This window comes from Duganella paludis, from assembly GCF_054461335.1.
In genome coordinates this window covers 170801-1079716 of the sequence record NZ_CM136922.1, presented here as the reverse complement: position 1 = coordinate 1079716, position 908916 = coordinate 170801, and the positions used below count along the sequence as shown (strand labels likewise).

General features: G+C 63.9%; 796 protein-coding genes, 23 tRNA genes, 3 pseudogenes and 2 riboswitches (1 of these 824 running past the window's edge). Of the genes and pseudogenes, 473 read left to right on the top strand and 349 right to left on the bottom strand.

Translation table 11 applies throughout. The features are described 5' to 3' along the window. Positions 1 to 20: 20 nt before the first annotated feature. Positions 21 to 650 (top strand): 2OG-Fe(II) oxygenase, encoded by a 630-nt coding sequence (locus ACXZ1M_RS04875; RefSeq protein WP_459052066.1) that lies wholly within the window; start codon positions 21 to 23, stop codon positions 648 to 650. Between the two features lies 1 nt (position 651). Here the strand turns inward: ACXZ1M_RS04875 and ACXZ1M_RS04870 are convergent, their stop codons facing one another. Next, on the bottom strand, positions 652 to 1122 hold the full coding sequence (locus ACXZ1M_RS04870) for a cyanophycin metabolism-associated DUF1854 family protein (protein ID WP_459052065.1): 471 nt from the start codon (positions 1120 to 1122) through the stop codon (positions 652 to 654). 4 nt (positions 1123 to 1126) lie between these two features. Continuing rightward, positions 1127 to 3394 carry a cyanophycin metabolism-associated ABC transporter gene (locus tag ACXZ1M_RS04865; RefSeq protein WP_459052064.1) on the bottom strand — a complete coding sequence of 756 codons (2268 nt, stop codon included), beginning with the start codon at positions 3392 to 3394 and terminating at the stop codon, positions 1127 to 1129. A gap of 215 nt (positions 3395 to 3609) precedes the next feature. Here ACXZ1M_RS04865 and ACXZ1M_RS04860 point away from each other — a divergent pair, with 215 nt between their 5' ends. The 4 genes from ACXZ1M_RS04860 to ACXZ1M_RS04845 all read left to right on the top strand — a co-directional run bounded on the left by ACXZ1M_RS04860 (position 3610) and on the right by ACXZ1M_RS04845 (position 11127). Continuing rightward, positions 3610 to 5784: a cyanophycin synthetase gene (locus tag ACXZ1M_RS04860; protein ID WP_459052063.1), complete on the top strand. Its 2175-nt coding sequence runs from the start codon at positions 3610 to 3612 to the stop codon at positions 5782 to 5784. Positions 5785 to 5826: 42 nt separating this feature from the next. After that, positions 5827 to 8397 carry a cyanophycin synthetase gene (gene cphA, locus ACXZ1M_RS04855; protein ID WP_459052062.1) on the top strand — a complete coding sequence of 857 codons (2571 nt, stop codon included), beginning with the start codon at positions 5827 to 5829 and terminating at the stop codon, positions 8395 to 8397. A 105-nt stretch (positions 8398 to 8502) separates the two neighbouring features. Then, the gene (locus ACXZ1M_RS04850) at positions 8503 to 9957 is read left to right on the top strand and encodes a catalase (protein ID WP_459052061.1); all 1455 of its coding nucleotides are present in this window, start codon (positions 8503 to 8505) and stop codon (positions 9955 to 9957) included. A 45-nt stretch (positions 9958 to 10002) separates the two neighbouring features. Further along, complete coding sequence (locus ACXZ1M_RS04845; protein WP_459052060.1) at positions 10003 to 11127, top strand: patatin-like phospholipase family protein; 1125 nt, start codon at positions 10003 to 10005, stop codon at positions 11125 to 11127. Here ACXZ1M_RS04845 and ACXZ1M_RS04840 read toward each other — a convergent pair. Next, a complete protein-coding gene (locus ACXZ1M_RS04840; protein ID WP_459052059.1) occupies positions 11102 to 11998 on the bottom strand; it encodes a LysR substrate-binding domain-containing protein in 897 nt (298 codons plus the stop codon). The two genes, ACXZ1M_RS04845 and ACXZ1M_RS04840, sit on opposite strands and share 26 nt — an antisense overlap. A gap of 87 nt (positions 11999 to 12085) precedes the next feature. Between ACXZ1M_RS04840 and ACXZ1M_RS04835 the strand changes: the two are divergent. The 4 genes and pseudogenes from ACXZ1M_RS04835 (at position 12086) to ACXZ1M_RS04820 (ending at position 15534) form a co-directional block, all read left to right on the top strand. Further along, positions 12086 to 13578, top strand: a pseudogene (locus ACXZ1M_RS04835) (acetyl-CoA hydrolase/transferase family protein). Between the two features lie 33 nt (positions 13579 to 13611). After that, positions 13612 to 14739, top strand: a complete 1128-nt coding sequence (locus ACXZ1M_RS04830) for a M14 family metallopeptidase (protein ID WP_459052058.1) — start codon at positions 13612 to 13614, stop codon at positions 14737 to 14739. A gap of 2 nt (positions 14740 to 14741) precedes the next feature. Next, entirely contained in the window at positions 14742 to 15206 is a 465-nt protein-coding gene (locus ACXZ1M_RS04825) for a CYTH domain-containing protein (protein WP_459052057.1), read from the top strand. 28 nt (positions 15207 to 15234) lie between these two features. Beyond that, positions 15235 to 15534, top strand: a complete 300-nt coding sequence (locus ACXZ1M_RS04820; protein ID WP_459052056.1) for a hypothetical protein — start codon at positions 15235 to 15237, stop codon at positions 15532 to 15534. A 24-nt stretch (positions 15535 to 15558) separates the two neighbouring features. Here the strand turns inward: ACXZ1M_RS04820 and ACXZ1M_RS04815 are convergent, their stop codons facing one another. The 5 genes from ACXZ1M_RS04815 to ACXZ1M_RS04795 all read right to left on the bottom strand — a co-directional run bounded on the left by ACXZ1M_RS04815 (position 15559) and on the right by ACXZ1M_RS04795 (position 22382). Next, a complete protein-coding gene (locus ACXZ1M_RS04815; protein WP_459052055.1) occupies positions 15559 to 16821 on the bottom strand; it encodes a DUF2863 family protein in 1263 nt (420 codons plus the stop codon). 144 nt (positions 16822 to 16965) lie between these two features. Then, positions 16966 to 19674 carry an aconitate hydratase AcnA gene (gene acnA, locus ACXZ1M_RS04810; protein ID WP_459052054.1) on the bottom strand — a complete coding sequence of 903 codons (2709 nt, stop codon included), beginning with the start codon at positions 19672 to 19674 and terminating at the stop codon, positions 16966 to 16968. Positions 19675 to 19746: 72 nt separating this feature from the next. Next, positions 19747 to 20277: a hypothetical protein gene (locus ACXZ1M_RS04805; protein ID WP_459053975.1), complete on the bottom strand. Its 531-nt coding sequence runs from the start codon at positions 20275 to 20277 to the stop codon at positions 19747 to 19749. Beyond that, positions 20277 to 21281, bottom strand: coding sequence for an HpcH/HpaI aldolase/citrate lyase family protein (locus ACXZ1M_RS04800; protein WP_459052053.1), 1005 nt, complete (start codon positions 21279 to 21281; stop codon positions 20277 to 20279). Before ACXZ1M_RS04800 ends, ACXZ1M_RS04805 begins: the two co-directional genes overlap by 1 nt. Before the next feature lie 111 nt (positions 21282 to 21392). Beyond that, positions 21393 to 22382: a malate dehydrogenase gene (locus ACXZ1M_RS04795; protein ID WP_459052052.1), complete on the bottom strand. Its 990-nt coding sequence runs from the start codon at positions 22380 to 22382 to the stop codon at positions 21393 to 21395. A gap of 236 nt (positions 22383 to 22618) precedes the next feature. Here ACXZ1M_RS04795 and ACXZ1M_RS04790 point away from each other — a divergent pair, with 236 nt between their 5' ends. The 8 genes from ACXZ1M_RS04790 (at position 22619) to ACXZ1M_RS04755 (ending at position 30302) form a co-directional block, all read left to right on the top strand. Further along, positions 22619 to 23404 (top strand): GntR family transcriptional regulator, encoded by a 786-nt coding sequence (locus tag ACXZ1M_RS04790; protein ID WP_459052051.1) that lies wholly within the window; start codon positions 22619 to 22621, stop codon positions 23402 to 23404. Between the two features lie 161 nt (positions 23405 to 23565). After that, positions 23566 to 23988 (top strand): succinate dehydrogenase, cytochrome b556 subunit, encoded by a 423-nt coding sequence (gene sdhC, locus ACXZ1M_RS04785; protein ID WP_459052050.1) that lies wholly within the window; start codon positions 23566 to 23568, stop codon positions 23986 to 23988. A gap of 1 nt (position 23989) precedes the next feature. Next, positions 23990 to 24361 (top strand): succinate dehydrogenase, hydrophobic membrane anchor protein, encoded by a 372-nt coding sequence (gene sdhD, locus ACXZ1M_RS04780; protein WP_459052049.1) that lies wholly within the window; start codon positions 23990 to 23992, stop codon positions 24359 to 24361. A 2-nt stretch (positions 24362 to 24363) separates the two neighbouring features. Further along, complete coding sequence (gene sdhA / locus ACXZ1M_RS04775; RefSeq protein WP_459052048.1) at positions 24364 to 26142, top strand: succinate dehydrogenase flavoprotein subunit; 1779 nt, start codon at positions 24364 to 24366, stop codon at positions 26140 to 26142. Between the two features lie 9 nt (positions 26143 to 26151). After that, on the top strand, positions 26152 to 26862 hold the full coding sequence (locus ACXZ1M_RS04770; RefSeq protein WP_373988180.1) for a succinate dehydrogenase iron-sulfur subunit: 711 nt from the start codon (positions 26152 to 26154) through the stop codon (positions 26860 to 26862). A 58-nt stretch (positions 26863 to 26920) separates the two neighbouring features. Then, on the top strand, positions 26921 to 27202 hold the full coding sequence (locus ACXZ1M_RS04765; RefSeq protein ID WP_459052047.1) for an FAD assembly factor SdhE: 282 nt from the start codon (positions 26921 to 26923) through the stop codon (positions 27200 to 27202). 52 nt (positions 27203 to 27254) lie between these two features. Next, a complete protein-coding gene (gltA, locus tag ACXZ1M_RS04760; protein WP_459052046.1) occupies positions 27255 to 28556 on the top strand; it encodes a citrate synthase in 1302 nt (433 codons plus the stop codon). Between the two features lie 138 nt (positions 28557 to 28694). Then, positions 28695 to 30302: a PQQ-binding-like beta-propeller repeat protein gene (locus ACXZ1M_RS04755; protein ID WP_459052045.1), complete on the top strand. Its 1608-nt coding sequence runs from the start codon at positions 28695 to 28697 to the stop codon at positions 30300 to 30302. A 93-nt stretch (positions 30303 to 30395) separates the two neighbouring features. On the opposite strand, the gene ACXZ1M_RS04750 is transcribed toward ACXZ1M_RS04755, so the two are convergent. The 3 genes from ACXZ1M_RS04750 to ACXZ1M_RS04740 all read right to left on the bottom strand — a co-directional run bounded on the left by ACXZ1M_RS04750 (position 30396) and on the right by ACXZ1M_RS04740 (position 32663). Further along, the gene (locus tag ACXZ1M_RS04750) at positions 30396 to 30821 is read right to left on the bottom strand and encodes a hypothetical protein (protein WP_459052044.1); all 426 of its coding nucleotides are present in this window, start codon (positions 30819 to 30821) and stop codon (positions 30396 to 30398) included. 138 nt (positions 30822 to 30959) lie between these two features. Then, on the bottom strand, positions 30960 to 31340 hold the full coding sequence (locus ACXZ1M_RS04745) for a BlaI/MecI/CopY family transcriptional regulator (protein ID WP_459052043.1): 381 nt from the start codon (positions 31338 to 31340) through the stop codon (positions 30960 to 30962). An 18-nt stretch (positions 31341 to 31358) separates the two neighbouring features. After that, positions 31359 to 32663, bottom strand: a complete 1305-nt coding sequence (locus ACXZ1M_RS04740; RefSeq protein WP_459052042.1) for a leucine-rich repeat-containing protein kinase family protein — start codon at positions 32661 to 32663, stop codon at positions 31359 to 31361. 339 nt (positions 32664 to 33002) lie between these two features. On the opposite strand from ACXZ1M_RS04740, the gene ACXZ1M_RS04735 reads away from it, so the two are divergent. The 6 genes from ACXZ1M_RS04735 to ACXZ1M_RS04710 all read left to right on the top strand — a co-directional run bounded on the left by ACXZ1M_RS04735 (position 33003) and on the right by ACXZ1M_RS04710 (position 40850). After that, on the top strand, positions 33003 to 35858 hold the full coding sequence (locus ACXZ1M_RS04735) for a 2-oxoglutarate dehydrogenase E1 component (protein WP_459052041.1): 2856 nt from the start codon (positions 33003 to 33005) through the stop codon (positions 35856 to 35858). A 74-nt stretch (positions 35859 to 35932) separates the two neighbouring features. After that, on the top strand, positions 35933 to 37186 hold the full coding sequence (gene odhB, locus ACXZ1M_RS04730) for a 2-oxoglutarate dehydrogenase complex dihydrolipoyllysine-residue succinyltransferase (protein WP_459052040.1): 1254 nt from the start codon (positions 35933 to 35935) through the stop codon (positions 37184 to 37186). 62 nt (positions 37187 to 37248) lie between these two features. After that, the gene (locus ACXZ1M_RS04725) at positions 37249 to 37575 is read left to right on the top strand and encodes a PspC domain-containing protein (protein ID WP_459052039.1); all 327 of its coding nucleotides are present in this window, start codon (positions 37249 to 37251) and stop codon (positions 37573 to 37575) included. After that, complete coding sequence (lpdA, locus tag ACXZ1M_RS04720; protein ID WP_459052038.1) at positions 37572 to 39002, top strand: dihydrolipoyl dehydrogenase; 1431 nt, start codon at positions 37572 to 37574, stop codon at positions 39000 to 39002. The genes ACXZ1M_RS04725 and lpdA overlap by 4 nt, the downstream gene beginning before the upstream one ends. Positions 39003 to 39070: 68 nt before the next feature. Continuing rightward, positions 39071 to 40168, top strand: coding sequence for a cell division protein ZapE (gene zapE / locus ACXZ1M_RS04715; protein WP_459052037.1), 1098 nt, complete (start codon positions 39071 to 39073; stop codon positions 40166 to 40168). Positions 40169 to 40184: 16 nt separating this feature from the next. After that, a complete protein-coding gene (locus ACXZ1M_RS04710; protein ID WP_459052036.1) occupies positions 40185 to 40850 on the top strand; it encodes a hypothetical protein in 666 nt (221 codons plus the stop codon). Positions 40851 to 40869: 19 nt separating this feature from the next. On the opposite strand, the gene ACXZ1M_RS04705 is transcribed toward ACXZ1M_RS04710, so the two are convergent. Next, positions 40870 to 41673: a PP2C family protein-serine/threonine phosphatase gene (locus ACXZ1M_RS04705; protein ID WP_459052035.1), complete on the bottom strand. Its 804-nt coding sequence runs from the start codon at positions 41671 to 41673 to the stop codon at positions 40870 to 40872. Between the two features lie 137 nt (positions 41674 to 41810). Between ACXZ1M_RS04705 and ACXZ1M_RS04700 the strand changes: the two genes are divergently transcribed. Both ACXZ1M_RS04700 and ACXZ1M_RS04695 read left to right on the top strand, forming a co-directional pair. Continuing rightward, positions 41811 to 42011, top strand: a complete 201-nt coding sequence (locus ACXZ1M_RS04700; protein WP_092273701.1) for a YdcH family protein — start codon at positions 41811 to 41813, stop codon at positions 42009 to 42011. A gap of 15 nt (positions 42012 to 42026) precedes the next feature. After that, a complete protein-coding gene (locus tag ACXZ1M_RS04695) occupies positions 42027 to 44072 on the top strand; it encodes an ATP-dependent DNA helicase (RefSeq protein WP_459052034.1) in 2046 nt (681 codons plus the stop codon). 83 nt (positions 44073 to 44155) lie between these two features. Here the strand turns inward: ACXZ1M_RS04695 and ACXZ1M_RS04690 are convergent, their stop codons facing one another. Then, complete coding sequence (locus tag ACXZ1M_RS04690) at positions 44156 to 45136, bottom strand: NADPH:quinone oxidoreductase family protein (protein WP_459052033.1); 981 nt, start codon at positions 45134 to 45136, stop codon at positions 44156 to 44158. A 169-nt stretch (positions 45137 to 45305) separates the two neighbouring features. Here ACXZ1M_RS04690 and ACXZ1M_RS04685 point away from each other — a divergent pair, with 169 nt between their 5' ends. The 9 genes from ACXZ1M_RS04685 (at position 45306) to pbpC (ending at position 60914) form a co-directional block, all read left to right on the top strand. Then, positions 45306 to 45911, top strand: a complete 606-nt coding sequence (locus ACXZ1M_RS04685) for a toll/interleukin-1 receptor domain-containing protein (protein ID WP_459052032.1) — start codon at positions 45306 to 45308, stop codon at positions 45909 to 45911. Positions 45912 to 45920: 9 nt separating this feature from the next. Next, complete coding sequence (locus tag ACXZ1M_RS04680) at positions 45921 to 47885, top strand: KGGVGR-motif variant AAA ATPase (protein WP_459052031.1); 1965 nt, start codon at positions 45921 to 45923, stop codon at positions 47883 to 47885. A 70-nt stretch (positions 47886 to 47955) separates the two neighbouring features. Next, on the top strand, positions 47956 to 48693 hold the full coding sequence (surE, locus tag ACXZ1M_RS04675) for a 5'/3'-nucleotidase SurE (RefSeq protein WP_459052030.1): 738 nt from the start codon (positions 47956 to 47958) through the stop codon (positions 48691 to 48693). Next, positions 48690 to 49559 (top strand): protein-L-isoaspartate(D-aspartate) O-methyltransferase, encoded by an 870-nt coding sequence (locus ACXZ1M_RS04670; RefSeq protein WP_459052029.1) that lies wholly within the window; start codon positions 48690 to 48692, stop codon positions 49557 to 49559. The genes surE and ACXZ1M_RS04670 overlap by 4 nt, the downstream gene beginning before the upstream one ends. Positions 49560 to 49588: 29 nt before the next feature. Next, positions 49589 to 50545 (top strand): peptidoglycan DD-metalloendopeptidase family protein, encoded by a 957-nt coding sequence (locus ACXZ1M_RS04665; protein WP_459052028.1) that lies wholly within the window; start codon positions 49589 to 49591, stop codon positions 50543 to 50545. A 13-nt stretch (positions 50546 to 50558) separates the two neighbouring features. After that, on the top strand, positions 50559 to 51563 hold the full coding sequence (gene rpoS / locus ACXZ1M_RS04660) for an RNA polymerase sigma factor RpoS (RefSeq protein ID WP_459052027.1): 1005 nt from the start codon (positions 50559 to 50561) through the stop codon (positions 51561 to 51563). A 78-nt stretch (positions 51564 to 51641) separates the two neighbouring features. Next, complete coding sequence (gene rlmD / locus ACXZ1M_RS04655) at positions 51642 to 52982, top strand: 23S rRNA (uracil(1939)-C(5))-methyltransferase RlmD (protein ID WP_459052026.1); 1341 nt, start codon at positions 51642 to 51644, stop codon at positions 52980 to 52982. A 172-nt stretch (positions 52983 to 53154) separates the two neighbouring features. Beyond that, entirely contained in the window at positions 53155 to 58833 is a 5679-nt protein-coding gene (locus tag ACXZ1M_RS04650; protein ID WP_459052025.1) for an alpha-2-macroglobulin family protein, read from the top strand. Beyond that, entirely contained in the window at positions 58830 to 60914 is a 2085-nt protein-coding gene (pbpC, locus tag ACXZ1M_RS04645; protein ID WP_459052024.1) for a penicillin-binding protein 1C, read from the top strand. The genes ACXZ1M_RS04650 and pbpC overlap by 4 nt, the downstream gene beginning before the upstream one ends. 136 nt (positions 60915 to 61050) lie before the next feature. Here the strand turns inward: pbpC and ACXZ1M_RS04640 are convergent, their stop codons facing one another. Further along, a complete protein-coding gene (locus ACXZ1M_RS04640) occupies positions 61051 to 61731 on the bottom strand; it encodes a Bax inhibitor-1/YccA family protein (protein WP_459052023.1) in 681 nt (226 codons plus the stop codon). 240 nt (positions 61732 to 61971) lie between these two features. On the opposite strand from ACXZ1M_RS04640, the gene ndk reads away from it, so the two are divergent. From ndk to ACXZ1M_RS04530, 22 genes are all read left to right on the top strand, one after another. Continuing rightward, positions 61972 to 62379 (top strand): nucleoside-diphosphate kinase, encoded by a 408-nt coding sequence (gene ndk, locus ACXZ1M_RS04635; RefSeq protein ID WP_154359051.1) that lies wholly within the window; start codon positions 61972 to 61974, stop codon positions 62377 to 62379. Positions 62380 to 62450: 71 nt separating this feature from the next. Then, complete coding sequence (gene rlmN / locus ACXZ1M_RS04630) at positions 62451 to 63623, top strand: 23S rRNA (adenine(2503)-C(2))-methyltransferase RlmN (protein WP_459052022.1); 1173 nt, start codon at positions 62451 to 62453, stop codon at positions 63621 to 63623. Continuing rightward, on the top strand, positions 63623 to 64444 hold the full coding sequence (gene pilW, locus ACXZ1M_RS04625) for a type IV pilus biogenesis/stability protein PilW (protein WP_459052021.1): 822 nt from the start codon (positions 63623 to 63625) through the stop codon (positions 64442 to 64444). The genes rlmN and pilW overlap by 1 nt, the downstream gene beginning before the upstream one ends. Positions 64445 to 64457: 13 nt before the next feature. After that, positions 64458 to 65465: a helix-turn-helix domain-containing protein gene (locus ACXZ1M_RS04620; RefSeq protein WP_459052020.1), complete on the top strand. Its 1008-nt coding sequence runs from the start codon at positions 64458 to 64460 to the stop codon at positions 65463 to 65465. A 19-nt stretch (positions 65466 to 65484) separates the two neighbouring features. Next, a complete protein-coding gene (gene ispG, locus ACXZ1M_RS04615) occupies positions 65485 to 66741 on the top strand; it encodes a flavodoxin-dependent (E)-4-hydroxy-3-methylbut-2-enyl-diphosphate synthase (protein ID WP_459052019.1) in 1257 nt (418 codons plus the stop codon). Beyond that, a complete protein-coding gene (gene hisS / locus ACXZ1M_RS04610; protein WP_459052018.1) occupies positions 66734 to 68077 on the top strand; it encodes a histidine--tRNA ligase in 1344 nt (447 codons plus the stop codon). The genes ispG and hisS overlap by 8 nt, the downstream gene beginning before the upstream one ends. 30 nt (positions 68078 to 68107) lie before the next feature. Continuing rightward, positions 68108 to 68740, top strand: coding sequence for a YfgM family protein (locus ACXZ1M_RS04605; protein WP_459052017.1), 633 nt, complete (start codon positions 68108 to 68110; stop codon positions 68738 to 68740). Positions 68741 to 68766: 26 nt separating this feature from the next. Beyond that, positions 68767 to 69906, top strand: a complete 1140-nt coding sequence (gene bamB, locus ACXZ1M_RS04600; RefSeq protein ID WP_459052016.1) for an outer membrane protein assembly factor BamB — start codon at positions 68767 to 68769, stop codon at positions 69904 to 69906. Positions 69907 to 69909: 3 nt separating this feature from the next. Continuing rightward, positions 69910 to 71250 carry a ribosome biogenesis GTPase Der gene (gene der, locus ACXZ1M_RS04595; protein ID WP_459052015.1) on the top strand — a complete coding sequence of 447 codons (1341 nt, stop codon included), beginning with the start codon at positions 69910 to 69912 and terminating at the stop codon, positions 71248 to 71250. Between the two features lie 199 nt (positions 71251 to 71449). Beyond that, positions 71450 to 71686 (top strand): RNA chaperone Hfq, encoded by a 237-nt coding sequence (gene hfq / locus ACXZ1M_RS04590; RefSeq protein ID WP_072780809.1) that lies wholly within the window; start codon positions 71450 to 71452, stop codon positions 71684 to 71686. Positions 71687 to 71728: 42 nt separating this feature from the next. After that, entirely contained in the window at positions 71729 to 72889 is a 1161-nt protein-coding gene (hflX, locus tag ACXZ1M_RS04585; protein ID WP_459052014.1) for a GTPase HflX, read from the top strand. Positions 72890 to 72906: 17 nt separating this feature from the next. Next, positions 72907 to 74199: an FtsH protease activity modulator HflK gene (gene hflK / locus ACXZ1M_RS04580; protein WP_459052013.1), complete on the top strand. Its 1293-nt coding sequence runs from the start codon at positions 72907 to 72909 to the stop codon at positions 74197 to 74199. Next, positions 74199 to 75110 carry a protease modulator HflC gene (gene hflC / locus ACXZ1M_RS04575; RefSeq protein WP_459052012.1) on the top strand — a complete coding sequence of 304 codons (912 nt, stop codon included), beginning with the start codon at positions 74199 to 74201 and terminating at the stop codon, positions 75108 to 75110. Before hflK ends, hflC begins: the two co-directional genes overlap by 1 nt. Before the next feature lie 155 nt (positions 75111 to 75265). Continuing rightward, positions 75266 to 76426, top strand: a complete 1161-nt coding sequence (locus ACXZ1M_RS04570; RefSeq protein ID WP_459052011.1) for an ATP phosphoribosyltransferase regulatory subunit — start codon at positions 75266 to 75268, stop codon at positions 76424 to 76426. Between the two features lie 4 nt (positions 76427 to 76430). Beyond that, positions 76431 to 77741 carry an adenylosuccinate synthase gene (locus tag ACXZ1M_RS04565; RefSeq protein ID WP_459052010.1) on the top strand — a complete coding sequence of 437 codons (1311 nt, stop codon included), beginning with the start codon at positions 76431 to 76433 and terminating at the stop codon, positions 77739 to 77741. Positions 77742 to 77752: 11 nt separating this feature from the next. After that, positions 77753 to 78298 carry a phosphoribosyltransferase gene (locus ACXZ1M_RS04560; RefSeq protein WP_459052009.1) on the top strand — a complete coding sequence of 182 codons (546 nt, stop codon included), beginning with the start codon at positions 77753 to 77755 and terminating at the stop codon, positions 78296 to 78298. Positions 78299 to 78537: 239 nt separating this feature from the next. Beyond that, positions 78538 to 79206 carry a choice-of-anchor E domain-containing protein gene (locus tag ACXZ1M_RS04555; protein ID WP_459052008.1) on the top strand — a complete coding sequence of 223 codons (669 nt, stop codon included), beginning with the start codon at positions 78538 to 78540 and terminating at the stop codon, positions 79204 to 79206. A 33-nt stretch (positions 79207 to 79239) separates the two neighbouring features. Beyond that, positions 79240 to 79944: a choice-of-anchor E domain-containing protein gene (locus tag ACXZ1M_RS04550; RefSeq protein WP_459052007.1), complete on the top strand. Its 705-nt coding sequence runs from the start codon at positions 79240 to 79242 to the stop codon at positions 79942 to 79944. 67 nt (positions 79945 to 80011) lie between these two features. Further along, a complete protein-coding gene (locus tag ACXZ1M_RS04545) occupies positions 80012 to 80608 on the top strand; it encodes a MarC family protein (protein ID WP_373988131.1) in 597 nt (198 codons plus the stop codon). Positions 80609 to 80684: 76 nt separating this feature from the next. Beyond that, positions 80685 to 80972, top strand: a complete 288-nt coding sequence (locus tag ACXZ1M_RS04540) for an autorepressor SdpR family transcription factor (protein WP_459052006.1) — start codon at positions 80685 to 80687, stop codon at positions 80970 to 80972. Further along, positions 80969 to 81604, top strand: coding sequence for an SdpI family protein (locus ACXZ1M_RS04535; protein WP_459052005.1), 636 nt, complete (start codon positions 80969 to 80971; stop codon positions 81602 to 81604). Before ACXZ1M_RS04540 ends, ACXZ1M_RS04535 begins: the two co-directional genes overlap by 4 nt. Positions 81605 to 81615: 11 nt before the next feature. Continuing rightward, entirely contained in the window at positions 81616 to 82551 is a 936-nt protein-coding gene (locus ACXZ1M_RS04530; RefSeq protein ID WP_459052004.1) for an alpha/beta hydrolase, read from the top strand. A gap of 100 nt (positions 82552 to 82651) precedes the next feature. On the opposite strand, the gene uvrB is transcribed toward ACXZ1M_RS04530, so the two are convergent. Then, positions 82652 to 84724, bottom strand: a complete 2073-nt coding sequence (gene uvrB / locus ACXZ1M_RS04525) for an excinuclease ABC subunit UvrB (RefSeq protein WP_459052003.1) — start codon at positions 84722 to 84724, stop codon at positions 82652 to 82654. Between the two features lie 114 nt (positions 84725 to 84838). Between uvrB and ACXZ1M_RS04520 the strand changes: the two genes are divergently transcribed. The 4 genes from ACXZ1M_RS04520 (at position 84839) to ACXZ1M_RS04505 (ending at position 87902) form a co-directional block, all read left to right on the top strand. Then, positions 84839 to 86035, top strand: coding sequence for an amino acid aminotransferase (locus ACXZ1M_RS04520; RefSeq protein ID WP_459052002.1), 1197 nt, complete (start codon positions 84839 to 84841; stop codon positions 86033 to 86035). Between the two features lie 113 nt (positions 86036 to 86148). Next, positions 86149 to 86224, top strand: a tRNA-Asn gene (locus ACXZ1M_RS04515). Between the two features lie 133 nt (positions 86225 to 86357). Beyond that, positions 86358 to 86433 (top strand) — tRNA-Asn (locus tag ACXZ1M_RS04510). A gap of 128 nt (positions 86434 to 86561) precedes the next feature. Beyond that, complete coding sequence (locus ACXZ1M_RS04505) at positions 86562 to 87902, top strand: ATP-binding protein (protein ID WP_459052001.1); 1341 nt, start codon at positions 86562 to 86564, stop codon at positions 87900 to 87902. Positions 87903 to 87907: 5 nt separating this feature from the next. On the opposite strand, the gene ACXZ1M_RS04500 is transcribed toward ACXZ1M_RS04505, so the two are convergent. Both ACXZ1M_RS04500 and ACXZ1M_RS04495 read right to left on the bottom strand, forming a co-directional pair. Beyond that, positions 87908 to 88918, bottom strand: coding sequence for a glycoside hydrolase family 43 protein (locus tag ACXZ1M_RS04500; RefSeq protein WP_459052000.1), 1011 nt, complete (start codon positions 88916 to 88918; stop codon positions 87908 to 87910). A 9-nt stretch (positions 88919 to 88927) separates the two neighbouring features. After that, positions 88928 to 90418 (bottom strand): MFS transporter, encoded by a 1491-nt coding sequence (locus ACXZ1M_RS04495; RefSeq protein WP_459051999.1) that lies wholly within the window; start codon positions 90416 to 90418, stop codon positions 88928 to 88930. Between the two features lie 294 nt (positions 90419 to 90712). Between ACXZ1M_RS04495 and ACXZ1M_RS04490 the strand changes: the two genes are divergently transcribed. The 6 genes from ACXZ1M_RS04490 to ACXZ1M_RS04465 all read left to right on the top strand — a co-directional run bounded on the left by ACXZ1M_RS04490 (position 90713) and on the right by ACXZ1M_RS04465 (position 96287). Beyond that, positions 90713 to 91411 carry a DUF3334 family protein gene (locus ACXZ1M_RS04490; protein WP_459051998.1) on the top strand — a complete coding sequence of 233 codons (699 nt, stop codon included), beginning with the start codon at positions 90713 to 90715 and terminating at the stop codon, positions 91409 to 91411. A gap of 423 nt (positions 91412 to 91834) precedes the next feature. After that, positions 91835 to 94021: a TonB-dependent receptor gene (locus ACXZ1M_RS04485; RefSeq protein WP_459051997.1), complete on the top strand. Its 2187-nt coding sequence runs from the start codon at positions 91835 to 91837 to the stop codon at positions 94019 to 94021. A gap of 58 nt (positions 94022 to 94079) precedes the next feature. Then, positions 94080 to 94155 (top strand) — tRNA-Asn (locus ACXZ1M_RS04480). Between the two features lie 204 nt (positions 94156 to 94359). Then, positions 94360 to 94887: a hypothetical protein gene (locus tag ACXZ1M_RS04475; protein WP_459051996.1), complete on the top strand. Its 528-nt coding sequence runs from the start codon at positions 94360 to 94362 to the stop codon at positions 94885 to 94887. Positions 94888 to 94906: 19 nt separating this feature from the next. After that, entirely contained in the window at positions 94907 to 95719 is an 813-nt protein-coding gene (locus ACXZ1M_RS04470) for a hypothetical protein (protein ID WP_459051995.1), read from the top strand. A gap of 166 nt (positions 95720 to 95885) precedes the next feature. Further along, on the top strand, positions 95886 to 96287 hold the full coding sequence (locus ACXZ1M_RS04465) for a VOC family protein (protein ID WP_459051994.1): 402 nt from the start codon (positions 95886 to 95888) through the stop codon (positions 96285 to 96287). Between the two features lie 3 nt (positions 96288 to 96290). On the opposite strand, the gene ACXZ1M_RS04460 is transcribed toward ACXZ1M_RS04465, so the two are convergent. Continuing rightward, positions 96291 to 97448: a sterol desaturase family protein gene (locus tag ACXZ1M_RS04460; RefSeq protein ID WP_459051993.1), complete on the bottom strand. Its 1158-nt coding sequence runs from the start codon at positions 97446 to 97448 to the stop codon at positions 96291 to 96293. A 187-nt stretch (positions 97449 to 97635) separates the two neighbouring features. On the opposite strand from ACXZ1M_RS04460, the gene ACXZ1M_RS04455 reads away from it, so the two are divergent. Next, complete coding sequence (locus ACXZ1M_RS04455) at positions 97636 to 98400, top strand: substrate-binding periplasmic protein (protein WP_459051992.1); 765 nt, start codon at positions 97636 to 97638, stop codon at positions 98398 to 98400. Between the two features lie 27 nt (positions 98401 to 98427). Further along, positions 98428 to 98988, top strand: coding sequence for a DUF1353 domain-containing protein (locus tag ACXZ1M_RS04450; RefSeq protein ID WP_459051991.1), 561 nt, complete (start codon positions 98428 to 98430; stop codon positions 98986 to 98988). A gap of 39 nt (positions 98989 to 99027) precedes the next feature. Here the strand turns inward: ACXZ1M_RS04450 and ACXZ1M_RS04445 are convergent, their stop codons facing one another. Next, the gene (locus tag ACXZ1M_RS04445; protein ID WP_459051990.1) at positions 99028 to 99723 is read right to left on the bottom strand and encodes a PEP-CTERM sorting domain-containing protein; all 696 of its coding nucleotides are present in this window, start codon (positions 99721 to 99723) and stop codon (positions 99028 to 99030) included. A gap of 183 nt (positions 99724 to 99906) precedes the next feature. Between ACXZ1M_RS04445 and ACXZ1M_RS04440 the strand changes: the two genes are divergently transcribed. Then, positions 99907 to 99982: transfer RNA gene (locus ACXZ1M_RS04440), tRNA-Asn, on the top strand. Between the two features lie 59 nt (positions 99983 to 100041). On the opposite strand, the gene ACXZ1M_RS04435 is transcribed toward ACXZ1M_RS04440, so the two are convergent. Continuing rightward, positions 100042 to 100371 carry a DUF2322 family protein gene (locus ACXZ1M_RS04435; RefSeq protein WP_459051989.1) on the bottom strand — a complete coding sequence of 110 codons (330 nt, stop codon included), beginning with the start codon at positions 100369 to 100371 and terminating at the stop codon, positions 100042 to 100044. A 30-nt stretch (positions 100372 to 100401) separates the two neighbouring features. Beyond that, positions 100402 to 102048, bottom strand: coding sequence for an FKBP-type peptidyl-prolyl cis-trans isomerase (locus ACXZ1M_RS04430; RefSeq protein ID WP_459051988.1), 1647 nt, complete (start codon positions 102046 to 102048; stop codon positions 100402 to 100404). A gap of 138 nt (positions 102049 to 102186) precedes the next feature. On the opposite strand from ACXZ1M_RS04430, the gene ACXZ1M_RS04425 reads away from it, so the two are divergent. Continuing rightward, positions 102187 to 102918: an NF038120 family PEP-CTERM protein gene (locus ACXZ1M_RS04425; protein ID WP_459051987.1), complete on the top strand. Its 732-nt coding sequence runs from the start codon at positions 102187 to 102189 to the stop codon at positions 102916 to 102918. A 71-nt stretch (positions 102919 to 102989) separates the two neighbouring features. On the opposite strand, the gene ACXZ1M_RS04420 is transcribed toward ACXZ1M_RS04425, so the two are convergent. Together ACXZ1M_RS04420 and ACXZ1M_RS04415 are read right to left on the bottom strand one after the other, a co-directional pair. Next, positions 102990 to 103451: a hypothetical protein gene (locus tag ACXZ1M_RS04420; protein ID WP_459051986.1), complete on the bottom strand. Its 462-nt coding sequence runs from the start codon at positions 103449 to 103451 to the stop codon at positions 102990 to 102992. Between the two features lie 351 nt (positions 103452 to 103802). Then, positions 103803 to 104954: a GGDEF domain-containing protein gene (locus tag ACXZ1M_RS04415; protein ID WP_459051985.1), complete on the bottom strand. Its 1152-nt coding sequence runs from the start codon at positions 104952 to 104954 to the stop codon at positions 103803 to 103805. Positions 104955 to 105125: 171 nt separating this feature from the next. Here ACXZ1M_RS04415 and ACXZ1M_RS04410 point away from each other — a divergent pair, with 171 nt between their 5' ends. Continuing rightward, a complete protein-coding gene (locus ACXZ1M_RS04410; RefSeq protein WP_459051984.1) occupies positions 105126 to 105830 on the top strand; it encodes a glutathione S-transferase N-terminal domain-containing protein in 705 nt (234 codons plus the stop codon). On the opposite strand, the gene ACXZ1M_RS04405 is transcribed toward ACXZ1M_RS04410, so the two are convergent. Next, positions 105831 to 106637, bottom strand: coding sequence for a hypothetical protein (locus ACXZ1M_RS04405; RefSeq protein ID WP_459051983.1), 807 nt, complete (start codon positions 106635 to 106637; stop codon positions 105831 to 105833). 102 nt (positions 106638 to 106739) lie between these two features. Between ACXZ1M_RS04405 and ACXZ1M_RS04400 the strand changes: the two genes are divergently transcribed. The 4 genes from ACXZ1M_RS04400 (at position 106740) to ACXZ1M_RS04385 (ending at position 113182) form a co-directional block, all read left to right on the top strand. Further along, positions 106740 to 107579, top strand: a complete 840-nt coding sequence (locus ACXZ1M_RS04400; protein WP_459051982.1) for a M15 family metallopeptidase — start codon at positions 106740 to 106742, stop codon at positions 107577 to 107579. A 102-nt stretch (positions 107580 to 107681) separates the two neighbouring features. After that, a complete protein-coding gene (gene tssM / locus ACXZ1M_RS04395; protein WP_459053974.1) occupies positions 107682 to 111449 on the top strand; it encodes a type VI secretion system membrane subunit TssM in 3768 nt (1255 codons plus the stop codon). After that, a complete protein-coding gene (tagF, locus tag ACXZ1M_RS04390) occupies positions 111446 to 112414 on the top strand; it encodes a type VI secretion system-associated protein TagF (RefSeq protein WP_459051981.1) in 969 nt (322 codons plus the stop codon). The genes tssM (ACXZ1M_RS04395) and tagF (ACXZ1M_RS04390) overlap by 4 nt, the downstream gene beginning before the upstream one ends. Before the next feature lie 12 nt (positions 112415 to 112426). Next, positions 112427 to 113182 (top strand): OmpA family protein, encoded by a 756-nt coding sequence (locus ACXZ1M_RS04385; protein WP_459051980.1) that lies wholly within the window; start codon positions 112427 to 112429, stop codon positions 113180 to 113182. A 10-nt stretch (positions 113183 to 113192) separates the two neighbouring features. Here the strand turns inward: ACXZ1M_RS04385 and icmH (ACXZ1M_RS04380) are convergent, their stop codons facing one another. Then, a complete protein-coding gene (gene icmH, locus ACXZ1M_RS04380; protein WP_459051979.1) occupies positions 113193 to 113975 on the bottom strand; it encodes a type IVB secretion system protein IcmH/DotU in 783 nt (260 codons plus the stop codon). Further along, the gene (tssK, locus tag ACXZ1M_RS04375) at positions 113972 to 115315 is read right to left on the bottom strand and encodes a type VI secretion system baseplate subunit TssK (protein ID WP_459051978.1); all 1344 of its coding nucleotides are present in this window, start codon (positions 115313 to 115315) and stop codon (positions 113972 to 113974) included. Before tssK (ACXZ1M_RS04375) ends, icmH (ACXZ1M_RS04380) begins: the two co-directional genes overlap by 4 nt. 185 nt (positions 115316 to 115500) lie before the next feature. Here tssK (ACXZ1M_RS04375) and ACXZ1M_RS04370 point away from each other — a divergent pair, with 185 nt between their 5' ends. The 9 genes from ACXZ1M_RS04370 (at position 115501) to ACXZ1M_RS04330 (ending at position 125059) form a co-directional block, all read left to right on the top strand. Further along, entirely contained in the window at positions 115501 to 116112 is a 612-nt protein-coding gene (locus tag ACXZ1M_RS04370) for a tetratricopeptide repeat protein (RefSeq protein ID WP_459051977.1), read from the top strand. A gap of 9 nt (positions 116113 to 116121) precedes the next feature. Next, positions 116122 to 116622, top strand: coding sequence for a type VI secretion system contractile sheath small subunit (gene tssB, locus ACXZ1M_RS04365; protein WP_459051976.1), 501 nt, complete (start codon positions 116122 to 116124; stop codon positions 116620 to 116622). A gap of 1 nt (position 116623) precedes the next feature. Further along, positions 116624 to 118111 (top strand): type VI secretion system contractile sheath large subunit, encoded by a 1488-nt coding sequence (tssC, locus tag ACXZ1M_RS04360; RefSeq protein ID WP_459051975.1) that lies wholly within the window; start codon positions 116624 to 116626, stop codon positions 118109 to 118111. Between the two features lie 27 nt (positions 118112 to 118138). Next, the gene (locus tag ACXZ1M_RS04355) at positions 118139 to 118630 is read left to right on the top strand and encodes an Hcp family type VI secretion system effector (RefSeq protein ID WP_459051974.1); all 492 of its coding nucleotides are present in this window, start codon (positions 118139 to 118141) and stop codon (positions 118628 to 118630) included. A gap of 56 nt (positions 118631 to 118686) precedes the next feature. Beyond that, positions 118687 to 119148 (top strand): type VI secretion system baseplate subunit TssE, encoded by a 462-nt coding sequence (gene tssE, locus ACXZ1M_RS04350; protein ID WP_459051973.1) that lies wholly within the window; start codon positions 118687 to 118689, stop codon positions 119146 to 119148. After that, a complete protein-coding gene (gene tssH, locus ACXZ1M_RS04345; protein WP_459051972.1) occupies positions 119145 to 121706 on the top strand; it encodes a type VI secretion system ATPase TssH in 2562 nt (853 codons plus the stop codon). Before tssE (ACXZ1M_RS04350) ends, tssH (ACXZ1M_RS04345) begins: the two co-directional genes overlap by 4 nt. Before the next feature lie 9 nt (positions 121707 to 121715). After that, the gene (gene tssA, locus ACXZ1M_RS04340; protein WP_459051971.1) at positions 121716 to 122576 is read left to right on the top strand and encodes a type VI secretion system protein TssA; all 861 of its coding nucleotides are present in this window, start codon (positions 121716 to 121718) and stop codon (positions 122574 to 122576) included. Between the two features lie 102 nt (positions 122577 to 122678). Beyond that, positions 122679 to 124391 carry a methyl-accepting chemotaxis protein gene (locus ACXZ1M_RS04335; RefSeq protein WP_459051970.1) on the top strand — a complete coding sequence of 571 codons (1713 nt, stop codon included), beginning with the start codon at positions 122679 to 122681 and terminating at the stop codon, positions 124389 to 124391. A 41-nt stretch (positions 124392 to 124432) separates the two neighbouring features. Next, positions 124433 to 125059, top strand: a complete 627-nt coding sequence (locus tag ACXZ1M_RS04330) for a tRNA-uridine aminocarboxypropyltransferase (RefSeq protein WP_459051969.1) — start codon at positions 124433 to 124435, stop codon at positions 125057 to 125059. Here the strand turns inward: ACXZ1M_RS04330 and ACXZ1M_RS04325 are convergent. From ACXZ1M_RS04325 to ACXZ1M_RS04315, 3 genes are read right to left on the bottom strand one after another with little or no spacing between them, the layout of a single operon-like run. After that, positions 125043 to 127925: an Hsp70 family protein gene (locus tag ACXZ1M_RS04325; protein WP_459051968.1), complete on the bottom strand. Its 2883-nt coding sequence runs from the start codon at positions 127923 to 127925 to the stop codon at positions 125043 to 125045. The two genes, ACXZ1M_RS04330 and ACXZ1M_RS04325, sit on opposite strands and share 17 nt — an antisense overlap. A gap of 2 nt (positions 127926 to 127927) precedes the next feature. Then, positions 127928 to 129775, bottom strand: a complete 1848-nt coding sequence (locus tag ACXZ1M_RS04320; protein WP_459051967.1) for an Hsp70 family protein — start codon at positions 129773 to 129775, stop codon at positions 127928 to 127930. Further along, positions 129772 to 130374, bottom strand: coding sequence for a DUF2760 domain-containing protein (locus tag ACXZ1M_RS04315; protein ID WP_459051966.1), 603 nt, complete (start codon positions 130372 to 130374; stop codon positions 129772 to 129774). The genes ACXZ1M_RS04320 and ACXZ1M_RS04315 overlap by 4 nt, the downstream gene beginning before the upstream one ends. 174 nt (positions 130375 to 130548) lie before the next feature. Here ACXZ1M_RS04315 and ACXZ1M_RS04310 point away from each other — a divergent pair, with 174 nt between their 5' ends. Continuing rightward, complete coding sequence (locus tag ACXZ1M_RS04310) at positions 130549 to 131670, top strand: PA0069 family radical SAM protein (protein WP_459051965.1); 1122 nt, start codon at positions 130549 to 130551, stop codon at positions 131668 to 131670. On the opposite strand, the gene ACXZ1M_RS04305 is transcribed toward ACXZ1M_RS04310, so the two are convergent. The 3 genes from ACXZ1M_RS04305 to ACXZ1M_RS04295 all read right to left on the bottom strand — a co-directional run bounded on the left by ACXZ1M_RS04305 (position 131662) and on the right by ACXZ1M_RS04295 (position 133853). Continuing rightward, positions 131662 to 132225 (bottom strand): gamma-glutamylcyclotransferase, encoded by a 564-nt coding sequence (locus tag ACXZ1M_RS04305; RefSeq protein WP_459051964.1) that lies wholly within the window; start codon positions 132223 to 132225, stop codon positions 131662 to 131664. The two genes, ACXZ1M_RS04310 and ACXZ1M_RS04305, sit on opposite strands and share 9 nt — an antisense overlap. Positions 132226 to 132272: 47 nt before the next feature. Further along, the gene (locus ACXZ1M_RS04300; RefSeq protein ID WP_459051963.1) at positions 132273 to 132839 is read right to left on the bottom strand and encodes an FMN-dependent NADH-azoreductase; all 567 of its coding nucleotides are present in this window, start codon (positions 132837 to 132839) and stop codon (positions 132273 to 132275) included. Positions 132840 to 132938: 99 nt separating this feature from the next. Next, positions 132939 to 133853, bottom strand: coding sequence for a LysR family transcriptional regulator (locus ACXZ1M_RS04295; protein WP_459051962.1), 915 nt, complete (start codon positions 133851 to 133853; stop codon positions 132939 to 132941). A gap of 87 nt (positions 133854 to 133940) precedes the next feature. Here ACXZ1M_RS04295 and ACXZ1M_RS04290 point away from each other — a divergent pair, with 87 nt between their 5' ends. The 3 genes from ACXZ1M_RS04290 to maiA are packed head-to-tail and all read left to right on the top strand — an operon-like array spanning position 133941 to position 136137. Next, positions 133941 to 134474 (top strand): VOC family protein, encoded by a 534-nt coding sequence (locus ACXZ1M_RS04290; protein ID WP_459051961.1) that lies wholly within the window; start codon positions 133941 to 133943, stop codon positions 134472 to 134474. After that, positions 134471 to 135493, top strand: a complete 1023-nt coding sequence (locus ACXZ1M_RS04285; RefSeq protein ID WP_459051960.1) for a fumarylacetoacetate hydrolase family protein — start codon at positions 134471 to 134473, stop codon at positions 135491 to 135493. The genes ACXZ1M_RS04290 and ACXZ1M_RS04285 overlap by 4 nt, the downstream gene beginning before the upstream one ends. Beyond that, positions 135493 to 136137 carry a maleylacetoacetate isomerase gene (gene maiA / locus ACXZ1M_RS04280; protein WP_459051959.1) on the top strand — a complete coding sequence of 215 codons (645 nt, stop codon included), beginning with the start codon at positions 135493 to 135495 and terminating at the stop codon, positions 136135 to 136137. Before ACXZ1M_RS04285 ends, maiA begins: the two co-directional genes overlap by 1 nt. Here maiA and ACXZ1M_RS04275 read toward each other — a convergent pair whose 3' ends face one another. Continuing rightward, positions 136138 to 137121 (bottom strand): S41 family peptidase, encoded by a 984-nt coding sequence (locus ACXZ1M_RS04275; protein ID WP_459051958.1) that lies wholly within the window; start codon positions 137119 to 137121, stop codon positions 136138 to 136140. It abuts the gene before it with no gap. Positions 137122 to 137220: 99 nt separating this feature from the next. On the opposite strand from ACXZ1M_RS04275, the gene ACXZ1M_RS04270 reads away from it, so the two are divergent. The 11 genes from ACXZ1M_RS04270 (at position 137221) to ACXZ1M_RS04220 (ending at position 146184) form a co-directional block, all read left to right on the top strand. Beyond that, on the top strand, positions 137221 to 137997 hold the full coding sequence (locus ACXZ1M_RS04270; RefSeq protein WP_459051957.1) for a uracil-DNA glycosylase family protein: 777 nt from the start codon (positions 137221 to 137223) through the stop codon (positions 137995 to 137997). A 115-nt stretch (positions 137998 to 138112) separates the two neighbouring features. After that, on the top strand, positions 138113 to 138592 hold the full coding sequence (iscR, locus tag ACXZ1M_RS04265) for a Fe-S cluster assembly transcriptional regulator IscR (protein ID WP_373988081.1): 480 nt from the start codon (positions 138113 to 138115) through the stop codon (positions 138590 to 138592). Positions 138593 to 138611: 19 nt separating this feature from the next. Further along, a complete protein-coding gene (locus tag ACXZ1M_RS04260) occupies positions 138612 to 139868 on the top strand; it encodes an IscS subfamily cysteine desulfurase (RefSeq protein ID WP_459051956.1) in 1257 nt (418 codons plus the stop codon). A gap of 26 nt (positions 139869 to 139894) precedes the next feature. After that, positions 139895 to 140287, top strand: a complete 393-nt coding sequence (gene iscU, locus ACXZ1M_RS04255) for a Fe-S cluster assembly scaffold IscU (protein ID WP_154358991.1) — start codon at positions 139895 to 139897, stop codon at positions 140285 to 140287. A gap of 48 nt (positions 140288 to 140335) precedes the next feature. Continuing rightward, positions 140336 to 140659 (top strand): iron-sulfur cluster assembly protein IscA, encoded by a 324-nt coding sequence (gene iscA, locus ACXZ1M_RS04250; RefSeq protein WP_373988079.1) that lies wholly within the window; start codon positions 140336 to 140338, stop codon positions 140657 to 140659. Between the two features lie 6 nt (positions 140660 to 140665). After that, positions 140666 to 141181, top strand: coding sequence for a Fe-S protein assembly co-chaperone HscB (gene hscB / locus ACXZ1M_RS04245; protein ID WP_459051955.1), 516 nt, complete (start codon positions 140666 to 140668; stop codon positions 141179 to 141181). Between the two features lie 99 nt (positions 141182 to 141280). Further along, a complete protein-coding gene (hscA, locus tag ACXZ1M_RS04240; RefSeq protein WP_459051954.1) occupies positions 141281 to 143161 on the top strand; it encodes a Fe-S protein assembly chaperone HscA in 1881 nt (626 codons plus the stop codon). 104 nt (positions 143162 to 143265) lie between these two features. Continuing rightward, positions 143266 to 143607: an ISC system 2Fe-2S type ferredoxin gene (gene fdx / locus ACXZ1M_RS04235; RefSeq protein ID WP_459051953.1), complete on the top strand. Its 342-nt coding sequence runs from the start codon at positions 143266 to 143268 to the stop codon at positions 143605 to 143607. Between the two features lie 5 nt (positions 143608 to 143612). Continuing rightward, entirely contained in the window at positions 143613 to 144500 is an 888-nt protein-coding gene (locus ACXZ1M_RS04230) for a class I SAM-dependent methyltransferase (protein WP_459051952.1), read from the top strand. Continuing rightward, positions 144501 to 145511: a low-specificity L-threonine aldolase gene (gene ltaE, locus ACXZ1M_RS04225; protein WP_459051951.1), complete on the top strand. Its 1011-nt coding sequence runs from the start codon at positions 144501 to 144503 to the stop codon at positions 145509 to 145511. Next, the gene (locus ACXZ1M_RS04220) at positions 145453 to 146184 is read left to right on the top strand and encodes an RNA pseudouridine synthase (protein WP_459051950.1); all 732 of its coding nucleotides are present in this window, start codon (positions 145453 to 145455) and stop codon (positions 146182 to 146184) included. The genes ltaE and ACXZ1M_RS04220 overlap by 59 nt, the downstream gene beginning before the upstream one ends. Here ACXZ1M_RS04220 and ACXZ1M_RS04215 read toward each other — a convergent pair whose 3' ends face one another. The 5 genes from ACXZ1M_RS04215 to ACXZ1M_RS04195 are packed head-to-tail and all read right to left on the bottom strand — an operon-like array spanning position 146185 to position 150577. Then, positions 146185 to 148314 (bottom strand): prolyl oligopeptidase family serine peptidase, encoded by a 2130-nt coding sequence (locus ACXZ1M_RS04215; protein ID WP_459051949.1) that lies wholly within the window; start codon positions 148312 to 148314, stop codon positions 146185 to 146187. It abuts the gene before it with no gap. Positions 148315 to 148365: 51 nt separating this feature from the next. Next, complete coding sequence (locus tag ACXZ1M_RS04210; RefSeq protein ID WP_459051948.1) at positions 148366 to 148872, bottom strand: RDD family protein; 507 nt, start codon at positions 148870 to 148872, stop codon at positions 148366 to 148368. Then, positions 148862 to 149596 carry a DUF3106 domain-containing protein gene (locus ACXZ1M_RS04205; protein WP_459051947.1) on the bottom strand — a complete coding sequence of 245 codons (735 nt, stop codon included), beginning with the start codon at positions 149594 to 149596 and terminating at the stop codon, positions 148862 to 148864. Before ACXZ1M_RS04205 ends, ACXZ1M_RS04210 begins: the two co-directional genes overlap by 11 nt. Before the next feature lie 4 nt (positions 149597 to 149600). Then, the gene (locus ACXZ1M_RS04200; protein ID WP_459051946.1) at positions 149601 to 150014 is read right to left on the bottom strand and encodes a DUF3619 family protein; all 414 of its coding nucleotides are present in this window, start codon (positions 150012 to 150014) and stop codon (positions 149601 to 149603) included. After that, positions 150011 to 150577: an RNA polymerase sigma factor gene (locus ACXZ1M_RS04195; protein WP_459053973.1), complete on the bottom strand. Its 567-nt coding sequence runs from the start codon at positions 150575 to 150577 to the stop codon at positions 150011 to 150013. Before ACXZ1M_RS04195 ends, ACXZ1M_RS04200 begins: the two co-directional genes overlap by 4 nt. Positions 150578 to 151035: 458 nt before the next feature. On the opposite strand from ACXZ1M_RS04195, the gene ACXZ1M_RS04190 reads away from it, so the two are divergent. From ACXZ1M_RS04190 to ilvC, 3 genes are read left to right on the top strand one after another with little or no spacing between them, the layout of a single operon-like run. Continuing rightward, positions 151036 to 152775, top strand: coding sequence for an acetolactate synthase 3 catalytic subunit (locus ACXZ1M_RS04190; RefSeq protein WP_459051945.1), 1740 nt, complete (start codon positions 151036 to 151038; stop codon positions 152773 to 152775). A gap of 1 nt (position 152776) precedes the next feature. Next, positions 152777 to 153268 (top strand): acetolactate synthase small subunit, encoded by a 492-nt coding sequence (gene ilvN / locus ACXZ1M_RS04185; protein WP_110849007.1) that lies wholly within the window; start codon positions 152777 to 152779, stop codon positions 153266 to 153268. Positions 153269 to 153300: 32 nt separating this feature from the next. After that, a complete protein-coding gene (gene ilvC / locus ACXZ1M_RS04180; RefSeq protein ID WP_373988066.1) occupies positions 153301 to 154317 on the top strand; it encodes a ketol-acid reductoisomerase in 1017 nt (338 codons plus the stop codon). Between the two features lie 74 nt (positions 154318 to 154391). Here the strand turns inward: ilvC and ACXZ1M_RS04175 are convergent, their stop codons facing one another. From ACXZ1M_RS04175 to ACXZ1M_RS04165, 3 genes are all read right to left on the bottom strand, one after another. Beyond that, on the bottom strand, positions 154392 to 155273 hold the full coding sequence (locus tag ACXZ1M_RS04175; protein ID WP_459051944.1) for a restriction endonuclease: 882 nt from the start codon (positions 155271 to 155273) through the stop codon (positions 154392 to 154394). A gap of 69 nt (positions 155274 to 155342) precedes the next feature. Then, the gene (locus tag ACXZ1M_RS04170) at positions 155343 to 155615 is read right to left on the bottom strand and encodes a hypothetical protein (protein WP_459051943.1); all 273 of its coding nucleotides are present in this window, start codon (positions 155613 to 155615) and stop codon (positions 155343 to 155345) included. Beyond that, positions 155572 to 155847, bottom strand: a complete 276-nt coding sequence (locus ACXZ1M_RS04165) for a BrnT family toxin (protein ID WP_459053972.1) — start codon at positions 155845 to 155847, stop codon at positions 155572 to 155574. Before ACXZ1M_RS04165 ends, ACXZ1M_RS04170 begins: the two co-directional genes overlap by 44 nt. Positions 155848 to 155996: 149 nt before the next feature. On the opposite strand from ACXZ1M_RS04165, the gene ACXZ1M_RS04160 reads away from it, so the two are divergent. Continuing rightward, positions 155997 to 156413: a hypothetical protein gene (locus tag ACXZ1M_RS04160; RefSeq protein ID WP_459051942.1), complete on the top strand. Its 417-nt coding sequence runs from the start codon at positions 155997 to 155999 to the stop codon at positions 156411 to 156413. Here the strand turns inward: ACXZ1M_RS04160 and ACXZ1M_RS04155 are convergent. Next, positions 156399 to 156653, bottom strand: a complete 255-nt coding sequence (locus ACXZ1M_RS04155) for a hypothetical protein (protein WP_459051941.1) — start codon at positions 156651 to 156653, stop codon at positions 156399 to 156401. The two genes, ACXZ1M_RS04160 and ACXZ1M_RS04155, sit on opposite strands and share 15 nt — an antisense overlap. Positions 156654 to 156792: 139 nt before the next feature. On the opposite strand from ACXZ1M_RS04155, the gene ACXZ1M_RS04150 reads away from it, so the two are divergent. Beyond that, a complete protein-coding gene (locus ACXZ1M_RS04150) occupies positions 156793 to 159012 on the top strand; it encodes an ATP-binding protein (RefSeq protein ID WP_459051940.1) in 2220 nt (739 codons plus the stop codon). Between the two features lie 9 nt (positions 159013 to 159021). Then, positions 159022 to 159477: a response regulator gene (locus tag ACXZ1M_RS04145; protein ID WP_459051939.1), complete on the top strand. Its 456-nt coding sequence runs from the start codon at positions 159022 to 159024 to the stop codon at positions 159475 to 159477. On the opposite strand, the gene ACXZ1M_RS04140 is transcribed toward ACXZ1M_RS04145, so the two are convergent. Continuing rightward, the gene (locus ACXZ1M_RS04140) at positions 159464 to 161083 is read right to left on the bottom strand and encodes a response regulator (RefSeq protein WP_459051938.1); all 1620 of its coding nucleotides are present in this window, start codon (positions 161081 to 161083) and stop codon (positions 159464 to 159466) included. The two genes, ACXZ1M_RS04145 and ACXZ1M_RS04140, sit on opposite strands and share 14 nt — an antisense overlap. Before the next feature lie 129 nt (positions 161084 to 161212). On the opposite strand from ACXZ1M_RS04140, the gene ACXZ1M_RS04135 reads away from it, so the two are divergent. From ACXZ1M_RS04135 to ACXZ1M_RS04110, 6 genes are all read left to right on the top strand, one after another. Further along, positions 161213 to 161755, top strand: coding sequence for a biliverdin-producing heme oxygenase (locus ACXZ1M_RS04135; RefSeq protein ID WP_459051937.1), 543 nt, complete (start codon positions 161213 to 161215; stop codon positions 161753 to 161755). Positions 161756 to 161844: 89 nt separating this feature from the next. Further along, positions 161845 to 162612 carry an SIMPL domain-containing protein gene (locus tag ACXZ1M_RS04130; RefSeq protein ID WP_459051936.1) on the top strand — a complete coding sequence of 256 codons (768 nt, stop codon included), beginning with the start codon at positions 161845 to 161847 and terminating at the stop codon, positions 162610 to 162612. Positions 162613 to 162694: 82 nt separating this feature from the next. Beyond that, positions 162695 to 163450 carry an SIMPL domain-containing protein gene (locus ACXZ1M_RS04125; protein WP_459051935.1) on the top strand — a complete coding sequence of 252 codons (756 nt, stop codon included), beginning with the start codon at positions 162695 to 162697 and terminating at the stop codon, positions 163448 to 163450. A 120-nt stretch (positions 163451 to 163570) separates the two neighbouring features. Beyond that, entirely contained in the window at positions 163571 to 164449 is an 879-nt protein-coding gene (gene pssA, locus ACXZ1M_RS04120; RefSeq protein WP_459051934.1) for a CDP-diacylglycerol--serine O-phosphatidyltransferase, read from the top strand. Between the two features lie 62 nt (positions 164450 to 164511). Beyond that, the gene (locus ACXZ1M_RS04115) at positions 164512 to 166059 is read left to right on the top strand and encodes a 2-isopropylmalate synthase (protein WP_459051933.1); all 1548 of its coding nucleotides are present in this window, start codon (positions 164512 to 164514) and stop codon (positions 166057 to 166059) included. Further along, positions 166056 to 166979 (top strand): sugar kinase, encoded by a 924-nt coding sequence (locus ACXZ1M_RS04110; protein WP_459051932.1) that lies wholly within the window; start codon positions 166056 to 166058, stop codon positions 166977 to 166979. Before ACXZ1M_RS04115 ends, ACXZ1M_RS04110 begins: the two co-directional genes overlap by 4 nt. Before the next feature lie 70 nt (positions 166980 to 167049). Here the strand turns inward: ACXZ1M_RS04110 and ACXZ1M_RS04105 are convergent, their stop codons facing one another. The 4 genes from ACXZ1M_RS04105 to ACXZ1M_RS04090 all read right to left on the bottom strand — a co-directional run bounded on the left by ACXZ1M_RS04105 (position 167050) and on the right by ACXZ1M_RS04090 (position 170338). Next, positions 167050 to 167433 carry an energy transducer TonB gene (locus tag ACXZ1M_RS04105; RefSeq protein ID WP_459051931.1) on the bottom strand — a complete coding sequence of 128 codons (384 nt, stop codon included), beginning with the start codon at positions 167431 to 167433 and terminating at the stop codon, positions 167050 to 167052. Between the two features lie 47 nt (positions 167434 to 167480). After that, a complete protein-coding gene (locus ACXZ1M_RS04100; protein ID WP_459051930.1) occupies positions 167481 to 168308 on the bottom strand; it encodes a hypothetical protein in 828 nt (275 codons plus the stop codon). A gap of 108 nt (positions 168309 to 168416) precedes the next feature. After that, entirely contained in the window at positions 168417 to 169760 is a 1344-nt protein-coding gene (locus tag ACXZ1M_RS04095) for an MFS transporter (protein WP_459051929.1), read from the bottom strand. Positions 169761 to 169852: 92 nt separating this feature from the next. Beyond that, complete coding sequence (locus ACXZ1M_RS04090) at positions 169853 to 170338, bottom strand: hypothetical protein (RefSeq protein WP_459051928.1); 486 nt, start codon at positions 170336 to 170338, stop codon at positions 169853 to 169855. A gap of 138 nt (positions 170339 to 170476) precedes the next feature. Here ACXZ1M_RS04090 and rpsO point away from each other — a divergent pair, with 138 nt between their 5' ends. From rpsO to ACXZ1M_RS04065, 5 genes are all read left to right on the top strand, one after another. Beyond that, entirely contained in the window at positions 170477 to 170746 is a 270-nt protein-coding gene (gene rpsO / locus ACXZ1M_RS04085; RefSeq protein ID WP_373988054.1) for a 30S ribosomal protein S15, read from the top strand. A 186-nt stretch (positions 170747 to 170932) separates the two neighbouring features. Beyond that, positions 170933 to 173062: a polyribonucleotide nucleotidyltransferase gene (gene pnp / locus ACXZ1M_RS04080; protein WP_459051927.1), complete on the top strand. Its 2130-nt coding sequence runs from the start codon at positions 170933 to 170935 to the stop codon at positions 173060 to 173062. Between the two features lie 109 nt (positions 173063 to 173171). After that, complete coding sequence (locus ACXZ1M_RS04075) at positions 173172 to 173603, top strand: DUF29 domain-containing protein (RefSeq protein WP_459051926.1); 432 nt, start codon at positions 173172 to 173174, stop codon at positions 173601 to 173603. Positions 173604 to 173606: 3 nt separating this feature from the next. Further along, complete coding sequence (locus ACXZ1M_RS04070; protein WP_459051925.1) at positions 173607 to 173987, top strand: DUF29 family protein; 381 nt, start codon at positions 173607 to 173609, stop codon at positions 173985 to 173987. Between the two features lie 17 nt (positions 173988 to 174004). Then, a complete protein-coding gene (locus ACXZ1M_RS04065) occupies positions 174005 to 174436 on the top strand; it encodes a DUF29 domain-containing protein (RefSeq protein ID WP_459051924.1) in 432 nt (143 codons plus the stop codon). Here the strand turns inward: ACXZ1M_RS04065 and ACXZ1M_RS04060 are convergent. Further along, positions 174421 to 175821, bottom strand: coding sequence for a c-type cytochrome (locus tag ACXZ1M_RS04060; RefSeq protein WP_459051923.1), 1401 nt, complete (start codon positions 175819 to 175821; stop codon positions 174421 to 174423). The genes ACXZ1M_RS04065 and ACXZ1M_RS04060 overlap by 16 nt on opposite strands. Before the next feature lie 76 nt (positions 175822 to 175897). Further along, positions 175898 to 177556 carry a methyl-accepting chemotaxis protein gene (locus ACXZ1M_RS04055; RefSeq protein WP_459051922.1) on the bottom strand — a complete coding sequence of 553 codons (1659 nt, stop codon included), beginning with the start codon at positions 177554 to 177556 and terminating at the stop codon, positions 175898 to 175900. A gap of 156 nt (positions 177557 to 177712) precedes the next feature. Between ACXZ1M_RS04055 and ACXZ1M_RS04050 the strand changes: the two genes are divergently transcribed. Continuing rightward, positions 177713 to 178426, top strand: a complete 714-nt coding sequence (locus tag ACXZ1M_RS04050) for an alpha/beta hydrolase (RefSeq protein ID WP_459051921.1) — start codon at positions 177713 to 177715, stop codon at positions 178424 to 178426. Here the strand turns inward: ACXZ1M_RS04050 and ACXZ1M_RS04045 are convergent. The 10 genes from ACXZ1M_RS04045 to ACXZ1M_RS04000 all read right to left on the bottom strand — a co-directional run bounded on the left by ACXZ1M_RS04045 (position 178411) and on the right by ACXZ1M_RS04000 (position 190873). Further along, positions 178411 to 178506, bottom strand: a tRNA-Sec gene (locus tag ACXZ1M_RS04045). The two genes, ACXZ1M_RS04050 and ACXZ1M_RS04045, sit on opposite strands and share 16 nt — an antisense overlap. Positions 178507 to 178511: 5 nt before the next feature. Beyond that, the gene (gene selB / locus ACXZ1M_RS04040; protein ID WP_459051920.1) at positions 178512 to 180425 is read right to left on the bottom strand and encodes a selenocysteine-specific translation elongation factor; all 1914 of its coding nucleotides are present in this window, start codon (positions 180423 to 180425) and stop codon (positions 178512 to 178514) included. Next, the gene (gene selA, locus ACXZ1M_RS04035; protein WP_459051919.1) at positions 180422 to 181867 is read right to left on the bottom strand and encodes an L-seryl-tRNA(Sec) selenium transferase; all 1446 of its coding nucleotides are present in this window, start codon (positions 181865 to 181867) and stop codon (positions 180422 to 180424) included. The genes selB and selA overlap by 4 nt, the downstream gene beginning before the upstream one ends. Then, positions 181864 to 182856: a formate dehydrogenase accessory protein FdhE gene (gene fdhE / locus ACXZ1M_RS04030; protein WP_459051918.1), complete on the bottom strand. Its 993-nt coding sequence runs from the start codon at positions 182854 to 182856 to the stop codon at positions 181864 to 181866. The genes selA and fdhE overlap by 4 nt, the downstream gene beginning before the upstream one ends. 82 nt (positions 182857 to 182938) lie before the next feature. Further along, a complete protein-coding gene (locus tag ACXZ1M_RS04025) occupies positions 182939 to 183592 on the bottom strand; it encodes a formate dehydrogenase subunit gamma (RefSeq protein WP_459051917.1) in 654 nt (217 codons plus the stop codon). Continuing rightward, a complete protein-coding gene (gene fdxH / locus ACXZ1M_RS04020; protein ID WP_459051916.1) occupies positions 183589 to 184503 on the bottom strand; it encodes a formate dehydrogenase subunit beta in 915 nt (304 codons plus the stop codon). Before fdxH ends, ACXZ1M_RS04025 begins: the two co-directional genes overlap by 4 nt. Before the next feature lie 19 nt (positions 184504 to 184522). Continuing rightward, complete coding sequence (fdnG, locus tag ACXZ1M_RS04015) at positions 184523 to 187594, bottom strand: formate dehydrogenase-N subunit alpha (protein ID WP_459051915.1); 3072 nt, start codon at positions 187592 to 187594, stop codon at positions 184523 to 184525. Between the two features lie 117 nt (positions 187595 to 187711). Beyond that, on the bottom strand, positions 187712 to 188629 hold the full coding sequence (locus ACXZ1M_RS04010) for a carbohydrate kinase family protein (protein WP_459051914.1): 918 nt from the start codon (positions 188627 to 188629) through the stop codon (positions 187712 to 187714). 1 nt (position 188630) lies between these two features. Beyond that, positions 188631 to 189842, bottom strand: a complete 1212-nt coding sequence (locus ACXZ1M_RS04005) for an AGE family epimerase/isomerase (protein ID WP_459051913.1) — start codon at positions 189840 to 189842, stop codon at positions 188631 to 188633. 2 nt (positions 189843 to 189844) lie between these two features. After that, positions 189845 to 190873 (bottom strand): LacI family DNA-binding transcriptional regulator, encoded by a 1029-nt coding sequence (locus ACXZ1M_RS04000; RefSeq protein WP_459051912.1) that lies wholly within the window; start codon positions 190871 to 190873, stop codon positions 189845 to 189847. 219 nt (positions 190874 to 191092) lie between these two features. On the opposite strand from ACXZ1M_RS04000, the gene ACXZ1M_RS03995 reads away from it, so the two are divergent. From ACXZ1M_RS03995 to axe2C, 5 genes are read left to right on the top strand one after another with little or no spacing between them, the layout of a single operon-like run. Next, positions 191093 to 192361 (top strand): sugar MFS transporter, encoded by a 1269-nt coding sequence (locus ACXZ1M_RS03995; RefSeq protein WP_459051911.1) that lies wholly within the window; start codon positions 191093 to 191095, stop codon positions 192359 to 192361. Continuing rightward, the gene (locus tag ACXZ1M_RS03990) at positions 192358 to 194550 is read left to right on the top strand and encodes a beta-glucosidase family protein (RefSeq protein ID WP_459051910.1); all 2193 of its coding nucleotides are present in this window, start codon (positions 192358 to 192360) and stop codon (positions 194548 to 194550) included. The genes ACXZ1M_RS03995 and ACXZ1M_RS03990 overlap by 4 nt, the downstream gene beginning before the upstream one ends. Before the next feature lie 18 nt (positions 194551 to 194568). After that, the gene (locus ACXZ1M_RS03985) at positions 194569 to 195891 is read left to right on the top strand and encodes a glycoside hydrolase 5 family protein (protein ID WP_459051909.1); all 1323 of its coding nucleotides are present in this window, start codon (positions 194569 to 194571) and stop codon (positions 195889 to 195891) included. Continuing rightward, positions 195888 to 197768 (top strand): GDSL-type esterase/lipase family protein, encoded by a 1881-nt coding sequence (locus ACXZ1M_RS03980; protein ID WP_459051908.1) that lies wholly within the window; start codon positions 195888 to 195890, stop codon positions 197766 to 197768. Before ACXZ1M_RS03985 ends, ACXZ1M_RS03980 begins: the two co-directional genes overlap by 4 nt. Positions 197769 to 197772: 4 nt before the next feature. Then, positions 197773 to 198786: a bifunctional acetylxylan esterase/glucomannan deacetylase AxeC2 gene (axe2C, locus tag ACXZ1M_RS03975; RefSeq protein WP_459051907.1), complete on the top strand. Its 1014-nt coding sequence runs from the start codon at positions 197773 to 197775 to the stop codon at positions 198784 to 198786. 7 nt (positions 198787 to 198793) lie between these two features. Here axe2C and ACXZ1M_RS03970 read toward each other — a convergent pair whose 3' ends face one another. Beyond that, positions 198794 to 201424: a TonB-dependent receptor gene (locus ACXZ1M_RS03970; protein WP_459051906.1), complete on the bottom strand. Its 2631-nt coding sequence runs from the start codon at positions 201422 to 201424 to the stop codon at positions 198794 to 198796. Positions 201425 to 201628: 204 nt separating this feature from the next. Here ACXZ1M_RS03970 and ACXZ1M_RS03965 point away from each other — a divergent pair, with 204 nt between their 5' ends. The 27 genes from ACXZ1M_RS03965 to ACXZ1M_RS03835 all read left to right on the top strand — a co-directional run bounded on the left by ACXZ1M_RS03965 (position 201629) and on the right by ACXZ1M_RS03835 (position 226339). Continuing rightward, a complete protein-coding gene (locus tag ACXZ1M_RS03965; RefSeq protein WP_459051905.1) occupies positions 201629 to 204154 on the top strand; it encodes a family 20 glycosylhydrolase in 2526 nt (841 codons plus the stop codon). 133 nt (positions 204155 to 204287) lie between these two features. Continuing rightward, positions 204288 to 205052, top strand: a complete 765-nt coding sequence (locus ACXZ1M_RS03960; RefSeq protein ID WP_459051904.1) for a GIN domain-containing protein — start codon at positions 204288 to 204290, stop codon at positions 205050 to 205052. Positions 205053 to 205078: 26 nt separating this feature from the next. Then, positions 205079 to 205687, top strand: a complete 609-nt coding sequence (locus ACXZ1M_RS03955; protein WP_459051903.1) for a tetratricopeptide repeat protein — start codon at positions 205079 to 205081, stop codon at positions 205685 to 205687. A 46-nt stretch (positions 205688 to 205733) separates the two neighbouring features. Beyond that, positions 205734 to 206714 carry an NAD(P)H-quinone oxidoreductase gene (locus ACXZ1M_RS03950; protein ID WP_459051902.1) on the top strand — a complete coding sequence of 327 codons (981 nt, stop codon included), beginning with the start codon at positions 205734 to 205736 and terminating at the stop codon, positions 206712 to 206714. Between the two features lie 126 nt (positions 206715 to 206840). Then, entirely contained in the window at positions 206841 to 207587 is a 747-nt protein-coding gene (tpiA, locus tag ACXZ1M_RS03945) for a triose-phosphate isomerase (protein ID WP_459051901.1), read from the top strand. 60 nt (positions 207588 to 207647) lie between these two features. Beyond that, positions 207648 to 208040: a preprotein translocase subunit SecG gene (secG, locus tag ACXZ1M_RS03940; protein WP_459051900.1), complete on the top strand. Its 393-nt coding sequence runs from the start codon at positions 207648 to 207650 to the stop codon at positions 208038 to 208040. A 173-nt stretch (positions 208041 to 208213) separates the two neighbouring features. After that, positions 208214 to 208298, top strand: a tRNA-Leu gene (locus ACXZ1M_RS03935). 160 nt (positions 208299 to 208458) lie between these two features. Then, a complete protein-coding gene (locus tag ACXZ1M_RS03930; protein WP_072780614.1) occupies positions 208459 to 208818 on the top strand; it encodes an NADH-quinone oxidoreductase subunit A in 360 nt (119 codons plus the stop codon). 3 nt (positions 208819 to 208821) lie between these two features. Beyond that, on the top strand, positions 208822 to 209298 hold the full coding sequence (locus tag ACXZ1M_RS03925; protein ID WP_008450353.1) for a NuoB/complex I 20 kDa subunit family protein: 477 nt from the start codon (positions 208822 to 208824) through the stop codon (positions 209296 to 209298). 17 nt (positions 209299 to 209315) lie between these two features. Then, a complete protein-coding gene (locus tag ACXZ1M_RS03920) occupies positions 209316 to 209906 on the top strand; it encodes an NADH-quinone oxidoreductase subunit C (RefSeq protein ID WP_459051899.1) in 591 nt (196 codons plus the stop codon). A gap of 3 nt (positions 209907 to 209909) precedes the next feature. Continuing rightward, positions 209910 to 211163 carry an NADH-quinone oxidoreductase subunit D gene (locus ACXZ1M_RS03915; protein WP_459051898.1) on the top strand — a complete coding sequence of 418 codons (1254 nt, stop codon included), beginning with the start codon at positions 209910 to 209912 and terminating at the stop codon, positions 211161 to 211163. A gap of 18 nt (positions 211164 to 211181) precedes the next feature. Further along, positions 211182 to 211673, top strand: a complete 492-nt coding sequence (gene nuoE, locus ACXZ1M_RS03910) for an NADH-quinone oxidoreductase subunit NuoE (protein ID WP_373988024.1) — start codon at positions 211182 to 211184, stop codon at positions 211671 to 211673. Beyond that, positions 211670 to 212965, top strand: coding sequence for an NADH-quinone oxidoreductase subunit NuoF (gene nuoF, locus ACXZ1M_RS03905; RefSeq protein WP_373988023.1), 1296 nt, complete (start codon positions 211670 to 211672; stop codon positions 212963 to 212965). Before nuoE ends, nuoF begins: the two co-directional genes overlap by 4 nt. A gap of 22 nt (positions 212966 to 212987) precedes the next feature. Beyond that, positions 212988 to 215306, top strand: a complete 2319-nt coding sequence (nuoG, locus tag ACXZ1M_RS03900) for an NADH-quinone oxidoreductase subunit NuoG (RefSeq protein WP_459051897.1) — start codon at positions 212988 to 212990, stop codon at positions 215304 to 215306. Beyond that, positions 215306 to 216391, top strand: coding sequence for an NADH-quinone oxidoreductase subunit NuoH (nuoH, locus tag ACXZ1M_RS03895; protein WP_373988021.1), 1086 nt, complete (start codon positions 215306 to 215308; stop codon positions 216389 to 216391). The genes nuoG and nuoH overlap by 1 nt, the downstream gene beginning before the upstream one ends. A gap of 12 nt (positions 216392 to 216403) precedes the next feature. Further along, positions 216404 to 216892 carry an NADH-quinone oxidoreductase subunit NuoI gene (nuoI, locus tag ACXZ1M_RS03890; RefSeq protein ID WP_028819529.1) on the top strand — a complete coding sequence of 163 codons (489 nt, stop codon included), beginning with the start codon at positions 216404 to 216406 and terminating at the stop codon, positions 216890 to 216892. 74 nt (positions 216893 to 216966) lie between these two features. Next, positions 216967 to 217605 carry an NADH-quinone oxidoreductase subunit J gene (locus ACXZ1M_RS03885; protein WP_459051896.1) on the top strand — a complete coding sequence of 213 codons (639 nt, stop codon included), beginning with the start codon at positions 216967 to 216969 and terminating at the stop codon, positions 217603 to 217605. Continuing rightward, positions 217602 to 217910, top strand: a complete 309-nt coding sequence (nuoK, locus tag ACXZ1M_RS03880) for an NADH-quinone oxidoreductase subunit NuoK (RefSeq protein WP_161007942.1) — start codon at positions 217602 to 217604, stop codon at positions 217908 to 217910. The genes ACXZ1M_RS03885 and nuoK overlap by 4 nt, the downstream gene beginning before the upstream one ends. Positions 217911 to 217946: 36 nt before the next feature. Next, a complete protein-coding gene (gene nuoL, locus ACXZ1M_RS03875) occupies positions 217947 to 220040 on the top strand; it encodes an NADH-quinone oxidoreductase subunit L (RefSeq protein WP_459051895.1) in 2094 nt (697 codons plus the stop codon). A 31-nt stretch (positions 220041 to 220071) separates the two neighbouring features. Further along, complete coding sequence (locus tag ACXZ1M_RS03870) at positions 220072 to 221574, top strand: NADH-quinone oxidoreductase subunit M (RefSeq protein ID WP_459051894.1); 1503 nt, start codon at positions 220072 to 220074, stop codon at positions 221572 to 221574. A gap of 30 nt (positions 221575 to 221604) precedes the next feature. Then, positions 221605 to 223110 (top strand): NADH-quinone oxidoreductase subunit NuoN, encoded by a 1506-nt coding sequence (nuoN, locus tag ACXZ1M_RS03865; protein WP_459051893.1) that lies wholly within the window; start codon positions 221605 to 221607, stop codon positions 223108 to 223110. Then, a complete protein-coding gene (locus ACXZ1M_RS03860; RefSeq protein ID WP_459051892.1) occupies positions 223110 to 223415 on the top strand; it encodes a DUF2818 family protein in 306 nt (101 codons plus the stop codon). Before nuoN ends, ACXZ1M_RS03860 begins: the two co-directional genes overlap by 1 nt. Positions 223416 to 223448: 33 nt before the next feature. After that, a complete protein-coding gene (locus tag ACXZ1M_RS03855) occupies positions 223449 to 224000 on the top strand; it encodes an NUDIX domain-containing protein (protein WP_459051891.1) in 552 nt (183 codons plus the stop codon). Continuing rightward, on the top strand, positions 223997 to 224692 hold the full coding sequence (locus ACXZ1M_RS03850; protein WP_459051890.1) for a hypothetical protein: 696 nt from the start codon (positions 223997 to 223999) through the stop codon (positions 224690 to 224692). Before ACXZ1M_RS03855 ends, ACXZ1M_RS03850 begins: the two co-directional genes overlap by 4 nt. Before the next feature lie 7 nt (positions 224693 to 224699). Continuing rightward, entirely contained in the window at positions 224700 to 225407 is a 708-nt protein-coding gene (gene ispD, locus ACXZ1M_RS03845; RefSeq protein WP_459051889.1) for a 2-C-methyl-D-erythritol 4-phosphate cytidylyltransferase, read from the top strand. A 12-nt stretch (positions 225408 to 225419) separates the two neighbouring features. Then, positions 225420 to 225908, top strand: a complete 489-nt coding sequence (ispF, locus tag ACXZ1M_RS03840; protein WP_459051888.1) for a 2-C-methyl-D-erythritol 2,4-cyclodiphosphate synthase — start codon at positions 225420 to 225422, stop codon at positions 225906 to 225908. A 125-nt stretch (positions 225909 to 226033) separates the two neighbouring features. Continuing rightward, positions 226034 to 226339, top strand: coding sequence for a hypothetical protein (locus ACXZ1M_RS03835; RefSeq protein WP_459051887.1), 306 nt, complete (start codon positions 226034 to 226036; stop codon positions 226337 to 226339). Here ACXZ1M_RS03835 and ACXZ1M_RS03830 read toward each other — a convergent pair. Next, positions 226336 to 227595, bottom strand: a complete 1260-nt coding sequence (locus ACXZ1M_RS03830; RefSeq protein ID WP_459051886.1) for an MFS transporter — start codon at positions 227593 to 227595, stop codon at positions 226336 to 226338. The two genes, ACXZ1M_RS03835 and ACXZ1M_RS03830, sit on opposite strands and share 4 nt — an antisense overlap. 100 nt (positions 227596 to 227695) lie before the next feature. Between ACXZ1M_RS03830 and ACXZ1M_RS03825 the strand changes: the two genes are divergently transcribed. Further along, entirely contained in the window at positions 227696 to 228292 is a 597-nt protein-coding gene (locus ACXZ1M_RS03825) for a TetR/AcrR family transcriptional regulator (protein ID WP_459051885.1), read from the top strand. A 12-nt stretch (positions 228293 to 228304) separates the two neighbouring features. On the opposite strand, the gene ACXZ1M_RS03820 is transcribed toward ACXZ1M_RS03825, so the two are convergent. From ACXZ1M_RS03820 to ACXZ1M_RS03805, 4 genes are all read right to left on the bottom strand, one after another. Next, positions 228305 to 229300, bottom strand: coding sequence for an FHA domain-containing protein (locus tag ACXZ1M_RS03820; protein WP_459051884.1), 996 nt, complete (start codon positions 229298 to 229300; stop codon positions 228305 to 228307). Then, positions 229297 to 230748, bottom strand: coding sequence for a S1 family peptidase (locus ACXZ1M_RS03815; RefSeq protein ID WP_459051883.1), 1452 nt, complete (start codon positions 230746 to 230748; stop codon positions 229297 to 229299). Before ACXZ1M_RS03815 ends, ACXZ1M_RS03820 begins: the two co-directional genes overlap by 4 nt. Positions 230749 to 230771: 23 nt before the next feature. Beyond that, on the bottom strand, positions 230772 to 231425 hold the full coding sequence (ribA, locus tag ACXZ1M_RS03810) for a GTP cyclohydrolase II (protein ID WP_459051882.1): 654 nt from the start codon (positions 231423 to 231425) through the stop codon (positions 230772 to 230774). A 99-nt stretch (positions 231426 to 231524) separates the two neighbouring features. Beyond that, on the bottom strand, positions 231525 to 232226 hold the full coding sequence (locus tag ACXZ1M_RS03805; protein ID WP_459051881.1) for a pirin family protein: 702 nt from the start codon (positions 232224 to 232226) through the stop codon (positions 231525 to 231527). 143 nt (positions 232227 to 232369) lie between these two features. On the opposite strand from ACXZ1M_RS03805, the gene ACXZ1M_RS03800 reads away from it, so the two are divergent. The 8 genes from ACXZ1M_RS03800 (at position 232370) to ACXZ1M_RS03765 (ending at position 239935) form a co-directional block, all read left to right on the top strand. Continuing rightward, positions 232370 to 233299, top strand: coding sequence for a LysR substrate-binding domain-containing protein (locus ACXZ1M_RS03800; RefSeq protein ID WP_459051880.1), 930 nt, complete (start codon positions 232370 to 232372; stop codon positions 233297 to 233299). Positions 233300 to 233359: 60 nt separating this feature from the next. Next, positions 233360 to 234355 carry an EAL and HDOD domain-containing protein gene (locus tag ACXZ1M_RS03795; RefSeq protein WP_459051879.1) on the top strand — a complete coding sequence of 332 codons (996 nt, stop codon included), beginning with the start codon at positions 233360 to 233362 and terminating at the stop codon, positions 234353 to 234355. Continuing rightward, complete coding sequence (locus tag ACXZ1M_RS03790; protein ID WP_459051878.1) at positions 234348 to 236504, top strand: putative bifunctional diguanylate cyclase/phosphodiesterase; 2157 nt, start codon at positions 234348 to 234350, stop codon at positions 236502 to 236504. The genes ACXZ1M_RS03795 and ACXZ1M_RS03790 overlap by 8 nt, the downstream gene beginning before the upstream one ends. 92 nt (positions 236505 to 236596) lie before the next feature. Continuing rightward, positions 236597 to 237826 carry a hypothetical protein gene (locus tag ACXZ1M_RS03785; protein ID WP_459051877.1) on the top strand — a complete coding sequence of 410 codons (1230 nt, stop codon included), beginning with the start codon at positions 236597 to 236599 and terminating at the stop codon, positions 237824 to 237826. After that, the gene (locus tag ACXZ1M_RS03780; protein ID WP_459051876.1) at positions 237771 to 238565 is read left to right on the top strand and encodes a hypothetical protein; all 795 of its coding nucleotides are present in this window, start codon (positions 237771 to 237773) and stop codon (positions 238563 to 238565) included. Before ACXZ1M_RS03785 ends, ACXZ1M_RS03780 begins: the two co-directional genes overlap by 56 nt. Positions 238566 to 238588: 23 nt before the next feature. Next, positions 238589 to 239170 (top strand): BPSL1445 family SYLF domain-containing lipoprotein, encoded by a 582-nt coding sequence (locus ACXZ1M_RS03775; protein WP_459051875.1) that lies wholly within the window; start codon positions 238589 to 238591, stop codon positions 239168 to 239170. A 7-nt stretch (positions 239171 to 239177) separates the two neighbouring features. Beyond that, positions 239178 to 239543: a glutaredoxin gene (locus ACXZ1M_RS03770; RefSeq protein ID WP_459051874.1), complete on the top strand. Its 366-nt coding sequence runs from the start codon at positions 239178 to 239180 to the stop codon at positions 239541 to 239543. 2 nt (positions 239544 to 239545) lie between these two features. Beyond that, positions 239546 to 239935 carry a PPC domain-containing DNA-binding protein gene (locus ACXZ1M_RS03765; RefSeq protein ID WP_459051873.1) on the top strand — a complete coding sequence of 130 codons (390 nt, stop codon included), beginning with the start codon at positions 239546 to 239548 and terminating at the stop codon, positions 239933 to 239935. Here the strand turns inward: ACXZ1M_RS03765 and ACXZ1M_RS03760 are convergent. From ACXZ1M_RS03760 to ACXZ1M_RS03740, 5 genes are all read right to left on the bottom strand, one after another. Further along, on the bottom strand, positions 239932 to 240237 hold the full coding sequence (locus ACXZ1M_RS03760) for a protealysin inhibitor emfourin (RefSeq protein ID WP_459051872.1): 306 nt from the start codon (positions 240235 to 240237) through the stop codon (positions 239932 to 239934). The genes ACXZ1M_RS03765 and ACXZ1M_RS03760 overlap by 4 nt on opposite strands. A gap of 34 nt (positions 240238 to 240271) precedes the next feature. Beyond that, positions 240272 to 241297, bottom strand: coding sequence for a M4 family metallopeptidase (locus ACXZ1M_RS03755; RefSeq protein WP_459051871.1), 1026 nt, complete (start codon positions 241295 to 241297; stop codon positions 240272 to 240274). Between the two features lie 62 nt (positions 241298 to 241359). After that, the gene (locus tag ACXZ1M_RS03750) at positions 241360 to 241584 is read right to left on the bottom strand and encodes a DUF3820 family protein (protein WP_459051870.1); all 225 of its coding nucleotides are present in this window, start codon (positions 241582 to 241584) and stop codon (positions 241360 to 241362) included. Between the two features lie 113 nt (positions 241585 to 241697). Continuing rightward, a complete protein-coding gene (locus ACXZ1M_RS03745) occupies positions 241698 to 242060 on the bottom strand; it encodes a hypothetical protein (protein WP_459051869.1) in 363 nt (120 codons plus the stop codon). Further along, positions 242057 to 242491, bottom strand: coding sequence for a hypothetical protein (locus ACXZ1M_RS03740; protein WP_459051868.1), 435 nt, complete (start codon positions 242489 to 242491; stop codon positions 242057 to 242059). The genes ACXZ1M_RS03745 and ACXZ1M_RS03740 overlap by 4 nt, the downstream gene beginning before the upstream one ends. A gap of 399 nt (positions 242492 to 242890) precedes the next feature. On the opposite strand from ACXZ1M_RS03740, the gene ACXZ1M_RS03735 reads away from it, so the two are divergent. After that, positions 242891 to 243148, top strand: coding sequence for a hypothetical protein (locus tag ACXZ1M_RS03735; protein WP_459051867.1), 258 nt, complete (start codon positions 242891 to 242893; stop codon positions 243146 to 243148). 38 nt (positions 243149 to 243186) lie between these two features. Here ACXZ1M_RS03735 and ACXZ1M_RS03730 read toward each other — a convergent pair whose 3' ends face one another. From ACXZ1M_RS03730 to ACXZ1M_RS03705, 6 genes are read right to left on the bottom strand one after another with little or no spacing between them, the layout of a single operon-like run. Continuing rightward, the gene (locus ACXZ1M_RS03730; protein WP_459051866.1) at positions 243187 to 243894 is read right to left on the bottom strand and encodes a glycine zipper 2TM domain-containing protein; all 708 of its coding nucleotides are present in this window, start codon (positions 243892 to 243894) and stop codon (positions 243187 to 243189) included. A gap of 37 nt (positions 243895 to 243931) precedes the next feature. Then, the gene (locus ACXZ1M_RS03725; protein WP_459051865.1) at positions 243932 to 245155 is read right to left on the bottom strand and encodes a hypothetical protein; all 1224 of its coding nucleotides are present in this window, start codon (positions 245153 to 245155) and stop codon (positions 243932 to 243934) included. Positions 245156 to 245164: 9 nt separating this feature from the next. Continuing rightward, entirely contained in the window at positions 245165 to 248881 is a 3717-nt protein-coding gene (locus tag ACXZ1M_RS03720; RefSeq protein ID WP_459051864.1) for a tubulin-like doman-containing protein, read from the bottom strand. A gap of 37 nt (positions 248882 to 248918) precedes the next feature. Beyond that, positions 248919 to 249335, bottom strand: a complete 417-nt coding sequence (locus tag ACXZ1M_RS03715; protein WP_459051863.1) for a hypothetical protein — start codon at positions 249333 to 249335, stop codon at positions 248919 to 248921. A 43-nt stretch (positions 249336 to 249378) separates the two neighbouring features. Next, complete coding sequence (locus ACXZ1M_RS03710) at positions 249379 to 250860, bottom strand: hypothetical protein (RefSeq protein ID WP_459051862.1); 1482 nt, start codon at positions 250858 to 250860, stop codon at positions 249379 to 249381. After that, on the bottom strand, positions 250857 to 252338 hold the full coding sequence (locus ACXZ1M_RS03705; RefSeq protein ID WP_459051861.1) for a hypothetical protein: 1482 nt from the start codon (positions 252336 to 252338) through the stop codon (positions 250857 to 250859). The genes ACXZ1M_RS03710 and ACXZ1M_RS03705 overlap by 4 nt, the downstream gene beginning before the upstream one ends. 407 nt (positions 252339 to 252745) lie before the next feature. On the opposite strand from ACXZ1M_RS03705, the gene ACXZ1M_RS03700 reads away from it, so the two are divergent. Genes ACXZ1M_RS03700 through sppA form a run of 3 tightly spaced genes read left to right on the top strand, consistent with a single transcriptional unit; the run spans position 252746 to position 257366 of the window. Next, positions 252746 to 253957, top strand: a complete 1212-nt coding sequence (locus ACXZ1M_RS03700; RefSeq protein ID WP_459051860.1) for an MFS transporter — start codon at positions 252746 to 252748, stop codon at positions 253955 to 253957. A 45-nt stretch (positions 253958 to 254002) separates the two neighbouring features. Further along, on the top strand, positions 254003 to 255460 hold the full coding sequence (locus ACXZ1M_RS03695) for a sodium:solute symporter (RefSeq protein WP_459051859.1): 1458 nt from the start codon (positions 254003 to 254005) through the stop codon (positions 255458 to 255460). A 19-nt stretch (positions 255461 to 255479) separates the two neighbouring features. Beyond that, entirely contained in the window at positions 255480 to 257366 is a 1887-nt protein-coding gene (gene sppA, locus ACXZ1M_RS03690; protein ID WP_459051858.1) for a signal peptide peptidase SppA, read from the top strand. A 122-nt stretch (positions 257367 to 257488) separates the two neighbouring features. On the opposite strand, the gene ACXZ1M_RS03685 is transcribed toward sppA, so the two are convergent. Genes ACXZ1M_RS03685 through ACXZ1M_RS03675 form a run of 3 tightly spaced genes read right to left on the bottom strand, consistent with a single transcriptional unit; the run spans position 257489 to position 259920 of the window. Then, positions 257489 to 258742: an ATP-binding protein gene (locus ACXZ1M_RS03685; RefSeq protein WP_459051857.1), complete on the bottom strand. Its 1254-nt coding sequence runs from the start codon at positions 258740 to 258742 to the stop codon at positions 257489 to 257491. After that, entirely contained in the window at positions 258742 to 259473 is a 732-nt protein-coding gene (locus ACXZ1M_RS03680) for a response regulator (protein ID WP_373987988.1), read from the bottom strand. Before ACXZ1M_RS03680 ends, ACXZ1M_RS03685 begins: the two co-directional genes overlap by 1 nt. A gap of 15 nt (positions 259474 to 259488) precedes the next feature. After that, complete coding sequence (locus tag ACXZ1M_RS03675) at positions 259489 to 259920, bottom strand: Spy/CpxP family protein refolding chaperone (RefSeq protein ID WP_459051856.1); 432 nt, start codon at positions 259918 to 259920, stop codon at positions 259489 to 259491. 245 nt (positions 259921 to 260165) lie between these two features. Here ACXZ1M_RS03675 and ACXZ1M_RS03670 point away from each other — a divergent pair, with 245 nt between their 5' ends. The 9 genes from ACXZ1M_RS03670 to ACXZ1M_RS03630 all read left to right on the top strand — a co-directional run bounded on the left by ACXZ1M_RS03670 (position 260166) and on the right by ACXZ1M_RS03630 (position 277081). Then, positions 260166 to 261533 carry an efflux RND transporter periplasmic adaptor subunit gene (locus ACXZ1M_RS03670; protein WP_459051855.1) on the top strand — a complete coding sequence of 456 codons (1368 nt, stop codon included), beginning with the start codon at positions 260166 to 260168 and terminating at the stop codon, positions 261531 to 261533. Next, positions 261530 to 264637 (top strand): efflux RND transporter permease subunit, encoded by a 3108-nt coding sequence (locus ACXZ1M_RS03665; RefSeq protein WP_459051854.1) that lies wholly within the window; start codon positions 261530 to 261532, stop codon positions 264635 to 264637. Before ACXZ1M_RS03670 ends, ACXZ1M_RS03665 begins: the two co-directional genes overlap by 4 nt. Then, a complete protein-coding gene (locus tag ACXZ1M_RS03660) occupies positions 264634 to 267942 on the top strand; it encodes an efflux RND transporter permease subunit (protein ID WP_459051853.1) in 3309 nt (1102 codons plus the stop codon). The genes ACXZ1M_RS03665 and ACXZ1M_RS03660 overlap by 4 nt, the downstream gene beginning before the upstream one ends. After that, the gene (locus ACXZ1M_RS03655) at positions 267939 to 269372 is read left to right on the top strand and encodes an efflux transporter outer membrane subunit (RefSeq protein WP_459051852.1); all 1434 of its coding nucleotides are present in this window, start codon (positions 267939 to 267941) and stop codon (positions 269370 to 269372) included. Before ACXZ1M_RS03660 ends, ACXZ1M_RS03655 begins: the two co-directional genes overlap by 4 nt. A gap of 100 nt (positions 269373 to 269472) precedes the next feature. Beyond that, positions 269473 to 272022: a chemotaxis protein CheB gene (locus ACXZ1M_RS03650; RefSeq protein ID WP_459051851.1), complete on the top strand. Its 2550-nt coding sequence runs from the start codon at positions 269473 to 269475 to the stop codon at positions 272020 to 272022. A 1-nt stretch (position 272023) separates the two neighbouring features. Beyond that, positions 272024 to 273760: a PAS domain-containing sensor histidine kinase gene (locus ACXZ1M_RS03645; protein ID WP_459051850.1), complete on the top strand. Its 1737-nt coding sequence runs from the start codon at positions 272024 to 272026 to the stop codon at positions 273758 to 273760. A 32-nt stretch (positions 273761 to 273792) separates the two neighbouring features. Beyond that, positions 273793 to 275928 (top strand): S46 family peptidase, encoded by a 2136-nt coding sequence (locus ACXZ1M_RS03640; protein WP_459051849.1) that lies wholly within the window; start codon positions 273793 to 273795, stop codon positions 275926 to 275928. Positions 275929 to 275960: 32 nt separating this feature from the next. After that, on the top strand, positions 275961 to 276569 hold the full coding sequence (gene pnuC, locus ACXZ1M_RS03635) for a nicotinamide riboside transporter PnuC (RefSeq protein ID WP_459051848.1): 609 nt from the start codon (positions 275961 to 275963) through the stop codon (positions 276567 to 276569). Next, positions 276566 to 277081 carry an AAA family ATPase gene (locus tag ACXZ1M_RS03630; protein ID WP_459051847.1) on the top strand — a complete coding sequence of 172 codons (516 nt, stop codon included), beginning with the start codon at positions 276566 to 276568 and terminating at the stop codon, positions 277079 to 277081. Before pnuC ends, ACXZ1M_RS03630 begins: the two co-directional genes overlap by 4 nt. Here ACXZ1M_RS03630 and ACXZ1M_RS03625 read toward each other — a convergent pair. Further along, positions 277078 to 279207, bottom strand: coding sequence for a TonB-dependent siderophore receptor (locus ACXZ1M_RS03625; RefSeq protein ID WP_459051846.1), 2130 nt, complete (start codon positions 279205 to 279207; stop codon positions 277078 to 277080). The two genes, ACXZ1M_RS03630 and ACXZ1M_RS03625, sit on opposite strands and share 4 nt — an antisense overlap. 55 nt (positions 279208 to 279262) lie before the next feature. Beyond that, positions 279263 to 279361: riboswitch (TPP riboswitch) on the bottom strand. Positions 279362 to 279451: 90 nt separating this feature from the next. On the opposite strand from ACXZ1M_RS03625, the gene ACXZ1M_RS03620 reads away from it, so the two are divergent. After that, positions 279452 to 279937 carry an Imm26 family immunity protein gene (locus ACXZ1M_RS03620; protein WP_459051845.1) on the top strand — a complete coding sequence of 162 codons (486 nt, stop codon included), beginning with the start codon at positions 279452 to 279454 and terminating at the stop codon, positions 279935 to 279937. Here ACXZ1M_RS03620 and ACXZ1M_RS03615 read toward each other — a convergent pair. Genes ACXZ1M_RS03615 through ompR form a run of 3 tightly spaced genes read right to left on the bottom strand, consistent with a single transcriptional unit; the run spans position 279924 to position 282811 of the window. Continuing rightward, positions 279924 to 280673: a hypothetical protein gene (locus tag ACXZ1M_RS03615; protein ID WP_459051844.1), complete on the bottom strand. Its 750-nt coding sequence runs from the start codon at positions 280671 to 280673 to the stop codon at positions 279924 to 279926. The two genes, ACXZ1M_RS03620 and ACXZ1M_RS03615, sit on opposite strands and share 14 nt — an antisense overlap. Continuing rightward, on the bottom strand, positions 280673 to 282028 hold the full coding sequence (locus tag ACXZ1M_RS03610; RefSeq protein ID WP_459051843.1) for a sensor histidine kinase: 1356 nt from the start codon (positions 282026 to 282028) through the stop codon (positions 280673 to 280675). Before ACXZ1M_RS03610 ends, ACXZ1M_RS03615 begins: the two co-directional genes overlap by 1 nt. Before the next feature lie 15 nt (positions 282029 to 282043). After that, positions 282044 to 282811, bottom strand: coding sequence for an osmolarity response regulator transcription factor OmpR (gene ompR, locus ACXZ1M_RS03605; RefSeq protein WP_373987974.1), 768 nt, complete (start codon positions 282809 to 282811; stop codon positions 282044 to 282046). 235 nt (positions 282812 to 283046) lie between these two features. Between ompR and ACXZ1M_RS03600 the strand changes: the two genes are divergently transcribed. From ACXZ1M_RS03600 to ACXZ1M_RS03590, 3 genes are all read left to right on the top strand, one after another. After that, positions 283047 to 283373, top strand: a complete 327-nt coding sequence (locus ACXZ1M_RS03600; protein ID WP_459051842.1) for a hypothetical protein — start codon at positions 283047 to 283049, stop codon at positions 283371 to 283373. A 241-nt stretch (positions 283374 to 283614) separates the two neighbouring features. Continuing rightward, positions 283615 to 285450, top strand: a complete 1836-nt coding sequence (locus tag ACXZ1M_RS03595) for a flagellar assembly protein A (RefSeq protein ID WP_459051841.1) — start codon at positions 283615 to 283617, stop codon at positions 285448 to 285450. Positions 285451 to 285560: 110 nt separating this feature from the next. Beyond that, positions 285561 to 287429, top strand: coding sequence for a flagellar assembly protein A (locus ACXZ1M_RS03590; protein WP_459051840.1), 1869 nt, complete (start codon positions 285561 to 285563; stop codon positions 287427 to 287429). A 70-nt stretch (positions 287430 to 287499) separates the two neighbouring features. Here ACXZ1M_RS03590 and ACXZ1M_RS03585 read toward each other — a convergent pair whose 3' ends face one another. Next, the gene (locus tag ACXZ1M_RS03585; RefSeq protein WP_459051839.1) at positions 287500 to 288390 is read right to left on the bottom strand and encodes a LysR family transcriptional regulator; all 891 of its coding nucleotides are present in this window, start codon (positions 288388 to 288390) and stop codon (positions 287500 to 287502) included. Between the two features lie 68 nt (positions 288391 to 288458). Between ACXZ1M_RS03585 and ACXZ1M_RS03580 the strand changes: the two genes are divergently transcribed. Further along, positions 288459 to 289184 carry a sulfite exporter TauE/SafE family protein gene (locus ACXZ1M_RS03580; protein ID WP_459051838.1) on the top strand — a complete coding sequence of 242 codons (726 nt, stop codon included), beginning with the start codon at positions 288459 to 288461 and terminating at the stop codon, positions 289182 to 289184. Here ACXZ1M_RS03580 and arfB read toward each other — a convergent pair. Further along, positions 289174 to 289569, bottom strand: coding sequence for an alternative ribosome rescue aminoacyl-tRNA hydrolase ArfB (arfB, locus tag ACXZ1M_RS03575; RefSeq protein ID WP_459053971.1), 396 nt, complete (start codon positions 289567 to 289569; stop codon positions 289174 to 289176). The two genes, ACXZ1M_RS03580 and arfB, sit on opposite strands and share 11 nt — an antisense overlap. 124 nt (positions 289570 to 289693) lie before the next feature. On the opposite strand from arfB, the gene ACXZ1M_RS03570 reads away from it, so the two are divergent. Next, entirely contained in the window at positions 289694 to 290170 is a 477-nt protein-coding gene (locus tag ACXZ1M_RS03570) for a chemotaxis protein CheW (protein WP_459051837.1), read from the top strand. A 1-nt stretch (position 290171) separates the two neighbouring features. Here the strand turns inward: ACXZ1M_RS03570 and ACXZ1M_RS03565 are convergent, their stop codons facing one another. The 4 genes from ACXZ1M_RS03565 to ACXZ1M_RS03550 all read right to left on the bottom strand — a co-directional run bounded on the left by ACXZ1M_RS03565 (position 290172) and on the right by ACXZ1M_RS03550 (position 294684). After that, positions 290172 to 292169, bottom strand: coding sequence for an ATP-binding cassette domain-containing protein (locus ACXZ1M_RS03565; RefSeq protein ID WP_459051836.1), 1998 nt, complete (start codon positions 292167 to 292169; stop codon positions 290172 to 290174). Positions 292170 to 292181: 12 nt separating this feature from the next. Beyond that, complete coding sequence (gene prmB / locus ACXZ1M_RS03560) at positions 292182 to 293072, bottom strand: 50S ribosomal protein L3 N(5)-glutamine methyltransferase (RefSeq protein ID WP_459051835.1); 891 nt, start codon at positions 293070 to 293072, stop codon at positions 292182 to 292184. 123 nt (positions 293073 to 293195) lie between these two features. Further along, the gene (gene dapE / locus ACXZ1M_RS03555; protein WP_459051834.1) at positions 293196 to 294329 is read right to left on the bottom strand and encodes a succinyl-diaminopimelate desuccinylase; all 1134 of its coding nucleotides are present in this window, start codon (positions 294327 to 294329) and stop codon (positions 293196 to 293198) included. A gap of 1 nt (position 294330) precedes the next feature. Continuing rightward, positions 294331 to 294684, bottom strand: a complete 354-nt coding sequence (locus ACXZ1M_RS03550) for an ArsC family reductase (protein WP_459051833.1) — start codon at positions 294682 to 294684, stop codon at positions 294331 to 294333. Between the two features lie 166 nt (positions 294685 to 294850). Here ACXZ1M_RS03550 and ACXZ1M_RS03545 point away from each other — a divergent pair, with 166 nt between their 5' ends. Further along, positions 294851 to 295522: a PEP-CTERM sorting domain-containing protein gene (locus tag ACXZ1M_RS03545; protein ID WP_459051832.1), complete on the top strand. Its 672-nt coding sequence runs from the start codon at positions 294851 to 294853 to the stop codon at positions 295520 to 295522. On the opposite strand, the gene ACXZ1M_RS03540 is transcribed toward ACXZ1M_RS03545, so the two are convergent. After that, complete coding sequence (locus ACXZ1M_RS03540; protein WP_459053970.1) at positions 295519 to 296436, bottom strand: LysR family transcriptional regulator; 918 nt, start codon at positions 296434 to 296436, stop codon at positions 295519 to 295521. The genes ACXZ1M_RS03545 and ACXZ1M_RS03540 overlap by 4 nt on opposite strands. A 114-nt stretch (positions 296437 to 296550) precedes the next feature. Between ACXZ1M_RS03540 and ACXZ1M_RS03535 the strand changes: the two genes are divergently transcribed. Both ACXZ1M_RS03535 and ACXZ1M_RS03530 read left to right on the top strand, forming a co-directional pair. Continuing rightward, on the top strand, positions 296551 to 297567 hold the full coding sequence (locus ACXZ1M_RS03535) for a polysaccharide deacetylase family protein (RefSeq protein ID WP_459053969.1): 1017 nt from the start codon (positions 296551 to 296553) through the stop codon (positions 297565 to 297567). Positions 297568 to 297582: 15 nt separating this feature from the next. After that, positions 297583 to 298296 (top strand): SDR family oxidoreductase, encoded by a 714-nt coding sequence (locus tag ACXZ1M_RS03530; RefSeq protein ID WP_459051831.1) that lies wholly within the window; start codon positions 297583 to 297585, stop codon positions 298294 to 298296. Between the two features lie 14 nt (positions 298297 to 298310). On the opposite strand, the gene ACXZ1M_RS03525 is transcribed toward ACXZ1M_RS03530, so the two are convergent. Genes ACXZ1M_RS03525 through dapC form a run of 3 tightly spaced genes read right to left on the bottom strand, consistent with a single transcriptional unit; the run spans position 298311 to position 301540 of the window. After that, positions 298311 to 299456, bottom strand: a complete 1146-nt coding sequence (locus tag ACXZ1M_RS03525; RefSeq protein ID WP_459051830.1) for a PilT/PilU family type 4a pilus ATPase — start codon at positions 299454 to 299456, stop codon at positions 298311 to 298313. Between the two features lie 30 nt (positions 299457 to 299486). Continuing rightward, on the bottom strand, positions 299487 to 300314 hold the full coding sequence (dapD, locus tag ACXZ1M_RS03520) for a 2,3,4,5-tetrahydropyridine-2,6-dicarboxylate N-succinyltransferase (protein ID WP_459051829.1): 828 nt from the start codon (positions 300312 to 300314) through the stop codon (positions 299487 to 299489). Positions 300315 to 300325: 11 nt separating this feature from the next. Then, a complete protein-coding gene (gene dapC / locus ACXZ1M_RS03515; protein WP_459051828.1) occupies positions 300326 to 301540 on the bottom strand; it encodes a succinyldiaminopimelate transaminase in 1215 nt (404 codons plus the stop codon). An 86-nt stretch (positions 301541 to 301626) separates the two neighbouring features. Between dapC and ACXZ1M_RS03510 the strand changes: the two genes are divergently transcribed. Further along, positions 301627 to 303447, top strand: coding sequence for a DUF4153 domain-containing protein (locus tag ACXZ1M_RS03510; RefSeq protein ID WP_459051827.1), 1821 nt, complete (start codon positions 301627 to 301629; stop codon positions 303445 to 303447). On the opposite strand, the gene ACXZ1M_RS03505 is transcribed toward ACXZ1M_RS03510, so the two are convergent. Next, a complete protein-coding gene (locus ACXZ1M_RS03505; RefSeq protein WP_459051826.1) occupies positions 303440 to 303808 on the bottom strand; it encodes a MerR family transcriptional regulator in 369 nt (122 codons plus the stop codon). The two genes, ACXZ1M_RS03510 and ACXZ1M_RS03505, sit on opposite strands and share 8 nt — an antisense overlap. 79 nt (positions 303809 to 303887) lie before the next feature. Between ACXZ1M_RS03505 and ACXZ1M_RS03500 the strand changes: the two genes are divergently transcribed. Further along, entirely contained in the window at positions 303888 to 304301 is a 414-nt protein-coding gene (locus ACXZ1M_RS03500) for a hypothetical protein (protein ID WP_459051825.1), read from the top strand. Positions 304302 to 304304: 3 nt separating this feature from the next. Here ACXZ1M_RS03500 and ACXZ1M_RS03495 read toward each other — a convergent pair whose 3' ends face one another. Then, positions 304305 to 305294 carry a dipeptidase gene (locus ACXZ1M_RS03495; protein ID WP_459051824.1) on the bottom strand — a complete coding sequence of 330 codons (990 nt, stop codon included), beginning with the start codon at positions 305292 to 305294 and terminating at the stop codon, positions 304305 to 304307. 107 nt (positions 305295 to 305401) lie between these two features. Here ACXZ1M_RS03495 and ACXZ1M_RS03490 point away from each other — a divergent pair, with 107 nt between their 5' ends. Beyond that, positions 305402 to 306646 (top strand): DEAD/DEAH box helicase, encoded by a 1245-nt coding sequence (locus ACXZ1M_RS03490; RefSeq protein WP_459051823.1) that lies wholly within the window; start codon positions 305402 to 305404, stop codon positions 306644 to 306646. Positions 306647 to 306655: 9 nt separating this feature from the next. On the opposite strand, the gene ACXZ1M_RS03485 is transcribed toward ACXZ1M_RS03490, so the two are convergent. Further along, complete coding sequence (locus ACXZ1M_RS03485) at positions 306656 to 307609, bottom strand: GlxA family transcriptional regulator (RefSeq protein ID WP_459051822.1); 954 nt, start codon at positions 307607 to 307609, stop codon at positions 306656 to 306658. 98 nt (positions 307610 to 307707) lie between these two features. Here ACXZ1M_RS03485 and ACXZ1M_RS03480 point away from each other — a divergent pair, with 98 nt between their 5' ends. Next, positions 307708 to 308325, top strand: a complete 618-nt coding sequence (locus ACXZ1M_RS03480; protein WP_459051821.1) for a cysteine hydrolase family protein — start codon at positions 307708 to 307710, stop codon at positions 308323 to 308325. A gap of 2 nt (positions 308326 to 308327) precedes the next feature. Here the strand turns inward: ACXZ1M_RS03480 and ACXZ1M_RS03475 are convergent, their stop codons facing one another. The 6 genes from ACXZ1M_RS03475 to ACXZ1M_RS03450 are packed head-to-tail and all read right to left on the bottom strand — an operon-like array spanning position 308328 to position 313041. Beyond that, positions 308328 to 308672, bottom strand: a complete 345-nt coding sequence (locus ACXZ1M_RS03475; protein WP_459051820.1) for a translation initiation factor Sui1 — start codon at positions 308670 to 308672, stop codon at positions 308328 to 308330. A gap of 3 nt (positions 308673 to 308675) precedes the next feature. After that, entirely contained in the window at positions 308676 to 309647 is a 972-nt protein-coding gene (locus ACXZ1M_RS03470) for a nucleoside hydrolase (RefSeq protein ID WP_459051819.1), read from the bottom strand. Between the two features lie 50 nt (positions 309648 to 309697). Further along, positions 309698 to 310390, bottom strand: coding sequence for a hypothetical protein (locus ACXZ1M_RS03465; RefSeq protein ID WP_459051818.1), 693 nt, complete (start codon positions 310388 to 310390; stop codon positions 309698 to 309700). Continuing rightward, positions 310387 to 311355, bottom strand: coding sequence for an MlaD family protein (locus tag ACXZ1M_RS03460; protein ID WP_459051817.1), 969 nt, complete (start codon positions 311353 to 311355; stop codon positions 310387 to 310389). Before ACXZ1M_RS03460 ends, ACXZ1M_RS03465 begins: the two co-directional genes overlap by 4 nt. A gap of 1 nt (position 311356) precedes the next feature. Next, positions 311357 to 312133 carry an MlaE family ABC transporter permease gene (locus ACXZ1M_RS03455; RefSeq protein WP_459051816.1) on the bottom strand — a complete coding sequence of 259 codons (777 nt, stop codon included), beginning with the start codon at positions 312131 to 312133 and terminating at the stop codon, positions 311357 to 311359. A 41-nt stretch (positions 312134 to 312174) separates the two neighbouring features. After that, positions 312175 to 313041, bottom strand: a complete 867-nt coding sequence (locus ACXZ1M_RS03450) for a LysR family transcriptional regulator (RefSeq protein ID WP_459053968.1) — start codon at positions 313039 to 313041, stop codon at positions 312175 to 312177. Positions 313042 to 313128: 87 nt separating this feature from the next. Here ACXZ1M_RS03450 and ACXZ1M_RS03445 point away from each other — a divergent pair, with 87 nt between their 5' ends. Next, entirely contained in the window at positions 313129 to 314511 is a 1383-nt protein-coding gene (locus tag ACXZ1M_RS03445) for an MFS transporter (RefSeq protein WP_459051815.1), read from the top strand. Here the strand turns inward: ACXZ1M_RS03445 and ribB are convergent. Next, positions 314508 to 315176 (bottom strand): 3,4-dihydroxy-2-butanone-4-phosphate synthase, encoded by a 669-nt coding sequence (gene ribB / locus ACXZ1M_RS03440; protein WP_459051814.1) that lies wholly within the window; start codon positions 315174 to 315176, stop codon positions 314508 to 314510. The genes ACXZ1M_RS03445 and ribB overlap by 4 nt on opposite strands. A gap of 99 nt (positions 315177 to 315275) precedes the next feature. After that, positions 315276 to 315406: riboswitch (FMN riboswitch) on the bottom strand. 95 nt (positions 315407 to 315501) lie between these two features. Here ribB and ACXZ1M_RS03435 point away from each other — a divergent pair. Next, the gene (locus ACXZ1M_RS03435; RefSeq protein ID WP_459051813.1) at positions 315502 to 318327 is read left to right on the top strand and encodes a M16 family metallopeptidase; all 2826 of its coding nucleotides are present in this window, start codon (positions 315502 to 315504) and stop codon (positions 318325 to 318327) included. A 9-nt stretch (positions 318328 to 318336) separates the two neighbouring features. Then, positions 318337 to 318537, top strand: a complete 201-nt coding sequence (locus tag ACXZ1M_RS03430) for a hypothetical protein (protein ID WP_110848843.1) — start codon at positions 318337 to 318339, stop codon at positions 318535 to 318537. Positions 318538 to 318543: 6 nt separating this feature from the next. On the opposite strand, the gene ACXZ1M_RS03425 is transcribed toward ACXZ1M_RS03430, so the two are convergent. Then, on the bottom strand, positions 318544 to 318945 hold the full coding sequence (locus tag ACXZ1M_RS03425; RefSeq protein ID WP_459051812.1) for a VOC family protein: 402 nt from the start codon (positions 318943 to 318945) through the stop codon (positions 318544 to 318546). 68 nt (positions 318946 to 319013) lie between these two features. Between ACXZ1M_RS03425 and ACXZ1M_RS03420 the strand changes: the two genes are divergently transcribed. The 3 genes from ACXZ1M_RS03420 to ACXZ1M_RS03410 are packed head-to-tail and all read left to right on the top strand — an operon-like array spanning position 319014 to position 321455. After that, positions 319014 to 320465, top strand: coding sequence for a cytochrome P450 (locus ACXZ1M_RS03420; protein ID WP_459051811.1), 1452 nt, complete (start codon positions 319014 to 319016; stop codon positions 320463 to 320465). 11 nt (positions 320466 to 320476) lie between these two features. Beyond that, the gene (locus tag ACXZ1M_RS03415) at positions 320477 to 321001 is read left to right on the top strand and encodes an SRPBCC family protein (RefSeq protein WP_459051810.1); all 525 of its coding nucleotides are present in this window, start codon (positions 320477 to 320479) and stop codon (positions 320999 to 321001) included. A gap of 13 nt (positions 321002 to 321014) precedes the next feature. Further along, complete coding sequence (locus ACXZ1M_RS03410; RefSeq protein WP_459051809.1) at positions 321015 to 321455, top strand: hypothetical protein; 441 nt, start codon at positions 321015 to 321017, stop codon at positions 321453 to 321455. Positions 321456 to 321463: 8 nt separating this feature from the next. Here ACXZ1M_RS03410 and ACXZ1M_RS03405 read toward each other — a convergent pair whose 3' ends face one another. Further along, complete coding sequence (locus ACXZ1M_RS03405) at positions 321464 to 322495, bottom strand: AraC family transcriptional regulator (protein WP_459051808.1); 1032 nt, start codon at positions 322493 to 322495, stop codon at positions 321464 to 321466. A gap of 100 nt (positions 322496 to 322595) precedes the next feature. Here ACXZ1M_RS03405 and ACXZ1M_RS03400 point away from each other — a divergent pair, with 100 nt between their 5' ends. From ACXZ1M_RS03400 to ACXZ1M_RS03390, 3 genes are read left to right on the top strand one after another with little or no spacing between them, the layout of a single operon-like run. Beyond that, positions 322596 to 324185, top strand: coding sequence for an FAD-binding oxidoreductase (locus tag ACXZ1M_RS03400; RefSeq protein ID WP_459051807.1), 1590 nt, complete (start codon positions 322596 to 322598; stop codon positions 324183 to 324185). Further along, positions 324182 to 325849 carry a glycerol-3-phosphate dehydrogenase/oxidase gene (locus ACXZ1M_RS03395; RefSeq protein WP_459051806.1) on the top strand — a complete coding sequence of 556 codons (1668 nt, stop codon included), beginning with the start codon at positions 324182 to 324184 and terminating at the stop codon, positions 325847 to 325849. Before ACXZ1M_RS03400 ends, ACXZ1M_RS03395 begins: the two co-directional genes overlap by 4 nt. 17 nt (positions 325850 to 325866) lie before the next feature. Then, a complete protein-coding gene (locus tag ACXZ1M_RS03390) occupies positions 325867 to 327429 on the top strand; it encodes an FGGY-family carbohydrate kinase (protein ID WP_459051805.1) in 1563 nt (520 codons plus the stop codon). Here ACXZ1M_RS03390 and ACXZ1M_RS03385 read toward each other — a convergent pair. The 4 genes from ACXZ1M_RS03385 to ACXZ1M_RS03370 all read right to left on the bottom strand — a co-directional run bounded on the left by ACXZ1M_RS03385 (position 327426) and on the right by ACXZ1M_RS03370 (position 331889). Further along, positions 327426 to 328787, bottom strand: coding sequence for a diguanylate cyclase domain-containing protein (locus ACXZ1M_RS03385; RefSeq protein ID WP_459051804.1), 1362 nt, complete (start codon positions 328785 to 328787; stop codon positions 327426 to 327428). The two genes, ACXZ1M_RS03390 and ACXZ1M_RS03385, sit on opposite strands and share 4 nt — an antisense overlap. A gap of 364 nt (positions 328788 to 329151) precedes the next feature. Further along, positions 329152 to 330345 carry an aminotransferase-like domain-containing protein gene (locus ACXZ1M_RS03380; protein ID WP_459051803.1) on the bottom strand — a complete coding sequence of 398 codons (1194 nt, stop codon included), beginning with the start codon at positions 330343 to 330345 and terminating at the stop codon, positions 329152 to 329154. A gap of 19 nt (positions 330346 to 330364) precedes the next feature. Further along, positions 330365 to 330826 (bottom strand): RidA family protein, encoded by a 462-nt coding sequence (locus tag ACXZ1M_RS03375; RefSeq protein ID WP_459051802.1) that lies wholly within the window; start codon positions 330824 to 330826, stop codon positions 330365 to 330367. 106 nt (positions 330827 to 330932) lie between these two features. Further along, complete coding sequence (locus ACXZ1M_RS03370) at positions 330933 to 331889, bottom strand: DMT family transporter (RefSeq protein WP_459051801.1); 957 nt, start codon at positions 331887 to 331889, stop codon at positions 330933 to 330935. Positions 331890 to 331965: 76 nt separating this feature from the next. On the opposite strand from ACXZ1M_RS03370, the gene ACXZ1M_RS03365 reads away from it, so the two are divergent. From ACXZ1M_RS03365 to ACXZ1M_RS03355, 3 genes are all read left to right on the top strand, one after another. Further along, positions 331966 to 333678 (top strand): aminotransferase-like domain-containing protein, encoded by a 1713-nt coding sequence (locus ACXZ1M_RS03365; protein ID WP_459051800.1) that lies wholly within the window; start codon positions 331966 to 331968, stop codon positions 333676 to 333678. 55 nt (positions 333679 to 333733) lie between these two features. Further along, positions 333734 to 335644, top strand: coding sequence for a molecular chaperone HtpG (htpG, locus tag ACXZ1M_RS03360; RefSeq protein WP_459051799.1), 1911 nt, complete (start codon positions 333734 to 333736; stop codon positions 335642 to 335644). Positions 335645 to 335747: 103 nt separating this feature from the next. Beyond that, positions 335748 to 337697 carry a CocE/NonD family hydrolase gene (locus tag ACXZ1M_RS03355; protein WP_459051798.1) on the top strand — a complete coding sequence of 650 codons (1950 nt, stop codon included), beginning with the start codon at positions 335748 to 335750 and terminating at the stop codon, positions 337695 to 337697. On the opposite strand, the gene ACXZ1M_RS03350 is transcribed toward ACXZ1M_RS03355, so the two are convergent. From ACXZ1M_RS03350 to kynU, 3 genes are read right to left on the bottom strand one after another with little or no spacing between them, the layout of a single operon-like run. Beyond that, on the bottom strand, positions 337698 to 338312 hold the full coding sequence (locus ACXZ1M_RS03350) for a CHRD domain-containing protein (protein ID WP_459051797.1): 615 nt from the start codon (positions 338310 to 338312) through the stop codon (positions 337698 to 337700). Between the two features lie 57 nt (positions 338313 to 338369). Then, positions 338370 to 339245 (bottom strand): tryptophan 2,3-dioxygenase, encoded by an 876-nt coding sequence (gene kynA / locus ACXZ1M_RS03345; RefSeq protein WP_459051796.1) that lies wholly within the window; start codon positions 339243 to 339245, stop codon positions 338370 to 338372. Between the two features lie 14 nt (positions 339246 to 339259). Then, positions 339260 to 340510 carry a kynureninase gene (gene kynU, locus ACXZ1M_RS03340; protein ID WP_459051795.1) on the bottom strand — a complete coding sequence of 417 codons (1251 nt, stop codon included), beginning with the start codon at positions 340508 to 340510 and terminating at the stop codon, positions 339260 to 339262. Positions 340511 to 341079: 569 nt separating this feature from the next. Here kynU and flhD point away from each other — a divergent pair. From flhD to ACXZ1M_RS03260, 16 genes are all read left to right on the top strand, one after another. Further along, complete coding sequence (flhD, locus tag ACXZ1M_RS03335) at positions 341080 to 341397, top strand: flagellar transcriptional regulator FlhD (RefSeq protein WP_090177486.1); 318 nt, start codon at positions 341080 to 341082, stop codon at positions 341395 to 341397. Positions 341398 to 341421: 24 nt separating this feature from the next. After that, positions 341422 to 341970 (top strand): flagellar transcriptional regulator FlhC, encoded by a 549-nt coding sequence (gene flhC, locus ACXZ1M_RS03330; protein WP_459051794.1) that lies wholly within the window; start codon positions 341422 to 341424, stop codon positions 341968 to 341970. 70 nt (positions 341971 to 342040) lie between these two features. Further along, on the top strand, positions 342041 to 342769 hold the full coding sequence (locus tag ACXZ1M_RS03325) for a class I SAM-dependent methyltransferase (RefSeq protein WP_459053967.1): 729 nt from the start codon (positions 342041 to 342043) through the stop codon (positions 342767 to 342769). Positions 342770 to 342900: 131 nt separating this feature from the next. Beyond that, positions 342901 to 343761, top strand: coding sequence for a flagellar motor stator protein MotA (motA, locus tag ACXZ1M_RS03320; RefSeq protein ID WP_459051793.1), 861 nt, complete (start codon positions 342901 to 342903; stop codon positions 343759 to 343761). 37 nt (positions 343762 to 343798) lie between these two features. Further along, positions 343799 to 344764 carry a flagellar motor protein MotB gene (motB, locus tag ACXZ1M_RS03315; RefSeq protein WP_459051792.1) on the top strand — a complete coding sequence of 322 codons (966 nt, stop codon included), beginning with the start codon at positions 343799 to 343801 and terminating at the stop codon, positions 344762 to 344764. A 33-nt stretch (positions 344765 to 344797) separates the two neighbouring features. Beyond that, positions 344798 to 345346: a chemotaxis protein gene (locus ACXZ1M_RS03310; protein ID WP_373987926.1), complete on the top strand. Its 549-nt coding sequence runs from the start codon at positions 344798 to 344800 to the stop codon at positions 345344 to 345346. Positions 345347 to 345382: 36 nt separating this feature from the next. Further along, a complete protein-coding gene (locus ACXZ1M_RS03305) occupies positions 345383 to 345748 on the top strand; it encodes a response regulator (RefSeq protein ID WP_459051791.1) in 366 nt (121 codons plus the stop codon). 57 nt (positions 345749 to 345805) lie between these two features. Then, positions 345806 to 347992, top strand: a complete 2187-nt coding sequence (cheA, locus tag ACXZ1M_RS03300) for a chemotaxis protein CheA (protein ID WP_459051790.1) — start codon at positions 345806 to 345808, stop codon at positions 347990 to 347992. 9 nt (positions 347993 to 348001) lie between these two features. After that, positions 348002 to 348490, top strand: a complete 489-nt coding sequence (locus ACXZ1M_RS03295) for a chemotaxis protein CheW (protein ID WP_459051789.1) — start codon at positions 348002 to 348004, stop codon at positions 348488 to 348490. A gap of 115 nt (positions 348491 to 348605) precedes the next feature. Further along, positions 348606 to 350330: a methyl-accepting chemotaxis protein gene (locus ACXZ1M_RS03290; RefSeq protein ID WP_459051788.1), complete on the top strand. Its 1725-nt coding sequence runs from the start codon at positions 348606 to 348608 to the stop codon at positions 350328 to 350330. A 54-nt stretch (positions 350331 to 350384) separates the two neighbouring features. Continuing rightward, positions 350385 to 351248, top strand: a complete 864-nt coding sequence (locus tag ACXZ1M_RS03285) for a CheR family methyltransferase (protein ID WP_459051787.1) — start codon at positions 350385 to 350387, stop codon at positions 351246 to 351248. Between the two features lie 9 nt (positions 351249 to 351257). Next, positions 351258 to 351854: a chemoreceptor glutamine deamidase CheD gene (gene cheD, locus ACXZ1M_RS03280; protein WP_459051786.1), complete on the top strand. Its 597-nt coding sequence runs from the start codon at positions 351258 to 351260 to the stop codon at positions 351852 to 351854. A gap of 21 nt (positions 351855 to 351875) precedes the next feature. Next, complete coding sequence (locus ACXZ1M_RS03275; RefSeq protein WP_459051785.1) at positions 351876 to 352955, top strand: protein-glutamate methylesterase/protein-glutamine glutaminase; 1080 nt, start codon at positions 351876 to 351878, stop codon at positions 352953 to 352955. 122 nt (positions 352956 to 353077) lie between these two features. Further along, positions 353078 to 353467: a chemotaxis response regulator CheY gene (cheY, locus tag ACXZ1M_RS03270; protein ID WP_028104141.1), complete on the top strand. Its 390-nt coding sequence runs from the start codon at positions 353078 to 353080 to the stop codon at positions 353465 to 353467. 50 nt (positions 353468 to 353517) lie between these two features. After that, positions 353518 to 354726: an EAL and HDOD domain-containing protein gene (locus ACXZ1M_RS03265; protein ID WP_459051784.1), complete on the top strand. Its 1209-nt coding sequence runs from the start codon at positions 353518 to 353520 to the stop codon at positions 354724 to 354726. Positions 354727 to 354790: 64 nt separating this feature from the next. Then, positions 354791 to 355189 (top strand): hypothetical protein, encoded by a 399-nt coding sequence (locus ACXZ1M_RS03260; protein WP_459051783.1) that lies wholly within the window; start codon positions 354791 to 354793, stop codon positions 355187 to 355189. On the opposite strand, the gene panC is transcribed toward ACXZ1M_RS03260, so the two are convergent. Genes panC through ACXZ1M_RS03245 form a run of 3 tightly spaced genes read right to left on the bottom strand, consistent with a single transcriptional unit; the run spans position 355186 to position 357250 of the window. Continuing rightward, positions 355186 to 356025, bottom strand: a complete 840-nt coding sequence (gene panC, locus ACXZ1M_RS03255) for a pantoate--beta-alanine ligase (protein ID WP_459051782.1) — start codon at positions 356023 to 356025, stop codon at positions 355186 to 355188. The two genes, ACXZ1M_RS03260 and panC, sit on opposite strands and share 4 nt — an antisense overlap. A gap of 25 nt (positions 356026 to 356050) precedes the next feature. Further along, positions 356051 to 357022, bottom strand: coding sequence for a segregation and condensation protein A (locus ACXZ1M_RS03250; protein WP_459051781.1), 972 nt, complete (start codon positions 357020 to 357022; stop codon positions 356051 to 356053). A gap of 18 nt (positions 357023 to 357040) precedes the next feature. Beyond that, the gene (locus ACXZ1M_RS03245) at positions 357041 to 357250 is read right to left on the bottom strand and encodes a DUF3460 family protein (protein ID WP_373987914.1); all 210 of its coding nucleotides are present in this window, start codon (positions 357248 to 357250) and stop codon (positions 357041 to 357043) included. A gap of 136 nt (positions 357251 to 357386) precedes the next feature. Here ACXZ1M_RS03245 and ACXZ1M_RS03240 point away from each other — a divergent pair, with 136 nt between their 5' ends. Further along, entirely contained in the window at positions 357387 to 358289 is a 903-nt protein-coding gene (locus tag ACXZ1M_RS03240) for a DMT family transporter (protein ID WP_459051780.1), read from the top strand. Between the two features lie 78 nt (positions 358290 to 358367). Then, entirely contained in the window at positions 358368 to 360068 is a 1701-nt protein-coding gene (locus tag ACXZ1M_RS03235; RefSeq protein ID WP_459051779.1) for a hypothetical protein, read from the top strand. Positions 360069 to 360078: 10 nt separating this feature from the next. On the opposite strand, the gene ACXZ1M_RS03230 is transcribed toward ACXZ1M_RS03235, so the two are convergent. Then, the gene (locus ACXZ1M_RS03230; RefSeq protein WP_459051778.1) at positions 360079 to 360984 is read right to left on the bottom strand and encodes a LysR family transcriptional regulator; all 906 of its coding nucleotides are present in this window, start codon (positions 360982 to 360984) and stop codon (positions 360079 to 360081) included. A gap of 109 nt (positions 360985 to 361093) precedes the next feature. Between ACXZ1M_RS03230 and ACXZ1M_RS03225 the strand changes: the two genes are divergently transcribed. Continuing rightward, positions 361094 to 361717 (top strand): glutathione S-transferase family protein, encoded by a 624-nt coding sequence (locus ACXZ1M_RS03225; protein WP_459051777.1) that lies wholly within the window; start codon positions 361094 to 361096, stop codon positions 361715 to 361717. 2 nt (positions 361718 to 361719) lie between these two features. Next, positions 361720 to 363411 carry an FAD-binding oxidoreductase gene (locus tag ACXZ1M_RS03220; protein WP_459051776.1) on the top strand — a complete coding sequence of 564 codons (1692 nt, stop codon included), beginning with the start codon at positions 361720 to 361722 and terminating at the stop codon, positions 363409 to 363411. 3 nt (positions 363412 to 363414) lie between these two features. Here the strand turns inward: ACXZ1M_RS03220 and ACXZ1M_RS03215 are convergent, their stop codons facing one another. The 4 genes from ACXZ1M_RS03215 to metG form a co-directional block, all read right to left on the bottom strand. Next, a complete protein-coding gene (locus tag ACXZ1M_RS03215; protein WP_459051775.1) occupies positions 363415 to 363732 on the bottom strand; it encodes a hypothetical protein in 318 nt (105 codons plus the stop codon). Between the two features lies 1 nt (position 363733). Then, the gene (locus ACXZ1M_RS03210; protein WP_459051774.1) at positions 363734 to 364051 is read right to left on the bottom strand and encodes a hypothetical protein; all 318 of its coding nucleotides are present in this window, start codon (positions 364049 to 364051) and stop codon (positions 363734 to 363736) included. Between the two features lie 95 nt (positions 364052 to 364146). Further along, entirely contained in the window at positions 364147 to 364626 is a 480-nt protein-coding gene (locus tag ACXZ1M_RS03205; protein ID WP_459051773.1) for a GNAT family N-acetyltransferase, read from the bottom strand. A 10-nt stretch (positions 364627 to 364636) separates the two neighbouring features. Next, entirely contained in the window at positions 364637 to 366802 is a 2166-nt protein-coding gene (gene metG, locus ACXZ1M_RS03200) for a methionine--tRNA ligase (protein WP_459051772.1), read from the bottom strand. A 99-nt stretch (positions 366803 to 366901) separates the two neighbouring features. Here metG and apbC point away from each other — a divergent pair, with 99 nt between their 5' ends. The 11 genes from apbC to ACXZ1M_RS03145 all read left to right on the top strand — a co-directional run bounded on the left by apbC (position 366902) and on the right by ACXZ1M_RS03145 (position 373510). After that, positions 366902 to 367990, top strand: a complete 1089-nt coding sequence (apbC, locus tag ACXZ1M_RS03195) for an iron-sulfur cluster carrier protein ApbC (RefSeq protein ID WP_459051771.1) — start codon at positions 366902 to 366904, stop codon at positions 367988 to 367990. Positions 367991 to 368007: 17 nt separating this feature from the next. After that, a complete protein-coding gene (locus tag ACXZ1M_RS03190; protein WP_459053966.1) occupies positions 368008 to 368394 on the top strand; it encodes a DUF4399 domain-containing protein in 387 nt (128 codons plus the stop codon). A gap of 64 nt (positions 368395 to 368458) precedes the next feature. Continuing rightward, on the top strand, positions 368459 to 370195 hold the full coding sequence (locus ACXZ1M_RS03185; RefSeq protein WP_459051770.1) for a hybrid sensor histidine kinase/response regulator: 1737 nt from the start codon (positions 368459 to 368461) through the stop codon (positions 370193 to 370195). Then, positions 370189 to 371304 carry an alanine racemase gene (locus tag ACXZ1M_RS03180; RefSeq protein ID WP_459051769.1) on the top strand — a complete coding sequence of 372 codons (1116 nt, stop codon included), beginning with the start codon at positions 370189 to 370191 and terminating at the stop codon, positions 371302 to 371304. Before ACXZ1M_RS03185 ends, ACXZ1M_RS03180 begins: the two co-directional genes overlap by 7 nt. 62 nt (positions 371305 to 371366) lie before the next feature. Then, a complete protein-coding gene (gene gltX, locus ACXZ1M_RS03175) occupies positions 371367 to 372788 on the top strand; it encodes a glutamate--tRNA ligase (protein WP_459051768.1) in 1422 nt (473 codons plus the stop codon). 85 nt (positions 372789 to 372873) lie between these two features. Beyond that, positions 372874 to 372949 (top strand) — tRNA-Ala (locus ACXZ1M_RS03170). A gap of 33 nt (positions 372950 to 372982) precedes the next feature. Next, positions 372983 to 373058, top strand: a tRNA-Glu gene (locus tag ACXZ1M_RS03165). A gap of 49 nt (positions 373059 to 373107) precedes the next feature. Continuing rightward, positions 373108 to 373183 (top strand) — tRNA-Ala (locus ACXZ1M_RS03160). 35 nt (positions 373184 to 373218) lie between these two features. Then, positions 373219 to 373294: transfer RNA gene (locus tag ACXZ1M_RS03155), tRNA-Glu, on the top strand. A 34-nt stretch (positions 373295 to 373328) separates the two neighbouring features. Further along, a tRNA-Ala gene (locus tag ACXZ1M_RS03150) sits at positions 373329 to 373404 on the top strand. 30 nt (positions 373405 to 373434) lie between these two features. Then, positions 373435 to 373510, top strand: a tRNA-Glu gene (locus tag ACXZ1M_RS03145). Positions 373511 to 374343: 833 nt separating this feature from the next. Here the strand turns inward: ACXZ1M_RS03145 and ACXZ1M_RS03140 are convergent. Beyond that, positions 374344 to 374607 carry a hypothetical protein gene (locus ACXZ1M_RS03140; RefSeq protein WP_459051767.1) on the bottom strand — a complete coding sequence of 88 codons (264 nt, stop codon included), beginning with the start codon at positions 374605 to 374607 and terminating at the stop codon, positions 374344 to 374346. A gap of 192 nt (positions 374608 to 374799) precedes the next feature. Here ACXZ1M_RS03140 and ACXZ1M_RS03135 point away from each other — a divergent pair. Then, positions 374800 to 374875, top strand: a tRNA-Glu gene (locus ACXZ1M_RS03135). A 37-nt stretch (positions 374876 to 374912) separates the two neighbouring features. Further along, a tRNA-Glu gene (locus ACXZ1M_RS03130) sits at positions 374913 to 374988 on the top strand. 44 nt (positions 374989 to 375032) lie between these two features. Here ACXZ1M_RS03130 and ACXZ1M_RS03125 read toward each other — a convergent pair. The 3 genes from ACXZ1M_RS03125 to ACXZ1M_RS03115 all read right to left on the bottom strand — a co-directional run bounded on the left by ACXZ1M_RS03125 (position 375033) and on the right by ACXZ1M_RS03115 (position 378550). Then, complete coding sequence (locus tag ACXZ1M_RS03125; protein WP_459051766.1) at positions 375033 to 377024, bottom strand: S8 family serine peptidase; 1992 nt, start codon at positions 377022 to 377024, stop codon at positions 375033 to 375035. Positions 377025 to 377034: 10 nt separating this feature from the next. Beyond that, positions 377035 to 377337 carry a hypothetical protein gene (locus ACXZ1M_RS03120; protein WP_459051765.1) on the bottom strand — a complete coding sequence of 101 codons (303 nt, stop codon included), beginning with the start codon at positions 377335 to 377337 and terminating at the stop codon, positions 377035 to 377037. 79 nt (positions 377338 to 377416) lie between these two features. Continuing rightward, positions 377417 to 378550 (bottom strand): hypothetical protein, encoded by a 1134-nt coding sequence (locus tag ACXZ1M_RS03115; RefSeq protein WP_459051764.1) that lies wholly within the window; start codon positions 378548 to 378550, stop codon positions 377417 to 377419. Between the two features lie 149 nt (positions 378551 to 378699). Here ACXZ1M_RS03115 and earP point away from each other — a divergent pair, with 149 nt between their 5' ends. The 3 genes from earP (at position 378700) to ACXZ1M_RS03100 (ending at position 382260) form a co-directional block, all read left to right on the top strand. After that, positions 378700 to 379836, top strand: coding sequence for an elongation factor P maturation arginine rhamnosyltransferase EarP (gene earP / locus ACXZ1M_RS03110; RefSeq protein WP_459051763.1), 1137 nt, complete (start codon positions 378700 to 378702; stop codon positions 379834 to 379836). 125 nt (positions 379837 to 379961) lie between these two features. Then, positions 379962 to 380537 (top strand): elongation factor P, encoded by a 576-nt coding sequence (locus ACXZ1M_RS03105; RefSeq protein ID WP_459051762.1) that lies wholly within the window; start codon positions 379962 to 379964, stop codon positions 380535 to 380537. Positions 380538 to 380676: 139 nt separating this feature from the next. Beyond that, entirely contained in the window at positions 380677 to 382260 is a 1584-nt protein-coding gene (locus ACXZ1M_RS03100; RefSeq protein WP_459051761.1) for an amidase, read from the top strand. Here the strand turns inward: ACXZ1M_RS03100 and ACXZ1M_RS03095 are convergent. Next, on the bottom strand, positions 382257 to 382994 hold the full coding sequence (locus tag ACXZ1M_RS03095) for a hypothetical protein (RefSeq protein WP_459051760.1): 738 nt from the start codon (positions 382992 to 382994) through the stop codon (positions 382257 to 382259). The genes ACXZ1M_RS03100 and ACXZ1M_RS03095 overlap by 4 nt on opposite strands. Positions 382995 to 383101: 107 nt before the next feature. Here ACXZ1M_RS03095 and ACXZ1M_RS03090 point away from each other — a divergent pair, with 107 nt between their 5' ends. Then, positions 383102 to 384025 (top strand): alpha/beta fold hydrolase, encoded by a 924-nt coding sequence (locus ACXZ1M_RS03090; protein WP_459051759.1) that lies wholly within the window; start codon positions 383102 to 383104, stop codon positions 384023 to 384025. On the opposite strand, the gene ACXZ1M_RS03085 is transcribed toward ACXZ1M_RS03090, so the two are convergent. From ACXZ1M_RS03085 to msrB, 8 genes are read right to left on the bottom strand one after another with little or no spacing between them, the layout of a single operon-like run. After that, complete coding sequence (locus ACXZ1M_RS03085) at positions 384015 to 384749, bottom strand: ABC transporter ATP-binding protein (RefSeq protein WP_459051758.1); 735 nt, start codon at positions 384747 to 384749, stop codon at positions 384015 to 384017. The genes ACXZ1M_RS03090 and ACXZ1M_RS03085 overlap by 11 nt on opposite strands. Further along, positions 384739 to 385497 (bottom strand): ABC transporter permease, encoded by a 759-nt coding sequence (locus tag ACXZ1M_RS03080; protein ID WP_459051757.1) that lies wholly within the window; start codon positions 385495 to 385497, stop codon positions 384739 to 384741. Before ACXZ1M_RS03080 ends, ACXZ1M_RS03085 begins: the two co-directional genes overlap by 11 nt. A gap of 11 nt (positions 385498 to 385508) precedes the next feature. Next, positions 385509 to 385916, bottom strand: a complete 408-nt coding sequence (locus tag ACXZ1M_RS03075; protein ID WP_459051756.1) for a cupredoxin domain-containing protein — start codon at positions 385914 to 385916, stop codon at positions 385509 to 385511. Positions 385917 to 385936: 20 nt separating this feature from the next. Then, a complete protein-coding gene (locus ACXZ1M_RS03070; protein WP_459051755.1) occupies positions 385937 to 386515 on the bottom strand; it encodes an SCO family protein in 579 nt (192 codons plus the stop codon). Next, positions 386512 to 387561: an ABC transporter substrate-binding protein gene (locus ACXZ1M_RS03065; RefSeq protein ID WP_459051754.1), complete on the bottom strand. Its 1050-nt coding sequence runs from the start codon at positions 387559 to 387561 to the stop codon at positions 386512 to 386514. Before ACXZ1M_RS03065 ends, ACXZ1M_RS03070 begins: the two co-directional genes overlap by 4 nt. A 48-nt stretch (positions 387562 to 387609) precedes the next feature. Continuing rightward, positions 387610 to 388311: a peptide-methionine (S)-S-oxide reductase MsrA gene (gene msrA / locus ACXZ1M_RS03060; RefSeq protein ID WP_459051753.1), complete on the bottom strand. Its 702-nt coding sequence runs from the start codon at positions 388309 to 388311 to the stop codon at positions 387610 to 387612. A gap of 15 nt (positions 388312 to 388326) precedes the next feature. After that, positions 388327 to 390168, bottom strand: a complete 1842-nt coding sequence (locus tag ACXZ1M_RS03055; RefSeq protein ID WP_459051752.1) for a cytochrome c biogenesis protein DipZ — start codon at positions 390166 to 390168, stop codon at positions 388327 to 388329. A gap of 15 nt (positions 390169 to 390183) precedes the next feature. Then, on the bottom strand, positions 390184 to 390669 hold the full coding sequence (msrB, locus tag ACXZ1M_RS03050; RefSeq protein WP_459051751.1) for a peptide-methionine (R)-S-oxide reductase MsrB: 486 nt from the start codon (positions 390667 to 390669) through the stop codon (positions 390184 to 390186). Positions 390670 to 390792: 123 nt separating this feature from the next. Here msrB and ACXZ1M_RS03045 point away from each other — a divergent pair, with 123 nt between their 5' ends. Then, positions 390793 to 391503 (top strand): response regulator transcription factor, encoded by a 711-nt coding sequence (locus tag ACXZ1M_RS03045; RefSeq protein WP_459051750.1) that lies wholly within the window; start codon positions 390793 to 390795, stop codon positions 391501 to 391503. Continuing rightward, positions 391500 to 392990, top strand: coding sequence for a sensor histidine kinase (locus ACXZ1M_RS03040; protein ID WP_459051749.1), 1491 nt, complete (start codon positions 391500 to 391502; stop codon positions 392988 to 392990). The genes ACXZ1M_RS03045 and ACXZ1M_RS03040 overlap by 4 nt, the downstream gene beginning before the upstream one ends. Here ACXZ1M_RS03040 and ACXZ1M_RS03035 read toward each other — a convergent pair. Then, complete coding sequence (locus ACXZ1M_RS03035; RefSeq protein WP_459053965.1) at positions 392971 to 393789, bottom strand: AraC family transcriptional regulator; 819 nt, start codon at positions 393787 to 393789, stop codon at positions 392971 to 392973. The two genes, ACXZ1M_RS03040 and ACXZ1M_RS03035, sit on opposite strands and share 20 nt — an antisense overlap. A gap of 108 nt (positions 393790 to 393897) precedes the next feature. Between ACXZ1M_RS03035 and ACXZ1M_RS03030 the strand changes: the two genes are divergently transcribed. Next, complete coding sequence (locus ACXZ1M_RS03030; RefSeq protein WP_459053964.1) at positions 393898 to 395049, top strand: MFS transporter; 1152 nt, start codon at positions 393898 to 393900, stop codon at positions 395047 to 395049. 7 nt (positions 395050 to 395056) lie between these two features. Here the strand turns inward: ACXZ1M_RS03030 and dbpA are convergent, their stop codons facing one another. The 12 genes from dbpA to ACXZ1M_RS02970 all read right to left on the bottom strand — a co-directional run bounded on the left by dbpA (position 395057) and on the right by ACXZ1M_RS02970 (position 411064). Next, positions 395057 to 396466, bottom strand: a complete 1410-nt coding sequence (dbpA, locus tag ACXZ1M_RS03025) for an ATP-dependent RNA helicase DbpA (RefSeq protein ID WP_459051748.1) — start codon at positions 396464 to 396466, stop codon at positions 395057 to 395059. A 123-nt stretch (positions 396467 to 396589) separates the two neighbouring features. Beyond that, positions 396590 to 396814, bottom strand: a complete 225-nt coding sequence (locus ACXZ1M_RS03020) for a hypothetical protein (RefSeq protein WP_459051747.1) — start codon at positions 396812 to 396814, stop codon at positions 396590 to 396592. An 83-nt stretch (positions 396815 to 396897) separates the two neighbouring features. After that, a complete protein-coding gene (locus ACXZ1M_RS03015) occupies positions 396898 to 398559 on the bottom strand; it encodes an acid phosphatase (protein WP_459051746.1) in 1662 nt (553 codons plus the stop codon). 77 nt (positions 398560 to 398636) lie between these two features. Continuing rightward, positions 398637 to 399761 (bottom strand): sensor histidine kinase, encoded by a 1125-nt coding sequence (locus ACXZ1M_RS03010; RefSeq protein WP_459051745.1) that lies wholly within the window; start codon positions 399759 to 399761, stop codon positions 398637 to 398639. 150 nt (positions 399762 to 399911) lie between these two features. Continuing rightward, a tRNA-Met gene (locus tag ACXZ1M_RS03005) sits at positions 399912 to 399988 on the bottom strand. Positions 399989 to 400047: 59 nt separating this feature from the next. Then, positions 400048 to 401217, bottom strand: a complete 1170-nt coding sequence (locus tag ACXZ1M_RS03000) for a methyltransferase (RefSeq protein WP_459051744.1) — start codon at positions 401215 to 401217, stop codon at positions 400048 to 400050. Between the two features lie 99 nt (positions 401218 to 401316). Further along, entirely contained in the window at positions 401317 to 402216 is a 900-nt protein-coding gene (locus ACXZ1M_RS02995; protein ID WP_459051743.1) for a hypothetical protein, read from the bottom strand. A gap of 77 nt (positions 402217 to 402293) precedes the next feature. After that, on the bottom strand, positions 402294 to 402503 hold the full coding sequence (locus tag ACXZ1M_RS02990) for a hypothetical protein (protein ID WP_092272855.1): 210 nt from the start codon (positions 402501 to 402503) through the stop codon (positions 402294 to 402296). 50 nt (positions 402504 to 402553) lie between these two features. Next, entirely contained in the window at positions 402554 to 403066 is a 513-nt protein-coding gene (locus ACXZ1M_RS02985) for a putative metalloprotease CJM1_0395 family protein (RefSeq protein WP_459051742.1), read from the bottom strand. A gap of 41 nt (positions 403067 to 403107) precedes the next feature. Further along, the gene (locus ACXZ1M_RS02980; protein ID WP_459051741.1) at positions 403108 to 407076 is read right to left on the bottom strand and encodes an AAA family ATPase; all 3969 of its coding nucleotides are present in this window, start codon (positions 407074 to 407076) and stop codon (positions 403108 to 403110) included. Continuing rightward, a complete protein-coding gene (locus ACXZ1M_RS02975; RefSeq protein WP_459051740.1) occupies positions 407073 to 408341 on the bottom strand; it encodes an exonuclease SbcCD subunit D C-terminal domain-containing protein in 1269 nt (422 codons plus the stop codon). Before ACXZ1M_RS02975 ends, ACXZ1M_RS02980 begins: the two co-directional genes overlap by 4 nt. 89 nt (positions 408342 to 408430) lie before the next feature. Then, a complete protein-coding gene (locus ACXZ1M_RS02970; RefSeq protein ID WP_459051739.1) occupies positions 408431 to 411064 on the bottom strand; it encodes a sensor domain-containing diguanylate cyclase in 2634 nt (877 codons plus the stop codon). A 136-nt stretch (positions 411065 to 411200) separates the two neighbouring features. Here ACXZ1M_RS02970 and ACXZ1M_RS02965 point away from each other — a divergent pair, with 136 nt between their 5' ends. The 7 genes from ACXZ1M_RS02965 (at position 411201) to clpB (ending at position 422432) form a co-directional block, all read left to right on the top strand. Next, positions 411201 to 412427: a winged helix-turn-helix domain-containing protein gene (locus tag ACXZ1M_RS02965; protein WP_459051738.1), complete on the top strand. Its 1227-nt coding sequence runs from the start codon at positions 411201 to 411203 to the stop codon at positions 412425 to 412427. After that, positions 412424 to 413413 (top strand): DUF2804 domain-containing protein, encoded by a 990-nt coding sequence (locus tag ACXZ1M_RS02960; protein ID WP_459051737.1) that lies wholly within the window; start codon positions 412424 to 412426, stop codon positions 413411 to 413413. Before ACXZ1M_RS02965 ends, ACXZ1M_RS02960 begins: the two co-directional genes overlap by 4 nt. A gap of 21 nt (positions 413414 to 413434) precedes the next feature. Next, positions 413435 to 415849 carry a bifunctional acetate--CoA ligase family protein/GNAT family N-acetyltransferase gene (locus ACXZ1M_RS02955; protein ID WP_459051736.1) on the top strand — a complete coding sequence of 805 codons (2415 nt, stop codon included), beginning with the start codon at positions 413435 to 413437 and terminating at the stop codon, positions 415847 to 415849. Positions 415850 to 416060: 211 nt separating this feature from the next. Beyond that, entirely contained in the window at positions 416061 to 416684 is a 624-nt protein-coding gene (locus tag ACXZ1M_RS02950) for a hypothetical protein (RefSeq protein WP_459051735.1), read from the top strand. Positions 416685 to 416763: 79 nt separating this feature from the next. Further along, positions 416764 to 419313, top strand: a complete 2550-nt coding sequence (locus tag ACXZ1M_RS02945; RefSeq protein WP_459051734.1) for a DUF349 domain-containing protein — start codon at positions 416764 to 416766, stop codon at positions 419311 to 419313. After that, entirely contained in the window at positions 419310 to 419771 is a 462-nt protein-coding gene (gene moaE, locus ACXZ1M_RS02940; protein ID WP_459051733.1) for a molybdopterin synthase catalytic subunit MoaE, read from the top strand. The genes ACXZ1M_RS02945 and moaE overlap by 4 nt, the downstream gene beginning before the upstream one ends. A 63-nt stretch (positions 419772 to 419834) precedes the next feature. Next, on the top strand, positions 419835 to 422432 hold the full coding sequence (gene clpB / locus ACXZ1M_RS02935; protein WP_459051732.1) for an ATP-dependent chaperone ClpB: 2598 nt from the start codon (positions 419835 to 419837) through the stop codon (positions 422430 to 422432). Between the two features lie 88 nt (positions 422433 to 422520). On the opposite strand, the gene ACXZ1M_RS02930 is transcribed toward clpB, so the two are convergent. After that, positions 422521 to 423438: a GGDEF domain-containing protein gene (locus ACXZ1M_RS02930; protein ID WP_459051731.1), complete on the bottom strand. Its 918-nt coding sequence runs from the start codon at positions 423436 to 423438 to the stop codon at positions 422521 to 422523. A gap of 100 nt (positions 423439 to 423538) precedes the next feature. Then, positions 423539 to 424333, bottom strand: a complete 795-nt coding sequence (locus tag ACXZ1M_RS02925; protein WP_459051730.1) for an AraC family transcriptional regulator — start codon at positions 424331 to 424333, stop codon at positions 423539 to 423541. Between the two features lie 87 nt (positions 424334 to 424420). On the opposite strand from ACXZ1M_RS02925, the gene ACXZ1M_RS02920 reads away from it, so the two are divergent. Both ACXZ1M_RS02920 and rraA read left to right on the top strand, forming a co-directional pair. Then, positions 424421 to 425659: an MFS transporter gene (locus tag ACXZ1M_RS02920; protein ID WP_459051729.1), complete on the top strand. Its 1239-nt coding sequence runs from the start codon at positions 424421 to 424423 to the stop codon at positions 425657 to 425659. 36 nt (positions 425660 to 425695) lie between these two features. After that, positions 425696 to 426190 carry a ribonuclease E activity regulator RraA gene (rraA, locus tag ACXZ1M_RS02915; RefSeq protein WP_373987853.1) on the top strand — a complete coding sequence of 165 codons (495 nt, stop codon included), beginning with the start codon at positions 425696 to 425698 and terminating at the stop codon, positions 426188 to 426190. Between the two features lie 265 nt (positions 426191 to 426455). Here the strand turns inward: rraA and ACXZ1M_RS02910 are convergent, their stop codons facing one another. Both ACXZ1M_RS02910 and ACXZ1M_RS02905 read right to left on the bottom strand, forming a co-directional pair. Beyond that, positions 426456 to 426680, bottom strand: coding sequence for a hypothetical protein (locus tag ACXZ1M_RS02910; RefSeq protein ID WP_459051728.1), 225 nt, complete (start codon positions 426678 to 426680; stop codon positions 426456 to 426458). Then, on the bottom strand, positions 426677 to 426934 hold the full coding sequence (locus tag ACXZ1M_RS02905) for a hypothetical protein (RefSeq protein ID WP_161009980.1): 258 nt from the start codon (positions 426932 to 426934) through the stop codon (positions 426677 to 426679). The genes ACXZ1M_RS02910 and ACXZ1M_RS02905 overlap by 4 nt, the downstream gene beginning before the upstream one ends. 165 nt (positions 426935 to 427099) lie before the next feature. On the opposite strand from ACXZ1M_RS02905, the gene ACXZ1M_RS02900 reads away from it, so the two are divergent. Both ACXZ1M_RS02900 and ACXZ1M_RS02895 read left to right on the top strand, forming a co-directional pair. Further along, entirely contained in the window at positions 427100 to 428059 is a 960-nt protein-coding gene (locus tag ACXZ1M_RS02900; RefSeq protein WP_459051727.1) for a 23S rRNA (adenine(2030)-N(6))-methyltransferase RlmJ, read from the top strand. A 42-nt stretch (positions 428060 to 428101) separates the two neighbouring features. Beyond that, positions 428102 to 429370, top strand: a complete 1269-nt coding sequence (locus ACXZ1M_RS02895; protein ID WP_459051726.1) for an EAL and HDOD domain-containing protein — start codon at positions 428102 to 428104, stop codon at positions 429368 to 429370. Positions 429371 to 429467: 97 nt separating this feature from the next. On the opposite strand, the gene ACXZ1M_RS02890 is transcribed toward ACXZ1M_RS02895, so the two are convergent. Both ACXZ1M_RS02890 and ACXZ1M_RS02885 read right to left on the bottom strand, forming a co-directional pair. After that, entirely contained in the window at positions 429468 to 430193 is a 726-nt protein-coding gene (locus ACXZ1M_RS02890; RefSeq protein WP_459051725.1) for an SAM-dependent methyltransferase, read from the bottom strand. A 1-nt stretch (position 430194) separates the two neighbouring features. Next, positions 430195 to 430785, bottom strand: a complete 591-nt coding sequence (locus ACXZ1M_RS02885; protein WP_459051724.1) for a Maf-like protein — start codon at positions 430783 to 430785, stop codon at positions 430195 to 430197. Between the two features lie 126 nt (positions 430786 to 430911). Here ACXZ1M_RS02885 and ACXZ1M_RS02880 point away from each other — a divergent pair, with 126 nt between their 5' ends. The 34 genes from ACXZ1M_RS02880 (at position 430912) to ACXZ1M_RS02715 (ending at position 459870) form a co-directional block, all read left to right on the top strand. After that, positions 430912 to 431409: a YceD family protein gene (locus ACXZ1M_RS02880; protein WP_459051723.1), complete on the top strand. Its 498-nt coding sequence runs from the start codon at positions 430912 to 430914 to the stop codon at positions 431407 to 431409. Positions 431410 to 431553: 144 nt separating this feature from the next. Beyond that, the gene (gene rpmF / locus ACXZ1M_RS02875) at positions 431554 to 431736 is read left to right on the top strand and encodes a 50S ribosomal protein L32 (protein WP_008449924.1); all 183 of its coding nucleotides are present in this window, start codon (positions 431554 to 431556) and stop codon (positions 431734 to 431736) included. Between the two features lie 145 nt (positions 431737 to 431881). Beyond that, positions 431882 to 432943 (top strand): phosphate acyltransferase PlsX, encoded by a 1062-nt coding sequence (gene plsX / locus ACXZ1M_RS02870; protein WP_459051722.1) that lies wholly within the window; start codon positions 431882 to 431884, stop codon positions 432941 to 432943. A gap of 16 nt (positions 432944 to 432959) precedes the next feature. Beyond that, entirely contained in the window at positions 432960 to 433943 is a 984-nt protein-coding gene (locus tag ACXZ1M_RS02865) for a beta-ketoacyl-ACP synthase III (RefSeq protein WP_459051721.1), read from the top strand. A gap of 100 nt (positions 433944 to 434043) precedes the next feature. Further along, on the top strand, positions 434044 to 434979 hold the full coding sequence (fabD, locus tag ACXZ1M_RS02860) for an ACP S-malonyltransferase (protein WP_459051720.1): 936 nt from the start codon (positions 434044 to 434046) through the stop codon (positions 434977 to 434979). A 48-nt stretch (positions 434980 to 435027) separates the two neighbouring features. Beyond that, entirely contained in the window at positions 435028 to 435774 is a 747-nt protein-coding gene (gene fabG / locus ACXZ1M_RS02855; RefSeq protein ID WP_459051719.1) for a 3-oxoacyl-ACP reductase FabG, read from the top strand. Positions 435775 to 435918: 144 nt separating this feature from the next. Continuing rightward, positions 435919 to 436158 carry an acyl carrier protein gene (acpP, locus tag ACXZ1M_RS02850; protein ID WP_055936274.1) on the top strand — a complete coding sequence of 80 codons (240 nt, stop codon included), beginning with the start codon at positions 435919 to 435921 and terminating at the stop codon, positions 436156 to 436158. 30 nt (positions 436159 to 436188) lie between these two features. After that, positions 436189 to 437436 carry a beta-ketoacyl-ACP synthase II gene (gene fabF, locus ACXZ1M_RS02845; RefSeq protein ID WP_459051718.1) on the top strand — a complete coding sequence of 416 codons (1248 nt, stop codon included), beginning with the start codon at positions 436189 to 436191 and terminating at the stop codon, positions 437434 to 437436. 155 nt (positions 437437 to 437591) lie between these two features. Continuing rightward, the gene (locus tag ACXZ1M_RS02840) at positions 437592 to 438017 is read left to right on the top strand and encodes a protein YgfX (RefSeq protein ID WP_459051717.1); all 426 of its coding nucleotides are present in this window, start codon (positions 437592 to 437594) and stop codon (positions 438015 to 438017) included. 52 nt (positions 438018 to 438069) lie between these two features. After that, positions 438070 to 438711 carry an RNA polymerase sigma factor RpoE gene (gene rpoE, locus ACXZ1M_RS02835; protein ID WP_459051716.1) on the top strand — a complete coding sequence of 214 codons (642 nt, stop codon included), beginning with the start codon at positions 438070 to 438072 and terminating at the stop codon, positions 438709 to 438711. A 69-nt stretch (positions 438712 to 438780) separates the two neighbouring features. Beyond that, complete coding sequence (locus ACXZ1M_RS02830) at positions 438781 to 439062, top strand: sigma-E factor negative regulatory protein (protein ID WP_459051715.1); 282 nt, start codon at positions 438781 to 438783, stop codon at positions 439060 to 439062. 214 nt (positions 439063 to 439276) lie between these two features. Next, a complete protein-coding gene (locus tag ACXZ1M_RS02825; protein WP_459053963.1) occupies positions 439277 to 440680 on the top strand; it encodes a DegQ family serine endoprotease in 1404 nt (467 codons plus the stop codon). An 82-nt stretch (positions 440681 to 440762) separates the two neighbouring features. Next, entirely contained in the window at positions 440763 to 441011 is a 249-nt protein-coding gene (locus ACXZ1M_RS02820; protein ID WP_459051714.1) for a glutaredoxin family protein, read from the top strand. Between the two features lie 142 nt (positions 441012 to 441153). Continuing rightward, positions 441154 to 442947, top strand: coding sequence for a translation elongation factor 4 (gene lepA / locus ACXZ1M_RS02815; protein ID WP_459051713.1), 1794 nt, complete (start codon positions 441154 to 441156; stop codon positions 442945 to 442947). Beyond that, positions 442944 to 443861, top strand: coding sequence for a signal peptidase I (gene lepB, locus ACXZ1M_RS02810; protein WP_373987835.1), 918 nt, complete (start codon positions 442944 to 442946; stop codon positions 443859 to 443861). The genes lepA and lepB overlap by 4 nt, the downstream gene beginning before the upstream one ends. 29 nt (positions 443862 to 443890) lie before the next feature. Beyond that, the gene (locus ACXZ1M_RS02805; RefSeq protein WP_459051712.1) at positions 443891 to 444262 is read left to right on the top strand and encodes a DUF4845 domain-containing protein; all 372 of its coding nucleotides are present in this window, start codon (positions 443891 to 443893) and stop codon (positions 444260 to 444262) included. A 15-nt stretch (positions 444263 to 444277) separates the two neighbouring features. Then, positions 444278 to 445066 (top strand): ribonuclease III, encoded by a 789-nt coding sequence (gene rnc, locus ACXZ1M_RS02800; protein ID WP_459051711.1) that lies wholly within the window; start codon positions 444278 to 444280, stop codon positions 445064 to 445066. Positions 445067 to 445078: 12 nt separating this feature from the next. Then, positions 445079 to 445984, top strand: a complete 906-nt coding sequence (gene era / locus ACXZ1M_RS02795; RefSeq protein ID WP_459051710.1) for a GTPase Era — start codon at positions 445079 to 445081, stop codon at positions 445982 to 445984. Positions 445985 to 445996: 12 nt separating this feature from the next. Next, positions 445997 to 446890 (top strand): DNA repair protein RecO, encoded by an 894-nt coding sequence (recO, locus tag ACXZ1M_RS02790; protein WP_459051709.1) that lies wholly within the window; start codon positions 445997 to 445999, stop codon positions 446888 to 446890. 16 nt (positions 446891 to 446906) lie between these two features. Then, the gene (pdxJ, locus tag ACXZ1M_RS02785) at positions 446907 to 447668 is read left to right on the top strand and encodes a pyridoxine 5'-phosphate synthase (RefSeq protein WP_459051708.1); all 762 of its coding nucleotides are present in this window, start codon (positions 446907 to 446909) and stop codon (positions 447666 to 447668) included. Beyond that, on the top strand, positions 447665 to 448060 hold the full coding sequence (acpS, locus tag ACXZ1M_RS02780; RefSeq protein WP_459051707.1) for a holo-ACP synthase: 396 nt from the start codon (positions 447665 to 447667) through the stop codon (positions 448058 to 448060). The genes pdxJ and acpS overlap by 4 nt, the downstream gene beginning before the upstream one ends. After that, on the top strand, positions 448057 to 449910 hold the full coding sequence (uvrC, locus tag ACXZ1M_RS02775; protein WP_459051706.1) for an excinuclease ABC subunit UvrC: 1854 nt from the start codon (positions 448057 to 448059) through the stop codon (positions 449908 to 449910). Before acpS ends, uvrC begins: the two co-directional genes overlap by 4 nt. Before the next feature lie 95 nt (positions 449911 to 450005). Next, positions 450006 to 450587 carry a CDP-diacylglycerol--glycerol-3-phosphate 3-phosphatidyltransferase gene (gene pgsA, locus ACXZ1M_RS02770; RefSeq protein ID WP_459051705.1) on the top strand — a complete coding sequence of 194 codons (582 nt, stop codon included), beginning with the start codon at positions 450006 to 450008 and terminating at the stop codon, positions 450585 to 450587. Positions 450588 to 450673: 86 nt separating this feature from the next. Further along, positions 450674 to 450749 (top strand) — tRNA-Gly (locus ACXZ1M_RS02765). 70 nt (positions 450750 to 450819) lie between these two features. Further along, positions 450820 to 450895: transfer RNA gene (locus ACXZ1M_RS02760), tRNA-Gly, on the top strand. Between the two features lie 45 nt (positions 450896 to 450940). Then, positions 450941 to 451016 (top strand) — tRNA-Gly (locus ACXZ1M_RS02755). 57 nt (positions 451017 to 451073) lie between these two features. Further along, positions 451074 to 451147 (top strand) — tRNA-Cys (locus ACXZ1M_RS02750). 10 nt (positions 451148 to 451157) lie between these two features. Beyond that, a tRNA-Gly gene (locus ACXZ1M_RS02745) sits at positions 451158 to 451233 on the top strand. A 127-nt stretch (positions 451234 to 451360) separates the two neighbouring features. Then, positions 451361 to 453517 carry an outer membrane protein assembly factor BamB family protein gene (locus ACXZ1M_RS02740; protein ID WP_459051704.1) on the top strand — a complete coding sequence of 719 codons (2157 nt, stop codon included), beginning with the start codon at positions 451361 to 451363 and terminating at the stop codon, positions 453515 to 453517. 15 nt (positions 453518 to 453532) lie between these two features. After that, positions 453533 to 454801, top strand: coding sequence for a glycoside hydrolase family 5 protein (locus ACXZ1M_RS02735; protein WP_459051703.1), 1269 nt, complete (start codon positions 453533 to 453535; stop codon positions 454799 to 454801). Between the two features lie 121 nt (positions 454802 to 454922). Further along, complete coding sequence (locus tag ACXZ1M_RS02730; RefSeq protein WP_459051702.1) at positions 454923 to 457895, top strand: sensor histidine kinase; 2973 nt, start codon at positions 454923 to 454925, stop codon at positions 457893 to 457895. A gap of 125 nt (positions 457896 to 458020) precedes the next feature. Continuing rightward, entirely contained in the window at positions 458021 to 458365 is a 345-nt protein-coding gene (locus tag ACXZ1M_RS02725) for a hypothetical protein (RefSeq protein WP_459051701.1), read from the top strand. A gap of 82 nt (positions 458366 to 458447) precedes the next feature. After that, the gene (locus ACXZ1M_RS02720) at positions 458448 to 459392 is read left to right on the top strand and encodes a diguanylate cyclase domain-containing protein (RefSeq protein ID WP_459051700.1); all 945 of its coding nucleotides are present in this window, start codon (positions 458448 to 458450) and stop codon (positions 459390 to 459392) included. A 22-nt stretch (positions 459393 to 459414) separates the two neighbouring features. Further along, positions 459415 to 459870, top strand: coding sequence for an FKBP-type peptidyl-prolyl cis-trans isomerase (locus ACXZ1M_RS02715; RefSeq protein ID WP_459051699.1), 456 nt, complete (start codon positions 459415 to 459417; stop codon positions 459868 to 459870). A gap of 9 nt (positions 459871 to 459879) precedes the next feature. On the opposite strand, the gene ACXZ1M_RS02710 is transcribed toward ACXZ1M_RS02715, so the two are convergent. Then, positions 459880 to 460827, bottom strand: a complete 948-nt coding sequence (locus ACXZ1M_RS02710) for a PDR/VanB family oxidoreductase (protein ID WP_459051698.1) — start codon at positions 460825 to 460827, stop codon at positions 459880 to 459882. 7 nt (positions 460828 to 460834) lie between these two features. After that, the gene (locus ACXZ1M_RS02705; protein ID WP_459051697.1) at positions 460835 to 461761 is read right to left on the bottom strand and encodes a pyridoxamine 5'-phosphate oxidase family protein; all 927 of its coding nucleotides are present in this window, start codon (positions 461759 to 461761) and stop codon (positions 460835 to 460837) included. A 104-nt stretch (positions 461762 to 461865) separates the two neighbouring features. Here ACXZ1M_RS02705 and ACXZ1M_RS02700 point away from each other — a divergent pair, with 104 nt between their 5' ends. The 4 genes from ACXZ1M_RS02700 (at position 461866) to ACXZ1M_RS02685 (ending at position 465117) form a co-directional block, all read left to right on the top strand. Beyond that, positions 461866 to 462771: a LysR family transcriptional regulator gene (locus ACXZ1M_RS02700; protein WP_459051696.1), complete on the top strand. Its 906-nt coding sequence runs from the start codon at positions 461866 to 461868 to the stop codon at positions 462769 to 462771. Positions 462772 to 462871: 100 nt separating this feature from the next. Then, on the top strand, positions 462872 to 463243 hold the full coding sequence (locus ACXZ1M_RS02695; protein WP_373987749.1) for a DsrE family protein: 372 nt from the start codon (positions 462872 to 462874) through the stop codon (positions 463241 to 463243). Positions 463244 to 463255: 12 nt separating this feature from the next. After that, complete coding sequence (locus ACXZ1M_RS02690) at positions 463256 to 464236, top strand: alpha/beta fold hydrolase (protein ID WP_459051695.1); 981 nt, start codon at positions 463256 to 463258, stop codon at positions 464234 to 464236. 497 nt (positions 464237 to 464733) lie between these two features. Further along, a complete protein-coding gene (locus ACXZ1M_RS02685) occupies positions 464734 to 465117 on the top strand; it encodes a cupin domain-containing protein (protein ID WP_459051694.1) in 384 nt (127 codons plus the stop codon). Here ACXZ1M_RS02685 and ACXZ1M_RS02680 read toward each other — a convergent pair. Both ACXZ1M_RS02680 and ACXZ1M_RS02675 read right to left on the bottom strand, forming a co-directional pair. Next, positions 465114 to 466298: an ABC transporter substrate-binding protein gene (locus ACXZ1M_RS02680; RefSeq protein ID WP_459051693.1), complete on the bottom strand. Its 1185-nt coding sequence runs from the start codon at positions 466296 to 466298 to the stop codon at positions 465114 to 465116. The two genes, ACXZ1M_RS02685 and ACXZ1M_RS02680, sit on opposite strands and share 4 nt — an antisense overlap. A 106-nt stretch (positions 466299 to 466404) precedes the next feature. Further along, a complete protein-coding gene (locus ACXZ1M_RS02675) occupies positions 466405 to 467025 on the bottom strand; it encodes a helix-turn-helix domain-containing protein (RefSeq protein ID WP_373987746.1) in 621 nt (206 codons plus the stop codon). A 138-nt stretch (positions 467026 to 467163) separates the two neighbouring features. Between ACXZ1M_RS02675 and ACXZ1M_RS02670 the strand changes: the two genes are divergently transcribed. From ACXZ1M_RS02670 to ACXZ1M_RS02635, 8 genes are all read left to right on the top strand, one after another. Continuing rightward, positions 467164 to 469197, top strand: coding sequence for a serine hydrolase domain-containing protein (locus tag ACXZ1M_RS02670; protein ID WP_459051692.1), 2034 nt, complete (start codon positions 467164 to 467166; stop codon positions 469195 to 469197). Next, positions 469197 to 470204, top strand: coding sequence for a dipeptide epimerase (locus ACXZ1M_RS02665; protein ID WP_459051691.1), 1008 nt, complete (start codon positions 469197 to 469199; stop codon positions 470202 to 470204). The genes ACXZ1M_RS02670 and ACXZ1M_RS02665 overlap by 1 nt, the downstream gene beginning before the upstream one ends. Further along, positions 470201 to 471466 (top strand): peptide MFS transporter, encoded by a 1266-nt coding sequence (locus tag ACXZ1M_RS02660; protein ID WP_459051690.1) that lies wholly within the window; start codon positions 470201 to 470203, stop codon positions 471464 to 471466. Before ACXZ1M_RS02665 ends, ACXZ1M_RS02660 begins: the two co-directional genes overlap by 4 nt. 21 nt (positions 471467 to 471487) lie before the next feature. Continuing rightward, the gene (locus ACXZ1M_RS02655; protein ID WP_459051689.1) at positions 471488 to 473689 is read left to right on the top strand and encodes a TonB-dependent receptor; all 2202 of its coding nucleotides are present in this window, start codon (positions 471488 to 471490) and stop codon (positions 473687 to 473689) included. Continuing rightward, complete coding sequence (locus tag ACXZ1M_RS02650; protein WP_459051688.1) at positions 473689 to 474711, top strand: DUF1611 domain-containing protein; 1023 nt, start codon at positions 473689 to 473691, stop codon at positions 474709 to 474711. The genes ACXZ1M_RS02655 and ACXZ1M_RS02650 overlap by 1 nt, the downstream gene beginning before the upstream one ends. Next, positions 474708 to 476288 (top strand): serine hydrolase, encoded by a 1581-nt coding sequence (locus tag ACXZ1M_RS02645; protein ID WP_459051687.1) that lies wholly within the window; start codon positions 474708 to 474710, stop codon positions 476286 to 476288. The genes ACXZ1M_RS02650 and ACXZ1M_RS02645 overlap by 4 nt, the downstream gene beginning before the upstream one ends. After that, the gene (locus ACXZ1M_RS02640; protein WP_459051686.1) at positions 476285 to 477475 is read left to right on the top strand and encodes a dipeptidase; all 1191 of its coding nucleotides are present in this window, start codon (positions 476285 to 476287) and stop codon (positions 477473 to 477475) included. The genes ACXZ1M_RS02645 and ACXZ1M_RS02640 overlap by 4 nt, the downstream gene beginning before the upstream one ends. 89 nt (positions 477476 to 477564) lie before the next feature. Beyond that, complete coding sequence (locus ACXZ1M_RS02635; RefSeq protein ID WP_459051685.1) at positions 477565 to 478521, top strand: AEC family transporter; 957 nt, start codon at positions 477565 to 477567, stop codon at positions 478519 to 478521. Here the strand turns inward: ACXZ1M_RS02635 and ACXZ1M_RS02630 are convergent. From ACXZ1M_RS02630 to ACXZ1M_RS02600, 7 genes are all read right to left on the bottom strand, one after another. Continuing rightward, complete coding sequence (locus ACXZ1M_RS02630) at positions 478422 to 480032, bottom strand: methyl-accepting chemotaxis protein (protein WP_459051684.1); 1611 nt, start codon at positions 480030 to 480032, stop codon at positions 478422 to 478424. The two genes, ACXZ1M_RS02635 and ACXZ1M_RS02630, sit on opposite strands and share 100 nt — an antisense overlap. An 85-nt stretch (positions 480033 to 480117) precedes the next feature. After that, positions 480118 to 480765: a Crp/Fnr family transcriptional regulator gene (locus ACXZ1M_RS02625; protein WP_459051683.1), complete on the bottom strand. Its 648-nt coding sequence runs from the start codon at positions 480763 to 480765 to the stop codon at positions 480118 to 480120. Between the two features lie 12 nt (positions 480766 to 480777). Beyond that, positions 480778 to 481713: a GGDEF domain-containing protein gene (locus tag ACXZ1M_RS02620; RefSeq protein WP_459051682.1), complete on the bottom strand. Its 936-nt coding sequence runs from the start codon at positions 481711 to 481713 to the stop codon at positions 480778 to 480780. Further along, positions 481710 to 482354 carry a chemotaxis protein CheC gene (locus tag ACXZ1M_RS02615; protein ID WP_459051681.1) on the bottom strand — a complete coding sequence of 215 codons (645 nt, stop codon included), beginning with the start codon at positions 482352 to 482354 and terminating at the stop codon, positions 481710 to 481712. The genes ACXZ1M_RS02620 and ACXZ1M_RS02615 overlap by 4 nt, the downstream gene beginning before the upstream one ends. After that, entirely contained in the window at positions 482351 to 482719 is a 369-nt protein-coding gene (locus tag ACXZ1M_RS02610) for a response regulator (RefSeq protein ID WP_459051680.1), read from the bottom strand. The genes ACXZ1M_RS02615 and ACXZ1M_RS02610 overlap by 4 nt, the downstream gene beginning before the upstream one ends. Before the next feature lie 254 nt (positions 482720 to 482973). Next, a complete protein-coding gene (locus tag ACXZ1M_RS02605; protein WP_459051679.1) occupies positions 482974 to 485562 on the bottom strand; it encodes a LuxR C-terminal-related transcriptional regulator in 2589 nt (862 codons plus the stop codon). A 102-nt stretch (positions 485563 to 485664) separates the two neighbouring features. After that, complete coding sequence (locus ACXZ1M_RS02600) at positions 485665 to 488481, bottom strand: TonB-dependent receptor domain-containing protein (protein ID WP_459051678.1); 2817 nt, start codon at positions 488479 to 488481, stop codon at positions 485665 to 485667. Between the two features lie 175 nt (positions 488482 to 488656). Between ACXZ1M_RS02600 and ACXZ1M_RS02595 the strand changes: the two genes are divergently transcribed. Together ACXZ1M_RS02595 and ACXZ1M_RS02590 are read left to right on the top strand one after the other, a co-directional pair. Next, complete coding sequence (locus tag ACXZ1M_RS02595; RefSeq protein ID WP_459051677.1) at positions 488657 to 488815, top strand: hypothetical protein; 159 nt, start codon at positions 488657 to 488659, stop codon at positions 488813 to 488815. Between the two features lies 1 nt (position 488816). Next, entirely contained in the window at positions 488817 to 489125 is a 309-nt protein-coding gene (locus ACXZ1M_RS02590; RefSeq protein ID WP_459051676.1) for a type II toxin-antitoxin system RelE/ParE family toxin, read from the top strand. A gap of 36 nt (positions 489126 to 489161) precedes the next feature. On the opposite strand, the gene ACXZ1M_RS02585 is transcribed toward ACXZ1M_RS02590, so the two are convergent. From ACXZ1M_RS02585 to ACXZ1M_RS02570, 4 genes are read right to left on the bottom strand one after another with little or no spacing between them, the layout of a single operon-like run. Further along, a complete protein-coding gene (locus tag ACXZ1M_RS02585; protein ID WP_459051675.1) occupies positions 489162 to 490685 on the bottom strand; it encodes a 2-dehydro-3-deoxy-6-phosphogalactonate aldolase in 1524 nt (507 codons plus the stop codon). Next, the gene (locus ACXZ1M_RS02580; RefSeq protein WP_459051674.1) at positions 490682 to 491620 is read right to left on the bottom strand and encodes a 2-dehydro-3-deoxygalactonokinase; all 939 of its coding nucleotides are present in this window, start codon (positions 491618 to 491620) and stop codon (positions 490682 to 490684) included. The genes ACXZ1M_RS02585 and ACXZ1M_RS02580 overlap by 4 nt, the downstream gene beginning before the upstream one ends. Continuing rightward, complete coding sequence (locus ACXZ1M_RS02575; protein WP_459051673.1) at positions 491604 to 492344, bottom strand: SDR family NAD(P)-dependent oxidoreductase; 741 nt, start codon at positions 492342 to 492344, stop codon at positions 491604 to 491606. Before ACXZ1M_RS02575 ends, ACXZ1M_RS02580 begins: the two co-directional genes overlap by 17 nt. A gap of 11 nt (positions 492345 to 492355) precedes the next feature. Further along, positions 492356 to 495040: a TonB-dependent receptor gene (locus tag ACXZ1M_RS02570; RefSeq protein WP_459051672.1), complete on the bottom strand. Its 2685-nt coding sequence runs from the start codon at positions 495038 to 495040 to the stop codon at positions 492356 to 492358. Positions 495041 to 495271: 231 nt separating this feature from the next. Here ACXZ1M_RS02570 and ACXZ1M_RS02565 point away from each other — a divergent pair, with 231 nt between their 5' ends. The 3 genes from ACXZ1M_RS02565 to ACXZ1M_RS02555 are packed head-to-tail and all read left to right on the top strand — an operon-like array spanning position 495272 to position 498140. Next, positions 495272 to 496186, top strand: a complete 915-nt coding sequence (locus ACXZ1M_RS02565; RefSeq protein WP_459051671.1) for a dihydrodipicolinate synthase family protein — start codon at positions 495272 to 495274, stop codon at positions 496184 to 496186. Next, positions 496183 to 497373: a mandelate racemase/muconate lactonizing enzyme family protein gene (locus ACXZ1M_RS02560; protein WP_459051670.1), complete on the top strand. Its 1191-nt coding sequence runs from the start codon at positions 496183 to 496185 to the stop codon at positions 497371 to 497373. Before ACXZ1M_RS02565 ends, ACXZ1M_RS02560 begins: the two co-directional genes overlap by 4 nt. A gap of 38 nt (positions 497374 to 497411) precedes the next feature. Beyond that, complete coding sequence (locus tag ACXZ1M_RS02555; RefSeq protein ID WP_459051669.1) at positions 497412 to 498140, top strand: IclR family transcriptional regulator; 729 nt, start codon at positions 497412 to 497414, stop codon at positions 498138 to 498140. Positions 498141 to 498144: 4 nt separating this feature from the next. On the opposite strand, the gene ACXZ1M_RS02550 is transcribed toward ACXZ1M_RS02555, so the two are convergent. Beyond that, positions 498145 to 498915 carry an IclR family transcriptional regulator gene (locus ACXZ1M_RS02550; protein WP_459051668.1) on the bottom strand — a complete coding sequence of 257 codons (771 nt, stop codon included), beginning with the start codon at positions 498913 to 498915 and terminating at the stop codon, positions 498145 to 498147. A 142-nt stretch (positions 498916 to 499057) separates the two neighbouring features. On the opposite strand from ACXZ1M_RS02550, the gene ACXZ1M_RS02545 reads away from it, so the two are divergent. Then, complete coding sequence (locus ACXZ1M_RS02545) at positions 499058 to 500212, top strand: mandelate racemase/muconate lactonizing enzyme family protein (RefSeq protein WP_459051667.1); 1155 nt, start codon at positions 499058 to 499060, stop codon at positions 500210 to 500212. Then, complete coding sequence (locus tag ACXZ1M_RS02540; protein WP_459051666.1) at positions 500194 to 501543, top strand: MFS transporter; 1350 nt, start codon at positions 500194 to 500196, stop codon at positions 501541 to 501543. Before ACXZ1M_RS02545 ends, ACXZ1M_RS02540 begins: the two co-directional genes overlap by 19 nt. On the opposite strand, the gene ACXZ1M_RS02535 is transcribed toward ACXZ1M_RS02540, so the two are convergent. After that, positions 501533 to 502531: an OmpA family protein gene (locus ACXZ1M_RS02535; RefSeq protein WP_459051665.1), complete on the bottom strand. Its 999-nt coding sequence runs from the start codon at positions 502529 to 502531 to the stop codon at positions 501533 to 501535. The two genes, ACXZ1M_RS02540 and ACXZ1M_RS02535, sit on opposite strands and share 11 nt — an antisense overlap. Before the next feature lie 118 nt (positions 502532 to 502649). Here ACXZ1M_RS02535 and ACXZ1M_RS02530 point away from each other — a divergent pair, with 118 nt between their 5' ends. Continuing rightward, a complete protein-coding gene (locus ACXZ1M_RS02530; RefSeq protein WP_459051664.1) occupies positions 502650 to 503156 on the top strand; it encodes a hypothetical protein in 507 nt (168 codons plus the stop codon). Positions 503157 to 503227: 71 nt separating this feature from the next. Here ACXZ1M_RS02530 and ACXZ1M_RS02525 read toward each other — a convergent pair whose 3' ends face one another. Next, a complete protein-coding gene (locus tag ACXZ1M_RS02525; RefSeq protein WP_459051663.1) occupies positions 503228 to 504346 on the bottom strand; it encodes a mechanosensitive ion channel family protein in 1119 nt (372 codons plus the stop codon). Between the two features lie 136 nt (positions 504347 to 504482). Between ACXZ1M_RS02525 and ACXZ1M_RS02520 the strand changes: the two genes are divergently transcribed. The 5 genes from ACXZ1M_RS02520 (at position 504483) to ACXZ1M_RS02500 (ending at position 512344) form a co-directional block, all read left to right on the top strand. Beyond that, positions 504483 to 505100: a cation transporter gene (locus ACXZ1M_RS02520; protein WP_459051662.1), complete on the top strand. Its 618-nt coding sequence runs from the start codon at positions 504483 to 504485 to the stop codon at positions 505098 to 505100. 83 nt (positions 505101 to 505183) lie between these two features. Further along, positions 505184 to 507541: a glycoside hydrolase family 31 protein gene (locus tag ACXZ1M_RS02515; protein ID WP_459051661.1), complete on the top strand. Its 2358-nt coding sequence runs from the start codon at positions 505184 to 505186 to the stop codon at positions 507539 to 507541. Positions 507542 to 507652: 111 nt separating this feature from the next. Beyond that, positions 507653 to 509182, top strand: a complete 1530-nt coding sequence (locus tag ACXZ1M_RS02510) for a PAS domain S-box protein (protein WP_459051660.1) — start codon at positions 507653 to 507655, stop codon at positions 509180 to 509182. Between the two features lie 61 nt (positions 509183 to 509243). Next, positions 509244 to 510257: a methyltransferase gene (locus tag ACXZ1M_RS02505; protein ID WP_459051659.1), complete on the top strand. Its 1014-nt coding sequence runs from the start codon at positions 509244 to 509246 to the stop codon at positions 510255 to 510257. 2 nt (positions 510258 to 510259) lie between these two features. Next, positions 510260 to 512344 carry a Mur ligase family protein gene (locus tag ACXZ1M_RS02500; protein ID WP_459051658.1) on the top strand — a complete coding sequence of 695 codons (2085 nt, stop codon included), beginning with the start codon at positions 510260 to 510262 and terminating at the stop codon, positions 512342 to 512344. On the opposite strand, the gene cphA (ACXZ1M_RS02495) is transcribed toward ACXZ1M_RS02500, so the two are convergent. The 4 genes from cphA (ACXZ1M_RS02495) to ACXZ1M_RS02480 all read right to left on the bottom strand — a co-directional run bounded on the left by cphA (ACXZ1M_RS02495) (position 512341) and on the right by ACXZ1M_RS02480 (position 517850). Continuing rightward, on the bottom strand, positions 512341 to 515001 hold the full coding sequence (cphA, locus tag ACXZ1M_RS02495; protein WP_459051657.1) for a cyanophycin synthetase: 2661 nt from the start codon (positions 514999 to 515001) through the stop codon (positions 512341 to 512343). The two genes, ACXZ1M_RS02500 and cphA (ACXZ1M_RS02495), sit on opposite strands and share 4 nt — an antisense overlap. Before the next feature lie 5 nt (positions 515002 to 515006). Further along, positions 515007 to 515822, bottom strand: a complete 816-nt coding sequence (locus ACXZ1M_RS02490; RefSeq protein WP_459051656.1) for a cyanophycinase — start codon at positions 515820 to 515822, stop codon at positions 515007 to 515009. A 4-nt stretch (positions 515823 to 515826) separates the two neighbouring features. Next, the gene (locus tag ACXZ1M_RS02485; RefSeq protein WP_459051655.1) at positions 515827 to 517251 is read right to left on the bottom strand and encodes an iron-containing redox enzyme family protein; all 1425 of its coding nucleotides are present in this window, start codon (positions 517249 to 517251) and stop codon (positions 515827 to 515829) included. 146 nt (positions 517252 to 517397) lie between these two features. Further along, a complete protein-coding gene (locus ACXZ1M_RS02480; protein WP_459051654.1) occupies positions 517398 to 517850 on the bottom strand; it encodes a MarR family winged helix-turn-helix transcriptional regulator in 453 nt (150 codons plus the stop codon). Between the two features lie 32 nt (positions 517851 to 517882). Between ACXZ1M_RS02480 and ACXZ1M_RS02475 the strand changes: the two genes are divergently transcribed. After that, positions 517883 to 518587 carry a siderophore-interacting protein gene (locus ACXZ1M_RS02475; protein ID WP_459051653.1) on the top strand — a complete coding sequence of 235 codons (705 nt, stop codon included), beginning with the start codon at positions 517883 to 517885 and terminating at the stop codon, positions 518585 to 518587. A gap of 3 nt (positions 518588 to 518590) precedes the next feature. On the opposite strand, the gene ACXZ1M_RS02470 is transcribed toward ACXZ1M_RS02475, so the two are convergent. From ACXZ1M_RS02470 to ACXZ1M_RS02455, 4 genes are all read right to left on the bottom strand, one after another. Then, entirely contained in the window at positions 518591 to 519670 is a 1080-nt protein-coding gene (locus tag ACXZ1M_RS02470; RefSeq protein WP_459051652.1) for a porin, read from the bottom strand. 28 nt (positions 519671 to 519698) lie between these two features. Beyond that, positions 519699 to 520991 (bottom strand): gallate dioxygenase, encoded by a 1293-nt coding sequence (locus ACXZ1M_RS02465; RefSeq protein WP_459051651.1) that lies wholly within the window; start codon positions 520989 to 520991, stop codon positions 519699 to 519701. 9 nt (positions 520992 to 521000) lie between these two features. After that, the gene (locus ACXZ1M_RS02460) at positions 521001 to 522335 is read right to left on the bottom strand and encodes an MFS transporter (RefSeq protein WP_459051650.1); all 1335 of its coding nucleotides are present in this window, start codon (positions 522333 to 522335) and stop codon (positions 521001 to 521003) included. A gap of 146 nt (positions 522336 to 522481) precedes the next feature. Next, positions 522482 to 523699, bottom strand: a complete 1218-nt coding sequence (locus tag ACXZ1M_RS02455; protein ID WP_459051649.1) for a LysR family transcriptional regulator — start codon at positions 523697 to 523699, stop codon at positions 522482 to 522484. 119 nt (positions 523700 to 523818) lie between these two features. Between ACXZ1M_RS02455 and ACXZ1M_RS02450 the strand changes: the two genes are divergently transcribed. The 4 genes from ACXZ1M_RS02450 to ACXZ1M_RS02435 are packed head-to-tail and all read left to right on the top strand — an operon-like array spanning position 523819 to position 527202. After that, positions 523819 to 525000 (top strand): 4-oxalomesaconate tautomerase, encoded by a 1182-nt coding sequence (locus tag ACXZ1M_RS02450; RefSeq protein WP_459051648.1) that lies wholly within the window; start codon positions 523819 to 523821, stop codon positions 524998 to 525000. A 12-nt stretch (positions 525001 to 525012) separates the two neighbouring features. Continuing rightward, on the top strand, positions 525013 to 526038 hold the full coding sequence (locus ACXZ1M_RS02445; RefSeq protein ID WP_459051647.1) for an amidohydrolase family protein: 1026 nt from the start codon (positions 525013 to 525015) through the stop codon (positions 526036 to 526038). Between the two features lie 11 nt (positions 526039 to 526049). Continuing rightward, positions 526050 to 526733, top strand: coding sequence for a 4-carboxy-4-hydroxy-2-oxoadipate aldolase/oxaloacetate decarboxylase (gene ligK / locus ACXZ1M_RS02440; protein WP_459053962.1), 684 nt, complete (start codon positions 526050 to 526052; stop codon positions 526731 to 526733). Positions 526734 to 526758: 25 nt separating this feature from the next. After that, positions 526759 to 527202 (top strand): cache domain-containing protein, encoded by a 444-nt coding sequence (locus ACXZ1M_RS02435; RefSeq protein ID WP_459051646.1) that lies wholly within the window; start codon positions 526759 to 526761, stop codon positions 527200 to 527202. Between the two features lies 1 nt (position 527203). Here ACXZ1M_RS02435 and ACXZ1M_RS02430 read toward each other — a convergent pair whose 3' ends face one another. The 4 genes from ACXZ1M_RS02430 to ACXZ1M_RS02415 form a co-directional block, all read right to left on the bottom strand. Beyond that, on the bottom strand, positions 527204 to 527998 hold the full coding sequence (locus tag ACXZ1M_RS02430) for an alpha/beta fold hydrolase (RefSeq protein ID WP_459051645.1): 795 nt from the start codon (positions 527996 to 527998) through the stop codon (positions 527204 to 527206). A gap of 109 nt (positions 527999 to 528107) precedes the next feature. Continuing rightward, complete coding sequence (locus ACXZ1M_RS02425; RefSeq protein ID WP_459051644.1) at positions 528108 to 528863, bottom strand: LytR/AlgR family response regulator transcription factor; 756 nt, start codon at positions 528861 to 528863, stop codon at positions 528108 to 528110. After that, the gene (locus ACXZ1M_RS02420) at positions 528860 to 529270 is read right to left on the bottom strand and encodes a sensor histidine kinase (protein ID WP_459051643.1); all 411 of its coding nucleotides are present in this window, start codon (positions 529268 to 529270) and stop codon (positions 528860 to 528862) included. The genes ACXZ1M_RS02425 and ACXZ1M_RS02420 overlap by 4 nt, the downstream gene beginning before the upstream one ends. A gap of 258 nt (positions 529271 to 529528) precedes the next feature. Beyond that, positions 529529 to 530203 (bottom strand): PEPxxWA-CTERM sorting domain-containing protein, encoded by a 675-nt coding sequence (locus tag ACXZ1M_RS02415; RefSeq protein ID WP_459051642.1) that lies wholly within the window; start codon positions 530201 to 530203, stop codon positions 529529 to 529531. Between the two features lie 212 nt (positions 530204 to 530415). Between ACXZ1M_RS02415 and ACXZ1M_RS02410 the strand changes: the two genes are divergently transcribed. Then, entirely contained in the window at positions 530416 to 530847 is a 432-nt protein-coding gene (locus tag ACXZ1M_RS02410) for a hypothetical protein (protein WP_459051641.1), read from the top strand. On the opposite strand, the gene ACXZ1M_RS02405 is transcribed toward ACXZ1M_RS02410, so the two are convergent. Further along, positions 530844 to 532115, bottom strand: a complete 1272-nt coding sequence (locus ACXZ1M_RS02405; RefSeq protein WP_459051640.1) for an MFS transporter — start codon at positions 532113 to 532115, stop codon at positions 530844 to 530846. The two genes, ACXZ1M_RS02410 and ACXZ1M_RS02405, sit on opposite strands and share 4 nt — an antisense overlap. A 321-nt stretch (positions 532116 to 532436) precedes the next feature. Here ACXZ1M_RS02405 and ACXZ1M_RS02400 point away from each other — a divergent pair, with 321 nt between their 5' ends. From ACXZ1M_RS02400 to ACXZ1M_RS02370, 7 genes are all read left to right on the top strand, one after another. Next, the gene (locus tag ACXZ1M_RS02400; protein WP_459051639.1) at positions 532437 to 532931 is read left to right on the top strand and encodes a gluconokinase; all 495 of its coding nucleotides are present in this window, start codon (positions 532437 to 532439) and stop codon (positions 532929 to 532931) included. A gap of 40 nt (positions 532932 to 532971) precedes the next feature. After that, the gene (locus ACXZ1M_RS02395) at positions 532972 to 535974 is read left to right on the top strand and encodes a TonB-dependent receptor plug domain-containing protein (RefSeq protein WP_459051638.1); all 3003 of its coding nucleotides are present in this window, start codon (positions 532972 to 532974) and stop codon (positions 535972 to 535974) included. Between the two features lie 14 nt (positions 535975 to 535988). Continuing rightward, complete coding sequence (locus tag ACXZ1M_RS02390) at positions 535989 to 537356, top strand: GntT/GntP/DsdX family permease (RefSeq protein WP_459051637.1); 1368 nt, start codon at positions 535989 to 535991, stop codon at positions 537354 to 537356. A 6-nt stretch (positions 537357 to 537362) separates the two neighbouring features. Then, positions 537363 to 540488, top strand: a complete 3126-nt coding sequence (locus ACXZ1M_RS02385) for a glycosyl hydrolase family 28-related protein (protein ID WP_459051636.1) — start codon at positions 537363 to 537365, stop codon at positions 540486 to 540488. Beyond that, the gene (locus tag ACXZ1M_RS02380; protein ID WP_459051635.1) at positions 540478 to 541395 is read left to right on the top strand and encodes an alpha/beta hydrolase; all 918 of its coding nucleotides are present in this window, start codon (positions 540478 to 540480) and stop codon (positions 541393 to 541395) included. The genes ACXZ1M_RS02385 and ACXZ1M_RS02380 overlap by 11 nt, the downstream gene beginning before the upstream one ends. Before the next feature lie 109 nt (positions 541396 to 541504). Next, a complete protein-coding gene (locus ACXZ1M_RS02375) occupies positions 541505 to 541750 on the top strand; it encodes a hypothetical protein (protein WP_459051634.1) in 246 nt (81 codons plus the stop codon). A gap of 140 nt (positions 541751 to 541890) precedes the next feature. Continuing rightward, on the top strand, positions 541891 to 542634 hold the full coding sequence (locus ACXZ1M_RS02370) for a Crp/Fnr family transcriptional regulator (RefSeq protein ID WP_459051633.1): 744 nt from the start codon (positions 541891 to 541893) through the stop codon (positions 542632 to 542634). A 273-nt stretch (positions 542635 to 542907) separates the two neighbouring features. On the opposite strand, the gene ACXZ1M_RS02365 is transcribed toward ACXZ1M_RS02370, so the two are convergent. Continuing rightward, positions 542908 to 544095, bottom strand: a complete 1188-nt coding sequence (locus ACXZ1M_RS02365) for an ABC transporter substrate-binding protein (protein WP_459051632.1) — start codon at positions 544093 to 544095, stop codon at positions 542908 to 542910. A 131-nt stretch (positions 544096 to 544226) separates the two neighbouring features. On the opposite strand from ACXZ1M_RS02365, the gene ACXZ1M_RS02360 reads away from it, so the two are divergent. After that, the gene (locus tag ACXZ1M_RS02360; protein WP_459051631.1) at positions 544227 to 545318 is read left to right on the top strand and encodes a porin; all 1092 of its coding nucleotides are present in this window, start codon (positions 544227 to 544229) and stop codon (positions 545316 to 545318) included. A 9-nt stretch (positions 545319 to 545327) separates the two neighbouring features. Here the strand turns inward: ACXZ1M_RS02360 and ACXZ1M_RS02355 are convergent, their stop codons facing one another. Next, positions 545328 to 546155, bottom strand: coding sequence for an IclR family transcriptional regulator domain-containing protein (locus tag ACXZ1M_RS02355; protein WP_459051630.1), 828 nt, complete (start codon positions 546153 to 546155; stop codon positions 545328 to 545330). A gap of 133 nt (positions 546156 to 546288) precedes the next feature. On the opposite strand from ACXZ1M_RS02355, the gene ACXZ1M_RS02350 reads away from it, so the two are divergent. The 7 genes from ACXZ1M_RS02350 to ACXZ1M_RS02320 are packed head-to-tail and all read left to right on the top strand — an operon-like array spanning position 546289 to position 552219. Next, positions 546289 to 546954 (top strand): 3-oxoacid CoA-transferase subunit A, encoded by a 666-nt coding sequence (locus tag ACXZ1M_RS02350; protein WP_459051629.1) that lies wholly within the window; start codon positions 546289 to 546291, stop codon positions 546952 to 546954. Then, on the top strand, positions 546951 to 547592 hold the full coding sequence (locus ACXZ1M_RS02345; protein WP_459051628.1) for a CoA transferase subunit B: 642 nt from the start codon (positions 546951 to 546953) through the stop codon (positions 547590 to 547592). Before ACXZ1M_RS02350 ends, ACXZ1M_RS02345 begins: the two co-directional genes overlap by 4 nt. A 5-nt stretch (positions 547593 to 547597) precedes the next feature. Next, complete coding sequence (gene pcaF, locus ACXZ1M_RS02340) at positions 547598 to 548815, top strand: 3-oxoadipyl-CoA thiolase (protein WP_459051627.1); 1218 nt, start codon at positions 547598 to 547600, stop codon at positions 548813 to 548815. Between the two features lie 60 nt (positions 548816 to 548875). Continuing rightward, positions 548876 to 549742, top strand: a complete 867-nt coding sequence (locus tag ACXZ1M_RS02335; protein ID WP_459051626.1) for a branched-chain amino acid ABC transporter permease — start codon at positions 548876 to 548878, stop codon at positions 549740 to 549742. After that, positions 549739 to 550770: a branched-chain amino acid ABC transporter permease gene (locus ACXZ1M_RS02330; RefSeq protein ID WP_459051625.1), complete on the top strand. Its 1032-nt coding sequence runs from the start codon at positions 549739 to 549741 to the stop codon at positions 550768 to 550770. The genes ACXZ1M_RS02335 and ACXZ1M_RS02330 overlap by 4 nt, the downstream gene beginning before the upstream one ends. After that, positions 550767 to 551525 (top strand): ABC transporter ATP-binding protein, encoded by a 759-nt coding sequence (locus tag ACXZ1M_RS02325; protein WP_459051624.1) that lies wholly within the window; start codon positions 550767 to 550769, stop codon positions 551523 to 551525. The genes ACXZ1M_RS02330 and ACXZ1M_RS02325 overlap by 4 nt, the downstream gene beginning before the upstream one ends. Then, a complete protein-coding gene (locus ACXZ1M_RS02320; RefSeq protein WP_459051623.1) occupies positions 551518 to 552219 on the top strand; it encodes an ABC transporter ATP-binding protein in 702 nt (233 codons plus the stop codon). The genes ACXZ1M_RS02325 and ACXZ1M_RS02320 overlap by 8 nt, the downstream gene beginning before the upstream one ends. 108 nt (positions 552220 to 552327) lie before the next feature. On the opposite strand, the gene ACXZ1M_RS02315 is transcribed toward ACXZ1M_RS02320, so the two are convergent. Beyond that, entirely contained in the window at positions 552328 to 552780 is a 453-nt protein-coding gene (locus ACXZ1M_RS02315) for a cache domain-containing protein (protein ID WP_459051622.1), read from the bottom strand. Between the two features lie 82 nt (positions 552781 to 552862). Beyond that, positions 552863 to 553345: a MarR family winged helix-turn-helix transcriptional regulator gene (locus ACXZ1M_RS02310; protein WP_459051621.1), complete on the bottom strand. Its 483-nt coding sequence runs from the start codon at positions 553343 to 553345 to the stop codon at positions 552863 to 552865. Between the two features lie 100 nt (positions 553346 to 553445). Between ACXZ1M_RS02310 and ACXZ1M_RS02305 the strand changes: the two genes are divergently transcribed. The 9 genes from ACXZ1M_RS02305 (at position 553446) to ACXZ1M_RS02265 (ending at position 564362) form a co-directional block, all read left to right on the top strand. Continuing rightward, the gene (locus tag ACXZ1M_RS02305) at positions 553446 to 554495 is read left to right on the top strand and encodes an aromatic ring-hydroxylating dioxygenase subunit alpha (RefSeq protein WP_459051620.1); all 1050 of its coding nucleotides are present in this window, start codon (positions 553446 to 553448) and stop codon (positions 554493 to 554495) included. A 26-nt stretch (positions 554496 to 554521) separates the two neighbouring features. Next, a complete protein-coding gene (locus ACXZ1M_RS02300) occupies positions 554522 to 555490 on the top strand; it encodes a PDR/VanB family oxidoreductase (RefSeq protein ID WP_459053961.1) in 969 nt (322 codons plus the stop codon). A 19-nt stretch (positions 555491 to 555509) separates the two neighbouring features. Beyond that, a complete protein-coding gene (locus ACXZ1M_RS02295) occupies positions 555510 to 556712 on the top strand; it encodes an ABC transporter substrate-binding protein (protein WP_459051619.1) in 1203 nt (400 codons plus the stop codon). Positions 556713 to 556876: 164 nt separating this feature from the next. After that, positions 556877 to 559825, top strand: a complete 2949-nt coding sequence (locus ACXZ1M_RS02290; RefSeq protein WP_459051618.1) for a TonB-dependent receptor domain-containing protein — start codon at positions 556877 to 556879, stop codon at positions 559823 to 559825. Between the two features lie 14 nt (positions 559826 to 559839). Next, on the top strand, positions 559840 to 560910 hold the full coding sequence (locus tag ACXZ1M_RS02285) for an alpha/beta hydrolase (protein ID WP_459051617.1): 1071 nt from the start codon (positions 559840 to 559842) through the stop codon (positions 560908 to 560910). Between the two features lie 38 nt (positions 560911 to 560948). Next, positions 560949 to 561644 (top strand): TetR/AcrR family transcriptional regulator, encoded by a 696-nt coding sequence (locus tag ACXZ1M_RS02280; protein WP_459051616.1) that lies wholly within the window; start codon positions 560949 to 560951, stop codon positions 561642 to 561644. 104 nt (positions 561645 to 561748) lie between these two features. Continuing rightward, positions 561749 to 562612 (top strand): shikimate dehydrogenase, encoded by an 864-nt coding sequence (locus tag ACXZ1M_RS02275; protein WP_459051615.1) that lies wholly within the window; start codon positions 561749 to 561751, stop codon positions 562610 to 562612. Then, a complete protein-coding gene (locus ACXZ1M_RS02270) occupies positions 562609 to 563478 on the top strand; it encodes a VOC family protein (RefSeq protein WP_459051614.1) in 870 nt (289 codons plus the stop codon). The genes ACXZ1M_RS02275 and ACXZ1M_RS02270 overlap by 4 nt, the downstream gene beginning before the upstream one ends. Continuing rightward, positions 563475 to 564362 (top strand): sugar phosphate isomerase/epimerase family protein, encoded by an 888-nt coding sequence (locus ACXZ1M_RS02265; protein ID WP_459051613.1) that lies wholly within the window; start codon positions 563475 to 563477, stop codon positions 564360 to 564362. Before ACXZ1M_RS02270 ends, ACXZ1M_RS02265 begins: the two co-directional genes overlap by 4 nt. Here ACXZ1M_RS02265 and ACXZ1M_RS02260 read toward each other — a convergent pair. Continuing rightward, complete coding sequence (locus ACXZ1M_RS02260; protein ID WP_459051612.1) at positions 564359 to 565405, bottom strand: alpha/beta hydrolase; 1047 nt, start codon at positions 565403 to 565405, stop codon at positions 564359 to 564361. The genes ACXZ1M_RS02265 and ACXZ1M_RS02260 overlap by 4 nt on opposite strands. Positions 565406 to 565835: 430 nt before the next feature. Here ACXZ1M_RS02260 and ACXZ1M_RS02255 point away from each other — a divergent pair, with 430 nt between their 5' ends. After that, positions 565836 to 566369 carry a hypothetical protein gene (locus ACXZ1M_RS02255; protein ID WP_459051611.1) on the top strand — a complete coding sequence of 178 codons (534 nt, stop codon included), beginning with the start codon at positions 565836 to 565838 and terminating at the stop codon, positions 566367 to 566369. Position 566370: 1 nt separating this feature from the next. On the opposite strand, the gene ACXZ1M_RS02250 is transcribed toward ACXZ1M_RS02255, so the two are convergent. Genes ACXZ1M_RS02250 through ACXZ1M_RS02235 form a run of 4 tightly spaced genes read right to left on the bottom strand, consistent with a single transcriptional unit; the run spans position 566371 to position 570314 of the window. Further along, positions 566371 to 566847, bottom strand: a complete 477-nt coding sequence (locus ACXZ1M_RS02250; RefSeq protein WP_373987677.1) for a hypothetical protein — start codon at positions 566845 to 566847, stop codon at positions 566371 to 566373. 38 nt (positions 566848 to 566885) lie between these two features. Then, on the bottom strand, positions 566886 to 567353 hold the full coding sequence (gene aroQ / locus ACXZ1M_RS02245) for a type II 3-dehydroquinate dehydratase (protein WP_459051610.1): 468 nt from the start codon (positions 567351 to 567353) through the stop codon (positions 566886 to 566888). Beyond that, entirely contained in the window at positions 567353 to 568669 is a 1317-nt protein-coding gene (locus ACXZ1M_RS02240) for an MFS transporter (protein WP_459051609.1), read from the bottom strand. The genes aroQ and ACXZ1M_RS02240 overlap by 1 nt, the downstream gene beginning before the upstream one ends. Before the next feature lie 25 nt (positions 568670 to 568694). After that, positions 568695 to 570314, bottom strand: a complete 1620-nt coding sequence (locus tag ACXZ1M_RS02235) for a carboxylesterase/lipase family protein (protein ID WP_459051608.1) — start codon at positions 570312 to 570314, stop codon at positions 568695 to 568697. A 139-nt stretch (positions 570315 to 570453) separates the two neighbouring features. On the opposite strand from ACXZ1M_RS02235, the gene ACXZ1M_RS02230 reads away from it, so the two are divergent. Both ACXZ1M_RS02230 and ACXZ1M_RS02225 read left to right on the top strand, forming a co-directional pair. Beyond that, complete coding sequence (locus ACXZ1M_RS02230) at positions 570454 to 571398, top strand: fatty acid desaturase (protein WP_459051607.1); 945 nt, start codon at positions 570454 to 570456, stop codon at positions 571396 to 571398. Next, entirely contained in the window at positions 571395 to 572189 is a 795-nt protein-coding gene (locus ACXZ1M_RS02225) for a phosphate/phosphite/phosphonate ABC transporter substrate-binding protein (protein ID WP_459051606.1), read from the top strand. The genes ACXZ1M_RS02230 and ACXZ1M_RS02225 overlap by 4 nt, the downstream gene beginning before the upstream one ends. A 73-nt stretch (positions 572190 to 572262) precedes the next feature. Here the strand turns inward: ACXZ1M_RS02225 and ACXZ1M_RS02220 are convergent, their stop codons facing one another. Continuing rightward, positions 572263 to 573201 (bottom strand): aliphatic sulfonate ABC transporter substrate-binding protein, encoded by a 939-nt coding sequence (locus ACXZ1M_RS02220; protein ID WP_459051605.1) that lies wholly within the window; start codon positions 573199 to 573201, stop codon positions 572263 to 572265. 665 nt (positions 573202 to 573866) lie between these two features. On the opposite strand from ACXZ1M_RS02220, the gene ACXZ1M_RS02215 reads away from it, so the two are divergent. Next, complete coding sequence (locus ACXZ1M_RS02215; RefSeq protein WP_459053960.1) at positions 573867 to 575507, top strand: rhodanese-like domain-containing protein; 1641 nt, start codon at positions 573867 to 573869, stop codon at positions 575505 to 575507. Between the two features lie 142 nt (positions 575508 to 575649). Next, the gene (locus tag ACXZ1M_RS02210) at positions 575650 to 577350 is read left to right on the top strand and encodes a methyl-accepting chemotaxis protein (protein ID WP_459051604.1); all 1701 of its coding nucleotides are present in this window, start codon (positions 575650 to 575652) and stop codon (positions 577348 to 577350) included. Between the two features lie 143 nt (positions 577351 to 577493). Here the strand turns inward: ACXZ1M_RS02210 and ACXZ1M_RS02205 are convergent, their stop codons facing one another. The 7 genes from ACXZ1M_RS02205 to ACXZ1M_RS02175 all read right to left on the bottom strand — a co-directional run bounded on the left by ACXZ1M_RS02205 (position 577494) and on the right by ACXZ1M_RS02175 (position 587847). Next, on the bottom strand, positions 577494 to 577808 hold the full coding sequence (locus ACXZ1M_RS02205) for a hypothetical protein (protein WP_459051603.1): 315 nt from the start codon (positions 577806 to 577808) through the stop codon (positions 577494 to 577496). 74 nt (positions 577809 to 577882) lie between these two features. After that, on the bottom strand, positions 577883 to 579967 hold the full coding sequence (locus tag ACXZ1M_RS02200; RefSeq protein ID WP_459051602.1) for a TonB-dependent receptor: 2085 nt from the start codon (positions 579965 to 579967) through the stop codon (positions 577883 to 577885). After that, positions 579909 to 580403, bottom strand: a complete 495-nt coding sequence (locus tag ACXZ1M_RS02195; protein WP_459051601.1) for a DUF6702 family protein — start codon at positions 580401 to 580403, stop codon at positions 579909 to 579911. Before ACXZ1M_RS02195 ends, ACXZ1M_RS02200 begins: the two co-directional genes overlap by 59 nt. Further along, a complete protein-coding gene (locus ACXZ1M_RS02190; RefSeq protein ID WP_459051600.1) occupies positions 580400 to 582745 on the bottom strand; it encodes a M1 family metallopeptidase in 2346 nt (781 codons plus the stop codon). Before ACXZ1M_RS02190 ends, ACXZ1M_RS02195 begins: the two co-directional genes overlap by 4 nt. 111 nt (positions 582746 to 582856) lie before the next feature. Next, the gene (locus ACXZ1M_RS02185) at positions 582857 to 584401 is read right to left on the bottom strand and encodes a carboxylesterase/lipase family protein (RefSeq protein ID WP_459051599.1); all 1545 of its coding nucleotides are present in this window, start codon (positions 584399 to 584401) and stop codon (positions 582857 to 582859) included. A gap of 99 nt (positions 584402 to 584500) precedes the next feature. Continuing rightward, positions 584501 to 585607, bottom strand: a complete 1107-nt coding sequence (locus ACXZ1M_RS02180) for a LacI family DNA-binding transcriptional regulator (RefSeq protein WP_459051598.1) — start codon at positions 585605 to 585607, stop codon at positions 584501 to 584503. 101 nt (positions 585608 to 585708) lie between these two features. Next, a complete protein-coding gene (locus ACXZ1M_RS02175) occupies positions 585709 to 587847 on the bottom strand; it encodes an alpha-glucuronidase family glycosyl hydrolase (RefSeq protein ID WP_459051597.1) in 2139 nt (712 codons plus the stop codon). Between the two features lie 81 nt (positions 587848 to 587928). Here ACXZ1M_RS02175 and ACXZ1M_RS02170 point away from each other — a divergent pair, with 81 nt between their 5' ends. Next, positions 587929 to 589050: an endo-1,4-beta-xylanase gene (locus ACXZ1M_RS02170; RefSeq protein ID WP_459051596.1), complete on the top strand. Its 1122-nt coding sequence runs from the start codon at positions 587929 to 587931 to the stop codon at positions 589048 to 589050. A gap of 26 nt (positions 589051 to 589076) precedes the next feature. Here the strand turns inward: ACXZ1M_RS02170 and ACXZ1M_RS02165 are convergent, their stop codons facing one another. From ACXZ1M_RS02165 to ACXZ1M_RS02155, 3 genes are read right to left on the bottom strand one after another with little or no spacing between them, the layout of a single operon-like run. After that, on the bottom strand, positions 589077 to 591941 hold the full coding sequence (locus ACXZ1M_RS02165; protein ID WP_459051595.1) for a glycosyl hydrolase 115 family protein: 2865 nt from the start codon (positions 591939 to 591941) through the stop codon (positions 589077 to 589079). 6 nt (positions 591942 to 591947) lie between these two features. Further along, a complete protein-coding gene (locus tag ACXZ1M_RS02160; protein ID WP_459051594.1) occupies positions 591948 to 593579 on the bottom strand; it encodes a glycoside hydrolase family 43 protein in 1632 nt (543 codons plus the stop codon). Further along, the gene (locus tag ACXZ1M_RS02155; RefSeq protein ID WP_459051593.1) at positions 593576 to 594778 is read right to left on the bottom strand and encodes an SGNH/GDSL hydrolase family protein; all 1203 of its coding nucleotides are present in this window, start codon (positions 594776 to 594778) and stop codon (positions 593576 to 593578) included. The genes ACXZ1M_RS02160 and ACXZ1M_RS02155 overlap by 4 nt, the downstream gene beginning before the upstream one ends. A gap of 120 nt (positions 594779 to 594898) precedes the next feature. Between ACXZ1M_RS02155 and ACXZ1M_RS02150 the strand changes: the two genes are divergently transcribed. From ACXZ1M_RS02150 to ACXZ1M_RS02090, 13 genes are all read left to right on the top strand, one after another. Next, positions 594899 to 596272, top strand: a complete 1374-nt coding sequence (locus tag ACXZ1M_RS02150; protein ID WP_459051592.1) for an enolase C-terminal domain-like protein — start codon at positions 594899 to 594901, stop codon at positions 596270 to 596272. Between the two features lie 38 nt (positions 596273 to 596310). After that, positions 596311 to 597507, top strand: a complete 1197-nt coding sequence (locus ACXZ1M_RS02145; protein ID WP_459051591.1) for a fumarylacetoacetate hydrolase family protein — start codon at positions 596311 to 596313, stop codon at positions 597505 to 597507. 52 nt (positions 597508 to 597559) lie between these two features. After that, positions 597560 to 598327, top strand: a complete 768-nt coding sequence (locus ACXZ1M_RS02140; RefSeq protein ID WP_459053959.1) for an SDR family NAD(P)-dependent oxidoreductase — start codon at positions 597560 to 597562, stop codon at positions 598325 to 598327. Beyond that, positions 598324 to 599211 carry an SMP-30/gluconolactonase/LRE family protein gene (locus ACXZ1M_RS02135; RefSeq protein ID WP_459051590.1) on the top strand — a complete coding sequence of 296 codons (888 nt, stop codon included), beginning with the start codon at positions 598324 to 598326 and terminating at the stop codon, positions 599209 to 599211. The genes ACXZ1M_RS02140 and ACXZ1M_RS02135 overlap by 4 nt, the downstream gene beginning before the upstream one ends. An 8-nt stretch (positions 599212 to 599219) precedes the next feature. After that, entirely contained in the window at positions 599220 to 600995 is a 1776-nt protein-coding gene (locus ACXZ1M_RS02130) for an IlvD/Edd family dehydratase (RefSeq protein ID WP_459051589.1), read from the top strand. Between the two features lie 26 nt (positions 600996 to 601021). After that, positions 601022 to 602026 carry a D-xylose ABC transporter substrate-binding protein gene (gene xylF / locus ACXZ1M_RS02125; RefSeq protein WP_459051588.1) on the top strand — a complete coding sequence of 335 codons (1005 nt, stop codon included), beginning with the start codon at positions 601022 to 601024 and terminating at the stop codon, positions 602024 to 602026. Positions 602027 to 602036: 10 nt separating this feature from the next. Beyond that, positions 602037 to 603560, top strand: coding sequence for a D-xylose ABC transporter ATP-binding protein (gene xylG / locus ACXZ1M_RS02120; RefSeq protein ID WP_459051587.1), 1524 nt, complete (start codon positions 602037 to 602039; stop codon positions 603558 to 603560). 13 nt (positions 603561 to 603573) lie between these two features. Continuing rightward, entirely contained in the window at positions 603574 to 604716 is a 1143-nt protein-coding gene (locus ACXZ1M_RS02115) for a sugar ABC transporter permease (protein ID WP_459051586.1), read from the top strand. Positions 604717 to 604744: 28 nt separating this feature from the next. Next, the gene (locus ACXZ1M_RS02110) at positions 604745 to 607120 is read left to right on the top strand and encodes a glycoside hydrolase family 3 N-terminal domain-containing protein (RefSeq protein WP_459051585.1); all 2376 of its coding nucleotides are present in this window, start codon (positions 604745 to 604747) and stop codon (positions 607118 to 607120) included. Between the two features lie 147 nt (positions 607121 to 607267). After that, a complete protein-coding gene (locus tag ACXZ1M_RS02105) occupies positions 607268 to 607717 on the top strand; it encodes a hypothetical protein (protein ID WP_459051584.1) in 450 nt (149 codons plus the stop codon). Between the two features lie 70 nt (positions 607718 to 607787). Continuing rightward, positions 607788 to 608678, top strand: coding sequence for an alpha/beta hydrolase (locus ACXZ1M_RS02100; protein WP_459051583.1), 891 nt, complete (start codon positions 607788 to 607790; stop codon positions 608676 to 608678). A gap of 108 nt (positions 608679 to 608786) precedes the next feature. After that, on the top strand, positions 608787 to 609266 hold the full coding sequence (locus tag ACXZ1M_RS02095) for a VOC family protein (protein ID WP_459051582.1): 480 nt from the start codon (positions 608787 to 608789) through the stop codon (positions 609264 to 609266). Between the two features lie 76 nt (positions 609267 to 609342). Next, positions 609343 to 609711: a response regulator gene (locus ACXZ1M_RS02090; RefSeq protein ID WP_459051581.1), complete on the top strand. Its 369-nt coding sequence runs from the start codon at positions 609343 to 609345 to the stop codon at positions 609709 to 609711. A 1-nt stretch (position 609712) separates the two neighbouring features. Here the strand turns inward: ACXZ1M_RS02090 and ACXZ1M_RS02085 are convergent, their stop codons facing one another. From ACXZ1M_RS02085 to ACXZ1M_RS02075, 3 genes are all read right to left on the bottom strand, one after another. Continuing rightward, complete coding sequence (locus tag ACXZ1M_RS02085) at positions 609713 to 611395, bottom strand: alkaline phosphatase family protein (RefSeq protein ID WP_459051580.1); 1683 nt, start codon at positions 611393 to 611395, stop codon at positions 609713 to 609715. Between the two features lie 72 nt (positions 611396 to 611467). Next, positions 611468 to 615004, bottom strand: a complete 3537-nt coding sequence (locus tag ACXZ1M_RS02080) for a pectinesterase family protein (RefSeq protein WP_459051579.1) — start codon at positions 615002 to 615004, stop codon at positions 611468 to 611470. Positions 615005 to 615033: 29 nt separating this feature from the next. Next, a complete protein-coding gene (locus ACXZ1M_RS02075) occupies positions 615034 to 615606 on the bottom strand; it encodes a PEP-CTERM sorting domain-containing protein (protein ID WP_459051578.1) in 573 nt (190 codons plus the stop codon). Between the two features lie 390 nt (positions 615607 to 615996). Here ACXZ1M_RS02075 and ACXZ1M_RS02070 point away from each other — a divergent pair, with 390 nt between their 5' ends. The 6 genes from ACXZ1M_RS02070 (at position 615997) to ACXZ1M_RS02045 (ending at position 623942) form a co-directional block, all read left to right on the top strand. After that, positions 615997 to 616647 carry an EF-hand domain-containing protein gene (locus ACXZ1M_RS02070; protein WP_459051577.1) on the top strand — a complete coding sequence of 217 codons (651 nt, stop codon included), beginning with the start codon at positions 615997 to 615999 and terminating at the stop codon, positions 616645 to 616647. A gap of 161 nt (positions 616648 to 616808) precedes the next feature. Next, positions 616809 to 618266, top strand: coding sequence for an efflux transporter outer membrane subunit (locus tag ACXZ1M_RS02065; RefSeq protein ID WP_459051576.1), 1458 nt, complete (start codon positions 616809 to 616811; stop codon positions 618264 to 618266). A 24-nt stretch (positions 618267 to 618290) separates the two neighbouring features. Beyond that, positions 618291 to 619436: an efflux RND transporter periplasmic adaptor subunit gene (locus ACXZ1M_RS02060; RefSeq protein WP_459051575.1), complete on the top strand. Its 1146-nt coding sequence runs from the start codon at positions 618291 to 618293 to the stop codon at positions 619434 to 619436. Positions 619437 to 619448: 12 nt separating this feature from the next. After that, positions 619449 to 622529, top strand: coding sequence for an efflux RND transporter permease subunit (locus ACXZ1M_RS02055; RefSeq protein WP_459051574.1), 3081 nt, complete (start codon positions 619449 to 619451; stop codon positions 622527 to 622529). An 8-nt stretch (positions 622530 to 622537) separates the two neighbouring features. Further along, positions 622538 to 623554, top strand: coding sequence for a GGDEF domain-containing protein (locus tag ACXZ1M_RS02050; RefSeq protein ID WP_459051573.1), 1017 nt, complete (start codon positions 622538 to 622540; stop codon positions 623552 to 623554). 28 nt (positions 623555 to 623582) lie between these two features. Further along, the gene (locus ACXZ1M_RS02045; RefSeq protein WP_459051572.1) at positions 623583 to 623942 is read left to right on the top strand and encodes a hypothetical protein; all 360 of its coding nucleotides are present in this window, start codon (positions 623583 to 623585) and stop codon (positions 623940 to 623942) included. Here ACXZ1M_RS02045 and ACXZ1M_RS02040 read toward each other — a convergent pair. From ACXZ1M_RS02040 to ACXZ1M_RS01970, 15 genes are all read right to left on the bottom strand, one after another. Then, positions 623939 to 625474 (bottom strand): class I SAM-dependent methyltransferase, encoded by a 1536-nt coding sequence (locus ACXZ1M_RS02040; RefSeq protein WP_459051571.1) that lies wholly within the window; start codon positions 625472 to 625474, stop codon positions 623939 to 623941. The genes ACXZ1M_RS02045 and ACXZ1M_RS02040 overlap by 4 nt on opposite strands. Before the next feature lie 81 nt (positions 625475 to 625555). Further along, positions 625556 to 626131 carry an NnrU family protein gene (locus ACXZ1M_RS02035; protein WP_459051570.1) on the bottom strand — a complete coding sequence of 192 codons (576 nt, stop codon included), beginning with the start codon at positions 626129 to 626131 and terminating at the stop codon, positions 625556 to 625558. 49 nt (positions 626132 to 626180) lie between these two features. Next, positions 626181 to 627083 carry a MaoC/PaaZ C-terminal domain-containing protein gene (locus tag ACXZ1M_RS02030; RefSeq protein WP_459051569.1) on the bottom strand — a complete coding sequence of 301 codons (903 nt, stop codon included), beginning with the start codon at positions 627081 to 627083 and terminating at the stop codon, positions 626181 to 626183. Continuing rightward, positions 627080 to 628510 carry a serine hydrolase domain-containing protein gene (locus tag ACXZ1M_RS02025; RefSeq protein WP_459051568.1) on the bottom strand — a complete coding sequence of 477 codons (1431 nt, stop codon included), beginning with the start codon at positions 628508 to 628510 and terminating at the stop codon, positions 627080 to 627082. The genes ACXZ1M_RS02030 and ACXZ1M_RS02025 overlap by 4 nt, the downstream gene beginning before the upstream one ends. After that, the gene (locus ACXZ1M_RS02020) at positions 628511 to 630904 is read right to left on the bottom strand and encodes a TonB-dependent receptor (protein WP_459051567.1); all 2394 of its coding nucleotides are present in this window, start codon (positions 630902 to 630904) and stop codon (positions 628511 to 628513) included. It abuts the gene before it with no gap. Continuing rightward, the gene (locus ACXZ1M_RS02015) at positions 630901 to 632088 is read right to left on the bottom strand and encodes a sterol desaturase family protein (protein WP_459051566.1); all 1188 of its coding nucleotides are present in this window, start codon (positions 632086 to 632088) and stop codon (positions 630901 to 630903) included. The genes ACXZ1M_RS02020 and ACXZ1M_RS02015 overlap by 4 nt, the downstream gene beginning before the upstream one ends. A gap of 188 nt (positions 632089 to 632276) precedes the next feature. Then, complete coding sequence (locus ACXZ1M_RS02010; RefSeq protein WP_459051565.1) at positions 632277 to 635369, bottom strand: S8 family serine peptidase; 3093 nt, start codon at positions 635367 to 635369, stop codon at positions 632277 to 632279. 54 nt (positions 635370 to 635423) lie between these two features. Continuing rightward, entirely contained in the window at positions 635424 to 635933 is a 510-nt protein-coding gene (gene rrtA / locus ACXZ1M_RS02005; RefSeq protein WP_459051564.1) for a rhombosortase, read from the bottom strand. Continuing rightward, positions 635911 to 636741, bottom strand: coding sequence for a rhombotarget lipoprotein (rhlP, locus tag ACXZ1M_RS02000; protein ID WP_459051563.1), 831 nt, complete (start codon positions 636739 to 636741; stop codon positions 635911 to 635913). Before rhlP ends, rrtA begins: the two co-directional genes overlap by 23 nt. After that, positions 636728 to 637432: a CPBP family intramembrane glutamic endopeptidase gene (locus tag ACXZ1M_RS01995; RefSeq protein WP_459051562.1), complete on the bottom strand. Its 705-nt coding sequence runs from the start codon at positions 637430 to 637432 to the stop codon at positions 636728 to 636730. Before ACXZ1M_RS01995 ends, rhlP begins: the two co-directional genes overlap by 14 nt. Positions 637433 to 637511: 79 nt before the next feature. Continuing rightward, on the bottom strand, positions 637512 to 638027 hold the full coding sequence (locus tag ACXZ1M_RS01990; RefSeq protein WP_459051561.1) for a redoxin domain-containing protein: 516 nt from the start codon (positions 638025 to 638027) through the stop codon (positions 637512 to 637514). Positions 638028 to 638036: 9 nt separating this feature from the next. Continuing rightward, on the bottom strand, positions 638037 to 638588 hold the full coding sequence (locus tag ACXZ1M_RS01985; RefSeq protein WP_459051560.1) for a carboxymuconolactone decarboxylase family protein: 552 nt from the start codon (positions 638586 to 638588) through the stop codon (positions 638037 to 638039). 43 nt (positions 638589 to 638631) lie between these two features. Next, entirely contained in the window at positions 638632 to 639285 is a 654-nt protein-coding gene (locus ACXZ1M_RS01980) for a MarR family transcriptional regulator (protein ID WP_459051559.1), read from the bottom strand. Positions 639286 to 639338: 53 nt separating this feature from the next. Next, positions 639339 to 640040 (bottom strand): LuxR C-terminal-related transcriptional regulator, encoded by a 702-nt coding sequence (locus tag ACXZ1M_RS01975; RefSeq protein WP_459051558.1) that lies wholly within the window; start codon positions 640038 to 640040, stop codon positions 639339 to 639341. 27 nt (positions 640041 to 640067) lie between these two features. Further along, positions 640068 to 640391: a hypothetical protein gene (locus ACXZ1M_RS01970; RefSeq protein ID WP_459051557.1), complete on the bottom strand. Its 324-nt coding sequence runs from the start codon at positions 640389 to 640391 to the stop codon at positions 640068 to 640070. Positions 640392 to 640587: 196 nt separating this feature from the next. On the opposite strand from ACXZ1M_RS01970, the gene ACXZ1M_RS01965 reads away from it, so the two are divergent. Continuing rightward, a complete protein-coding gene (locus ACXZ1M_RS01965) occupies positions 640588 to 641235 on the top strand; it encodes a response regulator (protein WP_459051556.1) in 648 nt (215 codons plus the stop codon). A 12-nt stretch (positions 641236 to 641247) separates the two neighbouring features. Here ACXZ1M_RS01965 and ACXZ1M_RS01960 read toward each other — a convergent pair whose 3' ends face one another. Further along, on the bottom strand, positions 641248 to 644298 hold the full coding sequence (locus ACXZ1M_RS01960) for a ligand-binding sensor domain-containing protein (RefSeq protein WP_459051555.1): 3051 nt from the start codon (positions 644296 to 644298) through the stop codon (positions 641248 to 641250). Positions 644299 to 644450: 152 nt separating this feature from the next. Between ACXZ1M_RS01960 and ACXZ1M_RS01955 the strand changes: the two genes are divergently transcribed. The 4 genes from ACXZ1M_RS01955 (at position 644451) to ACXZ1M_RS01940 (ending at position 647790) form a co-directional block, all read left to right on the top strand. Beyond that, entirely contained in the window at positions 644451 to 644714 is a 264-nt protein-coding gene (locus ACXZ1M_RS01955; RefSeq protein ID WP_373987620.1) for a DUF1427 family protein, read from the top strand. Continuing rightward, positions 644714 to 646633, top strand: a complete 1920-nt coding sequence (locus tag ACXZ1M_RS01950; protein ID WP_459051554.1) for an amidohydrolase — start codon at positions 644714 to 644716, stop codon at positions 646631 to 646633. Before ACXZ1M_RS01955 ends, ACXZ1M_RS01950 begins: the two co-directional genes overlap by 1 nt. 106 nt (positions 646634 to 646739) lie before the next feature. Then, positions 646740 to 647147 carry a DoxX family protein gene (locus tag ACXZ1M_RS01945; protein ID WP_459051553.1) on the top strand — a complete coding sequence of 136 codons (408 nt, stop codon included), beginning with the start codon at positions 646740 to 646742 and terminating at the stop codon, positions 647145 to 647147. Further along, positions 647134 to 647790 (top strand): YoaK family protein, encoded by a 657-nt coding sequence (locus ACXZ1M_RS01940; protein WP_459051552.1) that lies wholly within the window; start codon positions 647134 to 647136, stop codon positions 647788 to 647790. Before ACXZ1M_RS01945 ends, ACXZ1M_RS01940 begins: the two co-directional genes overlap by 14 nt. Here ACXZ1M_RS01940 and ACXZ1M_RS01935 read toward each other — a convergent pair. Together ACXZ1M_RS01935 and ACXZ1M_RS01930 are read right to left on the bottom strand one after the other, a co-directional pair. Further along, complete coding sequence (locus ACXZ1M_RS01935) at positions 647787 to 648419, bottom strand: response regulator transcription factor (RefSeq protein ID WP_459051551.1); 633 nt, start codon at positions 648417 to 648419, stop codon at positions 647787 to 647789. The two genes, ACXZ1M_RS01940 and ACXZ1M_RS01935, sit on opposite strands and share 4 nt — an antisense overlap. 38 nt (positions 648420 to 648457) lie before the next feature. Next, positions 648458 to 649399 (bottom strand): MBL fold metallo-hydrolase, encoded by a 942-nt coding sequence (locus ACXZ1M_RS01930; protein WP_459051550.1) that lies wholly within the window; start codon positions 649397 to 649399, stop codon positions 648458 to 648460. Between the two features lie 112 nt (positions 649400 to 649511). On the opposite strand from ACXZ1M_RS01930, the gene ACXZ1M_RS01925 reads away from it, so the two are divergent. Continuing rightward, entirely contained in the window at positions 649512 to 650483 is a 972-nt protein-coding gene (locus tag ACXZ1M_RS01925) for a LysR family transcriptional regulator (protein ID WP_459051549.1), read from the top strand. A gap of 19 nt (positions 650484 to 650502) precedes the next feature. On the opposite strand, the gene ACXZ1M_RS01920 is transcribed toward ACXZ1M_RS01925, so the two are convergent. The 4 genes from ACXZ1M_RS01920 to ACXZ1M_RS01905 form a co-directional block, all read right to left on the bottom strand. Continuing rightward, complete coding sequence (locus tag ACXZ1M_RS01920) at positions 650503 to 651483, bottom strand: tetratricopeptide repeat protein (RefSeq protein ID WP_459051548.1); 981 nt, start codon at positions 651481 to 651483, stop codon at positions 650503 to 650505. 42 nt (positions 651484 to 651525) lie between these two features. After that, on the bottom strand, positions 651526 to 652794 hold the full coding sequence (locus tag ACXZ1M_RS01915; protein ID WP_459053958.1) for a D-amino acid dehydrogenase: 1269 nt from the start codon (positions 652792 to 652794) through the stop codon (positions 651526 to 651528). A 49-nt stretch (positions 652795 to 652843) separates the two neighbouring features. Next, positions 652844 to 654703: a DUF885 domain-containing protein gene (locus ACXZ1M_RS01910; protein WP_459051547.1), complete on the bottom strand. Its 1860-nt coding sequence runs from the start codon at positions 654701 to 654703 to the stop codon at positions 652844 to 652846. A gap of 79 nt (positions 654704 to 654782) precedes the next feature. Beyond that, on the bottom strand, positions 654783 to 656288 hold the full coding sequence (locus ACXZ1M_RS01905; protein ID WP_459051546.1) for an FAD-dependent monooxygenase: 1506 nt from the start codon (positions 656286 to 656288) through the stop codon (positions 654783 to 654785). 108 nt (positions 656289 to 656396) lie between these two features. On the opposite strand from ACXZ1M_RS01905, the gene bla reads away from it, so the two are divergent. The 6 genes from bla to ACXZ1M_RS01875 are packed head-to-tail and all read left to right on the top strand — an operon-like array spanning position 656397 to position 659444. Continuing rightward, positions 656397 to 657278 carry a class A beta-lactamase gene (gene bla / locus ACXZ1M_RS01900; protein ID WP_459051545.1) on the top strand — a complete coding sequence of 294 codons (882 nt, stop codon included), beginning with the start codon at positions 656397 to 656399 and terminating at the stop codon, positions 657276 to 657278. Further along, on the top strand, positions 657275 to 657493 hold the full coding sequence (locus ACXZ1M_RS01895; RefSeq protein ID WP_459051544.1) for a DUF7661 family protein: 219 nt from the start codon (positions 657275 to 657277) through the stop codon (positions 657491 to 657493). Before bla ends, ACXZ1M_RS01895 begins: the two co-directional genes overlap by 4 nt. Then, positions 657487 to 657888 carry a GFA family protein gene (locus ACXZ1M_RS01890; protein ID WP_459051543.1) on the top strand — a complete coding sequence of 134 codons (402 nt, stop codon included), beginning with the start codon at positions 657487 to 657489 and terminating at the stop codon, positions 657886 to 657888. The genes ACXZ1M_RS01895 and ACXZ1M_RS01890 overlap by 7 nt, the downstream gene beginning before the upstream one ends. Position 657889: 1 nt before the next feature. After that, the gene (locus tag ACXZ1M_RS01885; protein ID WP_459051542.1) at positions 657890 to 658816 is read left to right on the top strand and encodes a GNAT family N-acetyltransferase; all 927 of its coding nucleotides are present in this window, start codon (positions 657890 to 657892) and stop codon (positions 658814 to 658816) included. Positions 658817 to 658851: 35 nt separating this feature from the next. Then, positions 658852 to 659103, top strand: a complete 252-nt coding sequence (locus tag ACXZ1M_RS01880) for an AbrB/MazE/SpoVT family DNA-binding domain-containing protein (protein WP_459051541.1) — start codon at positions 658852 to 658854, stop codon at positions 659101 to 659103. Next, positions 659097 to 659444, top strand: coding sequence for a type II toxin-antitoxin system ChpB family toxin (locus ACXZ1M_RS01875; protein WP_459051540.1), 348 nt, complete (start codon positions 659097 to 659099; stop codon positions 659442 to 659444). The genes ACXZ1M_RS01880 and ACXZ1M_RS01875 overlap by 7 nt, the downstream gene beginning before the upstream one ends. 3 nt (positions 659445 to 659447) lie before the next feature. Here the strand turns inward: ACXZ1M_RS01875 and ACXZ1M_RS01870 are convergent, their stop codons facing one another. From ACXZ1M_RS01870 to ACXZ1M_RS01855, 4 genes are read right to left on the bottom strand one after another with little or no spacing between them, the layout of a single operon-like run. After that, positions 659448 to 660029, bottom strand: a complete 582-nt coding sequence (locus tag ACXZ1M_RS01870) for a YdeI/OmpD-associated family protein (RefSeq protein WP_459051539.1) — start codon at positions 660027 to 660029, stop codon at positions 659448 to 659450. Positions 660030 to 660039: 10 nt separating this feature from the next. Further along, positions 660040 to 660762 carry a polysaccharide deacetylase family protein gene (locus ACXZ1M_RS01865; RefSeq protein WP_459051538.1) on the bottom strand — a complete coding sequence of 241 codons (723 nt, stop codon included), beginning with the start codon at positions 660760 to 660762 and terminating at the stop codon, positions 660040 to 660042. After that, positions 660759 to 661352, bottom strand: a complete 594-nt coding sequence (locus ACXZ1M_RS01860) for a 4'-phosphopantetheinyl transferase family protein (protein WP_459051537.1) — start codon at positions 661350 to 661352, stop codon at positions 660759 to 660761. The genes ACXZ1M_RS01865 and ACXZ1M_RS01860 overlap by 4 nt, the downstream gene beginning before the upstream one ends. Then, positions 661349 to 665368 carry a Pls/PosA family non-ribosomal peptide synthetase gene (locus ACXZ1M_RS01855; protein WP_459051536.1) on the bottom strand — a complete coding sequence of 1340 codons (4020 nt, stop codon included), beginning with the start codon at positions 665366 to 665368 and terminating at the stop codon, positions 661349 to 661351. The genes ACXZ1M_RS01860 and ACXZ1M_RS01855 overlap by 4 nt, the downstream gene beginning before the upstream one ends. A gap of 127 nt (positions 665369 to 665495) precedes the next feature. On the opposite strand from ACXZ1M_RS01855, the gene ACXZ1M_RS01850 reads away from it, so the two are divergent. The 3 genes from ACXZ1M_RS01850 (at position 665496) to ACXZ1M_RS01840 (ending at position 669209) form a co-directional block, all read left to right on the top strand. Next, the gene (locus tag ACXZ1M_RS01850; RefSeq protein WP_459051535.1) at positions 665496 to 667001 is read left to right on the top strand and encodes an AMP nucleosidase; all 1506 of its coding nucleotides are present in this window, start codon (positions 665496 to 665498) and stop codon (positions 666999 to 667001) included. A gap of 19 nt (positions 667002 to 667020) precedes the next feature. Next, positions 667021 to 667491, top strand: a complete 471-nt coding sequence (locus tag ACXZ1M_RS01845) for a DUF4844 domain-containing protein (RefSeq protein ID WP_459051534.1) — start codon at positions 667021 to 667023, stop codon at positions 667489 to 667491. Positions 667492 to 667703: 212 nt separating this feature from the next. Next, positions 667704 to 669209, top strand: a complete 1506-nt coding sequence (locus ACXZ1M_RS01840) for a serine hydrolase domain-containing protein (protein ID WP_459051533.1) — start codon at positions 667704 to 667706, stop codon at positions 669207 to 669209. An 18-nt stretch (positions 669210 to 669227) separates the two neighbouring features. Here the strand turns inward: ACXZ1M_RS01840 and ACXZ1M_RS01835 are convergent, their stop codons facing one another. Next, positions 669228 to 669461, bottom strand: a complete 234-nt coding sequence (locus tag ACXZ1M_RS01835) for a hypothetical protein (protein WP_459051532.1) — start codon at positions 669459 to 669461, stop codon at positions 669228 to 669230. Between the two features lie 77 nt (positions 669462 to 669538). Here ACXZ1M_RS01835 and ACXZ1M_RS01830 point away from each other — a divergent pair, with 77 nt between their 5' ends. The 20 genes from ACXZ1M_RS01830 to ACXZ1M_RS01735 all read left to right on the top strand — a co-directional run bounded on the left by ACXZ1M_RS01830 (position 669539) and on the right by ACXZ1M_RS01735 (position 697965). Continuing rightward, the gene (locus ACXZ1M_RS01830) at positions 669539 to 670939 is read left to right on the top strand and encodes an aminotransferase-like domain-containing protein (protein WP_459051531.1); all 1401 of its coding nucleotides are present in this window, start codon (positions 669539 to 669541) and stop codon (positions 670937 to 670939) included. A gap of 197 nt (positions 670940 to 671136) precedes the next feature. Further along, positions 671137 to 673770 carry a TonB-dependent receptor gene (locus ACXZ1M_RS01825; RefSeq protein ID WP_459051530.1) on the top strand — a complete coding sequence of 878 codons (2634 nt, stop codon included), beginning with the start codon at positions 671137 to 671139 and terminating at the stop codon, positions 673768 to 673770. A gap of 112 nt (positions 673771 to 673882) precedes the next feature. Beyond that, positions 673883 to 675238: an MFS transporter gene (locus tag ACXZ1M_RS01820; RefSeq protein ID WP_459051529.1), complete on the top strand. Its 1356-nt coding sequence runs from the start codon at positions 673883 to 673885 to the stop codon at positions 675236 to 675238. Positions 675239 to 675254: 16 nt separating this feature from the next. Beyond that, complete coding sequence (locus tag ACXZ1M_RS01815) at positions 675255 to 676202, top strand: glycoside hydrolase family 43 protein (RefSeq protein ID WP_459051528.1); 948 nt, start codon at positions 675255 to 675257, stop codon at positions 676200 to 676202. A gap of 75 nt (positions 676203 to 676277) precedes the next feature. Then, the gene (locus ACXZ1M_RS01810) at positions 676278 to 677336 is read left to right on the top strand and encodes an aldose epimerase family protein (protein WP_459051527.1); all 1059 of its coding nucleotides are present in this window, start codon (positions 676278 to 676280) and stop codon (positions 677334 to 677336) included. A 131-nt stretch (positions 677337 to 677467) separates the two neighbouring features. After that, complete coding sequence (locus ACXZ1M_RS01805; RefSeq protein WP_459051526.1) at positions 677468 to 679210, top strand: IlvD/Edd family dehydratase; 1743 nt, start codon at positions 677468 to 677470, stop codon at positions 679208 to 679210. Positions 679211 to 679224: 14 nt separating this feature from the next. After that, a complete protein-coding gene (gene araD1 / locus ACXZ1M_RS01800; RefSeq protein WP_459051525.1) occupies positions 679225 to 680217 on the top strand; it encodes an AraD1 family protein in 993 nt (330 codons plus the stop codon). Further along, entirely contained in the window at positions 680214 to 681782 is a 1569-nt protein-coding gene (locus ACXZ1M_RS01795; RefSeq protein ID WP_459051524.1) for an aldehyde dehydrogenase (NADP(+)), read from the top strand. Before araD1 ends, ACXZ1M_RS01795 begins: the two co-directional genes overlap by 4 nt. A gap of 97 nt (positions 681783 to 681879) precedes the next feature. Continuing rightward, positions 681880 to 682647, top strand: a complete 768-nt coding sequence (locus tag ACXZ1M_RS01790; protein ID WP_373987590.1) for an SDR family NAD(P)-dependent oxidoreductase — start codon at positions 681880 to 681882, stop codon at positions 682645 to 682647. Between the two features lie 83 nt (positions 682648 to 682730). Further along, a complete protein-coding gene (locus ACXZ1M_RS01785; protein WP_459051523.1) occupies positions 682731 to 684680 on the top strand; it encodes a glycoside hydrolase family 97 protein in 1950 nt (649 codons plus the stop codon). 13 nt (positions 684681 to 684693) lie between these two features. Further along, the gene (locus tag ACXZ1M_RS01780) at positions 684694 to 686235 is read left to right on the top strand and encodes an alpha-N-arabinofuranosidase (RefSeq protein ID WP_459051522.1); all 1542 of its coding nucleotides are present in this window, start codon (positions 684694 to 684696) and stop codon (positions 686233 to 686235) included. 4 nt (positions 686236 to 686239) lie between these two features. Then, on the top strand, positions 686240 to 687808 hold the full coding sequence (locus ACXZ1M_RS01775; protein WP_459051521.1) for a glycoside hydrolase family 43 protein: 1569 nt from the start codon (positions 686240 to 686242) through the stop codon (positions 687806 to 687808). A 13-nt stretch (positions 687809 to 687821) separates the two neighbouring features. Further along, the gene (locus ACXZ1M_RS01770; RefSeq protein ID WP_459051520.1) at positions 687822 to 688835 is read left to right on the top strand and encodes a family 43 glycosylhydrolase; all 1014 of its coding nucleotides are present in this window, start codon (positions 687822 to 687824) and stop codon (positions 688833 to 688835) included. Continuing rightward, complete coding sequence (locus tag ACXZ1M_RS01765; protein ID WP_459051519.1) at positions 688835 to 691351, top strand: beta-L-arabinofuranosidase domain-containing protein; 2517 nt, start codon at positions 688835 to 688837, stop codon at positions 691349 to 691351. Before ACXZ1M_RS01770 ends, ACXZ1M_RS01765 begins: the two co-directional genes overlap by 1 nt. Positions 691352 to 691461: 110 nt before the next feature. After that, complete coding sequence (locus tag ACXZ1M_RS01760) at positions 691462 to 692421, top strand: ABC transporter substrate-binding protein (RefSeq protein WP_373987584.1); 960 nt, start codon at positions 691462 to 691464, stop codon at positions 692419 to 692421. 5 nt (positions 692422 to 692426) lie between these two features. Further along, the gene (locus ACXZ1M_RS01755; protein ID WP_459051518.1) at positions 692427 to 693986 is read left to right on the top strand and encodes a sugar ABC transporter ATP-binding protein; all 1560 of its coding nucleotides are present in this window, start codon (positions 692427 to 692429) and stop codon (positions 693984 to 693986) included. After that, a complete protein-coding gene (locus ACXZ1M_RS01750; protein ID WP_459051517.1) occupies positions 693979 to 695016 on the top strand; it encodes an ABC transporter permease in 1038 nt (345 codons plus the stop codon). Before ACXZ1M_RS01755 ends, ACXZ1M_RS01750 begins: the two co-directional genes overlap by 8 nt. After that, a complete protein-coding gene (gene yjfF / locus ACXZ1M_RS01745) occupies positions 695016 to 695981 on the top strand; it encodes a galactofuranose ABC transporter, permease protein YjfF (RefSeq protein ID WP_459051516.1) in 966 nt (321 codons plus the stop codon). Before ACXZ1M_RS01750 ends, yjfF begins: the two co-directional genes overlap by 1 nt. A 47-nt stretch (positions 695982 to 696028) precedes the next feature. After that, positions 696029 to 696970 (top strand): glycoside hydrolase family 43 protein, encoded by a 942-nt coding sequence (locus ACXZ1M_RS01740; protein ID WP_459053957.1) that lies wholly within the window; start codon positions 696029 to 696031, stop codon positions 696968 to 696970. A 56-nt stretch (positions 696971 to 697026) separates the two neighbouring features. After that, positions 697027 to 697965 carry a LysR family transcriptional regulator gene (locus ACXZ1M_RS01735; RefSeq protein WP_459051515.1) on the top strand — a complete coding sequence of 313 codons (939 nt, stop codon included), beginning with the start codon at positions 697027 to 697029 and terminating at the stop codon, positions 697963 to 697965. Here ACXZ1M_RS01735 and ACXZ1M_RS01730 read toward each other — a convergent pair. Both ACXZ1M_RS01730 and ACXZ1M_RS01725 read right to left on the bottom strand, forming a co-directional pair. After that, a complete protein-coding gene (locus ACXZ1M_RS01730; protein ID WP_459051514.1) occupies positions 697962 to 698390 on the bottom strand; it encodes a response regulator in 429 nt (142 codons plus the stop codon). The two genes, ACXZ1M_RS01735 and ACXZ1M_RS01730, sit on opposite strands and share 4 nt — an antisense overlap. Then, positions 698383 to 698886, bottom strand: coding sequence for a GAF domain-containing protein (locus ACXZ1M_RS01725; RefSeq protein WP_459051513.1), 504 nt, complete (start codon positions 698884 to 698886; stop codon positions 698383 to 698385). Before ACXZ1M_RS01725 ends, ACXZ1M_RS01730 begins: the two co-directional genes overlap by 8 nt. A 124-nt stretch (positions 698887 to 699010) precedes the next feature. On the opposite strand from ACXZ1M_RS01725, the gene ACXZ1M_RS01720 reads away from it, so the two are divergent. Both ACXZ1M_RS01720 and ACXZ1M_RS01715 read left to right on the top strand, forming a co-directional pair. Then, a complete protein-coding gene (locus ACXZ1M_RS01720; protein ID WP_459051512.1) occupies positions 699011 to 699949 on the top strand; it encodes a bifunctional helix-turn-helix transcriptional regulator/GNAT family N-acetyltransferase in 939 nt (312 codons plus the stop codon). A gap of 93 nt (positions 699950 to 700042) precedes the next feature. Next, complete coding sequence (locus tag ACXZ1M_RS01715; protein ID WP_459051511.1) at positions 700043 to 702451, top strand: penicillin acylase family protein; 2409 nt, start codon at positions 700043 to 700045, stop codon at positions 702449 to 702451. Here ACXZ1M_RS01715 and ACXZ1M_RS01710 read toward each other — a convergent pair. Continuing rightward, positions 702387 to 703595: an acyltransferase family protein gene (locus ACXZ1M_RS01710; RefSeq protein ID WP_459051509.1), complete on the bottom strand. Its 1209-nt coding sequence runs from the start codon at positions 703593 to 703595 to the stop codon at positions 702387 to 702389. The genes ACXZ1M_RS01715 and ACXZ1M_RS01710 overlap by 65 nt on opposite strands. Before the next feature lie 591 nt (positions 703596 to 704186). On the opposite strand from ACXZ1M_RS01710, the pseudogene ACXZ1M_RS01705 reads away from it, so the two are divergent. After that, a pseudogene (locus tag ACXZ1M_RS01705) lies at positions 704187 to 704282 on the top strand (PEP-CTERM sorting domain-containing protein); the annotation flags it as partial. Positions 704283 to 704294: 12 nt separating this feature from the next. Here the strand turns inward: ACXZ1M_RS01705 and ACXZ1M_RS01700 are convergent. Genes ACXZ1M_RS01700 through ACXZ1M_RS01690 form a run of 3 tightly spaced genes read right to left on the bottom strand, consistent with a single transcriptional unit; the run spans position 704295 to position 707708 of the window. Continuing rightward, a complete protein-coding gene (locus tag ACXZ1M_RS01700) occupies positions 704295 to 705011 on the bottom strand; it encodes a LytR/AlgR family response regulator transcription factor (RefSeq protein ID WP_459051508.1) in 717 nt (238 codons plus the stop codon). Then, a complete protein-coding gene (locus tag ACXZ1M_RS01695) occupies positions 704999 to 706069 on the bottom strand; it encodes a sensor histidine kinase (protein WP_459051507.1) in 1071 nt (356 codons plus the stop codon). Before ACXZ1M_RS01695 ends, ACXZ1M_RS01700 begins: the two co-directional genes overlap by 13 nt. A gap of 4 nt (positions 706070 to 706073) precedes the next feature. Further along, a complete protein-coding gene (locus ACXZ1M_RS01690) occupies positions 706074 to 707708 on the bottom strand; it encodes a Na+/H+ antiporter (protein ID WP_459051506.1) in 1635 nt (544 codons plus the stop codon). A 114-nt stretch (positions 707709 to 707822) separates the two neighbouring features. On the opposite strand from ACXZ1M_RS01690, the gene ACXZ1M_RS01685 reads away from it, so the two are divergent. The 3 genes from ACXZ1M_RS01685 to ACXZ1M_RS01675 all read left to right on the top strand — a co-directional run bounded on the left by ACXZ1M_RS01685 (position 707823) and on the right by ACXZ1M_RS01675 (position 709761). Continuing rightward, positions 707823 to 707898: transfer RNA gene (locus tag ACXZ1M_RS01685), tRNA-Gly, on the top strand. Positions 707899 to 708035: 137 nt separating this feature from the next. Beyond that, the gene (locus ACXZ1M_RS01680; RefSeq protein WP_459051505.1) at positions 708036 to 709004 is read left to right on the top strand and encodes a chemotaxis protein; all 969 of its coding nucleotides are present in this window, start codon (positions 708036 to 708038) and stop codon (positions 709002 to 709004) included. Between the two features lie 175 nt (positions 709005 to 709179). Next, positions 709180 to 709761 carry a DJ-1/PfpI family protein gene (locus ACXZ1M_RS01675; protein ID WP_459051504.1) on the top strand — a complete coding sequence of 194 codons (582 nt, stop codon included), beginning with the start codon at positions 709180 to 709182 and terminating at the stop codon, positions 709759 to 709761. Here the strand turns inward: ACXZ1M_RS01675 and fghA are convergent. Continuing rightward, a complete protein-coding gene (gene fghA, locus ACXZ1M_RS01670) occupies positions 709751 to 710596 on the bottom strand; it encodes an S-formylglutathione hydrolase (RefSeq protein WP_459051503.1) in 846 nt (281 codons plus the stop codon). The genes ACXZ1M_RS01675 and fghA overlap by 11 nt on opposite strands. A gap of 86 nt (positions 710597 to 710682) precedes the next feature. On the opposite strand from fghA, the gene ACXZ1M_RS01665 reads away from it, so the two are divergent. Together ACXZ1M_RS01665 and ACXZ1M_RS01660 are read left to right on the top strand one after the other, a co-directional pair. Then, positions 710683 to 711870 (top strand): cation:proton antiporter, encoded by a 1188-nt coding sequence (locus ACXZ1M_RS01665; RefSeq protein WP_459051502.1) that lies wholly within the window; start codon positions 710683 to 710685, stop codon positions 711868 to 711870. After that, positions 711870 to 712988, top strand: a complete 1119-nt coding sequence (locus ACXZ1M_RS01660; protein WP_459051501.1) for a YbdK family carboxylate-amine ligase — start codon at positions 711870 to 711872, stop codon at positions 712986 to 712988. Before ACXZ1M_RS01665 ends, ACXZ1M_RS01660 begins: the two co-directional genes overlap by 1 nt. Here the strand turns inward: ACXZ1M_RS01660 and ACXZ1M_RS01655 are convergent, their stop codons facing one another. The 3 genes from ACXZ1M_RS01655 to ACXZ1M_RS01645 form a co-directional block, all read right to left on the bottom strand. Further along, a complete protein-coding gene (locus ACXZ1M_RS01655) occupies positions 712989 to 713720 on the bottom strand; it encodes a hypothetical protein (protein ID WP_459051500.1) in 732 nt (243 codons plus the stop codon). Between the two features lie 91 nt (positions 713721 to 713811). Beyond that, a complete protein-coding gene (locus ACXZ1M_RS01650) occupies positions 713812 to 714801 on the bottom strand; it encodes a gamma-glutamyl-gamma-aminobutyrate hydrolase family protein (protein WP_459051499.1) in 990 nt (329 codons plus the stop codon). 115 nt (positions 714802 to 714916) lie between these two features. Next, positions 714917 to 715105 (bottom strand): hypothetical protein, encoded by a 189-nt coding sequence (locus tag ACXZ1M_RS01645; RefSeq protein WP_459051498.1) that lies wholly within the window; start codon positions 715103 to 715105, stop codon positions 714917 to 714919. Between the two features lie 276 nt (positions 715106 to 715381). On the opposite strand from ACXZ1M_RS01645, the gene ACXZ1M_RS01640 reads away from it, so the two are divergent. Both ACXZ1M_RS01640 and ACXZ1M_RS01635 read left to right on the top strand, forming a co-directional pair. Beyond that, positions 715382 to 715789 (top strand): KGG domain-containing protein, encoded by a 408-nt coding sequence (locus ACXZ1M_RS01640; RefSeq protein WP_459051497.1) that lies wholly within the window; start codon positions 715382 to 715384, stop codon positions 715787 to 715789. Between the two features lie 96 nt (positions 715790 to 715885). Then, positions 715886 to 716350 carry a DUF421 domain-containing protein gene (locus ACXZ1M_RS01635; RefSeq protein WP_459051496.1) on the top strand — a complete coding sequence of 155 codons (465 nt, stop codon included), beginning with the start codon at positions 715886 to 715888 and terminating at the stop codon, positions 716348 to 716350. Here the strand turns inward: ACXZ1M_RS01635 and ACXZ1M_RS01630 are convergent. Then, a complete protein-coding gene (locus ACXZ1M_RS01630) occupies positions 716325 to 717236 on the bottom strand; it encodes a LysR family transcriptional regulator (RefSeq protein WP_459051495.1) in 912 nt (303 codons plus the stop codon). The two genes, ACXZ1M_RS01635 and ACXZ1M_RS01630, sit on opposite strands and share 26 nt — an antisense overlap. Positions 717237 to 717459: 223 nt before the next feature. Between ACXZ1M_RS01630 and ACXZ1M_RS01625 the strand changes: the two genes are divergently transcribed. Then, a complete protein-coding gene (locus ACXZ1M_RS01625; RefSeq protein WP_459051494.1) occupies positions 717460 to 718443 on the top strand; it encodes an Lnb N-terminal periplasmic domain-containing protein in 984 nt (327 codons plus the stop codon). A gap of 13 nt (positions 718444 to 718456) precedes the next feature. Here ACXZ1M_RS01625 and ACXZ1M_RS01620 read toward each other — a convergent pair whose 3' ends face one another. The 3 genes from ACXZ1M_RS01620 to ACXZ1M_RS01610 all read right to left on the bottom strand — a co-directional run bounded on the left by ACXZ1M_RS01620 (position 718457) and on the right by ACXZ1M_RS01610 (position 719503). Continuing rightward, on the bottom strand, positions 718457 to 718819 hold the full coding sequence (locus ACXZ1M_RS01620; protein ID WP_459051493.1) for a type II toxin-antitoxin system HicB family antitoxin: 363 nt from the start codon (positions 718817 to 718819) through the stop codon (positions 718457 to 718459). Next, the gene (locus tag ACXZ1M_RS01615) at positions 718816 to 719070 is read right to left on the bottom strand and encodes a type II toxin-antitoxin system HicA family toxin (protein WP_459051492.1); all 255 of its coding nucleotides are present in this window, start codon (positions 719068 to 719070) and stop codon (positions 718816 to 718818) included. The genes ACXZ1M_RS01620 and ACXZ1M_RS01615 overlap by 4 nt, the downstream gene beginning before the upstream one ends. An 88-nt stretch (positions 719071 to 719158) precedes the next feature. After that, on the bottom strand, positions 719159 to 719503 hold the full coding sequence (locus ACXZ1M_RS01610) for a flagellar basal body rod C-terminal domain-containing protein (protein ID WP_459051491.1): 345 nt from the start codon (positions 719501 to 719503) through the stop codon (positions 719159 to 719161). Between the two features lie 152 nt (positions 719504 to 719655). Between ACXZ1M_RS01610 and ACXZ1M_RS01605 the strand changes: the two genes are divergently transcribed. The 3 genes from ACXZ1M_RS01605 (at position 719656) to trxC (ending at position 722631) form a co-directional block, all read left to right on the top strand. Next, the gene (locus ACXZ1M_RS01605) at positions 719656 to 721287 is read left to right on the top strand and encodes an OFA family MFS transporter (protein ID WP_459051490.1); all 1632 of its coding nucleotides are present in this window, start codon (positions 719656 to 719658) and stop codon (positions 721285 to 721287) included. Between the two features lie 170 nt (positions 721288 to 721457). Further along, positions 721458 to 722060, top strand: a complete 603-nt coding sequence (locus ACXZ1M_RS01600) for a phasin family protein (protein ID WP_459051489.1) — start codon at positions 721458 to 721460, stop codon at positions 722058 to 722060. A gap of 112 nt (positions 722061 to 722172) precedes the next feature. Next, a complete protein-coding gene (trxC, locus tag ACXZ1M_RS01595) occupies positions 722173 to 722631 on the top strand; it encodes a thioredoxin TrxC (RefSeq protein WP_459053956.1) in 459 nt (152 codons plus the stop codon). Here trxC and ACXZ1M_RS01590 read toward each other — a convergent pair whose 3' ends face one another. From ACXZ1M_RS01590 to dctP, 10 genes are read right to left on the bottom strand one after another with little or no spacing between them, the layout of a single operon-like run. Further along, positions 722632 to 723546 (bottom strand): acyltransferase domain-containing protein, encoded by a 915-nt coding sequence (locus ACXZ1M_RS01590; RefSeq protein WP_459051488.1) that lies wholly within the window; start codon positions 723544 to 723546, stop codon positions 722632 to 722634. Further along, positions 723543 to 724589, bottom strand: a complete 1047-nt coding sequence (locus ACXZ1M_RS01585) for a triphosphoribosyl-dephospho-CoA synthase (RefSeq protein ID WP_459053955.1) — start codon at positions 724587 to 724589, stop codon at positions 723543 to 723545. The genes ACXZ1M_RS01590 and ACXZ1M_RS01585 overlap by 4 nt, the downstream gene beginning before the upstream one ends. Continuing rightward, entirely contained in the window at positions 724589 to 725272 is a 684-nt protein-coding gene (mdcG, locus tag ACXZ1M_RS01580) for a malonate decarboxylase holo-[acyl-carrier-protein] synthase (protein ID WP_459051487.1), read from the bottom strand. Before mdcG ends, ACXZ1M_RS01585 begins: the two co-directional genes overlap by 1 nt. Continuing rightward, complete coding sequence (mdcE, locus tag ACXZ1M_RS01575; RefSeq protein ID WP_459051486.1) at positions 725256 to 725972, bottom strand: biotin-independent malonate decarboxylase subunit gamma; 717 nt, start codon at positions 725970 to 725972, stop codon at positions 725256 to 725258. Before mdcE ends, mdcG begins: the two co-directional genes overlap by 17 nt. Position 725973: 1 nt before the next feature. Continuing rightward, positions 725974 to 726876, bottom strand: coding sequence for a biotin-independent malonate decarboxylase subunit beta (locus tag ACXZ1M_RS01570; RefSeq protein WP_459051485.1), 903 nt, complete (start codon positions 726874 to 726876; stop codon positions 725974 to 725976). Further along, on the bottom strand, positions 726876 to 727187 hold the full coding sequence (gene mdcC, locus ACXZ1M_RS01565; protein ID WP_459051484.1) for a malonate decarboxylase acyl carrier protein: 312 nt from the start codon (positions 727185 to 727187) through the stop codon (positions 726876 to 726878). Before mdcC ends, ACXZ1M_RS01570 begins: the two co-directional genes overlap by 1 nt. A 12-nt stretch (positions 727188 to 727199) precedes the next feature. After that, positions 727200 to 728852 carry a malonate decarboxylase subunit alpha gene (gene mdcA / locus ACXZ1M_RS01560; protein WP_459051483.1) on the bottom strand — a complete coding sequence of 551 codons (1653 nt, stop codon included), beginning with the start codon at positions 728850 to 728852 and terminating at the stop codon, positions 727200 to 727202. A gap of 1 nt (position 728853) precedes the next feature. Beyond that, on the bottom strand, positions 728854 to 730203 hold the full coding sequence (locus ACXZ1M_RS01555; protein ID WP_459051482.1) for a TRAP transporter large permease: 1350 nt from the start codon (positions 730201 to 730203) through the stop codon (positions 728854 to 728856). Next, positions 730200 to 730757: a TRAP transporter small permease gene (locus ACXZ1M_RS01550; RefSeq protein WP_459051481.1), complete on the bottom strand. Its 558-nt coding sequence runs from the start codon at positions 730755 to 730757 to the stop codon at positions 730200 to 730202. The genes ACXZ1M_RS01555 and ACXZ1M_RS01550 overlap by 4 nt, the downstream gene beginning before the upstream one ends. After that, positions 730754 to 731776, bottom strand: coding sequence for a TRAP transporter substrate-binding protein DctP (gene dctP / locus ACXZ1M_RS01545; RefSeq protein WP_459051480.1), 1023 nt, complete (start codon positions 731774 to 731776; stop codon positions 730754 to 730756). The genes ACXZ1M_RS01550 and dctP overlap by 4 nt, the downstream gene beginning before the upstream one ends. Positions 731777 to 731896: 120 nt before the next feature. Between dctP and ACXZ1M_RS01540 the strand changes: the two genes are divergently transcribed. Next, on the top strand, positions 731897 to 732559 hold the full coding sequence (locus ACXZ1M_RS01540) for a GntR family transcriptional regulator (RefSeq protein WP_459051479.1): 663 nt from the start codon (positions 731897 to 731899) through the stop codon (positions 732557 to 732559). Positions 732560 to 732564: 5 nt separating this feature from the next. Here the strand turns inward: ACXZ1M_RS01540 and ACXZ1M_RS01535 are convergent, their stop codons facing one another. Continuing rightward, positions 732565 to 733023: an RrF2 family transcriptional regulator gene (locus ACXZ1M_RS01535; protein ID WP_459051478.1), complete on the bottom strand. Its 459-nt coding sequence runs from the start codon at positions 733021 to 733023 to the stop codon at positions 732565 to 732567. A 112-nt stretch (positions 733024 to 733135) separates the two neighbouring features. Here ACXZ1M_RS01535 and ACXZ1M_RS01530 point away from each other — a divergent pair, with 112 nt between their 5' ends. Next, entirely contained in the window at positions 733136 to 733387 is a 252-nt protein-coding gene (locus ACXZ1M_RS01530) for a hypothetical protein (protein ID WP_459051477.1), read from the top strand. On the opposite strand, the gene ACXZ1M_RS01525 is transcribed toward ACXZ1M_RS01530, so the two are convergent. Beyond that, positions 733388 to 734572, bottom strand: coding sequence for a multidrug effflux MFS transporter (locus tag ACXZ1M_RS01525; protein WP_459051476.1), 1185 nt, complete (start codon positions 734570 to 734572; stop codon positions 733388 to 733390). 150 nt (positions 734573 to 734722) lie between these two features. Here ACXZ1M_RS01525 and epsC point away from each other — a divergent pair, with 150 nt between their 5' ends. Beyond that, the gene (gene epsC, locus ACXZ1M_RS01520) at positions 734723 to 735646 is read left to right on the top strand and encodes a serine O-acetyltransferase EpsC (protein WP_459051475.1); all 924 of its coding nucleotides are present in this window, start codon (positions 734723 to 734725) and stop codon (positions 735644 to 735646) included. Here epsC and ACXZ1M_RS01515 read toward each other — a convergent pair. Further along, a complete protein-coding gene (locus ACXZ1M_RS01515; RefSeq protein ID WP_459051474.1) occupies positions 735643 to 736311 on the bottom strand; it encodes a hypothetical protein in 669 nt (222 codons plus the stop codon). The genes epsC and ACXZ1M_RS01515 overlap by 4 nt on opposite strands. Positions 736312 to 736404: 93 nt before the next feature. Between ACXZ1M_RS01515 and ACXZ1M_RS01510 the strand changes: the two genes are divergently transcribed. Then, positions 736405 to 736635, top strand: a complete 231-nt coding sequence (locus tag ACXZ1M_RS01510; RefSeq protein ID WP_459051473.1) for a hypothetical protein — start codon at positions 736405 to 736407, stop codon at positions 736633 to 736635. 14 nt (positions 736636 to 736649) lie between these two features. On the opposite strand, the gene ACXZ1M_RS01505 is transcribed toward ACXZ1M_RS01510, so the two are convergent. Genes ACXZ1M_RS01505 through ACXZ1M_RS01490 form a run of 4 tightly spaced genes read right to left on the bottom strand, consistent with a single transcriptional unit; the run spans position 736650 to position 740178 of the window. Further along, positions 736650 to 737462: a MetQ/NlpA family ABC transporter substrate-binding protein gene (locus ACXZ1M_RS01505; protein ID WP_459051472.1), complete on the bottom strand. Its 813-nt coding sequence runs from the start codon at positions 737460 to 737462 to the stop codon at positions 736650 to 736652. Positions 737463 to 737472: 10 nt separating this feature from the next. Continuing rightward, positions 737473 to 738165 (bottom strand): methionine ABC transporter permease, encoded by a 693-nt coding sequence (locus ACXZ1M_RS01500; RefSeq protein WP_459051471.1) that lies wholly within the window; start codon positions 738163 to 738165, stop codon positions 737473 to 737475. Continuing rightward, the gene (locus ACXZ1M_RS01495) at positions 738158 to 738991 is read right to left on the bottom strand and encodes a methionine ABC transporter ATP-binding protein (protein WP_459051470.1); all 834 of its coding nucleotides are present in this window, start codon (positions 738989 to 738991) and stop codon (positions 738158 to 738160) included. The genes ACXZ1M_RS01500 and ACXZ1M_RS01495 overlap by 8 nt, the downstream gene beginning before the upstream one ends. Further along, positions 738991 to 740178 (bottom strand): acyl-CoA dehydrogenase family protein, encoded by a 1188-nt coding sequence (locus ACXZ1M_RS01490; RefSeq protein WP_459051469.1) that lies wholly within the window; start codon positions 740176 to 740178, stop codon positions 738991 to 738993. Before ACXZ1M_RS01490 ends, ACXZ1M_RS01495 begins: the two co-directional genes overlap by 1 nt. 206 nt (positions 740179 to 740384) lie before the next feature. Here ACXZ1M_RS01490 and ssuE point away from each other — a divergent pair, with 206 nt between their 5' ends. The 7 genes from ssuE (at position 740385) to ACXZ1M_RS01455 (ending at position 747456) form a co-directional block, all read left to right on the top strand. Next, complete coding sequence (ssuE, locus tag ACXZ1M_RS01485; protein WP_459051468.1) at positions 740385 to 740972, top strand: NADPH-dependent FMN reductase; 588 nt, start codon at positions 740385 to 740387, stop codon at positions 740970 to 740972. A 10-nt stretch (positions 740973 to 740982) separates the two neighbouring features. Beyond that, a complete protein-coding gene (locus ACXZ1M_RS01480; protein WP_459051467.1) occupies positions 740983 to 741969 on the top strand; it encodes a sulfonate ABC transporter substrate-binding protein in 987 nt (328 codons plus the stop codon). A gap of 9 nt (positions 741970 to 741978) precedes the next feature. Continuing rightward, entirely contained in the window at positions 741979 to 743130 is a 1152-nt protein-coding gene (gene ssuD, locus ACXZ1M_RS01475; protein WP_459051466.1) for an FMNH2-dependent alkanesulfonate monooxygenase, read from the top strand. A 1-nt stretch (position 743131) separates the two neighbouring features. Beyond that, positions 743132 to 743902 (top strand): aliphatic sulfonate ABC transporter permease SsuC, encoded by a 771-nt coding sequence (ssuC, locus tag ACXZ1M_RS01470; RefSeq protein ID WP_459051465.1) that lies wholly within the window; start codon positions 743132 to 743134, stop codon positions 743900 to 743902. Between the two features lie 9 nt (positions 743903 to 743911). Beyond that, positions 743912 to 744727, top strand: a complete 816-nt coding sequence (locus tag ACXZ1M_RS01465) for an ATP-binding cassette domain-containing protein (protein ID WP_459051464.1) — start codon at positions 743912 to 743914, stop codon at positions 744725 to 744727. Between the two features lie 299 nt (positions 744728 to 745026). Further along, the gene (locus tag ACXZ1M_RS01460) at positions 745027 to 745593 is read left to right on the top strand and encodes a YceI family protein (protein WP_373987533.1); all 567 of its coding nucleotides are present in this window, start codon (positions 745027 to 745029) and stop codon (positions 745591 to 745593) included. 96 nt (positions 745594 to 745689) lie between these two features. Beyond that, on the top strand, positions 745690 to 747456 hold the full coding sequence (locus tag ACXZ1M_RS01455) for an amidohydrolase (RefSeq protein ID WP_459051463.1): 1767 nt from the start codon (positions 745690 to 745692) through the stop codon (positions 747454 to 747456). 7 nt (positions 747457 to 747463) lie between these two features. Here the strand turns inward: ACXZ1M_RS01455 and ACXZ1M_RS01450 are convergent, their stop codons facing one another. After that, complete coding sequence (locus tag ACXZ1M_RS01450) at positions 747464 to 748045, bottom strand: chromate transporter (protein ID WP_459051462.1); 582 nt, start codon at positions 748043 to 748045, stop codon at positions 747464 to 747466. Beyond that, positions 748042 to 748581: a chromate transporter gene (locus tag ACXZ1M_RS01445; protein ID WP_459051461.1), complete on the bottom strand. Its 540-nt coding sequence runs from the start codon at positions 748579 to 748581 to the stop codon at positions 748042 to 748044. Before ACXZ1M_RS01445 ends, ACXZ1M_RS01450 begins: the two co-directional genes overlap by 4 nt. 170 nt (positions 748582 to 748751) lie before the next feature. Between ACXZ1M_RS01445 and ACXZ1M_RS01440 the strand changes: the two genes are divergently transcribed. Continuing rightward, positions 748752 to 748979, top strand: a complete 228-nt coding sequence (locus ACXZ1M_RS01440) for a hypothetical protein (protein WP_459051460.1) — start codon at positions 748752 to 748754, stop codon at positions 748977 to 748979. A 266-nt stretch (positions 748980 to 749245) separates the two neighbouring features. Here the strand turns inward: ACXZ1M_RS01440 and ACXZ1M_RS01435 are convergent, their stop codons facing one another. From ACXZ1M_RS01435 to ACXZ1M_RS01425, 3 genes are all read right to left on the bottom strand, one after another. Next, the gene (locus tag ACXZ1M_RS01435; protein WP_459051459.1) at positions 749246 to 750136 is read right to left on the bottom strand and encodes a PAS domain-containing protein; all 891 of its coding nucleotides are present in this window, start codon (positions 750134 to 750136) and stop codon (positions 749246 to 749248) included. Positions 750137 to 750264: 128 nt separating this feature from the next. Then, positions 750265 to 750420: a hypothetical protein gene (locus ACXZ1M_RS01430; RefSeq protein ID WP_459051458.1), complete on the bottom strand. Its 156-nt coding sequence runs from the start codon at positions 750418 to 750420 to the stop codon at positions 750265 to 750267. Positions 750421 to 750507: 87 nt separating this feature from the next. Then, positions 750508 to 750879 carry a hypothetical protein gene (locus tag ACXZ1M_RS01425; RefSeq protein ID WP_459051457.1) on the bottom strand — a complete coding sequence of 124 codons (372 nt, stop codon included), beginning with the start codon at positions 750877 to 750879 and terminating at the stop codon, positions 750508 to 750510. Between the two features lie 114 nt (positions 750880 to 750993). Between ACXZ1M_RS01425 and ACXZ1M_RS01420 the strand changes: the two genes are divergently transcribed. Further along, the gene (locus ACXZ1M_RS01420) at positions 750994 to 751680 is read left to right on the top strand and encodes a hydrolase (protein ID WP_459051456.1); all 687 of its coding nucleotides are present in this window, start codon (positions 750994 to 750996) and stop codon (positions 751678 to 751680) included. Here the strand turns inward: ACXZ1M_RS01420 and ACXZ1M_RS01415 are convergent, their stop codons facing one another. The 10 genes from ACXZ1M_RS01415 to ACXZ1M_RS01370 form a co-directional block, all read right to left on the bottom strand. Next, positions 751681 to 752304 carry a response regulator gene (locus ACXZ1M_RS01415; protein WP_459051455.1) on the bottom strand — a complete coding sequence of 208 codons (624 nt, stop codon included), beginning with the start codon at positions 752302 to 752304 and terminating at the stop codon, positions 751681 to 751683. Continuing rightward, the gene (locus ACXZ1M_RS01410) at positions 752283 to 753020 is read right to left on the bottom strand and encodes a sensor histidine kinase (protein ID WP_459051454.1); all 738 of its coding nucleotides are present in this window, start codon (positions 753018 to 753020) and stop codon (positions 752283 to 752285) included. The genes ACXZ1M_RS01415 and ACXZ1M_RS01410 overlap by 22 nt, the downstream gene beginning before the upstream one ends. Before the next feature lie 99 nt (positions 753021 to 753119). Then, the gene (locus ACXZ1M_RS01405) at positions 753120 to 753965 is read right to left on the bottom strand and encodes an alpha/beta fold hydrolase (RefSeq protein WP_459051453.1); all 846 of its coding nucleotides are present in this window, start codon (positions 753963 to 753965) and stop codon (positions 753120 to 753122) included. An 89-nt stretch (positions 753966 to 754054) separates the two neighbouring features. Continuing rightward, positions 754055 to 754999, bottom strand: coding sequence for an MBL fold metallo-hydrolase (locus ACXZ1M_RS01400; protein WP_459051452.1), 945 nt, complete (start codon positions 754997 to 754999; stop codon positions 754055 to 754057). Positions 755000 to 755083: 84 nt separating this feature from the next. Beyond that, complete coding sequence (locus ACXZ1M_RS01395) at positions 755084 to 755707, bottom strand: response regulator (protein WP_459051451.1); 624 nt, start codon at positions 755705 to 755707, stop codon at positions 755084 to 755086. An 83-nt stretch (positions 755708 to 755790) separates the two neighbouring features. Continuing rightward, positions 755791 to 755946 carry a hypothetical protein gene (locus ACXZ1M_RS01390; protein ID WP_459051450.1) on the bottom strand — a complete coding sequence of 52 codons (156 nt, stop codon included), beginning with the start codon at positions 755944 to 755946 and terminating at the stop codon, positions 755791 to 755793. Positions 755947 to 756045: 99 nt separating this feature from the next. Further along, positions 756046 to 756687 carry a phosphohydrolase gene (locus ACXZ1M_RS01385; RefSeq protein WP_459051449.1) on the bottom strand — a complete coding sequence of 214 codons (642 nt, stop codon included), beginning with the start codon at positions 756685 to 756687 and terminating at the stop codon, positions 756046 to 756048. Between the two features lie 8 nt (positions 756688 to 756695). Further along, on the bottom strand, positions 756696 to 757283 hold the full coding sequence (locus ACXZ1M_RS01380) for a GNAT family N-acetyltransferase (protein ID WP_459053954.1): 588 nt from the start codon (positions 757281 to 757283) through the stop codon (positions 756696 to 756698). Positions 757284 to 757303: 20 nt separating this feature from the next. Beyond that, positions 757304 to 757897 (bottom strand): helix-turn-helix domain-containing protein, encoded by a 594-nt coding sequence (locus tag ACXZ1M_RS01375; protein WP_459051448.1) that lies wholly within the window; start codon positions 757895 to 757897, stop codon positions 757304 to 757306. Between the two features lie 42 nt (positions 757898 to 757939). Further along, on the bottom strand, positions 757940 to 758275 hold the full coding sequence (locus tag ACXZ1M_RS01370; protein WP_459051447.1) for a hypothetical protein: 336 nt from the start codon (positions 758273 to 758275) through the stop codon (positions 757940 to 757942). 151 nt (positions 758276 to 758426) lie between these two features. Here ACXZ1M_RS01370 and ACXZ1M_RS01365 point away from each other — a divergent pair, with 151 nt between their 5' ends. Continuing rightward, positions 758427 to 759497 (top strand): flavodoxin family protein, encoded by a 1071-nt coding sequence (locus ACXZ1M_RS01365; RefSeq protein WP_459051446.1) that lies wholly within the window; start codon positions 758427 to 758429, stop codon positions 759495 to 759497. Between the two features lie 90 nt (positions 759498 to 759587). Here the strand turns inward: ACXZ1M_RS01365 and ACXZ1M_RS01360 are convergent, their stop codons facing one another. Continuing rightward, positions 759588 to 762386 carry a hybrid sensor histidine kinase/response regulator gene (locus tag ACXZ1M_RS01360; protein WP_459051445.1) on the bottom strand — a complete coding sequence of 933 codons (2799 nt, stop codon included), beginning with the start codon at positions 762384 to 762386 and terminating at the stop codon, positions 759588 to 759590. A gap of 92 nt (positions 762387 to 762478) precedes the next feature. On the opposite strand from ACXZ1M_RS01360, the gene ACXZ1M_RS01355 reads away from it, so the two are divergent. Further along, positions 762479 to 763108 carry a LysE family translocator gene (locus tag ACXZ1M_RS01355; RefSeq protein WP_459051444.1) on the top strand — a complete coding sequence of 210 codons (630 nt, stop codon included), beginning with the start codon at positions 762479 to 762481 and terminating at the stop codon, positions 763106 to 763108. A 130-nt stretch (positions 763109 to 763238) separates the two neighbouring features. On the opposite strand, the gene ACXZ1M_RS01350 is transcribed toward ACXZ1M_RS01355, so the two are convergent. Continuing rightward, positions 763239 to 763922 carry a YceI family protein gene (locus ACXZ1M_RS01350; protein ID WP_459051443.1) on the bottom strand — a complete coding sequence of 228 codons (684 nt, stop codon included), beginning with the start codon at positions 763920 to 763922 and terminating at the stop codon, positions 763239 to 763241. A gap of 381 nt (positions 763923 to 764303) precedes the next feature. Further along, the gene (locus ACXZ1M_RS01345; protein ID WP_459051442.1) at positions 764304 to 766955 is read right to left on the bottom strand and encodes a M1 family metallopeptidase; all 2652 of its coding nucleotides are present in this window, start codon (positions 766953 to 766955) and stop codon (positions 764304 to 764306) included. 122 nt (positions 766956 to 767077) lie between these two features. On the opposite strand from ACXZ1M_RS01345, the gene ACXZ1M_RS01340 reads away from it, so the two are divergent. Together ACXZ1M_RS01340 and ACXZ1M_RS01335 are read left to right on the top strand one after the other, a co-directional pair. Continuing rightward, positions 767078 to 767746 carry a glutathione S-transferase family protein gene (locus tag ACXZ1M_RS01340; RefSeq protein ID WP_459051441.1) on the top strand — a complete coding sequence of 223 codons (669 nt, stop codon included), beginning with the start codon at positions 767078 to 767080 and terminating at the stop codon, positions 767744 to 767746. After that, positions 767743 to 768360: a glutathione S-transferase family protein gene (locus ACXZ1M_RS01335; protein WP_459051440.1), complete on the top strand. Its 618-nt coding sequence runs from the start codon at positions 767743 to 767745 to the stop codon at positions 768358 to 768360. Before ACXZ1M_RS01340 ends, ACXZ1M_RS01335 begins: the two co-directional genes overlap by 4 nt. 13 nt (positions 768361 to 768373) lie before the next feature. On the opposite strand, the gene ACXZ1M_RS01330 is transcribed toward ACXZ1M_RS01335, so the two are convergent. From ACXZ1M_RS01330 to ACXZ1M_RS01320, 3 genes are read right to left on the bottom strand one after another with little or no spacing between them, the layout of a single operon-like run. Beyond that, positions 768374 to 769357 carry a CheR family methyltransferase gene (locus tag ACXZ1M_RS01330; protein ID WP_459051439.1) on the bottom strand — a complete coding sequence of 328 codons (984 nt, stop codon included), beginning with the start codon at positions 769355 to 769357 and terminating at the stop codon, positions 768374 to 768376. Further along, positions 769357 to 774246, bottom strand: a complete 4890-nt coding sequence (locus tag ACXZ1M_RS01325; protein WP_459051438.1) for a HAMP domain-containing protein — start codon at positions 774244 to 774246, stop codon at positions 769357 to 769359. Before ACXZ1M_RS01325 ends, ACXZ1M_RS01330 begins: the two co-directional genes overlap by 1 nt. 17 nt (positions 774247 to 774263) lie before the next feature. After that, positions 774264 to 776132, bottom strand: coding sequence for a putative bifunctional diguanylate cyclase/phosphodiesterase (locus tag ACXZ1M_RS01320; RefSeq protein ID WP_459051437.1), 1869 nt, complete (start codon positions 776130 to 776132; stop codon positions 774264 to 774266). 276 nt (positions 776133 to 776408) lie between these two features. On the opposite strand from ACXZ1M_RS01320, the gene ACXZ1M_RS01315 reads away from it, so the two are divergent. Genes ACXZ1M_RS01315 through recD form a run of 4 tightly spaced genes read left to right on the top strand, consistent with a single transcriptional unit; the run spans position 776409 to position 788702 of the window. Beyond that, positions 776409 to 779546: a CHASE domain-containing protein gene (locus ACXZ1M_RS01315; protein ID WP_459051436.1), complete on the top strand. Its 3138-nt coding sequence runs from the start codon at positions 776409 to 776411 to the stop codon at positions 779544 to 779546. A gap of 36 nt (positions 779547 to 779582) precedes the next feature. Then, positions 779583 to 783080 (top strand): exodeoxyribonuclease V subunit gamma, encoded by a 3498-nt coding sequence (gene recC / locus ACXZ1M_RS01310; RefSeq protein ID WP_459051435.1) that lies wholly within the window; start codon positions 779583 to 779585, stop codon positions 783078 to 783080. Beyond that, entirely contained in the window at positions 783077 to 786775 is a 3699-nt protein-coding gene (gene recB / locus ACXZ1M_RS01305; protein WP_459051434.1) for an exodeoxyribonuclease V subunit beta, read from the top strand. Before recC ends, recB begins: the two co-directional genes overlap by 4 nt. After that, positions 786768 to 788702, top strand: a complete 1935-nt coding sequence (recD, locus tag ACXZ1M_RS01300) for an exodeoxyribonuclease V subunit alpha (RefSeq protein ID WP_459051433.1) — start codon at positions 786768 to 786770, stop codon at positions 788700 to 788702. The genes recB and recD overlap by 8 nt, the downstream gene beginning before the upstream one ends. Before the next feature lie 132 nt (positions 788703 to 788834). Here the strand turns inward: recD and ACXZ1M_RS01295 are convergent, their stop codons facing one another. Together ACXZ1M_RS01295 and ACXZ1M_RS01290 are read right to left on the bottom strand one after the other, a co-directional pair. Then, positions 788835 to 789710, bottom strand: a complete 876-nt coding sequence (locus tag ACXZ1M_RS01295; protein ID WP_459051432.1) for a serine hydrolase — start codon at positions 789708 to 789710, stop codon at positions 788835 to 788837. Positions 789711 to 789935: 225 nt separating this feature from the next. Then, entirely contained in the window at positions 789936 to 790955 is a 1020-nt protein-coding gene (locus tag ACXZ1M_RS01290) for a sulfate ABC transporter substrate-binding protein (protein WP_459051431.1), read from the bottom strand. 272 nt (positions 790956 to 791227) lie between these two features. Here ACXZ1M_RS01290 and ACXZ1M_RS01285 point away from each other — a divergent pair, with 272 nt between their 5' ends. Then, positions 791228 to 791701 (top strand): GNAT family N-acetyltransferase, encoded by a 474-nt coding sequence (locus ACXZ1M_RS01285; protein WP_459051430.1) that lies wholly within the window; start codon positions 791228 to 791230, stop codon positions 791699 to 791701. On the opposite strand, the gene ACXZ1M_RS01280 is transcribed toward ACXZ1M_RS01285, so the two are convergent. Further along, a complete protein-coding gene (locus ACXZ1M_RS01280; RefSeq protein ID WP_459051429.1) occupies positions 791698 to 792510 on the bottom strand; it encodes a class II glutamine amidotransferase in 813 nt (270 codons plus the stop codon). The genes ACXZ1M_RS01285 and ACXZ1M_RS01280 overlap by 4 nt on opposite strands. A 153-nt stretch (positions 792511 to 792663) precedes the next feature. On the opposite strand from ACXZ1M_RS01280, the gene ACXZ1M_RS01275 reads away from it, so the two are divergent. Next, positions 792664 to 793494, top strand: a complete 831-nt coding sequence (locus ACXZ1M_RS01275) for an EAL domain-containing protein (RefSeq protein WP_459051428.1) — start codon at positions 792664 to 792666, stop codon at positions 793492 to 793494. Between the two features lie 10 nt (positions 793495 to 793504). Here the strand turns inward: ACXZ1M_RS01275 and ACXZ1M_RS01270 are convergent, their stop codons facing one another. After that, positions 793505 to 793843 (bottom strand): energy transducer TonB, encoded by a 339-nt coding sequence (locus ACXZ1M_RS01270; RefSeq protein ID WP_459051427.1) that lies wholly within the window; start codon positions 793841 to 793843, stop codon positions 793505 to 793507. Positions 793844 to 794258: 415 nt separating this feature from the next. Between ACXZ1M_RS01270 and ACXZ1M_RS01265 the strand changes: the two genes are divergently transcribed. From ACXZ1M_RS01265 to ACXZ1M_RS01245, 5 genes are all read left to right on the top strand, one after another. Further along, on the top strand, positions 794259 to 794840 hold the full coding sequence (locus tag ACXZ1M_RS01265; RefSeq protein WP_459053953.1) for a YcbK family protein: 582 nt from the start codon (positions 794259 to 794261) through the stop codon (positions 794838 to 794840). Between the two features lie 60 nt (positions 794841 to 794900). Beyond that, on the top strand, positions 794901 to 795311 hold the full coding sequence (locus tag ACXZ1M_RS01260; RefSeq protein ID WP_459051426.1) for a hypothetical protein: 411 nt from the start codon (positions 794901 to 794903) through the stop codon (positions 795309 to 795311). A 22-nt stretch (positions 795312 to 795333) separates the two neighbouring features. Beyond that, positions 795334 to 796113, top strand: a complete 780-nt coding sequence (locus ACXZ1M_RS01255; RefSeq protein WP_459051425.1) for a transporter substrate-binding domain-containing protein — start codon at positions 795334 to 795336, stop codon at positions 796111 to 796113. Positions 796114 to 796116: 3 nt separating this feature from the next. Beyond that, on the top strand, positions 796117 to 796779 hold the full coding sequence (locus ACXZ1M_RS01250; protein ID WP_459051424.1) for an amino acid ABC transporter permease: 663 nt from the start codon (positions 796117 to 796119) through the stop codon (positions 796777 to 796779). A gap of 74 nt (positions 796780 to 796853) precedes the next feature. After that, a complete protein-coding gene (locus tag ACXZ1M_RS01245; protein WP_459051423.1) occupies positions 796854 to 798968 on the top strand; it encodes a putative bifunctional diguanylate cyclase/phosphodiesterase in 2115 nt (704 codons plus the stop codon). Here ACXZ1M_RS01245 and ACXZ1M_RS01240 read toward each other — a convergent pair. The 13 genes from ACXZ1M_RS01240 to ACXZ1M_RS01180 all read right to left on the bottom strand — a co-directional run bounded on the left by ACXZ1M_RS01240 (position 798965) and on the right by ACXZ1M_RS01180 (position 809246). Next, positions 798965 to 800008: a hypothetical protein gene (locus ACXZ1M_RS01240; protein WP_459051422.1), complete on the bottom strand. Its 1044-nt coding sequence runs from the start codon at positions 800006 to 800008 to the stop codon at positions 798965 to 798967. The two genes, ACXZ1M_RS01245 and ACXZ1M_RS01240, sit on opposite strands and share 4 nt — an antisense overlap. Before the next feature lie 19 nt (positions 800009 to 800027). Beyond that, the gene (gene flgL, locus ACXZ1M_RS01235) at positions 800028 to 800939 is read right to left on the bottom strand and encodes a flagellar hook-associated protein FlgL (RefSeq protein ID WP_459051421.1); all 912 of its coding nucleotides are present in this window, start codon (positions 800937 to 800939) and stop codon (positions 800028 to 800030) included. 11 nt (positions 800940 to 800950) lie between these two features. After that, positions 800951 to 802321: a flagellar hook-associated protein FlgK gene (gene flgK / locus ACXZ1M_RS01230; protein WP_459051420.1), complete on the bottom strand. Its 1371-nt coding sequence runs from the start codon at positions 802319 to 802321 to the stop codon at positions 800951 to 800953. Between the two features lie 81 nt (positions 802322 to 802402). Next, a complete protein-coding gene (locus tag ACXZ1M_RS01225; RefSeq protein ID WP_459051419.1) occupies positions 802403 to 802852 on the bottom strand; it encodes a rod-binding protein in 450 nt (149 codons plus the stop codon). 8 nt (positions 802853 to 802860) lie between these two features. After that, on the bottom strand, positions 802861 to 803973 hold the full coding sequence (locus tag ACXZ1M_RS01220) for a flagellar basal body P-ring protein FlgI (RefSeq protein WP_459051418.1): 1113 nt from the start codon (positions 803971 to 803973) through the stop codon (positions 802861 to 802863). Between the two features lie 23 nt (positions 803974 to 803996). Next, a complete protein-coding gene (gene flgH / locus ACXZ1M_RS01215; RefSeq protein WP_459051417.1) occupies positions 803997 to 804668 on the bottom strand; it encodes a flagellar basal body L-ring protein FlgH in 672 nt (223 codons plus the stop codon). Continuing rightward, positions 804668 to 805459 carry a flagellar basal-body rod protein FlgG gene (flgG, locus tag ACXZ1M_RS01210; protein WP_459051416.1) on the bottom strand — a complete coding sequence of 264 codons (792 nt, stop codon included), beginning with the start codon at positions 805457 to 805459 and terminating at the stop codon, positions 804668 to 804670. Before flgG ends, flgH begins: the two co-directional genes overlap by 1 nt. A 26-nt stretch (positions 805460 to 805485) precedes the next feature. Next, entirely contained in the window at positions 805486 to 806214 is a 729-nt protein-coding gene (locus ACXZ1M_RS01205) for a flagellar basal body rod protein FlgF (protein ID WP_459051415.1), read from the bottom strand. Positions 806215 to 806227: 13 nt separating this feature from the next. Beyond that, positions 806228 to 807487 (bottom strand): flagellar hook protein FlgE, encoded by a 1260-nt coding sequence (locus ACXZ1M_RS01200; RefSeq protein WP_459051414.1) that lies wholly within the window; start codon positions 807485 to 807487, stop codon positions 806228 to 806230. Between the two features lie 14 nt (positions 807488 to 807501). Further along, positions 807502 to 808182: a flagellar hook capping FlgD N-terminal domain-containing protein gene (locus ACXZ1M_RS01195; RefSeq protein WP_459051413.1), complete on the bottom strand. Its 681-nt coding sequence runs from the start codon at positions 808180 to 808182 to the stop codon at positions 807502 to 807504. Positions 808183 to 808185: 3 nt separating this feature from the next. After that, entirely contained in the window at positions 808186 to 808608 is a 423-nt protein-coding gene (gene flgC / locus ACXZ1M_RS01190; RefSeq protein ID WP_373987481.1) for a flagellar basal body rod protein FlgC, read from the bottom strand. 46 nt (positions 808609 to 808654) lie between these two features. Next, positions 808655 to 809017, bottom strand: a complete 363-nt coding sequence (gene flgB, locus ACXZ1M_RS01185; RefSeq protein WP_459051412.1) for a flagellar basal body rod protein FlgB — start codon at positions 809015 to 809017, stop codon at positions 808655 to 808657. Beyond that, the gene (locus ACXZ1M_RS01180; RefSeq protein WP_459051411.1) at positions 809007 to 809246 is read right to left on the bottom strand and encodes a hypothetical protein; all 240 of its coding nucleotides are present in this window, start codon (positions 809244 to 809246) and stop codon (positions 809007 to 809009) included. The genes flgB and ACXZ1M_RS01180 overlap by 11 nt, the downstream gene beginning before the upstream one ends. Here ACXZ1M_RS01180 and flgA point away from each other — a divergent pair. Further along, positions 809245 to 809883 carry a flagellar basal body P-ring formation chaperone FlgA gene (flgA, locus tag ACXZ1M_RS01175; protein WP_459051410.1) on the top strand — a complete coding sequence of 213 codons (639 nt, stop codon included), beginning with the start codon at positions 809245 to 809247 and terminating at the stop codon, positions 809881 to 809883. The genes ACXZ1M_RS01180 and flgA overlap by 2 nt on opposite strands. Here the strand turns inward: flgA and ACXZ1M_RS01170 are convergent. From ACXZ1M_RS01170 to ACXZ1M_RS01090, 17 genes are all read right to left on the bottom strand, one after another. Beyond that, positions 809864 to 810658, bottom strand: a complete 795-nt coding sequence (locus tag ACXZ1M_RS01170) for a glycoside hydrolase family 73 protein (protein WP_459051409.1) — start codon at positions 810656 to 810658, stop codon at positions 809864 to 809866. The two genes, flgA and ACXZ1M_RS01170, sit on opposite strands and share 20 nt — an antisense overlap. After that, positions 810645 to 811046 (bottom strand): flagellar export chaperone FlgN, encoded by a 402-nt coding sequence (gene flgN, locus ACXZ1M_RS01165; RefSeq protein ID WP_459051408.1) that lies wholly within the window; start codon positions 811044 to 811046, stop codon positions 810645 to 810647. The genes ACXZ1M_RS01170 and flgN overlap by 14 nt, the downstream gene beginning before the upstream one ends. 29 nt (positions 811047 to 811075) lie before the next feature. Then, entirely contained in the window at positions 811076 to 811354 is a 279-nt protein-coding gene (flgM, locus tag ACXZ1M_RS01160) for a flagellar biosynthesis anti-sigma factor FlgM (protein ID WP_459051407.1), read from the bottom strand. A gap of 38 nt (positions 811355 to 811392) precedes the next feature. Continuing rightward, entirely contained in the window at positions 811393 to 812424 is a 1032-nt protein-coding gene (locus tag ACXZ1M_RS01155) for a flagellar motor protein MotB (protein WP_459051406.1), read from the bottom strand. Continuing rightward, positions 812381 to 813301, bottom strand: a complete 921-nt coding sequence (gene motA / locus ACXZ1M_RS01150; RefSeq protein ID WP_459051405.1) for a flagellar motor stator protein MotA — start codon at positions 813299 to 813301, stop codon at positions 812381 to 812383. The genes ACXZ1M_RS01155 and motA (ACXZ1M_RS01150) overlap by 44 nt, the downstream gene beginning before the upstream one ends. 49 nt (positions 813302 to 813350) lie before the next feature. Then, positions 813351 to 814088 carry a FliA/WhiG family RNA polymerase sigma factor gene (locus ACXZ1M_RS01145; protein WP_459051404.1) on the bottom strand — a complete coding sequence of 246 codons (738 nt, stop codon included), beginning with the start codon at positions 814086 to 814088 and terminating at the stop codon, positions 813351 to 813353. 32 nt (positions 814089 to 814120) lie between these two features. After that, positions 814121 to 814609, bottom strand: a complete 489-nt coding sequence (locus ACXZ1M_RS01140) for a flagellar basal body-associated FliL family protein (RefSeq protein WP_459051403.1) — start codon at positions 814607 to 814609, stop codon at positions 814121 to 814123. An 8-nt stretch (positions 814610 to 814617) separates the two neighbouring features. Continuing rightward, entirely contained in the window at positions 814618 to 816171 is a 1554-nt protein-coding gene (locus tag ACXZ1M_RS01135) for a flagellar hook-length control protein FliK (protein ID WP_459051402.1), read from the bottom strand. Next, positions 816168 to 816485, bottom strand: a complete 318-nt coding sequence (locus tag ACXZ1M_RS01130; protein ID WP_459051401.1) for a hypothetical protein — start codon at positions 816483 to 816485, stop codon at positions 816168 to 816170. Before ACXZ1M_RS01130 ends, ACXZ1M_RS01135 begins: the two co-directional genes overlap by 4 nt. Next, positions 816478 to 816870: a flagellar export chaperone FliS gene (fliS, locus tag ACXZ1M_RS01125; RefSeq protein WP_459051400.1), complete on the bottom strand. Its 393-nt coding sequence runs from the start codon at positions 816868 to 816870 to the stop codon at positions 816478 to 816480. The genes ACXZ1M_RS01130 and fliS overlap by 8 nt, the downstream gene beginning before the upstream one ends. A 40-nt stretch (positions 816871 to 816910) precedes the next feature. Further along, positions 816911 to 818332, bottom strand: coding sequence for a flagellar filament capping protein FliD (gene fliD / locus ACXZ1M_RS01120; RefSeq protein WP_459051399.1), 1422 nt, complete (start codon positions 818330 to 818332; stop codon positions 816911 to 816913). A 99-nt stretch (positions 818333 to 818431) separates the two neighbouring features. Beyond that, positions 818432 to 818863, bottom strand: coding sequence for a flagellar export protein FliJ (gene fliJ / locus ACXZ1M_RS01115; protein ID WP_373987466.1), 432 nt, complete (start codon positions 818861 to 818863; stop codon positions 818432 to 818434). Then, positions 818860 to 820170, bottom strand: a complete 1311-nt coding sequence (fliI, locus tag ACXZ1M_RS01110; RefSeq protein ID WP_459051398.1) for a flagellar protein export ATPase FliI — start codon at positions 820168 to 820170, stop codon at positions 818860 to 818862. Before fliI ends, fliJ begins: the two co-directional genes overlap by 4 nt. Next, positions 820167 to 820877 (bottom strand): flagellar assembly protein FliH, encoded by a 711-nt coding sequence (gene fliH / locus ACXZ1M_RS01105; RefSeq protein ID WP_459051397.1) that lies wholly within the window; start codon positions 820875 to 820877, stop codon positions 820167 to 820169. The genes fliI and fliH overlap by 4 nt, the downstream gene beginning before the upstream one ends. Next, complete coding sequence (locus tag ACXZ1M_RS01100) at positions 820874 to 821911, bottom strand: flagellar motor switch protein FliG (RefSeq protein ID WP_459051396.1); 1038 nt, start codon at positions 821909 to 821911, stop codon at positions 820874 to 820876. Before ACXZ1M_RS01100 ends, fliH begins: the two co-directional genes overlap by 4 nt. After that, the gene (fliF, locus tag ACXZ1M_RS01095) at positions 821895 to 823670 is read right to left on the bottom strand and encodes a flagellar basal-body MS-ring/collar protein FliF (RefSeq protein WP_459051395.1); all 1776 of its coding nucleotides are present in this window, start codon (positions 823668 to 823670) and stop codon (positions 821895 to 821897) included. Before fliF ends, ACXZ1M_RS01100 begins: the two co-directional genes overlap by 17 nt. Positions 823671 to 823691: 21 nt before the next feature. After that, the gene (locus ACXZ1M_RS01090; RefSeq protein ID WP_459051394.1) at positions 823692 to 824042 is read right to left on the bottom strand and encodes a flagellar hook-basal body complex protein FliE; all 351 of its coding nucleotides are present in this window, start codon (positions 824040 to 824042) and stop codon (positions 823692 to 823694) included. Positions 824043 to 824652: 610 nt separating this feature from the next. On the opposite strand from ACXZ1M_RS01090, the gene ACXZ1M_RS01085 reads away from it, so the two are divergent. From ACXZ1M_RS01085 to ACXZ1M_RS01055, 7 genes are all read left to right on the top strand, one after another. Next, positions 824653 to 825546, top strand: coding sequence for a FliM/FliN family flagellar motor switch protein (locus tag ACXZ1M_RS01085; RefSeq protein ID WP_459051393.1), 894 nt, complete (start codon positions 824653 to 824655; stop codon positions 825544 to 825546). Between the two features lie 2 nt (positions 825547 to 825548). Beyond that, a complete protein-coding gene (locus ACXZ1M_RS01080) occupies positions 825549 to 825920 on the top strand; it encodes a FliM/FliN family flagellar motor switch protein (RefSeq protein ID WP_459053952.1) in 372 nt (123 codons plus the stop codon). After that, positions 825917 to 826693, top strand: a complete 777-nt coding sequence (gene fliP, locus ACXZ1M_RS01075) for a flagellar type III secretion system pore protein FliP (RefSeq protein WP_459051392.1) — start codon at positions 825917 to 825919, stop codon at positions 826691 to 826693. Before ACXZ1M_RS01080 ends, fliP begins: the two co-directional genes overlap by 4 nt. A 13-nt stretch (positions 826694 to 826706) precedes the next feature. Next, entirely contained in the window at positions 826707 to 826979 is a 273-nt protein-coding gene (gene fliQ, locus ACXZ1M_RS01070) for a flagellar biosynthesis protein FliQ (protein WP_176649685.1), read from the top strand. 15 nt (positions 826980 to 826994) lie between these two features. Next, complete coding sequence (locus tag ACXZ1M_RS01065) at positions 826995 to 827789, top strand: flagellar biosynthetic protein FliR (protein ID WP_459051391.1); 795 nt, start codon at positions 826995 to 826997, stop codon at positions 827787 to 827789. Continuing rightward, positions 827782 to 828918 (top strand): EscU/YscU/HrcU family type III secretion system export apparatus switch protein, encoded by a 1137-nt coding sequence (locus ACXZ1M_RS01060; RefSeq protein ID WP_459051390.1) that lies wholly within the window; start codon positions 827782 to 827784, stop codon positions 828916 to 828918. The genes ACXZ1M_RS01065 and ACXZ1M_RS01060 overlap by 8 nt, the downstream gene beginning before the upstream one ends. A gap of 65 nt (positions 828919 to 828983) precedes the next feature. Then, positions 828984 to 831002: a flagellar biosynthesis protein FlhA gene (locus ACXZ1M_RS01055; protein WP_459053951.1), complete on the top strand. Its 2019-nt coding sequence runs from the start codon at positions 828984 to 828986 to the stop codon at positions 831000 to 831002. Positions 831003 to 831102: 100 nt separating this feature from the next. On the opposite strand, the gene ACXZ1M_RS01050 is transcribed toward ACXZ1M_RS01055, so the two are convergent. From ACXZ1M_RS01050 to ACXZ1M_RS01040, 3 genes are all read right to left on the bottom strand, one after another. Then, positions 831103 to 832071, bottom strand: a complete 969-nt coding sequence (locus ACXZ1M_RS01050; RefSeq protein WP_373987455.1) for a hypothetical protein — start codon at positions 832069 to 832071, stop codon at positions 831103 to 831105. A gap of 105 nt (positions 832072 to 832176) precedes the next feature. Beyond that, on the bottom strand, positions 832177 to 833052 hold the full coding sequence (locus ACXZ1M_RS01045) for a flagellin N-terminal helical domain-containing protein (protein WP_459051389.1): 876 nt from the start codon (positions 833050 to 833052) through the stop codon (positions 832177 to 832179). A 266-nt stretch (positions 833053 to 833318) separates the two neighbouring features. After that, positions 833319 to 834947, bottom strand: a complete 1629-nt coding sequence (locus ACXZ1M_RS01040; protein ID WP_459053950.1) for an electron transfer flavoprotein-ubiquinone oxidoreductase — start codon at positions 834945 to 834947, stop codon at positions 833319 to 833321. 222 nt (positions 834948 to 835169) lie between these two features. Between ACXZ1M_RS01040 and ACXZ1M_RS01035 the strand changes: the two genes are divergently transcribed. Continuing rightward, a complete protein-coding gene (locus ACXZ1M_RS01035; RefSeq protein ID WP_373987453.1) occupies positions 835170 to 835946 on the top strand; it encodes an SDR family oxidoreductase in 777 nt (258 codons plus the stop codon). 101 nt (positions 835947 to 836047) lie between these two features. Here the strand turns inward: ACXZ1M_RS01035 and ACXZ1M_RS01030 are convergent, their stop codons facing one another. After that, complete coding sequence (locus ACXZ1M_RS01030) at positions 836048 to 836608, bottom strand: LuxR C-terminal-related transcriptional regulator (RefSeq protein WP_459051388.1); 561 nt, start codon at positions 836606 to 836608, stop codon at positions 836048 to 836050. 129 nt (positions 836609 to 836737) lie between these two features. Between ACXZ1M_RS01030 and ACXZ1M_RS01025 the strand changes: the two genes are divergently transcribed. Both ACXZ1M_RS01025 and ACXZ1M_RS01020 read left to right on the top strand, forming a co-directional pair. After that, on the top strand, positions 836738 to 837439 hold the full coding sequence (locus tag ACXZ1M_RS01025) for a CoA transferase subunit A (RefSeq protein ID WP_459051387.1): 702 nt from the start codon (positions 836738 to 836740) through the stop codon (positions 837437 to 837439). An 18-nt stretch (positions 837440 to 837457) separates the two neighbouring features. Further along, positions 837458 to 838108 (top strand): CoA transferase subunit B, encoded by a 651-nt coding sequence (locus ACXZ1M_RS01020; protein WP_459051386.1) that lies wholly within the window; start codon positions 837458 to 837460, stop codon positions 838106 to 838108. A gap of 27 nt (positions 838109 to 838135) precedes the next feature. Here the strand turns inward: ACXZ1M_RS01020 and ACXZ1M_RS01015 are convergent, their stop codons facing one another. The 10 genes from ACXZ1M_RS01015 to tssK (ACXZ1M_RS00970) form a co-directional block, all read right to left on the bottom strand. Continuing rightward, complete coding sequence (locus ACXZ1M_RS01015) at positions 838136 to 838879, bottom strand: substrate-binding periplasmic protein (protein ID WP_459051385.1); 744 nt, start codon at positions 838877 to 838879, stop codon at positions 838136 to 838138. Between the two features lie 140 nt (positions 838880 to 839019). Beyond that, the gene (locus ACXZ1M_RS01010; protein WP_459051384.1) at positions 839020 to 840054 is read right to left on the bottom strand and encodes an HAF repeat-containing protein; all 1035 of its coding nucleotides are present in this window, start codon (positions 840052 to 840054) and stop codon (positions 839020 to 839022) included. Positions 840055 to 840169: 115 nt separating this feature from the next. Then, the gene (locus ACXZ1M_RS01005; RefSeq protein WP_459051383.1) at positions 840170 to 840949 is read right to left on the bottom strand and encodes a hypothetical protein; all 780 of its coding nucleotides are present in this window, start codon (positions 840947 to 840949) and stop codon (positions 840170 to 840172) included. 501 nt (positions 840950 to 841450) lie between these two features. Next, positions 841451 to 842176: a hypothetical protein gene (locus ACXZ1M_RS01000; protein WP_459051382.1), complete on the bottom strand. Its 726-nt coding sequence runs from the start codon at positions 842174 to 842176 to the stop codon at positions 841451 to 841453. 37 nt (positions 842177 to 842213) lie between these two features. Next, complete coding sequence (locus ACXZ1M_RS00995) at positions 842214 to 842441, bottom strand: Imm71 family immunity protein (RefSeq protein ID WP_459051381.1); 228 nt, start codon at positions 842439 to 842441, stop codon at positions 842214 to 842216. A gap of 9 nt (positions 842442 to 842450) precedes the next feature. Further along, the gene (locus tag ACXZ1M_RS00990; RefSeq protein WP_459051380.1) at positions 842451 to 843575 is read right to left on the bottom strand and encodes a hypothetical protein; all 1125 of its coding nucleotides are present in this window, start codon (positions 843573 to 843575) and stop codon (positions 842451 to 842453) included. Next, entirely contained in the window at positions 843572 to 845134 is a 1563-nt protein-coding gene (locus ACXZ1M_RS00985) for a hypothetical protein (RefSeq protein ID WP_459051379.1), read from the bottom strand. Before ACXZ1M_RS00985 ends, ACXZ1M_RS00990 begins: the two co-directional genes overlap by 4 nt. Next, entirely contained in the window at positions 845127 to 847943 is a 2817-nt protein-coding gene (locus ACXZ1M_RS00980; protein ID WP_459051378.1) for a type VI secretion system Vgr family protein, read from the bottom strand. The genes ACXZ1M_RS00985 and ACXZ1M_RS00980 overlap by 8 nt, the downstream gene beginning before the upstream one ends. After that, a complete protein-coding gene (icmH, locus tag ACXZ1M_RS00975) occupies positions 847943 to 848707 on the bottom strand; it encodes a type IVB secretion system protein IcmH/DotU (protein ID WP_459051377.1) in 765 nt (254 codons plus the stop codon). Before icmH (ACXZ1M_RS00975) ends, ACXZ1M_RS00980 begins: the two co-directional genes overlap by 1 nt. Positions 848708 to 848718: 11 nt before the next feature. Further along, positions 848719 to 850062, bottom strand: a complete 1344-nt coding sequence (tssK, locus tag ACXZ1M_RS00970; protein ID WP_459051376.1) for a type VI secretion system baseplate subunit TssK — start codon at positions 850060 to 850062, stop codon at positions 848719 to 848721. Positions 850063 to 850229: 167 nt separating this feature from the next. Here tssK (ACXZ1M_RS00970) and ACXZ1M_RS00965 point away from each other — a divergent pair, with 167 nt between their 5' ends. From ACXZ1M_RS00965 to tssH (ACXZ1M_RS00930), 8 genes are read left to right on the top strand one after another with little or no spacing between them, the layout of a single operon-like run. Continuing rightward, a complete protein-coding gene (locus ACXZ1M_RS00965) occupies positions 850230 to 850838 on the top strand; it encodes a tetratricopeptide repeat protein (RefSeq protein WP_459051375.1) in 609 nt (202 codons plus the stop codon). Between the two features lie 17 nt (positions 850839 to 850855). After that, the gene (gene tssB, locus ACXZ1M_RS00960) at positions 850856 to 851368 is read left to right on the top strand and encodes a type VI secretion system contractile sheath small subunit (RefSeq protein WP_459051374.1); all 513 of its coding nucleotides are present in this window, start codon (positions 850856 to 850858) and stop codon (positions 851366 to 851368) included. Between the two features lies 1 nt (position 851369). Next, positions 851370 to 852851, top strand: a complete 1482-nt coding sequence (gene tssC / locus ACXZ1M_RS00955) for a type VI secretion system contractile sheath large subunit (protein ID WP_459051373.1) — start codon at positions 851370 to 851372, stop codon at positions 852849 to 852851. A gap of 36 nt (positions 852852 to 852887) precedes the next feature. Next, entirely contained in the window at positions 852888 to 853379 is a 492-nt protein-coding gene (locus ACXZ1M_RS00950; protein WP_166102799.1) for an Hcp family type VI secretion system effector, read from the top strand. A 6-nt stretch (positions 853380 to 853385) separates the two neighbouring features. Then, a complete protein-coding gene (gene tssE, locus ACXZ1M_RS00945) occupies positions 853386 to 853883 on the top strand; it encodes a type VI secretion system baseplate subunit TssE (protein WP_459051372.1) in 498 nt (165 codons plus the stop codon). A gap of 2 nt (positions 853884 to 853885) precedes the next feature. Continuing rightward, positions 853886 to 855730, top strand: a complete 1845-nt coding sequence (tssF, locus tag ACXZ1M_RS00940) for a type VI secretion system baseplate subunit TssF (protein ID WP_459051371.1) — start codon at positions 853886 to 853888, stop codon at positions 855728 to 855730. Continuing rightward, positions 855694 to 856770, top strand: a complete 1077-nt coding sequence (gene tssG, locus ACXZ1M_RS00935) for a type VI secretion system baseplate subunit TssG (protein WP_459051370.1) — start codon at positions 855694 to 855696, stop codon at positions 856768 to 856770. Before tssF ends, tssG begins: the two co-directional genes overlap by 37 nt. 13 nt (positions 856771 to 856783) lie before the next feature. Continuing rightward, a complete protein-coding gene (tssH, locus tag ACXZ1M_RS00930) occupies positions 856784 to 859486 on the top strand; it encodes a type VI secretion system ATPase TssH (RefSeq protein WP_459051369.1) in 2703 nt (900 codons plus the stop codon). Positions 859487 to 859564: 78 nt separating this feature from the next. Here the strand turns inward: tssH (ACXZ1M_RS00930) and tssA (ACXZ1M_RS00925) are convergent, their stop codons facing one another. From tssA (ACXZ1M_RS00925) to ACXZ1M_RS00895, 7 genes are read right to left on the bottom strand one after another with little or no spacing between them, the layout of a single operon-like run. Continuing rightward, the gene (gene tssA / locus ACXZ1M_RS00925; protein ID WP_459051368.1) at positions 859565 to 860632 is read right to left on the bottom strand and encodes a type VI secretion system protein TssA; all 1068 of its coding nucleotides are present in this window, start codon (positions 860630 to 860632) and stop codon (positions 859565 to 859567) included. Positions 860633 to 860641: 9 nt separating this feature from the next. Beyond that, the gene (locus ACXZ1M_RS00920; protein WP_459051367.1) at positions 860642 to 861406 is read right to left on the bottom strand and encodes an OmpA family protein; all 765 of its coding nucleotides are present in this window, start codon (positions 861404 to 861406) and stop codon (positions 860642 to 860644) included. Between the two features lie 3 nt (positions 861407 to 861409). Continuing rightward, complete coding sequence (tagF, locus tag ACXZ1M_RS00915) at positions 861410 to 862396, bottom strand: type VI secretion system-associated protein TagF (RefSeq protein ID WP_459051366.1); 987 nt, start codon at positions 862394 to 862396, stop codon at positions 861410 to 861412. Further along, a complete protein-coding gene (gene tssM / locus ACXZ1M_RS00910; protein WP_459053949.1) occupies positions 862393 to 866451 on the bottom strand; it encodes a type VI secretion system membrane subunit TssM in 4059 nt (1352 codons plus the stop codon). The genes tagF (ACXZ1M_RS00915) and tssM (ACXZ1M_RS00910) overlap by 4 nt, the downstream gene beginning before the upstream one ends. Positions 866452 to 866479: 28 nt before the next feature. Next, on the bottom strand, positions 866480 to 868003 hold the full coding sequence (locus ACXZ1M_RS00905) for a hypothetical protein (RefSeq protein WP_459051365.1): 1524 nt from the start codon (positions 868001 to 868003) through the stop codon (positions 866480 to 866482). Between the two features lie 3 nt (positions 868004 to 868006). Continuing rightward, the gene (locus ACXZ1M_RS00900) at positions 868007 to 868270 is read right to left on the bottom strand and encodes a PAAR domain-containing protein (protein WP_459051364.1); all 264 of its coding nucleotides are present in this window, start codon (positions 868268 to 868270) and stop codon (positions 868007 to 868009) included. 9 nt (positions 868271 to 868279) lie between these two features. Continuing rightward, positions 868280 to 869119 carry a M15 family metallopeptidase gene (locus tag ACXZ1M_RS00895; protein ID WP_459051363.1) on the bottom strand — a complete coding sequence of 280 codons (840 nt, stop codon included), beginning with the start codon at positions 869117 to 869119 and terminating at the stop codon, positions 868280 to 868282. Between the two features lie 151 nt (positions 869120 to 869270). Here ACXZ1M_RS00895 and ACXZ1M_RS00890 point away from each other — a divergent pair, with 151 nt between their 5' ends. From ACXZ1M_RS00890 to ACXZ1M_RS00875, 4 genes and pseudogenes are all read left to right on the top strand, one after another. Continuing rightward, the gene (locus tag ACXZ1M_RS00890) at positions 869271 to 870098 is read left to right on the top strand and encodes a hypothetical protein (RefSeq protein WP_459051362.1); all 828 of its coding nucleotides are present in this window, start codon (positions 869271 to 869273) and stop codon (positions 870096 to 870098) included. Then, positions 870095 to 872896: pseudogene (locus ACXZ1M_RS00885) on the top strand (type VI secretion system Vgr family protein); the annotation flags it as partial. The gene ACXZ1M_RS00890 and the pseudogene ACXZ1M_RS00885, both read left to right, overlap by 4 nt. A gap of 198 nt (positions 872897 to 873094) precedes the next feature. Then, on the top strand, positions 873095 to 874954 hold the full coding sequence (locus ACXZ1M_RS00880) for an HET-C-related protein (RefSeq protein WP_459053948.1): 1860 nt from the start codon (positions 873095 to 873097) through the stop codon (positions 874952 to 874954). Beyond that, a complete protein-coding gene (locus ACXZ1M_RS00875) occupies positions 874954 to 875649 on the top strand; it encodes a DUF7738 domain-containing protein (RefSeq protein WP_459051361.1) in 696 nt (231 codons plus the stop codon). Before ACXZ1M_RS00880 ends, ACXZ1M_RS00875 begins: the two co-directional genes overlap by 1 nt. Here ACXZ1M_RS00875 and ACXZ1M_RS00870 read toward each other — a convergent pair. The 7 genes from ACXZ1M_RS00870 to ACXZ1M_RS00840 form a co-directional block, all read right to left on the bottom strand. Continuing rightward, positions 875635 to 876558, bottom strand: a complete 924-nt coding sequence (locus ACXZ1M_RS00870; protein ID WP_459051360.1) for a hypothetical protein — start codon at positions 876556 to 876558, stop codon at positions 875635 to 875637. The genes ACXZ1M_RS00875 and ACXZ1M_RS00870 overlap by 15 nt on opposite strands. After that, positions 876555 to 877058: a hypothetical protein gene (locus tag ACXZ1M_RS00865; protein WP_459051359.1), complete on the bottom strand. Its 504-nt coding sequence runs from the start codon at positions 877056 to 877058 to the stop codon at positions 876555 to 876557. Before ACXZ1M_RS00865 ends, ACXZ1M_RS00870 begins: the two co-directional genes overlap by 4 nt. After that, positions 877055 to 879433: a TIGR02594 family protein gene (locus ACXZ1M_RS00860; RefSeq protein ID WP_459051358.1), complete on the bottom strand. Its 2379-nt coding sequence runs from the start codon at positions 879431 to 879433 to the stop codon at positions 877055 to 877057. Before ACXZ1M_RS00860 ends, ACXZ1M_RS00865 begins: the two co-directional genes overlap by 4 nt. Further along, positions 879430 to 879945, bottom strand: coding sequence for a hypothetical protein (locus ACXZ1M_RS00855; RefSeq protein WP_459051357.1), 516 nt, complete (start codon positions 879943 to 879945; stop codon positions 879430 to 879432). Before ACXZ1M_RS00855 ends, ACXZ1M_RS00860 begins: the two co-directional genes overlap by 4 nt. Next, complete coding sequence (locus tag ACXZ1M_RS00850) at positions 879942 to 882848, bottom strand: type VI secretion system Vgr family protein (protein WP_459051356.1); 2907 nt, start codon at positions 882846 to 882848, stop codon at positions 879942 to 879944. The genes ACXZ1M_RS00855 and ACXZ1M_RS00850 overlap by 4 nt, the downstream gene beginning before the upstream one ends. Before the next feature lie 183 nt (positions 882849 to 883031). Further along, complete coding sequence (locus ACXZ1M_RS00845) at positions 883032 to 884327, bottom strand: dicarboxylate/amino acid:cation symporter (protein ID WP_459051355.1); 1296 nt, start codon at positions 884325 to 884327, stop codon at positions 883032 to 883034. A gap of 126 nt (positions 884328 to 884453) precedes the next feature. After that, on the bottom strand, positions 884454 to 885248 hold the full coding sequence (locus tag ACXZ1M_RS00840) for a 3-hydroxybutyrate dehydrogenase (protein ID WP_459051354.1): 795 nt from the start codon (positions 885246 to 885248) through the stop codon (positions 884454 to 884456). Between the two features lie 128 nt (positions 885249 to 885376). Between ACXZ1M_RS00840 and ACXZ1M_RS00835 the strand changes: the two genes are divergently transcribed. The 3 genes from ACXZ1M_RS00835 to ACXZ1M_RS00825 are packed head-to-tail and all read left to right on the top strand — an operon-like array spanning position 885377 to position 888876. Next, positions 885377 to 886255 carry an alpha/beta fold hydrolase gene (locus tag ACXZ1M_RS00835; protein WP_459051353.1) on the top strand — a complete coding sequence of 293 codons (879 nt, stop codon included), beginning with the start codon at positions 885377 to 885379 and terminating at the stop codon, positions 886253 to 886255. A gap of 7 nt (positions 886256 to 886262) precedes the next feature. Then, a complete protein-coding gene (locus tag ACXZ1M_RS00830) occupies positions 886263 to 886613 on the top strand; it encodes a RidA family protein (protein WP_459051352.1) in 351 nt (116 codons plus the stop codon). Between the two features lie 7 nt (positions 886614 to 886620). Next, a complete protein-coding gene (locus ACXZ1M_RS00825; RefSeq protein ID WP_459051351.1) occupies positions 886621 to 888876 on the top strand; it encodes a RelA/SpoT family protein in 2256 nt (751 codons plus the stop codon). A 5-nt stretch (positions 888877 to 888881) separates the two neighbouring features. Here the strand turns inward: ACXZ1M_RS00825 and ACXZ1M_RS00820 are convergent, their stop codons facing one another. Further along, positions 888882 to 889523: a CatA-like O-acetyltransferase gene (locus ACXZ1M_RS00820; protein ID WP_459051350.1), complete on the bottom strand. Its 642-nt coding sequence runs from the start codon at positions 889521 to 889523 to the stop codon at positions 888882 to 888884. 231 nt (positions 889524 to 889754) lie between these two features. Between ACXZ1M_RS00820 and ACXZ1M_RS00815 the strand changes: the two genes are divergently transcribed. Then, positions 889755 to 902945, top strand: coding sequence for a calcium-binding protein (locus ACXZ1M_RS00815; RefSeq protein ID WP_459051349.1), 13191 nt, complete (start codon positions 889755 to 889757; stop codon positions 902943 to 902945). Here the strand turns inward: ACXZ1M_RS00815 and ACXZ1M_RS00810 are convergent. Beyond that, positions 902942 to 903880 carry a cation diffusion facilitator family transporter gene (locus ACXZ1M_RS00810; protein ID WP_459051348.1) on the bottom strand — a complete coding sequence of 313 codons (939 nt, stop codon included), beginning with the start codon at positions 903878 to 903880 and terminating at the stop codon, positions 902942 to 902944. The genes ACXZ1M_RS00815 and ACXZ1M_RS00810 overlap by 4 nt on opposite strands. Before the next feature lie 132 nt (positions 903881 to 904012). On the opposite strand from ACXZ1M_RS00810, the gene ACXZ1M_RS00805 reads away from it, so the two are divergent. From ACXZ1M_RS00805 to pheT, 8 genes are all read left to right on the top strand, one after another. Continuing rightward, a tRNA-Val gene (locus ACXZ1M_RS00805) sits at positions 904013 to 904089 on the top strand. A 56-nt stretch (positions 904090 to 904145) separates the two neighbouring features. Continuing rightward, positions 904146 to 904222, top strand: a tRNA-Val gene (locus tag ACXZ1M_RS00800). Between the two features lie 176 nt (positions 904223 to 904398). After that, on the top strand, positions 904399 to 906306 hold the full coding sequence (thrS, locus tag ACXZ1M_RS00795; RefSeq protein ID WP_459051347.1) for a threonine--tRNA ligase: 1908 nt from the start codon (positions 904399 to 904401) through the stop codon (positions 906304 to 906306). Positions 906307 to 906326: 20 nt separating this feature from the next. Then, positions 906327 to 906866 (top strand): translation initiation factor IF-3, encoded by a 540-nt coding sequence (gene infC / locus ACXZ1M_RS00790; protein WP_459053947.1) that lies wholly within the window; start codon positions 906327 to 906329, stop codon positions 906864 to 906866. A gap of 198 nt (positions 906867 to 907064) precedes the next feature. Then, positions 907065 to 907262 carry a 50S ribosomal protein L35 gene (gene rpmI, locus ACXZ1M_RS00785; protein ID WP_110849662.1) on the top strand — a complete coding sequence of 66 codons (198 nt, stop codon included), beginning with the start codon at positions 907065 to 907067 and terminating at the stop codon, positions 907260 to 907262. Positions 907263 to 907288: 26 nt separating this feature from the next. Further along, positions 907289 to 907648, top strand: coding sequence for a 50S ribosomal protein L20 (gene rplT / locus ACXZ1M_RS00780; protein ID WP_056156032.1), 360 nt, complete (start codon positions 907289 to 907291; stop codon positions 907646 to 907648). A gap of 83 nt (positions 907649 to 907731) precedes the next feature. Beyond that, a complete protein-coding gene (gene pheS / locus ACXZ1M_RS00775) occupies positions 907732 to 908751 on the top strand; it encodes a phenylalanine--tRNA ligase subunit alpha (RefSeq protein WP_154355590.1) in 1020 nt (339 codons plus the stop codon). A gap of 121 nt (positions 908752 to 908872) precedes the next feature. Beyond that, positions 908873 to 908916, top strand: partial view of a phenylalanine--tRNA ligase subunit beta gene (pheT, locus tag ACXZ1M_RS00770; RefSeq protein WP_459051346.1) — the beginning only. Its footprint extends 2383 nt past the window's final position; the window shows 44 of its 2427 coding nt (coding positions 1-44); it begins with the start codon at positions 908873 to 908875; its stop codon lies off the right edge, out of view.

Here is a 908916-nt window from a genome sequence, read left to right as displayed (position 1 = left end):
GCCCGCTCACCTGGAGTCCTATGCCCAATGAACTCCCCGTCGCCGGCCCTTGCTTGAGCCCGCTGACTTTGAATGGACTGGCGCTGCATGGCTGGTCCCAGCAAAACCTTTTTTTATCCGATGAATTGACGCTGGCGCTGGCCGCCGAATGCCGTATCGAAGCGGCCGGCGGCGCGCTGCTGCCCGCCGCAGTGGGGCGCGGCACGGCGCGCGCGGTGCGCACGGCGATCCGTGGCGACAGCATTCTGTGGCTGCGCCCCGGCCGCTCGGCGGCTTGCGACAGCTATCTGCTGATCATGGAGAATGTGCGGCTGGCGCTGAACCGGGAGTTCTTTCTTGGGCTGGACAGCTACGAAAGCCACTTCGCCCACTACGCGCCGGGCGCCTCGTACCAGAAGCACCTGGACCGCTTTCGCGACGACGACCTGCGCACAGTGTCGGTGGTGATTTACCTGAATCCGGATTGGCCGGTGGGGCAGGGCGGCGCGCTGCGCCTGCATCCGCTGCACGCGCCCACCAGCGACGTCAGTCCGCTCGGCGGGCGACTGGTGGTGTTCCTGTCGGCCGACATGCCGCACGAAGTGCTGCCCGCCACGCATGACAGGCTGTCGCTGGCCGGCTGGTTCCGCCGCCGTCCGCACCAGCTGTAATTTACAGGAAGCGGTCGATGATTTTCTTGCTGTGCTTGTCCAGCTCGCGCAGGTCGCGGATCAGGTAGTGGATGCCGTGGATGTCTGAGATCAGCAGCGTGTCCACCGTCAGGCGGCGGATGTCTTCTTCACCGCGCAGCACGAACTCGGTGTCGCCGCGATCGGTCGCCACCGACCAGGTGCACGGCGTGGCGTAGCTGGTGACGCTGTTGATGCGCGCGATCTCGGGCATGAATTCGCGCCCACTCAATTCCTCTTCCACCAGCGCGGCGATCGCCGGCGGCAGGTCGCCCAGGCGCTCGATCCACGCCACTTCCTTGCCGTCGCCGTTGAGCAGCGACAGGCCGTCGTCGGGCGCCTGCACCGGGAAGGCGCGCACCGGCGATACGCCTTCGTGCACCACGCCTTCGTTGGTGGTCAGCACCAGGCGGCCGAAGGAATTGCGGATCAGTTCAAAGGTAGTCGTCGTCATAGTCTTATTCCTTGCTGTCGTCCAGATCAACGTCGACATTGCGCGCCTGCGCTTGATACAGGCGGTAGTAAGCGCCTTCTAGCGCCATCAGTTCATCGTGCGGGCCGTCCTCCACCACCACGCCGCGATCGAGTACCACCAGACGGTCGGCCTTCTGCAGCGTCGACAGGCGGTGGGCGATGGCGATGGTGGTGCGGCCTTGCACCAGGTTGTCCAGCGCGCGCTGGATTTCTTTTTCCGTCTCCGAGTCCACCGAGGCGGTGGCTTCGTCCAGGATCAGGATCTTCGGATCGATCAGCAGCGCGCGTGCGATCGAGATGCGCTGGCGCTCGCCGCCCGACAGGCCCTGACCGCGCTCACCCACCATCGAGTCGTAACCCTGCGGCAGGCGCAGGATGAATTCGTGCGCATGCGCGGCGCGCGCGGCGGCGATGATTTCCTCGCGCGTGGCGTCCGGCTTGCCGTAGGCCAGGTTCTCGGCGATGGTGCCGAAGAACAGGAACGGCTCCTGCAGCACCAGGCCGATGTTGCGGCGGTAGTCCGATACCGCGAACGTGCGGATGTCGACGCCGTCCAGCAGGATCGCGCCTTCGGCCACGTCGTAGAAGCGGCAGATCAGGTTGACCAGCGTCGATTTGCCGGAGCCCGAGTGGCCCACCAAGCCCACCATCTGGCCGGCCTTGATGTCCAGGTTGATGCCGCGATTGACCGCGCGGTTACCGTAGCGGAAGCCGACTTCGCGCAGGCTGATATTGCCTTCGATCTTGTCCAGCTTCACCGGGTTCACCGGTTCCGGCACCGACGACACGTGGTCGAGGATGTCGAAGATGCGCTTGGCCGCCGACGCCGATTTCTGCGTCACCGACACGATGCGGCTCATCGAATCCAAACGGCCGTAGAAGCGGCTGGCGTAGGCGATGAAGGAGGTCAGCACACCGACCGTGATATTGCCCTTGGAGACCTGGTAGATACCGAACACCCAGATCACCAGCAGGCCCAGCTCCGTCAGGAACGATACGGTCGGCGAGAACAGCGACCACACTTTATTGAGCTTGTCGTTGACTGCCAAATTGTGCTTGTTGGCGGTGCGGAAGCGGTTCGCTTCGCGCGCTTCCTGCGCGAAGGCTTTCACCACGCGGATGCCGGGTATGGTATCGGCCAGCACGTTGGTCACTTCGCCCCACACGCGGTCGATTTTTTCAAAGCCGGTGCGCAGGCGGTCGCGCACCAGGTGGATCATCCAGGCGATGAAGGGCAGCGGCGCCAGCGTGCACACGGCTAGCCACGGATCGAGGTTGAACAGGATGATGCCGGTCATGACGATCATCAGGCAGTCGGACAAAAAGTCCAGCAGGTGCAGCGACAGGAACACGCAAATGCGGTCGCTCTCGGAGCCGATGCGCGACATCAGGTCGCCAGTGCGTTTGCCGCTGAAGTATTCGAGCGACAGCTGCAGCAGGTGTTCATAGGTCGAGGTGCGCAGGTCGGCGCCGATGCGCTCCGACGCCAGCGCCAGCACATAGGTTTTGGCCCAGCCGAAAATCCACGCCAGCACCGCCGCGCCCACCAGGCCGGACATGTACAGGGCCACCAGCGACGGATCGACCTCCTTGCCGCTCTGGTAGGGGATCAGCACATTGTCCATCAGCGGGATGGTGAGGTAGGGCGGAATCATGTGGGCGCCGGTCGACAGCAGCATCAGCGTGAAACCCAGCGCCAACTGCCATTTGTACGGCTTGGCGAAGCGCCACAGGCGGAACAGGGTCCAGGTGGACGGCGGCGTGTAGACCACCTTGGTACAGACCGGGCATTCCTCCTGGTCCGGCTCCATCGGCGCCTTGCAGCTCGGGCAAATGCTTTTATCGTCCATCACCACGGGCTCGCCGCTGGCGTGGCTGTCGAGGTGGGCGTCGAATTGTTCGACCAGGCGGATCGCCGCCAGGTTCTGGCCCAGCGTGAAGCGCCAGGCGCCCAAGCGGCCGGCCGCGTTGACCAGTTCCAGGTGGCCGACGCCGGCGTGGTCGTGATGCTTCAGCGTCAGATCGGGCGTGAACGGCCACGCTTCCCACTTGGCCGCACCCGGCGCGCGTGCCAGAATCCGGCCCTCGGTGACGGCGATTACACCTTTTGCGAAACGAAGTTGCTGATCCAGGTCAACCTCCAGGGCACTTACAACGTTTTCCCCTTGGGAAAGTTGTGCCTGTATCTCGGAACGCCAGCGTTCGGGAAGCTCGCTCAGGCTGGATACGGTGGAAAGTTGTTGGGTTGTCATCGTGTGGCGTACTCCGGGGGAAAAGGGCTGTTATAACGGCTTATTTACGGTATTCTGTCAGGGATTAAACATTTGACAGAACACAATAAAACCGGATGGTTGCGGCGGCGTCAAGCTTGGCGGCAAGTATACCGCACAGCAGCGGGGCAGGGATACAGGGTTTACAATACACGCGGGCTCGCAATGGCCGATAACAAAGTTACAAGAATCAACACATGACCAAGAAGAAAGACATCGAAGTTCTCCGCGTGACCCACTTGCGCGGCCCCAACATCTGGACCTATCGCCCGGTCATCGAGGCGTGGCTGGATATCGGCGAGCTGGAGAATTTCCCATCGAATTTGTTGCCCGGTTTGTATGAGCGCCTGACGGCGATCCTGCCGGGGCTCATCGTGCACCGCTGCGGCGTGGGCGAGCATGGCGGCTTCCTGGAGCGCCTGCGCGACGGCACCTATGCCGGCCACATCCTGGAACATGTGGTGCTGGAGCTGCAAAACCTGGCCGGCATGAAGACCGGTTTCGGCAAAACCCGCCAGATCGGCGAAGACACCGGCCTGTATAAAATGGCCTTCCGCACGCGCCAGGAAGAAGTCGGCCGCGCCGCGCTGGCCGCCGGCCGCGACCTGTTGATGGCCATGATCGAAGATCAGCCTTACGATCTGGACGCCACCGTCGCCAAGCTGACCGACATGGTCGAGAGCCTGTGCCTGGGCCCGAGCACCGGCAACATCGTCGATGCCGCCGGCGTGCGCAAGATTCCTTTCATCCGCCTGACCGACGGCAACCTGGTGCAGCTCGGCCATGGCGCAGCGCAGCGCCGCATCTGGACCGCCGAAACCGAACATACCAGCGCCATCGCCGAAGGCATCGCCAGCGACAAGGACCTGACCAAGACCCTGGTGTCGTCCTGCGGCGTGCCGGTGCCCGAAGGTGAACTGGTCAAGAGCGCCGCCGAGGCGTGGGACGCGGCGCAGGACATCGGCCTGCCGGTGGTGCTGAAGCCTTACGACGGCAACCATGGCCGTGGCGTCTCCCTCAACCTGAGCACCGAAGCCGACATCGCCGCCGCCTACGCGCTGGCCGCGCAAGAGGGCGACAGCAGCAGCGTGATCGTCGAACGCTTCATCGTCGGCGACGAGCACCGCCTGCTGGTGGTGGGCCGCCGCGTGGTGGCCGCCGCCGCCGGCGAATCGCTGTGGGTGACCGGCGACGGCAAATCCTCCGTGCTGGAATTGTGCGACACCCAGATCAACACCGATCCGCGCCGCGGCGAGACCGAGGAATTCCCGCTCGGCCGCGTCAAGCCGAATGAGTCGGGCGAGATCATCCTGGAACTGCAGCGCCAGAACCTGACCCATGGTTCGGTGCCGGCCGAAGGCCAGAAAGTGCTGATCCAGCCGAACGGCAACGTCGCCATCGACGTCACCGACAAGGTGCACCCGCAAGTGGCGGCCATGGCCGCGCTGGCGGCGCGCGTGGTCGGCCTGGACATCGCCGGCATCGACCTGGTGACCTCCGACATTTCGCGTCCGCTGGAAGAAACCGGCGGCGCCATCATCGAAGTCAACGCCAGTCCGGGCCTGCTGGCCCACCTCAAGCCGGCCGAGGGCGAAGCGCGCAACGTCGGCGAAGCGATCGTCGACCACCTGTTCGGCGAGGCCACCGGCCGCATGCCGATCGTCGGCATCACCGGCAAGCATGGCACCACCATGGCCGCGCGCCTGATCGCCTGGCTGCTGCAAATCAGCGGCAAGAAAACCGGCCTCACTTGCGCCGACGGCTTGTTCGTCAACGGCCGCCTGCTGCCGCGCGACGGCTTCAGCGACTGGGAAACCGGCGAGCGCCTGCTGCTCAACAAGAACGTGGAAGCGGGCGTGTTCGAATCGAGCGCGCGCATGATCCTGAGCGAAGGCCTGGCCTACGACAAATGCGCGGTGGGCGTGGTGACCGACGTCAGCGACTTCGAGGAGCTGAGCGAGTTCCACATCGAGAGCCTGGATAAACTGTACAACGTGCTGCGCACGCAGGTGGACGTGGTGCTGCCGAGCGGCGTGGCGGTGCTCAACGCCGCCGATCCGCAAGTGGTGGACATGGCCGATCTGTGCGACGGCGAAGTGATTTTCTACGGCGTGAGCGAGCAACTGGCCGCCATCGCCGCGCACCGCCAGCAAGGCAAGCGCGTGGTGTTCGAGCGCAAGGACGGGCAGCAGGACAGCATCGTCATGGCCGTCGGCCAGGAAGAGATTTGCAGCCTGCCGCTGTCGCCGCTGGTGCCGCCGGAAGCCGTGCTGGCCGCGATTGCCGCCGGCTGGGCGCTGGACCTGACGCCGGAGCTGATCGGCGCCGGCCTGCGCACCTTCGACGCCAATCCCAAGCGCATCCATCACTGATAGCTCACTGATATTCATCATTGAAAGAATAAGAAGATTTATATGGAAGTCATACGCACCCGCGCCCTTCGCGGCCCGAACCTGTGGAGCCACCATACTGCGGTGGAAGTCATCGTCTCGTGCCCGCCGGACCAACAATCGATCGCCGCGCTGACCGGCTTTGAGCAGCGCCTGCGCGCGCGCTTCCCCGCCGTCGGCGAACTGCACCCGACCGGCACCTCCGACGCCGTGCCGCTGTCGCGCGTGCTGGAAGTGGCGGCGCTCAGCCTGCAGGCGCAGGCCGGCTGCCCGGTCACCTTCAGCCGCACCACCGCCACGCTGGAAGAGGGCATCTACCAGACCGTGGTCGAATACACCGAGGAAGCCGTCGGCCGCCGCGCCATGGAGCAGGCGGAAAACCTGATCAACGCCGCGCTGAACGACACGCCGTTCGACCTGGCCGCCGTGCTGGAAGAATTGCGCGACCTCGATGAAGACGTGCGTCTTGGCCCGAGTACCGGCGCCATCGTCAGCGCCGCCGTGGCGCGCGACATTCCTTTCCGCCGCCTGACCGAAGGCTCGATGGTGATGTTCGGTTGGGGCTCGAAACAGCGCCGCATCCAGGCCGCCGAAATGGACAGCACCGGCGCCATCGGCGAAGCCATCGCCCAGGACAAGGAACTGACCAAGAAGCTGCTGCACGCTGCCGGCGTGCCGGTGCCTATCGGCCGTTCGGTGGAAGATGAAGCCGACGCCTGGAAAGCCGCGCAGGAAATCGGCCTGCCGGTGGTGGTCAAGCCGAAGGACGGTAACCAGGGCAAGGGCGTGACGGTCAACATCATGACCAGGGAGCACCTGGAGGCGGCCTTCCGTACCGCCAAGGAATTCCGCGACGACATCATGGTCGAGCGCTATCTGCCGGGCCACGATTACCGCCTGCTCGTCATCGGCAACAAGCTGATTGCAGCGGCGCGCCGCGACCCGCCGCATGTGGTGGGCGACGGCAAGCACACCGTGCGTGAACTGGTGGACATCGTCAATGCCGATCCTCGTCGCGGCTCCGGCCATTCGACCTCGCTGACCAAGATCCGTTTCGACGACATCGCCATAGCTCGCCTGGCGCTGCAAGACCTGAAGGCGGACTCGGTGCCGGGCCAGGGCCAGCGCGTCATCCTGCGCAACAACGCCAACCTGTCGACCGGCGGCACAGCCACCGACGTCACCGACGACGTGCACCCTGAAGTGGCGGCGCGCGCGGTGGAAGCGGCGCAAATGATCGGCCTCGATCTGTGCGGCGTGGATGTGGTGTGCGACAACGTGTTGTCGCCGATCGAAAACCAGCGCGGCGGCGTGGTGGAAGTGAACGCCGCACCGGGCCTGCGCATGCACATTGCGCCATCGTTCGGCAAAGGCCGCGCGGTGGGCGAAGCCATCGTCAACACCATGTTCGAGCCGGGTAACAACGGCCGCATTCCGGTGGTGGCGGTGACCGGCACCAACGGCAAGACCACCACCGTGCGCCTGATCGCGCACCTGCTCACGGCCAGCGGCCTGCGCACCGGCATGACCAATACCGACGGCGTCTACATCGAAGGCCGCCAGACCGACAGCGGCGACTGCAGCGGTCCGCGCAGCGCGCGCAACGTGCTGCTGCATCCCGACGTGGACGCGGCGGTGTTCGAAACGGCGCGCGGCGGCATCCTGCGCGAAGGCCTGGCCTTCGACCGCTGCCAGGTCGCGGTGGTGACCAACATCGGCATGGGCGACCACCTGGGCCTGAACTACATCACCACGGTGGAAGACCTGGCGGTGCTGAAGCGCGTGATCGTGCAGAACGTCTCGGAAAGCGGCTTCGCGGTGCTGAACGCGGTCGATCCTATCGTCGCCGGCATGGCGGCCAATTGCCGCGGCAAGGTGATCTTCTTCGGCGCCGATCGCACGCACCCCGTCATCGCCACGCATCTGGCGCAGGGTTGCCGCACCGTGTATGTGGAGAATGGCCACATCGTGGCGGCGGAAGGGCGCGAGCAGCACAGCATTCCGCTGTCGCAGGTGCCGATCACCCGCAACGGCGCCATCGGCTTCCAGGTGGAGAATGTGATGGCCTCCGTGGCCGCCGCATGGGGCGTGGGCATCAGCTGGGATTCGATCCGCCTGGGCCTGAAAACCTTCGCCAACGATTCCGACAATGCGCCGGGCCGTTTCAACGTATTCGATTACAAGGGCGCGACCGTGATCGCCGACTACGGCCACAATCCGGACGCCATCCTGGCGCTGGTGCAGGCGGTGGAAACCATGCCGGCCAAGCGCCGCGTGGTGGTGATCTCGGGTGCCGGCGACCGCCGCGACCAGGACATCACGCAGCAGACCGAGATTCTCGGCCGCGCCTTCGACGATGTGCTGCTGTACGAAGACGCTTGCCAGCGTGGTCGTGTGGATGGCGAAGTGGTGGGCTTGCTGCGTTCGGGCCTGAACGGCGCGCCGCGCACCACCCACATCGAGGAGATCTATGGCGAGTTCAAGGCCATCGATACGGCCCTGGCACGCCTGCAGGACGACGACCTGTGCCTGATCCTGATCGACCAGGTGGAGGACGCGCTGGCCCACATCGCCAAGCGTATCAAGGAAGTTTAGTGAGGTTTAGACTATGGCTATCGTTGTCATAGATTTAAATAGTTTTTCTTAATGACTCTCGTTGATTAAAATAGCCTTACGCTATTAATCAACGAGGAGTCATAGATGAAACTCACCACCGCCTCCGGCATTCCCGTCGCCGACAACCAGAATTCCCTGACCGCCGGCCCGCGCGGTCCTGTCCTGTTGCAGGACTTCCACCTGATCGAAAAGCTCCAGCACTTCAACCGTGAACGTATCCCGGAGCGCGTGGTGCACGCCAAGGGCTCGGGCGCTTACGGCACCTTCACCGTCACCCACGATATCACCCGATTCAGCAAGGCCAAGCTGTTCGCCCAGGTGGGTAAGCAGACCGAGACCTTCCTGCGCTTCTCCACCGTTGGCGGCGAGAAGGGCAGCGCCGATACCGAACGCGATCCACGCGGCTTCGCCTTGCGCTTCTATACCGAGGAAGGCAACTGGGATTTGGTCGGCAATAACACGCCGGTGTTCTTCCTCAAGGACGGCATCAAATTCCCCGACTTCATCCACACGCAAAAGCGCGACCCGCAGACCAACCTGAAATCGCCGACCATGATGTTCGATTTCTGGAGCCGCACGCCGGAAAGCCTGCACCAGGTCACCACGCTGTTCTCCAGCCGTGGCACGCCGGACGGCTATCGCCACATGCACGGCTTCGGCAGCCACACCTACAGCCTGATTAACGACGCCGGCGAACGTGTCTACGTGAAGTGGCACTTCCTGACGCAGCAAGGCATCAAGAACCTCAGTGCCGAGGAAGCCGTGCGCATCGCCGGCAGCGATCCGGATTACTCGCAGCGCGACCTGTTCAACGCCATCGCCGGCGGCGACTTCCCGCGCTGGGACGTCAAGGTGCAAATCGCCACCGAGGCCGAACTGGCCGCCTGGGAAGCGCGCACCGGCTGGAACCCGTTCGACCTGACCAAGGTGTGGCCGCACGGCGACTTCCCGCTGCAGCAGGTCGGCGTGCTGGAACTGAACCGCAATCCGGTCAACTACCACGCGGAAGTGGAGCAGGCCGCGTTGTCGCCATCGAACGTGGTGCCGGGCCTGGGCTATTCGCCGGACAAGATGCTGCAGGCACGCCTGTTCGCTTACCACGACGCGCAGCTGTACCGCGTGGGCACCAACCACCAGCACCTGCCGGTGAATGCGCCGCGCTGTCCGTTCCACAACCAGCAGCGCGACGGCGCCATGGCGACGGCCAACGGCGGCGCCTCGCAGAACTACGATCCGGTGCAGGCGGCGGGCAGCAACCCGCACGGCATGGGCCACGGTGAACCGCCGCTGGCGTTGGACGGCGCGGCCGGCCGCTACGACGGTCGCGGCAAGGAGGACGATTACACCCAGGCCGGTGACCTGTTCCGCCTGATGCCGGCCGATGAACAGCAAAACCTGTTCAACAACATTGCCGGGCCTTTGAGCCAGGTGAACGCCGAGATCATCGCCCGCCAGCTGGGCCACTTCGACCAGGCCGATCCTGCCTACGGCGCCGGCGTGCGCGCGGCCTTGAAAGCACGCGGCGTCATCGTGGGCTAAGATGGCTTACAATCTCCATGTTGCAGTGCACCGTGGAGATCTGACTTGAGCCGCAAACCCGCCGATTTCGCTACGCCGTCGTCCTCCTCTTCCGCTGCCTTGCCGGGCCAGGTCGTTCTGGTCCTGCAGGGAGGTGGCGCTCTTGGAGCCTATCAGTTGGGCGTGTACCAGGCCTTGCACGAATCGGGCATCGAGCCGGATTGGGTGATCGGCACGTCGATAGGCGCCATCAATGGCGCCATCATCGCCGGCAACGAGCCCGCGTGCCGGCTGGACCGGTTGCGCGAGTTCTGGCATCGGATGGAGCGCAACGCCTTCGGCTTCGCCACCATGCCGCGCGCCATCGCCAATGCGATCACGGTGGGGCAGGGCATACCGGCCTTCTTTGAACCTAACCTGTCTTCCTGGTGGAACCCGGAAGCGCGCGTCGGCATCGAGCATGCGTCCTATTACCAGACCACGCCTTTGCACAACACGCTGGAAGCGCTGGTCGATTTCAACTACCTCAATGACAAGCATATGCGCCTGACGGTGGGCGCGGTCAATGCGCGCACCGGTTCCATGCGCTATTTCGATAGCCGCATGGAGCCGCTGTGCGTGGAGCATGTGATGGCGTCCGGCGCGCTGCCGCCGGCGTTCCCGGCGATCCGCATCGACGGCCAGCCTTACTGGGACGGCGGCATCTATTCCAACACGCCGATCGAGGCGGTGCTGGACGACGAGCCGCGCCGCAGTTCGGTGATCTTCTCGGTGCAGGTGTGGAATCCGGACGGCAGCGAGCCGGAAAGCATTCTCGATGTGCTGGATAAGTACAAGGAGATCCAGTACGCCAGCCGCGCCAGCAATATCGCCCAGCAGCGCAAGCTGCACCGCCTGCGCCATGTGATCCGCGAGCTGGCGAAGCATCTGCCGGCCGATCAGCTGGCGCTACAGGAGGTGCGCGACCTGGCCTCGTGGGGCTGCGGCACCGACATGCACGTGGTGTCGCTGCGCGCGCCGCGCATCGGCAACGAGGACCACACCAAGGACATCGACTTCAGCGCCTCCGGCATCCGCGCGCGCTGGCAGGCCGGCTATGACGATACGCTGCGCTTCATCAAGCTGCGGCCGTGGGACCAGCCCATCGATCCTATCGAAGGCATCGCTATCCACGAGCTGCCGGAGCACTGAGCACGTCGTCGCACACCTCCAGCCACGCGCGCGCCGCGTGCGAGAGGTAGCTGCCGCGCCAGACGTGCGCCGGTTGCCATGGCAGTTCCGGGTCCACCAGCCGCACCGCGTCCAGGTGGCCGATCGCCAGCCGGTGGATGAAGGGCTCGGGCAGCAGCGCCACGCCCATGCCGGCGGAGGCCATGGCCACCAGCCAGTCCCACTGGCCGCTCTGCGCGGCGATCTGCGGTTCGAAACCGGCGTCCGCGAAGGCGGAGCGCAGCGCGCGCGTCAGGGCGAAATCATCCTTCAGCAGCACCAGCGGCGTGTTGGCCAGCGATTTCAGTTTCAGCGTGCTGCGGTTTTTCTGGAAGGTGCCGCGCGCCGCCATCGCCCAAATGGGATAGCTGGCGATCGGCGATGATTGCAGCCCTAGCTGCGGATCGGCCGGCAGCACCGTCATGCCGATTTCCAGGTCGCCTTGCACCACCTGGCGTTCGATCGCCTGGCCGGCGTCTTCCTGCAGGGTGAGGGCGATGTTGGGATGACGCTGGCGGAAGGCTTTCAGCACGGGCGTGAACAGCAGGTTGATCATCGGCGGAATGCCGACCGTCAGGTGGCCGCGTTCCAGCGCCTGCGTGTCGCGCACTTCGGTTTCCAGCTGGCGCATGGTGGCCAGCATCTCCACGCCGCGCGCGTAGACCACCCGGCCGGTGTCGGTCAGCGTCAGCGTGCGGCCGTCGCGCAGCAGCAGTTGCGCGCCGGTTTCCTGCTCCAGCTGCCGCACCATCTTGCTGATGGTCGATTGTGTGACGTGCAGGCTTTCCGCCGCCTGGGTAAAACTGTTCAGGCGGACGGTTTCGACGAAGTAGCGGAGCGAGCGCAGGTCCATGAATAAAACGACTGAAAGTTGAGAATTAAAGTCATGAAGCGACTTTTTCCTGATTCTATACTGAATCAAAGAATGAGGAGAGCAACCATGTACGAAGACCGTATCCGCCGCCCGGCGCTGATGGACAAACTGATGACCGCGCAACAGGCCGCGCTGCTGTTCAAGAGCGGCATGACCGTCGGCATGAGCGGCTTTACCCGCGCCGGCGACGCCAAGGCGCTGCCGCTGGCGCTAGTGGAGCGCGCACGCCAGTCGCCGCTGAACCTGACCCTGCTGACCGGCGCTTCGCTCGGCAACGACAGCGACGGCCTGATGGCCAACGCCGGCGTGGTCGCGCGCCGCATGCCGTTCCAGGCCGACGCCGCGCTGCGCCGCAAGATCAATTCCGGCGAGGTGATGTTCGTCGACCAGCATTTGTCGGAGACGGCCGAGCAGCTGCGTTCCGGCGACCTGAAGGCGGTCGATATCGCGGTGATCGAAGCGGTGGCGATTACGCCCGATGGCGGCATCATTCCCACCATGTCGGTCGGGAATACGGCCAACTTCGTGCAGCAGGCCGGCAAGGTGATCGTCGAGATCAACCTGAGCGCGCCGCTGGCGCTGGAAGGCTTCCACGATATTTACATACCCGGCACACGCCCGCATCGCGGCGCGATTCCGCTGCTGGCGCCCTGGCAGCGCATGGGCTGGACCTCGATCCCGGTCCATCCCGACCGCATCGCCGCCATCGTCATCACCGACAGTCCGGACAGCCCGTCGAACGCGCTGCCGCCGGACGATGAAACCGACGCCATCGCGCGCCACATCATCACCTTCCTGAAAGGCGAGGTGAAGGCAGGGCGCATGGATGCTTCGCTGCGGCCGCTGCAGGCCGGCATCGGCACCATCGCCAATGCGGTGCTGCATGGCCTGATCGATTCGCCGTTCCGCAACATGACCATGTATTCGGAGGTGCTGCAGGACAGCGCCATCGAGTTGCTCGATTCCGGCCAGCTGTCGATGGCGTCGGCGTCGTCGATCACGCTGTCGGCGGCCATGCATGAGAAGTTCATCCGCAATCTGGAGCGCTACCGCGAGCGCATCGTGCTGCGGCCGCAGGAGATCAGCAATCATCCGGAGGTGGTGCGCCGGCTCGGCATCATCGCGTTGAATACGGCGCTGGAGTACGACATCTATGGCAACGTCAACTCCACCCACGTCGGCGGCACCCATATGATGAACGGCATCGGCGGCTCGGGCGACTTTGCGCGCAACGGCCAGCTGTCGATCTTCGTCAGCAAATCGGTGGCCAAGGCTGGCGCCATTTCCAGCGTGGTGCCGTTCGTGGCCCACGTCGACCATACCGAGCACGATGTCGACGTGCTGGTGTCGGAATGGGGCCTGGCCGACCTGCGCGGCCTGGCGCCGCGTGAGCGCGCGCCGCTGATCATCGAGAACTGCGCCATCCGGATTACCGCCCGCAGCTGCGCGCCTATTTCGAGGAAGCGCTGAAGCGCGGCGGCCAGACGCCGCATGTGCTGGAGCAGGCCTTGTCGTGGCACGCCCGCTATCAACGGGAAGGAAGCATGCTGGTAAAATAAGGGCTATCGGGATACCCTTATTATTGGATCAACATGACCATCAAAATCAGCCAAAACTTCGACTCCGGCGCCATCGAAGTGCTGCGCGCCGACAGTGCAGCCACCATTGAACTGAACCTGCGCAAGGACTCGCACGCGGACATCCACCAGTGGTTCCACTTCCGCGTGCAGGGCGCGCGCGGCCAGAAGCTGAACATGCGCTTCCTGAACGCCGGCCAGGCCACCTACGCCAAGGGCTACGAGGACTACCAGGCCGTGGCCAGCTACGACACCGAGAACTGGTTCCGCGTGCCGACCACCTTCGACGGCGAGGTCATGACCATCAAGCACGCGCCCGATACCGACAGCATTTACTACGCTTACTTCGAGCCGTATTCGTTCGAGCGCCATCTGCGCCTGCTGGGCGAAGTGGGCGAGCATCCGCTGGCGCGCGTGGAAGACCTGGGCAGCACGGTCGATGGCCGCGACATGAACCTGGTCGTTATCGGCAAGCCGGAAGCGGAAAAGAAAATCTGGTTCATCGCGCGCCAGCATCCGGGCGAGTCGATGGCCGAGTGGTTCATCGAAGGCCTGATCGATTCGCTGCTGGACGACGCCAATCCGATCGCCCGCAAGCTGCTGCAGCGCTGCGTGTTCTACATCGTGCCGAACATGAATCCGGACGGCTCGGTGCGCGGCAACCTGCGCACCAACGCCGCCGGCGCCAACCTCAATCGCGAGTGGATGACGCCGACCGTCGAGCGCAGCCCGGAAGTGCTGGTCGTGAAGCAGAAGATGCACGACACCGGCATCGACATGTTCTTCGATATCCATGGCGATGAAGCGCTGCCGTACAACTTCGTGGCCGGTAACGAGATGCTGGAGAACTTCAGCGACGAGCGCCGCGCCAAGCAGCAGGCTTTCATCGATCGCTACAAGAATGCGTCGCCGGACTTCCAGGACAAGGTGGGCTATGCCGCCAGCAAGTACAAGGAAGACATGCTGACCCTGGCCTCCAAGTACGTCGGCCACCACTTCGGTTGCCTGGCGCTGACCCTGGAGATGCCTTTCAAGGACAACGCCGATCTGCCGGATGCGCATGTGGGCTGGAACGGTGCGCGCAGCGCGGCCTTGGGCGCGGCGATCCTGCAGCCTATCCTGCTGTCGTTGAACGACTACTGATCATGGGCGTTGAAATCGAGCGCAAGTTCCTGCTGCGCGGCGACGGCTGGAAGAGCCTGGGCGAGCCGGTGTTTTTTCGCCAGGGCTATCTGTCCTCGCACAAGGAGCGCGTGGTGCGCGTGCGCATCGAGGGCGAGCGGGCGGTGATGACCATCAAGGGCGCTAACAAGGGCGCCACGCGCGGCGAGTGGGAGTACGAAATCCCCGTCGCCGACGCGGCCGAGCTGCTCGACGGTTTGTGCGAGCAGCCCTTGATCGAGAAGTACCGCCGCCGCATTCCGTTCGCCGGCAATGTGTGGGAAGTGGACGAGTTCCTGGGCGCGAACGCCGGGCTGGTGGTGGCCGAGATTGAATTACAGTCGGAAGACCAGCAGTTCGACAAGCCGGACTGGGTGGCGGAGGAAGTCACGGCCGATCTGCGCTACCTCAACTCCAACCTGATTAAGCAGCCGTTCAGCACTTGGTAATGGCCCAGGATTGTCCTAAGCTGTAGGAATGGACAAAGAACGCCAAACCGCGCTTGAGGCGCGCTTCGATACGATACTGCCGACCTTGGCAACCAAGGCCGACGTCGAGTCCTTGCGCGCAGATATACACAAGTGGATGGTCGGCAGCATGATCGGTCTGTTTGTCGGCTTTGGCGGCCTTGCGGCGGCGCTCGGGCAATTGCTGAAGCCGTTGCCGCAGGCGGCGTCGGTGGTTGTGCAGGCGCCCGCAGCTCAGCCTGCGCCGACACAAGCGCAGCAACCGCTTCAGCCTATCGTGATTTACCTGACGCCGCCGGCGCCCAAATAAAAAGCCCCTTGAGGGGCTTCTGTTTTAGTGGAAGTGCTCGGTGCCGGTCGGCGTATCCTCGGGCATTTCGGCGTGCGCCAGTTCGCCTTGCGGATCGGCGAACAACGGTGCGCCGCAGTCGTCGCAGAACTCCATCACATAACGCTCGTTGTGCTTCTTGACCGTCGTCACGCCCGCCGCGTTCAGGTGCGAGACGATGTCTTCCACCGGCGTCATCGGCGTCTGCAAGGCCGTCAGCGCGCCCGGACCTTCAGGCGGCGTGCCTTCCTCGTCTTCCTGCCCGTAGAGCGGCCACACCACGCCGTAGATCACGTCCGACGACGAACGCTGGGTGAAGGCCACGCGGTATTCGTCGATCTGGCCTTCGGCGTTTTCCTCGCCGAAGCCGGCGATCACCGCGCGCAGTTCGGATGGCTCGATGGCCAGCGTATGCGTCAGGTAATGCACGGCCGCGCGGATCGAGATCGGGCGGATTTGCTTGTCGGCTTCGCGGCAGGCCATGTAATAGGCTTCCGGCAGCAGCAGCTCGACGCCGCAACCCGGCAGCAGGCGGTTGACGGTCGGCGTGGCTTGCACGCGCCATTGCTCCAGCGCCGAGGCGCGCTCGGTGGCGAAGCTGGCCTGGTGCTCCGGCATCTGCCAGCGGAACAGCGGCGCGCCGGCCGGCGCCACCACGGCGATCAGCAGGTAGCGCGTATCGGCCAGGAAGGGCGCCGTTTCAGGCACCTTGGTGTCGGCCTTCAGCGTGCTGCCCTTGATGGCGGCCTGCGCCAGCTTGTGCACCTTGCCGTAGGTTTCCACGTGGCTGCGCGGCAGCTGGTCGATCGAGAACAGGGTCGGCGACATCGCCATCTGCGTGCCATCGGCCAGCAGGTGGGCCGAGAAGTGCGCCGACAGGGTGTGCAGGATGTCCGACGGAATGGCGCCGGAGGCGATGGCGAAGCGGGTCCACGCCAGGATAGGCGCGGCCACCAGCAGCACGTCGTACGGCTTGGCGACGCCGTCGGCGGTGTCGAGGGTGATGGTGCCCGATTCGCTGACCGCTTCCACGCTGTCCATCAACACGTCATAGGCGTTCAGGTCTTCCTTGAACAGCGCATTGAGGGTGGCGTCGACGGTGTCCTGGTGGCCGGTTTTCAGGAGTTTCTGGAGCTGCGCATCGAGAGAGTGTTCCCAGGCCCGCTCTTCGATACGGCTGGCCGCTTGCCCGACAGCCTGGGCGTAGGTGGCGAGGCGCTGGCTCTCGGCAGACAATTTATGGGATGAAGCTTTAGATGGACGACGCATAGCGCAATAAGAGTCTCATAAAAGTGAAAAAAACGGATCAGTCATGCAGATCATAACCCTTATGAGCCCTATTGTAGTTGATTCGGCAAACGGACGAAAAAAACGCCGGGACTAGCCCGGCGTTTCTATCGGATTGCTTAAGGATTAAGCAGCCAGCAGCTGACGCAGTACGAACGGCAGGATGCCGCCGTGCTTGTAGTAGTCGACTTCGATCGGGGTGTCGATACGCAGCAGAACGGTGACGTCCTGGCTGGTGCCGTCTTCACGATTGATGACCAGGGTGGCCAGCTGTTGTGGCTTGATCTCGCCTTCCAGGCCCTTCAGGTCGTAGGTTTCCTTGCCGGTGATGCCCAGCGATTCCACCGAGTCGTTGCCGATGAATTGCAGCGGCAGCACGCCCATGCCCACCAGGTTCGAGCGGTGGATGCGTTCGAACGAACGCACGATCACAGCCTTCACGCCCAGCAGCTGGGTGCCCTTGGCCGCCCAGTCGCGCGACGAGCCGGTGCCGTACTCTTCGCCACCGAACACCATGGTCGGGGTGCCAGCTGCAACGTACTTCATTGCCGCGTCGTAGATCGACAGCTGTTCGCCCGTTGGCTGGTGAATCGTGATGCCGCCTTCCACCGCCGAACCGTCGGCCTTGGCCGGGATCATCTTGTTCTTGATACGGACGTTGGCGAAGGTGCCGCGCATCATGATCTCGTGGTTGCCGCGACGCGAGCCGTAGGAGTTGAAGTCGGCTTTCTGCACGCCGTTTTCCTTCAGCCACTTGCCGGCCGGGCCGTCTTCCTTGATCGAACCCGCTGGCGAGATGTGGTCGGTGGTGATCGAGTCGCCGAACACGCCCAGCGCGCGCGCGCCGGTGATGTTCGGGTTGGTCACTTTCGGGGTCATCTCGAAGTTGTCGAAGAATGGCGGTTCGGCGATGTAGGTCGATGCCGGCCAGTTGTAGACGTTGCCTTCGGTGGTCGACACGTGTTCCCACAGCTTGCCTGGGTTGCCCTTGACGTCGGCGTAGTTCGATTTGAACACTTTCGAGTTCATGGCGAACTTCATCAGCTTGGCGATCTCTTTCGAGGTCGGCCAGATGTCGCCCAGGTACACGTCCTTGCCGTCCTTGCCCTTGCCAACCGGCTGGGTCATCAGGTCGACGGTCATGTTGCCGGCGATGGCGTAGGCCACCACCAGCGGTGGCGACGCCAGGAAGTTCGAGCGGATGTTCGGGTGAATCCGCGCTTCGAAGTTACGGTTACCGGACAGCACGGCCGAAGCGACGATGTCGTTCGAGGTGATGGCGGCGTTCAGTTCCGGGGTCAGGTCGCCGGCGTTACCGATGCAGGTGGTGCAGCCGTAAGCGGTGACGCCGAAGCCCAGTTGCTCCAGGTATGGCAGCAGGCCGGCGGCGGTCAGGTACTCGGTGACCACGCGGGAGCCAGGCGCCAGCGAGGACTTGATGTGCGGAGCGACGGTCAGGCCGGCTTCGACCGCTTTCTTGGCCAGCAGGCCGGCGGCCAGCAGCACGCTCGGGTTCGAGGTGTTGGTGCACGAGGTGATCGCGGCGATCAGCACGTCGCCGTTCTTCACGTTCACGCCGTTGGTGGTGGTGTAGGTGGTATTCAGGTCTTCCGGCTTTTTGTTGAAGCCGTTGTCCGTGGTCGGTTTCGAGAACAATTCGGTGAAGTTGGCCTTCACGTTGCCGATTTCGATACGGTCCTGCGGACGCTTAGGACCGGCCAGCGATGGCGTCACGGTCGACAGGTTCAGTTCCAGCACGCGGGTGAAGTCGATGTCGCCGACTTTTGGAATGCCGTACATGCCCTGGGCCTTGAAGTAGGCCTGGAACGCGGCGATTTCGTCCTTGGTGCGGCCGGTGCCTTCGAAGTATTCGATGGTGGCATCGTCGACCGGGAAGAAGCCCATGGTCGCGCCGTATTCAGGCGCCATGTTGGCGATGGTGGCGCGGTCGGTGACCGACAGGGTCTCGGTGCCTTCGCCGAAGAACTCGACGAACTTGCCCACGACCTTGGCTTTACGCAGCATTTCGGTGATGGTCAGTACCAGATCGGTTGCGGTGCAGCCTTCGCGCAGCACGCCGGTCAGGTTGACGCCGATGACGTCCGGGGTCAGGAAGTAGACCGGCTGGCCCAGCATGCCGGCTTCCGCCTCGATGCCGCCCACGCCCCAGCCGACCACGCCGATGCCGTTGATCATGGTGGTGTGCGAGTCGGTGCCGACCAGCGAATCAGGGTAGTAGACGCCGCTGCCGTCCTTGTGGACGCCGCGCGCCAGATATTCCAGGTTGACCTGGTGGACGATGCCGAAGCCTGGTGGCACCACGCCGAAGGTGTCGAAGGCTTGCATGCCCCACTTCATGAACTGGTAGCGCTCGTTGTTGCGCGAGAATTCCAGCTTCATGTTCAGGTCCAGCGCCTTCGGCTCGCGGAAGTGGTCGATGGTGACCGAGTGGTCGACCACCAGGTCGACCGGCACCAGCGGTTCGATTTTCTTGGCGTTGACGCCCATCTTGTAGGCGACGTTGCGCATCGCGGCCAGGTCGGCCAGCAGCGGCACGCCGGTGAAGTCTTGCAGCACCACGCGGGCCACGACGAAAGGAATCTCGTCGGTGCGCTCGCCGGTCGGCGCCCAGTTGGCGACCTGCTTGACGTGCTCTTCGGTGACTTTCTTGCCGTCGACGTTACGCAGAACCGATTCCAGCACTACACGGATCGATACCGGCAGGCGGGAGATTTTGGTGCCCAGGCTCTTTTCCAGGGCTGGCAGCGAGTAGAACTTCGCCTTCTTACCCGAAATGTTGAATTCCTTAAGCGTGTTCAGAGTGTTGCGGGACATGACCTCTCCTTCAGGTGGGTATCGTCTATTATTAAAGTGAAACGTGGTGCTGGTTTTGGAGCTGGAAGATCGTTATTGCAGCATGTTGGCCGGCGCTTCGTTGGTCGCGACCGGCTTCATTTGTTCGGCGTTGCGGCATTCGTTGGCCAGCTGGCGGTTTTGCTTGGAGTCCAGCAGCATGCTCTTGGCTGGAATGCCGATCCAGATCAGGCCGTACAATTTGTTTTCAAAGCGTTGCGCGCCGGTGGAGGTGCCCACGCGGGTCAGGCGGTGCAGACGCTTCTTCCAGCGCAGCGCGATATGGCTGTCGTCGCCGACGTTTTGATAGATGGTGACCTTGTTGCCGAGTTCGCAGTCGAAGTCGGTGGCGGCGGTGTCGGTGATGGCCGGCTCGTCGGCTTCCTCGTCCGGCGCCTTCGGTTCGACCGGCTTGGCGGCCTTGGCGCTTTGTTTGCTGCTCTTGGCGGCCGGCTTTTTCACGGCTTCCTTCTTGACGGCCTTATTGGCCGGTGTCGTGGATTCGGTGGTGGCGTGGGCGCCGGCGGCCACGGTCAGCGAGGCCAGCGCCAGGCTGCAGGCCATGAATAATTTGGAGATGGACATCATTGTGCTTCCTGTTGAAGATTTAAGACGGCGCCGTTGAACAGCGGGGCGACCGACTCGGGCAGGGTGAGCCCGGCCAGCTTGGCGCGCTGTAGAACGGTCCAGTAGTAACGATAGCTCGCGCGGTCGTGCAGGCGGCCGTTCTGCGAAATCGGGCCCCATTGCACGGCTGCTGCCTCGTGCAGGATGGCGGCCGCTTCGCTGACTTCGGACAGGCGCGGCGTAAAGGTCTTGATGATCGGCTTGATCTGGTTCGGGTGGATGCTCCACATGCGCGTGTAGCCGAATTCGGCGGCGGCGCGCTGGGCATCGTTGGCGGCGACCGCCGTGTCCTTGATTTCGGTGGTCACGTTGTGCGACGGCACCTTGCCGTGCGCGTGGCAGGCGGCGGCGATTTCCAGCTTGGCGCGCACCACCAGCGGGTGCGTGAACTGGCCCGGCGTGCGCATGGCCGCGCCGGGAATCGCGCCGTAGTGCGAGGACACGAAGTCCATGATGCCGAACGACAGGCACTGCACTTCGGGCAGGGCGGCGATCTTGTACACGTCGTGCAGGGCGCCGTGGGTTTCGATCAGCACGTGCACCGGCAAGTCCTTGCGGCCGGCCTTGGCGGCGTGGGTCTTGATCAGCTTGATGGCGCGGGCCAGTTCGTCGACGCCGTTCACCTTCGGCACCACCAGGTAGGCCAGGCGCTGGGCGGCGGCGCAGATGATCTCGACGTCGCGCGCGAAGAACGGGCTTTCCACATCGTGCACGCGGGCGCCGATGCGGTTGAATTTGTTGTCGTCGGAATTGAGCAGCTCGACCACCAGGCGCGCGTGCGCTTCCTCGTTGCCGGCGCTGGCGCCGTCTTCGCAATCGAGGGTGATGTCGAACAGGGGACCAAGTTCTTGCTGCAGGGCGATCGATTTGCGCATCAGCTTTTCGGAGCCGGCGTAGTGGTCGCACGCCGGCAACAGCAGCGGCTGGCGATTACCCTGGAATAAAACCTCGGATGGATGCATGCAGACAGTATCAGGAGAAACGGAGACCGCGCTGCTCTCGGCAGCGCGGCGGGTGCGGCGGATCGGTGGTTTAACCGGTTCCACGTGCAGCGGTAGATTGAACCGGGAAGATTACGGCAGCAGGTGCTTGACGCCTTCGCGCTCTTCGGTCAGTTCTTTCAGGGTCAGGTTGATGCGCTCTTGCGAGAAGGCGTCGATTTCCAGGCCCTGGACGATTTTGTATTCGCCGTTTTCGGTGGTGACCGGGAAGCCGAACATGGTGCCTTCAGGGATGCCGTAGGAACCGTCCGAAGGAACGCCCATGGTGGTCCACTTGCCGTTGGTGCCCAGCATCCAGTCATGCACGTGGTCGATGGCGGCGTTGGCTGCCGATGCTGCCGACGACAGGCCGCGCGCTTCGATGATGGCCGCGCCGCGCTTGCCGACGGTTGGCAGGAACACGTTGGCGTTCCATTCCTGGTCGTTGATCAGGTCTTTCACAGCCTTGCCGTTGACGGTAGCGAAACGGTAGTCGGCGTACATGGTTGGCGAGTGGTTGCCCCACACGGTCAACTGCTCGATGTCTTTCACGGCGGTGCCGGTCTTGGCGGCCACTTGCGACAGGGCGCGGTTGTGGTCCAGGCGCAGCATGGCGGTGAAGTTCTTGGCCGGCAGCGACGGCGCCGATTTCATGGCGATGTAGGCGTTGGTGTTGGCCGGGTTGCCGACCACCAGTACTTTGACGTTGCGCGAAGCGACGGCGTCCAGCGCCTTGCCTTGCACGGTGAAGATCTGGGCGTTGGCTTCCAGCAGGTCTTTACGCTCCATGCCTGGGCCGCGTGGGCGAGCGCCCACCAGCACGGCGACGTCGACATCCTTGAAGGCGGTCATCGGGTCGGAGTGAGCGGTCATCTCGGTCAGCAGCGGGAAGGCGCAGTCGTCGATTTCCATCATGACGCCCTTCAGGGCCTTCTGGGCTTTTTCGTCGGCGATTTCCAACAGTTGCAGGATAACTGGTTGGTCTTTGCCCAGCATGTCGCCGTTGGCGATGCGGAACAGCAGAGCGTAACCGATTTGACCGGCGGCGCCGGTAACAGCAACACGCATTGGGGTTTTAGCCATGATGAATCTCCAAAGTGGGAAGTGAATCGTTCGTGAAGCAGGACCGGCGGCCGGTCCGGGAAACCGTAATCATACTGCAAAATTCAACGCTTATAATCAGTATTGATAAGCGCTGGCTCGGGAGTGTAGGCCTGCCGCCACTATCTGTCAATCCTATCTTATGTCTTATATAAGACAGATAAGTTATTGCCGGTTTTTCTGGACGGCACTGGTGTTTTGTGGTGAAATCTTGGCCTATGAGTTCCGCCCCTCCCAATTCGAACAACAATCCCACCGCCGTCAGCGCCGGCGGTGCGGCGGGGCCGTCGCCGACTTTCTCCCCTTTGTACCAGCAAATCAAGGCCCTCATCACGCAGAGCCTGCAGTCCGGCGAATGGAAGCCGGGCGAGTTGATTCCCAGCGAAGTCGAACTGGCCAACCGCTTCAAGGTCAGCCAGGGCACCGTGCGCAAGGCGATCGACGAGCTGGCCGCCGAGAACCTGGTGGTGCGCAAGCAGGGCAAGGGCACCTTCGTCTCCACCCATCACGAGGCGCGCGCGCATTTCCGCTTCCTGCGCCTGATGCCGGACGAAGGCGTGCCGCACTACCCTGAAAGCAAGTTCATCGAAGTCAAGCGCATGCGCGCGCCGGCCGACGTGGCGCGCCTGCTGGACCTGAAGTCCGGCGACGCCGTGATCTTCATCAAGCGCGTGCAGTCGTTCGACGGCGTGCCGACCATCGTCGAGGAATTGTGGCTGCCGGGTCTGACCTTCAAGGGATTGACCGCCGAGCGCCTGGAAGAGTACAAGGGACCGATGTACGGCCTGTTCGAGTCCGAGTTCGGCACGCGCATGATCCGCGCCACGGAAAAAATCCGCGCCGTCTGCGCCGCCGCCGGCGACGCCGCGCTGTTGCAAGTGGCCCTGAATACGCCGCTGCTGGCGTCCGAACGGGTCTCGTTCACGTATGGCGACAAGCCGGTCGAGCTGCGCCGCGGCCTGTACCTGACCGAGCGCCATCACTATCACAACGAACTGAATTGAGGAACCGTCATACGCCGGTAGCATTGTTGCGCTGATAATACGGCCGGTGTTGCCAACCACTATTTTTATTATATGTAACAATAGATATTGGTTATGAGAGTGGAAATCGGCGAAAATCGCAGTCTCACCAAATTTTTGTATAAGCCTGAGGAGGTCTTGTTATGTCAGAAGCCGTAAGGGAAGCCCCTAAAAAAGAACGGCCGGAGTTCCGTAACATTCATGTTACCGAGCTGTCCAACTACCGCATGCCATTGGCTGCCATCGTGTCCATCCTGCACCGTATTTCCGGTGTCGGCATGTTCGTGCTGCTGCCGTTCGTGCTGTATCTCTTGCAGAATTCGCTGCGTTCCGAGATCTCTTTCGCGTATTACGAAGGTTTCGTGACCTATCCATTGGTCAAGCTGATCATCCTGGGCCTGTCGTGGAGCTTCCTGCACCACATGCTGGCCGGTATCCGCCACCTGGTCATGGACCTGCACATCGGCCTGGACAAGGATTCGGCGCGCAAATCGTCCGCCACCGTGCTGGTCATCAGCCTGGTGCTGACCGTCCTGATCGCCCTGAAACTGTTTGGAGTATTCTGAAATGTCCATCAACGATAACGGTATCGGCCCTAAGCGCCGCGTGGTTGGCGCGTCCTACGGCATGCGCGACTGGCTGGCGCAACGCGTCACCGCAGTCATCATGGTGCTGTACACCGCGGCCCTGGTGCTGGCCTTCCTGACCGGCCAGAACTTCACCTATGAAGGCTGGGCCGGCCTGTTCGCCCAGCAGTGGTTCAAACTGATTTCCGCCGTCACCCTGATCGGCCTGTTCTACCACGCCTGGGTCGGCATGCGCGACGTGTGGATGGACTATGTGCGCGCCGTTGGTCCGCGCCTGTTCCTGCAAATCGCCACCATGGCCTGGCTGATCGGCTGTGCCGTCTGGTCGATTCAAATTATCTGGAGTGTGTAATCGTGGCAGCTATTAAATCTGCAATCCCTACCCGCCGCTTTGACGCGGTCATCGTCGGCGCCGGCGGCTCCGGCATGCGCGCATCGCTGCAACTGGCCGAAGCCGGCCTGAACGTCGCGGTTCTCTCCAAAGTCTTCCCGACCCGCTCGCACACTGTCGCGGCGCAAGGCGGCATCGGCGCCTCGCTGGGCAATATGGCCGAAGACAACTGGTTCTGGCACATGTTCGACACCGTCAAAGGCGGCGACTACCTGGGCGACCAGGATGCGATCGAATTCATGTGCCGCGAAGCACCGAAGGTGGTCTACGAGCTGGAACACTTCGGCATGCCGTTCGACCGCAATCCGGACGGCACCATCTACCAGCGTCCGTTCGGCGGCCACACCGCCAACTTCGGTGAAAAAGCTGTGCAGCGCGCTTGCGCCGCAGCCGACCGCACCGGCCACGCGCTGCTGCACACCCTGTACCAACGCAACGTCCGCGCCCGCACCCACTTCTTCGTGGAATGGATGGCGCTGGACCTGATCCGCGACGCCGAAGGCGACGTGGTCGGCGTGGTGGCACTGGAAATGGAAACCGGCGAAGTCATGATGCTGGAAGCGAAGACCACCATGTTCGCCACCGGCGGCGCGGGTCGTATCTTTGCCGCGTCCACCAACGCCTTCATCAACACCGGCGACGGCATGGGCATGGCGGCACGCGCCGGCCTGCCGCTGCAGGACATGGAATTCTGGCAGTTCCACCCGACCGGCGTGGCCGGCGCGGGCGTGCTGATCACCGAAGGTGTGCGCGGTGAGGGCGGTATCCTGATCAACTCGGAAGGCGAGCGCTTCATGGAGCGTTATGCGCCGACGCTGAAGGATCTGGCGCCGCGCGACTTCGTGTCCCGTTCGATGGACCAGGAAATCAAGGAAGGCCGCGGCTGCGGTCCGAACAAAGACCACGTCATGCTGGACCTGCGCCACATCGGCAAGGACACCATCGAGAAGCGTCTGCCGTCGATTCTGGAAATCGGCCACAAGTTCGCCAACGTCGACGCCACCAAGGAACCGATCCCGGTCGTGCCGACCATCCACTATCAGATGGGCGGTATCCCGACCAACATCCACGGCCAGGTCGTCACGCCTAACGGCGACGGCACCCAGCGCGTGGTGAACGGCCTGTACGCCATCGGCGAATGCGCCTGCGTCTCGGTGCACGGCGCCAACCGCCTGGGCACCAACTCGCTGCTGGACCTGGTGGTGTTCGGCCGCGCGGCCGGCAACCACGTGGTGGCTTCGAACCTGAAGCAGAAGGAAAACAAGCCGCTGCCGAAAGACGCGTCCGACTTCGCGCTGAACCGCTTGAACGCGCTGGAAACCTCGACCGGCGGCGAAAAAGTGCAGGGCGTCGCCAACGACATCCGCGCCACGATGCAGAAATACTGCGGCGTGTTCCGTACCGACGAGATGCTGAACAAAGGCGTCGAAGAGATCATGAAGCTGGACGAGCGCCGCAAGCACGTCTCCTTCAAGGACAAATCGAAAGTGTTCAACACCGCCCGCGTGGAAGCGCTGGAACTGGACAACCTGATCGAAACCGCGAAAGCCACCATCGTCTCGGCGGCCGCCCGTAAAGAATCGCGCGGCGCCCACGCCCACGACGATTACCCGCAACGCGACGACGACAACTGGATGAAGCACACGCTGTGGTACTCGGAAAGCAATCGCCTGGACTACAAGGCCGTCGTGACCAAGCCGCTGACGGTTGATACCTTCAAACCGAAACCACGTACTTTCTAAGGCTATACCATGGCACGCACTCTTAAACTGAAAATTTACCGTTACGATCCGGACCAGGACGCCAAGCCGTACATGCAGGACGTGACTGTCGAGCTGAAAGACACCGACAAAATGCTGCTGGACGCGCTGCAGCGCATCAAGTCGGACGTGGATGACTCGCTGGCCCTGCGCCGCTCGTGCCGCGAAGGCGTGTGCGGTTCGGACGCGATGAACATCAACGGCAAGAACGGTCTGGCCTGCACCACCAACCTGAACGAGCTGAGCGAGCCTATCGTGTTGCGCCCGCTGCCGGGCCTGCCGGTGATCCGCGACCTGATCGTCGACATGACCCAGTTCTTCAAGCAGTACGACTCGGTCAAGCCGTACCTGATCAACGACTCGATCCGTCCTGAAAAAGAACGCCTGCAGACGCCGGCCGAACGCGAAGAGCTCGACGGCCTGTACGAGTGCATCCTGTGCGCGTGCTGCTCGACGTCGTGCCCGTCGTTCTGGTGGAATCCGGACAAGTTCGTCGGTCCTGCAGGCCTGCTGCAAGCCTACCGCTTCATCGCCGACTCGCGCGACGAAGCCACCGGCGCGCGTCTGGACAACCTGGAAGATCCATACCGCCTGTTCCGCTGCCACTCGATCATGAACTGCGTCGATGTCTGCCCGAAAGGCCTGAATCCGAACAAGGCCATCGGCAAGATCAAAGAGCTGATGGTCCGTCGCGCGATCTAATTGTAGGCGCACACGGGCGGCGTCAGCGCCGCCCGTTTTTGTGTAAAGTAGCAAAACTATGACTGAAACGAACCCTCCTGCGCATCAGTCGGACCCGGCCAACCGCGCCCGCCTGCGCTGGCGTTCCCGCCGGGGTCTGCTGGAAAACGACATCATCCTCACCCGTTTTCTCGATGCGCATGAAACCGAATTGACCGACGAGGAAGTGGACGCTTTTACGCGGCTCCTCGACTTGTCGGACAATGCCCTGATGGATCTGGTACTGGCCCGTAAAGAGCCGGAGGGCGAAGTCGACCTGCCGCACGTGCATGCGTTGTTGCAGCGATTGCGCCTGGCCTAGTAATACACCCAGTTTCTTTTACTTGCATCATCTCTCCAAGAAGGAAGAGTCCATGAACATCTCTGATAACAAAGCCACTCTCTCGTTCTCCGATGGCAGCCCAGCGGTTGAATTCCCGATCTACAAAGGCACCGTTGGTCCCGACGTGATCGACATCCGCAAGCTGTACGCCGGCACCGGCAAGTTCACCTACGATCCAGGCTTCATGTCGACCGCAGCGTGCAACTCGTCGATCACCTACATCGACGGCGACAAGGGCGAACTGCAATACCGCGGCTACCCGATCGAACAGCTGGCCGTGAACGCCGACTTCATGGAATCGTGCTACCTGCTGCTGAACGGCGAACTGCCGAACGCCGTGGAAAAGAAAGAATTCGTCGACACCGTGACCAAGCACACCATGGTCCACGAGCAGATGCAATTCTTCTTCCGTGGCTTCCGCCGCGACGCGCACCCGATGTCGGTGCTGGTCGGCACCGTCGGCGCGCTGGCGTCGTTCTACCACGATTCGCTGGACATCAACGATGCCAAGCACCGTGAAGTGTCGGCCATCCGCCTGATAGCCAAGATGCCGACCCTGGTCGCCATGGCCTACAAATACTCGATCGGCCAGCCGTTCGTGTACCCACGCAACGACCTGTCGTACTCGGCCAACTTCATGCGCATGATGTTCGGCAATCCGTGCGAAGAGTACCAGGTCAATGACGTGCTGGTGCGCGCGCTGGACCGCATCCTGATCCTGCACGCCGACCACGAGCAAAATGCCTCGACCTCGACCGTGCGTCTGGCCGGTTCATCGGGCGCCAACCCGTTCGCCTGTATCGCTGCCGGTATCGCCTGCCTGTGGGGCCCTGCCCACGGCGGCGCCAACGAAGCGGCCCTGACCATGCTGAAGGAAATCGGCTCGGTCGAGAACATTCCTGCCTTCATCGCTCAGGTGAAAGACAAGAACTCGGGCGTGAAGCTGATGGGCTTCGGTCACCGCGTGTACAAGAACTTCGACCCGCGCGCCAAGCTGATGCGCGAAACCTGCTACGAAGTGCTGAACGAACTGGGCCTGCAAGACGACCCGCTGTTCAAGCTGGCGATGGAACTGGAAAAGATTGCACTGAGCGACGACTACTTCGTTTCGCGCAAACTGTACCCGAACGTCGACTTCTACTCGGGCATCGTGCAATCGGCGCTGGGCATTCCAGTGTCGCTGTTCACCGGTATCTTCGCCATGGCCCGCACCATCGGCTGGATCGCCCAGTGGAACGAAATGATCGCCGATCCGGAGCAGAAGATCGGCCGTCCACGCCAGCTGTTCGTCGGCGCGACCACCCGCGACGTACCACCGCTGGACAAGCGTTAATCCTCGGTTTACGCAGCAAACAAGAACGGGCTTCGGCCCGTTTTTTTCGCCCATGCCGCCGGCGCGCCGCTTTTGCGGTTGCGGATTACTTAATTTGCAATTACAGTATTGCTTTTCGTTAATATAAAAGGGTGTTGCGTGCGCTATTTTTCCGTGTTGTGTGTTTCTGTACTGCTGGCCGCGTGCGGCGGCGGTAGTGGTGGCACGGCGGTGGCGCCGGTAGCGCCTGTGGTGCCTGTGCCGCCGGTAGTGCCGCCGGCGGTGGTGGTCACGCCGGGCACGGTCGCGCTCAGCCTGTATGCCGGCGACAGCGCCGAGGCACGGGTGGAGGGCGTGCTGGCATCCTCGATCACCGATGGGGTTTACACCAAGCTGGTCGACGCGGGAGCGGTGTTCCGCGAGCTCCGTTTCGAACGCGAACTGGATGGCAGCTATGGCGGTTACCTGGTGACGGAATCGACGCTGAGCGTCGGCCACCATACCGGCAAGATCGAGATCCACCTGTGCCGCGACGCCAATTGCGCCACCGAGTTCGCCGGCTCGCCGGTGGCCGTGCCGTACGACGTGGAAGTCCTCAAGAGTGAAAACCTGACGCCGCTGAGCGCATGGAGCGGCGTGGCCGGCTGGTCCACCTATCGCGGCAATAACGCCCAGACCGGCTATGTGCCGGTGACGCTGGACGCCGGCAAGTTCAGCCAGCGTTGGCGTTGGTCGCCCGAGATCCCGTCGGGCAAGCTGGGATTGACGATGGTGGCGACGGCCAATGGCAAGCTGTATGCGAGCGCCGCCAACAAACTGTACGCGCTCAACGAGCATGATGCATCGGTGGTCTGGTCGCATGACTTCAGCGCCTTGCAGTATCCGTCGGTCGGCGCGCCGGCCGTGTACGGCGGCAAGGTGTACATCATGGCCGGCCAGCAGACCTCGACCGCCATGTACGGGTTCGACGCGGCCAGCGGCAGCCAGCTGTTCACAGGCCGCAGCAGCGCGCAGTGGGAAACCTTCTACGCGCCGATCGTGGTCGGCGACCTGGTGGTCAGCAACGCCGGCTCCGGTTCGCTGCAGGCGTTCAAGACCAGCGACGGCAGTTCGCCGTGGTGGCTGGTGACCGGCTCGACCGGCTTGTGGTCGCCGGCCTCGGATGGCCAGTACATCTACAGCTACAACGCCGGCAACAACTCGGGCGCGCTCACGGTGTCGGAGATCGCCACCGGCAACACCGTCAAGAGTATCGCCGATGAGCGTTTCCAGCAGTACGCGTATGAATTGCGCAGTGCGCCGGTGCTGGGAGCGACTGGTTCGGTGTTTGGCGTCAACGTGGCGACCTCGCGCGCCAATGCGGATGCGAGTTACGCCCGCAACCGCCTGGTCAACTTCGATGTCGCCGGCGGCAAGATCAAGTGGGCGCTGGAAGGCGTCTATAGCTCAACGCCGGCCTATGCGAATGGCGTCGTGTATCTGGTCAACCATGCGCCATTCCGCCTCGAAGCGCGGGCGGAGGCTGATGGTGCGTTGTTGTGGAGCTGGGTGCCGCCGGAGACTTATCTGCCCAAGGTCGACACCAATGAGGTGCTGTTGACCAAGAACCTGCTGTTCGTGCGCATGCTGGGCCGCACGTATGCGGTGGACCTGGCCAGTCACAAGGATGTCTGGAAGATCGACAAGGCCGGCACGCTGGCCCTGTCGGCCAACGGCGTGCTCTACATCAGCACCGACACCACGGTCATTGCGATGAACGTGAAGTAGGCACAGGCTTCAGGACGCGGCATTTACCGGGATCATCGGCGGCACAGAGAAAACCGCCGAGTTCCGACTTGAATATCCGAAACTCGCGCTTGCTCAGGCTTCGTGATGCGAGCGGTCGCGCTGGCGTCGGTCCGGGCGCAGCACCAGCAGCCACCAGCCGAGCACGCCCAACGTCAGTTGCGGCAGGTTGAAGACAAATTTATCGAGCGTGACATCGCGCCGTTGCGGCCACGCGCTGTTGGCGGTTTCGGCGATGATGTTGGTGTGATAGAAGCAAACTGCCAGCAGGATCAGCGCGGCGGCGGCCCACACCAGCGGCAGGCTGGTGATGCGATGACGCAGCACCGACGCCACCGGATACGCGAGCACGCAGCAAAACACATAGGCAAACAGATTGGCCGGCAAGTTGGCCGGGCTGGCGTGCGGCAGCAGCACCGGCACGGCGCAAATCGCCACCCCCAGCATGACGGCGATGACGGGGTGGGCCTGCTCAGGCCAGGAATGGAAACGGTTGTTCATCGGTTGGCGCACAGTGAAAAGGCCACCATTGTAGTGTCAAAATTCTTCCGGTATCGGAACTTAAGGGATCGACGTCACGCTCTTATCTCCGCCAGCCACGAACCTCCACCCAATATGTGCAATCGGCGCTATAGCCCGCTACTTTTCCTGATCCAATAGCGCCTGGATTTCTTCGCGCTCTTTCTTGCTGACGTGGCCGCCGCGCAGGGCGGCCAGGACCAGGGCTTTGCCGGAGCCGGCGAAGGCTTTCTGGATCAGGTCTTTCAGCAGGTTGGTTTGTACCGAGTCCTGCTCCTGCACCGGCGAGTACACATGCGCGCGCTGGCTTTCGTCGCGCTTCAGCAGGCCCTTCGTATGCATGACTTGCAGCACCCGCAATACGTTGGCGTAGCTGGTGTCCGGACGGCTTTCCAGCGCCGCTTCGTGCACTTGCCGCGCGGTGGCGGGGCCGAGCGCGAACAACAGGCGCAGCATCTCCAGTTCGGCGGCGGTCGGTTTGGGCAGGTTCGTGGTACTCATGGATGTAGAATAAAATATCTAGAACGAATTGTCTAGCTGTTCTTTGATGTCGGTGAAGCGCGGCACGCCTTGCAGGCAGGCGTGTTGCAGCGCGCGCAGGGCCGGCGGGGCGGCGTCGCAGCGGTCCAGCAGTTCTTCCAGCAGGCAGCCAAAGGCGCGGACTTCCAGCGTTTGCAGCGCGGCGGCGTACGGACCGGCCGGGTCGTAGAACGAGGCGGCGCCGAAGTCGCCCAGCAAAGTGCGGCCCTGGTCGCAATGCAGCACGTTGTGGCCGTACAGGTCGCCGTGCAGGATGCCGTGGGCGTGCAGTTGCGCCGCCGCCGAGGCGATGCCGCGCGCGATCGATAGCATGGCCTCCAGCGTAAAGCGCTTGCCGTCGTCGTAGATGTCGCGCGTGCAGCTGTCCAGGCTGGGCGGACCGGCCAGGTTGCCGAAGTCCGGCGTGATCAGCGACATCACCAGGCCGTGTGCGCCGTCGGGATGGTCTTCGATGTGGCCGAGCACGGGAATCAGGTTGGGATGCGCGCCGGCGCCCAGGCAAGCCGCCATTTCGCTAAGCGGCGAACCGTCGCTGGTCATGGCGCCCTTGAACAGCTTGACCGCGACCGGCTCGGCGGCGGCAGCGGCAGGGGCAGCACCTTCGCGACGCCAATCGGCCTTGTAGATGACCCCGGAGGCGCCTTCGCCCAGCTTTTCGCGTAGCGCCAGCGTCGGCCAGGCTATCGGGGCGGACGGCGTGTGCGCCAGTTCGTCCTCGCACTGCTCGCAGAACGGGTTGCCGGCGTAGGCCAGCCAGCGCAGGCGCGGCAGCGCCGGCAGCCAGTCCGGCAGCGCCATCAGCTGGTTCGAGGCGATGCGCAACAGTTCCAGCCGGTGCAGTTGCGTCATCGAGCCGGGCAGGGCGCGCAGGCGGTTCCCGGCCAGCATCAGCTTCTGCAACTGCGGACGCTCGCCGAGCACGGCAGGCAATTCTTCGATGACGTTATCGGTCAGCACCAGCCAGCGCAGCGCGGGCGGCAGCGCGGCGCCGGGCACGTGACGGATCTGGTTGGCCTTGAAGCCGACCATGGTCAGGGCAGGGCAGGCGCCCAGCACCGCCGGCAGTTCGGTGAACCGGTTGTCCGAGCAAAAGATGATGCGTAGCTTGTGCAGCCGGGGCAGGTCGTCCGGCAGCGCGGCCAGCGCGTTGCCGGACAGGTCGAGGATTTCCAGGCTATCGGCCAGCGCGAAGATCGCGCGCGGGAATTCGGTGAGGCCGCAGCGCAAGGTCAGGCGGGTAATGCCTGCCAGTGCGCCGCTGCGGAGCTGCTCCAATGTGTGCATGCGGATGTGGCGGTGAAGTCGGAGGCCGCAGTGTAACATTGCGCCGTCCGCGCCGAGGGTGGTACAAAGCTGTTAAAAATATGGAAACATTACGCGCCAGACCAGCATTCATGCGGCTTAAGTTAAAATTAACGCTGAAAGATTTACCTGGATTTTGTCGCGTAATTGATTGTTGAGATACAATACCGGTGCTATGCTGAAGGACCCGTTTTAGGTAACACTGAACAAATAGCCCTTCCCCACAACTTGATGTGCAATCCGCTAACCGGTCAGGCCGTGTCGCGGAAGGTTAGACTAACCCGCTAATTCCTCGCGAAGCGCGAAGAAAGGTGAGCAAGAATGATGCAACAATCTACGTCCAACTCCTACCTGTTTGGTGGGAACGCCCCGTACGTTGAAGAACTGTACGAAGCGTATCTGAACAATCCAGGCTCGGTCCCAGACAACTGGCGTGCCTACTTCGACGCCATGCAGCACGTGCCGGCCGTCGATGGTTCCAACAAACCGGACGTCGCACACGCCTCCGTCATCGCCTCCTTCGCCGAACGCGCGAAAGCCGGCCCGATCCGCACCGTCACCGCCTCCGCCGACGCCGAAATGGGTCGCAAGCGTGTTGCTGTTACGCAACTGGTGGCTGCCTACCGTTACCTTGGTTCGCGCTGGGCCAATCTGGACCCATTGCAGCGCCAGGAACGTCCAAGCATTCCTGAACTCGATCCAGCGTTCTACGGCTTCACCGATGCCGACATGGACACCGTGTTCAACGTCAGCAATACCTACTTCGGCCCAGAGACCGCGACCCTGCGCGACCTGCTGAACTTCCTGCGCGACACCTACACCCGTTCGATCGGCGCAGAGTACATGTACATTTCCGACCCGGCCGAAAAGCGCTGGCTGCAGGAACGTCTGGAGTCGATCCGCTCGACCCCGAACTTCACCCCGGAAAAGAAAAAACACATCCTGGAGCGTCTGACCGCTGCAGAAGGCCTCGAACGTTACCTCCACACCAAGTATGTGGGTCAAAAACGATTTTCGCTGGAAGGCGGCGAAACCTTCATCGCCTCGATCGACGAAATCATCCAGCGCGCCGGTGAAAAAGGCGTGCAGGAGATCGTTATCGGCATGGCTCACCGTGGCCGCCTGAACGTGCTGGTCAACACCCTGGGCAAAGCACCGAAAGAACTGTTCGAAGAATTCGAAGGCAAGCACGGCGACGACCTGCCGGCCGGCGACGTGAAATACCACCAGGGCTTCTCGTCGGACATCTCGACCGCTGGCGGTCCGGTCCACCTGTCGCTCGCGTTCAACCCGTCGCACCTGGAAATCGTCAACCCTGTGGTTGAAGGTTCGGTCAAGGCCCGCATGGACCGTCGCGGCGACCACGGTGGCAAGCAAGTGCTGCCGATCCTGGTGCACGGCGACGCCGCCTTCGCAGGCCAGGGCGTGGTGATGGAAACCCTGAATCTGGCGCAAACCCGTGGCTACGGCACCGGCGGTACGGTGCACATCGTGATCAACAACCAGATCGGTTTCACCACCTCCGACCCGCGCGACGCCCGTTCCACCATCTACTGCTCGGACGTGGTCAAGATGATCGAAGCACCGGTGCTGCACGTGAACGCCGATGATCCGGAAGCGACCGTGCTGGCATCGCAGATCGCCATGGACTACCGCACCGAGTTCGGCAAGGACATCGTGGTCGACATCATCTGCTTCCGCAAACTGGGCCACAACGAGCAGGACACCCCGGCGCTGACCCAGCCGCTGATGTACAAGAAGATCGCCAAGCACCCAGGCACCCGCAAGCTGTACGCGGACAAGCTGGCAACCCAGGCCGTGATCCCTGCCGATGGCGGCGACACCCTGGTGGCCGCCTTCCGCGACGCCATGGACGCCGGCAAGCACACCGTCGACCCGGTCATCTCCAACTTCAAGAACAAGTACGCGGTAGACTGGCTGCCGTTCCTGAACAAGAAATGGACCGACGCCGCCGACACCGCCGTGCCGATGACCGAACTGAAACGCCTGGCCGGCCGCATCACCACCGTGCCTGAAGGCTTCAAAGTGCACTCGCTGGTCGAGAAGGTCCTGGGCGACCGCGCCACCATGGGCCGCGGCGAAATGAACCTGGACTGGGGCATGGGCGAACACCTGGGCTTCGCATCGCTGGTCGCTTCGGGCTACGCAGTGCGCCTGACCGGCCAGGACGCCGGCCGCGGCACCTTCGTGCACCGTCACGCCGTGCTGCACGACCAGAACCGCGAACGTTGGGACGCCGGCACCTATGTGCCGCTGCAGAACATCGCCGAAGGCCAGGCGCCGTTCACCGTGATCGACTCGGTGCTGTCGGAAGAAGCAGTGCTGGCGTTCGAATACGGTTACTCGACCGCCGAACCTAACACCCTGAACATCTGGGAAGCCCAGTTCGGCGACTTCGTCAACGGCGCCCAAGTGGTGATCGACCAGTTCATCAGCTCCGGCGAAGTGAAGTGGGGCCGCGCTTCGGGCCTGGTGATGATGCTGCCACACGGCTACGAAGGCCAGGGTCCAGAGCACTCGTCGGCTCGCCCGGAGCGTTTCCTGCAGCTGTGCGCGGACAACAATATGCAAGTGGTGCAGCCAACCACCGCAGCGCAGATCTTCCACGTGCTGCGTCGCCAGATGGTGCGCCAGTTCCGCAAGCCGCTGGTCATCCTGACGCCGAAATCGCTGCTGCGTAACAAAGACGCAGGCTCGCCGCTGACCGACCTGGCCAAGGGCGCGTTCCAGACCGTGATCGGTGAAGTGGACGACAAGATCGACGCCAAGAAAGTCAAGCGCGTGGTCGCCTGCTCGGGCAAGGTCTACTACGACCTGGTCAACGCACGCAAGACCCGTGGCCAGACCGATACCGCCATCGTGCGTATCGAGCAGCTGTATCCATTCCCGCACAAGGCCTTCGCTGCCGAACTGAAAAAGTTCCCAAGCCTGACCGAAGTGGTGTGGGCGCAGGACGAGCCGCAGAATCAGGGCCCATGGTTCCAGATTCAGCACAACATCTTCGAGAGCCTGGACGCAGGCCAGCGCCTGGCGTACGCCGGCCGTCCAGCATCGGCATCGCCGGCTGTCGGCTACTACGACAAGCACTACGCCCAGCAGAAAGAACTGCTGGAGACGGCGTTCTCGAAACTCAAAGGTTTCATCCTGACCAAATAAGCATCACTTCTTGACGGAGCGCCGCCTTGCTACGCGGGGCGGCGCCGCAATAACAAAATAAACGGAGTTTTTTCATGGCACAAATCGAAGTCAAAGTTCCTCAGTTGTCGGAATCGGTAGCAGAAGCAACCATGCTGACCTGGCATAAAAAAGTCGGTGACACCATCACCCGCGACGAAAACCTGATCGATATCGAAACCGATAAAGTAGTTCTGGAACTGCCAGCGCCGGCCGCCGGCGTGTTGGTGCAAATCATCAAGGGCGACGGCAGCACCGTGGTTGCCGACGAAGTGATCGCAATTATTGATACCGAAGGTGGCGCCGCTGTTGTTGCCGCCCCAGCTGCTGCCGCTGCTCCTGCCGCCGCTGCTGCACCTGCCGCTGCTCCAGCAGCCGCCGCCGGTGGTTCGAAAGGCGACGTGGCCATGCCTGCCGCCGCCAAGATTCTGTCGGAAAAAGGCCTGAGCGCTGGCGATGTCGCCGGTTCGGGCAAAGACGGCCGCGTGACCAAGGGCGACGCCCTGGCCGCTTCCGCACCATCGACCCCGGCCGTTGCGCCGCTGGCCGCACCAGCCGCCAAGCCAGCCCTGGCACAAGTTGCCGCGCCTGCGCCGGCCAACCTGGGTGGCCGTCCGGAAGAGCGCGTGCCGATGAGCCGCCTGCGCGCCCGTATCGCCGAGCGCCTGATCCAGTCGCAATCGACCAACGCCATCCTGACCACCTTCAACGAAGTGAACATGGCGCCGGTCATGGACCTGCGTAACAAGTACAAGGACAAGTTCGAGAAAGAGCACGGCGTCAAGCTGGGCTTCATGTCCTTCTTCGTCAAGGCCGCTGTTGCCGCGCTGAAGAAATACCCGATCCTGAACGCCTCGGTCGACGGCAACGACATCGTCTACCACGGCTACTTCGACATCGGTATCGCGGTCGGTTCGCCACGCGGCCTGGTGGTGCCTATCCTGCGCAACGCAGACCAGATGAGCATCGCTGAAATCGAGAAGAAAATCGGCGAATTCGGCGCCAAGGCCAAAGAAGGCAAGCTGACCCTGGACGACCTGACCGGCGGCACCTTCTCGATCTCGAACGGCGGCACCTTCGGCTCCATGCTGTCGACCCCGATCATCAACCCGCCACAATCGGCGATCCTGGGCGTGCACGCCACCAAGGACCGCGCCGTGGTTGAAAACGGCCAGATCGTTATCCGCCCGATGAACTACCTGGCGATGTCCTACGACCACCGCATCATCGACGGCCGCGAAGCCGTGCTGGGCCTGGTGGCCATGAAGGAAGCGCTGGAAGATCCTGCACGCCTGCTGCTGGACCTGTAATTCTCGCGTGGCCCCGAGTCCATACCTTATGTGGGCTCGGGGAATTCTCAAGAGGATCATGAATGAGCGTTGCTGAAGAAATCAAGCGTTTGCATGAACTGCATCAGGCCGGTGCGCTGACGGACGACGAGTTCGCCGCCGCCAAGGCCCGTTTGCTGAACAATGAAGCACCGGCCGCCGCCGACGACATCACCCGTCTGCGCCGCTCGCGCGACGACCGCTGGCTGGGCGGCGTGTGCGGCGGGCTGGGGCGCATCACCGGGGTCGACTCGTGGATCTGGCGCCTGCTGTTTGTCCTGTTCGTGCTGACCTTCGGTTTCGGTCTCGCTATCTACATTCTGCTTTGGATCTTCGTTCCAGAAGACGAACTGATTGGAAATTTAAAATGAGTAAACAATTTGACGTAGTAGTCATCGGCGCCGGTCCTGGCGGTTACATCGCCGCCATCCGTGCCGCACAGCTGGGTTTCTCGGTTGCTTGCGTGGACGCGTGGGAAAATGAAAAGGGCGGCCCTGCACCGGGCGGCACTTGCACCAACGTCGGCTGCATCCCGTCGAAAGCGCTGCTGCAATCGTCGGAACACTACGAGCACGCCGGTCACGCGTTCAAGGACCACGGCATCGACGTCGCCGGCCTGTCGCTGAACCTGGGCCAGATGATCAAGCGCAAGGACACCGTTGTGAAGCAAAATAACGACGGCATCCTGTTCCTGTTCAAGAAAAACAAAGTGACCTTCTTCCACGGCCGCGCCGCGTTCGCCGGCGCCGCCACCGCTGAAGGCTACCCGCTGACCATCACCGGCCCAGCCAACGAAACCATCAACGCCAAGCAAGTGATCGTGGCCACCGGTTCGAACGCCCGTGCCCTGCCAGGCGCGGAATTCGACGAGCAACTGATCCTGTCGAACACCGGCGCGCTGACCATCGGCGAAGTGCCGAAGCAGCTGGGCGTGATCGGCGCCGGCGTGATCGGCCTGGAAATGGGTTCGGTATGGCGTCGCCTGGGTTCGGAAGTGACCGTGCTGGAAGGTCTGCCGACCTTCCTGGGCGCCGTTGACGAGCAGATCGCCAAGGAAGCCAACAAGCTGTTCACCAAGCAGGGCCTGAAGATCAACCTGGGCTGCAAGATCGGCAAGATCACCAAGGGCGACAACAACGTCACCGTGGAATACGAAAACGCCAAGGGCGAAGCCACCACCACCGTGTTCGACAAGCTGATCGTCTCGATCGGCCGCACTCCGAACACCGACGGCCTGGCCGCCGACAAAGTGGGCCTGGCGCTGGACGAGCGCGGTTTCGTGGCCGTCGACCACGACTGCAAGACCAACCTGCCGGGCGTGTGGGCGATCGGCGACGTGGTACGCGGCCCGATGCTGGCGCACAAGGCGGAAGAAGAGGGTGTCGCGGTGGCCGAGCGCATGGCCGGCCAGCACGGCCACACCAACTTCAACACCATCCCTTGGGTCATCTACACCTCGCCGGAAATCGCGTGGGTAGGCCGCACCGAGCAGCAACTGAAGGCCGACGGCGTCGCTTACAAAGCCGGCACCTTCCCATTCCTGGCGAACGGCCGCGCACGCGCGCTGGGCGACACCTCGGGCATGGTCAAGTTCCTGGCCGATGCGAACACCGACGAAATCCTGGGCGTCCACATCATCGGACCGATGGCTTCGGAGCTGATTTCGGAAGCGGTCGTGGCGATGGAGTTCAAGGCTTCGGCCGAAGACATCGCCCGTATCTGCCACGCCCACCCATCGCTGTCGGAAGCGACCAAGGAAGCGGCACTGGCGATCGACAAACGCACGCTCAACTTCTAAGTTGATGCAGTAGCCGTTGTAAGGCGGGCCGTTCTGGCCCGCCGTTTTTATTTGCGCAGATTGAAACCATGAACGTCGAAGAGTACTACCATCACGCGCTGGCACAGCGCGACTACAAGGCCGACGCGGCGCAGCAGCGCGCGATCACCCGTCTGCAGCAATGCTACGACGAATGGGTGGAATACAAAGGCCAGCGTTCGAGCACCTTCAAGCGGCTGATCAATCGCCCGTCGGTGCCGAAGGGCGTTTATATGTGGGGCGGCGTGGGGCGCGGCAAGTCCTTCCTGATGGACAGCTTCTTTTCGGTGGTGCCGTTGGTGCGCAAGACGCGCGTGCACTTCCATGAATTCATGCGCGACGTGCACCGCCAGCTCGACGACCTGCGCGGCGTGGCCGATCCGCTGGACGAAGTAGCCAAGCGCGTGGCCAAGAAATACCGCCTGATCTGCTTCGACGAATTCCACATCTCCGATGTGGCCGACGCCATGATCATGTACAACCTGCTGAAGGCGCTGTTCGACAACGGCGTGTCCTTCATCATGACCTCGAACTACGATCCGAATCTGCTGTACCCGGACGGCCTGCACCGCGACCGCATCCTGCCGACCATCGCGCTGCTGTACGAAAAGCTGGACGTGATGAACATCGACGCCGGCATCGACTATCGCGGCCGCGCGCTGGAGCAGGTGGAAGCCTATTACACGCCGCTCAACGCCAAGACCGACGCCGCGCTGCGCGAGGCCTACGCCAGCGTGGCCGAAACCGCCGACGAAGATCCGGTGATCCGCATCGAGGCGCGCGAGATCCGCGCGTTGCGCCGCGCCGGCACCATCATCTGGTTCGACTTCAACACCCTGTGCGGCGGCCCGCGCTCGCAGAACGATTACCTGGAAATCGCCAGCCGTTTCCATACCGTGATATTGTCCGGAGTGCCGATGATGTCGGCGTCGATGTCGTCGGAGGCGCGGCGCTTCACCTGGTTGATCGACGTGTTCTACGACCAGGGCGTGAAGCTGCTGATGTCGGCCGAAGTGGAGCCGGAAGAGCTGTACACGACCGGCGCCATGGCCAACGAGTTCCACCGCACCGTGTCGCGCATCGTCGAGATGCAGTCGCAGGAATATATGAACCGCCAGCAGCGCGGCGCCGCAGCGTCGCTGGCGTAAGTCACCCGGATCGAATATGAAAGCACTTCTCACATTGCTGGCTGCGTTTGCCGTTACGGCGCAGGCCCAGAACGTTCAATCGGTGGCGCAGGCCGACGCCGCGCTGAAAAAAGTGGCCGTCGAGCGCGCCGCCGTGCATGACGAGTTCGCCGCCAGCGAACGCGAATGCTCGACCAAGTTCTTCGTCAATAACTGCCTGGACAAGGCCAAGGAAAAACGTCGCGCTGCGCTGGCCGCATTGCGCGCCGTCGAGGTGGATGCCGATCACTACAAGCGTGTCGACTCGGTCGCGCATCGTGATGCCGACCTGGCGGAGCGCTTGCGCAAGGATGCGGAGGAGACCGCGCTGCGCACCGCCCAGCCGCCCAAGCCGCCGAAGGAAGAAAAAGCGCCGCCACGTCCTCCGACCGGCCCGCGCGTGGCCGACCGTGAAGCCGAGCACGCAGCCAAGATGAAGCGTCAGGAAGAGAAGGACGCGGCCGAAGCGGCCACCCGCGCCGCCAACGTGGCCGCGTTCGAGAAGAAGCAGGTTGAGTCGGCGCGGCGCCAGGCGGAAGTCGAGCGCAAGAAAGCCATCAACGCAGAAAAGGCGCGCAAGGCGGCCGAGCGTGCGGCGGCGGAAGAGAAGAAGGCGGCTGCGCAGCTGCAAAAGCAGTCACAGCAACCTGCTCAGACGAAGTAATCTTTTGCCGCGCCAAGCCTTACACGGCGCGGCGCATTTTCTCCACGGTATAGCCGGGCGCCTCCTGCGGCGGCGCCACCAGCTTGATGATCGCCATCGAGCAGTTGTCGCCCTTGCCCTGGGCCCGTTCGGCGGCTTTGCCGATCAGGCGTTCGGCGGCCTGGCGCGGCGTGTTGCGCGCCACGGCGGCCGCCAGCTCCTCGGGACGGAATAACTGCCACAAACCATCCGAGCACAGCATCAAGGCATCGCCGGCCTGCAGGCCTTCGTGCCAGCCGACGGTGACGAACGGCGCTTTCATGCTATTGCCCAGCGCATTATTCAAGAGCCGCGAGCCGCGATGTTTTTTGGCCGCCTCCAAGGGTAGCTTGTCATGGTTGACCAGATGCTCGACATAGGCGGCGTCGTTGGTGCGCATGGCGCAGCTTTCGCCGCTGAACCGGTAGAGGCGGGCGTCGCCGACATGCGCCCACACCGCCTGCGCCTGCGGCGTGAGCACCAGCAGCGCCAGCGCGCTTTGCGGCTCGGCCACGGCGGAGATCGGATTCATGGTCACCACCTGATGCACCTCGTGCGCGATATTGCGCAGCAGTTCCTGCAGGCGCGGCAGGTTGGCCGTCTCGCCGACGCGGAATTCGTCGAACAGATGCTTGCTGGTGTGCAGCACCTGGTCGGCGGCGATGGCGCTGTTGTTGCCGTCGGCCAGCACGGCCATCACATAGCCCGGCGCCTGCGCGGCCGTGTACAGGGCCACTCGGTCGTTTTGCTGTGGCCGGTTGCCGATGTGCTGGGCGGTCCCGGCTTCGATTTGATAGGCGCTCATAGTCGACACTGTATCCTGAACTGCGGTTGAGCGATCATTCTGTTGGCGGCAGGGCCGCCGTAGATTAAACTATGCGCCGTGTCGCAGTTTGTGCGCAATACCGGTGTTGTTCCAGTGAAACTCTTTGGTTGAGAAATATGGCTGATGTGCAAGATATCCAACGTCGTTTGATCGAACTCGACGTCGAACACCGCGATCTGGACGCGGTCATCGATATGCTGACGCTGGACGGGCATCACGATCAACTGCAATTGCGCCGGCTCAAAAAGCGCAAACTGCAATTGAAAGACCATATCACTCTGCTGAAAATGCAATTAGTGCCTGACGTACCCGCCTAGGCGCCACGACTTATTTTGACCGAACAGCTTCCACCCCACACCGCGACTTCCGACGCCATCCCCGCCGTCATCGGCGCCACTCCCGAACAGCCTCCCGGCAAGTACGATTCCGAGGTCGAGCGCCTGTTCGGCGCCGGCGGTCCGCTGGGCCCGGCCGTGGGCGACTTCCGCCCGCGCCGCTCGCAGACCGAAATGGCCAAGGCCATCGCGTCGGCCATCGCCGGCCAGACCACGCTGATTGCCGAGGCGGGCACCGGCACGGGCAAAACCTTTGCCTACCTGGTGCCGGCGCTGATGTGGGGAGGCAAGACCATCGTCTCGACCGGCACCAAGAACTTGCAGGATCAGCTATTCCTGCGCGATATCCCGACCGTGCGCGCGGCCTTGCAGGCGCCGGTGTCGGTGGCGCTGCTCAAGGGACGCTCCAATTACTTGTGTCATTACCATCTGGAGCGCACGCTGCAGAATGGCCGCATGACATCGCGCGACGACGTCGGCTACCTGCGCGAGATCTCGCGCTTCCTGAAAATGACCAAGTCCGGCGACAAGGCCGAGCTGGCCCGCGTGCCGGAAAACGCCCTGATCTGGAACCTGGTGACGTCCACCCGCGACAATTGCATGGGCACGGAATGCCAGTATTACCAGGATTGCTTCGTAATGAAAGCGCGCAAGGAGGCGCAGCAGGCGGACGTGGTGGTGGTCAATCACCACCTGTTCTTCGCCGACGTGGCGCTGAAGGACTCCGGCATCACGGAATTGCTGCCGTCGGCCAACACCATCATCTTCGATGAGGCGCACCAGCTGCCCGATACCGCCACTTTGTTCTTCGGCGACACCTTTTCGACCTCGCAAGTGCTGGAGCTGTGCCGCGATGTGCTGGCGGAAGGCTTGTCCAACGCCCGCGACGGCGCCGACTGGGGCAAGGTCGTCACGGTGGTGGAAAAAGCCGCGCGCGACCTGCGCCTGACTTTCCCGCAGGACATCGTGCGCCTGTCGCTGCCGCAGATCGCCGCGTCGAGCGACTTCTTCCCGGCGCTGGAAACCCTGAAAAGCGAGCTGGACGGCATGATGAACGTGCTGGAAAAGCAGGCCGAGCGCGCCGAAACGCTGGAACAATGCCGCCAGCGCGGCGTCGATCTGGTCGGCCGGCTGGCGGCGTGGAAGTTCGATCCCAAGGCGAAAGTGGCCAAGGGCGAGGAAGCGGTGTTCTGGGTGGAGGCCTATGCGTCGTCTCTGCAGCTGCATAAAACGCCGCTGTCGATCGCGCCGATCTTCAACGGTCAGCGTGAAGGCGTGCCGCGCAGCTGGATTTTTACCTCGGCGACGTTGGCGGTGAAGAACGATTTCAGCCACTTTTCCGAGCAAATGGGCTTGAGCAACGAGCCGTCGATGTCCTGGCCGAGCCCGTTCAACTACGAAGAGCAGGGCTTGCTGTACGTGCCGACCGGCTTGCCGGACCCGAATTCCTTCGGTTATACGGACGCGGTGCTGGATCTGGCGCTGCCGATCATCGAAGCGGCAGGCGGAAAAACTTTCCTTTTGTGCACGACTTTGCGGGCCGTGAAGCGCGCCGCCGAGCGTTTCCGTGATGAGTTCGAGAAGCGTGGTTTGCCGTATCCGCTGTTTGTGCAGGGCGATAAGGGCCGGACTGAATTGCTGGACCAGTTCCGCAAGGCCGGCAATGGCGTGCTGATCGGTTCGCAGAGTTTCTGGGAAGGCGTGGACGTGCGCGGCGATGCGTTGTCCTTGGTCATTATTGATAAATTGCCATTCGCCCCGCCGGACGATCCGGTGCTGGCGGCGCGCATCGAGGTGATGGAAAAGCAGGGCAAGAATGGCTTTATGAGCCACACTTTGCCGGAGGCGATCATCAATTTGAAGCAGGGCGCGGGGCGCTTGATTCGGGATGAAAACGACCGTGGCGTGCTGATGCTGTGCGATCCGCGCGTGATTTCCAAGCCTTACGGCAAGCGGATCTGGCAGAGCTTGCCGGGGTTCAAACGCACGCGCGAACAGGAAGTTGCGATCGAATTCTTCAAAAACAAGAATTCCGAGTCGTAACTAGCAGTATAAAAACCGGGGTCAGTTCTGCCATTGGTACATGAGCTCGTGTGCGATTGGCAGAACTGACCCCGGTTTCATATTTACTCTTGTGGCAATACTACGACCTTGCCGGTCACCCGTCGAGCGGCCATGTCGTTCAGTGCTTGCGCCGCTTCTCCCAACTTATAGCGCGCTGAAATCCTGGGTTTGATTTTGCCTTCCTGCAGCCATTGCAGAAGCTGGCGCATATTCTTCATGTTGCCTTTCGGATCACGTTTCGTGAACTCGCCCCAGAACACGCCCATCAGCGATGCGCCTTTCAGCAAGGTCAGATTGAGCGGCAGTTTGGGGATCTCGCCGTTGGCGAATCCGACCACCAGGTACCTGCCTCCCCACCCGATCGAACGGAACGCCGGCTCCGCGTATTCCCCACCGACTGGGTCGTAAATCACGTCTGGACCCTTGCCGCCGGTCGCCGCCTTGACCGCTTCCCGCAAATCTTCCTTGCTGTAGTTGATCAGCACGTCCGCGCCGTGCTGGCGGCACACTTCCAGCTTCTCATCCGTCGAAGCGCAAGCAATGATGCGGGCTCCAAGGGCTTTCCCTATCTCGATCGCCGCCAGGCCCACCCCTCCTGCCGCGCCAAGAATTAGCATGTTCTCGCCAGATTCAAGCTTGGCCCGATCCACAATCGCGTGATATGAGGTGCCGTAGGCGAGGGTGATGGCCGCCGCCGTGTCGAAATCCATGTCCGGCGGCATGGGGATCAGGGCTTGTACGGGAGCTAATAATTGCTGCCCAAAACCACCGGTCGGAACGAAGGCGATGACCTTGTCGCCGGCCTTGAAAGTTATCACATCGTCAGCGGTTTGCCGGATGATGCCGGACACCTCGCTGCCTGGAATGAACGGCAACTCCGGCTTGAATTGATACTTTCCTTGCACGATCAGGACGTCCGGAAAGTTCACGCCGGCGGCCTGGACGTCGATCACGACCTGGCCCGGGCCAGGCTGCGGATCTTGCAATTCTTTTACGACGAGGGTGTCAGGCGCGCCCCATGCTTCACATACAACAGCTTTCATTCTGGTCTCCTATGTTGTTTTAAAAAATGAAAAAAGAACGGTCGTTATATTTTTATCTTACCTGAAACGGCCAGTTGTTTGAGCAAAGTTTAGCCTCGCGCACGTTTGTTCTGCCTCAAAGTCTCTGCATTAATGCTTGTTACAGTTGGTTAAACGCAGGGGGGATGTCATGACTATCCGACACGGCTGCTTTTTCAGTTATGCCCACGGCCAGCATACGTATATGAGCAAGTTCAAGGACGACCTGATCGATGCCTTGAAGTGCTATCTCGAACCGCACCTCGACAACGAAGCCGAACTCTTTGTTGATAGCGAGCAACTCGGTGGCGGGGACGATCTGGACCAGAAGATCGCGCGCGCCCTGTGTGAGAGTGTTTGTATGATTGTTATTTATACACCGAAATACGAGGCCCATGGCTATACCCGCCGCGAGTTTGCAGCTATGCAACTTATCGAAAACGAACGCAAACAGTGGTACTCCTTGCCCAGCCATTTGATTATCCCCGTCATCATGACCCGTCACCCCGGCGGTCTGCCGCCGCAAATTGCCGGCCCCGGCATGTATGTGGACTTTTCCCGCTACACCTTGGCCAGCGGCGATTTGAAAACCAATCCCGAGTTCATCCCGGACATCGAAAAGATCGTCCATCGCATTGCCGAGCATTACCACTGTCTAAAAAGAAGCACGCCCCCGGGGCACGACTGCAGCCGTTTTGTCCTGCCCGACATCCCACCTGAATGGCGTGCCATTCCTCCTCCACATTTCCCACGCTAAAGGTTTGCCATGGAACCGAATCCATTGACCCTGCCGCCGCTCAGCACCAGCGGTGAAGTGATTACTTTCTATTCTTACAAGGGAGGGTCGGGCTGCACGATGGCGCTGTTCAATGTCGCTTTGTTGCTGGCGCGACAGCGCAACGCCACCACGCCATTGCTGATGATCGACTGGGATCTCGAGGCGCCGGGGCTGCACCATTATTTTCCCGAGGCGCAGCGCGATGCCGGGCCGGGCGTGCTGGAATTGTTCGAGGCTTGCCGCGAACAACTCCAGCGCCACCGTAACGGTTCCGCCGCGCAGGGCGACGCAGCACTGGCGCACGAGGTGCTGGACGCTGTTGGCTGGGAGAAATATGTCACCCGTGTCGACCAGAGCAGCCAGCTCTACCTGATGCGCGCCGGCCGCTTTGACGACAGTTATAGCGACCGGCTGGCTGCCATGCGTTGGGACGACTTGTTTCATATGTGCCCGGCCTTGTTCCGCTGCTTTGCCGAGCGCCTGTCCCTGCATTTCCGCTACGTGCTGGTCGATTCCCGCAGCGGCCGTACGGATGCCGCCGGCATCTGCACAACCTTGCTTCCGCGCAAGCTAGTGGTGGTGTTCACGCCCAGCCGGCAAAGCCTGGACGGCGCACAGGCGCTGGTGACCCGCGCCACCACCTATCGACGCAGCCACGAGGACGAGCAGCGGCCCCTGCTGATCTATCCCTTGCCGTCGCGCGTGGAAATGGCGGATGGCATCCAGCGCGCGCAATGGCGGCGCGGCGACGAGCGCCGGCGTGCGCCCGGCTATCAAGCCGCCTTCGAGGAGTTGATCCGCGACTGCTACGGCATGCCGCAGGTGTCCCTGGAAAGCTATTTCGACGAGGTCCAGTTGCAGCAGACCCATCCGATCTCCGCCGGCGGGCTGCCCTCGGCGCGACAGAATCAGGGCGGCGACCGTTTTTCCTTGCGGCGGACCTTCGAAACCTTCCTGAGCTGGCTGGCGCCGGGTTATTTTCCATGGCAGTCGCTCGGTGAAATCCACTTGCTGACCGATATCGGCGAGGCGCGCCGCACGCTGGAGGAGGGTGGCGGTGCGGCAAGGGCCGTGTCGCAGCCGCTGGCGCGCGACCTCAATCAGCTTGGCGACTTGTATCGGCGCGAGGGGCAGTTGCGGCAAGCCTTGGCCTGTTTCGAGGAAAGCCTGACTTTGCGCCAGCGCGGACTGGGCGAGGATCACCCGGACACGCTGGCCAGCAAAGCCAATCTGGCGGCCGTGCTGCGCCAGCAGGGCAAGCTGGAGGAAGCGCATTTCCTGCAGGAATGCGTGAGCGAGGCACGCGAACGGTTGCTGGGCGCCGCTCACTTCGACACGCTGGCCGCGCGCCGGGATCTGGCCGCGACGTTGGGCTTGCAGGGGCGGCTGGCCGAGGCGCTCGCTATGCAGGACGCAGTGGTCGATACTTATATGCGCCTGCTCGGCGCCGAGCACCTGTTGACCCTCACCGCCAAGGCCGAGCGCGCCGAACTGCTGCTGCAGGGCGGCGACACCGAACATGCGCGCAGCCTGCAGGAACAGGTGCTGGCTGCGCGCAAGCGGTTGCTGGGGGCGGAGCACGCCGATACCCTGCAGGCCAAGTCGGCGCTGGCGCGCACTTTGCTGCACATGCAGGAGCTGGAGGCGGCCCGCAGCCTGCTGGAAGCGGTGCTGAACGCCCACGCCCGGCGCGGCGGCGCCGACCATCCCGACACCCGCAAGGCGCGCGAACAGCTGATGGACGTGCAATTGCAGCTCGGCCTGACGCCCGGCGAACTGCCGGTGGTGCACGAGTTGCACCAGAACGCGTCCATGGACGATTATGGCGATGCGCTGGTGCGGCCCGGCCGCCAGCGCGCCGCCTTGGCGGCCGGCAGCCTGTGGTCGCGCGCCTCGGATGAGCTGATGGCGCTGGACGCTCATCTGTCGGTGTCCCGAACGCCGTCCCGCTGACGTAAATTTAGTTGTTTTCGCGCCCGTCGCCATGCGCAGCGCGGGCCTTGCTTCAGGTAAAATCTTCCGTATGAGAATCCTGATAAGCAATGACGACGGCTACCTGGCGCCCGGTATCAATGCGTTGGCCGAGGCGCTCGCACCGATCGCGGACATCGTGGTGGTGGCGCCGGACAGCAACCGCTCGGGCGCATCGAACTCCCTGTCGCTGGACCGGCCGCTGTCGGTGCAGCGCGCGGCCAATGGTTTTTACTTTGTCAACGGCACGCCCAGCGATTGCGTGCATGTGGCCTTGACGGCGATCCTGGATTACACGCCCGACCTGGTGGTGTCCGGCATCAACAACGGCCCGAACATGGGGGACGACACCCTGTATTCCGGCACGGTGGCGGCCGCGACCGAAGGCTTTCTGTTCGGGATTCCTGCCCTGGCCTTCTCGCAGGGCGCCTACGGCTGGGAGCATATCGACGACGCCGCCCGCCATGCGCGCGACCTGATCGAGCGCTTTTACGAGGAACTGCCGCGTCCCTGCCTGTGGAATGTGAACATCCCCAACCGCCCATACGATCAGCTGGGCGCCGTGACGGCAACCCGGCTCGGCCGGCGTCACCAGTCCGAACCGGTGATCAAGGCCAAGGACCCGCGCGGCAGGGATATCTACTGGATCGGCCCGCCGGGCGCCTGCAAGGACGCCGGCGAGGGCACTGATTTCCACGCCATCGCCAACGGCATGACCTCGATCACCCCGCTGCAGATCGACCTGACACATACCTCCCAACTCAGTGCATTGGCAAAGGCCTTGGCATGACCGAAAAAAACCGTACCTTCCCTTTGCCGCTGTCCTCGGTAGTTGACAAGGGGGGCAAGAAGGCGACGGTATTCGCGCCGGTGGCGACACCGCAAACCGCCACCCAGAACGCCGCGCGTCATGCGCCTTCGCTATATCCCGCGCCGCGTCCGGTGGCCACGCCTTCCAAATCGCACAGCTACGCCATGGAGCGGGCGCAGCCGGCGCCGGCCCAGGCGCCGCGCTCGAACCCGCTGGTATCGGACGCCGTGCGCCGCGCCATGGTGCAGCGCATCGCCAAGCAGGGGGTGCAGGACCAGGTGGTGCTGAGCGCCATGGATACGGTGCCGCGCCACATGTTCATGGATGAAGGGCTGGCGCCGCAAGCCTATGTCGACGCCTCCCTGCCGATCGGTCATCACCAGACCATTTCCCAGCCCTACATCGTGGCGCGCATGATCGAGGTGATGCGCAACGGCGGCCAGTTGAAGCGCGTGCTGGAGATCGGTACCGGCTGCGGCTACCAGGCGGCGGTGCTGTCGTGCGTGGCCCAGGAGGTGTATTCGATCGAGCGCATCAAGCCGCTGCACGAGCTGGCCAAGACCAATCTCAGGCCGCTGCGCGTGCCGAACCTGCGTCTGCATTACGGAGATGGTATGCTTGGGCTGCCGCAAGCGGCGCCGTTTGACGGTATCATCCTGGCCGCGGCCGGGATGGAAGTGCCGCAAGCCCTGCTGGAGCAGCTCACCATCGGCGGTCGCCTGGTCGCGCCGGTCGGTGAGCGCACGCAGCACCTGGAATTGATCACGCGCATCGGCAAAACGGAATGGACCAGCCACACCTTGGAGGACTGCCATTTCGTGCCCTTGCGTCCGGGCGTGGTATAACGCCCGTACCACTAGACATTAAGATGAGAATGACGAATAAAAGCAATGTGCTCGTAATGAGCCTGGCGCTCGCATTATTGAGCGCCTGCGGCACCACTCCCCACCAGGCCCCGGTCGTAGACCGCACGATACCGCCGGCCGTGAAACCCGCCACCCCTAGCGAAACGGCGCAAGTCGCCCGCGACGAGCGCGGCCTGTACACCGTGAAAAAGGGCGACACCCTGATCCGCATCGCGCTGGAGTTCGGCCAGAACTACCGCGACCTGGTGGCATGGAACAATCTGGCCAACCCGAACGACATCAAGGTCGACCAGGTGCTGCGCGTGCTGCCGCCGGAAAGCAATAGCAACGGCGTGGAAACGGCCGCCGTGATCATGCCGCCGTCGGACCGCACGCCGCCGGCGCCGCCGGTGGTCAAGAAAACCGGCCCCAAGGGCGACAAGAAACCGTACACCGACGCCAATCTGGCCGAACTGCAGCGCGGCGACAATGGCAACGGTGGCAATGGCGCCGGCGCACCCGCCGCCGCCGCCGCACCGGCGCCGGCCCTGGCCTCGGTCTCGCCACGCCTGACGGCGCCGGCGACCGCACCGGCCCCGGCGCTGGGCGTCGACGACGCCAGCCTGAGCTGGGTATGGCCGGCCGACGGCAAAGTGGTTGCCACTTTCGACGAAGGCAAGAACAAGGGTGTCGACATTTCCGGCAAGGCCGGGCAGCAGGTCGTGGCTGCCGGCGCAGGAAAAGTGATGTATGCAGGCAGCGGCATCCGCGGATATGGTAATCTGGTCATTGTGAAGCACAGTAATAATTTGTTGTCGGCCTACGCCCACAACCGTGCCATCCTGGTCAAGGAGGGGCAGAGCGTGACCAAGGGACAAATGATTGCGGAAATGGGTGATTCCGATACCGACTCCGTCAAGCTGCACTTTGAAATCAGGCAGCAGGGCAAGCCGGTCGATCCGTCCAGATTCCTGCCTAACCGTTAGCCGAGCCGATGAGATGACCTCTACGCCGCACGATCCGATGGATGACGATACGCTCCCCGAGGACTACCGCGAGGAGACGGGTGACGATGTCGCCATCGATGGTGCGGACGAGGGTGATGCGCCCGAAGCCGGCGCGGTGCTGGAAAGCGTCGACGAACTGAAGAAGGTGCTGGCGGCCGAGCTGTCCACCGACACCACCCAGCACTACCTGAACCAGATCGGCACCCGGCCGCTGCTGACGGCGCCGCAGGAAGTCCACTACGCCACCTTGGCCAAGGCCGGCGACTTCAGCGCGCGCCAGACCATGATCGAGCACAACCTGCGGCTGGTGGTGTCGATCGCCAAGCATTACATCAATCGCGGCGTGGTGCTGCTCGACATGATCGAAGAGGGCAACATCGGCCTGATGCGCGCCATCGACAAGTTCGAGCCCGAGCGCGGCTTCCGTTTTTCGACCTACGCCACCTGGTGGATACGCCAGTCGATCGAGCGCGCCATCATGAACCAGGCGCGCACGGTGCGCCTGCCGGTACACATGGTGCGCGAGCTGAACCAGATCCTGCGCGGCAAATACCACCTCGAAGCCCAGCACCACAACGGCAAGGACGCCACCGCCGAGGACATCGCCGAGCTGGTCGGCCGGCCGGTGGAAGAGGTGCAGGACATCCTGGCGCTGTCCGAGCACGCCACCTCGCTCGACGCGCCGCTCGACAACGATCCGCAATCGTCGCTGATGGACATGCTGCCGGGCGACGCCGACGACAGCCCCGACGCCCGCGCCGAACACCATGAAATGACGGTGCTGGTGCGCGACTGGCTGACCAAGCTGCCGGACAAGCAGCGCATCGTCATCATGCGCCGCTTCGGCCTCGACAACGACGATCCGGCCACGCTGGAAACGCTGGCCGAGGAGATGGGCGTTACGCGCGAGCGGGTGCGCCAGATCCAGCAGGAAGCGCTGGTCAAGCTCAAGCGCGCCATGGCCGCACGCGGCGTGGTCCGCGATTCCCTGCTGTAGTTCCTTCCCATTCTGCTATCATATCGGCCCCGGCATCGGCGCCGACGCCCGCCCTTTTGTCATTCAATATTGAACGTTATGCAAGAAAATATCCTCGACATCAAATCGCTCGACATGGACGCCCGTGGCGTCGGCCACATTGAAAACGAAGACGGCACGCCGGGCAAAGTGGTGTTCGTGGAAGGTGCATTGCCGGGCGAGCGTGTCGGCTTTGAAACCTTCAAGAAAAAGAAAAACTGGGAAGCGGCGCGCATGACCGCGCTGCACCGTGAATCGTCGATGCGCGTGCAACCGAAGTGCGAACACTTCGACTACTGCGGCGGCTGCTCGATGCAGCACCTGGAGCCGACCGCGCAGGTGGCGATCAAGCAGCGCGTGCTGGAAGATAACCTTTGGCACATCGGCAAGGTCCACGCCGACAACATCATGCGTCCGATGTACGGCCCGACCTGGGGCTACCGCTACCGCGCGCGCCTGTCGGTGCGCTGGGTCGAGAAAAAGGGCACGGTGCTGGTCGGCTTCAAGGAAAAGCGTTCGGTGTTCGTGGCCGACATCAAGAGCTGCCAGATCTTGCCGAAGCACGTCTCGGACATGCTGCTGCCGCTGCGCGCGCTGATCGGTTCGCTGTCGCTGTACAAGGAAGTGCCGCAGATCGAACTGGCGATCGGCGAAGACGTCACCGCCCTGGTGCTGCGCATCATGGCGCCGATGACGGCGGACGATGAAACCAAGGTCAAGGCCTTCGCCGACCAATACGGCGTGCAGTTCTGGCTGCAGACCAAGGGCCCGGAAACGGCCGCGCCGTTCTATCCGCTGGACCAGGAGCTGCACTACCTGCTGCCGGAATTCGGCGTGCGCATGCCGTTCAAGCCGGTCGACTTCACGCAGGTGAACCACCACATCAACCGCGTGCTGGTGCACAAGGCCTTGCATTTGCTGGACGTGCAGCCGGAAGACCGCGTGGCCGACCTGTTCTGCGGCCTGGGCAACTTCACGCTGCCGCTGGCGACGCAGGCGCGCGAAGTGGTGGGCATCGAAGGCAGCACCACGCTGACCGAGCGCGCGCTGAGCAACGCCAAGGCCAACGGCCTGGATGGCAAGACCACCTTCTACTGCCGCAACCTGTTCGAGATCACGCCGGACGACTTGCTGGCGCTGGGCAAATTCGACCGCATGCTGATCGACCCGCCGCGCGACGGCGCTGCAACCTTGTGCGAATCGCTGGGCGAGCTGCGCAAGACCAATCCGGAGTTCCTGCCGAAGCGCATCGTATATGTGTCGTGCAGCCCGTCGACCCTGGCGCGCGACGCCAGCGTGCTGGCCAACCAGGCCGGCTACGCCATCAGCAAGGCCGGCGTGGTCAACATGTTCCCGCACACCTCGCACGTCGAATCGATGGCCGTGTTTGACCTGGCCTAAACTTCGGGGTCAGTTCCGACATTCGGACACGAGCACAACCGTAGCGGCTGCTACGGTTGTGCTCGTGTCCGAATGTCGGAACTGACCCCGACGTGTTTTTCTTCTAATGTTATTGACATTGCAGGAGGCGTGCGCAACACTGGACTGATCATCATCAGCGCCCGGAGTTGGCATGCGCCTCCTGTCCCGCATTATCGCGCTGGCTGCTTTCTGCAGCCTGCCGCTGGCCGTTCTGGCCGATACTTCCGTTACGTCGTTTTCCCCGACCGGCACCGTTAAAGGCGTGCGCCAGGTGGCTGCGCGCTTCAGCGGGCAGATGGTGCCGCTGGGCGATATGCGGCTCGGCGATCCGTTCAAGGTCGATTGTCCGGAAGAGGGCAAGGGACGCTGGATCGATGGCCAGAACTGGAGCTACGATTTCGTGCGCGACCTGCCGGGCGGCGTGGCGTGCCGCTTCACGCTGAAGGATGACGTCAGGGACATCGACGGCAAGCCGCTGGACGGCGAACGCCAGTTCAGTTTCGATACCGGCGGTCCTGCGGTGGTGGAGGCCGCGCCGCGCGAAGGCGCCAGCTACATCGACGAGCAGCAGATCTTCGTGCTGGGACTCGATGCGCCGGCCAGCGACGAAACGGTGGCCGCCCACGCCTGGTGCCGCGCCGATGGCATCAACGAGAAGATCGCCGTGCGCGTGCTGCAGGGCGCGGAACGCCAGCAAGTGCTGGACATGCGCAAGGCCTTCACCGAGCGCTATCTGTCGCTGTACTTCAAGGCGCGCGGCGTGCTGTGGCGCGCGACCACCGCCGTCAACAACAAGAAGCTGGAGCGCCTGCCGCTGGCGGTGGTCCAGTGCAAGCGCAGCCTGCCGCCGGCCACCGAGGTGTCGCTGGTGTGGGGCGCCGGCGTGAAGGCCGACAGCGGCATCGCGACTTCGCAGGACCAGACCCTGTCGTACAAGACGCGGCCCGACTTCACGGCGCGCTTCAGCTGCGAGAGATTGTCCAGGGATGCCGGCTGCGTGCCATTCCTGCCGCTGCGCGTGCAGTTCAGTGCTCCGATCAAGCGCGCCGACGCGCTGGCCGTGAAAGTGACGGCGCCGGGCGGCAAGGTGTTCCAGCCCACGCCGGACAAGGACGACGAAAAAAACGAGTACCTTGAGTGGCTGACCTTCAAGGGACCGTTCCCCGAAAGCGCCAAACTAAGCCTGTCGCTGCCTGCCGGCTTGAAGGACGACGCCGGCCGCAGCCTGGTGAACCAGGCGCGCTTCCCGATGGCGATACGCACCGACGCCCAGCCGCCGCTGGTGAAGTTCCCCGCGCGCTTCGGCATCATCGAGGCCAAGGGCGACAAGCTGCTGCCGGTCACGGTGCGCAATGTGGAAGCCGGCGTAGCGGCGGCCAAGGTGGACGGCGCCGCCTTGCGGGTGAACGACGGCACGGCGTCGCCGGAGCAGCAGGACCAGCAGGTGATAGCATGGCTCAAGCGCATGGGCAGCAGCTACAGCTGGCAGCCGCAGGAACTGTACGCGCTGAATATGGTGAAGCCGCTGCTGGACGCGCATGTCGGCAAGGTGGAGCGCTTCACCATGCCCAAGCCGGGCGGCGCCAAGGCGTTCGAGGTGATCGGCATCCCGCTGCGCAAGCCGGGCTTTTACGTGGTGGAGCTGGCCAGTCCCAAGCTGGGCGCGGTGCTGGCGCCGGCCAAGAGCCGCAGCACGGCGTATGTGAGTTCTGCCGCGCTGGTGACCAATATGGTGGCGCACTTCAAGTATGGCGCGGAGTCGTCGCTGGTGTGGGTGACGTCGCTCGACAAGGGCAAGCCGGTGCCGCAGGCGCAGGTCGCGGTGCGCGACTACAAGGGGAATCTGGTCTGGCAGGGCATGACCGACAGCGGCGGCCTGGCGCACATCCGCCAGGAACTGCGCCAGAAGAACGAGCATCGCTACTTCATCAGCGCGCGCCTGGGCGGCGACATGACCTTTACCTTGTCGGACTGGGATCGCGGCATCGAAACCTGGCGCTTCAATCTGCCGACCGGCGACCATGGCGCCGACAATGTGATCGCCTCGACAGTGTTCGACCGCACGCTGCTGCGCGCCGGCGAAACGGTGCACATGAAGCATTTCATGCGCCGCCATGTGGAGCAGGGCATCGTGCGCGCCGCCAAAGAGCAGGCGGCCAGCGTGTTCATCCTGCACGAAGGCAGCGGCCAGAAATACGAGCTGCCGCTCAAGTGGAGCGCCAACGGTTCGGCGGAAAACACCTGGCCGATTCCGGCCGACGCCAAGCAAGGCTGGTATCAGCTGATGATAGGCGGACGGGCCTCGGGCCGCTTCCGCGTCGAGCAGTTCCGCGTGCCGACCATGAAGGCGCTGCTGCAAGGTCCGAAGACGCCGGCGGTGCAGGCCACGGCGGTGGACCTTGATGTGCAACTGAGTTATCTGTCCGGCGGCGGCGCTGGCGACGCGCCGGTGCAGCTGCGCACCGTGGTGCAGGACCGTAGCGTGAGCTTCGACGATTACGCGGACTTCAGCTTCAGTGCCGGCGACGTCAAGGTCGGCGTCGAACGGCGCGGCGGTAGTTTCGACGATGACGAAGGCATGTTCGAAGGCGAGGGCGAAGACGGTGCGGTTGCCGCGCCCGGCGGCGTCAAGACCCGCAACCTGACGCTGGACAAGGCCGGCGGCGCGCGCATCACGCTCGACCAGCTGCCTGCCGTGCAAACGCCGCAGGAAGTCATGGCCGAACTGACCTATCAGGACGCCAACGGCGAAACGCTGTCGGCCGCGACGCGCATTCCGCTGTGGCCTTCAAGTTATGTGATCGGCATCCAACCCGACGGCTGGGTGCTCAGCAAGGAATCGCTCAAGTTCACGGTGGCGGTGCTGGACCTGCAGGGCAAGCCGGTGCTGGACGCACCGGTGGCGGTGGACTTCTTCCAGCGCCAGACCTATTCACATCGCCGGCGCCTGATCGGCGGTTTCTACGCCTACGAGAACAGCAGCGAAGTGAAGGCGCTGGGCGCCGCCTGCGAGGGCAAGACCGACAGCAAGGGCCTGCTGATCTGCCAGGTCAAGGCCCCGGCCTCGGGCAATCTGATTTTGCGCGCGAAAACGCAGGATGCGCAGCAGCGCGTGGCCGTGACCAACCGCGAGACTTGGGTGGCCGATGGCGCCGACTGGTGGTTCTTCGCCACCGACAACGACCGCATCGATCTGCTGCCGGAGAAAAAACGCTACGAGCCTGGCGAGACGGCCAGCTTCCAGGTACGCATGCCGTTCCGCGAAGCGACCGCGCTGATCACGGTGGAGCGCGAGGGCGTGATCGACGCCTATGTGCGTCCGCTGAACGGCGCCGAGCCGGTGTTCACGATTCCGGTGAAGAAGCAGTACGCGCCGAATGCCTATGTCTCCGCGCTTGTGGTGCGCGGCCGCGTGAACGGCGCACAGCCGACCGCGCTGGTCGATCTGGGCAAGCCGGCCTACAAGCTGGGCATCGCCCCGCTGCGTGTGGGCTGGTCGGGCAATGAATTGAAAGTGCAGGTGACGGCGGACAAGCCGGTCTACAAGGTGCGCGAAAAAGCCACGGTGGCGGTCAAGGTGACGCGCGCCGACGGTTCAGCGCCGCCGGCCGGTGCGGAAGTGGCGCTGGCGGCGGTGGATGTCGGCCTGCTGGAGCTGATGCCGAACACCAGCTGGGATCTGCTGGAATCCATGATGGAGCAGCGCAACCTGCAAGTGCACACCGCCACCGCGCAGATGCAGGTGGTTGGCAAGCGCCACTTCGGCCGCAAGGCGGTGCCGGCCGGCGGTGGCGGCGGCAAGGGCGCGGGGCGGGAGCTGTTCGATACGCTGCTGTTCTGGAAGGCGCGCGTGACGCTGGACGCCAACGGCGAAGCCACGGTGCAGGTGCCGATCAACGATTCACTGACCGCGTTCCGCATCGTCGCCATCGCCAGCGCGGACGCCGACTTGTTCGGCAGCGGCCGCACCGAGGTGCGCAGTTCGCAGGATCTGATTCTGCTTTCCGGCCTGCCGTCGCTGGTGCGCGAGGGCGATCGCTTCCGCGCCACCTTCACTTTGCGGAATACCACGGAAGCGCCGGTCAAGGCCACGCTGAACGCCAATGCGGGCGGCAAGTCCTTGTCGGCTCAAACGGTGGCGCTGGAGCCTGGGCAGGCGCGCGAAGTGGGCTGGGACGTGCAGGCGCCGTTGTCGGTCGATGCGCTGGCGTGGGACGTGAGCGCGGCGGTGGAGGGCCGCGGCCAGGCCGCGACGGATCGCATCAAGATCCGCCAGAAGGTTGTGCCGGCGATACCGGTGACCACCATGCAGGCGACCTTGCTGCAGCTGGATCGCAAGCAAAGCATGGCGGTCAAGATTCCGGACGACGCGGTGCCGGGACGCGGCGGCGTGCAGGTGCAGTTCAGCCCACGGCTGGGCGGCGAGTTGCCCGGCGTGCGCGAATACATGCTGCAATATCCGTATCGCTGCTTCGAGCAGGTGACCTCGCGTTCGATCGCGCTGCATGATGAAGCCATGTGGAGCGCGGCGGTGGAAAAGCTGCCGACCTATCTGGACGCGGATGGCCTGATCAAATACTTCCCGATGATGTTGGAGGGCAGCGATACCTTGACGGCCTACGTGCTGTCGGCCGCCAGCGAAGCCGGCTACGCCATTCCGGACGGCCTCAAAGGCACGATGGAGTCTGGTCTGCTGGCCTTCGTGCAGGGCAAGGTGGTGCGCTACTCGTCCTTGCCGACGGCCGATCTGGCGGTGCGCAAGATCGCCGCGCTGGAGGCGCTGTCGCGTTCCAGGCCAATTACCGCCGAGGAGCTGGAGTCGTTCACGCTGCAGCCGAACCTGTGGCCGACATCGGCCGTCCTCGATTGGTACCAAATCCTGGAACGCTCATCCGGTCTGCCGCAGCACGCGCAACGCTTGAAGGCGGCGGACCAGATTTTGCGTTCGCGCCTCAACCTGCAAGGCACCACCATGACCTTCTCGACGGAGCGCGCCGATGACTGGTGGTGGCTGATGTCCTCCGCCGACAGCAACGCCAACCGCCTGCTGCTGGCGATGGCCGACAATCCGGCATGGAAGGACGACATCGGCCGCCTCGCGCGTGGCGCCCTGGGACGGCAGAAGAAGGGCCGTTGGGGCACCACCGTGGCCAATGCCTGGGGCGTGCTGGCGATGGACAAGTTCTCGTCGCTGTTTGAAAAGGACAAGGTCACCGGCACCGCCGGCGCGACCTTGGGCAACGCCAGCAAGAGCATCGCCTTCGGCGGCGACCCTGCCGGCGGCACGGCCATGCTGCCGTGGCCACGCAGCGGCGGCGCACAGCTGGAGCTGGAGCACGCCGGCGCGGGCAAGCCGTGGGCCACGGTGCAGACCTTGTCCGCCGTGCCGCTTAAGAAGCCGCTGTCGAGCGGCTACAGGATCGCCAAGACCATCACGCCGGTCGAGCAGAAGACCAAGGGCGTGTGGTCGCGCGGCGACCTGTATCGCGTGCACCTGGATCTGGAAGCGCAGTCGGACATGACCTGGGTGGTGGTGGACGATCCGATTCCGGCCAGCGCCACGGTGCTGGGCTCCGGCCTGGGTGGCGATTCGAAGATCGGCGCCAGTGGCGAACGCGCCACCGGCTGGGTGGAACCGGCATTCCAGGAGCGCACCTTCGAAGGTTATCGCGCGTTCTACGCCTTCGTCCCGAAAGGTAAATGGAGCGTGGAGTACACGGTGCGCCTGAATAATCCGGGCCAGTTCAACCTGCCGCCGACCCGGGTGGAGGCGATGTACAGCCCCGAGATGTTCGGCGCCTCTCCCAACCAGGCGATGAGCGTGAAATGAAACTGCAAGTCTTCGCCATGCTGGCGCTGGTCAGCGCCGCTGCCCACGCCGTGCCGTCGTTCGACCAAGTGCGCGCGGCGTACCGCTCGTCGGATGCCGAGCTGCTGGACCGGCACGGCGAAGCTATCCAGTCGCTGCGCATCGATATGGCGGCGCGGCGCTTGCCGTGGGTGGCGCTGAACGACATCTCGCCGGCCTTGCCGGCGGCAGTGCTGCAGGCGGAGGATCAGCGTTTCTACGAGCACCACGGCGTGGACTGGAGCGCGGCGGCAACGGCGGCTTGGGACAATCTGTTCCGCACCCGTCCGCGCGGGGCGTCGACCATCACCATGCAGTTGGCGGCGCTGCTGGACCCGGCCCTGGGATCGGCGGGCAAGGGCCGTAGCTGGGAGCAGAAGTGGGATCAGGTGAAGGCCGCGCGCGAGCTCGATGCCGGCTGGACCAAGCGCCAGGTGATGGAGGCGTATCTGAACCTGGTGTCGTATCGCGGCGAGTTGCAGGGCGTGGGCGCGGCGGCGCGCAATATGTTCGGCAAGGCGCCGTCCGGGCTCGATCTGAGCGAGTCGGTGATACTTGCGAGCCTGCTGCGCGGGCCGGGTGCGGCGCAGAAAGTGGTGTCGCAGCGGGCCTGCGGGCTGGCGGTGGAGTTGCGCCTGCCTTCCACGTGCAGCGAGATTCAGTTGCGCGTCATCGTCGCCATGAGCCGGCCGCAGTGGGCGGCGAATCTGCCGCCGGCGCCGCAGGTGGCGCAGCAACTGCTTACCCGCAGCGGGCAGGCGGTGCGCAGCACGCTCGACGCGGGCTTGCAGCGCCATGCGCAGTCGGTGTTGCGGCAGCAGTTGACGGCGCTGAACGGGCGCAATGTGAACGACGGCGCGGTGGTGGTGCTCGATAATGCCAGCGGCGAGATCCTGGCTTACGTCGGCAATGCCGGCGGCGGCGAGGTCGATGGCGTGGCGGCGCTGCGCCAGGCCGGGTCCACGCTCAAGCCGTTTTTGTATGAGCTGGCGCTGGAGCGCAGGCAGATCACGGCGGCATCGCTGATGGACGATAGCGCGATCGAGGTGTCCACGCCGTCCGGGCTGTATGCGCCGCAGAATTACGACAAGGGTTACAAGGGTTACGCCAGCGTTCGCACCAGCCTTGCCAGTTCGCTTAATGTGCCGGCGGTGCGCACGCTGATGATGACGGGGCTGGAGCGTTTTCACGAGCGTTTGCGCGATCTGGGGCTGAGCAGCTTGACGCAGCCGGCGGAGTATTACGGCTATTCGCTGGCGCTGGGATCGGCCGAGGTATCGCTGCTGGAGTTGAGCAATGCCTACCGCGCGTTGGCGAATGGCGGCATGGCCGGGCCGGCGACGCTGGTGCCGAGGGCGGCCGCACCGCGCCGGGTGCTGGATGCGCGCGCCAGTTTTATTGTGGGCGATATCCTGGCCGACCGCGCGGCGCGCAGTTTGACCTTCGGTTTGAAGAATGAGTTGGCGACCACGTTCTGGGCGGCGGTCAAAACCGGCACCAGCAAGGATATGCGCGACAACTGGTGCGTCGGTTATTCGGACCGGTACACGGTCGGCGTGTGGGTGGGAAATTTTGATGGGCAGCCGATGTGGGATGTGTCAGGTGTCAGCGGCGCCGCGCCGGTGTGGCGGGATGTGATGGATTATCTGCACCGCAGCCAGTCCAGTCGCGCGCCCAAGCCGCCGGCGGGTGTGGTGCGGCGGCAGATTGCGTATCAGCCCGAGCTGGAATCGGCGCGGGGGGAGTGGTTCCTTGCAGGTACGGAGAGCCCCGTCATTGCGCTGGTTCGCGACGAGCATCGCGCGCCGAAGATTTTGTATCCGGGGGATGCCAGTATTCTGGCGTTCGATCCGGATATGCCGGATGCTATTCAGCGCGTGTTCTTCCTGGCTCAGGGCGGGAAAGGGCTGCGCTGGCAACTTGATGGCGAGCCGCTGGCGCAGGCGACTACCGATTTTTCCTGGCGGCCGGTTCCCGGCAAACACCAGCTAACCCTGATCGACGCCAACGAGAAGCCTGTCGCCACCGCCCGTTTCCAGGTGCGCGGGGCTGGCGCGGAATAATTCCCCCGCACGGCGCTCCGCAAGGGTCTGACCCGCAGGGTCAGACCCTGACTGGCTTTGCGGGTTCCTGCGGCGCGCTTGCGACGTAAAAAAGCCGGCGCAGTGGCCGGCTTTTTGGGGTAGGGCAGGGTGGGGGTTAGTCGCGATCACCACCAAAAATACCCAGCAGTTGCAGCAAGCTGGTGAAGATGTTGTACACGTCCAGGTACAGGGCCAGCGTGGCGCGGATGTAGTTGGTCTCGCCGCCGTTGATGATCTGCTGCACGTCATACAAAATGTACGCCGAGAAGATGGCAATCGCCACCACCGAGATCACGATCGACAGCGCCGGGATGTGCAGGAAGATGTTGGCCACCGATGCCAGCAACAGAATGATGACGCCGGCGAACAGCCAGGTGCCCATGCCCGAGAAGTCACGCTTCGATACCGTGGCCACCGACGCCAGCACCGCGAACACCGCCGCCGTGCCGCCGAACGCGGTCATGATCAGGAAGCCGCCGTTGGCGAAGCCCAGGGTGCGCGTCAGCAATGGCGTCAGCATCAGACCCATGAAGAAGGTGAAGCCCAGCAGCAGGGCCACGCCCACGCCCGAGTCCTTGTTCTTTTCAATGCCCCAGATGAAGCCGAAGGCCACCGCCAGGAACAGCAGCGCCATCAGTCCGCCGCCCAGTGGCAATTGCAGGGCCACACCCAGCGCCGCGCCCATGACGGTCGGCACCATCGACAGCGCCAGCAGCCAGTAGGTGTTGCGCAGCACTTTATGCTGCACCGCCTGACGGGTGCCCGCCAGGTCGTACGTTTTTTGCATATTGATCATAGTTGCCTCCAATTACGGGTAAAAGTTTTACCGCTTGCCAAAAGCATAGCATGGTGCATCCGGAATACGCAAAAACATGCCAGAAAAGCACTTAATTCCGGCTTAAACTGCCTTTATAGCTGGATTGCAGGCTCATCAGCCTCCCGGTTATTCGGTATATGGGGTGTTCTATGGTAAAATCAAAGGTTGATTGGATTATCAATTTCGTTTTAAACCTTTCTTTTTATTGGAGTTTTTCAAATGGCAATCGAACGCACCCTGTCGATCATCAAACCAGACGCAGTTGCAAAAAACGTGATCGGCCAAATCTACAGCCGCTTCGAGAACGCTGGCCTGAAGATCGTTGCTGCGCAAATGAAGCAGCTGTCGCGTGAAGAAGCTGAAGGCTTCTACGCTGCGCACAAAGAGCGCGGTTTCTTCAAAGACCTGGTGGACTTCATGGTTTCGGGTCCAGTCATGATTCAAGCTCTGGAAGGCGAAAACGCCGTCCTGAAAAATCGCGAACTGATGGGCGCGACCGATCCTAAGAAGGCCGACAAAGGCACCATCCGTGCTGATTTCGCCGACTCGATCGATGCCAACGCTGTTCACGGCTCCGACGCTGTTGAAGCCGCTGCAGTAGAAATCGCTTACTTCTTCGGTAAGTAATTTAAGTAGGATCCGTTTCCGCGCCGCGGTGCGGAAACGGAATAATGACTAGTACTGTTTTGAACCAAACTATGAACGCACCTCTGACCAACTTGCTGGACTTCGATCCCGCGCAACTTATCGCTTATTGCGCCGAGTTGGGGGAGAAGCCGTTCCGCGCCAAGCAACTGCAGCGCTGGATCCATCAATTCGGCGCGTCGGATTTCGACAGCATGACGGATCTGGCCAAGTCGCTGCGCGACAAACTGAAAACCCGCGCCCACATCGCGGCGCCGGCCATCATCAGCGACCATACCTCCACCGACGGCACCCGCAAGTGGCTGGTCGACGTCGGCAATGGCAACGCGGTTGAAACCGTGTACATCCCGGAAGAAAACCGTGGCACGCTGTGCATTTCCACGCAGGCCGGCTGCGCCGTCAACTGCCGCTTCTGCTCGACCGGCAAGCAAGGCTTCAGCCGCAACCTGAGCGTGGGCGAAATCATCGGCCAGCTGTGGATGGCGGAGTTCGAACTGCGCCGCACCAAGGGCATCGAACCGGGTCCGAAAGGCGAACGCCAGATCACCAACGTGGTCATGATGGGCATGGGCGAGCCGCTGCTCAACTACGAACCGACCGCCACCGCGCTCAAGCTGATGCTGGACGATAACGCCTACGGCCTGTCGCGCCGCCGCGTGACCCTGTCCACCTCGGGCGTGGTGCCGATGATCGACAAGCTGTCGCAGGATGTGCCGGTGGCCCTGGCCGTCTCGCTGCACGCCTCCAACGACGAGCTGCGCAACGGCCTGATCCCGCTGAACAAGAAATACCCGCTCAAGGAGCTGATGGCCGCCTGCAAACGCTACATCGAGTTTGCGCCGCGCGACTTCATCACCTTCGAGTACTGCATGCTCGACGGCGTCAACGACAGCGACGAGCACGCGCGCGAGCTGGTGGCGCTGGTGCAGCACCCCGAGTTCGGCGTGAACTGCAAATTCAACCTGATTCCGTTCAATCCCTTCCCGGAATCGGGTCTGCTGCGTTCGAAGAACCCGCGCATCAGCGCCTTCGCGCAAGTGCTGCTGGATGCCGGCATCGTCACCACCATCCGTAAAACGCGCGGCGACGATATCGACGCCGCCTGCGGCCAGTTGGCCGGCGAAGTGCAGGACCGTACCAAGGTCCAGCAGCGCATGGAGAAAATGGCCGAATACCAGACCAAGTTCGGCGCCAACTTCGGCAAGATCGTGGAGATCCGTTCCTGATGACCTTCCTGGCGCAGCGTAGCCGGCTCAGCCTCACCGCCCTGTGCGCGGCGGGGATGCTGGCTGGTTGCGCCTCGTCGGGCCCGGCCAAGGGGCCAAGCGGCAAGGCCGAGCTGACCACGGTGTCGGACCAGACCGCCGTGCAGCGCAAGGTGGACATCCGCATGCAGCTGGCCATCGGCTACTTCGAGCAGGGCCAGTACACGGTGGCGCTGGACGAGGTGAAGCTGGCCCTGGCCGCCGACCCCAACTATGCGGACGGCTACGGCATGCGCGGCCTGATTTACCAGCAACTGGGCGAGAGCGCGCTGGCCGAAGACAACTTCGTGCGCGCCCGCAAGCTGGCGCCGGCCAGCCCGGACCTGGCCAACAATTACGGTTCCTTCCTGTGCCAGGTGGGCCGGGTCAAGGAAGCGCTGCCGCTGTTCGATGCGGCCCTGGGCAACCGCGCCTACCGTTCGCCGGCCAGCGCCGCGAACAACGCCGGTTCCTGTGCGTTGAAGATCAAGGACTACGCCAGCGCGGAGCGTTATCTGCTGCAAGCCTTGCAGTTGACGCCCGACCTGCCGGCCACCAACGCCAATCTGGCGCGGGTATATGTGGAAAAAGGCGATTATGTGCGCGCCAATTTCTTCATCACCCGGTTGAACAAAGTGGCAAAGATGGAGAGCCTGACGGCCGACGTGCTGTGGCTCGCGATTAAGGTGCAGCATAAATTGGGCGATACTGCCGCGGAAGCTGGTTGGGCGACGCAACTGCGTCGTCACCACCCCGGTTCGACCGAATATGCTGCTTATCAACGTGGGGCGTTTGATGAGTGAAACAGGGATACCAATGAATTCTGAGTGGGCAGAATCGCCGCAGGAGCAGGGCAGCACTGGCAAGACGACGCCGGGAGCGTTGTTGGCGGCCCAGCGTGAAGCGATGGGTTGGACGGTCGAACAGATTGCGGAACAGTTGAAGCTGGCCGTGCGCCAGGTCAAGGCGTTGGAAGCCGGCGATTACGCCGCGTTGCCGAACATGGCGGTCACGCGCGGCTTCGTGCGCGCTTACGCCAAGGTATTGAAGATGGACGCCGCGCCGCTGGTGGCGATGATTGAAATGGCCCAGCCGGGCAGCCCTGAAGTGGTGGTTGCGCCGCGCAAGGATCTGGCGGCGTCGTTCTCCGGGTCGCGCTTCCCGTCGATGACGGGCCGTTCGTCGGGGCCTGCCGGTTGGCTGGTCGGTTTGGCCGCCGTGGTGGTGGTGGGCGCCGCCGGCGCCTATGCCTATCAGACCGGCCTGATTCCGGCCTCGCTGTTCGAGCGTAAGGCAGAGGAAGCCAAACCTGCCGAGGCGCCGGCCATCGAGACCACGCTGGTCAAGCCGGGCGAGGAAGCGTCGACGCTGCAGTCGCCGAATGTGCCGCTGATTTCGGTGCCGCCGCAGGGCGAGCAGGGCGCCCCGGCGGCGGATGCCGCAGCGCCTGCAGCGACGGCTCCGGCCACGACGCCCGCCCCGGCGGCAGCCGCGCCGGTAGCGCCAGTTGTGCCAGCGCAGACCGCGCCGGCACCGGCAGCGCCGGCCGCGACGCCCGCCGCTGCGCCAGCGCCTGCCGCCAGCACCGGCCAGCAGCTGGTGCTGAAGGTGAGCGAGGATTCGTGGGTAGAGATTCGCCGTCCGGGCACGACCGCGCTGATTTCGCGCGTGGTCAAGGCCGGCAGCACCGAGACCTTCGATATCAAGGATCCTGCGCTGCTGATCGTCGGCAAGCCGGGTGGTGTGCAAGCTACGCTGGGCGGTGCGCCGCTGGCGCTGCCAACCATCCCAGGCGGCACGATTTCGCGCGTGAACATCAAATAAGCAAGAACAGAGTAGAACCATGACGCAAACTGCTATTCCATCGGGACCGACCGACCGCCGCGCCAGCCGCCGGGTGTTGATCTCGCACGGCGAGCGCAAGATCTGGGTGGGCGGCGACGCTCCGGTGGTGGTGCAGTCGATGACCAACACCGATACCGCCAACGCCATCGAGACCGCGATCCAGATCCGTGACCTGGCGCGCGCCGGTTCGGAACTGGTGCGCCTGACCGTGGACCGTCCGGAAGCCGCCGAAGCGGTGCCCTACATCCGCGAGCAGCTCGACAAAATGGACGTGGACGTGCCGCTGGTGGGCGACTTCCACTACAACGGCCACACGCTGCTGAACGATTATCCGGAGTGCGCCAAGGCGCTGTCGAAGTACCGCATCAATCCGGGCAATGTCGGCAAGGGCGCCAAGCGCGATACGCAGTTTGCGCAGATGATTGAAGTGGCCGCGCGCTACGACAAGCCGGTGCGCATCGGCGTCAACTGGGGCAGCCTGGATCAGGCGCTGCTGGCGCGCATCATGGACGAAAACGCCGTGCGCGCCAATCCGTGGACCGCGCAGCAGGTGATGTACGAAGCGCTGATTACCTCGGCCATCGAGAACGCCGTGCGCGCCGAAGAACTGGGCCTGGGCCGCGACAAGATTATCCTGTCGTGCAAGGTCTCGGGCGTGCAGGATCTGATCGCCGTGTACCGCGCGCTGGCGCAGCGCTGCGACTATCCGCTGCACCTCGGCCTGACCGAAGCTGGCATGGGCAGCAAGGGCATCGTCGCGTCGACGGCCGCGCTGTCGGTGCTGCTGCAAGAGGGCATCGGCGACACCATCCGCATTTCGCTGACGCCGGAACCGGGCGGCGACCGCACCAAGGAAGTGGTGGTGGGACAGGAGATCCTGCAAACCATGGGCCTGCGCAAATTCACCCCGATGGTGATCGCGTGTCCGGGCTGCGGCCGCACCACCTCGACCACCTTCCAGGAGCTGGCCGACAACATCCAGACCTATCTGCGCGACCAGATGCCGGAATGGAAACAGACCTACCCGGGCGTGGAGGCGATGAACGTGGCCGTGATGGGCTGCATCGTCAACGGTCCGGGCGAATCGAAGCACGCCAACATCGGCATCAGCCTGCCGGGCACCGGCGAATCGCCGGCCGCGCCGGTGTTCGTGGACGGCGCCAAGGTGGCGACGCTGCGCGGTGAGCGCATCGTGGAAGAGTTCCAGGAAATCGTACTGAATTACGTGAAGAAGAATTACAGCAAACATGTCTAAAACTGAAAAAATCGCCGCCGTCAAAGGCATGAACGATATCCTGCCGACCGATTCGCATCTGTGGCAGCTGTTCGAGAACACCGCGCAATCGGTGGTGCAGAGCTATGGCTTCCAGCAGATCCGCACGCCGATCGTGGAAGATACCGCCCTGTTCAAGCGCGCCATCGGCGCCGTCACCGACATCGTCGAAAAAGAGATGTACTCGTTCGAAGACTCGATGAACGGCGACCTGCTGACGCTGCGCCCTGAAGGCACGGCCGGCGCGGTGCGCGCGGTGATCGAGCATAATCTGGTCTACGAAGGTCCGAAGCGCCTGTGGTACACCGGCCCGATGTTCCGCCACGAGCGTCCGCAGCGCGGCCGCTATCGCCAGTTCTACCAGTTCGGTTGCGAAGCCGTGGGCTTCAGCGGCCCGGACGTGGACGCCGAGATGATCATGATGTGCCGCCGCCTGTGGGATGACCTGGGCCTGGAAAACATCCGCCTGGAACTGAACTCCATCGGCGACGCCGAAGAGCGCGCGCGTCACCGCGTCGACCTGATCGCGTATCTGGAAAAGCACGAAGAGCTGCTGGACGCGGAAGCCAAGCGCCGCCTGCACAGCAACCCGCTGCGCATCCTCGACACCAAGAATCCGGCGCTGCAGGAAATCGTCAACGCGGCGCCCAAGCTGCTCGACTACCTGGGCGAAGAATCGCTGGCGCACTTCAATGGCGTGCGCAAGATCCTCGACCACAACAACATTCCGTACGTGATCAACACCCGCCTGGTGCGCGGTCTCGATTACTACAACCGCACCGTGTTCGAATGGGTGACGGACGCACTGGGCTCGCAAGGCACCGTGTGCGCCGGCGGCCGTTACGATCCGCTGATCGCTTCCTTCGGCGGCAAGCCGACGCCCGCCGTCGGTTTCGCGATGGGCATCGAGCGCCTGCTGGAACTGATGAAGGAAGCCGGCGAGCCGCACGCGCCCGACCAGTGCGACGTCTACCTGGTGCACCAAGGCGAAGCGGCGCAGCTGCAAGCCTTCGTGCTGGGCGAGCGCCTGCGCGATGCGGGCCTGGACGTCATCATGCACGGTTCGACCGCAGCGGGCCCGGGCAGTTTCAAGTCGCAGATGAAGAAGGCCGACGGCAGCGGCGCGGCCTTCGCCGTCATTATCGGCGAAGACGAAGTCACCAACCACACCGCCAGCGTGAAGGCGATGCGTGCGGCGGAAGGCGAGCAGCAGCAATCGACTGTGCCGTTCGACGAAGTAGTAGATTTTGTGGTGGACCAGATCACCGACGGCGGCGATCACCACCATCACGTGCACGACGAGCATTGCAATCACTAATCATCAACATAACAACGGCAGACGAATACCATGGCATACGATCTTGAAGAACAAGAACAAATCGCGTCCCTCAAAGCTTGGTGGGACAAGTACGGCAACGCCACGACCTGGGTGCTGATCGCAGGCCTGGCCGCGTATTCCGGCTGGACCGGCTGGAACGTCTACCAGGGCAAGCAGGCCACCCAGGCCTCGGCGCTGTACGACCAGCTGCAGGCTGCGGCGGAAGCCAAGGACAACGTCAAAGTGCTGCGCGTGGCCAGCGACATGGAAGGCCAGTTCGCCAGCACCGCCTATGCGCCGATGGGCGCACTGGTGGCCGCCAAGAGCGCGTTCGAAGCCAATGACCTGAAGGCGGCCAAGGCCCAGCTGCAATGGGCGGCGGAACATGGCAAGGATGAATTCAAGGCCGTCGCCAAGGTCCGCCTGGCCGGCGTGCTGCTGGACGAAAAAGCCTACGACGAAGCGCTGAAAGTGCTGGCCGGCGACGTGCCTGCGCAATTTGCCGGCCCGGTCGCCGACCGCAAGGGTGACGTGCTGGCCGCGCAGAACAAGCTGGCTGAAGCCCGCACCGCCTACAAGGCAGCGCTGGACGCGACCGACAAGAAGAACCCTGGCCATCAACTGATTCAAATGAAGCTGGAAGCCATCGGCGGCACCGCCTAACCACCAAGCACCAAGGTTTAAAGACTATGCGTATTACCGAAAAAGTAGTTGCAGCAAGCGTGTTTGCGATGTTGGCCGGTTGTTCCCTGTTCGGATCCAAGGACACCAAGAACCAGCCGGCGCCGTTGGTGGAGTTGAAAAACCCGTCGCTGTCGCCGAAGGTGGTGTGGAAGTACTCGTTAGGTAAAGCCGGCAACGCGGTGTTCACGCCGGCGCTGGCCGGCGACAGCGTCTACGTGGCCGACGCCGACGGCGTGCTGGTACGCCTGGACGCCGCCACCGGCAAGGAAGTGTGGCGCGTGAAAACCGGCGTCGACCTGACCGCAGGTGTGGGCAGCGATGGCGAAGTGGTGGTGGTCGGCGGCGTCAAGGGCCAGATCCTGGCCTACGACATCAACGGCAAGCAGCTGTGGAAGGCGCAGGCGTCGAGCGAAGTGCTGTCGTCGCCGGAAGCGGGCGGCGGCATGGTGGTGGTGCGCAGCGTCGACAACCAGATCACCGGTTACGACGCCAAGACCGGCGCCAAAAAATGGAACGTGGCGCGCACCACGCCGGCCCTGACCCTGCGCAATGCGCCGGGCATGGTGATCAACGGCCAGAACGCCTACATCGCCCAGCCGGGCGGCAAGCTGGTGGTGCTGAATCTGGCCGGCGGCCTGCAGCGCTTTGAAGTGGTGGTCGGCGAACCGCGCGGCGCCACCGAACTGGAACGCGTCACCGACATCGCCGGCACGCCGGTGGTGTTTGAAAAAGATGTGTGCGCCGTGTCGTATCAGGGCCGTGTGGCCTGCTTCGACGCCGCCACCGGCGCACCGCACTGGAGCAAGCCGACTTCGTCCGACAAGGGCGTGGCGGTGGACCAGCGTTTTGTATTCGTCTCCGACGACAAAGGCGAAGTTGGCGCCTATAGCCGTGAAAACGGCGCCAACGCCTGGAAGAACGATAAACTGTCCTACCGCGTGCTGTCGACCCCCGTGTCGTACGGTCGCACGGTGGCGGTTGGCGACTACCAGGGTTACATCCACTTCCTGTCGCGGGAAGATGGCGCACTTATAGGTCGTGTGGCGACCGACGGCAGCCCTATCCAGGCTGACCCGATCATCGCCGGCACGAATTTGATTTTCCAAACCCAATCAGGGACAGTGACCGCTCTCGCGGTCGAGTAAAAAATGAAGCCGGTAATCGCACTAGTGGGTCGACCCAATGTAGGGAAATCGACCTTGTTCAATCGTCTGACCCGCTCGCGCGATGCGCTGGTGGCGGACTTGCCTGGGTTGACGCGAGATCGTCACTATGGCGAGGGCCGTGTCGGCGAACGTCCCTTCCTCGTTATCGACACCGGCGGCTTTGAGCCGGTGGCCAAGGAAGGCATCCTCCACCAGATGGCCAAGCAGACCAAGCAGGCCGTGGCCGAAGCTGACGTTGTCATCTTCCTGGTCGACGGCCGTCAGGGTCTGACGCCGCACGACAAGACCATCACCGACTTCCTGCGCAAGAGCGGTCGTCCGGTCATGCTGGTCGTGAACAAGGCGGAAGGCATGCGCTACACCTCGGTGGTGGCGGACTTCTATGAACTGGGACTGGGCGAACCGGCCGTCATTTCGTCGGCGCACGGCGACGGCGTGCACGACCTGGTCGACCTGGCGCTGGACACCGCCTTCGAGCAGCGTCCGGAAGATCCGGAAGAGCTGGAAGCGGGCGATCGCGGCATCAAGATCGCGCTGGTCGGCCGTCCGAACGTCGGCAAGTCGACCCTGATCAACACCCTGGTCGGCGAAGAGCGCGTGATCGCCTTCGACATGCCGGGCACCACCCGCGATTCGATCGAGATTCCGTTCGAACGCGATGGCAAGCAGTACACCCTGATCGACACCGCCGGCATCCGCCGTCGCGGCAAGGTGTTCGAAGCGATCGAGAAATTCTCGGTGGTGAAGACGCTGCAATCGATCTCCGAAGCGAACGTCGTGGTGCTGATGCTCGACGCCCAGCAGGACATCTCCGAGCAGGACGCCCACATCGCCGGCTTCGTGCTGGAGACCGGCCGCGCGCTGGTCATCGCCGTCAACAAGTGGGACGGCCTCGATACCAGCACCCGCGACGAAATCAAGATCGACATCGACCGCAAGCTGGACTTCCTGTCCTTCGCCAAGATGCACTACATCTCGGCGCTGAAGGCGCAGGGCATCGGCCCGCTGATGAAGTCCCTGGACCAGGCTTACGCCGCCGCTTTCGCCGACCTGTCGACGCCGAAGCTGACGCGCGCCCTGATCGAAGCGGTGGAGAAGCAGGAGCCGCGCCGCAAGGGTTCGATCCGTCCGAAGCTGCGCTACGCGCACCAGGGCGGCATGAATCCACCGGTGATCGTCATCCACGGCAATGCCCTCGATGCGGTCGGCGAGCCATACAAGCGCTATCTGGAGAAGCATTTCCGCGAGACGTTCAATCTGGTCGGCACGCCCCTGCGGATCGAACTGCGCACCGGTAAAAATCCGTTCGCAAAATCTTCATAAAAATCGGTGTTTTTTTGTTGGAACTCCCAGCAAAAAAAACCAAAACAGGTTACAGTGGCTTAGAAGCACCACTTTTGGCGTGGCGAGCGGTGTTTCAGCGAAAAATGTTTGACTTTAGTTAGACTTTTTGCTGAGCCACGTACTTGAAATCAAGCGTTTCGCCTCCACTTCCAACACAACAACATAAAATGGAGCTGTTATGAGCAACAAAGGGCAACTGTTACAAGACCCATTCCTCAATGCCTTGCGCAAAGAGCACGTTCCTGTATCGATCTATCTGGTCAACGGCATCAAGCTGCAAGGCCATATCGAATCGTTCGACCAATACGTCGTACTGCTGCGTAACACCGTGACCCAGATGGTTTATAAGCACGCCATCTCCACCGTGGTACCGGCACGCGCCGTCAACCTCAATATTGAAAACGAAGCGGAATAACCATTTGCCGCACCGTTTCTTTTTACCTAGCGTGACCGTCGTATGCGTGCAGCTCTAGTCGGTATCGATTTCGGCCAGGGCGACTTTGCCGCCAGCATGGAGGAACTGCAACTGCTGGCTCGTTCAGCCGGTGCGGAACCAGTGACGACGATCACGGCAAAGCGCTCCTCTCCGGACGCGGCGTATTTCGTCGGCAGCGGCAAGGCCGACGAAATCGGCGTGGCCGCGTTGGCGGAACGCGTCGAAATCGTCATCTTCAACCACGCCCTGTCGCCGGCGCAGCAACGCAATCTGGAAAAGCGCCTGAACATTCGGGTGCTGGACCGGACCAGCCTCATTCTCGATATCTTCGCCCAGCGTGCCAAGAGCCACGAGGGCAAGCTGCAGGTCGAGCTGGCGCAGTTGCAGCACCTGGCCACGCGCCTGATTCGCGGCTGGACTCACCTTGAGCGCCAGAAGGGCGGTATCGGTTTGCGCGGTCCCGGTGAAACGCAGCTGGAGACCGACCGCCGACTGATCGGCGAGCGGGTGAAGGCGCTGCGCGCACGCCTGGCCAAGCTGCGCAAGCAGCACGAGACCCAGCGCCGTTCGCGCAACCGCACCCAGACCTTCTCGATTTCGCTGGTCGGCTATACCAATGCCGGCAAGTCGACGTTATTCAACGCCGTCACCAAGGCCGGCGTGTATGCGGCCGACCAGTTGTTCGCCACGCTGGACACGACTTCGCGTCGCGTCTACATGGGCGAGGAGGTCGGCAACATCGTGCTGTCCGACACGGTCGGTTTCGTGCGCGAGCTGCCGCACCAGCTGGTGGCGGCGTTCCGCGCCACGCTGGAAGAGACCATCCACGCCGATCTGCTGCTGCACGTGGTCGACGCCGCGTCGCCGGTGCGCATGGAGCAGATCGAGCAGGTCAACCTGGTGCTGCGGGAAATCGGCGCCGACCATATTCCGCAGATCCTGGTGTGGAACAAGATCGACGCCGCCGACCTTGAGCCGTCGGTTGAGCGAGATGAATATGATAAGATTTCCAGGGTATTCCTCAGTGCGCGCACCGGTCAGGGAGTGGACCTGCTGCGCGAGGCCATCACGGAATGGGCCAAGGCGGCGCCCGGCGCACGCCTGAATGAGACGTACGAAGCACAACAAGAATTAGAAGAAGTAGAGAGCAGTCCCACCCTCACTGACGTTGGATCACACTAATGCGTGTCTCCTCAATTATGAAACGACTTGGCTTGAAGCTGTCGCTGAACGACCCCCGCTGGGGGAAGGACAACAAGCCGCAAGCCAACGAGAACAAGAAGCCGGGCGAGGGCCCGCCCGACATGGAACAGCTGTGGCGCGATTTCAATCAGCGCCTGAACGGCTTGTTCGGTCAGAAGCGTCCCAACAATAACAACGGCGGCGACAACGGCGGCGACGGCGGCAATCGCCCCGACATCACCGGCGGCATGCGCGCCACGGCCGGCGCCATCGGCGTGGTGGTGGCGCTGATCTGGCTCGCCAGCGGCTCGTTCATCGTGCAGGAAGGCCAGACCGGCGTGGTCTACACCTTCGGTAAAGTCAGCCACACCACCGGCTCCGGTTTCAACTGGCGCTGGCCGTATCCGTTCCAGAGCGACGAAACGGTCAAAGTATCGCAGATGCGCATGGTGGAAATCGGCTATCGCGGCAACATCAAGAACAAGCAGGCGCGCGAATCGCTGATGCTGACCGATGATGAGAACATCATCGACATCCAGTTCGCCGTGCAGTTCAAGCTGAAAGACCCGGTGGCCTGGCTGATGAACAACCGCGACGAGGAAGACACCGTGCGTCAGGTGGCTGAAACTTCGATCCGCGAAATCGTCGGCAAGAACAAGATGGACTTCGTGCTGTACGAAGGCCGCGACAAGGTCGCTTTTGAAACCCAGCAGCTGATGCAGCAGATCCTGGACCGCTACGCTTCCGGCGTGCTGGTTTCCAGCGTGACCCTGCAGGCGGTGCAGCCGCCGGAGCAGGTGCAGATCGCCTTCGACGATGCGGTCAAGGCAGGTCAGGATCTGGAACGTCAAAAGAACGAAGGCCAGGCCTACGCCAACGACGTGATTCCAAAAGCGCGCGGCACCGCGTCGCGCCTGATGCAGGAAGCCGAGGGCTATCGCTCGATGGTGGTGGAAAACGCCACCGGTAACGCTTCGCGCTTCAAGCAAGTGCTGGTGGAGTACCAGAAGGCGCCGGGCGTGACCCGCGACCGCCTGTACCTGGAAACCATGCAGCAGATCTTCTCCAGCGCCTCCAAGGTCATGGTCGACGCCAAGAGCGGCAGCAATCTGCTGTATCTGCCGCTTGATAAGCTGATCGCCCAGGCGGCGGCAACCGATGCCCAGGCCACCGCTGCACGCGCCGCGCAATCGGGTCTGCCGGCCGCCACCACCACGATGCCATCGGAATTGATGCCATCGGTGGAAGTGAATCGCACGCGCGATGCGCGCTCGCGCGATTCCAACTCACGTGACCGGGAGAGCCGTTAATGAATCGCATAGCTAGTACCGTCGTTCTCGCGTTCATCGCGCTGATGCTGCTGTCGTCGACCGTGTTCGTGGTCGACCAGCGCAAGTACGCGATCGTGTTCGCACTGGGCCAGATCAAGGAAGTGATCCGCGAGCCGGGCCTGCATTTCAAACTACCGCCGCCGTTCCAGAACGTGCTGCTGCTCGATAACCGCATCATGACCATCGAGTCGCCTGATGCCGAGCGCTTCATCACCGCCGAGAAGATGAATATCCTGGTCGACAGCTTCGTCAAGTGGCGCATCGGCCGCGGCGAAGCCCAGCCCAAGCTGTACTACGTCACCTTCGGCGGCGACGAAGGCCGCGCGCGCGACCGCATGTCGCAGATCATCAAGGCGGCGCTGAACGAAGAAATCACCCGCCGCACCGTGGCCGAAGTGATCTCCGGCCAGCGCGGCAAGGTGATGGAAGGTATCCGTACCAAGGTGGTCCAGGAAGCCGCGCAGATCGGCGTCGAGATCATCGACGTGCGCCTGAAACGTGTGGAATACGTCGAGCAAATCAACAACTCGGTGTACGACCGCATGAAGGCCGAGCGTATGCGTGTGGCCAACGAACTGCGTTCGACCGGCTCGGCGGAATCTGAAAAGATCCGCGCCGACGCCGACCGCCAGCGCGCCGTGATCCTGGCCGAAGCCTATCGCGACGCCGAGCAGATTCGCGGCGAGGGCGATGCGAAAGCCTCGGCCATCTACGCCGACGCCTTTGGCAAGAACCCTGAGTTCTACAAGTTCTATCGCAGCCTGGAAGCCTATCGCGCCACCTTCAAGAACCACGGCGACGTGATGGTGATGGACTCCAGCTCGGACTTCTTCAAGTACTTCAAAGGCTCGGGCAGCGGCGGCGCCGCACCGGCTCCAGCCAAGAAGTAATAGCGGGACCCCGCATCGAGGCGCTCACGAGGCGCCTCGATCGCATCTTTTTCCCCTCTGTAGACGCATTTTCGCGTAAAATATCAGGTTCGGCCTTCCAGTTAGGCGGCCGCGGCGCGTGCGCCGCATTGTTCATTTCTTAATTAAATAGTCCCATGCCGAATTGGCTGCTGCCTGAAAATATCGCCGACGTTCTGCCGTCGGAAGCGCGCAAGATCGAAGAGCTGCGCCGTCTGATGCTGGATAATTTCCGCCTCTACGGTTACGAGCTGGTCATGCCGCCGTTGCTGGAGTACCTGGAATCGCTGCTGACCGGCGCCGGCGAAGACACCGACCTGCGCACCTTCAAGCTGGTGGACCAGCTGTCGGGCCGCATGCTGGGCCTGCGTCCGGACATGACCACGCAAGTGGCGCGCATCGACGCCCACCTGCTGAATCGCACCTCGGTCACGCGCCTGTGCTACGCCGGCAGCGTGCTGCATACCCGTCCATCGGGCCTGCACGCCACCCGCGAGCCGCTGCAGATCGGTTGCGAAATGTACGGCCACGCCGGCCTGGAAGCCGACGCGGAAATCCAGGAACTGGCATTGGCCTCGCTGGCTTTGGCCGGTTTCACCGAAGTGCGGCTGGACCTGACCCATGTCGGCGTGCTGCGCGCGCTGCTGGAACAATGCCCGGCCGCCTTACGCGATCAGGCTAAAATCCATGCTGCGCTGCGCGCCAAGGATGTGCCGGATTTGCAGGCGTTGACCAAGGATTACGCGCCGCTGGTGCGCGACGCCTTGCTGGCCTTGCCGAGCCTGTACGGCGACATCGACGTGCTGGGCAAGGCGCGCGAAGTGCTGCCGGACCTGCCGGGCATCGCCAAGGCGCTGGCCGAACTGGCGGCGCTGGCGGCCTCGGCCATCGGTCGCGCGCAAGTGCTGATCGACCTGGCCGACCTGCGCGGTTATCAATATGAAAGCGGCGCGATGTTCGCGCTGTATGTACCAGGCTTGCCGAACGCGGTTGCGCGCGGCGGCCGCTACGATCACGTAGGCGAGGCCTTCGGCCGGGCGCGTCCCGCCACCGGATTCTCGCTCGACCTGCGCGAACTGGCGCGCTTGTTGCCAACCGCGGAACGCAAGCATTCGATCCGCGCACCGTGGGGCAACGCGCCGGAATTGAAGGAAAAAATCGCCGAGCTGCGCAAGTCCGGCGAAGTGGTGATCCAGAGTATGCCGGGTCACAGCCACGAACTGGACGAGTTCGAGTGCGATCGCGCGCTGGTGCTTGAAGAGAATGGTAGTAACTGGATTCTTAAAAACTTAGGTTAATGTGATGTCAAACAAAAACGCAAAAAACGTCGTCGTCATCGGTACCCAATGGGGCGATGAAGGTAAAGGCAAAATCGTCGACTGGCTGACCGACCACGCTCAAGGCGTGGTGCGCTTCCAGGGCGGCCACAACGCCGGCCACACGTTGGTTATCGGCGGCGTGAAAACTGCGCTGCAACTGATCCCGTCGGGCATCATGCGCCCGGGCGTGGCCTGCTACATCGGTAACGGTGTGGTGGTGTCGGTGCCGGACGTGCTGCGCGAAATCGACAAGCTGGAAGCCGTGGGCGTCGAAGTCGCCTCGCGCCTGAAAGTGTCGGACGCAGCGCCTGTGATCCTGCCATACCACTCGGCACTCGACCTGGCCCGCGAAGCGGCCCGTGGCGAAGCCAAGATCGGCACCACCGGCAAGGGCATCGGCCCGGCCTACGAAGACAAAGTGGCGCGTCGCGCCATCCGTATCGCCGACCTGCTGAACGAAAACCGCCTGGCTGAAAAGCTGAAGGAAAACCTGGACTACCATAACTTCGTGCTGGAGAACTATCTCAAAGCGCCGAAGGTGGATTACCAGAAGACCCTGGACGACGCGCTGGCCTATGTGCCGCGCCTGCGTCCTATGGTGACCGACGTCTCGAGCGCGCTGTACAAAGCCCACAAGGCCGGCGCCAACCTGCTGTTCGAAGGCGCCCAGGGTTCGCTGCTGGACGTCGACCACGGCACCTATCCGTTCGTGACCTCGTCGAACTGCGTGGCCGGCAATGCCGCCGCCGGCGCCGGCGTCGGCCCGAACATGCTGCACTACATCATGGGCATCACCAAGGCCTACACCACCCGCGTGGGTTCCGGTCCGTTCCCTTCGGAACTGCCGACCGATGCCGGCGTAGGCCACCACCTGGCGCAAGTCGGCCACGAGTTCGGCACCGTGACGGGCCGCGCCCGCCGCTGCGGCTGGTTCGACGCCGCGCTGCTGCGCCGCTCGGTCCAGATCAACGGCGTGACCGGCATGTGCCTGACCAAGCTGGACGTGCTGGACGGCCTGGAATCGCTGAAGCTGTGCACCGGCTACACCATCGACGGCGAAGCGGTCGATATCTTCCCGTCGGGCGCCGAAGAAGCCGCCCGTTGCGTGCCGGTGTACGAAGAAATGCCGGGCTGGAAAGACAGCACCGTGGGCGCCAAGACCATGGAAGCCCTGCCGGTTGCCGCCCGCAACTACATCAAGCGTATCGAAGAACTGGTCGGCGTGCCGATCGACATGGTATCGACCGGTCCGGATCGTGAAGAAACGATCGTGCTGCGTCACCCGTTCGCGTAATAAGGAATTTTATGAGCAACCCACAATCCAACGAAAAACACCTCTGGGTATCCTGGGACGAGTACCATCGCTTGATCGAGCGCCTGGCGCTCAAGGTGCATGAATCGGGCTGGAAGTTCGACATGGTGCTGTGCCTGGCGCGCGGCGGCGTGCGTCCGGGCGACGTGTTCTCGCGCATCTTCGACGTGCCGCTGGCGATCCTGTCGACCAGCTCGTACCGCGAAGACAAGGGCACCACCCAGGGCGACCTGGACATCGCCAAGTACATGACGATGACCAAGGGCCCGCTGAGCGGCAAGATCCTGCTGGTCGACGACCTGGCCGATTCCGGCGTCACCCTGATCAAGGTCATGCAGCACCTGAAGGACAACTTCGACGGCGTGACCGAGGTGAAATCGGCGGTGATCTGGACCAAGGGCAGCTCGGCCTTCCGTCCGGACTACCAGATGGAAGAACTGCCGCACAACCCATGGATCCATCAGCCGTTCGAAGACTACGACGGCCTGCGCCCGCATCAATTGGCGGCCTGGATCAAAAAAGGTGAGGCGAACGCGTAAGGGTTGCTTAGCGTTTTTCCCCTATGAAAGCGGCCTGCGGGCCGCTTTTTTTATTTCCGTTTGTCCTGCACAACACATAGTTTCCTAATAGTAATATTCGTTGCAATATTTTCTTTTGTGATGCAATAAAACAAATTCTATTCGAACATCTGTGTTAAGATAGACTTAAGTTATCCAGGCGTACGGTCAAGCAGCACGACGCACCTTACAGTACACATTAAATATTCTTGGGAGTTCAAATGAAACTTAAAACCATCGCATCGTCGCTGCTGTTTGTTGTTGCCAGCGTTGCTGCCGGCGTCTCGTCGGCGGCGGTCCAGACCTTCAGCGCCAGCACCCCGATTTCCACCTCGGACGTCACCTACGACCTGATCCTGAACAAATTCGACACCTCGCTGGGTCAGCTGGACGCGATCACCTTCTGGATCGAGGGTTCCGCCACCACCACGCTGACGTTGACCAATAACAAGGCCAAGAAAACCCCGGACGTCAGCATCACCGCCGGCCTGGCGGCAACCCTGCCAGGCGTGGCCGGTTCGCTTTCGACCCCGTCGGCCACGACCGTGCACTTCAACCAGCAAATGGCGAAGAACGAAACCCAAACCGTTAGCGGCACCGCAGCGCTGTCGTCGAGCGTGCTGACCATTGATGCGGCTTACTTCTCGCTGTTCAAGGGCAATGCAACCGACACGCTGCTGTCGCCACTGAGCCTGAACGCTTTTTCGGTGGAAAACAACGTCACCAACATCGATATCCTGAAGCAGACCAGCGGCAGCGCCACCGCATACATTTCGTACAGCTACACCGCCGCACCAGTGCCTGAGCCGGAAACCTACGGCATGCTGCTGCTGGGCATGGGTGTGGTCGCCTTTGCCGCCAAACGCAAATCGCGTTCGGCACAAGCTTGAATCACCGACTCGACTCTTACTGCGGAATATAAAATGAAAAAATCTACTCAAATGCTGTTGGCCGGCGCCTCGGTGGCTTTCGCGTTGAATGCAAATGCGACCCCTATCGTCACCACCCACACCACTCCGACGCTCCAGAGCGTCACGGTGACTGACCTGGAAAGCTTCGATGACGGCGCCACCACGCTGGATCTGACCAAGTTCAACACCGCCCTGGGCGTGCTCAAATCGGTCAAGGTCGAACTGTTCACCGACTTTACCGGCACCATCAATGTGGAAAACCTCAGCACCACGTCGGCGCTGAAGTACACCCAGTGGGTTGGTTCGAGCGTAACGCTGACCGTGCTGCCAGGCAGCAGCCTGACCGCGGACAAGGCGGTCAGCCAGCTGATCGACCTGGGCAAATATGACGGCGTGCCCAACTATGCCGGCCTGTCGGGCGCCTCGGTGGGCTTCTCCGCCAACGGTTATCAGTCGGTTGTCTACACCGACAACGATATCCTGAGTGCGTTCTCGGGCGCCGGTGCGCTGGTGGCCGACGTGTCGGGTGCCACCTCCTCGTGGGGCACGCTGCCAAACGGCAATCAAAAGAACTCGATCCCGACTGAGATCGATACCTACGCCAAAGTCACCTACACCTACGAGGTAACGGCCGTGCCTGAGCCGGAAACCTACGCCATGCTGCTGGCCGGTCTGGGTCTGATGGGCGTGGTCGCCCGCCGCCGCAAATCGGCATAAGCCGAGTCTGGTGGTACACTCGAACGGGAGCTGAGGCTCCCGTTTTTCATTTGACCTTCGAGACTACATGACCCAGGACTTCTTCCAGACCTTCATCCTGCTGCTGCTGGTGACCGATCCGTTCGGCAACGTGCCGCTGTTCGCCAGCGTGCTCAACCCCGTGCCGCCGGCGCGTCGTCCGCGCATCGTCATCCGCGAGTGCGCGATCGCCTTCGTGCTGCTGCTGATCTTTATGTTCTTCGGCCGGCACTTCCTGAGCGCGCTGCACCTGTCGGAAGTGGCGCTGCGCATCGGCGGCGCCGTGATCCTGCTGCTGATCTCGATCCGCATGATCTTCCCGCATCCCGACGGTGTGCTGGGCCGTACCGACGGCGGCGAGCCCTTCATCGTGCCGCTGGCGATCCCGGCCCTGGCCGGCCCGTCGGCGCTGGCCACGGTGCTGCTGTTCTCGCGCGAAAGCACCGGCGAGGTGCTGGTGCACGTGGCGGCGCTGGCGGCGGTGGGCGTGGTGTGGCTGGCGGTGTTCCTCAGCGCCGAAAAGCTGCAGAAAGTGCTCGGCCCGCAGGTGATGACGGCCTTTGAGCGGCTGATGGGCCTGATCCTGACGGCGATGTCGGTGGAGATGCTGCTGGGCGGCATACGCGAGTTCGTAAAGTCGCTGTAAAAGAGCAGGGCAGGCGCTTGACGCCTGCCTTTTTTGCTTTTATAGTTAGATGAAGGTCTAATTAGATGGGTGTCTAATGAGTGCGGAAAACAGCGCCTTCAAAGCCATCGCCGATCCGGCGCGGCGCGAAATCCTGCGGCTGCTGCGCGGCGGCGAGATGACGGCCGGCGACCTGGCGCAGCGCTTCGACATGAGCAAGCCGACCATGTCGCACCACTTCGCGGTGCTGGCCGAAGCGGACTTGATCACGCGCCGGCGCGAAGGGCAAACCATCTGGTACGGCCTGAACACCACCGTGCTGCAAGACGTGCTGGCCTGGATGATGGATCTGGCCGGCGACGCCAACCAAGGGAGGAAGAAATGAAGCCACGCGCCTTATTGCTGTGCATCCTGATGATCCTGGCCATGACGGCCATCACCGCGTATTACTATCCGGCGTTGCCGGAATCGCTGCCGATCCACTGGAACGCCGCCGGCCAGGTCGACGGCTACGGCGCGCGCTGGCACCTGTGGCTGCTCGGCCCGGTCTGCATGAGCGCCTTGCTGCTGCTGGCGATCGTGCTGCCCTGGCTCTCGCCGAAACAGTTTGAGGTGCAGGCCTCCGGTGCGACCTACGGCTATCTGATGGCGCTGCCGATCGCGCTGATGGCGATCATCGAACTGGTGGTGCTGGGAACCGCGCTGGGCGTGCGGATCGAGATGGCGCTTGTGGTGCCGGCCCTGATCTTCATGATGCTGATCCTGATGGGCAACCCGATGGGCAAGGTGCGCCGCAACTTCTTCCTCGGCATCCGCACGCCGTGGACCCTGGCCAGCGAAAGCGTATGGCGCGCCACGCACCGGCTTGCGGGCAAGCTGATGGTCGGCACCGGCGTGCTGGGCCTGTGTGCGGTATGGCTGGGCGCGCCGCACTGGCTGCTGTTGGCGCTGATGCTGGCGTGGGCGCCGGTGGCGAGCGGCTACTCGCTGCTGCTGTACAAACGTCTTCCTCAATAATGGAGAAAAGTATGCGTATCAAGTTCCTGCTGTCTTTGATGATGTTGTCCGCCTCGGCGTTGGCCGCGCAGCGGCCGGTCTCGCTGGACGTCGGCGGCGGCACGGTGTACGGCACCGAGCTGACGCCGGACGGCGTCAGCGGCAAGGTGCCGGTGGTGCTGCTGCACTCCGGCTCCGGCCCGACCGACCGCGACGGCAACAGCACGCTGCTGCCGGGTCCCAACGACTCGCTGCGCATGGTGGCGGAGGGACTGGCGCGGCAGGGCATCGCCTCGGTGCGTTACGACAAGCGCGCCATCGGCTCCAGCGCGCTGCCGGTGTGGAAAGAGCAGGACCTGCGCCTGGACGACTACATCGGCGACGCCGCCGCCTGGCTGCGCAAGCTGCGCGCCGACGGACGTTTCTCGCGCGTGGTCATGGCTGGGCACAGCGAAGGCGCACAGATCGCCGCCGAAGCCTGTGCGCAGGGCGGGGCGGATGCCTGCGTGCTGATCGCCGGCGCGGGCCATCCGCTGGACGAAATCCTGCGCGAGCAATTGAAGGACAAGCTGCCGCCGGCGTTTATGGCGGAAAGCGAGCAGATACTGGTGGAGCTCAAGCAAGGCAAGACGGTCGACAAGGTATCGCCGCCGCTGATGGTGTTATATCGTCCGGACGTGCAGCCCTACCTGATCTCCACTTTCCGCCACGACCCGCGCGCGGCGATCGCGGCGCTCAAAATGCCGGTGCTGATCCTGCAGGGCACCTCGGACCTCCAGGTATCGCAAGACGAAGCGCAAGCGCTGTCGGCGGCCGCGCCGAAGGCGAAGCTGGTGATCGTGGAAGGCATGAACCACCTGCTGAAAATCGTCGGCGACGACCAGGCGCTCCAGCAGAAATCCTACGGCAGCCCGGACCTTCCGGTCGCCCCGCAACTGCTCGATGCCTTGAGCAGCTTCGTTCGTTAAAACCGGGGTCAGTTCTGCCAATCGGACACGAGCCCTGCCGTAGCGCACGCTACGGCAGGGCTCGTGTCCGATTGGCAGAACTGACCCCGGTTTTACGGTTTTAGGCGATGTTGTCGCCGCCTGGTGCGCCGAACAGCTGCTGCTTCAAATGATGCAGCTGGTCGCGTACCTGCGCCGCTTTTTCGAATTCCAGATTTTTCGCGTGATCGAGCATGGCTTTCTCCAGGCGCTTGATTTCCTTGCTGATCTGCTTCTCGCTCATCGATTCGTACTTGGCCGTTTCCTGCGCCACCTCCAGCACTTCCCTGGCCGACTTCTCGCTGTAGACGCCGTCGATCATGTCCTTGATGATCTTCTTCACGCCGCGCGGCACGATGCCGTTCGCTTCGTTGAAGGCGATCTGCTTGGCGCGTCGGCGTTCCGTCTCGCCGATGGCGCGCTCCATCGAGTCGGTCATGCGGTCCGCGTACAGCAGCGCCACACCGTTCAGGTTACGCGCCGCGCGGCCGATGGTCTGGATCAGCGAGCGCTCGGAGCGCAGGAAGCCTTCCTTGTCCGCGTCCAGGATCGCCACCAGCGATACCTCCGGCAAGTCCAAGCCCTCGCGCAGCAGGTTGATCCCGACTAGCACATCAAAGGTGCCGATACGCAGGTCGCGCAGCAGCTCCACGCGCTCCACGGTTTCGATATCGCTGTGCAGGTAGCGCACCTTGATGCCATGGTCGCTCAGGTATTCGGTCAACTGCTCGGACATGCGCTTGGTCAGCGTGGTCACCAGCACGCGCTCGTTCTTGGCTACGCGGTCGGTGATCTCGGACATCAGGTCGTCCACCTGCGACAGGGCCGGGCGCACGATCACCAGCGGGTCCACCAGGCCGGTCGGGCGCACCACCTGTTCCACCACCTGGTCGGCGTGGGTTTTTTCGTAGTCCGCCGGCGTGGCGGAGACGAAGATCGTCTGCCGCATCTTGTTCTCGAATTCCTCGAACTTCAACGGGCGGTTGTCCAGCGCCGACGGCAGGCGGAAGCCGTAGTCCACCAGGTTGGTCTTGCGCGAACGGTCGCCGTTGTACATGGCGCTGAGCTGGCCCACCAGCACGTGCGACTCGTCGAGGAACATCAGCGCGTCCTTCGGCAGGTAGTCCACCAGCGTCGGCGGCGGTTCGCCGGCCTTGGCGCCGCTCAGGTGGCGCGAGTAGTTTTCGATGCCCTTGGTGAAGCCGATTTCCGCCATCATCTCCAGGTCGAATCGGGTGCGTTGTTCGAGGCGCTGTTCTTCAATCAGCTTGTTCTCCTTGCGGAAGAACTCCAGCCGCTCGCGCAGTTCCAGCTTGATGGTCTCGATCGCGCGCAGCACGGTCGAACGCGGCGTGACGTAGTGCGAGCCTGGATAGACGGTGAAGCGCGGGATCTTTTGCTTCACGCGCCCGGTCAGCGGATCGAACAGCTGGATCGATTCCAGCTCGTCGCCGAACAGGTCGAGGCGCACCGCGAGGTCCGCATTCTCGGCCGGGAAGATGTCGAGCGTATCGCCGCGCACGCGGAAGGTGCCGCGCCCGAAGTCCACTTCGTTGCGCGTGTATTGCATCTGGATCAGGCGCGCGATGATGTCGCGCTGCGAGACGCGGTCCTTGGCACGCAAGGTCAGAATCATCTGGTGGTATTCGTTGGGGTTACCGATACCGTAGATGGCCGACACGGTCGCCACGATCACCACGTCGCGTCGCTCCATCAGCGACTTGGTGCACGACAGGCGCATCTGCTCGATGTGCTCATTGATGGACGAATCCTTTTCAATGAACAGGTCGCGCTGCGGCACGTAGGCTTCCGGTTGGTAGTAGTCGTAGTAGGAGACGAAGTATTCGACCGCGTTCTCCGGGAAGAATTCACGGAACTCCGAATACAGCTGCGCGGCCAGCGTTTTGTTCGGCGCGAACACGATGGCCGGACGGCCCTTGCGGGCGATCACGTTGGCCATGGTGTAGGTCTTGCCGGAACCGGTGACGCCCAGCAGCGTCTGGAAGAACAGGCCGTCGTCGATGCCTTCGCACAGCTGGTCGATCGCGGCCGGCTGGTCGCCGGCGGGCGGGAAGGGCTGGTGTAATTTGAACGGCGAATCCGGGAACGTCACCACGGTTGCGTTGGGAGTATCTGCTACAGGTAATTCAGCCATCTTGCTCAGACCTTTGTTAGAATAATGGCCTGCCAGCGGCCTGAAGTGGTTATTTTAAGGGCGCTGTCTATACATCTCTGCTGCGAACCGCTTCCAATCGAATCCAATCTTATCATGACGAATCCTAGCTTGTTCAGCGCCATCGACATGGCACCACGCGACCCTATCCTGGGTATTACCGAAGCCTTTAACGCCGACCAGAATCCTCAGAAGATTAATCTGGGTGTAGGCGTTTATTATGACGACAACGGTAAAGTGCCGCTGCTATCGTGCGTACAGAAAGCGGAAGAAATCCTGATCGCCACGCCGGCCCCGCGCACCTACCTGCCGATCGAAGGCCTGGCTGCCTACGACAAGGCGGTGCAAGAGCTGGTATTTGGCGCCGACAGCGCTGTTTTGCAAGAGAGGCGCGCAGTCACCGTGCAAGCCATCGGCGGCACCGGCGCACTGAAAATCGGCGCCGACTTCCTGAAGCGCTTTGCGCCGGATTCGGACGTCTACATCAGCGACCCAAGCTGGGAAAACCACCGCGCCCTGTTCGAGAGCGCCGGTTTCAAAGTCAACAACTACGCCTACTTCGATTCGGCCACTCACGGCGTGAATTTCGCCGGCATGATCGCCGACATCAAGGCCATGCCGCGCGGCGCCATCGTGCTGCTGCACGCTTGCTGCCACAACCCGACCGGCGCCGACCTGACCTCGGCCCAGTGGGATGAAGTGATCGCCGCCGTTACCGCCGGCGGCCTGGTGCCGTTCCTGGATATGGCCTACCAAGGCTTCGGCGCGGGCATCGACGAAGACGGCGCCGTGGTGCGTCGCTTCGCCGCAGCCGGCGGTCCGCTACTGGTGTCGAACTCGTTCTCGAAATCGTTCTCGCTGTACGGCGAGCGCGTGGGCGCGCTGAGCGTGGTGGCCGCCACCTCGGAAGAGGCGGCCCGCCTGATGTCGCAACTGAAGCGCGTGGTGCGCACCAACTACTCCAACCCGCCGGTACACGGCGGCAAGGTCGTGGCGACCGTGCTGACCACGCCTGAACTGCGCCAGATGTGGGAAGACGAACTGGCGGCGATGCGCGTGCGCATCAAGGCCATGCGCGAAGACTTCGTGGTCAAGCTGCAAGCCAAGGGCCATGATTTCGCCTTCGTGCGCGACCAGGTCGGCATGTTCTCGTACTCGGGCCTGAGCAAGGCGCAAGTGGAGCAACTGCGCGCGAAATCGATCTACGCCGTCGACACCGGCCGCATCTGCGTGGCCGCGTTGAACTCGCGCAATATCGATATCGTTATTGACGCCATCGCTGAAGTGCTCTAAACTCTTGTTTCTTCGCGTTGAGCTGTAAAGCTTGATACGAAAGGCAGCATGAAATACCGCAGTAAATCGCACCTTGCCGGTACGAAAGAAACAGTATAAAATGTTGCCTCTAATCCCTGATAGCTCAGTTGGTAGAGCGACGGACTGTTAATCCGCAGGTCCCTGGTTCGAGTCCAGGTCGGGGAGCCAGAATTGAAAAAAAGCCAGTGATCACTCACTGGCTTTTTTTATTTTCGTGGTCGATTGCAAAAAGCCGGCATGAAAAAAATTGCTCGCAACACTAGTAAAAAGCGAATTGGGCCGTTATAATTCTGGCCTCAATTCCCTGATAGCTCAGTTGGTAGAGCGACGGACTGTTAATCCGCAGGTCCCTGGTTCGAGTCCAGGTCGGGGAGCCAGAATACAGTAGCATGCCAAGAACCCAGCCCTAAACAGGTTGGGTTTTTTGTTTTTCGGCCGTAATATTCCACAAATGTTGCCTAAATAGGCCTAACATTGGTGCTTCCGCATCATGGAGAGTGCCGAGATGGGCCAGCAGCATATCGTTCCCGATGAGTTCTTGCGCAAGTGGCAGCAAACCACCAATGTAATGGCGGGCATCTTCGATGTGCCGGCCGGGTTGATCATGCGCGTTTGGCCGCAGCAGATCGAGGTGCTGGTCGCCAGTCACACGCCGGGCAATCCCTATGAGGAAGGCGAGAAAGCCAACCTGAACACCGGCTTGTACTGCGAAACGGTGATGGCCACGCGCTCCTTGCTTGAAGTGCCGCATGCACTTGAGGATGCGCACTGGGAAAGCAATCCCGACGTTGCGCTGGACATGATTTCCTATCTCGGGGTGCCGCTGGTGTGGCCGGATGACGAGGTGTTCGGCACCATCTGCGTGCTCGATAGCAAAAAGCGCGAGTACCAGCAGCGCTATGTCGAGTTGCTATGGGAAATCAAGCGTTCCATCGAGGCGGACTTCAGGATCATCGAACAGCAGCAGAAGCTGATCGTCAGCAATGCCAGCCTGTCCAGCGCCAACCAGGCGCTGTCGCAAAGCAATGCGGAGCTGAGGGCCGCGCTCGACCAAGTCAACGCGATGCAGGGCGAATTGCTGCGTGCCGAGAAGATGTCGGCGCTGGGCAATCTGGTGGCGGGCGTGGCGCATGAGCTCAACACCCCGATCGGCAACGGCCTGATGGCGGCCAGCACGCTCAAAGGCAACGCCGAGAGCATCGCCAAGGAGCTGGAAGCCGGCGTGACACGCAAGCGCATGCTCGATTTTATCGACGGCATAGCGCAGGGCGCCGATATCCTGCTGCATTGCCTGGGACGGGCGGCCGAGTTGGTGGACAGCTTCAAGCAGGTGGCGGTGGACCAGTCCAGCACCCGCCGGCGGCAATTCGATTTGAAGCAGACCTTCGGCGACGCGCTGGCGACGCTGGGCAATGTGATACGCAAGAGCGGACATCAGGTGCATTGCGATGTGCCGGATGGGATCGTTCTGGATAGCTATCCGGGGCCACTGGAGCAAGCGCTGCTGAATCTGGTCAACAATGGGCTGGTGCATGCCTTCCCGGACGGATGGCAGGGGCAGATCCGCATCACGGCGCGGCTGCAGGGGGATGACTGGGTGGAGGTGCGTGTCAGCGATGATGGTGTCGGCATTCCGCCGGCCAACCTGGCGCGTGTCTTCGATCCATTCTTCACTACGCGGCTGGGGCAGGGCGGCAGCGGCTTGGGATTGCACGTTGTGTACAACCAGGTCACCACCGCCTTGCACGGCAGCGTGCGGGTCGACAGCGAGCCGGGGCAGGGCGCATGTTTCACCCTGCGCCTGCCGCGCGTGGCGCCGCCCGCTCCGGACCTGCCGCCGGCCTGATCTTCTTACTTGCCGTATGGATCGATGGTCTTGATGCCGCCGTTTTCGTCGTAGAACAATTCCGTCACCTTCACCGAGCGCAGGTGGGTGATGCCTTGCGACAGGCTGCTGTCGTGGTAGTACAGGAACCAGCGGCCTTCGAATTCCACGATCGAGTGGTGGGTGGTCCAGCCGATCACCGGCGTCAGGATCTGGCCCTGATAGGTGAACGGGCCGTAGGGATTGTCGCCCACCGCGTAGCACAGGAAGTGGGTGTCGCCGGTCGAGTAGGAGAAGTAGTACTTGCCCTGGTACTTGTGCATCCACGGGCCTTCGAAGTAGCGGCGGTCGTGGTCGCCGGCCAGCAGCGGCTGGCCGTTTTCGTCCAGGATCACCACTTCGCGCGGCGTCTCGGCAAAACCTTTCATGTCTGCCGTCAGGCGCGCGACGCGCGCGCCCAGCGCCGGCTGGTCGTCGGCCGGCTCTTCATTGCCGGCGGCGTAGGTGTTGTCGCGGTACTTCTGCAACTGGCCGCCCCAGATGCCGCCGAAGTACATATAGTGCTCACCCTGGTCTTCAAACACCGCAGGATCGATCGAATAGCTGCCCTCGATGGCGGTCGGCTCCGGCGTGAACGGGCCTTGCGGCTGCTCGCCCACGGCCACGCCGATCTGGAAGATGCCGTCCGCGCGCTTGGCCGGGAAATACAGGTAGTACTTGCCGTCCTTGACGGCGGCGTCCGGCGCCCACATCTGGCGCTCGGCCCAAGGCACGTCCTTGATGTGCAGGGCGACGCCGTGGTCGGTGGTGGCGCCGTCCGGGTTGTCCATCGACAGCACGTGGTAATCCTCCATGCCGAAGTGGTCGCCGTTGTCGTTGAAGGGGATGCCCGCTTCAATGTCGTGCGATGGATAGATGTAGAGCTTGCCGTTGAACACGTGGGCCGACGGATCGGCCGTGTAGATATGCGAAACCAGCGGCTGCGAGATGGCGCGCAGCAGGGCTTGTTGTTCGGCTGGCGTCAGTTGTTCGGACATGATGTGGCCTTATGCGGTGGGTTGAGCGCGGCGTGCGTGCAGATCCAGTTCGATCGTGCGTTCGGCCGTTTTGTTGATTTCGTAGAAGTACAGCAGGCCCACGCCGACCAGGAACGGCAGCGAGGCGTACAGACTGATCGAGACGCGGATGCCGTCCGCCACCGTTTGCGGCTGCACGGTCTGGGCGCCATCGTAGCCATAGCCCGCCAGCAGCGCGGCAACCATGGCGCCGCCGATGCTGAGGCCGGCCTTGAGGCCGAAGATCATGGCCGAGAACAGCAGCGCGGTGGCGCGGCGGTTGTTTTTCCATTCCGAGTAGTCGGCGACGTCGGCGATCATGGCCCACAGCAGCGGGATGGTGATGCCGTAGAAGAAGCCGTGCAGGATTTGCGCGCCGAACACCAGGCCGATCGACGACGGCGAGAACATGTAGAACACCAGCATGAACAGGGTGGACACCAGCAGCGCCGCGCCATACACGTCGCGCTTGCCGAAGCGGTCGGCCAGCGACTTGGAGAAACCGATGCCGATGATCATGCAGATGATGCCGGCGCCGTTGAACAGGCTGAAGGCCGAGGTGGCGGGATCTTCCGGCCACTGGAACTTGGTCAGGCCGACGCTGTTGAGCGCGGCGTTCAGGTGCTCGATAAAGCCGATGAAGCCGATGTCCTTGAGGAACACGGCCAGCGCCGCTTCGCTCAGGTAGTTCTTGAAATAGTAGATGTACAGGCCGCCCTTGAGGGCCAGCGTGATGAACACCATGATGGTCAGCAGCAGCATCACCACCCACGGCTTGTTGCGCATCAGGTCGAGCAAGTCCTGGCCGATGCTGGAGCGCTGCTCGGCGGTCGGCACGATGCGTTCGCGCGTGGTGGCGAAGGCGATCAGGAAGCAGATGGTGCCGGCGAAGGCGAACAGCATCATGGTGTTGCGGAAGCCGACCACCTTGTCGCCGCCGCCGAGAATCAGCACCAGCGGCAGCAGCAGCACCTGGATGATCAGCTGGGCCACCATCACGGCGACGAAGCGGTAGGCCGACAGGCTGTTACGTTCCTGCATGCTGCCGGTGAGCACGCCGCTCAGTGCCGAGTAGGGCAGGTTGTTGGCCGAGTAGATCAGCAGCAGCGCCAGGTAGGTCAGGGTGGCGTAGATGATCTTGCCGTTGTCGCCCAGGTCCGGCGTGCTGAAGGCCAGGATGGCGATCAGGCCGAACGGGACGGCGGTCCACAGCAGCCACGGGCGGAACTTGCCCCAGCGGGTGGCGGTGCGGTCGGCGATCAGGCCCATGATGGGGTTGAAGCAGGCGCCCGTCAGGCCGCCGATGAAGATGATGGTGGCGGCGGCGTTGGCCGGAATCTTGTAGACGTCGGTGTAGAAAAAGGCGATGAAGGTGAGCAGGGTCTGGAAGATCAGATTGGCGGCGAGGTCGCCCAGGCTGTAGCCGATCTTTTCCAGACGGGGAAGCTTGCCCGTGGCGTTGGGTAGGGTTTGGTTCATCATGTCTCCGGCCTCTTTCGATGGTATTACCATCAAATTTTTTATTAAATGGATAGCGCAATCATTTGATTGTCACGTTTCCAGCCGGGGGCGTCAAGCGACATATCTTCAGCGGCGGCGTTTGGAATTCCCTGGCCTGACGCACGGATGCGCATTTTGCACCGAAATCTCACACAAATCCTCAAATCCTATGGACGGGAATCTTGCCACTCGGTATTCTGAACCATATTTCTTGGACAAGAATTTTGACCGGGGAAACAGGCTTTCATCTTTAGAAATCGAGTAGAGGTAGGAATTATGAGCGGCGAAAACGAAGCAGTTGTCTACGGCACCGAAGATTTGTTGGTGAGTCTGTGCAACTCGGTCACCCGGGTGTTGAACGTGGCAACGCAAAGCAAGGTGCATTATTCGGGCATGGTCCAGCGTATCACCAAGATCGGCCTGAAGCCCGACATCGGCTGCTTCGTGCTGTTCGATGGCGGCTTTACCGGCCTGGTGGTGCTGAACTTCGCCGCCGAGACGGCAATGGAGATCTACGAGCGCTACATGCTGCACATGGGCATGCCGAAGTCGGAACTGGCCAGCTCGCACACCTCGGACGAAGTGTCCAACATCCTCGGTGAACTGATGAACCAGATCGTCGGCGACTTCACCGGCAAGATCCGCCGCGAGTTGCAAACCAACATCACCCAGAACCAGCCGAAGATGCTGGTGCTGAACAAGCAGATCGTGCTGAGCGTCGATACGCCGCTGGACCGCCCGGAAATGCGCCGCGTCAGCTTCTACACCGAAACCAGCAATGTGTTCTACCTGGAACTGGCCATCGACCGCACCGAGTTCATCCGCCTGCATGACTTCGACGCCAGCGAAATCGACGATCCGGACGCCTTGCTCGACCAGCAACGCGACGCCCACCGCTCCGGTGGCGGCGGCTCGTCCAGCGTCTCGTCCGACGACAGCGACGCCGACGAACTGCTGAAATCGCTGGGCATGTAAGGCCCGCGCGCTTCCTCCCCACACGGCCAGCCTCGCGCTGGCCGTGCTGCATTTGTGGCAATTTTCCTACAATTGCCAACTCCCCCTTGGGCCCGATGCCGTCCCGACAAGCTTGCCTTCACCATGGCCGGGCGGGGAGGGGCGACGCGCCTAAGCCACTGATTATTCAGTTCTTACATAGGCTTAACCGAATTTCCAACCGTTAATGTAGTTTGGCTTATATTCAGCTTGCAATACATGGTATCAATCAATGAGAATATCGCCTTTCAAAAAAGTCAGTGCAATATTGCTAGCTACCGCGTGCGCCAACCGGCCGCCACGCGCTACCACGGTCACGACAGATGAGCGGGTGGTGACAATAAAAGAGAAAGCAGGAGACAACTGTTTTTAACTCTTTGCACTACATTTAAATCGGGAAATTGAATGATCAAACTGTCGAAGATGCACAAGCGCCTGCTGGCGCTGAGCGCCGTTATGCCTATCGGTACCGCCCTGGCACAAACCGCCACTGAACCGCAGCTGGAAACCGTGACCGTGACCGCCCAGCGCCGCGCGGAAAACATCAAGGATGTGCCGGTCTCCGTGACCATGCTCAACAATGAGAAACTGGACGTGCTGCTGTCCGGCGGCCAGGACATCCGCTTCCTGGCGGGCAAAGTGCCTTCGCTGAACGTGGAATCGTCGAACGGCCGTACCTTCCCGCGCTTCTACATCCGCGGCTACGGCAACACCGACTTCTCGACCTTCGCTTCGCAGCCCGTGTCGCTGATCTATGACGACGTAGTGCAAGAAAACGGCATCCTGAAAGGCTTCCCGGTCTTCGACGTGGCCGGCGTGGAAGTACTGCGCGGCCCGCAAGGCACCCTGTTCGGCCGCAACACCCCGGCCGGCGTGGTCAAGTTTGAATCGGTCAAGCCGAGCCTGGAAAAAATCGAAGGCTACTACAGCCTGTCGTGGGCCAGCCACAACACCACCAACCTCGAAGCCGCCGTCAACGTGCCGCTGTCGAGCGAGTGGGCGATGCGCGTGGCGACCCTGCGCCAGCACCGCGACGACTTCGTCGACAACACCTTCACCAAGCAGACCAATGCGCTGGAAGGCTACAACGAACACGCCGAGCGCGTGCAGTTCCTGTACAAGCCAAGCACCACCTTCAACGCGCTGTTCAACGTGCACGCGCGCTCGACCGACGGCAGCGCGCGCCTGTTCCGCGCCAACGCCATCAAGAAGGGCACCAACGACCTGGCTGACGGCTACGACTTCACCAAGATCAACACCAACGGCCTGAACTTCCAGAACATGCGCACCAACGGCGCCGGCGCGCGCCTGACCTGGGACCTGGGCTCGGTCAAGCTGTTCTCGATCACCGGCTACGAAGCCATCGATAACTACTACACCCGTGGCGACATCGACGGCGGCACGCCGACCGGTCCGGGCTTCATTCCCTTCCAGGTGCAAACCGCAGGCAGCGTTCCCGAGCTGAAGCAGTACAGCCAGGAATTCCGCGTTGAATCGAAGAACGCAGGTCCGCTGAACTGGCAGGCCGGCGTGTACTACTTCAAGGAAAGCGGCGACGGCGCCAGCGACAACTTCGACAGCACCACCCAGCTGCAGACCTCGCACCTGATGAGCCACCAGAACAACACCGCCTACGCGGCCTTCGGTTCGGTGACCTATGACGTGTCGAGCGACTTCACCGTGCGCGGCGGCGTGCGTTACACCCACGACGAAAAAGACTTCCGCACCGTCGAATCGTGGAACGTGACCCAGATCGGTCCGAAGTCGGTGGACGTGAGCAAGAACAAGGCGAACTGGGACCTGAGCGGCACCTACAAGATCAACAAGGACGTCAGCGCCTACGGCCGCGTAGCGACCGGCTTCCGCGCACCGTCGATCGCCGCAGCGTCGGCATCGGTACCGATCACCGTGGCCGATGCGGAAACCATCACCTCGTTCGAAGCCGGCGTCAAGGCCGACCTGTTCAACCGCCGCGCCCGCGCGTCGCTGAGCGTGTTCAACTACGACGTCAAGAACCAGCAGCTGACCGTGGTCGGCGGTAACTCCAACGTCACCAAGCTGATCAACGCTGCCAAGACCGCCGGTCGCGGCCTGGAAGGCGAGATCGAAGGTTTCGTGACCCCGGACTTCAAGGTCAGCCTGAGCGGTTCGTACAACTTCACCGAGATCAAGGATCCGAGCCTGTACGTGGCGAAATGCGCGCAGTGCACGATCACCGATCCGATCGGCGCCAACGGTCTGGTCTCGATCAACGGCAACCCGCTGCCGCAGGCTGCCAAGTACATCGTCAACGCCACCGCGCGCTACAACTGGCCGCTGGCCGATGGCAACCTGTTCGTGCTGACCGACTGGTCGTACCGCAGCAAGATCAACTTCTTCCTGTACGAGTCGAAGGAATTCACCGGCAAGAACCTGGTGGAAGGTGGTCTGCGCGTGGGTTACAACTGGGATGGCGGCAAGTACGAAGTGGCCGGCTTTGCACGTAACATCACCAACACCGAGCGTCTCATCGGTGGCATTGACTTCAACAACCTGACCGGCTTCGTCAACGAGCCGCGCCAGTTTGGCGTGCAATTCCGCGGCGGTTTCTAAAAAAATCGTCATTCAGCCTAGACAGCTGAAAACGGGCCGTATATAGTACGGCCTCTTTTCCCTGATAGCTCAGTTGGTAGAGCGACGGACTGTTAATCCGCAGGTCCCTGGTTCGAGTCCAGGTCGGGGAGCCAGAATACAGTAGCATGCCAAGAACCCAGCCCTAACCCGGCTGGGTTTTTGCGTTTTAGGACCCCGTTTATTTGTGCATGGTGGTCCGAGGTGACATTTTGTAGCATAGTGTAATGAATTGTTTTAGAAACAATCTGACACATTTTGCAAGTGTTCAAATGCTAATATCAATTAATGAATTATTTTTATTACCCGTGTGAGCTCATATGCTAGTCAAAAAAATATCAGTTGTAGCTTTTTGTGTGGCGGGAGGATTGTCATTTGAAAATGCTGTGGCTGATGAGCAGCGCAATGATATCTCTATGTTGATTCCTGATGCCTCTGAAGTGGCAAGTACCACTATTGTTATTACTCCACCTGGATTGATGACAAGAGCCCCTCTGACAGAAAATAAGTTATTGGAATTTGGATGTAATTATACTGAGAATGAAAAAAGAATTAGTGCAGTAATTAGTATTGTAAAAAACAATATAAAATATGATGAAAAAAAAGTAGGAAAATTCTATTTGCGTAATATCATCTATTTTAATTTAAAGAGCGGATTTAAAATAAGATATGTTTTCAGCGATGTGGTAAATAAAAATGAGGAAATCTATGGCGTAGCCAATGATGGGAGCAGAGGTAGCAACATGCCATTTTTAGCTCAAGGTGGTTTGTTAGTAGGTCTTAGGGAATGGATCTTAGATGATTCGGTTGAGAAAAAATCCGCCAAATGGTGTGTGGAACATAAATAACTAATTTCTAGAGAGAAAAATGACTGTTACGTTCAATGGTGGTGCCGGAGCAAGTGTATTCCAACAGCAGCTTTACTCAGAGGCAATGCTTTATCTATCGAAGTATGATGGCATGGGGCAAGTTCTCAATGCACTTGTTACTACAGATTTGAATATTAATTTCGTCTACAATGGGAATGATAGCTATAATCCGGGTACAAATACTATCTCTTGGGATCCTACGTCGGCATTAAATGTGGTCCAGGCGAACGGACAAGTAGGCGCACAGTCTGCCGCATTAGGTCTGTTTCATGAAATAAGTCATTGGCTTTATGCACATACTGGCAATCCATTATATGCGGAATTTTCTGCAACAAACTTTGAAACACAAGCAGCCATTTCTTTAGGTGAAGTCATTAGGCCTTCCTATAGCGCTGTATATGCATTTAATCCCTACGTTGTAATTAACAATCCCACAGCGCATTCTGGCGGAGGATACTGGCAAGCAATTGACGTTAACGGCAACCCTATTGTAGGAAGCCCGTACACTTCGAATAGCACTATTGTTTCAATTGCAGGCGGACCCACCGGAGCGCCTGGATCCACTACTGGTGGAGGTACTGGCAGCGGTGCGGGTGGTGGTGGCGAACATGGTGGCACTCCCGGAGGAGGGACAGGAACCACAGTCGGTACTGGACTGGGTGATACTTCTGGTGGTGGGGGCTCTGGCGGGGGACATTGGCAGTATCCTGTGCAGCTCGAATCCGTACATATCGGACCATATGACACAGCGGTCGTACAGTATGAACAGCCTGTTGTCATAGTCGGAGCGGCAGAACTTAGTCACATTTAAAAAATTAGTACATTTCTTGCGAGGGCCATTTAGCCCTTTTTGTTCGGTAATGGCAATTCTAACCAACGAGGCTCTGACGCCTAATCACGGCGGTGATGAATGATCGGGTCTTGCCTAAATAAGACGTTTCGAAGTTGACGCAATTCGCTAAAGGGAGTTACTTCAGATGAGCTTGTCATTCCATATCGATTTCAACGGACAATGCGAGGAGGCGTTCCGCTTCTACGCGGAACATCTCGGTGGACGAATCGGGACCATGTTGAAGGTGAAGGACTCGCCGATTCCTGCGAAGTCTGAATCGCACAGTGAGAAAATTGTTCATGCAAACATCTGCATCGACGGTGTCGAGCTGGCTGGTGCTGATGTCGATGCCGACAGGTATGCGAAGCCGGCAGGGTTCTATGTCCTGATGGGCGTTGATTCGGCGGACAAGGTCAGCTTGTTCTTCAACGCGCTGCAAACCGCCGGGCAGGTAGTGCTCGCGCCGCAGAAAACCTTTTGGTCGCCGTGCTACGCGATTGTGACGGATCGCTTCGGCGTTCCCTGGAAGATCAATTGCGGCACTTGACAGCTATTTTTGCGAATAGAACGGAAACCTCAGCTGCTTCAAGAAACCATCCGGCACGTAGTCGCCTTGCACGCCATACTTTTCTGGAAAACCTTTTTGGTCCTTGATGGCAGTACCGAACAGGTGGTCCAGGAAAGCATAGTGCGCCGCGTAGTTGCGGTCGATTGCGATGTCGTCCGAGGAGTGATGCCAATGATGGAAGTCCGGCGTGACGATCAAATACCGCAACGGCCCCCACGGCAGATGGACATTGGCGTGGTTGAACACCGCCGGGAATCCGACAATGATGATGTAGACGTCCATCACGCTTTTATCAAAGCCCAGCACGTACAGTCCTCCCAGCACGCCCACGCGAGTAAAGATCAGCTCGAGCATGTGCTGGCGCGAACCGGCCAGCCAGTCCATGGTCTTGGCTGAATGATGTACTACATGAAACCGCCACAGGAACGGTACCTCGTGATAACTGCGATGGAACCAATATTGCACCAGATCCGCGACCAGTATGCACAGCAGAAGCTGCGGCAGGAATGGAATGGCCTGCACCGCATCGTGCACACTCTCGTTGAGCATCCAGCGGAACAGGCGGTGGATAACGAAGTTCACCGTCAGCAGCGCCAAGCCTACTATGAAGTGGTTGACTGCGAAATGCACCATGTCCGTCTGCCATTCTTTTCGGAACATGAGCTGGCCTTTGTAGAGTGGGAAGATCTTTTCCAGGGCGGCGAAAATGATGGTGGAGCCAAGCAGGTCGAGGATGAACCAGTCCAAGCCTATGTAGGGTGTATGGTCGGGAAAGTCGGCGACGGGCACGTGGGAGCCACCGGCTGCCACGCTGACCAACACCAGCGCGCCGGCGACCGCGTTGAGGCGAATCTTGCGCTTGAATAGCACATTAAGCAGGCTAATTGAACCGGACAACACCAGCGCAGCAAATAGGACGTGACGTATCACGTCCGGCGAGTAGGCGCGTCGCAGTTCTGGTGTGGGCAGATATTGCGGGTAGTGGAAGGCGGCCACGCCCAGCAACGACAATATCGCCAGTGTTAGCGCCAGTACGCCGCTGGCCAGTCCCGATCCTTTTGGTAGCGGCCCACTTTGTTTGAATAGTTCCCCGGTTTCGTGAATCGCACCGCTGACTTCATCAATGACTTTGTTTTTCATCAAACTCCTCCAGGCGTTGCTAATTTGCAATTCTGGAAATGATAACCTAAGTCACGGCTGAGTATAAGGAGACTATGGTGACGCTTGATTTTTCTCAAGTGGTCTTACGACGCTGGCTAGCGGAAAGCTGGCGTCATTGCATGCTATCCTTCCAGAATCGCATTGTCCCCGGCTTGGGAGGCTCACGTTGCCATTTTCCGCGTCGCGCTTGCTGTTGTTGTGCACGGCCTGTTCCGCGCTGAGCATGCCTGCCTTCGGCATGACGTTGTGCGTGAGCGACCGGCCGGCCGCGCCGCTGATGTTTCCCGATCACGACGGCCAAGCCCAATACCTCGCCCGCGCCGGCGCACGCGCGGCCGGTGTCGAGCCGTCGTTCGTGGTGCTGCCGTGGCGGCGCTGTATCGAGGCGGTGCGCGCGGGACAAGTGGATGGGGTGCTGGGCGCGCAGGCGTTCAACGCCTATAAGGAGTTCATGCGCTTCCCGCTGAAGAATGGCTTGCCGGACAGGAGCTTTTCCGTGGGCATAGACACCTGGGTCTTCGTCACGCGCGCCGATCAGCCATTGCGCTGGGACGGCAGGACGCTGGCGGGCCTGAATACGCCGGTATCCTATCCGAGCGGCGTCAATGTGGTGCGGCTGATGCTGGATGAACTCGGCATTCGCAATTCCGACACCGCCAAGACGGCGCTGCAGTTGATGCACATGCTCAAAGCCAGCCGCTTTCAGGCAGTGGTGATCCGCGAGTCGGACGCCCAGGGTTTCCTGGCGCAGAACGAGTTCATATCGCTGCGCATCGTGGCGCCGGCGTTTTTACTCAGCGATGCCTATCTGGTGTTCAGCAATCAATACGCGGACAGCCATCCCGCAGTGGTCAGGGCGACCTGGGAGGCGATCCGCCGCATTCGCTCCAGCCGCGAGTGGACCGAGCTGGCGCCGACGCTGGCGCGATAGTTCAATCTGATACAAGGGGAGACCGCCATGTCGCATGGTTTTTTCTCGGGCAACCCGAAGACCGAGTGGCTGATCAACGCGGCCGGCAAGGACCGGGACATGCTGTTGCTGGAAGACTTCTGGTTCAAGGACCCCGGCGGCAAGCTGTGGTCTGCGCCAGCCGGTTCCATCGTCAACGGCGCCAGCATTCCGGAGTTTTTGTGGTCGACCGTCGGCAGTCCCTACACCGACGATTATCGACGCGCATCCATCGTGCATGACGTCGCGTGCGATGATCCGAGCGTGATCCGGCATGACGCCGACCGCATGTTCTACTATGCCTGCCTTGCCGGAGGCTGCAGCCTGAAACAGGCGCGTCTGCTGTACGCCGGCGTGCGGCTCGGCGCCTGGTCCGTCCAGGTGTTTCCGACGACGCTGCAACTGCGGGAGGGCATGATGCGGCGCGCGGAAGTTGCCAGTCCGGTGGCCGAGGAGATATTCTTGCGCAGCAAGTTGTCGGCCATTGCGCAAGACTTCCAGCAACTCGACGATGATGAAGACGATGTGCGCGCACTCGATGCGGTGATCGCGCAGCATATCAATATCTGAACGCCCCGGATGCGCGCCGGCACCCGAGGCTGTTGCGGACTAGGCCGAGCGTTTGCGGCGGGCGGCAACGCCCAACAGGACCAGGCCGGCGCCCAGCATGGCGTAGGTGCTGGGCTCAGGCACCGGCCCCATCAACAGAGTGACTTCGTTTTGATAGAGGCGAACCTCGTCGGACGTGAGCGCCATGGTTTCGCCGAGGAAGCCGTTGACGATGATCTGGTCGTTGTAGGTTTGCAGGATGCCGGAGTAGGAGCCCAGCGTGGCCAGGCTCGTCGCGCCGTCGAGCTCGCGCGAGAAGATGCCGTAGGTCGGATTGGTCAGCACTTGCGTGGCGCTGCTCAGGCCGGCGGACAGGGCTGCCGAGGTGATCTGCAAACCATACTCGTTGGCGCCGCCTTGGGTGACGCCCACGGTGGCGTCGTCGATGCTCTGCCAGTTACCGTAAATGAGTTTACCGCCGCCGCTCAGGTAGCCGCTCAGGTTCAGTGTGTGATACTCGTTGTCCAACTGAACCACCACGAGGTCATAGCCGCCGCCGATGGCCGCGTTGAAGGCGTTGTCGTCGGTCACGCTGGTGACGTTGACGCCCAAGCCTGCCAGCGCCGTCCCCCATACGTCATTGGCGTAGATGAAATCGTCGAACAGCAGCACATTGGCGGCGCTGGCGCCCGATGCCATGGCCACGCTTGCGAAGCTTGCGAGCAGGATTTTCCGTGTGAATTCGCCCAGTTTCATAGCCGCATCCCCTTTTTTTTGGTATGATTATGGAAACAAAAATAATGATAAAGTAACTTTCTTCCCAGGTACATCAGAATTGTGTTCCTTGTGACGTAAAAGGGACTTTTCAGGGCGGCTGGAGAAATATAGATTTTGGGGCTGGGCAAACGGAAGAGTGGCGGCTATAATGTTGGCCTCAATTCCCTGATAGCTCAGTTGGTAGAGCGACGGACTGTTAATCCGCAGGTCCCTGGTTCGAGTCCAGGTCGGGGAGCCAGAATTTGTAGTATTTCAAAAACCCAGCCCTCATCCGGCTGGGTTTTTGCGTTTTAGGCCTTACAGGCGTTTTACCTGCAGGGTTTGATCTGGCGTTTGAATGTTGAACAGGCGGTCGATGTTGGGATGTTTCCCCGGGTTGGCGCGGGCATCCTGTGTGTGTTCGGCATAAATCGTCAGGCCTGCCTGCGCTGCTTCGGGCGTAATCGCGCCGAGCTTTTCGGCCAGCCAGCAATAAACCCGGAGCGATCCTGCTTGGCCTGGTTTATTTTCAATCTTTGCCACGGAAGCGCCTGACTGGTCGATCAGTTCGATTGCCGCAACCGTATCCATCAAGGGAATCAGGGCGAGGTTGTCGGAAAATTTATCGCTGAAGTTTGTTAGTTGCATAGCTACTCTTACAAATGAAAGAAAAAAAGATTACTGAACGCTGATGAGTTCCACGTCGAACACCAGCGCCGCGTTGCCTGGAATGCTGGCGCCGCTACCGCTGGTGCCGTAGCCGAGCACGCTAGGAATGAGCAGGGTGCGCTTCCCGCCGATCTTCATGCCGGCCATGCCCTGGTCCCAGCCCTGGATCACATACCCGGCGCCCAGTTGGAAACTGAAACTGCCGCGCCCGGCCGAGGTGTCGAACTGCTTGCCCTTGAAGTCGGGCTTGGATGGATCGTACAGCCAGCCGGTGTAGTTGACCGTCAGCTTCTGTCCTGCCACGGTCGGGTTGCCGCTGCCGGCCAGGGTGTCGATCATCGTCAGCTTGGCCGGCTGGGCCGAGTCCGGCGTGGCGGTGTAGACCAGGTGGATGCCGTTGGAGTACAGCTCGTCCGCGCTCAGCAGGACGAGCGTGCCGTCGGCGCCGATGCGGTAGCTGAGCGAGCGGTTGAACGTGGCCTGGCCGCTGGTGCTGGTATGCGCCGCGCTCAGCTTGAGGATGGCGCTGCCACTGGCATTGCCGTCCGCCGTGACCGTATAGCTCAGCACGCGCTGACCGGTGCTGACGGCCTTGGTGGCGTCGGCGTAAAGCTGCTGGGTTGCATACACGCCGCCATCGCCGATCTTGGCTACTGGCGGCAGGCTGCGCTGGGCGCCGCTGCTGACGCCGTAATAATTGCCGGCTTGGCTGCTGCCGAGCAGGGCGTCGCTGCTGTCGAAATAGTCGTTGAGGGTCAACGCCAGTCGCGCCGGCGAGCAGGTGGTCAGGCCGAGGCTGACATTGGTCGTGGCCGGCAGCGCGCTGCCGCCTTCGAACGTGCCGCTGGTCGCGGCCAATGTGGTAAACGAGGCGTAACCGGTGCAGTTGCCCGAAAATGTCAGGTAATCGGTGGCCGGGGTGATGATGCGCTGATGATAGGCCGAGCGCAGCGGGAAGGTCTGCCCGAGGCCGGGGTAGCTGACGCCATATTCCAGGTAGCTGATGCCGTTCTGCACGGCGCCGGCGGTGCCGCCCTTGTTCTCGGCGCTCTCGCTGAAGCCGGTCAGCACGCCGGCGAAGGTGGCGCTCCTGGTGTCGAGGATGTTGACCCAGTAATCGATGCCAGGCTGGTCGCCAGCCCGGTTCAGCACGTTCTGATAGTACTGGTTGATCACGGCGGTATTGGTGGTGGCGTTGACGTACAGCGTGCGGAATTCGTCCGAGTCGACAAAGCCCTGGGCCGCCGAGCCGAGGTCGGCGCCCTGGTCGAGCACGCCGATCCAATAGCCGAGGCCGGCCACGTCCGGCGTGCGCGCGAAGGCGGCGCGGTACAGGCGGTAGGTCTGGCCCGGAATGCCGTCGATGTCAAACGACAGCGACGTGTCGCTGAAGCGCAAGCGTGCCGTTGCCGCCACCGTGCGTGGCGCCTCGCTGCCGGTCAAGTCCGTTACCAGGTAGCCTTCGGCGCTCGGCGCGATGCTGTAGTTGCCGCGCAAGCCATTGAAGACGATAGGCGCCGCCGCGCTGGTTTGTACCACGCTGCCCCCCATGCGCATGCGCTGGGGGGCAGCGGTGGACTGGCTCGCCGTGTCCCCGCCGCAGCCGGCGATGGTGAAGGCGATGATCAAACTGGCGCAAAGTAGGCGGGCACGCATCGTTGGTTCTTTCCGGAGGCGGTAAATCCGGTAGTGTAACTTATGAAGCTTTCTCTTTACGCAATCTTTGTTTTGTGATCTAGTGGGGTGTTGCAAAAATGGAATTCATTTTTAATAAAAACCACTTGGGGCTCATTCATGAAACAGTTGTTGCGATCCACGCTGGCCGCTGCTGCGGCGTTGTTATTTGCCGGGGCGGCCAACGCCTATATTATTGACTTTGAAAACGTGGACGCGAGCAACGTTCCGTTCGCTCCGCTGTTGCTGGGCGGCGACTACGTGACCCAAGGCGGCTATTTCGTTGACATGCAGGATATCAATGGCCCGGGTGGACTGATAGGCTCGCTCTCCAACGGCAATGACCCCGATACCTGCTATAACAGCGTATGCCCCAAAGATAATAAGACGAATTTCCTGAGTGTTCTCAATGATGGCATCGCCCACTTGGGGCACGTGAGCGGCGCGCAGGTTTTGTTCGGTGGCATGTCGGCAGCCTACATTCCGGTACTCGATGCGCCAGCGGGCAGCACCGTATACCTTGCGGTCGAGGCGGATCGGGCGGATGGCAGCTATGCGGCGTTCTACTATCCCCTTAAAAGCAGTGGCGCTTTCATGAATATCCCAACGACCGGCGGCGTCCGTCTGGGCGGCTCCGGCACCTTGACCGATGGCATCGTTACCGATCTGTTTGTCTACGGCTACTTCTGCGACGGCGGCACCGGGAGCTGTTCACGCTTCAGCACCAACCAAGGTCAGTTCGCATTGGACAATATCCTCCTGACGGCCGTGCCGGAACCGCAGACCTACGCCATGCTGTTGGCCGGCCTGTGCCTGATGGGTGTTGCCGCCCGTCGCAAAAATGCGGCGTGATCGACATGCCAGATAAAAAGCCCAGCCTTCGCAGGCTGGGCTTTTTGCATTTCGGCGCACTGGCGCAGTTCTTATTGGTGTTGCCTGGACCAGGTGCCAGCGCCGCCGGTGGACAGCAACCAGCTGCCAGCCATGGCGCTCGGCGAGCCGAGTGTGCCTTTGAAGGTGGGCGTCGAGACGCCGTTCGCAGTGAAGATAAAACTGAGGTTGCCGTTGGCGTCGATAGCGCCGCTCAGCCCGAAGGTGCCGCCCATGCCCGTGCTTTGGCAATTGCCCGCCAATTGTCCCGCCGGGGCCACCGTGAAGGTGCAGTAACCGTGATCGTCCCCGACGAAGGTCCCGGCCCAGCTGCCGGCGTAGCGTTCGGTGCCCAGTTTTTGGCGCTGGGTGCTGGCGTGGGAGTAGGCGACCAGCTCTTCGGTTGTGGTGGTCACGTAATTGTTTTGCGGCTTAGCGTCGGTATAGGTTTGGACGATGTCGCATTTGATGTTGACGCCGGAATCGGGATCGGCCCAGCAGGTTGATTCAGTCACCAGAGAGAGTTCCTGGGTGATGCGGGAGAGTGTGGTGATGTACTTGATAGTCGAGAAGGTGCCTGCTGCAGCCGTGATGGTTTCCTGACCCAGCACTTGGCCTTTTAGTGTCAGCGTGTCCGTCGACGTGTCGCTGGAGTGTGATGCTGGTGCTTGAACTGGTGGCGGAGCTGTTGCTCGTCTTGCTTTTACTAAAGGTGGTGCTTTGCTCGGTCAGAACTCGGTCCGGTAGAAAGTAGCCGTTGTCGGTTCTCTACCGCTGATCTTGGTCACGCGCACCGCTTTTTGCGTGGCGAAATCGCCCAAGGTAGCGGCCTTGCGACTAAAGACCGTTGGGGCCGGTGCTGGCTTTCAGGCAAGCGCCAGGACCGTTCGGTTGCGCCCCTCGGATTTGGCCTGGTAGAGGGCGGTGTCGGCGCGCCGCATGGCGTCCTGCGGCCGGTCGTACTCGGTGGCGAAGGTGGTTACGCCCAGGCTCAGGGTCACCTCCAGGCCGCCCATCATCTTGGTTTCGGCCACGCCGTTGCGGATGCGCTCGGCCAGCGTGTGGGCCGAGGTGATGCCGGTTTCGGGCAGGAGGATGGCGAATTCCTCGCCGCCGATCCGCCCCAGCGCGTCGCTGTTCCGCAGCAGCGCCTGTACAGTGTCGCACACGCCGATCAGCACGGCGTCGCCCGCCGCATGGCCGTAGGTGTCGTTGACCTTCTTGAAGTGGTCGATGTCGATCAAGATCATCGACAGCGGGCGCTGGTGGCGTAAGTGACGTGCCTGTTCGGTGTTGCATTGCTCAAGGAAGGCGCGGCGGTTCAGGATGCCGGTCAGCGAGTCGTGGCGCGACAGTTCGTTCAGCTGCGACTGGATTTTCCTGGAGGCGACCATGAAGAAGCCGGTGGAGAGCAGCAGCGGCACGGAGTTGGCGAACAACAGGTAGCAGATCTGCACCCAGTCCTCGGACAGGAAGTGCGCGTTGGGCTCCAGCGCGAACGCGCCGCTGACAAAGCGCACGAACATGAACAGCGCCGACACCATCAGCGATCCGGTAAAAAACCACGATACCGGATGGCGCTCGCCGTAACGCGCGGACACCACCGCCTGAATCGCGTACAGCGCGCAGCCGGTGGCCGTGAATGCCATCAGCCGCACCTGGTAGTTCGGCGACACCTGCAGAAACCACCAGATCAACAGGGTGATGGCCGCACAGGTCAACACCAGCAGTCGTGGACGGGGATTGACGCCGTAGAAGCGCAAGGTGCCGGCGGTCCAGTAGCAGGCCGCCGCCATGAACAGGCCGTTGCCGAGCACGACGGTGATGAGCTCGTGCCATTGGCCGCGCAACGCATACAGCGCGCTTGCGATCGAGAACAGGGCGGTGCCGGCAGCCCAGGCCAGCATGCCGCGCAGATGCTGGCCGAAGCTGCTCCTGAGGGTGAGCAAGATCAGCGTCATCAATGCCGCGAGGACGGAAGAGAAGAAGACGATGGTGCGCGGATCAAGCTGGATCATGGCGAGGCATTTCGCTGCTTGGAGACGGATGGTTGGATAGCTCATCCGGCGAATCGATATTACCATAATAGCCACAAAAGTTGGGAGAGGGATATCAGCGGCCGGTCGCCAGCAGGTTTTCCGCGCTTCATAGATAATCGACGGACATTTTCTTTTCGAAAGCGTTAAACCATGTCAGACCTGTCCGCATTTCCTATCTCCGGCAAATGGCCGGCCCAGCATCCCGAACGCCTGCAGCTGTACTCGCTGCCGACGCCGAATGGCGTGAAGGTCTCGATCGCGCTCGAAGAAACCGGCCTGGCCTACGAGCCGCACCTGGTCAGCTTCGAGACCAACGATCAGCTGTCGCCAGCATTCCTGTCGCTGAATCCGAACAACAAGATTCCGGCCATCATCGATCCGAACGGCCCGGACGGCCAGCCGCTGCCGCTGTTCGAGTCCGGCGCGATCCTGCTGTACATCGCCGAAAAGACCGGCCAGCTGTTGCCGAAGGATGCCGCCGGCCGCTACGAAACCATCCAGTGGGTGATGTTCCAGATGGGCGGCGTAGGACCGATGTTCGGCCAGGTGGGCTTCTTCCACAAGTTCGCCGGCAAGGACTACGAGGACAAGCGCCCGCGCGACCGCTACATCAACGAGTCGAAGCGCCTGCTGGCCGTGCTGGAGCAGCGCCTGGAAGGCCGCCAGTGGCTCATGGGCGATGACTACACCATCGCCGACATCGCCATCTTCCCGTGGGTGCGCAACCTGGTTGGTTTCTACGGAGCCGGCGAACTGGTCGAGTTCGACAAGTTCACCAACGTGCAGCGCGTACTGAACGCGTTCGTGGCGCGTCCCGCCGTGGTGAAAGGGCTGAACATTCCCGCGCGCGGTTGATCAGTGGCTGGGCGCGCGGCAGGCGGCGTCGCTTTCCCAGCGACCGGAGCAGATGCGCGAACGGCATAGCATGCCTTCGATCAGCCCCAACTGCTTGCAACGTGTGAGCAGTTGCGCGGTGCTGTCGCCTTCCTGACGTTCGACCACGTCGCGCGGCCGTTCCGGCGTGACCGCTGCCGGCTTGTTGGCGTGCGCCACCAGGGCGGTCAGCAGGGTGACGTCGGTGTCGCCGGTTTGTGCTGTGGCGCCTGCGACCGGGCCGCTGGTCACCGCCGGCGGCGTTGCGCGCGTTGGCGGCGAAGGCGACTTGTGCTGCGCCGCCACGGTGCGTGACGCCTGCGGCGCGGAGGTCAATGACGCAGGCAAGGCCGCTGCGACGCTCGCGCTTGAGCGCCGTTGGGCGTTGTGTGCGGGCGTTCCTGCGCTGGCTTCCGCCTCCGCGACGGCGTCGCCGTCCGCCATCGCCGCCGGCGGCATATTAATGATGGCGGCGGCCTGCTCGCCCTGCGAAGCGTGCTCCGCAGGCGGTGGCGACGATCTGCGCGCCAGCGTCGATGCGGCGCCGCTGCTGTAGCCCTGGCGGAAGCTCTGCGGCGTAATCGTCTTGGCGTGCATCATCCACGCCACGCTGCACATCAACAGCAGCAGCGCAAACAATCCGATAGTCCATCCATCGATCGTCCAGCCGCCCGCGCGCGCCGGATGGGCCGGTGCGCGCGGGCCGTGTTCCAGTTGCGCCAGGATGCGCCGGCTCTGGCCACGCGAGGACGCTGCCAGCAGGTCGGGTTTGGATTTTGACGTGTTCAAGATTTTCCCCTTGCGTTTGATCTGGCCGAGGTCGCAGCGCTGCGAACGGCCTACGATGCAGTGTCCGGCCTGTGGCACCGGCCCGTTTTGATGGAGCGCACCATGTTTCTCTTTTCTGTGCTGCTGTTCTTTGTGATGACGTGTTTTTGCGCCTGGCTGTTGCTGTTTCCCGCCGGGCGCGATGTGGTGGTGCAGTCAATGCATGCGGTGGGCCGCCGCATCGGCCAGCAGTTGCGCGGCGGCGTGCGGCAGGGGGCGCTGCAGGTGGGCGGCTTGGGGCGGGAAGCCGGCGGTTCGCTGCGCAGCGCGCTGCGCTTCCTGAAGCGGCGCTATCTGCTGCTGTTGGCGGCATCGGTGCTGCTGGCCGTGCCGCCCTTGCTGGCGCTGATGCTCAGCGGCCGCAGCATGTTGTCCGGCTTCGACAGCGACACGCACGCCATCAACGACCAGATCGCCGGCCTGCTGCAAGGCGAGCAGCTGACCGTGCCGTCGCCCCTGCCGCCGCCGGTGTTCACCACCGCCGAGGTGACGCTGGTGCGGCCCATGCTCGACAGCGCCAACCGCAACTGGCAGCTGCTCGATCCCGCCTTTGCACAGCGGCTGCTGCTGGTGTTCAGGATCATGAAGGAGCGGCATGGCTACGACATGGCGATCCTGGAGGGCTACCGCAGCCCGGAGCGGCAGAACACGCTGGCCGCCGGCGGCCCCAATGTGACCAACGCCAGGGCGTTCCAGAGCTACCACCAGTTCGGGCTGGCGGCGGACTGCGCCTTCCTGCGCGACGGCAAGCTGGTGATTTCGGAGCGCGATCCCTGGGCCATGCGCGGCTATCAGTTCTACGGCGCGGCGGCCGAAGCGGCGGGGCTGACCTGGGGCGGCCACTGGACCATGATGGATTTCGGCCACGCCGAACTGCGCGTGCCGGGCACGGTGAAGAAGTGAGGCCTATTGCGTTCGCGCAATAAATGCCGGCTTTGTTGGTGGCAACATTGATCGGTCCGCCTGCGGTTTGGGCGTCGTCACCTTCGCCGGACACGATCTATGATGCGTCGAATCTGGGATTTTCTGACCGACAGCCGCCACCTCACCATCATCGGCCTGACGGCGATGGCGGCGCTCTTTTATCTGGGCGCGCAAGTGCTGGAGCTGGCGCTGATCTGGGCGCTGGGCGCCATCGCGCTGATGCTGGCGCTGGCCGGCGCCGTGTGGTGCTGGCGACGCTGGCGCGCCAGGCGCGAGTCGGCCAGGCTTGAAGAGGTCATCAACCCGGCCGACACCGATCCCTGCGCGGCGGAGGTCAAGGCCATCCGCGACAGCATGCTCAAGGCGATCGACACCATCAAAGGTTCCAAGCTCGGCATCGTTGCCGGCTCGCGCGCCTTGTACGAGCTGCCGTGGTACATGATCATCGGGAATCCCGCCGCAGGCAAAAGCACGGCCATCACCAACTCAGGTTTGCAGTTCCCCTTCGCCGACGGCAAAGTGCTACAGGGCGTGGGCGGCACGCGCAACTGCGACTGGTTCTTCACCACCGAAGGCATCCTGCTCGACACTGCAGGACGCTACTCGGTGCTGGAGGAGCACCGCGCCGAGTGGTTCGGCTTTCTGGATTTGCTGAAGAAGTATCGCCGCCGCGCGCCAATCAATGGCATCGTGATCGCGGTCAGCATCGCGGAGCTGCGTGGCGACGATCCGGAGGCCGGCATGCAGCTGGCGCGCAGCCTGCGCAAGCGCGTGCAGGACCTGACCGAGCGGCTGGAAGTGTTCGCGCCGGTGTACGTGGTGTTCACCAAGGCCGACCTGATTGCCGGTTTCGGCGAATTCTTCGCGCAGGCCGAACGCGCGGAGCGCGAGCGCGTATGGGGCGCGACCATGCCCTATCAGCGCAAGACCAGCAGCCAGCAGGTGATGGCCTTCTTCGATCACGCCTTCGATGAGCTGTGCGACGGCCTGAAGGCCATGAGCCTGGCCACCATGGGGCAGCAGCGGCGCGAGCGCATGGAGCCGGGCGTGTTCACCTTTCCGCTGGAGTTCGCGACCATCCGCGCGCCGTTGAGCGCCTTCCTCGTGACGCTGTTCGAAGAGAATCCGTTCCAGTTCAAGCCCGTGTTCCGAGGCTTTTACTTCACCAGCGCCTTGCAGGAGGGCGTGCCGCTCAGCGAGCAGTCGCACCGCGTGGCCAAGCGCTTCGACTTGACCGTGAAGGATGAACCGGCGGCCGCAGGCGCCGGGCATTCGGGCTTCTTTTTATTGAACCTGCTGCGCAAGGTGATCTTTGCGGACAAGGATCTGGTGTCGCAGTACGCCAGCAGGGCCAAGGTGCGCTTGCGCTATGGGGCTTTCTTCGCGGCGGTGCTGCTGCTGGGCGCATCGCTGGGCGGCTGGAGCTGGGCTTACTTGGGCAATCGCCAGCTGGTGAGCAATGTGCAGGCGGACCTCGACAAGGTCATCAAGCTGCAGGCCAAGCGCCTGGACCTGCAATCGCGGCTGGAGGCACTGGAGATCATCCAGGACCGCATGGTGCAGCTGGAGACCTACCGCGAGTCGCGTCCATGGTCGCTGCGCATGGGGCTTTATCAGGGCGAACTGTTAGAGCGCAAGCTGCGCGAGGAATATTTTGCGGGCGTGAAGAACGTGATGCTGATGCCGGTGGTCGCCAACCTCGAGACGCTGCTGTCCGAGATGAATGCGCATCCGGATCTGCTGCAGCCGGCTGGCGCGGCGCCTGCGCCCGCAGCTGCGCCTTCCTCGACGGCTGGCCGGCAATTCCAGGAAGCCTCCGCCGCCAGCGTGGACGACGCCTACAACGCGCTGAAGAGCTACCTGATGCTGGCCGATAAATCCCACGCCGAGGCCAGTCACCTGAACGACCAGCTGCCGCGCCACTGGCGCGCGTGGCTGGAGAACAATCGCGGCGCCATGCAGCGCGAACAAATGATCCACAGCGCCGAACGGCTGATGACCTTCTACCTGGCGCAGATCCCCGATCCGGCCTGGCCGCGCATCGACCTGAAGCTGGCGCTGGTGGACCAGGCGCGCGAGAACCTGCGCCGCGTGGTGCGCGGCATGCCGGCGCGCGAACGCGTGTACGCCGACATCCGCGCCCGCGCCAACACGCGCTTCCCGACCCAGACGGTGGCGCGCATGGTGGGCGAGCAGGACCAGGCGCTGATCACCGGCAGCTACGCCGTGCCGGGCGCCTACACGCGCGAAGCGTGGGAGAAATTTGTGCAGGAAGCCTTCCGCGATGCCGCCAACCGCGAACTGCAAAGCACGGACTGGGTGCTGAAGACTGCCGCCCGCGACGACCTGACCTTGGAGGGCAGTCCCGAACAAATCCAGAAAGGGCTGAGTGATTTGTACAAGGCCGACTACGCGCGCGAGTGGCAAAAGTTCGTACAAGGCGTGAGCATCGCCAATCTGAACGGCTTCGATGCCGCCGTCACGGCCATGAACCGGCTTGGCGATCCGCAGGCCTCGCCGCTGTCCAAGCTGCTGAGCGCCATCCATCAGCAAACCTCGTGGGACAATCCTTCCGTGATGAGCGCGGAGGTGAAGGAGGCGCGCACGGGCTTCATCAACTGGATCAAATACAGCCTGTTGCGGCGCTCGCCGGCGCAGGTCAACATCAACCTGCCGGCGGAACGGCCGGCCGCCGCGCTGGGGCCTGTGGGCCGCGAGTTCGACGGCATCGCCCGGCTCGTGGCGGCCAGGGACAAGGATGCCTCGCTGATGCGCGCGTACATGGAAGCGCTGTCCAAACTGCGCAGCCGCTTGAACCAGCTGAAGAACCAAGGCGATCCCGGTCCCGGCGCGCGCCAGTTCATGCAGCAGACCTTCGAGGGCAGCGGCTCCGAACTGGCCGACGCGCTGCGCTACGTGGACGAGCAGATGCTGATCGGGATGAGCGATGCGCAGAAACAGGCGATACGTCCCATCCTGGTACGGCCGCTGATGCAGACCTTCGCGGTACTGGTCGGACCGGCCGAAGCGGAGATCAACAAGACCTGGCTGGCGCAGGTGTACGAGCCGTTCCAGAAATCGCTGGCCGACAAATATCCGTTCTCACCGAACGCCAGGGTCGAAGCGGCCGATGCGGAAATCGCGCAGTTCTTCGGCCCGGAAGGATTGATCGCGAAGTTCGCCACTACCGCCATGGGGCCCTTGGTGCTGAGGCGCGGCGACGTGCTGGCGCCGCGCACCTGGGCCGACATGGGCATTGTGCTGGCGCCGCAAACGGTGGCGCGCTTTCCCGGCTGGATCGCACCGATCAGCGCGGGCGGCGTGGCGCCAGCGGCTGCGCCGCAAACGGTGTTCCAGATCCAGCCCTTGCCGGCGCCGGGTGCGTTGGAATACACCGTGGAGATCGACGGCCAGCAGCTGCGCTACCGGAATACGCCGGCGCAGTGGGCCAATATGGTTCATCCGAGCCCGCAGGGCGCGCCGGGAGCACGCATCACGGCGGTGGCGGTGGATGGCCGCAGCGTCGATGTGTTCAACGAAGCGGGCGACCAGGGCCTCAAGCGCATGATCGACGCGGCGGCCAAGCAGAAGCGCGATGGCGGTGTGTTCGAACTGCGCTGGTCCAACGGCGGCATCACGGTGGCGATGGGCCTGAAGATCGTCAGCAACGCCGAGAACAACGGCCGTGCGGCAGCCCCCGCGCAGGATCAAGGCTTCCGCGGCCTGCGGTTGCCGGAGACAGTGGTCGGAGCGCCGCTGTCGGCCTCCACTCCGCCTTCGCCATCCGCGCCCTTGCTGCCCGCAATCGGCGGCCCGCCGGCGACCGCCTTGGCCGGAGCCGTGCAATGAAGCGCGGCCCGCAATCGGCGCGCATCGGCTACTTCGGCAAGTTGCCAGCGCGCGGTGACTTCATCAAGGCTGCCGACAACCTCGCGCTGGCCAGCCTGCTGGACGGCTGGCTGGCCGAAGTCATGAACGTGCTCAGTGCCGATCCGCGCTGGAAGCTGTCCTACGACGCTATGCGCCCGCTGCATTTCGCCTTTGTCGGCACGCGCAGCCGGCGCGCCATCGCCGGCCACCTTGCGGCAAGCAGCGACAGCTCACGGCGCCGGTATCCATTCCTCAGCATGACCGCCATCGAAGTTGACGCGCCGGCCACCTTCGCGCCGCGCAGTCCGCTGATCCTGTCGCCGTTGTGGCACGAACTGGATCTGCTGGCGTCCGAGGTGCTGGAATCGACCGATCCCGAACTGCCGCTGCAAGCGCTATCGAACACCCGCGTTGAAATCGATCCCTCCGATGCGCAGCATGAACGGGCGTTTCTCGACTTCCTCGACCGGCACACGGTCGCTGCACTGGAGGCCATGCTGGGTTGTTCCTCCGTTCGCCGCATCCTGCTGGCGATCGGCCTGCTGCTGCAGCCGGTGCGCCGCAGCGGCGCCCAGCGCCTGGATAAAAGCCTGGTGCTGCCGTTGCCGCTGTCGTCGCGGCAGCGCAATCTGGTGGCGACGTTCTGGCTCGATCTGATCGCGCCCTTCCTGCAGCAGGCCGACTTTGAACTGGGCCTGTTCTTTGCCGACCTGCGCGAACAGCCTTCGCTGGTGATCGGCTTCGGCGGCGCCGCGCCGGAAACGCTGGCCGCCATCATCGATCCGCACCGCGCCGCCGAGCAGCAAATCAATTTCGACTACGCCGGCTGGGTCGATGAACTGATCGCCGGCGACGCCAGGGTGCAGAAGCTGTCGGCCTACCTGGAGCAGGGACAGTTGTCGCTGCGTTCCGCGCAAGCCTTGTTTCACGAAACCTTTGTTTGAAGGAGTTCCGCCATGCTCAAGAAACTGATGGTGAGCGCGTTGCTGTCGGCCGCCGCATGTGCGGTGGCGCAAACGCCCGGCCAGATCGTGGTCACCGGCGCGGTGCCGGATGAAGCCAGCAAGGCGGCGATGCTGGCGCAGCTGCGTGCGCTGTACGGCGCCGAGCGCGTGGTCGACCAGCTGAGCATCGCGCAGGTGTCGCTGCCGCCCAACTGGAATGGCTATGTGCAGAAGCTGATCGGTCCCAATCTGAAGCTGATCAGCAAAGGCGAGTTGAAGATCGACGGCACCAACGTCACCTTGCGCGGCGAGGTGGCCAATGAGGCGCAGCGGCAGCAGATCGCCAGCGACGTCGCCACCAGCCTCAATCCCAGTTACACCGTCAACAACGGCCTGCGCGTCAGCGCCGCCGAGCAGAACCTGCTGGACGCCACGCTGGATAAGCGCATCATCGAGTTCGAAAGCGGCAAGGCGACGCTGACCGCCTCCGGGCAAGCCATTCTCGACGAAATGGCGGCCGCCCTGCACAAGGTCAAGGGCAAGAAGGTGGAGGTCATCGGCCACACCGACAACACCGGCCTGCGCGACAGCAATCTGGCCCTGAGCCAGGCCCGCGCAGAAGCGGTGCGCACTTACCTGGGCGGGAAGGGGGTGAATCCCGAGATGGTGATGGTGTCCGGCCAGGGACCGGATCGTCCCGTGGCCGAGAACACCAGCGCGGAAGGCCGTGCGCGCAACCGCCGCATCGAGTTCCGCGTGGCGCAGTAGCGGGCGGTTGCTATGGCAGCGTAATCGTCACGTAGGCCGGGCGCGGCGCCAGCTTCACCAGCCCGGAATACGCCGCCAGCGTGTCCTGCGTCGAGTGGGACAGCGACGACTCTAGCCCGAGGTAAGCGCCGGTCGCAATCACCCCGAACACGGCGGACACCGCCCACAACGGCGTGTTGGTGCGCAGCTTGTGCACGATCTGGTCCGGGCGTTCGGCTTGCGGCGCGAAGCCCTTGCTCTTGCCCTGCATGTGCGCGATCTCGTCGCCCAGGCGCGCCGTCAGGTAGGCCAGCTTGTCGCTGGCGTCCAGCGCGTACTTGCCGCGAAAGCCGATCAGCAAACACATATGAAAAACCTGCAGCGCCGGCAGCCGCGCGCCGCCGGTGCTGCGCAGCGCCTCCAGCCGGTCGAAGAAGTGCTCGCCCGCCAGCTGGTCGCCGAAGATTACCAGTTGCAGCGGCCGGCGCTCCCACGCGAAACGCATCGGAAACGGCGACGCCAGGATGATTTCGTCGAGCACGGCGCAGAAGGCGTATTTGGCGGCGTCGATATCTTCGCCTTGTGCGCGCAGCTTGCGCGCTTCGCGGTCGAATTCGGCGAGGTAGGCGGTGATGGAATCGAGGAAGGCCGCTTCGCCCGGCGGCGCGCTGCCGTTCTTCAGCATGAACAACAGGTAGAAGCCTTCCTGCATCAGGTCGAGCAGCGTTTGCACGTGCCCATAGCCAGACTGGATCTGTTTGCGCTGACCGCCCATCAGCGTTGGAATGGCGCGGCGTTCGACTTGGGGCGTCATGCTGTCACCGCGATCAGGTTGAGGCGCAGGTCGCGTATCCCGGCCGGCACGTAGATGGAAATCGACTGCGCTTTCAGCATTTGTTCGTACAACATGCCTTTGCCCTCCAATGCGAAGTAGTAGGTGTCCGGCTGGACCGGGATCGCCGCCGGCACCTGCGGCGCGTGCGTCAGCTTCACGCCCGGCATGGCCGACAGCACGCATTTCTCGACGTCGTCCGGCGCGCCGACCTTGACGCGCAGCGGCACCACGTCCACCAGCTCCAGCGCCGGCAGCGCGGCGCTGACGGCCAGGTACAGCGTGGTGCGCTGGTCGATCTTGCCGGAATCGAGCTTGCCCAGGTGGTAGCTCGGCTTCTCCTCGGTCAGCGCAATGGCGAAGTATTTGGTGGAGATGACCGTATCCAGCAGGTCGCGGACGATGTTGTCGAGCGCGGCGAAGCAGGGTGCGGGATCATCGTGCTGGTAGCCCGGTAGATCGATCAACGCGTACTGCTTGGAGTAGGTCATCAGCGCGCCGGCCAAGGCCAGCAACGTTTCGAACAGGCGCTCCGGATGCAGCTGCGGATTGCGCACGTAGTGCATCAGCGCGGCGGCCGAGGTGCTGACCGTGTGCAGCAGCCAGAAGGACGAGACGTCGCCGGAGCGGAATTCGATCACGTTGCGGCTAGGCTCACGCATATGGCCTTGCAGCGATTGGACTTTGGCTTGCAGCGCATCCAGCAAGCGGTCCAATAGAGCCTTGAGCGCGGGCGTGCCGGCGATCGACAGGCCGGGTGGAATGAAGGCGGGATCAGGTTCGAAGCCGCCCGTGACCACGCGCCGCAGCCGCATCACCGGCACGCATTCGAAAGCACCCAGCGGCTCCATGTCCGACATGAGCCGCACCGCGCTCCTGAGGAAGCCTACCTCCGCGCCGACGGCCTGCGTGTACAGGTCCGCCATTTCGCGGTTGGCGTGGCTGTAGCGCGGGCCGGCGTGCTGCTGCTCCGCGACGGCATTGCCGCCGTTTGGCGCCAGCGAGGGCAGGGCAGCGTACCACGTCACTTCCGTCACGCTGACGGGAATGCGCGCCAGGTCCACCGCCGGTGGCAACGGTGCACTGGCCGGTGCGTCGACGATCTCGCCATCGCGGAAGATGAGGGACAGCGATTCCAATCGCAGCTTGCCGGCCTTGAGCGCGTCGAGATCCCACGTGATTTCGCGCACGCCCCACAGGTAGGGATGTAGCGCCCGCGCGGTGTGATGCAGGCGCGCTTCGTGATACCGGTCCTGCTGCTGGAAATGCTGCGGGCGCAGGAACAAGCCTTCGCCCCACAACACCTTCGACGGAATGCTCATACGGTCTCCTTCTGTTGAATATTTTTTCAAGCGATTCATTCATTAGAGCGAAAGCCGCGTTGGCGCTTTTTGCGACGGCGCAAGCAAAGAGAAAAGAGGTGAGCTCTTGCGCGAACGCAACTTGCGGGAAAAGCGTTCATGAATAATGGCCTTCTTCCTATTCGGTTACGCAAAAGGAGAAACCAATGAGCACTTCCAGAACATGGCTGCCATGTATCGCCGTCGCCGGCTTGCTGTTGTTGTCGGCCTGCGCGACGGATGGCGTCACCGTCCGTAGCGAAAAGCCGCAGGCTGCGACACTCGACCGCGCCATCGCCGACGCCAACGCCGCACTGGCCGCAGGCCAGACCGACAAGGCGCAGACCATCCTGAAATCCGCCGCCACCAGCTATCCCGCCGATAAAACGCCATGGCTGCAAATGGCACAAATGAAGTTCGACCGCGCCAGCTACGGCGAGGCGATCATGAATGCGCTGGAGGCGCTGCAGCGCGATCCCAACGACAAACTGGCTAACAGCATCGTCGCCGTCAGCGGCCTGCGTTTGTCCACCAAGGCGCTGGCGGATCTGAGCCAGCAAAATAATCTGAATGGCTCGCTGCGTTCCGAAGCGCAGGACCTGGCCAAGCTGCTGCGCACCAGCCTTGGCGAGGACGTGCTGGTGCCGGCCGCGAACACCCGCAAAGCCGCGCCGATTCCAGCGCCGACTCAAGGCAAGAAGGGCACCACCGCCGCCGTTCCGGCATCCAAGGCAAACCCCCAGACCAACAACAGCGATCCGTTCGGCGGATTGAAATAAGGAGATCACATGGCAAACGGCGACAGTATTCAAAAGCGCTTGACCAAGGTGCGTCCGCCACGCGTGCAGATGACATACGACGTGGAGATCGGCGACGCGATGGAGAACAAGGAGCTGCCCTTCGTGGTCGGCGTGGTCGGCGATTTCGGCGGTAACTCGGACGTGGAGAAGAAGCGTTTTAAGGACCGCAAGTTCGTCAACATCGACGGCGACAACTTCGACGAAGTGCTGAGCGGCGTGGAGCCGGTGGCGCGCTTCCAGGTGCCGAACCAGCTGACGGGCGAAGACAGCAGCTTCAATGTGGAGCTGCGCTTCAAGGCCATGGATGATTTTCGTCCGGAGTCGGTGGTGCGCCAGGTGGAGCCGCTATCGCGCCTGCTGGAAGCGCGCAGCAAGCTGGCCGACCTGCGCAACAAACTGGCCGGCAACGACAAGCTGGAAGACATCTTGAACGAAGTCCTGAGCAGCACCGACAAGCTGGCCAGCCTGAAAACCGCCAAGGGGAGCTGACATGTCCGCACAACTGAACCAGGCGCAGGCCGCCGCCCCAGAACTCGACGGCGCAAGCCTGCTCGATCAAATCGTCGAGGAAAGCAAGGTCGCCAAGTCCAGCGTGGAGCACGCGCGCGCCAAGGACATCATCACGGAGCTGGTGAACCAGGTATTGGAAGGCACGGTGGTAATGTCCAACAACCTGTCCGCCACGCTCGATGCGCGCGTGGCGGAGCTGGACCGGTTGATCTCCACCCAGCTGAGCGCCATCATGCACGCACCAGCTTTCCAGAAGCTGGAACAAAGCTGGACCGGCCTGCACTACCTGGTGAAAAACTCCGCCACCGGCCAGGGACTGAAGATCCGCATGCTCAACGCCACCAAGCGCGAACTGGTGAAGGACTTCCAGTCCGCGCTGGAATTCGACCAGAGCGCGATGTTCAAGAAAATCTACGAAGAGGAATTCGGCACCTTCGGCGGGGCACCGTATGCAGCGCTGCTGGGCGACTTTGAAATTTCGCGCCAGCCGGAGGACATGTACTTCATCGAGCAGATGTCGCACGTGGCGGCGGCTTCGCACGCGCCGTTCATCGCCTCCGCCTCGCCAGAGTTGTTCGGCCTGGAGACCTACGGCGACCTGGCCAAGCCACGCGACCTGTCCAAGGTGTTCGATACCGTGGAATACGCCAAGTGGAAGGCCTTCCGCGAATCCGAAGACTCGCGCTACGTCGGCCTGACGCTGCCGCGCTTTCTGGGCCGCCTGCCGTTCAATCCCGTGGACGGCACCACGGTTGAAGGCTTCAACTTCGTCGAGGAAGTCGATGGCACCGACCACCAGAAATACCTGTGGTGTAACGCCGCCTACTCCTTCGGCGCCAAGCTGACCAAGGCCTTCGGTGATTACGGCTGGTGCGCGGCGATACGCGGCGTGGAAGGCGGCGGCCTGGTGGACGACCTGCCCACCCACACTTTCAAGACCGACGAAGGCGAGGTGGCGCTCAAGTGCCCGACCGAAGTGGCCATCACCGACCGCCGCGAGAAGGAGCTGAGCGACCTCGGTTTCATCTCCCTGGTCCATTGCAAGAACACCGCCTACGCCGCCTTCTTCGGCGCGCAGTCGGCGCAAAAGGCGCGCAAGTACAGTTCGGAAGCGGCCAACGCCAACGCCGTGCTGTCCTCGCAGCTGCAATACATCTTCGCCGTCTCGCGCATCGCCCACTACATGAAGGCCATGATGCGTGACAAGGTCGGCAGCTTTGCCTCCGCCTCCAACGTCGAAGATTTTCTCAATCGCTGGCTGATGAAATACGTCCTGTTGGACGACAACGCCAGCCAGGAGCAAAAGGCGCAGTTCCCGCTGCGCGAAGCTTCGGTGCAGGTGCATGAAGTGGCGGGGCGGCCGGGCGTGTACCGCGCCGTCTCCTTCCTGCGTCCGCACTTCCAGCTCGACGAGTTATCCGTTTCACTCCGTCTGGTCGCGGAGCTGCCGCAGTCGACCAACTACTGACCCCACAACAACCTAGAGGAGCACGCAATGGCAATCGACGTATATCTGTATATTGATGGCATCAAGGGCGAATCGAATGACGACCGTCACAAGGACTGGATCGAATGCAAATCCGTCAGCTTCGGCGTGGAGCAACCCAAGTCCGCCACCGCTTCCACCGGCGGCGGCCACACGGCGGAACGCTGCGAGCATCGCGACATCGTGATCTCCAAGCTGGCCGACCTGTCCTCGCCGGTGCTGCTGCAAACCTGCTCGGCCGGCCGCACCATCCCCAAGGCCAAGTTCGAGTTCATGCGCGCGGACGCCCAGGGCGAGCGTGTGAAGTACTTCGAGATCGAAATCGACAATGTGCTGATCGGCGCCGTCTCGCCGGCGGTGGAAGAAGGCGACATCCTGAGCGAGGACGTCGCGTTCAAATTCTCGAAGATCAAGTGGAAGTACACGCAGCAGAAAATCAGCGGCGGCGCCGGTGGTAACACTTCCGGCGGCTGGGACCTGGCCGCCAATCGCATCGTTTAACACCTCTGCGCTCCAAGCCAGGCCGTTCAGGCCTGGCTCTTTTTCGAAGGCATGGCATGAACGGCTTTACTCCCGGCCTGCTGGACCGATTGCTCGGCCAGGCGGCGCCCCGCATGTCGCTGGAACAGTTCAAGGACGGCGTCGCGAGCGATCTGGAAGACCTGCTGAACACCCGCTGCGCGCTGCCAGAGGAAATGATGCGCGCCTATCCCGAATGCGCGCGCTCCATCGCCAACTACGGCCTGTTGGATTTCGCCGGCATGTGCTTGAGCAGCGGCGAAGACCGTGCCCGCATCTGCGCCGCGCTGAAAGCGGCGATCGAACGACATGAACCGCGCCTGCGCAATGTGCAGGCACGCCTGGAACACGAACCCGGCTCCATCAACCGCGTGCGCTTCGCCATCTACGGCACGCTGGCCGGATTGACTTACACCGAAGCCGTCAGCTTTGACGCGGTGCTGCAACCGTCATCGCTGCATTACTCGATTAACCGCAGCGCACGCGGAGGCCGCAAATGAACCTGAAATCGCTGATCGGAAAACTGAATGACACCACGCGCATCGCCACCACCCGCGCCGCCAGCATCTGCGTGGCGCTTGGGCAGCACGAAGTGGAGGTGGAACACCTGTTCCTGGCCCTGCTGGAGCAGGAGCGCTGCGACCTGGCGCTGATAGCCCGGCAGTGCAGTGTCAACGTGGAGGCGCTGGAGGCGGACCTGCACCATGAGATCAGCCAGTTCAAGGGCGGTAGCACGCGCACGCCGGTGTTCTCGCGCCATCTGCCGCTGCTATTGGAACATGCATGGCTGATCGCTTCGCTGGCGACGCCACCGGACCAGATCCGAAGCGGGCACCTGCTGGCGGCTCTGCTGACCGATCCCGAACTGGAACAACTGGCGCTGCGCGCCTCGCAGCAGTTCGCCAAATTCCCCATCGACGACATCAAACACAAACTGGAGAAGTACACCCATGGCTCGCAGGAAGAAACGGCCGCAGCCCCAGCAACCGCCGCCGCTCCGCTTGCCGGCGCCGCACGCACGCCGGCGCTGGACCAATACACCACCAGCCTGACGCGCTTGGCCGCCGAAGGCAAGCTCGATCCCGTGATCGGCCGCGAAAGCGAGATCCGCCAGTTGGTGGACATCCTGCTGCGCCGTCGCCAGAACAATCCCATCTTGACCGGCGAGGCCGGCGTCGGCAAGACGGCGGTGGTGGAAGGCCTGGCGCTACGCGTGGCCGCCGGCGACGTGCCGGCCGCGCTGAAGGATGTGGCGATCCACACACTGGATATGGGCCTGTTGCAGGCCGGCGCCAGCGTCAAGGGCGAGTTCGAGAATCGCCTGAAAAACCTCATCGACGAAGTGAAGCAAAGCCCGCGCGCCGTCATCTTGTTCATCGATGAGGCGCACACAATGATCGGCGCGGGCGGCGCGGCGGGACAGAACGACGCCGCCAACCTGCTCAAGCCTGCGCTGGCGCGCGGCGAGCTGCGCACCATCGCCGCCACCACCTGGAGCGAGTACAAGAAATACTTCGAGAAGGATGCCGCACTGGCGCGGCGCTTCCATGTGGTGAAAGTGGAGGAGCCGAGCGAAGACATCGCCAGCGCCATGCTGCGCGCCATGGCGCCGCTGATGGAGATGCACTTCGGCGTGCGCGTCCGCGATGAAGCGGTGACGGAAGCTGTGCGGCTATCGCATCGCTACATCAGCGGGCGGCAGTTGCCGGACAAGGCGGTCAGTGTGCTCGATACGGCCTGCGCGCGCGTGGCGCTGGCGCAGAGCGGCACGCCGGCATTGCTGGAAGACGCGACAAAGCGCATGGAACGCATCGACGCCGAAATCGCCGCGCTGCGGCGCGAGGATGGCCCGGCGGCCCGCGTGCAGCAACTGGAGGCGAGCCACGCGGCCCTCAAGGCGGAACATGCGCGTCACACCCAACGCTGGCAGCGCGAACAATCCATCGTGGCTGACATCGCGCGCCGCCGCAGCGACGGCCCCGATCAGGTGCGCGCACTGAAGCAGGAACTGGCGGCGCTGCAGGGCGAAACGCCGATGGTGCCGGTGGAAGTGGATGGTGCCACCGTGGCCGCCATTGTCTCCGGCTGGACCGGCATCCCGTTGGGGAAAATGGTCAAGGACGAAATCCGCACCGTGCTGTCGCTGCAGGATGCACTGCAGGCCCGCATCCTCGGCCAGCCGCAGGCGATAGCGGCCGTGGCGCAGCGCGTGCGCACGGCGCGCGCCAATCTCGATGATCCCAACAAGCCAAAAGGCGTGTTCCTGTTCGTCGGTCCGTCCGGCGTCGGCAAGACCGAGACGGCGCTGGCGCTGGCCGACCTGCTGTACGGCGGCGAGCGCAAACTCATCACCATCAACATGAGCGAATATCAGGAAGCGCACAGCGTCTCCGGCCTGAAAGGCTCGCCGCCCGGTTACGTCGGCTACGGACAGGGCGGCGTGCTGACCGAAGCCGTGCGCCGCAATCCCTACAGCGTGGTGCTGCTGGACGAAATCGAAAAAGCCCACCCGGATGTGCTCGAACTTTTTTTCCAGGTGTTCGACAAAGGCGTGATGGACGACGCCGAAGGCCGCGAAATCGACTTCCGCAACACCATCATCATCGCCACCGCCAACGCCGGTTCCGCCACCATCATGCAGGCCTGCCTGAACAAGGAAGCGCCGCCGGATGCTGAGGCGCTGGAACAGCTGCTGCGTCCCCAACTGGTGAAGCATTTCAAGCCGGCCTTCCTCGGCCGCGTGAAAGTGGCGCCGTACTACCCGATTCCCGATGCGGTGCTGGCGCAGATCATCGCGCTGAAACTGGCGCGCATCGCGCAGCGTATCGCCGACCACCACCATGCCGAGTTCACTTACGAGCCTTCGCTGGTGGAGGCCGTGCTGGCGCGCTGCACCGAAGTCGATTCCGGCGCGCGCAATGTGGACCACATCCTCAACGGCACGCTGCTGCCGGAAATCGCGCAGGCGGTGCTGGAGAAGATGGCGCAGGAAGAGCGCATCGCACGCATCAAGGTCAGCGCCAACAGCAAGGGCCAGTTCAAATACATCGTCAAATAGGAGACCTCCATGCTCAGCATCGATCAACTGCTGCAACCGGTCAGCGCGGAGCGCCGGTGCGGCGACGACATTTCCTTCAGCCACGAAGTGGACGAAGTGGCGCAAGCGCGCGAGCATGACGATCCCACGCTGGACCAGGGCGAATGGGAAACCGCGCTGAAGGAAGCTGATTGGTCCTTCGTCGCCAGCCGCTGCGCGCAACTGATCGCCACGCGCAGCAAGCACCTGCAACTGGCTGCATGGCTGGCCGAAGCGCTGGCCAAGACGCGGGGCCTGCGCGGCCTCGGCGAGGGCTACGCGGTGTTGGCCGGCTTGTGCGAGCAGTATTGGACCGACCTATATCCGCTGGTCGATGACGGCGACTACGATCAGCGCATCGGCAACCTGTTTTGGCTGCTCAGCCGCACACCGGCGCTGGTGCAGGAATGCGCCGCGCCGGTCCTGGCCGACGCCGAATTTTGCCTCGAAGCGCTGACCGCGTTCGAGCGCGTGGTGGATACGCAACTGGGCGCCGATGGTCCCGGCTTCACGCCGGCGAAGGAGGCGGTGCAGGCCGTGATCCGCAATCTGGCGCCGCGTACCCAGTTCGCTGTGGTCGATGCGGGCGGCAATTCCGATGGCGCCGCCGTTGCCAGTCCGGCCATGTTGCCCGGCGCCGGCCTGCAAAATCGCACCCAGGCTCTCCAGCAATTACGCCTGATCGCCGACTATTTCCGCCGTACCGAACCGCACAGTCCGGTTGCCTATCTGGCCGACCGCGCGGCCAGCTGGGGCGAGATGCCGCTGCACGTCTGGCTGCGCGCCGTGATCAAGGATCCGGCCGCCATGGCCGGCGTGGAGGACTTGCTGGGGGCTTCATCCACGGAATAATGCTGCGCCGCAGCGCTAAATATTTCTTTTGATGCTATAGATTGTGGACAAATAGTGCTAGCATAAACTGGGCAATCCAGACTATTCGCTAGGGAGTTCGCTATGAACAATCTCAAAATCGGCACCCGGCTGGGCTTCGGTTTTTCGCTTATTTTATTACTGCTGGTTGCAATGACCGCCATCGGCATCCTGCGCCTGAGCAGCGCCAGCAACAAGACCGATGAAATGATCAACGTGAAGATCCGTGATCAGCGCATGATTGCCGAGTGGGGCAAGATCATCGAAGTGAACGCCGCGCGCACCACCGGCGCCTTCATGGTGAAAGACGCTGCGGACCAGAAGAAACTTGAAGCGTTGATGGCCGAATCGTCCGGCCGCGCCACGCAGATCCAGGACCAGATCGGCGCCAACATCGATGACGAAGACCTCAAGCCTGTCTTCAAGCAGGTACTCGACACGCGCAAAACCTACACCGATTTCCGCAAAGCCGTCTTCACCGCCAAGAACGCCGGCGACCTCGAAGGCTCGGCCAAAATCTATGAAGGCGACATGACCCAGAGCCGCATCCGCTACCTCGCGGCGCTGAAGGCTTTCTCCGACAAGCAGGCCGCCTCGCTGGATGCGACGGCGGTCGAGATTCAGAAGCAGTACCAGAGCGGCCGTACTTTGCTGGTGCTGCTCGGCGTGGCGGCGATCGCGATGGGCGCATTTGCCGCATGGTGGATCACGCGCACCATCACGCAGCCGATCAATGAAGCGGTGAAGGTGGCGGAGACCGTGTCGTCGGGCGACCTGACCAGCGACATCCAGGTTCACAGCAACGACGAAACCGGCCAGTTGATGAACGCCTTGAAGACCATGAACACCAACCTGGTGAACATCGTCGGCCAGGTGCGCAACGGCACCGATCTGATTGCGACGGCGTCCACCGAAATCGCCGCCGGCAACCAGGACCTGTCCTCGCGCACCGAGGAGCAAGCCAGCTCGCTGGAGGAAACCGCGTCCTCGATGGAGCAGCTGACGTCCACTGTGCGCTTCAATGCGGAGAATGCGCGGCAAGCGAACGAGCTGGCGATCAGCGCGTCGGAGATCGCCACGCGTGGCGGTTCGGTGGTGGGCGAGGTGGTCAACACCATGGGCTCCATCAATGATTCGTCGCGCAAGATCGTGGACATTATTTCGGTCATCGACGGCATCGCCTTCCAAACCAATATCCTGGCCTTGAACGCGGCGGTGGAGGCTGCGCGCGCCGGCGAGCAGGGGCGCGGCTTTGCCGTGGTGGCCTCGGAAGTACGCAACCTGGCGCAGCGTTCGGCCGCTGCCGCCAAGGATATCAAAGGCCTGATCAACGATTCGGTGCAAAAGGTGCAGATCGGCTCCGAACTGGTGGACAAGGCCGGCCAGACGATGGACGAAATCGTCCAGAGCATCAGCCGCGTTACGCAGATCATGACGCAGATCAGCAATGCCAGCGAAGAGCAAAGCCTCGGCATCGCGCAGGTGAACGATGCGATTACGCAGATGGACCAGGTAACGCAGCAGAATGCCGCGCTGGTCGAGGAAGCGGCCGCGGCGGCCGAATCGATGCAGGAGCAATCGGCCAAGCTGGCCGACGTGGTCAGCGTGTTCAAGCTTGATGGCATGAGCGCGGCGCCGGCTTTGTCGAGGCCAGCGCGGGCAAAGGTGTCGGCGCCGGCCAAAGCCCTGCCGCGCCGCACGACTGCGGTGGCCGTGGCCAAGCCTGCGGCTGAGCAGCGCAAGACCGCAGCCACCACCAGCGATGCCAACGGCGCCGATGGCTGGGAGGAGTTTTAAGCTGAAGGTTTAGCCATACAGCCGCAGTACAATAGCGGTCTATGAATACCGCCAGCACCGAAGTCCCCGCGCGGCGCGCTATGTGCGCCGCATGCCTGCGCCCCCGGCAGACCTGCATCTGCCGCTGGGTGACAGCGCTGCCCAATCAGGTGGAAGTCCTGATTCTTCAACATCCCATGGAAGTCGGCAACGCCAAGGGCAGCGCGCGCCTGCTGCATTTGAGCTTGTCCAACAGCCGGCTGGAAGTCGGGGAGCAATTCGATCAAGCGCAGTTGCAGGCGTGGCTGTCGCCGCAGCGGCGCAGCGTGCTGCTGTATCCTGACACCGAAGACGCCGCGCTGGGCCTGGCCGCGCCGCAGTCCTTCGATCCGGCGTGGCTGGATCAGCCGCTGCGCCTGGTGGTGCTCGATGGGACCTGGCGCAAAAGCCGCAAGATGCTCTACCTGAATCCTCTGCTGCAAGCCTTGTCGCGACTACCCTTGCGCGACACGCCGCCATCGCACTACCTGATACGCAAGGCGCACCTGCCGGATCAGCTATCGACGCTGGAAGCGACCGTCTACGCGCTGGCGCAGCTGGAAAACGATATCAACAAATTCAATCCGCTGATCGAAGCGTTTGACGGCTTCGTGGCGCAGCAGGCGGGCTACGTCAAGAAATCAGTTTAAGGCCAGGCGGCAGGGCGTCGCCCAGCATGCGTTTTTCGTCGGACTGGTCGAGCTGCATCACCTCGCGCACCATAGCGCTCCAGTTGGCCGGAGCGCCTACGCCGGTCAATCGGCGCAGCACTTCGGCGCGCAGCGTTTCATTGATGTCGCGCGAGCGGTCGCCGGTCATGCGCGCCAGGTGGGCGGCGGCAAAGCCGGCCGGTTCCACCTTCTTCCAATCCAATGCCAGCACGGCGGCCAGCCATTGTTCGACGATGGATGTGTCGACCACGTCGTGCGCGCTGCCGTGGAAGGGCTGGCGCGCGCCGACGCGGCTCAGGCCCCACAGGAAGCGGCCCTGCGTCGCCTCGGCCTTGGCCAGGTCGGCGGTGCCGCTGCGGGTCTTGTTGGCGGCGGCTTTGATTGCGGACTTGCCGGCCCGGTGCAACTGCTCCAGCATCCACACGCCGATTTCGGCCTTGTAGTTGCCGGGAATGCGCTCCAGTGAAGCGCCCAGGCGCAACATGTCTTCCTCGCTGCCGTTGACCAGCGTGACGGGACGGCGGCCGCGTTCTGCGGCATCGGCCTGCACATTGAAAGCGAAATCGTCCAGCACGCGCAGCTGCGCTTCCACGCTCAAGCCACCGGAGACGCGACGCCACAACGTCCACCATTCGGCGCACACCTGGCTGTCCTTGTGGTTTTGCACGCCGCCTTCAAACACGGCCCACAGCTGCTCGATGCGCCATTCGTCCAGCATGTGGCCGAACCCGGGACGTAGACAGTAGCCGCTCAGGTTGAGCCATGCGCGTTCATGCTCGGATGAGCGGCGTCGGCCCTTGGCGCGCTCCATCAGCGCATCGAACAGGCGGCGCAACAGGGGAGTGGCCCAGCTTTCGCGGCTGCCCAGCAGATGCTCCAGTTGCGTGCGCAGTTGTTTCACTTCCTTGGGATCGACCTGCTGCGAGCGGCTGCCGAAGATGCGGTCGATCTTTTCGATGGCTGCGGCCAGGCCGGCTGGCATTGCCGCCTGTTCGCTGTCCGCTTCCGCCGATTCTGCTGCGGCATCACCGCGCAGCTGGAACTCCAGCAGCCAGCGTTGCGCGTCGTCCTTGGCGACGCAGTGCACGTCGAGTGTGCCCACTTCGCTCAGTGTGGCGGCCAGCTGCACAGGGATTTCCTTGCGGGCGTCGGCGGCGCTGCTGTCGCGCAGGACTGTGGCGATGGGTGGTAGTTCGATGTAATCGTCCGGCTGCAGCTCCACCACGTCGCCGGCTTGCGGCGCTTCCGCCGTCGACGAGGCGAGGTGGAAGCGCACCGGACGTCCGAGGCGCAACGCGAAGCTGCGGTCGGCCAGCAGCACTTCGCGGTTTTCAGCGGCGCCGCGTGGCAGGATGCAGACGGCGCGGCGCGCCTGGCCCGGCTTGGCCGCGTCGTCCAGCAGCAGGAAATAGCTGCGCGCCGAACCGCCGCCGATCACCGGCGCCTGGCCGGCCTGGCCCAAGGCATAGGCGACGCCGCCGCGTGCGACGGCGACGTCGGGATTGTCGTTGTGCAGAACGCGCAGCGGTTGCTGGCGCCAGCCTGCGAGCGCGGCTTCCAGCCTGCGCGCCAGCGCGTCGGCGCGGAACACGCCGCCGTTGAGCAGCAGCGTGTCCGGGATAGGCACGGCGTCGCTGTCCGCCGGCAGGCCGAGGGCCTCGCGCGCCGTGGCGGCGTGCTGGCGCAGGAACTCCGCCAGGTGGCGCGTGATGGCTGCGTCGCTGGCATAGGGCAGGCCGAATTCGACGATGGCGCCGCGTCCGCGCTTGGCCGGCTCCTGCGTTTCGTTCAATGGGAAGAAGCCGTCCACCACCAGCGCGGCGACTTCATCGCGTGTGAGGTCGGCGGAGCGTGCGCCGCCGATCAGCTTCGAGCCAGAGCCCAGCAGCGTGACGGTGGTGCGCTCCGGCGCATCGGCCGCCAGCAGCAGTTCCTTGGCGGCGCGGCAGCGCTCCGCCAGCTGCGACAGGCGGCTGGCCGATAGCCGCGCGCCTGCTTCGCCGCCGGTGCCGCCACCCATGCGCGATTCGGCGAGGTGGGCGAGGGCGAGGTCCATATTGTCGCCGCCGAGGATCAGGTGATTGCCGACGCCGATGCGGCTGATCGCCGGCTGGCCATCAGCGGAGCTTTCCACCTTCATCAAACTGAAGTCAGTGGTGCCGCCGCCGACGTCGCACACCAGCACCAGGCGTGTGTCCGCCAACTGCTCGCTCAACGTGGCGCGCTGGTTGAACAGCCAGTCGTAAAAGGCCGCCTGCGGTTCTTCGAGCAAGCGCAGGGACGTCAGCCCGGCCATGCGCGCCGCCTCCAGTGTCAACGCGCGCGCGCCCTCATCGAAGGATGCCGGAATGGTGAGGACGAGTTGCTGCTTTTCCAAAGGCTGTGCAGGGAAACGCGTATTCCACGCGCTGCGCAAATGCGCCAGATAGGAAGCACTGGCCGCCACCGGCGACACCTTGGCCACGCCGGCCTCCGCGCCCCATGGAAGGATAGGCGCCATGCGATCGACCTGCGGATGCGAGAGCCAGCTTTTGGCGCTGGAGACCAGCCGCCCCGGCACCTGCGCACCGAGCTTGCGGGCGAGGACGCCGACAATGGCCGGTGCATGGTTCTGCCCTTCATCCGGCGTCCGCTGCTGCGGCCATGGCAACTGCAGATCGCCGTCCGCCAGCTCGCCCGGCGCCGGGTGATAGCGCAAGGACGGCAGCAACGCCGCTGCACCGATCTCGCCGGGCGCCGTCAGCTGCTCGATATCGAACAGCCTTATCTCGGCGCTGCCGGCTTCCGCATAGGCCATCACCGTGTTGGTGGTGCCCAGATCGATGCTGACGACGTATTTGCTCATGCTCAGGCGGCGCTGCGGACGTCGAACTCCACCTTCCAGCGCTGACCATCGGTGCCCACGGCCAGCAGCTCCAGCGTGCCCGACTCGGTCGCCATCGCATGCAGGCGCACCTGCACCACATCGCCGGCCTGACGGCCTTCCGGCGACAGGTTGGCCTGGATCTCGTTCATCTCGATCAATTCATCCGGACCCCAGAAATCGAGCAGGTCGCCGATCTGGTCCTGGCGGCGCACGGAAGAACCGAAGAAGCGGAATTGCACCGGCTCGCCCACCACCAGGCCGAACTCCTGGTTCGGCAATTCGATCTCGCTGCCTTCCTCCATGCCGAACGGCGCCACGCACAGCGCCTGGATCGGCGGTTCCATGCCTGGAATCGCCGGCATCGCCGACTCGATCGCCACGTAGTACGAACGCGCCGTGCCGCCGCGAATGCGCACGCCGCTGCCGCGTCGCACGTAGCTGTAGTAAGCCGCGCCGCGCGCCACCGCCAGGTCCAGATCGGCGCCGGCCAGCATGCGCGCAGGCTCCGCACCTTCCATGTACAGCCAGTCGTTCAGCGTGCCCATGATGCGTTGTGCCAGCAGGTCCGACTTGAACACGCCGCCGTTGAACAGCACTGCGGTCGGATGCAGGAACGTCGCTTCGGCGCTTTGCTTGCCGGCGTAGCCTTCCAGTTCAGACGTGGCGCCAACCTGACGCGCCAGGAACGCAGCCAGATGGCGCGTGACGCCAGCGTCCTGCGCATACGGCAGGCCAAGCTGCGTCAGGCCCGCGCGGGTACGCACGGCCGGACGCGCCGCCGCATCCACTTGCGGGAAGAAACCGTCCAGGATGAAGGTGGTCACTTCGTCGCGCGTCAGTTCGGTGCGGATCGAACCGCCGATCAGTTTCGAGCCACGGCTCGGCACCACGATAGGCCAGGTGGCCACGGTTTCATCGGCCAGCAGTTTTTCCTTGGCGCTGCGGCAGCCGTAGGTCAGCGCGCGCATCTGCCATGCATCCAGTTGCGTGCCGTTGGCGGCCAGCTTGCGCGCCACCAGATGGGCCAGCGCCAGATCCATATTGTCACCGCCGAGCAGAATGTGGTCGCCCACCGCGATGCGGTGCGGTTCCAGCACGCCGTCGCGTTCCAGCACGGCGATCAGCGAAAAGTCGCTGGTGCCGCCGCCCACGTCCACCACCAGGATCACGTCGCCCGGCTTGACTTCCTTGCGCCAGCGGCCTTCGCTGCCCTGGATCCAGCTGTACAAGGCCGCTTGCGGTTCTTCCAGCAGCGTGAGGTTGGTATAGCCGGCGGCGCGTGCCGCTTCGGCGGTTAGTTCGCGCGCCCCAGGATCGAAGGATGCGGGGATCGTCACCGTTACCGACTGCTCGCCGAAAGGTGCGTCAGGGTGCGCCTGCTCCCACGCCTTGCGCAGGTGGGACAGGTAGCGCGTGGACGCTTGCAGCGGCGAGACGCGCGTCACTTCTTCCGGCGCGTCGTTCGGCAGCAGGGCGGAGCGGCGATCGACGCCGGGATGACTCAACCAGCTCTTGGCGCTGGAGACCAGGCGGATCGGCGTGGTGGCGCCACGGCTGCGCGCCATCTCGCCGGCCACGCCGGTTTGCTCTTCCGCGCTTTGCTGCCACGGCAGATTGTTCTCGCCCGGCGCCAGTTCGTCGGCGTGCGGCAGGTAGAGGAAGGACGGCAGCAGCGGCAGTTCTTCGATGGTGCCCGGTGCGGTCAGCTGCGGAATGGCCAGCACGCCGTGCTGGGTTTTCTCGCCGTCGCTGGCTTGCAGGTTCACATACGACAGCGCGCTGTGGGTGGTGCCAAGGTCGATGCCGATGGCGTAACGTGGATCGCTCACAGTTCCACCTCCGCCGGCGCCAGGATCGAGGCGTCATGCGCTTCCGCCAGTTTCGGCAGGCGCACTTCGGCCGAGCGCCAGCCGCGATGGCTCAAGGCGCCACGGAACGGCGCCTTGCCGACCACGTTGCCGGTCAGGCGCACGGCGGCGGCGTCGAAGCCTTCCGGCAGTTCGATGCGGCTGCCTTCGGCTTCGCTGCGCACCGGCTGGATGGTGAAGTGTTCGCGCAGGACTTTGGCGCAGCCTTCGTGCACCACGCGCGCGGCGGCGCCGATGTCGGCGTCGGAATAGGCGCTCAGGTTTTCCTGGGTGAAGTCGATCAGGCGTGCTTCGCGCTGGAACAGCGACAGCAGCTGCAGGGCGGCGTCAGGCGTGGCGACGCGCAGAGTGATCGGCGCTGGAGCTGGAGCTGGAGCTGGAGCCGGAGCGGGTGCCGGCGCTGGGGCAGGTGCGACCGGTGCGGCGCTCGGCTGCGGCGTGTCGTCGATGCGGTTCAGGCGCGCGGCGTACTCAGCGTCGGACAGGGCGCGGAAGAAGGCGCCAATGGCAATCGAAATCCGGCTGAAGAAAGACGGCAAAGGTTGATTGGAATTGTTCATGTTTTTACTCGCTGTTAGGTTGCCGAACGCTGCGCTGGGCGCGCGTTGTGGCGAAGCCCGGCATGATACTTGATATTTCCCTTGATATGGCGGTTTGGAGCGCCTAGAATACTGTACATACATACAGTATCCGAGTGCCCCATGTCCCACGATGAAAACAATCAAGAGCACGTTATGCCGCCGCCGCCCTCGCTCAAGGCGCAAAAAGGACGGGGCGCGGTGTCCAACATGCAAGGCCGTTACGAACTGAACGCCCGCGAAGCCTATGACGACGGCTGGGAGCGGGAGGAAGAGGAGGTCAAGCCATGGAAAACCCAGGTAACCGAGGAAATCTGCCGTTCCATTCTCAGCCGCAACGCCTCGCCGGATCTGCCCTTCAGTGTATCGCTGAATCCCTATCGCGGCTGCGAGCACGGTTGCATTTATTGTTTTGCGCGGCCTACGCACAGCTATCTGGGCTTGTCGCCGGGCATGGAATTCGAGAGCAAGATCTTCGCCAAGATCAACGCGCCGGAGATGTTGCGGCGCGAGCTGGCTAAGCCCGGCTACGAACCGCAATCGATCGCGCTGGGCGTCAACACGGACGCCTACCAGCCCTGCGAGCGCCAGCTCAAGCTCACACGCCGCGTGTTGGAAGTGCTGCAGGAATGCCAGCACCCGGTGGGTCTGATCACCAAGTCCTCGTTGATCGAACGCGACATCGACATCCTGGCGCCGATGGCGGCCAAGCAGCAGGCTGGCGTGGCCATCACGCTCACCACGTTGGACCCAGTCATCGCCCGCACGCTGGAGCCGCGCGCAGCGGCCCCCGCGCGCCGCCTGCGCACGATACGCACGCTGACGGACGCCGGCATTCCGGTCGCGGTCAGCATCGCGCCCATCATTCCGTTCATCACCGAGCCTGATATTGAACGGATACTGGAGGCGGTCAAGGAAGCCGGCGCGGTGAGCGCGCACTACACGGTGCTGCGCCTGCCGTGGGAAGTGGCGCCGTTGTTCAAGGAGTGGCTGCAGGCGCACTTTCCTGAACGGGCGCAGCGCGTCATGAACCGCGTGCGTGAAATGCGCGGCGGCAAAGACTACGATAGCAATTTCGACACGCGCATGAAAGGCGAGGGCGTGTGGGCCGAGCTGATCCGCCAACGCGTGAAGATCGCCAGCGAGCGGCTCGGTCTGAGCGGGCATGGCAGCCGTTTCCACCGCATGGACGCTTCGCAGTTTACGCGTCCGCCGGTGGTGCCGCCGCTGGGCGCGCGCGCCAAGGCGGCCGATGCGGGACAGCTCGATTTATTTTAAGGCGGCGAGGTGGCGTTCGATGTCGAACACGTGCTGGTCGTGGCGGCCCAGCTCGCGCAGGGCGGCGGCCAGGTGGTTGAGGTAGTCGCTATTGGGACCGCTCGGGCCGGCGGAGCGGGCGATGTGGGCGGCGATCTCCGCCTCGGAGGCGGCGCCGAGGAAGGCGGTGTTGTCCGGCGTGGCAATGTAGACCAGGCCTTCGACTTGGTCGCCGTCTTCAAAGGTAATGGGGATGGCGAGGCGCAGGTAGCCGTTCTTTTCGCGGTGGTCCAGGTGCACGAACACTTCCGGCGTGACCAGATAGGCCATGCCGTGGCAGATGGCGCCGGCCTCCTCGATCAGGGTGACCACGCGGCCCGGCGCTTCGGGCGTGCCGCGATGATCGTGCGAGCCCTGCCAGAAGCGCCGGGTCCAGCCGCTGATGCTGGCCGGGCGGCGTTGCAGGTAGGGAAAGTCCGCCTTGTAGATCAAGGAGCCATAGCCGAACAGCCACACGCTATGGTGGCCGTCAAACTTGTCCATCATTTGATTGATGGCGATGGTGTTCGCAGTCATGCGCTCAATTATAAAACACCGTTAGAAAAACATCGTTAGCGCTAACATCAGGCCGCGTGCTTGAGCTCCAGAACTTGTTGCAGCGCCGCCTTGCTGCGCACCACGTCCACGCGGATCACGCCCATGTCCTGGAGCGCGGCTTTGAGCTGGTTTTCGTGATTGTCGATCAGTTGGCCTGGATCACCCTGCTCGGTCACGCCACAGCCGGCGGTCACCAGCAGCACGTGCAGGTCGTCGCGGCGCTGGCGCGGGGCGTTGGCGTGCAGCTCCAGCAGGCGGTCCATCCACGCTTTCAGCGTCGATGGCACGGAGTAGTTGTGCATGGGGGCGCCGAGCACCAGTACGTTTGCGTCCTGGAATTCCTGGAGCAGTGAAGCGCTTTGCAGGGCTTCGGCGCGCAGTTCGGCACTCATCGGGATATGGGCATCCCAGCGTTTGCTGATGGCTTGCAACAGCGGGCCGCTGGCGTGCGATAAAGGCGCGGCCGCGAGGTCGCGGTACATGACGGTGGCATGGGGTGCAGCCACCGTCAAGGCAGTGATCGCGGCAGAGGTTATCTGACGCGACGCGGAATGGTCGCCATGGGCGCAGGAGTCGATGTGCAGGATGTTCATAAGTAAAGCATACACAATGCGGGAGCGCTACCACAATGGATTTGCTACCAACTCGCGTTACATACTTGAAACAAATTGTAAGGAAGTCCTTAACTCGCTCTAAACGACGGGCATATGCCATTTATGCGCGGCGACGAACTGGTGCAGAAAAGCCACAAAACTGTCTGCGGCGGGCGACAGCGCGCGCACGCTGCGGGTGTAGACGAAGAAACGCCGGGTCAGCGCCGGCGCTTCCAGCGTGCGCATTTTCAAGCCATACAGCTGTACCATCTTTTCCGCATAGGGCAGGCACACGGTGATGCCCAGCCGCGCGTGCACCATGGACAGCGCCGTGGTCATGAAGGTGACCTCGTTGTAGGGGCTGAGCGACAACTCCCGGAACGACACGTGCACGTCGCGCAACAGCCGTTCGGTGAACTGGCCCTGCAATGAAATGAAGGGATAGCGGTTGACGTCGGCCCAAGTGATGCGCTTGCGCTGGTCCAGCTCGTGGCCTTGCGGATAGACCACCACAAATGGCATCTCGAACAAGGGCTGCGCTTCGATCTCGGCGGTGGCGTCGCGCTCGGGGCCGATGCCGAAGTCCACCTCGCCGCTGAACACGCGCGCCGACACCTGCTCCAGCGGACAATCCGCCAGCCGCACCTGCACCTCCGGATGCAGCTCGCGGTAGGCGGCGATCACCTCCGGCAGCATGGTGCAGGAAAGCATCTGCGGCGCCGCCACCCGCACCGAACCCTGCTTGAGCGCCTTGCGGCTGGCGATGTCGGCCATGGCGCGGTCCAGGTCGTGCAGCATCTTGTCGAACAGCGGATACAGTTCGCGTCCCAGCTCGGAAAGCTGGGTCTTGCGCGTGGTACGCTCGACGACACGCACGCCCAGCATCTGTTCCAGCTCCTTGATCTGGCCGCTCAGGGCCGATTGGGTCACGTTCAGGTGGTCGGCGGCGAGGGTGAAACTGCCGGTCTTGGCCAACGCCACCAGGGCGCGCATTTGCCGCAGGCTGGGATTCATGAGAAATTCTGATAAATGGAAAGATAAATACGATTTGTATGATATCTGAAACTGTCATCTAATGGCGGAATCGAGTTGGAGACACCTATGAAAATCAAGCAAATACACCACGTCGCCTACCGCTGCAAAGACGCGAAAGAAACCGTCGAGTGGTATGTGAAACACCTGAACATGAACTTCGTGCTGGCCATCGCCGAGAACGAAGTGCCATCGACCAAGGCGCCGGACCCGTACATGCACGTGTTCCTGGACGCCGGCAACGGCAACGTGCTGGCCTTCTTCGAACTGCCGACGCAAGCGCCTATGGACCGCGACCACAACACGCCGGCCTGGGTGCAGCACCTGGCGATGGAAGTCGGCAGCATGGAAGAACTGCTGGCCGCGAAAGAGCGCCTGGTGGCCGGCGGCATCGACGTCATCGGCCCGGTCAACCACACCATCTTCAAATCGATCTACTTCTTCGATCCGAACGGCCACCGCCTGGAACTGGCCTGCAACACCGGCACGCCGGAAATGATGCAGAAGCTGGACGAAGTGAAATGGGACATGCTGGAAGAATGGTCGCAAACCAAAAAAGCGCCCAAGCACGCCGCCTGGATGCATGAGGAGGTGAAGGCATGAAGCTCGCTACCCTGAAAGACGGCAGCCGCGATGGCCGTCTGGTGGTCGTCAGCCGCGACCTGTCGCACTACCAGCACGTGCCGAAGATTTCGGCCACCCTGCAGCATGCGCTCGACAACTGGGAGCTGGTGGCGCCGCGCCTGGAGCAAATCTACGCCGCGCTGAACGCCGGCGATGCGGTCGACGCCAAGCCCTTCGACCAGCAGTACTGCCACTCGCCGCTGCCGCGCGCCTATCAGTGGGCGGACGGTTCGGCCTACATCAACCACGTGGAGCTGGTGCGCAAGGCGCGCAACGCCGAAGTGCCGGCGTCGTTCTACACCGATCCGCTGATGTACCAGGGCGGCTCCGACAGTTTCGTCGGCCCGCGCGATGCGATCTACGCGCTGACCGAAGACTGGGGCATCGACCTGGAAGCGGAAGTGGCTGTCGTCACCGGCGACGTGCGCATGGGCGCCACGCCGGACGAAGCGGCCAAGGCGATCCGCCTGGTCATGCTGGTCAACGACGTCTCGCTGCGCAACCTGATTCCGAACGAGCTGGCGAAGGGCTTCGGCTTCTTCCAGTCCAAGCCTGCCAGCGCCTTCTCGCCGGTGGCGGTGACGCCCGATGAACTGGGCGCGCACTGGGCGGACAACAAGCTGCACCTGCCGCTGCTGGTGGAGTTGAACAAGCAGCCGTTCGGCAAGCCGAATGCCGGCGAAGACATGACCTTCAGCTTCGCCCATCTGGTGGCGCATGCCGCCGGCACGCGCGAGCTGGCGGCCGGCACCATCATCGGTTCGGGCACGGTATCGAACAAGCAGGGCAACCTGCATGGTTCGAGCATCGCCAATGGCGGCGTGGGTTACTGCTGCCTGGCCGAAGTGCGCATGTACGAAACCATCGAGACGGGCAAGCCGCAAACGCCGTTCCTCAAGTTCGGCGACAGCGTGCGCATCGAGATGCATGACCAGGACGGCGCCAGCATCTTCGGCGCCATCGAGCAGGTGGTCACGCACTACAAGGAGCGTCACTGATGAAGCTTTACACCTACTTTCGCAGCTCCGCCGCGTATCGCGTGCGGATCGCGCTCAACCTGAAAGGGTTGGCCTACGATGCGCAAGCGGTGCATCTGCTGCGCAACGGCGGCGAGCAACTGGGCGAGGCTTATCGCGCGGTGAATCCGTCCATGCTGCTGCCGGCGTTGGAGGATGACGGTAATGTGATCGGCCAGTCGCTGGCCATCATCGAGTATCTGGAAGAGACGCGTCCCGAGACGCCGTTGCTGCCTGCCGATCCGGCGGGCCGTGCCCGCGTGCGTGCGCTGGCGCTGAGCATCGCGGCGGACTCGCATCCGCTGGCCAACCTGCGCGTGTTGAAGTATCTGACGGGGCAGGTGGGCGTGGCGGAGGATGTGAAGCTGGGATGGCAGCAGCATTGGCTGCGCAGCGGACTGGCGACGCTGGAAGCGCTGCTGGCGAACGATACTCGCACCGGGCGATACAGTCATGGCGATACGCCGTCGCTGGCGGATTGCTGCCTGGTGCCGCAGGTGTTCAACGCGCAGCGCTTCAATGTCGATACGTCGCCGTATCCGACGGTGATGCGCATCCATGCGGCTTGTAGCGAGCTGCCGGCCTTCCAGCAGGCCCACCCTTCGCAACAGCCGGACGCCGAGTAGTTATTTTTTCGGCTTGAGGGCTGCCTGGGCCAGCGCTAACGCAATGTTCAGCGCCTGGTCCGGCGCGGCGGCAACATCCGGCTGCACGCCGCCACCTTCCCAATTGGCGCGGGTGATGACGTTGCTGTGACGCGTGACCGCCATCGACGTTTGCAGATGCCGCGAAACGCGCTGCTTGCCCCCAACGCGCGCATCGCCCGCCGTCGACGAGCCCACCACCACCGCGCGTTTGACGTACTGCTGCAAGTCGTAGGCGAAGCCCTCTGCGGCGGCGCTGGTGCGCTCGCCCACTAGCAGATACAACGGCTTCACGCCACCGAAGCGCCGGCCCGCCACTTCGGCGCTGGTCCAATATTCCGCCACCACCTTGCCATCGCGGTCGATCTGATCGTGCAAGTGGATTTGCTTGTCCGCGAAGATGTAGCTGCGCTTGTCCACCAGCAGATAGCTGGACAGCAGCGCCGCCATGTCCTGGCCATCGCCGCCGGCGTCGCGCAGGTCGATGATCAGCGCGGCGCAATCGGCCGCTTGCGCCATGAAGCGCGCTGCCGCATCCATGGACGCGCGGTCCAGCGGCGCGAAGCGCGTGATGTGCAGATAACCGATGTTCTCGCCCAGCGTTTCAAACTTGCGCAGGCCGAAGTTGTCGGCCGACTGCACCATAGGCTGCGGGCGCTGCTGCGGGTCGCTCATATCGTAGGGCACGTATTCCAGATACGTGTGCTTGTCCGGGGCGATGGCAGTCACATCGCGCGTCACCCGCACGGCCAGCGCGCGCGCCGTGGTCTGCTGATCGTACTCGCCGCGCGCCAGCCGCTGGCGGATGTCGTCGGCCGCCGCCTTGGCGCGCACTGCGTCGACGTGCTGCCCGCTCAGGCGCCGGGCGTATTCGTTGACCACATGTGCGCGCGCCGGCGCGTCGAGCGCCTCGTCCAGCGCCTGGGCATGCAGGCCCGCAGTCACCATCAAGGTGGCGACAATCATCCAACGGCTCAAAGCTTTCCCCATTCATTTATATGAAAACAATACTATCACTTCGAGGGCGCGTTACAATCTCGCCTTTCCCCGAAAGCTAATTCCGCAATGACGATCCCGACTCCCATTCTGGAGGCGCTAGACCGCGCCGATGTTTCCTGGCGCCCGCTGCTGGTCAAAGGCCTGGAAGCGATGATGGCCACCACGCCCGCCTACCTGCCGCAACTGGCGCAGGATCAATACCTGCCGACCGAGCAGCGCCTGTTCGCCGCGTTCGCGTTGCCATTACAGCAGGTGAAGTATGTACTGGTCGGCGAAGGACCATATCCGCGAGCAGAGAGCGCCACCGGTGTCTGTTTCATGGATGGGGCGGTTGGCAGCTTGTGGTCGCTGGAGCAGGGCGGCGGCTTGTCCAAGCCGGTCAACAAGGCCACCTCGCTGCGCAACTTCATGAAGATGCTGCTGGTGGCCGACGGCCAGCTCCAGCTCGACAACACGGCCGGCGAGGCCATGGCGGCCGTCTCGGCGCAAGCGCGCTGCGGCGCCGGCAGCCACATCCTGACCCTGGCCGACATGCAGCGCAAGCTGACCGAGCAGGGCTTTTTGCTGCTAAACGCGTCGCTGGTGTTCCGCAGCCACGTGGCGCCGGTCAAGGATGCCAAGGCCTGGCTGCCATTTTTCGAAACGGTCATGGCCGGGCTGGCCGCGCAGGCGACCACGGTGCCGACGATGGTGCTGTGGGGCAAAATCGCCGAGTTGCTGAGTAAGTTATCTGTAATGAAAGATTTCCCGCAGATCACTGCGGAGCATCCTTACAACCTTAGTTTTATTGGTAATAAGGATATGCATAAGCTGTTCCAGCCTATGAAGCTATTGAATGGCTAGCAGGGGCGGCGCCAGCAAGCTTTGTCAAAGTTTGGTATACTTGACTAATTCGATCAACTAATCCGGCTTTGTGGATTATTGAGAAGGTCGATATTTTAACCCAACCGAGGTAGTGATGCGTCTGACCACCAAAGGCCGTTTTGCTGTGACTGCGATGATCGATCTGGCTTTGCGCCAAGGCAAAGGTCCGGTCACGCTGTCGGGCATCAGCCAGCGTCAGGCAATTTCCCTGTCCTACCTGGAGCAGCTGTTCGGAAAGCTGCGCCGCCACGAGATCGTTGAATCGATCCGCGGTCCGGGCGGTGGCTACAGTCTGGCCCGTCGCGCCGACAAAGTCACCGTGGCCGACATCATCATCGCCGTGGATGAGCCGCTTGATGCGACCCAGTGCGGCGGCAAGGAAAATTGCCACGGCGCGGATGCCGCCAGCGGCGCGCGCTGCATGACCCACGAGCTGTGGGCCACGCTGAATGAAAAGATGGTTGATTATCTGGATTCCGTATCGCTGCAGGATCTGGTCGATCAACAAAAGCAGAAGAACGCTGAACAGAGCGTCGTGGTCATGCCCCGCAATGGCAACCACGCCGTGCTCTAAGCCCTAACGGAGTAACCAGATGAACGCCCCAGAAAAAAACATCGCTGACGTGAAATTCCAGACCGCGCCGCACTTCCCGATCTACATGGACTATTCGGCCACCACGCCGATCGATCCGCGCGTCGCCGATGCGATGATTCCTTACCTGCGCGAGCAGTTCGGCAACCCAGCGTCGCGCAGCCACATGTATGGCTGGACCGCCGAGAAGGCCGTCGAAGAGGCACGCGCCAACGTCGCGGCGCTGGTCAATGCCGACCCGCGCGAAATCATCTGGACCTCGGGCGCCACGGAATCGAACAACCTCGCCATCAAGGGCGCGGCGCACTTCTACAAAACCAAGGGCAAGCACATCATCACCGTGAAAACCGAGCACAAAGCCGTGCTGGACACCGTGCGTGAACTGGAGCGCCAGGGTTTTGAAGCGACCTACCTGGAACCGCAGGACAACGGCCTGATCACCATCGAGCAGCTGACCGCCGCCATCCGTCCGGACACCATCCTGATCTCGGTCATGCTGGTCAATAACGAGATCGGCGTGATCCAGCCGATCGACGAAATCGGCGCGCTGTGCCGCTCGAAGGGCATCATCTTCCACTGCGACGCCGCACAAGCGACCGGCAAGATCGTCATCGACCTGCAAAAGACCAAGGTCGACCTGATGACCTTCACCGCGCACAAAACCTACGGCCCGAAGGGCGTGGGCGCGTTGTACGTCTGCCGCAAGCCGCGCGTGCGCATCGAAGCGCAAATGCACGGCGGTGGCCACGAGCGCGGCCTGCGTTCGGGCACGCTGCCGACCCACCAGATCGTCGGCATGGGCGAAGCCTTCCGCCTGGCGAAAGTGGAAATGGACACCGAGATCTCCCGCATCAAGGCGCTGCGCGACCGCCTGGCCAAGGGCCTGCAGGAAATCGAAGAGACCTACATCAACGGCGACATGGAACACCGTGTGCCGCACAACCTGAACGTGAGCTTCAACTATGTTGAAGGCGAATCGCTGATCATGGCCGTGAAAGACCTGGCCGTGTCGTCGGGTTCCGCTTGTACTTCGGCCTCGCTGGAACCATCTTATGTACTGCGCGCGCTGGGTCGCAGCGACGAACTGGCGCACAGCTCGATCCGTTTCACCATCGGCCGTTTCACCACCGAAGCCGATATCGATTTCGCCATCGACCTGATGAAATCGAAGGTACACAAACTGCGTGAACTGTCGCCGCTGTGGGATATGTTCAAAGAAGGCATCGACATCAGCTCGATCCAATGGGCAGCCCACTAAATTCTTAAAGATACAGGAGCATCAAAATGGCTTACTCGGAAAAAGTACTGGACCACTACGAAAACCCACGCAATGTCGGCGCCTTCGAAAAAGGTGACGACAGCGTAGGTACCGGCATGGTTGGCGCGCCTGCTTGCGGCGACGTGATGAAGCTGCAGATCAAGGTCGGCGCCGATGGCCTGATCGAAGACGCAAAGTTCAAGACCTACGGCTGCGGTTCGGCCATCGCATCGAGCTCGCTGGTGACCGAATGGGTCAAGGGCAAGACGCTGGACCAGGCGCTGGCCATCAAGAACACCCAGATCGCTGAAGAACTGGCGCTGCCGCCAGTGAAAATCCACTGCTCGATCCTGGCGGAAGACGCCATCAAGGCAGCGGTTCTGGATTACCAGAACAAGCACGCAACCGTAGCAGCGTAACCACCATACGTCGTTCCCGCGCAGGCGGGATCGGCGTCGGAGAATCAAATGGCAATCACCCTGACCGAAAAAGCAGCTAAACACATCAACCGCTACATCGAGCGCCGCGGCAAGGGCATCGGTCTGCGTTTTGGCGTGCGCACCACCGGCTGCTCGGGTCTGGCCTACAAGCTGGAATATGTGGACGACGTGACCGACGAGGACAGCGTGTTCGAGTCGCATGGCGTGAAAGTGTTCGTCGATCCGAAAAGCCTGCCGTACATCGACGGCACGGAGCTGGACTTCGCGCGCGAAGGCTTGAACGAAGGCTTCAAGTTCAACAACCCGAACGAGAAAGACGCTTGCGGTTGCGGCGAGAGCTTCCGCATCTGATAAGCCATGCAAAATCACTTTGAGCTCTTCCATCTGCCCCAGCAGTTTGCCGTAGACGCGGGCGCGCTCGATAGCGCGTACCGCGATGTGCAAAGCCGCGTCCATCCCGACAAGTTCGTCAACGCCACCGACGCCGAAAAGCGCGTCGCCATGCAGTGGGCCACCCGCGCCAACGAAGCCTATCAGACCCTGAAAAATCCGCAGAAGCGCGCGCAGTACCTGTGCGAGCTGGCTGGCGTCGATTTGCAGACCGAGTCGAATACCTCGATGCCGATGGCCTTCCTGATGCAGCAGATGGAATGGCGCGAAGAGCTGGGCGACGCCCGCGCCGCCAAAGACAGCGACGCGCTGGACGCGCTCGACAAGCAGCTGCGCAGCGCGCGCAAAGAGCAGCTGGCGCAGATCGAACAGCACATCGACGCAAGCGATTTCCACGCCGCCGCCCAAGGCGTGCGCGCGCTGATGTTCCTTGAAAAATTCGGCGAAGAAGTCCGCTTCGCCTTTGAAGCAATCGAAGCATAAAGATCGGGGTCAGTTCCGACATTCGGACACGGGCTCAACCATTACGTGGTTGAGCCCGTGTCCGAATGTCGGAACTGACCCCGAATTAAAGGTAATTAAATGGCACTTCTGCAAATTTCCGAACCAGGCATGTCCACCGCACCGCACCAGCATCGCCTGGCTGTGGGCATCGATCTGGGCACCACCAATTCGCTGGTGGCGACTGTGCGCAACAGCATTCCAGAAGTGCTGAACGACGAAGACGGCCGCGCGCTGCTGCCGTCCGTGGTGCGCTATCTGCCTAACGGCCACGCCAACATTGGCTACAAGGCGCAAGCCGCCCAAACCACCGATCCGAAAAACACCATCGTTTCGGTGAAGCGCTTCATGGGCCGCGGCCTGGCCGATATCGCCTACGCGGAAAACCTGCCTTACCATTTCCTCGATACGCCCGGCATGGTGCAGCTGAAAACCGTGGCCGGCGTGAAAAGCCCGGTGGAAGTGTCGGCTCAGATTCTGGCCACGCTGCGCCAGCGCGCCGAAGATTCGTTGGGCGATGACCTGGTTGGCGCGGTGATCACCGTGCCGGCGTATTTCGACGATGCGCAACGCCAGGCCACCAAGGACGCCGCGCAGTTGGCCGGCCTGAACGTGCTGCGCCTGCTGAGCGAGCCGACTGCGGCCGCTATCGCCTACGGCCTGGATAACGCGTCGGAAGGCATTTACGCGGTCTACGATCTGGGCGGTGGTACCTTCGACATCTCGATCCTGAAGTTGAGCAAAGGCGTGTTTGAAGTGCTGGCCACCGGCGGCGACTCCGCGCTGGGCGGCGACGATTTCGATCACCGCCTGTTCTGCCACATTCACCAGGAAGAAAAACTGGCGCCGCTGTCGGACGAAGACACCGCCGTGCTGATGGTGAAGTCGCGCGAAGCCAAGGAACTGCTGTCCACCAAGGACGAAGTGACGGTCGACGCCGCGCTGAAGTCGGGCGAGCAGGTCCACCTGACCGTTACCGCCGATACCTTCCAGGAGATCACCAAGCACCTGATCGACAAAACCATGAAGGCCATCAAGAAAGCGCTGCGCGACGCCAATGTCGATGCGGACGATGTCGATGGCGTGGTCATGGTCGGCGGCGCCACGCGCATGCCGCACGTGCATCGCGCGGTGAGTGAATACTTCCACACCATTCCGCATGCGAATATCGATCCGGATAAGGTTGTGGCGCTGGGCGCCGCTATACAGGCCAATCTGCTGGCCGGCAACCGCGCCGCCGGCGACGACTGGCTGCTGCTGGACGTGATTCCACTGTCGTTGGGTATCGAGACCATGGGCGGCCTGGTGGAGAAAATCATCCCGCGCAATTCCACCATTCCATGCGCCCGCGCGCAGGAGTTCACCACCTTCAAGGACGGCCAGACCGCGCTGGCGGTGCACGTGCTGCAAGGCGAGCGTGAGCTGGTGGCCGATTGCCGTTCGCTGGCGCGCTTCGAGCTGCGCGGCATTCCGCCGATGGCGGCAGGCGCGGCGCGCATCCGCATCACCTATCAAGTCGATGCGGACGGCTTGCTGTCGGTATCGGCACGCGAGCTGCGTTCCGGCGTGGAGGCCTCCATCAGCGTCAAGCCGGCCTATGGCCTGGGCGACGACGACGTGGCGCGCATGCTGCAGGAATCGTACAAGTCGGCCGATGTCGACATGAAGGCGCGCGCATTGCGCGAAGAGCAGGTGGAAGCGGAACGTATCCTGCTGGCCACGCAAGCAGCGCTGGATGAAGATGCAGCCCTGCTGTCGGACGAAGAGCGGGTAGCGGTCGATGCACTGATGGCGCAAACGCGCGACGTGCTGGCGCAATCGCAAACCGGCGCGGTGGACCATCAGGCGGTGAAGCTGGCCGTTGAAGCGCTGGCCCACGGCACCGAAGAATTCGCATCGCGCCGCATGGACCGCAGCGTGCGCAGCGCACTGGCCGGCAAAGCCTTGGACCAAGTCGTATAACGTCATTCCCGCGAAAGCGGGAATCCATGCTGAGTTAGATAAATCGCCGCCGTATGGACTCCCGCTTTCGCGGGAGTGACGGGGGCAAACAAAAGAGTTTAAACATGCCACAAATCGTATTCCTCCCACACGCCAAACTGTGCCCGGATGGCGCCGTCGTTGAAGCCCAGCCAGGCAAGACCCTGTGCGACATCATGCTCGAAAACGACATCAACATCGAGCACGCCTGCGAGAAATCCTGCGCTTGCACCACCTGCCACGTGCTGGTGCGCGAGGGCCTCAATTCGCTGAACGAAGCCAGCGAAACCGAGGAAGACCTGCTGGATAAGGCCTGGGGCCTGGAAGCCGTGTCGCGCCTGTCGTGCCAGGCGGTGGTGGCGGATGAAGACCTGGTCGTTGAAATTCCCAAGTACACCATCAACCACGCCAGCGAAGGCGGGCACTGATCTCGATGAAGAAGCCGAGCAAACAAGCCACCATTATCGGCGCCACCGTCACCAGCGCCGACAACATGCCGGAGATCCGCGAAGGGCAGACCGTCGCCCTGCTGCAGGAGCTGCACATCCTCACGCGCGACGGCAAGATGAATCAGGACAGCCGCCGCAAGCTGAAACAGGTCTACCACCTGTACCAGTTCATCGAGCCGCTGCTGAAGCAGGTGCTGGCATCGAAGGACAATGTGTCGCTGGTCGATCACGGCGCCGGCAAGTCCTACCTCGGCTTCATCATCTACGACCTGTTCTTCAAGGCGCTGCAAAACGATTCGCATATCTACGGCATCGAAACGCGCGAAGAGCTGGTGGCCCGTTCGCAGGAACTGGCCAAGCAATTCAACTTCCCCGGCATGTCCTTCCTGCCGCTGTCTGTGGCCGAGTCCACCGAATCGAAGCTGCTGCCTGAGCAGATCGACGTCGTCACCGCGCTCCACGCCTGCAACACGGCGACCGATGACGCCATCCAGTTCGCGCTGAAGAAGAAGGCCCAGCACATCGTGCTGGTGCCGTGCTGCCAGGCCGAAGTGGCCTCGGTGCTGAAGAAGAACAAAGGCCAGTCGCTGGGCAAATCCGCGCTGACCGAAATCTGGCGCCACCCGATCCACACGCGCGAATTCGGCAGCCAGATCACCAACGTGCTGCGTTGCCTGCAGCTGGAAGCGCATGGCTACGATGTCACCGTGACCGAGCTGGTAGGCTGGGAGCATTCGATGAAAAATGAACTCATCATCGCCACCTACAAGAACCTGCCGCGCAAGCGTCCGTCCGAGCGCCTGAAAGAGGTGCTGGAGACGGTCGGCCTGCAAGAGATGAATACCCGCTTCTTTAGCGAAGAGGTAGCGTAAATGGAAAACTGGCTCGACCTGCGCAGCGACACCGTCACGCGCCCAAGCGCCGCCATGCGCGCCGCGATGAACGTGGCGGACGTCGGCGACGATGTCTACGGCGACGACCCAACCGTCAACCGCCTGCAGGAATATGCGGCGGATTTGTTCGGCTTCGAGGACGCGCTGTTCGCGCCGTCGGGCACGCAGAGCAATCTGCTGGCGTTGCTGGCCCACTGCGGCCGTGGTGACGAATACCTGGTCGGCCAGGAAGCCCATACCTACCGCTACGAAGGCGGCGGCGCTGCGGTGCTGGGTAGCATCCAGCCGCAGCCGATCATCAACCAGGCCGACGGCAGCATTGCGCTGGCCGATATCGAGTCCTACATTAAGCCGGACGATTTCCACTTCGCGCGCACCAAGCTGCTCGCGCTGGAGAACACCATCAACGGCCGCGTGCTGCCGCTGGAATACGTGGCGCAGGCGACCGCGCTGGCGCATGGACGCGGCCTGGCGACGCACCTCGACGGCGCGCGCGTCTGCAACGCTGCGGTCAAGCTGGGCGTGAGCCCGCGCGACATCACGCGTGGCTTCGATTCGGTTTCCGTGTGCCTGTCCAAAGGCCTGGGCGCACCGGTCGGTTCGGTCCTGCTGGGCACCAAGCCGCTGATCAAGGAAGCCAAGCGCTGGCGCAAGATGCTGGGCGGCGGCATGCGCCAGGCCGGCATCATCGCCGCCGGCGGCTTGTACGCACTGGAGCACAATATTCCGCGTCTGGCGGAAGACCACGACAACGCCGCTTACTTCGCCGGCGAACTGGCGAAGATGCGCAGCATCAAAGTTAGTACGCCGCAGACCAACATCTTTTACGTCGACATTCCGCAGTTCGTTCAGCAAGGCTTGAGCGACGTGCTGGAACTGACGCGCATCCGCGTGTCCATGGCGCCGCGCCTGCGCATCGTTACGCACATGGATGCCAAGCGTGACGATATCGACCGTGCCATTACCGTGTTTGGAGACTTCTTTGGATAACAATGACGATACCGTCCGTCTCGCCAAGCGCGTAGCTGACATGCGTCCGTGCTCGCGCCGCGAGGCGGAGTTGTACATCGAAGGCGGTTACGTCAGCGTGGACGGCAAGCTGGTGGAAGAGGCGGGCGCCCGCGTCACGCCGGAGCAGGTCATCACCATCGCGGAAGACGCCACGCTGCTGGAGATCACGCCGGTCACCATCCTGCTGCACAAGCCGGCCGGTGCGGCGCAGCCGCTGCATCTGCTGAACGCCGACTCGCTTACGCGCAGCGTGCCGGGCAAGCGCTTCCTCAAGCGTCACATCACGGCGCAGGAGCAGTATCTGCCTCTGGAACCGAAGGCCAGCGGCCTGGTGGTGTTCACGCAGGACTTCCGCGTCAGCCGCAAGCTGGGCGACGAGGCGATCGAGCAGGAGATCATCGTTGAGGTGAGCGGTACGATCAGTGAAGACGGCCTGCGTCAGCTGAATACCATCAACGGCAAGGTAAGCTGGCAGAACGAAACGCGCCTGCGTTTCGCCATCAAGAATCCGAAACCAGGCCTGATTGAGCGGCTGTGCCGCGACGTCGGCCTGACCGTGGTGGCCATGAAGCGCATCCGCGTCGGACGCATCTCCATGGCCAGCCTGCCTGCAGGCGAATGGCGCTACCTGCAGGACTACGAACGCTTCTAACTACTTGCCGGTCTGCGACAGGATGAAGGCGTAGGTATCCGCCGATTCCGCATCCTGTTGCGCGCGCGTGGAACCCATGCCGTGACCGGCGTCGAAGTCGACGCGCAGCAGCACCGGCTTGCCGCTGCCGGTGGCCGCCTGCAGACGCGCCGCCATCTTCGCCGGATGGAACGGCGCCACGCGCGGATCGGTAACGCCGGTGGTCAGCAGCACCGCCGGATACTTAGCTCCATCCACCACCTGCTGATAGCTGTCGATGCTCTTCAACGCCTTGAAGCCCGCCGCATCGGCGATCGCACCCCACTCAGGTTCCTCCGCATAGCCGTTCTGCTCCGCCACGTAGCGCAGCGGATTGTGCCAGCCCACGCCCGACACCACGGCGGCAAACAGCTCCGGACGTTCTTCCAGCGCGCGGCCCATGGTGATGCCGCCGGCCGAACGACCGCCGATGGCTTGGTAGGCCGGCGAGGTGTAGCCTTGGGCTTGCAGGTCTTCGCACACGGCGATCAGGTCGCGCCAGGTGTTAGGTTTGTTTTCCAGTTGGCCGGCGCGATGCCACTCGCGGCCAAACTCGCCGCCGCCGCGTACATTGGCGTAGCCGACCACGCCGCCCTGGTCGACGAAGGCCGGCGAGCGTCCCGCGAACGCCGGCGTGTACGCCGCCGCGCCGTAACTGCCGTAGGCCGAGATATAGGCCGGGTTTTTGCCGTCGAGCTTCAGCCCCTTTTTGTAGATCACGCTGTACGGAATTTTGGTGCCGTCCTTGGCGACCGCGAAGCGGCGCTCGGTGGTGTAGGCGCTGACGTCGATGGCCGGCTTGGGCGTGATGCCGGTGTCGGCCAGCTTGCCGTCAGTGTCCACCGACCAGATACCGGTCGGCTGCAGCCAGCCGGACAGGATGGCCAGCGCGCCCGGTGCGTCGGCATCGGCGGCGACCGCCACCAGCGTGCCGTCGAAGGGCAGGGCGATGTCGGCGATCTTGCCGTCCGCGCCGAGGCGCTGCAGCTTGCTCAGGCCACCGTCCATGGAGCGGATGTACAAGCCTTCCTTGGCGCGCGTGACGCCTTGCAGCACCAGCGCCGATTCCTGCGCCACTTCCTGCGCGGAAGCCAGCGACGGCGCCTTGGCCGAGGTTCTCAGCAGGCGCCCGCGCGCGTGGCCTTTGGTCGACAGCAGGTAGAGGTCATCGCCGTTCAGGTCCAGGTCCGTGACTTCGTCGGCGAAGTCCGCCACCTGCTGCCACTTGGCCTTGCCGCTCAGGACTTGCTTCAGCGGCGCGGTGTACAGGCGGAACTCCTTGCGCACGTCGGCCAGCATCAGGATAGCGCTTTCGGAGCGGCCCGACACGCCGATGAAGGGCGACTGGATCTTCTCGTACTTGACCGCCGCGTCGAGGCCGCGCTTCATCAGCACCGGATCTTTCGCGACGCTGGCGCCGACTTTGTGGAAGCGCACCTGCGAATCGAGGAAGCGCTCCGGCGTATTCACCTTGCCGGTCAGCTGGTTGTAGAAGAAGCCGGAGCTGTCGGCCAGCCAGCTTGGATTGGCGCCTTGCGTGTTGGCGATGCGGTCTTTCAGCACCGCGCCGCTGCGCACGTCCATGATGTACAGGACCGAATCTTCACTGCCGTCCTTCGACAGGCCGTACACCAGTTTGCTGCCGTCCGGAGAGGCCTGCCACCAGTCCAGCGAGGTGTGGCTGGTCTTGGTATCGAGCTTGGTCGGATCGACCAGCACGCGGTCTTTGCCGCCTTCGCGCACGAACAGTTTGAAGTTGTTGGAGCCGGCCGGGCGCTGCTGGTAGAACAGGCGCGCGCCGGCTTTCTGCACATGCGCGGGCGCGGCGATATCGCCGGACAGTTGCTGGATACGTTTCAGCAGTTCGTTGCGCTTGGGCAGCGTGTCGAGGATGGCGCGGGTGTGGAGGTTCTGCTGCTTGAGGAAGGGCAGCCAGTCCTTGTCCTTGTCGTTCTCCATCCAGCGATAGCGGTCGGTGATGGTTTCGCCGAAATAGGTATCGGTGACGGCTTCGACGCGGGCGACGGGTGCTGGCGGAATATCGGCGGCCGGCGCGGTGCCGGCGGCAGAGGCGGCGAGAGCGAACATCGCGCCGTAGATTGCTGGTTTCATTTTCAGTCCTCGAGGCGGAAACTTCTATTCTGCCACGAAAGGTTGTGAAAATTACACTTTCTTTTTCTTCTCCAGCGCCGGCAGCTGGATCAGGCGGGTGCCGGCCAGTTTGTCGTGCAGGAACTGGCGGTCCTTGTCGAAGAAGGCGGTCAGCGACCACAACAGGATACCGGCGAAGATTGCACCCAGCGCCTGCCAGCGATGCAGGTCCAGCGTCAGCGCCACCAGCACGGCCGGCAGGATCCACATCCAGCTCAGCAGGTAGCGCACGGCGGCGGTGCGCGCCGATACGGGGCCGCCGCTCTTCGCCTGCAACTTCATGCGCCAGGTGCGCATGGCCAACGTCTGGCCGTCGCGGCTCCATTGGTGGATGAAGTAGCAGCCCAGCACCACGAAAGCCAGCGCCTGCCGCATGTGTTCCATCATGGCGGTGTGGCTGGCATGGGTGGCGAATTCGAAAATCAGGAACGGCAGGAACAGCACGGCAAAGCCGAGCAGGGATTCGTACACCATCGAAATCAGACGGCGCTTGACGGTGGGATGCGGATTATTTGACATCGGCAGGGGCTGGTGGCGCTGGCGTTGGTGCAGGCGTTTGTGCAGGTGCTGGCGCCGGCGTCGTGCCCGGCGGCACCGGCATCACGTTGGAGGCGTTCGGCAGGGTGCTCGGATCGATCGGCGCAGGCGTCACCACCGGCGTTGCCACGCCCGGCGAGGTGCTCGGCGTGGAAGGCTTGATCGGCGCCACCGTCAGCGCTTTCGATTGCGCCGGCGTCGGCAGGTTGGCGACCTGTTTCTTGGTGGCCGGCTTGGCCGCCAGTTCCTTCTTCTGCTCGTCCGGCAGCAGCTGGTAGGTTTCCCACGACGTCGATTTTTGCGCCGGGTTCAGCTTCTGCGCGCGCGCATAGTTCTGGCGCACCTGGCGGCGTTCTTCCGGCGTCATGCGCACCCATTCGCGCATGCGCTCCTGCATGCGCACCTGCTCGTCCGGCTTCATCTTGGCGTAGCGCTTGGCGATGCCCAGCCATTTCTGTCTGCGGATCGGCTCGATCTCATCCCACTCGGCGGCGAGCGGCTCCAGCGCCTGCTGCTGGGCAGGCGATAAATCTTTCCAGAGGATTTTTTCCGGCGCGGCAGCGCCCTTGCCGGTCACGGCGGCCACCGGCGCCTTCACCAGTTCCGGCGCGTCCGGCCGTTGTGCGACCCACACCGCGCCTGCCGCTGCTACCGCTATCACCGCTGCTGCTCCTGCGCCCAGTTTGGCGCGCCCGCTCCATGCCATGCCGTTACTCGCTTTGCGACAGATAGGCGTTAAAGCCGTGGTCCAGATAGGCGTCCAGCGGCAGCTCGTCCGACAGCACGGCGGCGTCGATCTCGGCCAGGTCGGCGATGCGTTCCTGCTGTTCGAACTGGTAGATGCCGACCATGCCGACCACCAGCACCAGCGCCGGCACGGCCATGCTCATGCGGCCCAGCCAGGCGAACGGCGAGAACAGGCCGCTGATGCCGCCGCCGGCGCTGGCCAGCTCGGTTCGGGTCACGCGCACGGAGAGCGGCTGCTCGACGTGGGCTTTCTTGCGCGCGAGCGCCATCTTGCGCGCCTGGGCCAGGCGGTCTGTGGTCGAAGCCGGCAGCTCGTCCAGCTTCTCATTGAGCGCGTGGCGCACTTTGTAAGCGAAGTTCAGATCGTCGGTGTTCATAATTTAATTCCCTTGGCTGCCAGCGCCTCGGCCAGCGCATGTGTTGCACGTGAGCAATGCGTTTTGACGCTGCCTTCCGAGCAGCCCATTGCCTCGGCCGTCTCGGCCACATCCATATCCTGCCAGTAACGCATGAGAAAGGCTTCGCGTTGACGCGCCGGCAGTTTTTGTACTTCGGCATCGATGATTTCCAGCGTCTGCTGGCGCTCGACCTGGTCGGCGCTCGATTCGCTGGAGCGGCCGTCTTCGCTTTCGAGCGATTCGAGTATATCAAAGTCCTCATGCTCGCCGCCCGAGGGGGCCATGCTGGAAAACAGGCTGACCCAGGTGTTGCGCACCTTTTCGCGGCGGAAGTAATCGAGGATGGTGGTCTGCAGGATGCGCTGGAACAGCATCGGCAACTCGGCGGCCGGCTTGTCGCCGTATTTTTCGGCGAGCTTGATCATCGCGTCCTGCACGATGTCTAAAGCGGATTCGTCCTTGCGTACTGCGTAGACGGCTTGCTTGAAGGCCCGGCGTTCGACGTTTTCGAGGAAGTCGGATAATTCTTTGTCTGTGGCCATGCGTCGGGGGAAGGGAACTGCCGGGTGTTTTGAACTGAGGCGCATGCTAGCAAAAAAGCTCACCTTTTGCATGGTTTTACATGAAAAAGCATCAATTTTCGAATTAGCGCTTGCTGAAACTCATGCGTGGGTGTACCGTATGGGACGCTTTGAACAACCCCGAAGCTCTATGGTCTGGTCGCAGCAGGCACACAACGCCGCAACGACACGACGCGCTTTCATATGTAGGCAGTTTGCTCTCGCCCGTGCCACAAGCACGAGAGGTACGCACAACCACTACGGAAAACCCGGCCAAACGAGAGTTTGCGCTAGCACCGCTTTGCACGTCACTACGGTTGACGGAAGAGGTAGTGCGACCGCATAAATAAAGGGAATCTGGGCAGAGCTGTAGCGGTACGTGTACTTCGTTAGGACAGAGCATCCGATCAATCTCCAATGGACCTTGAAAGGAATGTTTCATGAATACCGAAGCATCTTCACAAAGTAATAATCAATTGACTGGCGCAGAAATTCTGGTGCGCTGCCTGGCGGAAGAGGGCGTGGAACACGTCTTTGGCTATCCGGGCGGAGCCGTACTGTACATCTACGACGCCATCTTCAAGCAAGACAAATTCCAACACGTTCTGGTACGCCACGAGCAGGCTGCGGTGCACGCCGCCGATGCATACTCGCGCTCCTCGAACAAGGTCGGCGTTGCGCTGGTGACCTCCGGTCCCGGCGTCACCAATGCCGTCACGGGATTGTCCACCGCCTACATGGATTCCATCCCCATGGTCGTGATCTCGGGCCAGGTGCCTAGCCACGCCATCGGTCAGGATGCGTTCCAGGAATGCGACACGGTCGGTATCACCCGTCCGGTGGTCAAGCACAATTTCCTGGTCAAGGACGTCAAGGACTTGGCCGAGACCGTCAAGAAAGCCTTCTTCATCGCCCGCACCGGCCGTCCAGGCCCTGTGCTGGTCGACATTCCGAAGGATATCTCGATGCACAAAACGACGTTCTCGTACCCGAAAGAGGTCGAGATGCGTTCGTACAAGCCGGTGGACAAGGGCCACTCGGGCCAGATCCGCAAGGCAGTCCAACTGCTGCTGCAAGCCGAACGTCCGATGATCTACACCGGTGGCGGCGTGATCCTGGCCAATGCCGCGCCGGAACTGAACAAGCTGGTCGACAAGCTTGGCTTCCCGGTGACCAACACGCTGATGGGCCTGGGCGCGTACCGCGCCAGCGACGAGAAATTCGTCGGCATGCCCGGCATGCACGGCACCTACGAAGCCAATATGGCGATGCAGAACTGCGACGTGCTGATCGCCATCGGCGCCCGTTTCGACGACCGCGTGATCGGCAACCCGAAACACTTCGCCTCCAACCCGCGCAAGATCATCCACGTGGACATCGATCCATCGTCGATTTCCAAGCGCGTGAAGGTCGACATTCCGATCGTCGGCAACGTCAAGGACGTGCTGATCGAATTCCTGGCCCAGCTCGACGCTGCGGACGCCAAGCCGAACGCGCCTGCGCTCAAGGACTGGTGGAAACAGATCCAGGAATGGCGCGGCCGCGACTGCCTGAAATTCTCGGACTCCGACCTGGTGATCAAGCCGCAGGCCGTGGTGCAAAAGCTGTGGGAAGTGACCAAGGGCGACGCCTTCATCACCTCCGACGTCGGCCAGCACCAGATGTGGGCGGCGCAGTACTACCCGTTCGACAAGCCTAAGCGCTGGGTCAACTCGGGCGGTCTGGGCACCATGGGTGTGGGCCTGCCGTACGCCATGGGCGTGCAGATGGCCAATCCGGACGCCACCGTTGCCTGCATCACCGGCGAAGGTTCGATCCAGATGTGCATCCAGGAACTGGCTACCTGCAAGCAGTACCACCTGACGCCGAAGATCATCATGCTCAACAACCGCTTCCTGGGCATGGTTCGCCAGTGGCAGCAGATCGACTACGGTTCGCGCTATTCCGAGTCCTACATGGACTCGCTGCCGAACTTCGAGAAGCTGGCCGAGGCCTATGGCCACGTCGGCATGCGCATTGAAAAACCCGGTGACGTGGACGGCGCGCTGCGCGACGCCTTCGGCATGAAAGACAAGCTGGTCTTCATGAACTTCATCACCGATCAATCGGAAAACGTCTGGCCGATGGTTAAGGCAGGCAAGGGTCTGTCCGAAATGCTGCTGGGTTCGGAGGATCTCTAATATGCGACACATTATCTCTGTATTGCTGGAAAACGAAGCCGGCGCCCTGTCCCGCGTGGTCGGCCTGTTCTCGGCCCGTGGCTACAACATCGAAACGCTGACCGTGGCGCCGACCGAAGATCCGACCCTGTCGCGCATGACCATCGTCACCAGCGGCTCGGACGACATCATCGAGCAGATCACCAAGCACCTGAACCGCCTGATCGAGGTGGTCAAGGTGGTGGACCTGACCGAGGGTCATCACATCGAACGCGAGCTCATGCTCATCAAGGTGCGCGCGGTGGGCAAGGAACGGGAAGAGATGAAGCGCACGGCGGACATCTTCCGCGGCCGCATCATCGACGTCACGGAAAAGAGCTACACGATTGAACTGACCGGCGCCAAGAGCAAGCTCGACGCGTTTATCGATTCGATCGACCGCGCCTCCATCCTGGAGACGGTACGTACCGGCGGTTCCGGCATCGGACGCGGCGAACGCATCCTCAAAGTTTAAACAATTTATAACGAATTTATTTAGGAATTATCATGAAAGTTTTCTACGACAAAGACGCCGACCTCTCCCTGATCAAGGGTAAAAACGTGGCCATCATCGGTTACGGCTCGCAGGGCCACGCCCACGCGCAAAACCTGAGTGACTCCGGCGTGAACGTCACCGTCGGCCTGCGCAAAGGTGGTTCGTCCTGGAACAAGGTAGAGAAAGCCGGCCTGAAGGTCGCCGAAGTGAACGACGCGGTCAAAGCCGCCGACGTCATCATGATCCTGCTGCCGGACGAGAACATCGCCCAGGTCTACAACGAAAACGTCGCCCCGCACGCCAAGCAAGGCGCGGTACTGGCCTTCGCCCACGGCTTCAACGTGCACTACGGCCAAGTCGTGCCACGCGCCGACCTGGACGTGATCATGGTGGCACCGAAGGCCCCAGGCCACACCGTGCGCGCCACCTACACCCAGGGTGGCGGCGTGCCACACCTGATCGCCGTGTACCAGGACAAGTCCGGCATCGCCCGTGACATCGCCCTGTCGTACGCCTCGGCCAACGGCGGCGGCCGTGCCGGCATCATCGAAACCAACTTCCGCGAAGAAACCGAGACCGACCTGTTCGGCGAACAAGCAGTGCTGTGCGGTGGCGCGGTCGAGCTGATCAAAGCCGGCTTCGAAACCCTGACCGAAGCTGGCTACGCTCCGGAAATGGCGTACTTCGAATGCCTGCACGAACTGAAACTGATCGTCGACCTGATCTACGAAGGCGGCATCGCCAACATGAACTACTCGATCTCGAACAACGCCGAATACGGCGAGTACGTGACCGGTCCTAAGGTCGTGACCTCGGCCACCAAGGATGCGATGCGTCAGTGCCTGAAAGACATCCAGACCGGTGAATATGCAAAATCGTTCATCCTGGAAAACAAAGCAGGCGCCCCGACCCTGATCTCGCGCCGCCGCCTGACCGCCGAGCACCCGATCGAAGAAGTCGGCGCCAAACTGCGCGCCATGATGCCTTGGATCGCCAAAAACAAAATGGTCGACCAGTCGAAGAACTAAGCAGTTTCTTCTTCCAAGAAAAGCCGGCGCAAGCCGGCTTTTTTTATGAGCAACGGAAATGATTCTCTGCACGTTCAAAGCGCGTTCATATGGGACTCCCCGCTAACTTCAAGCGAAAGAGTGCGCAGAATTTTATCGTCGATTAATGTCGGATATCGTATAAAGTCGCTGACCTGCGCAATCTCAAGATGTTCGAAGAACTTTGGTGCATCAATCAAATTCAAAGTCAATCCTCGCCCATGAGCATTTTGAATGATTTCTTGTCCGCCACGGCTAAACCGTGACGTAGTTACAAATGCCCCTCGTGTAAAACCATTTAGGGTCATGGCACCAATAAATTCTCTTATCGGGGCCACTTCTATCGTATTTCGGTGTCGCTTAACCTGAACTGCTATTGGTTGTTCTCGTGTGTCGCGAAGAATCACGTCTATTCCGCCATCGGAGGAATACGAAGTTAGCTCAGTTCTGAAACCGCAGCTTGAGAAGACACTTGAGACGACCTCTTCAAACCTACGCGGGTTGACGTTATACCTGCTTGCATACTTTCCCATGAGATATTGACGTACATCGTTCGCAGGAAGACTAATGTCAACCTTATCGAATTTTTTCAGTGACGCTGCTGCCCCACATTCGATAAACCAGATCTGATTTCTGGTAAAGAGATAGATTTCTTTTGCTACATGCCACCATCCACATAGTGGGCAGGTGTAAAGTTGTGCGTCCAGTTCCTCGGGTTCACGAACAAAGTCCTTGTCCCGCAAGATGAAATCCCCATGGAATTCAGCCATGGCATCAATATGATCTAGATGAAATGCGTGGATGCCGGCAGAGATACCTCTCCAGCGGTCGTCGATTTCTATCGGTATGAGTTTTCCACGGCAGAACCGGCAGTCGCATCCTAAAATTTCTCCGATAGTCGGAGGTTCGCCGATTTGATCATGAAGCCATAAAGTCATGATTCGCCTCTCGGAAACAGATTTTCCTAGGCGCGCGTGGGCAAATGATGTGGCCAAGCTCAATCGCGTTTAGATTTTGCTCAGGAGCGCAGTCATGCGCGCTTGCCAGCCGGGGCCGGTAGCAATCCAGCGCTCGAAGATTTCGGGCGGTAGGGGGAGCGTGAGGAGTTGTTGAGGATAGGAATAGATTGTTTGGTCGCCGATCTTCAGCGTTCCCAGAGAAATCATTTCATCGCCCATCTCTGGAATTTCCTCGTACTCTTCTGGCTCAATTTCATGCGCGTCCACGCGCGCAAAGTCACTTCCGTAGGAGTGGGGCAAAGCGTTTTCTTTCGCGTCCATTGGCTTTCCTCATGCTAAAAACGTGGCATCCTGTACTGCGTGGTGTATAGCAGACGACGACCATTCGATCATGCAGCAAGCCGTAGCAGATAAAGCGGGGCTCGCCGTAGCTCTTTCTTGTATCTGGAATAGCGACATGTTTATCCTGCAGAACAGTCGCGGCGTCGGCGAAATCCAGGCCGCGTTTTGCGAGAGTCTGATTCCGCTTTGCCGGATCGTATGTGATCCACATGATCATTGTATGAAGGTTGGAGTCGAACTTCAATATTCGCGCTTATCTTTGCATTCGACTTTGATGCCGATCTAGTGAGAATGTGTGACTATTCACAGTGTTCTGCAATGTATCCTTGCGTGTCGTAATTCACAATGAAAAATGGAACAATGATCGAGAGCTTGTTGGGTGTGTTCGCCTTGGCGATTGTGGAAATGTGGGCGGCGATACCGCTGGGCTTTCATCAGAAATTGCCGCCTTTGCTGATCGGCGTTGCGGTGATCGGCGGCTCGCTCGTCGGCGCGGTGGCGGCCATGTTCGCGGGGAACGGCATTCGCCGTTTGATTTTCTGGCGCAAGAAGGAGCCGGCGGAGGGCGGCCGCATGTCCAAGTGGCTCGTCAGCAAGGGGCCGTGGGCCGTCGGTCTTCTCGGGCCGCTGCTGATCGGGCCGTTGTTCGCGGCGTTGCTGGCCGGGGCGGTCGGCATGCCGAGGATCTTGTCGCTGGTGCTCCTGGCCATCGGCATCGTGCTCTGGACCGTGGTGATTGTCGTGGGCGGGGCGTTTGGCCTGTCAATAATTCGTTAAGCTGTGGATGAGGACGCCGACGCCGATGGTGGCCAGGAAGCCGATGACCGAGGTGAAAAACTCGGAGATGACGATTTTGTCGCCGCGACGGTCGTAGATGAACATCCGGCCCTTCATCAATTCCCTGGCGGTTTCGGCGCGGAAGTAGCCCAATGACAGGATCGGTATCACGATCCGCCCGATTCCGTAGAACACGACATTGAACAGCAGTGGCATGAAAAATTCCGCGATGGCGCCCATGTTCGCTTCTCCTGTGTGAAATTGGATGATAGCAAGCTTTGTGGAACCGCCAGTTAACAGATGCTTAAGTAGCCGTGCGCGGTTCTGTTGAGGAAATTGCTATCATGCGGTTTTATATTGCCGGTTAGTCCGCCCCATCATGTCAGAGGCCAGCGCCAACGAAATAGCCACATGCGATAGCGAACCTATCCGCACGCCGGGCAGCATCCAGCCACACGGGTTTTTGCTGGCGCTCGGCGAGCAATTGCAGGTGCTGCAGGCCAGCGAGAATCTCGCGCAATTCACCGGCGTGGCGGCGCCGCAGGCGCTCGGGCTGCGGCTGGCCGATATCATCGGCGCGGCCCCGGCCGAACGGCTGGAAACCGCCTTGCGCAGCGGTCAGCTGCGCGAGCGGCCGGCCGCCATCGGCACCGTCACGCTCAAGGGCCAGCTGTTGGATGCGCTGGCCCATGCCTATGACGGCTTGCTGATCCTGGAATTCGAGCCGGCCCTGGACGTCATCGACGCCCACCGGCTGTACCCACTGGTCAGCGATTTCCTCAGCAAGATTTCCGATGCCGACAGCATCTTCGGCCTCGGCCAGATGGCGGCCGCCGAGATCCGCGCCTTGACCGGCTTCGGCCGGGTGCTGGTCTACAACTTCGACGAGGATGGCCACGGCAACGTGCTGGCCGAAAGCCGAGACCCGGACTATCCCAGCTACCTCGGTCAGCGCTTCCCGGCCAGCGACATCCCGCGCCAGGCGCGCGAGCTGTACCTGTCGAACCGCGTGCGCCTGATCCAGGACGCCAACTACACGCCGGCACGCTTGGTGCCGCCGGAAAATCCGGTCAGCGGCAAGCCCAACGACCTGTCGTTCGCCTCGCTGCGCAGCGTCTCGCCGGTCCACCTCGAATACATGCGCAATATGGGCACGCTGGCCTCGATGTCGGTGTCGCTGATCGTCAACGGCAAGTTGTGGGGCCTGATTTCCGGCCACAACGCCGAACCGCGCCGCATCACCTTCCATCAGCGCGCCATGTGCGAGCAGATGGGGCAGATCCTGGCGCTGCACATCCGCAGCCGCACCGACGCCGACGAGTTGCAGTTCCGGCTTGACGTGCGGCGCGCCATGGTGCAGGTGCTCGGCGGCCTGACCCAGGGCGCCGACTTCATTGAAAACCTGCGCAGCGTGATGCCCGAGCTGCTGCGCTTCGCGCACGCCGGCGGCGTAGCCATCGTGGTCGACGACCGCCTGATCACGTATGGCGATACGCCGGCCGAGGCCGAGGTGAAAGAGCTGGTGTCCTGGCTCGGCGCCCAGGTGCACGACGACGTGTTCCACAGCGCCCACCTGGCCCAAGACTATCCGCCGGCCGCCGCCTTCACGGCCAGCGCCAGCGGCCTGATGGCGATGCAGATCTCGCGCATCCACCCGCATTACCTGCTGTGGTTCCGCCCGGAGACGGTGTACACCATCGACTGGGCCGGCCGCCCGGACGGCAAGCAGGTGGCAGGACAGCGCCTGTCGCCGCGCACCAGCTTCGACAGCTGGCGCGAAGCCGTGCACGGCCACAGCGCGCCATGGCGGGCCGGCGAGCTGGAACTGGCGCTGGAGTTCCGCAACGCGCTGCTCGGCATCGCGCTGGAGCGCGCCGAGCAGATGGCCGACCTGGCCGAGGAGCTGGGCCGCGCCAACAAGGAACTCGAAGCGTTTTCCTACTCCGTGTCGCACGACCTGCGCGCACCGCTGCGCCACATCGTCGGCTTTTCCGACCTGCTGATGGAAGCGCCTGTCATCGACAATCCAGAGCGGCGCCAGCGTTTCCTGGTCAATATCAAAAGCGCGGCGCAGTTGGCCGGCAAGCTGGTGGATGATCTGCTGAGCTTCTCGCAGATGGGAAGGGCGGCGATCCGTCCGGTGCGCATCGACATGAACGACATGGTGCGCGGCTGCATCGATCGGCTGGAGCCGGAGCTGCGCGCGCACCACACCGACTGGCAGATCGACGCGCTGCCCGACGTCATCGCCGATCCGAATTTCCTGCAACTGGCGTTATATAATCTGGTGTCGAACGCCGTGAAGTTTTCGGCCCGCAGCGAGCCGCCGACCATCCGCATCAGCGGCGAGAAACTGCCGCACGAAACGGTGTTCCACATTGCCGATAATGGCGTCGGATTCAATATGGATTACGTGCATAAATTGTTCGGCGTGTTCCAGCGCCTGCACCGCATGGAGGATTTCCAGGGCACCGGCATCGGCTTGGCCAATGTGCGGCGTATCATCGAGCGTCACGGCGGCCGCGTCTGGGCGCAATCGACGCCCGGCGCCGGCGCCACGTTTTCTTTTGCATTACCCAACTCTCACCCTAAGGATTGAAGTACGCCTATGTTAAAGCCCATTCTTCTCGTTGAAGACAATCCGAACGATCTCGAACTGACCCTGATTGCGCTTGAGCGCAGCCAGCTGGCCAACGAGGTTGTGGTGGTGCGGGATGGCGCCGATGCGCTGGACTACCTGTTTCTGCGTGGCGCCTACGCCAAGCGCGAGCAGGGTAATCCGGCCGTGGTGCTGCTGGATTTGAAACTGCCGAAAGTCGATGGCCTGGAAGTGTTGGCGGAAATCCGCAACGATCCCGGCCTCAAGAGCATCCCCGTGGTCATGCTGACCTCCTCGCGCGAGGAACAGGACTTGATCCGCAGCTATGCGCTGGGCGTCAATGCCTATGTCGTCAAGCCGGTCGACTTCCAGGAGTTCGTGCGCGCGATCGCCGACCTCGGCATCTTCTGGGCGGTGCTCAACGAACCGCCGCCGGGATCGTCGCGCTACATCAAGCCGCAGTAGCCACGCGCCGGCGCAGCAGGTGCCGGATGCGCGCGCTGAGGGTGGTGACGGTGTACGGCTTCTGCAGCAGGTTGACGTTGGGCGGCAGCTTGCCGTCGTGCGACAGCACGCCTTCCGCATAGCCGGAGGTGAACAGGATCTGCGCCTGCGGCTGGTGACGACGCACCAGCTCGCTCAGTTCCAGGCTGCTGATGCGCCCCGGCATGATGACGTCGGTGAACAACAGGTCGATGCCGATGCCCGACTCGATCAGCCGCGCCGCCTGTTCGGCGTCGGCGCAGCTATAGATGCGGTAGCCCAGTTCTTCCAGCATGTCCGCAGTGGCGGTGCGCACCGCTTCCTCATCTTCCACCAGCAGGATCGATTCCACGCCGCCGGCCAGCTTGGCGGGTGCGACCACCTCGGGCTCGTGCGCGGCCGCGCCATCGCTGCGCAGCAGATAGATCTGCACCGACGTCCCTTGGCCCGGCGTACTACGCAGGGCGATCTCGCCGCCGGACTGCTTGACGAAGCCGTGCGCCATGCTCAGCCCCAGGCCGGTGCCCTGGCCGGTCGGCTTGGTGGTGAAGAAGGGCTCGAACGCGCGCTGCATCACTTCTTCCGACATGCCGCTGCCGGTGTCGGCCACCTCGATCAGGATGTAGTCCTGGCGGCCGTCGCCGACGGCGTGCTCCGGCTCGGTGCGTGCCGGCAGGTTGCGCGCACGGATGGTCAGCGTGCCTTCGCCATGCATGGCGTCGCGGGCGTTGATGGCCAGGTTCAGGATCACGTTGTTGAGCTGGCTGACATCGACGTCGGTATTCCACAGCTGCGGCGCGATGTCGGTGTGGACCACGGCACGTGGACCGAGCACGCGGCGCAGCATGTCGTCCATTTCCTTGAGCACCGGCGCCAGGTCGACCACCGCGCTTTGCAGCGGCTGACGGCGGGCGAACGCTAGCAGGTGCGCGGCCAGGCGGGCGCCGCGCTCGACGCCGTTGAGCGCGTTATCGATGCGCAGCAAGCCTTGTTCGTTGACGCCGCCGGTCATGCGCAGCAGGTGCAGGTTGCCGCTGATGATTTGCAGCACATTGTTGAAATCGTGCGCCACGCCGCCGGTCAGTTGGCCGATGGCTTCGAGCTTTTGCGCCTGATGCAGGGCGGCCTGGCTGATGCGCAGTTCTTCCTCGCGCTGGCGCAGTTCCAGGAAGGCGGCGTCGCGCTGCTGGCGTGCCAGGTAGGCCGAGCTGTGGTAGCGGATGCGCGCTTCCAGCTCGCGCGCTTCTGGCCACTTCACCAGGTAATCGTTGGCGCCCAGCGCGAAGGCCAGCGCCTTGATGTCGGCCTGGTCCTCGGACGACAGCAGGATGATGGGCAGGTGCTCTGTGTCCGGCTCGGCGCGCAGCATGCGGATCACGTCGAAGCCGTCCGCTCCAGGCATGCGCAGGTCCACCAGCACCACGGTGGCGGCGGTTTCACGGCTCAGTTCAACGGCGCACTCGGCCCGCTTGTCGTAACGGAAGCGGATGTCTTTCCTGTGCGTCATGTGATAGCCGATCAAGTCCTCTGCCATCGCTTCATCATCGATGAGCAGCACGGAGCAGTCTGGAGCGGTGATTTCGTTCATAAGCAAGTAAATGTGACGGAAGATAAATTCTACCCCGGCCCTTTGCCATGCAGAGTTCAATTGACTCTCCGGTGCGCGCGACTGTGTAAAATCCGGTTTTCGATGCGATGGCAAGGAGTGATCTTGGATGTGTTGACGGCATTGCGGGCGGCTACCGCAGAGCAACATTCTGTACTCGACCGGAGCACGCCGCTGGCGGCGCCGGCGCCGGATCTGCACGCCTATCGCGATCATTTGCTGCTGCTGTTGGTCTGGCTCACGCCGATCCAGGCGTGGCTGGCGCGCTGCGGCGCCGCGCCGCGACTGCGCACGGATTACCCGGCCTTGCTGCGCGAGGACCTGGCTCATCCGTCGCTCGCCGGCGTGGCGCCCGCGTTGCAGGCGGATGCGGCGCCATGGCCGCAGGACGCGTCGGCCGCCTACCGTTGGGGCGTCTGCTACGTGGTGGAAGGCTCGCAGCTGGGCGGAGCGGTGCTGTACAAACGTCTGGCCCAGAGCCTGCAGCCGCATCCTTTGGGTTATCTGCGCGGGGAGGGCACGCCGGGGCCGCGCTGGCAGCAATTCCTGGCCGCACTGCGCGCAGCGGTGGTGAGTGAGCATGACATCGCCGACGCCTGCCTGGGCGCGCGCCAGGCCTTCGCCAGCCTGATCGCACTGAACAACCAGCTTTAAGATGTTACAAACGGTCACTATGTCTTACAAGTGCGCGCGGGAAACTCATGTAGAGTTCGGCTTGTCGTAATCTTAACCTGGAGCCTGTAATGAATATGATGACCAAACTTGCCGCCGCTGCCGCTGTGTCTTTCGCGCTGGCCGCGCACGCCGCTCCGACCGAATCGCTGCCGACCGCCGGCACGCTGGTGGTGGTGCCCGCCTACGGCGAAGTCAAGCACGTCAACGACCAGGCCGTCGTGACGCTGGCGATCGAAGAGCAGGACAAGGACAAGGCCGCCGCCGCCTCGCGCGTCAACACCAAGATGAAGCAGGGCCTGGAGATCGTCAAGAAGGAAGATCCGCAGGCCAGCCTGAAGACGCAAGGCTATTACACCTATCCGGTCTATCCGGAAGAGCGCGTGCTGCCGAACGGCCAGCCGGTCAAGGCGCGCGTGCCGACCGCGTGGCGCGTGGGCCAGTACCTGGAAGTGACCACCACCAGTCTCGACAAGCTGCCGAAGACCGTGGCCGCCGCCCAGAAGATCCTGACGCTGAACGCCATCAACTTCGGCCTGGCGCCGGAAACCACCAAGAAGCTGGACGACCAGCGCATCGCCGCCACCTACAAGAACCTGAACGAGCGCATCAACTCGATCGCCAACGCCATGGGCCGCAAGGTCGGCGACGCGGTGCTCGACACGGTCGATTTCGAAGGCTCGGGCAACTACGCCGGCCAGGAATCGCGCGCGGCCGCCGCGCCGATGATGATGCGCATGTCCAAGTCGGCCGACAGCATGGACGTGGCCGAGCCGAGCTTCGAGCCAGGCGAGACGACCTTGCAGATGCAAGTGGTCGGCAAGGTGCGCTTCAAGTAAGCCGCCGCTTCAGCTGTACAAGTCGCGCACGGGCGACGGTGTTGAGGTAAAGTTTGTTTTTATCTCAACACTGGAGCCCGCCATGAAATATCTTGCCATCGCCGCCATCGCGGCTTGCGCCTTCGCCGCGCCGCTGCACGCGCAGTCGCTGTCGACCGCCGGCACGCTGGTGGTGGTGCCGGCCTTCGGCGAAGTCAAGCGCGTCAACGACCAGGCCACGATCACGCTTTCGGTGGAAGAGGTCGACAAGGACAAGGCCGCCGCCGCCTCGCGCGTCAACACGAAAATGAAGCAGGGGCTGGAGATCGTCAAAAAAGCCGATCCGCAAGCCAGACTGAAGACGCAGGGCTATTACACCTATCCCGTCTATCCCGAAGAAGCGCCGCTGCCGAACGGCCAGCAGCGCAAAGCGCGCGTGCCGACCGCCTGGCGCGTCGGCCAGTCGCTGCAGGTCGTCACCAGCAACCTCGATGCGCTGCCGAAAACCGTCTCCGCCGCCCAAGCGATCCTCAGCCTCAACCACCTGCACTTCAGCCTGACGCCGGAAACCACGCGCCAGATGGAAGACCAGCGCATCGCCGCCACCTACCAGAACCTGAACGAGCGCATCGCCTCCATCGCCAAGGCCATGGGCCGCAAGCTCGGCGACGCCGTGCTCGATACGGTCGACTTCGAAGGCTCCGGCAATTACAGCGACCGTGTGGCCGTCACCGGCTCGCGCGCGATGCCAATGGCGCTCAACGCGGCGGCGGCGGCGCCGGCCGTGGCCGAGCCCAGCTTCGAGCCGGGCGAGACCACGCTGTCGATGCGCCTGGTGGGCAAGGTGCGCTTCAAGTAAATCCTGGTCGCCGGCCGGGTTGTCGCACGCTTTTTGATGAACCTCGGTAACAGATCCTTTTTTGTTGCCCGCTCCTCTATAATGATGGAGCAACAACCAGCTAACGAGAAACGGATCACTATGCCCAATTTCCCCCGCCGCCGCGCCAAAGGTAGCGCAGCCCAAGTCAAGGTGCCCAAGACGTCGCGCTTCAGCCGTTTTGCGCGTCGCGCCCGCGGAGAGGATCTGGACCGGCCGCGCCATCGCGGCATCTACCTGCTGCCCAACGCCTTCACCACCGCGGCGCTGTTCTGCGGCTTCTACGCCATCGTCATGGCGATGAACCAGAAATTCGAGCACGCCGCCTGGGCTATCTTCGTCGCCATGGTGCTGGACGGCCTGGACGGCCGCGTCGCGCGCCTGACCAATACCCAGAGCGAATTCGGCGCGCAATACGATTCGCTGTCGGACATGGTGTCCTTCGGCGCCGCGCCGGCGCTGGTGATGTACGAATGGTCGCTGCGCGGCCTGGGCAAGCTGGGCTGGATCGCCGCCTTTGTCTACTGCGCCGGCGCCGCCTTGCGCCTGGCCCGCTTCAACACCAATATCGAAGTGGTCGACAAGCGCTACTTCCAGGGCATGCCGTCGCCGTCGGCGGCCGCGCTGGTGGCCGGCTTCATCCTGATGATCCTGGACCTGGAAATGGGCGTCACCGGCGAGGACATGCGCTGGGTATCGTGGGGCATCGCCGTGTTCGCCGGCCTGACCATGGTGAGCAACGTACCGTTCTACAGTTTCAAGGACGTGAACTTCCGCAAGCCGGTGCCGTTCATCGGCGTGTTCCTGATCGCCCTGGGCCTGGCGCTGATCGCCATCAAGCCGGCCGCCACCTTGTGGCCGCTGTTTGCGATCTACGGCCTGTCCGGCTACGTGGTCGCGGCATGGCGCGCGGCCACCGGCAAGAAGGTCAGCCTGATCCAGACCGAAATGGACAGCGACGACCCGAGCGAACGGCATTAACCATGGGGCGGTAGGCCCTGAGAGATTCAGCAACGAAGCGTAGTCCTAGCCACGGAGCCATCATGAGCAACTCATCCAACCGCCTTATCATCTTCGACACCACACTGCGCGACGGCGAGCAATCGCCGGGCGCCTCCATGACCAAGGACGAGAAAGTCCGCATCGCCAAGCAGCTGGAGCGCCTGCGCGTGGATGTCATCGAGGCCGGCTTCGCGGCCGCGTCTCCCGGTGACTTCGAATCGATCAAGGCCATCGCCACCGTGGTGCGCGAGTCGATCATCTGCTCGCTGTCGCGCGCCAACGACCGCGACATAGCCCGCGCAGCCGAGGCGCTGGCGCCGGCCGAGCGCAAACGCATCCATACTTTCATCGCCACTTCCAAGCTGCACATGGAGGCCAAGCTGCGCATGCTGCCGGAGCAGGTGCTGGAGCAGGCGCGCAACGCCGTGCGCTTTGCGCGCCAGCATACCGACGACATCGAATTCAGCCCGGAAGACGGCAGCCGCTCGGACGAGGACTTCCTGTGCCGCGTGCTGGAAGGCGTGATCGACGAAGGCGCCACCACCATCAACTTCCCGGACACGGTGGGTTACGCAGTGCCGGAGCTGTTCGGCGAAACCATCCGCCGCCTGCGCGAGCGCATTCCTAATTCCGACAAGGCCGTGTGGTCGGTCCATTGTCACAACGACCTGGGGCTGGCCGTGGCCAACTCGCTGGCAGGTGTGGTGGTCGGCGGCGCGCGCCAGATCGAGTGCACCATCAACGGCTTGGGCGAGCGCGCCGGCAATACCGCGTTGGAAGAGGTGGTGATGGCGTTGCGCACGCGCGGCGGCTACTACAATCTTGAATGCGGCATCGACACCACGCAGATTCTGGCGGCGTCGAAGATGGTGTCGCAGATCACCGGCTTCGCGGTGCAGCCCAACAAGGCGGTGGTCGGTGCGAATGCGTTTGCGCACGCGTCGGGCATCCACCAGGATGGCATGCTGAAGTCGCGCGAAACCTACGAGATCATGCGCGCCGAGGACGTCGGCTGGACCGCAACCAAGATTGTGCTGGGCAAGCTGTCCGGCCGCAACGCGTTCAAGCAGCGCTTGCAGGAGCTGGGCATCGACCTGGAATCGGAAGCGGAAGTGAACGCCGCCTTCGCCCGCTTCAAGGAACTGGCCGACCGCAAGTCGGAAATCTTCGACGAGGACATCCTGGCACTGGTGTCGGACGAGCAGCAGTCGCAGGAGAGCGAGTTTTACCGTTTCGTCTCGCTGGAGCAGCGCTCGGCCAGCGGCGAAACGCCCAGCGCGAAAATCGTGTTCCTGGTCGACGGCGAAGAACATGTCAGCGAAGGGCGCGGCGACGGTCCGGTCGATGCCACCGTCAACGCCATCGAGGGCGAAGTGGGCAGCGGCGCCGAGCTGGTGCTGTTCTCGGTGAACGCCATCAGCAGCGGCACGCAGTCGCAGGGCGAGGTCACCATGCGGCTGTCGAAAGAGGGCCGCATCGTCAACGGTGTAGGCGCCGATCCGGACATCATCGTGGCGTCGGCCAAGGCCTACCTGTCGGCGCTGAACAAACTGCATTCCAAGATAGAACGGGTCAATCCACAACCATGAGTAAAGATTTTGATGTTGTAGCACTGGGCGAGGCGATGGTGGAGTTCAACCAGGCCAAGGCCAGCGAACCGATGTACCGCCAGGGCTTCGGCGGCGACACCTCCAACGCCGTGATCGCGGCCAGCCGCCAGGGTGCGCGCACCGCCTACCTGAGCCGCGTTGGCGAAGACCATTTCGGCCGCATGCTGCTGGACCTGTGGCAGGCCGAGGGCGTGGATGTCAGCGCGGTGGCGCGCGACGGGCAGGCGCCGACAGGACTGTATTTCGTCAACCACCGGCCGCAGGGCCACGCCTTCAGTTACCTGCGCGCCGGTTCGGCGGCCAGCCGCATGCAGCCGCAGACCATGGACCTGGGCGCGGCGCAGCGCACGCAGTGGCTGCACGTCTCCGGCATATCGCAGGCGATATCGGCCGGCGCTTGCGACACCGTGTTCGCGGCCATCGAGGCGGCTCGCGCGGCCGGCGGCAAAGTCAGTTTTGATCCCAATCTGCGCTTGTCGTTATGGCCGTTGGCTCGCGCCCGCGCCACCATCTGCGCGACCATCGCGCTGACCGACCTGTTCCTCCCCAGCCTGGACGAAGCGGTGGCGCTGGCCGGCACGGAAGACGTGGCGGCGATCTTCGCCTGGGCCCGCGCGCACGGCGCACGCACCGTGGTGCTGAAAGCCGGTTCGTCCGGCGCGTGGTATGCGGAGCAGGGCGCCGAACCGCAACTGGCGGCCGCGCGCGCGGTGCAGGCTGTGGACGCCACCGGCGCCGGCGACTGCTTCGACGGCAGCCTGCTGGCACGCCTGGCGGCCGGCGACACGCTGGCCGACGCGGTGCGCTACGCTAATGCGGCCGCTGGCCTGTCGACGCTGGGCCATGGCGCAGTCGCGCCGATCCCCAGCGCCGAGCAGGTGCGCGCGGCGCTGGGCTGATCTTGTCTTTGTCGGCACCTTTTCCCACACTCTAGCCGTTCAAATGGATCAGGCCAAGCTTGAATTGTGATTAAGGTTCGCCGCGTTCTGCGGCGGCGTTCTTGTTGGATGCGGCATCAAGCGTCCATGCATACTGCATCTTGATCCAGGTTTCGACCGGCTGCCCGTCTTGCGTGGCGGGCTTGAAGAGGCAACGTGCCATGCCTTCCTTGGTCGCCAGATCCAGCAATTCGTGACCGCTCGATTTTTCAATGCGCGATTGCCGCACGGTGCCGTCTGCGCCGATCAGCAAGGCTACCGTCGCCGTACCCTGGTATGCGTGGCGCAGCGCTTCCGTCGGCCATGCCGGCTTGGTGCAGCTTATGAATTTTGGCGCCGTTTTGGCCGGCGGCTCGGCCGCCGTTGCGGAGAAATAGAGAGCTAAGAGCGGCAGGGCGGCGAGATAGGATTTCATGTTGGCACAATCAAGGGAGATTGTGCCAATTTAGCATGATTGCTGATTTAGAAGCGCATCTTCACGTACGCCGCCGGGCCGTGCAGGCGCACGTTCAGGTCGGAGCCGTCGCGGTCGCGATTCAGGTTGATCTTGTTGGCGGTGTACTCGGCCACCACGCCGACCATCTTGGTCGGATACCATTCCACGCCGACGGCGCCGCCGTAGATGTGGCCCTTGATATTGCCGCCGTTTTTCTTGATGCCCGAAGCATCGGCGTAGAGGCGCACGTTTTCCGACACCGCGTGACGCCAGCCCAGTTCCAGCAGCGGCGCGTAGGCGTGTTCTTTTTCGTTGTAGCTGGCGTTGCCGGCCACGCCGTTCAACACGCCGCTGGCCGTGCCTTTCAGGCTGGCCTGGTAGTAGGCCGCGCCCACGCCGACGCCGAACACGCTGTTGCCGCTGCCGATCCACCATTTATAAGCGAGGTTGGCCAGGTCCAGTTTCAGCTTGGCGTTGAGCTTGCCGTTGCCGGTCAGCGGCAGGCCGTTGACGTTGGTCGAGCCGCTCAGGCCTGGATTGTAGGTCTTGTCGTAGCGGTAGTAGTCGAAGTCCAGGCCTTGCGATTCGCCCAGCAGCAGCGAAGCTTTTACGCGCGGCAGCGTGACGCTCTTGGTCTCGTAGGTGCCGGTGTCGATGCGGCCGTAGTTGGTGTCGCCCTGGTAATCGATGCGCGGTTCGGTGTGGAAGGCGCCGACCGAAATGCTGGCGCGGTCCAGCGCAGGCGACATCTGCGCAAAAGCGCTGGTGCTGCCGGCGCCAAGCGCGAGCAGCGCGGCTACGTAGATGGCGTGAGGACGAATGGTGTTACGGGCAGCGGACGTGCGGAAGGACATGGATTCTCCAGTGGTTGCGATTGCGATGGAGAAATCATAGCAACCACTGTTGAGTTATTCCGTCGGCGCACGCCCGCAATAAAGGTGGGACTTCTCCTACTTTTTCGTCTACTTGTCTTCCTTGATGCGCAACGACAGCAGCGCTGCCAGCAGCATCGAAATCCCGCCCAGCATCATCATCATGACGGCGCTGCCGTGGAAGAAGCGTGTCAGCAGCAAGCCCATCGTGGCACCCGACACCACTTGCGGAATCACGATCGACGTATTGAACATGCCCATATACATGCCCATTTTCATCGGCGGAATCTTGCCGGCCAGGATAGCGTAAGGCATGGACAGCGTGCTGGCCCAAGCCAGGCCGATGCCGACAAACGGCAGCAACACCAAGCCCGGCGTGTCGACGAAGTAGATCGACAGGAAGCTCAGGCCGCCGACCAGCAGCGCGATGGCGTGCGCGGTCTTGCGGCTGGTGCGGCGCGCGATCAACGGCAGCAAGAAGGCGAAGGCGATCGAGGCGGCGTTGTACACCGCGCCGCACACGCCCCACCAACTGGCGCCGTCGTTGTACAGCGCGGAGCTGGTATCGGTGGCGTGGTAGATGTGCTGGGTGACGGTGGCGGTGCCGTAGGTCCACATCGAGAACCAGGTGAACCAGGTGAAGAACTGCACCAGCGACAGCTGCACCATGATCTTCGGCATGTTCAGATAGTCGTGCACGAAGCCGCGCAGGCCGCTGCTCGGCTTGGCTTCTTGCGTCTGCTCCGGCTCCGGATGGAATTCATGCAGTTGCTGCGGCGAATATTCCTTGGTGCGAATCACCGTCCACAGCACCGCGCCTAGGTAGACCGCGCCGCCGATGTAGAAGGCATACACCACCGAATCCGGCGTCTGGCCAGCGGCTGCCGTGTTCGAAACGTTGAACCAGTGCTGCAGCACATAGGGCAGGGCGGACGCGGCCACCGCGCCGACGCCGATGAAGAAGGTCTGCACCGCATAGCCGGTGGTCAGCTGTTCCTTCGGCAGTAGATCGCCGACGAAGGCGCGGAACGGCTCCATGGAAATATTGATCGCCACGTCCAGCAACAGCAGCATGGCGGCGGCGGCCCACAGCACGTGGGCGTTCGGCATGCCGAACATGCCCAGCGTGGCGAGGATGGCACCCATCAGGAAATAGGGACGACGGCGGCCGAAGCGGCCCCAGGTGCGGTCGCTCATGTAGCCGATGATCGGCTGCACCAGCAAGCCGGCCAGCGGCGCGGCCATCATCAGATAACCGATCTTGTCGAGCTCGGCGCCCATGGTTTCAAAGATGCGCGGCACATTGCTCTGTTGGAGTGCGAAGCCGGCCTGGATGCCGAGGAAGCCGAAGCTCATGTTCCAGATGGCCCAGAACGACAGGCGAGGTTTGACTGGGGCTGGGCCGGGCGCGGCCGCTTGTACTTTGGCGTGCATAAGTGGTCTCCATCTATTTTGTTGATATATTATCAGCCTTAAAGTAGTCAGGCTACAAAATAGATAGGGTTTCTTTTGTATTTTAGCTACATTTAGCGTCGGCGGTTTTCGCGTTCCTCGTCCGGACCGTTGACCATGGCTTGCACCACGCCCTGGCGGTTGAACTCGACCGCCATCATGGAATTCCACACATCCTGCTCCTTGTAGCGGTACAGCCACACGTCGCCATCCACGCTGGCATAATGCGTGACCTGCGCCGGCCGGCCGAAGGTGCGCAGGATGCGGTCCTTGTCGTCCTTGCCGAGCCGCACGGTAGCGAACTTGGCGCTGGTGAGCACCTGTTCATAGGAGCGCAGCCGGCCGTCCGGCCCCAGCCGCGCCATCCAAGTGTACTGGCCCATGGGCCCCCAAGCGTATTCGAGCAGGGTGTCGTCGCCGCTGCGGTAGATATTGGTGGGTTGCCCCAGGCGCGCACGCACGGCGTCGGCGCTGTCGCCGGGCTGGGGCGGCGGGGCGCCGAAGTTGGCGCAAGCGGCCAAGGCCAGCGCCGCCAAGGCTGAAAGGATGGACTGTTTCATGCTGCCCTCCTGAAAAATTGCATACACAGCGAGCTTTTTCCGCTATACTTGCGGGTCTGGTCTTTCTGACCGGGTTTTATTGTAAATCACGGTGGGCAGGGTTACGACTCCGCGCACCGCATGTTAAAGGTAAATATCATGACCGTAGAAAACATCAACAAAGCAGCGATCATCGCTGACAACGCCCGTGGCGACAAAGACACCGGTTCGCCAGAAGTGCAAGTTGCACTGCTGACCGCCCGTATCAACGAACTGAACGGCCACTTCAAAGCACACAGCAAAGACCACCACTCGCGTCGCGGTCTGATCATGATGGTTAACCGTCGTAAATCCCTGCTGTCCTACCTGAAGGGCAAAGATGCAACCCGTTATCGCGATCTGATCGCTAAACTGGGCCTGCGTAAGTAATTTTTGCGCCGTCCGGCTTAAACAAATGCCTGCGCCAGCTTGCTGTCGCGGGCATTTTGTCTTTCTAGACGTTAAAAAATTGCTAACTGGAACATAGTGATTGCAGTAAAGGTGGCTTTTGGGCCATCTGTGGTGAGGTGAACGACAGCCCCTGAAAATCTGTCGGCAAATAGAAAGGGATTACCCATGTTTAATAAAGTTACGAAAACCTTCCAGTACGGTCAACATACCGTCACGCTGGAAACTGGCGAAATCGCTCGCCAGGCCTCCGGCGCGGTGATGGTGTCGATTGAAGACACCGTCATCCTGGCCACCGTGGTAGCGCGTAAAGACGCGAAGCCAGGCCAGGACTTCTTCCCGCTGACCGTCGACTACCTGGAGAAAACCTACGCAGCCGGTAAAATCCCGGGCGGTTTCTTCAAACGTGAAGGTCGTCCTTCGGAAAAAGAAACGCTGACATCCCGCCTGATCGACCGTCCAATTCGCCCGCTGTTCCCAGAGGGCTACATGAACGAAGTGCAAGTGGTCATCCACGTGCTGTCGGTCAACCCAGAAATCGATCCTGACATCGCCGCGATGATCGGTGCTTCGGCCGCGCTGTGCGTGTCGGGCGTGCCATTCAACGGTCCGATCGGCGCCGCCCGCGTGGGTTACGCCAATGGTCAGTACATTCTGAACCCAACCGTCGAACAACTGAAAACCTCGCAGATGGATCTGGTCGTTGCCGGTACCGAAACCGCCGTGCTGATGGTGGAATCGGAAGCGCAGCAGCTGTCGGAAGAAATCATGCTGGGCGCCGTGGTCTTCGGCCACACCGAAATGAAAGCCGTGATCGACGCGATCCACGAGCTGGTGCGCGACGGCGGCAAGCCTGAGCAAGTCTGGACCGCTCCTGCCAAGGACGAAGCGCTGATCGCCCGCGTGGCCAACTTCGCCGAAGCGAAGATCCGCGACGCCTACCAGACCCGCGACAAGCAAGCCCGTACCGACAAACTGCGCGCGATGTCGTCGCAAGTGGTGGCCGACCTGGCCGCTGAAGCCGCCGCCGCCGGCGCCGCCGCACCGGACAGCGTTGACGTCGGTAACATCCTGTTCGAGATGGAATCGAAGGTTGTGCGTTCGCAGATCCTCGAAGGCGAGCCACGCATCGACGGCCGCGACACCCGCACCGTGCGTCCGATCTCGATCCGCACCTCGGTCCTGCCGCGCACCCACGGTTCGGCCCTGTTCACCCGTGGCGAAACCCAGGCACTGGTCGTAGCGACCCTGGGCACCGCACGCGATGCGCAGAAGATCGACGCGCTGATGGGCGAGTTCACCGACCCGTTCATGCTGCACTACAATATGCCTCCGTTCGCCACCGGCGAAACCGGCCGCGTCGGTACGCCTAAGCGCCGCGAAATCGGTCACGGCCGCCTGGCCAAGCGCGCGCTGATCGCCGCCCTGCCATCGCAGGAAGAGTTCAGCTACGCTGTGCGTCTGGTGTCGGAAATCACCGAATCGAACGGTTCGTCGTCGATGGCTTCGGTCTGCGGCGGCTGCCTGGCGCTGATGGATGCCGGCGTGCCGATGAAAGAGCACGTGGCCGGTATCGCCATGGGCCTGATCAAGGAAGGCGGCCGTTTCGCTGTGCTGTCGGACATTTTGGGTGACGAAGATCACCTGGGCGACATGGACTTCAAGGTCGCTGGTACCCGCAACGGTATCACCGCGCTGCAGATGGACATCAAGATCCAGGGCATCACCAAGGAAATCATGCAAGTGGCGCTGGCGCAAGCCAAAGAAGGCCGCGAGCACATCCTGGGCGAAATGCAAAAGGCCGTGCCGACCGTGAAGACCGAACTGTCGGACTTCGCACCACGCCTGATCACCATCAAGATCAATCCGGAAAAAATCCGTGACGTGATCGGCAAAGGCGGCGCTGTGATTCGCGCGCTGACCGAAGAGACCGGCACCCAGATCGACATCAGCGACGAAGGCGTGGTCACCATCGCTTCGGTTGACGCTGCTGCCGGCCAGGAAGCCAAGCGCCGCATCGAAGAGCTGACCGCATCGGTTGAAGTAGGCAAGACCTACGACGGCGTGGTGTTGAAGCTGCTGGACTTCGGCGCGATCGTTCAGGTCATGCCAGGCAAAGATGGCCTGCTGCACATCTCGCAAATCGCCAACGAGCGTGTGAACGCCGTTGCCGACTACCTGAAAGAAGGCCAGGCAGTGCGCGTTAAGGTTCTGGAAACCGACGACCGCGGCCGCCTGAAACTGTCGATGAAAGCCGCAGCGGAAGAAGCAGCCGCAGCAGCCGCCAACGCACAGTAATCGCTCAGTAGTCTCTGAAAGCCGCCAGCGCGCAAGCGTTGGCGGCTTTTTTCATTCCTGTCCTCGAACTTTCCCGCTGCGCTTCGATCCAACCACTGAGGAGGACGTCATGGGCAATCTTTACGATGACGACGTTGTTGCGTGGGCCCGGCAGCAGGCAGGGTTGATCCGCGCGCACCAGTGGTCGCAGCTCGATATGGACAACATCGTTGAGGAGATCGAGGATGTGGGCAAGAGCGAAAAACGGGAGTTGCAAAGCCGCCTGTGCGTTCTGATTTCCCATTTACTGAAATGGTCTCATCAACCTGCGCGCCGGGGCCGTAGCTGGCGCAAAACGATCAAGGAGCAGCGCTCCGCGATAGAACTCGACCTGCAAAAGCATCCCAGCCTGCAAGCACTGCTGGGCGATGCCGATTGGATAGCCGCAGCATACCGTCACGCGAGGACGGCAACCTTTGCTGAAACCGGGCAGCCCGATTTGCCGGATCAATTGCCTTGGCCGATCGGGCAAGTGCTGTCACAGGATTTCTGGCCGGAGTGAGCGATGACACAGTCTTACGATCCCGCCCGCTGGAGGCAGGAGCTGGCCTTCTGGCCGGAAGAGCTTGCTGGCGCAGTCATCCCCAACCGACAGTTGCTGGTGCAGCGCTTTGCCGAATTGCTGGCGCATCTGGCGCGTTGGCAGCGGCAGGAGGGCAATCAATGCCTGCTGTGGCGCCGGCTTATCGACTTGCAGCGCCGGCGCATCGACCGCATGCTGGCCGACACGCCCGGGATGCAAGCCATGCTTGCCGAACCCGAATGCCTGCAGGACGCCTGGATTGATGCGCTGCTCAAAGTCATCGGCGAAGAAAATTGTTTCGACTTGCCGGACACCAGTCCTTGGACGCCGAGTCAGGCGCTGGATCAGGATTTTTATCCATGAGATTAGGGAGACTGGCCATGAGCACTGCTTACGATACAGACATTGCCGCTTGGGCAGCGGAGCAAGTCGCCTTATTGCGCGCAGGGCAGTGGGCTTTGCTCGATATCGAACATATCGCCGAAGAGATCGAGGACATGAACATCAGCCATCGCCATCAGCTGGCGCATCGGATGGCGATCCTCATGGCGCATTTGTTGAAGTGGAAGTATCAGCCCGAGCGGCGCGGCTCAAGCTGGCAACACACTATCCGCGAACAGCGCGAGCGGATAGCAAAACTGCTGCGGAAGATGCCCAGCCTGCAGCACCTGCTCGATGATCCTGAATGGAATGAAGAGGTATGGGCCGACGCGCTCAGCGCCGTCATTTTGCAGGCGGGAATGACCGACCTGCCCAAGACTCGCATCTGGAGTCTTGAGCAAGTGCTGGCGCTGGATTACTTGCCGTCGTAAGTCACACGGAAGATGCGGCCGGCGTAGTCGTCGGAGACCAGCAGCGAGCCGTCGGCCAAAGTGATGACGTCGACCGGACGGCCCACCACTTCTTCGCCGCGCAGGAAGCCGTCGATGAAGGCGGTGTCGCTCACCAGCTTGTTGTTCAACACCGAAACGAAACGCACCGTGTAACCAATCTTGGTGCTGCGGTTCCACGAACCATGCTCGGCCACGAAGAGGTTGTTGCGGTAGGCTTCAGGGAACTGCTTGCCGGTGTAGAAGCTCAGGCCCAGCGGCGCCACGTGCGGGCCCAGCTTGGCGACCGGCTCCACAAACTCCTCGCAGCTGCGGCCCTTGCCGAATTCCGGGTCCGGCACCACGCCGCCGTGACAGTAAGGGAAGCCGAAGTGCTGGCCGACCTTGGTCAGCACGTTCAACTCACACGATGGCGTGTTGTCGCCCAGTTCGTCGCGGCCGTTATCGGTGAACCACAGCTGCTTGCTGGTTGGATGGAAGGCGAAACCCACCGTGTTGCGCACGCCGCGCGCCACTTCTTCCAGCTGGCTGCCGTCCGCGTTCATGCGGTAGATCTTGGCGCTCTTGGTGTCGTCGGTGTCGCAGATATTGCATGGTGCGCCGACCGGGATGTAGAGCTTGCCGTCCGGGCTGGCCTTGATGACCTTTTCGCCGTGCCACTTGTCGGTCGGCAGGCTGACCTTCACCACTTCATACGACGGCTTTTGCGCATAGCGTTTGTCGATATTGTCGAAGCGGATCACGCGGCTGATTTCGCCGACATACAGCGAGCCGTTCAGCAGCGTTACGCCGATCGGGCTGTCCAGGCCTTCGGCGACGGTGACCACGTCGGCGCTCTGCTTGTCGGCGCGTGGCACCAGCGCGTAAATTTTGCCGGCCTTGCGCGAGCCGACGTAAACGATGCCGCTATCGGACACCACCATGGCGCGCGCGGTGGTCGCACCCTCGGCGTAGACGCTGATGCGGAAGCCCTTCGGCAGCTTGAAGCCGCCCAGCAGATCGGTCGCAGCAGGTTTGGCGGCAGGGGCAGCAGCCGGCGCGGCGGCCAGCTTCTTGTCGGCGTTGGCCGCGATGTAAGTGGCGAGCATCGAAATCTGCTGTGCGCTCAATGCGGGCGACCATGCCGGCATATTCTTCTCCGGCACACCCTTGCTGATGACCTTGATGAGATTGGCCTTGGTCGGCGCACCGTGGATCCAGGCGTGCTGGCCCAGCGTCGGGCCGACCGCGCCTTCCATCTTGACGCCATGGCAGGCGGCGCAATTGGCTTGATACAGTTGTTCGGCAGTCTGTGCCGGAGCCGCGTGGGCGGCGAAGGAGGCGAACGCAATGCCGATGGCGGCGGCTTGCAGAGCGATCTTGTGCATTTATATGTCCCCAGATGAGTGATGCCGCCATTGTACCTTCAGCGGCCTCGACAATCATCCGGGAATCATCGGTGTTTCAACGCGAAGTGCCGGTGCGTTGCTGCGAGATGGCCAGCGCGCGGCCCGCCGGTGCGGCGTGCGCGCGTGGCTTGCCGATCGACGTCACGTTGGCGGCACGGCTGCCATCCACCTTGAATACGCTGACCAGTTCCGCCAGATGCGAAGCCTGGCCCTGCATCGCCTCGGCCGCCGCCGAAGCCTGCTCGACCAACGCCGCATTCTGCTGCGTCACGCCGTCCATCTCGATGATGGCGCGGTTGATCTGCTCGATGCCGGCTTCCTGCTCGCCGCTGGCGGCCGTGATCTGCTCGACGATCTCGCTGACGTTGCGGATGCTGCGCACCACTTCATCCATGGTCTTGCCGGCTTCGTCCACCAGCACGCCGCCGGTGGTGATCTTCTCCACCGACTCGTTGATCAGGTGCTTGATGTCCTTGGCGGCGCTGGCCGAGCGCTGCGCCAGCGTGCGCACTTCCTGCGCCACCACTGCAAAGCCGCGACCCTGCTCGCCGGCGCGCGCCGCTTCCACCGCCGCGTTGAGCGCCAGGATGTTGGTCTGGAACGCGATGCCGTCGATCACGCCGATGATGTCGACGATCTGGCGCGACGAAGCGCTGATCGCCTCCATGGTGGTGACCACGCCGCCGACCACTTCGCCGCCGCGCACGGCCACGCCGGACGCGCTGGCCGCCAGCCGGTTGGCCTGGCGCGAGAACTCGGTGTTCTGCTTGACGGTGGCCGTCAATTCTTCCATCGACGACGCGGTCTCTTCCAGCGAGCCGGCCTGCTGCTCGGTGCGAGAGGACAGGTCCTGGTTGCCGCTGGCGATTTCGTCGGAGGCGGTAGCCACCGCTTCGGTGCTGCTGCGTACTTCGCTGACGATAGCGGCCAGGCGGTCGCGCATGGCTGCGATGCTGTACAGCAGGCTCGAACGGTCGCCGTTGGCCAGTTGCACGTGCACGGTCAGGTCGCCGCCGGCGATGCGGTCGGTGATGCCGGCAGCGTAGCCCGGCTCACCGCCGAGCTGCTTGAGCAGCGAACGGCTGATCAACCAGCCCAGCAACAGCGCCAGCGCGATCGAGGCGCTGCTCAGAATGACGATGGTCAGGGCGGAAGCGCCGCTGCGGGCGTGGATGCCCGCGCCGATTTCATCGATCACCGCCTGCTGGCGCGCGACCAGCGAGGCCATGTGGTTCACGTAGAGCACACCGGCCGGGATGAATTCGCGCTCGATGATCTGGTGGGTCTGTTCCATGTCGCCGGCGGCCTTGGCGGCGAACACGCGCTTGCGGGCATCCTGGTAGACCTTGCGTTGGGCCAGCGCGGTGTCGAAGATGGTCTTGGCCTGGGTGTCGTCCAACAGTTCGACGATCTGGCGCTGGTTGGCCTCGGCGATCCGGGAATTGGTGGCGATGCCGTCTTCAAACATTTTCTGCGACGCCGCATCGCCGGTGGTGGCGGCGGCCAGCGCGCGCTGCACATTATTCTCGACGATGGCTTTCCAGCCGCTGACCAGGCGTTCGGTCTTGAGCTGGTGGGCGAGCAGGGTTTCGGTATCGGCGGCGGTCTGTCGGATGCTCAGCCAACTGGCGATGGCGACCGCCAGCAGCAGCAGCAGGGTTGCGCCGAAGCCGATGGCCAGGCGGTTGCCGACCTTCATATCAGATAGTTTCATAGTGCCTCCGTGGATCAGCGGGTGTTGACGATGTTAGTTGTGTCTCGGAGGTTTATTATAAAAATGTAATATTAGTTTCCAAAATGAATTTTATCACTGAAATGATATTCATGTTGAGCTGGCCCAAGAGGTCCTTACCTGGATTTACAATGTGGCATGACTACCATTATTGACTTTGATGCGCCGTATGACGGCGAGGTGCTGAAGGCGGACCACTATGTGGGTCGCGACAGCAATCGCATCCTGTATTTGCACGGCGCCGGCGGCAGCACGCGGCGCGGCCACCACATGTTGCGGTCGGCGTTGCAGCAGCGTGGACTGGGCAGCGTGTGCTTCGATGCCATCGGCCATGGCGAGACGGGCGGCACGTTCGCGCAATCGTCGGTGGCCAGCCGCACGCGCCAGGCGCAGGCGGTGCTGGCGGCGCGGCCGCTGCCGGAGCCGCTGGTTATCGTAGGTTCCAGCATGGGCGCGTACAACGCCATCCGCTTGACGCAGCAGCATCGGGTCGATGCGCTGGTGTTGATTGTGCCCGGCGTGTACACGCCGTCGGCGTACGAGGTGCCGTTCGGGCCGGAGTTCTCGGCCATCATTCGCCGCGAGCGCAGCTGGGCTGACAGCGATGCATGGGAAATCTTGTCGCGCTTCGAAGGCCGGCTGCTGGTCATCCACGCCGAGCACGACGCCACCATCCCGCTGGAGATATCCGAACGCCTGGTCGCCGCCGCGACTAGCGCCCAATCGCGCCAGCTGCACATCGTCCAGGGCGCCGAACACAATCGGCTATGGTCCCTGCTGGCGGAAACCCCATCCGCTTTCGATGCGGCAGTCGATCTGGTTGCGGTGACGGTGAATGGCGGAAGGCAGTAGGAGTCGAACTTACGAGGGAGCGTCTGACGCCCCCCACCGGGTTTGAAGCCCGGCCCCATCACCGGATGAGTATGCCTTCCTTTGATTATTTGCCGCTGTATGACCAGGCGGCGTTCGGGCGGATCAGGTGGACGCCGCCGACCCGCCGAGTATAGCCGACGCGGTCGAAGAACTCCAATATCTGTATGGCTCGCTTGCGCCCGATCCCGGTGGCGTCGCGGAACGAGGCGGCTTGCACTTCGGGCAGCGATTCCACCAGCCGCGCCAGTTCGTCCAGCGGGGCGGGGTGGTAGAACAAATCCTTCACGATCTGATTCAGCTCTCCGGTCTTTGAGAGTTTGAGCAGCAGGCGCCGCACTTCGGCTTCCGGCACGTCGTGCTCGCGCGCCAGGTCGCGCACCCAGGGGGGATCGAAGCGGCCTGCCAGCAGGGATGTCAGCAACGGTGCGGCTTGCGCTTGCTCGGCTGCGCTTAGTTCCACGCTGTGGCCGGGCAGGTGCAGGCTGCGTCCGCGTTGCTGGATCTCGCCGCTGGCCAGCAGCGTTTCGATCAGGCGGCTCCACAGGCGGTCTTCCATGTCCGGTGCGACGATGCGTTTCAGGCGCCACAGCTCGGGGCCTGCGTCGTCCGGTGCGCGCGCGTGGAATTCGGCCAGCGCGGCCAGGATGCGTGTCTGTAGCAGTTGCGCTTCGGTTGAGGCGATCAGCAGTGTGTCGTCGCCTTGCAGGCTGACTGTTAGCGTGCCGTCTGGTGTTTTGATTTGCTGCGCCGGCAGTTGCGACAGGCGCACCAGCGTGGAGCTGCGCAGGCCGAGGGGACTGCGCGCCAGCAGGGCGCTGATGTCGTTGTTGGCGATGTAGTCGTGTAGTGCCTGCAGCCAGGCGTTGCGCGTTGCACTGCGGCGCTTGCGTGCGGGGCCGAAAGGATCGAGCACCACGCCGCCGCCGATGGTCGCCGTGGCCTGCGCGTTGCGGATCACGAAGCGGTCGCCCGGCACGGCGTGCACCGGCGCGTCCAGCACCAGCTGCACGCGGCCCGTGTGGCCGGGTGCGAGCACGTCGGCGTCGAGCAGTACGACGTGTGCGGTGTGGTGTGCGGCGCCGAGGTGCACGTGTACTGGTGACCAGGGCTTGAGCGTGAGGCCGCAGTCCGGCGTCAGGCTCAGTTCCACGTCCACGCGCTCGGAGCATTCGGCCAGCGCGGGTGCCACGACCCAGGTGCCGCGCGCGATGTCGTCCTTGGCTGCGCCGGCCAGGTTGAGCGCGAGGCGCTGGCCTGCGCGGCCCATCTCCGCAGCACGGTTCTGCGCGTGGATGCTGCGCACGCGCACCTGCTGGCCACCGGGCGCGAGTTGCAATGTGTCGCCCACGCGCACGCTGCCCGCCAGTGCGGTGCCGGTGACGATAGTGCCTTGTCCCGCCAGCGTGAACACGCGATCCACGCCAAGCCGGAACAGGCGCCGTTCATCGTTGGCCGGCAGCGTGGCGGCAATCTCCGTCAAGTGGTTGCGCAGTGCCTGCACGCCGACGTCGTTTTCCTGCGTGGCGTTGGTCCGGAAAATATGCGCGCCGGCGAAATCGGTGGGCGCGAGCAGGGTGTGAATCTCCGCTTCCAGCTGCTCAAGCCGCACGGAGTCCGCACGATCTATCTTGGTCAGCGCCACCGCGCCGCGCTTCACGCCCAGCATGCGCAGAATGGCGAGGTGCTCCAGTGTCTGCGGCATGATACCGTCGTCCGCCGCGATCACCAGCAGCGCCGCATCGATGCCGGTGACGCCAGCCGCCATGGTGCGGATGAATTTCTCGTGACCCGGCACGTCGATCACGCCGAGGATCTCACCGTCCGGCGCGTCGGCGCGCAACGGCGTGTAGGCGTAACCGAGTTCGATGGAAATGCCGCGCGCCTTTTCTTCCTTCAGGCGATCGGTATCGACGCCCGTCAGCGCGCGCGTGAGCGTGGTCTTGCCGTGGTCGATATGGCCTGCGGTGCCGACGATCATGCGGAGAGCTGGGACAGTTGATCGATGAAGCGCTGCTGCTGATGCTCCTGGAGACAACGCAAGTCCAGCCACAGCGCATCCTGCGCCACACGGCCGATCACCGGCAGTGGCAGCGCGCGCAGGCGCTGTTCCAGCACACCGAGCGCATTGCTGATGCGGCCCTCGGCGGCTGGACGTATCACCAGACCGAGACTGTGCAGCTGATCGACCGGCAGTGCGCCGCTGCCGATCTGGCTCATCATCGCTTCCTCGCTCACCGTGTAGCCTGTTCCCAGCGCGGCCTGCAACAGCGGCAGCAGCGTCTGCGCTTGCGCGCGCATGGCGGCGGCAGGGCGGGTCAGCAGCTTGAGCGTGGTCAGGCGTTCTGGCAGCAGGTCCGGTGCGCGGTAGAGCGCGAGCACCGGCTCCAGTGCGGCCAGTGTCAGCTTGCCGACGCGCAGGGCGCGCTTCAGCGGATTCTTTTTGATCTGCGCGATCAGGTCCTTGCGGCCGACGATGATGCCGCATTGTGGGCCGCCCAACAGCTTGTCACCGCTGAAGGTCACCAGGTCGGCGCCGGCCCCGATGGTTTCGCGCACCGTGGTTTCGTGCGGGAGGCCGTATTGTTCGAGGTCCTCCAGCGTGCCGCTGCCCAGGTCCACCGCCAGCGGAATGTTGCGCTTCTTCGCCAGTGGCGCCAGCTCGTCGAGTTCCACGCTTTTGGTGAAGCCGGTGATGGCGTAATTGCTGGTGTGGACCTTCATCATCAGCGCGGTTTGCGGGCCGGCTGCTTCGTCGTAGTCCTTCAGGTGCGTGCGGTTGGTGGCGCCGACTTCGCGCAGCACGGCGCCGGCGCGCGTCATCACGTCCGGGATGCGGAAGGCGCCGCCGATTTCCACCAGTTCGCCGCGCGAGACGATGACTTCTTTGCCCAGGGCGACGGTGTTCAGCATCAGCAGCACGGCGGCGGCGTTGTTGTTGACGATGGTGGCGGCTTCGGCGCCGGTCAGTTCCAGCAGCAGGTCTTCGATCAGGCTGTCGCGGTCACCGCGCTTGCCGGTGTCGATGTCCCATTCAAGGTTCATGGGCCAGCGCAGCGCTTCCACCACGGCTTGCACGGCGCTGTCGGGCAGCAGAGCGCGGCCAAGGTTGGTGTGCAGGACGGTGCCGGTGAGATTGAAGACGGGCCGCAGCGGCGAGGTGTTTTGTTCGCGCAGACGGGTATCGAGCATGGCGAGCATGGACGGGATGCTGGTGTCCTGCGCGCCGGCCATCGTTGCGGCGGCGCCGCCTTCGCGGGCGGCCAGCAGCATGGCGCGCAGCTCGGCCAGCAGGGCGCGCGCGGCTTCCAGCGTCTGTATGCGGCCATACTCCGCGATCAGCGCCTCGCAGCCGGCGTCCGACAGGATCAGGTGCACGGCAGGCAGGCGGATCGCGCCTTCGGTGGCAGTCGGCGCGCTCATTCCGCGTTGAACCACAACAGGGGGTTGCCGCTGGCGCGGGCGTAGCCGGCTTCGCCGACCAGCAGGTCCAGCGCCAGGCTTGCCAGGTCGTCGGCCAGCGGGTCGACGTAGAGATCGTGCTCCTGGTTGAAGATCTTGCGGTAGGTATGGCAGTCGTCGCAGGTTTCAGCGCGCGCCACCTTGCTTGGATCGTTGGCCTTGTTGGCCGGCGCGGCCGCGCCTTCCTCCGGCTCGATGCTCTGGTAGGCGACCGTCGCCGTGCCTTCGCAGCACGAGCACTTCACCCGCACCATATGCCACTCGCTGGAGCAGCAGCTGCAATGCAAATAGCGGTAGCCCTGCGACTGTCCGCCGATGCGGATCACGCTGGCCACCGGATGCGCGCCGCACACCGGGCACAGGGTGTTGGTCACCAGCGGCTGCACCTTGCGGCCATCCAGCTGCGCCGCGCGCATGGTCCACATCACTTGCAGCGCGGCCGCCACGAACGGCGCGTGCAGTGGATGCACGCCTTCGGTCAGCTCCGCCAGCACGGCGTCGGCGCAGCCTTCCAGCTGCACGCTGTCCAGCGTGCGCAGTTCGGCCAGCACCAGCGCGACTTGTGGCTGGCTTTGCGCCAGCGGTCGCAGTTCATCGAGGATGGCGTCGAACACGCGTCGCCAGGTGGCCGGGCGCTGGCCGCTGACCGGCAGCGGCGGCATGTGGTGGTCGATGGCCATCTGGATGGTTGCCGCATCGGGCAGGGCGAAGGTGTCGGCCGGCAGGCTGCGGATCACCGCCGTCTGGGCATCCACCAGTGCCGCCATCATCTTCAGAAAACCGGCCAGCGTCTCTCCGACCGGTATGCCCTTGACCTGGTTATCCGCCAGCTGGCGCAGGCGCGTGGCGCGTGCGGTGAACAAACTGCGTGCTTCGGGGAGCAGCAGGCGTGGCAGGGCGGTGTGATCGAGCGATTCGATCTCGCCCGGTTCTAGCAAGCGTTGTACCAAAAAAGAATCTCCCGTATTGCCGGAGGCGGATGGCTGCCGGCCTGGGGCCTATTCTAAACCCAAACCGCCAGCCGCCGCCGTCCTAGTCGCGGCTCTTGCGAACCACCTCCTCAAACCAGCGCGCATGGTGCTTGCGCGCCCATCCATAAGTAACCGTACCGCGCACCATCGCCCCGATCGAACCCTTGACCCAGAACGCCGCATAAATATGCACGATGATTGAACAAATCATCACAAACGCACAGAACGCATGCAGCAGCGCCGCCAGCCGCACGATTTCGATCGGGAAGTAGAACGCGAAGTACGCGCGCCAGATCACGATCCCCGACAGCAGCAGGCCGCACATGCTGGCGATCAGCACGAAGAACAGCAGCTTCTGGCCGGCGTTGTACTTGCCGACCTTGGGCAGCTTTTCTTCGCGGTTGTTGAGCACATCGTCCATTTGCCGCAGCCACTGCTTGTCGCCCGCGTCGATGCGGTTGTGGCGCCAGAAGCGCACCACCAGCAGCGCGAACGAGACGAACATCACCAGCCCGATGAACGGGTGGAGGATGCGCGTCCACTGGCCGCCGCCCAGGAACACGGCCATCCAGGACGTCGCCGGGTGGAACATGGCCAGCCCGGATACCGCCAGCAGCACAAAGCAGATGGCGGTGACCCAGTGGTTGCTACGCTCATTGGGCGTGTAACGCTGGATCAGCGGATTGCCGTCCTTATCGCGGTTGGGTGAGCTCATGGTGCTTCCTCCCTGATGCGTTTAACCTCCTGCAGCGCCTCCGCTTCCTCGTCCCGCGACACCTCGTTCGGACCCACGCGCGAATAGTGGAACCAGCCCGCCAGCGCCGTCATGGCGATGCCCGCCAAAGCCAGCGGCTTGGTCAGCCCCTTCCACAGTCCCACCGTGATGCCGATGCTCGGGTCTTTTTTCAGGCCGTGGTACAGCGTTGGCTGGTCCGCATGGTGCAGCACATACATCACGTGCGTGCCGCCCACGCCGGCCGGATCGTACAAGCCGGCGTTGGCGAAGCCGCGCGACTTCAGGTCGGTGATGCGTTCCTCCGCGTGGTGCTTCATGTCCTCCTTGGTGCCGAACACGATGGCGCCGGTGGGGCAGGTCTTCACGCACGCCGGTTCCTGGCCGACAGCCACGCGGTCCGAGCACAAGGTGCACTTGTAGGCGCGGCTGTCCTGCTTGGAAATGCGCGGCACGTCGAACGGGCAACCGGCCACACAGTAGCCGCAGCCAATGCAGTTCTCCTGATGGAAATCCACGATGCCGTTGGTGTACTGGACGATGGCGCCCGGCGCCGGGCAGGCTTTCAGGCAGCCCGGATCCTCGCAGTGCATGCAGCCGTCCTTGCGGATCAGCCATTCGAGATCGCCCTTGGTGTTCTCGTATTCCGAGAACCGCATCACGGTCCAGGATTGCGCCGTCAGGTCGATCGGGTTGTCGTACACGCCGGTGGTTTCACCCACCTCGTCGCGCAGGTCGTTCCACTCCATGCAGGCGGTCTGGCAAGCCTTGCAGCCGATGCACTTCGAAACGTCGATCAGCTTGGCGACGGTGCCGGTCACCGGCGTGCGCGCCACCGGTGTCTGCACCGTCGTCGCCGACATGCGCTTGATATCAAGTGATTGTAGTGACATATCTGTTCTCCCCGGCCGCTCAGGCTTTTTCCACTTTCACCAGGAACGACTTGAATTCCGGTGTCTGTGAATTGCCGTCGCCTACGGTAGGCGTCAGCGTGTTGATCAAGTAGCCCGGTTTGGTGAGCCCCTTGAACCCGAAGTTGATCGGCAGTCCGACCTGGTGGGTCTTCTTGCCATCGATGATCAAGGCCTTGATCCGCTTGGTCACCACGGCTTTCGCCACGATGTGCCCGCGCTTGGAGGAGACCTTCACGCGGTCGCCATGCGCCACGCCGATTTCCTTCCCCAGCTCCTCGCCGATTTCAATGAACTGCTCCGGCTGGATGATGGCGTTCAGGCGCGCATGCTTGGTCCAGTAGTGGAAGTGCTCCGTGAGGCGATAGCTGGTCGCCACGTGCGGATACTCTTCCTTTTTGCCCAGCTTGGCGCGGTCGCCGGGGAACATGCGCGCCGCAGGATTGTTGTACGCACGCGGATTGTTCGGGTGCATGGGGTTGTGCCCCACCGGCGACTCGAACGGCTCGTAGTGCTCGGGGAATGGTCCCTCGGCCATCGCATCGCGCGAGAAGAAGCGGGCCACGCCTTCGGCCAGCATGATGAACGGTCCCATGCCGTTTTCCGGCGGCTCGTCCGCCTTGAAGTCCGGCACGTCGGCGCCGCCCCATGCGGTGCCGTTCCACGCGATCAGCTTGCGGGTCGGATCCCACGGCTTGCCTTTCGGGTCGCACGAGGCGCGGTTGTACAGCACGCGGCGGTTGGCCGGCCAGGCCCAGGCCCAGTTCAGCGTCTGGCCGATGCCGGTCGGATCGCTGTTGTCGCGCCGTCCCATCTGGTTGCCGGCGGCCGTCCACGCACCTGCGAAGATCCAGCAACCGCAAGCCGTGCTGCCGTCGTCGCGCAGTTGCGCAAAGCCGGCCAGCTGTTCGTTCTTCTTCAGGATTACCTTGGTAGGATCCTTCGGATCGGTCAGCTCCTTGAGCGCCTTGCCGTTGTACTCCATCGCCAGTTCTTCTGGCGTTGGGCTCATCGGGTTGGCGTAGCTCCAGGTCAGGTTCACGATCGGATCGGGGAACTTGCCGCCATCCTTCTGATAGGCCTTCTTCATGCGCTGGAAGATGCCGGACATGATTTCCAGGTCGCTCTTCACCTGGCCCGGACCTTCGGCGCCTTGCCAGTGCCACTGCAGCACGCGCGAGGAGCTCACCAGCGAGCCGCGCTCTTCGGCGAAGCAGGTGGTCGGCAGGCGGAACACTTCGGTCTGGATCTTGGAGGAATCGACCTGGTGGAACTCGCCGAACGGCCGCCAGAATTCGGCGGTTTCCACCGCCAGCGGGTCCATCACCACCAGCCATTTGAGCTTGGACAGCGAGTCGGTGATCTTCTGCTTGTCCGGCGCCGAGGCCAGGATGTTGAAGCCCTGGCAGATGTAGCCGTTCATCTTCCCCTGGTTCATCAGCTCGAAGGCCTGCATCATGTCGTAGGGCTTATCGAGCTTGGGCAGGTAGTCGAAGGCGTAGTTGTTCTCCTCGGTGGCGGCGTCGCCCCACCAGGACTTCATGAAGGAGACCAGGAATTTCTTCGAGTTGCTGAAGTAGCTGAGCTGATTCGGGCGCAGCGGTTTGAGCGCGCGCTTGGCCACATATGCTTCCCAATCCTGTTCCGCCTCGCCGGGCAGCGACAGGTAGCCAGGCAGCATATTGGTCAGCAGCCCCAGGTCGGTCAGGCCCTGGATGTTGGAGTGCCCGCGCAGCGCGTTCATGCCGCCGCCGGCGATGCCGATATTCCCGAGCAGGAGCTGCACCATGGCGCCGGTGCGCAGGGTTTCCGCGCCGGTCGAGTGCTGGGTCCAGCCCAGTGCATACAGGATGGTCGCGGCGCGGCCCGGCACGGCGGTCGATGCCAGCATTTCGGCCACGTGGTTGAATTTCTCCGGCGGCACGCCGCAGACTTTTTCCACCATGGCCGGCGTGTAGCGCGCGTAGTGCTGCTTCATCAGCTGGTACACGCAGCGCGGATGTTCGAGCGTCGGGTCGATCTTGGCGTAGCCGTCGTCGCCCATCTCGTAGTTCCAGCTGCTCTTGTCGGTGTACTTGCCGACCTTCTCGTCCCAGCCCGAGAACAGGCCGTCGTTGAAGGCGAAGTCTTCGCGCACGATGAACGGCATGTCCGTGTAATTGCGGACGTACTCGTGCTGGATCTTGTCGTTGGTGAGCAGGTAGTTGATGATCCCGCCCAGGAACACGATGTCCGCACCGGTACGGGTAGGGACGTAGTAGTCCGCCACCGAAGCGGTTCGGGTAAAGCGCGGATCGACCACAATCAGCTTGGCGCCGCGATGCGCTTTCGCTTCAGTGACCCATTTAAACCCGCAAGGGTGTGCTTCCGCCGCGTTGCCGCCCATGACCAGGATGACATCCGCATTTTTGATGTCGACCCAGTGATTCGTCATCGCACCACGTCCAAATGTCGAGGCAAGACCTGCCACCGTTGGACCGTGTCATACGCGTGCTTGATTGTCGAATGGGAGCATGCCAGTGGCACGCATGGTTTTATGTGTCAGGTAGCCGACTTCATTGCTGGACGCCGACGCGCACAGCATGCCGGTGGTGGTCCAGCGATTGACGGTTTTACCGTCGGCGGTTTTTTCGATGAAGTTGGCGTCACGATCCTCCTTCATCAACTTGGCGATGCGGGTCAGCGCGTCATCCCACGAGATCGGGCTCCAGTCGGCGGCGCCGGGTGCGCGGTATTCCGGCACCAGCAGGCGGTTGGGCGAGTGGATGAAGTCGATCAGGCTGGCGCCTTTCGGGCACAGGGTGCCGCGGTTGACCGGGTGGTCGGCGTCGCCTTCGATGTGGATGATGCTGGCTGCGGCGTTCTTGGCGCCGTCACCCAGGCCGTACATCAGGATGCCGCAACCGACGGAGCAGTATGGGCAGGTGTTGCGGGTTTCCGTGCTGCGCGCCAGCTTGTATTGCCGGACCTCGGCCAGGGCCGTGGCCGGGGCAAAGCCCAGCAGCGCGATGCTCGAACCCGCGATGGTCGCGCCGGTAACCCGAAGGAACTGGCGCCGTGACATCTGGTTCATGGTGTCCTCTCTTTCGTCGAATGACTGACCGAGTGTAGCACCGCGCACCATAGAATTTGAGTGCAGAATTGTATTAATTGTTGCAATTCACCTCATACCTATCTTTCGGCATGGACCTTAAGACAAGTTTGCCGCCAGCTCCTCGATCTGCGCCAGCGATGGCGGCGACGCCCCTTGCGCCATACAGGCCGCCGCGCCGGCGGCCACGGCGAACTGCAGGTGCTGCAAAGGTGTCGCGTCGCTGCGGTGCAGCATGCTCCACGCCAGCGCCGCGATGCTGGCGTCGCCCGCGCCGACGGTGTCGACCACCGTGATCTTCGGCGCCGGCAGCGACCACATGGCGTCGCCGATGTGCAGCGAGGCGCCTTCGCCGCCCTTGGTATACAAATAGGTGGCGGCCGGATTCCAGCTGCGCAGGGTGGCGAAGGCGCTGTCGATATCCTTCGTGCGGAACAGGCCTTCCAGGTCCTCCTCGGACACCTTCACCACGTCGGCCAGCGCCGTCATGCGGCGCAGCGTGGCGTCGTAGCGCTGGTCCATCAGCAGCCGATAGTTTGGATCGTAGCTGATGCGGACGCCGTCGCCCTTGAGCTGTTCGGCCAGCGCCACCAGCTTGCCCGCCAGCGGTTCGCGCGCCAGGCTGATGCCGCCGAAGTGCGCCCACTTGCAGTGCGCGCGCCAGCCTTCCGGCAGCAGGGCCGCATCGAAATGCAGGTCGGCGCTGTCGTCGCCGATGAAGAAATAGGCGGGTGGATCGGTGCGGTGCACAATCGCCAGCAGCGGCGCGTGGCTGGTGCGCTGCAAGAAGCGCAGATCCAGCCGCGCCGTGTCGCTGGCTTGCCACAGTGCGTCGCCGAAGACGTCGTTGCTGATGGCGCCCGCGAACGCGGTCGGCACTTCCAGCCTGGCCATGGTGCGCGCCACATTCCAGGTCGAGCCGCCCACTTTGCTCAGCCACTGTTCTTGCGCGCCGTCCTGCACCACCATGTCGGTGAGCGCTTCGCCCGCCGCTACAAAGATCGGGAAGGCCGTCATGTCAGTCCTTCTTCAACACGTTGAGCACTTCATAGCAGGCGCCCATGGTGTGGTAGTCCACCTTGCCGGCCGGGCTTTTCTCGTCGGTCAGCTTGCTGTTGTCGGCGCCGAGGATGCGGTACCACGCGCCATGCTGATGGTCGACGAAATGCTCCCAGCTATAGGCCCAGATCTTGTCGTACCAGGTCCAGTAGCGCGCCTCGCCGGTGCGGCCCGCGAGCAGGGCGGCGGTGGCCAGGCTCTCGGCCTGCACCCAGAAATATTTGAGATCGTCGCAGATGCTGCCGTCCGGCGCGAAGCCGTAGTAGATGCCGCCGTGTTCATGGTCCCAGGCCTTGGACAGCGCCGCATCGAACAGCTCCACCGCACGCGGCAGCAGCCAGTTCGGATTGTTGGCCAGTTGCGCGCCGTGGCGCTCCAGCAGCAGCAGCAGCTTGGCCCACTCGGTCAGGTGGCCCGGCTGGTAGCCCCACGGGCGGAAGATATTGCTCTTGTCGTGGCGGTTGTATTCCGTATCGACGGTCCAATCGGCGTGGTAGTGCTCCCACACCAGGTTGTCGGCCAGCGCGGCCTGGCGCACGGCGATGTTGTGCGCCAGCGTTTCCGCGCGCAGCAGGTAGGCGCGGTTGCCGGTTGCTTCGAACGCGGCGATCAACGCCTCGCAGGTGTGCATATTGGCGTTCTGGCCGCGATAGCCGTCCAGGTGCGACCAGTCGGCGCTGGCCTCGTCGGCGTACAGGCCGTGCTGCGCATCCCAGAAGCGCTGCTCCATCAGTTCAAAGGTTTCATCGATCCACGGCGCGGCTTGCGTTTCGCCGGCCATCAGCGCGTGGCTGTAGGCCAGCAGCACGAACGCCAGGCCGTAGCAGTGGTTGGTGCCGTCGGTGATGCGGCGCTCGCCGTGGTTCCAATCCAGCTGCCAGGCGTAGCCGCCGGTGGCTGGATCGCGGTGGGCGTCGCGCAGGAAGGCCAGCGCGTGGCGCAGGCGCTGGCGATCCGCGACATCGCCGAACTGCCGCCAGGCCATCGCATAGTTAAAAACGAAGCGCGTGCTGCTGACCAGATGGCGCGTGTGGGCGTCGTAGACCGTGCCATCATCTTTATAGAAGTGATACAGGCCGCCGCTAGGATCGGTGCAGCGCGCATCGTAGAAATGCTTGGTGTGGCGAATGTGGTTCAGCAGGGTGGTGCGTGATCGAAAATCAGGGGCCATCTTCAGGTCCGTTTGAAAGTTACCAGGTTCTTGGGCCGCCAGCCTTCCGTTACGGTGCTGGCGCGGATGATTAATTCCACCGGCGAGATCTGCTCCACCGGTACGTCGTGCGGGCCGTTGAGCAGTAAATCCACGCCCAACGCACCCAGGGATTTTTTATCGATGCGCAGCGTGGTCAGGGGACGGTGCCCCAGCACGGCGGTCGAGATATCGTCGAAACCGACGATGGCGATATCGTGCGGGACCTTCAGGCCCCGCGCCAGGCAGCAGCGCATCGCCACCAGCGCCGCGCTGTCGTTGTAGCAGAACACCGCGTCCGGCGGATGCGGCAGGTCGAGCAACTGCTCCATCGCTTCCCAGGCGCCGGTCTCCAGTTCCACGCCGTCGGGCAGGAAGGCTTCCAGGCGCGGATCGGCCAGGATACCTTCTTCGAACAGCGCCTGGCGGTAGCCGCGCGCGCGTTCGCGGATGCTGTAGTGCGCCAGCGGGCCGGAAATGAAACCGACACGCGTGCGGCCGGTGTCGATCAGGTGGCGGGTGGCCAGGTAGCCGCCCATCATATTGTCCGGATTGACGGAGCTGTAGCCGCGCAGCTTCATATCGATCAGCACCAACTGCTTGCCGGTCGAGCGCAGGGCGCTCAGGGTTTCGGGCTCGAAGAAACCGGCGCACACGATGCCGTCCGGCGCGTGCATGCGGATCTGGTCGATCAGGCCATCGGCCGGCCCCACCGCCATGAACGACAGCACGATGCCCTGCTTGCGGCAGGCTTCCTCGGCGCCGTGCAGCACCGGCGAATAGAACGGACTGCTGGAGGCGGTGTTGTGCTGGCGGTGTAGCAGGAAAGTCAGGCGGCGCAGGCGTTTCGGGCGCAGCTTGCAAAAGTCGTAGCCCAGCGAGCGTGCGGTATCGATGACCATCTGGCGCGTCGCTTCGGTCAGTCCTGGTTCATTCTTCAGGGCGCGCGAAATCGTCCCCGCCGACACGCCGGCGACGCGGGCGATGTCCCTGATCGTTACGTTGGTGCCCATTTTTATTGTGTCTCCTCGTGTGAATGCAGTCTTGCATAGGCGTCTATTGACGGTCAAACGCCATATCGACTTGGCCTTTGAGTTTAGCGTAATTTACTAAACGCATAGCGTTTAGTGAAGATGGCTAAACTGCGACCAAATTCCATATGTTGTTTGACCGAGGCCGTGCAAGTGGTGAGAATCTTTTCACTAATACAAAAACCATACGAGGAGACATCTATGGAACACGTTGCATCCGCAACTTTGCGCCCGCACGACCATACGGAGAGCGGCAACACCGCGCCGCTGGTCATCATCACGCTGCTATTCTTCATGTGGGGCCTGCTAACGTCGCTAAACGACGTGCTGATTCCGCACCTGAAATCGATCTACACCCTGACCTATGTGCAGGCCATGCTGGTGCAGTTCTGCTTCTTCGGCGCCTACTTCATCGTCTCGCTGCCGGCCGGTATGCTGATCAAGAAGATCGGTTACCAGCGCGGCGCCGTCAGCGGCCTGGTGCTGGCCGCCGCCGGTTGCGCATTGTTCTTCCCGGCCTCCACCAGCGGCTACGCCTTGTTCCTGCTGGCGTTCTTCGTGCTGGCCAGCGGCATCACCATCCTGCAGGTGGCCGCCAATCCTTACGTGACGGTGCTCGGCGCTCCGGCCACCGCCTCCAGCCGCCTGACGCTGACGCAGGCCTTCAACTCGCTGGGCACCACCATCGCCCCTGCGCTGGGCGGCATGCTGATTCTGTCGGAAGGCGTGACCGCCGTGGTACGCACCAAGGCGGAGGAGGCGGCCGCCGTGCAAGGCCCTTACCTGGCGCTGGCCGGCGCCCTGCTGGCGCTGGCCGTGCTGTTTGCGCTGGTGCGCCTGCCGAAGATCAGCCACGCCGGCGACGACGACGGCGGCGCCGTGTCCTCGGTCCAGACCAAGGTGCTGGCGCATCGCCATTTGCTGCTGGGCGCCATCGGCATCTTCCTGTACGTGGGCGGTGAGGTCAGCATCGGCAGCTTCCTGATCAACTTCATGGGTGAAGCCAACATCGCCAGCCTGCCGGCCGGCGAGGCCGCGCACTACGTCAGCTACTACTGGGGCGGCGCCATGGTCGGCCGCTTCATCCGCTTCGCCGTCATGCGCTACGTCAGTCCCGGCAAGGCGCTGGCCTTCAACTCGGCCGCGTCCATCATCCTGATCCTGGTGGCGATCTTCGGCAGCGGCCAGTTGGCCATGTGGTCTATCATCGCCGTCGGCCTGTTCAACTCCATCATGTTCCCGACCATCTTCAGCATGGCGCTGCACAAGCTGGGCAAGCAGACCGGCCAGGGCTCCGGCATCCTGTGCATGGCCATTGTCGGCGGCGCGCTGGTGCCGTTCGCACAGGGCCTGTTGGCCGACACCATCGGCCTGCAATGGTCGTTCTTCGTGCCGGCCGCCTGCTACACCTTTATTCTCTACTTCGGCGTAAAGTACGCCGGCATGTATAACAACAAGGAGACCGTATGAAAATGAAGCTCGCAGTGGCGCTGGCGCTGGCCGCCTTCTCGGCGCAGGCGGCGGAGCCGTGGATGGACAAGTCGCTGGGCGCCGACAAGCGCGCGGAGCTGGCGTTGAAAGCCATGACCCAGCAGGAGAAACTCAAGTGGGTGCTGGGCCACTTCGGTTCGGACTTCGCCAACAAGACCAAGAAGCATCCGGCCGCGCTGCCGTTCTCCGCAGGTTATATCGAAGGCGTGCCGCGCCTCGGCTTGCCGGCGCTGTTTGAAACCGACGCCGGCCTGGGTGTGGCGACGCAGGCGACCAAGACGCCGCGCGAACGCACCTCGCTGCCGTCCGGCCTCGCCACCACCGCCACCTGGGATCGCGCACTGGCCTACAAGGGCGGCGCCATGATCGGCGCGGAAGCTCGCGCCTCCGGCTTCAACGTCATGCTGGCGGGCGGCGTCAACCTGCTGCGCGAGCCGCGCAACGGCCGCAACTTCGAATACGCGGGTGAAGATCCGCTGCTGGCCGGCGTGATGGTGGCGCAGCAGGTCAAGGGCATCCAGTCCAACAACATCATCGCCACCATGAAGCACTACGCCGTCAACGATCAGGAGACCGGCCGCTTCGTGCTCGATGCGCGATTGGATGACGCCAGCAACCGCATGTCCGACCTGCTGGCCTTCCAGTTTCTGATGGAGCAGGCCGATCCCGGTTCCGTGATGTGCTCCTACAACCGCCTGAACGGCGTGTATGCCTGCGAGAGCGACTATCTGCTGAACCAGGTGCTGAAGAAAGACTGGGGCTACAAGGGCTACGTCATGACCGACTGGGGCGCGACCCACAGCACGGTGGAAGCGGCCAACGCCGGCCTGGACCAGCAGTCCGGCTGGGAGTTCGACAAGTCGCAATACTTCGGCGGCGCGCTGGAGGAGGCGGTGACCAACGGCCACGTGCCGCAGGCGCGTCTGGATAACATGGTGTTCCGCGTGCTGCGCGCCATGTTCGACAAGGGCGTGGTTGACAACCCGGTGGCCGAAGGCGGCGCCATCGACTACGCCGCACACGCGCTGGTCAGCCGCACCGACGCCGAAGAAAGCATGGTCCTGCTGAAGAACCAGGGCGATGTGCTGCCGCTGAAAGCCGGCGCTAAAAAGATCGTCATCATCGGCGCGCATGCGGATGTCGGCGTGCTGGCCGGCGGCGGTTCATCGCTGGTGTATCCGGTCGGTGGCAACGCCGCTCCGGGCATCGCGCCGACCGCCTGGCCTGGACCGGTGATGTTCCACCCGTCCTCGCCGATGAAGGCGATTCAGGCGCGTGCGCCGGGCGCGAAGGTGATCTATAACGACGGCCGCGATCCGGTCGCCGCCGCGCAGGCCGCAGCCGATGCGGATGTGGTGCTGGTGTTTGCGCAGCATTGGGTGGGCGAGGCGCTGGACGCCGTCTCGCTGGCGCTGCCGGACAACCAGGATGCATTGATCGGCGCGGTCACCAAGGCCAATCCGAAAACCGTGGTGGTGCTGGAGACTTCCGGTCCGGTGCTGATGCCGTGGGTGGACAAGGCGGCGGGCATTCTGCAGGCATGGTATCCGGGCACCAGCGGCGGCGAAGCGATCGCGCGCGTGCTGTTCGGCGAAGTCAATCCATCGGGCCACTTGCCGGCGACGTTCCCGGCATCGGAAAGCCAGCTGCCACGGCCGAAACTGGACGGCGATCCGAAGAACGAAGCGGAGCGCTTCACGGTGAATTATCACGAAGGCGCGGCGGTCGGGTACAAGTGGTTCGACCTGAAAGGACTGAAGCCGCTGTTCCCGTTCGGCCACGGCCTGTCGTACACGCGCTTCAGCTATTCGGGACTGGCGGCAAGCCAGAAGGACGGCAAGCTGTCGGTGAGCTTCAAGGTCACCAACACCGGCGCGGTAAAAGGCAAAGACGTGCCGCAGCTGTACGTGGCGCCGTTGAACGCCAAATGGGAAGCGCCGAAGCGCCTGGCCGGCTGGGACAAGGTTGAACTGGAGCCGGGTGAGAGCAAGGAAGTCAGCGTCACGGTCGATGCGCGCCTGCTGGGCATGTACGACAGCCGCAGCAAAACCTGGCGCATCGCCAAAGGCGGCTACAAAATCCTGCTGGCGCAAGATTCGGCAGACACGAAGGCCGCGAGTACCACCGTCCAGCTGCAACAACGCACGCTGAACGTAACAGGCAAATAAAAAACCAAGGAGCGAAACTTGAAACAACTGTACAAATTCTGCGCCACCGCGCTGATGATCGGCGCATGCGGCATCGTCGCGGCGGCGCCTGCCGCCAAGGGCGACTTCGTCACCGTCAAGAAAACCCACTTCGACCGCAAAGGCAAGGCTTACTACATCGCCGGCGCCAACTTCTGGTACGGCGGCTACCTGGGCGCCGCCAACGGTGTCGGCGAGCGCGCGCGACTGCTCAAAGAGCTGGATAACATGAAGGCCATCGGCATCAACAACCTGCGCGTGCTGGCGGTCTCCGAAAAAACCGAGATGAAAAGCGCCGTCAGCCCGGCCACCACCTCCGCCCCCGGCAAGTACGATGAAGACCTGCTGGTCGGCCTCGACTTCCTGATGGCCGAAGTGGCCAAGCGCGATATGACCGTCGTCCTCTATCTGAACAACTTCTGGCAATGGTCGGGCGGCATGACGCAGTACCTGAACTGGTTCGAAGGCACGCCGGCGCTGGACCCGAACGTGACCAAGGACTACGACACCTATATGCAGAAGACCGCAGGCTTCTACCGCAACGCCGCCGCGCAGGCCGAGTACCGCAAGGTGATCGCCAGCATCGTCAAGCGCGTCAACACCATCACCGGCAAGCCGTATTCCGAAGATGCGCACATCATGTCCTGGCAGCTGGCGAACGAGCCGCGCCCAGGCAACGGCAAGGCCACGCCTGAAGAAAAAGCAGTCTACGTCAAGTGGGTGGACGAAGTGGCCGCCTACATCCATAGCCTGGACAAGAATCACCTGGTCAGCAGCGGCAGCGAAGGCCTGGCCGGTTCCGCGCAGGATCAGCAGCTGTTCCTCGACGCCCACCGCACCAAGAACATCGACTACCTGACCTACCACCTGTGGCCGAAGAACTGGGGCTGGTTCGATTCCAACAACCCGACCGGCAGCTGGGACAACGCCATCGCCAAGAGCCGCGACTACCTGAACTCGCACATCGATTTGGCCAAGCAGTTGGGCAAGCCTATCGTGCTGGAAGAATTTGGCCTGGACCGCGACGGCCCATCGTTCAGCATCAAAGCCACCACCAAGATCCGCGACCGCTTCTACCGCGAAGTGTTCGACATCGTCGCTACCCGCGCCGCCAAGGGCGAGCCTATCGCCGGCTTCAACTTCTGGGCATGGGGCGGCGCCGGCCGCGCGGCCAACGCCGACTACTGGTGGAAACCGGGCAACGACTTCGTCGGCGATCCGCCGCAGGAAGAGCAGGGCCTGTACTCGGTGTTCGATTCCGACGTCAGCTCGCTGCTGCTGATTAAGGAGTATGCCGACCGCCTGAACGCGATCAAGCGATGAAACGCCTGTTGACCCGACTGCTGCTGGTGGCGCTGGCCGCCGGCGGTGCCAGCAGCGCTTACGCCCAGAAGTTCGCCGGCCTGGCCGCCACGCCGCAGATGGGCTGGAACAGCTGGAACACCTTCGCCTGCAACATCAACGAACAGCTGATCCGCGATACCGCCGATTCGATGATCAAGCTGGGATTGAAGGACGCCGGCTACGAGTACGTCAACATCGACGACTGCTGGCACGGCAAGCGTGACAAGGATGGCGTGATCCATCCCGATTCCGAGCGCTTCCCGTCCGGCATGAAGGCGCTGGCCGACTACGTGCACGGCAAGGGCCTCAAGCTGGGCATCTACTCGGACGCCGGCGCCACCACCTGCGGCGGCCGTCCCGGCAGCCGTGGCCACGAGTACCAGGATGCCAAGACCTACGCATCCTGGGGCGTGGACTACGTCAAGTACGACTGGTGCGACACCAAGGGCCTGAACGCCGTCGGCGCCTACACCACCATGCGCGATGCAATCCAGAGCGCCGGCCGGCCGATGTTGTTCAGCATGTGCGAGTGGGGCGACAACAAGCCATGGGAATGGGCCACCGATGTCGGCCACTCGTGGCGCACCACCGGCGACATCTACCCATGCTGGGATTGCGAATTCAGTCACGGCTCGTGGTCGTCGCTGGGCGTGCTGCGCATCCTCGACAAGCAGGCCGGCCTGCGCAAGTTCGCCGGCCCCGGTCACTGGAACGACATGGATATGCTGGAAGTCGGCATGGGCATGACGGAGGACGAGGACCGCGCCCACTTCGCCATCTGGGCGATGATGGCGTCACCGCTCATCCTGGGCAACGACCTGCGCAAGATGCCGGAAGCTACGCGCCGCATCCTCACCAACAAGGACGTCATCGCCATCAACCAGGACAAGGCGGGCATCCAGGCGTGGAAGTTCATGGACGCCGGCAAGCTGGAATACTGGGCCAAGCCCTTGGCGAACAACGAGTGGGCGCTGATGGTGCTCAATCGCGGCGACGAGGCGGCGGTGATCAGCCATGACTGGAAAAAGCACCAGATCAGCGATGACCTGAGCAAGCGCGAGGCCGACTTCAATCAGACGGTTTACGACTGGCGCGATATCTGGGGCGCGAAGAGCGGCGACACCGGCAAGAAGCTGGAAGCCAAGGTGGCGCCGCACAGCGCGCTGCTATTGCGTCTCAAGCCGCAAGCGCCGGATGGCGCTGTGTGCAGCACCACGCCGGAGCCGCGCAAGCTCAATTACCATTGGATGTCGCGCCAACGCTGGCAGCAGATGTTCCAGGAAGATGTGGACGTGGCCGACAAGGGCGGGGTGGACCTGCTGTTCGTCGGCGATTCGATCACGGAAGGCTGGAACGCCGATGTCTGGAACCGCTCCTTCGGCAGCTGGCGCACGGCCAACTTCGGCATCGGCGGCGACCACACGGGCAACCTGCTGTGGCGCCTGCAGAACGGCCACGCGGAGAAGCTGCATCCGAAACTGGTGGTGCTGACGATAGGCGTCAACAACCTCGGTTTCTGCGGCGCGACGCCGAAGCAGGCCTTCGACGGCGTGAAGGCGGTGGTGGCGCAGCTGCGCAAGCTGTATCCGGACAGCCGCATCCTGCTCAACGGTTTGCTGCCTTACGGCGAACTCCCAACCACCCCGACGCGTTTGCAGGTGATTGAGATCAACCGCATGGTGGCGACGCTGGGCGACGGCAAGCAGGTGTTCTATCACGACTACGGCCGCAGCTTCCTGCAACCGAACGGCGACATGTCGGCCGAAGTGATGGGCGACTTCCTGCATCCGACGGCAAAGGGCTACCAGCTGTGGGCCGACGCCATGCTGCCCGACATCCGCAAGTTAATGGAGTAAACATATGACGTGGTTTGCAGCAGCAGTCCTTGCCGCATCCATCGTCGCCGCCGATCCGCACGTCGCCCGTATGGGACGTGCGGATGTTGGTGCTGACGGCGGCGTGCGATTCAGCTATCCCGGCGTGAGCTTCTACCTGAACTTCGAAGGCACGCGCCTGACCGCCACCGCGCAGGCCAGCGGCGATCAAACCTATCTGGACGTGATCGTCGACGGCACACCGCGCAAGCTGCGGCTGGACGCCGGTCGCCAGACGCTGGTGCTGGCGGATGAACTGCCCGCCGGCCGCCACACGGTGGAAATCGTCAACCGCTCCGAAACCTGGCAGGGCAATGCAGCGCTGCTCGGCTTCGATACCGACGGCGCCTGGGCGCCGCCGCCCGCGCTCCCCGAACGCAAGCTGCTCCTGCTGGGCGACTCCGTCACCTGCGGCGCATCGATAGACCGCGTCGCCGGCGAAAAGAGCGGCGCCTCGTGGGCCAACCCGCGCGCCAGTTTCGGCATGCTGATGGCGCAACAGCTCAAGGCTCAGGTGCAACTAGTGTGCTACGGCGGCCGTGGCCTGATCCGCACCTGGGAGGGCAAGACCAATGAACTCAACCTGGCCGACTACTACGGCATGGCGCTGCCCACCCAGCCCGTCGCCACGCCATGGGACCATCGCAGCTACCGCCCGGACGCGATCGTGGTCGCCATCGGCACCAACGACATGACTATCGGGATTCCAGAGCGCGAGCAATATGTGCAAGCCTACGTTTCGCTGGTGCGCACGCTGCTCAAGGACCATCCGCAGGCGCACATCATGCTGACCGAAGGCGGCATCCTGCGCGATGAAAAACAGGGCGCCCTGCGCGGCTATATCGCTGAAACGGTGCGCCGCGTCGATGATCGCCGCGTGCACGCCATCGCGTCCACCGGCTACCCTGGCGATGACCTCGACGGCCATCCGACCAGGGAGCAGAACATCAGTATCGCCGCAGACCTGCTGCCGCAGGTCCGCGCCGTGATGGGATGGTAAGCCGACGTTAGAAGTTGGCGCCGACGCGGAAGCCATACATGCGCGGCTCCACATAGTAGGCGCGCATGAAGCCGCCGAATGCCGAGTCGGTGCTGGTCTTGGCATGTTCGTCGGTGAGGTTGCGGACGTACAGTTCCGCGTGCCACTTGTCATCCGGCGCCTCCAACCGCAGCGACGCATCGCCCATCGCATACGCCTTCTGGTAGCGGCCGATGTGCGCGAAGTCGGAATTGAGCAAATCGAAGTAGGCCTTGTCGCGCCAGTTCACCTTCACGTAGGGAATCAGCTTGTAGCCGTTTTCGAGTCCGAATTCCTGCGAGAAGTTGACGTTGAACTGGTACTTCGGCGTGTTCGGCAGATGGTTGCCTTCAATGTTGGCGAGACGGCGGCCCAGCAGCGTTTTATCCGCGCCGTTGTAGACCGATGGGCAGGCCGGAAGTCCAAGCTCCGTGCGCACTTCGCACTGGTAGTCGTCGCTGTACGAATTGAAGTCATGCACGCTGGTATTGATGTAGGCGAAGCCGCCGCCCAGGCGGCCGCCGCGCCACGGCTTGTAATCCCACTCCAGTTCCAGGCCGGGGATGTTGACCTTGCCAACGTTAATCGTGCGCCAGGTTTCATACACATCGCACTTGGGCTGGTCGGCCGGGCAGGGCAGGCCGTTGTCCGGAATGATCTGGTTGACGAAATAGGTGCCGGTCAGCTGCATACCTTTGTATTTCATGAAGAAGGCGGTGGCCGAAAGGCTCAGGCGATTTTCCAGGAATTTGCCCTTGAAGCCCAGCTCATAGTTGGTCACGGTCTCCGGCTCGTAAGGCAGGAAGGTGACCACGCCCGGCTTGCCGTCCGCGCACTTGTGGTAATTGCAGCTGTCGGTCTTGTCGGCGAAGCCGCCGGCTTTGTAGCCGGTGGAGACCGAACCGTACACCATCTTGTTGTTGTCGATCTGTTTTTGCAGGCCGAGACGCCAGGTGATCTTGTTCCACGTCTGTTTGTGGTCGTTGGAGGTTGGCGAACCATACAAGTGATACGCCGCCACGCTGCCGCCCATGGCCGGCGTCAGGTCGGTGCCGTCGTGGACGTGGAAGCCCGGCGTGCCGGGCGTGCCTTGCGAATACAGGCCGTTGTAGTAGGCGGCGTTGCCGATCCAGTTGGCGCCATATACCTCGCCGCCCTTGTCCTCCTTGCTGTCGACGCTGTAGCGCGCGCCGGCGGTGGCGGTCCACGTCGGCATGAACTGCCAGTCGGCCTGCGCGAAGGCCGCCTTGGCGTCCACCTGGCGGTTCGGCTGGTGATACAGCACGCTGCCGACGTCACCGTAAGGCTTCTGGATGGTGTTGGTGATTTCGTAGTCGATGTTGTTCCGCTCATGCATCCAGAACAGGCCGGCCACGTACTTCACGCTGCCCAGCTGCTGCTTGAGCTGTGCTTCGTGCACGGTCGACAGGTAGCGCGAATCGAGCGTGCGGTGGAAGGAATCCGTCAGCGGCCAGGTGGCCCAGTTGCCGTCCTTCGAATTCGGATAGGCGCCGGTGATCTGGAACGGTGCGGCGTTTTGCAAGCCCTTGTCGTCGTCGGTGATTTCGTTGCGGCGCTGGTCGGCGACCTGGAAGGTGTAGTCGAAGTTGGTGTGGTCGTTGATGTTCCAGTTGACGCCAGTGCGCAAGGTGCGGATCTTCATGTCGATCTGGCCCGGCACGTTGACGTTGATGTCCCATTTGCCCTGGTCGGTGCAGGCGTAGCGCGTTCCCGCGCCGGCTTCGCAATCGCGGAAGGCGGCGCCGCCGGCGCTGGAGTCCTGGAACTCTTCATACGACGCCTTGGCGGTGACGTCGCGGTTGATCTTCAGCAGCGCGCCAAAGCGGCCGGCCCATTGGTCCTGGTTGGTGTAGAAGTCGCTGGCGTCGAGATGGCGGTTGAAGCGCTGGTCCACGTCCGGCTTGCCGTTCGGGACCCAGCCCAGCGCCGGTGCGTTGGCTTCGCTGACGTCGCGCGTCTGGTTGGCGTAACCGTCGCGCCGCACTTTCATGAAGGTGCCGCGCAGGGCCAGCGCGTCGTTGACGGTGATGTTCTGCACCACGCTGACCTGCTTCTTGTTGTAGTTGCCGATATCGAGATCGGCCTTGCCGTAGTTGCCGCTCCAGTCAGGCTTGGCGGGGATGACGTTGACGCTGCCGCCGGTGGAATTGCGGCCGAACAGCGTGCCTTGCGGGCCGCGCAGCACCTCGACCTGTTCGAGGTCGAACATCAGCGCCTGCGCGCCCTGTGGACGCGGCGAGTACATGCCGTCGACGTGGAAGCCGACTGCCGGATCGCCGGTTTCGGTGAAATTGGTGGAGGTGATGCCGCGAATGGTAATCTGTACCGCCGAATCGAGGCCGGTGTTTTCGATCACGACATTCGGCATTTCGCCGCTGAGGTCACGCAGGCTGGTGGCGCCTTTGCGCGTCAATTGGTCCTGGCTCAGCGCCGTGACGGCCAATGGGGTTTTCAGCAGCGAGGTGGAGTAGCGGGTTGCGGTGACCTTCACTTCCGGGATCTGGTCCTGCAGCGTCGTAGCGTTGGTAGTGGTGTCGTCGGTTTGCGCATGGGCGGCCGCGCTTATGCAAGCGCAAGCGCCGGCAACGGCGAGACTCATCAGAGTCTTACTCGTATGGTGAAGCATGTCGTCTCCTGTGTCGTTAGAATTATCGGCAGATGCCAAAACCTGATGCGGCCGCACTCAGGTTGTGGCAATCTGGCTGCCGAGTATTCGCGCCTCACCCAAGCCGGTCAAACGAATCGCGATTTGGCGGCGCAGTTTAATCACGTTTACTAAACGAAGCTGAGAACAGGTTGACTGATGACGAGACAGATAAATTTCAGGGTGAAAGCCATCGCAGCCTGCCTGCTGGCGCTGGGCGTATTGGGTGGCGTCGCCAACGCCGCTACGCCGGCACCGCCGAAAGTGCGCTGGGAAGTGCTGCGCAACGAGTTCGCCACGGCGGACGGCCGCACCAAGGCGCGCCTGAGCGTGACTATGCCGCGCGGCCAGTCGCTGCCGGCGCAGGGCTGGTCGTTGTACTTCAACAGCATGGACGGCGTGGTCACCGGCCCTCTGGACGGCAAGCTGCTGCTGGAGCAGGTGGTCGGCGGCAGCTTGTTCCGCGTGCGTCCCATGCCAGGCTTCAAGGGCCTGCCGTCTGGCCGCACCCTGAACGTCGACTACTACTACCCGAACCTGTTGATCAAGATGTCGCGCGCGCCGGCGGGACCGTATCTGGTCTACGACGCCGCGCCCGACGTGACCTATGCCGTCACCGATTTCCAGTTGCAGTTGCCAACCCGCCCGGAGCAGCTGTGTCGCCCGGCGGGCCAGCATCCGCTGGTGACTACGCAGGACGTCTACCACCGCAACGCGCGCGCCGACGTGCTGCCGGCCGGCGCGCTGCCGCCGGTGTTCCCAACGCCGCTGGAACTGAAGGCAGGCGCCGGCCGCGTGCATCTGGCGCGTCCGCCGCAGGTGATTTCCGGCCCCGGCCTGAAATACGAAACCGCCCTTGCGCGCGCGCTGTTTGCCCGCTACCTGCCGCAGCGCGATGGGCAGGCGGATGCCGGCGGTCCGCCGTTGCCGCTGCGCCTGCGCATCGGCGCGGTGGATGGCCAGTCCTCGCCGGAAGCGTATGAACTGAGCGTGAACACCGATGATGGCATCAACATCACCGGCAACAGCGCGGCCGGCGTGGCGCGCGGCCTGCAATCGCTGCACGACCTTCTGCCGCTGCCGATGCAGGCGACGGGCGCCGCGCACATCGAGCTGCCGGAACTGGAAGTGACCGATGCACCGCGTTTCGCCTATCGCGGCTTCCAGATCGACGTGGCGCGCAATTTCCAGCCCAAGGAAGTGGTGCTCAAGACGCTGGACCTGATGGCGACCTATAAGCTGAACAAGCTGCACTTCCACATCACCGACGATGAAGGCTGGCGGCTGGAGATCGCCGGCCTGCCGGAGCTGACCAGCATCGGCGCGGTGCGCGGCCACAGCACCAGGGAAGGTGTGCGCCTGCCGCCGACCTACGGCTCCGGCCCGCGCAGCGACGATCCGCATGGCAGCGGCTTCTATACCCGCGCCGACTACATCGAGATCCTGCGCTACGCCGCCGCGCGCCACATCGAAGTGATACCGGAGATCGAAATGCCGGGCCACGCGCGCGCCGCCGTCAAGGCCATGGAAGCGCGCCACCAGCGCATGCGCGCGGCCGGCGAGCAGGGCGCGGACAAGTACCTGCTCAACGACTTCGACGACCGCTCGGTGTATCGCTCGCCGCAGGAATACACCGACCACGTGATCAATCCGGGCCTGGAGTCGAGCTACACCTTCATCGAGCATGTGGTGGCGCAGGTGGCCGATATGCACCGCGAAGCCGGTGTGCCGATGAAGACCATGCACATGGGCGGCGACGAACTCCCCCATGGCGCGTGGGAGAAGTCGCCGGTCAGCCGCGCCCTGATGGAGCGTGAGAAGCTGGCCAGCGTCGCCGACCTGTGGGACTACTTCTACAACCGCGTCGACGGTATCCTGCGCAAGCAAGGCATGTTCGCCTCCGGCTGGGAGGAGATGGGCGCGCGCCGTTCCACGAAGGAGGGTGCGCAGCAGTTGCCGAATCCGCGCTTCACGCAGCGCGGCTTCAGTCTCTACTTCTGGAACAACACGCCCGGCAACGAGGACTTCGCCTACCGCCTGGCCAATGCCGGCTACGACATCGTGCTGGCGCCGGTCACCAATATGTACCTGGACATGGCGGCCAATCCCAATCCCGAGGAGCCGGGCGTGAACTGGGGCGCCTACGTGGAGCTGGATACTGTGTACGACTTCAAGCCGCTCGGTGGAACCGACGCCGGTCTCACCGACGCCGGCCGCCGCCGCATACGCGGGCTGGAGGCCACGCTGTTCGCCGAAACCATCCGCGACACCAGCCGTCTCGATTACCTGATGATGCCGCGCCTGCTGGCGGTGGCGGAACGCGCCTGGGCCGCCGACCCGGCCTGGGCGCAGGAAACCGACACCGCGCGCGCCGTCGTGCTGCACCGCGCCGCCTGGTCCGGTTTCGTCAACGCGCTAGGACAGCGGGTGCTGCCACGCCTGGACCTTGAACGCGGTGATGTGCGCTACCGCATCGCGCCGCCCGGCATGGTGCTGGAGGGCGGCAAGGTGCTGGTCAACCACATGCTGCCCGGCCTGACTCTGCGCTACACCACCGACGGCAGCCTGCCCACCGTCCGCAGCAAGGCCGTCACCGGGCCGATCGCCGCCAAGGGAGTGATCCAGGCCGCCGCCTTCGACCGCACCGGCCGTTCCGGGTTGGTGGCGCGCATCGTCAATCGCTGACCATCCACCGCCAGCCGTCCTTTCCCGCTTTTCGCGCGTCCAGCCCCCGATTTGTGCATTTCGTCGCAATCCGGGGCGGGCGCGCGCCTGCGCGGGGGTATGATTGCCGCAACATCATCTGAGGATTCACCCTATGAAGAAGCTGCTCCAACTCGGCCTGCTGTTTGCTGCTTTCTGCGCTTTGTTCGGCCGCGCGGCCGCCGCCGAGGACAATGAAACGCGCTCGATCGCCATCGACGCCCGCGTGGTGCGCGTCAAGCTGGATGGCGTTATCGACGTCAAGCTGCGCCAGGGCGATGTCGCCTCGCTGCGCCTGATCGGTGAAAAACGCTACCTGGACAAGCTGACCGCCTCGCAAAGCGGCGACACCCTGCACCTGGAAACCGAGGGGCGCGGCGTGAAAGTAGGGCGCTCAGGCACCCGCGCCGAGCTGGTGCTGCCTAACCTGCGCCAAGTGGTGTCCGAAGGCGTGGGCTCGACCGAAATCAACGGTTTCAGCGGCGACGAACTTGAGCTGACCATGGACGGCGCCGGCACCATGAAAGTGGTCTGCGACTACCGGATCGTGCGCGCCAACCTGGGCGGCGTCGGCAGCATGAACCTGTGGGTCAGCGAGAACGAGCAGGTCGACCTGGACCTGCGCGGCGCCGGCTACATCACGCTGGGCGGGCGCAGCAAGATGCTGAAGGCCAGCCTGGGCGGCGTCGGCGGCCTGAACGCGCAGCAGTTCAACGCCGAGTCCGTGAACGTGGACTTGAGTGGCCTGGGCAACGCCACCGTCAAGGCCAACGCCAACGCCACCCTGAACCTCAGCGGCCTGGGCTCGGTCATAGTGTATGGCAAGCCCTTGAACCGCAACGTCAGCGTGGACGGCCTGGGCAAAGTCAGCTGGAAGTAACAACACACCTAATATTAGAACGCGATATGAAAAAATTCATACTAGCGATCGCCCTCGCACTAGGCTGGCAACAAGCCGCGATGGCAGGATTCGCCGAAGGGGCGACCGCGTACAACAGCAAGAACTACGCGGTGGCGTTAAAAGAAATACGGCCGCTGGCGCAAGCCGGCAATGCTGATGCCCAGCATCTGCTGGGCTTGATGTATTACATGGGCCGGGGCGTGCCGCAGGATTACAAGACGGCGCTGGAATGGCATCGCAAGGCCGCGCTCAAGGGCAAGGCCGACGCGCAGTACGTGGTGGGCGCCATGTATTACACCGGCAATGCGGTGATCCAGGATCACAAGCAGGCGGTATCGTGGTTCCGCAAGGCGGCCGAGCAGGGCCATCCGGACGCGCAGCAGGTGCTGGGGCTGATGTACCGCTATCACATTGGCGGCATGCCGCAGGATAATGTGATCGCCTACATGCTGTGGAACCTGGCGGCGGCCAATGGCTCGGTGAATGCGGCCGAGCAGCGTTCGCAAGTGGTTAAAACCATGACTTCGGAGCAGATCGAGGAAGGACAGGCTTTGTCGGCCGCCTGGAAGCCGAATACGCCGCTGCCGCAAAAGTCGCGCACGGGCGGCGGCTAAATCCCGCTTGGCGTAAAATCGCCCTTTCTCTATAGAGGGCGAGACCATGCGCGCAATCGAAATCACCCACCCCGGCCCGGCCGATGTCCTGAAACTGTGCGAACGCCCGATGCCGGTGGTCAAAGCCGGCGAAGTGCTGATTAAAGTGCACGCCGCCGGCGTCAACCGCCCCGACGTGTTCCAGCGCATGGGCAATTACGCGCCGCCGCCGGGCGCTTCCGACATCCCCGGCCTGGAAGTCGCCGGCGAGATCGTCGACGGCGATCTCGACTACACCACCCTCGATATCGGCGACCAGGTCTGCGCTTTGGTGCAGGGCGGGGGCTATGCCGAGTACGTTGTTGCACCCATACAGCAGGTTTTACCGGTGCCAAAAGGCTGGTCTTTGCTCGAAGCGGCGACAATTCCGGAAAATTACTTCACAGTCTGGAGCAACGTTTTCGACCGCGCCAAACTGGTCGGCGGCGAGACCTTGCTGGTCCAGGGCGGCAGCTCCGGCATCGGCGTCACGGCCATCCAATTGGCCTCGGCGATGGGCCACCGCGTGTTTGCCACCGCCGGTTCCGACGACAAGGTGGCGGCCTGCGTGGCGCTCGGCGCCGAGCGCGGCATCAACTATAAAACCGAGGATTTCGCCGTCATCGTCAAGTCGCTCACCAACGACCGCGGCGTCGATGTGATTCTCGACATGGTGGCCGGAGACTACCTGCCACGCGAGGTTTCCTGCCTGGCGGACGATGGTCGCATCGCCATCATCGCCACCCTGGGCGGCGCCAAAGCCACGCTGGACATGGGCCAGGTGCTGCGCCGCCGCCTGACCGTGACCGGCTCGACGTTGCGTCCGCGCTCGGCCGATTTCAAGGGCGCCATCGCGCGCCAGCTGAAGGAACGCGTGTGGCCGATGATGGCCGAGCGCAAACTCAAGCCGGTGATCCACACCGTCTTCCCGCTGGAACAGGCCGCCGCCGCGCATGCGCTCATGGAGAGCAGTTCCCACGTCGGAAAAATCATGTTGCAGGTGATCTAAGCGCGGTTTCGTTGTAAAATGCGTAGTAAATTTACGGTTTTGTTGAGCCGGGGATTCCCTTTGCCTGTTTGACCGTGCTTCTTGGCGCGCGGTAAAATGGCGAGTTAATCAATCCTTGGGCTCACTATGCGTCGCAAACTCGTCATCGGCAACTGGAAAATGAACGGCAGCCGCGCCGCCAACACGGCACTGCTGTCCGGGATCGTCGCCGGCCTGAACGACTTTGGCGCCGACTGCGCCGTCTGCGTGCCGGCGCCGTATCTGGCGCAAGCTCAGGCGGAACTGGCGGGAACGTCGGTGGCCTGGGGCGGACAAGATGTGTCCGTCCACGCCAGCGGCGCCTATACTGGTGAGGTGTCGGCAGCGATGCTGCAGGACTTCGGTTCGACCTATGTGTTGTGCGGCCACTCCGAGCGCCGTGCTTATCACCAGGAGAGCAGCGAGCTGGTGGCACAGAAGGCCGTGGCCGCGCTGGCCGCCGGCCTGGCGCCGGTGGTGTGCTTCGGCGAAACGCTGGTGCAACGCGAAGCAGGGCAGACCGAAGATGTGATCTGTGCCCAGCTGCAAGCCGTGCTGGATGTGATCGCGGATGAAGACGTGAGTAAGCTGGTACTGGCCTATGAACCGGTATGGGCGATCGGCACGGGCAAAACTGCAACACCGCAAATTGCCCAGGATGCGCACCATTTCCTGCGTACTTGTGTAGCAAAGAAACATGCCGCTGCGGCGGCGGGTGTGCAGATCCTCTACGGCGGCAGCATGAAGCCGGAGAATGCGAAAGAATTGATGGCCCAGCCGGATATCGACGGTGGTCTGATCGGCGGGGCAGCATTAAAGGCGGTAGATTTTCTCGGGATTATCCAGGCCGTATAGAAGTAAAAACACGCAGTAGAAACAAAACGATACAAAACTTTTATTTTGAAATGGAATAACATGAGCAGCTTGTTCAATCTGGTTATCGTAGTGCAGGTGGTTTCGGCAATCGCCATTATCGGCCTGGTGTTGCTGCAACATGGCAAAGGCGCCGACATGGGCGCGGCCTTCGGCTCGGGCGCCTCGGGCAGCCTGTTCGGCGCCACGGGCTCCTCGAACTTCATGTCCAAGTCCACCGGCGTGGCGGCGGCGATCTTCTTCAGCGCCACCCTGGCCCTGGCCTACATCACCACCCACCAGGCCAACAACGTCAGCGGCGGCGTGATGGACAAAGCCGTGCCGGCAGCGCCTGTAGCCCCTGCGGCACCGGCCGCAGCCCCTGCGACCGCCCCTGCGACACCGGCTGCTTCGGCGCCAGCAAGCGTTCCGCCTGCAAACTCCATCCCAAAGTAATATAATAATGAAGTAAATTTGTCGTTGTTGATAATTTTTTAAGTTGTTTGCTCATTGTTTTGGCAGTATCGTAGCGATTGCAAAAATAGTTAAAGAATTATCGAGTTTCTTCTTGTTTTGACGCAATACGGGATTAACAACCGCGTGAAAACGAAGTAAAATAACGGCCTTATGCCGACGTGGTGAAATTGGTAGACACGCTATCTTGAGGGGGTAGTGGCGCAAGCTGTACGAGTTCGAGTCTCGTCGTCGGCACCAGAATATAGGCCAGCAAGGGTGGTACCAAGCTGGCTTTTTTACGAGGATGTGTCGTTCGATCCTGGTCTAAGCAGTAATACGATTGGGGCGAACGTTAAGCGCACCGCAAAGCACCGCGGCGTGTCCTTTCAACTGACCGTTCAACATAAGCTCATCAATCGTGAACCTCGAAAATTATCTCCCCGTTCTCTTGTTCATCCTCGTCGGTCTCGGCGTAGGTATCGCTCCGCAGGTGCTGGGCCACATCCTGGGCCCCAAGAAGCCTGACGCAGCCAAGCTCTCCCCATATGAATGCGGCTTCGAAGCCTTCGAAGACGCGCGCATGAAATTCGACGTACGTTACTACCTCGTCGCAATTCTCTTTATTTTGTTCGATCTGGAAACGGCATTCTTCTTCCCGTGGGGCGTATCCATGCGCGAACTGGGCTGGCAGGGTTTCGTGACGATGATGGTGTTCATCGCCGAATTCGTGGTCGGTTTTTGGTATATCTGGAAGAAAGGTGCCCTTGATTGGGAATAAGCCATGGCTATTGAAGGCGTATTAAACGAAGGTTTCATCACCACCTCGGCCGACAAGCTGATCAACTGGGCGCGCACGGGTTCGATGTTCCCGATGACGTTCGGTCTGGCCTGCTGCGCGGTCGAAATGATGCACGTGGGCGCTGCCCGTTACGACATGGACCGCTTCGGCGTGGTGTTCCGTCCATCGCCGCGTCAATCCGACGTGATGATCGTGGCCGGCACGCTGTGCAACAAGATGGCCCCGGCACTGCGCAAGGTCTACGATCAGATGCCGGAGCCGCGCTGGGTCATCTCGATGGGTTCGTGCGCCAACGGCGGCGGCTACTATCACTATTCCTACTCCGTGGTTCGCGGCTGCGACCGCATCGTGCCGGTCGACGTGTACGTGCCAGGCTGTCCTCCAACTGCTGAAGCCCTGTTGTACGGCATCATGCAGCTGCAGAACAAGATCAAGCGCACCAACACGATTGCACGCTAACGGAGGCGCTACACACAATGACTACTCATCTGGAAAAACTCCAAACCGCCCTCGGCACTGCCCTGGGCGATCGCGTTACTACGGTGCTGGCCCTCGGTGAATTGACTCTGACCGTCAAGCCCGCCGACTACTACAGCGTGATGCAGACCCTGCGCGACGATGCCACCCTCGGCTTCGACCAGGCCATCGACCTGTGCGGCGTGGACTATCTGAACTACGGCGACGGCGCCTGGGACGGCCAGCGTTTCGCCGTCGTGGTGCACCTGCTGTCGGTCAAGCACAACTGGCGCGTCCGCGTGCGCGCGTTCTGCGCCGACGACGACATGCCGCTGCTGCCGTCGCTGACGCCGCTGTGGCGCGCCGTCAACTGGTACGAGCGCGAAGCCTTCGACATGTACGGCATCCTGTTCGAGAACCACAACGACTTGCGCCGCATCCTGACCGACTACGGTTTCATCGGCCACCCGTTCCGCAAAGACTTCCCGGTGTCGGGTTACGTCGAAATGCGCTACGACCCCGAGCAGAAGCGCGTGATCTACCAGCCGGTCACCATCGAGCCGCGTGAAAACGTGCCGCGCGTGATCCGCGAAGAAAATTACGGGAAGTAAAAAATGGCTGAAATTAAGAACTACACCCTGAACTTCGGTCCGCAACACCCGGCCGCGCACGGCGTGCTGCGCCTGGTGCTGGAGCTGGACGGCGAGGTGATCCAGCGTGCCGACCCGCACATCGGCCTGCTGCACCGCGGCACCGAGAAGCTGGCGGAACAGAAGACCTACCTGCAGTCGGTGCCGTACATGGACCGCCTGGACTACGTGTCGATGATGTGCAACGAGCACGCCTATGTCATGGCCATCGAAAAGATGCTGGGCATCGACGTGCCGCTGCGCGCGCAATACATCCGCGTGATGTTCGACGAGATGACCCGTATCCTGAACCACCTGATGTGGCTGGGCGCGCACGCGCTCGACGTCGGTGCCATGGGTCCGTTCCTGTACTGCTTCCGCGACCGCGAAGACCTGTTCGACTGCTACGAAGCGGTGTCGGGCGCGCGCATGCACGCGGCCTACTACCGTCCGGGCGGCGTCTACCGCGACCTGCCGGACGCGATGCCGCAGCACAAGCCGTCGATCATCCGTTCGGCCAAGGCCGTCGACAACCTGAACAAGGATCGCCAGGGTTCGATGCTGGACTTCGTCGAAGCGTTCACCAACCGTTTCCCGACCTATGTCGACGAATACGAAACGCTGCTGACCGACAACCGCATCTGGAAACAGCGTACCGTCGGCATCGGCGTGGTATCGCCGGAAGATGCGCTGGCCATGGGCTTCACCGGCGCCATGCTGCGCGGTTCGGGCATCCAGTGGGACTTGCGCAAGCACCAGCCGTACGAAGTGTACGACCTGATGGACTTCGACATCCCGATCGGCACCAACGGCGACTGCTACGACCGTTACCTGGTGCGCGTGGAAGAACTGCGCCAGTCGAACAAGATCATCAAGCAGTGCGTGGAATGGCTGCGCAACAACCCGGGTCCGGTCATGACCAGCAACCGCAAGGTGGCGCCGCCATCGCGCGTGGACATGAAGACCAATATGGAATCGCTGATCCACCACTTCAAGCTGTTCACCGAAGGCTTCCACGTGCCGCCAGGCGAAGCCTACGCAGCGGTGGAACACCCGAAAGGCGAGTTCGGCGTCTACATCGTGTCGGACGGCGCCAACAAGCCGTACCGCGTGAAACTGCGCGCGCCGGACTATGCGCACCTGCAGTCGCTGGACGAAATGGCGCGTGGCCACATGATTGCCGACGCCGTCACCATCATTGGTACGCAGGACATCGTGTTCGGCAGTATTGACCGCTAAGTGCGAGAGGCAAAAAGAATGTTGTTATCTGAGCAGTGCTACAAAAAAATCGATCGCGAGCTGGCCAAGTACCCAGACGATCAGCGCCAATCGGCCGTGATGGCCGCGCTGGCGCACGCCCAGGTCGAACTGGGCTGGATCTCGCCTGACACCATGCAGGAATTGGCCGACTACATCCGCATGCCGGCCATCGCCGTGCAGGAAGTCGCGACTTTCTACAATATGTACAACCTGAAGCCGATCGGCAAGCACAAGATCACCGTGTGCACCAATCTGCCTTGCGCCCTGTCGGGCGGCGAGCGCGCGGCGCACCACCTGAAACAGAAGCTGGGCATCGACTACCGTGGCACCACGGAAGACGGCGAGTTCACGCTGATGGAAGGCGAGTGCATGGGCGCCTGCGGCGACGCACCGGTGCTGCTGGTGAATAACCACCGCATGTGCAGCTTCATGTCCAACGACAAAATCGACACCCTGGTCGAGGAACTTAGTGGGAACAACGCGAAATGACGTCACTCCACAACCGACACATTGATCCAGTCATCCTGGCCGGCCTCGACGGCGAAAACTGGCACCTCGAAGATTACGTAAAACGCGGCGGCTACAGCGCCCTGCGCCGTATCATCGAAGAGAAGATCACCCCGGAACAGATCATCGCCGACCTGAAAGCGTCGTCGCTGCGCGGCCGTGGCGGCGCGGGTTTCCCGACCGGCCTGAAGTGGAGCTTCATGCCGCGCCAGTTCCCAGGCCAGAAGTACCTCGTCTGCAATACAGATGAGGGCGAGCCGGGCACTTTCAAGGACCGCGACATCATTCGCTACAATCCGCATTCGCTGATCGAAGGCATGGCCATCGGCGCGTACGCGATGGGCATCACCGTGGGTTACAACTACATCCACGGCGAGATCTTCGAGGAATACCTGCGTTTCGAAGAAGCGCTGGAAGAGGCGCGCGCCGCCGGTTTCCTGGGCAATAACATTATGGGCAGCGAGTTCAGCTTCCAGCTGCACGCGCACCACGGTTATGGCGCCTACATCTGCGGCGAAGAGACCGCGCTGCTGGAATCGCTGGAAGGCAAAAAAGGCCAGCCGCGCTTCAAGCCGCCGTTCCCGGCGTCGTTCGGCCTGTACGGCAAGCCGACCACCATCAACAACACCGAGACCTTCGCCGCCGTCCCGTTCATCCTGAACATGGGCCCGGAGAAGTACCTGGCGATCGGCCGTCCGAACAACGGCGGCTCGAAGATCTTCTCGATCTCGGGCGACGTCGAGCGTCCAGGCAACTACGAAGTCCCGCTGGGCACGCCGTTCGCCAAACTGCTGGAACTGGCAGGCGGCATGCGCGGCGGCAAAAAGATCAAGGCTGTGATTCCCGGCGGTTCCTCGTCGCCGGTGATTCGCGGCGAGATCATGATGCAAACCGACCTCGACTACGATTCGATCGCCAAGGCCGGTTCGATGCTGGGTTCGGGCGCGGTCATCGTCATGGACGAGACGCGCTGCATGGTCAAGGCCATGGAACGCCTGGCCTACTTCTACTTTGAAGAATCGTGCGGCCAGTGCACCCCATGCCGTGAAGGCACCGGCTGGATGTACCGCATGATCCATCGCATCGAAAACGGTCAGGGCCGTCCGTCGGATCTGGACGTGCTGAACTCGGTTTGCGACAACATCCAGGGCCGCACGATTTGCGCGCTGGGCGACGCGGCGGCGATGCCGATGCGTGCGTTCATCAAGCAATTCCGCGAAGAATTTGAACATCATATCGAGCACAAGCAATGCTGCGTGCCCGCTTATATCTAAGCTGCGTCAGGTAACGATCACCATGGTTGAAATCGAAATAGACGGCAAAAAAGTCGAAGTCCCTGCTGGTAGCATGGTGATGGACGCCGCCAACAAATTGGGAACCTACATTCCGCACTTCTGCTATCACAAGAAATTGTCGATCGCAGCAAACTGCCGTATGTGCCTCGTCGAAGTGGAAAAGGCGCCTAAGCCTTTGCCAGCATGCGCCACGCCGGTCTCGGCCGGCATGATTGTGCGCTCCGCTTCCGACAAGGCCGTACAGGCACAGAAGTCGGTCATGGAGTTCCTGCTGATTAACCACCCGCTGGACTGCCCGATCTGCGATCAGGGCGGCGAGTGCCAGCTGCAGGATTTGGCCGTGGGCTACGGCAAGGGCGAATCGCGCTACGAAGAAGACAAGCGCGTGGTTGCTCCGAAAGACGCCGGCCCGCTGGTGTCCATGCAGGAAATGGCGCGCTGCATCCAGTGCACCCGTTGCGTGCGTTTCGGCCAGGAAGTGGCCGGCGTCATGGAACTGGGCATGATCGGCCGCGGCGAACACTCGGAAATCACCGCCTTCGTCGGCCAGACCGTGAACTCGGAAATGTCCGGCAACATGATCGACCTGTGCCCGGTCGGCGCGCTGACGTCGAAGCCGTTCCGCTACAGCGCCCGTTCGTGGGAACTGTCGCGCCGCAAATCGGTCTCGCCGCACGACGGCCTGGGCGCCAACCTGATCGTTCAGGTCAAGGGCGGCAAGGTCAAGCGCGTGCTGCCGCTGGAAAACGACGCCGTCAACGAGTGCTGGATTTCCGACAAGGACCGCTTCTCGTACGAAGGCCTGGACACCGCCGACCGCCTGACTCAGCCGATGCTGAAGCAGGGCGGCGAGTGGAAAGAAGTCGATTGGCAAACCGCGCTGGAATACGTGGCGCACGGCCTGAAGAACATCAAGCACGAACACGGCGCCAACGCGCTGGCGTCGGTCGCCACCCCGCACTCGACGCTGGAAGAACTGCACCTGCTGCAAAAGCTGACCCGCGCCATGGGCTCGGACAGCGTGGAAACCCGCTTGCGTCAAAGCGATTTCTCGCTGGACGTGACGCCTTGGCTGGGCATGTCGATCACCGAATTCGGCGCGCTGAACCGCGCCTTCGTGATCGGCTCGTTCCTGCGTAAAGACCATCCGCTGCTGGCCACCCGCCTGCGCACGGCAGTGAAGGGCGGCGCCAAGCTGTCGATCCTGCACGCGACCGACGACGACCAGCTGATGAACATCGCCAACAAACTGATCGTTGCTCCTTCGGAGTGGCTGTCGGCGCTGTCGCAAGTGGTTGTGGCCGTAGCGAAAGCCAAAGAAGTGGCAGCTCCTGCCGGCTTCGACGGCGTGACCGCCAGCGACGCCGCCACCGCGATCGCCGCTTCGTTGCTGTCGGGCGAAAACAAGGCCGTGTTCCTCGGTAACGCCGCTGTGCAGCACCCGCAAGCCGCCGCGCTGCACGCCGCCGCGCAGTGGATCGCCGAACAGACCGGCGCCAAGCTGGGCTACCTGACCGAAGCCGCCAACACCGTGGGCGCCTACATCGCCAACGCCAACGGCGGCAAGGCTCCAGCCTTCACCGAGCCGAAGCAAGCCTACCTGGTGCTGAACGCCGAACCGGAACTGGACGCGTACAACCCGCAAGCCGCCGTCGCCGCGCTGAAAAAAGCCGAGATGGTGGTGGTGATGTCCGCCTACAAGCACGGCCTGGACTACGCCGACGTGCTGCTGCCGGTATCGCCATTCAGCGAAACCTCGGGCACCTTCGTCAATGCCGAAGGCCGCGCGCAGAGCTTCAACGGCACCGTCAAGCCGCTGCTGGAAACCCGTCCTGCGTGGAAAGTGCTGCGCGTGCTGGGTAACATCCTCGGCCTGAGCGGTTTCGACTACGACACCTCGGAAGCGATCCGCGACGAAGTGCTGGGCGCCGGCGTGACCGACGTTTCGGCCAAGCTGAACAACGTATCGAAAGTGTCGTTGACCGCTGCTACTTCGACCTCGACCGGCACCGAACGTATCGCCGACGTACCGATCTACTTTGCCGACGCCGTGGTGCGCCGCGCCGAGTCGCTGCAGAAGATGGCCGATGCGGCTGCGCCGAAAGCGCACCTGTCGACCGCCCTGGCGCAGCAACTGGGCGTTGCCGCCGGCGACACCGTCAAGGTATCGCAAGGTTCCGGCAGCGCGATCCTGGTCGCCGCTGTCGACGCCAAACTGCCAGCCAACGCCGTGCGCGTGGCCGCCGCTCACGCGTCGACCGCAGCCCTGGGCGGCATGTTTGGTTCCATCACCGTTGAAAAAGCAGGAGAGGTGAAATAATGGCTCTGCCTGAATTCGTCACTACACTACACACGCTGGGCGCGAACAGCGTGCTGGCGCCAGTCTGGCCAGTGGTCTGGTCCCTGATCAAAGTCCTGTGCGTGCTGTTGCCGCTGATGGGCCTGGTCGCCTACGCCACGCTGTGGGAACGCAAGTTCATCGGCTGGATCCAGATCCGCGTCGGTCCCAACCGCGTCGGCCCGATGGGCCTGCTGCAGCCGATCGCCGACGCGCTGAAACTGCTGTTCAAAGAGATCATCACCCCGGCCAAGGCCAACCCTGGCCTGTTCGTGATCGGTCCGATCATGACCATCATGCCGGCGCTGGCTTGCTGGGCGGTGGTGCCGTTCGGTCCGGAAGCCGTGATCGCCAACGTCAACGCCGGCCTGCTGCTGCTGATGGCGATTACCTCGATGGAAGTCTACGGCATCATCATCGCCGGCTGGGCCTCGAACTCGAAGTACTCGTTCATGGGCGCGATGCGCGCTTCGGCACAGATGATTTCCTACGAAATCCCGATGGGCTTCGTGCTGGTCGTGGTGCTGATGGTGTCCGGTTCGCTGAATTTCGGCGACATCGTGCTGGGCCAGCAGAAGGGCATGTTCGTTGAACACGGCCTGAACTTCCTGTCCTGGAACTGGCTGCCGCTGCTGCCGCTGTTCGTTGTCTACCTGACCTCCGGCCTGGCCGAGTGCAACCGTCACCCGTTCGACGTGGTCGAGGGCGAGTCCGAGATCGTTGCCGGTCACATGGTGGAATACTCGGGCATGGCCTACGCCATGTTCATGCTGGCCGAATACGCCAACATGATCCTGATCGCCACCCTGGGTTCGATCATGTTCCTGGGCGGCTGGTCCGCACCGTTTGCCTTCCTCGAATTCTGGGGCGGTTTCGGCGGCTTCTTCTGGTTGTTCGCGAAAGCGTTCTTCCTGGTGTCGGTGTTCATCTGGGTGCGCGGTACTTTCCCACGTTACCGTTACGACCAGATCATGCGTCTGGGTTGGAAAGTCTTTATCCCGCTGACGCTGGTTTGGCTGGTGCTGGTCGCCGGCTGGATGCAGACCTCCTGGAATATCTGGAAGTAAGGAATATAAATCATGGAACGATTAAAAGACTTCATCGGCAGCTTCATGCTGACCGAACTGATCAAAGGGATGGCGCTGACGGGCAAGTACATGTTCTCGCGCAAGATCACCGTGCAATACCCGGAAGAGAAGACGCCGATGTCGCCGCGCTTCCGCGGCCTGCACGCGCTGCGCCGCTATCCCAACGGCGAAGAGCGTTGCATCGCCTGCAAACTGTGCGAAGCGGTGTGCCCGGCGATGGCCATCACCATCGAGTCGGAACAGCGCGACGACGGTTCGCGCCGTACCACCCGTTACGACATCGACCTGACCAAGTGCATTTTCTGCGGCTTCTGCGAAGAATCGTGCCCGGTTGATTCGATCGTTGAAACGCATGTGCTGGAATACCACGGCGAGAAACGCGGCGATCTGTACTACACGAAAGAGATGCTGCTGGCCGTCGGCGACCGTTACGAAAACGATATCGCCGCAGCCCGCGCAGCGGACGCTCCTTATCGCTGACCCAAGCGGGCCGAACTTCGGTGAGGCCCGCTACAGCGATCTGATCAATAAACTGTACGTCTCTTGGGTTAGTTATGGAATTTAAAACTGCTTTGTTCTACGTCTTCTCAGCCATCATGGTATTGGCTGCGCTGCGCGTTATCACGGCCCGCAATCCGGTGCATGCGGCACTGTTCCTGGTGTTGGCCTTCTTCTCGGCGGCCGGCATCTGGATGCTGCTCGAAGCCGAGTTCCTGGCCATCGTGCTGGTGCTGGTCTACGTCGGCGCCGTGATGGTGCTGTTCCTGTTCGTGGTGATGATGTTGGACATCAACACCGACAAGCTACGGGAAAACTTCTGGGGCTATCTGCCGCTGGCCTCGTTCGTCGGCGTCATCATCGTGCTGGAAATGGCCGCCGTCCTGTGGCGCTCGTTCCTGTCGTTCGATCAGCAGCCGGTCAACGCCGGCAACATCGGCGGCACCAAAGAACTGGGCCTGCTGATCTACACCCAATACATCTACGGCTTTGAAATCGCCGCCGCCATCCTGCTGGTCGCGATTATTGCTGCTGTAGCGTTGACCCTGCGCAAGCGCAAGGACACCAAACACTTCGATCCGGCTGATGCTGTCCGCGTGAAACGTAATGACCGCCTGAAGATCGTCAAGATCGATGCGGTCACCACGCGCGGCCAGGATGCTGCTGGTTCGGCTGAAGTTAAGGAGGCACCATGACTTTATCCCTGGCTCACTACCTTGTCCTGGGCGCGATCCTGTTCGCGATCTCGATCGTTGGTATTTTCCTGAACCGCAAGAACATCATCGTCCTGCTGATGGCCATCGAACTGATGCTGCTGGCAGTGAATATGAACTTCATCGCGTTCTCGCATTACCTCGGTGATGCGGCAGGGCAGATCTTTGTCTTCTTTATCCTGACCGTCGCTGCTGCCGAATCGGCAATCGGCCTCGCGATCCTGGTGGTGCTGTTCCGTAATCTGGACACCATCAATGTAGAAGACCTGGATAGCCTGAAGGGCTAAGTTTTAACCTCCGAAAAATAACGATTAAGGTTCATCATGGCGGGTACACTTAACGCTAATCTCTTGCTAGCAGTACCGCTGGCGCCCCTCGCGGGCGCGGCGGTGGCTGGTCTGCTGGGAACACAATTCTTCGGCAACGTGGTGGGTCGCAAGACCGTCACCGTGGCGACCATCCTGGGCGTGCTGGTGGCATTCATCATTTCGGCGATGACGCTGAATGACGTGCTCAACGGCGCCACTTTCAACGAAACCATCTATACCTGGATGACGGTCGCCGGCATGAAGCTGGAAGTCGGCTTCCAGATCGATTCGCTGTCGGCGATGATGATGTGCGTGGTGACCTTCGTGTCGCTGATGGTGCACATCTACACCATCGGCTACATGGCGGAAGACGAAGGCTACAACCGCTTCTTCTCCTACATCTCGCTGTTTACCTTCTCCATGCTGATGCTGGTGATGGCGAACAACTTCCTTCAACTGTTCTTCGGCTGGGAAGCCGTGGGCCTGGTGTCCTACCTGCTGATCGGCTTCTGGTACACCCGTCCTACCGCCATCTTCGCCAACATGAAGGCCTTCCTGGTCAACCGCGTGGGCGACTTCGGCTTCATCCTGGGCATCGGCCTGCTGCTGGCTTACGCCGGTTCGATGAACTACCAGGAAGTGTTCGCCAAGCGCGAAGCGTTGTCCCTGCTGACCCTGCCGGGCACCGACTGGGCGCTGCTGACCGTGGCCTGCATCTGCCTGTTCATCGGCGCGATGGGCAAGTCGGCGCAGTTCCCGCTGCACGTCTGGCTGCCTGACTCGATGGAAGGTCCGACTCCGATTTCGGCACTGATCCACGCGGCGACCATGGTTACCGCAGGTATCTTCATGGTGTCGCGCATGTCGCCGCTGTTCGAACTGTCGGACACCGCGCTGTCCTTCGTGCTGGTGATCGGTTCGATTACCGCGCTGTTCATGGGCTTCCTGGGCATCATCCAGAACGACATCAAGCGCGTGGTCGCTTACTCGACCCTGTCGCAGCTGGGCTACATGACCGTGGCGCTGGGTTCGTCCGCTTACTCGGTGGCTGTGTTCCACCTGATGACCCACGCGTTCTTCAAGGCACTGCTGTTCCTGGGCGCCGGTTCGGTCATCATCGGCATGCACCACGACCAGGACATCCGCAACATGGGCGGCCTGCGTAAATACATGCCGATCACGTGGATCACTTCGCTGCTGGGTTCGCTGGCTCTGATCGGTACGCCGTTCTTCTCGGGCTTCTACTCGAAGGATTCGATCATTGAAGCCGTGCACGAGACCCATATCTTTGGCGCCGGTTTCGCCAACTTCGCCGTGCTGGCTGGCGTGTTCGTGACCGCGTTCTACTCGTTCCGCATGTACTTCCTGGTGTTCCACGGTAAAGAGCGTTTCGGCCAGGCGCACGCCCACGGTCACGACGACCACCATGCACCGAAAGCTGCCGCGCATGACGACCATGGTCACGACGACCACGGCCACGACGAAGACCACGACGACCACGCGCACCACGGTCTGGCCCCAGGCCAGAAACCGCACGAATCGCCATTCGTGGTCTGGTTCCCACTGGTGGCCCTGGCCATCCCTTCGGTACTGATCGGCTTCCTGACCATCAAGCCTATGCTGCATGGCGACTTCTTCAAAGGCGTCATCTTCGTCGGCGAGAACCACAAAGCGATGGAAATCCTGAGCGAAGAGTTCCACGGCGCGACCGCCATGGCACTGCACTCGCTGACGACCCTGCCGCTGTGGCTGGCGATCGCCGGTGTGGCCGCGTCCTACTACTGCTACATGATCAATCCGCGTGTACCGGCCTGGTTCTTCTCGAAGTTCAAAGCCCTGCACACGCTGCTGGACAACAAGTACTACATGGACAAGTTCAACGAAGCTGTGTTCGCAGGCGGCGCTCGCCTGCTGGGCAACGGCCTGTGGAACTTCGGCGACAAGAAACTGATCGACGGCTTGCTGGTAAACGGCAGCGCCAAACTGGTCGGCTGGTTCTCGACGCTGACCCGCCTGGCGCAGACCGGTTACATCTACCACTATGCGTTTGTCATGATCCTCGGCATTCTGGGGTTCCTGGTCTACTTCCTGCCGTTTTGGCACGCTTAATTAGCTGATACGCAAAGAGATAACGATAACCATGATGCAGTCAACCATATCTACACTACCTCCGTACCTCAGCCTGTCGATCTGGGTCCCGATTATTCTGGGCCTGATCGTCCTGGCAGTGGGCCGTGACACCAACAAGGGCTTTGTCCGCGTGCTGTCGCTGATCAGCGCCATCGTCAGCTTCATCGTGACCATTCCCCTGATCACCAACTTCAACAATGCCGCCCACGGCATGCAGTTCGTCGAAAAAGCGCCGTGGATCGAGCGCTTCAACATCTGGTACTCGCTGGGTATCGACGGCCTGTCGCTGTGGTTCATTCCGCTGACCGCCTTCATCACCGTGATCGTCGTGATCTCGGCCTGGGAAGTGATCCAGAACCGCGTGGCCCAGTACATGGGCGCGTTCTTGATCCTGTCCGGCCTGATGATCGGCGTGTTCTGCGCCATGGACGGCCTGCTGTTCTACTTCTTCTTTGAAGCGACCCTGATCCCGATGTACATCATCATCGGCGTGTGGGGCGGCGAGAACCGCGTGTACGCGTCGTTCAAGTTCTTCCTGTACACCTTCTTCGGCTCGCTGCTGACGCTGGTCGCCATCATCTACCTGTACAAAGTGTCGGGCGGCAGCTTCGACATCCTGATGTGGCACCGCGTGCCGTTGACGATGACGGAACAGATCTTCATCTTCCTGGCCTTCTTCATGGCGTTTGCCGTGAAAGTGCCGATGTTCCCGGTCCACACCTGGCTGCCGGACGTCCACGTGGAAGCGCCGACAGGCGGTTCCGCCGTGCTGGCCGCGATCATGCTGAAACTCGGTGCATATGGTTTCCTGCGTTTCTCGCTGCCGATCACCCCGGACGCGTCGCACTACCTGTCGGGCTTCGTGATTACCCTGTCGCTGATCGCCGTGATCTACATCGGCCTGGTCGCGCTGGTACAGAAAGACATGAAAAAGCTGGTCGCCTACTCGTCGATCGCGCACATGGGCTTCGTTACCCTGGGCTTCTTCGTCTTCAATGACATGGCGGTGCAGGGCGGCCTGATGCAGATGATCTCGCACGGCTTCGTGTCGGGCGCGATGTTCCTGTGCATCGGCGTGCTGTACGACCAGGCCCACTCGCGCCAGATCGCCGACTACGGTGGTGTGGTCAACAAGATGCCTAAGTTCGCTGCTTTCTTCATCCTGTTCTCGATGGCCAACTGCGGCCTGCCTGCGACCTCCGGTTTCGTTGGCGAGTTCATGGTGATCCTGGGCGCCACCCAATACAACTTCTGGATCGGCCTGCTGGCCGCCACGGCGCTGATCTTCGGCGCGGCTTACTCGCTGTGGATGGCCAAGCGCGTCATCTTCGGCAAAGTGGCCAACCACCACGTGGCGGAACTGGTCGACCTGAACAAGCGCGAGTTCTTCATGCTGGGCGTCCTGGCGGTCGCTACGCTGTACATGGGCCTGTACCCAGCACCATTCACCGATACGATGCAGACTTCGGTCGCTGACCTGCTGGCGCACGTTGCGCACAGCAAGCTGCCTTAAGTAGAAACCGAAGAAAACGGAAACGCATAAATGACTACACCTAATCCACAAGACGTCGTGAACCTGGTCCCGGTATATGCCGAGATCGCGGTTCTGGTCGGCGCATCGGCCATCCTGCTGATCGACATGTTCCTGTCCAAGGCGCAGCGTTCGATCACCTACGTGCTGTCCCTGCTGACGCTGGTGCTGTGCGCCGGCCTGAGCTACGCCGACTTCGCGGCCGGCACCACGACCTATACCTTCCATGGCATGTTCGTGTCCGACCCGATGGCCAACCTGCTCAAGCTGTTCACCTACCTGACCGTAGGCATGACGCTGGTGTATTCGCGCCAGTACGCCGACGATCGCGGCATGTTGAGCGGCAACCTGGGCGGCGAGTTCTACGTGCTGGCGTTGTTCGCCATGCTGGGCCAGCTGATCATGATCTCGGGCTCGAACTTCCTGTCGATCTACCTGGGCGTGGAACTGATGTCGCTGTCGCTGTACGCGCTGGTGGCGATCCGCCGCGACAACCACAAGGCCACCGAAGCCGCGATGAAGTACTTCATTCTGGGCGCGCTGGCTTCCGGCTTCCTGCTGTATGGCATCTCGATGCTGTACGGCGCGACCGGCACCCTGGACATCCGTGGCGTCTCGGCAGCGATTGCCGCCGGCACCATCAAACCGACCATCCTGGTGTTCGGCATCGTGTTCCTGGTGGCTGGCTTGGCCTTCAAACTGGGCGCCGTGCCATTCCACATGTGGGTGCCGGACGTCTATGAAGGTTCGCCTACCGCCGTGACCCTGCTGCTGGGCGGCGCACCGAAGATCGCCACCTTCGCGATCTGCATCCGCCTGCTGGTGGAAGGCCTGCTGCCGATGGCGTTCGACTGGCAGCAGATGCTGCTGGTGCTGGCCGTGCTGTCGCTGGCGATCGGTAACATTACCGCCATCGCCCAGACCAACCTGAAGCGCATGCTGGCTTACTCGACCATCGCCCAGATCGGCTTCGTGCTGCTGGGTCTGCTGGCTGGCGTGGCCGGCACCACCGACCGCACCGGCATCGCCGGCGCCTACAGCTCGTCCATGTACTACGTCATCACCTACGTGCTGACCACGGTCGGCACCTTCGGCACGCTGATGCTGCTGTCGCGCGCCGGTTTCGATGCTGAAAACCTGGCCGACTTCAAGGGCCTGAGCAAGCGCAGCGGCTGGTTCGCCACCGTGATGACCATCCTGTTGTTCTCGCTGGCCGGCGTGCCGCCGATGATGGGCTTTGCCGCCAAGTTCTCGGTGCTGAACGCCGTGCTGGGCACCGGCCAGATCTGGTTGACCGTGTTCGCGGTGATGTTCTCGCTGATCGGCGCGTTCTACTACCTGCGCGTCATCAAGACCATGTGGTTCGACGAGCCTGAAGACACCGCACCGATCGCCGCCTTCGGCGACATGAAACTGGTGCTGAGCCTGAACGGTTTGGCGATCGTGGCCTTGGGCATTTTGCCAGGCCCGCTGCTGATGGCCTGCCAGGCCGCCATCAAAGCGACCCTCGCTACCTGATGGATATCTCCAGCGCCGGCTGGTTGGTGATCGCGATAGCCATCGCGGCCGCCAACCTGCCGTTCTTCAACGAGAAGGTCTTCGCCGTCCTGCCCGCCAAATGGCAGGCCAAGCCGCTGTTCATCCGGCTGCTGGAAATGACGGCGCTGTACCTTGTCGTTGGGGCTGTTGGTTTCGCCCTTGAAACCAATATCGGCAGTCGCTTCCCGCAAACGTGGGAGTTCTACGCGATCTCCGCCTGCATGTTCCTCGTCCTCGGCTTTCCTGGTTTCATCGTCCGCTACCTGCACAAGTCGCACGGCTGATACACTATCGTTCTTCAACGATGTGGAGCCGCAATGGACAATCTCAAAGAAACACGTGTAGACGGTGAACTGGCCTACGATGGCCATTTCCTCAAAGTTCAACGCGACACCATCCAACTTCCCGACGGCAAGCGCACTAAGCGCGAATTCATCCTGCATCCCGGTGCGGTGGTGATTTTGCCGTTGCTGGACGACGGCACGGTGTTGATGGAACGCCAGTTCCGCTATCCGCTGCACGACGTGTTCATTGAGTTCCCGGCAGGTAAAATCGACAAGGGCGAAGATCCGCTGCTGGCCGCCCAGCGCGAGCTGGAGGAGGAAACCGGCTACACCGGCGGCGAATGGCAGTTCGTCACCAAGATCCACAACGCCATCGCCTATTCGGACGAGCGCCTGGACCTGTACCTGGCGCGCGGCCTGAAGCAGGGCCCGGCCAAGCTTGATGACGGCGAGTTCCTGGAAACCTTCACCGCCACCATCGACGAACTGCTGGAGTGGGTACGTTTGGGCAAAATCACCGATGTGAAAACCGTGATCGGCATCTTCTGGCTGGAAAAACTGCGCTCGGGTGACTGGAAGCTATGAAATCCGTTTTGGCGATCGCTGGCCTGCTGCTCGCCTTTGGCTTTGGTGGCGCGCAGGCGGCGGAGCGCACGCCGTTCCAGATCCGCTGCGAGGATACGATCAGCAAGACGGTGTCGGTGCTGTCGTCGCAGCAGAACGGCTACACCATCAACAACCAGCTGCCATACCGCGCGCTGACCGCCAAGGCCGGCAACATCGACAGCCGCATGCAGACGCTCGGGCTGACGGTGACCAAGGGCCTGTACAAGGTCAAGCTCGGGGGGCCGGTACTGCAGGATGCGGTCAGCGGCTATGAGTGCATCGCGCCCAAGGTGGATGTGGCGCTGAATTATTCGCCGGTGCTGATCTACGTCGGCAACGAGTTTGTGCCCGGCAGCTGCGCCTACAAGGAAATCCTGGAGCACGAGCAGCGCCACCTGCAAGCCTATATGGACAATCTGGTGCGGGTGGAAAAAGTGGTGACGGATGCGCTGAACAAGCGCTTCGCCGGGCAGCCGATGTACGCGCCGTCCGGCACGGCGATGTCGGCGCTGGAGCACGAAATCAACGGCACCTGGTTCCCCTTCATCCGCGACGAATTCGAGAAGGGCAAGATCGAGCAGGCGAAGATCGATTCGCCGGAAGAATACGCCCGGCTGGGCAAGGCATGCAATGGCGAGATCGCGGACATCATGGCGCGCCGCCGGAAATAAGAGAGTTATGACGAAATACTTTGCACTACTGCCAGCGGCCGGCGTCGGCGCGCGCATGGCGGCCAACGGGCCGAAACAGTATCTGACGGTGGGCGGCAGGCCCATGCTGCGTCACGCGGTGGACGCCTTCCGCGCCAGCGATCTGGTGGCGCATACCTACGTGGTGGTCAGCCCGGAAGACGGCGTGATCGACTCGGTGCTGCCGCCCGGCCTGGACGGCGTGACGGTGTTGCGCTGTGGCGGCGCCACGCGCATGGACTCGGTGCTGAACGGCCTGCGTGCATTGGATGGCGTGTTCGATGAGCGTGACATGGTGATGGTGCACGACGCCGCGCGTCCCGGCCTGACGCCGGCATTGATCGCCAAGCTAATCGACGGCGTCGGCGACGACCCGGCCGGCGGCCTGTTGGCCTTGCCGGTAGTGGACACCATGAAGCGCAGCGCGCCGGGTGCGGACGGCGTTGTGGTCAGCGCGGCGACGGTGCCGCGCAACGGCCTGTGGTCGGCGCAGACCCCGCAGATGTTCAGCTACGCGCTGCTGCTGCGCGCCTTGGGCAGCGCGCCGGACGCCAACGCCATCACCGATGACGCCAGCGCGGTCGAGATGCTGGGCTACGCGCCGCGCCTGGTCGAAGGCCATCCAAGAAATCTGAAAGTAACGCTGCCGGCCGACATCCGCATCGCCGAGATGTACCTGGCTCACAAAGAAGAATAAGGAAGACTGAACATGAACAAACTCCCATTCCGCATCGGCCAGGGCTATGACTGCCACGCGCTGGTGGAAGGCCGCAAGCTGATCATCGGCGGCGTCGACATCCCGCACCACGTGGGCCTGCTGGGTCACTCGGACGCCGACGTGCTGCTGCACGCCATCACCGACTCGATCCTCGGCGCAGCCGCGCTGGGCGACATCGGCAAGCACTTCCCGGACACCGATCCCGAATTCAAGGGCGCGGATTCACGCAAGCTGCTGAAGGAAGCGGCCAAGCGGGTAGTGGCGACGGGCTACAGCATCGGCAACATCGACTGCACCATCATCGCCCAGCGCCCGAAAATGGCGCCGCACATCCCCTCGATGCGCGCGAATATCGCCGAGGATCTGGGCGTGGACATTAGCCAGGTCAACGTCAAAGCCAAGACCAACGAAAAACTGGGCTACCTCGGCCGCGAAGAAGGCATCGCCGCAGAATCGGTAGCCTTGCTGATCGCTTCATAACTGCCCACAGATTCTGTGGACAACACTGTTAACAAGTCGCATTTATGCGCGCAAGTCATTGACGCTAAAAAGAAAAGTAGGCGTGCAAGTAAAACTGGCAGCGCACAAAAGCCTTAGAGGGAGAGATGATGGCGCGTGATACTTATGCTTACCGGCAGGTGGCGGTGGAGTCGGTGGAGCAGGGCGGCAGGGTGGAGGTTTATCCCTTGTCGGGACAGGCATATCCGCCGGACCTGCTGGTGCATTGCTCCAGCCGCATGCGCGACCCCGCCGTCTACCCGCCCGGCACCTGCTTTCTGGTGAACGCCAAACTGACCGACCGCATGGGCGGCCAGTCCTATCTCTACGTCTGGCACGGCGACGACATCAAGGTGATGTCGGACCGCGAAGTGGAAGTGTTCCTGGAAGCCTACCGGCGCGTGCGCCTTTAATGCACGGCGTGTAGCTTGACCGCCGGCTGCTCGCTGTCGCGCGCCCAGCGCATTGTGATCGCCGCCATCGCCAGCGCCAGCACGCCACCCACCACCATGGCGCTCGATACGCCCAGGTGATCGACCGCAATCCCGCCGACCAGCGCGCCGCTCGCCAGCGCCACCTGCGCCGTGGCGACAAACACCGCGCCGCCGCTTTCCATCGCATGCGGCGCCGCCTGGAAGATCCAGGTCTGCACCGAGATCGGCATCATGCCGAACGCAATGCCCCAGATGACCACCAGCGCCGTCGCACCCCACACGCCGTGACCGAGCAGCGGCAGCGCCAAGGTCGACAAGCCCAGCACCAGGCCGGTGGTGATCAGCGAAGTGCGCACGCTGCGCGCCACAACCGCGCCGCCGATCAGGTTGCCGGCGAAACCGGCCGCGCCGTACGCCAGCAGCAAACTGCTGATGGTCTTGGCATCCAGCAGCGCCACCTGGCTGAGGAAGGGCGTGATGTAGGTGTAGGCCGCGAACTGGCCGATGAACACCAGCAGCGTAATCAGCATGCCCAGACGCGCCTTCGGCACGCGCAACAGTTCCGGCAACTGGCGGAAGGTGATGGCTTGCTTGGGCGGCAGTTTGGGCAGCAGCCACATCTGCGTCAACAGTACCAGCAGCGCCACCGCACCGCCGGCATAGAAGGCGGTGCGCCAGCCAAACAGTTCACCGATCAGCGCGCCGGCCGGCACGCCGGCCACGGTGCCGACCGACACGCCGGCGAAGATCAGCGAAGTGGCGCGCGTTTCCGAACCTGCCGGCACCATCCTGGTACCCAGCGCCGGTCCGATGGCCCAGAAGCCACCCACGCCAACACCCAGCAAGGCGCGGCCCAGCAGGATCAGCGTGAAGGAATCGGATAAGGCGACGATCACGTTCGACACCAGCAGCGTAGTGGTGAGCGCCCAGATCACGTAGCGGCGGTCCGCCTTGCCAACGCCGACAGTGACCAGCACGGCCGCCAATGCGGCAACGATGCCGGGCACGGTCACCATCATGCCGGCCATGCCTTCCGTGATGCCGAGTTCGGCGGCAATCGCCGGCAGCAGGCCGACGGGCAGAAACTCCGTGGTCACCAGCGCAAACGCACCGATGGCGACCGACAGCACGGCCAGCCAGGGCGAGCCGTGCGGCGGTGTGGAAGGAGAGGGTGAAGAAGAGGGAAGGGCAGCGTCCTCGCGGAGCACGGCCTGGGTATTGTTTTGATTTGACATGAAGAATTCCTTGGATCGGTAAAAATGCTTGAGTTTTTTACTGGTCGGTTCATAATGTCCTCTACGGAATCCTTTGTCAATGAATTTTTAACTGATCGGTATGAAAGAGCGAAAAATCGGCCGCCCACGCACCTTCGACGCAGACAACGCGCTGGACAAGGCCATGAAAGTGTTTTGGGAGAAGGGCTATGAAGGCAGCTCGCTGCCCGAGCTGACCGAGGCCATGGGCATGAACCGGCCCAGTCTGTACGCCGTGTTCGGCAACAAGGAAAACCTGTTCCGGCTAGCCCTGGAACGCTACGGCGCCAGCCACGATCCACTGTTCGACGCCGCGCTGGAGCTGAAAACCGCGCGCCAGGTGGTCGAGCATTTCTTGCGCGGCAACGCCAACGCCCAGACGGAAGAGGAAGCGCCGCACGGCTGCCTGGTCATCAACGGCGCCCTGGCCTGCAGCGACGATGCGCTGCCGATTCGTAATTCCCTGATCGAACGCCGCGCTGCGGCCGAGGTGCGCCTGCGCGAACGCTTCGAAAGCGCCAAGGAAGAGGGGGACTTGCCGGCCGATTTCTGCGCCGGCCAGATGGCGCGCTACGTGATGACGGTGTCCAACGGCATGGCCGTGCAGGCCGCCGCCGGCGCCACCCGCAAGCAATTGCAGGAAGTGGTGGACCAGGTGCTACGCGGCTGGCCCACCTGACAACTCCCCAAATTACTCGGCCGGGCTGTCGTCGTCGTCTTCGGCTTCAGCGGCGCCGGCCTTGACGGTCTGGGTGCGGGCATCGTCGATCGCACCCTTCAGTTTTCCGGCGTTGACCATGAATTGATCGACGTTGCGGTCTTCGCTGCGCCTCACTTCCGGCGGCAGCAGTACCGACATGTAGAGCTCGTCCGCCGCGCGGCCCGTGCTTTGCAGGTTGGCCATCACCATCAGTCCCGAACCCGCCAGCAGCATCACCGTCGCCGTGATCAGGAAGCGGCGCGGGTGGTGCGGCTTGATGGTGAGCAGGTGGAAGAACACCATGCCGCAGGCGATCGCCAGCGTCACCAGGTTGCCGTAGCGCGTCAGCGACTCGGCCGACCACGCATACGCCAGCAGCGAACTGCCGGCCCGCCACAAGCCCACCGTCGCCAGCGCGCTGCCAAGGATGAACAGATGCCGCCCCATGCGCGCATGGCTGCCGAACAGGCGATTGGCCAGTCCCCACACGCCCGCCCACAACATGCCCGCCGCCAGGCTCGACGCCAGCACCAGCAGGTAGCGGATCAGCGCGAACGGTTCCACATCCGATAGCCAGGTTTCCAGGCAGCTGAACACGGCGATCAGCACCAGGCCGATGGCGGCCGGCGTGCCGCCTTCCCAGCCGTGCATGGTGGTGTCGGCGATTTCCGCCGCCACCGGGAAGTCGTACGGCCGCACCCGCAGCCGCGTGTGGCCGAGGCGCACCACGGTGTTGCCGTCCAGCGTGACGCTGGAATGGCGCCGGCCCTTGAAGACGGTGCCGTTCTTGCTGCCGAGGTCGCGCAGCACGATCTGGTTGTGCTCGTCGATGTCGACCACCGCGTGGCTGGCCGCGCTGTGGGCGTCGTCGAGGATGATTTCGTTGTCGTAGCTGCGGCCGATGCGGATCGGCAGCTGCGCTACCTTGTGCCGGTGCAGCACGTCGCCGTTGCGCGCCAGGATTTCGACGAAGTAGGGGGCTTTCATTTCGCGCCTCCTTTCTTCGGCGCCAGCGAGAGCGAATCGAGGAACACCCGCGTCAGGCGCAGGCCGTTTTCATACGAGACGCCGCGCGCATCGAGCCGGCTTTGCAAGCTCATCAGGCCCTGGTCGGTGCTGGCGGTCAACAGCGCGAAGTCGTACAGGCCGGAGAACTTGCGGTAGGCGCGCACGCACAGCACGGCGCGCAGCGGCAGGTCTTTGTTCTTGACGAAGTCTTCGGTGCAGTTGGGACCGGTCAGGCGGGTGTCCTTGTTGCTGCCGAAGTGCTCGTTCTTGAACGAGGCGCTGGCCAGTTGCGCGAAGCGCAGCCTGTCCAGGCCGGCACTGCGCAGGAACTGGTGGCGGATGCTGATCTGCCCGGTCTGCAGCGAGCCGCTGACGAAGATCGCCGATTCCATCGCGCAACTGGCGTCGTCCACCGTGAACGGCTTGTCGGCCTTGACGTTGGAGCGGCCCCAGCACCGCATCTGTTCGGACTCGCGCACCGGCACCTGGTACGGACCCATCGGTTTCAGGCTGAGCGGACTGGCCAGCAGCTGATTGACCATCGCGCTCTGGTGCGCCAGCAACTGGCCGGCCACCACGGCCGTGAAGTCGGCCGGCGCCTTGGTCTGGTCTTCGACTTTCTTCAGCAGGTCTTGCGCGTAGCGGGCCGGCACCAGGAAGCTGACCAGCTCGCCGTCGAGGCGCTTGGACACGTTGACGCCGGCCACCGAGCCATCGGCCGTGACGCTGGGGCCGCCGCTCATGCCGGAGTTGATCGGGCCGGTGAACATCAGCTGGTCGTAGAAGCTGCGCGCGATGACGCCGTTGTAGGCGCCTTCGGAAATGGCGAAGCCGAGGTCGAGCGGATTGCCCATCGAGTACAGGTACTGGCCTTGCGTCAGGCGCGCCAGCTGTTCGGGCATCTTGAAGAAGCCGGTGCCGTTGCGGTTCACGCGCAGCACCGCCAGGTCGTGCAGCACGTCCACCGCCAGCAGTTCGACATTGCCGCGCTGGCCGCTGGTGTCCACCCATTCGCCGACGTAGGTGTCGGGATCGAGCGCGAACTGCGACACCACGTGGTAGTTGGTCACCACCAGGTTGCTGGTGCCGATCAGGAAGCCGGAACCGACCGACGACTGCGTGCGGCCGCTTTTCAGCAGCGAGCGTACTTGCAGTATGTCGTGCTTGGCGGAAGCGTACAGGTGCTGGGCGGCGCTGGAAGGCGGCGGCAGCGGTGCGGTGTCGGCGTTGTCGGCGGCGGCGCCCGGTGCTGCCGGTGCGGTAGCGGGACCGGCTGCAGGGGCAGCGGCGGGAGCCGGCGCAACCGGCGGCGCAGCCGTCGCCGGCGCGGCCGGCCGTTGCGCGGCGGGAGGATTCGGGGCCGCCAGCGCGACGCCGGCGCAGGCCCAGGTGATTGCAAGAATACGTGCGAGCTGTTTGACTTTCATGCAGTCCTTAAATCGTTGCTACCTTACAGCGCGCCATCCTCCACCGGCGCCGGGGTCAGCGGCGTCATCATGTGGCCCAGTTTGGCGGCCTTGGTATCCAGGTAATACTGGTTGAAGGCATTGCGGTTGACCAGCAGCGGAACCCGCTCGGCCACCTCGACACCCAGTTTAGTCATGGCATCGATCTTACGCGGATTATTGGTCATCAGGCGTAAGCTTTTCACGCCGAACTGGGCCAGCATCGGTTTCACCAGCGCATAGTTGCGCTGATCGGGCTTGAAGCCCAGCTGTTCATTGGCCTGCACCGTGTCGGCGCCGGCTTCCTGCAGGCGGTAGGCGCGGATTTTGTTGATCAGGCCGATGCCACGGCCTTCCTGGCGCAGGTACAGCAGCACGCCCCGGCCTTCGTCGGCGATCTTCTTGAGCGCGCCTTCGAGCTGGGCGCCGCAGTCGCAACGTTGCGAGAACAGCACGTCGCCGGTCAGGCACTCCGAATGCACGCGCGCCAGCACCGGCGCGCCGTTGCCGATGTCGCCCAGCACCATGGCCAGGTGTTCCTTGCCCGTGGCTTGCTCGACGAAGGCGTGCAGGGTGAACTGGGCCCACGGGGTCGGCAGGGCGCAGGAGGTGACGTAGTTCACTTCGTCTTGGGATGGGATTTCTGCGCTCTGCGACATGGTTTTGCTCTTTATTCTGATCGTATTAGGTAAAAAAGGCGCGCCGGGCTGTCCAACAGACCCCGGCGCGCCCTTCATGATACCAAAACTGGCGGAACTTTATTTCGGCAGGTCAAATACCAGTAATTCCGCATCTTCCGCTTGCTCCAGCGTCACCAGTGCTTCGTCGGTGATTTTCAGCGCATCGCCGGCTTTCAGGTGCACGCCGTTGACGGTCACCGCGCCGCGAATCAGGTGCACATACGACATGCGGCCCGCTTTCAGCTCGTGGCTCAGGCGGTCGCCTTCAGCCATGATGGACGCATAGATCTCGGCGTTTTGATGGATCAGCACCGAACCGTTGCGGCCGTCACCGGAGGCGATCAGGGCCAGCTTGCCCTGTTTGCTTTCCGGCGTGAAGTTTTTCTCTTCGTAGCTCGGTGGAATGCCCAGCTGGTTGGGCTGGATCCAGATTTGCAGGAAGTGTACTTGCTGCGAGGGGTCGCCGTTGTACTCGCTGTGACGCACGCCGGTGCCGGCGCTCATGCGCTGGACGTCGCCGTAGTGCAGGACCGAACCGGTGCCCATGCTGTCTTTGTGTTCCAGCGCGCCGCTCAGCACGTAGGAGATAATCTCCATGTCGCGGTGACCGTGCGTGCCGAAGCCCTGGCCGCCCTGTACCTTGTCTTCATTGATGACCAGCAGCGGACCGAAGCCGACATGTTCCGGGTCATGGTAGTGACCGAACGAGAAGCTGTGTTTCGAATCCAGCCAGCCGTGGTTGGCTTTGCCGCGCGAATCAGAATGACGTACTTGCAACATGATGAGCTCCGTTTCTTTGTTGGTTAATGTGCGATAATTTTGAAAGGAATCTTTCGTATCGCTGCATCCATGAATCACATTGTAGACCTCGGATTCAGATTAAAAAAACGGAAAATTTACCCCTCTACTATCGAAAAATTCGAATGCTCAGACTTAGCCTGGAAGCCCTGCAAATCGTCGACGCCATCGACCGGCGCGGTTCATTCTCCGCCGCCGGCAAGGAATTGCACCGCGTGCCATCGACCATTTCGTACACGGTTAGCAAGCTGGAGGACGATCTCGGCGTCCAGGTGTTCGAGCGCAACGGCCCGCGCGTCGAGCTGACCGCCGCCGGCGCCGAGCTGCTCAAGGAGGGCCGCTACCTGCTGAAAGCGGCCCAGGACCTGGAGCACCGGGTGCGCCGCGTGGCCTCCGGCTGGGAGACCGAGCTGGCGGTGGCCATGGATTCGATGTTCTCGCCCTGCCTGTTCCACGCCGACGTGCCGGCCTTCTACGAGGTGGCCAAGCAGACCCGCCTGCGCATCGTCCAAGAAGCCCTGTCCGGCACCTGGGAAGCCCTGCTGGACCGCCGCGCCGACCTGCTGGTGGGCGCGGCCGGCGACGGCCCGGCGGGTGGCGGTTATGTGTCCGAGCCTATCGGCAAGATCAACTTCGTGTTCGCGGTGGCGCCGTCGCACCCGCTGGCGGCGGTGGAAGGGGTACTGGAGAGGACGCATTTGCAACACCACCGCGCCATCAGCGTGGCCGATTCCGCGCGCCAGATGGCGCCGCGCACGGTCGGTTTGTTGCTGGGCCAAGACACGCTGACCGTGCCCGACATGAAGACCAAGTACCAGTACCAGCTGGCCGGCATGGGCTTCGGCTTCCTGCCCGAACCGTGCGCGCGCGCCGCCATTGCTGCCGGTCTGCTGGTGGAGAAGCAGGTGGAGGAGCCCAAGCCGGCCGAGACCTTCTACCTGGCTTGGCGCAGCGGCGAAAACGGTGCCGCGCTGAATTGGTGGCTGGACCGCATGCGCCAGCCCGGCCTGTTCGCGCGTCTCATCACCCATCTGCCGCATCATAATATTGACTAAGGCCAATAGTTTCGGAGTACCATAGCAGGATAATTGTCAGTCTCCCGCTGGAGCATCTCCATGACCGCATTGAGTGCCACGCCTGTGTTGATACATCCTCTGGCCGACCGCAACGGCATCCCGGCGGCATTGCTGCTGGACGCCGCGCGCCTGCCCGCCGGCGTGCCCGAACTCCCGCTGAATCTACTTGAAGAATTGGCCGCCGGCGGCATGCCTTGCTATTACCGTCCGCACACCGGTCACGAACTCAGCCAGGAGCTCAACCAGGCCCTGGCGCAGGCCGGCTGGAAGGTGCTGGAGGAAGACAAGGTGCACCGCGCCGACCAGGTGCTGGACAAGGACCTGGCGCCCGCCGTGCAGTGGGTCGAAGGCGACTGGTTCCTGGTGCCGCCGGCCAAGGCGGTCGGCACCCAGGCCGCCTCGCGCGCGCTGGCGCTGCAACTGGTGCAACTGGTCTCGGCCGATGCCGACACCCATGAAATCGAAGCGTTGCTGCGGCAGGACCCGACGCTGTCGTACCACCTGCTGCGGCTGGTCAATTCACTGGGCATGGGCACCGGCCGCCGCGTCACCAGTTTCTCGCAGGCGATCCTGCTGCTGGGCCGCTCGCAGCTGCGGCGCTGGCTCAACCTGATGCTGTTTTCCTCGCGCGAGGGCGACCAGCGCTCGGCCATGCTGCTGTCGCGCGTGGCGGTGCGGGCGCGTTCGATGGAGCTGCTGTCCAAGGCCAGCGGCGAGGATAAGCCGCACCAGGAGCAGGCCTTCATGGTCGGCATGTTCTCGCTGCTGGGCGTGCTGTTCGGCATGCCGCTGGACGAGGTGCTGAAACCGCTGACCGTCAGCGAATCGGTGCAGCAGGCCTTGCTGTCGCACGAGGGCGAGATGGGACAGCTGTTGTGCGTGGTCGAATCGGCCGAGCGCGACGACGATGCCGCGCTTTCCGGCTGCCTGGAGGCGTTGCAGATCGATCCACTTGCCTACAACCGGATCGCCGTCGACGCGCTATTATGGATGCAGGGTGTGGCGGCCGGCAAGACAGGTAGCCCCCATGCGTGACGCGATCGAGCGTTGTCTCTCCCTGAGCCGCCAAGCCCGGAGTGAACAAGGCGAGGCGCTGGAACAGACATTGGCCGTACTCGATGCGGCGCTCACCGAATTGCAAGCCTCGCTGCGGCCGGCCGACATGCTAGGGACGGACGCTTCGCTGGAGCTGGACCTGACCGGCTACGTGACCGCCTGGAGCGACGGCGCGGAACACATGTTCGGCTACACGGCGGCCGAGGTCCAGGGCCAGCATGTGCTGTTCCTGTACGCCGAGGACGACGACGACGGCAATATCGCCGAGCTGTTCTTCGAGCATGATCCGGGCGCAACGGCGGCCCGCACCGAGGTGCGGCGGCGCAAGAAGAACGGCGAGATCATCTGGGTCCACCTCGACATCGCGCTGCGCTACGAGGAAGGCGAGCCGTGCGGCATGCGGGTGCGGCTGTCGCAGGCCAACCAGACGCTGTCGGACCTGGACAAGATCAACCTGCACGCGCGCATCATCGAAGACAGCGAGCAGGGCGTGCTGATCACCGACGCCCATGAACGCATCGTCTCCATCAATTCCTCCTTCACGCGGATCACCGGCTACACGCCGGCCGAGTCGATCGGCAAGACGCCCGACCTGCTGCGCTCGGGCGTGCACGATGCCGACTTCCGCGCCAAGGTGCGCTCGGCCATGCAGGGCGGCGGGCCGTGGCGCGGCGAGATCGTCGGCAAGCGCAAGAACGGCGAGATGTTCCCGCAATCGGTGACCATCAGCGCGGTGCGCGACCAGAACGGCAAGATCAGCCACACCTTCTCGCTGTTCTCCGACATCAGCGTGCACAAGGACGCCGAGGCGCGCATGCAGCGCATGGCCAACTACGATCCGCTGACCGGCCTGCCCAACCTGTGCCTGCTGTCACAGCTGGTGGGACAGGCGCTGACCGAAACCAAGCGTTCCGGCGAGCAGGGCGCGGTGATGGTGATCGAGATCACCCGCATCGGCGCCATCAGCGACACGCTGGGGCACGAGATCGGCAACGAGCTGCTGTGCGAAATCGGCCGCATCTTCCGTGGTTCGCTGCGCGAGGGCGACGTGCTGGCGCGGCTCGACGGCCACCGTTTCGCCATCGCGTTGCTGCACGTGGAAAAGCGCGAACACGCGGGCATCGTCGCCAAGAAGCTGCTGGCGGCGCTGTCGTCGCCGATCGCGGTCGCCTCGCACAGTCTGCAGGTGGGCGCGCACATCGGCATCACCTCGTACAACGAGGATGGCATCGACGTGCCGACCCTGATCCGCTGCGCCGACGTGGCCGTGGCCAAGGCGGCGCAAAGCATCGAATCGAACTTCCTGTTCTACAGCGAGGAGATGAACCAGCGCGCCAAGGAGCACCTGCGCATCGAGAGCGAGCTGCGCCAGGCGCTGGTGAACCAGGAGCTGCAGCTGTACTACCAGCCCAAGGTGAGCCTGCGCAGCGGCCGCATCGTCGGCGCCGAGGCGCTGCTGCGCTGGCGCCATCCGATGCGCGGGCTGGTGTCGCCGGGCGTATTCATTCCGGTGGCCGAGGAGACGGGGCTGATACTCGACCTCGGCACCTGGGTGCTGGAGGAAGCCTGCCGCCAGGTGCGCGAATGGCGCGACAGCAATCTGATCATGCCGCCGATCGCGGTCAACCTGTCGGCGCGGCAGTTCGACAGCGAACTGCCCAAGCGCATCGCGGCGGTTCTGGAGAAGCACCGCGTGCAGCCGGACCAGATCAACCTGGAGATCACGGAAAGCCTGCTGGTGCGCGGCACCGACAAGGTGATCTCGATCATGAACGAGCTGGTGGCCATGGGCATGGCGCTGGCGCTGGACGACTTCGGCACCGGCTACTCCAGTCTGGCCTACCTGAAGAAATTCCCGATCAGCACCCTGAAGATCGACCGTTCCTTCGTGATCGGCCTGCCGTATGAAGAAAACGATTGCGCCATCGCGCGCGCCATCGTCACCATGGCGCAGCAACTGCGCCAGGAAATCGTCGCCGAGGGCGTGGAGACGGCCGAGCAGATGGCCTTCCTGCGCGAGCTCGGTTGCGACCAGCTGCAAGGCTATTTGTTCAGCCAGCCCGTGCCGGCGGCGGAATTCGCCACCATGCTGCGCGAGGGCAAGCGCCTGGCCTTCGTTAACCGCTGACCGGACCGACTCCCCATACGAGTGAAGACTCGGGGAAAGTGCAGTGCTACTGTTGGCGAGCCGTATTACGCGGCACTGACCAGGAGACCAACATGCACTTTCGTATTCTTGCCGCCTGCGTGGCGGCCGTTTGCGCCGCAGCGGCGCCGGCCCATGCCGCACCGGCGATGCAGTCCGCCGCCAAGCTCACCTTTGGCGACGCTCACACCCTGTTCGTGGCCGACTGGAAAGGCGCACGCATTTATGCGCTGCCGGTGGCGGCGCCGGCCAAGGCGGCCGGCAAGCCCTTCAACCTGATGGATGTTCAGGCGCCGATCGCCAAGGCGCTGGGCGTGGCGCCGTCGGCCCTGCGCTTCGAAGACCTGGCGGTGCAGCCGGACAGCGAGCTGGCCTTCGTGGCCTTGACGGTGCGCGGCGCCAAAGGCAAGTCGACGCCGGCCATCGTCAGCATCGACGCGGCGGGCAAGGTGACGCGGCTGGACCTGGCCAAGGCGACCTCGGCCGCCGCTTCGGCCGCCATCGCCGACGCGCCGTCCGCCGATGTGAATTTCTGGCGCGACCTGCCGGCGCAAACCCTGACCGTGACCGACATGCGCTTCCACCAGAACAAGCTGTACGTGGCCGGCCTGTCCAACCGCAGCTTCGCCTCGACCTTGCGGGTGTACGACTACCCGTTCAGCGGCAAGGCGCAAGCCACCACTGTGGAGATGTACCACCCGGTGCACAACCAGGTGGAAACGCGCGCGCCGATCCGCAGCATGGCGGTGATGACCATCGCCGGCGAGCCGTCGCTGCTGGCGGCCTATACCTGCACGCCGCTGGTGGTGATCCCGCTCAAGGACTTGAAGGACGGCGCGCACATCGTCGCCAAGACCGTGGGCGAGATGGGCTGGGGCAGTGCGCCGAACGGCCTGGTCACCTACAAGCAGGGCGAGGCCGAGGTGGCCTTGCTGGTCAACTCCAGCCGCTCGGCGGACCTGCTGTCCGAGGCCGACCTCAACGCCGCCGCCGCCGCGCCCGGCCTGAACACGCCGATCGAATGGCCGGCCAAGCCTTACCTGGGCGTGAAGGGATTGATGACGCCGATGTCGGCCGCGCTGCGCGTCGACAACCTGAACCCGCAACTGCTGCTGGCCCTGCGGCGCGAAGACGCTACCGGGCAGATGCAGCTGGTGTCGATACTCAAGGGCGCCCACCTGCGCCTGAGCGATTTCGTGAACGAGTACGACTTCCCCGACTACCGCTATCCGGAAGGAGACAAATTCCGTGACTTCCATAAATATGCCCGTGGGCTGGAAGGCTATCCTGAGCAGGCGAAGTAGTCTGGCGCTGGCGATGGCCCTGCTGCCGGCCACGCCGGCTGCGTTCGCCGCCACGCTGGTCACGCCGTCCGGCCCGGCGGTGCCGGAAAACCTGCTGCGCATCGTGCTGCATCTGGACGCGCCGCTCGCCGCGCCGCTGGACATGCATCACGTGCGGCTGCTGGACGGCGACGGCACGCCGATTCCCGACGCCTTCCTCGACCTGCCGCTGGCCGGCCGCGACGAAAAAACCGTGACGCTGCTGCTGCATCCCGGCCGCATCAAGACCGGCGTCGGCCCCAACGTGGTGCTCGGCCCGGCTTTGCGCGCCGGACGCACCGTGCTGCTGCGCATCGACGATCCGCAACTGGGCCAGGCGGTGGAAAAGCGCTGGCAAGTGCAGCCGGCCTTGCGGCAACGCATAGCGCCGGCACAGTGGACTTTGCATACTGTCCAACGCGGCAGCCGCACGCCGCTCCGCATCGCCTTCCCCCAAATCCTGGACAGTGACGCCGCCGCAATGCTGGCGCTGCAAGGCCCGGACGGCCGCCGGCTGGCCGGCACGGCACGGCTGGCGGCGGACGACAGCGCTTGGATTTTCACCCCGGCTCAGCGCTGGCGGCCGGGAAGGTATATGCTGCGTGTGCATCCCCGGCTGGAAGACCCGCAAGGCAATCGTCTGTGTTCAGCGTTCGAGCAAACGGATCAGAGCGCTCAACAGTGCGACGAGGAGGGTCGGCGTGAGTTTATGATCGATTAACCCTACTTTTTCTGGAGACTGTCATGCTGAAACGTACTTTCCTGATGCGCGCAACCGCCGCAGTAGCCTTTGCGGGCCTGGCCCTGAGCGCCTGCACCACCACCACCGGCGAAGCCAAGCCGAGCGCGGCGGCGGTGAAGACCGAAATCGAGCAGGGCGCCTACACCACGCTGGAGCGTCTGTACAAGGAAGTCAAAGGCTCGCGCGAACTGGTGCAGAAGGCCAACGGTGTGCTGGTGTTCCCGAATGTGGTTGCGGCCGGACTGGTTGTCGGTGGAGAATACGGCAAGGGCGTGCTGCGCACCGGCGGCCAGGTGGCGGATTATTACAGCGTGGCGTCGCTGTCGGTCGGTTTCCAGGCCGGCGCGCAGTCCAAGGCCGTGGTGCTGCTGTTCATGAGCCGCGAGGCGCTGGATAAATTCCGCAACGGCAAAGGCTGGACGGCCGGTGTGGACGGCTCGGTGGCGCTGATCAAAGTCGGCGCCAACGGCGAGATCGACACCAACACCGCCAACAATCCGGTGCAGGCTTTCGTGCTCACCAACGCCGGCTTGATGGCGAACCTGAATCTCGAAGGCACCAAAATTAGCAAACTCAACTTATAAGGCAACAATGACACGTACCATCCTGGACCAAGCCCGTATCCATCCTGCCGCCCTGGCGCAGATCAGCGGCTATCACCGCGAACTGATCGCCGAGCTGGAGGCCGCCATTGCCGCCAACAAGGTGGTGGTGGTCGGCATGGGCTTGAATCCATTCCCGGCCAAGGCGCGCAAGATCCTGGACGGGCAGGGCGTGGCTCACAAATATCTCAGCTACGGCAACTACTTCTCCAGCTGGCGTCCGCGTCTGGCGCTCAAGCTGTGGAGCGGCTGGGCCACTTTCCCGATGATCTTCATCAACGGCACTTTGATCGGCGGCGCCACCGATCTGCAAAAGCTGATCGCCAGCGGCGAGTTCAAGCGCCTGTTGGGCTGAGCATGCTGCCGCTGCCCTTGCGTTTGCATCCCGGCGACGACCTGAAGGCGTCGGTGCTGGCGGCCTTGCGGAACAGCGGCCACAGCGCCGGATTCGTGTTGCAGGGCATCGGCAGTCTGGAGGTGGCGGTGTTGCGCTATGCGGGCGCCGAACAGCTGACCGAGCTGCGTGGCGACCTGGAGATCCTGACCCTGGCCGGATCGATCTCGTCCGACGGCGCGCACCTGCACATGTCGGTGTCCGACGCCAACGGCAAGGTGTTGGGCGGGCACGTGGGCGCCGGCTGCATCGTGCGCACCACGGCGGAGTTGCTGCTGGCGCTGCTGCCCGACCAGCGCTTTACGCGCGAGCACGACCTGCGCACCGGCTATGCGGAACTGAAGATAAGCTAGTCCGGCGCCACTTCGTCGTTGAGCTTTTCGGTCAGTTGCTTGAGCGGCGCTGGCGCCTCGTCCAGATGGTAGCGGACGCAGTGCGCCTGGCCGCCGTCATCCACTTCCAGATCGTATTGAAAGTCCCAGGACTTGGGCGCTTCCTTCACCAGCTTGGGATGGAGCGCAAAGAAGTCGCTGGCGCGCAGCAGTTGCTCCAGCTCGCTGGCCTGGGCCGACGGCAGTTGCGCCAGGTCGACCGTGCGCGTCTGCGCCCCGGCCGGTCCGGCGAAGCCGCCGGTACATTTTAAAATCAAACGCATGATGCTTCCTTCGCTATGCTCTTACCATGTCACGTCACGTCACGCCGACGACTTTCCAGGCCGCCTGCACGGCGTGCTGTTCGGCTGAATCGGCGCCGTACAGCAAGGCCGCCGCGTCCGTGGTGGCCTTGGCCATGTCGGCAAAGGTGGCGTTCGGGGTCAGTTGCGGCAGCGCCTTGTACCAGATCGGCGCGGCCTTGTCCCACGAGTTGCCCTTGAGCGCGATGGCGGCGGCATAGAACGCGTGGTTGGGGATGCCGGAATTGGTGTGGACGTCGCCGTCCTCCACGTATCCTGCCATGGTTTTCGGTTGGTCGTCGCCCGACCAGGTGAGCGCCTTATTGCCGGGATCGGCCATCGAGCGCAAGGCCTTGCCGACTTCGGCCGTCATCAGGCCGGCGCCGATCAGCCAGTCGGCCTGCTCGACGTTCTGCTTGAGCTTCCACTGCTTGACCACGCTGCCGAACACGTCCGAGATCGACTCGTTCAGCGCGCCGCTCTGGTCCTCGTACACCAGGCCGCCCGGCACCGCATACTGCGTGACGCCGTGGGTCAGCTCGTGGGCGATGACGTCGATGGCGCTGGTAAAGCCGAGGAACAGCTTGCCGTCGCCGTCGCCGTAGACCATCTGCTGGCCGTTCCAGAAGGCGTTGTTGAAGCGGGTCTGGTAGTGGACGGTGGAATCGAGCCGCAAGCCCTTGCCGTCGATGGAATTGCGCTTCAACACTTCGCGGAAGAAATCGTAGGTGGCGCCGGAGCCCTCGAAGGCTTCGTTGACCGCCTTGTCGGTGGACGGCTTGCCCTCCTCGCTGCGCACCAGCTTGCCGGGCAACTGGGTTTTGTTCTGGGCGTCGTAGATGGTGCGGCGCTTTTCGCCGGTGGCAGCGACCAGGCCCATCATCACGGGCGCGACCGAACGCTGCCCGCGCAAGTGGGCCGACATCTCGGCCTGGTCGAGCAGGCAATCCCGTTCGCAGTCATCGGCGGTGGCCTGCGCCAGCTTGCGCAGCATCTTGGACGGAATGATGAAGCAGGTGCAGCCATGCGGGTGCTCGGCCATGACGTTCTCCTAGACAAACAATGCAATAACGTATTTATACACGTATTTGCATTGCCGGGATGTCACTGTTGCCGATGTGCCCGGCGGATCGGATCGAGCAGGGCGCGCAGGTCGTTGTGATCGAGTTCGTACATGAGCGCGATCAGGCCGCCCAATTCGCCGGAAGGAAAGCCTTCGCGCGCGAACCAGCCCAGATAATGCCCGGGCAAATCGGCGATCTTGCGGCCCTTGTACTTGCCATATGGCATCTCGCGGGTGACGAGGAGGGCGAGTTTTTCAGAGTTCATAAAGTTGTAGAAAGATAGCTCCGATTGCACTTTGGTAATATCGATCCTAACGATGTTTATATTTGATAGTGGGAGTCGTATATCGCACTGACCGCTATCTCCTGCTAGTGTAACTAGAATGGAACATCATCCTTAATTATTTCATCAAGCATAGCATCCACACCATATAATTTTTCTTTTACAAGGTTATATAAATCTTGAAATGAACTAAAAGCCTCTTTGGTGCCTATGTCCGTAACTTTGTACACAACCATTCCTTTAAAACCATACCAATCTGAATCATCAAAGCCAGCTAACTCCCGAATCGAAATATTAACGGAGTAAAAATATATAATTATTCCGGAATCCGAATCACGAATAGACCATTTGAATTTATTGTTGTAGAGGAAGAAGTATTCATCATCATTTTCTACGACGTCAGTGATCTTTTCTGGATTGGAAATCATTGCATTAACAGCCTGTACAATTTTACTCATTGCCCATCTCCAAAAAAATTCTCAAAATTATCAACATTTAGATTTTTCAAGATCTCACGTAGTTCACTAACCATTGCGCGCTTCCTAGGTTCAGTTATGCCTCTACTTGATTTTAGCATTTTTTCTAATTTTTCAGCCACATCAGGCATGGCCGTCAGTAGTCTGGGGTTTCCACAAATTTGACCATGCAGCTCGTGAAAAATATTGACGATTTCCTTATTTCCATCTGGATCTCCCGCATGATATTCGTTCAATCTTTCCAGTTTTTCTCTCAATTCTCCTAGCGTGGTTTGGAATGAGAAATTTAATAAGAGCCGTAGGGCGGCTGCTATTGCCGGACCTTTTTTTATAAATAGATAAAGAAAAATTGACGAAGTAATGAGTGTAAAAATATTTGCAAGTAGAGATATTACTTCACTAAATTCTTTCATATAATTTATCAGTCTTTATTATTGAATGAAACGTGCAGATTAGTGATGCTCCAGATTTAATTTTTTTTGCACTGGAAGAAAGTTAATTTTCGAGAAAATATACTAAATATTGGTGCGCGAGGCGTTAATTTTGACTCTCTGCAAGGTGGATGTAACTCTGTGCACCACCGTACTTCCTCAAAGACGGTATCTCAGTATCAAGAAATGTGCACTAGAGATTGTGGGCTGATCTGATGGATTTGGCAACAGCCCGCATGATATGTGTAATCTTCGATCTGATTTGGTCAAAATTCGGTGAGAGTTCCATAGTATTTTGCTCAGAAATCGCGATAGAATGCCTGATGATAACTTTGTTTCTGGAAAATAGTCCGCAGGCGCAACGCTAACGATGGAGCTAACATGGAACAGCAACAGAGCTTGAGGAATGTCCAGAAGAGCGTCTACGGCGATTTTATCGACTTCGACGTGCAGGTGGTGGACTCCTGGCGCCAATGTCGCATTTCCGGCAGCGCGCTGGCGATGCTGGGCGGCGCCAGCCGGGTATCGGGCCTGAAAGCGTTCGCGCTGCACCAGGCGCGCATCAAGGAAATCGCCGCCGACCTGTCGGCGGCCAAGCTGGACGGCGGCCGCCTGGCCATCATTTCATCGGATATCTGATGTCGTGACGGCCAGCAGGCTGCGGTTCACCGGCGTGGTTACAGGCCGGCCACGATGACCGCGTTGCGGCCGTCCCATACGAGTTGGGTATTCATGTCGCGCCGTGCCATCAGCTTGTTGTTGATGTACAGGTTGGTCTTCATGGTGTAGATGCCCTGCGAAGCTTGTTCCGGCAGGCTGACCTCAAAGGTGTTTTCGAAGCGGCCACCGCTGCGGTTGACCAGCGGTTTGGCGCCGCTCTTGATTTGTTCGCCGTGGCTGTCGAACACCACCAGTTCTTCCCGTACTTCCGTGATCGGCGTCGCCGTGCCGTTGACCAGTTCTGCGGTCGTGGTGATTTTTACTGGACGCCCGCGCTGTACGATGTTGCTCGAGAGCTGGGGCTGGTAAGAAACCACCTGCGGCTCGCGCGGCAACGCGCCGCGACTGCGCACGTAGTCCTGATCGACCTGGGCTGCGGTGCGGGTCTGGCGCGATTGCGCATTGATGGCGACGCAGCCCAGCGCGCCGGCCGCGCCGCCGATCGCGGCGCCTTTCATCGCGCCTTTTTTGCCGTCAAGCAGCGCACCGAGCAGGGCGCCTGCCGCCGCGCCGGCCAGCGCGGACTTGCCGACGCTGCAAGGATCGGCGTCCTGCTCGGGCGCGCTGGCCTGGCGGCCCTGCTGTTGCGGTACGGTGGCGCAGCCCGCCACCAACGCGGCGAGGAGTACGGAGGCGATGGCTTTGGTTGATTGTTTTGAGTACATATAAACCTCCTGAAGGAAACAAGTAATAAGGTCGGGCTTAACGGATCGTCGTTTCTTGCTGCAGCAACTGACGTTCACGTTCGCGGATTTGTTGCGCCAAACCGTCTATCTTTGGATTGCCGGGGTCCATGCGGCGCGCGCTGTCGAGATAGGTGCGCGCCGCATCGAATTTGCGTTGCGCCAAAGCCGTTTCGGCGTCGCGCACGAATGACTGGGCCATTTCGGTCTTGGCGCTCAGCGCCGGATCCGGCTTGACTGCCGGCGGTTCCGCAGGTTTGGGCGCTGCCACAGGTTGCGGCGTCGTCGGCGACGTCGTGGACAGCGCCGGTGCCGATGGTTCGGCGACATCGACCTCGTCGGGCAGCCTGTCGACCAGGACCGTCAGGGCCGGCAAGTCGGCCGCTTCGCTGTTGACCGAGGCCAGGCGCTCGAGCGCCTGGTGGGCTGCGGCCTTGTTGCGTTCGGCGATCGCTTGACGGACCGTTTGCAGCGCGGCGGCAGCGTTCGCTTGGGCGCCAGTCAACTTCTGGCGCAGCTTGGCGGCGGCCGGCAGCGCGCTACAACTACCGTCGAGCTGATTCAGATGGTCGCGGGCGGTATTCAACCGCTGGTCGTCGAACTCGCTGTCGATGGCGTTGAGCGCCCGCCCGCAGGCGTTGCCGGCCTTGTCGGCGTCGGCCAGCGCCGTCGCCAGAGTCTCGGCCTTGACTCGCGCCGCATCGCGGCACAGGGCGTTGGCTTGCAGGCTTTGGGTGCGGGCGCCGGCCAGGTCGCCGGCGGAGAGCATTTTGGTGCCGGCGTCGAAGGCGGCGCTGCAGGCTTTGTCGTCCGGCGCCGGGGTGCGGCCCAGATAGCCGATCACCGCCAATACGACCACCCCCAGGAACACGAATTTGCCCCAGCTGCGCTGGCGTGGCGATGCGGTCGCAACGGCCGCGCTTGCGGTCGCCGGTGCCACGGCAGCGGGCGCCGGCGCGGCTGGCGCCGGTGCTGCAGACTTCGGCGCTGCAGACTTCGGCGCCGCTTTCGGCCGGTTCGCCGTCGGCCGGGGCGCCGGCGCCACGACTGCTTCAGGGGCCGGCTCCGGCACCGGCACCGGCTCAGGCGCAAGCGCCGGCATCGACGCGGCCGGCGCGCTGGCGACGGACGGCGCCGCGGCCGCCGTCTCGGCGGGCGCGGCCACCCCACTGGGGTGGCCGCAGAACGGGCAATACGCTACGGCGGTAAACAGCGTGGCGTCACAACTGGTGCAATTCTTCACGGCGGATCCTCAGGCCAATGGGGGGGGCAAGTGCGGCGGCGCCATCGTCGGCGCCGCGCCCGCCATCAGTGCTGCCAGTTCCGCCAGCTGCGACAGATCGGTCCAGGCGGCCAAGCCTTGGCGCCAGACCTTGGTCTGCGCGACGATGATCTGGTTGGCCTGCGCCATCTGGACCACCTGTTGGGCGCTGTACGGGCCATATTGCTGGCCGTTGACGCCCAGGTGATATTGGTGCTCAGGCACGGGCGCCATCGGCGCTGCCGGCATGCCGCCCAGCGGCGGCGCGGCGACCGGCAGCGCCGGCGGCAGGGCCGCCGCGCCCATGGCCGGTGCGACCGCAGCCGCTGCGCCGCCGGCGACCAGGGCGTCGAGATGGCCGGCTTCGAACACGTCGGCCTTCAGCACATATTTCAGGCGCGGCAGGCCGTCTTCGCCCGGTTCGCGTACCTCCCAGTCGTAGGCGTCCTCGTCGGAATCGGCCACCACCGTGCACCAGCGTTTGAGTTGATCGAGCAGCCGGTTGCCGAATTTGTCGATTTCGCTGTCACTCACGCCCTTGCGGCGGGCCTTGTCGCGCAGGTCGCGTTCGGCCTCGGCGGCGATGGCGCTGGCGAACCCTTTGCGTTCGGACTCGGAGCCGGTGCCGTCTGCCACCAGCTTGGGCGTGTAGACGGCGTTTTCGTAGTAGTCGGCCAGCATCGCCAGCGCCACGGTCTGCATCGCATCGAGGTCGGCGATGCGCTCTTGCACGCGGCTGACGATGGCGTCGCGGTAGGTGGCCGGCAGGCCGTTCTGGCGCACCGCGCGTTCGTTGCCGATGCGGCGCACGTCGCCGCGCGCCACCGCGAATTGGTACTGGCCGGGCGGCACCAGGCGCAACGTCGAGCGCGTGAGCACGCCCAGCATGATGGCCAGCAGGAATTGCTTGAAGTCTTCCGCCAGGCGGTTGATTTCATCGGTGGTGGGCGCCATCGGATGACTGAACTGGGTCGAGTCGATGTGCGTGTGGGTCGGGCTTTTTTCCGCTTCCTTGCGGTAGCTGGTGCGCCAGCCGTCCATGCCGCGCAGTACCGTCATCGGGAAGCCGGACAGTTCGCAATAGCATACCGCGCGTCCGGGCACGCCGGTTTCGACGATCGACAATTGCGCCGTGGTCATGCCGGACGGAATCACGGCATCCAGCTCGTGGCCGAACTTGCGCTTGAACAGTTCGGAATTGGCCACGCCCAGGAAGCATTTGTACTGGTCGGCCTTGGCCTGGAAGTCGCCCGAGAGGTTGGCTTCCACCCACGGCATGGCGCACGCCAACAGTTTGCGGAAGCGGTCCAGGCGTTCGGCCGCCGTCATCTGGTCGAGCGCGTCGATCAGCGGATCGGCGGCGGCGCCGCCGTCGTCGGCGCTGGCCAGCGACAACTGGCGCTCGGCCATGCGCTTGACCTTGTTCAGGATGTCGCCGCGCTGCGCGGCCTCGCCCAGCATCGGGAACAAGGCCTTGGAGCCGCCCAGGTCGCGGAACGCTTCATCGGCCCACTCGCGCAGTTGCGCCGCGCCCGGCATCGGTCGCGGCACCTCGCTGGTGGCGACGGCGATCAGCGTCGCGTGGTCCTTGTTGAGGTCCTGCTGCAGGATGACGTTGGCCCGTTCGAGCTGGGCCAGCATTTCGAGCACCGCTTCGCGGCCGGCCTGCAGTTCGCCCACCAGGCCGCTCCAGACGGCGCGCCCCTGGGCGTCGACGCCGGTCTTGCGGCCCAGCCAGGCCGACAGCTCCTGCATCAGCAGCGCCGCTTCTTCCGCCGCCTTGGCGCGCAGGTGGAACTTGAGCGCGTTGGCGATTTCCGTGCGCAGGTGGTCCATCACGGCCACCGCCTGCTTTTCGCCGCTGCCGAACAAGCCGCCCTTGGTCTGCTCGAGGTTGGTCAGCAGGCGCTCGTATTCGCGGGTGCGCACCGCCTCCTTGATTTCGCGGTAGCGCTCGGCGTTCACGCCCAGCGCCTGCATCAGGCCGGCGCCCGGCGCTTCCAGCCGGTCCTTGATCTGCTCGACCAGCGACAGCACGTATTCGAGGCCGCCGAACTCCTTGTTGTCCAGATAGGCGTACAACTGGTCGCGCACCGCCTGCTTGATCCGCTCGAGCACTTCGCGGCGGCGTTTGGCGACGCGGTCCTCGGTGGTGTCGGCGGTGGAGTCCTGGTCGCGCACGGCGTCGCGCTCGAGTTGGCGGACCGCTTCGCGCACCTGGGCCGGCCACTCGGCGCGGTCGAAGCCGCTGCGGATGTCGTCGATGCGGCTGTTGACGCGCTGCTCGACGCCGGCCAGCAGCAGACCGTGCTTGTCCTGCAGCAGGTCTTCGACGATCTGGTAATCGGTGAATTCTCCGCTGGAGCGCTTCAGTTCGATGCGTTTGTCGGAGAACTCGGGGAAGTCGCTGAACGGGAAGGCGCGCAGCGCCATTTGCGCGGCCATGAATTCGTCGCGCTGCTTGTCGGTGGCGCGGTTGATGCTGGCGTCGCTGCCGCCGACGCCGAAGAAGGTTTTCAGCATGGCGCCGGCCCAGCGGTGCGCCTGTTCGTCGCGCCGCGCCTCCTGACGGGTGTCGAGCACCGCGTGGCCGAACGCCGAGAAGCGTTTGGAATAGGACAGGCGCATGTCGGCAAAGCGCGACTTCGGCACCAGGGCGTCGTGCAGGAAGTTTTTGTGCTGGGCCTGGTTGACGGCGACCGAGCGCTTGCGGCGCGCGAAATCGCCCGAGGCGAAGTCTTCGAACAGGGCGTCGGCCACCATGTGGTAGACGTCCTTGATGTCGTCGGTGCGTTGCTGCGCCAGGTTGCCCGAATCGATCAGGTAGACTTCATTATAGGGTTCGCGCGGCAGTTCGGGCTGGTCGTAGGCGTCCCAGCGGCCGACATAGCCCTTGTTGCCCAGCATGGCCGATTCGAGCTCCATCAGGGCGGCGTAGCCGTTGGCCTCGGTGCGGTCCTTGTTGGCGCCGGCGTAGCCGGTGGGCAGGAACAGCAGCAGTTCGACGTCGGCATGGTCGACCTCGCTCTTGGCCAGCCAGCGCGCCAGCAAGCCCATGTCGAGGAAGGCGCCCGAGCCGGTGCCGCCGGCCACCGAGCCGACCACCACGATGCGGAACTTGCTGCTTTCCATGCGCAGCCCCAGTTCGCTGAGCTGGCGCTCGTGCGACAGGCCGGCCTTGAGCGTGCGCAGCTTGAGACGGATCTTGTCGCGCACCTTGGCGTACTTGTCGAACAGGTACAGGCGCGAGACGGCGCGGATCTGGCCGGCCCCCTTGGCCGGGTCGATGCCGAGCTCGCGGATCTTCTTGGGCGTGAGCGACAGCCATTCCTTGATGTGCGGGTATTTCTCGAGGGCGTCGTCGTCGCGGCTGTATTTGTCCATGTCGAACGATTCGACGATCTTGTCCTCGTCGCTGAACTTGACCAGGTCGTATTGCAGGTCTTCGGCCTGGGCGCGGCCGCTGTCGATGACGGCGCCGGTGTCGAGGTCGAACTGGATGAATTGCGCCACCGGGAACGCCGCCAGGCTCTCGACGCGGGTGCGGGCGCCGCTGCCGCCCCACAAGGTGTTGAGGATGCGGCGCCGCACGCGCATCAGCACTTCCATGCCGGTGCCGCCGATGCCGATAAACAGGGTGGGGCGCATGTCCATGGTTTGCTCGGTCTTGCGTTCGCCCGCACCGATGGTTTGATTCAGTTTGTCCATAATGGCCGTTTCCTCTATTCGACGGTCTGTGTAGGCGTTACTTGCGGGCCGAGACAAAGCTCAGCACCAGCGCCACCAGGCTGACCAGGGCGATCGGGCCGATGATCAACGGCGCCATGAACTTGGCGGCGTTCACCGCCGCCAGCACCACGCCGGCGGCCAGCGTGGCCAGGAAGATGAACAGCCACCAGCCGGCCGCGTTGGCCTTGTTGGGCGGCACGCGCTTGACCACCAGCGTGTTGGCGTAGGCGTTCTTGGCAAAGAAAAAGGCGATGAACAGTACCAGCAGGATGCCGCCGCCGATCAGCAGGTCGCGCGACGAGGTGTCGGCGCCGGTCGGGCTCAGCACCGTGGCCTCGGTCGGCACGCTGGCCTGGGCGGCCGGTGCGGCGGCGGCGCCGTCGGCCGGCGGCGGCAGCGTGAAACCGGTGTTGTCTTTGGAATCTTGGGCCATGGGATGTCTCCTGGGGAACGGTGAATGAAGAAAGAAATGGGGGTCAAACCAGCCGCAGCGTGTGGCCGTCTTCGACGCCGACCACGACGGGCCGGCCCAAGCCGCGGCGGATTTCGCCGACGCGGCGTCCCTCGGGGTCGAACAAGGTCAGCGACTTGAAGGGCTTAAGCAGGACCTGGCGCGGCAGGCCGTCGACCTGTAGCTGGTAGCGTTTGCTGCGGGTCGATACCAGGCCCAGCGCGGCCAGCGCCAGCACGGCGGCGAGCGCGCCGCCCACCAGCACCAGCACCGGGGTCAGCGGATACTGGACGCGCACCAGCAGCGGCACGTTGGCGCGCGAACTTTGGACGCTGGACGGCGGCATCAGCGCTTCGGCGATCGGGTCGCCCGGAAACAGTTCCTGCATCTGCGCGCTGAATTCCGGCGCCAGGGCGAGCCGTTGGCCGCTCAAGCCCAGGCTCAGCTGCATCGGCAGCAGCACTTGCTTGCCCATGGCGGCCAGCGCCTGGCTGGACCAGGCCGACGGGACTTGCTCCAGCGGCAGCGTGAATTGCACCCGCACCGCTTGCTGCTGGCCGGGCTGCAGATCGGTGATGCCGGCCGGCGCCACCTGCACCGGCAACTGCTGGCGGCCGGCCTTGAGGGTGGCGTCGACCTGGGCGCCGGCAATGGCGTAGGGGTAGAACAGGTTTTGCAGCGTGGCGTTCAGGCGTACCGTCGGCGCCAGCGCATCGGCGTCGACGTCCAGCACCAGGGTGCGTTGGTCGCTGCCCAGGCTGGCGCGCATGTTCGGCGCGTCCAGCAGCGCCTGCGGCACGATCCGCACGGCATCCTGGTCGACCGGCTTCAGCCGCGCCGGCGGCTTGGTCAGCACGGCCGCGAGGCGGCCGTTGGCCAGGATCCGGGTCAGGGCGTCGGCCGCCGGCTGGCCATAGGCCAGCGCGTACACCATCAGCCCCTTGGCCGCATACAGCTTGCCCTGGACCGGCATCTTCAGCGGGAACACCACGCTCTTGGTGATCGACGGCTCCAGGTGCAGCAGGCGGTAGAACTCGCGGTTGCGGGCGGCGGTGGCCTGGTCGTTGCCCGGACTGTTTTTGTTGTTGGTGAAGATCCAGATGATGCCGGGGGCGGCGTGGAACGGTCCGGTGATGGTCTTGGTGACGGCTTCCTGGAAGTCGGTGTCGGCCAGCCCCGGCGAGACGCCCTTGCGCGCCACCTCGAGCGGCGCCAGCAGGCCGGCGACGCCGGCCGCCCCCTGGCCCTGGCCGAGCAGCCTGGGCGAGACATTGGCGGCGGTGGCCTGACTGAACGCCACGGTGTAGACGGTATCGTCGGCGGCGCTGGCGGCCTGGGCCACCGCCGCCACCAGCGGCTTGAGTTGGGACTGCGGATCGGCGTAGAAGGGTTCCATCCAGCCGGAATTCTGAACCAGGAAGGCTTGCTGGATGCCGGCCTGGGCCGGCGCGCACAGGCAAGCGAGCAGGGCCGCGAGCGCGGCACGGGGACGGTGCAGAAGGATCATGCTAATTTCCAGCCATAGATGGCGCGCGGGAATTCCGGATGGTAGGCCCAGAGGTGGTCGTCATGGGTGAACAGCCGCATGCGCCAAGGCCGGTCCACGACGTTGGTATGAAACACCGTTTCGCTGTTGTCGTCGTCCCAGACCAGTTGCAGGCGGGTGCGGTCCGGACTGGCCAGCAAGCCCGCCAGGCTCTGGCTGTTGGCGAGCCGCAGGCCGATGATGCCGCCTTGGCCCACTTCCAGCAGCGGGATCACGACTTCATTGGCGGCGCCGTCGTCGCCGCTGTCGGGTTCCTGCCATGGCTGGTTTTTCAACTTGACGTCGAAGCGATAATTGATCGACCCGGAACAAAAGCGCGGGGAGTCGGCGCGCACCCGCTCGGGCGACGCCTTGCCCAGTTCCAGGTAGAGATAATGGTCGTGCTGGTTGTCGAAGCACAACTGCCACAAAGCGCCGGAGGACGACTGGTAGGGACTGCCGAATTGAAATTGCGGCGCAATGCCGTCTGGCCAGGGCAGGAATTGCGCGGCGACGCTGCCGTCGGCCTGCAACTGCAGATGCAACTGGCCATGCTCGCCAGGCCAGACCGCCTGGCGGTCATAGGCAACGGGCAGGCTCACGCCGTCGAGCTTGCCCTGTCCCAAGGCGGCGGGCACGGCCAGCGTGGCGCCGGCGTTGCCGTCGGCGTCCACGCTGACCAGTTGAATGCCGCCATCGGCCTGGCGCAGGGGCGCCCAGATCTGCTGGTTGAATACGATAGGCGCGCCGACGACGGCGCCCTTGCCGATGTGGCTGATGTGATAGCGCAGCGCGGGCAGGTCGGGCGTGACGCACGCCAGTCCTGCGGCAGTGGGCAGATACAGGCGGCTATGGAAACCACAGGCCATTTCGCCGCGCCATGCTTCGCGCGGTAAGTGGCATTCCGATAAAAGCTGACCGTTCGAGCTTTGCAGCGCCTGCCATTTTTTCGATGCCGGAAGCCACCCGAACAGGGAGCCCTTTCCGGCGTCGATCGCTAGCAACGCATTCTCAACGGTGCCGAAGGTGCTGGAAAAGAAATGATAATCGCCCGGCGGCGGAACGGGCAGGGTGGCGTCCTCCTGGCTTTCCTCGTTGCGGCCAGCCTTATTGAATAAGGTGAGCGGCACGCTGGCGTTGCGCAGTCCGGCCGCTGCGGAATTTTGGGCGCGGGCGAGCGGGCGCGATCCAAACGGTGGAATCCATGGGGCGGCGTGTCCGGGTCTCGGTGAAGCCAGGGCCGATCCATCATTCGGGTTATATCGAAATTCCGGCGGGAACTGCGCCGCGCCCGGAGAAGTACCCCGGGTTTGCATAAGGATGCGCAAATCGTCCGCCTGCAGGTGTGGTGAAACAGTGTTGCCAGCTTTGGTCTGGGTTAATCGCAGGCCTGAGGCGATATTCGCAGTCAACCAGATGCCGGAATCAAGTATCCATTCCCCGGTGTTTTTTTGATTCATTCTTTTCTCAGCATCAAGCGGATATTAAATTGGATAGTGGCGCCGGCAAACTTTAGTTTATGCCTAAGTTCATTCATATATTACCGGTTTTTTAGCCGTATGGAAATACTGCTAGTTTCAGCCTCTTTTTTCGTAGAATGAAATTCAATAGATCAATTTTTATCATTTAGAAACTATCGAATTGTAACAACATAGCGTTGGAGTTTAAAATATTTTATAGTGCTGGATTGATTTTGAATGTAAAAATATTAATTTTATTGGCTTCGGTCTGATCTGCATCAAGACGACGCCATCTCCACTTACTGCGATTGTTGCTATTGACGCAAAGATGTTTTCGGCCAGCCTGTCTTTTTCTTATTGGTAAACCTCCCGATACTGCATGACATCAACTTATACGGAGTTATGTCATGCCAATTGCACTGCTAGCGCTGACCATCAGCGCGTTTGCCATCGGGACCACCGAGTTTGTCATTGTCGGCCTGCTGCCGACTATCGCCGCCGATCTGGGCGTGAACCTGCCATCGGCCGGCTTGCTGGTCAGCCTGTACGCCATGGGCGTGGCCGTCGGCGCGCCGGTGCTGACCGCGCTCAGCGGCAAAGTGCCACGCAAGCTGTTGCTGGTGTCGCTGATGGTGCTGTTCACCCTCGGCAACCTGCTGGCCTGGAAGGCGCCCGGCTACGAATCGCTGGTGATCGCCCGCATCCTCACCGGCCTGGCGCACGGCGTGTTCTTCTCGATCGGCTCGACCATCGCCACTTCGCTGGTGCCGAAGGAGAAGGCGGCCAGCGCGATCGCCATCATGTTCACCGGCCTGACCGTGGCGCTGGTGACCGGCGTGCCGCTGGGGACGTTCATAGGCCAGCATTTCGGCTGGCGTGAGACTTTCCTGGCCGTGTCCGCCCTGGGCGTGGTGGCGATTATCGGCAGCGCGATCTTCGTGCCGTCGACCATCGCGCACAACAAACCGGCTTCGCTGCTGCAACAGGTGAAAGTGCTGGCCGAACCGCGTCTGCTGCTGGTGTATGCCATCACGGCGCTCGGTTATGGCGGTTCGTTCACGGCCTTTACTTTCCTGGCGCCGATCCTGACCGATATCACCGGTTTCAGCGTGAATTCGGTAGGCCTGGTGATGCTGGTGTACGGCGTGTCGGTTGCGGTGGGCAATATCTGGGGCGGCAAGCTGGCCGACCAGCGCGGCCCGGTGGGCGCGTTGAAGATCATCTTCCTGGGCCTGGCTGCGGTGCTGCTGGTGCTGAGCTTTACGGCGCCGTACAAATGGCTGGTGCTGGCGACGGTGCTGGCGTGGGGCGCGGTGGCGTTCGGCAACGTGGCCGGCTTGCAGGTGTATGTGGTGCAGCAGGCCGAGCACTATACGCCACGTGCGGTGGATGTGGCCTCGGGCCTGAACATTGCTGCGTTCAACCTCGGCATCGCCGGCGGTGCTTGGGGTGGCGGCTTGATCGTCGAGCACCTGGGACTGATCCATACCGGCTGGATCGGCGCGCTGGTGGTACTCGGTGCGTTCGGCCTGACCGCGCTGAGCGGACGCCTGGACCGCCTGAACCCGCGCCCGGCCAGCGCCGGCGGCGGCCGCTCGATCCACGCGGCGGCCCACTGATGAGGTATATTGGCGGCGACTTGAATCACTCGCCGCCAATACCTTATGTCCGCAGTCTCCCTGTTTTGTCTCGTTTCCGCCTATTTCGCCTTGCTGCTGCTGGTGGCCTGGCGCACTTCCCGCAACGCCACCAACGACAGCTTCTTCATCGGTAACAAGAGCAGCAACTGGATGCTGGTGGCCTTCGGCATGGTCGGCACCACGCTCAGCGGCGTCACCTTCATCAGCGTGCCTGGCGCCGTCGGCCGCGACGGCTTCGGCTACCTGCAGGTGATCCTCGGCTATGTGCTCGGCTACATCGCCGTCGCCTTCATCCTGTTGCCGCTGTACTACCGCCTCAAGCTGACGTCCATCTATACCTATCTCGAACAACGCCTCGGCCCGCGCTCCTACCAGAGCGGGGCGGCGTTCTTCATCCTCTCGCGTACCCTGAGCGCCTCGGCGCGGCTGTACCTGGTGGTGAACATCCTGCAGCTCACCATCCTCGACAGCATGGGCGTGCCGTTCTGGCTGACCACCGTCGTCATCCTCGCCATGATCCTGCTGTACACCTACGAAGGCGGCGTCAAGACCATCGTCTGGACCGACACCCTGCAAACCACCGGCATGGTGCTGGGCCTGGTGATCTGTGCCGGCTGGCTGCTGCACGAAATGAACCTCGGCCCGCTCGACAGCATCGCCCAAATGCAGGCCCACAACCTGACCCGCGTGGTCACCACCTCGGTCGACAGCCCGGCCTATTTCTGGAAGCAGGTGCTGGCCGGCTTCTTCATCGTGCTGGCGATGACCGGCATGGACCAGGAGACCATGCAGAAGAACATCTCCGTGCGCACCCTGCGCGATTCGCAAAAGAACATGCTGCTGCTGACCGCTGTACTGACGGCTGTACTGGTACTGTTCATGTTCCTTGGCGGACTGCTGTACCTGTACGCGCCCACCGTCGGTGTAGCGGCCACCGGCGACAAACTGTTCCCGGCCGTGGTGATGGGGCATATGCCGGCCGCGCTGCAGCTGATCTTCTTCATCGGCCTGATCTCGGCGCTGTTCCCCAGCGCCGACGGCGCCATGACCGCGCTGACATCCTCGTTCAGCATCGACATCCTGGGCGTGCAGCGACGCACCGATATGACGGAAGCGGCCAAGGTAAGCTTGCGCCACCGCGTGCATCTGGTGTTCTGCGCCATCTTCCTGGCGCTGGTGCTGCTGTTCAAATGGGTGGACAACGCCAGCATGGTCGGCCTGGTGCTGAAACTGACCGGCTACACCTACGGCCCGCTGCTCGGCTTGTTCGCCTTCGGCATCCTGACCCGCCGCGCGCTGCGCGACCGCTGGGTGCCGGCTGTGGCGTTGGCGGGACCATTGCTATGCTATGTTATTGATTGCAATCAGGAAATGCTGTTTGGGACCTACCGCATGGGGCTGGAGCTGCTAATCTTGAATGGATTACTGGTTTTTGCCGGACTACTGCTGATCTCCAAAACGCAGTATCATCATTGCAAATAACGCAACCACTGGAGTGTTGATGAGCCAATCACCGTTTTCTTATATCCGCAGGGGCTTCGCCTTTTTCTGGCGCGCGCTGGACGCCGGCCGCCGCACGGTTCTGAACCTGATCTTCCTGATTATTGTATTGGTGCTGCTGTACGCGATTTTCGGCGGCGGCGTGAAGCCCCTGCAGCCCAAGACCACGCTGGTGCTGGACCTGAAAGGTCAACTGGTCGAGCAGTCGAGCATCAGCGCGCGCGACGCGCTGGTGACCAATCTGCGCGGCGGCGAAGTGCACAAGATGATCCAGCTGCGCGACGTGCTGTCGGTGCTGGAAACGGCCGCCAAGGACCCGGACGTCGGCGCCGCCGTGCTGCTGACCGACGAGCTGCAAGGCGCCGGCCAGGCTTCGCTGCGCGAAGTGGCCAGCGCCATCGACCGCTTCAAGGCGTCCGGCAAGCCGGTGGTGGCCTGGGGTTCGAGCTACGACCAGCGCCAGTACCTGCTGGCCGCGCACGCCAGCGAAGTCTATCTGCATCCGATGGGCATGGTGTTGATCGAGGGCTTCGGCCGCTACCGCAACTACTACCGCGACGCGCTGGACAAGCTGGGCGTGACGGTCAACCTGCTGCGCGTCGGCACTTACAAGAGCTTTGCCGAGCCGTTCATCGCCAACGGCCCGTCGCAGGCCGCCAGCGAGGCGGATTCGTACCTGAACAATGCGCTGTGGGCTTCCTACACCGACAACGTGGAAAAGGCCCGCAAGCTGCCGCAGGGCCAGATCATGAAGACCATCGACGATCTGCCAACGCAGGTGGCGGCGGTCAACGGCGACCTGGCCAAGCTGTCGCTGTCGGCCAAGTTCGTCGACGGCCTGAAAACCAAGGACGAGCTGCGCCAGATGATGACCAAGCGCGGCGCCGCCGACCCGGAAGGCAAGAGCTTCCGCCAGGTCAGCTTCGATGACTACCTGGCCCGCGTGCCGCGCAAGCACACCGGCGACGCCGTCGGCGTGATCGTGGCGCAGGGCGAGATCAGCGACGGCAGCGCCGGCCCGGGCTCGATCGGCGGCGACTCCATCTCCAAGCTGATTCGCCTGGCGCGCGAGGATGACAATATCAAGGCCGTGGTGCTGCGCGTCGATTCGCCCGGCGGCAGCGCGTTCGCCTCGGAGCTGATCCGCCGCGAGCTGGAACTGACGCGCGCCGCCGGCAAGCCGGTGGTGGTCTCGATGGGCAACGTGGCCGCTTCCGGCGGCTACTGGATTTCAATGTCGTCCGATGAGGTGATCGCGGAGCCGAACACCATCACCGGTTCGATCGGCGTGTTCGCCATCCTGCCGACCGCCGACAAGGTGATCGACAAGCTGGGCATCCACACCGCCGGCCAGCCGACCACCTGGCTCGGTGATGCCGGCAATCCGCTGCGTCCACTGGACCCGCGCCTGGGGCAACTGATCCAGGGCAGCATCAATCATATTTATGCGGAGTTCACCACCAAGGCCGCCGCTGCGCGCAAGACCACGCCCGCCAAGATCGATGAAGTGGCGCAGGGCCGCGTGTGGACCGGTACGCAGGCCAAGGAGCGCGGGCTGGTGGATCGCTTGGGCAGCTATGGCGATGCGCTGAAGTCGGCCGCCACTCGCGCCAAGCTGGCGCCGGATTATCGCGTGGTGTATGTGGAGCGCGAGATCAGCAAGTTCGATCGTTTCGTCGATATGCTGGGCGGCGGCACTGCCAAGGCGGCCATGCAGTCGATGGTGCAGGAAGTGGCGACGCAGCTGAAGCTGGGCGCCGCCATCACCACCGGCCTGCCGCCAAGCGCGGCCACCGGGATTGCGAATGACATGGGCTGGCTGTCGGAAGTGACGGCGCAGCGCAAGCCGTTCACCGCCATCACCCACTGCCTGTGCGAATCGCCATAACGTGACCCTGTCGTTCCCGCGAAAGCGGGAACCCATGCATTGCATGAATTCCCCCCATACTCAGCAAGCGTTCCATGGGCTCCCGCCTGCGCGGGAGCGACGGGTAATTGGCGGTTGCGACGTTAAATCAGCGGCAGCGTCACTTCGAAGCAGCTGCGCCCATCTTTCATCAGGGCGCAGCGCGCTTCGCCGCCGTGGCGGCGGGCGATCTGGCGCACCAGCGCCAGGCCAAGTCCGGCGCCGGTGTTGTCCAACGTGCCGCGCCGGCGGAAGAAGGGCTCGAACACCCGCTCGAATTCCGGATCCGGCACGCCCGGTCCCTTATCCCACACCCGCAAAGTCGCCACGCCGCCGGCGCACGTGATCTGCACGTTCGCCGGCGGCACGCCGTGGCGGTGCGCATTCTCCAGCAGGTTGCGCAGCAGGCGGCGCAGCAGGCGCGGATCGCCTCGTATCACGGCCGATTCGCCATCCAGATCGGTGTCGTCGTAGCGCGCGCATTCCTCCGCCGCCAGCGCCAGCAGGTCCAGTTCCTCCGTATCCGTGTTTTCCTGCAGCGCGCCCAAACGGCTGGCCAGCAGGATCTCGTCCAGCAGATCGTTCAGTTCCGCGATGTCCTGCTCCAGGCCCGCGCGGCGCTTCGGATCAATGCCCTCGGGGATCAACTCCAGCGCCAGGCGGATGCGCGCCAGCGGCGTGCGCAGTTCGTGCGAGGCGTTGGCCAGCAGCGTCTTGTGCGCACCCACCAGCTGTTCGATCTGGTCGGCCGCGCGGTTGAAGCTTTGCGCCAGGCGCGCCACTTCGTCCTTGCCCTCGACCGGCACGCGCGCGGTCAGGTCGCCGGCGCCCAGCTTTTCCACGCCGTGCTGCAGGCGTTCCAGCCGCTTGGTCAAATGCCGCACCAGCGGGAAGGCCGCCACGCCAAGGCCGATGGCCAGCATCAGCAAGGCGTTGTGCAGCATGGCCTTGGGTCGGGTGAAGCCCAGCGGTTCACTGGACAGCAGGCGGCGGCCGTCCGGCAGGCGGACATAGGATTCCGGCGGCGGACCGGTCACGCCCTGGCGCCGCCAGTGGCGAGCCGGGATCTGCTCCCCGACCACGGCCAGCGGCCGCCAGTCGCGCGTGTACAGCGTCATGTGGGCATTCAGGCCGTCGGCCACGCGGGCCAGCGCGGCCTGTTGCACCTCCGGCGGCGCGTCGATCGGCGCCAGCACGTTCTGCATCACCTGCGCCAGCGTGTTGTTGGAGCGTTCCAGCGGACTGCCGCTGCGGTTCCAGATCATGATCACCGCAAAGACGAACAGCACCAGGATGAACAGCAGCGCCACGTAGAAGCGGAAGTAGAGGCGCGGCAGGCCTATGTTGAAGCGGCCCATCAGTCCTGCACCTTGGCGAACAGGTAGCCGGCGCCGCGCACGGTGATGATGCGGCGCGGCTTTTTCGGATCGTCTTCCACGGCTGCGCGGATGCGCGACATGTGGACGTCGATCGAGCGGTCGAAGGCTTCCAGCGGTTCGCCCTTGAGCAGGTCCATCAGCGCATCGCGCGACAGCACGCGGCCGGCGTGTTTGGCCAGCACCAGCAGCAGGTCGAACTGGTAGGCGGTCAGTTCGCATGGCACGCCGTCGAGGCGGGCGGCGTGGGCGGCCGGATCGATCTCCAGGCGGCCGAAGCGCAGGAATTCATCGGCGGCGCGGGCGCTGCCGGCGCTGCGCGGCGTATCGAGGTGGCGTACGTCGACCCGGCGGCGCAGGATCGCGCGCAGGCGCGCCAGCAGCTCGCGCGGTTCGAAAGGCTTGGGCAGGTAGTCGTCGGCGCCGATCTCCAGGCCGACGATGCGGTCGATGGCGTCGCCGCGCGCGGTCAGCATCAGCACCGGCACGTCGGAACTGGTGCGCAGCTTGCGGCAGACATCCAGGCCGTCCATGTCGGGCAGCATCAGGTCGAGGATTACGGCGTCGATCTCGGCGGCGGCGATGTGGGTCATGGCGGCGGCGCCGGTCGGCGCATGGGTAACGCGAAAGCCCGCCTGGCTCAGATACTCGATGAGCATCTCGGCCAGGCGGGGATCGTCTTCTACCAGCAAAATACGGTCTACAGGATTCATGCGTTCCATTCTATATTACATGCCTCGGAATCGACGTCCATGGCTCAGGTGTTCGGCCAGCTTGCTACGCTGTTCCGGCGTCAGCGTGTCGCCGATGTCGGCCACCAGTTGCAGCAGGCGTTTCGAGGCCTGGTCGGCCAGCACCAGGCCTTGCTGGCGCGACGCTTCCAGCGCGGCGCGGTCGATGACCGGCGCGCCGGCCTGCTGCAGTAGCTGTTTATGCAACTGCTGCAGCTGTTCGTGCAGCGGCTTGAGGTCGGCCATGGCGGCTTTCACCAGCGGGTCGATCTTGGCTTTCTGCGCATCGGTGGCCTGCACTTCGGCATACAGGCGGGCGATATGCGAGTGGCCGCCGTGGTGGCGCTCGACGGCGAAGGCGCCCACGCCCACGGCCAGCGTGGAGCCCAGCAGGAAGGCGGCGATGGTTTGGCGGTTGAAGAACTTCATGATGTGGTCCTCGGTAAGTGGCAGTGAATCCAGTATGCGGAGCTTGCGTTGAGGAGCGATGTCGCGCCGGTAAAGATATGTAAAGCCAGATTAACGCCAGGTGAGCAAAGTCCTTGATTTGTAGCGAGTTTGTATCCGCCGCGCCCAGACCCACAGACATCGCCAAATCTCTATGCTAGAGTCCACGCATTGAGGCCGTGGCGCACTTGCCATGGACACGCACGTCTACAAAAAAAAGGACCACGATGGATGCACCAGCCAAGCCGACTTTGAACGCCAACCCGCCAAAACGCAGCCGCAAATTGCTCGGCAGCGTGATCGCCGTCGCCGCCATGGCGGGACTGGGCGGCCTGGCCTGGTATCTGACCCATCAACCGCCGGCCACCGGTGGCGCCAACGCGCAAGGCGCTGGCGGCCCCGGTCCCGGCGGTCCTGGCGGGCCGGGAGGCCCGGGCGGTGGCGGACGACGCAACGCGGCCACCACGGTCGGCGTGGCCACGGCCGAGAAACTCGATATTCCGGTGACGCTGGAAGCGCTGGGCACCGTCACCGCCGCAGCCACCACCACGGTGCGCCCGCAGGTGTCGGGCATCCTGCAGAAGGTGCTGTTCAAGGAAGGACAGATGGTCAAGGCCGGCCAGGTGCTGGCGCAGATCGATCCGCGCCAGTTCGAAATGTCGCTGATGCAGGCCAGCGGCACCCGCCAGCGCGATGAGGCGCAGCTGGAAAACGCCAAGCTGACGCTGAACCGCTACCGCACCCTGTTGGGCCAGGACTCGATCGCGCGCCAGGACGTTGACACGCAGGCGGCGCTGGTCAAGCAGCTGGAAGGCACGGTCATGACCGACAAGGCGTCCGAGGGCACGGCCAGGCTCAATCTCGGCTACACAAAAGTGGTGGCGCCGATTTCCGGCCGCGTGGGTCTGCGCGCGGTCGATATCGGCAACCTGGTGGGCTCGGGCGATACCGCCGGCATCGCGACCATCACCCAGCTGTCGCCGATCGACGTCGAGTTCTCGATTCCACAGGATAGCGTGCCGGAAGTGGCGCAGCGCGTGAACGACGGCGCGAGCCTGCCGGCGCTGGCGCTAGACCGCACCCGCGTCAATACGCTCGACAGCGGCAAGTTCTATGCGCTGGACAATCAGATCGATACGCAGACCGGCACCGTCAAGGCCAAGGCGCGCTTCGGCAACGCCAAGGCCACGCTGTTCCCGAGCCAGTTCGTCAACGTGCGGCTGGAGCTGCGCACCATCAAGGATGCGGTGATGGTGCCGGTGACGGCGGTCCGCCACGGTAACAGCGGCGATTTCGTGTATGTGCTCAAGGAAGACAAGACGGTCACCGTGCGCCCGGTCAAGCGCGGCGCCTCGACGGCGGACAAGGTGCAGATCACCGACGGCCTGAAACTGGGCGAGCAGGTGATTACCGAGGGTGCCGACCGCCTGAAGGAAGGCGCGAAAGTGACGCTGCCGGGGCAGGGTGGCCAAGGCCAGGGTCATGGCAAGCGCGATGGCGCGGCCGCAGCCGCAGCCGGATCTGCAGCGGCGTCGGGCGAAGCGCCGGCCGGTGAACACCGCCGCCGCAGCAAGGAAGGCGCGGCCAAGCAATGAGTCCATCCGCACCATTCATCCAGCGCCCGGTAGCGACTTCGCTGCTGATGCTGGCGATCGTCCTGGCGGGCATAGTCGGCTTCAAGTTCCTGCCGTTGTCGGCGCTGCCGCAGGTGGACTTCCCGACCATCCAGGTGCAGACGCTGTACCCGGGCGGCAGCCCGGAAGTGATGGCGCAGACCGTGACCGCGCCGCTGGAGCGCCAGTTCGGCGCGATGGCCGGCCTTTCGCGCATGAGTTCCACCAGCGCCGCCGGCGTCTCCATCGTCACCCTGCAGTTCGGCCTGGGCCAGTCGCTGGACGTGGCCGAGCAGGAAGTGCAGGCCGCCATCAACGCCGGCAACTCGCTGCTGCCGACCGACCTGCCGGCGCCGCCGGTGTACGCCAAGGTCAATCCGGCCGACGCGCCGGTGCTGACGCTGGCGATCACCTCGGACTCGATGCCGCTGACCGAAGTGCAGAACATCGTCAACACGCGCCTGGCGCTGAAGATCAGCCAGGTGTCCGGCGTCGGACTGGTGACGCTGAGCGGCGGCCAGCGGCCGGCCGTGCGCATCCAGGCCGATACCAACGCGCTGGCCTCGTATGGCCTCGGCCTCGACACGCTGCGCACCGCCATCACGGCGGCCAACGCCAACGGCGCCAAGGGCAGCTTCGACGGTCCGACCCGCGCCTACAGCATCAACGCCAACGACCAGCTGGTGACCGCCAAGGATTACAAGGAACTGATCCTGGCCTACAAGAACGGCGCCCCGGTGCGCCTGACCGACGTGGCGCAGGTGGTCGACAGCGCCGAGAACGTGGAGCTGGGCGCCTGGGCCAACACCAGGCAGGCCATCATCCTCAACGTGCAGCGCCAGCCCGGCGCCAACGTCATCGCCACCGTGGACGGCATCAAGGCACGCCTGCCGGAACTGCAGGCCGGCCTGCCGGGCGCCATGCACGTGGACGTGCTGAGCGATCGCACCACCGGCATCCGCGCCTCGGTGGAACACGTGGAGATCGAACTGCTGCTGGCCGTGGTGCTGGTGGTGCTGGTGATCTTCGCCTTCCTGCATAGCCTGCGCGCCACCGTGATCGCCAGCCTTTCGGTGCCGATTTCGCTGATCGGCACCTGCGGCGTGATGTATTTGCTCGGCTATAGCCTGAACAACCTGTCGCTGATGGCGCTGACCATCGCCACCGGCTTCGTGGTCGACGACGCCATCGTCATGATCGAAAACATCGCCCGCTACATCGAGGAGGGCGAAACGCCGATGGCCGCCGCGCTGAAAGGCGCCAAGCAAATCGGCTTCACCATCATCTCGCTGACGGTATCGCTGATCGCGGTGCTGATTCCGCTGCTGTTCATGGGCGACGTTGTGGGCCGCCTGTTCCGCGAATTTGCGATCTCGCTGGCGATCACCATCCTGATTTCCGCCGTGGTGTCGCTGACGCTGGTGCCGATGATGTCGGCGCGCTGGCTGAAGAGCCACGCCGACGAAAAGCAGAGCCGCTTCGCGCAGCGCTTCCAGAAGTTCTTCGACTGGGTGATCGGCCACTACGACACCTCGCTGACCTGGGTCATCAAGCATAGCGGCCTGACGCTGCTGGTGGCGCTAGGCACCTTGCTGCTGACGGTGCTGCTGTACGTGGTGATCCCGAAAGGCCTGTTCCCGACCCAGGACACGGGCCAGTTGCAAGCGCGCCTGGAAACCGGCAAGGCCATTTCCTACGCCAAGATGGCGGAGCTGCAGCAGCAGGCGGCCAAGGTCATCCTGCAAGACCCGGACGTCAACAACCTCAGTTCCGTGGTGGGCGTGGATGCGGCCCACAACACCATGCTGCATACCGGCAGCATGCTGATCAACCTGAAGCACGAGCGCATCGGCAGCCAGCAGGAGACCATCGACCGCCTGCGCAACCGCGTGGCCGAGATTCCGGGCCTGACTCTGTATCTGCAACCGACGCAGGACTTGACCATCGACGCCGAAAGCGGCCCGACCCAGTTCCGCGTGTCGATCGAAGGCGCCGACAACGCCACCGTCAACGAATGGGCGGCCAAGCTGGCCAACCAGATGCGCACCAAGCACGAAGTGCGCAACGTGGTGTCGGACGTGGGCGCCAGCGCCAACGCGGCCTACGTCACCGTCGACCGCGACACGGCCTCGCGCCTGTCGGTCACCGCCGCCTCCATCGACGACGCGCTGTACAGCGCCTTCGGCCAGCGCATCGTCTCGACCATCTTCACCGAGACCAATCAGTACCGCGTGATCCTGGAAGCGCGCCGCGACGACATCACCACCCCGGCCGACCTGGGCAACCTGCAATTGAAGACCGGCTCCGGCAAGCCTACGCCGCTGTCGGCCGTGGCCACTGTGACCGAACGCCAGGCGCCGCTGCAGATCACCCACGTGGCGCAGTATCCGGCCACCACGCTGGGCTTCGACACCGCCGCCGGCGTTTCGCTCGGCACGGCGGTGGACAGCATCCGCGACGCGGCCGCCGAGATCAAGCTGCCGGCTTCCGTGACGCTGACCTTCCTCGGCGCCGCCGGCGCGTATCAGAACTCGCTGTCGAACCAATTGTGGCTGATCCTGGCCGCCGTCATCTGCGTCTACATCGTGCTGGGCGTGCTGTATGAAAGTTATATCCACCCGCTGACCATCCTGTCGACGCTGCCGTCGGCCGGCGTGGGCGCCTTGCTGGCGCTGCTGGTCACGGGGCAGGGACTGGGTGTGATCGGCATCATCGGCATCATCCTGCTGATCGGTATCGTCAAGAAGAACGCCATCATGATGATCGACTTCGCCATCGAGGCCGAGCGCGATGGCGGCAAGTCGCCGCGCGAAGCCATCCACCAGGCCGCGCTGCTGCGCTTCCGGCCGATCCTGATGACCACTTTGGCCGCGCTGTTCGCCGCCGTGCCGCTGATGTTCGGCTGGGGCGAAGGCTCGGAGCTGCGCCGTCCACTGGGCCTGGCCATCTTCGGCGGCTTGATCGTCAGCCAGATGCTGACGCTGTACACCACGCCGGTAATCTACCTGGGCTTCGACAGCCTGGCGCGCCGCTTGCGCGGCAAGCCTGCGCCGGCGGACAAACCCGTTGAAGGCGGTGCGCTGTGAACCTGTCGTCGCCCTTCGTCAAGCGTCCTATCGCCACTGTCCTGCTGACGATAGGCCTGGCGCTGGCCGGCATCGGCGGGTTCTTCGTGCTGCCGGTAGCGCCGCTGCCGCAGGTGGACTTCCCGGTCATCAGCGTCAACGCCACGCTGCCGGGCGCCAGTCCGTCCACCATGGCGACCAGCGTGTCGACGCCGCTGGAGCGCCACCTTGGCACCATCGCCGGCGTCAACGAGATGACTTCGCAGTCGAGCACCAGCAGCTCCAACGTGACGCTGCAGTTCGACTTGAACCGCAACGTCGACGCCGTGGCGCGCGAGGTGCAGGCGGCCATCAACGCCAGCCGCGCCGACCTGCCGTCCACGCTGCGCAGCAACCCGACCTACCGCAAGGCCAATACCTCCGGCGCGCCGATCATCATCCTGGCGCTGACCTCCAAAACCCGCACGCCGGGCCAGATCTACGATTCGGTATCGAACATCGTGCTGCAACGCCTGTCGCAGGTGACCGGCGTCGGCGACGTGGAGCTGGGCGGCAGTTCGCTGCCGGCCGTGCGCGTGGAACTCAATCCCTATGCGCTGAACCAGCAGGGCCTGGCGATGGAGGACGTGCGCGCCGCCATCCAGGCCGCCAACGCCAACCGGCCGCGCGGCGCGATCCAGGGTGACGGCCGCCGCCTGCAGATTTATACCGAATCGGCCAATGCCAGCGGCGGCCGCAGCGCCGCCGATTATCGCCGCCTGATCGTCGGCTTCCGCAACGGCACGCCGATTCGCCTGCAGGACGTGGCGGAAGTGGTGGACGGCGTGGAAGACCAGAACAACCTCGGCCTGTTCAACGGCCAGCCGGCCATCATCGTGCTGCTGCGCTCCCAGGCCGGCGCCAACGTGATCGAAACCGTGGACAGCGTGCGTGCGCAGCTGCCCACTTTGCAGGCGCAGCTGCCGCCGGACGTGACCATCCAGGTGGCCAGCGACAGCACCAATTCGATCCGCTCCTCGCTGCACGAAATCGAAGTCACGCTGATCATCTCCATCCTGCTGGTGGTGCTGGTGGTGAGCGTCTTCCTGCGCAATGTGCGGGCCACCATCGTGCCGGCGGTGGCCACCGTGGTGTCGCTGCTGGGCACCTTCGGCGTGATGTATCTGCTGGGCTTCAGCCTGAACAACCTGTCGCTGATGGCGCTGACCGTGGCCACCGGCTTCGTGGTCGACGACGCCATCGTGGTGCTGGAAAATACCACTCGTCACATCGAGGCCGGCATGGACCGCTTCGAGGCGGCGCTGCTGGGCGCGCGCGAGGTGGGCTTCACCGTGCTGTCGATCAGCCTTTCGCTGATCGCCGTGTTCATTCCGTTGCTGTTCATGGGCGGCCAGTTCGGCGCGCTGTTCAAGGAATTTGCCATCACGCTGTCGGCGGCTGTGATGATTTCGCTGGTGATCTCGTTGACCACCACGCCGATGATGTGCGCGTGGCTGCTGTCGCCGAATTCGCACAGCGCCAAGCCGCCGGGCCGCATCGCGCGCTTCTTCGAACGCGGCTTCGACATCGTCCTGAAAGGCTATGAGCATAGCCTGGACTGGGCGCTGGGCAGCGTGTGGCTGGTGATGCTGAGCCTATTGTTCGTGATCGGCCTGAATGTCTACCTGTTCGCGGCCATTCCCAAGGGCGGCTTCCCGCAGCAGGACACGGGCCAGATCAACGGCGGCATCCGAGCCGACCAGAGCATCTCGTTCCAGGCGATGCAGGGCAAGTTGCGCCAACTGGTCAACATCATCAAGGAAGATCCGGATGTGGCGACGGTGGTGGGCTTCACCGGCGGCCGGCGCGCCGGCGGCGGTTTCATGTTCATCAACCTGAAGCCGGCCAGCCAGCGTTCGGTGGCGGGGCAGGCGGTGATTGCGCGCCTGCGGCCCAAGCTGGCCAAGGTCACTGGCGTGAGCCTGTTCCTCAGCCCCGTGCAGGATTTGCGTTCGGGCGGCCGTTCGGCCAATGCCAATTACCAGTACACGCTAAAAAGCGATAACCAGGCCGACCTGAAAAAATGGGCGACCCGGCTGGCCGAGGCGATGAAGGGCCAGAAGTCGCTGATCGACGTCGATTCCGACCAGGCCGAGAATGGCGTCGAGACCTTCGTCACCATCGACAAGCAGAGCGCGGCGCGCCTGGGCGTCTCCGCCAGGGATGTCGACAATGCGCTGTACAACAGCTTTGGCCAGCGCCAGGTGGCGACCATCTACGATGAGCTGAACCAGTACAAGGTCATCATGGAAGTGCCGCGCGGGTTCGCCAAGAGCCCGAATGCACTGAACGATGTGTATGTGCCGTCGAAGGGCTTGCCGTCGCCGTCCGCCACCAATCCGAGCGGAGCGCCGACGGCGACGACCACTACGACCACTACGACCACGACGACGACCACCGGCAGCACGGCCAGCACCGGCACGACAGGCAGCACCGCCGCCAACGTCGCCGCGCCGGCGGTCAAGGATGCCTCGTCCGGATCGGCGCTAAGCACCGCCGCCACCACCATGGTGCCGCTGTCGACGCTGGCGACGTTCGCCGAAAGCTCGGCCGCCACCTCGATCAACCACCAGGACGGCGAACTGGCCACCACCATTGCCTTCAACCTGGCCGAAGGCGCCAGCCTGTCCGACGCGGCGGAGCAGATCAAGGCGGCCGAAGCGGAAATCGCCATGCCGAACAATGTGCGCGGCAGTTTCGCCGGCGCCGCCAAGGCCGCGCAGGACAGCAACAAGTCGCTGCCGCTGCTGATCCTGGCGGCCATCGTGGTGATCTACATCGTGCTGGGCATCCTGTACGAAAGCCTGGTCCACCCGGTGACGGTGCTGACCACGCTGCCGTCGGCCGGCGTCGGCGCGGTGCTGGCGCTGCTGGTGTTCAAGATGGAATTCTCGACGATAGCTTTGATCGGCATCTTCCTGCTGATCGGTATCGTCAAGAAGAACGCCATCCTGATCATCGACTTCGCGCTGGAGGCCGAGCGTTCGCGCGGACTGTCGCCGCGCGAGGCCGTGCGCGAGGCTTGCATGCTGCGCTTCCGCCCGATCCTGATGACCACCCTGGCCGCCGCGCTGGGCGCGCTGCCGCTGGCGATCGGTTTCGGCGAAGGCTCGGAACTGCGCCAGCCGCTGGGCGTCGCCATCATCGGCGGCTTGATCGCCAGCCAGTGCCTGACACTTTTGACCACGCCCGTGGTCTACATCCTGATGGACAAGCTGCGCCGCCGCAGCCCCTCCGAACAACAATTCAGCCGTATCCAAGGCGGCGAGTCGCCGATTACACCATGAACCCACACGTAACAACGCCCCGTTATCCACTGATCGCACTGGCCGTGGCGTCCGCGCTGCTGACCGCGTGCTCGGTCACCCCGACCTACAACACGCCCGCCACGCCGCAGCCGGTCGCTTACAAGGAAACGCCGAGCGACGCCGACAAGGCGGCCGCCGGCTGGACCGCCGCCGCGCCGGCGGACACGCTGGAACGCGGCCCGTGGTGGCAGCTGTTCTCCGACCCGATCTTGAACGATCTGGCCGACACGGTGGAGGTGAACAACCAGAACGTGGCATCCGCCGTGGCCGCGTATGCGCAGGCGAGGGCGCTGGTGGCCGAGCAGCGCGCCGCGCTGTTCCCCAGCGTGGACCTGAACGGCAGCGCCACCCGCTCCGGCGGTGGCGGCAACACGCCGACGGCCAGCCAGTACCGCGCCAACATCGGCGCCAGCTGGGAGCCGGACCTGTGGGGCCGGCTGCGCGCCGGCGCCGGCAGCGCCAACGCCAACCTGCAAGCCAGTGCCGCCGAACTGGCCGCCGCGCGCTTGTCGGCGCAGGGCGAGCTGGCCACCAACTACTTCTCGCTGCGCCAGACCGACGCCGAAAAAGCGCTGCTCGACGCCACTGTGGAAGGCTACCAGCGCGTGCTGCAGATTACCCAGAACCGCTTCGACGCCGGCATCGCCGCCAAGTCCGACCTGCTGCAGGCGCAAACCCAGCTGGCCAACGCCCGCATCGACCAGATCTCGCTGGTGCGCCAGCGCGCCACGCTGGAACACGCCATCGCGGTCCTGCTGGGCAAGGCGGCCGGCGAGTTCACGCTGGCGCCGGCCGCCTGGAGCATCGTGGTGCCGGACGTGCCGACCGGCGTGCCGTCCACGCTGCTGCAGCGCCGGCCCGACATCGCCGCCGCCGAGCGCCGCGTGGCCGCCGCCAATGAGCAGATCGGCATCGCCCGCAGCGCCTATTTTCCGAGCCTGAACCTGAGCGGCTCCTTCGGCTACGGCGCCGCCTCCACCGGCGGCTTGTTCAACGCCTCCAACAATCTGTGGTCGCTCGGCCTGTCGGCGGCGCAGACGCTGTTCGACGCCGGCGCCACCAAGGCCCGCGTCAGCGGCGCCGAGGCCGGGCGCGACCAGGCCATCGCCGCCTACCGCCAGACCGTGCTGACCGCATTTGCCGACGTCGAGAACCAGCTGGCCGCCACCCGCACGCTGGCGCAACAGCAGGATCTGCGCCGCGCCGCCTCCGAGGCGGCCGACCAGGTCGAGGTGCAGATGCTTAACCGCTACCGCGCCGGCCAGGTCAGCTACAGCGAGGTGGTGACGGCGCAGCAGACCGCGCTGAGCGCGCGCCGTTCGCTGGTGCAGGCGCAGGTCGATCGCCAGACCACGGCGATTGCGCTGATCCAGTCGCTGGGCGGCGGCTGGCATGCGGACGCGCGCTAGGCCCATGCTTGGTTTTTGTTGCGGTCCTTTGTATAATCGGCTGGCAAGATGTAGATAAAGCCCACTTCTTCCAGCCTAGAGCGCTGGTGGCCACGCCCAGATGAGTAAACGTAGCGCCGTTGCCGTACCAGTAGCCGAGGCAACGATTCCTGTTGTCGGCATCGGTGCGTCCGCCGGCGGCCTCGATCCGATCTGCGAATTCCTCTCGGCCGTGCCGCCGGCCAGTGGCTTCGCCTATGTGGTGGTGCAGCACCTTGGGCCGCTGAACTCCGGCGTGCTGCCCGAGTTGCTGAGCCGTGTCACGCCGATGCCGGTGTGCGAGGTGGAGGACGGCATGCCGGTCGAGGCCGGGCATGTGTACGTGATCCCGCCCAACCGCGATCTGGGCCTGCGCGACCGCCGTTTTGCCGTGCTGCCGCGTGGGGACGTGCACGGCGGCCACTTGCCGATCGATACCTTCTTCCGCGCCCTGGCCGGCGATTGCCGCGAGCAGGCGGTCGGCGTCGTGCTGTCGGGGATGGGCGAGGACGGCAGCGAAGGCCTGCGCGCGATCCGCGAGAACGACGGCCTGACCCTGGTCCAGCTGCCGGAGTCGGCCAAGTTCGATCCCATGCCCAGCGCCGCCATCGCCGCCGGCGTGGTCGACGTGGTGGCGCTGCCGGGCGAGATGGCGGCCCGCCTGGCCGACTGGCGCGATGGCCGCGACGGGCCGCTGCAGGCGGCGCTCCAGCACAACGAACTGCAGCAGTTGTACGCGCTGCTGTTGCAGCAGACCGGCGCCAACTTCACCGACTACAAGCTGAGTACCGTGTTGCGCCGCATCGACCGCCGCATGAAGCTGCGCCAGCGGGCCACGCTGTCCGCGTATGTCGCCTACCTGCGCGAGAATCCGGCCGAGATCGACCTGCTGTTCAAGGAACTGTTGATCGGCGTGACCAACTTTTTCCGCGACCCCAAGGTGTGGGACTACCTGATGGCGAGCGCGCTGCCACCGCTGCTGGCCGCGCATCCGCAGGGCGCCAACTTCAAGGCCTGGGTGCCGGCCTGCTCCACCGGCGAGGAAGCCTATTCGCTGGTGATTGCCTTTAATGAGGCGCTGGCACAGTTGCGCCCCGACGCGCAGTATACGCTGCAGGTGTTCGCCACCGACCTGGACGAAGACGCCATCACCCGCGCGCGCCAGGGCCTGTTCAGCGATGCCATCGCGGAGCATGTCTCGCCCGAGCGGCTGAAGCGCTACTTCCTGCCGGCCGAGAATGGCGGCTACCGCATCCGCAAAGACGTGCGCAACACCATCATCTTCGCGCGCCAGAACGTGATTTCCGATCCGCCGTTCACCAAGCTCGATATCCTGTGCTGCCGCAATCTGCTGATCTACTTCACGGCCAAGCTGCAGGAACAACTGATCCCGCTGTTCCATTACGCGCTCAAGACCGGCGGCCTGCTGATGCTGGGCAGCGCCGACACGCCGGGTAATTTCCACGAACTGTTCGCGCCGATGCAGGGGGCGGGGCGCATCTACCGGCGCCTGGACGCCAGCATCCACCGGGTAGCCAATTATTTTCCGACGCGCGTCAGCAGCGTGTCGCTTCCACCAGCCAGCGAGCCGAATCTGCCAACCATGAACGGAAATCTCCAACACCAGGTCGAGCAGCAGCTGCTGCGCAAGCACACGCCGGCGGCCGTGCTGCTCAATGTCCACGGCGACATCCTGTACATCCACGGCCGCACCGGCGCCTACCTGGAGCCGGCCGCCGGCAAGGCCAACTGGAACATCCACGCCATGGCGCGCGAAGGCCTGCGCCACGAGCTGGCCGAGTTGCTCAAGCGCGCGGCGCTGGAGGAGGGCATGCTGGCCGTGCGCGGCCTGATCCAGCGCGACGCCGACGGCAAGCCGTCGCAGGCGCTGGACCTGACCGCCGAGGCGATGCCGGCCGACGGCCCGCTGTCGGGTAGCGTGCTGGTGACTTTCGCCATGGCGCCGCTGCCGCGCGAGAAGTCGCGCGCGCGCTCGAGCAATCCCCATGTGCTGGAGCTGGAGCAGCAACTGGCCCAGGCGCGCCTGGAGATCCAGACCGTGCGCGACGAAATGCAGGCCTCGCGCGAGGAACTCAAGTCGGCCAACGAGGAACTGCAGTCGACCAATGAAGAGCTGCAGTCTACCAACGAGGAGCTGACCACCTCCAAGGAAGAGATGCAATCGCTGAACGAGGAACTGTACACCGTCAACGCCGAGCTGCAGTCCAAGGTGGACGACCTGTCGCTGGTCAACGGCGACATGAAGAATCTGCTCAACAGCACCGACGTCGCCACCATCTTCCTCGACGGCGAGCTGCGCGTGCGCCGCTTCACCGACAAGGCAAAGCAGATCTACAAGCTGATCCCGTCGGACGTCAACCGCCAGTTGAGCGATATCACCAGCGACCTTGATTATCCGGACCTGGAGCAAGACGCACACGAGGTGCTGCGGACGCTGGTGTTCTGCGAACGTGAGATCCCGACCCGCAACGGCGGCTGGTTCACGGTGCGCATCATGCCCTACCGGACGGTGGAAAACGTGATCGACGGCGTTGTGGTCACCTTCATCAATATCACGAACGCCAAGGCGCTCGAAGCGCAGCTGCGCTCCATGCAGAAAGGGGCGCAGTAACATGGTGCGCGGGCCGCGCCCGGAGCTGGACGCGGACGCCCTGCGCGCCGCCGCCGAGCACACCGTCTCCGTGCTGGGCGTGAACGGCGTGCCGCCGCCGGACGCCGATAGCGACGTGCTGCGCCAGTGGCACGAGCTGCAGGTGAGCCAGATCGAACTGGATCTGCAAAACCAGGCGCTGACCGAGCTGCAGGAGGAGCGCGACCACGCCGAAGCGGTGCGCGACCGCTACGCCGAGCTATATGACCTGGCGCCGTCCGGCTACCTGTCGCTGGACGCCGCCGGCCGGATCCTGCGCGCCAACCATGCCGCCGCCGAGTTGCTGGGCGTTTCGCGCAACGATTTGCCGGGGCGCCGTTTCGAACACTTCGTGGCGCCGCAGGCGCAGGCCGGGCTGCGCAGCTTCCTGGCGCGGTTGTTCGGCAACGGCGTGCGCGCCGTGGTGGAGCTGCCGTTGTTCGACCCGGCCGCCGGCGAGGACGACGCGGCGCTACGCCAGGTCCACCTCGAAGCCAATCTGGATCAGGTGCACCGCAAGTGCCGGGTGATCCTGACCGACATGGGCACGCCGGACGTGCGCGAGGCGGCGCGGCGGCGCGCCTTCGAGGTGCTGGACAATATCAACGAGGGCGTGCTGGTGTGCGACGCCGACCAGCGCATCGTCACCGTCAACCCAGCCTTTACCCGGCTGACCGGCTACGCGGTGGAGGAAGCGCTGGGCCGCAATCCGCGCTTCCTCGGCCGCCACGAGGCGCACCCGGTCGGCTACCATGCCGAGGCCATGCGCTGCCTGCGCAGCTATGGCCGATGGGAGGGCATGGTGCACAACCGCCGGCGCGACGGCACACCCTACGTGGCGTCGATGTCGTTATCGGTGATGCGCAACACCGACGGCGCGATTACCCATTACATCGGCGTGTTCTCGGACATTACCGCACGCTTGCGGGCCGAGTCGGACCTGTTGGCGTTGTCGCGCGAGCTGGACGCGCGCGTGGTGGCGCGCACCGCCGAGCTGACCGAGGCCAACCGCCTGCTGCTGCAGGAGGTGGCCGAGCGGCGGCGCGCCGAGGCGCAACTGCACGCCTCGCGCGAACAGCTGCGCAAGCTGGCCGAGCACCTGGAGACGGTCAAGGAGGATGAGCGCCAGCGCATCGCGCGCGACATCCACGACGAGCTGGGGCAGAACCTGCTGGCGCTGCGCATCGACGTCGGCATGTTGCACGAGCGTACCGGCACGCGCCACGCGCGCCTGCACCAGCGCACGGAACTGGCACTGGAGAACCTCGACGCCACCATCCGCAGCGTGCGCGGCATCATGAACGAACTGCGGCCGGCGGTGCTGGACCTGGGCCTGCCGGCGGCACTGGAGTGGCAGGCGGCCGAGTTCCGCAAGCGCAGCGGCCTGGCCTGCACGCTGGCGCTGGCCGACGAGGCGGCGCTGGCCGGGGTCTCGCCGCAGCTGGACACGGTGCTGTTCCGCGCCGTGCAGGAGGCGCTCAGCAATGTGCGCCGCCACGCCAACGCGCGCCACGTCGACATCGTGCTGGCGGTGCGCGAGAGCCGGCTGTCGCTGAGCGTGACCGACGACGGCGTCGGCATGGCGCCGGCGCAGCGCGAAAAACCGGATTCCTTTGGTCTGATCGGCATGGCGCAGCGGGTGGCGGCACTGGGCGGGCAACTCGATATCACCAGCCCCGAGGCCGGCGGCTGTAGGCTGACGCTGAGCTTCGATCTATAATATCGGCGCCGAATTCAACCTGGGGCCATATCTTGTTAAAAAAATTAGTCATTCCAGCCGCGCTGCTGTGCGTCACGAGCGCATACGCCGACGAAGGCCAATGGCAGCCGTACCAGCTGCCGCAATTGAAATCCGAACTGAAACGCGTCGGCATCGCCATCCCGGCGGAGAAGCTGGCCGACCTGTCGAAACACCCGATGAGCGCCATCGTTTCGCTGGGCGGCTGCTCGGCGTCGTTCGTGTCGGACGCCGGCCTGGTGGTCACCAATCACCACTGCGCGTATGGCGCCATCCAGCGCAACTCGACCCCGGAACACAATTACATCGCCAACGGCTTCCTGGCCAAGACCCGCGCGCAGGAACTGCCGGGCGGCCCGAACACGCTGGTGTACGTGACCGACAAGGTGGAAAACGTCACCGCCCGCGTGCTGAAGGATATCGCGCCGTCGATGAGCGGCAAGCAGCGCAGCGAAGCGGTGGAAAAATCGATCAAGGCGCTGATTGCCGAATGCGAGAGCGACAAGTTCTATCGCTGCTCGGTGCCGGCCTTCCATCGCGGCCTTGAGTACTACCGCATCCGCCAGATGATGATCCGCGACGTGCGCCTGGTGTACGCGCCGGCCAATTCGCTGGGCGACTTCGGCGGCGACATCGACAACTACGAATGGCCGCGCCACGTGGGCGACTACTCCTTCCTGCGCGCCTACGTCGGCAAGGATGGCCGCCCGGCCGAGCCGTCGCCGGACAACGTGCCGTACAAGTCCAAGGACTTCTTGGTGGTGTCGGCCGAAGGCCTGAAGAACGGCGATCCGGTGCTGCTGGCCGGCTATCCGGGCCGCACCAGCCGCTACAAGCTGCCGTCGGAAATCCGCTACGCGCGCGACGCCGCCTATCCGGCCAAGGCGTCGGAGATCCAGTCCGACCTGGACGTGATCGCAGCAAGCACCAAGGACAGCGAAGCGGCCGCCGTGCGTTACGCCAGCGTGGTCAAGAGCCTCAACAACGTGATGAAGAAAACCCGTGGCCTGATGGACGGCTTCGCGCGCAAGGACATCGCCGCCATCAAGGACGTGCAGGACGCCGAGTTCCGCGCCTGGTACGGCAAGCAGGCCGGCGTGTCGAAGACGCTGCTGGCCGAGCTGGACGCCGTGATCGCCGCCGACATCGCGCTGAGCGACGAGGAATTCGGCTACAGCGTCGCCACCACCGGCGACCTGCTGAAGTCCGGCGCCACCTTGTACCGCTTGGCGCAGGAAAGCGCCAAGCCGGACGCCGAACGTGAAAGCGGCTACCAGCAGCGCGACCTGGCCTTCATCAAGGCACGCCTGAACCGCCTGGAACAGTCGTATGTGGCCGGCGTGGACCAGGCCCGCTTCGTGGCGGCCCTGCAGCGCTACGCCAAGCTGCCGAAGTCCATGCACGTGGCGGAGCTGGACGCGCTGCTGCCGGCGGCGGACGCCGTGCCTGCGCTGTACGCGCAGTCGCAACTGGGCGACACCGCGCAACGCCTGGCGTGGGTCGGCAAGGACGCCGACGCTGTGCGCGCCTCGAACGACGCCTTCCTCAAGCTGGCGGTGAAGATCGACGGCGTGGCGCAGTCGCTCAAGGAACGCCGCAAGGAATTGGACGGCAACCTGGAACGTGTGATCCCGCAATACATGGCGGCCGTGATCGCGTACAAGAAGTCGCAGGGCAAGCCGGTCTATCCGGATGCGAATTCGACGCTGCGCGTGACCTATGGCACCGTGTCGCCGTACTCGCCGAAGGACGGCATCACCAAGGGCCCGTTCACCACCATCGAAGGCATCGTTGAGAAGAACACCGGCAAGGAGCCGTTCAACGCGCCGGCCAATCTGCTGGAAGCCATCAAGGCCAAGCGCTACGGTCAGTTCAAGGATACTATCCTGGGCACGGTGCCGGTCGACTTCCTGACCAGCGCCGACACCACCGGCGGCAATTCCGGTTCGGCGGTGATGAACAAGCGCGGTGAGCTGATCGGCCTGAATTTCGATTCGACCTACGAGTCCATCACCAAGGACTGGTACTTCGACCGCGACATCACCCGCGCCATCCATCTGGATATCCGGTATATGCTGTGGGTGATGGCGGAAGTCGACCATGCCGACAACCTGCTCAAAGAAATGACCATCAAGTACCCTAAAAAATGAACACGCTGCCGCTCCTGTTAAGTTATGCGAATATGCCTTTGCACCTGGCAGTATTTGCCACGACTCCGCTGGAGCTGCTGTCGTTCATGCTGTCGGTGGCGACGGTGTGGTTCAACATCCGCCAGAGCCATTGGGGCTGGCTGTTTGCGATCATCTCGTCGGCCACCTATGGTCTGGTATTTTTCGGTTCGCGCCTGTACGGCGACATGGGCCTGCAACTGGTGTTCATCGCCGTCTCGATCTTCGGCTGGTATCAATGGCTGAAGGGCGACGACAGCCATGAGCGACTGCCGGTCACTTCGCTGACGGCGCGCGGCCGCTGGACCGCCGCCGCCGCGTGGCTGGGCGGCTTCGTGGTGCTGGCCTGGTTCCTCAAGACCTATACCGATACCGACGTGCCGCACTCGGACGGCTTCTTGACGGCCGGTTCGCTGGTCGGCCAGCTGCTGCTGTCGCGTAAAAAGATCGAGAACTGGCACGTCTGGATCATCGTCGACGTGCTGTATGTGGGCCTGTACCTGCACAAGAACCTGATCCTGACCGCGATCCTGTACGGCGTCTTCGTCGGCATGGCGGCGGTCGGCCTGCGCGCATGGAGCGGCGACACCGGCACCGGCGGCCGCCGCCTGGCGCTGGAATGAAACGGGTCGCGATACTCGGCACGGCGTCTTCCGGCAAGACCACGCTGGCCGCCGCGCTGGCGCAGCGCTACGGCACCTTGTGGGTGCCGGAATACCTGAGGGAGTTCGTGGACGCCGCCGGCCGCGTGCCGGTGGCGGCGGACCAGATCCACATCGCCCGCACGCAGCGCGCGCACGAGGAGGTGGCCGCGCCGCGCGCGCACGGCTTCCTGTTCTGCGACACCACGCCGTTGATGACGGCGGTCTACAGCCGCCATTATTTCGGCGGCATAGACGATCAACTGGCCGTCCTGGCCGATGCGCATGCAAGCGATTACGACGTCACGCTGGTGACGGCATCCGACATCCCGTGGGTGGCGGACGGCCTGCAACGTGAAGATGAAGAAGTGAGCATCACCATCAACCGCATGCTGCTGGAAGAACTGGCGGCACGCGGCATTCCCTACCTGCCGGTGAGCGGCAGCGTCGAACAGCGCGTCGCCACGGTGGCGAGCGCGCTGGCCCAACTTTAAAGGTCGAACTGCGCCGACACGCGGAAGGTACGCGAGGCGCCCGGCATCAGATAGCCGCCCAGGTCCGGCGTGACATCGCGCCAGTAGAACTTGTCGAAGGCGTTGTCGATGCCGGCGCGGAAGGTCGTGCCGACGTTGCCGATGCGGGTGGCGTAGGACGCGCTCAGGTTGGTCACGTGGTACTTCGGCACGAACACGGTGTTGGCCGCGTCGAAGGCTTTCTTGCCGGAGTAGAGCCAGTTGGCGCCGACCTTCAGGCCCGTCACTTGCGGCACCGCGTAGTCCGCATACACCGAAGACTTGAACGCGGCGACGTCGGTCACGCGCTTGCCGTCCAGCTCCGCCGAACCGGTGCCGCTTTGCTGCGTGTTGAGCGCGGTGGCCGAGAAGCCCACCGTCAGCTCGCGCGTGGCGCGGCCGTTCAACGACAGTTCGAGGCCACGGTTCTGCGCCTCGCCGTTGCGCACGTAGTATTTGTCGGCGTCCGTGTATTCCAGGCCTTTGCGGATCTGGAACAGGGCCACGGTGGCGCTCAGGTCCTGGCGCAGGTCGGCTTTGATGCCCACTTCCACCTGCTTCGATTTACTTGGCGCCAGCGCGCGGTGCCTGTTCTTGGTGCCCAGCGGCGCCACGCCGCCATGTTCCAGGCCCTGCGCGTAGGAGGCGTACATGGCGACGTTGGGACGCACGTTGTACACCAGTGCCACGTTCGGCAGCCAGAAGCCGATATCGGTGTGGGCGTACGGCGGCGGCACAAGCTCGTCTTCGTCCGGCTCCACATATTCGTCGCGCTTGACCTGGACGTAGCGCGCGCCCGCGTGCAGCTTGAGCTGCGCGTTCAGGCTGACGATGTCCTGCGCGAACACGGCGCGCTCGTTGTCGCGGCGGCGCTCGGCCACCGGACCGCTGTCGCCCTCGGCCGGTGGCACCACCACCGGATGGTAGATATTGCTGGTGCCGGAATAGTCGTACAGGTAGTCGCCCCATTTTTCGCTGTTCTTGAAGAACGACGCGCCGACGGTGAGTTCGTGCTCGATGGCGCCCGAGGCGAAGCGGCCTTGCAGCAGCGCCTGCGCCGTCAGCGGCGATTTCTTCTCGCCCTTGCTGATGTAGTTGTAGACGTCGTAGTCGCCATTGCCGCAGTAGCCCGGATACAGGTCCTGCGCGCTGCAGCCGTAAGGGAAGGCGGTGTAATCGTCGCGCTTGAAGTGGTGCTGGTTGGCGCTGAGGGTGGCGTTCCATTCGGGCGAGAACTGGTATTCGAAGCGCACGCCGATATTGCTGCTAGTGGTTTCAACGGGACGGGTCCACGGCTGGTCGTTGAGCAGCACGTCGGCATCGACCACCGGCAGGGTGAGGTTGTTGAGCAGCTGGTAGCCCGGCGCGGTGATCTGCGATTTGCGTTGGTAGTCGGCGTCGATCTGCAGCAGCGCCTGTGGCGAGATGCGCCAGTCGAAGGCGCCGGAGACGAACTTGCGGTTGCCGTCCGCGCCCTTGATGTAGGAGCGCAGGCGCTCGCCGGCGGCGTTGATGCGGTAGCCGAAATCGCTGTTCTCGAAGCGGCCGCCCAGGTCGAGCGCGCCGTACAGCGTGCCGCGTTCACGCGTTTCCAGCACCACGGTGCGCAGCGGCGTGTCGGTCGGGCGCTTGGTGACGAAGTTGATCATGCCGCCCGGCGCGCTGACGCCGGCCTGCAGGCCGGACAGGCCTTTGAGCACTTCCAGGCGTTCCTTGTTCTCCAGCGGGATCTGGGTGTCGCCGGCGATGGCGGTGCCGTCCTTGCGGTAGCTGGACGCGTTGTCCAGTTTGAAGCCGCGGATCGAAAACTGCTCGGCGTAGCCGACCGCGTTGTAGGCGTCGCTCAGGCTGGCGTCGAATTTGGCGGCGTCGGTGGTGGAGCGGATCTGCAGGTCGAGCATCTGCTGAGCCGTGATCACGCTGACCGAGGCCGGGGTCTCCAGCAGCGGCGCATTGGAAAAGCCGGCCACGGCGGCCGAGGCGGCGCGGGTCTTGGTGGCGGTGACGACGACTTCCTGCATCGTCTGGTCGACCTCTTCGGCGGCGGCGGAAGTCATCTGTAACACCGCCAACGCGATGGCGGTCACTGCAAGGTTTGGTGTGGACATATCTGCTCTCTACTTGTTCGGCTGGGAGCCGCGAAGAGAGCCATCAAAGGAGGGGAGAACCACATTTGCGCTTTCCTTCGCTGGCATTATCCAGATCAGGTACGAAGGGTATCTCTCACCCGGAAACGACGTTCCAGGACCCCTAGCGAGGCGCCAGTGTAGCACAGTCGGAGGCGTGCGCCGCGTTTTGCGCGCTCTGGCTACACTGCGGACTTGCGCCGCCGGCGCCGATGAAAGGGTGTGAATGAAGCAGTCGTATCAAGAGGGGAGCTGGTTTGCCGTGCCTTTGCTGGACGGTGGCTACGGATGGGGTCTGGTGGCGCGGCTGTCGCCCGGCAGCAAAATCATGCTCGCGTACCTGTTCGGTCCCAAGCTGGCGCGCTTGCCGTCGGTGGAGGAGTTGAACACCCTGCGTCCGCAGGACGCCGTCAAGGTGCTGCGCTGCGGCGACATGGCGCTGGCCAGCGGCCACTGGCGCGTGTTGGGCGATATCGAGCACTGGGATCCGGCCATGTGGCCGGTGCCGCAATTCCTGCGCCGCGCCGACGCCCTCAAGCGCGCCTGGCGCGTGACCTACGCCGATGCCGATCCGAGCCGCTCGGAGCGCGAGGAATCCGTGCCCTACGAAACCCAGGGCCTGGAGACCGATTCGCTGTACGGCTACGGCTCGACGGAGCTATTGCTGACCAAGCTGCTGGAAGCGCCGGAACATCCCATCAATCGCAACTGACGTTCCACGCCGCGTATTCCCCGCGATGCTTGCGCACGGCGACGCGCACATGCGTGTCGCGGTCGCTCTCGAAGACCATGCCCACCATCGCCGGCGCGCCATTGGCCGGCGGCGCCGGTTCGATGGCGTTCAGGCGGAAGGTGAGGGCGCGTTGGCGCGCGCAGCCGGAATTGCCGGCGAAGAGCAGGCGTGCGCGCAGCAGCAGGTCGCGGTGCTGGCGCAGCAGCGCGGTGGCGTCCGCGTTGCTCACGGCCGGGTCCATGCGCACCGTGTACTGGGCGGCGGTGCAGATGACTTTGGGCGTGGCCAGCCAGACGTACCACTCCGGTGCTGCGGTAGATGGCACCCAGCGCTGGCCCTTGGGCGCCTTGGCGTCGTAGATGTAGCTGGTGCGGACCTGGCGGCATAGTTCCGGCGAGTGGTGGCGCGGCGAGGAGTCCACGCGCGCAATCACATGCCAGGCTTCGCCGCGACGGCGCGAGATGTCGAACATGGGCGCGAACAGCGACGGCCCGCCGCTGACGCGCGCCGGCACGTGCTCGCGGTAGTAGTCGTCGAAGGAGCTGCGTTCCTCGGCGCTCGGCTCGCGCATCTGCACGACGGCCGGCGCGGCTGGGCGGGCGGCGATGGCCGCGCCTGCAGCGGTGGCGCCCGCGATCGCCGCAGCGGCGATGCCAGCGCCGGACATGCCGCGCAGGGCGGCGCCAAACGTGGCGCAACCTAACGCACGCCGCATCACAACGCCTTCATCATGATCACGATCTGCAAGCCGCCGCCTTCGCGGTTGCGCACCTGCAGTTCGGCGCCGTGGCGGCTCAGCACACGGTCGACGATGGCCAGTCCGAGGCCGGCGCCGTTGGCCTGGCCGCGCGCGGTGTCGAGCCGCGTGAAGGGCTTGAGCAGCTGCTCGATCTGGTCCGCCGGCACGCCGTTGCCGTGGTCCTGCACCTCGATCACCACCCGCTTGACCGCGTGCACCACCTTGACGCTGCACTTGATGTCGATCTCGGTGACGTCGCTGTCCGGCGTCTTGCCGTAGCGGCGCGCATTCTCGATCAGGTTGTTGATGACGCGCTTGATGTCGGTGGCGTTGCCCATCGCATGCGCGCCGGGCTCGATGTCGGTGTCGATGCGCACATCGGGCAGGCGCGAGGCCTCGTGCGCGGTGTCGCCCAGCAGCTCGCTGATGTCGACGTTGATGAAGCTCGACGCCTCGGTTGGTTTGGCGTAGTCGAGGAACTGGCCGATGATGTCGTCCATCTGGCCGATGTCGGACTGCATGCCCTCGCGCGCCTCGGTCGACAGGTTGGCCATCTCCAGCTCCAGCTGCATGCGCGCCAGCGGCGTGCGCAGGTCGTGCGAAATGCCGGCCAGGATCACAGCGCGGTCCGACTCCACCTGCTGTAGTTCATCGACCATCTGGTTGAAGCTGCGATTCGCCTCCATGATTTCAAGCGGCCCTTTTTCCGGCAGCGGCGCCGGGCGCTTGCCCTGTGCGAAGTCGCGCGTGGCCTGCGTCAGCCGGCGCAGCGGCAGGTTGATCAGGCTGGAGATGAAGGCCGCGCCCACCAGCGACACCACCGACACCACGCTGGCCCAGCCCAGCCACTGGATGCCGGTCAGGCCGCGTATGCGTTCGCGCTCCAGCATCAGCCAGTAGGCGTCGTCGTCGATGTTGAAGCTGACCCAGAAGCCGGATACGCCGTTGACGTTGGAGGAAAAGCGCGTGTCGGCGCCCAGCTTGGCTTTGACCAGCTTTTCGATGTCCGGCATCAGGGCATTGCTGGCCGGCGGCTCGACCTTGTCGTCCTCCTCCAGCGGGAACACGCGGATGCCCTCGTTGGACACCAGCTCGAACAGCAGTTCGCGCCGCAGTTCCGGCGCGGAGTGGGTGAGGGCGGCGTGCGTGATGGTGACCACCGAGATCACCTGCGAGGAGATCTGCTGCACCTGCGGCTCGTGCTGCACCACGCTGATCATGCCGACCCAGGCCGTCATGCTGGTGGTGGTCAGGGCGCCCAGCAGGAAGAAGGTGCGCCAGAATAAGCCGCTTTTCAGGCTGGCCAGGCGGAGGGAGAACAACGACTTCATGTACGCACCCGCGCCTTAGCGCGGTTGGCCCTCCGGGATGAACACATAGCCCAGGCCCCACACGGTCTGGATGTACAGCGGGCTCGATGGATCGGGTTCGATCAGCTTGCGCAGGCGCGAGATTTGCACGTCCAGGCTGCGGTCGAAGACTTCGTACTCGCGGCCGCGCGCCAGCTCCATCAGCTTTTCGCGCGACAGCGGTTGGCGCGCATGGCGTGCGAATACCTTCAGCACCGAGAATTCGCCGGTGGTCAGCGGCACCGTCTCGCCGTTTTTCTTCAGCGTGCGCGTGCCCAGGTCCAGCACGAACTGGCCGAACTCGAAGGTCTGCGGGGTTTCCGACGGCGCGCCGGGGATTTCGTCCGGGCCGCGGCGGCGCAGCACGGCGCCGATGCGGGCCACCAGCTCGCGCGGATTGAATGGCTTGGGCAGGTAGTCGTCGGCGCCCATTTCCAGGCCGACGATGCGGTCGACGTCTTCGCCTTTGGCGGTCAGCATGATGATCGGCGTCTGGTCGCCGGCGCCGCGCAGGCGGCGGCAGATCGACAGGCCGTCTTCGCCGGGCAGCATCAGGTCCAGCACCAGCAGGTCGTAACGTTCGCGCAGCCACAGCTTGTTCATGGCGGTCGCGCTTTCGGCGGTGAAGACGTTGAAGCCTTGTTCGGTGAGGTAGCGGCGCAGCAGGTCGCGCAGGCGCACATCGTCGTCGACCACCATGATCTTGGCCGCGTGCCCGTTCGAATTGGCGGCGGTGTTGTTGGATTCAGTCGTTGTGCTAGTCATTTGATGGCCGGATTTGTCTTATTCATGTTGCTATGGTAACGTCATATTCGCTCTGCGAAAACGCGCGCAGGACGACCCATTACAAATTATTACAAACTTTACCCAATTCGCCTTACCCCCTCGGTCAAAGCATCATACACTGCGGGCATAGATTCAGCTCTTTAGGAACGCCATGTTCATCGATCACAAAAAAATATTCGCGGCAGCAAGCGCATCTTTTTGCGTTCGGTCTTCTTTGGCCTCCGCGTTGGTGTGTTGCGGCCTGTTGGCCGGCGCCGTGGCGCATGCCGACGGCGGCGACGGCCCGCAACGGCGCGAACCGCAGCACCAGCAGGGCCAGCGCGATCAGCGTGACCAGCAACGTCCGGCCGACGGCCGCCAGCTCGATCCGCGCAGCTACGAGGCGCGCGCCGAGGAGCAGCGCCGTGCCATGCAGGAAGCAACCCGCAACGCCGAAATGAATCGCCGCGTCGGCCGCATGACCCCCGACGAGCGCCGCGACCTGCGCCGCCAGATCAATGAAGTCAGCCAGGATTTGTATGCGAATCCGCCACGCCGCTGACTTTTTCTTGGTTGACAGACAATTAAAACTGTCAAAACCGCACAATTGTTATTTTTATTGTATTGATGTGTATCAATAACTTCACAGTTGTGCCGTTTTCGCCCTCAAAATTCCTTTCCTTCCGATAGTGTGCGTGTAATATAAATTAATTACACGCAACGCCTTTCGGCCTACGCGTGCCGTTTGGAGGAAGACCGTGGTTCAAGATGTTGTCGCTCCGGTTCCGAGCTTGCCGATAGGCGTGGATAGTCGCGCCGACGGGATTTACATCGATCTGGGCATGAGCAAGCCATCGCTGTTGGCGGCGGTCTCGCACGTGTTCCAGTCGGGCTGGTATTTCGTCGGCCTCGATTATCCGGCGCTGCTGAAGGCCTTGTACGATGTGGGGCCGGACGTTGGCGACCTGCAGGCGCTGCGCCTGGCCGATGCGGTGCGCGTGTTCGACGGCAATCGCCTGGCGCTGTACAAGGCGCCCAAGATGAGCGTGTCCTATGCCGAATACTACTTCCAGCAGCTGTACCAGGAGGAGATGACGCTGCCCGACGGCACCGTGATTCCGGAACGCCCGGTGCAGCTCGACATCGATGAATTCATCGCCGACATGTGGAACAAAGGCATCCGCTTCGGCATCGACGTGGCGGCCGTGAAAGCGGCCATGGTGTCGACCAAGCCTGACCGCATCACCTTCGCCACCGACCTCGATCCTGAGCCGGGGCAGGACGCCACCGTGGTCGAAGTGTCGTCCGACCTGCATCGCAGCGATGCGCCCAAGGCGCGCGCCGACGGCCGCATCGACCTGCAAAGCTTCCAGAACCGCTTCCCGCAAATCAAGGCCGACATGCGGCTGCTGAAAAAGCTGCCGCCGGTGCCCGGCCTGCCGGGCTTCGACCTGGCCGGACGCAAGACCGATCCCGAGCCGCCCAAGGATTTGACGCTGCGCTTCCTGGCCGGCGACGGCACCGATGCCAAAACCTTCGAGGACGGCGAGTACCTGGTCTCCACGCGCGAGGGTTTCCTGAGCGTGGACGCCAAGTCCAATCGCATTTCCATCAACGACAAAATTGTCAGCCTGGACGGCGTGAGCGGCCGCACCACGGGCAACCTGCAACTGGCCGGCGCCTATGAGGAATACGGCGACGTGCAGGAACAGCGCGACGTCACCGGCAGCGACATCACGGTGCACGGCAACGTGTACGGCAACATCAACTCGCGCGGCGGCGCCGTGGTGCTGGACAAGAACCTGGTGAGTGGCAGCGTGCACAACGCGGCGGGCAATATCAACATCGCCGGTGTGGCTTCCAACGCGGTGATCTATGCGGCCAATGGCGCCGTCACCATCGGGCGCGCGGAAAACTGCGTCATCTCGGGCAGCCGGGTCAAGGTGGGCGAGGCGTCGAACTGCGAGATCATCGCCGACGAAGTGCTGATCGAAGTGGCCGAAGGCTGCGCCGTGGCCGGCCGCAACGTGGAGATGGAAAGCGCCGGCCCGCGCCGCCGCACCGAGATGATTATCTACGTGCTGGTGAAGGACGTGACCCAGTTCGACCAGGAGATCGCCGAGCTGGATTTGCGCGTGGCCGCCTTTGCGCAGGCCAACCAGGCCAGCCTGGAGGAGATCGATCGCCTGTCTGCCTTGCCGGATGTGCGGCGCTATCTGGCGCTGGCCGCCAAGCTGCGCACGCAGGAACTGGTGCTGACGCCGGAGCAGGGCCAGTTCCTGCGCAAGATCGCCAGCGCGGTGGCGGAGGAAGTGAAGACCTTGCAGAAGCTGCAGCAGGATCTGCAGGTGGGCCAGACGCAGCACAAGCTGCTGGAGGACCGGCTGGCGCGCGTGATCGAGCAGAAGGTGGAGGCATCCGGCATTGCGCGCTGCGGCCTGCACATGGTCAGCGGCGAAACCATGGTGCGCACCATGCCGTTCGCGGCGGCCGATACCGCCGCGCTGCGCCAGCTGCAGCCCAAGGATTTGAAAGCGCGCCTGCGCGGCACGCCGACCGGTGGCGAGCTGTTGTTCACCGACAGCGCCGGTTCGCTGGACTGGCACCTGAATCCGCGCCTGCGGACCGCGCCGCCTTGAAGCGGGTGGCGCATGCCTGGCGTAACATGCTAATCTTGGGCTAACATCAAAAAGTGAAGGGCGTCCGCCGTGGCGGGCCGGCCCGACGTACATCTTCCTGGGGATTCACTGTGTCAGACGACGCGACGGCGCTGGAACAAACTGCGGAAAGCGATCTGCCTGCAGCGATCGTCAAGCGGGCGGATGGCGTCTATTTTTCCGCCGATGCCAGCGCGGTGGCCTGCCTGGCGGCGGTCAGCCAGGTGTTCCTCAGCAGCGCCTATTTCGCCGGCCTCGATTATGCGGTTTTCGGCAGGTTGCTCTACAACGTCGGCCCCGAGCTGCCGGAGCGCCTGCGCGACAAGCCGCTGCTGCGCTTCGCCGACAGCATCGAACCGTTTCACGCCGCGCGCCGCGCCCTGTACAAGACCGTCAAGATCATCAACGGCGAGGCCGAGTACTACTTCGAGCCGGTGTTCTTTGAAGTGCCCGACATGCCGCCGCAGCCCGCGCGCCTGAACTTCGACGAATTCGTTTCCGACATGTGGGTAAAGGGCATCCGCTTCGGCGTCGATGCGCCGGCGGCGCGCGACGCCATCGCCAGCGGGCGGCTGGCGCGCATCATCGTGGCGCGGCGCCTGAATGCGATGCCGGGCAAGGACGCCGCCATCGTCGAAGTCTCGCAGGACATCCATCGCAGCAACGCGCCGAAGGAAAAGGCCGACGGCAAAATCGATTGGCAAACCTTCCAGAACCGCTTCCCGCAGGTGAAGCCGCACGTCAAGCTGCTGCGCAAGGTGCCGCGCACGGCCGGTGTGCGTGGCTATGAACTTTCCGGCCTGGTGCTGGAGCCGCCGGTGCCGCGCGATATCGAACTGGTGAGCGTGGCCGGCGAAGGCACGGTGATCGAGAACCTGCGCGGCGGCGAGTTCCTGGTGTCGGCGGTGGAAGGCTTCATCAGCGTGGACCCGGGCAGCAAGCGGCTGTCGGTCGGCCCCAAGATCATCAGCCGCGAAGGCGTCAGCGCGCGCACCACCGGCAACCTGCAGCTGACCGGCGAGTACGAGGAATTCGGCGACGTGCAGGAGCAGCGCGTGGTGGAGGGCGGCAGCATCACCATCCATGGCGACGTGTTCGGCAACATCGTCTCGCGCGGCGGCGACGTTGTGCTGAGCAAGAACCTGATGGGCGGCAGCGTCACCAGCGCCGACGGCGCGATCCGCGTGCAGGGCGTCGCTTCCGGCGCTGTGCTGCAGACCAAGCGCGGCGAGATCGTGCTGGCGCGCGCGGAAAGCTGCATCATCTCCGGCACCCGGGTGGTGATCGGGGAGGCCAGCAACTGCGAGATCATGGCCGAAGAGGTGGTGATCAAGGTGGCCGAGGGCTGCGCCATCGCCGCCCGCAAGATCGAGATCGTCCATGCGGGGCCGCGCAAACAGAACGAGATGCTGCTGTACGTGCTGGTGCCGGACACCGCCAAATTCGACAAGAAGATCGCCGAGCTGCATCCGCGCGTGCAGCACGCCGCGCGCGACGCCGATGTGCGCAAGGCGGAGATGGACGCGATCACCAGCCAGCCAGAGGTGCGCAACTACCTGACGCTGGCCACCCGCGTGCGCAAGCGCGAGGTGACGCTGACGCCGGACCAGGAGCCGCTGTTCCACAAGATGGCCGAGGCGGTGGGGCCGTTGCTGCGGCAGGTGGCCAAGGTGTCGCTGGCCTTGAAGGCGGCGCAGGTGCAGCAGGAACAGGCGCAGGCGGAAGTGGACCAGGTGCAGCGCCAGAAGAGCGCCGTGCAGCGCGGCTCACGCTGCGCGGTGGAGCTGCTGACCGGCGATGTGCTGGTACGGACCATGACCTTCGTCCCCGGCGAGCCGGCGCCTTACGACCGGCCGGCCAAGGAAATCAAAGCCAAGGTGCGCACCGCCGCGCCGGGCATGACGGTGCTGCATAGCGGCCATATCGCGCCGATCAACTGGGCGCCGCGCGTCGACGATTAGCGGCGCGCGCTGGACCGCACGCGTCGACGCCTGACCACGCGCTGCCACGTCGCGCGCGCCCTGCGCCAGCCTAGGCTCCGCGCAAGGCGTCGGCCAGTGCGCGGGCATAGCCGGGTAGCGCGGCGGCGTCGCGCATGCAGACCAGCAGCTTGCGGTCGGCCCAGGCATCGCTCAATTTCACGATACGCAAATCGTCCGGGCTGCGGCGTGCTGCGGTTGCCGGCACGATGGCGAGGCCGGCGCCGCCGGCCGCCATGCGGCAGATGGCTTCGAAGCTGCGTAGCCGGATCTTGCAATGCATGCGGCGTCCCAGCCTGGCCGCCTGCCCGGCCACGTGCTGCTGCAGGGCGCTGTCGCCCGCCAGCCCGATGAAGTCGTGCGCCAGCGCCTCGGCAAAGGCGATGCTGCGCTTGTGGCCGAGTCCCTGCGCCAGCGGATGGCCGCGCGCCATCACCAGCACCAGCGGATCGTCGCGGAAGGGGAAGGTTTGCAGCGCTGCGTGGTTGACGGCATCGGTGATGATGCCGATGTCGGCGGCGCCGTCGGCCACGGCCTGCACGATGTCACGGCTCGGGCGTTCTTCCAGGTCGATGCTGAGCTGCGGATGCGTGTTCAAAAAGGCGGCCAGCGCGTCCGGCAGGAACTCGGTCATTGCCGACGTATTGCACAGCAGCCGCACCTGGCCCTGCAGGCCGGTGGCGAATTGCGCCAGGTCGGCGTGCATGTCCTCCACCTGGCGCAGGATGCCGCGCGCATGCTGCAACAGGGCGCGGCCGGCTTCCGTCGGTTCCGCGCCGCGCCGGCCGCGTTGCAGCAGCGGCGCATCGAGCGCCTCCTCCATGCCGCGCACGCGCGCGCTGGCGGACGGCAGGGCCAGATGCGCCAGTTGCGCGCCGGCGGTAATGCTGCCGCTTTCCGCGATATGGACGAACAGTTTGAGGTCGGTGAGGTCGTAGCGCATAGCCTATGGTTTATCCGAAGTCTGACTCAGTATATTCCAGATTTTCAGAGACGGCGCGGCAGGGCAGAATGCGGTGCATGGATACGATCTTTATTGCCCTGGTTTTCGTGCTGGCCGGCCTGGTGAAAGGTGTCACGGGCATGGGGCTGCCGACGGTGGCGGTGGCCTTGCTGACGCTGCGCATGCCGCCCCTTGAAGCGGCCGCGCTGCTGATCCTGCCTTCGGCTATCACGAATGTATGGCAGCTGTCGGCCGGGCCGGCGCTGTATCCGCTGTGGCTGCGCTTCCGCTGGCTGCTGCTGGCGGTCTGCGCGGGCACGGCCTGCGCGCCACTGCTAGGCGCCGCCGCCTGGAGCGGCACGGTGCTCGGGCTGGCGCTGGCGGGGTACGGCGTGCTGGGACTGACCGGCTGGCGCCTGCGGGTGGCGCCACGCGCACAGCGCTGGGCCGGGCCGTTGGCGGGTGCCGCCACCGGCATCATGGCGGGCGTCACCGGTGTGTTCGTGATGCCGGTCGCGCCCTATCTGCAGGCGCTCGATCTGGACCAGGATGACTTGATCCAGGCCATGGGCCTGGCCTTCACCGTCTCCACGCTGGCGCTGGCGGCGATGCTGGCCGCCGGCGGCGAGTGGCATGCGGCGGCGGCCGGCGCTTCGCTGCTGGCGCTGATCCCGGCCATGGCCGGCATGCAGCTGGGCCAGTGGCTGCGCGGCTGGATGCCGCCGGCCGTGTTCCGCCGCTGCTTCTTCATCGCGCTGCTGGCGCTGGGCGCGCACCAGCTGTTTATAAAATGACCTTGCCGCGCATTTGCTTGCGTTCGCCGTCCTTGGCCTTGCCTTCGAGACGGCGGCGCTGCGAGCTGTAGGTCGGCTTGGTGGCGCGGCGCACGGTGGGCAGCACGGCCACGCCGTCGACCATTTCCTGAAGCCGGCGCAGCGCGTCTTCCTTGTTCGCCTCCAGGCTGCGTGATTGCTGCGCCTTCAGCACCACCACGCCTTCGCGCGTGATGCGGCTGTCGCGCAGGGCCAGCAGGCGCTCCTTGATGTGCTCCGGCAGCGACGAGGCGCCGATGTTGAAACGCGCGTGGATGGCGTTCGAGACCTTGTTCACATTCTGCCCGCCCGGCCCCTGGGCGCGGATGGCGATGAATTCCACTTCGTGCGGATTGATGATGTTCATGCCGCGATTGTAGCAAACACGCGCCATTGCGCGATTGCGCCGGTGAAGGTTGACGTTGCTCAACGTCGCCGCAGGTGTGCGCGGGTAGGATGGCATTTGCTGTTCTCCGAACGAAAGGAACATCATGTCTTCTTCGATAACGCAGGCCAACGCCGGCGAGGCTCGCCAGTACCTGGTATTCCGGCTGGGCGGACTCGATTACGCGTTGGATTTCACCAAGGTGCAGGAGCTGCGGCCCTTGCAGGCGCTGGAGCGCTTTTCGTCGGATGGGGAGATCGTCAGCGGCGTGGTGGTGTCGCGCGGGGTGATCATGCCGATCGTCGACATGCGCATCGCCTTCGGGCCACGGCCGGCGCAGCACGATCCGCTGACGGATGTGATCATCCTCAAGCTGTCGAGTTGTGTGATGGGGATGGTGGTGGATGGGGTGACCGATATCGTCACCCTGAAGCCGGAACAGATCGCGCCCATCGCCGGCGCGGCGGCGGTGGATTACCTGGTTGGTCTTGGTGAAGCGGAGGGGCGCCGCCTGATCGTGGTGGACATCGACAAGCTGATGTCCATCCGCAAAATCCAGTTCGGCGCCCGCCAGGCGGCCTAGTTTAGACCAGCGCTTCCATCTGCTCGTTGAGCTCCAGCCACTGGGCTTCCAGCTCGCCCAGGTCCTTGCTGAAGAAGCTCTGGTCGGCCAGCAGCTGTTTCAGCTTGGCCTTGTTGGCGGCGTCGTAGATCGATTCCTCGCCCAGCTTCGCGTCCACTTCGGCCTTCTGCGCCGTGCGCTTGGCGATCTGCTCGTCCAGGCGCTTGATCTTCTGTTCCATCGGCTTGCGCAGCGCGGACAGGCGCTGGCGATCTTCCGCTTCCTTGCGCTTCTGTTCCTTGGTGTTGACCACCGCCGCCGCCGCAGGCGGCGCGACCGGCGAGGCCACCGGGAAGGCGGTCTTGTTTTCCTTGCCTGCCGCTGGCAGCACGTCGGTGCCTTTACCCAGCTTGGTCTGGAACAGCCAATCCTTGTAGTCGTCCAAATCGCCGTCGAACGGCTGCAGCTTGCCGTCGGCGACGATGATGAACTGGTCGGTGGTGGCGCGCAGCAGGTGGCGATCGTGCGATACCACCACCAGCGTGCCTTCGAACTGCGCCAGCGCTTCGGTCAGCGCTTCGCGGGTTTCCAGGTCCAGGTGATTGGTTGGTTCATCGAGCAGCAGCAGGTTGGGGCGCTGCCAGACGATCAAGGCCAATGCCAGGCGCGCTTTCTCGCCGCCGGAGAACGGCGCGATCGAGCTGGTGACCATGGTGCCGGGGAAGTTGAAGCCGCCCAGGAAGTTGCGCAGTTCCTGCTCGCGCACGGTCGGGGCGATCTTCGCCAAATGCCACAGCGGTGATTCGTCGTGGCGCAGCATCTCCACCTGGTGCTGGGCGAAGTAGCCGATGTTCAGGCCCTTGCCGGTGGTCGATTCACCGGTCAGCGGCGCGATTTCGCCGGCGATGGTTTTGATCAGCGTCGATTTACCGGCGCCGTTCACGCCCAGCAGGCCGATGCGCTGGCCGATCTGCAGCGAGAAGTTGATGTTGTTGACGATGGTCTTGTGGGTGATGTCGCCGGTCTTCTGGTCTTCGATCTTGTAGCCGGCGTCCACGTCTTCCATCACCAGCAGCGGGTTCGGTGCGCTGAGCGGCTCGCGGAATTCGAACGAGAATTCGGCGGCGGCGCGCAGCGGCGCCAGTTCTTCCATCTTGGCCAGCGCCTTCATGCGGCTCTGCGCCTGGCGGGCCTTGGAGGCCTGCGCTTTGAAGCGGTTGACGAACGATTCCAGGTGGGCGCGTTTGCGCTGCTGCTTTTCCAGCGCGCCGGCGGCCAGGATCATCTGCGCCGCGCGCTGACGTTCGAAGGCCGAGTAGTTGCCCGAGTAGCGTTTCAGCTTGCGCTCGTCGATGTGCACGATGACGTTGACGATTTCGTCGAGGAAGTCGCGATCGTGGGAGATGATCAGCAGGGTGCCGGCGTAGCGTTTCAGCCAGTCTTCCAGCCAGATGATGGCGTCCAGATCCAGGTGATTGGTTGGTTCGTCAAGCAGCAGCAGGTCGGAAGGGCACATCAGCGCCTGCGCCAGATTCAGGCGCATGCGCCAGCCGCCGGAGAAGCTGGCCACCGGTTGCTGCATCTGGTCCAGCGAGAAGCCGAGGCCCAGCAGCAGCTGTTCGCCGCGCGACTGCACGGTGTAGGCGTCGGCGTCGGCCAGCGCGCTGTAGACTTCACCGATGGCGATGCCGTTCTCGGTGGTTTCCGGTTCGGATTCCAGGCGCGCCAGGTCGGCTTCCAGCTTGCGCAGGTTGACGTCGCCGTCGATGGCGTAGTCGAGCGCCGCGCGGTCCAGCGGCGGGGTTTCCTGCGCCACGTAGGCAACGCGCCACTTGGCCGGGAAATCGATGTCGCCCTGGTCCGGGTGCAGCTCGCCGCGCATCATGGCGAACAGGCTGGATTTGCCGGCGCCATTGGCGCCGATCAGACCGATCTTGTCGCCGGGATTGAGGGTGACGTCGACTTGTTCGAGCAGCGGCTTTATGCCGCGCATCAGGCTTACTTGGTTGAAGCGAATCATGCGTAGTTCTTCTTAGAGTTTTAGTTGGTCTGCGGTGAGCAGGAAGACCATGTCGTCGCCGTTGCTGGTGGTGAGCCAGGTCAGGCCCAGTTCACCGAAGGCGGCTTCCGCAAATTCCTTTTCATTGCCGATTTCGACGATCAGCAGGCCGTCGTCGGTCAGGCGCTCGGCGGCGCCGGCCACGATGCGGCGCACGATGTCCATGCCGTCCTTGCCGCCGTCCAGCGCCAGTTCCGGCTCGGCGCGGTATTCCATCGGCAGCTTGCTCATCGAGCCCGAATTGACGTACGGCGGATTGGTGATGATCAGGTCATACTTTTTACCGGCAGGGACGTTGGCGTACAGGTCCGACTCGATCAACGTCAAACGGTCTTCCAGCTCGTAGGTGGCGACGTTGCGCTTGGCCACTTCCAGCGCGTCGGCCGAGATGTCGACCGCGTCAACCTGCGCGTCGGGGAAGGCGTCGGCCATCATGATGGCCAGGCAGCCGGAGCCCGTGCACAGTTCCAGGATGGTCGAGACGTTTTCCGGCTCGTTCACCCACGGCGCGAAGTATTCGGGAATCAGCTCGGCGATGAAGGAGCGTGGCACGATGGTGCGCTCGTCGACATAGAACTTGTAGGTGCCGAGGAAGGCTTCGTTGGTGATGTAGGCGGCCGGCACGCGGTCGTTGACGCGGCGGTCGATCACGGCCACCACCGACGCCACTTCTTCCGGTAGCAGCTTCGCATCCAGGAAGGGATCGAGCAGGTCGAGCGGCAGCTTGAGCGTGTGCAGGATCAAATAGGCTGCTTCGTCATACGCTTCGGTGCTGCCGTGGCCGAAGAACAGCTTGGCGGTGTTGAAGCGGGTGACGGCGTAGCGCAGCAGGTCGCGCGGCGTGGTGAAAAGAGTCGTGGTCATGGCTATCTCGGTATAACAGTTGTTGGCGCACGCCGCCGCCGCGCGTCATGCCCGCGAAAGCGGGCATCCATACGGCGCCGGCCAGGGCGCTCAGCATGGGTACCCGCCTGCGCGGGTACGACGTCAGGTCAACAAATTCTCCAGCGTGCGGCGATAGATATTCTTCAGCGGATCGACAAATCGCAGCTCGATATGCTCATCGATCTTGTGGATACTTGCGTTGGGAGGACCGAATTCTATCACCTGAGGGCAGATCTGAGCGATAAAGCGCCCGTCCGAGGTGCCGCCGGTGGTCGATAATTCCGTTTCCACGCCGGTTTCCGATTTGATGGCGGCGGCCAGCGCATCGCTCAAGGTGCCACGCGGGGTCAGGAACGGCAGGCCGCTCAGCGCCCATTTCAGGTCGTAGTGCAGATTGTGCTTGTCCAGGATGGCGTGCACGCGGCGTTTCAGTTCCTCGTGCGTGCTGGCAGTGGAGAAGCGGAAGTTGAAGTCGACCACCATGTCGCCCGGGATGACGTTGTTGGCGCCGGTGCCGGCGTGGATGTTCGACATCTGCCACGAGGTAGGCAGGTAGTACTCGTTACCGTGGTCCCAGACTTCGGCCGCCAGTTCGGCCAGCGCCGGCGCACCGAGGTGGATCGGGTTCTTGGCTAGCTGCGGATAGGCGATGTGGCCCTGCACGCCCTTGATCGTCAATTTGCCGGACAGGGAGCCGCGACGGCCGTTTTTGATCATGTCGCCCAGCGTTTCGTCCGAAGTCGGCTCGCCGACGATGCAGTAGTCCAGCGTTTCGCCGCGTTCCTTGAGCATATTGCAGACGATGACGGTGCCGTCGGTGGCCGGGCCTTCTTCGTCGCTGGTGATCAGGAAGGCGATCGAGCCTTTATGGTCGGCGTGCTTGGCGATGAATTCCTCGCAGGCCACCACGAAGGCGGCGATCGAGGTTTTCATGTCGGCCGCGCCACGGCCATACAGCTTGCCGTCGCGGTGGGTCGGCGTGAAGGGTTGCGAGCGCCATTGTTCGACCGGGCCGGTAGGCACCACGTCGGTATGGCCGGCGAACACCATCAGCGGTGCGGTGCTGCCGCGACGCGCCCACAGATTGGTCACGCCGTTGGACTCGATGGTTTCGCAGGCGAAGCCCAGTGGGGTCAGCAGGTCGATCAGGTGCTGCTGGCAGCCCTTGTCGTCGGGGGTGACGGAGGACAGGGAGATCAGCTTTTCGGTCAGCGCCAGGGTCTTGGATGGAGTCATATCAGCTATTGAAGATTTGTTGGTACTGCGCGTCGGAGAAACCGACCGAGAAGGCGCCGTTCTTGTCGAGCACCGGGCGCTTGATCACGGAAGGATTTTCCAGCATCAGGGCGATGGCCGCGTCGTCGTCGACGATGGACGCCTTGCGCTCATCGGACAGCGCGCGCCAGGTGGTGCCCTTGCGGTTCACCAGCACATCGCGCGACAAATGCTGGAGCCAACCGGCGACGATCTCACGCGTGAGGCCCTGCTTTTTAAAATCGTGGAAGACAAATTCCTGCTGCTGGTCGGCCAGCCAGGTACGTGCTTTTTTAACGGTATCGCAGTTCGGGATGCCGTAGACGGTAATGGTCATGATAGGTCGGGAAAGTTAGACCCGGTAGGATACCACGCCCGGCGGCGGCACTGATAGTTGCAATCTATCCATCAAAAATGCGATGCAGGAATTATCAAATGGCTATTCGCATGAGAGTGACCATACTGATAAGGCTGTTCAGGGGGGATAACTGGAGGGGATAACAATGAAAACACAAGCAACCATCGTCGCGGGGCTGGCATGCCTCGCGGCCGCTATCGGCGCGCCGGCCGCTTACGGCGCTGTGCTGGACTTCGGCGGCGACGCGGTGTGTGCCGGGAGTACCGATTCCACCGGAAACGGCGCCATCACTTCGTGCGTCAACTACGCCTTCCTTGCGCAATCCTATGGCGACGTGGCCGGCGTGATGGACGTGCACTATGCCGCGCCGCGCCTGACCGACACTTCGATGCGCTGGTGGGCCGACCAATACAACGACTTGCATGGCGTGGCGTGGGCCGACAGCAGCGATGTCGACTCCAAGGCGCGCATCGACCTCAAGCCGCTCAATGGCATGGGCGTGATGCTGACGCACTTCGACCTTGGCTCCTACCCCGGCGGCACGCGCAACACCACCGTCACTATCTCGGACCTGAGCGGCAATGTGCTGATGTCGTACAGTGGCGCGGTGGGGGAGGCCGGCAATGTGGCCACCGCCTTCAACGGCAGCTGGAACGGGCATAGCGGCATCCGCATCGAGTGGGAAGACAACGCCTACAACGTCGGCATCGACAACGTCACCTACAGCATGGTCCCGGTGCCGGAGCCGTCGACCTCCGCCATGCTGGGCGCGGGCCTGGTGCTACTCGGGTTGTACGGGCGTCGCCGCAAGGCTTAGCTTGGCGGCAGCCAGTCGTCCCAGCGCCACGCCTGCTGCAGCCGCACCTGCAGATATTCGATGAAGGCGCGCACGCGCGGCGCCAGGTGCTGGCCGTGCGGGAAAATCGCGTTCAAGGGCGCGGTCGGCATGGCATGGCCAGGCAGCACGCGCTGCAGGCGCCCGGCCAGGATGTCGTCACCCACATCCCATATCGACTTGACCACGATGCCGGCGGCCTGCAAGGCCAGGGCGTGGGCCGCCTGGCCGTCATTGGTGACCAGGGCGCCGGTGACGCGCACAGCCACCTGTTCACCGCCATGGAAGCGCCACTCGGCGCGACGCTGGTCGCCGATCAGGATGCAGCGGTGCTGCGCGAGTTCCGCCGGGTGGCTGGGCGTGCCGTATTGCGCAAGATAGGCCGGCGCGGCGCAGGCCACGCGATAGTTGGGCGCCAGCCGCCGCGCCACCAGGCTTGAATCTTCCAGGCTGCCGAAGCGGATCGCCAGGTCATGGCCGCTCTCCAGCAGATTCTGCACGGCGTCGCTCAAGTCCAGTTGCACCGCCAGTTGCGGGTGCTGACGCTGGAAGTCCGCTACGATCGGCACGATGTGCTGGCGGCCGAATTCTCCGGGCGCCGTCACCCTTAGCAAACCGCTTACCTCACTACGGCTGTGCGACAGCAGCGATTCCGCCTGTTCGATTTCGTCGAGTATGCGCAGCACGCGCGCATGCAGCAGGGCGCCTTCCTCGGTCAACGCCTGGCGGCGCGTGGTCCGCTGCAGCAGGCGCACGCCGACGCGCTTTTCCAGCTGCGCCATGCGTTTGCTGACCACCGACAGCGGCAGGTCCAGCTCGCGCGCGGCGGCGGACATGCTGCCCGCGCTGACGATGCGGGCAAAAGCGGCAAGGGCGGGTAAATCGTCAAGCATGATGGCCTATTCTTCGCAAAAGGGAAAATATGTATCCCTCGATGTGGGGTATTTCATCAGGATGCAAGCGCCTATTATAGCCACATCGACCACCACATTATTGCTGAAGGAGAGATGATGAAGCTATCGAACGACACCGCGAGCGCAACACGCCGCAACTTCCTGGGCCAGGCCGGCACGCTGGCCGCCGCCGGACTGCTGGCCGGTACGGCAGCGACGGCTGCGGCGCAAAACGTACCTGCTGCCGCTCAGGCTACTGCCGGCGCTGTAGCAAAGGGCGGCAGTTTCTGGCCCGGCGACGCGCGTCTGGTCATCTCCATCTCCATGCAGTTCGAAGCCGGTGGCCAGCCGCCCAAGGGCACCGACAGCCCGTTCCCGAAAATAGACCTCCCCGCCAGCGTGCCGGCCGACCTGACCGTTAACACCTGGTTCGCCTACGGCTACCGCGAAGGCATCCCGCGTATGCTGGACCTGTGGGACAAGCACGGCGTCAAGGTGACGTCGCACATGATCGGCGAAGCGGCGCGACGCAATCCGCAACTGGCGCGCGAGATCGTGCGTCGCGGGCACGAGGCGGCGGCGCACGGTCCGCGCTGGAGTTCGCAGTACGCGATGAACCGCGCCCAGGAGCGTCAGTTCCTGATCGACGGCACGCGCATGGTGGAGGAGGTGACCGGCCAGCGTCCCACCGGCTACAACGCCAACTGGCTGCGCCGTGGCCCCAACACGCTGCCGCTGCTGCAGGAGCTGGGCTACACCTATCACATCGATGACCTGAGCCGCGATGAACCGTTCATCGAACAGGTGAACGGCAAGGACTTCATCGTGGTGCCATACACGCTGCGTAACAACGACATCCTGCTGATCGAAGGCCGCAACTACTCGCCCAGCCAGTTCCTGGAGCAGATCAAGCTGGAGTTCGACCAGCTGTACGAAGAAGGCGCCACGCGCCGCCGCATGATGTCGCTCAGCACGCACGACCGCATCAGCGGCTCGCCGCAGATGGTGCGGGTGCTGGACGAATTCCTGCGCTATGCGAAATCGCATCCGGGCGTGGCCTTCATGCGCAAGGATGAAATAGCGCGCTTCGCGGCGGGCCGTGCGGACACGCTGCGCGAAACAGAAACCATTTAATCCCAGGAGAAGATCATGAACAAACTCGCAGGCAAAAAAGTATTGGTGGTAGGCGGCAGTTCCGGCATCGGCGAGGCTTCGGCCGCCGCGCTGTTGGAGTTGGGCGCCCAGGTGACGATCGCTTCGCGTGATCCGCTCAAGTTGCAGGCCGCAGCGGCGCGCATCGGCGGCGAGGTGCGCACGGCGGTGCTCGACACCGGCAACGACGCGGGACTGGAGGCGTTCTTTGCGGCGCAAGGCGAATTCGATCACGTGGTGGTTTCGGCGGCGCAAACGTCGTCCGGCCCGGTAAGGCAACTGCCGCTGGTTGATGCGTATGCCGCCATGAACAGCAAATTCTGGGGCGCGTACCGTGTGGCGCGCGCGGCCAGGATCGCGGAAGGCGGTTCGCTGACGCTGGTGTCGGGCTTCCTCAGCGCGCGTCCCAGCAAGACCTCGGTGCTGCAAGGCGCGATCAATGCGGCGCTCGAATCGCTGGCGCGCGGACTGGCGCTGGAGCTGTCGCCGGTGCGCGTGAACACGGTGTCGCCGGGGATGATCGCCACGCCGCTGTGGGGCGGCATGAGCGACGAAGCGCGCGCCAGCAAGTTCGAATCTGTCGCAGCGCGACTGCCCGCAAAGCTGATGGGACAGCCGGAAGACGTCGCCAACGCGGTGGCCTATCTGGTGACGACACCCTACGCCACCGGCTCCACGGTGCTGGTCGATGGCGGCGGCGCAATCGCGTAGACCGTCGCGGGCTGTCAGGTGTTGAGGGTGAACTCGGTGAACGAGGTTTCGCTGAGTGGGGCTTTCGCTTCCGGCTCGTCGGCCTTGGCGGTTTTGCTGTCCGGGCCGTTGTTCAGGAGCCAGAGCAGGTTGGTGGCGGAATCGGCGTTGGCCAGGGCTTCGTCCTGGCTGATCTGTTCGTCCTGCACCAGCTTGAGCAAGGCCTGCTCGAACGATTGCGAGCCGGGTGACATGCTCTTTTCCATCGCTTCCTTGATCTGGCCGATTTCGCCTTTCTCGATCAGGTCCGCGATGTAGCGCGTGTTGACCATCACTTCCACCGCCGCCGAACGCGTGCCGCCATTGAGCGAACGCACCAGGCGTTGCGAGACGATGGCCTTCACGGTGCTCGATAAATCCTGCAGCAGCGCCGCGCGGTTCTCGATCGGGTAGAAGCTGATGATGCGATTCAGCGCGTTGTAGCTGTTATTCGCGTGCAGCGTGGCCAGCACCAGGTGGCCCGACTGCGCGTAGGCCAACGCGGCGGCCATGGTTTCCTTGTCGCGGATTTCGCCGATCAGGATGCAGTCCGGCGCCTGGCGCATGGAGTTGCGCAGCGCGGTGTAGAAGTCCTTGGCATCGCTGCCGATCTCGCGCTGGTTGACGATGGATTTTTTATTGCGGAACAGGTACTCGATCGGATCTTCCAGCGTCAGGATATGGCCGGAGCGCAGTTCGTTGCGGTGATCGAGCATCGAGGCGATGGTGGTCGATTTGCCGGAGCCGGTGGAACCCACCAGCAGCAGCAGGCCGCGCTTTTCCATGATCAGGTCCGCCAATACGGGCGGCAGCTGCAGGTCGGCCAAAACGGGTATGGTGGCGGGCACGAAGCGGAACACGGCGGAGATGCTGCCGCGCTGCTTGAACGCCGACAGGCGGAAGCGCCCCAGGTTGGGGACCGACACGCCCATGTTCAATTCATTGGTGGCGGCCAGTTCGTCCATCTGCTCCGGCGTGGCGATTTCGGCCAGCAGGGCGTGGATGTTTTCCGGTTCCAGCTTCTGCTGGTTGATCGGAATCAGGTTGCCGTTGATTTTGATGTGAACCGGAGAGTTCACCGCGAAGAACATATCCGACGCGTTCTTTTCCTTCATCAGCTGGAACAGGCGGTCCATGGCCATGATGCACTCTCCGGTTGGTTTTACAGCTTCTTAGATACCGCGCAGCAGTTCGTTGATGCCGGTTTTCGAGCGGGTCTGCGCATCGACGCGCTTGACGATCACCGCGCAGTACAGCGAGTACTTGCCGTCGTCCGAAGGCAGCGAGCCCGATACCACCACCGAACCCGAAGGCACGCGGCCGTAGGTCACTTCGCCGGTGGTGCGGTCGTAGATCTTGGTCGACTGGCCGATGTACACGCCCATCGAGATCACCGAGTTCTCTTCCACGATCACGCCTTCAACGATCTCCGAACGCGCGCCGATGAAGCAGTTGTCTTCGATGATGGTTGGATTGGCCTGCATCGGTTCCAGCACGCCGCCGATGCCGACGCCGCCCGACAGGTGGACGTTCTTGCCGATCTGCGCGCACGAACCGACGGTGGCCCAGGTGTCGACCATCGCGCCTTCATCGACATACGCGCCGATGTTGACGTAGGAAGGCATCAGCACCACGTTCTTGGCGATGAAGGAACCGCGACGCGCCACGGCCGGCGGCACCACGCGGAAGCCGCCCTTGGCGAAATCGTCGGCGGTGTAGTTGGCGAACTTGGTCGGAACCTTGTCGTAGAACTGCATGGTGCCGTCCGAAGGCAGGACCACGTTGTTCTCCAGGCGGAACGACAGCAGCACGGCCTTCTTGACCCACTGGTTCACTACCCAGGTGCCGGTGGCTTTGTCGGCTACGCGGATGGTGCCGTTGTCCAGGCCTGCCAGCACGTGGTTGACGGCGTCGCGCAGTTCGGCGGAGCCGTTGGCCGGGTTGATGTTCGCGCGGTCTTCCCAGGCGGTTTCGATGATGTTCTTGAGTTGTTGGGTCATGATCTTCAGCTTTATTTGTTAAGGGACTTGCAGAATTGGACGATGCGCTGCGCCGCTTCCAGGCCTTCCGCCGTTTCGGCGACCAGCGCCATGCGGATGCGGTTGCGGCCCGGATTGATGCCGTGCGCCTCGCGCGCCAGATAACTACCCGGCAGGACGGTGACATTATATTCCGCGTACAGGCGCTGGGCGAAGTCGGTGTCGGTCAGGCCGGTGCGGCTGACGTCGGCCCACAGGTAGAAGCCGGCGTCCGGCAGTTCCACATCCAGCACGTCCTGCAGCAGCGGGGTGATGGCGTTGAACTTGGCGCGGTATTGTTCGCGGTTTTGTTCGACATGGGTTTCGTCGTTCCAGGCCGCGATCGACGCAGCTTGCACGGAGAGGCTCATGGCGCCGCCGTGATAGGTGCGGTACAACAGGAATTTTTTCAGTACTTCGGCGTCGCCGGCCACAAAGCCCGAACGCATGCCCGGCACGTTGGAGCGCTTCGACAGGCTGCTGAACACCACCAGGCGTGCATACGGCCGGTCGATGGTGGCCAGGCCCAGTTGATGGGCCGCTTCCATGGCGCCCAGCGGCGGTTGTTCGCCGTGGTAGATTTCGGAGTAGCACTCGTCGGCGGCGATCACGAAGTTGTAGCGCTCCGACAGGGCGAACAGGTTTTCCCAGTCGGTCAGCGACAGTACGGCGCCGGTCGGATTGCCGGGCGAGCAGACGAACAGCAGGGCCACGCGCTTCCAGACTTCTTCCGGAATGCTGTCGTAGTCGCAGCCGAAATTGCGGGCCGGGTCGGAGTTGACGAAGTAGGGCTCGGCGCCGGCCAGGTAAGCCGCGCCTTCGTAAATTTGATAGAACGGATTCGGGCTCACCACGATCGACTTGGCGTCCTTGTCGATGACCGCCTGTGCCAGCGCAAACAGCGCCTCGCGCGAACCGTTCACCGGCAGCACCTGGGTGGCCGGGTTCAGCTTGGGCAGGTTGTAGCGGCGTTCTAGCCAGCCGGCGATGGCCGCGCGCATTTCGGGCGAGCCGATGGTGGTCGGGTACACGGCCAGGCCGGACAGGTTGTCGGCCAGCGCCTGTTCGATGAATTTCGGCGTAGGATGCTTGGGTTCACCCATGCCCAGGCTGATGGCTTTGTGCTGCGGGCTGGCGGTGACTTGCTCAAACAGCAGGCGCAGTTTTTCAAACGGGTAAGGGTGCAGCTTGTCGAGAAGTGGATTCATAGTCTTCGATTATAGCGCCCTTACGCGTGCCCGGTCATCCATGCTAAATTATTAAAATAATCGAATAGACAATCAGGGGCGGGGCAATGGAGCAGAACGAGATCGCACTGGAAGCGCAGGTCAGCCGCAAGGTGATGGCAGCGCGGCTGGCGATAGGACTGGTACAGGGATTGCTGCTGTACTGGCTCTACGCCGCCGCGCGCGACGTCGCCTGGCCGGCCACCGCGCCTTATCTGATGGGGCCTCTGGTCACCGTGCTGCTGATACTGCCGGTGTTGCTGATCTCCAGCCTGGGCCACCTGGCGCCACGGCAGGTGGCCGCGTGGCTGCTGGCTGCGCTGGCCGTGCTGCTGGCGATGTCGCTGCACGACGTGTGGCGCGGCCTGAACTCGCAGTCCCTGCTCAGCAACTGGGACCGCAATCCCTACTATGCGCCGTCCGTGCCGCTGGTGGTCTACAGCGTCGTGCTGTTCTTCATCGCCCACACGCTGGTGCTGGCCGGCGCGCAGGAGGGCAGGCGTATCGCCGGCTACAACGCGTACTTCGAAACGGCGTGGAAGCTGGCTATACAACTGTTGTTTTCCGCCTTCTTCGTTGGCGCGCTGTTCGTGGTGCTGTTCATGGGCGCGGAGTTGTTCATGCTGGTGAAGTTGAGCTTCCTACGCGAACTGCTGCGGGAATCCTGGTTCAACGTGCCGGTGATCTGTACCGCTTTTTCCTGCGCCATGCATGTGACGGATGTGCGCCCGGCCATCGTGCGCGGCATCCGCACCTTGCTGCTGGTGCTGATGTCGTGGATTCTGCCGGTGGCCGTGGTGCTGGTGACGGGCTTCCTGTGCGCGCTGCCTTTCACCGGCCTGACGGCGCTGTGGGAGACGCGTCACGCCACCTCGGTGCTGCTGGCGACGGCGGCGCTGCTGCTGGTGCTCATCAACGCCGCCTTCCAGAACGGCGAGGCGCTGGTGGCGCTGCCGTTGCGCGTGGGCGCGCGCACCGCCGCGATCCTGATCCTGCCGGTGACGCTGGTCGGCATCTACGCGCTCGGCCTGCGGGTGGTGCAGTATGGCTGGACCTCGGACCGGGTGATCGCCGCCGCCTGCCTGCTGGTGGCCTTGTTCTACGCCGCCGGTTATCTGTGGGCGGCGTATCAGTATGACACCTGGCTCAAGCCGGTCAGCATGGTCAATGTGTGGGGCGCGTTCCTGGTGATGGCGGTGCTGCTGGCGTTGTTCACGCCGATCGCCGATCCGGCCCGCATCGGCGTGAACAGCCAGATGGCGCGGCTGGCCAAGGGCAAGACCGCTGCCGCCGATTTTGATTTCCGCTATCTGCGCTTTGAGGGCGGGCGTTATGGCAGGGCGGCTCTGGAGGAGCTGAAGCAGCGCAGCGCCGGCGCGGATGCAGCGCTGCTGCAGCGCGAGGCCACCGCCATGCTGGCGCTGGCCGACAAAGACCGCTGGCAGCCATCCCAACGCGCCACCGCGCCGGTTGCCGTGGCCGACAACCTGACCGTGTGGCCCGCCGGCGCGCAACTGCCGGCCAGCTTTCTGGCGCAGAAATGGGAGACGGTGCCGGATCTTCAGAAGCTCGATTGCCTGAGCCGGAAGGAAGGCAAGTGCGACGCGTTTGTGATCGACGCCGATGGCGACGGCAAGCCGGAGGTGCTGTTGTTCGACAAGGCGGAGCACGGCGCCGGGCAGTTGTATGCCGAGGGCATCGATGGTGTCTGGGGCGTCGTCGCCGCCATCGCTTATCGTCACGCGAGCTGCAAGCCGCTGCTGGAAAAGCTGCGCAAGGGAGAATTCGCGATGGTGGCGCCGCGCTTCAAGGATCTGGAGGTCGGTGGCGTAAGGGTGGAATTTGATCGCCGGGGCGCCGCGAAGGACGAGTGCGAAAAACTCAAGTAGACGCGCCTTGCAGCGGGCAGGCCTGCATGTCGTCGCCGAGGCGGCGGGCCAGTTCGCCGCGCAGCATTTGCAGTCCGCTGATGCGCGTGTCGATATCGGCCAGCTTGCGCTCCAGCGCCGCGCGCAATTGTGGCGCGGCGGCTTCCGGCTCGGTCAGCAGCGGCAAGTCGGCCTCGATCTCGGCGAGCGTAAAGCCGAGCGTCTGCGCCAGCCGGATGTAGCGCAGCCAGTCGACGGCTTCCGGCGGATAGTCGCGGTAGCCGTTGGCGCTGCGGCGCGCGCGCAGCAGCCCGCGCTTTTCATAAAAGCGCAAAGTGTCGCGGCTCAAGCCGGTGGCGCCGGCGATTTCTCCGATTTGCATGCAGGGTCTCCAAAGATCGCTTGACCCTGGAGTGTACTCCAGCCTTTAGCATGGCTCCATTCATTCCTTGGAGCTTTACATGCCGACGCCCGCCACTTTCCGCAAGATCGTCCTTGGCAGCGCGATCTATGACCTGCTCGTGACCGCGCCTTTCGCCACGCCGTGGAGCTTCGCCTTCGCGCACACGCAACTGGACAGCATCAACCAGGCGCTGGGTGGCGCGGCGCTGCCGGCTTTCACGCCGTTCCATGTGCTGTTCGCCTGCCTGCTAGGCAGCGTGGTGCTGGTGTGGGCCGCGCTGCGCATCAGCGATCCGCAGCAACGCTACGGCCGCTTCGATGGCGTCGCGCGGCTGCTGTTCAGCACCTGGATGGCGTGGGCGCTGGCGGCGACGGGAGCGCCGCTGCTGTGGCTCTTCGTGCTGCCCGAACTGGCGTGGGGCGCGGCCCAGTGGTTGCCGGTGCGTGCGGTAGGTCAACGCGTGCCGCAGTGAAGGTCAGGCGGCTTTGGCCAGCGCCTGCGGGCTGCTCCACACCTGCTGCGCTACGCGCATCATGTTGCGGCCGAGGACCAGCGCCACGTCGGTGTCGTTCATGCCGGTGCGGCGCAGCGCGGCCGGCAGCTCGCGCCAGACTTCGGGCGGCGTGAAGCTGGGCGGATGGTTCATGTCGTAGCCGGCCGAGGCGGGCCACCAGTGCGATGGATCGAAGACGCCCGGCGGCGTGTCGTCCAGGCCGGGCTGCTGGAAGCAGATGTCCAGGCCAATGCCCACGTGCTTGACGCCCACCAGCTCCGCCACATAGGCCGCGTGGCGCGCGACGTCGTCGGCGCACGGCTGCGCGCTGCCGAGGAAGAAGGACAGGCCTGAGATGCACACCACGCCACCGGTCCCCGCGCAGGCGCGGATCTGCTCATCGGTGACGTTGCGGCCGTGCGGCACCAGCGCATACGGATTGGCGTGGCTGAAGATCACCGGCTGCGACGACGCGCTCATGATCTCCAGGCTGCACAGGCGACCGGTGTGCGAACAGTCCATCAGGATGCCATTGTCGTTGACCGCCGCCACCATGCGATGGCCGAGCGGCGTCAGACCGCGCGCCACGTCGTGGCAGCCGTCGGCCACGCTGTTGTTGCGGTTGTAGGCGAAGTGGATCTGGCGCACGCCCAACTGGGCGTACAGCGCCACCATGTCCGGCTGGTCCAGCAGCGGCAGGGCGCCTTCCAGGTCGAAGCTGATCGCCATGCGGCCGTCGGCGGCGGCCTGGATGATGTCGTCCACGCTGGACACCAGCACATAGCGCGCCGGATCGGCCGCGATGGTGGCGCGGTAGCCTGCGATCACCGACATCACTTGCGAGATCGGGTTCATGTCCGCACCCACATTCAGCGAGACATAATTGACGCCGGCGGCGTGCAGCCGGTCCACCGGTGTGAAGTCGGCCAGCGGGTGTTGCGGCAGGCAAGCGTGGGCGTCCCAATTGATCATGATCGTCAGTGTGAAAGAAAAGTCTATGTTCCCATGAATGGCTGCGGAGGGCAATTCCGGCGCATGCTTTATACTCACTTCTTTTCACCCGTATTACGAAGGCCGACATGTCTTTTTCTTCGCTGGGCCTCGCACCCTCGCTGCTTAACGCAATTACCGAAATCGGTTACCTGGAGCCCACCGCCGTCCAGCGCGCCGCCATTCCCGCCATCCTGCGCGGCGAGGACGTGCTGGGCGCCGCGCAAACCGGTTCCGGCAAAACGGCCGCGTTCGCGCTGCCGTTGTTGCATGCGCTGCTCGACAAGCGCGGCAGCCAGCGCCAGGTGCACGGCCTGATCCTGGTGCCCACGCGCGAGCTGGCGGCGCAGGTGGCCGATTCGGTGCGCAAGCTGGTGTCGCATTTGCCGACCACGCTCAAGGTGCAAGTGGTGTTCGGCGGCGTGTCGATCAACCCGCAGATGATGGCGCTACGCGGCGGCACGGACATCCTGATCGCCACGCCCGGCCGCCTGCTGGACCTGATCGACCACAATGCGGTGAAGCTGTCGCAGACCGCCATGCTGGTGCTGGACGAGGCGGACCGCCTGCTGGACCTGGGCTTCAGCGAAGAGCTGAACCGCATCCTGGAACTGCTGCCGCAGCAGCGCCAGAACCTGTTCTTCTCGGCGACCTTCCCGCCGGCGGTGCAGAAGCTGGCCGACACCATCCTGAAACAGCCGACCCGCGTCGAAGTGTTGTCCGCGCCGGCCGACCAGCCGAATATCGCGCAGCGCGCCATCGAAGTCGATGTGGCGCGCCGCACCATGCTGCTCAAGCACCTGATCCTGGAGCACGAGTGGCCGGCGGTGATGGTGTTCGTCGCTACCAAGTACGCATCGGACCATGTGGCCGATAAACTCAACCGCAACGGCATCCACGCCGCGTCCTTCCACGGAGAGCTGAGCCAGGGCGCGCGCACCGAGACGCTGACTGACTTCCGCTCCGGTCACCTGCAGGTGCTGGTGGCGACCGACATGGCGGCGCGCGGCATCGACATCGCCCGCCTGCCGGCCGTGGTCAACTACGATTTGCCGCGTTCGGCCGTCGACTACACGCACCGCATCGGCCGCACCGGCCGCGCCGGCGAGAGCGGCGTGGCGATCAGCTTCGTCACCGTCGAGGCGGAGCCGCATTTTCGCCTGATCGAAAAGCGCCAGGCGCAGCGCGTGCCGCGCGAGGTCGTCGCCGGTTTCGAGCGCACCGACGAAGCGCCGGTGGTCAGCGCCGTCACCGACACCATCAATGGCGGCATCAAGGGCAAGCGCAAGAGCAAGAAGGACAAGCTGCGCGAAGCCGCCGCCGCCGGCGAATAGTCCCGGCGCTCAGGGCGCCGCAGGCCGGTACAGCTTGCGGTAGGCGGACGGCGAGGTGCGCAAGGTCGCCTGGAAGTGCTGGCGCAGCGACAGCGCCGAGCCGAAGCCCGCTTCCTGCGCCACCATCTCTATCGATACATCGCTGCTTTCCAGCAGCCGCTGCGCGTGCGTCACGCGCTGGTTCAGCAGCCATTGCTTGAACGAGGTGCCGGTGGCGTCGCGGAAGTGGCGCGTGAAATTGCGCCGGCTCATGGCGGCGCGCGCCGCCAGCGCGTCGATGCTATGGTTCTCCGCGAGATGCTGGTTCACCCATTCCAGCACTTGTGCGAAGCGGTCGTCGCTGCCGCTCACCGGCACCGGGCGCTCGATGAACTGGGCTTGCCCGCCTTGACGGTGCGGCGCCACCACCAGCTGCCGCGCGACGTGGTTGGCCACCTCCGCGCCGCACAGCTGGCGCAGCAGGTGCAGGCAGCAATCCAGTCCCGCCGCCACGCCGGCCGACGTCAACACCCCATCATCCACATACAGCACTTCGCGGTCGACGGCGACGGTGGGATGGCGTTCGGCCAGCGCATCGGCGAACGACCAGTGGGTGGTGGCGCTGCGGCCATCCAGCAAGCCCGCTTCGGCCAGCGGGAAGGCGCCGAGGCACAGGCCGACGATGCGGGCGCCGCGCCGGTGCGCGCGCTTCAGCGCCTCCAGCAGCACCGCCGGCGCCGGGCGGCAGTCGTCGTGCCAGGTCGGCAGGATGACGATGTCGGCCCGGCTCAGCGCCTGCAGGCCGTGCCGCACGCTGATGTCGAAGCCGCCCGTGGTGCTGAGCGGCGACGGATCGGCCGAGCAGATCGTGAGGTCGAAGGCGGCGTCGCGGAACACCATGCCCGGTACGGACAGGTGGAAGGGCGTGATGCCGTCGAACGCGATCACGGCGATGCGGTAGTTGCGGCTGGCGGGAGTGTTCATGGCCCAATTATATCGTTTGTATGCCTTCGGGCCACTGTCGGCCTGGCGCGCGCAAGCGCACAATGTCTCTCATCGTAACCCAATACAGGAGAAACACCATGCGCCGCGCCCTGATCGTCATCGACGTACAAAACGAATACTTCACCGGCAATATGAAGATTGAATATCCGCCGGTGGCCGTGAGCCTGCCGAACATCACCCGCGCCATGGATGCTGCGCGCGCCGCCGGGATTCCGGTGGTGATGGTGCAGCACGACGCGCCGGAACAGTCGCCGATCTTCGCCAAGGGTTCGCCATCCTGGCAGCTGCACGACGAGGTGGCCAAGCGCGGTTCAAGCCACCATATCAACAAGACCTATGCCAGCGTGTTCACCGGCACCGACCTGTCGCAGTGGGTGGCCGACAACGCCATCGACACGATGACCATCGTCGGCTACATGACGCACAACTGCGATGCCGCGACCATCTACGAGGCGGCGCACAAGGGACTGTCGGTGGAGTTTTTGTCGGACGCCAGCGGTTCGCCGTCGTACGAGAACGCGGCCGGCAAGGCCAGCGCGGAAGAGATTCACCGCGTTTTCAGCACGGTGTTCCATACGGGCTTTGCGGCCGTGGCGAGCACCGAGCAATGGCTGGGCGCCGTGGCTGAGGGCAAGTCGCTGGAGCGCGACAATATCTACCTGTCGGTCCAGCGCACGCTGAAGGCTGCCGCGTAAGGCTAGCCGCCGACGCGTTTCGGTTTGTGGCCGAGCTTTGTCAGCTCGGCCATCACGCGTTCGCAATGGTCGCCCTGGATTTCAAGCACGCCGTCCTTGGCGGTGCCGCCCGAGCCGCATGCGGCGCGCAGCTGTTTGCCCAGTGCGGCCAGCGCGTCGGCGTCGAGCGGCAGGCCGCGCACCAGCGTGACGGTCTTGCCGCCGCGTCCCTTCGATTCGCGCGAGACCTTGACGTTGCCGTCGCCGGCCGGCTTGGCCTTGGCGGCGCTCTTGCAGATGCATTCGGTGAGCGGCTTGCGGCAGTCCGGGCACATGCGGCCCGTTTCGGTGGAGTAGACGAGGGCCATGGTTTAATCCTTCAGCAGTCGCGGCATCATGATGTCGAAGAAGCGCTGCTGGTCCGAAGCCAGGCACACTTGCGCGTTCGGCTTGCCGGGCAGTTCGCGCGTGTAGCCTTCGTTGTCGACCAGGATGCGGAGTGACGCGGTGGGGCAGACCGCTGGATCGATCAGCCAGGCCACCGGCACCACGTCGAACAGCGACGGCATGTTGCTGGACCATGGCTGGTAGGCGTCGATCCATTGGTGGTAGAGCAGGGCCAGCGCGTCGGTGACCGGCGAGCCGTGGCCCAGCAGGGCGTTGCGCTCCACTTCATCAAGGCGGATCTGGGTCGAGTCGAGCGGCATCATGACGATCGGCACGCCGGAGGTGAACAGTTTTTGCGCGGCCGGGATGTCGGAGACGATGTTGTATTCCTTGTCCACCGGGCGTGACGGCACGTACTGCGATTTGCGGTAGCCGACGCGCACCGAGCCGCCCATCATGGCGACCTGTTTGAGTTTGCCGAAGGTGGCGGCGTCGCGCGTGATGGCGGCGCCGATGTTGGTCAGCGGGCCGAGAGCCACCAGCGTGATCTGGCCGGGCTGGCGCTTGATCTGGTCCAGCATGAAATCGACCGCGTCCAGTTTCGCCGGCAGCTTGCCGCGCTGGGCGTAGCGTGCTTGCGTGAGCGGTTGCGGATTGCCGGTGGTGGCGATGCCTTGGGCGACAGGGATGTTGCTGTGGCCTGTTTCGCGCAGCAGGCGTTCCAGCAGTTGCGCGCGCAGGGCGGTGTCGCCCCAGGCGGTGGTGATGCCGATGATTTCCAGCTCGGGGCTTTGCAGCAGCAGGGCGAGGGCGAAGGCGTCGTCGATGTCGTCGCCGATGTCCATGTCGACGATGACTTTATGCGGCGCGGCCTGCGCAGGTGCGGTAAATACGGCGCACGACAGCGCCAGTGCGGTGAACAGCCCGCGCAGCGGCCGGGAGAGGGAGTAGGCCATGTAAATCCTTGATTCGGTGGAAGCAGGATTTTACAGGAAGCCGGCGGGCCTTATTTCGGCGCCTTTATTTCCGCTTGTTTGCCGGCGACGATGTCGATGCGGCGCTTGATGCGCTGGGCTTCGGCGCTGTCGCCGGCTTGTTCGGCGCGCATGGCTTGCACGCCGAGCCAGGCCAGCAACGGCCGGCGCCAGCCTTGGGCGGAGGCGGTTTCCACCGCATCGGTCAGCACTTGCGGACTGGCTTTGCCCGCGCGCAGCAGCACGCCGCTGGCCACCAGCCTGGAAAGCGGATCGGCGATGGCTTGCACGGCGCCGGCGTCGGCCGCCGCTGCGGCGCTGGCGGTGATGGCGGCGATGGGCTGGTGCTGCGCTGGCAGCAGGGGCGTGTCGGCGGCGGTGGCGCGGCCGGCGAGGTAGGCGGCGTAGGCGCGGTCGGCCGGGCTGGCGTCCTGCGCCAGCTTGTCGTAGCCGGCGCAGTCCTCGAACACCAGCGAGGCCACGCGCGCGGCGCACTGGATAAGCTCCGCGCGGACAATCAGGTCTATTTTGCCGGTGCTGGCCAGCGCTTCGCGTGCGCGCTTGGCTTCAGCAGCTTCCACGCGCGCGTTGCCGGACATGTAGGCCGAGGTGGCGCGCTCGATGCTGCTGTGCGCATTCATCTGCCAATCCGGCACCGGGGGATTATTGCCGCAGCCGGCCAGTAAGGTGGTGGCGACGCTGGCGATGACGATGGTCTTCTTCATGGCAGCTTGATCTCCGTATCGCGCTTGAACGGCCACTTGCGGTTGATTTCATTCACCAACTGCTCCACCCGCCGCAAGCTGCTTTCCACTTCGCCGCGCAGCGTGCCCAGATCGGCCGTGGCCTCCTTGGTGTTGGACGCCACCGCCTGCGCCTCCACCAGCACCGCATCCATTTTCTTGAGCGAGTTGCGCGCATCCGCAAGCAGACCATTAAGCTGAACGATGGTGGCCTGCGCATCCGTCACCACGCCTTTCTGACCGAAGACTCGTTCGTCGGCATGGCCGATCAAGCTGTCGGCTTTCACCGCCAGCGCATTCACGGTCACCAGCAGCTTGTTGGCGCGCTCGGTCAACTGCTGCGCGTTTTTGTCATCGCCGGCGATCAGGCCCATGGCGCCGTGCGGGCCATTGAGCTTGCCGGTCACGCCGGCCACGTTGGCCAGGCTGGCGGCCAAAGCCGAATTTTCCGCCGTCAGCTCGTTCAGGTTTTGCAGCAGATCGCGCGCCGCTGACAGCAGCCGGGGAATCTCGGCGCCCGGATCGCCCACCAGCAGCGCGCGCGCCGCACCGTCTTCCAGCGCCGGATCGGTCGGAATGCCGCTGAAGGCGCGCAGCTTGGCGCCGCCCACCAGCCCGCGCTCCAGCGTGAAGATGCTGGAACTGCGCAGCCAATGCGCATCCTTGCGCGGCACGTCCACCACCACGCGCGCCTTGCCTTCCTGGCTCAATTCAATACGCCGCACGCGGCCGATAGGGAAGCCGGCGAAGGTGACGTCCATGCCGACCACCACGCCTTCGGAATCGTCGGCCTGCAGGATCAGCGTCTGCGTGGTCTCGAACGCCCCGCGCGCGTACAGCAAGTAGAGCGCCGATCCCAGCACCAGCGCCACCATCAGCGCCAGCAGCATGGCCGCCTTGAATTCGGCGTTGCGCACCGGCGCGGCTTCGTTGTTTTGTTCTGTCATATCAGTAGTAATTACCCATGAGCGAGGCGACTTCGATGAGGAGCATGACGGCGAACAGCCGCACCATGTCCGACAGGCCGCGCGACACCTTGGCGAGGCCGGAGTAAAAAGAGGATGCCATCGGAATCAGCCCGACGGCAAAGCTGAAGAACACGATCTTCAGCACCAGGATCAAGGTCACGGCGGGATTGAACACCTGGCCGACCACGCGCGTGTAGCCGGCCAGCGCCCATGGCGTGAAGCCGTAGAGCGTCACGTAGGCCAGGAACAGCGTCAGCACACAGCTGACCGCCGCCAGCAGCCAGACGGCAAAAATGCCGGCCACCACGCGCGGGAAGAACTCGCCGTGCAGCTCTTCCTCGGTGGCGGCGGCCATGTTGCGCTTCTGCGCGAATTCCAGCCCGGCGGGCAGGGTGGTGCGCAGGGCGACAAAGGCGGCGGCGGTCAGCGGGATCAGTTCCAGCACCAGCACGCGCACCACCATCTCCAGCGCGAAACGCGACAGGCCGTAGCTTTGCGACGTCACCACCACGATGCGGATCAGCACCAGGCTGACCAGGGCGGACAGCACGCCGTACCAGGCCAGGTTGGGTGCGGTGTCGGCCACCAGGTGGCGCGCCAGGACGGGGCGCCGGTCGCCGCCGTAGCTGGATGGAGTAAGCGCGAGGGAAAACATCAGCACCGCGAAATGCAGCAGGCGCCACCAGCTGTGCATCCAGGCGACAGCGCCTTGATGCAGTCTTTGCAGGATGCCCAGTGTGGATGCTTGCGTGTTCATCTTGGCATATTAGCACCGCCGCGCCGGGGGCAGGCGTACAGTTACGGGTCGGGGAAGCTGGCGATGATGGCGTCGGCCGCCGCCCGCACGCGGGCGCTGCGGCTCAAATCGGCGTGCATCACCAGCCAGACATCGTAGTGGTCGACCCGCTCCGGCCAGATGCGCACCAGGCGCTTGTCGCCGTCGGCCATGTGGCAGGGCAGTTCGGTCACGCCCATGCCCAGCCGCGCCGCCTCGATCATCGCCAGCCCGCTGTTGACCTCCATCGCCACGCGCGCGTTGTGCACCGGTTCGAAACAGATCTTTTCCTGGTGGCGCGGCGCCACCGAGGCCTGGTAGATCACGATGTCGTGTCCCGCCAGGCCGTTGCCCGGTTGCGGCATGCCGCGCGCCTTCAGATAGGCCGGCGTGGCGTAGAGGCCCATGCTGCGCCGGGTCAGATGGCGCGAGATCAGGTCCGGGCTGGTGGGCTTGAGCGTACGCACCGCCAGGTCGGCTTCGCGTCGCGTCAGGCTGGTGATGCCGGTGCTGGTACTGAGCACGATGCGGATATCGGGATGCTGCAGGTGCAGCCGCTGCATGGCGCCGATGACGAAGTGCGCGGCCATGGTGTCGGAGGTGGTGACGCGCACCACGCCCGACAGGCGGTTGTCGATGCCCTGCATCTCGCGCTGGAACTGCAGCGCGGCGTGCTCCATCTTCTCGGCCGCGCTGACGGCCAGTTCGCCGGCCGGCGTGGCCATGTAGCCGGACGGCGTGCGCAGGAACAGGCGCGCGCCCAGCGAGGATTCCAGCGCGTTGAGGCGGCGGCCGACGGTGGCCTGGTCGATGTCGAGCAGCGCTGCGGCCGAGCGCAGCGTGCCTTTGCGATAGATGGCGAGGAAGATCCGCGCGTTGTCCCAGTCCATAGTGGTCTCCAGCGTGATGCATTTTTGCATCAGAGCGCTGATGTTATGCGTATTTACTGCATCAGGCAAGCGGCCTACCATGACGCCATGAATACCTCCACCATTGCGGCGCCGGCGCGCCAGGTTCCTCCCTTGTTGATGCTGATGACGCTGGCCATCGGCTTTGTGATGGCGATGATCGACGTCACCGCCGTCAATACCGCGCTGTCGGATATCGCGCTCAACCTGTCGGTGCCGCTCACCGGGCTGGTTTGGGTGGTGGACGGCTACACACTGACCTTCGCCGCGCTGCTGATGGCCGGCGGCGCGCTGGCGGATCGTTTCGGCCCCAAGACTGTGTATCAGGGCGGACTGAGTGTCTTCATCCTCGGTTCGATCCTGTGTGCGCTGGCGCCGAGCGGCCATGCGCTGGTGGCGGCGCGTTTGCTGCAGGGTGCTGGGGCGGCGCTGTTCATGCCGAGTTCTCTCAGTTTGCTGACGCATGCGTATGAAGACCAGGCGACACGGGCGCGCATGCTGGGGACGTGGTCGGCGATTGTCGGCTGTTCGTCGGCGGCCGGGCCGCTGGTGGGCGGGGTGCTGGTCCACGAATTCGGCTGGCGCAGCGTGTTTTGGGTGAATGTGCCGATTGGCTTGCTGGGCATCGTGCTGACGCAGGTGCTGGCGCCGGCCACGGCGCGGCATGCGCGTCATTTGTCGATGCTGAGTCATGCGCTGGGCGTGGTGGCGCTGGCGGCGTTGAGTTTTGTGCTGATCGAGGGGCCGGCGTTGGGATGGACTTCGGGCGGCGTGCTGTTGGCTGGCGTGGCGGCGGTGGCGACGGCCGCGCTGCTGGTGCGGCGTGAGCGCTCCGGGGCGCATCCCTTGCTGCCCAAGGCGCTGTTCGAGACGCCGGCTTTTGCGGCGGCCAATGGCGTTGGCTTCCTGATTAATTTTGCGGTGTTCGGGCAGTTGTTTTTGTTGAGTTTATTCATACAGCAGGGTGGGGCGGACGCGTTGCAGACCGGCGTCAAGCTGATTCCGATGATGGCGGCTTTCGCGGTTGGTAATCTGACTTCGGGCCGGATCACAGCGCGGGTTGGTACGCGGCCGCCGATGATGTATGGGTTGCTGGCGGGGCTGGTGATGGCGGTGTTGATGCTGGTCGGCCTGCGTCCGGATACGCCTTATTGGCTGCTGGTGGCGGCTGCGGTGGTGATGAATGTGGCGATCGGGATTGCGATTCCGGGCATGACGGCCACCGTGATGCTGGTGGCCGGCAAGGCGAATGCCAACAGCGCCGCCGCCGCGCTGAACGCCAACCGTCAGATCGGCGCCCTGGTTGGCGTGGCGATGATGGGGACCGTGATGCATGTGGCGCCGCAGTGGGCGCTGCGGCTGCCGTTGGCTTTCAGCTTGATTACAGCGGCATACGCAGGCGCTTTACTGCTGGTGTACCGCCACATCAAGCTGGGGCGGCCGGGCGCTTAAATGCCGCGCGATTGACGCCACTCGATCATCTCGGCGATGGTGAGGATCGGCATCCGGTGCTGCTCGGCGAAGCGTTCGATTTCCACCCCGCGCATCATGGTGCCGTCGGGGTTCATCAACTCGCACAGCACGGCCGACGGGTTCAGGCCGGCCATGGTGGCCAGGTCCACCGAACCTTCGGTGTGGCCTTTGCGCGCCAGTACCCCGCCCGGCGTCGCGCGCAACGGGAAGACGTGGCCCGGATGGACCAGGTCCGCCGGCCTGGCGTTGGCCGCCGTCGCCGCGCGGATGGTGGTCACCCGGTCGGCCGCCGACACGCCGGTGGTCACACCTACACGCGCTTCGATCGACACCGTGAACGGCGTGCCGTAACGGCTGCCGTTGTTGGCCGCCATCATCGGCAACTCCAGCTCGCGGACCTTGTCGGCGCTCAGGCACAGGCAGACGATGCCGCTGCATTCGCGGATCATCATGGCCATGGTCTGCACGGTCATTTTTTCGGCGGCGACGATCAGGTCCGCTTCGTTCTCGCGGTCGAAATCATCGAGCAGGATAACCGGCACGCCGGCGCGCATGGCTTCCAGCGCCGCGTGAATGCGGCCTTCCAGATCATCGGATACCAGGGAGTAGGGAGAATGGTTGGATACTACGGATTGGTCAGACATTGGTGAAACGCTCCTCGCAAAGATAGGCGAAAAACGCGACAGGGCAAGCGAATACGCGCAGCCTGCCATGCCACAGGTGGCTGGCAGGCTGCGTAAACCGCACATCTTCTTTCATCCGGACTTTAACCGTCGGCCCTGGAATTACACCAGATCTGCGCCTGAGCGCTCGCGGGCTTAGTTTTGTAAACTTTACCGCCGGTGGGGATTTTCACCCCGCCCCGAAGACGTTGTGTTGTTACCCGCCGGACGGCGGGCCGGAGGATTCTAGCCCAATTTAAGGATTTCAGTGTAAGGTAGCTGTTCTCTTACATATCTTGCATTCGGAATGAAGCTGATTACCTTGCGTATCCTGTCCGGCGCTGCACTTCTGGCGTGTACTTTCCCGGCGCTTGCCGACGCACCACCGCCACTGAGGCTGAGCGACCAGATTCCGGTCGGACCGCAGGTAAAAGTTGGCAAACTGTCTAATGGACTGATTTACTACATCCAGAAGAACGGCCGTCCCGAGAATAAGCTGGAGCTGCGGCTGGTGGTGAAAGCCGGCTCCATCCTGGAGGACGAGGACCAGCAAGGCCTGGCGCACTTCACCGAACACATGGCGTTCAACGGTTCCACCCATTTCAAGCGTAACGAGATGGTGTCCTACCTGCAGTCCATCGGCGTGAAGTTCGGCGCGGATCTCAACGCCTACACCAGCTTCGACGAAACGGTCTACATCCTGCCGATACCGACCGATAAAAAGGACGTGGTCGAGCAGGGCTTCCAGGTGCTGGAAGACTGGGCCCACGGCCTCTCCTTCAACGACGCCGACATCGACAGCGAGCGCGGTATCGTCCTTGAAGAACTGCGCCTCGGTAAAGGCGTGGACGACCGCATGAACAAGGTGGTGCTGCCCAAGGTGCTGAACGGCTCGCGCTACGCCGAGCGCATGCCGATCGGTAAAGAGGACATCCTCAAGACCTTCAAGTACGACGCCATCAAACGCTTCTACCGCGACTGGTATCGCCCGGACCTGATGGCGGTGGTGGCGGTCGGTGATATCGAGCCGGCCGAGGCCCAGCGCCTGATTGAAAAACACTTCAGCAAGTTGAAGAATCCGGCCAAGCCGCGTCCACGCGAATACGCGAAGATTCCGGAGCGCGAGGAGTCCGAAGGCGTGGTCTTCACCGACAAGGAAGTCAGCGCCAACACGGTCTACATCCGCTACCCGATCCAATCCTGGCCGGCCGGCGAGACCATCGCCGACTACCGCCAGAAGCTGATCGAAGGGATGTACAGCTTCATCCTCAGCCAGCGCATGTACGAATTGACGCAGCAGGCCAATCCGCCGTTCCTGCAAGGCGGCAGCGGCATGAACAAGATCGTGCGCGGCTACCGGTCCTTCGGCGCCGGCGCGGTGCTGGGCAAGGGTGGCGCCACGCCGGCCATCAACGCGCTGGTGGAGGAAGACCAGCGCGCGCGCCAGTACGGCTTCAGCGCATCGGAAGTGGAGCGCGCCAAGAAGGGCATGCTGCGCAACTATGAGCGCATCTACAACGAACGCGAAAAATCCGATTCGTCCGGCTATGCGGCGGAATACATCCGCAACTTCCTGGAGAACGAATCGATACCAGGCACCGCCGCCGAATACCGCTACGCCACCGAACTGATACCGGGCATCACGCTGCAGGAGGTGAATGCCGCCGTGCGCGCCGCCATTCCGGTCAACCAGAACAAGCTGGTGATCTACACCGGCGTCGACAAGCCTGGCGCGCCGCCACCGAAGGCCGACGAGCTGCTGGCAACCGCCGGCGCGGCCGAGAAGATCGAGGTCAAGCCGCTGGAGGACAAGCAGTACGCCTCGCAGCTGATGCCGACCTTGCCCAAGGCCGGCAGCATCGTCAGCCAGACCGTCAATGAAAAGATCGGCGCCACGGAACTGGTGCTGAGCAACGGCGTGAAGGTGGTGCTCAAGCCGACCGACTTCAATAACGACCAGGTGATCCTGGGCGGCCTGCGCTACGGCGGCTGGTCGCTGCTGCCGGACAGCGACGTCTTCGCCGCCCACTATGCGAGCAGCATCGTCGGCCAGATGGGCGTGTTGAATTACACGCCCAACGATCTGGTGAAGGTCTTGGCCGGCAAGAGCGTCAGCTCCAGCGCCAGCGTCAGTTCGCTCAACGAATCGGTGGGCGGCAGTTCCGGCAGCACCGACGTGGAAGCCATGCTGCAACTGGTCTATCTGCAGATGACGCAGCCGCGCAAGGACGTCGCCATCTACAGTGCCTACGTCGACCGTCAGCGCGAACTGGCGCAGAACAATCTGGCGCGGCCGGAGTCGGTGTTTTACGACACCGTCACCGCCACGCTGTACAACAACAGCCCGCGCGTGCTGCGCGCCGCCCGGCCGGCCGATTTCGACCAGCTGGCGCTGGATCGCGTGCTCGATATCTACAACAGCCGCATGTCGAGCGCGCGCGACTTCACCTTCTTCATCGTCGGCAGCTTCGACGTCGAGAAAATCAAGCCGCTGATCGCCACCTACATCGCCAGCCTGCCGGTGGGCGAGATTCCGGTGGCCTTCAAGGATGAAGGCGTGCGGCCGATCAAGGGCGTGGTCAAGAAGGAAGTGCACGCCGGCGCGGAGCCCAAGAGCACCATCTCGCTGTCGTTCACCGGCGAGGTGGAGTACTCGCGCGCCGCGCGCATGCGCTTGCAGGCGCTGGTGGAGGTCATGAACATCAAGCTGATCGAGACCCTGCGCGAGAAGATGGGAGCGATGTACAGCGGCGGCATGAGCGCTTCCATGAGCCGCATCCCATATGGTAACTACTCCATCAACGCCAGCCTGCCGTGCGCGCCGGAGAACGTCGACAAGGTGCTGGCGGCAACCTTCGCCGAAATCGGCAAGATCCAGCAGAACGGCGTGGAAGAGGCGGACCTGAACAAGGTCAAGGCGTCGTGGATCAAGAGCTACCGCAAAGGCATGCGGGAAAACGGCTACTGGATGGCGTCCCTGCAGAACGCCTTCTTTAACAATAACAGTCCAGAGGATATACTGACGTACGAGTCGCGCGTAAACGGGTTGACCGTAGCGGACCTCAAGGAGGCCGCGCAGCGTTACTTTGACACGAATAACTACCTGCAGGTAGTGTTGTACCCTGAGAAGTAAGGAGTCATCATGGCAAAGAAAAAAGAAGAACTGGATCCGGAAACCCTGGAACTGATTAACTGGTGTATCGAAGTGGAGGGCTTTTTAGTCAAGGGCGGCGCCACCGTGCAGGAGGCGCAGGATCATATTGAAGAGCAGGTCGAATGGTTCACCGACCAGTTCTACGATGGCCTGACGCCCGAAGAAGCGGCCAAGGAAGCGCTGGCTTAATCACAGTCATTCACCCGGCTGTGCCTCGTGGCACACGACGCACAGCTTGTTCCCCTCCGGGTCGCGGAAGTAGGCGCCGTAATAGTTGGCGTGGTACTGCGGCCGCAATCCAGGCGCGCCTTCGCAGACCCCGCCATGTTCGCGCACCGTCGCATAGGCGCGGTCCACCATCTCCCTTGACGTCGCCATCAACGCCAGCATCTGGCCGTTGCCGCATGCCGCCGGCTGGTTGTCGTAGGGAGCGCCGATGATGAACAACGGCCGTGCGCCTTCGGCCGGCTGCCAAGCGGCCCACGGCCGGTGGGTGTCGACAAAACGCTGGCGCGCGCCCAGCTCCGCCATCAGGGCGGTGTAGAACGGCAAAGCCTCTTCGAAGTTGTTAATTCCCACATAAACGTGCGACAGCATTGCGTCCTCCCGCGAGTGAGTATATCGTCAACATTTGGGGATATAGTGTACGCGGAGACGAGCACGGTATGGAAAAAAACACGATCGAACTGTCGCCCGGCATGGCGCCGCTGCGCCGCATTGCCGACCTGCAGGGGCCGAGGGCGCGGCCGTTGTTTGGCAATGTGCGCGAGATCCGCGCCCAGCCTTTTCACCGCGTGCTGGAAGGCTGGGCGCGCGAGTACGGGCCGTTGTATCGTTTCCGCATCATGCGCAAGGAAATGCTGGCCACCTCGGACCGCGAGCTGATCGCGGCGCTGCTGCGCGACCGGCCGGACATGATGCGCCGTTCCAGCCGCACGGCGGAAATGCTCGACGAGATCGGCACGCGCGGCCTGTTCACCGCCGAGGGCGAGGACTGGCGCCGCCAGCGCAAGCTGGTGATGCGGGCGCTGACGCCGGAGGTCATCCATAACTTCTTCCCCACCTTGTCGGCGATGACCGAGCGCTTGCGGCTGCGCTGGGAGAGCGCCATCGAAGCCGGCCGCCCGGTCGACCTGCTGCGCGACCTGAAGGCCTACACGCTGGACGTCACCATCGGCCTGGCGATGGGGCAGGACATCAACACGCTGGAGCTGGAAGAACATCCACTGCAGCGCGATATCGAATTCCTGTTCAAGCTGGTGGCGCGGCGCCTGACCACGCCTTTCACGTATTGGCGCGTGGCGGTGCTCAAGCGCGCGCAGGACCACGAGGCCACGGCGGCTGCGGCGCGCATCCAGCGAGCCATCGCCGGTTTCATCGCGGACGCGCGCCAGCGCATGGAACAGAATCCGGCGCTGCGCCAGAAGCCTTCCAACATGCTGGAGGCGCTGATCGTGGCGCGCGACGAGCCGGGCTCCGGCCTGACCGACGAAACGGTGGTGGGCAACGCCATCACCATGGTGTTCGCCGGCGAGGACACCACCTCCAACACCATGGCGTGGCTGCTGGAATTCCTGGCCGACCATCCGGACGCCGCTGCGCGCATGCGGGACGAGGCGCGGCAGGTGCTGGGCGCGGACGCGGTGCTGACCGACTATCACCGGCTGGAGCAGCTCAAGTACATCGACGCCGCCACGCGCGAAGCCATGCGCCTGAAGCCGGTGGCGCCGTTCATGGCGGCCGAAGCCAATCACGACACGGTGCTGGGCGACCTGGCGGTGCCGGCGGGGACGGTGATCTTCCTGCTGCTGCGCCATGCGTCCGAGCGCGATTGCGAGCTGGCGCAGCCGGAACGTTTCATGCCGGAGCGCTGGCTCGACGGCGCCAACGGCCAAGGCGACGATCCGGGCCGCAAGCTGTTCCCGTTCGGCGGCGGGCCGCGTTTCTGTCCGGGGCGCTACTTGGCCATGGCCGAGATCAAGATGGCGATGTCGATGCTGGCGCGGCATTTTGCGCTCCAGCGCGTGGCCGGCGCGCCGTCCGCGCAGGAGTGTTTTACCTTCACCATGACGCCGGATGCTTTGCCGGTGAAGCTGGTCAAACTGTTGCATACTTAGACGGAGAAGCTATGTTCAAGAAAATCATCATCGGCCTGGCGGTATTGATATTGATCGTGCTGGCGGCCGCCGCTTTGCAGCCGGCCAGCTACAGCGTCACGCGCAGCGTCGCCATCAAGGCGCCGCCGGAGAAGATCCAGCCGCTGATCAGCGATTTTCATCAGTGGGTGCAATGGTCGCCCTGGGAGCATCTCGACCCCGGCATGACGCGCACCTTCAGTGGTGCGCCGAAGGATCTGGGCGCAGTCTATGCTTGGCAGGGCAATCGCGACGTGGGCGCCGGCCGCATGGAGGTGATCAGCCTGACGCCGGCCAAGGTCGGCATCAAGCTGGACTTCATCGCGCCGATGGAATCGTCGTCGATGACGGATTTCGTGCTGGAGCCGAAAGGCGACACCACCCAGGTGACCTGGACCATGTCCGGCAAGTCCGATTTCATGACCAAGTTGATGGGACTCTTCGTCAGCATGGACAAAATGATCGGGCCGGACTTTGAACGCGGCCTGGCGCAGATGAAGACGGCGGCGGAAAAATAAACGGAGGTGTGCGATGCGGATGCGAGCGGCGGTAGGCATGGCGTTGGCGTTGGCGTTGATGCTTGCGGCTGCGCAGGCTGCCCAAACTACGTCCTTGCGGTCAGACCATCCCATCATCGGCACCTGGCGCATCATGCTGCCGGGGAGCTCGTGCAGCGAAATCTACCGCATCCGCGCCGACGGCACCACGCTGGTGTTCAGCCATGAGGAGGTGGCCGAGTCCACCTTCACCATCAGCGACCAGCCGGACAAGGATGGCTTCTACGAGGAGGTCGACATCATCGTCAAAGACAACGGCAAGCGCGATTGTTCTGGCGAGATCACCAAGCCGGGCCGGGAGGTCACCAGCTACCTGCAATTCCACCCCAACGGCAATCTGTTCGTGATGTGCGCCGATCGCACGCTGAATCGCTGCATCGGCCCGTTCATTCGCGTGCGCGGCCGCTCAATTTAAAGCGTTGCCTAATTGTTGCGGTAGGCGCCAGGATTCACGCCGCTCCATTCCTTGAAGGCGTGGTTGAACGCGCTCTGCTCCTGATAGCCGAGCAGGAAAGCGATGTCGATCAGGCTCAGTTCCGGCCGGCGCAGATAGTCCTTGGCCAGCGCGAAGCGGGCCTGGTCCAGCACCTGCTGGAAGGTGGCGCCGGCCTCGCTCAATTTGCGCTGCAAGGTGCGCGGCGACAGTTTCAACTCATCGGCTACGGAGGCCAGCCGCACCTGGCCGTGCGCCAGGTTGGCGACGATGGCGGCATGCACCTGCTGCGTGATCGACGGCGCCGCAGCGTGGCCGGCGGCGCGCTGTTGCAGCAGTTGTTCGGCGTGCTGCTGCAGCACCGGATACATGCTGACGTCCGCGTTCGGCACCGGCCATGTCAGCATGGCGGCGTTGAGGCTGGCGACATTGGCTTCGGCGCCGAACACCGGCATGTCGCCCAACACGCGCACGTACTCGTCGCGCAATGCGGGCGGGCCGCCGTCGTGCGTGAGCCGCAGTTCGTTGGCCGGCAGCGTGATCCCGGCCAGCCAGTTGCTGAACACACGGATGCCGGAGAACACGCTGTCGGCCAGGTGGCGGTGGGCGCTGCTGTAGTTGCTGTGCCAGGTGTAGTGGGCGGTGTCGCCTTCGATGCGGATGTGGGAGCGCCCCAGGTCGTGCGCCAGCTGCTCGTAGCGCATGGTCTGTTCGAAGACCTGGCCGAAATCGCGGCAGCTCAGCAGAATCAGGCCATACACGGTGTAGGTGCCGAGTTTGACGCATTGGCCCACGTGCAGGCCGAAATGCGGATCGCCGGCCAGCTCGGCGCCGATGTCGAGCAGGCGCACGTAGTCGGCGGCGGGCAGCGATTCCGGCAGCGGTTCCAGCGTGCCGGCCGGCAGTTGGGCGGCTTGTTCCAGTGCCTGCGGCGTGACGCCGCGCTGGGCGGCCGCCTCCAGCAAGGGCTGAAGATAGGAGCCGGCGACGCGGTTGGCATGATCGAACAAGGCTGATGTCATGAATGCGCAATACCGGGGCGCGGCATTGTTTTAATCTCAAGTCGTGAATAATCGGTGCGCGCCAGTATAGCAAGCGCTCCATCAGGGAGATAGAAAAACGATGAGACGCTGGAACGGTTGGGGTGATGAGTCGGTGGAGTTTGCGCTGAACGAGGACGCGCTGGCGTTTCTGGCGCAGCGCATCGGCGCGGGCAAGCCGGTGGCGGATGCCGGTTTCGCGCAGGCTTGCGCGCAGATTGCGCCATCGCGCCTGCCGGCGCATCGCTTGATCGACACCTCGCCCGAAGTCCGGCTGCGCAATGCGCTGGGCCAGAGCCTGCCGGACTGGCTGCGCCTGCGTTACGGCGTGATCGGCGCGGCGCCGGATGGCGTGGCCTATCCCGAGAGCGCGCAGGATGTGCGCGACCTGCTCGACTACGCGCAGCAGTTCGGGGTGGCCTTGATTCCGCAGGGCGGCGGCACCAGCGTGGCGGGACATCTGACCGCGCCGGGCGGCGTGCCGTCGCTGACGGTGAACATGACGCGCATGCGGCAGCTGGTTTATCTGGATACCGAGTCGCAGCTGGCGACCTTCGGCGCGGGCGTGCTGGGGCCGGACCTGGAGGCGCAGTTGCGCGCGCGCGGCTATACGCTGGGGCATTTCCCGCAGTCATTCGAGTATTCGACGCTGGGCGGCTGGGTTGCCACGCGCTCGTCGGGGCAGCAGTCCTTGCGCTATGGGCGCATCGAGCAGATGTTCCGTGGCGGTTCGGTGGAAACGCCGTCCGGCACGCTGCATTTGCCGACCTTCCCGGCATCGGCGGCGGGGCCGGACCTGCGCGAGATGGTGCTCGGTTCCGAGGGCCGGATGGGCATCCTGACCGAGGCCACGGTGCGCGTGACGGCGGCGCCGGCGTATGAGGCCTTCCATGCGGTGTTCTTCCCTGATTGGACGGCGGCCGAGACGGCGGTGCGGCAGATCGTGCAGGCCGGCTTGTCGCTTTCCATGCTGCGCTTGTCGAATGCGCTGGAGACCACCACCATGCTGGCGCTGGCCGGCCACAAGAAATTGATCTCGGTGCTGGAAGGGTATCTGTCGCTGCGCGGCTGCAAGGAAGAGAAATGCATGCTGATGATCGGCGTTGGCGGACGCAAGTCGCTGGCGCGGACGGCGTTGCGCGAGGCGCTGGTGCTGGCCTTGCCGCATGGCGGCGTGCATGTGGGCCGCTACATGGGCGAGAAGTGGAAGCAGAACCGCTTCCGCAATGTCTATCTGCGCAATGCGGCGTGGGGGCATGGCTATGCCATCGATACGGTGGAGACGGCGGTCGACTGGCCGCGCGTGGAGATCATGATGCGGGCGGTGGGGGCGGCGGCCAAGGCGGCGCTGGGATCGCATGGGGAGCAGGTGCACGCTTACACGCACCTGTCGCATTTGTATGCGCAGGGAGCCAGTGTTTATACGACGTTTGTGTATCGATTGGCTGGCGACTATGAGTCGGACCTGGCGCGCTGGAAGTCTTTGAAGAAGGCGGCCAGCATGGCGATCGTGGAGAACGGCGGGACGATCAGCCATCAGCATGGTGTGGGTAGCGACCATGCGTCGTATCTGGCGGCGGAGAAGGGGCGCTTGGGCATGTCGTCGTTGCAGGCTTTGTTCGATCATGTGGATCCGCAGGGGATTATGAATCCAGGGAAGCTGCTGCCATGAGCGCACGCGATGCGCTGGCCGGGCCGTGGGATGTGATTGTGATCGGCGGTGGCATCACTGGTGCTGGGATTTTGCTGGAGTCCGCGCGGCGTGGTTTGAAGGCGTTGCTGGTGGAGCAGCGGGATTTCGCCTGGGGCACGTCGAGCAGGTCTTCAAAGCTGGTGCATGGCGGTTTGCGGTATTTGAAGGAAGGGCAGTTTGCGCTGACGCGTGAGTCGGTGCATGAGCGGGAGCATTTGCTGCGGCAGGCGGCCGGGCTGGTGGAGCCGCAGAGTTTCGCGTTTGGTGATTACGTCGGGCGTAAGCCTGGCAAGCGGGCGTTTCTGGTTGGGCTGGCGATTTATGATCGGATGGCGGGGCAGCGCGGGCGGCATTATTTTTCTCGCGATGAGTTTGTGGCGATGGCGCCGAATGTGGCCGTCGACGGTCTTCAAGGCGGGATGGTCTACAACGATGCCAAGACGGACGACGCGCGGCTGGTGTTGCGCGTGCTGCAGGAGGCACGCCGGCATGGCGGCGTCGCCGTGAACTACATGGCCGTCGAGTCGCTGCTGCGCGAGGGCGATGCGGCCGGTGCCGCCACCGGCGATGCGGTCGGCGGCGGGGGCAGGGCGGCTGGCGATGCGCTTGGCGAGGTGCATGGCGATGCGGCCGGCGAAGTGTGTGGCGTGCGGCTGCGCGATGGCTTGGACGGTGCGCGGCAGGACGTGTGTGCGCGGCTGGTCATCAACGCGACCGGCGCATGGGCCGACCGGTTGAGCGCGCGGCCAGTCGGCGATGGCGCGGGACAGTCGGGCGTGGGCCATCGTCTGCGGCCTCTGCGCGGTAGTCATCTGGTGCTGCCGGCGTGGCGTTTACCGCTGGCGCAGGCAATCAGTTTGATGCATCCTGCCGACGGCCGTCCGGTGTTCGCCTATCCATGGGAGGGCGTCACCCTGGTCGGCACCACGGACGTCGACCACAAGGACGACCTGTCGCGCGAAGCGGCCATCACGCGCGCGGAATGCGACTATCTGATGGCCGCCTTGCACACCCAATTCCCGCAACTGAACCTAACGGACGACGACATCATCGCCAGCTACGCCGGCGTGCGTCCGGTCATCGACAGTGGCCAAGCCGATCCATCGAAGGAAACCCGCGACCACGCCATCAGCCTGGAACACGGCCTGCTCACCATCACCGGCGGCAAGCTGACCACCTTCCGCGTGATCGCGCTCGACGCGCTCAAGCTGGCTGCCACCAGGCTGCCGGAACTGCAAGGCCGCCTGACGCCGCAGCCGGTGTTCGCCGCCACGCCGCCGCTGCGCTACACGCCCGAGCTGCCGCCCGGCCAGGCGCTGCGCCTGCAAGGCCGCTACGGCGCCGCAGCGCAAGCGCTGATCGATGCCGCCCAACTAGGCGAACTGGCCACGATACCCGGCACCGAAACCATTTGGGCGCAACTGCGCTGGGCCGCGCGCGGAGAAGACGTCTGCAAGCTGGAAGACCTGCTGCTGCGCCGCACGCGCCTCGGCATACAGCTGCGCGGCGGCGGCGCCGCCATCATGACGCGCATCCGTGTCATCTGCCAACCGGAACTCGGCTGGACCGACCAGCGCTGGGACGCCGAGCAAGCCAACTACCTGGCCCTGTGGGCCACGCACTACAATCCACCAAAACAATAACGATAAAGCGAGACACCATGGCGGACCAATACCTGCTCTCCATCGACAATGGCACGCAGAGCGTGCGCGCGCTGCTGTTCGACTTGAACGGCAACCTCGCCGCCAAATCGCAAATCCACCTGCAAGCCTACTACTCGACGCATCCCGGCTGGGCCGAACACGACGCCGACGGCTACTGGAACGCAGTGACCGCCGCCTGCCAGCAGCTATGGCGCTCCACCGACATTCCGCGCAGCGCCGTCAAGGGCGTGGCGGTCACCACCCAACGCGGCACGGTCGTCAACCTGGACCGCGACGGCAACGTGATGCGGCCCGCCATCACCTGGCTGGACCAGCGCCGCGTAGGCAAGCAAAAGCCCCTGAGCTGGTGGTGGCGTGCCGCCTTCAAAGCGGCGCGCGTTGAAGGCACCATCGAATACTTCCGGCGTGAAGCGGAGATCAACTGGATCGCCGAGCACCAGCCGGAGATCTGGAAGGACACGCACAAATACCTGCTGCTGTCCGGCTTCCTCAACTACCGCCTGTGCGGACGGTATATCGACTCGACCGGCTCGCAGGTCGCCTACCTGCCGTTCGACTACAAACGCCACCAATGGGCCGGCGCGCGCGACTGGAAATGGGAAGCGCTCAAGGTGCGGCCGGACATGCTGTCCGAGCTGGCGCCGCCGGGCACCGTGATCGGCGCCATCACGGCCGCCGCCGCCGAAGCCACCGGCATCCCGGAAGGCACACCGCTGGTGGCCGCAGCCGCCGACAAGGCCTGCGAAGTGATCGGCGCTGGCAGCCTGGAGCCGCACATCGCCTGCCTGAGCTACGGCACCACCGCCACCATCAACACCACCAGCAAGAAGTACATCGAGGTGACGCCGTTCATCCCGCCATATCCGGCGGCGGTGCCGGGCGCGTACAGCACCGAAGTGCAGATCTTCCGTGGCTACTGGATGGTCAACTGGTTCAAGGAGCAGTTCGGGCATCTGGAGCAGATGGCGGGCGCGGAGCAGGGCATGGCCCCGGAAGCCATGTTCGACCAGCTGGTCAACGACGTGCCGCCCGGTTCCCTGGGGCTGATGCTGCAACCGTACTGGAGTCCCGGCATCCGCATACCCGGGCCGGAAGCCAAGGGCGCCATGATCGGATTCGGCGACGTCCACACGCGCGCCCACATGTACCGCGCGATACTGGAAGGGCTGGCCTACGCGCTCAGGGAAGGCAAGGAGCGCATCGAGAAGCGCAGCGGCGTGGCGGTGACGGAACTGCGCATTGCCGGCGGCGGCTCGCAAAGCGACGCCGCCATGCAGCTGACGGCCGACATCTTCGGCCTGCCGGCGGCGCGCGCTCACGTGTACGAAACGTCGGGATTGGGCGCGGCGATCGCCATCGCGGCGGGACTCGGCCTGCACAAGGACTTCGACACGGCCACGCGCGCGATGACGCGGCCGGGCCGCATCTTCCACCCGATCGCCGCCAACCACCAGGTCTACGACCAGCTATACCGCCGCGTCTACCTCAAGATGTACCGCCAACTGCAGCCGATGTACCAGCAAATCGCCGACATCACCGGCTACCCCGAGCAGCTCTAGCTACGCATCACCAGGGCCTTGACGGCGGCCAGGGAGGCGCTGCCGGTTTTGGTGGCTTGCACCTGATTGCGGCCGCCTTCCTTGGCCGCGTACATGGCGCGGTCGGCGGCGACGAACAGCGATTCGGTGTTGTCCAGCTGGTGCGGGTGGATGGTCGCCACGCCGATGCTGACCGTCAGCCATGCCGATGTCGTCGAGCGCGGATGCGGAATCTGCAGCGATTCAATGTGCGAACGGATCGATTCGGCCAGCAGGTAGGCCGCATCGCCGTCCGTTTCCGCGAACAGCAGCACGAATTCCTCGCCGCCGTAGCGCGCCGCCAGATCCGTCGGCCGCAAGGCGTGCGAGGCGATCGCCTGCGCCACCTGCTGCAGGCAGGCGTCGCCCGCCGGGTGACCCAGCGTGTCGTTGTATAGCTTGAAGTGGTCGACGTCCAGCACCACCAGCGACAAGGGCTGGCCGCTGCGCATCGCGCGCTGCCATTCCTTTTCCAGGAAGGTGTCGAAGTGGCGGCGGTTGGCGATCTTGGTCAGCGGGTCCACCATGGCCGCGCGTTGCAGCGCGTCTTCCGATTGCTTGTGGTGCGTGATGTCGTGCAGCAGGCCGATGAACAGCGGCTGGCGCAGATACATCGGCGTCAGCGTCAAATCCATGCACACCGAGCTGCCGTTGCGGTGGCGGATGATGACTTCGCGCGTGCCGTGGCTGTGCGCCGTCTGCGGCGAGGCGGCGTAGCGCGCGAAGTAGTCCAGGTATTCCTGCGCCACCATGGGATTGAGCAGGTCGTGGATGCTGCGGCCGGCCAGCTGCTCCACCTGGTAGCCCAGGTATTTGTCGCAGGCCGGGTTGGTGAACTGGATGCGCCCGTCCGCCTCAATGATCAGCAGGCCCTCGGCCATGTTGTTGACGATGGTGCGCAGGCGCTCGGCCTGTTCCTCGTGCGTTTCGCTGCGGCTGCGGATCTGCAGTTGCGTGCGCACCCGCGCGCACACTTCCGCCATGCGCAGCGGCTTGCTGATGTAGTCGACCGCGCCAATGTCGAAACCGGCCACCACATCATCCGTGTCGGTGCGCGCGCTCATGAAGATGACGGGAATGCGCTGCGTCGCCGCCTGGCTTTTGAGCTGGCGGCAGGTTTCGTAGCCGTCCATGCCCGGCATCATGATGTCGAGCAGGATCAGGTCCGGATGGACGCGGCGCGCGATTTTCAGCGCCCGCTCGCCGGTGGTGGCGACAAAGGTCTGATAGCCCTGCTGGACCATCAGCTTGCGCAACGCGCCGAGCGTTTCGGGCGCGTCGTCAACGATTAATATCGCGGCGTCGCGCCGCGTTGCAATGCTCAGACTTCCAGAATTCATTGGTGATCGCCTTTAACCTGGTGGGTCGCGGTGGCGTGTTTCAGCAGTTGCGCGGGTCGGCAACGGCGGGGGCAAGCGGGAGTGATCGGTGCGCGTTTCAACAAAGGCCAGCCTGATTTGAAAGTGACTATCCGTTCAAATCATACCGCTTCGCAATGCTTGCCGGGTGAAAATATTCTGTGGATTTTGGAGTGTTGCTTCAGTTGCATCAGGCCGCAGCCAGTCTCACGCCTAATGGTGTAAGTAATGTTGGCGGGATGTTAAAGCTTTTGGCGATTTTTGTGACTTTTGGTGATAAAGTTACCGCCGGTGTGTTGTATTTTTGTGGGCGGCGAGCGCCGCCCACGGTGGGTGTTGCAGCGGCTTAGATCTTGGCGGCGATCAGCTTGCCGAGGATCTCAATGCCATGACGGATGCGTTCCGGCGGCACCGTCACGAACGACAGGCGCAGGGTGTTGGTTTCCGGTTCGTTGGCGTAGAACGGCGAACCCGGCACGAAGGCCACTTTCTGGGCGATGGCTTCGTCCAGCAGCTTCATGGCGTCGATGTGCTTCGGCAGGGTGACCCAGATGAACATGCCGCCTTCCGGCTTGGTCCATTCCACGCCGGCCGGGAAGTGCTGGGCCATGGCGTCGAGCATGACCTGGCACTGGTCGCCGTACAGGGTGCGGATTTTCGGGATGTGCTGGTCCAGGAAACCGTCCTTGATCACTTCGTGCACCACCATCTGGGTCAGCTGCGACGTGTGCAGGTCGGCCGCCTGCTTGGCCAGTTCCAGGCGGCGTGCCAGCGGCAGCGGGGCCACCACGTAGCCGAGGCGGATGCCCGGGGTCAGCACCTTGGAGAAGGAGCCCATGTAGATCACGCCGTCCGGGTTCATCGACACCATCTTCGGCGCCGGCTCGCCCTTGTAGCTCAGGGCGCCGTAAGGATCATCCTCGATCAGCGGCAGACCGAGGCGGGCGCAGGTTTCCACCAGTTCCTGGCGGCGCGCGACCGACATGCTGCGACCGGTCGGATTCTGGAAGTTCGGCAGCGAGTACAGCATGCGCGCGCCTTCGGCCACTTTATCGATCGACGACGGCACCAGGCCGTGTTCGTCGGTTTCCACCGATTTGAATTCCGGCAGATAGACCGAGAACGCCTGCAGCGCGCCCAAGTACGATGGCGTCTCGACCAGCACGCGGCTGCCTTCGTCGATCAGCACTTTGCCCAGCAGGTCCAGCGCCTGCTGCGAGCCGGAGGTCATCAGCACTTGTTCCGGCACGATCTTGGCGCCGCCGGTCGACAGCGAGTCGGCGATCCATTGACGCAGCGGGGTGTAGCCGTCGGTCGGGCCGTATTGCAGGGCCACTTTGCCGTTGGTGCTCAGGACCTTGTCGTAGGCCGCTTTCATTTCGTCGACCGGGAAGGTCAGCGGCGACGGCAGGCCGCCGGCGAAGGAGATGATTTCCGGCTGCTGCGTGATCTTCAGGATTTCGCGGATGAACGACGCCTGCAGTTGCTCGGCGCGCTCAGCGAAGCGCCATTGGATCGGGTTTGGATTTTCGATTTTCATTCTTGTCTCACACTTTTAATTAAGCCACTTCGGCGATCAATTCGATTTCGACGCAGGCGCCGAGCGGAATCTGGGCCACGCCGAAGGCCGAGCGGGCGTGCTTGCCGGCGTCGCCGAAGACTTCTCCCAGCAGCTCGGAGGCGCCGTTGGTGACCAGATGCTGTTCCGTGTAATCCGGGGTGGAGTTCACCAGGCTCATGACCTTGACGATGCGCTTGACGCGGGTCAGATCGCCGCCGACGGCCGCCTGCAGGGTGCCGATCAAGTCGATGGCGATGGCGCGCGCGGCGGCCTTGCCTTCAGCGGTGTCGATGTTCTTGCCCAGTTGGCCGACCCATACGCTGCCGTCGGCGCGCTTGGCGATGTGGCCCGACAGGAAGACCGTATTGCCGGTTTGGGCGTACATGACGTAGGCGGCGGCTGGCGTGGCCGGCGCTGCCAGGGTGATATCGAGCGCTTTGAGTTTTTCGTAAACAGACATGTGCTTATCCAGTGATTAAGGTTTGTTGCGTGTAGTCAGACCGTTATTGTACGTCTTGCCGCCCTTGGTGCCCACAATTGAGGCAAAATCAAGATACTGTATGGCGTCAGGCGCGTTTTACCTGCATTTTGCGGCCCGCGCCCACCACAGCGATGACGGCGATTGCGAAAACCAAGGTTTGCCAATCCAGCGTTTCGCCCAGCACGGCGGTGGCGCTCAGCACAGAGAGGAAGGGCTGGACCAACTGTACTTGCCCGACCCGCGCCACGCCGCCCAGCGCCATGCCGCGATACCAGAAGAAGAATCCGATAAACATCGAGAACACGGAAACGTAGGCGAAGCCGGTCCAGGCGGCGACGCCGGCGTGGGCGATCTGCGCGCCTTCCTGCCACGCCAGCCAGCCGACCACCGGCAGCAACGGCGGCGCGGCCAGCACCAGCGCCCAGCAGATGGTTTGCTGTCCGCCCAGCGTTTGCGACAGGCGGCCGCCGGCGGCGTAACCCATGGCGGCCAGCAGCACGGCCAGGAACATCGCCAGGTCGGCCGCGTGCAGACTGCCGCCGCTCTGGCGTAGCGCAAAGCCGACCACCAGTACCGAGCCTAAGATCGCCATGATCCAGAACCCCGGCGATGGTTTTTCGCCGCCCAGCAGGGCTGCGAACATGGCGGTGGCCAGCGGCAGCACGCCGACCAGTACAGCGCCGTGGGCGGCCGGCAGGGTGCGCATGGCGAGTGAGGTCAGCCAGGGGAAACCGATCACGCAGCCGATGGCGACCATGGCCAGCGCGGGCAGGGCGGCGCGCGGCGGCAGCGGGGCGCGCTTCCACAGCAGCCAGGCGCCGGCCAGTACAGCTGCGGCCAGCGCTCGGCCGAGGGCGACGAACATCGGGGACAAGCCGGCGTCGATGCTGGCCGCCGCGCCGCCGACCGCCAGCCGGGTGAAGGGCAGGGTCAGGCTGAAGATGGCGACGCCGATCAGGCCGAGCAACATGCCGGTGGATTCGTCGCTCAGACGGCTGTGCGTGGTGAGCGTCGGTGCCAGTGCTGGTGTATTTGGTTTCATAGGTTTATGCTACGTGACAAAGCCAGTACAGTGCCGGTACACTTTAAAACATAATTTCTTATACTGTGACGGTAAAATGACCAATACACGACCACGCACTTCCCTGTTGGGCGCCGTTGCAGCGGCGGCAGCGGAGGCGGTCAACGAGGCGCTGGCCGCCGCCGATGCCCGCGCCATGGCTGCGCAGGCGCCTGGCCCGGCGGTTGCCCGCGTGCCCGTGCCCGCGTCGTCCGCTGCTCGAGCGCCGGCGCCCGGTGCGGCCGCCGACCGGGCGCCGGCATCGGTGCCGCCTGCCGGCCGCCGCTCGGCTGCAGTCGCGGGAAAGGCCGCCGGCGGCCCGCTGTTCGGGCTGCTGCTGCGTGAGTCGGGCGAAACGCTGATCGACCAGATCGTGCGCTCGGTGGCCGCCCGCATCGACGACCGCCTGCTGCGCGGCGGCGCGCGCATGCCGTCGATCCGCGCCTTCGCCGCCTCGCACAGCGTGTCGGCCTTCACCGTGGTGGCGGCCTATGACAAGCTGGTCGCCACCGGCTACCTGGAATCGCGCCGTGGCGCCGGCTTCTTCGTCCGTGAACGCCCGGCCATGGCGCTGAACGCCGCCGACGGCGCCGCACCCCTGGCCACTCCGCTGCGCAGCGCGCCATCAGGCTTCGACCACAAGCCGATCGACGTGGTCTGGCTGGTGCGGAATATGTTCCGCCAGATGCCACACCAGCAGATGCCCGGCTCCGGCGTGCTGCCGCCGGAATGGCTGGACGGCCCGGCCATCGCCAACGCGCTGCGCGCCGTCAGCCGCCAGAATCCCAACCTGCTGCTCAGCTACGGCGTGCCGCAAGGCTTCCTGCCGCTGCGCCAGCAGTTGCAACACAAACTGGCCGAGCTGGAAATCGCCGCCGCGCCCGAGCAAATCCTCACCACCGCCGGCGTGACGCAGGCGCTGGACCTGGTAGCGCGCGAATTCACCCGCCCCGGCGACACCATCTTCGTCGACGACCCGGCATGGTTCCTGATGTTCGGCTCCTTCGCCGCGCTGGGCGCCAAGGTGGTGGGCATCCCGCGCCTGGCCGACGGCCCGGACATCGCCCGCCTGGCGGAACTGGCGGCGCTGCACAAGCCCAAGCTGTACATCATCAACTCGGTGCTGCACAACCCGAGCTCCACCTCGCTGTCGGCGGCCAAGGCTTTCCAGGTGCTGCGCCTATCGGAAGAACACGACTTCCTGATCGTCGAAGACGATATCTACTGCGACCTGCATCCCGGCAGTGCGGTGCAGCCGGCCACGCGCCTGGCCGCGCTGGACCAGCTGCAACGGGTGATCTACCTGGGCGGCTTCTCGAAAACCATGGCCGCCAACCTGCGCGTTGGCTACATCGCCACCTCGGTGGAGCGCGCCGAGCGCCTGGCCGACCGCAAGATGCTGTCCACCCTCACCACCAGCGACATCGGCGAGCGCGTGGTCTATAAAGTGCTGTCCGAAGGCTCCTACCGCAAGCACGCCGACCGCGTGCGTGCGCGGCTGGACGGCATCCGCGCCAAGACCCTGCGCCAGATGGAGCGCGTCGGCCTGAAAGTGGACGGCTCGCCGCCGGCCGGCATGTTCGTCTGGGCCGACGCCGGCTGCGACACCAACGTGCTGACCGAGCGCGCCATGGCCCACAACCTGCTGCTGGCGCCCGGCAGTTTGTTCTCGCCCAAGCAACTGCCGTCCACCCGCATGCGCCTGAACGTGGCGGCGATGCAGGAGCCGGCCGTGTGGCGCTTCCTGGAGCGGGAATTGGATCGCTCTTGAAAACCCTCTTATAATCCCCATCTTCCTGAAATCTTAACCAAAAGACTATTTAAAAATGGCAAACACCGAAAAGCAAACCCTTGGATTCCAGGCCGAAGTGAAACAGCTGCTGCAGCTGATGATCCACTCCCTGTATTCGAACAAAGAAATCTTCCTGCGCGAACTGATCTCCAACGCCTCCGACGCCGCCGACAAGCTGCGCTTCGAAGCGATCAACAACGACGCCCTGTATGGCAACGACCATGAACTGAAGATCAAGGTCAGCTTCGACAAGGCCGCGCGCACCATCACCATTTCCGACAACGGCATCGGCATGAGCCGCGACGAGGCGATTTCGCACCTCGGCACCATCGCCAAATCCGGCACCAAGGAATTCTTCGGCAAACTGTCCGGCGACCAGCAGCAGGACGCGGCCCTGATCGGCCAGTTCGGCGTGGGCTTCTACTCGGGCTTCATCGTGGCCGACAAGATCACCGTCGAATCGCGCCGAGCCGGCGCCGAGGCTTCGGAAGGCGTGCGCTGGGAATCGGGCGGCGAGGGCGATTACTCGGTCGAGCAGATCGAGAAAATCAGCCGTGGCACCGACATCACCCTGCACCTGCGCGAAGGCGAGGACGAGCTGCTGTCGTCGTGGAAGATCAAATCCATCATCCGCAAATACTCGGACCACATCTCCCTGCCGATCGTCATGCAGAAGGAAGAGTGGGACGCCGAGAAGAGCGAAACGGTGCTCAAGGACGAACTGGAAACCGTCAACCAGGCCAGCGCCCTGTGGGCCCGCAGCAAATCCGACATCACGCCGGAACAGTACGAAGAATTCTACAAGCACGTCTCGCACGACTTCGCCGCGCCGCTGACCTACACGCACAACCGCGTCGAAGGCCGCAGCGAATACACGCAGCTGCTGTACATCCCGGCCAAGGCGCCGTTCGACCTGTGGGACCGCAACAAGCGCGGCGGCATCAAGCTGTACGTCAAGCGCGTCTTCATCATGGACGATGCCGAGCAACTGATGCCGACCTACCTGCGCTTCGTCAAAGGCGTGATCGACTCGGCCGACCTGCCGCTGAACGTCTCGCGCGAAATCCTGCAGGAGTCGCGCGACGTGAAGGTGATCCGCGATGGTTCGACCAAGCGCGTGATCGGCATGCTGGAAGAACTGGCGAACGCCGACGAGCAGGAAAAGAAAGACAAGTACCAGACCTTCTGGACCGAATTCGGCCAGGTGCTGAAAGAAGGCGTTGGCGAAGACGCGACCAACAAGGACCGCCTGGCCAAGCTGCTGCGCTTCGCTTCGACCGCCAACGAGAACGATCAGCAAACCACGTCGCTGGAGCAGTACCTGTCGCGCGCCAAGGAAGGCCAGGACAAGATCTACTACGTCACCGCCGATAACTACATCGCCGCGAAGAACAGCCCGCACCTGGAGATCTTCCGCAAGAAGGGCGTGGAAGTGCTGCTGCTGACCGACCGCGTGGACGAATGGATGCTGTCCTTCCTGACCGAGTTCGAAGGCAAGGAACTGGTCTCGGTCGCCAAAGGCGGCCTGGATCTGGGCGCGCTGGAAGACGAAACCGAGAAGAAGGAACACGAAGAAACCGAAACCTCGTACAAGGATTTGGTCGGCAAGATGAAGGAAGTCCTGGCCGATAAAGCCAAGGACGTGCGCGTCACCTTCCGCCTGACCGATTCGCCGGCCTGCCTGGTGGCGGACGAGAACGAGCTGTCGGGCAACCTGCTGCGCATGCTGAAGGCCGCAGGCCAGGCCGCGCCGGAGTCGCTGCCTATCCTGGAGATCAATCCGGATCACCCGCTGGTGCAGCGCCTGAAGAACGAAGACGTGGCAAGTTCGTTCAGCGACTGGTCGAACATCCTGTTCGATCAAGCGCTGCTGGCCGAAGGCGGTTCGCTGAGCGATCCGGCCTCCTTCGTCAAACGCCTGAACGAGTTGCTGCTGGCGAAATAAGCAGCAATCCGGGGTCAGGTCCTCCATTGCTACACGAGCTCAGCGCTACGAGGCACTAGCGCCGAGGCCGTGTAGAATTGGAGGACCTGACCCCGGAGTTTTTATGAAGAAATCCGCTGTTGCGTTGGCCGTCCTGGCCAGCGTTTTCCTGTGCGCGCATGCGCAAAATTCCCTCCCCAGCGAAACACCTGCCGATTTTAAGGCGCCTGTCGATAGCTTCGACTATGTCAAGCGCGTGGTGATGATACCGATGCGGGATGGCGTCAAACTCCACACCGTCATCGTCCTGCCGCGCAAGGCCCGCAATGCGCCCATGCTGTTGACGCGCACGCCGTATAACGCCGACGACATGACCAGTCACGCCGAAAGCGCGCAGATGGAATCCATCCTGCAGGGCTACGACAACGAGGCCGACATCATCGTGAAGGGCGGTTATATCCGCGTGGTGCAGGATGTGCGCGGCAAGTACGGGTCCGAGGGCGACTATGTGATGAACCGGCCGATGGCCGGCACCGCCCTGAATCCGACGGCGGTCGATCACTCCACCGACGCCTGGGATACCATCGACTGGCTGAGCAAGAACGTGCCCGAGTCGAACGGCAAGGTCGGCATCATCGGTGGATCGTATGACGGCTTCCTGCCGCTGATCGCGCTGATCAATCCGCATCCGGCGCTGAAGGTGGCAGTGCCCATGAACCCGATGGTCGACGGCTGGCGCGGCGACGACTGGTTCCACAACGGCGCCTTCCGTCAGATCAATCTGAGCTACATCCTGGAGCAGACCGCCACGCGGCGCAACGACGCGCGCTGGTTCAGCAGCCACTACGACGATTACGATACTTTCCTGCGCGCCGGCTCGGCCGGCGAGCTGGCGCGTCAGCGCGGCGTGGAGCAGAGCGGTTTCTGGCGCAAGCTGGTGGCGCATCCGGCGTATGACGAGTTCTGGCAGGGCCAGGCGGTCGACAAGTTGCTGGCCAGCCAGCCAGTGACCGTGCCAACATTGCTGGTGCACAGCCTGTGGGACGCGGAGGATATCTACGGCGCCATTGCTGTCTACAAGGCCATCAAGCCGAACGACAAGGATAACAAGGTGTTCCTGGTGATGGGGCCGTGGAACCACGGCGGCCAAAGTGGAGACGGCGACAAGCTGGGCGCGGTCAAGTTTCACAGCTCGACCGGCCTGCACTTCCGCGAAGAGATATTGCGGCCTTTCCTGGACCGCTATCTGAAGGACGATGAGCCGGCCGCACCGATCGCGCCGGTGACGGCCTTCGAGACCGGCACCAACAAATGGCGCTCGCTGAACCAGTGGCCGGCCGGCTGCGTCAGCGGCTGCTTCATCGCGCCGGCCACCTTGCGTCTGGCCGCCAACGCGCGCCTGAACCTTAGCAATACCGCGCCTGTGCCGCTCGGCACGCCGGCGCAGAAAACCGCCTACGACGAATACGTATCCGATCCGGCCAAGCCGGTGCCATACCGCTCACGTCCCATCATGGCGGTCGGCTATGACGAAGCCAAGGGCCAGACCTGGCCGCGCTGGCTGGTGGACGACCAGCGCGAAGCGTCCGGCCGCACGGACGTGCTGACCTACACCACCGGCGTGCTGAGCGCGCCGGTGAAGATCAGCGGCGAGCCGATCGCGCACCTGCTGGCCGCCACTAGCGGCACCGATGCCGACTGGGTGGTCAAGCTGATCGACGTGTATCCGGACCAGGTGGCCGCGCAGCCGGAGATGGGCGGCTACCAGTTGATGGTCTCGGCCGACGTCTTCCGCGGCCGCTACCGTGAAAGCCTGTCGGCGGCCAAGCCGCTGGCCGCCAACACGGCGCTACCGTACCGTTTCGCGCTGCCGACGGCCAACCACGTGTTCCTGCCGGGGCACCGCATCATGGTGCAGATCCAGTCCAGCTGGTTCCCGCTGTACGACCGCAATCCACAGACCTTCGTGCCGAACATCTTTAATGCACAGCCTGCCGACTACAAGAAGGCCACCCAGCGCGTCTACCATGACAGCTATGTCGAGCTGCCGCTGGTAGGCGCGAGCGTCAAATAACTAGGCCGAGCCGGACTTGCGGCGGCGTGCCAGGAGCAGCACCGCCGGCAGGCCCAGGCCCAGCATGGCGTAGCTGCCCGGTTCCGGCACCGCCGTCACCGCCAGGAAGCCGCGAATCTCGCCACTGGGATACAGCGTGCTGTGGATGTTCAGGTAAGCGCTGCCCGAATTCAGTCCCGCCAGCAGGGCCGACTCGGCACCGGTGGTGGTGCCGCCGTTGGCGCTCAGGAAGGCCGGATTCCAGCTGCTTGTCAGCGAGGTGTCGTAGATGTGGTGATAGGCGCCGGTCTGCACGCCCAGCGGGAAGTCGCTGAAGGTTGGCGTTTCGGTCGCCACGCCGGCAAGGCCGGTGCCGGGTGTCGTGGTGCAGCAGTGGATGTGGGCTGCTGTGCTTTCCCCCAGTAGGCCGGCGAAGGCTGCGCCCACTTCCAACACGTGGGTGGTGGCGTCGAACTTGACGGAGGCCGCGCCGATGCCCGGCGAGGTATTGGCCGGTTCTTCCTTGGGGCCGGTGAGGATGGTGGTGTAGGTGGCGGCGCTGGCGGCGTTGATGGCCGCCATGCCGGCGCACAGCAGCGCCGCTGCCGCCACCCATTTGCGAGTGCGTGGTTTCATGATCCCTCCCTGGTTGATGTCTAGTTTAGAGAGGGGCCGCGCGCGCAAGTTCCCGCTTCAGAGCGCCGTGCGTAGCGCGAAAAGTTCCGGGAACAGCACCACGTCCAGCATCTTGCGCAGGTAGCTGACGCCGGCCGTGCCGCCGGTGCCGGTCTTGAAGCCGATGATGCGCTCGACTGTTGTGACGTGGCGGAAACGCCAGAAGCGGAACGCCGTCTCCATGTCCACCAGCTTTTCGGCCAGCTCGTACAGCGCCCAGTAGCGGGTCGGGTCGCGGTACACCTCCAGCCAAGCGTTCTGCACCGATTCGTCGGCCACGGTCGGCAGGCTCGGGTCGGCGTTCAGGCGCTCGGCCGAAATCGGCAGGCCGTTGCGCGCCAGCAGGCGGATCGCTTCGTCGTAGATCGACGGTGTGTTCAGCGCTTCCTGCAGCAGCGGGAATTCCGGCGTGGTGGCATGCACGTTGAGCAGGGCGGCGTTCTTGTTGCCGAGGATGAATTCGATCTCGCGGTACTGGTAGGACTGGAAGCCCGACGATGCGCCCAGATACGGGCGGATGGCAGTGTATTCCGGCGGCGTCATGGTGGCCAGCACGTCCCAGGCGTGAACCAGCTGGTCCATGATGCGCGCCACGCGCGCCAGCATCTTGAAGGCCGGCGGCAGGTCGTCCGCGCGCAGGTGGGTGCGCACGGCGCGCATTTCGTGCAGCATCAACTTCATCCACAGTTCGCTGGTCTGGTGCTGGATGATGAACAGCATCTCGTTGTGGTTGGGCGACAGCGGATGCTGGGCGTGCAGGATCTGGTTCAAGCCCAGGTAGTCGCCATAGCTCATGGAGTTGCTGAAGTCCATTTGCGCGCCGTGCCATTCTTTATCGGTCGAGTTCGGTGCGGCGGCGTGCATCGGGCAGCCGGATGGTGGGTTTTCGTTCATATTGTTTATCTCTTTTACGTTACTGCGTCGCGCTTGGCGTCGACGTTGTAGTCCTGGCGGTCCAGGATGTCGCGCAGAATTTCCACCGCGTCCCACACATCGGCGTAGCTGGTGTACAGCGGTGTGAAGCCGAAGCGCATGATGGCCGGTTCGCGGTAGTCGCCGATCACGCCGCGCGCGATCAGGGCCTGCATCACGGCATAGCCGTGCGGGTGGGTAAAGCTGACGTGGCTGCCGCGCTGCACGTGCTCGCGCGGCGTCACCAGGCCCAGCGGATGGGCGGCGCAGCGCGCCTCCACCAGTTCGATGAACAGGTCGGTCAGCGCCAGCGACTTGGCGCGGATGGCCGCCATGTCGGACTTGCGGTGCAGGTCCAGGCCGCACTCGACCAGGGCCAGCGAGACGATGGGCTGGGTGCCGCACAGGGCGCGGGCGATGCCGTCGGCCGGCTTGAAGTCGGGCGCCATGGCGAACGGCGCGGCGTGGCCCCACCAGCCGGACAGCGGCTGGCGGAAGCGTTCCTGGTGGCGTTTCGGCACCCAGATGAAGGCCGGCGCGCCGGGGCCGCCGTTCAGGTATTTATAGGTGCAGCCCACCGCCAGGTCGGCGCCGTCGGCGTTCAGCGCCACCGGCACCGCGCCGGCAGAGTGCGCCAGATCCCAGACGATCAGGGCGCCGGCGGCATGGGCAAGGGCGCTGGTGGCCTGCATGTCGTATTGATAACCGGTGCGGTAGTTGACGTGGGTCAGCATGACTACGGCAACATCGTCGCCGATGGCGGCCGGCAGTTCGTCCGGGCTGTCGATCAGGCGCAGGCTGTAACCCCGGTCGAGCCAGCTGGTCAGGCCCTGGGCCATGTAGATGTCGGTCGGGAAGTTCGAGCGTTCGGTGACGATCAGGCGGCGGCCGGCGCGTTCCGGGTCGGCGGCCTGCATGGTGAGGGCGGCGGCCAGGGCCTTGAACAGGTTGACCGAGGTGGTGTCGGTGACCACGACTTCGCCGTCGGCGGCGCCGATCAGCGGGGCCAGCAGGTTGCCGAGGCGCTTGGGCATCTCGAACCAGCCGGCGCTGTTCCAGCTGCGGATCAGGTCGTTACCCCATTCCTGGGCGATGACTTGCTGGGCGCGGGCGAGGGCGGCTTTCGGGCGGGCGCCCAAAGAGTTGCCATCTAAATAAATAACGCCGGCAGGCAGGTCGAATTCATCACGGAGGGGGGCGAGCGGATCTTGCGCGTCGCGCTCCAGGCAGTCGTTGCGAGTGGTCATCGGGATAACTGTTTGAAGTGTAAAGCAGTAGTGTAACCCGGAAAACTGCGGGTCTGGCCCTTTCAGGGGCAGACCCAAAGCGACCCAAACCCGCATGGATGCTCGTTCTCCAGGGTTTTTGAAAAATTTTTCGATTTTTTTAAAAAAACCCTAAAGTTCCCCAAAACTCTGCCGTTACCAGTTTTAAGATCGGCGGGAGACCGTAATACAGCGGTTTTAGGATGATGCGAAAAAAAATCAAAAATTTTTCGTCGGAACCCTAAAGTTCTTCAAAGTACTGCCGTTACCAGTTTAGATGTCGCAAAAAAGAGTCGTTTAACCGTCTTATTTTTCGATTTGAAACAGGGCTTTTCTTGAAGCTTGTATCCAGCAAGAAACCTGCGCCGCAAGGGCGTAGATGAGTGATCTGCGAGTGTTTGTCAGACAAACACCGACAGGTCGCGTTCGTCATTTCCCGGCATGAAATACGGAAGAGCACCTCTTCCCGGCTTTTTGTTGCTCAAGCAGAATGTATCTCAACGGAAACGCAAACGTGTTCCGACAGAGAGAAAACTGTGAGGAGTGGGAAAATGACCGCAAACGATATGATGGCTGAAATTCGCGACGCCAACCTGAGCTACCTGATGCTGGCTCAGCAGATGATCCGCGCCGATAAAGTCACCGCGATCTTCCGCCTTGGCATCGCCGCTGAAATCGCCGACCTGATCGAAGGCATGAGCAACGCCCAAATTCTGAAGCTGGCAGGTGGCAATATGATGCTGGCCCGCTTCCGCTTCGACGACAGCGCCATCCTGTCGATGCTGACCAACTACAACAAAGACCGCGTACTGGCCCAGTCGCACGCCGCCATCCTGATGGCCGGCCAGCCAGTCGAAGAAATCGTTTAATCGCGTCAGCACGGAGTACAGATCATGGCCACCAAGAAAAGCGTCGTATCGGAAGCCCAGGAAATCCAGCTGGCCATCGAACTGATCCAGCTGGGCGCACGCCTGCAACTGCTGGAGTCGGAAGTGTCGCTGTCGCGCGAACGCCTGCTCAAGCTGTACAAGGAGCTGAAGGGTGTGTCGCCGCCGAAGGGCATGCTGCCGTTCTCGACCGACTGGTTCCTGACCTGGCAGCCGAACATCCATTCCTCGCTGTTCATCAACATCCACAGCTTCTTGGTGACCCACGCCGGCGCCACCGGCGTCGAAGCGGTGATGAAGGCCTACAAGCTCTACCTCGAACAAATGCCGCCGGAACCGGGCGAAGAACCGCTGCTGTCGCTGACCCGCGCCTGGACCCTGGTGCGCTTCTTCAGCAGCAAGATGCTGGAAACCGCGCCATGCACCAAGTGCCAGGGCAAATACGTGGTCAACGCCATGGACCTGCATGGCAGCTACGTCTGCGGCCTGTGCCACATGCCTTCGCGTGCCGGCAAGACCAAGAAATCGCGCGAAGCCGAAGCACTGGCAGCCTGAAACGCGGCATAATGCCAGCGTGACCTTACCTTATTTCCAACGCCTCGCCCGCGCGCCCGCCGTGCAGGCGATGCTGATCCAGTGCGGCGCCGTGCCGCTCATGCTGGCCATCATTTACCTGATGGCCAGTTTTCGTTTTCCCGTCGATTATCTGACCGTGGCCGTGGTGCAGGGCCTGTTGGCGGCCGGCCTGACCTGGAAGTTCGGGCTGGCGCGCTGGTGGCGGACCATCCAGCTGCTGTTCCCGCTGGCGGTGCTGGCTGCGCTGGCGTTGCAACTGCCATCCTGGCTGTTCGGCGCGGCCTTCCTGCTGTTGCTCGGCTGGTACTGGTCGACCTTCCGCACCCAGGTGCCGTACTACCCGTCCGGCCCGGTGGTGTGGGACGCGGTGCGCCAGTTGCTGGCGGAGCGTCGGGAGTCGGCGCCGCGCGTGATCGACATCGGCAGCGGCCTCGGCGGCCTGGTGCTGTACCTGGCGCGCAGCCGGCCGGACGCCGAGGTGTGCGGCATCGAGCTGGCGCCGCTGCCCTATATATATAGTTGGCTGCGCGCGAAACTGGGCGGCAGCCGCGCCCGTTTCCTGCTGGGCGACTATGAAAAACTCGACTTCGGCCGCTACGACCTGGTGTTCGCCTACCTGTCGCCGGCGGCCATGCCGGCGCTGTGGCGCAAGGCGGCCGCTGAAATGTGTCCTGGCTCCATGCTTGCAAGCTACGAATTCAACATTCCCGAGCGCGCGCCGGATCGCATCGTCCATGCCACAGAGGGCGACGTTCCACTCTACATATGGTACTTTTAAGCATCATTTGGCGTTATTCTCTTGCCCGGCTACCCCGACTCAGGCTATTGTAGTTCTATATGTAAATTATTGAAAAACCGGCCGCGCTTAGACACAATTCGGCCGGTTTTCGCTCTGGGGAGTCAGTACACTTGTTAGTCATCATTGGATATGTAGTGGTCTGCGTCGGCGTGTTCGGCGGCTTCGCCATGAATGGCGGGCATCTTGCCGCGCTGATGCAGCCGCTGGAAGTGGTCATGATCGGCGGCGGCGCCCTCGGTGCTTTCCTGGTCGGCAACAACGCCAAGACCATCAAGGCGACCATGGGTTCCATCCCCAAGTTGTTCAAGGGTTCGCGCTACACCAAGGATCTCTACATGGAGATGATGTCCTTGCTGTTCGACGTGCTGTCCAAGGTGCGCAAGGAAGGCCTGATGTCGATCGAAGGCGATATCGACAGCCCCGAACAGAGCCCGCTGTTCAGCAAGTACCCGAGCGTGCTGGAAGACCACCACATCGTCGAATTCATGACCGATTACCTGCGCCTCATGGTGTCGGGCAATATGGACGCCTTCCAGATCGAGAACCTGATGGACATCGAGATCGAGACCCACCACCACGAGGGTGCCGCGCCGGCCCACGCCATCGCCAAGCTGGGCGACGGCCTGCCGGCCTTCGGTATCGTGGCGGCGGTGATGGGCGTGGTGCACACCATGGAATCGGTGGGCTTGCCGCCGGCCGAGCTGGGCATCCTGATCGCGCACGCGCTGGTCGGTACCTTCCTCGGTATTCTGCTGGCCTACGGTTTCGTCGGTCCGCTGTCGAGCCTGCTGGAGCAGAAGCTGGAAGAGTCGACCAAGATGTACCAGTGCGTCAAGGTCACGCTGCTGGCCAGCCTGAACGGCTATGCGCCGGCGCTGGCGGTGGAATTCGGCCGCAAGGTGCTGTACTCGACCGAACGTCCGTCGTTTGCCGAACTGGAAGACCACATCAAGAAATCGAAGTCGAAGTAAGCCATGCGGTGCACTGTCATTATGTTAGGGAAGAATCATGGCTGAAGAGGGTTTGCGGCCTATTATCGTCAAGCGCATCAAGAAGGGCGGCGGCGGACACCACGGCGGCGCCTGGAAGATCGCGTATGCCGACTTCGTGACGGCGATGATGGCCTTCTTCCTGCTGATGTGGCTGCTCGGTTCCACCACCAAGGGCGACCTCAACGGGATTTCCGAATACTTCAAGACGCCGCTCAAGGTCGCCATGCAAGGCGGCTCGGGCAGCGGCGACAGCTCGTCCGTCATCAAGGGCGGCGGCAAGGACTTGACCCGCACCGACGGCCAGGTCAAGGCCAGCGACGACCCGGCCGTCAAGAAAACCTTCAATCTGACCGCCGCCAAGGCCGCCATGGAAGCGGAGGAGAACCAGCGCCTGAAGGCGCTGAAGGAAAAGATCGAGAACAAGATCGACGCCAATCCGCTGCTGAAGAAATACAAGGAACAGCTGCTGCTCGACATCACCAACGACGGCCTGCGGATCCAGATCGTGGACGAGCAGAACCGGCCGATGTTCGCGCTGGCCAAGGCCGACCTGCAGCCCTACACCAAGGACATCCTGCACGAGATCGGCTTTGTGCTGAACGACGTGCCGAACCGTATCGGCCTGTCCGGCCACACCGATTCCACGCCGTATATGAGCGAGACCGGTTACAGCAACTGGGAGTTGTCGGCCGACCGCGCCAACGCCTCGCGCCGCGAGCTGATCGTCGGCGGCATGCAGGATTCCAAGGTGCTGCGGGTGGTGGGGCTGGCCTCGGCCGTCAACCTCGACAAGGCCGATCCGTTCAATCCGGTCAACCGCCGCATCAGCATCGTGGTCATGAACAAGCGGGCCGAGGAAAGCGTGCTGCGCGACGGCCGCCAGATCGAAGTCGGCGCGGAAGAGGCGGCGGCTGCCGCGGCGGCGGCCGGTGCGCCGTTGCCGGCGGCGTTGTCGCCGTCCGGTCCGCCAGTGCGCAAGTAATGTAGGTAGTGTACGTAGTAAAACGAGACTGTTATGACGAGAAAAAAAATTCTGGGTTCCCACGTCAAGCGCCTGCTGTCGGGCGTGTCTGACCACGGTCGCCGGCATCTGACCGAAGTCGAGACCGATCTGATCCAGACAGGCTTGTTGCTGGAGGAAGCGATCGAAAAGCTGTCCTTCAACTTCATGGCGATCCATCAGACGGTGGAGGCCGAGCGCGCCACCATCCAGCTGTTGCTGGACGGCGGCCAGCCCACGCCCGAACAGCGGGTGCAGCTGGAGGCGCTGCAAGGCCAGGTCGGCACGTATGTGAACGCGGCCATCACCAGCCTGCAGTTCCAGGACATGACCAGCCAGCTGCTGGACCGCACCCTCAAGCGCGTGACCGGCTTGCGCGAGTTCCTCGGCACGCTGGGCGCGCATGGATCGGAAATGCTGCCCGACAGCGACAACGAGCAGATCGTCGAGCTGCTGGGCAAGGTCAGCATGGCGCTGGCGATACAAAGTTTGGAGTTGCGCAGCGTGTTGCGCAAGGCTGTCAGTCAGCAACACCTGGAGAGCGGCGACATCGAGCTGTTCTAACTAACAAAACAATTTGATTTACTGAGTGAGAAGAAGATGGCTAAGACTATACTTGCGGTTGATGATTCCAGTTCCCTGCGCCAGATGGTGGCCTTCAGCCTGAAGGCTGCCGGCTACCAAGTGGTGGAAGCGGTGGACGGCATGGACGGCCTGGAGAAAGCCAAGTTGCAGAACGTCGACATGGTGCTGACCGACCAGAACATGCCGCGCATGGACGGCCTGGAACTGATCAAGCTGCTGCGCGAGCTGCCCAGCTACGCCAAGACCCCCATCCTGATGCTGACCACCGAATCGTCCGACGAAATGAAAGCCAAGGGCCGCGCCGCCGGCGCCAATGGCTGGCTGGTCAAGCCTTTCGATCCGCAGCGGCTTATCGAGGTAGTCAAGAAGGTCATCGGCTGATATTAGAGAGCGCGCAATGATGCTGCTTGTACTTAGCGTACCTAATGGAGTCTCACCATGACCATCGATATAAGCCAGTTTTACCAGGTCTTTTTCGATGAGGCCGAGGAGCTGCTGGCCGAAATGGAACGGCTGCTGCTGGCCGTTAACATCGAGTCGCCCGACGCCGAAGATCTGAACGCGATCTTCCGCACCGCCCATTCCGTCAAGGGCGGCGCCTCCACGTTCGGCGTGACCGACATGACCGAAGTCACCCACGTGCTGGAGACCCTGCTCGATCGCATCCGCAAGGGTGAAATGGCGCTGACCGCCGAGCACGTGGACGCCTTCCTGGCGGCCAAGGACATCCTCAAGATGCAGCTGGACGGCCACCGTCTCGGCAGCGTCGTCGACCAGGACGCGGTTGCCAACGTGCGCATGATGCTGCAATCGCTGGCACAGGACGTGCCGGTGGTGGCGCTGGCGCCGGTGGCGGCCGGCTTCGGCACGGGCGAGACCAAGGTGGTCGACCACAGCGGCGGCCGCCGCTACCGGCTCGAACTGCCGGCCATGGCGCACCGCGAAGTGCAGGCCCTGGGCGACGAGCTGGGCCTGATGGGCCACGTCTCCATCACGCCGCTGGACAAGGACCGCAACGCCATGGTGGTCACCACCCATGAAAGCCTGGACGACATCATCGCCATCTGCTCCTTCGTGCTCAATCCCGAAGAAATGAAGATCAGCGAGCTGCCGGCGCTGAACGACGACCAGGCCAAGCGCGAGCACGACGCCCGCGCCAAGGTCGAGGAAGAGCTGGGCTACGGCTTCTTCGACATGACCGACCTCAAGCCGGCCCAGGCCAGCGGCCAGGGCTATGGCTTCTTCCAGCCGCTCGACGAAATCCGCGCCAACGCCGCCGCCGGCGCCGAGGATGCGCAGGGCTACGGCTTCTTCCAACCGGTCGAGCAGATCCGCGCCGCCGCCGGCATCGTGATCGACACGCCGCCGGAAGAAGAAAAGAAAGTCGCCAAGAAGGAAGAGAAGGAAAAAGAGAAGGCGCCGGCGCAAGGCGCCGAATCGTCCTCGATCCGCGTGTCGATCGAAAAGGTCGACCAGCTGATCAACCTGGTGGGCGAACTGGTGATCACGCAGGCCATGATCGAGCAGCGCGTCGACACGCTGGACCCGATGGTGCACCAGCGCCTGTTGAACAGCGTCAGCCAGCTGACCCGCAACACCCGCGACCTGCAGGAAGCGGTGATGTCGATCCGCATGATGCCGATGGACTTCGTGTTCTCGCGCTTCCCGCGCATGGTGCGCGACCTGGCCACCAAGCTGGGCAAGAAAGTCGACTTCATCACCAACGGCGCCGCCACCGAACTAGACAAGGGCCTGATCGAACGCATCGTCGATCCGCTGACCCACCTGGTGCGCAACTCGATCGACCACGGCATCGAAATGCCGGAGGTGCGGCGCGCCGGCGGCAAGAGCGATTCCGGCCGATTGTTCCTGTCGGCGTCTCACCAGGGCGGCAACATCATCATCGAGGTATCGGACGACGGCGGTGGCCTCAACCGTGAGAAAATCCTCGCCAAGGCGCAGCAGAACGGCTTGCCGCTGACCGACAATATGAGCGACGCCGAAGTCTGGCAGCTGATCTTCGCGCCGGGCTTCTCGACCGCCGACGTGGTCACCGACGTTTCCGGGCGCGGCGTCGGCATGGACGTGGTCAAGCGTAACATCACCGCCATGGGCGGGGTGGTGGACATCCGTTCGGCCAAGGGCTTCGGCACCACCATCTCGATTTCGCTGCCGCTGACGCTGGCGATTCTGGACGGCATGTCGATCCGGGTCGGCGAGGAAGTCTACATCCTGCCGCTGGGCTTTGTGATCGAATCGCTGCAGCCGGCGCCGGAAGACGTCAAGGAAATCAGCGGCAAGGGCCGCGTCATCAAGGTGCGCGGGGAATACCTGCCGCTGGTGCCGCTGTACCAGATGTTCGACATCGCGCCACGCTTTACCGATCCGTGCCAGGGTATCGTCATCATCGTCGAGACCGACGGCCGCAAGGCCGGCCTGTTCGTCGACGAGCTGGTCGGCCAGCAGCAGGTGGTGGTCAAGAACCTGGAGTCCAATTACCGCAAGGTGGCCGGCATTTCCGGCGCAACGATTTTGGGCGACGGCGGCGTGTCGCTGATTCTGGACGTCGCCGCGTTGATACGCTCTTCGCGTCAGCTCGCTGACGAGTCGATTTTTTCTTCATAGGGGGCCAACATGGCAGAGATACAAAGTGCGGCAGCCAGCGACATCGCTGGACACGAATACCTGGCCTTCAAGCTGGGCGCCGAGGAATACGGCATCGACATCCTGAAGGTCCAGGAGATCCGCGGCTACGAGGCGGTGACCCGCATCGCCAACGCGCCGGAGTTCATCAAGGGTGTGATCAACCTGCGCGGGATTATTATTCCGGTGGTCGACATGCGCATCAAGTTCAACCTGGGCTCGCCGGTGTATGATCAGTTCACCGTGGTCATCATTTTGAACATCGCCGGCCGCATCGTCGGCATGGTGGTCGATTCGGTGTCCGACGTCACCACCCTGACGGCCGACCAGGTCAAGCCGGCGCCGGAAATGGGCACCGCCTTCAGCAGCGATTACATGATCGGCCTGGGCACCATCGATGAGCGTATGCTGATCCTGGTGAACATCGACAAATTAATGTCCAGCCCGGAAATGGGCTTGATCGAACAACTGGCGGCCTGACAGGCCCGCTCCGCCGGCGCCCCGATCCCGCGCCGGCTTCGCAGCATACGGACGTGTCCCAAAGAGAAGGACGCGCCGCCCACCACGATGCAGTACACACAGAGGGGAGATTCTCATGAATTTACGCGACTTTAAAATCGGCGCCAGGCTGCGTATCGGTTTCGGCATCATCTTGCTGATCTTGGTCGCCATAGTCTTGCTGACCAACTATCTTAACTACAGCAATAAAAGCAAGTTGACCACGGGACTGGAAACGGCCACCAGCAAGAACCTCCAGGCGGGCGCGATGAAGAGCGCCATGCTGGAGACCGGCATCGCCATGCGCAACATCGGCCTGCAATCGGACGTCAGCCTGATGCAGAAGGAAGAACAGAAGGTCAAGGACCAGCGCGCGCGCTACGACAAGGCGCTGAACGCGCTCAAGGCCCAGGGCCTGAACGAGGCTGAGAAGAAGGTGCTGGGCGAGCTGGCGGCGCTGGAGACCGACACCGACGCGGCCTTCAAGGAAGCCATCGGCCAGATCCTGGCTTTCAACAGCGAAGGCGGCGCCAAGGTCATTTCCGGCCGCATCGATCCGCTCAACAGCCAGACCCTGGTGCTGATCAACAAGCTGGTCGACATGCAGCAGGCCGCCGCCAAGGAAGTGCTGGACGGCTCCGTGTCGTCCGACCGCAGCCTGATGGTGATGCTGTTCGTGCTGGGCGGCGTGGCCGTGGCGTTGGGCGTGGTGTGCGCGGCGGTCATCACCCGCTCGATCACCGGGCCGCTGTCGGGCGCGGTCAGCGTGGCGCAGAAAGTGGCGGCCGGCGAACTGACGTCGACCGTCTACGTCGAAGGCAAGGATGAAACCAGCGAACTGCTGCAGGCGCTCAAGGACATGAACGAGAGCCTGGCCAAGACCGTCGGCGACGTGCGCACCGGCACCGAGCTGATTTCCACCGCCTCGCAGGAAATCGCCTCCGGCAACGCCGACCTGTCGGCCCGCACCGAATCGCAGGCCAGCTCGCTGGAAGAAACCGCTTCCTCGATGGAAGAGCTGACCAGCACCGTCAAGCAGAACGCCGACAACGCGCGCCAGGCCAACCAGCTGGCGGTCTCGGCATCGTCGGTGGCGCAGAAGGGCGGCACCGTGGTGTCGCAGGTGGTGCAGACCATGGGCTCGATCACGGAGTCGTCGCGCAAGATCGCCGACATTATTTCGGTCATCGACGGCATCGCCTTCCAGACCAACATCCTGGCGCTGAACGCGGCGGTGGAAGCGGCGCGCGCGGGCGAACAGGGCCGTGGCTTCGCGGTGGTGGCGTCCGAAGTGCGCAACCTGGCGCAACGTTCGGCCGGCGCGGCCAAGGAAATCAAGGAGTTGATCAGCGACTCGGTGGAGAAAGTCGACGCCGGCAGCAAGCTGGTGGACGAAGCCGGCCAGACCATGGACCTGATCGTGACCTCGATCCGCCAGGTGGCCGACATCATGGGCGAGATCACCGCCGCCACCCAGGAACAGAGTAACGGCATCGAGGAAGTCAACCAGGCCATCACGCAGATGGACGAGATGACCCAGCAGAATGCCGCGCTGGTGGAAGAAGCCGCCGCCGCCGCCGAGAGCATGCAGGAACAGGCCGAGCTGCTGTCGCAAGCGGTCAGCATCTTCAAGCTGTCGCATGACGAGGGCACGCGCCGCAGCGCGCCGGCAGCGGCCCCGCGCCGCGCCGTCGCCTCGGCGCCGGCGCCTGCGCCCAAGCCGGCGATCGCCGCGCCGCGCGCAGCGGCCCCGGCCCGTCCGGCAGCACCGAAAAAAGCTCCCGCCGCCGCATCGGGCGCCGACGAGTGGGAAGAGTTTTAGCCGTACCGTCGCTCCCGCACACGCGGGAGTGACGCTTCGCTTTTAAGGATAGATATGCCGCAATCAAAAGACACAGTCAAGGAATTTGACTTCAACGCCAAGGATTTCGAGCGCGTTCGCGGCTTGATCTACAAGCGTGCCGGCATTTCGCTGGCCGACAGCAAGCAGGAGATGGTCTACAGCCGCCTGGCGCGCCGCCTGCGCGCCACCGGCATCGGCTCCTTCGCCAAGTACCTGGACGACCTGGAAGCGGGGCGCCTGGGCGAGGAGTGGGAGTCGTTCACCAACGCCCTGACCACCAACCTGACCTCGTTCTTCCGCGAAGCCCACCACTTCCCGCTGCTGGCCGAGCACATCAAGAACAAGCGCGAGCCGCTCACCATCTGGTGCTCGGCCGCCTCCACCGGCGAGGAGCCGTACTCGATCGCCATGACGGTGTGCGAAGCGTTCAACACGCTCACGCCGAACTGCCAGATCATCGCCACCGACATCGACACCAACGTGCTGGCCCACGGCGCTCAGGGCGTCTACACCATGGACCGGCTGGACAAGATGCTGCCCGAGCGCCAGCGCCGCTTTTTCCAGAAGGGCAAGGGCGACCGCGAGGGCATGGCGCGGGTGCGGCCGGAATTGCGTAATATGATTACGTTCAAACAGCTGAACCTGCTGGCTGACAGCTGGCCGATCAACGGCCAGTTCGACGTGATCTTTTGCCGCAACGTGATGATTTACTTCGACAAGGCGACCCAGCGCAAGATCCTGTCGCGCTTTGTGCCTTTGATGAAACCGGATGCCCTGTTGTTCGCCGGGCACTCGGAGAATTTCCTGTATGTCTCGGAGTCGTTGAAACTGCGCGGCAAAACCGTCTACGAACTGGACGACAACGCTGCGGCCCGCAAAGCACCGCAACGCACATGAGAATAAAACATGGACTTAGAACAATTTGCCACGAACGTTTACTACGATAGAACGTTCGATTGCCAGGCCGCCAAGATCCTCCCGGGTGAGTATTTCCACACCAACAAGGACATGCTGATCGTGACCGTGCTCGGCTCCTGCGTGTCGGCCTGCATCCGCGACCGCGTCACCGGCCTGGGCGGCATGAACCACTTCATGCTGCCCGACGGCGGCGGCGACGGCAGCCCGGTGTCGGCCTCGGCCCGCTACGGCACCTACGCCATGGAAATCCTGATCAACGATCTGCTCAAGGCCGGCGCGCGGCGCGAGAACCTGGAAGCCAAGGTGTTCGGCGGCGGCGCGGTGTTGAAAGGCTTCACCGCCATCAACGTCGGCGAACGCAACGCGGCCTTCGTGCTGAGTTTTTTGAAGGTGGAAAAAATCCGCGTGGTGGCGGAAGATCTGAACGACATCTATCCGCGTAAGGTCTACTTCTTCCCGCGCACCGGCAAGGTGCTGGTCAAGAAGCTGATGCAAAGCCATAACGACACCCTGGTCAAACGCGAGATCGAATACGCCAGCCGCCTCAAAGTGGCGCCGGTGGGTGGCGAGATCGATCTGTTTTAAATAATAAGAAGGTAGTATTTTATGAAGATCAAAGTCCTGGTGTGCGACGACTCCGCACTGATCCGTAGCGTGATGACCGAGATCATCAATTCCCAGCCCGACATGGAAGTGGTGGGCGTGGCCCCCGATCCGCTGGTCGCGCGCGAACTGATCAAGCAAACCAATCCCGACGTGCTCACGCTCGACGTCGAAATGCCGAAGATGGACGGCCTCGATTTCCTGGAAAAACTGATGCGCCTGCGGCCGATGCCGGTGGTGATGGTGTCCTCGCTGACCGAGCGCGGCTCCGAGATCACCATGCGCGCGCTGGAACTGGGCGCGGTTGACTTCGTCACCAAACCGAAGATCTCGATCCAGGCCGGCATGCGCGAATACACCGAGCTGATTACCGACAAGATCCGCGCCGCCTCCAAGGCGCGCGTGCAGGCGCGCCGCCTGCCGCAGGCCGGCGCCGAGGGCGGCCATGCCGCCACGCCGCTGTCGGCGCTGCGCAACCCGCTGCTGTCGTCGGAGAAGCTGATCATCATCGGCGCCTCCACCGGCGGTACCGAGGCGATCCGCGAGTTCCTGATGCAGATGCCGTCCGACTGTCCGGGCATCCTGATCACCCAGCACATGCCGGAAGGCTTCACCCGCTCGTTCGCCAAGCGGCTGGACTCGCTGTGCAAGATTTCGGTGCAGGAGGCGCAGGGCAACGAGCGCGTGCTGCCGGGCCACGCCTATATCGCGCCCGGCCACTCGCACCTGTACCTGACCCGCAGCGGCGCCAACTACATGACCCGCATCGACCAGGCCGAGCCGGTCAACCGCCACCGTCCTTCGGTCGATGTGTTGTTCCGTTCCGCTGCGCAGTGCGCCGGTAAAAACGCGGTTGGGGTTATCCTGACCGGGATGGGCAAGGACGGCGCGGCCGGCATGCTGGAGATGCGCAACGCCGGAGCGTATAATTTCGCCCAGGACGAAGCCAGTTGTGTGGTGTTCGGCATGCCGCGTGAGGCGATCGCGGTGGGTGCTGCGCATGAAATCGGCGCCTTGCAGGCCTTGCCGGGGATGGTGCTCGGTTACCTGGCGCAGCACGGTATGCGCGCGCTGCGTGTTTAATTCTACAACTGTGACGTTTTACTGCTACTTTGTTCGCCTTCAAGCAACGAAAATGCTATCCTACAACTTGTTGCCAATTGTAGGCACTATTAACAACCGCGTGAGAATCAACGGAGCAATTCATGGCTGATCCAAAGATGAAATTTTTAGTTGTTGACGATTTTTCGACGATGCGTCGCATCGTCCGGAATCTGTTAAAAGAACTGGGTTATGCCAATGTCGACGAGGCAGAAGACGGCGTGATGGCGCTGGCCAAGCTGCGTGCAGAGCAGTTCGACTTCGTCGTGTCCGACTGGAACATGCCGAATATGGACGGCCTGACCATGTTGCAAAACATCCGTGCTGATCCAGCCTTGGCCAAACTGCCAGTGTTGATGGTGACTGCAGAAGCGAAGAAGGAAAACATCATCGCGGCGGCCCAGGCCGGCGCCAACGGCTATGTGGTGAAGCCTTTCACCGCCGCCACGCTGGACGAAAAACTGAACAAGATCTTCGAAAAACTCGGAGCTTGATATCGTTGAGCAATAAAGCAGGGCTGCGGGCCTTATATTGAGACAGTGCCATGCACCAGACCAACTTTCTCGTCCGCGAACCCCTGCTTGACCCAAAACAACGGGTCGTAGGCTACGAATTGACGTGGCAACAGGCCTCGGCCGGTGCCTCCACGCTTGATGCGCTGGAGTCGCTGGTTGGCTTTGTGGCCAGCCAGGTCCTCGACGAGGATGACGGCTGGCTGCTTCGCGACAAAACCCTTTTCCTTGAAGCTGTCCCCGCCATGCTGTCGACCGACGCGCTGCACGCGTTGCCGCCGGAGCGTACCGTGCTGTCCATTCGTGCGGCCGAGCTGGCCAATGCGGACACCATGGCGGCGGTGCAGGGCTTGCGCGCCGGCGGCGTCGGCGTGCTGCTGCGCGAGGCCGACCTGACGCGCATCGGCAGCCGCTTGCCGACCATGGCGTCGTATGTGGAGATGCGCTTTTCCGGCGCCGACGTGGGCACGCAGGCGCGCACCTATGCGGCCTTGAAGCAATCAACCGTGGGCATGATCGCCCGTCCGGTCAGCAACTGGGGCGATTTCGACGCCTGCGCGGCGCTGGGGCTGAATGCCTTCGTCGGCAAGCTGCATTTGACGCCGCGTCCTTCGACCGACAGCAAGGGCCTGAATCCGGCCCAGACCATCATCATGCAGCTGATGCAGATGGTGCGGCAGAACGCCGACATCGCGCAGCTGGAGTCGGTGCTCAAGCGCGACGCCACGCTGTCGTACAAGCTGCTGCGGTTTATCAATTCGGCCGGGTTCGGCGCGGGCAGGGAGGTGCAGTCCTTGCGCCAGGCGCTGACCTTGCTGGGCTATACGCCGTTGTATCGCTGGCTGACCTTGTTGCTGGCCACGGCCAGTACTTCGGGCTATTCGCCGGTGCTGCTGGAAACGGCGGTGGTGCGCGGTCGCCTGGCCGAGCTGCTGGCGCAGCCGGCGCTGGGCAAGAGCGAGGCGGAGAATGTTTTCGTGGCGGGCATGTTCTCGCTGCTGGACCGGCTGCTGGGGATTCCGATGCAGGAAGTGCTGGCCAATATTCAGTTGTCCGAAGACGTGGTGGCGGCGCTGTTGACGCGCAGCGGCAAATACGGGCCGTACCTGGCGCTGGCCGAGGCCTGCGAGCTGAATTCCGACCTGGTGGCCTCGCTGGCCGCATCCTTGAAGCTGAGCCCGTTGGACGTCAACAAGGCGCACCTGTCGGCGCTGGCCTGGGCCCAGAACGTCGCCGCCTGATCCGCATCAAACACTGTTCGCACCATTCGTTGACGCCCCGGATTGCGTGGCGCAAGATGGATGTATGAACGCGAATTCCGACAAAGAGTATATCGACAACAAGGTGGACGGTGTGCAGTCCTCCGTTGACGACTTGCGTGCGTCTATAAATGACTTTCGCGCAACGGTAAACGAGCGCTTTGCGTCCATTCACGACCGCTTTGATACGATCGATGACAAGATTGATAGTGCGGTTGCGAAGGCGGTTTCCGAACTGGTCAAATGGATCGCCGGGCTCTTTATCACGATGATTGGTCTGTTCGTGGCAATGGCCGGCCTCATTATCAGTATGAGCAGGCCTCCGGCTGCCGCACCTCCAGCGCCGGTGGCTATTCAGCCCATCAGCACGCCATCCGTCATCATCCAGCTATCGCCGGCAGGCGCGGCCGTGTTGCCGGCGGCGCCTGCGACGGGCAAGCCTTAGATTTCCAGGTTGTCGATCAGGCGGGTCGAGCCGAGCTTGGCGGCGGCCAGCACCACCAGTTGCGCCCCTTGCGCCAGGTCGCCGGCGTTTGGCGGTTGCAGGTCGTTGCGCTTGCGGATCGAAATGTAGTCCGGCTTCCAGCCGCGCTTGGCCAGATCGTCCATCGCCTTGTGCTCGAGCTGGAACACGTCCAGATGGCCGGAGCGCATCTCGTTGGCGACGAAGTTCAAGGTCTGATACAGCGCCGGCGCTTCCGCACGTTCCGTCTCCGACAAATACATATTGCGCGACGACAGCGCCAAACCATCGTCCGCACGATAGGTCTCGGCCGCGATGATCTCGGTCGGCATGGCGAACTGGCGCGTCATGTTCCGCACGATCATCAGCTGCTGATAATCCTTCTTGCCGAACACGGCCACGCGCGGCTGCACGCACGAGAACAGCTTGGTCACCACCGTGCACACGCCGTTGAAGAAGCCCGGACGGAACTCGCCCTCCAGCGTGTTACCCAGGCCATCCGGCGGCTGCACGCGGTACTCCTGCGGCTCCGGATACAGATCCTTCTCGGTCGGCGCGAACAGCACGTACACGCCTTCCTTCTCCAGTTTCTCCACGTCGGCCTGGAAGGTGCGCGGATATTTGTCGAAGTCCTCGTTCGGACCGAACTGCAGGCGGTTGACGAAGATCGATGCCACCACCGGGTCGCCGTGCTTGCGCGCCAGGCGCATCAGCGACAGGTGGCCTTCGTGCAGATTGCCCATGGTCGGGACAAACGCCGTGCGCAGCTGGCCGCTCAGTTGGTCGCGCAGTTCTTCAATGGAGGTGATGATTTTCATGTTGTTTGCTCTTCTTGTGGCCGGCTTACGCCGACGAATAGGCCAGGCGCACGTAGATCGGTGCGAACGGTTCGGCCTGGGTAATTTCAATCAGGGTTTCCTTGGCCAGCTCCAGCAGCGCCACAAAGTTCACCACCACCACCGGCACGCCGCCGCCGATGTCGAACAGGTCGGCGAACTCGACGAATCGGCTCGATTGCAGGCGCCGCAGGATGCCGGTCATGTGCTCGCGCACGGACAGCTCCTCGCGGCTGATCTTGTGATGCTGGGTCAGCTTGGCGCGTTTCATCACGTCCATCCAGGCTTGCTGCAAGTCGATCGGCGCCACTTCCGGCCAGGTCGGGATCAGGCTTTGCTCGATGAAGATCTGGGTGCGCACGAAATCGCGGTCGATCTGCGGAATCGTGTTCAGGTCGTAGGCGGCCAGCTTGATCTGTTCGTATTCCAGCAGGCGGCGCACCAGTTCGGCGCGCGGATCGTCCGCTTCGACATCGAGATCGACCTGGCGCTGCGGCAGCAGCATGCGCGATTTAATCTCGATCAGCATGGCCGCCATCAGCAGGTACTCGGCGGCCAGCTCCAGGTTGGACAGGCGGATCTGGTCGACGTACTTCAGGTATTGCAGCGTCAGCTGCGCCATTGGAATGTCGAGGATGTTGAAGTTTTGCTTGCGGATCAGGTACAGCAACAGATCCAGCGGGCCTTCAAAGGCGTCGAGGAAGATTTCCAGCGCATCGGGCGGGATGTACAGGTCGGTCGGCAGCTTGAGCAGCGGCTCGCCGTACAGGCGGGCCAGACTGGAGACTTCGGCGGTGACGGCCGCAGCTTCGGCCACCGCAGCCTCAACGGCCGCAGGTTCGCCTGCTACTGCGTCGCCAGCTACTGCGTCGCCAGCTACAGCGTCGCCAGCTTTAGCGAGCGGATTGGCGCCGTCGCCCGGCGTGCCGGCTTCGGCTTCCGGTACAGGCTCCAGGTCGGCCGTATCGTCTGGCAACATCCTTGCCGCCCAGGGTGCTTAGAGCTTGTTCTGGTAGACGTAAGCTTGTTGCTTCACAGCCGATTCCAGCTGACGCTGTTGCTCATCCAGCGAAATCGGTGGACGGTCCCACAGCAGCGCGCGGCCTTGTTGCTGGCCAGCTTCCATGCCTGGATTCTTTTCCTTCAACGCCTTGATGAACAGGGTGTGGTCGGATTCGTACATCGAATGTTGTTTAGAAAGTTTCATATTATCTAAGTGGGTGGATCAGCAACGGCTATTTTACCGCGCCGCAGCGCTCCAGCGCTATTTGTATCGCTCGCGCCCCGGCCGGATCGGTTATGCTCTAGCGGATAATGTTGCACGAATCACAAAGATAACGTCCATGACTACACGTCTCACGCCCAAAACCGTTTTCCTGCTGACCCTGCCGCCACTGCTGTGGGCCGGCAACGCCATCGTCGGCCGCCTGTTACACGACATGCTGCCGCCGGTGCTGCTGAATTTCCTGCGCTGGGGCATCGCCTTCCTGATCCTGCTGCCGCTGGCCGGGCCGGTGTTCCGCCGCGAAGCCGGGCTGTGGCAACACTGGAAGACTTACGCGATGCTCGGCCTGCTGGGCATCGGCATGTACAACGCGCTGCAATACATGGCGCTGCAAAGCTCCACCCCGATCAACGTCACGCTGGTGGCGTCCGGCATGCCGGTGTGGATGATGCTTACGGGCTGGCTGTTCTTCGACGTGCCGGTCAGCCGCAAGCAGGTGGCCGGCGCCGTGCTGTCGATCACCGGCGTGCTGCTGGTGCTGGCGCGCGGCGAATGGCGCCACGTGCTGGAACTGCGCCTGGTGGCGGGCGACCTGTTCATGATCCTAGCGACCATCGCCTGGTCGCTGTACAGCTGGATGCTGTTGCGCACCAGGGAGCCGGCCGGCGTGCGCGCCAACTGGGCCAGCTTCCTGCTGGCGCAGGTGGCGTTCGGCGTGCTGTGGTCGGGCGGTTTTGCGATCGGCGAGCAGGCGCTGGGCGCGATACCGGTGCAGTGGAGCTGGACGCTGGCGGCGGCGCTGGTCTACGTGGCGGTCGGCCCGGCGGTGATCGCTTTCCGCTGCTGGGGCGCCGGCGTGCAGGCGGCCGGGCCGTCGGTGGGCGCGTTTTTTGTCAACCTGACGCCGCTGTTCACCGCCGTGCTGTCCGCCGCCTTCCTCGGCGAGGCGCCGCATGGCTACCATGCCGCCGCCTTCGCGCTGATCGTCGGCGGCATTGTGGTATCGGCCCGGCGCAGCTGAAAAGCTTGACGGAGCGTAACAAGCGACCTTTGTAGGCGTTCTAGACTGCAACTCCGTCATCATCACCGGAGCGACAGTATGCCGCTGAGCCCATCTTCCGCTGCGTTGTCGGCGTTGTTGCTGTTGTGCGCCGCCATGCCATCGCAAGCAACCGACACCAGTGTCCGCGACGCCCTCGCGCCCGGCCTGCTGGGCCTGTATCCCACCGACCGCTTCCGCCTCGCCACCGGTCAGTGCAAGGATTGTCCCGTCAGCGCGCAGGCGCTGTGGTACTTCGGCGACGATATGCTCGCCGTAGCCCGCAGCAACGCCGCCGGCTACGCGCCGCAGTTGCGCGCACAGGACGACGTCAAGGACTGGCTGTCCGCCAACGGCGGACGGCCGCGCGACCAGCCGCCGCCGCTGTTGTGGTTAGGCTCGCCGCATGTGGCGGAAGGCCGCTTGCAGCCCGACGGCCAACTGCTGCGCGCCGACGGCGCCGCGCCGTTGGCGGTGCAACTGACGCCGCGCCTGTCCACCAACCGCTCCTACGCCAACGCCGACAGCATGGCCTTTCTGGCCGACGGCGAGGTGAAGGCGCGCGGCGTGCTGCGCGAAGAGCGCTTCGTGGCCCGCACCTTGTGGCCGAAGCGCTATGCGATCGCAGCTGCGCCGCCGGGCAAACCGCTGGCGGCCGGCGAAAGCATCGAGAGCCTGGTGCGCGAGCAGCGCGGCGGCGCCACCGCGCCATATGCCGTGCGGACGTTGTGGCGACGCGACGGGGCCGGCGAGCCGCTGCCATTGGCCGGCAAGCCGGTGCTGGCCTTCATGCTGAACGGCGCGCAGGGCGATGACGATGAATCCTACGGCGGCCATTTCGCCATCGCCACCGGCCGTTACGGTCCGGCAGGGGAGTGGGACAACTGGCTGGTGAATAATTTCTACAGCCTGGCTTCGGTCAGCGAGAAAGGCGTTATCGCCGCCACTTTGCCGATGGACGCCTACATGGGCGATTTGAACAGCGGACAGGCGTGGTACCGGCCTTCCTACATGCTGGTGGCGGTGCTGAAGGATGCGCGCGCGCCGGCGCTGTACCAGGAGGCGATCAGCCGCGTGCTCAGCCATTTCTACCGGCAGGATTTCCAGTATCGCCACGCCAGCACCAATTGCGCCGGCATCAACGTGGAAACGCTGCGCACACTGGGTTGGGAGATTCCGCGCATGGGCGGGGAGAGTCCCTTGAAGGCGGCGCTGGCCTTGCCCTACATCGCGCTCAAGGAAGTGAGCCTGAAGCAGGGGCAGAGCGCCTATGATTACCTGAAGACCGAGCGCACCGAGCTGCTGCCCTTCGCCGCGTTCACAGCCATCGGCCAGGACTTGCTCGGCCGGGTGCCGGCGCGGAAAGGCATTGCCGGCGCTTTTGAATCGCAATTGGGTAAGGATCTGGAAGCGGTGCTGTTTGTGCGCATTCCGCAGTTTCCGTCGTCGCGCGCGTTCGGCTATGACCCGGTGCTGTCGCTGCGCGAGTACGAGCAGCGCGCGCCGGCCAACCGCGCGGACTGGAAGATCGTGCCGGCCGCGCCGCGCGTGTTTCCGGCCAGCTTGCGCGATGCGGCCGCGCCACGGGAACGTTATCCCCAGTCGATGCTGGCAACGTGGCTGTGGGCTGTGGCGGCGGCGTGCTGCATCGGTGTGGGTGCGTGGCTGATCCACCGTCGCCAGCAGGTTTTGCCGCACCTGCGGAGCCGGCGGGACCGGCAAGATCAGCAGCAGCGGCAGCAGCAGCGGAGAAAGCGGTGAGCGCAAGCGGCTAGCCGCCGGTGGCCGCCTTCAGCGCGTCGATGAACACGCGCACTTTCTGCGGCAGGTGGGCGGTGGCCGGATAGACCGCGTGAATGTCGCTTTCCGGCAGCAACCATTCCGGCAGCACGCGCACCAGCCGTCCGGCCGCCACATCGTCCTTCACCGAGAACACGGTGGCGCGCAGGATGCCGTCGCCGGCGAGCGCCGCCGCCCGCGTGGCATAGGCCGTATTCGATGAAAACACCGTGTTTTGCATGCGCACCTCGACCTGATTGCCGGCGCGGTCGACCAGCGTAAATTGCGCCGGCTGCGCCAGCACCGACAGAGACACGTATGGCAGTTGCGGCAAATCGTCCGGACTGGCCGGCAGGCCGTGGCGGGCGATGAACGCCGGGCTGGCCACCAGCCAGCGGCCCAGCGTATCCACGCGCGAGGCCATGTGGCCGGAATCGGCCAGCTTGCCGAGCCGCACCGTGACATCGATGCCCTCGGCGATCAAGTCGATGAGGTGGTCGCCGCAGGTGAGGTCGATCTTCAGCGCCGGGTAGCGCTCGCGCAACTGCGCCAGCACTGGCATCACCACGATCACGCCGTAGTCGATAGGCGAGGCGACGCGCAGCGTGCCTTGCGGCGTGTCGCGGCCGCTGCGCGCCTGTTCGATGGCCTGTTCGGCCGCCGCCAGCACCTGCCGGCTGGCATCGTAGAAAGTGCGGCCGGCCTCGGTCAGGCTCAGCTTGCGGGTCGAGCGCAGCAGCAGGCCGACGCCGATTTCCTTTTCCAACAGTTGCATGTGCTTGCTGACCATGGACTTGGCCAGCCCCAGCCGCTCGGCGGCGGCCGTGAGCGAGCCGGCCTCCACCACGGCAACAAAGGTGGTCAGACGGTTCAGGTTGATGGTGCTGAGATCGATCATGAGGTAATTGTACACTTTAAGTGGAAAGTGATTCCGGTATTGTCCGGCTTATCAGAACCTTCTGCTCTGCCTATACTTGCTTCATCCACTCACCCAGCAAGGAATTATCATGAAGCTCTACGGCGTCCCACTTTCCGGCCACACCCACCGCGCAGAATTGTTTCTCAACCTGTTGCAGCTGCCACACGAGTATGTGATGGTCGACCTGAAAGACGGCGAAAACCGCAAGCCGCCTTTCCTGGGCATGAACAGTTTCGGCGAAATTCCGGTGCTGCAGGACGGCGACGTGACGCTGGCCGATTCCAACGCCATCCTGGTCTACCTGGCCTGCAAATACGATGACAGCGGCCGTTGGCTGCCACGCGATCCGGTCGCCGCTGCCAACGTGCAGCGTTGGCTGGCGGTCGCCGCCGGCAAAATTGCCGGTGGTCCTGCCACGGCTCGCCTGGTAACGGTGTTCGGCATGCCGCGCGATCACGAATCCGCCAAGGCCGTGGCGGTGCGCCTGTTCGATGTAATGGAGCAGGAACTGCAAGGCCGCAACTGGGTGGTGGGCGAGCACGCCACCATCGCCGACATCGCCTGCTACACCTACATCGCCCATGCGCCGGAAGGCGGCGTTTCGCTGAAACCGTATCCGAACATGCGCGCCTGGCTGGACAATGTCCGCGCGCTGCCGGGCTTCGTTCCGATGCCTGCCACTGCGGCAGGCCTGGCTCCCGAGGAGGCATAATCATGACGCCGTTCCATGCCGGTGAATTAGCAATTCAGGAACGCGTTGGTGTGCGCGATCAGATGGCTGGCGCGGCGCCGTATATTCGCGACTTCATGCCCGAGCAGCATCGCCAGTTTTACGCCCAACTGCCGTTCTTCTTCCTGGGCGCGCTGGATGGCGCAGGGCAGCCTTGGGCCACCATGCTGGCCGCCGCTCCCGGCTTCGTCAGCTCGCCTGACGAACGCACGCTGCATTTCGACGGCGGCGTGCTGGCCGGCGATCCGCTGGAAGGCCAGCTGCATGCCGGCGGCCATATCGGCGGCCTGGGCCTGGAGCCGACCACGCGCCGCCGCAACCGCGTCAACGGCGAGATCGTTTCCGCCGACGAGGGCGGCCTGCGCGTGGCCGTGACGCAAAGTTTCGGCAACTGCCCGCAATACATCCAGCACCGCCAGCACAGCGACGTGCCTGCCGAGGGCCGCAAAGTGCAGGTGCTGCGCGGCGTGGCGCTGACGGCGGCCGACCGAGAGTTGATTGCGCGCGCCGATACCTTCTTTATCGCCAGCGCAAATATGGCGGAGGATGCGGGACGCGGTCGCGGTGTGGACGTTTCGCATCGCGGCGGCCGGCCAGGTTTTGTGCGCGTCGACGACGAACACACGCTGACGTCTCCCGAGTTCGTCGGTAATTTCTTTTTCAATACGCAAGGCAACCTGGCCCTGTATCCACGCGCCGGCCTGCTGTTCATCGACTTCGAGCGCGGCGACATGCTGCACATCGCGGTGGAGGCGGAGATCATCTGGGACGGCCCGCAGTTGCAGGCATTTGCCGGCGCCGAGCGCCTGCTGCGTTTTCACGTGCGTGAAGTGGTGCGCAACGTTGCGGCGCTGCCGTTCCGCTGGACCGCACCGCAGCCGGCCATGCAGATCGCCCGTACCGGCAGCTGGAATGAAGCCGACCGCGCACAGTCGGCCGCTGGGCTGACCGAACGGTGGCGTCAATTCACGGTGACCGATGTGGTGCGGGAAAGCAGTGACGTGCGCTCGTTCTATCTGGAGCCGGCCGACGGCCTGGGCGTGGCGCCGCATGCGCCTGGCCAGTTCGTGATGCTGCGTGTGCCGGAATGGGCCACCGGCGGCGCGGCGTCGCAAGTGCGCAGCTACACCATCTCCGATGCGGCCGATGGACGCCGTTATCGCATTTCGGTGAAGAGCGACGGATTGGTGTCTGGTTGGTTGCATGCGCATCTGGCGCCGGGGGCGCTGATCGAATTGATGGGGCCGGGCGGGGACTTTGTATTTGAAGAGGGCACGCAGCGCCCAGCGGTGTTCCTGTCGGCCGGCATCGGCATCACGCCGATGGTCGCCATGCTGAACAGCTTGCTGGTGAACGGCAGCCGCACGCGGCACAAGCACCCGATCCACTTCATCCATGGTGCGCGCGAAGTGGCGCATCCGTTTGCCGTGCATCTGCAACAGCTGGCGGCCGGGCATAGCAATTTACTATTGCACGTGCAGGCGAAGCGCCTGGACGTGGCGCGGCTGAGGGAGTGGCTGCCGGCTGGCGACTACGATGTGTATATGTGCGGCCCAGCCGGCTTCATGGAAGACATGTACGAAGCCTTGCGTAAACTGGGCGTGCCGGACCAACGCATTCGATTCGAATCGTTTGGTCCGGCCAGCCTGCAGCGCCCGGTCACATCGGCGCTGTAGAAATTAGCGCTTGGCTTTGACTTCCTTGTCCGTGCATGGCGCATGCGCAGGCGCGGTGGCGTTGCCGTCGGTGTGAGCCATGTTGCAATCAGTCTTGTTGGCCTTGTCCTTCTTCGCCATTTTCATTTCCTTGGCGGTTTTGGGCGGGGCCATGTTTTGCATATTGCTGTTGTTTTGCATGGTGGTGGCGTTTTGCTCGCCGCTGGTGGTGGCGCTTTGGCCTTGGGTAGGCGTGCCGGTGTTGCTGGTGCCTGCGGTTTGGGCCATGGCGGCGGTGCTCAGACAAGCGGCTGCTACGAGGGCGATCAGTTTGCTATGCATGTCATTCTCCTTTGGTGGGACGTTTGACGTCCGGATTGGCGGTTGTTGGCGCGGCGTTGGGTGAGGAGGCTTTGCCATTGGCCTTGCCGCAGCTGGCTGCGGTGGTTTTGGCCTTGGCCTGGGCGTCGATGCTTTCGGCGCCACTAGCGTCCACGCCGCCTTGCATGCTGCTGCATGCGGCTTTGCTGGATTTTTTGGCAGGAGATGTCTTGCCGTTCGCAGTCTTCACCGCCGGATCGGATTCGGCCTGATGCGCCCAGGCGCCAGCGCCGGAGCCCAGGCACGCGGCCATTACGTAGAATGCGAGTAGCTTGTTCATCGGTTGCCTCCTTGGAATGCAACCATTGTTCCATGCTAAGCACGGCTGGCGCGTAGGAGCACTGCCCGTGTCGAAGTCAGAATTTTGCGGGGGCGCTAGTACCGCAGGGAACGGCGCATGACCAGCGGCGCCGGCTCCATGGGGTTGGCGTGGGTATATTCCAGCTCTTCGGCCAGCTCGAACTCGTAGGCCGTGTAGAAATCGATCAGCTTGGACTGGTCGGCGCGCACGGCTAGCCTGACTTCCTCCACGCCGGTAGCCAGGCCGTGGTGGATCACCGCTTCCAGCAGGTGCTGGGACAGGTTGCTGCCCCGGTACTCCGGCAACACGCCCATGCGGCACACTTCCCACACGTCCGGCTCGGAATCGAGCGGCAGCCAGCGTACCGAGCCAATGGCCTGATTGTCGACCTCCAAAACAAAACCGCCGCCATCGCGCAGGTGCTCTGCAACGATGACGGCGGTTTCGCGGTGGCCACTGGAGGTGACGCTTACCTTGCCGGCCCACGCGGCACGCGTGAGACCGGCGATCAGTTTGGCATCGTCCTTTGTCGCTTCCCTGACTACAAGGTTCATGCCGTGGTCCTTAGCTGATGCGCATGCCTGGCTCAGCGCCCGGCCATGGGTTCAAGATATAAATGCCCGGCTTGATCTTCTCATCGACCGCCGACGCAGCCATGACCATGCCTTCCGACACGCCAAACTTCATCTTGCGCGGCGCCAGGTTGGCCACCAGCACGGTCAGCTTGCCGATCAGGTCTTCCGGCTGGTACATCGACTTGATGCCGGAGAAGACGTTGCGCAGGCGGCCTTCGCCGGCGTCCAGCGTCAGGCGCAGCAGCTTGTCCGAGCCTTCCACGTGTTCGCAGTTGACGATCTTGGCGATGCGCAGGTCGACCTTGAAGAAGTCGTCGACCGAAATTTCCGGCGCGATCACTTCGATGCCGGTTTCGGTCACTGCCACCGCAGGGGCGGCTTTTGCCTTGGCCGGCTTCTCGGCCTTGACGGCCGGTGCGGCTGCGGCAGCGGCGCCGGCGGCAGGTGCATCGAACAGCTCTTCGATCATCTTCGGATCGACGCGGGTCATCAGGTGGGCGTAGGCGCCGATGGTGCGGCCCAGCATCGCGCTCGACACCACGCCGCTGGCGACGTTGGTATCAGCCCACACCAGTTGCTCGTCGTTGAGGAACTTGGCCACGTTGGCGGCCACGCCCGGCAACACCGGCGACAACAGCAGCGTCAGCTGGCGGAACAGGATCAGCGCGGTGGTGCAGACGTCGTGCAGTTCGGCCAGCTTGCTATCATCCTTGGCCAGGATCCATGGCTTGTTCTCGTCCACGTACTGGTTGGTGATGTCGGCGATTTCCATGATTTCGCGCAGCGCCTTACCGAACTCGCGCGACTCGAAATTGGCGGCGATGTTGGCCTGGCGTTCTACGCCTTCCGGCGTCACCAGGGCGCGCTTGATCCACGATTGCGCGTTCTCGGACAGGCTGGAAGCCAGCTTGCCGTCGAATTTCTTGGCGATGAAGCCGGCGCAGCGCGAAGCGATGTTGACGTATTTGCCGATCAGATCCGAGTTCACGCGGGCCACGAAGTCGTCGCCGGTGAAGTCCAGGTCTTCCACCTTGGAGTTCAGTTTGAAGGCGATGTAGTAACGCAGCCATTCCGGATTCATGCCCAGGTTCAGGTAGCGCAGCGGCGAGATGCCGGTGCCGCGCGACTTGGACATTTTTTCGTTGTTCACGGTCAGGTGGCCGTGCACCGCCACGCGCATGCGTTCGATGGTCGGGTGGTCGGCGAACTTCAGCATTGCCGGCCAGAACAACAGGTGGAAGGAAACGATGTCCTTGCCGATGAAGTGGATCTGCTCGGCTTCCGGATCTTTCAGGAACGCGTCGTAGTCGATGCCTTGCTTGCCGAAGTAGTTCTTCAGCGAGGCCAGATAGCCGACCGGCGCGTCCAGCCAGACGTAGAAGTACTTGCCCGGCGCGTCCGGAATTGGGATGCCGAAGTAGGGCGCGTCGCGCGAGATATCCCAGTCGGCCAGCTTTTCGCCGGCTTCGCCCAGCCATTCCGAGACTTTGTTGACCATCTCAGGCTGCAAACGGCCCGGCGTGTTCAGCCATTCCTTGAGGAATTCGTAGCAGCGCTTGTCCGACAGCTTGAAGAAATACTGTTCCGACGGCTTCAGCACCGGCGTGGCGTTGGTGAATACCGAGAACGGATTCACCAGGTCGGTCGGCTGGTAGGCCGCGCCGCACACTTCGCAGTTGTCGCCGTACTGGTCCTTGGCGCCGCATTTCGGGCATTCGCCCTTGATGTTGCGGTCGGCCAGGAACATGCCTTTGACCGGATCGAAGAAGCGGTCGACGGTTTTGGTCTGGATCAGGCCGGCATCGCGCAGCTTGCGGTAGATGCCCTGCGACAGTTCGACGTTTTCCGGCGAATCGGTCGAGTACCAGTTATCGAAGGCGATGTGGAAGCCGTCCAGGTACTGGGCGCGGCCGGCGGCGATCTTGGCCACGAACTCCTGCGGCGTGATGCCTTCCTTCTCGGCGGCGATCATGATCGGCGTGCCGTGCGTGTCGTCGGCGCCCACAAAGTGGACTTCGCGTGCAGCACCGTTGTCGCGCTGCATTCGCTGGAACCGGACCCAGATGTCGGCCTGGATGTACTCCATCATGTGGCCAATATGGAAAGCGGCGTTTGCGTAGGGCAGGGCAGTGGTGACGAACAGCTTGCGAGTCATGGTTGTTGCACTTTGTGGGTGGAAAAGGAGCATTTTAACAGCGGATGCGGCTAGTGCGCATGTTGCGCTAGAATGAAGGCCTATTTATCGGAGAGTTACATGAGCATTGCTGTAGAAGACGTCAAAGCCGCCCTGTCGAAAATTGTTGATCCAAATACAACTAAAGACTTTGTGAGCGGCAAATCTGTCAAGAATTTGAAAGTCGACGGCGACGACGTTTCGCTCGACATCGAGCTCGGTTATCCCGCCAACAGCCAGATCGACGGCATCCGCAGCAGCGTGATCGCCGGCTTGAAAACCCTGCCGGGCGTGGGCAACATCAGCGTCAGCGTGTACAGCAAGATCATCGCCCACACCGTGCAGCGCGGCCTGAAGCCGATGGTCAACGTCAAGAATATCATTGCCGTGGCCTCTGGCAAGGGCGGCGTCGGCAAATCGACCACCGCCGTCAACCTGGCGCTGGCGCTGGCTTCCGAGGGCGCCTCGGTCGGCCTGCTGGACGCCGATATTTACGGCCCGTCGCAGCCGATGATGCTGGGCGTGTCCGGCCGTCCGGAAACCAAGGATGGCAAATCGATGGAGCCGCTGGAAAACTACGGCGTGCAGGTGTCCTCGATCGGTTTCCTCATCGACCCGGATGAGCCGATGGTGTGGCGCGGCCCGATGGTCACGCAGGCGCTGCAACAGCTGCTGGAACAGACCAACTGGCGCGACCTGGACTACCTGATCGTCGACATGCCGCCAGGCACCGGCGACATCCAGCTGACGCTGTCGCAAAAAGTGCCGGTGACCGGCGCGGTGATCGTTACCACGCCGCAGGACATCGCGCTGCTGGACGCGCGCAAGGGCTTGAAGATGTTCGAGAAAGTCGGCATCCCGATCCTGGGCGTGGTGGAGAATATGAGCGTGCACATCTGCACCAACTGCGGCCATGCGGAAGAAATCTTCGGCCACGGCGGCGGCGAAAAAATCTGCAAGGACTTCGGCGTGGACTTCCTCGGTGCGCTGCCCTTGACCATGGCGATCCGCGAGCAGGCCGACGCCGGCAAGCCGACCGTGGTGGCCGATCCGGACGGCAAAGTCGCGCAGATCTACAAGCAGATCGCCCGCAAAGTGGCAATTCAGGTGGCCGACAAGGCCAAGGACATGACCAGCAAGTTCCCTACCATCGTCGTCAAGAACGACTAAACAGGAGAATCATCATGATGAGACCGGTATTGGCTGCAATTCTGATGACGCTGAGTGCCGGCGTGTTGGCCCAGCAGTCGGTATCGTTCGTGGAGCCGGCCAACGGCGCGTCCGTCAGCAGTCCGTTCAAGGTGAAGTTTGCCGTGAGCGGCATGGACGTCAAGCCGGCCGGCGACATGACGGCGAATACCGGTCATCATCATTTGCTGGTCAACGCCACGCCGGTCAAGGCCGGCGAGGTGATTCCCGCCGATGACAAGCACATCCACTTCGGCAAGGGCCAGACCGAAACCGAGCTGACCCTGCCGCCCGGCAATTACACCTTGACCATGCAATTCGCCAATGGCCTGCACCAGGCCTACGGCCCCGGCATGAACAAGGAAATCAAGATCACGGTGAAGTAATACCATGCTCAACCATACAGCCGTCATACCTCTGCAAGCGGATCGCAGAAAGTCCGATCTGGCTTTGGAACGCCGCGTCCTGGAACGCACCGCCGAGCTGGAAAACGCCTTGCGTATGCGCGACGAATCGCAGCGGCAGCTGGAGGAAGAGCTGGCCGATGCGCGACTGCTGCACGGCATCAGCGCGATGCTGATCGACGAGAACAACATCGGCGATTTGTATCAACGTCTGGTCGATGCCGCCACGCTGGTGATGCGTTCCGATTTCGGCAGCATGCAACGCTACGACCCGGTGCGCGGCGAGCTGCAGATCATTGCGCAGCAGGGCCTCAATCAGGAGGCGCTCGATCATTGGCGCTGGGTGTACGCCGGACGGCCGTGCACCTGCGGCATGGCGCTGGCGGCGGGCGAGCGGGTGATCGTGCCCGACTTCGAGGCGTGCGCTGCGCTTCAAGGCACGGACGATTTGGTCGCGTTCCGCAAGGCCGGCGTGCAGTCGGCGCAATCGACTCCGCTGTTGACGCGCGACGGCCGCCTGATCGGCATGATCACCACCCACTGGACGCGTCGCCACGAGCCGGCCGAGCGCGACTTGCGCCTGCTCGACATCGTCGCGCGCCAAGCCGCCGACCTGATTGAACGCAACGAATCAGCCGAGGCCTTGCGCCATCAGGCCAGCCGCCTGATCGAGGCGGACCGCTACAAGGACGAATTCCTGGCCACGTTGGCGCACGAACTGCGCAATCCGCTGGCGCCGATCCAGACCGGGTTGGCCGTGCTCAAAATCGGCAAGCCTGAGCAGGCGCCGCGCATCATGAACATGATGGAACGCCAGCTTGGCCACATGGTGCACCTGATCGACGACTTGCTGGACGTGTCGCGCATCAGTCGCGGCATGGTCACGCTCAAGCGCGCTCGCGTGGAACTGGGCGCGATTATCGACAGCGCCGTGGAAACCAGCCGGCCGCTGATCAACGCCGCCAATCACAAATTCATGGTCACCGTACCCGGCAACGTCGTCTGGCTGGACGCCGACCTGACCCGCGTGGCCCAGGTCATCAGCAACCTGCTCAACAACGCCGCCAAGTACACGCCGCAGGGTGGCGAGATTGCACTGATCGCTGAAACGGTGGGCAAGGAAGTCGTGATCCGCGTTGTCGACAACGGCATCGGCATTCCGGCCGCCATGTTGCCGAAGATTTTCGAGCTGTTCACGCAAGTCGACCGCAGCGCCGCGCGTTCGCAGGGCGGCTTGGGCGTTGGCCTGGCGCTGGCAAGGCAGCTGGCCGAAATGCATGAGGGCAGCATCGAGGTGGAGAGCGCCGGCAGTGAGAGCGGCTCCGTCTTCACGCTGCGCCTGCCGATGCTGGACGGCGCCGGCCTGGGCGAGCAGGCCACGGATGCCGCGCAAGCCGCCGATGAGGGGCGACCGTTGCGCATCCTCGTGGTGGACGACAATGCCGACGCGGCGGAAACGCTGGCGATGCTGTTGCAGGAGTTCGGTCACGAGGTCAGCGTGGTGCTGGAAGCGCCTGTGGCCGTGGCGGCAGCGCTCAAATTCCAGCCCGACGTGGCCTTCCTCGACCTCGGCATGCCGCAGCTGAACGGCTTCGACCTGGCGCGCGAGTTGCGCCGGCAGCCGGCATTGAAGGATCTCTACCTGACCGCCCTGAGCGGCTGGGGCACGGACGAAGACCGCCTGAAAAGCCAGAACGCCGGCTTCGACCACCATCTGACCAAGCCGGTGATGCTAAGCAAGGTCACCGAAACACTGTCGCACCTGAGTCAGGCCAAATGCTAGAAACACTGGAAACGCCGGCGCTGTTGCTGGATGAGGCGCGCATGCAGCGCAATGTGGGGCGCATGCAGTCGCGCATGGATCAGCTGGGCGTGGCTTTCCGGCCGCATGTGAAGACCAGTAAGTGCGTGGAAGTGGTGCGGCGGCAGATGGCGGCCGGCGCGCGCGGCATTACTGTCTCCACGTTGAAGGAGGCGGAGGAGTTCTTCCGCGCGGGTATTGACGACATCCTGTATGCGGTCGGTATCGTGCCGAACAAGCTGCCGCACGCGCTGAGGCTGATGCGCGAAGGCCTGCGTCTGACGCTACTACTGGAATCGGTGGCGATGGCGGAACAGGTGGCGCGGCACGGCGCGGAGAACGGCGTCTGCTACGAGGTGATGATCGAGATCGACACCGACGGCCACCGCTCTGGCGTCAAGCCCGACGATCCTGTGTTGCTCGACATTGCCGCCGCATTGCATGGCGGCGCCCGCTTGAAAGGCGTGATGACGCACGCCGGCGCATCCTACGACCTGAACACGCCCGAAGCGCTGGCCGCCATGGCCGAACAGGAGCGCTCGCGTTGCGTAGCCGCTGCGATGCTGCTGCGCCACGGCGGCCACGCCTGCGAGGTGGTCAGCGTTGGTTCGACGCCCACCGCCCTCAGCGCCCGCCATCTGGAAGGCGTGACTGAAGTACGCGCCGGCGTCTACATATTCTTCGATATGGTGATGGCCGATGTGGGCGTCTGCACCACCGACGACATTGCCATCAGCGTGCTGTGCACGGTGATCGGCCACCAGGCCGATCAAGGCTGGATCATCACCGACGGCGGCTGGATGGCCATGAGCCGTGACCTCGGCCACGACTCACATGGCTATGGCGAAGTCTGCGACGCCGATGGCCGGCCGCTGCCGGAACTCGGCTTCGGCAAGGCCAACCAGGAGCACGGCGTATTGCAATGGCGAGGTGACGCCGGTGTGGACATCACACAGCGCTTCCCGGTCGGCAGCAGCCTGCGCGTGCTGCCCAACCACGCCTGCGCTACCGCCGCGCAGCATGGCCAGTACCAAGTGATTGCGCAACATGGCGGCGATATGCAGGTCTGGCCGCGCTTCAGCGGCTGGTAATTGGCGGCAAAGCGTCGCCGACGCGGTAAAATAGCGCTTTTATATCTCAGCTTTTTACTTCGATGACGAATGTTCCATCCCCGGCACCAGCCAAGCCAGTCCGCACCCGTTTCGCACCAAGCCCGACCGGCTACCTCCACCTCGGCGGCGCCCGCACGGCGCTGTACTCGTGGGCCTTCGCCCGTCACTTCGGCGGCACCTTCGTGCTGCGCATCGAAGACACCGACCTGGAACGCTCGACCCCGGAAGCCGTACAGGCGATCATCGAAGGCATGGCCTGGCTCGGATTGAGCCACGACGAAGGCCCGTTCTACCAGATGCAGCGCATGGACCGCTACCGCGAAGTGGTGGGCCAGATGCTGGAAGCCGGCACCGCCTACCACTGCTACTCGTCGCAGGAAGAAGTGCAAGCCATGCGCGACAAGGCCACGGCCGCCGGCGAAAAGCCGCGCTACGACGGCACCTGGCGTCCGGAAGAGGGCAAGACCCTGCCGGCCATTCCCGAAGGTCGCAAGCCAGTGGTGCGCTTCAAGAACCCGCTCGACGGCGAAGTGACCTGGAACGATTTCGTCAAAGGCCCTATCACCATCGGCAATAAAGAGATGGACGACCTGGTCATCGCACGCCCGGACGGCACGCCGACGTATAACTTCTGCGTCGCCATCGACGACCTGGACATGGAAATCAGCCACGTCCTGCGCGGCGACGACCACGTCAACAACACCCCGCGCCAGATCAACATCCTGCGCGCCATCGGTGCGCCGCTGCCGGAATACGGCCACCTGCCGATGATCCTCGGTTCGGACGGCGCCAAGATGTCCAAGCGCAAGGACGCGGTCAACGTCATGCAATACCCGGCCGAAGGCTATCTGCCGGAAGCCATCCTGAACTACCTGGCGCGCCTGGGCTGGAGCCACGGCGACGACGAAGTGTTCTCGATGGAGCAGGTGTGCGCCTGGTTCGACGGCAGCCACCTGTCCAACTCGGCCGCGCAGTTCAACATCGAAAAACTGAACTGGCTGAACAACCACTATATAAAGCAGGCCGACAACGAACGCCTGGCCGAACTGGCCAAGCCGCGCATGCTGGCCAACGGCGCTGTGCTGGAAGGTGCGCCGTCGCTGGCGGTGGTGCTGGGCCTGATGAAGGAGCGCGTCAACACCGTCAATGAACTGGCCGACGCCGCCATGCTGTTCTTCCGCGAGCCGCAGCCCGATGCCGCGCTGCTGACCCAGCACGTGACCGACGCCGTCAAGCCGGCGCTGGCCGATTTCGCCGAGCGTTGCAAAACGGTGGAGTGGAACAAGGCCGCGCTGGCTGCCATGATTAAAGAAGTGCTGGCCGCGCACGGTTTGAAGATGCCGCAGATCGCCATGCCGCTGCGCTTGTTTACCACGGGTCAGCTGCAGACGCCGGCGATCGACGCGGTGCTGGAAATCTTCGGTCGCGACACCGTTGTGGCGCGCGTGGCGAAGTTCCTCTAAATTTTTCATTGAAGCAGGGGCAAAGTTGCAAAAGGGTATTTGCATAATACGGAGCCTCTGCTATACTCTTGTCTCTCGCGCAAACGGGGGTATAGCTCAGCTGGGAGAGCGCTTGCATGGCATGCAAGAGGTCAGCGGTTCGATCCCGCTTACCTCCACCAAGTTTGCAGAGTTTGTAGTGCCGTAGTGCCAAGGTCCCCATCGTCTAGAGGCCTAGGACATCACCCTTTCACGGTGAGTACGGGGGTTCGAATCCCCCTGGGGACGCCAGCTTCGCCAAGGCTGGTAAGTAGTGAGTAGTAAAATTTTCTGTGCCAGAGGGGGTATAGCTCAGCTGGGAGAGCGCTTGCATGGCATGCAAGAGGTCAGCGGTTCGATCCCGCTTACCTCCACCAAGCACGGAAGATGATTGTAGTGCCGTAGTTCCGAGGTCCCCATCGTCTAGAGGCCTAGGACATCACCCTTTCACGGTGAGTACGGGGGTTCGAATCCCCCTGGGGACGCCAGCGATGGCAAAAGTAGTAAATGTTTCTGCGCCCGGGGGGTATAGCTCAGCTGGGAGAGCGCTTGCATGGCATGCAAGAGGTCAGCGGTTCGATCCCGCTTACCTCCACCAACAGCGCAGAATGCATGATGAAGTTCCTTGGTCCCCATCGTCTAGAGGCCTAGGACATCACCCTTTCACGGTGAGTACCGGGGTTCGAATCCCCGTGGGGACGCCAAAAATGATGAGGCCGCCATTGAGCGGCTTTTTTGTTTTCTGCGCGCAGCTGCCCCTCCGTATATTTTCCTCTTCCCCACATGTGACAAAGTACGCATATTTTCGTTACGGCAAGATGCTAAGCTCACGGTCATCGAAATTTTCTATAATCCGCTACGAGCACCATATGAGAAATTTTTTCGTTTCGATTTCCGTCTGACGGGGTCCGTCTGACGGGGTCAGCTCTGTCATTTCGTCTGACGGGGTCAGCTCTGTCATTTGGACAACCAGTACGAATCTTTGATCTTCATCAATACGTGAAAAGGCCTGAATATGCGTATTGAGATTAGTCAAACAAATTGTTCTGATGTCCGAAAGACAGAGCTGACCCTGGCTCCGCGAAAGACAGAGCTGACCCTGGCTCCGAGAACGGGACACCTCGACGAGCGTTTCCTGCCCGTCCAGGAGAAACTGTGATTCTCTGTGAGCTGGAAATCTTTGGTGGGAAGCCTGGCAAAAACTATGTCGCAATCGTCAGGATCGATAGAGATCTAGGTGCCGCATGGTCGGTCTGGAATGATGATCAATCAGGCGAAAACGCAGAGGCGATGGCGGCACGTCAAGGAAAGATAATTGGCGCTTTTGTTCGATACGGGGTTGGAGGGCGCGAAGACTTCTCAAAACTGCACGCCATGGCATGTGGACTTCGGGCGCCAAACGCCCATCCGGGAGTGCATCACATCGATTGCGTTGATAACCCCCGTTGATGGCCTTGCAATGTCTGCAAGGGCGACTGTCTCCTCTGGCTGCGTCGCTAACTTGGTCGAGCACGCCCAGAAGCAGACATCTGTCGACTCAAAGCAATCGGAGCATGCTGGGAATTGCGCACAAAAAAAAGACGATACTTAATGCAAGCGCCCAAAGAGTAGACGTAAGGACCGCGAGCCAGTAAGCGCTTGGGGAAATCAGTTTTCTAATTGGATTCTCCCAAGGACCGCTCCAGCGACCTATCCTGAATACCGCAACACCAGAGCGCAACGCTCGTGCCACATCCACGATCATCACCCAAGCGAAAACGCCAAGCAGTAAAGTCCCAAATGCTTTGCTGATGGTGTCCATATGATTGTCCATGCAGGTATCGATAATTGCATTTTACCAAGGAGTCAACGCACGTCGAATTTCTGCTTGGGTGCAAAACCCGCCGCCCGAGCAACGTTGTAGCGATGCTAATCTTGCGGCAATTTTCTGCAAAAACAATGACTTGCTATTGCGTTCGTAGAATTACACTGATATAGTACGCGCCTTGGAAATGTCCCCATCGTCTAGAGGCCTAGGACATCACCCTTTCACGGTGAGTACGGGGGTTCGAATCCCCCTGGGGACGCCAATGCGACATTTCCAAGCGGCCAGTACGGACAGTTTCTGTCCCCATCGTCTAGAGGCCTAGGACATCACCCTTTCACGGTGAGTACCGGGGTTCGAATCCCCGTGGGGACGCCAAATCAGCAAAAAGCCGCCTTGTGCGGCTTTTTGCATTTCCGGCCCTACCAAGCGATCGGCGCGTAGCCCATCTGCGGACGGTAGTACTGCATCGTGCCCAGCATGAACGGATCGTACATTGATGCCGGTGCCGACATCGGGGCCATAAGTGGTGCCATCATCGGCGAGACCAACTGCTGCGGCTGGATCGGCGCCCGTGCGCCGGCCGGCTGCAACCCCACCGCCAACAACGCATCCGGCAAGCCGAAGCCGATGCGGCTCTGGTCGCCAAGACTGACCTTGTGCGCACTGGCGCGGATCACCTGGAACAGCCGCTCGACCCGCTCGGCGCCGCGCGCTTTGTACTGCTGCGTCTGGAAGTCCGGGTGGTGGGCGAGACACAGTGCGGCCAGCCCGGTCACGTGCGGCGTCGCCATCGAGGTGCCGTCCCACGCGGCGAAGTTATTCGGCGGCACGCACGAGGTGATGGCTACGCCCGGCGCGCACACGCCCACTTGCGGCCCGAAGCAGCTGAACTTGGCCGTGAAGTAGCCGTAGGCATCCACGTTGGAGTCCAGCGTTTGCGCGTGGTAGCTGTCGGCCGGGAATTCGTCGAGCTTGCCGATGGCGGCCACCGCCAGCACGTTCGGCGACGAGGCCGGGTATTGCACCGGGCCGCCCGAGTTGCCGGCGGCGACGATGCACGCCACGCCGGCCCGCTTGGCGCGGATGATCTGCTGCTCCAGCGCTTCCGAGACTTCCGCGCCGCCCAGGCTGAGATTGACCACGTCGATCTGCTTGTCGATGCAGTATTCCAACGCGTCGATCAATTGGCTGACTTGGCCGCCGGGGAACAGTTTGCAGGCGTGTACTTCGGCGTCGGGTGCGAAGCCGCGTATGCCGGAGGCGATGTCGGCCGCCGCGATCACGCCGGCGCAGTGGGTGCCGTGGCCCAGCGTGTCCTGGTCCCAGCTGTCGGGATTGGTTTTTTTGTTGAGCACGTTGAAGCCGGCGCGGATGCCGTGCAGGTTGTCGTGCGAGGTGGCCGCACCGGAGTCGACGATGGCGATCTTCACGCCCTGGCCGCGATAGTTGCCCGGCAGTTGGTCGAGCCGCATGGCTTTCTGGCCCCAGCCGTAGGCACGTTGGCGCGGGAAGCCGGCCAGCGCCGGCTGGTCCGATAGCGCGCGCAGCACCACCACGTTGGGTTCGTCGCTGCTGATGTCGGGATCGCGCTGGTAGAAGCTCCAGTAGTCGGCCTTGGGTTTGACGTACAGGCCGCTTACGGTCTCCGGCGTTTCGCCGAACAGCGATAGGGTGACGCGGCCGTTGGCGTCGGTCACGCCGCTGGCCGGCAGCATGCTGCCGAACAAGGACACTTCCGCATTGGCCTGCGGCGCACCGTCCTTGCCGACCACGCTGATGACGGCGTTGAGCACCGGTCCGCCGCCGTTGGTGGGCGTGACGCCGGTGACCATGGCGGGCAGGCGCAGCGACGGGTCCATCAGCGCCAGGTGCTGATCGCGCTCGACCAGCAGGCGGCCCTGGCCCTGCTGGTGTAAGGCGGCGGCTTTTTGCTCGGACATGCGCGCCACCAGCACGCCTTGCGCAGCACCGCTGCCGTCGGCCAGCGCGCTTAGCACCGAGCGCGGGCCGACCTTGTCGACCACTTCGATATCGCTGCTGTTGCGCAGCGCCTGTTCCAGCGCGTCGAATTGCAAAGGCTGGAAGCCTAGCGCCTGCAAGCCTTCCGGTGGATGGCGCGGGGCGATGACGAATTGTTTTTTGCGCGCGCCGATGTTGCGGCCGCCGCCAGCCTGGCCGTTGGCGTGCGGCGTGGCTTCGCCGTCCGCGCCGTCGACGCCGGAGGCGGCATCGACAGTGCGGGCGTCGCCGCCTCCGCTGCTGCCGGCGCCGCTGCTGATGCTTGGGCCGCCGCCGGGTGCGCGGCGGCCGCCGGGGTTGCTACTCTCGGCCGGCGCAGCCGGTTCGCCGTCGGTGGCGGCCGGATTGAGATCTTGCGGCGTGGCGCCGCCGCCATTGGGATTCTTAGGCATGATGTTCCTTTCAAAAGGGGTTGAACCCGCCGCTGTCGAACATGGACAGCGGCCGGTCCGGCTCTATCGTCAATTGGTGCGAGGGCGTGCCGGTAACGCGGAAGTGCTGCTCCAGCTGACGCGCCTTGTCGTGGCTGATTTCCACCACCGCCGTGTGCGGACGGTCGCGCGGGCCGATCACGTCGACCACGCTGATGCCGGGATCGATGGCGGCCACCGCGAGGAAGTCGGTCAGCGGCGCGCCGCTGGCGGCGTGTATGAGGAAGCGCGCCTTGTCCGGCAAGGGCTCGGTGGCGCTGGGGGTGCTAGACATGAAGGTCCTCCTTAAAGCACGGCACCCTCCGGCAGCCGGGCCGCCGGAGGGTGGATGGCATGCGCCCGAAGGCGTGCCGTTAGTGCAGGGTTTGCTGTCCGTAGAGGGCGGTGTTGCCTTGCTGGGCCGCCAGTTGTGCCAGTTGTGCCTGCTGCGCCTGTTGTGCGTAGGCAGCCGTCAACGGATCGACGCCGAACGGCAGCATGCCGCCCAGCTGGCCGGCGATGCCGCCGATGGTGTTGCCCAGGCCGGCGTTACCGAAGGCCCCGCCGATGGCGCCACCGAGCGGCTGCGCCACGCTCTTGATGATGTTGCCGAACCAGCCTTGCGGTGCCAGCGCATCCTGCTGGCCCTGTGCATAGGCTTGGCTGACCGGATCCGCGCCGAACGGCAGCAGATTGGGTGGTGGCGGGAAGGTCGGGCTGATGATGCCGGTGTACGGCCGATGCTTGCGCATGATGTCGCTCAGCCAGCCTTGCGGCGCAAGGCCTTGCTGTTGCATCAGCGCTTCCTGTTGCGCGTAGGCTTGCGCCACCGGATCGGCGCTGAACGGCAGCATGCCGCCCAGTTGGCCGGCGATGCCGCCGATGGTGCCGCCCAGGCCGGCATTACCCAAGGCGCCGCCGATCATGCCGCCTAGCGGCCGTCCCACGCTCTTGATGATGTTGCCGAACCAGCCTTGCGGTGCCAGTCCTTGTTGCTGTAGTTGCTGTAGTTGCTGTAGTTGCTGTAGTTGTTGCAGTTGCTGCAGCTGGGCTTGCTGCGCATAGGCTTGTGCGACGGGGTCTGCGGCGAAGGGCAGCATGCCGCCCAGTTGGCCGGCGATGCCGCCGATGGTGTTGCCGAGGCCGGCGTTACCGAAGGCGCCGCTGATCGCGCCACCCAGTGGCTGGGCCACGCTCTTGATGATGTTGCCGAACCAGCCTTGGGGTGCCAGTTGGGCCTGTTGCAGCAGTTGTTGTTGCTGCGCCTGTTGTGCGTAGGCGGCGGCAACCGGGTCCACGCCGAAGGGCAGCAGGCCGCCGCCGATGTCGCCGGCTGCCTGGCCGATTTGACGGCCCAGGTTGGCGTTACCGAACAGGCCGCCGATGCCGCGTCCGATCAGGCCGCCGAGCGGGGCGCCGATCAGTCCGCCGAGGAAACCTTGCGGGGCGAGTTCGCCCAGTTGCTGGGGTGCGAATTGTTGTCCATAGTATTGTTGATACTCATTCATGACATCTCCTTGTTGTGGTGGTAGTACAGCGCACGGTCTCCGCGCGCCGCCACATTTGGACAGGGAGGTGCGCGTGAAGTTTTGGTATTCTTGGTTCCCCGCGCGCGTTAATCAGGTATCATCCAGCCTCATTTTTAAGCCGACCTACCATGAAGAAATTCCGCCGCCTGGATCTGTTTTGCCGCGTTGTCGATAACTACGGCGATATCGGTATTTGCTGGCGGCTGGCGCGGCAACTGGTGCTGGAGCATGGCCTTGAGGTGACGCTGCATGTGGATGACCTGGCCAGCTTCCGGCGCATTTGCCCAAGCGTGCTGCTAGAGGCCGAACGCCAGCAGCTCGACGGCGTGACCGTGCGTCATTGGCGCGGCCAGGACGGCGTCTACACGCCGGGCGAGGTGGCCGATATCGTGATCGAGTTCTTCGCCGTCGACATCCCGCCCGGCTACATCGACGCCATGGCGCAATGCGAGCCGCGTCCGGTGTGGTTCAACCTGGAAGGCTTGACGGCCGAGGAGTGGGTCGAGGGCTGCCACCGCCTGTCGTCGATGCAGCCGCGCGGCTTGACCAAGCATTTCTTCTTCCCCGGCTTTACCGACAAAACCGGCGGCCTGCTGCGCGAGGCGGCGCTGGAGCAGGAGCGCCTGCAGTTCGCGCCATCGCCGTTCCTGGCGCAGCTGGGCCTGTCGCCGGCGGAGATGGCGGCCACCAAGGTGTCGCTGTTCTGCTATCCGCACGCGCCGGTCTCGGCCCTGTTCGAGGCCTGGCAGAACGGCGGCCGGCCGATCGCCTGCCTGGTGCCGGAAGGCGTGGCGGCCGACGCCGTGCGTGCCTTCACCGGCGGCGAGGGCGGGGCGGGCAGCCTGGCCACGCATGGCGCGCTGACGGTGCGCGTGCTGCCCTTCGTGCCGCAGCCGGACTACGACAAGCTGCTGTGGGCCTGCGACCTGAACTTCGTGCGCGGCGAGGATTCCTTCGTGCGCGCGCAGTGGGCCGGCAAGCCCTTCATCTGGCACATCTATCCGCAGGACGAAAACCTGCACCATAAAAAGCTGCGCGCCTTCCTCGAACGCTACGCTGGCGCCTTGCCGGGCCTGGCGGATTTCTCGCTGCGCTGGAACGGCGCTCCCGCGCACGGCGAAACGGAGAACTGGCCGGCGCTCTGGGCCGGACTGGAAAGCGAAGCCGGTGCCGCCACCGAGCGCGCTGCGACATGGCAGCAACAAATGCTGTCGCACGGCGATCTGGCAACCAATATGCTGTCGTTTGCCGCTACGCTGAGATAGGCGCTGCCGGAAAAACAAGGTACAATGCCGGGTTAATCCTGTATGACGCATTTTTTACCCGATCAAGCGTAAGCCTGCGTGGCGACGATGATCTTTACGCAACCACCTTATTAAGTAGAATCGCTATGAAACCTGCAAAAGAAATTCGTGTTGGCAATATCATCATGGTTGACGGCAAGCCATTCATCGTACTGCGCTCCGACGTTAACGGTTCGAGCCGCACGGGCTTCACCTACAAGTGGAAGATGAAGAATCTTCTGACCAACAGCCCACTGGAAAACGTCTTCCGTGGCGACGACAAGTTCGACGTCGTGGTTCTGGACAAGAAGCCAGTAACCTACTCGTACTTCGCCGATCCGCTGTACGTGTTCATGGATGCTGAATACGAACAGTACGAAATCGAAGAAGAGAACCTGGGCGACGCACTGAACTACCTGAAAGACGGTATGGAATGCGAAGCCGTGTTCTACGATGGTAAAGCCATCTCGGTTGAACTGCCAACCACCATCCAGCGTCAGATCGTGTACTCGGAGCCTGCAGTCAAGGGCAACACTTCGGGCAACGTCCTGAAAGAAGCGCGTATCGAAAACGCCATCGAATCGAAACAGTTCACCGTGCAAGTGCCACTGTTCGTGTCGCAAGACGACATGATTGAGATCGACACCCGTACCAACGAATACAAGAAAATCGTCCGCAACTAAGCCGATTTCTTCCTAAGGAGCACGCCCGCGCAAGCCGGCGTGCTTTTTTTTATTAATTTCTGTGGTGGAACTGTCAACCTGCTGATATATTTATGCCACGCAACAAATTCGGCGCATTGGTGATTACCTCGGGGATGGCATGGATCGCAGGGATTTTGTAAGAATCGGCTTGGCGGCTGGCGCTGCTTCGGGCTCGGTATCCGCTAAAACGCTGGGCACCGGCGGCATCCTCGACGCCGGCGTTTGGGAACAGCAAACGCTGATGGAGGCGGGCAAGCTCACCTCGCATTCGCTCACCTCGCAATACCTGGCCCGCATCAAGACCATCGACAAGTCCGGTCCGCGCCTGAACTCCATCATCGAAATCAATCCGGAAGCGCTGAAGATCGCGCTGGAGATGGACCGCGAGCGTCACCTGAAACGCGTGCGCGGCCCGCTGCACGGCATTCCGGTTCTACTCAAAGACAATATCGCCACCGCCGACCGCATGAGCACCACGGCCGGTTCGCTGGCGCTGTCCGGCGTGCGCGCCGCGCGTGATGCGCATGTGACGGCGCAGCTGCGCGCGGCCGGCGCGGTCATCATCGGCAAGACCAATTTGAGCGAGTGGGCGAATATGCGTTCGACCCATTCCGTCAGCGGCTGGAGCGCGCGCGGCGGCTTGACCTTGAATCCGTATTCGCTCGACCGCAATTGCAGCGGTTCCAGTTCCGGTTCCGGCGCGGCCATCGCCGCCGGGCTGGCGACGCTGGCGGTGGGTACCGAGACCGATGGTTCCATCGTATCGCCGGCCTGCATCTGCGGCCTGGTGGGTATCAAGCCGACCGTGGGACTGGTCAGCCGCAGCGGCATCATCCCGATCGCGCATTCGCAGGACACCGCAGGGCCGATGGCGCGTAGCGTGGCCGATGCGGCCCTCATGCTGTCCGCCATGGCCGGCATCGATCCGAAAGATCCAGTGACGCAGGAGAGCGCGGGCAGGGCTGGCGATTATCGCGGCGCTTTGACCAAGGGCGGCTTGCAGGGTGCGCGCATCGGCGTGGCGCGCAACTACTTCGGCAAGCATCCGGATCGCGATGCGGTGATCGAGAAGGCGCTGCTGGATTTGAAGTCGCAGGGCGCGGTGTTGGTGGAGACGCAGTTGCCCAACGCCGGCAAGTACCGCGACAGCGAGACCGAAGTGCTGCTCCATGAGTTCAAGGCCGACCTGGCGGCGTATCTGCGCGAGTACGCGCCGAATGCGCCGGTGTCGAATATGGCCGATCTGATCGCGTTCAATCAGCAGCACCAGCAGAAAGAGTTGTCGTACTTCGGCCAGGAATATCTGGAGCAGGCGCAGGCCAAGGGTGGATTGGAATCGCAGCCGTACAAGGATGCGCTGGCCAACAACCAGCGCTATTCGCGCGCCGAAGGCATCGACCAGGTGATGAAGGAGCACCAGCTCGATGCGCTGGTGGCGCCGACCGGCGGCCCGGCGTGGCTGACGGACTTCGTCAATGGCGATCACTTCAACGGTGGTTTTTCGTCGCCGGCGGCGGTGGCGGGCTACCCGCATATTACGGTGCCGGCGGGTTATGTGCACGGGCTGCCGGTGGGTCTGTCGTTTGTCGGCGCGGCCTATAGCGAAGCGGCCTTGATCCGCATGGCCTACTCGTATGAACAGGCCACGCTGCACCGCCGTCCGCCGCAGTTCCCGGCCAGCGTCTCGCTGGCGGTGCGCTAGTTTTTCAGGACGTGGCGGAAGGTGGGCTCGATGCCCATCGCGTGCAGGTGCCTGACGATGTCTTCCAGCGTGGCGTCTTTTAGCAGCAGGTCTGCGGGCGTGGCTGCGTTGCGCGCGGCGTTGGCCTGCGTCGGCGCTGGCGCTGCTGCTACTGCGGCCACTGCGGCCGCTGCGGCGTCATGCTTGCCCTGCAGCGTCGCCAGCGCCTGCGCAAATTCTTCCGCGCTGACGCTATTCAGTCGCTCCAGAAACGCTGCCTGCGCATTGTCGTTGGGCGGCATCTCCAGGCCCAGATCCTCGGCCAACGCGCCGCCCATGCCTGGATTGATGAACGCCGCCCACAGGCCGGTGGCCTTGTGCAGGCAAGGCGGTAGCTCGACCGCGCTGCGACCCAGATCGATCTGCTCATCTTCAAAGTAAGTCTTATGCAGCAAGGCCAGGAACTGGCTGGCCTGCGCCGCTGCAATCGGCTGCGCCAACGACAACCACAAACGATAGCACTCGCCACCGGAGACGCTGACCGCCGGCGCCGGCAAGCCGAGCTCCGTTTGCAAGGCATTGGCGACATCGCACAGGCGCACCCAGTGCTGCTCATCGGCCGTCTTGTGGAAGTCGATGACCAGCGTGCGCACCATGCCGTCGGCGTTGGTCAAGTCAATCGACGGCGCTTGCGCGTCGTAGGTCTGGCCGCCGAACAGGTAAAGTCTTTGTAGTTCAGATGATAATTTTTGCATGGTTCCATTGTACTATCACCACGTCGCAGCCGTGGAGCTGCATCACCTGAGGAGTCTTGATGCGTAAAACTGTTTTTGCAGTATTGGCTTTGAGTGCGGGTTGGACCATGGCGAACGAATTCGCCGTGCCGCATCGCTTCGATGTCGGCGGCGGCCGCAAGATGAATATGTACTGCAGCGGTAAAGGGCCGGTGACCGTGGTGTTCGACGCGCCGTCCGGCGATGCCGGCTGGTCGTGGCATCGCGTGCAGCCGGAAGTGGCCAAGCATGCGCGTGCCTGCGTGTTCGACCGTGCAGGCCTGGGCTTCAGCGATGCGGTCAAGGCGCCCAACACGTCCGAGAGCGTGGCGGCTGATCTGCACAAACTGCTGGCCGCTGCGGGCGAAAAAGCGCCCTACGTTTTGGTCGGTAATTCGCTGGGCGGCGCCAATGTGCAGGTCTACACCTATCGTTATCCCGCCGAAGTAAAAGGGTTGGTGCTGGTCGAGGCGCAGCATGAAGATGAAACGGCGCGACTGAACAAGGTCACCGACGGCAAGATCAAGCAGATTTACGCCATGGTCGCGGGACAGAATCAATACTGTTTGGCGGCGGCGAAAAAAGGCTTTGCCAAGGATGCGGAAGCGCAGAAGAACTGTATCGGCGAGCCGCTGCAAACCTTCGGCCCGGAGCTTGGCGCAGCCATGCTGGCTTCCGAAAGCAAACTGTCCTACTGGCGTGCCAACGCGGCGGAATACTCCGCCATCGCCATCAGCGATGCGCAACTGCGCAAGCTGCGCCGTCCGCTGGGCGATATGCCTTTGGCGGTACTGACGCGCGGTGTAAGCCCATACGCGGTGCCGGACCAGCCGCAAAGCGCAATGAACAAGGCCACCGAAGATGAAAACTTCGCGGTGCAGATGGAGTTCACCAAGCTGTCCACGCGCAGCACGCAGCGCATCGTGCCCGGCGCCAGCCACGTGATCCAGGCCGACAAGCCGGAAGCCGTGGTGGACGCCGTGCTGGAAGTGCTGAAGCAGGTCACACCGTAACGCCAAGCTCCTGCAGGATCTGCTCCTTCATCTGCTGCAGCTCGGGATGCGAGAGCTTGCGCGGATGCGGGTGCGGCACTTCAAATACCGCCTGGATGCGTGCGGGACGCGGCGACAGCACCAGCACGCGGTCCGCCATGAACAGGGCTTCCTCCACATCGTGCGTAATCAGCAGCACGGTGTGGCGCTCTTCGCCCAGGATGCGCAGCAGCTCATTGCGCATCTTCAGGTTCATCAGCGCGTCCAGCGCGGAGAAGGGCTCGTCCATGTACAGGATCTCCGGCTTGACCACCAGCGCCCGCGCGATCTCCACGCGTTTCAACATGCCGCCCGAGAGTTCGTGCGGATAGCTGTTTTCAAATCCCTTCAGGCCCACCATGTCGGCGTAGTGATCGGCCAGCGCCGCCTTGTCGCCATGGCCGTCGCCGTTCAGGCCGAACATCAGGTTCTGCTGCACAGTCAGCCACGGGAACACGGAGCCGTGCTGCGAGATGGCGATGCCTTTCGGGCTGGGGCCGTGGCGCACCACGCCGTCGATGCGGATGTCGCCTTCGCTCGGCGCTTCGAAACCGGCGATGATCTTCATCAGCGTCGATTTGCCGCAGCCGGACGGGCCGACGATGGCGACGAATTCGCCATCCTTGACGGACAGGCTGACGCCGTCCACCACCGGCAGATCCTTGAATTGCTTCTTGATGTTGTTGACGACGATCTTAGCGTCCATAGCGCCACCTTACCGATTTGAGTCCTTCGAGCTTGCGCATTACTGCGTCCAGTATCAGGCCGATGATGCCGATGATGACCATGCCGGCGATGACCAGGTCGTAGCGGTTGCCGGCGTTGCGCGAATCCATGATCAGGTAACCGAGGCCGGAGCGCAGCGCGATCATCTCCGCCGCCACCACCACCAGCCAGGCCACGCCGAGCGCGATGCGCATGCCGACGATAATCTCCGGCAGCACGGCGGGAATGATCACCTGGCGGAACAGCACATAGCGCGACACGCCGAAGTTGTCCGCCGCGCGCAGGTAGCGCTTTTCGATGGTGTGCACGCCGGCCGCCGTCTGCACGATCATCGGGAACACCGAGGCGATGAAGATCAGGAACACCGGCGACAGGTTGCCGACGCCGAACCACAGGATCGCCAGCGGAATCCAGGCGATCGGCGAAATCGGGCGCAGGATCTGGAAGATGGGATTGAGCGTGATGTAGGCCGCGTCGACGCGCCCCATCCACAAGCCGAGCGGAATGGCGACCAGCGCGGCGAGGCCGAAGCCGCAGCCGACGCGGAACAGCGAGGCGCCGATGTGTTCCCACAGCGTGCCGTCTTCCACCAGCTCCATGGTGCCGGTGACGACCTGGCCCGGCGTGGGGAAGATCACGCTTTCCGTTTGCACCACGACCACCCACCACAGGGCGATCAGCGCGATCAGCACCGCCAGCGGCGGCAGGATGGTTTTGAGTTTTTCCATGTCGATCCTGTTTATTTAGACTGCATACGCTTCCACGCGCGGGCGGCACGCCACTGCAGGCGCGGCCAGCCGGCTGCGGGCATGGCGTTGACGATGACGCGCATTTGTCCGCTGGCGTGCGCGGTGCAGGCGAATTCGTTGACGGATACGGTTTCAAACGGCAGCCGGAAACTCTGGCCGGGCATGATGAGCACCGGACCGAAGATCTGTGGCACTTTGTCCAGGTTGCGCAGCAGGAGCACGTCGTTGGCGCCTTGCGTCAGGTGGATTTCGGCGGGCAGGATGTCAACCTTGTCGCCCGCCATGCGGCGCGCGAAGGTGCCGGCCGGGATTTCAAACAGTTCGTCGCGCGACGGCAGCGCGATCGGCGCCAGCGCCGCCCAGGCGACCAATGCGCATAAGGCGCCGATGCCCAGCATGAGGAGAGAGCGCAGCGCCTTCAATTCTTCAACAGCAGTTTGACATCGTGCACCACGTCGTCGGCGCTGCGGCCGTAGGGCAGCAGGGCGCGCAGATTGCCTTTGCGGTCGACGAAGTACAGATAGGACGAGTGGCCGACGATGTAGTCCTTGCTGCCCTCGATCGGCTTTTTGGTGGCGGTGATCCCGTAGTCCTGGCGCACCTTGGCCATTTGCTGCGGCGTGCCGGTGGCGCCGATGAAGCTTGGGTCGAAGGCGCGCAGGTAGTTGCGCATGCGCTCTTCGGTGTCGCGCTCCGGATCGACGGTGACGTAGATGATTTGCAGCTGATCGGCCAGCGCGCCAAGCTGCTTGCGCGCATTCGCCAACATCGTCAGCGATACCGGGCACACGTCCACGCAGGAGGTGTAGCCGAATTCCAGCAGCACCAGCTTGCCGCGATACTGGCTGAGTTTCAGCGGCTTGCCGTCCGAGCCTTTGACGGTGAAGTCCGGCGCCACGCGCGGCGGATCGAAGGTGCCGGCTTTCAGGCCAAGGTTGTCGGCGGCGCCGGCGAAGGTGGCGGCAGCCAGCAGCAGTGTGGCGATAACGGTTTTCACAGACTGATTGCTACCGGTTTGATGGCCTTGACGAAGCTTTCGTCGACATAGGATTCGTAGGCGATGGGGCGTTTGATGGTGCCGGCTTCAATCGACAGCTGCATCAATTCGTCGAACTCCGCGCGGATCATGCGCAGGTCGCCGTAGGTGACGCGGTCGGCCGGGTTCTGCATCACGAAGCGCAGCACGTTCGGGTCCTGGTTGAAGTATTTGCGGCCGGCGGCGATAGTGACTGCCTTCTCGCGGCTGGCCGGGCCGGCGTCCAGCCAGTTGCCGGCGGCCTGCACGTAGTTCACCAGTTCCTGCACCAGCGGACGGTTTTCCTTGATCAGTTCTTCGCGCACGGTCAGCACGCAGCAGATGTAGTTGCGCCATTCGTCGCGCGTCATCGCCAGCGGGAGGGCGTAGCCGGCGCGTTGCGCGGCGGCGCCGAACGGCTCGCCGGTGCAATAGCCGTCGATGGCTTTGGCGTACAGCGCGGCCGGCATGTCCGGCGGCGCCATCTCGACGATCTCGATATCCTTGGGCGACATTTTTTCGCGCGCCAGCATTTTGCGCAGGAACAGGAAGTCCACCGCAAAGCGACTCGGGATGGCGATGCGCTTGCCTTTCAGGTCGGCGAATTTGCGGTAGACGGAGTCGGTGCGCACCATGATGACGGCGCCCGAACGATGGCCCAGCGAGACGATCTTGACCGGGATGCGCTTGTCCGCCAGGTCCATCACCAGCGGCGCCAGCATGTAGGCTGCCTGGATGCGGCCGGTCATCAGCGATTCCTTGACCTCCGGCCAGCCGTTGTATTTGCTGTATTCGAAACCTTGCGCCAGCACGCCCGGCTTGCCGGCGGCGGCAGCCTTGGCCACGGCGGCAATCGGCAGGGTGAGGTTGCAGGTGACGGGCAGGCCGCCGACCTGGATCGGGGATTCGGCGGCGCTGGCGCTGGATGACGTGATCAGCGGCAGCGCCGGCACGGCGGCGGACAGCAGACCGCCCAGCAGTTGGCGTCGCAGAGGTGATTCAACTGCTGTGTCGTGGTCTGTGTCCATGGTGCGTCTCGTTCAGCGTACAGGTACTGTTGTATTGCTGTAATTGTACTACAGCGTCTTGCGTACCAGTACGGCGTCTGACCTGTACAGGTCCGGTGCGATGCGCTTGAGATCGACCAGCTTGGGCGCATCGTTGAAGACGATGTAAGGATCGTTCGGATGCAGCGTCAAATAGTTCTGGTGGTAGGACTCCGCCGCGTAGAACTTCTTGTCCATTTCGATCTTCGTCACCAGCGGCTTTTTGTAGGCGCGCGAGGCGTCCAACTGGGCGATGTATTTTTCCGCCACGGCGCGCTGGCTTGGCGACTGCGGGAAAATCGCGGAGCGGTACTGCGTGCCACGGTCCGGTCCCTGGCGGTTGAGCTGCGTGGGATCGTGCGCCACCGAGAAGAACACCTGCAGCAGCTTGCCGTAGCTGATCTGCGTTGGGTCGTAGGTGATCTTCACGGATTCCGCATGGCCGGTGTCGCCGCTCCCGACGTAGTCGTAGGTCGCGGTGCGGGCGTCGCCGCCGGCGTAGCCGGAGACGGCGTTGGTCACGCCTTTCACGTGCTGGAACACGCCCTGTACGCCCCAGAAGCAGCCGCCGGCAAAGATGGCGGTGGCCGAGTGTTCGGCGCCGGCAGGTTCGTCGACCGCCGGCGGGGCGATGACGGTTGCCGCTTCCGCCGCCGAAGCGGCGTGCTGTTGATAGGCGAGTGCGCAGAGGAGGGCCAGCGGTGCGCCCAGTTTGAGTGCGAGGTTTTTCATGTCGATGCTCCCTGTTTAACCAAAGGTGAAGGCGTAGGCTTGTACGCCTGGATCAAGAAACTCAATGCTGAAGGTGCGGTCGCCCACCGTGCCGTTCTGGCGCACCAGCTGGTACAGGCGCTGGCTGTCGATCTTGCCGCTGCCGTCGGCGGCGATGTCGGCGCCATGGTCCTGGCCCGGCGCGGCGCCGTCGATGGTCACGCGGAAGCGCACCGGTTTGCCGTCCTTGCCGGGGCCGAGCACCAGGTGCAGGTCGCGGGCATGGAAGCGGTAGACAATGCTGCCGCTGCCCTGGTTCAGCGTGATCTGGTCCGCTTGCGACAGCCAGTTGCCGGCCAGGCCCCACTGGTTCAGCGCCGGTTTGGCGGGAGCCGAGTATTGACGGGCGGCGTTGGCGGCCTGCTTTTCCGGCGAAGCGAAGTTCTCGGCACGGTCGTAGCCGAGATACGTCTCAGGTGAGCCCACTTCGCCCATGTCCGACTGCTGCTGCACGCCTTGTGCGTCTTCCGTGCTGACCACGGTGTTGGTGACGTCCTTGCGGCCGGCTTCTTCCAGCAGTTGCTGGATCACTTGCTCAGACTTGGCGTATTCGCCTTCGCCGAAGTGGTGGTGACGAATCCGGCCTTTGGCGTCGATGAAGTAGTGCGCAGGCCAGTACTGGTTGCCGAAGGCGCGCCAGATGGCGAAGTCGTTGTCGATGGCGACCGGGAAGTTGATGCCTTGTTCTTTAACGGCCTTGCGCACGTTGTTGACGTTGCGCTCGAAGGCGAATTCCGGTGCGTGCACGCCGATCACCACCAGGCCCTGGTCGCGGTACTTCTCGGCCCAGGCTTTGGTGTAGGGCAGGCTGCGCAGGCAGTTGATGCAGGAGTAGGTCCAGAAGTCGACCACCACCACTTTGCCTTTCAGCTGTTCGGCGGTGAGCGGGGCGGAGTTCAGCCATTCCACGGCGCCGTTCAGCGAAGGCAGCTTGCCTTCCACCGGCAGCGTGTCCGCAGCTTGCGCGACGGCGCGACGGGCCATCATGGCCGGGCCGGCGGCCATCGCGGTGCGCGACATCATGGCGCCGCCGGCGGGAGCTTCGTTGCGCGGGGCCAGCGAGTCGATCAGCTTTTGCTCGACGCCTGCGGTAGCGACGGCCGATACTTTGGTCAGCAAGCCGGTATCCAGGCCGGTGGCAATCGCGGCGACGCCGGCCAGCATGGCCACACCAAGACCGCGACGCACCCATTCACCGGCACCCAGCGAACGCTTCATGGCGCTGAACACCTTGCCGCCGACCAGCAGCGCGAGCGCGAGGGAGGTCGCCGCGCCGGCGGCGTAGGCCAACAGCAGCAGCGTGCTGCCCACGCTGGCGCCATTCAGCGCCGCACCGGTCAGCACCAGGCCCAGTACCGGACCAGCGCATGGCGCCCACAGCAAGCCAGTCGCCACGCCCAGCAGGAAGGACGAGCGCGCGCCGCCGCCGGCCGCATTGGCCGCCTCGCCGCCTCCCGCCGCATTCGCTGCCTCGCCGCCAGCGTCCAGCGCCTTGTTGGACAGCTTGTCGCCCAGCGCCACCAGCGGCTTGGTCAGACGGTCCGCCAGATGCGGCAGCATCAGCGTCAGGCCGAAGAAGGCCATCAGCATCAGCGCGACCCAACGGCCGTACTGGTTGGCCTGCACTACCCAGCCGCCGCCAACAGCGGCCAAGGTGGCGACCAGCGCAAAGGTCAGCGCCATGCCGGCCAACAGCGGCAAACCGCTACGCACAAATGGCCGCCCGGTGCGCGCAAACACAAACGGCAGTACCGGCAGGATGCAAGGGCTGAGGATCGTCAGCGCACCGCCGAGATAAGAGAGCAGTATCAATAACATGATGTCATCCTCCTATCAGGCTTCGCCGGGAACGAAGTTGAGCGCCACACCGTCGATGCAGTAGCGCAGGCCGGTCGGTTCCGGGCCGTCGTCGAATACGTCGCCCAGATGGCTGCCGCAGCGGCGGCATACCACCTCCACGCCGTACATGCCGAGCGACGTGGTGCGGCTGGTGTTGACGCCGCGATCCAGCGGCTTCCAGAAGCTCGGCCAGCCGGTGCCGCTATCGAACTTGTTCTTCGACGTGAACAGCGGATTGTCGCAACCGGCGCAGAAGAATTTGCCAGCGCGGTGTTCCTTGTAGAGCGGGCTGCTGAACGGCCGCTCGGTGCCGTGCTTGCGCAGCACCTCGTACTGGGCGGCGGTGAGCTTGGCGCGCCATTCGGCGTCGGTGCGCGTCACTTCCCATGCTGCTGCGGGAGCGGCCTGGGTGGCGCGGAAGGCGATGCCGGCCAGCAGGGCGGCGCCGCTGGTGAGGATGAATGCACGTCTGGATGTCATGGTGGTCTCCCTAAGTGGAATAACGATGGAGCCATTCTGTGCCCTGAGTGATGACAAAGTCCTCACGTAAACTTAAACTAATTGTGATACTTTTCAACGTCGGAATCCTGCACAATGACGATCATGGAACCAGCTAAACGAGTATTAATCGTCGAAGACGATATGCATATCGCAGACCTGCTACGCCTGCATCTCCAGGATGAGGGCTATCAGGTCACGCACTGCGCAGACGGTACGCAAGGCCTGGCGCAGGTGCGCACCGGCGGTTGGGATGCGCTCATCCTCGACATCATGCTGCCCGGCGTGGACGGTCTGGAAATCTGCCGCCAGGCGCGCGCCATGACCACTTATACGCCCATCATCATCACCAGCGCGCGCTCCAGCGAGGTTCATCGCATTCTCGGCTTGGAGCTGGGCGCGGACGACTATCTGCCGAAACCATTCTCGGTGCTGGAACTGGTGGCGCGCGTTAAGGCGCTGCTGCGCCGCGCCAGCGCCATGTCGCGCAACCAGGCGGCTGCCGGCGGCCTGCTGGAGCTGAACGGCGTGCGCGTCGATCCGCTGACGCGGCAGGCGCACCTGAACGGCAGCGCGCTCGATCTGACGCCGCGCGAATTCGACCTGCTGTACTTCTTCATCAAGCATCCTGAAAAAGTGTTCTCGCGGCTGGACCTGCTGAACCAGGTGTGGGGCTATCAGCATGACGGCTACGAACACACGGTCAACACCCACATCAATCGCCTGCGCGCCAAGATAGAAACGGATCCGGCCGATCCGGTGCGCATCCTCACCGTGTGGGGCAAGGGCTATCGCTACGCAGGGCAGCCGTCATGAACCTGACGCTCTCGCAGCGCCTGTCGCTGGCGTTTTGCCTGCTGCTGCTGGTGTGCTGCGGCGCTTCCGCGTGGTTGCAGGTACGCGCCAACATCATGCACGAGAAGGAAGTGGTGCAAGGCCTGTCGCGCGGACTGGCGCGCAGCATCGCGCTCGATGCGCAGCTGATGCAGGCCGACGAGGAGGGCGAGGGCAAGGACGACAAGGCAGGCGAAGGACTGGGGCCGGCGGCCGTGCGCCGCCTGTTCAACAAGCTGATGACCGTGAATCCCAGCGTGGAAGTGTACTTGCTGAACAATGAAGGCCGCGTTGTCGGCCACGCCGCGCCGGCCGGCCACCTGATGCGCGACCACGTCAACCTGGAACCGATCCGTCGCCTGCTCAACAACGAAACCTTGCCGATCCAGGGCGACGACCCGCGCAGCGAGCGCGGTCGCAAGGTGTTCAGCGCCGCCATCCTGCGCTCGGGCGAACAGAAAATCGGCTACATCTACGTGATCCTGCAAAGCGAGGAACACGACAGGCTGGCGGCGCGCGCCTCGGCCAGCTCGGTGCTGCGCACCACCTTGTGGTCCATGGCCGTGGTGGCCGGGCTGGTGCTGGTGGCCGGCCTGATCGCCTTCCGCCTAATCACGCGGCCTTTGCGACGCCTCACCACCAATATGCAGCAACTCGACACCAAGGCGGAGCTGCTGGCGCTGCCGGAGCCGCAACGCGGCGGCCCGCGTGACGAAATCGCGATTCTGGAGCAGTCCTTCGCCGACATGGGCGCGCGCATCAACGAACAGTGGAACACCATGCGCCAGTTGGACAACGACCGGCGCGAAGTGGTGGCCAATATCTCGCACGATCTGCGCACGCCACTGGGTTCCTTGCACGGCTACCTGGAAACGCTGTCGCTCAAGGACGAGACGTTGACTGCGGCGGAGCGCCAGCACTACCTGGGCATCGCACTGTCGCAAAGCCAGAAGGTAGGCCGCCTTGCGCAAGCCTTGTTCGAACTGGCGCGGCTGGAACACGGCGCGGTGCAGCCGGAGCTGGAACCGTTCTCGCTGTCGGACCTGATACAGGACGTGTTCCAGAAATTCGAACTGCAAGCCGCCGAGCGCAATGTGCGGCTGATGGCGACACTGCCGCATCCCGCGCCCATGGTGCGCGCTGACCTGGGCATGATCGAGCGCGTGCTGACCAATTTGTTCGACAACGCGATCCGCCACACCCCGGCCGGCGGCGAAGTAGAAATCACGGTGAAGCCGGCGGCGGCAGGCAAGGTGGAAGTGACAGTGGCGGACACCGGCCCCGGCGTGCCGGCGGCCCTGCGTGAAAACCTGTTCCGCCGTCCGGTGGCGCTGCAAGGCGAATACCGCGTCGGCGGCCTTGGCCTGTTGACCGTCAACCGCATCCTGCAACTCCATCGCTGCAAGATAGAACTGGTGAGCCCACCGGAGCAGGGCGCAGTGTTCCGCTTTACGCTGGATGCCGCATAGGCAACGCAAGCGGCGAGCGCCACTCGGTCAGATAGTGCTGCGGCGTCTTGCCGAGGATGCGGCGGAACATGGCGCTGAACGCGCTGGGACTGGCGTAGCCCAGCGCCGCGGCAATCGCGCCCACGGTTTCGCCTTGCGCCAGCCTGCCGAAGGCCTCGGCCAGATGCACCTGTTGCACCCACTGGCGGTAATGCAGGCCGGTCTCCTTGGGGAATAGCCGTATCAGCGTGCGCGCGCTGGCGCCCACTTCGTCGGCCCACTGCTCGATATTCCGGCTGCTGCCCGGATCGTCCATGATGGCTGCGCACACCGCCACCAGCCGCCGGTCGCGCGGCCACGGAATGGCGATGGGCACCGTCTCCGCCGCCGCCAGCTCGGACAGGATCAGCATCGCCACATGTTCGCCGCGTCCCGGTATCGGATATTCGACAGGCTCGTTCAGCAGCGCCAGTATCAGCTCGCGCAGCAGCGGACTCACTTCGATCACGCGACAGCTATCGCCGAAGGCCTTGGCCGCCGTCGGCTCGATGTAGATGGTCCGCATGGTCACTTTGCTCATCGAGAACCAGTGATGCACCACACCCGGCGGTATCCACAGCGCGCGGCGCGGCGGCAGTATCCACACGCCGAAATCGGTCTGGACCCGCATCAGGCCTTGGGTGGCATATAGCAGCTGCGCGCGTTCGTGGCTGTGCGGCGTGCCGGAAACGCCATGTTCCTCGTCGCGCGCCATGGCGGTGACGACGCGCGGCACGCGCTGGTAATCGCGATGGTCGCTGCTGCGGAGAGGAGTGGGTATTGTCACTTATTCGACGAAAGTTGGAATATCAGGTTTTGCGCACCATATTACACTCACTGCATGACTACTACTACCTCTACCCTCAGCCGTCCTCACGGCGACACCGTCATGCAGATCCTCGGCGCGGTTGCGCTGGTCCACCTGCTGAACGACCTGACCCAGGCCATGCTGCCGTCGATTTATCCGATGCTGAAGGCCGAATTTGGCCTGAGCTTCACGCAAGTCGGCCTGATTACGCTGACCTTCCAGTGCACCGCCTCGCTGCTGCAACCGTGGATAGGTTTGTACACCGACCGCCGTCCCATGCCTTTCCTGCTGCCGATAGGGATGGTCGCCACGCTGATCGGCGTGTTGATGATGTCCTTTGCCTCCACCTTCCCGGCGCTGCTGGTATCGGCCGCCTTGATCGGCGTCGGTTCCTCGACCTTCCACCCTGAAGCCTCGCGCGTGGCGCGCGCCGCATCGGGCGGACGCTTCGGCTTTGCGCAGTCGCTGTTCCAGGTCGGCGGCAACGCCGGTTCGGCGCTGGGTCCTGTGCTGGCGGCGGCGGTCATCATCGGCCGTGGCCAGGGGAATATCGCGTGGTTTGCGCTGCTGGTGCTGGCCGCGATTGCGGTGCTGGTGCATGTGAGCCGCTGGCATACTCACCATCTGTCGCAGCCGAAGAAAGCTGTTGCGGCGGCGGTTTCGCCTTTACCTAAAGCCCAGGTGTATGGCGCGCTGGCGGTGCTGGCGCTGCTGGTCTTCTCCAAGTACATCTACATGTCCAGCCTGACCAGCTACTACACTTTTTATTTGATCGACAAATTCGGCGTGTCGGTATCGTCGGCGCAGATGTATCTGTTCCTGTTCCTGGCCGCCGTGGCGGCGGGCACCTTCATGGGCGGACCGATCGGCGACCGCATCGGCCGCAAGCGCGTGATCTGGATCTCCATCCTCGGCGCGGCGCCGTTCACCTTGGTGCTGCCGTATGTAGGCCTGTTCTGGACTGCGGCGCTGACGGTGATCATCGGCTTCGTGATGTCGTCGGCCTTCTCCGCCATTGTGGTGTTTGCACAGGAGCTCATGCCGGGCAAGGTCGGCATGGTGGCGGGGATCTTCTTTGGCCTGATGTTTGGCGTGAGCGGCATCGGCGCCGCAGCCATGGGACACATCGCCGACATCAAGGGCATCGGCTATGTCTACAATCTGTGTTCGTACTTGCCGTTGCTGGGCATACTGACGGTGCTGCTGCCGCACATCGAGCAGCAGCGCCGTTAATGCTGGATCAGGCGTCGATGAAGCGCATCTTGAAGTTGCGGCCCTTGAAGGCGCCGAAGTCGCCGCCCAGCGGGTTGCCTTCGCTCAGGCGCGCATAGGCGTCATACGCGACGCGGCGGTCGAGCGCCACGTAGGTCTGGAACTCGGTCACGTTGATCTTGCCGACTTGTTCCTTGCTCAGGCCAGCGTCGCCGGTCAGCGCGCCCAGCACGTCGCCCGGACGCAGCTTGTCCTTTTTGCCGCCCGAGATCACCAGCGTCATCATCGGCGCCGGGTCGACGCCGTATTCGTTGTCGTCCAGGCTTTTCAGGTCGAACCATTCCACCGGCTGGCCCTGATATTCCTCGATCAGCTTGACCCACTTCTTCTCGTTCGGCGCGCACAGCGACAGCGCCAGACCCTGTTCATTGCCACGGCCGGTGCGGCCCACGCGGTGGATGTGGACTTCCGTGTCCTTGGAGACGTCGACGTTGATCACCGCTTCCAGGTTCGGGATGTCCAGGCCGCGCGCGGCAACGTCGGTGGCCACCAGCACCGAGCAGCTGCGGTTGGAGAACAGGATCAGGATTTCGTCGCGCTCGCGCTGTTCCAGTTCGCCGTACAGCGCCATGGCCGAGAAGCCTTTTTCCTGCAGCGACTCGACCAGCTCGCGGCATTGCACCTTGGTGTTGCAGAAGGCGATGGCCGATACCGGCTTGTAGTGGCCCAGCAGGCGAGCCACGGCGTCGTTGCGCTGATCGAAGCCGATTTCGAAGAACAGCTGTTCGATCTGGCTATTGTCGTGCTGCGCTTCCACCGTTACTTCCACCGGATCGACCAGGAAGTCGTCGGTGGCGCGGCGGATATCGTCCGGGTAGGTGGCCGAGAACAGCAGGGTTTGACGGCGTTTCGGGCAGGCGCTGACAATGCCGGCGATTTCGTCGTAGAAGCCCATGTCGGTCATGCGGTCCGCTTCATCCAGCACCAGGGTGCCGACTTTCGACAGGTCCAGGGTGTTGCGGCCCAGGTGGTCGCGCACGCGGCCCGGCGTGCCGACGATGATGTGGGCGCCGTGTTCCAGCGAGGCGATTTGCGGGCGCATCGGCGAGCCGCCGGTCAGCACCAGCACCTTGACGTTGCCGGTGGAGCGCGCCAGGCGGCGCAGTTCGCCGGCCACTTGGTCGGCCAGTTCGCGGGTCGGGCACAGCACCAGCGCCTGCACGGCGAACCAGGCGGGATTGAGCTTGTGCAGGATGCCGATGCCGAAGGCGGCGGTCTTGCCGCTGCCGGTTTTGGCCTGGGCGATCAGGTCGCGGCCTTCCAGCACCGACGGCAGGCTTTGCGCCTGGATCGTCGTCATTTCCTTGTAGCCGAGCGAGTCGAGGTTGTCCAGGAAGGCGGGGTTCAGCGGCAGGCTGGAAAAGGCGGTAGAAGTCATGGCGGCGGACCTGTTAAAAAGAGGCGTGGACACAGTCTAACAGGCGTGTAGCCGTCACTGTGCAGGAAGTGATTGAGAGTTGTGCCGGTGTTGTACCGGCGTTGTTTCAGCGTTTGTACCGGATCAATCCCGTTTCCATACCGGTAAACCGGTCAGGTCGAGATTGTCGTCGCGCACCCAGACCGGCAGACCGGAGTTGTCGGTCGGTTCCAGCAGTTCCAGCTGCTCTTGCTTGAGCGCGGGACGCTTGGAGCGTGGCGGGGGCGGGCGCTTCGCTTCCGGTTCGAGCGGCGCGGCGGGGGAAAAGCCCGGCAGGTCGAACGTAGCGTTATCTTTTTTATCTCTCATCGGGGAAAAAACAAAAGCCCGGCTGATGTAGTCGGGCTTCGTTAGCTTACAGAATTGCGCGCAGTTTAACACAAAGCGCAAACTCAACGGAAGCTCAGGGCTCCCGTCAGGTCGCCCGGCGGCGTGGCGTGGCGGGCCGCAAAGGCCTCGTTGCGCGTCTTCAGGCCCTCCAGCAGGGGCAGGCCGTGCAGGCGGGTGATGAAGCGCATGATGGAGGTGGTGTCGTAGAAGCTGTGGTCCACATGGCCTTTTTTCGCGTGCGGCGAAATGATGATGGCCGGGATGCGCGAGCCCGGGCCCCAGCGGTCGCCCTTCGGCGGCGCCACGTGGTCCCACCAGCCGCCGTTTTCGTCGAAGGTGATCACCACCAGCATGTTCTTGAACTGCGGGGACTTCTTCAGGTGCTCGATCACGTTGGTGATGTGGGCGTCGCCCGATTCGATGTCCGAGTAGCCGGCGTGCAGGTTGAGGTTACCCTGCGGCTTGTAGAAGGTCACGGCCGGCAGCTTGCCGGCCACCGCATCGGCGATGAATTTGTTGGAGATCGGGCTGTCGCCCAGGCCGCCGTCGCGCAGGTGCTCGTCGCGCGCCTTGGTACCCGGCGCGAACTGCTTGAAGTAGTTGAACGGCTGGTGGTGGTACTGGAAGTTGGGCTTCTCGCCGCCGCCGCGCGCATCGATGGCCGCTTGCCACGCGCCGCCGTACCACGCCCAGCTGACGCCTTTGCGCGACAGCAGGTCGCCGATGGTGTCGTAGGTCTGCGGCGGCAGGGTGCCGGCGTCCTTGGGATCGGCGTGCAGCGGATCGCCGTCGAAGGCCGGACGGATGTAGCTTGGCTGATAGGGCGGGGCCATGGTGTTGACCGCGTAGCCGTCCGGCGTGATGGCGCCGTTGTTGACGAAGTGCGGGTGGCCGTCCATCGCGGAGGCCGGGCTGTCCTGGGTGACGGACAGGCGGAAGCCGGTCGGGCCGTCGTCCAGCACAGCGATTTTCTTTTTCGCGGCGGTGTCCTTGGCGTCGAAGTATTCGGGCACGCGACCAGTGATCAGGAACTGGTGGTTCAGGTAGGAGCCGCCGAAGGCCGCCATGAAGAAGTTGTCGCACAGGGTGTACTGCTCGGCGATCTTCCACAGGCCGAGGTTTTTATCGGTCTCGCCGTAGTAGCCCATGACCATGCCGCCGGTGTTGCCCCAGGCGGCGTAGCCATCGTTCTTACCGCCGTTGATCTGCATCTGGTTCTGGTAGAACAGGTGCCACAGGTCGCGCGTGATGACGGCTTCCGGCAGCGGCTTGCCTTCGGTGTCGACCAGCTTGAACGGCGCGTTCGGCAGGCCTTTGATATCGTCTTCCTTGACCACGTATTTTTTGCCGCCGATGTCCTGGGTATTCGGCACCATGCCGCCCCAGATTTTCGGCAGGGTTGGCAGCACCGAACCATCGCGGTCGCGCTGCGCGCAGGCGGCGGCCGGCATGGCCGACAATGGGCTGGCGGTGCCGGGGAAGTTCGCGAACAGGTTGTTGAAGCTGCGGTTTTCGAGGTAGATCACCACCACGTTCTTGATGTTGGCCTGAAGCTTTTGATCAAGCGAGCCTTTGGCGGCGGCTTTCGCCGGCGCCGCTTCGGTCAGGGCCGGCAGCGAGGTAGCCAGGCCGGCAGCACCGGCCGCCTGGAAAATACGGCGGCGCGAAGGATTGGCCGGAGCGTCCTGTTCTTGTTGTTCTGCTGCTGGTACTTGATCCTTCACGCACGCCTCCAGGCTAACCTAAAAGGGCAATTGTGACAGCTTTGTGACGAATTTGGTATGGCACTAGATTGATACGCTCAGGGTTGATCGACAAACGGCCGGCAGTCGACCGGGATGTCGATCATGATGGTGGTGCCGGTTTCTACGGAGCTGTCGACGGTGACGCTGCCGCCGTGGCTTTCGGCCACGCTTTTCACGAAGGGCAGGCCGATGCCCCAGCCGCGCTTATCCTTGGCGCTGCCGTCGCGCCACAGGTATTCGAAGATCTGGCCGTAGTGTTCCGGGTTGATCGGATTGCCGGTGTTATGCACCGACATCAGCATGCGGCCGTGGGTTTCGCCGATCTTGATTTGCACGCCCTTGCCGTCGCCGTACTTGATGGCGTTGATGACCAGGTTTTCCAGCGCGCGGCGCAGGGAGTTTTCGCACCAGTAGCCGACCACCGGGCTGCCGATGACCGAGCACGCGGAGGCGTCGCTGACGCTGGTGTTTTCGCACACGTTGGCGGCCAGTTCCAAGGCGTCGAACTGCGACAGCAGCAGCGGCAGCTTTTCGCCGCGCCCGAGGCTCAGCGCGTCCAGCAGCTCTTCGATCATGCGGCCCAGGCGCTGGCTGTTGTCGAGGATCCGCTTGGCGATGGCCGGCGTGCGGTCGGCGCTGGCGCCAAGGGTAAGCAGGTGCGCCGAGCTGACCACCACCGACAGCGGATTGCGCATGTCGTGCGACAGCGAGGCGGCCATCTTGTTGCGGAACGAGTCGTGCATGGCCGTGAACTGGCGGATCGACTCGCGCACCGCGCTGTCGATCGAACTGTTGACGATGCCCCATTCGGCGCGACTCAGCGTCACGCCCTGTTCGTCGGCGATGCGCGAAAACGCATCGCGGAACAGCTGGTACTCGTGGATGATTTGCTCGGGCTCATAGGCAGTCATGCGGGCGCGCTCGTCGCCATGCGTGGCGGCGACGTTGTTGCTGCTGGTGGCCTCATCGCGTGGATGATTCGGCGTAAGCGCTTCGGCAATGTTGTCGTAAAAGATAGGCAGGGTATTGAGCAGCGTCGGGTGCAGGATGTGCTTGGCACCCTCGATCTGCGCGCGCACGTCGCGCTCCCAGGCGGCGAATACGGCCTCGCGCATGGCCAGCACTTGCCGCGACGTGGTCGACAGGCCGTTGTGATTCAACTTTTGATCCGACGCCAGCATGCTCGACCTTCCTCGAAGAGGTTGTACCTCTGATACCTCGTTCATGATACACAGAATGATCGCCCGACGCCCGCGAATCCGCGCCGCCTGTTGCGCCGGAAAAGCAAAAAGCCGTTGATTCCTTATCGAAATCAACGGCTTAGCGTATTCTGGTTGCGGGGACAGGATTTGAACCTGTGACCTTCGGGTTATGAGCCCGACGAGCTGCCAGACTGCTCCACCCCGCGTCTGAGGCCATAATTATATACAAGCCGATCGCATTGCGCAAGGGCTTATATTTTATTGCTTATATGGCAGCCAATTTCCACAGCGACGTCACCTCGGCGGCGCGGGCGGCGTGGAGGGGATCGGTGGCGTCGGCGGCGCGCGGGTGGGTCGGGCGCACGTCGATGCGGTCGACCACTTTCAGGCCGCCGGCGGCGATCCATTCGAGCAGCTGTTCACGCGGACGCAGACCCAGGTGTTCGGCCAGGTCGGACAGGATCAGCCAGCCTTCGCCGCCCGGCGTCAGGTGGTCCGACAGACCGGCCAGGAAGCCGCGCAGCATGCGGCTGTCCGGATCGTAGACCGCGTATTCGATCGGCGAGCTCGGACGCGCCGGCACCCACGGTGGATTACACACCACCAGTGGCGCGCGGCCTTCCGGGAACATGTCCAGCGCTTTCAGTTCGACCTTGTCGTCCACGTTCAGCAGCAGCAGGTTTTCGCGGGCGCAGCTCAGCGCGCGCGGGTCCTGGTCGGTGGCCACTACACGCGCCACGCCGCGCTTGGCCAGCACCGCCGACAGCACGCCGGTGCCGACGCCGATGTCGAACGCCAGCGCGGCGTTCTTCGGCAGCGGCGCCTCGGCCACCATTTGCACGTATTCGCCGCGCACGGGCGAGAACACGCCGTAGTGCGGATGAATGCGCGCGCCCAGCGCCGGGATCTCGACGCCGGTGCGACGCCATTCGTGCGCGCCGATCAGGCCAAGCAGTTCGCGCATCGAGGCGATGAACGGTTCTTCGTAGCGGCCGTAGGCTTCGTTGCAGGCCAGCTTCACGTCCGGCGCGCGGCGCAGCGGAATGGTGTAGTCGGCGTCGAAAGGAATCAGCAGCATGGCCAGCGTGCGGGCGCGCTGCGATTGGGCCTGGCGATGCAGGTGGAATGCTTCCGTCGGCGAGGCGGGCACTTTGGCCGGCTTGGCTTTCTTGGCCGGTTTGCCTTTGTGGTCCGCGCGGCGGGCCAGGGCTTGCAGCAGCTGGCGCGCGTTCTGGAAGTCGCCGCGCCACAGGAGGGCCGTGCCTTCGCAGGCCAGGCGGTAGGCGACATCGGCGTTGGTGCGGTCATCGGCGATGACGACGCGTTTCGGCGGCGGCATGCCGGCTTCCGAACGCCAGCGCGCGGTGTGCTGTTCGCCGTTTTCCTCCCAGTGGATTTGCATAGGGGCGGAGGCGGAGGAAGTTTGTACGGACATGTTGGGGCAATCGACAGGGAATAGGGACGCGCTACGCGAGGCCGCGTAGCGGAAAGTGTCGCTATTATACCGGGCGCCGGGGAGGCCGCCCCGGTGTGCTTAGGTCGATGCGGTTTCGGACGGCGACGCCGGCGCGTCGGCGGTGGTGTTGGCAGGCGCCGAGACTGCGCCGGGCTGCACGTCCAGCACGGACGGCTCGGTGGCCGCAGGCGCTGGTGCATCGGTGGCGCTGGCCGCTGCCTTGGCCTTGTCGGCTGCGGTCGGGGCGGCGTAGGTGTTGGCGTCCTTGCTGTCGACCAGGTTGAGAAGGCGCAGCGACAGGCTGCGCAGGGTGTTGCGGTCGATGCCGTCGCCGGTCTTGCGGTCGCTGTCGTTGCTGCTGGCGAGCGCGGTTTGCAGATCGCGGCCGATCAATTTGAACAGATCCGCCAGCGTGCCCGGGAAGTCGATGTTCGGCAGCTGCACGGTCGGCAGATCGTTGGTCGATGGTTGGTTGGCGTCCAGCTCCTGCGCTGGTTGCGGGTCCGCGCCGCTGCTGCGGCTGGCGGCGGCATCAAGGTCGTAGTTGTACTGGACTTCCACTTCAAAATCGAATTTGCGGCCGTCGGCGGTGGTGATGGTGCCCTTGCCGATGAAGTGCGAGCTGTCGGACAGGCTGAAGGCCGCCGCTTCGGAGACGCCGTTGGCGCCTTCGCTGCGCTGATAGCCGACGGCGTAGCTGGAGGAGGTTTCCAGGCTAGCCGAGTCGAAGTCGATCACCGCGCCCTTGGCGGCGTCGCCGAACAGCGCTTGCGTAAAGCTGCTGACGAAATCCTGCGCGAAATCCACCGTCGCGTTGCCGACCGAGGCGACGCGGCTTTCCAGATCCAGCGGGTTGCCGGATTTGACGGCCGGCGCAAGCCCCTGGGTTTTCTGCAAAGCCGAGGCTTTGCCGTCGGTAGGCTGGGCGCCGGTATATAAAGAAGGCCAGCGGCTGTTCAGATTCGAGATGGAGGACATGATGGATTCCGTTTTTGATGATACTTCTACAACTCTTTAACGGTATCCTATCCGATTACTTGAGGGCCAGGCGCAAATTAGTGGTGGTGGGTCCAGCCTTCCGGCGCGGCCAGGTAGGAGGCCACGGCGTCTTTCTGGCCGATGGCGTGGTGGCGCACTTCGCCGCACGCGCAAACGCCCAGGTAAGGCTGGATGTGCGAGCAGGCCGATACTTTTTGCAGGCGAACCTGAACGGCTTTGGCGCACTTGGCGCATTTGAAGGTGAGGGTGCGTGGTGCTTTTAACATGGTTGCTTGATAGTCTAAGGGCTGAAAAGTCGAAGGCGCGATTTTAACATTCAGGCGTAGAGATCCAGTGTCGGCGCGGCCGATGGTTCGGCGGTGTAGGCCCGCTGGGCGATTTCGGCGCGCGCCTGCGCCTCCATTTGCTGCGCCTGGGCCGCCACGGCGCGGTCCGGGCCCGATGGTTCGGCCGGCGCCAGCGCGGCGGCCTGAATGGTGCGGGCGCGTTGCACGGTTTCCTCGGGCGTGGCGCCGGGTGAGGTGTCGATGCCGACTTCGCCGCCGATGGCGTAGTTGATGCCGTTCGGGCCGCGCTGGTAGGTGTAGCTGGTGCCGGAAGTGGCCAAGCCGCCGGCGGCGGCCAGGTGGGCCTGTTCGTGCTGCCGGACTTCGAGGTCGCGCGCCTTGAGCTGGTCGATCATGGCCAGCGCTTCGGACGATAGCTGGGTGGACGAGGAAGGCGTGATGGCCGGCGTCGGCGCGGCCGAAGGCGTAGGCTGCCCCACCGGCGGCGTTTCGCGCGCCGGCGTCGGATTGATGGAACTCGGTGATATGGCGCCGATGCTCATGTTGTGCCTCGTGGGAGACTAAATCATAGCACCGGCGCGTTTTACATGACGCTGATTGTGCTGCGGCCGCCGGCGGACGGCTGCACCAGTATCCTGGCCGAGATCCGCTCTGTCATTTCCTGCACGTGGGAGATGACGCCGACCTTGCGGCCCATGGCTTGCAGGCCGTCCAGGGCGTCCATGGCCACGCGCAGGGTTTCGGCGTCCAGGCTGCCGAAGCCTTCGTCGATGAACAGCGATTCGACGCGCACGCGGTTGGACGACAGCGAGGCCAGGCCCAACGCCAGCGCCAGCGAGACCAAGAACGATTCGCCACCCGAGAGCGAGTGCACCGAGCGCATTTCGCCGCCCATGTCCAGGTCGCGCACCAGCAGGGCCAGCGAGGGGGCGCCGTTGTTCTGGATGCGTTCCAGCTGGTAGCGGCGCGACAGGTGGTTGAGGTGCGCGTTGGCGTAGCCGAGCAGCACGTCCAGCGTGAATTGCTGGGCGTAGTTGCGGAAGCGTTTGCCGTCGGCGGAACCGATCAGGTCATCCATGCGCGCCCAGCGTTGGGAGATGGTTTCCTGTTGCTCGATTTCGGCCAGCATGGCGTGCGAGCGGCGACGCTTGTCGTCGTCCTGCGCCAGCGCCAGGTGCAGCGCGGCGGCGTGGTCGCTGGCGGTTTTGCGTTCGGCCAGCAGGGCGTTCAGCGCGGTGGCGATGGCGGCGATGGCGACGGCCGTGGATGGCAGCGCAGTCGGCTCGGTCGGTTCTTCGGACCCTGCCGCGCCATCTGGCGCTTGCTGGTCCTGTTCTGCGGCGGACCAAAGGTCGGCGATGGCCGGTTCGGTGACCGTGGCCTTTGCGGCGGCAGCAGCGGCGCCATCGACGGGCGCCGTCGCTGCGGCATCCGCAGGCTGCGGCTCGGCGATGACGGAGGACCTGCGGGGCGGCGGGGCGGTGAGCTGGTGCTGTTCGCGCTGGCGTTGGCGTTCTTGCCGGACGGTGCTGGCCTGGTCGGCGGCGCGTGACAATGCTTGCAGCGCGCTGCGCTCGGCGTTGATGTCGTCGGCCGAATGGGCAAGTAGCGCGTGCAGTTGCGCCAGGTCGTGCAGGCCGGTGTCGGGCTGGCGCTGCTGGAATGCGGCCAGCCAATCGGCCAGGCGCGCCGCGGCGATGGCGGCGGCGCTTTGCAACGCCGCCTGCTGCTTGCCTGCTTGCGCCAATGCTTCGTCGTAGCGTACGCGGGCCTGCGCCGCTTGCTGGGCGGCGGTTTGCGCGGCCGCGTGGCGCAACTTGGCCGCGTCGATCGTCGCTTGCAGCGCGGCCTCCACATCACGCACCTCTTTGCCGCCCCACATGGACATGCGCTGGTCCTGGCTGGCCTTCAACGCGGCGTCCGCAATGGTGTAGGCATTGCGCGCGGCGAGGGCGTCCTGGCCGGTCTTGGCCAGCGCGTCGCCCAAGGCCTTCAGCTCCACGTCAAAGCCGGCCAACGCCGCAAGACGTTCATCATAAGCCGTGCGATGTGCCAGCCATTGCTTGCTTTCCGCTTGGCGCGCTTCGTAGAACCGCGCCGGCCCGGATTTCCAATCCTCTTTCCACTCCTCGCTCGGAATGTCGCCGCCGCTGAAAGCCGCGTCCAGATCGGATAGCAGGCCGCTCAGCGTCAGGGCGACTTCGATGCGCTGATCTTCCAGCGCCTTGTACTCTGCGCTCGATTGCACCAGCGCGGTGCGCGCGGACGAAGCCATAGTCTGAAGACGCGTGTGCTCGGCGGCCGCGCGATCGTAGGCCGTTTGCGCCTGATCGCGGGCGACGCGCGCAGCGTGCAGTGCGCGTTCCTGCTGTTCGATGGCTTGCAAGGCCTGTCCGGTTGCCGTCAGTTGAGCGATGAACCATTCCGTGCGTTCTGCTTCGGATGGCAGCGCGCCGTCGGCAGCCAGTGCGTGCGCGGACCATGCGGCGGCCACGCGCTCCAGCGACTGCTGCACCGCGCGCTGCTCTGCCGCGAGCACGTTGAGCTGTTCGGCGCTGGTTTGCGCCGTGGCGCGGTGTGCGGCCTGCTGGTTGACGTTGGCTTCCATCTGCTGGCGGCATTTCGCCACGTCGGAGCGGAATTCGCTCAGCATGTTTTGCAGGCTGTCGTCGTTGTGGCGGTATGGATGGTCCGGCGCGCCGCAAACCGGGCAGGGCGTGTCGTCCTCCAGCGTCTGGCGCAGCGATTCCACGCTGGCCGTGCATGCGGCTTCGGCCAGCTTGAGCGCGCGTTCGGCCTGCGAGAATGCCGCCATGATGGTCAGGCCTTCCTGCGACGATAGCGCCAGTTGCGCCTCGGCGGCGGCCATGGCCTGCCGCAGTTGCACGGACTTGGCTTCGATCTGGCCGTGGCGAGCCTGGCGCGATTCCAATTCCAGCCAGATCTTCTCGGCGCCGGCCAGCAGGTCGCGCCGTTGTTCGTGGCTGCTGCGGGACGATTGCAACTGCTCGGCCGAATAAGCCGCCATGGCTTGCGTGGCTTGCTGGCGCTGGAGGTCCAGCGATTGCAAGGCGGCGACTGCGGCGGCCAGCTTGGCGCTGGCGTCGGCTTCTTCGTCGCGATGCGCCTGAGCGTTGCGCTGCACGCGCGACAGCCCGGACGCCAGCCGCTCCGCATGCGCGGCTTGCTGGCCGGCCTGCACGAACAGCACGTCCCAGCGCTCCCATTGCAGCGCCAGCGCTTTCCAGTGTTTGTGCTGCTGCAGCCAGGCCACGCCGGCCTGTTGTTGCGCCGCCAGGCGGGCTTGCTCGCCCTGGCGTGCTTGCAGCGCGGCTTTGGCGCCGGAATCGGCCTGCTCGGCTTTCTCGCAAGCGGTGGCGGCCTGGCGATAGGCGGGCAGCATGGCTTCGATGCGCGCGTCCAGTGCCTTCGCCTGGTCCAGCTGCGGCGCGGCTGCGCGTTGCGCCGCCTCGGCTTCGTGCTGGCGGGCGGTCGATTGCGTGAGAATGGCGTTGGCCTGGTCCAGCGCTTGCGAGGCCTGCTGCATGTTCTGCGTGCTGGCGGCGATGGCTGCTTGCGTGCCAGCGACGTCGGCGTCGATGCGGCGTATGTCTTCTGCCAGCGGACGGGCGGGCTGCACGGCGTCGAGCAGGGCCAGCGCCGCATGGCGCGGTGCGGCTGCTTCCACGGCGGTTTGCGTTTCCAGCAGCGCGTGCTGCGCGGTCTGCTCTTCCTGCTGCAGCTTTTCCGCTTGCTGGTGCCATCGTAGTTCCTGTTCCAGTTCCGCCTTCTGCTGGTCCAGCGCTTGCAGTGCGATACCGGCATCGGCGCTTTTCGATTCGATCTCGGCGCGCTGTTCGGCGGTCAGCGGTCGCTGGTCGGCCAGGCGCAGATTCAGTTTTTGCAGCGCCGCTTGTTCCAGCTTGTTGCGCTCGAAGGCGCGTACTGAAATTTCGGAATAGATGGTGCTGCCGGTTAGTGTCTCCAGCAGCTCGCCGCGCTCGTTGTCCTCGGCTTTGAGGAAGGCCGAGAACTCGTTCTGCGCCAGCAGCACCGCACGTGTGAACTGCTCGAATGTCAGGCCGATGCGCTTTTCGATTTCCGCCTTGACCTCGGTCTTGGTGCCGCCGATGGCCTGCAACGCCGGCAGCAAATGCAGTTGCATGGTGGTCGGTTGCAGCGCGCCTTCGGCCTTGGTGCGCGCACGCCGCACGTTCCAGCGCGCGCGGTAGGAGGCGCCGTCGCTGCCGACGAAGTCCACTTCGGCGTAACCCTCGGCCGTGCCGCGTCGCAGCAGTGTGCGTGGATCTTGCGTGGAGACGGTCTCGTTGCCGACGTCTGCCAGCAGGCTGCGGCCGGCCACGCGCAGCAGGCGCGGGGTGGCGTCGTACAGGGCCAGGCACAGGGCATCGAGCAAGGTGCTCTTGCCGGCGCCGGTCGGGCCGCTGATGGCGAACAGGCCGGTCGACGCCAACGGCTCCGATTCGAAATTGACGCTGAATTCCTCTGCCAGCGAGGCCAGGTTCTTGCCGCTGATTTTCAGGATTCTCATGGCAGCATCAACTCCGCGAAGGCGCTCAGTTGATCGGCCGGCGCTTCATTGCCGAAGCGCTGCTGGTAGAGTTGCTTGAAGATGTCGTCGGGCTTGAGCTTTTCCAACTGGTCCAGCGTCAGCACTTCCTTGTCGATGGACGAGTCGCGCGCTGCGGTCGAGGTTTCGATTTTCGCCAGCCGCACCGGCTTGCCCTCCAGCGCCGCTTCGATGCGCGCGCGCAGGCCGGGTTCCGGCTGTTCCAGCAGCACGCGCACTTCCAGGTAGGGCTGTTGCTCGGCCGGCGCGTCCGGCGGCGACAGCGCGGCCAGTTCTTCCAGCACTTGCGGCAGCGGCGCCGGCTTGGATGGCACGCGCAACAGCTCCACCGCGCGCGGCACCGGCACCGGCGCGATCCCGCGCACGGTGGCGCCTTCAAGGTCGATGCGCAGGATCTGGTGCGCGTAATTCAGTTCCGCGAACGACAGCGGCAGCGGGCTACCGCAATAGCGGATGTGCTCCTGCTTGCCGACGCTTTGCGCCAGGTGCAAATGGCCAAGCGCGGCGTAGGCGATGGCTGGATCGAAGATCCCTGTGGGCAGCATCTCGGTGCCGCCGATGATGATGCGGCGTTCGGAATCGGTGGACATCTGGCCGTCCACCATGTGGCAATGGCCCATGGCGATGATGGCCTGGCCGTCCTGCTGTCTGCTTTTCGCCAGTTCAAACGCTTGCTGGTAGAGCAGGGCGATGCCGGCCAGGTAGGGATCGGCGGTGGGTGCGGCGGCCGGCGGAGGGCCGAGGTCCGGATCGTGGCGCTCCGGCGGCGCGATGCGCGGTACGTCGCCGGGACGCAGGAAAGGCACGGCCAGGCACCAGGCCTCCACCTCACCGCTGCGGCCCGTCAGCGGCAGCACCATCGATGCCACATCGATCTCACCGTCGGCATTGCGCTGCACGGCGCCGATCACGCGCGTGCCGTGCGCTTCCAGCAGCGGACCTGGCGCATCCAACCGGCCCGGCGAATCGTGGTTGCCGGCGATGATGATCAAATTCAGGTGCGGCGCGCGCTCCTTGGCCTGCCGCAGGAACCGGTACAACTGCTTTTGCGAGGCCGCCGAGGGATTGGCGTTGTCGTAAACATCGCCGGCGATCAGCAGCGCGTCGGCCTGTTCGGCGACGATGGCGTCCAGCAGCCAGTCGAGAAACCGCTGGTGCTCGTAGTGACGCTCAAAATTATGCAGGGATTGGCCGAGATGCCAGTCGGAGGTGTGCAGCAAACGCATGGGAAAAAAGTCGAAACGGCCGGAAAGCGCTCAATATAGCGCAAGCCGGCGCCCGCCGGTTTGATTTATGCCGCGCTTTGTGCGGCGATTTAGGCCGCATTACTGGCCGGCGGTACCAGCGCCGGCCCGGCGCGGAAGGTGTTGCGGCCGGCCTGCTTGGCCTCGTACAGCAGGATGTCGGCGCGGTTGAGCAGTTCGGCCGGGCTCATATCCTCGTTGCGGTAGAAGGTCAGGCCGATGCTGGTCGATATCGACACCACCGTGCCGTTCAAGTCGAACTCCCCCTGCATGGCGGCGACGATCTTGGCCGCCAGCGCGGACGCGTCGTCGATGCGGTGGATGCGCTCCATGACGATGGTGAATTCGTCGCCGCCCAGCCGCGCAATGGTGTCGCTGGCGCGCATGGTGTGGGTCAGGCGAGCCGAGAAGGCCTTCAGCAGCGCATCGCCGACGGCGTGGCCGAAGGTGTCGTTGACCGGCTTGAAGCGGTCGATATCCATGTACATCACCGCCATCAGGCTGTCGTTCGAGCGCGAGACGATCATGGCGTCATGCAGTTTTTGCAGGAAGCCGGCGCGGTTGGTCAGTCCGGTCAGCGCGTCCACCTGCGACAAGCGCAGTAACCGCTGTTTTTCGCGCTTCTGGGTGGTGATGTCTTGCCGCATGACGTGGAAGCCGATGACGTCCAGACCTTCTTCATCCATCTGCGGGATGTACACCACTTCATAGGTGCGGTCGAAGGCGCCGCTGCCGTCGTCCTCCTCGAAAGTCAGCGTTTCGCCGGACAGCGCGCGCAGCACGTAGGGTTCAAGGAAGGCGTAGCGCTCCTCGCCCATGGTGTCGCGGATGGTCCGGCCCAGCACCGCCGTGCCGGTGCGGTTGAATTCCCGCTCGTAGGCCACGTTGTGGAAGCGGTAGACCTGCTCGGCGTCGATGTAGGCCACCATGGCCGGCAGCGTGTCGGCGATGGTGCGCAGGCGGGCCTCGCTCTCGCGCAGCGCCATCACGGATTTGCGGACGTGGGTGATGTCGTCCACCGTGCCGACAAAGCCGTAGATCTTCCCGTCCACCACCATGGCGGCGATCTTGAACGAGACCCAGACGATCATGCCGTCCGGGTGCACGCAGCGCAGCGTGTCCTGATAGGGCGCGCGCGTGACGGCCATGTGGCTGAGCGCGGCCTTGAGCACGGCGCGGTCGTGCGGGTGGACCGCGCGCAGCCAGGCGTCGCCCAGCGCTTCCTCGCGCGTCAGGCCGGTGATCAGCTCAAAGGTGCGGTTGACGTAGGTGCAGTGGCCGGTGGCGTCGGCGCGCAGCAGGCCAAGCGGCGAGGCGTCGTTCACCGCCGCCAGCTCCGCCTGGTTCTGGCGCGCTGCCAGTTCGGTTTCCTTGCGCGAGGTGATGTCGCGCACGGTGATGGCCACGCCGTCGGTGATCGGCACGATCTGGTGGTGCAGCCAGTGCAGGTGGCGATTGGGCAGGAAGTCGACTTCAAATTCCTCCTCCAGCGGCTGGCGCGATTCCAGGACGTTGCGGTACTTGTCCATGAAGCCTTCGGTGTGCAGCGCCGGCATGACTTCGATCAGGCGCTTGCCCTTGATTTCTTCGCTGGTAAAACCGAGCAACTGCGCGCCGCGTTCATTCAGGTCGGCGATGGTGAAGTCGAGGATCTCGCGTCGCATGCCATTCATGCGACAAGCCTTGAACAGGAAAACCGAATCGAGGCTGGCGTCGGCGGCGGCGCGCAGCATCAGCTGGGCGTCGATCACCATGCGCGCGCTGCGCCGCAGGCGGTGCGCCTGCTGCATCAGCAGGCCGATGAACAGCAGCACCAGCAGCGAGGCGACCAGGTTGGCGCTGTAGTACACGAGGCGGCGGCGCTCGAAGCGCGCCATCGCCGCCGCCTCGGGAATGCCGACCACCGCCATCAGCAGGAAACGCGGCATCTCGGTGTAGCCGTAGATGCGCGCCGTGGCGTCGAAGGGGCGTTTGAGCAGCATCTCCTCGCCGCCCTGCATGCCGTTCTGGGCCACGCTGAAGTCGATGCTGTCGCTGATCATCACCTGGTCGTCGATGCGCGCGGTGGACATGCCGTTCTCGCGGCTGATCAGCATCACCGCGCCGCCCGGATCGACGTTCAGGCGGTCGTAATCCTCGACGAAATAAGTCGGGTCCATCATCACCAGCACGACCCCGGCGAAGCTGCCGTCGGCGTGATTGAGGCGGCGCGAAATCTGGATCTGCCATTTCTTGGTACGGCCGTCGACCACCGGCGTCGACACCTGTGCGGTATCGGCGGCGTTGGCGATGTGGCCGCTGAAGAAGGCGGTGTCCTTGAGGTCGGGCGCGAAGTAGCCGTGCATGCTGTCGACCACGCGGCCCTCGTGGTTCAGCAGCGCCATCGGCAGATCGAGCTTGGTCGGCAGCAGCGAGTCGAGCAGGCCGTTCTTGCGGGCGAATTCGGCCAGCCGCAGCTGGCCGCCGGTTTCCTCGTATTTGAGCTTGAACAGCTGGGTGGCGTGGTCGGTCTGGCGCAGCAGGTGGTTGGTGTGCTCGGCCAGCGTGCGCGCCAGCGACTGGCTGTGCAGGACCGCCTCGTGGCGCGCGGTGATTTCCTCCTGTCGCACCTGGTAAGTCAGCGCCGCCCACATGAAGGCCAGCAGCACGACGCCGAAGGCGGGCAGCAGGATGGCGCGGTACAGGCGGCGTAGAAAATCGAACATCGGAACACGGTCCTCTTCGGTGGTCGGAAGGCGCTGCGTTTATTCTGCCCGGAAATACCGCTTTTGGCATGCAAGGGCCAAAAAAATATTCCAATCCGTTCACAGGCAATGTTGATTTCTTTATTAGAATAGCGGCATGACCGAACCGATATTGAGCTTGTCCGCCGCCCGGGCGCTGCATCTGGCGGCGCAGGGCCTGCTGCAGCCGCGCCGCCGCAAGGCGCGCCAGGAGGATCTGCTGGCGGCGATCCGCCAGATGGGCGTGCTGCAGATCGACACCATCCACGTGGTGGCGCGCAGCCCCTATCTGGTGTTGTGGAGCCGCCTGGGCGACTATCCGCAGCCATGGCTGGAGCAGGCGTTGGCCGGCGGCGCATTGTTCGAATACTGGGCGCACGAGGCCTGTTTCGTGCCGGTCGAGGACTACGGCTTGTACCGGCACCGCATGCTGGAGCCGGAAACCATGGGCTGGAAGTATTCGGCGACCTGGATGAGCGAGCGCCGCGCCGAGGTGGACGCGGTGCTGGAACATATCCGCAACCACGGGCCGACGCGCTCCTCGGACTTCGAACGCACCGACGGTCAGGGCGGCGGCTGGTGGAGCTGGAAGCCGGAGAAGCGCTCGCTGGAGGTGCTGTTCACCACCGGCGCGCTGATGATCAGCGCCCGCCACAATTTCCAACGCATCTACGACTTGGCCGAACGCGTGCTGCCGCACTGGGACGACAGCCAGTTGCGCAGCAAGGAAGCGGTGCAGCGCGAGCTGGTGCTGAAAGCCGTCAAGGCCATGGGCTGCGCCCGCGCGCCGTGGATCAGCGACTACTTCCGCACCCGGCCGCCGCGCCTCGATCCGGCGGAGCTGGTGGAGCAGGGCGCTTTGCTGCGCGCCTGGGTCGACGACTGGGACGACCCGATCTACGTCCATCCCGACCATGCGCAGTTGCTGGCCGACGCCGATGCCGGCGCGCTGGCGCCGACGCTCACCACCATCCTGTCGCCGTTCGATCCGGTGGTGTGGGACCGCCGCCGCGCGCAGGAACTGTTCGATTTCGACTACCGGCTGGAATGCTACACCCCGGCCGACAAGCGCAAATACGGCTACTTCACTTTGCCGATCCTGCGCCGTGGCGCGCTGGTTGGCCGGCTGGACGCCAAGGCGCACCGGCGCGAGGGCCTGTTCGAGGTGAAGTCGCTGGTGCTGGAGCCGTCCGCGCGCGTCAGCGAGCGCTTCACGCGTGACGTCGCCGGCGCCTTGCAGCGGCTGGCCGATTGGCATGGCTGCCCGCGCATCCAGATCACCCAGGCGACGCCGGCAAACTTCGGCGCGCTATTGGACACGCTCTTACAACAGGAAACCGCATGACCTTGCCCGCCGCCCCCGCCAGCCTGCTGGCCGCAGACGGACAACCGCTGTTCGGACGCTACGCCGGCCAGGTCGGCAATATCGACTGGAGCCAGCTGGCCAAGCCCTTCGCCCGCAATCCGCTGTGGCGGCGTTTCCACCACAAGCGCTGGCACTACGTGGCACTGTGCACGGAGCAGGTGTTCTGCGCGGTCGCCATCGTTGACCTGGGCTGGATCAGCACCGCCTTCGCCTACGCCTTCGACCGCCGCGACGGCGACATGCTGGCCAATTTTTCGCAGGACGGCTTGCCGCTGGTGTCGGCCAAGCTGGCCAACCACGCGGGCGGGTCGAGCCGCTTCAAGGCCAAGGGCGCGCACATCGCCATCGACGCCAATGGCGACGGCAGCTATCGCTTGACGCTGGAATGCGACTACCTGGAGATCGACGCCAGCTTCGGTCCCGGCCCATCGCCGCTGCTGCTGGCCTCCGGCCCGATCGACAAAGGCTCGGTGCACGCCACCCAGAAGTCGTCGGCCATGCCGCTGAGCGGCGAAGTGCGGACCTGGCGCGAAGACTACAAGCTCGATGGCGGCGTGGCCAGCTTCGACTATTCCAACGGCCTGTTGGCGCGCAACACGGCCTGGCGCTGGGCCTCGGCGCACAATATGGAGCTGGGCTTCAATCTGCAAGCCGGCTATTTCGGCGCGAATGAAAACGCGCTGTGGCTGGACGGCGACTTGATTGCGCTGGCCCCGGCCCACTTCCTGTACGATAAAAAGGACGCGCTGTCGCAGTGGCATATTTTCACCGAAGACGATATGCTGGACCTGATCTTCACGCCGGAAGGCGCGCGCCGCGACAACAAGAAAATGGTGGTGGCGGCCAGCCGCTACCTGCAACCGATCGGCACTTTCAGTGGCTGGGTGCGCGCTGCGCCGGACCAGCCCAAACGCATGGTCACGCAGCTGATGGGCGTGACCGAAGACCATTCCTCCCGCTGGTAGTAGCCCTGGGCAAATGAGCATATGAGCATCCGCAATCTCGACCGTCTGTTCCAACCGCGCTCGGTGGCCGTGATCGGCGCGTCGGACAATCCGCAGCGCATCGGCACGCGGGTGCTGGCCAATCTGCTGGACGGCGAATTCACGCGCGGCGGCGGCCAGCTGTGGCCGGTCAATCCCAAGCATGACAGCTTGCGCGGCCTGCCGTGCTACGCCCGCGTGGGCGGCTTGCCGGCGGCGGCCGACCTAGCCATCATCTGCACGCCGCCGGCCACGGTGGCGGGCCTGATCAATGAATTGGGCCAGAACGGCACCCGGGCCGCCATCGTGATGACGGCCGATCCCGCCCACGGCGGCGGGCGCGGCCTGCGCGAGCCGATGCTGCAGGCGGCCAAGCCGCATCTGCTGCGCATCCTCGGTCCGGGCAGCGTCGGCCTGCAGTCGCCGGCGCTGGGTTTGAACGCCAGCTTCACGCAGATGGCGGCCGGCGCCGGCAAGCTGGCTTTCGTCTCGCAATCCGGCGCGCTGGCGACGGCGGTGCTGGATTGGGCGGGACAGCGCGGCATCGGCTTCTCGCGCTTTGTCGCCATGGGCGACGGCGTGGACGTGGACTTCGGCGACCTGCTCGACTATCTGGCGGCCGATGCCGCCACCGAGGCAATCCTGCTCTGCATCGAAAAGCTCAGCAGCGCGCGCAAGTTCATGTCGGCGGGGCGGCTGGCGGCGCGCGGCAAGCCGGTCATCGTGTTGAAAGTCGGGCGCGACGCGGCGCCCGGCGCCGACCTGGTGTTCGATGCCGCGATCCGCCGCGCCGGCATGCTGCGCGTGTATTCCACCGAAGATCTGTTCGACGCCGTGGAAACGCTGGCGCGGCGCCGCCCGCAACGCGGTGAGCGGCTGGCCGTGCTGACCAACGGCGGCGGCTTGGGCCTGATCGCCGCCGATGCGCTGGCATGCAGCGGCGCGCAACTGGCGCCGCTCTCACCCGAAACGCTGAAGCGGCTGGCGCAGGCTGGTGCGCCGCCAACCAATCCGCTCGACTTTTTGGCCGACGTGCCGGTCGAGCATTACACCGGCGCGGTGGAAGCGCTGCTGCGCGAGCCGCAGGCCGATGCGCTGCTGTTCCTGCACGCGCCGACGGCCATGGTGGCGAGCGACCTGATCGCCGCCGCCGTCGCGCCGCTGATGCAGGCCGCTAATAAGAACGTGCTGTCCTGCTGGCTGGGCGGCGGCTCGGTGGCACAGGCGCGGAAGGTGTTTGCCAACGCCGGCTTGCCGACCTACGACACGCCGGAAAAAGCCGTCAATGGTTTCCTGCAGATCGCCCAGTACCGCCGCAACCAGGAACTGCTGATGGAAGTGCCGACCGGCGTGCCTGCCACCGGCGCCGGCGAACGCGCGGCCGCGCGGGCGTTGGTGAAGGCCGCGCTCGACGCCGGCCGCAGCGACCTGTCCGACACCGACGCGCGCGCCTTGATGGCGGCCTACGGCCTGGCGCTGGCGACGCCGCAGCAGGCCGCGCTGACCGGCGCCACGCTGGCGGCGGCGCGCATCCAGATCAGTCACGATCCGGTGTTCGGGCCGGTGGTGTTCTTCGGCCAGGGCGGCATCGCCGCCGACGTGGCGGCCGATCGCGCTGCCGGTCTGCCGCCGCTGAACATGGCGCTGGCGCGCGACATGGTGAGCCGAACGCGCGTCTCGCGCCTGCTGGCGCAGAGCCAGACGCCGGCCGACGCCGAAGCGCTGATCCGCACGCTGGTGCAGGTGGCTGACATGGTGGCCGACCTGCCGGAACTGACCGAGCTCGATCTCAATCCGCTGCTGACCATAGGCGGCAGCACGGTGGCGCTGGGGGCGCGCATGCAGCTGGCCAAGGCGCGTGCACAGCATCGACGTGGCGCCGAACTGGCGATCCGCCCGTACCCGCAGGAACTGGAAGAGCGGGTCGATTGGGGCGGTGGCCAGATCCTGCTGCGCCCGATCCGGCCGGAGGATGGCGCGCAGCACCAGGTGTTCTTCAGTGCACTGGATGCGGACGATATCCGCCTGCGCTTTTTCTCGGCCATGCGCGAGCTGCCGCCGGCCCAGCTGGCGCGGTTGACGCAAATTGATTACGACCGCGCGATGGCCTTCATTGCCACGCGTCCCGACGCCGACGGCCAGCCGGAGACGCTGGGCGTGGTGCGCGCCGTGCTTGATCCCGACAATCAGTCTGCTGAATTTGCCATCATCGTGCGTTCCGATTTGAAAGGACGCGGACTCGGCTATATTTTGTTCCAAAAACTGGTTGATTATTTCCGCGCGCGCGGCACGCGCGAGATCGTCGGCGACGCCTTGTCGGAGAACACCGGCGTGCAAAAACTCATCCGCCACTTCGGCGGCGTGGTATTGCCGCATCCTGAAGCAGGAATGGTGCGTTTACAACTGCCTTTGCGATAGCATTCGCGTTAAGCTTGCTATATATTCGAAGCTTAAGAGACAACAGCGGGTTTGTGCTACATCAAAGAGACGCTGTCGGAAATCTTTACACTTTTACTTCCACCCACAAGTCATGGGAGTCAGAAGAATGTTGACTGCTACATATACTCTGGTCGCACTATCCGTCGAACAGGCCAGCGTTCGCGTGAGTCTGCTATCGTTTCAGAAGTATATGCGCAGCACGCTCATGCAGCAGAACCGCATGACCTTGTCGCAACTTGAGTATGCGTGCGAAAACCTCAACACCCTGTATCAGGCCTGCCATTGGCGCAAGACCGAGATGTATCTGATCCCGGCGCTGCGCGACGCCACCGAGCGCGCCGATCACCTGCTTGACGAACTCAACCGCCTGAACCAGTCGGCGCTGCTGTCGATCCGCATGCTGCAGGAAAAGCTGGGCGCGCTGGCCGATGTGCGCGACGAGCAGGTCAGCGAAGTGTGCGACAGCATCGACACCTTCTGCACCGCGCTGCTCAAGCGCCTGGAAAAAGAAGAGCAGGAATTGTTTGCGCTGGCGCGCAACGCCATCGCCGGCGAAACCTGGTTTGCCATCGCCAACCAGTTGATGATGCACGATAAACATCTCGATGAAATGAAACGCTCCGGCCTGCCGCCCGCCGAAGCGGCGCAAGTGACGGCGCGTCGCCGCGCGTTGCCCGGGACGGAAATGGACGACGGCCAGATCTCGATTCCCGGCCTGGCGGTATTGCCCATCGTTACGCTGGACGACCTGCCGGAGCAGCCGGTACGCCGGGCTGTGCGGCAGGCGTCGAGCGACGATGTCACCATGAAGTAACCACCCCATAGCGCACTCGCAGGGCAAATCCCTCCCGCTTTGCTATGATGGTGGTTTTACCCCATCACCATAGCGCACCATGTTCGATTTCATCTTTAAGCGTGCCACCGAAACTTCGGCCATTCCTTCCTCGCCAGCGGCTGTGCCGGCGCAGGACGCGGCCGCCTCCGCCACCGCCGGGCGCCGGGACGAGCAGGCGCAGCGCGCCGCCGCCCTCAACGGCGATGAGGCGGCCGCCGTGTCCCTGATCCTGGAGAGTGAATTTGCCAGCGTGCGCCAGGCCGCCGCCGAGCACGTGCACACGCCCGCCGCGCTGGAGCAGGTGATGCTGGCGGTTCGCAACTCCGACCGTCGCGTCGCCAAGCTGATGCAGGGCCGCCTGGACGCGATCCGCTACCAGCAGGCCGAGCATCAAAAGGCCCAGGCATGTCTGGATCTGGCGCAACGTTTGTTGCAGGACGAGAAGTTGACGCCGAACCAGGTGGCCGAGTTGGATCGTCAATGGCAGATCGTTTCCGATGTGCCGGCGCTGGCGGAGGCCTACACCTCGGCGCGCGCGGCGTTGGCGGCACGGCTGGAAACGCAGGTGAACTTGCAGCGCAAGATCATCGATGCCATGGCGGCCGTGCGCAAGCTGCCGCAGGCTGGTTTGCCGGCGGAGGAGGCCTTGTCGGCGCTGGAGGGCTACGCCGCCGAGCAAAGCGTCTACCAGGAAGCACCGGAGCACAATGCATTGCCGCGCCACTTGCTGAGCGACTACGCCCAAGCGGTCGAGCAGGCGCGCGCCGCGTTGGCGAAGCCGGTCAAGCCGGCCGCCGCCGAGCTGGTTCCAGCCCCGGCAGCGGCATCCGCATCGGGCGCATTGCGCACCGCGTCGCCTGCCGCCGCCGGAACCGCCGCCGCTGACGCCTCCGGCGCCGCAACCGTGTCCGGCGCCTCGGACGACGTTGGCGACGCCGTGACGGATGATGCCTCGACAGCCGCGCCTGGCGCCGCTGCGCCGGCCAAGCCGCCTAAACAGCCCAAGCCTGCGCCTAAAGAAACCGACAAGAAATTCCTGGAAACGCTGGACGCCCTGGAAGCCGCCCTGGAACACGGCCAACTGCACATCGCCGCCGAGCACGACAAATGGCTGCGCGAGCACAAAACCCGCCTGAGCCACGCCCAGACCGAACACCTGAACCACGTGCGCGCCGAACTGAAGCGCCTAGGCGACTGGGCGCGCTGGGGCGGCAACGTCTCGCGCGAGGAACTGGTCAAGGCCGTTGAGGAACTGCCGGCCCAGAAACTGGCCATGAGTGAGCTGGCCAAGAAAGTCGGCAGCATGCGCGACCGCTGGAAGCAGTTGGACGCCGTCTCCGGCCACGCGCCGAAAAGCCTGTGGGAACGCTTCGATACCGCCTGCACCAACGCCTACGCGCCGGCCGCCGCCCACTTCAAGCAACTGGCCGACGAACGTCACGCCAACGCCGCCAAGGCGCAGGCCCTGATTGAAGAAACCCAGGCCCTGGCCGCCTCGGTCGCCAGCGGCGCCGACCTGAAAAACGTCGCCGCCGCCGGCCAGCGCCTGCGCCAGATGTGGGGCCGCCTGGGCACCATCGACCGCAAGGAAAAGCGCAAGCTCGACCAAACCTTCGACAAGGTGCTGGCCAATATGCTGGCGCCGCTGTCCGAACAGCGCAAGATCGAAGCGGCCAAGCGCGAAGAACTGATCGCCGAAGCCGAAGCGCTGGAGCCGTCCGACCGCCACACGCTGGACAAGGTGCGCCGCTTGCAGGAACGCTGGCAGGAGCACGCCAAGGCGCTGCCACTGGACCGCAAGATCGAGCAGGCGCTGTGGCAGCGTTTCCGCGCCGCCTGTGACGCCATCTTCGCCAAGCGCAAGGAAAGCGCCCACGCGGCCGATCACGAGCGCAAAGCCCACCTGCACGCACGTGAAGCGATCTGCAAGGAACTGGAGGACGCCACCTTCAGCGGCGAGGACAAGGCCCAGCTAGCCGCCATCGCCAAGGCATTGAAAGATGCGGCAACCGCCTGGCACGCCACCGGTGTGGTGCCGCGCGCGGCCGAGGCGCGCATCGGCCAGCGTTATCACAACGCCGTCGGCAAGGTGCAGGCGCAGGCCGACGCCATCAAGCGCCGGGCGGGCGCCGCCCAGGCCAATGCGCTGCGCGACAAGTTGCGCCTGTGCCAGGGCTTGGAAAACGCGATCGCCAATGAAGGCGAGGTCATCGACGCCGCCGAGTGGCTGGCCAAGTGGGCGGCGTTGCCGTCGCTGGGCAACGACTACGAACGCGCGCTGGCCGGCCGCTTCAACGCCGCCGTTGCCGCCATCGACGGCAAACGTGCCGCCTACGCCCAGGAACTGGAGCGCAACCGCGCCAAGCTGCTGGACGAAGTGCTGCGTTTGGAAATCGTGGCTGGCGTCGACAGTGGCGCGGAATTCGCGCGCGAACGCCTGAAGATGCAAGTGGAAGTGCTGCAATCGTCGCTGAAATCGGGCCAGAAGCCGCAGTCCGCCTCGGCCGCCTACCTGCAACTGTGCACGATGCCGGCCCTGGCCGATGCCCGCACGGCCAGCCGCATCGAGCAACTGTTTCGCCGCATCGGCGGGGCGGAGCGCGCATGAGCTTGAGCGAAGTCCGTATCCAGACCGAAGATTTCGATCTGACCACGGAAATCGCCCGGCTGCGCGCCGACCATCCCAAGGTCGGCGGCGTAGTCAGCTTTGTCGGCACGGTGCGCGACCTGAACGAGGGCGCGGCCGTCTCGGCCATGGAACTGGAGCACTATCCCGGCATGACCGAGCGGTCGATCAGCGACGTGATCGACCGCGCCAAACAGCGCTGGCCCATCATTAGCGCGCTGGTGATCCACCGCGTGGGGCCGTTGCTGCCCAAGGACCAGATCGTACTGGTGGCCGTCACTTCGGCCCACCGGGGCGAAGCCTTCGCCGCCAGCGAGTTCATTATTGACTATTTGAAAACCGAAGCGCCGTTCTGGAAAAAAGAGCAAACGCCCGACGGCGCGCGCTGGGTCGACGCCCGCGTCAGCGACGACGCCGCCCTGAACAAATGGTTGGCTTAGCTCCTTGAAAACGCATCGCATATCCCTATGTATGCGATAAGTTAAATATATCGGAGCAACACCATGCGGCAAGACAAACTCACCACCAAACTCCAGGAAGCCCTGTCGGACTCGCAGAGTCTGGCCGTGGGCAATGACAATCAATATATCGAACCCGTGCACCTGCTGACGGCCCTGCTGAACCAGGACGACGGCAGCGCCCGTTCGTTGCTGCAGCGTGCCGGCGTCAATGTCGGCGGCTTGACCAAGGCGCTGACCGGTGCGCTGGAACGCTTGCCGAAAGTGTCGGGCGCCGGTGGCAACGTGCAAGCCAGCCGCGAGCTGGTTTCCGTGCTCAATCTGGCCGACAAGGAATCGCAGAAGCGCGCCGACCAGTTTATCACCAGCGAAATGGTGCTGCTGGCGCTGACCGAGGACAAGTCCGATGCCGGCACCCTGGCGCGTGAAAACGGCCTGACCCGCAAGTCGCTGGAAAGCGCCATCGACACGCTGCGCGGCGGCGCCAAGGTCGATTCGCAGGAGGCCGAAGGCCAGCGCGAAGCCTTGAAAAAATACACCCTCGACCTGACCGAGCGCGCCCGCATGGGCAAGCTGGACCCGGTGGTCGGCCGCGATGACGAAATCCGCCGCGCCATCCAAGTGCTGCAGCGTCGTTCCAAGAACAATCCGGTGCTGATCGGTGAGCCGGGCGTGGGCAAGACCGCCATCGTCGAAGGCCTGGCGCAGCGCATCGTCAACAACGAGGTGCCTGATTCGCTCAAGGGCAAGCGCGTGTTGGCGCTGGACATGGCCGCGCTGATCGCCGGCGCCAAGTATCGCGGCGAGTTCGAGGAGCGCCTGAAATCCGTGCTCAAGGAACTCGCCATGGATGAAGGCCAGACCATCGTCTTCATCGACGAGATGCATACCATGGTCGGCGCCGGCAAAGGCGAGGGCGCGATGGACGCCGGCAATATGCTGAAGCCGGCCCTGGCGCGCGGCGAGCTGCACTGCGTCGGCGCCACCACGCTGGACGAGTACCGCAAATACATCGAGAAGGATGCCGCCCTGGAGCGCCGCTTCCAGAAGATCCTGGTCGACGAGCCGACCGTGGAGGCGACCATCGCCATCCTGCGCGGCTTGCAGGACAAGTATGAGCTGCACCACAAGGTTGCCATCTCGGACGCCGCCATTATTGCTGCGGCCGAGCTGTCGCATCGCTACATCACCGACCGCTTCCTGCCCGACAAGGCCATCGATTTGATCGACGAAGCGGCGGCCAAGATCAAGATCGAGATCGATTCCAAGCCCGAGGTCATGGACAAGCTGGAGCGTCGCCTGATCCAGCTGAAGATCGAGCGGGAAGCCGTCAAGAAGGAAAAGGACGAGGGCTCGCGCAAGCGCCTGGAACTGATCGAGGAAGAAATCGTGCGCCTGACGCGCGAGCTCAACGACTTCGAGGAAATCCTCAAGGCTGAAAAAGCCGTGGTGCAGGGCAGTACCCACATCAAGGAAGAAATCGAGCGCATCAAGCAGCAGATGGAGCAGGCCACGCGTGAAAGCAACTGGCAGCGCGTCTCGGAACTGCAATACGGCCGCCTGCCGCAGCTGGAAGCCGAGCTGAAACAAGCCGAGGCCGCATCGGCCAAGGGCGTGTCGCTGGAGAAGAACACGCCGCCGAAGCAACGCCTGCTGCGCACCGAAGTCGGCGCCGAGGAAATTGCCGAGGTGGTGTCACGCGCGACCGGCATTCCCGTCTCGCGCATGATGCAGGGCGAGCGCGAGAAGCTGCTGCACATCGAGGACAAGCTGCACGAACGCGTGATTGGACAGGACGAGGCGATTTCTGCGGTGGCCGACGCCATCCGCCGTTCGCGCGCCGGTCTGGCCGATCCGAATCGTCCGTATGGTTCCTTCATGTTCCTGGGACCGACCGGCGTCGGCAAGACCGAGCTGACCAAGGCGCTGGCCGGCTTCCTGTTCGATACCGAGGAATCGATGATCCGCATCGACATGAGCGAGTTCATGGAGAAGCATTCGGTGGCCCGCCTGATCGGTGCGCCGCCCGGCTACGTGGGCTACGACGAGGGCGGCTACCTGACCGAGGCCGTGCGTCGCAAACCGTATAGCGTGATCCTGCTGGACGAGGTGGAGAAGGCGCACCCGGACGTGTTCAACGTGCTGCTGCAGGCGCTGGACGACGGCCGCATGACCGACGGCCAGGGCCGCACGGTGGATTTCAAGAACACCGTCATCATCATGACCTCGAACCTGGGTTCGCATAAGATCCAGTCGATGGAGGATTCGGATCCGGGCGTGGTCAAGCTGGCGGTGATGGCCGAGGTGCGCTCGCACTTCCGTCCGGAGTTCATCAACCGGATCGACGAGATTGTGGTGTTCCATGGCCTGGATGAGAAGAACATCGGCGCCATTGCCCGCATTCAGCTGGCGATTCTGGAGCAGCGCCTGGGCAAGCTGGAAATCGGCTTGACCGTGACGGACGCGGCGTTGCACAAGATCGCCGAGGCCGGCTACGATCCGGTGTATGGCGCGCGGCCGCTGAAGCGTGCGATCCAGCAGCAGATCGAAAATCCGCTGTCCAAGCTGATCCTGCAAGGGAAGTTCGGGCCGAAGGACACGATCCACGTGGACGTGGCCAACGGCGAGCTCAGCTTCGCCTGACCGTCGCTCCCGCGAAAGCGGGAGGGCGCGCCGATGCGCTATGCCGAGTATGGATTCCCGCGTGCGCGGGAATGACGGCTCGGCGAGGTCAGTGGCGGACGATGCGGTTGCGGCCGTCGCGTTTGGCGCGGTACAGCGCGTCGTCCGCCCGCTTCAGTACATCTTCATAGGAGGCATCGCCGGCGGTCATCTCGCTCAGGCCGCCGCTGATGGTGGCGCCGCGTCCCAGCGTGCCCAGTTCGCACAGCGCCTCCGCAATCTTGACGCGCAGCCGTTCCGCAATCGCCAGCGCCGGCGCGATGCCGGTGTGCGGCATCAGCACCACGAACTCATCACCACCCAGCCGCGCCGGAAAGTCGGCCGCGCGCAGCTCGTGCCGGCAGACGTCGGCGGTCGCCATGATGGCCTTGTCGCCAGCCAGGTGACCGAACTCGTCGTTGATGCCCTTGAAATAATCGATATCGAAAATCAGCACCGAGGTCGGCGTCTGGTAGCGGGCGAACAGCTCGAAGTGCTCGGTCAGCCCGCTGATCAGCTTGCGGCGGTTAGCCAGGCCGGTCAGCGCATCGGTCTCGCTCTGCATGCGCAGCAGCGCCTCCAGCTTTTTGCTGGCGGTGATATTGCTGGCCACCCACAACACCGCGTCCTCACCCAGCACCGGATAGCCCAGCGGCTGCACCCGTCCTTCGAACCAGATCGGTTCGGCCGGCCCGTCGTCGCCCACGCCTTTGACGTCGGCCGCCGCCAGGGTGTACTCGACCACATGCAGGCCCTGGGAAGCCAGCGCGACGGCGATCTGCGCCTGGAACCACGCCGCCTTTTCGGGCTGCAGCACGTCCGCCAGCGACTTGCCAACCAGTCCGCTGCCGTCGTGGTAGTAGCGGCTGTCGGTGCCGCCGAAGATCGCCGCGTAGCGGCCGCTGCGCGTGAGGATGAATGCGGGGTCCGGCAGCGCCGACAGCAGCGCCGCGATTTGCTCGTTCGAGAAGAGGGACAGGTCCGCCATTCGGTATGTCGCTTGTGATTGATAAGTTTCCACTAATGTACCGTACTTTGCTCCAAGCACACGTTATCGGCATAAAAAAGGAAAACTTAACGATCCATCATTATTTCCCGTTACCAAAGAAAGTTGAAGGCGAGCAGCCGAAGGTTTTGCGGAACATGGCGGAGAACGCCGACTGGCTGGCGTAGCCCAATTCCGCCGCCACCTGTGACAGCGGCATCCCGCGCGAAATCAGCGGCGCGGCGTGCGCCAGCCGCACCTGCTGGCGCCAGTGGCCGAAGCCCATGCCCAGTTCGCGCTCGAACAAGCGGGTCAGCGTGCGTTCGGAGGCGCCCACCTGCGTGGCCCAGCCGGTCAGCGTCAGTTCGGCGCCGGGATCGGCGAGCAGGGCGTCGCACAGGGCTTTCAGGCGCTTGTCGGTCGGCAGCGGCACGCGCACGGGACGCTCGGCGCAGCGCGGCAGTTCGTCGAGCAGCATCTCGCCCAGCAGGTGTTCGCGGCGCGATTGTTCGTTCTGATCGTGCTGTTCCAGCGCCGCCAGCAGTTCGCGCAGCAGACTGGACACTTCCAGCACGCGGCATTCGCTGCCGGGGAAGGGCGTGCGGCTGGCGTGCACGCACAGCGGGCGCAGCTGGGTTCGCTCCAGCACGGTCAAGCCGTGCACCATGTCCGGCGGAATCCAGATGGCGCGCTGCGGCGGCACGATCCAGGTGCTATTGTTGGCGTCCACCCGAATCACGCCCTGCATGGCGTAGGTGAACTGGCCCCAGGGATGATGATGCGGCAGCAGCACGGTGGTGGCTTCCAGGTCGCGTCCGGACATGGTCACCGGGCAGGTCTCGGTAGGGAAGTTGCTGTCCCAGTTGAACTGGGTGTGGTTGACGACGGCGACGGGCATGGCGGATATGCGATAAATTTTGTCTTTCTATCTTAAATCAGACTGCGCCAAATTGCTTAAACTTCAGCACATACTTTGGAGAGCAGCATGACCGACAACACTTTGCTGCGCCAGGACGCCCGCGTGATTACGCTGGTAGGGCTGGCGCACGGCACTTCCCACTTCTATCACCTGATCCTGGCGGCGCTGATCCCGTGGCTCAAACCGGAGTTCGGCCTCAGCTATTCGGAACTGGGCTTGCTGATGACGGTGTTCTTCGTGGTTTCGGGCGTGGGCCAGGCCATGGCCGGCTTCGTGGTTGATCGTTTCGGCGCGCGCGCCGTGCTGTTCAGCGGCATCGGGCTGCTGGGGTTGTCGGCGGTGCTGCTGTCGAGCGCGCACAGCTACGTGCAGCTGATGCTGGGCGCTTTCTTGGCCGGCTGCGGCAACAGCGTGTTCCATCCGGCCGATTACACCTTGCTGAACCAGCGCGTGTCCAAGGCGCGGCTGGCGCACGGCTTCTCGGTGCACGGCATCAGCGGCAATATCGGCTGGGCCCTGTCGCCGCTGTTCCTGACTTTTGTCGCCGGCCGTTCCGGCTGGCGCGTGGCCTTGCTCGCGGCTTCAACGGTAGCGCTGGCGGTGCTGGTGTTGTTGGTGCTGAACCGGCACGCGCTACGTCCGGACCCGATCGCCGTCACCCCGGCCCCCGGCAACAGCGGCAAGTCTGGCGGCGCACCCGACGGCGGCGCTTTCGGCTTCCTGCGCTTGAAGGTGGTGTGGCTGTGCTTTGCCTTCTTCCTGATTTCCGCCATCGCGCTGGCCGGCATCCAGACCTTTGCCGCCACCAGCCTGGTGAGCTTGTACGGCATGTCGCTGGCGACCGCCACCTCGGCCTACACCTGCTATATGTTCGCTTCGGCGCTGGGCATGGTGTACGGCGGCTTCCTCGGCGCCGGCAGCCGCAACCACGATCGCATCATCATGATCGCCTTTGGCGTGGCTGCGCTGCTGGCGCTGGTGGTGGCGGCGGCTGTGGTGCCGGCCTGGATGGCGGTGGTGCTGATGGGCCTGATCGGCCTGGTGACCGGCATCTCCGGCCCTTCGCGCGACCTGATGATCCGCAGCGCGGCGCCGGCCAATGCCACCGGCCGCGTGTTCGGCGTCGTGTATTCCGGGCTGGACAGCGGCCTGGCGCTGGGCGCCATCCTGTTCGGTGTGCTGATGGATGCGCAGCAGCCGGCCGGCGTGTTCATCGTGATCGGCATCTTCCAGGCACTGGTGATCCTGACGGCGCTGGGCGTCGGCAATAATCGCCGCGTAGCCGCCGTGCCTGAAACCGCATAGAATTAACACTAGTTTAACTATGCCAGAGGGACGAGGATGAGCTTTGCAACCACCGATTTATGCGACGACAACGCCAATCTGCTGGACGACGGCCGGCTGGCGGTGCTGCCGCCGGTCTTCCGCCACTACGGCCAGCGGGTGCGCTTTTCCGGCCGCGTGGTCACGTTGAAGGTGCATGAGGACAATGCCCTGGTGCGGTCCGTACTGGAAACGCCGGGCGACGGCAATGTGCTGGTGGTCGATGGCGGCGGCAGCCTGCGCCGTGCGCTGGTCGGCGGCCAGTTGGGCTTGCTGGCGCAGGACAATGGCTGGGCCGGCATCATCGTCGACGGCTGCATCCGCGATACCGATGAAATCAACGCCTGCGACATCGGCGTGCGCGCGCTGGCGGCGCATCCGCAGAAAAGCAGCAAGAAGGGCGCGGGCGAACGCAATCTGCGCGTGCACATCGCCGGCGTGCCGGTGAATCCTGGAGACTGGGTGTATGCCGATGCCGACGGCATCCTGATCGCGCAGCAAAAGCTGGCGTGATTTCATATTGCGGGATTTTGCTTTCGCATAGTGAAATTCGATGTGGAATCGCAACTTTAAAATTTTCCATTCTGAGAAATTTCTTTCCGCATCATGGAATATGCAAGTTAAGTACTTGATTTATATGTATTTAAAACTTGCTGTTTTATCTTATATAAGACTGGTGGCGCTGGCGGCACAGGCGCTATCATTTACACATAGCAGGGGCAGGCTACACTTGCTTGTGCTAGAAGCGGCAGCGACAAAATCGCTGCCGCTTTGCCGTTTACGGCTTCTGCTGATGCTGCTGCAGGTGACGGCGCAGGCGTTGTTGGAATTCATCGACGTCGTCCACCGTGCTCAGGTCGTCGTCGACTTCGACCATGTGGGTGGCGTGGCCGGGCGCAAACGACACGGTCGCCTCCACACCATCCTTGTTCTCCGTCAGGCTGTGTCCCTGAACGGCGCCCAGCACGTTGCCGTGCACATCCGTTACGATGGTCATCTTCATGACATGCCTCCGCCTTGCAAGTTGTGGAAGCAACCGCCGACGCCCTGGTTGTGGATATTGACGAAGTAGGTTGCGTTGCCGTTGTTGTCTTTGCGCTTGCGCTGCTGGTCGGCCATGTGGACGGCGCCCTGGTTGGGCGTCTTCACATCGGCCGATGCGAACTGGGTGCCGTGGTCGGACCCGTAGCTGTAATTCCAGAACGCCGTTTGACCGGGCGCCAGGAAGGTTAGCGGCCCTACGTTGTTGAAAGCCATAGTCTCCTCCATGAAAGAATGCCGCGCGCGCGGATGCGCACCCGGCAGTTCCATCTTAGCCAGCGTAGATGCACACACTTTGATCCAGATGAAGTACGGGCTTTTTTGGTCGCTTGCGCTTTCTGAGGGATAATGTCGGATTGAATCAATCAGGATCACCAGCTTATGTTCTCATACCGCCACGCCTTCCACGCGGGTAACCATGCCGACGTGCTCAAGCACTTCATCACCATTCAGTTGCTCCAGTACCTGAATCAGAAAGATGTGGCCTACAGCTACATCGACACGCACTCGGGCGCCGGCGTGTATGAACTCGATGGCGCTTTCGCCTCCAAGAACGCCGAGTACGACACCGGTATCGGCCCGCTGTGGAACCTGACCGACATGCCGGAAGAGGTCAAGGAATACGTCGACCTGATCCGCGGCATGAACCCGAGCGGCAAGATGCGCTACTACCCGGGCTCGCCGTTCATCGCCGACAAGGTGGCGCGCGAGCACGACCGCCTGCGCCTGTTCGAGCTGCACCCGGCCGACTCCAAGCTGCTGGCCGATAACTTCCGCAAGCTCGACGAGCACGCCGCGCAGCAAGGCATCCGTCCGACCGTGCGCGGCAAGCGCGTGCTGGTCACGCGTGGCGACGGCTTTGCCGCGCTCAAGGCGCTGCTGCCGCCGCCGTCGCGTCGCGCGCTGGTACTGATCGATCCGCCATACGAAGACAAGCAGGACTATAAAAAGACCAAGGACGTGCTGGCCGAAGCACTGGGCCGCTTCCCGACCGGCACCTACGCGGTCTGGTATCCGCTGCTGCAGCGCATGGAATCGCGCCAGTTCGCGGACAAGCTCAAGCAACTGCCGGCCGCCAACTGGCTCAACGTCGTGCTGACCATCAAGACGCCTATGCCGGACGGTATCGGCGGCCTGCACAGCAGCGGCATGTTCATCCTGAACCCGCCGTACACGCTGGAGCCGATGCTCAAGAAAGTCATGCCGTGGCTGGTGAAAGCGCTGGGGCAGGACGCCGGCGCCCGCTTCGTTCTTGAAAGCGGCACGCCAACGACGGCTGGGCGCAACAATAGTGAACGCCGTCCGCCTATACGGCAGAAAAATATTGTCAAGAGTACATAATCGGGTATAGGCTGGTGACAAGCATATCAATGGGAGCGCCCCATGATGTTAGCCTCGTCACTTGCACCATCCAAGTTAGCTGACAATTTCTTTCTGGCGCGTCAGCCCATCCTCAATCGGGGACAGCGGCTGGTGGCCTACGAACTCCTGTTCCGCGACGCCGGAACCAGCGACGCCGCCCACGTCACCGACGACGCCGAAGCCACCGCCACGGTCATCGCCCATGCCTCCGAGCTGGGCATGGGGCAGGTGGTGGGCGACCAGCTGGCCTTCTTCAACGTCGACGCGGTGGGGCTGATGAGCGACTTCATCCGCTTCCTGCCGCACGACAAAGTCATTCTCGAAATCCTCGAAACGGTCAAGGCGACGCCGGAAATCCTGGCGCGCATCGCCGAGCTCAAACAAGTCGGCTTCAAGTTCGCGCTGGACGATGTGATCGGCCAGTCGGAGGACGTGCAGAAATTCACGCCGCTGTGCGACGTCATCAAGGTCGACATCAAGGATATGCAGCCGGGCACCTTGCCGGCCTTGTCGCGCGTGCTGAAGAACCCCAAGCAAAAGCTGCTGGCCGAGAAAGTGGAAACGGTCGAAGAGTTCCAGCAGTGCATGGACCTGGGCTTCGAATATTTCCAGGGCTATTATTTTGCGCGGCCGGTGATCCTGAGCGGCAAGAAGATCTCGCCATCGCAGATGAGCGTGCTGAACCTGCTGACGCTGCTGGACCGCGACGCCAGCAACACAGAAATCGAGCACAGCGTCAAGCACGACGCGCTGATCACATTGAACCTGCTGCGGCTGGTGAACACGCCGGCGGTGGGCGCGCGTCAGCGCATCAACTCGGTGGGCCATGCCTTGATGGTGCTGGGGCGCCGGCAGCTGCGGCGCTGGCTGCAGATCCTGCTGTACGTGAAGAATGGCGGCACGCAGGAATTCACCTCGCCGTTGCTGCAACTGGCGACCACGCGCGGCAAGACCTTGGAGCTGATGGTCGAGCATCGCAAGCCGGGGCAGCGAGTCAGTGCGGACATCGGCTTCACGGTGGGCGTGATGTCGCTGATGGACACCTTGTTCTCGATCCACATGCGCGACGTGCTGGAAAGCGTGAACGTGCTGGACGAAGTGCGCGGCGCGCTGCTGCATCGCAGCGGCGACTACGGCAGCATGCTGAGCCTGATCGAGCACATCGAAAAAGGCCGCGACGGCCGGGTACTGGCGCAGATGCTGCACCAGCTGGAGCTCAAGCCGTCGCAACTCTACGCCATCCAACTCGCCGCCATCGAATGGGTTACCGACTACACCCGCAGCATCTAATCCGGGGTCAGGTCCTCCATTGCTACACGCTCTCTGCTGTAGCCGTGGCTACAGCAGAGAGCGTGTAGCAATGGAGGACCTGACCCCGGATGGGGTTTTATTGGGCGAGGAGGAGGAAGACGGTGGGCTTTTTGTGGAAGTCCGGCGCGGGCGCGGTTTTCCATTGGGCCGCCGTCATCGTGCGGATGGTTTCGGTTGGCAGGCTGAGGTCGGTCGCTACGCATGCCAGCGTGCCCGGCGCGCAGGAGGCGATCAGCGCTTCCAGCATGGCGGCGTTGCGGTACGGCGTTTCGATGAACAGCTGCGTCTGCTTTTCCTTGCGCGAACGCAGTTCCAGTTCCTTGATGCGCGCTGCGCGCTGCGCCGCGTCGGTCGGCAGGTAGCCGTTGAAGGCGAAGCTTTGGCCGTTCAGGCCGCTCGCCATGACCGCCAGCAGCAGCGACGACGGTCCCACCAGCGGCCGTACCGGGATCTTGTGCTGGTGCGCCAGGCGTACCAGGTCGGCGCCGGGATCGGCCACCGCCGGCACGCCCGCTTCCGACACCAGGCCGCCATCGCGGCCCGCCAGCAGCGGCGCCAGCAGGTCGGCCAGCGCGGCGGCCGGGGTGTTCACGTTCAGTTCCGCGATCTGGATTTCCTGCATCGGCTTGCACAGCGGGTGCTGTGCGCCGATCAGCTTCAGGAAGGCGCGCGCGGTCTTGGCGTTTTCCGCCACGAAGTAGTCGAGCTGCGAGGTGATCTGCTGCACCTGCTCGGGCAGGACGCTGGCGAGCGTTTCGGTGTCGCCCAGGGTGTTCGGTATTAAAAAGAGGGTGCCGGTCATATTAGTTTTTGAAGAAGGTGACGCCAATGGCGCGCAGCATGCCTGTCAGGGCGATTAATGGCAAGCCGGTGAGGGCGGTCGGGTCGCTGCTGTCGATGCGTTCCAGGATGGCGATGCCCAAGGCTTCGTTCTTGGCGCTGCCGGCGCAGTCGTAGGGCTGCTCGATGCGCAGGTAGGCGTCCAGCTCGGCGTCCGGCAAATCGCGGAACTTCACCACGGTCTGGATGTCTTCCACTTGGGCCGTGCCGTTGCGGCCATCCCACACGCACAGGGCGGTGTGGAAGATGACTTCGCGGCCGCGCATTGTCTGCAATTGCGCCAGCGCGTTGGCGTGGTTGCCGGGCTTGCCGATCTGTTCGCCGTCCAGCGTGGCGACCTGGTCCGAGCCGATGACGATGGCGCCGGGCATCTTCGCGGCCACGGCGGCGGCCTTTTCACGGGCCAGGCGCAGGGCGGTGGCGCTCGGCGTTTCGTCGGGCTGCGGGGTTTCGTCGATGTCGGGCACTGCCACCTCGAAAGGCAGTTGCAGGCGCGACAGTAATTCTTTGCGGTAGGCGGAGCTGGACGCGAGTACGAGTAAACTTGATGTCATGAGGGGATTGTTATATGCTCTGTCGCCGGTAATGTTGCGACAGGAAATACGCAAAAAATCGCTAAGGCTTTGACTTAATGTCGAAAACCCTGCTATTATCGCAGGTTTTCCGGGGAAATTTCTGTAATGAGTGCTTTTGTGATCGACACCTTTGAATTCTGTCGGATCAACGGGAAGCAGGACGGCGTGACGCCTGTCGCTGAAATGACCCGCCTGGCCAAGGAGTGCGCGGACGCCTCCGGCGAGATTGCCTGGAAAGTGGCAGGAAGCACCAGCAAGATGGGCTTCCCCCAGATGACGCTGTCGGTAGACGGCACCGTTCAGCTGGTTTGCCAACGCTGCCTGAAGCCTTACGCTCACCACCTCGCCTCGTCGACCGTGCTGATGCTGGGTAAGGACGATGAACAGGCAGATGAAATTGAAGAAATGATTGCCGACGAGTCGATCGATGTGATCGTCGGTAGCCGCAGCATGGAACTGATGTATCTGGTGGAAGACGAAGCGCTGCTGGCCCTGCCGCACACGCCGAAACACGATGTCTGCCCCGATGATTCCCTGCTGGACAAGGCAAAAAGCGAGAAGATCTCGCCATTCGACGCCCTGAAGGGCCTCAAATCCGAATAAGTAGTTTGTAACAGACGTGTCAATGCGCGGCGAGTAATCGAGTCTTGGCAAGTTAGCAGTGCAAAGTAGTAGGGCTCGATTCGCATGTTTTATGCCGGTCGATTGTGTTAGAATTTTAGAACTTATGTATTAGGAGTCATTAACATGGCAGTTCAGCAGAACAAAAAATCCCCATCGAAGCGCGGTATGCACCGTTCGCACGATTTCCTGGTTGCTCCACAACTGGGCATCGAGCCAACCACCGGTGAAACCCACCTGCGTCACCACATCAGCCCTAACGGCTTTTACCGTGGTCGCAAAGTCCTGAAAACCAAAAACGACGAGTAATCGACGCTTTTGCTGGACCAGAAACAGGCGGTGCTGACTTGTGTAGCATCGCTTTTTCTTTTTTCATCGGCTGCAATTTGGTTTTGCACACCGTCATGTTCCAACGCGGATTCCGGCTGTCGCGGTTCTGCCGCTTGCTAAAACAATGACAATCAAAATTTCTATCGACTGCATGGGTGGCGATCACGGCCCCTCAGTCACTATCCCCGCAGCTATTTCCTTCGTCAAACGCGAGCCTGATGCCGAGCTGATCCTTGTCGGTCTCGAAGACGTCATCCGCGCCGAATTGAAAAAGCACCACGCCGACGCCCACCCGCGCCTGAGTGTGGTTCATGCCTCCGAACAAGTCACCATGGACGATCCGCTCGAAGTGGCCCTGCGCCGCAAGAAGGATTCGTCGATGCGCGTCGCCATCGAGCAGGTCAAGGACGGCAAGGCGCAAGCCTCCGTCTCGGCCGGCAACACCGGCGCGCTGATGGCCGTGGCCCGCTACGTGCTCAAGACCATGAGCGGCGTCGACCGTCCGGCCATCTGCTCCATCATGCCGAACCAGAAGGGCGGTCCGACCTATATGCTGGACCTGGGCGCCAACGTCGACTGTGGGCCGCATCACCTGCACCAGTTCGCCATCATGGGTTCGGTGCTGGTCTCGGCCATGGAAAACATCGAGCGCCCGACCATCGGCCTGCTCAACGTCGGCACCGAGGACATCAAGGGCAACGACGTGGTCAAGGCCACCAGCAAGCTGCTGCAGGTCGACCACGAACGCGGCGCCCTGAATTTCTTCGGCAACGTCGAAGGCAACGACATCTTCAAGGGCACCACCGACCTGGTGGTGTGCGACGGCTTTACCGGCAACGTCACCCTGAAGGCGGTGGAGGGCGTGGCCCGCTTCTTCGCCGAGACCGTGAAGTCCGAATTCACCCGCAATCCGTTCACCATCCTGAGCGCGCTGATCGGCCGCGGCGCCTTGAACAACATCAAGAAACGCCTGTCGCCGTCGCGGTATAACGGCGCCAGCCTGCTGGGTTTGCGCGGCCTGGTGTTCAAGAGCCATGGCGGCGCCGATGCATATTCCTTTGAATGGGCGATCAAGCGGGCGTATGATGCTGCAAAAAATGACGTGTTGCCGCACATTTCGACGCTGATCACCGAGCTGATGCCGCGTAACACCGAAGCCCCGGAAGTACCCACCTCAACGAATTAGTGGACGGTAGAACGGCATGACTTTGTTTAGCAAAATTATGGGCACCGGCAGTTATCTGCCGGCAAAGCGCGTGACCAACCAGGAACTGGCTGATCAACTCGCTGCCAAAGGCATCGAGACCTCGGACGAGTGGATCACGACCCGCAGCGGCATCGCTGCGCGCCACTTTGCCGCGCCTGACGAAAAGTCGTCCGACCTGGCGGTCAAGGCCGCCAGGAATGCGCTGGAGATGGCCGGCCTGCAGCCCAACGATATCGACCTGATCATCGTTGCCAGCTCGACCCCGGATTTCTTCGGCAGCTTCCCCAGCACCGCCTGCATCGTGCAGCAAAAGCTGGGCATCACCAACCACGGCGCCGCCGTCGACGTGCAGGCTGTGTGCAGCGGCTTCGTCTACGCGCTGTCGACCGCCGACGCCTTCATCCGCGCCGGCGTGCACAAGAATGTGCTGGTGATCGGTTCCGAAGTATTTTCCCGCATCCTCGATTTCAGCGACCGCACCACCTGCGTGCTGTTCGGCGACGGCGCCGGCGCCGTGGTGCTGAGCGCTTCGCAAGAGTCTGGCATTCTGGCCACCGCCTTGCACGCGGACGGCAGCCACTCCGACATCCTGTGCATGCCCAACACCTTCAGCGGCGCCACCGCCGGCGAAGCCTACCTGTACATGGACGGCCCGGCGGTATTCAAGCTGGCCGTCTCGGTACTGGCGAAGGTGGCCGACGAGGCACTGGAAAAAGCCGGCATGCAGGCGGAGCAGATCGACTGGCTGATCCCGCACCAAGCCAACCTGCGCATCATGAGCAGCACCGCCAAGAAGCTGGGCTTGCCGATGGAAAAGATGGTGGTCACCGTCGACCAGCATGGCAATACCTCGGCCGCATCGATCCCGCTGGCGCTGGATGCCGCCGTGCGCGATGGCCGCGTGCAGCGTGGCCACAACATCATGCTCGAAGGCGTCGGTGGCGGCTTCACTTGGGGCGCTGTGCTCGCGCGTTTTTGACCCTGAATTAGAATTAGAGTTCTAACGGGCTCAGCGGTAGCAGAGCGGTCATGTTTGCATGATAGCTTTGCTGCCAATAATAAAAGAGATGGAACACGTCATGACTAAATTTGCTTTTGTATTCCCAGGCCAAGGTTCGCAGGCGATTGCGATGATGGACGGCTTTGCCGGTAACCCGGTGGTCGCCCAGACCATCGCCGAAGCATCCGATGCGCTGCAATTCGACCTCGGCAAGCTGATGGCCGAAGGCCCGAAAGAAGAGCTGGACCTGACCACCAACACCCAGCCGGTCATGCTGACCGCCGCCGTCGCCAGCTATCGCGCATGGATCGCCGCCGGCGGCCCGCTGCCGTCGGTCGTGGCCGGCCATAGCCTGGGCGAATACTCGGCCCTGGTGGCCGCCGGCGTGATCTCGTTCAAGGATGCCGTGCCGCTGGTGCGCTTCCGCGCGCAAGCCATGCAGGAAGCCGTGCCGGTCGGGCAGGGCACCATGGCCGTGGTGCTGGGCCTGTCGGATGACGACGTGCGCGCCGCCTGCGCCGAAGCCGCCGCCGCTGGTGGCGTGGTCGAAGCCGTCAACTTCAACGCCCCGGCGCAAGTGGTGATCGCCGGCGAAACCGCCGCTGTCGAGCGCGCCTGCGAAATCGCCAAGGCCAAGGGCGCCAAGCGCGCCTTGCGTCTGCCGGTGTCGGCGCCGTTCCACTCGTCGCTGCTGAAGCCGGCGTCGGACCGCCTGCGTGACTACCTGGAAAACATCAGCTTCTCGGCGCCGCAGATCCAGCTGATCAACAACGTCGACGTCGCCGTGCTGAACGATCCGGCCGCGATCAAGGATACGCTGGTGCGCCAGGCCGCCGCGCCGGTGCGCTGGGTGGAAACGGTGCAGAAGATCGGCGCCGAAGGCATCACCAAGCTGGTCGAATGCGGCCCGGGCAAAGTGCTGATGGGTCTGACCAAACGTATCGACGCCAATCTGGTGGGCGACGCGTTTTACGATCAGGCTACGCTGGAGCGCGTGTTGAGCGAACTCAAATAAGCGTTTGCGCATTCAGGCACACTCCGTATTTACTGTAGAAGGACTTACATGACTTTAGCAAATCAAGTCGCCCTGGTAACGGGCGCATCGCGCGGCATCGGCAAGGCCATTGCTCAAGAGTTGGCACGCCAGGGTGCGCGCGTGGTCGGCACCGCCACCACCGAAGCGGGCGCCGAAGCGATCTCGGCCTACCTGGCCGAGATCGGCGCCGAAGCCGGCAAGGGCATGGTGCTGAACGTCACCAACGCCGAAGCCTGCGCCGCCGTCATCGACGACATCACCAAGACTTACGGCGCGGTCGCCATCCTGGTCAACAATGCCGGCATCACCCAGGACAACCTGGCCATGCGCATGAAGGACGAGGAGTGGGACAGCGTCATCTCCACCAACCTGAGCTCGGTCGGCCGCCTGTCGCGCGCCGTCCTGCGCGGCATGATGAAGGCCAAGGCCGGCCGCATCATCAACATCACCTCGGTGGTGGCCTCGTCCGGCAATCCGGGCCAGATGAACTACGCCGCCGCCAAGGCCGGCGTGGAAGGCATGACGCGCGCGCTGGCACGCGAAATCGGCAGCCGCAACATCACCGTCAACAGCGTGGCGCCGGGCTTTATCGACACCGACATGACCAAGTCGCTGGGCGAAGAGCAGCACGCCGCCTTGCTGACGCAAATCCCCCTGGCGCGCCTCGGCAAGCCGGAGGATATCGCTGCGGCGGTCGCCTTCCTGGCGTCGCCGCAAGCCGCTTATATTACCGGCACCACCCTCCACGTGAATGGCGGTATGTATATGAACTGATGCGGAGCGGCGCACGAATAAAGCCGTTTCAAATCTTTTAGTAGTAATTTCGGTATATTTAGCAGCAGACACCGAAATTAGTTTTTCAGTGCGCAAACCTGATAAAATGCGCGCTTTCCGTAACAAACAAAATGGAGCCATAACATGTCGGATATCGAACAACGCGTTAAGAAAATCGTCGCTGAACAACTGGGCGTCGCCGAAGCAGACATCAAAACCGAATCGTCGTTCGTCGATGATCTGGGCGCTGACTCGCTGGACACCGTTGAGCTGGTGATGGCACTGGAAGACGAGTTCGAAATGGAAATCCCTGACGAACAAGCAGAAAAAATCACCACCGTGCAGCAAGCGATCGACTACGCTACCGCGCACGTCAAGGCGTAATATCTGCCCGATCGACTTTAGGAGAATCGCTTGAGAGGTTCTAAAAACCGTCGTGTTGTCATTACCGGCCTGGGCGCCGTCACTCCGATCGGCAATAACATTGCCGACTCGTGGGCAGCGGCCACCGAGGGCAAATCCGGTATTGCCACCATCACCAAGTTTGACGCATCTGCTTTCAGCACCCGTTTTGCCGGCGAGGTCAAAGGCTTCAACATCGAGGAGTACATCTCCGCGAAAGAAGCCCGCCACATGGATACCTTCATCCACTACGGCATGGCGGCCGGCATCCAGGCTGTGCAAGACTCCGGCGTGGTTGTCACCGAAGAAAACGCCGACCGCATCGGCGTGATCGTCGGTTCCGGCATCGGCGGCCTGCCGATGATCGAAGAGCAGAAGGAAGATTACGACAAGCGCGGTCCGCGCCGTATCTCGCCGTTCTTCGTGCCGGCCTCGATCATCAATATGATCTCGGGCAACCTGTCGATCAAGTACGGCATGCGTGGTCCTAACCTGTCGATCGTGACGGCTTGTACTACCGGCCTGCACTGCATCGGCGCCGCCGCTCGTCTGATCGAGTACGGCGATGCCGACGTGATGATCGCCGGTGGCGCCGAATCGACCGTGTCGCCGCTGGGCCTGGGCGGTTTCGCCTCGGCCAAGGCGCTGTCGTCCCGCAACGACGATCCAGCGACCGCATCCCGTCCGTGGGATACGGACCGCGACGGTTTCGTGCTGGGCGAAGGCGCCGGCGTGATGGTGCTCGAAGAGTACGAACACGCCAAGGCGCGCGGCGCCAAGATCTACGCGGAAGTGGTGGGCTTCGGCATGAGCGCCGATGCTTATCATATGACCTCGCCTCTGGAAGATGGCAGCGGTGGCAGCAAATCGGCGCAAGCCGCCTTGCGCAACGCCGGCATCAACCCGGATCAGGTGCAGTACGTGAATGCGCACGGCACCTCGACCCCGCAAGGCGACGTGGCTGAAGTGCAGGGCATCAAGCGCACCTTCGGCGACCACGCCAAGAAGCTGGTGGTCAATTCGACCAAGTCGATGACCGGCCACTTGCTGGGCGGCGCAGGTGGCCTGGAAGCGGTGTTTACGGTGTTGGCGATCCACCATCAGGTGTCGCCTCCGACCATCAACATCTTCAACCAGGACCCGAACTGCGACCTGGACTTCTGCGCCAATGTGGCCCGCGATATGAAGATCGAGTATGCAGTCAAGAACTCGTTCGGCTTTGGCGGCACCAACGGCAGCCTGGTCTTCGGTAAGGTCTAAAAAAGTTTGAACTAATTCTCGCCTCGTCCTGTCCAAACAGGGTGGGCGAGAATTCGGCGCCGGCTCCCACCGGCGCCTGAATTGCCCGGCCCCCGCGCCGGCGCTTCCACGTTGTATCCCCCGTTTTAATTCATGTGTTTTTTGGTGCTGCCGTCATGTCGATCGCGGTGTCCGTCATCGTCCGCCCCTCGCGCGGTCTGCGCCTTGCGCATGCCGGCTTGTGCTGTTGCGTGATGACGTCCGCCGCCGCGTGTCCCGGCGTCGCTGCGCCGTGCTTGTGCTTGTTGATGGGCGTGCTGGGTTGGCTGTTCGGGCGTCCGTCGGCAATTGCGCGAGAGCTTGATATATCCGGTGTCGGCCGTGTGCGGCTGACGGTATACCAGCAGAGCGGCAGTGCGTTATGCCGGCTGGATGGCGCGACCCTGTGGCCGTGCCTGCTGTTACTGCGTCTGCGCGATGCCTCGGGCGGCGTGCGGACGCTGGCGGTGCTGCCGGACAGCGTAACGCGGCACGAGTGGCGCGCTCTGGCGCTGGCATGCCGCGCCGCCGCGCGCGCCCAAATAAACACGTCGGCAGTGTGAACTTCTTGCAGCGAGCTAACTCTATAGCATATGCGGCATCGCATACGGCTGGATGAAGTGGCAGCGCTGCAGACCACCGAGGAATGCAGGAGTGACGACAGAACGCGAGTGCGACCAGTTGCTGGTCGAGCGGGTCCGCGATGGTGACAAACAGGCTTTTGATTTGCTGGTGGCGAAGTATCAGCGCCGGCTCATGCGCCTGCTGTCGCGCATCGTGCACGACCCGGCGGAAGCGGAGGACGTGGTGCAGGAAACCTTTATCAAGGCATACCGGGCGTTGCGACATTTTCGTGGCGATTCGGCTTTCTACACCTGGCTGTACCGCATCGGCATCAACACCGCCAAGAATTCCCTGGCGACGCAGGGGCGGCGCACGCCCACGTTCGCCGACGCCGACGCCGAGCAAGCGGAGGGCTTGAACGATGGTGAGTATTTGCGCGACATCAACACCCCGGAGTCCATGCTGGCCAGCAAGCAGATCGCCCAGACCGTCAACGCCGCCATGGACGCCTTGCCGGTGGACTTGCGCACCGCCATTGCCCTGCGCGAGATCGATGGGCTCAGCTATGAGGAAATTTCCGACATCATGGCCTGCCCGATCGGCACGGTGCGCAGCCGCATCTTCCGCGCGCGCGAGGTGATCGCCGACAAACTGCGGCCCTTGCTCGACATGCCGGTTGACAAGCGCTGGTAAGGCGGCAATGATGGAAGAGCTGTTGGCGTCCGGCAAAACAGCAGACTGGTTTTTATGGCGGGATACGCGATGGATACCCAAAAAAGACTGCACGAACACATCTCGGCGCTGGCCGACGGCGAGCTGCCGGACAGCGAGCGGGAGCTGGCACTGGCCGCGCTCGGCACGCCGGAAGGGCGCGCCGCCTGGCGTGCCTATCACCTGACCGGGGACGTGCTGCGCAGCACGCCGGGCGGCGAACTGAGCGACGGCTTCGGCGTGCGCCTGGCCACCGCGCTGGCGGCCGAACCGGACTATGCGCCATCGTTGCCGGGGCTTGAAGTTCCGTCGCCCGCCATTACCTTGCCCTGAGCACATACCTTTATAATCTTTTCGCGCATCCGGTATGGCGATTTTCGCTTACCATGTGCTAGCCTCACGTCGCGCGCCTACCGCGTCGACGGGGCGAGCGCCTGCATCCCGAACTTTATAGAGACCGATAATTTCCATGAAAAATAACTTCTCTGCTGGTAGTAAAACGCTGTCCGCGCTGGTACTTGGCGCAAGCTTATGGATGACCCTGGGGATGTCGCCGGCAACGGCGGCCGTGCCCGTCACCGGCGCCGTGATCGGCCTGCCGGACTTCGCCGATCTGGTCGACCGCGTCGGCCCGGCCGTGGTGAATATCCGCACCACCGAGCGCCCCAAGCAGACGCCGCGCGCCAACGGCCTGCCGGGTGACGACGAGATGCAGGAACTGCTGCGCCGCTTCTTCGGTGGCAATGTCCCGGCGCCGCAAGGCCGCACGCCGCGCCGCCAGGCGCCGTCCGACGAACCGGTGCAGCGCGGCGTCGGTTCCGGCTTCATCCTGTCGGCCGATGGCTATGTGCTGACCAATGCCCATGTGGTCGACGGCGCCGACGAAGTGTTCGTCACCCTGACCGACAAGCGCGAATTCAAGGCCAAGGTGCTGGGCGCCGACGCCCGCACCGACGTGGCCGTGCTGAAAATCGACGGCGCGCAACTGCCGTTCCTGCTGATGGGCGATTCGGACAAGATCCGCGCCGGCGAATGGGTGATTGCCATCGGCTCGCCGTTCAACCTGGAAAACACCGTCACCGCCGGCATCATCTCGGCCAAGGCGCGCGACACCGGCGAATACCTGCCGCTGATCCAGAGCGACGTCGCGGTCAATCCCGGCAATTCGGGCGGCCCGCTGATCAATATGCGCGGCGAGGTCATCGGCATCAATTCGCAGATCGCCACGTTGTCGGGCGGCTCGAACGGCATTTCGTTCGCCGTGCCGATCAATGAAGCGATCCGCGTGTCGGACCAGTTGAAGAAGAGCGGCAAGGTCACCCGTGGCCGCATCGGCGTGCAGATCGGCGAAGTCAACAAGGAAGTGGCGGAATCGCTGGGCCTGAAGAATGCGCAGGGCGCCGAAGTGTCGCTGGTGGAGCCGGGCGGTCCCGCCGAGAAGGCCGGCGTCAAGGCGGGCGACATCATCCTCAAGTTCAACGGCAAGCCGGTGAACCGTTCCAGCGACCTGCCGCGCTTGGTGGGCGAGACCGCGCTGGAAAGCAAGGCCACCGTCACCGTCTGGCGCAAGGGCGCCGAGCTGACCTTGCCGGTCACCGTGGCCGAACTCGATGCCGAGAAGCCGGCCAAGGGCGGCAAAGGCAAGGGCAAGGCCGAGCCGGAACCGGCCAAGGCCAATGTGCTGGGCCTGAAGGTCAGCGACCTGAGCGCCGACCAGAAGAAAGAGCTGGGCATCGCCGGCGGCGTGGTGGTCGATGATGTGGAAGGCGTGGCGGCCAGCGCCCAGCTGGAAGAGGGCGATGTGCTGCTGCAGCTGAATAACACCGAGATCAAGGACGTCAAGCAGTTCAACGCGGCGGTGGCCAAGCTCGATCCGAAGAAGCCGGCCGTGCTGCTGGTGCTGCGCGACGGCGCCTCGCGCCACATCCTGCTGCGCCCAACCGCGAAGTAAAGCGTCGTCTTCGCGCAAGCGGGGACCCATGCCGAGTATGCTCAGCATGGGTTCCTGCGTGCGCAGGAACGACGGAGCGCGCATGCACTTCACTCTCTATTCCCGCGACTATTGTCATTTGTGTCACGATATGCTGGAAGCCCTGCTGCGCCTGCAAACGCCGCAGCAGCCCTTCACCGTGGACGTGATCGACATCGACCAGGCCGGCGACCCCGACCTGCTGGCGCGCTACGATGAACTGGTGCCGGTGCTGTTCGCCGACCTGTCCAAGCCGGAGCTGTGCCACTACTTCCTCGACGAAGCCCAAGTACTTGCACTTCTCGTGCCATAAATCGGGCTTTCCGCTCTGAAATCCGGTAAAATGCCCGGGCATAGCATATTTCCACAAGGCGCTCGCCAGGGCATCGCCCAGCTCGGAGCGCTTTTTTGTATTGTGCGCCCGTCGTTTCAAAACCGTTTTTGAATATTTGTTAATGAACAACATACGTAACTTCTCCATCATCGCCCACATCGACCACGGTAAATCGACCCTGGCCGACCGCATCATCCAGCTGTGCGGCGGCTTGTCCGACCGCGAGATGGAGGCGCAAGTGCTCGATTCGATGGATCTGGAGCGCGAACGCGGCATTACGATCAAAGCGCAAACCGCCGCCCTGCAATACAAGGCCCGCGATGGCGTGGTCTACAACCTGAACCTGATCGACACCCCCGGCCACGTCGACTTCTCGTATGAAGTGTCGCGCTCGCTGTCGGCCTGCGAAGGCGCGCTGCTGGTGGTCGACGCCTCGCAAGGCGTGGAAGCCCAGACCGTGGCCAACTGCTACACCGCGCTCGACCTGGGCGTGGAAGTGGTGCCGGTCCTGAACAAGATCGACTTGCCGAACGCCGATCCACCGAACGCCATCGCCGAAATCGAAGACGTGATCGGCATCGAAGCCGGCGACGCCGTCCACTGCTCGGCCAAGACCGGCCTCGGCGTGGAAGACGTGCTGGAATCGATCATCGCCAAGGTGCCGCCACCGAAGGGTGATCCGAACGCGCCGCTGCAGGCGCTGATCGTCGACTCCTGGTACGACGCCTACGTTGGCGTGGTGATGCTGGTGCGCGTGGTCAACGGCACCCTGAAACCGAAAGAAAAAATCAAACTGATGGCGACCGACTCGGTACAGCTGACGGAAGACGTGGGCGTGTTCTCGCCGCGTTCGTTCTCGCTGCCGCAACTGTCGGCCGGCCAGGTGGGCTTCGTCATCGCCGGCATCAAGGAATTGAAGGCCGCCAAAGTGGGCGACACCATCACCCACGCGCTGAATGGCGCCGCCGAGCCGCTGCCGGGCTTCAAGGAAGTCCAGCCGCAGGTGTTCGCCGGCCTGTTCCCGGTCGAAGCCAACCAGTACGATTCTCTGCGCGACGCGCTGGAAAAGCTGAAGCTGAACGATGCCGCCCTGATGTACGAGCCGGAAGTGTCGCAGGCGCTGGGCTTCGGCTTCCGCTGCGGCTTCCTGGGCCTGCTGCACATGGAAATCGTGCAGGAGCGCCTGGAGCGCGAATTCGACCAGGACCTGATCACCACCGCGCCGACCGTGGTGTATGAAGTCGAGATGCGCGACGGTTCCGTCATCAAGGTGGACAACCCGTCGCGCATGCCGGAAACCACCAAGTACAACGAAATCCGCGAACCGATCGTGACGGTGAACCTGTACATGCCGCAAGAGTATGTCGGTTCGGTGATCACCCTGTGTATCAGCAAGCGCGGCGTGCAGATGGACATGAGCTACCACGGCCGCCAGGTCAAGCTGATCTATGAGATGCCGATGGGCGAGATCGTGCTGGACTTCTTCGACAAGCTGAAATCCACGTCGCGCGGCTACGCCTCGATGGACTACGAGTTCAAGGAATACCGCACCTCGGACGTGGTCAAGGTCGACATGCTGATCAACGGCGACAAGGTCGATGCGCTGGCGATCATCGTCCACCGCTCCAACTCGGCCTATCGCGGCCGCCAGGTGGCCGCCAAGATGCGCGAACTGATTCCGCGCCAGATGTTCGACGTGGCCATCCAGGCCGCCATCGGCGTCAACGTGATTTCGCGTGAAAACGTGAAGGCGCTGCGCAAGAACGTGCTGGCCAAGTGCTACGGCGGTGACGTCAGCCGTAAGAAGAAACTGCTGGAGAAACAAAAAGCCGGTAAAAAACGCATGAAGCAAGTGGGCTCGGTCGAGATTCCACAAGAAGCGTTCCTGGCCATCTTACAAGTGGACGATAAATGAACCTGCAAGTCATCTTAGGTAACTTTGCATTAATCCTGTTCGTGCTGATGGTGATCACGGGCGTGATCTGGTTTTTCGACGTGTTCTACCTGGCCAAGCAGCGCCGTGCCGCCGCCGACCGCGCGCTGGCCGATTACGACGCCCGCAACGCCAAGCTGAGCGCAGACGGCATCAAGGTCGACAACAGCGGCAACCGTGCCCAGCTGGAAGCAGGCATCCTGCGCCAGCCGACCTGGATCGAATACTCGGGCAGCTTCTTCCCGGTGATCGCGCTGGTGTTTTTCCTGCGCTCGTTCCTGTATGAGCCGTTCAAGATTCCATCGTCGTCGATGGTGCCGACCCTGCTGGTGGGCGACCTGATCCTGGTGAACAAGTTCACCTACGGCATCCGTCTGCCGGTCATCAACAAGAAGATCGTGCAGATCAACGACCCGCAGCGCGGCGATGTGATGGTGTTCAAATATCCGATGGATATGAGCCAGGATTACATCAAACGCGTGGTTGGCGTGCCGGGTGATAAAATCACGTATGAAAACAAGCGCTTAACCGTCAACGGCGTGGAAGTGAAGTATGTCCAGCTGGACGACTACCTCGGCGACGAGCGCATGGTGTACAACAAGCAGTTCGAGGAAAACCTGAGTGGCGTGAGCCACCGGATCTTGAACGACGAAGGCAAGCCGACCTACAGCCGCGAGAGCGTGTTCCCGTTCCCGCAGAGCGAGAACTGCAGCTATCGCTATGAAGGGTTCACCTGCGTGGTTCCAGCGGGCAACTACTTCATGATGGGTGACAACCGCGACAACAGCTTGGACAGCCGCTATTGGGGCTTTGTTCCGGATAAGAACATTGTTGGAAAAGCATTTTTCGTTTGGATGAATCTGGGTAATCTGCGCCGTATCGGCAGCATCCGTTAATTCTGTACGCAGGCGCGAAAGGGTCTAAGATGCAAAAACGGCAGCAGGGTATTTCGCTGGTGGGACTGATCGTGGTGCTGGGCCTGCTGGGCATGGTGCTGGTGCTGGCGCTGAAAATCGTGCCGACCTACACCGAATACCGGGCGATCCAGAACGCCATCGTCACGGCCAAGTCGGCCGGGTCGGTGGTGGAGATCCAGAAATCCTTCGACGCCAGCGCCGTGGCCGGTTACATCAGCTCGATCAACGGCCGCGACCTGATCATCGAAAAAGTTAATGGCGAAACGGAAATCAGTTTCGCCTACGAAAAGAAAATCCCGCTGGTCGGGCCGGCCAGCCTGCTGCTGGAATACGAAGGCACCACCGCCAAAGGCGCTGCCAAACCCGCGAAAACCGAATAAAGAATCCGACAGATAATGAATCTCCAGTTATTGCAAACTCGTTTAGGCTACACGTTCCAGGATGCTGGTCTTTTACAGCAGGCCCTGACGCACCGTAGCCATAGCAGTGTGCATAACGAACGGCTGGAGTTCCTGGGCGATTCGATTCTGAACTGCGTGGTGGCGTCCATCCTGTACGACCGCTATCTGCTGATCGACGAGGGCGACCTGTCGCGCCTGCGCGCCAACCTGGTCAAGCAGCAGTCGCTGTTTGAAATCGCGCAGAAGCTGGAACTGTCGCAGTTCCTGCGCCTGGGCGAGGGCGAGCTGAAATCGGGCGGCTTCCGCCGTCCGTCGATTCTGGCCGATACGCTGGAAGCGCTGCTGGGCGCCATCTACCTCGACGGCGGCTTCAACGAAGCGCGCGACGTGATCCGTTCCTTCTACATCCCGATCCTGGACACGGTCGATCCGCAAACCTTGGGCAAGGATGCCAAGACCCTGCTGCAGGAATTCCTGCAAGCGAAGAAAATCTCCCTGCCGCTGTACAACGTGATCGCCACCCACGGCGCCGCGCACAGCCAGGAATTTGAAATTGAATGCCTGGTGCCCAAGCTGGGCATCCAGGTGTTCGGCCGCGGCGGCAGCCGCCGCGCCGGCGAACAGGCAGCCGCCAAGCTGGCCCTGGCCGCCGCCGAACAGGCCGTGCAGAAAGCGCCGGCAGCCACCCGCAAGTCCAAGCCGCGTGCCGCCCAGCTCAAGCTGGCGGGCATCGCCACCGTGCAGGACCAGCCGACGCCGTCGGCCAAGGCAGCAAATAAATAACACGAGAACACCATGACGACCGAAACGACCTCCGCCAGCAACTTCCGTTGCGGCTACATCGCTATTGTGGGCCGCCCGAACGTCGGCAAGTCCACGCTGATGAACACCCTGATTGGCGCCAAGGTCAGCATCACCTCGCGCAAGGCGCAGACCACGCGCCACCGCATCACCGGCATCCAGACCTATGACGACGCGCAGTTCATCTACGTCGACACGCCGGGCTTCCAGACCCGTCACGCCAACGCGCTGAACAAGACGCTGAACAAGACCGTCACCAACACACTGATCTCGTCGGACCTGATCCTGTTCGTGATCGAGGCGGGCACCTTCGGCCCGGCCGACCAGCAAGTGCTGGACCTGCTGCCGACCGAAGTGCCGGTGATTTTGGTGATCAACAAGTCGGACCGCGTCAAGGACAAGGTCGCGCTGATGCCGTTCGCGCAGCAGGTCGCGGCCAAGTTCAACTTCGCCGCCATCGTGCCGGTGTCGGCCAAGCTGCGCTTCCAGCTCGACGGACTGGAAAAAGAACTGAAAAAACTGCTGCCTGAGAACGAAGCCATCTTCGGACCGGACGACATCACCGACCGCAGCGAGAAGTTCATGGCGTCGGAAATCGTGCGCGAGAAGCTGTTCCGCTTCGTCGGCGACGAACTGCCTTACACCAGCACCGTGCTGATCGAGAAGTTCGAGCAGGAGGGCGACCTGCGCCGCGTGTTCGCCGCCATCCTGGTCGAGCGCGATACGCACAAGTCCATGATCATCGGGAACAAGGGCGCGCGCCTGAAGGAAGTGTCGACGCAAGCGCGCCTCGATATGGAAAAACTGTTCGGCGGTCCGGTGTACCTGGAAATCTGGGTCAAGGTCAAATCCGGCTGGGCCGACAACGAAGCGGGCCTGCGCGCTTACGGTTACGAGTAATCCATCACCAGCATGACCACCACGCTCGATGCCGACACCCTAGCTGCGCCGCCGGCGCCGGTGGAGGCGAGCGTGCCTGCGATGGCCGCAGCGGCCGCTGTACCTGCCGCAGCCGCTGCGCCTGCCGCAGCCGCTGCGCCTGCCGCATCCGCCGCACCCAAGCGCCCGCGCGCGCCCAGCCGTGAGCGCACCGTCGGCACCAAGGTCGCCGGCCAGCCGGCCTTCGTGCTGCACAGCTATCCCTACAAAGAAACCAGCCTGATCATCGACCTGTTCACGCGTGACTTCGGCCGCGTGGCCTTGATCGCCAAGGGCGCCAAGCGGCCGCACTCGCAGCTGCGCGGCGTGCTGCAGACCTTCCAGCCGCTGTCCTCAAGCTGGGTCGGCAAATCCGAACTGCGCACCTTGACCGACGCCGAATGGGTGGGCGGCATGCTGCCGTTGGAGAAAACCGCGCTGCTGTGCGGCTTCTACCTCAACGAACTGCTGGTCAAGCTGCTGGCGCGCGACGACGCGCACCCGGCGCTGTTCGACCACTACGTCGCCACGCTCAACCAGCTGGCGCACAATGAACCTGCTTCCATCGTCTTGAGAAAGTTCGAACGGGCCTTACTTAAAGAGACGGGCGTGGCCGCCGACTTGACGCGTTGCGTCGAAACGCGCGGCGTGGTGCAGGCCGGCATCACCTACGTGGTAGATCCCGAGCGCGGCCCGCGTCCCGAGCGCGCCTCCGACCCTTGGCCGCGCGTGGCCGGCAAGACGCTGCTCGACATGGAATGCGAAAATTACGAAGACGTGGCGACGCAAGTCCAGAGCAAGCAGCTGATGCGCTTCCTGGTCGCACACCACCTGAACGGCGCGCCACTGAACACCCGCCAGATACTGATAGACCTGTCCCAGTTATAAATAACGAGATAACACAATGAGCTTCCTGCAACCTAGCGGCACCATCATCGACCTCGGCGTGAACATCGACCACGTCGCCACCCTGCGCAACGCGCGCGGCACCCGCTACCCGGACCCGATCCGCGCCGCACTGCTGGCCGAGCAGACCGGTGCCGACTGCATCACGCTGCACCTGCGCGAAGACCGCCGCCACATCAAGGACGCCGACGTCGTCGCGCTGGCGCCGCAGCTGCTGACCCGCATGAACCTGGAAGCCGCTGTCACGCAGGAGATGATCGACTTCGCCTGCCGGATCAAACCGGCCGACGTTTGCCTGGTGCCGGAAAAGCGCACCGAAGTCACCACCGAAGGCGGCCTCGATGTCGCCGGCAACTACAACGCCGTCGAGCGCGCTGTGAAGCAGCTGCAGGCCGAAGGCATCCGCGTCAGCCTGTTCATCGATGCCGACGAAGCGCAGATGGACGCCACCGCCGCCGTTGGCGCACCGGTGATCGAACTGCACACCGGCCGCTATGCGGACACCGAAGGTGCCGAGCAGGCGGCCGAATTGGAGCGCATCCATCGCGGCGTGCTGTATGGCGTAGGCAAGGGCTTAAAGGTCAACGCCGGCCACGGCCTGCACTACACCAACGTACAGGCGATTGCCGCCATTCCTGAAATCGCGGAACTGAACATCGGCCACGCCATCGTCGCGCACTCGGTGTTCGTCGGCTGGGAAAACGCCGTGCGCGAAATGAAGGCCATCATGGTCTCGACCCGCCTGGGCGCGCGAAAATGATTTACGGGATCGGCACCGACATCTGCAAAATCCCGCGCATCGAAGCAGCGCTGGCAAAGCATGGCGACCGCTTCGCCAAAAAGATTCTCGGGCCGCAGGAATTCGACAAGTATTTGGCGCGCAAGGCCAAGCACCCGGTGCGCGGCATCCGCTTTGTGGCGACGCGCTTCGCCGCCAAGGAAGCCTTCGCCAAGGCCATCGGCCTGGGCATCCGCATGCCGATGACGTGGCCGGCCGCGCAGATGCTCAATCACCCGAGCGGCAAGCCGATGATCGTATGCAGCGGCGTGCTGAAAGAATTCATGGAAAAGAACAAGCTGTCGGCACAGGTGACCGTCAGCGACGAAGAGGACTACGCGGTCGCCTTCGTCATCGTGGAGCAGGAAAAGTGACAGAAGAAGTAAGCGATCCGCGCGAACAAGTATTAGCCACCGTCGCCAAGCTGCCCAACCTGCCGGGCGTGTACCGCTATTTCGACGCCGAGGACAAAGTGCTCTACGTCGGCAAGGCGCGCGACCTGAAAAAGCGGGTGTCGAGCTACTTCCAGAAAAACCTGGCCAGCCCGCGCATCGCCATGATGGTCGAGCGCATCGCGCGCCTGGAAACCACAGTCACCCACAGCGAAGCCGAAGCCCTGATCCTTGAGAATAACCTGATCAAGGCCCTCAGCCCGCGCTTCAACATCCTGTTCCGCGACGATAAATCCTATCCCTACCTGAAGATCACCGGCGGCGATGCGCCGCGCATGGTTTACTATCGCGGCGCGGTGGACAAGAAGAACCAGTACTTCGGTCCCTTCCCCAGCTCGTGGGCGGTCAAGGAATCGATGCAGATTTTGCAGAAGGTGTTCCAGATCCGCACCTGCGAGGATAGCGTGTATTCCAACCGCACGCGCCCCTGCCTGCTGAACCAGATCGGCCGCTGCAGCGGCCCGTGCGTGGACTTGATCAGCAAAGAGGACTACCAGCTCGACGTGGAAAACGCCGCGCGCTTCCTGCGCGGCCGCCAGTCCGAAGTGCTGGCCGATCTGGAAAAGAAAATGCATGCCTACGCCGGCGAACTCAAATTCGAGCAGGCGGCGGCGGTGCGCAACCAGATCCAGTCGCTGTCGCGCGTGCTGCACCAGCAAAGCATGGAAACCACCGGCGACGCCGACGTCGACATCATCGCCGTGCTGGTGCAGGGTGGACGCGCCTGCGTCAACCTGGCCATGGTGCGCGGCGGCCGCCACCTGGGCGACCGCGCCTACTTCCCGACCCACGTCAGCGACGCCGAAGCCATCGCCGAGGAATCGATCGAGGTCGAAGTGCTGGCGGCCTTCCTGGCGCAGCACTACGCCGACAAATTCATTCCCGGCACGCTGATCCTCAACATCGAGTTCAATCATCCGGCGCTGATCCAGGCCTTGCAGGAGCAGTGCGGCCACCGCATCAACCTGATCTTCCAGCCGCAGGATCAGCGCCGCAAATGGCTGGAGCTGGCGCAGAAGGGCGCCGAGATCTCGCTGGCGCGGCTGCTGTCGGAGCAGGGCTCGCAGCAATCGCGCACGCGCGCACTGGTCGAGGCTTTGCAGCTGGAGCCGGAGGACATCGACGCGCTGCGCGTGGAGTGCTTCGACATCTCGCACACGCAGGGCGAGGCCACGCAGGCGTCGTGCGTGGTGTTCCATCACCACCAGATGCAGAACGGCGAATACCGCCGCTACAACATCAACGACATCACGCCGGGCGACGATTACGCCGCCATGCGCCAGGTGCTGTTCCGCCGCTACGAGAAGGTCGCCAATGGCGACGGCGTGATGCCGGACGTGGTGCTGATCGACGGCGGCAAGGGCCAGATCGAAATGGCACGCCAGGTGTTCGCCGAACTGGGGCTGGACATCAGCCTGATCGTCGGCGTGGCGAAAGGGGAAGGGCGGCGCGTCGGCCTGGAGACCCTGATGTTCGTCGATGGCCGGCCGGCGCAGGAGCTGGGCAAGGAATCGGCGGCGCTGATGCTGGTGGCGCAGATCCGCGACGAGGCGCACCGCTTCGCCATCACCGGCATGCGCGCCAAGCGCGCCAAGACGCGCCAGACCTCGCGCCTGGAGGAGATCGAAGGCATCGGCGCCAAGCGGCGACAGCGCCTGCTGGCCCGCTTCGGCGGCCTGCGCGGGGTGGTCAACGCCAGCGTCGAAGACCTGAAGACGGTGGAGGGCATCTCCAGCGCCCTGGCCGAGGAAATCTACAAGCAGCTGCATTGAGGGCGTCCCCTACAACGGTGCTGGTTTAAAGCGCAAGGGCAAGGTAGACTAGCGGCGCATTACACATTTTCCTGGCCGCACTTTATCTTGAGCTTATGCCTTTCAATATTCCGATTCTGTTAACCTGGTTGCGCGTTGCGCTGATTCCGCTGGTGGTGGGCGTCTACTACCTACCGACCACCATGCTGCCGGTGTCGGATCAGAATCTGGCGGCCACGCTGGTGTTCATCGTCGCCGCCGTCACCGACTGGTTCGACGGCTTCCTGGCGCGGCGCTGGAACCAGACCTCGGCCTTCGGCGCCTTCCTCGATCCGGTGGCGGACAAGCTGATGGTGGCCGGCGCCTTGCTGGTGCTGGTGCAGCTCGATCGCGCCAATGCGGTCATGTCCTTCATCATTATCGGCCGCGAGATCGCCATCTCGGCGCTGCGCGAGTGGATGGCGCAGATCGGCGCCTCGAAATCGGTGGCGGTCAGCTCGCTGGGCAAGATCAAGACCACGGCGCAAATGACGGCGATTCCGCTGCTGCTGTTCCATGATGTGCTGTTCGGCGCGGTCGACACCCAGTTCTGGGGCGCGCGCCTGCTGGAAGTGGCGGCGGTGTTGACGGTGTGGTCGATGTTCTACTACCTGCGCCTGGCGTGGCCGCTGATCAAGGAAAAAGCGGGTCAACTGTAACCGTATAAACAATATTTTCATTCGGCATTGACAGCCGCCACAGATGCTCTATAATGCTGGCCTGTTGTTGATGACGACGAAGCAAAGCGGGAGTAGCTCAGTTGGTAGAGCGCAACCTTGCCAAGGTTGAGGTCGAGAGTTCGAGACTCTTCTCCCGCTCCAAACAAAGTTGTCGATAACAAGTAGTACTAGCAAAAAGAGCAGCTTGCTGCTAAGATGCTGGACTCCAAATGCGGGAGTAGCTCAGTTGGTAGAGCGCAACCTTGCCAAGGTTGAGGTCGAGAGTTCGAGACTCTTCTCCCGCTCCAGTTTCCCCGGAAGCTGGCTGGCGTAGTAAAAAATGTAACTCCAATGCGGGAGTAGCTCAGTTGGTAGAGCGCAACCTTGCCAAGGTTGAGGTCGAGAGTTCGAGACTCTTCTCCCGCTCCAGAATTCCGGATCGCAGCGCGTAACCCCGCTGTGGTCTTGCAGTAAAAAGTTTCCTCTGGCGAGGTAGCAAAGCGGTTATGCAGCGGCCTGCAAAGCCGTCTAGGTCGGTTCGACTCCGATCCTCGCCTCCAAAGCTCCTAAGCGGGAGTAGCTCAGTTGGTAGAGCGCAACCTTGCCAAGGTTGAGGTCGAGAGTTCGAGACTCTTCTCCCGCTCCAAAATGTAGAAGGGCAGCCCGGTGGGCTGCCCTTTTTGCCTTCATATTGCCGTTTTCCTGATAGATTCGCCGAAATGCTGCGTGTATTCTTGCGCTGCGGCTTCGTGCCGAAAATAACAGGAGACAACATGCAGCAGTACGGAATTTCATCCGCGCGGCCCATTGCGGCGGCCGCCTTGGCTGGATGGGTGATGGTGTGCCAGGCAGCAGCGAACCCGACTGCGGTTTCCCAATCCGGCAACGAGTGGCCCTGGTATCACGGCAATGCCCACGGTACCCATTACTCGACGCTGGACCAGATCAACACCGGCAACGTCAAGGACCTGAAGGTCGCCTGGACCTTCGATTCGGGCGACGCTTTCGGCGACGGCGGCAATCAGTCGGATATGCAGGGCAATCCGCTCGTCGTCGGCGACCGCTTTTATTTCGTGTCGCCGAAAGGCCGCCTGTTCTGCCTGAATGCGGCGACCGGCGAGCAGCGCTGGGTGTTTGATCCGGCGTTCGGCGAAGACATCCGCACCAAGCAGCGCCTGCGGGGCGTTTCGTACTGGCGAAATGGAGGTGAAGAACGCATTTTCGTCACGTTTCGCGGCCACCTGATGGCGGTCGATGCGCGGACCGGCAAGCTGGCCGCAGGATTCGGCAAGCACGGCAAGATCGACATGCGCGAGGGGTTGGGGCGCGATCCGGACAGCGTCAGCGTAGGCAATGTGTCGCCCGGTGTCGTCTACAAGAACCTGATCGTCATGGGTTCCACCGGCAACACGCCGGGCCACATCCGGGCTTACGACGTGCGCACCGGGGCGCAGAAATGGATCTTCCATACGATCCCGCATCCGGGCGAGAAGGGTTACGACACCTGGCCCAAGGACGCCTGGAAAACGGCGATGGGCGCGAACGCCTGGTCGGGCCTGACGCTCGACCCCGAGCGCGGCATCGTGTTCGCGCCCCTGGGTTCGGCCGGCATGGGGAACAAGGACTTCTACGGGGGCGACCGGATCGGGGACAACCTCTTCGGCACCTCACTCGTCGCGCTGGACGCGAACACTGGAAAACGGCGCTGGCACTTCCAGCTGGTCAGGCACGACCTCTGGGACCGCGACCCGCCGACTCCGCCGACCCTGATCACCGTCAACCGGAACGGCAAACGCATCCCGGCGCTGGTGCAGCCGACCAAGGCGGGTGTCATCTACATCCTGGACCGCTTGACGGGCCAGCCCATGTATCCGCTGACCGAGTTGCGGCCGCCCGCATCCGACATTCCCGGTGAAGTGAGCGCGCCCACCCAGGCGTTGCCCACGCTGCCCAAGCCCTTCGCGCGCCAGCAGTTGACGGCCGACATGCTCACCAAGCGGACGGCCAAGGCGCACCACGACGCGCTGGCGGCGTTCTCGGGTCTGCACTCTCGCGGGCCGTTCGATCCGCCATCGCAGCAGGGGACGGTCCTGTTCCCGGGCATGGACGGCGGCGCGGAGTGGGGCGGGGCGGCGTATGACCCGACGACGGGTATCATCTACGTCAACGCCAACGAGATGGCGTGGGTCCTGAAGGTCAAGCAACATCCGCCGGTCGTGGCCGGGAAAAGTGGACAGGCCCTGTACCTGAACACCTGCGCCGCGTGCCACGGCAACGAGGGTAAGGGCAGTCCGCCGGAATTCCCGGCGCTGGCCGGCGTCCATGATCGCCTGACGCCCGCGCAATTGCGGCGCCAGATCGCGCAAGGGGGCGGACGCATGCCCGGATTCGGCGGCACGCTGTCGGACGCCGACGTCGACGCCATCATCGGCTACCTGCGCGGCGATCCCGCCCAGATGGCGCCCAAGGGTGCACCGGCCTATCCGTCCACGGAGGGCGACTCCTGGGTCTTCGACGGCTACACGAAATTCCTGGATGCCGAAGGCTATCCCGCCATCACGCCGCCCTGGGGAACGCTCAGCGCCATCAACGTCAACACCGGCGAGTATGTGTGGACCCAGCCGTTCGGTGAATACCCCGAACTGGCGGCGCAGGGCATGACCGACACCGGCAGCGAAAATTATGGCGGCGCCGTCGTCACCCGGGGCGGTCTTCTGCTGATCGGCGCCACCGTGTACGACAACCGGTTCAGGGCCTTCGACAAGAACACGGGCAAGCTGCTGTGGCAAACCACGCTGCCCGCCGCCGGCATCGCGACGCCGGCGACCTACGCCGTGAGCGGCAAGCAGTACGTTGCCATCGGCGCAGGCGGCGGCAAGAACGTCAAGTCGAAACCGGGTGGTAGTATCGTCGTCTTTAGCCTTCCCTGACATCTGGAGACACCAATGATTAAAGACTCTATCGGCGCCGTCATCGCGCTGTTCGTGCTTGCCGCCTGCGGCGGCGGATCGAACGCATCGCCGCTTCCCGTGAGCGGCAGCGGCGCCACCGCCACCGCCACGGCATCGACCGCCACCTGCGCCGCCTACAAGCCCCCGGTGGCGACGCCGCCGGGGGGCACCACCTTCTGCGCCAACCTGTCGACCGCGCCCGACGCCAGCGGCAACGCCCTTGAAAACGGCAAAGCCTGCCGCGCACGCACGGCCGCCGACATCGTCAAGGACATGGGCCAGGGCTGGAATCTCGGCAATACGCTGGACGCTGCCGGCAACACGGCCAACCCGCTCGCCGACGAAACCTTCTGGGGCAACCCGAAGACCACCAAGGCCATGATCGACACCGTGCGCAAGGCCGGCTTCACCACGTTGCGCCTGCCGGTCAGCTGGGACGACCACATGAGCGGCGCCGCGCGCACCATCGATCCGGCCTGGATGAACCGGGTCGAGGAAGTGGCGAAGTACGCGCTCGACAACGGCATGGCGGTGATCGTCAACATCCACCACAACAACGGCTGGCAAGCGCCGACGCTCGCCAACGAGGCCGGCGCCAAGGACACGCTGGCCAAGCTGTGGACGCAGATCGGGAACCGATTCAACAAGTACGACCAGCACGTCACGTTCGAGGTGATGAACGAGCCGCGCGTGGCGCCCGGCGGCGTCGACGACTGGACCGGCAAGGCCGAGTACTACGACGTGCTGAACCGACTGAATGCCACCGCATTGGCCGCGATCCGCGCCACCGGCGGCAACAACGCACGCCGGCTGGTGATGATCCCATCGTACGCGGCGGCGCCGGACGATGCCCAACTGAACCTGCTGGTGCTGCCGTCCGATCCGATGATCGCGCTGTCCAGCCACGCCTACCGTCCGTGGAGCTTCGCCGGCGACCAGAAAGGCACCAGCATCTTCGCCGGCCAGGCCGAATTCGACCAGCTCTTCGACCGCCTGAACACGAAATACGTGGCGAAGGGCATTCCGGTGGTGATCGGCGAATGGGCGTCGACGGACAAGGGCAACGCGGCCGAGCGCGTCAAGCACGCCCTGGCTTTCGTCCAGGGCGCGACCAAGTACGGCATCCCGACCGTGTGGTGGGACAACGGCAACAACACGCGCTCGGCGACCTCGACGGACGTGATGGCGCTGCTGGATCGCGCGAACAACACCTGGCCCCACCAGGACATCAACGACGCAATCTTTTGCGCGGCGCAGCGTTGACGGGCACAGCGCTATTGCCATCGAGCACTTGCTTGCCGGAACCGAGTGCCTTGCTGTAAGCTATTGTCTTTTAGTTATCTCCTTGGCCTGCATGGTTTTCCGTCGAAACAGAGCGCTGGCATTGCGGGCGCGTTTGCGCCTGACCCTGACGATGGGCGCATTGGCCACCGCCTGGTGCTGCGCATCGGCCGCAGCCGCCGCGCCGCTGCCGTTCTGGCAATCGAGCTTGTCGCACACGGCCTGGACCAAGCGCGACGGCGCACCGTCCGATCCCAGCGCCGTGGTGCAGGACCGCACCGGCATGCTGTGGTTTGGCGCCTCCAACGGCTTGTTCCGTTTCGATGGCGTGCGCTTCGAGCGCGTCGACGACCTCGGCGGCCATCCGCTGAAGTCGCCCAATGTCCACGCGCTGGCCCTGTTCGGCGATGCGCTCTGGGTCGGTTACGAACACGGCGGCATCAGCGTCTTCGAGCACGGCGCGGTGCGCCACTACGGCGAGGCCGAGGGCGTGCCGCCGAGCGCCATCCTACAAATGGGGAAAACCGCCGACGGCACGCGGTGGTTCTCCAGCTCCGCCGGCATCTACCGGCTGGACGGCGCGCGCTGGCGGCAGGTGTTGCCTGCCGATGGGTTGCCGGCCGGCGACCAGCCCACGCTCAACGTGCTGCCCGATGGCGGCCTGCTGGTCACGCACAAGGCCGGCCTGTACCGCAACGTGCCGGGCACGCATCGCTTCCGCCGCGTCGGCGATTTCGGCAGCATGCAGCGCAGCCAGGTGACGGCCGACGGCCGGGTCATCATCTTCAAATTCGGCGAGACTCCCCGGTTGTTCGATCCGGTCACGGAAACTTTGTCGCTGCTGAATCTGCCCGATAAGGACGTGACGCCCTACAGCGTTCATCAGGACCGGCGCGGCGCCTGGTGGGTCGGCCCCGGCGATGGCATGCGGCTCTACACGCCGGACTGGCGGCTGAAGAAGGAACTGCCGGCGCCGTACGAGTTCAGCGCCGTGCGCGTTTTCAGGGCGCCTTTCGACGACCGCGAAGGCAACCTCTGGTTCATGAGCGAAAACGGGGTCGACCGCATACGGGAAACCCGGCTGTCGGTGCAGGATATGCCCGCCGGGAACACCGACTTCAGCATCACGGCCGGTCCCGGCGGCGAGATCTGGATCAGCAGCCATTCCTCGCGCGACCCGGTCTCGCCGCCGACCTTCGCCATCGCCACCGACGGCAGCCGCATCCCCAGCGATATGCTGTCGGCCACGGCCGGCACGCTCGGCCCCGACGGCACGCTCTGGTTTGGCGACCCGCACTGGTTGTGGAGCCGGCGCAACGGCCAGGTGAAGACCTGGATGCTGCCGCCGTCGCTGCAGGCGCAACCGGCGCAGGCGATGGCGGTGGCGGACGATGGCCGGCTGTGGGTCTCGCTGGCGCGGCGCGGCGTGCACACCTTCGTGGACGGCGTGTGGCAGGCCGGCGGCGGGCATGCCGAGTTGGCGCCGCGCACCGCGCTGTCGCTGCACGCCGACGCCGAAGGGCGATTGTGGTTCGGCTACACCGGCAATGCGATGGCCATGCTGCAGCAGGGGAAAATCCGCCAATTCAACGCGGCCGACGGCCTCGCGGTCGGCAATGTGCTGACCATGTTCAGCCGGCGCGGCACGCTGTGGATCGGTGGCGACCAGGGCCTGGCGCGCTATCATCAGGGCCGCTTCGTCATGCTCAACGACAGCGCCGGCCGGCCGCTGGCCGGCATCGCCGGCATCGTCCACACGGCGCAGGGCGAGCTGTGGCTGCAAGGCGTGGACGGCCTGATCCGGATCGGCGCGGCCGAGCTGGCCGGCGTGCTGAACGGCGGCGCCGACCGGGTCGTCGCCGAGCGTTTCGATTTCCTTGACGGCTACGCTGGCGCGGCGCAGCAGCTGCGTCCGCTCAACACCCTGGCCGAGGCCGGCGACGGCCGCTTGTGGTACGCCACCTCCAGCAGCGTCGGCGTGATCGATCCGCGCCGCATCGTGCGCAATCCGGTGGCGCCGACGCCGCTGATCACCTGGCTCAACACCGACCAGCAGCGCTACCGCGCGGCCAGCGGCATCGAATTGCCCAAGCATACCCACAATGTGCGCATCGATTTCACCGCCGCCGTGCTGTCGATCCCCGAACGCGCGCGCTTCCGCGTGCGGCTCATCGGCCAGGACCACGAGTGGCGCGACGCCGGCGCCTTGCGCCAGGCCTTCTACACCAACCTCGGTCCCGGCGATTACCGCTTCGAGGTGATGGCGGCCAACGAGGACGGCGTGTGGAGCGCGGCGCCGGCCAGCGTCAGCTTCCATGTGGCGCCGGCGTTTTACCAGACCGACTGGTTCAAGCTGGCCTGCGCGGGCCTGCTGGCCGGCGCTCTGTACCTGCTGTACCTGTGGCGCATGGCGCAGGTGACGGCGCGCGTGGTCGAGCGTATGCGCGGCCGCATGGACGAACGCGCGCGCATCGCCCGCACTTTGCACGACACCTTCCTGCAAAGCGTGCAGGCGCTGATCCTGCACTTCCACAGCATCAAGTCGGTGCTGCCGCGCGAGGACAAGGTGCAGCGGCAAATCGACGCCGCCCTGCATGCGGCCGACGTCGTGGTCGAGGAGGGGCGCGAACAATTGATGGACCTGCGCGGCAATCAAGGCTGTCGGGGCGACTTGGCGCAGGCGCTGGACGCGGCCGGGGTGGCGGCGTCCGCGCAGCATGGCGTCACGTTCACGTTGCACGAGCAGGGCGCGCGGCGCACGCTGCGGCCCGAGGTCCAGGATGAATTGCTGGCCATCGCCAGGGAAGCTATCGCCAACGCCTTGCGGCACTCCGGCAGCGCCGACGTGGTGGGGCGCCTGGGCTACGGCGCCGGCGCGCTGACGCTGGCGGTGCAGGACCACGGCAGCGGCATGGACGACGCCGTGCTCAGGGCCGGCCAGCGAGAGCGGCACTGGGGCCTGACCGGCATGCGCGAGCGCGCCGCGCGCATCGGCGCCAAGCTGGAAATCCACAGCGCGCCGGGCGCCGGCACCGTGGTGGTGGTCACCCTGCGCGCCGGCTTGGCTTACGCTTGATCGGCTGTCACACCAGCGTCATGTAGCGTCGATATAGTATGCGTAGATTGAATCAACTCTCGAATCAAATCTTTCCTGCCTCCGTACGAGGCAGTTTTTTTTATGCGATGTGGGGAGTAACGCGGATGAACTCAGCAAATGTTTCGTTTTCCCGGGGCGAGGGCGGCGTCGAGATGCTGCTTAGCGTCGGCGGCGCCGTGGTGGCGCGCAGCCATAGCCCGGAATCCATCATGCTGGAGCTGCAGATCCGCGCCGTGCGTGAGCTGTGCTTTGAAGACAAGTTCTCGACGATCTTGCCGACCTCGCCCAGGACGCTGACGTCCGCGGCGGAAGTCGACTTTGCCGAGCCCTTGGCGGCGCTCAAGCTGATCGCCGCCTGTTCGGCCATGGGCGAGGTGCCGACTTTCCCGATGCCCGAACGGCGCGCCCGGCCACGGGCCGAGACGCCGCTGCGCGAGTTGGCCGCGTAGTTTGCCGGCGCAAGCCGGGGAAGGTCGCACAACTGGCGTTTCTAGTGCACAATAACGCCGTTCCAGCTGACTTTCAAGATAGATGACTTCCCTGCCTAGCAACACCGCCGAGGACTCCGGCGTTTATCGCACCTTGCTTGAATCGACCCGCGCCATTCCTTGGCGCATCGACTGGGCCAGCATGCAATTTACCTACATCGGCCCGCAAATCGAGGAACTGCTCGGCTGGAAACAAGCCAGCTGGCTGTCCGTCAACGATTGGGCCGAACGCATCCACGAGGAAGACCGCCAGAAGACGGTGGACTTCTGCGTGGCGCAGTCGCAGCAGGGCGTCGACCACGAGGCCGACTACCGCGCCCTGACCGCCGACGGCGATTACGTCTGGATCCGCGACGTGGTGCACGTGGTGCGCCGCGAGGACGGCAGCGTCGAGGCGCTGGTCGGCTTCATGTTCGACATCACCGCCCGCAAGCAGGCCGAGGACAAGATCCTGCAGCTGCAACGCGAGCTGGAAGTGCTGTCCTACCGCGACAGCCTGACCGGCGTGGCCAACCGCCGCATGTTCGATACCCTGTACCCGGTCGAGTGGGCCAAGGCCCGCGTGACGGGCGAGCCGCTGTCGCTGGTGGTGATCGACATCGACTACTTCAAACAATACAACGACCATTACGGCCACGTGCAGGGCGACGAGTGCTTGCGTCGCGTGGCCCAGGCGCTCGATACCGGCGCTTCCCGCGCGCGCGATCTGTGCGCCCGTTTCGGCGGCGAGGAATTTATACTGCTGCTGCCGGCCACGGACGAGGACGCCGCCCGCAACGTGGCCGAGCGTTGCCGCAAGCTGCTGGCGCAGAAGGAACTGCCGCATGCCCGTTCCGGCGTCGGCCGCACGGTCACGGTGAGCATCGGCATCGGCACCATCGTGCCCGGTGCCCACGACGACGCCCATGTCTTCCTCGACCGCGTCGACCGCCGCCTGTATCAGGCCAAGTCGGCCGGACGCGACCGCGTATGCGAAACTGAAGCTTGAACCATTTTTATTGAAAGACTACATGAAACATCTGCTTACCACCTGCGTGATCGGCCTGACCCTGAGTGTGACCCTGGCCGGCTGCGACCGCGCCAAAACCCCGACGACTGAATCGGCATCGGCCTCCGCCACCGACGCAGCGCCGCTGCAAAAAATCGACAGCCAGGTTGGCACCGGCAAGGAAGCCGTGGCAGGTACCCAGGCCGTGGTCAATTACACCGGCTGGCTGTACGAACCGAACGCGCCGCAGCAGCATGGCGCGCAGTTCGATTCGTCGGTGGGCCGCGAGCCGTTCAGCTTCCAGCTCGGCGCCGGGCAGGTGATTCCAGGTTGGGACGAAGGCGTGCAAGGCATGAAGATCGGCGGCAAGCGCACCCTGATCGTGCCCGCCCACATGGGCTACGGCGAACGCGGCGCCGGTCCGATTCCGCCAAACTCCACCCTGATCTTCGACGTCGAACTGCTCGACGTGAAGTAATCCTTCAGCTCACAAGGCCAGCACCAGCCGGCCCGGCGGGCCCGCCCACGACACGCAGGTGCACATGCCGCCTGCGCGCATGGCCGGCGTCAGGCACAGGTCGCGGTGCAGGGGCTGGCCTTCCAGCACCTCCGTATAGCAATTGCCGCATTCGCCGCGCTTGCACTCGTACGAGACGAACACGTCGGCCGCGATCAGCGCATCGAGGATCGAGGTGCCGGGCGCCACGTCCACCGTCATTTCCGACAGCGACAACTCCACCGTCAGCGCCACATCGCCGGCCTGTGCCCGCGCGCCGAAGCTTTCGAAGCGCAGCGCGGAGGCCGGCCAGCCTTGCCGCTGGCCGGCCTCGACCAGCGCCTGCAGCAGCGGCGTCGGGCCGCAGGCGTACAGCGTATCGCCCATCTGATAGGGCCCCAGCAGAGCCGCCAGGTCGGCTTTTCCGTGCAGCGCCGACAGGTGCGGCAGCAGCGTTCCCGAGGTGGCGGCGCCCAGCTCCTCCAGCAGTTGCAGGCGTTCGGCGTTGCGCGCCAGGTAGTGCAGGGTGTAGGGCTTGCCCTGCAAAGCCAGCGCGTGCGCCATGGAAATCAGCGGCGTGATGCCGATGCCGCCGGCCACCAGCAGCACGCGTCCGGCGCCGCTGGTGTCGAGCGGAAAGCCGTCGTGCGGGCCGTCGACTTCGATCTGCATGCCGGGGCGCAGCTCGTCGTGCAGGCTGCGCGAGCCGCCTTTGCCGTCGGCCTCGCGCTGTACGGCGATGCGATAAACCTCGGCCGCGCCGGGCACGCCCACCAGCGAGTAGTGGCGCTCGTAGCGGCAACCGTTGGCGGCGCGGAAGCGCAGCACGATGTGCGAACCCGGCCGCCATGGCGCCAGCGCGCCGCCGTCCTGCCTGCGCAGCTGGAATTCCTTGACGCCGCTTCCGCGTTCGATGATGTCGGAGATCAGGTAGTCCATCACGGCCTCACGGAATCGGCGGGTTGAAGGGCGAAGCGTCCAGGTATTCCCATTCCAGTGCCTGCGGAATGTCGCGCAAGATCCAGCGCTCCACCTTGAATTCCCAGAAGCGCCTGGTGCCGCCGGTCTGGTTGGCGGCATCGTCCTGGTGCCAGTGGATGGAGACGGTGCCGGTCAGCTGCAGCAGCTGGTTGTTGGGGAAATCCGGAATGGCCAGGCCGCCGCGCGGGTCCACATGCCAGTTGCCCAGCGTGTTGAACAGGCTGTTGCCGTGGAAGTCCGGAATGCGCAGCGTGGTCTCGTTCAGCTGCTGCACGAAGCCGGCCGTGCCGCCCCGGTGCGAGGCGTCGGCGCCCATGTCGACATGGCGGCTGGCGACGAATACGGTGTCGGCCTGGCGCACGATGTCCTCGACCATGCCGCGCAGCACCGTGCCCTGTGCGCTCTGCACCGGCAAGCGCGCCTCGCCTTGCTGGCGCAGGTGGCGGCGCTGGATGTACTTGGGACAGTTGGGATAGGCTTCGCGGATCGCAACCTCGATGCCCTGAGGGTTGATATTCGCCAGCGTGCCGTTGACGCGGTAGCGCCGGCGCGAGCCCAGTTCGATGAACAGCATGCCGATGTCGGGATTTTGCTCGATGTTGGTCCACAGCGGATCGGACAGGTCGCGGTCCTTCTCGGGCACGTCGACCAGAATGGAGCGCCCGCTGTCTGTGTGCAGGAAGCCGGGTTTGCCGAACAACAGCGACGACCACACCCGCCCGCCAGCGTCGATGCTCGCCAGCACGCCCATGAACTGCTTGGCAATGAAGGGACGGGCGCCGGCCAGCACGGTGTCGCTGAGTACCGAGATATTGCGGTCTGCGATGGCCGTTTCGCCGGCCGAGTGCTGCATGGCACGCTCGCCGGCGTGGAATCCTTCCTGATTGTCCATCGCGGTTCTCCCGAAGTTAATTGCTGGTATCGGTATTTTGCGAAATAATGGACCAAACAAGAATACCCGCCAAACGTAAGTCAGTATTTCGCCAGGAGTAATGAATGGATCAAGTCCACCTGATGACGGTGTTCATTTGCGTCGGCGAGGAAGAGAGTTTCGCCGCCGCCGCGCGCCGCCTGGACCTGTCACCGGCGGCGGTGACGCGCGCCATCTCGGGGCTGGAGGAGCATCTGGGCGTCAAGCTGCTGTTGCGCACCACCCGCAACGTGCGTCTGACCGAAGCCGGGCGCCGCTACATGGACGACAGCCGCGCCATCCTGGCCAGCATCGCCGAGGCCAACGAGGCGGCGGCCGGCATCAACTCGGCGCCCAAGGGCAACCTGTCGGTCACGGCATCGGTGCTGTTCGGCCGCTCCTACATCATGCCCTGCATCGTGCGCTTCCTGAAGGATTACCCGGAAGTCGAGGTGTCGGCGTACTTCCTCGACCGCGTGGTGAACCTGGTGGAGGAGGGCATGGACGTGGCGGTGCGCATCGGTCACCTGCCGGACTCCAACCTGAAGGCGCTGCGGGTGGGGCAGGTGCGGCGCGTACTGTGCGCCTCGCCGGAATACCTGGCGAAGCACGGCGTGCCGCAGCATCCGGCCGACCTGCTGCGCCACACGATTATTGCCGCCAGCGGTATCTCGCCGCGTGTCGAGTGGAAGTTCGGTGCGCTTGACGATCCGACCATGGTGCGCATGAAGCCGCGCCTGACGGTCACCAGCAACGACGCCGCCATCGATGCGGCCGTCGGCGGCCTAGGCGTCTGCCGCCTGCTATCGTATCAGGTTGCGGAACAGCTGCGCGACGGCCGCCTGAGCATCATCCTGGCCGATTACGAAGAGGCGCCGCTGCCGGTGCACGTGCTGCACCGGGAGAGCAAGTTCGGCTCCGCCAAGGTGCGCAAGTTCATCGACATGCTGGTCGACTACCTGCGTTCGCACGCGCATTTGAATGCGGGTTAGCGTTTCTCTAAGCGAAACAATGAATTGATCTGTGCATTATTTCGCTCGTTCTCCTCAATGCCTAGAATGGACTCACCATCCAACCTGAAGGAGAACGAGCATGAAAGCAGCCATCATTATTCTGTCCGATCCAAAAGCCGGCGAAGAAGCCCTTGGCCGTGTATTCAACGCATTGGCCGCAGCCTATGACTTTCAGCAGAAGGGCACGGAAGTCGGCATCTACTTCCAGGGCACGGGCACCCGCTGGCCTGGCGTATTGGCCGACACCGCGCATCCGGTGCACGCGCTGTACAAAGCGGTCGAAGTGTCGGTGGTCGGCATCTCCTGCGGTTGCGCCGACGTGTTCGGTGCACGTGAAGAAGCCGAGAAATCGGGCTTCGACCTGATCACCGACAACAGCGTGCCGGGCACCTCGGGTCTGCCGAGCATCGCCCAGATCGCCGCCGACGGTTACACCGTGTTCAACTTCTAAGCGAGCGCCATCATGAAAACTTCCACCATCCTGATGCATTCCGTGGCCGCGCTGGCGGTCAGTGTGTCGCTGTCGTTCTCCTTGCCGGCAATGGCCGCGCCGGCCGCCGCGCCCAATGTCGCCAACACCGCCGCCGTCAGCTATCGCACCGTGAACATCGACGGCGTCAATGTCTTCTACCGCGAGGCCGGTCCGAAGAATGCGCCGACGCTGTTGCTGCTGCACGGCTTCCCGACTTCGTCGCAGATGTTCCGCAACCTGATTCCTCTGCTGGCCGACCGCTACCACGTGATCGCGCCCGACTATCCAGGTTACGGCCAGAGCGACATGCCACCGATGGACAAGTTCACCTACAGCTTCGACAACCTGGCCAAGGTGATCGACAAGTTCACCGTGGCGGTGGGCGCATCGAAATACGCGCTGTACGTGCAGGATTACGGCGCGCCGATCGGCTACCGTCTGGCCGCCGCCCATCCGGAGCGCGTGACCGCCATCGTGGTCCAGAACGGCAATGCCTACGATGAAGGCCTGGCCAATGAATTCTGGGCGCCGGTCAAGGTCTACTGGGGCGAGAAAACGGAAGCCAACGGTTCCAAGCTGCGTCCTTTGCTGGAGCTGTCCGGCACCAAGTGGCAGTACACCGAAGGCGCGCATGATGTGTCGCGCATCAGCCCGGATGCCTGGACCGTCGACCAGGCCTATCTGGACCGTCCCGGCAACAAGGACATCCAGATCGAGATGTTCCACAGCTACGGCACCAATCCGCCGCACTATCCGGAATGGCAGGCCTACTTCCGCAAGCACCAGCCGCCGATGCTGATTGTCTGGGGCAAGGGCGACAAGATCTTCCCACCGGCCGGCGCCCATCCTTACCTGCGCGACCTGCCAAAGGCGGAACTGCACATACTCGACACCGGCCACTTCGCGCTGGAAGAAGAGAGCGCCAAGATCGGCTCACTGATGCGCACCTTCCTTGGCCGCACACTCAAGTAAGCAACCAAAGGGCAGCCAAGGCTGCCCTTTTTTGTTGCCCCTCATGGTTTAACCACAGGCTCTCCGGCATAGAAATACCTGGCATGCACGCGTGGATGCTTTCAGCAATCAGGTTTGGGTGCAAGTTCGAGGCTACACTATAATTAATGGTGGAATCAATCATCCTCCCCGCCCATACAATCCGCTAACCGGATTGTCTTCGCCGTCAAAAAGAGGATGGACACGTTAATGGAGGCGATCATGGGTATGATTAGTGAAGAGCAGGCCTATAAGGCGGTGTTCAGATTCCTCGAAAGATATTACGAGGAGACGCAGGCCGCAGATATAGGAGCGCTTCTCGGAAGTATGAACGTGCAAATTTTTCAGGACAGCCGGCCGGCGGACCCAGCCATGTGGGGGGGGAGTGGCAAGTAGCTGTGAAAGATGTGCTTTCAGATCCACATGGAACGACGGTGGCGGGATAGTACAATTGAGCCATTCAGACCCCATCCATCAAAATGAAATCTGCCATTACCGAATTCCGCAGTTCATCACCCGCTCCAGAATATGACCATCCGCGCGAGGAGCGGCGGTTGGTGGGGAATCCCCAGCGCACGACGTGGAATCATTTCACCAACGCCAGCGGCGAGGTCAGCGCCGGCGTGTGGGCGTGCGAGCGCGGTAGTTGGCGTATCGCCTTCGGCCCCAACAAGGATGAATATTTCTACGTGCTCGAAGGCCGCTGCCGCGTGATCGATGAAGACGGCCACGCCGCCGAAGCCGGCCCCGGCGATGCGATGGTGATTCCCGCCGGCTTCAAGGGCGTGTTCGAGGTGGTGGAACCGGTCAGGAAACACTACGTCATCGTCGACCGCGCCGCCGCAGCGGCAGCAGCGGCTTAGTCGAGCGGCTTGGCCGGATCGCGCACCGCGTCGTGGCGGTCGATCTCGATGGCGGCGTACTGGCCGTCGGCCTGCTTGTCGATACGGCGGATGTAAATGGTCTGCACGATATCCCTGGTCTTGTCGTCGATGCTGACTGTGCCGCGAGGACTGTCGGCGCGGTAGCCTTTCAACGCCGCCATGAACGCCTCGCCACCGGCGTCGCCCTTGGTCCGTTGCAGGGCTGCGGCGATCAGCGCCATGCCGTCATACGCGGCCACCGCCTGGAAGTTGGGCTTGAAGCGTTGGCCGACGGTTTTCGCAAACGCCGCCGTGAAGGCCGCATTGTCCGCGCCGGGCCGCGAGAAGGCATAGAAGCCGGCGGTATAGATGCCCTGCATCGAAGCACCGGCCGCATTCAGCACATCCTCGTCGGCCCAGCCCTCGCCGCCAAGGAAGCGGATGCCGGCCTTGTCCAATCCCTTCTCCTTGTAGCCCTTCATGAACGACACCATCGGCTGGCCGTTGGGCAGGAACACGTGGATGGCGTCCGGCCTGGCGTCCTTGATGCGCTGCAGGTAGGCGCTGAAATCGACGGTGGACAAGGGCACCTTCACGCTATCGACAATGACGCCGCCCTTGGCGGTGAAGCTGCTGCTGAACCAGGTGTGCGCTTCCTGCCCCGGCGCGTAGTCCGCCACGATGGAAAACACGCGGCGCGAGCCGGTCTTGTAAGCCCACTCGGCCAGCGGCTGCACCGATTGGGCGATGGTGTACGAAGTCCGCGTGACATACGGCGAGCGCGCCGTGATGGCCGAAGCGGCGGCGTTCATGATCACCAACGGTTTTTTAGCGCGATCGGCCACGCCGGCCGCCGCCACCGCGTTGGGCGTGAAGACAAAGCCGGCCAGCACGTCGACCTGCTCGCGGCCGATCAGCTCTCCCGCCAGGCGCTTGGCCACCTCCGGCTGCGCGCCGGTGTCGTCCTTGTAAATCACTTGCAGCTTGCGGCCGCCGGCGCTGTCGCCGTGCATGCGCAGCCAGGTGTCGATGCCGGCCTTCATTTGTTCGCCGCTCTGCGCGGCCACGCCGCTCAGCGACGTGATGACGCCGATGCGCACCGGCGGCGCATCGGCCGCCTGCACGGTGATGAAGAAGGTGGATAGCAGGGCGCCTGCGGCCGCCCGTTGGAACTTGCGCATGGTTGTCTCCGTGATGATGGTTGTTGTTGTAACTGCTGTCCAACCATCATCACGCAAGGCAAATTATTTGAAAATACAATTTACCGCATAACGTTTATTCGAATTTTTAATTCTCGGCGTGCTTGTGGATCAGGGTATCCATCTGCTCCTCGTCGGCGCTCGACATCACGGTCAGCACCAGCGCCTCGTCGCAGCCTTCGGCGGTGAGGTAGGCGTGGCCCATGCTGGAATCGAAGTAGATCGACTGCCCCTCGTGCAGCACCACCGGATCATAGAACTCGGTGGTGACCACCACGCTGCCCTTCAGCACATACGAAAACTCTTCCCCCGAGTGATGCGCCAAGTTGCCGAACTGCTTGGCGGTCTTGGCGCGCACCTTGGCGATCACCGGGATCATGCGCTTGCGGCGCAATTCGGCGCACAGGTAGTGGTAGTCGTAGTTCGGCGTTTCCACCCGCACCGCGTGCGACAGGTCGCCCAGGCTGCGGCGCGCGGTCGGCGTCACCGCGTCCTCGCTTTCCTCCGCAAACAGCTCAGACATCCTTAACCCCAGCCGCTGTGCCAGTTGGTACAGCTTTTCGTAGGTCAGGGTCAGGCGATCATGTTCGACCTTCGACAAAGTCGAGACCGGGATGCCACTTTCCGCACTCATTTGTTTCAGCGTCCAGCCCTTCCGGCTGCGCAGGCCGCGCATGAGCGCGCCCAAGGTAGGCGAATTAAGAGACATATTCAATTTCCAAATATTGACAAATTTTCCTATCAGGATCAAAGTGTCCTGATTAGAGAATTTTTAACCGTTTCAGCAAAGTGCATTCTATAGCGTGATTTAGTCCATAGCAAATACACAATCGAGAGGGAGAGGTCCATGGTTTTCCGACGGGCAATATTAGTAGGGGCGTTGTATCTGGCAGCGGGTGGCGCGCTGGGGCAACAGACGGTGAAGCCGGCAGCGGTGGTGCCGGGACCATCGGCGGCACCAAGCGCGGCTCCGGGCGGCGCGGCGATGGTGCCGGCCCCGCGCGGCAAGCAGGGCCTCACCAAGGAAGATGTCGACAGCTGGCTGGACGGCTACATGCCTTACGCCCTGAACACCGGCGACATCCCGGGCGCCGTGGTGGTGGTGGTCAAGGACGGCCAGATCCTCACCTCGCGCGGCTTCGGCTACGCCGACGCGGAAAAGCGCAAGCCGGTCGATCCCGAGCGCACGCTGTTCCGTCCCGGCTCGGTCTCCAAGCTGGTGACCTGGACCGCCGTGATGCAAATGGTGGAGCAGGGCAAGCTGGACCTGGACGCCGACATCAACACCTACCTCGACTTCAAGATCCCCGCACTGGACGGCGCGCCCGTCACGCTGCGCCAGGTCATGACCCACACGGCCGGTTTCGAGGAAGCGGCCAAGGAAATCATCGACTACTTCCCGGCCAAGACGCCCAAGCTGGGTGACCTGCTGAAAGCCTGGGTGCCGCACCGCATCTACGCCGCCGGCACCACGCCGGCCTATTCCAACTACGCCACCGCGCTGGCCGGCTATGTGGTCGAACGCGTATCGGGCCTGTCGTTCGACGATTACGTCGAGCAGAAAATCTTCAAGCCGCTGGACATGCGCACGGCCAGCTTCCGCCAGCCGCTGCCGGCCGCGCTGGAGCCGAATATGTCGCGCGGCTACGCCAAAGTGGGCCAGCCACCGGAGCCGTTCGAGATCGTCGGCCCGGCGCCGGCCGGTTCGCTGTCCGCCTCCGGCACCGACATGGGCCGCTTCATGCTGGCCAGCCTCCAGTACGGCGAGCTGGATGGTCAACGCATCCTGTCGCAGGCCACCGCCGCCACCATGCTGGACAGCCCGCTGGCCAAGGTCAATCCGAAATCGCTGGTCGGCCCGCTCAACCGCATGGAGCTGGGCTACTTTGAAACCAATATCAACGGCCGCTCCGTGGTTGGCCACCTGGGCGACACCGAAGCCTTCCACACCTCGCTGCACCTCTACATGAAGGAGGGCGTCGGCTTCTACGTGTCCTTCAACAGCGCCGGCAAGGGCGGCGCCGCCGGCACGCTGCGCACCGCGCTGTTCCACGACTTCTCGGACCGCTACTTCGCCTACGAAGGCGCAGCGGACGGCAAGGTCGACGACAAAACCGCCGCCGAACACGCCCAGCTGATGAGCGGCACCTGGCAGAACAGCCGCCGCTCGGCGTCGAGCTTCTTCTCCATCCTCGGCTTCATCGGCCAGACCAAGGTCACCGTCAACGAGAAGGGCGAACTGCTGATTCCCGACCTGGTGGGCCGCAACCATCGTCCGCGCGAGTGGGTGGAGATCGCACCGTTCATCTGGCGCGACCGAAATGGCCATGACCGCATCGCCGCGCAGGTGGTGGACGGCAAGCCGGTGCGCTGGAGCATGGACTTCATGTCGCCGTTCATGGTGTTCGACCGTGTGCCGGCCTCGCAGTCCGGCGCCTGGCTGATGCCGGCCCTGATGGTGGCGCTGCCGGTGCTGCTGCTGACCTTCCTGGCGCTACCGGTGGGCTGGTTCTGCCGCCGCAAATACGGCGTGGCGCCGCTGCCGGCCGGGAAAGCCCGAACTGCCGCCCGCGCCACGCAGATCGCCGCAGGCCTGAGCATCGGCGTGCTGCTGGGTTGGGTCGGCATGTTCTCGGCCATGCTGAGCAGCCTGAAATACGCCACCTCGCTCAGCGATCCGTATCTGTGGCTGCTGCAGGCGGTCGGGCTGGTGGTGTTCGTCGGCGCGGTGCTGCTCAGCGCACGCAATCTGCAACTGGTCTTGAGTGATGGCCGCAGCCGCCTGCGCAAGCTGTGGAGCGTGCTGGTGCTGTTGTCCAGCATCGTGCTGCTGTATGTGGCATTCAGTTTCGGCCTGCTGGCCTTCACGGTGAATTACTGATGGCACGCCTGACTCTCACCGTGACCTCGGAACAGCTGCAACTGCGGCAGCCGTTCCGTATCTCCGGCTACCTGTTCGAAAATTTCAGCGTGGTGGTGGTCAAGCTCAGTGATGGCCGCTTCGAGGGACGCGGCGAGGGCGGCGGCGTCTACTACCTGGGCGACGACGCGCCGCACATGCTGGCGGAACTGGAACGCGCACGCGACGCCATCGAGGCCGATCCCAGCCGCGACGAGCTGCGCGGCCTGATGCCGCCCGGCGGCGCCCGTAACGCGGTCGATTGCGCGCTGTGGGAGCTGGAGGCCGCGCGCCACGGCATGCCGGTATGGCAGCTGGCCGGCCAGACGGCGCCGCGTGCCTTGCGCACTACCTTCACGCTGGGCGCGGACGAACCGCTGCGCATGGCGCAGGCGGCGCGGGAATGCGCCCAGGCGCGCGCCATCAAGGTCAAGCTGACCGGCGAGCTTGAGCTCGACCTGGCGCGGGTGGCGTCGATCCGCGCGGCCCGGCAGGACGTGTGGCTGGGCGTGGACGGCAACCAAGGCTTTGGCGCGGACGATCTCGATGCGCTGGTGGCCGGCCTGTCGACTTATCGGGTGGCCCTGCTGGAGCAACCGCTGGCGCGTGGACAGGAGGCGCATCTGCAGGGTTATCGTTCGGCGATTCCGATCGCCGGCGACGAAAGCATCCTGACATTGGACGATGTGCCGTCGGCGCTGGGCCGCTTTGATGTGGTGAACATCAAGCTGGATAAATGCGGCGGCCTGACCGAAGGGCTGATGATGGCCGCCGAGGCCCGGCGGCTTGGCCTGCGCGTCATGGTCGGCAATATGGGCGGTTCCAGCCTGGCGATGGCGCCGAGCTTTGTGCTTGGACAAAGCTGCGACATCGTCGATCTGGATGGTCCGACCTTCCTCGCCAACGACCGCCAGCCCGGCGTCGACTACGTGCACGGCAACGTGTGGTCGTCGGCGGCTGTGTGGGGTGGCGCGCGGGTGACGGCATGACGACCGGGGCCACGTGGTTCGGCCATCCGCGTGGCCTGACGGTGCTGTTCCTCACCAATATGTGGGAACAGTTCTCCTACTACGGCATGCGCGCGCTGCTGGTCTACTTCATGACGCGGCAGTTGATGCTGGGCCAGGCGCATGCCTCCTACATCTACGGCGCCTACACCGCCTGCGCCTACTTCACGCCCATCATCGGCGGCATGATGGTGGACCGCTTCCTGGGCAAGCGACGCGCCATCATCATCGGCGCATCGGTGATGGCGGCGGGGCACTTCATGATGACGTTCGAGCCGCTGTTCTACCTGGCGCTGCTCACCATCGCGCTGGGCAACGGCTTGTTCCTGCCGACCTTGCCGAGCCAGGTGGGTGACCTGTACCGCCGCGACGATCCGCGCCGGGGCTGGGCCTACAACGTCTACTACGTCGGCATCAACATCGGCGGCTTCCTGGCGCCGCTGCTGTGCGGGACCATCGGCGAAGTCTATGGCTGGCACTACGGCTTCGGGCTGGCCGGTATCGGCATGCTGGCCGGACTGGTGATCTACCTGAGCGGCAAGCGCTGGCTGCCGCCGGAGCCGGAGCGCATCGCACACGCCGCAGCGGAAGCCGCCGCGCCGCGCGGCTTCGACCGCCGCACGGTGCTGACGCTGGTCGCCATCGGCGTCGCGGTGACGGTGTTCCGCTCCGCCTACGAGCAGGTCGGCAACACCGTGGCCCTGTGGGCGGACAGCGGTCTGGATCGCCAGGCCGGCAACTGGCTGATCCCCATGACCTGGTTCCAGTCGCTCAACCCGCTGTTCGTGATGCTGATGACGCCCCCGCTGCTGGCCTACTGGCGGCGCCGTGCCGATGCCGGTCACGACCAGCCGCCCGCACGCCGCATGGCCTTGGGCGCGCTGATCGTCGGCGGCGCCTACCTGTTGCTGGCGCTGGTGGCCTGGCAGGCCGGCGGCAAACCGGCGGGCTGGATGTGGCTGGCGCTGTTCTTCGTCATCTTCACCTTCGGCGAGCTGTTCATCCTGCCGACCGGCCTTGGTCTGTTCGCGCGGCTGGCGCCGCCCCGGCTGGGCACCACCACGGTGGGCGCCTGGTTCCTGATCATCTTCACCGGCAGCCTGAGCGCCGGTTTCGTCGGCAGCCTGTGGAGCCGCTTCGAGCCGGCGTCCTTCTTCGCGCTGCTGGCCGGGCTGGCGTCCGTGGCCGCCGCGCTGATGTGGCTTTTGCATCCTGCAACACAAAAAATAAACCAATCCAACTAACACACCTGACGGGAGAAGCACATGTTGAAGAGCTTATTGTTGACGTCGATGGCGCTTGCAGTAACGGGCGCTTACGCGGCCGAGCCGGAAGTCCAGCAGGTTTTGATCACCGCGCAAAAGCGCACGCAGACCACGCTGGACGTGGCGCAATCGGTCTCGGTCATCAGCGGCGAAACGCTGGAACGCGAACAGGCCAGCACCTTTGCCGACTACCTGAAACTGGTGCCCAGCCTGCAGCTGGTGCAAAGCACGCCGGGCGAAGGACGCCTGGTGCTGCGCGGCCTGGACACCGGCGGCGTCGCCTCCACCGTCGCGGTCTACCTTGATGAAACGCCGTTCGGCTCCAGCAGTGGCCTGGTCAACGGCGCGGTGCTGGCCGGCGACTTCGACACCTTCGACATGGCGCGCGTGGAAGTGCTGCGCGGCCCGCAGGGCGCAGTGTACGGCGCCAGCTCGCTGGGCGGCCTGCTGAAATTCGTCACCAACGCACCGGATACCGAGAACTTCGTGCTGCGCGCCCGCGCCGGCGCGGCCACGGTGGAAGGCGGCAAGCTGGCCTACCGCTCCAACCTGGTCGTGAACACGCCGATCAGCGATACGCTGGCCTTCCGCGCCTCCGGCTCGTACAGCAGGGAGCCGGGCTTCATCGACTCCATCGGCACCGAAGGCTCGGATCGCGCCAACGACATCAACGGCTCGCGCAACTATGGCGGCCGCGCCTCGCTGTTGTACGCGCCGAACAAGGACTTCTCGCTGCGGCTGTCGGCGGTGGCGCAGAACATCGAGGTGGATTCCTCCAGCGTGGTCGAAAGCGATCCAGAGACGCTGGCCACGCTGCACGGCCGCCAGTCGTCGTCGCAGTTCGTGCCGCAGTTCCACGACGTGAACTACCGCGTCTACAACGCCACCCTGAACTGGAACATGGGTTGGGCCGCGCTGACTTCCTCCACCAGCGCCGCGCGTCAGAAGCAGACCTACCGCGACGACGCCACCTATAACCTGAGCGCGCTGATCGCCAGCATCTTCGAGACGCCCAACGAACTTTACCTGGCGCAGAACACCAACCTGAAGAAGTTCACGCAGGAGGTGCGCCTCAGCTCCAATCCCGGCGGCGCCTTCGATTGGCTGGCCGGCGTCTATTACACCGACGAGGAAGGGCTGATCAAGCAGCGCTACGCGCCCGTGAACCCCGGCACGCTGACGCCGATCACCGCCTTGCCGTTGCTGGCGAGCGTGGAGCTGGCCTCCAAGTACAAGGAATACGCGGCCTTCGCCAACACCACCTTCCACTTCGGCCCGCGCTACGATCTCGATCTGGGCGCGCGCTATAGCCACAACAAGCAGGACGCGCAGCAGGCGCAGGACGGCGCGCTGGTGGGAGGTCCATCCAACCTGACGGCCGAGTCGTCGGAGCACGTGTTCACCTACGCGATCGCGCCGAAGTTCAAGATTGACGACCGCAACTCGCTGTATGCGCGCGCCGCCAAGGGCTTCCGTCCGGGCGGCCCGAACGTGCTGCCGCCGAACGCGCCGGCCGGCACGCCGACCACCTACGCTTCCGATTCGGTGATGAGCTACGAGATCGGCTATAAGTCGCTCAGCGCCGACGGCAAGCTGTCGTTTGAAGTGGCGGCCTTCCACATCGACTGGAAGGACATCCAGCTGCTGGCCGTGGTGAACGGCTTCGGCGTCAACACCAACGGCGTCGGCGCCACTTCGAACGGGCTGGAATTCAACGCCACGCTGCGGCCGCTGCAGGGCCTGCGCCTGTCGGCCAACGGTTCCTACAACAAGGCCCGTCTGGATGGCGACACCGATCCGCTGGTGGGCGGCGTCAAGGGCGACCGGTTGCCGTTCTCGCCCAAGTTCAGCATGGCCGCGATGGCGGACTACCGCTGGTCCGTGGGCGACACCACGCAGGCGTTTGCCGGCGCCTCGGTGCGTCACCTGTCGGACCAGTCGGCGTCGTTCGACGGCACCTACCGCACGGCCCACGGCCGACAGCGCGAAGTGCCGTCGTATAACGTGGTCGATGCCTACGTCGGCCTTGAAATGGGCACGTGGACGCTGGAGGCGTACGGCAAAAACCTCGGCAACAGCCATGGCAAGGTGTCCACCGGCGCGCAGACCGCCAACGGCATGAACGTCGCGCCTGGTGGCGCCATCAACACCGGCGTGATCGCGCCGCGCACTTTGGGCGTCACCCTGACCAAGGAGTTCTAATGACTGTGGAAACCACTTTGGGCCGCTACCTGTTGTTCCTCGGCGATACCGTCGAACCGGGCTACGCCAAGACCGCCTTCGGCCTGCGCGACTGGGCCGGCGAGCGCTGCGTCGGCGAGCTGGCTTTGCCGGCGGCCACCGTCAGCACCGGTTTGCCGCCGCTGTCGCCGCAACAGGCGCACGCGCAAGGCGCCACCTCGATGGTGATCGGCGTGGCCGCGCCGGGCGGGCTGATACCCGAGAGCTGGGTGCCGGCGCTGCTGGACGGGCTTGAGGCCGGGCTGGACCTGGTCTCCGGCATGCACGTCAAGCTGGCGCAGGTCGAACCGCTGCGGGCGGCGGCAGAGCGGCTGGGCCGGCGCCTGATCGACATCCGCACGCCGCCGGCCAATATCCCGGTGGCCAGCGGCCGGCGCCGTTCCGGCAAGCGGCTGCTGACGGTGGGTACCGATTGCGCGTTGGGTAAAAAGTACACGGCGCTGGCGCTGGCCCGCGCCTTGCGCACACGCGGCGTGGACGCGGACTTCCGCGCCAGCGGCCAGACCGGCATCCTGATCGCCGGCGGCGGCATGCCGATCGACGCGGTGGTGTCGGACTTCGTGGCCGGTGCGGCGGAGCTGCTCAGCCCCGCCGCCGCGCCGCATCACCTGGACGTGATCGAAGGGCAGGGCTCCTTGTTCCATCCGGCGTATGCTGGCGTGTCGCTCGGCCTGCTGCACGGCAGCCAGCCGGATTTGTTCGTGGTCTGCCACGATCCGGGCCGCACCCACATCCTCGGCTTCGGCGACACGCCGCTGCCATCGGTTGAAGCGGTGATCGAACAGACCGTGGCGCTGGGACGTGTCACCAATCCCGCCATCGCCTGCGCCGGGGTGGCGCTGAATACTTCGGCCATGGCGCCGGAGGCGGCGCAGGCGGCCATTGCCGCGCTGTCGCAGCGCCTCGGCCTGCCCGTCGCCGATCCGATGCGCGGCGGCGCGGCCTTCGATCAACTGGTCAACCATATTCAGGAGCGCGTATGAACAAGATCATCATGGCGCGGGCCTTGGCCGCGCTGTCACTCGCCGCCGGCCTGGCGCACGCCGCGCCGCCGGCGCGCTTCGATGCCCGCGTCGAGGCCTTGCGCCAGCAGATCGGCGTGCCGGGCCTGGCGATCGCCATCGTCGAAAACGGCAAGACCACGCTGGCGCGCGGCTACGGCGTGCGCCAGCTGGGCGCACCGGCCAAGGTCGATGCCGACACGCTGTTCCCGATCGGCTCCACCAGCAAAGCTATCACCGTCGCCGCGCTGGCAACGCTGGTGGACGCCGGCAAAATAAAATGGGACGACCGCGTGATCGACCACCTGCCGGGCTTCCAGATGTATGACCCGTGGGTGACGCGCGAAATGACCATCCGCGACCTGCTGGTGCACCGCAGCGGCATCGGCTACGGCACCGGCGACCTGCTGTTTGTCCCGCGCAGCAATGTCTCGCGCGCCGAGGTGGTGCGGCGCGTGCGCTACTTCAAGCCGGCCACCAGCTTCCGCACCACCTTCGCTTATTCCAATCTGATGTACGTGGTGGCGGGCCAGCTGATCGAAACCGTCAGCGGCCAAAGCTGGGAAGAGTACACCCGCCAGCACGTGCTGCAGGCGGCCGGCATGCGCAACTCGACCACCGACAATGAACGCAACTTCGCCACCGAGGACCGCGCCTATCCGCATGCCCGCATGAACGGCGGCCTGCGCGGCGCCGGCGACCAGGAACGGCTGGATGAACGCGATGACCTTGGCCGCAACGCCGCGCCGGCCGGCGGCATCGCCAGCAGCGCCAACGACCTGGCCAAATGGCTGCAGGTGCAGCTGGGCGCCGGCGCCACCGCCGACGGCAAGCGCGTGTTCAGCGCCGCCAGCCACGCGCAAATGTGGACGCCGGTGGTGCAGATGCCGATCGGCCAGATGCCGCCGGAACTCAAGCCCTTGCAGTCGCAGTTCTCCAGCTATGCGCTGGGCTGGGACGTGGTCGATTATCGCGGCGTGCGCGTGGTGTGGCACGGCGGCGCGGTCTTCGGCTTCAAGACGGCGGTGGTGATGCTGCCGGAGCAGAAGGTCGGTTTCGCCATCACCATCAACAGCGAAGACGGCGCCATCATCCGCGGCCTGATGTATGAGCTGATGGACCACTACCTCGGCCTGCCCGCCGGCGACTGGCCGGCCAAGTACGTGTCCTTCAGCCAGAAGCAGGTGGCGCAGGGACTGGAGGCGCTCAAGGCCGGGCAAAGCACGCCGGCGAAAGTGGGGCCGTCTGTGCCGCCGGCCGCGCTGGCGGGAACCTACAGCGATCCGTGGTACGGCAATATCGAGATCGCGACCACGGCGGACGGTCCGCGCATCGACTTCAAGTCCACGCCGCGCATGGGCGGCAAGCTGGAACACTGGCAGTACGACACCTACATCACCCGCTTCGACGACAAGACTATCGAGCCGGCTTATGTTACCTTTGCGCTGGACGCTGAGGGCAAGGTGGCGCGCATCGCGATGAAAGCCGCGTCGCCGATCGCCGACTTCAGTTGGGACTATCAGGATCTGGACTTCACTCCCGTAAAGGCGGATAAATGAATCGATTAGCAGGAATCGCCGCAGCGCTGGCGCCCTTGATGCTGGCGGCGTGCAGCAGCGCGCCGGCCTTGCCGGATGCGGCGCACACGAAGCTGTTCACGCTCGACACGCACCTGGACAGCGCGGTGCACTTCACGCGCCCCGGCTGGAGCTTCGGCGACCGCCACGACCCGGCCACCGAGATGGCGCAGCTGGACCTGCCGCGCATGGCGGACGGTAACCTGGACGGCGGCTTCTTCGCCATCTTCACGCCGCAAGGGCCGCTAACGCCGGAAGGCTACGCCGACGCCGGGAAGGCGGCGCAGCGGCGCTCGGCCGAAATCGACATCATGCTGGCGCGCTTCAGCGACCGTATCGGCGCCGCCCGCAGCGCCGACGATGCGCTGGCGCTGAACGCACGCGGCAAGCTGGTGGGATTCAAGAGCATCGAGAACAGCTATCCGCTGGGCGAGAGCGTGGCCGCGCTGTCGACCTACCAGAAGGAGGGCGTGCGGCTGGTGGGCGTGGTCCACACGCAAAACAACCAGTTCGCCGATTCGGCCACCGACAAGCCGCGCTGGAACGGCCTCAGTCCCCTGGGCCGCGACTGGGTGCGCGAGATGAACCGGCTGGGCATGGTGATCGACGCCAGCCACGCCTCCGATGCCGCCTTCGACCAGATGGTGGAGCAGTCGGCCACGCCCATCCTGTTGTCGCACTCGGGCTCGCGCGCCATCTTCGACCACCCGCGCAACCTCGATGACGAGCGGCTGCGCAAGCTGGCCGCTTCGGGCGGCGCGCTGTGCTTCTCGACCATCTACCTCAGCAACATCGACATGGGACAGGAGCGCGAGGCGCTGTTCGACAAGAGCGAACGGATGTCGAACCTGAGCCCGGCCGAGCAAAACGCCGTCAGCGCGCGCTGGCTGGCGATGAACCAGACCGCGCCGCTGTGGAGCACCACCTTCGAGCAGTACATGGCCGGCCTGCTGCACGTGATCAAAGTGGCGGGGCCGGAGCATGTGTGCTTCGGCGCCGACTTCGATGGCGGCGGCGGCATCACCGGCCTGGCCAACGTGTCCGACCTGCCGCGCATCACGCTGGCGTTGAAAGCGGCCGGCTACAGCGACAGCGACCTGGAGAAAATGTGGAGCGGTAACGTGCTGCGCATCCTGCGCGCGGCGCAGAAGGGCGCAAGCGGCGGCTGATCGGCGGCGGCTCGGCCGCCGATTATGAGCCGGCTGGCAGAGAATCCCGAAGTCTGGCACACTTAACCTTTTGGTTAAATAGACAAGACATGCTGGACATCCTCGCCATCACCGGCCCGATCTACCTTGTTGTGCTGGCGGGCTACCTGGCCACGCGCTTCGGGCTGTTCGCCCGCACCGACATGCAGGTGTTCGGCAAATTCGTGCTCAACCTGGCGCTGCCGGCGCTGATCTTCAACGCGCTGGCGCAGCGCCGCATCGGCGACATCCTGCATCCGGCCTATCTGCTGTCCTATCTGGCCGGCTCGCTGCTGATGCTGACGCTGGCCTACGTGGCGGGCCGCCGCCTCGGCGGCTTGAGCCGCACCCGCAGCACCTTCCTGGCGATGGGCGTGTCCTGCTCCAACAGCAGCTTCATCGGCTTCCCGATCCTGCTGCTGATGGTGGCGCCGGTGGCCGGCGTGGCGCTGGGCCTGAACGTCATCGTGGAAAACCTGGTGATGCTGCCGCTGCTGCTGGCGATGGCGGAAAACGCCCGCGACGGCGGCGGCGGCCGCTCCTGGTTGCAGGCGGTGCGCCAGTCGCTGAAACGCCTGGCGCGCAACCCGCTGGTGCTGGCGGTGACGGCGGGCCTGGTCATCAGCCTGGCGGAAATCAAGCTGCCGCCGCCGGTGGTGCGCAGCGTGAACCTGTTCGCTCAGGCCAGCGGCAGCGTCTCGCTGTTCGCCATCGGCGGCACCTTGTTCGGGCTGTCCCTGACGAGCGGCTGGCAGCGCGTGATACCGCTGGTGGCGGCCAAGCTGGTCGGCCACCCGCTGGCGGTGCTGCTGGTGGCGTCGTTGCTGCCGCTGGCGGGCATCGCACCGATGGAACCTGAGTTGCGCGCGGCGGCGCTGCTGATGGCGGCCATGCCCATGCTCAGCATCTATCCCATCCTGGCGCAAGCCTACGGCGAGGGTGACCGCAGCGCCGCTGCGCTGCTGATTTGCATGGTCGCTTCCTTCTTCACGCTCAGCGCGTGGATGTGGGTGGTGCATCCGGGCTGACGACTAGCCGCCGGCGGCGTGCGGAACACGCTCACCACCTGGCTCAGCGCCGCCGCCTGTTCGCTCAGCGCCGCCGCCGCTGCCGCCGCTTCCTCCACCAGCGCGGCGTTTTGCTGGGTCACCGTATCCATCTGCATGATGGCGTGGTTGACCTGCTCGATGCCGATGCTCTGCTCGCGGCTGGCCAGGCTGATCTCGCCGATGATGCCGCCGACCTGCTGCACGCTGCGTACCACGTCGTCCATGGTGCTGCCGGCCTGCGCCACCAGCCGGCTGCCGGCATCGACCTTGTCCACCGAATCCTCGATCAGCAGCTTGATCTCGCGCGCCGCTTCGGCCGAGCGCTGGGCCAGCGTGCGCACCTCCTGCGCCACCACCGCGAAGCCGCGTCCCTGTTCCCCGGCCCGCGCCGCTTCCACCGCCGCGTTCAAGGCCAGGATATTGGTCTGGAACGCGATGCCGTCGATCACCGCCGTGATCTCCGAAATGCGGCGCGAGGCCTGGTTGATGCTGTCCATCGTGTGCACCACCTCGGCCACCACCTTGCCGCCGCGCGTGGCCACCTCGGAAGCCGAACCGGCCAGCTCGGTGGCATGCTGCGCGTGGCTGGCGTTCTGCTTGACGGTGGCGGTCAGCTGCTCCATCGACGACGCCGTCTCTTCCAGGGAACTGGCCTGCTGCTCGGTGCGCGCCGACAGGTCCATATTGCCGCCGGCGATCTGGCTCGATGCGGTGGCGATGGTGTCGGTGCCGCCGCGCACCTGGCCGACGATCTGGCGCAGGCTCAGGTTCATCTCCCTGAGCGCCAACAGCAACCGGCCCATTTCATTGCGCGAGTCGATGCGGATCTCGCGCGTCAGGTCGCCGCCGGCCACCGCTTGGGCGATGTCGATGGCGTAGTCGAGCGGCGCCGTGATGCTGCGGATCAGCCACACGCCGACCGCCGCGCCGGCCGCCAGTCCGGCCGCCAGCAGCGCCAGCGCCAGGATGCGGAAGCGCTGGAACGCCTGCTGCGATTGCTGGTATTCGTCCGCCGCCACGTTCTGCTGCAGTTCGATCAGGCGGTTGACGGCGCCGGACACGGCTTCGTAGTCGCGCCGCAGGTTATGAATCTCCGCGCTGTCGCGGCCGTCGAGCAGCGGCAGCACGTGCCGGGTCAGGAACACCTCGCGGGCGGCGACGAAGCGTTGCGCCAGCACGGTTTCCTCGGGCGTCAGGTAGGTGGCCATGTAGTCCTGCCACGAGGCCTCGGCGGCGGCCAGCTGGCGGCGCGCCTCCTGCGGATCGACCGGCTGCAGGCCGCCCTGCAGGTTGAGCTGGACATTGAGCAGGCCGCGCACCACCCGGTCCAGCTGGCCGACCGGGATCAGGCGGTCGTCGTACACGGTCTTGAGCGTGCCGTTGGCGGCGTCCAGCCGCACCAGTCCCGTCGCGCCGATGGCCGTCATCAGCGCCGCGAGCAGGCCGATCACGAAGACCAGCCTGGATTTGATGGAGATATTGTTCAGCATGCGTATTCCTGGGTGGGTTGAGCCGGCAGGAATTCTACGTTCGCTGGTCGAATTAAAGACCCCACTTAAGTATGGCGCGGCCTGGCTAGTCGTTGTTGCGCTCCGGTTTGGGCAGGCTGCCGTTGAGCATTTGCGACAGGTATTGCGGCGTGATCTCGAGGAACGAGGCGATCACCTTTTGCGAGATGCGTTCCTCCAGGCCGGGAAAATCGGCGCGGAAGCTGGCCAGGCGGTCGGTGGCGCAGGCGGCGATGTGGGTGTAGCTGCGGCGCGCTTCCTGCTGCAGCAGATACTCCAGTACCTTGGTGTGGTAGATGCGCAGCGACTTTTCCGTCTCCAGCAGCATCTGCAGCCGTTCCCATTCCAGGCGAAAGCCCTCCATGGCGGTTTCGGCCATCACGAAATACCGCGCCGGGCTGCCCTGGCTGGCGGCCAGCAGGTCGTGGTAGGGCGGGGCCGAGTAGCTTTCGGTGGAAAACGAGATGGTGATTTCGGTGCCGGTGCTGGTGGTGTAGCCGCTGCGCGCGACGCCATCGGTGACCCAGTACAGGTAGCGCGAGATTTCGCCGGCGTGCTGCAGGTATTCGCCCTTGCGGCGGGCTACCGGCAGGGCAATCGGCGCCAGCAGTTCGGTGACGGCGGCGTAGGTGGCGGCGTCCACGCCGTAGCGGGCGCACACCAGCGCTTCATATCGGTTGCGCTGGGCGATGAATGCGTTGTGATGAATAAGCATGATGTCAAGGGTTCAAAAGGCCGCGTTCGCGCGCACGCGGTTGCGGCCGGCGCGTTTGGCTTCGTACAGGGCGCTGTCGGCGGCCAGCACCAGTTGCGCATGGCCGAGCTGGGCGCGTGGGCCGTAGTTGGCGACGCCGACGCTGACGCTGACCATGTCGCCGTCGGCCGAGCGCACCTGCGGCAGGCGCAGCGCCAGCACGCTGGCGCGCACGCTCTCGGCCACTTCGATGGCGTCGGCCGGGCGGGTGCCCGGCAGCAGCGCGCAGAACTCTTCGCCGCCGTAGCGGAACAGCATGTCTTCCGGCCGCCGCAGCGCCTTGCGCATGGCGGCCGCCACCAGCTGCAGGCACAGGTCGCCCTGCTGGTGGCCGTAGTGGTCGTTATAGGGCTTGAAGAAATCGACGTCGATCATCAGCAGCGACAGCGGCTTGCCGTTGCGCTTGGCCGCGCGCCATTCCTTGTCGAGGCAGAGGTCGAAGTGGCGGCGGTTGCCGACGCCGGTCAGGCCGTCGGACAGCGACTGCGACAGCAACACGTGGGCCTGCTCGCGCAGCAGCGCCTCGCGCCGCACGGCGGTGCTGACGTCGTTGATCTGGATCATGCAGTGGCGTTCGTCGCCGCCGAGCGGCGTGATGGTGATGGCCTGGCTGATGCGCTGGCCCGGTTCGGCCGGGTCGGCAAACAGCGGGAACGGCGAGCGGTGCAGCGATTGCGACAGCAGCGACGGCAGGTTGTGGCAAATCGCCTGGTGGATGGCGACGCCCACCCGGTGGTGTTGCAGGTCGGGGAAGACTTCAAAGAAATCCTGGCCCAGCGCCTCGGCGGCGCTGCGGCCGGTGTGCGCGGCCAGCCAGACGTTCCACAACGTGATGCGGTAGCGGGCGTCCACCACCAGCACGCCCAGGTTCAGGGAGCCGAATGCATCGTGCAACAGGTTGTCTTTCATGGCGAATGGTATCCATCGATGGCGTTTCCGGAGAAGCGCTGCAGGTAAAGGTTGATTTGTTCACGCAGGTCGGACAGGGCGGACATGTCCAGGATGAAGGCCAGGTAGCCTTCGATTTGCTGGCGTTCCAGCGAAAAATCGATGCGCAGCATGAGCACCACCGGGTCGCTGCTGTCGTGCGTGGGGTTGAGGATCTGCTCGCTGCTGCCGACGCGGTACACCGGCAGCGAGCCGTGCAGCTCCTTCTGGAACAGGTTGGCCAGGGTGCCGACGCAGGCGTTGAGCACGATATTGCCGATCTCGCTCATGGCTTCGCGCTCCATCTCGCCCAGCTCGTCGATGGGGACCAGGTCGCCGACCATCATGCGCACGATCTCGAAGCTGGCCGCCTCCGGAAACATCAGGATGGCCTCGGTGGCGTAGGCGCCCTGGAACTGCTGGCTGATGCCGCACAGCGAGACGCCGACGCCCAGCTCGCCGGCCGCCTGGGAGCGGCTGGTGAATTGCAGGGCCGGCACCGACATGCGCACTTCCTCGTGGACGATGGAGCTCATCGCCGCCGCCGCGTGGCCGACGCCGATGTTGAAGATCTCGACCAGGCTGTCGACTTCCAATTCGCTCAGGTTGCGCAGTTCGATCATGGCCGCGGCTCCAGGCTGGTGAGCATGGCGTGGATCTGCGGCTCGAGGATGGGCTTGCCCAGGAAGCCCAGGCCGAGCCGCTCGGCCGCCGCGCGCACGGCGTCCTGGACGTTGGCGGTCAGCAGCACGATGTGCATGTCGGGGTAGGCCCGCCGCAGTTCGACGGCGGCGGCCAGGCCGCCCATGCCGGGCATGTTGACGTCCAGCAGGATCAGCCAGGGCGCGCGCAGCGCCGCCTTCTCGATGGCTTGCTCGCCGGTGGCGGCTTCCTCGATCTGCCAGTCCGGATGCAGGCTGAGCACGTACTGCTTTGAAATCATGCGCGACAGACGGCTGTCATCGACGATGAGTATATTTTTAGACATGTTTGTTTCCGCTTTGTGATGTGGGCAGTCGGCGGGGATAGGGCCAAGCTGGTGGGAGGTGTACGGATATTTCTGGATGGAATCTTATGTTTTCCGATGGAAGTAATCGCCCTACTAAAGTATGGAAAAGGGCGTTACGTGGGGTGGTGATGCCGAAAAGTATTATTAATTAATAAATTGAAACGGATGCAATAATTTTAAGAGTGCGCCCACATCGGCACATTCAACTGCCTGAAGAATCGGGGAGAAAGCGCTTATTGCTTGGGGAGGAAGCCGGCCAGCCGCGCGTTGAACACGGCCTGGCTGCGGTTGCCGGCGTCGAGCTTGCGGAAGATCTGGGCCATGTGCCATTTCACGGTATTTACCGACAGAAACAGCGCGTCGCCGATTTCCTTGTTGGTCTTGCCGTGCGCCACCATGGTCAGCAGCGCGCATTCGGTCTGGGTCAGTTCCTCCAGCGGCGCGCGGGCGGCGGCCGGCGCCTCCTGCAGGCCGAGCAGATGGTCGAGATGGGTCAGCGCCGCCGCGCTCAGCACGTGGCGGGCCTTGGCCTGCATGGCCTGCATCAGTGCCAGCGCCGCCGGCCCTTCGTCCAGGAAGCAGCGCACCAGGCCCGATTGCGCGGCCTGTTCGAGCGCCGGCGCCAGCGCCTGTTCGGCCTGTGGTTTGTGGCCCGCGCGTTCCAGCGCGATCGCCAGAAGCAGCCCCAGCTTGGCGGCGCGCCAGCGGCGCCGGCCGGCCTGCGCATGGGCCAGCAGCTGCCGCAGGCGCGTCACTGCGTCGGCCACGCGGCCGGTGTAGATCATCAGCCGCGCCTGGGCGATGCCGCCGCCGTCGATTTCATTGCAGGGCAGCAGATGCTGCTCGGCGCCCGCGCCGTCGCCGAGCAGCTGCGCGTAGCCGGCCATGACGGCGGGCAAGTCGAGCTGGGTGCTCAGGCGCGACAGCTCGGTTTCCAGCACCTTGCGCACCGGCGCATGCAGGGAACCGGTGACGCCCATGACTTGCTCCTGCAGCCACTGGCGCGCGGCCGGCGCGCCGTGTTCGGCGCCGATGACGCGCGACTGCACCAGCAGGATGCCGCTGTGCGCCTCCCACGGCAGGCCGATCATGATCAGGCCGTTGGCCATCTGCAACGGGCCGGCGATGGTGTCGAGCTGGTTGCGCTCGTACTTGATCAGCATCGCCAGCCCGGCGCTGAACAGGTGCAGCAGCACCGGCGGAATTTCCTGGCTGTACTGGCTGCCGATCTTGTCGAGCGCCGCCAGCTGCCGCTCGGCGTCGTCGAGGTCGCCCTTGATGGCGACCAGCAGGGCGTGCATGAAGCAGCCGATGGCCATGCCCATCACCGCGTTGGCCTGGCCGCAGGCGCGCTGGGCCACGATCAGCAGCCGCTCGGCCTCGTCCAGGTCGCCGCGCCACAGGCAGCTGTAGATGATGCTGTAGGACAAGGACAGGCGGTCGAATACGTTGGACTCCTGCTGCAGCGGCCAGTAGGCGTGGGCCAGGCGGTGGCAGGCGTCGAGGTCGCCCTCGAGGAAGGCCAGGGTCGGTTCGAGCCCGCGCAGCGCCTCGCCGTACAGGCGGTCGGCGTAGGGCAGGGCCTGCTGCTGGCGGCAGTACTGCAGCCAGTCGGCCAGCTCCTGGCGGCGGCTGGTGTAGACCAGGCCGGCGATGATGGTGGCCGCCAGCAGCGGCCGCGCCTCCAGCACCGCGCGCGGCAGGCGGTCGCAGATCTGCACCACGGTCGAGATCTGGCCGCGCGAGCGCAGCGCCCGCGCCATCGATTCGAGCAGGTCGGCGGCGCGCTCGGCGCGGCCGCCCTTGATCAGGTAGTCGATCGATTCCAGCGCATGGTCGTGCTCGGCCAGCCACTCGGCGGCGCGCAGGTACAGCGCCGGCGCCGGCGGGTGCTGCTGCGCGACATGCTCGGCAAACAGCGGGTGATAGCGGAACCAGCGGCCCTCGAGCGGCTGGATCGGCAGCCCGGCGGCGCGGATGGCGGCGATCAGCGCGGCGCTGTCGCGCGCCCCGCGGGCGGCGTCGGCCAGCTCGGCATTGAAGGAGTGCAGCGGCGCCGTGGCGACCAGGAAGGCCTGGATGGTGGCCGGCTGCGCCTCGAACACTTCATCGGCCAGGTAGTCGCCCAGGTCCTTCAGGCTGTGCAGGCTGGGCAGGGTGATGCCGCTGCGGCCCTGCAGGCGTTTCCAGGCCAGGGCGATCAGTTCGATGGCGGCCGGCCAGCCTTCGGCGGCGCGCTGCAGCAGGTCGAGGTTGTTGCTCGGCAGCTCGAGCCGGGCGTTGCGCAGGTAGGCCACGGTTTCGTCGGCGCTGAACTGCAGGTCCTGCATGTCGAGTTCGCGCAGCGCGCCCTTGGCCTTGAGGCTGGCGATGCTGAAGTCGTGCAGGTTGCGGGCGCCGAGGTAGACGCACAGGCGGCGCGGGAAGACCTCGGTAATCAGCGAGAACAGCAGCTCGATGGCGGCGGCGTCGAGGCGCTCGACGTCGTCGAGGAACAGATGGGTGACGCTGGACTCGGACAATTCATCGTAGTTGTCGCTGGCCGGCGCGCCGGCGTCGAGCAGGGCGGCGCGCAGGCCGAGCATCAGGCGGGCCGGATCGTTGTCCGCGCTGTCCAGCGTCAGCCAGGCCGGGCGGTGCGGCGCGTGGCTGGCGTTGGCGTGGATCATGCGCAGCAAGGAGGTTTTGCCGTAACCGGCCGGCGCGCGCAGCAGTATGATCTTGAACTCGCCGTCGCTGGTCAGCTTGCCGAGCAGCCGCTCCCGCGCCATCAGGGGCAGGGCGGTCGACGGCGGCGTCAATTTCAGCGCGGTGAGGCTCACAGGGTCTCCTGGCCGGGGTGGCGAAGTAGGACCGATTCTGACACGGATGCCCTGCTCAAGCAACTCAGGCAACTCGGGCATCCGTTACGCGCAGCGGCGCCGTCAGAACAGTGAACGCACCCCCAGCGTGAAGTAGCGCCCGCGCGGATCGTCGGCCTGGGCGAAGCCGTCGCGCAGGCCGGCGCGGGTGCCGTTGCCGGAGAAGGCGCCCACCGGCGGTTCGGCGTCGAACAGGTTCTCGACGTTGAAGTAGAGCTGGACGTCGCCCGATCCCGCCGCCAGTTTGTACGACAGGTTGATGCCGGTGCTGGCGAACGAGCGCATATGGTTGTTGTACCAGACTTCGGCCGGGTCTTTGCTCAGCTTCATGGCGCTGCGCCAGCGCTGCGACAGGTCCAGCGTCACGTCGTCGGCGGGACGGAAGCGGAAGTAGCCCGACACCCGCACCGCCGGCGTCGACGCCATGCCGCCGGCGCCGAAGGCCGCGCCGCCCTGGTCCACCACCGCCAGGCCGGGCTGGCGGTAGTAGACGTGCGGCTGCCATGCGGTCAGCACGCGCAGCGAGGCCGGACGTTCGAACAACCGCGTCGCATAGTTGGCCTCCAGGTCCAGGCCGAAGGTTTCGACTTCGGCGATGTTGACGCTGCGGTTGACCCACGACGTGACGGCATTCGCGGCCGACTTGTCGCTATAGCCGTTGGGCCGCTTTTGCAGCGCGCAGTATGGAGAGCTGCCGCCGCTCTGGTAGCAGGCCGTCTGGAACGCGGCGGTGGAGCCGGAGACGGTGGTGATGGCGTCCGAGATCTTGATGCGGTAGGCGTCCGCCGCGAAGCTCAATTTGGGCAGCGGTTTCCAGATCAGGCCCAGCGTCATGGTGTTGCCGATTTCCGCCGTCAGGTTGGGATTCGATTCGTCGATCTGCGGCACGGTGGGGCTGGCGCCGGTCAGCAGGTCGGTGGGGCGCACCTGCACCTGCGAGACCGGCGCGAACAGGTCGTACAGCGTCGGTGCGCGAATGTCGCGCGAGCGGGTGGCGCGCAGGCGCAGCGTATCGAGCACGCTCCAGTCCATGCCCACTTTCCAGGTCACGTAATTGCCGCTGGTGTTGTACGAGGTGTAGCGCGCCGCGCCGTTGGCGCTCAGGCGCTTCGACAGCGGCACATCGAGTTCGCCCGCCACTTCCCACACGCGCTGGCTGACGCCTTGCGGGCTTTCACCGAACACGTATTCGGTGCGGGTGGCGCCGGTGGCGCAGTTGAGCGTCAAGCCGGTGCAGTTCACCAGGTCCGACGGACGCGAGCTGCTGTGCGAGGAGAATGCCATGTCGCGCCATTCGCCCGAGACGGCGGCGTTGACCGGGCCGGCCCAGGTGGCGAACGGGCTGCCGGCGATCTGGCCGGAGACGTCGTGCATCACGGTGGTGGAGTCGAAGCGCACGGTGTCGGTCACGTAGTCGATGGCTTGCGCCGAGGCGGCGTTGGGGCCGAACACATTGAGCGGCACGCAGTCGTCCGCCGCGCCGGGATTGGTGACGGTGATGTTGCACACCGTGCCGCCGCCGCTGCTGACCGCGTCCAGCGCGGCCGACAGCTTCTGGCGGTTGAGCACATTGGACATGGCGGTATTCAGCTTGGCGCGGCCGTAGGTGTAGTCCAGGTCCCATTTCATGCCGGCGGATTTTCCTTCCACGCCGGTGTTGAATACCCATTGCTTCGAATCCGAGTCGGCCGTCAGGCGCGGAATGTCGGCCATGAATTTGCTGAAGCCGAAGGTGGCTTGCGTGGCCGGTATCAGCGCCTGGTACTGCGACGGCAGGAAGGCGTTGGTGCGGCGCAGGGTGACGCCGTTCAGCTGATTGGTTTCGGCGTAGTTGGTGTTGGTCTTCAGGTTGCCGGCCAGTTGCGCGTAGACGCGGGTGTCGTTCGACAGTTCGTAGTCGAGACGGCCGAACAACTGCTTGGCTTCCAGCTGCGACAGCAGGCCGGAGTCCCAGTAGCCGCCGTCGCCGCCGACTTCGATGGCGGCGGTGCCGGTCGGCGTGCCGGCCACGAAGGGACTCAGTACGCCGTTCTGCTTGAAGGTTTGCCCGGCCAGCGCGCCGCTGGTCACCAGGCCGCCGAAGGGGAAGCTTTTCTGGCGCAGGTTCGATTGCAGCACGTAGGGATTGGCGGCCGTGCCGGTGCCGGTGACGCCGACCTGATTGAGCCAGTCGCGGTCGGAGCGGCGGTTGATGCCGTCTTCCTTGCGGTATTCGATGCCGGCTTCGGCGTGCAGGCCGCGTCCCAGCGTGGCGCCCCAGGCCAGGCCGGCGTTGGATTTCTTGGCGTCGCCCTGTTCGGAAACGCCGTAGCTGGCATCGGCCTTGATGCCGTTGAATTTGCGGTCGATGATGTAGTTCACCACGCCGGTCATGGCATCCGAGCCATAGACGGCGGAGACGCCGCCGGTGACCACGTCCACGCGTTCGACGAACAGCTGCGGGATCAGGTCGACGTCGACGGCGCCGTTGTACAGCGTGGGTGGAATGCGTTTGCCGTCCATCAGCACCAGGGTGCGGGTGGCGCCGATGTTGCGCAGATTGAGCTGGTTGGCCGAGCCGCTGCCGCCGGCGGCGCTGCCGGCGGTGGTGGGATTGCTGGCCGAGCCGCGCGAACCCGAGAACACGGGCAGGGAGTTGAGGGCGTCGGCCAGTGTGGCGCCGGGTTTGGCGGTGAGCAGGTCGTCGGTGCTCATGACGGTGGTGGGCGAAGGATTGCTGTTGCCGTTGCGGATCACGCGCGAGCCGGTGACGGTGACCGAGGTCAGCGCCGCCTCGGGCGCCGCAGCTGCTGCTTCATCGGTCTCGGTCTGCGCAGAAGCCTGCGCGCAAAGCGTAAGCATGCCTACGCCGCACATCAGGATGTGCTGTGTTGTTTTCATCGTGTCTCCTACGTGGTGATTATTCACTCTCATGCTGCGACGGATGCCGCATGAATAGGAGACTATCGAAATATCCACCGCCTGGCTTTGGACGAAACCGCGAATCACTTGCACGTTTCGACGCGAAGCCTATAATCGAGCCATGGCTACCCCATCTAAAACTCGCAAGTTTCAAATGCCTCGTGACGCGGACGCAGCAGGCCCGCAGAACGAGGAGGAAAAGCGCGTCTACAACCTGGTGATGGAGGGCATCAACAGCGGCCCGTCGAAGAAGACCACTGCGGCTGAGTTAGGCGCAGCATTGAAAGCGCGCATACGCACCAAGCGTGGATGACGTGGACTTCAAACTTTCTCCAGCTGCCGAGTTGGATGTGGAAGAAATCACCGACTACTACGCCAGCGTGCGCGCAGACCTGGCTGATAGCTTTGTGAGTGAGCTGGAGTCAGCATTGCAAGATCTTTGCGACGAGCCAAATATCGGCTCGCGCCAGTATGCACACTTCTTGCCTGATCGCTCCTTGCGGAGCTGGCATTTGGACCGCTTCCCATTCATCCTGTTCTATCGTATCGATGCCAGCGAACTTGATCTACTACGTGTTTTGCACGAACGCAGGGATTTGTCGCCTGCGTTGATCGCCGTGTGATCGAACGATGTTTGGTGCGCAGCTGGCCAAGTTTTGTCAAAAGCAGATGACGAATAGTCCTCCCGATCCCGGTGCGTCGGCCAGTTGCTGGTGGCTTAGACGCATGCGCGATGTGCTGACCCATAGGCGGCCGCTGTCGTCCATGCAGGCGCTGCTCACGTGTGGAGCGGGGAGCTTCACCGTTTGCAGCAGCGCGCCGTCGGGCGCGATTTGCACCACGCAGCCGCCGCCCCACATCGCCACCCAGAAGCTGCCGTCTGGTGCGCGGGCCATGCCATCCGGCTTGCCGGGGATGCCCATGAAGTCGGTGACGATGGTGGGTTCGCCCAGCGTGCCGTTCCTGATGTCGGCCGGGTAGGCGATCAGGTTGCGCGGCAGGGTGTCCAGCACGAACAGGCGTTCGCCGCTGGCGTCGAAGGCCATGCCGTTGGGGATGCCCAGACCTGTCGCCACTTCCACCGGCGTGGCGTCGACCGTCGGCGCGTAGTACAGCGATCCGCGTGTGGCCAGCAGGCCTTTGTGCATCACGCCGGCCCACACGCCGCCGGCTGGATCGATGCTCATGTCGTTGAAGCGGCAGCCTGGCGCCAGTTGTACGGTGGAGCGGCGTTGCACGTTGCCGGTGCCGGCATCCACCACGCAGAAGCCATCTTCCAGCACGCCGGCCAGCCGGCCATCGGGCAGGGCGCCGATGGCGCTGACGCTGGCGTCCATCGGCAGCGAGGTGTGGGCGTTGTTGCCGCCATCGCTGTCGCCGTAGCTGAGCAGCTTGCGCTGCACCGGATCGACCCAGATAACGCGGTCGCCATCGGCCTGCCAGCGCGGCGATTCGCCGATGCTGGCCAGCGGATTGCAGGCCAGCGTGAACTGCGGACGACGCGCAGCCTTGGTGCAGGCGGCGATCCACGCTTCGGCGCGCTGGCGCACCGATTCGGGCGTGGCGCCGGGCCGATACACATCGCCGCCAACGCCGAACGATTGCGCGCCCGACTCCAGCCACTCCGGTACGTCCTGCGGCGTGACGCCGCCGACCGCTGTCACCTGTGCGTAGCGCGGCAGCACGGCCATCAAGGCTTTCAGCTCGCCGCTGCGGCCGGCGGCGGGGAAGAACTTCAGATGGCGTGCGCCTGCCGCCAGCGCGGCGAAGGCTTCGGTAGGTGTCTCAAAGCCCGGCGCCGGCGCCATGCCGCGCCGGCGTGCTTCGGCAATGATGGCGGCATTGGTGTTGGGCGAGACGCATAGCTGCGCGCCGCACTCCGCCAACTGCTCCACCTGCGCAAGTTCGGTGACGGTGCCGCCGCCGATCACCATCTGTTCGCCGAAGTGCCTGACGAGCAGCGCGATGGTGGCGAACGGCGACGGCGAATTGAGCGGCACCTCGGCGACCCGCACGCCGGCGTTGTACAGCGCCTGAACCACCGCCAGCGCTTCCTCGGTGCGCAGTCCTCGCAGGATGGCGATCACCGGCGCCTGCGCCAGCGCCGCCGTCAGCCGCAACTCGGCCGGCGTGGCGGCCGACATCGCAGCCGGCACCGCTGCGGCTAGGTCTGTATGGCTCATGCCGGCCTCCCGGTGGCGATGCGTGCGCGATGCAGCGCATGAAAACCGGCGATGCAAGCCGTGCGCGAATCGACGAAATACGAACCGGCGCCAATGGCTACCAGCGCCGCCGCATACAGCTTGCACACCGGCCCGCTGCCGATCAACGGCACCGGCACGCGGCCCAGGTCCGGCAGCATGGCGCGCGCGTCGGCGATCTCGGAACCGATCAGCAGTCCGCGCAAATACGATGCGGCGTCCGGCTTGCTCAACATGCCATGCATCACGCGGGCGCGGGCGCCGAACAGCAGCGTCGCCATGCCCAGCTGGCGCGCAAGGCCGGTCTGCACGCCTTCCTGGAACACCGGGCCGTCGCTGGCCTCACCTTCCACGATGGAGGCCAGCAGGCCGGCGGCCGTCAGCCGGTCGTAGATCTCGCCGGACATGCTGGTGAAAAAGCCCGTGATGCGGCCCTCTTCAAAGCGTGCCCATTTGGTGTGGGTGCCGGGCAGGGCGAGCAGGCCGTTCCACGCCGGCTCCAACGCGGCAAAGCCGAACAACTCGATCTCCTCGCCGCGCATGATGTCAGGGCCGCCGTCGTAGCCACGGCGGCAGCTGACGCCCGGCACGATGTGCACTGGCGCGCGGCCGATGCTGGTGGCATGGCCGTGCAGCGCTATGGCGGCGATATCGGCCGGCGCGGCGGCATACGGCACCTCCGCCCAGCCGATGTTGGAGCCGATCATGCCGGAAGCGTAGACCATGGTGGTATCGGGCCAGCGTTCCATCAACTCGTTCATGATGGCTTCCATCTCCGGCCGTTTCAGGCCCGCCACGCCGGCCGGGCGGGAAAACTCGTCCAGCAGTTCGCCGCTGCCGGCGATGCGGTAGGCGCGGAAGTTGGTGCTGCCCCAGTTGACGCCTACAAAGCTACCGCCATTATCGTCGCGTGACACTGGCGCCTCCATCGATATGGTGGATGGCGCCCGTGATCCACGCCGCGCGGTCCGACACCAGGAACAGCGCCAGCTCCGCAACTTCCTGCGCAGTGCCGAAACGGGACAGCGGGTGGCGCAGTTTGTTGGCGGCAATGGCCTGTTCCGGATTGGCCTGCGCCGCAAAGCCGGCCTGCAGCAGCGGCGTGTCGATCGAGGCGGGTGCGATGGCGTTCACGCGCACGCCGTCCGGCGCCAGTTCCAGCGCGGCCGTCTTCACTAGATTGTTCAACGCCGCCTTGGTCGCCGCGTAAGCCGCCAGCGACGGCGTGGCGAAGTCCGCGTTAATCGACGACAGCATCACGATGGCGCCCTTGCCCTTGGCCTGCATGGCCGGCGCCAGGTGCTGCATCAGCCGCACCGCGCCGACCACGTTGACCGCATACAGATCCATATACGTATCCGGATCGGTATCGAGTACGCTGCCGCGCGCACCGATGGCGGCGGCGTGCACCAGGATATCGGGCTGGCCGAGGCGCTGGCGCAGCTGCTGCATGGCCGCATCCAGGCTGGCGGCCGAACGCAGGTCGCCGGTCAGGTTGCAGTCGGAGTCCATCGCCGGGTTGATATCGAAGCCCGCGACCAGTGCGCCTTCGGCCCTGAGCGCGGCCACCACCGCCGCGCCGATGCCGCTGGCGGCGCCGGTCACCAGCGCCACCCGGCCTTTCAATTCCTGTTGTTTCATGCTTCCCTTTCTCAGAACTTGCCGCTGATGCTGACTTTGTAGATGCGGCCATAAATGGCATTGGTGCGCAGTGCTTCCTTGACGCCGTCGTAAGTACGCTGCTGGCTGTTGCTGAGGTTATTCGCCTCCACGCTGAGCGACAGGTTCTTGGTCAGCTCATAGCGCGCGGTGGCCGAGACGTCGGTGTACGAATCATTGTAGACGCCAGTGGCCGCCGCCGAGATGCCGACCAAGTACTTGTTGCGCCAGTTGCCCGCCAGCCGCAGGCTGATTGGACCCTGCTCATAGTAGGCCACCAGGTTGGCGTTGTTCTTCGACAGGCCGGGGAAGGCCAGCGAAGCACCGGTGATGTCCTTCACCGGCGTGGTGGAGTCGATGTACGAGTAGGTCGCCATCACGCCGAAACCGTCCATCGGCGATGGCAGGAAGTAGAACGGCAGCTGCAGCAGGACCTCCGCGCCGGAGACCTTGGCGCCTTCGCCGTTGATCTTGCGGTTGACCAGGTAGGTTTCGCCGTCATAGGTCTCGGCGATCTGCTTCTGCACGATGAAGCTCGATACGTTCTTGCGGAACAACCCGAGCGAAGCCATGGCCTGCTTGCCGAAGTAGTATTCCAGCGACAGGTCGTACTGGTTGGCCTTGAAGGGATTGAGCTGCGGCGAGCCGCCGGCGCCGGTGCCCGCTTGCACCAGCACGCCGTTGGCGTAGGTCGGCGCATACAGGCGCACGCCGTTGTACAAGTCGGCTGTGTTAGCGAAGGCCAGCGCCTTGGCGGCGCCGACGCGCACCACGGTGTCCTCGGCCAGCTGCAGCTTGGCGACGGCGGATGGCAGCACGTTGTTGTCGGTGCGGTCCACCGTGTTGGGCACCGCCTGGCCGGCGCTGTTGATCAGGTTACCGGTCGATTCGAGCTTGCGCTGCACGAAGCGCGCGCCGACGTTGCCCGACAGTTCCGCGCCGGCGATGTCGCCGCTCAGATTCAGCTTGGCGTAGGCCTCGTTGAATTCCTCCTTGATGCGGAAGCGTGCGGCGGCGGAACCCAGCTGGCCGTAGGCGTTCACGCACTGCGGATCGTTGACGATGGCGGGGAAGGCGGAAAACGCCTTGCAGCCGGTGAAGCTGTTCTTGTCGGCGATGACGTAGCTGCCCGGCAGGCCGCTGAAATCGCCGCCGGAGAAGCCGGTGTTGCGGGTGGTGAGGAAGCCGGTCAGGCTGCTGCCGGAGATGCCGCCGGCAGGGCGGATGTCGCCGATGGATGGGTCCTGGTCGGAATCGAGATTGTTGTAGCGGGCGCCGACTTCCAGCGACTCGAGCCAGCTGGCGTCCAGCCTGCGCTTGAAGTCCGCGCGCACCGACTTGCTGTTGGTCTTGGCCTCGAACGAGCTGTCGAACATGATGGTGTGGCGCAGCGAGTTGATGTCCGCCAGGTTGATGCCGCCGACGTTGAAGGAGCCGAAGTCGCCCTTGCTCAGGTCAAAGTCGACAAAGCTGGTCACGGTGGCCAGCGGCTGCAGGCGGAAGTAGAGCTGGCGATAGCTGGAGGTGGCGTGGCCGTAGGACGCTTCGGCCGTGCCTTTCAGCGTTTCCGACAGCGTGAACTTGGCGCGCAGCGCGGTGGACGATACGTCGGAGCTGATGTCGGCGTACTCGGTGTTGGTCATCACCGGGCCGGTGGCGCGGCCGGACATCAGGATGTTGTTGGACGAGTAGGCGGCGTTGCTCAGGCCCGCAGTCGGATTGAAGCCGATCCAGAAGCGGTCGCGCTCAGATTCCAGGCGCGAGAAGAAGGTATCGCCGGTCAGTTCCAGGTCTTTGCTGGGCTTCCATTGCACCACGGCGTTGAAGCCGAACTTCTTGCGCGTCTCGCTGATTTCGCTGGCACGCGCATCCTGGTCTCCGAAGCGCAGCTTGCCGCCGTCGGTGTAGGACTTGTAGCCGGAGAAGGTGTCCAGGCCTTGCTGCGCCAGCGAGCGGCGTTCATAGAATACGGAGCCGAGCACGCCCACCTTGTTGTCGGCGAACTTGCGCGTGATGAGGCCAAACAGTTCCGGGCTGGTTTTGCCGGGCAGGTCTTCGTAGCCGGCGCCGATCTTGCCGGCGATTTGCTCGGGACCGTCGAGCGGCATGCGTGAACGGATATCGACCACGCCACCGAGGCCGCCGGCGATCTGCTCGGCGCCGGCCAGCTTGGTTACTTCCAGGCTGGAGATCAGGCCGGACGGCACCAGCGCCATCAAGCCGAAGGTCGAGGTACCCAGTTGATCGAGGCCGGTGCCGCCACGGCCGGTGGAGTCGACGATTTCGCGGCCGTTATACAGCAGCACATTCTGGCGCAGGCCACGGATCGATACGTTGGAGCCTTCGCCGACGCCGCGATCGACCTGGATGCCGGAGACGCGCGACAGCGACTCGGCCACGTTCTTGTCCGGCAGTTTACCGATGTCGTCGGCCACGATGGCGTCGACGAACTGGGTGGCGTCGCGCTTCTTGTTGCGCGCTGACTGCAAGGCCTGGCGGATGCCGGATACCACGATCGACACCGGCGCGGCTTCGGTGGGCACAACGTCCGCAGCGGCGGCGGTGGCGGTAGTAGTGCTGGTGTTATCGGTCGTGCTGGCAGTGTCGGTCTGCGCCCATGCGCCGCTGGACGCGAGGACCGTCGTGACCAAAAGTCCGGGGATGACTTTCTTCTTCATGTGCTTGTCTCCAAATGTTGTTATGGCACTGCTGCGCCTTTATAACACCGGCGCATGCGTGCTGGTTAATGAATCTATAGTAGATCCATTGCTGTATATCCTATAGCAACAAAAAATCTTGATCAAGCGATTATTTGTGCGGTTTGTTGCTGTTTTGCGCCAGATGTTCCCAATTTTGAAATCACATGCTAAGCTAATATAGCAACACTTAACTACAACTTGGAGATGCTTGTGAACACACTCGGCGGCGTATTACCCATCCTTCCCACGATTTTTCATCCCACTGGCGAGATCGACGAAGCCGGCACGCGCAACGTGCTGGAGTACGTGATTGCGGCCGGCGCGGACGGCGTGGTGTTCCCCGGCCTGGCCAGCGAATACGACACCTTGAGCCGGGAAGAGCGCCTGCACATGACGGCGCTGATCGGCGAGTGGATAGCAGGACGCATCCCGTTCGTGATCGGCGCCAGCGCCACCACGCTGGAAGATGCCGCCGCCTACGCGGATGCCGGCGCGCGTGCCGGTGCGCAGACCGCCATGATCCTGACGCCGCACAAGCTGGAGAAGGATTTGCCAGCGATGGCCGATTTCTTCCGCCAGATCCGCGCTCAATCGAAGGTCGACATCATGCTGCAGAACGCGCCGGCGCCGATGGGCATCGGCCTGGCGCTGGATCGCGTGGCGCAACTGGCGGCGGAAGTCGATGGCATCCGCTATGTAAAGGAAGAGGCGCCGCCGTCAGGCCAGCGCATCACCCAACTGAGCGAACTGGCGGGCGATTCGCTGGATGCGGTGTTCGGCGGCGCGGGCGGCCGCTTCGTGATCGATGAATTGAAGCGCGGCGCGCGCGGCACCATGCCGGCCTCCGAAATCACGGAACTGCATGTGGCCATGATCAAGGCCTTCAACGATGGCGACGAAAAGCGCGCGCGCGATCTGTTTGAGCGTACACTGCCCCTCTTGAACATGCAGCAGATCTTCCGCTGGCGCCTTACCAAGGCCGTGCTGCAAATGCGCGGCATCATTGCCAACGATTTCGTGCGCGCGCCCGGCCCGTCGCTGGACCGTCAGGACCGCGCCGAGCTGGCGGCGCTGCTGGAGCGCCTGGGCGATCTGCTGCCGCTTGAATGGATCGCACCGAAATGAACACACGCGCCGCACAACAACGCCAGGTCGTCAGCGTAGAAACCTTTATCGTCACCTCGCCGCGCGAGACGCCGTATCTCGGTCCGCTCGGGCCGGGCGAGGAAGTGAACTCGCGCGGCTACATCGTCCGCAAGGGCAACGGCACCATTTACCCGACGGTGGACCGCTCGGTGGTGGTGCGCGTCACCACCGACGACGGCGCGGTCGGCTGGGGCGAGACCTACGGCATCTGCGCGCCGCGCGCCACCTGTGAAATCATCAACGAGCTACTGGCGCCGGTGCTGATGGGGCGCGATCCGGAAGACGTGACCGTCATCTGGGACGAACTATATGGCCTGATGCGCGTGCGCGGTTGCACCGGCGGCTTCCACACCGACGCCATCGCGGCATTGGATATCGCCCTGTGGGACTTGCGCGCACGCGGTCGCGGCGTGTCGGTGGCCGAGTTGCTGGGCGGCGCCGGACGCACGGAGATTCCGTGCTACCTGTCCGGACTTCCCGCCGCCACGCTGGAGCAGCGCGTGCAACTGGCGCTGGAATGGCAGGCGCGCGGCATCAACTCCTTCAAGTTCGCGGCGGTGGTCAGTCACGAAGGTGTGTCCGAGGAATTCGCGGCGCTGCGCGGCGCGTTGGGCCCGGACGCCGAGATCATGGCCGACCTGCACTGGAAGTTCAGCGCGGCCGAAGCGTCGGCGCTGGCGCGCGTGGTCGGCAAGTACGATCCCTTCTTCCTGGAGGCGCCGGTCAAGCCGGAAGACGTGGCGGGCCTGGCGCAGGTGTGCGAGGAAAGCGCGGTGCCGATCGCCGGCGGCGAGGAGTGGGCCACCAGCTACGAAGCGCAGCTGCGCCTGTCCTCGTGCAAGGTGCGCTACGTGCAGCCGGAGATGGCGCATACCGGCATTACGCAGTTCTGCCGCATCGCCGCGCTGGCGCAGCAGCATGGCGCCACGCTGGCGCCGCATGCCACCATCGGCGTCGGCATCTTCCTGGCGGCCAGCCTGCAGGCCAGCGCGCCGGTGGGCAAGCTGTGGCGGCACGAGTGGCAGCATTCCATCTTCGAACGCAACCTGGCGCTGCTCGATACCGACATGGCCTGCGCCGACGGCGTTTATCGCTTGCCGACCGGCCCCGGTCTCGGCGTGACGCCGAACGAAGGCTTCTGGGAGCGCGTGGAACGCGTGAGCTGAGGCATAATGGTGTTTTCGCCTCGAAGGAATAGAACCGTATGCTGTCACAGTTAGGAGCCCAGCCGAACCAGAGCCTGATCGACGGCATCGTCACGCTGCAGGCGCTGGCCACGGCCACAGAACCGGTGGGCTGCCGCGAGCTGGCCCGCCGCATCGATCTCGATCCGACCAAGGTCAATCGCTTGCTGAAAACGCTGACCTATCTGGGCATCGCGCGCCAGCTGGCCAACCGCAAGTACACGGCCGGTCCCGGCATGCACGTGCTTGCGGCGCAAAGCCTGTTCGCTTCGGGGCTGATCAATCGTTCGCTGCCGGTGCTGCAGACGCTGCGCCGCCACGGCCACACGGTGGCGCTGGGCGTGCTGTGGAACGATAGCGTCAGCTATCTGTTCCACGCGCCGCCGGGCATGGACATCTCGATGGGGCTGGGACGTATCGGCCTGCTGCCGGCCACCACCAGCGGCATCGGCATGATGCTGCTGTCGGAGCTGGCGGACGAGCATATCGTGCGCATCTACGGCGAGCGCGAGATTCCGCGCTATCCGGAAGGGATGCCGCAGTTGCTGGAGCGCTTGGCGGAAGTGCGCCGCCTCGGCTACGCCCGCGTGCGGGTGGAGGATGACCGCAACCACCACGTGGTGGCCGTGTCCACCGGCGATCCGGTACACGCCGGCCTGGCCTTGTCGGGCTGGATACCGGAAGGCGCGACCGAGGAGCTGGTGGGCGTGCTGCGCGAGGGCGCGAAGGAAATCGGCCGCGAGGCCTGATGTCTTACAGCCGCGCGTCGCTGGCCACCAGGTGTGTGGAGATATCGTCGGCGCAGGCTTTCAGCAGGACGGTGGTCTCTTCCAGGCTGCGCACCTGCCGCGTTGATTCAACAAACGGAATGGCCAGCGCGGCCGCCGCCGATTCGCCGCGCCACACCGGCGCCGCCAGGTCGGTGATGCAGGCGGCGTAACCGCTTTTGGCGCTGGCCCAGCCATTTTTCTGCGCCTTCAGAACGCGCCGCTCGAACTCCGGGCGGGTGGTGTCGTCCAGTTGCGGCGCCAGCCAGCGGTCCCACCGCTGGCGTACTTGCGCGGCCTGGAAGGCATACAGCACGGTGCCGGACACGGTGCTGCTCAAATCGCGGCGATGGCCCACGCGCACCGAGAAGCCGATCATCTCGCTCGACTCCATGCGTGCTACCACCACGATCTGTCCTTCCGAATGCACCGCGAGGTGGCAGGACTGCCCGGTGGCCTCGGCCATCGCCAGCATTTTCGGCAGCGCCGTTTCCACTAGTCCCTTGATGCGCGGCTGGCCCAGGCCCAGTGCAAACAGCTTGTCGGTCAAGCGGTAGCCGTCGCTGTCCGGCGCGCGCTCGATAAAGCCACGGAACTCCAGCACCTGCAGCATGCGGAACAATTCGCCGTGCGAGCGATCGAGCTTGCGCGTGATTTCCGCGACCGTCACCGGGTGCGGTTCGGCCGCCACCAGCTCCAGTATGTCCAGGCCTTTTTCCAGTGCCGGCGCCTTGTAGCGCTGATCGGTATCGCTCATGTGAAAGTGAAAGTAAGAGTCAAAAGTAAACAATCACATTATAGATTAAGGCCTTTATTTACAAGTTTTTCGTTGACTGTGTTTGCACTGGTGAATAGACTGTGCATCAGTAAACAACAAAAATCGTGATACAGGAGACCGCATGACCAGCAGCCGCATCGCCCAGGTGGAGACTTTCCACATTCGCATTCCGCAACCCCAATCGCTGCACGCCGGCCGCATGTTGCCGGTGAACGCCGAAGGCTATATCGTCGATCCCGACAACGGCACCATCTATCCCGCCGACGACCGCACCTTGCTGATCAAGATCACCTGCGAGGATGGCACGGTGGGCTGGGGCGAGACTTACGGCATTGTGGCGGCAGGGGCGGTGAGGGCGCTGGTGGCCGATGTGATCGGGCCTTTCCTGGCCGGGAAAAGTCCGCTGGACGTGCAGACCATCTGGCAGTCGCTGTACAACATGATGCGCGTGCGCGGCTACACCACCGGCTTCTGGCTGGATGCGCTGGCATCGGTCGATATCGCGCTTTGGGACTTGTGCGGCAAGATCCTCAAGCAGCCGGTGTGGCAGCTGCTGGGCGGACGCTATCGCGCCAGCCTGCCGGCCTACATCACCAACCTGCCGGGCAGCGACCTGGCGCAGCGCGAGGCTTCGGTAGCGGCCTTGTATGAGCAGGGCTTCCGTTCGTTCAAGGTGCACGCGGCGTCGTCGTTCGATTACGTCGAGCTGATACGCCTGATGCGCACGCGCTATGCGGACATCGACATCATGCTGGACCTGCACTGGTGCCACACCGCTTCCGAAGCCTGCGACATCGCACGCCGCATCGAGCCGTATCGCATCGGCTTCCTCGAAGCGCCTTGCCATACCGAAGACGTGGATGGCCTGGCGCGGCTGGCGACGTCCACTTCCATCCCGCTGGCGGTGGGCGAGGAGTGGCGTACCGTGTACGATGCGCACCAGCGCCTGAAAACCGGCGCGCTGGGCGTGATCCAGCCGGAGATGGGCCGCACCGGCATCACGCAGTTCATGCGCATCTGTCAGTTGGCCGACATCTATCACGTGCGCGTGGCGCCGCATGCGACCATCGGCTTCGGCGTGTTCATGGCGGCCAGCCTGCACGCCGCCAGCGCCGTGGCCGAGTTGAGCATGCACGAATACCAGAACAATTTTATGAACAAGCACCTGCATCACTTCGACACGGCCATGCGCTGCGACGGCGGCGTGTTCACGTTGCCGCAGGGGCCGGGCCTGGGCATCGCGCCGAAGGACTCACTGTGGCAGTTCGCCTCATGAGCGGCGGGCGCGAAACGCAAGTGCCCCAGGCGAACGAGGTGCACGACAATCACGCGGCGGAAGCGGCGCAGGCGGCGCACCATGCCCGGCGCGGCGGCTGGATCATCGTCGGCATGCTGGCCTTCTCCACCTTCCTGAACTACGTGGACCGCCAGACGCTGTCGCTGCTGGCGCAGCCCATCCAGGCCGCGCTGGCTATGGACGACAAGGCCTACGCCATGGTGGTCACGGCCTTCATGATCGCCTACACGGTCGGGAACATCACCTCCGGCGTGCTGGTGGACCGCCTGGGCGCGGTGCGCGCCATGCCGGTGTTCGTGGTCATGTGGTCGTTGGCCGGTGCCATGTGCGGGCTGGTGGAAAGCAGCACGCAGCTGGCGGGCAGCCGCTTCTTCCTCGGCCTGTTCGAGACCGGTAACTTCATGGCGGCGCCCATCATCGTCTCGATGTTCCTGCCGGCTGGGCAGAAGGCCTTCGGCATCGGCATCTACACGGCGGCGGCCATGCTGGGGGCGGCCGTGTCGCCGCCGCTGGTCACGATGATCAATGAAATCGCCGGCTGGCGCACCGCCTTCATCCTGATGGGCGCGGGCGGCCTGGTATGGGCCGCCATCTGGTGGCTGCTGCCGACGCGCGGCGCCGGCGCGGATCACAAGCAGGAAGCGCCGTCCGCCGCGCCGCCCGGTGCGGTCGACATCCAGACCTGGCGCCAGGCGCTGACCGAGCCGCGCGTGTGGGCGCAGGCGCTGGGCACCATGCTCACCTTCCCGGTGTGGTTCTTTTACCTGAACTGGTTCCCGAAATACCTGACGGACGAACGAGGACTGAGCACGCTGGACATGGGCTCGCGCGCCTGGGTGGTGTATCTGTTCGCCGGCATCGGCTGCATGGTAGCCGGTGTGCTGATCGCGGCGCTGATGCGTTTTACCCGCATGCAGCCGCTGTGTGCGCGCATCGTGGCGATGGCTGCGGTGGCCGTGCTGGCGCCGGTCGGCGCGATCAACTACTTCACGCCGCCGGTGGCGGTGAGCCTGATGTCGGCGGCGTGGGTGGCGCTGGTGCACATGATCTGGCAGATCGTCGTCACCAGCCTGTCGCTGGAGTTGTTCACCTCGCGCAGCCTGGGTAAGGTGCTGGGCATCGTCGGCATCGTCAGCGGCGTTGGCGGCATCGTCAGCACATGGCTGATCGGGAACCTGGTCAGCGTGGTCAGTTACCGGCCGATGTTCCTGGTGATGGCCGCCGTCTACACCGTTGCCATGGTGGTCATGCTGTCGCTGTACAAGCGCGGCGGCGTGCAATGGCTGCCGCGCAAGGCTGCTACTGCTTGACCAGTTCCACGCGGCGGTTTTTCTCGCGGCCTGCTTCGGCGTCGTTGGAGGCCACCGGCGCCCACGAGGCGACGCCTTTGGCGCTGAGGCGCTTGCCGTCGATCTTGTAATCGGCGGCCAGCGCTTTCACCACGGCTTCGGCGCGCTTCTGCGATAGCTCGGCGTTGCGCGCGGGAGCGCCCTGGCTGTCGGTGTGGCCGACCACGTACACCTTCAGCTGCGCGTCCTGCTGCAGCAGCTTGGCCATTTCGCCCAGCGCGGCTTTCGATTCGGGCTTGATGTCGCTCTTGTCGGTATCGAAGTAGACGCCGTACACCACGGCCTTGCCTTCGGCGGCAATGCCCTTGGCCATGTCGGCCGCGTTCAGGTTGACGCTGACCTTGCCGACTTCCATAGGCTTGCCCTCGACCACTTGCTGATAGATGGCGCCTTCCTTGCCGTCCACCGGCGCCACCACATAGATGGCGACATGGACCTGGGTGCCGTCGGCGGTGACGCCCTTGGCCAGCAGGTAGCGCTCGTCGTTGCGGCCGTGGTTGAACGGCGACCAGTAGTCGCTGCTGCCCTGGATGAAGTTGTTGCCCACGTGTTTATCGAGGAAGTAGGCGCCGAACTCCGGGCCGCAGGCTTCCTTCACGCACGCGAACACGGTCTTGAGGCCGGCCTTGTCCAGCGCCGCCTGGTAGTTGCGCATCACCTCCACGGCGGAACGCGCCTTCGGGTAGTTGTAGGCGATGCGCGTGTACTTGCCCTCCAGCGCCAGGGCTTCCTGGAACGCCGGCTGGTTGTTCTTGTTGGCGATGCGCTTCCCGGCCGGCAGCGTCACTTCGTCGAACTCCTTGATGTCATAGCCAACCAGCTTGGATTCGGCAAAGCGCGAAAGCAGGGGGTGGTCCTTGCCTTTGGCGGTGTCTTTTGGCGGCATCTGCGCGTGGGCCAGCGTGGCGCTGGCGGACAGCGCGCAAAACAGGAGGAGGGCGGCTCGCATCGGTAATTCCTGGTTGGTTGAAGATGCGCGATTATAAAAACTTTAACGGTGCGACGGCGCACAATCGGCGCCCGAGCCCCGCTCTACAATACGCGAAACAACCAACGGGATACGGACCATGAAACAGTTAATGCTGGCCTTCGGCGTGGTCCACGCCGCGATCGCCCTGTTATTCACCGCCGGGGCGCTGATGCTCATCTTCGTCGGCGCCCAGGTGGGCTGGCACGCGTTGCAGGCCGATTCCGGCCTGACCGCCGCGCAGGAGGTGATCGAGGCGATCGGCATTCTGGCCGCCGCCGTGGTGGCGCTGCAGATCGCCGAAACCATCATCGAGGAAGAAGTGGTGCGCGACGCCGACATCAGCGCGCCGACCCGTGTGCGCCGGTTTTTGTCGCGCTTCTTCGTGGTGGTGGTCGTGGCGCTGGCGATCGAATGCCTGGTCGCCACCTTCCGCGCGGTGCATGACGACGCCAGCGAACTGCTGTACGTGGCCGCGCTGGTGGCCGGCGTCGGCGTGTTGCTGGCCGCGTGGGGCGTGTTCATCCACCTGAACCGCTCGGCCGAGGAGCTGGAACCTGACGCCATGCAGGACGCCCAGGCCGAGGATGAAAAGCTCAAGCCCTGAGGCCTCATCGTCATTCCCGCTTTCGCGGGAATGACGGAGCTAAGCTCGAGGGAATGACGGAGCTAAGTGTTTCAGTGGCGCGCTTGCAGGCGCCGTTCGGGCGGCGGCCCCTCGTTGGCCGCTTCCGCGCCTTGCTCGAATTGCAGGCGGCGCGTCGGCGCGTTGGCGTCCACGCCCATATTGCTGAACATCTCCAACGCGCCCAGTAGCACCGCCTGCTGCGCGTTCATGTAATTGACGTAGGACGAATTGAGCACATAGAACACCAGCTCATATTCCAGCGCGTCCTGGCTGATGGACTTCAGGTGTACGCGGTCCGAACGCACATCCGGCTGGCGGTCGATGATCTCCTTCAGCGCCTCCGGAATGCGCGCCGCCAGCTTGACCGGCGTGGCCGGATTAACGCGCAAGGAAAACTGTACGCGGCGCGTCTGCATGCGCTTATAGTTGCGCACCGTGTTTTTCAGCAGCTCCGCATTGCCGATCACCACCTGCTCGCCGCTGTCGGCGCGGATGCGCGTGGTCTTCAGGCCCACATGCTCCACCGTGCCGGAGACGTTGGTGATGGAGATCGAGTCGCCCACCTCGAACGGCTTGTCGACCGCAATCGACAGCGAGGCAAACAGGTCGCCCAGCACGTTCTGCACCGCCAGCGCCACGGCGATACCGCCGATGCCCAGGCTGGCCACCAGCGCCGAGACGTTGATGCCCAGGTTGGACAGCGCCGCCAGCAGGAACACCACCCACAGCGTGGTCTTCAGCGCCCACACCATCAGCGTGTTGGCGACGGTGGTCGGGGAGTCGGGATTGTCGGCATGATTGCGGAAGTAGCGCCGCGCGCCCAGCGTGGCGGCGCGGTCGAAGTACAGCACCAGCTGGAAGCCCAGCACCACGAACCACAAATGGCCGAGGCGTTCTTCCCACAGCGGCGGCAGCTCCAGCATCTTCAGCCCGACCAGCACCGACACCACGAACACGGACAGCATACTGGTGCGGTTCAGGGTTTCCTTGAGCAGTTGCGCCGCAGGGCGGTCTGCGCGGCCGGCTTCGTCATGGCGGCACAGGCGCTTGCGCAGCAGCCGTAGGCAGGCATAGATGGCGAAAAAAGTAATGGCGGCGGCGCTGGCGGCGAGCATCAACTCGTCGCCCTCGACGTTGGAAAAAGGTGCAAGATAGCGTTGGATATTCAAACCGGTCTCCTGGTAAGGCAGAAACGCCTCATCCTAGGCGCCCCCGGCGACGGGCTCTGTTCGTTGCTTCACATCCCTCGGGCATTGCGGCATGGCACAAATTTTTGCCGCATGGCTCGTGGTCGAAGGAGGTTGTATGGCTGGATGCTGTTCCGGCGGCTGCGCGCCGCCCCCGGTGGACCGTCGTTACCGGCGCATTTTATGGATCGCACTGGTGGTGAACGCCGTGATGTTCGCGGTGGAACTGGCGGGCGGCCTGCGCGGCGATTCGGTGGCGCTGCTGGCCGACGCTGCGGATTTCCTCGGCGACGCCGGCAACTACGCGTTGTCGCTGTTCGCGCTCAGCCTGGCCGCCGCATGGCGCTCTCGTACCGCGTTGCTCAAGGGCTGGACCATGGCCGTCTACGGCAGCCTGGTGCTGCTGAAGGCTGGCTGGGACGTGACCACCGGCAGCATGCCGGCGCCGGAAGTGATGGGCGTGATCGGCTTCATCGCGCTGCTGGCCAACGGCACGGTGGCGCTGCTGCTGTACGCCTACCGCGATGGCGACGCCAATATGCGCTCGGTGTGGCTGTGCACCCGCAACGACGCCATCGGCAACGTCGCCGTGATGCTGGCCGCGCTGGGCGTGTTCGGCACCGGCAGCCGCTGGCCGGACCTGGCCGTGGCCCTGGCGATGGGATGCCTGGCCGTGAGCGCCGGCCGGCAGGTGATCGGGCAGGCGCGCGCCGAGCTGAGCACGACAGAAACATAGTCGCTTTTGGTGATTTTCATAATTGATATTTCGAAAATGAAGAAGCACAATGCGGGGACACATCTCCAACCTAAGAGAGGCTTATGAGACAGTTCGCCCCAACGCCGGTATTCACCGCGCTCGCTTCGATCTTCGCTATTTCCGCCATTTCCGCCACGTCGGCCTTCGCCGCCCCCATCGCCACCCTGGACCGTGACGGCGCCTACGTCTCGATCGAGGCCTATGGCCCGAACGTGGTCCATGTGACCATCGCCGTCGACAAAGGTGAAGTGCTGAAAGGCCCCGGCTACGGCATCCTGCCCAAGAACAGCGACAACAGCGCCTTCCGCCACGAAGGCGGCAAGGGCGGCGACGTCTTCAAATCGGCCGCCATGACGGTGCGCGTGAATCCATCGCCGCCGCCGTCGGTGCCGACCCAGGGCCAGAAGTATTTCGCGCCGTCGCTGGCGCCGGTCGGCCTGCAGGTGCTCAACGCCAAGGGCGAACAGATCGTCAGCATGAACGGCTGGGAGATGTCGCCGCAGACCGTCAACACCGAGAAAACCTTCCAGGTCGGCGCCTCCTTTTCGGTCGCGCGCGATGAGCATTACTACGGCATGGGCCAGAACCAGGAATCGCTCGGCGCGCTCGACCTGCGCGGCCGCGTGCTCGACTGCAAGCACTGGTACGACGCCCCGGCCGGCGAAAGCGTATGCGTGCCGTTCATGGTCTCGTCCAAGGGCTACGGTATCGTGTGGGACAATCCGTCGGCCACGCGCTTTGTCGCCGGCGTCAACGGCCGCACCGCGTTCCAGTCCAACGTGGGCGAGCGCGTGAGCTTCTTCGTCATCACCGGCGCCACGCCGGAGGAAATCTATTCCGGTTACGCCCGCGTCACCGGCAAGACCCCGATCCCGCCGAAATCGGCCTTCGGCCTGATCCAGTCCAAGGCCCGCTACGACAGCCAGCAGGAACTGATGCGCGTGGCCAGGACCTACCGCGAGAAGAAATACCCGCTGGACGTGATGGTGCTGGACTGGTTCTACTGGACCCGCATGGGCCAGATGGACATCGATCCGACGCAGTTCCCCGACCCGAAAGGGATGAACAAGGAATTGCACGACATGGGCATGGAGTCCATCATCTCGATCTGGCCGCGCTACGAAACCTCGGGCCGCTATTTCAACGAGCTCGATAACAAGGGCTATCTGCTCAAGGACAAGGACGGCAAGACCGTCGACGGTCTGCCGTTCCGCTCCGACCGCACCGGCGGCCTGATCGATCCGACCAACCCGGCCGCCCGCAAGTGGTTCTGGGAAAAGGCGCGCGACAACATCCTGTCGCAGGGCTTCGATTACCCGTGGCTGGACGAGACCGAACCGGACCTGGTGCCGGACGGCTTCTTCTACTCGATCGGTTCGGGCGACCGCTACCACAACCTGTTCCCGCTGATGCACGTCGAAGGCGTGGCCGACAACATGCGCGCCTGGAAACCGAACAAGCGCGTGCTGATCCTGTCGCGCGCCGCCTACCTCGGCTCGCAGCGCAGCGGCGCCTTGTTCTGGTCGTCCGACATCCAGCCGACCTGGGAAGCACTGGCGCGCCAGGTGCCGACCGGCCTGAACATGACCGCCTCGGGCATCGCCTACTGGGGCAACGACATCGGCGGCTGGCAGAAGCTGGCGCCGACCACCTCGGCCGTGAAAGCGCCGCTGCTCGATCCGTCGGACGCCCGCGCGGTGGTCGGCAACTACCACGACTATCCGGAGCTGATGACGCGCTGGTTCCAGTACGGCACCTTCCTGCCGACCCTGCGCCTGCACGGCGACCGCAAGGAAGCCGAGATCTGGTCCTTCGGCAAGCAGGCGGAAGTCGTGATGGCGCGCTTCAACAAGCTGCGCTACCAGCTGATTCCGTATATGTACTCGCAGGCCAAGTACACCCACGACACCGGCGCGCCGTTCATGCGTCCGCTGTGGATGGACTTCCCGAGCGATCCGAACGTGGCCAATATCGGCACGCAGTACATGTTCGGCCCGGCCTTCCTGGTGGCGCCGATCACGGAGCAGGGCCAGACCGAGAAGGATGTCTACCTGCCGGCCGGCGCCGATTGGTATAACTTCTGGACCAACGAGAAGCTGGCCGGCGGACGCTGGGTGAAAGTGGCCGCGCCGATCGACCAGATGCCGGTGTTCGTGAAAGCCGGCTCGGTGCTGCCGATCGGCGCCGACGTGCAGTCGACCGCCACCAAGCAGGCGATCGCCGCCATCCACGTCTATCCAGGCAAGAGCGGCGAGTTCCGCCTGTACGACGACGACGGCGTGAGCTACGACTACGAGAAGGGCAAGTCGACCGTCACCCAGCTCAAGTGGGATGATGCGGCGGGCAAGCTCAGCGCCAGCGGCGGCGATGCCGGCCTGGTCAAGTCGGCGGCAGGGCTGGTCAAGGTGATCGGCAAATAAGTAGGAAGGCCACGCTGGGCGGTGTTTGTCCAGGACGAACGGTTGAATCTGCGCACCCATATTCTTTTGCTCTGAAGTAAAATTGCTTTTACATAGAGTTGAAGGAAGATCATGCAGCAGAATGCCCTGTCCAGCGTGGATGCGATTGAAGCGGAGCGGTTCCGCCAGTTCATCATGGGCGTAACCGACTACGCCATCTACATGCTCTCTCCCGAAGGCGTGGTGGTCACGTGGAACGCCGGGGCGCAACGCTTCAAGGGCTACCACCCCGATGAGATCATCGGCCGCCATTTCTCCATGTTCTACACCGAGGAAGACCGCGCCAAGGGCCGGCCGACGCTGGCGCTGGAACTGGCGCGCACCACCGGCAAGTTCGAGGACGAAGGCTGGCGCGTGCGCAAGGACGGCAGCCGCTTCTGGGCCAACGTGGTGATCGATCCGATTCTCGACCCCAACGGTGAGTTGATGGGCTTTGCCAAGATCACCCGCGACATCACCGAGCGCCGCGTGGCCGCCGAGCAGCTGGAGCGGGCGCGCGAGGCGCTGTTCCAGTCGCAGAAGCTGGAGGCGATCGGCAAGCTCACCGGCGGCATCGCGCACGACTTCAACAATCTGCTGAGTGTGATCATGAACGGCCTGGAACTGCTGCGCATGTCCAAGGACCCGGCCATGGTCGCCAAGTCGGTCGACACCATGTCGCGCGCGGCCCAGCGCGGCGCGTCGCTGACGCAGCAATTGCTGGCCTTCGCGCGCCAGCAGCCCTTGCGCCAGGAGTCGCACGACGTGGCCCGCGTGATCCGTTCGTTCGAGGCGGTGCTGCGGCGCGCGCTGCCCGACGACATGCATATGTACCTGCAAGTCCATGCCGACCTGCCGAACGCCATGATCGATCCCACCCAGTTCGAATCCGGCCTGCTCAACCTGGTGGTCAACGCCCGCGACGCCATGGGCGACGGCGGTGAAGTGCTGATTGACCTGGATGTCGTGGCGCTGGCCGAGAACGAAGTGGAACGCTTGCCGGCGGGCCGTTACGTGCGCGTGATGGTCAAGGACAATGGCGCCGGCATGCCGAAGGAAACGATTTTGCGCGCGGTCGAGCCGTTCTTCACCACCAAGGAAGTCGGCAAGGGCACCGGCCTGGGCCTGAGCCAGGTGTACGGCATGGTGCAGCAATGCCAGGGCGCGCTGACCATCGATTCGGAAGTGGGCGCGGGGACGGCGGTGGCGATGTATTTCCCGGCCGTGGCGCGCGAGGCGGACGGCGGTGAGGACGGCACGCTGGCCAGCGCCGAAAAAGTCCTGCTGGTGGACGACCAGATCGACGTGCTGGAGACGGCCATCAGCCTGTTCTCGCATCTCGGTTACGAAGTACTGTCGGCCGATAACGCCACGCAGGCATTGGAGACGCTGCGCCAGCATCCTGACATCGGCATCCTGTTCAGCGACGTGGTCATGCCGGGCATGAATGGCGTGGAGCTGGGCAAGGCCGCGCGCGCCGCCTTCCCGGACTTGAAGATCGTGCTGGCATCGGGCTACGTCAAGGCCGCGTTGCGCGATCAGATGCCGGACATCGGCAACTTCGAGCTGATCGCCAAGCCTTACCGCTTGAGCGACTTGATCCGCGTACTAAAGGTTCTATAGGTTCGCTGGCGCACATTGTTGACGTGCGAGCTGCGGCAGTATGAGGGTTTGAGGAGCTTTTGTGACCCCGTACCACATCCCCGCCGCGCAACAGCAAGCCTTGCTGGCGCTGGGCGCCGCCTTGCGCGCCCGCCAATACCGGTTTTCCACTGTCACACCGGCCACGCAGGCGCGCGTGCTGGCGCGTGCGGCCGAGCCGCAGACGGCGACCTTGCGCGACATCTTCGGCTGGAGCCGGCCGTTCGCCGCCAGCGCGGTCGACGGCACGTTGCTGGCGCTGATGCGCGCGGCCGGCGTGGTGGAGGAGCAGGGCGGTTCGCTGCGCAGCGCGCTCAGGGTGTCCACGCTGGCGGGCGAGTGGCTGTTTCACTCGGCGTATCCGACCACGCAGGCGGAGGCGGTATTCTTCGGCCCCGACACCTGCCGCTTCTTGCGCGCGATGGCGCACACGCTGGCGCCGGCATCGATCATGCGCCCGCCCGCGTCGGCGTTCGCGTCTGCGCCGCCGTCGCCGGCTGCATCCGCAGCGGCGCCATCGCGCATCGTTGAAATCTGCTGCGGCAGCGGCGCGGCCGCGATTGCGCTGGCCCGCCGTTTCCCGCAGGCCGAAGTGATCGCCGCCGACATCAACGCCCGCGCGCTGGCGCTGGCCGACATCAATATGCGCCTGGCCGGCGTGTCCAACGCCCGCAGCTGCTACAGCAATCTGCTGCACCAACTCGACGGCCAGTTCGACCTGATCGTCGCCAATCCGCCCTACCTGCTCGACCCATCCGAGCGCGCCTACCGCCACGGCGGCGGTGAACTCGGCATCGGCCTGTCGCTGCAAATCGTGCGCGCCGCCATCGAACGGCTGGCGCCAGGCGGCGCCTTGTGGCTCTACACCGGCGTCGCGATGACCAACGGCGACGACCCATTCCTGCGCCACGCCGCCGCACTGCTGGACGAAGCAGGCCTGCACTGGACCTACGAAGAAATCGATCCCGACGTCTTCGGCGAAGAACTGGAAACGCCAGCCTACGCCAGCGCCGAGCGCATCGCCGCAGTGTGGCTGGTGGCCACCAAGGAGGGCTGACCATGCGCATCGTCCAACAGCGCCTGCTGCGCGGCGCCAACCTATACAGCCGCACCACCTGCATCGTGGCCGTGATCGAATCGACCCAGCCCGAAGCTGGACCGCAACTGGCCTACACCGCGCTCTACCTGCAGCATGCCTGCGGGGAGCCGGTGGAATTCATGCACGCCGAACCGGCCGAGCAGCCGCAGGCCGGCCAGCCCCAAGACGGCGCACCCGCGCAATGGCGCGTGGTGGTGCAGTACGCGCTCGAACACCTAGGCCAGGCCGCGCTGGCCGCCGCCGCCGAGCTGATCTCCGCCACCGAACGTGGCGAAACTCCCGACGTCGCCGCAGCAGTGACATCCCTGCGCGCGCTGGCGGCCAGCATGCAATTGCCGCCCGCCGCCAGCGCCCTCGCACGTGAAGCCGCCGCGCTGGGCATCCCGGTCCAGCGCATCAGCGAACATGGCGGCCTGATACGGCTAGGCTGGGGCAAGCGCCAATGGCGCTTCGTCGACCAGGCCGGCGACGACAATCGCCTGCTCAGCAACACCCTGCTGCACGACCGCCAGATGATGCGCTCCCTGCTGATCGAGGCGCAACTGCAAGTACCGGACGAAGACTTCCACTCGCCGCAACGACAGCCCGGCGAACGCCTGCGCGTGCAGGTCATGGACGGCGTCGCACAACACCCCGATCCCGACGCCGGCTACGTCAGCGAACGCGCCGGCGCCACCCTAGGCCTGGCGCACGCCCAGGTCGACCTGCTGCCCGGACGGCACGGCTACAAGGTGGACGCCGTGCTGGGCGCCGTCCCGCCCAGCCACGACCAGCGCATGCTGCGGCGCGAACTGCACGCCGACGCGGCGCAGGGACGCATCCCGGTCATCGGCGTCACCGGCACCAACGGCAAGACCACCACCACGCTGATGATCGCGCACGCGGTCAAGCTAGCGGGCTACCGCACCGGCTGCGCCAGCACCCAGGGCATTGCGCTGGACGGCCGCCTGTACGCCGACGGCGACTGCACCGGCTACTGGTCGCACCGCAGCGTGCTCAGTTCTCCGCAGACTGAATTCGCCGTGCTGGAAACCGCGCGCGGCGGCCTGCTCAAGCGCGGCCTGGCCTACGACCGCTGCAGCGTCGGCGTCATGCTCAACGTCTCCGACGACCACCTCGGCCTCGATGGCGTGGAGACGGTGGAGCAGCTGGCGCGTGTGAAATCGCTGGTGGTATCGGCCGCCGCGACCGCTGTGCTGAACGCCGACGACGCCCACTGCGTGGCGGCGCGCGCGCGCCTGGCGCCTGGTGCACGCACCATGTATTTTTCGATGAAGCTTGATAACCCGGTGCTCATCGCGCACCTGGAGCAGGGCGGCGACGCCGTCTGGCTGGAGAACGACATTATCATGCTGAGTCAGCGACAGGTGCGCCAGCGCGTGATCAAGGCTGCGCACATCCCGGCCACCTGCGGCGGGCTGGCGCGCTACAATATCGCCAACAGCATGGCGGCCGTGGCGGCGCTGGCGGCGTGTGGTTTCAGCGTGGCGCAGGTCGCGGCGGGGCTGTCGAGCTTTGAATCGGACGCCGCCACCAACCCGCTGCGTTCCAACGTGTTTGAACTGGGACCTGTGCGCATCGTGCTTGATTATGCGCACAACCCGGCGGCGTATGCGGCCTTGGCGACGCTGGCGCGCGGGCTGGCGCAAGGGCAGGGCCAGAGCAAGGCGACGGGATGGGATGCGGGCCGGGTGCTGGCGGTGGTGACCTCGCCCGGCGACCGCCGCGACGAAGACCTGATGCGTACCGGCGCCACCTGCGCCGCGCACTTCGACCAGTTGTTCGTGTATGAATCGCAGGGCAGGGGCAGGGGGCCGGGCGTGGCGGCGGAATTGATCAGCGAGGGCGCACGGGCCGAGGGCGGCGCCAAAGTCACCACCTATGCCGACGCCGCAACGGCGGTGCAGGCGGCCTATCTGGCATGCCGGCCGGGCGATGTCCTGGTATTCGCCTGCGGCACCGAAGTGGCGACGTTGATCGAAGCGATCCGCGCCATCGATGCGCCAGCCGCGGAACGGCTGGCGCAGCAGGCTGCTCCGGCTTAAACCAGGGACGCGTCGATGCGCGCCGCGTTGACCGGGTCGACCGGGCGCAGCGCATCGACCAGTTCCGATACCGACGAACCGCAGGCGTACACCAGCACATCGCCCTCGCGGCACTGGCTCAACCCCATGCGCAAGGCTTGCGCCGGGTCGATTTCCAGCAGCACGTTGGCGCCGATACCGACACCGCTCTCCCGCGCCGCCGCCCGCATGATCGCCGCCCGTTCGCCGTGCGCGCGGCCACGGTCTTCACTCGGCCACTCATAGAACACAGCCGTGTCGAAGCCGCCGCACACTTTCCCGATCTGCCGGAACGCCTGCTCGCTGCGGTCGCCCGGCGACGTTGCCACCACCACCGTGCGTCCCGTGGTCATGGCGCGCGCGGTGTCGGCCAGCGCCGCGAACGCCGCTGGATTGTGTGCGAAATCGACGATCACCTGCACGCCATTGATGTCATACAGATTGCCCCGCACCGGGTTGTTTCGCGCATCCGACACAAAGGTGCGCAGGCCGGCGGCAATCGCGCCGTTGCCAACGTCGCAGGCCAGCAGCGCAGCCGCTGCTGCCAGGCCGTTGGCGATGTTGTGGCGCGCGCAGCCACCCAGGGTCGACGGCATGTCCGTCGCCGCCAGCAGCGGCAGCGGCTCGCCCGCACCATCCGACACCATCAGCGAGCCATCCTGCAGCCAGGCCGCCCGTCCACCCGCGCGCAGGTGCCGCAGCAGCGCCGGATGGTTGGCTTCGCAGCTGAAGTAGATGCGTTCCACCTCATCGTCCAGCGCCGCGCCGATCGCCATGCAACGGTGGTCCTCGGCGTTCAGCACCACGGCCTTGCCGGCCGCCTGCGCCACCACCGCCTTGACGGCCATCAGTTCATCCAGCGTTTCCACGCCGTCCATGCCAAGGTGGTCATCGCTGATGTTGAGCAGCACGGCCACGTCGCAACGATCGAAGGCCAGGCCGCGCTTGAGAATCCCGCCACGCGCCGTTTCCAGCACCGCGAATTCCACCTCCGGCGCCGACAGCACCGTGCGCGCCGACCAGTAACCGCTGCAATCGCCGCGCGTGACTGCCTGGCCGTTGATGAAAACGCCCTCGCTGGTGGTGCAGCCGGTGCCGATGCCGGCCTGGCGCAGCACGTGCTCGATCATCAGGGTGGTGGTGGTCTTGCCGTTGGTGCCGGTGACGGCGATCACCGGGATGCGGCCATCCTGCTGGCCGAACATCGATTCGACGATGGCTGCACCGGCATCGCGCGGCACGCCGGCACTTGGGTATTCGTGCATGCGAATGCCCGGCGCCGCGTTGATTTCAATGACGGCGCCATTGCGGCCATCCAGCGGCGTGGCGATGTCTTCGCACACCAGGTCGATGCCCGCCACGTCCAGCCCGATCTTGCGGGCGGCGCGCACGCACATCGCCAGCGTGGCCGGCGGCAGGCGGTCGGTGACGTCTTCCGCCGTGCCGCCGCTGGACAGGTTGGCATTGCCGCGCATGAGCACACGGCGGCCTTCTTCCGGCACGCTGTCGAAGGTCAGTTCCTGTGCCGCCAGCGTGGTCTCGGCGTGGCCGTCCAGCGGAATGCGGGTCAGGATGTTGGTGTGGCCTTCGCCGCGCGCCGGATTGCGGTTTTCAAGTTCCACCAGCGCGCGCACGGTCGAGACGCCGTCGCCGATGACGGAGGCGGGGCGGCGGCGCGCGGCGGCGACCACGCGTTCGCCGGCCACCAGGATGCGGTAATCGTCGCCTGGAATGTAGCGTTCAACGATGATGGTGCGGCCATGTTCGCGCGCGCGTTCGAAAGCCAGGGCCACGTCGTCCGGCGTGCCGCAGCGGGTGGTGACGCCGCGCCCATGGTTGCCGTCCAGCGGCTTGATGGTGACCAGCCCCTCCAGATCGCGTGCTGCGCGCTGCGCCTGTTCCAGCGTGCGCACGCTGACGCCTTCCGGCACCGGCACCCCGGCTTCCTGTAGCAGGGCCTTGGTCAGTTGCTTGTCCGAGGCGATGCCGACCGCGATATGGCCGGTGTCGCCGGTGATGGTCGCCTGCAGGCGTTTTTGTTGCGCGCCCCATCCCAGCAGGAACAGATTGGCTTCCTCGGTCAGGCGTTGATACGGAATGTTCTGGCGCGCCGCCGCGCGCAGGATGGCGCCGGTGCTGGTGCCGATGGCGTGGCGTTCGGCCGTCTCGCGCAGTTCGGCGACGCCGTTCTCCAGCAGGCGGGCGACATGGTCCGCGCCATCCGTGCCATCGACCATGGCGCGCACCAGCGACACCGCCAGATCGCAAGCCTCGATCGCCACTTGTTCGAGTTCATACGAGCACACCACCCGATACTGGCCGGGCTTGCCCACCACATCATGCGTGCGGCCCAGATAGGTCGGCGTGCCGGCCAGGCATTGCAACGCGATGGTCACATGCTCCACCACGTGCGCCAGGTTGGCGCCCTTGCGCAGCGCCTGCACGAAGCCGCCGTACTGTCCCGCCGAGCAGCGGTGGTCGTACAACGACGGCAGCAGCTCCAGCAAGCGCGTGTTGAAACCTTCCATGGCGGCGGTGTCGTGGTCGCGTAGCGCCTGCAGGTCGATCAGGGTCAGCAGGCAAGGCTGGCGCGAGTACAGGTTCGGTCCGCGCAGTACGTGTTGTTTAACGATGATCATGCTATTCAATTCCTGTCGGTGAGATATGAGATGAAATCGGCCAGTGGACCGTCGTCCCCGGCGTTGGAGAAGGAGCCTGACGGCAGCAGGTGCAGGCGCACGTCCAGCATTTCCGGCACGGCGCCGGCGCGGATGTCGGTGACGTTGGTGCGCGCACTCCGGCAATCGACCACCGTGACGCTGCCCGCGCCGGCCACTTCGATGCCGTCCTCGCGCACGATCAGCGCCGTGTCTTCGTCGATGCCGGCGCCCAGCAAAAACGGACTTTGCGCAATGACGCTGAGCAGGCGGTTGATGCGGTGGCGTTGCGAGAAGTGCTGGTCGATGATGACGCGGCTGACAAAACCCAGCCCCGCGCCCAGCCGCACCGCGCCTTTTTCCGGCGCCAGTTCGGCCTTGCCCTCGGATAGCATGTGCGTGCACAGCGCCGAGGCGCCGGCGCTGGTGCCGGCGATGCAGGCGCCATCCACGTAAGCCTTGCGCATGGCGCGTTCCAGCTGCGTGCCGCCCAGGATGGCGACCAGGCGTTTCTGGTCGCCGCCGGTCATGAAGATGGCGCGCGCCTGCGCCACGCGATGCGCCAGCATGTCGTCTTCTGCCTCGGCGCGGCTTTCGATGCGCACGTGGGTGGCGCCGCTCACGCCCATTTCGGCGAAGGCTTTGGCGTACATGTCCCAGACGTCGTCCGGCACGGTGCTGGCGGCGGTGATGACGGCGATCGGCTGCGCCGGCCCGCCGGCCAGTTCGACGAAGCGCTTCAGTATGTCCATGCTGTCGGTGCGGTCCTCGCCGCCGCCGATGATCATCAGAGTCCCGTTCATGGGCTCAGTCGATCAGCTGGCGGTACATGCGAGTGGCCATCAGTCCCAACGGCCGGTGATGCTGTGCCGGCGACATCAGTTCCCGCAGCAGCGTCATGGCGGACTGCTTGCTGCCCAGCGTGGCGACCTGCTGTTCCAGCCGGCGCAGCGGGCTGGCGTCTTCTTCATCGCCGCCGTGGTGGCGCACGGTGCCGCGTGGCGGACCGCGACGCTGGGCGTGGTGCAGGCCCAGTGAATCGAGGGAGCGCTGGCGGGCGCGGAAGCTCGGCACGCGCGCCGGCGTCACAATCCAGTCGCGCAGCACCTGCTGTTCGTAGGCGCTGAAGACGCCGAACATTTCGGCGCGCTCGCTCTGGATCAGGCGCCAGAAGCGGCTGTTTTCCGGCGGTTGGCCGCGCTGGATCCAGCCGGCGCTTTCCAGCTCGGTCAGCATGGCGGGGATCTGCTGCGGATCGCTCAGCCATTCGTTGATGCCGCGACCGGCCAGGCGGCAGTAGTCGGAATGCATATTGCAGCCGGCGTGGCTCTTGGCCGCCATGATGTCGACCAGCTCCGTCTCCAGGTCGAAGCCGGCGATGACCGACGTGGTGCAGGCGCCCAGGTCGTTGAGGCGGTAGCCGTCCTGCACGCGCTGCCAGACGGCGGCGCTGTCGCCCAGGCGCGGCAGCAGTTGCAGCAGCGCCTGCACGGCTTTGTGGGCGTGGCCGGTGCTGCCGTTGTCCACCGTGATGTGCAGGGTGAAGTAGTAGGGATCGATGCCCAACTCGTTCAGTTCGTAGGCGCTGATGAGCAGGTGCAGCGGCAACTGTTCGTAGCCGAGGTTGTAGCCGATGATTTCCGGCAGGAATCGCTCGGCGTCATAGGCCAGCGCCAGCTGGATCGCGCCCTGTTCGAAATAGGTGTCCGGCAAGTCGTGCCAGTTGTCGCAGTCGTGGGCGGCCAATAGCTTTTTGTAAAGCAACACGTGATTCTTTTCGGGCACGCCGTCGCCCAGCTCTTCCAGGTAGGTCTGGATCAGCGGACGGAAGTCGGGATCGTCCCAGCGTTCGAGCAGGCCGTACAGCCAGGCACCATCGACCAGCTTGGTCGGCGCCACGTGCTTGAGGAAATGCAGGGCGTGCGACTGGTTGCTGAAGTAGCGGCGCGGCGCGCCTTCGCGGCGGCCCTGCAGGTAAGCCTGGTATTCCATGCCGACCGTGAAGGCGCGGCTGGCCACCCACGGCGCCAGCTGGTCCGGTGCGGCCGGCAGGTCGCAGCGCAGCTGGCGCGCAGCCTGCAGGCGCTGCATCAGAAAGGTGCGGCCTTGCACCAGTGCTTCGTCGCCGGGATTGCCGCGGTTCAGGGCGTGGTACACGGCTGCTGCGCCGGGCGCGGCGACAGTGACGGCGGCCGGCGCCGTCGCGAAGGCCGTTTGTTCTAGTTGTGACATGGGAATCCTGTGGCTGGGCTAACGTCGTTGAACGATTATCGACGTTGCCGAGCCCGCCCCACATCGGTGCGTGACTTGTGTGCACGTAAGAGTAGGCTGACAGCACGCGCCAGGACGGTGCGCTGCCGTGGACAGCCGGGGAGTGCCTAGCCGGCTTCGAGATTGCTGCGAATTTGGGCCAGCAGGGTTTGCAGCTGCGCCAGCTGGTCGGCGCTCATGCCGGCCACGGCCGCGTTGGACGCTTGCGCGCCCAGGTCGTGCAGGTGGTTGAAGATACGCTGGCCTTCGGCGCTCAGGCTCAGGCGCGTGATGCGGCGGTCGCTGTCGTCGGCCACCGCGTCCAGCAGGCTCTTGTCGCGCAGGCCTTTCAGCAGGCGCGCCAGCTGCGCCTTGTCGCGGCCAGAATGCGCCACCAGGTCGCCTTGCGTGGCGCCGGGACGGCGCGAGAAAAATCCCAGCGCCTTGTATTCCATGTGGGTCAACTCGTGCGGGTTGTCGCGCATGCCTTGCAGCTGGCGCGCCCGGTACAAATGCATGATCGAATGGATGGCGTCGAACACCGTATCGGATTGGTTGACTTTATTAACTTGTTTGGTCATAATAGGTGACATTATCAACTAAGAGGTGCATGATGAGCAATCGAATCCAACGTGTGCGGCATGAACTCAAACGTCGGGAACTGCAAGTGGTCGACGTGCGGCATCTGACGCCTGACTATGTCAGCGTAACATTCAAAGGCGAGACCTTACACGATTTCGTCTCGTCCTCCTACGACGACCATGTGAAATTCCTGATCAGCGATGAAGTGCGGCGCGATTTCACGCCGCGCAGCTACGACAACGAAAAGCGCGAGCTGACCATCGAATTCGCGCTGCACGCCACGGGCGCGGCGTCCGACTGGGCGCGCCAGGCGGAGCCGGGGCAGAGCGCCGTGGTCGCCGGCCCGCGCGGCTCGATGATCATCCCGATGGACTACGCCTGGCACGTGTTGGCCGGCGACGTCACCGCGCTGCCGGCGATCCGCCGCCGGCTGGAGGAACTGCCGGCCGGCGCGCAGGTGCAGGTGCTGGTGGCGGGACCGGAAGCGTCCGCGCTAAGCTTCGACAGCGCGGCGCAGGTCACGCTGCAGCGCTTCGGCGACGTGCAGGCGCTGCTGGCGGCAATCCGCGCCATGGCGCTGCCGGCAGGCGAAGGCTTTTTCTGGTTTGCGGGGGAAGCGGCGGTGGCCGCGCAGGTGCGCGACGCGGTGTTCGGCGACAAGGGCCACCCGCGCGAGGCGGCCCGTATCTCCGCGTACTGGAAGCAGGGCGCTTCCGGCCACCATGAAGATCTTTAAAGCTTAGAAGCTATGCTTGATGCCGGTGATGATGCCGGTCTGGTTCAAGCCCGCGCCGACCGAACCGCCGGCGCTGAGCGCCAGCGCCGCCGCGCCGTCGTTGTTGATGCGGCCCGCCGCCACATAAACGGCGCTGCGCTTCGACAGGTTGTAGACGCCACGGATCAGCAGCTGTGAGCTGTCGTTGGACGTGGCGCGGTAATCGAGCTTGGCGAACTGGCCGTCGATGGTGAACAGCGGCGTCACGTTGTAGGCCGCGCCGATGTACACCAGGTTGCTGCGCGGCTGGACGGTGGAGCCTTCGTTGTTGCGGTTGATGATGCCGACGCCGACCTTCCAGTCATCGCGCTTGATGAAGGCGGCGACGTGGCCACGGCTGTCGGTCTTGCTGCTGCTGTTCAGGCCATTGGCCGCGCCGGCGCCGCCGTAGATGCGGTCATAGGCGCTGATCAGGGAGTAGCCGTTGCCGTCGTAGCGCAGCAGGGCCGACCACTCGCGGCAGGCGGTGGCGTCGGTGGCGCTTTCGCCGGCGCAGGCGGTGCCGGCCGGGCCGCCGGCGGCCGAGGTGTCGCGGCCCAGACTATAAGTGGCGCCCACGGTCACGCCGCTGAAGGTGCCGCGATAGGCGATCGAGTTGTCGCTGCGGCCGTTCGGAATGGCCGAATCGAGCGAACCGAGGCCGTACTGCGACGGGCCGATGATGTCGACGTCATAGGTCGAGATGTTCAGCATATTGTAGTTGCGGCCGAAGGTCAGCTGGCCCCATTTGCCCTGCAAGCCGACCCACGCCTGGCGGCCGAACAAGCGGTTCTGGCCCTGGGTGCCGGTGTCCGGCGCGAAGCCGTTCTCCAGCTGGAAGATGGCTTTCAGGCCGTCGCCCAGATCCTCCGTGCCACGGAAGCCGAGGCGCGACGGGAACATGCCGCCGCCCAGGCTGGGCATGCGGGTTACGCTGTTGCCGGCGGCGTCGGCGTTGCTGTACTGCTCGACGGCGGCATCGATGATGCCGTACATGGTGACGCTGCTCTGCGCCTGTGCGGCGCCGGCCAGCATGAGGGATGCGGCGAATGCGATTTTTTTCATGTTTTAAGTCTCCTTGTTTTGGTGTGAATTATTTTTCTGCCGGTTTGTCCCAGGTGGCGGACGAGCCCACCGAGTACAGCGCGCCGGGCGCGTTGCGGGTCTTCTGGAAATCCTCCAGCGACTGCCCGCGCATGGCCGCGTAGATGTGCAGGTTCGACACGCCCACCACCGCGCCCAGCTTCTCCAGCAAGAAGAAGATCACGCCGTACTGGATCATGCCGCGCCAGTCGCGCCGCGTGACCAGGTCGCGTTCCTGCGGCGTCAGGCCGGCGTCGTCGTAGGTCGCCTCCGGCGCGTCCTTGAAGCGCTGGCGGAACGCCGGGTCGACCAGTTGGTGCAGATACTTGTTGATGCGGTAGGCGCGCACGCTGGTCTCCAGCGTGAACGGATAGGTGCCCGGCAGTTCCTCGGCGCCCTTGGTCTGGTGCGCCATGTGCGCGCGGTGCGCCTCCACGGCTACCGCGTTCAGCGCCTTGTCCTGCGCCGCCGCGTTTTCGTACAGGGCCACGGCGATGCCGGTCATCGACGGCAGGTAGTACTCCCGGTGCACGCAATTGAGCTTGCTCGACATGGCGCCGCGCATCGCCATCCACATCACCACCTCCGCGCTTTCCCAGCCGCCCAGCCGCGCAAAGTCGGCGTGGGTCATGTTGAGCAGCGTTTCAGGATCGTTCTCGAACAGGTCCAGGAACTGGTGATCCCACGGCGTGTTGTTGAAGCCCGCGCGCTCGCCATGCACCTGGTGCGACAGGCCACCGGTGGCCACCAGCACCACGTTCAAATCCTCCGGATAGCTTTCGATCGCGCGGCGCAAGCCCTGACCGAGCTTGTAGCAACGGCGCGCCGACGGCACCGGGAACTGCAGCACGCCGATCTGCAGCGGCACGATCTTGCCCGGCCACTCCTGCTCGTGCGGCCACAGGATGGACAGCGGCGAGAAGCAGCCGTGGTCCAGTCCTTTCTCCTGGAAGAACGACATGTCGAATTCGTCCGCCATCAGCGACTGGCCGATGTGGCGCGCCAGGCCCGCGTGGCCGGCCACCGGCGGCAGCTTGCGCGCGCCGCCGCCTTCGTCGGCCGGATGGTAGCTCTCGCCGATGCCCAGCGCGAACGCCGAGTAGTGGTCGAAGAAGAACGAGGTCACGTGATCGTTGTAGATCACCAGCATGACGTCGGGCTTTTTCTCCGCCAGCCATTGCTGCACCGGTTCGTAGGCCTTGAAGATGGGCGCCCAGGCGGCGTCCTGTTGCTTGTTGGCGTCCAACGCGAAACCGATGGTCGGCGTGTGGGAGGAGGCGATGGCGCCGATGATGTTAGCCATGATGTAGTCCTAAGCTTTCACTGCCTCGGCGCGTTGACCGAGCTTGTTGATAATGATGAAGATGGCCGCCAGCGTGGCAGGTCCCGCCAGGATCGCGATCACCGAACTGAAACCCCAGCCCATCGACAGCAGCACGCCGCCGGCGAAGGAACCGAAGATGCTGCCGAAACGGCCCATGCCCTGCATCCAGCTGACACCGGTGGCGCGCACCATGGTTGGGTAGCACGATGGGGCGTAGGCATTCAGGCCGGTTTGCGCGCCGCTCATGCAGAAGCCCGCCAGCAGCACGAACACGGCGAACAGCGACGATTCCACGCTGCCCGAGGCCAGGCACAGGATGAAGACGGCGCCGCCGAAGTAGGCCAGCGAGATCACCTTGTTCGGCGATACGCGGTCCATGAAGTAACCGACCAGCAGCGCGCCCACGGTGCCGCCCAACTGGAACAGCGCGGTGATGTTGGCGGCGCGTTCGATCGGCAGCCCGGCGTCCTTGATCATGGTCGGCAGCCAGCCGCTCAGCAGGTAGATTACCAGCAGGCCCATGAAGTAGGTGCCCCACAGCGACAACGTGGTGGCGCGATAAGCAGGCGACAACAGTACTTTGCCCGGCTGCGAGCCGGTGACCTGCGGTTCGCTGATGGTGAAGTTGGCGTTGGCCGGCACGTCGCCGCCGACCACGCGGCGCAACGTGCGGCCGATGCGCTCGGACGGGAATTTGCGCACCACCAGGAAGCGCACCGATTCAGGTATCAGCAGCAAGTAGACCGGCAGGCAGGCCAGAGGGATCAGGCCACCGGCGATCAGCACCGCGCGCCAGCCGTGGTTCGGCAGCAGCGCGGCCGCGCCGAAGCCGACCAGCGCCGAGCCGAGGTTAAAGCCGGTGAACATGATAGCGATCAGCGTCGAGCGCGAACGCTCCGGCACGTATTCCGACAGCAGGGTGGTGGTGTTGGGCATGGCGGCGCCGAGACCGAGGCCGGTCAGGAAGCGCAGCAGCGACAGGGTGGTGACGTCGTTGGCGAAAGCACTGAGCACGCTGAAGGCGCCGAACCAGGCGACGGAGGTCATCAGCAGCTTCTTGCGGCCGAAGCGGTCCGACATCGGGCCGACCAGGATGGCGCCGATGGCCAGGCCGATCGGCGCGGCGCTCATCACCACGCCGAAGGCGGCGCGCGAGATGCCCCATTCCTTGGTGATGGCCGGCGCCAGGAAGCCCATGATGGCGACGTCCATGCCGTCGGTGGCCACGATCAGGAAGCACAGGGCCAGCAGCAGCCATTGGTAGCCGCTCATCTTGCGGCCGTTGATGTGTGCCCGAACGTCGAGCGTTTGTCCTATATTCATTAAGTCTCCTGTCTGCTATCTAGTTTTGTGTAAAGTGGTGTAAAGGCGAATTGCACCGCCACCGCTTCACTAGTGTATGTTTGGACAGGAGGGAGAGTATTGCTTTTGCTTGCCGAACCGTTGCAATCTGCTTATCGCCGTGGTTTTTATCGCCAGGCGGCGCTGATCGTTTCAATCTCGGCCAGCAGCGCGTAGGCGCCGGGCGAGAGGTGGGCGTTCTTGCGGGTGGTGACGCCGATCGTGCGTTCCATGCCGGGCATTTCGAACGGCAGCACCACTAATTGGCCGGTGCGCACCTCGTGGTGCAGCTGGTGCGCCGACAGCACGGTCAGCATGTCGCTCGACACCAGCAGCCCACGCAGCAACGCCAGGTCGCCGGTTTCCACGGCGGGCGAGGGTGGCTGCTTGCCCTGCCGTTCGAAGAACTGCACCAGCGATTCGCGCAGCGGCGTGCCGCTGCGCGACAGTCCCCATGGATAGCCGCCCAGGTCATCGAGTTTGAGCTTGCTGCGGCGGGTCAGCGGATGGCCGGCGCGCGCCACTAGCGCGGCCTTGTCCTCGAACAGCGAGCGCGATTCGAAGGCGTCGCCGACACCGGCGCGCTGCGCGCCGACGATGAAGTCGATACGCCCGCTCAGCAGGCTGGCGGTGAGTTCCTCATATGGGCTTTCCAGCGAACGGATTTGCAGCTGCGGGTGACGCTTGAGCACCGACGATATGGCCACCGGCAGCAGCTGCGAGCGCGCCAGCGGCAGCGCGCCGATACTGACCACGCCCAGCACCACGCCGGCCAGCGCGGCGATGTCCTCCGGGATGTGGCGCAGCTCGGCCAGCACGCGCTCGAACGATTCGGTCCAACGCCGGCCGGCGTCGGTGGGCACCATGCCGTGCGCGGTGCGCAGGAACAGGGGTTGGCCCAGCATGTCCTCGAGCCGGGCGATGGCCTGGCTGACCGCCGACTGCGACACGCCCATCACGTGCGCCACGCTGGGCATGTGGTGCGCTTCGGCCAGCAGCGAGGCGGCCTGCAGGCGGCGCTCGTTGAGCAGCGCCTCGATGCCGCCGACCTTGCCGCCGGCTTTTGCGCCGCTGCGGTCGCGCAGGCGCACGGCTTCCTCGCGGACTTCGTGCAGCTCGGACTCGATGCGGTCGGCGCGCTTGCGCACCACGTCGCCGGCGGCTGTGAGCAGCATGCCGCGTCCCTTGCGTTCGAACAGTTGGGCGCCAAGGCTCTCTTCCAGCGCCGCCACCGAACGCGCCACTGCCGAGGAGGCGCGGAACAAACTCTCGGACGAACGGCGGATGCCGCCGCTGGCGGCGACGGCATTGAAGGCATGAAGGTGACGCAGGCTGACCAGGGACATGGTGGTTGAAATAGGTTCGCGATAAGCAGATTAGAACAAATCAACGCCCACAACGCAACCACGCAAATGTTGCCGGCATTGATACTTGTGGCATTCACACTGCCACCCGAGCCGTCACCATGAACCTGGATCCCGTTTCCGATCAACGCGCCATACCCTGCATGCTGATGCGCGGCGGCACCTCGCGTGGGCCGTTCTTCCTTGAATCCGATTTGCCGGCCGACCGCGCCGCGCGCGACCGCGTGCTGTTGGCCGCCATCGGTTCGCCCGATCCGCGCCAGATCGACGGTTTGGGCGGCGCGCATCCGCTGACCAGTAAAGCAGGCATCGTGCGGCGCAGCACCACGCCCGGCGTGGACCTGGATTTTTTGTTCGCCCAGCTGCAGCCGCATAACGACACGGTGGACGTCACGCCCAACTGCGGCAACATGCTGGCCGCCGTGCTGCCGTTCGCGCTTGAGCGCGGACTGCTGCCGATTGCCGACGGCGTGACCACCGCGCGCATCCTGACCTTGAACACCGATATGCAGTGCGACGTCACCGTGCAGACGCCCGGCGGCAAGCTGCAATATGGCGGCGACGCCCGCATCGACGGCGTCCCCGGCACGGCCGCGCCGATCACCATCAACTTCCTCGATACCGCCGGCTCGGTGTGCCCGTCGCTGCTGCCGACCGGCCGGGCGCTGGACCGCATCGACGTTGGTGCCGCCGCCGCTGCGGCCCGCGCCAAGGCCAACGCCAACGCCAGCGGCGCCGCAGCCGCGGCGAGTGCCGGCAACGCCGCGCCATTCGCCGTCGACGCCACGCTGATCGACAACGGCATGCCGATGGTGCTGGTGCGCGCCGCCGCCTTCGGCATCACCGGCTACGAAAGTGCCGCCGAGCTGACCGCCAACGACGCCTTGCGCGCGCGCCTGGAAGCGCTGCGCCTGGCGGCCGGCCCGCTGATGGGCCTCGGCGACGTCGCGGCCAAGAACTATCCGAAAATGTGCCTGATCGCCCCCGCGCGCGACGGCGGTGCGCTCAGCACCCGCTGCTTCATCCCGCACGTCTGCCACGATTCCATCGGGGTGCTGGCCGCCGTCACCATCGCCACCGCCTGCGTGCTGCCCGGCTCCATCGCCGACGGCGTCGCCAGCGCGGGGCGCGAGGCCTGCCAGACGCTCTCCATCGAACATCCCACCGGCGAATTCAGCGTCGAACTGGAAACCGACCAATCCGGACAAGTGCTGCGCGCCGCCTTGCTGCGCACCGCCCGTCCCATCATGCGCGGCGAAGTCTTCGTCCCCGCCCATCTCTAAAAGGATCCATCCATGATTATTGACTGCCACGGCCACTACACCACCGCGCCCAAAGCGCTGGAAGACTGGCGCAACCAGCAGATCGCCAACCTGAACACGCCGGCCCTCGGCCCGAAAGTCGCCGATCTGAAAATCAGCGACGACGAGCTGCGCGAATCCATCGAAACCAACCAGCTGCGCCTGATGAAGGAGCGCGGCTCCGACCTCACCATCTTCTCGCCGCGCGCCAGCTTCATGGCGCACCACATCGGCGACTTCAACACCAGCGCCACCTGGGCCGCCATCTGCAACGAGTTGTGCGCGCGCGTGGCGCAGCTGGTCCCCGAGCACTTCATCGGCGCGGCCATGCTGCCCCAATCGCCGGGCGTTGACCCGGCCACCAGCATTCCGGAACTGGAGAAGTGCGTCAAGGAGTACGGCATGGTGGGCATCAACCTCAATCCCGATCCATCGGGCGGGCACTGGACCGCGCCGCCGCTGTCGGACCGGTCGTGGTATCCGATCTACGAAAAGATGGTGGAGTACGAAATTCCCGCCATGATCCACGTCAGCACCAGCTGCAACGCCTGTTTCCACACCACCGGCGCGCATTATCTGAACGCCGACACGACTGCCTTCATGCAGTGCCTGACCAGCGACTTGTTCAAGGACTTCCCGACGCTGAAGTTCCTGATCCCGCACGGCGGCGGCGCCGTGCCTTACCACTGGGGCCGATTCCGCGGCCTGGCGCAGGAGATGAAAAAGCCGCTGCTCTCGGAGCACCTGCTGAACAACATCTACTTCGACACCTGCGTCTACCACCAGCCGGGCATCGACCTGCTGACCAAGGTCATGCCGGTCAAGAACGTGTTGTTCGCCTCGGAGATGATCGGCGCGGTGCGCGGCATCGATCCGGAAACCGGCAACTACTACGACGACACCAAACGCTACATCGAAGCGGCCAATCTGACCGACACCGATCGCGCGAATATCTTTGAACACAACGCCCGCCGCGTCTTCCCGCGCCTGGATGCAGCAATGAAGGAGAAGGGCTTATGACCGCACCGCTGATTAACCAACTGGGCGTCGTCAAGCGCAACATCGTGCGCGCCGAGCGTGAACACGTCGAGCACCTGGGCAGCTTCGGCAGCGCCACCGTGCACGAGGCCATGGGCCGCGTCGGTTTGCTCAAGCCTTACATGCGTCCCATCTACGCCGGCGCGCAGGCCGCCGGCACCGCCGTCACGGTGCTGCTGCATCCGGGCGACAACTGGATGATGCACGTGGTGGCGGAGCAGATCCAGCCGGGCGACATCGTCGTTGCGGCCATCACTGCCGAATGCAGCGACGGCTATTTCGGCGACCTGCTTGCCACCAGCTTCAAGGCGCGCGGCGCCAAGGCCCTGATCATCGACGCCGGCGTGCGCGACGTGCGCTTCCTGACCGAGATGGGCTTCCCGGTGTGGAGCAAGAACATCAGCGCCAAGGGCACCATCAAATCGACGCTCGGCTCGGTGAACATCCCGGTGCTGTGCGCCGGCGCGCTGGTCAACCCCGGCGATGCCGTCATCGCCGACGATGACGGCGTGGTCATCGTGCCGGCCGCCGACGTGGCGCGCGTCGCCGCAGTGGCGCAAAAACGCGAAGACCTCGAAGGCGAAAAGCGCGCCAAACTGGCGGCGGGCGTGCTGGGCCTGGACATGTACAACATGCGCGGCCCGCTGGAGCAGGCCGGCTTGAAGTACATCGACTGATGTACAACCACCAATGGAGACTTGAGTGAACTATAAAAATATCGCAGTCCTGATCGCAATGACCGGCATCTCCGCCTTGGCCCTGGCGACGCCGGAAGATGATGCCCAGGCGCTGGTCAAGAAGGCGTCCGCCTACATCAAGGCTAACGGCATCGAGAAAGCCTGCGCCGACTTCGCCGACCCGTCCAAAGGCTTCCGTCCCAACGGCGCCTATGTCTACGTCCACGATATCCGTGCCAAGATGGTGTGTAATCCCGGCAGTCCGCGCACCGAAGGCAAGGAGATGATCGAAGTGAAAGACATGGATGGCAAATACTTCAACAAGGAGATGGTGAGCCTCGCCACCACCAAGGGGAGCGGCTTCGTCGAGTACAAGTGGACCAATCCGGCGACGCAGAAGATGCAGGACAAGAAGTCCTACATCGAACGCCAGGGCGAATATATCGTCGGCTCGGGCTTCTACAAGTAAGTCACTGGCGCGGCGAGGGCAGCAATTGCCGGATCGCCGCCGCCACGATGTCGGGCGACGTCAGCGCCATCTGGTGGCTGGAGTCGGCCACTACCGTGGTCGCTTTCGGATACAGCGCGCGCACGGTGTCCTGCGTCGCCTTGTCCGTCCTGAAGGCGCCGAAGTCCACGGCGATGGCGGTGTTTGATGTCGGCTGGTTCATCAGCCGCACAATGGGCTTGTCGTCGATACCCGGCAGCGCCAGTATCATTTCGCCGGTGTCGTCGATCTGCTCGATCTCGCGCCACACCGAACTTGAAAACGCCAGCCGACCGGCGAGGCGGGTGGTCAGCGGGAAGTCCTGCGTTTTCTTGATCATGCGCGGGTAGATGGAATCGACCAGCAGCAGGCCTTTCACTTCATCCGGATACATTCTGGCGTATAGCTGCATGTACAAGCCGCCTAGTGAGTGGCCGACCAGCACATACGGCGGCCGCAGTCCCTTGTGGCGCAACACGCCGCGCAGTTCCTCGACGATGGTGCGGCCGTCGCGCGGCGTGGTCGCGATCTCGCTGTTGCCGTAGCCCGGCCGGTTGTACACGAACACCGACGCATCCGATGCGATCCGCTCCGGCACCGTGCCCCATTTATCGATCGTATTGCGCGAGCCCCCTTCGAATACCACCACGCCTTCAGACGTCGGGTGGCGGATGGTCAGCGATTCCACCTGGCGTCCGTTGATGGCTTCAACAACCGGCGCTGCAGACGCCGGCGCGGCGAGGATCAGGATGAGTAGTATCGATGCGGGCTTGAACATTGGCGTCTCCACGAAAGAAAACGCCAGCATCGCCCAAGGTGCGCGGCGGTGCACGCCCAATGCGACGAATCGACAGTGGATGCGATGAGTGGCAAGCTGGCGTCGTCGGCTACATGGCCTTGAACAGGTGAACGAAGGCGCGGCTGACCGGCAGTTCGCCATCATGCTCGCGTATCCGAAGGAACAGCCGGCTGGCCGCATCGCGCCGCGTTCCTTCAAGCCAGGCCAGATTGACCAGCGTGGAGCGGTGCACCTGCCAGAACTGATCCGGATCGAGTTGCGCAGTCAGTTCCGTGATGGTGCTGCGGATCAGGAATTCGCCGCCGGTGCTGGCGACCACGGTGTACTTGTCGTCGGCCCGGAAGAAACGCACGTTGGCGATGTCGATGTGGTGCGTGCGGTCGCCTTGTGAGGCTATGATGTAGCGCAGCCGGGCTACTACGTGGGGAGCAGGGGAGGCCGTCAGCTGCCGCAGGGCCTGCGCCATGGCAGGGCCGGATAGTGGCGTGGCGGGAGCGGCGCGCAGGCGTGCCACGGTGCGCGCCAGTCGTTCGGTGCTAACTGGCTTGAGCACATAGTCCAGCGCCGCATGTTCGAACGCCTGCAGCGCGAATTCGTCGAAGGCGGTGACGAAGACCACGCGCGTGTTGCCCTCGATGCCCTGGGCCACCTCCAGGCCCGAAAGCCCCGGCATCTGGATGTCGAGGAAGGCCAGGTCCGGTTCCAGCTCGGCGATGCGGGCGGCGGCTTCCACGCCGTCGCGTGCGATGTGAACGATGTCGAGCTCCGGCCACAGGAGCAGCAACTGGTCGCGCAGATAGCGCGCCAGATGTGGTTCGTCGTCAGCGATCAGTGCGCGCGTCATCCAGCCTCCATTGCCGGTGCGGTAGCGCGGCGCACGTAGGGCAGGTCGAGTACCGCCTCCACGCCGCCACGTTCTCCACTTAGCTCACTTCGCTGCTGGCGCAGCGTAAGGCTGGCATTGTCGCAGAACTGGGTGTGCAGGCGTGAGCGCAGATTGGCAAGCGCCATGCCGGCGCCGGCCTGTTTGCGATGGCCGTGTGCATCCAGGCCGACGCCATCGTCCACCACACGCACTTGCAGGCGGCCGGCACGCACAGTGGCGTCGACCAGCACACTGCCGCCATCGCGCTTGGGTGCCAGTCCGTGATTGATCGCGTTCTCGACCAGCGGCTGCAGCATCAGCGTCGGCATGACGGCCAGCCGCGCTTCGTCGCTGGCGTCGATCCGGTAGCGCAGCCGTTCATCCATGCGAAAGCAGTCTAATTCTTGCGGCTCAGAATGAATTTTTAGACGGTTTTAGACTTTCTCTGCAAAAAAAGAGATCGAATTAGACTTTGAGGCTATTTTTCTAGACTATTTTAGACTCGGTGCATCGATTTTTAGACTCGTTTAGTCCGAACCATCCCGGATTAGACTGGATTAGACCAAATTGATGGAAGGAATACCCCAAGCTCTGGTCAACGAAGATAGGAAACCACGCGTGATTTCCTATCGGATTTAACTACGTCAGTGGCTGCCGGCGCCGGGTTGGCGGCGGCGACGTGCCGCTGCTCCAACCAAGCCAAGGCCGGCAGCCAGCATCGCCCAGGTCTCCGGTTCCGGCACGGCGGCAACCGTGTAGCGGATGTTGTCAAAGAAAAGGCCGTTGCCGTCCGAGCCGATCGCAAGCGAGATCGACGTCACCGGCTTGTCGAAGAAAACGCCAAAGAACTTGCGCTCGCCGAGGATATCGCCGTCGAACACAACGTCACTGAAGAAGGTGTGGCTGCCGTCGGCATAGTTGACGATCAGCGGCGTGGGGATTTTCCCTGCCGATCCAGATATGTGTCCCAGCCCCCATACGCCCATGCCTACCGACGACACGGCCTGCTTGAAGTTGATGGTCGCCACATCCGGACCGGCAAAGTACACATAGTTGCCCTGCACGTAGTTGTATGAGGTGCTAACGCCGCCGAATCCACTATCGCACCAGGAGCCGGCGCAGCTAAACGAAAGGTCACTCCAACTCCAGGTGTTACCGGTTCGCGTATATGGCTCCGCCAAGGTTTGCCAGACGTCCTGGCCCGCAGCCACTTGGCCGAAGTAGTTCTCGCTCAACGTGGTGCTGTCGGCGTGCGCCAGACCGGACAAGATGGAGAATCCCGCAAATGCCGCCATCAGTGCTTGCTTCGCTTTCTTCATTGTTGCTCCCGAAAAGTGATGAGTAATGAATAGGGTTGAGCCAAATACGATATCAAAATTACATTTTTATACTACATCAAACTTAGCCTGCGTATAACTATAAGTTACAATTAAAATGTAAATTTTGGTATTTGTGCGGGAAACATACAATTACGTTCAGCGCCGCGATAAACTGGCATGGCGCGAGACAATTTCTATGATGGGAGATCGTATTGATGACGACGCATTTTTCCATTACCCGGAGCGAGGACCTCGAAGAGTTTTCAGTGACCGTCAGCGTGCGGAAGCCACCATTGAACTTCTCGACGGTTATCCATACAGATATTGCTGCGATGGAGGAGGCCGTCGAATCCTTGCATGCGTTTCTGAATACCGGAAGTGAGGCGCCCGCCTGTGACTTTGCGCTTGGGATGCAATCAGCAAGCGGGTGCCAACTTTTCTATTCAAGAAGTCAGCTTGGAAAAATCACCGTGCGTTGTGAGCTTTCCGCCATCGTGCCAACTCGCACGGATTTGCACGACGAGTGCGTCGTGCATTTCGTGAGTGACCTCGCGGCGATAGACACCTTTTTAGCGTCGCTGCGGCAAGTGCTTAGTACCCGAGGCGCGCATGCGGAACTGCGCGGCTATGGGTTCGATAGTTAGACGGCCTTGCGGATGAACAGGGCCGACAGCATGCCGATCACGCACACCGCCATCACGTAATAGGCTGGGCCGAGCGGGTCGTTCTTCAGCATCAGCGTGACCACCACCGGCGTCAAACCGCCGAAGATGGCGTACGACATATTGTAGGAGAACGACAGCCCGGAAAAGCGCACCTGGGGCGGGAAGGCCTGCACCAGCGCACACGGCACGGCGCCGACCACGCCGACGCAGAAGCCAGTCAGGCCGTACAGCGGCAGCAGCAGTTCCGGCTGCGTGCGCAAGGTGGTGTAGAACACCCAGGTGCACACCGCCAGCAGCAACGCGCCGACGAACAGCACCGGCTTGACGCCCAGCCGGTCGGCCAGCACGCCGTAGAACATGCAGCCGAACATCAGGCACAGCGTCGCGATGGTGTTGGCCACCAGCGAGGTGCGGGCGTCGATGTGGTAGACCTTCTGCAGCAGCGTCGGCGTCATCAGGATCACCACCACGATGCCGGCCGACAGCATCCACGTCAGCAGCATCGACACGGCCACCACGCCGCGATGGCTGCGCAGCACGGCTTTCAGCGGCATCTCGGCCGCCAGCGCCTTGCGCTGCGCCATCTCCGCGAACACCGGCGTTTCATGCAGCCAGCGGCGCAGATACATCGCGCCCAGGCCGAACACGCCGCCCAGCAGGAACGGCATGCGCCAGGCGCCGGCCAGCACTTCTTCCGGCTTGTAGGCGGTATTGAGGCCGGTCGCCACCAGCGAACCAAGCAGGATGCCGAAGGTCAGGCCGGCCGTCAGCGTGCCGCAGGCGTAGCCGGTGCGGCCCGCCGGCACGTGCTCGGAGACGAACACCCATGCGCCCGGCACTTCGCCGCCCACCGCCGCGCCCTGGAACACGCGCATCAGCAACAGCAGCAGCGGTGCGGCCAGGCCGATGTTGGCGTAGGTCGGCAGCAGGCCGATGGCCAGCGTCGGCACGGCCATCATCAGGATCGACAGCGTGAACATGCGCTTACGGCCCAGCAGGTCGCCGAAGTGCGCCATGACGATGCCGCCCAGCGGACGCACCACGTAGCCGGCCGCGAAGATGCCGAAGGTTTGCAGGGTGCGCAGCCAGTCCGGCATCTCGGGCGGGAAGAACAGCTGGCCGATGGCGTTGGCGAAGAAGACGAAGATGATGAAGTCGTAGAACTCCAGCGCGCCACCCAGGGCGGCCAGCGACAGGGTTTTGTAATCCTGGCCCGTCAGCGGACGGGCGGTCTCGGTGTTGTGCATGGTCTTGTTGTTGTAAGTTGAACAGGGTAGGGCAGCCGTAGCATAGCACCGGCTGTGTGGCTTTTGTACAGCACCTTATGCTGCGCTGCACCAGATGCGTGCTGGCGGTAGCGTCAGCTGCAAAATCCACGCAGATTTTCGCTGCGACGCAGCATGGATATCTCTTTACAAATTTCCCCGGTAAGCTAAAGTCATCAAAAATGATAACGCTATCTTAGCGCCGCCGCGAACTTCCCCCAATATTTCACCGAAAGATGCAGCTGTACCGCATCGATTTCTTTCGGAAGGTGATGTTAGCGCTAACTAAACTTGGAGACTTGGATGCAGACTAACCGTTGGGTGGTGATGGGCGTCAGCGGCTGCGGCAAAAGCACGATCGGGCAGGCCCTGGCGACAGCGAACGGCGTGCCTTTCGTTGAAGGCGACCAGTTCCACCCGCCGGCCAATGTCGCCAAAATGTCCGCCGGCGTCGCGCTGAACGACGACGACCGCGCCGACTGGCTGCTGGCCCTGCAGGAGCAGATCCGCGCGGCGCGGTTGCGCGGCGAGGGTCTGGTCATCTCCTGCTCCTCGCTCAAGCGGCGCTATCGCGACCTGCTGCGCGAAGGCGATCCGGCGCTGCGCTTCGCGCACCTGGACGGCCCGAAGGAATTGATCGCCGCGCGCATGCAGGCGCGTCCCAATCACTATATGCCGACCTCCCTGCTGGACAGCCAGTTCCGCGACCTGGAGCCGCTGCAGCAGGACGAAGCCGGCATCACCCTCGATATCGAAACACCACCGGACGACCTGGTGAACCAGATCAGAACCCGGTAGCAATCAGTAAAAAGATCACAAAAACTAGAAGGAGACTCACATGACTACACAGACCACTACCCGTAACACCATCATGCGCCTCGCCGTGGCCAGCGCCTGCAGCTGGCTGGCCGTATCGGCCGCCCATGCGCAGCAGGCCGCCGCCGATGCCGATGCCCAGGCCACCGGACAGGCGCAGGCCGAAGCTACGCCGCCGGCTGCGGCCACCGAAGCCGAAGCCAAAGTCGACAACGTGGTGACCGTGTCCGGCTCGCGCATCTCCGCGCGCGGCTTCACGCTGCCAACGCCAACCACCTCGCTCGGCGCCGAAGACCTGGCCAAGACCGCCAAACCGAATCTGTTCAACGCCATCGCCGAACTGCCGGCACTGCAGGGCAGCACCGGCCGCACCACCAGCACCAACAGCACCAGTAGCGGTATCCAGGGCCTGAGCTCCCTGAGCCTGCGCGGCCTGGGTCCGATCCGCACCCTGACGCTGCTGGACGGCCAGCGCGTGGTCGGCGCCAACGTCACCGGCGTCACCGACGTCAGCCAGTTCCCGCAACTGCTGGTCAAGCGCGTGGACGTGGTCACCGGCGGCGCCTCGGCGTCCTACGGTTCCGACGCCATCGGCGGCGTGGTTAACTTCGTCACCGACAAGAAGTTCGAAGGCTTCAAGGCCAGCGTCGAAGGCGGCCAGACCACCTACCACGACGACAAGAACGGCTCGCTGCGCGCCGCCTGGGGCAAGGCCTTCATGGACGACCGCCTGCACGTGACGGCCAGCCTGGAATACGGCCGCGAGAAGGGTATCGAATCGCCGGGATTCGGTGAAGTCGGCCCGAACGGCCGTAGCTGGTACAAGAATCCGGCCTATCAGGTCCGCCCATTGAGCGCGACCAACGACGGCAAGCCGCAGTACACCGTGATCGAACACGCGCAGCAGTACCAGTACGCCAAATACGGCCTGATCACCAACGGCCCGCTGCAAGGCACGGCCTTCGGCGCCAACGGCCAGCCTTTCCCGTTCCAGTACGGTTCCGGCGGCGTGCCGACCGGCACCGGCGCGGTCACCGGCTGCGTCAATCCCTTCTGCGTCGGCGGTGATTTGAGCGGCAGCGTCGGCGCCGGCACCAACCTGGCGATGGACCTGACTCGCCAGGTGGGCTACACCCGCGTGGGCTTCGACATCAACCCGGACCACGAGATCTACTTCACCGCCAACTTCGGCAAGGTGAAGTCGGAGTTCTCGCCCAATCCCGGCGCGGCCAAGAACGCCAACCTGACCATCCAGTGTTCGAATCCGTACCTGCCGGCGTCGATCGCGGCGGCCTGCGCGGCCAACAACATCACCAGCTTCCAGTACGGCACCGCCAATGCCATCTTCCCGGAGAATATCAACGTTCATCCGACCCGCGAGATGCGCCGCGCCGTGTTGGGCGCCAACGGCCGCTTCCCGCTGCTGGGCAAGGAATGGTCGTATGACGCGTATGTCACGCGCGGCATCAACTTCACCGACATCATCGTCCACGACATGACGCTGAACGCGCGCTACAACGCCGCCATCGACGCCGTGCGCCTGGCCGACGGCAGCATCGCCTGCCGCAGCGAAGCGGCGCGCGCATCGGGCTGCGTCCCGCTCAACATCATCGGCAACAACCCGGTCAGCGCCGCCACCTGGGGTTATGTGGCGCCGGCCAACGGCCCGCAGCAGCACACCCGCCAGCAGCAGGACGTGGGCAGCTTCAACGTCAACGGCGAAGCGTTCGAATCGTGGGCCGGCCCGGTGGCGCTGGCGACCGGCGCCGAGTGGCGCCGCGAGAGCTACCGCGTCAGCGGCGACCCATACGGCAACGGCGTCTGGCCGGACACCCCGAACACCGCTGCCTATCCGGCCGATCCGCTGCTGAACTCCAGCGTCGGCAACAACTGGTACGCCGGCAACTACCACAACGCTTCGGGCACCTACAACGTGCGCGAAGCCTACGTGGAGCTGAACGTGCCGGTGCTGAAGTCCGCCACCTGGGGCGAGGCCAACGTCAACATCGCCGACCGCCACACCCACTACAGCACCTCGGGCCACGTGGAAAGCTGGAAGCTGGGCGGCAACTGGAAGACCGGCATCGACGGCATCCGCCTGCGCGCGGTCACCTCGAAGGACGTGCGCGCACCGAACTTGAGCGAGTTGTATGCGGCCGCCGTGGTGGTCAACAACATCGTCCAGTACCAGGGCAACACCGTCACCATCCAGCAGCGCACCGTGGGCAACACCCGCCTGCGTCCTGAAATCGCCCGTAACAACATCTTCGGCGTGGTGCTGGACCGCCCGTCGTGGGCGCCCGGCTTCAGCGCCTCGATCGACTACTTCGACATCAAGGTCGATGGCGTGATCTCGTCGCTGACGGCGCAGCAGGAAGTGGATCTGTGCGTGGCCGGCAATCAGGAAATCTGCGGCGCCATGTCGCTCAATAACCCGGTGTCGACCAATAACTACGTGACGGTGCAGGCGTTCAACCTGGCTTCGCTGCACAGCAAGGGCTACGACCTGGAAGCGTCGTACCGCAAGAACCTGAAGGACTGGAACCTGCCGGGCCGCTTCACGCTGCGCGGCCTGGTGACGCGCAATATCAGCTTCATCACCGATCCGGGCGTGGTCGGCACCATTCCATCGGAAGGCGCCGGCAACAACCTGGGCAACACGCCGCGCTGGAAAGGCTTGCTGTCGCAATCGTGGGACACCGACAAGTACGGCCTGACGCTGACCCAGCGCTGGATCAGCAGCGGCAAGTACAGCAACGAGTTTATCGAGTGCCAGACCAACTGCCCGGTATCGACGGTGATCCACCCGACCATCGCCAACAACCACATGAAGGGCGCCTTCTACGTGGACCTGGGCGGCACCTGGAAGATCGCGGATAAAACCACGGCCTTCTTCAAGATCGACAATATCGGCAACGTCGATCCGGTGGCCGCACCGCAAACCAACCTGAGTTACGGCATCAACCCGGCGCTCTATGATGTCATCGGCCGCGTGTACCGCGCCGGCGTGCGGTACAACTTCTAAGCACGCCTCGCGCGATGACTATCCTTAGTCCGCTGGCGGCGCTCTTCGGAGTGACGCCGGCCGCGTGGGCCTTGATCGCCGTCGGCATCGCCGTCGGTTCGCTCACGCTGTTGATCGCCTGGGCCAAGGTCCAGCCACTGCTGGCGTTCGTGGCGGCCGCGCTGGCCGCCGCGCTCTTGCTCGGCATGCCGCTTGAAAGCATCCCCAAGTCCATCGACAAGGGGATAGGCGACCTGCTTGGTTCGCTGATCGTGATCGTCTGCCTGGGGGCGGTGTTCGGCAAGCTGATTGCCGACAGCGGCGCCGCGCAGCGCATCGCCAGCTACCTGATCGGCATCTTCGGCTCCGCGCGCATGCCGGTGGCGTTGACGCTGACTGGCTTCGTGGCCGGCATTCCGCTCTACTACAACGTCGGCTTCGTGCTGCTGGTGCCGCTGGTGTTCTCGCTGGTGTACCAGAGCGGACGGCCGGCGGTGGCGCTGGCGATTCCGCTGTTGTGCGGGCTGTCGATCGCGCACGGCTTCCTGCCGCCGCATCCTTCGCCGACCGCGCTGGTGGCGCAGTTCCACGCCGATATGGGCCGCACGCTGTTCTACGGCCTGATCGTCGCGGTGCCGACCTTGATCATCGCCGGTCCCTTGTTCGCGATGACGCTCAAGCGCATCAACGCCGAACCGGCGCCGATGTTCCGCAGCGGCCTGCGCGACGAGGCCGAGCTGCCGGGTGTGTTCAACAGCTTCGCCACGGCGCTGCTGCCGGTGTGGCTGCTGGCCGCCACCACCGGCGCCTCCATGCTGCCGATCGCCGACCCGGCGCTCAAGTCGCTGTTGCTGTTCCTGGCCAACCCGATGATCGTGATGCTGCTGGCGTTGCTGGTGGCGGTGTACACGCTGGGACTGGCGCGCGGACAGAAACCGGCGCTGCTGATGGCCGGCGCGCAGGACGCCTTGCGCGACATCGCGCCGATCCTGCTGGTGATCGCCGGCGCCGGTGCGCTCAAGCAGGTGCTGGTCGATTCCGGCGTCAGCGCGCAACTGGGCACGCAACTGAGCGCGCTGCCGGTGCCGCCGCTGGTGCTGGGCTGGAGCGTGGCGACGCTGATCCGCATCTGTCTCGGTTCGGCCACGGTGGCCGGACTGACGGCGGCCGGCATCGTGGCGCCGGTGGTGCAGGCATCGGGCGTCGACCCGAGCCTGATGGTGCTGGCCATCGGCGCGGGCAGCTTGATGTGCAGCCATGTGAACGATTCCGGCTTCTGGATGTTCAAGGAGTACTTCGGACTATCGCTCAAAGATACCTTCCGTTCGTGGACGCTGATGGAAACGCTGGTTGGCGTGTTCGGGCTCATTTTCGTACTGATTCTTTCTTCCTTTGTGGGATAAAAACAGATGAAACCAATTTTGAATGTGCTGGCGGTTGCTGCGATAGCTGCAACCGTGGCGATGCCTACGCTCGCCCAGGCGGCTTCCCGCGCTGCCTCCTTCTCGGCCTATCAGACCATGCCGGACGATCCGCGCGCGGTGAAAGTGAAAGCCGTCGGCGACGGCCGCACCGACGATAGCGCGGCGATCCAGGCGGCGCTGGACGCCGCCGCCAACAAGGGCGAGGGCGGGGTGGTGTTCCTGCCGTCCGGCCGTTACCGCATCACGCGCTCGCTGCTGGTGCCGCTGGCGGTGCGCCTGTACGGCGTCGGTCCGACGCGGCCGGTGCTGGTGCTGGGCGCGAATACGCCGGGCTATCAGAAGGGCGTGGCGAACATGGTGGTGTTCACCGGCGGCGACCAGTACACGGTCGGCAAGGTGCCGGTGCCGGTGAAGAGCGCGGTGCCGTTCAGCGAGAATGTACGCGACGCCAATTCGGCGACCTTCTACTCCGCGATGAGCAATGTGGATATCGAGATCGGCGACGGTAATCCGGCCGCCGCCGCCGTGCGCCTGCGCACCGCGCAGCACTCGTACCTGAGCCACATGGATTTCCATATAGGTTCCGGCCTGGCCGGCGTGTACATGGTCGGCAATGAAAGCTTCGACTTGAAGTTCTACGGCGGCCGTTACGGCATCCTGACCGAGAAGACCTCGCCGGCATGGCAGTACACGCTGATGGATTCCACCTTCGAAGGCCAGCGCGAGGCGGCGATACGCGGCCACGAGGCCGGGCTGACGCTGGTGAACACCACCATCCGCAACACGCCGGTGGGCATCGAGATCAGTAAAGGCTATGGCGATTGGTTGTGGGGCAAGGACGTGCGCTTCGAGAACGTCTCCAAGGCGGCGGTGGTCATCAGCAATGAGGACAATGTTTACACGCAGGTGGGCTTCGACAACGCCACCGCCAAGAATGTGCCGGTGTTCGCGCGCTTCCGCGACAGCGGCAAGACGGTGCTGGGCTATGGCCCGACGTATCAAGTCACCGAGTTCAATTACGGCCTGATGCTGCCGGGACTGGGCAGTGTCGGCAAGTTCGGCACGCACATCAAGGGCGCGGCGCTGAAGGCCATGCCGGCGCCGCGCGCGCCGGTGATGCGCACTTTGCCGGCCACCAGCCAGTGGGCCAGCGTGCGCGATTTCGGCGCGGTGGGCGATGGCGTGACGGACGATACGGCGGCCGTGCAGAAGGCCATCGACAGCAAGCGCGTGGTGTATCTGCCGCAGGGCTTTTACATGGTGCAGGATACGATACGCATGAAGCCTGACACGGTGCTGATAGGCTTGCATCCGGGCGTGACGCAGCTGGTGCTGCCGAATGGCGCGGAGGCTTATGCTGGTGCGGACGGTCCGAAGGCGTTGCTGGAAAGCGCCAAGGGCGGCGATGCGATTCTCACCGGTTTCGGCCTGGCAACCGGCGAGGTCAATCCGCGCGCGACGGCGCTGTTGTGGAAGGCCGGCGCCGAGTCGCTGGTGGACGATATCCGCATTCAGGGTGGCCATGGCACGCGCCTGTATGACGGCAAGCGCCGCGATCCGTATCAGAGGACCGGCAACTTCGATCCGACCGCGCACTGGGATCGCCAGTATCCGAGCATCTGGGTGACCGATGGCGGTGGTGGGACGTTTGTGGCGGTGTGGTCGCCGAGTACCTTTGCGCAGGCTGGCTTCTATGTGTCCGATACCAAGACGCCGGGCAAGGTGTATGAGCTGTCGGCCGAGCACCATATCCGCGCCGAGATCGTGCTCGATAATGTGGAGAACTGGGAGTTCCTGGCGCCGCAGACGGAGCAGGAGGTGCGCGACGGGATGGATGCGGTGTCGCTGGAGATTCGCAATTCGCGCAATATCACGTTTGCCAATTACCACTCGTATCGCGTGACGCGCTCGATCAAGCCGGCCGTGGCGGCGGTGAAGATGACGAATTCGGAGAATATCCGCTTCCGCAACGTGCATGTGAACGGCGAAAGTGGTTACGCCACTTGCGACGACAACGGCTGCGCCACCTATCTGCGCGCCAGCAAGTATCCGTTCGAGAATTCGCTGCTGGATATGACGCGCAAGCAGGAGGTGCGCGAGCATGAATTCGCGGTGCTGGACATCGGTGCGCGGACTACCGGCGCGAATGCCGCCGCCAGCGGCCCGGCCGCCGCCGTCTTCGCGACCAGCGCGCCGGTTGCCGCGCCGGCCGGCCCGTTTGCGGCGGCCAAGGTCGAGAAGCTGGACGGAGACTTCTATTCCATCGCCGGCGCGGCGGTGGATGCGCAGGGCAAGCTGTATTTTGCCGACCGCCGTTTCAACCGCATCTATAGCTGGTCGAAAGAGGGCGGGCTGGCGGTGGTGCGCGATGCGCCGCTCGATCCGGTCAACCTGGCCATCGACAAGAGCGGTTCTGTGCTGGTGCTGTCCTCGGCCGGCGCGGAAGGCACGGTGTATTCGTTCAATCCGAACCAGCCGGCCGGCCCGGTCACCGTCATCAAGCCGACGCCGGTGCAGGCCCGCGCCGGTGCAGGAGCAACTGCTGGCACGCTGGTGCCGGTCAACTTCTGGCAGAACGGCGAGTTCCGCGATCAGCTCAACTACGACACCTACGAATTCACCACGCTGGCGGAGATGTTCGCGCGCGACGTGGCGTTGGCGAAGCAGCGTGAATACGTATCACCGGACGGCAGCCTGGTACTGCCAGCCTTCCGCGTGCTGCGCCAGGGCCCGGCCGACCATCTGGGCTGGCGCTGGTCCGACACGCTGCAAACCAACGGCCTGGTGAAAGCCGGCGCCAACGGCCGCGTAGTGTTCACCAACGGCTCCGAAAACCGCACCTTCAGCGGCGTGATCGGCGCCGGCGGCGCCATCACGGACCTGAAACTGGCCGCCAATCGCGGCGGCGAGAGCGCGGCGGTGGACCAGCATGGTAATGTGTACGTGGCCAACGGCCAGGTGTTCGTCTACTCGCCGGAAGGCAAAGAGATCGGCCGCATCGACGTGCCCGAGCGTCCGCTGCAGCTGATCTTCGGCGGCGCCGATGGCCGTACGCTGTTCATACTCACCCATCACTCGCTGTACGCAGCAGGAGGCTTTAATGCGCAATAAAACCACCACGATGCGCGCCCTGGCGCTGGCGTTGACGCTGCTGGCCGTCCAGGCGGGCGTGCAGGCGCAGACGCCGGCGGCGGCACCGGCGCAGGTTCGCCTTTGGCCCGACGGCGCTCCCGGCGCCGAGAAGCGCCACAACGAACCGGAGAAGAACGACAACTCCTACCTCAGCAATATCCACGATCCATCGCTGACGGTGATGCGCGCCAACCCGCGCCACGCCAACGGCGCGGCCGTCATCATTGTGCCCGGCGGCGGCCACCGCATCCTGGTGTTCCAGAACGAAGGCATGGTGGCGGCCAAGTCGCTCAACCGCGTCGGCGTCACCGCCTTCGTGCTCAAGTACCGCCTGGCGCGCGACGCCGGCTCGACCTACTCGATCGAGAACGACGCCGCCGCCGACCTGCGTCGCGCCGTGCGCTGGGTGCGCGCCCACGCGGGCGAGTACGGCGTCGATCCGCAGCGGCTCGGCATCATGGGCTTCTCGGCCGGCGGCGAGCTGGTCTCGCTGGTGGCCGACAACCCGGAACCGTCGCCGCCGGCGCGGCAGGATACGGTCGACAAGCTCAGCGCGCGTCCGGACTTTCAGATCCTGGTCTATCCCGGCCCGCTGGGCTCGCCTGCGAAATCGGCGCAGAACGCGCCACCGGCTTTCATCGTGGCAGGCTCCAACGACAAATGCTGCATGCCGCCGGCGCTGAGCCTGTATCAGCAACTGGTTGGCGCGGGCGTGTCGGCCGAGCTGCACCTGTACGCCGACACCGACCACGCGTTCAACATGGGCCAGCGCTCCGAGCGCCTGTCCGATGTGCACTGGCCGGACCGCCTGGCGGACTGGCTCAGCGACGGCGGCTGGCTGATTCCGCGCAACGGCCAGCCACCCCAAGGTGTGCCCGCACCCTAAAAAAAGTTGCCTGTTGAGTTGCGCGGCCGCCACGGGAGTGCGTTACCGCACTGCGGTCGCTGCTGTAGAATCCGAGAATTGGACATTGTCCACATTCCAGGAGGCAGCAATGTCTACCACACATACTTTCCGTCCCGACTATCAATCCTCCGACGTTGTGGAAGCCGGCATTGAACGCGCCGACCGCCTGGGCCCGGAGAGTGCGGCCGAATACATGAGCCATCGCGGCGTGCTGGAAAGCGTCATCAAGCGCGTGGTGTCCGAACCGGAACACCGCCGCAACCCCGGCCGCCTGCGTTCGCGCGACGAGCGCCAGCACGACGAAAGTTCGCGACTGAACAAATTCATGCCTTAAGGCAATTCGAGTGAACGTAGGACCACGCTGACACAGTGTTATGTTCATAACCTACATAAGGCCTGTAGGTGCTCCTATAAGCAAGCGCACATAGCAGGGATATAGTGCTCTTCATCCAATCCCAATTGATGAGGCACGATATGTACGCAGCTAACCAGACTTCCACTTCCGCCAGCATCCCTCGCGCCATGCAGCAAACCGCTGCGCCCGTCATCAGCCTGACCGGCGCGCAACAGAATGAACTGCTGCGTGCCTTGTCGCGGGAAGAGCTTGTGGATCTGTTTGTGCACCTCGACCTGGTGCCGCTGGAAGCGGGCAAGCGCCTGTTCGACACCGGCGACAACATGGAATACGCCTACTTCCCAACCAACGCCATCGTCTCGCTGCAATACGTGACCGAAGAAGGCGGCGCCGCTGAGGTGGCCGTAGTTGGACGCGAAGGCGTGGTGGGTGTGTCGATGTACGAAAACGAGCGCGCCAACTGCTGCGCCGTGGTGCAGACCGCCGGCTACGGCTACCGCATCAAATCGGCCGTGCTGCGCCAGGCCTTCTTCAGCGGCGGTGCGCTGGCCCAGCAACTAATGCGCCACACCAGCGCCCTGTTCGCCCAACTGGCGCAAACGGTGGCCGGCGTGCGTCACGGCAGCATCGAACAACGCCTGTGCCGCTGGCTGCTGGAACGCCTGGACCGCTCGCTGTCGAACGAATTGAAAGTGACGCAGGAAATGATCGCCAATATGCTGGGCGTGCGCCGCGAATCGATTACCTGCTGCGCCGGCAAACTGCAGGAAGAGGGCTTGATCGAATACCGTCGCGGCACCGTCATCGTGCTGGACCGCCATGGCATGGAGCGCCGCGCCGGCGGTTGCTACTCGCCGGCTTAATGCAGGTAGCGCGGCGCGTGCTGGAGTTGGTCCAGCTTGCGCTGCACCAGTTGATACCAGGCCTGCGCCCAGCGGGCCGCTCTCTGTGATTCTTCCACCGTATCGGCGGACATGGTCCGCCTCACCGCCCGCATTTGCCGTTGCATCGCATAGGCTGCGGGGTGAAATTTCCTGACTTGGCGGGTTGTCGTGTGCGTATCCATGTAGGTGATTCTGAGCGACGCACCGCGATGCGGCTGTACGCTGCCTCACCTACATGGATATGGCCGCAACTTACTTCGCCGCTTCCTTGCCCGGATCCTTCTGGTTGGCGAACTGGTCGAACTCTACGTTATAGACTTCGTTGCCGACCTTTTCCACCTTGCGCACGTACACCGTCTGCACCACGTCGCGGGTGGCCGGATCGATGGCGATCGGGCCTCGCGGGCTGTTCAGCTTGATGGTCTTCAGCACTTCCATGGCCTTGTCGCCGTCGATCTTGCCGTTCAGCTTGCGCGCCACTTCATAGATCGCCGCCATGCCGTCGTAGGCGGCAACCGCCATGAAGTTCGGACGGCCGCCGTCCGGATTGGTGGCCGCAAAGCTCTTCAGGAAGGCCGCGTTCTCCGGCGACTTGTGCGCCGCCGAGTAGTGGAAGGTGGTGATCACGCCTAGCGTGGCGTCGCCCATGGCCGGCAGCACGTGGTCGTCGGTCAGGTCGCCGGTGGCGATGACCTTGATGCCCGCTTCGGCCAGGCCGCGCTCGCGGTAGCCCTTCATGAAGGCGATGCTCTGCTCGCCAGCCGGCACGAAGATGAACACCGCGTCCGGCTTGGCATCCTTGATGCGCTGGATGAACGGTGCGAACTCGGGATTGCGCAGCGGTACGCGGATCGACTCCGTCACCGTGCCGCCGCCCTTGACCAGTTCATTCTTGAACGCCGTTTCCGCGTCGATGCCGGGGCCGTAGTCGGCCACCAGGGTCACCACTTTCTTGATCTTGTTCTTCACCGCCCAGGTTGCCATCGGCGCGGAGATCTGCGGCAGCGTCATCGAGAAGCGCGCGATGTAGTTGGACTTGGTGGTGATGACGGAGGTGGCCGCGTTCATGATGATCATCGGCTTCTTGGCCTGCTCGGCGATCGGCGCCACCGCCAGCGCTTCCGGCGTCAGGCCGAAGCCGGCCAGGAAGTCCACCTTGTCGCGTACCACCAGTTCCTGCGCCAGGCGCTTGGCCACTTCCGGCGCCGGGCCGGTGGTGTCCTTGATGATGATCTGGATCTTTTTGCCGGCCACGGTGTCGCCGTATTGCGCCATATAGGCCTTGATGCCACCTTCCATCTGCTTGCCGTAATCGGCGAATGGGCCGGAAAACGCGGCGATGACGCCGACCTTGATGGTGTCCTGCGCCCATGCGGCGGGTACGGCGGCCAGTGCAAATGCCGCAAGTGTCGCTATTTTCACTACTTTTTTCATGCTCATGGCTGTCTCCTGTGTGGTTCTGTTTTCGGTGATTGACAATATACCGTGACAACCATAGTATCCAATCTATGTGCGATTAACAACCCAATGTTCGATAATCGCACAACATTAAAACAACAGGAGATACCGTAATGAAAAACACCATTCGTGGCGCAGTCGCGCTGCTGTGCGCAGTCGGCGCATCGACCGCCCTGGCCCAGAGCAACGTCACCATCTATGGCCTGGTCGACACCGGACTCGCGCACATGACCAACGTCAACGCCGCCGGCGACAGCGTGACCCGCATGCCGTCGCTGACGGGCTCCTTCCCGTCGCGTCTCGGTTTCCGCGGCACCGAGGACCTGGGTGGCGGCTTGTCGGCCATCTTCACGCTGGAAGCGGGCCTGGCGCTCGACACCGGCACCATGGGGCAGGGCAATCGCCTGTTCGGCCGCCAGGCCAGCGTCGGCCTGAAGGGTGACTTCGGTACGCTGACCCTGGGCCGCCAGGTCAACATGACCTATATCGCCAGCCTGAAGTCGGACGTGATGGGGCCTAACCTGTTCGCCATCGGCAGCATCGACGCCTACATTCCGAATGCGCGCAGCGACAATGCGATCGGCTACTACGGCAACTTCAACAATTTCGTGATCGGCGCTACCTACAGCACGGGCCGTGACAGCTCGGCGGCGGGCGGTCCTGCGGCCACTGGCTGCCCTGGCGAAACGCCGGGCAATTCCAAGGCTTGCCGTCAGGTGACCGGCATGTTCGGTTACGAGACGGCAGCGTATGGCCTGAATGCTTCGTATGACATCTTGTACGGCAACACCGGCGCCGCCGGCGGCCTGACCAGCAGCAACAACAGCGACAAGCGCATCACCGGCAACGCCTACGTCAAAGTCGGCGAAGGCAAGCTGGCCGGCGGCGTGGTCGATCGCACGACGCGCGCGGTCACCGGCCTGACCGAGTCGGACCTGTACTTCTTTGGTGTGAGCTATCCGGTAACGCCGTTCACCACGCTGGATGCGCAGGTGGCCAAGAAGGATGTGAAAAACAGCGCCGACGACGCCACCATGCTGGTGGCCCGCCTGACCTACTACTTCTCGAAGCGTACCGCCGCGTATGGCGCCTTGGGCCGCATGAAGAACTCGGGCCTGTCGGCGGTGGCGCTGGATGCGGGCGGCAGCGTGGGCGCGGGCAAGACGCAGAACGGCGTCATGGCCGGCCTGCGCCACTCGTTCTAAGCGAGTGTCTTAAGGCAGCAGCACCGACAGTTCCTGCGCGCCGCGTTGCAGCACGGGCAGGAACTCGTGCTGCAGCTGCTGCACGCTGACCCGCGCCGCCTGCGCGCCGACGTTCAACGCCGCCAGCACCGTGCCGGAAGCGCCGCGCACCGGTACCGCGATCGAGCGCAATCCCAGCTCCAGCTCCTCATCGTTGATGGCGTAGCCGTCGCGGCGCACGCCGGCCAGGATCTCGCGCAGGCGCTTGGGATTGACCACGGTGTTGACCGTCATCGGCCGCAAACGGGTGTGCTCCAGATAGGCGTCCAGCTCATCGGCCGGCAAATGCGCCAGCATCACCCGGCCCAGCGAGGTGCAGTAGGCGGGCAGGCGGCTGCCGGTGTTGAGCGCCACCGACATCACGCGCGAGGTCGCGGCGCGCGCCACGTACAGCACTTCGCCATCCTCCAGCACCGCCAGCGAACTCGATTCATTGAGCGCGCGGCTGATGTTGTTCAGGTAGGGCTGGGCCGACACCGTCAACGGCGTCGACGACAGGTAGGAGTAGCCGAGCGTAAGCACCTTGGGCCGCAGCGAGAAGTTGTTGAGCTCGGCGTCCACGTAGCCAAGCTCGCGCAAGGTGTGCAGGCAGCGCCGCACGGCCGCGCGCGGGATGCCGGTCTTCTGGCTGACGCTGGCGATGGTCTGCGGCTTGCGCGCATCGCTGAAGGCGCGCAGCACCGCCAGGCCGCGCGCCAGCGAGGTCATGAAACTGGGATCGGTCATCGCGTCGATCTGTTCGGCGATGGTCGGTTCGCGGTCGTCGTCCGCGTCTATCGGGGCAATGGCTTTAGGCATGGCGTGATTTTAATGCAGGCGTTGAATTCAATAGGCGTTTTTTTCTTGACCCGGACCACCGCAAGTTCTACACTGAGTGTGCGGTAATCAATCATTAGTTCGATTATCGCACAACTTGCAACGAAAGCAGACAATGATCGATAAAACTTTTGAATCACTTGAACGGGCGGTTGCCGACATCCATGACGGCGCCACCGTCATGATCGGCGGCTTCGGCAATGCCGGCATGCCGTCGGCGCTGATCGACGCGCTGATCGCGCAGGGCGCCAAGGAACTCACCATCGTCAACAACAACGCCGGCAACGGCGAAACCGGACTGGCGGCGCTGCTCAAGGCCAAGCGGGTGCGCAAGATCATCTGCTCCTTCCCGCGCCAGGCCGACTCGCACCATTTCGACGCCTTGTACCGCGCCGGCGAGATCGAGCTGGAGCTGACGCCGCAGGGCAACCTGGCCGAGCGCATCCGCGCCGCCGGCGCCGGCATCGGCGGCTTCTTCACGCCGACCGGCTACGGCACGCTGCTGGCCGAGGGCAAGGAAACGCGCCTGATCAACGGCCGCCACTATGTGCTGGAGTCGCCGATCCACGCCGACTTCGCGCTGATCAAGGCGCTGCAGGGCGACCGCTGGGGCAACCTGGTGTACCGCAAGACGGCGCGCAATTTCGGTCCTATCATGGCGATGGCGGCCAAGGTCACCATCGCCCAGGTGCGCGACGTGGTGGCGCTGGGCGAACTCGATCCGGAAGTGATCGTCACGCCCGGCATCTTCGTACAACGCGTGGTGAAGGAAACTGTATGAGCAATCGTTATACGCGCGACCAGATCGCCGCCCGCGTGGCCCAGGACATTCCTGAAGGCGCCTACGTCAACCTCGGCATCGGCCTGCCGACCAAGGTGGCCAACTACCTGCCGACCGACCGCGAAGTCTTCCTCCACTCCGAGAACGGCCTGCTGGGCATGGGCCCGGCGCCGGCGCCCGGCGAGGAAGACGAAGACCTGATCAACGCCGGCAAGCAGCCGGTGACGCTGCTGACCGGCGGCGCCTACTTCCATCACGGCGACTCGTTCGCCATGATGCGCGGCGGCCATCTGGACGTCTGCGTGCTGGGCGCCTTCCAGGTGTCGGCCAAGGGCGACCTGGCCAACTGGCACACCGGCGCGCCGGATGCGATTCCGGCGGTCGGCGGCGCCATGGACCTGGCGCTGGGCGCCAAGCAGGTATTTGTGATGATGGACCACCAGACCAAGACCGGTGAAAGTAAAATCGTCAGCGCCTGCAGCTATCCGCTGACGGGCGTGGCGTGCGTCAACCGCATCTACACCGACATGGCGGTGCTCGATGTCACGCCGGACGGCCTGGCCGTGCGCGAAATGGCGCTGGGGCTGACGTTTGAAGAATTGCAGGCCGCCACCGGCGCGCCGCTGTTGAAAGGATGAACAATATGAACGAAGCATTTATCTGCGATGCGATCCGCACGCCCATCGGCCGTTACGGCGGCGCGCTGAAAGACGTGCGCGCCGACGACCTGGGCGCCGTTCCGCTGCGCGCGCTGGTCGAGCGCAATCCCGGCGTGCAGTGGAACCAGGTGGACGACGTGATCTACGGCTGCGCCAACCAGGCGGGCGAAGACAACCGCAACGTGGCGCGCATGGCCACGCTGCTGGCCGGCCTGCCGCAGGAAATTCCGGGCACCACCGTCAACCGTCTGTGCGGCTCGGGCATGGACGCCATCGGCACGGCCGCGCGCGCGATCCAGGCCGGCGACGCCAGCCTGATGATCGCTGGCGGCGTCGAGTCGATGACGCGCGCGCCTTTCGTCATGGGCAAGGCCGATTCGGCGTTCTCGCGCAGCGCGCAGCTGCAGGACACCACCATGGGCTGGCGCTTCGTCAACAAGGCGCTGAAGGAAGTCTACGGCACCGAGACCATGCCGGAGACGGCGGAGAACGTCGCCGCCGACTATGGTGTCAGCCGCGCCGACCAGGACGCGTTTGCGCTGGCCAGCCAGAACAAGACCGCCGCCGCCATCGCCGCCGGCGTGTTCACGCAGGAGATCGTGCCGGTGTCGCTGCCGCAGAGCCGCCGCGCAGCGGGGGCAGGCGACGCAATTATGTTCGCGCAGGACGAGCATCCGCGCGCCACCACCATCGAAGCGCTGGCCAAACTCAAGGGCGTGGTGCGCGCGGACGGCAGCGTCACCGCCGGCAACGCGTCGGGCATCAACGACGGCGCCTGCGCGTTGCTGATCGCCAGCGGCGAGGCGGCCAAGCAGCACGGCCTGAAGCCGCTGGCGCGCATCGTCGGCATGGCCACGGCCGGCGTGGCGCCGCGCGTGATGGGCATCGGCCCGGTGCCGGCGGTGCAAAAGCTGCTGCGCCAGACCGGCCTGACGCTGGAGCAGATGGACCTGATCGAATTGAACGAAGCGTTTGCGGCGCAAGGCCTGGCCGTGCTGCGTGAACTGGGCCTGAAGGACGACGACGCGCGCGTCAACCCGAACGGCGGCGCGATTGCGCTCGGCCACCCGTTGGGCATGAGCGGTGCGCGGCTGGTGACGGCGGCTACTTATCAGCTGCATCGCAGCGGCGGGCGTTACGCGCTGTGCACAATGTGCATCGGCGTGGGGCAGGGCATCGCCATGATCATCGAACGCGTGTAATTGGTTTTTTGGAAGTAGTGGAGACAACATGAAAATACTATATAAAAACCGGAGGCAGCCATGCTAGCCAACTTTGCCGGAGTCCTGTTCGACGGCATTGCCTACGGCAGCCTGCTGTTCCTGATCAGCGTCGGCCTGTCGGTCACGATGGGCATGATGAACTTCATCAACCTGGCGCACGGCGCCTTCGCCATGCTGGGCGGTTATGTCAGCGTGACGCTGTTGTCGCGCTTCGGCGTGCCGTTCCTGGCCTCGCTGCCGCTGGCCTTCATCGCTTCGGCGCTGGTCGGCCTGGTGCTGGAGCGCCTGCTGTACCGCCGCCTGTACAAGGCGCCGCACCTGGACCAGGTGCTGTTCTCGATCGGCCTGACCTTCATGTCGGTGGCCGCCGCGACGTATTTCTACGGTCCGACCCAGCAGCCGGTGCTGCTGCCGGAGTGGCTGCGCGGCCAGATCTCGCTGCTGGGCCTCGACGTCGGCGCCTACCGCGTGTTCCTGATCGGCGTGGTGGTGCTGGTGACGGTGGCCCTGGGCCTGCTGATCGAACGCACCCGCTTCGGCGCGCAGATCCGCGCCTCGGTCGACAACCAGACCGCCGCTGCGGGTCTGGGCGTCAACGTCAGCCTGGTGTTCAGCCTGACCTTCGCGCTGGGCTCCGGCCTGGCGGGTCTGGGCGGCGGCCTCGGTATCGACGTGCTGGGCCTCGACCCGACCTTCCCGGTCAAGTACATGGTCTACTTCCTGCTGGTGGTGGCGGTGGGCGGTGCGGGCACCATCAAGGGGCCGCTGCTGGCGGCCATCATCCTCGGCGTGTTCGACGTCGCCGGTAAATACTATGTGCCGGAAATCGGCGCCTTCGTGATCTACGCGCTGATGGTGGTGCTGCTGATCCTGTTCCCTGCTGGCCTGATGCGGAGGAAAGCATGAACGCTTTTGTCGAGAATGAAACCAAGCCTGTCGCCCAAGTGGCGCGCGTGCTGCCCAAGCCGAAGCTGCCGAACGACCGTTGGCAGCCGCTGGAAATCGTGTTTTGGCTGCTGCCGATCGCAGCGTACTTCGCTTTCCCCGGTTACCTGGTGCTGATCAGCCAGATCATGATCGTCGGCCTGTTCGCGGTGTCGCTCGATCTGATCCTCGGTTATGCGGGCATCGTTTCGCTGGGCCACGCCGCCTTCTTCGGGCTGGGCGCCTACACCGCCGGCCTGCTGGCCGTGCATGGCTGGGGCGAGCCGCTGAGCGGCCTGCTGGCGGCCGGCGTGGTGGCCGGCGTGTGCGGCCTGCTGACCGGCTTCCTGGTGGTGCGCGGTCAGGACCTGACGCGCTTGATGGTCACGCTGGGCATCGGCCTGATGCTGTTTGAAGCGGCCAACAAGGCCGCCTTCATCACCGGCGGCGTGGACGGCTTGTCCGGCATGATGGTCGGTAAACTGTTCGGCGTGTTCGAGTTCGACCTGAATGGCAACGTCGCCTTCTGGTACAGCTTTGCCGTACTGCTGCTGGTGTTCGTGGTGCTGCGCCGGGTGGTCAAGTCGCCGTTCGGCTTGAGCCTGATCGGCATCCGCGAAGGCGTGCGCCGCATGCCGTCGCTGGGCGTGAACGTCAATCGCCGCCTGGTGGCCATCTTCACGGTGGGCGCGGCGGTGGCCGGCGTGGCCGGTGCGCTGCTGGCGCAGACCACGCAATTCGTCGGCCTCGATTCGCTGGGCTTCCCGCGTTCGGCGGAGCTGGTGATCATCCTGGTGCTGGGCGGGACCGGGCGTTTGTACGGAGGCCTGATCGGCGCGGCGGTGTTCATGCTGGCGCAGGATTACATCGCCGGCCTGAATCCGGCCTACTGGCAGTTCTATATCGGCCTGCTGCTGGTGTTGATCGTGCTGTTCGCGCGCGGCGGCATCATGGGCGGCATGGAACGACTGTACCGAATGGTGAAACCTGAAAGCAAGGAGCAGCCATGAGCCGCGACATCACATTACGGACCGAAGGCCTGAGCAAGCGCTGGGGCGCTTTCGTGGCCAACAGCGACGTTTCGCTGACCTTCCAGCCGGGCGCGCGCCATGCGCTGATTGGCCCCAACGGCGCCGGCAAGACCACCTTCATCAATCTGCTGACGGGCGCTTTCAGCCCGAGCAGCGGCAAGGTGTACCTGGGCGGCGAGGACATCACGCACCTGCCGCAGCATGAGCGGGTCCACAGCGGCATGACGCGCACCTTCCAGCTCAACACCCTGTTCGCGGGCATGACGGTGCTGGAATCGGTGGCGTTGGCCATCAGCGAGCGGCGCGGCCTGCAGCACGTCTGGTGGAAAACGGTGGAGAACCATCCGGAAGTCATCGAGGAAGCGCTGGAGTTGCTGGCGACGCTGAAGCTCAGCGACCAGGCCAACAGCATCACGCGCAGCATGGCTTACGGCAAGCAGCGCCTGGTGGAGATTGCGCTGGCGCTGGCGACCAAGCCGCGCATCCTGCTGCTGGATGAACCGGCGGCCGGCATTCCGCAGGCCGAGAGCAAGGAGCTGTTCGAAGTGCTGACGCAGCTGCCGCGCGACGTGACGGTGCTGTTCATCGAACACGATATGAGCCTGGTGTTCCGTTTCGCCGACCGCATCACGGTGCTGGTGGGCGGCAAGGTGCTGACCGAGGGCACGCCGGCGGAAATCGCCGCCGACCCGCGCGTCAAGGAAGTTTATCTGGGGGAGTCGGAACATGACTGAGCTGCTGGTATTGGATAAGGTCACCGCCGGCTATGGCGAATCGATCGTGCTGGAAGAAGTGTCGTTCACGCTGAAGGAGGGCGACTCGCTGGCGCTGCTGGGCCGTAACGGCGTCGGCAAAACCAGTTTGCTGGTGACGCTGATGGGCCTTACGCGCCTGCACGGCGGCGGCATCCGCTGGGCCGGCGGCGACATCTCGCGCATGTCCACGCACAAGCGTTCGCGCGCGGGGCTGGGCTGGGTGCCGCAGGAGCGGCACATGTTCCCGTCGCTGACGGTGGAGGAGCACTTGACCGTGGTGGCGCGTCCCGGGCCGTGGAATCTGCAGAAGGTGTACCAGATCTTCCCGCGCCTGTTCGAGCGCCGCAACAACATGGGCAATCAATTGTCGGGCGGCGAGCAGCAGATGGTGGCGATCGCGCGCGCGCTGATGACCAACCCGCGCATCCTGCTGCTGGACGAACCGATGGAGGGTCTGGCGCCGATCATCGTGCAGGAGCTGGTGCGGGTGATCCGCAAGCTGGTGCAGGAAGAGGGCATGTCGGTGATCGTGGTGGAACAGCACGCGCGCCTGGCCTTATCGCTGACCCAGCGCGCGATAGTGCTGGACCGCGGCCGCATCGTCCACGACTCCGATAGCGCCAGCCTGCTGGCCGACGGCGACAAACTCGACAAGCTGGTCGCCGTCGCCTGATAAACCGGGGTCAGTTCTGCCAATCGGACACGAGCCCAACCGTAGCGCATGCTACGGTTGGGCTCGTGTCCGATTGGCAGAACTGACCCCGGGTTTTGACCCCGGGTTTTATTTGCGGGTGTAGATGCCGACGCCAACGAAATATTTGTCGTCGGCTTTTTTCACATACGAGGACTTCGGTTCCAGCGCCTTGCTTACCGGGTTGACCCACACATAATCCACCCACCCGGTCTTGCCCGACATGGCCAGGTCGCGCATGTCTTTCGAGAAGTATTTGCCGTTGGCGTCGCGCAGCTGCATCATGTCCTTGTTGTTTAACTTGGCGTTGGTGCCGTGGCATTTCATCATGACGTTGGCGTCGTGGACGAATACATACAGCTCGCCTTCGATGTATCCGGCTTTCGGATCGGCGAAGTCCTTGCACGCTTCTTCGATGCCTTTTTTCTGGATGTTCGCCACCGCTTTGTCGACCAGCGCGATCGCTTCCGCTTTGCCATTCTGCGCGAACGCCGGCAGCGCCGCCGCCAGCACCACGGCGGCCGTAAGATGAGTGAGTTTCATTGCGTCTCCTGTCTTGTTATTCCGGTTATCCGGCAAGTCCATGCTAGCGCAACAGTTGCCCCGTGGCTACCCGCCTGTGCGATCAGCGCACTGTATCGCGCGGCGCGAGCGGTGCGCGGCTTTGTTCGTTGTTTTCCTGTACCAGTTTGGTCAGCAGTTCCATGAATTGCAGCTGCTCGGCGCTGCTCAGCGGCGCCAGGATGCGACGCCGCAGCCGCTGCGCGCCGGGAATCAGCGATTCCAGCAGCTGCTCGCCGGCCGCCGTGATGGTCAGCGCGCGCTGACGGCGGTTGGTCGGGATCACCTTGCGCTCCAGCAGGCCTTTCTCCTCCAGCCGCGCGCACACCGTGGCGCCGGTCGAGGTGTCGATGCCGCTCAGCGCCGACAGCGAGACCTGGTCGACGCCCGGCTGCGCGGCCAGGTTGCGCAGCATGGCGTACTGCACCGGCGTGAGCTCCGATCCCATTTCGTCGTAAAAAATCGACACCGAGATTTGCTGCGCGCGGCGCAGCAAGTGGCCCGGGTGTTCGTAGAGGTTGATGAGCTTGCTTTCGGTTTCTGGCATGGTGGTCTCGGTTGTGCGGTGCCGCATCTAAAGTGGTTTACTTCGCGTCGGTACTGTACTACATTCAGTGTACTGAATATTAAAGCACAAGGAGACAAAAATGTTCCCCAAGAACACCTGGTATGTGGCCTGTACGCCGGACGAGATCGACGGCAAGCCGCTGGGCCGCACCATCTGCGGCGAGAAGATCGTGTTTTACCGCGCCGCCGAGGGCAAGGTGGCGGCGGTGGAGGATTTCTGCCCGCATCGCGGCGCACCGTTGTCGCTGGGCTTTGTGCGCGACGGTCAGCTGGTGTGCGGCTATCACGGCCTGGAGATGGGCTGCGATGGAAAGGTGGTGGCGATGCCGGGCCAGCGCGTGCGCGGCTTCCCGTGCATCCGCAGCTATCCAGTCGAGGAGCGCTATGGCTTTATCTGGGTCTGGACCGGCGACAAGGAGAAGGCCGATCCGGCGCTGATCCATCACCTGGAATGGGCCGACAATCCGGAATGGGCGTATGGCGGCGGCCTGTATCACATCAACTGCGAGTACCGCCTGATGATCGATAACCTGATGGACCTGACGCACGAGACCTATGTGCATGCGTCGAGCATCGGCCAGAAGGAGATCGACGAGGCGCCCGTGCATACGCGTGTGGAGGGCGAGCAGGTGGTCACCAGCCGTCATATGGAGAACATCATGGCGCCGCCGTTCTGGCGCGCGGCCTTGCGCGGCAATGGGCTGGCCGATGATGTGCCGGTCGATCGCTGGCAGATCTGCCGCTTTTCGCCGCCCAGCCATGTGATGATCGAGGTCGGCGTGGCGCATGCGGGCAAGGGCGGTTACGATGCGGCGCCGGAGCACAAGGCGTCCAGCATCGTGGTGGATTTCATTACGCCGGAGACCGAGACCTCGCACTGGTATTTCTGGGGCATGGCGCGCAATTTCAAGCCGCAGGATCAGGCGCTGACCGATACCATACGCGAAGGGCAGGGCAAGATCTTCAGCGAAGATCGCGAGATGCTGGAGCTGCAGCAGCAGAACATTCTGCGTCATCCGGAGCGCAAGCTGCTGATGCTGAATATCGACGCCGGCGGCGTGCAGTCGCGCCGCGTGCTGGACCAGTGGCTGCTGAAGGAGCAGGCGCCGGCACAGGAGGTGCAGCCATGAGCGCCGCCGGCATGAGTGCGGCCGGCATGGAGGCTGGCTTGCTGTCGGTGCGCGTCGAGCGGCGCGCGGACGAGGCGGAGGGCATCTGCAGCTTCGAGCTGGTAAGCGCCGACGGCGCAGCGCTGCCGGCCTTCACCGCCGGCGCCCACATCGACGTCCACGTGGCGCCCGGCCTGGTGCGCCAATACTCGCTGTGCAATCCGCCGCACGAAACGCACCGCTACCTGATCGGCGTTCTGCGCGACCCAGCTTCGCGCGGCGGCTCGCAGGCCATGCACGAGCAGATCCGTGCCGGCGCGACACTGACCATCAGCGCCCCGCGCAACCATTTCCCGCTGGTGGCCGCGCCACGCAGCGTGCTGCTGGCCGGCGGCATCGGCGTGACGCCGCTGCTGGCGATGGCGGAAACGCTGTCGGCGACAGGCGCGCAATTCGAGATGCACTACTGCACCCGCTCGCCCGAACGCACCGCCTTCCGCGAGCGCATCGAAGGCGCGCCGTTCGCCGCGCAAGTGAGCTTCCACCACGACAGCGTGCAAGCGCTCGACCTGCCGGCGCTGCTGGCCCGCCTGCGGCAGCAGGAGCCCGGCACGCACATTTATTTCTGCGGGCCGGAAGGCTTTATCAACCACGTCAAGGCCAGCGCCGCAGCATTGGGCTGGCCGGAGCATCAGCTGCACCTTGAATACTTCGGCGCAGCCGCCGCCACCGCGCCGGCCGCCGGCGACCAGCCGTTCGACGTCAAGCTGGCCTCCAGCGGCGCGTGCTACACGGTGCCGGTCGGCGCCACGGTGCTGCAGGTGCTGAGCGCGGCCGGCGTGTTCGTGCCGGCGTCCTGCGAGCAGGGCGTCTGCGGCACCTGCCTGACGCGCGTATTGGACGGCGTGCCGGACCACCGCGACCTGTATCTCACCGAGGCCGAACAAGCGGCCAACGATATTTTCACCCCTTGCTGTTCGCGTTCCAGAAGCGCCACGCTGCTGCTGGATTTATAAAAAGAGAAGAGGAGACACCATGAAAGAAAATATCAACAGCCAGCGCCGCCACATCCTGCTGGGCGCCGCCGCCTTGTCGGCCGGCGTGCTGCCGGCCATTGTTCCGGGCGTGGCCGCCGCCGCTGCGGCCGAGCCGATCAAGGTTGGCCTGATCCTGCCGATGTCCGGTCCATTCGCTTCCACCGGCCGCCAGATCGAGGCGGCCGTCAAGCTGTACACGCAGCAGTACGGCGCTGTCGCCGGTGGCCGTCCGGTCGAGATCCTGCTGAAGGACGACGGCGGCGTTTCGCCCGACGTCACCAAGCGCCTGGCGCAGGAGCTGGTCTCGCGTGACAAGGTGCAGGTGCTGGCCGGCTTCGGCCTGACGCCGCTGGCCTTCGCCGCCGCGCCGGTGGCCACGCAGGCCAAGGTGCCGATGATCGTGATGGCCGCCGCCACCTCGGTGATTCCGCAGCGCTCGCCCTACATCGTGCGCACCGGCTTCACGCTGGCCCAGGTGACGGCGCCGATGGCGCAATGGGCCGGCAAGAACAAGATCAAGACGGTGGTGACCTTCGTCAGCGACTACGGCCCCGGCCTGGATGCCGAGAAGGTGTTCGTCAAGGGCTTCACCGAGGGCGGCGGCAAGGTGGTGGACAGCCTGCGCGCGCCGCTGCGCAATCCGGACTATGCGCCGTTCCTGGCGCGTGTGAAGGATTTGAAGCCGGACGCGCTGTTCGTGTTCGTGCCGTCCGGCGAGGGCGCTGCGGTGCTCAAGCAGTTCACCGATCGCGGCCTGGCCGCCGCCGGCGTGCGCCTGATCTGCACCGGCGATGTGCTGGACGACGACCTGATGGCCAGCATCGGCCCGGCGGCTGCGGGTGTGGTCAGCAGCCATCACTATTCGGCGGCGCATCCGTCGGCGGAGAACAAGGCCTACGTCGACGCCTTCGGCAAGGCCAACAAGGGCATGCGCCCCAACTTCCATTCGGTCGGCGCCTACGATGGCATGCACCTGCTGTACCAGGCGCTCAAGCACACCGCCGGCGACAGCAGCGGCGACAAGCTGCTGGCTGCGATGAAGGGCATGGCGTGGAACAGTGTGCGCGGCCCGGTGAGCATCGACGCCGCCACGCGCGACATCGTGCAGACCGTGTACATCCGCAAGGCGGAAGCCATCGGCGGCGCATGGTTCAACGTGGAGTTCGACCAGGTGGAGAAGGTGCGCGATCCCGGCGTGTAGTCGGTATTGGCGTGTGGTGGAATACATACGTAAGAATCGCGCCACGCCTGTGTGGCGCGATTTTTTTTAGCGCTCAACAAAGAATCCATTTGAAGTTAACTATCTAGTTAGTGTAATGTCTGTTCAGGATCAAAAAAATAACATCAACTGACGGAGACAACAGAATGAAACAGTATCGCAAAGGCGCTTGGCGCGACTTCGCCCTGAAGAGCAGCGTGCTCGGTTTTAGCGTGGTGGTGGGCGCCCAGGCGCAGACCACGGCGGAGGCGCCACCGACCGCGCCGCCTGTGGCGGCCGCCGAAGAAGCGCCGAAGATGGAGTCGGTGGTCATCACCGGTTCGCGCATCGCCACCCGCAACTACACTTCGCCCAGCCCCATCGTCGCCACCGGCAAGGAGGTGCTGCAGGAAAGCGGCAACGTCACGCTGGAGGCGACGCTGAACCAGCTGCCGCAGTTCACGCCGTCCGGCACCGCCGCCACCGGCGGCCAGGGCACCGGCGCGCGCGCCACGCTGGACTTGCGCGGCCTGGGCGACAACCGCAACCTGGTGCTGCTCGACGGCCGCCGCCTGCCGCTGGCCAGCGCCTTCGGCCAGGTCGACATCAACACCGTGCCGCAGGCCGTCATCGACGGCATCGAGACCATCAGCGGCGGCGCTTCCGCCGTCTACGGCTCGGACGCGATGTCGGGCGTGATCAACTTCAAGTCGCTGCGCAAGATGAAGGGCGTCGTGTTCGATGTCCAGTACGGCAATTCGCAGAAGAACGACCTGCGCAAGGTCAGCCCGTCGCTGACGGTCGGCACCGAGTTCGATGAGGGCAAGGGCTTCTCGCTGTTCTCGGTCAGCTACGACGATCGCGAAAGCCTGCCGGGCAAGGCTCGGCCGTTCTTCAAGCTCGGCGTGCCGTCCAGCTATCTGGGCACCAGCACCTATCTGCCGGCCGCCAACAACCTGCCGACCCAGGCCGCCGTCAACAGCGTGTTCTCCAAGTACGGCGTGACGGCCACCGTCCCGCGCACCAATAACCTGGGCTTCAACGACAACGGCACCTTGTTCAGCCAGACCGGCGCCGTCAACTACCTGGGCGCGACCAGCGGCCCGTACGCCCTCGTCGGCGGTAATGTGCGCATGCCGGTGCTGATCCAGAATGATTTGCTCAACGGCCTGCGCCGCGAGAGCCTGTTCGAGAAGCTGGACTATCGCTTCATGCCGGAGCTGACCGGCTACGCCCAGTTCCTGCATACGCGCTCGGTGGCGCACACCAATTCCGGCGGCACGCTGACCCAGTTCGGGCAGGGCGCCAATACGCTGGTGCCGCTGTCGAATCCCTTCGTGCCGGCCGACCTGAAAACCATCCTGGCCTCGCGCCCGGACGCCGCCGCGCCCTTCCTGTGGAATACCCGCTTCGTCGGCGTGCCGAACAAGCAGTGGGACGAGGCTTACACGGTCGACCAAATCATCGTCGGCGCGCGCGGCGAGCTGCCGTTCCGCGATTGGAGCTGGGACGCCTACGTGTCGGCCGACCGCACGGTGCACGACCAGACCCAGTACAACGCAGTGCTGACTTCGCGCGTGCAGGAGCTGCTCAACGCGCCCGATGGCGGCAAGACGTTGTGCGCCGGCGGCTTTAATCCCTTCGGCGACGCCAATTCGCGCTCGCTGTCGGACGCCTGCCGCAACTACATTTCGACCAATGCGCTGAGCCGCGAGACGCTGTCGCAGCGCATCGCCGAGGCCAGCCTGCAAGGCACGCTGGTGACGCTGCCGGCCGGCGACATGCAGTTCTCGGCCTCAGCCAACTACCGCAAGAACACCTACGATTATGTGCCCGATTCGCAGCTGGCGGCGCAGAACATCGAGGCGGTGATCGCCTCGCAGCGCTCGTCGGGCCGGACCTCGGTGAAGGAGGTGGCGCTGGAGCTGCGCATTCCGCTGCTGGCCGATGCGCCGTTCGCCAAGTCGCTGGGCATCACGCCGGGCTACCGCCGCTCCAACTACGACACCGGCGTCAACGCCGGCACCTACAAGGTGGAGCTGGAGTGGACGCCGGTGAAGAACTGGCTGGTGCGCGGCGGCCTGCAGCACGCCATCCGCGCGCCGAACATCGGCGAGCTGTATAGCGCCGCCAGCGGCAACCAGGTGCAGTTCGGCAGCCCGCCGAACGGCGGCGAGCCGTGCGACGTGCGCACCGCCGCCCGTGCCGGCGCCAACGCGGCCCAGCTGCGCGCGCTGTGCATCGCCACCGGCGTGCCGTCCAATGTGGTCGATACCTACACCTTCCCGACCGTGGCCACTTCCACCGTCTCTTCCGGCAACGCCAACCTGCGTCCGGAAGTGGCGGACACCCGCACCCTGGGCCTGGTGTTCACGCCGCAGCTGCCTTGGCCGCTGTTCTCGCAGCTGAGCGGTTCGGTCGACTACTACACCATCAAGATCAAGGACACGATTTCGGCGGTGCCGGCGGCGTCCGCGCTCAACAAGTGCTACAACCTCGATGGCTCGAATCCAAGCTACTCGGCGGCCAACGCCTTCTGCCAGCTGATCTCGCGCGACGCCAACGGCTTGCTGACGCAGGTGTCGGCGCCGTACCTGAACCTCGGCTTGCTGAAGACGTCCGGCGTCGACCTGCAGCTGGATTGGCGCTTCCCGCTGTCGGCCGTCGGCCTGTCCCCGGACGCCGGCAACTTCAACATCAACACCGCTGTCAGCTTCACCAACAGCTATCAGTCGCAGGCGCTGCCGGGCGACGCCATCAAGGAGTTCAAGGGCACGGTGGATACCGTGATCCGTCCGGCGTGGCAGTCGACCGTGACCTTCCGCTATGACCTGGGCGCGTTCTCGACCAATCTGCGCTGGCGCCATATCCCGGCGATGGACGACGTCACCACCGTCACCCGTCCCGCCAGCCCGACCGCCGGCGTGGCCAAGTACGACATCTTCGACTTGGGCCTGCGCTATACGCTCAATAAGAACGTGACGCTGCGCGCCGGTATCAACAACCTGTTCAACCGCGATCCGGCCTACGTGCCGGGCAACCAGAACCTGACGCTGGCGTCGACCTACGACATCATCGGCCGCTCGTATTACCTCGGCCTGCGCACCAAGTTCTGACCATGGGAGAGACGATGAAACTATCCAGACTGGCGGCCTTGCTGGCCGCCTGCACGCTGCTGCCGGCCATGGCGCAGTCGACGCCGAGCCGGCAAATTACGGTGGACGCCAGCGGCACGGCGCATGTGCGCGAGGCGGAGATCGGGCTGTCCAACATCCTGAGTCCCGAGTCGCAGGCCATCATCCGGCGCAGCCGGCCGACCGAGGGGCCGGGCGCGGCGCGGCCGCCGGAGACTACCGACATGGCGGCGCTGCGCCAGGCCATGAATGCCACGCTGGCGCCGAATGTGGCGCACATGCGCGAGGTGTTCCCGGTGGACGTGGAGGAGACCACCATCGACGGCATTTCGGTCGCCATCGTCACGCCCAAGGGCGGCGTGCCGGAGGCGAACCGCAACCGCGTGATGATCAACGCGCCCGGCGGCGGCTTCCGTACCGGCATCCGCGCCAACGGCCTGCTGATCAGCATTCCGGTGGCGGCGGTGGGGCGCTTCAAGGTGATCTCGCTGCTGTACCGCCAGGGGCCGGAGTACCGCTTCCCAGCCGCCACCGAGGATTTCACCAAGGTGTATCAGGCCGTGCTGAAGGACTACAAGCCGGCCAACGTCGGCCTGGTGGGCTGCTCGGCCGGCGGCGCGCTGGTGGCGCAGAGCGTGGCTTCGTTCCAGAAGGCCGGCCTGCCGGCGCCCGGTGTGATCGGCGTGTACTGCGCCGGTCTGGGCGCGCGCTTCATGGAGGGCGATTCGGCGGTGTTCGCGGGATTGGCGACGGGCGCGAATATCGCCATGCCGCCGGGACCGGGATACCTGGACAACGTCAGCCTGGAAGATCCGGCGGTAACGCCGGCCAACGACCTGGCGGCGCTGGCCAAGTTCCCGCCGACGATTTTCGCCACCGGCACGCGCGACTTCGCCATGAGTTCCGCCGCCTACGGGCACCGGCGCCTGCTCAAGGCGGGCGTGGCGTCGGAGCTGCTGATCTACGATGGCCTGGGGCACGGCTTCATGACCAATCCGGACTATCCGGAGGCGCGCGACCTGTACGAGATCGCGGCGAAGTTCTACGACAGGTATCTGGGCCGATGAGGCGTGGCACGCGGGTGCGCTTCGGTTAGAATAATGGCATGAAAGCTAAAACCATCGCACCCGCAGCCGCTGTCGCAAAAAAACCGGCGCCACGCAAGAAGGCCGCTCCTGCTCCGGCAGCGGCCGAGGAGGACGGCACCCGCACCCGCATCCTCAACGTCGCCATCCAGGAGTTTTCGCGCCTGGGCCTGAGCGGCGCGCGCATCGACGAGATCGCGGCGGAGACGGGCTCCAACAAGGGCATGATCTACTACTACTTCGGCAACAAGGAAGGTTTGTACGTGGCGGCGCTGGAGGAGAGTTATACGCGCTTCCGCCAGATCGAGCACGGCTTCCACCTGGACCAGCTGCCGCCGGTGCCGGCGCTGCGCGCGCTGGTCGGCTCGACCTTCGACTACCACGCCCAGCACCCGGAGTTCATCCGCATGGTGATGACCGAGAACATCCACAACGGTGAATACATCCGCAAGATCCCCACGCTCAGGGCCATCAACAAGCCGGCCATCGGCCTGCTCGAAGGCCTGTGTGCGCGCGGCGTGGCCGAGGGCGTGTTCCGCCCGGACGTCGATCCGGTCGACCTGCACATGTCGATCAGCGCGCTGTCGTTCTACAACGTCTCCAACCAGCATACCTTCAGCTTCATTTTCGGCCGCGACCTCAAGGCGGCCGAGGTCCACGCCAAGCGCCGCGAGGCGGTGGTGGACATGATCCTGCGCTACGTGCGCGCTTCCTGAACAGATGTCGCAAAACAGCCGAAATCCGGTTGTTTTTCGCTTGATATTAACTAACTGGTTAGTGTAGTATCGATTCAATACTTAAAAGATTGAACGGAACCACTATGTCGCTTACCGCACCATGCCGTATTTTGCTGGGCCTGATCGGCGCCGGCATCGGCCGCTCGCTGACGCCGGCCATGCACGAGCGCGAAGCCGCCGCCCATGGCATGCACTGCCTGTACCAGCTGCTGGACCTGGACCGCCTGGGCCTGACCGTGGAGCAGCTGCCGGAATTGCTGGACGCGGCCGAGTTGCTGGGCTTTTCGGGAGTGAACGTCACTTATCCGGCCAAGCAGCACATCATCCCGCTGCTCGACAGCCTGTGCGACGACGCGCGCGCCATCGGCGCCGTCAACACCGTGGTGTTCAAGGATGGCCAGCGCATCGGCTACAACACCGACTGGTGGGGCTTCGCCGAAAGCTTCAAGGCCAGCCTGCCGGATGTGGCCATGGGCGAGGTGGTGCAGCTGGGCGCCGGCGGCGCCGGTGCGGCCACCGCGCACGCGGCGTTGATGATGGGCACGCACACGCTGCGCCTGGTCGACGCCGACGCCGGCCGCGCCGAGCAACTGGCGCAGTCGCTGTGCGCCCGCTTCGGCGCGGGCCGCGCCGTCGCCTGCACCGAGCTGGAAGCGGCGATGCGCGTGGCCGATGGCCTGATCCACGCCACCCCGACCGGCATGGCCAAGCATCCGGGCCTGCCGCTACCGGCCGAGCTGCTGCGGCCGGGACAGTGGGTGTCCGAGATCGTCTACTTCCCGCTGCAGACGGCGCTGCTGCAGGCGGCGCAGGCCAAGGGCTGCCGCACCATGACCGGCGGCGGCATGGCCGTGTTCCAGGCCGTGAAGGCGTTCGAACTGTTCACCGGCGTGCGGCCCGATGCGGCGCGCATGCAACTGCACTTCAAGGAGCTGCAAGCGCTATGAAAACCCAGGAAAACAATCCACTGCCGAGCAATCCGCTCGGCCTCGATGGCATCGAATTTGTCGAATACGCGACCTCGGAGCCGCTGGCGCTGGGCGCGGTGCTGGAGACCATGGGCTTCGTGCAGGTCGGCCGCCATCGCTCGCGCGAGGTGGTGCTGTACCGGCAGGGCGGCATGAACGTGGTGGTCAACGCCGATCCGGTGGCGTGGGCGGTGGCCGATGCGGAGCGCGGCTCGACCACCTTGTCGGCGATCGCCTTCCGCGTGCGCGATGCCGGCGCCGCCTACCAGCACGCGCTGGCGCGCGGCGCCTGGGCGATTCCGACCCGCGCCGGCGCCATGGAATTGAACATCCCCGGCGTGCATGGCGCCGGCGACTCGGTGCTGTACTTCGTCGACCGCTACCAGGATTTTTCGATCTACGACGTCGACTTCAAGATCAGCGACCAGCCGCTGCCCAAGCCGGTGGTGGCGGACATGGCCTTCTTCGGCGTGGTGCAGGCGATCCGCCGCGACCGCACGGCCGAGTGGATCGACTTCTATCAGCACCTGATGAGCTTCCGCGTGGTGCCGCAAGGCGTGGTGCAGGGCGTGCTGCCCACCGGGACCCTGCTGGAAAGCCCGTGCAAGCGCTTTTACCTGCAGCTGATCGAACCGCCGGCCGGCAGCGACGATGGCCACTGGGACGAGGAGTTGATCCGCGTCGGCTTCGGCACGCGCGACGTGATGGCGGCGGTGCGCACCTTGCAGGCGCGCGGCGTCACCTTTGTCGACAGCGCGCCGGTGTCGCCGTGCGCGAAGGGCGCGTTGACCCAGCTGTTCAAGGGCAGCGTCAGTTTTGAACTGGTGCACAGCGAGGGCGTATGAACCTGACCAACTTCGGCATGGACACCATCACGCTGGCCGGCACCCTGGAGATGAAGCTGGAAGCGTCGCGCAGCGCCGGCTTTTCGCAGCTGATGTTGTGGGCCAAGGACCTGGTGAACTATCCGGGCGGGCTCGATGCGGCGGTGAAGCTGGTGCGCGCGAGCGGCGTGCGCGTCACCGGCATCCAGGTGATGCGCGACTTCGAGGGCTTGAGCGGCACGCTGCACGAGTACAAGATCGACATCGCCAAGAGCATGCTGCGGATCTGCCAGGCGGTGGGCTCGCCCTTGTTGATGGTGTGCTCGTCGACCTCCAAGCACGCCAGCGGAGACCTGGACAAGATCGCGCGCGACCTCGCCAAGCTGGCCACGCTGGCCGTGCCGCTGGGCGTGCGCGTGGGCTTCGAGGCGCTGTCCTGGGGCCGCAATGTGAGCGAGTACGAGGTGGCGTGGGAGGCGGTGGAGCGCGCCGACCATGCGAATCTGGGCGTGGTGATCGACTCCTTCCACATGCTGGCCAACGGCGCTTCGTATGACACGGTGGACCTGATCCCGTGGAGCAAAATCGCCATGGTGCAGCTGTCGGACTTCATGTGGCGCGAGATCCGTTCGTCGGAAGAGCGGCTGGAGACGGCGCGCCACATGCGCGTTTTTCCGGGTGAGGGCGAGCATTCTGTGGAGTTGTCGGACCTGGTGCGCCGACTGGACCGCGCCGGCTATCGCGGCGACTACAGTTTCGAAGTCTTCAACGACGACTACCTGCAAATGGCGCCCGAACTGGTGGCACAACGCGCGCGCCGCTCGGCCAAATGGGTGACCGACCAGGTGCTGCGCCGCAGCCTGCAAATCCGCGAAGGCCACGCCGGCGCCGCTGCGGCGCTTTAACCGCCGGGGCTTTTCAACCAGTCGCGCGCGTTGTCGAGCATGATGCGTCCCCACATCCAGTAATCGTGGCCGGAGGGATAGGCGGTGAAGGTGGCGCTGCCGCCCCGCGCGACGATATCTTCCGTCAGCCGTCGCGCGGTGTGGCGGAACGCCGGTTCGAGGTCGCCGGCCGATACGTAAAAGCGTGCCGATGGCCGTGCTTCATCATGTTGCGCCGGCGGCATGCCGGGCGACATGACAAAGGCCGCGCCGAACACGCCGGGATTGCGCAGTGCCATCGACGCCGACCACACGCCGCCGTTCGAGGCGCCGCCGATCGCGCGCAGGCGCCGTTCGGGGGGAGCGCCGTACCTGGCCTCGATCGCCGGTATCACGGTATGCAGCAGGAAGCGTTCGTGCGCTAAGAATTCGGGCGCCAACGGGCCGCTCGGTGCGCCGACATAGTTCTGCATGCGGCAATCCGGCGTCTCCTGTTCCGCCAGCTCCTCGGTGCAGTAGTCCACGCCGACCACGATCAACGGCGGCAGTTCGCCACGGCGGATCGGCTCCGTCAGCCATGCACCGGGGCTGGTCCAGCCGCCATCGGCAAGGTAGAGGATAGGATAGCGCACGCCGGCGCGATAGCCGGGCGGCAGCCATACCCTGGCCGCCGGCAGCGACTGGCCGAAGCTGATGGCCTGCTCCTTGATGTCGCCGTCGCTCAGGATGGCAAACGCGTCCGGGCCAACCAGCTCGGTCGCTTGCGGGCTGATGTCCGTTTTGCCGTCGCGCGTTACGGAAAACCGCAGTTGCACGCGCGTTTGCTGGGATTTTGGGTACTGGATGATGGATTGGAACAGGCCCGGGGCCACGCGCGGCATCGGGCGCGCGAACGGGATATTCCCGGCCACCAGCACCTTGTCCGCCTCGCCCACCCACGAAATCACCAGCCTGTTGTCGCTCACCCATGCCGCCGGCCCCGCTGCGGGCAGGCGCGAGCGATCGGGCGCGTCACCCTCGATCAGGCAGGCCTCGGGATCGGCCGGGCCGGTGCATGCGGTCATGCTCTTCGAATCGGCGTGCGCGGGGGCAGCCATCAGGACGAGCAAGGCCGTTCCGGCGCTGCGGGAGAGAGCACGAGCAGACCATTTTCCAAACGCTTCAATTGACATGGGGAGCTGGAAGAATTTTCGGTTCAGGCAGGATAGCAGCTCGCCAATCGGTAAAACTCACGCATTCTCACTTAACGCTCGGGTATGTATAAGTCCTATATTTTCTGCCGCTCTAAAACGTCTAAAACCTCTAAAACGCTAGAGATTGAACTATTTCGATAGAAAACGCTCTAAAAAGTACGGAGAAAGCGGGAAAAAATAGAGCAAATAGACGAAATAGAGAAAATAGACTAGTTTTGCGTCAAATTTTAGGGTGATCTCTAGCGTTTTAGAATGAATTAGAGCGTTTAGAGCGTTTAGACGTTTTAGAGGGGAGAAAAAAATGGACGACCACCCTGTAGTTCTACACTTGCCAAGCAAGGTACTCTGGGCACTGACCGACCATTTAGACGAGCCCTGCTATGGCCCCGAGACGGAAGCGGTCATATGTGAACTGATCAAGCACTACATCGCTACGACCCCGCCTCAACACCACGTCTGGTTCGACGACGATGAAGAGGGCGTCGAGGCCGACGCCGACGCTTCCACCGCCACCGCAGTGGCAATCCCGGTAGCAGCGTCGGCGCCATCAATCAATGCGGACAATAGCGACAACAGCCTTCGGGGCTATCAATGGAAGCAGCTTTTCCTGCCGAACGGCACCGAGTTACGCAGCATCTTCTGCGGCCGATCGGTGTACGCCAAAGTCGAAGACGAACAAATCATCTGCGATGGCCTGTCCATCACGCCATCACGGTTCGCGAATGGGCGCGGCTGCGGTACGCGCAATGCCTGGAAATCCGTCTGGCTGCGCTTTCCAAAAAATAAGCGATGGGAACTCGCGGCCCGATGCCGCGATGCGCAGATACGGGCGTAACTCAGCTAGTCGACTTGCCACGCGTTGAGAGTGCCACGATGGCGGCGCCTGCGGCCACGATCAGCGCATCTTCAATCAGGCCGCTGCGCGTCTGGCCCATGCTGGCCATGGCCTTCTTGCGGGCCGAGAGCGTGAGATAAGCCAGCGGCACGGCGGTGGCGACGGCGACCGCCGCTCCCGCCTGCTCGCGGCCGTGGGGCGCCAGCGCCGCGCCGGCGATCCCCGCGCTCATCACGCGGGCCAGCAGGCCGAGGAAAACGGTGCGATCCGGCGCGGTCTTCATCTTGTCGCCGAACAGCTCTCCCACGCCCATCGCCATGGCGCCGTATTTGAACACCGGACGATCAAGCAGGAACAACTCGCCGGGCGTGCCACGGTCGGCCAGACGCGCCGTGGCGATGGTGGCCATCGGCGTCATCGAGCGCGCGCTGGCGACGGCGCCGATCAGGGCGGAGGACAACAGGCTGGGAATCTTCATGGTATTGCCTCTAAGTGGAATCTGAACGTATGCCCACTTTAAGAACTATTTTTCTGCCTGTCTGTTAGTTGGGGCATATAGCCCGCTACCGCCGCCCGCAGCGCCAGCAGGTAACTGTCCGCGCCGAAGCCGCAGATCTGGCCCCTGACGATATCGGCAAACACCGACACGTGACGGAACGGCTCGCGCGCATGGACGTTGGACATGTGTACCTCCACGATGGGCGCCTTCAGAATCGCCAGCGCGTCGCGGATGCCATAGCTGTAGTGCGTCCACGCGCCCGCGTTGATCAGCACCGCGTCGAACGCCTCTTCATGCGCGCGGTGGATGCGCTCGCACATTTCGCCTTCGAAGTTGGTCTGGAAGCAGCTCACCTCCGCGCCAAGCTCGCGGCCCAGCGCCTGCACGCGCTGTTCGATTTCGGCCAGCGTCACGGTGCCGTACTGCGCCGGATCGCGCTTGCCGAACATATTCAGGTTGATCCCGTTGAGCAGCAAGATCTTCATCAATCCTCCTTGAGTTGAACGCGCTTCACGTCGCCGACCACGAACACGTAAGCCAGCAAGCCCGCCACGGCGGCCGCGCACACATACACCAGCGCATAGAAAAACGAGCCGGTGGCGCTGATGATGAAGCCGATCACCAACGGCGTGACGATGCCCGCCAGGTTGGAGCAGGTGTTGAAGATGCCGCCGGTCAGTCCCATCAAATGCTTGGGCGCGACGTCCGAAATCAAGGTCCAGCCCAAGCCCACCATGCCCTGGCCAAAGAAGGCGAACGACAGGATCGCGATCACGGCGGCGTCGCTGTCGACGTAGTTGGCGCCGATGATGCTGGCCGCGCCCACCAGGCCGCAGATGATCGGCAGCTTGCGCGCGACGTTGGCCGAGCCGGTGCGCTTGAGCAGCCAGTCCGACACCCAGCCGCCGAACATCACGCCCACCGCCGCCGCCAGGAACGGCAGCACTGAGAAGAAGCCGACCTTGAGCCAGCCCATTTGGCGCTCGGTGGCGAGGTAGGTCGGGAACCAGGTCAGGAAGAACACCAGCGTGGTGTTGCCGGCGAACTGGCCCAGGCTGGCGCCCCAGATCTGGCGCACGCGCAGCAGCCGGGTGACGTCGCTCCAGGCGAACTTGGTCTTCTCGGTCTTGGGCGCTTCCAGTCCGCCGCCGGCGGCGATGTAATCGAGTTCGGCCTGGTTGACGGTGGTAGAGTCCTTCGGCTCGCGGTACACGCGCCACCACACCAGCGCAAACACCACGCCCACCGCGCCGACCACGAAGAACAGCGAGCGCCAGCCGAAATGGTGCATCACCCAGAACAGGCTCGGCGCGAAGCAGGCCAGCCCCAGGTACTCGCCCACCGTATAGATGCCGGTGGCGCGCGCCCGTTCGTGCTGCGGGAACCAGGTCGCCACCACGCGGCTGTTGACCGGGAAGCAGGGCGCCTCGGTGATGCCCAGGCCGAAGCGCACCAGCAGCAGCGACTTCAAGCCCACCGCCGCGCCCTGCAGGCCGGTGAAGATGGACCAGAAGGTCAGCGCCAGGAAGTAGGTCAGCTTGCTGCCGAAGCGGTCGAGGAACACGCCGCCCGGTATCTGCGCCAGCGCATAGGTCCACGAAAAGGCCGAGAACACCAATCCCATCACGGCGGCGTTGATCTGCAGGTCCTGCGTCATCAGCGGCGCGGCGATGCCGAGCACCGTGCGGTCCATGTAGTTGATCAGGGTGCCCACGGCCAGCAGGGCAAGCATGGTGAAGCGGGTGCGGGTGCGGGTGCGGGCGGCGGGATTGCCCGCGTAGGTCGCCGTGGTGTGATTCATGCTGCTGTCTCCGTTTTTATCATCATCAGTCGCGCGTCATGCGCGGCAGCGGCGAACCGCCCGGCGCGATGTTGATGGGCTGGTTCTGGAAATCCATCTGCGCCGCGTCTTCTGATTGCACGGTCACGCTGTCGCCGAATTCCAGGTATTGTGCACTGTCGGCGCGCCACCGTGGCCACGGCGTGGCCGGCGTGGCCGGATCGCCGTTGCGGGCAAAGGCCAGCAGGCCGTCCATCATGCGCCGCGACAGCTCGCGGTCGTAGGGCTGCCAGTTGCGCGTGGGGCGGAACATATTGAGCGCGTCCTGGGTCTGGAACCAGTAGGGCACGTCGGACGTATGGTAGGCGCCCTGCGGATTGTCCTTCAGCCGCACTGCGGGATTGAACGGCTGCACGTGCGAGAATAGGAACATGTAGAACGGCGACTTGCCGCTGGCCTGCTGCGCCTGGGCCAGCGCGCGCGTGCCTTTCTCCATCATGGCCTGGCGGCTGTACAGGCGGCCCATGCGGGCGGCGTCGGCATCGGTGGCGGCCGGGTACAGGTCGAGGAACTGCTGCACGCGGTCGCCGTACATATGGGCCGCCGTCGCGCGGAACTGCTCCAGTGTAGCGACGCCGCGCAGCGGGCTGAAACTGATATCGTCGGCCGTGAAGCCGCCCATCACCGGCACGTCGTTCTGCTTGCCGGCGGCGTAGATGTTGGGAATGCTGTCCGGCAGGACGTAGCCGTCGATATTCGGCTTGACCGTCACCGAACCGGATTCGCCGAACTGGAAGTCGCGCTGCACGGCGAACACCCGGTCGGCCGGCAACTGGCGCATCTCGTCGAGCGAGGCAGCGCCGACGGCCTTCTGCACTTCCAGCCCGGTCTTCTCGGACTCCGCCAGCGACGGCGCCTGGTTGCTGACGCCCGCGCCGCTCATCAGCACCGCGCGCTGGAACAGGCCCTTGGCCAGCGGGCTGGCCAGCAGGGTGCCGACCGAGGCGGCGCCGGCGGACTGGCCGGAAATCGTGACGCGCGACGGATCGCCGCCGAAGCGGGCGATGTTCTTCTGTATCCATTGCAGCGCCGCGATCTGGTCGAGGAAGCCGTAGTTGCCCGACGCGCGATGCGGCGATTCGGCCGTCAACTCCGGGTGCGCCATGTAGCCCAGGATGCCGAGCCGGTAGTTCATGTTAACGAAGATGGCGTCGCCGCGCGCGGCCACGTTCTCGCCGCCGTACAGCGCCATGCCGCTGGAGCCGACCGTGAAGCCGCCGCCGTGAATGAAGACGATCACCGGCAGCTTGCCCGCTGATGCCTTGGCCTTGGCCGGCGCCCACACGTTGAGATACAGGCAATCCTCGCTGGTCGCTTCCTCGCCGAAGTAGTGGTTGATATCCTTGCGGCGCAGCAGCTGGATGCATTCCGGTCCCTTGCGGTCTGCATGGAACACGCCGCGCCACGGCGCCAGCGGCTGCGGCGCGCGCCAACGCAGCTCGCGCACCGGCGGCGCGGCAAAGGGCACGCCCAGCCAGGTGCGCACGCCGGAGGGCAGAGTCGTTCCCTCGATCTTGCCGCCATCCACCGTGATCGCCGTTTGCGCCGATGCGCCGCCCGCCGCCATGCCCATTACCGCCATGCCGGCGATTGCCAGATATTTCATGCGCGTCTCCTTTTTAGGTTTTCAAAGATATTACACTAACTATTTAGTTAATGCGCGTACAGAATCCGCATAAGGAAGCGCGTTTTCATTCGTTTTCAGCGATTTCGGCCCTGCATATACTCGGCCTCAGGAGATTCATATGCACACCTGGATAGATATCGCGCAGAAAACCGAAGTAAGCACCGAGCGTTCGCGCCCGCTATGGCGCGCCGAGTGGCCGACCTGGCTGCTGATCGTGGGGATCCACGGCGGCTGGCTTGCCACCCTGGCCGGCTGGCCGCTGCTGGGCGCCATGCCGGCCACGCTGCTGATGGTGTGGTGGTGCGCCTGGTACATGTCGCTCCAGCATGAGCTGATCCACGGCCATCCCACGCGCTGGCCGTGGCTGAACCGCCTGTTCGGCTACGCGCCGCTGGCCGTCTGGTATCCGTACGAGATCTACCGCGCAAGCCACCTGCGCCACCACAACGACTTCGACCTGACCCTGCCCGAGCTGGACGCCGAAAGCACCTATGTGTCGCCGGCCGAATGGGCGGCCATGAGCCGTCCGCTGCGCGCGCTGCGCTGGCTGAACAAAACCTTCTGGGGACGGCTGGCGATCGGCCCGGCGCTGGCCATCGCCTCGACCTGGGGCGGCGCCGCGCGCCAACTGGCCCGGGGCGACCTGCGCGACGCCGGCGTCTGGCTGCGCCACCTCGCCATGCTGGCGGCGCTGCTATGGTGGATCGAGTCCAGCTTCGGCGTCCCGGCGCTCTGGTACGTGTTGGCGATCTCCTATCCGGCGCAATCGCTGGCGATGATCCGCTCCTACTACGAGCACCGTCCGGCGGAGGACCACAAGCAGCGCATTGTGCTGAATAACGCCGGCCTGGTGTTCCGCATCCTGTTCCTGAACAACAACCTGCACCTGGTGCATCACGACCTGCCGTCGCTGCCGTGGTATCTGCTGCCGCGCGTGTACGACGCCCGGCGCCACGCTTATAATGCCCGCAGCGGCGGCTTCCAGATCGACGGCTACGGAGAGCTGATGCGCCGCTACGGCTTCCGTCCCATCGACGCACCTGTACACCCGCGCATGCCATGAACTGGACTGTCTCCCTGCCGATGTATAACGTCTCGCCGCGCCTGCAGCGCGAGTACGAACGCCTGCTGGCCTGCGTGCTGGCCGACGCCGGCGTGCGCGACGCGGTGCGGCTGCTGCCCGAGCCGGAGCTGCCGGCCCTGTGGTGCCGCGCGGACCTGCTGCTGTCGCAAACCTGCGGCTATCCCTACGTGAGCGCGCTGCGCGGCGTGGTGACGCTGCTGGCGACGCCGTGCTTCGACTTCGCCGGCTGCGAGGGCAGCGACTATTCCAGTGTCATCGTCACGCGCGCGCTGGACGGCGTCGCATCGTTGGCCGAGGCGCGCGGGCTCACCGCCGCCGCCAACGACCCGCACTCCAACAGCGGCATGAACGCGCTGCGCCACGCGGTCGCTCCACTGGCGCGCGAGGGCCGCTTTTTCGGCAAGGTGAAATGGACCGGCAGCCACGCGGCCAGCGTGCGCGCGGTGCGCGAAGGCGAGGCGGACATCGCCGCCATCGACTGCGTCACCTTCGGCTACCTGCAGCAGGAATGGCCGGACCGGGTGGAAGGCATCAGGATCTTGCAGTACTCGGCGTCCGCACCGGGCCTGCCGCTGGTGGCCGCGCGCGGCGTGCCGGAAGCCGTGCAGGCACGCCTGCGCCAGGCGCTGCTGGCGCCCAGCCCGCAACTGCGCGCGCACATGCAGGCGCTGCGCATCAAGGCCTTCCAGCACCGCGACGACGAAGACTACCAGCGTATCGAACGCCTCGAAGCCGACGCCGTGCGCGCCGGCTACCCCACGTTGGCTTAGCGCCGACGCCGCACCGGCCGCGCATCCCGCATCGGCGGTGCGCGGCATCTGCCCGGCGGCGGCGGGGGGCGGCTTAGCGCAAGCGCCAGAGCGGCACGGCGGTGGCGTCCAGTTTGCGCGGCAGCAGGCCTTCGCCATAGAAGGCATCGGCAATGCGCTGCTGCTCGCCCAGCGCATCCTTCACCACCAGCCGCACATCGTAGCTGCGGCGGCTGTTCGCCAGCTCCACCGTCTTCGCATCCAGCCCCCAGGCCGGCGCCAGCAGCTCGGCCGCTTCGCGTGGCGACTGCTTGACCCACTTGCCGGTCTTGCGCAGCGATTCGAACACCACCGCCAGCACATCCGGCCGCGCTTCCGCATACGCGGTCGAAGCGAGGTAGTAGCGCTGATAGTCCGCGACATTGCGGCCATCGGCCAATATGCGCACCTGCGACTGATTCTGCACGCCCGCCAGATACGGGTCCCACGTCACCCACGCCGCCACGCTGCCGCGCTCGAACGCCGCACGGCCATCGGCCGGCGTCAGATAAGCAGGCTCGATATCCTTGAAGCGCAAGCCCGCCTTGTCCAGCGCGGAGATCAGCAGATAATGGCTGCCGGCCGCCTTGGTCACCGCCACCTTCTTGCCCTTCAACTCCGCCACGCTGGTGATCGGCGAATCGCTGCGCACCACGATGGCCTGCGCCGTCGGCGAAGGCGCTTCCTGCGCGAAGTAGGTCAGCTGCGCGCCGGCCGCCTGCGCAAACACCGGCACCGTATCGGCCACGTCCGCACTCAAGTCCACGCCGCCGACGTTGAGCGCCTCCAGCAGTGGCAGGCCGCTGGAAAACTCATGCCAGGTCACCTTCACGCCCAGCGGCGCCAGGTCCTGCTCCAGCTGTCCGCGCACCTTCAAAATGGTCAGCAGCGTGGACGACTTCTGATAGCCGATGCGCAGCGTGGAAGAGGGCTTCTGCGCCCAGGAAGCCAATGGCAGCAGGGTTAACAAGGACAGCAAGGTACGACGTTGCATGATCGACTCCTGAATGGTTGTCTCCCGATGGTACGACGCCACATAAAGCGTGGAAACGAATGGTTTCGCGTTTGAATATAGCGCGAACAGATAAGCAAATTTGCCCGCGCGGCGTGGTAATCTAAGCCGCGCAAGGAGAAGAAAAGATGAGCGAAACACGACAACGCGAACTGCCGCAACGGCTGCAACAATTCATCAACGCGCTGGACGGCATAGTGGAAAAAAGCGAGCCGGAAATCGTCGAGCAAGGCTCGGCCCTGCTGCGCGAGCTGCTGCGGCACGACGACTGGCTGCCGCCGCAAGCGGCCGCGCCGCACCCGCAGTTCTACCGCCAGTACCTGCTCTACCGCGACCCCGCCGCACGCTACTCGGTGCTCAGCTTTGTCTGGGGGCCGGGCCAGTCCACGCCCATCCACGACCACACCGTCTGGGGCCTGATCGGCCTGCTGCGCGGCGCCGAGCTATCGCAAGGCTTCCACCGCCGCGCCGACGGCACGCTGGCGCCCGACGGCGAACCTCAGCGCCTGGACAGCGGCACAGTGGCGGCGGTCTCGCCATCGCTCGGCGATATCCATCAGGTCCACAACGCCTACAGCGACCGCGTCTCGATCGGCATCCACGTCTACGGCGCCGACATCGGCGCGGTGGACCGCAGCGTGTACACGCTGGACGGCCAGGTCAAGCCCTTCCGCTCTGGCTACGCGCCGCAGTTCCCGCACCGCAGCTACCAGCAGGTGAGGGCGGAACTGCTGGCCGGCCGCGAGATCGCGCTGCTCGACGTGCGCGAAGAAGATCCGCACGCGCAGGCGCACCCGCTGTTCGCCGCCAACTTCCCCTACGGCCGCATCGAACTGGATGCCTACGCCAAACTGCCGCGCCGCGACGTGCCCATCGTGGTACTGGACGACGGCGAAGGCCTGGCGCTGCCGTCGGCGCTGCGCCTGCATCAACTGGGCTATACCGATGTAGCGCTGCTGGAGGGCGGCCTCGCCGGCTGGCGCGACGCCGGCGGTGAACTGTTCCGCGACGTGAATGTGCCCAGCAAATCCTTCGGCGAACTGGTGGAGCACGAACGCCACACGCCGTCGCTGCCGGCGCCGGAAGTGCAGGCGCTGATCGACAACGGCGCCGACATCGTCATCCTCGACGCGCGCCGCTACGACGAATACCACACCATGAGCATCCCCGGCAGCATCAGTGTGCCGGGCGCGGAACTGGCCTTGCGCGCGCGCGAGCTGGCGCCCGATCCGTCCACCCGCATCATCGTCAACTGCGCCGGCCGCACGCGCAGCATCATCGGCACGCAATCGCTGATCAACGCCGGCGTGCCCAATCCCGTGGCCGCGCTGCGCAACGGCACCATCGGCTGGACGCTGGCGCGGCAGCAGCTGGAACACGGCCAGTCGCGCAGCTATCCGCCGGCGTCGGAAGCCAACCGCCAGGCGGCGGCGCGCGACGCCCGCGAGCTGGCCGACCGCGCCGGCGTGGCGCGCGTCGAGCGCGGGCAGCTAAAAGGTCTGCACGCCGACCGCACGCGCAGCTACTACTTCTTCGACGTCCGCAGCCCCGGCGAATATGGCGACGGCAGGCTGCCGCACTTCCGTTCCGCGCCCGGCGGCCAGCTGGTGCAGGAAACCGAGCAGTTTGCGCTGGTGCGCGGCGCGCGCATCGTGCTGGCCGACAGCGACGGCGTGCGTGCCAACCTCACGGCGCACTGGCTGCGCCAGATGAACCACGACGTTTGCGTGGTGGACGGTTTGCGCGCGGAAGACTTCAGCGTCTCCGGCGCTTGGCAGGACGAACTGCCGCCGCAGCCGCAGGCCGAGGAAGTGGACGTGGCGACGCTGTCGCAATGGCTGGCCGCAGCTGACGGGCCGCAGCGCACGGCGGTGCTGGACCTGTCCTCCGGGGTCAATTATCAGAAGCGGCATATACCCGGCGCGTGGTTTGCGTTGCGCTCGCAGCTGGCGGCGGCGCTGGCGCAACTGCCGGCCGCCGCCGGCCGCGAACGCTATGTGCTCACCTGCGGCAGCGGCCTGCTGGCGCGCTACGCGGCGGCCGACCTGCGCGCGCTGACCGCGCTGCCGGTGCTGGTGCTGGCCGGCGGCACCACCGCGTGGGCGGCCGCCGGCCAGCCGCTGGAGTCGGGCGCCACGCGTCTGGCCTCGCCGCTGATCGACCGTTACCGCCGTCCCTACGAAGGCACCGACAACCGCGCGGAGGCCATGCAAGCCTATTTGGATTGGGAATTCGGCCTGGTGGCGCAGCTGGCGCGCGACGGCACGCACGGCTTCCATGTGATCTGATTGCCATTGTTACGTTGCGTTTTAGTTGCAGTGCAATGTAAATTCATTTTTGGTTACTCGGCGGTAATACTGTTCCGTTATACTTTGAGGCTGGCCGCAGCAAGACGGCCGCCTCACTTCCACTTCTATGAGAATAGTAACGATGACCATTACCAAGCGACTGATTTTGACCTTGTCGTTGGCGCTGCTGGCGCTGATTTTTGTCGGCGTCGCCGGCCTGACCCAGTTGTCGCGCGCCCAGCAGCGGCTGGATATGGTGCAGAGCAACCTGGTTCCCAGCATCGCCGGCTTGAACATGGCCAAGGGCTATCTGGCCGACAGCCGCCTGGCCGGTTATCGCCTGTCGGTGTTCTCCAACCTGGCCGACAAGAGCGCGCTGGATAAAGCCTACAACGACGCCCACGCCAAGTTCGACGAAGTGGTGGCGCAGTACGAAAAAAATAACATCTTCGACGAAACCGACCGCAAGATGCTGGAAGCCGACAAGGCCGCGATGGCGGCCTACCGTCAGGCGCTGGTGCCGTTCATCGCCGGCGCGCATGCCGGCGACATGGACGCGGTGCGCGCCACGCTGCAGGCGGGCACGCCGCTCGCCACCTCGGCCGCCGGCGTCAAGAAAGCCTTCGACGACCACATCGCCTACAACAACAAGCTCAGTGAAGACGTGCGCGCCGAAAGCGTGGCCGCCTACAGCTTCGCCTTCCGCCTGCTGGTGACGGTGATCGTGGTGGCGGTGCTGGTGACGGGCGCGCTGGCGTGGCAGCTGTACATCATCATCAAGGGCAGCCTGGCGTCGATTCGCGGCACGCTGGAAGACGTGAGCCAGTCGCTGGACCTGACGCACCAGATCAAGGTCGAACGCATGGACGAAATCGGCCACACGGCCGTGGCCTTCAACAAGCTGCTGGAGCAGATCGCCGGCGTGATCGACACCGTGCGCGCCTCGACCAACGCGGTGGGCGCGGCTTCGCAGCAGATCGCGGCGGGCACAGGCGACCTGTCGCAGCGCACCTCGTCGCAGGCGGCGGCGCTGGAGCAGACCGCGGCCAGCATGGAGCAGCTGACGTCCACCGTGGGCCAGAACGCCGACAACGCGCGCCAGGCCAACCAACTGGCGCGTTCGGCGTCGGAAGTGGCGACGCAAGGCGGTTCGGTGGTGGAGCAGGTGGTGGTCACCATGGGTTCGATCAATGAATCGTCGCGCAAGATCGTGGACATCATTTCGGTCATCGACGGCATCGCGTTCCAGACCAACATCCTGGCGCTGAATGCGGCAGTGGAAGCGGCGCGCGCCGGTGAACAGGGCCGTGGCTTCGCCGTCGTGGCGACCGAGGTGCGCAACCTGGCGCAGCGCTCGGCCGCCGCCGCCAAGGAAATCAAGGCGCTGATCGACGACTCGGTGGAGAAGGTCGGCTCGGGCACCAAGCTGGTGGAGCAGGCCGGTTCGACCATGCACGAAGTGGTCTCCAGCATCAAGCAGGTGACCGACATCGTCGGCGAAATCAGCGCGGCGACGCAGGAACAGAACGACGGCATCGCGCAGGTGCACCGCGCGGTGACGGAGATGGACCAGACTACGCAGCAGAACTCCGCGCTGGTGGAGCAGACCGCAGCGGCGGCAGCGACGCTGCGCGATCAGGCGGACAAGCTGGAGCAGGTGGTCAGCGCGTTCAAGATCAACGCATCGCAAGCGGCCTACACGCCGCCGGCGCCGCGTCGCGCCACGGTGACCGCATTGCCGAAGGCCGCGCGTCCGGCAGCGGCCAAGCCAGCCGCCAAACCGGCGCCGCAAAAACTGAAAGCCGCATCGTCGTCTTCCAAGGACGAATGGGAAGAGTTCTAAGCCGTCGCGCGCGGACTGACTCTGTTCATCCACTCGGCAATGGACGCGGGCGCCGCCCCGCGCTCATTGCGGCGGTCATACACCACATCGGCCTTGATCTGCACGCGGCACAATGACAGCGGCGCATTTTGTTTTCAAGGTCATCATTTTGCGGGCCGGAATTTGCCGTTGACGATGGTGCCGGATTCGGTGACTCCGTTGAGCTTGCGGATTATCCGGCCGGGAATGTCCGGGTCCGCGTGGAAGAACGGGATGTCCGGCGGCTGAGGGAGATCGATTCCGGGCCGCAGCATTCGGCGTAGCGCGCGTCCCAGCGCTTTCTGGCCCGCCAGGATGTTGCGCTCCACCTCCGCCTCGCTCGGCGCGGGGGCGGTGACGGAGCCGAACTTCACCGTCTTGAGCGATGGCCCGTCTTCCTTGATAACAAGCTCGGCTGTTGGTGGTTTGCGCTTGCTCATGATCGATCCTCCGGCATCGAAAAATCGTATCACAGCCGCGAACCGGACGATTTTCCTTTGCGTGCTGCAATCGCCTAGAACTTCCTGGTCAGCGTCGCCCGCAGCGAGCGCGATTCGATCGGGTGGAAGTGAATGCCTTCGATGGCTGTCGCTTCGCCCTTCAGTTGCGAAGCGTAATAGTAGTCGATGGCCGAATCGCGGCGGTTGGCGAGGTTGAAGGCTTCCAGCTCCAGCGACAACTGCTTGCTGATCTTCCAGCCGAAGCGGCCGTTCAGCGTCATGCTCGATCCCGAACGCACGCTGTTGTCCTCCACCAGCGGACGCGGACCGAAGTAGCGCAGCTTGAGCGAGGCCGAATATGGCCCGCCATCGTCCACCGTCAGCGCCAGTTGGCCGGTGCCTTCTATCGCGCCGGGAATGTAGCGGCCAGCCGCCGCGCCCTCGGCATCCGCGCCGCGCGAGCGTGCGCACGCATAGGCCAGGTCCAGATCGACCGACAGCCATTTCAGCGGCTTGTAATAGTTGGAGAACTCGACGCCATGGCGGCGGCTTGGCGGACCAGCCTCGGTGGCGCCGGCGTCGCCGATGTAGACCAGCTCCGAATCGAAATCCAACCGGTACAGCGACAGCGATGTTTGCAGGCCGGGCAGCCACGCCGTGCGCGCACCGAGCTCCATGCCGCGCGAGCGCACCAACGGCGTCACCTTGTCCGCCGCCAGCCCGGTCTTCGGATCGATGGCGATGGTGGCGCCGCGCGCGTCGTTGCTGTGGAAGCCGCTGCCGATGTTGGCGTACACCTCGGCCGCTTGCCACGGCCCGTAGATCATGCTCAGGCTCGGGCTCACCAGATGATCGTCCGCCTTGCCCGAATTGGCGGCAAGGTCGCTGCGCACGTCGAAGCGATAACTGTCCACGCGCGCGCCAAGCACCGTGCGCAAGGCCGCATTCCAGCGCGTGTTGTTCTCGACGTATAGCCCGGCGCTGGATTCGACGATGTGATCCTGCCGCGTCACCGACAGCGTGCGCCGCGCCTGCGTGTTGAGCAGGGCGTTGAAGATGTTGTCGTTCTGGAGCTGCACGCCGACCGTGGTTTCGCTGTTGCCGCTCTCGGTGTGATGGTGCCAGCTGTGCGCCGCATTCAGGCCGCTGGTGACGCGCCGGTCCGGCTGCGCGAACTGGTCGCCATGCACCGGATCGTCCATGAAGTAAGTGAAGTTGGACCACAGGTCGAGCTGGTTGGCGATGATGTAGGCGTTGACCTTCGATGCGCTGTCGTCCGCAGTGCGGCGCCAGGCGCCGGAAAGGCTGTAGCGGTGCGCCTTGCCGCCGTCGGTGCTGTCGATGGCCTCGTTGCGGCCCATACGGCCATCCTGCACCGCGCGCAGCGGAATCTGGTCGGTGGAATTCCAGTCGGCCTGGTACGCCATCAGGCTGACGTTGAAGCCGTTGTTGGCATAGCCCTCGCTGTAGCGCAGCACCGCGTTCAGCTTGCGGTAGTCGTCCGGATTGATGAACGGGCCGTCGTTGTGGATCGCTTCGACGGCGTACAGCAGGCTGCCGCGTTGCGTCTCCACCGAATCTGCCAGCAGCGCGCGGCGGTAGCCGTTTTGCCCGGCCGAGACGCTGGCCACGCCCTGCAGCAGGCGGTTGGCGTACACCACGGAGGCCGTGCCGGCCGAGGCGAAATCGCCTTCCTCGGCGGAGTAGGGGCCTTTCCGGTAATCGAGCCGCACCGCCAATTCGGGAATCAGGAAATTCAGGTCGGTCCAGCCCTGACCATGCGCGTGGCTGCGCTGGTTGACCGGCATGCCGTCCACCGTGGTGCGCAGGTCGGTGCCGTGATCGAGGTTGAAGCCGCGCAGGTAGAACTGGTTGGCCTTGCCCTCGCCGCTATGTTGGCTGACCACCAGGCCCGGCACCGCCTCCAGCACCTCGCCGGGACGATACACCGTGCGCGCCGCCAGCTCCGCCTGCGTGACAACGCCGGCGCTGGCGGCATCGGCCACGCCCAGCTGGTTGGTGCGCGAGCCTTCCACCAGCACCCTTTGCAGGAGCTGGTCGTCCGCCTGTGCGGAACCGAAGGCCAACAGCACAGCGTATTTAAGGGACAGTTTGATCGATGCTGCGTTGATCGAAGAGGAAGGTGTTGGTGTTGCCATCGGTTTGCAGATTGACTGTGTTCTTTTGCGAAGGCAGGAAGTCTATCAGCAAAGCGTTGTGTATGCGGCTGCCTTTCGCCAGTTTTACACCCGGGATTTCCTGGTAGATGACGACGCTGTCGGCATCCACCTTCACGCCCACCCATTGCAGCGGCAGGCGGCGCTGCGCGGCGTCTTCGATGAAGAACTGCTTCTCCACGTAGCGCCGCAGCGGCGCCTCGCTGTCGGCGCGGCCCAGGTCGAACTGCTGGCCGTACAGATTGGCCAACAGCGTGGCGACATCGTGTCCCGTGTAGGTGTGCACGATCTCGGTGCCGCCGGTGCGCTCGTTGTAGCTGATGTCCGCTATGCCCATGTGGAAGTTGTGGGAGTGCGCCGCGCCGGCCAGCGTGAGCAGGGCGGCAGCGGCGACAGCGATGCGCCTTACGCGTATCACTTCTTCTCGTCCTTCTTCAGCGGCGTATTGAAGTCGCGCATCAGGTTGTTCTTGTCACGCTCGGTCTTGAACAGCTCCAGGCGCGACTGCGTCACCTTGCGCGGCCAGGCGTTGTTGGACGTGTCGATATCGGCGGTTTCCCAGTACGGGTCCTGGGTCAGGCCCACCATCGGTTCGTCGGTCACAATCAGCTTGGTGATCTTCTTCGAGTTGTAACGCCAGATTTCCGTCGGCACGCGCTCGATGTACTTCTTGCCGCTCTTGAGCTCAATCTCCAGGATCAGCGGCATCACCATGCCGCCCTGATTCGAAAAGTCCACCAGATACAGGTGCTTGCCCTGATCCAGCAGCTTCTTCTCCCACGGCTCCAGCTTCTCGATCGCTTCGGCGTAGCTGTTGCGATCCTTGTTGGTGACGGTGAACTCGTCGTGCTCGTTGTAGAAGTCCTTCAGCTCCGGATGCGCGTCCAGGCGCTTCGGCAGGGCCTTGTTGCGCTGTTCGGAAACGGAGATCGGCTGCGCATCCTTCTGCGCCTTCTTCCATGCCTTTTCCTTTTCAGGGTCCTTGGTGTTCACACCGTACTCGTTGATGCCGTCGATGCTGATGTCGACCGGATCGGTGGTGTAGAACCAGCCGCGCCAGAACCAGTCCAGGTCCGTGCCGGAAGCGTCTTCCATGGTGCGGAAGAAATCGGCCGGAGTAGGGCGCTTGAACTTCCAGCGCTGGGCATATTCGCGGAAGGCGTAGTCGAACAGTTCGCGGCCCAGGATGGTCTCGCGCAGGATGTTCAAGCCGGTGGCCGGCTTGGCGTAGGCGTTGTTCCCGACCTGGAGCAGCGACTCCGAGTTGGTCATGATCGGCACCTGGTTCTGGCTGCGCATGTAGTCGACGATGTTGCGCGGCTCGCCACGGCGCGAGGGATAGCCGTCCTCCCACTCCTGCTCGGCCAGATACTGCACGAAGGTGTTCAGGCCTTCATCCATCCAGGTCCACTGGCGTTCGTCCGAGTTGATGATCATCGGGTAGTAGTTGTGGCCCACCTCGTGGATGATCACGCCGATCAGGCCATACTTGGTTTGCTGCGACCAGGTCAGCGCGCCGGTCTTCTTGTCCTTGGCCGGACGCGGGCCGTTGAACGAGATCATCGGATACTCCATGCCGCCCACCGGGCCGTTGACCGAAATCGCGGTCGGATACGGGTAGTCGAAGCTGTACTTGTTGTACTTGTCGATGGTGTGGATGATGGCCTGGGTGCTGTACTTGCCCCACAGCGGATTGCCTTCCTTCGGATAGTAGGACATCGCCATCACGTCGGTGGAATCCTTCTTGTAGCCTTGTGCGTCCCAGATGAACTTGCGGCTCGACGCCCACGCGAAATCGCGCACGTTGGCGGCCTTGAAGTGCCAGGTCTTGGTGGCGCTGCTGCGCGACTTCTCGGCGCGGGTGGCTTCTTCCTGCGTGACGATGACCACTGGCGCGGTCGCGGTCTTGGCTTTTTCCAGGCGCTCGCGCTGGGCGGCGCTCAACACGTCGGCGGGATTCTGCAGCGCGCCGGTGGAGGCCACCACGTGGTCGGCCGGCACGGTCAGCTGCACGTCGTAGTCGCCGAATTCCAGCGTGAACTCGCCGGTGCCGATGAACTGCTTGTGCTGCCAGCCGTAGACGTCGTAGTAGGCCGCCATGCGCGGGAACCACTGGGCGATTTCGAACAGGTCGTTCTTGTCTTCGTCGAAGTGCTCGTAGCCGGAACGGCCGCCCAGCACCAGTTGTTCGTTGATGTTGTAGGACCAGTCGATATTGAAGGCGAACTTCTCGCCCGGCTTCAATGGTGTAGGCAGGTCGATGCGCATCATGGTGCGGTTGATGACGAACTTCAGCGGCTGGCCGTTGGCGCCCACGCTCTTGATATTGAAACCGCCGTCGAACTCGCGGCCGGCCAGCACGCCGCGCATGCCTTCGAACTTGTAGCCGTCATCCGGCGACGATGGCTTGATCCAGGCTTCGCGCGAAGGCTGGGTCAACATCATGCGGGCGTCGGAATCCTTCTTGTAGATATTCTGGTCCAGCTGCACCCACAGATAGCTGAGCGTATCGTGCGAGTTGTTGTGGTAGGTGATTTGCTCGCTGCCGGTGATGGCGCGCTTGGCTTCGTCCAGCGAGGCGCTGATGGTGTAGTCGGCGCGCTGCTGCCAGTAGGCGTGGCCCGGCGCGCCGGAGGCGGTGCGGTAGCTGTTCGGTGTCGGCAGGCTTTCGTCAAGCTGACGGAATTTGTCGTCGAATGGTTCCGCCGCATAGGCGGACACCGTCAGGCAAAGGGCCAGTAAGCCGATTTTTTTGCGCATGGGGTTTGTTCCTCTGGATAAGAGGATAAATTGTATAGCAGGTTTTCATGTGATTACCTGCCGATACAATAAAATACAAACCGATGCTTCAACTACCTTTACTTTCGTAGGTTACTTTCGCACCTGCGTTTCCTGGAACTGCTGGTGGGCGTCGTCGGTTGCGGTGATCGCGCTGGACGGCACGTCCAGCTTCATCAGGCGCGAGCCCTTGCCGCTGCTGGCTTGCGGCCATTCCGGCAAACCGGCGCCATTGGGATTGCCGGTCTTGATGAAGTTGGCGAAGTAATCCTGCATCTGCGCCGACAGCGCGCGGTCGGCGTCGGTCCATGCATAGACTTTATTCCCTGCCAGGTTACCCATGGCGTACTCGATCTCCACCGAGTGGCCCGCGCCCTCCTGGCCTGGGCGCGCACGCGTGTAGTAGTAGCGGTAGACCGGCTTGCCGCTGGTGCGCGCATGGCTGTCGATCCACTTCCACGTGCCGTAGCCGATGAAGCGGTCGCTCGCCAGCTCGGTTGCGGCCTGCTTCACGTCGCCGCCATAGGCCTGCTGCGCTGCGGCGGCCTGGTCGCCATACAGCTTTTGCAGCGCCGCGCCGAAGTTTTCGGCGGTCGGTTCGGTCTCGCCGAGGATTTGCTTGTAGTGGCCCTCATACGAATTCCAGCCGGCCAGCAAAGGTATTTTGGCCTGCTCGCCGGCCGCGTACATGTCGACCGGCGCGCGCGGGATCACATGGCCGTCCTGGATCGCAAAGAACCAGGTGCCCGGCTTCTGGGTCGCGTCGAGCAACTGCTGCGCGGGCAGGGCGCGCAGCTCGGCCAGCGAGGATGCGCCGATCGACTGCGCGAAGCTCGCGCCGTTCTGCTCCGCCGTGCCGAGCGGCGCGGCCGCCATCAGCCCAAGCAGCGATCCGCTCTCGCCGATGGCGCCGGCGATCAGGCCCTTGGCCTGCGGGTTGATCATCTGCGCGCTGACCGAGAACGAACCGGCCGACTCGCCGGCGATGGTCACGCGCGACGGATCGCCGCCGAAGGCCGCGATATTCTTGCGCACCCACTGCAACGCCGCCGCTTGGTCCATCAGGCCGTAATTGCCGGAAGCGCGGTGCGGCGACTCCTTGGTCAGCTCGGGATGGGCCAGGAAGCCGAAGATGTTCAGACGGTAGTTGATGGTCAGCGTGACGACGCCCTTGGCTGCCATGCTCTCGCCGTCGTAGCGCGGCTCGGAGCCGTCGCCCGCCGCGAAACCGCCGCCGTAGAAGTACACCAGCACCGGCAGCTTTTCCTTGGCCGATTTGGACGATTGGGCCGGCGTCCAGACGTTGAGGTACAGGCAGTCTTCGCTGACGCCGTCGGAGCGGAACACCATGTCGGAAAACAGCGGAAGCTGCATGCAGCGCGCCGCGAAGTGATCGGCCTTGCGCACGCCTTTCCACTTGGCCGCAGCCTTGGGCGCGGCCCAGCGCAGCTTGCCGACCGGCGCCGCCGCGTAGGGAATGCCCTTGAACGACTTCACGCCGGAAGCTTCCTGCACGCCGGTCACCACACCGGTGGCGGTGGTGGCGCGCGGCGCGACGGTCGCCGGCGCTGCGGCGGCTGCGACGGCAACGGTGGAAATGAGGCAGGAGGTGGCAAGCAGTAGGCCGGCAGTCTTCATGGCGTAGTCTCTATAGTTTTTGGAGACGCCAACTATATCGCAAAACCACCGCGCCGCGTTGCGGCTTTCGACGCCGGCCGGCGGGCGCCGGCGGCATCGTTATTTGACCTTGCCGGCGATCTTGGTCGAAGGGCGCAAACGCGGCGCGGCGTCGGACTGGCGGCGGATCAGGCGGTGCGCCATCAGCACGTGGTCCGGGGCCTCGGGCGTGCCGTTGCGCTGGGCGCGGATCTGCCGCACCAGGAACTGCACGGCCGCTTCCGCCATCTCGGTGATCGGCTGGCGCACGGTGGTCAGCTCGGGCCAGATGGTGGTGGCCAGCGCGGTGTCATCGAAGCCGGCCACCGTCAGGTCGCCCGGCACGTCCAGGCCGAGGCGGTGGGCGATCGCCACCACGGCGGCGGCCATGTCGTCGTTGCTGGCGAAGATGGCAGTGGGGCGGTGCTCAAGCCCGAGCAGCAGTTCCGCCGCATCCAGGCCGGAACGATAGGTGAACTGGCCCTGCACGATCAGCTCCGGCGCGCTTTGCGCATGCTTCTCCGCGATGGCGGCCTTGAAGCCGGCCAGGCGGCGCGCGCTGGCGCTCTGGTTCGGATGGCCGATGACGAAGCCGATGCGCTGGTGGCCCAGTGCGATCAGGTGGCAGGTCATGGCGTAGGCGGCCTGGTAGTCGTCGATGCTGACGCCGCCCACGCGCTGGTCGGGCTGGCCGCAGGCCACCGTGACGGCCGGCGTGCCGGACGCGGCGATCAGGTCGATCAGGTTGCGCGTGTCGCACAGCGGCGGCGGCAGGATGATGCCGTCGACGCCGTTGGCGATCAGGCGGCGCGCCTGTTCGACGCCGTGTTCATCGGCCTCGCATTTTTCCACCACCAACTGCACATTGTTCGGGCTGGCCTGGTTCAACAGGCCGACCAGGAATTCGCTCAGGTAGCCCGCGCTCGGATTGCTGTACAAGAAGCCGACGCGGATCGGGCGCGAACCGGCGAGGCGGCGCGCAGCCTGATTGGGCACGTAATTGAGGGCGGCAACGGCCGCATCGACGCGGTTGCGGGTTTTTTCGCGGACATTGGTATCGCCGTTCATCACGCGCGACACCGTCATCGGGGATACGCCTGCCAGTTTGGCCACGTCGGCCATGGTTGGCGCTTGCGAGCGGCTCTGCACGGCCGGAACAGGCGCCGGTTTCACCTTTGTTTTTGTCATCTGCCTAGGGTACTGCGTAAAAAATATGAAGGTATGCTCAGCGTCAGACTTTACCACAAGCGACTGCCGGCCGGGGCAGGGAATGCCCCGGCCGGCGGGATTTAGCCGCGTCCCGGCGAGTAGGGATAGCGCAAGGCCTTGTAGTAGTCCAGCGTGTGCGCCGGTGGCTGCACGCCGGCCGGCAACGGCAGGCCGGAAACCGATTGGAAATACGCGATGCAGGCATCGCGCCACAGCACCGCGTTGTCGATCTGGCGCGCCAGTCGCTGGTCCACTTCGACGTAGCGGCGCGCGTCGATCAGCGGTTTGAGCGCGGTCCAGCGCGTGCGCAGCGACCGCGCATCGGCCACGCCTTTGTCGTATCGCGCCAACAGTTCGGCCCACAGGGTGCGGCCGGACGGCATGGCGTAATCCCATGGCAGGTGGTGGAACCACAGCAGCAGCTGTTGCGGCGTGGTGCGCGGATCGGCGTACTGGCGCGCGATCTCCGGCGCGTACTGTTCCAGCGCGTGGCTGCCGCTGGCGGTGCGGTCGAAGCCGATGCCGTTGCGGTCGGCGCGGTGGTAGTAGACGGGATTCCAGTCCGGGCGTTCAAGGTTGTCCACCCATGGCGCAGGGCCGTGATGGTGGCTGGTGCCCATGATGTGGTGCAGGCCGAGTGGCGTCATGTAATCGACCACGGCTTCGCGCGACATCATCATCATCTCGACGATGGGCGCGGCCACGCGGCGGTCCGGCCCGAAGGTGAGGGCGGCCCACTCGGCGGCGATGGTGCGCGCCTTGGCCTGCGGGTCCCAGGCCATGCGGCCGTAGGCGTACCAGTTGGCCTGGTCGAAATGCGAACCGGCCCAATTGCGGTCGCTGCCGATATTGGCCACGCCGGCCATGCCGCTCAGGGTCTGCGCCACGGTGCCTGCGGACTTGGTGTCGCTCTCCAGCGTTTCCTCGAACATGGTGCCGAGGTAGGCCAGGTCGGTGGAATAGCCCAGGTACTCCTTGGTGATCTGGAACTCCATCATCAGCGGCGTTTTCGGCATGGCGCCGAACAGCGGGTGGAACGGTTCGCGCGGCTGGAAGTCGATGGCGCCGTTCTTCACCTGCACCAGCACATTGGCGGCGAAGGCGCCGTCGAGCGGCTTGAACTCTTCGTAGGCCTGGCGCGCGCGGTCGTCGGCGCGGTGTGAGCCCTTCGGCGCGTAGACGAAGGCGCGCCACATCACGATGCCTTTGTGCGGCGCCACGGCGGCGGCCAGCATGTTGGCGCCGTCGGCGTGGTTGCGCTGGTAGTCCTGCGGGCCGGGCTGGCCTTCGGAATTGGCTTTCACCAGGAAGCCGCCGAAGTCGGGAATGGACTTGTAGATCTCATCGGCCTTGCGTTGCCACCATGCGCGTACTTCCGGCGACAGCGGATCGGCGGTGGTGGTTTCGTGCAGTTCCAACGGCGTGGAGAAGCGCGCCGACAGGTAGACCTTGATGCCGTAAGGGCGCAGCACATCGGCCACGGCGGCGGCCTTGGCGATGAAGGGCGCGGTCAGCACTTCAGGCTTGGAGTTGACGTTGTTGAGCACCGTGCCGTTGATGCCCAGCGAGGCGTTGGCGCGGGCGTAGTCGGTGTAGCGCTGGTCGAGGATGTCCGGCAGCGCCCACCAGTCCCAGATCGACTGGCCGGAATAGCCGCGTTCCACCGTGCGGTCCAGATTGTCCCAATGGTTCAGCAGGCGCAGTTGCAGCTTGGGCGCGGACGACAGCGCGCGTGACGGCGCACCGATGGCCGCTTCGCGCAGCCAGGCGTAGGCGCCGTAGAGCAGGCCGATGTCGCTGTTGGCGGCGATCAGCGTCACCTTGTGGCCCTGGATGCTGGTCTGGCGCAGCAGGTAGCCCTCGCTGCCCAGCGCGGCCAGCTCGGTGCGCAGCGGCGAATTGACCGCGCCCAGCTCCGGCAGGCGCTCGGGCGTGGCGAGCAGCAGGGCGCCGTCGCCGATGCGTGTGGCCTTCTGCGGCGCCTGTCCCAGCATGCCGGCCAGGCCCTTGTTCAATTCCGCCAGCGCGGCGTCGGTGGTCGGCGTGGCGCCGCCGGGTATGACGATGGCGCGGGCTTGCGCCTTCACCGTCGCCTGCGCGGCGCGCTCCAGCGGCCGATAGCGCAACCACAGGTCGTAGCCGTCTTCGTCCGCAGCGAACACTGTGGCGGCCAGTGACAGTAACAGCCCTGTGAGGGCCGCAGGAAGGAAAAATCGCATGGTGTCTCCGTTTTTATGGTAGCGTAACCATTTCATTATGCCACGATGTTAATAAACAATTCCAATACGGAGACAAACAATATGAAAATATCCCGACGCAGCTTCATGGCCGCCATGGCCGCCGGTGCGGCATCGACCCACGCAACCTCGTTGCTGGCCGCCGACATGCCGGAATCCCTGAAGGTCCTGGGCAAGCGCAAGGGCCTCAATGTGGGCAATGCGATCGGCGGCCGATACTTCAGCGATCCCGCCTACAAGGCCTTGATGGCGCGCGAATGCAATATGCTGGTGGCAGAGAACGAAGGCAAGTGGCAGGCGTTGGAGCCGCGCCAGGGCCAGTACAACTTCGGCCCGGCCGACGCGATGTATGCGTGGGCCAAGGAGCAGGGCATGCTGGTGCGCGGTCATAACCTGATCTGGCAGGAAGCCAAGTGGTTGCCGAAGTGGGTGAATGAATTCGACTTCGGCGCACAGCCGTCGAAGGCGGCGGAAGCGCTGCTGCGCAAGCATATTGTCACGGTGTGTTCGCACTTCGGCGACGCGATTCATAGCTACGATGTGGTGAACGAGGCGGTCGATCCGAAGACCGGCGGCTTGCGCGCCAACGTCTTCACCGAGCGCATGGGGGCGTTGGAGCAGATCGATCTGTCGTTCCGCTTGGCCAAGGAGCACGCGCCGAAGGCGCAGCTGGTGTACAACGACTACATGCGCGGCGACGAGGGCAGCGAAAAGCATCGCGAGGGCGTGCTGAAGCTGCTGCATGATCTGAAATCGCGCGGGACGCCGGTGCATGCGCTGGGTTTGCAGAGCCATATCGGTTCGTGGGATGACGTCAGCAACGGTTCGAAAGGGCAGCGCGAGTGGCGCAAGTTCCTCGACGAGGTGACCGGCATGGGGTTGGATCTGCTGATTACGGAGTTCGACGTGAACGACCGCAAGCTGCCGGCCGATGTGGCGACGCGCGACGCCGGCGTGGCGGCGCTGGCCAAGGATTATCTGGATGTGACGCTCAGCTACAAGCAGTGCAAGGACTTTTTGATGTGGGGCATGGCGGACCACACCAGCTGGCTGCAGGAGTGGAAGGAAGCGCCGCGCACGGATGGGCAGAAGATGCGGCCTACGCCGTTTGATGACCAGCTGCGCGCGAAGCCGTTGCGGGATGCGATTGCGGCGGCGATCAAGGCGGCGCCGGCGCGGGGCTGACCCCGCATCACCACTTAGGTTGCAGGTTAGCGACGAGGACTTTCAGGCGGCCCGAGATAACTCGGCTTTTGCCCCCCGGCGTTCACCGTCAGCTTTTGCAGCACCAACCCGGAATCCACTACCCAGAATTTCAGGGTGTGGGGGCCGGGTTTGTCGATCTGGTGCCGGGAGCTCAACACCGTCGCCCCATCCGACACCGTCCGCTCCCACGCCTTTTCACTTGCATCCGCGTGCACGTTGATGATTTGTGGCGCCTCGTTGTCAAACGACACCGCATAACGCAATCCTGCCCCCGGCTGGAACTTCTGCGTCGGCGCCAGCGTCGCCTGCACCTCAACGCTGCCGGCGCTGAACAACTGCATCTCATACTCCAGCCGCATCGCCGGCGCCTGGTCTGCCGGCGCATCCACCGGCTGCACCGTCATGCCCGACAAGGTGCGCCCATGGTCCGGCACCTTCAACCACGTACGCTGACCCGCCGCCACCGCGCGCGTATAGTGCTCCGCTTCCATCGCCACCACGCCGCCGGTCTCGATAAAGCCCTTCATCGCCGCCGCACCAACAGGCTTGCGCAAGGGGACTTTCACCGTCGTCTTGCCGCCTGCGCCGCTGATGGTCAGCGTCGCGCTGCTCACACCATCCGGCACCTCGGCCCAGCGTGCATTCACCGCCACGCGCTGGTCGCGTGTGACTTTGCCGGACGGCTTGTCCAGCGTGATCCACGGCTCGCTGGCCGTTACCTTGTACTCGAACGGCGCCTGGCCGCGATTGAAGATCTCGACAAAGCGCGCCTGCTGCTCAAACACATCCAGCGCCGGCAGCGACAAGCCGTCACCGGCCGGTCCAGGCCAGACGTTCTCATTGCCTTCCACCGCCACACCCATGTCGGCCGCCTTCGGCACCTGCACCTCCGTCACCGGCGGCATCACATTGCGCGGCGGCTGGTTCCAGTAGGTATAGCCCAGGTGCGTTTGCGACATCATATGATTCCACTTGCCGCCGCTGACATCCTGGTGATAGCGGCGCACCAGCTCCGCATCCTCCGCGAACAGCGCGCGTGTCCGCGCCGCCAGGTCATTGGTGGCCGCGCGTCCCTGCAAGCCATACAAGCGGTTCATGCCAGCCGTGACATACAACTCGTTCACCACCGCACTGGCCTTCACCGGATACAGCACCAGCTGATAGAACGCATCGCGCTTGGCCGACGGCAGCGCCGCCGAGATTTTCTCAGCCCTTGCCGCGATCGACTTGTACTCGCCGACGATGCGCTCGGCCTCGTTGTAGTTCACCAGGCTGTAGGTATTCGGCTCCAGCTGTTCCGGCTTGCGGCGGCCGTTGTACTTGGCGTACTTGGCTACGATGTCGGCGATATCGTCCGCATGCTCAGGCCCGAACTCGCGCGTGGCCCACAGCTTCAGGTAATCCGGCAGCCGCTCCGCCGGCCATGCAGCCGGGTTCCATGCATAGGTGAGGAAGAATTCGATCGGCACTTCCATCGGCTTCAGGTCGCCGACGTTCACGATCCACATGCGGTTGGCCTGGTATTGCCATGCCAGATGCATCTGCTCCCACACCTTGGGCAGCGGTGTCACGTTGATCCACTTGTACGAACGCGGACCGCCGACATAGTCGAAGTGATAGTAGACGCCCGCGCCGCCGGCGCGCTTGCGCTCATCCTGCGTCGGCAGGCGGCGGATATTGCCCCAGTTGTCGTCGCACCACAGCAGCATCACGTCGTCCGGCACGCGCATGCCTTTTTCGTAGTAGTCCTGCACTTCCTTGTACAAGGCCCATACCTGCGGCACCTTGGTCACGTCCGGATCGATCTCCTTGGCGATGATGCTGCGCTGGTCGGTGACGATGCGCTCCAGCAGTGAGACGTTCGAATCGCGCGACATCGGCTCGTCGCCATCGCCGCGCATGCCCAGGGTGATCAGCTTTTCCTGTCCCTTGGTGACGCGCAGGCCCTGCGTCCAGAACTCGCGCAGGGCTTCGCCGCTGCGGTTGTAGTCCCAGTGCTGGCCGGCGCCGTAGCGGCGCCACTCGTCGTGCGCCCGCATCATCGGCTCGTGGTGCGAGGTGCCGATGACGACGCCGTAGTCGTCGGCGGTCTTGCCGTTCAACTTGTCGTCGTCGTAGAACGCTTCGCCCCACATGGCCGGCCACAGGTAGTTGCCGCGCATGCGCAGGATTAGTTCAAACACCTTGGAATAGAACTTGTGATTGAAGTCGCCGTAGTGCTGCTTGACCCAGCCGGTCAGCGCCGGCGCTTCGTCATTCAGGAAGATGCCGCGGTACTGCACTACCGGCGCATCGCTCACCGCAGCGCCGGCCGCCGCGTAAATGCTGGCGTGCTTCGCCGCCGGTACGTCCGCCCACCAGTTCCACGGCGAGACGCCGATCTGCTCGGACATCTCGTAGATGCCGTAGATGGTGCCACGCTTGTCGCTGCCGGCGATCACCAGTGCGCGCTCCACGCCCGGCAGCGGCTTGTTCAACGTTTGCACCTGCCAGCCTTCCCACTTGCCTTTGATGGCCGACACATCGAGCTTGCCGGCCGCGATCAGCTGGTCGATCAAGGCGCTTTTGCCGATGGTGCCGATGATGACCACGTCCGCGCCGGCCGGCTTGCCGTCCGTGGACAGCAACGGCTTGGCGGCGCTGACGCGGGCGATGTCCGCTTGCAGGTCACCGGCCGCGCGCACTACGCCCACGTGGTCGGCGCCGTCCACATACAGCCTGGCGGCCTTGCCGTTGTTTGCCAGCGTCACAGCGCCGGCGGGAGGCTGGTCGAACCAGGCCAGTTTTTTCTGGCCCAGCGCGTGCGCGGGGAGGGCGTGCGCTAGCAGGGCCGCTAGCAGGGCCCCGGTTGCCAGGAGTCGTTGTCTCATATCGTTTTATTTTTCCAGTGGCTGGTAGTCGAACCATGCGAAATCTGCGGCAGGCATGGCTTGCTGCCGGGCGCCTTCGGCATACATGCCGATGAAGACGCCGGTAAATCCGCCCGCCGATTCGGATGACAGCGGTGCGGTGGGTACGGTGCCGATCATCTTGAGGGGCGCGTTGGCACCGCTGGCGCTGTAGCTGAATTCATAGCGGTCGGCCCACGATTCGACCTGCAGCTGCACCGGGCCGTTCCCCGGCGGTAGCGCCGCCGTGGCTTGCAGCGAGGTGACGCCCCCCGCGCGCGCCAGCAGTTCAAGGCGTCGCTGCGGCGTGCCGGTGATGCGCAGTTCGTAGTAGTTGTTTTCGTTCTGGCGCAGCACCAGGCCGGCGGCGTGCGTGGCGGCCGATGGCTGGAACTCCACTTCCGTCGATGCGCGCATGCGCATGTGCTCCTGGCGGCGGGCGATGAAAGCCGGCTGCGCGATGTCGTTCATGGTGACGCTGCTGCCTTTCAGGCGCAGGTAGCCGGGACGTTCGCCCAACGACCACAGGCCATCGCCGGGGCCGCGCAGCTGCGTCCATTGCAGGCCAAGCTTGGGTTGACTGAAATCGTAGCGTACCGGTTCGGTGGGCCACGGCGCGAATGGCGGCAGGCCTTCGGCGGACATTTCGGTCGCCAGCGGTTTGCCCTTGTTCACGGTGAGCCAGCCCTCGCTATTCCACTCGACGGGCGTCAGCAGCGTTTCGCGACCGAGGTGATGGCGGTTGGCGATCGGGCGTATGCCCAGCAGCGGCATCCACCATTTGCCTTCCGGCGTTTGTACCAGGTCGCCGTGGCCGGTGGCCTGCAACGGCAGGTCCGGGTGGTCGCGATGCGTCAGGATCGGATTGGCGGGATTGGCCGTGTATGGACCGCCCGGTGTGGTGGAACGCGCCATCGTCAAACTGTGGTTGTAGGAGGTGCCGCCTTCGGAGATCAGCAGGTAGTACAGGCCGTCCTGCTTATATAAATGCGGACCTTCCGGCCACACGCCGCCGGTGCCGGACCAGATCAGGCGCGGTTGCTCCAGCAGCTTGCCGGCCTTGATGTCGATTTCCGCCTGATAGACGCCGCCGCGTTCACCGCCGCCGTGGCGCGTGTAATAAACCTTGCCGTCGTCGTCGAAGAACAGCGACGGGTCCATGCCCCAGGTTTTATCGTTGAGCCACACGGGTTCCGACCATTCGCCGGCCGGGTCCTTGGTGTGGACGTAGAAGGCGCCGCCGCCCTCCATATTGGTGGTGACCATGTAGAACACGCCGTCGTGGCAGCGCAGGGTGGGGGCGTAGATGCCTTGCGAGCTGCGGGTGTTCGTCAGCTTCAACTGGCTGGCGCGCGTGAGCGCGTGGCCTATCTGGCGCCAGTGGACCAGGTCCTTGCTGTGGTAGATCGGTACGCCGGGGAAGTACTCGAAGCTGCTGGTGGCGAGGTAGTAGTCGCCGCCCACGCGGCACACGCTCGGGTCGGCGTGGAAGCCGCTCAGCACTGGATTGGTGTAGGTCGCGGCGGCGGTCGGCTTGGATGCCGGCGCGGCGGACGCCGGCAGGAATGTCGCCGCCAGCAGCGCGGAGAGCATGGACGATACGGCGCGCGCGCCCATCATTTGGCGGCTCCGCATTGTTTGCGCAGCGCGGCCAGCGGCACGGCGTCGGCCAGGGCGCGGTAGCCTGCCGCCGATGGATGCAGATGGTCGCCGGAGTCGTATTCCGCCTTCATGCGGTCGGCCTTGGCCGGATCGCGCAGCGCCGCGTCGAAATCGGCCACCGCGTCGAACACGCCGGAATTGCGTATCCACTGGTTAAGCTCCTGGCGGTCCGCCTCGTTCTCGGGTTCCGGATGATAGTAGTCGCTGCCCACATATGGCGTCAGCGTGGCGCCGATCAGGCACACGCCATGCGCGCGGGCGCGCTCGGCCAGCTGGCGGTGCGCCAGCTTCAGGTCGGCCAGCATCTGCTGGCGGTCGGCCGGCGTTTCCGGCGTGTTGCGGTGCTGGCCGCCCAGGTCATTCACGCCGATCATCACCAGCGCGTGGGTGACGCCGGCGCGCGACAGCACTTCACGGTCGAAGCGCGCCGCCACGTTCGGCCCCAGGCCGTCGCGCAGCATGCGGCCGCCGCCGATGCCGGCGTTGACCACGCCCAGCGACTGCTTCGCGCCGCGCAGGCGCGCGGCCAGCATGTCCGGCCAGCGGGTATTGGTGTCGGCCTGAACGCCGTAACCGTCGGTGATCGAATCGCCCACCGCCACCAGCGCGCCGGTGCTGCGCGGGGCGCGCACCTCGACGTCGCTCAGCGCATACCAGCGCGTGACCGTGGTGGCGTCGTCCCATTCCGCTTCGCCCACGCGGTTGCCTTTGGCGAGGAAAGTGGTGGCGCGGGCGCCGGGATGGCCGGTCTGGCGTGCCGGCGCTTCGCTGAAATACAACGATATGGCCAGATCGGCGGCCGGTTTCAGCTCCATCTCCACCACATCGCTATAGTATTCCGCGCCGGCCGGAATCATGACCGTGGCGCGGCCGTCGAAGGTCAGTGGGCGCAGGGTAGGGGCGGCGATGCCGGCTTTGCCGGGCGTTTGCGCCAGCGCCACGCTGGCCGCCTGCAGCATCAATGGTGCAGTGCCGTATGCGTTGCTGACGCGGACCCGGAACTGCTTGCCGCCCAGAGTGAGATGGACGACCTGGCGGAGGCTGCCGTCGCGCCAGTTTTCGGCCGGAAGTTCGTTCGCCGGCTCCGGAATTTGCTGCGCTGCACCCCAGCTGGCCACCCAGTGTGAAGGTGGTTCCGCAGCCGTCGCGTTCATCATAAAGGCCGTCAGGACGGCACCGAAACAGCTGGGGATAAACTGCTGTAAAGCGTGTTGACTTGGTCGCATAATTCCTTCACACTCATAAAATGTTAGCGCTATTCATTTTAGGGTAAAGAGATGGTACATGCAACAAAAACGCCGGAGGCTGGCAGTCCGGTGATAACGGAGATGCGAGTAGTACCAGTGGCGGGTCACGATAGCATGCTGCTCAATCTTTGCGGCGCCCATTCGCCATACTTCACCCGGAATGTAGTACTGTTAAAAGATAGCGCCGGCCACACCGGCATGGGCGAGGTTCCCGGCGGCGCAGGCATCCTGCGCGCGCTGCAAAACGCCGTGCCGCTGGTGGTGGGTACGCAGGTCGGCCGCTATAACCGCACTCTGAACGCCATCCGCGCCTCCATCAGCGGTTTGCATCAGGTGACCGACGACGCCGAAGCGGAAGTGCTGAAGCAACCGCATGAAATCAATCTGCGCCTTGAGAACGTGGTCACCGCCGTCGAAGCGGCCTTGCTTGACCTGCTGGGGCAACACCTGAATGTCCCCGTTTGCGAACTGCTCGGCGCCGGCCAGCAGCGCGACAGCGTGCCGATGCTGGCCTACCTGTTTTACATCGGCGACCGTCGCCGCACCGACCTGCCATACCTGAGCGGCGAGGGCGCCGCCGACTGGTACGCGCGCCGCAACCAGGAGGCCATCACGCCGGCCGCCATCGTTGAACTGGCCGAAGCCACCGTCGCCAAATACGGCTTCCGCGACTTCAAGCTGAAAGGCGGCGTGATGCGCGGCGCCGAAGAGATGGAAGCCATCGCCGCCATCAAGGCCCGCTTTCCCGATTCACGCGTGACGCTGGACCCGAACGGCGCCTGGTCGCTGCGCGAAGCGGTGGACCTGTGCCGTGGCCAGGGCCACCTCATGGCCTACGCCGAAGACCCGTGCGGTGCGGAGGACGGCTACTCGGGCCGCGAAATCATGGCCGAGTTCCGCCGCGCCACCGGCATCCCCACCGCCACCAACATGATCGCCACCGACTGGCGCCAGATGGCGCATTCGCATTTGCTGGGCGCCGTCGATATTCCGCTGGCCGATCCGCATTTCTGGACCATGCAGGGTTCGGTGCGGCTGGCGCAGTTGTGCGACGATTGGGGCCTGACCTGGGGTTCGCACTCCAACAATCACTTCGACGTGTCGCTGGCGATGTTTACCCACGCCGCCGCCGCCGCGCCGGGCAGGATCACCGCCATCGACACCCACTGGATCTGGCAGGAAGGCCAGGAACGCCTGACGCGCGAGCCGCTGCAAATCATCGGCGGCGAGGTCAAGGTGCCACAAGCACCGGGCCTGGGCATAGAACCGGACATGGACCGCATCGAAGCGGCCCATGAACTGTACAAGAAGGTAGCCACCACGGCGCGCGACGACGCGATGGCGATGCGGTATTTGGTACCCGGCTGGACGTATTCCCCTAACAAACCGAGCCTCGGGCGTTGATAACCACTGAAATTGAAAATCGAGACAAAGGACATCCCATGAAAAACAATCTGAAACACGCGCCGGTATCGGCCCACCTGCCGGTCGACCTGCCGGACGCACTGCTGGTAGGCCGCGTATGGCGCGCCGACGTCAACGGCCCAAGTGTGGTCGTGGTGCGCAACGGCGAAGTATTCGACATCACCGCAGTAGCGCCGACCATGTCGGACCTGTTGGACCGCGACGACCTGGTAGCGTTCGCCCACTCGGCGCAAGGCGAATCGCTGGGCCGCGCCGAGGCGCTGGTGGAAACGGCGCTGGGCAACGGCGGCCCGCACGCCGACGCGGCGGTGCGTCTGCTGGCGCCGTGCGACGTGCAAGCCATCAAGGCCTGCGGCGTGACCTTCGCCGTCAGCCTGCTGGAACGCGTGATCGAAGAGCAGGCCGGCGGCAACCCGGCCAAGGCCGACGAACTGCGCGCCTCGCTGCTGAAGGACATCGGCGCCGACCTGTCGGCCATCAAGCCAGGTTCGCCGGAAGCGGAAAAGCTGAAGCAGGAATTCATCGCGCGCGGCGCCTGGTCGCAGTACATGGAAGTGGGCATCGGCCCTTACGCCGAAGTGTTCTCGAAGTCGCAGCCGATGTCGGCGGTCGGCTTCGGCGCCGACGTCGGCCTGAATTCCGCTTCGAAATGGAACAACCCTGAACCGGAAATCGTGCTGGCTGTGAACAGCCGCGCACAGACCGTCGGCGCCACCCTGGGCAACGACGTCAACCTGCGCGACATCGAAGGCCGCAGCGCGCTGCTGCTGGGTAAAGCCAAGGACAACAACGCCTCCTGCGGCATCGGCCCGTTCATCCGCCTGTTCGACGAGCGCTTCACCATCGACACCGTGCGCAACGCTGAACTGCGCCTGGCGATCGAAGGCGCCGAAGACGGCTTCCGCCTGGACGGCGAAAGCCGCATGCGCCAGATCAGCCGCGATCCGCTGGACCTGGTGTCGCAAACCAGCGGCCCGCACCACCAGTATCCGGACGGCTTCATGCTCTTCCTCGGCACCATGTTCTCGCCGATCAAGGACCGTGGCGCACCGGGCGCCGGCTTCACCCACAAGCTGGGCGACCGCGTCAGCATCAGCAGCCCGTCGCTCGGCATGCTGGTCAACCACGTCTACCTGAGCGAAGAAGTCGCACCGTGGACGTTCGGCGTGCGCGCGCTGTACCGCAATCTGGCCCAACGCGGCCTGCTCAACTAAAAACAAAACGCAAACATAACTGCATCTCTGGAGAGAATAAATGGTTCAACCCCTGGTCTACGCTACCTACCCGGACCTCGCTGGCAAGCGGGTCCTGATTACTGGCGGCGGAACCGGCATCGGCGCCGGCATCGTGGACGCATTCGTCAAACAAGGCGCGCAAGTCTTCTTCGTCGATATCGCCGTCGAAGCCTCGCGCGAGCTGGCCGACAGCATGAAGGACGCCAAAATCCCGCCGGTCTTCTTCCCCTGCGACCTGACCGACCTGGACGCCTTGTCCAACGTGTTCGCGCAGATCGAAAAAGATCACGGCGCGATTGAAGTCCTGATCAACAACGCCGCCAACGACAACCGTCACCAGATCGAAGACGTCACCGGCAAGTATTGGGACGACAGCCTGGCGGTCAACCTGCGCCACCAGTTCTTCTGCGCGCAGGCCGTGGCGCCGGGCATGAAGAAGGCCGGCAGCGGCGTGATCCTGAATTTCGGTTCGATCTCGTGGCACCTGGCGCTGCCGGACCTGACCCTGTACATGACCGCCAAGGCGGCCATCGAAGGCCTGACCCGTGGCCTGGCGCGCGACCTGGGCCGGGACGGCATCCGCGTCAACTGCGTGATTCCGGGTTCGGTGCGCACCGCGCGCCAGATGGCGCTTTGGCACACGCCGGAAGGCGAGCAGGAAATCCTCAACGCGCAGTGCTTGCACGAGCGCGTGGAGCCGGAAGACATCGCCGCCATGGCGTTGTTCCTGTCCTCGGACAATGCACGACGCTGCTCCGGCCGCGATTACTTCGTAGACGCCGGATGGTATGGTGCATGAACCTCTACCAGCCTGAGTGCATCTGGCCGCTGGGCGCGACCCTCGGTGAAGGCCCGGTATGGCATCCTGAAGACAAGATGCTGTACTTCGTCGACATCAAGCAGCGCGCCATCCACCGCTGCGCGGAAGACGGCGGCCGCCGCCAGAGCTGGACGCTGGCGTCCGAAGTGGGCTTCGCCTTGCCGATCCACGGCGGCGACTTCGTGTGCGGCCTGCCGGGCCGCATCGAGCGCTTCTCGTTCGAGACCGGTGCGCTGAGCGCCATCCAGGAACTGGAAGCCGAGCTTCCGGGCAATCGCCTCAACGACGGCTATGTGGACCGCCACGGCGCGCTGTGGTTCGGTTCCATGGACAACGCCGAAGTGGCGCCCAGCGGCTCGCTGTTCCGCCTCGGCGCAGGCCAGGGCCTGCAGCACAAGGACGGCGGCTACGTCATCACCAACGGTCCGTGCGTAAGCCCGGACGGCCGCACCTTCTACCACACGGACACGCTGGAGAAGACCATCTACGCCTTCGACCTGGATGAACAGGGCGCGCTGTCCAACAAGCGCGTGTTCGTCAAGATCGCCGGCGCCGGCTACCCGGACGGCACGGCGGTGGACGCCGACGGCGCGCTGTGGGTCGGCCTGTTCGCCGGTGCCCGCATCGAGCGTTATGCGGCATCGGGGGAACTGCTGGACACAATCCCCATGCCGTGTTCGAATGTCACCAAGGTCGCCTTCGGGGGCGAGGATCTGCGCACCGTGTTTGTGACCACGGCCCGCAAGGGACTGACGGACGAAGAATTGAGCCGGGAACCGCTGGCGGGAGGCGTATTCAGCTTCCGCGTCGCCTCGCCGGGACAACTGCAGCATTCGTATTTACCAGAATATTTATCAGAATAGGCATCTCCATGAGCACCCAATCGCGTCGCTACCGTTCGCAGGACTGGTTTGATAATCCGGACCACATCGATATGACCGCGCTCTATCTCGAGCGCTTCATGAACTACGGGATCACGCCGGAGGAACTGCGTTCCGGCCGCCCGATCATCGGCATTGCACAAAGCGGCAGCGACATCAGCCCGTGCAACCGCATCCACCTGGAGCTGGCCAAGCGCGTGCGCGACGGTATCCGCGACGCCGGCGGCATCGCGATGGAATTCCCGCTGCACCCGATCTTCGAGAACTGCCGCCGCCCGACCGCCGCCATTGACCGCAACCTGGCCTATATGGGCCTGGTCGAGATCCTGCACGGCTACCCGATCGACGCCGTGGTGCTGACCACCGGCTGCGACAAGACCACGCCGTCGCAACTGATGGCTGCGGCCACGGTCGATATTCCCGCCATCGTGCTGTCCGGCGGTCCAATGCTGGACGGCTGGTTCGAAGGTGAGCTGGCCGGTTCCGGCGCCGCCATCTGGAAGGGCCGCCGCCAACTGGCCGCCGGCAAGATCGACAACGAGAAGTTCCTGCAGATCGCCGCCGCTTCGGCGCCGTCGGCCGGGCATTGCAACACCATGGGCACCGCATCGACCATGAACGCCATCGCCGAAGCGCTGGGCATGTCGCTGACCGGCTGCTCGGCGATTCCCGCGCCGTACCGCGAACGCGGCCAGATGGCCTATGAAACCGGCAAGCGCATCGTCGAGATGGCGAAGCTGGACATCCGTCCTTCGGCCATCCTGAACCGCGACGCCTTCCTGGACGCCATCGTGGTCAACGCAGCCATCGGCGGTTCCACCAACGCCCAGCAGCACATCGTCGCCATGGCGCGTCACGCCGGCGTCGAGCTGAAATCGAGCGACTGGATGGAATACGGCCACAAGGTGCCGCTGCTGCTGAACATGCAGCCGTCCGGTAAATTCCTGGGCGAGCGCTTCCACCGCGCCGGCGGCGTGCCGTCCGTGATGTGGGAACTGGAACAGCAGGGCAAGCTGCGCTCCAAGCGCCTCACCGTCACCGGCAAGACCATGGCGGAAAACCTGCAGGGCCGCGAGACCAACGACCGCGAAGTGATCTTCCCGTTCAATGCACCACTGAAGGAAGACGCGGGCTTCTTCGTCCTGAAGGGCAACCTGTTCGACTTCGCCATCATGAAGACCAGCGTGATTTCGCCGGAATTCCGCGCGCGCTACCTGAGCAAGCCGGGCGCCGAGAACGTGTTCGAGTCGCGCGCCATCGTCTTCGACGGTTCGGGCGACTACCACGACCGCATTAACGACCCGTCGCTGAACATCGACGAAGACTGCATGCTGGTGATACGCGGCGCCGGTCCGATCGGCTGGCCTGGTTCGGCGGAAGTCGTCAACATGCAACCGCCTGATGCGCTGATCAAGCGCGGTGTCAACTGGCTGCCGACGCTGGGCGACGGCCGCCAGTCCGGCACCTCGGACAGCCCGTCGATCTTGAACGCCTCGCCGGAAAGCGCGGTAGGCGGCGGCCTGGCCTACATCCGCACCGGCGACACCGTGCGCGTGGACCTGAACGAAGGCAGCTGCAATATGCTGATCAGCGACGAGGAACTGGCCAAGCGCAAGGGCGAAGGCATTCCGGCTATTCCGGCCAGCCAGACGCCATGGCAGGAGCTGTACCGCTCCACCGTGGGCCAGATGGAGACCGGCGCCTGCATGGAACTGGCGCTTGAATACAAGGAAGTGGGCCAGACTCTGGCACGCCACAACCACTAAGATTCCCCCTACGGAGACACAAAAAAATGAAGAAGATTGTAGTGAGCGCCGTGTTGGGCGCCATGATGGCCTTGGGCGCCGGCAGCGCCATGGCCGACGCCAAAAACCCGAAGATCGGTTTTTCGATCGACGACCTGCGCCTGGAACGCTGGGCGCGCGACCGTGAGTACTTCACCGCCGAAGCCGAAAAGCTGGGTGCCAAGGTGTTCGTGCAATCGGCCGACGCCAGCGAGCAGCGCCAGATTTCGCAGATCGAGAACCTGATCTCGCGCGGCGTGGACGTGCTGGTCATCGTGCCTTACAACGCCACGGTGCTGAACAACGCCATCCGTGAAGCCAAGAAGGCCAAGATCAAGGTGGTGTCCTACGACCGCCTGATCCTGAACGCCGACATCGACGCCTACATCTCCTTCGACAACGCCAAAGTCGGCGAACTGCAGGCCGGCAGCCTGGTCGCCATCAAACCAAAGGGTAACTACTACCTGCTGGGCGGCGCGCCGACCGACAACAACGCCAAGGTCCTGCGTGAAGGCCAGATGAAAGTCTTGCAGCCGCTGATCGACAAAGGCGACATTAAGGTCGTCGGCAAGCAGTGGACCAAGGACTGGAGCGCCTCCGAAGCGTTGTCCATCGTGGAAAACGCGCTGACCGCCAACGGCAACAAGATCGACGCCGTGGTCGCATCCAACGACGCCACCGCCGGCGGCGCGATCCAGGCGTTGGCCGCCCAGAAGCTAGCAGGCAAAGTGCCGGTCTCCGGCCAGGACGCCGACCTGGCGGCCGTCAAGCGCGTCATCGCCGGCACCCAGGCCATGACCGTCTACAAGCCGCTCAAGCTGATCGCCACCGAAGCCGCACGCCTGTCGATCAAGTTGGTACGCAACGAAGCGCCGGCCTACAACGCCAGCTATCCGAATGGGACGAAGAACGTCAGCACGCTGCTGCTGGCGCCGATCGCCCTGACCAAGGCGAACGTGAACGTACTGTCTGACGACGGCTTCTACACCAAGGCCCAACTGACCGCCAACTAAGGGATTCAGGATGGCCGAATATCTTCTGGAAATGCGCAACATCGTCAAGGAATTTGGCGGTGTGCGCGCTTTGAACGGCATCGACATCAAGCTCAAGGCCGGCGAATGCGCCGGCCTTTGTGGCGAGAACGGCGCCGGTAAATCGACTTTGATGAAAGTGCTGTCCGCCGTGTACCCGCACGGCACCTGGGACGGCGAGATTATCTGGGACGGCAAGCCTTTGCAGGCGCAGTCCATCCGCGAAACCGAAGCGGCCGGCATCGTCATCATCCACCAGGAACTGATGCTGGTGCCGGAGCTGTCGGTGGCGGAGAATATCTTCCTCGGCAACGAGATCACGCTGCCGGGCGGCCGCATGGACTATGCGGCCATGAACCGTCGCGCCGAGCAGCTGCTGAAAGAATTGAACATCAACGACGTCAACGTGGTGCTGCCGGTGAAGCAGTACGGCGGCGGCCACCAGCAGCTGATCGAGATCGCCAAGGCGCTCAACAAGAACGCGCGCCTGCTGATCCTGGACGAGCCTTCGTCCTCGCTGACGGCGTCGGAAATCAAGGTGCTGCTGGCGATTATCCATTCGCTGAAAGCCAAGGGCGTCACCTGCGTCTACATCTCGCACAAGCTGGATGAAGTGGCGGACATCTGCGACACCATCGTCACCATCCGTGACGGCCAGCATATCGCCACCACGCCGATGTCGGAGATGAATATCGACCGCATCATCGCGCAGATGGTCGGCCGCGAAATGACGCAGCTGTACCCGCAGCGCGAACATACGCCGGGCGAGGTGATTTTCGAAGCGCGCAACGTCACCTGCTTCGACCCCGATAATCCGGAGCGCAAGCGCGTCGACGATATCTCCTTCACGCTGCGCAAGGGCGAAATCCTCGGCATCGCCGGCCTGGTGGGAGCTGGGCGCACCGAACTGGTGTCGGCCATCTTCGGCGCCTATCCGGGCGAGAGCCAGGCGGAAGTCTGGCTGAACGGCCGCAAGCTCGATACCAGCACACCGGTCAAAGCGATCCGCAACGGCCTGGCCATGGTGCCGGAAGACCGCAAGCACCACGGCATCGTGCCGGACCTCGGCGTTGGCCACAACATGACGCTGGCGGTGCTGAACGACTTCGTGCGCGCCACCCGCATCGACCAGGATGCCGAACTAGCGACCATCCGCCAGGAGATCAAGAGCGTCAAGCTGAAGACTTCCAGCCCCTTCCTGCCGATCACCGGCCTCTCGGGCGGCAACCAGCAGAAGGCGGTGCTGTCCAAGATGCTGCTGACCAAACCGAAGATCCTGATCCTCGACGAACCGACGCGCGGCGTCGACGTCGGCGCCAAGTTCGAGATCTATCAGCTGATCTTCAACCTGGCCAAGGAAGGCATGTCGATCATCATGGTGTCGTCGGAACTGGCCGAAGTGCTGGGCATTTCGGACCGCGTTCTGGTGATAGGCGAGGGCAAGCTACGCGGCGATTTCGTCAACGATAATCTGAGCCAGGAAACCGTGCTGGCTGCGGCGCTGGACGCGCATTGAACCAGGATTAAAAATGAAAAGTATGAATATCAAGCAGTTGTTCACGCAGTACAAGATGCTGGCGTTGTTGATCGCGGTGGCATTGATCTGGGCCTTTTTCAGCTACCACACCGAGGGTGGCTTCGTCACGCCGCGCAACCTGTCCAACCTGATGCGCCAGATGGCCATCACCGGCATCGTCGCCTGCGGCATGTCGCTGGTGATCATCGCCGGCGAGATCGACCTCTCAGTCGGCTCGCTGCTTGGCCTGTTGGGCGGCATCGCGGCGGTGCTCGATGTGACACACCATTTGCCGCTGCCTTTGACGCTGATCGTGGTGCTGGTGGTGGGCCTGGTCATTGGCCTGTTCAACGGCTACCTGACCGCCTACCTGGGCATCCCATCGTTCATCGTCGGCCTGGGCGGCATGCTGGCCTATCGCGGCATCGTGCTGGGCGTGACCGGCGGCACCACCATCGCGCCGGTATCGGACGACATGGTCTACATCGGCCAGGCCTACCTGTCGCCGGTGCTGGGCATCGCGCTGGGCTTACTGTTGTTCGCGGTGGCGATCTACCTGATCTTCGCGCAGCGCCGCAGCCGCGCCGTGCACAAGCTGGACGTGGCGCCGGTATGGCGCGACGCCGCCAAGCTGGCCATGCTGGGCGTGGTGCTGGCGGCTTTCGTCATCACCTTCAACTCCTACGAAGGCATTCCGCTGCCGGTGCTGCTGTTGCTGGCGTTGCTGGGCGTGTTCAGCTACGTCACCACGCAGACCGTGTTCGGCCGCCGCGTGTACTCGGTCGGTTCGAACATGGAGGCCACCCGCCTGTCGGGCATCAACGTCAAGTCGATCAAGCTGTGGATCTTCGGGATCATGGGCCTGATGTGCGCACTGGCCGGCATCGTCAACACCGCGCGCCTGGCGGCCGGTTCGCCATCGGCCGGCACCTCGGGCGAGCTGGATGCGATTGCGGCCTGCTTCATCGGCGGCACCTCGATGCGCGGCGGCTCAGGCACCGTGCACGGCGCGCTGATCGGCGCGCTGGTCATGGCTTCGCTGGACAACGGCATGTCGATGCTGGACGTCGACACGTACTGGCAAATGATCGTCAAGGGCGCGATTTTGACGCTGGCCGTGTGGGTGGACGTCAGCACCCGTGCAGGCAAGCGCTAATACCTATAAAAATCAAGGAGACAATCGCATGACCAATAATCGCAGGCAGTTCCTCACGTCCGTGTCCGGCCTGGCCGGCCTGACCGTGTTGCCATCGTTTGCCGCTACCGCGCAAGCACCTTACAAGGACGCCGCGCTGCCGCTGGAAAAACGCGTCGACGACCTGCTGGGCCGCATGACGCTGGAAGAGAAAATCGCCCAGATGATCTGCACCTGGCAGCAGAAGACCGAGATCCAGGACGCCAAGGGCGAATTCTCTGCCGCCAAGGCGCAGAAGGTCTGGCCGCATGGCTTGGGCATGATCGGCCGCCCGTCCGACCGCCGTGTGGCTGCGGGCGGGGCCGCCGGCGACTCCGGCGAACAGAAAAACCGCAACGCGCTGGAAACCGCCACCTACGTCAACGCCGCGCAGAAGTGGGCGGTCGAGCAGACCCGCCTCGGCATCCCGCTGTTCATGCACGAGGAAGCGCTGCACGGCTATGTCGCACGCGACGCCACCTGCTTCCCGCAGGCGATCGGCATCGCTTCGTCGTTCGATCCGGAGCTGACCACGAAAATCTTCAGCGTCGCGGCGCGCGAGATGCGCGTGCGCGGCGCCAACCTGGCGCTGGCGCCGGTGGTGGATGTGGCGCGCGAACCGCGCTGGGGCCGGATTGAAGAAACCTACGGCGAAGACCCGTACCTGTGCGGCGAAATCGGCAAGGCCGCCATCATCGGCTTCGCCGGCACCGACGCCAAGCTGGCCAAGGACAAGGTCTTCGTCACGCTCAAGCACATGACCGGCCACGGCCAGCCGGAGAACGGCACCAACATCGGCCCGGCGGAAGTGAGCGAGCGCACCCTGCGCGAAGACTTCTTCCCGCCGTTTGAAAAAGCCATCCGCGAAACCAACGTCGGTTGCGTTATGCCGTCGTATAACGAAATCGGCGGCGTGCCGTCGCACGCCAGCCACTGGCTGCTGCACAAGGTGCTGCGCGAAGAGTGGGGCTTCAAGGGCATCACCGTGTCGGACTACTTCGGCATCAATGAACTGATCACGCGCCACAAGCTGGTGGCGACGCCGAAGGAAGCCGCCTACCGCGCCATCAAGGCCGGCGTGGATGTGGAAACCCCGGACGGCCTGGCCTACAAGGAGCTGGGCGCGCTGGTGAAGGAAAAGCGCGTCTCGGAAGCCGAGATCGACGTCGTGGTGCGCCGCATCCTGACCATGAAATTCCAATCCGGCCTGTTCGAGCAACCGTACGTCGACGCCAAGGTGGCCGACAGCCTGACCGCCACGCCGGAAGCCGTCGCGCTGGCGCGGCTGTCCGCGACCCGCACGCCGGTGCTGCTGAAGAACGACAAGGGCGTGCTGCCGCTGGATGGCAAAAAGGTCGGCAAGCTGCTGCTGGTCGGCACCCACGCCAAGGACACGCCGATCGGCGGCTACTCGGACATTCCGCGCCACGTGGTGTCGATCTACGACGGCTTGCAGGCCGAAGCCAAGGCGCAGGGATTCTCGCTGTCGTACTCGGAAGGCGTGCGCATCACCGAAAGCCGCTTGTGGGGCGCCGACGAAATCAAGTTCACGCCACCGGAAGTCAACGCCAAACTGATCGCCGCCGCCGTGGAAGCGGCCAAATCGGCCGACACCATCGTGATGGTCTTGGGCGACAACGAGCAGACCAGCCGCGAAGCGTGGGCCGACACCCACTTGGGCGACCGCGAAACGCTGGACCTGCTGGGCCAGCAGAACGACCTGGCGCGCGCGATTTTCGCGCTCGGCAAGCCGACCGTGGTGTTCCTGCTGAACGGCCGTCCGCTGTCGATCAACCTGCTGGCGGAGAAGGCCGACGCCATCATCGAAGGCTGGTACATGGGCCAGGAAACCGGCTACGCCGCCGCCGACCTGCTGTTTGGCCGCGCCAATCCCGGCGGCAAACTGCCGGTGTCGATCGCGCGCAGCGTGGGCCAGCTGCCGATCTTCTACAACCACAAGCCATCGGCACGCCGTGGCTACATCGACGGTACAACCAAGCCGCTGTATCCGTTCGGCTTCGGCTTGAGCTACACCACCTTTGCGATCTCCGAGCCGCGCCTGGGCAAGGCCAGCATCGGCGTCAGCGAATCGACCAAGGTGGAAGTGGACGTGACCAACACCGGCAAGCGCGCCGGCGACGAAGTGGTGCAGATCTACATCCGCGACGACGTCAGCTCGGTTACCCGTCCGGTGCTGGAACTGAAAGCCTTCAAGCGCGTCACGCTGCAGCCGGGCGAGAAGCGCACCTTGAGCTTCGACATCAAGCCGTCCGACCTGTGGTTCCACAACACCGAGATGCAGCGCGTGGTGGAGCCGGGCAGCTTCACCATCCATGCCGGTCCGGACAGCGTGAACCTGAAGTCGGTCAAGCTGATGGTGAGTTAGCGTCCGCGCGCGCGCCCGTGTTGAGCGGCGCGCTGTTTCAAAAACGCGACGCACGGGCCAACTCCGTTGTGAAACAAACTCCATAGTGTAGGAATTGCAATAGTATCGGAGATACGCACGTATCTCCGTGCCTATTGGGAGTTGGTCATGAGAAAAATAGTGCTTGCCTTAGCCCTTGTCGCTGGGTTCTCCACTGCTGCCTTTGCGCAGGCGCCTGCGGCGCCTGCCGCAGCGCCGGCCGTCACTGCCGTCTGCAAGGACGGGACGCCGTATAGCGGCGCCACGCTGAAGGGGGCATGCCGCGGACATGGCGGCGTCGACAAGAAAGCTGGCGCCGCCGCTCCTGCGCCAGCCGCCGCCCCGGCAACTGCATCCGCACCGGCGAAAGCCGCCCCTGCCGCCGCACCAGCGAAAGCCGCGCCCAAAGCAGCGGCGTCCGGCGGCGGTGCCGGCAAGGTGTGGGTCAATTCATCGACCAAGGTCTATCACTGCGAAGGCGGCCGCTGGTACGGCAAGACCAAGAGCGGGGAGTACATGAGCGAGGCGGATGCCCTAGCCAAGGGCTTCCGCGCAGACCACGGCAAGGCCTGCTCATAGGCACTGACGGGATGGCGGCATTACCTGGCCGGGCAATGCCGCCGCAGTTGTTCATCAACCGGAATCATCCATGAAATCATTTCAGCGCCCCATCGTCTTGTCCTGCCTGTTGCTCGCCGCTTTCAACCTACATGCGGCAACGTTGCTGCCGAAGGCGGTCGTGACCGATCCTGTGCGTGATCGGCAGCATCCGCCGGCCAACCAGCAGTTGCTGATTCCCAGCGCCGGGCAGGGGATGAATGCGCTGATCATGAAAGCCGCAGGCACCGGTCCGAAACCGACGCTGCTGTTGTTGCACGGCCTGCCGGGCAACGAGCAAAATCTCGACCTGGCGCAGGCCGTGCGCCGCGCCGGGTGGAATGTCGTGACCATGCATTATCGCGGTAGTTGGGGATCGCCCGGCAATTTCAGCATCGAAGGCGCGGTGGAGGATGCGGCGGCAGCCATGACCTTCCTGCTGCAGCCTGAAACGGCGGCCAGGTATGGCGTCGATCCGCGCCGCCTGTACATCGGCGGCCATAGCATGGGTGGCATGGCTGCGGCGCTGTACGCCGCCCATCACGCCGACGCCGCAGGACTGGTGCTGATCGATGCATGGAACGCCGGCCTCGATGGGCAGGAGTTGGTCGCCAATCCTGAAATGACGAAAGATTTTGTCGCTGGCCTTGACGATCTGGGCAACAGCCTGGCAGGCACCGATGCCGAGCGTCTTGCCGAAGAAATCAAGCGGCACGCCACCGACTGGAACTTGATTGGCTACGCACCGGCTCTGGCGGAAAAACCCGCGCTGGTGATAGGCGCGGTACGCGGTGGCGGCGAGGCCAATAAAGAGCTGGCCGACGCCATCCGCGCGCAGCGCAAGGGAAAGATCACCAGCCTTGCGATCGATAGCGACCATGCATTCGCCGACCACCGGATTGCCCTGTCGGCGGCGGTGGTCAACTGGCTGCAGCGTCGATAACGGGTAATTCAGCCGGACTACCCGCATTGTGCGCCCTGGTTTGGTTAAATGGTCGATACTGCAATCTTGGTGTTTTGGTTTCTATTTGGCGACGACATGGAGGCACTAATGCATAAAAATACCATCTGCCTGTGGTACGACAGCGAAGCGGAGGCAGCCGCGAACTTCTACGCCAGTGTGTTCCCGGACAGCGCCGTGACCGCCGTCCACCACGCGCCGGCCAACTTCCCCGGCGGGAAAAAGGACCAGGTGCTGACCGTTGAATTCACCGTGCTCGGCATCCCTTGCCTGGGCCTCAACGGCGGCAGCGCCTTCAAGCAAAGCGAAGCCTTTTCATTCCAGATCGCCACCGACGACCAGGCCGAGACCGACCGCTATTGGAACGCCATCATCGGCAACGACGGCACCCCCAGCGCCTGCGGCTGGTGCAAGGATAAATGGGGCCTGTCGTGGCAAATCACCCCGCGCGTGCTGACCGAGGCCATGGCCCAGGGCGGCGCAGTGGCCGAACGCGCCTTCAAGGCGATGATGGAGATGGGGAAGATCGACGTGGCGAAAATCGAGGCCGCCGTACGCGCTGAGGTTTAAGGTGCGCTGTCGAACATACGACTAGCTCGGCCGTTGCTACGATGGCCTCACAAATCCCAACAATGTGAGGTTTATCATGGCAAGCGCAAAACAGGTACTGGTGGTGGACGACAACGTCGAGATGGTGGAATCGCTGTCGGCGCTGCTGCAGTGCCAAGGCTACGAAACCGCCTCGGCCCACAACGGGTATGAAGCCTGCGACTGGGTGCGCGACGGCATGCCGCGCGCGATCATCATGGACCTCGGCATGCCGTGGATGGACGGTTTCGGCGCCGTGCGCGCCATCCGCCGCATGCCCGGCGCGCAAGCGGTGCCGATCATCGCGCTGAGCGGCTCGGCCGACCAGGACTCCGTCAAGAAGGCGGTCGCGGCCGGCTTCACCCAGCACTTCTCCAAGCCGCTCAACTTCGAGCACCTGAATCAGTACCTGAATAACCTGAGCTGAATCAGCGCAGCGTCTCGACCAGCACGCGGCCTTCCGCGCCTGCTGGCGGACGCAGTTGCAGCAGCTTGGCCAGGGTCGGCGCGATGTCGACCACTTCGGCATACTGGCCGTAGGCGCCCGGCTTGATCCAGCGCTTACCCATGATCATCAACGGCACATTGGTGTCGTAGGCATACGGCGAACCGTGCGAGGTGCCGCTGTTGGTGCTGCTGCTGGCGAAGTACCAATATGGTTTGGTCACCACCATCAGATCGCCCGACGACTGGCGATTCCAGGCGCGGCGCATCAGCGTGTTGATGCGCGTGCCTTGCACCGCGCCGCTTTCAAACTGCGTGCGCGTGAAGGTGTCGGCGATGCCGTTCTGCGCCAGCAGGAATCGCGCGGCGGTGTTTTCCAGCGTCTCGCGGCTGACCTTTTGCTGCTCCGCCAGCGCATAGTCCAGATGGATGTTCGGCAGCGATGCCGCCTGCACCAGCTTGGCCACGCCGAACTTCTCCGCCAGATGCGCGTCCAGCGCATCGATCAGCTTTGCGCCATCCAGGCGCTGCGCGTCGTAGTGCTGCGTTTGCGCGAACTCCGGCGTGTTGGCGAAGCCGTGATCGGCGGTCAGCACCACCAGCACATTGTCCATGCCCACGCGCTTGTCCAGATAGGTGAAGAACTCGCCCAGCATGCGGTCCAGCCGCTGCAGGTGGTCGTGCGACAGTTTGCTCTCCGGGCCGAACGCATGGTTGACGTAGTCGTGCGCCGACAGGCTCACGCCCAGCAGGTCCGGCACGCCGGCCGGATTGCGGCCCAGGTTTTCACCTTCAACCGCCGCACGCGCGAAGTCCAGCGTCAGCTGGTCCAGGAACGGACCGACGCGCAGGCTGGCGTAGTAGCCGCTGTCGATCTTGCCGCTTTCGCTGTAGTAGGTGTAGGGCAGGCGGTTGTGCGAGCCAGGCTTGGGCGCGTTCAGTTCTTCCGGCGCATCGGCAGCGTAGGCCGCCGGCGGCAACAGGGTGGCCCAGGTCTTGCCGTAGTAGCGGTCCTGCGGCTTGGTGGCCAGGTATTTGGTGGCCCATTCCGGATGCTGCTTCATGTAGTAGGTGCTGCTGGCGAAGTTGCCGCTTTCGTCCATGTACATATAGGCGGTGCCGGTTTTGCCGGCCAACAGAATCGCGCCGCGATCCTTGCCCGATACGGTGATCACCTTGCTGCGGCTGCCGGTGGCGTAGCGCAGTTCATCGCCCAGCGTGTTGACCTTCAGCTTGGCCGGCGAGGTGCCGTCGCTCGGCTTGGTCTCTTCGCCGATGTAGGTGTAGTTGGTGTCTTCGGTGCAGTACACGGACTTCTTGGTGACCGGGTCGATCCAGTTATTGCCGATCACGCCGTGCACGTACGGATAGGCGCCGGTCAGGATCGCGCTGTGGCCGATGGCGGTAACGGTGACGCCGTGTGCCTGGTGCGCGTTGCTGAAGGACGCGCCCTGGTCGAGCATGCGCCGCAGGCCGCCCTGGTTGCCGTCACCGAACTGGTCGCGGTAACGCTGCACCTGTTCGTTCGGCAGGCCGTCCACCACCAGCACGACGACGAGCTTGGGCATGGTGGAGGCGGTGGTCGCCGCCGGCGCCGCGTAGCAGCTGGACAGGGCGAGGCAGGATGCGGCCAGTACGATGGCGCGCAAGGACATTTTCTTCGTCATAAAGGTCGTCGTCAGGTTGAATGGGATAACACATCATGTTATCCCATTCTTGTGACGAAACGATGACCTTCCCTATGGCTGCGGATTCCAGCCCGCGCCGGCGCCATAGGCGGCGAACACCTTGGCGCGGTCGGCGAAGCCCGCCGCCACGTCGCTGGCGCTCAGCTGGAAACCGCCAACGCGCGCCGCCAGGTTGATCGGATCGCCTGCAAGCGTGGTGCTGCCGTACTCGCGCCAGCCGCTGGCGGCGTTGGCCAGCGCCGGATTCGATGCCGGCTGGCCGTTCACGCCCAGGCCCGCCCAGCCCACCGTGGCGATGTGCGCATCCATTTTGGTATTGATGAAGGCGACGTTGTCCCAGTAAGCCGGATTGCCGGCGCTGCGCGCCAGGTAGGTGGCGCCGACGGGCACGTCGCCGTGCAGCGGGCCGGGACCGGGACCGTGCGTCAGGCGGCTGTTCAGGAACACGTAGCCCTTGTCGCCGGCGTTGGCCGCGCGCGCCTGCAGGATGTAGCCGCCGCTGGTGGCGTTGCTGGTGTCGCCCACCGAGCGGATCTCGCTTTCCTCGAACAGCGCGGCGCGGCTGCTGCCCCAGATGAAGTCCACATTGCCGGCCACCAGCGAGCGCCAGAACCAGGCGTAGCCTTTCAGGTTGAGCGTATCCTGCTCGCTGTAGAAGTTGGCGTTGCGGGCGATCAGGCGGCCGTTGTCGTTGTTGAAGTAGAGCGTCTCCGCCTGCGCCGAGATGGCCGATGAGCGCAGCGTGGTGTTCTTCAAGATCAGCGTATCGAGCACCAGCATGTCCGACGCTTCCGCCAGCAGCAGCGAGCGGCCGCCTGCCGCCGCCGCATCGGCATTGGCCTGGCTGGCGCCGGAACCGGTGTTGAGCGTGTCATGGTTGGTGTACTGGATGATGGCGCCGTCGCGGCTTTCGCCCAGCAGCGTCACATTGTCCTTGCCGCGCAGGTAGAGCAGCTCGGTGTAGACGCCGTTGCGCACGTGGATGGTCGCCGGATCGGCCGCGCCCAGCGTCTGCATGGCGAAATTCAGCGCGCCTTGCACGGTGCTGAAATCCGTGTCGGTGCTATCGCCCACGGTCAGGCTGGCGGCGGAAACCGGCGCACCGGCGCGGGTGGTGAACGACCAGTCGCCCAGCACGCCGATGCCGGTGAACGGCACGCCACCCAGCGTCGCGCCGTTGAACACGCCGCTGGAAATGGCGACGTAGTATTCCGTGCCATAGGCCAGCTTGTTGGCATGCGGCTTGATGGTGACCGTGTTGCCGCTGATGGTGACAGGCGTGGTGTTCACCTTGCGCACATTGGCCTGGCCCGGATAGCCGAGGATATCGGTCTCGCCGGACAAGCGGATCACGTCCACCAGCGCGTTGTCCGCCTTGCGGAAGATGCGGATGCTGCCGCCGGAGCCCAGCGTCGGCGGGCCGTCGAAGGTCAGCTTGAGCGAGGCGTCGACGTGGCTGCCATCGGCATGCGCGGCCGGCAGGGTGGCGCCGCCCAGCGCGTAGGTTTGCGTCGGCTGCACGAATTGCGGCGCGATGGTGGCCGCGATGGTCCGCATCAGGGTGGGATCGGAATCGCTGGTGACGGTGATAGTGGCGTTGCCGGCGCCGACCGCCGTCACGCTCAGCGAGGCGCCGTTGATGGACACCGCCACTACCGCCGGATTGCTGGACGATGCGCTGAAGCTGTCCAGCGTGCCGTCCGGCTTGACGGCGGTGACGCTGACGTTGAGCGGCGCGTCGCCCACTTCCGCCGCGTAGGTCAGGGCGGAAGGATTCAGCGTCAGCTGCGAAGGCTTGAGCGACGGATCGCCGATGCGCACGTCATCGATCTGGAACGACTTGTTGGTGGTGTACAGGCCCACCAATCCGCGCTCGGCGAAGCTGGCGTCGGTGACCGAGCCCAGTGCCTCGCCGTCCAGGTAGACGGTGAGCGTGGTTCCCTTCATTTCAAAGCGCACGGTGTAGAACTGCGCATCCATCTGGATCGGCTTCTTCACCTGCTTGGGCCGCGTCAGCGTACCGGCCAGCATACGGGCGATTTCCACCTGGGTGCTGCTGGTGGCGGCTTGCACATTCAGGCCGGCGCCATACCAGTTGCTGGCGTCCTTGTAGCGCGTGAGCAGGTACAGCAGCTTGTTGCTGGTGGTGCTGTTGGTCATGGGCTTGATACGCGCCTCGACGAAGTAGTCGCCCGACGGCACGCCGGCCATGGCCGATGGCTTGAGCGTGGCCAGTACGCCGCCGGTGCCGGCGGCCGTGTACTGCATCACGATGTTGGCGGCGCCGATCACTTCGGGCTTGACGCCGAAGCTGCCGTTCGCGCCTGGCACCGGCAGCAGGCTCCAGTTGGCCATGCTGCTGTTCTGGAAATCGTCGCAGAAGTACAGGCCCGAAGCGGGGCAGGTCAGCGTGATGGTGGTGTCGGGCGTGACGTTGCCGCTGCCGCTGATGGTCGACACCAGCTTGCCTACGCCTGCCTGCGCCAGCAGGTTGGGCTTGACCAGCGCCACCGGACGCGCGCTGTAGGCATAGGGCACGCTGTAGGCCACGCTGGATGGCGTCGAGCATCCGGCCAGCGCGGCGCCGTTCAGCACCGAGCCGCCGTCCCTGAAGGCGCCGGCCACGGTGCCGCCGATCGGCGTCACCACCTGGTCGCAGCGCGTAACGCCAGCGATCTCGAACACGTTGTTGTGGGACAGGATCTGCGCCGCATGGCCCACGCCCACCGTGTATTCATAGCCATAGGCCGGATGCGCCTTGCTCCCCACGAAGTAGTTGTTGAACAGATGGACCTGCCCATAACGCACGCGCGGCGCGCGGCTGACGATGTCGCGGAAGATGTTGTTGCTGAAGGTGATGTGCAGCTTGCCGCTGTCCGCCGCCGCGCTGTCGCTGGAGCCGATCAGATTATTCTTGCGGTGCTGGCCGAAGACGTTGTACGACACCGTCACGAAGTCCGAGGCGTTGGTGATGTCGAGCGCACCATCGTGGCATTGCTTGACCTGGCCGTTTTCGGTCGGCAGCAGGTCGTCGGTCATGGCGCCGTCGGTGAAGGTGACGTGATCCACCCACACGTGGTCCGAGCCGGAGACGCCGATGCCGTCGAAGGCCGCATTCCAGTTACCGAGCGCGCCGTCGCTCGGATCCCAGATCGGGCCGACGTCGCAAGGGTTCACGATCTTCAGGTTGCGGATGATGATCTGCGAAACGTTGGATACCACGATATGCCCGTTGACGATGCCGGCATTGCTGTCCGCGCCGATCAGCGTGGTATTGGCGGGCAGGCGTATCAGGCCGCGTATGGCCTGGTCGCCGGTGTTCGCATAGGGCACGCCTTCGGTCATGTCGATGGTACCGGCTAGCTTGATGATCTTGGGATTGACGCCGCCGCGCTGCAACGCCGCCAGCAGTTGCGGGCGCGTGGCCACGGTGTAGATTTGCGATGTGGGCGCGGACGAGCCGCCCACGGTGCCGGCGCCGAAGCCGTCCGCCGGCGCGGTCTGTAGCGCCGGGTCGATGGCCGCCGCGTGCAGGGCCGTGGTCAAACCGAGCAGGCAAAGCGCTGCCCTGAAACGTGTGAGTTTCATCTGATGCTCCTTGAAATGTGAGAGGGCGTTTAGCTGCGGCGGCGCGCGCGTAGTGCCATGCCGAGCAGGCCGGCCGTCAGCATCAGCAGCGTCGACGGTTCCGGTACCGCCTGTAGCGTGATGGCCGTTTGCAGCGGGCTGTATTCGCCGTTCCATTCCACCGCGCTCAGGTCGATGCTGATGGTGTGGCCGTCGATCACGGTCAGCACCGGCGTGCCGCCATTGAGGCCGGCGTCGGACAGGCTGAAGCCCTTGATGGCCTTGCCCAGCGAAGCGCCGAAGTCGAAGGTGGCGATGTAGGCGCCGGCCGCGACCGGGCCTGATATGGGCAGGTTGTTGTAGATGGTGAGCTGGCCGTCGGCGGCGAAATCGAAGCCGAACAGCGCGTCGGCGGTGAAGAACTCCACGCTGGTGTTGAACGGATCGAGGCCGCTGACGGAACTGCCGGCGTAGTCGTCGCCGATGCTGAGCACCGCACCGGCGCTGTAGCTGGCGCTGATGACGGCGTGTTGTAGCGGATCGGATGCGTGGGCAGTTTGTGTAACGGTGGCGGCGCACAGCAGGCATGCGGCCGCTGCGGCTTTGCGTAAGGTGAGGTGCATTTTGTCTCCAGATAGTTTGAGTGCGGCGGCGCCGGATCGATGCCGGTCGCCGTTCGACACACCTCGCGTGTGCCGTGCCACCGAGAGGAGGGCCTTGCTGAATGAAGGCCGAGCTCGCGGGTGGTCAAAAACTGGTTGACCAATTCTACGGTGGTCTGACCAATTTGGCAACGCATTTACAGCGCATTTATTGTGTGAAAGTCATTGAAATGCACGTAAAGCTATCAGGGCAGAATGGCAATTAATTTTTCCAATCGAGAAGATGTTGCAAAGAAAGTTTATTTGAGGAAAAGAGTGCTTTTTTGCAGGAGATGCGGTCACGAAATGGTAACTCTTGCCAAAACGCTGATAGAATTGTGTAGGTGAGGAATCTTCTTGCAGGAGTCAATTATGATTACATTGAACAATATTGGTGGTGCCACCCTTTCCGCAGCCTTGGTTGCGGACAAGGCGCTTGCGCCTGTCAAATCGTCGGAGCACGAACACAGCACGAACACGGACCTGAGCTCGTCTCTGGCCGCGTACCTGTCGCTGCCCGGCTTCAACGCAAGCAGCCCCCTGCAGGCTGATACCAGCAACTCGACCAACACCGGCGATGGCGCCGACCAGGCCCATGCGCTGGTCAAGGCCGTGTCGGAAGACGAGACCCTGAAAACCGCGCTCCAGCAATTCGACGAAGGTCTGAAGAAGCTGACCGAGCGTCCGGAGACCCAGATCTTCCAGGCCCGTTTCGGCAACGAAGGCGGGGCGAGCGTGGAAACGCCGGCCCAATCGCTGCTGTCGCCTGAGCCGCTGCCGGGCGTAGGCGAAGATGGCGTGCTGGGCGTGCCACCGCCGGAAACCAAGCTGGGCGCCGACACCAACCATGACGGCAAGATCAGCGAAGACGAACGTATCCGTTATGAAGCGCCGCTGACCTACCGCAACCTGACGCATAGCGAAGTGGTCGCCGCCGATGCGCAGACCAACGGTCCCAACGCTTTCTCGCTGACCGAAGTCAACCGCGCTTATGGCGCCGTGGCGACGCCGGAACCAGCATAAGCGAGCAATACATATCCCGATACCGAAGCGGGCTTTGCCAGAAATGGCAAAGCCCGCTTTTTTTCGTGTTCGCACGGCAATAAGCCACACTGGAGCGTTAAAAAATGCGAGTATGTTATTTAATCTATATTATTTGACCTTTGTTGGTGCGGGAGACTGTAGTGAAAAAGAAGATTTTCACAGCGGCACTGATCGCCGCTGGCTTGAGCGGCTGCGCGCTCGGCCCGGATTTCAAGATCCCTGCGGCGCCCGCCGGCCCCAGCGATCGTTACACCCCCACGCCGCTGCCGCAGCAAACGGCCTCCGCGCCAGGCACCGGCGGCGCCGCACAGCAGTTCGCGTTCGGGCAGGAGATTCCGGCGCAATGGTGGACGCTGTTTCGTTCGCCGGCGCTCGACCAGTTGATCCGCAGCGCGCTGGCGCAGAATCCCAACATGGCGGCCGCCGAAGCGGTGCTGCGCCAAGTCCAGGAAAACTACAATGCGCAGGCCGGCAGCCTGGTTTATCCGTCGGTGAACGGCCAGCTCGGCGCCGCGCGGCAGAAGACCAGCGTTGCCTCGTCCGGCGGCGCGGCCGGCGTCTTCACGCTGTATAACGCCTCCGTCAATGTGGCCTACACACCGGACGTTTTCGGCGCCACCCGCCGCACGCTGGAAGGCGCTCAGGCGGCGGTCGACTACCAGCGCTTCCAGGTGGAGGCGACCTACCTGGCGCTGAGCGCCAACGTGGTCACCACGGCCATCCAGGAAGCCTCGCTGCGCGCGCAGTTGCAGGCCACGCGCGAGGTGCTCGATGCGCTGACGCGCCAGCTCAACGTCATCGAAAAGCAGTTCGAATACGGCGCCATCCCGCGCACCACGGTGCTCAGCCAGCGCAACCAGGTGGCGCAGATCGCCGCCACCGTGGCGCCGCTGGAGAAAGCGCTGGCGGCGGCGCGCCATCAGCTGTCCGTGCTGGCCGGCAGGTTGCCGGGCGAGGGCGGCATGCCGGAGTTCGCGCTGGAGTCGCTCACCTTGCCGGAGCAGTTGCCGGTGTCGCTGCCGTCGGCGCTGGTGCGCCAGCGGCCCGATATCCGCGCCAGCGAGGAACAGCTGCATCAGGCCAGCGCCGCCATCGGCGTGGCGACGGCCGCGCAGTACCCGCAGATTACGCTGAGCGGCAGTTTCGGCTCGGCCAGCCAGACCTTCGGCAAGCTGTTCGAGTCGAACACCAATGCCTGGAGCCTGGCGGCCGGCCTGACGCAGCCCATCTTCAACGGCGGCGCGCTGAGCGCAAGGCGGCGCGCCGCCGAAGCGGCCTACGATGCGGCGGCCGCGCAGTACCGAGCCACCGTGCTGACCGCGTTCCAGAACGTCGCCGACGCCTTGCGCGCACTGGACGCAGACGCCGCCGCGCTGCGCGCGCAGGCCGAAGCGGAAACGCTGGCCAGGGAAACGCTGACGCTGGCCGAACAGCAGTACAAGCTGGGCGGCATCAGCTACCTGGTGTTGCTCGATGCGCAGCGCAGTTATCAGCAGACCCATATCAGCCTGGTGCAGGCGCAGGCGGCGCGTTATGCCGATACGGCGGCGCTGTTCCAGGCGCTGGGCGGCGGCTGGTGGAATCGTCAAAATCAATAATCGAAAAAAGCAGGAGATAGCGTTATGACCAAGCGTATGCTCATCATGGCAGGGTGCGTGCTGTTACTGATCGCGGTGCTGGCGTTCGGGAAGTACATGCAGATCCAGAAAATGATCGCCAGCGCGCCCAAGCCGGGGGCCCAGGTGGTCACCGCCGTCAAGGCGCAGACGGCCGAGTGGCAGCCGCAGCTCACCTCCGTGGGCACGCTGGCGCCGGTGCGCGGGGTCGACGTCACCACCGAGATCGCCGGCCTGGTGCGCGAGGTGCGCTTCAAGTCCGGCGACGAGGTGAGGGCCGGCCAGGTGCTGTTCGAGCTGAATGCCGATTCCGACGTGGCGCAGCTGCGCGCGCTGCAGGCGGCGGCCGACCTGTCGGGCACCACCCTCAAGCGCGACAAGCTGCAGCTGTCGGCGCAGGCCATCAGCCAGGCGCAGGTCGACAGCGACGAGGCGGACCTGAAGAGCAAGCAGGCGCTGGTCGCGCAGCAAAAGGCGCTGGTCGACAAGAAGACCATCCGCGCGCCGTTCGCCGGCAAGCTGGGGATCACCGCCATCAATCCTGGCCAGTACCTGAACCCCGGCGACAAGCTGGTGACGCTGCAGACCATCGATACCGTGTACGTCGATTTCTACGTGCCGCAGAAGCAGCTGGCCAGCCTGTCCATCGGCCAGAAGCTGAATCTGGGCAGCGATGCTTATCCCGGCGTGGGTTTCCCGGCCAAGGTCACGTCCATCAGCCCGAAAGTCGATGCCGCCACCCGCAATGTGCAGGTGCAGGCCACGGTGCCGAACGCCAAGCGCCAGCTGCTGCCCGGCATGTTCGCCAACGTCAGCCTGGAGCAGGGCGCGTTGAAGAAGTACCTGACCTTGCCGCAGACCGCCATCACCTACAACCCGTATGGCTCCACGGTGTTCGTGCTGGCGCCGCCGGCGGCCAACGCCAAGGACCCGCTCAAGGACGACAAAGGCCAGCCCTACCTGGTGGCGCAGCAGGTCTTCGTCACCACCGGGCCCACGCGCGGCGACCAGGTGGCCATCCTCACCGGCTTGAAGGAAGGCCAGACCGTGGTTACCAGCGGCCAGCTGAAGCTGAAGAACGGCACGCCGGCCACCATCGACAACAAGGTGCAACCGGCCAACAGCCCGAATCCGACGCCGCAGGAACACTGAGGATCAAGCGCCATGAACTTTACCGACATCTTCATCAAACGGCCGGTGCTGGCCAGCGTGATCAGTTTACTGATCGTGGTACTGGGCCTGCGCTCCCTGTTCAGCCTTCCGATCAACCAGTATCCGAAGACGCAGAACGCGGTGGTCACCATCTCCACCACCTACTATGGCGCCGATGCGGCCACGGTGGCGGGCTTCATCACGCAGCCGCTGGAGTCGGCCATCGCGCAGGCGCAGGGCATCGATTACCTGTCGTCGTCGTCCAACAGCGGCGTGTCGACCATCACCGCCACGCTGCGCCTGAACTACGATTCCAACCGCGCGCTGACCGAGATCACCACCCAGGTCAACTCGGTGCGCAACCAGCTGCCGCAACAGGCGCAGCAACCGGTGCTGACGGTGCAGACCGGCCAGACCACGGACGCCATGTACATGGGCTTCTACAGCGATACGCTGCCGACCAATAACGTCACCGACTTCCTGGCGCGCGTGGTCAAGCCCAAGCTCGATTCCATCCAGGGCGTGCAGACCGCCGAGCTGCTGGGCGCGCGCCAGTTCGCGCTGCGCGCCTGGCTGGACGCCGGCAAGATGGCGGCCCACGGCGTCACCGCCACCGAGGTCAGCGCCGCGCTGGCGGCCAACAACTACCTGGCCGGCCTGGGTTCGACCAAGGGCCAGATGGTGACCGTGCCGCTGACCGCCGGCACCGACCTGCACACGGTCGAGGAGTTCAAGCAGCTGGCCGTCAAGCAGGCCGGCGGCGCCATCGTGCGGCTGGAGGATGTCGCCACCGTCACGCTGGGATCGGAAAACTACGACTTCAACGTCGCCTTCAGCGGCGTGCGCTCGGTGTTCATCGGTATCAAGGTGGCGCCCGAGGCGAATATCCTGGACGTGGCCAAGCGCGTGCGCGAGGCCTTCCCGGCCATCCGCGACCAACTGCCTTCGGGCCTGACCGGCGAAATCGTCTACGACTCCACGGAGTTCATCAACACCTCGATCGATGAAGTGGTGAAGACGCTGGTGGAAGCGCTGATCATCGTCACGGTGGTGATCTACCTGTTCCTGGGCAGCTTCCGCGCGGTGATCGTGCCGGTGGTGGCCATGCCGCTGTCGCTGATCGGCACCTTCTTCGTGATGCTGATGTTCGGCTATTCGATCAACCTGCTGACGCTATTGGCGATCGTGCTGGCCATCGGCCTGGTGGTGGACGACGCCATCATCGTGGTGGAAAACGTCGACCGCCACATGAAGGCTGGCATGACGCCGTTCGACGCCTCGATCGTCGCCGCGCGCGAGTTGGGCAGCCCGATCCTGGCGATGACGGTGGTGCTGATCGCGGTGTACGTGCCGATCGGCTTCCAGGGCGGGCTGACCGGCGCTCTGTTCACCGAGTTCGCGTTCACGCTGGCCGGGGCGGTGGCGGTGTCCGGCATCGTGGCGCTGACGCTGTCGCCGATGATGTGCGCGCAGTTCTTCGACCATTCGCAGGACGAGGGCAAGTTCGTCAAGGCCATCGACAAGGTGTTCGACAAGGTGCACAACGGCTATCTGCGCCTGTTGCATAGCTTGCTCAACACCTGGGCCGTGCTGATCGCCTTCGGCGTGGTGGTGTTCCTGCTGCTGATCCTGATGTTCAAGATGTCGCAGTCCGAGCTGGCGCCGGAGGAAGACCAGGGCATCGTGCTGTCGCAGGTAGTGGGTGCGCCCACCGCTACTTCCGATCAGATGCAGGCCTACGCCAAGCAGATTTTCGAGGTCGCTAAATCGCTGCCGGAATATGAGCAGATGTTCCAGATCACCGGCGTGCCGACCACCAATTCCGGCATCGGCGGTGTGCTGTTCAAATCGTGGGACAAGCGCACCCGCTCGGCGCACGAGATCCAGCAGGAGCTGCAGGCCAAGTGGAACGGCATCGCCGGCGGCCGCGTGGCGGCGTTCCAGTTCCCGGCGCTGCCGGGCAGCTCCGGCCTGCCGGTGCAGTTCGTGATCACCACCACCGAGCCGTTCGAGAACCTGAACACGGTGGCGCACGCAGTGCTGGAGAAGGCGCAGAAGGACAACAAGTTCTACTTCGCCGACGTCGACCTGAAGATCGATACGCCGCAGGCGCGCGTCGACGTCGACCGCGACAAGCTGGCCACGCTGGGACTGACGCAGCAGGACTTCGGCAACGCCATGGGCGCGGCGCTGGGAGGCGGCTACGTCAACTACTTCTCGATCGCGGGCCGCTCGTACAAGGTGATCCCGCAGGTGCAGCAGGTGGACCGCCTGAACCCGGATGACGTGCTGGACTTCTACATCAAGACGCCAAGCGGCGACATGATCCCGGCCAGCACCGTTGCCACCATCAAGTACAGCGTGCAGCCGGAGTCGATCACCCGCTTCCAGCAGTTGAACTCCGCCACCATCTCCGGCGTGACCGGTTCTTCACAGGGCGAGATCCAGCAGTACCTGCGCGACGCCTTGAAGGAAGTGGCGCCGTCGGGCTATTCGGCCGACTTCTCGGGCGAGTCGCGGCAGTATGCGGCGGAGTCGGGCGGCTTCCTGGTGACCATGCTGTTCGCCGTCATCATCGTGTTCCTGGCGCTGGCGGCGCAGTTCGAAAGCTTCCGCGATCCTATCGTGATCCTGTTCTCGGTGCCGATGGCGCTGTTCGGCGCGATGACGTTTATCTTCCTCGGCTTCGCCTCGATCAACATCTACACCCAGGTGGGGCTGGTGACGCTGATGGGCCTCATCTCCAAGCACGGCATCCTGATCGTGGAGGTGGCCAACCATCTGCGCGAGGCCGGCAAGTCCAAGCGCGAGGCGATCGAGGAAGCTGCGGCCACCCGTCTGCGCCCGATCCTGATGACGACGGCGGCCATGGTGTTCGGCGTGGTGCCGCTGGTGATCGCCTCCGGCGCCGGCGCGGCCGGCCGCCACGCCATGGGGCTGGTGATTTTCACCGGGCTGTCGATCGGCACCTTGTTCACGCTGTTCGTGGTGCCCGCCATGTATATGTTCCTGGCTGGTGAGCACAAGGCGGAGGCCAAGCCGGCCGATGCCGCCGGCCTGCCGGGAACCGCCAGCGCGCCGGGCATCCACTGAGCGCCGCCATGAAGAGTACCGACAAACCAGGCGCCGGTCGCTGGCGCTGGCTGTCGGGAGGCCGCCAGCGCCGTCAGGAGGAAGTGATCCTGATGCTGCTGTGCGCCTTGAGCATCCCCAGCATCCTGCCGTTCGGTATCTACCGCATGGTGGAGGGCAGCTGGGCGTCGGCGGTGGTGGACATGGCGTTGGTGCTGGCCATGTCGGCGGTGATCATCGACGTCTGGCGTACCGGCCGTTACAAGGCGGCCAGCCTGGGCGTGACCATCTTCTACACCGGCGGCATGCTGGCCACGGTCTACCTGCGCGGCGTGTCGCTGGTGTATTGGGTCTATCCAACCATGATCGCGGCCTATTTCGTCTTGCGGCCGTCGTTGGCGCTGGCCATCAACAGCGTCGGCGTGCTGGCGCTGGTGGCCATCCTGGTGAGACAGCTGGAGGTGGTCAATCTGTTGACCATCGTCGTCACCATCGGGTTGGTAAACCTGTTCGCCTACATCTTCGCCTACCGTACCGGCTTGCAGACCAGGAAGCTGCACACGGCGGTGGAGTTGGACTTCCTGACCAGCGTCGGCAACCGCCGCGCGCTGGACCGCAAGCTGGCCGAGTATGCGCAGGAGCGCAGGCCGCATGCGGAATCGTGCCTGCTGCTGCTGGACCTGGACCACTTCAAGCAGGTCAACGACCAATACGGCCACCCGGCCGGCGACAAGGTGCTGATACGCTTGGCGGAACTGATGCGGCGCCACACCCGTTCCTCCGATCGCATCTTCCGCTACGGCGGCGAAGAATTCGCCATCATGGCCAGCGGCGCGGGCCTGAACGCGGCGGCGGTGCTGGCCGAAGGCCTGCGCGCGGCGGTGGCGTCGGCGACGCTGCTGGAGGGGCATCCGATCACGATTTCAATCGGCGTGGCCTATATGGACAAGGCGGACACGCCGGCCGGTTGGCTGGCGCAAGCCGACAAACTGCTGTACGCTGCCAAGCAGGGTGGCCGCAACGCGGTGCGCGTGGAAAGGGAGTGACAAGGTGGTGCGCGCGACGATCTTCACTATGCTGATAGCCGTGTCATGGCCTGCGTTGGCCGCCGACGCACCGCAGGCCGTGCCGGCCGACGTGCTGTCGGCGCCGGCCGCACCGGTGCTGAGCGATGAAATGATCAGGAAGGCGGTGCGCGAGACGATCGCGGAAGATCCGCGTCCCGCACCCGCCTCCGGGCCGCAGGCCGGCGTCCTGCGCGCCAACACGGCGCATGCCCGCATGAGCGCCGCCTTCGACGAGGCCAAGGTGCCGGACTGCCTGCACGAGGATGCGCTCAAGCTGCAGCCGGCCAAAATAGGCCCGGTGAATGTGGTCGGACCGTTGTCGCTGCCGTGGATCGTCGCCGCCGTGGTGCGCGGCAAGTGCCGTTAAGCGATACCGAGCGCGATCAGCACGGGCAGACGCTTTTCGTTGAAGATGTCCGCCTGCTCTTTCAGATGCCGCAGCATCGCCGCATCGTCCTCCAGCGGCACCCCGTCCTTCAGCACGCGCTGCTGTTGCGCCTTGAGCAGCCGGTCTGTGAACAAGGCCCACTCATGCGGCATGTGCATGTCGCCGGCGCGCGCCAGCAGGAACAGCTGGTGGAAGCGCGAGACGGCCACGCCGCCGCCCAGCACCGGGCTGGCGAGGAAATTGACGTCGGCGCTGCCGCGCGCCTGGGCGATCAGGGTGCGGTTCAAACTGTCGGTGCGCGGACGGCAGCGCGCGATCGTCGCGTCATCCTGGGCCAATCCCAGCACGCCTTTCTCCAGCAGCACCAGCGTCGCCTGCTGCAAATGCCCGAGGGTTATGCCAACGCCGCGCAACGCCTTTTCGAGCTGGCCCAGGGTACGCGGCTGGTGGTCCGCCAGCAGGTCCAGCAGCGGCGTGTATATAGGCTCGGCCAAGGTGGTTTTGCCGAGGGCGCAGTCCAGCGTGAGCGTGATGTCTTCTCTTCGCGCGGTCAGGATGACGCGCTGCTCGCGCAGTTCCTCGGTGTAGGCCAGCAGGTTGAGCTGGCGCGGCCCCTTGACCCAGTAATCGCGGCGGAACTGCTGGTTGACCATGAAGTCCCGCACGCTCTGGCGGAACGTCGGGTCGGGCAATTCCGTGAGCAGCGCCAGCTGCTCCGGCGTCATCTGCGTTTCGGGCACGTGCTCGATGGCGGTGGCGGAACAGGCGAAATCGAGTTTCGCGCTTTCCAGCCAGCGCGCCATGTCGGCAAACGACATCGGCACCCAGTCGCGGTTGAAGTACTCGTGCGCGACGTAGTGATGGTCCTGCCCCGCGATCGTGGTCAGGCGCTCGCCCAGGCGCGGGTGCGCTCGGGCGTAGGCCGGGTTGGTGGCCCACAGCTTGCGCGCGAAGGCGACCGCGCTTTCCACCTTGGCCGCCGGGCCGGCGCCAGGTGCGGTCATGATCTCGGCATGCCGCGTGAGCAGGTGGCGCACCGGCACCATGGCGGTCCAGCCGGGAAGGGTGTTGTAGCTGATGTAGAGCACCCCGCTGACCTTGAGCTTGCGGCGGACGAAATCGACGATGACGGCGCGGTTCTCGTCCGAGATCCAGCTCCAGATGCCGTGCAGGGCGATATAGTCGAAATCCGGCAGGTCCGGACGCGCGCAGAATTCGGCGAAGGACTGGTCATGCAGCGTCGCGCCGTCGGCATAGCTGGCGGCCAATTGCTGGGCGGAGCCGGCCTGGGAGGGATTGAAGTCGGTGCCGTGCCAGTCGACCGTGCCGCCCGCCGCATGCATGTTGACGCTGACGCCCTGGCCGAAACCCAGCTCGCACGCGGTGCCCATGGCCGGCAGCGCCAGCCTGGCGCTCAGCAGCATGAATTTCGCCCGCAGGGGATTCAGTTCGCTGTAGTAGCCGTAGATGTAACCGATATCCGCAACGTAACCGCTGGTCCAGTCAGCCATATGCACCTCCATTCAATGGGATTGTCAATTATTCTACAATCTGCCATCGTGGGGCGCACGCATTCCTTCAACTGCTTGTAGTTAAAACGGGCGCACGCCGATCAGCGGGGCGTGCAGCCACAGTGCGAATACCACGGCGCTGGCGATGCCGGCGACGATGGTGAGCGCGGTGGCGCCGCCGCTGCCGGCCGGGTAGACCGTGCCGGCGGCGCGGTCGCGTTGGCGCGATGCGCGGAACAGCAGCATCGCCCACACCAGGAAGGCGCCGAACAGCAGGATGTCGTGCAGCGTGCCGTTGCACAGCAGGTGCGCCAGCGCCCAGGTTTTCACGCCCAGCGTCATGGGATGATGGAGCCTGGCCTTGATGCCGTTGCGCGGGATGTAGGCGGCGGCCAGAAACACGAACGCGATCACCGCCAGCAGCGCGGACAGGTGGCGGGTGAAGGGCGGCGGCGTCCACACCACCACCGGCGCCTGGCGCGCCAGGCTGTAGCCCCAGACGATGAGCACAAAGCCCAGCACCGAGATCACCGAGTACAGGCCTTTCCAGGCGTTTTCGCCGAGGCGTGCGCGGGTGGCGTTGCGCCAGTCTTCGGCGACGATGCGCACGGAGTGCAGTCCGAGGAAGATGATCAGGCCCAGTATCAGTATCGTCATTGCGCGTCCCTATGGTGGTATGTGGCGTGACGATACACCGGGACGCCGGCTAACGCAATCGCCCGGCCAGGTGCAGCGCGTCTCCGCTGCCGGCCAGGCGCACGGCGCGCCAGCCGTCGGCGTCGGCCGAGGTTTGCGGCGCCACCTGGACCGATAGCGCGCTGCACGGCAGCGCCACCGGCTTGACGAAGCGGACGTCGATTTCGTCGAAGCGCACGCCTTGGCGCGACAGTACTTCGTAGCTGCGTACCAGGCTGCCGAAGCCGTGCAGCACCATGCCGCGAAACACCGAGCGCCGCGCCAGCGGGCCGCACCAGTGGATGGGATTGAAGTCGCCGGTCAGCAGCGCGAAGCGCAGGCCGTCCTGGGCGTCGGCGTGCCACAGGCCGGCGGTGATCCAATCCAGCTCGGGGCCGCGCTGCGGCACCGGCTTGGCCGCGCGCGGTCCGGGCAGCAGGAAACTCATGTGCAGCCGCGCTTCCACCAGCGACGGCTGCTGCGCCGTGCCGGTGACCACCGCCACCACCACCTTGATGCGGCCGGGCGTTTGCGTGATTTCCTGGACGGCGGCGCTGACGTGCAGCGGAGTGTTGCGCGGCAGCGGGCCGTGCGCACGCAGGGTCACGCCCTGGTTGATGACGGAGGTGAGGCGGTAGGGCATTTGCAGCAGCAGTTCGCCCACCAGCGGCAAGCTCCATTGCGACACCATGTGCGGCGGCAGCAGGCCGTCGTAGCAGCCGGCGGCGCCGGCCCAGGCGATGTAGTGTTCCACCAGGTCCTGCGGCGGCGCGGCGATGATGCGTTCAAGGCGCTTGGCCTGTGCCTCGGCGCCTGCGGCCGGCGCCGGAGCGGGACGCAGAACGTTCAGCAGGGTGTGCCCAAGCACGCGCGCACCGGTCAGCAGCATCGGGCCTTGATGGCGCAGCAGGCCGTATGGCACGGCGCCGCTCATGGCTGCAACGCTTTCACCACCGCCGCCACCAGCGCCTGCGGCTGGTACAGCAGGCGGTGCGGCGTCAGGCCCAGGCGCACCACCACCAGCTGCTGCGACGGGATGATGGCGATGCTTTGGCCGTCGTGGCCTTCCATCCAGTAGGTGTCGGCCGGTAGCTGGAAGCGCGTGTCCGGATTCTGGCCCTCGGGCGTGTCGCCGGATGGCCCCCAGCGCCACAGTTGCCCTTGTCCGTATTGGCCGCCGGAGGCCGGCGCCGGTCGCTGCATGCCTTCGACGAAGCCTTCGGGCAGCATGCGCTTGCCCTGCCATACGCCGTCCTGCAGCAGGAACTGGCCGAAGCGTGCCCAGTCCAGCGTGGTCGCGTACATATAGCTGGAGCCGACCAGGTTGCCGCGCGCGTCTGCCTCGATCACGGCGCTGTTCATGCCCAGCGGCGCGAACAGGCGGTTGTGCGGCAGCGCCAGGGTGACCGCCGAGGTGGCGCCCGGCGTGGCGCCGTTGCTGGCGCTGGCGTCGGCGGCGCCGCTCTCGCCGGCGGCGGCGCGCTGCCAGAGGCGCGACAGCAGCACCGTGGTGCCGCTCGAATAATTCCATTTGCTGCCCGCCGCATGCTCCAGCGGTTGCGCCGCCGTGAACGCCGCCATGTCCGGCTCCAGGTACAGCATGCGCGTGACGTCGGAAACGTCGCCATAGCCTTCGTTATAGCGCAAGCCGCTGCTCATCGACATCAGCTGCGCCAGGGTGATGCCGGCACGCTGGTCCTGCGCGCCGGTCCAGAAGCCGCTCTGCTGCAAGGACAGCTTGCCGTCCGCGATCTGCATGCCGACCAGCGCCGCAGTGACGGTCTTGGTCATCGACCATCCCAGCAGCGGCGTGGTGGCGTTGAAGCCGGTGGCATAGCGCTGCGCCACCAGGCGGCCGCGATGGATCACCGCCATGCCGCGCATGCCGGGACCGGCCAGTGCATCCTGCTCCAGCAAGGCCTGCACCGCAGCGTTGGACTCCGCCTGCGATCCGGTAGGCCATGGCACATTGGGCGAAGGCGCCCAGATCTTGATCGGGTTGAATTGGTATTGCGCGGCCCGCGCCACGTCGCCGTCCGGCACGGCGGCGCAGCCGGTGCCGGGACGGTACACGGCCATGCCGTCGCCCATGAAGCCGAGGAACTGCGCGCGCACCGTCTTGCGCTCCTGGTCCACGTGCACCTTGAGGTGCTTGAGCACCGGATGTCCGGGCGCCTGCACATCATCGGCCAACACGGCCTGCGCGTCGCGCCCGGCGATAAACACATTCGAACAAACGATCTTGGCGCCGTAATTGGCGCCGACCTTCAACAACTCCGGCGGACGGACCGCCAGAGTCGCCGCACCGCCTGCCGCAACCACCAATACTGCCGCAGCAGCCAGTACGAGTTTTGAAGTCATTTACATGCTAGCCCTGAATTCCACGCCGATTGCGCGCGGCGGCGTGATGTAGGCATACGGCGCGCCATATTGTTCGGTTTGACCGCCCAGCGAGTGGATGTAGCGCTGGTCGAACACATTATTGACGATCAGCGCCACGCCGTAGCGCGAGCTTGGACTGTCCCAGCCGACGCGCAGATCGAACTTGCTCTGGGCGGTGCCGGTCTTCAGCTTGCCGGTGTTCAGGCAGCTGAGGTCCGCAGTGTCGCTGTTGCAGCGGCTGGCGGTGGCGTGCGTGCCCTGGAAGTTGACGCTGGCGCGGCCCTCGGCCATTTCCCAATTCAGGTTGACGCCGGCCATGGCGGTCAGGCGCGGCGTGCCGACCGGCTGGCCGCCCAGGTCTAGCGTTACGTGGCCGGCGGCGTCCAGGCGCTGGTAGCGCGTATAGGTCTGGTTGATGTATTCGAAGCCGCCGAACAGCGTCACGCGCGGCGTCACGCGGATGCGGCCATCGACATCCAGGCCGTGCGCCTTCTGGTCGCTGGAGATCACGTTGTAGGTCGGAATGGTGCCGACGCTGTACAGCTGGATATCCTGCAGGTTCTTGAACTTGTAGGCGAACAGCGATGCGTTGACGGTGGCGCGCAGCTCGGGCAGCACCATCTTCATGCCGGCTTCGAAGTTGGTCATTTTCTCCGGTTCGAAGCTCGGGTCCTGGCCGGCGCGGGTAGTCGACGCCGGATTCGGCGGCGTGAAGATGTTGAAGCCGCCGGCCTGGTAGCCGCGCGACAGGGACGTGAACAGCATGGTGTCCTTGTTCAGCTTATGGTCCAGCACCAGGCGCGGGCTGAAGTCGGTCCAGTCCTTTTCACGCGATACCGGGGACGCGGCCAGGCGCGCGGCGGTGTCGAAGATCACGTTCGACGGGAACGACGCCGCGTTCAGGCCGGCCAATGGGCCGAAGCGGTTGAGGAAGTCGTCCAGTTGCGGCGACACGCGGCCCGGCACGTACCAGGTCATGCTCTTCTTGTCCTTGGTGTAGCGCAGGCCGACGGTGGCGTTGGTCTGCGGCGTCAGGTGCCAGATGGTGTCGCCGTAGACCGAGGCGGAGCGGGTGCGCACGTCGCTGTAGTGCGTTTCATCCCACGAGAACACGCTGTCCGGGCGGATGCCCGGCAGTCCGGCCGCCGCCAGGCCGCCGAACAGCATGGCGAAGTTGGGATCGCCGCCGCCGAACTGGCTCAGGGTATCGAGCGTGCCGGTGGTGACGTAGGCGCCGGCGTCCTGGTGCTCGTTGTTGTGATAGAAGCTGACACCGGCGATCCAGTCCAGCTGGTCGGTTTTGCCCGACAGCTTGAACTCCTGCTGGAAGCTGCGCGCGGCCTTGGCATCCTGCGTGGTCAGGTGCAGGTCGGCGCGCGCGCCGCCGTCGTTGTCGGTCAGGTTGTGGGTCTTGAAGCGGCGGTAGGCGGTGATGGAATTGAAGGCCATGCCAGCCACCGGCGCTTCGAAGCGCAAGGTGGCGCCGTCGAACTCGCGGCCTTCGCTGCCCGGCTGGTCGTTGGCCAGCGGCGCGTCGAAGGGATTGACGAAGTTGGCGGTGTAGGCGGCATCGTACACGCCGCGATACCCGCCCAGCGGCAGCGCCGGATTCTTGATCACGCCGAAGGCGGGGCGGCCGTACTGCTCCATGTTCTCGTGCTCCCACGCGAACACCAGCTTGGCGGCGTCGAAGTCCTTGCGCAGCGAAACGCGGGTGGCCCAGTCCTTGTCGCCGCCGGAATTCTTGCCGGTGGCGGTGTTGTCGACCCAGCCCTCGCTGCCCGAGCGCACCACCACGATACGGGTGGCGAAGGTATCGGTGATGGGGAGGTTCAGCATCACGTCCGCGTTGGCGCGGCCGAAGCGGCCCAGCTTCACGTGGGCGGCGGCGTCGACTTCCTTGCCCGGCTCATTGGCGGTGATGGAGATGGCGCCGGCGGCGCTGTTGCGGCCGAACAGCGTGCCCTGCGGACCCTTGACCACTTCGATGCGCTGCACGTCGATGAAGTTCATCAGGGCGCCGCCGGTCTTGCCGGTGTAGACGCCGTCGACGTAAATGCCGACCGGCGAATCGGTGGCGATGCCGAAGTCGCCCGCCTGCACGCCACGGATGCCGAACGAAGGCTGGGTGGGCTCGACCGCGTCCACCGTCAGGCCGGGGATGTAGCCGTTCAGGTCCGCCAGATCCTTGGCGCCGACGGCTGCGATGTCCTTGCCGGTCAGGACTTGCATCGTCATCGGGACGTCCTGCACCAGCTGCTTGCGCGACTGGGCGGTGACCACCACGGACTGGACTTCGTCGGCGGCCCATGCCGGCGGAACGAAGAAAGCTGCCGCCAGGCTGGCGGCGATAACGGTGCGATGCGTTTTCATGCGGTCTCCCATTGATGTGTTTTTATATTTTTTTCCAACCATACAGCGGCGCCCAGAGCGAGCACCAGCACCGCCGCCCGCAACGGCAACGGTGCTTCGTATCCAAACCAATCCGGCAGCAGGGCGAAGGCCAGGCCCATGATGGCGCCGCGCGCCTGTTCGATGCGGGCGCCGAGGCGGCGGCCTTCCAGCAGCGCGCCCAGGCCCAGCGTGCCGGCCACGATCAGCGCCGCATACAGCGCCAGCGGCGCGGCCGCCAGCGACGGCGCCACCGCGATCAGGTGCATGATGCAGGGCGCCAGCAGGGCGAATTGCAGCACGCAGTAGGCCACCGCCGGCGGCGGCGTGTTGGGCCGGTAGGGCTGGAATTGCGCGCCGTCGAAATGGGCCAGCGGCTCGCCGGTCCATGCGCCCGGGCCGCCCAGCCAGACGTGCATTTTCTTGCGCAGGCCGCGCACCTGGCCGGCGGAGCGCCACAGGTCGGCGTAGTAGTGGACGTTGGCCCACAGCGGATTGAGGCTGCGCAGCGGCGAGCGCACGCCGTAGATGATTTTCTCGTCGTCGCGTTCCTCGGCGAAGGTGCCGAAAAAACGGTCCCACAGGATCAGGATGCCGCCGTAATTGCGGTCGATGCAGTAGTCGTTCTGGCCGTGGTGCACGCGGTGGTTGGACGGCGTGACGAACACGCGGTCCAGCCAACCGAGGCGGCCCACCATTTCGGTATGCACCCAGTATTGATAGAGCAGGTCGATCAGGCCCACGCCGACCATCACGATCGGCGGTACGCCGGCCAGCGCCATCGGCAGGTAGAAGATCCAGCCGAACAACCAGCCGCTGGAGGTCTGGCGCAGCGCGGTCGACAGGTTGTAGTACTCGGACGAGTGGTGCACCACATGCGCGGCCCACAGCACGCTGACCTCGTGGCCCATGCGGTGCGCCCAGTAGTAGCAGAAGTCGTACGCCAGCAGCGCGCCGGCCCAGACCCACACGCTGCTGATGGGCAGGGTGGTGAGGCGGTATTGTTCGAACACGGCGACATAGATGCCCAGCGTCGCCAGTTTGGCGAACAGACCGGTGATCTGGCTCAGTACCCCGAGGTGCAGGCTGGTGAGGGCGTCGGCGGCGTCGTAGGCCTTGAGTCCACGGCGGCGCGCTACCCACACTTCCAGCAGGATGGAAACCATGAAAACGGGGATGGCAAAGACGATAGGATTCACAAAAGGGCACGATCGTTCAGGTCGATCGATTATGCCTACAACAATGCCAGATACTCAAGAATTAACGGCCCGTGTGACGCATTCCAAACACAAATGCGAACACAAACGGGTCGTAACAGGGCTGGCGTTAAGCTAGTTGAAGGACAAGCGTGGACTTAGGCGTGATAGGGCGTGTAGTAAATGCCGTTCTCGGTCACGCCGACCAGGGCGGCGACGTTCTCCGTGCTTTCGCTGAAGCTGCGCAGGGCGTCGGCGGCGGTGATGCGGTGCTGGTCGAGCAGGTCGAGCCAGTAGGCGGCGCCGGCGGCGTCGGGCGCGCGGTGCAGCACGTTCTGGTACAGGTGGTTGACCAGCTCCGTGTTGCTTGGCGTCGCACCGTACAGCGTCTTGAATTCGCCCGACTGCACGAAGCCTTGCGCCACTTCGATCAGCGACACGCCGCCGTCCATCACGCCGATCCAGTAACCGAGGCCGGCGCGGTCCGGCGTGCGGTCGAAGGCGGCCTGGTACAGGCGGTAGGCCTGGCCGGCGATGCCACCGGCGGAGTCGAGGGCGATCACGCCGTCGCTGAATTCGAGGCGCTCGATGGCGCTCAACTGGTCCGTGCCTTCATCGCCGCTGTTGGCCTTGACGCTGTAGCCGGTCGTGGTTTTCGCGATGGCATAGTCGGCGCTGGCGTGCAGGAAGGCTGCGGTATCGAGCCCGGCGCCGCCACGCAGGATGTCGTCGCCACCCATGCCGTGCAAGGTGCCGCCGACGGCGTTGGCGATGATGGTGTCGTTGCCGTCGCCGCCGAAGGCGTTGCGGATGGTGGTGCCGGCGGCGATGGTCAGCTTGCCGCCGTTGAGGGTGGAGGCGGACGATCCGCTCAGGTCGATGTAGTTGTCGGCGCCCAGCGCGGCGGTGTTGATGGTGTTGTTGCCGCCGTCGCTGTCGGTCAGGATGGCGCGCGCCGGGTTGTTCTTCAACAGCATCGCGAAGTCGTTGGTGTAGATGTAGGTGTCGTCCTTGCTGGCCGTGTGGCCTATCAGGTCCAGCGTCCAGTCGGTGAAGGTGCCGGTGAAGAGGGTTTCCAGGTCCATCACGTTCAGCGACCATTTGCCGGTAGCGGTTTCGCCCCAGTTGAGCACCGTGTCGAAGGTGAAGTGCACGTCGTCCTGGCTGGAACCGTAGGCGCTCAACGCTCCTTGCGATGGGCGCACCATCAGGTAGCTGGTGGTGCCGGAAGGCGAGGTCAGGGCGATCTGCAAATCGCCGATGTAGGAGTGGCTGATGTTGATGCCAACGTCGACCCGCTCGACCACCATGTCGCTGGTGATTTCGATGACGCTGGTGACGCCGGTGGTCGAATCGTCCGGGATCGCCTGGGCGACCTTTTGCGACGCCGTCACTTCAACCGTGTTGGCCACCGTCCTGGCGGCGTTGCCCCAGCTGGCCGCCAGCCGCACCGCCGCCAGTGCATCCACCTGGCCGAAGCCGGTGGTCTGCGTGCCGTAGATGTATTGCAGGCCGCCACCGTTCCAGTCGCCGGCGCCGTTGGCGAAGACGACGCCGTTGCTGTAGTCGGTCTGGTGGGCGGTGTAGGCCAGGATCTGCTGCACGTCGCGATAGCCGAGATGCGGGTTCACCTCAAGCATCATCGCCACGATGCCCGAAACGACGGGCGCGGCAAACGAGGTGCCGTCCGCAAAGGCGAAATCGTTGCTGCTCTCGCCGGCTTGGCCGGTGCGGTCGGTGGTGATGATGCTGGCGTAGTTGTGGTCGCCCGCTCCGCCCGGTGCGGACACCAGGATGGAGGCGCCGGTGGTGCTGAAGTAGGACGAGCTGCTGGCGTAGTCGGTGGAGCCGACGGTGATGATGTAGCGGCTGTTCTGGAAGTTGTGCAGATTGGTGTCGTCGCCGTAGTCGTAGCCGTTGCCGGCCGACTGCACCACCACGGTCCCCAGGCCGTGCCGGCCCTCGGCAGCCAGGTCGCGCAGGGCCTTGAAGGCCGGGGCGAACTCGGGCTTGTTGGCGTTGTCGTAGAACGCCCATTCGGTGCCTGCGGTGAGCAGGTTGCCGTAGCCCCAGGAGTTGTTGAGCACGTCGAGGTTTTTCGCGTACTTGAATGCGTTGGCGATTTCGGTGGGCAGCTGGGCGTTGATCTTGCTGGCGCTGTAGAGCGACACCAGCTGGGCGTCGTAGGCCACGCCGACGGCGCCCTTGCCGTCGCGCGCGGCGGCGATCACGCCGGCCACCAGCGTGCCGTGGTTATCGGTGGTCGTCACGGGGGCGCCGCCGGCCGTGAGCGTCAGGGTAGTGCGGCCGAGGTCGGTACGGACGTTGGCGGCCAGGTCGGGGTGGGACGCATCGATGCCATTGTCCAGCACCCCCACTTTGACGCCCTTGCCGGTGGCCTTGTCCCAGGCGAATTCGGTACGGGTGGTGTACAGGTACCACTCCAGGTCGGCGAAGCCGTCGGTTGGCAAGGGGAAGCCGTCTTCGTCGTCGTCCGTGATGTAGCCGATCGCATTGCGGTCGCTGCCCGTGGTGTCGCCGTTGACGAGCGGGCCGAGCGCAACGCCGAACACGCGCGACGGTTGAAAGTCTTCATTGCCGTAGATCGGCACCGAGACGGTGAGCGAGGTTTGGCCGGGCGAGAACACCACGCTCTTGTGCACGCCCTCGTAGTCGATGCCTTCCAAAGCGGTCTGGTCGTTGGTATCGAAGCGGATTGGGGTGTACAGGGGCGTTGCCTCGGACAGCTTCAACGTGAACTGCATGAACTTGCTGCCGCTGTCGCCTTCCATGACCGATTGCGATTCGATGCTGACGGTCGGTTGGATGATGTCCCGGGTGCCGACAGTTCCGGTGCTGCTGACGGTCATCCATTTCGAAAAAGGTCTGCCATCGCGAATTTCGTAGCCGCCGTCGATGCTCAAGTCTTTCGCGGTGTATTCGGCCACCACAAGCGAGACGTAATACGTTCCGCTCGGCGGGGCGCTGAAATTCACGATCTTGTCGATATCGAGTAATTCCTGACCCGATGTCAGAGCGCCATTGCCCGGGAGCAGCGCCACGGTCGCCATGCGATAGCCGTCTTTGACCGAAGTCTCACTCCACGGAAAGCTGGTCGCCCACAGTTCCAGCCGCACTGTGCCGGTGCCGTGGGTGGACAGATTCTTGACTTCGTCCGCAGTGATATGAATCGTGCCGGGTTTGGTGTCGAAGTCGTAGTGGAATTTGCCGATCAAATCTATATCGCTCATGGAATCTGCCATTGGGAAACATGGCGGCATTGTAGTATTTTTTGCAATTCAGAATCAATAATATTTCTTAATTGCAGTTAAAATTGCTCCAAAGATGGCGGCCAAAAGGTGGGATTGCCACACCACGGCCACGTCGGGCGGCAGGTCTGACCAGCCGGCGGCGTAGCCCAGCGCTTCGGCGGCGATCTTGGCGGCCAGGGCTGCGCCCAGCACGACCAGCGCCACGCGGGCGCGCGGGCCGGCGCGCGGCCACAGCGTGCCGGCGGCCAGCACCACCAGCAGCACGGCGATGCCGGACGCACCCCGGTAGTACTGGCAGTCCGGCGCCAGCAGCAGCAGGCCGGCGGCGATCAGCGGCGCGGTCAGCGCCAGGATGCCGCACAGGCGCCGCCAGCCGAGGGCGGGCAGCACCACCGCGCCGGCAGCGGCGGTGGTGGCGAAATCGATCAGCGCGTGCTGCGCCGAATAGTGCACCAGGTGGCAGGTCCACAGTCGCCACACTTCGCCGGCGAGGACAGCGTGGCGGTCGAACTCCAGCAGTTCAGGCGCGGCGTCGAACGGCATAGGCGACGCCGCCCAGCAGGGCTGCCAGCGCGAGGCTGATCCAGCCCATGCCGCCGCCGCCCTTGTAGCCGGCCTTGTTCTCGACCTGGTAGTTGGTGTGGTCGTTCTTCACGCGTTCGCGGAAGCCGTCGAGCTGCGCCTGCAGTTGCGGCACCAGGTCGTCGACCGCGCGCTGGTAGCCGGCGTCCTGCGCGGCGCGGGCTTTTTCGGTGAAGCCGGCCGCCGTGGCGCTGCCTTTCACCCGGCTCACGCCCGGTGCGCGGAACAGCAGCTTGCCGCTGGCCACGTCGAAGACCGAGGCGTCGAGCATGGTCTGGATGTCGTACTGGTCGCCGTTGATGACGTAGGCGCCGACGATGGTCCAGTACAGCACGGACAGCGCATTGCTGTCGTTGAACTGCACCTGGTCGTAGGACAGCAGGGCGATCACTTCGACGTCGAACATGCGGCCGACCTGCTGCAGGTTGTCGAAGCCGCCCTTGGCGCGCAGGTACTGGGTCGGGATGATCTCGATCTTGCCGATGTATTCGTGGCGGGCGAAGGACTCGCGCACGCGCTCCAGCAATTTCATCTTGCCCGCTTCCGGCATGGCGCTGTAGCCGCCGCCCGGCACGAAGGCGATGCCCACCTTGACCGGCGGCCGCAGCTTGACCACCGACGGCGCCAGCGCCGGCGCGCTCTTGGCGTCCGGGTAGAGGTAGTCGACCACGCTGCCGGTGTGCTGCTGCGTGCGCGGGTTGTGCCAGAAGGCGCAGCCGCCCAGGCTTGCGGCCGCGATCAACAGCATCAGGGTTTTAAGATAGCGCATGCTTGGCTTCCTCTCGTTCCGACATTTTGATCAACTGTTGGGTGGTGATGGCGTTCGTCAGCGGCAGCACGATGTGGATCACCATCAGCCACCACAGGCTGCCGCTGAGCACATAGCCGGCGGCGAACAGCAGCGCCGAGAGGATGCTGAGCGAGAACTGCATCGGACTCTTGTAGCCGTGCGCCGCGCCGTAGGCCAGGCCGGACAACAGCACCGTCGGCCAGACGCCGACGTAGGGCGTCAGCGCCAGCAGCAGGAAGCCACGGTACAGCAGCTCCCAGCCGGCGCCGATGAACAGCACCAGCAAGCCGAACAGGCGCAGCGCCGACGGCGTGGTGGGCATGCCGCCGTCGCGCGATCGCTGCAGCAGGGTGGCGCGTTTGTCGGACGCCATTTTGCGCGTGGAGATGTAGTTGGCGATCAGCAGCGCCGCCATGGTGGCGCTGGCGGCCAGCAGGCACCACAGCGGCACGCCGGCTGCGGGCAGGGCGAGGCCCATGTCGGCGGCGGCGTAGCCGTTCCGCCAGCAGATGAACAGGAGCGCCAGCAGCATCAGGCCGATGTCGCGCATCGAGAGCAGGTAGCGCTGCTCGATGGTGCGCTTGGGGCCTTGGCGCGGGCGGATGCTGCGGTACAAACGTTGGGTCGGCAGGACCAGGACCAGATAGAACGCCAGCGCGAGATCGAGCATAGGAGAATAATCGTTATGACAAGAATTTCCGATTATACGTTACGAAATTATCAATCCCCAAGCGCCGGCGTTGCGGGTACTAGTTGATGCTGCATGCGGTATCGTCGCACTGCACCTGTGGCTGCGGCCCGGCGGCTTCCGCCACCAGCTGGCCGATCAGGGCGCCGACCTGCATGTCCTCGGCGCGGCCGAAGTGGCTGAGGCGCAGCCGCCCCTGGCGATCGATCAGTATCAGCGTCGGCGTGCCGCGCAGCTGGTACTCCTCCATCGTCAGCGGGATCGGGCCGTGGGCCGACGGCTGGTCTATCGCCACCGGGAAGTCGATGCGGTATTCATGCACAAAGGCTTCCAGCGCGGCGCGGTTCATCACCGCGTGGTGCTCGAACACCGAGTGCAGGCCGAGCACCGCCACATCCTTGGCGTCGAAGGTGGCGCGGATGTTCCTGGCCTGCGGGATGCCGTGCGATACGCAGCCGGGGCACAGCATCTGGAAGGCGTAGATGGCCACGACCTTGCCGCGCAGCTGTTTCAGCGACAGCGGTTTGGCGCTGTTCAGCCATTCCGCGACCTGGAGTTCGGGGGCGATAGGGAACATGGCCGCTCCTTATTTGGCGCGCAGTTTGACCGACGGGAAGTCGACCGGCACCTTGAACGCCACGTTCACGTAGTTGGTGAACAGGTTGAGCGCCACGTGGGCCAGGATCTCGACGATTTCCTCGTCGTTGAAGCCGGCGTCGCGCAGGGCGGCCACGTCTTCGTCGGCGATCTGCGCGCGGTTGTTGACCACGGCGACCGCGAAGCGCAGGGCGGCGGCGGTTTTCGGATCGGCCGACTGGCCGGCCTGGGCGGCGCTCATTTCTTCGGCGCTGGCGCCGGCCTTGCGACCGAGTGCGGTGTGCGCGGCCAGGCAGTATTCGCAGTCGTTGCGGTCGGCGATGGCGACGGCGATCTGTTCGCCGAGCTTGGCGTTGATGACGCCACCACCCAAGGCGCCGAACGAGCCCCACATGGACTTCAGCGCGGCGGTCGAATTGGCGACGGCCTTGAACATATTCGGCGTGGCGCCGAAGGTGCCCTGGATCTGGGCCAGCAGCTGCTGGCGTTCGCCGGTGGTGTCGGCAGGGGTAACGAGAGCGATACGGGATGCGGTAGGCATAATAGGACTCCTAATTAAATTGGTCAAAAAAAGGTTGAGGAAATTACGCAAACACTTTCCAGTTGCGCGCCTTGGCGACCGGATCGGCCGGTTCGTGTTCAAGGCAATCCATGCGCAACAGCGGCACCGACAGCGGCGCATTCACCAGATTGCAGTGATGTGGAGCCGGCTTGCCCGGATGCGCGTTCGGTTCGAAGAACCGGCACGACAAACAGGCACGCATTTCGGGAAAGCGTTCCGTCTTTTGCAACTGCGCGATCAGTTTGAACAAACCGGTGAGCAGCTCCGCCTGTTGCGACGCAGGCAAAGCGGCTGCGGCTTGCTCGGCAAAATCCAGAGCGCTGCCGATACGGGCCGCCATTACCGCACCTTCCGCCGTCAGGAAGAGTGCAGTGGCGCGGCCGTCATCTTCCGCCCGCGCCTTGTACAGCAAACCCTTGGACACCAGGGCCGATACCGAATCGCTGGCACTGGCCGCGCTGATCGACAACTGCGACGCCAGCCAGGACAAGCGCACCCCGTGCTTGCGACCCTGCAGTAGCTGCAGCATCTCGGCCTGGGTGGGATTGAGGTTTTCGGCGGTGGCGAACTCCCACATACCGGAGCGCATCACACTGGCGATGCGTCCGATCGAGGTGACGATGCGCGCCGAAACATCCGGCGTATCGTGCCACTGCTGGTTGAATTTGGTGTCCATGCTGCGTATTATACGCAGCTTTTTTGAATTAACAAGGACTCCTAATCAAATTTTTAGTGGGGCTGGTTGAGGTAGGAGTCGCCGACCAGGCCGCGCCGCGTCGCCAGCACCACGGCGTGGGTGCGCGCGGTGGCGCCCAGCTTGTCGAACAGGCCCTTGACGTGGGTCTTGACGGTGCCCACGCCGATGCCCAGTTCGCGCGCGATCGACTTGTTGCACTGGCCCTGGGCCAGCAGCTGCAGCACGTCGGTTTCGCGGCTGGTCAGGCCGATGCGGGTGAAGCTGTCGGCCACGCAGCGGCTCAGTTCCGAACTCAGATAGCGCATGCCCCGGCTCAGCGTGCGCACGGCGATCAGCAGTTGTTCCGGATCGGCGTTCTGCAGCAGGTAGCCGTGCACGCCGGCCATCATCGCCGTGCGGACTTCCCATTCGCGTTCGAGCTGGGTGACGATCAGCACGCGCGGCTGGTGGTCGCTGTGGTGCGGGGCGTGGGCGCTGCGGCGCATGTGTTCCAGGCCGCTGCGGTGGTCGACGACGATGACGTCGGCGTTCGCATGGGTGGCCGGATCGGCGCCGACCGTGGCGATGTGCATGTCGCCGTGCGCGCCGAGCAACGTGGCCAGGCCGGCGCTGACGATGGGGTCCGCATGCGCGATCAGCACGCGGACCTGGTCACCCTGCTGGATGCCGGAGTCGGCGCCGGTGCCGCTGCCGGCGATGGGGGCCTGTGGCCAGGAACGGTTATCCACTCGCATGTGTCTCTCCTAAAAATGAAAACTGCATCAATCGCTATCGATCGGGTCCGGCGGCACGATCAGACGGCGCCGCCCGAACAGGCGCGCGTCCACCGAATAGGCGCCCGCGTCCAGCAGCGCCAGTGCAATCGCCGTCACCGTGGCGATCATCAGCGCCGCCGCATGCGGCCAGTCGGCGTGCATCAGGCACGCCACATGGAACATGGCGCCGACCAAGGAGGCCACCGGCGTCAGCGTGCCGGTCATCAGCGCCAGCACCAGCAGCGCCACCAGCACCGCCGGCCACCAGGGCGTGACGCCGCCGCAGCCGCTTTCCATCAGTAGCTGCAGACTGACGGCTGCCCTTAACATCAAGAGACCGACTCCCGCACTTCCGCGCGGGAAACTGGATGTGAATCCTCGCATAAGCATAAGATTAAGGTTTTCGCACGCTTTTGCCACGCCCCGATCCGGGAGTACCTCCCTACCCAGATGGAGGTATAGGCAAACGCTTGCACTTGTGTCATGCTAGCCGGCAGATGTCAGAACTTTATTCGCGAGTAGCCCCATGAACCCGTCGCCCATTACCATCCTGAGCGTGGATGACCACCCCATGTTCCGCGAAGGCATAGCCAGCGTCATCGCCGACGAGAGCGATATGCGCGTGGTGGAAGAGGCCACCAACGGCGTGCAGGCGGTGGAAGCCTACCGGCGCCTGCAGCCGGACGTCACGCTGATGGATATCCAGATGCCCGACATGAACGGCATCGACGCGACCATCGCCATCCGCAGGGAATTTCCCGGCGCCCGCATCGTGGTGCTCACCACCTACGAGGGCGACGTGCTGGCGCAGCGCGCGATCACGGCCGGCGCTTGCGGCTACCTGTTAAAGAGCATGCTGCGCAAGGAGCTGCTGGCGACCATCCGCTGCGTGCACGAGGGCCGGCGCAGCATACCGGCGTCGGTGGCCAGCGGCATCGCCGAGCATTGGCACGAGGGAGCGCTCAGCAAGCGCGAGGTGGAGGTGCTGCAGCTGGTGGCCGGAGGCCAGAGCAACAAGCGCATTGGCATGCACCTGGCGATTTCCGAGGAGACGGTCAAGGTGCACATGAAGAGCATCCTGTCCAAGCTGAACGCCAGCGACCGCACCCACGCCGTGACCATGGCGATCGAACGCGGCATCCTCGACCTGCATTCCTGCGGCCTGGTACAGTAGTTCTATCGTGTTCTAAGCGGCTTCCCGCATCAGCCAGCGGCGCAGAGCGCCGCGCCGGCGTTCATACACCGCCCCTGCGGGAGCGCGCAGCTCCACCACCGTGCCCATGCTCGGCCGGCACCACAGGGCCAACGTGGCGTCGATCTTGGCCGCCCGTTCGCGCATGCCGATCAGGCCCCAGTGGCCTGGCAGTTCGCCCGCGTTCAATACTTCTTCCGGTATGCCGCCGCCGTCGTCGCGCACCTGCAGCGTGAAGTAGTCCTGCGCGTAGCCCAGTTCCAGCTCGATGCGGCAGGCGCCGGCGTGGCGGAAGGCGTTCAGCAACGCCTCGCGGCCGATGTGGTACAGGTGCTCGCCGGCCGGCTCCTTCAGCGCCGCCAGCTGGCCGGTGACGATCAGCGCGAAGTCGGCCGCCTGTTCCTCGCGCAGCTGCTGTCCCAGTTCGCTGAACAGGCGTGGCAGGTCGTGCTGGTACAGCGTGACGGTGCGCAGGCCGCTGACCTGGTTGCGGCCTTCGGCCAGCACCGTGTCGGCCTGGTTCAGTATCTTCTCCACCAGCTTATAGGCCTCGCCGTCCGCCGGCAGGCGCTTGAGCAGCGTCTGCACGCGCAGCATCAGCCCTTGCACGCTTTGCAGGAAGGTGTCGTGCAGCATGCGGGCGATGCGTTCGCGTTCATCGGCGCGGTCTTCCAGCCGCCGGCGCAGCTGCATGGTCACCTGCTGCAGGCGCCAGCGGTAGGCTGCCCACAGCAACAGGCCGGCGGCGACGGCGCACAACAGCTTGAACCACATGGTTTCGATGAAGGTGGGCGGAATGCTGAAGGCCAGCTCCGCTTCCTGCGGGTTCCAGACGCCGTCTTCGTTGGCCGCCATTACGCGGAAGCGGTACTGGCCGGGATCGAGATTGGTGTAGAAGGCCTGGCGCCGCGCGCCGGGGTCTTGCCAGTCGCTGTCGACGCCGTCCAGGCGGTAGCGGAAGCGCACGCGTTCCGGCACGCTCAGGCTCAAGGCCGTGTAGTCGATGCGCAGGTTATTGGTGGACTTGGGCAGCGTCAGTCCGGGCAGGGGGCTGAAGTGCTGCTCGCCGATCGCCAGTCCCTGCACCAGCACCGCCGGCGGCACCGGATTGCGCACGATGCGCGACGGGTCGATCCAGTTGATGCGGTTGGCGGTGGCCATCCACAGCAGGCCGTCGTCGCCCAGCACCAGCGACGGCATGGGCCGCAGTTGCGAGGCCGCGCCCAGCAGGCCGTCGTGGGCGTCGAAGCGTTCGAATTCGACCTCGTGGCTGTGCTGGCGCTGGATCAGCGCCACTTGCTCCGCGCTGACGCGGCTCAGGCCCTCGGTGCCGAACAGCCACAGGTCGCCGCGCGCGGTGCGCACGATGCCGGACACGCCGCGGAAAGTTTCGCCCTTGCGGCCGTGCAGCGGGATGAAGCGCTCGCCGTCGAACCAGGCCACGCCGCGTTCTCCGCCGGCCCACATCTGGCCGTTGTGGCGGTACATGGTCAGCACGTTGCCCAGCTCCACGCCTTGCTCCGCGCTGAAGGTGACGACCTTGTCGCCGCTGATGCGCACGATGTGGTTGCGGATATAGCCGGCCCACAGCACGCCGTTGCCGCCGTCCGCCAGGCAGATGGGGAAAGGGTCGGCCATGCCGGGCATGTTCGCGGGCAGGGCGGGCTGGCGGCGCCACTGGCCGTCCTTCAGCAGGTACAGGCCTTCGCGCACGATGGAGACCCACAGGCCGCCATCGGGCGCGCGGCTCATGGCCTGCACTTCGTAGCTGCGCGCTTCCGGCGGTAGCGGATAGCGTTCGATGCGGTCGCCGCGGTCCTTGGCGGTATTGCGGTCGTTACGCTTGCTGTTGACGCTCCACACCTCATCGTCGTTGCCGGCCCAGAGCACGCCGTCCGGATCGCGGTACAGCGCCGAGACATCGCCCGACAGCATGCTGCGCCGCTCGCCCTCCGGTCCCAGCGCATGCAATGCGCCGGTGCGGTCGCCGGCCCAGACGCCGCCGCCGGCCGCCGGCGCGATGGCTGGATGATTGAAAATGGTTTGCAGCGGAAGGGTCAGCAGGCGGTTGCGGCGGAAGCGATTCAGCCCGGCCGAGGTGCCGATCCAGACGTTGCCTTCGCGGTCCTGGAAAAAACTCTGCGGCAGGCCGCCGTTGAGATCCTGCTGCAGCGCGGCCTCGCTGTTGCCGGCGTTGCGCCGCTCCATGCCGCCGGCGCGGAACAGCCACATATTGCCATCGCGGTCGTAGTACATATTATTGCCGGCCAGCGCGGGCCTTGCCGCCGCGTCGCCTTCGGGCGCCTCCGGCTGCATGCGGTAGTAGCTGTCGACGTCGGACGCCCATATCGAACCGTCCGGCGCCTGCGCCAGCGCGCTCAAGTCGCCGTGCGGCCACGCCGGCCGGAACGGCGAGGCGCCGTCGGCGCGGCTGTAGACGCCGCCTTGCATGGCCACCCATTGCCGCCCGCTGCGGTCGAACAGCACCTGGCGCGCACGCCGTTTCGGCAGGCCGGCGTCGGCGCCGACGGTGACGAAACGCTCGCCGTCGAAGCGCGCCAGGCCGTCGCGCGCGGCCACCCACAGCTTGCCGTCGGGCGCGCGCGCGATGCTGGTGACGGCGCCGGCCGGCAGGCCGTTGCCGGCGGCGTAGTGGCTGGCCTGGCCGTGGCGAAAGAAGCTGATGCCGCCGCCGGTGCGGTAGCCGACCCACAGGCCGCCTTCGGGCGGCGCATACAGCGTGCGGACATTGGACGACAACAGGGCGTGGCCGCCGACGCTGTCCATGCGCTCGTAGCGGCGGCCGTCGAATCGGTACAAACCGGTGCCGGTGGCGAGCCACAGCCAGCCGTCGCTGGTTTGCGCGATATTGAGGATGTCGACCGGCGCGCTATCGAGCGCGCTCCAGGCGGTGTGGGTGTATTGTTCCTGCAGGCGGGGCGCCGGCTGCTGCGCGGCTGCCGGGCCGCAGCACATCAGGCCGAACCACAGCAGGCCGCACGAGGCTGCAGCATGCAGGAGCAGGGTTGCGCGTGCAGTCGTCATCTGGTCATTTTAGCATTGATCCAACACCTATTGATGCGCAAGTTGGGATCCCCCAAAAGAGAGGGAAGCACCCGATCAATACCGGTGATGCCGGAAGCCGGCGACCTCTTTACACTGTGGGTACGATTCACCTACCGGAGCTATGCCAAATCATGAAAATGTATATCGTATCGGTGGCCGTCGGTTTGCTGGTGGGCCTGATCTACGGATTTCTGAACGTGCGTTCGCCTGCGCCGCCGGTGATCGCGCTGGTCGGCCTGCTGGGCATGCTGCTCGGCGAGCAGTTGCCGCCGCTCCTGCGCCAATTGTGGCAGCCCGAAGCGCCGAAAGTATCGTGGCTCAAAGACCACGTCAAACCACACTGTTTCGGTCAGCTGCCGTCCGCGCAGAAGTCCGATGAAACCAGGAGTACCTGATGCAACAAACGCCCGACCTGATTCTCCACCGTGGCCTGTTCACCACGCTGGACCGCAGCAACCCGCATGCCGAAGCGGTCGCCATCAAGGATGGCAAATTCACCCACGTGGGCCGCGCCAACGAGATCATGGCGCTGGCCGGCGCCAACACCAAGATCATCGACCTGAAAGGCAAGCGCGTGCTGCCTGGCCTGATCGACAACCATTGCCACATCATCCGTGGCGGCCTGAATTTCAACCTGGAGCTGCGCTGGGACGGCGTGCGTTCGCTGGCCGACGCCATGGCCATGCTCAAGGCCCAGGTGGCGATCACGCCGGCGCCGCAGTGGGTGCGCGTGGTGGGCGGCTTCACCGAACACCAGTTCGCCGAGAAGCGCCTGCCGACCATCGAGGAACTGAACGCCGTGGCGCCCGACACGCCGGTGTTCATCCTGCACCTGTATGACCGCGCCTTGCTGAACGGCGCCGCGTTGCGCGCCGTGGGCTACACCAAGGACACGCCGGAACCGCCGGGCGGCCAGATCCTGCGCGACGGTTCCGGCAATCCTACCGGCCTGCTGCTGGCGAAACCGAATGCGGCCATCCTGTACTCGACGCTGTCGAAAGGCCCGAAACTGCCGCTGGAATACCAGGTCAACTCGACCCGCCACTTCATGCGCGAGCTGAATCGCCTGGGCGTCACCGGCGTGATCGACGCCGGCGGCGGCTTCCAGAACTATCCGGAAGACTACCAGGTGGTGCAGCAACTGGCCGACGCCAACCAGCTGACCATCCGCATGGCCTACAACCTGTTCACGCAGAAGCCCAAGCAGGAAAAGGAAGACTTCCTGAACTGGACGCAGGCGGTGAAGTACCAGCAGGGCGACGACTACTTCCGCCACAACGGCGCCGGCGAGATGCTAACCTTCTCGGCAGCCGACTTCGAAGACTTCCGCCAGCCGCGTCCCGATATGCCGGAATCGATGGAGGACGACCTGGAAGGCGTGGTGCGCGTGCTGGCGCAGAACCGCTGGCCGTGGCGCATGCACGCCACCTACGACGAAACCATCAGCCGCGCGCTGGACGTGTTCGAGCGTGTGAACCAGGACATTCCGCTGGAAGGCCTGAACTGGTTCTTCGACCACGCTGAAACCATCTCCGACCGTTCGATCGACCGCATCGCCGCGCTGGGCGGCGGCGTCGCCGTGCAGCATCGCATGGCATATCAAGGTGAATACTTCATCGAGCGTTACGGCCACGGCGCCGCCGAAGCCACGCCGCCGATCAAGAAGATCATCGAAGCGGGCGTGAAAACCTCGGCCGGCACCGACGCCACCCGCGTGGCTTCCTACAATCCGTGGGTGTCGCTGGCCTGGATGATCACCGGTAAAACCGTCAGCGGCGCACAGCTTTACCCGCGCGCCAATTGCCTGGACCGCGAAGCTGCGCTGCGCATGTGGACCGAGAACACCACCTGGTTCTCCAACGAGGAGGGCAAGAAGGGCCGCATCCAGGTGGGCCAACTGGCCGACATGATCGTGCCGGACAAGGACTACTACGCCTGCGCCGAAAGCGAGATTTGGGACTTGAGCTCCGAGCTGACCATCGTCGGCGGCAAGGTGGTGTACGCGGCCGGCGCCTTCTCCAGCCACGACACGCCGCCGCCGCCGGCCATGCCGGATTGGTCTCCGGTGCGCCGTTTCGGCGGCTACGCCGGCTGGGGCGAGAAGCAGGGCACCAGCCGCGCCGCGCTCAAAGAACTGGAGAAACGCCAGTTGCAGCAGAAGCGTGAACGCGAACAGCAGGCCGCCGCCTGCGGCTGCGCCAACAACTGCAATGTGCACGGCCACCAGCACGCCAATTCGTGGGGCAGCAAGGCGCCGGTGTCGGACCTGAAGAGCTTCTGGGGCGCGCTGGGCTGCGCCTGCTGGGCGGTATAGACAACGTCATTCCGCCCATTGGGCGAAATGACTTCCCGCGCAAGCGGGAATCCATGCTGAGTATGGGCTCCCGCTTGCGCGGGAGCGACGCGCATACGGAGATCGAATGAATCGAAATTTATTATCTGCGCCATGGATACGCTGGGTATGCCTGTTGCTGCTGTGCGCTGCGTATCTGCAGGGCGGCATCAACAAGCTGAGCGACTTCAACTCGGCGGTCGGCGAGATGCAGCATTTCGGCCTGTCGCCGGCGGGGCCGCTGGCCGCGCTGGTGATCGCGCTGGAACTGGGCGCTTCGCTGGCCATCCTCTGCGGTTATTACCGCTGGCTGGGCGCCGGCTTCCTCGGCGTGTTTACGTTGATGGCGACCTTCGTCGCCAACCGATTCTGGGAGATGTCTGGCATGGAGCGCTTCATGGCCGCCAACAGCTTCTTCGAACATTTGGGCTTGACCGGCGCTTTCCTGCTGGTGGCCTGGCTGGATTTACAAAAGGGTAGTAATGGAACGCGGTGATATCAAACAAGGCGTGGCGCTGGGCTTCCTGGCCGGCTACGTCGACACGCTGGGCTTTGTCGGGCTATTCGGCCTGTTCACCGCCCACGTGACAGGCAACTTCGTGCTGATCGGCCGCGCGCTGATCGAGCCTTCGCAGGCGATCGCCATCAAGCTGATGGTGTTCCCGGTGTTTATCCTGTTTGTCGCGCTGGCGCGGCTGGCGATATTGCATTGGGATCGCAGCGGCAGCAAGACCCTGCGCAACAGCTTCCTGTTCCAGCTGTTCATGATGCTGGCGACGGTGGTGTGCGCGTGGCAGGCGGCGCCGGTGGTGGAAGCCTCGGCGCCATTGACGCTGCTCACCGGCGCCTTGTGCGCCGGCGCCATGGCGGTGCAAAACGCCTACGGCAAGCTTTTGCTGGGCAAGACGGCGGCCACCACCGTCATGACCGGGAATGTGACGACGCTGGTGATCGAGTTGGTGGATTCGCTGCGCGGCGACAAGGACGCCATCGCCCGCTGCAAGAAGCTCACCTGGCCGGTGCTGGCGTTTGCCGCCGGCTGCATGTGCGGCGGCGTGGCGTTTGTGCTGACCGGCTTCCACGGCCTGCTGCTGCCGTGCGCGATGCTGGTGTGGCTGGCCGCTACAGCCAACGACTAAATCGTAATAATGCCGCGCTTGAGGGCGATCGTCACCGCATGGGTGCGATCGTTCGCGGCCAGCTTGGCCAGCACATTCTTCATGTGCGCTTTCACGGTTTCCTCGGAAATCGACAGGCGCTCGGCGATGCGGCGATTGGAATTGCCGCTCGCCGCGTGATTCAACACTTCCATCTCGCGCGAACTTAACGGCCCCTGGCCCATGTGCTGGGCCAGTTCCATCGCGATCTCCGGCGGAATGCGGCGCTGTCCCATGTGGACGCCGCGCACGGTGTCCAGCAACTCCTTGCGCAGGGTGCTCTTCAACAGGAAACCGGCGGCGCCGCCCTGGACTGCGCGCAGGATCTGCGCGTCGCCCTTGTAGGTGGTGAGCATGACGACGCGGGCGTTGTTATGCTCGCGCCGGATCTCGTGCAGCGCCGCCACGCCGTCCATCTCCGGCATGGCGATGTCCATGATGGTGACGTCCGGCCGCAGGCGCTGGTAGGCGTCCACGGCCTCGCGCCCGTTGCATGCTTCGCCGACCAAGGCCATGTCGCCCTGCGAGGAGATAGCCTCGCCCAGGCCAGCGCGCAGCAGCGGGTGGTCGTCGACAACCAGCACGGAGATGGGGCGAGGGGAGGTACTCATACCGCTCATTGTGGCCATGTTTGCTGACACCAAACTGACTAGCGCAACTGGCTATAGGCTACCGGCACCCACTGGTAACCCTTGCCGCTGCTGCGCAAGTGGCCCAAGCCCGGGAAGGACAGGTGGGCGGCGCCCACCAGCGTGCCGTCCTTGGCCAACGCCTGGAATACCTTGGCGCGCGCGGCGGCGGCGGCTTTGGCGTCGCTGTCGAAGCCGATCGTCATTTCCGGATGTTCCAGCTGCACGGCGGCGACGTGGATCAGGTCACCGGCCAGCACCAGCTTCTTGCCCTTGCTCTCCACCGTGTAGATGGTGTGGCCCGGCGTGTGGCCGTAGCTGGAGGTGGCGCGCACGCCGGCCGCCAGTTCGGTGTCGCCGCTGAACGGCTTCAGGCGCTGCGCGGTGGCGTATGGCGACAGCGAGGCGACCGCGCCCTGGAAGAAGCCCTTGCTGTCGGCCGGCGCCTGGTCCTGGTTGGCCTGGCTGAGCCAGAAGTCGGTATCGCGCTTGTCGGCACGAACCACGGCGTTCGGGAACACGGTCTGGCTGTTGGCCGCCAGGCCGCCCACGTGGTCAGGATGCAGGTGGGTCAGGTAGATTTCATCGATCTGCTCCGGCTGATAGCCCGAAGCCTTGATGTTGGCCAGCAGCTTGCCGAGGGTAGGGCCGAACAGGCTGCCGGCGCCGGCGTCCACCAGTATCAGCTTGGCGCCGGTGTTGATCAGGAAGCCGTTGACCGACGCTTCGGTCGGTGCGCTCTGGAAGTTGCGTTCCAGCGCCTTGACGGTGACGGCGGCCGGTTGGTGCAGCAGTTTGTCGAACGGCAGGTCGACCGTGCCGTCGCTGATGGCGGTCACTTCAAAGTCGCCCAGCACGATGCGGTGGAAGCCCGGCGCATTGGTGCCGGCCATAGGCGCGGCGGCGTAGGCGGGGGCGGTTGCGGCCAGCACCAGTGCGGCCAGGAGTGGTTTAATTTTCATGATGGTGTCCTTAACAATTCGTCGATAGAGCGCAGTATGCAGCTTTGCAAAAAATGGCACAATACGCAAAAAAGCAAATGCTCTTTGCGAAAAACGCAAACATGAGGAAAGAATGATCGATGGCTTGAAGTGCTTCATCACCGTAGTGGAACTGGGCAGTTTGTCGAAGGCGGCGGTGCAGCTTGAAATGGCCGTGTCCTCGGTGTCGCGCCGGATCGATGGACTGGAGCAGGAGCTGGGCGCGCGCCTGCTGCTGCGCAGTTCTCGCCAGGTGATCGTGACCGACGCCGGCGAACGCTTTTTGCCGAGGGCCCGCAATATACTGGCCGAACTGGCGGACGGCAAGAGCGCCGTACAGGAACTGGACAGCGAACCGCGTGGCCTGCTGACGGTGACCGCGCCGGCCGCCTTTGGCCGCCTGCATGTGGCGCCGGCCATTGCCGAGTTCCTGCAGCAGCATCCGCTGATCGAGGTGGACCTGCATGTGAGCGACGAAGTGGTGGATTTGTCGGCGCGTCGCGTCGATGTGGCGGTGCGCGCCGGCGTGCTGCCGTCCAGCGACCTGGTGGCGACGCATCTGGCGGGCATGAACCGTGTGGTCAGCGCCAGTCCTGCGTATCTTGAGCGGCACGGCTGGCCAACCTCGCCCGAGGATCTGCTCAACCATCAATGCCTGACGGTGAATGGACGTGTGCCGCCGCGCGGCTGGTGGCGCTTCGAAGGAGTGAATGACAACCAGCCCTTGCCTGTAAAGGGCAAGCTGCGTTGCGACGATACCGACTCGCTGCTGCACGCGGCCATCTGCGGTGCCGGCATCGTCCATCTGGCGAACTGGCTGGCGAGCGACGCCATCGTCTCCGGTCAATTGGTGCCGGTGTTCCCCATGCTGCCGGTGGAGCGCGGGCCGCATCCGCCGCGCCGCGATCCGGGCGAGCCTGCGATCCACGCGGTGCACATGCCCGGCCGATCCAACCAGGCCAAGGCGCAGCTATTGATACGTCATTTGAAGGAGTATTTCGGCAGTCCCGCTTACTGGGACCTGGCGATGGAGGCTGCCGGGGCGGGCGAGCGCCGCGCCCCGTGAGGTATTCAGGTGGACGGGATCAGTCCCAGTCGCCGCCACCACCACCGCTATCACCGCCGCCGCCACCGCCACCGCCACCGCCACCGCCGCCGGCATCATCCCAGCCGCCGCTGACGCCGAAGTCGTTGCCGCCCATGTCGTCGCGGCGCAGCAGTTCATTTTGCGCGGCCGGATCGTCGTAGACGACGTCGTTGCGCGGCTGGTCGTGATTGGAAGAGCCGTGGTTGCCGGTGAACTGGCGTGCCAGCGCTTCAGCGGCTACAAAGCCTGCGCCCACTGCCGCACCCGTCGCCAGGCCGCCCATGATGCGCGAACCCATGCCCGGTTGGCCCGGCTGAGGATAACCCGGCTGGCCATAGCCAGGCTGGCCGTAACCTTGCTGTTGCGGGAAGCCGCCGCCTGGAGGATAGCCCGGCGCCGCGCCAGGGTTATAGCCGGCCGGGTCGAAGCCGCCGTTAGGCGCCTGCTGCTGGCGGCGCTGCATGAAACGGGTCGCCAGCCAGATAAAGCCGGCCAGCCCGGCACCAATGATCAGGATGCCGCCCCACGAGAAGCCGCTGCTCTGCGGTGCATTGGCGTAACCACCGTTGCCGTAGTTGGCACTGCCGTTACCATTGGCCGCGCGTGGCCGCTGCTGCTGCGAATAGTTGACCTTCTGGCCTTCCGCCAGCAGGGTGCGCAGCTTGGCCAGCGCTTCAGGTTTCACTTTCGGCAGGCCGGGCGACAGCTGCTCGGCTTTGGCCAGCGAGGCCTGGGCGGCCACGAACTGGCCTTGCTTGGCTTGCAGTTCGGCTTCGACAAAATAGGCAGTGGCGCTGTTGGGGTGGGCTTTCAGCACCTGGTCCATCATCGATTGCGCTTCAGCGTATTTACCTGATTCGGCTGCGACATACACGTCGTGAATGGTTGGCTCGGCGGCAAAGGCCGGCGACGCCAACGCCAGGGCGGCGGCCAGCATGGTGGTGCGGACGATGGTTCGTGCCTTAAATTGATGGTTCATGTCATACCTCCAGGTCGAGACAGGGCCTCAGATGATGCCAGTTTATGCCATTTTCAAGGGGATGGCCGTGCGTTGCAACACAGAGTCGCGCGACGCGGCGATACTGGCCGCCACCATCTCGGCGGTGGCGGCGCACAGCGTCCAGCCGAGATGACCATGACCGGTGTTGTAGTAGACGCCGGGCGCCTTGCCGGGGCCGACGCGCGGCATCAGGTCCGGCATCATCGGGCGCAGGCCGGCCCATGGCGTGAGGGTGCGCGTGCTGACGTCCGGGAAGTTCTGTTGCACCCATGTGGTCAGCGGCGCGATGCGGTCGGCGCGGATGTCGCGGTTATAGCCGTGGAACTCGGCCGTGCCGGCCACGCGCAGGCGGTCCTCGCCGAGGCGGCTGCAGACCAGCTTCACCGTGTCGTCGACCAGGCTCACTTGCGGCGCGGCGGCGCGGCTGGTGTCGTCCTCCAGATGGACGGTGACAGAATAGCCCTTCACCGGATAGACGTTGACGCGGTCGCCTAGTTGCGCGGCCAGTGCGCGGCTGGCCGCGCCGGCGCAGATCACCACGGCGTCGTAATCGGTGACGACGGCGCTGTCGTTGTGCAGCACGGTCACGCTGACGCCGGCGCCTGATTCGGCACCGCTGCTGAGCTGCACCACCTCCTGATTGAAGCGCAGTTGCGCGCCGAGGCGCTGCGCGGCCTGCGCCAGGCCGGTGGTGAATTTGTGGATGTCGCCGCTGCTGTCGCTTTCGGTGTAGTGGCCGCCGTAGTAGCGGCCTTGCAGCGCCGGCTCCAGCGCGCGGATCTCTTCCGGCGTTACCGCGCGGCGCGGCAGGCCGCCACGGGCCAGCAGCTTGCTGACCGCGACCGCGTGGCCGAACTCCGCACGGTCGCGGTGCAGGTGCAGGATGCCCTTGCGCTGCAGGTCGAACTGGATGCCTTCATCGTCGGCCCACTGGAACAGGTGATCGCGCGCGGCGACGGCCATGCGGGCCAGGGCGATGGTGTTGTCGTGATATTGCGGCATGGCGCCGATAAACTCGGCGAACCAGGACAGCTTGTGCCAGGTCGGCAGCGGATGCACCAGCAGCGGCGCGTCGCGGCGCAGCATCCATTGCAAAGCCTTGGCGATATTGGCGCGGTGGTTCCACACCTCGGCATTGGAGGCGGACAGCTGGCCGCCGTTGGCATATGAGGTTTCCATCGCCGCATAGCGATGGCGTTCCAGCAGGGTGACGGCGAAGCCGCGCTTGGCGAGGGCATAGGCGGTGGTCACCCCGGTGACCCCGCCGCCGATAATAGCGATGGTTTTCATGATTTGCATGGCAAGCTTACAAGAAAACCATCGCCGTATAAACGACTATTTATGCTTTCTGTTGTTTGCGGCGCTGCGCCGCGATGTAGCGGTCGATCACGGTCGGCAGTACGGTGAGCGGCACGCCGCAGCTGGTGACCAGCGCGTCGTTGAAACCGGCCAGGTCGAACTTGCCGCCCAGCGCGGCCTTGGCGCGCTCGCGCTGGCGCAGGATCTCGTTATGGCCGACCTTGTAGCCGCAGGCCTGGCCCGGCGATACCGAGTAACGATCGATCTCGCTGGTCATGGCTTGCTGGCCGCGACCGGTGTTCTCGACTAGGAAGCGGATCGCCTGTTCGCGCGTCCACTGCATGGCGTGCAGGCCGGTGTCCACCACCAGGCGGCAGGCGCGGAACTGCTGCGCCTGGAGATAGCCGATCTGGCTGAACGGATCGTTGGCGTAAAGGCCGAATTCATCGACCAGCTGTTCCGAGTACAGCGCCCAGCCTTCGATGAAGGCGTTGAAGCCGATCAGCGAAGAGATCAGCGGCAGCTTCTCGTGGTGCTCGGCCAGGTAGGCGCCTTGCCAGGCGTGGCCCGGCAGGCCTTCGTGCGCGGTCAGCGTGGCGATTTCCGACTTCGGCCACAACGTGGTCGACTTCAGGTTGATGTAATAGATGGCCGGACGCGAACCGTCGAGCGAGGCGAAATTCATATAGCCGAGCGGCGCGCCGGCTTCGATATCGGTCGGCACGCGTTTGATCAGCAGCGGCACCTTCAGGTCCAGGCGCGAAATCTCCGGCATCAGCTTGCGCACCGCTTGCACGCGGTCGTTGCAGTAGGCGATCAGCTCCTCGCGGCCCTTGTCGTTGTCGGCGTAGAAGCGCTGCGGGTCCTTGGAAAGCGCCAGCAGGCGCTGGCCCACGGTGCCGTTGGTGATGCCCTGTTTTTTCAGGATGGCGTCGATGCGCGACTGCAGCTGCTTGTTCTGTTCCAGGCCGATGGCGTGGATCTCTTTCGCGCTGCGGGTGGTCGAGGTGCCGAGGCGCAGCGCCCACTCGTAGTAGGCCGCGCCGTCCGGCAGGCGGTGCACGCCGGCCACGCTGGTGGCTTTGGCTGAGGCTTGGTCGAACGCCGCGATCTGGCGTTCCAGCGCCGGATAGACCGAACCTTCCACCAGTTTCAGCGCGCGGCCATGCCAGTCGCCGGCGATGTTCTGCTTTTGCGTGCGCTCGGTGATCGACGACACCAGCTTTTGCTCGGCCGCTGCAGTCTTGCGGAAGTCCTGCAACTGGGCCAGCGCGGTGCGGCAGATGAAGTCCGGCGGCGCGATGCCTTGGCCGGCTTGCTCGGCGATGCGCGCGGTTTCCTGGTCCATCATGCGGGCCAGGGCGGCCACGCGCTCGAGGTAGGCTTCCGCATCGGCGGCGTTGGCGATCTGGTGCTGCGAGTCGAGGAATTCCGGGATGCGGGTCAGGGCGCCGTCCTGCTGCGTGACCGGGAACGGCGCGGTGCCGCCATAGAAACCGCTGGCCGCACCGCCGAACGGGAAGCGCAGGCCGGCGATGCCCGATTCGGCCGCGTACGCGACCGAATCGTACAGGGTTTGCGACTCGGCGCTCAGGGCCTTGCGGTCGACGGTGCGCAGGCGCGCGTGGATGGCTTTGACTTCGGCGGCCCATGCGGCGTCGCCGGCCGGTGACTGGTCTTCCAGCTGCGACTTCAGCGCGGCGCGCGCGTCCTTGTCCAGACCGAGGCCGGTGGCGGAGGTCGGCGACAGGCGCAAGACTTCTTCGGCGATATCGCTCAGCAGTTTTGAGAAATTGGCGTCGGCGGGGTTGCCGGTGGCGGCGATGGACAGGCCGGGCAGCGCGCCCACGGTGGAGGCGGCGAGGGTGGCCAGCAAGAAGTCGCGGCGGTTGTGAGTCATGGCATCCTTTGTATAGGTAGGGTAAAGAATCAGCGCGTCGCTGACCTTAGCCTGTCCGTCGCGGGGATGTCAATGTCTTTCAGCTATCCTTGCCGAACCTGAGTTTATAGCGGGCCGCCAGTTCCTGCAGCACGTCCACCTCCTGGCGCGGCAGGGCCAGCGCCACGTGCATGTCGGGGCGCACCAGGTAAGCCGCGTCCCGTAGCAGGCCCGCGTGCGCGGCCGCCTCGCTCCACGGCCAGGCGTGCAGCGGCAGCTTGAGGGCCTGGGCGGCGGCGGCCAGTAGCGGGTCGGTCTGGCCGTAGACGTGCAACTGCCAGTCCAGCGATTGCAGGGGCGCGAAGTTATCGAAGGGTAGCCACGGCAGCCGGTCGCCACCGATGACTTCGCCCGCGCGGCCGGCGCTGAGCGGGCTGTCGGGATAATGGATCATCACCTGCGACAAGGTCTTGAACAGCGTGCGCCGCGCCGCCGCGAAGCCGCTCAGCACCGGGAACACATGCGGCAGTAGCCAGCTGCGCAACAGCTGCCCGCCAGTACCTTGTGCCACCAGCAGACGGAAGGCGCGGTCGGTGGTGGCCACCAGCTTGCGCGCGAAGACGATGCGCTCCGCTTCGTAGGTGTCGAGCAGCGCGGGATCGGCGCGGCCTTGCAGCACGTGCGCCAGTTTCCATGCGAGGTTGATGGCGTCGCCGATGCCGGTGTTCATTCCCTGGCCGCCGGCCGGACTGTGGATGTGGGCGGCGTCGCCGGCCAGGAAGCAGCGGTCGATGCGGAAGTGCGAGGCCACGCGGTGGTGCACGCGGTAGGTGGAGAACCAGTTCACTTGTTCCACCCGTATGCCTAGCAGCGGCTCCAGCACCGGGCGCACGGCTTCGAAGTCGGGATCGGGCGGCGCGCCGTCCGGCAGGATGCCGATCAGGCGTTGCATGCCGCGCGAGCGCACCGGCAGCATCAGGGCGAAGGTGTTGGCGCCCAGGTGGCCGATCAGGTCCTGGTTGGGTGGACCGGAGGTCTGCACATCGGCCACGTAGTACAGGTGGTCGTAGGTGCCGCCGGCGAATTCCATCCGGAGCGATTCGCGCACACGGCTGCGGGCGCCGTCGCAGCCGCACAGATAGGTGCTGCTGCTGGCGTGGCGCTCGCCGTCTTGCTCCAGCACCGCGCGCACGCCCCATTCGTCCTGGGTGAAGGATTCCAGCTCGGTGTTCCATTCCACTTCCACGCCTTCGGCCTTGAGCTGGGCCACCAGGAAGCGTTCGTGGTCGTCCTGCGGATAGGCCAGCACGAAAGGGTAGGGACTGAGGCCGGCGCCGATGTCCTTGAGCGGCAGCTCGGCGATGTCTTCGCCATGCTCGCGCAAATGGATGTTTTCTATCTTGATGCCCTGGTTGAGCACCGCTTCGGCGAAGCCCAGCTGGCGGTAGAACTCCAAGGTGCGGGCATGCACGGCCATGGCGCGTGAGGCCTGGCCCGGCCCGCTGCTGGTATCGATGATGCGGACAGCAATGCCCCGTCTCGCCAGCGCAATGGCAAGCACCAAGCCGGTGGGTCCGGCGCCGACGATGAGCATTTGGGTAACCATGAAAACAGTCTACCGCCGTCGTGGAATGCGGTGCGCGCAATTGGTGACCACGGATTTCGTGGCGCTGGTATGATGAGTTACTCTTTACTTAACTGTTATTCATAGCCGATGAGCGATTTTACAACCCGTCGTGCGCTGCTGCTGGCGCTGGTCACCACTCCCTTTGCCCGCGCTGCGGAGTTGCTGGACCAAGCGCCCGGTGCACCGGTTCCCACGCCGACCGCGCTGCTGGCCGCGCTGGAGAAGCAGTCGGGCGGGCGGCTGGGCGTGGCGGCGCTGAACATGGCCGACGGCCGCCAACTGCTGCACCGCGCCGACGAGCGCTTCCCCTTGTGCAGCACCTTCAAGACGATGTTGTCCGCTGCGGTGCTGGCGCGCGAGCCGGCGCTGTTGAAGAGGCGCATCCGCTACACGAAGAAGGATCTGGTGCCGAATTCGCCCGTCACCGAGCAGCACGTGGCCAAGGGCATGACGGTGGCCGCTTTGTGCGAAGCGACGCTGCAGTATAGCGACAACGCGGCGGCCAACCTGTTGATGAAGCAGATCGGCGGGCCGGCTGCGGTGACGACCTATGCGCGTTCGATCGGCGATGCGGACTTCCGCCTGGAGCGCTGGGAGACGGAGTTGAACAGCGCGATACCGGGCGATCCACGCGACACCACCACGCCGCTGGCGATGGCGAAGTCGCTGCACAAGCTGGTGCTGGGTGACGGGCTGCCTGCGACGCCGCGCAAGCAGCTGAAGGACTGGATGCTGGGGAACACCACCGGGGACACGCGCATCCGCGCCGGCGTGCCTGCCGGCTGGCCGGTGGCCGATAAGACCGGCGCCGGCAGCTATGGCACGATCAACGACATCGCCGTGATCTGGCCATCGGGGAAGGCGCCCATCGTGCTGGCGGTGTATCTCACGCAGCCAGGCAAGGACGATAAATGGCGGCCCGAGTTTCACGGCGAAGTGGCCAAGGTCGTGATCGACGCCTTCCGATGAAAGAGCTCAAGTTCGACATCTTCGGCGCGCACATCCTGGTGACCGGCGCCTCGGGCGCGTGGCGTGCGTTCTACTTCGGCAGCGAAGGCAAGCGCCGGCCGGCGGACTTCGTCATTCCCGGCGATGTGCCGGAGCCGGAACTGTGCGAATACCTGGCCGACCTGTTCCACGAAAACGCAACGCCGCGCCACAGCACCGCCACACAACTATGCTGAAAACCTACCATGGCGGCTGTCACTGCGGTGCCGTGACATTCGAGGCCGATATTGATCTGAGCCAGGGCACCTTGCGCTGCAACTGCTCGATTTGCGTCAAGGTGCGCTACTGGCCGGCGATCATCAAGCCGGAAGCCTTTCGCCTCAAGACGGGCGAGGGCGAGCTGACGCTGTATCAGTTCCTCACCAAGACCGACAAGCACTTGTTCTGCCGTCACTGCGGTGTGCGCTCGTTCGGCATCGGCCGTTCGCCGCGCTGGGGCGAGTTTTACTCGGTGAATGTCACCTGCCTTGATGACGTCAGCGCCGAGGAACTCGCCAACGCGCCCATCACCTACCTGGACGGGAAAAACGATAACTGGGAAACGCCGCCGGCCGAAGTGAGGCACCTCTGACATGACAGTACGCGATTACACGACAGCGGATTTCGCGGCGGTTTGCCGCATCTACCTGGATGCCAAGCCGGCGGAGTTGAAGTTTGAGGCCGGGGCGTTCACGTTCACGCCGCTGGAGGATGATGCAGGCATACAGACGGCGTTTAATGAATCCGTAGTGTCGGTTTATGACGACGGCGAGGTGCAGGGATTCGCTGCGGTGTTTGATGGTCAGTTGCGCGCGATGTTCGTTCAGGGCAGTGCGCGCGGCAAGGGCGTGGGGCAGGCATTGCTGAATGCCGTGCTGGTGGAAGGCATGTCGCTCAACGTGGCGCGTTCCAACGTGGACGCGATCCGTTTCTACGAGAAGAACGGTTTTGTGATTGGCGGCTCAGCGACGCGGCAATACAGTGGCATCGACGTGCTGTATGCGCAAATGCGCCGTCCCTGCGTGGTCGTGCGCTATATTCGTGAAGACGACTGGCAGGAGCTGAAGCGCATCCGCCTCGCCGCCTTGCTCGATGCGCCGACGGCGTTTGGCGTCAGCCACGCCAGCGCCGCCGCCTACACGGATGCGGCATGGCGTGACCGCGCGGCGGGCCGTGGTCCCGCGCGATACATCCTCGCATTCGATGGCGGCGAAGCAGTCGGCATCGTCGCCCATGTTCCGGACGCAAATCAGGAGTTGAACCTGATCGCCATGTGGGTAGCGACATCGCAGCGCGGCACACCCACTGCCGCACGGCTGGTTAGCGCGGTCAAAGCTCACGCCACGGCGCAAGGATACAAGCGCCTGCTTCTCGACGTGTCGCCAACAAATCTGCGCGCAGCGCGCTTCTACCAGAAACAGGGCTTCGTCTTCCTGCCGGAATGGGAACCGCTTGAAAGCCATCCCGACATCCAGCTCCAGAAAATGGCCTTTGCTTTGTCACTTGACAGTGAAAATTAGTGTATCTACTATGTTTATACACATAGGAGGGCGAAATGGAGCTTTCGATTCAGAAATGGGGCAACAGCGCTGCGGTCCGCTTGCCTACCGAATTGTTGGGGTTGTTGAAGGTGAAGCTAGGCGATAAGCTGAGTGTAGACGTGCAGCCGGACGGCGTTTTGCTGAAGGCCGCTCGTCCAGTTTATTCGTTGGCTGAATTGGTTGCACAGTGCGATCCCTCCGTCCCCGAGCCTGCTGATATGGCGGACTGGCACAATATAAAACCTGTAGGACGTGAGGCATGGTGAGCCGTCCAAAGTTTGATCGTGGTGATATTGTCATGGTCAACCTTGATCCGACCCAAGGACACGAGCAGAAAGGCATGCGCCCAGCCTTGGTGATGTCCACGGCTGCATACAACGCTCTGGGTGTAGTGCTAGTTGCTCCAATCACCCAAGGCGGCGATTTTGCTCGCCACGCCGGCTTCGCCACCACCCTGAGCGGTGCTGGCACCAAGACTCAGGGCGTGGCCCTGGTCAATCAAATTCGGATGCTGGACCTTGTCGGTCGCAAGGCCAAGCGTGTAGAGAGTGTGCCGGAATACGTCATCGAAGACGCGCTCGCACGTCTTCGTGCGATTACGGAGTAGCTTTTAGTCATCCAGCCCTTTGCCGTCGAGGATGCGTTGGACGCATTTTTCGATGCGGGATTCGCGGGTTTTCTGCTGCTTGGCTGAGGAGAAGTGCAGCAGGTAGGCGCGCTGGCGGCCGGGTGTCAGTTCTTCGAAGGCGGTTCGCAGGGCGGGGAGATCGTCCATCTTGCGCTCCAGCTCTTCGGGGAAGGAGAACTCGGTGGTCTTTTTCATTTCCACCTTGGCGCCCGACTTCTCCAGCGCGATGGCGTCCTTGATGTAGCTCTTCAGGACTTTTTCCTGCCGCTTGATGTCAGCCACGCCCGTAAAGCGGATCTGGCGCGCGGCCTGCACGTTTTCGGTCTGCTGGATCAGCAGGTTTTTCGGATCCTTCATCAGTGCGCCCTTGAAGAACAGCAGCGCGCAGTATTCCTTGAAGCCGTGCATCAGCACGACGTTGTGGCCGTCCAGCGTGTAGCAGGGCTGGCCCCATTTGAAGTCTTCGGTCAGGTCGCTGTCGGTGATGATGGCGCGCAGGGTTTCGAATTCTTCCCGCCAGTTCTTGGCGCGTTCCAGGAAGGCGTCTACTTTGTCGGTGCTCATGGGGCTCCTTTCACTGCCATTCAAGGTGGACGATGTTGTAGCCCTTGTCTTTCAATACTTTCAGCAGCGCGGGCAGCGCCTTGGCGGTCGGTCCGTTCGCGTCGTGCATCAGGATGATGCCGCTGCCGGCTTTGTCGAGACTATCGTTCAGGCGCTGGGCGAGGATGGCGGTGGTGTCTTCCGGTATCCAGTCGTTGATGGCCAGGTCGATCGAGGCGACCGTGATGCTGGCTTCCTTGAGCGCTTTCAAGAGCGTTGGCGTCTCTTCCAGGAAGGGGAAGCGGTAGGCCGGCGTTTCCACGCCGAAGACGGCTTTGTAGGCGGCGCGGCTGCGCTGCAAGTCGTCCAGTTGCTGATCGGCGCTGAGCGCGGCCATGTGCGCGTGCGTGTTGCTGTGGATGCCGGCGCTGTGGCCTTCGCTGACGACGCGCCTCGCCAGATCCGGTTGCTGTGCGATGTGCTGGCCGATCATGAAGAAGGTGGCTTTGGCGCATTGGTCGGAAAGGGCCTTGAGTACCATCGGCGTGTATTCCGGCGACGGGCCGTCGTCGAATGTGAGGACTACTTCGCCTTTTTTCTGCGGCAGTGCGCTGTGCTGATTGGTGCCGTAGGCCGCGCCTTCGCGCTTGAGCGTGATGGTGCGGGAGGTGTTCAGTTTGTCGGGGCCGCAGTCTGCGGCATTCGCCGTTGTAGTTGCCACCATGGCTGCCAGTATCAGTGCTGGTACTCTCATGCGCTTTTGTCTCCAATGTGGATGTGCCCGAGCAGGCCGGTTGCCGGCAGGGCCAGCGATATGGAGCGACCGGGAAGGTCGGCTTGCCATTCGCTGATTTGTTGTGCGTGGTATTTTAACGCGGCTTCGCGTTGTGTCCAGGCTTGTGTAAAAGCGTTGGGCAGATCGGTGGCGGTTTGCAGGGCGGCGGCGATGCGCGGGCCGAGGTAGTCGCGTGCGACTGTTTGCCAGTCCGGGATGGTTTGCACGCGCATCAGGTCCGCGCCGATGGGCCCTTGCAGGTTGAAGGCGGCCAGTGCGTAGCCGTCGTCGTGGCTGAAGGAACAGCCGATTTGGCTTTCACGGCCGGCTAGCAGGATGTGTGGTGGCGTGCCGGGCGTCGAGGCGATGGTGATTTCGTCGGTGGGCACGCGCAGTACGGCGGCCAGTGCTTCGCAAGCGGCGGCGCGCAGCTGGCTTCGGGCGGCGTCGCGCTGAGAACCCGCGCTGGCCGGCTGCGTGCCCGCGCCGGTCTGGATCAGGATTGCGAACAGGCCGTCCTGCGGCGTCGGCGTTGCGCCGGGCCAGAGCTGGACGGCCAGCGCGTTCATGGGCGCGCCGGTGCGGCGGGGCAGCCGGCCCAGTTGCCGTTGGCCGGAATATGCTCGCCCTTCATCACCAGCGTCAACGCGCCGAGGCGAGCGTTGTCGCCCACGGCGGCGCTGTACAAGACCGACGCGCGCGGTCCCATGTAAACCCGCTCGCCGATGATCACATGATCGATCTTCATCACGCGGTCCTCGAACAAGTGCGTCTGCGGGCAGGTGAGGGCATTCAGCTCGCTGTGGTCGCCGATCTGCACGCAGTCGAACTCCGTGATATCAGTCGTGTCCATGTAGACGCCTTTGCCGATGCGCGTGCCGAGCAGGTTGAACGCCAGCGGCAGCCACGGCGTGCCGCGCAGGTAGCGCAGGAAGTTCGGCACGGCGATGCCTTCATACAGATTGGTGACACCTTCGGACAGCCACACGAACGGCGTCCACATCGGCTCCGATTGTTTGCGATAGCGCCCGATCAACAGCCACTTGAGCACAACCACGAACAAATAATTGCCCACGCCGTAGGCCAGTCCCGCCAACGCCATGTCCCACACCACCTCCGCCCAGCGTCCAGCGCCGGCGGCCGGCATCACGTCCAGCACCAGCGTGTAGCCTACCGCGATCACCAGCGCATGCGGCGCGACGATGCGGAAGGCCTCGATCAGCCCGCGCCCGAGACGGCGCAGCGGCGAAGGATGGAAGGTCAGCGATTCCGGATACCCACTGGTCTGCTCGCGCGCCGGCAGATTAATCGGCGGAGAACCCAGCCACGTATCGCCGCTGCGCATTTGCGCGTTGTCCGGTGCGCGCGAGTGCACGCCGATCAGCACCTGTTCCGGCAGCACCGTGCCGTCCGGGATATACGCGCCATTGCCGACGAAGCTGCGATGCGAGATAACGGTCGGCTGCATCACCATCCAGCCGCCATCGATTTCCTCATCGCCCAGCATGACGGCATCGGCGATGAAGGTTTCGTCGCCGAGGGTCAGCATGTCCGGCACCACGCCCAGCGCGGTGGAGATTTCCGCATCCTTGCCGACTTTTGCGCCCAACAAGCGATACCAGTACGGCGCAAACACCGTCGCATAAATGCCGTGCAAAACATTCAGGCTGGATTCCTGGATCTGGCTCACCAGCCATTTGGCGCAGTAGGTATTGCCGTGAACCGGGAACTGGCCCGGCTTCAAACGCGGCAGCACGCTCCAGCGGATGCCCGCCGACAGCACTGCGGTCAGCACGATCAGCACCGCGCTGGCGGGGAAGGCCAGCAGGAAGTAACGCAGCAGCTGCACGCGCATGTCGTCCCCCTGTACCGATGGCAGCCAGCCCGCGTCGTCGAACCAGTCGATCAAAACGAAGGTCGGGAACACCGGCATGAAGAACAGCGTAACGATCAGCAGGATGCCGAAAATGAAGAACAGCGCTTCGCCGGCGCGGCGCGCGGCCGTCACCGGTGGACGTGGCGGCAGCTTGCGCTCGAACGCGCCCATGTCGCGCGCGGGCGAGCCGGACCAGATGCGGCCCGCCGGCACCACGCCGCCATCGCTCAATGCCGATTGGCCTTCCAGGTGACCCAGCGCTTCAACGCGCGTGTTCCCCTCCATGATGGCGAAGGAACTGACGCAGGCATCCCGCTCCAGCGTGATCCGGCCGAGGTGCAGCTGTCCGCGTTCGACGCGGGCATTCTCGAAATTGACGGCGTTGCCGATGCTGACCTGATCACCGATATCCAGCAGATCCGGCACGCGCAGGCTCATGGAACCGATGGTGACTTCCTTGCCTACCTTGGCGCCGAGCGCGCGCAGCCACCAGGCATTGAGCGAGGAGCCGCTGAGCAGATAAGCGGGAGCGGCTTCCACCAGGCGGTCGGCCAGCCACCAGCGGTAGTACGTGAGGCCCCACAGCGGATACACGCCGGCTTTCAGGCGGCCGGCGATGAGCCACTTGCCTGCAATGGCAATCGCGAATTCGCCGATGGTCGCCAGCAGGAACACGCCGACCGAAGCGGCGATGGCGAGCGCCACCGAGTCGCCCGGATCGCCGGTGAAGAAGTGGTAGGTGAAGAAGGGCGCCAGCCACTGCGCCATGCGCAGGGTGACCAGCGGCGGGAGCGCGGCCGCCTGCGCCGCGCCACAGATCCAGCGTTTCAGCGTGGATGGCGGTGTCCAGGTTTTTTCGTCCGCGCCGGCGGCCGGCGCCTCCGCCAGTACCTGCGCGATCTTGCCGACCTGGCGCTGCTGGTAGATGTCGCGCACCGTGACGTGGGCGTAGCGCGGATCGGTGCGCAGCGAGGAGGCCAGGCGGGCGGCGAAGAAGGAGTGGCCGCCCAAATCGGTGAAGAAGTCGGCGTTGCGCAGGATGGGCTGGCCGGGGAACAGCGTCGCCAGCGCGGCGAACAAGGCTTCCTCGGCCGGCGTTTCGGGCAGGTCGGACTCCTCGGCGCTGCCGGCCGGCGGGGCGCTGAGCGGCGTGGCCTTCAGCGTCTTGCGGTCGATTTTGCCGGAGGTGAGGCGCGGCATGGCGTCCAGCATTTCATAGCGGCCGGGGACCATGTAAGGCGGCAGCTTGGCGGCGAGGGCGGCGCGCAGTTCGCGCGGGTCCAGCGCGGAAGCGCCTTCCTGCACGATGTAGGCGACCAGTTGGTCGATATCGTCGTCCTTGCGCAGCAGGACGGCGACGGTGCCCACGCCGGCCTGTTGGGCCAGCAGGGCTTCGATCTCGCCCAGCTCCACGCGGAAGCCGCGGATTTTAACTTGGTCGTCGGCGCGGCCAAGGCAAGTGACTTCGCCGTCGGCGCCGATGCGGGCCAGGTCGCCGGTGCGGTACAGGCGCGCGTCGTGCGCGCCGCCGGCCCAGGGATTGGGCAGGAACTTCTCGGCCGTCAGGTCGGGCCGGCCGAGATAGCCGGCGGCCAGGCCCGGGCCGGTGATGCACAATTCGCCCACTTCACCATGCGCCAGCAGGCGCAGGACCGGGCCGACATTGGCGTCGATCACCAGCAAGCCGTAGTTCGGCAGCGGTTTGCCGATGGTGACCGGATGGCCGGGACGCAAACGCGCCAGGCTGGCCGAGACGGTGGCTTCGGTCGGGCCGTAGGTGTTGAACATCTGCCGGCCCTCGCGCGACCAGCGCTGCACCAGCGATTCCGGGCAGGCTTCGCCACCGAGGTTAATCAGCCGCAGGCTCGGGACTTCCTGATTGAATAGCGCCAGCAGCGTCGGCACCGCGTGCAGCACCGTCACGCCGTTCTGCTCCAGCATGCGCGGCAGGGTCTCGGGATCGCCGCTGATTTCCTTGGGGCCGATCCACAGCGTGGCGCCGACCAGGTAGGAAATCCAGATCTCTTCGAACGACATGTCGAAGGCCACGGAAAATCCTTGATAGACCTTGTCGTCGCCGCTCACGCCCAGCACTTCGTTCTCGCTGCGCAGGAAGTGGCAGATGCTGCGCTGGGTGATCAGAATGCCTTTCGGCTTGCCGGTGGAGCCGGAGGTGTAGATGACGTAGGCCGGAACATCGGGCGACACCGCACCGCGCCGGGGCAGGATCGCACCATCGGCGGGGGGGGCCAGCAGCGCTTCGGCGGTCCACACCGTGCGGCCGCCGGCGGCGACATCGGCCAGGCGCGGCGCAAACGCGGCGCAAGTGAGCACGCCGGCGCCGCTGGCGTCGTCGAGACACACCTGCAGACGCTCGACCGGCGTGTCCTCGTCCACCGGCAGCCAGGCCGCGCCGGCCTTGGCGATCCCCGCCTGCAGCACCAGCAGCTCGATCCCGCGCGGCAGCCACAGGCCGACGATCTGGCCCGGCTGCACGCCGGCTTCGATCAGCCGCGCCGCCACCAGGTCGGCCTGCGCATCCAGTTCCCGGTACGTCAGTTGGCGATCGCCGAAAATCAGCGCGATCCGCTCGGGATGGCGCGCGGCGCTGGCTTCCAGCAGATCGGCCAGGATTTCCTCCCGCAGCAGGCTTTCCTGCTGCGGGCCGAAAAGGAGATCCGGAATGGGCTGTGGTGCTGGATGATTCATGCTGGAACTTTGTGTGGTGTCAGAGCGCCATTGTACGGTACGCGAATTGCTTTCTACAGAGGGAGAATGCAAGTTCTTCTTACAGCCTTTACAATAGGAAATACGAGTCGACAACGAAAGGAGCCGCATGTCTACGAATCATCGCCCATTCATCGCCCCCATGCAGTTTGACGACGCCCAATTGGCCTACGATCAGGTGCTGGCCATCTACGACACCAACATCGCCTTCCTGCGCGATGCCATGAAGCGCTTTGTCGCCGGTGAGGACATCGGCGAGCATGTACGCGCCTGCTACCCGTTTGTAAGGGTTCATACGGACACCGTGGCCCGCGCCGATTCGCGGCTGGCTTTTGGCTTTGTCGCCGGCCCCGGCACCTACGAAACCACGCTCACACGGCCGGACTTGTTCGCGCGCTACTATCTCCAGCAATTCAAGCTGCTGTTGAAGAACCACGGCAGCCACCACGTCAAGATCGAAGTCGGCGTCAGCGCGCAGCCGATTCCGATTCACTTCTCGTTTGCCGAACATGAGCACATCGAAGGCAGCATGACCGCCGAGCGCCGCCTGCTGATGCGCGACGTCTTCGACCTGCCCAATCTGGCCGCCATGGACGACGGCATCGCCAACGGCACGCACGAAGTGCCGATGGGCGAAGCGCAGCCGCTGTCGCTGTTCACGGCGCCGCGCGTGGATTATTCGCTGCAGCGCTTGCGGCACTACACCGGCACTTCGTGCGACCATTTCCAGAAGTTTGTCCTGTTCACCAACTACCAGTTCTACATCGACGAATTCATCAAGCTGGGGCACGAGTTGATGGCCAATCCGTCCGACGCGCCGGGGGACGACTACGTCGCCTTCGTCGAACCGGGCAACCTGGTCACGCGCCGCGTGGGGCAGTCGGTGCAGCCGGGCGACGCGCTGGGCGCCGCGCCGCCGCGCATGCCGCAGATGCCGGGCTATCATTTGATCCGCGCCGACGGCACCGGCATCTCGATGGTCAACATCGGCGTCGGCCCGGCCAACGCCAAGACCATCACTGACCACATCGCGGTACTGCGTCCGCACGCCTGGCTGATGCTGGGCCACTGCGCCGGCCTGCGCAACACGCAGGAACTGGGTGACTACGTGCTGGCCCACGGCTATGTGCGCGAAGATCACGTGCTGGACGAAGATTTGCCGCTGTGGGTGCCGATTCCGCCACTGGCCGAGGTGCAGGTGGCGATTGAAGCGGCGGTGGCCGAAGTCACGCAGCTGACCGGGCATGATCTCAAGCGCGTGATGCGCACCGGGACCGTGGCCAGCACCGACAACCGCAACTGGGAACTGATGCCGCAGCGGACGCCGGAGCGCCGTTTCAGCCAAAGCAGGGCGATTGCGCTGGACATGGAAAGCGCGACCATCGCCGCCAACGGCTTCCGCTTCCGTGTGCCGTACGGCACCTTGCTGTGCGTGAGCGACAAGCCGATGCACGGTGAAATCAAGCTGCCGGGCATGGCCAACCAGTTCTACCGCGACCGCGTCGACCAGCATCTGCGCATCGGCATCCGCGCCATGGAACTGCTGAGGGCGCTGGGCGTAGACAAGCTCCACAGCCGCAAACTGCGCAGTTTCACGGAAGTAGCGTTCCAATAAAACGGGGAATTGGAGCTGAATGATTATTAAGATATTGGCCAGTGTCGTCGCGTTTGTCGCTGCCGTTATTGTTGCCGGCACCACCGGACTAAGCTTTTATGTTTGGCCGACCGGTTTCAATGACCAACAATTGGCCATCACACCGGCGGTGATAGAGCGCTTGCGCAGTTTGCAGTCAGAGCACAAGTTCGGCCCGGATACCGCGGCATTCTATCCGGGAGCGGCAAGCGAGGCGCAGAGGGCGGTCGCGCAGGCTTCGGTCGATGCGACAATCCAAACGCTGATTGCCGAGCTGCCTGCACGACCACAACGCTCGACGGTACTCCGCGCAATGAAAGTGACGCTGGCTGATATCGACACGTCGGAGTCCGAGGAACGCGACCAAATCCTGGTGTATCTCGATAAAGTCATGACGATCTGTGGCATTGAAAGCTCCGACCAGCTGTTTAATGTCTGGCGCTATGGATTTCCGTATGGTTGGTTCCTCTAACATCTCCCAAATCAGGGTCAGCTCTGTCATTCGGACACTTGCCACCATTCTTTGACATTTCTCAATACGACTGAATGGGATTGTGATGCGGTGCTTAGAATTTGTGATGCACAGTTTTTGATGACCGGTTTGATATTTCGCAATGAATGGTCGTCCGTGTCCAAATGACAGAGCTGACCCCGATTTGGATTCGCGACAATAAAGGATCGACGATGGCACGTTTCAAACAATCCGTGTTCCTGTTCCTTACGGCGTTAACGCTGCCCGCCATGGCGGCCGACGACGACCGGCGCAACGCTGAACTGTTTGCGCAGGTCGACCGGATCTTTGCGGACTATGCGCTTGATCAGCATGTGCCCGGTCTGGTGTATGGCATCGTGGCGGATGGTCAGCTGGCCTATGTGCGCGGCATGGGCGTACAGGACCTGGCGTCGAAGCGGCCGGTGACGCCCGATAGCCTGTTCCGCATCGCTTCCATGACCAAGGCCTTCACCGCGCTGACCATCCTGAAGCTGCGCGACGACGGCAAGCTGCAGCTGGAGGCGCCGGCGGAGAACTATGTTCCGGAGATGAAGAACTGGACCTATCCGACCCAGGACGCACCGCGCATCCGCGTGCGCGACCTGCTCAACCACACCGGTGGGCTGGTGACGGACGATCCGTGGGGCGACCGCCAGACTCCGCTGCCCGACGCGGCGTTCACCGAACTGCTGCGCGGCGGCGTGCCTTTCAGTCATGCGCCCGGCATCACCATGGAGTATTCCAACCTTGGCTATGCGGTGCTGGGACGCATCATCACCAACGTTTCCGGCCGGCCGTATGCGGACACCATTTCGTCCACCTTGATGCAGCCTCTGGGCATGGCGTCTACCGGCTTCCTTGCGGACGCGGCGCCGCCGGAGCGTCGGGCCCACGGCTATCACTGGGCCGACAACAAGTGGACGCAGGTGCAAACCATGGGGCACGGCGCCTTCGGCGCGATGGGCGGAGTACAGACCAGCGCGGTGGATTACGCCAAATGGATGGGTTACCTGCTGTCGGCCTGGCCGGCGCGCGATGGGGCCGATGCCGGTCCCGTCAAGCGCGCCACAGTGCGCGAGCTGGCGCAGGGCTCCAATTTTCCGGTATTGCGCCAGCGCTTCGGCCATACCGGCGCGGCCAGCTGCCGCCAGGCGTCGACCTACGCCATGGGCTTGATCGTGGCGACCGACTGCGAACTGGGGCTGACGCTCAGCCATGGCGGCGGCTATCCCGGCTACGGCTCGCACGTGTTGTTGCTGCCGGAATACGGCGTCGGCGTATTCGCGTTCACCAACCGCAGTTATTCCGGTTCATCGGCAGCGGTGTGGGATGCGGCGGTGACGCTTAGCCGTGGCGGCTTCCTCAAACCGCGCAGCGTCGCGGTCGGGGTGGTGCTGGCGACAGCGTATCGGACCGCCGGCACGATTTACCAGCAGGGCGATGTCGGCGTGGCGGGCGATCAGTTGGCGATGAACTTCCTGATGGACCGCGACGCCGCCGGCTGGCGCCGCGACCTGGCGAAGCTGAAACAAGCCGTCGGCGATTGCGACACCTCGGCCGCCATCGTCCCCAATGGCGCGCTCGGCGGAGATTTTACCTGGCGCTGCGCAACCGGACGCGTAACAGGCCAGCTGCTGCTGGCCCCCACAACGCCGCCACGCATCCAGATGCTGACCCTGCAACCGAAGTCGCCATAAGCGAATTGGGATATGTCCTCACGGGAAGGTCAAGTCCATGCCGAGCAGCCTGATAAGGAACAAGGTGAGGAGCCCCAGGCCCAGCAGCGATAGCACGAAGACTGCGGCTATCTTGCCGCTCGCGCGCAGTACGGCGCGCTTTTCCTTTCCCTTCTTGCCTTGATCGTAATGCCACTTGACGGCGAAGAACATGCCCGTGCCCAGCACGAGGAACTTGAACGTTACGAAGACTATCGGGATCCATTCGATCATTTTGGGTATTTCCTGGCTCACTTAACTTTATCTATGAGGCATACTACCTTAAAGCAATTTCCATACATTGAGACAAAATGTCCCAGCTAAAAGCCATACAAGATGAAAGTTTGCCACTTTGGCTGCCGCGATTGGACGGGAACAAGGGGCCACGGTTTTTGCAAATTGCGGATGCCTTGCAGGCGGCGGTGGTCGATGGAGCGCTGAAACCGGGCGACCGTCTACCTCCGCAACGCCAGTTGGCGGCCCAGCTGGACCTCGACCTGACGACGATCACGCGCGCCTACGACGAAGCCCGGCGCCGCAACTTGTTGGTGGGGCGCGGCGCCCGAGGCACGTATGTCGCGGCACCGAAAGTCGAATTGAGCGCTATCCTCGACCTGAGCATGAATACGCCGCCACCGCCGGATGGTGTGGACTTCGACGACCTGTTGAAACAAGGTCTGTCCCAAGTGTTGATGGGCGCGGATAACGACTTGCTGATGAATTACCACCTGGCCGGCGGCGGCGAATCCGACCGCAAGGCCGGCGCCAAATGGCTCGAACCGATGTTTGGACAGCTAGATGCTCGGCAGTTGGTCGTCTGTCCAGGCGCGCAAGCGGCGATCGCCGCGTTGATCCTTGCGCTGACGGAGCCGGGCGATGTGATCCTGGCGGAGCCTATTAGTTATCCCGGCTTGCGTGCCGCAGCGACCCAATTCGGCCGGCGCATCATTGCGGTGGAGGCGGACAAGCACGGGATGGTGCCCGAGATGCTTGAGAAAGCGTGCCGCCGGCACAAGCCCGCGCTGGTCTACCTCAATCCAACTTTGCAGAATCCGACCGCCATCACCATGCCGGAACGCCGGCGCAAGGAGCTCGCCAGCAGCGCGAAGCGCTGCAATGTGCGCATCATCGAGGACGATCCCTACTGGTTCCTGGCCGATGCGCCGCCGCCACCGATCGCCAGGTTCGCCCCGGAACAGGTGTATTACATTTCAACCCTGTCGAAATGCCTGACGCCCGGCTTGCGTGTCGCGTTCGTGCTGGTACGCGATCCGCACGAACGCGAACGTTTCCTGGCCGCGTTGAGATCATTCGCGCTGATGGTCGCGCCGCTGACGGCCGCACTGGCCACGCAGTGGATCTTCGACGGTTCGGCCGAGAGATTGATGAAAGGCGTACGCAAGGAAGCGCGCCTGCGCCACCGGATGGCGCGCGATATTCTGTCGGGGCGCTACAGCGGTGCCGGAGACGGCCTGCATGTATGGCTTGAGTTGCCTGCGTATTGGAATTCCTCGGAGTTTGCGCAGGCAGCCGGCCGGGAAGGCATCGCCGTCACTCCGGCGGAGGAGTTCGCCACCGGCAGCGGAACCGTGAATGCAATCCGGATCTCTTTGGGCAGCATCAAGGATAGGGGCCTCTTGCAAGCGGGTCTTCAACGGCTGTCTCATCTGCTTGTGCAGCAGCCTTTCCCTGGGGAACCTTGTTGTGTGTGAGAGACAAAATTGCCTAGCCAAATGTAAATCTACTGCAGTGGCCAACCGGTTTTACGTGATTTCAAGCCACTGATACCTTTTCCGATATCGAAAACGGCCAAAAATTGATTGGTTTGTTTTTTCTCCAGCACCTAAGATTTGTTACAGAAAGCTGATATGACTCAGCTCTCTAAGAAAACAGATAACACTGGAGACTTATGAAACACACAGTATCCGGGGCTTTCGAGTCCCAGGCAAAGCATCGCCTCGTCCTGAAATCCGGCGTCGCCGTCCTGGCCGCCGCTGGCCTGTTGAGCACCTTCCCAGTTCTGGCACAAGAAGCACCTGCGGCCACCGATGCCGCTCAGCCGACCACCGAGTCGACCGTTGTCGTGACCGGTGTGCGCCGCGCTGCGCAAAGTGCGCAAAAGATCAAAAAGGATTCCGATAACGTTATCGATTCCATCGTCGCCGACGATATCGGCAAGTTCCCCGACACGAACGTGGCCCAGACCCTGGCCCGCGTCACCGGCGTTCAAGTACGCCGCGACGGCGGCGAAGCCAATACGGTGCTGATCCGCGGCTTGCCCGGTATCGCCACCATGCTGAATGGCCGCGAGCTGTTCACCACCACCGGCCGCTATATCCAGCTGGCCGACATTCCTTCGACCATGCTGCAACGCGTGGACGTGTACAAGTCGCAGAGCGCGGACCTGATCGAAGGCGGTATCGCCGGCGTGATCGATGTGCGCACCAACCGTCCGCTGGACTTCAAGGGCTTCACCGCCGTGGTTAATGGCGGCGCCACCAATAATTCGCTGGCCGACCGCACCGATCCTAACCTGAGCGGCATGATCTCCAATCGCTGGAAGACCGACCTCGGTGAATTCGGCGCGCTGTTCGGCGTGTCCTACGTGCGCAACCACTATGGTGAAGAGCGCACCTTCAACACCAAGCCGGTCGACAAGGGCTGGCTGCTGCCTAATCTGATGGGCCCTGACCTGATGGGTCTCCAGAACGTGGGCGGCGACCGTCGCCGCGCCGCCGGCAACTACGCCTTCCAGTGGAAGCCGAACAAGGATGTGGAACTGTACGCCGAAGGCCTGGGCACCCATTACCTGAACAACTTCGAGACCGACTTCTTCGTGGCGCTGCCATGGTGGGGCCCTGGCGACAAGATGACCGCCACCAAGGTCCCTGGCACCAATCAGCTGCAGTCGCTGACTTCGCACGACGTCAACACCATCATGTCGACGCAAGCCAACCGCGCCAACAACGTGACCCAGCAGCACGCCATCGGCGGCCGTTGGAACGCCGCGCCGGGCCTGCGCCTGAGCTCCGAGGTGTCGCGCACGTTGTCGAGCTACGATTGGCAGAATCCGATTCTTGATACGCTGGCCGTGGTGCCGAATGCCACCGTCACGCCTAACCTGAACGGCAGCGCCAACGTCGCCTACGGCGGCATGAACCTGAACGACCCAAGCAAGTACGTGTTCAACGCACTGTTCGACCGCTATGGCCGCGACACCGGTTCCTCGACCGACTGGCGCGCAGACGGTACTTACACGCTGCAGGACGAGAGCATCCTCAAGGATCTGGCGTTCGGCGTGCGCACTTCCCAGCGCAAGGCGGAATCGATTAAGTCCTTCGAAGGTTCGGTCGGCGCGCTGCCGGGCGTGAGCGCCAGCTCGGTGCCAGGCCTGAACTGCACCGCCGAGATGAAGAACGATTGGGGCACCAAGTCGTGGTACACGCCTTGCGCCAGCTACCTGATCTCGAACACCGGCGACGTGCGCAAGGCCGTTACCGGTTCGAGCGCCGCGAAAGCGCTGGACCCAGGATCGTACTTCGCCGACGAAGAGAAGAACTACGCCTTGTACGGCAAGGCCCACGTGGGTTGGGATGTCGCCGGCATGCCGTTGGACGGCGTGATTGGCATGCGCATCACCAAGACCGATTCGGACCTGCTGGGCAATTCGATGGACGGCACCACCTACGTGCGGACCTCGAAGCAGAGCAGCGACACCAGCTATCTGCCAAGCGCCAACTTCAAGCTGCAGGTGCGCGACGACGTGATCGCCCGCTTCTCGGCCACCAAGACGCTGACCCGTCCGAACTTCTCGGACCTCAATCCAGGCACCGCCTACATCAATTCGGGCGTGACCGTGCAGGCGACTGCATCGGGCGGCAATCCTGAGGTGAAGCCTTTCACCGCGCGTAACTACGACGGTTCGCTGGAGTGGTACTTCAATTCGACCGGCATGGCCAGCGTTGCGCTGTTCCGCCACGAGTTCAAGGGCTACATCATGAACAAGGTGACCAAGGAGACCTACAACGGCGTGGTCTACGACGTTACCCGTCCGTTCAACACCGACGATGGCTATCTGCAGGGCGCCGAAGTGGCTTACCGCCAGTTCTTCGACAAGCTGCCCGGCTGGATGGGCGGCTTCGGCATGGAGGCGAATGCCACCTACACCGAAGGCAAGACCACCTCGACGTCCGTCGCAGTCCTGAGCGACAAGCCGTTCGCGGGCATGTCGAAATGGTCGTACAACGTGGTGGCGCTGTATGAGAAGTTTGGCATCTCGGGCCGACTGGCGTATAACTGGCGTTCGAAGTTTACCCAGTTGTACAACGACGGCGGTCCAGGCCTGGATTTGATCGCTTCGCCGATGTCGTCGCTGGATGGTTCGCTGGGCTACAAGATCAACGAGAATACCTCGATCACGCTGACCGGCACCAATCTGGGCAACTTCAAGTACACCGACTACTGGACCAACAAGGGCCTGTATCCACGCGATACGCGCAAGTATGATCGTTCGGTGGGCCTGTTCCTGAACTGGAAGATCTAAACTTAAGTAACACCCGTCATTCCCGCGAAAGCGGGAATCCATGCTGCGCCAAATAGGATGCTCGGCATGGATTCCCGCCTACGCGGGAATGACGTCATTGAAAGAGGTAATTATGGCGGCGAATCAAAAAATGTCGGTGGTTGAGAAAATCGGTTTCGGCGCCGGCGATATGGCGTTGAACGTGGTGATCTCGTCGATGATGTTGATCATTACCTTCTTCTACACCGATATCTACGGTTTGAAGACCACCGACCTGGCGCTGCTGTTCGTGCTGGTCAAAATCGTCGGCGCCGTCAGCGACCTGGTGATGGGCCAGATCACCGACCGCGTGCTGACGCGCTGGGGACGTTACCGTCCGTGGCTGCTGTTCCTGGCCGTGCCTTACGGCCTGTCCGTATTCTTCGTGTTCTCCACGCCGGACTGGGGCTACAGCGCCAAGCTGGTATGGGCCTATTCGACCTACATCATCATGACCATCATGACTTCCGGTGTGGGCGTGTCGTATATCTCGCTGCCTAGCGCGCTGTCCAACGATCCGCAGCAGACGCTGTCGGCCAACGGCTACCGCCTGTTCTTCGCCAAGGTCGGCGCCTTCATGGTCACCGTGATCGTGCCGCTGCTGTCCGAGCGCTGGGGCGGCGGCAACGCGGCCACCGGCTACCAGGCCGCGATGGCGGTGATGGCGGTGATGGGCGTGCTGCTGTTCCTGTTCTGCTTCTTCACCACCAAGGAGCGCGTGGTGCACAAGGTGCAGCGCCAGTCGCTGGGCGAGCAGATCTCGGTGCTGATGAAAAACGACCAGTGGCTGATCCTGTGCGCGGTCTGCGTGACCGGCACCATCGGCTACGTGGTGCGCGGCTCGGTCGCTATCTATTACGCCAAATACTTCCTCGGCGCCGATGCGGCCACCGTGTCGGCCTTCCTGTCCACCGGCGTGGCGGCGGCCATCCTGTCGATGATCGCATCGACCTGGATCACCAAGTTCTATAGCAAGGTCAAACTGTTCCGCTGGACGCAGATCGGCGTGGGCCTGATCAGCGCCGCCATGTACTTCTTCGTCGGCCCCGGCGACATGATGCTTGCCTTCGTGCTGTACTTCCTGCTGTCCTTCGTGGTGGACCTGCATGCGCCGGTGTTCTGGTCGGCCATCGCGGAAGCCATCGACTACGGCACCGTCAAGACCGGCCAGCGCGTGTCGGGCTTCGCTTTCGGCGGCATCTCCGTGTGCCAGAAGGCCGGCATGGGCATCGCCGGCGCTTTGGTTGGTTTGCTGCTGACGTATTTTGAATACCAGCCGAACCACGAGCAAACCGCGTTCGCGCTGCACGGCATCGTGCTGATGCTGACCCTGATTCCCGGCTTCTTCCACACTGTGATGGGACTGTTGATGTTCAAGTACCGTATCGACGACGAGTACTACACGCAGGTCAAGGCGCAGATGGGAGTCAAAGGCTATGTGGCAGTCTAATTTTTTGGAAATCGAAATGGAAAACATCCTCACTCCCTTGATCGAGCAACGCGCCGATCCGCACATCTACCGTCACACCGACGGTTACTACTACTTCACCGCGTCGGTGCCGCAGTACGACCGCATCGAGCTGCGCCGCGCGAAAACCATCGCCGGCCTGGTGGACGCCGAGAAGGTCGACGTCTGGCACAAGCCGGACACCGGCGCCTACAGCGAACTGATTTGGGCGCCGGAGCTGCATTACAACGACGGCGCCTGGTACGTCTACTTCGCCGCAGCGCCTAGCCGCGAGATCAAGTTCAAGCTGTTCCAGCACCGCATGTACGCGATCCGCAACACCAACGCCAATCCCTTGGAAGGCGAGTGGGAGTTCATGGGCCAGATCGACACCGGCATCGACACCTTCTGCCTGGATGCCACCACCTTCACCCACAAGGGCCAGCTGTACTACGTGTGGGCGCAAAAGGACAATGCCATCGAAGGCAATTCGAACATCTACATCGCGCCGATGAAAACGCCGTGGCAGCTGGGTGGTGCGCCGGTCATGCTGAGCAAGCCGGAGTTCGATTGGGAGATACGCGGCTTCTGGGTCAACGAAGGTCCGTCCATCCTGAAAAAGAACGGCAAGATCTTCATCAGCTATTCGGCCAGCGCCACCGACGAAAACTACGCCATGGGCCTGTTGTGGGCGGAAGAAAACGCCGACGTCATGGACCCGGCATCGTGGACCAAGTTGAAGGAGCCGGTGCTGCAAACCTGCTTCGAGCACAAGGTGTATGGTCCCGGTCATAACAGTTTTACCATCGCGGACGATGGCGAAACCGTCATGTTGGTTTATCATGCACGCACCTACACCGAGATTATCGGCGACCCGCTGTGGAATCCGGACCGTCACACCTTCGTAAAACCGTTGAAGTGGGACGAGCAGGGCATGCCCGTATTCGGAAAACCGTCGATCGCGTAACAAGGCGCGACCGCACCACCTTCCGGCGGCCGAGCAGGGTAACTCCTCTCGGCCGCCTTGTCTTTAGAGAGTAATATGCAAGCAACGATCACTGAATCTTCCTTTGGTAAACTGCCGGACGGCCGCGAGGCCACGCTGTACACCCTGACCAACGCCAACGGCATGATCGCGAAAATCAGCAATCTGGGCGGCGTTATCGTCGAGCTGCACGTGCCGGACCGCGATGGCGTACTGGCCGATGTCTGCCACGGCTACGATAATCTGGACGCCTACCTCGGCGAATCGCAGTATTTCGGCGCGCTGATAGGCCGTTACGGCAACCGCATCGCCAACGGCCGCTTCACGTTGGACGGCGAAACCGTGCAGCTGGACGTGAACAACGGCGCCAATCACCTGCACGGCGGCGCCGATGGTTTCCACCGCCGGCTGTGGGATGCCGAAATGTTCAACACGCCGAAATCGGTGGGCTTGATCCTGACGCTGGTCAGCCCGGACGGCGACCAGGGTTATCCCGGCACCGCCGAAGTCACCGCCATCTATGAGCTGCGCGAGAATAACGAGTTGCGCATTGCTTTCCACGCCGTCGCCGACAAGGCCACGCTGATGAACTTGACCAACCACGCCTATTTCAACTTGGCCGGCCAGGGCGATATCCTGAGCCACGAGCTGACCATTCCGGCCGAATCGTACACGCCGGTCGACAGCGGCCTGATTCCCGCCGGTCCGCCGGCGCCGGTGGCTGGCACACCATTCGACTTCCGCACACCGCACGCCATCGGTGCGCGCATCGGCCATCGGGATGAGCAATTGGGCTACGGGGAAGGGTATGACCACAACTTCGTGCTGACGAAATCCGCCGACAAGGCGATGGAAGTGTCGGCCCGCGTGGTCGATCCGTCCTCCGGCCGGGTGCTGGAGGTGCTGTCGCAGGAGCCGGGCATCCAGTTCTACAGCGGTAACTTCCTCAACGACCAGGTGACTGGAAAAGGGCGCATCTACGGCTATCGCAGCGGCTTCTGTCTCGAACCGCAGCACTTCCCGGATTCGCCGAATCGCCCGGATTTCCCGTCGACCATCCTGCGTCCGAACGAGGAATATGCGACCGTGATGGCTTACCGCTTCAGCACCGTCTAGGTATATCGATTTCGATATCGATATCGATAAACAATTTATTGGAAAGTTATCTCAGTACATCTTAGTATGCTTTATCGATGCGGGGGCATGACATTCACGTCCCCGCACAGGAAAATACTGAGGAGAAATGCATGTCTGAGAATGACAAAAAGGTGAAGCTGCGCTCCGCCGAATGGTTTGGCACCCAAGATAAAAACGGCTTCATGTATCGTAGCTGGATGAAGAATCAGGGCATTCCTGATCACGAATTCGAAGGCAAGCCGATCATCGGCATCTGCAACACCTGGTCGGAACTGACCCCCTGCAACGCCCACTTCCGCAAACTGGCGGAACACGTCAAGCGCGGCATCTACGAAGCCGGCGGCTTCCCGGTCGAGTTTCCGGTCTTCTCCAACGGCGAATCGAACCTGCGTCCTACCGCGATGCTGACCCGTAACCTGGCCTCGATGGACGTGGAAGAATCGATCCGCGGCAATCCGATGGACGGCGTGGTCCTGCTGGTCGGTTGCGACAAAACCACCCCGGCACTGCTGATGGGCGCCGCTTCGGTCGATATCCCGACCATCGTCGTCACCGGCGGCCCTATGCTGAACGGTAAACTGAACGGCAAGAACATCGGTTCCGGCACCGCCGTCTGGCAGCTGCACGAGCAGGTCAAGGCCGGCGAAATCTCCATGCATGACTTCATCGGCGCCGAAGCGGGGCACTCGCGTTCCGCCGGCACCTGCAACACCATGGGCACCGCATCGACCATGGCCTGCATGGCCGAATCGCTGGGCACTTCGCTGCCGCACAACGCCGCCATCCCTGCCGTCGACGCGCGCCGCTACGTGCTGGCCCACATGTCCGGCATCCGTATCGTCGAGATGGTGAAGCAGGACCTGAAGCTGTCGAAGATCCTGACCAAAGAGAATTTTGAAAACGCGATTCGCGTCAACGCCGCCATCGGCGGTTCGACCAACGCCGTGATCCACCTGAAGGCCATCGCCGGCCGTATCGGTGTCGATCTGGAGCTGGAAGACTGGACCCGCGTGGGTCGTGGCATGCCGACCATCGTCGACCTGCTGCCATCGGGCCGCTTCCTGATGGAAGAGTTCTATTACGCCGGCGGCCTGCCAGCGGTGATCCGCCGCATGGGCGAGGGCAATCTGCTGCCGAACCCGAACGCGCTGACCGTCAACGGCAAGACCATCTGGGAAAACTGCCACGATGCGCCGATCTGCGACGAAGAAGTGATCCGCACGCTGGATAATCCGATTCGCAAGGACGGCGGCATCTGCATCCTGCGCGGCAACCTGGCGCCACGCGGCGCGGTGCTGAAGCCATCGGCCGCGACGCCGGAACTGATGCAGCATCGCGGCAAGGCCGTGGTGTTCGAAGACTTCGAACACTATAAATCGCGCATCATGGACCCGGACCTGGACGTGACCAAGGATTCGATCCTGGTGATGAAGAACTGCGGCCCGAAAGGTTATCCGGGTATGGCGGAAGTGGGCAATATGGGCCTGCCGCCGAAACTGCTGGCGGCCGGCGTGAAAGACATGGTGCGTATTTCGGATGCGCGCATGAGCGGCACCGCCTACGGCACCGTGGTACTGCACGTGGCGCCGGAAGCCATGGCCGGCGGCCCGCTGGGCATCGTCAAGGATGGCGACTACATCACGCTGGATTGCGCCGGCGGCAAGCTGGATCTGGAGATTTCGGACGAAGAGATGGCGGCACGCCAGGCGGTTCGCGTGGCAGGCAGCGCGCCTGGTCCGAAGACCGGCTACCAGCAACTGTATATCGAGCACGTGCTGCAGGCCGATGAAGGCTGCGACTTCGACTTCCTGGTCGGTAATCGCGGTTCCGCCGTGCCACGTCACTCGCATTAATCCGGAGACTCACCATGCTACTCGTACAATTCAAGAACGAACAAGGCGCGCGCAAGATCGGCGTGCTGGAACAAAACACCATCCGCATCATCGACGGCTACAGCACCACCTACGCGCTGGCCCAGGATGCGATCCGCAAATCGACCGGCATTGCAGCCCTGGCTGAAAAAGCCATCGGCGCGCAAACCACCGCGTTCGACGCGGTGGCCGCCGCCGGCCGCCTGCTGTCGCCGCTCGATCACAGCGACGATGCCCACACCTACGTCACCGGCACCGGCCTGACCCACCTGGGTTCCGCCGATACCCGCGACGCCATGCACAAGAAAATCGGCGGCGACGTCGAATCGCTGAGCGACTCCATGAAGATGTTCCGCATGGGCGTGGAAGGCGGCAAGCCTGCCGCCGGTGAAGCCGGCGTGCAGCCGGAATGGTTCTACAAGGGCGACGGCTCCATCGTGGCCGCCAGCGGCCAGGACCTGAACATGCCGGACTTCGCGCTCGATGGCGGCGAAGAGCCTGAAGTGGCTGGCCTGTACGTCATCGGTGACGACGGCCAGCCTTACCGCGTCGGCTTCGCCATCGGTAACGAGTTCTCGGACCACGTGACCGAGCGCCAGAACTACCTGTACCTGGCGCACTCCAAGCTGCGCGTCTGCGGCCTGGGACCGGCGCTGCTGGTGGGCGAAGCGCCGGCCAGCATCGAAGGCACCTCGCGCATCTACGACAAGGAAGGCAAGGTACGCTGGGAGAAGCCATTCTTCAGCGGCGAACAGAATATGTCGCACACCATCGCCAACCTGGAACACCACCACTTCAAGTATTCGCTGTTCAAGCGTCCGGGCGACGTGCACGTGCACTTCTTCGGCACCGCGACCCTGAGCGTGGCCGATAATATTTCGGTGCAGCCTGGCGAAACCTTTGAGATCGAGTCGGCGCAGTTCGGCCCGGCCCTGCGCAACAAGCTGGCCGTGTACAAGACCGAAGTGGCGAAAGTGAAGGCCTTATGATCATCACCGGCGATGCACTGATCGGCGGTAAAGACGTCAAGGGCACGGGCGCGGGCGTGCGCGCCTACAACCCGGCGCTGGGCCAGGTCATTGATCCAGAATTCCGCACCGTGGACGCGGCGCAGATCGACCAGGCTTGCCGCCTGGCCGACGAAGCCTTCGACACCTTCCGTGCGCTGAGCGACGAGCAGCGCGCCGTCTTCCTCGAAGCCATCGGCGACCAGATCATGGAGCTGGGCGATGTGCTGGTCGAGCGCGTGATGGCCGAAACCAGCCTGCCGCGCCCGCGCGTGGAAGGCGAGCGTGCCCGCACCGTCGGTCAGCTGAAACTGTTTGCCAACTTGCTGCGCGAAGGCTCGTGGCACGATGTGCGCTTTGACAAAGCTCTGCCGGATCGGACGCCGCCGCGTCCCGACCTGCGCATGCGCATGATCGGCCTGGGTCCTGTAGCGGTTTTCGCTGCCAGTAACTTCCCGTTGGCTTTTTCTGTAGCAGGCGGCGACACCGCGTCGGCGCTGGCCGCCGGTTGCCCGGTGGTGCTGAAGGCGCACTTCGCGCATCCAGGCACCTCGGAGCTGGTGGGCCGCGCCGTCGTTAAAGCCGTTGAGATCTGCGGCCTGCCGGCCGGCGTGTTCTCGCTGCTGACCGGCGTGGGCAATGAGCTGGGCATTGAGCTGGTGCGCCATCCCGCCATCAAGGCGGTCGGCTTCACCGGTTCGCGCGGTGGCGGTATGGCGCTGATGGCCGCTGCGGCTGCGCGTCCGGTGCCGATTCCGGTGTATGCCGAAATGAGCTCGATCAATCCTGTATTCCTGCTGCCGCAGGCGCTGAAGAACCGCGCGGAAGATATCGCCGCTGGTTTCGCCGCCTCGCTGACGATGGGCGTGGGCCAAATGTGCACCAACCCTGGCCTGGTGCTGGCCTTGGCCGGCCCGGACCTGGACCGCTTCACCGCTGCCGCGTCGCAAGCGCTGGTGGGCGGCGCCGCGTGCTCCATGCTGTCGCCTGGGATCGCCGGCAACTTCGCACGCGGCGTGACGCAGTTGGCCGAACATGCTGAGGTGAAGACCCTGGCGCTGGCGCCGCAGGCGGAAGGCAAGGGCGCTCCGGCCTTGTTCGTATCGTCGGCTGCTTCGTTCCTGTCGCAGCACGCGCTGCAGGAAGAGATCTTCGGACCGGCTTCGCTGGTGGTGGCTTGCAAGGACGTGGCGGAACTGCGCCAGGTCGCGGACAAGCTGGAAGGCCAGCTGACCGCCACGCTGCAAATGGACGAAGGCGATTTGGAAGCCGCGCAAGCGCTGTTGCCGGTGCTGGAACGTAAAGTGGGCCGCATCCTGGCCAACGGCTATCCAACCGGCGTGGAAGTGTGCAGCGCCATGGTGCACGGTGGCCCGTTCCCGTCGACTTCCGACGGTCGTTCGACCTCGGTCGGCACGGGCGCGATCGCACGCTTCCTGCGTCCGGTGTGCTACCAGAACCTGGCGCAAGCCTTGCTGCCGGAAGTCCTGCGCGACAACGGCTCGGCCAAGTGGCTGCGCCGCGACGGCGAATTGACCCGCAACTAAAAACGACGTCGCTCCCGCGTACGCGGGAGCCCATAGAACGCATGTTCAGCATGGGTTCCCGCTTTCGCGGGAACGACGCGCATATAACGGAGACTGTATGACCCAACTGGCCAAGTTCGGCAGCCTGCGCGGCAAGCGCGTATTCATTACCGGCGGCGGCACCGGCATCGGTGAAGCAATGGTGATTTCCTTCGCCGAGCAAGGCGCGCAAGTCGCCTTCGTGGATATCGCCCGCGACGCCAGCCTGGCGCTGATCCGTCGCGTGAAGGAAGCCGGCTATCCCGAACCGCTGTTCCGCCAGTGCGACATTACCGACATCCCGGCGCTGCAAGCCACTATCACCGAACTCTCCGGCCTGATCGGCGACTTCGACATCCTCGTCAACAACGCCGCCAACGACCAGCGTCACGACACCGCAGACGTCACGCCCGAATTCTGGGACAAATGCATCGACATCAACCAGCGCCCGATGTTCTTCACCTGCCAGGCCGTCCTGGAAGGCATGAAGAAAAAAGGCGCCGGCTCCATCATCAACGTCGGCTCGATCTCGTGGCACGTCAAGAACGCCGGCTACCCGGTGTACGCCACCACCAAGGCGGCAGTGCATGGCCTGACGCGCGGCCTGGCGCGTGAATTCGGCGCCCACGGCATCCGCGTCAACACCGTCACGCCGGGCTGGGTGATGACCCAACGCCAGATCGACCTGTGGCTGGACGACGCCGGTGAGCAGGACATCAAGCGCAATCAGTGCATGCCGACCAAGTTGATGCCGCAGCACGTGGCGTCGATGGTCTTGTTCCTGGCCGCCGACGACGGCGCCATGTGCACCGCGCAGGAATTTATCGTCGACGCAGGCTGGGTATAAACCGCTTGCAGTAACACCGTTCGCCCCCGGAGACACCGCACATCGATGCGGCGGGGTATAGCAACCATAGAAATGGTAGGAACATGGTGAAAACAACCGCAATCACGGCGCTGACCTGCGCCGTCGCATCCCTGGCAATGGCGCCGACGGTCAACGCTGCTAGCGCTACCTCGGCTGCCGCCCAACTGCGTAGTCCCGACAATCACATCGCCGTCACTGTCAACGCGGCGGACGGCAAGCTGACCTACACCATCGCGCGCGACGGCAAGCCTGTCCTGCTGGCGTCCGACCTTGGACTGCAACTGGCCGGCGCGGACCTGAGCAGCGACCTGACGCTGACCACAAGCAGCGCGCCGCGCGTCGTTGAAGACAGCTACCAGATGGCCGTCGGCAAACGCAAAGACATCACCTACCGCGCCAACGAGCAAACGTACTCGCTGCAAAACACCAAACAGCAAAAGATCGACATCGTGTTCCGCGTATCGAACGACGGCGTGGCTTTCCGCTACATCGTCGCCGAGCCGTCGCTGCCGCTGAAAAAACTGGTCCAGGAGCGCACCACCTTCGCGCTGCCGCAAGGCGCCAAGGCGTGGCTGCAGCCGATGTCGGTCGCGCAAACCGGCTGGAGCAACACCAATCCATCCTACGAAGAGCACTACCAGATGGAGATCGCGGCCGGGACCAAATCGCCGACGACGGCCGGCTGGGTATTCCCTGCGCTGTTTCGCACCGGCGCCAACTGGCTCGCCATTTCGGAAGCGAATATGGACGGCACCTGGCAAGCCTCGCGCCTGGCGCAGGACTCCAGCGGCGGCAAGTACAGCATTGGCAATCCGATGTCGGCCGAGGTGTACACCAACGGCGGCCTGATGGCGGAAGTGGAGGGCACATTGACCTCCCCATGGCGCCTGATCGCACTGGGCTCGCTGGCCACCGTCACCAATTCCACGCTGGGCACCGACCTCGCGGCGCCGGCCATCGCTTTCGATAAGGCGCTGGTCAAGCCGGGCCACGCATCGTGGAGCTGGGGCATCCTCAAGGATGACGCCACCGTCTACGACATGCAAAAGCAGTTCATCGACTACGCTGCGGACATGCATTGGGATTACACGCTGATCGACGCCGACTGGGACCGCAAGATCGGCTACGAAAAGATCAAGCAGCTGGCCGACTACGCCGCCACCAGGAACATAGGCCTGATCCTCTGGTACAACTCGTCCGGCGCCTGGAATAAAACCGAATACTCGCCCAAGAGCCAGTTGCTGACGCACGAACAGCGCGTCAAGGAATTCAAGCGCCTGCGCGACATCGGCATCAAGGGCCTGAAGATCGACTTCTTCGCCGGCGACGGCCAGTCGATGATCGCCTATTACAACGACATCCTGCGCGACGCCGCCGATGCCGGCCTGCTGATCAACTTCCACGGCGCCACGCTGCCGCGTGGCTGGCAGCGCACCTGGCCCAACCTGATGACGATGGAAGCCATCAAGGGCTTCGAGTTCACCACCTTCGAGCAGGTGGACCAGGACAAGATGCCGAGCCACGCGGCCATGCTGCCGTTCACGCGCAACCTGTTCGATCCGATGGACTTCACGCCGGTGGTGTTCGGCGACATCCCCAACATCAAGCGCGCCAGCACCAACGGCTTCGAGCTGGCGACGTCGGTGCTGTACCTGTCGGGCATCCAGCATTTCGTCGAGATCCCGGCCGGCATGGCCACGGTTCCCGCCTATATCAAGAAGTTCATGCAGGACTTGCCGCGCAGCTGGGACGACAGCCGCCTGGTGGACGGCTATCCCGGCAAGTACGCCGTGATCGCGCGCCGCAGCGGCGACACCTGGTATATCGCCGGCATCAACGGCTCCGACCAGGAAAAAACGCTGACGCTGGACCTGTCCTTCGTCGGCAAGAAGCAGGGCGTCATCTTCACCGATGGCGATCAGCCGCGCAGTTTCAGCCAGCGCAGCATCGCTGCCAGTAAAAAAATCGTCGTAACGGTTAAGCCGCATGGCGGCTTCGTAATCCAATTATAAAAAGGAGACTGAAATGAACCCAATCAAACGAGCTGTCCTCACCATGTGCATGCTGGCTTCGGGCGGCGTGTTCGCGGCCGAAATCACCATCGATACCGCCAAGCCGGGCGCCGTCATCAACAAGGATGTCTACGGCCAGTTCGCCGAGCATCTGGGCACCGGTATCTACGAAGGCATCTGGGTCGGTCCGAAATCCAAGACGCCCAACACCAAGGGCTGGCGCAACGACGTGGTCGGCGCGCTGAAAGACATCAAGGTGCCGCTGGTGCGCTGGCCGGGCGGCTGCTTCGCCGATGAATACCACTGGCGCGACGGTATCGGCGCGCGCGAGAAGCGTCCGGTCAAGGTCAACACCAACTGGGGCGGCGTGGACGAGTCCAACGCCGTCGGCACGCACGAATTCTTCGACCTGGTCGATCTGCTGGGCGCCGACGCCTACGTCAACGGCAACCTGGGTACCGGCAGCGCGCAAGAGATGTCGGAGTGGGTCGAGTACATGACCTCCGACAGCAAGTCCACACTGGCCAATATGCGCCGCAAGAACGGCCGCGACAAACCATTCAAGGTGGCGTACTTCGCCGTTGGTAACGAAGCCTGGGGCTGCGGCGGCAATATGAGCCCGCAGTACTACACGGACCTGTACAAGCAGGTCGAGACCTTCCTGCGCGCGCCGAAGCAGTATCGTCCGAAAATCGTCGCCAGCGGCGGCAACGACAATGACGTCATCTGGTCCGAAGTGCTGAGCAAGGAACTGAAAAAGCAGACCGACGGCATCAGCTTCCACTACTACACCATCCCGACCGGCAAGTGGGAAGTCAAGGGCGCTTCGACCGCCTTCCAGGAAAACGAGTGGATCTCCACCTTGTCCAACACGCTGCGGATGGAAACGCATATCCAGAAGAACAGCGCCGCCATGGACAAGCATGACCCGGAGAAGAAACTGGGCCTGTTCGTCGATGAATGGGGTACCTGGTACGACGTCGAGAAGGGCACCAATCCAGGCTTCCTGTTCCAGCAGAATACCCTGCGCGATGCGGTTGTCGCTGCGCTGAACTTCAACATCTTCCACGCCCATGCGGAACGCGTGCGCATGACGAACATCGCGCAGATGGTCAACGTGCTGCAGGCGATGATCCTGACCGACAAGGACAAGATGGTGCTGACGCCGACCTACTACGCATACCAGCTGTATGTGCCGTTCCAGGGCGCGACCTCGCTGCCGATCACGCTGAAGGACAATCCCGACTACACCGTCGGCAACGTGAAGGTGCCTGAGATCAGCGCATCGGCCGCGCGCGGCACGGATGGCAAGCTGTATCTGGCGCTGGTGAACACCAATCCGAACAAGGCTGCCGATGTGGCGGTGAATATTCCCGGCCAAAGCGTGAAGGCTGTCAAAGGCCGCGTGCTGACCGCTGCCGCGATGGATGTGCATAACACCTTCACGGCGCCGCAAGCGATCAAACCTGTGCCGTTCAGCGCTGCTGCCGGTGCCGATGGCAAGCTGACGGTCAAGGTGCCTGCCAAGGCCGTGATCGTGGTGGCGGTGGAGTAAGCACATGGACGATATTAAAATCACGCGCCGCAAGGTGATTACCGCCGGCGGCGTCGCGCTGATGCTGGCCGGCTGCGGCGGGGGAGGAGGTGGCGCCACGCCGACGCCGACGCCGACGCCGACGCCTACTCCAACACCGACGCCGACGCCGACGCCCACTCCAACGCCGACGCCTACTCCGACGCCAACGCCAACGAGCATCACGTTTGCGGAAGCCTCGGTACACGATCCATCCGTCATCAAGGTGGATGGCACGTTCTACGTGTTCGGCTCGCACCTGGCCGCCGCCAAATCCACCGACCTGATGAACTGGACCAAGATCGCCGACAACGTGACGGCGTCCAATCCACTGTTCAACAACGTGGTGACCTCGCTGGCCGATACCTTCGCCTGGGCGCAGGTGACGGACCTGTGGGCGCCGGACGTGGTGAAGCTCGCCGACGGCAAGTTCTATCACTACTACTGCGCCTGCAAGGGCGACTCCCCACGCTCGGCGCTGGGTCTCGCCGTGGCGGACAAGGTGGAAGGCCCGTATGTCAACAAGCAGATCCTGCTGAAGTCGGGCATGTGGGGCCTGCCCGGTGAAGACGGCAAGACCATCTACGACGCGCTGACCATGCCGAACGTGGTGGATCCGAATACCTTCTTCGACCAGCAGGGCAAGCTGTGGATGATCTACGGTTCCTACTCGGGCGGTATCTTCATCCTGGAGATGGACACCACCACAGGCCAGCAGAAACCGGGGCAGGGCTACGGCAAGCATCTGCTGGGCGGGAATCACAGCCGCATCGAAGGCGCGTATGTGATGTACAGCCCGCAGTCGAAGTTCTATTACATGTTCACTTCCTTCGGTGGGTTGGATGCGAACGGCGCGTACAACATGCGCGTCTCGCGTTCGGTGAATCCGGACGGTCCGTATCTGGACGCGAAGGGCAACGACATGGCCAACGTCAAGTCGAATCCCGCGCTGCCGCTGTTCGACGACGCGACCATCGCGCCGTTCGGCCAGAAGATCATGGGCAATCACCAGTTCGCGCTGGCGGCGGGCGAGAGCGGGACGGCGCTGGGCTATGTATCGGCGGGCCACAACTCGGCGTACTATGAGGCCGCAACCGGGCAGTACTTCCTGATCTTCCATACCCGCTTCCCCGGCATGGGCGAGCAGCACCAGATCCGCGTGCATGAGATGTTCATCAACGCGGACGGATGGCCGGTGGTGGCGCCGTTCCGTTATGCTCCGCTCAGCAAGAACTCCACGGCGCTGTCGGCCGAAGTGACTGCGGCGGATGTGGCGGGATCGTACAAGATGATCAACCACGGCAAGGACATTTCGACGGCGATCAAGGCGTCGCAGAATGTGGTGCTGGCGGCGGATGGTACGGTGTCGGGCACGGCGAGCGGCACGTGGAAGCATGATGGCGGCAACAAGATCACCATCGCGCTCGGTGCGACCGGGACTTTCGTTGGCGTGCTGTCGCGCCAGTGGAATACCAACGCCAGCGCGTTTGTGGTGACGTGGACGGCGCAATCGGTGGACGGTGTGTCCATCTGGGGCGCCCGTACAGGCAACTAGGAAGAGGTTCGCAATGAAGTACGTTTTATCGATGGTGGCGTTTGCGCTGGCGGCTGCGGGTTGCACCGCCAAGGAAGTCAGCGTGCACGATCCGGTGATGGCCAAGGAAGGCGATACCTACTACGTGTTCAGCACGGGGCCGGGCATCACTTTCTACAGCTCGAAGGACATGAAGAACTGGACGCCGGAGGGCCGCGTGTTCAAAGGCCAGCCAGTGTGGGCGAAGCAAGCCGCGCCGACGTTCGACGACCATATCTGGGCGCCGGACATCCAGTTCCATAACGGTCAATACTATTTGTATTACTCCGTGTCGGGCTTTGGCAAGAACACCTCCGGCATCGGCGTCACCGTCAATAAAACACTGAACCCGCGTTCTCCCGATTATCGCTGGGAGGATAAGGGCATGATGCTGCAGTCGGTGCCGAACCGCGACGACTGGAATGCCATCGATCCGAACGTGATCGAAGACAGCAAGGGCAATGCCTGGATGGCGTTCGGTTCCTTCTGGAGCGGCCTGAAAATGGTCAAGTTGAACAAGGAGTGGACCGGCCTGGCCGAGCCGCAGGAATGGCACGCCATCGCCAGCCGCACCAACGGCGCTTCAGGCTCCGGCGAAAAAGCTGGAGTGGGCGAGATCGAGGCGCCATACATTTTCAAGAAGGGCGACTATTACTATCAGTTTGCGTCCTTCGGCTTGTGCTGCAAAAAGGCGGACAGCACCTACCATCTGGTGGTTGGCCGCTCGAAGGAAGCGATCGGGCCATACTTGGACAAGAACGGCGCCGACATGATGAAGGGCGGCGGCTCGCTGCTCATCGCCGGCGACAAGGATTGGAAGGGCCTGGGCCACAACAGCGCCTACACCTTCGATGGCAAGGACTATCTGGTGCTGCACGCCTACGAGACCGCAGACAAGTATCTGCAAAAGCTGAAGATCATGGAAATGAAGTTCGACGCCGCCGGCTGGCCGAGTGTCGATCAGGCGGACCTGAATAAATATCGCAGCAACCAGCTGCCGGCGCAGTAATGGCAACCGCGCGCACGCCGTCCGCCGCGCAGGCCTCCCGCCGCCGCGCACTGAAGCTGGCCGCCGGCGCGGCCGCCACCGTTGCATCCAGCGGCGCGCTCGGCGCCACCCCGTCCGCTGCCGCATCCAGCGGCGCGATCGCCTCCGCTTCGGCGTCCGCCGCGTTGGCCGCGTCCGGCGCGGCGCTGGAAGCCGCTGCGGCCGCACCCGGCGCGCGCACCGACGGCGCGACGTCCCTGTTCCCGCTCAGCGCCGTGCGCCTCGGCCCCAGTCCCTTCCTGGAAGCCCAACAGACCGACCTTCGCTACATCCTCTCGCTGGATGTGGACCGCCTGCTGGCGCCATTCCTGCGCGAAGCCGGCCTGCCGCTGAAGAGGCCGACCTACGGCAACTGGGAATCCACCGGCCTCGATGGCCACATGGGCGGCCACTATCTGACCGCGCTGGCCCTGATGCTGGCCGCCACCGGCGACAAGGAAATCGAACAGCGCCTGAACTACTTCGTCGCTGAACTCAAACGCTGCCAGGAAGCCAACGGCAACGGCTACATCGGCGGCATCCCCGGCGGCGCAAGCGCATGGCAGGACATCGCCAACGGCAAACTCCACGCCGACAACTTCTCGGTCAACGGCAAGTGGGTCCCGTGGTACAACCTGCACAAGACCTACGCCGGCCTGCGCGACGCCTACCTCTACGCCAACAACGCTGATGCCCGCACCATGCTGATCGCGCTGTGCGACTGGGCCATCGGCCTAACCGCGCAGCTGAACGAAGAGCAGATGCAATCCATGCTGCGCAGCGAGCATGGCGGCATGAACGAAGTGCTGGCCGACGTCTATCAAATGACCGCCCAGCAGAAATACATGGACTTGGCGATCCGCTTCTCCCACCATGCCATCCTGCGTCCACTGGAAGAAGGAAAAGACCAGCTCACCGGCCTGCACGCCAACACGCAGATCCCGAAAGTCATCGGCTTCAAGCGCATCGGCGACATCACCGGCCGCCGCGACTGGCAACGCGCCGCGCAGTTCTTCTGGCAAACCGTGCACGATCACCGCACCGTCGCCATCGGCGGCAATAGCGTGAAGGAGCACTTCCACGACGACAAAGACTACACGTCCATGATCGAAGAAGTGGAAGGCCCGGAAACCTGCAACACCTACAATATGCTCAAACTCACCGAGCTGCTTTTCCTCGGTGACGCCAAAGGCAGCTACGCCGACTACTACGAGCGCGCGCTGTACAACCACATCCTGTCTTCGCAGCGGCCCGACAGCGGCGGCTTCGTGTACTTCACGCCGATGCGGCCCAACCACTACCGCGTGTACTCGCAGCCGCAGCAGGCCATGTGGTGCTGCGTCGGTTCAGGCATAGAAAGCCACGCCAAGTACGGTGAGTTCATCTACGCGCATCGCGGCGACAGCCTGTACGTCAACCTGTTCATCCCGTCGACGCTGGACTGGCGCGAGCAGGGCGTGCAGATCCGCCAGGCCAACCGCTTCCCCGATGAAGACCGCAGCACCATCACCGTCAAGGGCAACAAGACCTTCACGATGAAGATCCGCTACCCGGAATGGGTGGAGCAGGGCGCCTTGCGCATCGCGGTCAACGGCAAGCCGGTGACCGCAGCCATCGGTACGGACCGCTATGTCAACGTGCGGCGTGCGTGGCGCGACGGCGACAAGGTGGAAATCCGCCTGCCGATGAAAACGCGCCTGGAGCAGATGCCCGACAAATCGGCTTACTACGCCGTGCTGCACGGCCCCTTGGTGCTGGCCGCCAAAACCAATCCTTTCCCCGGCGAGCGCCTCAACTTCCTTGCCGACGATAGCCGCATGGGCCACATCGCCAGCGGCCCTGTGTGCCCGCTGGACCAGGCGCCGGTGCTGGTGAGCGAAAACGCGGCCTTCGCGGACCGCTTCCGTCCCGTTCCCGGCCGCCCGTTGACCTTCACCGCGCCGGGACTGGTGCAGGCCGCGCAAAGCGGGCCGACCACCTTCGTGCCGTTCTTCCGCGTGCACGATGCGCGCTATGTCGTCTACTTGCCGTATTCGACGCCGGGCGATCTGGCCCAGCGCCGCGCCAAGGCAGCCGAGGATGAGAAGGAGCGCCTGGCGCTCGATGCGCAGACCATCGACCAGGTGGCGCCGGGCGAGCAGCAGCCGGAGTCGGACCACTTCTTCAAGGCCGAAGGCGCCGACGCCGGCGTCAACAAGGGCAAGCACTGGCGCCACGCGACCGGCTGGTTCAGCTACGAGCTGACCGACCGCAAAGGCGAGGCGCGCGCGCTGCGGCTGACATATTCAAAACTCGACGCCGGCCGTCGTTTCGATATCCTTATCAACGACAAATTGCTGGCTGAAGTGCGCCTGGATGCCAGCGCCGTGCAGGAGCTGTACACCCGCGATTACGCCATTCCGCCCGGCGCAGCAGCAGCCGGCAAGCTGGTGGTCAAGTTCGTGGCACGCGATGGCTCGGTCGCTGGCGGCCTGTATGGCCTCCGGCTGCTGCGTTGACATACCAAAATTGATATTGCAGGATGCGAAAATATCATTGGATAGATATTTGTGTTTCTCATAGTATTGATCCGGAAAACACATAAAAAAACTTATCAGGAGACTTAACCATGACGAATCGTCGTACCGTATTGGCCACCGCGCTGGCCGCCGCCATCACCCTGAGCATGCCCGCATTCGCCGCCAAGCCGCTGGTGATCGGTTTTTCGCAGGTCGGCGCTGAAAGCGAATGGCGCACCGCGAACACCGTTTCGATCAAGGACGCCGCCAAGAAGGAAGGCGTCACACTGAAATTCGCCGACGCGCAGCAGAAGCAGGAAAACCAGGTCAAGGCCATCCGCTCGTTCATCGCCCAGCGCGTGGACGTGATCGCGTTTTCGCCGGTGGTGGAATCGGGCTGGGATACCGTGCTGCGCGAAGCCAAGCGCGCCAATATTCCGGTGATCCTGACCGACCGAGCGGTCAATGTCAGCGATCCTTCGCTGTATGTGAGCTTCCTCGGTTCGGACTTCGTTGAAGAAGGCCGTCGCGCCGGCCGCTGGCTGGTGGAGCGTCAGAAGAAGACACCTGATGCCGTTTTGAATATCGTTGAACTGCAAGGCACCGTCGGTTCGGCGCCTGCGCTGGACCGCAAGAAGGGCTTCGAGGAAGTCATCGCCGGCAATGCGAAGTTGAAGGTGCTGCGTTCGCAGACCGGCGACTTCACCCGCGCCAAGGGCAAGGAAGTGATGGAAGCGTTCCTGAAGGCCGAGGGCAAGAAGATCAATGTGCTGTATGCGCACAACGACGATATGGCGATTGGTGCGATCCAGGCGATCGAGGAAGCCGGCCTGAAACCGGGTAAAGACATTCTGGTGATTTCGATCGACGGTGTGAAGGGTGCGTTCGAGGCCATGATCGCCGGTAAGCTGAACGTGACGGTGGAATGCAATCCGCTGCTCGGTCCTCAACTGATGCAGATCGCCAAGGATGTCGTCGCCGGCAAGCCTGTGCCTAAACGCGTTGTGACGCAGGAAGGCGTGTTCCCGGCCGAAGTCGCGGCCAAGGAATTCCCGAACCGTAAATACTGATCGCGATGACGAATATCTCTTCTGCGCCAGCGCCGGTGCTGGAGCTGCGCGGCATCAGCAAGGCTTTCACCGGTGTGCAGGCTTTGAATGGCGTGTCGCTCAAGCTGTATCCGGGCGAGGTGCATACGCTGATGGGCCAGAACGGCGCCGGCAAGTCGACGCTGATCAAGGTGCTGACGGGTGTTTATACGCCGGACCATGGCCAGATTCTGTTGGCCGGGCAGGCGATACAGCCGCAGTCCACGCTGGAGGCGCAGAACCTCGGCATCAGCACTGTTTATCAGGAAGTGAATCTTTGCCCGAATTTGTCGGTGGCGGAGAATATCTTTATTGGTCGTTATCCGCGCAAGCTGGGACGCATCGATTGGGCCGGCATGGCGAAGCAGGCGACCGCGCTGCTGGAGCGCATGCAGGTGCGGATCGATGTGACCATGCCGTTGGCGCACTATCCGCTGGCGATTCAGCAGATGGTGGCGATTTCGCGCTCCTTGCTGGTGTCGGCCAAGGTGCTGATTCTGGATGAACCGACTTCCTCGCTGGATGAGAAGGAAGTGGATTTGCTGTTCAGCGTTTTGCGTGGCCTGCGCGAGCGGGGCATGGCGATTCTGTTTGTAACGCACTTCCTGGATCAGACGTATGCGATTTCGGATCGCATTACCGTGATGCGCAACGGCGAGCGGGAAGGTGAGTACTTGGCCGCCGACTTGTCACGCGTGGAGCTGGTCAACAAGATGGTCGGCGCACCAGCCGCCACCGGGGCCGCCGCCAGCGTTGCCGCAGCACCGGCCGAGGCGCGGGACGCGGCTGCAGTTGGCGCGGGCGGGCGGTTCAAGTCGTTCCTGCGCGCCGTCGGTTTGAGCCGCAAGGGCGCGTTGTTGCCGATGGATCTGGAGATCCGCGAGGGCGAGCTGCTGGGCCTTGCCGGTCTGCTGGGCTCCGGCCGCACCGAAGCCGCACGCCTGTTGTTCGGCGCGGATAAAGCCGATAGTGGCACGATCACCATCGACGGCAAGGAACGCAACCTGTCCACGCCGCGCGACGCCATCGCCGCCGGCATCGGCTTCTGCTCCGAAGACCGAAAGCACGAAGGCGCCATCCTCGACCTGTCGGTGCGCGAAAACCTGATCCTCGCCCTGCAAGCCCGCAGTGGCATCATGCGCGCCATCCCGCTCAAACGCCAGCAACAGCTGGCGGAAGAATACGTCAAAGCGCTCGGCATCAAGACCGCCAGCATCGAAACGCCTATCGGCTCGCTCTCCGGCGGCAACCAGCAAAAAGTCCTGTTGGCGCGCTGGCTGGTGACCGATCCCAAACTGCTGATCCTCGACGAACCAACGCGCGGCATCGACGTGCGCGCCAAGCAGGAAATCATGGACTACGTCTCGGCGTTGTGCCGCAAAGGCATGTCCATCCTGTTCATTTCGTCCGAACTGCCCGAAGTGCTGCGCGTGAGCGACCGTATCGTCGTCATGCGCGACCGTAAAGCCGGAGGCGAATACCCGCGCGGCGCGCTCGATGAAACCACCGTGCTGCACGTGATTGCCGCTGGAGATGCACATGCATAAGTTGTTGCACCACCCCTTGTTCCGTCCACTCGCTGCACTGGCGATCCTGCTGCTGATCGACCTGTTCATGATCCCCGGCTTCTTCCACCTGGAGATCAAGGACGGCCACCTGTACGGCAGCTTGATCGACATCGCCAACCGCGCCGCGCCGCTGATCCTGGCAGCCATCGGCATGACGCTGGTGATCGCCACGCGCGGCATCGACATCTCGGTCGGCGCCACCGTCGCCATCAGCGGCACCGTCGCCGCGATGCTCATCGGCGGCACCATGGTGATGGAAAACGGTGTCCCTTCCTACGTCGCCAACACGCCGATGTGGATCGCACTGGCCGTCGCCATGGGCGCCGCGCTGCTGTGCGGCGCATGGAACGGCGTGCTGGTGGCCGGCCTGGGCCTGCAACCCATCGTCGCCACCCTGATCCTGATGGTGGCGGGACGCGGCCTGGCGCAGCTCTTCACCGACGGCCAGATCGTCACCGTCTACTACCAGCCGTTCTTCTTCCTCGGCAGCGGCTATCTGTTTGGCCTGCCGTTCTCGCTGTTCATCGTGGCCGCCGTGTTCATCGTCACCGCGCTGATGCTGCGGAAGACGGCACTGGGTTTGTTCATCCAGTCGGTCGGGATCAACCCGGTGGCCGCGCGGCTGGCCGGTTTGAAGACCGCCTCGCTGATCTTCTTCGTCTATGTGTTCTGCGCGGCGTGCGCCGGCGTGGCCGGGCTGATGATCACCTCCAACATCAAGAGCGCGGACGCCAACAACGCCGGCCTGCTGCTGGAACTGGACGCCATCCTGGCCGTCACGCTGGGCGGCACCTCGCTGGCCGGCGGCAAATTCAGCCTGGCCGGCAGCGTGATCGGCGCGCTGATCATCCAGACGCTGACCTACACCATCTATTCCATCGGCCTGCCGCCGGAAGTCAACATGGTCGTGAAATCCGTAGTGGTGTTCCTGGTCTGCGTATCGCAGTCCTCGGAGTTCAAGACCATGTGGCGGCGCGCGTTCTCGGCCAGTGCGAAAGGTAACGCATAATGCGCTCGTTCACATCATCGCCGTATTTCACGTCCCTGATCACCGTGTTCCTGCTGATCGTCCTGTTGGGCGCGGGCGGGGCGGCCTATCCGGGCTTTCTGTCGCTGCAGGTGCTGTTCAACCTTTTGATCGACAACGCTTTCCTGCTGGTGATCGCGGTCGGCATGAGTTTCGTCATCCTGTCCGGCGGCATCGACCTGTCGGTCGGCTCGGTGCTGGCGCTGACCACCATGATCTGCGCCTGGATGCTGCAAACCTGGCACTGGCCGCCGGTGGTGGTGATCGCCATTTCGCTGGCCATCGGCATGCTGTTCGGCGCCGCCATGGGCGCGATGATCCACTACTTCAAGCTGCAGCCCTTCATCGTAACGTTGGCCGGCATGTTCCTGGCGCGCGGCCTGTGCTACCTGATCAGCATTAACTCGATCACCATCGAAGACCCGTTCTTCGTCGCCATGTCGCAAGCGCAGTTGTCGATCGCGGATTGCTTCATTTCGCCGGGCGCACTGATCGCGGTGGGCACGCTGGCCGTCGCCATCTACGTTGCGCACTGCACGCCGTTCGGCCGCGCTATCTACGCCATCGGCGGCAACGAGCAATCGGCGCTGATGATGGGCCTGCGCGTGGCGCGCACCAAGGTGCTGATCTACGCCTTCTCCGGCTTCTGCGCGGCGCTGGCCGGCGTGCTGTTCTCGTTCTACATGTTGTCCGGCTATGGCCTGCACGCGCAGGGCACGGAGCTGGACGCCATCGCGGCGGTCGTCATCGGCGGCACGTTGCTGAGCGGTGGTTATGGTTATGTGGCCGGCGCGCTGACGGGCGTGCTGGTGCTGGGTTCCATCCAGACGCTGATCGCCTTCGACGGCACCCTCAGCTCGTGGTGGACCAAGATCGTCATCGGCGGTCTGCTGTTTGTGTTCTGTGTCGTTCAGCGCGTGATGACAATGCGCGGCAATAAAAAATAAATATAAAAATTCCCCTCACTCTGGAGAGTAACGTGAAAAAAACTTTGATGTTCGCTGCGGCGAGCGTGCTGGCTTGCGCCGCGCATGCGGCCAACCCTATCCTGCCTAAGCTGTTCACCGCCGACCCTGCGGCCTTCGTTGAAAACGGCATGGTCTACCTGTATGTCGGCCATGACCAGGCGTCGGCCACCGACAAGGACTACGTCATGAAGGAATGGCGTATGTACAGCAGCTGTGACATGAAGAACTGGACCGACCGTGGTTCGCCGATCCAGCCGTCCGCCTTCAAATGGGCGATCGGCAAGGTGGACGCATGGGCCGCCGACATCACCAAGCGCGATGGCAAATACTACTTCTACGCCACCGTCGATCACGCCAGCATTCCTGGCCGCGCCATCGGCGTGGCTGTTTCGGACAAGCCGGAAGGCCCGTTCGTGGATGCGCGCGGCTCGGCGCTCATCACCAACAACATGACGCTGGAAGCGCCGATCGCCTGGGACGATATCGATCCCGGCATCTTCCAGGACGACGATGGCCAGGTCTATCTGTACTGGGGCAACACGGTGCTGAAGTACGCCAAGCTGAAATCCAACATGACCGAACTGGATGGCCCGATTCACACCGTGGGCATGGACCGCTTCACCGAAGCGCCGTACATGCACAAGCATAATGGCACTTACTATCTGTCGTACTCGCGCGACTTCCCCGAGGAGACCGCGTACATGACCGGCCCAAGTCCGGTCGGCCCGTGGAAGTTCCAGGGCGTGATCATGTCGAAGAACGCCAAGGTGAAAACCATCCACCAGGCCATCGTGGAATTCAACGGCAAGAACTACATCTTCTACCACAACGCCAAACTGCCGGGCGGCGCGGAGTTCCGCCGTTCGGTGGCGGTGGAGGAGTTTGCGTACAACGCCGACGGCACCATCCCGTTCATCAAGCAGACCAAGGAAGGCCCTGCGGCCAATCCTAGTTCGGCTTGCAAGTGATATCGATAAACGCGATATTGTTCTTCATTCAATATCGAACATGATATCATCGAACTATGGAAACTAACCCTAACTGGTTCCTGCGCGCGCGCCTGAAAACGCGCCAGCTGTTGCTGCTGATCGCGCTGGACGAACAACGCAATATCCACCGTGCCTCCGAAGAGCTGCACATGACGCAGCCCGCCGCGTCCAAGCAGCTGAAGGACCTGGAGGAGATGCTGGGCGTGCAGCTGTTCGATCGTCTGCCGCGCGGCATGGAGCCCACCATCTACGGCGAGACGATGATTCGTCACGCCCGCATGGCGCTTACCAGCTTGTCGCTGGCACACGAGGATATCGTCGCCATCAAGGCCGGCTTGAGCGGCCAGGTGGACATCGGCACCATCATGACGCCGGGGATCGCGCTGCTGCCGCAGGCGATCACCCGCACTAAGCAGGCCGCACCCAAGCTGCGCATTGGCGTGGAGATGGAGCAGTCCAACGTGCTGCTGGAGCAGTTGCAGCGCGGCCGTCTCGATTTCATGATCGGCCGCATTCCGGAGCGTGAGAGCGCTGCGGGCTTGAGCTACGAGGAGTTGGGCGACGAGCCGGCGTGCGCGGTGGTGCGGGTTGGCCATCCGCTGCTGAAGGCGAAAAGCCTGCAACTGCGCGACATCTCCAGTCAGCCGTGGATCTTGCCGCCGCAAGGCAGCATCCTGCGCGCGCGCTGTGAACTGATGTTCCGCCGTGCGGGCCTGGAGGTGCCGGTCAACGTGGTCGACACCACGGCGGTGCTGCTGATTAAACCGCTGCTGCAGCAGACCGACGCGCTCAACGTCATGCCGATCGCGGTGGCACAGTACTACGAAGCGCAGGGCGTGCTGAATATCCTGCCGATCGAACTGCCGTGCCGGATGGACGCCTTCGGCATCATCAAGGTCGATGGCCACATCCTGTCGCCCGGCGCCGAGCTGCTGCTCAAGTCCGTGCGCGAAGTGGCGCGCGAGATCTACTAGCCGCTTTTCTGCGCGGGCTCAGGGCCGCCGAAAGCCTCGAACGCTTCCAGCAGGATTTTTGCGCGGAAGGGTTTGAGGATCACGCGGTTGACCTGGCGCTCGCGCAGTTCACGCATCAGGTCCGCCGTGGCCTGGTCCACCATCACCGCGATCGGTATCGTCGCCGGACTGGCCGAGAGGCCGTTGCGCACCTTGTCCAGCAAGGCCAGGTTGTAATGGCAATCGCCGTTCGCGCCGCAATCGATCGAGATCACCGCACCGTGAAACTTCTGCTCGCGCAGCATGCGTTCGGCCGCCTGCATGGTAGCCGCTTCGTGCACGGTGCCCAGGCCCAGCGAGCGCGCCGTCAGCGAGACGGTCCGGCGCAGCAGGTTTTGCTCCTCCACCAATAGCATGTTCAGTTTTCTGGCCGGTGCTTCACTCATGAGGCGCCTCCGCAGGGTTGGTCAATTCTTCCACCAGCAAGTCGCGCAGCGAGGCGAGGATCGCCAGCTCGGTGGCGTCCAGAGCGCGCGGGTGGTGATCGATCAGGCATAGCGTGCCGATGACGTGACCGGACGGCATGAGCAGCGGTGTGCCGGCATAGAAGATCACGTGCGGTTCATCGACCACCAGCGGATTGTCGGCAAAGCGTTCGTCGGCGCGCGAGTCGGGGATGACGAGGATGTCGGATTGCAGAATGGCGTGGCCGCAGAAGGAGATGTCGCGCCCGGTCTCGCACGCGTCCAGTCCCACACGGGCCTTGAACCATTGGCGGTTCTCGTCGATGAGCGAGATCAGCGCGATCGGCACGTCGAATTCCTGCGCGGCGAATTGCACCACTTTGTCGAAGCGCTCCTCCGGCGGCGTGTCGAGGATGAGCATTTCGCGCAGGGCGGCGAGCCGCTCCTGGTCGTAATCGGGGATCGGTGCAGCTAACATGGCGATGGGCGGCGGCGGCCGTATGGTCGTGTTGTTTCAACTGTAACACACCTGCAGACGACAGAATGTTGACTCAGTCAGCAATGTGTCGCAAAATCGCCGTGTGCCGATTATTGGAGTGCCCATGCCTGTCCCAGTCTTCAAGGAACGCGTTGCCGCCGTTCGTTCGTTCAATCGATTCTTCACTCGCCACATCGGCGTGCTGCGCGAAGGGCTGCTGCACAGCGACTTCACGCTCACCGAGATGCGCGTGCTGTACGAGCTGGCGCACCACGGCGACCAGCCGTCGGCGGCGCTGTGCCGCGACCTTGGGCTGGATCGCGGTTACCTGAGCCGCATCATCGCCAAGTTCGAAAGCGCCGGCCTGGTTGACAAGGTGGCCTCGGCAACCGACGGCCGCACCAAGCTGCTGCACCTGACGGAGCATGGCCGCGCCGTCTACGAACCGCTGGACCGCCGCTCGCGCGAAGAAGTGGGCGACATGCTGTCCCGCTTCGATGAACCGAACCAGCTGCGCATGCTCGACGCGATGCGCACCATCCGCGAACTGCTCGACGCCGAAAGCGGCATGAAGTACGCCCAGCCTTTCGTGCTGCGCGCGCACCGTCCCGGCGATATGGAATGGATCACGCGGCGCCACGGCGAGCTGTATGAAACGCTGCAGGGCTGGGACCGCAGCTTCGAAACCCTGGTCGGCCAGATCTGCGCCGACTTCGAACGCGACTTCGATCCGGCGCTGGAGCGTTGCTGGATCGCCGAGATGGCCGGCCAGCCGGTCGGCTCCATCGCACTGGCGCGCAGCGGCGAGGAGGGCGTGGCCAAACTGCGGCTGCTGCTGGTGGAAGAGCAGGCGCGCGGTTACGGCCTGGGCTCGCGGCTGGTGGATGAATGCCACCGTTTCGCGCGCGCCGCCGGCTATCGCAAGATGCGCCTGTGGACCACCGACCAGCAGAAGGAAGCGCGCCACATCTATCAGAACAAGGGTTATGTGCTGGTGGCGGAAGAACCGGTGCATGCCTTCGGCAAGGACATGGTCAACGAGACCTGGGAAATGGATCTTTAACTCTAATCTATCGCCCGCAGCAAGTAGCTGGTTGCCCGCGCCCCCTCTCTCTGGCAGTATGCCCAATTGACGATTTTTTATCACGGGGATGGTATGCAGAAAAACCGGGTGCTGGTGTGGTCCAGGCGCGTATTGATCGCGGCGGTGCTGTTGCTGCTGCTGGCGGTGGCCACCGCATGGCTGTATTTGCGCGGCAGCCTGGCGCAGCTTGAAGGTTCACGCCAGGCCGCAGGGCTGGAGACCACGGCCAGCGTGGCGCGCGATGCGCACGGCGTGCCGCTGATCAGCGGTGGCAGCCGGGGCGACGTCGCCTACGCCACCGGTTTCGTGCACGCGCAGGAGCGCTACTTCCAGATGGATCTGCTGCGCCGTGTGGCGGCCGGCGAGTTGTCCGAGTTGTTCGGCGAGCGCGCGCTGCAGGTCGACAAATCGCACCGCCTGCATCGCTTCCGCGCACGCGCCGAGTTGGCGGTGAAGGCCATGCCGGCCGCCGACCGTGCGCTGCTGGACCGCTACGTCGCCGGCGTCAACGACGGCTTGAAGGGCTTGAGCGCGCAGCCGTTTGAATACGCGCTGGTCGGCCTGGCGCCGCGCGCCTGGGCCCCGGCCGACACCATGCTGGTGATCTGGGCCATGTACTTCGACCTGCAGGGCAGCCAGGAACCGCGCGAACTGGCACGCGGCTGGTTCAAGGAGCACGCCACCGAAGAGCAGCGCGCCTTCCTGGCGCCCGAGTCCACGCCTTGGGATGCGCCGCTGGATGCGAAAACCATCGCCGCCGCCGATGTGGTGATTCCCGCCGCGCCGCCCGCGTGGTGGGGCCAACCAAAGGCCGGCGATGCGCCGGCGCCGGCCAAGGTGGCGGCAGCCGAATTCCTCAACACCGTGGGCAGCAACAACTGGGCCGTCGCGGGCAGCCGCAGCGACACCGGCGCGGCCATCGTCGCCGATGACATGCACCTCGGGATACAGCTGCCGGCCACGTGGTATCGCGCCGCGCTGCAGTTCCCGGACGGGAAGGGCGGCCAGCGCCGCATGGTAGGCGTCACGCTGCCGGGCGCCCCGTTCGTGGTGGTGGGCAGCAATGGCCACGTGGCATGGGGCTTCACCAACAGCTACGGCGACTACATGGACTTCATCGCGCTGGAAAGCGATCCGTCCAAGCCTGGCCAGGTGCGCACGCAAGCCGGTTGGGAAACGCCGGTGGCGCATGAGGAAACCATATTGATCAAGGGCGCGCCGGCGGCGAAGTACATCGTGCGTGAAACCTCGCTCGGTCCGATCCGCGAGGCCATGGGCCATAGCTACGCGCTGCGCTGGACCGCGCATGCGCCGGTGGCCGTCAACTTCAACGCGGGCAAGCTGGAAATGGCGGACACGCTGGAGCAGGCGCTGGCGATCGCGCCGACCGCCGGCATCCCGGCGCAGAACTTCGTCGGCGGCGACGACAAGGGCAATATCGGCTGGACCATCGCCGGCCCGCTGCCGCGCCGTGCGCCTGCCGGTGTGGCGGCAACTTATCCGCTGGGCGTGGACGATGCGGCCGGCATGTGGCAAGGCTGGCTGTCGCCGGCCGAGTATCCGAAGGTGATGAATCCGGCCGATGGCCATCTCGCCACCGCCAACAGCCGCCAGTTGGCGGCGGCAGGCGCGGAACTGCTGGGTGATGGCGGCTTCGATCTCGGCGCGCGCACGCATCAGGTGCGCGACAACCTGGCGGCGCTGGGGCCGAAGACGGATGTGAAGAAGGTCTACGCTATCGGCCTTGATGACCGCGCCGTGTTCCTGACCGCGTGGCGCGAGCGCGCCATCGCCGCGCTGGATGCGAAAGCGGTGGCCGGCAATCCGGCGCGCACCGAGGCGCTGACGCTGTTGAAGGATGGCTGGACCGGCAAGGCCAGCGTGGATTCGGTCGGCTATCGCATCACGCGCGGCTTCATGTATGCGGTGTATGAGATCTTCTACGAAAGCGCCAACGCCCAGCTGGCGCAGGTCGATCCCAAGGCCAGCATGGCCGCCGTTAGCTCGCGCTGGCCGGTGGTGCTGGCGCGTCTGCTGGATCAACAGCCTGCGGCCTGGCTACCGTCGCAGTATCCGGACTGGCAGGCCTTGCAGGTGGCGGCGCTGGATCGCGTGATCAAGGACTTGACCAAGGATGGCCAGCCGTTGTCGGCCGCCACCTGGGGCCAGCGCAACACGGCGGCCAGTGCGCATCCGATGGCGTCGGCGATTCCGGTGCTGGGCAAGTACCTGAAGGTGGCGCCGGACATGCTGGCCGGCGACCAGCACATGCCGCGCGTGGCCGGTCCTACGTTCGGCCAGTCCGAGCGACTGAGCGTATCGCCGGGCCATGAAGACAAGGGCATCTTCAACATGCCGGCCGGGCAGAGCGGCCATCCGCTGTCGCCGTGGTTCCTCGATGGCCGCACCGACTGGCTTACCGGCCGGGAGTCGTCGCTGCTGCCGGGACCTGCGCAGCATACGCTGACGTTTGTGAAGTAAGCGGTCCCAATCCAAACAGGGGGCGCAGCACGGCGATGCGGCGCACCACTTCAAACACGCCGAAGCTGATGGCGAAGGTCAGCACGATCAGGAACACGCCTTCGATGGTTGGCGCCAGCTTGATCGGTTTCATCCAGTGCGCCATGGTGACGATCAGCGTCTGGTGCAGGATGTAGACCGGGAACACGGCTTCGGTCAGGTAGCGGCGCTTGGCGCTGTCGAAGTTCAGATGACGGTGGCCGAAGCCGCACACGGTCAGGATCGGCGTCCACTGGCACAGGCAGTAGATGGTGCGCATCAGCGGTTTCCATTGCAGGACTTCAGGCGTGTTGGCCAGTGCTTCAGGGATCGACCAGTAGCAGACGATCAGCGCCCAGCTGGCGAGCCACAGGCCAAGGCTGGCGAAGCGCAGCGCTTCGATCCGTGCCCACAGCGCGCTTTGCGTAGCCAGCAAGGCGCCCAATGCGAACAGGAAGAAGTATTGGGCGTGGCTGTACCAATCGTCGATCAGGGCGTGGGTGGTGGGGAAGCGGTCGACCAGCGCGAAGCGCGCTACCGCCAGCATCGCCACCGGCAGCACGATGATCTTCCAGCCGGTAAGCAGGCGGCCCAGCGCATTGGAGATGGTGCCGAAGCGCGCGCCGAGCAGCCACACGATCAAGCCGCCGATCATGGTGTAAGCCCACAGGTAGGCCACGAACCACAGGTGATTCCAGGTTGGCATGCGCAGGCAGTCAGTGCCTCGGCAGAAGCCTTGGTAGCTGGTGACGTACAAGTGCATGAATTCCGTGTAGCTGCCTTGATAGGCCACTTTCTCCACCACTTCAAAGTACGCTTGCGGCGGCACGATCACGAACATGCTGAACACCAGCGGCACCAGCAGCCGCCAGCTGCGCTGCTTGAGCAGCGCGCCGACCCGGAACTTCTTCAGCATGAAGGCGGTGGCGACGCCGGAGATCATGAACAGCAGGCCGAGACGCCACGGCGAGGACAGGATCATCAGTGGTTCGATGGCGTCGCTGGCGTAGGGGCTTTTCACGTGCCAGTCCCAGGTCACGTAGTACATGCCGGTGTGGTACAGGATCAGCACGAAGAAGGCGAGGATGCGTATCCAGTCGAGGAAAAACAGGCGTTGATTAGTCATTGCAAGCTCCTTTTGGTTTGATGACAGATTAGTCATGCCATGCGCAGGAGTCGAGCGCCATGGGGCGAAATGGGCGTCAGCTGGGGTGAATCGGAGGCTTGCAAAAGCGCGGCGCCCGCCGGCGCCCTGGCTTTGCTGCCGGCGACGTCGACCATCTCCGGTTCCTTCTTCTTCGACACCACGCTGGTCGCTGCCTATTCGGGCGACAATGGCGACGGCACCAGCTACGCCGACTACTACAGCGTGAGCAAAGTCGGCGTGACGCTGTCCAGTAGTGCCGGCTACGCGTTTCATAACAATGTCACGGAGGAGTACTACGAGCCGGCGGTGCATGTCACGAACGTGGTGAGCACCTCGCCCGAGCCGTATGATCTGGTGAACGTCACCGCCGCCATGAATGACGGCTCCGGCGGCACACACGACATCGGGCTGATGTTGAGCGACCGGCATCTGGGCGCCACGCTTACCGACAACTCGCTGCCATTGTCGCTATCGCTGGACAACTACAGCGGCATGTTGTTCATCTTCTGGAACGACAACGCCGGCAAGACCTTCAAGTTCAACGCGACGATCGACACGCTGCAACTGGCGCCGGTGCCGGAGCCTGAGACCTATGCGATGCTGTTGGCGGGACTGGGCTTGCTGGGCGTGGCCGCGCGTCGCAAGCAGCACCGGGCCGCTGCGTAAGCCGGTTGCTGACTACAACCGCGCCATGACATCGGCGCGGTATTGGCGGCTGCACGGCACGCGTGCGCCGTTGTGGAGTATCAGCTCGCCGTCGCCCTTGTCGAGATTGACGATGCTGGCGATCCAGCTCAGTTGCACGGCGGCGCGGCGGTGGCAGCGGATGAAGCGCGGGCCGAGTTTGTCCAGCAGGCCGGCCAGCGTTTGCCGCATCAGCGGCTCGCCATCATCGGTGTGCAGGATGACGTAGTTGTCGGCCGTTTCTATCCATTGGATCTGGTCCACTTTCACCACTCGTGTGCCGCTGCGCTCCGGGACCAGCAGCTGCGTCACGGCCGGCAGCTCCGGCATGGCGGCTTGCTCCGGCTGGCGTTGCAGGGCCAGGCGTTGGCGCACGCGCTGCAGCGCGCGTTGCAGGCGTGGCTGGTCATAGGGCTTGAGCAGGTAGTCGATGGCGTTGGCGTCGAAGGCGCGGATGGCGTATTCGTCGTAGGCGGTGACGAAGACCACCAGCGGCGCCGGCGACGGCAGCGAGGCGGCGACATCGAGACCGGTAATCTCCGGCATCTGGATATCCAACAGCAGTACATCCGGCGCAAATGCGGGCAGCAGCTCCAGCGCCTCCACGCCGTCGCGCGCTTCTTCGATGGCGCTGATGCCCGGTTCGGATTCGAGCATGCGGCGCAACTTGTCGCGCGCCGGCCGCTCGTCGTCGACGATCAGGATGCGCATGGCAACCGCACCTCCGCCCGCACGCCGGCGGGCTCCAATTGAACCAGGTCGAAGCCGGCGCGCTCGCCGTACAACGCCGCCAGGCGCTCGCGCAGATTGCGCACGCCGATGCCATTTGTCCGATTGTCGGAACTGACCCCGACGTTGGGGGACAGCGTGCCGCTGTCGTCTTCGAGGCGCAGCAGCAGGGTGTTCTGCTGGCGCTGGACGGAGATGTGGATGGCGGTGGATTGGCGGCGCTTTTCGACGGTGTGCTTGAAGATGTTTTCCAATAGCGGCTGCATGCTCATGACCGGGACTTCGCACGCGAGCAGCGATTCGTCGATGTCCCAGGCGATGGTGACGCGGTCGGCGAAGCGTTCGCCCATCAAGGCGGCGTAGCCGCGCAGGATGCGCAGTTCGGTTTCCAGCGGCACCAGGTGGCGCTCGCCCACGTCCAGCGTGGCGCGCAATACGTCGGATAGCTGGACCAGCATGGCGTCGGCGCGCGCCACGTCGCTGTACATCAGCGATGATATCGTGTTCAAGGCATTGAACAGGAAGTGCGGTTGCATCTGCTGGCTCAGGCGCAGCAATTGCGCTTCGCGCAGCGAGGCGTTGGCGCGTTCCACGCGCACTTTTTCGTCCAGCATGGCGTGGAAGGACAGCACGCCGAAGGTGATGGTGACGAAGATGCAGAAGAACACCGTCATCTTGATGTCTTCGTACAGATAGACCTCGGCCCAGCCTTCATGCGTGTAGGTTTCGCCCATCCAGGAATAGATGGTGTGGCGCAGGCCGAAGGCGATCGGCACGAAGGCGACCCAGTACACCGGCAGCCAGGCCAGTTGGCGCAGGAACCAGCGTACCGGCGTGGCAATCAAAGCATCGTATCTGCGCGTGTAGTGGCGTTGCGCCAGCAGCAGCAAGGTGCCGGTCAGCGCGGAGGAGGTCTCCCACAGGATCGGCTTCCAGATGCCGTGGTCATGGCCGCGCAGGTATTCCTGCACCGAGGTCGATACCATGAGCACCCAGAACAGAATCCAGGCGAGGGCGATGATGGTCCGGGTTCTTTGCATGGGCTTAGCGGTAGCGCGCTTCCATCAGGTCAATCTCGCGTACCAGCTTGCGCGAGATCGCGTCGGAGATGTGGTCGTGCCGCGCCAGGTCCCACACGGTGCGGCGCTCGGCTTCCAGCGCCGCCAAGCGCAGTTCCTTTTCGGCGGAGTCGGTCTTGCGCCAGGCCGTCTCGCTGGCGGGATCGACTTCCTTGAGTTTGTGCTCATAGAAGGCGATCACGCGCGCCGCCGCCTGCGGATAGACTTCCGGATCGACGCAGGCGTCCGATTCCATCAGCGCGATCTGCGTTTTTTCGATGGCGCTGATGGCGGCGTTGGCCGCCGCGCGCCGCGCCAGATCTTCTTCCTGCTGCTCTTCCGGCTCGGCAGGGAAGGTGACGCCGGCCAGCAGGCGTGGCAGGGCGATGCTGGCCACCAGCAGCGAGATCAGGATCACCGAGCAGGCCAGGAAGATGGTCAGCGCGCGCGCCGGGAACGGCGAGCCGTCCGGCAGCGCCAGCGGCAGCGTCAGCACGCCGGCCAGCGTGATGGTGCCGCGCGCGCCGGCCAGCGTGGTCGCCAGCAGCAGGCGCGGATTGATTTTGTGGCGCGGCAGGTGGCGCACCGTCTGCTTGAAGACGGTCAGCCGCAGCGAGGCCCAGACCCATGCCATGCGCAGCACCAGCAGGCCGCCGGTGATGGCGAAGGCGTAGGCCACCAGCCACCAGCGGTTGACATGGCCGCTTTCCTCCAGCGAGGCGCCGGCCAGGCGGAAGATGTCGGGCAGCTGTTCGCCTAGCAGCACGAACATCACACCGTTGAGCGCGAACTGCACCGTGTCCCAGACCGCCGAGCGCTGGATGCGGGTGTTGGCGTGCGCGTGACCGCTCAGTTCCACATAGCTCATGGTGACGCCGGCCGCCACCGCCGCCAGGATGCCGGAGGCGTGCAGGCGTTCGGCCACCAGGTAGGCGCCGAAGGGGATCAGCAGGTTGACCAGGATGGGCGAGCCGGCAGGTTCGCCGAAGTGGCGCACCAGCCAGCGCTGCACCCAGGTGATGAGCAGCGTCAGGCCGACGCCGGCCGCGATGCCGGCCACCACCAGCCAGACGAAGGTGAGGGCGGCCGTTTGGAGCGAGAAGGCGCCGGTCATGGCCGCCGCCACCGCGAAGCGGAAGCACACCAGGCCGGAGGCGTCGTTCAGCAGCGATTCGCCTTCCAGGATGTGCATCAGGCGTTTGGGAATGGGCGTGCTGGAGGCGATCGAGCTGACCGCGATCGGATCGGTTGGCGAGACGATGGCCGCCAGCGCGAACGCCACCGGCAGCGGCATGGCGGGGATCATCCAGTGAATCAGGAAGCCGGCGCCGACCACGGTGAACACTACCAAACCGAAAGCCAGTTCGAGGATGGTGCCCTTGTCGCGCAGCAGGCCGCTTTTGGGAATGCGCCAGCCGTCCAGGAACAGCAGTGGCGGCAGGAACACCAGGAAGAACAGGTCCGGCTCCAGGTCGACGCCGTGGCTCGATTTGGCGGCGATCAGCGCGCCCAGGGCGATCTGCACCAGCGGTAGCGGGATGGAGCGCGGCAGCACGCGGCGGATGTAGGCGCTGGCCACCACCGCCAGCAGCATGATCAGCACAACTTCGATTGAATCCATTCCTGCTCTTCTCCGTGGGCAAACGAGGCTAAGCTTACACTATTGGAAGAACGGTAAAAAGTTGGGCAAGGGTACTGGCGGAAGGAAAATCTTTCTGTCATAATATTGCCTTCTGCGGGAGTAGCTCAGTTGGTAGAGCGCAACCTTGCCAAGGTTGAGGTCGAGAGTTCGAGACTCTTCTCCCGCTCCAGAATTCGTACTTCGTTAAAGTACATGTAAAAAGGAAGCCCACGGGCTTCCTTTTTTTGTTGTTTATCGTTCTCCAACACAACATCTTCCTCTTGCAAACGTTATACTGCCTTAGGACCACCGAAGGAGACGATATCCATGAAATCTGTTCAGCAGGAAGTTGATGAGCGCAGTAACTTAACCAACTCCAACAAGTTCGAATTGCTCCTGTTCCGTCTGGGCGGCGACGCCAACGGCGAACACTCGGAGCTGTTCGGCATTAACGTCTTCAAAATCCGCGAGATCGTGGCGATGCCTGAAGTGACTGCTGTGGCCGGATCCCCGCCACACATGCTCGGCGTTGTGAATCTGCGCGGACAAATCATCACGGTGCTGGATTTGCCAGGCATTGTCGGTGTGACCCCAAAAACCGGTCTGAATATCATGTTGGTCACCGAGTTCGCGCGTACCACGCAGGCGTTCGCGGTGGAATCTGTGGATGAAATCGTGCGCCTGGACTGGAGCCAGGTGCTGACCGCCGAAGGCACGGCCGGCGGCAAGGTTACCAGTATCGCCCGCGTTGACGGCGACGTGCAGAACACGCGTCTGGCCCAGGTGCTGGACGTGGAAACCATCCTGCGCGAGCTGGTGCCGCCTGAGCGCGACGACATCGATCCGGAAACCATCGGCCCGAAAGTGCTGCTCAAGCCGGGTTCGGTCGTGCTGGCCGCCGACGACTCGGTGGTGGCGCGCAACCTGATCGAAAAAGGCCTGGAAGCGATGGGCGTGCACTTCATCATGACCAAGTCGGGCAAGGAAGCCTGGGACCGTTTGCAGTCGATCGCCGAAGGCGCCAAGGCCGAAGGCCTGCCGATCACCGATCGCGTGGCGATGGTGCTGACCGATCTGGAAATGCCGGAGATGGATGGCTTTACGCTGACCCGTCTGATCAAGCAGGACCCGCGCTTCGGCAAGATTCCGGTGGTGATCCACTCTTCGCTGTCGGGCAAGACCAACGAGGATCACGTCAAGGGTGTGGGGGCGGATGCGTATGTAGCGAAGTTCTCGGCCGAGGATCTGGCGGGTACCATTCGCGCCGTGCTGGGCAAGGCCGCAACCGCCGCCTGAGCGTTTTCAGCTGCGTAGTATCGAAGGGCCGCAATGGTGACGTTGCGGCCTTTTTCTTCTTTGGAGCATTGTGCCGGACCGTGTGAGGAAGTGCAAACATGGTGCAAACGGGGTAGTATCGAAGGGCCGGAACGACAATGTTGCGGCCCTTTTAACTTTCAGGAAAGGATCCACCGTGGCTGCGAAGAAGATACTGTTTTTGACGGGCGATTTTGCGGAAGATTATGAGACCATGGTGCCGTTCCAGGCGCTGCAGGCGGTCGGCCATACGGTGCATGCCGTTTGCCCCGACAAGAAGGCCGGCGACACCATCAAGACCGCCATCCACGATTTTGAGGGCGACCAGACCTACACCGAAAAGCCAGGCCACCTGTTCACCCTGAACGCCAGCTTCGCCGACGCCGATGTCGGCAACTACGATGCCCTGATGATTGCCGGCGGCCGCGCCCCGGAATACCTGCGCCTGAAACCGCGCGTGATCGAACTGGTCCAGCAGTTCGCCGCTGCCAACAAGCCGATCGCCGCCATCTGCCATGGCGCCCAGCTGCTGGCCGCAGCTGAAGTCATCAGCGGCAAGACCATCTCGGCCTATCCCGCTTGCTCGCCCGAAGTCAAGCTGGCCGGCGGCAAGTATGCCGACATCGCTGTCGATCAGGCGGTGACCGACGGCATCTTCGTCACCGCGCCGGCCTGGCCTGCGCATCCGGCCTGGATCGCCCAGTTCCTGACGAAGCTGGGCACGGAAATCAAGCTGTAGCGAGATTGCGCGCGTGGAAGCGCAGGTGGTCTTCCACGAACGTCTCGATGAAGTAGTAGCCGTGATCGTAGCCTTCATGCCGGCGCAGGGTCAGCGGCTGCGCCGCGCTTGCACAGGCCGCTTCGAAGGCTTCCGGATACAGCTGCTCTTTCAGGAACTTGTCGCCCAGGCCTTGGTCGATCAGGATGCCGGCCGGGAAGGGCGTGCGGGCGCCGGCCATCAGCTGGCTGGCGTCATGCGCGGCCCAAGCCGCCTTGTCGTCGCCCAGGTAGCCGCTGAAAGCCTTCACACCCCACGGGCATTGCGATGGTGCGGCAATCGGCGCAAACGCCGACACCGAACGGAACACGTCGGGACGCTTGAGCGCCATGGTCAGCGCGCCGTGTCCGCCCATCGAATGGCCGAAGATGCCGATGCGCTGCGCATCGACCGGTAATTCGCGCGTCACCAGTTCGCGCAGTTCATGGATGTAGCTGTGCATGCGGTAATGCTTGGCCCACGTCGGCTCGGTGGCGTCGAGATAGAAGCCGGCGCCGACGCCGAAATCCCAGCTATCGCTTTCGCCTGGCACATTGGCGCCGCGCGGGCTGGTGTCCGGCGCGATCAGCACCAGGCCCAGTTCCGCCGCCACGCGCTGCGCGCCTGCCTTGATCGGGAAGGTCTCTTCGGTGCAGGTCAGGCCGGCCAGATAGAACAGCGCCGGCAGCGGACCCTGCGCCGCTTGCGGCGGAAGGAAAACTGAAAAGCGCATCGGCAAGCCGATTTCGCGCGATTCGTGACGATAGAAGCGCTGCACGCCCCCGAAGCAAGCGTGTTCACTGACAAGTTCCAGCATAGTTGTTTCCTTATGTTCCTTGGCGCACAGTGAAAACCGTGCGAATAGTTCAGAATTGTACAAGTATCTTTATAAAGGAGAAGTACATGCCGGATATTCAGGTCATTTTGGCCGATCTGGGCTGGCCACTGGCGATTGCCGTGGCGTGGCTCTCGGGGGAATTCGTGCATCGCTGGACGCGCTTGCCGCGCATCAGTGTTTACGGTTTGGTTGGATTTTTGTTGGCACAGGCATTTCCGGAAGCACTCAGCAGCGGCGCATCTAGCAATGTGACCATCCTCGCCAATCTGGCGTTTGGCTTGATCTTGTTTGAATTTGGTTATCGCATCAATCTGCACTGGTTGCGGATCAATCCCTGGATTGCTGTCAGCGGCCTGGTGGAATCGGCCGCGACCTTTGGCGTGGTCTACCTGATCTCTCACCTGAGCGGCATGCCACCGCTGACTTCTCTGCTGCTGTCCTCGCTGGCGATGTCGACCTCGCCGGCCGGTGTGCTGCGCGTAATCAATGAAGAAAACAGTTCCGGCCAGGTGACCGAGCGCGTGCTGCACCTGGTGGCGATCAACAGCGTCGTGGCGCTGTTCGTGTTCAAGGTAGTGGTGGGCTTCTGGGTGTTCCAGACCTCCGGCAGCCTGACGCAGGCGATCTCTCACAGCGGCATCGAGCTGCTGGTGTCGGCCGCCATGGGCGCGATCATGGGCTTTATCGTGCCGCCGCTGCTGCGCCGCCTCGGCGCGCTGGCGCAGGACGGCACCATCGCCTTTGCGCTGGGCGTGATCCTGCTGGTGGCCGCATCGCGCGCGTTCGACGTTTCGCCAGTGCTGGCGACGCTGACCTTCGGCCTGGCCGCGCGCCACAAGCGCGTCGCCTTCAGCCGCACCGAGCGCAACTTCGGCGGCATCGGCGAATTGCTGACCGTGCTGCTGTTCGTGTTTGCCGTCTCGACGCTGGAGTGGGAACGCGTGGTCGATGGCGCGGCGCTGGCCGCTGTGCTGCTGCTGGCCCGCTTCGTGGTCAAGGCCGCCAGCGTGGCCGCCTTCGCGCACGTGGGCGGCATCTCGTGGCGCAAGGGCCTGTTGACCGGCATCGCGCTGTCGCCGATGTCGGTGTTCGTCACGCTGCTGCTGGAGCAGACCAAATATATGGGGATCGTGCTGGTCGACGAACTGGCGGCGCTGGCCGCGATGACGCTGCTGCTGGAAGTGGTCGGCCCCGTCATCACCCAGCGCGCGCTGGTGTGGGCCAATGAAACCCCGGGCAAGGAGAAACAATAATGGCATTGGAAGAATTCAAATCATCGAAAGCGCTCACCATGGGCGTGGAGCTGGAGCTGCAACTGGTCAGCCTGTCGGACTTCGACCTGACGGCGTCCAGCCCGGACCTGCTGCACCTGTTGAGCCGCAAGCCTTTCCCCGGCAACGTCACGCCGGAGATCACCGAGAGCATGATCGAGATAAACAGCGACGTGCACACCAACCACACGGAACTGGTGGCGCAGCTGCAGGTGATCCGCGACACGCTGGTGCAGGCCGGCGAGCAACTCAACATCGGTATCTGCGGTGGCGGCACGCACCCGTTCCAGAAATGGTCGGAGCGGCGCATCTTTTCCAAGCCGCGCTTCAAGGAAGTGTCGGAGCTGTATGGCTACCTGGCCAAGCAGTTCACCATCTTCGGCCAGCACGTGCACATCGGTTGCGAGTCGGGCGATGATGCGCTGTTCCTGCTGCATTCGCTTAGCCGCTACGTACCGCATTTCATCGCGCTGTCGTCGTCCTCGCCCTACGTGCAGGGCAACGACACGCTGTTCAACTCCGCGCGCCTGAACTCGGTGTTCGCGTTTCCGATGAGCGGCCGCGCGCCGTTCACGCAAAGCTGGCACACCTTCGAGCACGAGTATTTCGCCAAGATGGAACACACGGGCGTGATCAAGAGCATGAAGGACTTTTACTGGGACATCCGTCCCAAGCCGGAGTTCGGCACCATCGAGCTGCGCGTGTGTGACACGCCGCTGACGGTGGAGCGTGCCGCCGCGCTGGCCGTGTATCTGCAGGCGCTGTGCCGCTATCTGCTGGAACGCCGCGAAGAGCCGCCGGCCGAAGACGATTACCTGGTCTACAACTACAACCGCTTCCAGGCCTGCCGCTTCGGCCTGGACGGCACGGTGGTCCATCCGAAAACCTACGAGAGCGTCTCGCTGCGCGAAGACATCCTGACCACGCTGCGCAAGATGGAGCCGCACGGCGCCGCGCTGGGCGGCACGGCGGGCCTGCAGCACCTGGTGCAGGTCACGCACGAGGGCAGCGACGCGCACTACCTGCGCCAGCAGTTCGACAGCAGCGGCAGCGTGGAGGGCGTGGTGGACGCCGCCATCCAGCGTTTCCGCGGACGTTGATTACTTGAAGGTGATCGCTTTGTTGAGGCGGTTGATGATGTCGTCCGGCACGGCCTTGCTGCACATGATGTGACGGTCGCCGCCGCGCGGCATGTCCTTCAGCTGCAGCAGCCGCAGGTTGGCCTGGTACTCGCCCGCCTCGTGCTTGAGGATGTAGGCGCCCTCATCTTCGGAGACGAACATCACGTCGACCGAGCCCTTGGCCACCGACTGCACCATCTTGACGGTGGAGGCGGTCGACACCGCCACCACCGGATGCCATTTCTGGATGAACTTGTCGAGACCGCCGTACGAATAATTATCCTTGACCAGCACCCGGATATCGCGCTGGCTGGCCAGCTCGTCCATGGTGGTGATGCCGCGCGCCTCGAAGGCGGGATTGGCCAACAGCGCCCAGCTTTTGTCGCGGTAGATCGGTTTGGTGTATTTGGCGTACGCCATGCGCTCCGGCACGGCGAACCAGCCGATGGTGCAATTCATTCCTTGCGGATCTTTGATCATCGCCAGTTGGCGGTTGCTCGGCACCTTGTGCCATTGCACCGGGATGCCGGCGGCCTTGAAGGCGGCGGCGGCCGGTGCGCCGGTAAGGCCGGCTGGTGAGCCATCGGCCGTTGGCAGCAGGTAGGGCGGACGCTCACTGTAGGCGACGTGGATGAGCTCCTGGGCCGAACAGGTCAGCGGGGCCAGCAGCAGGCTTGTTGCGATCACGGCGGTGCTGCGCAGGCGTCTCATGGAGTCCATCCGGGTATTGCGAAGATCGTCAGTCTACACCCGATGATGGCAACAAACCAAAATACATTTATTTATGGCATTGTAGTTTTGACTAGAAACGTGTCTCGCGCGCCACGCGCAGGAAGGTGTCGAGGATGCCCGTGCAATCGAGCAGTTCCACCCCGCCCGCGCGGTGGAACTCAGGGTGCCACTGCAAGCCCATGACGAAGGGCGCCTTGCGGTAGCGGATCGCCTCGATCATATTGTCGGGCACGGACAGCGCCTCCACCGACATGTCGCGCCCCAATGTCTTCACGGCCTGGTGGTGGATGGAGTTGACCAGGCCGGTCTTCACGCCTTTGAACATGCGCGCCAGCGAGGAGCCGGCCGGGAAGCTGATTTCATGGCGGTTGCGGTCGTATTCGTCGTTGACGTGGGCCAGCGATTCCGGCACGTCGGTGGCGATGTCCTGGTATAGCGTGCCGCCGAAGGCGACGTTGATCAACTGGCAGCCACGGCAAATGCCGAGCACCGGCTTGCCCGCTTCCACGAATTCATGCAGCAGCTCCAGTTCATACATATCGCGCGCGCGATCGCCGCCCCACTCGGGCTTGGTCGGCACTTCGGAGTAGCTTTGCGGCGAAACGTCGGCGCCGCCTTGCAGCACCAGGCCGTCCAGATGCTTGGCGTAGTCGCGCAGGCGGATGTTGGACGGGTGCAGCAGGCCTTCCGTATTCACGGTGGGGATCATGAACACCAGCACGTCGCGCGACATCACCCATTGCGCGATCGACTCTTCCAGGTATTGCAAGTTTTTGCTGCGCAGGCCGGTGGCGCCGGGTTCGGGATGGAAGATGCGGGCGGATACGCCGATGTGCAGCGGCCGTTGGATGATGTGGCGCGTGGCCGCCGCCGCAACGCGACGGTAGCGCGCCATGATGACGCGGCCCCACAGGCTGAACACGGTGTCGCCGGGGTCGAGATAGCGCGGCGTGCCGGTGTCTTGGTGCTTGCGGTCCTGCTGGCGGCGCTCGCCTTGATCGCTGGCGCGGCGCTGCGGATTGTTGGGTGAGGCTTGTTCGTCTTCGGGTCCGGCGCTCATGCTGATTCCTGTCTGTCTCGGATGGCAACAGTGTGCCATACGTCGACGTCAGCAGTCGCCCGGTTCAGCTGGCGAGCGTGAGGGCGCCAACACAGCGCCCTCACTTCTGCCGCACTTACTTGGACTTGGCGGACGACTTGCCGGCGGTCGCGCCCGACTTGCTGCCGCTGCCGCTGGACTGGCTGTTACCTTTGCCGGCGCTGCTGGCGTTGCCGCTGCTGGCCGTGCTCGACGACTTGCTGCCTTTAGCTTCTTGAACGCTGCTATTGCCGCCGTTTTTGCCGGCCTGGGTCGGTTTGCTCATGATGATCTCCTGGTGGTGCGCGCCATCGGTAGCGCGCTGAAAATCATCGTACCGCGCATGAGGACACTCTTGTGTAGGATCGCCGCTTGTGCGGCTGTAGGCAGACACTGCGAAACCGTTGGGCTGAGCCATATGTGACCTTGGGTCTAAACAAGCAAGGATAGTCCTACGTCACGACGGGCGTGTGGCTCTACTTGCACTGCCGCGTTGGTCTTAGGATGGCCACTCCCTGACGCATCTGGCGTCGGGATTTTTTCAAAACCAAGGAGACTTATCATGGCTAGCTCGAAACGAGGCAATCAGGATAACCAAAGCAATCAAGGTAACCAAGGCGGCAATCAAGGCGGCAAAAGCCAGCAAAGCGGCGACACCAGCAATCGCGGGTTCGCATCGATGGACCCGGAACGTCAACGTGAGATCGCTGCTGAAGGCGGTCGCGCCGCCCACGCATCCGGCAATGCGCACGAATTCACCTCCGAAGAAGCACGCAAGGCCGGCAGCATGAGCCACAAGAACGACGGCAATCAGCAAAGCGGCAGTTCCTCGGGCTCCAGCAGCGGCGGCACCAGCGGCTCGCGTGCAGGCAGCGGCGGTAGTGGTGGTAGCGCCACCAGCGGCGGCGCCCGTGGCAGTTCGGCCGATCAGTCGGAAGGCGGACGCTCAAGCCAAAAGAATGAGCGGTAAACGTCGTTGAGGTGGGGAAGTGACGTAGCGTTAGTGCGCGTACATTCGCTCCCTGCTTCGTGGTAGTACGGTGGAGGCTCGTCTCAAGGAGCCTCCATGTTTGATTTAAGCTTACCGTGGTGGGAATTCATCCTGTGCGGCGTAATTGTCTACTGCGTGTTGCTGGTACTGGTGCGCGTGTCCGGCAAGCGCACGGTCGGCCAGTTCACGCCATTCGATCTGCTGGTGGTAATGCTATTGAGCGAAGCCGTCTCCAACTCCTTGTCCGGCGGCGACGACTCGGTGGCCGGTGGCCTGCTTATCGCGTGTACTCTCATCGCGCTCAATATGGCGCTGGCCTGGCTGTCATCGCACAGCCGCAAGCTGGCCAAGATCATCGATGGCGAAAGCGTTCTGCTCGGCCGTAACGACCGCATCTACTACGACATGCTGAAAAAATGTCGCGTCGCCGAGAGCGATGTGCAGCAAGCGCTGCGCGAAGCAGACGTCGAACTCCCCGATGCGCGCTGCATCTTCCTTGAAGCCGATGGCAAGATTACGGTGCTGGAAAAGAAAGACTAGCTAGCTTTTCAACCAGCGCATCGGCAAATGCGGCCACTAGCGGATCGGCTTCGCGGCGGGTGGCCAGGCCTACGGTGGTTTGCAGCTGGCCCTGGGCTAGCGGGATGAAGCGCAAGCCGGCTGGCGCGGTCAGGCGCATGCACTCGGGCACGATGGCGATGCCCAGACCCGCTTCGATCAGGTTCAGTTGCGACGACTTGCGCGACAGGGCGCGCGCCGGCTTGGGAAAGAAGCCCTGTTCCAGGCACAGATTGGCCACCAGATAGCTTAGGCCGCCACGGTCTTTGTGCGGTATCGAGATGAAGGCTTGCTCGCTCAGGTCGGCCAGTTCAAGATTGTCGCGCGTCGCCAGCGGCGAGTGTTGCGGCACTGCGACCATCAGGCGCTCGCTGCCGATCTCTCGCACGTGGATGTGCGGATGGCTGCGCAGCGTGGGCAAGCGCAGCAGGCCGATATCGGCGCGGCCTTCCTCGATTTCCAGCGTCTGGTTTTCCGATGGCAGCATGGAGACATCCAGCGTTACGCCGGGATGCTCTTCCAGCGTCTGCGCCAATGCGTTGCTGATGCGCGGCGTGAGGATCACCGAACTTGAGTGCTGCAGGCGGATCAGGCCTTGGGCGCCTTTGCCCACGTGGCGCGCTTGCAGCAGCGTGTCATCGATGTCTTCCAGGATGCGTTTGCCGCGTTCGAAAAACAGTTGACCGGCGGGCGTCAGCTCGAACTGGCGGGCGTCGCGCACCAGCAGCGGCGTTTGCAGTTCGTCTTCCAGTTCTTTGATTTGCCGGCTCAGGGCCGACTGCGCCACGTACAATTTTTCGGCCGCGCGGGAATAGCTGCCGGCTTCCACGATCTCTATGAAATATTTGAACTGTTTAAGAGAAATCACCGTTATGCCGTTTCGAGATAGATAGCCGCCGTATTTGATATTGGATTCAAATCGGCCGCGCCGTTAAAGTGAAGCGTCTCTTCTTCATTTACGGAACCTGCCATGTTGGAACTGATCGGCGTCATCGGCGTGGTGTTTAGTATTGCAGTAAAAACGATCTTCGTCCAGATCGCCAGAAACAGCGGAGTCGACGAACGGGAGGATTAGGCGTCATAATCAAGGCATGACCAGACGCTACCTTGTGTTCGCCGCCATGCTGCTTGGCTCTCTCTTACTGTCCGTATTGGCTGCATGGGGTGCCGGAGCGCTATGGTTCCAGCTGCCTGCCGCCGATCTCGCGCGCAAGCTGGTCGTCGGCGTCTGGATCGCCGGCAGCGTTGTGACGCTGGTGTACTTCTGGCGCGGCGCCTACCGTCCGCTGGGCGTGTGGCTGGTGCTGTGGATCGCGATGGTGGCGTGGTGGGCCACGATTCAGCCCAGCCACCAGCGCATCTGGGCCGACGACGTATCGCGCATGGTGACCGGCAAGGTGGAGGGCAGTGTAGTTACGCTGGACCAGGTGCGCAACTTCGACTGGCGCAGCGACACCGACTACACCGCGCGCTGGGAATCGCGCCAGTACAACCTCGACCAACTGCGCTCGGTGGACGTGGCGCTGTCTTATTGGATGGGGCCGGCCATCGCTCACACGCTGTTGTCCTTCGGCTTCAGCGACGGCCGCTACCTGACCTTTTCCATTGAAATCCGCAAGGAGCGCGGCGAGAGCTTCGACGCGCTGGCCGGCTTCTTCAAGCGCTACGAGACGGTGTTGATTGCGGCCGACGAGCGCGACATCCTGCGCGTGCGCACCAATGCGCGCGGCGAGGACATGTGGCTGTACCGTCTGCGCATGCCGCCGGCGACCATGCGCTCGCTGTTCATGGCGTATCTGGACGAGGGTCAACAGCTCAAGCGCAAGCCGCGCTTCTACAACACCCTGACCGGCAACTGCACCACCATCGTCTACCAGATGGCGCGTCGCATCACGTCCGGGCTGCCGCTGGATTGGCGGCTGCTGGCGTCGGGATATCTGGATCGCTACCTGTACGACATCGGTGCGCTGGCCGGGCAGGGCGATTTTGAGACCTTGCGGCAAAAAGCCCACATCACAGCCAAGGCCCGCGCGGCGGATCAGGCGGTTGATTACTCAAACCGCATTCGCGACTAGCTAGAACCGTGCTTTAAGCGGCAAGCGCAGAGGAGTTATCCCCGTTAGCCAATGAAATTTCCAGTATCTCGGCAGCCCATTGGTTCAAGCTTTTCCCCTGGGCTGCAGCAGCAAGCGCAGCAGCTTCATGAATTGCCGGGTCAATACGAAGAACAAATTTGCCTGAAAAATTTTTGAGTGGCTCAATACCTTTTTCTGCGCATGCTTTTAAAAATACAGCTAAGGAAATAGCTCCTTCGCGCTGTAGACCGGCTACATCGGAAGCGTAGAAGTCAGCGCCGCCATTGAGTCCGATGAAGTCTCCTCTGAAAAGTTCAATTTCAGGATCAAAAACAATAACTGCCTGATGGCCGTTGATTTTCATCACGTTGTTCATGGTCTCACTCCGTTTTCTTCAAGCCATTTTCTGATGGATGCCACCGCACCCTTGTCGATGTCTGGGGAAGGGTGGGGACGGTGCATTACCTTCACCTGCTCAAAAAGGAAGACTTTGATTCGTGCGCCCTCAGCTTCAGTAATCTCTGTGCCAAGGGCCTCGAATAGTGCCAATACGTCAAGCCACTTAACGCCGGCCGGAGTTGGACGGGAGAAAATGAGCTGTAGGGTTTTTGCGTGCCGGGCTTCCATATATTGTAGTACTAATTTCTAGTACTGCACGAAAGTGTGGAGAGTGATTGATTTTATAACCAATCAATGCACGGGCTGAGATGTTCGATTAGGCCTTGATGTCGATCAGCGTGCCGAGATTCTGGTCGGCGGCTTGGATGACTTCGGCGGACAGGTCGAATTGCGCTTTGTAGACCAGCGAGTTGGTGGTTTCCGTGGCCAGGTTGGTGGCGCTGGGCGCGTCCGTTTGCAGCAGTTGCTGGCCGTGCATGGAGATGGAGACGCCGCTGCCGGCCGGTGCGCTTTCCTGGAATAAGGCCTGCGTCGGTTGGAAACCTTGCGTGCCGATGTTGGCGATCGCGTGCGCGCTGTTGCCCAACGCGCGTTCGGCGGCGTTGAGACCAGTAACTCCAGAGCTAAGCGCGGCAATCGCCATGATATTTCCCTTCGGCAAGAAGACTCCAGTGTACACCGGCTTCCGCAGGATTGCACGGATCTGACTAAATTATAGGCAGATCCTGTTGCTACCTTGTCGCATAGCAATTGCACTTGTGCTATTCTCTCGCCCGATATTGTTCATAAGAAACACTCATTGGGGAAAAATGCATGGCTTTGTTGGACTTTTTAGAGAAGGAACGCACCGTCGCCGGTGCCGGCTTCAATCGTTGGCTGGTGCCGCCTGCGGCGCTGGCGATTCATTTGTGCATCGGCATGGCTTATGGCTTCTCGGTGTTCTGGTTGCCGCTTTCGCGCGCCATCGGCATCAAGGAAGCGCTGGCTTGCCCGGTTGATATGGGCCTGCTGGAACGCATTCTGTCGTCCAGCTGCGACTGGCAGATTTCCATGCTGGGCTGGATGTACACCATGTTCTTCGTGTTCCTGGGCCTGTCGGCCTGGCTGTTCGGCGGCTGGCTGGAACATGCCGGTCCGCGCAAGGCGGGCGTGGTGTCGGCCGTGTGCTGGTGCGGCGGCCTGGTGATCTCGGCGCTGGGCGTCTATCACCACCAGATCTGGCTGATGTGGCTCGGTTCGGGCGTGATCGGCGGTATCGGCCTGGGCCTCGGCTACATCTCGCCGGTCTCGACCCTGATCAAATGGTTCCCGGATCGTCGCGGCATGGCGACCGGCATGGCCATCATGGGCTTCGGCGGCGGCGCCATGATCGGCGCGCCTCTGGCCGACAAACTGATGAAGTTCTTCGCCACGCCTGACGCGGTCGGCGTGTGGCAAACCTTCCTGGTGATGGCGGCGATCTATTTCGTCTTCATGATGGCCGGCGCCTTGTCCTACCGCGTGCCGCCTACCGGCTGGAAACCGGCTGGCTGGACGCCGCCGGCCAGCAACGCCAACGCCATGATCACTACCCGCCACGTGCACGCCAGCAAAGTCTGGGGCATTCCGCAGTTCTGGTTGGTGTGGTGGGTGCTGTGCCTGAACGTGACGGCCGGCATCGGCATCCTCGGCATGGCTTCGCCGCTGCTGCAGGAAATCTTCGGCGGCCAGTTGCTGGGCGTCGCTGCCACTTTCAATGAGCTGACCATCGCGCAGAAGGGCCAGATCGCTGCGATTGCCGCCGGCTTCACCGGCTTGCTGTCGCTGTTCAATATCGGCGGCCGCTTCGTGTGGGCGTCGTGCTCGGATTTCCTGGGCCGCAAGGTTACCTACGGCATCTTCTTCGTGCTGGGCTTCGCCCTGTACGCGTCGATTCCTTCGATGGCGCACGGCGGCCACCTGGCGCTGTTCGTCGGCTTCTTCTGCATCATCCTGTCGATGTACGGCGGCGGCTTTGCCACCGTGCCGGCTTACCTGGCCGACCTGTTCGGCACCCAGATGGTGGGCGCCATCCACGGCCGCCTGCTGACGGCATGGGCGGCGGCCGGCGTGTTCGGCCCGATCCTGGTCAACTACGTGCGCGAATACCAGATCGCCAACGGCGTGCCGAAAGCGCAGGCCTACGACATCACCATGTACGTGCTGGCGGGCTTGCTGGTGATCGGCCTGATCTGCAACCTGCTGGTCCGTCCGGTGGCCGACAAGCACTTCATGAGCGACGCCGAACTGGCGGCCGAGAAGAAGCTGGCGCATGAGCGCGACGCTGCGGCGTCGAGCGGCACGGCGGTGGCCTCGAATGGCGTGACCAGTCCGGTGGTCGTGGCCTTCGGCTGGCTGGCTGTCGGCATCCCGCTGGCGATCGGCATTGCCATCACGGTGCAGAAGGCGGCAGTCCTATTTAAGTAGGAAAAATCGGGTATGGGCGCTCGTTTGATCTAGATCAAACGAGGCCGAAATGGTTAACGTAGCCTTGACGTTCGCGCTGCAGTCGCAGCGTGGACCATCCCAGGCTCTCAACTATAGAGGTAACTATGTACCCTTTTTCCCAAACGCCCACCCCCGCAGCAAAAAACCACATGGAAGCCCAATTGTCGTTCTTCAACGACATGTCGAAATCGCTTTTCCGTACCGTTCAGCAGTTTAGTGATTTGAACATCCAACTGGCGCAAACCATGCTGGAAGAAACCACCCAGGCGGGCCAGCAAGTCATCACGGCCCACCGTCCGACCGAAGTGCTGGCGGTTGCTGCGGACCGCGCGCAGTCGGGCGCTGACAAGCTGCGTTCGTATCAGCAGCATCTGTCCCGCATTGCCGCCGGTACGCAAGTTGACCTGTCCAAAGTGGCGGAAGAACACGTGCAGGAAACCAGCCGCACCGCCAGGGAGTTGGCCGATGAAGTAGCGCGCGTTACTTCCGAGGAAACGGAAAAAACGCTGCGCAGCCATCAGGAGGCAGTGGACCGCTTCACCGATCCATTCGCCTTCCGCAACGACGGTGCGCAACGTGCGTCGCGCGGCAATGAAGGCCGGGGCAGCCAGACCTTGCAGAGCGGCCAGAACGGCACGGAAGGCCGGGAAGCCGGCCAGATGCAGGGCGGCCAGGCCACCTCGGCACAAACCGCCGCTGCGCAAAGCGCCGGCCAGGCCGGCAAGCAGACCGGCGCGCGCAAAGAAACCTGATTATTTGTATCAGCGGTAGTTCATCGATTGGCCGTGTACGCGAAATGCCGCGTGCGCGGCATTTTTTTCGTCCATCGATTATCATGCTCAGCTTGATGTTCTGGAGGTCATGATGAGCAATACCGCGTCCGCGCAGCCCGAGTCGCTGCATATCGTTTGTCCGCATTGCGATGCCGTGAATCGCGTACCGTCCGCCAGACTGGCGGCGCAGCCGGTGTGCGGCAAATGTCAGAAAGAATTGTTTACCGGTGCGCCCGTGGATTTGACCAGCGCGCGCTTCCTCAAGCACATTGAGCGCAGCGATATTCCGGTGCTGGTGGATTTCTGGGCGCCGTGGTGCGGCCCGTGCCGCACGATGGCGCCGTTCTATGCGCAGGCCGCGCAGCGCCTGGAGCCGCAGTTCCGGGTGGTGAAGGTCGATACCGAGCAGGCGCAGGACCTGGCGGCGCGCTATGCGATCCGCAGCATTCCTACACTGGCCCTGTTCAAGGGCGGCCGCGAAATCGCGCGCCAGCCGGGCGCGATGGATGCGCAAAACATTATGGCGTGGGCGACGCAGAATAATCGCTGATCAATCTTCGGCGGCGCGCTCCAGCCAGCGGCGTATGCCGTCCAGCGTGCGGAAATCGGCCACCGAGCGGGTGTTGATGTGCGGCTGACGGTTTTGCAGCATGCGCGCGAGGGCATTGCCGGGGCCGAGTTCGAGCGCCACGGTGATGCCTGCTTCGGCGGCGGCATCCATGCAGGCCAGCCAGCGGATCTTTTGCGCCAACTGCTGCGAGAGCGTCTCTATGGCGCGGACTTTGTCGGTGACCGGGTTGGCGTCTATGCCGGCCAGCACAGGCGCTTGCGCGGAGTGGAAGTTTGTAGCGCGCAGCGCTGCGGCGAAGGGCGCGACGGCGTCTTGCATGTAGATGGTGTGGGATGCCACTGCCACCGGCAGGCGTTTGCTGCGCGCGCCGGTTGCTTCCACTGCCTGCTGCAGTTGCGAGGCACGCGTGGCTGGGCCGCCGGCGATGCAGCTGTCTTCCCCAGTTTCGATGCTGATTTTGTAGCCGTGGCTGGCGGCCAGCGTGCTGGCGCTGCTCAGCGGCAGTCCAGTGATGGTCAGCAGCGCCTGGCTTGGCGCCGAGCGCTGGCAGTCGTCCATCAACTGCGCGCGCCGGGTCGCCAGTGCCATGGCTGTTTCGGGTTGGATGGCGCCGGCCACGCTGTGCGCCGACAGTTCGCCGATGCTGTAGCCGGCCACCAGCGCCGGCGGCGGAGCGAAGTCGCGGATGGCTTGCCACATGCCCAGGGTTGCGGTCACGATCAGTGGCTGGGCGGTGCGGTTGGCGTAGATATCGGCGCCTTCGGCGTCCGGTTGGACGGCGAGCAGGGTGTCGATGAGCGTTGCGGCGGCGGGATCGGAGCGCGCCAGCGTGAACATGTCGGGATGTTGGTCGCCCTGGCCGGGGCAGAGCAGCAGCAGACGTGAGCGGCTCATTTATTCTCCAGCGCCGCGATGGATTGCACCAGGCAGCAGGCGGCCAGAAGGTCGGCTGCGCCGCCCGGTGAGAGGCGGTGCTGCACGAAGACGTGATGACTGGCGACGGCCGTGGCGTGCCAGTTGCGGTTGGCGGTGCCGCCTTGGGCGAGGAAACGCTCGGCGTGGTCGCGCACGATCTGCGCGCCTTGCGGGCCGGCGCGGTGGTAGACGTTGCTATCGCTGATGTGCGCCATCAGCGTGTAGAGCGTGTCGACGCGTTCTTCGGTGACTGTGGCGCCGCGCGCGCGGGCGGTCAGCAGGGCAGGGATGCCGACTTCAAATACGGATGGCAGGCCAAGCGCGCCTTCTTCCCGCGCGCCACTGACGGCATAGCGCGCGGCTACGCGCAAGCCGTTGCTCAGGGCGTCGCGCTTTGTCGTCTTGCCGGAGTGGCGGGATGCTTTGGCAGCGGCACTTGCAACGGGACCGGAACCGGCTGTCGCTGCCGCGACGGCAGTAGGCGCGGTCGCGGGCATCGGCGGGGGCATAGGCGCGGCGGCGACGGCGGCATGGCCGGCGAGTTCTTCGCCCCAGCGGATCAGCATCGCGGCGCGCAGGGCGGCAGGCGTCATCGGCGTGCCTTGCGCGCGCGCGCGGCCGGCGGTGGCGCACAGCATGCCCAGGCTGAAGATGGCTCCGCGATGGGTATTGACGCCGCGCGTGGCTTTCAGCATGGCCGCTTCGGCGGCGATCCCGAGCTGTTTGAGCTGCGCAAACGACGCGTCATTCCATCCTGCCAGGCAGATTTTCCTGAAGTAGTGACGCAGCGCGAACATGCTGCGCATGAAAGTGCCGGCGTCCATGTCGTCATGGCTGCCATTGTCCACCGGCGACACCAGGCCCGGTTTCGGGTACAGGCACAACTCCGCGTGCAGGCTACGCACCGCCAGTCGCGCCACTTCGCACGCGAATGTTTTTTTCTCCGCGTGGCGGCCGGCAAGCGCGCCTGCCACCGTCGATATGCCGGGTGTGCGTGATGTGGCATGGCTTGCGGCGCGCATCACAGCATCTCCAGCATCGGTTGCGGCGCCAAGGTGGCCAGCAGCGACGCGGTGTCGGCCAAGCGTACGGTGTGCATTTCTTTCACCAGGACTTTGGCTGGATGCGTCATCGCCGTGCGCCACTCCTTCCACGACACGGCACCGCCGTCCGGGAAAACGATCTCGCCATCCAGCGGCAGGTGCTGCGCGTGCCGCGCCAGCAGCGCCACACCATGATCCAGTTGTTGGCGGCAGGTCGGCTGGAACAACAGGTCCACGTCCGAAGTTGGTGAGACATACGTCAACCCGGTCAGCGCTTGCATTGCCAGCGATCCAAATACGCGGAAATCCAACGCCTCCGCCTCGTCGCACAACGCCGACAGGCGCTCGCGCCAAGGACCGGCCGCGCGCAGCGACGAGCGCAGTACGACCGCGCGGCTGACTTTTTCCACATCGTCCAACCGCGCGCTCAGCGCGATGCGTACCTTGCTGCCGTCGGCATCCGGCGGCAGCGGCAGGCCGAGACAGACCACGTCGGCGTCCGCGTTTGCATCCATGCGCCGGACCACGACAGGCCAATCCTGCGCAGCCCATTGCAGCAGCGCCGCCTCGTGCTGCGGCTGCGCCGCCACGGCAGCGCGCCAGCCGGCTTGATTCAGCCAGACCAGCATGTGCCGCTCGAAGTCTTTAGGCGCGTTGAACATGGCTGCCCGAGACCACCGCATCGATCACCGGTTGCGCCAACCGGCGCCCGCCGCGTTGCAAGCCCAGCGCGCTGCGTTGATCGCCGTCGGTTTGCTGCGCCAGCGCCGCGCGCAAGTGCGCCGCCAGATCGCCGTTCCAGATCGACTCCAGACCGCCCATGCGCAGATAGTTCTCCGGACCGGGTGCGAACACCGGATTGCTCTGCGCCAGTTCCGTCAACAGTTCTTCCGGTACTTTGGTGATGCGCGCCATGGCGGGCAAACCCATCACGCGGATAGTCGCTTCGGGCAGCGCGTGGCAGGCGTCGGCCATCAATCCGCTGGTGATGAAACCACCCGACAGCGCCTGGTCGTACACCAGGCCGATAATCTTGTGGCCCTTGCGCCGGGCCAGATCCACGCATTTGCCCAAGTGGGCCATATAGCTATTGATGCCCAACATTTCGTCGCGCCGCCGCAGGCGCTGGCCTTGGGTATCGATCAGCATCAGGATCGGCATGCCTGGATAGTCGCGCACCGTGCGCAGGATGGCCTGCGCCTGGGCCAGCGCAATCTCCACACCTATCGGCGTGTGATTGGTGGTGCCGATCACCGCTATCGGCTGGCCATCGACTTGCGCGCTGCCGCACAGGAATGCGTTCTCCTCGACGATCGCGCACCCTTCGGGGAACAGCGTGTCCGCCAGTTTTTTCCAGTCCATCTCACACTCCCTGGCGGCGCGTTGCCGACGCCGCGATAAAACTGTCCACATCCAGCATCGGAATATTTTCCGCATCCGGCATCTGCATCGCATGCCAGATGTCGACCGGGTCGTCCAGCTTGCCGAAGTTATCAAGGCGCGTTGCCAGCATTTGCTGTTCCGCTTCTAGTGCCTCCAGTGTCAGGCCGGTCGCAGCGCCGGCCAGCTCCGCAACTGCTTCCTGGGCCGCCGTGCGGAAGGCCGCTATATTGTCCGCCACGATCCGCTGGCAATCGCCCATCAGGTAGCGGTGCTTACCGCCGGACGTGCGCCACACCAGCGCGCGGTCGCGCGAATCGAATTCCTCGACGCCGTTGGCCGTTTCGATCACTTCCGGGCCGGACATCGCCAGCCGGCCTTCCTCCGACATCACGACCACGTTGGCGCAGCGGGTGACGATGCCCATGCCGCCGAAGGCGCCGTTGGCGCCGCCGACCAGCGCTATCACGGCCACGCCGGCGTCGCGCGCATCGAGCAGGGCACGCATCACTTCCGGCACCGCGATCAAGCCGGCATTGGCTTCGTGCAGGCGTACGCCGCCGGACTCCACCAGTAGCACCACGGCCGCCACCTTGTCCACGACCGCCTTGCGCAGCAGGCCGACCAGTTTGGCGCCGTGCACTTCGCCGACCGCACCGCCCATGAAGGCGCCTTCCTGCGCCGCCACGTACACCGGCACGCCGCCCAGCAGCGCACGGCCGATGGCCACGCCGTCGTCGAACGCCACCGGTGCGTTCAGCTGCGCCAGGTGCGGGCTGATGACGCGCGCCGAGGGTGGGATGAATTCTTCAAAGCTGCGGGCATCGAAAAGCTGTTGCAGCCGTTCGCGCGCGGTCGCTTCCTGGTAGCTGATGGCGCGGTTCATCAAGCGTCTCCCAGCATGGTTTGTACGGCCTGGTCGAGGCGCAGGCTGACGACGGCGGGCGTAGCGCCCATGTCGTTGATGGAGATGCGGGTGTCGGCCAGCAGCCAGCGCGCGTGAAAGTCGCGCATGACGGCTTCCCAGATGCGGCCGAAGCCGACGGCGGCGGTGCTGATCTCGATGGTGCAGGCGCCGTCCAGCGCCGCCGGTTCGATCAGCACTTCCAGATTGCCCGAGCCGACCACGCCCACCACTTCCGGTGCGGCGTTCAGCCGGCGCGTGCCTTGTTCAAATCGATAATTCAATGTTTCCATGTTCCGACTCCTTTACCAGTTGCGGAAACGCTTGGGCGGATTGTACAAACCGCCCGATGCGCGCACCAGGTCTTTCATGTTGCGGGCCGCTAGCAGGTCGCGCGTGGCGAGCCGCTTGTCGATGCCCAGATCCTCGGCGCGGGTGATGATGCCACGGTCGCGCAGGTTTTCCACCATGCGCTGGTCGCGGCCCAGGCCCACCGGCGTGTAACCGGCCACGCCGCGTATGGCCTGCTCGCGCTCTTCATCGGTGCGGCACAGCAGCAGGTTGGCGATGCCTTCCTCGGTCAGGATGTGGGTCACATCGTCGCCGTAGATCATCACCGGAGGAATCGCCATCTTGGCCTGTTCCATCAACTCCCACGCATCCAGCCTTTCAACGAAGGCCGGCTGCATGTGCTCACGGAAGGTTTCCACCATCTGCACCACCAGCTTCTGGCCGCGCGGGATGGTGTTGCGGCCGGCGCGCGCCTGCTCGCCAGCCTTCAGCCACGCCGGGCTGGCGTGGCGCCGTCCGCGCGCATCGGCGCCCATGTTGGACGCGCCGCCGAAGCCGGAAATACGGCCCGCCGTCGCCGTCGATGAATTGCCCTGCAAGTCGATCTGCAAGGTGGAGCCGATGAACATGTCGCAGGCGTAGTGACCTGCCGCCTGGCACATGGCGCGGTTGCTGCGCATGCTGCCGTCCGGACCGACCGCAAACACGTCCGGCCGCGCATGGATGTAGTCCTCCATGCCCAGTTCCGATCCAAACGAATGTATCGAACTGACGAAGCCCGCCTCGATCGCCGGAATCAGCGCCGGGTGCGGATTGAGCGCCCAGTGTTTGCCGATCTTGCCGCGCAAGCCCAGCGACTCGGCGTAGGTCGGCAGCAGCAGCTCGATGGCCGCCGTGTCGAAGCCGATGCCGTGGTTCAGGCGCTGCACTTCGTACTCGGCGTAGATGCCCTTGATGGCCATCATCGCCATCAGCACCTGGATCTCGGAGATCTGCGCCGGATCGCGCGTGAACAAAGGTTCGATGTAGTAGGGCCGTGGCGACTGCACCACGAAGTCCACCCAGTCTCCCGGCACGTCCACGCGCGGCACCTTGTCCACCAGTTTGTTCACCTGGACGATGACGATGCCCTGCTTGAAGGCCGTCGCCTCCACGATGGCCGGCGTATCCTCGGTATTCGGCCCGGTGTACAGGTTGCCGTGGCGGTCCGCCGATTCCGCCGCGATCAGACACACGCGCGGCGGCAGGTCGATGAAGTAGCGGCTGAACAGCTCCAGGTAGGTGTGGATAGCGCCGATATTCAGCTTGCCGGCCGACGCCAGCCGCGCCACCCGTGCCGCCTGCGGGCCGGAGAAGGAAAAATCCAGCCGCGAGGCGACGCCTCGCTCGAACACGTCCAGATGCTCGGGCAGCGCCAGCACCGACTGCAGCATGTGCAGGTTGTTGACGCGTTCCGGATTCAGGTTAGCCAGCGCATGGCCGAGAAAATCGGCCTGCTTCTGATTGTTCCCTTCGAGGCAGACGCGGTCACCGCATTCGATGACCGAATGCAGCAAGTCCGCGATGTTCGCCGCCGGCACGCTCTTGCCGTCCAGCGTATTGCCCAGCGCCGTGCGCGCGCGCTGCAATCGCCCATCGCGATTTTGCTGCAAGGTGTTCCAGGACATTTTATTTTGCTCCCATAATCATGTCAGGCAGGCCGGTTGCAATGGACGGGAAGACGCACAGCAGCACGACGGCCACCACCATCAGCAACAGGAAGGGGAACACGCCCCAGATCACATCCTTGAGCGGAATGTCCGGTGCGATGTTCTTGATGACGAATATATTCAGCCCCACCGGCGGATGGATCAGCCCCATCTCCATCACCACCGTCATGACGATGCCGAACCAGATCAGATCGAAACCGGCTTCGCGCAGCGGCGGCAGGATGATCGGCGCCGTCATCAGGATAATCGATACCGGCGGCAGGAAGAAGCCGAACACGATCACCATCAGCAGGATCACCGCCAGCAGGACCCACTTCGACAGGTGCAGGCTGACCACCCAGGCCGCCGCCGACTGGCTGATGTGCAGGTAGCTCATCACATAGGAATACAGCAGCGACATGCCGATGATCAGCAATAGCATGGTCGATTCGCGGATCGACGAGCCGAGTATCGGCGACAGGTCTTTCGGCTTCCACACGCCGTAGATCACGGCCAGCAGCGCCATCGCCAGCAGCGCGCCCAGGCCCGCCGTTTCGGACGGGGTGGCGAAGCCGCCATACAGTGCGACCATGACACCGATCAGCAGCACGATGAAGGGCAGCACGCGCGGCAGCATCTCGACCTTCTCCTTGAGGGTGAAGTGCTCGTCCTCCAGATAGGCGGACTTCTCGCCTCCCTTCTGGTAGATCTCTAGCGCCATGCGGTATTCCTTGCGGGCGCGGTAGACGGCATAGCCGGCGAACAGCACCACCAGCAGGATGCCGGGGCCGATCCCGGCCAGGAACAAACGGCCCAGCGACTGCTCGGCAGCCACCGCGTACAGGATCATGGTGATGGACGGCGGTAGCAGAATCCCCAGCGTGCCGCCGGCGGCGATGATGCCGGCCGCGAATCCAGGCGAGTAGCCGCGCTTGCGCATCTCCGGAATGCCGGCCGAGCCGATGGCCGAGCAGGTGGCGGGCGAGGAGCCGGCCATGGCGGCGAACAGCGCGCAGGCGAACACGTTGGCGATACCCAGGCCGCCTGGCACCTTGTGCATCCAGGTGTGGATGGCCGAATACAGGTCTTTACCGGCCGGCGATTTGCCAATGGCCGCTCCCTTCAAAATAAACAGGGGAATCGACAGCAGCGTGATCGACGCCATCTCTTCGTAGACGTTCTGGGTGATGGTGTCCAGCGACGACGACGGCATGAAGAAGTACATAAAGCCGGTGGCCACGACGCCCAGCGCGAATGCGATCGGCATCCCGGAGAACATCACCACCAGCGTGACGGCGCCGTACAGAGCGCCCAAGGTCAGTTCACTCATGCTGCATGCTCCGGTTTGTTGGTGATGCGCGTCAGCGTTTGCAGCAGCAGTTGCAGCGTCAGCAGGGTCATGCCGGCGGCCATCATGGAGTAGGGTATCCACAGCGGCGGCGCAAACGTCGAGGAAGTGGTCTGGCCGTCGACCCACGCTTCGTGGAACAGCAGCCACGATTTCCAGGTGAAGAAGCCGACGAACAGCGTCGACACCAGGTCGACCACAAACAGGCGGATCGCATTCACGCGGCGCGGCAGCAGGCCGGCAATGGCTTCAATGCCGATATGGCCGCGATGGTGCTGGACGTAGGCGGTGCAGAAGAAGGTGACGCCGACCAGCATGAACACCGACGCTTCGTCCTGCCAGTCGGTGGGCGCATGGAAGAAATAGCGCGACACCACCGAGTAGGTCAGCACCAGCGCCGTCAACACCAGCGCGATCATGGACAAGGCCATGAGGCCGCGATTGACCTTGTCGAGGCCCGCCTGCAGCGCCGCGATGACGGCGTTGTCCGGCGGCGCCGGGCCGCGCGGCGGCGTCAGTTCAACGCCGTGGCTCACAGCGTCTTCTCCGCCAGTTTCAGCAGGTTGGCGCAGCTGGCGTTTTTCTCGGCATAGTCCTTCCACGCCGTGGCCCTGGCGATGGTCTGCCATTTTTGCAGCGCGCCCGGATTCATGTCCACCACCTTGGCGCCGGCTTTCTGATACACGGTGGCGACCTGCTGGTCGTCTTCCTTGGACGATTTGAGCGCGAAGGCTTCCAGTTCCGCGCCGACGTTCATCAAAATCTGCTGCTGGTCCTTCGGCAGTTTGTCGAAGATGGCGCGCGACATCATCAGCGGCTCCAGCATGAACCAGTAGGAACCAGCGCGCGCGGTGGTCAGTGCCTTCGATACTTCTTCAAGACGGAACGAGATCAGCGAAGTAGAGGAGGTCAGGGCGGCTTCCATGGCGCCGGTCTGCATGGCGGCGTAGATTTCGTTCGATGGCAGCGTCACCACGGCGGCGCCGGCGGCTTTCAGCATCAGGTCCATTTCGCGCGAACCGCCGCGGATCTTCATGCCCTTGGCGTCGTCCGGATCGACCACCGGCTTGCCGCGCGAGGCCATGCCGCCGCCTTGCCAGATCCAGCTGAGCATCACGATGCCCTTGTCGTACAGGATGCGCGCCAGTTCCTTGCCCACTTCCGCGTTCTTCCAGCCGTAGGCCTGGTCGTAGGAGGTGACCAGGCCGGGCATCAGGCCGATGTTCACTTCCGGGACTTCGCCGCCGGCGTAGGATAGCGGCACCAGCGACAGGTCCAGCGCGCCCTTGCGCATGGCGGAGAACTGGGCGTTGGTCTTCATCAGCGACGAGCCGGGGTAAATCGCGAACTTCAGTGCGCCCTTGGAGCGCTTCTCCACTTCAGCGGCGAACATGCGCGTCAGGCGATCGCGGAAATCGCCTTCAGTCAGCGTGCCGCCGGGGAACTGGTGGGAGATCTTGAGCGCTGTCTGCGCCCAGGCGGGTTGCAACAACAACGGGGTAGCGGCCAGGGCACCGAGAGTAGCCAGAGCAGATCTGCGGGTGTAAGCGGTCATACGTCCTCCAAGGGTTGATGTCAGGAAATATTATCTAATTCGCATTCAATATGCAATAATCTTTTTTGTGTATACAAGAATAGCGGTTGCGAATACATTGTCAAGCGATATAATGCGTACATGACCACGCATTCCGCCACCCTCCGGGAACAAATCGAAGAAATGATCGCTGTCGGCGAGCTCAAGCCCGGCCAGCATCTGGACGAGACCGAACTGGCCACGCGCTTTGGCGTCTCGCGCACACCGATCCGCGAGACCTTGATTCAGTTGTCGTCGATGGGACTGGTGGTGATTCGCCCACGGCGCGGCGCCATCGTGGCCGAGCTGGGGCCGCAGCAACTGGTGGAAATGTTTGAAGTGATGTCGGAACTGGAATCGACCTGCGGCCGCCTGGCGGCGCGGCGCATGACGCCGGAAGAGCAGCAGGCCTTGCTGGCAGCGCATCAGGCTTGCCAGGATGCGCTGGAGGCGCAGGAGCCGGATGAGTATTACTACAAGAACGAAGTGTTCCACGAGGCCATCTACGCCGGCAGCCACAATCAATTCCTGATCGAGCAAACGCGGGCGCTATATCGCCGTCTGCGTCCTTATCGCCGCCTGCAACTGCGGGTGCGCAACCGCCTGGCGACTTCCTACCATGAGCATGACGGCGTAGTAAAAGCCATCATCGACGGCGACGGCGAACTGGCCGCGCAACTCCTGCGCGAACACGTGATGATCCAGGGGCAGCGCTTCTCGGACCTGATGGCATCGCTGCCGCAGTTGCGGCAGGACGCAGCCTAGCACCTCTAGCGGCTGGCCGCGTTGCGCATGATGCGCACTGGTTTGGTTTGGGATGCGACCGGATCGGCCGGCAGCATGTCTGCCAGCGTTTGCTGATCCAGCACGGCCAGGAAGGCGCGCGTGGCGTCGTTCAGGGTGTGCTTCAGCTTGCAGTCGTGGGTCAGCGGGCAGGTGTCGGAGGCGCGGTCGAAGCATTCGGCCATGAAGAAATCGGTCTCCGTTGCGCGTACTAGTGCGCCGATATTGATGTCTTTTGGTTCCTTGGCCAGCCGCAGGCCGCCATTGCGGCCGCGCACCGTCTCCACCAGGCCGGACAGGCCCAGCTGGTACACCACCTTCATCAGGTGATTTTTTGATATCACATGCAAATCGGCGATGTCCTGGATGGTAACCAGTCGATCCCGATTGGCTGCCAGGTAGAGCAGCGTGCGCAGCGAGTAATCGGTAAATGAGGTGAGGCGCATTCGTTGAATGAGGCGGAGAGCGGTTTAATCCATCATTTTACATGCTAGTGGGTTATCTTGCGTACCGACGCTCCGGCCGCATTGGCGCAAGCTGGCGTAAAGAGGAGGTGGTATGGATAACGAAGATGAGCGTCGCCAATTTATCAGCGAATTGTGGCAGCGGTTCGAGCAGTTGCAGGCTTGGGCCGTGGAGAACTGGCCGGACAAGGAGAACCCGCTGTCGAGCGCGGACTTCGTCGAGTCGCGCAAGGAGATACTGGGCCTGCGCAATCCGGCGCAGACGCCAGCCGGGCAGTCCGTGGACCGCGAACCCGAGCAGGGCGGGGCGCAGTATGTCGACCTGAATCCCGCGCCCTGGCCTTGATCAGTCGTGCACCACCGGCTTGCCGGTCTGCGCCAGCAGCCAGGCGATCACGCTCAGGATCAGGCTAGCCAGCACGCCCCACGCCAGGTTCAGCGCGCTGTCGAACAACAGCGGCGCCACCAGTCCGGACACCAGCGCGAACAGCAGCATCTGGATGAAGGACTGCATCGACGCCGCCAGTCCGCTATTGTTCGGGAAGTATTCCAGCGCGATCAGCGACAGCGGCGTCATCGCCAGCGCCAGGCCGAAGGAGTAGATAAACAACGGCATCACAGCCCAAGGCACGGCCGCCACGAAGAACAGGTTGTAGCCGACGTTGATGATGCCGGCGCCGATCATCACCGCAAAGCCGAGCCACACCTGCGCCTTGCGCGAGAACTTGAGCGCGAACTTGCCGGACAGCGCGGAGCCGATCACCATGCCGCTGATCAGAGGCACGAACATCCAGGCGAAGGCTGTTTCCGGCAGGTGCAGGATGTTCATCACAAAGTAGGCGGCCGAGCCGATATACAGCGCCACGCCCGCAAAGCACATGCCGACAGCCACCGACAGCAGCAGGAAGTGGTGATGGCTCAGCACCATCCAGTAATTCTTCGCGATCACGCCCAGATGGAAGGGATGGCGGTCCTTGACGGCCAGGCTTTCCGGCAGCGCGCGGTACACGGCCACCAGCATCAGCACGCCGAAGGCGCTCAGGAACCAGAAGATCGAGCGCCAGCCGAAGCTCACCTGCAGCCAACCGCCCAGCACCGGTGCGATCGCGGGCGCCAGGCCGAACACCATCATGATGTGCGACAGGATTTTCTGCGCAGCCGCGCCGGAGAAACGGTCCTGCACGATGGCGCGGCCCACTACCGAACCGGCGCCCGCCGCCAAACCCTGCACGATGCGGCAAGCCAGCAGCACGCCGATCGACGGCGCCATGGCCGCCACTACCGATGCTACGATGTACAGCACCAGCGAGACGATAATCACCGGACGGCGGCCGAAGGAATCGGACAGGGTGCCGTAGAACAGCATCATGAAGGCGAAGCAGAACAGGAACATCGACAACGTCTGCTGCACCAGCAGCGGGCTGGCGTCGAAGGCTTGCGTGATGGCCGGGAAGGACGGCAGATAGGTGTCGATGGCCAGTGGACCGACCATGGAAAGGCCCGCCAGCAGCAGCGTCAGCAAAATATTCATGAATAGCGTATTGTTCGTTGGACCCGGCATTTTACGCGATATGCGCTTACCGCATAAGAATGGCTGAAATCCTTCGTTGGCCTGTATTGCGTCACTGGTTATGCTGCAAAGTGGGCGACTACGCCCCTGTTTTTCGAATTCGAGACAATAATGACTATAGATATCTTTGACGGCACCTCCGTCAAGCCCTCGCACTGGAACCTGGGCAGCGTGATCAAACAGCTGCGCGTATCGCGCGAAGCCACGCACAACATCCGCCACCATGGCCGCGTGCGCGAGCTGCCGTCGCGCGAGGCGCTCACCACCATCGTCAACGGCCTGCAGGCGGTACTGTTCCCGACGCACTACGGCCGTCCCAACCTGACCGACGAGAGCATCGACTTCTTCGTCGGCGACACGCTCAACACCACCTTGAACCGTCTGGCCGAGCAGGTGCGGCGCGGCTTGCAGTTCTCGTCGGAAGAAGCGATCCCCGACGAAGAAGCGCTCACGCAGCAGGCGCACGACATCACGCGCCGCTTCGCGGCCAGCTTGCCGGAGGTGCGCGCCTTGCTGGTGTCGGACGTGCAGGCGGCGTTTTCGGGCGATCCGGCGGCGACCTCGGTGGCCGAGATCATGCTGTGCTATCCGGGCACCATCGCGATTTTGTACTACCGGCTGGCGCACAGCCTGCACCGTCTCGGCTCGCCGTTCCTGGCGCGGCTGATTTCGGACATCGCCCACTCGCTGACCGGGATCGACATCCACCCGGCGGCGCAGATCGGCGGCAGCTTCTTCATCGATCACGGCACCGGCGTGGTGATCGGCGAAACGGCCATCATCGGCCAGCGCGTGCGGCTGTACCAGCACGTCACGCTGGGCGCCAAGCGCTTCCCGGCGGACGAGCAGGGCGCCTTGATCAAAGGCGTGCCGCGCCATCCTATCGTGGAAGACGACGTGGTGATCTACGCTGGCGCCACGGTGCTGGGCCGCATCACCATCGGCGCCGGTTCCACCATCGGCGGCAACGTGTGGCTGACGCAAAGCGTGCCGCCGGCCAGCAATGTCTCGCAAGCGCAGATGCGTAACGACTAAACTTGCAAGCCCAGTTGATCCAGCTGGGCGTTCAATTCAGGGGATGGCGCGTGCAGCAGAATGCCGTAGGGCTCCTGCGAAGTCGGTTTCTTATACAGCAGCGTGAAGCCGTCACCGGGCAGACACGTGCCCTGAAGCCTGCGTTTCCAGATCAACTGCTCCTGCTCGCCGATGATGCGCGAGTACGCCACCTCATCGCCAAAGAACTGGTACTCAGCCTCGAACGGCAGGTTCTTCCTCGCTGCCTTGAGGGTGCGGTTGGCGGTTTTCAGCGCCAGATACTCAAATAGCCGCTCGCGGCATTTTTCCACCCATGCGGTGAACTTCGGCAGACCAAGGCACAGCACCAGCATTACCGCAAAAAATGCCGCAAACAGCAGCTCCAGAGGATAGCCGTGAAATGGCAGGCCGCCTACGCCCGTCATCGCGATGGATACGGTCAAGCCGCCGATACAAAGCCACTTCGCGATGGCCAGATGCCGGGGCGTGGACGTCGGCAGATGCCTCAGCATGCGCGCCACACGTGCCCGGTGTTGGACGGTCAATCGTTCAACGCTCATCGCCCGAACGCCGGCATAGATGCGCGCCATCTCGGCGGCATCGATGGTCGAGCGCACGCGCAATAGCGGTTCGGCGTCTGGAAGTGGAGTTGGTTTTTTAGCCATACTCAACGTAGTTTAATTCGACCGCCGGAACGTGTCGCCCGATTGGCGCCGCATGTGATAACTTTCGGGCGTTAATTTTCTTAAAGCCTGAATATGCAAATTGCGACTATGTTGAGCTTGGCCGGTTCGGTAACTTGCGTTGGAGTGTTCGTCGCCCAGAAAAAGTGGATCCTGGCCACAGCCTTTTTCTGCTCCATCGCCTACACGATTTTAGAAAAAGTCATCCACGTCGCTGCAATCCCCAGCTTGGTGATCCAGGCGCTGCCGCTTCTGTTTCTCGCGCTGGTGGTTTACGAATTCCTACACAAGCTGGTCATGAAATAACGCCGTCGGCCGCATCACTTTTCGAGTGCGAGCTGGTAGTCGGTCTTGGCGTAATCGGCGAAGTGCTTGTTGGTCACGGCGAGGAATTCGCGCGACCGGTAGGCTGCGGCGATGTCCTTGGCGAATTGTTTGTCCTTGTCGGCCGTGCGCACCGCGACCAGGTTGGCGTAGGAAGGCGAGATCTTCTCGGTGATCAGCGCATCCTTCAGCTTCAGGCCCGAGGCCAGCGCGTAGTTACCGTTGACGAAGGAATAGTCGACGTCCTGCAGGGAACGCGGCAACTGCGCGGCTTCCAGCGGCAGCAGCTTGATTTTCTTGATGTTGACGGCGACGTCTTTTTCCGATGCCTTGATTGGATCGGTTTTCTCGCGCAGCTTGATCCAGCCCAGTTGGTCCAGCAGCACCAGCGCGCGCGCCTGGTTGGTCGGGTCGTTCGGCAGGGCGACGGTGGTGCCTTCCTTTACGTCGTTCAGCGTCTTGTGTTTTTTGCTGTAGATGGCGATGGGTGCGGTCGGGATCTTGATCAGTTCCGACAGCGGCAGCTTGTGGTCGGCCGAGAACTTGGTCAGGTAGATGATGTGCTGGAAGATGTTGGCGTCCAACGAACCTTCAGCCAGCGCGTAGTTGGGCTGGATGTAGTCGTTGAATTCCACCAGCTTGACCTTGTAGCCTTGCTTTTCCAGGATAGGCTTGATGCCCAGCTTGACCTGGTCGGCGTATGGACCGGCGCTGGTGCCGATCACGACTTCCTTTGGATCTTTGGCGTGGGCGGAGAGGCTGACTGCGGCGGCGATTGCGGCCAGCAGCAGGGTGCGGCGAGTGTTCATGTTGGTTCCTTTAGCGTTTGTCTATGCGTTTGGCGATGCGGTTGCCGGTGAATTGGATCGCCTGCACCATGAAGATCAGGATGGCGACGGTGGCGACCATGATGTCGGTTTCGAAGCGGTAGTAGCCGTAGCGGATGGCGAGGTCGCCAATGCCGCCGCCGCCCACCACGCCGGCCACGGCGGAGTAGGACAGGAAGCTGATCGACAGCACCGTGAGCGCCAGCACCAGGCCGGAACGCGCTTCCACCAGCAGCACGCGCAGGATGATTTGCAGTTCCGATGCGCCCATGGCGTGGGCGGCTTCAATCACGCCGCGCGGCACTTCGCGCAGGTTCTGTTCGACCAGCCGCGCGAAGTAGGGGATGGCGGCGAACGACAGCGGCACGGCGGCGGCCAGCGGGCCGATGGAGGTGCCGGCGATGATGCGCGTGAACGGCACCAGCGCCACCAGCAGGATGATGAACGGGAAGGAGCGTACCGTGTTCACCAGCCAGCCCAGAACCAGTGCGGCAGGGCGGTTTTGCAGCGATTGGCCGTCGGCCACCAGGAATAGCAGGATGCCGAGTGGGCCGCCGACCATGATGGCGGCCGACAGGCCGATGGCGAGCATGGTCAGCGTTTGGCCCAGAGCTTCCCACATTTCCGGCAGCATGGCGTAGATGGCGCTGGCCGAAACGGCCAGTGAGGAGATGAGTTCAGACATGCAGTGTCTCCTGATTGGTTGCGGCAGCCGGCGGACGTGCGGGATTCGCGCGGTGTGGCGCGGCGACGGGGGAGCGGCTGGCGACTGCGGCGGCCAGTTCGCGGCCCAGCGCGGTCTGGCGCGGTGCGGCCAGGCTGGCCGTGTCGTCCAGCGCGAACTGTTCGGCGATCACGCTGTTCTCGATGACCGCCACGCGGTTGCAGATCTCGCCGATCACGTCCAGCTCATGGCTGACGATCACAATGGTGACGCCCAGCCGCTGGTTGATGTCCTTCAGCGTCGCCAGCAGCGCGCGCGTGGTTTCCGCATCCAGCGCGGACGTCGGCTCATCGCACAGCATCACCGCCGGCCCGCTGGCCAGCGCGCGGGCGATGGCGACACGCTGTTTCTGGCCGCCCGACAGCTGCGCAGGATAGCTGTCGCTCTTGTCGCTCAGCTCCACCAGCGCCAGGCATTCCGCCACGCGCGCTGCGATCTGCTGCTTGGTTTGGCCGCCGTGAATGCGCAGCGGGAAGGCCACGTTCTCGAACACCGTGGCGTTCTGCAGCAGATTAAACTGCTGGAAGATCATGCCGATGTTGGCGCGCGCGTCGCGCAGGTCGCGCTTCGACAGCGACGTCAGCTCGCGGCCATCGACCATAATTGCACCTGCATCCGGACGTTCCAGCAGGTTGATCAGGCGCAGCAGCGTGGACTTGCCGGCGCCGCTCTTGCCGATCAGGCCAAAGATGTCGCCGTGGCCGACGTCCAGCGATACATCGCGCACCGCATGAAAGTCGCCGAACGATTTGCTTGCATGTTCAATGCGAATCAGGGGAGTAGTCATTACGAGTAAGCGCTAGGTTCAGGCAGCGTGCCGTCGAGCGCATAGCGTCCGAGGTCGCGGATTTTGTAGTCGACCGGATCGTGCAGGCTGTGCACCCGCACATTGCGCCAATAGCGGTCGAAGCCGAATTTGGCGGACGTCGAACGGGCGCCTGTCAATTCGAAGATCTCGCTGCTGACGTCCACTCCGGCGGCATGCGCCAGCACCTTGGCCTCGGCCACGGACACCGCCAGTTCGCCGCGCTGCTGCGCGGTGACCGCCGCGCCAAGACGGAACAGCCGCTCCAGCTCCTGCGCCGCATGATCGGCCAGCACCGACGCAGGCCGCAGCTTGAGCCACAGTTTGCCGAAGCGATGCTGCACCAGCGGATCGGCGCCGGCCGCCGCCACGCCGGAGGCGAACCACGGACGCGCTTCCTGCGCGATGTACGAGCGCGCCGCTTCAAACGCGCCTTCGCCGATGCCTAGGTAGAGATTCACCAGAATCAGCTGCGCCACCTGCGAACGCAAGGTCGCCTGCGCCGTCGGCTTGATGCCCGGCGCCTGCAGCACCTGCGTGGACGGCAGCGACACCTGATTGAAATGCACATTGCCGCTGTCGGTCTGCTTCTGGCCGAAGGCGTCCCAGTCGGCCTGCACGGACACACCCAACTGGCGTGTCGGCACCACGCCGATCAGCGCGGACTGGGTCTCTTCGTGCCAGGCTGAGATGGTCAGCCAGTCCGAGCCCACCGAGCCGGAGGAAAAACTCTTCACGCCGTCGATCTGGAAGCCGTAATCGGCTTCGGTGGCGGAGGTGCGCTTGTCCAGCGGATTGAGCGCATTGCCCCAGAAAAGATTCTGCTCCACGGTCTGCGTCAGGAAGCGGCGCTGCTGCTGCGCCGTGCCATATAGCTGTATGCCCGCCAGTTGCAGGTGATGGAAGCCGAAGATGTGCGCCAGCGCGCTGTCGGCGCGGGCCAGGATGCGGATCACCTGATAGACGGTGGGCCAGTCCGCGCCCTGGCCACCGTAGGCGGTGGGGATGGACAGGGTAAGCAGGCCGGATTCGCGGATCCACTCGCGCTCCTGGGCGGCGTGGCCGCCGGCCTGGTCGCGGGCATTGGCGGTGCTGGCAAGGCGCAGCGCCAGTTCGGTTGCGATCTGGAGCGGATCATGGGGCTGCGTTTTTAGCAGTGCATTAGACATGGTATGTCCACTAGATAGAGGAGTCGGTGCCGCCAGTATGCAGATGCTTGCTAGCGCGGCAAACGAAGAAATCCGGGTTTTGATATGTAAAAAAATCATGCTTTAGTTTTCGCATATCAAAACGTAAAACTATTCGTTTTGATTTCTATCGCGTGGATTTATTCTGGCTTCCACAATTTTCACCATTAAAAGACAGGGGATGGAACATGAGCATTCTTCTACTCGGCGGCAGTCCTGCGGCACCTTCCAGCACCGGACGACTGCTGGACCACGTAGGCGACAAGCTGGCCGCGCTCGGCCACCGCAACACCAAACTGAATGTGCGCGACCTGCCGGCGAAAGCCCTGCTGCACGCGGACTTCGCCGACTTGGCCCTGAAGCGCGCCATTGACGGCGTCGCCGAAGCCGATGCCATCGTGATTGCCACGCCGATCTATAAAGCTTCGTACACCGGCGTGCTGAAAGCCTTCCTCGACCTGCTGCCGCAAGACGGCTTGAAGGACAAGCTGGTGCTGCCCCTGGCCACCGGCGGCAGCCAGTCGCACATGCTGGCGCTCGACTACGCGCTGCGCCCGGTGCTGCATGCGCTCGATGCGCGCCAGGTATTCACCAGTATTTACGCCACCTCGCAGCAGCTCACCTGGAGCGATGTCAGTGGCTTGACCGTGGACACGGCAATCGCCTGGCGCGTGCAGGCCGGCGTGGACGCCTTGTCCGCCGCGCTGAACGCCTTGCGCCAGCAGCCGGAAGATGTATTTGTCGCCAGCGCACAGCCAGTGCGCCTGGCACGCTAAGGAGAAAGTAATGAGTATCGAGCAGAAACGCGCAGCGCGCCGCCACACATTGGGACTGTTGTTCGCGGCCGGCGTGATGGCGGCGGGCGCGGGTCAGGCACAGGCGCAAGCGCCCGCCAAGCAGGAAGTCCGCATCGGCTATCAGAAGTACGGCACGCTCACCCTGCTGAAAGGGCGCGGCACGCTGGAGCAGCGGCTGGCGCAGCGCAACGTCACGGTCAAATGGACCGAATTCCCGGCCGGCCCGCAACTGCTGGAAGGCCTGAACGTGGGCAGCGTCGATTTCGGCACCGTCGGCGAAGCGCCGCCGATCTTTGCGCAGGCGGCCGGCGCCAACCTGGTTTATGTCGGCAACGAGCCGCCATCGCCGGGCAGCGAAGCCGTGGTCGTGCCCAAGGACTCCGCGCTGCGTAGCCTGGCCGATTTGAAGGGCAAAAAGGTCGCCCTGAACAAGGGCTCCAACGTGCACTACCTGCTGGTGAAGGCGCTGGAGAAGGCCGGCATCGGCTACAAGGATATCAATGTGATCTACCTGCCGCCGGCCGATGCGCGGGCCGCGTTCGAACGTGGCGCGGTGGACGCCTGGGTGATCTGGGATCCGTTCCTGGCCGCCGCCGAGAAGCAGCTGGGCGCGCGCGTGCTGACCGACGGCAAAGGCCTGGTCGCCAACCACCAGTTCTACCTGGCCGCGCGTCCATACGCCGAAAAGAACAGCGACATTGTTCGCATCCTGCTGGAGGAAATCGCCAAGGTCGACGAGTGGGGCGCCAAGAATCCGAAGGACGTGGCCCAGATCCTGGCCGCGCAGACCGGCCTCGATGTTGAAGTCGTGGCGCTGGCCGCGTCGCGCTACTCCTACGGCGTCAAGCCGATTACCGCCGAAGTGCTGGAACAGCAGCAAAAGCTGGCCGATGCCTTCGCCAACCTGAAACTGATCCCGAAACCGATCGCCGTCAAAGATGCACAGCTGTCGCCGAAGCAGCTGGCAGCGCAATAAGGAATGAAGATGTCTCTTAATGTATTCTGGTTTATCCCTACGCACGGCGACAGCCGCTACCTCGGCACTTCGAAGGGCTCGCGCCCGATCGACGCCAATTATCTGAAACAGGTGGCGGTGGCCGCCGACACGCTGGGCTACGACGGCGTGCTGCTGCCGACCGGCCGCTCGTGCGAAGACGCATGGGTGGTGGCGTCGTCGCTGATCCACGTGACGCAAAACCTCAAGTTCCTGGTGGCGATCCGCCCGGGCCTGACCACGCCGGGCCTCGCGGTGCGCATGGCGTCGACCTTCGACCGCCTGTCCAACGGCCGCCTGCTGATCAACGTGGTCACCGGTGGCGACCAGGGCGAGCTGGAAGCGGACGGCCTGTACGCCGACCACGCCAAGCGCTACGAAATCTCGGATGAATTCATCCGCGTCTGGCGCGCGTCGCTGGCGGGCGAGGGCGGCGACAAGGGCTACGACTTCGACGGCAAGCATATCAAGGTCAAGGGCGCCAAGACGCTGTACCCGCCGGTGCAGAAACCGTATCCGCCGCTGTACTTCGGCGGTTCCTCGGAGCCGGCGCACGAGCTGGCGGCCGAGCAGATGGACGTCTACCTGACCTGGGGCGAGCCGCCGGCCGCCGTGGCGGAAAAGCTGGAAGACATCCGCGCGCGCGCCGCCAAGCATGGCCGCAAGGTGAAGTTCGGCATCCGCCTGCACGTCATCGTGCGCGAGACGAACGAGGAAGCATGGCGTGCCGCCGATGAACTGATCAGCCATCTGGACGATGAAACCATCGCCAAGGCACAGGCGGCGTTTTCGAAAATGGATTCCGTTGGACAGCAGCGCATGGCGGCCCTGCACGGTGGCCGTCGCGACAAGCTGGAAGTATCGCCCAACCTCTGGGCCGGCGTGGGACTGGTGCGTGGTGGCGCCGGGACCGCGCTGGTGGGCGACCCCGAAACCGTGGCAGCGCGCATCAAGGAGTACCAGGAGATCGGCATCGAGACCTTTATCTTCTCCGGCTATCCGCACCTGGAAGAGTCGTACCGCTTCGCCGAGCTGGTGTTCCCGCTGCTGGGCAAGGGCAAGGACCACGGCGAGCAATCGCTGAGCGGCCCGTTCGGCGAGATCATGGCCAGCGACATCGTGCCGAAGAAGAAGGCGGCGTGATATGAGCCAGGCAAAACAGCGCCAAAGCGCGTTCACGCCGTGGGTGCTGCCGGTGCTGCTGATCGTAGTGTGGCAGGCGTCTTCGCAACTGGGTTGGCTGTCTAGCCGCATCCTGCCCGAACCCTGGGCGGTGGCGAAGGCCTTCTGGACGCTGGCGGTATCGGGCGAGCTGTGGGTGCACCTGCGTACCAGTTTGTGGCGCGCCATCAGCGGCTTCGCCATCGGCGCCGGCCTGGGCCTGTTGCTTGGGCTGTTGACCGGCAGCTTCCGCCGCGCGGAAACGCTGCTCGACACCACGCTGCAAATGATCCGCAACATCCCGGCGCTGGCGTTGATTCCGCTGGTGATCCTGTGGTTCGGCATCGACGAAACGGCCAAGCTGTTCCTGCTGGCGGTGGGCGTGTTCTTCCCGGTCTATCTGAACACCTTCCATGGCATCCGCTCGGCGGACCAGGGCCTGATCGAAATGGCGCGCAGCTACGGCGTGTCCGGCTGGCCGCTGTATCGCGATGTGATCCTGCCGGCGGCGCTGCCGTCCATCCTGGTCGGCGTGCGCTTCTCGCTTGGCCTGGTGTGGGTGTTGCTGATTGTGGCCGAGACCATTTCGGCGCAAGCCGGCATCGGCTACATGACCATGAACGCCCGCGAGTTCCTGCAGACCGACGTGGTGCTGGTGGGGATCTTGTTGTACGCCTTGCTGGGCAAGTTGGCCGACCTGGTATCGCGCGGGATGGAGAAGCATTTCCTGCGCTGGAACCCCGCATACCGTTAAGGAGCAAGCATGTTTATATCCAACGCATTATTCGACGCCGGCGCGCTGCCGCGCGAAAGCGCCACCTGGACGTCGTCGCCGCCGCCGCGCCGGCAGGGCGTCTCGCTCAACCTGGACGGCGTGAACAAATCCTTCGGCTCGCGTCAGGTGCTGCATGACGTGCAGCTGGAGCTGCAGGCGGGCGAGTTTGTCGCAGTGGTGGGCCGCAGCGGTTGCGGCAAGAGCACTTTGTTGCGCGCGGTCGCCGGACTGGAGACGGTGGAGCAGGGTCGCATCAAGATCGGGCAGGGCGCGATTGCCGCCAGTATCCGCATCATGTTCCAGGAGGCGCGCCTGCTGCCGTGGAAATCGGTGCTGGAGAACGTGGCGCTGGGTTTGCCGCATTCGCTGAACGCGGCGGCCGCCACGCTGGCCACGGTGGGCCTGGCGGAGCGCGCCAACGATTGGCCGGCGGAGCTGTCCGGCGGTCAGCGTCAGCGCGTGGCGCTGGCGCGCGCCTTGCTGCACGAGCCGCAATTGCTGCTGCTCGACGAGCCGCTCGGTGCGCTCGATGCGCTGACGCGGATCGAGATGCAGCAGTTGATCGAGTCGCTGTGGCTGGCGCGCGGCTTCACGGCGGTGCTGGTGACGCATGATGTGCAGGAGGCGATTGCGCTGGCCGATCGTGTCGTGCTGATCGAGGACGGGCGTATCACGCTCGACTTGAAAGTGGACCTGCCACGCCCGCGCGCGCGTGGCAATGCGGCCTTCGCCGCGCTGGAACAGCGCCTGCTGAACCGGATACTGAAGCAAACGCCTGCCACCGACGCTGCGATCGCGGCGTAATATACTCAGCATGGGTTCCCGCTTTCGCGGGAACGACGGTCCGTCATTCCCGCATTCGCGGCTGACGAGCTGTCATTCCCGCGCACGCGGGAATCCATACGCAGCTACCCTGCCGGGTAAGCCGGCTACATCCCTTAAGACAGATACCCTTTGCCCAGCGTTCCGTTATGATAACGGCACGCTGTATGATCGATTTTATCGATAGTAAAGCGGTAAATTTTTCGTTTTACAACTTTAGATGTCGCGAGCATAATCGTCCTCACTCGAACAATCTTGTTCACCACATTAGGAGTTTCCAAATGAAAAAAATTATTGCCCTGCTGCTCGCCGCTGGTGTTTCCCTGTCCGCATTTGCTGCTCCTGAGAGCTTCACCTCGGACGCCAACCACACCTTCTCCAGCTTCAGCTACAGCCACTTCGGCTACTCGAACCAGACCAGCCGCTTCAACAACACCACCGCCAAGATCACGCTGGACCGCGCCGCCAAGACCGGCTCGGTAGAAGCCACCATCGACACCAAATCGGTCGACACCGGCTCGAAACTGTTCGACGGCCACATCCAGGGCGAAGATTTCCTCGACACCGCCAAGTTCCCAACCATCACCTATAAGTCGACCAAGGTCAACTTCAAGGGCGACGTGCCATCGACGGTTGAAGGCAACCTGACCATCAAGGGCGTGACCAAGCCAGTGACCCTGACCATCACCCACTTCCAGTGCATGGACCACCCAATGATGAAGAAACTGGCTTGCGGCGCCAACGCTTCGACCACCATCAAGCGCACCGAATTCAACGCCGGCAAATACGCTCCACACGTGGGCGACGACGTAACCCTGACCTTCGCCGTAGAAGCCATCAAGGACTAATACACGGGAACTGAGCTCGCTCAATTCTCTGACCACCACCGGCGCTGCAGCGATATTTATCGAGTCAGCGCCGGTTTTATTTTTCAGGAGTAGTTCATGAAATTGACGCAGCTTGCATTCGCGGCGGCCATCGCCTGCGCGTTCACCGCCAACGCGACCGCCACCGATCTGATCATCACCAACGGCAAGGTCGCCACCATGACCAAAGAGGGCGTGTATGCGCAAGCCCTCGCTATCAAGGACGGCAAGATTGAAGCCGTGGGCAGCAACGCCCAGATCCTGAAACTGAAATCCTCCAACACGCAAGTCATCGACGCCGCCGGTAAGACCGTGATCCCCGGCCTCAACGACTCGCACCTGCACGTCATCCGCCAGGGCCTGAACTACAACGCCGAACTGCGCTGGGACGGCGTGACCTCGCTGAAGAAAGCCCTTCAAATGCTGAAGGAACAGGCCGCGCGCACGCCGGACGGCGCCTGGGTCAAAGTGGTGGGCGGCTGGAACGAATTCCAGTTCGAAGAGAAGCGCCTGCCGACCCTGGAAGAGATCAACGAAGCGGTGCCGGACAAGCCGGTGTTCCTGCTGTATCTCTACGGCCTGGGCTTCCTGAATAAAAAAGGCATCGAAACGCTGGGCTACAACGCCGACACCAAGTACAAGGACGGCGTGGTCGAGCTGGGCGCGGACGGCAAGCCGACCGGCAAGCTGATCGCCAAACCGAACGCCATGATCCTGTACACCACGCTGGCCAAGACCAATGTGCTGCCGCGTGAGCAGCAACTGAATTCCACCCTGCAGTATTACACCGAGCTGAACCGCCTCGGCCTGACCAGCGCGATTGACGCCGGCGGCGGCGGCCAGGCCTATCCCGACGATTACGCGGTCAGCCTGGAGCTGGCCAAAAACGGCAAGCTGACAGTGCGCACGTCCTATTACCTGTTCGCGCAAAAGCCGGGCAAGGAGCTGGAAGACTACCAGCGCTGGCTGACCTTGACCAAGCCGGACAAGAACGACCACCTGTTCTACGCCAACGGCTACAACACCGAGGGCGGCGGCGAGAATCTGGTATGGAGTGCGGCCGACTTCGAGAACTTCCTGGAACCGCGTCCGGAAATGCCGTCGCACATGGAGAGCGAGCTGGAGCCGGTGCTGCGCCTGCTGATCAAGAATCGCTGGCCGTTCCGCATCCACGCCACCTATGACGAAAGCATCGACCGCGATCTGGCGGTGATCGAGAAGATCAACAAAGAACTGCCGCTGAACGGCCTGCGCTGGTTCTTTGACCATGCCGAGACCATCAGCGACAAGCAACTGGCGCGCGTCAAGGCGCTGGGCGGCGGCATTGCGGTGCAGGACCGCATGTACTTCCAGGGCGAGCTGTACTGGAAGCAGTACGGCGAACAGACCCGCCAGATGCCGCCGATCAAGAAGATGCTGGAGATGAAGATCCCGGTCGGCCTGGGCACGGACGGCACGCGCGTGTCGAGCTATGGCCCGTGGCCGTCGATCTACTGGGCGGTGAGCGGCAAGACCGCCGGCGGTTTGAAGATCTGGCAGGACAAGGACGTGCTGAGCCGCTACCAGGCGCTGAAGCTGATGACGTCGGGCAGCGCGTGGATGAGCGGTGAGGAGAAGCTGAAAGGCACGCTGGCCAAAGGCCAGTACGCCGACGTGGTGATCCTGCCGCAGGACTATTTCACCATGGATGTGGAGAAGATCAAGAACCTGGAGGCGAGCCTCACCATCGTCAATGGCAAGGTGGTGTATGCGGCGCCGGAGTACCAGCAGCTTGCGCCAGCCGCGCTGGAAGTGCAGCCGGCCTGGAGTCCCGTCAAATATTACGGCGGTTACCAGAACAAGTAAGCTGCGCTTACAGGAACCACCCGACCAGCGCGCCACCTGCCAACAGCCACAGCAGGTGGATGCGCGTGCGCCAGATCAGCAGTCCGGCCACCCCTGCCACCGCCCAAAACGGCCAGTCCGTCGCAGGATTGCCGTTGGCGGTCGCCAGGATCACGCCTACAGATATCATCAATCCCACCACTACCGGCGCCATGCCCTGCTTGAAGGCGCGCACGCCCAGCAGTTCGCGGTTCCTGTGTCCCCAGCGCGCCGCCAGATAGGTCAGCGTGGTGCTCGGAATCAAAATCCCCAGCATCGTGACCGCCACGCCGCCAAACGCCGCCGCATAGCTGCCGGCATTCAAACCCACATTCCATCCCATCAGCGCCACGAACAGCACGTTCGGCCCTGGCGCAGCCTGGGCAATCGCAATCGCATTATTGAACTGCGCCTGCGTCAGCCAATGGTGTTCCTCCACCAGATAACGATGCATCTCGGTCGAGGTCGAAATCGCGCCGCCGATCGACATCAGCGACAACAGCATGTAGTGCCCGAACAAACTCAGCCAATCCGTGAAGCTGAGCACGATATGGATAGGCGCCTCGCTCATGCCGATGGCCCTTTCAGCTTGCGGTAGGTCAGCGCAAAGCCCAGCCCGCCCAAGATCAGCAAGGTGTAGGCCAGCGGCATGCGCAGCCCCAGCACAAAGCCGACACAGACCAGCGAGATCAGCGTGGTCTGCCAGCGCGGCAGCGGGTGCGTGCGCAAGGCCGAGGCCAGCTTGAGGCCGGTTGCCGCGATCATGCCGGCCGTCACCGCAGCCATGCCGCGCAGCGCGCCGGCCACGCCCGGATGGCTGCCGTATTGCGCGTACAGCAGCGCCAGGCACAGCACCACCATCAAAGGCACGCACAGCATGCCGGCCAGCGCCGCCATCGCGCCGCGCAGGCCGAAGTAGCGGTCGCCGATCATCAGCGACAGGTTGACCACGTTGGGACCGGGCATGATCTGCGCCACCGCCCAGTCTTCAATGAATTCCTCCGGCGTCAGCCACTTCTTGCGTTCGACCATTTCCCGCTGGACGACCGCCAGCACGCCGCCGAAGCCTTGCAGCGCAAGGAGCGTAAAAGAAACGAATAAATCCATCAGGGAAGAGGGGCGGGGGCGGGGTGCTTCTGGGTTCATGCCACATTATAGAACGACGGAAGTTTAATTGCGGAATGATAGGAGGCTGACATTGACTTTGTCCCATCGTCGGCCATACTCCCTGAGCGCATCAACGATCGGGCGGCAGCCCTCAACTTTTAACCGGGATCATGATGAACGTTACGCAACTTCAAAGCCTCGAATCGGCTCCGCAAAGCATGTTGTTCCAGCAGCGCCACGACGAAGAAAGCAGGGCGGTGGTGGAGCGCGGTATCACGGTGCAGTCGAGTTTCAACACCGTATGCGCGATCGAATATATGAAATCGCACAACGTCGATCCGAAAGTGATCGAACGGGTGCTATTGCACCCCGATCAGCGCCGAAAATCGACCCACTGATTTGGCCCTGATATACGCCCGCTGCGTTTACTTATGCACAAATCATGTTGGCAAGAATTTTTTTGAAAACTTTTCTCGTTACAATCAGTGATAATCTAAGTCATTGATTTTAAAGCATAATATTTTTGCCTCTTGGATGGGCAGTTTGTAGAAAACCGCGCCGTTACAGGCTGTATGCGTTGTCAATGGGGGTCTATCCACATAGATATCCACAGCTTGTGTGGATATCCCTAAAAAGGCTTATGGATCCGTAACTTAAGCGAAACTTAAAGCGGTTTTTTGAGCGCCTGCAACACGCTGCCGACGATGATGGTGCCGCCGTCATCGCCGGTTGCGGTGACGCGCAGGCGAACTTCCTGGCCATCGCGCCGCCAGGCGGTGACGACGTCGGTCCAGGCTTCGCCATCCTTCAGCGCCTGCAAGGCGTCGGCCAGCTGGTCCTGCGGATAGGGCGTGGGATGCAGCAGGCGCGGATCGATGCCCACCAGTTCCTCGCGGCTGAACTGGAATACCGCGCAGAACTTGTCGTTGACCGTGGCGATGCGGCCGCGCTCATCGAGCGTCATCAGCACCGCGTGCTGATCCACGGCGGCCAGCAGGCGTTGCGCCTGTTCCAGCTCCCCTTGCAGGCTCACTGTGCGGCGATGCGCCTCTTCCAGGCCGGCATAGGCCCGCAACGACGAAATCACCGTGGTGAACAGCTTGCGCGTGGTGAGGTCGGTCTTGCACCAGAAATCGTTGATGTCGTAGTCGAGGATGATGCTGTGTTCCAGCGCCTGACCCGGCTGGCCGGTGCGCAGCACGATGCGCACCAGGTTGTTGTGCAACTGGTCGCGGATCTGCCGCGCCACATGCAAGCCGGCGTCGCTGGTCTCCATGATGACGTCCAGCAGTACCAGGGCGATGTCCGGCGTGTTGCGTAGCACGTTGAGCGCTTCCTCGCCGCTGTAGGCGTGCAGGAAGCTCAGACGCCGCCCCAGGAAGCAGGCATTGCTGAGCGAAAATTTGGTGACCACGTGGACATCGACATCGTCATCCACGATCAGTACGCGCCACGGCGGCGGCCCCGACGCGTTGGCGCCGGCGTTGCGCGGCTGGCTGCCCGGCTGCGCTTCGTCTTCTATCATCCAATCGGTATCGTCGTCGTTCTGATTCATGCATCAAGTCCCAGGTAAGTCGAACAGTCCGAACTTCAGAGTGACACTATTCCTCGCCAGCACTTTTGTCAAAGAATTCGCAGTGCGGCGAAACAACGGTGCCGCTCTACCCACTTATGCACAGAAAATTATTTTTCAAGAAGCGAAAAAGCCGCCGGGTGGCGACTTTTTACTTTTTCTAAGTCTTTGATTTTAAATGGTTTAAAATCTGCCTGTGGATTAGGCAATTTGTTATAACGCCCGTCGTTAAAGGCGTTCTCGGCTGTCAAGTGGCGCTTATTCACACCCTTATCCACAGTTGATGTGGATATCTGCAAAAACCGCTTTAGATACGCCGACTTATCTCTTATTGGTGAGAAAATTGTCGCGTATTAGATTCCTGACAACAGCTTGCGCACCGCGCCGTGGGCCATCACCAGTTCCGGGCCGTCATGCAGCAAGGCGTTGTACTTGGCGCGGAAAGCCTGGTCGCCTTCCTCGCACGGGCCGATCAGCATTTCCAGGGCCTGGCGGAAGGCCTTGGCCTCGGCGCTGGTGATCTCCTCTGGTTCATCAAGGCGTTCGTCGATTTGCGTCATCAGGCCGGACAGCTTTTGCAGCCAGGCGAAATGCGGGTGATTGGTGATCAGCTGCAAATGCTCCAGCGGGCTGCCGACGGCGCCGAAATACTGGGTTTCCAGATTGATCAATTGCTTGTGCAGGTCGCGCAGGGCGCGGGTCAGTTCGGTCAGTTGTTTTTTCATGGTGAACCTATCTTAGCAGAGGCGGGGTGAGTGGAAAGCCTACATTTAGGTGAGTAGTATTTCACAGTTGCGCGACCTAAGATGGAGGTTCCTTTACACCCAATGGAATCCATCATGAGCAACCCTAAATTAGAAGTCCTGACCCCGAAAAACTGCCAGTTGATCTTCATCGATCATCAGCCGCAAATGGCGTTCGGCGTACAGTCGATCGACCGTCAGGTGCTGAAGAATAATACCGTGGGTCTGGCCAAGGCCGCCAAGGTATTCAACATTCCGACCACCATCACCACCGTCGAAACCGAAGCCTTCTCGGGCCACACCTACCCTGAACTGCTGGATGTGTTCCCGGACAAGGAAATCCTGGAACGTTCGTCGATGAACTCCTGGGACGACCAGAAAGTACGCGACGCACTGAAGGCCAACGGCAAGAAGAAAGTGATCGTGGCCGGCCTGTGGACCGAAGTCTGCAACACCACCTTCGCCCTTTGCGCGATGCTTGAAGGCGACTACGAAATCTACATGGTGGCCGATGCCTCCGGCGGCACCTCGAAAGAAGCGCACGACCAGGCCATGGCGCGCATGGTGCAGGCCGGCGTCGTTCCTGTGACTTGGCAGCAAGTGCTGCTGGAATGGCAGCGCGACTGGGCGCACCGCGAAACCTACGATGCCGTGATGGCTATTGTGCGCGAACACTCGGGCGCCTACGGCATGGGCGTGGACTACGCCTACACCATGGTGCACAAGGCGCCGGAACGCACCAGCAGCACCCACAAGGTGCTGGCTCCTGTGCCGGCGAAGTAATCAGAACACGCTGAGCAGGCCGCGCCGGGCCGCCACTGTGGCGGCTTCGGTGCGGCTTGCAACGTTGAGCTTGGCCAGGATGTTGTTGACGTGGAATTTCACGGTGCCGACTTCGATGTCGGCGCTGCGCGCAATCATCTTGTTGCTCTTGCCGGTGGCGAGGTGGGCCAGGATTTCCAGCTCGCGTCGCGACAGCTGGTTGCCGGCCTTGCGTTCGGCCAGCTTGCTGGCGACGGCGGCGGGCAGGTATTGCTGGCCGCTGGCCACGGTGCGCAGGCAATCGACCAACTGGTCGGTGGCGCCGTCCTTGAGCAGATAGGCCTTGGCGCCGGCGCGCAAGCCCCGGTAGACGTCTTCATCGCCCTGGTGGGTGGTGAGGATGACGATGCTGGCGCTGGCGTCCTCGGCGCGGATCTGTTCGATGGCGTCGACGCCGTTCAGGTGTGGCATGCCGAGGTCCATGATGACCACGTCCGGCCGGTGCTGGCGATACATCGCCACCGCCTGCAGTCCGTCGGTCGCTTGCGCCACCAGTCGGAATTCCGGCATGGCGCCGAGCAGCGTGCTCAAGCCGGCCAGTATCAGGGGGTGATCGTCCGCGATCAGGATCGAGATGGGGTCCATAAGGTGTACTCCTTGAAGCTGAGGTGAAAAGCAGTGCCGTTGTGATCTGAGTTGTGCCACAGGCGCCCGCCATGGGCCTGGACGATGCTGTTGCAGATCGCCAGGCCCATGCCGGTGCCGTCCGGCCGGGTCGAGAACAGCGGTTCGTAGATGCGCTGCGCCAGCGCGACCGGTATGCCGGGGCCGTTGTCTTCCACGGAGATGCGCGCGGCGCCGTCCACCAGCGCCGTGCGCAGCGTGACTACGGGCCGTTCCGCGTCGATTTCCTTCAGCGCCTCGATGGCGTTCATCAGCAAATTCATCATTACCTGCATCAATTGCACGCGGTCGGCTTGCAGCTGGACGCTGTCGAGCGTCAGCTGTTCGTGGAGGGCGATGCCGTGCTGGCGCAGCTCGCCGCGCAGCAGTTGCAGCACGTCGCGCACGGCGTCGTCGAGGAAGAAGGTGGTGTGGAGAGGTGCGCTCTGGCAGGCCATGCCTTGCAGGCTGCGCACCATGTCGCCGGCGGCCACGCTGGCCAGCAGCACCACGCGCAAGGCTGCGCACGCCTCGCTGATGCGGGGCGGATCGAGTTCCAGTAGCTTCATGCAGGCTTCGGCGTTGAGCTTGACGGCTGCCAACGGCTGCTTTACTTCGTGGGCGATGGAGGCGGCAAATTCGCCCAGCGCATTGATACGGGCGGGACGCAGGTCCGGATGGTGGGCAAGGCTGGCCATATGGCAATCCACGATGGTGTTAGGTCAGCACGCATCATGCAGCATAGGGCCAGCGGAGAAAATCCGGCATAGTTGCAGGTGCCGGATTACCCGATAGGGTTACTTCGACTGCAGGAAATCCAGCAGGTCGGCGTTCAGCTGGTCCTTGTGGGTGGTCGGCAGGCCGTGCGGCGCGCCTTCGTACACCTTCAGCGTGGCGTTCTTCACCAGCTTGACGGCGGCGTGGGCCGAGGCGCCGATCGGCACGATCTGGTCGTCGCCGCCGTGCACGATCAGGGTCGGCACGTCGATCTTCTTCAGGTCTTCGGTGAAGTCGGTTTCGGAGAACTGCTTGATGCAGTCATACGCGTTCTTGATGCCGCACTGCATGCCCTGTAGCCAGAAGGTATCGCGCACGCCTTGCGACTCCTTGGCGCCCGGACGGTTGTAGCCGTAGAACGGGATGGTCAAGTCCTTGAAGAACTGCGAGCGGTCCTTCAGCACGCCTTCACGGATGCCGTCGAACACGGCTAGCGGCAGGCCGTCCGGATTCTTTTCCGTCTTCAGCATCTGCGGCGGCACGGCGCCCACCAGCACCGCCTTGGCCACGCGCGCGGTGCCGTGACGGCCGATGTAGCGCGCCACTTCGCCGCCGCCGGTGGAGTGACCGACCAGGGTGGCTTCCTTGATGTCGAGCGCGTTGAGCAGGGTGGCGAGGTCGTCGGCGTAGGTATCCATATCGTTGCCGCCCCAGGGCTGGCTCGACAGGCCATGGCCACGGCGATCATGGGCGATCACGCGGTAGCCTTTGCTGGCGAGGAAGATCATCTGGTCTTCCCAGGCGTCGCCCTGCAGCGGCCAGCCGTGGCTGAAGACGACGGCCGGGCCGGTGCCCCAGTCTTTGAAGTGGATGCGGGTGCCGTCTTCGGTGGTAACGCTGTCGACCGTCAGTTTGCTATTGGACATTGGGTACTCCTGTGTGGGTGAATGGATAGTGCGAGTGCAGTGTAAGCAGCGCACGATAGAAAGGCTCCTGCCAAAAGGCCAGCTCTCCCTTATGGCTGAGGCGATGGGGACTCGTCATGGTTAAGCGGCAGCCATTGATACTCGCCCTGGCGCTGGCGGATGTGCCCAAGGCCGGGGAAGGCGATGTGCGCTGCGGCGATGATCCAATGCTGTGCGGCCGCCTGTTGCAGCAGTAGGGCACGGGTGCTTTGTGCACTGGTGGCGCTGCTGTCGTATTTGACGGTGGCCGCCGGGTGCGGCAGCTGGATCGGCGCCACATGCACGATGTCGCCCCAGATCAGCAGCTGTTGCGTCTTGCTTCGCACCAGGTAGGCGGCGTGGCCGGGCGTGTGGCCCGGAGCGGGCAGGGCGCGGATGCCGGGCTCCAGTGGGCCGAAGTGCTGGTAAGGCTGGAAGCGGCCGGTGGCCTTGTACGGCGCCACGGCGGCTTGCGCGGCGTCGAAGAAGGTCGACAGGAATTCCGGTGCGGCGGCTTTGTTGGCGGGCGTCAACCAATAGTCGGCCTCGGCCTGCGACATGCGCAGCACAGCGTTCGGAAATTGCGGTGCACCGCCCGCGTGGTCCTTGTGCAGATGGGTGATGAGGATTTCGTCGACCTGTTCCGGCTGATAGCCGGCGGCGCGCAGATTGGCCAGCAGTTTGCCGCAGCAATCTCCGTACAGCGCACCGGCGCCGGTATCGACCAGGATCAGCTTGCCGCCGGTGTTGATCAGGAAGGCGTTGATGGACCCTTGAAGCGGCAGCTTCAGATCGGCGTCCGCCAGGTCTTGCAAGGCTTGCTGCGGCGAGATATTGGTCATCACCGTATCGACCGGGAACGGATGCGTGCCGTCCGACAGGGCGGTGATTTCAAACTCGCCCAGCATCACGCGGTAGTAGCCGGGTGCTTGCGTGCGGACCATGGGCGCGGCGGCGTGGCTTGCCAATGGCATGCAGATGGCACAGACCAGCAGGAATTTCTGTAGTAATTTCATGGCGATCCTCGATTGCAAAGGGAATCGCCGATGGTAGCGGAAGGCGGCGCGCGGCGCCCCCGCCTAAAGATAAGCCGGCCGCGTTTAGTTCAGGTGCACCAGGCCGCGCCTGGCCGCCACCATGGCCGCTTCGGTACGGGTGCAGACGTTGAGCTTGGCCATGATGCTCTTGACGTGGAACTTGACCGTGCCGACGCCGATGCCGGCGGCGCGCGCGATGACCTTGTTGCTCATGCCGCTGGCCAGGTGCACCAGGATGTCGCGTTCGCGCGGGGTGAGGTGGTTGCCGTGGATGCGGCTGGCGAGTTTGAGCGCCAGTTCCGGCATCATGAACTTGCGGCCTTGGAGCACGGCGTGGATGCAGGTCATCAGGTCGGCCAGCGGGGCGTTTTTCAGCATGTAGGCGTGGGCGCCGGCGCGCATGCTGCGGTCGACGTCGTCCTCGCCATCGTGGCCGCTGAGGATGATGACCTTGGCGTCCGGTTGATGGGCGCGGATGCGGCCGATGGCTTCGACGCCGTCGCAATCGGGCATATTCAGGTCCATCAGCAGTAGATCGGGCTGCAGGCGTTCGCACATCTCGACGGCCTGGCTGCCGTTGCTGGCCTGGCCGAGCAGCGTGAACTTGCCGTCGGATTCAATCAGGGAGGCCATGCCGGCGCGGATCAACGGGTGAACATCGGCGATGACGATAGAGGCGGTATGCATGGTCGGGCTCCAGATGAGGTTGATGAATGCATTCTCGTCAACCTCGCCCGATTCGTATAGTTATACGAAGGTATAGGAAGGAATCAGCTGCAGCGCTTCTTGCCCACGCGTTGACCGGTGGTTGGTTCGTCGGTGGTGCAGGTGACGGTGGTGGTCGAGCTTTGCGGCGGGACAGGGATGTCGGCGCAGCCGGCGATGGCGGAGGCGAGGAGGACGGCAGCAAATATACGGTGACGCATGGGGTTTCCTTAATGGTGGCGAGCTTCGAGGCAATCATGATTGCAGGAACGCCGCCTGAATTAAAAGTTAATTTTAGTAAATGATTGTAAAGACAAGAATCATGATACCTGCGTTTTCAGCCTATCGAGCTCTTCCAGAAAGCGGAGGGCGGCGAGGGCTGGCGGCCATGGTTCCCAGGCGGTGCCACCGTAGATGGCGTGCAGCGGATCGTCGCTCAACGGTGGCACGGTGATCTTCAAGGTTTGCTGGACTTCCTGCGCCGACCAGCCGGCTACGTGCACCGCTTCGCTGGCGGCGGCCAGGCGGTCGGCCAGTTTGTGGGCGGAGTGCTCCTTGGGCGTCCAGTGCGGCAGGCCGTAGCGCAGGAAGACGGCGGCTTCCAGTTTTAAGGTCAGGGCTCGGAAGGCATCGCCCATGAAGGGCTTCAGCGGCGACAGGCAGTCGAAGCCGAGCAGGCCTTCTTCGGCGTCGTGCAACAGTTCGCGCAGGGCGGAGATGGGCGATAGCGTGAGGCCGGCGGAGGCGCAGGCGGCGGCGCGCACGTGCATTACGGTGAGCGAGTGCTGCGCCACCGACAGCGGCAATGGCCAGGCGGAATGTCCGCCCCAGCGATAGGTGCGTGCGAGGCCGAGCGCGAGATCGCTGTCGTCCCAGTCGAAGGGCGTGGGATCGAGCAGGTCCAGCCGGCGGCCGGATGGCATGCGCACCCAGGCGCGGTGTTCAGGTTGTGATCGGGCCATGGGACATTTTACACCGGCAGTTGTTTGTGAAAGAAGGTGGTGCCGCAGTAGGCGCCGTCCGGCATCAGCGCGAAATTGGGCACCACGCCGACCATCTGCCAGCCGGCGCGCTGGTACAGCCGTTCGGCGTCGCTGCCGGTGACGGTGTCGAGCACAAGGACGGATTTTTGTTCCGCGCGCGCGGCCTGGTCGACGGCGGCCAGCAACTGTGCGGCCACGCCTTGGCGGCGGATGTCGCCGTGCACCAGCATCTTGGCGACGTCGGCGCGGTGCGGCTGGTTGTCCGGTTGGGCGGTGACCAGTTGAACGGTGCCGACGATGCGGCTGTCGCCGGTTTCCGCTACCAGCAGCACGCGTTCGCTGCGCGCGGCGCCTTTCAGCACGCCGCGCCAGAATGCCAGCGCCTTTGCGCGCTCCAACGGCAGCATGAAGCTGACCGAGGCGCCGCCTTCGACGCAGTTGATCAGGATGTCGGTGAGTGCGGCGGCCAGCGGCTCGCCGCGCGTGGCGTCAAGCCGGGCTTCCTCCGCGCTGACGCGGCGCACGGCGATTGCCGGTGCGCCGGCCACCGCGTTGGCGCCTGTGTCGGCGCGCATGCCGTTGCTCATGTAGGCGCTCATGTGTTTCTCCTGATCGCGGCCGGCATGGCTTGCGTGGTCAGCGCGACCAGGTAGCGCGCCTGTTGGCCCGTGAGATTGTGGTAGACGATGTGACGGTCGAGGCGCATGGCCAGCGTATCGCCGGCCTCTAGGCGCCAGCGCTGTTCGCCGACGCTGATGTCCATCGCGCCTTCGATCATCCACACCTGCTGATGGATGTCGGCGTTGTGCGGCACGCTGTCGTAGGCCACCCGCTGGCCGGCGGGGAATACCACGTCCACCAGCTGCAGCGGCGACGGGGCGGCGGGCGACAGGCTGCGGCGCATGTAGCCGGAGGCCGGATCGGTCCACACCGGCTGATCGGCCACGCGCGCGAGGGGCGAGGGCGCGTCTTCCGGCGCACCCTTGTCCTCGAACAGAGCGGCCAGCGCCACGCCGAGCGCGCTGGCCAATTTATCCAGCACGGCGGCGGTGGGGCTGCTCTCGCCGCGTTCGATCAGCGAGATATTGGAGCGGCTGACGCCGCTGCGCGTCGCCAAAGCGTCAAGCGAGAGGCCCTGGCTATCGCGTAGTTCCCGCACGCGGCGGGCGATCAAAAGGTTGATGTCCATGGATTTCCATTTTACAGGAAATCCATGTCCAGTAAACTGGAATCAGCTTTTGTCGGAGCGGTTGTTGTCGGTGTAGCTGTCGCCGCGCGCGCCGGCATTCTTGTCGCGGTGCGTGGCGGAGGTGGCGGCAGCGGAAGCGCTTTGCTGGTTGCGCAGATCGGCCCGGCTCTGGTTATCCTGACGCAGCGCCTGTTCCGACTGGGCTGGTTGGTCGTCTTTCAGCACCTGCTGCTGGTTGCCGGGCGTGTCGTTGGCGACGTCGCCGGTGGCGTGGTTGCCGCTTTGCGACATCCCTTGCCGCTTGGGATCATAGCCTTCGCTAGGCATGTTGGCGCCGGGCTTGAAGCCTTTTTCGCTGGGTTTGTTTGATTGGCTCATGATGGGTCTCCTTGTGAGGTTGTAGGCACATGCTAAGCCGCCCCAGCGGCAGACAAAGTAGGCGCACGCGCCGTGGCCTTGTAGGAGCGTGCGTCAGCGAACGGAGAAGGGTGCTCGGCCGTGCCAAGCTGGCTTACTACGGGAGAATGTGATGACAGAAATCAGAAAAGGGCAGGCGCCGGCGCCGCTGGGCCGGGACGAATTCCACCTGCAATTCATGCGGTCTTTCGTCGATCCGGCGTTCGAGCCGGTGAAGGATGCATTGGCGAAGGTGGAGGAGGTGGCGTGGGAAAACTATGATGCAGGCCGCAAGGCGCCGATCACGCAAAAGGCGGGCGCAGGTTTCGCAGATCCCGACTACGATCTGTCGGTGGAATGGAAAGCTACTCGCGACCGCCTGCTGGCTGCGGAGCAGCGGCAAAAAGATCCGCAAACGCGCTCACGGGTGCTGGTCATCATCGGCGCGGCGCGCAACGACGGCAGTTGTCCCGGCGAGATCTCCAAGACCTACCGCATGAGCCTGTGGGCTAAGGAAGTGCTGGAGGCGGCCAACATCGAGGCCGACGTGCTCGATCTCAGCCTGCTGACCTCTGCGTATGACCTGCACATCCACCCATGCAAGGGTTGCGTGTCGACCGCCATGCCGCTGTGCCACTGGCCGTGCAGCTGCTATCCCAACCACGGTGAGCGGCAGGTGAACGACTGGATGGCGGAGATCTACGAAAAATGGGTGGCGGCGCACGGTGTCATCATCCTCACGCCGACGTACTGGTACCAGGCGCCGTCGGTACTCAAGCTGATGATCGACCGGCTGGTGTGTGCGGACGGCGGCAATCCCGATCCGACCAGCACGCACGGCAAAAAGGCGGAGGAGGCCAAGGCGCTCGAGTTGAAGGGCTGGGACTATCCCAAGCACCTGTCCGGGCGCACTTACGGCCTGGTGGTGCACGGCGACGTGGCCGGCGTGGAAAGCCTGCGCCGCAACCTGTCGGACTGGCTCGACTGGATGGGGCTGATCGACGCCGGCAAGCAATCGGCGCTGGACCGCTACCTCGGCTATTACGAAAGCTACGCGGAAAGTCACGAGGTGCTGGACCGCGACGAGCAATTCCAGCAGGAGGTCCGCAACGTCGCGCAATCGGTGGCGGCCGCCGTCGGCCTGCTGCGCAAGGACGAGCTAAGCCAGCCCGACGCCGCAGTCCGTCCACCCCGCCCCAAATAAATCCGGGGTCAGTTCCGACATTCGGACACGAGCTCTGCCGTAGCGCGCTACGGCAGAGCTCGTGTCCGAATGTCGGAACTGACCCCGAAGTTAGGCGGCGCTGCGGAGGTCGGTGCAGGCTTTGTCGAGGGCAGCTTCGACGTCGGGTAGCATGGCGCTCACTTGCGTCAGGTCGCCCGAGGTGGCGGCCGTTTCCATTGCGTGGCAGAGCGAGTGCAGGTGCGTCGAGTTGAGGTAGCCGGCGCTGCCCTTGAGCGCGTGGATGGCCGCCGCCGCCGCGCCGCTGTTGCCGGCCACCACCGCCGCGCGCGCCGTTTCCAGCCGCCGTGGCGCTTCGTCCAGGAAGGCTTGCGTGATGCGCTGCATGTGCTTGTGCGACAGCCCCGCCAGCGGCATGATGTGCACCGTGTCCGGCGCCGGCACCGCTCCCGCCGCACCCGGCGCCACGCCGAATTGCAGGTCCAGCGCGTCGGTGTTCGCCGTCGCCGGTCGCGTTGCGTCCGTCGGGCGCAACTGGCGGCCACGGCTCAGGTGCTGGGCGATGACTTTTTCCACCTGGTCGTACAGCAGCCGCTCGTCCACCGGCTTGCTGAGGAAGCCGTCCATGCCCACCGCCAGATAGCGCGCACGGTCATGGTCGCTGGCGTTGGCCGTCAGCGCTATGATAGGAATGCCCGGATCGAGCACACGATAGTCTTCGCTGCCGCCGGCGCGGATCAGCCGCGCGGCCTGTTCGCCGTCCATCATCGGCATGCGCCCGTCCATCAGCACCAGGTCGTAGGCGGCGCTGCTCAAGGCGTGCAAGGCCTGCAGGCCGTTTTCGACGATGCGGATGTCGTGCCCCATGCCTTCCAACAGCGTGCTGACGATGATCTGGTTGGTGCGCACATCCTCCGCGCACAGCACGCGCAGGCGATAGGCGTGATGATCCTTGCGCGGCAGCTGCGAGGGATCGATGGCCGGCGCGATGCCCAGCGATAGCGGCAGCGTGAAGCTGAAGGTGGAGCCGGCGCCGACCCGGCTTTCAGCCGCGATCGAACCGCCCATCAATTCCACCAGCTCCTTGCAGATGGCCAGGCCTAACCCGGTGCCGCCGTAGCGGCGCGTGGTCGAATGGTCGGCCTGCTCGAATTTGCGGAACAGCCGTGGCAGCGTTTCAGGCGGGATGCCGGGGCCGGTGTCGGTGATGTCGAAGCTGACGCTGGTGCGGCCGTCGGCCGCCTGCAACGCGGCGGCGTCCAGCCGCACCTCGCCACGGTCGGTGAATTTGATGGCGTTGCCCAGCAGGTTAAGCAGAATCTGGCGCAGGCGGGTCGGATCGCCGCGCACATAACGCGGCAGGTCCAGCGCCAGCTCATAGCGCAGCAGCAGGCTTTTGGCGTCGGCCTGCTGTTGCAGGATGCCGATGGCGTCGTCGATCAGCGCGATCAGGTCGAAGTCCACCGTTTCCACCGTGAGCCGGCCGGCGTCGATCTTGGAGAAGTCCAGGATGTCGTTGAGGATGGCCAGCAGCGACTCGCCGTTGTGCAGGCCGATGCGCAGGTATTCCTGCGTGCGCCCTTGCAGCGATTGGTCGCGCATGGCGAATTTGATCATGCCGATCACGCCGGCCAGCGGCGTGCGGATGTCGTGGCTCATCGCCGACAGGAAGTCGATGCGGTGGCGGCTGACGATTTCCGCGTGCTCCTTGGCTTCGGTCAGCTCCGCCGTGCGTTCGTTGACGCGCTGTTCGAGGTTGTTGCGCAGTAGCCGGATCTGGTCGGCCAGCGCGAACGCCAGCAACACACCGTCCAGCGTGCCGCCCAGTAGCGTGAACAGCTGCGCATTAGCCACCACGGCCGGTATCAGGCCGACGTTGGCCGGCAGGATCAGCAGACCAGGCACCATCAGCGCCACGAAGCCCAGCACGAAGAAGCGCGCCGGGTAGTAGCCGCGCCGCCAGACCACGATGCCGCTGGTGAGCGCCATGACCATCCAGATCGTGATCACCACCGTGGCGATGGTGTGGGCGTAGCTGAGCGCGACGAAGCAGCTGGGCAGCGTCACCAGCGGCAGCACCAGGTTGATGCGGCTTAGCTTGTACAGCAGCGGCGCGGTGTCCTTCAGGCGCAGGAAGGTGGTGTAGAACAGCGTGCTCAGTACCGGCAGCAGGAAGAAGGGCACGTAGTGCCAGTGCAGGTTGTGCCAGCCGAACAAGTCGGCCGACACGTGGAAGGTCATGCCCCACGCGACGGCATAGCACAACACATACAGCGAGTAGTACAACGAGGAGCGCTCGCGCGTGATCGAGTAGATGAAGAAGTTGAACACCGTGAGCGCCAGCAGCGCGCCGATGGAGCCGATAATCAGCACGTTCTCGTTCGCCACCAACTGCTGGTAGGCGGGCCGCTGCAGCACCGAGAACACCGGCGAGCGCGCGTAGTAGGGACTGGAGAAGCGTATCAGCACGTGATAGCGCTGGCCCGGCTGCAGGTCGATGTCGCGACCGTAGTGCAGCATGTAGGCGTGCGGCTGGCGGTAGCCGGTCAGCAGCTGGTGGATGCTGCCGTCCTCGCCGTAGACCTGGATGTCGACGATGTCGATCAGCGTGTCGTTCGGGTCGATCACCCAATGCGGCTGCAGGCCGTCGTTGCGCAGCTCCGCGTACAGCCAGTAGCTGCCGCCCAGCAGGTTGACGTGCGACGCCGGCTTTAGCCTTGCAAGCATGTTGGGCAAGCCGGTGGCGTCGAGCGGATAGGGTTCGCCGCCATCGGCATACAGTTGGCCGGCCTTGGCGAGATCGATACCTGGCCCGGTGAGGGCGACTGGAGCCGCGCCGGCATGGATGGAGATGGCGAGCAGCAGTAGCAGAACGTAGCGATGCAGGTTCGCGGTGAGGCTGTGGATCATGCTCGCTGGGCTCTTTCGTGGTGGTACTGGTCATTTTAAACGAGAACTTAACCGTTTGGTATGATGGCGGCTTTGCGCCATAGGAAATCATTTTGTTAATCTCACCAGAACAGTTCATAGGATTTCTCAGCGCCGCGCTGCTGATCACGATCTCGCCCGGCCCCGATAACCTGATGGTGCTCAGCGTCGGCATGTCGCGCGGGCGGCGCCAGGGCATGATGTTCGGTTTGGGTTGCGCGCTGGGCTGCCTGAGTCATACGGTGCTGGCGACGCTCGGCGTGGGTGCGCTGATCAAGGCCTCGCCGATGGCGTTTGGCGCCTTGAAGATCCTGGGCGGCCTGTATTTGATCTGGCTCGGTTACGGCGCCTTGCGCAGCCGTGGCGGCGCGCGCGTTGAAGGCGCGGGCTTGCCCGATGAAAGTTTGCTCAAGCTGTTCACCAAAGGCCTGTTCGCGAATGCGATCAATCCGAAGGTGGTGCTGTTCTTCCTGTCGTTCCTGCCGCAGTTCGTGGTGGCCGAGCGCGGCGACGCCGGTTGGCAAACCGCGCAACTGGGACTGCTGTTCACGGCGCAGGCGGTGGTGTTGTTTGGTTTGCTGGGCTACTTCTCGGGCGCGGTGGGTGCGTGGATCAACCGCACGCCGAGCGCCGGCAAATGGATGGACCGCGTGGCCGGTACCATCTTCGTCGGACTGGGCCTGCGTTTGATCATCGCGCGCTAAAAAAAGTTTTTTCGGGAGGGCGATGTCATCATCGCGTCATGCACGGCTGCGATACTGGCTTTGCTCTTTCAAGTCTCTCCCGATTTGAAACCTTCCGCCCGTAGCACTTACCAAGTGCTGCGGGCTTTTTTTATCTGGCCTTCAGGTCGAAGCGCAGTTCCATCTGGTCTTGCACGGACATGGCGCCGGCCATGACGGAGAGCGGCGTGATGCCGAAATCGGTTTGCTTCAGCGTGGTCGTGCCTTTGACCGTGATCTCGCCGTTTTCTTCGCGCAGCTCGACCGGAATAGATAGCGTGCGCGTAACGCCGTGCAGCGTGATCGCGACTTGCAGCGGCTGGCCGGCGGCGATGCGCGTGGCTTGCACGCTCACCAGCGGATAGCGTTCCGCGTCCAGCACCTTGGTAAGCATGTTTTCCCGCGTGCCGGCGATGGCGTCTGCGGAGGGCTGCTTTTCCAGGCCGGCGATCTGGCGCAGGTCGGCTTCATCGATTTTCATCTGGTCGAGACGGAACGTGAAATCGGCGCGGTTTTGCGATGGCGAGACCGTGCCGGTGATGGCGTGCGTGGCCACCACGTGGTCGTGCCCCAGTCGCGCCAGCACGCCGCCGCGCCGCACGGTGACGGCGATCAGCGAGTTGGCCCTGTCGATTTGCTTCACCTCATATGTCGCCACCGGCGCAGGATGGCTGATGACAATTTGCGGCGGCGCGGGCACGAATGGCTCGTTCGGCGGCGGCGTTGGCAGCGGCGAGCACGCGCTCAGTAAGCACAAGGCGCCCAGCGCCGCGATGGTATTTTTTCGATACGTCATTTGGCCGTCATATTGTCCGATTATTATCGCCTGCGCTGGCGACAGCATGCTTCGCCTGGCCCCGCGCCCAAGATGGTGCGGGATACCATGAAGCATAGCTCAGCAGGCTGGCCGGTGGCCTCAAACACCGGCACCAATCCCTCCTGAGCCCTCCTTTAAGCTTCTTTAATGAAGTTCTAAGCCTGTCCTTGCCGATCAATGGCAAAGTAGATCCCATAGCGCGAGGTTAAAGCCAGCGCCCGGTTGCCGGACCGTAAAGCCCGGCACAAATTCCGTTGCGTCGACAGCCATAAAAAAACGTCGCCGCACACCCGAACATCCCCACGCTCTCGAGCGTTTTGCAACCAGCACCATCTCACGATGATGCTGGTTTTTTTTTGCCTAGCCGCCGTGCTGTCCATGTTTCGCCAGCCACGCGTCGATCTGCGGCAGGCGCTTGCTGCGCACCTTGATGCGATACTCGATCGCGGCGATGGCTGTCTTGGCGTCGCCTTGCGCCTCCGCCGGCAGATACTGTCTGGCGTATGCCCGCAGCTTGCCGACCATGGCCGGATCGGCGGACCGTCCACCCAGGCCAGGGTAGTACCGGCTGCGTGAACTGCTGTCGATCTTGGTGTCGATCTGCTCGCGATGCGCCAGTGCGAAGTCGAACGCCAGATCCGGATGGCTGCTCGCCACCTGGCTGACGATGGAAGCGCTGGCGGTGGCGCCGGGTTCCTCGGTCAGCGCCAGATCCAGCGCGCGCTGCGCCAGCGCCTTGTCTTTGGCGTCGCCCAACAGGTCGTACAGCTCGGCCTTGATCATGCTGGTTTGCTCGGCCTTGGCGCTGGCGCGCAGCTGATCCCAGGTCGCGGCGTCGGCGTTGGCGGCGATCACCGCCAGGATAGGGCGGCGCAGCGCCGCCGGCATCGCGTCCTTGTCGGTGGACGATGCTGCATAGCGGCGGCGCGCTTCGGCGATCACGCCTTCGTCGCCGACCTTGCCCAGGGCGCTGATCAGCGTCTCGCGCAGATTGGCCACCGGCGCCGCTTCGTCCTTGCTGGCGTTCCAGCCGATGCGGGCCAGCGCCGGCGCCAGGCGCGCACGCGCGTAGCGGTCCAGCGCCGCGCGCTGTTCCGGCTTGGCTTCATAGCTGTCGTGCAGGTCGGACAGCACCACCGCGATGCGCTGCCACACTTGCGGTGCGGCGTCCTGCGGTGCGCTGTCGGCCAGTTCCATGAAGCTCGACGCCGGCATCAGGCCGGCCAGGCCCAAGGTCCAGCTGTCGGCCAGCAGGCCCAGTTGATCGATGGCCGGCAGTGTGGCGAAACCCTGCGCCAGCGCAGCGAAGGCCTTGGGCGCGTACAGCGTGCGGTAGTAGCCGCTCTGGCCGGCGTTGACCAGCACCGCGCCGCAACCGGGCAGCGTCATCCCGGCCTTGCCGCCGTTGACCACCGTGCGCACCTCGGCGCCGTCGACGGTTTTGGCGATCACCGGCACGCGCCAGCTCAGCGGCTTTTTGTTTTCCTGGTCCTTGCTGTATTCGCCCTGCGTCAGTTGTACGCTGGTCTTGCCGTTCTTGCAGACCGCGTCGGCAACGCGGATCAGCGGCACACCCGGTTGCAGCGTGAAGTCATGCGCTATCGCGGTCACCGGCTTGTGCGCGGCTTTTTCCACTTCTCGCCACAAGTCGTTGGAGACGGTGTTGCCGTAGGCGTGCTTGGCGATGTAGCTGCGCACGCCGTTGCGCCAGGCCTCTTCGCCGACATAGTTTTCCAGCATGCGGATCACCGCCTCACCCTTGCTGTAAGTGATGGAGTCGAAGGCCTGGCTGGCCTGTTCCACGGTGGCGATGCGCTGCACCACCGGGTGGGTGGTGGCCAGCGCGTCGCGCTCCATCGCGTCTTCACGCGTGCCGATCGAGCGCAGTTCCCAGTGCCACTCAGGGTGCAGGCGCGTGGTGGTGCGCGACTCCATCCAGGAGGCGAAGCCTTCGTTCAGCCACAGGTCGTCCCACCAGGACATGGTGACCAGGTTGCCGAACCACTGGTGGGCGATTTCGTGACCGGCCACCAGGAACGAGGTTTCCTTGTCCGATTGCGTGGCGGTGCGCGGATCGAGCAGCATGGCGTATTCGAAGGTGAAGATGGCGCCCCAGTTTTCCATCGCGCCGAAGAACTGGCTGCGGCCCGGCGCGGCGACGTTGTCCAGTTTCGGCAGCGGATATTTCACGCCGAAGTAGTCGTTGTACTCGCGCAGCACGTCGCGCGAGGAGTCGAGCGCGAACTGCGCCTGGTTGAGCGCACCTTTTTGCGTGACCACGCCCAGTTCCACGCCGTCCACCATGGTGGCGGCGCGTTCGAATTCGCCGAGGCCGAAGAACAGCAGGTAGGTCGACATCTTCGGCGAAGTGGCGAAGCGCACCAGTTCTCTGCCGTCGGCCAGTTTGGTGGTGGAGGTGACCGGCATGTTGGACACGGCCATCTGGCCGGCCGGGATGGTCGCTTCCAGCGCGAAGGTGGCTTTGTAGAACGGCTCGTCCCACGACGGGATCACGCGGCGCGCGTCCGAGTTTTCAAACTGGGTGTACAGGGCGCGCTTGTTGGCGCCGCCGTTCTGGTAGTCGAGCGAGAACAGGCCGGCGGCCTGGGGGCCGATCACGCCGGTATAGTCGAGTTTCAGCTGGTACTGGCCCGGCTTGAGGGTGTCGGCGAAGTGGAAGGTGGCGGTTTGCTTGTCCGCGTCCAGCGCGATACTGGCGGCCGCGCGCGGCGCCTGGCCCGGCCCGGCGCTGATGGCGGCGGCGCTGAATTTCAGGTCGGCGGCATGCAGCGTCAGGCTGCTGGTGGCCTGCTTGACGTCGAGCGCGATCGTGGCGCTGGCGCTGAAACTGCTGTTGGCCGCGTCGGGCGTCAGCGATACTGCGTAGTGGGTCGGCACGGCGTTGCGCGGCAGTTGGGTGGTCTGCTCGGCTTTGGCGGCGGCCAGGGTAGGGCCTGCGGCGGATAATCCCAGCGTCGCGATGATGGCGAGCGAAATCAAGCTGCGTTTCATGCATATCCTTTTCGATGTGTGGCCTCGTGGGCAGGCGATCAATCTACGGTGTCGTGCCGGCGCTGTCAAATCCCAAATGCGGATATGATCGTGCTACGCCCATAAAAAGCAAAGGCTGAGACATGATCGATCTTTACACGGCCGCCACGCCCAACGGTCACAAAATCTCCATCGCGCTGGAGGAGCTGGAACTGACCTACACGCTGCATGTGCTGGACCTGGCCGCCGGTGAGCAGAAGGAGCCCTGGTTCCTGGCGCTCAATCCCAACGGCCGCATCCCGGCCATCGTCGACCGCTCGGAGGACAACTTCGCGGTGTTCGAGTCGGGCGCCATCCTGGTGTACCTGGCCGAGAAGACCGGAGAACTGATGCCCACCGACTTCAAGGGACGTTCGCAGGTGATGCAGTGGCTGATGTTCCAGATGGGCGGCATCGGCCCGATGATGGGACAGGCCAACGTCTTCCACCGCTACTTCCCCGAGAAGATACAGCCGGCCATCGACCGCTATCAGGGCGAGAGCAAGCGCCTGTTCCGCGTGCTGGATGCGCATCTGGCCGGGCACGAATACCTGGCCGGCGATTATTCGATCGCCGATATCGCCAACTGGGCCTGGGTGCATACGCATAACTGGTCGGGCGTGACGGTGGACGACCTGCCGCATCTGCAGCGCTGGATGGCTGCCATCGCCGAACGGCCGGCGGTCAAGCGCGGCATCATCCTGCCGCCGCGCGCCGAGCGTCCCGATCCAACTACTGCGCGCACCATGCTGGAGACGGGACAATCGCGATGAAACTCTATACTTCCCTGCGCGCGCCGAATCCGCGCCGCGTCGCCATGTTCATGGCCGAGAAAGGCCTGGCCGATATTGAACAGGTGGTGATCGATCTTGGCGCCGGCGAGCATCGCAGCGCTGACTACCTGGCCCGCAATCCCTTCGGCCGGGTGCCGGCGCTGGAGCTGGACGATGGCCGCATCCTGTGCGAAACGCGTGCGATCTGCAGCTGGCTGGAAGGATATGCGCCGGAGCCTAACCTGATGGGCGAGGGCTACGACGAACGCGCGTTCATCGAAATGGCCGACCGTCGCGTGGAGCTGCATCTGTTTTATGGCATCGCCAATTGTGTGCGGCATACGCATCCGGGATTGGCGGCGCTGGAGCAGCCGCAGTTTCCCGAGTATGGCGCGGTGCAGGGCGAGAAAATGCGCGAAACGGCGCGTTGGCTGGATCAGGTGTTGGCCACGCAGCCCTTTGTGGCGGGGCAGCGCTTTACGATCGCCGACATCACGGCGTTTTGTGCGCTGGAGTTTGGACGCGGGCTGATGAAGTTCCGGCCGGGGCAGGAGGGCATGCCGCACCTGCAGGCGTGGCGCGACCGCATCGCCGAACGCCCGAGCGCCGCCTGAGTGCTACGGGCGTTCAGGCGATGCGCTTGTACCAGGTCTGGTGCGCCAGCAGCGGTTTGTAGTGGCGCGACAGCGGGTCGTGTTCGTCCAGCGGCTGGTCCAGCGCCAGCGTGCCGAATGGGACCAGGCTGTCGTCGAACAGCTGCAGCACGCGCCGGTGCAGCGCCGGGCCGAAGTCCGGCAGCGCGCGGTGCCCCAAAATCATCTGGAACTCGTTGAACGAAGCATCCGTCACCAGATTGTATTGCGCCCACGTGATGCGGCTGTTCAGGTGCGGCTTGAGCACCGCGTGCAGTCCGTCCGCGCTCACCTCGAAGTAATCGATCAACTTGCCGACACCGCCACTGCGGATGTAGTTCGCCTGCAGCTCGCTCAGCCGCGTCATCGGCAGGCTGGCCTGCTGCGCCTCGGCCAGCATGGCGTCGCTGGCCACGGTGGCGTAGATTTCCGTGCGCGGCGCCAGCTGTTCCTGTTCCAGCAGGATGGCCAGGGTCCATGCCTGCTGCGCGCCGGCGCAATCGGCCAGCCAGACGCGCGGCAGGGCGGCGCCGTGCAAACATACGCCCAGCGACAGGCGCAGCATCGACACCTCCTGCGCATCGTCGAACATCAGCGCAGGCTTGACGTAGAGCGCGCGCAGCAAGGCGTTGTAAGTCCCGTCGTCATGCAGCACGCGCGACTGCAGGGCCGAGATGGTGGTCAGGCCCAGCTCCGCGCGCAGCGCCTGCACCTTGGCCGCCACCACGGAACGCTCGTAGCCGCGAAAATCGTAGCCATGGCATTGGAACAAAGCCTCCAGCAGCAGCTCCAGTTCCAGTTCCTCGACCGAGGACGGCGAGTGGCGGCGCACGGCGGCGTCGGAGGAAACGATGACCGGTGCACCGGATGGCGCGGGGACGCCGTCCGACGCCGTCTCCGGCGGCCTGGGTTGTTCTGGCGGCGGCGCCGACGGTTCGCCCGACAGCGCAGCCCTGATGGAAGCGAAGATCGACGACATCAGTGCAACCAAACGCGCATCAGCGACAGCAGCTGCGCCACATCCACCGGCTTGGTGATGTAGTCCGACGCGCCGGCCGCGATACATTTATCGCGGTCGCCCTTCATTGCTTTCGCCGTCAGCGTAATAATGGGCAGCGACTTGAATTTCGGGATGCGGCGGATGGCCCGCATGGTGTCGTAGCCGTCCATCTCCGGCATCATGATGTCCATCAGGACGATCTCGATGGTCGGATCGCGCTCCAGCACCTCGATGCCATCGCGGCCGTTTTCTGCGAACAGCACTTGCATCTGCTGGCGCTCCAGCAGCGAAGACAGGGCGAAAATATTGCGCAAGTCATCATCGACGATCAGCACCTTGCGTCCCGCCAGGCCGCCTTCGGCCGCGTGGATCTCTTCCAGCATGCGGCGCTGCGCTTCCGGCAGGCTGGCCTGCGAGCGGTGCAGGAACAGCGCCGTCTCGTCCAGCAGGCGCTCCGGCGAGCGCGCATCCTTGATCACAATGGTCTTGGCGTAGCGCTTCAGCTTTGCCACTTCCTTGCGGTTCAAGTCCTTGGCCGTGTTGATCACGATCGGCAGGTCGCGCAGCGAGCCGTCCTTGCCGATGATGTCCAGGAGGTCGAAGCCGCTGATGTCGGGCAGCGTCAGGTCCAGCACCATGCAGTCGAAGTGCTGTTCGCGCAGCACTTCCAGCGCGGCCTGGCCGGTTTCCACCGCCACGATGTGGATATCCACGTCGCCGATCAGGGCGATGATGGAATCGCGCTGCGCCGCTTCGTCGTCCACCACCAGCAGGCTGCGTTTACCGCCCAACAGGAATTTCTGGATGCGGCTGAACTCTTCCTGCAGCACTTCCTTGCTGATCGGTTTATTCAGGTACGAGATGGCGCCCAGGCGCAGCGCACGTTCACGCTCGCGCAGGCTGGACATCACGTGCACCGGAATGTGGCGCGTGCTCGGATCGCGTTTCAGGCGGTCCAGCACCGTGAAGCCGTCGATATCCGGCAGGTCCAGGTCCAGGAAGATGGCCGACGGCAGATAGTCGCGCGCCAGGCTCAGGGCCGAGTCGCCCTGCATGGTGATGATGCCCTTGAAGTTTTTCTCGCGCGCGAAGCCCAGCACGATTTGCGAGAAGCGCTCGTCATCCTCGATGATCAGCACCGACGGATCGCCCGGCGCCACCAGGCCGCGGTCGTCGCTGCTGTTGTATTCATTCATGTCGCCATCGAGTTCGCTGACGCTGGACAGGGTGTCATGCTCGGCGTGCTGCGGCGGCGTGTACACCACTTGCGGCGTTGGCGTCGGCAGGCGCACCTGCGGTGCGCGCACCATGTCGTAGTTGATGAAGCCAGCGCGGTTATACGGCAGGAACAGGGTGAAGGTCGAACCGCTGCCGACCACCGATTCCACCCGGATCTCGCCGCCCAGCAGACGCGCCAGCTCGCGCGAAATCGACAGGCCCAGGCCCGTGCCGCCGTACTTGCGCGCGGTGGAGCCGTCGGCTTGCTGGAACGCTTCGAAGATCAGCTGCAGCTTGTCGGCCGCGATGCCGACGCCGGTGTCGCTCACGGCGAAGGACAGCACCGCATCCGCATGCAGCAGGTTGGGGTGGTCGCTGGTGAAGCCGCTGTTCACCAGGCTGATGGCCAGCGACACCTGGCCGTGCGTGGTGAACTTGAACGCGTTCGACAGCAGGTTTTTCAGCACCTGCTGCAGGCGCGTGGTGTCGGTCATCATGGCGGTCGGCAGGCTGTCCTTCAGCTCCACGAAGAAGCCCAGGTGCTTGGCCTCGGCCATGTGGCGGAAGGTGCGGTCGACGTAGTTGCGCAGGTTCTGGAAGCGGTACTCGGAGACGTCCAGCGTCACGGTACCGGATTCGATCTTCGACAAGTCCAGAATATCGTTAATCAGCGTCAGCAAGTCCGAACCGGAGCCGTGGATGGTCTTGGCGAACTCCACCTGCTTGCCGGACAGGTTGCCGTCCGGGTTGTCGCCCAGCTGCTGCGCCAGGATCAGCAGCGAGTTCAGAGGCGTGCGCAGCTCGTGTGACATATTCGCCAGGAACTCGGATTTGTACTTGGAGGACAGCGCCAGCTGGGTGGCTTTTTCTTCCAGTGCCAGCTTCGCTTGTTCCACCTCGCGGTTCTTCCGTTCCACCTCGATGTTCTGCTCGGACAGCAGGCGGGCTTTTTCGGCCAGCTCCTGGTTGGTCTGTTGCAGTTCCTGCGCCAGCGACTGCGACTGCGTCAGCAGCGATTCGGTACGACTGTTCGCCTCGATGGTGTTGAGCACCACGCCGATCGATTCCATCAGCTGGTCAAGGAAGGACAAGTGGGTTTCGGTGAAGCGGTCCAGCGAGGCGATCTCGATCACCGCTTTCACCTGCTGCTCGAACAGAATCGGCAGCACCACGATATTGGTCGGCGGCGCCGCACCCAGGCCGGACGACACCACGATGTAGTCGCGCGGCACGTCGGTCAGCCAGATGCGCACCTTCTCGAGCGCGCACTGGCCGACCAGGCCTTCGCCCGGCAGGAAGGAGGTCGGCAGCTTGCGGCTGGAACGGTAGCCGTAGCTGGCGATCATGCGCAGGCGCGCATCGGTGTCGCCGGAGTCCATCATGTAGAACACGCCGTGGTGCGCGGACACCAGCGGCGCCAGCTCGGACAGAATCAGCTTGGTCACGGCCTGCAAGTCGCGCTGGCCTTGCAGCAGGCGGGTGAAGCGCGCCAAGTTGGTCTTCAGCCAATCCTGCTGCGCATTTTTCTGCGTGGTCTCTTTCAGGTTGCGGATCATCTCGTTGATGTTGTCCTTCAGGTAGGACACTTCGCCGCGCGCTTCCACCTGAATGGAGCGCGACAAGTCGCCGCGCGTCACGGCGGTCGCCACCTCCGCAATCGCCCGCACCTGGTTGGTCAGGTTTGCCGCCAGCTGGTTGACGTTCTCGGTCAAGTCTTTCCACGTGCCGGCCACACCGGACACGTTGGCCTGGCCGCCCAGCTTACCTTCCGTACCCACTTCACGCGCCACCCGCGTCACCTCGGATGCGAAGGAGGACAATTGGTCCACCATCACGTTGATGGTGTCTTTCAGTTCCAGAATCTCGCCCTTCACGTCCACCGTAATTTTCTTGGACAAGTCACCACGGGCCACCGCCGTCGTCACCGCCGCGATGTTACGCACCTGGCCCGTCAAGTTGGACGCCATGAAGTTCACGTTGTCGGTCAAGTCCTTCCAGGTGCCGCCGACTCCCGGCACATACGCCTGGCCGCCCAGCTTACCTTCCGTACCGACCTCGCGCGCCACCCGCGTCACCTCGGATGCGAAGGAGGACAATTGGTCCACCATTACGTTGATGGTGTTCTTCAGTTCGAGAATCTCACCCTTCACGTCCACCGTGATTTTCTTCGACAGGTCGCCGTTGGCCACCGCCGTCGTCACGTCCGCGATGTTACGCACCTGGCCCGTCAAGTTGGACGCCATGAAGTTCACGTTGTCGGTCAAGTCCTTCCACGTACCGGCTACGCCGGACACATTCGCCTGGCCGCCCAGCTTACCCTCCGTACCCACCTCACGCGCCACGCGCGTCACCTCGGATGCAAAGGAGTTCAATTGGTCGACCATCACGTTGATGGTGTTTTTCAGTTCGAGAATCTCGCCTTTCACGTCCACCGTGATCTTCTTGGACAAGTCGCCGTTCGCCACGGCGGTGGTCACCTCCGCGATGTTACGCACCTGGCCCGTCAAGTTACCCGCCATCGAGTTCACCGAGTCGGTCAAGTCTTTCCAGGTGCCGCCCACGCCTTTCACCTGCGCCTGGCCGCCCAGCTTACCTTCCGTACCCACCTCGCGCGCCACCCGCGTCACTTCCGATGCGAAGGAGGACAATTGGTCCACCATCACGTTGATGGTGTTCTTCAGTTCGAGAATCTCGCCCTTCACGTCCACCGTGATTTTCTTCGACAAGTCGCCGTTCGCCACCGCCGTCGTCACCGCCGCGATGTTACGCACCTGGCCAGTCAAGTTGGACGCCATGAAGTTCACGTTGTCGGTCAAGTCCTTCCACGTGCCGCCCACGCCCGGCACATACGCCTGTCCGCCCAGCTTACCTTCCGTACCCACCTCGCGCGCCACGCGCGTCACTTCGGATGCGAAGGAACGCAACTGGTCCACCATCACGTTGATGGTGTCTTTCAATTGCAGAATCTCGCCGCGCACGTCCACCGTGATTTTCTTGGACAAGTCGCCGTTGGCCACGGCGGTGGTCACCTCCGCGATGTTACGCACCTGCGACGTCAGGTTACCCGCCATCGAGTTCACCGAGTCGGTCAAGTCCTTCCACGTGCCGGCCACGCCTTTCACCTGCGCCTGGCCACCGAGCTTGCCTTCCGTACCCACTTCACGCGCCACGCGCGTTACTTCGGACGAGAACGAGGACAGCTGCTCCACCATGGTGTTGGCGGTCATCGCCGCGCGCAGGTACTGGCCCTTCAGCGGGTGGCCGTCCACCTCCAGCGACATGGTCTGCGACAGGTCGCCTTTCGCCACGGCGCCGATCACGCGCGCCATTTCGGAGGTCGGCCGCACCAGATCGTCGATCAGCGTGTTGACGGAGCTGATGATGGTGGCCCAGCCGCCGACAGTGTTCGGCATTTCCGCGCGCTGCGTCAGGCGGCCTTCGCGACCCACCACGCGGCTCACCTCCGTCACCTCGCGCACCATGCGCGCCTTGGTGTCGATGATGTCGTTCAGGGTGTCGGCGATCTTGCCGGCCATGCCCACCCAGTCGGAGGGCATGCGCACGGAGAAGTCGCCTTTTTTCAGCGCCATCAGCGTGGACAGCAGCACTTTGGCGTCCAGTTGTTCACCCAGGTCGGTCATATTATTCATCGCTTATTCCTCATTGCTTAGGAGGGGAGGTGAGTCGGTGTATTGATATTCGATTCGGCTCCGCTGGTCTGTTCCAGCAGGCCGGCCGCCGGCAGCGGCGGGTAAAACAGCGCGCCCTGGCAGGTATGGCAGCCCAGTTCCTGCAGCACTTCCAGTTGCTGGCGCGTTTCCACGCCCAGCGCCACCACACGCATGGACAAGGCCCGCGCCAGGTGGATGACGGCGGCCACGATATCCGTGCCGCCTTCGTCGTTGCCGATGCCGTGCACGAAGCTGCGGTCTATCTTCAAGGCGTTGAGCTGCCAGCGCTTGCAGGCGGCCAGCGAGGAACGCGCGCTGCCGAAATCGTCCAGCGCGATGCGCACGCCGGTGCTTTGCATCTGCGTCAGCATTTGCGCCAGGGCGTCGCCCGGGCCGAACAGCAGCTTTTCATTGAGCTCGATGCCGATGCTGCCGGGCGCCAGGCCGTGCTTGCGCATGGCTGGCAGCAGCACCTGCAGCAGTTCCCCGTGCAACTGCGGCGTGGCCAGGTTGAGCCAGATGCACAGCGGTGCCCCCGGTATGGATTCGCTCATGCTTTGCCACAGCGCGACCTGCGAGCAGCATTGCGCAATCACCCAGGCGTCGATGCGGTCCAGCAGCGCGCGTTCCTGCACCATCGGCAGGAACTGGGCCGCTTCGATGGGACCATGCACCGGATGGCGCCAGTACAGCAGCGCCTCGGCGCCGATGATGCGGCCGGTATTCAAGTCGACCTGCGGTTCGTAGCGCAGCTCCAGCTGGCCGGCGGCCAGCGCCTTGCGCAGTTCCAGGGTCCAGCGCTCGCGCTCACGTTCGCGCACGTTCAGCTCTTCGTGGAAGAACTGCACCGGCGTCGAGCCGTTCTCCTTGGCGTGGTACATGGCGGTGTCGGCGTTCTTCATCAACGCCTGGGCGTCCGCGCCGTCCTGCGGATACAGGGCGATGCCGATGCTGGCCGCCGTCTTCAGGCGGTGCTGGCCGATGTCGAAGGGCAGGGCGCAGGCCATTTCGATCTTGCGGCCTACGCGCGCGGCGTTGGCCGATGCCGCCTTGCCTTCGATGATGACGACGAATTCATCGCCGCCGAGCCGCGCCACGGTGTCGGCCACGCGCACCGCCGCCGTCAGCCGCGCCGCGACCTGGCGCAGCAGCTCGTCGCCGGCCTCGTGGCCGTAGGTGTCGTTGATCGGCTTGAACTTGTCGAGGTCGAGGAACAGCAGCGCGAAGCCGATGCCGTTGCGGTCCGAGGTGGCCACAGCGTGTTCCAGCTGCTGGATCAGCGCGCGGCGGTTGAGCAGGTTGGTCAGGGCGTCGCGCGTGGACAGTTCGTGCGCGCGCTGCTCCGCCTGTTTGCGTTCCTTGATTTCCTGTTCCAGCTCGGCGTTGATGCGTTCCAGGTCCTGCAGGCGCTGCACGCGCAGGTCCTGGTTCAGCCGCGCCAGCGCTTCGGTCTTGATGCGCAGTTCGATATTCCGCTGCGACATTTCGACAAACACGCCCACCTTGGCCTGCAGGATTTGCGGGATCACCGGCGTAAACAGGTAGTCGGCCGCGCCTTTCTGGTAGGCCTTGAGGCGGTTGATCTCGTCGGCGTAGTGCGCGGTGATGAAGATGATCGGCGTGCCGGCCGAGCGCGGATGCGAGTGGATCGCCTCGGCTGTCTCAAAACCGTCCATGCCCGGCATACTGACGTCCAGCAGAATGACGGCGAATTCGTGCAGCAGCACATGGCGCAGCGCCTCCTTGCCCGAGCTGGCGGTCATCAGTTCGTAAACTTGTTGATCGGCGGCTTCCAGCAACAGGCTTTCCAGCGCATAAAGGCTGGCCTGGTCGTCGTTTACGAGGAGGACTTTGGGGATTTGCACGGCGGCGGTCGAAGGTAGCGTTATGGAAGGTTAAGATACTCTTGTGTGTGGTCGAGTCAAGCAAAATTGTGCGTTGCGACATCTTTGCGACGCCCGCTATTTTATCGTTTTACTAACTAAGCTACTAGTTTTTCCAACGACAAAAATATTATCGGAACTAAATTTTCCTACGCGCACGATTGGAGGGGAATTCTCACCAATTCTTACACTGGTTTCAGCGGAGCATTAATAGTATGCTGCTGTGATGCAAATAATTTCGTATTCAAGTGATACTGCATGCTGAAAACCGCTAACAGGAGTAAATTCGTCACCCGTTCACGCCTGGTATTTTGGGCGGTGGGCTGCGCCTTGGCGGCTGGAATTGGTGCGCTGCTCTATGGCGTCGCCGCGCGCACGGTCGATGACGATGCCGCCCGGCGCTTTGAAAACCTGGCGCGCAGCACGCAGTACGGCATCTCGGCGCGCATCAAGTCCTATTCCGACCTCACGCGCGGCATGGCGGCGCTGTTTCAAACCAGCGACGCCATTTCGCGCAAGCAGTTCAATCAGTACGTCGCCAGCCTCGATATCCCGCGCTATTTCCCCGCCATCGAAGCGCTGACCTGGGCGCCGATGGTGACGGACGCCCAGCGCGACGCCTTCGTGGCCGGCGTGCGCGCCGAAGGCTTTCCCGAATTCGACATCAAGCCGCCCGGCCGCCGCGAACAGTACGCGGTGCTGACCTATCTCGAGCCGCTCGCCATGCTGGAGGAGCGGCATGGCGTCGACATCGCCGCCAGTCCGGCCATCGCCCGCATGCTGGCGTCCTCGCGCGACAGCGGGCAGGTGGCGGCTTCCGGCCAGCCCATCGTGGTCAAGCTGCCGACGCCGCATTTCGGCCTGGGCGTGCGGCTGCCGGTCTATCGGCGCGGCCTGCCGACCGGCACCGTGGCCGAACGCCGTGCCGCCTATCTGGGGTCGGTGGGCGCGGGCTTCAGCGTGCCCCGGCTGGTGCAGGGCGCGATCGACGAGATGACGGTGCGGCAGGTGCATCTGACCTTGTTCGCCGACGGCAGCGCCGACGTCGAGCAGCGTCGGCTGGTGATCGAGCCGACCGACCGCCTGCTGTACAACGACAATGGCGCGCTGGTGGCCACGCCGCTGGCGGCCGCCGAGCGCGATCGTCATTTTGAAACCGTGCTGCCGATCGATTTCAACGGCAGCCTGTGGAAGGCGCAGTTCCAGGTCCGCAAGGACGCGCTGCTGACCGGCTTCGATCTCTACTTCCCGTGGATCGCCGCGCTGACCGGCTTTGCCGGCACGCTGCTGTTGTATAGCTACGTCTTCGTGCTGTACGCCTCGCGTCGGCGCGCCATCAAGCAGGGCGTGATGCTCGACACGGTGCTCAACAGCGTCGACGCCCACGTCTACATGAAGGACCGCAACCGGCGCTACATCTACGTCAACGCCCGCATGGCCGCCTGCATGGGATTGCCGGCCAAGGACATCATCGGCAAGCTTGACCGCGAATTGATGGACCCGGCGACGGCGGATATTCAGTGGGCGCTGGAGCGGCCGGTGTTCGCCGATAACGTCAAGCGTTCCGGCGAGACCACCTTCGTCGGCAGCGACGGCGTGGTGCAGCACCAGTGGACCGTGAAGGTGCCGGTGGAGCTGGGCCGCTCGGTGACGGCGGTGATCGGCCTGTCGACCGACGTCACGGAGCTGCACAAGTTGAAGGAGGAAGCCGACGCCGCCAACCAGGCCAAGAGCGACTTCCTGTCCAATATGAGCCACGAGATCCGCACGCCGATGAACTCCATCATCGGCATGGCGCACCTGGCGCTGAAATCGGTCACGCATCCCAAGCAGCGCGACTACCTGCAGAAGATTTACCACTCCGGCCAGCACCTGCTGGGCATCATCAACGACATCCTGGACTTCTCCAAGATCGAAGCGGGCAAGATGGACCTGGAGGTGCTGGACTTCACGCTCGATACGCTGCTGTCGAACATCTCCAGCCAGTTGGGCGAAAGCGCGCAGGCCAAGGGACTGGAGCTGGTGTATGAAATCTGGCCCGGCCTGTCGCACCAGCTGCGCGGCGATCCGTTGCGGCTGGAGCAGGTGCTGCTGAACTTCGCCAGCAATGCGATCAAGTTTTCGGAAAACGGCAAGGTGGTGATCCGCGCGCGGCCGCTGGAGGAGCGCGACAGCCATGTGATGGTGCGCATCGAAGTGGTGGACCACGGCATCGGCATGACGCAGGACCAGGTGGCGCAGCTGTTCCAGTCCTTCCACCAAGCCGACACCTCGACCACGCGCCGCTACGGCGGCACCGGCCTGGGGCTGGTGATCAGCAAGCAGCTGGCGGAGCTGATGGGCGGCGGCGTGGGCGTCGACAGCGCGCCGGGCAAGGGCAGCACTTTCTGGTTCACCGCGCGCCTGGTCAAGGGTGTGCGCTTCCTGCAGTCCAGCGACGATGCGGTGCAGCCGGATGTGCTGGACAGCATACGCGGCGCCTCCATCCTGCTGGTGGAGGACAATATCTTCAGCCAGCAGGTGGGGCAGGAGCTGCTGGAGGACGCCGGCGCCACCGTCTGCGTGGCCAACAACGGCAAGGAAGCCATCGACCTGCTGCTCAAGGAGCGCTTCGACTGCGTGCTGATGGACGTGCAGATGCCGGTGATGGACGGTTACGAAGCCACGCGCCTGATCCGCGCCCATCCCAAGCTGTCGGCCACCCTGATCATTGCCATGACCGCCAACGCCGGGCGCGGCGACCAGCAGCGCTGCCTGGATGCCGGCATGGACGAATTTGTCACCAAGCCGATCGCGCCCAAGCTGCTGTTCAATATGCTGTCGAAGTGGATGAGCCAACGGGCCAGGACGCCGAGCGAGATGGCGCGCAAGCCGGTGCCGCCGCCGCCGTCGTATTTCTCGGCGCCGATGCAGGTGGCGGTGCTGCCGTCGCCGCCGGTGTTCGTGCCGCGCCAGATGGCGCCTGCAGCTCCGCCTGCGCCGCCGGTATCCGCAGCGCCGGCCATGCCGGTGATCGCCACCGCGCCGCAGGACGACGAGGCGCCGGCCGAGCTGTTCGACCTGGCGGCGCTGGCCTCCACCTTCAGCGGCAAGCCGGACAAGATGCGCAAATACGCGCTGCTGTTCCTGAGCTCCGCCCGCGACGGCCTGGTGGAGATCGACCAGGCGCTGGCCCAGGACGATCTGGTGCAGCTGTCCGAACTGGGGCACCGCATCAAATCGGCGGCGCGCGCGGTGGGCGCCATGCAGTTCGGGAACCTGTGCTACGCGCTGGAACAGGTGCGCAACGACGCCGACAGCGACAACGCGCGCCGGCTGGTGCAGCAGCTGCACGCCATGCTGGCCGTGCTGGACCTGCATATCGAACAGGAACTGCTGGCATACGATCCGGGCTAGAGCGATAATAGGGCTTCGATCATATAGAACAGCCCTATGCACCCTGGCATCACCCCCGGCCTGCTGATTTTGCACGGCAACCAGATGGAACAGCTGCGCGCCGCCGTCTTCCAATGGCTGAGGAATCATCCGCTCGGGGCGCTGGAGTCGGAAATCTTCCTGGTGCAGTCCAACGGCGTGGCCGAGTGGCTGAAGATCGCGCTGGCCGAGGAAGCCGGCATCTGCGCCGCCGCCCGCGTGGCGCTGCCGGCGCGCTTCCTGTGGGACGCCTATCGCGGCATGCTGGGACGCGAAAGCGTGCCGCCCATCTCCGCCTTCGACAAAGGCCCGCTGACCTGGCGCCTGATGCGCCTTCTGCCTACCTTGCTGGCCGATCCCGTCTTCACGCCGCTGCGCCACTTCCTGGCCGACGGCGAGGCCGAGCGCCGCCTGCAACTGGCCGAACGGCTGGCCGACTTGTTCGACCAATACCAGGTCTACCGGGCAGACTGGCTCGATGATTGGGCGGCCGGCCGCGACCAGCTGCGCAATGCGCGCGGCGAGGTCGCGCCGCTGCCGGAAGACCAGCGCTGGCAGGGCCAGTTGTGGCGCGCCGTGATCGCCGACGTGGCGCCGCACGAGCGCGACCTGGGCCGCGCCACGGTGCACACGGAATTCGTGCGCGCCAGCGCCGCCGGCGAAGCGCCGCTGGGCCGCCTGCCGCGCCGGGTGGTGATCTTCGGTGTGTCGGCGCTGCCGTTCCAGACTTTGCAGGCGCTCGCTTCGCTGGCGCGCTACACGCAGGTGCTGCTGGCCGTGCCCAATCCCTGCCAGTACTACTGGGGCGACATCATCGAAGGGCGCGACCTGTTGCGCAGCGCGCACCGCCGCCAGCAACTGCGCAACGGCCAGGACCTGGGCCAGATTCCGCTGGAAGAACTGCACGCCCACAGCCATCCGCTGCTGGCCAGCTGGGGGCGCCAGGGCCGCGACTTCGTGCGCATGCTCGATGAGTTCGACGAAGCGGCGCAAGCCGCGGCCGCCGAAAACGAAGACGCCGCCGCGCCGCTGCGCGTGGACCTGTTCAGCGAGGGCGAGGGCGATACGTTGCTGTCGCAGGTGCAGGCCGCCGTACGCGAACTGCTGCCGCTGTCCGAGCACCCGCACGCGGCGCCGGCGGCGGACGACCGCTCCATCGAATTCCACATCGCCCACAGCGTGCAGCGCGAGGTCGAGGTGCTGCACGACCAGTTGCTGCAAATGTTCGTCGACGCCCAGCGCAACGGCCGTCCGCTGCGCCCACGCGACGTGGTGGTGATGGTGCCCGACATCGACACCTTCTCCGCCGCCATCCACGCGGTATTCGCCCAGCACCGCCGCAACGATGCGCGCTACATCCCGTTCGAAATCGGCGACGTCAACGACCGCAGCGTCAATCCGCTGCTGGTGGCGCTGGAGTGGCTGCTACGCCTGCCGCAGCAGCGCTGCCGCCAGAGCGAAGTGCGCGACCTGCTGGACGTGCCGGCGCTGGCCGCGCGTTTCGGCCTGCATGACGACGACCTGCCGACGCTGGGCCGCTGGATCGAAGGCGCGGGCGTGCGCTGGGGGCTGGATCAGGAACACCGCAGCGGCCTCGGTCTCGGCCCTGCCGGCGAGCAGAATGCCTGGATCTTCGGCGTGCGCCGCATGCTGCTGGGCTACGCGAGCGGCTCGGGCGGTGTCCACGCGAGTGCCAATGCCGGCGCCGCAGCCAACGGCAGCTCCGGCACCGGGTGGGGTAACGGCGCCAGCTTCGCCGGCATCGAACCCTATGCGGAAGTCGGCGGGCTCGATGCCGCGCTGGCCGGCTCGCTGGCGCAACTGGTGGAAGCGCTGCTGCACTGGCGCGCGGTGTTGGCCGAATCACGCTCGCCGGCCGAATGGGGCGTGCAGGCGCGCGCGCTGCTGGCGGCCTTCTTCAAGCCCGGCGAGGAGGGCGACCGCCTGACCCTGGCGCTCCTGGACGACGCCCTGAACAAATGGCTGGACACCTGCGAAGGCGCGGCCTACGAAGAAGCGGTGCCGCTGGCCGTGCTGCGCGAGGCCTGGCTGGGATTGATGGACGAGCCGACGCTGAACCACCAGTTCGTGTCCGGCGGCGTCACCTTCTGCACGCTGATGCCGATGCGCGCCGTTCCGTTCCGCGTGGTCTGCCTGCTCGGCATGAATGACGGCGACTTCCCGCGCCGCGCGCCCAAGGCCGACTTCGACCTGCTGGCGCAGCCGGGCATGGCCCGTCCGGGCGACCGCTCGCGCCGCGACGACGACCGCTACCTGATGCTGGAAGCGGTACTGGCCGCGCGCGACAAGCTGTATATCAGCTGGGTCGGACGCAATGTGCGCGACAACAGCGAGCAGCCGCCGTCGGTGCTGGTATCGCAACTGCGCGACTATCTGGTCAGCGGCTGGGATCTGGAAAAGGAGGATCTGCACGCGCGCACCACCGAGCACGCGCTGCAGCCTTTCAGCCGCCGCTACTTCGAAGCCGGCGGCCTGCTGACCTACGCGCGCGAATGGCGCGAGGCGCATGGCGAGGATGCCGCGAGCGCCGAAACGGCGGTGCTGCCGCCGTTCGACATCGACGACAAGTTCCGCCTCAAGCTGGCCAGCTTGCACAACTTCCTGCGCCAGCCGGTGCGCTTCTTCTTCCGCCAGCGCCTGGGCGTGATGTTCGTCGAATCCGCGCTGGTCGGCGAAGACGAGGAACCGTTCTCGCTCAACGCTCTGGAACGCTATCTGCTCGAAGACACCATGCTCGACGACGCTGAAACGCCGGAGGAAATCGACCAGGTCTACGACAAACTGACCCAGCGCGCCGGTCGCCTGGCGCGCGAAGGCGTGCTGCCGATAGGCCTGATCGGCCAGCAGTACCAGGACCAGCTGGTGCAGGCGCTGGTGCCGGTGCGTTGCGCCTGGCTGACGCTGCGCCAGCACTACGAACTGCCGGCGCCCAAGGTGGCGCTCAACCTGGTGCTGGCCGGCGTGCCGCTGGACGACTGGATCGACCAGCTGCGCAGCAACGGCAGCGACACCGTGTGGCTGGCGCAGATGTCCTCGCGCGTGGCCGACAAGCAGGGCAAACCGCGCGGCGACAAGCTGATCGCCATGTGGCTGCGCCAGCTGGCCATATCGGCCACCGGCATGCAGGTTACCGGCTACCTCGTGGCGCGCGACGCCATCGTCACCATGAAGCCGCTGGACCCGGTGCAGGCGCAGGAAGCCTTGCGCGAACTGGTGTGCCTGTGGCGCGATGGCATGAACCGGCCCTTGCCGACCGCCTGCAAGACAGCGCTGGCGCTGGTGCAGGAGGGCGATCCGCGTGCCGTGTACGACGGCGGATTCGACATCGGCGGCGAGAACCAGGACCTGTGCCTGGCGCGCCTGTGGCCTGACTTTGTCGCCCTCAGCGCAGAGGATGACTTCGACGACGTATCGCGCGCCCTGTATGGCCCGCTGGCGGAATGGATGGAACACTTTATTACGGTCGAGCAGATCGACGGCGAGGGCTCGGCATGAACAACGCAGCAAACCAACTCGCGCCGCTGACCTTTCCGCTGCACGGCTCGCGCCTGATCGAGGCCAGCGCCGGCACCGGCAAAACCTGGACCATCGCAGCGCTGTACGTGCGCCTGGTGCTAGGCCACGGCGGCGACAACGCCTATCAGCGTCCCTTGCTGCCGGCCGATATCCTGGTGATGACCTTCACCCGCGCCGCCACGCGCGAGCTGTCCAACCGCGTGCGCGAACGGCTGGTCGAGGCGGCAGCGTACTTCCGCGCCGCCGAAGCACACCCAAAGCGCGACGAATACCTGGACCAGATCCTCGAATCCTATCCGGACCGCGCCGCGCAGCAGCAGGCCGCGCACCGCCTGCAACTGGCCGCCGAAACGATGGACGAAGCGGCCATCTTCACCATCGACGCCTGGTGCCAGCGCATGCTGCGCGAACACGCCTTCGACAGCGGCAGCCTGTTCGACGAAGAACTGGTCAGCGACGAACAGGCGCTGTTCGAGGACGCCGCACATGATTACTGGCGCCAGCAGGTCTACCCGCTGAACGCGCTCTCGCTGGAAGCATTGTTGTCCTGCTGGGGCGACGTCGGCGCACTGAAAAAATCGATCCGTGACCTGGTCAAGCGCGCCGACATCATCGGCGATGCGGCCGGTCGCGGCGAATCGCTGGGCGCCTTGATCGCTGGCGTGCAGCGGCAGCAGCAGGCGCAGCTCGCGCAACTGAAGGCCGGCTGGTACGAGCGCGCCACCCGCATGGAACAATGGATCGCCCATCACCGCGCGGTCGATCCCAAGTGCTTCAACGGGAACAAGATGCGTCCCGATTCGCTGGTGGCCTGGTTCAACGGCCTGCGCGAATGGTCGCAGAATCCGGCCAGCGTCATGCCCGATATTTCGGACACCGCCTGGAACCGCCTTGCTACTGAAGGCATAGAAGACGCGTTCTCGAAGAACTTCAGCGCCGCCATTCCCGAGGATTTCGAGGAAACACAGCCGCTGAAAAACGCGCTGCTGGAAATCGAGCCGCTGTCGCACGCGCTGTACCGCCACGCGGCGGCGGCGGTGGCCGACCGCATGGCAGAACTGAAGAAGCGCAGCCGCCAGTTCGGCTTTGCTGACATGTTGGACCGCCTGAACGCCGCGCTGCAGGGCGAAAACGGCACCGCTCTCCGCAAGCGCATCACCGACCAATACCCGGTGGCGCTGGTCGACGAATTCCAGGACACGGCGCCCAACCAGTACCAGATCTTCAATGAGCTGTATCGCGTGGCGGACAACGATCCCGCGACGGGACTGTTCCTGATCGGCGATCCCAAACAATCGATCTACGGCTTCCGTGGCGCGGACATCCACAGCTACCTGTCGGCACGCCGCGCCACAGCCGGCCGCCACTACCAGTTGGGCACCAACTACCGCTCCACGAAAGCGGTGGTGGACGCCGTCAACCACCTGTTCCTGCATGCCGAAAGCAGCGCGGCAGACCAGGGCTTCCCGCGAGGCGCTTTCCGCTTCCGCGACATCGTCACGCGCGAGAATCCGCTGCCGTTCGAAGCCGTCGGCGCCAAGGGCCGCGATGAGCGCATGGTTGACGCGGCCGGCGACGTGCCGGCGCTGGTGATCGCCTGCAGCGCAGCGCAGGATCTCAAGGCCGACAGCTACCGCGAATTCTTCGCCCACCACTGCGCCGAGGACATCGTCGCCAAGCTGAATGAACAGCGTGTCGGCTTTGACGATGGCAAAGGCTTCACGCGCCTGCAGCCGGCCGACATCGCCGTGCTGGTACGCGACCGCAAGGAAGCGGCGGCCATACGCCGCGCATTGCAACGGCGTGGCGTACCGAGCGTCTACCTGTCCGACAAGGATTCCGTCACCGACAGCGAGGAAGCGGCCGACGTGCTGCGCTGGTTGTCGGCCGTCGCCAATCCGCTCGACGGTGCGTTGGCGCGCACCGCCTACGCCACGCGCACCGCTGGCCTGCCGCTGGCCGAACTGGCGCGCCTGTCGTCGGACGAACTGGCGTGGGAGGAACGGGTCGAACAACTGAAGGCGCTGCACATCATCTGGCAGCGCCAGGGCGTGCTGGCGATGCTGCGCCGCTTCATCCACGAGCTGCGGTTGCCGGCGACCCTGTTGCAGCAGGCTGGCGGCGAACGACGCCTCACCAACCTCCTGCACCTTGCCGAACTGCTGCAATCGGCCAGCCGCCAGCTGGACGGCGAGCAGGCGCTGATCCGCTGGCTGGCCGAGCAGATCGAAGGCGGTGAAGGCGCGGGCGATGAACGCGTGCTGCGCCTGGAAAGCGATGCGGAACTGGTCAAGGTGGTCACGGTCCACAAATCCAAAGGCCTTGAGTATCCGCTGGTGTACCTGCCGTTCGCCGTCACCGCGCGCAAGGTCGAACGGCGCAACCGCAGCTTCTTTGAATTCAGCGACGACGACGGCGTGCGCCGCATCGACATGGCCTTGACCGACACCGCCATGGAACTGGTCGAACGCGCGCGCCTGCAAGAGGATCTGCGCCTGATGTACGTGGCGCTGACGCGAGCACGCCACTTCCTGTGGCTGGGCGTGACCGCGCTGTCGGTCCGCAAGGCTGGCGACAACACGCTGCACGAATCGGCGCTCGGCTATCTGCTGACCGGCGGCGCACCGCTGCCGTCGGACCTGATGATGGAACGCTGGCACCACGCCTGCCAAGGCTGCGATGCGATCAGCATCACCACGCTGCCGATGGGCGCACAGCCGGCCACGCGCCTGAGCCGCGTGGAAGAACGCCCGCCGCTGCTGGAACCGCAGCACTACGGCGGGCGCTTTGAACGCGACTGGTCGGTCGGCAGTTTCAGCTCGCTGGCGCGGCGCACCGGACCGACGGGCGCCATCAGTGCCGCCGGCCTGGTGCCGCGCGACGCCTTGCAGGAGAAGCTGCTGGAGGAGGGTGATGTGCCGTCCATGGTTCTGCCGGGGCGGGTGGAAGACGCGCCGTGGCATCGCTTCCCGCGTGGCTCTGTACCCGGCAACTTCCTGCACGAGCAACTGGAGTGGATGGGTCAGGAGGGCTTTGCCATCATCGACAGCGAGCATTTTGAAACGCGCCTGACGCGCCGCGTGCAGCGCGCCGGCTGGGGCAACCGCCTGGACGACACGCTGGCGTGGCTGCGCGTGATCGCCGGCACGCCGCTGCCGTATTTGGACGCGCCGCTGAGCAGCATCGCCGAACCGCTGCCGGAAATGGAGTTCTGGTTCCCGAGCGAGCGCCTGGTGACCAGCGCGCTGGACCGGCTGTGCGCCGCGCACCTGCTGGGCGGCGTCTCGAGGCCCGCGCTGCCGGAGCGCGAACTGCACGGCATGCTGAAAGGGTTCTGCGACCTGGTGTTCGAGCACGAGGGCCGCTACTGGGTGCTGGACTACAAATCGAACGCGCTGGGCGGCGGCGATGGGGCCTATCACGAAGCGGCGCTGATCGGCGCCATGGCCGAGCATCGCTACGACATTCAGGGCGCCATCTACATGCTGGCGCTGCACCGGCTGCTGCAAAGCCGCCTGGGCGACGCCTACGATCCCGCCGAACAGCTGGGCGGCGCGGTCTTCATGTTCCTGCGCGGCATAGGCAACCCGCAAACGCGCGGCTGCTATTTGATGGCGCCGGATCCCGAATTGCTGGAAGGGCTGGACAGCCTGCTGGGTGCATCTCATGAGTAACGCATTTTTCGTGCAGGTCGACGCGCTTACCGAAGCCGGCCAGTTGCGCCGCCTGAGCGGCGCGTTCGCGCGCTTTATCGGCACGGTGGGCGACAATTCGCCGCAATTGATGGCCGCCTGCGTGCTGCTGTCCGAACTGGAAGGACGTGGCCACAGCTGCCTGATGCTGAGCGAGCTGAACGGCGACCCGGCCGCGCTGCTGGGCTGGAGCGGCGACGAATGGCGCGAACTGCGCGCCGCCGTCGGCAACTGGCCGGAAGACGTGGCCGCCTGGCGCTCCTTGCTGGCCGCTTGCCGCCAAGTGTGGCCGGTCGGCGGCGAGCAGTTCAACCAGCCGCTGGTGCTGGACGGCGACCGTCTCTACCTGCGCCGTTACTGGCAGGATGAAACCCACGTCGCCGGCGCGGTGCGCTTCCGCGCCTTGGGCGGGGTGCTGGCGGCCGACGCCGACGCGGAAACGGCCGACATCCGGCGATGGCTCGACATCCTGTTCCCGCACCCGGCGCGCGGCGGCGGTCCGGACTGGCAAAAGATCGCCTGTGCGGTGGCCATGCGCGGCAAGCTGGGCATCATCACCGGCGGTCCCGGCACGGGCAAGACCTACACCGTGGCGCGGCTGCTGGCCTTGCTGTTCGCCACCGCCGGCGAGCGACAGTCGGGCCTGCGCGTGGCGCTGGCGGCGCCGACCGGCAAGGCGGCGGCGCGCCTCAAGCAATCGATCGATATCGCGCTGGACGAACTGGCGGAAAAGGTCGGCTCGGCCCTGCCGCTGCGCGAGCTGGCGGCGCGCATGGGCGCGGCGCGGACCCTGCACAGTTTGCTGGGCGCGCGTCCCGATACCCGGGCGTTCCAGCACCACGCCGGCAATCAGCTCGACGTGGATGTGCTGATTGTTGACGAGGCGTCAATGATTCACCTGGAAATGATGTCGGCGCTGTTGGCGGCGTTGCCGGAGCGCGCCACGCTGATCTTGCTGGGCGACAAGGATCAGCTGGCGTCGGTGGAGGCGGGCGCGGTGTTGGGCGACCTGTGTCACAACGCCGAGGCCGGAGAATATCTGCCGGAAACCTTGTCTTATGTGCAAGCGAGCACCGGGCAGCAGATTCCGGACGAGTATGCCGGACGCAGCGGGCCGATCGCCCAGCAGACAGTGATGCTGCGCGAAAGCCGCCGTTTCGGCGGACCGATCGGCGCGCTGGCGCTGGCCGTGAACGCCGGCGATGCGGCCAGGACGGTGGAAGTATTGCGTTCCGGCGGCGACGGCAAGGTGGTCTGGACCGACTTGGCGCAGTCTGCGGACCTGCTGCAACTGGCGTTGACAGGCTATCGCGGCTATTTGCAATTAATCAAGAATTTGCCGGAAAATGCCGAGGACATCGTACGACTTAATATTTTGAGAAGTTTTGAGAGCTTCCGGATTTTGTGTGCGGTGCGGGAAGGCGAGTGGGGTGTGTCGGGCCTGAATGATGCAATTGAACAAAGATTGCAATCGGCTGGCTTGCTCAAGAAAACGGGGGAATGGTACGTCGGCCGGCCGGTGATGGTGACGCGGAACGACTATGCGACGGGGGTGTTCAACGGTGATATCGGCTTGACCTTGCCGGACCCGTTGCGGCCTGGCGCGTTGCGGGTGTACTTCTCGGAAGGCGAAACGGTGCGCAGCGTACTTGCCACAAGATTAAGAAATGTGGAGACGGCGTTTGCCATGACCGTGCACAAATCGCAGGGATCGGAGTTCGCGCACACGGCCATGGTGTTGCCGAAAGACGGGGGCGGGATGTTGGCCAGGGAGTTGATCTACACCGGCATCACACGGGCGCGCGACTACTTTACGTTACTCACCCCGAATGGGCAGGTGTTATTGGATGCAATAGGCCAGCGGACCCAAAGGGCAAGTGGGCTGAGGGACTTGCTGGGCGGGGTTTAAACCAAATTTTGGCGCGTTGCAGCCAGAATCTGGTTCTACCCCGTGTGCGTTTGCCTCAGCGCCAGCGTCACCACTTAGGGGTCGGACCCCGTACGGGGTCCGACCCCGCACTGCCACGCGGGGTCGCGCAAATCACATCGCCCGACGCGTACGCTTGGTCTGTTTGACAGCCTTTTTCTTGCTCTTGACCGAAGCTTTCAATACTTTCGGTTTCTCATCCGGCCCCGCAACGAAGCGGCGGATATTGGCCGCATCCATCAAACGCGCCGAGTTGGCCTTGGCATTCAGCAGCACCAGCGTTGCGTCCTTACCCGCCGACTTGAAGCGCATGATCAGGCAACGGCCGGCCTCTTCGGTGTAACCCGTCTTGGACAAACCCACATCCCAACCCTTGGCGCCAACCAGGCGATTGGTGTTGTGATACTCCACCTTGCGACCCTTGATATTGATAATGTCCTTGGTGTCGGTGGTGATGCGCCGGATCTCCGGATAGGTTCCAGCCGCCGCCGCCATCTTCACCAGATCGGTCGCGGTCGACATATTCTGCGGCGACAAACCGGTCGGTTCCTCGATCACGGTCTGGGTCAGACCCAGCGTGCGGATCTTCTGGCGGACCGCCAGCTTGAAGCCAGCCAGGCCACCCGGAAAGGTGCGCGCCAGCGATGCGGCGGCGCGGTTGTCTGACGACATCAGCGCCAGCTGCAGCACATCGCCGCGCGAAATTTCCGCGCCGACCGGCACGCGCGAGGTGCTGTGTTTCAGCATATCCACGTCGGCTCGGTCGATGGCGATCTTTTCGTTCATGTCCAGTTTGGCGTCCAGCACCACCATGGCCGTCATCAGCTTGGTCAGCGAGGCGATCGGCACCTGGGTATTGGCGTTCTTTTCCAGCAGCACTTTGCCGGTGGCGTCTTCGACCACCAGCACGGACTGCGAGCCGAGCGGTACTGCGGCAAACGTGGCCGCAGTAAACGATGTCAGCAGTACAGCAACAATTTTCTTGAGCATATCGGTATTCAAAAAGGGAAGAGGAGTCCATCGGACACGTCTGGGGGACGTGGCGCGCGCAAATAGTCTAGCTACACGGCAATATTCTCTAAGGATAGACAATATCATTAAAGTGGGTTCTCGTCTATTGTGCGTAAGTCCCGGATTCTTATATTTTTTTTCATGCTCAAGATGCAAAAAGCCCCGAGGCGCGAGCGCCCCGGGGCTTTTTGTGGGTAACGGTGATTACTTCTGATAGATCTTGTCGAACTCGCCGCCGTCGTCGAAGAATTTCTTCTGCGCCGCTTTCCAGCCGCCGAACACCTCATCCACCGAGAACAGGGCAACCTGGCGGAAGTTGGCGTTGTACTTTTTGAAGGCCTTTTCCGAGCGCGGGCGCAGCGAGTGCTTGGCGATGATTTCCTGGGCTTCCTCGGTGTACAGGTAGTTCAGGTAGCCGGTGGCCTGCTTGCGCAGGTTGCGGCGGTCCACCACCTTGTCGACCACGGCCACCGGCGATTCGGCCAGGATGGAGGTGGTTGGGTAGACCACGTCGAACTTGTCGCCGAACTCGGTGCGCACCAGGTTGACTTCGTTTTCGAAGGTGATCAGCACGTCGCCGATTTCACGCTGGGTGAAGGTGGTGGTGGCGCCACGGCCGCCAGCGTCCAGGATAGGCACGTTTTTGATGATCTTGCTCACCAGCTCGCGCGCCTGGGCTTCGCTGCCGCCTTTTTTCAGCACCGAGCCCCACGCGGCCAGGAAGGTGTAACGGCCGTTGCCCGAGGTTTTAGGATTCGGGATGATGACCTGTACGCCCGGCTTGGCCAGGTCGTCCCAGTTCTTCAGCTGTTTTGGATTGCCCTTGCGCACCAGATAGACTACGGTGGAGTAGAAGGGCGAGGCGCCGTTCGGGAATTTCTTGGTCCAGTCGGCCGCCACCACGCCGCGATCGACCAGAATATCGATGTCATTGGCCTGGTTCATGGTCACCACGGCCGCTTCCATGCCGTCGGCCACCGAACGGGCCTGCTTGGACGAGCCGCCGTGCGACTGGTTGACGCTGATGGTTTCGCCGGTGGTTTTCTTCCAGTAGTCGACGAAGGCCGGGTTGATGTCCTTGAACAGCTCGCGCGTTACGTCATAGGACGCGTTCAGCAGCACAGGGTCGGCGGCCTGGGCTTGCAACGGCAGGCCCAGCAGGGTGGCCGAAGCGGCCAGGAAGGAGGCGATGACGACGCGGCGAGTAGTTTTTTGGGTGGTCATAATGAGCTTTCGTAATAACAAGTGTCCATAGTGTAAAATTTCGCCCGGAAAAGATACGAATTTTTCGTAATATGCTTAGAAGTTCGCTATAAAACGTATATGGATTTTTGAAAACATTAGTGGGCAAACACGGAGCCACCCTCTAGTCTGGCAGCATCGGACGGCCTTACCCGGCTTGGTGTATAGTCGTAATTAGTAATGTTTTGTGAGCATACATGAGTCTTGAAATTCGTATTGCTGCTTCGACGGATGCGGAGGCAGCATGCAATGTATTGCGCCGGTCTATCAAGGAATGCTGCGAACTGGATCATAAGAACGATCCCGCCGTCCTCGATGCCTGGCTAGGCAATAAAACTCCGCAGATGGTGGCGAACTGGTTCAGCTCGCCCACCAATTTTTCGCTGGTGGCTACCAGCGAAGGCGTTGTCGTCGGCGTCGCATTGCTCACCGGCGCCGGCAAGCTGGCGCTGTGCTATCTGCTGCCGGAGGCGCGTGGCCAGGGAGTCGGCAAGGCGCTGCTCAAGCGCGTGGAAGAGCAGGCTTGCGGCTGGGGCGTGAAAGCGCTGCAATTGCACAGCACGGCCACCGGCCAGGAATTCTTCGCCCGGCTCGGCTATACCGACGCCGGCAAGGTGCGTTCGCCCTACGGCGTGGAAACGGTGTTTTTCTGGAAGCAGCTGGACGAGGACGCCACCTGTCCGGACGCCCCCAAGCGCAAGCGCTTCTGCAACTGCAATACGGTTTAGTAGGCCGCCTCCAGCGGCCATTCTTCTTCCACTACCACTTCAGCACTGACATCGACGCCGCCGGCGAACAGCTTCAGTTCGCCCGCTGCAAAGCGCGTCCATTGCTCGTTGGACGTCAGCGGCGCGGTGGCGATCACGGCGATGCGGTCGTCCAGATGGTTGTGGCGGCTGAAGTCTATGCTCATTTCGCAATCAATCAGATGTGCCACCGAAAACGGATAGGCGCGCACCACCACGTGCAGCTCGGTGCTGCAATGGGCGAACAGCAGGTCGCCGTTCGACAGGATGAAATTGAAGGTGCCGTAGTCGGCGATCTCGCCGGCCAGCTCGGCCAGCGCCGCGTACAGCACGTGGCGTTCGGGCTGCGCGTCGAAGCGCTGCGCCAGGCCGGACAGCATGTGGCAGAAGGCGCGCTCGCTGTCGGTGTCGCCCCAGGGCGTGTAAAGGCCAAGGCTGGCGTCGGGCGCGAACAGCTTCAGGTCTCCGTTATGGGCGAAGGACCAGGTCTGGTCCCACAGCTCGCGCGTGAACGGGTGGCTGTTTTCCAGCGACACGCGGCCCTGCGTGGCCTTGCGGATGTGCGCCACCACGCTGCGCGCCTTGATCGGGCTTTGCTTGAACTGCGCCGCCAGCGGCGATTCGATCGACGGCAGGTAGTCGGTGTACAGGCGGCAGCCGGTCGGCGTGTGCAGGGCGATGCCCCAGCCGTCCCGGTGTTCGCCCGTGCGGCCGCCGCGTTCGACAAAGCCGGTGAACGAGAAGTCCATGGCGGCGGGCTTGTTGCTGCTCATTGCGAGGAGTTGGCACATGCAGGTCTACCTGGTTAAACGATGACCTCACGATAACGGCCGCACCACGCGGGCGGAACGAATGTTTTGGCATATCCATAGGCGAAAGCATTCGTTCTGCTTTCCTGCGCCCGGGCATACGCTGACGACTTTTGGTAGCCCGAAGGAGTTTCAATGTCTTTTCCCATCCTGCAAAAGTATCTGGCGCGTCTATCCGACGCCACCAGCGCTGCTTCCAGCATCTGGCTCGATCACGAGGGCAAGGCGCAGGGGCGGTTTTTCAATTGCACCATGAGCAGCGCGTTCCAGCCTATCCGGCAGTTGGACGGCGAGTCGGTGCTGGCGTACGAGGGACTGGCGCGCAGCGTGTCGGCGCAGGACCAGGGGCTGTCGCTGTGGAAGCTGCTGGACCACGCGGCCAGCGACGACGAATCCATCGAGCTCGATCGCCTGTGCCGCATGCTGCATGCGATCAATTTTTTCCGCCAGGCCGATAGCGCGCCCAACGCCAAGGCCGATCTCTACCTGAACGTGCACGACCGCCTGCTGAGCGCGGTCAGCAGCAACCACGGCCATGCCTTCCGCCGCATTCTCGATGCGCTCGAGCTGCCGCTGGAGCGGGTGGTGCTGCAATTGCCGGCGGCGACGCCGCAGCAGGGCTGGCTATTGAATTACGTATCGGATAACTATCGCCGCAATGGCTTCCGCTTCGCGGTCAATGTGAATAGTGCGCGGGATGGCAAGGGCGTGCTCGATCGCTTGCGGCCGGACGTGTTCAAGCTCGACGCGCGCGAACTGCAGGATGTGGCGGGATTGACGGAGTTGCTCCAGCGTTGCGCCGGCTCCAATGTGGCAGTGGTGTTCAAACGGCTGGAAACGCCGCAACACCTGGCGGCTTTGCGCGAACTTAGCGCGGCCGCCGGTGTATCATTGCTCGTGCAAGGGTATCTGCTCGATGAGCCGCGCTCGGTGTTGCTGGGGGAACCGGCGCGGCGCGCTGCTTAAACTGCATCGATTAGTTCAGAACCCAGTTGTATTGCACTTGTGCCCAGACTGGTTCTGCGCCGTTCGAGGCTGGCTTGAACTTGCAGCTGGTGCTGGCGCGCAGCGATGCTTTGTCCAGGGCGAAGTGGCCGCTCGACGAGATCACTTTGGTGTCTTGCACGTTGCCTTTGTCATCGACCAGCACGGCGACCTTGACGTTGCCGGCCAGTTCGTCGTCTTGCCACGAGTTGCGGTAGTTAGGGGCGCCGCAATCGGCGTTGTTCAGGCGTTCGGCGGCAACAGCGGCGCTGGCTGGGTTGATGGTCGACAGCAGGATCAGGGACAGGGCGGCGATAGAACGAGTAATCATGGCAGGCTCCAGTAGGTAGTTAGTTAGATCGGAAAACAAATCAGGTACAACTGAACTATACTGCGGCGCGTCATATATGAATACTTTATTGTTGGAATGCCAGCCATAAGCGAATCACATAACTGAAGCTGGAAAAACATTTCTGATACGGAATTTTTGTATCGCTGAGGCAGCTGTATCATTTCTCAAACGTAAGATGTGGCGGTTTTTCTTTCCCTCCGCATAGGCTATAGTAACAATATTGCTTTTTTACGGTATGGGTGGAGTTATGGCGTCGCGCAGGGAGTTTTTAGGGGTGACCGCAGCGAGTTTCTTGTCTGTGCCGTTGATAGGATGCGCCAGTAGCACGCCGGTGCGGCAAGCTTCGGTCGCAAAACCAGTCGCCAAGCCTGCGCCGGTGGCGGTGCAAAACACCATGCCGCGCGCCTCCGAGCAGCTGGCGCCGTCCGGCATCGGACGCGGCGAGATGGTGCCGCCGCCCGATATCTTCGACGCCCAGGCGCTGGACCTGGAATTCTGGCTGCGCCCGCGCACCATCGAGGTCACCCGGCCCGCCAGCAAGGAGCGCGCCAAACTGCTGTACTGGAAAGACGGCGAGATCATCGAATCGGCCTACCAGGACCTGTGCCACCTGATGCGTGACGTCAACGGCGGCAACGAGACCCGCAACATCGATCCCAAGCTGTTTGAAACCCTGTGGGGTACGCAAGCCTTCGTGCAGCGTTACGGCATCGATTCGCCGGTGGAGATTCTATCCGGCTACCGCACCGCAGCATCCAACAATAAATTGCGCGAGGACGGCGTGCCTGCGGCGCGGCAGTCGCTGCATATCACGGGCCGCGCGGCCGATATCCGGCTGGCCAACCTGAATGCGGAAGTGCTGGGCGGCCTGGTGAAGAGTTTCCGCCAGGGCGGCGTCGGCTTCTACTACCGCTCCGGCCCGCGCGGCGGCTGGATCCACGCCGACACCGGCCTGCAACGAACCTGGAAGGGTTGACCCCCGGCATAGGCCGCTCTAGGCTAAACTGGCGGCTGGGCAAGACAACAGGATTCAACAATGCAAGACAATCAAGAGCCGCCGCGCTTCCGCCCGGTGCCATGGAGCGGTCTGGAAACGCCGGCCGACGTGGAACTGTGGATCGAAGAGCATAACCAGGCCCTGCAGCAGCACATCGGCAAGAATGAAACCGGCTACGGCGTGTGCTTCACCCTGGCCGAAGGGGGCGAAATCTACCTGCAGACCACGCAGGACGGCCACATCATTCTGGACGTGACGGAAGAAGCGGAATGGATCGCGCCGCTGATCATGGCGGCCGCGCGCGTGAGCGAAGCGCCGGCCGGCCGCATGTGGGTGCTGCCGGATGATAAGCTGGTGCAGTTGATGATAGGGCTGAGCGGTCTGATCGCCAGTTCGATACTGGTCGTGGGCCATCATTTCGGCCTGCGCCGCCGTATGGGCGCCTGGTAGCGCCTGCCACTATAGGAATCTCATGCTCAAACGTCATTTCATCCTGGTGCTGGCCGCTGCGCTGGCTTTGCCGACCCTGGCTTCGGCCGCCGACCTGCTGGCCACCGTCAAGGCGCGCGGCACGCTCAAGGTCGCGCTGGAGGGCACCTACCCGCCGTTCAACTATAAAGAGAAGAACGGCGAACTGGCCGGCTACGACGTCGACGTCGCCAAGCTGCTGGGTTCGCGGCTGGGCGTGAAGGTGGAATTCGTCAGCAGCGAGTGGGCCAGCATCCTGGCCGGGCTGGCGGCCAACAAATACGATGTCATCATTTCGCAGGTGGGCGTCAATCCCAAGCGCGAGCAGGCCTTCGATTTCTCCCAGCCGTATATTTATTCCATGCCACAGCTGATTATTCGCAACAACGAGACCGCTGTGTATAAAACCCTGGCCGACCTCAAGGGCAAGAAGCTGGGCGTGGGGCAGGGCAGCGTCTACGAGCAGCAGGCCAAGGCGGTGGCGGGCGTCGAGGTGCGCAGCTACGCGGCCGCGCCGGACACCATGTCCGACCTGGCCTCGGGCCGCATCGACGCCGCGCTCAACGACAGCCTGATGTCGGCCTATTTGCTGAAGATCTCCAAGCTGCCAATCAAGGCCGGGGCGCAGGTGGGCGCGGTCGAGCGCATGGGCATTCCGTTCAAGAAGGGCAATCCCGAATTCAAGCAGGCGCTGAACCAGGCGCTGGCCGCGGCGGCCGCCGACGGCAGCCTGAAAGCCATTTCGGTGAAATGGTTCGGCGTCGACGTCAGCAAGGCGCCGTAAGCGATGGAATGGCTGGAACTGCTGCGCGAAGCCGCGCCGGTGATGCTGCGCGGCGCCGGCTACACCGTGCTGTTCGCGCTGGCGGCCATGGTCGGCGGCCTGCTGATCGGCTTCCCGGTGGCGGTGCTGCGCATGTTGCCGTACCGCGTGCTGGCCTGGCCGGCCAACATCTACGTCAGTCTGATGCGCGGCACGCCGCTGCTGGTGCAGATGTTCGTGATTTATTACGGCCTGCCCAGCGTCGGCATCGAGTTTTCGCCGGTCACGGCCGGCATCCTGGCGCTCAGCCTGAACTCGGGCGCCTTCCTGTCCGAGAGCTTGCGCGGGGCGATCGCCTCGATCAGCAAGGGGCAATGGGACGCCAGTTTTAGCCTGGGCCTCGGCTACTGGCGCACGCTGTACCACATTGTGCTGCCACAGGCGCTGCGGGTGGCGGTGCCGGCCATGAGCAACACGTTGATCAGCCTGATCAAGGATACCTCGCTGGTGTCGGTCATTACGCTGACGGAATTGATGCTGTCGACCAAGGAAGTCATCGCCACCACCTTCCAGCCTTTGCCGCTGTACTTGGCGGCGGCCGCCATCTATTGGGCGCTCAGCCTGCTGTTCGAAGCGCTGCAACGGCGCGCGGAACAACGCTTGAACCGCGCACACCGCTCGCGCTAAGCACGGCACTCGACATCCCGGCCCCTAAATGTTAGTCTGAAAACATCAAAACAAGGGGGTGTATGGATAAGACTATGCACGCTGAGCTGCCCGGCCTGGCGACCCTCACCGACGAGGCCGCAAGGGAGGTTTATAGCGACCTGGACAACGGCGCCGAGCACGCTTACTTCAACGACATCTACCTGTTGGCGCCGGTCGGCTATTTCGTGCTGGCCTACGACACCACGATCCTGCAAATGAACGTGGTCGGCGCCGACCTGCTCGGCGTGCCGCGCAACAATCCCGCGCGCCTCGCCTTCCGCCAGTTCATCGCCCCGCGCTTCCTGGAGGACTTCGACCGCTTCCTGCGGCGCGCCATCAACTCCAGCCAGCCCGAGCAGTGCAACCTGCAGATGCTGCGCAACCGCAACCAGCAGGGCTTTCCCGTGTCGCTGCGCGCCAGCGCCGACGGCGACGGGCAGGGCATCCGCATGGTGCTGGAACTGGCCGAGGGCAAGCTGGCGGCGCTGGAACGCAGTGAGGAGCGCTTCCGCCGCATCGTCCACAACGCCGAGGAAGGCATCTGGGAAATCGACGCCGCCTCGCGCACCAGTTTCGTCAATCCCAAGATGGCGCAGATGCTGGGCTACAGCATCGAGGAAATGCTGGAGCAGCCGCTGGTGGCGTTCATGGACGAGGAAGGGCGCATCATCCTCGAGCGCAATATCGCCCAGCGCCAGCGCGGCGTCTCGGAGCGCCACGAATTCAAGTTCATCCGCAAGGACGGCCGCGACCTGTGGGCCACGCTGGCCACCAATCCCATCTTCGACGCCGACGGTAGCTATCGCGGCGCGCTGGCGTTGGTGACCGACGTCACCGCCAGCCGCGCCTCGGCCGAGCTGGTGTGGCACCAAGCCAATTTCGACGAGTTGACGGCGCTGCCCAATCGCCACATGTTCAACGACCGCCTGGGCCAGGAAATCAAGAAGGCGCGGCGCGAGGGTTCGCAGCTGGCGCTGCTGTTCATCGACCTGGACGACTTCAAGCAGGTCAACGACACCCTAGGTCACCACCAGGGCGATGCCGTGCTGGTGGAGGCGGCGCGCCGCATCGGCCTGTGCGTGCGCAGCTCGGACACGGTGGCACGGCTGGGCGGCGACGAATTCACCGTGATCCTGTCCGGGCTGGACCAGCCGGACAGCGTCGACCGCATCGCCGCCAGCATGCTGGCGCTGCTGGGCCGCCCGGTGACCCTGGATGCGGCCTCGCCGTCGGTCTCGGCCAGTGTCGGCATCGCCCTGTATCCAGCCGACGCCGCCACGCCCGAAGATTTGCTGCGCAGCGCCGACCAGGCCATGTACGCCGCCAAGCAGAGCGGACGCAACCGCTATAGCTATTTCACGCGCGACCTGCAACTGGCGGCGCAGGCGCGCCAGCAAGTCACGCTGGACCTGCGCCAGGCGCTGGCGCAGGAGCAGTTCGTGCTGCACTACCAGCCCATCGTCAACCTGCAAAACGGCAGGATCGAGCGCGCCGAAGCGCTGCTGCGCTGGCGCCATCCGGTGCGCGGCCTGCTGGCCCCGGCCGAGTTCCTGCCGCTGGCCGAAGCCGGCGGCATGATGCTGGAGATCGGCGACTGGGTGTTCCGCCAGGCCGTGCAGCAGGCGCGGCTATGGCAGGATGCACTGGGCCGCCACTTCCAGATCAGCATCAACCAGTCGCCGGCGCAGCTGCGCGGCGACACCGCGCTGTACGTGGAATGGCTGAGGATGGCGTCGCGGCTGGGCCTGCCGCCGCGCAGCATCGTGCTGGAAATTACCGAAGGCGTGTTGCTGGACGGTTCGGCGCGCGTGACCGAACGCCTGCGTGAGTTGCGCGAAATGGGCTTGCAGGTGGCGCTCGACAATTTCGGCACCGGGTATTCCTCGCTGGCCCACCTCAAGCATTTCGGCATCGACCTGCTCAAGCTGGACGGCAGCTTCATCGAGCACCTGGCCAGCGACAGCGGCGACCTGGCCATGTGCGAAGCCTTGATCGTGATGGCCCACAAGCTGGGTCTGAAGGTGGTGGCGGAAGGGGTGGAGACCCAGGCGCAAAGCGGCTTGCTGGCCATGGCCGGCTGCGATTACGCCCAGGGGTTTGTGTACGCCGGCGCGCTGCCGGCGGCGGAGCTGGCGGCGCTGGCGCAGCGCGGCCCGATCCAGCTTTAGCGCAGGCGCAGCAGCGACATCACGCGCTCGCGGCTGATGCCGGCCAGCGCCGAGGTGATCGACAGCAGCGACTGGTAGCCGGGCTGCTTGGTGGTCGAGACAAAATTCTGCGCCACCTGGTCCATGCCGTTCTTGGTGGCCGCCGGCGCCGCGTTCTGCACGCGCGCGCTGACCTGGGCCAGCGCCTGGTGCACCGAAGCGATCGATTGTTCCACCTTGGCCAGTGCCTGCACCACCTGTTGCAGGCTGCTGCGGATCGCCTCCATGTCGGCCGTGCTCCAGCTGTCCGGATCGACATCCGGCGGGGCGGTTTCCGCCTTTACGCGGTTCAGCTGGCCGGTTGGGAAACGGATGCCGTTGCCCTGCACGGCGATGGTGTCGCGCACATTGCTCCACTGCGACTCGGCGGTGGAAAACTCCAGCTGGCCGTCGTCGTTGAGACCGGCGCGCACGCCGCTCGGCGCCAGCGCCTCGTCGAAACGCTGGGCGATCTGGCTGTCGGACAGGCCCGGCTCCAGCACCACCGAACGCACGTTCTGGCCGCCGCCGATGGAAATCGCCAGCACTTCGCGGCCGCCGTTGCGCAGGTTGGCCAGGTTCATGCCGCGCACGGTGAAAGTGGTGTTGGTGCCCTGGTTGCTGAATTTGAGCTTGGCGTCGAGCGTGCCGCCCGAGGCCGCGCTGCGGTTGCGCCAGCTGTTGCTGAACTGGCGCACGCGCGCTTCCAGGGCGCCGTCGGAACGCTGGCGGTTGGCCAGGCGGGCGCTGAGGTCGGCCTTCAGGTTGCGCAGTTGGGCCGCGCTCTGCTCCAGGAAATCGAGGGCTTGCTGGGCGCCGGAAATATCGCCCTGCAGCGGCTGGTCCCAGTTGTTCAGGCCACGGCGCAGCGGTGCGGCCGAGTTGGGTGTCGGCGTGACCGGCGTGGCGGTGGCGGCGTTTTCGCCGTTGAGCCCCAGCGACGTGCCGTCCACCGAAGTCGCATTGCCAGCGTTGGCGCCGGGAACGATGACCTGGGGAGTGGGGGCGGACGTGATTTGCATGGCTGAGGGCTAAAAAAGATTACAGGATGTTGAACAGCGACAGGTTGCTGATCTTCGAGTAGGCCTTGTACGACGCTTGCAGCGCCAGGTTGTAGCCGTTCAGTTCGGTCGCGGCATCGCCCATGTCCAGCGAGCCCAGGTCCAGCAACGCGGTCTTGTTCGACAGGCTGACGTTGGCGTGGTTGCCGTCCAGCGTCTGCATGACGTTCTGGGCGCCGCCGAAATTGGCGATCTTGCCGGCGATCGCTTCCATGGTCGTGCTGGCGCCGTCCATATTGGCGGTGATGGCGGCGCGCAACGACGGCGTGGCGGCCGTGATGCCCGGCTGCGACAGCTCGTTGATGGTGCTGTCCATCTGGTTCAGCAGCGACTCCAGGCCCGACACGTCGACGTTGACGGTTTGGGTGATGCCGTTGCCGACCACCGATTTCTGCTGGTTGGTGTTGCCGATGAAGCTGTAACGCGAACCGACCGGCTGGGTGTCGTCGTACTTGATGGCCGGGGTGTCGGTCAGGGTGCCGGAGAAGATGTAGCGGCCCTCCTGGTCTTTTTCATTGGCGCTGTAGAACAGGCTGTCGCGCAGCGCGGTCATGGTGGTGGTCATCGAGCGCAGGTCGTCGCCGGTGTTGCTGCCGTCGGCCGCCCACACCAGCAGGTCGCGGCTCTGGGTGATGTCGTTGACCATGCTGCTCAGGTAGGTCTCGTTGGTCGACAGGCGGATCTTGATGGCCGAAATATTGGCGCGGTACTGGCCGACGATGGCTTCCTCGCGGTTCAGGCGCGACAGGCGCACGGAGGTCACCGGATCGTCGGACGGCACTTGCAAACGCTTGCCGCTGGCCATGCGCGCGGTCAGCGACGCCAGGTGGGTTTGGTTGTCTTGCAGGCCGCGGTTCATGGTGGCCTGGAACTGGCTGGTGGCGATACGCATTCAGGCTCTCCTTAACCGAACATTTGCAGCGTCGAGTCGAACAGGGTATTGGCCACGGCAATCACCTTCATGTTCGCTTGATACATATTCTGGAATTCCACCAGGTTGATGGCTTCTTCATCGGTATTGACGGCGCTGGTCGACTTCCAGTCGTCCTCGGCCTGGGTACGGATGGTGGTGGCGGTGTTCAGCTGCGACTGGTTCTGCTGGCTGTCGATGCCGAGCTTGCCGACGATCTGGGTGTCGGCGTCGCCCAGCAGTACGCTGCCCAGCGTGGTCAGGGTGATCGGTTGGCCCTTGATGCCCACCAGTTGCTGCAGGTTGCCGCTGTCGCCGGGCGTGCCGTCGCTGGAGAAGGCCAGGTCGGTGGTCAGGAAACCGGTGCTCACCTGCAGCAGGCCGGTGGCGCTCGATGGATTGAATACCAGCAAGTCCTGGCCCGGCGTTCCGTCGCTCTTGAAGCCGAGGCGCAGCTGGTCGTTGACCTTTTGCGTCATCTGCTGGGCGATCTCCTTGATGGAGTTCTGCAGCGGCAGCAGGGTGTTTTGCTTGTAGTTGCCGAGGCCGCCCAACTGGCCGCCGATCTTGGTGTCGTCGAGCTTGAACTTGCTGTTGGCGAAGCTCAGGGTCAGGGTGGTGGCGCCGCTGGTGCTGACGAATTCCAGCTTGGCGTTCAAGTCGCTGACCACCAGCGGCTGGCCGCTTTTCAGCGAAACGTTGGCGGTGCCGTCCGGATTGGTCAGCACTTCCACCGCCACCTGCGACGCCACGCTGTCGATCAACTGTTCGCGCTTGTCCTGCAGGGCCGAGGTGTTGGTGCCGGCGCCGCTGACGGCGACGATCTGCTTGTTGAGCGCGGCGATGCCGGCCAGCGACTCGTTGAGCGAGGGCAGGATGGCCGACTGCTGCTGCTGCACCGACACCAGCTGGTTGGCGGTGACGTTGTAGATCGAATTGAACTGCTGCGACATGGAATCGGCCGCCGTGATCACCTGCTGGCGCAGCGGCGAGGAGGTGGGGTCGACGCCGGCCGCGTTCAGGGCCGTGAAGAAGTTGTCCATGCCGTAGCTCAGGCTGGACTTGTCGTCGCTCATCACGGTTTCCATCTGGGTCAGGTAAGGCTGCACCTGCGAGCGCGCGCCCAGCTCGGAGTTGGTGCGCCACAGCTGCTGCGACTTGTAGGAATCGCTGAAACGCAGCAGGGAACCGATCTGCACGCCGTTGCCGGCCGACTTGGTGCCGGGTTCGGACGCCGTCGCCAGCAACAGCACGCCCTGGCGCGTGTAGCCCTTGGTCTGCGAGTTGGCGATGTTCTGACTGACGGTGTTCAGTGCGGCCTGGGCGGCCAGGGCGCCAGACAGTGCGTTATACGAGATGGTCATGAGACGGGTCTTTCCTGGTGAAGTCCGAGGGACCCATGGAGGCGCTGCCCCACCGGTCCGATAGCAGTACTAAGCGACCGTTTATTGCTGCTGATTAAGCGTTTTGTGCGCGGCGGCCGATAAATTTTGCGGATCGGCAATATTGCCCGTGGCCTTGGCCGCTGCCGCCGAGGCCGGCGGCTGGGCGGCCGGCAGCAACTGGCGCAGGATGACGTCGGCCACGCCGAAGGCGCGGCGTCCGGCCAGCTGGTCGGCCACCAGGTTGTCGGCCATGTCGAGCATCTCGTCGTTGGTGCTGCGCTTGCCCGGGCTGTCGTCGGCGGCCAGCGCGCGGGCGCCGTCGCGCATCTGGTGCAGCATGCGGCCGATGAAGAAACTTTCGAACTTGACGGCGGCCTCGGTGGCCTTGGCGCGGTAGGCCGGATCGACCGTGTCGTTGGCCTGGACCGGCTGCGGCGCCACGTGGGTGCCGCTGAGCTGGCCGGCCGTGCCCTTGGCCAGCAGGCGCGCGGGATCGAAGCTGTTGTCCATGGGATTCCTTAAATGACGACCAGTTCGCCTTCGATGGCGCCGGCCTGGTCGAGTGCCTGCAGGATGGCCATGATGTCGTCCGGGGTCGCGCCCAGGCTGTTGACCACGTCGATAATCGATTGCAGCTTGGCGCCGGCCGGCCATTTGAACATCTGCGCCGGGCCCTGGTCGGCCGTCACCTGCGACTGCGGCGAGGAGACGGTCTGGCCGCCGGCCAGGGCGTTCGGCTGGCTGACCTTGGTCGATTCGGAAATCACCACCTTGAGCGAACCGTGGGTGACGGCGGCCGCGCGCACGCGCAGGCCTTCGGCGATCACCACGGTGCCGGTGCGGGAATTGAACACCACTTTCGGCGCGTCCTCGCCGACGTCGATGCTCATCGCTTCCAGCTTGGCCATGAAGGCCACGCGCTGGGTCGGATTGGGCGGCGCCACCACGTCGACGCTGGTGGCGTCGCTGGCGGTGGCGATGTCGCCGAAGCGCTTGTTGATCGACTCGACGATGTTGATCGCGGTCTGGAAGTGCGGGTGGCGCAGCGACAGGCGCACCGTCGGCTTGCTGGCGAAATCGGTGCCGATCTCGCGTTCGATGTTGGCGCCGCTCGGAATCCGGCCCGAGGTCGGGGTGTTGACGGTGATCGAGGAGCCGGACTTGCCCTGGGCGCTGAAGCCGCCCACCACCACGTTGCCCTGCGCCAAGGCGTAGACTTCGCCGTCGGCCGCGCGCATCGGCGTCAGCAGCAGGGCGCCGCCGCGCAGGCTCTTGGCGTCGCCCATGGACGACACCACCACGTCGATGCTCTGGCCCTTGCGGTAGCCGGGCGGGAACACCGCCGACACCATCACGGTGGCGACGTTCTTGGACTTGGCGTCGGTGCCGTCCGGCACTTTCACGCCGAACTGCTTGAGCATATTGATCACGGACTGGCTGGAGAACTTGACCTGGGTCGAGTCGCCGCTGCCGTTCAGGCCGACCACCAGGCCGTAGCCGACCAGCGGGTTGTCGCGCACGCCTTCGATGGCGACCAGGTTGCGCAGCGCCTGCGCGGCCTGGGCCGGCGCGGCGGCCAGGCCGAGCGCGACGGCGAAGGGGAGTACGAGGGAAAGCTTGCGGAAATTCATGGGATCACCCGTCTATCATGTGCTTAGAACGGCATCAGCGGGCCGCTGAAGAAGCGCGTCAGCCAGCCCGGTTGCTGGACATCGGCCAGGGTGCCCTGCGCCGAGTAGGCGATGCGCGCGTTGGCGATGCGCTGCGAGGACACCTGGTTGTCGGCGTCGATGTCGGCCGCGCGCAGATAGCCGCGCAGGCGCACGAATTCTTCGCCGTTGTTGAGGGTCAGGGTTTTTTCGCCGGCCACGCGCAGCAGGCCGTTCGGCAGCACTTCCTGCACGATCACGGTGATGGCGCCGGTCAGGGCGTTCTGCTGGGTGCTGGTGGAGTCGCCGGCGAAGGTGTTGTTGGCGCCCAGGCCGATCGAGGCCTTGGGGAAAGCCTTGCCCAGCAGATTGGGGGCGTTGATATTGTCCGCCGATTGCTTGGAGAAGCTGGTGCCGGCCTTCTTGCTGGCCTGGGTGGTTTCCTGCAGGATGATGGTGACGATGTCGCCGGTGCGGAAGGCGCGGCTGTCCGAGGTCAGGGACAGGCCGAGGTCGGCGCTGTAGACGCCGCCCGAGACGCCGCGCGGCGCGACGACGCGCGACACGGTGGGCGGTTCGTCGGACGGGCCGGGGCGCACCGCCGGCGGCTGCAACTGGGCACAGCCGGCCAGCAGCACGGGCAACAGCGCAGCAAGCAGGGGCAGTGCGGGTTTCATCAACGTGCCGCCTGCGCCAGGTACTGCAGCATATTGTCGGCGGCCGACAGCACCTTGGTGTTCATTTCGTAGGTGCGCTGGGCGGCGATCATGTCGACCATCTCCTCGACCACCTGGACGTTCGAGCCTTCCAGCGTGCCTTGCTTGATCTTGCCCCACTGCGCGGTGGCCGGCGTGCCTTCGGTCGGCGTGCCGCTCGACGGCGTTTCGGCGAACAGGTTCTCGCCCAGGGCCAGCAGGCCGGTCGGGTTGATGAACGAGGTCAGGGTCAGCTGGCCCAGCTGCTGCGGCGTGGTGTTCTCGGCGATCTTGGCCGAGACGGTGCCGTCTTCGCCGATCGAGATTGCGGTGGCGTTGGCCGGCACGGTGATCTGCGGAATCAGCGGCAGGCCGTTGGCGTTGACCAGGATGCCGTTGGCGTCGACCTGCAGCTGGCCGGCGCGGGTGTAGGCGGTGGTGCCGTCGGGCTGGCGCACCGACAGGAAGCCGTTGCCCATCACCGAGATGTCGAGTTCGCGCTGGGTGGTTTGCAGGATGCCCTGGGTGAACACCTTCTGGGTGCCGACCATGTGCACGCCGTTGCCGAGCTGGACGCCGGACGGGGTCAGGGTGTTGTTGTCGGCGCGCTGCGCGCCCGGCTGCTGCTCGACCGAGTAGAACAGGTCTTCGAACACCACGCGGTCGCGCTTGAAGCCGACGGTGTTGGCATTGGCCAGGTTGTTGGCGATGGCTTGCAGTTTCTGGTCCTGCGCCTGAACGCCGGTCTTGCTGATCCACATTGCTGGATTCATGAATTTCTCCCTGGAGTGTGGGTGGATTAGCTGCCGCTAATCAGGCGGTTGCCGGCTTGGGCCATCGAATCGGTGGCCGAGAACAATTTCATCTGGACTTCAAAGGTGCGGTTCAGGCTCATCACGGACACCATCTCTTCCACCGCCGAGACGTTGCTGCCTTCCAGGTGGCCGGGCTTGAGCACCACGGTCGGGTCGGTGGCCAGCGGCTGGCCGTCGCGCGCCACCAGCAGGCCGGCGACGTTCTTGGTCAGCTCCGACGCTTCGGCCTTGACCAGGCGCAGCTTGTCGATCACCTGCATGGTGGTGGTGCCGGGCGCCTGGATCGACAGCGTGCCGTCGGCGCCGATAGAAATCGCGGTATATTCGGGCACGCTGATCGGGCCGCCTTCGCCCAGCACCGTGTCGCCGTTCAGGCGCAGGGTGCCGGTCTCGTCGAGCTGCATGGCGCCGGCGCGGGTGTAGGCCTCGCCGTTGGCGGTCTGCACCGTCAGGAAGCCGGCGCCGGCCACCGCGACGTCGAGGTCGCGGCCGGTGCTCTTCATGGTGCCCGGCTTGGTCGAGACGGCGTTGGCCTGCAACTGCGCCAGGTGGCGGTCGTCGTAGCCGTAGCCGTTGACGGCCTGCGCCGACGACAGCTCCATGTTGGCGCGGAAGCCGCCGGTGTCGACGTTGGCCAGGTTGTTGGCGTGTACCTGTTGCCCGCGCAGGGCCCGTTCGGCCCCGCTCATGGCGGTGTAAATCAGCGCGTCCATGGGTCAGCGTTCCTTAGATGGCCTGCATCAGCGATTGCAGCATGGTGCTCTCGGTCTGGATGACCTTGGAGTTGGCCTGGTAGTTGCGCTGCGAGGTCATCAGGCCCACCAGTTCCGAGGTGATGTCGACGTTGGACTGCTCCAGGGTGGCGACGTTGATGGTGCCGCCCATGCCCACGCCCGGCGCGTTGACCAGCGCGTCGCCCGAGGCGATCGATGCGGTCCAGCTGGTGTCGCTGATCGCGGTCAGCGCCGCCTCGTTGGAGAAGGTGGCGATGGCCAGGCGGCCGACGGTCTGCTTCTGGCCGTTGGTGTAGCCGGCGATGACCGAGCCGTCCTCGCCCAGCGTCAGCTGGCTGAAGGTGCCCGAGGCGTAGCCGTCGGCGTTGTTGGTCGAGGTGGTCGCTTCGCCGGCGAAGTTGGTGGTGCCGGTGTAGTCGATGGTGACGTTGTTGAGCGTGCCGCCGGTGTTGGTGACGATGGCGCTCAGGTCGAGGCCGACCTGGAACGAGTTGGTGGCCGGATCGAGCGCGACCATCTTGCCGCTGGCCGGGTCGAAGGTCAGCACGCTGGCCGGGGCCGCCGTCACTTCGACGCCGTCGACCAGGTAATGGACGTCGACGCTGTTCTTGGTGGTGCCGCCGGCGCCGTCGCTGGTGGCGGCGAAGTATTGGGTCATAGTGTGCTTGCCGCCCAGCGAGTCGTAGATCACCGAGGCCTTGGACATATTGAAGGTCGCGGTCTCCGGCGATTCGCCGGCGGCCGGGGCGGCCCAGACGCTGGCCGGCGCGGTCCAGTCGCTCGACAGGTTGCCGACGTAGGTCACGTCTTTCGAGGCCACGGCCGGGATGGCGCCGGTCGGGATGACGATATCGCCTTGCGCGCCCATCGAGCCGGTGGTCGAGTCGACCGGGTAGCCCTGGATCTTGCGGCCCGAGGAGTCGATCAGGAAGCCGTCCTTGGAGGCCTCGAACAGGCCGACGCGGGTGTACTGCACTTCGCCGGTGGAGGCGTCGCGGCCGATAAAGAAGCCCTTGCCGTTGATCGACGCGTCGAGACCGTTGCCGGTGTTGAGGATGCCACCCTGGCGGCCGATGCTCTGGGTGACCGAGCCGACCTGCACGCCGGTGACCTGGTTGCCCGCCACCAGCGACGAGAAGTTCGCGCGGCTGGCCTTGTAGCCGTAGGTGCCGGCGTTGGCGATGTTGTGGCTGGTCACGTCCAGCGAATCATTAATGGCCTGAATGCCAGACAATGCGATATCGAAACTCATGGTGGAATCCTTCCTTAGAGAACAGATTGAGTGGCGGTGTTTTTGCCGTTGAAGGCGACGATCGTGTCGGAGCCGGTATCGCCGACGTTGGCGACGTTGAGCGTCACGCCGCCGCTCGGCAGCAGGCGTACATTGTTGAGGCGGCCTTGAATATTGATGCTCGGCGATTCCTTGCTGCTGGTCTCGATGGCGATCTTGTAACTGCCTTCCTCCAGGCCCAGCTTGGCCGGATCGACGCTGAAGTTGAGCGTGCCCGGCGCCTGGGTGCCGAGCTTGACTTCGTGGCGCACGCCGTCGGTGCCGGTCAGCACCACCATGGTGCTGGTGCTGCTGGCCGCCAGCGTGGCCTGGCCGGTGATCTTGTCGCCGCTGCCGTCGACCTTGACGTTGGCGGTGGTGACCGTCACCTCCGAACCGACCTGGCCGCCGAGCGCCATGACCTGCAGGCTCGACAGCGCGCTGGCGCTGGCGGTGGTGATGGTGGTCAGCTTTTGCAGCGACTCGGTCTGCGACAGCTGGGTCAGCTGCTGGACGAACTGCGCCGGATCGGTGGGCGAGAGCGGATCCTGGTTCTGGATCTGCGCCACCAGCAGCTTGGTGAACATGTCCGAGGTTTCGCTGGCGGTATTGCCGACCACGCTGTCACGGGACGTGCCGTTGGTGCTGGTATTGTTGTTGAGGAGACTGACTGCCATGGCTTAGCCTTCACCGAGTTTAAGGAGGGATTGCTGCATCGAACGGATGCGGCCGAGAACTTCGACATTCGTTTCAAAGGCGCGCGAGGCCGACATCATGTCGGTCATCTCGGCCACCTGGTTGACGTTCGGGTAAAACACCATGCCTTCGGCATTGGCCATCGGGTTGCCCGGTTCGTAGACCTGGCGCAGCGGCTCGGACGATTCCACCACGTCCAAGACCTGCACCTTGCCGCCGGCGCTGCCCATGCCGTCCGGGCCGTCGCTCATCACGGTGGCGAACACCGGCTTGCGGGCGCGGTAGGTCTCGCCTTCGGTGCCGGCCACGGAATCGGCGTTGGCCAGGTTGCTGGCGATGGTATTCAGGCGCACGGACTGTGCGGCCATGGCCGATCCGGCGATTTCTGAAATATTCTTGAACGACATGCTGGCGCTCCTGCTGGTGATTGCTTAGTTGATGCTTATTTGAGGCTTACTGACCGTTGATGGCCTTGGCCAGGCCTTTGAACTTCATGTTCACGAAGGTCAGGCTGGTGGCGAAGTCGGTGGCGTTCTGCGAGAAGGCGGCCTGCTCGACGCCGATTTCGACGGTGTTGCCGTCGCGGGTAGGGTGGTAGGGCACGCGGTACATCAGCGCGCTTTCGCCGCCGTCGCCGAGGTCGCCGTTCCCGACCGCTTCGACATTCGCCAGGGTGGCGGCGAAGTCCATGTCCTGGGCCTGGAAGCCGGGCGTGTTTTCATTGGCGATATTCGACGCCAGAATGCGCGTGCGGTCGGCGCGCAGCGCCAATGCGTTGGCATGGACGCCTGCCGCATCCTTGAAATTAATGCCCATCTTCTTCCCCTGTGGTGACGTTGCTGTAAAACGTGTCGACATGAGCGACAACATGAATCACATCGTCCGGTTGCCCTGTAGAATGATCTTCCGCATCATAGTAGAGGCTATTGCTCATGTACAACAAATGTATTGTAACTGTTTCGGCGGCCGTGTTGCTGGTTTGCATTCCGGTTTCTGAAGTATTTTCTGCTAACTCATCAGTGGCGGCGGAACAGGTACCGGTCATGGTTGAAGCAGCGGCACGCAAGCACCTGGAACGCTGGACGGTGGCGGCCGGCCTGAGCGAGCCGCAATTCACGCTGACCGTGTTGCCGGGAAACCGGCCGCTGGCCGCGTGCGCCCAAGCGCCGGCGGTGCAGGGCGCCGATACCCGGCTGCCGAGCCGCATGCGCTTCGTCGCCACCTGCGCCGGCGCCGGCGGCTGGCGGTATGAATTCATCGTGCGCGCGCAGGTCACGGCGCGGATTGCAGTCGCGGCAAGCGATTTGCCTTCGGGAAAAATTTTGGCCGACGAAGACGTGTTGCTTGAGCGCCACGACATTTCGACAATGTTGGACAGCATCAGCGATCCGCAGGACGCCGTGGGCATGAGCGGCAAGCGCGCGCTGCGCGCCGGCGAGGTGCTGCGCAAGGGCGTGCTCAGCGCGCCGACCCTGGTCAAGCGCGGCGAGCCGGTGCGCATCGTCGCGCGCCACGAGCAGATCGAGGTCAGCATGGCCGGCGAGGCGCTGGACGCCGGCGGCCGTGGCGACACGGTGCGGGTGCGCAACGCCAACGGTACGGTGATCCGCGCCCGGGTGACTGGCGCGGCCACGGTAGAACCGGTTTCTGCGCCCGTGACCACTAGTTCCCCGTCGGAGTGACGCCGGCGAGGCCGCCGCCGCGCTGCAATTGCGCGGCTACCTTGCTCAGCTTGTCTGCATAATTCGGATCGGTGGCATAGCCGGCCTTGGCCAGTCCGCTGGCGAAGGCGCGCGCATCGCTGCCGGTGTTGAGGGCGGCCGCGTAGCGCGGGCTGCTGGTGAGCAGGCTGGCGTAGTCGCGGAAGGCGCTGGCGGTATCCGGATAGCTGCGGAAGCGCTCGGTCTTCTTGAGCAGGGCGCCGTGTTCATATTCGGTGGTGCTGGCGACGGCCACTTCGCCCTGCCAGCCGCTGCCGGCCTTGAGGCCGAACAGGTTGTTGGCGTTGGCCGCGCCGTTCTTCAGCGGCTGCCGGCCCCAGCCGGATTCCAGGGCCGCATGCGCCGCCACCAGTTCCGGCGACACGCCGAGCTTGCCGGCGGTTTCCTCGGCCCACGGTTTGATCGAGGCCAGGAATTGTTGCTGGATATCGCTGTCGACGCCGTTCTCTTCGCCCTCGATGGCGCCGCTGCGGTTGCGCAGGGCCATCGCTTGCAGGCTCATGGCCTGGGCCTGGGAGGGAATCGCGGACGAGGACGAGGCCGAGGCAGCGCCGCCGTCGCCCTGGGCGATGTAGGCGGCGACGTCGGCCTGGACTTGCTGGAAGGTGGTGTTGAAGCCACCGCGCGGTGCGGACGCGGCAAAACCGCCAGTGGCCGCGGTGGGGCGGCTGGCGGTGACGTTCGATACGGTTGCGGCAGTCGGCGCAGTTGCCTGCATTCCGCTAAGCTGGCGCATAAATTTGCTCCTCGCCATGCAGCACGCGCTGCATGATGCTGTATTGCTCCACTATCAGGTCACCGTTGCGCTTGCTCAGTTCCTTGCATGCGAGCACGGCTTGTTCCAGTGTTTTCCAATCAGCTTCCATTCTCTCCCGTGCCGCATTTTTCAGCAAGGCAAAAGCCTGCAACATGGTGCCTTGCGGACCCAACAAGCGTTGTACCAGCGCCACGCGCTGCACCCGGCGCGCCTCCATGGCATCGACCAGGGTGGAGATGGCCTCGGCAACGGGGCCCAGTTCGGCGGCCTTGTGGCGCAGGGCGGCCTGGAATTGTTGCTGCAACAGCGAGTGCAATGCTTGATAAGACACTAAATCGTCAGCAATCCCGGCCAGCAGCGCGCGCATGGCGTCCTGGCGGGTGGTGGGGCTTACAGTCACTGCTCGCTCCCGTGGAAACGCTGGATCAGGCCGGCCAGCTTGCCCGGATCGAACGGCAGTTCGCCCTTGGCCAGGGCATTGCGCAGCAGGTCGACCTTTTCCTGGTCGATCTCCGGCATCTCGCGCATGGCTTGCAGGGCCGGTTGCAGGACCGCCGATTGCAGCGGGGAGGGCGCGGGCGCCGCCGGGGCGGCCGCCTCGGCGGCATCCACCGGAGCGGTTTCCGCCACGCGCTGGACGGCCATGCCGTCCGGTGTCGGTGTCGAGATTCTCATACGTGTGCCTCTGCTTGGCTTGGTTTCCATACGAACTCTTATTTGTTGCGGCGCGGGTCGCGCAGCGGCGAATCGCCGCCGAGCTTGCTGCGCAACTGCTGCAGCAAGGTGGCGTCCGGCAGCGCCGTGTCGACGTCGTGGGTCAGCGGGTCGGACGCGTCCGGCATGCCGAACATGCTGGCGATGGTCTTGGCCTGCGCCGTGGTCAAAATCAGCAACTCGATGCGGCGGTTGATGCCGGCATCGACCTTTTTCATGTCCAGCGGCGCGCGGTCGGCCATGCCGACCACCTGCAGCACCGATTCGCGGTTCATGCCGCCGGCCAGCAATTGCGAGCGGGCCGACATGGCGCGGTTGGCCGACAGCGTCCAGTTCGAGAAGGCGGCGTAGCTGCGGTCGGCGTATTGCAGCGAATCGGTGTGGCCGACGATCAGCATCTGGTTTTCCATCTGCTGGAACAGCGGTCCCATCTTGCGCAACAGGGCGCGGAACTTGTCGGTCGGCACGGCGCTGCCGCGCACGAACATGCCCTGGCGGTCGGTGTCGTGCAGCATCACGCGCAGGCCGTAGGGCGTGATCACGGATTCAAGATTGCTCGACAGGCCGGCCTCGGCGCTCATCTTGGTCAGCACGCGCGACAGCGCGGTCAGGTCGTCCGGGCTCTCGTACTTGACCTTGGAGGAGGGCGCGGCCGGGACGTCGGTCTGGTCGGCGGCGGCCTTCTGTTTGCCTTCGGCTTCCGAATTGCCGAAGTGCGGCATCGGGAAGCGGTCGATCAGGCTGCCGCGCGGGCCGCCGACCTGCTCGGGCATGACGCCCTTGCCCTGGTCGGTCTTGGCGCCGTCGGCCTCGGTCAGGATCTGCTCCAGCGACTCGGTGTTGCGCGCCGCCATCAGCCACAGCACCAGGAACAGGCACATCAACGCCAGACAGAAGTCGGCGAACGCTACCTTCCAGGCGCCGCCGTGGTCGTCGTGCTTGTGCTTGCCGCCACCGCGCTTGACGATGGTCTGGTCATGCGCTTTGTCATGCGGCTTTAGCACCACGGCCTCCACGACGCGAGCTGTCATCGGCCGGCGCGCTGTCGCGGCCTTCCAGATCGTTGATCCAGCGTTCAAGCTGGGCGAAGCTCGGCTTGATGTTGAGCTGCACCAGGCGGCGGCCGGCGTCGATCGCCAGCAGCGGCGGCTTGCCGGCCACGTGGGTCACCAGCACCACCTTGACGGTTTCCTTGTTGGCCGCCTCCGAGTTGACCAGCTGCTTCATCATATTGCACAGCGGGTCGATCAGGCCGTAGCAGAAGAAAATACCGATGAAGGTACCGACCATGGCGGCGCCCACGTGTTCGGCGATCTCGCCCGAGGTGGCGCCTTCGTTCACGGTGTTCATGGTGATCACGATGCCCAGCACGGCGGCCAGAATACCGAAGCCCGGCATCGCCTCGCCGATCTTGCCGAGCGACTTGGCCGGCTGTTCGAGTTCGGTGTGGATGGCTTCCAGTTCCTGCTCCAGCACGCCTTCGAGTTCGTGCGCGTTGATCTTGCCCATGGCCATCAGGCGGAAGTTGTCGACGATGAAGGCCAGCAGTTTCGGCTCTTCCAGCACGCGCGGATAGCGCTGGAACAGCGGGCTGTCCTTGGGCGCCTCGACGTGGGCGTCGAGCGCCTTCAGGCCGCCGGCCGCCAGTTGCAGCAGTTCATACATCAGCAGCAGCAGCTGACGCTGGAACTCGGAATCGTATTTCTTCTTGGTGATGATCTTTTTAATCTGCGTCATCATCTCCTTCAGCACGTGGCTGGGGTTGCCGATGACGAGCGCACCGAGGCCGGCGCCGGCGATCACGATCAGCTCGATCGGCTGCCAGATCTGATGGAAGGCACCGCCCATCATGAAGAAGCCGCCGAAGACGCTGCCTAAAACTATGAGGAGACCGACTATTTGCTGCATGATGATTCGCCTTTCCGCGTCATTTTTCTATCCCTAGCCACAAGGCGTCTTACGCGCCCTGCAGTACTGCCTTCATTTTGTTCAGCGCCGCCTTGTTGAGCTGGCAGACGCGGGCGTCGGTCAGGTCCAGCACGGCGGCGATTTCCTTGTAGCTCAGTTCGAACTCGTAATACATCTGCACCACGCGCTGTTCGCGCTCGTCGAGTCCGCGCAGCGCCTGCTCCAGGCTGCGCCGCACCATCAGTTGTTCTTCCGGGCTGGGCACGCTGTCGTTGCTGACGCTGTCCTGCAGCACCTCGTCGAAACTGGCGATCAGCTCGGCGTTTTCATCCATCAGATAGGCCTGGTAGGCTTCCGGCGTCAGCGCCAGCGCTTCCATGATTTCGTGCTCGCTCGGCTCGCGGCCCAGCTTGCGGGTCAGGGCGCGCACGCCGTCGCGCAGCTTGTGGCTTTGCTGGCGCACCGCGCGCGGGCGCCAGTCCTGGCGGCGCAGCTCGTCGAGGATGGCGCCGCGCACGCGCAGGCTGGCGTAGCTGCCGAAGGCGCCGTCCGGCTCGCCGTAGCGGCGCAGCGCTTCCAGCAGGCCCATCAGGCCGATCTGCTCCATGTCGTCGCGGTCGATGGCGCCGGCGATCTGCGAATTGAGCTGGCGCACGATGCGCTTGACCAGCGGCGCATACGCCATCAGATGCTTTTGCTCGTCGGCCACGCTGTGCGCAAGCGGCGCCTGGCCGTGCTCACCGTAGCTCTCGGCATAAGTGTCTGAAAATTCCTCTACGTATCCCATGCCCGCTCCACTCTGGTTCATGCCGTTGCGGCCTACTCGACAATCAGCTTGCCTATCATGACTTCGTCAAACGGCTTTTCGCGGCCTTCTTCTTCGAAGGCATGATCGAAAGCCTTGTTCAACTCGCCCGCGAACTGGTCGATGGTCATCACGCGCGCGCTGGCCATCGGCAGGTTGGACAGGGTCTTGACCGCCACACTGCGCAGCAGCGGCAGGTTTTCCTTGGTTTCCTTCTCGCGCTTGGCGTCGGTGGCGACCACCAGGTCGGCCGACAGGTAATGCGTCACCGTGTCGCTCGGCTCATGCTTGAGCATCACCACCACCTTGTCGACGGTCAGGTACTTGGGCGGCAGTTCGGATTTCTTTTCTTCCTTCTTCGGCTTTTTCTTGCTGTCCTTGGCGTCCTTGGATTCTTCCGCGTGCTCGGCGTCGCCCTTGGACATGTACCAGACGGCGCCGCCGGCGACGGCCGCGCCGACCACGGCGACCAGGGCTAAAGCGATGATGACTTTTTTGTTCATTGTGCGAATTACTCCCCGGTCATGGCAAAGGTGGCGGTGCTGTCGTCTTCACTCAGCGCGCGGCCCGGCGTGCGGCCGTCGTCCTGCGGACGCTGCTGGCCATTGCGGCCGCCCTGATCGGCCTGGGCCTGGGCGCGCGAGGACGAGACGGTGACGGCGACGTCGGTGAACTGGCGGTTCGACAAGTCCTGGCGCACGCTGTCGCCGATGGTGTTGAGCTGGCGCAGCACCTCGCTGTTGCTGGCGCTCAGGTTGACCTGCAGCGCGCCGGCGCTGTGGCGGATCGAGATTTCGATGCTGCCCATGTTCGGGGGGGCGAGACGGATGACGGCCTGCTCGCTGTTGCGTTGCAGCTGCAGTTGCAGGCGGTCGCCGAGCGCCTGGCGCAGCGGCTGCTGCCACTGTTCCGGCGTGCCGGCCAAGGTGACGGCGCTGCCGGCCGGAGCGGCCGGAGCGGCCGGTGCGCCGGCGGTTTGGCCGGCGGCGGCGGCGCTGCCCGTGCCGGTGCCGGCCAGGGTGAAGCTGCGTTCGTCGCCGGCTGCGGCCACGGTGGCGCCGGCCGGGGTGGCGGCTGCCGTGGCGGAGCTTGTATTGGCGGCGGCGTTGTCGGCCGCGCGGGTGACGATGCGCACGCCGTTGACCCAGGCTTCCTTGAGCGGTGCGCCAACAATGGCGGTCGGCAGGGGCAGGGCGCCGGTGTCGGCGACCGGCGCCTGACGCTCGGTGCTCGGCGTGGTGGCGTTGTCGCCGGTGCCGGTATCGGCCTGGAACTGGCGCGCTGCTGCCGTTGCTGCCGGGTTGGCGGCCTGGGCATAGGTGTTCTGGCTGGCCGGCACGGCGACCGGGGCCGCGCTTTCCTGGGCTGCAGCCAACGCGGCGGCAGCTGCGGCGGCGTCGTCTGCGCTTGGCGCGGCGCCGGCGTGGGTGTTGACGTTGGCGGCGGGCAGGGCGGCTGGATTGACGGCGACGCCGGCGGCGGCCAGATTCAGGCGGGTGGCGCTATTGTTCAGGGTGGCGGTGGCGCTGATGGCGTCCACACTGGCGGCGTCGCCGGCGGCGCCGGCGACCGGCGTCGACTGCGCTTGCTGCGGCATGACCGGCACGTTCAGCAGCGCGGTCACCATGGCCGGCAACACGCTGCCGGCGGCGGCGCTGCCGGAACCGGTGGCGTCGTCGCCGTCGGCCGGGGCGGCGGCATCGCTGCCGTCGTCGGCGCCGATGGCCACGTCGGCCAGGTTCAGCAATTGCGAAAACAGCGGGGCGATCGCCGGGGCGGCGTCGGCCAGGGCTTGCGCGGCGGCGCTGCTGCGCGCGTCCGGCTGGGCGGCGGCGGCTGCGTTGGCGCTGGCATTGGCATTGCCCGATTGGTCCTGGGCCGGCTTGGCGCTGGCCTGGGCCGTGTTGCCTTCACTCCGGGTGTCGGCGGCCGGCTTGGCGGCGGCCTTGGTCTTGCCGTTGCCGCTATCGTTGCCGGCCACGGTGCGATTGGCCGCCACCGGGGCGGTCAATTCGGCCTGGGCGGCCTTGGCCGCCGCCGTTGCGCTGGAGAGTGTCGTGCTCATGCTTGGATTCCGTTTTCTGTGTGTTCGCTCTCGAGGGCATAAGCCAGCCAGCCCTCCTGGTTTGCCTGCATGTCGTGCAAGCGCCGCCCCAGTTCGTCGGTGGCGCGGTTGCAGCGCTTGACTGCTTCGTTGTGCATCTGGCGCAGGGCCGACAAAGCGGCCCGTTCGGCGGCGCTCCACTGGCCTTGCGCCGCCATCTGCGGCAAGGTGCTGCCCATTAACGTGTTAATCGCCGCCAGCATCTTCCAGTCTTCGGAAGCGATGGCGGCGCTCATTTTCTGCGCCATCTGCAGCAAAGTGCGTTGCCTATCCATTGGTCTTGGCCTGCACTCCCAGCCAGCCCTTCTTGATCGTGGTCAGCAGGGTGGTGACTTCGTCGACGATGGTCGGGTCCAGGCTGACGCCGGCCGTGTACAAGCGGCCGGCGCAATAGTCGTACAGGCGGCCCAGGTTTTCCACCACTTCGCCGCCGTTGTCGAAGTCCAGCGAGCTCGACAGGCCGTTGATGATGTCGGTGCACTTGTTCAGGCTTTTGGCCTTGAGCTCGTAGCGCTTGCCGACGATGTGGCCGCGCGCGCGCGCCAGTTCTTCGAGCAGGCCATCGGTGAGCACCAGCACCAGCTCGATCGGCGAGGCGCGGGCCACCTGCGCGTCCAGATTGGTGGAGTGGTAACTGCTGTAGGCTTCCTGGTTCAACATGGTATTCACCGTAGGGGTCTGAATTAATGCAAGGTTCGCGTCAGTTGCTGCTGTCGTTGGAGAACAGCGCCGTGAACATATTCGAGGTCGTGGTCATCGACGCCTGCAGCGACTGCAGCGTCGTAAATTGCGCCAGATAGCGTTTGTAGGCGTTGTCGAACTGGTTTTTCAGCACGGCCTGGCGGCTGTCGATTTCGCCTTGCTGCTTGGTCGCCACGTCGCGGCGGCTGCCGATGTAGCCGTTGGTGGTGCTGGTCCAGGCCGTGGTCAGCTTGTTCATCGCGCCCAGCACGCCGCTGTCGACGCCGACGCCGGCGCGTCCGAACAGGCCGTCGAGCGCGGCCGGGTTGGCCGCCACTGCCTTGTTCAGGCGGGTGGTGTCGAGCGTCAGCGAACCGTCCTTGGTGGCGGTGATGCCGAAGTTGATCAGCGACAGGCCGCCGGTGGCGGTGCGCAGCACGGTGTTCAGGCGGTCGCGCAGCGAGGTGACGCCGGCGTCGTTGTGGAAGGCGGCGTCGGCCGAGGCGTAGGTCGGGGCGCTGCCGTCGGTCGACTCGACCACGGTATGGTCGCCGGCCGCCGTCAGCGTGTTGATGCTGCTGATCAGGGTGTTGTAGGCGGTGATGAAGCTCTGCACGTTGGCGGCGGTGCCGGCGTTGTCCGCGGCCACCGTCATGGTCACCGGCGCGGCGCCCACGGCCTGCGCCTGGGCCACCGTGAATTCCACGTCGTCGACCACGCTGAAGGTGTTGGAGGCCTGCTGCACCTTGGTGCCGCTCTGGCCGCCGACCCAGACGATGGCGTCGTTGGCGGTGGTCAGCGTGGTCTGGGCCGACAGGCTGGCCTGCAGGCCGGCGTCGCCCAGGCCGCTGACGTCGATCGATGCCACGGCGTTGCCGGCGCCGGTTTTGGCCGAGGTCAGCACCAGCTTGGACTGGCCGTTGACGGTCATGGTCGAGGCGGTCACGCGCGAGCCGTTGGCGGCGGCCGAATTGATGGCGGCGGCCACTTCCTTGGCGCTCAACATGCCGTCCATATTGTTGTCGGCGCTGGCCAGGTCGACCTGGAAGGTCGAGCCGTCGGCCAGCACCACGTTCATGGCGCCGGCGTTGGTGGCGACGCTGTCGTTGACGTTGTACGACACCTGGCCGGCGGTGGCCAGCTGTTCGACGTAGAACGAGTAGGTGCCGGCCACGGCTTTGGCGTTGGCGGTGGCGGTGGCCACCGCAGGGGTGCTGAAGGTCGCCGAGCTGGCGGTGACCGATTTGGTGCTGGTGGCGAGCGAAGACATCGCCAGCTGGAAAGCGCTCAGCGCCGAACCCAGCGTGCCCAAGCCCTTGACGGTCGCGGCGGCCTTGGTGGCGCGCGCGTCAAGGATGGCCTTGGTGCCGGCGATATAGGAATTGGCCAGGTTTTCGGCGGTGGTCTTCGGGTCGTAGGTAGGACTGCTGATGATAGCCATGATCGTGCTCCTGGAAAGGATAATGAAGTGTACCCTGATATAAGGCGACCTTAATCGTTTCCGTATGAAAATATTCCCAACTAAATTTTGTAACCGCGCTTATTTCTGCCCGCGTAACCACAATTGCGTTGCCAGTTCGTCATGCTGCTTGCGTTCCTTGACGTTTTTCTGCTGCGTGAAGCTCTTTTGCTCCTTGTTCAGCACCATGTCCATCACCTCGCGCTTGGCCCAGGCCTGGTTGAGCGCCTGTTGCGACACCGCCATGTCGGCCTCGTGCATGTGCAAGTCCAGGCGGTGGTTGTCGGCCATGACCATCACCGCTTGCTTGTAGTCGCCGCAGTTGCCGGCCAGGGCCGGGTGCAGGTTGCCGCTGGCGCCGCTGTTGGTGTACAGGCTGGTGAGGCGCTCCAGGTTTTTCTGGTAGCGCTCGCGGGTATTGGTCTTTTCCGCCATCTCGGTCTGCAGGCGCTCGACTTCGGTGCTGCGCAGGGCCACCAGGGTGGTCAGGTTGCGGATTTTCTGTTGGCTCATGTCATCAGCTTTTCAAGTTGAGCAATGCAGTTGGCGATCGGCGCTTCTTCCTTGGTGCCCTGGCATAAAAAATCTTCGACTTTCGGGTGCAGTTGGACGGCTTTATCGGTGACCGGATCGGCGCCCGGCACATAGGCGCCCAGCGGGATCAGGTCGCGCACGCGTTCGTGGCGCGCCATGCTGGCCTTCAGCGCGCGCGCCGCCATCATGTGTTGATGGTCGATCACCTGCGCCATGCAGCGGCTGATCGAGGCGGCGATGTCGATGGCCGGATAGTGGCCGCGCTCGGCCAGCTCGCGCGTCATGACGATGTGGCCGTCGAGGATCGCGCGCGCCGTGTCGACCACCGGGTCTTGCTGGTCGTCGCCCTCGGCCAACACGGTGTAGATCGCGCTCATGCTGCCGACCTGGTTCTCGCCGTTGCCGGCCGATTCCACCAGCTGCGGCAGGTTGGAGAACACCGACGGCGGATAGCCCTTGGTGGCCGGCGGCTCGCCCAGCGCCAGCGCCACTTCGCGCAGCGCCATGGCGTAGCGGGTCAGCGAATCGACCAGCAACAGCACGTTCTTGCCCTGGTCGCGGTAGTGCGCCGCGATCGAATGGCACAGTTCGGTCGCCATGACGCGCATCAGCGGGCTTTCGTCGGCCGGGGCGATCACCAGCACGGCTTTCTGCAAGCCTTCCTTGCCCAGCGACATGTCGACGAATTCGCGCACCTCGCGCGAGCGTTCGCCGATCAGGCCCACCACCACCACGTCGGCCACGGTCTGGCGCGTCATCAAGCCCAGCAGCACGGACTTGCCGACGCCGGAGCCGGCCATCAGGCCGACCCGCTGGCCCTTGCCCAAGGTCAGCATGGAGTTGATGGCGCGCACGCCGACGTCGAGCGGTTCGGTGACCGGTTTTTTCTTCAGCGGATGGATGCGCGGCGGCTGGCTGTCGAGCGGGAAGTCGCCGCTCAGCTTGCCCAGGCCGTCGATCGGTTCGCCCAGGCCGTTGACCATGCGGCCGAGCCAGCTGGAGCCGATCTGCAGGCTGATTTTTTCAGGGGAGGGCAGCACGCGGGCGCCGGTGGTCAAGCCGACGGCTTTCTTGAACGGCATCAGGAACGACAGCTTGTCGCGGAAACCGACCACCTGGGCGTCCAGCCATTCGCCGCCGACTGTCTCAATCTGGCAACGCTGGCCCGTGTGCAAAGGGCAACCTACGGCCTCAAGCAATAAACCGGACGCGCCCACCAGACGGCCCGTCGGGGTCGCCATGGGTACCGAACCCAGTTCCAGATTGCGTAAGGCATCCGCGATCACTCTTCGGTCTCCGGTTCATCGCCGCTGTCGGCGATCTGTAATTGATTATCGACCTGTTCCATGACAGCCGCAAGACGTTGATGACATCCGGCATCAACTTCGTTGTCGCCGGCCTTGATGCGGCATTCGCCCACTTCCAGGCGCGCGTCCGGAATCAGGTTCCAGCGCTTGGAACGTTTCGGATCGAGCTCGGCGATGCGTTTCAGTTCTTCCGGATTCAGGAAGACATCGATTTCATCGCGGGTCGGCGGCATCGAGGCCAGGGTTTCCTCGACCAGGGCCATCAGTTGCACCGGCTGCAGCGCCAGTTCGGCGCGGATCACCTGGCGCGCCACCTTGGCCACCAGGTCGACCACTTCCTTGCGCTGGGCGGCGCGGTAGTCGGAACGCAGCTTTTTCAGGCTTTTCAGCATGGCGTCGACCGGGCGCGCCATCTGGTCGTAGGCCACCAGGGTTTCGTGGCGGCCTTCTTCGCGGCCCTGTTCCTGGCCGGACAGGCGGCCGGTCTCGAAGCCGTCTTCCTGGCCGCGCGCCAGGCCGATTTCGTAACCGTCGCGCTGGCCCTGTTCAAAGCCCTCGCTGACCGAGGCGGCCCACTGGGCGCCGCCGTCGCTACCATGGCCGTGGCCGTGCGCGGCCGCCGCAGCGGCGCGCTGGGTGGTGAACTGCGCCAGCGGCGGGAAGCGGTAGGCACGGAACTGCTTCATTCCACCACCTGTTCGGCAAACAGCTGGATCTCGACCTCGCCGGCGTCGGCCAAGGCTTTGACGGTGGCCATGATTTCCTGGCGGGTCTGCTCGATGCGCGACATCGGCACCGGGCCGGCGCGGCGCATCATGTCCTCGAAGGCCTGGGCCTGGCGTTTCGGCATGGTTTTCAGCACGGCGTCGCGCACGGCGATGTCGGCGCCCTTGAGCGCGATGGCCCATTGTTCCAGCGGCACGTCTTCCAGGATGCGGGTGATCGCCACTTCGGTCTGGTTGCCGAGGATGAAGAAGTCGTACATCGACAGCTCGATCTTGGACACCACTTCCGGATCGTGGGCGCGCAGCAGTTCCACCATCTGCGCGCGGTTGCTCGGCAGGCGGTTGAGGATTTCGGCGGTCTGGCGGATGCCTTCCACGCTGGTGCCCTGGGAATCGAAGGAGCTCAGGCAGCGGTCCACCAGCTCGTCGAGTTCCTGCAGCAGGTCGCTGTCGACTTCCTCCATGCGTGCCAGGTTCAGCAGCACCAGGTCGCGGCTGTCCTGCGGCAGGGCGTCGATGATCTGGCCGGCCAGCGCGGCCGGCAGGAAGGCCACGAACACGGCCTGCATCTGCACGTGTTCGTTGGAGATGTATTCGGCCAGCCACTTCGGCGAGGCCCACTGCAGGCGCGCCATTTTCGGGCGCAGCTCGTCGCCGTAGATGTTGTTCAGCACGGTGTTGGCGAGATCGCCGCCGAGCGCCAGGTCGAGCGAGCGCTTCAGGTAGCTGCGCGAAGCGCCATGCACGCCGGACTGTTCGCGGTAGTCGTCGAAGAATTTTTGCATCGCGTTCTTGACCGACTCGACCTTGATGCCGCTCATGCGCGACATCACCTGCGTCACTTCCAGCAATTCCTCGCGCGACAGGCAGCGCAGCACGGCCGCCGCCGGTTCCTCGCCGATGCTCAGCAGCACGATGGCCGCCTGCTCGACCGGCGTCAGCTTCGTCGGCATGGCGTATTCGCCATCGTCATCCATGTTATTGAGTTCGGCCATTTTTCTGCATCCATTGTTTGACGACTTCGGCTACGCGTTCCGGCTCTTTGGCAGCCAGTACCTTGAGGTGATCGACCATCACGTCGACCGCCGAGCCCGGAGGCGGCAGGTCGTAGTTTTCCAGCAGCGGCACCACCGGCATGCCGGCCTGGCCGGTCGCGCCGGCCAGTGCCGGCGCCGCACCCGGGGTACCCGGAGCAGCGTTGCCGGCCAGGACCGCCTGTTCTTTGGCGGCCGCTTCCTTGGCTTCCTTGGCGGCGGCCACGGCGGCCTGTTCGGCGGCGCGGCGTTCGGCGGCGATGCGTGCCGTTTCCTTCGGATCGGGCATGAAGCGGGCGTTCATCAGGCGCAGGATAGGGCGCAGCAACAGCAGGTAGCCGAGCAGCGCGGCCACGGCGTAGATCGCATACTTGCTGACGTCGACGATGTTGTCGCGCTCTTCCCACCACTGGGCCGGGGCGGTCTTGGCCGGGAAGTTCATGGCCGACACCACCAGCTGGTCGCCGCGCTCGGCATTGATGCCCAGGCCGTTGCGCAGGATCTTGTCGATGTTGGCGATTTCGGCCGCGCTCCAGCCGGTTTTCGGCGTCGGCGCGGCGGCCTGCGCCAGCACCACGGCCACGCTCAGCTTTTCAAGGCGGCCACGGCTGCGCTTGGTCTGGGTGATGCTGCGGTCGTAGGCGTACTGGCGGGTGGTGGCGTTCTTGCGCGCGGTGCCGTCCGGCGCGGCGTTCGGATCGGCGGCGCCGCCGGCGGTTTGCTGGTTGGCGGCGGCCGGATTGGCGGCGGCCGGCGGCGGCCGGTTCGACAGCGTGCCCGGCACGCCCATCACCATGCGGTTGCGGTCCTGCTCTTCGCGCATGGCTTCGCTGGTCACCTTGGGATCGGCGCCGTATTTTTCCACGGTTTCTTCGACGCGGTCGTTGTCGACCTCGGCGGCCACCGACATGCGGTAGTTGTCTTCGCCGATCACCGGACCGATCAGGCCCTTGATGTTGGCCTTGACCTGGTCCTGGTAGCGCTTGCCGGCGTCGTTGCCGGTGGTGCCGGCGTCGAAGCCGTCGGCCAGGTCGATGTGGGACGACAGCAGGTTGCCGGCCTGGTCCACCAGGCTGACGCGCGCCGGCGCCAGGCTGGCGACGCTGCCGGCCACCATGTTGACCACGGCGGCGATGGCTTCCGGCGCCAGGTTGGCGCCCGGCTTGAGCTGCACCACGACCGAGGCCGACGATTTATCGCCGTCGGCGGAGACGAAGGAGGTCGACTTGGCGATCGACAGGTGCACGCGCGCGTGCGAAATCGCGTCCAGGGTCATGATCGATTGCGCCAGTTCGCCTTCCAGGCCGCGGCGGAAGCGCACGTCCTGCACGAACTGCGACACGCCCAGCGGGTCGTTCTTGTCCATCAGTTCCAGGCCGGCCGGCAGCTGCGCGGTCACGCCTTTGGCGGCCAGCAGCATGCGCACCTTGCCCAGCATGGAATCGGGCACCAGCACCTGGCCGCTGTCCGGGTGCACGCGGTAGGGGATGTGTTCGGTGTCGAGCACGCCCATCATGTCCGGCGCCGAGACGCGCTCGCGCGCGCCGAACACCGGCTTATAGCTGGCCTGGCTGCTCCACATATACATCAACACCAGCGCGGTCAGGCCGATGGCCAGGATCAGCAGCGGGTACAGGGTTTTCAGCAGTTGCGGAGACAGCGCCGGCGCAGACGGGTTCGCGCGCCAACGCTCGAAGGCGGACTTGATGGTGTTGATCACGTTGTGTGCTTTCGCGGAGGCTTACAGCGGTAATTTGATGAGTTCGTCGAGGCCGCCCATCACTTTGTTGCGCACTTGCATCAACATCGAGAAGGACAGGCCGGCTTCCTGGCTGGACAGCATGGCGCCGACCAGGTCGTCGCTCTTGCCGGCGTCGACATCGGCCATCTTTTGGCCGGCTTCCACGTCCTGCAGGTTGACCTTGTCGATCGCGCCCTGCATGGTCTGGGCGAAGGACGAGGCACCTTGCGGGTCCTGCGAACCGAACTGGGCCGCGGCCGCGATGTTCTGGCTGTGGTTGCCCAGGTTTTGCGCCGCGTTGGTCAGCGACGCCAGGTCGGCCTGTATCAGGCTGGCGAATCCGTTGCTCATAGTGCTACCCCCATTTTTGCCGCGTTTTGCTGCGTTGAATCCAGATGACTACCTTAGCGAGATTGCCGAAAAGCAGCAACCCCAACTGTCAGATTTGTGCCGCCGTATACCAAAGGTGCTACACATCCGTTGCCCATGTCACAGTCTTGTAATAAAGATAGTGCCATCGTGTCGGCCAAAGTCGGACACGTCGGCGAGCAAGCGCTCGGAAAGTTGGATGGGTGGTGTTTGGCGTGGCGCGCTTAAGTTGCTCAACGTAAATTTTCCCAACTGTTTTGTTTCGTTTTGGACATAACAGTTTTTCTAAGGCAAATCTCGTTACAAATCATTTAGTAAGCGCCGTTTGTTGATGTGCGATACCGCTGCGGATGATGGGGTAAGCTTACCGGCTAGCAACATTCTTGTAAAGCGGTATTTGTCTCAGGGAAAGATTTGTTCAAATATTGTTCAATAGCAATAATGTGAATTTTCATGTATGCTGCTTCCGAGATCGTCCCGCTTTCAGTTACGATTAGCGACCATGACAAAAAATTGCGCTGGAAGTAACCAGTTTTTAGCTGGATAGTGCGATGATGGAGGAGTGGGAAGAATTAACCGCCATGGCTAACACATGACAACGACAAAACAGACGCAACATCAAGTTCTGGACCCCAGCCTGCTTGGTCGTCCGGTGCATCTGCTGCATATTTTTGCGGCCCAGTTGCGCGACGATCTGGCGCAGTCCATGCGCCTGAACATGAACCGCCGCTACTGGGGCGGCTTCCAGGTGCAGGACGTGGCCTTCAGCCGCCTCGATGGCAGCGAAGGGCGCAGCCGCTGGCTCAGTTTTGCCGCGCCGGCCGGGCAGATCGCCTTTTCGCTCGAGCGCAAGGTGCTGCTCAGCGTACTCAATTACCGCTACGGCAGCGGCGCCAAAACCGAACCCAAACCCGACGCTCCCGTCCTCGACGAAAACACGGTGCGCGTGACCGCCACCGAGGAGCGCCTGGCTGTGGTGCTCGGGCAACAGTTGGCCGGCACCCTGGCCGGCCGCATCGAACTCAACCTGCCCGCCATCGACAAGCCGGTCGGCGCCGAAGGCCAGGCCGAGGAGGGCGCCGACGCCGAGTTCAAGCCGGCCCCCGGTTCGCCGCCGCCCAAGGGCAGCTGGGTGATCAGCGTCACCGTCAGCGAGACCGCCGGCGGCGCCAGCGGCCAGTTCTGGTTCGCCCTCGACAAGAATCTGATGTCGAGCGTGCTGCGCGGCCTGCTGCGCGACCGCGACGCCGGGAAAAAGCCCAAGACCGCCGCGCCGCTGGCCCAGCGCCTGCAGGTGGGCCTGATCGGCCGCCTGGCCAGCAAGGAAGTGTCGCTGGGCAGCCTGTACGATTTGCAGGTCGGCGATGTGATCCCGATCAGCCTGGCCAGGGCCGACGTCCTGCTCGAAGACTCCCGCCTGTTCACGGCCGCCGTCACCGAGCACAAAGGCAAACTCTGTTTAACCTCTTTTGAAGACGCCGAATAATGATGAACATGAACGTAGCCAACCCTAGCGACGCCCTGCTGGAAGATCTGTCCGAAGAGATGATCATCGACCAGCCCGGCGCCGAGCTGACCGACCTGCCGGTCTCGGCGCCGCGCCGCGACCTGCCGGCCATGATGCGCAAGATCCCGGTCACGCTGACGCTGGAGGTCGGTTCGGCCCGCATCTCGCTGCAGGACTTGATGAACATCGGTCCCGACAGCGTGGTGGAACTGGACGTGCTGGCCGGCGAGCCGCTGGTGATCAAGGTCAACGGCACCGCCATCGGCCGCGCCGAGGTGGTGGTGGCCGGTGAAAACTACGGCCTCAAAGTGATCGACCTCGACGGCCTGAATCTCGACATGATGACTCCATGACCTGGAGTGTGAACCTGCAGTGGCGCCGCCCCATGGCGGGCGCGGCCGCTGCTGCCGCGCTGGGATTGCTGCTGGGCCTGGCCATGGCGCCGGCCCAGGCGGTCGACCTGCTGGCCAATGTGGTGCCGGGCGCGAAGACCGAATTGACGGTCAAGATGCAAATCCTGATCATCATGACCTTGCTGGGCTTGCTCCCGGTGATGGTCATGATGATGACCAGCTTTACCCGCTTTGTGATTGTGCTGTCGCTGCTGCGCCAGGCCCTGGGCCTGCAACAGGGCCTGCCGAACCGGATCATCACCGGCGTGGCGCTGATCCTGACGCTGCTGGTGATGCGGCCGATAGGCAACCAGATCTGGACCGAAGCCTTCGTACCGTACGACCAGGACAAGATCGGCCTGGAAACCGCGCTGCAGATCGCCGAAAAGCCGGTCTCGCGCTTCATGCTGGCGCAAACCAGCAAGGCCGCGCTGCAACAGATCGCCCACCTGGCCGGCGAAGACAAGATCACCGACCCGACCCAGCACGCGTTCACCGTCAAGCTGGCGGCGTTCGTGCTGTCGGAGCTGAAGACCGCGTTCCAGATCGGCTGCATGCTGTTCATTCCCTTCCTGGTGATCGACCTGGTGGTGTCGTCGGTGCTGATGGCGATGGGCATGATGATGCTGTCGCCGCTGGTGATTTCGCTGCCGTTCAAGCTGCTGCTGTTCGTGCTGGTGGACGGCTGGACCCTGACCGTGAATACGCTGGTGACCAGCGTGCAGGCGTACTGAGGAGGCTGGAGCGATGCTGACGCCCGAAATCGCCGTCGACCTGGTGGTCGAGTCCCTGCACATCGTCATGCTGCTGGTGGTGATCCTGGTGGTGCCCGGCCTGATCACCGGCCTGCTGGTGGCGCTGTTCCAGGCCGCCACCCAGATCAACGAACAGACGCTGAGCTTCTTGCCGAGGCTGCTCATCACGCTGCTGGCCATCATCCTGGCCGGGCGCTGGATGTCGACCCTGCTGATGGACTTCTGCGTCTCCATCTTTACCCGCGCCGCCACCCTGGTCGGCTAGCCGCGCCCGCGCCCCATGGAATCCGTCCTCTCCCAGCTGTTGCCGATGCTGACCGCCATCTGGTGGCCGTTCTGCCGCATCCTGGCGATGTTCATCGGCGCCCCGGTGCTGGGCGAGGCGGTCACGCCGACCACGGTGCGGATCCTGATCGCGCTGGTGCTGGCGATCCTGATGCTGCCGCTGACCGGCGGCGTCGACTGGGGCCCGGCCGCCATCAATCCGTTTTCCATGCACGGCGTGGTGGCCACCATCGAGCAAGCCCTGATCGGCTTCGTGCTGGGGCTGGCGTTCCACTTCGCCATGTCGGTGATCGGCGTGCTCGGCTTCATGGTGTCGTCGCAGATGGGCTTGTCGATGGCGGTGATGAACGACCCGCTCAACGGCCAGTCGTCGGACGTGGTGTCGGCCTTGCTGTCGACCCTGGCCATCATCGTGTTCTTCGCCATCGACGGCCACCTGGTGATCGCCAACGTGATCGGCCAGAGCTTCAAGGCCTGGCCGCTGGGCCGGGGCTTCGGCCCGATGCTGATGGAGGCGGTGGCCTACAACGTGGCCTGGATTTTTTCGGCGGCGATGCTGCTGGCGATCCCGGTGGTGTTTTCCACCCTGGTGGTGCAGCTCGGCTTCGGTTTCCTCAACCGCGTGGCGCCCAGCCTGAACCTGTTCGCGCTGGGCTTTTCCGTGATCACCATCTTCGGCCTGATGATGCTGGCGCAGGTGGTGCGTTTCATTCCCGAGCACTATATCCGCATGAGCAATATGGTGCTGGAGCTGATACGCCAGCAGATGCAGGTGGCCATCCATGGCTGACGACAGCACCGGCGACAAAACAGAAAAGGCTTCACAACAGAAGCTCAAGAAATCCCGCCAGGAAGGGCAGGTGGTGCGTTCGCGCGACCTGTCGACCGCGATCGGCATCCTGGTCAGTCTGAAACTGTTCGTCTACCTGCTGCCCGAATACCTGATGCAGTTCAACGAAATCTTCCACCAGAGCTTTGCCCCGCTCGACAGCGACGGCGCCATCGACAACGCCATGTCGATCGTGTTCAGCAGCTCGATGGCCTTGCTGATCAAGATGGTGCTGCCGCTGTTCGTGGTGCCGCTGTTCATCATGCTGGGCGCCATGGTGCCGGGCGGCTGGGTGATCTCGACCAAGCACTGGGAACCCAAGCTCTCGCGCATGAGCCCGATGGCCAACCTGGGCCGCCTGTTCAGCGGCAAGCACGCGTTCGAGCTGGCGATCTCGATCGGCAAGGCCGGCGTGCTGATCGCCGTGCTGATCCACGTGGCGCGCTCGACGGTGGGGCAGTACACGCAACTGCAGATGATGACCATCGGCCAGGCCATGCTGAACGGCTCGAACCTGATGCTCGACGGCCTGATGGCGATGGTGGCGGTGTTCGTCATCTTCGCGCTGATCGACGTGCCGGCGCAGGCCTGGTTCTTCGCCAAGAACCAGCGCATGAGCAAGCAGGACATGAAGGAAGAGCACAAGTCGACCGAGGGCCGGCCCGAGGTCAAGCAGCGCATCCGCCAGTTGCAGCGCGCCATGGCGCGGCGCAGCGCGCGCAAGATCGTGCCCAGCGCCGACGTGGTGATCGTCAACCCGGAGCACTACGCGGTGGCGCTGAAGTACGACCTGAACAAGGCCGAGGCGCCGTATGTGCTGGCCAAGGGCGTCGACGAGATGGCGTTGTACATCCGCAGTCTGGCGGTCGAATACAAGATCGAAGTGATGGAGCTGCCGCCGCTGGCGCGCGCCATCTACAACACCAGCCAGGTCAACCAACAGATCCCGGTGCAGCTGTACCAGGCGGTGTCGCAGGTGCTGAACTATGTGCTGCAGTTGAAGGCATTCCGTACCGGACGGCGCCAGGCCGAACCCGAACGTCCAAAAGAAGTTGTTGTGCCCACATCCATGAGCGAGGTTAAGCAGTGAATTTTTTCCAAACGCTGATTGCGGAAGCGCGTCGCCACAAGTTTGCCACGCCGGCATTCCTGTTGATGATCCTGGCGATGATCATCCTGCCGCTGCCGCCGGTACTGCTGGACGTGATGTTCACGTTCAATATCGTGCTGGCGCTGATTGTGATCCTGGTGTCGGTGTCGGCCAAGCGGCCGCTGGACTTCTCGGTGTTCCCGACCGTCATCCTGGCCACCACCATGCTCAGGCTGACGCTGAACGTGGCCTCGACCCGGGTGGTGCTGCTGCACGGCCATGAAGGCACGGCGGCGGCCGGTCATGTGATCGAAGCCTTCGGCAACGTGGTGGTCGGCGGTAACTACGTGGTCGGTATCGTGGTGTTCGTGATCCTGATGATCATCAACTTCATGGTGGTGACCAAGGGGGCCGAGCGCATCTCCGAGGTCTCGGCGCGCTTCACGCTGGACGCCTTGCCGGGCAAGCAGATGGCGATCGACGCCGACCTCAACGCCGGCCTGATCAACCAGGAAAAAGCCCAGCTGCGCCGCCAGGAAGTGGCGTCGGAAGCGGACTTCTACGGCGCCATGGACGGCGCCTCCAAATTCGTGCGCGGCGATGCCGTGGCCTCGATCCTGATCCTGATCATCAACATGGTCGGCGGCGTGGCGATCGGCTCGCTGATGCAGGACATGTCGTTCGGCGACGCCTTCAAGCAATACGCGCTGCTGACCATCGGTGATGGCCTGGTGGCCCAGATCCCGGCGCTGCTGCTGTCGGCCGCCGCCGCCATCCTGGTGACCCGCATCTCGGACTCGGGCGACTTCGAGCAACAGGTCGGCAACCAGGTACTGACCTCGCCGCAGGTGATGCTGAGCGCCTCGGGCATGATGTTCATTCTGGCGCTGGTGCCGGGCATGCCGTGGCAGATGTTCGGCCCGTTTGCGCTGGTGCTGGCCTATGTCGGCTGGCGGTTGCTGAACCGGGTGAAGGTGCCCGAAACCAACAATCTCGACGCCATCGAAGCGGCGCTGCGCGACGACCGCGCGCCCGAGCTTGACTGGTACAGCCTGCCGGCGGTGCAGCCGCTGCAGGTGGCGGTCGGCTACAAGCTGGTCGGCCTGATCGACAAGGCGTATGGCGAGCCGTTGAGCAAGCGCGTGCGCGGTGTGCGCCAGAGCATCTCGGAATCGATGGGCTTGTTGTTGCCGCCGATCGGGGTGCGCGACGACCTCGGCCTCAAGCCGACACAATACTCGGTGATCCTGTCGGGCAGCGTGGTGTCGCAGGCCGAAGTGTTTGCCGATCGCCTGATGGCGATTCCGTCGCCGAATGTGTATGGCCAGATCGACGGCATCCCCGGCATCGAGCCGGCGTACGGCATGCCGGTGACCTGGATCGAAACCAGCGAAAAAGCCAATGCGCTGGGGCTGGGCTACCAGGTGGTGGAAGCGCCGAGCGCGATCGCCACCCACCTGTCCAAGCTGATCCGCGAATACCTGCCGGAGCTGTTCCGTCATGAAGACGTGCCGGCGCTGATGGAACGGCTGACGGCGGTCGCGCCCAAGCTGTCGGCGGCGCTGGACAAGTCCCTGACGCACACGCAACTGCTGCGGGTGTTCCGCGTGCTGCTGGCGGAAAACGTCTCGCTGAAAGACATCGTCCCGATCGCCACCACGCTGGTGGACAGCTCGGAGACGACCAAAGACCCGATCCTGCTGGCGGCCGAAGTCCGTTGCGCCCTGCGGCGCCAGATCGTCACCAGCCTGTTCGGTCAAAAAACGGAAATGCAGGCCTTCAACCTGGGCGGCGATCTGGAGAACATGCTGCTGGGCTCATTGAACCAGGCGCGTCAGAGCGGCAAGGTGGTGCTGGACAACTATCCGATCGACCCACACCTGCTGGCGCAGCTGCAAGTGAACATGCCGGTGGCGCGCGAGCAGATGAAGCAGCAGGCGACGCCGCCGCTGTTGCTGGTGCTGCCGCAGATCCGTCCGCTGCTGGCGCGCTACGCCCGCCTGTTCGCGCCGGGCCTGCACGTACTGTCGTACAACGAAATCCCGGAAAACCGCGAAGTCAGCATCATCGGCACCGTCGGCTAAGCCGAGCCGACGCACCGTCCTTCCCGCGAAAGCGGGAATCCATAGCACATCTCCGTAGCAAGCCGCCTATGGGTTCCCGCCTGCGCGGGAACGACGGGCTCTATGCGGATTCGGAAAACAGGTCGTCGGGGACGGTGGGGGTGGACAGCAGGACGGCCACTTCGGCCATCGCGCGGAACAGCGCTTGCGTCAGCGCCGCCGTGTGCAGGCGGCTCGGGTAGGAGTGTTCGCCGGTCGAGGCCGGCAGTTCGCGGCGCAGCCGGCAGCGCAGGATGCTCAGGCCCGATCGGCTGACCACCGCCGCCAGTTGCGGCAGCATGTCGCGCATGTGCTGCATGGCCGAGGTCTGCGCGGCGCCGACTTCCAGCACCACGCCGTTGCCGCTGGCCGGCTCCATCTGGATCACCACCCGGCCCACGCCCGGCAGCATTAGTTCCAGCCGCAAGGCCACGCGCGAGCGGCGGCGGCGGTCGCGTTCGTATTCGTCGTCGTCCTTGACCACCACCTTGAGCACCAGCCGCTCCGCGCCCCAGGCGTAGACGGCAAACCGCCATGGCTCCATTTCGGTGACCACCGGCATGCCGGGACGGCCGTCGCGCAGCGTCGATGGGGTGTGGTCGGTCATGAACAGGCTGGCCGGCAGATGCTGGCCGCTGGCTTGCTCCAGCCAGGCGGCACGCTGCTCGCCGTAGGTGCGCACCATGACTTGCCACGAGGCCGCCATGGCGTTGGTGTCGGGCGGTTGCCAGACCAGCTGGCGCGAGAGGAAAACCTGGTTCGGCCGCATCGCGGCCGCTTCGCCGGCGTCGGCGATCTCGCCCATGGCGGCGGCCAGCGCTTCGGCCTGCGAGCGCGGCATGGCCTGCTGCTCGGGAGCGTCGAGGATGGCTCCCACGGAATTCGGTCCGCCGGTGCCGTTCGGCCCGCCCGGCGCCAGCGGCCCCACCGGATAGTCGATGTCGAGCGGACCCTCGCTGCCCGGAACGCGCGTGACCTGGCCGGGCTGCGCTAGCGGCCGGTCCGGGACGCCGAGCGGGCGCAAAGTGGGTCCGATACGATCTACAGCCATCAGGCTCGCTTTCTAGAATTGCGGATGTAAAAAAAGCCAACCGAAATGCTCCGGTTGGCCCTTTCAGTAATCCGGATATGTGGACATATCCGGAGTCTACTACGATTACTGCAGCAGGGACATAACCAGCGACGAGGTGCTGTTCGACTGCTTCAGCATGGCGGTGCCAGCTTGCAGCAGCATCTGCGACGAGGTCATGTTCGACGATTCGGTCGCGAAGTCGGTGTCCATGATGCGGCCGGTAGCGGCCTTGGTGTTGGTCGAGATGTTCGACAAGTTGTTGTACACGTGGTCCAGACGGTTGGCCGCTGCACCCAGACGCGAACGCACGGCGCCGACTTGGTCCAGCGCGTCGGTGATGTTGTCGATGGTGGTGGCGACGTTGGCTTTGTCCAGCTTGGTGTCAGCGGTGGCGCTCTGGGTGGTGTAGTTGGCGCTGACCAGGCCCAGGGCGGTGTCCAAATCGCCGATGGTGGTTTTCGCGGCGCCTGCGGTCAGGTCCAGGGTCATGGTCTCGGTGCTGGAGGCGCCGATCTGGAAGGTCATCGAAGCTGCCAGGGTGCCGCCGACGATCAGGGTTTCGCCGCCGAACTTGGTGTTCTTGACGATGTTGTTCAGTTCGTTACCCAGCGCATCGTATTCCGATTGCAGTGCGACCAAGTCTTTGGTGGTCGACGAGGCATCGGCTGCCTGGGTGGCCAGATCTTTCATGCGGATCAGCATGGTCGACACTTCGTCGAACGCGCCTTCGCCGGTTTGCAGCATCGAGATCGAGTTCTGGGTGTTGCGCATGGCCATCGCCATACCGCTGGTTTGTGCTTTCAGGCGGGTTGCGATTTGCAGGCCTGCAGCATCGTCCATGGCCGAATTGACACGGAAACCGGTGCTCAGGCGGGTCTGCGAGGTCGACAGCGACCCTTGGGTGCGACCGATCGAGTTCTGTGCGGAAAGGGCCGCAGCGTTGGTGTGAAGGCTCAGCATGAAATAACTCCTGGTAGGTGGATTCAGTTCGGAGCAACGAATCTTTTGCGCTCTCCCAAGTACAAGACGACCGTATCTGGAAGGACATTAAATGCTTTGTGGAAATTTATGAAAAATAATTGTAACGAAGTCCCGAAAGCCGCTGTCTACCGTCTTTCCACTCGCCGATTATGTGCCGATTAGCAGGCGCGGGCAAGATTTCATACCCTGTGTCAAAAGAAAAACAGCGCGGTGAGTAGCCGCGCTGTTCTTAAAGTGTTGCTTTTTTACATATTCGGATAATTCGGGCCGCCGCCGCCTTCCGGCGTGATCCAGACGATGTTCTGGGTCGGGTCCTTGATATCGCAGGTTTTGCAGTGCACGCAGTTTTGGGCGTTGATCTGCAGGCGGTCGTTGCCTTCGTCGGTCTTGACGAATTCATACACGCCCGCCGGACAGTAGCGCGCCTCCGGACCGGCGTACTGGGCCAGGTTGACGTCCACCGGCACGCTTGGATTCTTCAGCGTCAGGTGGATCGGCTGGTCTTCCGCATGGTTGGTATTGGAGATGAATACCGAGGACAGGCGGTCGAAGGTCAGCTTGCCGTCCGGCTTGGGATAGCTGATCGGCGTAAACTGCGAGGCCGGTTTCAGGCATTCATGGTCGGCGTGCGAGTGGTGCAGGGTCCATGGCGCCTTGCCGCGGAACACGATCTGGTCGATGCCGGTCATGATCGAGCCCAGGTACAGGCCCTTGTTCAGCCATGGCTTGACGTTGCGCGCCACGTGCAGCTCTTCGTGCAGCCACGATTGCTCGAAGGCGACTGGGTAGGAGGCCAGTTCGTCGCCCGCACGGCCCGCGCCCAGCGCCTCGAACGCCGATTCGGCCGCCAGCATGCCGGATTTGATGGCCGCGTGGCTGCCCTTGATGCGGCTCATGTTCAGGAAACCGGCCTCGCAGCCGATCAGCGCGCCGCCCGGGAACACCAGTTTCGGCAGCGATTGCAGGCCGCCGGCCGTGATCGCGCGCGCGCCGTAGGAAATGCGCTTGGCGCCTTCGAAGAAGGTGGAGATCGCCGGATGGGTTTTATAACGCTGGAATTCCTCGTACGGCGACAGGTAAGGGTTTTCGTAGTTCAGGCCGACCACGTAGCCGACCACCACCTGGTTGTTTTCCAGGTGATACAGAAAGGAGCCGCCGTAGGTCTTGCTGTCCAGCGGCCAGCCGGTGGTGTGCACCACCAGGCCCGGCTGATGCTTGGCCGGATCGATTTCCCACAGTTCCTTGATGCCGATGCCGTACGATTGCGGGTCTTTGCCCTTGTTCAGGTCGTACTTGGCGATCAGCTGCTTGCCCAGGTGGCCGCGCGCGCCTTCGGCGAACAGGGTGTACTTGCCGTGCAGTTCCATGCCGATCTGGAAGTCGGGACCGGCTTCGCCGTCGCGCTTGACGCCCATATTGCCGGTGGCCACGCCCTTGACCGAGCCGTCGTCGTTGTACAGCACTTCGGCCGCCGCGAAGCCGGGGAAGATCTCCACACCCAGCGCTTCGGCCTGCTGGCCCAGCCAGCGCACCACATTGCCCAGCGAGATCACGTAGTTGCCGTGGTTCTCGAAGCACTTCGGCAGCAGCATGTTCGGGGTCTTGTAGGCCTTGGTTTCGGTCAGGAACAGCACGCGGTCTTCGGTGACGGCGGTGTTCAGCGGCGCGCCTTTTTCCTTCCAGTCCGGGATCAGTTCGGTCAGCGCCTTCGGGTCCATCACGGCGCCGGACAGGGTGTGGGCGCCCAGCTCGCCGCCTTTTTCCAGCACGACGACCGACACTTCCTGGCCTTTTTCAGCGGCCAGCTGCTTGATCTTGATCGCTGCCGACAAGCCTGCGGGGCCGCCGCCGACGATGACGACGTCATACTCCATCGCGTCGCGTGGGCCATACTGTTCTACGAGGTTTTGAGGCTGTGTCATGGTGTATTGTTATAGTGGTTTTGATGAATGAGAAAATTTTAGCACGACTGTGCTTCTTTTTAGGTTGGATTGCTGCCATTTTCCGCGACATTATTAGACACCGCAATCTAATACTGGCGATTTGTGTAATGATTACGATCAGACACGCCTTATCACCAACACCAGGAGCAGCCCGTGGGCATAGAAGTCAACTTTGAGGGAAAAATCGCGCTGATCACCGGCGCCTCCAGCGGCCTTGGAGCCCGTTTTGCCAAAGTGCTGGCGCAGGCCGGGGCGCAGGTGGTGCTGGCGTCGCGCCGCACCGAGCGCCTGAAGGAACTGCGCGCCGAAATCGAGGCCGACGGCGGCGCCGCCCATGTGGTCAGCCTGGACGTGACCGACTACGCCAGCATCAAGTCGGCCATCGCCCATGCCGAGACCGAGGCCGGGCCGATCGATATCCTGGTGAACAACTCGGGCGTCTCGACCACCCAGCGGCTGGTCGACGTCACGCCGGAGGACTATAACTTCGTGATGGACACCAATCTGCGCGGCGCGTTTTTCGTGGCCCAGCAGGCGGCCAAGCGCATGATCGCGCGCGCCAAGGGCGATCCGAGCAAGAAGCACCGCATCATCAACATCGCCTCGGTGGCCGGCTTGCGCGTGCTGCCGCAGATCGGCGTGTATTGCATGAGCAAGGCCGGCGTGGTGCAGATGACCAAGGCGATGGCGGTGGAGTGGGGCAAGTACGGCATCAACACCAACGCCATTTGCCCGGGCTATATTTCAACCGAAATCAACGAGGAATATTTCGCCAGCGAGCAGGGCCAGAAGCTGCTGGAGATGCTGCCGCGCAAACGGCCCGGCAAGCCGGAAGACCTGGATGGCTTGCTGCTGTTGCTGGCGGGCGAGGATTCCAACTTCATCAACGGCGCGATTATCTCGGCCGATGACGGCATGACCGCCACTTAGCGGCCGCCAAAAGCGCCTGTGGCGTCGTTGCAGCGCCTCGCCGTGCTATTCGCACTGTCTTCGGCGCTGCGCCTAGCCACAGGCGCTTTTGGTAACCGCTATTACAGCTGCACGCCGACCAGCTTGTGGACCAGTTCCGACGAGGTGGCGGCCGAGAATTTGCGCATCAATTTGGCGCGGTGCATTTCCACCGTGCGCGGGCTGAGGTCGACCTGGCGCGCGATGGTCTTGCTGGTCTTGCCTTCCACCAGCAGCGCCGCGATTTCGCGCTCGCGCGGCGTCAGTTCCGCCGTCACCGGACGTTTTTCGCTGACATCCTCGAAGGTCCAGATGCCGGGGCCCAGCGGTTCGTTCGACTTCATGGCGTGGCCGGTGACGTGGCACCAGAACAGCTCGCCACTGGCGCGGCGCATGATGCGCTCGTCCGAATAGCGGCCCTTGGCGTTCATGATGGGAATGATGCGGTCGCCGGTGCGCAGGAATTCGTCCATGGTCGGGTACAGCGCGAGGAAGGACAGGCCATCGAGCTGTGCCCGGGTGTAGCCGAACATGCCGGCCAGCGCCTCGTTGCAGGACTGGATGATGCGGTTCTCCGAAATGCACATGCCCACCGGCGCGTGCAGGAAGATGGATTCGTAATCGATGACAGGCTGAGCGCTCATTGTTCTCTGGCAGGTAGTTCTACGGTATTGAACTTTTGATGTGCGTATTCTATGCTGGATCGCCTCGGTGCCAAGGTATTTTTAATAACGTTGGCATTGCACACGCAACACAAATCATAAGGGACACATATGAATAAAATTTATCCCGACGCGGCCAGCGCTTTGGCCGGCGTCGTCCAGGACGGACAAACCATCGCCGTGGGCGGCTTTGGCCTGTGCGGCATTCCGGAAGCGCTGATCGGCGCGCTGCGTGATTCCGGCGTGACCGGGCTGACCGCCATCTCCAACAACGCCGGCGTCGACGGCTTCGGCCTCGGCCAACTGCTGGAAACCCGCCAGATCAAGAAGATGATCGCCTCCTACGTGGGCGAAAACAAGGAATTCGCGCGCCAGTACCTGGCCGGTGAACTGGAACTGGAATTCACGCCGCAAGGCACCCTGGCGGAAAAACTGCGCGCCGGCGGCGCCGGCATTCCGGCCTTCTTCACCAAGACCGGCGTCGGCACCATCGTTGCCGACGGCAAGGAAATCCGCGAATTCGACGGCGAGCAATACGTGATGGAGCGCAGCCTGGTGGCCGACGTGGCCCTGGTCAAGGCCTGGAAGGCCGACAAGGCCGGCAACCTGGTGTTCCGCAAGACCGCCCGCAACTTCAACCCGAACGCGGCCATGGCCGGCAAGATTTGCATCGTCGAAGTCGAGCAGGTCGTCGAGACCGGCGAGATCGATCCGGACCAGGTCCATCTGCCGAGCATCTACGTGCACCGCATCGTGGTCAACGCCACGCCGGAAAAACGCATCGAGCAGCGCACCATCCGCGCCGCCAACTAAAGAATATCGGAGATTACTATGGCATGGACTCGTGATGAAATGGCCGCACGCGCGGCAAAGGAACTGCAGGACGGTTACTACGTCAACCTCGGCATCGGCCTGCCGACCCTGGTGGCCAACTACGTACCGTCGGGCATCGAGGTGTTTCTGCAATCGGAAAACGGCCTGCTCGGCATCGGCCCGTTCCCGACGGAAAGTGAAATCGATGCCGACCTGATCAACGCCGGCAAGCAGACCGTGACGGCGCTGCCGGGCGCCGCCTACTTCAGCTCGGCCGACTCGTTCGGCATGATCCGGGGCGGCAAGATCAACCTGGCGATTCTGGGTGCGATGCAGGTATCGGAAAAGGGCGACCTGGCCAACTGGATGATTCCGGGCAAAATGGTCAAGGGCATGGGCGGCGCGATGGACCTGGTCGCTGGCGTGAAGAAGGTCGTGGTGCTGATGGAGCACGTGGCCACGGCCAAGGACGGCTCGACCTCGCACAAGCTGCTGCCGAAATGCGACCTGCCGTTGACCGGTGTCGGCGTGGTCGACCTGGTCATCACCGACCTGGGCGTGATGGAAGTGAGCGAAGCCGGCCTGAAAGTGACCGAACTAGCGCCGGGCGTGACCAAGGACCAGATTCAGGAGGCCACCGGCGTCAAGCTGGACTTCTCGGCTCTGTAAGCGGCCAGACCGTTTTTATCCGGACGGTCACTGCAGGCTGTCCGGGTACTTCAACAGGATGGCGGCGTAGCTGCCGTCTTTCTTCATCGCCTCCAGCGCCGCGTGCCAGCGTTGTGCTTCCTGCGGACTGAAGCCGTGGCCGCTGGCAAGGTAGAGTCCGATACTGGCGATTTCCTGACCAACGCGCAGCGGCGGCTTGTCCTGTCCCATGCGCTGATACACCGCCTGCAACACGCGCGGCGTGCCGATCCAGACGTCGATGCGCCCGAGCGCCAGTTTTTTGGCGATGCTCTCCGGCGACGTGGACACCTGGATGTTGTCGAAGCCGGCATTGCGCGCCATGAGCTCGGCCGGTGAGCCGAGAATGACGCCCACCCGCAAGTGTTTGGCGGCCGCCACAGAAGAAATATCGTGTTTGGAATCCGCTGCGGCGACCATGTAGAAGCGCGCGTCCAGCAGCTTGAACCACCATTTATAGTCTCCTTCCAAGGCGGGCACGCGCCACAGGGTGCCCAGTCCGTCCCTGTCGTTGCTTAAGCTAACGCGCAGGCGTATCAGCGGCAGCGGCGTCATCACCACGCGGCGGTCCGCGCGACGCGCCATCTCCGCCATCAACTCGCATAGCAAGCCCTTGCAGGCGCCGTTGTCGCCATAGGCCAGCGGCGCCACCTGGTCGAGGTAGATGCGGGTTTCGGTCCTGGCCGCGCCGGCGGCCGTCAGGCAAATGCAGCACAAGAATAGACGCGCGGCGATGGTGCGAAAGGCATGCATGGTGTCTTTCCGTTTTTTGTTATTGGCAATCGGAGATGTTCAATTGCATTTTATCGACGGCCCATGCAGGACGAAATGCCACGCGGCGCAATTCTGAATTGCGCCGCGTGGTGTGGTGCGGAGGAGACGGGACCGGACAGTTAGACGCTGCGGGGCAGGGCGATGCCGCGATAGCGGCGTTTGTAGACGACCACGCCGGCCGTCAACAACAGCACCACGGCCATCAGACTCAGCAGATCCTGGCCGCCGTGCGTCACCGCCGCCGGCTGGCTGGATATCATGGTGGAAGCGTAGAACTTGTTGCTGGTAGAGCGCGCGCCGATCACCAGTTCCTGGTTGTTGATCGCATTCACCAGGTACAGGCCGTGGCCACCGGGATGGATAGTCATCTTGCCATCCCGGTAGACGAAGGAGCGGCGCTCCTCGCCGATGCGGATACTGCCGACCACGTGGCCGGCATCGTTGATGGCGGTGGCGAAGCTGTCGCCGTAGCCGATCAGCGCGCCCAGGTCTTTTATCTTGCCCTGTTCCCAGGAGAAGGCGTGCCAGCGCCGGTCGGCGGTTTCCGAGGCACCCACCACCACGCCCTTGTTATTGATGGCGCTGGCGGCGCTGGAGCGTCCGCCCAATGTGCCGAGGTCTTGCATGCCCTGGTCGGCCTGGTAGAGGAAGGCGTGGCGGTAGCCGTCCGGCAGCGCCGCCGTGCCGACGATCGCGCCCTGGTTGTTAACGCCGCTGGCGTAGCTGATGCGGCCGCCCAGCGTGCCCAGATCCACCGGCGCCTGGTCGCCGTCGCTGCTGAAGGCGCGGTAGTAGCCGTCGCTGGTGTCGGCGAAACCGACGATCCGGCCATGGTCGTTGATGGCGGAACCGTAGCTGCTGTTGCCGCCCAGCGTGCCGACATCCTGCATGCGCTGGCCGGAGCGAACCACGAACGCGCGCCAGTAGCCGCTGGCGTTTTGCGCCGTGCCGACCACGTCGCCGCCGGCGTTGATGTCCTTGGTAAAACTGTCGCTGCCGCCCAGCGTGCCCAGCTCGATCGGCCGCTTGTCGTACAGGACGGCGCGCTGGCGGCCATCTTCCTCCTCGATGAAGCCGACCATCTGCCCGCGTGCATTGATGTCGACCGCGACGCTCTGTTCCTTGCCGCGCGCGCCCAGTGTGATTTCCGCCATGTTGTGACCTCCGCAGTGTGAATGCAGTGCTCAGTGCAACTCCCGTGCCACGCCGGTTTCCGGGAAAAACTGTTCGGAAATGAACGCTGCTGCTGTTCGGTTCCGGACGTTCTGTTCAATTCGCTGCGATCTCGACAAAATGCCACTCGGCGCCGGCGTCGTCCCCTTTCAATACGCCATTTTCCTCGGGCCAGGCAAACTGCGGAGCCGCGCCTGCGTCGTGTTGGCTGAAATAGACGCCTGCGCGGGGCGGTATCTCGCCCACCCGTGCAGCGATATCGGGACGAATGCGGAAGGTGGGTGTTGGTTCTATTTTGAGCAAAAAATTGTATTCGTAATCGCTGAACCACCTGTCATCCATTACGCGGCGGCGGTGGGGGACCAAGATGTCCTCGACCGGGTAAATGAACTGGCCAACGAACTTCTCACATACCTCGTACTCGTCGGTCATGCGGTAAGGATCATAGGCGTCTGAGCGTGCTACCTGGGTAAAAAAATGGCCCAGATGCCCGGCGCGGTAGCGGTTACCGGCACGGTCAGCGATGTCTTGCCGCAGCTTGGTCCGCATTTCGGTCAGAAACTCGCGCGTGGTGCGTTGCCATTGCTTCGCATCGTTGTGCAGGGGAGTTTTATCCAGCATCACGGCCTCTTGTGTGGAAGCCCAAGCTACTTTTTGCTCGCCGCCCGGTTCACCGCTGATGATTTGCGTGAGCATCTGATCGACCTCTTTTACATAATCGAGCGAGGCATAGCGGTACAACATAGCGGTTTGATGCGCCCGCAATGGCGTGAGCAGCGGATACCAATGGGCGCGCTCGGCTGCGATAATGTTTTCCGCGAGCGCGATCACTTGACTACATAATTCTTCATAGATGCGTTCATCTTGCTGGCGCATCCAACTTGGCCGCGCTGCGTTTTGGTTTTTTAACGTATGCAGCGGGGCGTGTGCAACTCCGAATCCGCTAAGATCACCGCGCTGTATTGCCGCGTATCCCTTATCAAGGGCAGCCAGCGTTTTGCGAAAAATGGGAAGGACAACTTCACGCCCAGACAATGTCGGACCGCTCGGGCTTCCGCCATTGAAACCTGCCTGAGGGCAGGCTGCGCAGGAAGTCATCGAGACACCGTTCGAGATGGGCGATCACGCTTGCCCAATTTTCTCTGAGCGCGGCGAAGTCTTGATCAGAAAGATGGTTCATTTCTGGATCACGATCTGCTTGCGGAAACGGCATCGGTGGTTGGCCGCAGGATGCTCGGGGAGCTTGCCATGCCATTCCCATCGAGTCGTTCTACCGGTATCCATGTACACGGCAGTTCTGTATAGACCGGCTCATGGCGTATCAACTGTGTTCCCATGCAATATACTTTCAAGACACCACATGTTCTAGAAGCCTCTTCAACGTTCCGGTGATGCGACCCGGTCGCCACTATAGATAACCAGATTATGAAAACTTTGCGGATGTTGATCCTGAATGTTGGAGACATCAGGCCTTGCATCAAATTGTAAAGTCATGCTCTTGCCAGAACGTTGTAGCTTGTAGAGGAAGACGTTCACCTCTGTCAGTGCTGCATGCTCGCGCCGTTCGGCGTATGCTTTTTCAAAAATCAGTTTGGAAAAAAATTCTTTCGGCAGTTTCATGCCAAACACCCCGTCGGGAAAGTTCCTCGGATGTATGGCGAAGCCAGCCATGCTCCATGGTCGCTGACTATTCTCGCGACTGAAACCTATCGTGATTGATTGAAATTTGAAATTGTCAGGTCGGTAGGTGATCTTCGACTTAGCCGGTTGCTGAGGATTCTTCGGCCAGAAAAAAGCACCACCGCCGAACACCGGATCCTTTTCACTGAGTTCGCGGTTCTGCTCTATCACATCTACTGTGGAGGCGATTAACGAGAGCACGTATTGCTGCTGCTCGGAGGTCATCGGAACGACGGCTGGAATCTCGTCTAGCTCCGATTTTGCGTAGATGTCCACGATATCTTTAGTCGTCAAATGTTCCTTCTCCGCACTCTCAAGAGGTTGTGATCCCATTTCGCCAAGGCCGCGCGCATGGACGAGTGTAGCGCCGCACAAAACGGTGATCATAACGAGCAGGATATATGCCTCGAATAGTATTTCCAAGGCTCTCTGCGACTGAGCCGTCGATCGCATCCTCGGACTAGCCATGGGTTACCTCAACAAAAGCCTGTGAGTAGCCTTGCCTGTCTGCTTCGCGCACGCTGTTTTCAGCACATCCCGTCCAAGCTTTGTAGCATTCAAAGATACGGCGCCAAGCGGTGACCGAGCTGAGTCTTTGCAGGAGATGAAAAATCTGTTGTCGCTCGAGATTAGATGGCAGTTCTATTGCATCGCTGATGGCGCTTAACTGAAATAGCGTGGTCTGCATGGCGGTTGATTACTTGGTGTTTCCCTGGTCGCTATCCCATTGCCAGATGGTGTGCCCGTACTGGCCGCCGACTTGCGGCATGGTTTCATTGACTGCGAAATAGCGCCGCGAGTCGAGCTTGGCCGGCGTGAAGTAGTAGCCCGCTTGCGGACAAGGGGCGCCGGCTTCTACGCGCGGGCCGCCGGCTGGCGTTGCCGTCTCGTCGCTGTCCTGCCAGTCCATCGGCTCGCCGTGTAGCTGTTCGACGTAGATCCAGCTGCAAGGCCGCGTCGTGAAGGCGTTGCGGCCCACCAGGCTGGGCGTCAGCTCCGGCTCAGGCAGGCTGTCGGCAAGGAACGGGTCCTGGGCCAGGCGCGGGTCCTTGGCATGGGCTTGGGCGAACGCCTGCATGCCTTGCGCGTCGCGCCACAACTTGCTCCGCCCGAGTGCCGCCAATGCCGCCAAACCGAGGTCGTTGAACGTGTTGCACTCAAGGAGTTTGCCGGCAGGCTGTCCGGTCCAGCAAAACTGCGGTGAGCCATGCGGATCGTCCAGCGGCAGATAGACGCCGGTGCGCACCGGCGTCTGGCCGGTTTGTCCGATGACGTCGGGCCGCAGCCGCAGCGCAGGCGCCGCGTCCAGCACGTCGGGCATTTCCTGCAAGGCGACGGTGAGGGTAAAGTCGTCCCAACGCCCGCTTGTCTCGTGTTGGTACATGGTGTCGTCGATATTCCCCGCGTACAGCGAAATTTGCTCAAGTTGCGTCTGGAAGTCGTCCTCCTCGTCCGGGGTCATCCAGTCCAGCGACAATTCAGCCAGGCCGCGTATGCATTGATTGGCGCCAGTGACCGAGTAGCTTTCAAACGCCCGCTTGGCGATATCGGTGGCGACGGACAATTCAAAGTCAGCCAGGAAGGGCCAGCCGTTGTTGCCCCAGTTGTCGGCGGTGTTGCGCGTGCCCCAGCGCGGATCGGCGAGCAGCTCATCACGGTTTTGCAGCTTGGCCAGATCCAGCGTTGGATCGATGGATGCCAGCAGCGCATGCAGGCGCTGCTGCAGGCCCTTCAGATACTCCAGCGACGCGAAGTGGTACAGCAGACTCACCTGCTGTTTTTGCGTGGTGGTCAGTTGAAATGGCGCGTTCGGCATAGTCATTTGATCATTTTGGTAGTTTGTCCCGGCAACGAGGGCAGGCCGATGCGTTCGCCCAAGCCCGATCCGCCGAAGTCGGAGTAGCCCCAGCCGGTGTCGAATGGCCCGCTGATATTCGGGTGGTTGATGGACTCGCGTATGCCGACGTAGCGGCGCTGTTCGGCCTTGCTCAGCTTATTGTATTGATCTTGGCTCATCGCGTTTTGCAAGCGGTTGGCTTTGCCGCCGTTGAGCGTGTAGTAGCGCATTGTATCGTTGCGCCGGTCCGCGCGGGCGACGTTGAAGACGATCTGTTCCCAGCCGCCTTCCAGGTGACGGTCGGGCAAATTGTCCTTGAACTGTGTCGAGGCTTTGCCGCGCCACACCTTCAGTGTTTCGCCAGGCTTGACGTCGTACACCACGAACTGGCCGTTGACGTTCCAGTCGGGCCACACCGCCAGATGCTTGCGCCACGCCGCACGCGGATCTGCCTGTGCCTGCAGCCGCTTGAACACTTCTTCCGTCACCCAGCAATCGCTCATCGCGCGGCTGTTGGGCGAGAGAACGCGGTATAGGCGCGCCGGGCCCTTGAACTCGGCGGCCACCAGGCTGGCGAACGATTCGACGTTTTGCTGGCTCAGCATCGGCCAGCCACGCTTGGCCTTGAAGTCCACCAGCGCCTTGTAGGCTACGTATTTAAGCTGTGGAAACTCGGCATTTTTGCCGACGCTGAGCCACGAAGGTGGCGGTTTGGCGTTGCGCATCAGGGTGACGGCCGATGCTTCCGGCAGCGCGCCGCGATAATGGATGTTGTTGGCATTGACGATGCCGCGCTGGCGCTGCAGCGATTCGCGCTCTAGGCGCATCACGATGGTGTCGAGCGCATCCTGCACCGGTCGCAGCGCCTTGCCGAGGTACTGATCCGCCACCTGGCGGATGTGGCGCATTTCCTCCAGCGCGGCCTTGGCCTTGGCGCCGATCTTCGGCACGTACGATACCTTGTCGGCTAAACCCTCAAGCACCTTGATGCCGCGATCGAAGGCCGCCAGCAAGGCGCTCACATTCACCTTGCCGCGCACGGCCTTGATCTCGACCGCCAGCCATTTGAAGACTTCGTCTACCTTGTGCAGGCGCAGGTATTTCTGTACGTCGCGCCGGCGCAGGAAGGTAATGACCCATGTCATGGCCATTTCCACGGCCTTGACCATGGCGTCGCCGCCCAGCCGGCGCACGAAGCCGAAAAAGATTTTAAGCACGCCCTTGACTAGCGAGCCGAGCGTGGGGAACAGGCCGATCAAGGTCAGCGCCAACGCCACCCAGGCCCAGGTATCCTTGATGTCCTTGCGTAGCTTGTTGCAATTGGCGATCAGGTCGCGCACGTCGCACACCTGATCCACCAGCGGGATCATGGAGATGGCGGCGTCGATCACCAACTGGCCGGTCGAGCGGTCCTCGTTGAAGTCGCCTTGCATCGCTTCCCAGAACCAGACGAAGGGATTGGTGCTGGGTTCTTCGGCCTTGGCCCGGTCGTTGGTGGCCCAGGCCAGCGCGTCGCGCATCTGGGTCGAATTGATCTCAGGCATTGCTCAAATCCTCCAGCGGCGAGGCCGGTTTTTCTTGTTCCGGCGTGCGCGGTTTGTACACGACTTTTTTGACCGGCTTGCGCTCGACGTTGTCGTGCCTGGCCTTGCCCTGATCGTCCAGCTTGCCGTTGACCACCGGGCCGCCGTCGAAGTGGATTTCGTATTCGGCGCCGGCGATGCCCAGCGCGCTTTCCGGCTCCAGATAGTGCAATGCGATCCAATCTGTTTGTGTGGCCAGCGTGCCAGGCAGTGCGGGCACATTGGCGCTCTGGCGGCCGGCGCCATCGAAGATATGCTGTCCGCCCTTGACGGTGAAATTGCCGGGGCAGGCGAAAGTGATGTCGCCGCCCTCCAGCGTGATCGACGATTGGCCGGCCTGCAGCACGATTTTCTGGCTGGCCTTGATCTCGATGCCGTCGTTGACCGAGATGACCTTGACCGCCTGGTCTGCCAGGATCTCCAGCTGTCCGGTATGCGCCTGCAGCGACACCGGGCCGTTGGCGGCGATGGCCTGGATGCCGCCGCGCTGGCTGAAGTAGCCGGCCGCATTGGCCGCCACCGACGACAGCGTGTGCGCGGCCGTCATGTGCATATCGCCTTGCGAAGTCCAGTGCAGCTGCTCGCCGGCAAACAGCACGGTCGATGCCGGCGTGGCCCAGTTGATGCTGGCCGGCGCGTCCATCAGCACCAGCGGATCGGAGAATTTTTCCACCGGCTGCGCCGCGTCGAGCGTGCGCGCGCCGGCCTGCGCCTTGCTGGCTTCCTGGCCGTTGAGCGCGCCGTCATGCTTGCCCTTGTCCTTGGGATCGATGCGGGCCAGCAGTTCCTGCTGCGCTTTGGCGGCGTCGGCGCTGGTGAGCGCCCGCTGCTGCGCGGCCACGTCGCCCAGGGTCTTGCCCAGTTCCTGCGCGGCCTTCAGTGCGTTCACCGATTCGGCCGCATCCATCTGCGTCGATGCCACGCCGCTGCCTTGTGCGCTGCGCGCGCTGGTGTTCAGCAGCACGCCTTCGCCGCCGCGCACCACGGCCCAGGCGTCGGTGCGCAGCTCGAAGCCGGCGCCGCGATAGGCGCCGCGCTGGGGCGAGGAGGGCGTCTGCTCGATCAGGTAGCCGAGGTTGAGCTGGGTGGCCGCGCTGCTGGTCGCCAGCCGCGTGCGCAACTGGCCCGGCGTGTCGTCCAGCTGCCACTGGTTGTAGCCGCCGCCGTCGAAATTGTGGCTGTGGATGCCGGACAGCGTGCCCGCATGGTTGGCGCCGGAATCCACGCCGGCCGCGTAGGGCGGCGTGTCCGAGCCGGTGTACAGCTGCGCCACCACCAGCGGCCGGTCCATGTCGTTGTCGATGAAGTCGACCAGCACTTCGGTGCCGATGCGCGGCGTGAACTGCGAGCCCCAGTTGGGGCCGGCCAGCGCCTCGGCCACGCGCACCCAGGCGCCGCTGCTATCGTCGCCCGGCGCGCTGCCGTGGGTGTCGGTGTCGTGGCCGAGGCCGCCGGGGTTGGCGCCGATGCCGCGCTGCCAGGCGAACTGGATGCGCACCTGGTGGTCGCGCGTGGTGCTGGCCACCGCATCGGCCACGCCGACCACGATGGCGGTCTGCGGACCCAGCGCGGTGGCGGGCTGCGGCGCGGCGGTCGCGCGCGGCACGATGGGCACCGCCTCGCGCACGCAGCCGAAGTGATTGCGGTAGGTACCGGCCTCGATCAGGTCGCCCAGTTTTTTCACTTCCGAAGCGACATTGTTGCGCGCCTCGTGCCGTACCCACAGTACCTTGAAGCGGTTGTCTTCGGCGTAGCGTTCGTGTTGCGTGAGCGCGAAGGCATGGCCTGCCGCCAGTTGCCGCACCGCGCCTTCGCCTTCGAAGACTTTGTTGTCCAGTTCCAACGCCTGCAGCATCAGCTGGCTGAGCAGCTCCGGCTCGCCCTTGGCGCTGGCGATGCGTTCGCCGCCGCCGTCGTGCACGGCCAGCGACGGCAGTTCGCCGGCGTCCAGCGAGGACAGCTGTTCGGCGCCGGGCGCCAGCAATTGCGCCGGGTCCCAGCTGCTGATGCTGACCGCGTTCGGCTGCACCTGTCGCCGCGCGGCGAACTGATCGATGGCATCTTCGCTGTCGGTGGCGCGCACGCCGTGGAAGCGGATGTCGGCGTTGCCCGGCATCTCGGGTGCTTCCGCCTGGCTGTCGAAAATGATCAGCTTGTGCTTGGCCTGGCCATCCGTGGCTGCGTCATCTGGCTGGTCGTGCTCGAAGCGCCAGCTCAGGCCTTCCGAGGCCAGCAGGCGTTCGAAAAATGCCAGGTCGCTTTCGCGGTACTGGGTGCAGATGGCGCGTGGCGCCAGCGTTTGCGTGACGTCGAACTCGAAACGCAGTTGTGGATAGTCGGCCAGCAGCTCGGTGATGATGTCCTGCGCGTTTTTGTCCTGGAAGATGTAGCTGTCGCGACGCAGCCGCAGCAGGGCCAGCGCCGGCTCCAGCAGCAGGCGGTAGCGCGCCGTGCCGCCATCCGCGCCCAGCCAGGCGGCTTCGGTGCAGATGCCGTGCCAGGCGCGGCGGCTGCCATCGGCCTGCAGCAGGGTAACCGTCAATTCCTCGCCGATGAACTGGTCCAGTTCCAGCGTGGTGGAGGTGCTGAGCGCGTCGACTTCAAATCCATACAGTTCGTTGACGCCTTCGCGTCCCGAAAAACGCTCGGCCACCAATGCTTCCGGCAGCGACGAATCCTGCGCGCTGGCCAGGGTCAGCAGGCGCGCGTGCTGGCTCAGGCCGGTGCCGAACAGCCCCAGTGCCGATGGGATCAGCGAGGCGATATCCATCAGGGCAGGGTGATGGTCAGGTTGGCCTGGCGCGGCGCCAGCTTGACCACATCGTTATACGCCGCCACCTGCTGCTCGGTATTGCGGTTGAGCGAAGCGCGCAGGCCAATGTAGCCGAGCACGCAGATCAGGCCGAACACCGAGCACAGCACCCACAACGGCAGGTCGCTGCGCAGCTTGTGGGCGATCTGGTCGGGCCGCTCGGCGTGCGGCGCGAAGCCGCCGCGCTTGCCTTTCATGTGGGCGATCTCGTCGCCCAGGCGCGCGGTCAGGTAGTTCAGTTTTTCCGAGCCTTCCAGGATGTAGCGGCCCTGGAAGCCCAGCAGCAGGCACATGTGGAACACCTCCAGCGCCTGCAAGTGGGCGCTGCCGCGCGCGCGCAGCGATTCCAGGCGAATGAAGAAATTTTCGCCGGCCAGCTGTTCGCCGAACAGGACCAGTTGCAGCGGCCGCCGTTCCCAGGTGTCGCGGATGGCGAACGGCGAGCGCAGGATGATTTCATCGACCGCCGCGCAGAAAGCGTACTTGGCGGCGTCGATGTCGTCCGGCGAGGCGCCGTGCTTGCGCGCGGCGCGGCCGAAGTCGTCGAGGAACTGCGTCATGCGGTTGGCGAACTCGGCGTTTTCCTGCGGGCCGTTGCCGTTCTTCAGCATGAACAGGGCGTAGAAGCCGTCATACATCAGGTCGAGCAAGGTTTGCGGCGCCAGGCTGGCGGCCGGCGCCGGGGCGGCGCCGATCAGGGATGGGGCGGTAACGGTATTCATCGGGCGTAACCTCAGGAAGTGACGGCGACCAGTTCCAGCTGCAGGTCGTGTATGCCGCCGGGAACATAAATGGAAATCGATTGCGCTTGCAGCATGCGCTCATACATCTGGCCCTTGGCCTCGATGGTGAAGTACAGCGCGTCCGGCCGTACCGGCACGGCGGCCGGCACCTGCGGAGCGTGTTGCAGGCGCACGCCGGGCATGGCCGACAACACGAATTTTTCGACGTCGTCCGGCGCGCCGACCTTGAAGCGCAGCGGCACCACGTCCACCAGCTCGCTAGCCGGCATGGCGGCCGAGACCGCGATGTAGAAGGTGGTCTTGTCGTCGATCTTGCCCGAGTCCAGCATGCCGTGGTGGTAGGACGGCTTGACCTCGCGCAGCGCGATGGCGAAGTAGCGCGCCGAGATCACCGTGTCGAGCAGCTCGCGGATGATCTGGTGCAGCGTGGCGAAGGCCGGGCCCGGATCGCTGTGCGAATAGGGCGGCAGATCGCTCAGGGTCCAGCTCTTGGAGAAGGTCATCAACTGGCCGGCCAGGCTCAGCAGCTGTTCGTACAGTCGTTCCGGATGCAGGCCCGGATGCTGGAAGTAATGCGTCAACGAGGCGAAGGCGGCGCTGGCCGTGTGCAGCAGCCAGAACGAGGACATGTCGCCGGAACGGAATTCGATCACGTGCTTGCTCGGCTCTCGGTGGTGGCCGTACAGCGCGCTGACCTTGGCCTGCAGCGCATCGAGCAGGCGGCGCAGTTGCAGGAACAGCAGCGGGGCGCTGCGCACCGACAGGCTGGGCGGCACAAAGGAGGCGTCCAGCTCGAAGCCTCCGGTGGCCGCGCGGCGCAGGCGCAGCAGCGGGAAATGGGTGTAGGAATCGCGCGCTTCGAATTCCGGCACCAGGCGCAAAGTTTTTTTCAGGTAGCTCAGCTGGGCCGGTGCGGCCTGGGTGTACAGGTCGGGCGTGTCCTGGTTGTGCTGCTGGTAGCGCACGCCGCCGTTGCTACCAGCGCTGCTGTCGCCGAAATTGCCGCCGAACGCCTTGAACGCGGGCAGCGCCGCATAGTAGGTGACGGTCTGCTGCGACTGCTGCAGCTGGCTGAGGTCGACCGCGTCCGGCAGGTCGTCGGCGCCGGGCGCGTCGTAGAACTCGCCGTCCTGGAAGCGCAGCGACAGCTCCAGCAGGCGCAGGCTCTGGTTGGCCAAAGCGTCGCGGTCGAGCTGGATCTGGTTCACGCCCCAGGCATAGGGGTGGACCGCCTGCACGCTTTGGTTCAGGCGCTGCTCGTGGTAGCGGTCCTGCTGCTGGAAGTGTTGCGGACGGAGGAACAGGCCTTCGCCCCAGAGAATTTTGCCACTCATGTTATGCCTTTTTTGAAAGTAGCAGAACAATAACATTTCTCTTTTTAAAGGCTGCGCACGGTTGAGTCCAATTGAGCGCGGTAAATAATAAATTTCTGATAACGTGGCGCCCAGTTGCAATAATTGTTTTTTAAATATTGTTTTTTGACATCGAATTAGAGGTAAGTATGACAACCGCACACTCTTTTGCTCGGGCCGCGCAACTGGCTGGAGCCATCTTTTCGGTGGTGGCGCTGAGCGCCTGTACCACCGCGCCAGTGACGCCGCAGGCGGTCGCGAAACCAAGTTTGCAGTCGATGCTGGCCCAGGCCGGCACGGCGTCGGGCAGCGGCCAGAAGGAACAGGCCGTAACGTTGTGGAAGCAGGCGGCGGTGGCCTATCCGGCCGACAAGTCGCCATGGCTGAGCATTGCCCAGACCCGCTACGAAGCCGGCCAGTACGGCGACGCCATCATCAACGCCCAGGAAGTGCTGGTGCGCGACCCCAACGACACGCTGGCCAACAGCATCATCGCCATCAGCGGCCTGCGCCTGTCGACTCGTTCGCTGGCCGACCTGAGCCGCCAGAACAATCTGTCCGGCTCGATCCGCACCGAGTCGCAGGACCTGGCCAAGCTGCTGCGCGAGAGTCTGGGTGAATCGGTGCTGGTGCCGCCAGCCACGCCGCCGTCGCAGCAGGCCGCCGCACCGGCGCGCGGCAAGGCGACGGCCAAGAAGGGCAAAGCCAAGCAGCAAGACGACGACACCAACGCCAATCCGTTCGGCGCATTGAAATAACCGAAGAGGGGAATGCCATGTCCAAAAGTACCAGCGTGCAGAAAAAACTGCAGAAGATCCGCCCGCCACGGGTGCAAATGACTTACGACGTTGAAATCGGCGACGCCATCGAGAACAAGGAACTGCCGTTCGTGATGGGCGTGGTGGGCGACTTCGGCGGCAATTCGGAAGTCGAGCAGAAGCGCCTCAAGGAGCGCAAGTTCGTCAACCTCGACCGTGACAATTTCGACGAGGTGCTGAAAGGCGTGGAGCCGCGCGCCAATTTCCGCGTCAAGAACGAGCTGAGCGACGACGGCGGCGAGTTCGCGGTCGACCTGCGCTTCAAGTCGATGGCCGACTTCCGCCCTGAGGCCGTGGTCGAGCAGGTCGAGCCGCTGCGCAAGCTGCTGGAGGCGCGCACCAAGCTGGCCGACCTGCGCAACAAGCTGGCCGGCAACGACAAGCTGGAAGACATTCTCAACGACGTCCTGCACAGCACCGAGAAGCTGGCCGTGCTGGGCCAGCAAACCGCCGACAAAAAGGAGGACTGACATGTCCGCACAATTAACTCCCGGCGGTGCGCCGGCAACTACCGAAGTCGGCCTGCTGGACCAGATCGTCGAGCAGAGCAAGGTCGCCAAGTCCAGCGTTGAGCATGCGCGCGCCAAGGACCTGATCTCCGAGCTGGTCAGCCAGGTGATGGACGGCACGGTGGTGGTGTCGGACAACCTGGCCGCCACCATCGACGCTCGCGTCGCCGAGTTGGACCGCCTGATTTCGGCGCAGCTGTCGGCCGTTCTGCACGCGCCGGAATTCCAGAAGCTGGAAAGCAGCTGGACCGGCCTGAACTACCTGGTCAAGAACACCGCCACCGGCCAGAACCTGAAGATCAAGATGCTCAACGCCACCAAGAAGGAATTGGTGAAGGACTTCCAGTCGGCGCTGGAATTCGACCAGAGCACCATGTTCAAGAAGGTCTACGAAGAAGAATTCGGCACCTTCGGCGGTGCGCCGTTCGGCGCCCTGATTGGCGATTTCGAAATCACCCGTCAGCCGGAGGACATGTACTTCATCGAGCAGATGTCGCACGTGGCGGCCGCCGCGCACGCGCCGTTCATCTCGGCCGCCTCGCCGGAATTGTTCGGCCTGGAGAGCTACAGCGAACTGGGCAAGCCGCGCGACCTGTCGAAAGTATTCGACACCGTGGAATACGCCAAGTGGAAATCGTTCCGCGAGTCGGAAGACGCGCGCTACGTCGGTCTGACGCTGCCGCGCTTCCTGGGCCGTCTGCCGTTCAACCCGGCCGACGGCGCCACCGTCGAAGGCTTCAATTTCGTCGAGGACGTGGACGGTACCGACCACCACAAATACCTGTGGTGCAACGCCGCCTACGCCTTCGGCACCAAGCTCACCGCCGCCTTCGAGGACTACGGCTGGTGCGCGGCGATCCGCGGCGTGGAAGGCGGTGGCCTGGTGGAAGACCTGCCGACCCATACCTTCAAGACCGACGAAGGCGAAGTGGCGCTCAAGTGCCCGACCGAGATCGCCATCACCGACCGTCGCGAAAAAGAATTGAGCGACCTCGGCTTCATCTCGCTGGTCCACTGCAAGAACACCGATTACGCGGCCTTCTTCGGCGCCCAATCGACGCAGAAGGCCAAGAAGTACGCCAACGACGCCGCCAACGCCAACGCCGTGCTGTCGGCGCAGCTGCAGTACATCTTCGCGGTGTCGCGCATCGCCCACTACATGAAGGCCATGATGCGCGACAAGATCGGCAGCTTTGCCGCTGCCGCCAACGTCGAGGACTTCCTGAACCGCTGGCTGACCCAGTACGTGCTGCTGGACGATAACGCCAGCCAGGAACAGAAGGCGCAATTCCCGTTGCGTGAAGCATCGGTGCAGGTGTCGGAAGTGCCGGGCCGTCCGGGCGTGTACCGCGCCGTGTCGTTCCTGCGTCCGCACTTCCAGCTCGATGAACTCTCCGTTTCTCTCCGTTTGGTCGCGGAGCTCCCGGCATCGACCAAAACCTAAGTCGTAGCATTTTTATTATTCATTGAAAGGAATACCATGGCAATCGACGTCTATCTGCAAATCGACGGCATCAAAGGCGAATCCGCAGACACCACCCACAAGGATTGGATCGAAGTGAAATCGGTGCAGTGGGAAGTGCTGCAGCCGAAATCGGCGACCGCGTCGACCGGCGGCGGCCACACCGCCGAACGCACCGAGCACAAAGATATCATCGTCAGCAAGCTGGCCGACCTGGCCACGCCGCTGCTGCTGCAAAATTGCTCCTCGGGCAAAACCCTGCCGAAGGCCAAGCTGGAATTCCTGCGCGCCGACGGCCAGGGCGACCGCGTCAAGTACTTCGAGATCGAACTGGAAAACGTGCTGATCTCCAGCGTGGCGCCATCGGTCGAACAGGGCAACATCCTGACCGAAGACCTGTCGCTGAAATACTCCAAGGTCAAGTGGAAGTACACCCAGCAGAAAGTGGGCGGCGGTTCGGGCGGCAACACCTCGGGCGGCTGGGATCTGTCGGCTAACAAGACGGCTTAATTTGCAATGAAGGGATTTACTCCGGGTTTATTCGACCGACTGATGGACGTGCCCGTGCACGGGGCGTCCAGCGGTACGGTGTCGCGACTGTCGATCGAGGACTTGAAGGACTCGGTGGCGCGCGATCTTGAAGCGCTGCTCAATACCCGTACCGTGATCCCGGAGGATCTCCTGAAGCGTTTTCCCGAATGCGGCCGGTCGATTGCGACCTATGGCCTGAATGATTTCGCCGGCTTGTCGCTGTCGAGCACCGACGATCGTGCTTTCATCTGCCGCAGCCTGGAACAGGCGATCGCACGCCACGAGCCGCGCCTGCGCAATGTGCAGGCGTCGCTGGAGTTGCGGGCCGATTCCGTCAACCGTTTGAATTTCGCCATCACCGCGCTGCTGGTGGTTCACAGCGCGCACGAACCCGTCAATTTTGACGCCATCCTGCAGCCCTCAAGCCTGCATTACACCATCAGCAAGGCACGCCGCGTCAGCCCGTTGCCGCTGGGAGTTTGAGAGTGGAACAACTACTGCCGTACTACGAGCGCGAACTCGGATTCCTGCGCCGCTATTCGCGCGAATTCGCCGAGCGCTATCCTAAAATCGCCGGCCGCCTGCTGATCGGCGGCGAGGTGTGCGAAGACCCGCACATCGAACGCATGATCGAATCGTTCGCGCTGCTCAATTCACGCATCGCCAAACGGCTCGATGACGACTATCCCGAATTTACCGAAGCGCTGTTCGAGGTGCTGTATCCGCACTATCTGCGGCCGTTTCCATCGTGCTCGATCGCGCGCATGGATTTCAGTGGCGCCGCCTCGCAACTGACCACCGCCAGCGAAATCGCGCGCGGCACGCAGCTGACCACGCGTCCGGTGCGCGGCGCCACCTGCACCTTCCGCACCGCCTATCCGGTGACGGTGGCGCCGCTGGCGCTGAGCGCCGCGTCCTTCCAGCCCATCATCGCCGCGCCGGAAGCGCTGCGGCCGCCGGCGCAAGCCACGTCGAGCATCAGCCTGACCTTGTCCTGCACGGCGGAGCAAGTCACGCTGGCGCAACTCGGCCTGGGCAAGCTGCGCGTGTTTATCGACGGCGAGCCTTCGTTCTGCGCCGCGCTGCGCGATGCGCTGTTCACGCGCGCCGTCGCCGCCTACGTGGAAGCGGACGGCAACGGCCGCTGGACGCCCCTGCTGAAGATTCCCGTGTCGCCGGCCGGCTTTGGCGAGGACGAGGCGCTGATCGATTTCTCGGCGCGCTCGCATACCGCCTACCGTTTGCTGACCGAGTATTTCTGCTTCCCTGAAAAATTCAACTTCTTCGATCTCGATCTGCATGCGATTGGCGGCGTGCTGCCGGCCGGCTGCAAGTCGGTGACGCTGCACCTGGCGCTGTCGGGCATGCGTACCGACTCCAACCTGGCGCGCATGCTGGCCACGCTGTCGACCAATAACGTGCTGCTGGGCTGCACGCCGGTGGTCAACCTGTTCCGCCAGCGCGGCGAACCAATCCGGCTGACGCACGCCACCGCCAGCTATCCGGTGCTGGCCGATGCGCGCCGCGCCTTTGCCTACGCGGTGCAGGCGATTGAATCGGTCAAGCTGGTGCGGCAAACGCCGCAGGGCGAGTCGGTGCAGGAGTTTCGTCCATTTTATTCGCTGCGCCACGGCCAGACGCCGGAAAAGAACGGCCACTACTGGGTGGCGCGTCGCGACGAAGACATCGCCGAGAAAAGCCCCGGCTATGAAACGCAGATCTCCATCGTCGACATCGACTTCGATCCGGCCGAGGTGGAAACCGACACCTTGAGCCTGGAACTGAGCTGCACCAACCGCGACTTGCCATCGCTGCTCAGCTACGGCATGCGCGGCGGTGACTTGTTCCTGGAAGGCGGATCGAGCGTGCGCGCCATCAGCTTCCTGCGCAAGCCGACGCCGTCGTATCGCTTCGCGCGCGGACGCGGCGCGCACTGGCGCCTGATTTCCCACCTGTCGCTCAATCACCTGTCGTTGACGGACGGCGGCATCGACGCCTTCCGCGAGATGCTGACGCTGTACGACTTGCCGCGTTCCCCGGCGTCGCAGCGGCAGATCGGCGGCATCCTCGGGGTATCGCACAAGGCGGCCAACACCTGGCTGCCGGGGAATCCCTTCGCCTGCCTGGTGCGCGGCATCGAGGTCACGTTGACGGTGGACGAGGAAGCTTTCGTCGGCAGCGGCGTGCATGCGTTTGCGCAGATCGTCGAGCGCTTCCTTGGCTTGTACGTGCACGCCAACAGCTTTGCGCAGCTGGTCATCAAGTCGGGTAAAAATGGAGAGGAACTGCTGCGATGCTTGCCACGAAGCGGCGATTTGAGCCTGCTGTAATCGAGCGCCTGTTCGCCGAGCCGCATCGCTTCGAATATTTTCAGGCGGTCCGCATGCTGGAGCTGTGGCTCAAGCGCCATGGTGCGCCGGACGACGGCGCGGTGGCGAACTTCCTGCGTTTTCAGAATTCGACTTCGCTGAGCTTTCCGGCCAGCCAGCTGGAAGCGCTGCAGCCGGAGCCGCGCGACACCGCCACCGATGCGCGCGGCCTGGGCCAGGCGCTGAAGTCGGCGCAACTGCGCTATATCCGCATCACGCCGGCCTTCATGGGTTTTTTGGGCAGCAGCGGCACGCTGCCGGCGCACTACACGGAGCGCATCGCCGCTCATACGCTCTATCAGAAAGACGAGGGGCCGCGCGCCTTCCTCGATACTTTTTCCAACCGTGCGCTGGCGCTGTTCTACGAAGCGTGGCGCAAGTACCGTCTGGAGCTGAAGTACCAGATCCACGGCAAGGATGAATTCCTGCCGCTGCTGCTGTCGCTGGCCGGCATGCACAACCCGTCCTTGCGGCGGCGCTTGTCGGAGGGCGGCGATGGCGTGCTGGATGAATCGGTGGCGTACTTTGCCACCGCCATGCGTCAGCGGCCGGCGTCGGCGGTGCAGATCGCGCGCGTGCTGTCGGAATATTTTTGCCAGACGGTTCGCGCCGAGCAGTTCATCGGTGCCTGGTACGGTGTGCCGGCTGCGCAGCAGACCATGCTGGGCATGACCAACGCCATGCTGGGCGGCGGCGCCATGGCCGGGGAGCGCGTGTGGCAGCGCGACCTGCGCCTGCGGCTGGTGATAGGGCCGCTGGACCGGGAAGGCTACGAATCCTTCCTGCCCGGCGCGAAGGCGGCGCGCGCGCTGGAGAGCATGTTGACCATGTTCACCGGCGTCTCGCTGGAGTATGAAGTGCAGCTGGTGCTGTGCGCCGAGGAGGTGCAGGGTGCACGGCTGGACGACGACGGTGCGCGCCTGGGCTGGGATAGTTTTCTGGTCACCGAGGCGCAGCAGCAGGACCGCAGCGACGTCTGCTACGAGATACACACATCATAAAAAGGATAACAACATGAGCATCAACCTGAAGACGCTGATCGCAAAGCTGAACGACACCAGCCGCGCCGCTGCCACGCGCGCGGCCAGCCTGTGCGTGTCGCTGGGCCAGTACGAGGTCGATATCGAACATCTGTTCCTGGCGCTGCTGGAGCAGCCGAAAAGCGACGTGGCCGTGATCGCGCGCCAAAACGACATCAGCATCACCCAGCTGGAGGCCGACCTGCGCGCGGAGGTGGGGCGCTTCAAGAACGGCAATACCCGCACGCCGGTGTTCTCGCCGCGCCTGCCCAAGCTGTTCGAGAACGCGTGGCTGATCGCGTCGCTCGATTTACAGGACGATGCGCAGGCGCAGATCCGCAGCGCGCACCTGCTGCAGGCTTTGTTGACGGAGCCGGAACTGGCGCAGCTGGCGGCGCGCAGTTCGAAGCTGTTCGCGCGTTTCGATCTGGAGCAGATCAAGCACAATCTGGACAAGGTCAGCGCGGGCTCCGAGGAGACGCCGGTGTTGCGCTCGGCGCCTTCAAACGGCGAGGGCGCCGATCCGGTCGGCGAGCTGCAGGCGCGCGCCGCCAGCAAGACGCCGGCGCTGGACCAGTTCACCACCAACCTGACGCAGCGCGCGCGCGACGGCAAGGTCGATCCGGTGATCGGTCGTGACCTGGAGATTCGTCAGGCGATCGATATCCTGATGCGCCGCCGCCAGAACAATCCCATCCTGACCGGCGAGGCCGGCGTCGGCAAGACGGCCGTGGTGGAAGGACTGGCGTTGCGCATCGCGCAGAACGACGTGCCGGATGTGTTGAAGGGCGTGGAGATTCATACGCTGGACATGGGCTTGTTGCAGGCCGGCGCCAGCGTCAAGGGCGAGTTCGAGAACCGCCTGAAGAATGTGATCGACGAGGTGAAGAAAAGCCCGCACGCGATCATTCTGTTCATCGACGAGGCGCACACCATGATTGGCGCCGGCGGCCAGGCGGGTCAGAACGATGCGGCCAATCTGCTGAAGCCTGCGCTGGCGCGTGGTGAATTGCGCACCATCGCCGCCACCACCTGGGGCGAGTACAAGAAGTACTTCGAGAAGGATGCGGCATTGGCGCGGCGCTTCCAGGTGGTTAAGGTGGAGGAGCCGAGCGAGGAACTGGCCTGCGCCATGTTGCGCGGCATGGCGCCGTTGATGGAGAAGCATTTCGGCGTGCGCGTGTACGACGAGGCGATCACCGAGGCGGTGCGCTTGTCGCATCGCTACATCATGGGACGTCAGCTGCCGGACAAGGCGATCAGCGTGCTCGATACGGCTTGCGCCAAGGTGGCGCTGGGGCAGAATGCGACGCCGTCGCTGATCGAGAACCTGGCGCGCAAGATGGAGCGTATCGACGCCGAGGCGGCGTCGCTGGAGCGTGAGCAGGGGGAGGGCGGAGCGTCCGCCGCAGCGCGTCTGCAGGAACTGCGCGAGTCACGCGCTGCGGCGGACGAGCAGCACAAGACGCTATCCGCACGCTGGGAGAAAGAGAAAGCACTGACCGCGCAAATCATCGCAGCTCGCTCGGCTGCGGCGGCGCCTGCCGCCGTGGGCGGCGCGGACTCCGCTGGCGACGCGCCGTCCGTCCCCGGCGCCGGGGGCGCAGGGCAGGCGCGCGACATTCAGGCCATGGTGGCCGAATTGCGCGAGCTGCAAGGCGAAACGCCGATGGTGCCGGTGCAGGTGGACGGCCACGTGGTGGCGGAAATCGTCGCCGGCTGGACCGGCATCCCGCTCGGTAAAATGGTCAAGGACGAAATCAAGACTGTGCTGCGCCTGCGCGAAAACCTTGAACAGCGCGTGCTTGGCCAGCCGCACGCCATCGAAGCCGTGGCCCAGCGCGTGCGCACCTCGCGCGCCAATCTGGATGATCCAAACAAACCGAAAGGCGTGTTCCTGTTCGTCGGCCCGTCCGGCATCGGCAAGACCGAGACCGCGCTGGCGCTGGCCGATGCACTGTATGGCGGCGAGCGCAAACTCATCACCATCAATATGAGCGAGTACCAGGAAGCGCACAGCGTCTCCGGGCTGAAAGGCTCACCGCCCGGCTACGTGGGCTATGGTGAAGGCGGTGTGCTGACCGAAGCCGTGCGCCGCAATCCGTACAGCGTGGTGCTGCTGGACGAAGTGGAGAAAGCCCACCCGGACGTGATGGAACTATTCTTCCAAGTGTTCGACAAAGGCGTGATGGATGATGCGGAGGGGCGCGAGATCGACTTCAAAAATACCATCATCATCCTGACTTCCAACGTGGCCTCGGGGGCGATGATGCAGGCCTGCCTGAACAAGTCGCCGGAAGAGATGCCGTCGGTGGAGGAGCTGGAGCAGCTGATACGCCCGGCGCTGATGAAGCAGTTCAAGCCGGCGTTCCTTGGACGGTTGAAGGTGGTGCCGTTCTATCCGATTCCGGACGATGTGCTGGTGGAGATCATCAAGCTCAAACTGGGCAAGTTCGAACGCCGCATCGCCGCCAATCACAAGGCGGAGTTCAGTTACGACGAGGCGTTGGTGGAAGCGGTGCTGGCGCGTTGCACGGAAGTGGATTCCGGCGCGCGCAATGTGGACAATATTTTGAATGGCACGCTGCTGCCGGAGATCGCGGAATCGGTACTGGCTCGCATGGCGGAGGGCGCTGCGATCAGCAAGATCAAGGTCAGCGCCAGCAAAGCGGGCCAGTTCAAGTACAGCGTCAAGTAACCCCGTCGTCCCGCGAAAGCGGGGCCCCATACTCAGCATGGATTCCTGCGTGCGCAGGAATGACGGTGGTGGTGGTGGTTACTGAGCTGGCGGCACGCCGAGAAGTTCTTCGATGTGCGCCAGCGATGCCTCGTCCTTGACCACGGAGCGCAGCCAGGTGTGCAGATCCTGCTCCGCCGCCGCAGCCGCCTTGTCGGCAAAATAGGAAGCGGGGCTATGCGGCTCGGTGCGGCGGAAGAAGGCCGCCACGGCGCGCAATTGCGTGACTGCCTGTGCGCGGTTGCCGATCACGCCCGGGCGGGCAGACTGCGACGGCTGCGTGATCTCCACATCGCCCATGTCGCCCGCCGCACCGACATTCGCGTCAGCGCCGCTTGATTCGTATGCGGAGACGCTGGCGCCTTCCGCCGCAGCAGTCGCGGCATTCAGCGGTGCCGGAACCGCATGCAGCATCGCCTTCACCGCATCGCGCGCGGAGGAAAAGCCTGGGCTGTCGTTGCCCAGCCGCGCATCGGCCACACGCTCCAGCTGCTCCAGCGCCTCGATGCAAAACAGCGCATCGGCGCGGAAGGCGGTCGCAAACTGCGCCGAGTTGTTGCGCTTGGCCGTCTCCATATCCGCCAGCCGTGGCGCGCGGTTCTGCAACTCCTCATTTCCGCTGGACGCCCGCTTGCGCGCCTCCTCGAAATCCAGCGCTGAATAATCGCCGTTCTCGGTCAGGCCCATTTCGCGCACCAGCGCCGGCGTGCGGGAAAGTATCCAGCTCAGATTCCCGGTGCGCTGATCGTTGTCCCCATCTTCGGCCTGCGGATACAAGCCGCGCTCCCAATACTGGTCGCACAAGCCGGCCAGCAGCAGATAACCTTCGCCCAAGCCGCGCAGGTCGTGGAGGCGGGCGCCGGCTTCGGTCAGCCAGACGGCCAGCCGCAGGTCCTTGCTCTTTGACGTCAGCAGCGCGCTGCAACGTGCGACCACGAACGGCCAATCGGCCTCCTTCAATTCGGTCACCCATTCTCCTTGATCCAGCGACGGATCATCGAATTTACGCGCCTGCGCGATGGCGTCGAGATCGGGCGAAAACGACAGGTCGGCGCCCGATGGCTCGGCGTCGCTGATTGGTTGTAGCAGTTCTTGTGCTGAATACATAGTGTCCTCTTACTGAGCCATGCGGAATTCAATGCGGCGGTTGCGCGCGCGGCCTTCTGCGTTGTCGTTGCTGGCGATCGGGCGGTCCGGTCCCTGGCCGCTGGCTGTCAGCAGCTCGCCATTGATGCCGTGGCTGGCCAGGTAAGCCTTGACCGCCTCCGCGCGCGCCTGGCTCAAGCCCTGGTTGGTGGCTCGCAGGCCAGCGCTGTCGGTGTGGCCGATGATGTCGACCTTGCGGTTACTCAGCTTGCGTAACGCCGCCACCATCTCGTCCAGGATGGCGCGGCCGGCCGGCGTCAACTCGGCCTTGCCGCTTTCGAATTCGACGATGCGGTTGGCCAGCGCGCTATCGAGCACACCCTGGTCGGCCGCCGACACGCGCAAGCCATTGTTGACGGTGTAGGTCGGATTCAGGCTGGTGGCGATATTGCTGGCGATGCGCTGGCGCACCGACTCGTTGCCCACCTCGCCGCGCAGGCTGACGGTGCTGCCGTCGATCTTCAACTGGCCACGGCTGATCTGCTTCAGATCGGGTGTGATCAGCTTCTGCACATAGCTGTTCCAGTTGGCCGGCATGGCCACCTTATCGATCGAGATCTGGTCGACCACCTTGTCGGCGCCGTAGACTTCGCGCAGCTTGGCCAACACCGCCGCCTTGCTGGCTTCATCGGGCACGGTGCCGGCGGCCAGCACCTGGCCGGGCTGCACCGCGCTGGCCTGCGCATACGTGGCGCCGGCGCTAAGCAGCAGGCTTGCGAATAAAAGTGTACGCATGGTTCAGGTTCCGATAAACGCCGCGCTGACTGACTCCAACGCGGACTTGAGTGACAGGGATGGCTGCGACAGATAGGTGGACAGCTTCTTGACGGCGTAGTCGCTGTCGGCTTGTTCCTCCACCCAGTCCAGTTGTTCAAAACCGATCTGCTGATCCGGCACCGCCTGCGGGTCCATGATGCCGTGCAGCGTGGCCGGCGAGGCGCCGCTGAAGCCGACCAGCAGCACCGGCTGTTCGCGCCGGCGCGTCAGGAACAGCGCCAGTTCGAAGTCGGCGCGCGCCAGGAAGGGCGTGATCATGTGCAGCCAGAATGCCGCCACCAGGTTGCGGTACATGGGGTCTTGCGGCAGCGGCAGCAGCAGGGTTTTTTCCAGGCGGCTGGAGCTGCTGGCCAGCACCGGCTGCAGCAGCATGCCCAGTGCCAGCAGCACCTGGCGCGACGAGCCACGGAAGCCGGCTTGCGACAGCAGCGCATCGAGGCCGCCGATGGTTTGCAGTTCGAGGAAATCGTCGAAGCTGGCCTGGTAGGCGGCGCCGCGCAGATCCAGCTCGATCGCTTCGCTGGCCGCCAGTTGCAACGGTACTGTCGGATCGCTGGCGGTGACCACGCTGCTGCTCAGCGTCGCCAGCCGGGTCCACAGGCGGTTGAACACCAGCGGTGCGCTGGCCACGAAGCTGGCCGGTTCCGCCACTTCCATGCTGCTGGTCATGAGGAAGGGGAAGCGGCGCGACGATTGATCGCTGCTGGCGACGATGTGGCCGGCGATGGCGTGGCGCCGGCGCGGACCGACGAAGGCGAAGTGCAGCGGCGCGACGGCGTCGTAGTTCAGCTTCCAGCGGGCGTCGGCGCTCATCAGGTCCATGGCTTGGGCCAGCCAGTCGTCCAGCACTTTGATCAGGGCAGGGCTGTCGCCGCCTTTCACGAAGTCGCCGCGTCCCGGCACCTTGCCGAAGTAGCCGATGTTGGCGATGGTGGCGCCCCGGCTCATGGCTGGGCTCCGACCGTGCGGCTCGCGCCAGCCGCAGGCGGCGACGGCATGGTGGCTGGCACCGGCGTCGGCGCGCGCGCCGGCGGTGCCGCCGGCGCACCCGGCACGCCCTGCGTTCCTCGCGCAGTGGCCGGTACTCCCGGGGCGCCCTGCGCACCCGGTACGCCCGGTGTGGCCGTAGTGCCCGGCGCAGCGGCTGGCAGTGCGGGTGCACCTGGCACGCCCGGTACACCTGCCGCCGTCGACGGCGCGGCCTGCGCTGCGGCAGCCGCAGGCTGTACGACCGGCCCCGGTGCGGTAACGGTATCGGGCAGGCGCAGGCGCTTGAATCCGGCCGCTGCCGGCGCCGCTGCCTGCGCTACGGGCACCGGTGGCGCCGTGGTGCCGACGATCTTCAGGTTCGCGGTCACGGCCACGCCGGAGTTATCCCAAGTCAGCTCGAACGCGCCATTCTCCTTGCGTTTGCGCTTGGCGGCGTCGATCATTTTCTTCAGGCCGAAATGGCCGCTCTCATTGAACACCACAATGCTGCGGCCTTCCGGCGTAATCGCCGTGATGCGCGCACCCGGCACGCCGGCCGGATTCGGCCACACCATGTGCACCCATGGCTGCGGCAGGCCGCGCCAGCGCAAGGCCTGGCCGTCGATCTCGATGGTGAATTCGGTGGCGCTGACGGCGCTCAACGCCTGCAAATCGAAGTTGGTCTGCGCCTCGCCACCGCTGGAAGCGGCCGCATTGGCGACGCCGTTGGCAGCCAGCGGCGCAACCCAGCCGGGGAAGCTGGTCACCACCTGCGGCGCCAGGTTGATGCCCATATTGGCCCATGTGCGGGTGCTGACCGTGTCGCCACGGCGCACCACCAGCGGACCAAGCGTGGTGTTGAAGAACTTGGCGATCGCGCCGTCCGGCCCGAACACCGTGCCGATTTCCGCATTGCTCGCTTCCGCCTTCGATTCAGTGGCAAACGGATACTTGGTCGCCAGCGTCTGACGGAACGGCTGCAGCACCTGCGCCGCCCACACCTTGTTGATCTCCGTCTCGGCCGGCTGCACGATCACCGCGAAGCTCTGGATCAGCGGACGCACCAGCAGCGGACGGATGGCGGTCTTCTGCGCGTCGGTCATCCCGGTCAGCATCTGCTCGTCGACGTATTTGAGCGCGTCGGCCAGTTCCGAGCCGCTGCCGTCAAGCGTCTGCTGCATCAGCTGACGTGCGCCGGGGCCAGGATCGCCCTGGTTCTTGATCTGGTTGAAGCGGCCGCGCAGCTTGGACAGCTGCTCCATGTAGCCGCGCATCAGCGAGGCATCCTTGTCCTTGGCCACCACCAGCTTGGCCACGCTGGAAAACTCGCGGCCGACGGGACCAAGCGGCAGCGCTGCATTCTGCACGCCGCCGGTGCTGACATTGACATTCAGCTGCGACGGTTTCTGGCGCAGGATGGTCTCTTTGAACCAGCCGCTCACGCCGCGCTGCGCGCGTTGCAGGCCGGCGTCCAGCAGCGACGGGTTATCCCAAGAGGTCTGGTCGTAGACGCTGTTCATCAACTTGTTCAGCGGCGAGGTTTGCGGATCGCCCAGGCGATTCATGGCGCCTGCGGCCTGGTCGAAATTCGACAGTTCGCGCACGGTCACACCCTGCACGAACTTTTGCCATTCGCGCGCGTAGTCGTTCTTGTACAGGTCCACCAGCGACTTCTGGATCTGTTCCGGGCTGCCTTCCAGCGTCAGGTCATCCTTGGACGAGGTCTTGAGCACCCAGTCGGCGCTTTGCAGTTCGCGGTTGGCCGCCTCGCGGAAGGCGTCCTGCACGAAGCCCTGCCAGGCGGCGCGGGTAAAGCTGCCCGGCACCGCATAGCTGCCCAGTACCAGTTCCTTATCCTGGTCGCCGACGATGGAAGCCACCGTCACCGCCGGGAAGCGGGTCGCGGCGCGCGCCTTGACGTCGGCGTACACGCGTTCGCGCGCCGGCATGCCGCGCACCACGCGGCGCAGGCTGTCGCGGGTCTGGTCCACTAGCGCCAGACGGGTATCGAGCTGCGGCCACGAGGTGTCGTTGACCTGCGCCAGGTAGAACGAAATCATGCGCTCGGCGCTGCGGATCAGCTGCTCGCGCGGCATGCTGCCACGGTTGGTGTCCAGCCACACGCGCCAGTAGCGCGTCAGCTGGTCGTTCAGGTGGCCCGCTTCCGCGCGCGATTTATCGCCCAGCATCAGGTAGGTTTTCAGCGCGTTGTAGGCGTCTTCGGCGTCGGTCGGCGAGGCGTCCTTGAACTGCTGGGCGCTGTTGTTGATCGCCGCTGCGGCTTCCGCCTGCGTGGCGTTGGCCGACACCGTGGTGCCGCCGCTGGCCGCGCTCACCGGCCGCGCCATCGGCTGCAATTGCGCCGAATTGGTATTGACTTCGGCCAGGAATGCTTCCAGCGTCTGGCCGACCGGCTTGAGCATCACTTCGCGCACACCGTTGAAGTATTCCTCGCGCAGCTTGCGGTCCAGCAGCGTGCCTTGATACAGGCCTAGGCTCAGCGACAGCGGGCGGTTCTCTTCGTATTTGTCCAGCTGCTCGATGCGGTCTTGCAGGATCTCCAGCGCGGCGAAGCGCGATTGCAGGTCCATCGATTTTTCCTGCACCTTGATGGCCTGGTCCAGGTCCGCCTGCACGTTGGCCACCAGTTGGCGGTTGTTCATGTATGACCAGCTCCAGCCGGCCAGCGCCAGGCCTGCGAAAGCAGTGGCGGCGAAGAAGGCCACATAGCGCATGCGCGTCTTGGCCGGGCTGGCGTATTGCGCCACCAGATCCTTGTCGGCGAAGATCACCTTGCGGAACAGGTTAAGCAGGAAGTAGCCCTGCTGCTGGTGGGCTTCCTCGTGTTCGGCCGGTTGCAGCTTCAAGTCGAAGCGCTGCGCCACGCGCTGCGACGAGGCGGACACGGTCTCGCCTTCCTGCAGCGCGCTGGTGAAGTAGAAGCCTCGGAACACAGGCTTGAACTGGAACGGATTTTCCTCGAACAGGGTGGCGATGAAGGTGCGCAGCGACGGCTTGATCGAGCTGAATTCAAGCGGGAAGGTGAACACGCCGGGCGGCATGCGCTCGCGCCATTGCAGCGCCATGTTGGCCGCGCTCAGGTCTTTCAGGCCTTCGTACAATTCGTCGAAGCGGGCGTCGAACTGGTTCAGCACTTCCTCGCCGCTGGTGTTGCGGCTGTAGGGCAGGGTGGCGCCCCATACCTTGTCGCGCTCACCGCGTTCGCTGTCCTGGAAAAATTCGTTGAAGCCGGTGATCAGGTCGGCCTTGGTGAACAGCACGTAGACCGGCGCGTGCACCTCCAATCGCTCGGTCAGTTCCTGCACGCGCTGGCGCAGGTTCTTGGCCAGGTTGATGGCGAATTCGGGACGGTTGCGGGTCAACTCGGCCACGCTGACGGCGATGATGATGCCGTTGATCGGCGCCTTCTTGCGGTATTTTTTCAGCAGGTCGAGGAAGCCGAACCACTCGCCACGGTCGTCGTCGACCACCGAGTATCGGCCGGCCGTGTCGAGCAGGATGCCGTCGGTGGTGAAGAACCAGTCGCAGTTGCGGGTGCCGCCCACGCCCTGCACGATTTTGCTGTCGGCGAACGGGAACTGCAGGCCGGAGCTGGCCACGGCCGTGCTTTTGCCGGCCGCCGGATTCCCGATGATCATGTACCAGGGCAGCTCGTATAAGGCGGCGTTGCCGGAGGTCTGGCCCAGCTTGGAGTTCTTGATGGTGCCGATGGCGTCCAGCATGCGGGTGCGCAGCGCTTCGGTTTCCTGGCGCTGGGCCGGATCGGCCTTGACCGGCTTGGCGGCCTGCTGCTCCAGCATCTCGCCCAACTGGCCGGCGGCGCGCTGGGTCTTGCGGTGGCGCCAGTACCAGACGGCGGCGCCGAACAGCAGCGCCGCACCGAGCACGGTCCAGGGCACAGAGGCCGGCCATTGCAGCAGCGCGGCGGCGGTGAACAGCAGGGCGGCGAAGGCCAGCCAGCCGATGACTATCAGCGTGCGGCGTTGGATCAGGAACAGCCAGAATTTTTGCATCATGATAGGGCTCGATTACTTGGGAGTGTCATGCCGCTGGCGCCGGGCGTAGTAGCGCGGCGTAGCGGTGGTAGGGGTCTTCGTTGCTGATGCAGAGCACCGGGGCGTTACGGTCTTGCGCTTCGGCGTCGCCCAGCGCCAAGGCGGTCAGCCAGGCGACCGCGCCACAGCTGCCGCAACTGCCGCCGGCGCTGATGACGTCGACGCCGGGATCGAGCTGCGGCGCGGCGGCCGTCACCACGTGCATCAGCTCCGTCACGCGGCTGGTGCGATGGCCGGTGTCGGCTGCCACCAGGGTGATGGCGGCGCCGTCCACCTGGGCGGCTTGCAGGGCGTGGTTGACAGCGTCCGCCAGGCTGGTGTCGGTGTCGCGGCGGACTTCGTCGGCGGAGGTCAGGCGGCGGCCGTGGTGTAGGGCTTGTAGCGTGCTGCCGCCGCCGAGGTGGCCGGCCGTGGCGGCGTCGGCCAGCAGCAAGCCGGCCGCGCCTTCGCCGGGAATGCGGCCTTGTGGCTGCTTGGCCGTGTACAGTGCGTTCTGGCTGGACAGGCGGTCGATACCGGCTTCGCTCAAGTGCGAGCCGGCTGCAATGACGATCGCCAGGCATGGATGGGCGGCATCGGCGCAGCGCTGGAGGAGTGCTGCCAGCACCAAACCGGCATCGGCATCAGTACCGGCATCGGCATCGGCGTGCGCGTGGCCGCCGGCATCGGCGCGGCCGCCGGCCACGGTGTGATTGCGCGCCAACGGCGCGGTGGCGGGGGCCAGCAGCGCCGCCGGCCAGCCGGCTTCGTCGGCCACGTGGTGCAGCCATTGTTGTGCGAGTTCGCGCTGCTGCGGTTGCCAGTCGTCGGGCCACAGGGCCAGCAGACGCAGCGACGGCGGCGCAGGGACGGCCACGCTGTTCGGCGGCAGCCGGCCCTGGCGGCGTTCTTCCTGCTGTTCCAGCCACGGCGCGAGGCCAATGTGCACGCTGGCTTGCGCTGCGAGTTCGGCCGCGACCGCGCTGGCGGCGGCGAGCGCGCGCCACTGGCCCTGGTCGAAGCGTGGATCGTCGAGCTGGCGCGCTTGCAGCCATTGCAACAGGTCGTCGCGTAGCGCGGCGTCACCGGCATCTTCAAGGCGGGCGCTCAGAATCGGGTAACCGTCATCGTCGCTGAGTTCTTTATCCAGGCTGGGGCGCGCGCGGTTGTCGGCTACCGCCGCGCGCAACGCGGACACCGAATCGCCATGCGGTACGCGCAGTGCGCTGGCGGCGATGGTCAGCGCTGGTGGCAGCGGCGGGGCCGGCGCAATGGCGGCGGTGCCGGCGTCGGCGCCTACGGCACCTGCCGCACCAGCCGCAGGGCTGGCTGTTGCCGGCGCCGTCACGCGCGTCCAGGCCTTGCGGGCCAGCCACCACGCGCCCAGCAACAGCAGCGGCAGCACCAGCAGATAAAGTACCAGCTCGCTGGCGGCCGGCACGCGGTTGGTCTCGCGCCAGTAAAAGATGGACGCGCCCCAGCTGCCGCCGAAAGCGGTGCTGGTGACGACGACGTTGCGCAACCACTGCATCGATTACACCTGGTCCACGGTCGACTGCTGGCCAGCGATCAGGGTCGCACCGCAAGAGGTCTTGTCGCCGTGGCGGGCCACCGGCTTGCCATCGACCAGCATGCTCGGATCGCCGCTGGCGATGGTGCCGTTGCCGTGGCGCGGGCAACTAATCTTGTCGCCCACGCGGGCGATGCCCTTGCCGTTGCAATCGCTTTGCTGCGACGCCTCGACCACGGCGCCGTTATGCGAAGTCTTGTCGCCCAAGACGATGACTGGTCCTGCCATGGTGGTCTCCTATCGTTTCATTACGCCGGACCGGCGTAGCTCGGTATGTCCGAAATCCATCATCTTCCAGCGGCCGCCCCAGGTCAGCCCCAGCGATTCGGCCACTTCGCCGTACAGCTGATAGCCGCGCATGGCCCACGGATCGCGCTCGGAAATCACCAGCTTGCCGTCGCGTAGAAATGCGCAATCGGCCGCCAGCCCGTATTGATGCCAGCTCTGGAAGGCGGCCGCATTGGTGACGCCGGAGCCCAGCGCCGCCAGCGTGTTCTGGCGGGCCGGACTGCGGTAGCCTTCCAGCAGCGCCATCTCGTAGCCGTACTTCTCTTTCATGATGCGGAAGGCCATCAGCAGCCGCTGCGCGTAGACCGCATCCAGCAGCGCCCAGTCGCGGCTGGCGCTGACCAGCATCGGCCGCTCCAGCTGCACGTCGGCGGTGGTGAACACCAGCGGCGGCAGGGCGGGCGGCGGTACCAGTTGCTCGCCTTCCAACAACGCAGCCACCTGCGGATTGACTTCGCGGGTGGAGGCCTCGAAGCCGTTCAGCGACGGTTTCCCGGCCAGCAGCAGCGCCAATATCGGCGGCACGCACAGCAACGCCAGGCCACCCAGGCACAGCAGATAGTGGCTGGCGAAAAACTCGCGCACCCCATCCAGCGCGCTGCCGCCGGAGCGGCGCAAGGCGCTCGCGCCATTGCGTTGGCGCTGCGCCGCCCGGCCTATCGTGTGCTGCAAGCGCGCACCGACGCCGGCCAGCGCAGCCAGCACAAACTCGCGGCCGGATGGGAACAGCAGCATCCAGCTGATGAGGCAGGCGAGCAGGAAATATAGGGTTACCGCCAGTAAGAACACGTTGCCCTCGGAGCTATAAAATGTCTAAAAAGCATTGCTTTGAAGTATATATTAGAGTTATGACAAGCCCGCGCACGATTGAACAGCTATCCGTGCGGCAGATTTTTCCGGGATGTCGTAAAGTCATGCGAAATTAACAAGGGAGTTTATTTTGCAAGGTGATCAAGAACGTCCGCCTGCCAGTGGCCGTCCCAGCCTGCTGTCGAGCGCGCCGCCGCCGGAGGCCGGTCGCGCCGGTATTCTGGATGGGCTGGAGCGTCGTCCAGGCGCTGCCGCCGCTGCCGCGCGCAAGCCTGCGAGTAAGAAGGTGGCGCTGGCTGGTGGTTTGCTGGCTCTACTAGTGCTGGCAGGAAGCGCAGCGCTGTGGATGAATGCAGGGCCGGAGCCGCAACTAACCTTGCCGTCCGCCGCGCAGGCCATCACCCCGGCGCCGGATGCAGCCGTGGCGGCCGCGCCGCAAGCTGACGCCCCGACGCCTGCGCCAACCCCAGCGCCTGCACCGGCCGCCGCCATCGTCGAAGAGACAGCCGCCGTCAGCCCGCCTGCGGACAGCCGCTCGCTCAAGGACGTACTCAATGACACCCCGGCCAAGCCAGCGGCCGCGCCCGCGCTTGCCCACGAAGGCGCGCCCGGTGAGCTGCGCGCCGCGCTGGAAAAGCCGCATGCCGCGCCGGCCAAGCCCAAGCCGCAGCCGCCGAAAAAGCCGGTGCAGCTGGCGAAGAAAGCCGAACCCAAGCCGAAGCCTAAAGCTACGCCGCAGGATAACGACGTCGCCTTGCTGGCCGCGTTGATGGCCCATGTGCAGTCCGCCAAACCCGCCAAGGAAACCTCAACGCCCGGCTACCAGCTCAAACAGTGCGGACGGATGAATGAGGCCGGCGCTGCTCAATGCCGCGCACACCTGTGCGCCGGCGCCGCCCGCAAAGAACCCGAATGCAAGCAGCAGCCGGTCGCGGTGAAAACTGCCGCCGAATCATGAGTGTCGCGCTGATCGAGCAGGTCACCGCCGCCCTGGCGCAATTTACCAGCGTTACCCGCTTGTACGAGTTGATCCTGGGCGGTGAAGACGACGCCGACCTCGGTGCCGGCGGCCTGCTGGTGGAAGCCTTTGCCGCCGATGACAGCGTGCAGGGCGTCGGCCCGCGCGACATCATCGTGCTGTCGACCAACGCTTCGGTCCAGCTGGCGCCCTTGCTGGGCCGGCCGGCGGCGTTGGCGGTCAGCCTTGCGGACGGCAGCCGCACCCATTTCCATGGCGAGATTACACAAGCGGCCATGCTCGGCAGCGAAGGCGGCCTGGCGCGTTTCCGCCTGCGTCTGACGCCTTGGCTGTGGCGCCTGAGCCAGGTACGCAACAGCCGCGTGTGGCAGGACAAAACGGTCACCGCCATCATCGACGATATCTTCGAAGGCTATGCGCCGCTGGCGCGGTGGCGCTGGAGCGAAGAGGCCGAGCCGTTCATGGCGGAGGCGGCTGCGCGCAGCTATTGCTGCCAGTACCGCGAGTCGGACCTGGAATTCGTGCAGCGCCTGCTGGCCGAGGAAGGTTTGGCGTGGCGCTATGAACAGTTGGAAGACGGCGTGGGCGTGGTGCTGTTTGCCGACAGCAGTCAAAGCAGCGCCACACCGGAAGACGCCGCCAGCGCGGCCGGAGGCGGCATCCGTTTTCACGGTGCGCGTGCCGGCGAGGCGTCGGACAGCATCCAGGCGCTACAGGCACGCCGCAGTGTCACCGCTGCGCTGACCACGCTGCTCAGCTATGACTATAAAGGCAAACAGGCAGTCACCGCCAGCGCGCCGTCGCGCCTGAACGCCGGCCGGCTGCAAGCGCTGGAAAGTTACGATGTGCCTGGCCAGTACGCCTATGCCAACGCCGCCCAGGCGCAGCGCTATGCGGACATCCAGATGCAAGGCCGGGAAGCGGTGGCGCAGCAGTGGCGCGGTCGTTCCACTGTGCGCACCATGGAAGCCGGCAGCCGTTTCATCCTCACCCAGGGGCCGCTGCCGGGCGACACGCCGCCTGCCTACGTGCTGCTGCGGGTGCGCAGCGTCGGTGTCAATAATCTGCCGTCGCCGGCGCAGCAGGCGCTGGCCGAACTGTTCGGCCCCATTCCGGAGCTGCTGGAAGACACCGTAGCCGATGCGCCGGACGACTTCGCGCTGATCATCGCCCAGGCCCGCCAGAGCGGCTACGCCAACAGCTTCGAGGCGGTGCCGGCTGCGGTGATCTGGCGGCCGCAACTTCCGGGCAGCGACGGCCGCAGCCATCCACGGCCGACCGCGCGCGGCGCGCAAAGCGCCATCGTGATCGGCGCCGATGGACTCGACCGTCCGGCCGGTGCCGACGAGCTGTATTGCGACCGGCTGGGCCGGGTGCGCATCCGCTACCACTGGCAGGACAACGGCGACGCCACCTGCTGGGTGCGCGTGGCGCAGCGTTCTGCCGGCGGCGGCATGGGCAGCCACTTCCTGCCGCGCATCGGCCAGGAAGTGCTGGTGCAATTCATTGAAAACGACATCGACCGTCCGATCATCATCGGCGCCTTGTACAACGGCCAGGGCGAGGGCGGCGTCGCGCCGACGCCGGGCGCGCAGGGCGGCAACGAGTCGCAGGAGGCACGCTTCCAGCCGGCCGCCGACCACGCACCTTCCGCGCAGGGCAATCTGGCGGGCGGCAACAGCCCGCTGTGGCACGGTGCGGCGGCAGGAAGCGACGGCCATCGCAACGCCGCTGCGCAATGGGGCGTGCGCAGCAAGGAGTTCGGCGGCGCCGGCTACAACCAACTGCTGTTCGACGATACCGATGCGCAAGGCCGGGTGCAGCTGCGCTCGACCCACGCCGCCAGCGAGCTGAGCTTGGGACACTTGATCCACAGCGCCGACAACTATCGCGGCAGCCTGCGCGGGCAGGGCGCCGAGTTGCGCACCGATGCGTATGGCGCGGTACGCGGCGGCGCTGGTCTGCTGATCAGCAGCTACCACATCAACCACGGCGCCGACGTGCGCGATCCGGCCGGTGACAACACCGCCGGCATCGCCTTGCTCAAGCAGGCGGTCAAGCTGGGCGAGACTTTCAGCGAGGCCGCCGAAACCCATCAGACCGTGGCCTTGGCCGGCCACATCGGCGCAGCCAAGGCTAACGCCAGCACGCTGGACAAGCAGGCCGCGCCGCTGAAAGCCATGCTCACGGCGGTGTCCGGCATGGTCGGCAACGGCAGCCTGAAGGCCGCGCGCGCCGATGCCGAGGCCAAAAAGACCGCGCCCGGCGACGATCAATTGCCGCACGCGAGCTCTCCGGTGATTGCGATCAGCGGCAAGAGCGGCCTCGGCGTCACCGCCGGCGCGGCGCTGCAGCTGGCCAACGGCGAGACCATCACGCTCATGAGCGGCAACGACAGCCAGTTCGTCACCGGCGGCCAGATGCGTGTCCACAGCGGCCAGGCCATCGGCGTGCTGGGCGGCGCGATGAAGCCCGGCGCGGGCGAACTGGGCGTGCAACTGATCGCCGCGCAGGACGCCATCGACATGCAGGCGCAGGCCGACGAGTTGAAGGTGCAGGCGCGCGACGAGGTCAACATCGTCAGCATCAACGCCGGCGTGGACTGGGCGGCGGCCAAGCACATCAGCCTGTCCACGGCGGGCGGCGCCAACATCACCATCGACGGCGGCAACATCACGGTGCAGTGCCCGGGCAAGCTGACCATCCACGCCGGCAAGAAGAATTTTGGCGGCGCCACGCAGCAAAGCTACGCCTTGCCGGTGCTACCGGTCAGCATCATCGCGCCAGCGCCCGGCCGCAAGCTGGAAAGCAGCTTTGCCTTCGACCAGCTGACGCGGGTGGCCAAGGACGGCACCAAGCTCGAATTCGTGGCGCTGGTGGTGCCGATCTTTGGCTACGACATTCCGGCGCCAACCTACATCAAGCTGTACGAAGCGCTGCGCAGCGGCGCGCTGCCGCAGCCGAAAATCAAACTGATGAACGGCGGCCACTATCCAGCCTCGTTCGACAACGAAACCCGCGAGATCCGCGTGCACCAGGCGGCGGCCGACCGCGCCGCCGCCGGCCGCGACGAATCGTGGGAGCTGCTGACCGCCTTGCTGCACGAATTCGGCCACTACATCGACCTGGTGCTGCGCACCGACCTGGCCGGCAAGCATCCCGACGGTAGCTCGACCCTGAAGGCGGACGCCGACCTGGACGAGGGCGCCAAGTTCGCCTACGAAATCGCGGTGTTCGACTTTGCCGGCAGCAGCGAGGCCGAGTACGCGAACTATTCGTCGCCCAATTTCAGCGGGCCGTTGAAGGTCAACTACAACGAAGCCCGCACGGCGATCCGCCAGGCCCAGGACGAGCAGGCCCAGCGCATGGAAGGCAAGGAGGGCAGCGTCGAGTATTTCGGCGCTGGCCGGGGCGAACACCATGCCGAGCATCCCAACAGTTCGTTCGGCCACCAGTCGATCGAAGACGCGCTGGAAAACGAGATCTACACCGAGGCGGTGCGCAAGCAGATTTATTTCGGCAACTGGCTGCGCGACTTTTCGCAGGTGCTGGACCCCGCCATCGTGCGTGCACCCAATGCGCCCAAGAACTTCCCGCGCGCCATTGCCCGCAAGGAGCTGACCGAGGTGGTGGACGTGCTGGCGGAAACCGAGTTTGTCGGCAAGGCCAGCGAAAAAGCGCTGTTCAAGGTGACGGAGGATATCCTCGGCGTGTATCGCCCGGTGGAGCACATCGACAACCCCACCAACAACAAAAAGGATGCGCCGGATCCGCAGACCATCGACAAGGACTTCCAGCCCAAGGCCCGTCCCCAGGATGTGGCGGTCGACACCGCTACCGGCATGAAGCGTTACATCGTTGAATCGCGCAAGTACATGCAGGCCGAACTTGGCAAGGCGATCGCGGCGGGCCGCACGCCGGCCGGCTACCGCCATTTCGGCGCGGCGCTGCACGTGCTGGAGGACTATTTCGCGCACAGTAATTTTGTCGAGCTGAGCCTGCGCAAGGCCGGCCACACCAACGTGCTGCCGTGGACCTCGCCGGTGGCGGGCAGCAAGCATATGTATCCTGTGGTGACCGGCATGTTCGATTCCGACGACGTCATCGCCAGCACGGCCGGGCTGATCGCCGACACCTTGTTCAAGGTGGAATGGGACTACAAGGCCATCAAGCCGGGCGAGCGCACCAAGGCCGACCGGATCGTACGCATCCTGCTGCGCGAACATCGCGACCCGAGCTGGCTCAAGCTGTTCGACCAGGCGCTGCTGTACCGCGATGCCTTGGCGCGCATGCCGGGACGCGATGTGATCGGCAAGGTCATGCATTACTCGTTTGGTATGATCGGCAATTGCTACGCCTTTGTGTATTCGTCGCTGCTGAAACTGGCGGGTGAAAGCGTGGACGACCAGCAAGTGGTCAGGACCGGCAATCCGAACACCAACGGTTCCACCGATCCGACCCACTCGCAACTGGCCAAGGACCACGACACGCATGCCTTCCATGTGCTGGCGGCGTTACTGGCCAAGGAAGCGGTGCGCAACGTCGGCGACGCCATGGCGGCGCGCTGGACCGGTTCCAACCCGGCGGCCGACCCGGCGGCGATCGCCGGCGCCTACCTGGTGCATCCGATGGATTGCCATTGGCAGGATGCGACGGTGGCGCAGTGGGCCAAGAAGAATCCGGCCAACGTCAAGCGCGGCGAATCCGCCACCGAGTGGGAGGCGCTGGAGAAGGCCCACAAGAAAGAAGTGCTGGACGGCATACGCAACGCCGGCAAGGCCAGCCAGTCGACCTGGGATTATGTGAACAAATATTTCAAGGATCTATTCAAGTAATGAGCAAGGCCAAACTATTACTGCTGTCGTGCGTGCTGATGTCCGCCTGCCATGCCCAGAGCGAGAGTCCGACCGTGGGCGAACGGATGGGCGCGGCGCTGGAAAAGGCGGCCAAGGCCACCGGCGCCATCAAAGACCATGGCGAGGTGCGCAAGGTCAAGCCCGGCGCGGCGCCGAAGATCGTCCTGAAGGACGGCAAGATCCTTTACAACGACCAGCAACTGGTGCTGGGCCAGGATTTCGCACGCTGGCGCAAGGTGATCGGCGAAAAGAACGCGGTGTGCGGCGGCCAGGGCGGTAAGACTTCCTGGTGCAAATGGGACGAGGCCGGCATCGAGATCGGCAACGGCGCGGACGGCTCCGGCAAGGTACGCCACCTGAGCCTGCTATTCCAGCCGCAGTTGAAGGAACGCGCGGAGTACGCGCCGCCGGACCAGCCGGCGCCGCAATGGATGACGGCCGGCGTGTTTCCCGGCTATCTGGAACTGGACGGCTTCGGCATCGACAAGGAAACGCGCTTCTGGGAAATCAAACAGAGCGTGAACCGCGAGCGCGAGCTGCGCTGCGGGTTGAAGGATTGCAGCCATCCCATGGGCAGCTTCAGCGAGCAGGCCAACCTCTACCTGACGCTGGCCGGCCGCGATGAGCGCAGCGCGCTGAAGAAATTCAATATCTCGGAATCACCGGCGCCCTGATTTCTCCGCTGCGGTCAGGTAGGCTTTGAGCGACTTGATGTCGGTGACCTTGCCGCTGGCGACCGCGCCCTGTGCCAGCTCTTTTTCTGCGCGCACGGCGGCGGTGCCCTTGGCCATTGAGAACACGGCGACATTGGTTGCCACGTCGCTGCCTTTGAACATGCCCAGGTAATAGGTCGTGGCCGGCGTGTCGAGCTTGCTGGATGCGAGGTAGTTCAGGCACTTGCCGCGCGCGGCGAACAACTCGCTGCTGAACTTGCTCAGTTCCGTTCCGTTGTCCAGCACGAAGGAGCAGTTGGCGCTGGTCTTGTCCTTGAACACGGCAAAGGCGCCGTTGGCGTCGGCGATCAGGTCGCGCGTCTGCAGCTCCATGGCCGGCTGCGCCTTGCCGATGGCGTAGCCGCGCGCGGCGCGTATGCCGTCCGCTGCCTTGACCTTGCCTTTTTGCGGGCCGCCGGCTTCCTCGTTGAGCTTCTCGTCGGCGACGTATTCCCCGCCTTTGTTCTTGAACACGTAAAAAAATTGCTCGTAGCTTTCGTTGCGGCTGTCGAGGTCGGTGTATTCGAACACCAGGTAGTCCTTGCCGGCCAGCTTGAAGGCGGCAGCGTCATTGATGCTGGCGCATTGCGGATATTGTTCGCCCGGCTCGGCCGCCAGGATCTCGACAAACGTCGGCGCGGCGGCAGTGCCGCTTAGCAGGCCGCAGCTGGGCACGTTGGCGCCTTTGGCGTAATACATGACGGGTGCGATGCCTTCGGCCGGGATGGTCGGGCGGGCCTTGCTGTCGAAGGCGATCCATCCGCGTTGCGCCAGGTACTGCACCGCATCGGCCCCGGTCGCCGCATTGACGGCACCGGGACACGCTGAGACGACAGCAGCCAGGCTTAACATCAAGGCCTGAAACTTCATAGGCGATCTAGCTGCGATGACCTGGCAAGTTCCAGATCGTTGTTGTCATAGTATAGTGACTCGACCAGCCATCCGGCGGCTTTATCGTAGACGAAGTTATAGTCTTCGATGCGGGTCGGGACGTTGTAGCGACATTTGGTGCTGTCGAACTGAGGTTGTGGGATATATTCTTTGCCGGTCGACTTTTTCATCGCGGTGAGCATGGCGATTTCCGTGTCGGCCGGACCGCGCTGGAACAGTTCGGCGTAGTGTTTGATGAACACTGGACGGGCGATTTTCATCGGTTTCATTCCATCCATGGGCGGCAGCAGTTGCACCGGAAACTTGTAGTAGCGCGCCGCTTGTTCGGGCTGGCCAGCCAGGGTGGCGTTGCGGAACGATTGCCACGTAGCGCGCAGAAGGGCTGGGTCCGGCGGGTTGCACGGTTCGGCGCTCGCTGGCGAGTCCAGGCAGCCGGTCAGGCTCGCGGCGCACAGCGTCAATATCAGGAATTGCTTCATTTACGTTTGTCCTTTTCGGTCGGCCAGCGGTACGACACCAGATGCAGGGCTGGATCGTCAGCCGGGTCGACGGTCCAGCCGGCAAAATCCCTGACCATGCGCGAGAAGTTGCCGCTCAGGAGGCGTACCATTTTGACCTTTCTGAATTTCTTTTTGGTTTTCTTGGTGATGGTGCCGTCTTTGCCTTTGACCTCGACTTCCTCGACGCCATCTGCAACATTTTTTTCAGTCGTGCCGGTGTAAAAACCAACATGGTATTCCGGTTTGGTGGAACGGGTTACAACGGTGATGGCGCCGTAGCGTGGCTCGCTGATTTGCTCACCCCAATCCTTCCACGATATGGCCCGTGCGTCGTCGGTGCCGTTGTAGCCAGCTTGTTCCATGCACCAGTTGGTAAAGGAGGAACACCATGACGTGCCGTCGTCGCGTGCCGTATCACGCTCCAGCGTGGTCGTTTGCAAGTATTTGACGATGTCCGGATTGTTGAAGCGTTGTTCGATCTTCAGCATGGCGGCATCCGCATCGGCGTAGCCCTTTTGCTCCCTGGTGATGGTCTCCCGAAGTTCGGCCAATTTGGCGTCGTCCGCCGGTTTCTTTTTCTGTTCGATACCCAACTGCTTTTGCGCGGCTTTTTCAGCTTTTTTGCTCGCTTCGCGCGCGGCATGCTGTGCTTTCCACTCGGGGTTGGTCTTGTGGGTATCCGTATTTTCGGTGACTTTCTCGGCACCATCCTTGCCTTGCTCCTTCAGGGCAAACGGCATCCACGGCGCGTCGCTGCTGGCCGCGACCGTTTTGACGGCCGTCTGTTCGGCAGTTTTGACTTTCTCTTCGACTTTGGGCTTGGCGACTTCCTTGTTGGGCAAGCTGCTGCCGATCACTTGCTGGCGGGCTGGGCCCGGCGCGGTGGTTTGCGCGGTCAGCGGTGCTTCCGGCGTCTTGGGACGGGTTTGGAACTGCTTGATGTAGGCGAACGAGGTGCCGTACACCACATTCCAGCCGAGGTCATTTTTCACCGCAGCAACGATGTCTGCAAACGTGATCTGATGGCCGGGTGAGGGTTTGGGCGCAGCCTTGTCTTTGGCCGCTTGGGCGGCTGCGTCGAAGACGTTGGCTGGCGCAGCAGCTTGGGCCGGTAGACGCGAGGTTTTCGCGGCGGCACCGGCGGGAGGTTTGGGCGCTGCCGCCGGCGACGGAAGCGGTGCGGGCGGCGGCGTCGGGCCGGGCGTCGGCAGCGGAGCTGCTGCGCCACCGGTGTTTTCAGGCGTGGGTTTCCAGCCGTTGTGCGGCGCAGCAATCGCCACGGCGACTTCTTCACCGTCGTGCGGTTGGAGGACGTGTTCGTTACCGTCTTCCGGCATGCCTTCCTTGCTGACGGCATCGTTGTAGGCTTGGTAGTCGATGCGCGGGATCAGCAGTATGATGGCTTGCTGCGATTCGGTGTTGATTTCGGGTAGCTTTCCGTCGGCGTCGGTGGTGACTTCTTCTGCGTGGAGTTCCCATTCGATATGATGGTCGTCGGCTGCGGCCGGCACAGACTGATCGACGGAGGGCGACGCGGCAGGTGCGGCGGTGGGCGTCGCCGCTGCCGGCTCCCCCGCTTCAGCAGGAAGGGCTGCGGGTGCGGCGGCAGGTGATGTGGCGGCGGCCGGCGGCGCATTGGATGCTGCGGGTGGAGTCGCCGGTTCGGCTGCCGGCGCGGGCGGGCCGCTAGGCTTGGGCGTCTTGGTGATCGTGATGGCTTTGCGGTTCTTCATCGGCTTGCCCATGACGTCGCTCAGCTGGATCACCAGCCCATGCGAGGCGTTCAGAATTGCTTCGAAACGCTCGGCCTCATCGACCACGGTTTTTGAATCCGGATAGCGCTTGTTTTTCTCCAGTTCGGAAAAATCGCGAGGCGGCCAGGTTTCCTTTTTGCCGACCATCACCTTGCGGCGGGTAGAGAACTCGCCGTAGTGATAGCGGTAGTAGACCAGCGGCTCGAATTTGCCTGCCGCCGAGCCATAGTCGGCGATGGTGGCTTTTTTCAGATCGTAAAAATAACTCAGGCCGGCCTGGATGCTTGCGCGCGCATCAAAGCGATTGGCATCGGTAATGCCATAAGTTTTTGCGGTACCGTCAACCACCTGCGCGATGCCGGATGCGGTGCTGCTCTTGCTGGCGGCGTCAGGATTGAACGACGACTCGCGTTTGGCGATCGCGATGTAGTACGCCGTATCGCGGTTGTTGAAGCCTTTCTTGCGCGCTTCCTCGATAATGATGTCGATGACTTTTTGTTGTACCTCGGGCGGCACATCCCAGCCGTTGCGCCCGGTGCCGGACACGGATTTTTTCGGGTCGATTGGTTCGTCATAGTGCGAACTGGTGTTGTCAGTCATTGTTCGGACTCGCGCACATTGTTAGGTAAATCAAATGTCGCTTCCTTGCGCCACGTCGCTTCGCTTTGGCGGAGGGCACGTTGTTCGACGGCGCTGGCGGTCCATTTGTCGCCATAGCGTTTCCAGCGGCCGTCCAGGCCGACAACGGCTTGCAGCTCGCAGGTGTCGCAGCTGCCACCTGTGCTCATGTTGATCACCAAGTAGCGTTGCTTGCCCGCTGATACGCAGCGCAGCGAGTCGGCAACGTGGTAATCGTCTTCCACCGGCTCATGCTCGAGCAAGTCGCGCATAATGGCCTTTTTCCCCGCTTGCTCAATCACCAGTTGTTGTTCGGCGCAGGCCGTGTTGCGCTGCATTACCGCATTTTCGCGATGCGCGACTTCGCAATACGAGCGCACGGTGACGCGCGCCTCGCCGCACTTGGTTTCATTTCTGAACCAGAATGACTCCGGCTCAGCCGTCTGGGCCGCAGCAGAGCAAGTCCACAGTGCGGCCAGCAGGGCTGTTTTCATGCCTGGGTAAACCATTTGTTCACATCCTCTTCTTCATCGATTTTGTCGCGATGGAACTTCTCGTTAAGTTCTAACGAAATCGCGAGTTGTTCTTCCCTCGCCGTGTTGATCGGCATGGTTTGGCCGTCGACGTCGGTCTTGCCGAAGAAGACCTTGCCGTCGGCGCGAACTTTTTTATACAAACGGCCCGCGACGGCAGTACCACTGGCCGCGTCTTCCACCTTGAAACGGCCGGCGTACAGTTTTTCGTTCGGCAGTTCAGGCAGGACGGACGTGCTTTGCACCGGTCCGGTCAGCTCCTTCATGCTGGCCTTGAAACTCGTGGTGCCTGGACCATGCACTTCGATATTACCGCCTTCCAGCTTGATGTAGGCACCTTGGGCGGACAGCAGCACATAATCCTTGGCGGCCACGGTGATGCTCTTGGTCACACTGGCTGCGGTGATCAGCTTGTCGGCGGTGAGCGTGGTGGCGCCGCTCTGACTCTGGCTGCTGACCTTGCCGCTGGCAGCGTGCAGGCGGATGCCAGTTTCCTGGTTGGGCTTGTCGGCGCTGTCAGCCTTGCCATTGGTGAACAGGCTGATGCCATCGCGCACCATGTGCAGGCTGTTGGCTTGCACCGCCAGGTTGATGTCTTGGCCGGCCGTCAGGCTGCTGCTGGCGCCGGCGGACAGCACCGCGCTCGCCGGCGTGACGGCGGCGATGCCGGCCGGCGTGGACAGTTGCAGCACGGCGGCGCTGTAGGCCGCCGCTTCACCGTCGCCACCGATTTTGCCCGCCGTGCCGGCCACCTTGGCGTCCAGCACCTGGGCGTTGGCGGTCATGGCGGCGATGGCCGGGATTTTCTCCGGCGCCGGTTCGGCAGGCAGCAGCGCCTTGTGGGTTTGCGCCGTGGTCGCCAGCGTGGTCTGCAACTGGCCGGCCTGTTCGATCTGGGCTTGCGCCTCGCGCGCGTCCAGCTGGTGGCCGGCGCCGCCGTTGCGCACGTCGGCCGAGATCAGCATGCCTTTGCCGGCGCGCAGCGCGGCGCCGTGCGCGGATTTGAGTTCCGCGCCGAAGCCGGCCGGCTTCAGGCGCTGGTTGTCGGTCTGCTGGCGCAGGTGGCCCAGATTGAGTTCCGCCGTACCTTGGTGCGCCGCGCCGTGGCGCTGCAGGCCGATGCGCGGCTGGCCCGGCGTGTCGTCGAACACCAACTGGCTGTAGGCGCCGCCGCCGCCCTGGCTGGCTGGCAGCGCCTGGCTCTTGAGGCCGGACAGCACCGCCGGATGGGCGTGCGCCTCGGCCTCGCCGGGGAACCAGGCCGGCGCGTTGCCGGTGCTGGCGCCGCCGCCCTGGGCCACCTGGTTGTGCTGGGCATCGGCCTGGCCCTGGCCGTTGTAGACCGCGCCGATCACCACCGGCCGGTCGATATTGCCGTCGATGAAATCGACCAGCACTTCCTGGCCGATGCGCGGCACGGCGTTGCTGCCCCAGTTGGCGCCGGCCAGCGGCGCCAGCGGCGTGGCGATGCGCACCCAGGCGCCGACGCTGTCATCGGCTGGCGCACCGCTGTGGCTGTCCGGCGCCGGATGGTTCAGGCGGCTGTGGCCGGCCGCCCCGCGCTGCCAGTGGAACTGGACCTTGACGCGGTGGTCGCGGTCGGTGTGCACGGCGGCGCCGGCCGGGCCGACCACCACGGCGGTTTGCTGGCCGCGTATGGTTGGACGTGGATGCAGCAGCTGGCCGTGACCGTCGGTGCCGCTGGCGCGGTAGGGCACGTCGCTGGCGATGGCGTCGATGCGGTTGCGGTACAGCGGCCGCTCGCCCATCTGCTTGCCGACCGCGTGCAGGCTGCCGGCCTGCTCGGCGGCGATGGCGGCGCCCAGCGCGCTTTCGCCGAGGCGCTGCATGAGGCCGGCGTGCAGGTCGGCGCTCAGGTTGTTGTGCATCAGGTGCACCACGCGGGTGATGAGGAAGGCTTTGCCATCGCCCAGCGCGTGCTCGTTCAAAGTGAAGGTGGTGCCGGAGGCCAGCGTGCGCACGGTGCCGGCGCCGGTGTAGACCTCGCGGGCCGCTTCCAGCGCCTGCAACTGCTGGTCGGCGATGCGCTGGCCGTGGGCGCGCGAGGCGTAGGCGTAGGCGCCCGGGACGTCGCGGCTGGTCAGCAGTGGATGGTCGTCCGAGCCGGCGGCCGTGCTGGTGGCGCTGACCGGGCGGGCGTCCAGGGTGCGGTAGTCCCAGCTGCTGAGTTCGACGGCGTTGGTTTGCAGCTTGAGTTCGCAGCGCCAGCGGTCCATGCTGTCTTCGCGCATCACCGCGCCGGGCTGGGTGAAGCGCACCTCGGACTGGGCGTTGGGCTGGAAGCTGCTGTTGTCGTCGGCGATCACCAGTTCGTGGCCGTCGCTGCGGTGCAGGTAGTAGTGGAACAGGCCTTCTTCATGCATCAGGCGTTCGGCGAAGGCGAGGTCGCTTTCCTGGTATTGCGTGGTCAGGCTGCGCACCGGGTAGGCGCTGCGGTCCTGCACGTCGAAGCGCCAGGCCGGCGCCAGCTTGCCCTGGCCTTGCCAGGCGCCGAACACGGCGTCCAGGATGTCGAACACGTTCCGGTCCTGGAAGATGCGGTTGTCGCGGTTGTGGCCGAGGAAAGCGGTCCACGGTTCCAGCGTCAGCGTGTAGCGCGCCATGCCGCCGTTGGCGCCGTTGGCCTCGACACCGGTGATGTGGCCGTGGAACGGCCGCGCCTCGCCCAGCGTGGTCTGCAATTCCAGCAGCGCCGGCTGGCCGAGCAGGGCGCGCAGCGGCAGGCTGGCATCGGCCGACAGCGCGCTGATGCGGTAATGGAAGCCGCCACTCAGCGATTCCTCGCCGCGCACGCATTCAGGCGTCAGCACGCCGTCCCCGAGCGGGGTGGTCAGGCGCAGCAATCGCGTTTCCTGGCTAATCAGTGAGAGCAGTTCCGACAGCATGGTTGTAAAGTTAATATGTTTGCATGCCGCATTACACCCGATTCAGCCGTAAGGGGCAAGAGTGATCCAATTGAAACTTGCTCCAATGAAAAACGCCCCGCGCGGCGTTGGCCGGGCGGGGCGTTTCAGGCGTGCTGGGGATTAGCCAGGCACGACTTCCAGTGGATCGCGGACAGTGACGGTCGAACCTGGATGGTCCAGTTCGGCTTTCATCTTTTCCATGTCCAGTTCTTTTTCCCATTTCGATACCACGACCGTGGCCACGCCGTTGCCGACGAAGTTGGTCAGGGCGCGGCATTCGCTCATGAAGCGGTCGATGCCCAGGATCAGCGCCATGCCGGCCACCGGAATGGTCGGTACCACGGCCAGCGTGGCCGCCAGGGTGATGAAGCCGGCGCCGGTGATGCCGGACGCACCCTTGGAGGTCAGCATCGCCACGCCCAGGATGGTCAGTTCCTGCCACAGGGTCAGCTCGGTGTTGGTCGCTTGGGCAACGAACAGGGCGGCCATGGTCATGTAGATGTTGGTGCCGTCCAGGTTGAACGAGTAGCCGGTTGGGACCACCAGGCCGACCACAGGCTTGGAGCAGCCCATGCGTTCCAGCTTGGTCATCAGCGAAGGCAGCGCGCTTTCCGACGAGCTGGTGCCCAGCACGATCAGCAGTTCTTCCTTGATGTACTTGATGAACTTGAAGATCGAGAAGCCGGTGTACTTGGCGATCAGGCCCAGCACCACGAACACGAACAGGAAGCAGGTCAGGTAGAACGAACCCATCAGCTTGGCCAGCGGGATCAGCGAGGCCAGGCCGTATTTACCGATGGTGAAGGCCATCGCGCCGAAGGCACCGATCGGAGCGGCTTTCATGATGATGTTCACGACGCCGAAGATGACGTGCGAAAACTCGTCGATCAGCTTGGCGATTGGACGGCCGCGCTCGCCCAGCAGCGACAGCGAGAAGCCGAACAGGATGGCGATCAGCAACACTTGCAGGATGTCGCCCTTGGCGAAGGCATCAACGAAGGTCTTCGGGATGATGTTCATGATGAAATCAACCGTGGTCAGGCCTTCGGCGTGCGTGTATTGCGCGATCGCCTTGGTGTCCAGGTGGGCAGGATCGGCGTTGAAGCCGGCGCCCGGTTTCAGCACGTTGGCCACGACCAGGCCGATGGCCAGGGCGATGGTCGAGACGACCTCGAAGTAGAGCAGGGCCTTGCCGCCGACGCGGCCGATTTTCTTGACGTCCTGCATGCCGGCGATGCCGGAGACCACGGTACAGAAGATCACCGGGGCAATGATCATTTTGATCAGTTTGATGAAGCCGTCGCCCAGCGGTTTCATGGCAACCGCGTCGGTCGGCAGATAAACGCCGAGCAACACGCCGCAGACGATGGCGAACAGTACCTGTATGTACAGGACTTTATAGAATGGTTTTTTCACGGGGTCTCCTCGTGGTTCGGGTGTGAGGAGTCCATCATCGCGCAAATGGACAGATATCACTATTGTGGAAAACCGCAAATTCACGCCGGTGATATCTGTTTTTGTTAGGGATACTACTTAGGCCGCTTACTGCGCGACCCAGCCGCCATCCATATTCCATGCGACGCCGCGCACCTGCTTGGCTGCGTCGGAGCAGAGGAACACGGCCAGCGCGCCCAGCTCTTCCGGCGTGACGAAGTCGCCGGATGGCTGCTTGTCGGCCAGCAGCGCTTTCTTGGCCTGCTCGTTGCTGATGCCATCCTTGGCGGCGCGGTCGTCGACCTGTTTCTGCACCAGCGGGGTCAGCACGAAGCCGGGGCAGATGGCGTTGACCGTGACGCCGGTGGTGGCGGTCTCCAGCGCGTTGGCCTTGGTCAGGCCGATCAGGCCGTGCTTGGCCGCCACATAGGCCGACTTGCCGGCCGAGGCCACCAGACCGTGGGTCGAGGCCAGGTTGATAATACGGCCCCAGTTATTGGTGCGCATGCGCGGCAGCACCAGGCGCGAAGTATGGAAGGCCGAGCTCAGGTTGATGGCGATGATGGCGTCCCATTTCTCGGTCGGGAAATCCTCGACATTGGCGACAAACTGGATGCCGGCGTTGTTGACCAGGATATCGACGCCGCCGAATTTTTCGCCGGCGAAGTTGATCATGGCTTCGATCTCGGCCGGCTTGGTCATGTCGGCGTTGTGGTAGGCCGCTTGCACGCCGAATTCCTTGGCCAGGTCCACCTGCAGCTGGGCGATTTCGGCGCTGTCGCCAAAGCCGTTCAGCAACACGTTGGCGCCCTCGGCCGCCAGCGAACGCGCGATGCCCAGGCCGATGCCTGAGGTAGAGCCGGTGACCAATGCTGTTTTGCCGCTCAAAGTCTTGTTTGCCATACTGTCCTCTATCGTCTATAGGGTTGGTGATTGAATGGGCGCTGCGCTACACTTCGGTAGGAAATTATCACAACGCGGTAAAATGGTAATTCTGAACATCATTACATAAAAACCATTGAGGAAGCCGCATGTTCGAAGCAAAAATAAAGTCTGTTCAATGCCTGTCGCTGGCCGGCCTGCATCGCATCTCCTACAAAGAATGGGGCGACGAGAACAATCCTAATGTGCTGCTGTGCGTGCATGGCGTCACCCGCGTGGGCGACGACTTCGACAACATGGCGCAGGCACTGGCCAACGACTACCGCGTGATCTGTCCCGACGTCGTCGGCCGTGGCCGTTCCGACTGGCTGAAGAATCCGCAGCTGTACCGCATTCCGCAGTATGTCAGCGATATCGTAACCTTGCTTGCGCGGGTTCTGCCAGACGGCGAAAGTCAGAAGGTCGACTGGTTCGGCACCTCGATGGGCGGCCTGATCGGCATGGGCATGGCGTCGCTGCCGGGCAATCCGATCCGCAAACTGGTGCTCAACGATATCGGCCCGGTGCTGGCGCCGCTGGCGCTGCAGCGCATCGGCGACTACATCGGCCAGGACATGCGCTTCGACAGCTTCGAAGATGGCGCCAAGTTCATCCGTGACGTGTCGCTGTCGTTCGGCGAGCATAGCGAAGCCGAGTGGCACAAATTGGCCACCGACGTATTGCGCCAGGACAAAGACGGCAAATGGGTACGCCATTACGATATGGGGCTGGCCCTGCCGTTCCGCTCGGCCACGCCGGAATCGGCCGACGCCGACCAGGCCATGCTGTGGGCCGCGTATGACGCCATCCGCTGCCCGACGCTGCTGGTGCGCGGCGCCGATTCCGACCTGCTGTCGCCGGAAACGGCCAAGGAAATGACCGAGCGCGGGCCGAAGGCCACGCTGGTGGAAATTCCGAACGTGGGCCACGCGCCCACTTTCATTCACGACGATCAAATTGCAATAGCAAAGAAATTCTTGTTAGGTTAAAAATAGTATGGAAATCAAACGACTGCATGTAGGCAAGCGCCTGTCCGAAGTAGCGATCCACAACAGCACCGTGTACCTGGCGGGCCAGATCGCGGAAGATACGTCGGCCGACATCCAGGGCCAGACCCGCGAAGTGCTGGGCCACGTCGACCGTCTGCTGGCCGAGTCCGGCAGCGACAAGACCTGCATCCTCAGCTGCCAGATCTATATCAAGGACATGGCCGACTTCCCCGGCATGAACGAGGAATGGGACGCCTGGGCGCCGCAAGGCCACACGCCGCCGCGCGCCACGGTCGAAGCACGCCTGGCCGATCCGAAGGTGCTGGTCGAAATCGTCGTCATCGCCGCGCAGCGCTAGGAGTCCCATGGTTTCCACCACCGCGCTCAATAGCGCAACGTCGGAGCAGCTGGTCCAGGGCTTGTCGCCCGACGACGGCGCCCGCATGCTGGCGGCGCTGGACTTCGCCAGTGCCGCCTACGGCGACAAGGTTGGCACCAGCGGCCAGCCGGCGCTGGAGTTCGCGGTCGGCGTGGCCGGCACGCTGGCCTTCCTGCGCACCGACGTTGAAACCCGCATCGCCGGCCTGATGTTCGAGCTGACCTTGCTCGACACCGAGCAATCGGCCGTGATCGAGCCGCGCTTCGGCTGCGAGGTCAACGACCTGGTGGCCGGCGTGCGCCAGCTGATCCGCCTGCGCGAACTGACGCAGACCCAGGCGCCGCAAGGCGCGGCGGCGGCCCGCGGCCGCAACGCCGCACAAATGGCGGTGGCGCAGGTGGAAACGCTGCGCAAGATGCTGCTGGCCATGGCCTCCGACATGCGCGTGGTGCTGGTGCGGCTGGCGTCGTGCGTGACCACGCTGCGCTATTTCGCCGACATCAAGCTGTTCAACGACATGACCTGCGCCTACGGCCGCGAGACGCTGGACCTGTACGCGCCGCTGGCCAACCGCCTGGGGATCTGGCAGCTCAAGTGGGAGCTGGAGGATTTGTCGTTCCGCTTCATCGAGCCGGAAACGTACAAGCGCATCGCCAAGATGCTGGAAGAAAAGCGCCTGATGCGCGAAGGCTTCGTCACCAACGCCATCGCCCGCCTGCAATCGGAGATGGCGTCGGCCGGCATCCAGGCCGAGGTGTTCGGCCGTCCCAAGCACATCTACTCCATCTGGAGCAAGATGAAGGGCAAGGAGCTGGACTTCACCGACCTGTACGACGTGCGCGCCTTCCGCGTGATCGTGGCCGACGTGAAAACCTGCTACACCGTGCTGGGCGTGGTGCACAACATCTGGACCCCGATACCCAAGGAATTCGACGATTACATTTCGCGGCCGAAGCCGAACGGCTACCAGTCGCTGCACACGGTGGTGACGGCGGAAGACGGCCGGCCGCTGGAAGTGCAGATCCGTACCCAGGAAATGCACAGCTTCGCCGAGTACGGCGTGGCCGCGCACTGGCGCTACAAGGAAGAGGGCGGCTCCAACTTCCAGGGCCAGAAGTACGACGAGAAAATCGCCTGGCTGCGCCAGCTGCTGGCCTGGAAAACCGACGTCGCGGACGCCGTGGTCGGCCAGGAAGAGCAGCAGCGCGAATGGGTGGAAAAACTCAAGGCCGCCGCGCTGGACGACCGCATCTTCGTGCTGACGCCGCAGGCGCGCGTGATCGAACTGCCGGTCGGCGCCACCCCGGTGGACTTCGCCTATCACCTGCACAGCGACGTCGGCCACCGCTGCCGTGGCGCGCGGGTGGACGGCGTCATGGTGCCGCTGAACACGCCGCTGAAAAACGGCCAGACCTGTGAAATCATCACCGCCAAGGGTGCGCCGGGCACGGCGGGGCCATCGCGCGACTGGCTGGCCGAGGAATACACGGTCGCGACGCGCACGCGCTCCAAGATCCGCGCCTGGTTCCACGCCATCGACATGCAGGAAACGCTGTCGCACGGCCGCGCTGCGGTGGAAAAAACCCTGCAGCGTGAAGGCAAGACGGCGGTCAACCTGGAAGCGCTGGCCAACAAGCTGGGCTTCGCCAAGGTGGACGACCTGTTCCTGTCGGTGGGCAAGGACGAATTCAGCCTGCGCGCGATCGAAAACGCGCTGCACGACAGCGGCGAGCCGAGCGGGCCGGCGGACGAGGTCTTCCTCGGCAAGAGCAAGGCGTCGAGCGTGGAGCAGGGCGCCAAGTCGGGCGTGCTGGTGGTGGGCACGGACGGCCTGATGACGCAGCTGGCCAAATGCTGCAAGCCGGCGCCGCCGGACGGCATCGTCGGCTTCGTCACGCGCGGCAAGGGCGTGTCGATCCACCGCGCCACGTGCAAGAACTTCGCCGAAATGCGCGCCAAGGCGCCGGAGCGGGTGATCGTGACGGAGTGGGGGCGGTCGGTCTCGGACACGGTCTACCCGGTCGACATCTTCATCCTGGCGAACGACCGCCAGGGGCTGCTGCGCGACATCTCGGAGATTTTCTCGCGCGAGAAGATCAACGTCATCGGCGTCAACACGCAAAGCGCCAAAGGCTTCGCGCGCATGACCTTCACGGCCGAAATCGGCGCCACGGCCCAGTTGCATAAAGCCCTGGCCGCCATCTCCGAAGTCACCGGCGTCCAGGAAGCCCGCCGCGCTTAAGGCAACTAATCCATCGTCTGCGCAATGCGCGCGGCGATGGATTGCGCCAGCAGATGGATGTGGTAGCCGTCGACGAAACCATGGTGGGCTTGCACCGCCATGGTCATCGTCAGCTTGCCGTCCGCGCGCGGTTCGCTGAAACGGCCCCAGGCCAGCGACGGGATGTCGTAGGTCTTGTGCTCGTAGATCGGGTGCTCGATCGAGGCCAGCTTGAGCCACGGCATGCAGGTGATGTGGATGTTCCTGCGCTTCTCGTATTCGCTCAACGCCTCGGTGGTGTTGATGATTTGCGTGCTCGCTTCCGCCTCCTTCTTCGACGCCACGCTGCGGGCGATGAATTCCCCCAAGTCCTCCGTCATTTCAAAGCGCGCGAAATTCAGGTTGTGGTCCTGGTTGATGACGGTGTAGGACGCCCAGAAATCGTCAATCTTGATGACCTCGCCCTGGTGGATGCGGTACATGAAGTTGTCGCTTCCCTTTAGCGCATGCAATACGTGGTACAGGAAGAAGTGAAACGGTGGCAGCCCTTGCTGCTTGCAGTATGGCCGGAATTCCGGCACCTCCAACTCAAAGCTCAGGTTGACCAGCGGGTTCTCGAACGATGCAAAGGCATTGTATCGGTCGCGGCGTTTTTCAAAATTCTGCATGGGATATCTATGTGGAAGAACGAGGCGTCATTGTAGTGTAAATGTAAAGATTGCTGTTGTTTCCTCAACACAATGCGCATGAACTTAAGTTAAGTGATTCCGGGATGTTCGTTAGGATGTTATGTTGCCAAGACCTCCACACAGGAGGCGGCGAGGCGCGCTTTTTGCGCCCGACCGGCGTCGCCGACGACGCACTAATTAAAACCACCAAACATCTCAGGGATCAGCGACATGGGCACTCAAATCAACGGCACCGCATATGCAGACAGCCTGGAAGTTACTGGCACCGACGATACGCTGATTGGCGGCGCCGGCAACGATTACATTCAGGGTGGCGCCGGCAACAACCTTGAGATTGGCGGCCAGGGCGACGACAGCTTCGGTGGCGATGGCGCCGGTCGCACCGACCCGGGCAACGATACCATCGAGGGCGGCGACGGCAACGACTACATCCGCTCCCAGTCCGGCGCCGACACCTTTGACGGCGGCGCCGGCAACGACCGCGTCACCTATTACAGCGTCGGCCACGGCATCGACGTCAACATGGTCACCGGCGTTGTCGCCGACGGCAGCGGCGACAACGATCTGCTGCTCAACGTGGAAATGGTTTCCGGCAGCAACGGCTTTGCCGACGTCATGCTGGGCAGCGACGGCGCCAACACTTTCTACGGCAACGGCGGCAACGACACCCTGGATGGCGGCGCCGGCATCGATACGGTCGGCTACCAATTTGCCACCGCCGGCGTGACGGTCAGCCTGGCCGACGGCGCCAGCAGCGGCGCCGACGGCGTCGACCAGTTGTCCAACTTCGAAAATGTCGAAGGCAGCTATTACAACGACATGCTGAGCGGCGACGCCGGCGCCAATGTGCTGCTCGGTCTCGGCGGCGCCGATACCCTGGTCGGCGGCGGCGGCAACGACACCCTGCGTGGCGGCGGTGGCGACGATCAGGCCAACTTCAGCGGCAACCGCGCCGATTATTCGATCAGCACCGACGCCAACGGCGACGTGATCGTGACCGACCTGCGCGACGGCTCGCCCGATGGCGTGGACCGCCTGTCCGGCATCCGCAACCTGCACTTCAGCGATGGCAGCATCTTGCTGCAGCCGCTGGAACGCAGCGTCAGCAGCAATCCCGCCAATCTGCAGGTTTACCAGGCGACCACGCAGCTCAACAGCGGCGGCTACGTGGTGGCCTACCGCGACTTCGACAGCGGCGGCGACGGCATCGTGGCGCGCCTGTTCGACGCCGAAGGCCAGCCGGTCGGCGCCGAGCAGCGCGTCAATAGCGTCGAGCCGGGTGACCAGCGCAGTCCGAGCGTGAGTGCGCTGGATGACGGCGGCTATGTCGTGCTCTGGAACAGCAACAACAACCCGGTCTTGAGCGGCACGCCGTCCTGGGACATCAAGCTGCAGCGCTTCGACTCGGCCGGCAACAAGGTCGACGGCGAAGTGCTGGTCAACACCACCACCGATTTCCAGCAGCGCTTCCCTGTGGCGACAGGCCTGGGCGACTACGGCTACATCGTGACCTGGCAGTCCGGCCAGGACGGCGGCGGCACCAGCAACGGCATCTATGCGCAAAAATACAACTGGGACGGCAGCAAGAACGGCGGCGAGTTCCAGCTCAACACCACCACCGACGGCCCGCAGGAAGCGCCGATGATCGAGCGCCTGTCGGACGGCTCGCTGGTGGTGGTCTGGCGCAGCGTCTCGCTGGCCAACCAGGCCAGCTATGTGATGCAACACCTGGACACCTATGGCAACAAGACCGGCGCCGAAACAATGATCATCGACTGCGTCAATGACTACGTCGGCAACATCCACATCTCCTGGCTGTCGACCGGCGGCTTCGTGGTCACCTGGACGGCGACGCCGCCGGGCGGCACGGTGCAGGTGCTGGCGCGCGCGTTCACCGCCAGCGGTGTAGCGGTCGGCGACGGCCCGCTGGTGGTGGCCGACGGCAGTAGCGGCCACTACGCCTCGGACGTGCAGGGCCTGGACGACGGCAGCTTCATGGTGGTGTGGGACAGCCAGGAGGCCAACGGCGCTTCGAGCATCATGGTGCGCCGCTACGACGGCGCCACGCAGGACGCGCTGACCGATAATCTGGTGGTCAGCGACCATCCGGGCTACGGCACCAAGAATTTCCCGACCCTCGCCACCAGCGGCGACGGCTCCATCGTGGTGAGCTGGAGTTCGCAGGGCGGCGTGCTGAACAAGGGCGGCGGCGTTTTCCAGCAATTGATCGACAAGGACGGCAACGCGGAATTCGTGGTCGGCTCGACCTCGGCCGCCGCACCGGCGGCGCCGACGTTCTCAGTGCAGACCATCGTCGGCGGCAACCTGCCGCAGTATGACCCGGCTTATTTCTCGGCATCGTTCGTTCTGCTGAACAGTCCGTTGAGCAGCGGCGCCACCGTCGGCAACAGCCACCTGGCCTTGCAAGGCACGGCGGCCCTGGGTTCGGTGATCAAGATCTACGAAGGCTTGACGCTGCTGGCCACGGTCGGCGTCAACGACGACGGCCGCTGGGGCGCGGAGATCGAGCACCTTAGCGACGGCACGCACGCGCTGAGCGCCACCGTGACCGACGTGTACGGTCACACCAGCGCCAAGAGCAGCGCCTTCAACCTGGTGGTCAGCAGCGCGATTTTGAACGGTACCGCCGGCGCCGACGGCGAGGTCTATTGGGGCGAGCAGGGCGCCAACGATGCGGCCCAGACCTTGAACGGCAACGCCGGCAACGACACCCTCAACGGCGGCGGCGGCAAGGACACCCTGGTGGGTGGCGCCGGCGACGATACCTATGTGGTGGGCCAGACCGACGTCGTCGTGACGGAAGCGGCCAGCGCCGGCAGCGATACCATCAAGACCAGTGTCGACTTCACCTTGTCCGCCAACGTCGAGAACGGCGTGCTGACGGCGGCGGGCCACACCCTGACCGGCAACGCGAGCGCCAACCAGCTGACCGGCACCAGCGGCAACGACAGCTTGAACGGCGGCGCCGGCAACGACACCTTGACCGGCCTGTCCGGCAACGACACCTACACGGTGGATGCGGCGGGCGACGTGGTGGTCGAGGAGTTCAGCGGCGGCGTCGATCTGGTCAACGTGGCCTACACCGCCGCCGGCACCTATGTGCTGGGCGCGAACGTGGAGAACGCCACGGTGACGTCCGCTGCCGCCATCAATCTGACCGGCAATGCGCTCGACAACGTCCTGATCGGCAACGCCGCAGCCAACAAGCTGGAGGGCGGCGCCGGCAGCGACACCCTGGACGGCAAGGGCGGCACCGACACCATGACGGGCGGCGCGGGCGCCGACATGTACTACGTCGATGCGACCACCGACGTCATCATCGAGACCGAGCTGAACGTGACCGATCAAGTCTACGTCACGGCGGCCAGCTATACGCTGGCGGCCAACGTCGAGAACATGATGTTCCAGGGCAGCGGCAATTTCACCGGCACCGGTAATGACGGCAACAACACCCTGCTGACCGGAGCGGGCGACGACAAGCTGTCCGGCATGGGCGGCAACGACTTGCTGGTCGGCGGCGGCGGCAAGGATACGCTGCTGGGCGGCGCCGGCGCCGATACCCTGATCGGCGGTCCCGGCAACGACAGTATCGACGGCGGCACCATCACCGACCTGGTGAACGAAACCGACATGAACACGGTGGTGTACAAGTCGTCGGCCGGTGGTGTCAACGTCAACCTGGAGAGCGGCCTGGCGCAGGACGGCTTCGGTGGCTCCGACACACTGGTCAATATTAACGCCGTGGTCGGCTCGAACTTCGCCGACGTCCTGACCGGCCGTGCCAGCGCCATCGTCGAGCAGTTCGACGGCGGCAGCGGCAACGACACCATCGACGGCGGCGCGCTGGTCGATCCGCAGGACCGCGGCTACGTCAACCGCGTCACCTACCAGAACGAGACCAGCGCCGTGACGGTGGACCTGGAGCTAGGCACTGCCAACGGCGCGACCATCGGCGAGGACACCCTGATCAACATCAACGCCGTGCGCGGTTCCAGCTACGGCGACCATCTGTCGGGCAGCGACCGCGACGGCGTCGAGGTCTTTGAAGGCCGCGACGGCAACGACACCATCGACGGCCGCGACGGCTACGACATCGCCAGCTACGAGAACGCCAAGGCGGGCGTGGTGGTCGACCTGCTGGCCGGCACCGCCGAGGACGGCTACGGCAAGGTCGATGAGCTGAGCGGCATCGAAGGCGTGCGCGGTTCGGCCTACAACGACGTGCTCACCGGCGGCAATCCCGACAACGGCGATCCTGAAAACGGCGACAAGGTCGAAAGCTTCCAGGGCAACGGCGGCAACGACACCATCGACGGTGGCGACGGCCTCGACATGGCCATCTACACCAGCAGCACCGCCGGCATCGTCGCCGACCTGGCCACCGGCGTGGTGACGGATGGCCTGGGCGGTACCGATGAGCTGAGCGGTATCGAAGGCTTGCGCGGCTCGGCCTTCGCCGACGTGATGAACGGCTCGGACGCGCCGGTCGAATTCTTCGAAGGCCGCGAAGGCAATGACACCATCGACGGCAAGGATGGCGAGGACTATGCCGACTACGAGCACACCGCCGGCGCGGTAAAGGTCACGCTGGGCATCGGCTCGGCCGCCGGCACGGCGAGCGACGGCTACGGCGGCACCGACACGCTGCGCAATATCGAGCACGTTTCGGGCGGCAGGTTCAACGACAGCATCACCGGCAACGAGGCCGACAACCAGCTCGACGGCGGCGCCGGCGACAACACGCTGTCCGGCGGTGCCGGCAACGACTGGCTGGAGGCCGGCAACGGCAACGACAGCATGCTGGGCGGCACCGGCGACGACTACTTCCGCGCCCACGGCGGCAAGAACTTCGTCGATGGCGGCACCGACGCTGAAAACATGGACCTCGACACCCTGGGCATGGACGGCATGAGAGACGACTACGTCGTCACCCGTCTGACGAATGGCGACACCCAGATGGCCAACAAATACACCAATGAGACGGTCATCTTCCGCAACGTCGAGATGATCGAATTCGACGGCGATGTGGTGGACTTCGAAACGCTGGTCGACGGCGTGGCCGGCCCCGGTGCGGACACCATTTTCGGCACCGAGTTCAACGACACGCTGGATGGCGCAGGCGGCGCCGATGAGATGGTCGGCTTCGAAGGCGACGACACCTATATCGTCGATAACGTCGGCGACACCATCATCGAGGACGAAGATCTGGAGGATATGGAGCCGATCTTCGGCATCGATACCATCAAGGTCAATCTGGCGGCGGCCGGCACCTACAATATGCTGACCAACGCGGCCAACGTGGAGAACGCGATCGCGGCGCCGGGTACCGTCGCCATCAACCTGATCGGCAACGACAGCGACAACCAGTTGACCGGCAATGCGGCCGGCAACAAGCTGACCGGCGGCCTCGGCAACGACACGCTGGACGGCGGCGCCGGCAACGACACCATGGACGGCGGCCAGGGCAACGACACCTATTACGTCGATTCGGCCACCGACACGGTGACCGAGGCGGCCAATGGCGGCAACGACAGCATCATTACCACGCTGACCACCTACACCCTGGGTGCGACGCTGGAGAACGTGCGTTACATGGGCTCGTCCGCCTTCACCGGCACCGGCAACGCCGGCGACAACACGCTGCAGGGCGGCGCCGGCAACAACAAGCTCGACGGCAAGGAAGGCAACGATCTGCTGCTGGGCGGCCAGGGCAGCGACTCGCTGCTCGGCGGCGCCGGTTCCGACACCCTGTTCGGCGGTCCGGGCAACGACACGCTGGACGGCGGCGCGTTGACCGACAAGATCGGCAACAGCGACTTCAACGTTGCCGTGTACTCCTTTAGCGCCGGCGCCGTGTCGGTCGACCTCGGCACCGGCGTCGCCAGCGATGGTTTCGGCGGCACCGACAAGCTGGTCAACATCAATTTCGTGATCGGCAGCAATGACGACGACGTCCTGACCGGCAGCACGCTGGCGCAACTGGAAGGTTTCGAGGGCGGAAAAGGCAATGACACCATCGATGGCGGCGCAGTGCGCGACTACGCCAACCAGAGCGACAACAATATGGTGATGTTCCTGAAGTCGGACACCGGGGTGACGGTCAACTTGCAGGAGCACATGGCCATCGGCGAAGGCAGCGGCGTGGACACGCTGCTCAATATCACCATGGTGCGCGGCTCGACCCATGACGACAACATCACCGGTTCCGACAGCGGCCTGATCGAGTCCTTCTCGGGCGAGGCCGGCGACGACACCATCGACGGCGGCGGCGGCATCGACTATGCCAGCTACGACTTCGCCAGCCACGGCGTGACGGTCGACCTCGGCGCCGGTACCGCCAGCGACGGCGAAGTCGATGAATTCGAAAACATGGGCACCGATACGCTGATCAACATCGAGGGCGTGCGCGGCTCGGCCCATGACGACTTGCTGATGAGCGGCGGCATGGACTTTGCCATCTTCATCGGCAACGGCGGCAACGACACCATCGAAGGTGATTCGGTGTACTGGGATATCCTGGAGTACAGCACCAGCAAGGCCGGCGTCAAGGTCGACCTGGTCGCGGGCACGGCCACGGATGGCCTGGGCGGCACCGATGTGCTGAACGGTATCGAAGAGGTGCACGGTTCCGCATTCAACGACACCATCATCGGCAGCGACGGCACCCAGTGGTTCGAAGGCGAAGCCGGCAACGACAGCATCGACGGCGCGGGCGGTGTCGACGGCGTCATGTTCAACCGTGCCGGCAGCGGCGTGGTCGTCAACCTCGCCACCGGCAACGCCACGGACGGGCAGGGCGGCGCCGACAAGCTGCTCAACATCGAAAACGCCAGTGGCACTGGTTATGCCGACAGCCTGACCGGCAGCGCCGCCGACAATCTGCTGACCGCCAGGGAAGGCAACGACACGCTCGACGGCGGCGCCGGCAACGATACCCTGTCTGGCGACGAGGGTAACAACAGCATGCTGGGCGGCCTTGGCGACGATCAGCTCATCAGCAATGGCGGCCGGGATACGGTCGACGGCGGCGCCGGCGACGACGAACTGATTCTGGCACTGGAGTTTGAGGATTACACCATCACCCGGCCGAACGCGATCGACACGGTACTGACCAATAAAGGGAATCCGGACAATGTCATCACCGTGCGCGGCGTCGAGACGTTCCACTTCGGCGGCCCCGACGGCACGACGATGACGGCGGCCGAAGTGCAGCTGAACATCGCCAGCGTGGGTCCGGACAACCTGCTCGGCACGGACGGCAACGACGACCTGAACGGGGGCGCCGGCAACGACACCATGACCGGCCTGGACGGCGACGACACCTACACGGTCGACAACGCGCTGGATCTGATCGTCGAGGAGGTGGACGGCGGCGAAGACCTGGTCAAGGTCGCCTTCACGGCGGCCGGCACCTTCGACATGGCGGCCAAGGCGCAGCACGTGGAAGACGCCACCGTGACGGCGGCCGCGACGATCGCCGTCAACGTGGTCGGCAATGCGTTGGACAACAAGTTGACCGGCAACGCGGCCGCCAACAAGCTGAGCGGCGGCGCCGGCGACGACACGCTGGACGGCGGCGCTGGCAACGACGCCATGGACGGCGGCCTGGGCGACGACAGCTATGTGGTCGACGCCACCGGCGACGTGGTCACGGAACTGGCCAGCGGCGGCTGGGACGGCGTCAAGACCACGCTGGGCACGTACACGCTGGGCGCCAACGTCGAGCTGGTGCAGTACGTCGGCTCCGGCAACTTCATCGGCACCGGCAATGCCGACGCCAATGTGCTGGTGGGCGGCGTCGGCAACGACAAGCTCGACGGCATGGGCGGCACCGACCTGCTGGTCGGCGGCAATGGCAACGACACCTTGCTGGGCGGCGCGGGCTCCGACGAGCTGCAGGGCGGCTACGGCAACGACAGCATCGACGGCGGCGCCATCACCGACAAGATCGGCAACACCGATGCGAACTATGTCAACTATGGGGAATCGCTGTTCGGCGTTGACGTCAACCTGGGCACCGGGATTGCGCAGGACGGCATGGAAGGCACGGACAAGCTCGTCAACATCAACTTCGTGATCGGCAGCACCCACAACGACATCCTGACCGGCAGTACGACGGCGCTGCTGGAAGGTTTTGAAGGCGGTGAAGGCGATGACGTCATCAACGGCGGCGCCGTCACCGACACCATCAACCAGACCAATAACAATGTGGCGCTGTACCATCATTCGGCGTCGGCGGTGGCGATCAACCTGGAGGAGGGCACCGCCGACGGCGAGAGCAGCGGCCACGACATGCTGGTCAACATCACCATCGTGCGCGGCTCCACGCATGACGACACCATCACCGGTTCGGACAGCGTGCTGACCGAGATCCTGTCCGGCGAAGGCGGCGACGACACCATCGACGGCGGCGGCGGCATGGACATCGCCAGCTACGACTTCGCCGCCGGCGCGGTCAACGTCCAGCTGGGCGGCCGCTCGGACGGCACGGCCGACGACGGTGATGGCGGCACCGACACCCTGATCGACATCGACGGCGTGCGCGGCTCGCGTTACGACGATACCCTGACCGGCAGCGACTACGACGACGTGATCGAAAACTTCATGGGTAACGCCGGCAACGACGTCATCGACGGTGGCGGCGGTTTCGACGGTGTGGACTACAGCACCAGCACCAACGGCGTCAACGTCAACCTGACCACCGGTATCGCGCTGGATGGCCTGGGCGGCACCGACACGCTGTCCCACATCGAACAGGTGCGCGGCTCATCCCTCAACGACACAATCACCGGCAGCGACCTGGACGAGAGGTTTGAAGGCCGCGGCGGCAACGACACCATCGACGGCAAGGGCGGTAGCGACACCATCGACTATCACGCCTCCGCAGGCGCGGTGTCGGTCAACCTGGCCACCGGCGTGGTGACGAACGACGGCATGGGCGGGAATGACAAGCTGATCGGCATCGAAATCGCGATCGGCTCCTCGTTCGGCGACACCCTGACCGGCAGCGCCGGCGCGGACATCCTGGACGGCTGGCTCGGCAACGATACGCTGGACGGCGGCGCGGGTGCCGACATCCTGCTCGGCGGCGCCGGCAACAACAGCATAGTCGGCGGCGCGGGCGCCGACACACTGATCTCGGCTGGCGGCAAGGATCTGCTGGACGGCGGTCTCGACAGCGACATTGCCGTCGTCTCGCTGCCATTCGACTCCTACACGGTGACCCGTCCGAACGCGACCGATACCGTGCTGACCTACAAGTTTGACGCCAACAACGTCATCACCTTGCGCGGCATCGAGAATGTCATCTTCGGCGGCTACAACGGCACGACGATGACGCTGGCCGAAGTGCAGGCGAATATCCCTAGCGCCTTCGACGACAACCTGGTCGGCGACAGCGGCGCCAACACGCTGAACGGCGGCCTCGGCAACGACCGCATGGAAGGCAAGGGCGGCGACGACACCTACGTCGTCAACGCCGCCGGCGACAACGTGATCGAGGCCGAAGACGAGGGCACCGACAGCGTCACGGTGGACTTCACCGCCGCCGGCACCTACGTCATGAGCGCCAACGTCGAGAACGCCACGATCGTCGGCACGCTGGCGGTCAGCGTCACCGGCAATGCGATGGACAACATCCTGACCGGCAACAGCGCGGCCAACAAGATCGATGGCGGCGCCGGCAACGACAGCATCAGCGGCGGTCTCGGCAACGACACCATCACCGGCGGCGTCGGCAACGACACCATCGACGGCGGCGCGGGCAGCGACAGCATGGCCGGCGGCGACGGCAACGACATCTACACGGTGGATGTGGCGACCGACGTGGTGACCGAAGCCGCCGGCGGCGCTTCGGGCATCGACGTGGTGAAGACTGCGCTGGCCAGCTACACGCTGGGCGCCAACGTCGAGACCCTGCAATACACCGGAACGACAGGCTTCGCCGGCACCGGCAACGTGCTCGACAACCTGATCCTCGGTGGCGTCGGCAACGACGTGCTGAAGGGCCTGGCCGGCAACGATACGCTGATGGGCGGCGCCGGCAACGACTCGCTCGACGGCGGCGAAGGCAACGATTCGTTCTCCGGCGGCACCGGCGTCGATACGGTCGATGGCGGCGCCGGCACCGGCGATACCCTGACGCTGACCGGCAGCTTTGCCGACTTCAGCCGCACGCGCGTGTCGCTGACCGATACCTTGCTGGTGAACGCGGTCAGCGGCGAGAGCGTGCTGGTGCGCGGCGTGGAGAGCTTCTTCTTCAACGGCGTTGCCAAGACGCTGGCGCAGGTCAACGAAAACCGCGCCAGCACGGGCGACGATGTGCTGACCGGCCGGGTCGATTTCAACGACACGTTGGACGGCGGACTGGGCGCGGACAATATGACCGGTTACAGCGGCGACGATACCTACGTCGTCAACGTCGCCGGCGATGTGGTGGTGGAAGCGTCGGGCGAAGGCACGGACAACGTGCTCGTGGCATTCACGGCGGCGGGTACGTACGCGCTGAGCGCCAACGTCGAAAACGCCACCGTGACGGGCACGCTGGCCGTCAATGTGACCGGCAATGGCGAGGACAACATTTTGATCGGCAACACCGCAGCCAACAAGCTGGATGGCGGGGCGGGCAACGATAGCATCAGCGGCGGTCTCGGCAACGACACCGTCACCGGTGGCGCCGGCAACGACACCATCGACGGCGGCGCAGGTACCGACAGCATGAGCGGCGGCGACGGCGACGACATCTACACGGTCGACGTGGCGGCCGACGTGGTGACCGAACTGGCCACCGGCGGCTCCGGCACCGACCAGATCCTGACCACGGCGGTGGCGCTGACGCTGGCGCTCAACGTCGAGAACCTGAAGTACACCGGCTCGTTGGCGTTTGCCGGCACCGGCAATGCCTCGGCCAACATCATCGAAGGCGCGGTCGGCAACGACAAGCTGCTGGGCATGGCGGGCGCCGACAGCCTGGTCGGCAACGCCGGCAACGACACGCTGGACGGCGGCGCCGACAACGACACGCTGGCCGGCGGCAGCGGCAACGACAGCCTGTTCGGCGGCGACGGCAACGACGCGCTGAACGCGGGCACCGGCGTCGACGTGGCGGACGGCGGCGGAGGCAGCGGCGACACGCTGACCCTGCTGGGCAATTTCGACGACTTCGCCCGCAGCCGCCTGTCGCTGACCGACACCCAGCTGATCAACGTTATCACCGGCGAAAACGTGGTGGTGCGCGGCGTGGAAAACTTTGTCTTCAACGGCGTCGGCAAGACGCTGGACGACATCAACGCCAACCGCGCCACCATCGGCAACGATACCCTGACCGGCGCGGCCGACCAGAACGATACGCTGGACGGGGGCCTGGGCATCGACAGCATGACCGGCTACAGCGGCGACGATACCTATGTCGTCAACGTCGTCGGCGACGTGGTGGTGGAAGCGGCGGACGAAGGCATGGACAGCGTCACCGTGGCGTTCACGGCGGCTGGCACGTATGTGCTGAGCGCCAACGTCGAAAACGCCACCGTGACGGGTGTGCTGGCCGTCAATGTGACCGGCAATGCCGAGAACAACGCCCTGACCGGCAACAGCGCAGCCAACAAGCTGGAAGGCGCCGCAGGTAATGACAGCCTGAACGGCGGTGCCGGCAACGACACCATGATCGGCGGCGACGGCGACGACGTCTACGTGGTGGATGTGGCAACCGACGTGGTGACCGAACTGGCCACCGGCGGTTCCGGCACCGACCTGATCCTGACCACGGCAGCGGCGCTGACGCTGGCGCTCAACGTCGAGAACCTGAAGTACACCGGCCTGGCGGCGTTTGCCGGCACCGGCAATGCTTTGGCCAACGTCATCGAAGGCGCAGTCGGCAACGACAAGCTGCTCGGCATGGCGGGGGCCGACAGCCTGATCGGCAACGCCGGCAACGATACGCTGGACGGCGGCGCCGACAACGACACGCTATCCGGCGGCATCGGCAACGACAGCCTGATCGGTGGCGACGGCAACGACGCACTGAACGTCGGCACGGGCATCGACGTGGCCGATGGCGGCGGAGGTTCCGATACGCTGACGGTGGTGGGCGCTTTCGGCGCCTATACGGTCACCCGTTTGTCGGCCACCGACACCCAGCTGGTCAGCGTCTCCACCGGCGAGAACATCACCTTGCGCGGCGTGGAATTGGTGAACTTCGACGGTGGCAGCAAGACCATCGCCGAGATCAACGGCTTGCTGGGCTCGCCTGGCAACGATTCGATCACCGGCACCAGTGGCAACGACACGCTGGACGGCGGCCTCGGCATCGACACCCTGGTCGGCAGCAGTGGCAACGATACCTATGTGGTCAATGTGGCCGGCGATCTGGTGGTCGAGGAATTCAGTTCAGGCGTCGACAATGTCCTCGTCGCATTCACGGCGGTGGGCAGCTACACGCTGGCGGACAACATCGAAGACGCCACCATTACCGGTACGCTGGCGGTCGGCCTGACCGGCAACAACCAGGCCAACACCCTAACCGGCAACAGCGCCGCCAACAAGCTGGACGGCGGCGGCGAAAGCGATGCGCTGTATGGCGGCGCGGGCAACGACACCCTGATCGGCGGCGCCGGCAACGACACGCTCGACGGCGGCCTCGGCAACGACTCCATGACCGGCGGCGCCGGCAGCGATAAGTACTTCGTCAATTCGACCAGCGACGTGGTGGTTGAAACCGTGGTTGGCGATCAGGACTGGGTCGTTTCCACCCTGAATACCTACACGATGGCCAAGCAGATCGAGTTCTTGACCTTCGAAGGATCGGGCGCGTTCACCGGCACTGGCAACGAGTTGGACAACGTGATTATCGGCGGAGCGGGCAACGACACCCTTTCCGGCGGCGCCGGCTCGGATAACCTGATCGGTGCCGGCGGCAACAACCGCTACACAGGCGGCGCCGGCAATGACTGGTTCTACCTTAGCAGCGGTAGTGTCAACACCGTGACCGACTTTACCGTGGGAAGCGACCACATGATCCTGGATATGCCTAGTCTGGAGATCGGCAACGGCGATGGAGTGATCGATCTGGCCACCACCCGCAGCTCGGCCGGCGGCTTCGATGTCGGTGCGGAACTGGTGGTGTTCACCCAGAACGCGGCAGGCACGGGCGCGGTATCGGCCAGTGCGGCGGCTGCCTTGATTGGCTCGGCCAACACGGCCTACGCGACCGGCGCCAAGGCCGTGTTCGTGGTCGACAACGGCACCTCAAGCACGGTGTTCCTGTTCATCTCCGGCGCGGACGATGAGTTGGTGTCGGAAGGCGAACTGACGCAGCTGGCCGTGTTGACCGGCACGCCGGCCACCACCGTTACGGACTACGCGTTCTATGTGCCGATGGTTTAAAGCGGCGGGGCCACTTCAGCCTGCAGGGTGATGTGGTCGATGCCGTGTTTTTCCAGCAGCATGGCTTTGATGTTGTGCAGGATCTCGGGCCAGTGCGCCAGATCGGTGATTTCGACGTGACCGATCAAGGCGGGCTGGCCGGGCGCCATGTCCCACACGTGCAGGTCGTGCACCGAGCACACGCCTTCCAGCTGTTCCAGGTCGGCGCCGACGCGCAGGTAATCGATCTGCTCGGGCACGCCGCCCATCAGGAAGTGGTAGGACTCGCGCAGCACGTCGATGGTGGATTTTAAAATCAGCAGCGCCACGAACAGTGACAGCAGCGGGTCGATCTGCATCCATCCCGTGTAGTAAATCACTGCGCCGGCCACCAGCGCGGCCACGGAACCCAGCAGGTCGCCCAGCACGTTCACCAGCGCGGCGCGGGTGTTCATATTGCTCTCGCCGCGCGACAGCATCCAGGCCAGCACCAGATTGATCACCAACCCGATGGCGGCCACCACGAACACGGTGGCCCCTTGCACCTGTTCCGGATGCGAGAAGCGGCTGATGGCTTCGTAAGTGATCCAGCCGACCAGCAGCAACAGCACCAGGCTGTTCACAAACGCCGCCAGCGCCTCGGCGCGGCCGAAACCGAACGAGTGGCGTGCCGATGGCGGCCGCTTGGCGATCAGCTGCGCCAGTAAAGCCAGGCCCAGCGCCGCCGCGTCCGTGACCATGTGGCCGGCGTCGGAAATCAGGGCCAGCGAATTCGACATGAAGCCGGTCACCACTTCCACCACCGCGAAGCCCAGCGTCAGCGCCAGCGACCACGCCAGCACGGACTGGCTGCGCTGTACCGTGTAGTGGCGATAGTGGGCGTCGCCGTCGCGATGCTCGTGCAGGTGGGCGGAGGGCGAGGGCGGCAGGGCGGTGTCGGTTGGCATGGGCTGCATATTGGATGGGCGATGACCACAGTTTAATGCAAGGCAGAAACGCACGCTTTGCGGTTCTCATAGTGCTCAAAGAAATGTTTCCTCTGTAGGCTCTTGTTTTTCTTCGGATCGCTCTCTATAATGCTGGTCTTCGGGCGGTTAGTTCAGCTGGTTAGAATACTTGGTCGACATCCAAGGGGTCGGGGATTCGAATTCCTCACCGCCCACCAGAATACGCAGTACGTAGCAATTAAGCGGTAAATAAGCAGTAAAATAGCAGGTCAACGGGCGGTTAGTTCAGCTGGTTAGAATACTTGGTCGACATCCAAGGGGTCGGGGATTCGAATTCCTCACCGCCCACCAGAACATATGTAAGAGCGAGAAAGGCATCACGGTTATGACACCGCGAACTACTACCAAGCTTTGGGAGTGACGCTAGTCAACGGGATTCTTTTGCTTGAAAAAAGAGAAAACGCGGCTAGCCCGCGTTTTTTTTCGTCTATATTTTTTAATACCCTTTACATCACCCGGAGATCACAATGATTTCAGTCCGCCTTCCTGATGGTTCCGCCCGCGAATTCGATGGCCCGGTTACCGTGGCCCAAGTGGCAACCAGCATCGCCACCAGCCTCGGCAAGGCCGCACTGGCCGGTAAAGTCGATGGCAAAGTTGTGGATACCTCCTACCTGATCGACAAGAACGTCGACCTAGCCATCGTCACCGACAAAGACCCGGAAGGTCTGGACGTGATCCGTCACTCGACCGCTCACTTGCTGGCCTACGCCGTGAAAGAGCTGTTCCCGGACGCGCAAGTCACCATCGGCCCGGTGATCGACAACGGTTTCTACTACGACTTTTCGTACAAGCGTCCGTTCACGCCTGACGATCTGGTCGCCATCGAAAAGAAAATGGCCGAGCTGGCCAAGAAGGATGAGCCGGTCACCCGCAAGGTGCTGCCGCGCGACGAAGCCGTGGCTTACTTCAAGTCCATCGGCGAAGCCTACAAGGCCGAGATCATCGCCTCGATTCCTGCCGACCAGGATGTGTCGCTGTACAGCGAAGGCAACTTCACCGACTTGTGCCGTGGCCCGCACGTGCCGTCGACCGGCAAGCTGAAAGTGTTCAAGCTGATGAAGCTGGCCGGCGCCTACTGGCGCGGCGACAGCAAGAACGAGATGCTGCAGCGTGTTTATGGCACCGCCTGGGCCAAGAAGGAAGACCAGGAGCAGTACCTGTTCCAACTGGAAGAGGCGGAAAAGCGCGACCATCGCAAGCTGGGCAAGCAGCTGGACTTCTTCCACTTCCAGGATGAAGCGCCGGGTCTGGTGTTCTGGCATCCGAAGGGTTGGACCATCTGGCAGCAAGTGGAGCAGTACATGCGCCACAAATACCAGGTCAACGGCTATCAGGAGGTGAAGGCGCCGCAGATCCTGGACGCCAGCCTGTGGGGCAAGACCGGCCACTGGGACAACTACCGCGAAAACATGTTCGTGACGGAGTCGGAAAACCGCTCCTACGCGCTGAAGCCGATGAACTGCCCTGGCCACGTGCAGATCTTCAACAGCAATATGCGTTCGTACCGCGACCTGCCGCTGCGCTACGGCGAGTTCGGCCAGTGCCACCGCAACGAGCCTTCGGGCGCGCTGCACGGCATCATGCGCGTGCGCGGCTTCACCCAGGATGACGGCCACATCTTCTGCACCCACGAGCAGATCGAGCCGGAAGTGGTGTCCTTCCACACGCAGGCGATGGAAGTGTATGCGGATTTCCACTTCCACAATATCGAAGTCAAGCTGGCGCTGCGTCCGGACAACCGCATCGGTACCGATGAAGTGTGGGACGAAGCCGAAGAAGCGCTGCGCTCGGGCCTGCGCGCCTGCGGCGTGACCTGGACCGAATTGCCGGGCGAGGGCGCGTTCTACGGTCCGAAGATCGAGTACCACCTGAAGGATTCGCTGGGCCGCCCATGGCAGGTCGGCACCATGCAGGTCGACTTCTTCATGCCGGAGCGCCTGGGCGCCGAGTACGTGGCGGCCGACAACACCCGCCAGGTGCCGGTCATGCTGCACCGTGCGATCGTCGGTTCGATGGAGCGCTTCATCGGCATCTTGATCGAAAACTATGCGGGCGCGTTGCCGGCGTGGCTGGCGCCGGTGCAGGTTTCGGTGCTGAACATCTCCGATGCGCAGGCCGAATATGTGCAACAAGTGGCTGAAAAGCTGCGCCGTAGCGGCTTCCGCGTGCAGACCGATTTGCGCAACGAGAAAATAAACTATAAAATACGTGAACATTCCGTCCAAAAACTGCCTTACATCCTTGTGGTGGGCGATAAAGAGCGGGATGCCAACACCGTCGCCGTGCGGGCACGGGGCAATGTCGATCTGGGCGTCATGTCCGTCGATGCCCTGATAGAGCGACTTCAGCAAGATGTCGTCAACAAAGCCTGATCGCACTGGCAATTCATTAGATTTTAAAAGGAATCACCATAGCTACTGACAAGTCGCATCGCATCAATGGCGAAATCACTGCCCCTGAAATGCGTTTATCCGGGGTCGATAACGAGCCGCTCGGTATCGTGAGTTTGGCCGAAGCCTTCCGCCTGGCGGAAGAGGCAAACGTCGACCTGGTCGAGATCGCCCCTACGGCGGTCCCGCCAGTGTGCCGTTTGATGGACTACGGTAAGTTCAAGTATTCGGAGCAGAAAAAGGCTCACGAAGCGAAATTGAAGCAGAAGATCATCGCCGTGAAGGAAGTCAAATTCCGTCCGGGCACCGATGATGGCGACTACAACATCAAGTTGCGCAACCTGATCAAGTTCCTGGAAGAGGGCGATAAGACCAAGATCACCCTGCGCTTCCGTGGTCGCGAGATGGCGCACCAGGATATTGGCTTCCGCATGCTGGAACGTCTGAAAGCCGACCTGGAGCCGCATGGCCAGGTTGAGCAGTTCCCGAAAATGGAAGGCCGCCAGATGATTATGGTGCTGGCGCCGAAGAAGAAAAAATAAGTTTGCCATCATGGCATGCTAAAAAAAGGGCACGTGTTGTGCCCTTTTTTGTTTTTCTCGGCTATAATGTTCGGCTGTAGTAAATGTAGTGGACTCGCATCCGCTGCACAAACAAGTGAGAGCAGGCATCTAAGAGCGACGTAGTGTTGCCACCTGTAATCCTGTTTAATAGGAGCTGTCCGAGAGGGCAGAATATCTATGCCAAAAATGAAAACCAAGAGCTCGGCGAAAAAACGTTTTCGCGTGCGTCCAGGTGGTACCGTTAAATCGGGTATGGCTTTCAAACGCCACATCCTGACCAAGAAGACGACGAAGAACAAGCGTCAACTGCGCGGCACCCGTAACATCAATGCGTCCGACGTCCAGCGCGTCTACGCGATGATGCCATCCGCTTAATCTCACCACTCATCTAAGGAGCTAATATGCCTCGAGTAAAACGTGGGGTTACTGCGCGTGCCCGTCATAAAAAAGTACTGAATCTTGCCAAAGGCTACCGCGGTCGTCGTAGCAAGGTATACCGTATTGCCAAGCAAGCAGTTATGCGCGCTGGCCAGTACGCATACCGTGACCGTCGTAACAAGAAGCGCGTCTTCCGCCGCCTGTGGATCGCTCGTATCAACGCCGCTTCCCGTGAGCATGGCGTTACCTACAGCGTATTCATGAACGGTCTGAAGAAAGCTGCAATCGAACTGGACCGTAAAGTCCTGGCCGACATGGCAGTGATGGACAAACCAGCGTTCGCTGCGATTGTTAACGTCGTTAAAGCTAAAATCGCTGCTTAATTTTTAAGCGCGGATTTACGCAAGAGAACGGGGCAAGGGTCATACCTGTGCCCCGTTTTTTGATTCAAGGATAAGAAAAACGCATGGACTCCCTGGAACAACTCGTCGCCTCAGCAGTGCAGGATTTCGACGCGGCCAAAGATGACGCCGCCGCACTGGAAAACGCCAAAGCCAAATACCTGGGCAAAACCGGCCAGATTACCGAATTGATGAAGGGCCTGGGCAAGCTCGATCCTGACGCCAAGAAGGCGCAGGGCGCGCTGATCAACGCCGCCAAGCAGCAGATCGAAGCCGCGCTGACCGCGCGCCGTGATGCGCTGGCCGAAGCCCAGTTGCAAGCCCGTTTGAACGCCGAGGCCATCGACGTCTCCCTGCCAGGCCGCGGCCGCGCCGGCGGCGGTATCCACCCGGTGATGCGTACCTGGGAACGTGTGGAAGAGATCTTCCGCTCGATCGGTTTCGATGTGGCCGACGGCCCCGAAATCGAAAACGACTGGACCAACTTCACGGCGCTGAACAGCCCGGAAAACCATCCTGCGCGCTCGATGCAGGACACCTTCTACATCGAAGGCAACGACAGCGAAGGCAAGCCGCTGCTGCTGCGCACGCACACTTCGCCGATGCAGGTGCGCTATGCCCGCAGCCACACGCCGCCGATCAAGGTGATCGCGCCGGGTCGCACCTACCGCGTCGACAGCGATGCCACGCACTCGCCGATGTTCCACCAGGTCGAAGGCCTGTGGATCGCCGAGAACATCAGCTTCGCCGACCTCAAGGGCGTGTACCTGAACTTCGTCAAGGCCTTCTTCGAGACCGATGACCTGCAGGTGCGCTTCCGTCCGTCGTACTTCCCGTTCACCGAACCGTCGGCCGAGATCGACATCGCGTTTGGTTCCGGTCCGCTCAAGGGCCGCTGGCTGGAAGTGTCGGGCTCGGGCCAGGTGCACCCGTCGGTGGTGCGCAACTTCGGCCTGGACCCTGAGAAATATATCGGTTTCGCGTTCGGCTCCGGCCTGGAGCGCCTGACCATGCTGCGCTACGGGATCAACGACCTGCGCCTGTTCTACGAAGGCGACCTGCGTTTCCTGAAGCAGTTCAATTAAGACGACAGCCCTGGCACGTCATTCCCGCGCAAGCGGGAATCCATGCTGACTCAGATCAGCCGTTCTATGGATTCCCGCCTGCGCGGGAATGACGGAGCTACAGATAACCAAAGGTTTGATTATGCAATTCTCCGAAAACTGGCTCCGTACCATGGTCGATCCGAA

Excerpts from the sequence above, each read along its gene's own strand:
- ACXZ1M_RS04875 (WP_459052066.1), top strand. The coding sequence starts at position 21 with ATGCCCAATGAACTCCCCGTCGCCGGCCCTTGCTTGAGCCCGCTGACT.
- ACXZ1M_RS04870 (WP_459052065.1), bottom strand. The coding sequence starts at position 1,122 with ATGACGACGACTACCTTTGAACTGATCCGCAATTCCTTCGGCCGCCTG.
- ACXZ1M_RS04865 (WP_459052064.1), bottom strand. The coding sequence starts at position 3,394 with ATGACAACCCAACAACTTTCCACCGTATCCAGCCTGAGCGAGCTTCCC.
- ACXZ1M_RS04860 (WP_459052063.1), top strand. The coding sequence starts at position 3,610 with ATGACCAAGAAGAAAGACATCGAAGTTCTCCGCGTGACCCACTTGCGC.
- cphA (WP_459052062.1), top strand. The coding sequence starts at position 5,827 with ATGGAAGTCATACGCACCCGCGCCCTTCGCGGCCCGAACCTGTGGAGC.
- ACXZ1M_RS04850 (WP_459052061.1), top strand. The coding sequence starts at position 8,503 with ATGAAACTCACCACCGCCTCCGGCATTCCCGTCGCCGACAACCAGAAT.
- ACXZ1M_RS04840 (WP_459052059.1), bottom strand. The coding sequence starts at position 11,998 with ATGGACCTGCGCTCGCTCCGCTACTTCGTCGAAACCGTCCGCCTGAAC.
- ACXZ1M_RS04830 (WP_459052058.1), top strand. The coding sequence starts at position 13,612 with ATGACCATCAAAATCAGCCAAAACTTCGACTCCGGCGCCATCGAAGTG.
- ACXZ1M_RS04825 (WP_459052057.1), top strand. The coding sequence starts at position 14,742 with ATGGGCGTTGAAATCGAGCGCAAGTTCCTGCTGCGCGGCGACGGCTGG.
- ACXZ1M_RS04820 (WP_459052056.1), top strand. The coding sequence starts at position 15,235 with ATGGACAAAGAACGCCAAACCGCGCTTGAGGCGCGCTTCGATACGATA.
- ACXZ1M_RS04815 (WP_459052055.1), bottom strand. The coding sequence starts at position 16,821 with ATGCGTCGTCCATCTAAAGCTTCATCCCATAAATTGTCTGCCGAGAGC.
- acnA (WP_459052054.1), bottom strand. The coding sequence starts at position 19,674 with ATGTCCCGCAACACTCTGAACACGCTTAAGGAATTCAACATTTCGGGT.
- ACXZ1M_RS04805 (WP_459053975.1), bottom strand. The coding sequence starts at position 20,277 with ATGTCCATCTCCAAATTATTCATGGCCTGCAGCCTGGCGCTGGCCTCG.
- ACXZ1M_RS04800 (WP_459052053.1), bottom strand. The coding sequence starts at position 21,281 with ATGCATCCATCCGAGGTTTTATTCCAGGGTAATCGCCAGCCGCTGCTG.
- ACXZ1M_RS04795 (WP_459052052.1), bottom strand. The coding sequence starts at position 22,382 with ATGGCTAAAACCCCAATGCGTGTTGCTGTTACCGGCGCCGCCGGTCAA.
- ACXZ1M_RS04790 (WP_459052051.1), top strand. The coding sequence starts at position 22,619 with ATGAGTTCCGCCCCTCCCAATTCGAACAACAATCCCACCGCCGTCAGC.
- sdhC (WP_459052050.1), top strand. The coding sequence starts at position 23,566 with ATGTCAGAAGCCGTAAGGGAAGCCCCTAAAAAAGAACGGCCGGAGTTC.
- sdhD (WP_459052049.1), top strand. The coding sequence starts at position 23,990 with ATGTCCATCAACGATAACGGTATCGGCCCTAAGCGCCGCGTGGTTGGC.
- ACXZ1M_RS04770 (WP_373988180.1), top strand. The coding sequence starts at position 26,152 with ATGGCACGCACTCTTAAACTGAAAATTTACCGTTACGATCCGGACCAG.
- ACXZ1M_RS04765 (WP_459052047.1), top strand. The coding sequence starts at position 26,921 with ATGACTGAAACGAACCCTCCTGCGCATCAGTCGGACCCGGCCAACCGC.
- gltA (WP_459052046.1), top strand. The coding sequence starts at position 27,255 with ATGAACATCTCTGATAACAAAGCCACTCTCTCGTTCTCCGATGGCAGC.
- ACXZ1M_RS04750 (WP_459052044.1), bottom strand. The coding sequence starts at position 30,821 with ATGAACAACCGTTTCCATTCCTGGCCTGAGCAGGCCCACCCCGTCATC.
- ACXZ1M_RS04745 (WP_459052043.1), bottom strand. The coding sequence starts at position 31,340 with ATGAGTACCACGAACCTGCCCAAACCGACCGCCGCCGAACTGGAGATG.
- ACXZ1M_RS04740 (WP_459052042.1), bottom strand. The coding sequence starts at position 32,663 with ATGCACACATTGGAGCAGCTCCGCAGCGGCGCACTGGCAGGCATTACC.
- ACXZ1M_RS04735 (WP_459052041.1), top strand. The coding sequence starts at position 33,003 with ATGATGCAACAATCTACGTCCAACTCCTACCTGTTTGGTGGGAACGCC.
- odhB (WP_459052040.1), top strand. The coding sequence starts at position 35,933 with ATGGCACAAATCGAAGTCAAAGTTCCTCAGTTGTCGGAATCGGTAGCA.
- ACXZ1M_RS04725 (WP_459052039.1), top strand. The coding sequence starts at position 37,249 with ATGAGCGTTGCTGAAGAAATCAAGCGTTTGCATGAACTGCATCAGGCC.
- lpdA (WP_459052038.1), top strand. The coding sequence starts at position 37,572 with ATGAGTAAACAATTTGACGTAGTAGTCATCGGCGCCGGTCCTGGCGGT.
- zapE (WP_459052037.1), top strand. The coding sequence starts at position 39,071 with ATGAACGTCGAAGAGTACTACCATCACGCGCTGGCACAGCGCGACTAC.
- ACXZ1M_RS04710 (WP_459052036.1), top strand. The coding sequence starts at position 40,185 with ATGAAAGCACTTCTCACATTGCTGGCTGCGTTTGCCGTTACGGCGCAG.
- ACXZ1M_RS04705 (WP_459052035.1), bottom strand. The coding sequence starts at position 41,673 with ATGAGCGCCTATCAAATCGAAGCCGGGACCGCCCAGCACATCGGCAAC.
- ACXZ1M_RS04700 (WP_092273701.1), top strand. The coding sequence starts at position 41,811 with ATGGCTGATGTGCAAGATATCCAACGTCGTTTGATCGAACTCGACGTC.
- ACXZ1M_RS04690 (WP_459052033.1), bottom strand. The coding sequence starts at position 45,136 with ATGAAAGCTGTTGTATGTGAAGCATGGGGCGCGCCTGACACCCTCGTC.
- ACXZ1M_RS04685 (WP_459052032.1), top strand. The coding sequence starts at position 45,306 with ATGACTATCCGACACGGCTGCTTTTTCAGTTATGCCCACGGCCAGCAT.
- ACXZ1M_RS04680 (WP_459052031.1), top strand. The coding sequence starts at position 45,921 with ATGGAACCGAATCCATTGACCCTGCCGCCGCTCAGCACCAGCGGTGAA.
- surE (WP_459052030.1), top strand. The coding sequence starts at position 47,956 with ATGAGAATCCTGATAAGCAATGACGACGGCTACCTGGCGCCCGGTATC.
- ACXZ1M_RS04670 (WP_459052029.1), top strand. The coding sequence starts at position 48,690 with ATGACCGAAAAAAACCGTACCTTCCCTTTGCCGCTGTCCTCGGTAGTT.
- ACXZ1M_RS04665 (WP_459052028.1), top strand. The coding sequence starts at position 49,589 with ATGACGAATAAAAGCAATGTGCTCGTAATGAGCCTGGCGCTCGCATTA.
- rpoS (WP_459052027.1), top strand. The coding sequence starts at position 50,559 with ATGACCTCTACGCCGCACGATCCGATGGATGACGATACGCTCCCCGAG.
- rlmD (WP_459052026.1), top strand. The coding sequence starts at position 51,642 with ATGCAAGAAAATATCCTCGACATCAAATCGCTCGACATGGACGCCCGT.
- ACXZ1M_RS04650 (WP_459052025.1), top strand. The coding sequence starts at position 53,155 with ATGCGCCTCCTGTCCCGCATTATCGCGCTGGCTGCTTTCTGCAGCCTG.
- pbpC (WP_459052024.1), top strand. The coding sequence starts at position 58,830 with ATGAAACTGCAAGTCTTCGCCATGCTGGCGCTGGTCAGCGCCGCTGCC.
- ACXZ1M_RS04640 (WP_459052023.1), bottom strand. The coding sequence starts at position 61,731 with ATGATCAATATGCAAAAAACGTACGACCTGGCGGGCACCCGTCAGGCG.
- ndk (WP_154359051.1), top strand. The coding sequence starts at position 61,972 with ATGGCAATCGAACGCACCCTGTCGATCATCAAACCAGACGCAGTTGCA.
- rlmN (WP_459052022.1), top strand. The coding sequence starts at position 62,451 with ATGAACGCACCTCTGACCAACTTGCTGGACTTCGATCCCGCGCAACTT.
- pilW (WP_459052021.1), top strand. The coding sequence starts at position 63,623 with ATGACCTTCCTGGCGCAGCGTAGCCGGCTCAGCCTCACCGCCCTGTGC.
- ACXZ1M_RS04620 (WP_459052020.1), top strand. The coding sequence starts at position 64,458 with ATGAATTCTGAGTGGGCAGAATCGCCGCAGGAGCAGGGCAGCACTGGC.
- ispG (WP_459052019.1), top strand. The coding sequence starts at position 65,485 with ATGACGCAAACTGCTATTCCATCGGGACCGACCGACCGCCGCGCCAGC.
- hisS (WP_459052018.1), top strand. The coding sequence starts at position 66,734 with ATGTCTAAAACTGAAAAAATCGCCGCCGTCAAAGGCATGAACGATATC.
- ACXZ1M_RS04605 (WP_459052017.1), top strand. The coding sequence starts at position 68,108 with ATGGCATACGATCTTGAAGAACAAGAACAAATCGCGTCCCTCAAAGCT.
- bamB (WP_459052016.1), top strand. The coding sequence starts at position 68,767 with ATGCGTATTACCGAAAAAGTAGTTGCAGCAAGCGTGTTTGCGATGTTG.
- der (WP_459052015.1), top strand. The coding sequence starts at position 69,910 with ATGAAGCCGGTAATCGCACTAGTGGGTCGACCCAATGTAGGGAAATCG.
- hfq (WP_072780809.1), top strand. The coding sequence starts at position 71,450 with ATGAGCAACAAAGGGCAACTGTTACAAGACCCATTCCTCAATGCCTTG.
- hflX (WP_459052014.1), top strand. The coding sequence starts at position 71,729 with ATGCGTGCAGCTCTAGTCGGTATCGATTTCGGCCAGGGCGACTTTGCC.
- hflK (WP_459052013.1), top strand. The coding sequence starts at position 72,907 with ATGAAACGACTTGGCTTGAAGCTGTCGCTGAACGACCCCCGCTGGGGG.
- hflC (WP_459052012.1), top strand. The coding sequence starts at position 74,199 with ATGAATCGCATAGCTAGTACCGTCGTTCTCGCGTTCATCGCGCTGATG.
- ACXZ1M_RS04570 (WP_459052011.1), top strand. The coding sequence starts at position 75,266 with ATGCCGAATTGGCTGCTGCCTGAAAATATCGCCGACGTTCTGCCGTCG.
- ACXZ1M_RS04565 (WP_459052010.1), top strand. The coding sequence starts at position 76,431 with ATGTCAAACAAAAACGCAAAAAACGTCGTCGTCATCGGTACCCAATGG.
- ACXZ1M_RS04560 (WP_459052009.1), top strand. The coding sequence starts at position 77,753 with ATGAGCAACCCACAATCCAACGAAAAACACCTCTGGGTATCCTGGGAC.
- ACXZ1M_RS04555 (WP_459052008.1), top strand. The coding sequence starts at position 78,538 with ATGAAACTTAAAACCATCGCATCGTCGCTGCTGTTTGTTGTTGCCAGC.
- ACXZ1M_RS04550 (WP_459052007.1), top strand. The coding sequence starts at position 79,240 with ATGAAAAAATCTACTCAAATGCTGTTGGCCGGCGCCTCGGTGGCTTTC.
- ACXZ1M_RS04545 (WP_373988131.1), top strand. The coding sequence starts at position 80,012 with ATGACCCAGGACTTCTTCCAGACCTTCATCCTGCTGCTGCTGGTGACC.
- ACXZ1M_RS04540 (WP_459052006.1), top strand. The coding sequence starts at position 80,685 with ATGAGTGCGGAAAACAGCGCCTTCAAAGCCATCGCCGATCCGGCGCGG.
- ACXZ1M_RS04535 (WP_459052005.1), top strand. The coding sequence starts at position 80,969 with ATGAAGCCACGCGCCTTATTGCTGTGCATCCTGATGATCCTGGCCATG.
- ACXZ1M_RS04530 (WP_459052004.1), top strand. The coding sequence starts at position 81,616 with ATGCGTATCAAGTTCCTGCTGTCTTTGATGATGTTGTCCGCCTCGGCG.
- uvrB (WP_459052003.1), bottom strand. The coding sequence starts at position 84,724 with ATGGCTGAATTACCTGTAGCAGATACTCCCAACGCAACCGTGGTGACG.
- ACXZ1M_RS04520 (WP_459052002.1), top strand. The coding sequence starts at position 84,839 with ATGACGAATCCTAGCTTGTTCAGCGCCATCGACATGGCACCACGCGAC.
- ACXZ1M_RS04505 (WP_459052001.1), top strand. The coding sequence starts at position 86,562 with ATGGGCCAGCAGCATATCGTTCCCGATGAGTTCTTGCGCAAGTGGCAG.
- ACXZ1M_RS04500 (WP_459052000.1), bottom strand. The coding sequence starts at position 88,918 with ATGTCCGAACAACTGACGCCAGCCGAACAACAAGCCCTGCTGCGCGCC.
- ACXZ1M_RS04495 (WP_459051999.1), bottom strand. The coding sequence starts at position 90,418 with ATGATGAACCAAACCCTACCCAACGCCACGGGCAAGCTTCCCCGTCTG.
- ACXZ1M_RS04490 (WP_459051998.1), top strand. The coding sequence starts at position 90,713 with ATGAGCGGCGAAAACGAAGCAGTTGTCTACGGCACCGAAGATTTGTTG.
- ACXZ1M_RS04485 (WP_459051997.1), top strand. The coding sequence starts at position 91,835 with ATGATCAAACTGTCGAAGATGCACAAGCGCCTGCTGGCGCTGAGCGCC.
- ACXZ1M_RS04475 (WP_459051996.1), top strand. The coding sequence starts at position 94,360 with ATGCTAGTCAAAAAAATATCAGTTGTAGCTTTTTGTGTGGCGGGAGGA.
- ACXZ1M_RS04470 (WP_459051995.1), top strand. The coding sequence starts at position 94,907 with ATGACTGTTACGTTCAATGGTGGTGCCGGAGCAAGTGTATTCCAACAG.
- ACXZ1M_RS04465 (WP_459051994.1), top strand. The coding sequence starts at position 95,886 with ATGAGCTTGTCATTCCATATCGATTTCAACGGACAATGCGAGGAGGCG.
- ACXZ1M_RS04460 (WP_459051993.1), bottom strand. The coding sequence starts at position 97,448 with ATGAAAAACAAAGTCATTGATGAAGTCAGCGGTGCGATTCACGAAACC.
- ACXZ1M_RS04450 (WP_459051991.1), top strand. The coding sequence starts at position 98,428 with ATGTCGCATGGTTTTTTCTCGGGCAACCCGAAGACCGAGTGGCTGATC.
- ACXZ1M_RS04445 (WP_459051990.1), bottom strand. The coding sequence starts at position 99,723 with ATGAAACTGGGCGAATTCACACGGAAAATCCTGCTCGCAAGCTTCGCA.
- ACXZ1M_RS04435 (WP_459051989.1), bottom strand. The coding sequence starts at position 100,371 with ATGCAACTAACAAACTTCAGCGATAAATTTTCCGACAACCTCGCCCTG.
- ACXZ1M_RS04430 (WP_459051988.1), bottom strand. The coding sequence starts at position 102,048 with ATGCGTGCCCGCCTACTTTGCGCCAGTTTGATCATCGCCTTCACCATC.
- ACXZ1M_RS04425 (WP_459051987.1), top strand. The coding sequence starts at position 102,187 with ATGAAACAGTTGTTGCGATCCACGCTGGCCGCTGCTGCGGCGTTGTTA.
- ACXZ1M_RS04415 (WP_459051985.1), bottom strand. The coding sequence starts at position 104,954 with ATGATCCAGCTTGATCCGCGCACCATCGTCTTCTTCTCTTCCGTCCTC.
- ACXZ1M_RS04410 (WP_459051984.1), top strand. The coding sequence starts at position 105,126 with ATGTCAGACCTGTCCGCATTTCCTATCTCCGGCAAATGGCCGGCCCAG.
- ACXZ1M_RS04400 (WP_459051982.1), top strand. The coding sequence starts at position 106,740 with ATGTTTCTCTTTTCTGTGCTGCTGTTCTTTGTGATGACGTGTTTTTGC.
- tssM (WP_459053974.1), top strand. The coding sequence starts at position 107,682 with ATGCGTCGAATCTGGGATTTTCTGACCGACAGCCGCCACCTCACCATC.
- tagF (WP_459051981.1), top strand. The coding sequence starts at position 111,446 with ATGAAGCGCGGCCCGCAATCGGCGCGCATCGGCTACTTCGGCAAGTTG.
- ACXZ1M_RS04385 (WP_459051980.1), top strand. The coding sequence starts at position 112,427 with ATGCTCAAGAAACTGATGGTGAGCGCGTTGCTGTCGGCCGCCGCATGT.
- icmH (WP_459051979.1), bottom strand. The coding sequence starts at position 113,975 with ATGACGCCCCAAGTCGAACGCCGCGCCATTCCAACGCTGATGGGCGGT.
- tssK (WP_459051978.1), bottom strand. The coding sequence starts at position 115,315 with ATGAGCATTCCGTCGAAGGTGTTGTGGGGCGAAGGCTTGTTCCTGCGC.
- ACXZ1M_RS04370 (WP_459051977.1), top strand. The coding sequence starts at position 115,501 with ATGAGCACTTCCAGAACATGGCTGCCATGTATCGCCGTCGCCGGCTTG.
- tssB (WP_459051976.1), top strand. The coding sequence starts at position 116,122 with ATGGCAAACGGCGACAGTATTCAAAAGCGCTTGACCAAGGTGCGTCCG.
- tssC (WP_459051975.1), top strand. The coding sequence starts at position 116,624 with ATGTCCGCACAACTGAACCAGGCGCAGGCCGCCGCCCCAGAACTCGAC.
- ACXZ1M_RS04355 (WP_459051974.1), top strand. The coding sequence starts at position 118,139 with ATGGCAATCGACGTATATCTGTATATTGATGGCATCAAGGGCGAATCG.
- tssE (WP_459051973.1), top strand. The coding sequence starts at position 118,687 with ATGAACGGCTTTACTCCCGGCCTGCTGGACCGATTGCTCGGCCAGGCG.
- tssH (WP_459051972.1), top strand. The coding sequence starts at position 119,145 with ATGAACCTGAAATCGCTGATCGGAAAACTGAATGACACCACGCGCATC.
- tssA (WP_459051971.1), top strand. The coding sequence starts at position 121,716 with ATGCTCAGCATCGATCAACTGCTGCAACCGGTCAGCGCGGAGCGCCGG.
- ACXZ1M_RS04335 (WP_459051970.1), top strand. The coding sequence starts at position 122,679 with ATGAACAATCTCAAAATCGGCACCCGGCTGGGCTTCGGTTTTTCGCTT.
- ACXZ1M_RS04330 (WP_459051969.1), top strand. The coding sequence starts at position 124,433 with ATGAATACCGCCAGCACCGAAGTCCCCGCGCGGCGCGCTATGTGCGCC.
- ACXZ1M_RS04325 (WP_459051968.1), bottom strand. The coding sequence starts at position 127,925 with ATGAGCAAATACGTCGTCAGCATCGATCTGGGCACCACCAACACGGTG.
- ACXZ1M_RS04315 (WP_459051966.1), bottom strand. The coding sequence starts at position 130,374 with ATGAACAATTCCAATCAACCTTTGCCGTCTTTCTTCAGCCGGATTTCG.
- ACXZ1M_RS04310 (WP_459051965.1), top strand. The coding sequence starts at position 130,549 with ATGCCGCCGCCGCCCTCGCTCAAGGCGCAAAAAGGACGGGGCGCGGTG.
- ACXZ1M_RS04305 (WP_459051964.1), bottom strand. The coding sequence starts at position 132,225 with ATGACTGCGAACACCATCGCCATCAATCAAATGATGGACAAGTTTGAC.
- ACXZ1M_RS04300 (WP_459051963.1), bottom strand. The coding sequence starts at position 132,839 with ATGAACATCCTGCACATCGACTCCTGCGCCCATGGCGACCATTCCGCG.
- ACXZ1M_RS04295 (WP_459051962.1), bottom strand. The coding sequence starts at position 133,853 with ATGAATCCCAGCCTGCGGCAAATGCGCGCCCTGGTGGCGTTGGCCAAG.
- ACXZ1M_RS04290 (WP_459051961.1), top strand. The coding sequence starts at position 133,941 with ATGAAAATCAAGCAAATACACCACGTCGCCTACCGCTGCAAAGACGCG.
- ACXZ1M_RS04285 (WP_459051960.1), top strand. The coding sequence starts at position 134,471 with ATGAAGCTCGCTACCCTGAAAGACGGCAGCCGCGATGGCCGTCTGGTG.
- maiA (WP_459051959.1), top strand. The coding sequence starts at position 135,493 with ATGAAGCTTTACACCTACTTTCGCAGCTCCGCCGCGTATCGCGTGCGG.
- ACXZ1M_RS04275 (WP_459051958.1), bottom strand. The coding sequence starts at position 137,121 with ATGATTGTCGCCACCTTGATGGTGACTGCGGGCCTGCATGCCCAGGCG.
- ACXZ1M_RS04270 (WP_459051957.1), top strand. The coding sequence starts at position 137,221 with ATGACGATCCCGACTCCCATTCTGGAGGCGCTAGACCGCGCCGATGTT.
- iscR (WP_373988081.1), top strand. The coding sequence starts at position 138,113 with ATGCGTCTGACCACCAAAGGCCGTTTTGCTGTGACTGCGATGATCGAT.
- ACXZ1M_RS04260 (WP_459051956.1), top strand. The coding sequence starts at position 138,612 with ATGAACGCCCCAGAAAAAAACATCGCTGACGTGAAATTCCAGACCGCG.
- iscU (WP_154358991.1), top strand. The coding sequence starts at position 139,895 with ATGGCTTACTCGGAAAAAGTACTGGACCACTACGAAAACCCACGCAAT.
- iscA (WP_373988079.1), top strand. The coding sequence starts at position 140,336 with ATGGCAATCACCCTGACCGAAAAAGCAGCTAAACACATCAACCGCTAC.
- hscB (WP_459051955.1), top strand. The coding sequence starts at position 140,666 with ATGCAAAATCACTTTGAGCTCTTCCATCTGCCCCAGCAGTTTGCCGTA.
- hscA (WP_459051954.1), top strand. The coding sequence starts at position 141,281 with ATGGCACTTCTGCAAATTTCCGAACCAGGCATGTCCACCGCACCGCAC.
- fdx (WP_459051953.1), top strand. The coding sequence starts at position 143,266 with ATGCCACAAATCGTATTCCTCCCACACGCCAAACTGTGCCCGGATGGC.
- ACXZ1M_RS04230 (WP_459051952.1), top strand. The coding sequence starts at position 143,613 with ATGAAGAAGCCGAGCAAACAAGCCACCATTATCGGCGCCACCGTCACC.
- ltaE (WP_459051951.1), top strand. The coding sequence starts at position 144,501 with ATGGAAAACTGGCTCGACCTGCGCAGCGACACCGTCACGCGCCCAAGC.
- ACXZ1M_RS04220 (WP_459051950.1), top strand. The coding sequence starts at position 145,453 with ATGCCAAGCGTGACGATATCGACCGTGCCATTACCGTGTTTGGAGACT.
- ACXZ1M_RS04215 (WP_459051949.1), bottom strand. The coding sequence starts at position 148,314 with ATGAAACCAGCAATCTACGGCGCGATGTTCGCTCTCGCCGCCTCTGCC.
- ACXZ1M_RS04210 (WP_459051948.1), bottom strand. The coding sequence starts at position 148,872 with ATGTCAAATAATCCGCATCCCACCGTCAAGCGCCGTCTGATTTCGATG.
- ACXZ1M_RS04205 (WP_459051947.1), bottom strand. The coding sequence starts at position 149,596 with ATGGCATGGAGCGGGCGCGCCAAACTGGGCGCAGGAGCAGCAGCGGTG.
- ACXZ1M_RS04200 (WP_459051946.1), bottom strand. The coding sequence starts at position 150,014 with ATGAACACCGACGATCTGAACTTCGCTTACAAAGTGCGCCACGCGCTC.
- ACXZ1M_RS04195 (WP_459053973.1), bottom strand. The coding sequence starts at position 150,577 with ATGGCCACAGACAAAGAATTATCCGACTTCCTCGAAAACGTCGAACGC.
- ACXZ1M_RS04190 (WP_459051945.1), top strand. The coding sequence starts at position 151,036 with ATGAATACCGAAGCATCTTCACAAAGTAATAATCAATTGACTGGCGCA.
- ilvN (WP_110849007.1), top strand. The coding sequence starts at position 152,777 with ATGCGACACATTATCTCTGTATTGCTGGAAAACGAAGCCGGCGCCCTG.
- ilvC (WP_373988066.1), top strand. The coding sequence starts at position 153,301 with ATGAAAGTTTTCTACGACAAAGACGCCGACCTCTCCCTGATCAAGGGT.
- ACXZ1M_RS04175 (WP_459051944.1), bottom strand. The coding sequence starts at position 155,273 with ATGACTTTATGGCTTCATGATCAAATCGGCGAACCTCCGACTATCGGA.
- ACXZ1M_RS04170 (WP_459051943.1), bottom strand. The coding sequence starts at position 155,615 with ATGGACGCGAAAGAAAACGCTTTGCCCCACTCCTACGGAAGTGACTTT.
- ACXZ1M_RS04165 (WP_459053972.1), bottom strand. The coding sequence starts at position 155,847 with ATGTGGATCACATACGATCCGGCAAAGCGGAATCAGACTCTCGCAAAA.
- ACXZ1M_RS04160 (WP_459051942.1), top strand. The coding sequence starts at position 155,997 with ATGATCGAGAGCTTGTTGGGTGTGTTCGCCTTGGCGATTGTGGAAATG.
- ACXZ1M_RS04155 (WP_459051941.1), bottom strand. The coding sequence starts at position 156,653 with ATGGGCGCCATCGCGGAATTTTTCATGCCACTGCTGTTCAATGTCGTG.
- ACXZ1M_RS04150 (WP_459051940.1), top strand. The coding sequence starts at position 156,793 with ATGTCAGAGGCCAGCGCCAACGAAATAGCCACATGCGATAGCGAACCT.
- ACXZ1M_RS04145 (WP_459051939.1), top strand. The coding sequence starts at position 159,022 with ATGTTAAAGCCCATTCTTCTCGTTGAAGACAATCCGAACGATCTCGAA.
- ACXZ1M_RS04140 (WP_459051938.1), bottom strand. The coding sequence starts at position 161,083 with ATGAACGAAATCACCGCTCCAGACTGCTCCGTGCTGCTCATCGATGAT.
- ACXZ1M_RS04130 (WP_459051936.1), top strand. The coding sequence starts at position 161,845 with ATGAATATGATGACCAAACTTGCCGCCGCTGCCGCTGTGTCTTTCGCG.
- ACXZ1M_RS04125 (WP_459051935.1), top strand. The coding sequence starts at position 162,695 with ATGAAATATCTTGCCATCGCCGCCATCGCGGCTTGCGCCTTCGCCGCG.
- pssA (WP_459051934.1), top strand. The coding sequence starts at position 163,571 with ATGCCCAATTTCCCCCGCCGCCGCGCCAAAGGTAGCGCAGCCCAAGTC.
- ACXZ1M_RS04115 (WP_459051933.1), top strand. The coding sequence starts at position 164,512 with ATGAGCAACTCATCCAACCGCCTTATCATCTTCGACACCACACTGCGC.
- ACXZ1M_RS04110 (WP_459051932.1), top strand. The coding sequence starts at position 166,056 with ATGAGTAAAGATTTTGATGTTGTAGCACTGGGCGAGGCGATGGTGGAG.
- ACXZ1M_RS04105 (WP_459051931.1), bottom strand. The coding sequence starts at position 167,433 with ATGAAATCCTATCTCGCCGCCCTGCCGCTCTTAGCTCTCTATTTCTCC.
- ACXZ1M_RS04100 (WP_459051930.1), bottom strand. The coding sequence starts at position 168,308 with ATGTCCTTCCGCACGTCCGCTGCCCGTAACACCATTCGTCCTCACGCC.
- ACXZ1M_RS04095 (WP_459051929.1), bottom strand. The coding sequence starts at position 169,760 with ATGCACGCCAAAGTACAAGCGGCCGCGCCCGGCCCAGCCCCAGTCAAA.
- ACXZ1M_RS04090 (WP_459051928.1), bottom strand. The coding sequence starts at position 170,338 with ATGAAACAGTCCATCCTTTCAGCCTTGGCGGCGCTGGCCTTGGCCGCT.
- rpsO (WP_373988054.1), top strand. The coding sequence starts at position 170,477 with ATGACCGTAGAAAACATCAACAAAGCAGCGATCATCGCTGACAACGCC.
- pnp (WP_459051927.1), top strand. The coding sequence starts at position 170,933 with ATGTTTAATAAAGTTACGAAAACCTTCCAGTACGGTCAACATACCGTC.
- ACXZ1M_RS04075 (WP_459051926.1), top strand. The coding sequence starts at position 173,172 with ATGGGCAATCTTTACGATGACGACGTTGTTGCGTGGGCCCGGCAGCAG.
- ACXZ1M_RS04070 (WP_459051925.1), top strand. The coding sequence starts at position 173,607 with ATGACACAGTCTTACGATCCCGCCCGCTGGAGGCAGGAGCTGGCCTTC.
- ACXZ1M_RS04065 (WP_459051924.1), top strand. The coding sequence starts at position 174,005 with ATGAGCACTGCTTACGATACAGACATTGCCGCTTGGGCAGCGGAGCAA.
- ACXZ1M_RS04060 (WP_459051923.1), bottom strand. The coding sequence starts at position 175,821 with ATGCACAAGATCGCTCTGCAAGCCGCCGCCATCGGCATTGCGTTCGCC.
- ACXZ1M_RS04055 (WP_459051922.1), bottom strand. The coding sequence starts at position 177,556 with ATGAAACTATCTGATATGAAGGTCGGCAACCGCCTGGCCATCGGCTTC.
- ACXZ1M_RS04050 (WP_459051921.1), top strand. The coding sequence starts at position 177,713 with ATGACTACCATTATTGACTTTGATGCGCCGTATGACGGCGAGGTGCTG.
- selB (WP_459051920.1), bottom strand. The coding sequence starts at position 180,425 with ATGATCGTCGGCACCGCAGGCCATATCGACCACGGCAAGACCACGCTC.
- selA (WP_459051919.1), bottom strand. The coding sequence starts at position 181,867 with ATGAGCGCGCCGACTGCCACCGAAGGCGCGATCCGCCTGCCTGCCGTG.
- ACXZ1M_RS04025 (WP_459051917.1), bottom strand. The coding sequence starts at position 183,592 with ATGAGCTCACCCAACCGCGATAAGGACGGCAATCCGCTGATCCAGCGT.
- fdxH (WP_459051916.1), bottom strand. The coding sequence starts at position 184,503 with ATGTCACTACAATCACTTGATATCAAGCGCATGTCGGCGACGACGGTG.
- ACXZ1M_RS04010 (WP_459051914.1), bottom strand. The coding sequence starts at position 188,629 with ATGACGGCCTTCCCGATCTTTGTAGCGGCGGGCGAAGCGCTCACCGAC.
- ACXZ1M_RS04005 (WP_459051913.1), bottom strand. The coding sequence starts at position 189,842 with ATGGCCCCTGATTTTCGATCACGCACCACCCTGCTGAACCACATTCGC.
- ACXZ1M_RS04000 (WP_459051912.1), bottom strand. The coding sequence starts at position 190,873 with ATGGGCACCAACGTAACGATCAGGGACATCGCCCGCGTCGCCGGCGTG.
- ACXZ1M_RS03995 (WP_459051911.1), top strand. The coding sequence starts at position 191,093 with ATGGAACACGTTGCATCCGCAACTTTGCGCCCGCACGACCATACGGAG.
- ACXZ1M_RS03990 (WP_459051910.1), top strand. The coding sequence starts at position 192,358 with ATGAAAATGAAGCTCGCAGTGGCGCTGGCGCTGGCCGCCTTCTCGGCG.
- ACXZ1M_RS03980 (WP_459051908.1), top strand. The coding sequence starts at position 195,888 with ATGAAACGCCTGTTGACCCGACTGCTGCTGGTGGCGCTGGCCGCCGGC.
- axe2C (WP_459051907.1), top strand. The coding sequence starts at position 197,773 with ATGACGTGGTTTGCAGCAGCAGTCCTTGCCGCATCCATCGTCGCCGCC.
- ACXZ1M_RS03970 (WP_459051906.1), bottom strand. The coding sequence starts at position 201,424 with ATGAGTCTCGCCGTTGCCGGCGCTTGCGCTTGCATAAGCGCGGCCGCC.
- ACXZ1M_RS03965 (WP_459051905.1), top strand. The coding sequence starts at position 201,629 with ATGACGAGACAGATAAATTTCAGGGTGAAAGCCATCGCAGCCTGCCTG.
- ACXZ1M_RS03960 (WP_459051904.1), top strand. The coding sequence starts at position 204,288 with ATGAAGAAGCTGCTCCAACTCGGCCTGCTGTTTGCTGCTTTCTGCGCT.
- ACXZ1M_RS03955 (WP_459051903.1), top strand. The coding sequence starts at position 205,079 with ATGAAAAAATTCATACTAGCGATCGCCCTCGCACTAGGCTGGCAACAA.
- ACXZ1M_RS03950 (WP_459051902.1), top strand. The coding sequence starts at position 205,734 with ATGCGCGCAATCGAAATCACCCACCCCGGCCCGGCCGATGTCCTGAAA.
- tpiA (WP_459051901.1), top strand. The coding sequence starts at position 206,841 with ATGCGTCGCAAACTCGTCATCGGCAACTGGAAAATGAACGGCAGCCGC.
- secG (WP_459051900.1), top strand. The coding sequence starts at position 207,648 with ATGAGCAGCTTGTTCAATCTGGTTATCGTAGTGCAGGTGGTTTCGGCA.
- ACXZ1M_RS03925 (WP_008450353.1), top strand. The coding sequence starts at position 208,822 with ATGGCTATTGAAGGCGTATTAAACGAAGGTTTCATCACCACCTCGGCC.
- ACXZ1M_RS03920 (WP_459051899.1), top strand. The coding sequence starts at position 209,316 with ATGACTACTCATCTGGAAAAACTCCAAACCGCCCTCGGCACTGCCCTG.
- ACXZ1M_RS03915 (WP_459051898.1), top strand. The coding sequence starts at position 209,910 with ATGGCTGAAATTAAGAACTACACCCTGAACTTCGGTCCGCAACACCCG.
- nuoE (WP_373988024.1), top strand. The coding sequence starts at position 211,182 with ATGTTGTTATCTGAGCAGTGCTACAAAAAAATCGATCGCGAGCTGGCC.
- nuoF (WP_373988023.1), top strand. The coding sequence starts at position 211,670 with ATGACGTCACTCCACAACCGACACATTGATCCAGTCATCCTGGCCGGC.
- nuoG (WP_459051897.1), top strand. The coding sequence starts at position 212,988 with ATGGTTGAAATCGAAATAGACGGCAAAAAAGTCGAAGTCCCTGCTGGT.
- nuoH (WP_373988021.1), top strand. The coding sequence starts at position 215,306 with ATGGCTCTGCCTGAATTCGTCACTACACTACACACGCTGGGCGCGAAC.
- nuoI (WP_028819529.1), top strand. The coding sequence starts at position 216,404 with ATGGAACGATTAAAAGACTTCATCGGCAGCTTCATGCTGACCGAACTG.
- ACXZ1M_RS03885 (WP_459051896.1), top strand. The coding sequence starts at position 216,967 with ATGGAATTTAAAACTGCTTTGTTCTACGTCTTCTCAGCCATCATGGTA.
- nuoK (WP_161007942.1), top strand. The coding sequence starts at position 217,602 with ATGACTTTATCCCTGGCTCACTACCTTGTCCTGGGCGCGATCCTGTTC.
- nuoL (WP_459051895.1), top strand. The coding sequence starts at position 217,947 with ATGGCGGGTACACTTAACGCTAATCTCTTGCTAGCAGTACCGCTGGCG.
- ACXZ1M_RS03870 (WP_459051894.1), top strand. The coding sequence starts at position 220,072 with ATGATGCAGTCAACCATATCTACACTACCTCCGTACCTCAGCCTGTCG.
- nuoN (WP_459051893.1), top strand. The coding sequence starts at position 221,605 with ATGACTACACCTAATCCACAAGACGTCGTGAACCTGGTCCCGGTATAT.
- ACXZ1M_RS03860 (WP_459051892.1), top strand. The coding sequence starts at position 223,110 with ATGGATATCTCCAGCGCCGGCTGGTTGGTGATCGCGATAGCCATCGCG.
- ACXZ1M_RS03855 (WP_459051891.1), top strand. The coding sequence starts at position 223,449 with ATGGACAATCTCAAAGAAACACGTGTAGACGGTGAACTGGCCTACGAT.
- ACXZ1M_RS03850 (WP_459051890.1), top strand. The coding sequence starts at position 223,997 with ATGAAATCCGTTTTGGCGATCGCTGGCCTGCTGCTCGCCTTTGGCTTT.
- ispD (WP_459051889.1), top strand. The coding sequence starts at position 224,700 with ATGACGAAATACTTTGCACTACTGCCAGCGGCCGGCGTCGGCGCGCGC.
- ispF (WP_459051888.1), top strand. The coding sequence starts at position 225,420 with ATGAACAAACTCCCATTCCGCATCGGCCAGGGCTATGACTGCCACGCG.
- ACXZ1M_RS03835 (WP_459051887.1), top strand. The coding sequence starts at position 226,034 with ATGATGGCGCGTGATACTTATGCTTACCGGCAGGTGGCGGTGGAGTCG.
- ACXZ1M_RS03830 (WP_459051886.1), bottom strand. The coding sequence starts at position 227,595 with ATGTCAAATCAAAACAATACCCAGGCCGTGCTCCGCGAGGACGCTGCC.
- ACXZ1M_RS03825 (WP_459051885.1), top strand. The coding sequence starts at position 227,696 with ATGAAAGAGCGAAAAATCGGCCGCCCACGCACCTTCGACGCAGACAAC.
- ACXZ1M_RS03820 (WP_459051884.1), bottom strand. The coding sequence starts at position 229,300 with ATGAAAGCCCCCTACTTCGTCGAAATCCTGGCGCGCAACGGCGACGTG.
- ACXZ1M_RS03815 (WP_459051883.1), bottom strand. The coding sequence starts at position 230,748 with ATGAAAGTCAAACAGCTCGCACGTATTCTTGCAATCACCTGGGCCTGC.
- ribA (WP_459051882.1), bottom strand. The coding sequence starts at position 231,425 with ATGTCGCAGAGCGCAGAAATCCCATCCCAAGACGAAGTGAACTACGTC.
- ACXZ1M_RS03805 (WP_459051881.1), bottom strand. The coding sequence starts at position 232,226 with ATGTTGCAAGTACGTCATTCTGATTCGCGCGGCAAAGCCAACCACGGC.
- ACXZ1M_RS03800 (WP_459051880.1), top strand. The coding sequence starts at position 232,370 with ATGCTCAGACTTAGCCTGGAAGCCCTGCAAATCGTCGACGCCATCGAC.
- ACXZ1M_RS03795 (WP_459051879.1), top strand. The coding sequence starts at position 233,360 with ATGACCGCATTGAGTGCCACGCCTGTGTTGATACATCCTCTGGCCGAC.
- ACXZ1M_RS03790 (WP_459051878.1), top strand. The coding sequence starts at position 234,348 with ATGCGTGACGCGATCGAGCGTTGTCTCTCCCTGAGCCGCCAAGCCCGG.
- ACXZ1M_RS03785 (WP_459051877.1), top strand. The coding sequence starts at position 236,597 with ATGCACTTTCGTATTCTTGCCGCCTGCGTGGCGGCCGTTTGCGCCGCA.
- ACXZ1M_RS03775 (WP_459051875.1), top strand. The coding sequence starts at position 238,589 with ATGCTGAAACGTACTTTCCTGATGCGCGCAACCGCCGCAGTAGCCTTT.
- ACXZ1M_RS03770 (WP_459051874.1), top strand. The coding sequence starts at position 239,178 with ATGACACGTACCATCCTGGACCAAGCCCGTATCCATCCTGCCGCCCTG.
- ACXZ1M_RS03765 (WP_459051873.1), top strand. The coding sequence starts at position 239,546 with ATGCTGCCGCTGCCCTTGCGTTTGCATCCCGGCGACGACCTGAAGGCG.
- ACXZ1M_RS03760 (WP_459051872.1), bottom strand. The coding sequence starts at position 240,237 with ATGCGTTTGATTTTAAAATGTACCGGCGGCTTCGCCGGACCGGCCGGG.
- ACXZ1M_RS03755 (WP_459051871.1), bottom strand. The coding sequence starts at position 241,297 with ATGGCCGAGCACCCGCATGGCTGCACCTGCTTCATCATTCCGTCCAAG.
- ACXZ1M_RS03750 (WP_459051870.1), bottom strand. The coding sequence starts at position 241,584 with ATGAACTCTGAAAAACTCGCCCTCCTCGTCACCCGCGAGATGCCATAT.
- ACXZ1M_RS03745 (WP_459051869.1), bottom strand. The coding sequence starts at position 242,060 with ATGAGTAAAATTGTACAGGCTGTTAATGCAATGATTTCCAATCCAGAA.
- ACXZ1M_RS03740 (WP_459051868.1), bottom strand. The coding sequence starts at position 242,491 with ATGAAAGAATTTAGTGAAGTAATATCTCTACTTGCAAATATTTTTACA.
- ACXZ1M_RS03735 (WP_459051867.1), top strand. The coding sequence starts at position 242,891 with ATGGAACAGCAACAGAGCTTGAGGAATGTCCAGAAGAGCGTCTACGGC.
- ACXZ1M_RS03730 (WP_459051866.1), bottom strand. The coding sequence starts at position 243,894 with ATGTACTCAAAACAATCAACCAAAGCCATCGCCTCCGTACTCCTCGCC.
- ACXZ1M_RS03720 (WP_459051864.1), bottom strand. The coding sequence starts at position 248,881 with ATGGACAAACTGAATCAAACCATCGGTGCGGGCGAACGCAAGACCGAG.
- ACXZ1M_RS03715 (WP_459051863.1), bottom strand. The coding sequence starts at position 249,335 with ATGGCCCAAGATTCCAAAGACAACACCGGTTTCACGCTGCCGCCGCCG.
- ACXZ1M_RS03710 (WP_459051862.1), bottom strand. The coding sequence starts at position 250,860 with ATGATCCTTCTGCACCGTCCCCGTGCCGCGCTCGCGGCCCTGCTCGCT.
- ACXZ1M_RS03705 (WP_459051861.1), bottom strand. The coding sequence starts at position 252,338 with ATGAATCAAAAAAACACCGGGGAATGGATACTTGATTCCGGCATCTGG.
- ACXZ1M_RS03700 (WP_459051860.1), top strand. The coding sequence starts at position 252,746 with ATGCCAATTGCACTGCTAGCGCTGACCATCAGCGCGTTTGCCATCGGG.
- ACXZ1M_RS03695 (WP_459051859.1), top strand. The coding sequence starts at position 254,003 with ATGTCCGCAGTCTCCCTGTTTTGTCTCGTTTCCGCCTATTTCGCCTTG.
- sppA (WP_459051858.1), top strand. The coding sequence starts at position 255,480 with ATGAGCCAATCACCGTTTTCTTATATCCGCAGGGGCTTCGCCTTTTTC.
- ACXZ1M_RS03685 (WP_459051857.1), bottom strand. The coding sequence starts at position 258,742 with ATGGGCCGCTTCAACATAGGCCTGCCGCGCCTCTACTTCCGCTTCTAC.
- ACXZ1M_RS03680 (WP_373987988.1), bottom strand. The coding sequence starts at position 259,473 with ATGAATCCTGTAGACCGTATTTTGCTGGTAGAAGACGATCCCCGCCTG.
- ACXZ1M_RS03675 (WP_459051856.1), bottom strand. The coding sequence starts at position 259,920 with ATGAAGTTCTTCAACCGCCAAACCATCGCCGCCTTCCTGCTGGGCTCC.
- ACXZ1M_RS03670 (WP_459051855.1), top strand. The coding sequence starts at position 260,166 with ATGGATGCACCAGCCAAGCCGACTTTGAACGCCAACCCGCCAAAACGC.
- ACXZ1M_RS03665 (WP_459051854.1), top strand. The coding sequence starts at position 261,530 with ATGAGTCCATCCGCACCATTCATCCAGCGCCCGGTAGCGACTTCGCTG.
- ACXZ1M_RS03655 (WP_459051852.1), top strand. The coding sequence starts at position 267,939 with ATGAACCCACACGTAACAACGCCCCGTTATCCACTGATCGCACTGGCC.
- ACXZ1M_RS03650 (WP_459051851.1), top strand. The coding sequence starts at position 269,473 with ATGAGTAAACGTAGCGCCGTTGCCGTACCAGTAGCCGAGGCAACGATT.
- ACXZ1M_RS03645 (WP_459051850.1), top strand. The coding sequence starts at position 272,024 with ATGGTGCGCGGGCCGCGCCCGGAGCTGGACGCGGACGCCCTGCGCGCC.
- pnuC (WP_459051848.1), top strand. The coding sequence starts at position 275,961 with ATGCCTTTGCACCTGGCAGTATTTGCCACGACTCCGCTGGAGCTGCTG.
- ACXZ1M_RS03630 (WP_459051847.1), top strand. The coding sequence starts at position 276,566 with ATGAAACGGGTCGCGATACTCGGCACGGCGTCTTCCGGCAAGACCACG.
- ACXZ1M_RS03625 (WP_459051846.1), bottom strand. The coding sequence starts at position 279,207 with ATGTCCACACCAAACCTTGCAGTGACCGCCATCGCGTTGGCGGTGTTA.
- ACXZ1M_RS03620 (WP_459051845.1), top strand. The coding sequence starts at position 279,452 with ATGAAGCAGTCGTATCAAGAGGGGAGCTGGTTTGCCGTGCCTTTGCTG.
- ACXZ1M_RS03615 (WP_459051844.1), bottom strand. The coding sequence starts at position 280,673 with ATGCGGCGTGCGTTAGGTTGCGCCACGTTTGGCGCCGCCCTGCGCGGC.
- ACXZ1M_RS03610 (WP_459051843.1), bottom strand. The coding sequence starts at position 282,028 with ATGAAGTCGTTGTTCTCCCTCCGCCTGGCCAGCCTGAAAAGCGGCTTA.
- ompR (WP_373987974.1), bottom strand. The coding sequence starts at position 282,811 with ATGACTAGCACAACGACTGAATCCAACAACACCGCCGCCAATTCGAAC.
- ACXZ1M_RS03585 (WP_459051839.1), bottom strand. The coding sequence starts at position 288,390 with ATGCGCTACGACCTCACCGACCTCAAACTGTTCGTCCATATCGCGGAA.
- ACXZ1M_RS03580 (WP_459051838.1), top strand. The coding sequence starts at position 288,459 with ATGCGGTGCATGGATACGATCTTTATTGCCCTGGTTTTCGTGCTGGCC.
- arfB (WP_459053971.1), bottom strand. The coding sequence starts at position 289,569 with ATGAACATCATCAATCCGCACGAAGTGGAATTCATCGCCATCCGCGCC.
- ACXZ1M_RS03570 (WP_459051837.1), top strand. The coding sequence starts at position 289,694 with ATGTCTTCTTCGATAACGCAGGCCAACGCCGGCGAGGCTCGCCAGTAC.
- ACXZ1M_RS03565 (WP_459051836.1), bottom strand. The coding sequence starts at position 292,169 with ATGATTCGCTTCAACCAAGTAAGCCTGATGCGCGGCATAAAGCCGCTG.
- prmB (WP_459051835.1), bottom strand. The coding sequence starts at position 293,072 with ATGACCACGACTCTTTTCACCACGCCGCGCGACCTGCTGCGCTACGCC.
- dapE (WP_459051834.1), bottom strand. The coding sequence starts at position 294,329 with ATGACTCCATCCAAGACCCTGGCGCTGACCGAAAAGCTGATCTCCCTG.
- ACXZ1M_RS03550 (WP_459051833.1), bottom strand. The coding sequence starts at position 294,684 with ATGACCATTACCGTCTACGGCATCCCGAACTGCGATACCGTTAAAAAA.
- ACXZ1M_RS03545 (WP_459051832.1), top strand. The coding sequence starts at position 294,851 with ATGAAAACACAAGCAACCATCGTCGCGGGGCTGGCATGCCTCGCGGCC.
- ACXZ1M_RS03535 (WP_459053969.1), top strand. The coding sequence starts at position 296,551 with ATGAAGCTATCGAACGACACCGCGAGCGCAACACGCCGCAACTTCCTG.
- ACXZ1M_RS03530 (WP_459051831.1), top strand. The coding sequence starts at position 297,583 with ATGAACAAACTCGCAGGCAAAAAAGTATTGGTGGTAGGCGGCAGTTCC.
- ACXZ1M_RS03525 (WP_459051830.1), bottom strand. The coding sequence starts at position 299,456 with ATGGCCATGGACCGCCTGTTCCAGCTGATGAAGGAAAAGAACGCGTCG.
- dapD (WP_459051829.1), bottom strand. The coding sequence starts at position 300,314 with ATGACCCAACAACTCAAGAACATCATCGAAACCGCCTGGGAAGACCGC.
- dapC (WP_459051828.1), bottom strand. The coding sequence starts at position 301,540 with ATGAATCCACTTCTCGACAAGCTGCACCCTTACCCGTTTGAAAAACTG.
- ACXZ1M_RS03510 (WP_459051827.1), top strand. The coding sequence starts at position 301,627 with ATGGAGCAGAACGAGATCGCACTGGAAGCGCAGGTCAGCCGCAAGGTG.
- ACXZ1M_RS03505 (WP_459051826.1), bottom strand. The coding sequence starts at position 303,808 with ATGCAAATCGGAGAAATCGCCGGCGCCACCGGCTTGAGCCGCGACACT.
- ACXZ1M_RS03500 (WP_459051825.1), top strand. The coding sequence starts at position 303,888 with ATGCCGACGCCCGCCACTTTCCGCAAGATCGTCCTTGGCAGCGCGATC.
- ACXZ1M_RS03495 (WP_459051824.1), bottom strand. The coding sequence starts at position 305,294 with ATGATCAATTGGGACGCCCACGCTTGCCTGCCGCAACACCCGCTGGCC.
- ACXZ1M_RS03490 (WP_459051823.1), top strand. The coding sequence starts at position 305,402 with ATGTCTTTTTCTTCGCTGGGCCTCGCACCCTCGCTGCTTAACGCAATT.
- ACXZ1M_RS03485 (WP_459051822.1), bottom strand. The coding sequence starts at position 307,609 with ATGAACACTCCCGCCAGCCGCAACTACCGCATCGCCGTGATCGCGTTC.
- ACXZ1M_RS03480 (WP_459051821.1), top strand. The coding sequence starts at position 307,708 with ATGCGCCGCGCCCTGATCGTCATCGACGTACAAAACGAATACTTCACC.
- ACXZ1M_RS03475 (WP_459051820.1), bottom strand. The coding sequence starts at position 308,672 with ATGGCCCTCGTCTACTCCACCGAAACGGGCCGCATGTGCCCGGACTGC.
- ACXZ1M_RS03470 (WP_459051819.1), bottom strand. The coding sequence starts at position 309,647 with ATGGCCTACTCCCTCTCCCGGCCGCTGCGCGGGCTGTTCACCGCACTG.
- ACXZ1M_RS03465 (WP_459051818.1), bottom strand. The coding sequence starts at position 310,390 with ATGAAGAAGACCATCGTCATCGCCAGCGTCGCCACCACCTTACTGGCC.
- ACXZ1M_RS03460 (WP_459051817.1), bottom strand. The coding sequence starts at position 311,355 with ATGACAGAACAAAACAACGAAGCCGCGCCGGTGCGCAACGCCGAATTC.
- ACXZ1M_RS03455 (WP_459051816.1), bottom strand. The coding sequence starts at position 312,133 with ATGAACACGCAAGCATCCACACTGGGCATCCTGCAAAGACTGCATCAA.
- ACXZ1M_RS03450 (WP_459053968.1), bottom strand. The coding sequence starts at position 313,041 with ATGGACTGGGACAACGCGCGGATCTTCCTCGCCATCTATCGCAAAGGC.
- ACXZ1M_RS03445 (WP_459051815.1), top strand. The coding sequence starts at position 313,129 with ATGAATACCTCCACCATTGCGGCGCCGGCGCGCCAGGTTCCTCCCTTG.
- ribB (WP_459051814.1), bottom strand. The coding sequence starts at position 315,176 with ATGTCTGACCAATCCGTAGTATCCAACCATTCTCCCTACTCCCTGGTA.
- ACXZ1M_RS03435 (WP_459051813.1), top strand. The coding sequence starts at position 315,502 with ATGAAGCTGATTACCTTGCGTATCCTGTCCGGCGCTGCACTTCTGGCG.
- ACXZ1M_RS03430 (WP_110848843.1), top strand. The coding sequence starts at position 318,337 with ATGGCAAAGAAAAAAGAAGAACTGGATCCGGAAACCCTGGAACTGATT.
- ACXZ1M_RS03425 (WP_459051812.1), bottom strand. The coding sequence starts at position 318,945 with ATGCTGTCGCACGTTTATGTGGGAATTAACAACTTCGAAGAGGCTTTG.
- ACXZ1M_RS03420 (WP_459051811.1), top strand. The coding sequence starts at position 319,014 with ATGGAAAAAAACACGATCGAACTGTCGCCCGGCATGGCGCCGCTGCGC.
- ACXZ1M_RS03415 (WP_459051810.1), top strand. The coding sequence starts at position 320,477 with ATGTTCAAGAAAATCATCATCGGCCTGGCGGTATTGATATTGATCGTG.
- ACXZ1M_RS03410 (WP_459051809.1), top strand. The coding sequence starts at position 321,015 with ATGCGGATGCGAGCGGCGGTAGGCATGGCGTTGGCGTTGGCGTTGATG.
- ACXZ1M_RS03405 (WP_459051808.1), bottom strand. The coding sequence starts at position 322,495 with ATGACATCAGCCTTGTTCGATCATGCCAACCGCGTCGCCGGCTCCTAT.
- ACXZ1M_RS03400 (WP_459051807.1), top strand. The coding sequence starts at position 322,596 with ATGAGACGCTGGAACGGTTGGGGTGATGAGTCGGTGGAGTTTGCGCTG.
- ACXZ1M_RS03395 (WP_459051806.1), top strand. The coding sequence starts at position 324,182 with ATGAGCGCACGCGATGCGCTGGCCGGGCCGTGGGATGTGATTGTGATC.
- ACXZ1M_RS03390 (WP_459051805.1), top strand. The coding sequence starts at position 325,867 with ATGGCGGACCAATACCTGCTCTCCATCGACAATGGCACGCAGAGCGTG.
- ACXZ1M_RS03385 (WP_459051804.1), bottom strand. The coding sequence starts at position 328,787 with ATGAATTCTGGAAGTCTGAGCATTGCAACGCGGCGCGACGCCGCGATA.
- ACXZ1M_RS03380 (WP_459051803.1), bottom strand. The coding sequence starts at position 330,345 with ATGAAAATCGAAAATCCAAACCCGATCCAATGGCGCTTCGCTGAGCGC.
- ACXZ1M_RS03375 (WP_459051802.1), bottom strand. The coding sequence starts at position 330,826 with ATGTCTGTTTACGAAAAACTCAAAGCGCTCGATATCACCCTGGCAGCG.
- ACXZ1M_RS03370 (WP_459051801.1), bottom strand. The coding sequence starts at position 331,889 with ATGAAACCAAATACACCAGCACTGGCACCGACGCTCACCACGCACAGC.
- ACXZ1M_RS03365 (WP_459051800.1), top strand. The coding sequence starts at position 331,966 with ATGACCAATACACGACCACGCACTTCCCTGTTGGGCGCCGTTGCAGCG.
- htpG (WP_459051799.1), top strand. The coding sequence starts at position 333,734 with ATGGCAAACACCGAAAAGCAAACCCTTGGATTCCAGGCCGAAGTGAAA.
- ACXZ1M_RS03355 (WP_459051798.1), top strand. The coding sequence starts at position 335,748 with ATGAAGAAATCCGCTGTTGCGTTGGCCGTCCTGGCCAGCGTTTTCCTG.
- ACXZ1M_RS03350 (WP_459051797.1), bottom strand. The coding sequence starts at position 338,312 with ATGAAACCACGCACTCGCAAATGGGTGGCGGCAGCGGCGCTGCTGTGC.
- kynA (WP_459051796.1), bottom strand. The coding sequence starts at position 339,245 with ATGAACGAAAACCCACCATCCGGCTGCCCGATGCACGCCGCCGCACCG.
- kynU (WP_459051795.1), bottom strand. The coding sequence starts at position 340,510 with ATGACCACTCGCAACGACTGCCTGGAGCGCGACGCGCAAGATCCGCTC.
- flhD (WP_090177486.1), top strand. The coding sequence starts at position 341,080 with ATGACCGCAAACGATATGATGGCTGAAATTCGCGACGCCAACCTGAGC.
- flhC (WP_459051794.1), top strand. The coding sequence starts at position 341,422 with ATGGCCACCAAGAAAAGCGTCGTATCGGAAGCCCAGGAAATCCAGCTG.
- ACXZ1M_RS03325 (WP_459053967.1), top strand. The coding sequence starts at position 342,041 with ATGCTGATCCAGTGCGGCGCCGTGCCGCTCATGCTGGCCATCATTTAC.
- motB (WP_459051792.1), top strand. The coding sequence starts at position 343,799 with ATGGCTGAAGAGGGTTTGCGGCCTATTATCGTCAAGCGCATCAAGAAG.
- ACXZ1M_RS03310 (WP_373987926.1), top strand. The coding sequence starts at position 344,798 with ATGACGAGAAAAAAAATTCTGGGTTCCCACGTCAAGCGCCTGCTGTCG.
- ACXZ1M_RS03305 (WP_459051791.1), top strand. The coding sequence starts at position 345,383 with ATGGCTAAGACTATACTTGCGGTTGATGATTCCAGTTCCCTGCGCCAG.
- cheA (WP_459051790.1), top strand. The coding sequence starts at position 345,806 with ATGACCATCGATATAAGCCAGTTTTACCAGGTCTTTTTCGATGAGGCC.
- ACXZ1M_RS03295 (WP_459051789.1), top strand. The coding sequence starts at position 348,002 with ATGGCAGAGATACAAAGTGCGGCAGCCAGCGACATCGCTGGACACGAA.
- ACXZ1M_RS03290 (WP_459051788.1), top strand. The coding sequence starts at position 348,606 with ATGAATTTACGCGACTTTAAAATCGGCGCCAGGCTGCGTATCGGTTTC.
- ACXZ1M_RS03285 (WP_459051787.1), top strand. The coding sequence starts at position 350,385 with ATGCCGCAATCAAAAGACACAGTCAAGGAATTTGACTTCAACGCCAAG.
- cheD (WP_459051786.1), top strand. The coding sequence starts at position 351,258 with ATGGACTTAGAACAATTTGCCACGAACGTTTACTACGATAGAACGTTC.
- ACXZ1M_RS03275 (WP_459051785.1), top strand. The coding sequence starts at position 351,876 with ATGAAGATCAAAGTCCTGGTGTGCGACGACTCCGCACTGATCCGTAGC.
- cheY (WP_028104141.1), top strand. The coding sequence starts at position 353,078 with ATGGCTGATCCAAAGATGAAATTTTTAGTTGTTGACGATTTTTCGACG.
- ACXZ1M_RS03265 (WP_459051784.1), top strand. The coding sequence starts at position 353,518 with ATGCACCAGACCAACTTTCTCGTCCGCGAACCCCTGCTTGACCCAAAA.
- ACXZ1M_RS03260 (WP_459051783.1), top strand. The coding sequence starts at position 354,791 with ATGAACGCGAATTCCGACAAAGAGTATATCGACAACAAGGTGGACGGT.
- panC (WP_459051782.1), bottom strand. The coding sequence starts at position 356,025 with ATGAAAATCATCACCTCCATTGAAGAACTGCGCGACCAACTGAGCGGC.
- ACXZ1M_RS03250 (WP_459051781.1), bottom strand. The coding sequence starts at position 357,022 with ATGTTGCCAGACGATACGGCCGACCTGGAGCCTGTACCGGAAGCCGAA.
- ACXZ1M_RS03245 (WP_373987914.1), bottom strand. The coding sequence starts at position 357,250 with ATGAAACTTTCTAAACAACATTCGATGTACGAATCCGACCACACCCTG.
- ACXZ1M_RS03240 (WP_459051780.1), top strand. The coding sequence starts at position 357,387 with ATGACTACACGTCTCACGCCCAAAACCGTTTTCCTGCTGACCCTGCCG.
- ACXZ1M_RS03235 (WP_459051779.1), top strand. The coding sequence starts at position 358,368 with ATGCCGCTGAGCCCATCTTCCGCTGCGTTGTCGGCGTTGTTGCTGTTG.
- ACXZ1M_RS03230 (WP_459051778.1), bottom strand. The coding sequence starts at position 360,984 with ATGATCGATCTCAGCACCATCAACCTGAACCGTCTGACCACCTTTGTT.
- ACXZ1M_RS03225 (WP_459051777.1), top strand. The coding sequence starts at position 361,094 with ATGAAGCTCTACGGCGTCCCACTTTCCGGCCACACCCACCGCGCAGAA.
- ACXZ1M_RS03220 (WP_459051776.1), top strand. The coding sequence starts at position 361,720 with ATGACGCCGTTCCATGCCGGTGAATTAGCAATTCAGGAACGCGTTGGT.
- ACXZ1M_RS03215 (WP_459051775.1), bottom strand. The coding sequence starts at position 363,732 with ATGCATAGCAAACTGATCGCCCTCGTAGCAGCCGCTTGTCTGAGCACC.
- ACXZ1M_RS03210 (WP_459051774.1), bottom strand. The coding sequence starts at position 364,051 with ATGAACAAGCTACTCGCATTCTACGTAATGGCCGCGTGCCTGGGCTCC.
- ACXZ1M_RS03205 (WP_459051773.1), bottom strand. The coding sequence starts at position 364,626 with ATGAACCTTGTAGTCAGGGAAGCGACAAAGGACGATGCCAAACTGATC.
- metG (WP_459051772.1), bottom strand. The coding sequence starts at position 366,802 with ATGACTCGCAAGCTGTTCGTCACCACTGCCCTGCCCTACGCAAACGCC.
- apbC (WP_459051771.1), top strand. The coding sequence starts at position 366,902 with ATGAGCATTGCTGTAGAAGACGTCAAAGCCGCCCTGTCGAAAATTGTT.
- ACXZ1M_RS03190 (WP_459053966.1), top strand. The coding sequence starts at position 368,008 with ATGAGACCGGTATTGGCTGCAATTCTGATGACGCTGAGTGCCGGCGTG.
- ACXZ1M_RS03180 (WP_459051769.1), top strand. The coding sequence starts at position 370,189 with ATGCTAGAAACACTGGAAACGCCGGCGCTGTTGCTGGATGAGGCGCGC.
- gltX (WP_459051768.1), top strand. The coding sequence starts at position 371,367 with ATGACGAATGTTCCATCCCCGGCACCAGCCAAGCCAGTCCGCACCCGT.
- ACXZ1M_RS03140 (WP_459051767.1), bottom strand. The coding sequence starts at position 374,607 with ATGGACACCATCAGCAAAGCATTTGGGACTTTACTGCTTGGCGTTTTC.
- ACXZ1M_RS03125 (WP_459051766.1), bottom strand. The coding sequence starts at position 377,024 with ATGCCTAAGAATCCCAATGGCGGCGGCGCCACGCCGCAAGATCTCAAT.
- ACXZ1M_RS03120 (WP_459051765.1), bottom strand. The coding sequence starts at position 377,337 with ATGTCTAGCACCCCCAGCGCCACCGAGCCCTTGCCGGACAAGGCGCGC.
- ACXZ1M_RS03115 (WP_459051764.1), bottom strand. The coding sequence starts at position 378,550 with ATGAATGAGTATCAACAATACTATGGACAACAATTCGCACCCCAGCAA.
- earP (WP_459051763.1), top strand. The coding sequence starts at position 378,700 with ATGAAGAAATTCCGCCGCCTGGATCTGTTTTGCCGCGTTGTCGATAAC.
- ACXZ1M_RS03105 (WP_459051762.1), top strand. The coding sequence starts at position 379,962 with ATGAAACCTGCAAAAGAAATTCGTGTTGGCAATATCATCATGGTTGAC.
- ACXZ1M_RS03100 (WP_459051761.1), top strand. The coding sequence starts at position 380,677 with ATGGATCGCAGGGATTTTGTAAGAATCGGCTTGGCGGCTGGCGCTGCT.
- ACXZ1M_RS03095 (WP_459051760.1), bottom strand. The coding sequence starts at position 382,994 with ATGCAAAAATTATCATCTGAACTACAAAGACTTTACCTGTTCGGCGGC.
- ACXZ1M_RS03090 (WP_459051759.1), top strand. The coding sequence starts at position 383,102 with ATGGCGAACGAATTCGCCGTGCCGCATCGCTTCGATGTCGGCGGCGGC.
- ACXZ1M_RS03085 (WP_459051758.1), bottom strand. The coding sequence starts at position 384,749 with ATGGACGCTAAGATCGTCGTCAACAACATCAAGAAGCAATTCAAGGAT.
- ACXZ1M_RS03080 (WP_459051757.1), bottom strand. The coding sequence starts at position 385,497 with ATGGAAAAACTCAAAACCATCCTGCCGCCGCTGGCGGTGCTGATCGCG.
- ACXZ1M_RS03075 (WP_459051756.1), bottom strand. The coding sequence starts at position 385,916 with ATGCTGGGCATCGGCGCCTTATGCGCATTGGTCGCCTGGGCGGCGCTG.
- ACXZ1M_RS03065 (WP_459051754.1), bottom strand. The coding sequence starts at position 387,561 with ATGGACACAGACCACGACACAGCAGTTGAATCACCTCTGCGACGCCAA.
- msrA (WP_459051753.1), bottom strand. The coding sequence starts at position 388,311 with ATGAAAAACCTCGCACTCAAACTGGGCGCACCGCTGGCCCTCCTCTGC.
- ACXZ1M_RS03055 (WP_459051752.1), bottom strand. The coding sequence starts at position 390,168 with ATGTTATTGATACTGCTCTCTTATCTCGGCGGTGCGCTGACGATCCTC.
- msrB (WP_459051751.1), bottom strand. The coding sequence starts at position 390,669 with ATGACATCCAGACGTGCATTCATCCTCACCAGCGGCGCCGCCCTGCTG.
- ACXZ1M_RS03045 (WP_459051750.1), top strand. The coding sequence starts at position 390,793 with ATGGAACCAGCTAAACGAGTATTAATCGTCGAAGACGATATGCATATC.
- ACXZ1M_RS03040 (WP_459051749.1), top strand. The coding sequence starts at position 391,500 with ATGAACCTGACGCTCTCGCAGCGCCTGTCGCTGGCGTTTTGCCTGCTG.
- ACXZ1M_RS03030 (WP_459053964.1), top strand. The coding sequence starts at position 393,898 with ATGCAGATCCTCGGCGCGGTTGCGCTGGTCCACCTGCTGAACGACCTG.
- dbpA (WP_459051748.1), bottom strand. The coding sequence starts at position 396,466 with ATGACTTCTACCGCCTTTTCCAGCCTGCCGCTGAACCCCGCCTTCCTG.
- ACXZ1M_RS03020 (WP_459051747.1), bottom strand. The coding sequence starts at position 396,814 with ATGAGAGATAAAAAAGATAACGCTACGTTCGACCTGCCGGGCTTTTCC.
- ACXZ1M_RS03010 (WP_459051745.1), bottom strand. The coding sequence starts at position 399,761 with ATGCTGGCGTCGGATCAAAAGTTGAATCACAACGGCCTGTCGACCACG.
- ACXZ1M_RS03000 (WP_459051744.1), bottom strand. The coding sequence starts at position 401,217 with ATGTCCGTACAAACTTCCTCCGCCTCCGCCCCTATGCAAATCCACTGG.
- ACXZ1M_RS02995 (WP_459051743.1), bottom strand. The coding sequence starts at position 402,216 with ATGTCCTCCATCTCGAATCTGAACAGCCGCTGGCCTTCTTTATATACC.
- ACXZ1M_RS02990 (WP_092272855.1), bottom strand. The coding sequence starts at position 402,503 with ATGTTAAAAGCACCACGCACCCTCACCTTCAAATGCGCCAAGTGCGCC.
- ACXZ1M_RS02985 (WP_459051742.1), bottom strand. The coding sequence starts at position 403,066 with ATGAGCATCGGCGCCATATCACCGAGTTCCATCAATCCGACGCCGGCG.
- ACXZ1M_RS02980 (WP_459051741.1), bottom strand. The coding sequence starts at position 407,076 with ATGAGAATCCTGAAAATCAGCGGCAAGAACCTGGCCTCGCTGGCAGAG.
- ACXZ1M_RS02975 (WP_459051740.1), bottom strand. The coding sequence starts at position 408,341 with ATGCGTTTGCTGCACACCTCCGACTGGCATCTCGGCCAATCCCTGCAT.
- ACXZ1M_RS02970 (WP_459051739.1), bottom strand. The coding sequence starts at position 411,064 with ATGTTCGATTTTCTACGCCGCCTGTACCGCGCCATCCTGCTGCCCGCC.
- ACXZ1M_RS02965 (WP_459051738.1), top strand. The coding sequence starts at position 411,201 with ATGACCGAACCGATATTGAGCTTGTCCGCCGCCCGGGCGCTGCATCTG.
- ACXZ1M_RS02960 (WP_459051737.1), top strand. The coding sequence starts at position 412,424 with ATGACCTTGCCCGCCGCCCCCGCCAGCCTGCTGGCCGCAGACGGACAA.
- ACXZ1M_RS02955 (WP_459051736.1), top strand. The coding sequence starts at position 413,435 with ATGAGCATCCGCAATCTCGACCGTCTGTTCCAACCGCGCTCGGTGGCC.
- ACXZ1M_RS02950 (WP_459051735.1), top strand. The coding sequence starts at position 416,061 with ATGCGCAGCACGCTCATGCAGCAGAACCGCATGACCTTGTCGCAACTT.
- ACXZ1M_RS02945 (WP_459051734.1), top strand. The coding sequence starts at position 416,764 with ATGTTCGATTTCATCTTTAAGCGTGCCACCGAAACTTCGGCCATTCCT.
- moaE (WP_459051733.1), top strand. The coding sequence starts at position 419,310 with ATGAGCTTGAGCGAAGTCCGTATCCAGACCGAAGATTTCGATCTGACC.
- clpB (WP_459051732.1), top strand. The coding sequence starts at position 419,835 with ATGCGGCAAGACAAACTCACCACCAAACTCCAGGAAGCCCTGTCGGAC.
- ACXZ1M_RS02930 (WP_459051731.1), bottom strand. The coding sequence starts at position 423,438 with ATGGCGGACCTGTCCCTCTTCTCGAACGAGCAAATCGCGGCGCTGCTG.
- ACXZ1M_RS02925 (WP_459051730.1), bottom strand. The coding sequence starts at position 424,333 with ATGCCCGTCGCCGTCGTCAACCACACCCAGTTCAACTGGGACAGCAAC.
- ACXZ1M_RS02920 (WP_459051729.1), top strand. The coding sequence starts at position 424,421 with ATGACCGACAACACTTTGCTGCGCCAGGACGCCCGCGTGATTACGCTG.
- rraA (WP_373987853.1), top strand. The coding sequence starts at position 425,696 with ATGAGCTTTGCAACCACCGATTTATGCGACGACAACGCCAATCTGCTG.
- ACXZ1M_RS02910 (WP_459051728.1), bottom strand. The coding sequence starts at position 426,680 with ATGAAGATGACCATCGTAACGGATGTGCACGGCAACGTGCTGGGCGCC.
- ACXZ1M_RS02905 (WP_161009980.1), bottom strand. The coding sequence starts at position 426,934 with ATGGCTTTCAACAACGTAGGGCCGCTAACCTTCCTGGCGCCCGGTCAA.
- ACXZ1M_RS02900 (WP_459051727.1), top strand. The coding sequence starts at position 427,100 with ATGTTCTCATACCGCCACGCCTTCCACGCGGGTAACCATGCCGACGTG.
- ACXZ1M_RS02895 (WP_459051726.1), top strand. The coding sequence starts at position 428,102 with ATGATGTTAGCCTCGTCACTTGCACCATCCAAGTTAGCTGACAATTTC.
- ACXZ1M_RS02890 (WP_459051725.1), bottom strand. The coding sequence starts at position 430,193 with ATGACCGGCACCCTCTTTTTAATACCGAACACCCTGGGCGACACCGAA.
- ACXZ1M_RS02885 (WP_459051724.1), bottom strand. The coding sequence starts at position 430,785 with ATGACATCAAGTTTACTCGTACTCGCGTCCAGCTCCGCCTACCGCAAA.
- ACXZ1M_RS02880 (WP_459051723.1), top strand. The coding sequence starts at position 430,912 with ATGAGTGCTTTTGTGATCGACACCTTTGAATTCTGTCGGATCAACGGG.
- rpmF (WP_008449924.1), top strand. The coding sequence starts at position 431,554 with ATGGCAGTTCAGCAGAACAAAAAATCCCCATCGAAGCGCGGTATGCAC.
- plsX (WP_459051722.1), top strand. The coding sequence starts at position 431,882 with ATGACAATCAAAATTTCTATCGACTGCATGGGTGGCGATCACGGCCCC.
- ACXZ1M_RS02865 (WP_459051721.1), top strand. The coding sequence starts at position 432,960 with ATGACTTTGTTTAGCAAAATTATGGGCACCGGCAGTTATCTGCCGGCA.
- fabD (WP_459051720.1), top strand. The coding sequence starts at position 434,044 with ATGACTAAATTTGCTTTTGTATTCCCAGGCCAAGGTTCGCAGGCGATT.
- fabG (WP_459051719.1), top strand. The coding sequence starts at position 435,028 with ATGACTTTAGCAAATCAAGTCGCCCTGGTAACGGGCGCATCGCGCGGC.
- acpP (WP_055936274.1), top strand. The coding sequence starts at position 435,919 with ATGTCGGATATCGAACAACGCGTTAAGAAAATCGTCGCTGAACAACTG.
- ACXZ1M_RS02840 (WP_459051717.1), top strand. The coding sequence starts at position 437,592 with ATGTCGATCGCGGTGTCCGTCATCGTCCGCCCCTCGCGCGGTCTGCGC.
- rpoE (WP_459051716.1), top strand. The coding sequence starts at position 438,070 with ATGAAGTGGCAGCGCTGCAGACCACCGAGGAATGCAGGAGTGACGACA.
- ACXZ1M_RS02830 (WP_459051715.1), top strand. The coding sequence starts at position 438,781 with ATGGATACCCAAAAAAGACTGCACGAACACATCTCGGCGCTGGCCGAC.
- ACXZ1M_RS02825 (WP_459053963.1), top strand. The coding sequence starts at position 439,277 with ATGTCGCCGGCAACGGCGGCCGTGCCCGTCACCGGCGCCGTGATCGGC.
- ACXZ1M_RS02820 (WP_459051714.1), top strand. The coding sequence starts at position 440,763 with ATGCACTTCACTCTCTATTCCCGCGACTATTGTCATTTGTGTCACGAT.
- lepA (WP_459051713.1), top strand. The coding sequence starts at position 441,154 with ATGAACAACATACGTAACTTCTCCATCATCGCCCACATCGACCACGGT.
- lepB (WP_373987835.1), top strand. The coding sequence starts at position 442,944 with ATGAACCTGCAAGTCATCTTAGGTAACTTTGCATTAATCCTGTTCGTG.
- ACXZ1M_RS02805 (WP_459051712.1), top strand. The coding sequence starts at position 443,891 with ATGCAAAAACGGCAGCAGGGTATTTCGCTGGTGGGACTGATCGTGGTG.
- rnc (WP_459051711.1), top strand. The coding sequence starts at position 444,278 with ATGAATCTCCAGTTATTGCAAACTCGTTTAGGCTACACGTTCCAGGAT.
- era (WP_459051710.1), top strand. The coding sequence starts at position 445,079 with ATGACGACCGAAACGACCTCCGCCAGCAACTTCCGTTGCGGCTACATC.
- recO (WP_459051709.1), top strand. The coding sequence starts at position 445,997 with ATGACCACCACGCTCGATGCCGACACCCTAGCTGCGCCGCCGGCGCCG.
- pdxJ (WP_459051708.1), top strand. The coding sequence starts at position 446,907 with ATGAGCTTCCTGCAACCTAGCGGCACCATCATCGACCTCGGCGTGAAC.
- acpS (WP_459051707.1), top strand. The coding sequence starts at position 447,665 with ATGATTTACGGGATCGGCACCGACATCTGCAAAATCCCGCGCATCGAA.
- pgsA (WP_459051705.1), top strand. The coding sequence starts at position 450,006 with ATGCCTTTCAATATTCCGATTCTGTTAACCTGGTTGCGCGTTGCGCTG.
- ACXZ1M_RS02740 (WP_459051704.1), top strand. The coding sequence starts at position 451,361 with ATGCAGCAGTACGGAATTTCATCCGCGCGGCCCATTGCGGCGGCCGCC.
- ACXZ1M_RS02735 (WP_459051703.1), top strand. The coding sequence starts at position 453,533 with ATGATTAAAGACTCTATCGGCGCCGTCATCGCGCTGTTCGTGCTTGCC.
- ACXZ1M_RS02725 (WP_459051701.1), top strand. The coding sequence starts at position 458,021 with ATGAACTCAGCAAATGTTTCGTTTTCCCGGGGCGAGGGCGGCGTCGAG.
- ACXZ1M_RS02720 (WP_459051700.1), top strand. The coding sequence starts at position 458,448 with ATGACTTCCCTGCCTAGCAACACCGCCGAGGACTCCGGCGTTTATCGC.
- ACXZ1M_RS02715 (WP_459051699.1), top strand. The coding sequence starts at position 459,415 with ATGAAACATCTGCTTACCACCTGCGTGATCGGCCTGACCCTGAGTGTG.
- ACXZ1M_RS02710 (WP_459051698.1), bottom strand. The coding sequence starts at position 460,827 with ATGGACTACCTGATCTCCGACATCATCGAACGCGGAAGCGGCGTCAAG.
- ACXZ1M_RS02705 (WP_459051697.1), bottom strand. The coding sequence starts at position 461,761 with ATGGACAATCAGGAAGGATTCCACGCCGGCGAGCGTGCCATGCAGCAC.
- ACXZ1M_RS02700 (WP_459051696.1), top strand. The coding sequence starts at position 461,866 with ATGGATCAAGTCCACCTGATGACGGTGTTCATTTGCGTCGGCGAGGAA.
- ACXZ1M_RS02695 (WP_373987749.1), top strand. The coding sequence starts at position 462,872 with ATGAAAGCAGCCATCATTATTCTGTCCGATCCAAAAGCCGGCGAAGAA.
- ACXZ1M_RS02690 (WP_459051695.1), top strand. The coding sequence starts at position 463,256 with ATGAAAACTTCCACCATCCTGATGCATTCCGTGGCCGCGCTGGCGGTC.
- ACXZ1M_RS02685 (WP_459051694.1), top strand. The coding sequence starts at position 464,734 with ATGAAATCTGCCATTACCGAATTCCGCAGTTCATCACCCGCTCCAGAA.
- ACXZ1M_RS02680 (WP_459051693.1), bottom strand. The coding sequence starts at position 466,298 with ATGCGCAAGTTCCAACGGGCGGCCGCAGGCGCCCTGCTATCCACCTTC.
- ACXZ1M_RS02675 (WP_373987746.1), bottom strand. The coding sequence starts at position 467,025 with ATGTCTCTTAATTCGCCTACCTTGGGCGCGCTCATGCGCGGCCTGCGC.
- ACXZ1M_RS02670 (WP_459051692.1), top strand. The coding sequence starts at position 467,164 with ATGGTTTTCCGACGGGCAATATTAGTAGGGGCGTTGTATCTGGCAGCG.
- ACXZ1M_RS02665 (WP_459051691.1), top strand. The coding sequence starts at position 469,197 with ATGGCACGCCTGACTCTCACCGTGACCTCGGAACAGCTGCAACTGCGG.
- ACXZ1M_RS02660 (WP_459051690.1), top strand. The coding sequence starts at position 470,201 with ATGACGACCGGGGCCACGTGGTTCGGCCATCCGCGTGGCCTGACGGTG.
- ACXZ1M_RS02655 (WP_459051689.1), top strand. The coding sequence starts at position 471,488 with ATGTTGAAGAGCTTATTGTTGACGTCGATGGCGCTTGCAGTAACGGGC.
- ACXZ1M_RS02650 (WP_459051688.1), top strand. The coding sequence starts at position 473,689 with ATGACTGTGGAAACCACTTTGGGCCGCTACCTGTTGTTCCTCGGCGAT.
- ACXZ1M_RS02645 (WP_459051687.1), top strand. The coding sequence starts at position 474,708 with ATGAACAAGATCATCATGGCGCGGGCCTTGGCCGCGCTGTCACTCGCC.
- ACXZ1M_RS02640 (WP_459051686.1), top strand. The coding sequence starts at position 476,285 with ATGAATCGATTAGCAGGAATCGCCGCAGCGCTGGCGCCCTTGATGCTG.
- ACXZ1M_RS02635 (WP_459051685.1), top strand. The coding sequence starts at position 477,565 with ATGCTGGACATCCTCGCCATCACCGGCCCGATCTACCTTGTTGTGCTG.
- ACXZ1M_RS02630 (WP_459051684.1), bottom strand. The coding sequence starts at position 480,032 with ATGCTGAACAATATCTCCATCAAATCCAGGCTGGTCTTCGTGATCGGC.
- ACXZ1M_RS02625 (WP_459051683.1), bottom strand. The coding sequence starts at position 480,765 with ATGCTTATTCATCACAACGCATTCATCGCCCAGCGCAACCGATATGAA.
- ACXZ1M_RS02620 (WP_459051682.1), bottom strand. The coding sequence starts at position 481,713 with ATGAAAGACAACCTGTTGCACGATGCATTCGGCTCCCTGAACCTGGGC.
- ACXZ1M_RS02615 (WP_459051681.1), bottom strand. The coding sequence starts at position 482,354 with ATGATCGAACTGCGCAACCTGAGCGAATTGGAAGTCGACAGCCTGGTC.
- ACXZ1M_RS02610 (WP_459051680.1), bottom strand. The coding sequence starts at position 482,719 with ATGTCTAAAAATATACTCATCGTCGATGACAGCCGTCTGTCGCGCATG.
- ACXZ1M_RS02600 (WP_459051678.1), bottom strand. The coding sequence starts at position 488,481 with ATGAAAACAACACAGCACATCCTGATGTGCGGCGTAGGCATGCTTACG.
- ACXZ1M_RS02595 (WP_459051677.1), top strand. The coding sequence starts at position 488,657 with ATGCCTCGTGACGCGGACGCAGCAGGCCCGCAGAACGAGGAGGAAAAG.
- ACXZ1M_RS02585 (WP_459051675.1), bottom strand. The coding sequence starts at position 490,685 with ATGAGCCATACAGACCTAGCCGCAGCGGTGCCGGCTGCGATGTCGGCC.
- ACXZ1M_RS02575 (WP_459051673.1), bottom strand. The coding sequence starts at position 492,344 with ATGAAACAACAGGAATTGAAAGGCCGGGTGGCGCTGGTGACCGGCGCC.
- ACXZ1M_RS02570 (WP_459051672.1), bottom strand. The coding sequence starts at position 495,040 with ATGAAGAAGAAAGTCATCCCCGGACTTTTGGTCACGACGGTCCTCGCG.
- ACXZ1M_RS02560 (WP_459051670.1), top strand. The coding sequence starts at position 496,183 with ATGAACACACGCGCCGCACAACAACGCCAGGTCGTCAGCGTAGAAACC.
- ACXZ1M_RS02555 (WP_459051669.1), top strand. The coding sequence starts at position 497,412 with ATGCTGTCACAGTTAGGAGCCCAGCCGAACCAGAGCCTGATCGACGGC.
- ACXZ1M_RS02550 (WP_459051668.1), bottom strand. The coding sequence starts at position 498,915 with ATGAGCGATACCGATCAGCGCTACAAGGCGCCGGCACTGGAAAAAGGC.
- ACXZ1M_RS02545 (WP_459051667.1), top strand. The coding sequence starts at position 499,058 with ATGACCAGCAGCCGCATCGCCCAGGTGGAGACTTTCCACATTCGCATT.
- ACXZ1M_RS02535 (WP_459051665.1), bottom strand. The coding sequence starts at position 502,531 with ATGCGAGCCGCCCTCCTCCTGTTTTGCGCGCTGTCCGCCAGCGCCACG.
- ACXZ1M_RS02530 (WP_459051664.1), top strand. The coding sequence starts at position 502,650 with ATGAAACAGTTAATGCTGGCCTTCGGCGTGGTCCACGCCGCGATCGCC.
- ACXZ1M_RS02520 (WP_459051662.1), top strand. The coding sequence starts at position 504,483 with ATGGCTGGATGCTGTTCCGGCGGCTGCGCGCCGCCCCCGGTGGACCGT.
- ACXZ1M_RS02515 (WP_459051661.1), top strand. The coding sequence starts at position 505,184 with ATGAGACAGTTCGCCCCAACGCCGGTATTCACCGCGCTCGCTTCGATC.
- ACXZ1M_RS02510 (WP_459051660.1), top strand. The coding sequence starts at position 507,653 with ATGCAGCAGAATGCCCTGTCCAGCGTGGATGCGATTGAAGCGGAGCGG.
- ACXZ1M_RS02500 (WP_459051658.1), top strand. The coding sequence starts at position 510,260 with ATGCGCATCGTCCAACAGCGCCTGCTGCGCGGCGCCAACCTATACAGC.
- cphA (WP_459051657.1), bottom strand. The coding sequence starts at position 515,001 with ATGATCATCGTTAAACAACACGTACTGCGCGGACCGAACCTGTACTCG.
- ACXZ1M_RS02490 (WP_459051656.1), bottom strand. The coding sequence starts at position 515,822 with ATGAACGGGACTCTGATGATCATCGGCGGCGGCGAGGACCGCACCGAC.
- ACXZ1M_RS02485 (WP_459051655.1), bottom strand. The coding sequence starts at position 517,251 with ATGTCACAACTAGAACAAACGGCCTTCGCGACGGCGCCGGCCGCCGTC.
- ACXZ1M_RS02480 (WP_459051654.1), bottom strand. The coding sequence starts at position 517,850 with ATGACCAAACAAGTTAATAAAGTCAACCAATCCGATACGGTGTTCGAC.
- ACXZ1M_RS02475 (WP_459051653.1), top strand. The coding sequence starts at position 517,883 with ATGAGCAATCGAATCCAACGTGTGCGGCATGAACTCAAACGTCGGGAA.
- ACXZ1M_RS02470 (WP_459051652.1), bottom strand. The coding sequence starts at position 519,670 with ATGAAAAAAATCGCATTCGCCGCATCCCTCATGCTGGCCGGCGCCGCA.
- ACXZ1M_RS02465 (WP_459051651.1), bottom strand. The coding sequence starts at position 520,991 with ATGGCTAACATCATCGGCGCCATCGCCTCCTCCCACACGCCGACCATC.
- ACXZ1M_RS02460 (WP_459051650.1), bottom strand. The coding sequence starts at position 522,335 with ATGAATATAGGACAAACGCTCGACGTTCGGGCACACATCAACGGCCGC.
- ACXZ1M_RS02455 (WP_459051649.1), bottom strand. The coding sequence starts at position 523,699 with ATGTCCCTGGTCAGCCTGCGTCACCTTCATGCCTTCAATGCCGTCGCC.
- ACXZ1M_RS02450 (WP_459051648.1), top strand. The coding sequence starts at position 523,819 with ATGAACCTGGATCCCGTTTCCGATCAACGCGCCATACCCTGCATGCTG.
- ACXZ1M_RS02445 (WP_459051647.1), top strand. The coding sequence starts at position 525,013 with ATGATTATTGACTGCCACGGCCACTACACCACCGCGCCCAAAGCGCTG.
- ACXZ1M_RS02430 (WP_459051645.1), bottom strand. The coding sequence starts at position 527,998 with ATGTTCAAGCCCGCATCGATACTACTCATCCTGATCCTCGCCGCGCCG.
- ACXZ1M_RS02425 (WP_459051644.1), bottom strand. The coding sequence starts at position 528,863 with ATGACGCGCGCACTGATCGCTGACGACGAACCACATCTGGCGCGCTAT.
- ACXZ1M_RS02420 (WP_459051643.1), bottom strand. The coding sequence starts at position 529,270 with ATGGATGAACGGCTGCGCTACCGGATCGACGCCAGCGACGAAGCGCGG.
- ACXZ1M_RS02415 (WP_459051642.1), bottom strand. The coding sequence starts at position 530,203 with ATGAAGAAAGCGAAGCAAGCACTGATGGCGGCATTTGCGGGATTCTCC.
- ACXZ1M_RS02405 (WP_459051640.1), bottom strand. The coding sequence starts at position 532,115 with ATGCACAACACCGAGACCGCCCGTCCGCTGACGGGCCAGGATTACAAA.
- ACXZ1M_RS02400 (WP_459051639.1), top strand. The coding sequence starts at position 532,437 with ATGCAGACTAACCGTTGGGTGGTGATGGGCGTCAGCGGCTGCGGCAAA.
- ACXZ1M_RS02395 (WP_459051638.1), top strand. The coding sequence starts at position 532,972 with ATGACTACACAGACCACTACCCGTAACACCATCATGCGCCTCGCCGTG.
- ACXZ1M_RS02390 (WP_459051637.1), top strand. The coding sequence starts at position 535,989 with ATGACTATCCTTAGTCCGCTGGCGGCGCTCTTCGGAGTGACGCCGGCC.
- ACXZ1M_RS02385 (WP_459051636.1), top strand. The coding sequence starts at position 537,363 with ATGAAACCAATTTTGAATGTGCTGGCGGTTGCTGCGATAGCTGCAACC.
- ACXZ1M_RS02380 (WP_459051635.1), top strand. The coding sequence starts at position 540,478 with ATGCGCAATAAAACCACCACGATGCGCGCCCTGGCGCTGGCGTTGACG.
- ACXZ1M_RS02375 (WP_459051634.1), top strand. The coding sequence starts at position 541,505 with ATGTCTACCACACATACTTTCCGTCCCGACTATCAATCCTCCGACGTT.
- ACXZ1M_RS02370 (WP_459051633.1), top strand. The coding sequence starts at position 541,891 with ATGTACGCAGCTAACCAGACTTCCACTTCCGCCAGCATCCCTCGCGCC.
- ACXZ1M_RS02365 (WP_459051632.1), bottom strand. The coding sequence starts at position 544,095 with ATGAGCATGAAAAAAGTAGTGAAAATAGCGACACTTGCGGCATTTGCA.
- ACXZ1M_RS02360 (WP_459051631.1), top strand. The coding sequence starts at position 544,227 with ATGAAAAACACCATTCGTGGCGCAGTCGCGCTGCTGTGCGCAGTCGGC.
- ACXZ1M_RS02355 (WP_459051630.1), bottom strand. The coding sequence starts at position 546,155 with ATGCCTAAAGCCATTGCCCCGATAGACGCGGACGACGACCGCGAACCG.
- ACXZ1M_RS02350 (WP_459051629.1), top strand. The coding sequence starts at position 546,289 with ATGATCGATAAAACTTTTGAATCACTTGAACGGGCGGTTGCCGACATC.
- ACXZ1M_RS02345 (WP_459051628.1), top strand. The coding sequence starts at position 546,951 with ATGAGCAATCGTTATACGCGCGACCAGATCGCCGCCCGCGTGGCCCAG.
- pcaF (WP_459051627.1), top strand. The coding sequence starts at position 547,598 with ATGAACGAAGCATTTATCTGCGATGCGATCCGCACGCCCATCGGCCGT.
- ACXZ1M_RS02335 (WP_459051626.1), top strand. The coding sequence starts at position 548,876 with ATGCTAGCCAACTTTGCCGGAGTCCTGTTCGACGGCATTGCCTACGGC.
- ACXZ1M_RS02330 (WP_459051625.1), top strand. The coding sequence starts at position 549,739 with ATGAACGCTTTTGTCGAGAATGAAACCAAGCCTGTCGCCCAAGTGGCG.
- ACXZ1M_RS02325 (WP_459051624.1), top strand. The coding sequence starts at position 550,767 with ATGAGCCGCGACATCACATTACGGACCGAAGGCCTGAGCAAGCGCTGG.
- ACXZ1M_RS02320 (WP_459051623.1), top strand. The coding sequence starts at position 551,518 with ATGACTGAGCTGCTGGTATTGGATAAGGTCACCGCCGGCTATGGCGAA.
- ACXZ1M_RS02315 (WP_459051622.1), bottom strand. The coding sequence starts at position 552,780 with ATGAAACTCACTCATCTTACGGCCGCCGTGGTGCTGGCGGCGGCGCTG.
- ACXZ1M_RS02310 (WP_459051621.1), bottom strand. The coding sequence starts at position 553,345 with ATGCCAGAAACCGAAAGCAAGCTCATCAACCTCTACGAACACCCGGGC.
- ACXZ1M_RS02305 (WP_459051620.1), top strand. The coding sequence starts at position 553,446 with ATGTTCCCCAAGAACACCTGGTATGTGGCCTGTACGCCGGACGAGATC.
- ACXZ1M_RS02300 (WP_459053961.1), top strand. The coding sequence starts at position 554,522 with ATGGAGGCTGGCTTGCTGTCGGTGCGCGTCGAGCGGCGCGCGGACGAG.
- ACXZ1M_RS02295 (WP_459051619.1), top strand. The coding sequence starts at position 555,510 with ATGAAAGAAAATATCAACAGCCAGCGCCGCCACATCCTGCTGGGCGCC.
- ACXZ1M_RS02290 (WP_459051618.1), top strand. The coding sequence starts at position 556,877 with ATGAAACAGTATCGCAAAGGCGCTTGGCGCGACTTCGCCCTGAAGAGC.
- ACXZ1M_RS02285 (WP_459051617.1), top strand. The coding sequence starts at position 559,840 with ATGAAACTATCCAGACTGGCGGCCTTGCTGGCCGCCTGCACGCTGCTG.
- ACXZ1M_RS02280 (WP_459051616.1), top strand. The coding sequence starts at position 560,949 with ATGAAAGCTAAAACCATCGCACCCGCAGCCGCTGTCGCAAAAAAACCG.
- ACXZ1M_RS02275 (WP_459051615.1), top strand. The coding sequence starts at position 561,749 with ATGTCGCTTACCGCACCATGCCGTATTTTGCTGGGCCTGATCGGCGCC.
- ACXZ1M_RS02270 (WP_459051614.1), top strand. The coding sequence starts at position 562,609 with ATGAAAACCCAGGAAAACAATCCACTGCCGAGCAATCCGCTCGGCCTC.
- ACXZ1M_RS02265 (WP_459051613.1), top strand. The coding sequence starts at position 563,475 with ATGAACCTGACCAACTTCGGCATGGACACCATCACGCTGGCCGGCACC.
- ACXZ1M_RS02260 (WP_459051612.1), bottom strand. The coding sequence starts at position 565,405 with ATGACCGCATGCACCGGCCCGGCCGATCCCGAGGCCTGCCTGATCGAG.
- ACXZ1M_RS02255 (WP_459051611.1), top strand. The coding sequence starts at position 565,836 with ATGGACGACCACCCTGTAGTTCTACACTTGCCAAGCAAGGTACTCTGG.
- ACXZ1M_RS02250 (WP_373987677.1), bottom strand. The coding sequence starts at position 566,847 with ATGAAGATTCCCAGCCTGTTGTCCTCCGCCCTGATCGGCGCCGTCGCC.
- aroQ (WP_459051610.1), bottom strand. The coding sequence starts at position 567,353 with ATGAAGATCTTGCTGCTCAACGGGATCAACCTGAATATGTTCGGCAAG.
- ACXZ1M_RS02240 (WP_459051609.1), bottom strand. The coding sequence starts at position 568,669 with ATGAATCACACCACGGCGACCTACGCGGGCAATCCCGCCGCCCGCACC.
- ACXZ1M_RS02235 (WP_459051608.1), bottom strand. The coding sequence starts at position 570,314 with ATGAAATATCTGGCAATCGCCGGCATGGCGGTAATGGGCATGGCGGCG.
- ACXZ1M_RS02230 (WP_459051607.1), top strand. The coding sequence starts at position 570,454 with ATGCACACCTGGATAGATATCGCGCAGAAAACCGAAGTAAGCACCGAG.
- ACXZ1M_RS02225 (WP_459051606.1), top strand. The coding sequence starts at position 571,395 with ATGAACTGGACTGTCTCCCTGCCGATGTATAACGTCTCGCCGCGCCTG.
- ACXZ1M_RS02220 (WP_459051605.1), bottom strand. The coding sequence starts at position 573,201 with ATGCAACGTCGTACCTTGCTGTCCTTGTTAACCCTGCTGCCATTGGCT.
- ACXZ1M_RS02210 (WP_459051604.1), top strand. The coding sequence starts at position 575,650 with ATGACCATTACCAAGCGACTGATTTTGACCTTGTCGTTGGCGCTGCTG.
- ACXZ1M_RS02205 (WP_459051603.1), bottom strand. The coding sequence starts at position 577,808 with ATGAGCAAGCGCAAACCACCAACAGCCGAGCTTGTTATCAAGGAAGAC.
- ACXZ1M_RS02200 (WP_459051602.1), bottom strand. The coding sequence starts at position 579,967 with ATGGCAACACCAACACCTTCCTCTTCGATCAACGCAGCATCGATCAAA.
- ACXZ1M_RS02190 (WP_459051600.1), bottom strand. The coding sequence starts at position 582,745 with ATGCGCAAAAAAATCGGCTTACTGGCCCTTTGCCTGACGGTGTCCGCC.
- ACXZ1M_RS02185 (WP_459051599.1), bottom strand. The coding sequence starts at position 584,401 with ATGAAGACTGCCGGCCTACTGCTTGCCACCTCCTGCCTCATTTCCACC.
- ACXZ1M_RS02180 (WP_459051598.1), bottom strand. The coding sequence starts at position 585,607 with ATGACAAAAACAAAGGTGAAACCGGCGCCTGTTCCGGCCGTGCAGAGC.
- ACXZ1M_RS02175 (WP_459051597.1), bottom strand. The coding sequence starts at position 587,847 with ATGCGATTTTTCCTTCCTGCGGCCCTCACAGGGCTGTTACTGTCACTG.
- ACXZ1M_RS02170 (WP_459051596.1), top strand. The coding sequence starts at position 587,929 with ATGAAAATATCCCGACGCAGCTTCATGGCCGCCATGGCCGCCGGTGCG.
- ACXZ1M_RS02165 (WP_459051595.1), bottom strand. The coding sequence starts at position 591,941 with ATGAGACAACGACTCCTGGCAACCGGGGCCCTGCTAGCGGCCCTGCTA.
- ACXZ1M_RS02160 (WP_459051594.1), bottom strand. The coding sequence starts at position 593,579 with ATGATGGGCGCGCGCGCCGTATCGTCCATGCTCTCCGCGCTGCTGGCG.
- ACXZ1M_RS02155 (WP_459051593.1), bottom strand. The coding sequence starts at position 594,778 with ATGATGAACGCGACGGCTGCGGAACCACCTTCACACTGGGTGGCCAGC.
- ACXZ1M_RS02150 (WP_459051592.1), top strand. The coding sequence starts at position 594,899 with ATGGTACATGCAACAAAAACGCCGGAGGCTGGCAGTCCGGTGATAACG.
- ACXZ1M_RS02145 (WP_459051591.1), top strand. The coding sequence starts at position 596,311 with ATGAAAAACAATCTGAAACACGCGCCGGTATCGGCCCACCTGCCGGTC.
- ACXZ1M_RS02135 (WP_459051590.1), top strand. The coding sequence starts at position 598,324 with ATGAACCTCTACCAGCCTGAGTGCATCTGGCCGCTGGGCGCGACCCTC.
- ACXZ1M_RS02130 (WP_459051589.1), top strand. The coding sequence starts at position 599,220 with ATGAGCACCCAATCGCGTCGCTACCGTTCGCAGGACTGGTTTGATAAT.
- xylF (WP_459051588.1), top strand. The coding sequence starts at position 601,022 with ATGAAGAAGATTGTAGTGAGCGCCGTGTTGGGCGCCATGATGGCCTTG.
- xylG (WP_459051587.1), top strand. The coding sequence starts at position 602,037 with ATGGCCGAATATCTTCTGGAAATGCGCAACATCGTCAAGGAATTTGGC.
- ACXZ1M_RS02115 (WP_459051586.1), top strand. The coding sequence starts at position 603,574 with ATGAAAAGTATGAATATCAAGCAGTTGTTCACGCAGTACAAGATGCTG.
- ACXZ1M_RS02110 (WP_459051585.1), top strand. The coding sequence starts at position 604,745 with ATGACCAATAATCGCAGGCAGTTCCTCACGTCCGTGTCCGGCCTGGCC.
- ACXZ1M_RS02105 (WP_459051584.1), top strand. The coding sequence starts at position 607,268 with ATGAGAAAAATAGTGCTTGCCTTAGCCCTTGTCGCTGGGTTCTCCACT.
- ACXZ1M_RS02100 (WP_459051583.1), top strand. The coding sequence starts at position 607,788 with ATGAAATCATTTCAGCGCCCCATCGTCTTGTCCTGCCTGTTGCTCGCC.
- ACXZ1M_RS02095 (WP_459051582.1), top strand. The coding sequence starts at position 608,787 with ATGCATAAAAATACCATCTGCCTGTGGTACGACAGCGAAGCGGAGGCA.
- ACXZ1M_RS02090 (WP_459051581.1), top strand. The coding sequence starts at position 609,343 with ATGGCAAGCGCAAAACAGGTACTGGTGGTGGACGACAACGTCGAGATG.
- ACXZ1M_RS02085 (WP_459051580.1), bottom strand. The coding sequence starts at position 611,395 with ATGACGAAGAAAATGTCCTTGCGCGCCATCGTACTGGCCGCATCCTGC.
- ACXZ1M_RS02080 (WP_459051579.1), bottom strand. The coding sequence starts at position 615,004 with ATGAAACTCACACGTTTCAGGGCAGCGCTTTGCCTGCTCGGTTTGACC.
- ACXZ1M_RS02075 (WP_459051578.1), bottom strand. The coding sequence starts at position 615,606 with ATGCACCTCACCTTACGCAAAGCCGCAGCGGCCGCATGCCTGCTGTGC.
- ACXZ1M_RS02070 (WP_459051577.1), top strand. The coding sequence starts at position 615,997 with ATGATTACATTGAACAATATTGGTGGTGCCACCCTTTCCGCAGCCTTG.
- ACXZ1M_RS02060 (WP_459051575.1), top strand. The coding sequence starts at position 618,291 with ATGACCAAGCGTATGCTCATCATGGCAGGGTGCGTGCTGTTACTGATC.
- ACXZ1M_RS02055 (WP_459051574.1), top strand. The coding sequence starts at position 619,449 with ATGAACTTTACCGACATCTTCATCAAACGGCCGGTGCTGGCCAGCGTG.
- ACXZ1M_RS02050 (WP_459051573.1), top strand. The coding sequence starts at position 622,538 with ATGAAGAGTACCGACAAACCAGGCGCCGGTCGCTGGCGCTGGCTGTCG.
- ACXZ1M_RS02045 (WP_459051572.1), top strand. The coding sequence starts at position 623,583 with ATGCTGATAGCCGTGTCATGGCCTGCGTTGGCCGCCGACGCACCGCAG.
- ACXZ1M_RS02040 (WP_459051571.1), bottom strand. The coding sequence starts at position 625,474 with ATGGCTGACTGGACCAGCGGTTACGTTGCGGATATCGGTTACATCTAC.
- ACXZ1M_RS02035 (WP_459051570.1), bottom strand. The coding sequence starts at position 626,131 with ATGACGATACTGATACTGGGCCTGATCATCTTCCTCGGACTGCACTCC.
- ACXZ1M_RS02030 (WP_459051569.1), bottom strand. The coding sequence starts at position 627,083 with ATGAGCGGCGCCGTGCCATACGGCCTGCTGCGCCATCAAGGCCCGATG.
- ACXZ1M_RS02025 (WP_459051568.1), bottom strand. The coding sequence starts at position 628,510 with ATGACTTCAAAACTCGTACTGGCTGCTGCGGCAGTATTGGTGGTTGCG.
- ACXZ1M_RS02020 (WP_459051567.1), bottom strand. The coding sequence starts at position 630,904 with ATGAAAACGCATCGCACCGTTATCGCCGCCAGCCTGGCGGCAGCTTTC.
- ACXZ1M_RS02015 (WP_459051566.1), bottom strand. The coding sequence starts at position 632,088 with ATGGTTTCCATCCTGCTGGAAGTGTGGGTAGCGCGCCGCCGTGGACTC.
- ACXZ1M_RS02010 (WP_459051565.1), bottom strand. The coding sequence starts at position 635,369 with ATGAGCGATATAGATTTGATCGGCAAATTCCACTACGACTTCGACACC.
- rrtA (WP_459051564.1), bottom strand. The coding sequence starts at position 635,933 with ATGCCGTTCGACGCCGCGCCTGAACTGCTGGAGTTCGACCGCCACGCT.
- rhlP (WP_459051563.1), bottom strand. The coding sequence starts at position 636,741 with ATGCGCTATCTTAAAACCCTGATGCTGTTGATCGCGGCCGCAAGCCTG.
- ACXZ1M_RS01995 (WP_459051562.1), bottom strand. The coding sequence starts at position 637,432 with ATGCTCGATCTCGCGCTGGCGTTCTATCTGGTCCTGGTCCTGCCGACC.
- ACXZ1M_RS01990 (WP_459051561.1), bottom strand. The coding sequence starts at position 638,027 with ATGTTCCCTATCGCCCCCGAACTCCAGGTCGCGGAATGGCTGAACAGC.
- ACXZ1M_RS01985 (WP_459051560.1), bottom strand. The coding sequence starts at position 638,588 with ATGCCTACCGCATCCCGTATCGCTCTCGTTACCCCTGCCGACACCACC.
- ACXZ1M_RS01980 (WP_459051559.1), bottom strand. The coding sequence starts at position 639,285 with ATGGACACCAAATTCAACCAGCAGTGGCACGATACGCCGGATGTTTCG.
- ACXZ1M_RS01975 (WP_459051558.1), bottom strand. The coding sequence starts at position 640,040 with ATGCGAGTGGATAACCGTTCCTGGCCACAGGCCCCCATCGCCGGCAGC.
- ACXZ1M_RS01970 (WP_459051557.1), bottom strand. The coding sequence starts at position 640,391 with ATGTTAAGGGCAGCCGTCAGTCTGCAGCTACTGATGGAAAGCGGCTGC.
- ACXZ1M_RS01965 (WP_459051556.1), top strand. The coding sequence starts at position 640,588 with ATGAACCCGTCGCCCATTACCATCCTGAGCGTGGATGACCACCCCATG.
- ACXZ1M_RS01960 (WP_459051555.1), bottom strand. The coding sequence starts at position 644,298 with ATGACGACTGCACGCGCAACCCTGCTCCTGCATGCTGCAGCCTCGTGC.
- ACXZ1M_RS01955 (WP_373987620.1), top strand. The coding sequence starts at position 644,451 with ATGAAAATGTATATCGTATCGGTGGCCGTCGGTTTGCTGGTGGGCCTG.
- ACXZ1M_RS01950 (WP_459051554.1), top strand. The coding sequence starts at position 644,714 with ATGCAACAAACGCCCGACCTGATTCTCCACCGTGGCCTGTTCACCACG.
- ACXZ1M_RS01945 (WP_459051553.1), top strand. The coding sequence starts at position 646,740 with ATGAATCGAAATTTATTATCTGCGCCATGGATACGCTGGGTATGCCTG.
- ACXZ1M_RS01940 (WP_459051552.1), top strand. The coding sequence starts at position 647,134 with ATGGAACGCGGTGATATCAAACAAGGCGTGGCGCTGGGCTTCCTGGCC.
- ACXZ1M_RS01935 (WP_459051551.1), bottom strand. The coding sequence starts at position 648,419 with ATGAGTACCTCCCCTCGCCCCATCTCCGTGCTGGTTGTCGACGACCAC.
- ACXZ1M_RS01930 (WP_459051550.1), bottom strand. The coding sequence starts at position 649,399 with ATGAAAATTAAACCACTCCTGGCCGCACTGGTGCTGGCCGCAACCGCC.
- ACXZ1M_RS01925 (WP_459051549.1), top strand. The coding sequence starts at position 649,512 with ATGATCGATGGCTTGAAGTGCTTCATCACCGTAGTGGAACTGGGCAGT.
- ACXZ1M_RS01920 (WP_459051548.1), bottom strand. The coding sequence starts at position 651,483 with ATGAACCATCAATTTAAGGCACGAACCATCGTCCGCACCACCATGCTG.
- ACXZ1M_RS01915 (WP_459053958.1), bottom strand. The coding sequence starts at position 652,794 with ATGAAAACCATCGCTATTATCGGCGGCGGGGTCACCGGGGTGACCACC.
- ACXZ1M_RS01910 (WP_459051547.1), bottom strand. The coding sequence starts at position 654,703 with ATGACTCACAACCGCCGCGACTTCTTGCTGGCCACCCTCGCCGCCTCC.
- ACXZ1M_RS01905 (WP_459051546.1), bottom strand. The coding sequence starts at position 656,288 with ATGGTTACCCAAATGCTCATCGTCGGCGCCGGACCCACCGGCTTGGTG.
- bla (WP_459051545.1), top strand. The coding sequence starts at position 656,397 with ATGAGCGATTTTACAACCCGTCGTGCGCTGCTGCTGGCGCTGGTCACC.
- ACXZ1M_RS01895 (WP_459051544.1), top strand. The coding sequence starts at position 657,275 with ATGAAAGAGCTCAAGTTCGACATCTTCGGCGCGCACATCCTGGTGACC.
- ACXZ1M_RS01890 (WP_459051543.1), top strand. The coding sequence starts at position 657,487 with ATGCTGAAAACCTACCATGGCGGCTGTCACTGCGGTGCCGTGACATTC.
- ACXZ1M_RS01885 (WP_459051542.1), top strand. The coding sequence starts at position 657,890 with ATGACAGTACGCGATTACACGACAGCGGATTTCGCGGCGGTTTGCCGC.
- ACXZ1M_RS01880 (WP_459051541.1), top strand. The coding sequence starts at position 658,852 with ATGGAGCTTTCGATTCAGAAATGGGGCAACAGCGCTGCGGTCCGCTTG.
- ACXZ1M_RS01875 (WP_459051540.1), top strand. The coding sequence starts at position 659,097 with ATGGTGAGCCGTCCAAAGTTTGATCGTGGTGATATTGTCATGGTCAAC.
- ACXZ1M_RS01870 (WP_459051539.1), bottom strand. The coding sequence starts at position 660,029 with ATGAGCACCGACAAAGTAGACGCCTTCCTGGAACGCGCCAAGAACTGG.
- ACXZ1M_RS01865 (WP_459051538.1), bottom strand. The coding sequence starts at position 660,762 with ATGAGAGTACCAGCACTGATACTGGCAGCCATGGTGGCAACTACAACG.
- ACXZ1M_RS01860 (WP_459051537.1), bottom strand. The coding sequence starts at position 661,352 with ATGAACGCGCTGGCCGTCCAGCTCTGGCCCGGCGCAACGCCGACGCCG.
- ACXZ1M_RS01855 (WP_459051536.1), bottom strand. The coding sequence starts at position 665,368 with ATGAATCATCCAGCACCACAGCCCATTCCGGATCTCCTTTTCGGCCCG.
- ACXZ1M_RS01850 (WP_459051535.1), top strand. The coding sequence starts at position 665,496 with ATGTCTACGAATCATCGCCCATTCATCGCCCCCATGCAGTTTGACGAC.
- ACXZ1M_RS01845 (WP_459051534.1), top strand. The coding sequence starts at position 667,021 with ATGATTATTAAGATATTGGCCAGTGTCGTCGCGTTTGTCGCTGCCGTT.
- ACXZ1M_RS01840 (WP_459051533.1), top strand. The coding sequence starts at position 667,704 with ATGGCACGTTTCAAACAATCCGTGTTCCTGTTCCTTACGGCGTTAACG.
- ACXZ1M_RS01835 (WP_459051532.1), bottom strand. The coding sequence starts at position 669,461 with ATGATCGAATGGATCCCGATAGTCTTCGTAACGTTCAAGTTCCTCGTG.
- ACXZ1M_RS01830 (WP_459051531.1), top strand. The coding sequence starts at position 669,539 with ATGTCCCAGCTAAAAGCCATACAAGATGAAAGTTTGCCACTTTGGCTG.
- ACXZ1M_RS01825 (WP_459051530.1), top strand. The coding sequence starts at position 671,137 with ATGAAACACACAGTATCCGGGGCTTTCGAGTCCCAGGCAAAGCATCGC.
- ACXZ1M_RS01820 (WP_459051529.1), top strand. The coding sequence starts at position 673,883 with ATGGCGGCGAATCAAAAAATGTCGGTGGTTGAGAAAATCGGTTTCGGC.
- ACXZ1M_RS01815 (WP_459051528.1), top strand. The coding sequence starts at position 675,255 with ATGGAAAACATCCTCACTCCCTTGATCGAGCAACGCGCCGATCCGCAC.
- ACXZ1M_RS01810 (WP_459051527.1), top strand. The coding sequence starts at position 676,278 with ATGCAAGCAACGATCACTGAATCTTCCTTTGGTAAACTGCCGGACGGC.
- ACXZ1M_RS01805 (WP_459051526.1), top strand. The coding sequence starts at position 677,468 with ATGTCTGAGAATGACAAAAAGGTGAAGCTGCGCTCCGCCGAATGGTTT.
- araD1 (WP_459051525.1), top strand. The coding sequence starts at position 679,225 with ATGCTACTCGTACAATTCAAGAACGAACAAGGCGCGCGCAAGATCGGC.
- ACXZ1M_RS01795 (WP_459051524.1), top strand. The coding sequence starts at position 680,214 with ATGATCATCACCGGCGATGCACTGATCGGCGGTAAAGACGTCAAGGGC.
- ACXZ1M_RS01790 (WP_373987590.1), top strand. The coding sequence starts at position 681,880 with ATGACCCAACTGGCCAAGTTCGGCAGCCTGCGCGGCAAGCGCGTATTC.
- ACXZ1M_RS01785 (WP_459051523.1), top strand. The coding sequence starts at position 682,731 with ATGGTGAAAACAACCGCAATCACGGCGCTGACCTGCGCCGTCGCATCC.
- ACXZ1M_RS01780 (WP_459051522.1), top strand. The coding sequence starts at position 684,694 with ATGAACCCAATCAAACGAGCTGTCCTCACCATGTGCATGCTGGCTTCG.
- ACXZ1M_RS01775 (WP_459051521.1), top strand. The coding sequence starts at position 686,240 with ATGGACGATATTAAAATCACGCGCCGCAAGGTGATTACCGCCGGCGGC.
- ACXZ1M_RS01770 (WP_459051520.1), top strand. The coding sequence starts at position 687,822 with ATGAAGTACGTTTTATCGATGGTGGCGTTTGCGCTGGCGGCTGCGGGT.
- ACXZ1M_RS01765 (WP_459051519.1), top strand. The coding sequence starts at position 688,835 with ATGGCAACCGCGCGCACGCCGTCCGCCGCGCAGGCCTCCCGCCGCCGC.
- ACXZ1M_RS01760 (WP_373987584.1), top strand. The coding sequence starts at position 691,462 with ATGACGAATCGTCGTACCGTATTGGCCACCGCGCTGGCCGCCGCCATC.
- ACXZ1M_RS01755 (WP_459051518.1), top strand. The coding sequence starts at position 692,427 with ATGACGAATATCTCTTCTGCGCCAGCGCCGGTGCTGGAGCTGCGCGGC.
- ACXZ1M_RS01750 (WP_459051517.1), top strand. The coding sequence starts at position 693,979 with ATGCATAAGTTGTTGCACCACCCCTTGTTCCGTCCACTCGCTGCACTG.
- yjfF (WP_459051516.1), top strand. The coding sequence starts at position 695,016 with ATGCGCTCGTTCACATCATCGCCGTATTTCACGTCCCTGATCACCGTG.
- ACXZ1M_RS01740 (WP_459053957.1), top strand. The coding sequence starts at position 696,029 with ATGTTCGCTGCGGCGAGCGTGCTGGCTTGCGCCGCGCATGCGGCCAAC.
- ACXZ1M_RS01735 (WP_459051515.1), top strand. The coding sequence starts at position 697,027 with ATGGAAACTAACCCTAACTGGTTCCTGCGCGCGCGCCTGAAAACGCGC.
- ACXZ1M_RS01730 (WP_459051514.1), bottom strand. The coding sequence starts at position 698,390 with ATGAGTGAAGCACCGGCCAGAAAACTGAACATGCTATTGGTGGAGGAG.
- ACXZ1M_RS01725 (WP_459051513.1), bottom strand. The coding sequence starts at position 698,886 with ATGTTAGCTGCACCGATCCCCGATTACGACCAGGAGCGGCTCGCCGCC.
- ACXZ1M_RS01720 (WP_459051512.1), top strand. The coding sequence starts at position 699,011 with ATGCCTGTCCCAGTCTTCAAGGAACGCGTTGCCGCCGTTCGTTCGTTC.
- ACXZ1M_RS01715 (WP_459051511.1), top strand. The coding sequence starts at position 700,043 with ATGCAGAAAAACCGGGTGCTGGTGTGGTCCAGGCGCGTATTGATCGCG.
- ACXZ1M_RS01710 (WP_459051509.1), bottom strand. The coding sequence starts at position 703,595 with ATGACTAATCAACGCCTGTTTTTCCTCGACTGGATACGCATCCTCGCC.
- ACXZ1M_RS01700 (WP_459051508.1), bottom strand. The coding sequence starts at position 705,011 with ATGCGCATCCTGATCGTCGACGACGAGCGGCCGGCGCGCGACAAGTTG.
- ACXZ1M_RS01695 (WP_459051507.1), bottom strand. The coding sequence starts at position 706,069 with ATGCAAAGAACCCGGACCATCATCGCCCTCGCCTGGATTCTGTTCTGG.
- ACXZ1M_RS01690 (WP_459051506.1), bottom strand. The coding sequence starts at position 707,708 with ATGGATTCAATCGAAGTTGTGCTGATCATGCTGCTGGCGGTGGTGGCC.
- ACXZ1M_RS01680 (WP_459051505.1), top strand. The coding sequence starts at position 708,036 with ATGAAATCTGTTCAGCAGGAAGTTGATGAGCGCAGTAACTTAACCAAC.
- fghA (WP_459051503.1), bottom strand. The coding sequence starts at position 710,596 with ATGCTGGAACTTGTCAGTGAACACGCTTGCTTCGGGGGCGTGCAGCGC.
- ACXZ1M_RS01665 (WP_459051502.1), top strand. The coding sequence starts at position 710,683 with ATGCCGGATATTCAGGTCATTTTGGCCGATCTGGGCTGGCCACTGGCG.
- ACXZ1M_RS01660 (WP_459051501.1), top strand. The coding sequence starts at position 711,870 with ATGGCATTGGAAGAATTCAAATCATCGAAAGCGCTCACCATGGGCGTG.
- ACXZ1M_RS01655 (WP_459051500.1), bottom strand. The coding sequence starts at position 713,720 with ATGAGACGCCTGCGCAGCACCGCCGTGATCGCAACAAGCCTGCTGCTG.
- ACXZ1M_RS01650 (WP_459051499.1), bottom strand. The coding sequence starts at position 714,801 with ATGAGCGCCGGACCCGAAGACGAACAAGCCTCACCCAACAATCCGCAG.
- ACXZ1M_RS01645 (WP_459051498.1), bottom strand. The coding sequence starts at position 715,105 with ATGAGCAAACCGACCCAGGCCGGCAAAAACGGCGGCAATAGCAGCGTT.
- ACXZ1M_RS01640 (WP_459051497.1), top strand. The coding sequence starts at position 715,382 with ATGGCTAGCTCGAAACGAGGCAATCAGGATAACCAAAGCAATCAAGGT.
- ACXZ1M_RS01635 (WP_459051496.1), top strand. The coding sequence starts at position 715,886 with ATGTTTGATTTAAGCTTACCGTGGTGGGAATTCATCCTGTGCGGCGTA.
- ACXZ1M_RS01625 (WP_459051494.1), top strand. The coding sequence starts at position 717,460 with ATGACCAGACGCTACCTTGTGTTCGCCGCCATGCTGCTTGGCTCTCTC.
- ACXZ1M_RS01620 (WP_459051493.1), bottom strand. The coding sequence starts at position 718,819 with ATGAACAACGTGATGAAAATCAACGGCCATCAGGCAGTTATTGTTTTT.
- ACXZ1M_RS01615 (WP_459051492.1), bottom strand. The coding sequence starts at position 719,070 with ATGGAAGCCCGGCACGCAAAAACCCTACAGCTCATTTTCTCCCGTCCA.
- ACXZ1M_RS01605 (WP_459051490.1), top strand. The coding sequence starts at position 719,656 with ATGGCTTTGTTGGACTTTTTAGAGAAGGAACGCACCGTCGCCGGTGCC.
- ACXZ1M_RS01600 (WP_459051489.1), top strand. The coding sequence starts at position 721,458 with ATGGAAGCCCAATTGTCGTTCTTCAACGACATGTCGAAATCGCTTTTC.
- trxC (WP_459053956.1), top strand. The coding sequence starts at position 722,173 with ATGAGCAATACCGCGTCCGCGCAGCCCGAGTCGCTGCATATCGTTTGT.
- ACXZ1M_RS01590 (WP_459051488.1), bottom strand. The coding sequence starts at position 723,546 with ATGAGCCGCTCACGTCTGCTGCTGCTCTGCCCCGGCCAGGGCGACCAA.
- ACXZ1M_RS01585 (WP_459053955.1), bottom strand. The coding sequence starts at position 724,589 with ATGCGCGCCGCAAGCCATGCCACATCACGCACACCCGGCATATCGACG.
- mdcG (WP_459051487.1), bottom strand. The coding sequence starts at position 725,272 with ATGTTCAACGCGCCTAAAGACTTCGAGCGGCACATGCTGGTCTGGCTG.
- mdcE (WP_459051486.1), bottom strand. The coding sequence starts at position 725,972 with ATGGACTGGAAAAAACTGGCGGACACGCTGTTCCCCGAAGGGTGCGCG.
- ACXZ1M_RS01570 (WP_459051485.1), bottom strand. The coding sequence starts at position 726,876 with ATGAACCGCGCCATCAGCTACCAGGAAGCGACCGCGCGCGAACGGCTG.
- mdcC (WP_459051484.1), bottom strand. The coding sequence starts at position 727,187 with ATGGAAACATTGAATTATCGATTTGAACAAGGCACGCGCCGGCTGAAC.
- mdcA (WP_459051483.1), bottom strand. The coding sequence starts at position 728,852 with ATGTCCTGGAACACCTTGCAGCAAAATCGCGATGGGCGATTGCAGCGC.
- ACXZ1M_RS01555 (WP_459051482.1), bottom strand. The coding sequence starts at position 730,203 with ATGAGTGAACTGACCTTGGGCGCTCTGTACGGCGCCGTCACGCTGGTG.
- dctP (WP_459051480.1), bottom strand. The coding sequence starts at position 731,776 with ATGACCGCTTACACCCGCAGATCTGCTCTGGCTACTCTCGGTGCCCTG.
- ACXZ1M_RS01540 (WP_459051479.1), top strand. The coding sequence starts at position 731,897 with ATGACCACGCATTCCGCCACCCTCCGGGAACAAATCGAAGAAATGATC.
- ACXZ1M_RS01535 (WP_459051478.1), bottom strand. The coding sequence starts at position 733,023 with ATGCGCCTCACCTCATTTACCGATTACTCGCTGCGCACGCTGCTCTAC.
- ACXZ1M_RS01530 (WP_459051477.1), top strand. The coding sequence starts at position 733,136 with ATGGATAACGAAGATGAGCGTCGCCAATTTATCAGCGAATTGTGGCAG.
- ACXZ1M_RS01525 (WP_459051476.1), bottom strand. The coding sequence starts at position 734,572 with ATGAATATTTTGCTGACGCTGCTGCTGGCGGGCCTTTCCATGGTCGGT.
- epsC (WP_459051475.1), top strand. The coding sequence starts at position 734,723 with ATGACTATAGATATCTTTGACGGCACCTCCGTCAAGCCCTCGCACTGG.
- ACXZ1M_RS01515 (WP_459051474.1), bottom strand. The coding sequence starts at position 736,311 with ATGGCTAAAAAACCAACTCCACTTCCAGACGCCGAACCGCTATTGCGC.
- ACXZ1M_RS01510 (WP_459051473.1), top strand. The coding sequence starts at position 736,405 with ATGCAAATTGCGACTATGTTGAGCTTGGCCGGTTCGGTAACTTGCGTT.
- ACXZ1M_RS01505 (WP_459051472.1), bottom strand. The coding sequence starts at position 737,462 with ATGAACACTCGCCGCACCCTGCTGCTGGCCGCAATCGCCGCCGCAGTC.
- ACXZ1M_RS01500 (WP_459051471.1), bottom strand. The coding sequence starts at position 738,165 with ATGTCTGAACTCATCTCCTCACTGGCCGTTTCGGCCAGCGCCATCTAC.
- ACXZ1M_RS01495 (WP_459051470.1), bottom strand. The coding sequence starts at position 738,991 with ATGACTACTCCCCTGATTCGCATTGAACATGCAAGCAAATCGTTCGGC.
- ACXZ1M_RS01490 (WP_459051469.1), bottom strand. The coding sequence starts at position 740,178 with ATGTCTAATGCACTGCTAAAAACGCAGCCCCATGATCCGCTCCAGATC.
- ssuE (WP_459051468.1), top strand. The coding sequence starts at position 740,385 with ATGAGCATTCTTCTACTCGGCGGCAGTCCTGCGGCACCTTCCAGCACC.
- ACXZ1M_RS01480 (WP_459051467.1), top strand. The coding sequence starts at position 740,983 with ATGAGTATCGAGCAGAAACGCGCAGCGCGCCGCCACACATTGGGACTG.
- ssuD (WP_459051466.1), top strand. The coding sequence starts at position 741,979 with ATGTCTCTTAATGTATTCTGGTTTATCCCTACGCACGGCGACAGCCGC.
- ssuC (WP_459051465.1), top strand. The coding sequence starts at position 743,132 with ATGAGCCAGGCAAAACAGCGCCAAAGCGCGTTCACGCCGTGGGTGCTG.
- ACXZ1M_RS01465 (WP_459051464.1), top strand. The coding sequence starts at position 743,912 with ATGTTTATATCCAACGCATTATTCGACGCCGGCGCGCTGCCGCGCGAA.
- ACXZ1M_RS01460 (WP_373987533.1), top strand. The coding sequence starts at position 745,027 with ATGAAAAAAATTATTGCCCTGCTGCTCGCCGCTGGTGTTTCCCTGTCC.
- ACXZ1M_RS01455 (WP_459051463.1), top strand. The coding sequence starts at position 745,690 with ATGAAATTGACGCAGCTTGCATTCGCGGCGGCCATCGCCTGCGCGTTC.
- ACXZ1M_RS01450 (WP_459051462.1), bottom strand. The coding sequence starts at position 748,045 with ATGAGCGAGGCGCCTATCCATATCGTGCTCAGCTTCACGGATTGGCTG.
- ACXZ1M_RS01445 (WP_459051461.1), bottom strand. The coding sequence starts at position 748,581 with ATGGATTTATTCGTTTCTTTTACGCTCCTTGCGCTGCAAGGCTTCGGC.
- ACXZ1M_RS01440 (WP_459051460.1), top strand. The coding sequence starts at position 748,752 with ATGATGAACGTTACGCAACTTCAAAGCCTCGAATCGGCTCCGCAAAGC.
- ACXZ1M_RS01435 (WP_459051459.1), bottom strand. The coding sequence starts at position 750,136 with ATGAATCAGAACGACGACGATACCGATTGGATGATAGAAGACGAAGCG.
- ACXZ1M_RS01425 (WP_459051457.1), bottom strand. The coding sequence starts at position 750,879 with ATGAAAAAACAACTGACCGAACTGACCCGCGCCCTGCGCGACCTGCAC.
- ACXZ1M_RS01420 (WP_459051456.1), top strand. The coding sequence starts at position 750,994 with ATGAGCAACCCTAAATTAGAAGTCCTGACCCCGAAAAACTGCCAGTTG.
- ACXZ1M_RS01415 (WP_459051455.1), bottom strand. The coding sequence starts at position 752,304 with ATGGACCCCATCTCGATCCTGATCGCGGACGATCACCCCCTGATACTG.
- ACXZ1M_RS01410 (WP_459051454.1), bottom strand. The coding sequence starts at position 753,020 with ATGGCCAGCCTTGCCCACCATCCGGACCTGCGTCCCGCCCGTATCAAT.
- ACXZ1M_RS01405 (WP_459051453.1), bottom strand. The coding sequence starts at position 753,965 with ATGTCCAATAGCAAACTGACGGTCGACAGCGTTACCACCGAAGACGGC.
- ACXZ1M_RS01400 (WP_459051452.1), bottom strand. The coding sequence starts at position 754,999 with ATGAAATTACTACAGAAATTCCTGCTGGTCTGTGCCATCTGCATGCCA.
- ACXZ1M_RS01395 (WP_459051451.1), bottom strand. The coding sequence starts at position 755,707 with ATGCATACCGCCTCTATCGTCATCGCCGATGTTCACCCGTTGATCCGC.
- ACXZ1M_RS01390 (WP_459051450.1), bottom strand. The coding sequence starts at position 755,946 with ATGCGTCACCGTATATTTGCTGCCGTCCTCCTCGCCTCCGCCATCGCC.
- ACXZ1M_RS01385 (WP_459051449.1), bottom strand. The coding sequence starts at position 756,687 with ATGGCCCGATCACAACCTGAACACCGCGCCTGGGTGCGCATGCCATCC.
- ACXZ1M_RS01380 (WP_459053954.1), bottom strand. The coding sequence starts at position 757,283 with ATGCGCGCCGACACAGGCGCCAACGCGGTGGCCGGCGCACCGGCAATC.
- ACXZ1M_RS01375 (WP_459051448.1), bottom strand. The coding sequence starts at position 757,897 with ATGGACATCAACCTTTTGATCGCCCGCCGCGTGCGGGAACTACGCGAT.
- ACXZ1M_RS01370 (WP_459051447.1), bottom strand. The coding sequence starts at position 758,275 with ATGAGCCAATCAAACAAACCCAGCGAAAAAGGCTTCAAGCCCGGCGCC.
- ACXZ1M_RS01365 (WP_459051446.1), top strand. The coding sequence starts at position 758,427 with ATGACAGAAATCAGAAAAGGGCAGGCGCCGGCGCCGCTGGGCCGGGAC.
- ACXZ1M_RS01360 (WP_459051445.1), bottom strand. The coding sequence starts at position 762,386 with ATGATCCACAGCCTCACCGCGAACCTGCATCGCTACGTTCTGCTACTG.
- ACXZ1M_RS01350 (WP_459051443.1), bottom strand. The coding sequence starts at position 763,922 with ATGACGTATCGAAAAAATACCATCGCGGCGCTGGGCGCCTTGTGCTTA.
- ACXZ1M_RS01345 (WP_459051442.1), bottom strand. The coding sequence starts at position 766,955 with ATGAAACGCAGCTTGATTTCGCTCGCCATCATCGCGACGCTGGGATTA.
- ACXZ1M_RS01340 (WP_459051441.1), top strand. The coding sequence starts at position 767,078 with ATGATCGATCTTTACACGGCCGCCACGCCCAACGGTCACAAAATCTCC.
- ACXZ1M_RS01335 (WP_459051440.1), top strand. The coding sequence starts at position 767,743 with ATGAAACTCTATACTTCCCTGCGCGCGCCGAATCCGCGCCGCGTCGCC.
- ACXZ1M_RS01330 (WP_459051439.1), bottom strand. The coding sequence starts at position 769,357 with ATGTCGTCGATCTTCGCTTCCATCAGGGCTGCGCTGTCGGGCGAACCG.
- ACXZ1M_RS01325 (WP_459051438.1), bottom strand. The coding sequence starts at position 774,246 with ATGAATAATATGACCGACCTGGGTGAACAACTGGACGCCAAAGTGCTG.
- ACXZ1M_RS01315 (WP_459051436.1), top strand. The coding sequence starts at position 776,409 with ATGCTGAAAACCGCTAACAGGAGTAAATTCGTCACCCGTTCACGCCTG.
- recC (WP_459051435.1), top strand. The coding sequence starts at position 779,583 with ATGCACCCTGGCATCACCCCCGGCCTGCTGATTTTGCACGGCAACCAG.
- recB (WP_459051434.1), top strand. The coding sequence starts at position 783,077 with ATGAACAACGCAGCAAACCAACTCGCGCCGCTGACCTTTCCGCTGCAC.
- recD (WP_459051433.1), top strand. The coding sequence starts at position 786,768 with ATGAGTAACGCATTTTTCGTGCAGGTCGACGCGCTTACCGAAGCCGGC.
- ACXZ1M_RS01295 (WP_459051432.1), bottom strand. The coding sequence starts at position 789,710 with ATGCTCAAGAAAATTGTTGCTGTACTGCTGACATCGTTTACTGCGGCC.
- ACXZ1M_RS01290 (WP_459051431.1), bottom strand. The coding sequence starts at position 790,955 with ATGACCACCCAAAAAACTACTCGCCGCGTCGTCATCGCCTCCTTCCTG.
- ACXZ1M_RS01280 (WP_459051429.1), bottom strand. The coding sequence starts at position 792,510 with ATGTGCCAACTCCTCGCAATGAGCAGCAACAAGCCCGCCGCCATGGAC.
- ACXZ1M_RS01275 (WP_459051428.1), top strand. The coding sequence starts at position 792,664 with ATGTCTTTTCCCATCCTGCAAAAGTATCTGGCGCGTCTATCCGACGCC.
- ACXZ1M_RS01270 (WP_459051427.1), bottom strand. The coding sequence starts at position 793,843 with ATGATTACTCGTTCTATCGCCGCCCTGTCCCTGATCCTGCTGTCGACC.
- ACXZ1M_RS01265 (WP_459053953.1), top strand. The coding sequence starts at position 794,259 with ATGCCGCGCGCCTCCGAGCAGCTGGCGCCGTCCGGCATCGGACGCGGC.
- ACXZ1M_RS01260 (WP_459051426.1), top strand. The coding sequence starts at position 794,901 with ATGCAAGACAATCAAGAGCCGCCGCGCTTCCGCCCGGTGCCATGGAGC.
- ACXZ1M_RS01255 (WP_459051425.1), top strand. The coding sequence starts at position 795,334 with ATGCTCAAACGTCATTTCATCCTGGTGCTGGCCGCTGCGCTGGCTTTG.
- ACXZ1M_RS01250 (WP_459051424.1), top strand. The coding sequence starts at position 796,117 with ATGGAATGGCTGGAACTGCTGCGCGAAGCCGCGCCGGTGATGCTGCGC.
- ACXZ1M_RS01245 (WP_459051423.1), top strand. The coding sequence starts at position 796,854 with ATGCACGCTGAGCTGCCCGGCCTGGCGACCCTCACCGACGAGGCCGCA.
- ACXZ1M_RS01240 (WP_459051422.1), bottom strand. The coding sequence starts at position 800,008 with ATGCAAATCACGTCCGCCCCCACTCCCCAGGTCATCGTTCCCGGCGCC.
- flgL (WP_459051421.1), bottom strand. The coding sequence starts at position 800,939 with ATGCGTATCGCCACCAGCCAGTTCCAGGCCACCATGAACCGCGGCCTG.
- flgK (WP_459051420.1), bottom strand. The coding sequence starts at position 802,321 with ATGACCATCTCGTATAACGCACTGTCTGGCGCCCTGGCCGCCCAGGCC.
- ACXZ1M_RS01225 (WP_459051419.1), bottom strand. The coding sequence starts at position 802,852 with ATGGACAACAGCTTCGATCCCGCGCGCCTGCTGGCCAAGGGCACGGCC.
- ACXZ1M_RS01220 (WP_459051418.1), bottom strand. The coding sequence starts at position 803,973 with ATGAATTTCCGCAAGCTTTCCCTCGTACTCCCCTTCGCCGTCGCGCTC.
- flgH (WP_459051417.1), bottom strand. The coding sequence starts at position 804,668 with ATGAAACCCGCACTGCCCCTGCTTGCTGCGCTGTTGCCCGTGCTGCTG.
- flgG (WP_459051416.1), bottom strand. The coding sequence starts at position 805,459 with ATGAATCCAGCAATGTGGATCAGCAAGACCGGCGTTCAGGCGCAGGAC.
- ACXZ1M_RS01205 (WP_459051415.1), bottom strand. The coding sequence starts at position 806,214 with ATGGACGCGCTGATTTACACCGCCATGAGCGGGGCCGAACGGGCCCTG.
- ACXZ1M_RS01200 (WP_459051414.1), bottom strand. The coding sequence starts at position 807,487 with ATGAGTTTCGATATCGCATTGTCTGGCATTCAGGCCATTAATGATTCG.
- ACXZ1M_RS01195 (WP_459051413.1), bottom strand. The coding sequence starts at position 808,182 with ATGGCAGTCAGTCTCCTCAACAACAATACCAGCACCAACGGCACGTCC.
- flgC (WP_373987481.1), bottom strand. The coding sequence starts at position 808,608 with ATGTCGTTCAAGAATATTTCAGAAATCGCCGGATCGGCCATGGCCGCA.
- flgB (WP_459051412.1), bottom strand. The coding sequence starts at position 809,017 with ATGGGCATTAATTTCAAGGATGCGGCAGGCGTCCATGCCAACGCATTG.
- flgA (WP_459051410.1), top strand. The coding sequence starts at position 809,245 with ATGGTTGAAGCAGCGGCACGCAAGCACCTGGAACGCTGGACGGTGGCG.
- ACXZ1M_RS01180 (WP_459051411.1), bottom strand. The coding sequence starts at position 809,246 with ATGACCGGTACCTGTTCCGCCGCCACTGATGAGTTAGCAGAAAATACT.
- ACXZ1M_RS01170 (WP_459051409.1), bottom strand. The coding sequence starts at position 810,658 with ATGCGCCAGCTTAGCGGAATGCAGGCAACTGCGCCGACTGCCGCAACC.
- flgN (WP_459051408.1), bottom strand. The coding sequence starts at position 811,046 with ATGCGCGCGCTGCTGGCCGGGATTGCTGACGATTTAGTGTCTTATCAA.
- flgM (WP_459051407.1), bottom strand. The coding sequence starts at position 811,354 with ATGAGAATCTCGACACCGACACCGGACGGCATGGCCGTCCAGCGCGTG.
- ACXZ1M_RS01155 (WP_459051406.1), bottom strand. The coding sequence starts at position 812,424 with ATGACAGCTCGCGTCGTGGAGGCCGTGGTGCTAAAGCCGCATGACAAA.
- motA (WP_459051405.1), bottom strand. The coding sequence starts at position 813,301 with ATGCAGCAAATAGTCGGTCTCCTCATAGTTTTAGGCAGCGTCTTCGGC.
- ACXZ1M_RS01145 (WP_459051404.1), bottom strand. The coding sequence starts at position 814,088 with ATGGGATACGTAGAGGAATTTTCAGACACTTATGCCGAGAGCTACGGT.
- ACXZ1M_RS01140 (WP_459051403.1), bottom strand. The coding sequence starts at position 814,609 with ATGAACAAAAAAGTCATCATCGCTTTAGCCCTGGTCGCCGTGGTCGGC.
- ACXZ1M_RS01135 (WP_459051402.1), bottom strand. The coding sequence starts at position 816,171 with ATGAGCACGACACTCTCCAGCGCAACGGCGGCGGCCAAGGCCGCCCAG.
- ACXZ1M_RS01130 (WP_459051401.1), bottom strand. The coding sequence starts at position 816,485 with ATGGATAGGCAACGCACTTTGCTGCAGATGGCGCAGAAAATGAGCGCC.
- fliS (WP_459051400.1), bottom strand. The coding sequence starts at position 816,870 with ATGTTGAACCAGGAAGCCTACAGCAGTTACCACTCCACCAATCTGGAC.
- fliD (WP_459051399.1), bottom strand. The coding sequence starts at position 818,332 with ATGGCTATCATCAGCAGTCCTACCTACGACCCGAAGACCACCGCCGAA.
- fliJ (WP_373987466.1), bottom strand. The coding sequence starts at position 818,863 with ATGAGCCAACAGAAAATCCGCAACCTGACCACCCTGGTGGCCCTGCGC.
- fliH (WP_459051397.1), bottom strand. The coding sequence starts at position 820,877 with ATGAAGCAGTTCCGTGCCTACCGCTTCCCGCCGCTGGCGCAGTTCACC.
- ACXZ1M_RS01100 (WP_459051396.1), bottom strand. The coding sequence starts at position 821,911 with ATGGCCGAACTCAATAACATGGATGACGATGGCGAATACGCCATGCCG.
- ACXZ1M_RS01090 (WP_459051394.1), bottom strand. The coding sequence starts at position 824,042 with ATGAGCAACGGATTCGCCAGCCTGATACAGGCCGACCTGGCGTCGCTG.
- ACXZ1M_RS01085 (WP_459051393.1), top strand. The coding sequence starts at position 824,653 with ATGACAACGACAAAACAGACGCAACATCAAGTTCTGGACCCCAGCCTG.
- ACXZ1M_RS01080 (WP_459053952.1), top strand. The coding sequence starts at position 825,549 with ATGAACATGAACGTAGCCAACCCTAGCGACGCCCTGCTGGAAGATCTG.
- fliP (WP_459051392.1), top strand. The coding sequence starts at position 825,917 with ATGACCTGGAGTGTGAACCTGCAGTGGCGCCGCCCCATGGCGGGCGCG.
- fliQ (WP_176649685.1), top strand. The coding sequence starts at position 826,707 with ATGCTGACGCCCGAAATCGCCGTCGACCTGGTGGTCGAGTCCCTGCAC.
- ACXZ1M_RS01065 (WP_459051391.1), top strand. The coding sequence starts at position 826,995 with ATGGAATCCGTCCTCTCCCAGCTGTTGCCGATGCTGACCGCCATCTGG.
- ACXZ1M_RS01060 (WP_459051390.1), top strand. The coding sequence starts at position 827,782 with ATGGCTGACGACAGCACCGGCGACAAAACAGAAAAGGCTTCACAACAG.
- ACXZ1M_RS01055 (WP_459053951.1), top strand. The coding sequence starts at position 828,984 with ATGATCCTGGCGATGATCATCCTGCCGCTGCCGCCGGTACTGCTGGAC.
- ACXZ1M_RS01050 (WP_373987455.1), bottom strand. The coding sequence starts at position 832,071 with ATGGCTGTAGATCGTATCGGACCCACTTTGCGCCCGCTCGGCGTCCCG.
- ACXZ1M_RS01045 (WP_459051389.1), bottom strand. The coding sequence starts at position 833,052 with ATGCTGAGCCTTCACACCAACGCTGCGGCCCTTTCCGCACAGAACTCG.
- ACXZ1M_RS01040 (WP_459053950.1), bottom strand. The coding sequence starts at position 834,947 with ATGGAGTATGACGTCGTCATCGTCGGCGGCGGCCCCGCAGGCTTGTCG.
- ACXZ1M_RS01030 (WP_459051388.1), bottom strand. The coding sequence starts at position 836,608 with ATGAGCGCTCAGCCTGTCATCGATTACGAATCCATCTTCCTGCACGCG.
- ACXZ1M_RS01025 (WP_459051387.1), top strand. The coding sequence starts at position 836,738 with ATGAATAAAATTTATCCCGACGCGGCCAGCGCTTTGGCCGGCGTCGTC.
- ACXZ1M_RS01020 (WP_459051386.1), top strand. The coding sequence starts at position 837,458 with ATGGCATGGACTCGTGATGAAATGGCCGCACGCGCGGCAAAGGAACTG.
- ACXZ1M_RS01015 (WP_459051385.1), bottom strand. The coding sequence starts at position 838,879 with ATGCATGCCTTTCGCACCATCGCCGCGCGTCTATTCTTGTGCTGCATT.
- ACXZ1M_RS01010 (WP_459051384.1), bottom strand. The coding sequence starts at position 840,054 with ATGGCGGAAATCACACTGGGCGCGCGCGGCAAGGAACAGAGCGTCGCG.
- ACXZ1M_RS01005 (WP_459051383.1), bottom strand. The coding sequence starts at position 840,949 with ATGCGCCAGCAAGATGAACGCATCTATGAAGAATTATGTAGTCAAGTG.
- ACXZ1M_RS00995 (WP_459051381.1), bottom strand. The coding sequence starts at position 842,441 with ATGCAGACCACGCTATTTCAGTTAAGCGCCATCAGCGATGCAATAGAA.
- ACXZ1M_RS00990 (WP_459051380.1), bottom strand. The coding sequence starts at position 843,575 with ATGACTATGCCGAACGCGCCATTTCAACTGACCACCACGCAAAAACAG.
- ACXZ1M_RS00985 (WP_459051379.1), bottom strand. The coding sequence starts at position 845,134 with ATGCCTGAGATCAATTCGACCCAGATGCGCGACGCGCTGGCCTGGGCC.
- ACXZ1M_RS00980 (WP_459051378.1), bottom strand. The coding sequence starts at position 847,943 with ATGGATATCGCCTCGCTGATCCCATCGGCACTGGGGCTGTTCGGCACC.
- icmH (WP_459051377.1), bottom strand. The coding sequence starts at position 848,707 with ATGAATACCGTTACCGCCCCATCCCTGATCGGCGCCGCCCCGGCGCCG.
- tssK (WP_459051376.1), bottom strand. The coding sequence starts at position 850,062 with ATGAGTGGCAAAATTCTCTGGGGCGAAGGCCTGTTCCTCCGTCCGCAA.
- ACXZ1M_RS00965 (WP_459051375.1), top strand. The coding sequence starts at position 850,230 with ATGACAACCGCACACTCTTTTGCTCGGGCCGCGCAACTGGCTGGAGCC.
- tssB (WP_459051374.1), top strand. The coding sequence starts at position 850,856 with ATGTCCAAAAGTACCAGCGTGCAGAAAAAACTGCAGAAGATCCGCCCG.
- tssC (WP_459051373.1), top strand. The coding sequence starts at position 851,370 with ATGTCCGCACAATTAACTCCCGGCGGTGCGCCGGCAACTACCGAAGTC.
- ACXZ1M_RS00950 (WP_166102799.1), top strand. The coding sequence starts at position 852,888 with ATGGCAATCGACGTCTATCTGCAAATCGACGGCATCAAAGGCGAATCC.
- tssE (WP_459051372.1), top strand. The coding sequence starts at position 853,386 with ATGAAGGGATTTACTCCGGGTTTATTCGACCGACTGATGGACGTGCCC.
- tssG (WP_459051370.1), top strand. The coding sequence starts at position 855,694 with ATGCTTGCCACGAAGCGGCGATTTGAGCCTGCTGTAATCGAGCGCCTG.
- tssH (WP_459051369.1), top strand. The coding sequence starts at position 856,784 with ATGAGCATCAACCTGAAGACGCTGATCGCAAAGCTGAACGACACCAGC.
- tssA (WP_459051368.1), bottom strand. The coding sequence starts at position 860,632 with ATGTATTCAGCACAAGAACTGCTACAACCAATCAGCGACGCCGAGCCA.
- ACXZ1M_RS00920 (WP_459051367.1), bottom strand. The coding sequence starts at position 861,406 with ATGCGTACACTTTTATTCGCAAGCCTGCTGCTTAGCGCCGGCGCCACG.
- tagF (WP_459051366.1), bottom strand. The coding sequence starts at position 862,396 with ATGAGCCGGGGCGCCACCATCGCCAACATCGGCTACTTCGGCAAGGTG.
- tssM (WP_459053949.1), bottom strand. The coding sequence starts at position 866,451 with ATGCAAAAATTCTGGCTGTTCCTGATCCAACGCCGCACGCTGATAGTC.
- ACXZ1M_RS00905 (WP_459051365.1), bottom strand. The coding sequence starts at position 868,003 with ATGCAGTGGTTGCGCAACGTCGTCGTCACCAGCACCGCTTTCGGCGGC.
- ACXZ1M_RS00900 (WP_459051364.1), bottom strand. The coding sequence starts at position 868,270 with ATGGCAGGACCAGTCATCGTCTTGGGCGACAAGACTTCGCATAACGGC.
- ACXZ1M_RS00880 (WP_459053948.1), top strand. The coding sequence starts at position 873,095 with ATGAACGGCGGCCACTATCCAGCCTCGTTCGACAACGAAACCCGCGAG.
- ACXZ1M_RS00875 (WP_459051361.1), top strand. The coding sequence starts at position 874,954 with ATGAGCAAGGCCAAACTATTACTGCTGTCGTGCGTGCTGATGTCCGCC.
- ACXZ1M_RS00870 (WP_459051360.1), bottom strand. The coding sequence starts at position 876,558 with ATGAAGTTTCAGGCCTTGATGTTAAGCCTGGCTGCTGTCGTCTCAGCG.
- ACXZ1M_RS00865 (WP_459051359.1), bottom strand. The coding sequence starts at position 877,058 with ATGAAGCAATTCCTGATATTGACGCTGTGCGCCGCGAGCCTGACCGGC.
- ACXZ1M_RS00860 (WP_459051358.1), bottom strand. The coding sequence starts at position 879,433 with ATGACTGACAACACCAGTTCGCACTATGACGAACCAATCGACCCGAAA.
- ACXZ1M_RS00855 (WP_459051357.1), bottom strand. The coding sequence starts at position 879,945 with ATGAAAACAGCCCTGCTGGCCGCACTGTGGACTTGCTCTGCTGCGGCC.
- ACXZ1M_RS00840 (WP_459051354.1), bottom strand. The coding sequence starts at position 885,248 with ATGGCAAACAAGACTTTGAGCGGCAAAACAGCATTGGTCACCGGCTCT.
- ACXZ1M_RS00835 (WP_459051353.1), top strand. The coding sequence starts at position 885,377 with ATGTTCGAAGCAAAAATAAAGTCTGTTCAATGCCTGTCGCTGGCCGGC.
- ACXZ1M_RS00830 (WP_459051352.1), top strand. The coding sequence starts at position 886,263 with ATGGAAATCAAACGACTGCATGTAGGCAAGCGCCTGTCCGAAGTAGCG.
- ACXZ1M_RS00825 (WP_459051351.1), top strand. The coding sequence starts at position 886,621 with ATGGTTTCCACCACCGCGCTCAATAGCGCAACGTCGGAGCAGCTGGTC.
- ACXZ1M_RS00820 (WP_459051350.1), bottom strand. The coding sequence starts at position 889,523 with ATGCAGAATTTTGAAAAACGCCGCGACCGATACAATGCCTTTGCATCG.
- ACXZ1M_RS00815 (WP_459051349.1), top strand. The coding sequence starts at position 889,755 with ATGGGCACTCAAATCAACGGCACCGCATATGCAGACAGCCTGGAAGTT.
- ACXZ1M_RS00810 (WP_459051348.1), bottom strand. The coding sequence starts at position 903,880 with ATGCAGCCCATGCCAACCGACACCGCCCTGCCGCCCTCGCCCTCCGCC.
- thrS (WP_459051347.1), top strand. The coding sequence starts at position 904,399 with ATGATTTCAGTCCGCCTTCCTGATGGTTCCGCCCGCGAATTCGATGGC.
- rpmI (WP_110849662.1), top strand. The coding sequence starts at position 907,065 with ATGCCAAAAATGAAAACCAAGAGCTCGGCGAAAAAACGTTTTCGCGTG.
- rplT (WP_056156032.1), top strand. The coding sequence starts at position 907,289 with ATGCCTCGAGTAAAACGTGGGGTTACTGCGCGTGCCCGTCATAAAAAA.
- pheS (WP_154355590.1), top strand. The coding sequence starts at position 907,732 with ATGGACTCCCTGGAACAACTCGTCGCCTCAGCAGTGCAGGATTTCGAC.